This is a genomic window from Flavobacterium ardleyense (assembly GCF_033547075.1).
Classification (GTDB): Bacteria; Bacteroidota; Bacteroidia; order Flavobacteriales; family Flavobacteriaceae; genus Flavobacterium; species Flavobacterium ardleyense_A.
In genome coordinates, this window is record NZ_CP137891.1 from 1095757 (window position 1) to 2018502 (window position 922746).

777 protein-coding genes, 17 tRNA genes, 6 rRNA genes, 2 other RNA genes, 1 pseudogene and 3 riboswitches (2 of these 806 cut by a window edge) are annotated in these 922746 nt (G+C 36.1%); of the genes and pseudogenes, 459 read left to right on the top strand and 344 right to left on the bottom strand.

The features are described 5' to 3' along the window. Together SBO79_RS04710 and SBO79_RS04715 are read right to left on the bottom strand one after the other, a co-directional pair. Positions 1 to 299 carry the beginning of an Rne/Rng family ribonuclease gene (locus tag SBO79_RS04710; RefSeq protein ID WP_318642433.1) on the bottom strand. Its footprint begins 1246 nt before the window's first position, so 299 of the gene's 1545 nt are visible here — the first part of the coding sequence; it begins with the start codon at positions 297 to 299; the stop codon falls past the left edge of the window. Between the two features lie 387 nt (positions 300 to 686). Beyond that, on the bottom strand, positions 687 to 1007 hold the full coding sequence (locus tag SBO79_RS04715; protein ID WP_318643437.1) for an HU family DNA-binding protein: 321 nt from the start codon (positions 1005 to 1007) through the stop codon (positions 687 to 689). A 101-nt stretch (positions 1008 to 1108) separates the two neighbouring features. Here SBO79_RS04715 and mutY point away from each other — a divergent pair, with 101 nt between their 5' ends. From mutY to gldD, 3 genes are all read left to right on the top strand, one after another. Then, positions 1109 to 2146 (top strand): A/G-specific adenine glycosylase, encoded by a 1038-nt coding sequence (mutY, locus tag SBO79_RS04720; RefSeq protein ID WP_318642435.1) that lies wholly within the window; start codon positions 1109 to 1111, stop codon positions 2144 to 2146. Between the two features lie 167 nt (positions 2147 to 2313). Continuing rightward, positions 2314 to 2748, top strand: coding sequence for a single-stranded DNA-binding protein (locus tag SBO79_RS04725; protein WP_318642437.1), 435 nt, complete (start codon positions 2314 to 2316; stop codon positions 2746 to 2748). Between the two features lie 24 nt (positions 2749 to 2772). Beyond that, positions 2773 to 3324, top strand: a complete 552-nt coding sequence (gene gldD, locus SBO79_RS04730) for a gliding motility lipoprotein GldD (protein WP_318642439.1) — start codon at positions 2773 to 2775, stop codon at positions 3322 to 3324. Between the two features lie 79 nt (positions 3325 to 3403). Here gldD and SBO79_RS04735 read toward each other — a convergent pair whose 3' ends face one another. Next, complete coding sequence (locus tag SBO79_RS04735; RefSeq protein ID WP_318642440.1) at positions 3404 to 3904, bottom strand: heavy-metal-associated domain-containing protein; 501 nt, start codon at positions 3902 to 3904, stop codon at positions 3404 to 3406. A 124-nt stretch (positions 3905 to 4028) separates the two neighbouring features. Here SBO79_RS04735 and SBO79_RS04740 point away from each other — a divergent pair, with 124 nt between their 5' ends. After that, positions 4029 to 4895, top strand: coding sequence for a DMT family transporter (locus SBO79_RS04740; protein ID WP_318642442.1), 867 nt, complete (start codon positions 4029 to 4031; stop codon positions 4893 to 4895). 71 nt (positions 4896 to 4966) lie between these two features. Here SBO79_RS04740 and SBO79_RS04745 read toward each other — a convergent pair whose 3' ends face one another. After that, on the bottom strand, positions 4967 to 7006 hold the full coding sequence (locus SBO79_RS04745; protein WP_318642444.1) for a M16 family metallopeptidase: 2040 nt from the start codon (positions 7004 to 7006) through the stop codon (positions 4967 to 4969). Between the two features lie 12 nt (positions 7007 to 7018). After that, positions 7019 to 8347 (bottom strand): M16 family metallopeptidase, encoded by a 1329-nt coding sequence (locus SBO79_RS04750; RefSeq protein ID WP_318642446.1) that lies wholly within the window; start codon positions 8345 to 8347, stop codon positions 7019 to 7021. 221 nt (positions 8348 to 8568) lie between these two features. On the opposite strand from SBO79_RS04750, the gene rplU reads away from it, so the two are divergent. Both rplU and rpmA read left to right on the top strand, forming a co-directional pair. Further along, positions 8569 to 8964 (top strand): 50S ribosomal protein L21, encoded by a 396-nt coding sequence (gene rplU / locus SBO79_RS04755; protein ID WP_318642448.1) that lies wholly within the window; start codon positions 8569 to 8571, stop codon positions 8962 to 8964. A gap of 25 nt (positions 8965 to 8989) precedes the next feature. Further along, positions 8990 to 9250 (top strand): 50S ribosomal protein L27, encoded by a 261-nt coding sequence (gene rpmA, locus SBO79_RS04760; RefSeq protein WP_318642450.1) that lies wholly within the window; start codon positions 8990 to 8992, stop codon positions 9248 to 9250. Positions 9251 to 9796: 546 nt separating this feature from the next. Here rpmA and SBO79_RS04765 read toward each other — a convergent pair. Both SBO79_RS04765 and ahcY read right to left on the bottom strand, forming a co-directional pair. Beyond that, on the bottom strand, positions 9797 to 10192 hold the full coding sequence (locus SBO79_RS04765) for a hypothetical protein (protein ID WP_318642451.1): 396 nt from the start codon (positions 10190 to 10192) through the stop codon (positions 9797 to 9799). A 382-nt stretch (positions 10193 to 10574) separates the two neighbouring features. Then, positions 10575 to 11897, bottom strand: coding sequence for an adenosylhomocysteinase (gene ahcY / locus SBO79_RS04770; RefSeq protein WP_318642453.1), 1323 nt, complete (start codon positions 11895 to 11897; stop codon positions 10575 to 10577). A gap of 166 nt (positions 11898 to 12063) precedes the next feature. Here ahcY and SBO79_RS04775 point away from each other — a divergent pair, with 166 nt between their 5' ends. The 6 genes from SBO79_RS04775 (at position 12064) to SBO79_RS04800 (ending at position 18956) form a co-directional block, all read left to right on the top strand. Beyond that, positions 12064 to 12711, top strand: a complete 648-nt coding sequence (locus SBO79_RS04775; protein ID WP_318642455.1) for a 4'-phosphopantetheinyl transferase family protein — start codon at positions 12064 to 12066, stop codon at positions 12709 to 12711. Between the two features lie 12 nt (positions 12712 to 12723). Then, complete coding sequence (locus SBO79_RS04780) at positions 12724 to 13464, top strand: geranylgeranylglyceryl/heptaprenylglyceryl phosphate synthase (RefSeq protein ID WP_318642457.1); 741 nt, start codon at positions 12724 to 12726, stop codon at positions 13462 to 13464. Between the two features lie 3 nt (positions 13465 to 13467). Continuing rightward, entirely contained in the window at positions 13468 to 14100 is a 633-nt protein-coding gene (gene pnuC, locus SBO79_RS04785) for a nicotinamide riboside transporter PnuC (RefSeq protein ID WP_318642459.1), read from the top strand. After that, a complete protein-coding gene (locus SBO79_RS04790) occupies positions 14058 to 15674 on the top strand; it encodes a DUF4301 family protein (protein ID WP_318642461.1) in 1617 nt (538 codons plus the stop codon). Before pnuC ends, SBO79_RS04790 begins: the two co-directional genes overlap by 43 nt. Before the next feature lies 1 nt (position 15675). Next, the gene (gene arfB, locus SBO79_RS04795; protein ID WP_318642463.1) at positions 15676 to 16083 is read left to right on the top strand and encodes an alternative ribosome rescue aminoacyl-tRNA hydrolase ArfB; all 408 of its coding nucleotides are present in this window, start codon (positions 15676 to 15678) and stop codon (positions 16081 to 16083) included. Positions 16084 to 16772: 689 nt separating this feature from the next. Further along, positions 16773 to 18956, top strand: coding sequence for a TonB-dependent receptor (locus SBO79_RS04800; RefSeq protein WP_318642465.1), 2184 nt, complete (start codon positions 16773 to 16775; stop codon positions 18954 to 18956). A gap of 133 nt (positions 18957 to 19089) precedes the next feature. Here SBO79_RS04800 and SBO79_RS04805 read toward each other — a convergent pair whose 3' ends face one another. Then, a complete protein-coding gene (locus tag SBO79_RS04805; RefSeq protein ID WP_318642467.1) occupies positions 19090 to 19506 on the bottom strand; it encodes a Rieske (2Fe-2S) protein in 417 nt (138 codons plus the stop codon). Positions 19507 to 19660: 154 nt separating this feature from the next. On the opposite strand from SBO79_RS04805, the gene greA reads away from it, so the two are divergent. Together greA and SBO79_RS04815 are read left to right on the top strand one after the other, a co-directional pair. Then, entirely contained in the window at positions 19661 to 20137 is a 477-nt protein-coding gene (gene greA, locus SBO79_RS04810) for a transcription elongation factor GreA (protein WP_318642469.1), read from the top strand. A gap of 27 nt (positions 20138 to 20164) precedes the next feature. Next, positions 20165 to 20554, top strand: coding sequence for an HIT family protein (locus tag SBO79_RS04815; protein WP_318642471.1), 390 nt, complete (start codon positions 20165 to 20167; stop codon positions 20552 to 20554). A gap of 57 nt (positions 20555 to 20611) precedes the next feature. Here SBO79_RS04815 and SBO79_RS04820 read toward each other — a convergent pair whose 3' ends face one another. Next, a complete protein-coding gene (locus SBO79_RS04820; RefSeq protein ID WP_318642473.1) occupies positions 20612 to 21763 on the bottom strand; it encodes a sensor histidine kinase in 1152 nt (383 codons plus the stop codon). A 141-nt stretch (positions 21764 to 21904) separates the two neighbouring features. On the opposite strand from SBO79_RS04820, the gene SBO79_RS04825 reads away from it, so the two are divergent. The 3 genes from SBO79_RS04825 (at position 21905) to aat (ending at position 23883) form a co-directional block, all read left to right on the top strand. Further along, the gene (locus SBO79_RS04825) at positions 21905 to 22780 is read left to right on the top strand and encodes a flavin reductase family protein (RefSeq protein WP_318642475.1); all 876 of its coding nucleotides are present in this window, start codon (positions 21905 to 21907) and stop codon (positions 22778 to 22780) included. A 2-nt stretch (positions 22781 to 22782) separates the two neighbouring features. Continuing rightward, positions 22783 to 23160 carry a DUF3127 domain-containing protein gene (locus tag SBO79_RS04830; protein WP_318642477.1) on the top strand — a complete coding sequence of 126 codons (378 nt, stop codon included), beginning with the start codon at positions 22783 to 22785 and terminating at the stop codon, positions 23158 to 23160. Positions 23161 to 23235: 75 nt separating this feature from the next. Beyond that, on the top strand, positions 23236 to 23883 hold the full coding sequence (gene aat / locus SBO79_RS04835) for a leucyl/phenylalanyl-tRNA--protein transferase (RefSeq protein ID WP_318642479.1): 648 nt from the start codon (positions 23236 to 23238) through the stop codon (positions 23881 to 23883). A 2-nt stretch (positions 23884 to 23885) separates the two neighbouring features. Here the strand turns inward: aat and SBO79_RS04840 are convergent, their stop codons facing one another. From SBO79_RS04840 to polA, 8 genes are all read right to left on the bottom strand, one after another. Continuing rightward, positions 23886 to 24110 carry a VF530 family protein gene (locus SBO79_RS04840; protein WP_318642481.1) on the bottom strand — a complete coding sequence of 75 codons (225 nt, stop codon included), beginning with the start codon at positions 24108 to 24110 and terminating at the stop codon, positions 23886 to 23888. A gap of 13 nt (positions 24111 to 24123) precedes the next feature. Further along, positions 24124 to 24690 (bottom strand): DNA-3-methyladenine glycosylase I, encoded by a 567-nt coding sequence (locus SBO79_RS04845; RefSeq protein WP_318642483.1) that lies wholly within the window; start codon positions 24688 to 24690, stop codon positions 24124 to 24126. 154 nt (positions 24691 to 24844) lie between these two features. Continuing rightward, positions 24845 to 25312: a hypothetical protein gene (locus SBO79_RS04850; RefSeq protein WP_318642485.1), complete on the bottom strand. Its 468-nt coding sequence runs from the start codon at positions 25310 to 25312 to the stop codon at positions 24845 to 24847. Between the two features lie 744 nt (positions 25313 to 26056). Further along, the gene (gene tsf / locus SBO79_RS04855; RefSeq protein WP_318642487.1) at positions 26057 to 27019 is read right to left on the bottom strand and encodes a translation elongation factor Ts; all 963 of its coding nucleotides are present in this window, start codon (positions 27017 to 27019) and stop codon (positions 26057 to 26059) included. A gap of 110 nt (positions 27020 to 27129) precedes the next feature. Next, entirely contained in the window at positions 27130 to 27975 is an 846-nt protein-coding gene (gene rpsB / locus SBO79_RS04860) for a 30S ribosomal protein S2 (RefSeq protein ID WP_318642489.1), read from the bottom strand. Positions 27976 to 28218: 243 nt separating this feature from the next. Further along, positions 28219 to 28605, bottom strand: a complete 387-nt coding sequence (rpsI, locus tag SBO79_RS04865; protein WP_318642491.1) for a 30S ribosomal protein S9 — start codon at positions 28603 to 28605, stop codon at positions 28219 to 28221. Then, the gene (rplM, locus tag SBO79_RS04870; protein WP_318642493.1) at positions 28605 to 29060 is read right to left on the bottom strand and encodes a 50S ribosomal protein L13; all 456 of its coding nucleotides are present in this window, start codon (positions 29058 to 29060) and stop codon (positions 28605 to 28607) included. The genes rpsI and rplM overlap by 1 nt, the downstream gene beginning before the upstream one ends. Positions 29061 to 30085: 1025 nt before the next feature. Next, positions 30086 to 32893, bottom strand: coding sequence for a DNA polymerase I (gene polA, locus SBO79_RS04875; protein WP_318642495.1), 2808 nt, complete (start codon positions 32891 to 32893; stop codon positions 30086 to 30088). 172 nt (positions 32894 to 33065) lie between these two features. On the opposite strand from polA, the gene SBO79_RS04880 reads away from it, so the two are divergent. Together SBO79_RS04880 and SBO79_RS04885 are read left to right on the top strand one after the other, a co-directional pair. Further along, the gene (locus SBO79_RS04880) at positions 33066 to 34298 is read left to right on the top strand and encodes a metallophosphoesterase (RefSeq protein WP_318642497.1); all 1233 of its coding nucleotides are present in this window, start codon (positions 33066 to 33068) and stop codon (positions 34296 to 34298) included. Between the two features lie 77 nt (positions 34299 to 34375). Then, complete coding sequence (locus SBO79_RS04885; RefSeq protein ID WP_318642498.1) at positions 34376 to 34672, top strand: thioredoxin family protein; 297 nt, start codon at positions 34376 to 34378, stop codon at positions 34670 to 34672. On the opposite strand, the gene SBO79_RS04890 is transcribed toward SBO79_RS04885, so the two are convergent. Together SBO79_RS04890 and SBO79_RS04895 are read right to left on the bottom strand one after the other, a co-directional pair. Further along, positions 34669 to 35304, bottom strand: a complete 636-nt coding sequence (locus SBO79_RS04890) for a polysaccharide deacetylase family protein (RefSeq protein ID WP_318642500.1) — start codon at positions 35302 to 35304, stop codon at positions 34669 to 34671. The two genes, SBO79_RS04885 and SBO79_RS04890, sit on opposite strands and share 4 nt — an antisense overlap. Positions 35305 to 35370: 66 nt before the next feature. Beyond that, on the bottom strand, positions 35371 to 38649 hold the full coding sequence (locus SBO79_RS04895) for a protein O-mannosyl-transferase family (RefSeq protein ID WP_318642502.1): 3279 nt from the start codon (positions 38647 to 38649) through the stop codon (positions 35371 to 35373). Between the two features lie 142 nt (positions 38650 to 38791). Here SBO79_RS04895 and SBO79_RS04900 point away from each other — a divergent pair. The 5 genes from SBO79_RS04900 (at position 38792) to SBO79_RS04920 (ending at position 43232) form a co-directional block, all read left to right on the top strand. Continuing rightward, positions 38792 to 38862 (top strand) — tRNA-Gln (locus SBO79_RS04900). A gap of 625 nt (positions 38863 to 39487) precedes the next feature. Further along, positions 39488 to 41044, top strand: coding sequence for a T9SS type A sorting domain-containing protein (locus SBO79_RS04905; protein ID WP_318642504.1), 1557 nt, complete (start codon positions 39488 to 39490; stop codon positions 41042 to 41044). 402 nt (positions 41045 to 41446) lie between these two features. Further along, positions 41447 to 41881 carry an SET domain-containing protein-lysine N-methyltransferase gene (locus SBO79_RS04910; protein WP_318642506.1) on the top strand — a complete coding sequence of 145 codons (435 nt, stop codon included), beginning with the start codon at positions 41447 to 41449 and terminating at the stop codon, positions 41879 to 41881. 65 nt (positions 41882 to 41946) lie between these two features. Beyond that, the gene (locus SBO79_RS04915; protein ID WP_318642508.1) at positions 41947 to 42672 is read left to right on the top strand and encodes an NRDE family protein; all 726 of its coding nucleotides are present in this window, start codon (positions 41947 to 41949) and stop codon (positions 42670 to 42672) included. 489 nt (positions 42673 to 43161) lie between these two features. Beyond that, a tRNA-Gln gene (locus tag SBO79_RS04920) sits at positions 43162 to 43232 on the top strand. A gap of 58 nt (positions 43233 to 43290) precedes the next feature. On the opposite strand, the gene SBO79_RS04925 is transcribed toward SBO79_RS04920, so the two are convergent. Then, complete coding sequence (locus SBO79_RS04925; RefSeq protein ID WP_318642510.1) at positions 43291 to 44115, bottom strand: universal stress protein; 825 nt, start codon at positions 44113 to 44115, stop codon at positions 43291 to 43293. Between the two features lie 184 nt (positions 44116 to 44299). Between SBO79_RS04925 and rimP the strand changes: the two genes are divergently transcribed. From rimP to infB, 3 genes are read left to right on the top strand one after another with little or no spacing between them, the layout of a single operon-like run. Then, positions 44300 to 44764 carry a ribosome assembly cofactor RimP gene (gene rimP, locus SBO79_RS04930; RefSeq protein WP_318642512.1) on the top strand — a complete coding sequence of 155 codons (465 nt, stop codon included), beginning with the start codon at positions 44300 to 44302 and terminating at the stop codon, positions 44762 to 44764. 14 nt (positions 44765 to 44778) lie between these two features. Further along, positions 44779 to 46020, top strand: a complete 1242-nt coding sequence (nusA, locus tag SBO79_RS04935) for a transcription termination factor NusA (RefSeq protein ID WP_318642513.1) — start codon at positions 44779 to 44781, stop codon at positions 46018 to 46020. 52 nt (positions 46021 to 46072) lie between these two features. Then, entirely contained in the window at positions 46073 to 49108 is a 3036-nt protein-coding gene (gene infB / locus SBO79_RS04940; RefSeq protein ID WP_318642516.1) for a translation initiation factor IF-2, read from the top strand. A gap of 1046 nt (positions 49109 to 50154) precedes the next feature. Here infB and SBO79_RS04945 read toward each other — a convergent pair. Further along, positions 50155 to 50541, bottom strand: a complete 387-nt coding sequence (locus SBO79_RS04945; protein WP_318642518.1) for an SPOR domain-containing protein — start codon at positions 50539 to 50541, stop codon at positions 50155 to 50157. Between the two features lie 209 nt (positions 50542 to 50750). Here SBO79_RS04945 and SBO79_RS04950 point away from each other — a divergent pair, with 209 nt between their 5' ends. The 27 genes from SBO79_RS04950 (at position 50751) to SBO79_RS05080 (ending at position 84832) form a co-directional block, all read left to right on the top strand. Further along, a complete protein-coding gene (locus SBO79_RS04950; RefSeq protein WP_318642520.1) occupies positions 50751 to 52070 on the top strand; it encodes a c-type cytochrome in 1320 nt (439 codons plus the stop codon). A gap of 31 nt (positions 52071 to 52101) precedes the next feature. Then, the gene (locus tag SBO79_RS04955) at positions 52102 to 55161 is read left to right on the top strand and encodes a TAT-variant-translocated molybdopterin oxidoreductase (protein WP_318642522.1); all 3060 of its coding nucleotides are present in this window, start codon (positions 52102 to 52104) and stop codon (positions 55159 to 55161) included. 37 nt (positions 55162 to 55198) lie between these two features. Next, positions 55199 to 56602: an NrfD/PsrC family molybdoenzyme membrane anchor subunit gene (nrfD, locus tag SBO79_RS04960; RefSeq protein ID WP_318642524.1), complete on the top strand. Its 1404-nt coding sequence runs from the start codon at positions 55199 to 55201 to the stop codon at positions 56600 to 56602. Further along, a complete protein-coding gene (locus SBO79_RS04965) occupies positions 56595 to 57122 on the top strand; it encodes a DUF3341 domain-containing protein (RefSeq protein ID WP_318642525.1) in 528 nt (175 codons plus the stop codon). Before nrfD ends, SBO79_RS04965 begins: the two co-directional genes overlap by 8 nt. A gap of 3 nt (positions 57123 to 57125) precedes the next feature. Next, positions 57126 to 57674 (top strand): c-type cytochrome, encoded by a 549-nt coding sequence (locus tag SBO79_RS04970; protein WP_318642528.1) that lies wholly within the window; start codon positions 57126 to 57128, stop codon positions 57672 to 57674. 27 nt (positions 57675 to 57701) lie between these two features. Then, on the top strand, positions 57702 to 59207 hold the full coding sequence (locus SBO79_RS04975) for a quinol:cytochrome C oxidoreductase (protein ID WP_318642530.1): 1506 nt from the start codon (positions 57702 to 57704) through the stop codon (positions 59205 to 59207). 19 nt (positions 59208 to 59226) lie between these two features. Continuing rightward, positions 59227 to 60360 carry a cytochrome c oxidase subunit II gene (locus SBO79_RS04980; RefSeq protein WP_318642532.1) on the top strand — a complete coding sequence of 378 codons (1134 nt, stop codon included), beginning with the start codon at positions 59227 to 59229 and terminating at the stop codon, positions 60358 to 60360. A gap of 28 nt (positions 60361 to 60388) precedes the next feature. Then, entirely contained in the window at positions 60389 to 62185 is a 1797-nt protein-coding gene (locus SBO79_RS04985; RefSeq protein WP_318642534.1) for a cytochrome c oxidase subunit I, read from the top strand. Between the two features lie 83 nt (positions 62186 to 62268). Further along, complete coding sequence (locus tag SBO79_RS04990) at positions 62269 to 62544, top strand: GNAT family N-acetyltransferase (protein WP_318642536.1); 276 nt, start codon at positions 62269 to 62271, stop codon at positions 62542 to 62544. Positions 62545 to 62632: 88 nt separating this feature from the next. Next, positions 62633 to 63655 carry a Holliday junction branch migration DNA helicase RuvB gene (gene ruvB, locus SBO79_RS04995; RefSeq protein ID WP_318642538.1) on the top strand — a complete coding sequence of 341 codons (1023 nt, stop codon included), beginning with the start codon at positions 62633 to 62635 and terminating at the stop codon, positions 63653 to 63655. Positions 63656 to 63790: 135 nt separating this feature from the next. After that, positions 63791 to 64714, top strand: coding sequence for a tRNA epoxyqueuosine(34) reductase QueG (gene queG, locus SBO79_RS05000; protein WP_318642540.1), 924 nt, complete (start codon positions 63791 to 63793; stop codon positions 64712 to 64714). 146 nt (positions 64715 to 64860) lie between these two features. Beyond that, entirely contained in the window at positions 64861 to 67143 is a 2283-nt protein-coding gene (locus tag SBO79_RS05005; RefSeq protein WP_318642542.1) for an NADP-dependent malic enzyme, read from the top strand. A gap of 81 nt (positions 67144 to 67224) precedes the next feature. Beyond that, entirely contained in the window at positions 67225 to 67806 is a 582-nt protein-coding gene (gene ruvA, locus SBO79_RS05010; RefSeq protein WP_318642543.1) for a Holliday junction branch migration protein RuvA, read from the top strand. Positions 67807 to 67854: 48 nt separating this feature from the next. After that, the gene (sov, locus tag SBO79_RS05015; protein ID WP_318643439.1) at positions 67855 to 75030 is read left to right on the top strand and encodes a T9SS outer membrane translocon Sov/SprA; all 7176 of its coding nucleotides are present in this window, start codon (positions 67855 to 67857) and stop codon (positions 75028 to 75030) included. A 71-nt stretch (positions 75031 to 75101) separates the two neighbouring features. Further along, positions 75102 to 75482 carry a glycine cleavage system protein GcvH gene (gene gcvH / locus SBO79_RS05020; protein WP_318642545.1) on the top strand — a complete coding sequence of 127 codons (381 nt, stop codon included), beginning with the start codon at positions 75102 to 75104 and terminating at the stop codon, positions 75480 to 75482. A 13-nt stretch (positions 75483 to 75495) separates the two neighbouring features. Then, positions 75496 to 75861 (top strand): VanZ family protein, encoded by a 366-nt coding sequence (locus SBO79_RS05025; protein WP_318642547.1) that lies wholly within the window; start codon positions 75496 to 75498, stop codon positions 75859 to 75861. Between the two features lie 192 nt (positions 75862 to 76053). Continuing rightward, positions 76054 to 76800, top strand: coding sequence for a deoxyribose-phosphate aldolase (gene deoC / locus SBO79_RS05030; RefSeq protein WP_318642550.1), 747 nt, complete (start codon positions 76054 to 76056; stop codon positions 76798 to 76800). Positions 76801 to 76832: 32 nt separating this feature from the next. Continuing rightward, complete coding sequence (locus tag SBO79_RS05035) at positions 76833 to 78944, top strand: gliding motility outer membrane protein RemB (RefSeq protein ID WP_318642552.1); 2112 nt, start codon at positions 76833 to 76835, stop codon at positions 78942 to 78944. Positions 78945 to 79057: 113 nt separating this feature from the next. Next, positions 79058 to 79972 carry a heme o synthase gene (cyoE, locus tag SBO79_RS05040; RefSeq protein WP_406600251.1) on the top strand — a complete coding sequence of 305 codons (915 nt, stop codon included), beginning with the start codon at positions 79058 to 79060 and terminating at the stop codon, positions 79970 to 79972. Between the two features lie 7 nt (positions 79973 to 79979). Then, positions 79980 to 80567 (top strand): cytochrome c oxidase subunit 3, encoded by a 588-nt coding sequence (locus tag SBO79_RS05045; RefSeq protein WP_318642554.1) that lies wholly within the window; start codon positions 79980 to 79982, stop codon positions 80565 to 80567. A gap of 41 nt (positions 80568 to 80608) precedes the next feature. Further along, positions 80609 to 81634, top strand: a complete 1026-nt coding sequence (locus SBO79_RS05050; protein WP_318642556.1) for a cytochrome c oxidase subunit 3 — start codon at positions 80609 to 80611, stop codon at positions 81632 to 81634. Between the two features lie 19 nt (positions 81635 to 81653). Next, a complete protein-coding gene (locus SBO79_RS05055) occupies positions 81654 to 82004 on the top strand; it encodes a cytochrome C oxidase subunit IV family protein (protein ID WP_318642558.1) in 351 nt (116 codons plus the stop codon). 77 nt (positions 82005 to 82081) lie between these two features. Further along, positions 82082 to 82717, top strand: coding sequence for a hypothetical protein (locus SBO79_RS05060; RefSeq protein WP_318642560.1), 636 nt, complete (start codon positions 82082 to 82084; stop codon positions 82715 to 82717). A 10-nt stretch (positions 82718 to 82727) separates the two neighbouring features. Further along, positions 82728 to 83411, top strand: a complete 684-nt coding sequence (locus tag SBO79_RS05065) for an SCO family protein (RefSeq protein WP_318642562.1) — start codon at positions 82728 to 82730, stop codon at positions 83409 to 83411. Further along, the gene (locus tag SBO79_RS05070) at positions 83404 to 83955 is read left to right on the top strand and encodes a DUF420 domain-containing protein (protein ID WP_318642564.1); all 552 of its coding nucleotides are present in this window, start codon (positions 83404 to 83406) and stop codon (positions 83953 to 83955) included. Before SBO79_RS05065 ends, SBO79_RS05070 begins: the two co-directional genes overlap by 8 nt. 18 nt (positions 83956 to 83973) lie before the next feature. Beyond that, positions 83974 to 84207, top strand: a complete 234-nt coding sequence (locus SBO79_RS05075) for a CAMCR motif-containing small membrane protein (protein ID WP_318642566.1) — start codon at positions 83974 to 83976, stop codon at positions 84205 to 84207. Positions 84208 to 84334: 127 nt separating this feature from the next. After that, a complete protein-coding gene (locus tag SBO79_RS05080; protein ID WP_318642568.1) occupies positions 84335 to 84832 on the top strand; it encodes a hypothetical protein in 498 nt (165 codons plus the stop codon). A 165-nt stretch (positions 84833 to 84997) separates the two neighbouring features. Here the strand turns inward: SBO79_RS05080 and SBO79_RS05085 are convergent, their stop codons facing one another. Continuing rightward, positions 84998 to 86395, bottom strand: coding sequence for a DUF4403 family protein (locus tag SBO79_RS05085; protein WP_318642570.1), 1398 nt, complete (start codon positions 86393 to 86395; stop codon positions 84998 to 85000). Between the two features lie 227 nt (positions 86396 to 86622). Between SBO79_RS05085 and SBO79_RS05090 the strand changes: the two genes are divergently transcribed. The 3 genes from SBO79_RS05090 to tsaB are packed head-to-tail and all read left to right on the top strand — an operon-like array spanning position 86623 to position 89936. Beyond that, positions 86623 to 87966 (top strand): TolC family protein, encoded by a 1344-nt coding sequence (locus SBO79_RS05090; protein WP_318642572.1) that lies wholly within the window; start codon positions 86623 to 86625, stop codon positions 87964 to 87966. 4 nt (positions 87967 to 87970) lie between these two features. Further along, positions 87971 to 89260 (top strand): efflux RND transporter periplasmic adaptor subunit, encoded by a 1290-nt coding sequence (locus SBO79_RS05095; RefSeq protein ID WP_318642574.1) that lies wholly within the window; start codon positions 87971 to 87973, stop codon positions 89258 to 89260. 1 nt (position 89261) lies between these two features. Next, a complete protein-coding gene (tsaB, locus tag SBO79_RS05100) occupies positions 89262 to 89936 on the top strand; it encodes a tRNA (adenosine(37)-N6)-threonylcarbamoyltransferase complex dimerization subunit type 1 TsaB (protein ID WP_318642576.1) in 675 nt (224 codons plus the stop codon). A gap of 1 nt (position 89937) precedes the next feature. Here the strand turns inward: tsaB and SBO79_RS05105 are convergent, their stop codons facing one another. From SBO79_RS05105 to SBO79_RS05115, 3 genes are all read right to left on the bottom strand, one after another. Continuing rightward, positions 89938 to 90786: a mechanosensitive ion channel family protein gene (locus tag SBO79_RS05105; RefSeq protein ID WP_318642578.1), complete on the bottom strand. Its 849-nt coding sequence runs from the start codon at positions 90784 to 90786 to the stop codon at positions 89938 to 89940. A 37-nt stretch (positions 90787 to 90823) separates the two neighbouring features. After that, entirely contained in the window at positions 90824 to 92836 is a 2013-nt protein-coding gene (locus tag SBO79_RS05110; RefSeq protein WP_318642580.1) for a thioredoxin domain-containing protein, read from the bottom strand. Positions 92837 to 92899: 63 nt separating this feature from the next. Next, a complete protein-coding gene (locus tag SBO79_RS05115) occupies positions 92900 to 93799 on the bottom strand; it encodes a NifU family protein (protein WP_318642583.1) in 900 nt (299 codons plus the stop codon). A 124-nt stretch (positions 93800 to 93923) separates the two neighbouring features. Here SBO79_RS05115 and SBO79_RS05120 point away from each other — a divergent pair, with 124 nt between their 5' ends. From SBO79_RS05120 to SBO79_RS05130, 3 genes are all read left to right on the top strand, one after another. Then, complete coding sequence (locus SBO79_RS05120; RefSeq protein ID WP_318642585.1) at positions 93924 to 99692, top strand: FIDD domain-containing protein; 5769 nt, start codon at positions 93924 to 93926, stop codon at positions 99690 to 99692. Positions 99693 to 99697: 5 nt separating this feature from the next. Further along, complete coding sequence (locus SBO79_RS05125) at positions 99698 to 100696, top strand: PorP/SprF family type IX secretion system membrane protein (RefSeq protein ID WP_318642586.1); 999 nt, start codon at positions 99698 to 99700, stop codon at positions 100694 to 100696. Positions 100697 to 100759: 63 nt separating this feature from the next. Next, positions 100760 to 101269 carry a gamma carbonic anhydrase family protein gene (locus tag SBO79_RS05130; protein WP_318642588.1) on the top strand — a complete coding sequence of 170 codons (510 nt, stop codon included), beginning with the start codon at positions 100760 to 100762 and terminating at the stop codon, positions 101267 to 101269. Between the two features lie 4 nt (positions 101270 to 101273). Here the strand turns inward: SBO79_RS05130 and murI are convergent, their stop codons facing one another. The 8 genes from murI to SBO79_RS05170 form a co-directional block, all read right to left on the bottom strand. Further along, complete coding sequence (gene murI, locus SBO79_RS05135) at positions 101274 to 102050, bottom strand: glutamate racemase (protein ID WP_318642590.1); 777 nt, start codon at positions 102048 to 102050, stop codon at positions 101274 to 101276. A gap of 69 nt (positions 102051 to 102119) precedes the next feature. Further along, a complete protein-coding gene (locus SBO79_RS05140; RefSeq protein WP_406600252.1) occupies positions 102120 to 102623 on the bottom strand; it encodes an OmpH/Skp family outer membrane protein in 504 nt (167 codons plus the stop codon). A gap of 27 nt (positions 102624 to 102650) precedes the next feature. Beyond that, positions 102651 to 103670 (bottom strand): OmpH/Skp family outer membrane protein, encoded by a 1020-nt coding sequence (locus tag SBO79_RS05145; protein WP_318642592.1) that lies wholly within the window; start codon positions 103668 to 103670, stop codon positions 102651 to 102653. A 43-nt stretch (positions 103671 to 103713) separates the two neighbouring features. Beyond that, on the bottom strand, positions 103714 to 106467 hold the full coding sequence (locus tag SBO79_RS05150) for a BamA/OMP85 family outer membrane protein (RefSeq protein WP_318642594.1): 2754 nt from the start codon (positions 106465 to 106467) through the stop codon (positions 103714 to 103716). Beyond that, positions 106397 to 107083, bottom strand: coding sequence for an undecaprenyl pyrophosphate synthase (locus tag SBO79_RS05155; RefSeq protein ID WP_406600256.1), 687 nt, complete (start codon positions 107081 to 107083; stop codon positions 106397 to 106399). The genes SBO79_RS05150 and SBO79_RS05155 overlap by 71 nt, the downstream gene beginning before the upstream one ends. 61 nt (positions 107084 to 107144) lie before the next feature. Then, on the bottom strand, positions 107145 to 107828 hold the full coding sequence (gene porG, locus SBO79_RS05160) for a type IX secretion system protein PorG (protein WP_318642596.1): 684 nt from the start codon (positions 107826 to 107828) through the stop codon (positions 107145 to 107147). A gap of 134 nt (positions 107829 to 107962) precedes the next feature. Further along, positions 107963 to 108847 carry an NAD kinase gene (locus SBO79_RS05165; protein ID WP_318642597.1) on the bottom strand — a complete coding sequence of 295 codons (885 nt, stop codon included), beginning with the start codon at positions 108845 to 108847 and terminating at the stop codon, positions 107963 to 107965. Positions 108848 to 108890: 43 nt separating this feature from the next. After that, a complete protein-coding gene (locus SBO79_RS05170; RefSeq protein WP_318642599.1) occupies positions 108891 to 109550 on the bottom strand; it encodes a CBS domain-containing protein in 660 nt (219 codons plus the stop codon). 105 nt (positions 109551 to 109655) lie between these two features. On the opposite strand from SBO79_RS05170, the gene SBO79_RS05175 reads away from it, so the two are divergent. After that, positions 109656 to 110369 carry a pyridoxine 5'-phosphate synthase gene (locus tag SBO79_RS05175; protein WP_318642601.1) on the top strand — a complete coding sequence of 238 codons (714 nt, stop codon included), beginning with the start codon at positions 109656 to 109658 and terminating at the stop codon, positions 110367 to 110369. Between the two features lie 29 nt (positions 110370 to 110398). After that, a complete protein-coding gene (locus SBO79_RS05180; RefSeq protein WP_318642603.1) occupies positions 110399 to 111163 on the top strand; it encodes an alpha/beta fold hydrolase in 765 nt (254 codons plus the stop codon). A gap of 67 nt (positions 111164 to 111230) precedes the next feature. Here SBO79_RS05180 and SBO79_RS05185 read toward each other — a convergent pair whose 3' ends face one another. Then, entirely contained in the window at positions 111231 to 112565 is a 1335-nt protein-coding gene (locus SBO79_RS05185; RefSeq protein WP_318642605.1) for a T9SS type A sorting domain-containing protein, read from the bottom strand. A gap of 96 nt (positions 112566 to 112661) precedes the next feature. Beyond that, positions 112662 to 113591: a T9SS-dependent choice-of-anchor J family protein gene (locus tag SBO79_RS05190; RefSeq protein WP_318642607.1), complete on the bottom strand. Its 930-nt coding sequence runs from the start codon at positions 113589 to 113591 to the stop codon at positions 112662 to 112664. 300 nt (positions 113592 to 113891) lie between these two features. On the opposite strand from SBO79_RS05190, the gene SBO79_RS05195 reads away from it, so the two are divergent. From SBO79_RS05195 to clpX, 6 genes are all read left to right on the top strand, one after another. Next, positions 113892 to 114080 (top strand): hypothetical protein, encoded by a 189-nt coding sequence (locus SBO79_RS05195; RefSeq protein WP_318642609.1) that lies wholly within the window; start codon positions 113892 to 113894, stop codon positions 114078 to 114080. A 324-nt stretch (positions 114081 to 114404) separates the two neighbouring features. After that, positions 114405 to 114791: a hypothetical protein gene (locus tag SBO79_RS05200; RefSeq protein ID WP_318642611.1), complete on the top strand. Its 387-nt coding sequence runs from the start codon at positions 114405 to 114407 to the stop codon at positions 114789 to 114791. Between the two features lie 958 nt (positions 114792 to 115749). After that, positions 115750 to 116094, top strand: a complete 345-nt coding sequence (locus tag SBO79_RS05205; protein WP_318642613.1) for a phage holin family protein — start codon at positions 115750 to 115752, stop codon at positions 116092 to 116094. Positions 116095 to 116173: 79 nt separating this feature from the next. Next, entirely contained in the window at positions 116174 to 117496 is a 1323-nt protein-coding gene (gene tig / locus SBO79_RS05210) for a trigger factor (protein ID WP_318642615.1), read from the top strand. A 54-nt stretch (positions 117497 to 117550) separates the two neighbouring features. After that, positions 117551 to 118228, top strand: a complete 678-nt coding sequence (gene clpP / locus SBO79_RS05215) for an ATP-dependent Clp endopeptidase proteolytic subunit ClpP (RefSeq protein ID WP_318642617.1) — start codon at positions 117551 to 117553, stop codon at positions 118226 to 118228. A gap of 48 nt (positions 118229 to 118276) precedes the next feature. Beyond that, positions 118277 to 119509 (top strand): ATP-dependent Clp protease ATP-binding subunit ClpX, encoded by a 1233-nt coding sequence (gene clpX / locus SBO79_RS05220; RefSeq protein WP_318642619.1) that lies wholly within the window; start codon positions 118277 to 118279, stop codon positions 119507 to 119509. 59 nt (positions 119510 to 119568) lie between these two features. On the opposite strand, the gene SBO79_RS05225 is transcribed toward clpX, so the two are convergent. Both SBO79_RS05225 and SBO79_RS05230 read right to left on the bottom strand, forming a co-directional pair. Beyond that, complete coding sequence (locus SBO79_RS05225; RefSeq protein WP_318642621.1) at positions 119569 to 119760, bottom strand: hypothetical protein; 192 nt, start codon at positions 119758 to 119760, stop codon at positions 119569 to 119571. Positions 119761 to 119762: 2 nt separating this feature from the next. Beyond that, entirely contained in the window at positions 119763 to 119936 is a 174-nt protein-coding gene (locus tag SBO79_RS05230) for a hypothetical protein (RefSeq protein ID WP_318642623.1), read from the bottom strand. A 356-nt stretch (positions 119937 to 120292) separates the two neighbouring features. On the opposite strand from SBO79_RS05230, the gene SBO79_RS05235 reads away from it, so the two are divergent. Next, positions 120293 to 121612 carry an HTTM domain-containing protein gene (locus SBO79_RS05235; protein WP_318642624.1) on the top strand — a complete coding sequence of 440 codons (1320 nt, stop codon included), beginning with the start codon at positions 120293 to 120295 and terminating at the stop codon, positions 121610 to 121612. Between the two features lie 157 nt (positions 121613 to 121769). Here the strand turns inward: SBO79_RS05235 and SBO79_RS05240 are convergent, their stop codons facing one another. Further along, the gene (locus SBO79_RS05240) at positions 121770 to 123296 is read right to left on the bottom strand and encodes a GH3 auxin-responsive promoter family protein (RefSeq protein WP_318642626.1); all 1527 of its coding nucleotides are present in this window, start codon (positions 123294 to 123296) and stop codon (positions 121770 to 121772) included. A gap of 217 nt (positions 123297 to 123513) precedes the next feature. Between SBO79_RS05240 and SBO79_RS05245 the strand changes: the two genes are divergently transcribed. Further along, positions 123514 to 124311: a DUF2797 domain-containing protein gene (locus SBO79_RS05245; RefSeq protein WP_318642628.1), complete on the top strand. Its 798-nt coding sequence runs from the start codon at positions 123514 to 123516 to the stop codon at positions 124309 to 124311. 234 nt (positions 124312 to 124545) lie between these two features. Here the strand turns inward: SBO79_RS05245 and SBO79_RS05250 are convergent, their stop codons facing one another. Both SBO79_RS05250 and sppA read right to left on the bottom strand, forming a co-directional pair. Continuing rightward, a complete protein-coding gene (locus tag SBO79_RS05250; protein WP_318642630.1) occupies positions 124546 to 127185 on the bottom strand; it encodes an AsmA-like C-terminal region-containing protein in 2640 nt (879 codons plus the stop codon). Positions 127186 to 127203: 18 nt separating this feature from the next. After that, entirely contained in the window at positions 127204 to 128961 is a 1758-nt protein-coding gene (gene sppA, locus SBO79_RS05255) for a signal peptide peptidase SppA (protein ID WP_318642632.1), read from the bottom strand. Positions 128962 to 129151: 190 nt separating this feature from the next. Between sppA and folK the strand changes: the two genes are divergently transcribed. Then, positions 129152 to 130300, top strand: coding sequence for a 2-amino-4-hydroxy-6-hydroxymethyldihydropteridine diphosphokinase (gene folK / locus SBO79_RS05260; protein WP_318642634.1), 1149 nt, complete (start codon positions 129152 to 129154; stop codon positions 130298 to 130300). Here folK and SBO79_RS05265 read toward each other — a convergent pair. Together SBO79_RS05265 and SBO79_RS05270 are read right to left on the bottom strand one after the other, a co-directional pair. Then, the gene (locus SBO79_RS05265; protein ID WP_318642635.1) at positions 130287 to 130820 is read right to left on the bottom strand and encodes a TrmH family RNA methyltransferase; all 534 of its coding nucleotides are present in this window, start codon (positions 130818 to 130820) and stop codon (positions 130287 to 130289) included. The two genes, folK and SBO79_RS05265, sit on opposite strands and share 14 nt — an antisense overlap. Positions 130821 to 130889: 69 nt before the next feature. Beyond that, entirely contained in the window at positions 130890 to 131324 is a 435-nt protein-coding gene (locus SBO79_RS05270; protein WP_318642636.1) for a DUF1573 domain-containing protein, read from the bottom strand. Between the two features lie 157 nt (positions 131325 to 131481). Between SBO79_RS05270 and mutS the strand changes: the two genes are divergently transcribed. From mutS to SBO79_RS05290, 4 genes are all read left to right on the top strand, one after another. Then, positions 131482 to 134085: a DNA mismatch repair protein MutS gene (mutS, locus tag SBO79_RS05275; RefSeq protein WP_318642638.1), complete on the top strand. Its 2604-nt coding sequence runs from the start codon at positions 131482 to 131484 to the stop codon at positions 134083 to 134085. A gap of 143 nt (positions 134086 to 134228) precedes the next feature. After that, positions 134229 to 134304 (top strand) — tRNA-Gly (locus SBO79_RS05280). A 192-nt stretch (positions 134305 to 134496) separates the two neighbouring features. Next, positions 134497 to 134582, top strand: a tRNA-Leu gene (locus SBO79_RS05285). Positions 134583 to 135004: 422 nt separating this feature from the next. Then, entirely contained in the window at positions 135005 to 135364 is a 360-nt protein-coding gene (locus SBO79_RS05290) for a DUF1508 domain-containing protein (protein ID WP_318642640.1), read from the top strand. Between the two features lie 87 nt (positions 135365 to 135451). Here SBO79_RS05290 and SBO79_RS05295 read toward each other — a convergent pair whose 3' ends face one another. From SBO79_RS05295 to SBO79_RS05310, 4 genes are all read right to left on the bottom strand, one after another. Further along, a complete protein-coding gene (locus SBO79_RS05295) occupies positions 135452 to 135679 on the bottom strand; it encodes a hypothetical protein (protein ID WP_318642641.1) in 228 nt (75 codons plus the stop codon). Between the two features lie 173 nt (positions 135680 to 135852). Continuing rightward, positions 135853 to 137991 (bottom strand): S46 family peptidase, encoded by a 2139-nt coding sequence (locus SBO79_RS05300; protein ID WP_318642643.1) that lies wholly within the window; start codon positions 137989 to 137991, stop codon positions 135853 to 135855. 24 nt (positions 137992 to 138015) lie between these two features. Next, positions 138016 to 138462, bottom strand: a complete 447-nt coding sequence (locus SBO79_RS05305) for a GNAT family N-acetyltransferase (RefSeq protein WP_318642645.1) — start codon at positions 138460 to 138462, stop codon at positions 138016 to 138018. Further along, the gene (locus SBO79_RS05310) at positions 138449 to 139690 is read right to left on the bottom strand and encodes a 3-deoxy-D-manno-octulosonic acid transferase (protein WP_318642647.1); all 1242 of its coding nucleotides are present in this window, start codon (positions 139688 to 139690) and stop codon (positions 138449 to 138451) included. The genes SBO79_RS05305 and SBO79_RS05310 overlap by 14 nt, the downstream gene beginning before the upstream one ends. A gap of 129 nt (positions 139691 to 139819) precedes the next feature. On the opposite strand from SBO79_RS05310, the gene SBO79_RS05315 reads away from it, so the two are divergent. Then, complete coding sequence (locus tag SBO79_RS05315) at positions 139820 to 140950, top strand: DegT/DnrJ/EryC1/StrS family aminotransferase (protein WP_318642649.1); 1131 nt, start codon at positions 139820 to 139822, stop codon at positions 140948 to 140950. Between the two features lie 115 nt (positions 140951 to 141065). Further along, complete coding sequence (galE, locus tag SBO79_RS05320; protein WP_318642651.1) at positions 141066 to 142079, top strand: UDP-glucose 4-epimerase GalE; 1014 nt, start codon at positions 141066 to 141068, stop codon at positions 142077 to 142079. Between the two features lie 74 nt (positions 142080 to 142153). Here the strand turns inward: galE and fabD are convergent, their stop codons facing one another. After that, positions 142154 to 143035, bottom strand: a complete 882-nt coding sequence (fabD, locus tag SBO79_RS05325) for an ACP S-malonyltransferase (RefSeq protein WP_318642652.1) — start codon at positions 143033 to 143035, stop codon at positions 142154 to 142156. A 243-nt stretch (positions 143036 to 143278) separates the two neighbouring features. Between fabD and SBO79_RS05330 the strand changes: the two genes are divergently transcribed. After that, positions 143279 to 143509 (top strand): type II toxin-antitoxin system Phd/YefM family antitoxin, encoded by a 231-nt coding sequence (locus SBO79_RS05330; RefSeq protein ID WP_318642654.1) that lies wholly within the window; start codon positions 143279 to 143281, stop codon positions 143507 to 143509. 48 nt (positions 143510 to 143557) lie between these two features. Here SBO79_RS05330 and SBO79_RS05335 read toward each other — a convergent pair whose 3' ends face one another. Next, complete coding sequence (locus tag SBO79_RS05335; RefSeq protein ID WP_318643446.1) at positions 143558 to 143773, bottom strand: Txe/YoeB family addiction module toxin; 216 nt, start codon at positions 143771 to 143773, stop codon at positions 143558 to 143560. Positions 143774 to 143797: 24 nt separating this feature from the next. Then, positions 143798 to 144013, bottom strand: a complete 216-nt coding sequence (locus tag SBO79_RS05340) for a DUF2683 family protein (RefSeq protein ID WP_318642656.1) — start codon at positions 144011 to 144013, stop codon at positions 143798 to 143800. A gap of 384 nt (positions 144014 to 144397) precedes the next feature. On the opposite strand from SBO79_RS05340, the pseudogene SBO79_RS05345 reads away from it, so the two are divergent. Both SBO79_RS05345 and SBO79_RS05350 read left to right on the top strand, forming a co-directional pair. Further along, positions 144398 to 144951, top strand: a pseudogene (locus SBO79_RS05345) (REP-associated tyrosine transposase). A 263-nt stretch (positions 144952 to 145214) separates the two neighbouring features. Further along, positions 145215 to 145820 (top strand): hypothetical protein, encoded by a 606-nt coding sequence (locus SBO79_RS05350; protein WP_318642657.1) that lies wholly within the window; start codon positions 145215 to 145217, stop codon positions 145818 to 145820. A gap of 254 nt (positions 145821 to 146074) precedes the next feature. Here SBO79_RS05350 and SBO79_RS05355 read toward each other — a convergent pair whose 3' ends face one another. The 7 genes from SBO79_RS05355 to SBO79_RS05385 all read right to left on the bottom strand — a co-directional run bounded on the left by SBO79_RS05355 (position 146075) and on the right by SBO79_RS05385 (position 151858). Beyond that, entirely contained in the window at positions 146075 to 146788 is a 714-nt protein-coding gene (locus SBO79_RS05355; RefSeq protein WP_318642658.1) for a pirin family protein, read from the bottom strand. Positions 146789 to 146860: 72 nt separating this feature from the next. Beyond that, the gene (locus tag SBO79_RS05360) at positions 146861 to 147193 is read right to left on the bottom strand and encodes a DUF6370 family protein (protein WP_318642659.1); all 333 of its coding nucleotides are present in this window, start codon (positions 147191 to 147193) and stop codon (positions 146861 to 146863) included. Between the two features lie 314 nt (positions 147194 to 147507). Then, positions 147508 to 148701 carry a pyridoxal phosphate-dependent aminotransferase gene (locus SBO79_RS05365; RefSeq protein WP_318642661.1) on the bottom strand — a complete coding sequence of 398 codons (1194 nt, stop codon included), beginning with the start codon at positions 148699 to 148701 and terminating at the stop codon, positions 147508 to 147510. A gap of 56 nt (positions 148702 to 148757) precedes the next feature. Then, the gene (locus SBO79_RS05370; protein WP_318642663.1) at positions 148758 to 149855 is read right to left on the bottom strand and encodes a fatty acid desaturase family protein; all 1098 of its coding nucleotides are present in this window, start codon (positions 149853 to 149855) and stop codon (positions 148758 to 148760) included. 502 nt (positions 149856 to 150357) lie between these two features. Further along, a complete protein-coding gene (locus SBO79_RS05375) occupies positions 150358 to 151251 on the bottom strand; it encodes an IS3 family transposase (RefSeq protein WP_318643448.1) in 894 nt (297 codons plus the stop codon). Next, entirely contained in the window at positions 151218 to 151616 is a 399-nt protein-coding gene (locus tag SBO79_RS05380) for a transposase (protein WP_318642665.1), read from the bottom strand. Before SBO79_RS05380 ends, SBO79_RS05375 begins: the two co-directional genes overlap by 34 nt. An 89-nt stretch (positions 151617 to 151705) precedes the next feature. Beyond that, positions 151706 to 151858 carry a hypothetical protein gene (locus tag SBO79_RS05385; protein ID WP_318642667.1) on the bottom strand — a complete coding sequence of 51 codons (153 nt, stop codon included), beginning with the start codon at positions 151856 to 151858 and terminating at the stop codon, positions 151706 to 151708. A 474-nt stretch (positions 151859 to 152332) separates the two neighbouring features. Here SBO79_RS05385 and rsmG point away from each other — a divergent pair, with 474 nt between their 5' ends. From rsmG to SBO79_RS05405, 4 genes are all read left to right on the top strand, one after another. Continuing rightward, a complete protein-coding gene (gene rsmG / locus SBO79_RS05390; RefSeq protein WP_318642669.1) occupies positions 152333 to 152962 on the top strand; it encodes a 16S rRNA (guanine(527)-N(7))-methyltransferase RsmG in 630 nt (209 codons plus the stop codon). Positions 152963 to 153045: 83 nt separating this feature from the next. Beyond that, on the top strand, positions 153046 to 153345 hold the full coding sequence (locus SBO79_RS05395; RefSeq protein WP_318642671.1) for a type II toxin-antitoxin system RelE/ParE family toxin: 300 nt from the start codon (positions 153046 to 153048) through the stop codon (positions 153343 to 153345). A 6-nt stretch (positions 153346 to 153351) separates the two neighbouring features. Continuing rightward, a complete protein-coding gene (locus SBO79_RS05400) occupies positions 153352 to 153648 on the top strand; it encodes an addiction module antidote protein (protein ID WP_318642673.1) in 297 nt (98 codons plus the stop codon). Positions 153649 to 153738: 90 nt separating this feature from the next. Further along, positions 153739 to 154323, top strand: coding sequence for a hypothetical protein (locus SBO79_RS05405; protein WP_318642675.1), 585 nt, complete (start codon positions 153739 to 153741; stop codon positions 154321 to 154323). A 230-nt stretch (positions 154324 to 154553) separates the two neighbouring features. On the opposite strand, the gene pruA is transcribed toward SBO79_RS05405, so the two are convergent. Next, a complete protein-coding gene (gene pruA, locus SBO79_RS05410; RefSeq protein ID WP_318642677.1) occupies positions 154554 to 156179 on the bottom strand; it encodes an L-glutamate gamma-semialdehyde dehydrogenase in 1626 nt (541 codons plus the stop codon). 376 nt (positions 156180 to 156555) lie between these two features. Between pruA and SBO79_RS05415 the strand changes: the two genes are divergently transcribed. The 4 genes from SBO79_RS05415 (at position 156556) to SBO79_RS05430 (ending at position 172817) form a co-directional block, all read left to right on the top strand. Then, complete coding sequence (locus tag SBO79_RS05415) at positions 156556 to 158961, top strand: S9 family peptidase (RefSeq protein ID WP_318642679.1); 2406 nt, start codon at positions 156556 to 156558, stop codon at positions 158959 to 158961. An 872-nt stretch (positions 158962 to 159833) separates the two neighbouring features. After that, positions 159834 to 162881, top strand: coding sequence for a RemA C-terminal-like gliding motility protein (locus tag SBO79_RS05420; RefSeq protein ID WP_318642681.1), 3048 nt, complete (start codon positions 159834 to 159836; stop codon positions 162879 to 162881). Positions 162882 to 163351: 470 nt separating this feature from the next. Next, positions 163352 to 165340 (top strand): RemA C-terminal-like gliding motility protein, encoded by a 1989-nt coding sequence (locus tag SBO79_RS05425; RefSeq protein WP_318642683.1) that lies wholly within the window; start codon positions 163352 to 163354, stop codon positions 165338 to 165340. Between the two features lie 520 nt (positions 165341 to 165860). After that, positions 165861 to 172817, top strand: coding sequence for a RemA C-terminal-like gliding motility protein (locus tag SBO79_RS05430; protein ID WP_318642685.1), 6957 nt, complete (start codon positions 165861 to 165863; stop codon positions 172815 to 172817). 1162 nt (positions 172818 to 173979) lie between these two features. Here the strand turns inward: SBO79_RS05430 and apaG are convergent. From apaG to gpmI, 6 genes are all read right to left on the bottom strand, one after another. Beyond that, complete coding sequence (gene apaG, locus SBO79_RS05435) at positions 173980 to 174366, bottom strand: Co2+/Mg2+ efflux facilitator ApaG/CorD (RefSeq protein ID WP_318642687.1); 387 nt, start codon at positions 174364 to 174366, stop codon at positions 173980 to 173982. Positions 174367 to 174426: 60 nt separating this feature from the next. After that, complete coding sequence (locus SBO79_RS05440) at positions 174427 to 175677, bottom strand: type IX secretion system plug protein (protein WP_318642689.1); 1251 nt, start codon at positions 175675 to 175677, stop codon at positions 174427 to 174429. A gap of 84 nt (positions 175678 to 175761) precedes the next feature. Then, the gene (locus tag SBO79_RS05445; protein ID WP_318642690.1) at positions 175762 to 176526 is read right to left on the bottom strand and encodes a class I SAM-dependent methyltransferase; all 765 of its coding nucleotides are present in this window, start codon (positions 176524 to 176526) and stop codon (positions 175762 to 175764) included. Between the two features lie 41 nt (positions 176527 to 176567). After that, on the bottom strand, positions 176568 to 177386 hold the full coding sequence (gene map, locus SBO79_RS05450; protein WP_318642692.1) for a type I methionyl aminopeptidase: 819 nt from the start codon (positions 177384 to 177386) through the stop codon (positions 176568 to 176570). Positions 177387 to 177459: 73 nt separating this feature from the next. Then, positions 177460 to 177903 carry a thioredoxin family protein gene (locus SBO79_RS05455; RefSeq protein ID WP_318642694.1) on the bottom strand — a complete coding sequence of 148 codons (444 nt, stop codon included), beginning with the start codon at positions 177901 to 177903 and terminating at the stop codon, positions 177460 to 177462. Between the two features lie 43 nt (positions 177904 to 177946). Further along, on the bottom strand, positions 177947 to 179464 hold the full coding sequence (gene gpmI / locus SBO79_RS05460; RefSeq protein ID WP_318642696.1) for a 2,3-bisphosphoglycerate-independent phosphoglycerate mutase: 1518 nt from the start codon (positions 179462 to 179464) through the stop codon (positions 177947 to 177949). 584 nt (positions 179465 to 180048) lie between these two features. Between gpmI and SBO79_RS05465 the strand changes: the two genes are divergently transcribed. Continuing rightward, the gene (locus SBO79_RS05465) at positions 180049 to 180798 is read left to right on the top strand and encodes a murein L,D-transpeptidase catalytic domain family protein (protein ID WP_318642698.1); all 750 of its coding nucleotides are present in this window, start codon (positions 180049 to 180051) and stop codon (positions 180796 to 180798) included. Here SBO79_RS05465 and SBO79_RS05470 read toward each other — a convergent pair. Both SBO79_RS05470 and SBO79_RS05475 read right to left on the bottom strand, forming a co-directional pair. After that, positions 180787 to 182385, bottom strand: a complete 1599-nt coding sequence (locus SBO79_RS05470) for a L,D-transpeptidase family protein (RefSeq protein WP_318642699.1) — start codon at positions 182383 to 182385, stop codon at positions 180787 to 180789. The two genes, SBO79_RS05465 and SBO79_RS05470, sit on opposite strands and share 12 nt — an antisense overlap. Positions 182386 to 182463: 78 nt before the next feature. Then, positions 182464 to 182898 (bottom strand): GNAT family N-acetyltransferase, encoded by a 435-nt coding sequence (locus SBO79_RS05475; protein ID WP_318642701.1) that lies wholly within the window; start codon positions 182896 to 182898, stop codon positions 182464 to 182466. 158 nt (positions 182899 to 183056) lie between these two features. Here SBO79_RS05475 and SBO79_RS05480 point away from each other — a divergent pair. Next, a tRNA-Gly gene (locus tag SBO79_RS05480) sits at positions 183057 to 183132 on the top strand. 832 nt (positions 183133 to 183964) lie between these two features. Here SBO79_RS05480 and SBO79_RS05485 read toward each other — a convergent pair. The 3 genes from SBO79_RS05485 to SBO79_RS05495 form a co-directional block, all read right to left on the bottom strand. Continuing rightward, positions 183965 to 184510 (bottom strand): hypothetical protein, encoded by a 546-nt coding sequence (locus SBO79_RS05485; RefSeq protein ID WP_318642703.1) that lies wholly within the window; start codon positions 184508 to 184510, stop codon positions 183965 to 183967. Positions 184511 to 184737: 227 nt separating this feature from the next. Beyond that, complete coding sequence (locus SBO79_RS05490; RefSeq protein ID WP_318642704.1) at positions 184738 to 185244, bottom strand: hypothetical protein; 507 nt, start codon at positions 185242 to 185244, stop codon at positions 184738 to 184740. A 569-nt stretch (positions 185245 to 185813) separates the two neighbouring features. Next, on the bottom strand, positions 185814 to 187178 hold the full coding sequence (locus tag SBO79_RS05495) for an acyl-CoA dehydrogenase family protein (protein WP_318642706.1): 1365 nt from the start codon (positions 187176 to 187178) through the stop codon (positions 185814 to 185816). A gap of 221 nt (positions 187179 to 187399) precedes the next feature. Here SBO79_RS05495 and SBO79_RS05500 point away from each other — a divergent pair, with 221 nt between their 5' ends. Then, a complete protein-coding gene (locus tag SBO79_RS05500) occupies positions 187400 to 188623 on the top strand; it encodes a glycosyltransferase (protein WP_318642708.1) in 1224 nt (407 codons plus the stop codon). 13 nt (positions 188624 to 188636) lie between these two features. On the opposite strand, the gene SBO79_RS05505 is transcribed toward SBO79_RS05500, so the two are convergent. The 6 genes from SBO79_RS05505 to porU form a co-directional block, all read right to left on the bottom strand. Further along, entirely contained in the window at positions 188637 to 189458 is an 822-nt protein-coding gene (locus tag SBO79_RS05505; RefSeq protein ID WP_318642710.1) for an endonuclease/exonuclease/phosphatase family protein, read from the bottom strand. A gap of 72 nt (positions 189459 to 189530) precedes the next feature. Continuing rightward, on the bottom strand, positions 189531 to 191282 hold the full coding sequence (locus tag SBO79_RS05510) for a pyruvate dehydrogenase complex dihydrolipoamide acetyltransferase (RefSeq protein WP_318642711.1): 1752 nt from the start codon (positions 191280 to 191282) through the stop codon (positions 189531 to 189533). A 6-nt stretch (positions 191283 to 191288) separates the two neighbouring features. Continuing rightward, on the bottom strand, positions 191289 to 192287 hold the full coding sequence (gene pdhA / locus SBO79_RS05515; protein ID WP_318642713.1) for a pyruvate dehydrogenase (acetyl-transferring) E1 component subunit alpha: 999 nt from the start codon (positions 192285 to 192287) through the stop codon (positions 191289 to 191291). Between the two features lie 106 nt (positions 192288 to 192393). Further along, entirely contained in the window at positions 192394 to 192876 is a 483-nt protein-coding gene (gene cdd / locus SBO79_RS05520; RefSeq protein ID WP_318642715.1) for a cytidine deaminase, read from the bottom strand. 94 nt (positions 192877 to 192970) lie between these two features. After that, complete coding sequence (porV, locus tag SBO79_RS05525; RefSeq protein ID WP_318642717.1) at positions 192971 to 194140, bottom strand: type IX secretion system outer membrane channel protein PorV; 1170 nt, start codon at positions 194138 to 194140, stop codon at positions 192971 to 192973. Between the two features lie 41 nt (positions 194141 to 194181). After that, positions 194182 to 198015, bottom strand: coding sequence for a type IX secretion system sortase PorU (gene porU, locus SBO79_RS05530; RefSeq protein ID WP_318642719.1), 3834 nt, complete (start codon positions 198013 to 198015; stop codon positions 194182 to 194184). 208 nt (positions 198016 to 198223) lie between these two features. Here porU and gldJ point away from each other — a divergent pair, with 208 nt between their 5' ends. Beyond that, the gene (gldJ, locus tag SBO79_RS05535) at positions 198224 to 199888 is read left to right on the top strand and encodes a gliding motility lipoprotein GldJ (protein WP_318642721.1); all 1665 of its coding nucleotides are present in this window, start codon (positions 198224 to 198226) and stop codon (positions 199886 to 199888) included. Between the two features lie 67 nt (positions 199889 to 199955). Next, positions 199956 to 201236: a UDP-N-acetylmuramoyl-tripeptide--D-alanyl-D-alanine ligase gene (locus SBO79_RS05540; RefSeq protein WP_318642723.1), complete on the top strand. Its 1281-nt coding sequence runs from the start codon at positions 199956 to 199958 to the stop codon at positions 201234 to 201236. A 201-nt stretch (positions 201237 to 201437) separates the two neighbouring features. Here SBO79_RS05540 and SBO79_RS05545 read toward each other — a convergent pair whose 3' ends face one another. From SBO79_RS05545 to SBO79_RS05570, 6 genes are all read right to left on the bottom strand, one after another. Continuing rightward, entirely contained in the window at positions 201438 to 202556 is a 1119-nt protein-coding gene (locus SBO79_RS05545) for a transporter substrate-binding domain-containing protein (protein WP_318642725.1), read from the bottom strand. Between the two features lie 915 nt (positions 202557 to 203471). Then, positions 203472 to 203546: transfer RNA gene (locus SBO79_RS05550), tRNA-Val, on the bottom strand. A 50-nt stretch (positions 203547 to 203596) separates the two neighbouring features. Beyond that, on the bottom strand, positions 203597 to 204826 hold the full coding sequence (locus SBO79_RS05555; RefSeq protein WP_318642727.1) for a bifunctional folylpolyglutamate synthase/dihydrofolate synthase: 1230 nt from the start codon (positions 204824 to 204826) through the stop codon (positions 203597 to 203599). A gap of 16 nt (positions 204827 to 204842) precedes the next feature. Next, a complete protein-coding gene (locus tag SBO79_RS05560; RefSeq protein WP_318642729.1) occupies positions 204843 to 205721 on the bottom strand; it encodes an energy transducer TonB in 879 nt (292 codons plus the stop codon). A gap of 244 nt (positions 205722 to 205965) precedes the next feature. After that, the gene (locus SBO79_RS05565; protein ID WP_318642730.1) at positions 205966 to 206775 is read right to left on the bottom strand and encodes a tetratricopeptide repeat protein; all 810 of its coding nucleotides are present in this window, start codon (positions 206773 to 206775) and stop codon (positions 205966 to 205968) included. Positions 206776 to 206833: 58 nt separating this feature from the next. Further along, positions 206834 to 207901 carry an anhydro-N-acetylmuramic acid kinase gene (locus SBO79_RS05570; RefSeq protein ID WP_318642732.1) on the bottom strand — a complete coding sequence of 356 codons (1068 nt, stop codon included), beginning with the start codon at positions 207899 to 207901 and terminating at the stop codon, positions 206834 to 206836. Positions 207902 to 208003: 102 nt separating this feature from the next. Between SBO79_RS05570 and SBO79_RS05575 the strand changes: the two genes are divergently transcribed. From SBO79_RS05575 to SBO79_RS05590, 4 genes are all read left to right on the top strand, one after another. After that, positions 208004 to 209146: an acyl-CoA dehydrogenase gene (locus SBO79_RS05575; RefSeq protein WP_318642735.1), complete on the top strand. Its 1143-nt coding sequence runs from the start codon at positions 208004 to 208006 to the stop codon at positions 209144 to 209146. 246 nt (positions 209147 to 209392) lie between these two features. After that, positions 209393 to 210070 carry an SDR family NAD(P)-dependent oxidoreductase gene (locus tag SBO79_RS05580; RefSeq protein WP_318642737.1) on the top strand — a complete coding sequence of 226 codons (678 nt, stop codon included), beginning with the start codon at positions 209393 to 209395 and terminating at the stop codon, positions 210068 to 210070. Positions 210071 to 210127: 57 nt separating this feature from the next. Next, entirely contained in the window at positions 210128 to 210730 is a 603-nt protein-coding gene (locus tag SBO79_RS05585; protein WP_318642739.1) for a SprT-like domain-containing protein, read from the top strand. A 171-nt stretch (positions 210731 to 210901) separates the two neighbouring features. Then, the gene (locus SBO79_RS05590) at positions 210902 to 211957 is read left to right on the top strand and encodes a mannose-1-phosphate guanylyltransferase (protein WP_318642741.1); all 1056 of its coding nucleotides are present in this window, start codon (positions 210902 to 210904) and stop codon (positions 211955 to 211957) included. A 1-nt stretch (position 211958) separates the two neighbouring features. On the opposite strand, the gene SBO79_RS05595 is transcribed toward SBO79_RS05590, so the two are convergent. From SBO79_RS05595 to gcvP, 7 genes are all read right to left on the bottom strand, one after another. Continuing rightward, positions 211959 to 212729, bottom strand: coding sequence for an ABC transporter ATP-binding protein (locus tag SBO79_RS05595; RefSeq protein ID WP_318642743.1), 771 nt, complete (start codon positions 212727 to 212729; stop codon positions 211959 to 211961). Then, on the bottom strand, positions 212726 to 213472 hold the full coding sequence (locus SBO79_RS05600; protein ID WP_318642745.1) for an MlaE family ABC transporter permease: 747 nt from the start codon (positions 213470 to 213472) through the stop codon (positions 212726 to 212728). The genes SBO79_RS05595 and SBO79_RS05600 overlap by 4 nt, the downstream gene beginning before the upstream one ends. A gap of 70 nt (positions 213473 to 213542) precedes the next feature. After that, entirely contained in the window at positions 213543 to 214391 is an 849-nt protein-coding gene (locus SBO79_RS05605; protein WP_318642747.1) for a glycosyltransferase family 2 protein, read from the bottom strand. 48 nt (positions 214392 to 214439) lie between these two features. Further along, positions 214440 to 214964 carry a class I SAM-dependent methyltransferase gene (locus tag SBO79_RS05610; protein WP_318642748.1) on the bottom strand — a complete coding sequence of 175 codons (525 nt, stop codon included), beginning with the start codon at positions 214962 to 214964 and terminating at the stop codon, positions 214440 to 214442. A 26-nt stretch (positions 214965 to 214990) separates the two neighbouring features. Further along, the gene (locus SBO79_RS05615; RefSeq protein WP_318642750.1) at positions 214991 to 216049 is read right to left on the bottom strand and encodes a 3-oxoacyl-ACP synthase III family protein; all 1059 of its coding nucleotides are present in this window, start codon (positions 216047 to 216049) and stop codon (positions 214991 to 214993) included. A gap of 105 nt (positions 216050 to 216154) precedes the next feature. Beyond that, positions 216155 to 216535: a group III truncated hemoglobin gene (locus SBO79_RS05620; protein ID WP_318642752.1), complete on the bottom strand. Its 381-nt coding sequence runs from the start codon at positions 216533 to 216535 to the stop codon at positions 216155 to 216157. A gap of 86 nt (positions 216536 to 216621) precedes the next feature. Beyond that, on the bottom strand, positions 216622 to 219471 hold the full coding sequence (gene gcvP / locus SBO79_RS05625; protein ID WP_318642754.1) for an aminomethyl-transferring glycine dehydrogenase: 2850 nt from the start codon (positions 219469 to 219471) through the stop codon (positions 216622 to 216624). A 133-nt stretch (positions 219472 to 219604) separates the two neighbouring features. Between gcvP and SBO79_RS05630 the strand changes: the two genes are divergently transcribed. Further along, complete coding sequence (locus SBO79_RS05630; RefSeq protein WP_318642756.1) at positions 219605 to 220432, top strand: UbiA prenyltransferase family protein; 828 nt, start codon at positions 219605 to 219607, stop codon at positions 220430 to 220432. A gap of 98 nt (positions 220433 to 220530) precedes the next feature. Here SBO79_RS05630 and SBO79_RS05635 read toward each other — a convergent pair whose 3' ends face one another. The 6 genes from SBO79_RS05635 to SBO79_RS05660 form a co-directional block, all read right to left on the bottom strand. Further along, the gene (locus tag SBO79_RS05635; protein WP_318642758.1) at positions 220531 to 222561 is read right to left on the bottom strand and encodes a M3 family metallopeptidase; all 2031 of its coding nucleotides are present in this window, start codon (positions 222559 to 222561) and stop codon (positions 220531 to 220533) included. A gap of 16 nt (positions 222562 to 222577) precedes the next feature. Beyond that, positions 222578 to 223069 carry a 5-(carboxyamino)imidazole ribonucleotide mutase gene (gene purE / locus SBO79_RS05640; protein WP_318642760.1) on the bottom strand — a complete coding sequence of 164 codons (492 nt, stop codon included), beginning with the start codon at positions 223067 to 223069 and terminating at the stop codon, positions 222578 to 222580. Positions 223070 to 223117: 48 nt separating this feature from the next. Beyond that, positions 223118 to 223780 (bottom strand): hypothetical protein, encoded by a 663-nt coding sequence (locus SBO79_RS05645; RefSeq protein ID WP_318642761.1) that lies wholly within the window; start codon positions 223778 to 223780, stop codon positions 223118 to 223120. A 20-nt stretch (positions 223781 to 223800) separates the two neighbouring features. Then, positions 223801 to 224955: a 5-(carboxyamino)imidazole ribonucleotide synthase gene (locus SBO79_RS05650; protein ID WP_318642763.1), complete on the bottom strand. Its 1155-nt coding sequence runs from the start codon at positions 224953 to 224955 to the stop codon at positions 223801 to 223803. A 256-nt stretch (positions 224956 to 225211) separates the two neighbouring features. Further along, the gene (locus SBO79_RS05655; protein WP_318642764.1) at positions 225212 to 225376 is read right to left on the bottom strand and encodes a hypothetical protein; all 165 of its coding nucleotides are present in this window, start codon (positions 225374 to 225376) and stop codon (positions 225212 to 225214) included. A gap of 303 nt (positions 225377 to 225679) precedes the next feature. Further along, positions 225680 to 226123, bottom strand: coding sequence for a response regulator (locus SBO79_RS05660; protein WP_318642766.1), 444 nt, complete (start codon positions 226121 to 226123; stop codon positions 225680 to 225682). Positions 226124 to 226426: 303 nt separating this feature from the next. Here SBO79_RS05660 and hpt point away from each other — a divergent pair, with 303 nt between their 5' ends. The 4 genes from hpt to obgE all read left to right on the top strand — a co-directional run bounded on the left by hpt (position 226427) and on the right by obgE (position 229949). Continuing rightward, positions 226427 to 226957, top strand: a complete 531-nt coding sequence (gene hpt, locus SBO79_RS05665; RefSeq protein WP_318642768.1) for a hypoxanthine phosphoribosyltransferase — start codon at positions 226427 to 226429, stop codon at positions 226955 to 226957. Between the two features lie 66 nt (positions 226958 to 227023). Beyond that, the gene (locus SBO79_RS05670; protein WP_318642769.1) at positions 227024 to 227596 is read left to right on the top strand and encodes an adenylate kinase; all 573 of its coding nucleotides are present in this window, start codon (positions 227024 to 227026) and stop codon (positions 227594 to 227596) included. Between the two features lie 67 nt (positions 227597 to 227663). Beyond that, positions 227664 to 228896 carry a hemolysin family protein gene (locus tag SBO79_RS05675; RefSeq protein WP_406600257.1) on the top strand — a complete coding sequence of 411 codons (1233 nt, stop codon included), beginning with the start codon at positions 227664 to 227666 and terminating at the stop codon, positions 228894 to 228896. Positions 228897 to 228941: 45 nt separating this feature from the next. Further along, entirely contained in the window at positions 228942 to 229949 is a 1008-nt protein-coding gene (gene obgE / locus SBO79_RS05680; RefSeq protein ID WP_318642773.1) for a GTPase ObgE, read from the top strand. Positions 229950 to 230085: 136 nt separating this feature from the next. Here obgE and SBO79_RS05685 read toward each other — a convergent pair whose 3' ends face one another. Then, positions 230086 to 231387, bottom strand: coding sequence for an OmpA family protein (locus SBO79_RS05685; protein WP_318642775.1), 1302 nt, complete (start codon positions 231385 to 231387; stop codon positions 230086 to 230088). 500 nt (positions 231388 to 231887) lie between these two features. Here SBO79_RS05685 and SBO79_RS05690 point away from each other — a divergent pair, with 500 nt between their 5' ends. From SBO79_RS05690 to SBO79_RS05730, 9 genes are all read left to right on the top strand, one after another. Beyond that, a complete protein-coding gene (locus SBO79_RS05690; protein WP_318642777.1) occupies positions 231888 to 234032 on the top strand; it encodes a S46 family peptidase in 2145 nt (714 codons plus the stop codon). Between the two features lie 1084 nt (positions 234033 to 235116). Continuing rightward, positions 235117 to 235749: a class I SAM-dependent methyltransferase gene (locus SBO79_RS05695; protein WP_318642779.1), complete on the top strand. Its 633-nt coding sequence runs from the start codon at positions 235117 to 235119 to the stop codon at positions 235747 to 235749. 100 nt (positions 235750 to 235849) lie between these two features. After that, positions 235850 to 237616 (top strand): TrkH family potassium uptake protein, encoded by a 1767-nt coding sequence (locus SBO79_RS05700; RefSeq protein WP_318642781.1) that lies wholly within the window; start codon positions 235850 to 235852, stop codon positions 237614 to 237616. Positions 237617 to 237628: 12 nt separating this feature from the next. Beyond that, on the top strand, positions 237629 to 238315 hold the full coding sequence (locus tag SBO79_RS05705; protein ID WP_318642784.1) for a potassium channel family protein: 687 nt from the start codon (positions 237629 to 237631) through the stop codon (positions 238313 to 238315). A gap of 968 nt (positions 238316 to 239283) precedes the next feature. After that, positions 239284 to 240468 carry an HNH endonuclease gene (locus SBO79_RS05710; protein ID WP_318642786.1) on the top strand — a complete coding sequence of 395 codons (1185 nt, stop codon included), beginning with the start codon at positions 239284 to 239286 and terminating at the stop codon, positions 240466 to 240468. A gap of 338 nt (positions 240469 to 240806) precedes the next feature. Continuing rightward, a complete protein-coding gene (locus SBO79_RS05715; protein WP_318642787.1) occupies positions 240807 to 242168 on the top strand; it encodes a UDP-N-acetylmuramate--L-alanine ligase in 1362 nt (453 codons plus the stop codon). Positions 242169 to 242196: 28 nt separating this feature from the next. Then, complete coding sequence (gene radC, locus SBO79_RS05720) at positions 242197 to 242889, top strand: RadC family protein (RefSeq protein ID WP_318642789.1); 693 nt, start codon at positions 242197 to 242199, stop codon at positions 242887 to 242889. A 29-nt stretch (positions 242890 to 242918) separates the two neighbouring features. Then, positions 242919 to 243605, top strand: a complete 687-nt coding sequence (locus SBO79_RS05725) for a YjjG family noncanonical pyrimidine nucleotidase (RefSeq protein ID WP_318642791.1) — start codon at positions 242919 to 242921, stop codon at positions 243603 to 243605. Position 243606: 1 nt separating this feature from the next. After that, positions 243607 to 244329, top strand: a complete 723-nt coding sequence (locus SBO79_RS05730) for a hypothetical protein (RefSeq protein WP_318642793.1) — start codon at positions 243607 to 243609, stop codon at positions 244327 to 244329. Here SBO79_RS05730 and SBO79_RS05735 read toward each other — a convergent pair. Then, a complete protein-coding gene (locus SBO79_RS05735; RefSeq protein ID WP_318642795.1) occupies positions 244326 to 245603 on the bottom strand; it encodes a replication-associated recombination protein A in 1278 nt (425 codons plus the stop codon). The two genes, SBO79_RS05730 and SBO79_RS05735, sit on opposite strands and share 4 nt — an antisense overlap. Positions 245604 to 245745: 142 nt before the next feature. Between SBO79_RS05735 and SBO79_RS05740 the strand changes: the two genes are divergently transcribed. Further along, positions 245746 to 245946: a dodecin family protein gene (locus tag SBO79_RS05740; protein WP_318642797.1), complete on the top strand. Its 201-nt coding sequence runs from the start codon at positions 245746 to 245748 to the stop codon at positions 245944 to 245946. Between the two features lie 152 nt (positions 245947 to 246098). Next, positions 246099 to 246878: a rhomboid family intramembrane serine protease gene (locus tag SBO79_RS05745; protein ID WP_318642799.1), complete on the top strand. Its 780-nt coding sequence runs from the start codon at positions 246099 to 246101 to the stop codon at positions 246876 to 246878. Positions 246879 to 246911: 33 nt separating this feature from the next. Here SBO79_RS05745 and rlmB read toward each other — a convergent pair whose 3' ends face one another. From rlmB to SBO79_RS05765, 4 genes are all read right to left on the bottom strand, one after another. Next, the gene (gene rlmB / locus SBO79_RS05750) at positions 246912 to 247646 is read right to left on the bottom strand and encodes a 23S rRNA (guanosine(2251)-2'-O)-methyltransferase RlmB (RefSeq protein ID WP_318642800.1); all 735 of its coding nucleotides are present in this window, start codon (positions 247644 to 247646) and stop codon (positions 246912 to 246914) included. A gap of 67 nt (positions 247647 to 247713) precedes the next feature. Next, positions 247714 to 249186, bottom strand: a complete 1473-nt coding sequence (locus tag SBO79_RS05755) for a SusD/RagB family nutrient-binding outer membrane lipoprotein (RefSeq protein ID WP_318642802.1) — start codon at positions 249184 to 249186, stop codon at positions 247714 to 247716. Between the two features lies 1 nt (position 249187). Continuing rightward, positions 249188 to 252412 (bottom strand): SusC/RagA family TonB-linked outer membrane protein, encoded by a 3225-nt coding sequence (locus SBO79_RS05760; RefSeq protein WP_318642804.1) that lies wholly within the window; start codon positions 252410 to 252412, stop codon positions 249188 to 249190. Between the two features lie 74 nt (positions 252413 to 252486). Next, entirely contained in the window at positions 252487 to 254154 is a 1668-nt protein-coding gene (locus SBO79_RS05765; RefSeq protein ID WP_318642806.1) for a BamA/TamA family outer membrane protein, read from the bottom strand. A gap of 178 nt (positions 254155 to 254332) precedes the next feature. Between SBO79_RS05765 and rpsL the strand changes: the two genes are divergently transcribed. From rpsL to SBO79_RS05935, 34 genes are all read left to right on the top strand, one after another. Further along, positions 254333 to 254716 (top strand): 30S ribosomal protein S12, encoded by a 384-nt coding sequence (gene rpsL / locus SBO79_RS05770; RefSeq protein WP_022828353.1) that lies wholly within the window; start codon positions 254333 to 254335, stop codon positions 254714 to 254716. A gap of 28 nt (positions 254717 to 254744) precedes the next feature. After that, positions 254745 to 255221, top strand: coding sequence for a 30S ribosomal protein S7 (rpsG, locus tag SBO79_RS05775; RefSeq protein WP_318642814.1), 477 nt, complete (start codon positions 254745 to 254747; stop codon positions 255219 to 255221). A gap of 10 nt (positions 255222 to 255231) precedes the next feature. Beyond that, entirely contained in the window at positions 255232 to 257355 is a 2124-nt protein-coding gene (fusA, locus tag SBO79_RS05780; RefSeq protein WP_318642816.1) for an elongation factor G, read from the top strand. Between the two features lie 11 nt (positions 257356 to 257366). After that, on the top strand, positions 257367 to 257672 hold the full coding sequence (gene rpsJ, locus SBO79_RS05785) for a 30S ribosomal protein S10 (protein ID WP_318642818.1): 306 nt from the start codon (positions 257367 to 257369) through the stop codon (positions 257670 to 257672). 156 nt (positions 257673 to 257828) lie between these two features. After that, positions 257829 to 258446: a 50S ribosomal protein L3 gene (gene rplC, locus SBO79_RS05790; protein WP_318642820.1), complete on the top strand. Its 618-nt coding sequence runs from the start codon at positions 257829 to 257831 to the stop codon at positions 258444 to 258446. Beyond that, positions 258446 to 259075, top strand: coding sequence for a 50S ribosomal protein L4 (gene rplD, locus SBO79_RS05795; RefSeq protein ID WP_318642822.1), 630 nt, complete (start codon positions 258446 to 258448; stop codon positions 259073 to 259075). The genes rplC and rplD overlap by 1 nt, the downstream gene beginning before the upstream one ends. Before the next feature lie 6 nt (positions 259076 to 259081). After that, entirely contained in the window at positions 259082 to 259372 is a 291-nt protein-coding gene (rplW, locus tag SBO79_RS05800; protein ID WP_318642824.1) for a 50S ribosomal protein L23, read from the top strand. Positions 259373 to 259381: 9 nt separating this feature from the next. Further along, entirely contained in the window at positions 259382 to 260206 is an 825-nt protein-coding gene (rplB, locus tag SBO79_RS05805; protein ID WP_318642826.1) for a 50S ribosomal protein L2, read from the top strand. A gap of 6 nt (positions 260207 to 260212) precedes the next feature. Next, positions 260213 to 260491 carry a 30S ribosomal protein S19 gene (gene rpsS / locus SBO79_RS05810; protein ID WP_144265616.1) on the top strand — a complete coding sequence of 93 codons (279 nt, stop codon included), beginning with the start codon at positions 260213 to 260215 and terminating at the stop codon, positions 260489 to 260491. 6 nt (positions 260492 to 260497) lie between these two features. Beyond that, entirely contained in the window at positions 260498 to 260908 is a 411-nt protein-coding gene (gene rplV, locus SBO79_RS05815) for a 50S ribosomal protein L22 (RefSeq protein ID WP_318642829.1), read from the top strand. A gap of 8 nt (positions 260909 to 260916) precedes the next feature. Further along, on the top strand, positions 260917 to 261672 hold the full coding sequence (gene rpsC, locus SBO79_RS05820; protein ID WP_318642831.1) for a 30S ribosomal protein S3: 756 nt from the start codon (positions 260917 to 260919) through the stop codon (positions 261670 to 261672). Between the two features lie 19 nt (positions 261673 to 261691). Further along, complete coding sequence (gene rplP / locus SBO79_RS05825; protein WP_318642833.1) at positions 261692 to 262117, top strand: 50S ribosomal protein L16; 426 nt, start codon at positions 261692 to 261694, stop codon at positions 262115 to 262117. An 11-nt stretch (positions 262118 to 262128) separates the two neighbouring features. After that, positions 262129 to 262320 (top strand): 50S ribosomal protein L29, encoded by a 192-nt coding sequence (gene rpmC / locus SBO79_RS05830; protein ID WP_318642835.1) that lies wholly within the window; start codon positions 262129 to 262131, stop codon positions 262318 to 262320. A 17-nt stretch (positions 262321 to 262337) separates the two neighbouring features. Continuing rightward, positions 262338 to 262598, top strand: a complete 261-nt coding sequence (gene rpsQ / locus SBO79_RS05835; RefSeq protein WP_072945395.1) for a 30S ribosomal protein S17 — start codon at positions 262338 to 262340, stop codon at positions 262596 to 262598. Between the two features lie 2 nt (positions 262599 to 262600). Next, positions 262601 to 262969 carry a 50S ribosomal protein L14 gene (gene rplN / locus SBO79_RS05840; RefSeq protein WP_291101987.1) on the top strand — a complete coding sequence of 123 codons (369 nt, stop codon included), beginning with the start codon at positions 262601 to 262603 and terminating at the stop codon, positions 262967 to 262969. Between the two features lie 10 nt (positions 262970 to 262979). Then, positions 262980 to 263294 carry a 50S ribosomal protein L24 gene (gene rplX / locus SBO79_RS05845; RefSeq protein ID WP_318642841.1) on the top strand — a complete coding sequence of 105 codons (315 nt, stop codon included), beginning with the start codon at positions 262980 to 262982 and terminating at the stop codon, positions 263292 to 263294. Between the two features lie 2 nt (positions 263295 to 263296). Continuing rightward, complete coding sequence (rplE, locus tag SBO79_RS05850; RefSeq protein WP_318642843.1) at positions 263297 to 263848, top strand: 50S ribosomal protein L5; 552 nt, start codon at positions 263297 to 263299, stop codon at positions 263846 to 263848. A 3-nt stretch (positions 263849 to 263851) separates the two neighbouring features. Then, on the top strand, positions 263852 to 264121 hold the full coding sequence (gene rpsN / locus SBO79_RS05855) for a 30S ribosomal protein S14 (protein WP_318642845.1): 270 nt from the start codon (positions 263852 to 263854) through the stop codon (positions 264119 to 264121). A gap of 63 nt (positions 264122 to 264184) precedes the next feature. After that, positions 264185 to 264583: a 30S ribosomal protein S8 gene (gene rpsH / locus SBO79_RS05860; protein WP_318642847.1), complete on the top strand. Its 399-nt coding sequence runs from the start codon at positions 264185 to 264187 to the stop codon at positions 264581 to 264583. Positions 264584 to 264595: 12 nt separating this feature from the next. Then, positions 264596 to 265138 carry a 50S ribosomal protein L6 gene (gene rplF / locus SBO79_RS05865; RefSeq protein WP_318642849.1) on the top strand — a complete coding sequence of 181 codons (543 nt, stop codon included), beginning with the start codon at positions 264596 to 264598 and terminating at the stop codon, positions 265136 to 265138. A gap of 11 nt (positions 265139 to 265149) precedes the next feature. Continuing rightward, a complete protein-coding gene (rplR, locus tag SBO79_RS05870; protein ID WP_318642851.1) occupies positions 265150 to 265503 on the top strand; it encodes a 50S ribosomal protein L18 in 354 nt (117 codons plus the stop codon). Between the two features lie 7 nt (positions 265504 to 265510). Then, complete coding sequence (gene rpsE / locus SBO79_RS05875; protein ID WP_318642853.1) at positions 265511 to 266032, top strand: 30S ribosomal protein S5; 522 nt, start codon at positions 265511 to 265513, stop codon at positions 266030 to 266032. Between the two features lie 13 nt (positions 266033 to 266045). Then, positions 266046 to 266228, top strand: coding sequence for a 50S ribosomal protein L30 (rpmD, locus tag SBO79_RS05880; RefSeq protein WP_318642855.1), 183 nt, complete (start codon positions 266046 to 266048; stop codon positions 266226 to 266228). An 11-nt stretch (positions 266229 to 266239) separates the two neighbouring features. Beyond that, on the top strand, positions 266240 to 266692 hold the full coding sequence (rplO, locus tag SBO79_RS05885) for a 50S ribosomal protein L15 (RefSeq protein WP_318642857.1): 453 nt from the start codon (positions 266240 to 266242) through the stop codon (positions 266690 to 266692). An 11-nt stretch (positions 266693 to 266703) separates the two neighbouring features. After that, positions 266704 to 268041 (top strand): preprotein translocase subunit SecY, encoded by a 1338-nt coding sequence (gene secY, locus SBO79_RS05890; RefSeq protein WP_318642859.1) that lies wholly within the window; start codon positions 266704 to 266706, stop codon positions 268039 to 268041. Between the two features lie 6 nt (positions 268042 to 268047). Then, positions 268048 to 268263 carry a translation initiation factor IF-1 gene (infA, locus tag SBO79_RS05895; protein WP_007136545.1) on the top strand — a complete coding sequence of 72 codons (216 nt, stop codon included), beginning with the start codon at positions 268048 to 268050 and terminating at the stop codon, positions 268261 to 268263. Between the two features lie 11 nt (positions 268264 to 268274). Then, positions 268275 to 268391 carry a type B 50S ribosomal protein L36 gene (gene ykgO, locus SBO79_RS05900; protein WP_072945378.1) on the top strand — a complete coding sequence of 39 codons (117 nt, stop codon included), beginning with the start codon at positions 268275 to 268277 and terminating at the stop codon, positions 268389 to 268391. Between the two features lie 2 nt (positions 268392 to 268393). Next, positions 268394 to 268768 carry a 30S ribosomal protein S13 gene (gene rpsM, locus SBO79_RS05905; protein ID WP_318643006.1) on the top strand — a complete coding sequence of 125 codons (375 nt, stop codon included), beginning with the start codon at positions 268394 to 268396 and terminating at the stop codon, positions 268766 to 268768. An 8-nt stretch (positions 268769 to 268776) separates the two neighbouring features. After that, on the top strand, positions 268777 to 269160 hold the full coding sequence (gene rpsK, locus SBO79_RS05910) for a 30S ribosomal protein S11 (RefSeq protein ID WP_318643008.1): 384 nt from the start codon (positions 268777 to 268779) through the stop codon (positions 269158 to 269160). A gap of 92 nt (positions 269161 to 269252) precedes the next feature. Beyond that, positions 269253 to 269858 (top strand): 30S ribosomal protein S4, encoded by a 606-nt coding sequence (gene rpsD / locus SBO79_RS05915; protein WP_318643010.1) that lies wholly within the window; start codon positions 269253 to 269255, stop codon positions 269856 to 269858. A gap of 21 nt (positions 269859 to 269879) precedes the next feature. Next, the gene (locus tag SBO79_RS05920) at positions 269880 to 270872 is read left to right on the top strand and encodes a DNA-directed RNA polymerase subunit alpha (protein WP_318643012.1); all 993 of its coding nucleotides are present in this window, start codon (positions 269880 to 269882) and stop codon (positions 270870 to 270872) included. 62 nt (positions 270873 to 270934) lie between these two features. Then, the gene (gene rplQ, locus SBO79_RS05925) at positions 270935 to 271435 is read left to right on the top strand and encodes a 50S ribosomal protein L17 (protein WP_318643014.1); all 501 of its coding nucleotides are present in this window, start codon (positions 270935 to 270937) and stop codon (positions 271433 to 271435) included. Between the two features lie 258 nt (positions 271436 to 271693). Then, positions 271694 to 272797 (top strand): glutamine-hydrolyzing carbamoyl-phosphate synthase small subunit, encoded by a 1104-nt coding sequence (gene carA, locus SBO79_RS05930; RefSeq protein WP_318643016.1) that lies wholly within the window; start codon positions 271694 to 271696, stop codon positions 272795 to 272797. Positions 272798 to 272941: 144 nt separating this feature from the next. Continuing rightward, complete coding sequence (locus SBO79_RS05935; RefSeq protein WP_318643018.1) at positions 272942 to 273187, top strand: putative signal transducing protein; 246 nt, start codon at positions 272942 to 272944, stop codon at positions 273185 to 273187. Positions 273188 to 273812: 625 nt separating this feature from the next. On the opposite strand, the gene SBO79_RS05940 is transcribed toward SBO79_RS05935, so the two are convergent. Beyond that, positions 273813 to 275087, bottom strand: a complete 1275-nt coding sequence (locus SBO79_RS05940) for a DUF8693 domain-containing protein (protein WP_318643020.1) — start codon at positions 275085 to 275087, stop codon at positions 273813 to 273815. A 557-nt stretch (positions 275088 to 275644) separates the two neighbouring features. Here SBO79_RS05940 and eno point away from each other — a divergent pair. The 4 genes from eno to ctlX all read left to right on the top strand — a co-directional run bounded on the left by eno (position 275645) and on the right by ctlX (position 280963). Then, the gene (gene eno / locus SBO79_RS05945) at positions 275645 to 276937 is read left to right on the top strand and encodes a phosphopyruvate hydratase (protein ID WP_318643021.1); all 1293 of its coding nucleotides are present in this window, start codon (positions 275645 to 275647) and stop codon (positions 276935 to 276937) included. A 760-nt stretch (positions 276938 to 277697) separates the two neighbouring features. Next, positions 277698 to 278981, top strand: a complete 1284-nt coding sequence (locus SBO79_RS05950; protein WP_318643023.1) for a citrate synthase — start codon at positions 277698 to 277700, stop codon at positions 278979 to 278981. An 86-nt stretch (positions 278982 to 279067) separates the two neighbouring features. Next, complete coding sequence (locus SBO79_RS05955) at positions 279068 to 279982, top strand: dimethylarginine dimethylaminohydrolase family protein (protein ID WP_318643025.1); 915 nt, start codon at positions 279068 to 279070, stop codon at positions 279980 to 279982. A gap of 12 nt (positions 279983 to 279994) precedes the next feature. Beyond that, entirely contained in the window at positions 279995 to 280963 is a 969-nt protein-coding gene (gene ctlX / locus SBO79_RS05960; protein ID WP_318643027.1) for a citrulline utilization hydrolase CtlX, read from the top strand. A 1907-nt stretch (positions 280964 to 282870) separates the two neighbouring features. Here the strand turns inward: ctlX and SBO79_RS05965 are convergent. After that, complete coding sequence (locus SBO79_RS05965; protein ID WP_318643029.1) at positions 282871 to 283503, bottom strand: MarC family NAAT transporter; 633 nt, start codon at positions 283501 to 283503, stop codon at positions 282871 to 282873. 159 nt (positions 283504 to 283662) lie between these two features. Here SBO79_RS05965 and SBO79_RS05970 point away from each other — a divergent pair, with 159 nt between their 5' ends. Beyond that, on the top strand, positions 283663 to 284028 hold the full coding sequence (locus tag SBO79_RS05970) for a CoA-binding protein (RefSeq protein WP_318643031.1): 366 nt from the start codon (positions 283663 to 283665) through the stop codon (positions 284026 to 284028). 65 nt (positions 284029 to 284093) lie between these two features. Here SBO79_RS05970 and SBO79_RS05975 read toward each other — a convergent pair whose 3' ends face one another. Then, positions 284094 to 285608, bottom strand: a complete 1515-nt coding sequence (locus SBO79_RS05975; protein WP_318643033.1) for a sodium:solute symporter — start codon at positions 285606 to 285608, stop codon at positions 284094 to 284096. 110 nt (positions 285609 to 285718) lie between these two features. Between SBO79_RS05975 and recR the strand changes: the two genes are divergently transcribed. The 6 genes from recR to SBO79_RS06005 all read left to right on the top strand — a co-directional run bounded on the left by recR (position 285719) and on the right by SBO79_RS06005 (position 293591). Continuing rightward, positions 285719 to 286339: a recombination mediator RecR gene (recR, locus tag SBO79_RS05980; protein WP_318643035.1), complete on the top strand. Its 621-nt coding sequence runs from the start codon at positions 285719 to 285721 to the stop codon at positions 286337 to 286339. Positions 286340 to 286411: 72 nt separating this feature from the next. Continuing rightward, entirely contained in the window at positions 286412 to 287194 is a 783-nt protein-coding gene (locus SBO79_RS05985; RefSeq protein WP_318643037.1) for a polysaccharide biosynthesis/export family protein, read from the top strand. A gap of 4 nt (positions 287195 to 287198) precedes the next feature. Next, positions 287199 to 289664, top strand: coding sequence for an exopolysaccharide transport family protein (locus tag SBO79_RS05990; RefSeq protein WP_318643039.1), 2466 nt, complete (start codon positions 287199 to 287201; stop codon positions 289662 to 289664). Between the two features lie 13 nt (positions 289665 to 289677). Continuing rightward, on the top strand, positions 289678 to 290664 hold the full coding sequence (locus SBO79_RS05995) for an SDR family oxidoreductase (protein ID WP_318643041.1): 987 nt from the start codon (positions 289678 to 289680) through the stop codon (positions 290662 to 290664). A gap of 264 nt (positions 290665 to 290928) precedes the next feature. Further along, positions 290929 to 292320: a UDP-glucose 6-dehydrogenase gene (locus SBO79_RS06000; protein WP_318643043.1), complete on the top strand. Its 1392-nt coding sequence runs from the start codon at positions 290929 to 290931 to the stop codon at positions 292318 to 292320. 395 nt (positions 292321 to 292715) lie between these two features. After that, positions 292716 to 293591, top strand: coding sequence for an alpha/beta hydrolase (locus tag SBO79_RS06005; RefSeq protein ID WP_318643045.1), 876 nt, complete (start codon positions 292716 to 292718; stop codon positions 293589 to 293591). A 70-nt stretch (positions 293592 to 293661) separates the two neighbouring features. On the opposite strand, the gene SBO79_RS06010 is transcribed toward SBO79_RS06005, so the two are convergent. Then, the gene (locus SBO79_RS06010; protein ID WP_318643047.1) at positions 293662 to 294978 is read right to left on the bottom strand and encodes a phospholipase effector Tle1 domain-containing protein; all 1317 of its coding nucleotides are present in this window, start codon (positions 294976 to 294978) and stop codon (positions 293662 to 293664) included. A gap of 220 nt (positions 294979 to 295198) precedes the next feature. Here SBO79_RS06010 and SBO79_RS06015 point away from each other — a divergent pair, with 220 nt between their 5' ends. The 4 genes from SBO79_RS06015 to SBO79_RS06030 are packed head-to-tail and all read left to right on the top strand — an operon-like array spanning position 295199 to position 297844. Next, a complete protein-coding gene (locus tag SBO79_RS06015) occupies positions 295199 to 295822 on the top strand; it encodes a hypothetical protein (RefSeq protein WP_318643049.1) in 624 nt (207 codons plus the stop codon). A 9-nt stretch (positions 295823 to 295831) separates the two neighbouring features. Then, positions 295832 to 296461, top strand: coding sequence for a hypothetical protein (locus tag SBO79_RS06020; protein ID WP_318643051.1), 630 nt, complete (start codon positions 295832 to 295834; stop codon positions 296459 to 296461). Then, positions 296431 to 297207, top strand: coding sequence for a sensor histidine kinase (locus SBO79_RS06025; protein WP_318643052.1), 777 nt, complete (start codon positions 296431 to 296433; stop codon positions 297205 to 297207). The genes SBO79_RS06020 and SBO79_RS06025 overlap by 31 nt, the downstream gene beginning before the upstream one ends. Continuing rightward, positions 297191 to 297844, top strand: a complete 654-nt coding sequence (locus tag SBO79_RS06030; RefSeq protein ID WP_318643054.1) for a response regulator — start codon at positions 297191 to 297193, stop codon at positions 297842 to 297844. The genes SBO79_RS06025 and SBO79_RS06030 overlap by 17 nt, the downstream gene beginning before the upstream one ends. A gap of 439 nt (positions 297845 to 298283) precedes the next feature. Here SBO79_RS06030 and SBO79_RS06035 read toward each other — a convergent pair whose 3' ends face one another. Then, positions 298284 to 298649, bottom strand: a complete 366-nt coding sequence (locus SBO79_RS06035) for a four helix bundle protein (protein ID WP_318643056.1) — start codon at positions 298647 to 298649, stop codon at positions 298284 to 298286. 317 nt (positions 298650 to 298966) lie between these two features. Between SBO79_RS06035 and SBO79_RS06040 the strand changes: the two genes are divergently transcribed. The 35 genes from SBO79_RS06040 to SBO79_RS06210 all read left to right on the top strand — a co-directional run bounded on the left by SBO79_RS06040 (position 298967) and on the right by SBO79_RS06210 (position 337594). Beyond that, complete coding sequence (locus SBO79_RS06040) at positions 298967 to 299467, top strand: ArsR family transcriptional regulator (protein WP_318643058.1); 501 nt, start codon at positions 298967 to 298969, stop codon at positions 299465 to 299467. 47 nt (positions 299468 to 299514) lie between these two features. Next, a complete protein-coding gene (locus SBO79_RS06045) occupies positions 299515 to 300798 on the top strand; it encodes a nucleotide sugar dehydrogenase (protein ID WP_318643060.1) in 1284 nt (427 codons plus the stop codon). Between the two features lie 88 nt (positions 300799 to 300886). Then, positions 300887 to 301375, top strand: a complete 489-nt coding sequence (locus tag SBO79_RS06050) for a UpxY family transcription antiterminator (RefSeq protein ID WP_318643062.1) — start codon at positions 300887 to 300889, stop codon at positions 301373 to 301375. Between the two features lie 335 nt (positions 301376 to 301710). Then, complete coding sequence (rfbB, locus tag SBO79_RS06055; RefSeq protein ID WP_318643450.1) at positions 301711 to 302760, top strand: dTDP-glucose 4,6-dehydratase; 1050 nt, start codon at positions 301711 to 301713, stop codon at positions 302758 to 302760. Between the two features lie 4 nt (positions 302761 to 302764). Next, entirely contained in the window at positions 302765 to 303637 is an 873-nt protein-coding gene (gene rfbA, locus SBO79_RS06060; RefSeq protein ID WP_318643064.1) for a glucose-1-phosphate thymidylyltransferase RfbA, read from the top strand. Positions 303638 to 303645: 8 nt separating this feature from the next. Then, a complete protein-coding gene (locus tag SBO79_RS06065; RefSeq protein WP_318643066.1) occupies positions 303646 to 304521 on the top strand; it encodes a sugar 3,4-ketoisomerase in 876 nt (291 codons plus the stop codon). Next, a complete protein-coding gene (locus SBO79_RS06070; protein WP_318643068.1) occupies positions 304518 to 304964 on the top strand; it encodes an acyltransferase in 447 nt (148 codons plus the stop codon). The genes SBO79_RS06065 and SBO79_RS06070 overlap by 4 nt, the downstream gene beginning before the upstream one ends. 8 nt (positions 304965 to 304972) lie before the next feature. After that, complete coding sequence (locus SBO79_RS06075) at positions 304973 to 306094, top strand: DegT/DnrJ/EryC1/StrS family aminotransferase (RefSeq protein ID WP_318643070.1); 1122 nt, start codon at positions 304973 to 304975, stop codon at positions 306092 to 306094. A gap of 3 nt (positions 306095 to 306097) precedes the next feature. Continuing rightward, positions 306098 to 307585, top strand: a complete 1488-nt coding sequence (locus tag SBO79_RS06080; RefSeq protein WP_318643072.1) for an O-antigen translocase — start codon at positions 306098 to 306100, stop codon at positions 307583 to 307585. 208 nt (positions 307586 to 307793) lie between these two features. Then, positions 307794 to 308828 (top strand): glycosyltransferase family 2 protein, encoded by a 1035-nt coding sequence (locus SBO79_RS06085; protein ID WP_318643074.1) that lies wholly within the window; start codon positions 307794 to 307796, stop codon positions 308826 to 308828. Positions 308829 to 308874: 46 nt separating this feature from the next. Next, positions 308875 to 310569 (top strand): asparagine synthase-related protein, encoded by a 1695-nt coding sequence (locus SBO79_RS06090; protein WP_318643076.1) that lies wholly within the window; start codon positions 308875 to 308877, stop codon positions 310567 to 310569. After that, positions 310566 to 311660 carry a non-hydrolyzing UDP-N-acetylglucosamine 2-epimerase gene (gene wecB, locus SBO79_RS06095; RefSeq protein ID WP_318643078.1) on the top strand — a complete coding sequence of 365 codons (1095 nt, stop codon included), beginning with the start codon at positions 310566 to 310568 and terminating at the stop codon, positions 311658 to 311660. Before SBO79_RS06090 ends, wecB begins: the two co-directional genes overlap by 4 nt. 130 nt (positions 311661 to 311790) lie before the next feature. Continuing rightward, positions 311791 to 313023 (top strand): EpsG family protein, encoded by a 1233-nt coding sequence (locus SBO79_RS06100; protein ID WP_318643079.1) that lies wholly within the window; start codon positions 311791 to 311793, stop codon positions 313021 to 313023. Between the two features lie 269 nt (positions 313024 to 313292). Then, on the top strand, positions 313293 to 314294 hold the full coding sequence (locus SBO79_RS06105; protein ID WP_406600253.1) for a glycosyltransferase family protein: 1002 nt from the start codon (positions 313293 to 313295) through the stop codon (positions 314292 to 314294). Positions 314295 to 314432: 138 nt separating this feature from the next. Further along, positions 314433 to 315566, top strand: coding sequence for a polysaccharide (de)acetylase (locus SBO79_RS06110; RefSeq protein ID WP_318643083.1), 1134 nt, complete (start codon positions 314433 to 314435; stop codon positions 315564 to 315566). Positions 315567 to 315578: 12 nt separating this feature from the next. Next, positions 315579 to 316694 (top strand): hypothetical protein, encoded by a 1116-nt coding sequence (locus SBO79_RS06115; protein WP_318643084.1) that lies wholly within the window; start codon positions 315579 to 315581, stop codon positions 316692 to 316694. 1 nt (position 316695) lies between these two features. Next, positions 316696 to 317844, top strand: a complete 1149-nt coding sequence (locus tag SBO79_RS06120) for a CapA family protein (protein WP_318643086.1) — start codon at positions 316696 to 316698, stop codon at positions 317842 to 317844. 8 nt (positions 317845 to 317852) lie between these two features. After that, complete coding sequence (locus SBO79_RS06125; RefSeq protein WP_318643088.1) at positions 317853 to 318884, top strand: ATP-grasp domain-containing protein; 1032 nt, start codon at positions 317853 to 317855, stop codon at positions 318882 to 318884. Continuing rightward, positions 318881 to 319942, top strand: a complete 1062-nt coding sequence (locus tag SBO79_RS06130) for a glycosyltransferase (protein WP_318643090.1) — start codon at positions 318881 to 318883, stop codon at positions 319940 to 319942. Before SBO79_RS06125 ends, SBO79_RS06130 begins: the two co-directional genes overlap by 4 nt. Positions 319943 to 319945: 3 nt before the next feature. Further along, positions 319946 to 320878, top strand: coding sequence for a glycosyltransferase family protein (locus SBO79_RS06135; protein ID WP_318643092.1), 933 nt, complete (start codon positions 319946 to 319948; stop codon positions 320876 to 320878). A 12-nt stretch (positions 320879 to 320890) separates the two neighbouring features. Then, positions 320891 to 322024: a glycosyltransferase family 4 protein gene (locus tag SBO79_RS06140; RefSeq protein ID WP_318643094.1), complete on the top strand. Its 1134-nt coding sequence runs from the start codon at positions 320891 to 320893 to the stop codon at positions 322022 to 322024. Between the two features lie 2 nt (positions 322025 to 322026). Beyond that, on the top strand, positions 322027 to 322635 hold the full coding sequence (locus SBO79_RS06145) for a sugar transferase (protein WP_318643452.1): 609 nt from the start codon (positions 322027 to 322029) through the stop codon (positions 322633 to 322635). Between the two features lie 90 nt (positions 322636 to 322725). Beyond that, entirely contained in the window at positions 322726 to 323613 is an 888-nt protein-coding gene (locus SBO79_RS06150) for a formyl transferase (protein WP_318643096.1), read from the top strand. A 238-nt stretch (positions 323614 to 323851) separates the two neighbouring features. Next, positions 323852 to 324484: an acetyltransferase gene (locus SBO79_RS06155; RefSeq protein ID WP_318643098.1), complete on the top strand. Its 633-nt coding sequence runs from the start codon at positions 323852 to 323854 to the stop codon at positions 324482 to 324484. Between the two features lie 2 nt (positions 324485 to 324486). Then, positions 324487 to 325605, top strand: a complete 1119-nt coding sequence (locus tag SBO79_RS06160) for a 3-oxoacyl-ACP synthase III family protein (RefSeq protein WP_318643100.1) — start codon at positions 324487 to 324489, stop codon at positions 325603 to 325605. Continuing rightward, the gene (locus SBO79_RS06165; RefSeq protein ID WP_318643102.1) at positions 325602 to 327125 is read left to right on the top strand and encodes an amino acid adenylation domain-containing protein; all 1524 of its coding nucleotides are present in this window, start codon (positions 325602 to 325604) and stop codon (positions 327123 to 327125) included. The genes SBO79_RS06160 and SBO79_RS06165 overlap by 4 nt, the downstream gene beginning before the upstream one ends. 143 nt (positions 327126 to 327268) lie before the next feature. Beyond that, positions 327269 to 327499 (top strand): acyl carrier protein, encoded by a 231-nt coding sequence (locus SBO79_RS06170; protein ID WP_318643104.1) that lies wholly within the window; start codon positions 327269 to 327271, stop codon positions 327497 to 327499. Then, a complete protein-coding gene (locus SBO79_RS06175) occupies positions 327499 to 328224 on the top strand; it encodes an SDR family NAD(P)-dependent oxidoreductase (protein WP_318643106.1) in 726 nt (241 codons plus the stop codon). Before SBO79_RS06170 ends, SBO79_RS06175 begins: the two co-directional genes overlap by 1 nt. A 3-nt stretch (positions 328225 to 328227) precedes the next feature. Continuing rightward, a complete protein-coding gene (locus SBO79_RS06180) occupies positions 328228 to 328977 on the top strand; it encodes an SDR family NAD(P)-dependent oxidoreductase (protein WP_318643109.1) in 750 nt (249 codons plus the stop codon). Between the two features lie 152 nt (positions 328978 to 329129). Next, complete coding sequence (locus SBO79_RS06185) at positions 329130 to 329351, top strand: acyl carrier protein (protein WP_318643111.1); 222 nt, start codon at positions 329130 to 329132, stop codon at positions 329349 to 329351. A 2-nt stretch (positions 329352 to 329353) separates the two neighbouring features. Then, positions 329354 to 329980: an MBL fold metallo-hydrolase gene (locus SBO79_RS06190; protein ID WP_318643112.1), complete on the top strand. Its 627-nt coding sequence runs from the start codon at positions 329354 to 329356 to the stop codon at positions 329978 to 329980. Further along, the gene (locus tag SBO79_RS06195; protein WP_318643114.1) at positions 329973 to 330329 is read left to right on the top strand and encodes a holo-ACP synthase; all 357 of its coding nucleotides are present in this window, start codon (positions 329973 to 329975) and stop codon (positions 330327 to 330329) included. The genes SBO79_RS06190 and SBO79_RS06195 overlap by 8 nt, the downstream gene beginning before the upstream one ends. A gap of 33 nt (positions 330330 to 330362) precedes the next feature. Beyond that, positions 330363 to 331106 carry a YdcF family protein gene (locus SBO79_RS06200; RefSeq protein WP_318643117.1) on the top strand — a complete coding sequence of 248 codons (744 nt, stop codon included), beginning with the start codon at positions 330363 to 330365 and terminating at the stop codon, positions 331104 to 331106. Positions 331107 to 331399: 293 nt separating this feature from the next. Beyond that, positions 331400 to 331993, top strand: a complete 594-nt coding sequence (locus SBO79_RS06205; protein ID WP_318643119.1) for a sugar transferase — start codon at positions 331400 to 331402, stop codon at positions 331991 to 331993. A gap of 684 nt (positions 331994 to 332677) precedes the next feature. Continuing rightward, entirely contained in the window at positions 332678 to 337594 is a 4917-nt protein-coding gene (locus SBO79_RS06210) for a GEVED domain-containing protein (protein WP_318643121.1), read from the top strand. Positions 337595 to 337732: 138 nt separating this feature from the next. Here SBO79_RS06210 and SBO79_RS13960 read toward each other — a convergent pair whose 3' ends face one another. Next, positions 337733 to 338071, bottom strand: a complete 339-nt coding sequence (locus SBO79_RS13960) for a helix-turn-helix domain-containing protein (RefSeq protein WP_406600254.1) — start codon at positions 338069 to 338071, stop codon at positions 337733 to 337735. 172 nt (positions 338072 to 338243) lie between these two features. Beyond that, entirely contained in the window at positions 338244 to 338609 is a 366-nt protein-coding gene (locus tag SBO79_RS06215; RefSeq protein WP_318643123.1) for a hypothetical protein, read from the bottom strand. A 594-nt stretch (positions 338610 to 339203) separates the two neighbouring features. Here SBO79_RS06215 and SBO79_RS06220 point away from each other — a divergent pair. From SBO79_RS06220 to SBO79_RS06235, 4 genes are read left to right on the top strand one after another with little or no spacing between them, the layout of a single operon-like run. Next, positions 339204 to 340310 carry a DegT/DnrJ/EryC1/StrS family aminotransferase gene (locus tag SBO79_RS06220; RefSeq protein WP_318643127.1) on the top strand — a complete coding sequence of 369 codons (1107 nt, stop codon included), beginning with the start codon at positions 339204 to 339206 and terminating at the stop codon, positions 340308 to 340310. 45 nt (positions 340311 to 340355) lie between these two features. Then, on the top strand, positions 340356 to 342317 hold the full coding sequence (locus SBO79_RS06225; RefSeq protein WP_318643129.1) for a polysaccharide biosynthesis protein: 1962 nt from the start codon (positions 340356 to 340358) through the stop codon (positions 342315 to 342317). Positions 342318 to 342357: 40 nt separating this feature from the next. Continuing rightward, complete coding sequence (locus SBO79_RS06230) at positions 342358 to 343122, top strand: polysaccharide biosynthesis/export family protein (protein WP_318643131.1); 765 nt, start codon at positions 342358 to 342360, stop codon at positions 343120 to 343122. A gap of 2 nt (positions 343123 to 343124) precedes the next feature. Further along, the gene (locus tag SBO79_RS06235) at positions 343125 to 345473 is read left to right on the top strand and encodes a GumC family protein (protein ID WP_318643133.1); all 2349 of its coding nucleotides are present in this window, start codon (positions 343125 to 343127) and stop codon (positions 345471 to 345473) included. Positions 345474 to 345636: 163 nt separating this feature from the next. Here the strand turns inward: SBO79_RS06235 and SBO79_RS06240 are convergent, their stop codons facing one another. Then, on the bottom strand, positions 345637 to 346371 hold the full coding sequence (locus SBO79_RS06240) for a tyrosine-protein phosphatase (protein WP_318643135.1): 735 nt from the start codon (positions 346369 to 346371) through the stop codon (positions 345637 to 345639). Positions 346372 to 346521: 150 nt separating this feature from the next. Next, positions 346522 to 347232: a DsbA family oxidoreductase gene (locus SBO79_RS06245; RefSeq protein WP_318643137.1), complete on the bottom strand. Its 711-nt coding sequence runs from the start codon at positions 347230 to 347232 to the stop codon at positions 346522 to 346524. A 575-nt stretch (positions 347233 to 347807) separates the two neighbouring features. Here SBO79_RS06245 and SBO79_RS06250 point away from each other — a divergent pair. The 3 genes from SBO79_RS06250 to SBO79_RS06260 all read left to right on the top strand — a co-directional run bounded on the left by SBO79_RS06250 (position 347808) and on the right by SBO79_RS06260 (position 350368). After that, a complete protein-coding gene (locus tag SBO79_RS06250) occupies positions 347808 to 348491 on the top strand; it encodes a tetratricopeptide repeat protein (protein WP_318643139.1) in 684 nt (227 codons plus the stop codon). Positions 348492 to 348552: 61 nt separating this feature from the next. Beyond that, positions 348553 to 349233, top strand: coding sequence for a tetratricopeptide repeat protein (locus tag SBO79_RS06255; protein WP_318643141.1), 681 nt, complete (start codon positions 348553 to 348555; stop codon positions 349231 to 349233). A 268-nt stretch (positions 349234 to 349501) separates the two neighbouring features. Continuing rightward, on the top strand, positions 349502 to 350368 hold the full coding sequence (locus SBO79_RS06260; protein ID WP_318643143.1) for an ABC transporter permease: 867 nt from the start codon (positions 349502 to 349504) through the stop codon (positions 350366 to 350368). A 294-nt stretch (positions 350369 to 350662) separates the two neighbouring features. Here the strand turns inward: SBO79_RS06260 and SBO79_RS06265 are convergent, their stop codons facing one another. Next, positions 350663 to 351202 (bottom strand): GNAT family N-acetyltransferase, encoded by a 540-nt coding sequence (locus SBO79_RS06265; protein WP_318643145.1) that lies wholly within the window; start codon positions 351200 to 351202, stop codon positions 350663 to 350665. Between the two features lie 196 nt (positions 351203 to 351398). On the opposite strand from SBO79_RS06265, the gene SBO79_RS06270 reads away from it, so the two are divergent. The 11 genes from SBO79_RS06270 (at position 351399) to SBO79_RS06320 (ending at position 362727) form a co-directional block, all read left to right on the top strand. Further along, complete coding sequence (locus SBO79_RS06270; RefSeq protein WP_318643147.1) at positions 351399 to 352469, top strand: DegT/DnrJ/EryC1/StrS family aminotransferase; 1071 nt, start codon at positions 351399 to 351401, stop codon at positions 352467 to 352469. A 201-nt stretch (positions 352470 to 352670) separates the two neighbouring features. Beyond that, positions 352671 to 353312 carry an acetyltransferase gene (locus SBO79_RS06275; RefSeq protein ID WP_318643149.1) on the top strand — a complete coding sequence of 214 codons (642 nt, stop codon included), beginning with the start codon at positions 352671 to 352673 and terminating at the stop codon, positions 353310 to 353312. A 275-nt stretch (positions 353313 to 353587) separates the two neighbouring features. After that, entirely contained in the window at positions 353588 to 354859 is a 1272-nt protein-coding gene (locus tag SBO79_RS06280; RefSeq protein WP_318643151.1) for an ABC transporter ATP-binding protein, read from the top strand. Next, positions 354860 to 356083, top strand: a complete 1224-nt coding sequence (locus SBO79_RS06285) for a glycosyltransferase family 4 protein (RefSeq protein ID WP_318643153.1) — start codon at positions 354860 to 354862, stop codon at positions 356081 to 356083. 216 nt (positions 356084 to 356299) lie between these two features. Next, positions 356300 to 357226 carry a glycosyltransferase family 2 protein gene (locus SBO79_RS06290; RefSeq protein ID WP_318643155.1) on the top strand — a complete coding sequence of 309 codons (927 nt, stop codon included), beginning with the start codon at positions 356300 to 356302 and terminating at the stop codon, positions 357224 to 357226. After that, positions 357226 to 358026 carry a glycosyltransferase family 2 protein gene (locus tag SBO79_RS06295; RefSeq protein ID WP_318643158.1) on the top strand — a complete coding sequence of 267 codons (801 nt, stop codon included), beginning with the start codon at positions 357226 to 357228 and terminating at the stop codon, positions 358024 to 358026. Before SBO79_RS06290 ends, SBO79_RS06295 begins: the two co-directional genes overlap by 1 nt. 43 nt (positions 358027 to 358069) lie before the next feature. Then, positions 358070 to 358966, top strand: a complete 897-nt coding sequence (locus SBO79_RS06300) for a glycosyltransferase family 2 protein (protein ID WP_318643160.1) — start codon at positions 358070 to 358072, stop codon at positions 358964 to 358966. A gap of 1 nt (position 358967) precedes the next feature. Then, on the top strand, positions 358968 to 359978 hold the full coding sequence (locus tag SBO79_RS06305) for a glycosyltransferase family protein (protein WP_318643162.1): 1011 nt from the start codon (positions 358968 to 358970) through the stop codon (positions 359976 to 359978). A 3-nt stretch (positions 359979 to 359981) separates the two neighbouring features. Beyond that, positions 359982 to 360623: a CatB-related O-acetyltransferase gene (locus tag SBO79_RS06310; RefSeq protein ID WP_318643164.1), complete on the top strand. Its 642-nt coding sequence runs from the start codon at positions 359982 to 359984 to the stop codon at positions 360621 to 360623. Next, entirely contained in the window at positions 360616 to 361278 is a 663-nt protein-coding gene (locus SBO79_RS06315) for an acylneuraminate cytidylyltransferase family protein (protein ID WP_318643166.1), read from the top strand. Before SBO79_RS06310 ends, SBO79_RS06315 begins: the two co-directional genes overlap by 8 nt. Before the next feature lie 408 nt (positions 361279 to 361686). Further along, positions 361687 to 362727, top strand: a complete 1041-nt coding sequence (locus SBO79_RS06320; protein WP_318643167.1) for an N-acetylneuraminate synthase family protein — start codon at positions 361687 to 361689, stop codon at positions 362725 to 362727. A gap of 49 nt (positions 362728 to 362776) precedes the next feature. Here the strand turns inward: SBO79_RS06320 and SBO79_RS06325 are convergent, their stop codons facing one another. Beyond that, the gene (locus tag SBO79_RS06325; RefSeq protein WP_318643169.1) at positions 362777 to 363226 is read right to left on the bottom strand and encodes a hypothetical protein; all 450 of its coding nucleotides are present in this window, start codon (positions 363224 to 363226) and stop codon (positions 362777 to 362779) included. A 319-nt stretch (positions 363227 to 363545) separates the two neighbouring features. Between SBO79_RS06325 and SBO79_RS06330 the strand changes: the two genes are divergently transcribed. The 11 genes from SBO79_RS06330 to SBO79_RS06380 all read left to right on the top strand — a co-directional run bounded on the left by SBO79_RS06330 (position 363546) and on the right by SBO79_RS06380 (position 376495). Continuing rightward, the gene (locus tag SBO79_RS06330; protein ID WP_318643171.1) at positions 363546 to 364205 is read left to right on the top strand and encodes a TylF/MycF/NovP-related O-methyltransferase; all 660 of its coding nucleotides are present in this window, start codon (positions 363546 to 363548) and stop codon (positions 364203 to 364205) included. 327 nt (positions 364206 to 364532) lie between these two features. After that, positions 364533 to 365657: a UDP-N-acetylglucosamine 2-epimerase gene (gene neuC / locus SBO79_RS06335; protein WP_318643173.1), complete on the top strand. Its 1125-nt coding sequence runs from the start codon at positions 364533 to 364535 to the stop codon at positions 365655 to 365657. A gap of 10 nt (positions 365658 to 365667) precedes the next feature. After that, a complete protein-coding gene (locus SBO79_RS06340) occupies positions 365668 to 367041 on the top strand; it encodes a hypothetical protein (RefSeq protein WP_318643175.1) in 1374 nt (457 codons plus the stop codon). A gap of 2 nt (positions 367042 to 367043) precedes the next feature. After that, positions 367044 to 368213, top strand: coding sequence for a glycosyltransferase family 4 protein (locus SBO79_RS06345; protein ID WP_318643177.1), 1170 nt, complete (start codon positions 367044 to 367046; stop codon positions 368211 to 368213). 66 nt (positions 368214 to 368279) lie between these two features. Further along, entirely contained in the window at positions 368280 to 369200 is a 921-nt protein-coding gene (locus tag SBO79_RS06350; protein WP_318643179.1) for a glycosyltransferase family 2 protein, read from the top strand. Next, positions 369193 to 370485, top strand: coding sequence for a hypothetical protein (locus SBO79_RS06355; RefSeq protein ID WP_318643181.1), 1293 nt, complete (start codon positions 369193 to 369195; stop codon positions 370483 to 370485). The genes SBO79_RS06350 and SBO79_RS06355 overlap by 8 nt, the downstream gene beginning before the upstream one ends. Before the next feature lie 36 nt (positions 370486 to 370521). Further along, on the top strand, positions 370522 to 371634 hold the full coding sequence (locus SBO79_RS06360; protein ID WP_318643183.1) for a glycosyltransferase family 4 protein: 1113 nt from the start codon (positions 370522 to 370524) through the stop codon (positions 371632 to 371634). Next, positions 371631 to 372704 (top strand): glycosyltransferase family 4 protein, encoded by a 1074-nt coding sequence (locus SBO79_RS06365; protein ID WP_318643185.1) that lies wholly within the window; start codon positions 371631 to 371633, stop codon positions 372702 to 372704. The genes SBO79_RS06360 and SBO79_RS06365 overlap by 4 nt, the downstream gene beginning before the upstream one ends. Continuing rightward, entirely contained in the window at positions 372698 to 374071 is a 1374-nt protein-coding gene (locus SBO79_RS06370; protein WP_318643186.1) for an O-antigen ligase family protein, read from the top strand. Before SBO79_RS06365 ends, SBO79_RS06370 begins: the two co-directional genes overlap by 7 nt. Beyond that, positions 374025 to 375038: a glycosyltransferase family 4 protein gene (locus SBO79_RS06375; protein WP_318643188.1), complete on the top strand. Its 1014-nt coding sequence runs from the start codon at positions 374025 to 374027 to the stop codon at positions 375036 to 375038. The genes SBO79_RS06370 and SBO79_RS06375 overlap by 47 nt, the downstream gene beginning before the upstream one ends. A gap of 53 nt (positions 375039 to 375091) precedes the next feature. Further along, entirely contained in the window at positions 375092 to 376495 is a 1404-nt protein-coding gene (locus tag SBO79_RS06380) for an exopolysaccharide biosynthesis polyprenyl glycosylphosphotransferase (protein WP_318643190.1), read from the top strand. Here SBO79_RS06380 and SBO79_RS06385 read toward each other — a convergent pair. After that, positions 376464 to 377642, bottom strand: a complete 1179-nt coding sequence (locus SBO79_RS06385; RefSeq protein WP_318643192.1) for a lipoprotein N-acyltransferase Lnb domain-containing protein — start codon at positions 377640 to 377642, stop codon at positions 376464 to 376466. The genes SBO79_RS06380 and SBO79_RS06385 overlap by 32 nt on opposite strands. Before the next feature lie 21 nt (positions 377643 to 377663). Beyond that, on the bottom strand, positions 377664 to 378731 hold the full coding sequence (locus tag SBO79_RS06390) for a putative type IX sorting system protein PorV2 (RefSeq protein WP_454771243.1): 1068 nt from the start codon (positions 378729 to 378731) through the stop codon (positions 377664 to 377666). A 170-nt stretch (positions 378732 to 378901) separates the two neighbouring features. On the opposite strand from SBO79_RS06390, the gene SBO79_RS06395 reads away from it, so the two are divergent. Continuing rightward, on the top strand, positions 378902 to 379618 hold the full coding sequence (locus SBO79_RS06395) for a CDP-alcohol phosphatidyltransferase family protein (RefSeq protein ID WP_318643194.1): 717 nt from the start codon (positions 378902 to 378904) through the stop codon (positions 379616 to 379618). Here SBO79_RS06395 and lptB read toward each other — a convergent pair. From lptB to SBO79_RS06415, 4 genes are all read right to left on the bottom strand, one after another. Beyond that, positions 379615 to 380355, bottom strand: a complete 741-nt coding sequence (gene lptB, locus SBO79_RS06400; protein WP_318643195.1) for an LPS export ABC transporter ATP-binding protein — start codon at positions 380353 to 380355, stop codon at positions 379615 to 379617. The genes SBO79_RS06395 and lptB overlap by 4 nt on opposite strands. Before the next feature lie 91 nt (positions 380356 to 380446). Further along, positions 380447 to 380803: a carboxymuconolactone decarboxylase family protein gene (locus SBO79_RS06405; protein ID WP_318643197.1), complete on the bottom strand. Its 357-nt coding sequence runs from the start codon at positions 380801 to 380803 to the stop codon at positions 380447 to 380449. Further along, positions 380775 to 381608: a twin-arginine translocase subunit TatC gene (gene tatC, locus SBO79_RS06410; RefSeq protein ID WP_318643199.1), complete on the bottom strand. Its 834-nt coding sequence runs from the start codon at positions 381606 to 381608 to the stop codon at positions 380775 to 380777. The genes SBO79_RS06405 and tatC overlap by 29 nt, the downstream gene beginning before the upstream one ends. Next, positions 381608 to 382573 (bottom strand): KpsF/GutQ family sugar-phosphate isomerase, encoded by a 966-nt coding sequence (locus SBO79_RS06415; RefSeq protein ID WP_318643200.1) that lies wholly within the window; start codon positions 382571 to 382573, stop codon positions 381608 to 381610. The genes tatC and SBO79_RS06415 overlap by 1 nt, the downstream gene beginning before the upstream one ends. 88 nt (positions 382574 to 382661) lie before the next feature. Here SBO79_RS06415 and SBO79_RS06420 point away from each other — a divergent pair, with 88 nt between their 5' ends. Continuing rightward, positions 382662 to 384857, top strand: a complete 2196-nt coding sequence (locus SBO79_RS06420; RefSeq protein WP_318643202.1) for a RecQ family ATP-dependent DNA helicase — start codon at positions 382662 to 382664, stop codon at positions 384855 to 384857. 142 nt (positions 384858 to 384999) lie between these two features. Here SBO79_RS06420 and SBO79_RS06425 read toward each other — a convergent pair whose 3' ends face one another. Continuing rightward, positions 385000 to 385236 (bottom strand): hypothetical protein, encoded by a 237-nt coding sequence (locus SBO79_RS06425; RefSeq protein ID WP_318643204.1) that lies wholly within the window; start codon positions 385234 to 385236, stop codon positions 385000 to 385002. A gap of 53 nt (positions 385237 to 385289) precedes the next feature. Here SBO79_RS06425 and SBO79_RS06430 point away from each other — a divergent pair, with 53 nt between their 5' ends. The 7 genes from SBO79_RS06430 (at position 385290) to SBO79_RS06460 (ending at position 390455) form a co-directional block, all read left to right on the top strand. Then, a complete protein-coding gene (locus tag SBO79_RS06430; protein WP_318643206.1) occupies positions 385290 to 386348 on the top strand; it encodes a DUF2891 domain-containing protein in 1059 nt (352 codons plus the stop codon). A 25-nt stretch (positions 386349 to 386373) separates the two neighbouring features. After that, on the top strand, positions 386374 to 387936 hold the full coding sequence (locus tag SBO79_RS06435) for an NAD(P)/FAD-dependent oxidoreductase (protein ID WP_318643208.1): 1563 nt from the start codon (positions 386374 to 386376) through the stop codon (positions 387934 to 387936). Between the two features lie 81 nt (positions 387937 to 388017). Next, on the top strand, positions 388018 to 388548 hold the full coding sequence (gene idi / locus SBO79_RS06440) for an isopentenyl-diphosphate Delta-isomerase (protein WP_318643456.1): 531 nt from the start codon (positions 388018 to 388020) through the stop codon (positions 388546 to 388548). A gap of 43 nt (positions 388549 to 388591) precedes the next feature. Further along, positions 388592 to 389002, top strand: coding sequence for a 6-pyruvoyl trahydropterin synthase family protein (locus SBO79_RS06445; RefSeq protein WP_318643209.1), 411 nt, complete (start codon positions 388592 to 388594; stop codon positions 389000 to 389002). A 10-nt stretch (positions 389003 to 389012) separates the two neighbouring features. Then, positions 389013 to 389981 carry a type I phosphomannose isomerase catalytic subunit gene (locus tag SBO79_RS06450; RefSeq protein ID WP_318643211.1) on the top strand — a complete coding sequence of 323 codons (969 nt, stop codon included), beginning with the start codon at positions 389013 to 389015 and terminating at the stop codon, positions 389979 to 389981. A gap of 52 nt (positions 389982 to 390033) precedes the next feature. After that, positions 390034 to 390306 carry a hypothetical protein gene (locus SBO79_RS06455; RefSeq protein ID WP_318643213.1) on the top strand — a complete coding sequence of 91 codons (273 nt, stop codon included), beginning with the start codon at positions 390034 to 390036 and terminating at the stop codon, positions 390304 to 390306. 75 nt (positions 390307 to 390381) lie between these two features. After that, positions 390382 to 390455 (top strand) — tRNA-Thr (locus SBO79_RS06460). Between the two features lie 405 nt (positions 390456 to 390860). On the opposite strand, the gene SBO79_RS06465 is transcribed toward SBO79_RS06460, so the two are convergent. Continuing rightward, on the bottom strand, positions 390861 to 395447 hold the full coding sequence (locus tag SBO79_RS06465) for an FIDD domain-containing protein (protein ID WP_318643215.1): 4587 nt from the start codon (positions 395445 to 395447) through the stop codon (positions 390861 to 390863). Positions 395448 to 395851: 404 nt separating this feature from the next. Then, entirely contained in the window at positions 395852 to 400435 is a 4584-nt protein-coding gene (locus tag SBO79_RS06470; RefSeq protein ID WP_318643217.1) for an FIDD domain-containing protein, read from the bottom strand. 252 nt (positions 400436 to 400687) lie between these two features. Here SBO79_RS06470 and SBO79_RS06475 point away from each other — a divergent pair, with 252 nt between their 5' ends. From SBO79_RS06475 to SBO79_RS06525, 11 genes are all read left to right on the top strand, one after another. After that, positions 400688 to 400819, top strand: a complete 132-nt coding sequence (locus tag SBO79_RS06475; RefSeq protein WP_318643219.1) for a hypothetical protein — start codon at positions 400688 to 400690, stop codon at positions 400817 to 400819. A gap of 191 nt (positions 400820 to 401010) precedes the next feature. Continuing rightward, positions 401011 to 402792, top strand: a complete 1782-nt coding sequence (gene argS, locus SBO79_RS06480) for an arginine--tRNA ligase (RefSeq protein ID WP_318643221.1) — start codon at positions 401011 to 401013, stop codon at positions 402790 to 402792. A 133-nt stretch (positions 402793 to 402925) separates the two neighbouring features. Continuing rightward, positions 402926 to 404263, top strand: a complete 1338-nt coding sequence (gene ffh, locus SBO79_RS06485; RefSeq protein ID WP_318643223.1) for a signal recognition particle protein — start codon at positions 402926 to 402928, stop codon at positions 404261 to 404263. Between the two features lie 54 nt (positions 404264 to 404317). Next, on the top strand, positions 404318 to 405202 hold the full coding sequence (locus SBO79_RS06490; protein WP_318643226.1) for a bifunctional 5,10-methylenetetrahydrofolate dehydrogenase/5,10-methenyltetrahydrofolate cyclohydrolase: 885 nt from the start codon (positions 404318 to 404320) through the stop codon (positions 405200 to 405202). Between the two features lie 428 nt (positions 405203 to 405630). Then, positions 405631 to 407097, top strand: coding sequence for a copper-containing nitrite reductase (gene nirK, locus SBO79_RS06495; protein ID WP_318643228.1), 1467 nt, complete (start codon positions 405631 to 405633; stop codon positions 407095 to 407097). 121 nt (positions 407098 to 407218) lie between these two features. Beyond that, positions 407219 to 408001, top strand: a complete 783-nt coding sequence (locus SBO79_RS06500) for a formylglycine-generating enzyme family protein (protein ID WP_406600258.1) — start codon at positions 407219 to 407221, stop codon at positions 407999 to 408001. A gap of 25 nt (positions 408002 to 408026) precedes the next feature. Beyond that, entirely contained in the window at positions 408027 to 408638 is a 612-nt protein-coding gene (locus SBO79_RS06505; protein ID WP_318643232.1) for an SCO family protein, read from the top strand. A gap of 33 nt (positions 408639 to 408671) precedes the next feature. Continuing rightward, positions 408672 to 409958: an alginate export family protein gene (locus tag SBO79_RS06510; protein ID WP_318643235.1), complete on the top strand. Its 1287-nt coding sequence runs from the start codon at positions 408672 to 408674 to the stop codon at positions 409956 to 409958. 439 nt (positions 409959 to 410397) lie between these two features. After that, positions 410398 to 411228 (top strand): AraC family transcriptional regulator, encoded by an 831-nt coding sequence (locus SBO79_RS06515; protein ID WP_318643237.1) that lies wholly within the window; start codon positions 410398 to 410400, stop codon positions 411226 to 411228. Between the two features lie 74 nt (positions 411229 to 411302). Further along, the gene (locus SBO79_RS06520) at positions 411303 to 412799 is read left to right on the top strand and encodes a succinyl-CoA:acetate CoA-transferase ScpC (protein ID WP_318643239.1); all 1497 of its coding nucleotides are present in this window, start codon (positions 411303 to 411305) and stop codon (positions 412797 to 412799) included. A gap of 268 nt (positions 412800 to 413067) precedes the next feature. Continuing rightward, the gene (locus SBO79_RS06525) at positions 413068 to 413964 is read left to right on the top strand and encodes a T9SS type A sorting domain-containing protein (RefSeq protein WP_318643241.1); all 897 of its coding nucleotides are present in this window, start codon (positions 413068 to 413070) and stop codon (positions 413962 to 413964) included. Between the two features lie 1750 nt (positions 413965 to 415714). Here the strand turns inward: SBO79_RS06525 and SBO79_RS06530 are convergent. Next, positions 415715 to 416317, bottom strand: coding sequence for a porin family protein (locus tag SBO79_RS06530; RefSeq protein WP_318643243.1), 603 nt, complete (start codon positions 416315 to 416317; stop codon positions 415715 to 415717). 264 nt (positions 416318 to 416581) lie between these two features. On the opposite strand from SBO79_RS06530, the gene SBO79_RS06535 reads away from it, so the two are divergent. Further along, the gene (locus SBO79_RS06535; RefSeq protein ID WP_318643458.1) at positions 416582 to 417505 is read left to right on the top strand and encodes a site-specific tyrosine recombinase; all 924 of its coding nucleotides are present in this window, start codon (positions 416582 to 416584) and stop codon (positions 417503 to 417505) included. 37 nt (positions 417506 to 417542) lie between these two features. Here the strand turns inward: SBO79_RS06535 and rny are convergent, their stop codons facing one another. The 4 genes from rny to SBO79_RS06555 form a co-directional block, all read right to left on the bottom strand. Beyond that, positions 417543 to 419108, bottom strand: a complete 1566-nt coding sequence (rny, locus tag SBO79_RS06540; RefSeq protein WP_318643246.1) for a ribonuclease Y — start codon at positions 419106 to 419108, stop codon at positions 417543 to 417545. A 49-nt stretch (positions 419109 to 419157) separates the two neighbouring features. Then, positions 419158 to 419265: non-coding RNA, 6S RNA (ssrS, locus tag SBO79_RS06545), on the bottom strand. Between the two features lie 49 nt (positions 419266 to 419314). Further along, positions 419315 to 419605, bottom strand: coding sequence for a cell division protein ZapA (locus SBO79_RS06550; RefSeq protein ID WP_318643247.1), 291 nt, complete (start codon positions 419603 to 419605; stop codon positions 419315 to 419317). Positions 419606 to 419612: 7 nt separating this feature from the next. Then, the gene (locus tag SBO79_RS06555) at positions 419613 to 419903 is read right to left on the bottom strand and encodes a hypothetical protein (protein WP_318643249.1); all 291 of its coding nucleotides are present in this window, start codon (positions 419901 to 419903) and stop codon (positions 419613 to 419615) included. A gap of 190 nt (positions 419904 to 420093) precedes the next feature. Between SBO79_RS06555 and SBO79_RS06560 the strand changes: the two genes are divergently transcribed. The 3 genes from SBO79_RS06560 (at position 420094) to SBO79_RS06570 (ending at position 425052) form a co-directional block, all read left to right on the top strand. Further along, entirely contained in the window at positions 420094 to 421782 is a 1689-nt protein-coding gene (locus SBO79_RS06560; protein WP_318643251.1) for a M23 family metallopeptidase, read from the top strand. A 67-nt stretch (positions 421783 to 421849) separates the two neighbouring features. After that, the gene (locus SBO79_RS06565) at positions 421850 to 424267 is read left to right on the top strand and encodes a TonB-dependent receptor (protein WP_318643461.1); all 2418 of its coding nucleotides are present in this window, start codon (positions 421850 to 421852) and stop codon (positions 424265 to 424267) included. Between the two features lie 71 nt (positions 424268 to 424338). After that, positions 424339 to 425052, top strand: coding sequence for a CREC-EF hand family protein (locus SBO79_RS06570; protein WP_318643253.1), 714 nt, complete (start codon positions 424339 to 424341; stop codon positions 425050 to 425052). A 53-nt stretch (positions 425053 to 425105) separates the two neighbouring features. On the opposite strand, the gene SBO79_RS06575 is transcribed toward SBO79_RS06570, so the two are convergent. The 5 genes from SBO79_RS06575 to SBO79_RS06595 form a co-directional block, all read right to left on the bottom strand. After that, positions 425106 to 425807 (bottom strand): hypothetical protein, encoded by a 702-nt coding sequence (locus tag SBO79_RS06575; protein ID WP_318643255.1) that lies wholly within the window; start codon positions 425805 to 425807, stop codon positions 425106 to 425108. 41 nt (positions 425808 to 425848) lie between these two features. Further along, positions 425849 to 427675, bottom strand: a complete 1827-nt coding sequence (locus SBO79_RS06580) for an ABC transporter ATP-binding protein (protein ID WP_318643257.1) — start codon at positions 427673 to 427675, stop codon at positions 425849 to 425851. Beyond that, positions 427675 to 429402: a phospho-sugar mutase gene (locus tag SBO79_RS06585; RefSeq protein ID WP_318643259.1), complete on the bottom strand. Its 1728-nt coding sequence runs from the start codon at positions 429400 to 429402 to the stop codon at positions 427675 to 427677. The genes SBO79_RS06580 and SBO79_RS06585 overlap by 1 nt, the downstream gene beginning before the upstream one ends. A 159-nt stretch (positions 429403 to 429561) precedes the next feature. Then, positions 429562 to 430533 (bottom strand): glycosyltransferase family 2 protein, encoded by a 972-nt coding sequence (locus SBO79_RS06590; protein ID WP_318643262.1) that lies wholly within the window; start codon positions 430531 to 430533, stop codon positions 429562 to 429564. 8 nt (positions 430534 to 430541) lie between these two features. After that, positions 430542 to 431087, bottom strand: coding sequence for a DUF4199 domain-containing protein (locus tag SBO79_RS06595; protein ID WP_318643264.1), 546 nt, complete (start codon positions 431085 to 431087; stop codon positions 430542 to 430544). Positions 431088 to 431331: 244 nt separating this feature from the next. Between SBO79_RS06595 and SBO79_RS06600 the strand changes: the two genes are divergently transcribed. The 3 genes from SBO79_RS06600 to aspA all read left to right on the top strand — a co-directional run bounded on the left by SBO79_RS06600 (position 431332) and on the right by aspA (position 434659). Continuing rightward, a complete protein-coding gene (locus tag SBO79_RS06600; RefSeq protein ID WP_318643266.1) occupies positions 431332 to 431583 on the top strand; it encodes a type B 50S ribosomal protein L31 in 252 nt (83 codons plus the stop codon). A gap of 426 nt (positions 431584 to 432009) precedes the next feature. After that, positions 432010 to 433185, top strand: a complete 1176-nt coding sequence (locus SBO79_RS06605; RefSeq protein ID WP_318643267.1) for a GlmU family protein — start codon at positions 432010 to 432012, stop codon at positions 433183 to 433185. 52 nt (positions 433186 to 433237) lie between these two features. Then, complete coding sequence (gene aspA / locus SBO79_RS06610; RefSeq protein WP_318643269.1) at positions 433238 to 434659, top strand: aspartate ammonia-lyase; 1422 nt, start codon at positions 433238 to 433240, stop codon at positions 434657 to 434659. A 61-nt stretch (positions 434660 to 434720) separates the two neighbouring features. Here the strand turns inward: aspA and SBO79_RS06615 are convergent, their stop codons facing one another. The 3 genes from SBO79_RS06615 to SBO79_RS06625 form a co-directional block, all read right to left on the bottom strand. Next, positions 434721 to 436967 carry a M1 family metallopeptidase gene (locus SBO79_RS06615; RefSeq protein ID WP_318643271.1) on the bottom strand — a complete coding sequence of 749 codons (2247 nt, stop codon included), beginning with the start codon at positions 436965 to 436967 and terminating at the stop codon, positions 434721 to 434723. 152 nt (positions 436968 to 437119) lie between these two features. Then, a complete protein-coding gene (locus SBO79_RS06620; RefSeq protein WP_318643273.1) occupies positions 437120 to 437545 on the bottom strand; it encodes a PepSY-like domain-containing protein in 426 nt (141 codons plus the stop codon). 82 nt (positions 437546 to 437627) lie between these two features. Further along, positions 437628 to 439232 carry an ABC transporter substrate-binding protein gene (locus SBO79_RS06625; protein ID WP_318643275.1) on the bottom strand — a complete coding sequence of 535 codons (1605 nt, stop codon included), beginning with the start codon at positions 439230 to 439232 and terminating at the stop codon, positions 437628 to 437630. A 211-nt stretch (positions 439233 to 439443) separates the two neighbouring features. On the opposite strand from SBO79_RS06625, the gene mtaB reads away from it, so the two are divergent. After that, positions 439444 to 440778 (top strand): tRNA (N(6)-L-threonylcarbamoyladenosine(37)-C(2))-methylthiotransferase MtaB, encoded by a 1335-nt coding sequence (mtaB, locus tag SBO79_RS06630; RefSeq protein ID WP_318643277.1) that lies wholly within the window; start codon positions 439444 to 439446, stop codon positions 440776 to 440778. 69 nt (positions 440779 to 440847) lie between these two features. Here the strand turns inward: mtaB and SBO79_RS06635 are convergent, their stop codons facing one another. From SBO79_RS06635 to SBO79_RS06645, 3 genes are all read right to left on the bottom strand, one after another. Continuing rightward, on the bottom strand, positions 440848 to 441270 hold the full coding sequence (locus SBO79_RS06635; RefSeq protein ID WP_318643279.1) for a hypothetical protein: 423 nt from the start codon (positions 441268 to 441270) through the stop codon (positions 440848 to 440850). 478 nt (positions 441271 to 441748) lie between these two features. Further along, positions 441749 to 442099 carry a hypothetical protein gene (locus SBO79_RS06640; RefSeq protein WP_318643281.1) on the bottom strand — a complete coding sequence of 117 codons (351 nt, stop codon included), beginning with the start codon at positions 442097 to 442099 and terminating at the stop codon, positions 441749 to 441751. A gap of 17 nt (positions 442100 to 442116) precedes the next feature. Beyond that, complete coding sequence (locus SBO79_RS06645; RefSeq protein ID WP_318643282.1) at positions 442117 to 442425, bottom strand: GNAT family N-acetyltransferase; 309 nt, start codon at positions 442423 to 442425, stop codon at positions 442117 to 442119. 309 nt (positions 442426 to 442734) lie between these two features. Here SBO79_RS06645 and SBO79_RS06650 point away from each other — a divergent pair, with 309 nt between their 5' ends. Continuing rightward, the gene (locus SBO79_RS06650; protein WP_318643284.1) at positions 442735 to 443418 is read left to right on the top strand and encodes an alpha/beta hydrolase; all 684 of its coding nucleotides are present in this window, start codon (positions 442735 to 442737) and stop codon (positions 443416 to 443418) included. Between the two features lie 21 nt (positions 443419 to 443439). After that, positions 443440 to 444348 (top strand): lytic transglycosylase domain-containing protein, encoded by a 909-nt coding sequence (locus SBO79_RS06655; RefSeq protein ID WP_318643286.1) that lies wholly within the window; start codon positions 443440 to 443442, stop codon positions 444346 to 444348. 57 nt (positions 444349 to 444405) lie between these two features. On the opposite strand, the gene SBO79_RS06660 is transcribed toward SBO79_RS06655, so the two are convergent. After that, positions 444406 to 444921 (bottom strand): DUF2892 domain-containing protein, encoded by a 516-nt coding sequence (locus SBO79_RS06660; RefSeq protein WP_318643288.1) that lies wholly within the window; start codon positions 444919 to 444921, stop codon positions 444406 to 444408. Positions 444922 to 445064: 143 nt separating this feature from the next. On the opposite strand from SBO79_RS06660, the gene rpmH reads away from it, so the two are divergent. The 4 genes from rpmH (at position 445065) to carB (ending at position 448910) form a co-directional block, all read left to right on the top strand. Next, positions 445065 to 445226, top strand: coding sequence for a 50S ribosomal protein L34 (gene rpmH / locus SBO79_RS06665; protein WP_022828464.1), 162 nt, complete (start codon positions 445065 to 445067; stop codon positions 445224 to 445226). A 101-nt stretch (positions 445227 to 445327) separates the two neighbouring features. Then, positions 445328 to 445504 carry a hypothetical protein gene (locus SBO79_RS06670; protein ID WP_318643294.1) on the top strand — a complete coding sequence of 59 codons (177 nt, stop codon included), beginning with the start codon at positions 445328 to 445330 and terminating at the stop codon, positions 445502 to 445504. Continuing rightward, positions 445504 to 445995, top strand: a complete 492-nt coding sequence (locus SBO79_RS06675; RefSeq protein WP_318643296.1) for a DUF6169 family protein — start codon at positions 445504 to 445506, stop codon at positions 445993 to 445995. The genes SBO79_RS06670 and SBO79_RS06675 overlap by 1 nt, the downstream gene beginning before the upstream one ends. A gap of 59 nt (positions 445996 to 446054) precedes the next feature. Further along, entirely contained in the window at positions 446055 to 448910 is a 2856-nt protein-coding gene (carB, locus tag SBO79_RS06680; RefSeq protein WP_318643298.1) for a carbamoyl-phosphate synthase large subunit, read from the top strand. A 383-nt stretch (positions 448911 to 449293) separates the two neighbouring features. Here carB and SBO79_RS06685 read toward each other — a convergent pair whose 3' ends face one another. The 4 genes from SBO79_RS06685 to SBO79_RS06700 form a co-directional block, all read right to left on the bottom strand. Then, positions 449294 to 451339, bottom strand: coding sequence for an FG-GAP-like repeat-containing protein (locus tag SBO79_RS06685; protein ID WP_318643300.1), 2046 nt, complete (start codon positions 451337 to 451339; stop codon positions 449294 to 449296). Positions 451340 to 451370: 31 nt separating this feature from the next. Then, positions 451371 to 452474, bottom strand: a complete 1104-nt coding sequence (locus tag SBO79_RS06690; protein WP_318643302.1) for a hypothetical protein — start codon at positions 452472 to 452474, stop codon at positions 451371 to 451373. Positions 452475 to 453140: 666 nt separating this feature from the next. Continuing rightward, positions 453141 to 454511, bottom strand: coding sequence for a DNA recombination protein RmuC (rmuC, locus tag SBO79_RS06695; RefSeq protein ID WP_318643304.1), 1371 nt, complete (start codon positions 454509 to 454511; stop codon positions 453141 to 453143). Positions 454512 to 454598: 87 nt separating this feature from the next. Then, entirely contained in the window at positions 454599 to 454877 is a 279-nt protein-coding gene (locus tag SBO79_RS06700; RefSeq protein WP_318643306.1) for a hypothetical protein, read from the bottom strand. Positions 454878 to 455195: 318 nt separating this feature from the next. Between SBO79_RS06700 and SBO79_RS06705 the strand changes: the two genes are divergently transcribed. The 3 genes from SBO79_RS06705 to SBO79_RS06715 all read left to right on the top strand — a co-directional run bounded on the left by SBO79_RS06705 (position 455196) and on the right by SBO79_RS06715 (position 456600). Beyond that, positions 455196 to 455906: a Dph6-related ATP pyrophosphatase gene (locus SBO79_RS06705; protein WP_318643308.1), complete on the top strand. Its 711-nt coding sequence runs from the start codon at positions 455196 to 455198 to the stop codon at positions 455904 to 455906. Positions 455907 to 456068: 162 nt separating this feature from the next. Beyond that, positions 456069 to 456314, top strand: coding sequence for a type II toxin-antitoxin system RelE/ParE family toxin (locus tag SBO79_RS06710; RefSeq protein WP_318643309.1), 246 nt, complete (start codon positions 456069 to 456071; stop codon positions 456312 to 456314). 1 nt (position 456315) lies between these two features. Beyond that, positions 456316 to 456600 (top strand): helix-turn-helix domain-containing protein, encoded by a 285-nt coding sequence (locus SBO79_RS06715; RefSeq protein WP_318643310.1) that lies wholly within the window; start codon positions 456316 to 456318, stop codon positions 456598 to 456600. A gap of 82 nt (positions 456601 to 456682) precedes the next feature. Here the strand turns inward: SBO79_RS06715 and SBO79_RS06720 are convergent, their stop codons facing one another. Continuing rightward, on the bottom strand, positions 456683 to 456994 hold the full coding sequence (locus tag SBO79_RS06720; RefSeq protein ID WP_318643312.1) for a hypothetical protein: 312 nt from the start codon (positions 456992 to 456994) through the stop codon (positions 456683 to 456685). Between the two features lie 843 nt (positions 456995 to 457837). Between SBO79_RS06720 and SBO79_RS06725 the strand changes: the two genes are divergently transcribed. Together SBO79_RS06725 and SBO79_RS06730 are read left to right on the top strand one after the other, a co-directional pair. After that, complete coding sequence (locus SBO79_RS06725) at positions 457838 to 458410, top strand: pseudouridine synthase (RefSeq protein WP_318643463.1); 573 nt, start codon at positions 457838 to 457840, stop codon at positions 458408 to 458410. A gap of 14 nt (positions 458411 to 458424) precedes the next feature. Then, positions 458425 to 458880: a tRNA (cytidine(34)-2'-O)-methyltransferase gene (locus tag SBO79_RS06730; RefSeq protein ID WP_318643314.1), complete on the top strand. Its 456-nt coding sequence runs from the start codon at positions 458425 to 458427 to the stop codon at positions 458878 to 458880. A 166-nt stretch (positions 458881 to 459046) separates the two neighbouring features. On the opposite strand, the gene SBO79_RS06735 is transcribed toward SBO79_RS06730, so the two are convergent. Genes SBO79_RS06735 through SBO79_RS06745 form a run of 3 tightly spaced genes read right to left on the bottom strand, consistent with a single transcriptional unit; the run spans position 459047 to position 462002 of the window. After that, the gene (locus SBO79_RS06735) at positions 459047 to 459835 is read right to left on the bottom strand and encodes an ABC transporter ATP-binding protein (RefSeq protein WP_318643316.1); all 789 of its coding nucleotides are present in this window, start codon (positions 459833 to 459835) and stop codon (positions 459047 to 459049) included. Beyond that, on the bottom strand, positions 459835 to 460866 hold the full coding sequence (locus tag SBO79_RS06740) for an iron chelate uptake ABC transporter family permease subunit (protein WP_406600255.1): 1032 nt from the start codon (positions 460864 to 460866) through the stop codon (positions 459835 to 459837). The genes SBO79_RS06735 and SBO79_RS06740 overlap by 1 nt, the downstream gene beginning before the upstream one ends. Beyond that, positions 460866 to 462002, bottom strand: a complete 1137-nt coding sequence (locus tag SBO79_RS06745) for an ABC transporter substrate-binding protein (RefSeq protein WP_318643318.1) — start codon at positions 462000 to 462002, stop codon at positions 460866 to 460868. The genes SBO79_RS06740 and SBO79_RS06745 overlap by 1 nt, the downstream gene beginning before the upstream one ends. A gap of 169 nt (positions 462003 to 462171) precedes the next feature. Continuing rightward, a riboswitch (cobalamin riboswitch) is annotated at positions 462172 to 462362 on the top strand. A gap of 32 nt (positions 462363 to 462394) precedes the next feature. On the opposite strand from SBO79_RS06745, the gene SBO79_RS06750 reads away from it, so the two are divergent. The 4 genes from SBO79_RS06750 to SBO79_RS06765 all read left to right on the top strand — a co-directional run bounded on the left by SBO79_RS06750 (position 462395) and on the right by SBO79_RS06765 (position 466230). After that, positions 462395 to 464236: a TonB-dependent receptor plug domain-containing protein gene (locus SBO79_RS06750; RefSeq protein ID WP_318643320.1), complete on the top strand. Its 1842-nt coding sequence runs from the start codon at positions 462395 to 462397 to the stop codon at positions 464234 to 464236. A gap of 12 nt (positions 464237 to 464248) precedes the next feature. Next, entirely contained in the window at positions 464249 to 465274 is a 1026-nt protein-coding gene (locus tag SBO79_RS06755) for a YncE family protein (RefSeq protein WP_318643322.1), read from the top strand. A 155-nt stretch (positions 465275 to 465429) separates the two neighbouring features. Beyond that, a complete protein-coding gene (locus SBO79_RS06760) occupies positions 465430 to 465699 on the top strand; it encodes a hypothetical protein (protein ID WP_318643324.1) in 270 nt (89 codons plus the stop codon). Positions 465700 to 465717: 18 nt separating this feature from the next. Then, positions 465718 to 466230 (top strand): GFO_1090 family protein, encoded by a 513-nt coding sequence (locus SBO79_RS06765; protein WP_318643326.1) that lies wholly within the window; start codon positions 465718 to 465720, stop codon positions 466228 to 466230. A gap of 379 nt (positions 466231 to 466609) precedes the next feature. On the opposite strand, the gene SBO79_RS06770 is transcribed toward SBO79_RS06765, so the two are convergent. The 6 genes from SBO79_RS06770 to SBO79_RS06795 form a co-directional block, all read right to left on the bottom strand. Further along, positions 466610 to 467221: an alpha-ketoglutarate-dependent dioxygenase AlkB family protein gene (locus tag SBO79_RS06770; protein ID WP_318643327.1), complete on the bottom strand. Its 612-nt coding sequence runs from the start codon at positions 467219 to 467221 to the stop codon at positions 466610 to 466612. 606 nt (positions 467222 to 467827) lie between these two features. Beyond that, positions 467828 to 468823 (bottom strand): DnaJ domain-containing protein, encoded by a 996-nt coding sequence (locus tag SBO79_RS06775; protein ID WP_318643467.1) that lies wholly within the window; start codon positions 468821 to 468823, stop codon positions 467828 to 467830. 79 nt (positions 468824 to 468902) lie between these two features. Next, a complete protein-coding gene (locus SBO79_RS06780) occupies positions 468903 to 469295 on the bottom strand; it encodes a hypothetical protein (RefSeq protein WP_318643329.1) in 393 nt (130 codons plus the stop codon). 179 nt (positions 469296 to 469474) lie between these two features. Then, positions 469475 to 469557: transfer RNA gene (locus tag SBO79_RS06785), tRNA-Leu, on the bottom strand. 42 nt (positions 469558 to 469599) lie between these two features. Next, positions 469600 to 469672, bottom strand: a tRNA-Lys gene (locus SBO79_RS06790). Positions 469673 to 469789: 117 nt separating this feature from the next. After that, positions 469790 to 469862 (bottom strand) — tRNA-Lys (locus SBO79_RS06795). Positions 469863 to 469991: 129 nt separating this feature from the next. On the opposite strand from SBO79_RS06795, the gene SBO79_RS06800 reads away from it, so the two are divergent. Continuing rightward, a complete protein-coding gene (locus SBO79_RS06800) occupies positions 469992 to 470510 on the top strand; it encodes a shikimate kinase (protein WP_318643331.1) in 519 nt (172 codons plus the stop codon). Here SBO79_RS06800 and SBO79_RS06805 read toward each other — a convergent pair. Continuing rightward, positions 470499 to 470999 (bottom strand): phosphoribosyltransferase family protein, encoded by a 501-nt coding sequence (locus tag SBO79_RS06805; RefSeq protein WP_318643333.1) that lies wholly within the window; start codon positions 470997 to 470999, stop codon positions 470499 to 470501. The two genes, SBO79_RS06800 and SBO79_RS06805, sit on opposite strands and share 12 nt — an antisense overlap. A gap of 26 nt (positions 471000 to 471025) precedes the next feature. Continuing rightward, positions 471026 to 471415 (bottom strand): RNA-binding S4 domain-containing protein, encoded by a 390-nt coding sequence (locus SBO79_RS06810; RefSeq protein WP_318643334.1) that lies wholly within the window; start codon positions 471413 to 471415, stop codon positions 471026 to 471028. 79 nt (positions 471416 to 471494) lie between these two features. On the opposite strand from SBO79_RS06810, the gene SBO79_RS06815 reads away from it, so the two are divergent. Beyond that, positions 471495 to 472364, top strand: coding sequence for an FKBP-type peptidyl-prolyl cis-trans isomerase (locus tag SBO79_RS06815; RefSeq protein ID WP_318643335.1), 870 nt, complete (start codon positions 471495 to 471497; stop codon positions 472362 to 472364). Between the two features lie 488 nt (positions 472365 to 472852). Here the strand turns inward: SBO79_RS06815 and SBO79_RS06820 are convergent, their stop codons facing one another. After that, positions 472853 to 473806: a transketolase family protein gene (locus SBO79_RS06820; RefSeq protein WP_318643336.1), complete on the bottom strand. Its 954-nt coding sequence runs from the start codon at positions 473804 to 473806 to the stop codon at positions 472853 to 472855. 350 nt (positions 473807 to 474156) lie between these two features. Continuing rightward, positions 474157 to 475008 (bottom strand): transketolase, encoded by an 852-nt coding sequence (locus tag SBO79_RS06825; RefSeq protein ID WP_318643338.1) that lies wholly within the window; start codon positions 475006 to 475008, stop codon positions 474157 to 474159. Positions 475009 to 475235: 227 nt separating this feature from the next. Here SBO79_RS06825 and tgt point away from each other — a divergent pair, with 227 nt between their 5' ends. The 9 genes from tgt (at position 475236) to SBO79_RS06870 (ending at position 485356) form a co-directional block, all read left to right on the top strand. Then, a complete protein-coding gene (tgt, locus tag SBO79_RS06830) occupies positions 475236 to 476366 on the top strand; it encodes a tRNA guanosine(34) transglycosylase Tgt (RefSeq protein WP_318643340.1) in 1131 nt (376 codons plus the stop codon). Positions 476367 to 476400: 34 nt separating this feature from the next. Beyond that, positions 476401 to 477477: an LptF/LptG family permease gene (locus SBO79_RS06835; RefSeq protein WP_318643342.1), complete on the top strand. Its 1077-nt coding sequence runs from the start codon at positions 476401 to 476403 to the stop codon at positions 477475 to 477477. Further along, complete coding sequence (locus SBO79_RS06840) at positions 477464 to 478384, top strand: DMT family transporter (RefSeq protein WP_318643344.1); 921 nt, start codon at positions 477464 to 477466, stop codon at positions 478382 to 478384. Before SBO79_RS06835 ends, SBO79_RS06840 begins: the two co-directional genes overlap by 14 nt. A 95-nt stretch (positions 478385 to 478479) precedes the next feature. Beyond that, a complete protein-coding gene (locus SBO79_RS06845) occupies positions 478480 to 479433 on the top strand; it encodes an acetyl-CoA carboxylase carboxyltransferase subunit alpha (protein ID WP_318643346.1) in 954 nt (317 codons plus the stop codon). A 140-nt stretch (positions 479434 to 479573) separates the two neighbouring features. Further along, positions 479574 to 481154 carry a replicative DNA helicase gene (dnaB, locus tag SBO79_RS06850; RefSeq protein WP_318643347.1) on the top strand — a complete coding sequence of 527 codons (1581 nt, stop codon included), beginning with the start codon at positions 479574 to 479576 and terminating at the stop codon, positions 481152 to 481154. A gap of 565 nt (positions 481155 to 481719) precedes the next feature. Further along, on the top strand, positions 481720 to 482289 hold the full coding sequence (locus tag SBO79_RS06855) for a hypothetical protein (protein ID WP_318643349.1): 570 nt from the start codon (positions 481720 to 481722) through the stop codon (positions 482287 to 482289). A gap of 153 nt (positions 482290 to 482442) precedes the next feature. Beyond that, a complete protein-coding gene (locus tag SBO79_RS06860) occupies positions 482443 to 483003 on the top strand; it encodes a hypothetical protein (RefSeq protein WP_318643351.1) in 561 nt (186 codons plus the stop codon). Between the two features lie 655 nt (positions 483004 to 483658). After that, positions 483659 to 484234, top strand: a complete 576-nt coding sequence (locus SBO79_RS06865) for a hypothetical protein (RefSeq protein WP_318643353.1) — start codon at positions 483659 to 483661, stop codon at positions 484232 to 484234. Positions 484235 to 484903: 669 nt separating this feature from the next. Further along, positions 484904 to 485356 (top strand): hypothetical protein, encoded by a 453-nt coding sequence (locus SBO79_RS06870; RefSeq protein WP_318643355.1) that lies wholly within the window; start codon positions 484904 to 484906, stop codon positions 485354 to 485356. A gap of 458 nt (positions 485357 to 485814) precedes the next feature. Here SBO79_RS06870 and SBO79_RS06875 read toward each other — a convergent pair whose 3' ends face one another. Further along, on the bottom strand, positions 485815 to 486867 hold the full coding sequence (locus SBO79_RS06875) for a YihY/virulence factor BrkB family protein (protein ID WP_318643357.1): 1053 nt from the start codon (positions 486865 to 486867) through the stop codon (positions 485815 to 485817). A gap of 139 nt (positions 486868 to 487006) precedes the next feature. Here SBO79_RS06875 and SBO79_RS06880 point away from each other — a divergent pair, with 139 nt between their 5' ends. Then, complete coding sequence (locus tag SBO79_RS06880; protein ID WP_318643359.1) at positions 487007 to 488269, top strand: asparagine synthetase B; 1263 nt, start codon at positions 487007 to 487009, stop codon at positions 488267 to 488269. Between the two features lie 225 nt (positions 488270 to 488494). Here the strand turns inward: SBO79_RS06880 and SBO79_RS06885 are convergent, their stop codons facing one another. Together SBO79_RS06885 and cphA are read right to left on the bottom strand one after the other, a co-directional pair. Further along, positions 488495 to 490621, bottom strand: a complete 2127-nt coding sequence (locus SBO79_RS06885) for a S9 family peptidase (RefSeq protein ID WP_318643360.1) — start codon at positions 490619 to 490621, stop codon at positions 488495 to 488497. A 101-nt stretch (positions 490622 to 490722) separates the two neighbouring features. Continuing rightward, on the bottom strand, positions 490723 to 493347 hold the full coding sequence (cphA, locus tag SBO79_RS06890; RefSeq protein ID WP_318643361.1) for a cyanophycin synthetase: 2625 nt from the start codon (positions 493345 to 493347) through the stop codon (positions 490723 to 490725). 283 nt (positions 493348 to 493630) lie between these two features. Between cphA and SBO79_RS06895 the strand changes: the two genes are divergently transcribed. Continuing rightward, a complete protein-coding gene (locus SBO79_RS06895) occupies positions 493631 to 494539 on the top strand; it encodes a cyanophycinase (protein WP_318643363.1) in 909 nt (302 codons plus the stop codon). 14 nt (positions 494540 to 494553) lie between these two features. Continuing rightward, complete coding sequence (locus SBO79_RS06900; protein ID WP_318643365.1) at positions 494554 to 495396, top strand: isoaspartyl peptidase/L-asparaginase; 843 nt, start codon at positions 494554 to 494556, stop codon at positions 495394 to 495396. A 432-nt stretch (positions 495397 to 495828) separates the two neighbouring features. Here the strand turns inward: SBO79_RS06900 and rplT are convergent, their stop codons facing one another. The 4 genes from rplT to thrS form a co-directional block, all read right to left on the bottom strand. Then, a complete protein-coding gene (gene rplT / locus SBO79_RS06905; RefSeq protein WP_318643367.1) occupies positions 495829 to 496173 on the bottom strand; it encodes a 50S ribosomal protein L20 in 345 nt (114 codons plus the stop codon). Between the two features lie 183 nt (positions 496174 to 496356). Beyond that, a complete protein-coding gene (gene rpmI, locus SBO79_RS06910; protein WP_318643369.1) occupies positions 496357 to 496554 on the bottom strand; it encodes a 50S ribosomal protein L35 in 198 nt (65 codons plus the stop codon). 349 nt (positions 496555 to 496903) lie between these two features. After that, positions 496904 to 497458, bottom strand: coding sequence for a translation initiation factor IF-3 (infC, locus tag SBO79_RS06915; RefSeq protein ID WP_406600259.1), 555 nt, complete (start codon positions 497456 to 497458; stop codon positions 496904 to 496906). 16 nt (positions 497459 to 497474) lie between these two features. Next, the gene (gene thrS / locus SBO79_RS06920) at positions 497475 to 499427 is read right to left on the bottom strand and encodes a threonine--tRNA ligase (protein ID WP_318639698.1); all 1953 of its coding nucleotides are present in this window, start codon (positions 499425 to 499427) and stop codon (positions 497475 to 497477) included. A gap of 2959 nt (positions 499428 to 502386) precedes the next feature. Between thrS and SBO79_RS06925 the strand changes: the two genes are divergently transcribed. From SBO79_RS06925 to SBO79_RS06990, 14 genes are all read left to right on the top strand, one after another. After that, positions 502387 to 503904, top strand: a 16S ribosomal RNA gene (locus tag SBO79_RS06925). A gap of 104 nt (positions 503905 to 504008) precedes the next feature. Further along, positions 504009 to 504082: transfer RNA gene (locus SBO79_RS06930), tRNA-Ile, on the top strand. Positions 504083 to 504208: 126 nt separating this feature from the next. Then, a tRNA-Ala gene (locus tag SBO79_RS06935) sits at positions 504209 to 504282 on the top strand. A gap of 185 nt (positions 504283 to 504467) precedes the next feature. Beyond that, positions 504468 to 507355, top strand: a 23S ribosomal RNA gene (locus tag SBO79_RS06940). Between the two features lie 153 nt (positions 507356 to 507508). Continuing rightward, a 5S ribosomal RNA gene (gene rrf / locus SBO79_RS06945) occupies positions 507509 to 507618 on the top strand. The 16S, 23S and 5S rRNA genes sit together here with 2 tRNA genes alongside, the layout of an rRNA operon. Before the next feature lie 905 nt (positions 507619 to 508523). Then, a complete protein-coding gene (locus SBO79_RS06950; RefSeq protein WP_318639699.1) occupies positions 508524 to 509273 on the top strand; it encodes a LytR/AlgR family response regulator transcription factor in 750 nt (249 codons plus the stop codon). Then, a complete protein-coding gene (locus SBO79_RS06955) occupies positions 509257 to 512208 on the top strand; it encodes a sensor histidine kinase (protein WP_318639700.1) in 2952 nt (983 codons plus the stop codon). Before SBO79_RS06950 ends, SBO79_RS06955 begins: the two co-directional genes overlap by 17 nt. A 291-nt stretch (positions 512209 to 512499) precedes the next feature. After that, positions 512500 to 513144 carry a GTPase domain-containing protein gene (locus tag SBO79_RS06960; RefSeq protein WP_318639701.1) on the top strand — a complete coding sequence of 215 codons (645 nt, stop codon included), beginning with the start codon at positions 512500 to 512502 and terminating at the stop codon, positions 513142 to 513144. Positions 513145 to 513146: 2 nt separating this feature from the next. Beyond that, complete coding sequence (locus tag SBO79_RS06965; RefSeq protein ID WP_318639702.1) at positions 513147 to 513596, top strand: hypothetical protein; 450 nt, start codon at positions 513147 to 513149, stop codon at positions 513594 to 513596. Between the two features lie 6 nt (positions 513597 to 513602). Continuing rightward, positions 513603 to 514358, top strand: a complete 756-nt coding sequence (locus SBO79_RS06970; RefSeq protein WP_318639703.1) for a hypothetical protein — start codon at positions 513603 to 513605, stop codon at positions 514356 to 514358. 219 nt (positions 514359 to 514577) lie between these two features. Next, a complete protein-coding gene (locus SBO79_RS06975) occupies positions 514578 to 514985 on the top strand; it encodes a hypothetical protein (protein WP_318639704.1) in 408 nt (135 codons plus the stop codon). 440 nt (positions 514986 to 515425) lie between these two features. Next, positions 515426 to 516379 carry a signal recognition particle-docking protein FtsY gene (gene ftsY / locus SBO79_RS06980; RefSeq protein ID WP_318639705.1) on the top strand — a complete coding sequence of 318 codons (954 nt, stop codon included), beginning with the start codon at positions 515426 to 515428 and terminating at the stop codon, positions 516377 to 516379. A gap of 335 nt (positions 516380 to 516714) precedes the next feature. Continuing rightward, entirely contained in the window at positions 516715 to 517131 is a 417-nt protein-coding gene (locus SBO79_RS06985) for a lipocalin family protein (RefSeq protein WP_318639706.1), read from the top strand. A 1-nt stretch (position 517132) separates the two neighbouring features. Further along, positions 517133 to 517429, top strand: a complete 297-nt coding sequence (locus SBO79_RS06990) for a DciA family protein (protein WP_318639707.1) — start codon at positions 517133 to 517135, stop codon at positions 517427 to 517429. A 72-nt stretch (positions 517430 to 517501) separates the two neighbouring features. On the opposite strand, the gene SBO79_RS06995 is transcribed toward SBO79_RS06990, so the two are convergent. Continuing rightward, entirely contained in the window at positions 517502 to 517921 is a 420-nt protein-coding gene (locus tag SBO79_RS06995; protein WP_318639708.1) for a nucleoside-diphosphate kinase, read from the bottom strand. An 81-nt stretch (positions 517922 to 518002) separates the two neighbouring features. Further along, positions 518003 to 519592 (bottom strand): bacillithiol biosynthesis cysteine-adding enzyme BshC, encoded by a 1590-nt coding sequence (bshC, locus tag SBO79_RS07000; protein ID WP_318639709.1) that lies wholly within the window; start codon positions 519590 to 519592, stop codon positions 518003 to 518005. A 91-nt stretch (positions 519593 to 519683) separates the two neighbouring features. On the opposite strand from bshC, the gene SBO79_RS07005 reads away from it, so the two are divergent. The 5 genes from SBO79_RS07005 (at position 519684) to SBO79_RS07025 (ending at position 526765) form a co-directional block, all read left to right on the top strand. Beyond that, positions 519684 to 521924: a B12-binding domain-containing radical SAM protein gene (locus SBO79_RS07005; RefSeq protein WP_318639710.1), complete on the top strand. Its 2241-nt coding sequence runs from the start codon at positions 519684 to 519686 to the stop codon at positions 521922 to 521924. Positions 521925 to 522002: 78 nt separating this feature from the next. Further along, the gene (locus tag SBO79_RS07010; protein WP_318639711.1) at positions 522003 to 522488 is read left to right on the top strand and encodes a biotin/lipoyl-containing protein; all 486 of its coding nucleotides are present in this window, start codon (positions 522003 to 522005) and stop codon (positions 522486 to 522488) included. 3 nt (positions 522489 to 522491) lie between these two features. Then, a complete protein-coding gene (locus tag SBO79_RS07015; protein ID WP_318639712.1) occupies positions 522492 to 523934 on the top strand; it encodes an acetyl-CoA carboxylase biotin carboxylase subunit in 1443 nt (480 codons plus the stop codon). Positions 523935 to 523941: 7 nt separating this feature from the next. Further along, positions 523942 to 525483, top strand: a complete 1542-nt coding sequence (locus tag SBO79_RS07020; protein ID WP_318639713.1) for an acyl-CoA carboxylase subunit beta — start codon at positions 523942 to 523944, stop codon at positions 525481 to 525483. A gap of 277 nt (positions 525484 to 525760) precedes the next feature. Then, on the top strand, positions 525761 to 526765 hold the full coding sequence (locus tag SBO79_RS07025) for an LLM class flavin-dependent oxidoreductase (protein WP_318639714.1): 1005 nt from the start codon (positions 525761 to 525763) through the stop codon (positions 526763 to 526765). A 67-nt stretch (positions 526766 to 526832) separates the two neighbouring features. On the opposite strand, the gene rimO is transcribed toward SBO79_RS07025, so the two are convergent. The 3 genes from rimO to SBO79_RS07040 all read right to left on the bottom strand — a co-directional run bounded on the left by rimO (position 526833) and on the right by SBO79_RS07040 (position 531141). Continuing rightward, positions 526833 to 528152, bottom strand: a complete 1320-nt coding sequence (gene rimO / locus SBO79_RS07030; RefSeq protein WP_318639715.1) for a 30S ribosomal protein S12 methylthiotransferase RimO — start codon at positions 528150 to 528152, stop codon at positions 526833 to 526835. Between the two features lie 170 nt (positions 528153 to 528322). Further along, a complete protein-coding gene (locus SBO79_RS07035; RefSeq protein WP_318639716.1) occupies positions 528323 to 529816 on the bottom strand; it encodes an OmpP1/FadL family transporter in 1494 nt (497 codons plus the stop codon). Positions 529817 to 529893: 77 nt separating this feature from the next. Then, positions 529894 to 531141 carry a hypothetical protein gene (locus tag SBO79_RS07040; protein WP_318639717.1) on the bottom strand — a complete coding sequence of 416 codons (1248 nt, stop codon included), beginning with the start codon at positions 531139 to 531141 and terminating at the stop codon, positions 529894 to 529896. Between the two features lie 101 nt (positions 531142 to 531242). Here SBO79_RS07040 and proS point away from each other — a divergent pair, with 101 nt between their 5' ends. The 5 genes from proS (at position 531243) to rpsT (ending at position 533518) form a co-directional block, all read left to right on the top strand. Then, a complete protein-coding gene (proS, locus tag SBO79_RS07045) occupies positions 531243 to 532721 on the top strand; it encodes a proline--tRNA ligase (protein ID WP_318639718.1) in 1479 nt (492 codons plus the stop codon). A gap of 77 nt (positions 532722 to 532798) precedes the next feature. Next, positions 532799 to 532870, top strand: a tRNA-Glu gene (locus SBO79_RS07050). A 47-nt stretch (positions 532871 to 532917) separates the two neighbouring features. Further along, a tRNA-Glu gene (locus tag SBO79_RS07055) sits at positions 532918 to 532989 on the top strand. Positions 532990 to 533037: 48 nt separating this feature from the next. Further along, positions 533038 to 533109, top strand: a tRNA-Glu gene (locus SBO79_RS07060). Between the two features lie 157 nt (positions 533110 to 533266). Further along, complete coding sequence (gene rpsT, locus SBO79_RS07065) at positions 533267 to 533518, top strand: 30S ribosomal protein S20 (RefSeq protein ID WP_318639719.1); 252 nt, start codon at positions 533267 to 533269, stop codon at positions 533516 to 533518. Between the two features lie 63 nt (positions 533519 to 533581). Here the strand turns inward: rpsT and SBO79_RS07070 are convergent, their stop codons facing one another. Both SBO79_RS07070 and SBO79_RS07075 read right to left on the bottom strand, forming a co-directional pair. Further along, the gene (locus tag SBO79_RS07070) at positions 533582 to 533986 is read right to left on the bottom strand and encodes a response regulator (protein ID WP_318639720.1); all 405 of its coding nucleotides are present in this window, start codon (positions 533984 to 533986) and stop codon (positions 533582 to 533584) included. Positions 533987 to 533996: 10 nt separating this feature from the next. Next, the gene (locus tag SBO79_RS07075) at positions 533997 to 537116 is read right to left on the bottom strand and encodes a PAS domain-containing protein (protein ID WP_318639721.1); all 3120 of its coding nucleotides are present in this window, start codon (positions 537114 to 537116) and stop codon (positions 533997 to 533999) included. Positions 537117 to 537658: 542 nt separating this feature from the next. Between SBO79_RS07075 and typA the strand changes: the two genes are divergently transcribed. Then, the gene (gene typA, locus SBO79_RS07080) at positions 537659 to 539455 is read left to right on the top strand and encodes a translational GTPase TypA (protein WP_318639722.1); all 1797 of its coding nucleotides are present in this window, start codon (positions 537659 to 537661) and stop codon (positions 539453 to 539455) included. Between the two features lie 249 nt (positions 539456 to 539704). Here typA and SBO79_RS07085 read toward each other — a convergent pair whose 3' ends face one another. Then, entirely contained in the window at positions 539705 to 540688 is a 984-nt protein-coding gene (locus SBO79_RS07085; RefSeq protein WP_454771244.1) for an ISAon1 family transposase, read from the bottom strand. Then, complete coding sequence (locus tag SBO79_RS07090; protein WP_318639724.1) at positions 540678 to 541031, bottom strand: ISAon1 family transposase N-terminal region protein; 354 nt, start codon at positions 541029 to 541031, stop codon at positions 540678 to 540680. The genes SBO79_RS07085 and SBO79_RS07090 overlap by 11 nt, the downstream gene beginning before the upstream one ends. A gap of 270 nt (positions 541032 to 541301) precedes the next feature. Between SBO79_RS07090 and SBO79_RS07095 the strand changes: the two genes are divergently transcribed. Next, entirely contained in the window at positions 541302 to 542228 is a 927-nt protein-coding gene (locus tag SBO79_RS07095) for a proline and serine-rich protein 1 family protein (RefSeq protein WP_318639725.1), read from the top strand. A gap of 196 nt (positions 542229 to 542424) precedes the next feature. Here the strand turns inward: SBO79_RS07095 and SBO79_RS07100 are convergent, their stop codons facing one another. Genes SBO79_RS07100 through SBO79_RS07115 form a run of 4 tightly spaced genes read right to left on the bottom strand, consistent with a single transcriptional unit; the run spans position 542425 to position 549197 of the window. Continuing rightward, positions 542425 to 545148, bottom strand: a complete 2724-nt coding sequence (locus SBO79_RS07100; RefSeq protein WP_318639726.1) for a T9SS type B sorting domain-containing protein — start codon at positions 545146 to 545148, stop codon at positions 542425 to 542427. A 12-nt stretch (positions 545149 to 545160) separates the two neighbouring features. Then, positions 545161 to 547446: a choice-of-anchor L domain-containing protein gene (locus tag SBO79_RS07105; protein WP_318639727.1), complete on the bottom strand. Its 2286-nt coding sequence runs from the start codon at positions 547444 to 547446 to the stop codon at positions 545161 to 545163. 11 nt (positions 547447 to 547457) lie between these two features. Then, a complete protein-coding gene (locus SBO79_RS07110) occupies positions 547458 to 548291 on the bottom strand; it encodes an ABC transporter permease (RefSeq protein WP_318639728.1) in 834 nt (277 codons plus the stop codon). 15 nt (positions 548292 to 548306) lie between these two features. Next, positions 548307 to 549197 carry an ABC transporter ATP-binding protein gene (locus SBO79_RS07115; protein ID WP_318639729.1) on the bottom strand — a complete coding sequence of 297 codons (891 nt, stop codon included), beginning with the start codon at positions 549195 to 549197 and terminating at the stop codon, positions 548307 to 548309. 728 nt (positions 549198 to 549925) lie between these two features. Here SBO79_RS07115 and SBO79_RS07120 point away from each other — a divergent pair. Both SBO79_RS07120 and SBO79_RS07125 read left to right on the top strand, forming a co-directional pair. Beyond that, positions 549926 to 550048 carry a hypothetical protein gene (locus SBO79_RS07120; RefSeq protein WP_318639730.1) on the top strand — a complete coding sequence of 41 codons (123 nt, stop codon included), beginning with the start codon at positions 549926 to 549928 and terminating at the stop codon, positions 550046 to 550048. A gap of 651 nt (positions 550049 to 550699) precedes the next feature. After that, positions 550700 to 550918, top strand: coding sequence for a helix-turn-helix domain-containing protein (locus tag SBO79_RS07125; RefSeq protein WP_318639731.1), 219 nt, complete (start codon positions 550700 to 550702; stop codon positions 550916 to 550918). Between the two features lie 96 nt (positions 550919 to 551014). On the opposite strand, the gene SBO79_RS07130 is transcribed toward SBO79_RS07125, so the two are convergent. From SBO79_RS07130 to SBO79_RS07170, 9 genes are all read right to left on the bottom strand, one after another. Then, the gene (locus SBO79_RS07130; protein ID WP_318639732.1) at positions 551015 to 552073 is read right to left on the bottom strand and encodes a nucleoid-associated protein; all 1059 of its coding nucleotides are present in this window, start codon (positions 552071 to 552073) and stop codon (positions 551015 to 551017) included. Between the two features lie 94 nt (positions 552074 to 552167). Beyond that, on the bottom strand, positions 552168 to 552704 hold the full coding sequence (locus SBO79_RS07135) for an IS1096 element passenger TnpR family protein (protein WP_318639733.1): 537 nt from the start codon (positions 552702 to 552704) through the stop codon (positions 552168 to 552170). Between the two features lie 117 nt (positions 552705 to 552821). After that, positions 552822 to 554093 carry a chloride channel protein gene (locus SBO79_RS07140; protein WP_318639734.1) on the bottom strand — a complete coding sequence of 424 codons (1272 nt, stop codon included), beginning with the start codon at positions 554091 to 554093 and terminating at the stop codon, positions 552822 to 552824. A 461-nt stretch (positions 554094 to 554554) separates the two neighbouring features. Continuing rightward, positions 554555 to 554737: a CsbD family protein gene (locus SBO79_RS07145; RefSeq protein WP_318639735.1), complete on the bottom strand. Its 183-nt coding sequence runs from the start codon at positions 554735 to 554737 to the stop codon at positions 554555 to 554557. Positions 554738 to 554877: 140 nt separating this feature from the next. After that, positions 554878 to 555663, bottom strand: a complete 786-nt coding sequence (locus SBO79_RS07150) for a CDP-alcohol phosphatidyltransferase family protein (protein ID WP_318639736.1) — start codon at positions 555661 to 555663, stop codon at positions 554878 to 554880. Positions 555664 to 555672: 9 nt separating this feature from the next. After that, a complete protein-coding gene (locus SBO79_RS07155) occupies positions 555673 to 556698 on the bottom strand; it encodes a COX15/CtaA family protein (protein WP_318639737.1) in 1026 nt (341 codons plus the stop codon). Between the two features lie 45 nt (positions 556699 to 556743). Next, a complete protein-coding gene (locus SBO79_RS07160; RefSeq protein ID WP_318639738.1) occupies positions 556744 to 558153 on the bottom strand; it encodes a CCA tRNA nucleotidyltransferase in 1410 nt (469 codons plus the stop codon). A 77-nt stretch (positions 558154 to 558230) separates the two neighbouring features. Continuing rightward, a complete protein-coding gene (locus SBO79_RS07165; RefSeq protein ID WP_318639739.1) occupies positions 558231 to 558791 on the bottom strand; it encodes an L-threonylcarbamoyladenylate synthase in 561 nt (186 codons plus the stop codon). Between the two features lie 15 nt (positions 558792 to 558806). After that, entirely contained in the window at positions 558807 to 559637 is an 831-nt protein-coding gene (locus SBO79_RS07170) for a glycosyltransferase family 2 protein (RefSeq protein WP_318639740.1), read from the bottom strand. Positions 559638 to 559717: 80 nt separating this feature from the next. On the opposite strand from SBO79_RS07170, the gene SBO79_RS07175 reads away from it, so the two are divergent. Next, on the top strand, positions 559718 to 560584 hold the full coding sequence (locus tag SBO79_RS07175; protein ID WP_318639741.1) for a hypothetical protein: 867 nt from the start codon (positions 559718 to 559720) through the stop codon (positions 560582 to 560584). Between the two features lie 7 nt (positions 560585 to 560591). Here the strand turns inward: SBO79_RS07175 and SBO79_RS07180 are convergent, their stop codons facing one another. Then, on the bottom strand, positions 560592 to 561656 hold the full coding sequence (locus SBO79_RS07180) for a glycosyltransferase family 4 protein (RefSeq protein WP_318639742.1): 1065 nt from the start codon (positions 561654 to 561656) through the stop codon (positions 560592 to 560594). Between the two features lie 72 nt (positions 561657 to 561728). On the opposite strand from SBO79_RS07180, the gene SBO79_RS07185 reads away from it, so the two are divergent. Then, entirely contained in the window at positions 561729 to 562484 is a 756-nt protein-coding gene (locus tag SBO79_RS07185) for a Kdo domain containing protein (RefSeq protein ID WP_318639743.1), read from the top strand. Here the strand turns inward: SBO79_RS07185 and SBO79_RS07190 are convergent. Further along, positions 562476 to 563258, bottom strand: a complete 783-nt coding sequence (locus SBO79_RS07190; RefSeq protein ID WP_318639744.1) for a glycosyltransferase family 2 protein — start codon at positions 563256 to 563258, stop codon at positions 562476 to 562478. The two genes, SBO79_RS07185 and SBO79_RS07190, sit on opposite strands and share 9 nt — an antisense overlap. A gap of 170 nt (positions 563259 to 563428) precedes the next feature. Between SBO79_RS07190 and SBO79_RS07195 the strand changes: the two genes are divergently transcribed. Further along, positions 563429 to 564259: a glycosyltransferase family 2 protein gene (locus SBO79_RS07195; RefSeq protein WP_318639745.1), complete on the top strand. Its 831-nt coding sequence runs from the start codon at positions 563429 to 563431 to the stop codon at positions 564257 to 564259. On the opposite strand, the gene SBO79_RS07200 is transcribed toward SBO79_RS07195, so the two are convergent. Together SBO79_RS07200 and SBO79_RS07205 are read right to left on the bottom strand one after the other, a co-directional pair. Beyond that, positions 564251 to 565291 (bottom strand): glycosyltransferase family 9 protein, encoded by a 1041-nt coding sequence (locus SBO79_RS07200; protein ID WP_318639746.1) that lies wholly within the window; start codon positions 565289 to 565291, stop codon positions 564251 to 564253. The genes SBO79_RS07195 and SBO79_RS07200 overlap by 9 nt on opposite strands. Before the next feature lie 35 nt (positions 565292 to 565326). After that, positions 565327 to 566142, bottom strand: a complete 816-nt coding sequence (locus SBO79_RS07205) for a 2,3,4,5-tetrahydropyridine-2,6-dicarboxylate N-succinyltransferase (protein ID WP_318639747.1) — start codon at positions 566140 to 566142, stop codon at positions 565327 to 565329. A gap of 139 nt (positions 566143 to 566281) precedes the next feature. Between SBO79_RS07205 and SBO79_RS07210 the strand changes: the two genes are divergently transcribed. From SBO79_RS07210 to SBO79_RS07220, 3 genes are all read left to right on the top strand, one after another. Further along, a complete protein-coding gene (locus SBO79_RS07210; protein WP_318639748.1) occupies positions 566282 to 567094 on the top strand; it encodes an META domain-containing protein in 813 nt (270 codons plus the stop codon). Positions 567095 to 567096: 2 nt separating this feature from the next. Continuing rightward, positions 567097 to 567513: a Holliday junction resolvase RuvX gene (gene ruvX, locus SBO79_RS07215; protein WP_318639749.1), complete on the top strand. Its 417-nt coding sequence runs from the start codon at positions 567097 to 567099 to the stop codon at positions 567511 to 567513. A gap of 80 nt (positions 567514 to 567593) precedes the next feature. After that, on the top strand, positions 567594 to 569087 hold the full coding sequence (locus SBO79_RS07220; protein ID WP_318639750.1) for a malate:quinone oxidoreductase: 1494 nt from the start codon (positions 567594 to 567596) through the stop codon (positions 569085 to 569087). Positions 569088 to 569106: 19 nt separating this feature from the next. On the opposite strand, the gene SBO79_RS07225 is transcribed toward SBO79_RS07220, so the two are convergent. Next, positions 569107 to 571305 (bottom strand): FUSC family protein, encoded by a 2199-nt coding sequence (locus SBO79_RS07225; RefSeq protein ID WP_318639751.1) that lies wholly within the window; start codon positions 571303 to 571305, stop codon positions 569107 to 569109. Positions 571306 to 571486: 181 nt separating this feature from the next. Here SBO79_RS07225 and def point away from each other — a divergent pair, with 181 nt between their 5' ends. The 3 genes from def (at position 571487) to mazG (ending at position 573521) form a co-directional block, all read left to right on the top strand. Then, positions 571487 to 572077, top strand: coding sequence for a peptide deformylase (def, locus tag SBO79_RS07230; protein WP_318639752.1), 591 nt, complete (start codon positions 571487 to 571489; stop codon positions 572075 to 572077). A 50-nt stretch (positions 572078 to 572127) separates the two neighbouring features. Next, positions 572128 to 572667, top strand: coding sequence for a DUF5606 family protein (locus SBO79_RS07235; protein ID WP_318639753.1), 540 nt, complete (start codon positions 572128 to 572130; stop codon positions 572665 to 572667). Positions 572668 to 572747: 80 nt separating this feature from the next. Then, positions 572748 to 573521 carry a nucleoside triphosphate pyrophosphohydrolase gene (mazG, locus tag SBO79_RS07240; RefSeq protein WP_318643471.1) on the top strand — a complete coding sequence of 258 codons (774 nt, stop codon included), beginning with the start codon at positions 572748 to 572750 and terminating at the stop codon, positions 573519 to 573521. 3 nt (positions 573522 to 573524) lie between these two features. Here mazG and SBO79_RS07245 read toward each other — a convergent pair whose 3' ends face one another. Beyond that, positions 573525 to 574205, bottom strand: coding sequence for a Crp/Fnr family transcriptional regulator (locus SBO79_RS07245; protein ID WP_318639754.1), 681 nt, complete (start codon positions 574203 to 574205; stop codon positions 573525 to 573527). 103 nt (positions 574206 to 574308) lie between these two features. On the opposite strand from SBO79_RS07245, the gene SBO79_RS07250 reads away from it, so the two are divergent. From SBO79_RS07250 to SBO79_RS07285, 8 genes are all read left to right on the top strand, one after another. Continuing rightward, positions 574309 to 576690, top strand: coding sequence for a heavy metal translocating P-type ATPase (locus tag SBO79_RS07250; protein WP_318639755.1), 2382 nt, complete (start codon positions 574309 to 574311; stop codon positions 576688 to 576690). A gap of 96 nt (positions 576691 to 576786) precedes the next feature. Then, entirely contained in the window at positions 576787 to 576981 is a 195-nt protein-coding gene (gene ccoS, locus SBO79_RS07255) for a cbb3-type cytochrome oxidase assembly protein CcoS (RefSeq protein WP_318639756.1), read from the top strand. 1 nt (position 576982) lies between these two features. Continuing rightward, positions 576983 to 579166 (top strand): cytochrome-c oxidase, cbb3-type subunit I, encoded by a 2184-nt coding sequence (ccoN, locus tag SBO79_RS07260; RefSeq protein WP_318639757.1) that lies wholly within the window; start codon positions 576983 to 576985, stop codon positions 579164 to 579166. Between the two features lie 7 nt (positions 579167 to 579173). Continuing rightward, complete coding sequence (locus SBO79_RS07265; RefSeq protein ID WP_318639758.1) at positions 579174 to 579341, top strand: CcoQ/FixQ family Cbb3-type cytochrome c oxidase assembly chaperone; 168 nt, start codon at positions 579174 to 579176, stop codon at positions 579339 to 579341. Positions 579342 to 579367: 26 nt separating this feature from the next. Next, positions 579368 to 580243 (top strand): cbb3-type cytochrome c oxidase N-terminal domain-containing protein, encoded by an 876-nt coding sequence (locus SBO79_RS07270; protein WP_318639759.1) that lies wholly within the window; start codon positions 579368 to 579370, stop codon positions 580241 to 580243. A 43-nt stretch (positions 580244 to 580286) separates the two neighbouring features. Then, positions 580287 to 581723 (top strand): cytochrome c oxidase accessory protein CcoG, encoded by a 1437-nt coding sequence (gene ccoG, locus SBO79_RS07275; RefSeq protein WP_318639760.1) that lies wholly within the window; start codon positions 580287 to 580289, stop codon positions 581721 to 581723. Positions 581724 to 581759: 36 nt separating this feature from the next. Further along, on the top strand, positions 581760 to 582206 hold the full coding sequence (locus SBO79_RS07280) for a FixH family protein (protein WP_318639761.1): 447 nt from the start codon (positions 581760 to 581762) through the stop codon (positions 582204 to 582206). A 26-nt stretch (positions 582207 to 582232) separates the two neighbouring features. Further along, on the top strand, positions 582233 to 582928 hold the full coding sequence (locus tag SBO79_RS07285) for a sulfite exporter TauE/SafE family protein (protein WP_318643473.1): 696 nt from the start codon (positions 582233 to 582235) through the stop codon (positions 582926 to 582928). A gap of 50 nt (positions 582929 to 582978) precedes the next feature. Here SBO79_RS07285 and hemN read toward each other — a convergent pair whose 3' ends face one another. Next, positions 582979 to 584343: an oxygen-independent coproporphyrinogen III oxidase gene (gene hemN, locus SBO79_RS07290; RefSeq protein ID WP_318639762.1), complete on the bottom strand. Its 1365-nt coding sequence runs from the start codon at positions 584341 to 584343 to the stop codon at positions 582979 to 582981. Positions 584344 to 584460: 117 nt separating this feature from the next. After that, positions 584461 to 586437 carry a DUF349 domain-containing protein gene (locus SBO79_RS07295; protein WP_318639763.1) on the bottom strand — a complete coding sequence of 659 codons (1977 nt, stop codon included), beginning with the start codon at positions 586435 to 586437 and terminating at the stop codon, positions 584461 to 584463. A 372-nt stretch (positions 586438 to 586809) separates the two neighbouring features. Between SBO79_RS07295 and SBO79_RS07300 the strand changes: the two genes are divergently transcribed. Then, a complete protein-coding gene (locus SBO79_RS07300; RefSeq protein WP_318639764.1) occupies positions 586810 to 588120 on the top strand; it encodes an IS4 family transposase in 1311 nt (436 codons plus the stop codon). Positions 588121 to 588290: 170 nt separating this feature from the next. Here SBO79_RS07300 and SBO79_RS07305 read toward each other — a convergent pair whose 3' ends face one another. The 8 genes from SBO79_RS07305 to SBO79_RS07340 all read right to left on the bottom strand — a co-directional run bounded on the left by SBO79_RS07305 (position 588291) and on the right by SBO79_RS07340 (position 599142). Next, positions 588291 to 589043 (bottom strand): shikimate dehydrogenase family protein, encoded by a 753-nt coding sequence (locus SBO79_RS07305; protein WP_318639765.1) that lies wholly within the window; start codon positions 589041 to 589043, stop codon positions 588291 to 588293. 76 nt (positions 589044 to 589119) lie between these two features. Further along, on the bottom strand, positions 589120 to 590514 hold the full coding sequence (locus SBO79_RS07310) for a tetratricopeptide repeat protein (RefSeq protein ID WP_318643475.1): 1395 nt from the start codon (positions 590512 to 590514) through the stop codon (positions 589120 to 589122). 114 nt (positions 590515 to 590628) lie between these two features. Beyond that, entirely contained in the window at positions 590629 to 591813 is a 1185-nt protein-coding gene (locus tag SBO79_RS07315) for an aspartate aminotransferase family protein (protein ID WP_318639766.1), read from the bottom strand. A gap of 32 nt (positions 591814 to 591845) precedes the next feature. Then, positions 591846 to 593468 (bottom strand): OstA-like protein, encoded by a 1623-nt coding sequence (locus SBO79_RS07320; RefSeq protein ID WP_318639767.1) that lies wholly within the window; start codon positions 593466 to 593468, stop codon positions 591846 to 591848. Between the two features lie 155 nt (positions 593469 to 593623). Next, on the bottom strand, positions 593624 to 594895 hold the full coding sequence (locus tag SBO79_RS07325; RefSeq protein ID WP_318639768.1) for an adenylosuccinate synthase: 1272 nt from the start codon (positions 594893 to 594895) through the stop codon (positions 593624 to 593626). A 23-nt stretch (positions 594896 to 594918) separates the two neighbouring features. Then, positions 594919 to 595422, bottom strand: coding sequence for a Fur family transcriptional regulator (locus tag SBO79_RS07330; RefSeq protein ID WP_318639769.1), 504 nt, complete (start codon positions 595420 to 595422; stop codon positions 594919 to 594921). Between the two features lie 488 nt (positions 595423 to 595910). Then, positions 595911 to 598127, bottom strand: a complete 2217-nt coding sequence (locus SBO79_RS07335) for a RelA/SpoT family protein (RefSeq protein WP_318639770.1) — start codon at positions 598125 to 598127, stop codon at positions 595911 to 595913. Positions 598128 to 598356: 229 nt separating this feature from the next. Further along, complete coding sequence (locus SBO79_RS07340; protein ID WP_318639771.1) at positions 598357 to 599142, bottom strand: TrmH family RNA methyltransferase; 786 nt, start codon at positions 599140 to 599142, stop codon at positions 598357 to 598359. A gap of 104 nt (positions 599143 to 599246) precedes the next feature. On the opposite strand from SBO79_RS07340, the gene SBO79_RS07345 reads away from it, so the two are divergent. Beyond that, the gene (locus tag SBO79_RS07345) at positions 599247 to 599849 is read left to right on the top strand and encodes a trimeric intracellular cation channel family protein (RefSeq protein WP_318643477.1); all 603 of its coding nucleotides are present in this window, start codon (positions 599247 to 599249) and stop codon (positions 599847 to 599849) included. 45 nt (positions 599850 to 599894) lie between these two features. Here the strand turns inward: SBO79_RS07345 and SBO79_RS07350 are convergent, their stop codons facing one another. From SBO79_RS07350 to SBO79_RS07370, 5 genes are all read right to left on the bottom strand, one after another. After that, positions 599895 to 601664: a T9SS type B sorting domain-containing protein gene (locus SBO79_RS07350; protein WP_318639772.1), complete on the bottom strand. Its 1770-nt coding sequence runs from the start codon at positions 601662 to 601664 to the stop codon at positions 599895 to 599897. A gap of 214 nt (positions 601665 to 601878) precedes the next feature. Further along, the gene (locus SBO79_RS07355; RefSeq protein WP_318639773.1) at positions 601879 to 602199 is read right to left on the bottom strand and encodes a YbaB/EbfC family nucleoid-associated protein; all 321 of its coding nucleotides are present in this window, start codon (positions 602197 to 602199) and stop codon (positions 601879 to 601881) included. A 118-nt stretch (positions 602200 to 602317) separates the two neighbouring features. Next, positions 602318 to 602518: a hypothetical protein gene (locus SBO79_RS07360; protein ID WP_318639774.1), complete on the bottom strand. Its 201-nt coding sequence runs from the start codon at positions 602516 to 602518 to the stop codon at positions 602318 to 602320. 278 nt (positions 602519 to 602796) lie between these two features. Beyond that, positions 602797 to 604380: a DUF4139 domain-containing protein gene (locus SBO79_RS07365; protein WP_318639775.1), complete on the bottom strand. Its 1584-nt coding sequence runs from the start codon at positions 604378 to 604380 to the stop codon at positions 602797 to 602799. 109 nt (positions 604381 to 604489) lie between these two features. Then, positions 604490 to 605104: an FEKKY domain-containing protein gene (locus tag SBO79_RS07370; RefSeq protein WP_318639776.1), complete on the bottom strand. Its 615-nt coding sequence runs from the start codon at positions 605102 to 605104 to the stop codon at positions 604490 to 604492. A 434-nt stretch (positions 605105 to 605538) separates the two neighbouring features. Between SBO79_RS07370 and SBO79_RS07375 the strand changes: the two genes are divergently transcribed. From SBO79_RS07375 to SBO79_RS07395, 5 genes are read left to right on the top strand one after another with little or no spacing between them, the layout of a single operon-like run. Further along, positions 605539 to 606411 carry a GNAT family N-acetyltransferase gene (locus SBO79_RS07375; RefSeq protein ID WP_318639777.1) on the top strand — a complete coding sequence of 291 codons (873 nt, stop codon included), beginning with the start codon at positions 605539 to 605541 and terminating at the stop codon, positions 606409 to 606411. Beyond that, positions 606408 to 607511: a DegT/DnrJ/EryC1/StrS family aminotransferase gene (locus SBO79_RS07380; protein WP_318639778.1), complete on the top strand. Its 1104-nt coding sequence runs from the start codon at positions 606408 to 606410 to the stop codon at positions 607509 to 607511. The genes SBO79_RS07375 and SBO79_RS07380 overlap by 4 nt, the downstream gene beginning before the upstream one ends. Continuing rightward, complete coding sequence (locus SBO79_RS07385) at positions 607499 to 608515, top strand: hypothetical protein (RefSeq protein WP_318639779.1); 1017 nt, start codon at positions 607499 to 607501, stop codon at positions 608513 to 608515. Before SBO79_RS07380 ends, SBO79_RS07385 begins: the two co-directional genes overlap by 13 nt. 1 nt (position 608516) lies before the next feature. Further along, positions 608517 to 610013, top strand: a complete 1497-nt coding sequence (locus SBO79_RS07390; RefSeq protein WP_318639780.1) for an oligosaccharide flippase family protein — start codon at positions 608517 to 608519, stop codon at positions 610011 to 610013. Beyond that, entirely contained in the window at positions 610013 to 611071 is a 1059-nt protein-coding gene (locus tag SBO79_RS07395; protein WP_318639781.1) for an acyltransferase family protein, read from the top strand. The genes SBO79_RS07390 and SBO79_RS07395 overlap by 1 nt, the downstream gene beginning before the upstream one ends. 146 nt (positions 611072 to 611217) lie before the next feature. On the opposite strand, the gene SBO79_RS07400 is transcribed toward SBO79_RS07395, so the two are convergent. Then, the gene (locus tag SBO79_RS07400) at positions 611218 to 612099 is read right to left on the bottom strand and encodes a glycosyltransferase family 2 protein (RefSeq protein ID WP_318639782.1); all 882 of its coding nucleotides are present in this window, start codon (positions 612097 to 612099) and stop codon (positions 611218 to 611220) included. Positions 612100 to 612150: 51 nt separating this feature from the next. On the opposite strand from SBO79_RS07400, the gene SBO79_RS07405 reads away from it, so the two are divergent. Both SBO79_RS07405 and SBO79_RS07410 read left to right on the top strand, forming a co-directional pair. Next, entirely contained in the window at positions 612151 to 613263 is a 1113-nt protein-coding gene (locus tag SBO79_RS07405) for a glycosyltransferase (RefSeq protein WP_318639783.1), read from the top strand. Beyond that, positions 613253 to 613648 carry a sugar 3,4-ketoisomerase gene (locus SBO79_RS07410; RefSeq protein WP_318639784.1) on the top strand — a complete coding sequence of 132 codons (396 nt, stop codon included), beginning with the start codon at positions 613253 to 613255 and terminating at the stop codon, positions 613646 to 613648. The genes SBO79_RS07405 and SBO79_RS07410 overlap by 11 nt, the downstream gene beginning before the upstream one ends. On the opposite strand, the gene SBO79_RS07415 is transcribed toward SBO79_RS07410, so the two are convergent. Continuing rightward, entirely contained in the window at positions 613645 to 614580 is a 936-nt protein-coding gene (locus tag SBO79_RS07415; RefSeq protein WP_318639785.1) for a glycosyltransferase family 2 protein, read from the bottom strand. The two genes, SBO79_RS07410 and SBO79_RS07415, sit on opposite strands and share 4 nt — an antisense overlap. Before the next feature lie 170 nt (positions 614581 to 614750). Between SBO79_RS07415 and SBO79_RS07420 the strand changes: the two genes are divergently transcribed. Further along, the gene (locus SBO79_RS07420) at positions 614751 to 615869 is read left to right on the top strand and encodes a hypothetical protein (protein ID WP_318639786.1); all 1119 of its coding nucleotides are present in this window, start codon (positions 614751 to 614753) and stop codon (positions 615867 to 615869) included. A gap of 39 nt (positions 615870 to 615908) precedes the next feature. On the opposite strand, the gene SBO79_RS07425 is transcribed toward SBO79_RS07420, so the two are convergent. Together SBO79_RS07425 and SBO79_RS07430 are read right to left on the bottom strand one after the other, a co-directional pair. Next, on the bottom strand, positions 615909 to 616799 hold the full coding sequence (locus SBO79_RS07425) for a glycosyltransferase family 2 protein (protein WP_318639787.1): 891 nt from the start codon (positions 616797 to 616799) through the stop codon (positions 615909 to 615911). Then, positions 616799 to 617482 (bottom strand): cell division ATP-binding protein FtsE, encoded by a 684-nt coding sequence (locus tag SBO79_RS07430; protein ID WP_318639788.1) that lies wholly within the window; start codon positions 617480 to 617482, stop codon positions 616799 to 616801. The genes SBO79_RS07425 and SBO79_RS07430 overlap by 1 nt, the downstream gene beginning before the upstream one ends. 215 nt (positions 617483 to 617697) lie before the next feature. On the opposite strand from SBO79_RS07430, the gene SBO79_RS07435 reads away from it, so the two are divergent. From SBO79_RS07435 to secDF, 6 genes are all read left to right on the top strand, one after another. After that, positions 617698 to 620709, top strand: a complete 3012-nt coding sequence (locus tag SBO79_RS07435) for a tetratricopeptide repeat protein (protein ID WP_318639789.1) — start codon at positions 617698 to 617700, stop codon at positions 620707 to 620709. A 55-nt stretch (positions 620710 to 620764) separates the two neighbouring features. Next, positions 620765 to 622510, top strand: a complete 1746-nt coding sequence (locus tag SBO79_RS07440) for a TonB-dependent receptor (protein WP_318639790.1) — start codon at positions 620765 to 620767, stop codon at positions 622508 to 622510. 33 nt (positions 622511 to 622543) lie between these two features. Next, positions 622544 to 622993, top strand: coding sequence for a hypothetical protein (locus SBO79_RS07445; protein ID WP_318639791.1), 450 nt, complete (start codon positions 622544 to 622546; stop codon positions 622991 to 622993). A gap of 468 nt (positions 622994 to 623461) precedes the next feature. After that, on the top strand, positions 623462 to 625402 hold the full coding sequence (gene gyrB, locus SBO79_RS07450; RefSeq protein ID WP_318639792.1) for a DNA topoisomerase (ATP-hydrolyzing) subunit B: 1941 nt from the start codon (positions 623462 to 623464) through the stop codon (positions 625400 to 625402). Positions 625403 to 625468: 66 nt separating this feature from the next. Beyond that, positions 625469 to 626401, top strand: coding sequence for a malate dehydrogenase (locus SBO79_RS07455; protein WP_318639793.1), 933 nt, complete (start codon positions 625469 to 625471; stop codon positions 626399 to 626401). 350 nt (positions 626402 to 626751) lie between these two features. Beyond that, positions 626752 to 629739 (top strand): protein translocase subunit SecDF, encoded by a 2988-nt coding sequence (gene secDF / locus SBO79_RS07460; RefSeq protein WP_318639794.1) that lies wholly within the window; start codon positions 626752 to 626754, stop codon positions 629737 to 629739. A gap of 960 nt (positions 629740 to 630699) precedes the next feature. On the opposite strand, the gene SBO79_RS07465 is transcribed toward secDF, so the two are convergent. The 11 genes from SBO79_RS07465 to SBO79_RS07515 form a co-directional block, all read right to left on the bottom strand. Then, complete coding sequence (locus SBO79_RS07465; RefSeq protein WP_318639795.1) at positions 630700 to 631065, bottom strand: hypothetical protein; 366 nt, start codon at positions 631063 to 631065, stop codon at positions 630700 to 630702. 6 nt (positions 631066 to 631071) lie between these two features. Next, complete coding sequence (locus SBO79_RS07470; protein ID WP_318639796.1) at positions 631072 to 634212, bottom strand: type I restriction endonuclease subunit R; 3141 nt, start codon at positions 634210 to 634212, stop codon at positions 631072 to 631074. 1 nt (position 634213) lies between these two features. Next, positions 634214 to 634852, bottom strand: a complete 639-nt coding sequence (locus SBO79_RS07475) for a transposase (protein ID WP_318639797.1) — start codon at positions 634850 to 634852, stop codon at positions 634214 to 634216. Between the two features lie 35 nt (positions 634853 to 634887). Next, complete coding sequence (locus SBO79_RS07480; RefSeq protein ID WP_318639798.1) at positions 634888 to 636009, bottom strand: PD-(D/E)XK nuclease family protein; 1122 nt, start codon at positions 636007 to 636009, stop codon at positions 634888 to 634890. A gap of 10 nt (positions 636010 to 636019) precedes the next feature. Further along, positions 636020 to 637813, bottom strand: a complete 1794-nt coding sequence (locus SBO79_RS07485) for a GmrSD restriction endonuclease domain-containing protein (RefSeq protein WP_318639799.1) — start codon at positions 637811 to 637813, stop codon at positions 636020 to 636022. A gap of 22 nt (positions 637814 to 637835) precedes the next feature. After that, entirely contained in the window at positions 637836 to 638834 is a 999-nt protein-coding gene (locus SBO79_RS07490) for a hypothetical protein (protein WP_318639800.1), read from the bottom strand. Between the two features lie 5 nt (positions 638835 to 638839). After that, complete coding sequence (locus tag SBO79_RS07495) at positions 638840 to 641254, bottom strand: hypothetical protein (RefSeq protein WP_318639801.1); 2415 nt, start codon at positions 641252 to 641254, stop codon at positions 638840 to 638842. 51 nt (positions 641255 to 641305) lie between these two features. Next, positions 641306 to 642469: a restriction endonuclease subunit S gene (locus tag SBO79_RS07500; protein ID WP_318639802.1), complete on the bottom strand. Its 1164-nt coding sequence runs from the start codon at positions 642467 to 642469 to the stop codon at positions 641306 to 641308. Then, on the bottom strand, positions 642453 to 644036 hold the full coding sequence (locus tag SBO79_RS07505; protein WP_318639803.1) for a type I restriction-modification system subunit M: 1584 nt from the start codon (positions 644034 to 644036) through the stop codon (positions 642453 to 642455). Before SBO79_RS07505 ends, SBO79_RS07500 begins: the two co-directional genes overlap by 17 nt. A gap of 559 nt (positions 644037 to 644595) precedes the next feature. Further along, positions 644596 to 644993, bottom strand: a transfer-messenger RNA (tmRNA) gene (gene ssrA, locus SBO79_RS07510). 90 nt (positions 644994 to 645083) lie between these two features. Beyond that, a complete protein-coding gene (locus SBO79_RS07515) occupies positions 645084 to 646277 on the bottom strand; it encodes a serine hydrolase domain-containing protein (protein WP_318639804.1) in 1194 nt (397 codons plus the stop codon). A gap of 908 nt (positions 646278 to 647185) precedes the next feature. On the opposite strand from SBO79_RS07515, the gene SBO79_RS07520 reads away from it, so the two are divergent. From SBO79_RS07520 to SBO79_RS07540, 5 genes are all read left to right on the top strand, one after another. Beyond that, positions 647186 to 648382, top strand: coding sequence for an NAD(P)-dependent oxidoreductase (locus SBO79_RS07520; RefSeq protein ID WP_318639805.1), 1197 nt, complete (start codon positions 647186 to 647188; stop codon positions 648380 to 648382). A 90-nt stretch (positions 648383 to 648472) separates the two neighbouring features. Beyond that, positions 648473 to 649369, top strand: a complete 897-nt coding sequence (locus SBO79_RS07525) for a cation diffusion facilitator family transporter (RefSeq protein WP_318639806.1) — start codon at positions 648473 to 648475, stop codon at positions 649367 to 649369. Positions 649370 to 649454: 85 nt separating this feature from the next. Then, positions 649455 to 649715 (top strand): hypothetical protein, encoded by a 261-nt coding sequence (locus SBO79_RS07530; protein ID WP_318639807.1) that lies wholly within the window; start codon positions 649455 to 649457, stop codon positions 649713 to 649715. 56 nt (positions 649716 to 649771) lie between these two features. Further along, positions 649772 to 651382, top strand: a complete 1611-nt coding sequence (locus tag SBO79_RS07535) for a GMC oxidoreductase (protein ID WP_318639808.1) — start codon at positions 649772 to 649774, stop codon at positions 651380 to 651382. A gap of 200 nt (positions 651383 to 651582) precedes the next feature. Beyond that, positions 651583 to 653355: an MFS transporter gene (locus SBO79_RS07540; RefSeq protein WP_318639809.1), complete on the top strand. Its 1773-nt coding sequence runs from the start codon at positions 651583 to 651585 to the stop codon at positions 653353 to 653355. 72 nt (positions 653356 to 653427) lie between these two features. Here the strand turns inward: SBO79_RS07540 and acnA are convergent, their stop codons facing one another. The 5 genes from acnA to SBO79_RS07565 all read right to left on the bottom strand — a co-directional run bounded on the left by acnA (position 653428) and on the right by SBO79_RS07565 (position 659266). After that, the gene (gene acnA, locus SBO79_RS07545; protein WP_318639810.1) at positions 653428 to 656205 is read right to left on the bottom strand and encodes an aconitate hydratase AcnA; all 2778 of its coding nucleotides are present in this window, start codon (positions 656203 to 656205) and stop codon (positions 653428 to 653430) included. Positions 656206 to 656609: 404 nt separating this feature from the next. Next, complete coding sequence (locus SBO79_RS07550) at positions 656610 to 657440, bottom strand: hypothetical protein (RefSeq protein WP_406600229.1); 831 nt, start codon at positions 657438 to 657440, stop codon at positions 656610 to 656612. A 19-nt stretch (positions 657441 to 657459) separates the two neighbouring features. Then, a complete protein-coding gene (kdsA, locus tag SBO79_RS07555) occupies positions 657460 to 658278 on the bottom strand; it encodes a 3-deoxy-8-phosphooctulonate synthase (RefSeq protein ID WP_318639811.1) in 819 nt (272 codons plus the stop codon). Positions 658279 to 658327: 49 nt separating this feature from the next. After that, positions 658328 to 658777, bottom strand: coding sequence for a 2-dehydro-3-deoxyphosphooctonate aldolase (locus SBO79_RS07560; protein WP_318639812.1), 450 nt, complete (start codon positions 658775 to 658777; stop codon positions 658328 to 658330). A gap of 3 nt (positions 658778 to 658780) precedes the next feature. Further along, entirely contained in the window at positions 658781 to 659266 is a 486-nt protein-coding gene (locus SBO79_RS07565; protein WP_318639813.1) for a DUF4199 domain-containing protein, read from the bottom strand. 108 nt (positions 659267 to 659374) lie between these two features. Between SBO79_RS07565 and SBO79_RS07570 the strand changes: the two genes are divergently transcribed. From SBO79_RS07570 to SBO79_RS07580, 3 genes are all read left to right on the top strand, one after another. Beyond that, complete coding sequence (locus tag SBO79_RS07570) at positions 659375 to 659932, top strand: YeeE/YedE family protein (protein WP_318643481.1); 558 nt, start codon at positions 659375 to 659377, stop codon at positions 659930 to 659932. Positions 659933 to 659936: 4 nt separating this feature from the next. Continuing rightward, a complete protein-coding gene (locus tag SBO79_RS07575; protein ID WP_318639814.1) occupies positions 659937 to 660350 on the top strand; it encodes a DUF6691 family protein in 414 nt (137 codons plus the stop codon). Between the two features lie 84 nt (positions 660351 to 660434). Further along, positions 660435 to 660920, top strand: a complete 486-nt coding sequence (locus SBO79_RS07580) for a lipocalin family protein (protein WP_318639815.1) — start codon at positions 660435 to 660437, stop codon at positions 660918 to 660920. Positions 660921 to 660977: 57 nt separating this feature from the next. On the opposite strand, the gene SBO79_RS07585 is transcribed toward SBO79_RS07580, so the two are convergent. Both SBO79_RS07585 and prmA read right to left on the bottom strand, forming a co-directional pair. Next, positions 660978 to 661253: an ATP-dependent Clp protease adaptor ClpS gene (locus SBO79_RS07585; protein ID WP_318639816.1), complete on the bottom strand. Its 276-nt coding sequence runs from the start codon at positions 661251 to 661253 to the stop codon at positions 660978 to 660980. A 31-nt stretch (positions 661254 to 661284) separates the two neighbouring features. Continuing rightward, complete coding sequence (gene prmA, locus SBO79_RS07590; protein ID WP_318639817.1) at positions 661285 to 662121, bottom strand: 50S ribosomal protein L11 methyltransferase; 837 nt, start codon at positions 662119 to 662121, stop codon at positions 661285 to 661287. A gap of 96 nt (positions 662122 to 662217) precedes the next feature. Between prmA and SBO79_RS07595 the strand changes: the two genes are divergently transcribed. Then, positions 662218 to 663441 carry a porin gene (locus tag SBO79_RS07595; protein WP_318639818.1) on the top strand — a complete coding sequence of 408 codons (1224 nt, stop codon included), beginning with the start codon at positions 662218 to 662220 and terminating at the stop codon, positions 663439 to 663441. Positions 663442 to 663678: 237 nt separating this feature from the next. Here the strand turns inward: SBO79_RS07595 and tpiA are convergent, their stop codons facing one another. From tpiA to SBO79_RS07620, 5 genes are all read right to left on the bottom strand, one after another. Next, entirely contained in the window at positions 663679 to 664434 is a 756-nt protein-coding gene (gene tpiA / locus SBO79_RS07600) for a triose-phosphate isomerase (RefSeq protein WP_318639819.1), read from the bottom strand. Continuing rightward, a complete protein-coding gene (locus tag SBO79_RS07605) occupies positions 664434 to 664934 on the bottom strand; it encodes a TlpA family protein disulfide reductase (RefSeq protein ID WP_318639820.1) in 501 nt (166 codons plus the stop codon). The genes tpiA and SBO79_RS07605 overlap by 1 nt, the downstream gene beginning before the upstream one ends. Positions 664935 to 664964: 30 nt before the next feature. Further along, a complete protein-coding gene (locus tag SBO79_RS07610) occupies positions 664965 to 666041 on the bottom strand; it encodes an ABC transporter permease (protein WP_318639821.1) in 1077 nt (358 codons plus the stop codon). 323 nt (positions 666042 to 666364) lie between these two features. Then, complete coding sequence (locus tag SBO79_RS07615; RefSeq protein ID WP_318639822.1) at positions 666365 to 667465, bottom strand: BT_3928 family protein; 1101 nt, start codon at positions 667463 to 667465, stop codon at positions 666365 to 666367. Between the two features lie 2 nt (positions 667466 to 667467). Then, the gene (locus SBO79_RS07620; protein ID WP_318639823.1) at positions 667468 to 668016 is read right to left on the bottom strand and encodes a DUF1599 domain-containing protein; all 549 of its coding nucleotides are present in this window, start codon (positions 668014 to 668016) and stop codon (positions 667468 to 667470) included. A gap of 131 nt (positions 668017 to 668147) precedes the next feature. On the opposite strand from SBO79_RS07620, the gene folP reads away from it, so the two are divergent. Then, positions 668148 to 668975, top strand: a complete 828-nt coding sequence (folP, locus tag SBO79_RS07625) for a dihydropteroate synthase (protein ID WP_318639824.1) — start codon at positions 668148 to 668150, stop codon at positions 668973 to 668975. Between the two features lie 4 nt (positions 668976 to 668979). Here folP and rlmH read toward each other — a convergent pair whose 3' ends face one another. Next, positions 668980 to 669453 (bottom strand): 23S rRNA (pseudouridine(1915)-N(3))-methyltransferase RlmH, encoded by a 474-nt coding sequence (gene rlmH, locus SBO79_RS07630; RefSeq protein ID WP_318639825.1) that lies wholly within the window; start codon positions 669451 to 669453, stop codon positions 668980 to 668982. A gap of 353 nt (positions 669454 to 669806) precedes the next feature. On the opposite strand from rlmH, the gene nadC reads away from it, so the two are divergent. The 4 genes from nadC to priA all read left to right on the top strand — a co-directional run bounded on the left by nadC (position 669807) and on the right by priA (position 674620). Continuing rightward, positions 669807 to 670664 (top strand): carboxylating nicotinate-nucleotide diphosphorylase, encoded by an 858-nt coding sequence (nadC, locus tag SBO79_RS07635; protein WP_318639826.1) that lies wholly within the window; start codon positions 669807 to 669809, stop codon positions 670662 to 670664. 10 nt (positions 670665 to 670674) lie between these two features. Next, positions 670675 to 671601 carry a YihY/virulence factor BrkB family protein gene (locus tag SBO79_RS07640; RefSeq protein WP_318639827.1) on the top strand — a complete coding sequence of 309 codons (927 nt, stop codon included), beginning with the start codon at positions 670675 to 670677 and terminating at the stop codon, positions 671599 to 671601. 56 nt (positions 671602 to 671657) lie between these two features. After that, positions 671658 to 672101, top strand: a complete 444-nt coding sequence (locus SBO79_RS07645) for a DUF2147 domain-containing protein (protein ID WP_318639828.1) — start codon at positions 671658 to 671660, stop codon at positions 672099 to 672101. 71 nt (positions 672102 to 672172) lie between these two features. Beyond that, on the top strand, positions 672173 to 674620 hold the full coding sequence (priA, locus tag SBO79_RS07650; RefSeq protein WP_318639829.1) for a replication restart helicase PriA: 2448 nt from the start codon (positions 672173 to 672175) through the stop codon (positions 674618 to 674620). Between the two features lie 4 nt (positions 674621 to 674624). On the opposite strand, the gene SBO79_RS07655 is transcribed toward priA, so the two are convergent. Then, positions 674625 to 675320, bottom strand: coding sequence for a LytR/AlgR family response regulator transcription factor (locus SBO79_RS07655; RefSeq protein WP_318639830.1), 696 nt, complete (start codon positions 675318 to 675320; stop codon positions 674625 to 674627). Between the two features lie 168 nt (positions 675321 to 675488). On the opposite strand from SBO79_RS07655, the gene rpsF reads away from it, so the two are divergent. The 7 genes from rpsF (at position 675489) to SBO79_RS07690 (ending at position 680688) form a co-directional block, all read left to right on the top strand. Further along, positions 675489 to 675830 carry a 30S ribosomal protein S6 gene (rpsF, locus tag SBO79_RS07660; RefSeq protein ID WP_318639831.1) on the top strand — a complete coding sequence of 114 codons (342 nt, stop codon included), beginning with the start codon at positions 675489 to 675491 and terminating at the stop codon, positions 675828 to 675830. Positions 675831 to 675835: 5 nt separating this feature from the next. Next, complete coding sequence (rpsR, locus tag SBO79_RS07665) at positions 675836 to 676132, top strand: 30S ribosomal protein S18 (RefSeq protein ID WP_318639832.1); 297 nt, start codon at positions 675836 to 675838, stop codon at positions 676130 to 676132. Positions 676133 to 676198: 66 nt separating this feature from the next. Beyond that, positions 676199 to 676639 carry a 50S ribosomal protein L9 gene (gene rplI / locus SBO79_RS07670; RefSeq protein ID WP_318639833.1) on the top strand — a complete coding sequence of 147 codons (441 nt, stop codon included), beginning with the start codon at positions 676199 to 676201 and terminating at the stop codon, positions 676637 to 676639. 98 nt (positions 676640 to 676737) lie between these two features. Beyond that, the gene (locus SBO79_RS07675; RefSeq protein ID WP_318639834.1) at positions 676738 to 677211 is read left to right on the top strand and encodes a DUF6495 family protein; all 474 of its coding nucleotides are present in this window, start codon (positions 676738 to 676740) and stop codon (positions 677209 to 677211) included. Between the two features lie 68 nt (positions 677212 to 677279). Then, a complete protein-coding gene (gene ligA, locus SBO79_RS07680) occupies positions 677280 to 679286 on the top strand; it encodes an NAD-dependent DNA ligase LigA (RefSeq protein WP_318639835.1) in 2007 nt (668 codons plus the stop codon). Continuing rightward, entirely contained in the window at positions 679276 to 679986 is a 711-nt protein-coding gene (locus SBO79_RS07685; RefSeq protein ID WP_318639836.1) for a hypothetical protein, read from the top strand. Before ligA ends, SBO79_RS07685 begins: the two co-directional genes overlap by 11 nt. Positions 679987 to 680013: 27 nt before the next feature. Continuing rightward, positions 680014 to 680688 (top strand): hypothetical protein, encoded by a 675-nt coding sequence (locus SBO79_RS07690; RefSeq protein WP_318639837.1) that lies wholly within the window; start codon positions 680014 to 680016, stop codon positions 680686 to 680688. On the opposite strand, the gene SBO79_RS07695 is transcribed toward SBO79_RS07690, so the two are convergent. Together SBO79_RS07695 and SBO79_RS07700 are read right to left on the bottom strand one after the other, a co-directional pair. Then, the gene (locus tag SBO79_RS07695; RefSeq protein ID WP_318639838.1) at positions 680665 to 681576 is read right to left on the bottom strand and encodes a bifunctional metallophosphatase/5'-nucleotidase; all 912 of its coding nucleotides are present in this window, start codon (positions 681574 to 681576) and stop codon (positions 680665 to 680667) included. The genes SBO79_RS07690 and SBO79_RS07695 overlap by 24 nt on opposite strands. 18 nt (positions 681577 to 681594) lie before the next feature. Further along, complete coding sequence (locus tag SBO79_RS07700; protein ID WP_318639839.1) at positions 681595 to 682392, bottom strand: 5'-nucleotidase C-terminal domain-containing protein; 798 nt, start codon at positions 682390 to 682392, stop codon at positions 681595 to 681597. A gap of 27 nt (positions 682393 to 682419) precedes the next feature. Here SBO79_RS07700 and SBO79_RS07705 point away from each other — a divergent pair, with 27 nt between their 5' ends. The 12 genes from SBO79_RS07705 (at position 682420) to SBO79_RS07760 (ending at position 694279) form a co-directional block, all read left to right on the top strand. Next, entirely contained in the window at positions 682420 to 682935 is a 516-nt protein-coding gene (locus tag SBO79_RS07705; RefSeq protein WP_318639840.1) for a DUF6913 domain-containing protein, read from the top strand. Next, complete coding sequence (dapA, locus tag SBO79_RS07710; RefSeq protein WP_318639841.1) at positions 682936 to 683817, top strand: 4-hydroxy-tetrahydrodipicolinate synthase; 882 nt, start codon at positions 682936 to 682938, stop codon at positions 683815 to 683817. 127 nt (positions 683818 to 683944) lie between these two features. Further along, positions 683945 to 684739 (top strand): outer membrane protein assembly factor BamD, encoded by a 795-nt coding sequence (locus tag SBO79_RS07715; protein ID WP_318639842.1) that lies wholly within the window; start codon positions 683945 to 683947, stop codon positions 684737 to 684739. Positions 684740 to 684747: 8 nt separating this feature from the next. Then, a complete protein-coding gene (locus SBO79_RS07720) occupies positions 684748 to 685068 on the top strand; it encodes a DNA-directed RNA polymerase subunit omega (RefSeq protein WP_318639843.1) in 321 nt (106 codons plus the stop codon). A gap of 8 nt (positions 685069 to 685076) precedes the next feature. Continuing rightward, positions 685077 to 686285 (top strand): bifunctional phosphopantothenoylcysteine decarboxylase/phosphopantothenate--cysteine ligase CoaBC, encoded by a 1209-nt coding sequence (gene coaBC, locus SBO79_RS07725; RefSeq protein WP_318639844.1) that lies wholly within the window; start codon positions 685077 to 685079, stop codon positions 686283 to 686285. Beyond that, positions 686282 to 687169: a type IX secretion system protein PorD gene (gene porD / locus SBO79_RS07730; protein WP_318639845.1), complete on the top strand. Its 888-nt coding sequence runs from the start codon at positions 686282 to 686284 to the stop codon at positions 687167 to 687169. The genes coaBC and porD overlap by 4 nt, the downstream gene beginning before the upstream one ends. Before the next feature lie 32 nt (positions 687170 to 687201). Continuing rightward, positions 687202 to 688854, top strand: a complete 1653-nt coding sequence (recN, locus tag SBO79_RS07735) for a DNA repair protein RecN (protein WP_318639846.1) — start codon at positions 687202 to 687204, stop codon at positions 688852 to 688854. A 102-nt stretch (positions 688855 to 688956) separates the two neighbouring features. Further along, positions 688957 to 690147: an enoyl-ACP reductase FabV gene (fabV, locus tag SBO79_RS07740; protein ID WP_318639847.1), complete on the top strand. Its 1191-nt coding sequence runs from the start codon at positions 688957 to 688959 to the stop codon at positions 690145 to 690147. A 154-nt stretch (positions 690148 to 690301) separates the two neighbouring features. Beyond that, entirely contained in the window at positions 690302 to 691297 is a 996-nt protein-coding gene (locus SBO79_RS07745; protein WP_318643484.1) for a glycosyltransferase family 2 protein, read from the top strand. Positions 691298 to 691305: 8 nt separating this feature from the next. Continuing rightward, complete coding sequence (coaE, locus tag SBO79_RS07750; protein WP_318639848.1) at positions 691306 to 691893, top strand: dephospho-CoA kinase; 588 nt, start codon at positions 691306 to 691308, stop codon at positions 691891 to 691893. A gap of 68 nt (positions 691894 to 691961) precedes the next feature. Then, the gene (locus tag SBO79_RS07755) at positions 691962 to 693545 is read left to right on the top strand and encodes a sensor histidine kinase (RefSeq protein ID WP_318639849.1); all 1584 of its coding nucleotides are present in this window, start codon (positions 691962 to 691964) and stop codon (positions 693543 to 693545) included. A gap of 2 nt (positions 693546 to 693547) precedes the next feature. Next, on the top strand, positions 693548 to 694279 hold the full coding sequence (locus tag SBO79_RS07760; RefSeq protein ID WP_318639850.1) for a response regulator transcription factor: 732 nt from the start codon (positions 693548 to 693550) through the stop codon (positions 694277 to 694279). 7 nt (positions 694280 to 694286) lie between these two features. On the opposite strand, the gene miaA is transcribed toward SBO79_RS07760, so the two are convergent. The 7 genes from miaA to SBO79_RS07795 are packed head-to-tail and all read right to left on the bottom strand — an operon-like array spanning position 694287 to position 701243. Then, on the bottom strand, positions 694287 to 695210 hold the full coding sequence (miaA, locus tag SBO79_RS07765; RefSeq protein WP_318639851.1) for a tRNA (adenosine(37)-N6)-dimethylallyltransferase MiaA: 924 nt from the start codon (positions 695208 to 695210) through the stop codon (positions 694287 to 694289). Further along, positions 695207 to 696049: an ion transporter gene (locus SBO79_RS07770; protein WP_318639852.1), complete on the bottom strand. Its 843-nt coding sequence runs from the start codon at positions 696047 to 696049 to the stop codon at positions 695207 to 695209. The genes miaA and SBO79_RS07770 overlap by 4 nt, the downstream gene beginning before the upstream one ends. Positions 696050 to 696089: 40 nt before the next feature. After that, entirely contained in the window at positions 696090 to 697421 is a 1332-nt protein-coding gene (locus SBO79_RS07775; RefSeq protein WP_318639853.1) for an exonuclease domain-containing protein, read from the bottom strand. An 18-nt stretch (positions 697422 to 697439) separates the two neighbouring features. Beyond that, complete coding sequence (locus tag SBO79_RS07780) at positions 697440 to 698087, bottom strand: YggS family pyridoxal phosphate-dependent enzyme (protein WP_318639854.1); 648 nt, start codon at positions 698085 to 698087, stop codon at positions 697440 to 697442. Positions 698088 to 698099: 12 nt separating this feature from the next. Beyond that, positions 698100 to 699320 (bottom strand): DUF1015 domain-containing protein, encoded by a 1221-nt coding sequence (locus tag SBO79_RS07785; RefSeq protein WP_318639855.1) that lies wholly within the window; start codon positions 699318 to 699320, stop codon positions 698100 to 698102. A gap of 30 nt (positions 699321 to 699350) precedes the next feature. Then, entirely contained in the window at positions 699351 to 700244 is an 894-nt protein-coding gene (locus tag SBO79_RS07790) for a 3-hydroxyacyl-CoA dehydrogenase family protein (protein WP_318639856.1), read from the bottom strand. An 18-nt stretch (positions 700245 to 700262) separates the two neighbouring features. Next, a complete protein-coding gene (locus SBO79_RS07795; protein WP_318639857.1) occupies positions 700263 to 701243 on the bottom strand; it encodes a Gfo/Idh/MocA family protein in 981 nt (326 codons plus the stop codon). Positions 701244 to 701415: 172 nt separating this feature from the next. On the opposite strand from SBO79_RS07795, the gene SBO79_RS07800 reads away from it, so the two are divergent. After that, positions 701416 to 702057 carry a protein-L-isoaspartate(D-aspartate) O-methyltransferase gene (locus SBO79_RS07800; RefSeq protein WP_318639858.1) on the top strand — a complete coding sequence of 214 codons (642 nt, stop codon included), beginning with the start codon at positions 701416 to 701418 and terminating at the stop codon, positions 702055 to 702057. Positions 702058 to 702103: 46 nt separating this feature from the next. On the opposite strand, the gene smpB is transcribed toward SBO79_RS07800, so the two are convergent. The 12 genes from smpB to SBO79_RS07860 form a co-directional block, all read right to left on the bottom strand. Continuing rightward, positions 702104 to 702562 (bottom strand): SsrA-binding protein SmpB, encoded by a 459-nt coding sequence (smpB, locus tag SBO79_RS07805; RefSeq protein WP_318639859.1) that lies wholly within the window; start codon positions 702560 to 702562, stop codon positions 702104 to 702106. A 76-nt stretch (positions 702563 to 702638) separates the two neighbouring features. Further along, on the bottom strand, positions 702639 to 704423 hold the full coding sequence (locus tag SBO79_RS07810) for a BamA/TamA family outer membrane protein (RefSeq protein WP_318639860.1): 1785 nt from the start codon (positions 704421 to 704423) through the stop codon (positions 702639 to 702641). A 163-nt stretch (positions 704424 to 704586) separates the two neighbouring features. Beyond that, complete coding sequence (locus SBO79_RS07815; protein ID WP_318639861.1) at positions 704587 to 706848, bottom strand: glycosyltransferase; 2262 nt, start codon at positions 706846 to 706848, stop codon at positions 704587 to 704589. Positions 706849 to 707029: 181 nt separating this feature from the next. Then, positions 707030 to 707800: an MlaD family protein gene (locus SBO79_RS07820; RefSeq protein WP_318639862.1), complete on the bottom strand. Its 771-nt coding sequence runs from the start codon at positions 707798 to 707800 to the stop codon at positions 707030 to 707032. A 3-nt stretch (positions 707801 to 707803) separates the two neighbouring features. Next, entirely contained in the window at positions 707804 to 708595 is a 792-nt protein-coding gene (locus SBO79_RS07825) for an ABC transporter ATP-binding protein (RefSeq protein ID WP_318639863.1), read from the bottom strand. After that, a complete protein-coding gene (locus SBO79_RS07830; RefSeq protein WP_406600260.1) occupies positions 708595 to 709296 on the bottom strand; it encodes an MlaE family ABC transporter permease in 702 nt (233 codons plus the stop codon). The genes SBO79_RS07825 and SBO79_RS07830 overlap by 1 nt, the downstream gene beginning before the upstream one ends. A 140-nt stretch (positions 709297 to 709436) precedes the next feature. After that, positions 709437 to 710624, bottom strand: coding sequence for an AI-2E family transporter (locus tag SBO79_RS07835; RefSeq protein ID WP_318639865.1), 1188 nt, complete (start codon positions 710622 to 710624; stop codon positions 709437 to 709439). Positions 710625 to 710744: 120 nt separating this feature from the next. Further along, complete coding sequence (locus tag SBO79_RS07840) at positions 710745 to 711293, bottom strand: mechanosensitive ion channel domain-containing protein (RefSeq protein WP_318639866.1); 549 nt, start codon at positions 711291 to 711293, stop codon at positions 710745 to 710747. Positions 711294 to 711297: 4 nt separating this feature from the next. Further along, on the bottom strand, positions 711298 to 711882 hold the full coding sequence (locus tag SBO79_RS07845) for a Maf-like protein (RefSeq protein WP_318639867.1): 585 nt from the start codon (positions 711880 to 711882) through the stop codon (positions 711298 to 711300). Further along, positions 711869 to 712801: a geranylgeranylglycerol-phosphate geranylgeranyltransferase gene (locus SBO79_RS07850; protein ID WP_318639868.1), complete on the bottom strand. Its 933-nt coding sequence runs from the start codon at positions 712799 to 712801 to the stop codon at positions 711869 to 711871. The genes SBO79_RS07845 and SBO79_RS07850 overlap by 14 nt, the downstream gene beginning before the upstream one ends. Positions 712802 to 712831: 30 nt before the next feature. Then, positions 712832 to 713362 carry a KdsC family phosphatase gene (locus tag SBO79_RS07855; protein WP_318639869.1) on the bottom strand — a complete coding sequence of 177 codons (531 nt, stop codon included), beginning with the start codon at positions 713360 to 713362 and terminating at the stop codon, positions 712832 to 712834. Further along, complete coding sequence (locus SBO79_RS07860) at positions 713352 to 714104, bottom strand: Rossmann-like and DUF2520 domain-containing protein (protein WP_318639870.1); 753 nt, start codon at positions 714102 to 714104, stop codon at positions 713352 to 713354. Before SBO79_RS07860 ends, SBO79_RS07855 begins: the two co-directional genes overlap by 11 nt. A gap of 149 nt (positions 714105 to 714253) precedes the next feature. On the opposite strand from SBO79_RS07860, the gene ccsA reads away from it, so the two are divergent. Continuing rightward, complete coding sequence (gene ccsA / locus SBO79_RS07865; RefSeq protein ID WP_318639871.1) at positions 714254 to 717505, top strand: cytochrome c biogenesis protein; 3252 nt, start codon at positions 714254 to 714256, stop codon at positions 717503 to 717505. A gap of 364 nt (positions 717506 to 717869) precedes the next feature. On the opposite strand, the gene SBO79_RS07870 is transcribed toward ccsA, so the two are convergent. The 5 genes from SBO79_RS07870 to SBO79_RS07890 form a co-directional block, all read right to left on the bottom strand. Then, the gene (locus SBO79_RS07870) at positions 717870 to 718439 is read right to left on the bottom strand and encodes an NADPH-dependent FMN reductase (protein ID WP_318639872.1); all 570 of its coding nucleotides are present in this window, start codon (positions 718437 to 718439) and stop codon (positions 717870 to 717872) included. A 5-nt stretch (positions 718440 to 718444) separates the two neighbouring features. After that, positions 718445 to 719026 carry a YceI family protein gene (locus tag SBO79_RS07875; RefSeq protein WP_318639873.1) on the bottom strand — a complete coding sequence of 194 codons (582 nt, stop codon included), beginning with the start codon at positions 719024 to 719026 and terminating at the stop codon, positions 718445 to 718447. Between the two features lie 177 nt (positions 719027 to 719203). Next, positions 719204 to 719890 carry an alpha/beta fold hydrolase gene (locus SBO79_RS07880; protein WP_318639874.1) on the bottom strand — a complete coding sequence of 229 codons (687 nt, stop codon included), beginning with the start codon at positions 719888 to 719890 and terminating at the stop codon, positions 719204 to 719206. Further along, positions 719887 to 720675 carry an anti-sigma factor domain-containing protein gene (locus SBO79_RS07885; RefSeq protein WP_318639875.1) on the bottom strand — a complete coding sequence of 263 codons (789 nt, stop codon included), beginning with the start codon at positions 720673 to 720675 and terminating at the stop codon, positions 719887 to 719889. Before SBO79_RS07885 ends, SBO79_RS07880 begins: the two co-directional genes overlap by 4 nt. Before the next feature lie 3 nt (positions 720676 to 720678). After that, entirely contained in the window at positions 720679 to 721197 is a 519-nt protein-coding gene (locus SBO79_RS07890) for an RNA polymerase sigma factor (protein WP_318639876.1), read from the bottom strand. Positions 721198 to 721355: 158 nt separating this feature from the next. On the opposite strand from SBO79_RS07890, the gene SBO79_RS07895 reads away from it, so the two are divergent. After that, positions 721356 to 721955: a glutathione peroxidase gene (locus SBO79_RS07895; RefSeq protein ID WP_318639877.1), complete on the top strand. Its 600-nt coding sequence runs from the start codon at positions 721356 to 721358 to the stop codon at positions 721953 to 721955. An 11-nt stretch (positions 721956 to 721966) separates the two neighbouring features. Here SBO79_RS07895 and SBO79_RS07900 read toward each other — a convergent pair whose 3' ends face one another. Continuing rightward, a complete protein-coding gene (locus SBO79_RS07900; RefSeq protein ID WP_318639878.1) occupies positions 721967 to 722467 on the bottom strand; it encodes a GNAT family N-acetyltransferase in 501 nt (166 codons plus the stop codon). Positions 722468 to 722689: 222 nt separating this feature from the next. Here SBO79_RS07900 and SBO79_RS07905 point away from each other — a divergent pair, with 222 nt between their 5' ends. From SBO79_RS07905 to SBO79_RS07945, 9 genes are all read left to right on the top strand, one after another. Beyond that, positions 722690 to 724429 carry an aromatic amino acid hydroxylase gene (locus SBO79_RS07905; protein WP_318639879.1) on the top strand — a complete coding sequence of 580 codons (1740 nt, stop codon included), beginning with the start codon at positions 722690 to 722692 and terminating at the stop codon, positions 724427 to 724429. A gap of 221 nt (positions 724430 to 724650) precedes the next feature. Further along, positions 724651 to 726303 carry a 2-succinyl-5-enolpyruvyl-6-hydroxy-3-cyclohexene-1-carboxylic-acid synthase gene (menD, locus tag SBO79_RS07910; protein ID WP_318639880.1) on the top strand — a complete coding sequence of 551 codons (1653 nt, stop codon included), beginning with the start codon at positions 724651 to 724653 and terminating at the stop codon, positions 726301 to 726303. A gap of 98 nt (positions 726304 to 726401) precedes the next feature. Beyond that, a complete protein-coding gene (locus SBO79_RS07915; protein ID WP_318639881.1) occupies positions 726402 to 727247 on the top strand; it encodes a CvfB family protein in 846 nt (281 codons plus the stop codon). A gap of 51 nt (positions 727248 to 727298) precedes the next feature. Then, complete coding sequence (locus tag SBO79_RS07920) at positions 727299 to 728138, top strand: 1,4-dihydroxy-2-naphthoyl-CoA synthase (RefSeq protein ID WP_318639882.1); 840 nt, start codon at positions 727299 to 727301, stop codon at positions 728136 to 728138. A 46-nt stretch (positions 728139 to 728184) separates the two neighbouring features. Further along, complete coding sequence (locus SBO79_RS07925; RefSeq protein WP_318639883.1) at positions 728185 to 728700, top strand: PH domain-containing protein; 516 nt, start codon at positions 728185 to 728187, stop codon at positions 728698 to 728700. Then, positions 728700 to 730193, top strand: coding sequence for a PH domain-containing protein (locus SBO79_RS07930; RefSeq protein WP_318639884.1), 1494 nt, complete (start codon positions 728700 to 728702; stop codon positions 730191 to 730193). The genes SBO79_RS07925 and SBO79_RS07930 overlap by 1 nt, the downstream gene beginning before the upstream one ends. A 30-nt stretch (positions 730194 to 730223) precedes the next feature. Next, positions 730224 to 731183 (top strand): 1,4-dihydroxy-2-naphthoate octaprenyltransferase, encoded by a 960-nt coding sequence (gene menA / locus SBO79_RS07935; RefSeq protein WP_318639885.1) that lies wholly within the window; start codon positions 730224 to 730226, stop codon positions 731181 to 731183. Between the two features lie 12 nt (positions 731184 to 731195). Then, entirely contained in the window at positions 731196 to 731873 is a 678-nt protein-coding gene (locus tag SBO79_RS07940; RefSeq protein WP_318639886.1) for a metal-dependent hydrolase, read from the top strand. A 251-nt stretch (positions 731874 to 732124) separates the two neighbouring features. Then, a complete protein-coding gene (locus SBO79_RS07945) occupies positions 732125 to 733180 on the top strand; it encodes an o-succinylbenzoate synthase (protein ID WP_318639887.1) in 1056 nt (351 codons plus the stop codon). A gap of 799 nt (positions 733181 to 733979) precedes the next feature. On the opposite strand, the gene SBO79_RS07950 is transcribed toward SBO79_RS07945, so the two are convergent. The 6 genes from SBO79_RS07950 to SBO79_RS07975 all read right to left on the bottom strand — a co-directional run bounded on the left by SBO79_RS07950 (position 733980) and on the right by SBO79_RS07975 (position 741970). Next, positions 733980 to 734444: a hypothetical protein gene (locus SBO79_RS07950; RefSeq protein ID WP_318639888.1), complete on the bottom strand. Its 465-nt coding sequence runs from the start codon at positions 734442 to 734444 to the stop codon at positions 733980 to 733982. A gap of 201 nt (positions 734445 to 734645) precedes the next feature. After that, on the bottom strand, positions 734646 to 734939 hold the full coding sequence (locus SBO79_RS07955; protein ID WP_318639889.1) for a hypothetical protein: 294 nt from the start codon (positions 734937 to 734939) through the stop codon (positions 734646 to 734648). A gap of 105 nt (positions 734940 to 735044) precedes the next feature. After that, positions 735045 to 735662, bottom strand: coding sequence for a Crp/Fnr family transcriptional regulator (locus SBO79_RS07960; RefSeq protein ID WP_406600230.1), 618 nt, complete (start codon positions 735660 to 735662; stop codon positions 735045 to 735047). 89 nt (positions 735663 to 735751) lie between these two features. Beyond that, entirely contained in the window at positions 735752 to 738142 is a 2391-nt protein-coding gene (locus SBO79_RS07965) for an alpha-ketoacid dehydrogenase subunit alpha/beta (RefSeq protein WP_318639890.1), read from the bottom strand. A gap of 184 nt (positions 738143 to 738326) precedes the next feature. Then, positions 738327 to 741146, bottom strand: a complete 2820-nt coding sequence (locus SBO79_RS07970; RefSeq protein ID WP_318639891.1) for a gluzincin family metallopeptidase — start codon at positions 741144 to 741146, stop codon at positions 738327 to 738329. 95 nt (positions 741147 to 741241) lie between these two features. Further along, on the bottom strand, positions 741242 to 741970 hold the full coding sequence (locus tag SBO79_RS07975) for an LOG family protein (RefSeq protein ID WP_318639892.1): 729 nt from the start codon (positions 741968 to 741970) through the stop codon (positions 741242 to 741244). Positions 741971 to 742544: 574 nt separating this feature from the next. Between SBO79_RS07975 and SBO79_RS07980 the strand changes: the two genes are divergently transcribed. The 4 genes from SBO79_RS07980 to SBO79_RS07995 all read left to right on the top strand — a co-directional run bounded on the left by SBO79_RS07980 (position 742545) and on the right by SBO79_RS07995 (position 746872). Continuing rightward, entirely contained in the window at positions 742545 to 743117 is a 573-nt protein-coding gene (locus SBO79_RS07980; RefSeq protein ID WP_318639893.1) for a Crp/Fnr family transcriptional regulator, read from the top strand. 205 nt (positions 743118 to 743322) lie between these two features. Next, on the top strand, positions 743323 to 744696 hold the full coding sequence (locus tag SBO79_RS07985; protein ID WP_318639894.1) for a TolC family protein: 1374 nt from the start codon (positions 743323 to 743325) through the stop codon (positions 744694 to 744696). Between the two features lie 22 nt (positions 744697 to 744718). Next, the gene (locus SBO79_RS07990; protein ID WP_318639895.1) at positions 744719 to 745678 is read left to right on the top strand and encodes an HlyD family secretion protein; all 960 of its coding nucleotides are present in this window, start codon (positions 744719 to 744721) and stop codon (positions 745676 to 745678) included. A gap of 3 nt (positions 745679 to 745681) precedes the next feature. Continuing rightward, positions 745682 to 746872 carry an ABC transporter permease gene (locus tag SBO79_RS07995; RefSeq protein WP_318639896.1) on the top strand — a complete coding sequence of 397 codons (1191 nt, stop codon included), beginning with the start codon at positions 745682 to 745684 and terminating at the stop codon, positions 746870 to 746872. A gap of 215 nt (positions 746873 to 747087) precedes the next feature. Here SBO79_RS07995 and uvrA read toward each other — a convergent pair whose 3' ends face one another. Beyond that, a complete protein-coding gene (gene uvrA, locus SBO79_RS08000) occupies positions 747088 to 749919 on the bottom strand; it encodes an excinuclease ABC subunit UvrA (protein ID WP_318639897.1) in 2832 nt (943 codons plus the stop codon). A gap of 141 nt (positions 749920 to 750060) precedes the next feature. Beyond that, positions 750061 to 750654 (bottom strand): acyl carrier protein phosphodiesterase, encoded by a 594-nt coding sequence (locus SBO79_RS08005; RefSeq protein ID WP_318639898.1) that lies wholly within the window; start codon positions 750652 to 750654, stop codon positions 750061 to 750063. Between the two features lie 785 nt (positions 750655 to 751439). Between SBO79_RS08005 and glmM the strand changes: the two genes are divergently transcribed. Both glmM and SBO79_RS08015 read left to right on the top strand, forming a co-directional pair. Next, positions 751440 to 752828, top strand: a complete 1389-nt coding sequence (glmM, locus tag SBO79_RS08010; protein ID WP_318643489.1) for a phosphoglucosamine mutase — start codon at positions 751440 to 751442, stop codon at positions 752826 to 752828. Between the two features lie 51 nt (positions 752829 to 752879). After that, positions 752880 to 754376, top strand: coding sequence for an aminotransferase class V-fold PLP-dependent enzyme (locus tag SBO79_RS08015; RefSeq protein WP_318639899.1), 1497 nt, complete (start codon positions 752880 to 752882; stop codon positions 754374 to 754376). 131 nt (positions 754377 to 754507) lie between these two features. Here the strand turns inward: SBO79_RS08015 and SBO79_RS08020 are convergent, their stop codons facing one another. Further along, a complete protein-coding gene (locus tag SBO79_RS08020) occupies positions 754508 to 755377 on the bottom strand; it encodes a lysophospholipid acyltransferase family protein (protein WP_318639900.1) in 870 nt (289 codons plus the stop codon). A gap of 112 nt (positions 755378 to 755489) precedes the next feature. On the opposite strand from SBO79_RS08020, the gene SBO79_RS08025 reads away from it, so the two are divergent. From SBO79_RS08025 to SBO79_RS08035, 3 genes are all read left to right on the top strand, one after another. Next, a complete protein-coding gene (locus SBO79_RS08025; protein ID WP_318639901.1) occupies positions 755490 to 756131 on the top strand; it encodes a rhomboid family intramembrane serine protease in 642 nt (213 codons plus the stop codon). Between the two features lie 49 nt (positions 756132 to 756180). After that, positions 756181 to 756879 carry an SIMPL domain-containing protein gene (locus SBO79_RS08030; RefSeq protein WP_318639902.1) on the top strand — a complete coding sequence of 233 codons (699 nt, stop codon included), beginning with the start codon at positions 756181 to 756183 and terminating at the stop codon, positions 756877 to 756879. A gap of 150 nt (positions 756880 to 757029) precedes the next feature. After that, on the top strand, positions 757030 to 757686 hold the full coding sequence (locus SBO79_RS08035; protein WP_318639903.1) for an SOS response-associated peptidase: 657 nt from the start codon (positions 757030 to 757032) through the stop codon (positions 757684 to 757686). Between the two features lies 1 nt (position 757687). Here the strand turns inward: SBO79_RS08035 and SBO79_RS08040 are convergent, their stop codons facing one another. Together SBO79_RS08040 and SBO79_RS08045 are read right to left on the bottom strand one after the other, a co-directional pair. Then, positions 757688 to 757951, bottom strand: coding sequence for a hypothetical protein (locus SBO79_RS08040; RefSeq protein ID WP_318639904.1), 264 nt, complete (start codon positions 757949 to 757951; stop codon positions 757688 to 757690). Between the two features lie 99 nt (positions 757952 to 758050). Beyond that, positions 758051 to 758350, bottom strand: coding sequence for a DUF6804 family protein (locus tag SBO79_RS08045; protein ID WP_318639905.1), 300 nt, complete (start codon positions 758348 to 758350; stop codon positions 758051 to 758053). 497 nt (positions 758351 to 758847) lie between these two features. Between SBO79_RS08045 and SBO79_RS08050 the strand changes: the two genes are divergently transcribed. Then, positions 758848 to 759501: an outer membrane beta-barrel protein gene (locus SBO79_RS08050; RefSeq protein ID WP_318639906.1), complete on the top strand. Its 654-nt coding sequence runs from the start codon at positions 758848 to 758850 to the stop codon at positions 759499 to 759501. 220 nt (positions 759502 to 759721) lie between these two features. Here SBO79_RS08050 and SBO79_RS08055 read toward each other — a convergent pair whose 3' ends face one another. From SBO79_RS08055 to SBO79_RS08080, 6 genes are all read right to left on the bottom strand, one after another. Continuing rightward, the gene (locus SBO79_RS08055) at positions 759722 to 760996 is read right to left on the bottom strand and encodes an acetyl-CoA hydrolase/transferase family protein (RefSeq protein ID WP_318639907.1); all 1275 of its coding nucleotides are present in this window, start codon (positions 760994 to 760996) and stop codon (positions 759722 to 759724) included. A 317-nt stretch (positions 760997 to 761313) separates the two neighbouring features. Continuing rightward, the gene (locus SBO79_RS08060; protein WP_318639908.1) at positions 761314 to 761532 is read right to left on the bottom strand and encodes a hypothetical protein; all 219 of its coding nucleotides are present in this window, start codon (positions 761530 to 761532) and stop codon (positions 761314 to 761316) included. 209 nt (positions 761533 to 761741) lie between these two features. Beyond that, the gene (locus SBO79_RS08065; RefSeq protein WP_318639909.1) at positions 761742 to 762038 is read right to left on the bottom strand and encodes a chaperone modulator CbpM; all 297 of its coding nucleotides are present in this window, start codon (positions 762036 to 762038) and stop codon (positions 761742 to 761744) included. 3 nt (positions 762039 to 762041) lie between these two features. Then, positions 762042 to 762947 (bottom strand): DnaJ C-terminal domain-containing protein, encoded by a 906-nt coding sequence (locus tag SBO79_RS08070; RefSeq protein WP_318639910.1) that lies wholly within the window; start codon positions 762945 to 762947, stop codon positions 762042 to 762044. Between the two features lie 271 nt (positions 762948 to 763218). After that, positions 763219 to 763518 (bottom strand): type II toxin-antitoxin system RelE/ParE family toxin, encoded by a 300-nt coding sequence (locus tag SBO79_RS08075; RefSeq protein ID WP_318639911.1) that lies wholly within the window; start codon positions 763516 to 763518, stop codon positions 763219 to 763221. Then, positions 763511 to 763762 carry a type II toxin-antitoxin system ParD family antitoxin gene (locus tag SBO79_RS08080; RefSeq protein ID WP_318639912.1) on the bottom strand — a complete coding sequence of 84 codons (252 nt, stop codon included), beginning with the start codon at positions 763760 to 763762 and terminating at the stop codon, positions 763511 to 763513. Before SBO79_RS08080 ends, SBO79_RS08075 begins: the two co-directional genes overlap by 8 nt. A 415-nt stretch (positions 763763 to 764177) precedes the next feature. Between SBO79_RS08080 and SBO79_RS08085 the strand changes: the two genes are divergently transcribed. Genes SBO79_RS08085 through SBO79_RS08095 form a run of 3 tightly spaced genes read left to right on the top strand, consistent with a single transcriptional unit; the run spans position 764178 to position 768396 of the window. Then, positions 764178 to 767615 (top strand): methylmalonyl-CoA mutase family protein, encoded by a 3438-nt coding sequence (locus SBO79_RS08085; RefSeq protein ID WP_318639913.1) that lies wholly within the window; start codon positions 764178 to 764180, stop codon positions 767613 to 767615. Between the two features lie 53 nt (positions 767616 to 767668). Then, positions 767669 to 768241, top strand: a complete 573-nt coding sequence (locus SBO79_RS08090) for an ATPase (protein WP_318639914.1) — start codon at positions 767669 to 767671, stop codon at positions 768239 to 768241. Next, a complete protein-coding gene (locus tag SBO79_RS08095; RefSeq protein ID WP_318639915.1) occupies positions 768238 to 768396 on the top strand; it encodes a hypothetical protein in 159 nt (52 codons plus the stop codon). The genes SBO79_RS08090 and SBO79_RS08095 overlap by 4 nt, the downstream gene beginning before the upstream one ends. A 130-nt stretch (positions 768397 to 768526) precedes the next feature. Here SBO79_RS08095 and SBO79_RS08100 read toward each other — a convergent pair whose 3' ends face one another. Further along, positions 768527 to 768841 carry an HPF/RaiA family ribosome-associated protein gene (locus SBO79_RS08100; protein WP_318639916.1) on the bottom strand — a complete coding sequence of 105 codons (315 nt, stop codon included), beginning with the start codon at positions 768839 to 768841 and terminating at the stop codon, positions 768527 to 768529. A gap of 298 nt (positions 768842 to 769139) precedes the next feature. On the opposite strand from SBO79_RS08100, the gene SBO79_RS08105 reads away from it, so the two are divergent. Then, the gene (locus SBO79_RS08105) at positions 769140 to 769637 is read left to right on the top strand and encodes a hypothetical protein (RefSeq protein ID WP_318639917.1); all 498 of its coding nucleotides are present in this window, start codon (positions 769140 to 769142) and stop codon (positions 769635 to 769637) included. 378 nt (positions 769638 to 770015) lie between these two features. On the opposite strand, the gene SBO79_RS08110 is transcribed toward SBO79_RS08105, so the two are convergent. Then, positions 770016 to 770981, bottom strand: a complete 966-nt coding sequence (locus SBO79_RS08110) for a TerC family protein (RefSeq protein WP_318639918.1) — start codon at positions 770979 to 770981, stop codon at positions 770016 to 770018. Positions 770982 to 771262: 281 nt separating this feature from the next. Here SBO79_RS08110 and SBO79_RS08115 point away from each other — a divergent pair, with 281 nt between their 5' ends. The 5 genes from SBO79_RS08115 to SBO79_RS08135 all read left to right on the top strand — a co-directional run bounded on the left by SBO79_RS08115 (position 771263) and on the right by SBO79_RS08135 (position 776949). Beyond that, positions 771263 to 773446 carry a glutamine synthetase III family protein gene (locus SBO79_RS08115; RefSeq protein WP_318639919.1) on the top strand — a complete coding sequence of 728 codons (2184 nt, stop codon included), beginning with the start codon at positions 771263 to 771265 and terminating at the stop codon, positions 773444 to 773446. Positions 773447 to 773558: 112 nt separating this feature from the next. Then, positions 773559 to 774440: an OmpA family protein gene (locus SBO79_RS08120; RefSeq protein ID WP_318639920.1), complete on the top strand. Its 882-nt coding sequence runs from the start codon at positions 773559 to 773561 to the stop codon at positions 774438 to 774440. A 13-nt stretch (positions 774441 to 774453) separates the two neighbouring features. Beyond that, a complete protein-coding gene (locus SBO79_RS08125) occupies positions 774454 to 775227 on the top strand; it encodes an OmpA family protein (protein WP_318639921.1) in 774 nt (257 codons plus the stop codon). Positions 775228 to 775309: 82 nt separating this feature from the next. Then, positions 775310 to 776491: an AIR synthase related protein gene (locus SBO79_RS08130; protein WP_318639922.1), complete on the top strand. Its 1182-nt coding sequence runs from the start codon at positions 775310 to 775312 to the stop codon at positions 776489 to 776491. A gap of 14 nt (positions 776492 to 776505) precedes the next feature. Beyond that, complete coding sequence (locus tag SBO79_RS08135; RefSeq protein WP_318639923.1) at positions 776506 to 776949, top strand: hypothetical protein; 444 nt, start codon at positions 776506 to 776508, stop codon at positions 776947 to 776949. A 76-nt stretch (positions 776950 to 777025) separates the two neighbouring features. Here SBO79_RS08135 and SBO79_RS08140 read toward each other — a convergent pair whose 3' ends face one another. The 6 genes from SBO79_RS08140 to SBO79_RS08165 form a co-directional block, all read right to left on the bottom strand. Then, positions 777026 to 778174, bottom strand: a complete 1149-nt coding sequence (locus SBO79_RS08140; protein WP_318639924.1) for a peptidylprolyl isomerase — start codon at positions 778172 to 778174, stop codon at positions 777026 to 777028. A gap of 37 nt (positions 778175 to 778211) precedes the next feature. After that, on the bottom strand, positions 778212 to 779327 hold the full coding sequence (locus tag SBO79_RS08145; RefSeq protein ID WP_318639925.1) for a peptidylprolyl isomerase: 1116 nt from the start codon (positions 779325 to 779327) through the stop codon (positions 778212 to 778214). A gap of 11 nt (positions 779328 to 779338) precedes the next feature. Then, positions 779339 to 779893 carry a gliding motility-associated peptidyl-prolyl isomerase GldI gene (gene gldI / locus SBO79_RS08150; RefSeq protein WP_318639926.1) on the bottom strand — a complete coding sequence of 185 codons (555 nt, stop codon included), beginning with the start codon at positions 779891 to 779893 and terminating at the stop codon, positions 779339 to 779341. After that, positions 779890 to 780900 carry a DHH family phosphoesterase gene (locus SBO79_RS08155; protein ID WP_318639927.1) on the bottom strand — a complete coding sequence of 337 codons (1011 nt, stop codon included), beginning with the start codon at positions 780898 to 780900 and terminating at the stop codon, positions 779890 to 779892. Before SBO79_RS08155 ends, gldI begins: the two co-directional genes overlap by 4 nt. Before the next feature lie 353 nt (positions 780901 to 781253). Further along, positions 781254 to 781646: an ExbD/TolR family protein gene (locus SBO79_RS08160; protein ID WP_318639928.1), complete on the bottom strand. Its 393-nt coding sequence runs from the start codon at positions 781644 to 781646 to the stop codon at positions 781254 to 781256. Further along, positions 781636 to 782355, bottom strand: a complete 720-nt coding sequence (locus tag SBO79_RS08165) for a MotA/TolQ/ExbB proton channel family protein (RefSeq protein WP_318639929.1) — start codon at positions 782353 to 782355, stop codon at positions 781636 to 781638. The genes SBO79_RS08160 and SBO79_RS08165 overlap by 11 nt, the downstream gene beginning before the upstream one ends. Before the next feature lie 234 nt (positions 782356 to 782589). On the opposite strand from SBO79_RS08165, the gene SBO79_RS08170 reads away from it, so the two are divergent. From SBO79_RS08170 to SBO79_RS08230, 13 genes are all read left to right on the top strand, one after another. Beyond that, positions 782590 to 783255, top strand: a complete 666-nt coding sequence (locus SBO79_RS08170) for a hypothetical protein (protein WP_318639930.1) — start codon at positions 782590 to 782592, stop codon at positions 783253 to 783255. A 79-nt stretch (positions 783256 to 783334) separates the two neighbouring features. Beyond that, entirely contained in the window at positions 783335 to 784864 is a 1530-nt protein-coding gene (gene guaA / locus SBO79_RS08175; protein ID WP_318639931.1) for a glutamine-hydrolyzing GMP synthase, read from the top strand. A 280-nt stretch (positions 784865 to 785144) separates the two neighbouring features. Further along, positions 785145 to 787166 (top strand): LysM peptidoglycan-binding domain-containing protein, encoded by a 2022-nt coding sequence (locus SBO79_RS08180; protein ID WP_318639932.1) that lies wholly within the window; start codon positions 785145 to 785147, stop codon positions 787164 to 787166. Then, positions 787166 to 787567: an OsmC family protein gene (locus SBO79_RS08185; protein ID WP_318639933.1), complete on the top strand. Its 402-nt coding sequence runs from the start codon at positions 787166 to 787168 to the stop codon at positions 787565 to 787567. The genes SBO79_RS08180 and SBO79_RS08185 overlap by 1 nt, the downstream gene beginning before the upstream one ends. Before the next feature lie 10 nt (positions 787568 to 787577). After that, entirely contained in the window at positions 787578 to 787808 is a 231-nt protein-coding gene (locus SBO79_RS08190) for a DUF3820 family protein (RefSeq protein ID WP_318639934.1), read from the top strand. Between the two features lie 131 nt (positions 787809 to 787939). Next, complete coding sequence (locus tag SBO79_RS08195) at positions 787940 to 789553, top strand: CTP synthase (protein ID WP_318639935.1); 1614 nt, start codon at positions 787940 to 787942, stop codon at positions 789551 to 789553. A 43-nt stretch (positions 789554 to 789596) separates the two neighbouring features. Continuing rightward, entirely contained in the window at positions 789597 to 791474 is a 1878-nt protein-coding gene (gene yidC, locus SBO79_RS08200; protein ID WP_318639936.1) for a membrane protein insertase YidC, read from the top strand. 135 nt (positions 791475 to 791609) lie between these two features. Then, positions 791610 to 792320, top strand: a complete 711-nt coding sequence (locus tag SBO79_RS08205) for a toxin-antitoxin system YwqK family antitoxin (protein WP_318639937.1) — start codon at positions 791610 to 791612, stop codon at positions 792318 to 792320. A 39-nt stretch (positions 792321 to 792359) separates the two neighbouring features. Further along, positions 792360 to 793532 (top strand): tRNA 2-thiouridine(34) synthase MnmA, encoded by a 1173-nt coding sequence (gene mnmA / locus SBO79_RS08210; protein WP_318639938.1) that lies wholly within the window; start codon positions 792360 to 792362, stop codon positions 793530 to 793532. 22 nt (positions 793533 to 793554) lie between these two features. Beyond that, complete coding sequence (locus SBO79_RS08215; RefSeq protein WP_318639939.1) at positions 793555 to 795168, top strand: S8 family serine peptidase; 1614 nt, start codon at positions 793555 to 793557, stop codon at positions 795166 to 795168. 8 nt (positions 795169 to 795176) lie between these two features. Further along, positions 795177 to 796115 carry an NAD(P)H-dependent flavin oxidoreductase gene (locus SBO79_RS08220; protein ID WP_318639940.1) on the top strand — a complete coding sequence of 313 codons (939 nt, stop codon included), beginning with the start codon at positions 795177 to 795179 and terminating at the stop codon, positions 796113 to 796115. A gap of 12 nt (positions 796116 to 796127) precedes the next feature. Further along, positions 796128 to 796532 (top strand): hypothetical protein, encoded by a 405-nt coding sequence (locus SBO79_RS08225; RefSeq protein ID WP_318639941.1) that lies wholly within the window; start codon positions 796128 to 796130, stop codon positions 796530 to 796532. Positions 796533 to 796662: 130 nt separating this feature from the next. Then, positions 796663 to 797595 carry a peptidylprolyl isomerase gene (locus SBO79_RS08230; protein ID WP_318639942.1) on the top strand — a complete coding sequence of 311 codons (933 nt, stop codon included), beginning with the start codon at positions 796663 to 796665 and terminating at the stop codon, positions 797593 to 797595. Positions 797596 to 797660: 65 nt separating this feature from the next. Here SBO79_RS08230 and SBO79_RS08235 read toward each other — a convergent pair whose 3' ends face one another. After that, on the bottom strand, positions 797661 to 798215 hold the full coding sequence (locus tag SBO79_RS08235; protein ID WP_318639943.1) for a thioredoxin family protein: 555 nt from the start codon (positions 798213 to 798215) through the stop codon (positions 797661 to 797663). A 130-nt stretch (positions 798216 to 798345) separates the two neighbouring features. On the opposite strand from SBO79_RS08235, the gene SBO79_RS08240 reads away from it, so the two are divergent. Next, positions 798346 to 798684 carry a tRNA-binding protein gene (locus SBO79_RS08240; RefSeq protein ID WP_318639944.1) on the top strand — a complete coding sequence of 113 codons (339 nt, stop codon included), beginning with the start codon at positions 798346 to 798348 and terminating at the stop codon, positions 798682 to 798684. Positions 798685 to 799103: 419 nt separating this feature from the next. Beyond that, the gene (locus SBO79_RS08245) at positions 799104 to 803828 is read left to right on the top strand and encodes an Ig-like domain-containing protein (protein WP_318639945.1); all 4725 of its coding nucleotides are present in this window, start codon (positions 799104 to 799106) and stop codon (positions 803826 to 803828) included. Positions 803829 to 804191: 363 nt separating this feature from the next. Here the strand turns inward: SBO79_RS08245 and SBO79_RS08250 are convergent, their stop codons facing one another. From SBO79_RS08250 to SBO79_RS08260, 3 genes are all read right to left on the bottom strand, one after another. Then, the gene (locus SBO79_RS08250; protein ID WP_318639946.1) at positions 804192 to 804599 is read right to left on the bottom strand and encodes an acyl-CoA thioesterase; all 408 of its coding nucleotides are present in this window, start codon (positions 804597 to 804599) and stop codon (positions 804192 to 804194) included. A 168-nt stretch (positions 804600 to 804767) separates the two neighbouring features. Then, positions 804768 to 804858: riboswitch (adenosylcobalamin-variant (AdoCbl-variant) riboswitch) on the bottom strand. A gap of 126 nt (positions 804859 to 804984) precedes the next feature. Then, positions 804985 to 805362 (bottom strand): PUR family DNA/RNA-binding protein, encoded by a 378-nt coding sequence (locus SBO79_RS08255; RefSeq protein ID WP_318643491.1) that lies wholly within the window; start codon positions 805360 to 805362, stop codon positions 804985 to 804987. A 68-nt stretch (positions 805363 to 805430) separates the two neighbouring features. Further along, positions 805431 to 807188 (bottom strand): ABC transporter ATP-binding protein, encoded by a 1758-nt coding sequence (locus tag SBO79_RS08260; protein WP_318639947.1) that lies wholly within the window; start codon positions 807186 to 807188, stop codon positions 805431 to 805433. Between the two features lie 195 nt (positions 807189 to 807383). Between SBO79_RS08260 and SBO79_RS08265 the strand changes: the two genes are divergently transcribed. The 4 genes from SBO79_RS08265 (at position 807384) to yajC (ending at position 810326) form a co-directional block, all read left to right on the top strand. Continuing rightward, positions 807384 to 808487 carry a Glu/Leu/Phe/Val dehydrogenase dimerization domain-containing protein gene (locus SBO79_RS08265; RefSeq protein ID WP_318639948.1) on the top strand — a complete coding sequence of 368 codons (1104 nt, stop codon included), beginning with the start codon at positions 807384 to 807386 and terminating at the stop codon, positions 808485 to 808487. 114 nt (positions 808488 to 808601) lie between these two features. Then, complete coding sequence (gene nusB, locus SBO79_RS08270) at positions 808602 to 809513, top strand: transcription antitermination factor NusB (protein WP_318639949.1); 912 nt, start codon at positions 808602 to 808604, stop codon at positions 809511 to 809513. A gap of 18 nt (positions 809514 to 809531) precedes the next feature. Next, positions 809532 to 810014: a DUF1573 domain-containing protein gene (locus tag SBO79_RS08275; protein WP_318639950.1), complete on the top strand. Its 483-nt coding sequence runs from the start codon at positions 809532 to 809534 to the stop codon at positions 810012 to 810014. Between the two features lie 27 nt (positions 810015 to 810041). Beyond that, complete coding sequence (gene yajC / locus SBO79_RS08280; RefSeq protein ID WP_318639951.1) at positions 810042 to 810326, top strand: preprotein translocase subunit YajC; 285 nt, start codon at positions 810042 to 810044, stop codon at positions 810324 to 810326. 70 nt (positions 810327 to 810396) lie between these two features. Here the strand turns inward: yajC and pepT are convergent, their stop codons facing one another. After that, on the bottom strand, positions 810397 to 811686 hold the full coding sequence (gene pepT, locus SBO79_RS08285; protein ID WP_318639952.1) for a peptidase T: 1290 nt from the start codon (positions 811684 to 811686) through the stop codon (positions 810397 to 810399). Positions 811687 to 811868: 182 nt separating this feature from the next. Here pepT and SBO79_RS08290 point away from each other — a divergent pair, with 182 nt between their 5' ends. Then, positions 811869 to 812891, top strand: coding sequence for a quinone-dependent dihydroorotate dehydrogenase (locus SBO79_RS08290; protein WP_318639953.1), 1023 nt, complete (start codon positions 811869 to 811871; stop codon positions 812889 to 812891). Here the strand turns inward: SBO79_RS08290 and SBO79_RS08295 are convergent. Continuing rightward, entirely contained in the window at positions 812874 to 813584 is a 711-nt protein-coding gene (locus SBO79_RS08295) for a DUF3307 domain-containing protein (RefSeq protein WP_318639954.1), read from the bottom strand. The genes SBO79_RS08290 and SBO79_RS08295 overlap by 18 nt on opposite strands. Beyond that, entirely contained in the window at positions 813581 to 814192 is a 612-nt protein-coding gene (locus tag SBO79_RS08300) for a hypothetical protein (RefSeq protein ID WP_318639955.1), read from the bottom strand. The genes SBO79_RS08295 and SBO79_RS08300 overlap by 4 nt, the downstream gene beginning before the upstream one ends. 338 nt (positions 814193 to 814530) lie before the next feature. On the opposite strand from SBO79_RS08300, the gene SBO79_RS08305 reads away from it, so the two are divergent. Beyond that, entirely contained in the window at positions 814531 to 815394 is an 864-nt protein-coding gene (locus SBO79_RS08305; protein ID WP_318639956.1) for a hydroxymethylglutaryl-CoA lyase, read from the top strand. A gap of 97 nt (positions 815395 to 815491) precedes the next feature. Next, a complete protein-coding gene (guaB, locus tag SBO79_RS08310) occupies positions 815492 to 816964 on the top strand; it encodes an IMP dehydrogenase (RefSeq protein WP_318639957.1) in 1473 nt (490 codons plus the stop codon). Positions 816965 to 817820: 856 nt separating this feature from the next. Here the strand turns inward: guaB and SBO79_RS08315 are convergent. The 3 genes from SBO79_RS08315 to purB all read right to left on the bottom strand — a co-directional run bounded on the left by SBO79_RS08315 (position 817821) and on the right by purB (position 821974). Next, entirely contained in the window at positions 817821 to 818084 is a 264-nt protein-coding gene (locus SBO79_RS08315) for a hypothetical protein (protein ID WP_318639958.1), read from the bottom strand. A 241-nt stretch (positions 818085 to 818325) separates the two neighbouring features. Beyond that, positions 818326 to 820563, bottom strand: coding sequence for a cation:proton antiporter domain-containing protein (locus tag SBO79_RS08320; protein WP_318639959.1), 2238 nt, complete (start codon positions 820561 to 820563; stop codon positions 818326 to 818328). 64 nt (positions 820564 to 820627) lie between these two features. After that, complete coding sequence (purB, locus tag SBO79_RS08325) at positions 820628 to 821974, bottom strand: adenylosuccinate lyase (RefSeq protein ID WP_318639960.1); 1347 nt, start codon at positions 821972 to 821974, stop codon at positions 820628 to 820630. Between the two features lie 145 nt (positions 821975 to 822119). Here purB and SBO79_RS08330 point away from each other — a divergent pair, with 145 nt between their 5' ends. Then, positions 822120 to 822770 carry a TrmH family RNA methyltransferase gene (locus SBO79_RS08330; RefSeq protein WP_318639961.1) on the top strand — a complete coding sequence of 217 codons (651 nt, stop codon included), beginning with the start codon at positions 822120 to 822122 and terminating at the stop codon, positions 822768 to 822770. On the opposite strand, the gene SBO79_RS08335 is transcribed toward SBO79_RS08330, so the two are convergent. From SBO79_RS08335 to SBO79_RS08355, 5 genes are all read right to left on the bottom strand, one after another. Then, a complete protein-coding gene (locus SBO79_RS08335; protein ID WP_318639962.1) occupies positions 822771 to 823535 on the bottom strand; it encodes a carboxypeptidase-like regulatory domain-containing protein in 765 nt (254 codons plus the stop codon). 89 nt (positions 823536 to 823624) lie between these two features. Continuing rightward, the gene (locus SBO79_RS08340) at positions 823625 to 825556 is read right to left on the bottom strand and encodes a DEAD/DEAH box helicase (protein ID WP_318639963.1); all 1932 of its coding nucleotides are present in this window, start codon (positions 825554 to 825556) and stop codon (positions 823625 to 823627) included. Between the two features lie 100 nt (positions 825557 to 825656). Then, positions 825657 to 826229, bottom strand: a complete 573-nt coding sequence (locus SBO79_RS08345; RefSeq protein WP_318639964.1) for a non-canonical purine NTP diphosphatase — start codon at positions 826227 to 826229, stop codon at positions 825657 to 825659. Between the two features lie 34 nt (positions 826230 to 826263). Then, on the bottom strand, positions 826264 to 826995 hold the full coding sequence (locus tag SBO79_RS08350) for a cupin domain-containing protein (RefSeq protein ID WP_318639965.1): 732 nt from the start codon (positions 826993 to 826995) through the stop codon (positions 826264 to 826266). A 245-nt stretch (positions 826996 to 827240) separates the two neighbouring features. Then, complete coding sequence (locus SBO79_RS08355) at positions 827241 to 828035, bottom strand: NYN domain-containing protein (protein WP_318643493.1); 795 nt, start codon at positions 828033 to 828035, stop codon at positions 827241 to 827243. 414 nt (positions 828036 to 828449) lie between these two features. Here SBO79_RS08355 and SBO79_RS08360 point away from each other — a divergent pair, with 414 nt between their 5' ends. Both SBO79_RS08360 and SBO79_RS08365 read left to right on the top strand, forming a co-directional pair. After that, positions 828450 to 829718 (top strand): cysteate-C-fatty acyltransferase, encoded by a 1269-nt coding sequence (locus SBO79_RS08360; RefSeq protein WP_318639966.1) that lies wholly within the window; start codon positions 828450 to 828452, stop codon positions 829716 to 829718. 181 nt (positions 829719 to 829899) lie between these two features. Further along, entirely contained in the window at positions 829900 to 830889 is a 990-nt protein-coding gene (locus SBO79_RS08365; RefSeq protein WP_318639967.1) for a GNAT family N-acetyltransferase, read from the top strand. Positions 830890 to 831092: 203 nt separating this feature from the next. Here SBO79_RS08365 and SBO79_RS08370 read toward each other — a convergent pair whose 3' ends face one another. Further along, entirely contained in the window at positions 831093 to 834353 is a 3261-nt protein-coding gene (locus SBO79_RS08370; protein ID WP_318639968.1) for a T9SS type B sorting domain-containing protein, read from the bottom strand. A gap of 377 nt (positions 834354 to 834730) precedes the next feature. Then, complete coding sequence (locus SBO79_RS08375) at positions 834731 to 837991, bottom strand: T9SS type B sorting domain-containing protein (RefSeq protein ID WP_318639969.1); 3261 nt, start codon at positions 837989 to 837991, stop codon at positions 834731 to 834733. Positions 837992 to 838489: 498 nt separating this feature from the next. Between SBO79_RS08375 and rpsA the strand changes: the two genes are divergently transcribed. Next, positions 838490 to 840268: a 30S ribosomal protein S1 gene (gene rpsA / locus SBO79_RS08380; protein ID WP_318639970.1), complete on the top strand. Its 1779-nt coding sequence runs from the start codon at positions 838490 to 838492 to the stop codon at positions 840266 to 840268. 166 nt (positions 840269 to 840434) lie between these two features. Here the strand turns inward: rpsA and SBO79_RS08385 are convergent, their stop codons facing one another. The 3 genes from SBO79_RS08385 to SBO79_RS08395 all read right to left on the bottom strand — a co-directional run bounded on the left by SBO79_RS08385 (position 840435) and on the right by SBO79_RS08395 (position 842967). Further along, positions 840435 to 841514 (bottom strand): hypothetical protein, encoded by a 1080-nt coding sequence (locus tag SBO79_RS08385; protein WP_318639971.1) that lies wholly within the window; start codon positions 841512 to 841514, stop codon positions 840435 to 840437. Next, entirely contained in the window at positions 841511 to 841927 is a 417-nt protein-coding gene (locus SBO79_RS08390) for a hypothetical protein (RefSeq protein ID WP_318639972.1), read from the bottom strand. The genes SBO79_RS08385 and SBO79_RS08390 overlap by 4 nt, the downstream gene beginning before the upstream one ends. A gap of 98 nt (positions 841928 to 842025) precedes the next feature. Next, positions 842026 to 842967: a peptidoglycan-binding protein gene (locus SBO79_RS08395; protein WP_318639973.1), complete on the bottom strand. Its 942-nt coding sequence runs from the start codon at positions 842965 to 842967 to the stop codon at positions 842026 to 842028. Positions 842968 to 843572: 605 nt separating this feature from the next. Between SBO79_RS08395 and SBO79_RS08400 the strand changes: the two genes are divergently transcribed. Further along, positions 843573 to 845573, top strand: coding sequence for a BCCT family transporter (locus tag SBO79_RS08400; protein ID WP_318639974.1), 2001 nt, complete (start codon positions 843573 to 843575; stop codon positions 845571 to 845573). A gap of 66 nt (positions 845574 to 845639) precedes the next feature. Here SBO79_RS08400 and SBO79_RS08405 read toward each other — a convergent pair whose 3' ends face one another. The 5 genes from SBO79_RS08405 to mnmE all read right to left on the bottom strand — a co-directional run bounded on the left by SBO79_RS08405 (position 845640) and on the right by mnmE (position 852499). Continuing rightward, positions 845640 to 846299, bottom strand: coding sequence for a DUF3427 domain-containing protein (locus SBO79_RS08405; RefSeq protein WP_318639975.1), 660 nt, complete (start codon positions 846297 to 846299; stop codon positions 845640 to 845642). 110 nt (positions 846300 to 846409) lie between these two features. Continuing rightward, positions 846410 to 848785, bottom strand: a complete 2376-nt coding sequence (locus tag SBO79_RS08410) for a DEAD/DEAH box helicase family protein (RefSeq protein ID WP_318639976.1) — start codon at positions 848783 to 848785, stop codon at positions 846410 to 846412. Beyond that, positions 848782 to 849168, bottom strand: a complete 387-nt coding sequence (locus SBO79_RS08415) for a (deoxy)nucleoside triphosphate pyrophosphohydrolase (RefSeq protein WP_318639977.1) — start codon at positions 849166 to 849168, stop codon at positions 848782 to 848784. Before SBO79_RS08415 ends, SBO79_RS08410 begins: the two co-directional genes overlap by 4 nt. A 391-nt stretch (positions 849169 to 849559) precedes the next feature. Then, the gene (locus tag SBO79_RS08420; RefSeq protein ID WP_318639978.1) at positions 849560 to 850660 is read right to left on the bottom strand and encodes a Fic family protein; all 1101 of its coding nucleotides are present in this window, start codon (positions 850658 to 850660) and stop codon (positions 849560 to 849562) included. A 441-nt stretch (positions 850661 to 851101) separates the two neighbouring features. Then, a complete protein-coding gene (gene mnmE / locus SBO79_RS08425) occupies positions 851102 to 852499 on the bottom strand; it encodes a tRNA uridine-5-carboxymethylaminomethyl(34) synthesis GTPase MnmE (RefSeq protein ID WP_318639979.1) in 1398 nt (465 codons plus the stop codon). A gap of 145 nt (positions 852500 to 852644) precedes the next feature. Between mnmE and SBO79_RS08430 the strand changes: the two genes are divergently transcribed. Together SBO79_RS08430 and SBO79_RS08435 are read left to right on the top strand one after the other, a co-directional pair. Beyond that, positions 852645 to 853475 (top strand): universal stress protein, encoded by an 831-nt coding sequence (locus SBO79_RS08430; protein WP_318639980.1) that lies wholly within the window; start codon positions 852645 to 852647, stop codon positions 853473 to 853475. Positions 853476 to 853499: 24 nt separating this feature from the next. Further along, on the top strand, positions 853500 to 854867 hold the full coding sequence (locus tag SBO79_RS08435) for an NAD-dependent succinate-semialdehyde dehydrogenase (protein ID WP_318639981.1): 1368 nt from the start codon (positions 853500 to 853502) through the stop codon (positions 854865 to 854867). 127 nt (positions 854868 to 854994) lie between these two features. Here the strand turns inward: SBO79_RS08435 and dnaN are convergent, their stop codons facing one another. The 5 genes from dnaN to SBO79_RS08460 all read right to left on the bottom strand — a co-directional run bounded on the left by dnaN (position 854995) and on the right by SBO79_RS08460 (position 859898). Beyond that, positions 854995 to 856113 carry a DNA polymerase III subunit beta gene (dnaN, locus tag SBO79_RS08440; protein WP_318639982.1) on the bottom strand — a complete coding sequence of 373 codons (1119 nt, stop codon included), beginning with the start codon at positions 856111 to 856113 and terminating at the stop codon, positions 854995 to 854997. A 110-nt stretch (positions 856114 to 856223) separates the two neighbouring features. Beyond that, complete coding sequence (gldG, locus tag SBO79_RS08445) at positions 856224 to 857909, bottom strand: gliding motility-associated ABC transporter substrate-binding protein GldG (protein ID WP_318639983.1); 1686 nt, start codon at positions 857907 to 857909, stop codon at positions 856224 to 856226. Then, positions 857909 to 858634, bottom strand: coding sequence for a gliding motility-associated ABC transporter permease subunit GldF (gene gldF, locus SBO79_RS08450; protein ID WP_318639984.1), 726 nt, complete (start codon positions 858632 to 858634; stop codon positions 857909 to 857911). Before gldF ends, gldG begins: the two co-directional genes overlap by 1 nt. A 94-nt stretch (positions 858635 to 858728) precedes the next feature. Continuing rightward, complete coding sequence (locus SBO79_RS08455; protein ID WP_318639985.1) at positions 858729 to 859025, bottom strand: putative quinol monooxygenase; 297 nt, start codon at positions 859023 to 859025, stop codon at positions 858729 to 858731. Between the two features lie 6 nt (positions 859026 to 859031). Then, the gene (locus tag SBO79_RS08460) at positions 859032 to 859898 is read right to left on the bottom strand and encodes an SAM hydrolase/SAM-dependent halogenase family protein (RefSeq protein ID WP_318639986.1); all 867 of its coding nucleotides are present in this window, start codon (positions 859896 to 859898) and stop codon (positions 859032 to 859034) included. Positions 859899 to 859997: 99 nt separating this feature from the next. On the opposite strand from SBO79_RS08460, the gene SBO79_RS08465 reads away from it, so the two are divergent. Beyond that, complete coding sequence (locus SBO79_RS08465) at positions 859998 to 860945, top strand: PhoH family protein (RefSeq protein ID WP_318639987.1); 948 nt, start codon at positions 859998 to 860000, stop codon at positions 860943 to 860945. Between the two features lie 33 nt (positions 860946 to 860978). Here SBO79_RS08465 and SBO79_RS08470 read toward each other — a convergent pair whose 3' ends face one another. Both SBO79_RS08470 and hmpA read right to left on the bottom strand, forming a co-directional pair. Then, complete coding sequence (locus SBO79_RS08470; protein WP_318639988.1) at positions 860979 to 861398, bottom strand: Rrf2 family transcriptional regulator; 420 nt, start codon at positions 861396 to 861398, stop codon at positions 860979 to 860981. A gap of 10 nt (positions 861399 to 861408) precedes the next feature. Continuing rightward, a complete protein-coding gene (gene hmpA / locus SBO79_RS08475; RefSeq protein WP_318639989.1) occupies positions 861409 to 862608 on the bottom strand; it encodes an NO-inducible flavohemoprotein in 1200 nt (399 codons plus the stop codon). A 381-nt stretch (positions 862609 to 862989) separates the two neighbouring features. Here hmpA and SBO79_RS08480 point away from each other — a divergent pair, with 381 nt between their 5' ends. Further along, complete coding sequence (locus SBO79_RS08480) at positions 862990 to 863952, top strand: phosphoribosylaminoimidazolesuccinocarboxamide synthase (protein ID WP_318639990.1); 963 nt, start codon at positions 862990 to 862992, stop codon at positions 863950 to 863952. Between the two features lie 507 nt (positions 863953 to 864459). On the opposite strand, the gene SBO79_RS08485 is transcribed toward SBO79_RS08480, so the two are convergent. From SBO79_RS08485 to SBO79_RS08505, 5 genes are all read right to left on the bottom strand, one after another. Beyond that, entirely contained in the window at positions 864460 to 867567 is a 3108-nt protein-coding gene (locus tag SBO79_RS08485) for a RemA C-terminal-like gliding motility protein (protein WP_318639991.1), read from the bottom strand. 611 nt (positions 867568 to 868178) lie between these two features. After that, positions 868179 to 868400, bottom strand: a complete 222-nt coding sequence (locus SBO79_RS08490; protein WP_318639992.1) for a hypothetical protein — start codon at positions 868398 to 868400, stop codon at positions 868179 to 868181. Positions 868401 to 868594: 194 nt separating this feature from the next. Beyond that, positions 868595 to 869125, bottom strand: a complete 531-nt coding sequence (locus SBO79_RS08495) for an alpha/beta hydrolase family protein (protein WP_318639993.1) — start codon at positions 869123 to 869125, stop codon at positions 868595 to 868597. Between the two features lie 5 nt (positions 869126 to 869130). Next, entirely contained in the window at positions 869131 to 869748 is a 618-nt protein-coding gene (locus SBO79_RS08500) for a DUF2238 domain-containing protein (RefSeq protein WP_318639994.1), read from the bottom strand. A gap of 484 nt (positions 869749 to 870232) precedes the next feature. Beyond that, the gene (locus SBO79_RS08505) at positions 870233 to 871318 is read right to left on the bottom strand and encodes a M42 family metallopeptidase (RefSeq protein WP_318639995.1); all 1086 of its coding nucleotides are present in this window, start codon (positions 871316 to 871318) and stop codon (positions 870233 to 870235) included. 80 nt (positions 871319 to 871398) lie between these two features. Here SBO79_RS08505 and SBO79_RS08510 point away from each other — a divergent pair, with 80 nt between their 5' ends. The 11 genes from SBO79_RS08510 to SBO79_RS08560 all read left to right on the top strand — a co-directional run bounded on the left by SBO79_RS08510 (position 871399) and on the right by SBO79_RS08560 (position 884718). Next, positions 871399 to 872073, top strand: a complete 675-nt coding sequence (locus SBO79_RS08510) for a DUF4294 domain-containing protein (RefSeq protein ID WP_318639996.1) — start codon at positions 871399 to 871401, stop codon at positions 872071 to 872073. Between the two features lie 255 nt (positions 872074 to 872328). Beyond that, positions 872329 to 872808 (top strand): hypothetical protein, encoded by a 480-nt coding sequence (locus SBO79_RS08515; RefSeq protein WP_318639997.1) that lies wholly within the window; start codon positions 872329 to 872331, stop codon positions 872806 to 872808. Positions 872809 to 873915: 1107 nt separating this feature from the next. Beyond that, positions 873916 to 874383, top strand: a complete 468-nt coding sequence (locus SBO79_RS08520; protein WP_318639998.1) for a hypothetical protein — start codon at positions 873916 to 873918, stop codon at positions 874381 to 874383. Positions 874384 to 874399: 16 nt separating this feature from the next. Next, a complete protein-coding gene (locus tag SBO79_RS08525) occupies positions 874400 to 874867 on the top strand; it encodes a hypothetical protein (RefSeq protein ID WP_318639999.1) in 468 nt (155 codons plus the stop codon). A gap of 618 nt (positions 874868 to 875485) precedes the next feature. Further along, a complete protein-coding gene (locus SBO79_RS08530; protein ID WP_318640000.1) occupies positions 875486 to 875974 on the top strand; it encodes a hypothetical protein in 489 nt (162 codons plus the stop codon). A 2140-nt stretch (positions 875975 to 878114) separates the two neighbouring features. Further along, positions 878115 to 879632, top strand: a 16S ribosomal RNA gene (locus SBO79_RS08535). 104 nt (positions 879633 to 879736) lie between these two features. After that, positions 879737 to 879810 (top strand) — tRNA-Ile (locus SBO79_RS08540). A gap of 126 nt (positions 879811 to 879936) precedes the next feature. Beyond that, a tRNA-Ala gene (locus SBO79_RS08545) sits at positions 879937 to 880010 on the top strand. Positions 880011 to 880195: 185 nt separating this feature from the next. Next, a 23S ribosomal RNA gene (locus tag SBO79_RS08550) occupies positions 880196 to 883085 on the top strand. Between the two features lie 169 nt (positions 883086 to 883254). Then, a 5S ribosomal RNA gene (rrf, locus tag SBO79_RS08555) occupies positions 883255 to 883364 on the top strand. An 877-nt stretch (positions 883365 to 884241) separates the two neighbouring features. Continuing rightward, complete coding sequence (locus SBO79_RS08560) at positions 884242 to 884718, top strand: hypothetical protein (RefSeq protein WP_318640001.1); 477 nt, start codon at positions 884242 to 884244, stop codon at positions 884716 to 884718. Positions 884719 to 884778: 60 nt separating this feature from the next. Here SBO79_RS08560 and SBO79_RS08565 read toward each other — a convergent pair whose 3' ends face one another. The 7 genes from SBO79_RS08565 to SBO79_RS08595 all read right to left on the bottom strand — a co-directional run bounded on the left by SBO79_RS08565 (position 884779) and on the right by SBO79_RS08595 (position 892109). Then, on the bottom strand, positions 884779 to 885159 hold the full coding sequence (locus tag SBO79_RS08565) for a GreA/GreB family elongation factor (RefSeq protein ID WP_318640002.1): 381 nt from the start codon (positions 885157 to 885159) through the stop codon (positions 884779 to 884781). A 458-nt stretch (positions 885160 to 885617) separates the two neighbouring features. Beyond that, entirely contained in the window at positions 885618 to 886382 is a 765-nt protein-coding gene (locus SBO79_RS08570) for an META domain-containing protein (RefSeq protein WP_318640003.1), read from the bottom strand. Between the two features lie 294 nt (positions 886383 to 886676). Continuing rightward, positions 886677 to 888083 (bottom strand): trimethylamine monooxygenase, encoded by a 1407-nt coding sequence (locus tag SBO79_RS08575; protein ID WP_318640004.1) that lies wholly within the window; start codon positions 888081 to 888083, stop codon positions 886677 to 886679. A gap of 392 nt (positions 888084 to 888475) precedes the next feature. Beyond that, entirely contained in the window at positions 888476 to 889594 is a 1119-nt protein-coding gene (locus SBO79_RS08580) for a mechanosensitive ion channel family protein (RefSeq protein ID WP_318640005.1), read from the bottom strand. A gap of 295 nt (positions 889595 to 889889) precedes the next feature. Further along, positions 889890 to 890585 carry an SDR family NAD(P)-dependent oxidoreductase gene (locus SBO79_RS08585; protein WP_318640006.1) on the bottom strand — a complete coding sequence of 232 codons (696 nt, stop codon included), beginning with the start codon at positions 890583 to 890585 and terminating at the stop codon, positions 889890 to 889892. Between the two features lie 292 nt (positions 890586 to 890877). Then, entirely contained in the window at positions 890878 to 891378 is a 501-nt protein-coding gene (locus SBO79_RS08590) for a GreA/GreB family elongation factor (RefSeq protein ID WP_318640007.1), read from the bottom strand. A gap of 17 nt (positions 891379 to 891395) precedes the next feature. Continuing rightward, a complete protein-coding gene (locus SBO79_RS08595) occupies positions 891396 to 892109 on the bottom strand; it encodes a VIT1/CCC1 transporter family protein (RefSeq protein ID WP_318640008.1) in 714 nt (237 codons plus the stop codon). A 296-nt stretch (positions 892110 to 892405) separates the two neighbouring features. On the opposite strand from SBO79_RS08595, the gene SBO79_RS08600 reads away from it, so the two are divergent. Beyond that, positions 892406 to 893851 carry a leucyl aminopeptidase family protein gene (locus SBO79_RS08600; protein ID WP_318640009.1) on the top strand — a complete coding sequence of 482 codons (1446 nt, stop codon included), beginning with the start codon at positions 892406 to 892408 and terminating at the stop codon, positions 893849 to 893851. 265 nt (positions 893852 to 894116) lie between these two features. Next, positions 894117 to 894301, top strand: a riboswitch (cobalamin riboswitch). Positions 894302 to 894415: 114 nt separating this feature from the next. Continuing rightward, complete coding sequence (locus tag SBO79_RS08605; protein WP_318640010.1) at positions 894416 to 895528, top strand: T9SS type A sorting domain-containing protein; 1113 nt, start codon at positions 894416 to 894418, stop codon at positions 895526 to 895528. A gap of 82 nt (positions 895529 to 895610) precedes the next feature. Here the strand turns inward: SBO79_RS08605 and SBO79_RS08610 are convergent, their stop codons facing one another. The 5 genes from SBO79_RS08610 to SBO79_RS08630 form a co-directional block, all read right to left on the bottom strand. Continuing rightward, a complete protein-coding gene (locus tag SBO79_RS08610; protein WP_318640011.1) occupies positions 895611 to 896177 on the bottom strand; it encodes an anthranilate synthase component II in 567 nt (188 codons plus the stop codon). 82 nt (positions 896178 to 896259) lie between these two features. Then, positions 896260 to 897234 (bottom strand): ABC transporter ATP-binding protein, encoded by a 975-nt coding sequence (locus tag SBO79_RS08615; RefSeq protein WP_318640012.1) that lies wholly within the window; start codon positions 897232 to 897234, stop codon positions 896260 to 896262. A gap of 126 nt (positions 897235 to 897360) precedes the next feature. Further along, positions 897361 to 898671, bottom strand: coding sequence for an ABC1 kinase family protein (locus SBO79_RS08620; RefSeq protein WP_318640013.1), 1311 nt, complete (start codon positions 898669 to 898671; stop codon positions 897361 to 897363). Between the two features lie 27 nt (positions 898672 to 898698). Beyond that, a complete protein-coding gene (locus tag SBO79_RS08625) occupies positions 898699 to 899388 on the bottom strand; it encodes a TetR family transcriptional regulator C-terminal domain-containing protein (protein WP_318640014.1) in 690 nt (229 codons plus the stop codon). Positions 899389 to 899555: 167 nt separating this feature from the next. Further along, positions 899556 to 900710 carry a lycopene cyclase family protein gene (locus tag SBO79_RS08630; RefSeq protein ID WP_318640015.1) on the bottom strand — a complete coding sequence of 385 codons (1155 nt, stop codon included), beginning with the start codon at positions 900708 to 900710 and terminating at the stop codon, positions 899556 to 899558. 301 nt (positions 900711 to 901011) lie between these two features. On the opposite strand from SBO79_RS08630, the gene SBO79_RS08635 reads away from it, so the two are divergent. The 3 genes from SBO79_RS08635 to SBO79_RS08645 all read left to right on the top strand — a co-directional run bounded on the left by SBO79_RS08635 (position 901012) and on the right by SBO79_RS08645 (position 903096). Then, a complete protein-coding gene (locus SBO79_RS08635; protein ID WP_318640016.1) occupies positions 901012 to 902184 on the top strand; it encodes an MFS transporter in 1173 nt (390 codons plus the stop codon). A 52-nt stretch (positions 902185 to 902236) separates the two neighbouring features. Further along, positions 902237 to 902725, top strand: coding sequence for a nucleoside deaminase (locus SBO79_RS08640; protein ID WP_318640017.1), 489 nt, complete (start codon positions 902237 to 902239; stop codon positions 902723 to 902725). 128 nt (positions 902726 to 902853) lie between these two features. Next, on the top strand, positions 902854 to 903096 hold the full coding sequence (locus SBO79_RS08645) for a hypothetical protein (RefSeq protein ID WP_318640018.1): 243 nt from the start codon (positions 902854 to 902856) through the stop codon (positions 903094 to 903096). Between the two features lie 213 nt (positions 903097 to 903309). Here the strand turns inward: SBO79_RS08645 and lpdA are convergent, their stop codons facing one another. The 3 genes from lpdA to truA all read right to left on the bottom strand — a co-directional run bounded on the left by lpdA (position 903310) and on the right by truA (position 907591). Continuing rightward, positions 903310 to 904695, bottom strand: coding sequence for a dihydrolipoyl dehydrogenase (gene lpdA / locus SBO79_RS08650; protein WP_318640019.1), 1386 nt, complete (start codon positions 904693 to 904695; stop codon positions 903310 to 903312). Between the two features lie 251 nt (positions 904696 to 904946). Next, positions 904947 to 906737 (bottom strand): ABC transporter ATP-binding protein, encoded by a 1791-nt coding sequence (locus SBO79_RS08655; RefSeq protein WP_318640020.1) that lies wholly within the window; start codon positions 906735 to 906737, stop codon positions 904947 to 904949. A gap of 104 nt (positions 906738 to 906841) precedes the next feature. Beyond that, entirely contained in the window at positions 906842 to 907591 is a 750-nt protein-coding gene (gene truA / locus SBO79_RS08660; RefSeq protein WP_318640021.1) for a tRNA pseudouridine(38-40) synthase TruA, read from the bottom strand. Positions 907592 to 907729: 138 nt separating this feature from the next. Between truA and SBO79_RS08665 the strand changes: the two genes are divergently transcribed. Then, on the top strand, positions 907730 to 908227 hold the full coding sequence (locus tag SBO79_RS08665; protein WP_318640022.1) for a metallophosphoesterase family protein: 498 nt from the start codon (positions 907730 to 907732) through the stop codon (positions 908225 to 908227). 58 nt (positions 908228 to 908285) lie between these two features. On the opposite strand, the gene SBO79_RS08670 is transcribed toward SBO79_RS08665, so the two are convergent. Beyond that, a complete protein-coding gene (locus SBO79_RS08670) occupies positions 908286 to 908696 on the bottom strand; it encodes a DUF4293 domain-containing protein (RefSeq protein WP_318640023.1) in 411 nt (136 codons plus the stop codon). Positions 908697 to 908881: 185 nt separating this feature from the next. Between SBO79_RS08670 and rho the strand changes: the two genes are divergently transcribed. After that, positions 908882 to 910615, top strand: a complete 1734-nt coding sequence (gene rho / locus SBO79_RS08675; RefSeq protein WP_318640024.1) for a transcription termination factor Rho — start codon at positions 908882 to 908884, stop codon at positions 910613 to 910615. A gap of 990 nt (positions 910616 to 911605) precedes the next feature. Here the strand turns inward: rho and SBO79_RS08680 are convergent. From SBO79_RS08680 to SBO79_RS08700, 5 genes are all read right to left on the bottom strand, one after another. Beyond that, positions 911606 to 912697 carry an endonuclease gene (locus SBO79_RS08680; protein ID WP_318640025.1) on the bottom strand — a complete coding sequence of 364 codons (1092 nt, stop codon included), beginning with the start codon at positions 912695 to 912697 and terminating at the stop codon, positions 911606 to 911608. Positions 912698 to 912700: 3 nt separating this feature from the next. Then, positions 912701 to 913918 carry an RsmB/NOP family class I SAM-dependent RNA methyltransferase gene (locus tag SBO79_RS08685; RefSeq protein WP_318640026.1) on the bottom strand — a complete coding sequence of 406 codons (1218 nt, stop codon included), beginning with the start codon at positions 913916 to 913918 and terminating at the stop codon, positions 912701 to 912703. A gap of 85 nt (positions 913919 to 914003) precedes the next feature. Then, positions 914004 to 915962, bottom strand: a complete 1959-nt coding sequence (locus SBO79_RS08690) for a KUP/HAK/KT family potassium transporter (RefSeq protein ID WP_318640027.1) — start codon at positions 915960 to 915962, stop codon at positions 914004 to 914006. Positions 915963 to 916111: 149 nt separating this feature from the next. Continuing rightward, entirely contained in the window at positions 916112 to 917314 is a 1203-nt protein-coding gene (locus SBO79_RS08695) for a dermokine domain-containing protein (RefSeq protein ID WP_318640028.1), read from the bottom strand. Between the two features lie 92 nt (positions 917315 to 917406). Then, positions 917407 to 918642 (bottom strand): GyrI-like domain-containing protein, encoded by a 1236-nt coding sequence (locus SBO79_RS08700; RefSeq protein WP_318640029.1) that lies wholly within the window; start codon positions 918640 to 918642, stop codon positions 917407 to 917409. Positions 918643 to 918762: 120 nt separating this feature from the next. Here SBO79_RS08700 and SBO79_RS08705 point away from each other — a divergent pair, with 120 nt between their 5' ends. Beyond that, on the top strand, positions 918763 to 920796 hold the full coding sequence (locus SBO79_RS08705) for a dipeptidyl-peptidase 3 family protein (RefSeq protein WP_318640030.1): 2034 nt from the start codon (positions 918763 to 918765) through the stop codon (positions 920794 to 920796). Between the two features lie 356 nt (positions 920797 to 921152). On the opposite strand, the gene SBO79_RS08715 is transcribed toward SBO79_RS08705, so the two are convergent. Further along, positions 921153 to 922214, bottom strand: coding sequence for a branched-chain amino acid aminotransferase (locus SBO79_RS08715; RefSeq protein WP_318640032.1), 1062 nt, complete (start codon positions 922212 to 922214; stop codon positions 921153 to 921155). A 221-nt stretch (positions 922215 to 922435) separates the two neighbouring features. Between SBO79_RS08715 and SBO79_RS08720 the strand changes: the two genes are divergently transcribed. Then, a protein-coding gene (locus SBO79_RS08720; RefSeq protein ID WP_318640033.1) for a DUF4920 domain-containing protein crosses the window boundary here: on the top strand, positions 922436 to 922746 show its 5' end (the start). The gene runs 319 nt beyond the window's last position; the window shows 311 of its 630 coding nt (coding positions 1–311); it begins with the start codon at positions 922436 to 922438; the stop codon falls past the right edge of the window.

Here is a 922746-nt window from a genome sequence, read left to right on the forward strand (position 1 = left end):
AAATTTTTGAGATTGTAATCTTTAATTTTACCTGCGCTTACAAGTTTGATGAATTTTAACATCGAAGGAAGGTTTGGGCCCAAATCGTGGTAATGTAGAAAGGCATCTTTCTCGAAACCTACGTGTACAAATGCCGCATTGAGTCCAGCAACTGGTTTTCTGATTTTGGCGATAAATATATCACCCACCTGAAAGTTGCTTTTTTCTTCTTCTTTGTGTAATTCAATTAGTTTTCCATCTTTTAATAAGGCAAAATCTACGGCTTCAGAACTTGATCTGATGATTAATTCTTTATTCACACTGTAAATTTTTATCCAGACTTTAGGTTGCAACAATGTCTTCTCTTTCTATAGATAAAAAAGATTGTGTGTTGCTACCGAATCGTTCGGATGGATTAAACGTTTTTTTAAACAGGTATAATACCCGGGAAAGACCGTAAAAATATAAAAACAAAAATCAGAAAATAGCCTTTATGCACAGAGTGCTTGGGGATATTCTCTGAGATTTGATGTTGTTAATACGTCTTCAATTTCAATGAACTTGAAAAAATAAAAAGTAGTTAGACTATTTTTTCTTCTTGTGACGGTTAGCTCTCGCTCTTTTCTTTCTCTTGTGAGTAGCTACTTTATGTCTTTTTCTTTTCTTACCACTTGGCATAGTTGTTCTTTTAGTGATTAATATTTAGTTTATTTTGCTTCATTATTTATTTTAACTCCCTCAACAAATACTTTTGCTGGTTTGAAAGCTGGAATATTGTGTGCTGGAATTTTTATTGTAGTATTCTTTGAAATGTTACGACCTGTTTTTTCAGCTCTAGTCTTGATGATAAAACTTCCGAAACCTCGTAAATAAACATTATCGCCTGTTTCTAGTGAATTTTTCACTTCATCCATAAAAGTTTCCACAGTCGCCTGAACATCTCCTTTTTCTAGACCTAATTTTTCTGAAATTTTAGCTACGATATCTGCTTTCGTCATTTTCTTATTTTTTAAAGATTGCTTATGAATTTTTGAGGTTGCAAATATATGAATTTAAAAAACAAACTATCACGCTAAACAATTAAAATTTAACCACATAAACTTTTACATTTGTGTACTTTAATTTTACAATGATTTTTTCTAACAGACTTATTAAGTGGTATTTACAAAATAAGCGCAGTTTACCATGGCGCGAGACTATCGATCCTTATAGTATTTGGCTTTCAGAAATTATGCTTCAACAGACGCGAGTAGCGCAAGGTTTGTCATATTTTTTGTCGTTCAAAGAGCATTTTCCAACCGTAAATGATTTGGCTAGAGCCGATGAAGAAGTCGTTTTGAAGCTTTGGCAAGGACTTGGATACTACTCTCGTGCGAGAAATTTGCACACTACTGCACGATACATTTCGTCTGAATTGGATTGTGTTTTTCCAGATAATTTTAAAGATTTATTAAAACTGAAAGGCGTTGGCGAATATACAGCGGCTGCAATAGCTTCCTTTTGTTATAATGAACCTGTGCCGGTAGTGGATGGAAATGTGTTCCGGGTTCTTGCTAGGTATTTTGATATCGAAACAGACATTGCGCGACCTGCAGCTAAAAAGGAATTTGCAGCTTTGGCGGCACAATTGCTTCCAGAGAATGATGCTGCAACCTTCAATCAGGCTATTATGGAATTTGGCGCTTTGCAATGTGTGCCTCAAAACCCTGATTGTAGCGTTTGTGTTTTTAATGATTCTTGTCTTGCCTTAAAATTTAATAAGGTGACACAGTTGCCAGTAAAGTCTAAGAAAGCAAAAGCTAGAATTAGACACTTTAATTATCTTGTTGCCGAAGATAGCGATGGAAATACGCAAATAGAGAAGCGAGTAGAGAAGGGAATTTGGCAAAACTTATATGATTTTCCGCTTTTGGAAACGGAGACTATTGCGCCTTTAAATATGGTTTCGGAAAAATTGGAAACAGAATATTTTAACGACAACGAGGTTGTAGCAGTGGAGGATTTCGAATGTGATATTATTCATAAGTTGTCGCATCAGCATTTGCATATAAAGTTTTGGAAAGTATCTGTAGAAGGAAATTTGCAAGAAGGTATTTCGGTTGAAAAGCTAAAACTTCTTCCGGTGCCGATTGTGATTCATAATTTTATTGAGAAAGCACTAGTGTAGTATGTGACTACTTTATATTGTTGTAACCTGAATTCTTTCGGCGAAAGCCAAAAAATTTTTAAAAATCTCTACACTCGGAATTTGCAGCAAAGTTTAACTACCTGCTTTTATTAGGAGTAAACTCAAAAACTGTATCTTTGAAATTGAACCCAAATTGATTATTTAGAATGAATGGAACTCTTAATAAAGTGATGCTAATTGGACACTTAGGTGAGGATGTAAAGATGCACTATTTTGACGGTGGAAACTGTATAGGCCGATTTTCGTTGGCTACTAACGAGGTTTATATTAATAAATCAAATGGAGAGAAAATTAATACTACCGAATGGCACAATCTTGTTGTGCGGAATAAAGCTGCCGAAGTTTGCGAAAAATACCTGACCAAGGGAGATAAAATTTATGTTGAAGGCCGGTTGCGATCTAGACAATGGCAAACTGAAGATGGAACACAGAAAAATACGGTTGAAATAATTGTTACTGAGTTTACCTTTCTCTCTACTAAGAAAAATTTGGATGCTCAGAAGAGTGCAGCGCTACAGTCGGAAGAGATTCCTCAAAGTACTGAAACTCCCGCACGACCAATTAATGACTTGCCATTTTAATTTTAAATAAAAGAAGTACTTATAATGATTAAACGTTTTTTATATATTTTCCTTCCGCTTGCGCTAATAGGCTGCAAGGAGGATGTTACACCAAAACCTTCGGCTGAATTGCGACTTGATTATGTAGAGGCCGATTTTGTTCGATTTGAAAATGAATGTCCTTATAGTTTTGAAATTAATGATGATGCTATAATCAAGGGAAAAGGCAGTTGCAATTTCACCATTGATTATCCAAAGATGAAAGCCACCATTTTTTTGACCTATAAAGATGTGAACGGAAATATTAAATCGCATTTACAAGACGCGCAGAAACTTACGTATGAGCATGTAATTAAGGCAGATGATATCGTAGAGCAACCTTATATTAATAGAGATAGTAAAGTTTACGGAATGTTCTATCAAGTGCAAGGAAATGCCGCGACAAATGCCCAATTTTATGTAACAGACAGTGTAAAACATTTTGTAACGGGATCTGTATATTTTTATGCAAAGCCAAATTATGACTCTATAATGCCCGCCGCAGACTACATAAAAAATGATATGAGAATGATCATGGAAACCATGAAGTGGAAATAATCGAGGAGATCTATTCTAACAAAAAATGCCCCAAGTGCTGAAACTTGGGGCATTTTGTTTATAAAATCAGATATTAAAATTATGCTTTGTTTTCTTTTTTAGAAGAGCAGCATTCTTTTTTTCCATCGTCTGAACATCCTTTTTTAGATTTAGTTTTTTTAGCTTTTGCTTTTTCTTGAGGAAAAAATGCTGCTTTATCACCCGAAGACTTTACGTTTTCTACTTTGTAAGTTTTTCCATCTGCAGATTTCTCAACAACTTGAATCAATTTTTCTGGAGATTGTTTTCCGTTGTCATACTCTACTGTTGCTGTTTTTGTGTCAAAGTCAACGGTGGCTTTTTGCACTCCGTCTAGCTTGCTAAGGTTTTCTTCAATAGTTTTTGCACAACCCATTGCGCAAGTCATGCCCGAGATGTCAAAGTTTGCTGTTTCGATTTTTCCGCTTGCTACTAAAGGCGTTTCTGTTGTTGCTTCTGTATCTGTAATTATTCCAGCTTCATTAGATGTAGCTGCGTCTTTACAGCCTACAAAAAGGAGTCCTGCTACTGCTAATGAAAATAAAGTTTTTGTAATTGTCATTTTGATAAATTATTAATTATGGATAAAATTGTCTTAAGTTGAAATGTCAAACAAAAATACTAAATAAAGTATCGATGTCTCATAAAATTATTACAATTTTGCGCTCTCTAAAAAGCCGTTAAAAATGGAACAGAAACACGCCAAGTGGATTCAACTTGTAATTCTCTCATTAATATGGGGAAGTTCGTTTATCCTGATGAAAAAAGGATTGTTAGGATTGAATCCGTTGCAGTTAGGATCACTGCGAATTATATTTGCAGGCCTGTTTTTACTGGCCATTGGATATAAAAATTTACCAAAGATTCCACAAGGAAAATGGAAATTTCTTGCCTTAACAGCTTTCTGCGGAACATTTATGCCAGTTTATTTATTTGCATTAGCTCAAACCGAAATTGATAGCTCGGTAAGTGCGGTTCTTAACGCAACAACGCCCTTGGCAACCTTGATACTGGGTGCTGCGGCATTTGGACTTTCTTTTACTAGAGCGCAAATAATAGGAGTAGTAATTGGACTTGGTGGAACACTATTATTGATTTTGAATGGTGCAATGAATCATCCCGAGCAAAATTATTACTATGCATTGCTAGTAGTTGTAGCCTCTATCGGGTATGCTTTAAATGTCAATTTTATTAAAAAGTATTTGTCAGATATGCATCCGCTAACCATCTGCACCGGAAATTTTTTGACCTTGCTACTGCCTGCAACAATAGTATTATCTCTTTCAGGTTTCTTTCAAGTTGCCAATCAAGAAGTTGTACAGACATCTGTTATGTATATTGTGATTTTAGGAATAATAGGTACAGGAATGGCAAATTTGATATTTTTCAAATTAATTCAGACCACCTCTCCGGTATTTGCAACTTCAGTGACTTATCTTATTCCAGTGGTGGCATTTTTCTGGGGAATGCTTGATGGTGAACTCTTTACGCCAACTCAGTTTGTAGGAGCTTTTATTATTCTTATTGGAGTTTATCTAGCGGGAAAGAAATAATTATCAATAAAAAATAAAGCCCCGTCATTGCAATAATGACGGGGCTTTTTATTTAGGTAAGAACAGTTTTCTTATTTGAAATCCGCATCTGTAACACCTTCGTTAATTTTAACGTCAGTAACATTTAGTTCGATATCAATACCAACATTCATAGACATTTTGTAAGGAATTTTGATGTCTTTAACCTTTCTATAATCATCATAGGAAGTTGTCTGAGTCATCTTTTGAGTTCCTTGCTCGATAGTTTGAGATTCTGCAACTTTAAGTCCAGTTGTTACATCATAATAGCGAGTAGTTTTACCGTCAACAAGAACGTAAACATCTTTTCCGTCCATCATCTCGATGCCTGTTAATTTGGCCGAATTGATAGCAGGAGCAAGTTCTTGAAAGATAGTAGTGCCAGCTTTTTTCTCCGCAAATTCTTCGGCACTAAGATCTCTGCGCTGTCCTTGCTGTTCTGAGTAAGCACCCTTCTCGTTCACAACTTGTTTCATCATCGTCATTCCCATCGCTTTCATTTCTACCATTTGCTTGTTGGTAGCTGTAGTTTTGGTGATCAATTCAAGTGGCGTTCCTTGCACAGTTCCTGAAGCCACTATCGTTAGAGATTTTACAGCTTTCAGTGCTTTTTCTCCTCCAATTGCTTTGATATAATTGTCTACCACAGTCTTTGCAGTTACGCCAGTAGGAACTTCCTTTTTGCTAACTGGCTTGTCAATTGGATTACCGTATTTGTCAAAGTAGAACATTGGAATCTTTAATTTTTCTAAACCAGGTCCAATTTCAGAAGCTTTACCAACTACTACAATTCTTGTGTTATCAGTTAAGAAATATTTGTTTGCAACTCTCATTACATCTTCTGCGGTTACGGCATTGATGTTTTTAATGTAGTTTTCGTAAAAATCTGCAGGAAGATTTTCTGTTTCGATATTCAATGCATAGCGCGCAACAGTTTGTGGCTTTTCGATTTGCATTACAAAACGTCCGATATATCCAGCTTTCACACTTTTTAATGTTTCCGGATCTACCTTATCTGTACGAATTCTTTTTAATTCTTTTACAAATTCAACCACTGCACTATCTGTTACGGCGTTTCGAACTTGAGATGAAGATCTAAATTTGCCCACATAGCGGCTTCCGCCAATTGCAGAACGTGCACCATAAGTCCAACCGTGAGCTTCACGAAGATTCATGTTTAGGTAACTATTAAAATCGCCTCCTAAAACTTGATTTGCAACAAGAACTGGAAAGTAATCTTTGCTATTCATTTCAAGTTTTACAGTATTCACAAGACCAATTTCAGACTGAACTGCATTAGGCATGTCAACTAAGTTGATTTGAGTATATTGAACGTTTAATGGATCAGCGTAAGATTGGTTTGGTGCTTCAGCTTTTCTCCAAGATCCAAACAGTTTTTCGACCATCTTTTTGGTGTCTTTGAATTTTACATCTCCAACTACAATCAGGTACGCGTTTCCTGGTACAAAATATTCAGAATAAAATTTCTTAACATCGGCAAGAGATACATTTGATAATGTCTCTTCGCTTACATATTCACCATACGGATGATTTTTTCCAAAGGCCAATACATCTGTCACTCTAGAAGATACTGCCGGAACACTTTTTTCTTGAGATTTCAATCCTTCGATAAATTTGGCTTTAGATTTATCTAATTCTTCTTGAGTAAATTCGGTGTAAAGTGCTCCTTCGGCCATTAATTCCAGAATTCTTTTAGAATATCTAGAAAGCCCACTTGCACTTGCGCCGTTAATACTAAAATTGATATCAGCACCTAAAAAATCTACTTCTTCATTGAAAGCATCTTTTGTGATACTTTTTGAGCCGCTACCCATTATGCTTCCAGTAAGTTCAGAAACTCCTTTTTTTGATCCTTCGGCATACGGCGCAGTATCTATAGTAAGGTTGTAAACCACTCTTGGAAGTTTATGATTTTCTACGACCATTACCTTTAAACCATTTGGCAAACTAAAAGTTTGAGGCTTTTTGATATTGATAGTAGGAGATGGACCCGGAGTGGGCATCGGTCTGTCTTGTGCTTGCATAATTAAGGTTAAAAACAGGCTTGAGAATACTATTATTATTTTTTTCATGACTTTTAAATCTTAGTTTTGAGCTTTATCTTTCGCAGGAACATAATTTAATATCAATCTCTGATTAGGATTTAGATATTTTTTTGCTGCCTCACGAATCTCTTCTCTAGTTATTGAATGATACATATCAACTTCTGTATTAATAAGATTTACATCTCCATACAACATATAATAAGTCGCTAAATTATCTGCAACTCCTTCTACAGAAGCATTTGCTTGCACAAATTGATTGTCAAATTTGTTTTTAAGCATTTGCAAATCTCTTTCAGAAATTAAGTCTGTCTGTAGTTTTACGATTTCGGTGTCAATTTCTTTCTGAAGATCTTCGGCTGTAAATGGAGATTGAGGAAGTCCATATACGATATATGTCCCGTAATCTTCTTGTCCGTACATAAAGGCACCAATTTGAAGAGCCATTTTCTTTTCGTCAACGATTTTTTTGTAAAGTTTAGAACTTTTCCCATCGCTCAGATAAGAAGATACCATATCTAAAACTCTAGCATCACGCGTCTTCATCGAAGGCGTTCGGTACGAATTTACCAACATTGGAATTTGAATGTTGTTGTCCTCGTGCGTAGCATGAATAGTTTTGGTAATTGGTGCTTCTACAAAAGTTTCTCTTTTAATATCTGCACCTCTCTTGATAGGTCCAAAATATTTCTGAATCCATTCTTTAGTTTTCGGAATATTGTTGAGGTCGCCAGCAACCACTAGTACAGCATTATTAGGTACATAGAATTTTTTATTAAATGCTTGAAATTCTTCAAGAGTTGCGGCATCTAAGTGATCCATAGATCCGATTGTTGTCCAACGGTATGGGTGGTTTTTAAACATTTGTCTTTTTACAGCAGGAATCAATTCGCCGTAAGGACTGTTATCGTAACGAAGTCTTTTCTCTTCTTTTACAACTTCATTTTGGGTATTAACACCAATTTGATTGATAACAGGATGCATTAGTCTCTCAGACTCCATCCACAAGCCTAGTTCAAGATTGTTGGAAGGAAAAACTTCGTAGTAATAGGTTCTATCTTCGGTAGTGTTGGCGTTGTTAACGCCACCATTAGAAGTTACAATTTTAAACCATTCGCCACGACCGATATTTTTGGTACCTTCAAATAATAAGTGCTCAAAAAAGTGTGCAAACCCTGTGCGTTCTGGGTTTTCGTCTTTTGCACCTACATGGTACATTACAGATGTGATTACAACCGGAGCAGATGGATCATTATGCAAAATTACGTGCATGCCATTGTCTAAGTCATATTCCTCAAAAGCTACTTTCTGAGCAGATGCAGTAGCACTTAGTGCAAGCACAGCAGTTAAAGCCATTAATGAATTTTTCATAAAAGTTAATAATTAAGTGTTTGGTATAATAAGTCTACATTTAAGTAGTTTGTTACAACAAATGTACTTTTTTTAGTTTAATTAATAATTGAACTTTGACTTTTAGACTATTAAGATGTAAAAAAACAAGAAAAATAAATTTTATTTTTTGATCGCTATTGTATGCATAATATTAATTTGTATATTTGCAGCCATTTTATAATAACTTAAACATCATTGGTATGTATGCAATCGTAGAGATAGCAGGGCAACAATTTAAAGTAAGCAAAGACTTAAAGGTTTACGTTCACCGTCTAGCAGACAAAGAAGGAGATGCAATTTCATTTGCAAAAGTTCTTTTGTTAGACGATAACGGTACAATCACTTTAGGCGCCCCAGCTATAGAAGGTGCTTCAGTAGAAGCAAAAGTACTTCAGCACTTAAAAGGAGACAAGGTAATTGTTTTCAAGAAAAAGAGAAGAAAAGGATACAAAAAGAAAAATGGTCACCGTCAGTACTTGACTCAGATTCAAATTTCGGGTATTACATTTGCTGCTGCTAAGAAAACTGCTGCAAAAAGCGAGAAATCTGTAGAGGAAAAAGCTCCAAAGGCTAAAGCTGAAGCAAAAGCAGAATAATATTAACAAATAAAAATTATACGTCATGGCTCACAAGAAAGGTGTCGGTAGTTCGAAGAATGGTAGAGAATCAGAATCAAAACGTCTAGGCGTTAAGATTTACGGAGGACAAGCTGCTATTGCTGGGAACATCATCGTAAGACAAAGAGGTTCAAAACATAATCCAGGAGAAAACGTTTACATTAGTAAAGATCATACTTTACATGCAAGAGTTGATGGAGTTGTTATGTTCCAAAAGAAAAAAGACAATAAATCATTCGTATCTATCCTTCCTTTCGAAGCATAGTTCCTTTGAATTATAACATATAAAAGCCCGCAATTTGCGGGCTTTTTTTGTGGAATAAAATGAGATTTGCTTTTGGAACAACTTCCCAAATTAAATTCAAATTTTTATTTGGGCGAGACCTTCGCCAGAACGTTTTCGGTAAACTTCAAATAATCATGTGGCTCAGGTCGGGCTGTCTGTTCCCAATCTTTATTTTAGCATTTGCTCCGCAAAGCCACAATAAAGGATTTGCACGACCATCCCTCTCGCAAAACCGAATTCTAATAACTAATTGTTATCGAGTAAGTGTCAAGAAAAAATGAAATTTTGCAAAAACGGCATCATCCAAATCAGTTGATTGATTAAAGTTGCATTCACCAACTTCAATTTTATTCTGATAAAAGTTAATTGGAAATAGAAGCCCATACTTTGGATTCCTCCGGTTACCATATCGACTCATGTTTCTTGAATAGTTGAATTTCTAAAATTTCTAAAATCTTTCAATCTTTTAATCTTTGAATCTTTCAATTGTCAGCCAAAAAACCCCGCTCTCGCAGGGTTTCTAATTTATTTAATTTTAGCTTTCTCTAAAGCTTCATTATAATTTTCTTTGGATTTCTCACCTGCACGGTCAATAGCGTCACTGGTCTTTTGACCTGCTTCTTCAAAACTTGCTTTGGTGCGTTCCCATGCCATTTTAGCGTCATCTGCCACCTTTTGTGCAGCCACTTCGGCCTTAGCATCGCCTCGATCCTTTGCCTCTTGCAATTCGCGTTCAGCGTTTTTCAATTTTAATTCGGCACTTTCTAGTCGTGGATCGTAATTCTGCTCAGTTGTCGTAGTTGTAGTAACAGTCGTTCCCATTGGATCAGAATCAATTGTCGTTTCTTTTACTGTTTCTTTTTTACATGATGTTGTAAAAAGTAATCCCAAGATTGCAATTGAATAAATTAATTTTCTCATAATATTATAGATTTTTATTGGTTTATATCAAATGTATTAAAATTCTGTAAATAATTACTGTTAAAAAATAAAGACGCTATTTTGTATACAATAGCAACTTAATGCTTTTTCTCAGGATTCAGATACAGAGCAAATTTAGAGGGAGTGTGGTTTAAATTTCTTACATATTTATATAAATATGTTACTCATTGTTAAGTATGGAAATTCCATTTGAAAAGGGTGACCATTTATAATTGATTAAGTATTTTTCTTAGCAATAGCAGTTTATTTAATATCTCATTTTTTTTTAAATTTATGCTACTAGGGTAAATTTTTACAGAAGAGAGCGCAAAAAAAGCCTTTGCAATTGCAAAGGCTTTTCCAATAAAAATATATCGATAAACTAGTATCTGTAGTATTCTGGTTTATATGGCCCTTTTACGTCAACACCTATATAAGCCGCTTGATCATCTCTCAAAGTTTCAAGCTCAACTCCTAATTTTGCAAGGTGCAAAGCAGCAACTTTCTCATCAAGGTGCTTTGGCAACATGTATACGTCATTATTATAGTTAGCAGAATTTTTCCACAATTCAATTTGAGCTAAAGTCTGATTTGTAAAAGAGTTACTCATTACAAAACTAGGATGTCCTGTAGCACAACCTAGATTTACTAAACGGCCTTCGGCAAGAATGATAATATCTTTTCCGTCGATCGTATATTTGTCAACCTGTGGCTTGATTTCGTCTTTTGATGCACCGTGGTTTTTGTTTAACCAAGCCATATCAATTTCGTTGTCAAAGTGACCAATATTACAAACGATCACTTTGTCTTTCATTTGCTCAAAGTGAGATCCTTGAACAATATCTTTATTTCCTGTAGTTGTAATGATAATATCAGCATTTCCAACAACAGTATTTAGTTTCTTAACTTCAAATCCGTCCATTGCCGCTTGAAGCGCACAAATTGGATCAATTTCAGTTACTGTAACTATCGATCCAGCTCCTTTAAACGATGCTGCAGTTCCTTTTCCTACGTCTCCGTATCCACAAACTACAACTCTTTTTCCTGCAAGCATAATATCTGTTGCACGTCTTACCGCATCTACAGCACTTTCTTTACAACCGTATTTATTGTCAAATTTCGATTTTGTAACCGAGTCATTTACGTTAATTGCTGGCATTGGTAATGTTCCAGCTTTTACTCTTTCGTAAAGTCTGTGAACTCCAGTGGTAGTTTCTTCAGAAAGTCCTTTGATTCCTGCAACAAGTTCTGGATAACGGTCAAAAACCATATTGGTAAGATCTCCACCATCATCAAGAATCATATTTAGAGGTTGACGGTCTTCGCCAAAAAATAATGTTTGCTCGATACACCAGTCAAAATCTTCTTCGTTAAGACCTTTCCAAGCGTACACTTGAATTCCAGCTGCTGCAATTGCTGCTGCTGCTTGATCTTGAGTCGAAAATATATTACAAGACGACCAAGTAACTTCTGCGCCAAGGGCAATAAGGGTTTCGATAAGAACAGCAGTCTGAATCGTCATGTGCAGACATCCTGCAATACGAGCTCCTTTAAGTGGTTGTTCGTTTTTATATTCTGATCTAAGTGCCATTAAGCCTGGCATTTCTGCTTCGGCAAGTTCAATTTCTTTTCTTCCCCATGCTGCTAGAGAAATATCTTTTACTTTGAAAGCCACGAAAGGCATTGTAGTTGTCTTTGTACTCATGAATTTGTTATATTTGTGATATAAAATGAGTGCAAATTTACGGAATTCTTTTTAGTTATTGTGCTGAATAAGATTTATTTAAGATTGTTCTCCTTCCGTATCTTTTGCGTAATTTAAGGGTGCAATTTTTTCAAGAACTCTAATAATCAATAATCTAAAAACAATTATGCCTTTATATAAAATTATAAATCATTCAATTCACACCACTATTTATGTATGGCGAATTGAAGAAACTTCTCTTGACTTATTTGATAGTATTGTAATCGCCGATAAGTCGGTAGTCCGACTTTCTGACATGAAATCAGATTTACATAGACGTGGGTTTTTGAGTGTTCGAATGCTTTTGCAAGAAGCCGGATATAATGATAATGATCTTTCCTATGACGATTTAGGCAAGCCACACCTTTCAGATGGTAAGCACATATCAATTACGCACTCGCATCACTTTTCAGCAATCGTGGTGAGCGATGTTCAGGTGGGAATTGACATGGAGAAAATACGCGAGAAAATAGCGGTGATTGCGCCGCGATTTATGGAAGAGAATTTTGAGTTTCCAGACAAGAAAGATCCAGAATATATCAAGAAACTTACTGCCCTTTGGGGTGTGAAGGAATGTATTTTCAAAATAAGGAATGAAGCGGGTATTAGTTTTCGAAATCACATTAAGGTAGATCCTTTTGATATGCTTTCACAAAATGGCCTCGCACACCTTCACTTTCAAGGAATAAATCAGGCCTTTCAGATGCATTTCGTACAAGTGCAGAATTTTATGCTAGTGTACGCTTTCGAAAAAGAAATAATGCTGCTCAACTAAAATTTAAAGACTTTGTTTGATAAAAATAATAATATCTATTCTGAAATTCTTGTCGCAAAGAATGAAAACCGTAAGTTATTGGCGGTATTATTGGATCCAGATAAGATTGAATTAGAATCGTTCGAATCTCAAGTTCAAAAGATTAAATCTTCGGCCGTTACTCACATTTTTATCGGCGGAAGTAGTATGCACAAATCGCAGATAGATCAAATAATTGCGCTTACGCGAAAAAGCCTCTCGCAACCCATCATTCTGTTTCCAGGAGATCCTTGTCAGATATCAGATAAAGCCGATGCAATATTATTTCTGTCACTTATTTCCGGTCGAAATCCAGATTTTCTAATTGGACATCAAGTAACGGCAATTTCGAAACTTGAAAATTCAGGGTTGGAAATTATTTCTACAGGATATTTGCTGATTGATGGCAGCAAGCAAACTGCGGTTGAAACGGTAAGCAATACGCTACCGATGGAGATTTCGAATCCAAATTTAATCGTACACACAGCGCAAGCCGGCGTTCTATTAGGGAATAAATTAATTTATCTGGAAGCTGGAAGCGGCGCGAATTCTTATGTTCCAGCACCAATCGTTTCAAATGTTTCCAGTAAAATTCCAGTTCCGTTAATCGTGGGCGGCGGAATAAAATCTCACCAAGATATTTTTAAAATTTATCAAGCTGGAGCAGATCTGATCGTGATTGGAACTGCTTTTGAAAATAACCCAAACTTTTTTGATGGTTTAATACTACTATAAATAATGAATTTAATTGAATTTTTTACCGATGCTTACAAAGACACATCTTGGTTTGTAATTTCTTTGGAAATGCTTGCCTTTGTTTTTGGAATCGCAAGCGTTTATTATGCCAAAAAAGAAAATATTCTCGTATATCCAACTGGACTAGTAGCAACTTGTATCACCGTTTTCTTACTTTATCGAGCAGGTTACTTTGGCGATATGGTGGTCAACTTCTATTATTCTGTAATGAGCATTTACGGATGGTATATTTGGTCTCGACCAACAGTTGATAACGGCATTCTACCCATATCGCGAACTACCAAAAGAGAAAAATTAATCGGCTTAATGCTATTTATTGTGACTATTGTTGTTATTTTTGTCGTTTACCGCATTTTTGCGCAAGCGATTGAAGTTGAGAATTATATTGATGTTTTTACATCTGGAATCTTTTTCACGGCAATGTACTTTATGGCGCTGAAAAAGATTGAAAACTGGACACTTTGGATTGTAGCAGATATTATCAGTATTCCGCTTTATGCTTATAGAGGACTTGGAATTCTGTCGCTACAATTTTTGATTTTTACAATTATGGCCGTTCAGGCTTATATAGAATGGAAGAAAACACTAGATATGCCGAAAATGGCAACGAAATAATTATGGCTTTCGCCAAAAGAAAACAGCTTTTCTCTAAAGAGGATATTGCTTTTATTGAAAATCACGGACTTTCTGTCGAAGAAATAAACCGTCAGCTACATATTTTTCAGAATAACGATTCTACCATAAAGTTGTCAAGAGCAGCGCAGCTTTCTGATGGTATCTTGTCATTAAATGCGGAGAAATCTGAACAATATATCAATCTTTTCGAAGATAAAAAAGCAGATCTTCAATTGATGAAATTTGTCCCGGCTTCTGGAGCCGCGACGAGAATGTTTCAGTTTCTATCAGAATTTCTGAATGATTTTGATCCTTCCAATGATACAATTACTGCGTATTGCAATCGAACGAAAGATAAAAATCTTTCAATTTTCTTGGCTGGAATAGAGAAATTCCCGTTTTACCAAAATGTGATTCAGAAATTTCAAGAGCATAATTCCGAATATTTATTGCTTTCCGAAGACGAACAATTTTATCAACTAATTCGTTTTCTTTTTGAAAATGAACATTTTAATTTTTCGGCAAAGCCAAAAGCAGTATTACCTTTTCACATAAAAGATCATAAAATTCAGACTCCGGTCGAAGTTCATTTGCACGAAGCTGCTGCTTACAGCGTAGGAAACGGCGAAAGTGCGGAGGTGCATTTCACAATTTCAGAAGAACATACTTTGTTGTTTGAAGAAATTTTGCACCACAATAAATCGGCAATTGAGAAAGAACATTCTATCCAAATCAATACGAGTTTCAGTTATCAAAAAAGAAAAACTGATACGATTGCAGTAGATAAATATAACCAACCTATCCGCTGTGAGCAAGGAAAACTCGTCTTCAGACCAGGAGGACACGGAGCGTTAATCGAAAATCTAAACGATCTTTCGGCAGATCTTATTTTTATAAAAAATATTGATAATGTCCGAAATAATAAGCACAAGATTATTTCGAAATACAAGAAAGTTTTAGCGGGAATTTTACTCGAATGGCAAACTAGAATTTTTACTATTCTAAATGCAATCGAAAATAAAAACTTATCAAATTCTCAACTCGAAGCAGCTATTTTGATGCTAGAAACCGAATTAAAAATCGAACTTCCTGCAGATTTCAGATCATGGAAACCAGAAGTTCAAAATGATTTTTTGGTTGAAGTTTTAAATAGACCTTTGCGTGTTTGCGGAATGGTAAAAAACGAAGGTGAAGCTGGCGGCGGTCCGTTTTGGGTTCAAAATCCTGATGGAACAACTTCTCTTCAAATTGTGGAGATGGCGCAAGTGAATATGCATAACAGCCGTCAAGCGAAAATCTTGTCAAAATCCACTCACTTCAATCCAGTTGATATTGTCTGTGCGACAAAAGATTTTAAAGGAAATAAATTTGATTTGCTATCTTTCGTAGATCATAATACAGGCTTTATTGTCGAAAAGTCTAAGAAAGGGAAACCAATCAGATCGTACGAACATCCAGGATTGTGGAATGGTGCGATGGCAAAATGGATTAGCATTTTTGTTGAAGTTCCAATCGAAACATTTTCGCCGGTAAAAACGGTAAACGACTTACTAAAACCGGCACATCAGCAATAAAATGGATGCAGAAAAATTACTTTCCGAATTAAAATTCAAAGCCGTTCGCAGTAGTGGAGCGGGAGGACAGAACGTGAATAAAGTTTCGTCCAAAGTTGTCTTGTCTTTTGATCTGCAAGCTTCCGAAGGTTTAAATGAAGAAGAAAAGTTTAGAGTTTCCGAAAAAATCAGCAGTCGATTGACCACCGAAGGAATTTTAAACCTTAATTGTGATGAGGACAGAAGCCAATTTAGAAATAAAGAATTAGTTCAGAAGAGATTTTTAAAAATTCTTCAAGATGCTTTGGCTGTTGCCAAAATCAGAAAAGCCACCCGAATTCCCAAGTCGGCAGTACGCAAACGATTAAAGTTGAAATCCAGCCGCGCCGAAATCAAAAAAGGCAGAAAAAGACCGGGATTGGATGACTAAAATACGATTGAATATTTTGTAAATTTTTTGACCCCAGCGGGGTCACATATTTATAGAAAAAATTTACGCAGCAATATCACGACCCCAACGGGGTCGAATGTAAGTTCTCCCATATAATATTTCCAAATTATAAATATTTGGTGACGTAAAAGGTCCGACCCCTACAGGGTCGTGTGCTACATTGACTATGATTTTCTATAAACATTTAATCCCTACGGGATCACCTTGGCGATTTGATTTTTATGTTATGTGAACGAACGGATTTAGTTATCAATAATTTTTTCACCCCATCGGGGTCTCATTTTTATAGAAAAAATCTGCGCCACACCATGACGAACCCCAGCGGGGTCGAATGTAAAAATGTCGCATCAATTTTCAGTAAGCACATTCTTACATCACCTCAAAAAACAATTTCGAAATAATAAAATTTTCTATTTGCTTCATTACTTTTTTGCTGTACTTTTGCGGCGTCTCAAAGGGGTGCCTAAATTTTGCGTAAGCAGAGTAGAAGCTGAGATTATACCCAACGAACCTGGGCAGGTAATGCTGCCAAGGGAACCAAAAAGTTCTGAAAGGAATTTGCGATGTTACGAACAGCATCAAAAATTAAAAAAAGAACTTTTGAAAACAATCAATTATATTTTTTAAAAAAAGAATAATTGCCCCTTTTATTCGTAACTATTTTGCGGATGAAAACACTTTTCAAAATTAGCAGCGTCGTTCTTGTCGCTCTTCTTTCGGCGAAAGCCTACTCTCAAGAATCAGTCAAAGACACCATCAAGCAGAAACCAGAACTTCTAGACGAAGTAATTGTTTCGGCAGTTCGTGTTACCGACAAAACGCCCGTAACCTTTAGCAATATCACCAAGGAAGAGCTGGAATCTCGCAATCTTGGACAGGATATTCCTATACTTTTAAACTTTATGCCTTCGGTAGTAACGACTTCAGATGCTGGAGCGGGAATTGGCTATACGGGAATTCGGGTGCGCGGATCTGATGCAACGCGTGTGAATGTTACGATAAACGGAATTCCCTATAATGACTCGGAATCACACGGATCTTTTTGGGTGAATATGCCCGACTTTACTTCTTCGGTAGAAAGTTTGCAATTGCAGCGTGGCGTTGGAACATCGACCAATGGTAGTGGTGCTTTTGGCGCAAGCCTAAACCTTCTCACTGATGCTTATTCAGAAAAGTCAAGCGCAGAGATTTCGAATTCGTTTGGAAGTTTTAATACCAGAAAACATACGGTGAAATTCAGCACTGGCTTGATGAATGATCATTTTGAACTTGCGGGAAGAGTTTCGAATATTGCTTCGGACGGATTTATAGACCGGGCAACTTCTGAACTTAAATCATATTTCTTACAGGGAACTTTTGTGAAAAATACAACCTTGATTAAAGCACTAGTTTTTGGTGGTGCAGAACGTACTTATCAAGCGTGGAATGGTCTCGAAGATCCAGAAAAGTTAAAAAACGACCGTACGTACAATACTTCAGGCGAATATATTGATGATAATAATGTGCTACGTTTTTATGACAATGAAACCGATAATTACAATCAAGATCATTTTCAGTTGCATTGGAGTGAAGCTTTATCAGATTACTGGACTACAAATGTCGCTTTGCATTATACAATGGGAAAAGGATATTATGAGAATTATAAGCAGAATCAGAAACTTTCAAATTATAACTTAAGCCCAGCAATTGTTGACGGTGTCGAAATTAAAAAGACCGATTTAATAAGACGAAAGTGGCTTGATAATGACTTTTACGGGACTACTTTTTCTGCCAATTATGCCAAAGAAAATCTGGAAGTAATTATTGGAGGAGGTTACAATAGATATGAAGGAAAGCATTCTGGAAATGTACTTTGGACAAGAGATGTTGTACTGCCAACTTACAACTATCAGTTTTACGAGGATTTTGCCAACAAAGAAGATCTAAATGTTTTTGCAAAAGTGGATTATGCGCTGAATGCAAAATGGCGTTTGTACGGAGATTTGCAATATAGAAGAGCACATTATTCGGCTGACGGAGACGACACGGGAATTGTTGATGATACTTTTGATTTCTTTAATCCAAAAGCTGGAATTACCTATTTGCCAACTAACAAAAGCAGTATTTATTTATCCTACGCAAGAGCAAACCGTGAGCCTAATCGAAATGATTATGAAGATGGAAGTCCGCGTCCAGAAAAACTAAATGACTTTGAACTAGGATGGAGATACAAAGGTAGGGCGGCCAAAATTAATTTGAATGCTTATTATATGAAGTACAAAGATCAGCTTGTACTTACGGGTGCGCTGAATGATGTGGGTGCGCCAGTGCGTGAAAATAGTGGTGATAGTTATAGAATGGGAATAGAAGCAGAGGCGGTTTTAAAGATTAGTGATTATTTTTATGTACGTCCAAATGTAACTGTGAGTTTGAATAAAAACGAAGATTTTGTTTTTGTGAGAGATGGTGTTTTGCAGGAGTTAGGAAATACAAATATTGCCTTTTCTCCAAATGTGATTGCGGGAAATGCAATTACGTTTATGCCAACAAAGAATCTGAATTTAAGTCTGCTTTCCAAATTTGTTGGAAGTCAATATATGGGGAATATTGACAGCGAGCAGTCGAAATTAGATGCTTACGCGGTGAGTGATGTTTCCATCAGCTACACTTACAGCCCAAAATCAATTTTTAAATCGATCGTATTTAATGCGTTGGTTAATAATGTATTTGATTATCAATACGAATCCAACGGCTATTTCTTTACTTTTGATGATGATTATTCTCAACCAAATGTTGTTACTACCATTGAAGGTGCTGGATATTATCCACAAGCAGGAATCAACTTTCTGGTAGGAGTTACTTTAAAGTTTTAAAGAGGTTTTAATTTTTGAGTTTTTATTTTAGTTAGAAAAGCCCGATAGAGATATCGGGCTTTTTGTTGTTATAAAAATTTGTCAATGTAAAATTAATAAGTGCTTAATGAATAGCCGTTGTACTGATTAGGTTTTAATTAAAAATATTCAAAACGTTTCCATTCTGAGTCACTCTGTACTGTTTCATTGGATATTCTTTGCCAGGACTCTGACCAGTAAATAAACTGTACTCAGCACCGTCGCAAGAGCACACAGCCATGATACCATTAATCAGCATGGTCGAGCAATCGCTTATCGGTTGATTTGGACAAGCAGCATCAAATACTACATAGCCACTTCCAGTATTAAATATAATGACTCCTCTCGCTCCGGCGTTAGGATAGTAAATCCCATTACTCGGATACTGCAACTGACTATATGAAGGCAGATTCATATTTATAGATTCAGAAAAACCATAGTTTGGGATGTAAGGATTTCTGTTGTTGAAATTATCTTTTTCGCAGGCACTAATTAGGCAGATAGTGACAAATAAGAGAATAAATTTTTTCATAGTTTTATATAGTGTTTTGAAACTTAAATTATTTAACTTTGGGGTACTTACAAAGAAGTAATAAACGGCAAAGTTAAAAAGAAAGTATACCTTTGCAACTAAGAAATCCCCTCGAAAATGGGATTTTTTTCTATTTTATATAAATAATAAATTTATGAGTACGATATCTTATTATACCGCAGATGGTCTAAAAAAACTACGTGAAGAGTTAGATCATTTAAAAAGTGTGATGCGTCCAAAAGCGTCACAAGACATTGCAGATGCACGTGACAAAGGCGATCTTTCTGAGAATGCAGAATATGATGCAGCCAAAGAAGCGCAAGGATTATTAGAAATGAAAATTTCTAAACTTGAGGAGATAAATGCAAACGCACGTCTTATTGATGAGTCACAACTTGACACTACAAAAGTGTTAGTATTATCTAATGTAAAAATTAGAAATCAAGCCAACAAAATGGAGATGAAATATACGCTTGTGGCAGAAAGTGAAGCGGATCTTAAAACAGGGAAAATCTCGGTAACTTCTCCAATCGGGAAAGGCTTGCTTGGGAAATCTGTTGGAGATATTGCCGAAATTACTGTTCCAAACGGAATTTTGAAATTCGAAATTATCGAAATCACCAGAGACTAAATTTATAATCATTAAATTTTTCGTATTATGGCATCTGTCTTTACCAAAATAATCAACGGCGAAATTCCCGCTTACAAAGTTGCAGAAACGGCAAAATTCTTAGCTTTTCTGGATGTAAATCCAAATGCTAAAGGACATACATTATGTATTCCGAAGCAGGAGATTGATAAGATTTTTGACATGGACGAAGATCTTTATCTTGAATTGATGCAGTTTTCACGTAAAGTTGCAATCGCGTTGGGAAAATCAATTGATTGCAAAAGAGTAGGAATGGCGGTTGTGGGTCTTGAAGTGCCTCATACGCACGTGCATTTGATTCCGTTGAACAATATGGATGAAATGCGTTTTGAAAAGAAAGTAAAACTTGAAGCAGATGAATTTAAAGCAATCGCAGCGAAGATTGCTTCGAATATGTAATCTGAGATCTATAAAAATTAAAAACCTGCAATTGCACAAAGCGATCGCAGGTTTTTTTTATGATATTTTCTTAAAGCTTATCTGAATCGTGGTTCCTTTTCCAATTTCTGATTTTAATACTTTGATTCGGCCTTTGTGATATTCTTCGACAATTCGCTTGGTGAGCGAAAGTCCTAATCCCCAACCACGTTTTTTGGTGGTAAAACCAGGTTCGAAAATGTTTTTGAACTGATTCTTCGGAATTCCTTTTCCTGTATCGCTGACCAGAATTTTTACAAATTTAGCGTCTTCATCCATCAAAACGGAAATTTCGCCTCGACCTTTCATGGCATCGATAGCATTCTTCACCAGATTTTCTATTGTCCAGCTATGTAGTGCCGCGTTCAAATCGATCATCACCGGCGATGGCAAACTTTTGAAAGTAAAAACGACTTGTTTCGAAAACCTAGAAGTAAGATATTCAAAAGATTTCTGAGTTTCCTCAACTACATCAATTCTTTCAAGCACTGGCGCAGATCCAACTTTTGAAAAGCGATCGGCAATTGTTTGAAGTCTGTTAATGTCAATTTCGATTTCAGAAACGATGGTTTCGTCAATATCGTCGGCTTTCATAATTTCGATCCAGCCGAGAAGCGATGACAAAGGCGTACCTATTTGATGCGCCGTCTCCTTTGCCATTCCCGCCCAAAGTTTATTTTGCGCAGACATTCTATTGCTTGTGTAATAATTGTAAACCAAAGCTGCAAACAGCACAATTATCAATAACAATGCGATCGGATAATATTTAAGTTGATTCAGCAAAGAGGAATTTCCGTAGTATAGATACTGAAAACTTCCCGGAACATATTCGTAGGCTATTGGTTCATTTTCTTTTTTGAGTGACTCGAGCAAATTTTGCGAAAGCTTTTGATCTTTTAATATTTTTTCATCAATATTGACCCCGCTGATAATACTATCTTTTTCATTGGTCAAAATAATTGGAAGAGTGGTATTGTGGCTAATTATTTTTAGCGGAAGCTCCACATCTGTAAAAACATCTGCTTGCAATAATGTTCTCTGTGCTTCTGCCCAAAATTCCATTTTGGTGCGTTCTTCGTTTTTAAAGATTTGAAAAAAAATATAGGTATTCCAAAGTATGAGAACCGTGATAAAGAAAGAAAATGAGATTATAATCCAGCGGATCGTATTGTTTTTTTGAGCGAACTGCATTAGCTATTTTTTAGATTTATAAATGTACACAATCAGATGTGATTTTGATGTTTCAATTGTTGAGAAATACTTTCACTATCCGTCAATTGTGCAAGACTGAAACCAAATGATTTTAGTATTTTTGCTTAAAGCCAAAATCATATGATAAGTTTCGAGCCTAAAGAAGTTACGCCACAGGAATTACAAGGATATTTGCAAACTGCAGTAGCACCACGACCAATCGCATTTGCGAGTACTCTGGACTCCGAAGGAAATCCAAATCTTTCGCCTTTTAGTTTTTTTAATGTCTTTAGTTCAAATCCACCGATTGTAGTATTTTCGCCCGCAAGACGTGTGCGCAATAATACGGTCAAGCATACGTTGCTCAACGTTCAGGACAACGGCGAAGTGGTAATAAATATTGTGAATTTTGCCATGGTACAGCAGGTTTCTCTTGCAAGTACAGAATATGCTGATGGTGTAAACGAGTTTGAAAAAGCAGGTTTTACAATGATACCTTCGGATAATATAAAACCTTTTCGTGTTGCCGAAGCGCCAGTTCAGATGGAATGTAAGGTGCAACAAATTATCGCTTTGGGCGATGAAGGCGGGGCGGGAAATCTTGTAATTTGCGAAGTTGTAAAAATGCATGTTTCAAAAGAGGTTTTAGGATCTGATGGAAAAATTGATCAGCATAAAATCGATTTGGTTTCGAGACTAGGCGGTAATTGGTATTCACGAGCAAATGCAGGTTTATTTGAAGTAGAAAAACCATTAACTACTTTAGGAATAGGCGTGGATAATATTCCGATGGAAATTCGCAATAGCGAAATCCTTGATGGGAATGATTTAGGAAAATTAGGCAACATTGAAGTATTGCCAACCCAAGAAGAAATTAATATCTTTGTAACCCAAAGTTTTAAAGTAAAAGGTGTTTTAAGCGCGGATGACATTACGGCAAAACATCAAAAAGCAAAAGACTATTTAAATAATAACGATGTGCTTTCTGCGTGGAAAGTGCTACTAGCAACAAAATAATTATGGAAGTATCAGGAAGAGTAAAAGTGATAGGAGCAGATCAGCAGATAAGTGCAAGCTTCAAGAAAAGAGAAATTGTAGTTACTACAGATGAGCAGTATCCACAAGTGATTATGGTTGAGTTTACACAAGATAAAACTGACTTGCTTAACAATTATGCAGTTGGTGATGAGGTGAAAATCTCAATCAACCTTAGAGGTAGAGAATGGGTAAATCCACAAGGAGAAACTAAATATTTTAACTCAATCCAAGGATGGAGAATTGAAAAAATGACTCAAGCACAAGCACAGGGGCAAGCGCAAGCGCCACCAATGCCAGCAGCTCCATTTCCTCCAGCGGGCCAGTTTACAGAAAAAGAAGAAGATGATCTTCCTTTCTAGTATCAAATAAATTTTCAAAAAATCCCGTCGCTGTTGCAGCTTCGGGATTTTTGTTTTTAAAATTAATTAAGACCAATGTTTTACTTAGGAGAAGAACTTTATTTTCCGCCATTATCTCAAACGCATCCTACGGGAATAGTGGCGTTTGGTGGCGATTTATCTCTGCGCAGACTTGAGCTGGCCTATAGAAGCGGAATTTTTCCGTGGTTTGAAGATGGTGAGCCAATTACTTGGTATTCGCCCGCAGAACGGATGGTTTTGTTTTTCGAAGATCTTAAAGTTTCCAAAAGTCTAAAGAAAATTATTGATCGAAAAGTTTTTGAAATTACTTTTAACACAGCTTTTCGGGAAGTGATTACCAACTGTCAGGAAGTAAAAAGATCGGGGCAATTAGGCACTTGGATTACCGATGATATGATACACGCTTACTGCAAATTGCACGAAGCAGGAATGGCGCAATCAGTTGAGGTTTGGGAAAATGGACAACTTGTCGGTGGTTTGTACGGAATAGATTTGGGACATATTTTCTGTGGCGAAAGTATGTTTTCGCTGAGGTCCAATGCATCGAAAGTTGCTTTTGTGCATCTTGTCGAAAAACTGAAAGAGGAAAATTATTTGTTGTTGGATTGCCAAGTTTTTAATCCGCATCTCGAAAGTTTGGGAGCGGTAGAAATTGATCGAGACGATTTTTTGATGATTCTAAAATCAGCTAAGAAACTTTAGAATTAGTCTTTCTTGGCAAGTTTTGGAAGTGTTCTGATATAAAGTTGTTCTACTTTTTCGCGTGCCCACGGAGTTTTGCGCAAGAAAGTTAGGCTTGATTTGACCGATGGATTTTCGGTAAAACATTTGATGGCAATCAATTCGCCCAAAGTATCAAATCCGTAAAATTCTTCGAGTTGTTCTAGAATTAATTTTAGGGTAATGCCGTGAAGTGGATCTTTGTTCATTTCTTTTTATTTATTATTTTTCGCTTTTGCAAAAGCAGGAATTTATATGATCGTCAACCATTCCCGTAGCTTGCATAAATGCATATACTACAGTCGAACCGACGAATTTAAAACCACGTTTCTTTAAATCTTTGCTGATTTTATCACTTAAGTCGGTTGTTGCGGGAGCATCAGAATAGGATTCGATATTATTCCAAATTTGTTTTCCTCCACTGAATGCCCAAAAGTACTCAGAAAAACTTCGAAATTCCTCTTGAATTTCCATAAAAGCAATTGCATTTGATACGGCTGAATTCACTTTGAGTTTATTTCGAATAATTCCAGAATCTTCTAGAAGTTCAGCGATTTTATCCGATTTATAATTAGCAATTTTCTTATAATCGAAATTGTCAAAAGCTTTTCTGAAGTTTTCGCGCTTTCGCAAAATGGTGTGCCAACTCAATCCCGCTTGAAAAGTTTCTAGAATTATAAATTCGAAAAAGACAGCGTCGTCAAATACAGGTTTTCCCCACTCAATGTCGTGATAGGCGCGGTATAGGTCGTCTTTTTCTGACCATTGACATCTTGTATTGCTTTTCATATCTGTTGAATTTGGAGAGCATTTATTTAGCGAAAGCTATATTTTAAATTTTTTTGAAATGGGCTTTCGCCAAAATTATAGCTTTCAATTGAAATGAGGTGGTTTCAAACGAAAAATTCCTCAAGGTGTATTGGACGAATTAGTTCAACTTTTATTAAAATGAATATTTAAATCCAATCTGATTTTGACCTGCGGTGAGAGTGACTTTAATAGCAGTTGATGCAGCCTTGCTGTCTAACGAATCATTGTACAAATCAATAGCCTTGTTAACCTTTTTTGTATGCCCAATTTTGACTGGTATTGCTACCAACAGCATAATCGCTCCAACGATGGTTGGTGCATATTCGGCATTAACATCTTGCGTAGAATAATACAATAAACTGGTAGTTGTGAGACCTAGTCCTCCATAAAGAAACACATTACCCCAAGTTTTCTTTTCACGTCCTTCGGTATAAAGAGCAAGTGCTTTTGGATTGGTATATAAGATGTCTTCCACTTCTTTTACAGTCCATTTGTTTCCATCAGCATCAAAGACGTTTCCTGAGCCGTTAACAGTTAGGGTTTGAGAGAAGGAGAATAATGATGTTAAAAGAAACGCCAAAAGAATGTAATTATTTTTCATATAATATTTTTGGCGAATATATTGAATCTTATGCTATGTTCTTTGGGAGAATCCGGAAATTATTCTGAAATAGTGGTTGCATAGTCAAAGTCCTGAGAAAGCTATTAAGATATTGAAATAAATCTAAATACGCGAAGTAATCTATATGATCCAAATGAATTTGCAGCTGACAGCTAAAAGCTCACGATTTACTACGACACTTTTTTTTAGTAATTGATATTTGCAGAGTGTATCGCTACATCTACCCACAACAAACTCGGCATCCTCGCATAGGAAGATTTTATAATAGCGAAGCAATTGCAATCGAGACCAAGATTATGTGATTTGCTTCGCCTATTCGCTTTGCTCGGGTCTCCTTCGTCGAAATGACAAGCGTATGTGTTGTAATGATGTGTGAATATCCGCTAGCGTAAACTTGTCATCCTAACATAGGACCCGAGCCAAAGCGAATGGGTGAAGCAATTTCATTTGAGAATCAATCTCATTTCTGAAATGTCATAAATTTATTTCTGGTCATTATATTGTACGCAATTATTATCCGTAAACTTTACTCGGCTGACAGCTGACAGCTAACAGCTAAGAGCTACAAGCTTCGGAGGATAAGAGGATGGAAATAGTGGAGGGGAAGAAAGGAAGATTGGAGGGATTGTCTTTTGTCCAGTCAATGTAAAAATCTATAAAAGCAAAAAAAAATCCCAACTCTTACGAGTCGGGATTAATTTATATAAAATTCAAAACTGTAGATTACCCTAGAGCAACACGTTTGAAACCAGTGATTTCAACATTGTGTTCTTTAACATAAGTACCCACTTTCTTGCTTTCGTCTTTGATGAAATTTTGATCCAATAAACATTTTTCTTGGTCTAAAGTAGTGTTGTCAGAAATGAAACGCTCCATTTTTCCTGGGATAATTTTGTCCCAAATTTGTTCTGGTTTTCCGTCTGCTTTCAATTCTGCTCTTGCATCTTCTTCAGCTTGTTTTAGAACTTCGTCAGTCAATTGGTGACGTGAGATATATTTAGGAACATTTTTTAATGTTTTTCCTAAACGCAATGCTTCTTCATTTTCTTTTTCGATAATCGCAATACGAGCATCAGTTTCAGATGCAACATAGTCAGCATCGAAATCTTTGTATGATAAAGTAACCGCTCCCATTGAAGCAATTTGCATAGAAATATCTTTTGTGAATGTCTCAGCATTGTCAATCTTAGCAGAAATTGCTGTTAGAGCTGCAATTTTGTTCACGTGAACGTAAGAACCTACGAATACACCTTCTAAAATTTCAAACCCACCAATTTCGATTTTCTCACCAATAACTCCTGTTTGCTCGATTAATTTCTCAGCAACAGTCATTCCGTTGAAATCTGAAGCCAAAAATTCTTCTTTTGTAGAAAAATTAATTGCTTTTTCAACCATTTCTTTAGCTAAAGCTACGAAAGATTCGTTTTTACCAACGAAATCAGTTTCACAGTTTAATGTAATGATAGCTCCTTTAGTTTTCTCAGCATTGATAAAACAAACAGCTGCTCCCTCACTTGACTCACGGTCAGAACGGTTTTCAGCAACTTTTTGTCCTTTTTTTCTTAAGTTTTGGATTGCTTCGTCAAAATTGCCCTCAGCTTCAACCAAAGCTTTCTTACAATCCATCATTCCAGCACCAGTAGCTTGTCTTAATTTATTTACGTCTGCAGCAGTTATAGTTGCCATATAGTTTTTTGATTTAAAGATTAAAAGATTGAAAAATTCAAAGATTTAAATACTAATTATAAAACCAGTAAGTAGAATCTTCGAACTCTTCAATCTTTAAAAAATTTTATTTATTCTTCTGTCTTAGCTTCAGTTTCTACCGCTTCAGCAGCCGGAGCTTCTGTAGTTGTAGCCTCTGCTTTAGGAGTAGCCTCTGCAGTTGGAGCAGCTGTCTCAGTCTGAGATGCTGTATCTTCAGTTGCATTGTCATCACCTTCTTTATCAGAAGTTCTGTTTGATAATCCGTCAATGATAGCGCTAGTAACCAAAGTTAAAATCTTATCAATTGATTTTGAAGCATCATCATTTGCAGGGATAACATATTCAACCTCACGAGGATCAGAATTTGTATCGACCATTGCAAAAACTGGAATGTTTAATTTTTGAGCTTCTTTTATTGCGATATGTTCAGCTTTTATATCTACTACAAAAAGAGCAGCAGGAAGTCTAGACATATCAGAGATAGAACCTAGGTTTTTCTCTAATTTTGCACGTAGACGATCTACCTGAAGACGTTCTTTTTTAGACAAAGTCAAGAAAGTACCATCTTTCTTCATTTTGTCAATTGTTGACATCTTTTTTACAGCTTTTCTAATTGTTACAAAGTTTGTAAGCATTCCACCAGGCCATCTTTCAGTGATGTACGGCATGTTAGCTGCTTTTGCTTTCTCAGCAACGATATCTTTAGCTTGTTTTTTTGTAGCTACAAATAATACTTTTCTACCTGATGCTGCAATTTTTGCTAGAGCGTCTTGCGCTTCTTCAATTTTTGCTGCTGTTTTATATAGATTGATAATGTGAATACCATTACGTTCCATATATATGTAAGGAGCCATGTTCGGATCCCACTTTCTAGTCATGTGACCAAAGTGAACCCCAGCTTCTAGTAATTCTTTTACTTCTACTTTGTTTGCCATTTTAATTTTTAGTTTACGTTCTGTTACTTAGCAATGAACTTTTTATTTATTAATCTTAAACTCTCGAATCTTTCAATCTTTAAATTCTTCAATCTTTAAATCTCTAATCCATTTAGATGCTAAACTAATTTCCTATCTGCATAGGAAGCAACAATAACTTTTTTGAATTTGATACAACATTGTTGTAGTATCGATTTTTGTAACTCTGATATTCTGAAAAGAAAATTCGAAAAAAATTCGATATTAACGTTTAGAGAACTGGAATTTCTTACGAGCTTTCTTCTGACCGAATTTCTTACGTTCAACCATTCTTGGATCTCTTGTAAGAAGACCTTCTGGTTTCAAGATTGCTCTGTTTTCTGCGTCAACTTCACACATTACACGAGCAAGAGCCATTCTCACAGCTTCTGCTTGTCCAGTGCTACCACCTCCGTAAACGTTTACTTTTACATCAAAGTTTGAAGCATTTTCTGTCATAGCCAGAGGTTGCATAACTTTGTACTGCAAAGTAGCAGTTGGGAAATACGTTGCGAATTCTTTTTTGTTAACTGTAATTTGTCCCGTTCCTTCTGTAACGTATACACGAGCAACCGCAGTTTTTCTTCTTCCGATTTTGTGGATTGTAGCCATTACTTAAGGTCGTTTAGGTTAACAGTTTTAGGTTGTTGAGCTTCATGTTTATGAGCCGAACCTACATTTACATTTAAGTTTCTGAAAAGTTCAGCACCAAGTTTGTTCTTTGGTAACATTCCTTTTACAGCTTTTTCTACTAAGATTGCAGGGTTTTTCGCCTGTAATACTTTTGCAGTCAAAGATCTTTGACCTCCTGGGTAGCCAGTGTGGCGGATGTACGTTTTATCGTCCATCTTGTTTCCAGTTAGGTTAATTTTTTCTGCATTAATAACGATAACGTTATCTCCGCAGTCCACGTGTGGTGTATAACTTGGTTTGTATTTTCCTCTAAGGATCATAGCGATTTTAGAAGCAAAACGACCTAAGTTATGACCTTCAGCATCTACAACAATCCACTCTTTCGTGACAGTGGCTTTGTTAGCTGACATTGTCTTGTAGCTTAATGAGTTCACAATAATAATTTTTAATTAAACATTCCATCCCCAATAAAGGGGTTGCAAAAGTACAATTAATTATTTTAAAACCAAACCACTTAAAAGAATAATTTAAATAGTTTTCTCGCTGATTATCAACGCGGTATTTATGGGAGTAAAATTTCAAGTATGTTTTAACCCAATGCGTATCTCCAATTAAGTTAGAGTGGGAGATTGCATTCGCAAAAATAGTGATTTCAAGAGAAGTTTTCAAAAGGATATTTTGTTTTTTTTGGAGCTTTATCCCGCTATCCACTATATCTTTTTCTTTTTTCTAAGAAAAAAAGAAAAAGGATGCCGTTGCTATCGGGGCTAGAAAATCCTCGCCATAGTCCAAACCCCATCCTCCCCCCAGCCCCCTCCGAAGGAGGTGGAGCCTGAACGTGAATTAGTTATTGGTGATTTTGTTGTAGGTTAGATGGCTTTACTCGCCGGTTTACTCACGCAAACTTATCATCCGAACTATAGAATATTGCAATACCAAACTGGTACTCACTGAAAATTTTCAACCGAACTAAGCAGGACGCTAATCTCTAACTTGCACCCACGCAAATTTTTACTGATGACGAAGGAAATACGCTAACATCAAACCACCTCCCGCGCAAACTTGTCATCCTGACGAGGGAAGGATCCAATTTGAGACTCAATCTCATATAATCAAGGACGTTATAAATAGTCCTTTTTATGAACCGTAGTATGAGAAAGTTCGAAAGTAAGTTAGTTTTGCACAGTGATGTACAGATATGTGAATTGTACTTTTTGAAAAAAAATTATGATATTTTACACAATAATTACACCTTCAATCGAAGACAAAATCCCCTTCTTTCCCCCGTTCAATCAAAGACGAAAACCTCAAATTTCGCAATCAACTTGTTGTGAGCAGCGTTCTTTCGGCGAAAGCCAAAAAACTTTTTTCGTCGGGATTTTTAATACAAAAAAGAAGGGACTATTCAGAGTATAAAATTATACTTCAAATAGTCCCTAATAGCTTTAATCTCCAATTTCTAATGCGCTTCCAGCCAATCTTTACCCATTCCTAACTCAACAGTCAAAGGCACATCAAGCTTGAATGCATTTTCCATTTCGTGCTTGATAAGTGGCTGAATTTTCTCTAATTCGGAGTTATGAACATCAAACACAAGCTCATCGTGTACTTGCAACAACATTTTGGATTTCCAGTTTTCATCGGTCAATCTTTTGTGAATATTGATCATCGCAATTTTGATAATATCCGCGGCCGAACCTTGAATAGGCGCGTTCACAGCATTACGCTCGGCGGCAGATCTGACCATTGCGTTTTGCGAATTTATATCTTTCAAATAACGACGCCTGCCCGAAATTGTCTCGGCATACCCGCGCTCGCGAGCCAAGTCTATCTGCTCCTGAATATAATTTTTAAGCTGCGGATAACTTGCATAGTACGCATCAATCAAGTCCTTGCTTTCTGCACGTGACAATGAAGTCTGATTGCTCAATCCAAAGGCCGAAACTCCGTAAATAATTCCGAAATTGACCGTTTTGGCGTGGCTTCTCTGCTCGCGGGTGACATCTTCGACTGCGACATTAAATACTTTGGCAGCGGTAGATTTGTGAATATCTTCGTTGGCATTAAAAGCTTCGATCATGTTTTTCTCGCCACTTAAAGCTGCGATAATTCTTAATTCAATTTGAGAATAATCCGCAGAAACAATGGTGTAATTTTCATCTCTTGGCACAAAAGCTTTCCGGATTTGACGGCCGCGCTCGGTTCTAATCGGAATATTCTGCAAGTTTGGATTGTTGGAGCTCAGTCGACCTGTTGCTGCAACCGCTTGCATATATTCGGTGTGAATGCGACCTGTAGAAGCGCAAACCTGCAAAGGCAGCGCATCCACATAGGTATTCTTAAGTTTTATAAGTTGTCTGTATTCTAAAATTTCGGCAACAATAGGATTCTCATCTGCCAGAAGAGAAAGTACTTCTTCGCCAGTTGCATATTGCCCAGTTTTGGTTTTCTTCTGCTTTGCGCCACCAATCTGAAGTTTGTCAAACAAGATTTCACCCAATTGCTTTGGAGATCCAATATTGAAGGTCTCGCCTGCAGTCTCGTGAATTTTAGCTTCTAAATTCTGAATGTCCTTGTCCAATTCGAAGGACAAAGTTTTTAAGAAATCTACATCAAGTCGAATTCCTTCTGTCTCCATATCGGCAAGAACCACAAGAAGCGGAATTTCGATTGTTTCGAAAAGCTTGGTTGCTTCGTTTTCTTCAAGCGATTTTTCGAAAACAGTTTTCAGCTGCCCTGTAATATCGGCATCTTCGACCGCAAATTCTTTTAGATCTTCGAGAGGAACCAACCTCAGGCTAATCAGCGTTTTTCCTTTGCCGATAAGTTCACTCTGTGTCTTTGGAGTGTAATGTAAATATGTTTCAGATAATACATCCATACTATGGCGCATATCCGGATTGATCAAGTAGTGTGCGAGCATCGTATCAAACAATTTTCCCGAAACGGTGATTCCGTAGCGAGACAATACTTTAAGATCGTATTTTAAATTATGACCAATTTTTTCGATGGTTTCACTTTCAAAAAATGGTTTAAATTTTTCGAGAGTTGCTTTTGCTTCATCGGCATTTTCTGGAAGTGGCAAGAAAAACCCTTGGCCTTTTTCCCAAGAAAACGCAAGTCCGACTAACTTGGCTTCTAAGAAATCTGTCGAAGTAGTTTCGGTGTCAATGCTCACAGAGGTCTGCTTGAGTAAATTTTGCAACAGCAATTTTATTCCCATTTCACCCTGAATCAATTGATAAAAATGAGTGGTATTGCTCAAGATATTGAATTGCTGCATACTGATTTCTTCTCCGCTCTCACTAGTGAAAGTCGAAAACAGATCGGGTACGGCATTATTCGCGCTTGGTTTTGTGGCTTTCGCCGAAGGTTCGTCGCCACTATAAAACAGATTGTTAAACTGCTCTGCCATTCTTCTGAATTCCAGTTCCTGAAAAAGCGCTTCCACCTTTTCTGAATCAGGGCGAGTCAATTCGTAATCTGTCTCATTAAAAGTTACATCACAATCGCATATAATGGTCGCCAGCGTTTTTGACATTAACGCTTTCTCATGATTCTCTTCTATATTTTGTTTCATCTTCCCTTTCAGTTGATGCGAATTGGCAAGAAGATTTTCTATAGTTCCAAACTGCTTTAGGAATTTCTTGGCGGTCACTTCGCCAACTCCGGGAATTCCCGGGATATTATCAACCGCATCGCCCATCATTCCCAAAAAGTCAATAACTTGGTCCGGTCTTTCGATTCCAAATTTCTCCAAAACCTCAGGAACGCCCAATATCTCGATTCCATTTCCCATTCGGGCAGGTTTGTACATAAAGATATTTTCGGACACTAACTGTGCAAAATCCTTGTCAGGAGTAACCATATAAACTTGATAATTCTGCTTTTCGGCCTGCTTTGCAATTGTTCCTATCAAATCATCAGCTTCGCAACCTTCCAATTCAACTATCGGAATATGCATTGCTTTCAAAATATCTTGTATATAAGGAATAGCAATTCGGATCGCTTCGGGAGTTTCGCTACGATTGGCTTTATAATCGGTAAACATTTCTGTCCGAACGTGACTTCCACCTTTGTCAAAAGCTACGGCCAAATGATCCGGTCTCTCTCGTTTGATGACATCCATTAGCGAATTCATAAAACCTAAAATCGCCGATGTATCCATTCCTTTTGAGTTGATACGCGGGTTTTTTATAAATGCATAATAGCCTCTAAAGATTAAAGCATAAGCATCAAGCAAGAAAAGTTTTTTTTGTTGTGACATAGAAAAATTTATTGAAGCGTAAAATTAATCAAAGCAACTGAATATGGCTGTCTAAATAATATTTAAAATCTTTTGGATAATCAGGTGCGCAAAACTCAGTTCATCGTTAAAGTTTTCTTTAGCATTCTGCGAAAACATTGTATAAATTGTTTATTTGCATAAAAATTATTGTATGACCCGTTGGATTATCCTCGTAATTGTAGTTTTGGCGGTTGAATTTTACGCCTTCCAAGCAATAAAAAATGCCTTCCGAATTAAATGGATTGCTTATGGTTACGAAATTATAAGTGTAGTAGCACTGATTTTTGTTATTTGGACATTTACCCAATTTGATAGACACGAAGGTCAAACAAAACTTACACTCTATAGTGCGAGTATTTTACTTATACTATCCATTCCAAAAATCATTTTGACTTTAATACTTTTTGGAGAAGATTTGGTCCGACTATTTAATGCAGTCGTTCATTACTTCATGCATCAAGAATCTCTTGAGGGACATATGCCAGACAGACGCAGATTTGTTAGTCAAATAGCGTTGGGTTTGGCAGCAGTTCCGTTCTTTAGTTTGATTTACGGCGTGCTTAAAGGGAAGTACGATTATAGAGTAATTAAGCAGGCGGTGTTTTTTGAAGATCTTCCCGATTCTTTTGACGGTTTTACGATCACTCATATTTCAGATTTACACAGTGGAAGTCTCGATAATCCTGAGAAAATTCAATATGCTGTAGATTTAATCAACGAGCAGAATTCAGATTTGGTAGTCTTTACTGGTGATATTGTAAATAGTCTGGCCAGCGAAATGACTCCTTGGATTGATACTTTTAAGCAAATTCACGATGCGCCTTTTGGTAAATTTTCTATTTTGGGAAATCACGATTACGGCGAATATATTATTTTTGACTCTAGAGAAGAGAAAGAGGCGAATTTTGAAGCTATAAAAGCACTTCATGAAAAAATTGGATTTAAGCTATTGCTAAATGAAAACAAGATTTTGAAAAGAGGCGCGGATTCAATTGCACTAATTGGAGTTGAAAATTGGGGGCACCGCTTTAGAAAGGCGGGTGATTTGAATATTGCTTCTCGAGGTTTGGCAAATTCTGATTTCAAAATATTATTGAGTCACGATCCCTCGCATTGGGAAATGGAGGTCAAGAAAGATCCTCGAAAATACCATCTTACACTTGCTGGGCATACGCACGGTTTTCAATTTGGAATTGAAATTCCCGGCTTTATCAAGTGGAGTCCAGTATCTTTCGTTTACAAACAATGGGCAGGACTTTATGAACATTTAGGTAGGTTTATTTATGTGAATAGAGGGTTGGGTTTTCACGGCTACAGTGGTCGAGTGGGAATTTGGCCTGAGATTACTGTCTTGAAGCTAAAAAAGAAACAAAAAATATCGTAATTGTGTTAATAATAGTACATTTGTATAACTATTTTGCCCGATTTAATTAATAAATTGCCAACATAAAACAATAATAGATGTCAAAATTCGGAGAACTTATACAAGCAAAGACCCCAGTTTTAATTGGCTTTTATGCAGACTGGAATGAGCAGTCGGGAGATATACATCCTATCATTAGAGATGTGGCTGCTGCACTTGGCGATAAAGCAAGAGTGATAAAAATTGATGTCGATAAGAATCAAGAACTTTCTGATGCTTTACGAATCAAGACACTTCCCACTTTGATGATCTATAAAGATGGCCAAATGGTATGGAGACAATCAAATGCGGTTGACGCAAATTCACTTATTACCATAATTGGCGAGTACTTCTAGTCTAGTAATTTACATTCAAAATCATTTTCTTTAAGAAATTGCAGCACTTTTGGCAATGCGAACTGTAAATTTGGCCACGCTTTTTCGCTGTCATGAAAAATGATGATGCTCCCTGCTAGTACATTATTCAAAACATTCTGTAGGCATTCTTCGGGCGTGATTGTCTGATCAAAGTCGGCGCTGAGTACATCCCACATTACAATTTTATAGCCTTTTTGTAAAACTGCTGTTGCTTGGCGCGGAGTAATTTTGCCGTAAGGCGGTCTAAAATACTTCTGCTGCTGATTGGGCAAATTCCCTATCGCATTTTCACATTCTTCAATATTTTTCAAATAAACATCGGTCGAATTTCTCCAACCATTGATGTGGTTTTGGGTGTGATTGCCAACCGCATTTCCAGAATCCAACAACCGCTGAAAAATTTCATGTTGCTCTTCTACGTTTTTTCCAATACAAAAGAAGGTCGCCTTAGCATTGTACTGCTGCAACTGCTGCAAAACCCAATCGGTAATTTGTGGCGTTGGTCCATCATCAAAAGTTAGGTATACTACCTTATCATTCTGCTCCTTGCTCCACATATATCTCGAGAAGATTTTCTTAATAATCCAATGTGTCTTTACCCAGTAAAACATACAAACAATATAATAAAAAAAGGCAGAACATTACTGTCTGCCTTTTTAAAAATAACTCAAAATTTTCTATTCATTCTTGCGACCAAAACGTTTGAAACGCTCATTCATCTGATTAAAACGAACTTTTTCCGTTTTATAGAAACTAGGGTCTTGATCTTGAATGACCAATAACAAACTTCGGTAACGCTCAATATCCGTCATAATAGTAATTGCAATTGCATTCTGACTTGAAGAAGGTAACCCTGCATAGAAATTTAAAGATTCTTGATATTTTCCAGCCAATTTTATAATCAGCGCGCGCCCTTTTGACTCTTCGCCAACGGCATAATATCCTGCTGCAAACGGCTCAAGCATCGTGTAATATCCAAAATAATCCACCGGCATCTCTTTCATTGCAAGATTGATTATATTTTTTGCTTTGTCAATTTTCTCTTCATTGATAAGCTGCTCCATCAATCTAGCCATATTTGTGCGGTAGGTAATGCTGTTTTTTCGTGTTTCGGGATCGTGATAGATTACGGTGCTACCACTATTTCCCCAATGCCAATCCATCACAATCTTGTACATTTTCTCACTATCTATTTGTCCCATATCCAGTGGACTTGCTGCTTTGGCAACTGGATTTTTAAGTGGAACAAGTTTGTATATCAATCCGTCAAGTTGCAGATAATCTTTCATCCACATATAATCGTCATCTCCAAAAGAACCTCCGGTAAAATAAATAGGACGTTTCCAATCATTATTTAGCATAACGTCAAGCATCATAATTCTATTTTTGTATAGCGCCGAACCTTTGATATCTACATCAATATACGGAACGATCGAATCATAATACTGCTCACTTACTACTTTGTTTTTTATAATATGTTCCTTATTAACTGGAATTCTAAGTTTATTTGTTGGGAAGAAATGAAGTTTCTGACCGTTGCGCATTTCTACCATTGTACGTGGATCATCACTTTTGATGAAGTTCATAAACTCGTCAAGTCCAATTCTCGCTTCTGTACGAGGGCTGTAGATTGCTGCATCAAGTTTGTCACCAACATATTGAGAATGTTCAAAAGATATCGGAAGACCTTCGGCCTCATATGATTTGGCTTTCATCGAATCGATATACCAATCAGTCATAAACAAACTAGTATTTACCACTTTAACATCGGTTCTAAAACCTTCAATTTCTTGTGCATACCAAAGAGGGAAGGTGTCGTTGTCTCCAATCGTGTATAAAATGGCATTCGGCTCACATCCTTGCAAATAGTTTTTGGCTATTGCCAAAGCTGTATAGCGGTCAGAACGATCGTGATCATCCCAGTTTTGAGCTGCCATCAATACAGGAGCTGCCAATAAGCAAACTGCAATTACGATAGGACCCGCGATTTTCGGCTGAAGGTATTTTTTGATAAAATCATAGATGGCATAAACTCCAATTCCAATCCAAATCGCAAAGACATAAAACGATCCGACTAAAGCATAGTCACGCTCTCGAGGTTCAAATGGACGCTCGTTAAGGTAGATCTTCAAGGCAAAACCTGTAAACAGAAATAGCACTAACAAGACATAAAAACTTTTCTGATCTTTTTTGGCGTGGAACACCAAACCGATAATCCCCAGAATAAATGGCAAGAAGAAATACGTATTACGACCTTTATTATTCAGCACATCACTTGGTAAATTGTCCTGCGGTCCCAAGTGCATTTCGTCAATAAAAGTAATTCCGCTCAACCAGTTTCCATCAAGATTGTCGTATTTTCCTTGTACATCGTTCTGCCTTCCGGTAAAGTTCCACATCAAGTATCTCCAATACATATAGCCAAACTGATATTCAAACATAAATTTGAAATTGTCTACCGTAGTCGGTTTTTCGATAATCAGATAATCTCCGTAGCTTTTTAAGAATTCAAGATAACCAGAATTGTCAATTTTATCTTGGGCATAAGCGATCCTAAATTCTTTAACCGTTTTGTTAACTTCATTTTGCAATTGCGCGACTGCACCTTGTAACTCTTCGTCACTAATATTCTCGACATCAATTCCATACTTGCCCAGTTCACTTTCGTAGTCGTAGTTGGGATTGATTTTAAACTCTAGCGGATTTGTAAAGTTCATGTAATTTTCGGCATGATCAGTGCTCCACATTCGAGGCAGAATAGTCTTATGATAATCATCGCTATTTTGCTCAGCATCTTTCCAATTATTGGTAATTACATACTTTCCAGTCTTGTAATCACGCTCATAATTTGGTTTTTTGTCCAAATAAGGTTTGTCAGGGTCCAGTCCTGCAAACATCTCTGAGAACTGTTTTCCGTAGAACAATGCATTCGAACCATACTGCTCACGATTGTAGTAAGCCAAAACTTCGGCAGCATCCGAAGGTTTATTTTCGTTAATTACTACATTCGCATTTGCACGAATAGGTAGCATTAGCCAGGTAGAGAATCCGATGAATATAAATAGCACGCAAAGAATAAGCGTGTTATAAAACGGCAAGTTTTTTTTGTTAGTATAATTTAGAAAGTAGTAAAAAAGTCCAATTAAAATCAGCCCAGCAATTATAGTCCCGCTATTGAAAGGCATTCCGAAAGTATTGACCATAAAAACCTCACTTTTCCCGAAGAAGGCAAGCGTCCATGGCAGCAACAATTGGAATATAAACAGGAGGACACCAACCACGATGATATTAGCTATGATAAAATTCTTGGTGGTTATCGTTTGATAATTTTTGAAATAATACAAAAATCCGATCGCAGGTATGGTCAATAATGCCATAAAGTGTACGCCGAAAGTCAGTCCCACTACTAGCGAAATAAGCAGAAGCCATTTATTTCCCCGTGGTAAATGCATTTCTTGCTCCCAACGAAGTCCCAACCAAAACAGCAATGCAATTAAGAAAGACGCCATAGCATATACTTCCGCTTCCACCGCATTAAACCAGAAACTGTCAGAAAATGCGAAAGCAAGCGATCCAACAAAAGCACTTCCAAGCAAAGCAACTTCAGCATTTTGGTCAAGAGTAGCAAAGTTTGAAATGATCTTTTTTAGCAAAATTGTTGTCGACCAGAACATAAATAGGATGGTAAATGCGCTAGAAAATACCGACATCATATTGACCATTAACGCCACTTGCGTGTTTTCTAACGCAAACATTGCAAAGAAAGCACCAAGCATTTGAAATAGTGGCGCCCCTGGAGGGTGTCCTACTTGAAGCTTGGCAGAGGTTGCAATATATTCGCCCGTATCCCAAAAACTCAAGGTCGGCTCTACGGTTAGAGTGTAAGTGATGAGTGCAATTGCAAATGCAGTCCAACCCAAAATCGTATTCCACTTCTTAAAATTAAATGCCATCATATTAAGAGAAAGTATTATTTTTTATCACAACAAAGAAAATGCTTTTTTATGTAACGAAGTAGTAAAAAAAATATTTTCACTTTTTTTCATTTTTTGTTTGCACCATTGAGAAAATGTTATAAATTTGCACCCGAATCAGAATTGGTCTATGGTGTAATGGTAACACAACTGTTTTTGGTGCAGTCTTTCTAGGTTCGAGTCCTAGTAGACCAACAACAATTTGAAAAAACCCTGTAACTTAATTGTTATGGGGTTTCTCTTTTTAGGCAATTTCCGAAATATATTTCTTCAGGGAGATTTTCAACACGACGATAAGTTGCCATTTATTTTACTTTTTTCGAATTATTTGGGTGTTGCGTCGGCTAGAAAATTCGTTTTCAAGTTAGAAATTTTATGAATGCCGCCGCCGGGCTGTCCACTGTATCTTTGCTGCCAGCACGATTAGTTTTCAAAATTCCAAGTTTTGCTTAGGCAGCAAAGGATGCCGTTTCCATCCCTAACACGGAGGAACATTAAGTTGAGGTTTTTGTGCAAAAATCATATATTTGAGTTTCGCTATAGTTTTACTTGAACGATATGAAAATCCGAGCTTTGGTTCATAATTATGCAGTTTGGACACGCGAGCGTCTTGCCCTTGTCCACTATCAAAATTAATAAACTCACCACAATATTGTACTGCTACAAGTTTTATGAACTACTTATTGTAATTTCAAAAATCAGATTTACTACGATCTAACTCGTTGTTTTTACATAACTTAATTTATGTAAAAAATATAAATTGTATTAATTTAAAGTATAAATTGCAATCATAACTGACCGACAATTAAATATTAATATTATGAAATTGAAAATTATTTTATCCGCATTTTTATTTTTTCAATTTTTCAGCAATCAAGCACAAAATGAGTTTATCGATTCGAATTTTGGTACTAACAATGGCTACACGCTTTCGCCAGCATATCAAGGTGATTTAATTCTAAGGGATGTTTTGCAGGTAAATGACAAAATTTATGCTACTAGTATAGGTTTTGATCAAACTTGCTATCTAATAAGATATGATTTAAATGGTATCGTAGATTTAACTTTTGGCACAAATGGATTTGTATTGATGCCTCAAAGTCCAGATGGGTTATTCCTGGGTAACAGATTTAGTCAGCTCAAATTAACAAGCAACAATAAACTTTTATTGATTACAAGCGTACTTCCAGATAATTTTGAAGCCGCAGGCTTTTACATCGCCCAGGTAACCAAAATCAATTTAGACGGTACCTTAGATTTAAACTACGGAACAAATGGAAGCTATTTAAGCAGCTTCGAATTTGGACTACGAACCATAGGTGTCGAGAAATCTAGCGAGGACGGATTAACAATCGTAGGATATAACGGGTACATAGACGATGATAACACTCATACTGTCACCATCCAAAAGATAAACGGCCAAGGTCAGCTCGACACTAATTTTGGCACTAATGGATATATAGATTTATCGTACAATAGCGAGATTTATACACCAGTCTTGGCAAATATCAAAGGTGACTTCGTATATATATTATTTAGTAGTTATGAAGGCAACAATTATATTTCAAAATACAATACTTCTGCTCTGAGCTATGATATGTCTTTTGGGCAAAATGGTATTGTTACTGGAAATTCTAGCACTATGGTCATTGACTACTTTTATATTGATGACGATTCCAACGCGATGTATGTTTCTGGCGGGCGAGTGGTGCAAGTAGCAATGCATTTGGAAACTCTAGTTGTAGTAAAAAAATATGTGAATGGTATTTTAGATTCTAATTTCGGTAATAATGGTGAAGCTATTGTTGACGTGCTTCCAAATACCGCTACTGTCAAATTCGTTCAAAGTATTGAGAAGCACGCGAATAAAATCCTTATTCACGGAGATGTAAACAGCGTTGCAACAGCGCCTTATGATAAAACTTTTTTGGCACAAATCAATATGGATGGAAGTATGGATCAGAATTTCGGTCAAAATGGAGTTATTATAAATGAACTTTTCCCAAGTGATAACAAAACATTTGGATATGTATATAATGAGGATTCCATCATTACTTGTGGTTCTTGTCCAAGTATAGATGGCTTTTATCCTCAAAGGCCTTGCTTGATAAAATATTTAAAAAGCTCTAATTTAAATATCGAAAGTTTCCATAATCAGAATGCTAGATTTTATCCTAATCCAGTTCAGGATTTAATGTATTTTAGAACCGACAAAAATATCGTAAGCATAGATATCTATGATTACTCAGGTAGATTGGTGGGAAAATACAAGTCAGAAGACAACAGCGTAAATATTGTAGATTTGCAATCGGGATTGTATATAGGCGCGGTCAACACCGATGCGGACAGCTACAAAATTAAGTTGGTAAAAAAATAGCTTCTCTTTTTTTCGAATTATTTAAGTGTTGCGTCGGCTACAAATTTAGTTTTCAAGCTAGAAATTTTCTGCAAGCCGCCGCCGGGCTGTCCACTGTATCTTTGCTGCCAGCACGATTAGTTTTCAGAATTCCAAGTTTTGCTTAGGCAGCAAAGGATGTGCTTCGCCAGTTCGCTTCGCTCGGGTCGTTTCCATCCCTAACACGGAGGAACATTAAGTTGAGATTTTTGTTTAAATTCATATTTTTGAGATCAGATGTTACTAAAATTTATCAAAGCAGAAATAATCGATAGTCAATTTCAAATTATTTAATTTTCTAACGTGAGCAACTCTCTCGTGCCTGCAATTATAAAAAAGCACAATATTTACAAAAGTATGGCAGACCATTAAAAAAGATTAAAAATGAAAACCATCTCCTATAATAAAATCGATGCTTCAGAATCCGACTATCTCTATGTCGCGACTTCTCAAATAACAAATTCCGGTAACGGACTTTTTACCGCTATCGATATTTATAAGGACGAAATGATTGCTGTTTTTACGGGCGATATTCTCAACGATTCTCAAGCAGCAGAGCGTGCCGAAAAAGGAAATGACCGATATTTTATAATGATGCCCGACGGATCAACTTTGGATTCTATGAATTCAGATTGTTTTGCAAAATATGCAAATGATGCGAGCGTCAATTCTGAAACTAATTTCAAGAATAATTCGAAAATTGCTTTTGACGATGATGGACATGTTGGCTTAATTGCTTTGCGTAAGATAAAATCTGGCGAGGAGATATTTTGCAGCTACGGAAAAGTGTATTGGAAGAAGTGGTTGAAATTAGTATAGTGGAAATGATTCATTTATTTCGCATCTTGCTTACTAACAATTCTAACTTCATCTAAATTATAATAATGTGTACCGTAAGTTATATCCCCAAAACCGTTGACGGCAGTTTTGTGCTCACTTCAAATCGTGATGAAGACTCAAGGCGCCCAACTATAGCTCCGATGATTTATGATTTCGGAACGGTTCAGCTCGCCTTTCCCAAAGATGAAGTATCTGGTGGGTCTTGGATTGCAATGAGCAATCTGGGGAAGATCAACTGTTTACTTAATGGTGGCATTGGAACTCATACAAAACAAGAGTACCACACAATTAGCCGAGGTACAATTTTAATCGATTTAACCAAATCACAACTTTCAACTAAGAATTTCTTTCAAAATTATCACCTGCACAATGTCGAGCCATTTACAATTGTCTCGATTCAGCATCAAGAGGGCAAGGTGGTTTCTTTAACCGAAGTGATTTGGGACGGAAACAAAAAGCATTTGAGAAATCTCGAAGTCAATCATCCTCATATTTGGTCAGCTGCACAATTATATTCTGAAGAGCAGAAACAATTACGTCAAAAGTGGTTTGAAAATTTCATCAAAAAAAATATATCAAATCTGACTTCCGTTAAAATCGCTGAATTCCATTTTGGAAATCATTCGGAAGATGTTGGAGTGAATGTAATAATGGAACGTGGCGATCTTTTGAAAACGGTAAGTATTACGCAAATTATTTCTCAAAATGAGAACTTGAAAATGAGTTATTCAGATTTGCTTAGAGGTGGTAGGGTGCAAGTGGAGCTATAATTTTTTTATTTTATGTGCACGAATCGGTTTTTTTTTCGAATTGTAAGGATTCAAAATAATTATTTCGCCCTTCCAAAAGCTCATGAACCAAGACTCTAATTTTAATTAATTTTCAATAATACCTTTACGTCCAGGCTCCTCCTCCTTGGTTATTGAGCCCGTCGAAATATCGGAGGAGTTTGGGGAGAATTTGCGTTAGGGATTATCTCATAAGATAATATTTCCATAGGAATTCGATGAATTTCATTTGTAGCGGAAATCTTTATCAGGTCTTTTCGGTCCAGAAAGATTGGGAGTGTAAAGCCCGACTGAAGGGAACGCTCAAAAAAACCAATTGGTCGAAGATAAAAACTTTATTATTCTTTAATTTCTGATTGCTTTGGGTGTTATTATTGGAACTTTACAGCGCAAAATAAAACATATTGCCAATTTCCTTATTTTCATTTGGAACTTTCAAAATAATGCATAAGTTTGCAGCCGCGTAGCAATTGGTCTATGGTGTAATGGTAACACAACTGTTTTTGGTGCAGTCTTTCTAGGTTCGAGTCCTAGTAGACCAACAAAAAAACTCCTCAAATTATGAGGAGTTTTTTTTATGTTTATTTTTCAAAAAATTTCTTAGATTTTAAACGTCACCATAGGAATAGAGGTGCGATTCACTAAATCTTCACTGATACTACCGTTAAGCAATCTCGCCATTCCAGTACGACCATGTGTACAGATTGCGATAAGATCGGCATTTACGGTATGTGCAAAATTTAAAATTCCTTTTTCAATATTTGCATCGTTGTAAATGAATTTCTTTAAGTGAGACATCTCAAAACGATCGGCAAAATCAGTCATCATTTTCTCCGCAACTGCAGTAGTTTTAAAGCTATTAGGAGTATTAATCATTACTAGTTTTAATTCTGCGTCAAGCATATCTGCAAATTTTAATACCTTCTTGAATGGTTCATTTACTTCATCTGTAAAATCTGATGCAAAAATCATATTTTTAGTTTTAAAATGATCTGTCTCATTTTTAATAACTAAGACAGGCACCTCAGACGAACGCACAACCTTTTCAGTATTCGATCCAATAAACATTTCTTTGAATCCGCTTGCACCATGAGATCCCATTACTACTAAATCAATATCATTTTCTTTAGAAATTGCTAAGATTCCTTCAAATGCACGTTCAAATTGTACTATGTTGCTCGCTTTTACATCAGAAAGCAAATCGCTTTTTGTTAGATCATCAATTCGTTGGACAGCCATTTTCTTGTAAAGCATAATTTCTGGAATTTCACTTCCACGATCTAAAGCATCACTTGTCTGTTGCGGCAACTCAAGCATATGGAGTAAAACAATTTCGGCATCGTGCTCTTTTGCAATTTGAACAGCAACCTTTAAAGCATTTGTTGCGTGCTTAGAAAAATCGGTAGGGACTAATATTTTTTTCATAAAGGATGTTTTTTTAAGGGTTGATATAATTATTTATTAGTGTAATTTGATTGTTTATAAAGGTAGGAAAAATTTAACATTCAGCAATGCTTTTAATTTTACAAAAAAAATCACTACATTTGCACCGTTATTTATTAGAATACTAGATAATGAGGGGACAGTAGTCCCCTCTTTTTATAAAATTATGACATTTAGAGAAAAAGTTTTAAATTTACTAGACGAAGCTATAGCTAGCCATCCCTCACTTTTTTTGATTGATCTGGAAATTACAGATGCTTTCAAAATTATTGTGGCAATTGATGGAGACAATGGCGTTACATTACAAGATTGCATCGATATTAGTCGCGCAGTAGAGAATAATTTGGATCGTGAAGAACAGGATTTCTCTCTTGAAGTAGCTTCGGCAGGAGTTTCTAAGCCTCTAAAAAATGTTCGTCAGTACAAGAAGAATATTGGCCGTACTCTAAAAGTAAAAACAGCAAGTGAAACTATTGAAGGAATTTTAACCTCAGTAGATGATGAAAAAATCACCTTAGAGTGGGAAGCACGGGAGCCCAAAAAGTTAGGGAAAGGTAAAGAAACAGTACAGAAAAGGCAAGATGTGCTTTTTGCAGATATAAAAGAATCAATCGTTATTATAATATTTTAAAATAAAGACTTCGCATGGAAAATATAGCATTAATCGAATCATTTTCAGAATTTAAAGACGACAAGTTAATTGATCGCGTAACTCTGATGGCGATTCTAGAAGATGTATTCCGTAATGCATTAAAAAAGAAATACGGATCTGATGAAAATTTTGATATTATCATCAATCCAGATAAGGGAGATATGGAAATTTGGCAGCGAAGAGTAATTGTAGCTGACGATGATTTAGATTTAGACCATCTGGAAATTACATTAACTGATGCTAGAAAAATTGAGAAGGATTTCGAAATTGGCGAAGAGGTTTCAGAGGAAGTAAAATTAGTAGATTTAGGTAGAAGAGCTATTTTAGCTTTGCGCCAAAATTTAATTTCAAAAATACACGAACATGACAATACCAATCTTTATAAGCAATTTAAAGATTTAATTGGCGACATTTACACCGCCGAAGTACATCATGTGCGTCCTAGAGTAGTGATTCTTATCGATGATGAGAATAATGAAATAGTATTGCCAAAGGAAAAACAAATTCCTTCTGACTTTTTTAGAAAGGGAGATAGCGTACGCGGTATTATAGAAAGTGTAGAGCTTAAAGGCAATAAACCGCAGATTGTTATGTCTCGAACTTCAGATATTTTCCTTGAGAAATTGTTTGAACAAGAGATTCCTGAAGTAGCAGATGGACTAATTACGGTGAAGGCTGTAGTAAGAATTCCTGGCGAAAAAGCTAAGGTAGCGGTAGATTCCTATGATGATAGAATTGATCCTGTAGGAGCTTGTGTAGGTATGAAAGGCTCTCGTATCCATGGAATCGTTCGTGAACTAGGAAATGAAAATATTGATGTAATCAATTACACGACAAACACGCAATTGTTTATTACAAGAGCATTGAGTCCTGCTAAAGTATCATCAATAAAAATTAATGAAGAAACAAAACACGCAGAAGTGTTTTTGCAACTTGAAGAAGTTTCAAAAGCAATTGGTCGCGGTGGTCATAACATCAAACTGGCTGGTTTGCTAACAGGTTATGAGCTAGACGTAATACGTGAAGGTAGTGTCATTGAAGACGAAGATGTTGAATTATCTGAGTTTTCTGACGAAATAGAAGGGTGGATTATTCAAGAATTCGCCAAAGTAGGGTTGGATACAGCGCTAAGCATCCTTAAACATGATGTAGCAGATCTAGTGCAAAGAACTGACCTTGAAGAAGAGACTATTCTCGATGTAATGAGAATTTTGAAAGATGAGCTTGACAATTAAAAGCATGTAGACAGTACAGCAACACAACAAAAGGTAATAATAAAGGTTTTTTATGTCTGAAGATAGAGTAATAAGAATAAACAAGGTTTTAAGGGAATTCAATATTTCGTTAGAAAGAGCCGTGGATTATCTAAAAGATAGCGGAATCGCTATTGATGCAAATCCAAACGCGAAAATTTCTGATGCGGAGTATGGAATCTTGCAGAAACAATTTGCGGGCGATAAGGGCAATAAAGAAGCTTCGAAAGAAGTGGGAGAAGAAAAGCGTAAAGAAAAAGAAGCGCTAAGAATTGAACGTGAAAAGGAAATTGAGGACAAACGTCGTCAAGATGAAGAGCGTCAGAAAGCACAGGAAGTTGTAAAAGCGAGAGCTACACTTGCAGGTCCTAAGCAAGTAGGAACAATTGATCTTAACCCGAAGAAAGCTGCTCCTGCAGAAACTGCAAAAGCACCCGCCGCAAAAACGGCTCAGCCAACTCCGTCCAAAGATATAGAAGTTGCGAAAGAAGTAACGGCAGAAGCTGTTGCTAAACCCGCAGTAGAACAAGCAAAAGTTGAAAAACCAGTAGCAGAAATACCTCAAGTTGAAAAGCCAGCTGCCCAAAAACCAGAAATGGAAAAACCAGCAGTTGACAAGCTTACTACAGAAAAACCAAAAAAGGTTATGACTGATAAGCCCTCTACACCCGAAGTAAAAGCTGAAAAGCCTGTTGCTAAAGACGAGACTACCAAAACTGAAGCGAAGATTGAAACTCCTGCAGAGGTTCAGCCAACAGCTGCAAAAGAAGAGTCAACACAAAAAGAAACTCCGGTGCAGGGCACTAATGTCCCTACAGAGCCGACGGAAGAACTTGTTGCAACTCAATATAAAAAATTAACGGGTGCTACTCTAACAGGGCAAACTATCGACCTTTCTAAATTTGAGAAACCAAAGAAGAAAAAAGAAGAGCCTAAAATAACTCCTAATAAACCAGGAGCAGCAGGAGCAGCCGCAAATAATAAAAACAAACGCAAAAGAATTGCGCCAAAACCGGGAACAGTAAGTACAAGACCGCCACTAGCGCCAGGTCAAGTTAACCCAAATAAAATTACACCAAATGTTGGTGGCGCTGCGGCAAACAGAGGATCACGTCCTGGATTCGTTCGCGGAAACAGACCTGCAATCGTTGCAAAGGTAGAGCCGACAGAGGAAGAAGTTAAAAACCAAATTAGAGAAACTCTTGAAAAACTTCAAGGTAAAGGTGGTAAATCAAAAGCTGCCAAATATCGTAGAGACAAGAGAGACACGCACCGTCAGAAAACTGATGATGAGCAAAGAACTCTAGAGGAAGGTAGTACAACAATTAAGGTTACAGAATTTGTTACCGTAGGAGAAGTTGCTATAATGATGGATGTGCCAATTAATAAAGTAATTGGAACTTGTATGATGCTTGGAATCATGGTAACGCAAAATCAGCGTCTCGATGCTGAAACGCTTACCATTGTTGCAGATGAATTTGGATTCAACGTAGAGTTTATTACTACAGATCTGGAAGATTCTATTGCGCAAGTAGCAGACAATCCAGAAGATCTAGAAACTAGAGCTCCTATTGTTACGGTAATGGGTCACGTTGACCACGGTAAAACATCTCTTCTAGATTATATTAGAAAAGAAAATGTAATTGCAGGTGAGTCGGGTGGAATTACCCAGCACATTGGTGCATACGGAGTAACTCTAGACAACGGACAAAAAATAGCATTCCTAGATACTCCAGGACACGAGGCGTTTACAGCGATGAGAGCGCGTGGTGCACAGGTTACAGATATCGCTATTATTGTTGTAGCTGCCGATGATGATATCATGCCAACTACCAAAGAGGCAATTAGTCACGCACAAGCTGCAAATGTTCCTATTATTTTTGCTATCAATAAAATTGACAAGCCTAACTCAAACCCTGAGAAAATTAAGGAACGTCTAGCAGGTATGAACTTACTTGTAGAAGACTGGGGTGGAAAGATTCAGTCACATGATATTTCTGCGAAAGTTGGAACAGGCGTAAAAGAATTATTAGAGAAAGTATTGCTAGAGGCAGAATTGCTTGACCTTAAAGCAAATAAAGATAAAGCTGCTGTTGGTACGGTAGTGGAAGCTTTCCTTGACAAAGGAAAAGGATATGTTTCTACTATATTAGTGCAAGAAGGTACCCTTCGAGTAGGAGATTACATGCTTGCTGGTAAACATCACGGTAAGATTAAAGCAATGAATGACGAAAGAGGAAATGTCGTGATGAGCGCAGGTCCTTCGACTCCCGTTTCTGTTCTAGGTCTTGACGGAGCAGCAACTGCAGGAGATAAATTCAACATTCTTGCCGATGAAAAAGAAGCGAAAGCTATTGCTGCCAAACGTACTCAATTAATGCGTGAGCAATCTGTAAGAACACAACGTCACATTACTCTTGATGAAATTGGACGTCGTATTGCTCTTGGTCAGTTTAAAGAATTGAACATTATCCTTAAAGGTGACGTTGATGGTTCGGTTGAAGCATTATCTGATTCATTCTCTAAATTATCTACAGAAGAAATTCAAATCAATATTATTCACAAAGGTGTTGGTGCTATTACAGAAACCGACGTTATGTTGGCCTCTGCTTCAGATGCAATCATTATCGGATTTAACGTGAGACCTGCTGGAAATGCGCGTCAACTTGCTGACAAAGAAGAAATCGATATCCGTAATTACTCTATTATTTACGATGCAATTGATGACCTTCGTGATGCAATGGAAGGAATGCTTTCTCCAGAAATGAAGGAAGAAGTTACCGGTACTGCAGAGATTAGAGAGATATTCAAAATTTCTAAAGTGGGTAGTATTGCAGGTTGTATGGTTACTGATGGTAAGATCTTCAGAAACTCTAGAATCCGCGTAATCCGTGAAGGTGTTGTGGTATTTACAGGTGAACTTACGGCTCTTAAACGATTTAAAGACGACGTAAAAGAGGTGTCAAAAGGATACGATTGTGGTATTCAAGTTAAAGGTTTCAACGACATCGAGGAGCTTGATATTATCGAAGCTTACCAAGAAGTTGCGGTTAAGAAAAAACTTAAATAGTTTATTAAAATATTTTATTTTAAAAGACCTGAGCAATCAGGTCTTTTTTTGTGTCTAATTTCTAGGAACGAAAGAGAAGGAGAGGATGATATTATTGCTGGTTTTGTCTAAAGAATTGTATTTATAGTCTAATGTTTAATCTCACAATATAGCTGTTGCATTAAAACTAGCTTTTACGATTTCTTACTTTCATAGTAGTCCTAATTCGGTTTTGCACTTTTGAACACCTTTTTAATCTAAGGATTTTTTGGATATCCATTTCGAAAATCAAAAACCAATATGTGGCTTTCGCCGAAAGAACTCTTAGCAGAACTTTTTTGTGCTATTTCCAAGGATTCTAGGAAGACAGCTATAAAACGCATATGCATACTTTTCCGAAACTTAACTGCACTTTTGCACACTATTTTTATCTAAAGATTATTTTGGTATTCTTTAAAACTTTAAAAACTAATATGTGGCTTTCGCCGAAAAAACTCTTAGCAGAACTTTTTTGTGCTGTTTCCATCGATTCTAGCGAGACATTTGTAAAACGCATTTTCGTGTTTTACCGAATCTAAGTTGCGTTTTTGTACACTGTTTTATCTAAACATTATGTGGAAATTTCTTTTAAACTTCAAAAACCAATGTCTGGCTTTCGCCGAAAGAACTCTTAATAGAACTTTTTTGCGGTATAGGTAGCTCCTTATATCGGGACATCATTAACACTCCGATTCATTCATTTCCTTGAAACTCAGTTGCAATTTTGCACACGTTTGTATCAAAAATCTATTTGCGTATTTCTTTAAAATTCTACAAATTAGTATATGGCTTTCGCCGAAAGAAATCTTAGCAGATTTGTATGCTGTAGCAAGCCATTTCGTAAAATCTTTAGTATTCGACTTTAAAGTCTTGAGAATGTCAAACGCTGATAAGTATTTAAGTATATATCAATTTCTTTGATCATCTTGATAAAGCTATTAAGCATCGTTCGCATCAAGAGATAACTAATAAAAACAAAAAAGCGGGCTAGTAGCTCGCTTTTTATATGATATATGTAATTCTGTTGATTAATTAGGCTTAATCAAAAAGGCTTTGGGATACTTTTTCTTTAGAATTTCAAGATTTCTCTCCGCCTCTATTCTACTTTTAAAACTGCCCACCCATACTTTATAGATCGGAGTACTAAAGACAATTGTTGATTCATACTGCCTAAACTCTCTTTTAAAATCTAATAATTGCTTTTTTGAAGATGCATTGTCTCCGTTAAAAATTTGAATTTTATACCTATTGTTAGCTATTAAACTTGAATTAATTTTCCTTTTTTCATTTAAAAGCTGCTCAAAATTAGCATCTTGACTAAGAGTTACTGATCCTTGCTGCGCAGACGAATTTGTGTTAAAAAACGTCATTAACATTATCGAGTAAATGAATGATTGTATGGTATTTTGTTTCATAACAAAGTGATTTGTATGCAAATGTAATTATTAATAAGAAATTAGGTTTCAATAATTTATTTAGAATGTTTATAAATTGTTCCTTAAGATAGAATTAAGGTTTTTTACAAAGGTAGTAAATCGTATTTTTGTCCAAGTTTTGGAAAATCGGCAACAAGTGCTAGATTTTCAACAACCATACCAATTTTAGTCGATAATTAATTTGTGATATGAAAAAAGTGGGTAACCATAAGTCGATTTCAAGAATTTTAATTTTCAGTTTAGCTTTCATGCTCAACTTTTCATTAACTTCTTTTGCTCAAGACGCCGCAGAAGCTCCAATGGAGGCTGCTGCAGCTGTACCAAGTGGCGGAGACGCCGTAAACGGTAAAGCTTTATTTAATTCAAATTGTGCTGCATGTCATAAAATGGATGCTAAGTCAACAGGGCCTGCATTGCGCGGTGTGTCTGCAAAGCACTCTACAGAGTGGCTGCACAAGTGGATTAAAAATAGTACTGCCATGATTAAGGCTGGAGATCCAGCGGCTGTAAAGTTATATGAAGAATATAACAAAGCGCTAATGACTCCATTTCCTCAATTATCTGATGCTGATATCGATGATATTATAGCATATACTGACGAAAAACTAGCTGCGCCTTCAGCGTCTACTGCGCCTCCGGGAACTGCTGTAGCATCTGATAATGCTGGTATATCGCCAAATATAATTCTTGGTGCTCTGATAGTTGTAATGATTGTTCTACTTGTTATGCTTGTTTTAGTAAATAAAGTACTAACAAAGGTAGCCGCAGCCAACAACATTCACGTAGGGCCGAAAGAACCTACAATGCCAATTTGGAAAGCATTTGCTAAAAACCAATTTCTGGTTTTGGTGACTACTATTTTTCTTATGCTTACTGCAGCTTACCTAATATATGGGTTTCTTATGCAAGTAGGTGTAGATCAAAATTATCAGCCAATACAGCCAATTCATTATTCGCACAAAATTCACGCTGGTGATAATGAAATAGATTGTAAGTTTTGTCACTCCGCTGCCCGTGTAAGTAAAAATGCCGGTATTCCTTCTCTAAATGTTTGTATGAACTGTCATAAAAATATCTCTGAAGTTGCAGAAGGTACTGCGACAGCTGAGCATTCAAAAGCATTTTATGATGGAGAAATCCAAAAGTTGTACGAAGCTGTTGGGTGGGATAAAGAGAATCAACAATATACAGGAAAAACGCAGCCAGTAAAATGGGTTCGTATTCACAATCTTCCAGATTTTGCTTACTTTAATCACTCACAACACGTTACAGTTGGAGGTATTGAATGTCAAACATGTCACGGTCCGGTTGAGGAGTATGAATATATGAAACAATTTGCGCCACTTACAATGGGATGGTGTATCGATTGTCACCGTAAGACTGATGTGAAAATGGAGGGTAATGAGTATTACACAAAAATTCACGAAGAATTATCTAAGAAATACGGAGTAGACAAGCTAACTGCAGCTCAAATGGGCGGGTTGGAATGTGGTAAATGCCACTATTAATTAAATTATTAAAGAAGCAAATTTATATACGATGTCATCAAACAAAAAATACTGGAAAAGTGTTGAAGAGCTAAACGAAAATAGTTCTATTGTTGAGGCGCTTAGAAATAACGAATTTATTGAAGAGATTCCTGTTGGTGATTTTTTGGGAGACAAAGAAACACTAGAATCAACTTCAACTTCACGTCGTGATTTCTTAAAGTACGTCGGCTTTAGTACTGCAGCTGCATCTTTAGCTGCGTGCGAAGGTCCAGTTAACAAATCTATTCCTTATGTGGTACAACCAGAACAAATTATACCAGGGGTAGCGGATTATTATGCTACAACTGTATTTGATGGTTTTGATTTTGCAAATATTCTTGTAAAAACACGCGAAGGTCGACCAATTAAAATTGAAAATAATAAATTAGAGGGAGCTCAATTTGCTGCAAATGCAAGAGTTCACGCATCGGTATTGTCTTTATATGACAATATGAGAATGAAAAATCCTCGTATTGCTGGAAAGCAAGCTTCTTGGAAAGATGTCGATGCAAAAGTAAAAGCCAATATGGCGGATGTTGCATCTACTGGAGGGCAAGTTGTTTTACTTACAAATACTTTAGCGAGCCCTTCAACTGAAAAAGTTGTAGCGGAATTTTTAGCTAAAACTCCTAATTCTAAGCATGTAGTTTATGATGCTGTCTCGAGCTCATCGGCTTTAGATGCTTTTGAAGCTGCACATGGTAGAAGAGAATTAGTAAATTATGATTTTTCTAAAGCGTCACTTATAGTTTCAGTAGGAGCAGATTTCCTTGGAGACTGGCAAGGTGGTGGTTATGATAAGGGATATACTGCAGGTCGTATTCCGCAAAACGGAAAAATGTCACGCCATTTCCAAATGGAGTCGAACATGACGCTTTCAGGCGCAGCTGCTGATATTAGAATTCCTATGACTACGGCGCAACAAAAACAGGCGTTAGTAAAAATTTACAATATAGTTACTAATAATTCTGTAGGTACAACTAAAATTGTAGGAGAAGAATCTGTAATCAAAGCAGCCCAACAACTTAAGGCTGCCGGTAGTAACGGGCTTCTAGTTTCTGGGATCGATGATAAAAATGCTCAACTTCTTGTGCTTGCAATAAATCAAGCATTAGGTAGTCAAGCTTTTTTGAGCGGTGGAACTAGACTGGTTAAAAAGGGTTCAAATGCTCAGATGTTACAACTAGTAGCTGATATGAAAGCAGGAAAAATTCACACTCTTATTATGAGTGGTGTTAACCCTGTTTATACATTAGCCAATAGTAAAGATTTTGTCGAAGGATTAAAAAAGACTAAGATGTCGATTGCCTTTGCAACGAGTGAAGATGAAACTGCCGCTATATCTACGATAGGTGCTGCAACTCATCACTACTTAGAATCTTGGAATGACCATATGCTTACTCCAGGTACTTTATCTATTACACAGCCTACAATAAGACCATTATTTAATAGTAGGCAGTTTCAGGACGCATTACTAATGTGGACAGGATCTGATGTTAAATTTTACGATTACATAAAGGCAAATACATCATCTGCATTTCCAGGTTCAAAATGGAATCAAATGATTCATGATGGTGTGTATTCTGCAGCAGCAACTTCGTCAATAGGCGCAGGAAGTGCTGATTATTCTGCTGCGGCTTCTGCTTTAGCTCAGGCAAAATCAGCTGGAGAATTCGAATTAGTTTTATATACAAAAACTGGTTTAGGAGATGGGCAGCAAGCAAACAATCCATGGTTGCAAGAATTCCCAGATCCAATTACGAGAGTATCTTGGGATAATTACTTGACAGTTTCTAAAGCTGATGCTGATAAATTAGAAATGACAAACAGAATTGTTGCCGATGGTGGACTTAATGGAAGTTATGCAACTATTACCGTTAATGGAATTTCGTTGGATGTTCCTGTTATAGTTCAGCCAGGTCAAGCAGTAGGGACAATAGGTCTTGCGCTTGGCTACGGAAAAACTGCAGCCATGAAAACTGAAATGCAGGTTGGTATTAATGCGTATCAATTTTATAAAGATTTTAATAGTGTTCAGTCAGCTTCAATGAAAAAAGGAGCCGGTGAGCATGAGTTTGCTTCAGTACAATCTCAGAAAACCTTGATGGGTAGAGGAGATATTATAAAAGAAACAACTCTAGAAATATTTAATACAAAAGATGTAAGAGAGTGGAATATTTTACCGATGGTATCTTTAGACCACACGCCAGTAGAGGCTTCAAAAGTAGACCTTTGGGAAAGTTTTGATAGATCTGTTGGGCATCACTTTAATATGTCAATTGACCTTAACTCTTGTACTGGTTGTGGTGCTTGTGTTATTGCTTGTCATGCTGAGAATAATGTGCCAGTTGTGGGTAAAGAAGAAATAAGAAGAAGTCGTGATATGCACTGGTTGCGTATCGATAGATATTACTCTTCTGAAGATACTTTTGCTGAGGATCTGGAGAAAAAAGAAGGTTTTGACGGATTATTTGGAGATAATGGTTCTCTAGGTGGATTTGGGCATATGGAGATCGCTGCAGACAATCCTCAGGTTGCATTTCAACCAGTGATGTGTCAGCACTGTAATCACGCACCATGTGAGACAGTTTGTCCAGTTGCTGCTACTTCTCATGGTCGTCAAGGTCAGAATCAAATGGCTTATAATAGATGTGTAGGTACTCGTTACTGTGCCAATAACTGTCCATATAAAGTTCGTCGCTTTAACTGGTTCTTATATAATAAGAATAGTGAATTTGACTATAATATGAATAGTGACTTGGGAAGAATGGTATTAAATCCTGACGTGAATGTTCGCTCAAGAGGGGTAATGGAAAAGTGTTCAATGTGTATTCAAATGACGCAACTTACGATACTTACTGCCAAAAGAGAAGGACGTGCCGTAAACGTAGATGAGTTTCAAACTGCATGTTCTGCAGCTTGCTCACCAGGATCTATTAAATTTGGTGACGTAAACAATGAGGAAAATGAAATAGCTGCATTGGCTCAAAACGATAGGATGTACCATTTGTTAGAACATATTGGGACAAAACCAAACGTTTTCTACCACGTGAAGGTCAGAAATAACTAGGATCAAAAATAATTATTAAGAAACAAGATAAAGGATTATGTCGTCTCACTACGAAGCACCCATTAGAAAACCATTGATCATTGGTGATAAATCTTATCACGATGTCACAGTAGATATTGCTGCGCCTGTTGAAGGTCGTGCAAACAAACAATGGTGGACAGTTTTTACCATCGCATTAATAGCTTTTCTTTGGGGTATAGGCTGTATTATATACACTATATCAACAGGAATTGGAACCTGGGGTTTGAATAAAACTGTAGGTTGGGCTTGGGATATCACCAACTTTGTTTGGTGGGTTGGTATTGGTCACGCAGGAACATTGATTTCTGCAGTACTATTATTATTCCGACAAAAATGGAGAATGGCAATTAACCGTTCTGCAGAAGCAATGACAATTTTTTCTGTAGTACAAGCCGGTATATTTCCAATTATCCACATGGGACGTCCATGGTTAGCATATTGGGTATTGCCAATTCCAAATCAATTTGGATCTTTATGGGTGAATTTTAACTCACCTCTTTTATGGGATGTATTTGCAATTTCTACCTACCTTTCTGTTTCTATGGTTTTCTGGTGGACTGGATTGCTACCCGATTTTGCAATGTTGAGAGACCGTGCAATCACGCCATTCAATAAAAAAGTTTATTCCATTTTAAGTTTTGGATGGAGTGGTAGAGCTAAAGATTGGCAGCGCTTCGAAGAAGTATCTCTTATCCTTGCAGGACTTGCAACGCCGCTTGTATTATCTGTACACACTATTGTATCTTTTGACTTTGCTACTTCGGTAATTCCAGGATGGCATACTACCATTTTCCCTCCATACTTCGTTGCAGGGGCAGTATTCTCTGGATTTGCGATGGTAAACACACTTCTTATCATTATGAGAAAAGTGTCAAACCTTGAAGCATATATTACATTACAGCACATCGAACTTATGAATATTGTAATTATGATTACAGGATCTATAGTGGGTGTAGCTTATATTACAGAATTATTTATGGCTTGGTACTCTGGAGTGGAGTATGAGCAATACGCTTTCCTTAACAGAGCAACTGGTCCTTACTGGTGGGCATACTGGGCGATGATGACGTGTAATGTTTTTTCGCCACAATTTATGTGGTTCAAGAAATTGAGAACTAGTATTATGTTCTCATTTATAATCTCCATTGTAGTAAATATCGGAATGTGGTTTGAGCGATTTGTAATTATCGTAACTTCACTTCACCGTGATTACCTTCCATCATCATGGACGATGTTCTCACCAACTTTTGTTGATATTGGAACTTTTATTGGAACAATTGGTTTCTTCTTCGTTCTTTTCCTCCTTTATGCTCGAACATTCCCAGTGATTGCTCAAGCAGAGGTGAAAACAATTTTGAAATCATCTGGAGAATTTTACAAAAAACGTAGAGACGAAAATAAACAGACACACCATGAGTAATAAAGTAATATACGCAATGTATAATGATGACGATGTATTGATGGATGCAGTTGTAAAAACACGTGCTGCTCATCATCATATCGAGGAGATATTTTGTCCTTTTCCTGTGCATGGATTGGACAAAGCAATGGGACTTGCTCCTACTAGATTAGGTATTTGTGCTTTCATTTATGGATGTATAGGGCTTTCTTTTGCAACTTGGATGATGAACTTTATGATGATTCAAGATTGGCCTCAAGATATTGGTGGTAAACCAAGCTTTAGTTTTATCCAAAATATGCCAGCGTTTGTTCCTATTATGTTTGAGTTGACTGTCTTTTTTGCAGCTCACCTTATGGTAATTACTTTTTATATGAGAAGTAGAATATGGCCATTCAAAACCGCTGAGAATCCTGATGTTCGTACAACAGACGATCATTTCTTAATGGAAGTAGCAGTAGGTAATCACAACGAAGATGAACTTGTATCGTTTTTTCAAAATTCAGGTGCAGTTGAAGTTAAAGTAATTGAAAAGTATTAGTATATGAAAATCGTATATAGATTAGCAATTTTGGCAGGTATTGCAACTTTGGTAACTTCATGTTATGACACGAAGGCGCCAAACTATCAATACTTCCCTAATATGTATGAGGCAGTGAGCTATGAAACTTATTCTGAGCACGAAGTGTTCAATAGAGGTGGAGTCGCAGCTCAATTGCCACCAGAAGGAACTGTAAGTAGAGGATTTGAAGTTTATGAATCAGAAGATAACGTTCAAGGGTATCTACTTTCTAAAACTGTTCAAGGAGCTCAACTAGATGCTGCTGAATATGATTCGGCGAAAGCTGGAGCACTTTACGGTATTTATTGCGCAATCTGCCACGGTGGAGCGGGAGACGGTAAAGGACCTTTGGTTGTTAAAGAAAAGTTTTTAGGTGTTCCAAGCTATAAAGACAGAGAATTTACAGAAGAAAGTGTTTTTCACGTACAGACTTATGGATTGAACTCTATGGGATCGTATAAAAATCAATTAAACGCCAAAGAGCGTAGAATGGTTGCTAAGTATGTGCTAGAACTTAAGAGTAAATTATAATTGTAGAACAAACTGACTGTAATAGATATGTATACATTTTCAAGTAAATTAAAAACATTCTCTTTTATCCTTATGATCCTTGGATTATTAGGAGTAGGATATGCTTTTTTCACTGCACCAAGTACCGTTCAAGAGGTAGAGGCAATCCTAGCCGAGCAACATGACGGTCATGATTCTCACTCGACAGTTGTTCATAATGACGCTGCGGAGCACAAAGAGCATACAACTACAGAAACTGAAAAAACTGTAGTAGCTCCAGTTGCTGTAATTTCAACAGATTCTTCAGTAGCTAATACTTCTATTTTAAAAGATACAATTGCTGTGTCTTCTACTTTAGTAGCAAATAAAGTCGTAACTGCTAAGACGCCAATAGCTTCTTCTAGTTATGTAAATAAAAATAACAAAATCGATGAACATGCGGAGCATCAAGCTCACTTAGAGCACGTTTTGCATCAGCTGAGCAACAAACCATGGGCTGCAGTATATGTAGCTGCTATCTTCTTTTTGTTGTTAACAATGGGAGTTTTAGCATTTTATGCTATTCAAATTGTAGCGCAAGCAGGATGGTCGCCAGTATTGTTTAGAGTAATGCAAGGTATAACTGCATATTTGCCAGTTGGATCTATAATATTTTTTATTCTGTTAATTTTAAGTGGTTTACACTTTAATCATCTTTTCGTTTGGATGGATGCCGATGTAGTTGCTGCAGATAAATTAATTCAGAATAAATCTGGGTATTTAAACTTTCCATTTTGGATTGCTAGAGCAGCGATATTCTTAATTGGTTGGAATCTGTATAACTACTACACTAAGAAATTTTGTTTAGCACAAGATAGAGCTACAGACAATTTACAATACAAGAAAAATTTTAATGCTTCGGCAATATTTATGGTATTCTTTATTGTATCAGAATCAATCATGTCGTGGGATTGGATTATGTCGGTAGATCCGCACTGGTTTAGTACATTGTTCGGGTGGTATGTATTTGCTTCATTCTTTGTATCTGGAATTACTGTTATTATGCTAGTAACAATATTTATGAAGTCGTTAAATCTTCTACCTAACGTAAATACAAGTCACTTACATGATTTGGCTAAATTTATCTTCGGATTCAGTATTTTTTGGACATATTTATGGTTTTCACAATTCATGCTTATATGGTATGCAAACATTCCAGAAGAGGTAACATACTTCATTACTCGTATTGAAGATTATCAAATCCCATTCTTTGCAACTATTGGAATGAACTTCTTATTCCCAGTGCTAATTTTGATCAACACAGACTTTAAACGAATCTCATGGATTCTTGTGATGGCTGGTATTGTTATCTTATTAGGACATTACGTTGACTTCTTTGTTATGATTATGCCAGCTACTGTAGGTGACCAATGGTTTATCGGTATTGCTGAAATTGGATCAGTTCTTTTCTTTCTTGGATTGTTTATCTTTGTTGTCTTTACGGCAATGGCGAAATCTCCTTTGTTACCAGAAAGACATCCATTGATAGAAGAAAGTAAACATTTTCATTATTAATATTTAAATTCAGAGATAGATGACGAGTTTGTTGGTAATTATAGTTTTAGTTTTATTGGCTGTCGCGATTTGGCAGTTAACTAAAATATTTGATTTAACCCAGGTGGGTACTCATATCAATACAACGCAAGTTGCAGATGATAATGATAACAACCTGCAGGGATACATAATGTTTTTTTTCCTAGGATTTATTTATATCCTTACTATTTGGTGTCTTGTGTTTTATGGTGATTTGCCATTGATGAGTAACGCAGCATCGGTACACGGAGCAGAAGTAGATAATCTAATGTGGATTTCTATGGTTCTAATCTTTATCGTGCAGATAATTACACAAGGACTTTTGCATTACTTCTCTTTTGCTTATAGAGGAATCAATGACAGAAAAGCATTATACTTCGCTGATAATGATAGGCTAGAATTTGTGTGGAGCGTTATTCCTGCAATAGTTTTGGCTGGACTTATCTTATACGGATTGTACGCTTGGACAAATATTATGTTTGTTGACGAAGATGAAGAAGTAATTGTTGTCGAATTATATGCTAAACAATTTGCTTGGGAAGCCCGCTATTCTGGGAAAGATAATGTTCTCGGTAAAGCAAACGTTCGTTTTATCGAAGGTGTAAATACTGTAGGTATGGACCCTGCAGATCCTAATGGTCAGGATGATTTTATGGCAAATGAAATCCACCTCCCTCTTGGTAAAAAAGTGCTTTTCAAGATTCGCTCTCAAGACGTACTGCATTCAGCTTATATGCCTCATTTTAGAGCGCAAATGAATTGTGTACCGGGAATGGTGACTCAGTTTGCATTTGTTCCAAGTATTACTACTGCTGAAATGCGTGCTAAACCTGAGATGATCGAAAAAGTGGCTCGTATTAATAAGTTACGTGCAGATAAAAGTAAAGATTTGGCTGCCAATGGCCAAGCTGAATTAGATCCGTATACTTTTGATTACGTACTTCTTTGTAATAAAATCTGCGGGACATCGCACTACAATATGCAAATGAAAATTGTAATTGATACCCCAGAAGATTATAAAGAATGGTTGAAAGACAAAGCAACTCTTGCATCTAAGATTAAAGAAGAAGCGATGTCTAAAGAAGTTCCAGCAGAAACAGTGACTCCAGAAGTTGCAATGATGCCAGCAAAATAATTATTACTAAAATTTAAAGTAAACATATATGTCAGCAGTAGGTCACGATCTCACTCACGATCACGAACACGAACACCACCATAAAGATACTTTTATAACTAAATATATCTTTAGCATTGACCACAAGATGATTGCCAAGCAATACCTTATTACTGGTATTATAATGGGAGTTATTGGAGTTGGTATGTCAATGCTCTTTAGAATGCAGCTCGCTTGGCCAGAAGAATCTTTCCAAATCTTCAACATGCTGTTAGGTGATAAATTTGCGCCTAATGGAGTTATGACAAATGAGGTGTATCTAGCTTTGGTTACAATACACGGTACAATTATGGTCTTCTTCGTCTTGACCGCAGGACTTAGTGGAACCTTTTCAAATCTCTTAATTCCACTGCAAATTGGAGCAAGAGATATGGCGTCTGGATTTATGAATATGCTTTCATACTGGATGTTCTTTGTATCAGCAGTTATAATGTTGTGCTCTTTATTTGTCGAGTCAGGACCAGCTTCTGCAGGTTGGACAATCTATCCGCCATTATCGGCGCTTCCTCAAGCAATTGGAGGTTCTGGAACAGGTATGACTCTTTGGTTAATTTCTATGGCGATATTTATTGCATCATCTCTAATGGGATCTTTAAATTATATCGTTACAGTAATCAACCTTAGAACGAAAGGAATGTCTATGACTAGACTTCCACTTACAATTTGGACTTTCTTTGTAACAGCTATCATTGGATTAATCTCGTTCCCTGTTCTATTATCTGCAGCTTTATTGCTAATTATGGACAGAAGCTTTGGAACTTCATTTTTCCTGTCAGATATATACATCGCTGGAGAAGTACTTCACTATCAAGGTGGGTCGCCGGTTTTATTTGAACACCTTTTCTGGTTCCTTGGTCACCCTGAGGTTTATATTGTAATACTTCCTGCCATGGGTATTGTTTCAGAAGTTTTGGCAACAAACTCTCGTAAACCTATTTTCGGATACCGCGCGATGATTATGTCAGTAATTGCAATTGCTTTCCTTTCTACAATCGTTTGGGGTCACCATATGTTTGTATCTGGAATGAACCCGTTCCTAGGATCGGTATTTACATTTACAACTTTACTTATTGCGATTCCTTCTGCTGTAAAAGCATTTAACTGGATTACAACTCTTTGGAAAGGTAACTTGCAACTAAATCCTGCAATGTTATTCTCAATCGGAATGGTATCTACGTTTATTACAGGAGGACTTACAGGAATTATCTTAGGAGATAGTACTTTAGATATTAACGTTCACGATACTTATTTCGTTATTGCTCACTTTCACTTAGTAATGGGTATTTCTGCTCTTTACGGAATGTTTGCTGGAGTTTACCACTGGTACCCAAAAATGTTCGGTAGAATGTTGAATAAGAATCTTGGATATGTACACTTTTGGGTTACTGCTATCTGTTCTTATGGAGTATTTTTCCCAATGCACTTTATTGGAATGGCTGGATTACCACGTCGATATTATACAAACACAGCTTTCCCACTATTTGATGACTTACAGAATGTAAACGTTCTTATAACAGTATTTGCTCTTGTAGGAGGTGTTTTTCAAATTGTTTTCTTGTACAACTTCTTCGTAAGTATTTTCTACGGAAAAAGATCAGTACAGAATCCATGGAAATCTACTACTCTTGAGTGGACAGCACCAGTTGAGCATATTCACGGTAACTGGCCGGGAGCAATTCCAGAGGTACACCGTTGGCCTTATGACTACAGTAAGCCTGGTCACGATATTGATTTCATCCCGCAAAACATTCCATTTATGGAGGGTGAAGAGGAGTTACATCACTAATAACATTATATTTTTTTTAAAAAGTCCTTCGGTTACGAAGGACTTTTTTTGTAACTTAGAGTTTTAACTTTTAAATCATTTTTATGGAATCTAATTTTTCAAACAATGGTGAGAAGCAACGATTTGAATTGGAGCTTGACCACAAAATTGCCTTTATTGATTATCAGCTTACAGGAGAGACAATTACTATGTTACATACCGAAGTTCCGCAGGATTTAGAAGGGAAGGGAATTGGAAGTATGCTAGCCTCTAAAGCTCTAGACTACGCTACTATTCACAATCTAAAAGTTGTCCCTAGCTGCACATTTATCGCCGATTATATACGCAAAAATCCAAAATACGAAAGTTTACTTAAGTAATTCTGTGTCGATAGCTGTATTCTAGTAGCGTAACAACTGTTTAATTGCTACAGCGTATTCAACTGCGCTTTTTAATTATCTTTGCATCATGAATGAGAATTTAGACCCTACCAATAACAGTTTTACTTCGGAAGAATTTGACATTGAGAAAAAATTACGTCCTCTCACCTTTGACGATTTTGCGGGACAAGATCAAGTGTTAGATAATTTAAAGGTCTTTGTTGCTGCTGCAAATCAGCGGGATGAAGCTTTAGATCACGCACTTTTCCACGGGCCACCTGGATTAGGAAAAACTACATTAGCCAATATTCTCGCTAATGAACTTGGGGTTGGAATTAAAATCACATCTGGTCCCGTTTTAGATAAGCCTGGCGATCTGGCAGGATTGCTTACTAATCTAGAGGAGCGCGATGTGCTTTTTATTGACGAAATTCACCGTCTCAGTCCCATTGTCGAAGAATATCTCTACTCTGCAATGGAGGATTTTAAGATAGATATAATGATTGAGTCTGGTCCCAATGCACGGACTGTTCAATTAAATCTAAATCCCTTCACACTTGTTGGAGCAACAACTCGATCAGGCTTGCTGACAGCTCCTATGCGTGCCCGGTTTGGTATTCAAAGTAGGTTGCAGTATTATACTACAGAGCTTCTAACAAGTATTATCGAACGGTCGGCAAGCATTTTCAAAATGCCAATATCAATGGAAGCAGCTGTCGAAATTGCTGGACGTAGTCGAGGTACACCAAGAATTGCAAATGCTCTTTTACGTCGTGTACGCGACTTTGCACAAATCAAGGGTAATGGTAAAATTGACATCGAGATTGCAAAATTTGCATTAAAAGCTCTTAATGTAGACGCCTACGGTTTAGATGAAATGGATAATAAAATACTTACAACTATTATTGACAAATTTAAAGGTGGACCAGTTGGACTTTCTACCATTGCTACTGCGGTTTCGGAAAGTACAGAGACGGTGGAAGAAGTGTATGAACCATTCCTCATTCAGCAGGGTTTTTTGATGAGAACGCCTCGTGGTCGCGAGGTTACAGAGAAAGCCTACAAACATTTAGGTCGAGTGAAAGGTCTTATTCAGGGCAATCTTTTTTAGGGCATTTCCCTTCGGGCCGGGCTTTCCACTCCCAATCTTTGTGGGCAGAAAAAGCCCAAAAAGGATTTCTGGTCTAAATGAAATTCATCGAATTCCTATGGAAATATTATCCCATGAGATAATCCCTAAAGAAAAATGAAATCTACGAAAGAATATACCGCTTTTATAAAAGCCGAAGCCAAGCGCCTCGGCTTTTTGTCTTGCGGAATTTCTAAAGCTGGATTCTTAGAAGACGAAGCGCCGCGCCTCGAAAGTTGGCTTATGAATAATAGTCATGGTCAAATGTCCTATATGGCAAATAATTTTGATAAGAGACTCGATCCAACTTTACTTGTCGAAGGTAGCAAAAGCGTTGTGTCACTTCTATTAAATTATTATCCTGAAAATCACCAAAGGGATGACACGTTTAAAATTTCGAAATATGCCTACGGTGAGGATTATCATTTTGTCATAAAAGACAAACTTAAAGAATTGCTTTTTTCTATTCAGTCTAATATTGGCGAAGTTTCTGGTCGAGCTTTTACAGATTCTGCTCCAGTTCTAGACAAAGCATGGGCCGCAAAAAGTGGACTAGGTTGGATCGGAAAAAACAGCAACCTACTGACTCAAAAAGTAGGCTCTTTTTATTTTATTGCCGAATTAATTATAGATCTAGAGTTGGAATATGATTCAGCGGTTACAGATCATTGTGGCTCCTGCACCGCTTGCATCGACGCATGCCCAACCCAGGCAATTGAGTCTCCCTATATTGTTAATGGTAGTAAATGCATTTCTTACTTTACAATCGAGCTCAAAGAAGCAATTCCACAAGATGTGAAAGGAAAATTTGAAGATTGGATTTTTGGATGTGATATTTGCCAAGATGTCTGTCCTTGGAATCGATTTTCGAAGCCGCATAATGAGCCTCTGTTTAATACAAAGCCAGAACTGCTCAACTTTACCAAAAAAGATTGGAATGAAATAACTCAGGAAACTTTTAGGCAAGTTTTTAAAAATTCTGCTGTAAAGAGGACAAAACTTGAAGGGTTATTACGAAATATTTCTTTTGTTCAGGAATAATGCGCGAATGATTGTTATCTTTCAATCTCTAAAACAAATATAAAGCTTCGGGGAAAAATAATTCATAGTGGCTAAAGAAAATTTGCCAAATGTTTAGTTTTCTTTCATAGTCTTTTATCTTTGTGAGTCTCAAGAAAAATGATATTATGGAAAAATCAAATAAAAGAATAGAAGCTTTACTATACCACGCAAAACCCAGACCAGGAAAAATCCAAGTATTACCAACAAAAAGGTATGCCACGCAACGAGATTTGTCACTTGCATATTCTCCAGGTGTTGCAGAGCCATGTCTTGAAATAGCAAGAGATGTTGCAAATGTTTACAAATATACTGCCAAAGGAAATTTGGTTGCCGTTATTACAAACGGAACTGCAGTACTTGGTCTTGGAGACATTGGACCCGAGGCGTCGAAACCAGTGATGGAAGGAAAAGCACTTTTATTTAAAATCTTCTCAGACATAGATGTCTTTGATATTGAAATCGACACAAAAGATGTTGATAAATTTATAGAAACCGTAAAGAATATCGCCCCTACTTTTGGAGGTATTAATCTTGAAGATATAAAGGCGCCAGAATCATTTGAAATTGAACGACGATTGGTGGAGGAATTAAACATTCCTGTTATGCATGATGATCAGCATGGAACTGCAATCATTTCTTCTGCTGCCTTAATCAACGCCTTAGAATTGGCAGGAAAAAAGGCCGAAGAAGTTAAAGTTGTTGTTTCTGGAGCAGGTTCTGCAGCCTTGGCCTGCGCTAATTTGTACCTATTACTAGGTGTTAAAGCTGAAAATGTCTTGATGTTCGATTCGAAAGGATTAATTTCTAAAGATCGTGAAAATATCAAAGTAATGCAGCAGAAATATGCAAATGGTACTGCTGGCACTACGCTATTAGAAGCGCTTACGGGTGCAGACGTTTTTCTTGGACTATCAACAGGAGATATTATGTCTGCCGAAATGCTTCTTGCAATGGCCGACAACCCTATTGTTTTTGCCATGGCAAATCCACAACCCGAAATAGCTTATGACTTAGCAATTTCTACCCGTAAAGATGTTATTATGGCTACTGGCCGCTCTGACCACCCTAATCAAGTGAATAATGTTCTCGGTTTTCCTTATATCTTCCGAGGCGCCTTAGATGTGCGTGCTACTATAATCAATGAAGAAATGAAAATGGCCGCGGTAACTTCTTTAGCAGCTTTGGCCAAAGAATCAGTTCCCGAAACGGTGAATATTGCGTATGGTGAAACCAAATTAACTTTTGGTAGAGAGTATATTATTCCCAAACCATTTGACCCACGATTAATCACCACTGTTGCTCCTGCTGTTGCAAAAGCTGCCATGGATTCGGGAGTAGCACTACAACCAATTTTTGATTGGGACAAATACAATACTGAATTACTAGAAAGATTAGGATCTGATAATAAAATGGTTCGTCTAATTGCAAATAGAGCTAAGACAAATCCTAAAAGAGTAGTTTTTGCGGAAGCAGATCAACTTGATGTTCTAAAAGCAGCTCAGATTTCGTATGAAGAAAAAATTGCCATCCCAATTCTCTTAGGAAATAAAAAAATTATTTTAGAATTAATGAAGGAGATTGGCTTTAGTGCCAATGTTGAGATCATTGATCCTAAAGAAGATGAGGAAGAGGTCAGGAGAAATAACTACGCAAGTGTTTTCTATAAAGCACGACAACGTAAAGGAATTCAGCTATTAGATGCACAAAAATGGATGCGAGAGCGTAATTACTTTGCGGCAATGATGGTGGTGCAAGGAGAGGCAGATGCTATGGTTTCTGGATATTCACGCAGTTATTCATCTGTCGTTCGGCCAATTTTACAATTAATTGGTAAAGCGCCTGGGGTTTCTTTAGTGGCAACTACCAATATGATGATGACAAATCGAGGTCCGATATTTTTATCTGATACTGCAATTAATCCAAATCCGTCGGCAGAGGGAATCGCCAAAATCGCTCTAATGACCGCCAAGACCGTACGCATGTTCGGTATGGAGCCAGTAATTGCGATGGTTTCTTATTCAAATTTTGGGTCGTCTCAAGGAGAAAGTGGAAAAAAACTGAGAGAAGCAGTTGCCTATCTACATGAAAATTATCCAGATCTAGCGGTTGACGGCGAACTTCAATCAGACTTTGCTTTAAATCCTGAAATGCTCAAAAAGAATTTTCCTTTCTCTAAATTAGCCGGAAAAAAGGTAAATACGTTGATTTTCCCAAACCTTGATGCCGCAAATATTACTTATAAAATGCTCAAAGAATTATACGGTGCAGATTCAATTGGACCGATTATGTTAGGTATGAATAAACCTGTGCACATTTTTCAACTAGGAGCAAGTGTGGATGAGATGGTTAATATGACGGCGATTGCAGTGATCAATGCTCAATCTGTAGAACATCGTACCAAGAAATAATTATTATTTGTTTAAGCTCTCGCTACCGAAGTAGCAAGAGCTTAAACTTTTTTGCTATATTTGGCTTTTACTTAACGTTTTATGATTGCACATATTCAGGGCAAATTGGTAGAAAAGCTACCTACCGAAGTCTTAATAGACTGTGGTGGTGTAGGCTATCAAGTTAATATCTCTCTGCACACTTATTCGCTAATTCCGGATACCGAAAATATCAAACTTTTTACCTACTTACAAATTAAGGAAGATTCGCACACCTTGTTTGGATTCGTAGAAAAATCTGAGCGCGAAATTTTCAAAATGCTGCTATCCGTTTCTGGAATAGGCGCTAGCATTGCTAGAACGATGCTCTCTTCGTTAGAGCCTAAGCAAATAATACAAGCACTCGCTTCTGGAGATGTAGCAACAATACAATCTATCAAGGGAATAGGTAGTAAGACCGCACAAAGAGCTATTTTGGATTTAAAAGAAAAGGTATTAAAAATCTACAATCTTGACGAAGTTTCTATAGTGCAAAACAATACAAACAAAGATGAAGCGTTATCTGCTTTGGAGGTTCTAGGTTTTAACAAAAAATTGGCTGAAAAAGTAGTCGATAAATTTGTTAGAGAAAGTCCTGAGGCATCGGTTGAAACTATTATTAAACAAGCTTTAAAAAATTTATAATACTTGAAAACAGTGTACACAGCAGGAATTTCTGCATTGAGACCCGTAATGTTTTTGCTTTTACTTATCGCATCAGCACAAACTCAAGCCCAAGTTGATGAGGAGACACAAGATACTATTACAGGAAGTGTAGTAGGGCAGATTGCTATCGGAAATCCGTCTAGCATTTTGGAAGCCTATACCTATGATCCCGTAACTGATCGTTACATCTATACCAATACAGTGGACGGCTTTAATATAAATTATCCAATAATTTTAACGCCAAAAGAATATCAAGAGCTAGTTCAGAGGGAAAGTATGCGCGCATATTTTAAACAAAAATCTGATGCTATTGATGGAAAGAAGGATGGGAGTGATGCTGCTCAACGGGATTTACTACCGCGTTACTATGTAAATTCGGGTCTTTTCGAGTCTATCTTTGGAGGAAACACAATCGATGTAAAACCGACCGGATCTGTAGAAGTAGATCTTGGTGCTCGTTATACAAAACAGGATAATCCAGCTTTTTCACCTCGAAATAGAACTTCTACAACTTTTGACTTCGATCAGCGTATCAGCATGAGTTTGATGGGAAAAGTCGGTACAAGACTTAACGTTAATGTCAATTATGATACTGAATCAACTTTTGCCTTCCAGAATCTTATCAAATTAGAATACACTCCTACCGAAGACGATATTATCCAAAAAATTGAAGTTGGTAACGTAAGTCTCCCATTAAATAGTTCACTTATTAGAGGTGCACAGAGTCTCTTTGGGGTAAAAGCACAATTTCAGTTTGGTAAAACGACCATTACGGGGATTTTCTCTGAGCAGAAATCTCAAACAAAAAGTGTCACTGCCGAGGGCGGTGGTACGGTCGAACCTTTTGAACTTTTTGGCCTTGATTATGATGCCGATAGACACTTCTTCCTTTCTCAATATTTCCGTAGCAAATACGACAAATCACTCAATAACTATCCATTTATTGATAGTCGAGTACAAATTACGAGGATTGAAGTTTGGATAACCAATAAGCAAAATAGAGTAAATCAGAACAATAATAACCTTCGTAACATTATTGCTCTTCAAGATCTAGGGGAATCACAACTTACTAATTATTTAGATCCTGTCGTGGTTGGTACACCGCCCGCCGGTTTCTTTAATAATCCAGCCGACTCTCCAACAGATAATAAAAATAATGATTATGATCCAGGGCTAATCGGTGCTGGAGGTGCACTTAACGGAAATATTAGAGAAATCGTAACAGCAAATTCAGGGTTTGTTGGTATTACTCCTTCGGAAGGTCGTGATTATTCTAAACTAGAAAATGCAAGAAAGTTAACTTCGACAGAGTTTACTTATAATACACAACTTGGATATATTTCACTTCAACAAAGACTTGCTAATGACGAAGTATTGGCGGTAGCCTATCAATATACTATCGGAGATAAAGTATATCAAGTAGGTGAATTTGGAACTGACGGTATTGATGCAACTCAAACCGGAGCAATTGATCCTGATACAAATCAACCGACAACAGTTTCTACGCAAGCACTTCTGCTAAAAATGCTGAAAAGTAATTTAACCAATATTGCAGATCCTGTGTTTAATTTGATGATGAAGAATATTTATCAAATACCTGGTGCTTATCAATTAGAGCAAGAAGATTTCAGATTTAATATTCTATATACAGATCCATCACCGCTTAACTATATTACTCCAGTTGCAGGAACACAATTTCCAACTACATCAGATCCTGAACAACAGTTAGCTGAAACACCTCTTTTGCAAGTCTTTAATGTAGATAGACTGAATTATAATAATGATCCTCAAGTTGGTGGAGACGGATTTTTTGATTTCTTGCCAGGAATTACAGTTGATCGACAGAATGGTCGAATTATTTTTACCTCTGTGGAACCTTTCGGTAAATTATTGTTTGATAAGCTTAAACTCGGTACAGAAAACTACAATGATCCATTAACTTATAATGCCAATCAGAATAAATACGTTTTTAGAAAAATGTATAATAGCACTCAAGCAGGTGCATTGCAGGAATCAGACAAAAATAAATTTCAACTAAAAGGTAGATTTAAATCATCGGGAGGTGATGGAATTCCTATTGGAGCTTTCAATGTGCCTAGAGGTTCGGTGGTAGTAAGTGCTGGCGGTAGAATACTTCTTGAAGGTGTAGATTATAGTGTGAACTATCAACTAGGACGAGTTCAGATTTTAGATCCTTCTCTTCAAGCATCAAATACACCTATTGAAGTTTCGGTAGAGAATAATTCGGTATTTGGTCAGCAGACGCGTCGTTTTATGGGTGTAAATGTGGAGCATAAATTCTCGGACAAATTCCTTGTTGGTGCTACATTTCTCAAGATGAGTGAAAAACCATTTACTCAAAAATCAAACTACGGGCAAGAGTCTGTCAATAATTCAATCTTCGGCGCAAATGCAAATTTTGCGACTGAAGTTCCTTTTCTAACGAGATTGGTAAATAAATTACCAAACATTGATACAGATGTACCATCAAATATCTCTTTGCGTGGAGAGATTGCGTTTTTACAACCAGATTCGCCAAAAGCTGACAACTTCCAAGGTGAAGCTACTATTTATATAGATGATTTTGAAGGTTCGCAGACTGCTATTGATATGCGTTCTCCTTCAGCTTGGAGCCTTGCTAGTGTTCCAGTTCGAAATTCAAATAGTACCTACGGTGACTTTGGTGCCGAAGCAAACGACCTTTCTTATGGTTTTAAAAGAAGTAAACTTGCTTGGTACAGTATCGATCCAACATTCTATGCTGAGAAACCGAGCGGAATTTCGCCTCAGGACATTGCTTTAAATTCGACTAGAAGAATTTTTAGCGCAGAACTTTATCCTCAAACGGATATCGCGGTTGGGCAAACTCAAGTAGTTAACACTTTTGACTTATCGTATTATCCAACTGAGCGTGGTCCTTATAACTACAACCCTTTGGCAGCAGCCACAAATGGATTCTCCGCAGCACAAGCTACAGAAAATTTTGGAGGGGTGATGAGAGCAATCAATTCAACAAATTTTGAACAAGCAAATGTTGAGTACATTCAGTTTTGGGTACTTGATCCTTATTATGATCCGGGAAATCCACAAGCGCAAGCATCAGTAGGAAATAGCGGAAAATTGTATTTTAACCTTGGTTCTATTTCTGAAGATATTCTTAAAGATGGTCGTAAGCAATATGAGAATGGTTTAGGTGCCGATCAGATTCTGGTAAATCCAGCTCCAATTTGGGGTAATGTTCCAGCCTCACAATCTCTTATTTATGCTTTTGATACAGATCCCGCAAACAGAGCACGTCAGGATGTGGGACTTGATGGTCTTAATGACGACGAAGAAGCGACTCGTTTTCCAGCATTTGCAGGATTAGCAGATCCATCACAAGACAATTACGAATATTATCTAACTGCTGAAGGAAACGTTCTAGAACGCTACAAAAATTATAATGGAACTCAAGGAAACTCACCAGTAGAATTGAGTGGAAATAATAGAGGGTCTACCACACTACCAGATGTAGAAGATATCAATCGGGATAACACAATGAATACAATTAATGCTTATTATGAGTATGAAATAGAGATTCGTCCAAATATCCAAATTGGTGATCCTTTCGTTACAGATATTAAAGATACGCCAGCGGCAAATTTGCCAACCGGCGCAACTCCAACATCAGCAAGATGGATTCAATATAAAATTCCAGTTTCTCAGCCAAACAACGTGATTGGCGGAATCTCAGATTTCAGAACGATTGGTTATATGCGTATGTTTATGACAGGATTTAATGATGATATTACATTGCGTTTTGGTGCACTTGACCTAGTACGTGGTGAGTGGAGACGTTATGAAAATTCTCTTGATATTACCGATTCTAATCCTGATGATGATGGAACAAATTTTGACGTTCAAGCTGTAAATATCCAAGAAAACAGCGATAGACTTCCTATTAAATATGTATCTCCTCCAGGAGTTGTTCGCGAGGAATTATATAGCAACAATTCGGTAATCCAACAAAATGAGCAATCACTTTCTTTAAAAGTTGGTGGTACTGGGTTGGAGCCACTTGATGGTCGTGCTGTATTTAAAAATGTATCGGTTGATTTTAGACAATTTAAAAATCTTAAGATGTTTCTTCACGCCGAAGCGCTTGTTGGAGATGCAATGCCATTACAAGACAATGAACTAATCGGTTTCATTAGATTTGGAAATGACTTTACGCAAAACTTTTATGAAGTAGAAATTCCTTTAAAGGTTACTAATCCTGGAGCGTTAAATGCCGATGAAATTTGGCCGGATGCGAATGAGATTGATCTTTCTTTAGAATTATTAACGAGATTAAAAATCCTATCAATGGGTGCATCAGCTCCTATCGAAGATGCAAATGGAATTCGTTTTATTAACGAGGGAGATCTCGATCCTAGCAAAGCTGGAAGATCTAATGAATTACGACTAGGTATTCGTGGTAATCCAAACTTCGGGTTGGTTCGTACTTTAATGGTCGGAGTGAAAAATAATACGCAAAACACTAAAATTCCAGCTGGCTACGTACTTTCATCAAAAGATGTTAAAGGAGAAGTTTGGTTTAATGAATTGCGACTTTCAGATATGGACAATCAAGGTGGTATGGCCGCAGTTTTGAATCTTGATTCTAATATTGCCGATTTTGCAACGGTTGCGGCAACTGGTAGAATGAGTACAATTGGTTTCGGTTCGCTAGAACAAGGATCAAATGAAAGATCACGTGAAGATATAGTGCAGTACAATCTTGTGACCAACGTAAATCTTGGTAAATTACTTCCTAATAAATGGGGAATTAATGTTCCATTTAATTATGCGGTGGGCGAGGAAATTATCACTCCAGAATATGATCCTTACAACCAAGATATCAAACTTGATTTGCTTCTTGATAACACTGAAAATGCTGCAGAGCGTCAAAATATAAAAGATCGTGCGATTGATTATACAAAACGTAAAAGTATCAACTTCATCGGTGTTCGTAAAGATCGCGCTCCAGAGCAAAAGCAACATTTCTACGATCTTGAAAACTTAACACTTTCATACTCGTTTAATGAAGTAGAAAGACATGACTTTGAAATTGAAGATTACCTAGATCAGCAACTTAATACTGGTGTTGATTATGCGTATGCTTTTCAACCAAAATTGGTAGAACCTTTCAAAAAGACAAAATTCATGAAGAAAAGTTCTTATTGGAAAATGTTAAGCGACTTTAATTTCAATTACTTACCTTCAAATATTTCGTTTAACACAAAAATTTTGCGTCAGTATAACCGTCAGCAGTTCAGGCAAATCGATATCGAAGGTATTGGAATTGATCCCCTGTACAGACGTAATTTCTTGTTCAATTACAATTATGGCTTCAATTATAACCTAACCAAAGCTTTAAAAGTAAATTATACAGCTGCGACTAGTAATATAGTTAGAAATTATCTGGATGATAATAATGTACCAAATGACGATATCACGATTTGGGATGATTACTTCGAAATTGGAGAAGCAAACCAACACAATCAGCAGATTATCGTAAACTATGCTTTGCCTCTTAACAAATTGCCGTTTTTAAGCTTTTTAAAATCTGATTATTCTTATACAGGAGATTTTAATTGGCAACGTGCTTCATTGGCATTAGAATCTATTGAATCCAATGGTATCAATTATGACCTTGGAAACACTGTTCAAAATGCAGGATCACATCGATTGAACACTGCTCTTAATATGGACTTGTTTTATAAATATATTGGTCTAACCAAAAAACCTAAGAAAACAGCGACCAAGCCCGCGGCACTTCCTAAGCCCGGAGAAAAAATTGTAAATACCGCACAAGCGGCAACAGAGGAGCGCAACGTTTTTATGACAGGATTAATCGGGGTTCTAACTTCTGTAAAAAACGTTCAAGTTAATTATACAGAAAACAGAGGAACGGTGCTTCCAGGATATCTTCCAGGAATTGGATTTATGGGTACTTCTAGACCCACTTTAGGATTCGTTCTTGGGTCACAATCTGACGTTCGTTACGAAGCAGCAAAAAATGGCTGGTTGACAAACTATCCTGAGTTTAATCAAAACTTTACGCAGGTTACAACCAAAGTTATAAACGCAACTGCAAATGTTGATTTGTTTCCAGATTTCAAAATAGATCTTACCGCCGATCGTTCGTACTCAGAAAATTTCTCTGAGCAGTACAATATTTTCGATGGTGATTATAATCCGCAGTCTCCATATTCATTTGGTAATTTTAGCATCTCGACTATTTTGATTAAAACGGCATTTAGTACAAGCGATGTTAACGGTTCAGCAGCATTTGATGACTTTAGAGCAAATCGTTTTATCGTTGCCAACCGTCTAGCTGAGAATTTTTATGGTACTACAGAGTATCCACTTAATGCTGATGGATATCCTGCAGGTTTTGGTAAAAACTCTCAGGCGGTTTTGCTTCCTTCATTTTTGGCAGCCTATTCGGGTGCCGATGCTGGTGGAATTTCATTAGGTGCTTTCCGCAATATGCCAATTCCAAACTGGACTGTAAAATACAGCGGATTGATGCGCTACAAATTCTTCAAAGATACATTCAAGCGTTTCTCTTTGCAGCATACGTACCGAGCTTCGTACACCGTAAACTCATTTAGATCTAATTTCGAATTTGATCAAAATCCGGCAGGAGTAGATGCTGGTGGTAACTTTAATAACAAACTTATTATATCCAATATTAATCTTGTTGAACAGTTTAACCCGCTGATAAGAGTAGATTTTGAAATGAAAAATTCATTTAAGATCCTTGCCGAAATGAAAAAAGATCGCGCATTGTCAATGAGTTTTGACAATAATCTGCTTACAGAAGTAAAGGGATTAGAGTATGTTGTGGGAGTTGGATATAGATTTAAAGATGTGATTTTCTCAACAAAGCTGGCAGACAATCCAACGGGAGTTGTGAAAAGTGACATCAATGTAAAAGTTGATTTATCTTACAGAAACAACGAGACTATTGTTCGTTATTTAGATTACAACAACAATCAATTAGCCGGTGGACAGGATTTGTGGTCAGCAACATTGCGTGCCGATTATATGTTTAGCAAAAATCTCACAGCCATTTTCTATTATGATCATTCGTTTTCAAAAGCCGTAATTTCAACCTCATTTCCTATGACAAATATTCGTGCAGGATTTACATTGAGATATAATTTTGGAAATTAAAAATGATGAGTTTATAGTTTTAAATTTCAAGTAGAACCTTTACATTTGTCAAACAACATAAAATAATAAAAATGAACTTACCAGAACAATTAAAGTATACAAAAGACCACGAGTGGATTAGCTTAGATGGTGATGTTGCTACAGTAGGAATTACTGATTTTGCTCAAAAAGAATTGGGAGATATCGTGTATGTAGAGGTAGAAACTCTTGATCAGGACATGGAAGCTGACGAAGTTTTCGGAACTGTTGAAGCTGTAAAAACTGTTTCTGATTTATTCTTGCCATTGGCTGGTACAATCGTAGAATTTAACGAGGAACTAGAAACTACTCCAGAAGTGGTAAATGCTGACCCTTATGGAAAAGGGTGGATGATTAAAGTAAAAGTGACAGATGTTGCTGATTTTAACAAATTGATGTCAGCCGAAGATTACAAAAAATTGATTGGTGCTTAAAAATGTATTCTTATTGTTAGCGATATTTTGGACAACACTATCTGTTTATTTATTTTTAAGCAGTTCCAGTTCGCTATCCATAGATACTCAAGTAAAAAATGCCGATAAGTACTTTCATGCTGGTTTTCACGGTCTCTTTGTGGTCTTTTGGTATCTTGGTCTCCGGCCTAAAACCATATTTGATCCGATAAGAAAACTGCTTATTCCAGTGGTTGCGACCTCCATAATTTATGGCATAGCAATAGAATTTGCACAATATGCATTTACAGATTCAAGATCTGCTGATTTTTTTGATATTTTAGCAAATTGTTCGGGAGCACTTATAGCTTTTGTTCTGATGCTTGCCTACGAAAAGTGGGGTCATAAGTCAGTAATTTAATACTATAAAAATCTCGCTTCGGTGAGATTTTTTTTTAGGAGCTTTTTCCTGCTGTCCACTGTATCTTTTTCTTTTTTTCCGAAAAGGGAAAAAAAGAAAAAGGATGACGTTCCCATCAGGGCTAGGGCTCTCCGTTTAACAAGAATTTATATTGCTAATCAAGAAGTATCAATTTTTACAGACCTTATCATTATGGAAATTTCTAACAATTCCAATTTTAATATTAACGAATATCTGGAATCTACTTACCTAAAAACTGCCGATCAAGCAGGAATATCGGAAGAAGAAAATCTATTGATTACGCAACAATTGGTGCAACAAGCAATCGATCAAAATTATAAAGTGGCGATGATTTTGCCGCAGTATGTGGCAATGGCTCGCAATATGCTTTTTGCCCAAAAATCAGACGTGCTTTTGGGAACCGTAATCGATTTTCCAGAAGGGAAGAGCACGCTTGAAGACAAGTTAATGCAAGCAGCAACTGCTATTCTTGACGGTGCAGATGAATTGGATTTTGTGGTAAATTACACGTCTTTCCGCTTTGGTGATCTCGATTTAGTGCGTCAAGAAGTTTTAGAATGCAGCAGAATTTGTCTCGCCAATAATCGAGCAGTAAAGTGGATTATTGAAACTGCCGCACTCAACAATCAAGAAATCGAATCTCTTACTAAGTTGATTAGAGAAGAAATTGTGGGAAATTTTGAAGAGAAAGATTTTCAAAAAGTATTTGTAAAATCATCAACGGGGTTTTATAAAACCGAAAACAATCTTCCAAATGGCGCTACACTTGAGACTATTGCTGTAATGCTTGAAAGTGCCCGGCCGCTACAAGTTAAAGCTTCTGGAGGAATAAAAACAAAGCAACAAGCGTTAGAAATGATTAACTTGGGAGTTCAAAGGATCGGAACATCATCGGCGGCTGTAATTTCAGCAGATTAATTTGTCCAATACAATTCTACAACATATTTTTTATGAGATACAGCCTTATTCTCTTGCTATTATTGGTGTCTTTTTCCGGATATTCGCAACAGCGAATAAGAGAAACTATTCCTGTATATCCTGGTTGCGATGCACAGAGTCTTCAATTGGAAAGCTGCTTTTATAATAATGTTCAGAATTATGTCTTTGAAAATTTTGAAGTGCCCGAAGTCTTGAAGAATTCAGAATTCAAAGATATCGTAACTGTCCTTTTTGAAGTTGATACTACGGGAGTTTTTAAAGTTTTATACGTTAATGCTATCGATGCTTCACTTGTAGCTGAAAGTAAAAGAGTATTTAGTGCGTTGCCAAAAGTACAGCCTGCTTATTACAACGGCCGACCTACTTATGCAAAATTTACAATTAATATAAATATTCCGCTTCAACCGGCGAATTCGATTGTCACTCAGAATTCATATGTTGAGAATGTACCCAAATCTCGTGGGAAGTTTTTTAAAGAACACGTGCCAGAATTAACCGAATTTGATAGTATTATTTACAAGCGTTTTAATAATCCCCAACTTAGCTCGCATCTCAATATTCCGTTTTCACATTCTTATTACAACCGCTTTGACGCTGCAATGAATCAAATTGGCAGTAATAATCACACCGCTTCAAAACCCTATACTTATGCCGAGGTTGCAAAATACTATGACCTTCATAAATGGCAAGAATCCATCTCTAAAAAAGGAACTAGTTGGTATTCTAGAAAATTTTGGAACGAGAACTTTGTTGAAATTCAAGGTGACAACTACTGGTTTACTTTCAATCCGATTTTAGATCTTCAATTAGGAAAAAGTTTTGGTGACCAAGATGTCAGCACATTTGTCAATACAAGAGGTATACAATTTAGAGGTGGGCTAGGAGAGCAGATTAATTTTTCTACCACGATTTACGAAAGTCAAGGACGTTTTGCCGACTACTATAATATGTATGCTGAATCTATTAAACCTTCGGGTGGAAATCCTGCAATTATTCCCGGAATCGGAATTGCCAAAGGTTTTAAGGAAGATGCTTATGATTTTCCTACTGCCGAAGCTAGTCTAACCTTTACGCCAAGTAAATTTTTAAATCTTGAGCTTGGCTACGGCCGAAACTTCATTGGTGACGGATATCGTTCACTACTCGAAGGCGATGGAGCAAGTCCGTATCCATACTTTAAAGCAAATACGACTTTCTGGAAAATCAAATATACCAACACCTATATATGGATGAAAGACGTCCGACCAGAAGCTACATTGGAAAAAACTTATTCTACAAAATATATGGCAAACCACTATCTAAGTTGGAATGTTACCAAGCGTTTTAATCTTGGATTGTTTGAATCGGTAGTTTGGGCCAATACCAATAATCGTGGTTTCGATATCAACTTTGTAAATCCCTTAATTTTTTACCGAGCAGTCGAATTTTCTTCTTCTCCCAAAACTGGAAATGCCTTACTAGGAGCAACATTTAAGTACAAATGGAATAGTCAACTTAACTTTTATGGACAGTTTTTGTTAGACGAATTTTCTTTAGGCGATGTGAAAGAAAGAGAGAAAAGTTGGAAAAATAAATATGGATATCAAGTTGGGGCGAAATATTACAACGCGTTGAATATTGACAATTTGTACCTTCAATTAGAATATAATAGAGTTAGGCCTTACGTATATTCTCATAGTGATCCACTCACCAATTATGCTCACAACAATCAAAGTGTAGGACATCAATGGGGTGGAAATTTTAGTGAATTTATCGCAGTTGCTCGTTATAATAAAGGAAGGTATTTTGCGGATGCCAAAGTAACTTTTGGAAAAAGAGGTTTGGATTTTAATACCGCTACCGATTCTTTAAATTATGGAGGCAATATTTATAGAGGTTATAATGACAATCGTGCCCGCGACAAAAATGCTTATGTGGGTCAAGGTAACGAGACATCTATTTTTATTGCAGATTTGCAAGCTGGATATGTAATTAATCCTTCTACAAACTTAAAATTATTTGGGAATGTAATTTTTAGAAATTTTGATCCTCTAGAAAACACCGAAACTACCTTTAAACAAACGACGACTTGGATATCTATTGGTGTTAGAAGTGATATTTTTAACTGGTATTACGACTATTAATGGCAGCTATATCTTAAAGCCTTGACTTTAACGCTTTGCAAATCAAAATTTGATATAATCAAGCATTATAAGATAATGAAATTTGTATCTTTGCCGAAGTTTAAAAAACCTTAATGAATTCTGCATTGCAATCTTCTGTAAATACATTTTCCATAAAAGCTCTTTTTCTTGATTTTAAAGAAATCACCAAAGCAGGACTTGCTATAAGCGTTTTGTTTTCTTCGATTGCTGGTTATTTTTTGGGCTTTGATAGCGAAAATCCCTTTCAGTGGTCAGTTCTTATCATGTTAATTATCGGAGGCTACTGCATGGTTGGAGCATCAAATGCCTTTAATCAAGTCATCGAAAAAGATATTGACAAATTAATGGACAGAACAAAGGATCGTCCCGTTCCTTCTGGCCGTATGTCATCAACTGTTGCGCTAGTCTTGGCCAGTATTCTAACCATAATTGGTATTGTATTACTTTATTTGATAAATCCTAAAACAGCAATGTTTGGTGCGATTTCAATATTCTTATACACAAGTTTGTATACGCCACTTAAAACCATTACGCCTCTTTCTGTATTTGTTGGTGCCTTTCCAGGTGCTATTCCATTTATGTTAGGGTGGGTTGCGGCAACTGGCGAATTTGGAATCGAAGCAGGAACACTGTTTTTAATTCAGTTTTTTTGGCAGTTTCCACACTTTTGGGCGATTGGTTGGATGTTGTTTGCCGATTATGAGAAAGCAAAAATATTTATGTTGCCTACTGGTAAGCGAGATACTTCAACAGCGTTGCAAATTATATTATACACTGTATGGTTGATAGTGGCATCGTTATTACCTGCTTTAGGCTATACAGGTAAGTTTTACATTACGCCAGTTTCGGCAGTTTTAGTGCTTCTTTTAGGCTTATGGATGCTTTTTTATAGTGTCAAATTATATAAAATCCGAACACCCAAAGCAGCAAGAACATTAATGCTTGTAAGCGTTTTGTACATTACGCTATTGCAATTAATTTATATTGCTGACAAATTCTTAAGATAATAAATTTATGGATATGACAATGACTCTAGATGAACACAATGCGAGAAAAGCGCGTTCGTCCAAATTGATTCTGGCCTTTGCCATGATTAGTATGACTATGATGTTTGCAGGACTTACCAGCGCATTTGTGGTAAGTAAATCACGAGCAGACTGGTTGACAGATTTTCAACTTCCAACTGCGTTTTATGCTAGTACTGCGGTAATTTTATTTTGTAGTCTTACCTTTCATTTAGCAAAAAAAGCAATTCTAAAAAATAATTGGTCCCAAACTACTGTATATTTATTGGCTACTCTTTTACTAGGTGTGTCATTTGTAATTTTGCAGTTTGTAGGCTTTGGTGAGATCATCGATGCGGGTCATTATTTCACCGGAAGTGAAAGTTCAATAACAACTACATTTCTCTATGTTGTGACCGTAACGCACCTTGCTCACCTTGCTGGAGGCTTAATTTCACTACTTATTATTATTTATAATCATTTTAAACATAAATACAATTCAAAGCAAACTCTTGGTATAGAGCTAGGTGCAATGTACTGGCACTTTCTCGACTTCCTTTGGATCTATTTGTTTTTGTTTTTATATTTCTTTAAATAAGAAAAAAACGTAAATTTGGGAACTTTTAACGAATAACTTTTATGGAAGCGATTACTACTGTAAATAGCAAAAACAAAACTTGGGGCGGCGGAAATGAGCCGATGGGAGCCAGTTATGGTAAATTAATGATGTGGTTTTTTATCGTATCGGATGCCTTAACCTTTTCAGGATTCTTAGCAGCTTATGGCTTCTCTAGATTCAAATTTATCGACACTTGGCCTATTGCCGATGATGTCTTTACCCACTTTCCGTTCTTGCACGGAATTTCAGCGCCAATGTACTATGTGGCACTGATGACTTTTATCCTAATCTTCTCGTCAGTTACTATGGTATTGGCGGTAGATGCAGGTCATCAAATGAACAAAGCAAAAGTAACATTGTATATGTTTCTTACTATTTTGGGAGGTTTGATATTCGTAGGTTCACAAGCTTGGGAATGGAAAAACTTTATCAATGGCGGATTAGGTGCGGTTGAAACTCACGGAGGGTCTTTGTTGCAATTTGTTGATAAAACTGGTAAAAGGGTTGCGTTGGCAGACTTTGCAGTAACATTAGAGGGGCAAAAAGAACAGTTGTCAAGAAACGAAGGGACATGGTTTATGTCATCAGCTTCAATGTCGGACTATTCTATGGCAGAGATTCAGGCTGGTTTTAAAGCAAATCCTGATTTACTAATTCGAACAGAAACAACTTTTCATGGTACCGAAGCAAATTTAAAAGATGCTAGACTAGAGCAGTCGCTAAATAAAGTTAAGCACAAAGAAGTGCTAACTCGTGCTGAATCTGAAAAGATGCTTGCCAAAGGCTTGCACGTTGTAGAAGGTGCAAATCTTATACGCAACGAATACGGAAATAAATTGTTTGGAGATTTTTTCTTCTTTATTACTGGATTTCACGGATTCCACGTAATTACAGGAATCCTTATTAATATTATCATCTTTTTCAATGTACTAGTGGGTACATATGAAAAAAGAGGAAGCTATGAGATGGTAGAGAAAGTTGGTCTTTACTGGCACTTTGTCGACTTGGTTTGGGTATTTGTATTTACATTCTTCTACCTAGTTTAATTTTTCAAAAGTAATTATCATGACACACGAATACGTATCAAATACTAAAAGAATCTGGATTGTTTTTGCAATTCTATCTGTATTAACAATTGTAGAAGTAGCATTAGGAATCGAAAAACCTGCCGTGCTATTTATGAATACTGTTTTAGGTATGAACCTCCTGAATTGGATTTTCATTATCCTAACCATCGTAAAAGCTTATTACATTGTTTGGGCGTTTATGCACATGGAAGGTGAAAAGTCTAGTCTTCGATGGGCTGTTGTAAGCACGCTTTGCTTCTTGATTGTGTATTTATTCTTCATCTTACTTGTTGAAGCAGATTATATCTTTGGGGTTTATAGAGATTCCACTATTAAGTGGAACTTTTAACAACTTATTAATTCATAAAAGACGGTTTCTGACCGTCTTTTTTTATTTTTGTACTTTATATATTTGAATTTTCAAAAATGAAAAAAACAGCTGTTCTTACAATTCTATTTGTTCTGCCTATAGTTTGTTATTTATTCTTTTCCTCAGGCATTAATGGGTTTTCTACGCTCCCAACGCTTACTCCAAAAGTGCAGGATATGAAAGCTTGGCCAACTCTCAGAAATGACACAATTTCACTTACTAATAAGATTACGATTCTAGGATTTGGGGGTGAGCAACTTCTGGCAAATCGCGAAAATCTTTTTAATCTTAATTTAAAAATCTACGAACGGTATCACGCTTTTGAGGACCTTCAGTTTGTAATACTTTGTCCAATTGGCACCGAAAAAGAAGCCAAACATATTGTAGACAAATTTGCAACTATCGTTGATCCTACTCAGTGGAATTTTGTATTTGCACCTAAGGAAGAAATTATTCAGTTTCACCAAGGTTTAAAAATGAAAAAACCCTTAGATCAATTTGCAGGAACTCCCGAAGTATTTATTCTAGACAAAGAGAGAAATCTTCGAGGTCGTAAACATGAAGATCCAGATGAATACAAAGAAGGCTATAATACTTCTTCGGTTTCAGAGTTAAGTAATGAGATGCTCGACGATTTCAAAATTATATTATATGAATATCGCGCAGCATTAAAAAAGAACAGAAAAATTTAAATACAATACCATGAAAAATAAATCCTATATAGGAATTTCTTTTATCATTTTACTTTTCGGAATTTGGGCTGTGCCTAATATTGTCGAAAGAATCAAAACTGGAACCGTAGTTAAGGGAGATAGACTTAATAAAGTGGATGCGTCAGACAAATTGGACGAAAAACTTGTAGTTATAGGACCTGTGCCAAAATTCATTCTTACCGATCAAAATAACAAAACTATCAGTAATACTGATTATCTGAATAAAGTCTACGTTTTGGAGTTTTTCTTCACTAAGTGTCCTACGATTTGCATCAAAATGAATGAGAATATGCTTGACATCGAAAAGACGTTCTTTGGCAACCCTAATTTTGGTGTTGCTTCTATTACAATCGACCCAAAAAATGATACTCCAGAAGTACTCAAAGAACATGCTGATTTTTTGGGAATAACATCTAGCCATTGGCACATGCTAACGGGAGATAAAGACTATATCTACGATCTAGCAAATAAGGGTTTTAATCTATATGCAGGAGAAGATAAGGCTGATAAAACTAATTTTGAACATTCTGGAATGTTTGCCTTAATTGATAAAAAAGGAAACATTCGCTGTCGTAGAGACAATCAAGGAAATCCAATCTTATATTACGATGGTCTTGATGCCCAGGGTATAAATGATATTAAAAAAGATATTAAATTGTTGCTAAATGAATAATCAAGATTCCCCAATTAATGAGAAGTTGTACAATAGATGGATTATCGTTCTGTCAATTGTAATTCCGTTGGTTGTAGCTTTGCTGTTTTCTGTCAACCTACAAAAATTAGGTTATGATGTGGAGCCCTTATCATTTCTTCCTCCAATATATGCTACTATAAATGGGTTCACCGCTATATTGCTAATAGCAGCTTTCTGGGCGGTAAAAAATGGAAAGCTAAAGTTGCACGAAAATTTGATGAAAACGGCGATAGGGTGCTCGGTTTTGTTTCTACTGATGTATGTTGCTTACCACATGACTTCAATCGAAACTAAATACGGAGGAGAAGGGACTTTAAAGTATGTTTACTTCTTTATCCTGATCACCCACATCGTTCTCTCTATCGCGGTAATTCCGTTAGTGCTTATTTCATTTGTAAGAGCACTTTCAAAAAGATTTGATAAGCATAGAAAAATTGCGAGAATCACTTTTCCTATTTGGCTTTATGTTGCCGTAACAGGAGTTGTAGTGTACTTGATGATTTCTCCATATTACCAAAATTAATATTTTAAGATATTTGACATGTCAAAAGTAAAAATGCTCTTGGTTGTTTTCTTTATATTTGTGATGAACTCTTCTGTACAGGCTCAATGTGCGATGTGTCGTGCTGCTCTTGAGAGTGGCGGAAATGACGCTCAAGCTGAAGCGGTAAACGACGGAATCGTTTATCTGATGATCATCCCGTATGTACTTGTTGCCGCAATCGGAATTTTTGTATATAATAGCCGAAAAAATATTGGTAAAAAGACCGAGTAAGCTTCTTGTTAGATGTGAATAGTTCATCAGAAATTTTCAAGGAAAATTCTAATTGATATAGCGTGGATTTTTAATGTCGATCCATATACAGCACAATAAATTCATACGTTCATTCGCTAATAGAGAAATGAAAAAAAGACTTCTTCTTATTTTACCGATTTTTCTTTTGATTTCATCTTGCAATCGTTTATCAAATGACTTTTTTAAATTTCTATTTAATTCAGAAAAGATTAGTTTAAGTCGGGAGTGTTCAGATAACCCCTCTTTTTTTAGTGAAGGAAGAAGTCATGAAGTTTATTCAATTCAGGAAATTGATGCAAACCTTGCAGTTGAAAATATTAAAAATAGAAATAAATTCAGGCAAGATATATTATATTCCAGATACGCAAGTCCTATATGGGAAAGCACACCAGTTTTCGAAATTGAACACGACGTTTATTCTTTTATAGAGTCTGAAATGCAAGATAATAACACCCATTGTTATACGAAAAGTGAATTATTTAAGATTTTACAACAAGGAGGAAATTATTTTACTTTTCTGAAGGATGATCTTGACAGAGTTAAATTGTTTATTTGGGATTATAAGAGCAGTCGATTATTTCTATTGACCTCATACGAAGTATAAGTATATTAATTAATATTTGACTCCATTACCTTGGATTTACTTCGTCTGTTCGGCAGAGCCTCGTCTGCAATCCGTGACCGCAAACGACATAAGTCTTAATTAGATTATTGATCAATTTTCTTTAATTGTCTAAATATTCGTAATTCAAGAGAAGCTCACAACATCTTACTCCAGTCCATCAATACTAATATCAAGTCTTCCCTGAACTTTTAGGAATGCAATAATTGCTGAATTAGTAAGCTGTAATTTTTCAAATTCGAAACTTCTGAGATCTCCATTTACCACAACTCCGGGCATTGGTTTGTAGCCACTCATAAATCCCTTCATCGTGGTTTTTGCATCTTCAAGATTTGCCGCAATAGAGTAGCGACAGTTTTCTCGAATTTTCTCCAAAATATAGCCTGAAGCCAACCAATTTGCAGTTCGTGCCAACTGACTTTTGGTATCCAAAACATAATCTAGTTGGTCAAAAAATATCTCGTTGGTCTGAGCATTAAATTGTGGATAACCCGAAAGATAAATCTGTCCTTTTATGCTTCCGTCCATCGTAAGTGCAATGATCAGCTTTTTGTCTTTGTGCCAAATTTCAACGTTTTTTACGATCACTTTTTTTCCGCCGCTTCCAAATTCCTGACCCGCGAAATTCTTAGTCAAAACTCTTGAAGCATCTTTGTAAGTAGAAACTGCAGCTATATTTGCGGTTGTAGAATTTGGCATTTTCTTGACCGGTTTCAGAACAATGGCATTTTTGTCAAAAACAGTTGCTGGTTTTTTGCCGATATAAGTCTGAATGTTACATTTGAGTCCCATCTCAAGATTTACCAAATCTTTTTGCAAAACGGCTTCGGTGGTGTAAAGTTCGATAGGTACAATTCGAAGCCAACTTTCGTAAACAGCATCCATTTCAAATGGAGTTGCCACTTTTTCTAATGCATCCAAAACATTCGCTTTAAAATCCATTGACTTGGTAATACTTTCGTCCAAACTCTTTACGATATCATTTCGGAATAGACTTATTGCAGGTTTAATAATATACGTAATCGGAATATTTTTTCCAGCTATCAATACCGTCGGACTTTCATTAAAATCCAAAGACTGAAACTCGGTCTTCGTACGCATTTGCCAATTGGTCAGAGCAATTTCACTTAGTAATGTCACTGTTCCATTAAATGTATACTTTCGCACATCGTACATTTTTATTCCCAATGCTTCGGTGCCAATTCGATATTGAACTTCGGCTTTAAGCGGCAGAAGAATCTGAATTTTGCCATTAAGACTTTTGAGCTTTATTGGCATCTGTTTCCAAACTTTCATCGAGATATCGTCATCTTCAATATTAGAATCTTCGTAAATTAGCCCGTTTAAAGATTGATTAATCTGGTTTTCGATATCTTGAACTCTGATTTTAATAGGTAGATTAATAAAGGAAGTGGTGCTTTCATAAACAGAAGGCGCAGTTTCTTGGGTAGGGCGAAGTGCATTAATTGCAGTCCCCGTCGTTCCGCATGAATTTAGCGAAAGCGAAAAAACAAAAACACATAATATATAAAGTGTACTGCGCATCTATTTGATATTTAAGATACAAAAGTACTTAGTTCGCATTTATAAATCAGAAATAAGTTCGAATGAAGCATATATATTTAACCAAGGGTTCCCAATTTTAACTGAGGTTGCTATTTTGAAACAATTTTATCGCTTATTAAGCGTATAGTAACGAATTATCTTTAAATTTGGAAAATCAAAATCAATTGCAGCGAAATTCTATGAAAATAACTTGGTCCTTATATTTTTTGATACTCATATTTGCACAATCATCCTTGCAGGCGCAGGAAAAGAAATGGACCTTGGACGAATGTGTTCGGTATGCATTGCAAAACAATATTTCGATCAAGCAAACTGCCTTAGATACAGATCTTGCGATGATTAATAAACGTGGTGCCTTTGGAAGTTTTTTGCCACGAATCGGAGCAAATGCATCTCACTCTTGGAATGTTGGTCTTAACCAAAATATTACCACGGGACTGCTCGAAAATCAAACAACACAATTTACCGCTGCAGGAGTAAACATTGGTTTAAATCTTTATAAAGGACTACAAAACCAGAACGAACTTCGACGCAGCAATCTTTCAATTCTTGCAGCTCAATATCAATTGTCAAAAATCCAAGATGACGTATCACTCAATGTGGCAAACGCGTTTTTGCAAATTCTTTTCAATAAAGAAAATTTGAAAGTTCAAAAGGAACAGCTTTCGCTAAATGGATTGCAGCTTGAAAGAACAAATGCGCTTGTTGAAGCCGGATCTGTTGCTAGAGCCGATTTGCTTGATATGGAAGCTACAGTTGCGGGCACTGAACAAAATGTAGTTGCGGCTGAAAATGCATTGCTAATTTCGAGATTAAGCCTTGCACAGTTGCTACAATTAGATGATTTTAAAAATTTTGATATTGCTGATAGAGATTACGAAGCAACCGAAAGTGAAATTATGTTGCAAACTCCCGAGGCCATTATTACAAAAGCCAAAGAAGTTAGGATGGAAGTAAAAATTGCGAAGACAAATCAGGAAATTGCGCAAAAAGATGTTCAGATTGCCAAAGGTGGATTGCAACCGGCGTTGCAAGCTTTCTACGCATTAAATACTAGAGCAGCTTATGCTGACAGAATTGTTGGCATTGACAATAATGGTGCTCCAATCTACGAAAGCCCGTTGGGACTTTTAGATCAATTTGACCAAAATAAAGGTCATTCTTTTGGATTGCAATTAGATATTCCGATTTTGAATGGCTTTACGGCTAGAAATAATGTCGCCCGGGCGAAAGTAGGTTTAGAGCGGTCAAAAATTGCACTTTCTCAAGAAGAACTAAATCTTGAGCGCAATGTATACACCGCTTATACTGATGCCGATGGTGCTCGAAACGCGTTTGAAGCTGCGAAGATTGCTTTGGCTGCAAGGGCAGGAGCTTTTGAATTTGCCAAAGAAAAATACGAAGTAGGATTAATGAATGCATTAGATTACAATCAAGCACAAACGCTATATGTAAATTCGCAATCAGACTTACTTCGCACCAAATACGATTATATTTTTAAAATTAAACTTGTAGAACTTTACTTCGGAATTCCGATTACCAAAATTTAACTCTATGTCGAAAAAATCAATTTATTATATTATTGGTGTACTTGTAGTTCTGATTATCGTGGCATTAGTCTTAAAAAAGACGGGTGTTATCGGAAATAAAGATGAAGGAATTGAGGTAGAGGTTGCCAAGGTTGAGCCGATTACAATTATTGAAACCGTATCTGCAACAGGGAAAATTCAGCCAGAAATTGAGGTAAAAATCTCTTCAGAAGTGTCCGGCGAAATTATTGCATTACCTGTAAAAGAAGGTCAGACCGTGAAAAAAGGAGATCTTCTCGTAAAGATTAATCCAGATTTATATACTTCTAGTCTTAATAGAACAGTTGCAGGATTAAGTGGTACAAAAGCGGGTCTTACGCAGGCTGATGCACAGCTTAAAGAAGCAAAATCAAATTACGATCGCAACAAGAAACTTTTTGACAAAGGAATTATCTCGCGCTCGGAGTGGGAAAAAATTGCATCTGCTTATGATGTAGCGAAGGCTTCAAAGCAGTCTGCATATTACAATGTACAATCGGCTTCGGCAACAGTAAGCGAGGCGAAAGACAATCTTGGTCGAACCACAATCTACTCGCCGGCAGACGGAACAATCTCTATGTTGGCGGTTGAACTTGGTGAGCGTGTTTTAGGAACGCAGCAAATGACAGGAACTGAAATTTTGCGGGTTGCCAATCTCAATAATATGGAAGTTGAAGTAGATGTTAACGAAAACGATATTGTAAAAATCAGCATCGGCGATTCTACAAATGTGGAAGTTGACGCTTATCTAAAAAAGAAATTTAAAGGGGTTGTCACAAGTATTTCAAATTCGGCAAATGCAACTTTAACTGCAGATCAAGTAACAAATTTTAAAGTTAAAGTTAGAATTCTTAAAGAATCATATCAAGATTTAACCGTAGGCAAGCCAGATAGTTATTCGCCATTTAGACCTGGAATGACCGCGACTGTCGATATTATTACTACTAGAAAAGAGCAGATTTTAGGTGTTCCAATTGGTGCCATTGTAATAAAATCTGACACTTTAGCTACAGAAAAACCTAAAGATGATGAACTAGCAGTAAAGTCTAAATCTGACAAGAAATACGAATGCGTATTTGTGAAAGTTGGCGATAAGGCTGAATTAAGAGTTGTTAAATCTGGAATCCAAGATGATTCAAATATCGAAATTAGCAAAGGTCTAAAGGCCGGAGATCAAATAATAGTTGGGCCTTATACCACAGTGACCAAAGATTTAAATCCTGGAGATAAGGTAAAAGTTGCAGACAAGATTGAAGCTGTCAAAAGTAAAAAATAGTATGACTTACATATTAAATATTGAAACATCTACCAAAAATTGTTCTGTTTCGATTGCTCAAAATGGAAATACAATTGCTTTACGCGAAATTGCTAGCGAAGGGTATTCACACGCAGAAAAATTACACGTTTTTATAGAAGAGACTTTAGAGGAGGCGAAAATCACATATAAAGAATTAGCCGCAGTAGCCATTGGAAGTGGTCCGGGCTCATATACAGGATTGCGGATTGGAGTTTCGGCAGCCAAAGGTCTGTGTTACGCATTAGAAATTCCATTAATTTCTATAGAATCACTAAGGATTCTGGCTCAGAAAGTTACTGTAGCAGATGGTTTGATTATTCCGATGCTCGATGCAAGACGCATGGAGGTTTATTGCTGCATATTTGACCACGAGCTAAATATTATCGAAAAAACTTCAGCCAAAATTCTGGACGAAAATTCTTTTGAAGATATTAATGGCACCATAACTATTGTAGGTGATTGTCAGGAAAAATGCCTGTCAGTGCTAAAAGCAGACCGGTTTAAGTTTTTAGCTAAGTTTCAATATCCTTCCGCTGCAGAAATGGGTTTATTAAGTTTTGCAAAATATGAAACGCAACAATTTGAAGACGTCTCATATTTTGAACCCTTTTATTTAAAAGACTTTTTGGTAACCGTTGCTAAGCCAAAAGTGTAGTTTACTCGGTTATTTTCTTATCCACTCTTTTGCTAAGTTCCTTCACGTAAGGCTGCATTTCGATTCCTTTTTCATCAAATTGTGTTTTGCAGTCTTGCAACACATCAGATACCATTGTCCAAAAATGTTCGCGTTCTGCCCATGGTCTTATTGCCATAATAATGGCAGATTCAGTCATTTCGGATATTACAATTCCGGGTGCTGGATCCTCTAAAACGTGTGGATTACTTTGCAAAATCCCAGCAACTATGTCTTTAACTTCTTGTAAATTAGTGTCATAGGAAACCGATATTTTCAGGTCAGCTCTTCTCGTGTTTTCCAGAGAATAGTTGGTGATTGTTCCGTTTGAAAGCACGCCATTAGGTACAAAAATCGTCTGATTGTTGGTCGTACGAAGTTTGGTATACAAAATTTCAATCTCTTTCACTTCGCCAGAAACACCTTGCGCTTCGATGAAGTCTCCAATTCTAAAAGGTTTAAATAATATAATAAGTACACCACCCGCAAAGTTGGATAAACTCCCTTGAAGTGCTAATCCAATAGCAAGTCCCATCGCTCCTAATATTGCAACAAACGAGGTGCTTTCTACTCCAAGCTTTGATATAAAACTCACAAATAGTAAAATACGCATTGCCCAAAGCAAAATATCGGCGAGAAACTGAGATAGTGTAATGTCGTAATGACGTGCGACCATCAATTTGCGGACAAATCTATTCACAAATCGAATTACATAAAGTCCGACAAATAAAATTAAGAATGCCGAAATAAGTCGTGGACTATAATCGACAATTATAGTTATAAATCTTTCAAAATAGGTATCAACGTTTTGTACAATTACTGGTTCAATCATTTATTATAATTTTTTTTAAGCTTTCGCTAAATTTATTCTAGGCTAAATTTGATATTATTTTGCTAAAATCAGATTTGGGAGCACTACAGGTTTTATTTTGGCAAATGTAGAAAAGATTTTTATTTGGTTGAAATTTTCCTGCCAGAAGTGGAATATCCGAATCACTTTCGGCGAAAGCCATCAAAATATTTGGAATATAAGTCAAATTTAGTTTTTCAGCTTCTACTTTAGAATTGCATCCTATTAATACAACTTCTTTAAAATTGCTGTCATAATTCAAAAATACCTGAAGCCAATTGGAATATGCCGACGGAAAATCAATATTCGCTACTATAGAAAGAGTCATCTTTCTGCTTACTTCTAGGTAGTGGTCGTTGGCGAAATATTTGGCCAAGACCAGCAAATTCTCAGCCATTACCGAGTTACTTGCGGGAATAACATTGTCTTCAACTTCATAATGTGGCGCAATCAATTTCGAATCTCTATCTGATGTAAATCTAAAAAATCCGCTATCGTCATAAAAATGTTCGAAACAAAAATCAGCTAGTTGTTTTGATTTTCGCAACCACTTTTCATCAGAAGTCACTTGGTACAAATCGATAAAGCCTTGTATTACAAAACAATAATCTTCGAGGTATCCGTTGATACTACCTTTTCCATTCTGAAAGGTGTGCATCAAGCTATTGTCTTCGTTATATAGATTTTTAAGAATGAAATTCGCGTTATTTTCAGCAAGTTTAAGATAGTGGCTTTCGCCAAAAGAGCGATAGGCGTCCACATAAGCAGTTAGCATCAATCCATTCCAAGAAGTCAATATTTTGTTGTCCAATCGTGGCCTAGGCCGTTTATTTCGTGTCTGAAGTAAAGTCTTTTCCCACTTTTCTTTCTTAGATTGGAGTTCTTCAATGCTGATACCTTCGGCGAAAGCCAAACTTTCTAAATCATGGGTTTGAATTAAAACATAAGTATCGTGCTCCCAATGGCCAAAGGTATTAATGTTGAAAACCTTGCTAAATAATTTGAAATCATCTCCAATTAAATCAGTCAATTCTGCAATGGTCCAGCTATAAAATGCACCTTCTTCCAGTTTGCCATTTTTGTTGAGACTATCAGCATCAAGCGCGCAGTAAAAACCACCATTTTCTGACAAAAGATTATTTTCTAAAAATTTAAAAGTCTTTTCAATTACTTCTTTATAAAGAGAATTTTTGGTTTTTCGGTAGGCTTGAGCGTATAAAGAGATGAGTTGCGCATTGTCGTAGAGCATCTTTTCAAAATGTGGAATGTGCCATTTTAAATCGACCGAATAGCGAGAAAACCCACCTTCGATTGTGTCAAATAATCCGCCGTAAGCCATTTTGGTCAACGTAAGATTTACAAAATCTAGCAGTTCTTGGTCATTATTTTGATGCGCATATCTCAAAAGAAATTCATAGTTATTGGGCATCATAAATTTCGGGGCTCTGGCATAACCACCAAAATCGAGGTCAAAACTGCGTTTCCATTTTGCAAGTAATGGTGCTAAAACAGACTGAGGAATTTCAGTTTTATCTTCGGCAGTTTTTATAAGACTTATCGATTCAATTCCCTCATGTAATTTCGATGCATAATCGAAAATCTTTTCGGGATTGGTGTGGTATAGTTTGTTTAATTGCTCGAGCGATTCAGTCCATTCTGCTTTTGCAAAATAAGTTCCGCCCCAAATTGGCCTTCCGTCGGGGAGACAGACTACATTAAGTGGCCATCCACCTCGCGAAGTCATAATTTGAACCGCTTTCATATACACGGCATCAATATCTGGCCGTTCTTCGCGATCAATTTTTATATTAATGAAATTTTTGTTCATCGTTTCTGCAACTTCTGAATCTTCAAAACTTTCATGCTCCATCACATGGCACCAATGGCAAGCTGAATAACCTATGCTTACAACAATTAGTTTGTTTTCTTTTTTGGCTTGCGCCAAATGTAGGTCGTTCCAAGGTTTCCAATGAACGGGATTATTGGCGTGTTGGAGTAAATATGGACTACTTTCGTTTGATAATTCATTCATAGCAAAAACTATTTAGATTAATAAAAAAAGCGTCCATTAAGAACGCTTTTTTTGAAATTTCATTTATCCTGCAACAGCTTCGACTTTAATGTCGTTATCATTGAGCATGTCTTTTAGCATGTTTTCGATTCCGCTTTTAAGTGTGAAAGTAGAAGAAGGGCATCCATTACAAGCTCCTTGCATTACTACTTTTACTCTCTTTTCCACTGGATCGTATGATTGAAATAGAATATTTCCACCATCTGCGGCAACCGCTGGCTTTACATACTCTTCAAGGATATTGATAATCTTTTGTGAAGTAGTATCTAATGTATCGAAGTTTGTAATTTGCTGCTTTTGTTGCTCTGGAGTTGCAACGATCAACGCTTCGTCAATTGCTAAGCCGCCATTTTCAAGAAATTCTTTGATAAAAGTTCTAAGTTCCAGAGTGATATCGCTCCACTCATATATGTCATACTTCGTGATAGAAATATAGTTTTCGTGAATGTAAATTTCTTTTACATAAGGAAAATTGAAAAGCACCTTTGCCAAGGGAGACGGAGCAGTGTCATCTATGCTTTTAAAATCTGCCGATGTCTTAGTCAACATGATATTGACTACAAATTTTAACGCTGACGGATTTGGCGTCATTTCGCCGTAGACCGTGATTGCTTTTTTACCAATCGTTGGTGTTTGTACAGCAATAATTTCGCCGCCATTATTTACATAATCTTGAATTTGTTCGGCAACGGCTTCTTGTACATCAATCCATTCAACTATACTATATCTTTCAATCGCTATAAATTTTCCAGAAATGTAAATTGTTTTTACAAACGGAAGGTGAAAAAGTTGTTGTGCTAGGGGAGAGTTTTTCGCGTCGTCAATATTTTTGTATTCGTAATTCCCTTGAGTAACAATAAAATCTGGAAATTCAAATTTAATTATTGTAGGATTTTGGGTCTCTACTATTTTGAGGATTGTCATGATAATTAATTTTTTTTCAAATTTAACAAAGATATTTTACGTGAATAGGTATATTTGGACTTTCTACGAATAATTAACAAAGATTTGTAGTAATTTTAAGTAACAATTTTGACAAATCATTTAAATGAGAAAAGCATTACTTTTATTGTGTTTAATCTTGAGTTTTGGAGCTCACGCACAGCTGGTAGTAACTACAAATCAAACCCCTAATCAACTAGTTCAAGATGTTCTTCTTGGTGCTGGAGTTACGGTTAGCAATGTTAAGTTTAACGGTAGTGCGGCAAACGCAAATTTAATAAGAGATCAAGCTGCTCATTTTAATGACGGAATTGCTGCAAATCTTGGGATAGAAACGGGTGTCGTTTTGTCTACCGGGCAAGCTTCATTTGCAGCCGGTCCTAACGCTGCTTTTCCTGCCAGCTTAGAGTCAACAACAGCAATTGTTGGAGATCCTGATTTGCAAATTCTTGCAGGTAATAGCACTGTGGTTAAATCTGCAGTTTTAGAATTTGATTTTATTCCCACAGGTGAAAACCTGAGCTTCGATTTTGTATTTGGCTCAAAAGAGTATCCTACTTATGCTCCTCCACTTAGCAGCGGATTTAATGATGCTTTTGGATTTTTCTTAAGCGGTCCAGGAATTAATGGTACGTTTTCAAATCAAGCAATAAATATAGCTTTAGTTCCTGGCACAACAAGTTATGTGACTATCAATAATGTTAATCCAGTAACTAACCCTCAGTATTTTATTTCAAATCCGGTTGGTGCGCCAGGTATAAATTACGGTGGTTTTACTGTAATTATTCCTGCACAGGCGCAAGTACAGTGTGGCGCAGTTTATCATATTAAATTAGCAATTGGAAATGTGTCGGATAACGGTTTTGATTCAGCGGTATTTTTGAAGGCAAATAGTTTCTCAACAACACCAATAGATCTTGGTGGTGACTTGACAGTAGCTGCGGGAACTGCTCTTTGCAATGGAGACGAATATGATTTATGTACAGGATTGGATCCAGCTATTCCTCATCAATGGTATCTTAATGATGTTGCGATACCGGGTGCAACAAATCCTTGTTATACAGTACTTGAAAATGGTACTTATAAAGTTGTTGCCCTACCTTATGGTGTTAATTGTCCTGTTATGGCACAAGCAGTTATAGAGGTGCAAGATGCTATCTTGCCTCCTGAAAATGTACCACCCGACTTATTTGAAACTACAACTCTATTTGATTTAACAGAGGTAGAAGCAGATGTTTTTGCAGGTGAAAATGCAGCTAATTTTGATATTTATTATTTCAACTCACAATTTAATGCAGAAAATGGGATTGCAGATATTGCTGATCCTACAAATTATATCGGATTTGATGGGGAAGTGATTTTTCAAAAAGTAGAAAGCTTAGTGACTTCTGGTTGTAATACCATTATGTCCTTTACTCTTCGAATACTTCCTTGCGAGGAGGTTGATAATCCTGCTGACGTTGTAAATTGTGATTCGTATATATTGCCAGCCCTTACTCATGGAAATTATTTTACACAAACCAATGGAGGAGGTACGGCACTTTTTGCAGGTGATGTAATATCTAATACTTCAACATTGTTTGTTTATTTAAACGAGCCTGTTGGATGTGAAGCTGAAGAAAGCTTTACCGTAACGATAAATCCTGTGCCTACCATCACAGATCCAACGCCACTTGAAGTTTGCGATGACAATTACGATGGATTGGCTTCTTTCGATTTAACAATCAAGAATGATGAGATTACAGGTGGAGTTGCAGGACTAACTGTTCAATATTTTGAAACAGATACATCTACTACACCGATTGCCAATGTTACCAACTATGGCATCATCAACGCAAATACCTATACTTTAACGGTGCGAGTTTTTGATCCATTGTCGCCAGAATGTTTTAGTACAACTACATTGGTATTAGTTGTAAATCCAAAACCAGCTATTGCGCCAATTACAGCCTACCAATTATGTGAGACAAGTATTCCTGAAGATGGGATAGAGGCATTTGATTTAAATACAAAAACCGCTGAAATCATCAACGGTCAAGCAAATATTGAAGTTACTTACTACACATCTCAGGCATTAGCGCAAGGTGGAGTTGCCGGTACCGAAATAAGTACAGCGGCTCCTTACAACAGTGCGTCTGCGCAAATCTGGGTGCGACTAGAAAATACCGTAAGCGGATGTTTTGCCGTAACTTCTTTCAATCTAGTAGTCAATGCACGTCCTATTGCCAATGAGCCAGCAGCAATGAATGGTTGTAGCAATGGAATAGTGAACACTGCTTCCTTTAATTTAAATCTAAACAATCCGCAAGTGAATGGTGCAACAGGTATCGTTATAACGTATCACTTAACTCTTGCCGATGCCATCGCTGATGTTGATGCGCTGCCAACTCCTTATGTGAGCGGACCAGCAATTGTATTCATTAGAGTAGAAAATACTGCAACAGGATGTTTTAATACCACTCAAGTACAGCTTAATGTAACCCAAGGGCCAACGGCAAATACGCCAACACCTCTTGAAGTGTGTGATCCAAATAGCGATGGTTGGAGCACATTTAATTTAGCCGATGCAAATGAAGAAATTAGTGGAGGTCCAGTGCCTGCAGGTGTTACTATCACCTACCATGAAACTCTAACTGATGCAGAATTTGGCGAAAATGCGTTGCCTTCAATTTATGATAACAACGTTCCGTACCTTCAAACAATTTGGGTCAATGTCTCTTTTGCACTTACAGGTTGTTCGAATATTGTAGAGCTTCAATTGATTGTGAATAATACCCCGGTTGCCACCGAAATTCCAGCTTTGGAAGTTTGTGACGACAACGCCGATGGTAGTGCTGCTTTTGATCTGACTACTGCAATCGCCGGAATTTTAAATACTATAGACCCTACAACTCACACCGTTTCTTTCTATCCTACACAAGCAAATGCGACTGCAGGAACGGCCGAAATTGTGAATGTAACTTCATATAATTCTACTACTCAAACTATTTGGGTACGAGTAGAGAATAATGATACTGGATGTTTTGACGTTATTTCGTTGGATTTGGTTGTCAATGCACTGCCACTTGTAGCAGCTCCAATTCCTGCTTACACCCTTTGTGATGTAAACAATCCTGGAGATCAAACAGAAGAATTTGATTTGCAATCAACTATTCCGATGATCCTAAACGGTCAAGACGGAATGGAAGTAACTTTTTACTTTGACCAAGCAAATGCCGAGGCACAAACCAATGCGCTTCCGTTTTTATACACCAACATAAGCAACGCTCAAACTATTTGGGTTACTGTAAAGAATCTTGCTACTGGATGTTTTGTAACAAGCCGCATGGATCTTCGTGTAGTGCCACTACCAGTTTTATACCCACCAACAGGACCTGTTGTAGAGTGTGATCAAGATGGAAATGGTTTTGCGATATTTGATCTAGATGCGCTTGTTGCCGATTTATTACAAGGAGAACCAAACACCGATGTGACGTTCCACCTTACCGAGCAAGATGCAATAACAGGAACTACTGCTCAGACAAGTCCGTTTGAAAATACCACTGCCTTCATAGATTTTATTTGGGTACGTGCAGAAAACACGCTAACCGGATGTTTCAGCATTCTAGCAATCGAACTAAATGTAACAGCAGCGCCAAAAATTCCAGCACTTGATCCAATTGTAAAATGTGATGAGGATAGCAACAATCAAAATGGTTTTACCACTTTTGACTTGACTGTTCAAACCCCAATTATCGTGGATGCACAAACAGGAGCAGGACCTTATACTGTAACTTATTATACATCTGAGGCTGCAGCCAATGCTGGAGTAGCACCAATTATTCAAGACACATTTTATACAAATAATGCAAATCCACAAACAATTTGGGTTCGAATAGATGATGATAATAGTGATTGTTTTGCAGTGAAGAGTTTTGAAATTAGTGTCAACTTACCAATCTTGCTTACACGTCCAACGCCATTATCACTTTGTGATGACGGCCCAACGACCACTTTGCCACAGACGGTTTTTGACCTAACGATAAAAAATGAAGAAATCGTAGGAACAGCTGTAGGATACAGCATTGTATACTTCCCAAGTTGGGCAGATGCACAAGCTGGTACAAATGCTATTACAGATCCAACCGCATACACCAATATTGCCAATGCACAAACACTTGGCGTGATGGTAACCTCTGCAGACGGATGTGTGAGCTATACTACTATGGATATTCGCGTATTGCCATTGCCAACTCCACGTACAGATTTAGCTGGATTGGATATCGAAGGTTGTGAAGATACATTAGGTAGCGAAGAAGGAGTCTTTGATTTAACTCAAAATGAAGAGTATATCGCAGACGAAGATCCAAACCTGATATTCGAATATTATTTATCCGAGCAAGATGCTATTGATGGCGTAAATGCTATTGCCGATCCGACAAATTATGTAGGTCCAGCAACAACAATCTGGATCAAAGTAATGAACGCATCGGTTAATTATTTGGGAGACAACTGTTATGTAATTATTCAGCAGAATATTGTTGTGAATGGACTTCCAGTGTTAAACGATCCTACCGAATACAAATACTGTGATATCGGAGCAACCGGAACGGCAGAGTTTACATTAAACGCTCACAACGACGAAGTACTTGAAGAAGGTCAAGACCTTGCAGATTTCACATTTGCATACTACTTAAACCAAGCAGATGCCGAAGCAGGAATCAATGAGTTGCCAAACCTTTATACTAATATTACCAATCCTCAGGATATAGTGGTAGCCGTTACTCATGGAGCTACGAGTTGTAAATCTTATGCAGTAGTAACATTAGTAGTTGCCGAAGGTGCCGTATCAACTACACCAACAGCTTATGCAACTTGTGATACAGATGCAGATGGAATTTTGATTATCGATTTAGAAACATTGTTTAGCACCGAAATATTAGGAGCTCAAGTAGCGCCAGAATTCACAGTTTCGTACTACCCAACTCTAGAAGATGCTCAAGACGGAACCAATGCAATTGATCCAGCAACAGCTTATTCAGCAAGTACAGGAATCTTATTTGCAGCAGTAAATAATACAACTACAGGATGTAGATCACTTCCGGTAGAGGTAGCTATTACAATCGAAGCGCTTCCAAATCCAGTAATTACTTCAGACAATCCAGCATTATGTGTTGACTTTGTAACCGGAGTATTAAACAGCGGGATGACTTTGGATAGCAACCTTGATCCAGCACTTTATACATTTGAATGGTCACTTGATGGCGTTGTCATTGCAGGAGCAGTAGACGCTACTTATAGCATCACAACTGTTACACCAGGAGTTTACTCAGTAGTAGCAACAAGTGTAAGTGCATTAGGATGTCCATCAGCGGCAGCAAGTTTTACAGTAATTAAATCAGGTCCAGCTGTTGCAGTTGGAGAAGGCTTTACAGTAAGCAATGCGTTCACTGACAATCAGACCTTAACCGTTACGGTAGAAGGATTTGGAGACTATGTATATTCATTAGACAATGGTCCATTCTTAGACAATGACGGCATCTTCCTAAACATCACGCCGGGACTACACACAGTAGTGGTTCGTGATCTAAATTCATGTGAAGATGACTTAGTGTTGGAAGTATTTGCCATTAATTATCCACACTTCTTTACACCAAATGGAGATGGATTTAACGACACTTGGAATATTCCAACCTTAGCTAGTGATCTAAGCGCAAAAATTTATATATTTGATCGCTACGGAAAACTAATCAAACAAATCAGTCCAAGTGGCGAAGGATGGAACGGAACTTTCAACGGAAAAGAACTTCCATCATCAGATTACTGGTTTACAGTATTCTACTTAGAAAACGGAACAAACAAGGAATTTAAAGCCCATTTCTCATTAAAACGATAAGCCCCATGAATTTTAAAAAGAGGTATCTAGTATTACTATTATTATTGTCACAGTTGTCATTTTCTCAGGAAGGCATAGCTGTCTATTCAGATTATCTAACAGATAATTATTATTTAATCCATCCTTCGATGGCAGGCGCAGCAAATTGTGCAAAAATTAGAGGAACCGCAAGACAGCAATGGTTTGGTACAGATGATGCTCCAGCATTGCAGACACTAAGTTTTAATGGAAGATTAGGAGAGCGTTCGGGTGTAGGGGTTATCTTATTTAATGACAGAAACGGTTACCATTCACAGAAAGGTGCCAAGATTACTTACGCACATCATATTATGTTTTCGCGCGATATGGTCGATTTGAATCAACTGTCTTTTGGTATGAGCGCAGGTCTTGTACAAAGTCAACTAGATGAAACAGAATTTCTAGCGTCAGGTCAGTACGATCCTAATGTCGATGGAACTATAGTTCAAAAAGATTCTTATTTCAATGTAGATGTAGGTGCATCTTATAATTACCTTGACTTTTATGCACATGTAACTGTAAAGAATGTTCTTGCTAATAAGAGAGAACTATACAGCGATATCGAAAGTGATAATCTGAGAAAATTCCTAGTTAGTGCAGGGTATGTATTTGGTACTTCAGAAACATTAACTTTTGAGCCATCCGTGCTTTTTCAAGCAGTAAGTGAGACCGAAGAGAAATCTATTGATTTAAACATGAAAGTTTACAAAGAACTAAATTTTGGAAAACTGTGGGGTGGAGTATCTTACAGAAGAAGTTTAGATGGTGCTCAGTTTGTAGATGGTAATGGTATATCAGATCAGAAGCTTCAGTATATAACGCCAATTATTGGTGTTAACTACAAAAACTTCATGTTTGCTTACACCTATTCAGCACTTCTTGGAAATGTGAAGTTTGATAATGGTGGATTTCATCAAATTACTATTGGTATTGATTTATTCTGCCAGCAAGACAAATACGACTGTCATTGTCCAGCTATTAATTAAGTTTTTTATTTTTTATAACAAAGTCCCGAACTTAATTGCTCGGGATTTCTTATTTTATATCATATGGTAATCAAATCAATTAAAGGGAAAAGTCCAAATATACCGGAGGACTGTTTTATCGCGGAGAATGCGACAATTATTGGAGATGTCAGTTTTGGAAAGGAGTGCAGCGTGTGGTACAATGCAGTAGTTAGGGGCGACGTTAATTCAATAACTATAGGTAATAAGGTAAATATACAGGACGGAGCAGTTATTCACTGTACCTATCAAAAACACGCCACAGTGATAGGTAATAATGTTTCTATCGGTCACAATGCAATTGTTCATGGTTGCGTTGTTCACGACAACGTTTTGATAGGAATGGGCGCAATTGTAATGGATAATTGTGTGATTGAATCAAACTCAATAATTGCTGCTGGGGCGGTAGTTACCCAAAATACAATCGTTGAAGCAGGAAGTATATATGCAGGAGTACCAGCAGTGAAGGTAAAGGATATCGATAAGTCGGCATTTGCGGGCGAAATTGAGCGCATTGCTAATAACTATCTAATGTATTCTAGCTGGCAGAAATAGTAGCTTAAAAGTCTTTAAAATGAATATTGCTATTGTCTCCGAGAAGTTGTCTCATTACGGTACTATCTGAATTTGTAAAGAATGTAGCTTTACCGCCTAGTTCGCTTTTGAGGCCATCTAGTTGCGTTAATAATTTTTGAGTTTGTCTCGCAACAGCAGCACCAGAATCAATGATTGTGACTGTTGCGGGAACAATTTTCTTAATCTGATTGATAAGAAAAGGGTAGTGGGTACATCCTAAAACGAGATAATCAATATTGTGAGCAATCATCGGCTGAAGATATACCTCAAGTAATGTTGTCATTTCTGCGGATTCTAAATCACCTCTTTCTATGAGACTGACCAATCCGTGACCTACTTGTTCAATTATTTTTGTGTTTTTATATTCGGCAACCCTGTTGGCAAATAACTCACTACTCAAGGTTCCTTGCGTTGCAAGAATACCGATGACTTTCGTTGTCGAATTATTTACTGCGGGCTTTAATGCGGGTTCAATACCAATGAAAGGTATATCGTATCTGATGCGTAATTCTTTGATAGCGTTAGTTGTAGCGGTGTTACAAGCCACAACTATTATTTTGCAACCCATCTGTATAAGAAGTTCGGTATTTTTAAAGCTAAGCTCAATAATTTCGTGTTTTCTTTTCTGACCGTATGGAGCATTTTTGCTGTCGGCAAGGTAAATAGTATCTTCCATCGGAAGTAATCGAACGAGATCCTTCCAAATAGAAAGTCCGCCGACACCCGAATCGAAAAGGCCGATTGGTTGATTTTTAATCATAGAAACAAATGTAAAAAAAAACTGTCCAATATAATTGAACAGTTTAAGTATTATTGAATGGGCATTCTACTAGAATCCTAAATCTTTTTTTACGTCTGCAGTGATGTTTGGACCATCTGCAAGAAGTAGTTCAGAACCATTAAGAACATATTGATATCCTTTAGCTTTTCCAACTTTTTGAATAGAAGCTCTCACTTTATCGATAATTGGTTTTGTAATATCTTGTTCTTTTGTCTGAAGTTCTTTTTGAGCATTGTCACGGTAATCAACAATTCGCTTTTGCATATCTTGCACTTCTCTTGCGCGTTCCTCATTCACTTTATCAGTTTGAGTTGTTGCTTCTTGATCGTATTTTTTGATCTTAGCTTGATACTCCTCCAACATTACTTTGTACTCTGCGTCGTAAGTTTCACCTAATTTGTCTAGTTGTTTTTTTGCATCTAGCATTGCAGGCATCTTAGTCATAATTTCACTAACGTCAACGTGAGCAGTTTTTGCTTGTGCTGATACTGATTGACTTGCGCCTAGGATAAAAACGGCCGCTATTAGTAAAGATTTAATTTGTTTCATCATGTTTAAAAAGTATTAGTAAATTATTGTTTATTTATTTTTCAGTTTTTCGTCTCTCAATCTCTTGGCCTCTTCTCGGTCTTTCAATATTTTTGCTTTACGATCTTCTAAAGCTTGTTTTCTTTCCTCAAGAATTCGGGCTCTTTCTATAGCTGCAGCAGCTCTTGGATCTGCGACTTCTTCTTTGTTATCCACTTGCTCTTCTGCTGGAATGACAGAGTTGTCTTTTGGAGCCTTTGTTTTTCCCTCATCACTTGCAGTGTTAGAGGTTTCCGGTTTGTCTCCTTCAATATATGTGCCATTCTTTTTTGCTTCGCGCTCTTCCAACAGTCTAGCACGTTTTTCGTCGTACAATCTTTTCTTTTCTGCAGCAGCTTCTTTTCGATCTTGAATCAACTTTTCTCTAGCAGTTTTTCTTTCATCCAAGATTTTTTGTCTTTCGGCAAGGGCAGGATTGTCATCAACCATATCTTCCTTAGCTTCTTTTGCCTCTTCTTCTTTTAACTGCTTCTTAGTTAACTGACTTCTCTTTGATGCTCTGGTAATCGAGCGAACAATTTGATCGCTAATATCATGGCGCTTTGCAGCAAATAGTATCGTGAGATCTGACGATTTATCAAAGATAAAATCATACTTTTTAGCCTCTGATATATCTTGAACCGCGGTAAAAACTTGATCTTGAATTGGTTTAACCAAAACAGATTTCTGAATAATCATATCGCCATTTGGTCCAAACCTCTTATTTTGATAATCTAATAGCGTAGTTTCTTGAAATCGAATTTCCTCTTCTCTTTCTTCAACTAATTCCTTAGTAAGAAGAACTTTTTCTGAGTTAAGAGATGATTTCAATTTAGAAATTTCATTTTTCTTAACTTCAATTTCCTGCTTCCATCTAAGTGCTTTTTCTTCAAGCTGGTTTTTAGCATCGGTATACTCTGGAACATTTTCTAAAATGTATTCCATATCTATATAGCCAATTTTTACTCCACGAGTTTGTGCTTCTGCAGATCCGGCAACAATTAGAAGCAATAAAATTAAATGTTTCTTCATAACTTATCTGTATTTAAGAAAATATCGTGCCAATATTGTTTAATTAAAACTGTTGGCCAATTATAAAATGCGTTTCCCAACCATGGGCCTTATTCATTCCTTCTATTGGAAGTGAATCAAAACCATATCCAAAGTCGATTCCTAATAATCCAAAAGCGGGCATGTGAACTCGTAATCCTACACCAGCTGATCTTTGTAATTTAAACGGATTGTACTGTTTAAAATTGTCAAAGGCAGCTCCTCCTTCAAGAAATGTAAGTGCATAGATTGAAGCAGCTCCCGAAAGAGTAATTGGATATCTTAATTCTAACGAAAACTTATTATAGATCGTTGCACCATTTTGAGCTCCTTTGTCGTCAAGAGGTGTCAAAGATTGATTTGGATATCCACGCATTCCAATAACCTCACGTCCGTCAAGGGCATAATTTGCTAATCCATCTCCACCAACGAAAAATCTTTCGAAAGGTACCAATCCTCTATCTTTATTATAAGACCCTAAGAATCCAAATTCACCTAAAGAACGAAGTACTAATTTATCATAAATTCTCGTATACCAATCAGCTTTGAATTTTATTTTGTAATATTCTAACCAGTTAAATTTCTGTTGATCTACTTTTGACTGATCAGCACTTGCATCTGCTGGGTTATCTACTTTCTCGAAAACGCCAGATCCAGATGATGTTTCTCTAATGTAATCACCTTCCTGTACAATATAACCTGTGCTAGAAGTTGGAACATTTAGTCCTTTATTGGCTGAGTATTGTAACTTATTTTCAATTTTATCACCCAATTTCGCATAATCTACACCGTTTAATAACGAGTACGGTGGTGTGAGTTTTGCCGAAACACTAATATCTGAACCGTAGGTTGGAAATATTGGATTTGAACCTTTATTACTTCTACTCAATCCTACAGTGTAAGCAAAGTTTCTTGATGTACCATTACCAAAAGTAAATAATCCAGTGTTGTAATTATTCAAATCGTAGTATTGGAAACTAAGTGAGTTTGAAAAAACAAACGAGTCATCAGGAGATGTTAATCTTTTGGCAAGTCCAATTGACATACTTAAAATATTAAAACTTTTATCACGATCTACTGAGCGCGTTTGATAATTATTTAAATACTGTTTACTATAAGAAAAAGAGGTGCTGAAGCTTACCGGTTTTTCGCCACCAAACCATGGCTCAGAAAATGAAAGACTATATGTTTGAAAATAAGAACTTCCTTGTAATCTTAAAGCAACTTTTTGACCGTCACCCATTGGTAAAGGTCTATATGCTTCTGCGTTAAATAAATTTCGAACAGAAAAATTATTAAATGAAAGTCCTAAGGTACCGATGAAACCACCTCCACCGTAACCACCTTGTAACTCTACCTGACTTGCGCCTTTTTCAACCAATTGCCACTCAACATCAACTGTACCAGCATTTGCATCAACGTTATGTAATCGTGGATTGATTTTTTCTGGATCAAAGAAACCAAGAGCACCAATCTCACGGTACGTTCTAACAAGATCCTCTTTGCTGTAGCGCTGTCCAGGACGAGTACGCAGTTCGCGATAGATAACTCGGTCATTTGTTTTGTCATTTCCAACAACAGATATATTATTAAAATATGCTATAGGACCTTCTACAACCCTAATTTCAAAATTAATGGTGTCATTGGCAGTACCAACTTCAACAGCATTGATATTAGACCATAAATAACCATTGTTTTGATAAAGGTTAGTAATGTCATCACCATCAGGTTTAGAATTATCTGCAATACGCTTTTGCAATAGAACGCCGTTGTATACATCGCCTCTTTCTATTCCAAGCATTTTGCTTAAGCCTTGATCCGTATAAATTGTATTTCCAAGAAATTTAATATCTCCAAAGTAATACTTATTACCTTCTTCAAGTTTTATATTTACCGAAAGGTCATTGGTTTTTTGATTAAAAAATACTGTGTCCGAAATAATACGAGCATCTCTATATCCCTTCTCTTTATATTTGTCCATCACTTTGACAAGATCTTCTTTATACTTGTCTTTTATGTATTTTGATGATTTCCAAACTCTAAAGAAGTTTTTCTGCTTGGTGTTTTTCATTGCTTTACGCAATTTGGCATCCGTAAATTTTTCATTTCCTTCAAAATTGATGTTGCGAATTTTGAGTTTATCACCTTTATCAACTTTTACCAACATCTTTACAGTATTGGACGAGTCTGCAGTAGTGTTAATCGTTACTTTAGTATTAAAGTAGCCGTCTTTCTTGTATTTTTTCTCGATGAAATTTTTGCTAGTTGTAATTAAATTTTCGTTAACTACCTTACCTTTAGTCAGACTATTGTCCTTGATAAGTGCCTCAGTTTTATTTTTCTTAACACCTACAAATTTTACTTCGCTCAATTTGGGAAGTTCATTTATATTTAATTCTAAATAAATACTGTCGCCTTCTACTTTGGAAACGTAGAAGTCAATTTCGCTAAAAAGGCCTAGTTTTCCTAGCTTCTTTATTGCTGAACTTATTTCCTCACCTGGAACGGTAAGTGATTGGCCTTTCTGTAATCCTGCAAAAGTAACAATCGTTTGCTGATTATAAGTAACGTTACCTGTTACATCTATGTTGGCAAGAACGTATTTTGTACCATCTCCAAACGCTGGATTTTGCTGAGCTTTTGCTTGAAAAATACCCCCGAAAATTAATACTCCCAAGAATATTTTTTGAATTTTATTCAACACTAAATTATAATTTAATTTGTTCACTAATCTTTCCAAATCTTCTTTCTCGTTTTTGATAATCTGCAATAGCTTCATATAAATGATGTTCTCTAAAATCTGGCCATAAAACATCTGTAAAGTAAAGCTCTGCATAGGCAATCTGCCACAACAGAAAGTTGCTTATTCTGGTTTCGCCGCTAGTCCTAATAAGGAGATCAACGTCGGGTAAATTTTGCGTGTAAAGATGCTGATTTATAATTACCTCATCAATATCGTCTGTTGAAATTATATTATTTTTAACTTTGTCACTTATCGCTTTTACCGCCTGTACAATCTCCTCTCGTGATCCATAACTAAGGGCTAAAGTGAGAGTCATTCTGCTATTAGTTTTGGTTTTTTCGATGACCTCTAAAAGCTGTTTTTGTGCAGAAGATGGTAGTTTGTCGATATTGCCTATGCAATTTAATTTGATATTGTTTTCTTGAAGTGTTTTAATCTCTTTTTTTAATGAGCTTATTAAAAGTTTCATCAATGTCTGCACTTCAAGTTTTGGTCTATTCCAATTTTCTGTAGAAAACGCATAAAGTGTGAGCGCTTCAATTCCTAATTTAGCGCAAGCTTCAACCGTAATTCTTACAGATTTTGTACCATTTTCATGCCCTATAGTGCGCAAAAAGCCCTGCTGTTTTGCCCAACGACCATTGCCATCCATTATAATGGCGAGATGTTTAGGTAGGGCATCTCTGTTTAAGCTATCTTCTAGAATTATTTCATTAGTCTGCACAGTAACACGGTTTTTCTCCAAAGGTGTAAGTCAGGGTGAATCCTGAGAAAATATACCAATCGTTGTTATTAATATTTCCAAATCGAGATGCGTCCAAATTGTTATTTTTAGGATTACTACCATCGAGATTGTCTGTAAAACTGTAGCGAGCTCCAACTTCAAAACCTAAAACAAAATTGGTTAGAATATTAGTCTTCACACCGACAGTCATCGGAATTGCTAAGGTAGATTTATTAGAATCCTCCCTTGTTTCGCCATTTAAAAAATACAATTCGTCATAAAAGCTATATGAAAATCCAGAATAAATGTAAGGAGTTATTTTAGTCTCAAGCTCGTGTAGATTAAAATCAAAAAAGTTAAACTCTAAACCTGCTGAAATTTCTTTTACACTATTCTTAAATTGATAGCCTCGCTGTATGCGACTAGTTTCGTCAGAATCTGCATCATTTCCTTGAATACTTGATTGAGTATAGGAAATTCGGTAGGAGTGGCGAGGACTTCTGTTCCATTTGTATAAAATTCCAAGCGCCAATTTATTAGGATTTATATATTGTGTCTCCCCAACATCTCCTACATAATTACTGCCACCACCAAAAATGCCTATCTCATGAATTTGCGCTTGCGCGAAATTTAGACTCAATACCAACGTAATAATAGAAAATATTCGATTCATTCAATTTAAAATAGCGTGCAAATATAATAATTATGGCTACTAATTAGCACTTATCGCCTATTATATTTACACAATGGATATACCTAAAACAAAACGAATTAATACAAATGATAGTATGATTGGGCCAAAATTCTTTAATTGCGCTTGTCTTCACCCCATAATAGTTTCGTTCTAAGTCGTTTTAAAAAGGACTCTTCGGGTATTTCAACCATATTTATCTTGAAAGGAGTTTTTGTTATCGTAAGTACTGATTCATTTTTTACAGAAAATGTTCTAGAATCGAGGGATACTAAAAATTGATCTTCTCTGCCAGTAACTCGCAATCGTATTTCGGTATCATCGGGAATCACCAATGGTCTAGCGGTCAAATTATGAGGAGCAATTGGGGTAAGTACAAGACTGCTTACAGCTGGTGTAAGCACAGGCCCGCCACAACTAAGGGAATATCCGGTAGAGCCAGTTGGTGTTGACATAATAAGGCCATCAGCCCAATATGAGCTAAGATATTCACCGTTTAGAAATGTTTCGATTGTTATCATCGAAGTGGTATCCTTTCTGTTGACTGTAACATCATTCATCGCAAAATTTAGTTCTCCGATGGATTCCACATCAGGTTCACATTTTAAACTTAGTAGTGTTCGCGCAGAAGTAGTGTACTTTTCTTCGATAATAAACTGAAGAAATTCGTGAATATTATCTTTTTGTACTGTAGCAAGAAAACCAAGACGTCCCGCATTAATTCCCAATACTGGAATTCCAGAATCACGCACTAAGGTAGCAGCGCGCAATATAGTACCATCTCCACCAATACTGATAAATAAGTCGAAGCTACTATCTAGATCTTTATAGCTAGAAAACGTGGTATACGGTCTTGAGGCTAGCTCCTTTTCGTAAATCTTTGCTAAGAAAGATTCTTCAATGATCATCTCAATCTTTTTTTCATTAAAAAAACTGAGAATGTCCCTAATAATGGGTCTTGTGCTTTCCTGATAATATTGGCCATAAATTGCAACTTTCATAGATAGGGAGTGCGTATATTAAATTTTATTATATAATGCTTTTCTAGATGTTTAAATACCTCTTTAAGTAATCAGATCGATCTTTTAAATCGGCAAGGTAATAATCTTCATAATGCTCAGAAATAATTTGATAATTGTATCTTCGAAAAGTTTGAATTATTTCATTAATACTTCCCGAGGATATTTTAATAGAAATTTGGACGGTCGAATTAGTATCGCTAGATATAAAACTTCCTAAAACTTTGCCGTTATTGCTTTCAACTATCTGCACTACTTGACTCATGCTATAATCTAAAATATCTTTCTCAACAATTAGTGTAGTTCCTTTTTCGGAGAGGAAAGGAGTTTCGTTGAAAACTCGAATAATATCCTGAACTTCATAATAACCAATATACCTATTATTTACGTCAAGTATAGGAACAATGTCCGTTTGATGTCGGGCAAAAATTTCTAATAAATCTAATAATCCAATTTCTGCTCGAGCGAAAAAATTTTCGAAAGTGTATTTATACTGATTGATATTTTTGTCAAAAGTAAAAGTTTCGGCGTCATTCTGAGACAAATTCCCCATGAATTCTTCTTGATCTAATACTGGAAAATGAGACAAATGAGTTTCATTAAAAAAATCTTGAACAACATCTGCTCGTTCGGAGCTTTGTAGTGCCTTATAGTCATTGCGAATCATATCAATAACTGTAGTCATAAGAAGTTGGCTTTAAATTATTGCAAAATAATCAAAAATTAGTTGGTACCGACCTTAGTTTGTATTTTTGTAGGTATAACTTAAATTTATACAAATATATAGATCATGACGCAACTAAGTGTAAATATTAATAAAATTGCAACACTTCGCAACGCTAGAGGTGGAAATGTGCCTGATCTTTTGCAGGTGGCGAAAGATTTTGAACGATTTGGTGCTCAAGGTATAACCATTCACCCAAGACCTGACGAGCGGCATATAAGATATCAAGATGCACGGGATTTAAAAAACATTGTAACCACTGAGTTTAATATCGAGGGTAATCCCGAAAAATCGTTTATTGATCTTGTAAATTCAATCAAGCCAGAGCAGGTAACGCTCGTTCCTGACGCTCCAGATGCTATTACTAGTAATGCGGGTTGGAATACTATTAAGCACAAAGATTTTCTGATTGATATTATTAAGGAATTTAAAAGTCAGGGAATACGAACTAGTATTTTTGTGGACCCTGTGCATGATATGATTGAAGGTGCCGCCATCGTTGGTGCGGATAGAATTGAATTATATACTGAAGAATTCGCCCATCAATACAGTCTTGGCAATAAAGAGGGCGTCAAACCTTATATAAGTAGCGCTGTTTTGGCAGGCGAACTTAATTTAGGAATTAACGCAGGACATGATTTAAGTTTGGATAATATCGCCTTTTTTAAACATTCAATACCAAATCTTCTGGAAGTTTCAATCGGTCATGCGTTGATTGCCGAATCTTTATATTTTGGAATGGAAACTGTGACTAAGCGATATTTGGAGTTTTTAAAGTAAAAATTGTTGGAAATTAAAATAGTAATTTTATGTTGTATTCAAAAATTGAAGGTACTGGCAAAGCATTTCTGATATTACACGGTTTTCTCGGCATGTCAGATAATTGGAAAACTTTAGGCACAAAGTGGGCAGAGGCAGGTTATGAAGTACATCTTTTGGATTTGAGAAATCACGGGCGAAGTTTGCACTCGGATAAATTTAATTATGACGTAATGGCGCAGGATGTTTTTGAGTATTGCAAAGAGAAAGAGCTTAGTTCAATTTTCTTGATGGGCCATTCTATGGGTGGTAAAGTGGCCATGACATTTGCTGCTTTGCATCCGGAATTAGTAGAAAAGTTGATTGTAGCAGATATTGGTCCTAAGGAATATAAACCTCATCACGATCAGATATTAGAAGGACTTTCTGCTGTAGATTTCACAGAAAAGCCAGAGAGAAGTGATGTTGATGAAATTGTTTCCAAATATGTTGAAGATTTGGGCACACGCCAATTCCTATTAAAGAGTTTATATTGGGAAACCCCTGGGCAGCTAGCGTACAGATTTAATCTTCCAGTATTCTTAGAAAATAGAGATAGTATTGGAGAACCATTACAAACAGACGCTTCGTATTCTGGACCTACATTATTTTTGAGAGGAAGTAAATCTAATTATATTTTGGATGAAGACTTTAGAGAAATTAGGAATTACTTTCCAAAAGCTACTATTGTCACTATAGCCAATGCAGGACATTGGCTTCACGCCGAAAATCCTGATGAAGTTTACGATTCGGTTCTAAATTTCTTAATGCAATAATTTCAAATATGTTATATAAAAAAAGCCCCTTTTTTGAAAAAGGGGCTTTTGTATTTATAAAGAGTAACTAGTTTTTAACAACTCTCATTACTTCAACTTTTCCTGAAGCATCTTTAGCAGACACAATATATACACCAGCGTTAAGATTGCTCATATTAATAGAAGCAGAATTTACTGCATCAAAAGACGCAGATAATACTTGTTTTCCTAGCATATCAATAACGTAAACATCAGAGATCGTAGCATTTTCGCTAGAAAGTGTTAGTATTCCTGATGTTGGGTTTGGCGAAGCAGTAAACTTCTTAACCGTCGCAACATCATTTATGCCTAGAGAAAAACTTCCGTCAAATTTGAAGATACCTCCAGTATTTTCGTCCTGGTTAAAACCACCACTCCATCCTGTAGTTCCATTTAGGAAAGCTACTTCACCTCTTTGTTCTGCAGCTCCAAAAATAGTCCACGTAGCTCCATTATCTTCACTATAAGCAGATCCTGGACCAGCAGCGTCCGCACTACATTTAACAATTACTTGCGTACCTGGAATATATGCAAAAGATCCTGATCCTAAGGGTGCAGTAGATGGAGTACCGGCATCCCATGTGGCACCACCGTCAAATGTTCTGAACATTGTAAAGTTAGGACTTGAAACAGAACCTAATCTTCGAACTAACATTCCTACGTTATCATCGCTAAAGAAAAGATCACCACCAGCATTAGTACCAGAGAAATCTGTTACCGGTGCATTGAATTTCTGGAAAGTCATTCCCATATCGGTAGTTCTATAAATATTTCCTTTATTTGTTACATACCAGAAACTATTTCCGGCATATGGATTTCCTCCGTTGTAGCCATATTCTCCAGATTGCGGTGGCGGTGCAGTAACTGCAGTCCACGTAGCACCGGCATCAGTAGTTCTGAAAAGTTCGTAAGCTCCATTTACAGGATCTCCCTGTGTAACACCTACATTTTCGTTAAAAAAGTGCACTACGTTAAAGAATGAATCTGTTGAGATGTAATTTGCTTCATTTAATCCTTCCCAAGTTAATCCGCCATCGGTAGTTTTAAATAGACCACCAAATCCTTGAACGTCTCTAGATACACCACCAACATAGGCAGTCATACCATCAATTGCAGATACATTTGTAAGCATCATTCCATCTGCTTCTGGTATCGATCCAGGAATCCAAGTATTTCCGCCATCTGTAGTTCTAGTAAAATCTTGTATGTCATTAGTGGGATCGCTTCCGTCATATGTTATAGCCCAAACGGTAGATGCGTTTACTATATCTATATTTCTAATTCCTCTAGACGTTTCAGTAAAACCGGTACTTTGTACTGTCCATGCTTGCGCAAAGGTTGCTGTAGAGGCTAAAACCATTGCTGAGAGTAAAACTTTTTTCATATTAAATTTGGTTTATGATTAGGTTAATAAAAAAATAAAGACTAAAGATATAAAATAATATCTTTAGTCTTTATAATAAAATTTTATTTCTAAAATTTATTTCTTCATAAATTTCTTAGTCGCAACCCCTTGATTAGATTTGATTGAGATAACATACATTCCTGAAGCTAAGTTTGCTACATTGATTTCTGCAGTATCTGTGCTAGAGAAAGAATTATTAAATACGATTCTTCCATTTACATCTGTTATTTTCACAGAATCAATTTGCAATGCATCGCTAGAAGTAATGTTTAAAACATTTGTTGCTGGATTTGGATACATTGAGAATTTACTTGATAAAACGTCATTTACAGACATTGCATCTGTGGTAGTAATTGAGAAATCATCTACTTGCAACATGTAGATGTCTGTTCCAACATTGCGAATCGCAACACGAATTGTTTGTCCTGCGTATGCATCAAGATCGTAAGTATCATCTAGCCAAAATTCATAAGGTGCTTCGTATACGCCTTGGCTAATTTGTGTAAAATCAGATGCTTGAGATGGAGTTCCAGTACCGTTGTAAACGTATACTTGATATTTTTCTAATCCGTAATCGTCAGCTAAAGATTTGATATGGAACATTAGTTCATTTCCAGATGCACCCAAAGTAACTGGAGGACTGATTAACCAGTCATTATTTTGACTTACACCATCCGTTTGGCTGTTAGACCAAGAAGCAGCATATTTCTGTCCCGAATGCGGTGCGAAGGTTGGAGATTCAGAAGCATCGTGAGTATCACTTACTCCAGCTGCTGCAGGATTAAAAATAATAAATGCTTGAGGTATAAAAGCATTTTCCCATGCGTCAGCAACTTCAAGTCCTCCAACGTAAGAACTACCTCCATCAAGATCCAAGGTAATCCAATTTCCAAACTCTAAAGAAAAATCATCATAAGTTTCGAATCCATCTTCAAAAAGGACAGTTTGAGCATTAGCAGTGAAACATCCGGCTACGAAAAGTAGTGATAGTAAAGTTTTTTTCATAATAAGTGTATTAAATTTAATTTTTAATAGAGTTTCAAATATATAGTAATAATGACAATAATCCAACTTATACTATCGACTATCTATTATTTTAACAGTACTTTAGTTTTTATTTGTAATTTCTAAGATCGTATGTGAGAGCCTGAATTTTAATTTTTCAAGTTGGTTGTCCTAAAGGCATTGTTTACGAGACAGTAAATTACAAAGGCCAAAATTTTAAAACATATTGTTAAAATTGTATAAGATTTAAAGTAGTAAAATACTTATTTTTGACTCCAACAACTTCTAAATAACTAACTTATGAATCTTAAAAGAATTTTTGGAGCAATATTGACCCTTTTGGGAATTGCCGGACTGATCTATACTGCAACTTTATTTGCTGGAGCAGGTGAAGGTGGATATAAATCGCTCATTATATATGGTGTATTAGGTTTTGTTTTCTTCTTTGCTGGAATCAGCTTGGTAAGAACTACAAAGGACGAGGCATAAGCCATTACACTTACTAAGATTGAAGCGCTATTTACTTTTGTTGAAAAGTAGATAGCGCTTTTTTAGTAGATTGGATTTAGCGAAATATTAATATTTAAATGTTGATCCGTTTTTTAATCTCTGCATCTTTACTTTGTAGAAGTGCCCATTAGATTTCTAATCAGAGAATAGAATTTTATAAAAAGAAGTAAATGAAAAAGTTCAAAATCATTATTTGAAATGCATCAGGTGTTGATTATGTAATATTGAACTAGGAAGGTTGTGACTAGGGAGGTTGTATTGGCGATTGGGTAGAAACTTATTCCATAAATAATTTAAATAAATATGAATTGGTATGATTTAATCTTCTACAATGTCTTTAAAAGATATTATAAAGAAGGTAATTATAAAAATGATATTCCTTTGCTGACAGCCTCGATTATTGTGGGTGTTTCGTTTTCATTCTATATTTTAAGTGGGTTCTTATTAGTTTATTACTTTATTGTAGGCCAAGATGTTCCAATGTTAAGTAAATCTCCGATAATCATATTTGGGTTTACTTTCAATTTAGCAAACTATTTATGGTTTAAAAATAAAGATCGCTATCTAATTGTCTATAGCCATTTTAAATCATCCGAAAGAAATGATAGACAACAAGAAGTTTTGTCTTGGCTATTTATTATTCTTGGTTTTGCGTCTGGGCCGTTGGTTGCCCTTTTTATCAGATTATAAAATAAACTGTGATTTCTAGAATCTACTATACGATATGGTCAGATTGCATTAGGCAGATTAAAACTGTTCCGTCGAATAAGTCCGATTGGAAGTTCATTACGATGACAACTATGTCTTTTTTAATGGGTGTAAATCTTGCATTTTTACTTCTGCTAATTTCATCGTTAATAATAAAGTTCACATTTACTATTGACATAGATATTCTGCCTGGGACGAGCTAAGATGCGGCGTTAAGCTTCTTTCTAACATTTATATTGCCAATGATGATAATAAATTACTTTTTGATTTTCAAAAATGTTAGATATTTGACGTTCGTAGATAAATATAGATTCTACAATGGACAATATTTTAAAAAGTATATGTTAGGTTCACTTTTAATTCTATTAGGCCTTTTATTAATTAGTATGATTTACGTTAATGTTTTTCAATGAAGAAAATAATATTTAGACTATGCCAAAGTATTTATCTATTCTTTTTAAGAAGGTTAGGATCTGATAAATTCACTTCTAAAGCAGCCGCACTAAGCTGGACGTCATTTGCTATTTCGGTGAGTATAGTGGTTATTGTCAATATCTTATTACACCTACTATTTAATGAAAACTATTTTTTGACATTAAATAGATTCGTTGTATTTTGTTTCTTTTTTTCGATTTTCTTGCTTGTTGAATATCGAATCAAAAAATTACTTGATAAATATTAATCTAGGTTGCAACCGTTTTTCTATAATTTATTTCTAAATAAACCTCACTTCAATGTTACCTCTAAACCGCGTGAGGGATAGAAACGGAAATCCTTTTTGCCTTTTTTAAGGCAAAAAGATTGGAGAGTATAGCTCGGCCCAAAGGGACACGCCCAAAATATTTTCCTCAATCTTGCCGTATTAATTATTGATGAAAAATCTGTAACTTTGACAAAATGCCTCGCTAAATAGGCAGTTGATAATCCCTAAATAAATTTTATGAACTTAGTTATTAGAATTCTTGTTACTGCCTTTATTGTGTTGCTTCTTGCCAACTTTCTGGGTGGCGTTTCTGTAGATGGTTTTGGTACTTCGATCATTGTGGCGATTGTGTTAGGATTGCTGAATCTGATTGTAAAGCCTTTAATGGTTTTGTTTACATTGCCAGTTACACTGCTTACATTAGGCTTATTCTTGTTTGTAATTAATGCTGTTATCATTTTGTTATGCTCTGAACTTGTAGGCGGATTTCACGTTGCATCGTTCTGGACTGCACTACTTTTCAGTATTTTGCTCTCTGTTTTGCAATCTGTAATGAATGGACTATTAGGAGAATCTAAATAAAATGCTAAGAGGTGGGCAAAAAGTTGGGCATCAAACAAAAATGTTCTAATTTTGCCACCCAATTTTACAATCAAAAATTATGAATATTACAAGAAAAAATATAGACGATTTAAATGCGATAATCACCATCGAAATCGTTAAAAGCGACTACTCTGACCAACTTGAAAAAGAAATGTGGCAGTACCGCAAAACGGCTGCTCTTCCAGGTTTTAGAAAAGGATCTGCGCCGGTAAGTGTAATCGAAAAAAAATACAGAAAACCTGCCTTGCTTGAAGCAATCAACAAGCAAGTACAAGCGGCTTTGAACAAATACCTACAAGAAAACAAGATGAATATCTTGGGGAATCCAATTCCGAAAGCGGATGAAACTATCGATTGGGATGGTGACGATTTCACTTTTGAATTTGAAATTGGTCTTACTCCACAGTTTGACATTAATCTCGATGCTGCACAAAATGTAGTAAAATATAAAGTTATCGCAAACGATGAGTTGCTTGACGAACAAGTAGCAAGAATTCAAAAACAATACGGAAAACAAGTTTCACAAGGAGAAGTTGCTGCAGATACTGACGTGACTATCACCTTTAAAAACGAAGAAAAAGAAATTGAGCATACTGCAACAATTGCTTTGGATGAGTTTAAAGATCAAAAAACGATCGATGCACTTTTAGGCAAAAAAGTAGAAGATGTAGTAACTTTAAATACTAAAGATTTATTTAAAGATGACCACAAATTAATGGAATACCTAGGAGTTGGTCACGATGATGTTCACAATCTTGCTATTGATGTGACTGCGACTATTGACGAAATAAATATCAGCGAGCCTGCAGATCTTAACCAGGATCTATTTGATAAGCTTTTTGGAGAAGGAAAAATTGCTTCGGTTGACGAATTGAAAGAAAAAATCAAGGAAGATGCTGAGAGACAATTTGCACAGCAAGCAGATCAAAAATTCTTAAGTGATGTAAGCGAAGCTTTAATTTCGGACACTAAATTTGACTTACCGGAATCTTTCTTAAAGAGATGGATTATGACAGCTGGTGAGACGCCTCTTACAGCTGAGCAAGCTGAAGTTGAATATGCAAAATCTGAAAAAGGATTGCGTTACCAACTTATTGAAGGTCGCCTAATGCAACAAAATAATATTCAAGTTTCTTTTGAGGACCTTAAAGGATATGCTGCTGCTATAATTAGACAACAAATGGCTCAATTTGGACAAACAGATCCTACAGATGCAGAAGTTGAAGGGATTGTTGCTCGTGTACTTGGAAATCAAGAAGAAGTAAAAAGATTGTCTGCTCAGGTGATGAGCGAAAAAATGTTGGCACTTTTCAAAGGGAAAAATTCTGAAGAAAAAGAAATTACTTACGACTCTTTCGTGAAAGAGATGTACGGAGAATAAGCTTTCTTTAATAGTATAGAAAGTGTCGGGTTAATAATTCTTAATACAACAAATATGAATTACGGTAAAGAGTTTAAAAAATACGCTACGAAGCACCACGGTGTAAGCAGTATGTACTATGATAAAATTGTAGGAAGTGTAACGCCAACCGGTATGACACCTTATATTATTGAGGAAAGACAATTAAATGTATCTCAGCTAGATGTTTTTTCTAGACTAATGATGGATAGAATTATTTTTCTAGGTACGGGAATCGATGATCAAATTGCAAATATCGTTCAAGCGCAATTGCTTTTCTTAGAAAGTGCAGACGCGGCAAAGGATATCCAGATTTACATCAACTCTCCAGGTGGAAGTGTTTATGCAGGATTAGGAATTTATGATACAATGCAATACATTAAGCCAGACGTAGCAACAATCTGTACAGGAATGGCAGCTTCTATGGGAGCGGTAATTCTTTGTGCTGGTGCAGAAGGAAAACGTTCTGCCTTGCCACATTCAAGAGTAATGATTCACCAACCATCTGGAGGTGCACAAGGTGTAGCAACAGATATGGAAATCAATTTACGAGAGATGCTTAAGTTGAAAAATGAATTGTACGAAATCATTTCTCAGCATTCAGGACAGACTTTTGAAAAAGTTCATACTGATAGCGAAAGAGATTATTGGATGAAAGCTGATGAGGCTAAAGAATACGGAATGGTTGACGAAGTACTTCGTAGAACTGTATAATTTTTTATAATAAATAAGGATTTGATCCTTACAATATATAATTGAAGAATGGCAAAACAAGTCTTAGAATGTTCATTTTGTGGAAGGAAAAAGCCTGAAACCAGTTTACTGATTGCGGGAATTAATGCGCATATTTGCGACAGTTGTATTGAACAGGCACACGGAATTGTTTTAGAGGAAGTGAAAAGTAGCGGGGCAAAAATTGATACTACCGATTTAGTATTAAAGCGGCCCAAAGAAATTAGAGCTTTTCTAGATCAATATGTTATTGGACAAGATCAGACAAAAAAAGTAATGTCAGTTGCAGTTTACAATCACTATAAACGATTGATGCAGCAACAACAGAGCGATGATGTCGAAATCGAGAAAAGTAATATCATTATGGTAGGGCAGACGGGAACAGGGAAAACTCTTGTTGCCAAAACCATTGCTAGAATGCTTGAAGTTCCATTAGCGATAGTAGATGCTACTGTTCTTACCGAGGCTGGATATGTTGGTGAAGATGTAGAAACTATTTTAACAAGATTGCTACAAGCGGCGGATTATGATGTTGCTAAAGCAGAACGTGGAATCGTTTTTATTGATGAGATAGACAAAATTGCTCGCAAGAGTGACAATCCATCAATCACTCGTGACGTGTCAGGAGAAGGTGTGCAACAAGCATTATTAAAGCTTCTTGAAGGTACGGTTGTAAATGTTCCGCCAAAAGGTGGTCGTAAGCATCCGGATCAGAAATTTGTTGAGGTAAATACGCAGAATATTCTCTTTATTGCTGGTGGTGCTTTTGATGGTGTAGAACGCATTATATCAAAAAGATTAAATCGTCAAGCAATGGGATACAATACTTCCAAAAATCCTGATAATATTGACAAGGAAAACTTGCTGCAGTATGTGATTCCTAAAGATATCAAAGATTTTGGATTGATTCCAGAAATCATTGGTCGTCTTCCGGTACTTACTCACATGGATCCTTTGGACAAAGCAACGTTAAGAGCGATTTTGACGGAGCCTAAAAATGCGTTGATTAAACAGTACGAAAAGCTATTCTTGATGGATGACGTGAAGTTAACTATTGATGATGATGCCTTGGATTATATTGTTGACAAAGCTTTGGAGTATAAACTAGGAGCGAGAGGATTGCGTTCTCTTTGCGAAGCAGTTTTAACTGACGCGATGTACGAACTTCCAGGATCTGATATTAAAGAATTAAACATCGATAGAGATTATGTTGAAGATAGCCTGAACAAAAATCTGTTGAGAAGATTACAGGCGGCATCATAATTTTTGCCACTTAATAGAAAAGAAAAATCCCGGCTTGCCGGGATTTTTTATGCTTAAGATTATCGATTGCTATTCTTAACTTTTCTATAGACAACGGCAACCATAAAGGTAATCGTTAGAAATGCTACCCCTAGAATTGTTCTAAATTCTATCAAGGGATTATCCGGAACAAAGTCGGTCATGGATATGATTAACATCAGTAAGGTGACAATCCATATTATCACTCCCATTATAAAGGTATTTCTATTCATATTTATTTTTGTTCTTGTGCATACGCTACAGCATACTGCGTTTTTGTGGTTTCTTTTGTAATTTGACTTTTATTGTGTTTGTTTTCAATTTCACATCTCGGACCACATCCATATCGTTTGGGTCCGCAAGCCGAAGCTATTAGTGCAAGAGAAAAAATGATTGCTATCTTTTTCATAATATAATTAATAATTTAGAGAATAAATCATTTTCAGCTGTTGTTGTACTACTTTGTAGTATTATTGTGATTCCTAATTTAATCCGTTTTTACTCGTTTTTCTACTTTATATCTTAATAGCCACTAAAGTACAAAAAAACTATTTAGCGTTTGCCTTTGCTTTAGAAAAGGTGCTTTTGCGATGGTAGGTAATTTCTACATCATACCTTCAATAACTATAATCTTTGCATCATGCAGCTGTGTAGAGCAAATAATATCAAACAAATTAGTGTATTGATTCAACAGAATTCTACTATAATTTATTGCAGATGAATTAATGTTATACATTTGTCTACGCGTCTAATTATTTTTTTTTTGTGAAGTATTCATCTATCGTCGAGAGACTAAATGCTCCTATTGACAATATCCAATTAATTCTCTTTAGAATTCTTTTTGGAGCTTTATTAGCTTGGCATTGTATTGATGCTATGATGACTACGTGGTTGGATTTTGTTTTCATACAACCAAAATTTACATTTTCACACATCGGAATGGAATGGCTGCAACCACTAGCAGGAAACGGAATGTACTACTACTATGCAGTAATGGCAGTTTGTGGTGTGCTTGTCTCGATAGGATTGTTTTATAGGTACAGCCTGGGAGTCTTTACAATTTTGTTTGCAGGCGCCTATTATATGCAAAAGACAACTTATAACAATCATCATTATTTAATGCTTCTGTTGTGTGTAATAATGTTATTTCTTCCCGCCAACACTTCTTATGCTGTTGATGTAAAATTAAACCGTTCTAAGAGACAGGATCTGATGCCCGCTTGGTGTAGATTTGTACTAATCTTTCAGATTTCGATAGTATATTTTTTTGCCACGGTTGCCAAATTATATCCCGATTGGTTAGATGGTACCTTTATACGAATCTTACTATCTAGATTTAAGATGCCGATATTAAAGGAAATCTTTTCTTATGACTGGTTTATATATTCTGTAACCTACGGCGGACTATTTTTCGATTTTCTTATAATCCCGCTTTTGCTTTACCGAAAAACTAGAAAGTATGCTTTTTTCGCCGCGATTTTTTTTCATATGTTTAACAAAGCGCTCCTTGCTATTGGAGTTTTTCCGTTTTTAGCACTTGCATTTTCGGTTCTATTTTTCCCACCTGAATTTTTTAGAAAGTATTTTCATAAGAGTAATTCTGTGTTTCAATCGATGATTCCGGACTCACGTAATAGCAAAAAGATTTTGATACTGTTCTTTTTGCCATTTTTTATCCTTCAACTAGCACTTCCTTTAAGGCATTGGTTTATCAAAGGTGATGTACTTTGGACAGAAGAAGGGCACCGTTTAAGTTGGCGAATGATGCTGAGAAGTAGAGTGGGAGAAACAAAGTTTCTTATCGTTAATAATGCTACAAATAGCAAAGAATTTTATGATTTAGATACATTGTTGACTAAAAGTCAAATAAAGCAGATGCGGACAATGCCTGATATGATTTGGCAAACTGCTCAAATAATCAAAGAGCAATATAACAGAAAGGGTATTGAAATCAGTATTTATGTAGATTCAAAAGTATCAATAAACAATAAACCAAAACTGCCGTTAATAGATCCAAATGTTGATTTGGCCAAAGCAAAGTGGGATTATTTTGCACATAATGAGTGGATCTTACTCTATGATTAGCTAAAGTTTAGATAATTACTTCTCAAAAATTCTATCAAAATTAATAAAGGTCTGGAATAGATGTAGTTTAATATCTACGGCTGCGATAAGTTTGGAGAGCTTACAGTCTGGTATTTGTAATATTAACGCAAGCGGCGATTTACTTTAATTGAGTCACTTATAATATAATTTTTGACTGCAGCTCAAGCAGTTGCTCGACATAATCACGCTTGTTTGATAATCGAGGTATTTTATGCTGTCCACCTAATTTGTCTTGTTCCTTGAGCCAATCATAAAATAAATTAGGACGCGCCACATTTATAGTAAGCTCATTTAGAGTCATATTATTATGCCTCTTGGCTTCGTAATCTGAATTTAGTTCTTGTAATGATTTATCCAATAAGGTAGTAAATTGCTGCATATCATCAGGTGGATTTTTAAATTCAATAATCCATTCGTGACTACCTTTTTGTCGACCTTCCATAAACACGGGAGCTACGGTATAATCTTTTAAATCTACCGATGCAATTTTACAGGCTTTCGCCAAAGCTCTGTCAGTATTCTCTACCATCAATTCTTCACCAAAGACATTAATATGATGTTTTGTCCGTCCTGTAACTCGAATTCGGTACGGACTCAAAGAAGTAAAACGAACGGTATCGCCGATTAAATAGCGCCATAATCCCGAATTTGTGGTAATTACAATAGCGTAATTTTTATTGAGCTCGACATCGGCAAGTCGTACAATTTTGTTGTCATCTTGTCCAAAAGAACTCATCGGGATAAATTCATAGAAAATTCCGTAATCAAGCATTAATAGCAGGTCATTAGAATCGTTTAGATCTTGAATTGCAAAAAATCCCTCAGAAGCATTGTAGATTTCGTAATATTTAAAATCGCTGCTCGGAATAATTTTTTTATACTGCTCTCTATAAGGATCAAAATTTACACCGCCGTGAAAGTAAACTTCTAGATTTGGCCATACTTGTAAGAGATGCTCCGATGAAGTCGTTTCCAACACTTTATTGAGAAGCACCATCATCCATGAGGGAACTCCAGCAAAGCTTGTGACATTTTCATTAATTGTCTCGGCGATAATGGCTGGAATTTTTGTTTCCCAATCCGTCATCAGCGAAACTTTGTTTGAAGGTGTACTGCTAAATTCTGCCCAAATAGGCATGTTCTCTATAAGTATTGCCGATAAATCTCCGTAAAATGTGTTGTTTGCTTCATAGATCTGTTTGCTTCCGCCTAACCGCAAGCTTTTTCCTAAAAACAATTTTGAGTCTTCATTATTGTTGAGGTAGAGACATAATAAATCCTTACTCCCCTTATAATGACAATCTTCAAGTGCTTCAGTACTTACAGGAATAAATTTACTCTTTGCATTGGTGGTACCACTTGATTTTGCAAACCACTTGATTGGAGTATTCCACAAAATATTATGTTCTCCTTGCCTTGCCCGCTCAATCATGGGCTCCAAATCTTCATAGGTTGAAATAGGAACTCTACTTGCAAAAGTTGCGTACGATCTAATTGAATTAAATTCATACTGATTTCCTACGCTCGTATACTCGGCAGAACGTATTAGGTTAAGAAGTAATTCTTCTTGAACCTCGCCTGGATATTTTAAAAACAATTCAATTTGGTGAATTCTTTGTTTTAAAAACCAAGAGGCTATTGAATTTACAATTGTTAAAGCCATTAAACGTTCATATTAGATATCTTCACTTTTTATTTTCTGCAGAATTTTAATTCTAAATCATATTACTTTTTATCCACAACGGCATTTTCTATCTTTGAAGTTGTTCCTTTGTGGAGATTACAAGGTTTTCAAACTAGGCTCAAAAAAACCGACAGTTTCCAAAAATACAAAATTTATAAGTATAATTAAAGATTTGAATTTCTAAAAATTTCCCCAAATGCAATTTGAAGCTACGCTACGTAAAATGACTACCGAAATTGGAGATCCAATTCAATACTATATGATTTTTGACGATAATTTTATAAACGTAAATCAGTTATTGGGCAAGGAAATATCTATCGATTTACTGGGTTCGCAATGTTTAAACTGTCTAAAGTCCAAGAAAGTTTTCCGTCAAGGTTTCTGCTACGACTGCTTTTATAAAAGTCCGATGGTGGGCGATTGGATCATGCGTCCCGAACTGAGCACGGCACATCTTGGTATTGCCGACCGTGATCTTGACTATGAAACTCAAGTTCAAATCACACCGCATATCATTTACTTAGCATCTTCCTGCGAAGTAAAAGTGGGTGTTACACGTGGCACGCAAGTTCCAACTAGATGGATAGATCAAGGTGCCGAAGCTGCCATCCCCATTATGGAAGTTCCCAATAGGTATTTAGCGGGAGTTACCGAAGTTGCCCTCAAAAACCATTTTGTCGATAAGACCAATTGGCGAAAAATGCTACTTAATGATGTTGTAGATGTAGATCTTGAGGAGGCTAGAGCAAAGTTGCAAGATTTGCTTCCAGGCGAATCTCGCGAATTTTATGACCTCAAACCTCAGACTGTTATGAAACTTTCTTATCCAGTACTGCAATATCCTACCAAAATTAAAAGTTTAAGTCTCGAGAAAATGCCGAATTTCAAAGGTATTTTAACTGGAATTAAAGGACAGTATTTAATGTTTGAAGATGGCACCGTCTTTAATGTCCGCAGCGCCGAAGGTTCAGTAGTTCGTATTTCTGTCTATTAAAAATATTATTTCTGTTGTAATTAGATGTGTTTTTATTTAGGCGTTCCCCAGAAGGTTCGGGCTTTCCACTCCCAATCTTTTGTTTATTAAAAGAAAAAAAAAGGATTTGCTTCGCCAATTCGCTTCGCTCGGTTCCGATCCAATCCCTAACGCAAAACCGTCACTGAAATAACCGTAGATTTTATTATCACATATCAAAAAAGGCTACAATTACTTGTAGCCTTTCTAAATTTATTAGGGTGTGGTCGCCGGTGGTGTTGCGGGTTCTGGTTTTTTCTTTTTATTAAATAAACCATTCAAAATGTCATTCGCCTTGGTTTGTATTGCTTCCTTTACCGGTTGTGTGGTAGGTGGTGTACTAGTTTTTGTAGTGTCTTTTGGAGTATTGGAATTGTTTCCTAAGCCATTCAATAGACCACTAAGTGCATTTGTACCCTGAGTAACCAATTTGTCTTTTTGCATTTGAACCAATTGTGTAGCAAGTGCAGTCACTGCCTGCTTTGTATCAGTTTGAATTTTTGGATTTTTGAAGTTTCCAGTCAAATTGGCGTTAATCGGAATGTTTTTAATTTTCGCCGCATCAGCAGGTGTAAGACTTGCTAGTAATTTGTTGGCTTCTGTACCTAAATATTTCGCAGGAACATCAAAATTCAATTTATAATTTATAGATTGATCAAATCCGTGCTGTCCTCCAACGGTCAATTTAATATCTTGGTATTTGATGTCGAAAGGTTTCAGGTTAACCTTTCCATTTTCAAATGTTAGGTAAGTGCTCAAATTGTTTAGATTTACTTTTGACAAATCGATAAAGTTCAAATTGTTATCAAGTGCAGTAAGCAACGTGCTACTTTGGGCATTTACAGTGGTCGATAGCAGTTGTCCCATGAGATCTCCAGTGATTGACGCAAGATTTGGAGTCATCTCTTTTGCGTCAAGATTTCCTCCTACGTGAATCGTAGAGTTCAGTTGTCCATTGATAATTCCTGCTATTGGTGCAATACTTTTCAACATCTCAAGCTGTGTAAAAGTCTGAGCGATGTCTACGTTCTTTAATCCTAAAGTCATATTAAAGGTTGGTACTTTCTCTTTGGTCGAAACATTACCCGATACTGCAATCAATCCGCCAAAGATATTTGTTGTTACATCTTCAAGTGTAGCTTTCTCATCTTTTATAGAAATTTTTCCAGCCACATTTTTCAGAACGAGATTGTCATATAATACTGTGTTCGCTTTCGCGGAAAGAGTAACGTTTAAGAACGATGGAATTTTTAATGCCTCTGAAGTTTTAGTCGTAGTTTTGGCGGCAGGATCTTCGGCGGTCATAAAGTCTGCTAGTGATAATTGATTGGAAGTCATACTGAAGTTTCCTTTTAACTCTTGTTTTCTAAACAAAAAGCCATAAAAATTATCCAATCTTCCTTTCGCACTAATATCACTTTTCCCTGTTGTAGCATCAAATTGCTGAAGGTTTACGTGATCCGTATTAAAAGACATTGCAGCGGTAGCAATATTTAAAGCTGATCCCTTATCATCAACATATTTAAAATTTGAAATGCTCATTGTCCCCGCGTTGTCAATTTTCTCATACTTATTATCTTCTACTGCTTGCATATCAAACTTCGTGGTAAGATCTGCTTTTAAAATCCCTTGCAGTGGCTTGTCCAATTTTATTGGATACGCATTCGATAGATTTCCAAGATTGATCGTTCCTTTTAAGGCAGCATCAACCAAGGGATTTTCGACTACATTTCTAATTTTTGCTTTAGCGCTAAAAACATCTTGATCAATTGCAAAAGTCAATTTGTCTAGATCAACATAAGTATCATTCAAAATTCCACTATCATTGATGATTTTTGCATCAATTACGATATTCTGAACAGATTTTGGTAAGTCGGGATATTTAAAAGAAGCGTTATTGGAGGCGATTTTTAAGTTAAAAGCAGGAACAGTATTTTCTGAATACAAGCCCTTTGCAAAACCCGAAAAAGAGAAATCTCCCGTTGTTTTGATATTGGCGAGGCTGCCAGAATATTTAGCAGGAACCAACGCGAGGAAATTCGTAAATGATGAACTAGGAGTTTTAAAAGTAAGATCATACTGCTGACCAGCTTCAACCAGTTGGATAAAACCATTAAACTCTAAAGGAAGCTGATTGATAATAGCTTTGTTTTCTTTAAAGGTATATTTGCTGTTTTCCAAATCGATTCCTAAAACGGCATCAAGTTTCAACGGAATCTGACGCATATAATTTGTACCGTCCATATCCAAAGTTAGTGATGCTTGCGATGTTGTAACCAAATCCAATTTAGAAGCCGCAAAGTCGCCGCTTCCGGAGTGATTTAGACTATCGATGACCATTTTTAAATTTGATCCTTGATCAAAATAAACAAATTTAAGGTTGTTGATTTTGTATGATTTTAGCTTTAAAGCCAACGGAGCACTATTTCCTTCATCTGTTGAGGCATCATCTTTAAGAGCAATGTCAAAATTTCCGACACCATCTTTGTTGAAAATTATATTTACTTGACCATTATCAGAGGTAAATGAATCAATATTCATCGGCTCGTTGTCACCTTTAAAAAGTTCTTTAATGGACATTTTTAAATCTAAAGTTCCAAATGAAACCAAAGTGTCTCCAGCAAATGGCGCTTTATTGATAATCACTAAATGATCAACCGACACATTCGCGTCAGGGAAACTTTTGATAAAACTTAAATCTACATCCTTGAAAGAAACTGTAGCATCAACATTTTTGTTGATAGTCTGTGCAATTTTAGCTTTGATAGCGTCTTGAAATATAAATGGTGCGGCAAATAATGCTATAATTAGCAGTAAAAATACTACTCCGATTATGGTAAATATCCTCTTAGTCATACTTTTTTTTTATTCTATTTATTTTACTTTGAGTTGGTAAGGCATCAATAATTGTACCCCTCTTTGATTTGTAGCATTCTTGATGTCTTGAATTAATTGGTAATTCTCAGCTCCAATTTCTTTTTCAAGAATTGCTTTGGAGGAGATAAACGATGGCATTAATGAAGCAAAAAGATCTTTAAAGCTTTTCTCGTACTCCGGGTAACTTCTCGTGCTGTACTTGTCTATTTTTGCCATTTTTGCTGCTTGAGCCACAGCATCGTCTAGACTTCCTAACTTATCTACTAGTCCAATTCCAAGCGCATCTGCACCAGTCCAAACGCGGCCTTGACCAATTGCATCCACTTGTTCTGCAGTCATATTTCTTCCATCGGCAACTCTACTCACAAAAATACTATAAATACGTTCGACGTCGCTTTGAGTCGCCGCTCTCATCGTTGCATCCAGTGGTAAAAATGGAGAGTAGTCTGCCGAATTTTTATTGGTTTTAATTTGCTGCGTATGAATTCCGATTCTATTAGAAAGTTTGGTGAAATTTGGAAGAACTCCAAAAACTCCAATAGAGCCCGTAATTGTATTTGGTTCGGCAAAAATCATATCGGCATTACAGGAAATATAATAGCCTCCAGATGCGGCAACATTACCCATAGACACCACAATTGGTTTTATTCCTTTTGTCAACTCAACTTCTCTCCAAATTAAATCAGACGTCAAAGCACTTCCTCCTGGCGAATCAACTCGCAGTACAATTGCTTTTACATTGTCATCTTCTCGAGCTTCCTTAATTGCACGACGCATCGAGCCTTCTCCAATATAAGAAACATCTCCTTCGCCACCCATAATCTGACCTTGTGCATATATTACCGCAATTCTGTCTGAACCTAAGGTTTTGCTCGTAGTTGCAACATTTTTGGCGTAAGCTACAATATCTATGCTTTTATACTCCTTATCTTTTTCGATATTCAGCTTTTTTCGAATCTGATTGTGATAAATATCTTCATAAGCAACTACATCAATTAGATTTTCGGCTTTTGCCATTTCGGGCGTTCTTGCTTGCAAATCATCTGCAATTGCATTCAATCTATCTTTTGAAATTTTTCTGCTTCTTGATACTTGTTCCAAAATTACATTCCAACTCGTTTGAAGCATTGTAGTTACTTGCTCTCTGTTGGCATCACTCATTTCATTCTGCAAAAATGGCTCAACTGCACTTTTGTATTTTCCGTGTCTAATTACTTCCATCTTGATTCCAGATTTTTCTTGCAAATCTTTGAAGAACATCAATTCGGCTGATAAACCCTTAAAATCCAATCCTCCAACTGGGTTTAAGTAAATTGAATCCGCAACACTGTTTAAAAAATATTCACCTTGCGTCATTTCGTCTCCATATGCGTAAACAAACTTCTTTGACGTTTTAAAATCTTCAATTGCAGACCGCAGCCAATTAGTTTGCGCTGCTCCTAATTTTGAATCACTGTTGATAATCGAAATACCTTTAATGCTTTTGTCGGTTTTGGCGTATTCGATGGCTTTAATTACATCCGTCAAGCCGTCATTGTTTACTTCGTAATAATCAAAGTCTGTGTATCTTGCTTTTCCGGCATAGTCGCGATTTACTTCGGCAAGATCTAAAACGATTACCGAATTATTATTTACAACTACTTTTTCACTTCCACTGCCCGCAATTACTCCAATCATAACGATCCCGAAGAAAAATAGCATAAAGAATATAAATAAACCAACGAGTGTGGCGAGGACGTTTCCTAGAAATTTCATAATTATTATTTTATTATAAGTCGATTTATTTATCAGAAAGTTACACTTGTCTACAAATTAAATAAATAATAGTGAGCGCAACTAATATAGGTCTAGTATTAAATTGTTTTAGTTAATTTTGTCGCTGACAAAGATTGTTACAGCAAAGGAAACTCTTCTTTGTACAACGTTTTTTAAGTAGATTTTTTATATGGAATTTTTTCAAAATCGGGCAGTTTTATCATTAGGAAGTAATCTTGGCGATCGAGAGCAAGCCATAATATCTTGTATTGATGCAATCAACTTCCAGATAGCTACCGTTACCGATGTTTCTAAACTGTACGAATCAGAAGCGTGGGGTTTTAGTAGTGATGCTTTTCTCAACTGTGCTATTTTGGTTCATACTTCTCTTACAGCTTCAGAGCTTTTAGAATCGCTATTAAAACTCGAGCTAGACTTGGGTCGAAAACGATCTGCCGAAGAAGGTTATCAAGCCCGAAATATCGACATCGACATTATTACCTTCAACGAAGAGATAATTGCGGCTGACAATCTTCAAATTCCCCATAAGGAAATGCAAAATCGTAAATTTGTGCTTTTACCCTTGTGCGATTTGAAATTTGAATGGAATCATCCGATTTTTCATCAATCAAAAGAAAAGCTTTTAGCATCTACTTCTGATACTTCTGCCTGTATAATTTTCGGAAAATTAGAAAATCCAATTTCCAGATATCGCTTTAATAACTGCAATTATGTCGCAGTAGAAGGCAATATTGGCGCGGGCAAAACGACTTTGGCCAAAAGAATTGCCGACGACTTTAATGCTAAAACCGTCCTTGAACGATTTGCAGATAATCCTTTTCTTCCCAAATTTTACGAAGATCCAAGTCGATATGCTTTTCCGCTCGAAATGTCTTTTCTTGCCGATCGCTATCAACAAATTACCGATGACCTAGAGCAATTTGATCTTTTTAAAGATTTTATTGTTGCCGATTACCACGTCTTTAAATCATTGATATTTTCTAAAATAACTTTAGTCGAAGAAGAATTTAGACTTTACAGCAATCTTTTTGATATTATGTACAGACAGATTCCAAAGCCTGATTTGTATATCTATTTATATCAAAACACCGAACGTTTACTTTTAAATATAAAGAAACGTGGTCGTGATTATGAGCAGGACATCGAAGCTGAATATCTCGACAAGATCAACCGAGGCTATTTGGAATATATTAAAAATCAAAAAGAATTAAATGTATTAATCATCGATGCCTCAGAATTGGATTTTGTGAATCAACAAAGTGATTATCTCTTAATTCTAAATCAAATATCAGAAAAACTAAGTCTTAAAGAATTCTAATTTTAGCAAATAAATCCCAGATAACAATTCCCGCACTTACCGCAATATTCAGGGAGTGCTTGGTTCCAAGTTGCGGTATCTCTATACAAAAATCGCTATTCTCTACTGCTTCCTGTGAAACGCCAAAAACTTCGTTTCCGAAAATTAACGCGTATTTTTTTCCTATTTCTACTTCAAAATCTTCAAGGCTTTTTGAGCCCTCAACTTGCTCGATTGCCGCGATTATAGCGCCGTCATTTCTGGCAATTTCGATAGCTTCAAGAACTGTTTCACAATACTGCCATTCAACTGTTTCTGTAGCGCCGAGCGCCGTTTTGTGAATTTCTTTATTTGGAGGAACAGCGGTGATTCCGCACAGAAAAATCTTTTCGATCAAAAATGCATCGGCCGTGCGAAAAACCGAGCCGATATTATTCAAACTTCGGATATCGTCCAAAATTATTGTAATAGGAGTTTTTTGAGCCTCCTTAAAATCTTCAACACTTTTGCGATCGAGTTCGCTATTTTCTAATTTTCTCATTTTGAAAAAGTACAAAAAAAAACTTCCCAAAAAAATCAGGAAGCTTGTTAGTTTTATTAAAAGGGATGTCTAGCTCTTTGTTGCTGCAGCTTCTTCTGGCAATACATTTCCTTTAATTGTAAGAACTGTGCTAGGTTTTACTGCATTTGTTGTAAGTGTAACTGTTTTAGAGAATGCACCAACACGGTCAGTTGCATATTTTACGCTAATTTTTGCAGTTGCTCCTGGAGCAATCGGTTCTTTAGGATAAGTTGGAACTGTGCAACCACATGATCCTTGAGCAGATGTAATAATAAGTGGCGTGTTACCAGTATTTGTGAAAACGAAATCACGTTTACCATCAGAATTTTTAGCGATAGTACCGTAGTCAATTGTTTCCGCCTTAAAAGTCATCTCTGCTCCTTGCACTTGTTTTACTTCAGTTTTCGATTTTTTCGCAGTCTGTGCGTTTGCCGTAGTCATTCCTAAAACACCAACTAAAGCCAACATTACTATTTTTTTCATCTTAGAAGAATTTATTTTATTCTAGCAAATCTAATAAAAAATGATATCTCCTTTCAAAAAAAAATCCTAAATTATACTTTTAAATCTCACATAATGTATAGTCTAGTATAATGTAGTAAATTCGCTTCTCTATATTCTTTTATAAAACACTTACACATTGGCAGCAAAAAATACCACTCCCAAAGAGACTCCTTTAATGAAACAGTACAACGAGATCAAGCGAAAGTATCCTGATGCCTGCTTGCTTTTTCGCGTTGGCGATTTCTATGAAACCTTTGGTGAAGATGCTATCAGGGCTTCCAAAATTTTGGGAATTGTGTTAACCAAAAGAGGTGCTGGTTCTGAAACGGAAACCGCTCTTGCGGGATTCCCACACCATTCTATAAATACATATTTGCCAAAATTGGTGAAAGCAGGATTGAGAGTTGCCATTTGCGATCAACTGGAAGACCCAAAACTGACCAAAACAATTGTCAAACGTGGCGTTACTGAATTGGTGACTCCGGGAGTCTCAATGAATGACGAGGTTTTGCAATCAAAATCAAACAATTTCTTAGCGGCAATTCACTTTGGTGCTAAAAGTTTGGGTATCGCATTTTTAGATGTTTCTACCGGCGAATTTCTTACTGCGCAAGGAAATGAAGAATATATTGATAAACTGCTGCAGAATTTTAGCCCAAGTGAGATTCTGATTAGCAAATCAAATAAAAATGATTTTAAAGAAGCTTTTGGCTCAGATCATCACATATTTATTATTGACGAATGGGTTTTTAATAGTGAATATGCTTTCGAAACCCTGACCAATCACTTTGGAACAATCTCCTTGAAAGGTTTCGGAATTGACGATTTGCAGGAAGGAATTATTTGCTCAGGAGCGATTTTATTTTATCTGTCCGAAACACAGCATAACAAACGAAATCATATAACCAATATCCATCGCATTGCCGAAGACCAATACGTATGGATGGATCGTTTTACCATCAGAAACCTTGAACTTTATCATAGTTACAATCCCAATGCGGTGACGTTATTGGATATTATCGATAGAACGATTTCGCCAATGGGCGGGCGTTTGTTGAAACGGTGGTTGGCTCTTCCTTTAAAAGATGCAGTCAAAATTAGCAATAGACATGATGTTGTGGAGTATTTGATGCAAAATGAACCTATCATGTCTAAAGTGCAATCGCAGATAAAGCAAATTTCAGATTTAGAAAGATTAATTTCTAAAATCGCTGCTGCAAAAGTAAGTCCGAGAGAAGTTGTTTTCTTAAAAAATTCTCTTGATGCAATTATTCCAATTAAGAAGCTTGCGCTAAATTCTACCCAAGAAGCTGTGCGAATGATTGGTGATAGTTTGCATGATTGCGAATTGCTTCGCGAAAAGATTGGTACGGTACTCAATGCCGAAGCACCGGTGGCTTTGGCAAAAGGCAACGCTATAGCAAAAGGTGTCAGTGCCGAACTTGACGAACTTCGGGCAATTTCAACTTCTGGTAAAGAATTTCTTGATCGCATTGAAGCTAGAGAATCTGCTGCGACTGGAATTACATCCTTGAAAATCTCCTTTAATAATGTTTTTGGATATTATATCGAAGTGCGCAATGCACACAAAGATAAGGTTCCTGAAAACTGGATCAGAAAACAAACTTTGGTGAATGCAGAGCGCTATATCACCGAGGAATTAAAAGAGTACGAATCTAAAATTCTTGGCGCCGAAGAAAAAATTCAGAAAATAGAAGCCGAGCTCTTTGATCAGCTTGTAGGTTGGATAAGCGATTATATCAAGCCAGTACAAATGAATGCCGCTCTCATAGCGCAACTAGATTGTCTGACTGCCTTTGCACAACTTGCCAAAGAAAATAAATACACGCGTCCTGAACTTGATGATAGTTTTGAACTTAAAATAGAAGGCGGACGACATCCTGTAATAGAAAAGCAGTTGCCAATTGGAACGCCGTACATTGCCAATGATGTTTTTCTAGATCGTGAAACCCAGCAACTGATTATGATTACTGGTCCCAATATGTCCGGAAAGTCAGCAATATTACGACAGACAGCTTTGATTGTTTTGATGGCGCAAATGGGAAGTTTTGTTCCAGCCAAGAAAGTTAGTATGGGAGTTGTAGATAAGATTTTCACGAGAGTAGGAGCTTCTGACAATATCTCGATGGGTGAATCAACTTTTATGGTGGAAATGAATGAAACAGCGTCAATCTTGAATAACGTTTCGGAGCGGAGTTTAATTTTGCTTGATGAGATAGGGCGAGGAACTTCTACTTATGATGGGATATCTATTGCTTGGGCTATTGCCGAATATCTTCATGAGCATCCATCGCGCGCTAAAACTCTTTTTGCAACTCACTACCATGAGCTAAATGAAATGCAGGAAATTCTGCCGCGAATCAAGAACTTTAATGTTTCGGTAAAAGAGCTAAAAGACAATGTACTCTTTTTACGAAAGCTCGTAGAGGGTGGAAGTGCCCACAGTTTCGGAATCCACGTTGCAAAAATGGCGGGAATGCCGCAGACAGTAATCTTAAGAGCACAGAAATTATTGAAGCGATTAGAGAAAGACCATTCTGATGGAGCCCTTACTGGAGTTGTATCGGCAAAAGATGAGATGCAGTTGAGTATCTTTAATCTGGACGATCCATTATTGGAAAGTATTAAAGAAGAAATTCTGGGTTTGGATATAAATACATTGACGCCTGTAGAAGCATTGATGAAGTTGAATGAAATAAAAAGAATGCTGATCAAATGATTTAATATTGATTTGCTAATTTGTAGCAAATCAAACCTTTAAAAAAATCTTTCAATTTTTTTAGGTTTTGTGTTGTAATATCCAATAAATGTACATAAATTTGCCACCGCAAGTAGTAATACTGGCAGTTCTTATAAATAATTGCGAAAATAGCTCAGTTGGTAGAGCGCGACCTTGCCAAGGTCGAGGTCGCGGGTTCGAATCCCGTTTTTCGCTCCATCAAAAGTTGATGATCGGATGGTAGGTGTATTTAATTAATTTTTTTTAAAAATTATATCCTCCTCTAAAAGTCGTTACTTTGTTGCTAGATATTTTTTATTAAATTTTATCTAACACAAAAAATTAATGCTCGGATGGTAGATGTATTTAATTAAATTTTTTAAAAAATTATATCTAACATAGAAAGTTAATGCTCGGATGGTGAAATTGGTAGACACGCTGGACTTAAAATCCAGTGAACAGCAATGTTCGTGCGGGTTCAAGTCCCGCTCTGAGTACAAGAAAGCTTCAAACTTATGTTTGGAGCTTTTTTTATGTCCAAAAAGTTTTGATTTGGTTGTCTAATTGATTCGGTTTTAATGCCATCATCTAAATTATAGATATCTATAATCAGAATCAATTATAGCTTTTCAAGATATTTTATAGATTTGAATTGTTTATTCTAATAATGAATTGTAGTAGCGAAGTTATTGCGAGAAGGATGGGAGCGGAAATCCTTTGTTGTGGCTTTGCGGAGCAAAAGCTACAACAAAGATTGGGAGTGGACAGCCTGACCGCCGCCTAAAAAAAACTTCAACTCTTACGAAAATATTCTGGCGGGGGTCTCGCCCAAAAAATAATGAAAGTCGTGAATTTCGAATTTTAACTAGTACTCATATCTCTTTTTCAACAAAATAACCAAACAGCATAAACCTCAATAATGGGAACTTTTTCTATCAGCACACGTTTTAATGGACAATATAAATTTGTTTTCAACTCTAGAAAAGGGAAGATTATCTATACGAGTATTCCGTACGAGGATAAAGAGGAATGTGAGAAAGCGATTGCAATTATCAAATCGGCTTCTCAAGAAAGTGCATTCCATAAATTTAAAGCTGCGGGCGGAAAATTCTTTTTTAAGATTCTGATTGATGATGTAGTAGTGGCGACAAGCCGAAAATATTCGACCGAATTAATGCTTCAAAAAGGAATCAACGAAATTTTAAAATACGGAGGTGAGGCGGAAACAATCGACTTTACAGAGCAGGATTTTGTATTTCCTGAAATCGATTTTGAATAATGTGAAATTTAGTGTTTAATTTCACCAACCGACTTAAATTAAAAAAGCCCCGCAATGCGAGGCTTTCCATTTTCTAAGAAGCTTAGATTATTGTTTTGCAGCGTCTTTAGCTTGCTCAACTTTCATTTCTTCTACAGCTTTAGTGCTATCAACCATTGCATCAGCTTCTGCTTCAACAGTTTCGATAGTAGCGTCAGCGTTAGCTTCAGTCATTTCAACGTTTGCTTCTTCAGCTGGAGTTTCTGTGTTTGCATCTTTACAAGATACTACTGCCATCATTGCAACTACTGCGAAGCTTAAAAATACTTTTTTCATCTTAATTATTTATAAAAGGTTAATTATTAATTCGGGGCAAAGATATACAAAATTTGATATGTAAATTTATTTTTGCACTTATTTTTTTATTTTTTTTTAATCTTAAATAAATGCTAATTTTTCTACCCTGTCTACTGAGTGCCAATGTTTTAAAACAATAGCCTATTTTGCTACTATTTCTTTGCTTTCACGATTTTCATTTCGTTTATCAAGTGTTTGGCATTTGCGTATTTGTCAATGATAAATAATACGTATCTTATGTCCACCATAATGTTACGGCAGATAGCTGGATCGTAATAAATATCACTCATTGTACCTTCCCAAACTCGATCAAAATTTAACCCAATAAGATTCCCTCTTGCATCAATTGCAGGACTTCCAGAATTTCCTCCAGTAGTATGATTGGTTGCAATAAAGTTGATTGGTAGTTTCCCATTCTCTGCATAAGGACCGTAATCCTTCATGTTGTAAAGGTCAATCAATTTTGCTGGAACATCAAACTCATAATCTCCAGGTACGTATTTTTCCATCACACCTTCAAGATATGTTACTGGCTCATAATACACGGCGTCTGCTGGCTCGTATCCTTGGACCTTACCGTAAGTGACTCTCAAAGTACTATTAGCATCTGGGAAAATTCTCGCTTTTGGATTCATTTCCAACAATGCTTTCATATACGTTCTCTGTGTAGCGATATTTTTAAGATCTAATTCTTCGAATTTTGGAGCTACTTCTGCAAAATATTTGTCGGCTGCTGCTTTTACAAGTGCAACTGCGGGATCATTCTTCATTTTAGCCAATACCGTTTTCGAATCTCCTGTTAGTAGTTCTTTTAAACCTTCGTAAGATCCCAGTTTAGTATTTGCATAAACGCTTTTTGATAATTCACTTGCGTTGATGTTTTGCAATGAAGCTGGTACAAACTGCTTTGGAGATTGCGTTGAGTATATCGCGATCAGTTGCTCAAATACTTTCTCATCTACCGTTTTATTGAAGTTTTTGTAGAAAGCGCCCATTCCATCCATCAGGTTTTGCTTTCGATCGTTAAAAGACTGCTCGCCTTTATCTGCTAAAATTCTTTCTAATTGATAGACTTTAAAAGCTGTTTCAGTTAGTCCTATATTACGCAAGAAAACTTCGGTAAAATAGTCTCTACTCAAAGCGTAAGGAGCAATTTCTGCATAGGTTTTATCAAAGTCTGAAAGGATATTTCCGTACTCAGCCTGTTTCTTTGCCTTTTTTACTTTCTGTAAAAATTCTTTTTCTTCCGCTTTTTTAACTGCTACAGCATTGGACTTCTTAAGTCCTTTGCTTTCCCCAATCCATTTTTTGTAGTAATTGGCGATGCTTGCATATTTTGAGGCGTACTGAATTTTGATTGCTTGATCTTTTCGCATAAATCCGTCTACTACTTTGAGAGCTGCGTCACGAACTTCAATTTTTGCTGGGTTTAAGTCATTCAAAATCTGCTCAATTGCAACGGCAGGAAGATATTCTTGAGTACGTCCAGGATATCCTACTACCATTGTAAAGTCGTCTTTCTTGAACCCGTCAATTGCGATTGGTAAAAAGTGCTTAGGTGTGTAAGGAATATTGTCTTTAGAATATTTTGCTGGACGATTATTTTTGTCTGCATAAACTCTAAACAAAGAGAAATCTCCTGTATGACGTGGCCAAACCCAGTTGTCAGTATCAGATCCAAATTTACCAATCGAGGTTGGTGGCGCTCCTACAAGACGAACGTCATCAAAAGTTTCGGTTACAAATAATAGGTATTGATTTCCGTCAAAGAAGTTTTTGATTTTTGCACCTTGCCATTTTTCTTTTGGAAAATCACGAGAGAGAATAGATATATTGTTTTCAATTTTCTTTTGTTTCTCAGCTTCAGTTGTAAGATTTTCTGTTCCGGCAAGTACCTGAGTAGTTACATCTTCAATTTTGATAACAAAAGTAACGTCAACTCCAGGATTTGGAAGCTCCTCTTCCAAGCTCATTGCCCAAAATCCTTGTTCAAGATAATCGTTCTCTACAGAAGAGTGCGACTGAATTTGCGAATAACCACAGTGGTGATTTGTTAATAATAAGCCTTTCGGCGAAATCATTTCGGCAGTACATCCACCATTAAAGTGTGGAACGGCATCTTTGATTCCAGGTTTATTGGCATCGTAAATATCCGAAGCAGATATCTTCATACCCAAACTTTTCATTTCGGCTTCATTCATACCTTTAAGCAAAGATGGAACCCACATTCCTCCTTGTTGGGCTTGCGTCGATATGACAAATAATAAAAGGAATAACCTTAAAAACTTCATAGTGAGTGATTTAATAATTGATAATTAATTTATATTATATCGCATGATATTGCGGTTATGCAGTTCAAAACCAGCCGCAAGATACAATTTTTGTGCAGTTGAATTGTGATGTTCAATTTCCAGATAGAGTAATTTTAAGTTAAATTTTGCCGCTTGATCCTGAACAAATGCGACCGCTTTCTTGCCTAAACCTTTTCCGCGCGACTTTTCGTTTAGGTATAATTCATCCAAGAATGCAATCGTTCCGCCGTATTCAAAACTAAACATAAAGGCCAAAATTAAGTAGCCAACCACTTCTTGGTCCTCATAAATAATCCAAGCGCGACCCAGATCTGGCTTTTCGATGAAGTCGGCAAAAAGTTTTTCTGAAAGGTTGGGATCTATGGGGTAACCATCAATTTGATAAAAGTCGGTCATCAATGCCACAATCGTTGGAATCTCCTGATGTTCTAGTGATTTAAATGTTGTCATTCTGCAAATAATTTAAAATTGTTTCTGTTGCGCCTTTATGCTTCTGAACGAATTGAGAAGCCTTAGATCCGTATTCGCTTTGAAGCAACGGGCTAGATAAAAGTTTCCTTAAAGCCGAATGCAATTCGGTGGCATTTTTGACCGAAATCGCTGCATCAATTTTTATAATCTCCACCGCTTCCGCAAAATGGCTATAGTTTGGACCAACCACAATCGGAATTCCAAAAGTGGCTGGTTCTAATATATTATGAATGCCTGGATTTCCAAAACCACCCCCCACATAAGCAATATCAGCATAACTGTAAATTTTTGTCAGTAGTCCTACGGTATCAACAATTAATACTTTAAAAGTGGAAAGATCTTCAGTTCCCTTTTTCGAATATAAGATTGTTAAAACCTGTATTTTTTCGGCGAAAGCCAAAATCTGCTCTTCCTTTATGTTATGTGGTGCAATTATAAATTTGGCGAAAGCCGGAGCACTATTGATAAAATCTAAAAGATTTTCCTCATCCTTTGGCCACGAACTTCCTACAACAATCAGGTGAGAATCTCCTTTAAAATTCGATACAAAATCTAGTTGATTGTCTCTTTCCAAAATTTCCGCGACTCTGTCAAAGCGCGTATCGCCCGAAACCGTGACGTTGGAATAATTCAAAGTCTCTAGAAGTTTCTGTGATTTTTCATTCTGAACAAAGAAGCGTTCAAAAGTTTTTAGAGCTTCTCTATAAAATCCGCCATACCATTTGAAGAAAACTTGATTCTCCCGGAAAATACCTGAAATTAGAAAAGTTCTAATCTTCCTTTTCCGAAGCTCTTTTAAGTAATTTGGCCAATATTCATACTTAATAATAAAGGCGATTTCGGGATTAACAAGATTCATGAAACGCTCAGCATTTCGAGAAGTATCGAGTGGCAAATACACTGTTACATCAGCCATCGTATTGTTTTTGCGAACTTCATATCCAGAAGGTGAGAAGAATGTAAGGACTATCTTATGATTTGGATATTTCTGTTTTACCATTTCCATTACTGGCAAACCCTGCTCATATTCGCCCAAAGAAGCCGCGTGAAACCAAATTGTTTTGTCAGTTGTCAAAATTGATCGTTTCAAAACATCAAAAACATCCTTGCGGCCATCCACAAAAAGCGCCATTTTTGGATTAAAAAGAGACAGAAGCTTTACAACTTTCGCAGATAGGAAAATAAGTATATTGTATAGAAAAAACATAGGAAGGCGATTGTAGGGCTAAAATACGTCAGTTTTCAGAATTTCTATTGCTGTCAGTCAATTAAATTGTAATTTTGCACTGTTTCTTTTAAAAACATAATTACCTAGAGCGACGCAATTATCTTGACTATGGAAAAAATTCAAATGGTAGACCTTAAAGGTCAGTACAATAAAATTAAAGACGCAGTAAACACTTCAATCCAAGAAGTTTTAGATTCCAATACTTATATAAATGGTCCACAAGTGCAGAGTTTTCAGAAAAATCTTGAAAAATATCTGGACGTAAAACACGTAATTCCGTGTGCAAACGGAACCGATGCTTTGCAAATTGCAATGATGGGGCTTGATCTAAAACCGGGTGATGAGGTAATCACTGCCGACTTTACTTTTGCGGCTACCGTTGAGGTTATTGCGCTTTTGCAACTTACTCCGGTACTTGTGGATGTAGAAGAAGACACTTTTAATATCTCTATTGAGGCGATAAAAAAAGCAATTACTCCAAAGACGAAGGCCATTGTTCCCGTACACCTTTTTGGTCAATCGGCCAATATGGAAGCGATTATGCAACTTGCTAAGGAGCATAATTTGTACGTTATCGAAGACAATGCGCAGGCAATCGGTGCAAATTATACTTTTGAAAATGGTACTAAAATCAAAGCAGGCGCGATTGGTCACGTGGCTTCAACTTCGTTTTTCCCGTCCAAAAATCTTGGTTGCTACGGCGACGGAGGTGCAATTTTCACGAATGACGATGCTTTGGCACATAAACTTCGCGGAATTGTAAATCACGGAATGTATGAGCGTTACCACCACGATGTTGTAGGTGTAAACTCACGTTTGGACAGCGTGCAAGCAGCGGTTTTGAATGCCAAATTGCCACTCCTTGATCAATATTGCAATGCCCGTCAAGCAGCTGCTGCCAAGTATAGTCAAGCGCTTTCAAATCATAAAAATATCATTACTCCTATAATAACGGGCGATAAAGATAGCCACGTTTTTCACCAATATACACTTAGGATTATCGATGCAGATCGCAATGCTTTGATGCAGCATTTGTTGTCAAAAGACATTCCTTGCGCGATTTACTACCCAATTCCACTGCATTCTCAAAAAGCATATTGCAGTCCAAATTACAACGAATCAGACTTCCCGGTTACCAATCAATTGGTCAAAGAAGTGATTTCGCTGCCAATGCACACCGAGTTGTCAGATGAACAAATAGGTTATATTTGCGATAGTATTTTAGAATTTTTCAAATAATTTTTAGGAGCTTTTTCCTGCTGTCCACTGTATCTTTTTCTTTTTTTCTAAGAAAAAAAGAAAAAGGATGCCGTTACCATCAGGGCTAGGATTCTAGTTTTCAATTCAACCAAATATGAAAATAGTTGTTACAGGAGGTTTAGGATTCATCGGTTCTCACACCGTTGTCGAACTTCAAAATGAAGGTTTTGAAGTTGTAATCATAGATAATCTTTCCAATTCATCTCGAGAGGTTTTAGAAGGTATTGAAGCAATCACTTCGATCGTTCCAATTTTTGAAGAAATGGATTTAAGGGACAAACAAAGTGTACAGCAATTCTTCAAAAAACATTCAGATGTTTCGGCGGTAATTCATTTTGCTGCTTCAAAAGCAGTAGGTGAGAGCGTCGAAGATCCTTTGCTTTACTACGAAAACAATATCAATACATTGGTTTACGTTTTGCAGGAATTGCAGAAAAAACCAGCATCACAGTTCATTTTTAGTTCTTCTTGCACGGTTTACGGTCAAGCCGAAAAAATGCCAATTACCGAAAATGCTTCAATACAAATTGCAATGTCTCCTTACGGAAACACCAAGCAAATAGGTGAAGAAATCATTACAGATGTTGTGAGAGTTTCGAATATCAATGCTATTTTGCTTCGATATTTTAATCCAATTGGAGCCCATCCAACCGCGCATATTGGAGAATTGCCAATTGGAGTTCCACAAAATTTAGTTCCGTTTATTACCCAAACCGGAATCGGAATGCGTCAAGAACTTGCGGTTTACGGAGATGATTATCCTACATCTGACGGAACTTGTGTTCGTGATTATATTCACGTGGTTGATCTGGCCAAAGCGCACGTTGCTGCAATGAAGAGATTGCTTCAAAATAAAAATAAGGAAAAAGTCGAAACTTTTAATGTTGGTACCGGAACCGGAAGTACGGTTCTTGAAGTGATTAACACATTCGAAAAGGTCAGCGGTAAAAAATTGCCATACAAAATCGTTGGTAGAAGAGAAGGAGATATTACCTCTGCCTATGCCAATACCGACAAAGCAAACGAAGAACTTGGTTGGAAAGCACTATCAACCTTAGAAGATGGTTTGGCTAGTGCTTGGAAATGGGAGCAGAAGATTCGCTCTTAATTTCTAACTTTTTAAATATAAAAAACGCCTGTTATCAAAAATAACAGGCGTTTTTATTTTATAACAAAAAGAGTTTATGCAGTCGCAGAGGCAGTGCTAACTTCCTTATTAATTTTCTTTACAAGACCTTGAAGAACATTTCCAGGTCCAACTTCGATAAATAAATCTGCTCCATCCGCAATCATTTGCTGTACAGATTGAGTCCATCTTACAGGCGCTGTTAGTTGTATAATTAGATTTTTCTGAATTTCAGAAGCATCAGTCACTGCAGTTGCAGTTACGTTTTGGTAAACAGGGCAAGAACCTTGCGAAAAAGTAGTAGCTTCAATCGCTGCCGCAAGTTCCTCACGAGCAGGCTCCATCATAGGCGAGTGGAAAGCACCACCAACAGGAAGAAGAAGTGCACGTTTTGCACCGGCAGCTTTCATCGCTTCGCAAGCTTTTTCTACCGCAGTAGTTTCGCCCGAAATCACCAATTGTCCAGGACAGTTGTAATTCGCCGCAACCACAACACCATCAATAGAAGCGCAAACGTCCTCCACAATTTTGTCATCAAGGCCTAAAACCGCAGCCATTGTAGATGGTTTTGCTTCGCAAGCTTTTTGCATCGCAAGAGCACGTTTCGAAACAAGACGAAGTCCATCTTCAAAAGACAAACTTCCATTTGCAACTAATGCAGAGAATTCGCCCAAAGAGTGTCCCGCAACCATATCAGGAGCAAAGTCACTTCCTAAAGTTTTTGCTAGAATCACCGAGTGCAAGAAAATTGCAGGTTGTGTCACCTTTGTTTCTTTTAGCTGCTCAGCAGTTCCTTCAAACATAATATCGGTAATTCTAAAACCTAGAATTTCGTTTGCCTTTTCAAAAAGTTCTTTCGCCAAAGGAGAATTGTCATATAAGTCTTTTCCCATTCCTGTAAATTGTGCTCCCTGTCCGGGAAAAACGTATGCTTTCATGTATATTTTATTTTGTTGTTGAATCTTGGATTTGAATGTGTCATAAATGACAAGTTGCAAAAATAAGGATTTTTGTAAAGGAATGTGTTTTTGTGGGTTGGAAAACTGATGATATAGTGTTTTGCTACTTCTCGAATGTTCAAATGTTGAATTTTAAAGGATTATAAAAGTTTAAGGTTAAATGAATTACAATATATCACTATAATTTTGTACACTTGAACGTACGTAACATAAAATAGAATTATGAAGGTAACGATATCAACATTGCGAAAAAATATCAAAGCTTATTTTGATGAAGTTGCTGAATCATCAGAGACGATCATCGTTTCCAGAAATGAAGAGGATGATGCGGTTGTTATTATTTCAATCAAAGAATACAACGCAATGATTGAAACACAGCACTTATTATCAACAAAAGCAAACAGAAGAAGACTTGAAGATTCTATTGAACAAATGGAGAAATTCAGTAAATAATTATTCTGCTTCGAACCGTAATTGAATTACAATTGAAAAAAGGATAATTCAATAATGTCCTTTCAAACTGAAGATATAATGTGTGTTATTTTCTACGACGTAAATAAAACGGTTCACTTTATCAATTTTGCGAGACCATTTTCCAGAAAGTTGATGTTTTAACGGTTCAGGATTTCCAATTCCCTGATAAGGATTTGAAATTATTGCATCCTTTAATTTCTTCCTGAATTTTTGTATTATTAGTTTTCTTCCAATGTCTAATATCTTTTTGTGCTTTTTCTGAAAGTATTATTTCCATAACTCATCAAATTCTTTGGAAGTGACTTTTAATCCTTTTCCTTGTTGAATATTTTGCTCTGCTTCCAAAATATTTTTCACAAACTCAGGATCATACTGTTGCTCGTTCGAAATCTCAAATTTGATTTTCAGATCTTTTAACGCAGATTTAATTGCTTCTATTTGAGCATCGTTTTCAGGATGTGCTGTGATGTTAATTGTCTGCATAAGAGTGGTTTATTTGTAAATAAATTTAATTCAAAGATATGAAATGCTATTTATATTCAAATAATTTTCTCAACTTTGATTGTGAAAAAAACATCTAAGTTTAGTATCAAATCTAGTGCTCGCTTCGATAGCGCGGATTTTTAATCCGTGCCCGCAAACAAATTTGAGAGAATTGTGTTATTTATTTTAAGTAAAACTAAGTCGCATCGATGGCGCGGATTTACTTCGTCAGTTCGGCTAGCGCCTCGGGTGCAATCCGTGCCCGCCAAGAAGAGTAAAAGAATTTCTTTTGTTTTGTTTAAATTTAAGCAGAGTAGATAGCCCGGATTTAAGATCCGTGCCCGCGAACAACAAATTGGCATTCAAATAATATAAAATTAAAAAATGTCGACAAAATATAAAGCTACAACGACTGAAGACGCATACTTCATTACTCTTACCGTTGTCGATTGGATTGATGTTTTTACACGCTTAAGTCAGAAAAAAGTAATAATTGATGCTTTAAAATATTGTCAGCAAAATAAAGGATTGGAAATTTATGCTTACGTTATTATGAGTAGTCATATTCATCTTCTATGCAAAGGAACTGATGGATTTATCCTTTCAGATATTATCAGAGATTTAAAAAGTTTACCTCTAAGAAAATCATTCGAGCAATTATCGAAGAACCTGAAAGTAGAAGAGAATGGTTATTAGATTCATTTAAAGAAGCGTGTGCACAATTGAAGCGAAATCAAGAATACAAAATATGGCAAGATGGTTATCATGCCGAACATATTTATAGCAATTCATTTATAAAGCAGAAAATCAGTTACATTCACAATGATCCAGTAGAGGAGCTAGTAGTAAGCTCGCCGGAGCATTATTACTTTAGTTCAGCTAGAAATTATGCTGAAATGGAGAATGATTTGGATGTCGTTTTGTTGTATTTATTTTAAAACTTCGAAATTACTAGAATTCTTATTGTGGCGGGCACGGATTGCACCCGAGGCGCTAGCCGAACTGACGAAGTAAATCCGCGCTATCGGAGTCTAATTTGGCTAAAGTCTAAAAAATTGTCGCCAGCTGCAGAAGCATATTTGGAATTTCTAAGAAGTAATAAAGAGAAATATATGAATGAGAGGTTTGGTTGGATTGATGATTTTAAATAATTCAGTATCCTCTTGTGCAAATGTTAGAGATATGAATAAAAATATTTAGTATGATCTTATATTCAAAGACCGTATATTTCCAATGTACATTAGTTAACAGCAATATTATGAAGCACCCTACAAAAATTCTAACTTTTTTACTTATTACGCTAATTGCGTGCAAAAACACTGAACCGGAAAAAGCGATTTCAAATCTTGAATTTGAACAGAAAGTATTTGAACAAGTTTTTATAAATGTTGTTGATTCAACCTATACTGACAAAAGGATTTACACCAGAATTCCAACAAAAGCTCAAGAAAATGACCCTGATTTTCTTGCCGAAATAAACGCGATAGAAAAGGATACTTTAAATCTAATTATTGCAGTAGATAAGAGATTTACAGACGTGGAAAAACTCAATACCCAAAAATTTATTTTCAAAGATTTTAATGAATTACCAAAATTTGAAAATTATACAAATTGGACAGAAAAATATAAGAAGTTTATTGGTGTAATGTCATTTTCATATATAACATTTGATAAAACCAAAGAAAATGGAAGTTTAGAAGTTTCATATAGATGTGGTGCAAATTGTGGACTTGGTTACAAAGTTTATCTGAAAAAAATTAATGGAAAATGGAAAGTAGTAAAGATTGAAGATACATGGATATCGTAAGATACTGCTGGTAAAACACACTATAAGCAATTTGGGTATTGGACTTAATTTGAAATTGGTTTTGTATTCGGAAGATTTGGCAAATCCGAAGATAAGGCTTAGTTTAATCCCAAACTGCTTGTAGAGTGAGAACGTTAGTTGCTCTATGCGACAGTATTAATTATAAATCCTGATCTGTATATAGTATTTTGAATGCACAAAAAAACTCACTTTTTAAGAAAGCGACCTATTTCAGAATTCAATAATATTAGTATTTACAAACTCATCGGCACTTCGATAATCAAGAATTTCGCTTGGCTTTTCGCTTGAATAGAAATCTGGTCTGTATCGTAAATTCCGATTGCGTCTTTGGTATTAAGTAGAGTATCTCCCACCAGAACATCCCCAGAAATAGACATTAGAAAAACGCCATTGCCAGGTTTTCTGATTTTGTAATCTGTCTGGATTCCACTTTCAAAATCACCTATAAACATCCAAGCATCTTGGTGAATCCAAACTCCTTCATCGTCTGGATTAGGAGATAAAATCTGTTGAAGTTTGTTGATGCTTCCAGATGGATCTATATTGATCTGATCGTAACGAGGCATAACATTTTGCTTATTCGGAAAAATCCAAATCTGAAATAACTTTACTTGCTGATTACTGCTTTCATTTACTTCGCTATGCGTGACACCTGTTCCAGCGCTCATTACCTGAATATCGTTGGTCTCGATAACTTTTGAATTTCCCATATCATCTTGATGACTAAGTGCGCCTTCAAAAGGAATGGTGATGATCTCCATATTATTATGAGGATGCATTCCGAAACCTCTTCCTCCGTCAATAATGTCATCGTTAAGAACACGCAAAACTCCAAAATTCATTCGGCTTGAATCGTGATAACCTGCAAAACTAAAAGTATGATACGTTTCTAGCCATTCGTGTTTTGCATAACCTCGGCTATCGGCTTTGTAAAGTATTTGCTTCATTCTTTTTTGATTTTCGTAAATGCTCAAATAACCGCTATTTCTAAATCTAGACGGAAATGGACAAAAGTTTTGTTATTTCTTTGCTTTTTCATCAACTTTTTTCAAGTCGAAATCTGTCGTATAAAACTTTCCATCGCGGATTGTTCCTGTTACAACTGCTGTTCTGATAGCATTGCAAAAACCATCTTTTGCGTGTGCATCTCCAAAGCTTTCGATGGATTTTTCACCTTCTACAAAATAAGATTTTCCTTCGTAGCGAATTGCAAGATCACAACCGTGTCCTTCAAGTCCAAGTTGACATTGACCACAAGATGCTTCGACCGTTTGTTTATTAAGTTCAACTTTTCCTTGAGCGAAGCTAAAAGAAGCGGTTAGTAATAATAGGAAGATAGATAGATTTTTCATTTTTTGATGTTTTAAATTGTATAAGCAAATAATTCCAGTTAGATTTTTTGCTGTGCTAATTTAGGCAATTTTTACAGTAGAGTGTGATTTTCAACTGTTATAATAAGTCACAAAAAAAGAGGAAACTGAATTTCCTCTTTCTGATATTTATATTTCATGCTATGTTTAGTGGCAATTTATTTCAATGGTACCGTGGTCTGCGTGAAGGATGGGAACGGCATCCTTTGCTGCCCTTTTTTGGGCAGGAAAGATACAGTGGACAGCCTGACAGCGCTGTAGCCTGCGGAGGCGGTGGCACGCCCAAAAGAAAAATATTATTTCTCTGTTAATGCTAATTTGATTCGGCGGAAAGCTTCTGTCAATTGTTCTTCGCTTGTGGCATACGATAGTCGCAGGCAATCTGGATTTCCAAACGCTTCACCTGTTACTGTTGCAACATTTGCTTCGGCCAAAAGATACATGGCAAGATCGGTTGCATCCTTAATATGAGTGCCTTTCAGTGTTTTGCCAAAATAGTAGGAAACATCTGGGAATACGTAAAACGCGCCTTCGGGAACATTGATTTTGAGTCCTGGAATATCCTGAATTAACCCAACTACTAAATCGCGTCTTTTATGAAAAGCCTCAACCATATAATTCAACACTTTCGGATCTGCCTCCACCGCCGCAATCGTTGCACGTTGCGCGATAGAATTGGCGCCACTCGTCACTTGACCTTGCATTTTAGTGCACGCTTTTGCGATAAATTCGGGTGCTCCAATATATCCAATTCTCCATCCAGTCATCGCGAATGCTTTGGCAACGCCGTTGACAGTTATCGTTTTTTCTAGCATTCCTGGAATGGAAGCGATGCTGCAAAAAGTGCCCGAAAAATTAATATGCTCGTAGATTTCGTCTGAAACGACGAATATGTTAGGGTGTTTTTCTAATACTTTTGCCAACTCGGTCAACTCTTCACGACTATATACAGATCCACTAGGATTGCATGGCGAACTGTACCAAACCATCTTTGTTTTTGGGGTAATTGCTGCTTCTAATTGCGCTGCGGTAATTTTGAAATCGCTTTCAATAGAAGTTGGAACTTCCACTGGAATTCCACCCGCCATTTTGATAATTTCAAAGTATGAAACCCAGTAAGGGGCTGGAAGTATAACCTCATCACCATCATTTAACATTACTTGTGCAATATTGTAAAGTGACTGTTTTGCACCTGTAGAAACGACAATATTTGAAGGTTTGTAATCTAAATCGTTGTCTCTTTTGAATTTTTTGCAAATCGCTTCTTTCAAATCTGCGTATCCGTCAACTGGCGAATAAGTGCTGTAATTTTGATCAATTGCTTCTTTTGCCGCTTCTTTGATAAAGTCGGGTGTATTAAAATCAGGTTCGCCCAAACTCAGGCTAATTATATCTCGTCCTTGTGCTTTGAGATCGCGGGCAAGTGCCGCCATTGCTAGGGTTTGTGATGTTGAAAGTTTATTTATTCTGTCTGATAAAAGGTTGTTCATTGGGCAATTGTTAGTTGACGTTTCTAGTTAGTTGAATTTTTGTATGATTCTTAATTTTAAGCGGTAATTGCAGGCTTCATTCCCAAATGTTTCAGGTGTCGAAAGTGAGCTGCAATAGCCTCTCTCGTAGTTTTAAATTCGTGGTAAGGCAAATTGCATTCAGCTGCAGTTTGCTTAACGATTTCGGCAATTTTCCCGTAATGCACGTGGCTGATATTTGGAAAAATATGGTGCTCGATTTGGTGGTTAAGTCCGCCAGTGAACCAGTTGACGATCGCATTTTTTGGGGCAAAGTTGGCTGTAGTATATAATTGATGAATAGCCCAAGTGTTTTCAAGCTCGCCATCTTCATTCGGAACAGGATTGGCAGTCTCCTCAACCACGTGGGCTAATTGGAATACGATACTCAATATCAATCCTGCAGTATAGTGCATGATAAAAAATCCTAGAAGCACTTTCCACCACGTGATTCCGATTGCCATCGGAAGCACAATCCAAATACATACGTAAATGATTTTGGTAATGATCAGCGTGGTCCAAAGAATCTTCGGACTTTTTGCTTCTCCGTAAGATAATTTACGTTTAAGGTAATTCCGCATTTGTTTAAAATCTGTGGTAATTGCCCAATTGAAAGTTAGCAATCCGTAAAGAAATACAGAGTAATAATGTTGAAAACGGTGAATCTTTAACCACTCAGTTTCGTGAGTAAAACGGATGATTCTTCCGGCGTCAAGATCCTCATCGTGGCCTTTGATATTGGTATAAGTATGATGCAAAACATTGTGTTGCACCTGCCAGTTATGAACATTTCCGGCTAATACGTAAATGCTTCCACCCATAAATTTATTAACCCAAGACTTGGTCGAATACGCACCATGATTCCCATCGTGCATGACGTTCATTCCGATTCCTGCCATTCCAACCCCCATGACAACACTCAATAAAAGGTGTAGCCAAATTGAAAGATCAAGCAATAATATTAGGAAATAGGGTGTGAGAAATATTGTAAATAGAATAACTGTTTTCAGGTAAATCTTCCAATTTCCTGTTTTTTTGATGTTATTATCTTTAAAATAAGAATTTACACGTGAATTTAAAGTTCTGAAAAACTTAAGTTTATCTTGTCTAGCGAAGGTTGGTATGGTTGTATTCATATATTATAGGTGGTAAAAAAAAATCTTTTTCAAAGTTAGATTAATCTCAGTTTAGAAACGAAAAATTAGACTAGAAATTTCATTGCTTGATGAAAATAGTTTTGGAATTGAAATTTGGTTATTGCGTTCACAAGTTATTTGTAGTTAACGGTTTACGGTTTGGGAGCGGTCCGCCTTTAGCTATCAGCTGTTAGCTTACTAACTTCTTCGACAAAGTCGAATTATTCTTTTCGAAACATTTCGTCAAATTCCCAAACTAACAGTTGCTAGTTGAAAGTAATACATATATCGTTCCAAAGATTATTAGTGATTAGCTGACAGCTATTAGCGGTCAGCAGTCAGCAATCAGCTTTTAGCTAGTTGCAGTTGCGAACAAAGGATTTATTACAGTAAATGTTGGTTGTGAAGTAATTTTGGTGCAAATGTGTTTTAGCAAAAATATAAAACTTGGATTTTCCGACTAATTTTTTTCATTCTTTAAGTCGTTTTTGAACATCCCTAATTAGTGTTGACCGTTTTTAGTTAATGATTCATAGTTAAAAATAGTAAATTTCGGTCTGTCTTCTAACTTTAATGTTGCCCAATATTTTTCAAAATTATTTGGGCTCATTTTAGGAAGATTTTTGTGTACTCTTATTTGATTATAATTGTTTACTGCCTTCTTAACACAGCGTTTTAATTCATTGAAGTTCTTGGGCTTCCAATAACTTAGATACTCTTCTTTTATCGTTCTATTGATGCGTTCTGCGTAAGCATTGTCTAAGCCACTTAATGACATACTAATTTTTGTATTATTTATCTTCAGTAGATCTATATATTGATGATATGTATATTGACTACCTCGGTCTGAATGATGGATAGTGGGAGCTTTATTGTGTTGCAGAGCCATTTTAAGGGCTTTTACATTTGCTAGAGCCCTCATATTATCTGACACTTCATAACCAACTATTTTTTTGTTGTATACATCAATTATAAATACTGCGTAATAATGTTTATTGTTTACCGGCAAGTATGTTAAATCAGACTGCCACACTGTATTCGGAGCAGTTATTTCTAGCCCTTTTATCAGGTTAGGATATACTACCTTTCCCGCTACAGTAGTACGTTTGTAATTCTTAACTTTCCTAATCCTATAGCCAAGATCCATCATAGTGCCGATAAATCTATCACGTCCAATAAAACTTGGTTCTAAGATTTGATACATCTTTTCTACTCCACAGCCTGGATGATCCTCGCGAAGATCATCGGCCTCAGCTACAAGCTGTAGTAATTGTCGGTCAAAAATAGCCTGTCTGCGTTCGTACTGGTAAACAGCTTGCTTGCTTATTCCTACAGCGCGATACAGTTGGTTCAGACTAAACCTTAAACCTCTTTTGTTTGCTTTGAACCAGTTGATTGTGGAGTGTTGGACTTTTTTTTAATGTCAATATTGAGTTCGTCGCTAGCTACATCGATTATCTTTTCCAGATAATCAATTGTGATTTGTTTTCGCCCAACAATTGCTTCCAATTCTTGGATACGTGCCTGCATTTCTTTGAGTTTGTGAGTGCTACTGTCTTTCATTTCTACGATAATTGATCCTTTCTCATTAAAGGTAGAGAATTTATAAATCCAATTGTAAATTGTGACGTTGCATACTCCGTGTAATTTCTCTAGTTGGCGGACACTAAATCGACCAGATTCGAAATCTCCCACAATCTGACGCTTAAACTCTTCTGAGTAATTACGTTGCTTTTTTAAAGTTTTTAAATTTGCTTTCATAAGTGTTGACTTTTGTAAAAAGTGGTCAACCTATATCAGGGACATACATTTTGCTAAAGGCTAAAGGCTGTCAGCTGATTGCTCTAAATCTAATTCAGTTTTAGATTTTGTTCTTCTCTCGCTTTCTTTAACAGCAATCCTATTTTAAAGCCTTCAAAATCTCTGTCTAATTCATCTCGTCTGAGCGTTCCTTGTTCGCCGTAGACATTGTCTTTAATGTCTCTCCAACTTTTAGTTTCCATAGTTTTTCAGTTCTAAGTTAACGGTTGACAGTTAACAGTAAAGAATGAGTTTCAAATAAGTATTCAAATGCTTTATAAAGATATAAATTTTGGAAATAAATTAAAATTTGACGCTGTTTTTTTAATAATTTAAGATACTATCCTCCAAATATTTCAGTAGTTAAAAAGCTTTCAAATTTTCTACTCACAATATTTGCTGCGTCAAACGATTCTCGCTCCTAAAAAAGCTGATAGCTGACAGCTAAAAGCTTATAGCTAAAATTTCAACCAAACACAAAAAGTCCCGCTAGATACCTTCCAAAGACCAAACTTCTCGCTATCCCAGTTCGTCTTGATAACCTTCTTTCCGCGAAAGCGTAATTTTTCTACTCACAACATTTGTCGCACTGAATATTACTCACTCCCACAAAAGCTGACCGCTGACCGCTAAAAGCTAACAGCTAAATCCTATCTTTGCCACAAACATTCTATTTAATGGACGAAATACTAAAATACTTTCCAGATTTAAGCCCTTTGCAGATACAGCAATTTGAGCAACTTGAAGATTTGTACAACGATTGGAACGCAAAAATAAATGTGATTTCTCGAAAAGATATCGATCAGCTTTATCACAAACATATTTTACATTCGCTTGCAATTGCCAAGATTCAGAAGTTTGAACCTGGAACTTATGTGCTTGATGTGGGTACGGGCGGAGGATTTCCTGGAATTCCGTTGGCAATATTATTTCCAGAAACGAGATTTTATTTGATTGATATTATCTTGAAAAAAATCACTGTCGTAAAAGCAGTTGCCGAAGCATTGGATCTTAAAAACGTAAAAGCCGAACAGATTCGTGCCGAAAATATAAAAGGAGATTTCGATTTTATTGTGAGTCGCGCCGTTACCAATATGCCTGATTTTGTGAGTTGGGTAAAAGACAAAATCAAAAAACAGAACAAACACGATTTGAAAAACGGAATTCTCTATCTAAAAGGAGGAGACCTTACCGAGGAATTACAGGATTTCCCGAAAGCGACGGAATATAATATTTCGGATTTATTTGAAGGAGAGTTTTTCGAAACTAAGAAAGTTGTTCACGTGCCGTTGAAGTTTAAGGCTTAGATTGGTAAACACTTAACAATTTTTCTGCATTATAATTATTTAAAAAATTTACCTATATTTGTATCCAACTAGATACAATTTATATGTTTTTAATTGAGAAGACACCTGAATTTGACAAGTGGATGAAGAATCTAAAGGATCTTCAATCTAAAGTGAAGATTTTGATTCGGATTCAGAAATTAGAAAATGATGAACATTTTGGCGACTGTAAGGTCATTAGCGATGGAATTCGGGAATTGAAAATTAATTTCGGCAAAGGCTATAGAGTTTACTTTAAACGTAAAGACGGTAAAATCATTATTTTACTAGTTGGTGGAGACAAGTCTACTCAGCAAAAAGACATCGAAAAAGCAAAAGAAATCTGGGAAAAATTAAATAATTAATAGAAAATGGAAACTTCAAAATTTGAAATATCAGATTATTTAGATAGCAATGAAATGATTGCTGAATATTTGAATGCGGTATTAGAAGAAGGAGACGATTCTGATATAATTACCGCTATTGGTCACGTTGCAAAGGCAATGGGAATGACAAAAATTGCCGATGATACTGGAATGAGTAGGACTAGTTTGTATAAGGCACTATCTGAAGGTGCAAAGCCACAATTTGCAACTATTATGAAAGTTTTAAAAGCTGTCGGTGGTCAAATGCAGGTCAATCCTATTCCGTCGAAAAGCGCACTATAATATGGGAGCTGGCGGACAAAGTGATCATCCACTAAGTGATATTCTATGTCACGAAATGGTAGTTATCCTTTATTTTAGGAATACAAGAAAATGAATAAACATCACTATAAAGATTTGACAATTGAAGTACTCGACGAACCGACTTACAAATTTGGTTCAGCAGACAACAACTTTAATTATTCCAAACATTACTTCGGTAACGGGGCGACCGAATATCCGACTTCGAAACACGGTATTAAACTTTATCAAGACGGTCAAATCATTGATAATTGCATAGTTATTGGTTCTGGCGGTGCGACAGTTATCCATCAAAACTCATCACTTCTTGACAAAGACCAATTATTAATATGTTGTTGCGACACTGTGTTTTGTATAACTCTTCCTAACCTTAAAATAGAATGGAAAACTCAAGCCGACCATGCAACTTGTTATCAAATATTTAAACAACAAGACGAATACATTGTGCACGGAGAACTTCAAGTCGCCAAAATTGACAAGGATGGAAAAATAAAATGGGAATTTGGTGGCGCGGACATTTTTGTATCCCTAGATAATGAAGAAGAATTTAAAATTGTAAATGACGGAATTTTGCTTACTGATTTTGCTAAAACGAAATATAAAATTGACTTTAATGGAAATTTAATGTGGGACACCTACAATCTAGGAAAAGAGTAACAGGTAGAATCGTAGTGGCTACTGAAGGGTTTTTTTATATTCAAAAGAAAGTTTTTATTATTCTCAAAATTGGATTGGTTCTTCAATAAAAACATAACTTAAAAAGGGCGTTTAAAGATCAGCAATTAAAACAAAAGTTGGAAGAAGTAGAAAATAATTCAAACGCATAAAAAAAAGTCGAATTCCTTTTGGGGAATTCGACTTTTTCATTATCTAAAACTTGAACTAATTTAGTCCAAGAAAGAATATCTATAATCTGTAGCTGGTACAAAAGTTTCTTTGATTGTACGTGGAGAAACCCAACGCAAAAGATTCAAAATAGAACCCGCTTTATCATTTGTTCCAGAAGCTCTAGCACCACCAAAAGGTTGTTGTCCTACAACAGCTCCAGTTGGTTTGTCGTTAATGTAGAAGTTTCCAGCCGCTCCTTCAAGCGCTTTAGTAGCAACCTCAATTGCGTAACGGTCTTGAGAGAAAATTGCTCCCGTAAGTGCGTAGATAGAAGTTTCGTCAACTAGTTTTAGAGACTCTTCCCATTTTGCATCTTCGTAAACGTAGATAGTAAGAACCGGTCCAAAAAGTTCCGTTTTCATAGTATCATACTTCGGATTTGTAGTCACAATCACGGTAGGCTCAATAAACCAACCTTTAGATTTGTCGTAACCACCACCAACGATAATTTCAGCTTCGTTAGACGCTTTTGCCGCATCAATTGCTTTTGCAAGTTTGTCAAAAGAAGTTTCAGAAATTACAGAAGATACAAAGTTTTTTGTGTCATCTGGCGCTCCCATTTTAAAAGAAGAAACGTCAGTAACCAATTGTTTTTTCACATCTTCCCAAAGAGAAGCAGGAATATAAGCACGAGAAGCAGCCGAACATTTTTGTCCTTGGTACTCAAAAGCACCACGAGCTAGAGCTGTAGCAACCTCAAGTGAATTTGAAGATGGGTGAGCCCATACAAAATCCTTACCACCAGTTTCTCCTACAATACGAGGGTATGTCTTATATTTATTGATGTTTTGTCCAATTTTAGACCACATAGAATTAAAAACTCCAGTGGATCCAGTAAAGTGAATTCCAGCAAAATCAGGACTGTCAAGAACAGTATCCGTAATCATGGCGCTATCTCCGTAAATTACGTTGATTACACCTTTTGGTAAACCTGCTTTTTCAAATACTTCTACAATTACTTTAGCAGAATAAATTTGAGTTGCCGCTGGTTTCCATACCACAACATTCCCCATCAATGCTACTGCTGCAGGAAGATTTCCAGCAATCGAAGTAAAGTTAAAAGGAGTAATTGCGTACACAAATCCTTCTAGAGGTCTATGCTCAAGACGGTTCCAAATTCCTTCAGAACTTGTTGGTTGCTGAGCATAAATCTCAGTCATAAACTCAACATTGTAACGTAAGAAATCGATAAACTCACAAGCCGCATCAATTTCCGCTTGGTGCACAGTTTTTGCCTGAGCAATCATAGACGAAGCATTGATTTTTGCACGGTAAGGTCCCGCAAGCAATTCAGCCGCTTTCAAGAAGATAGAAGCACGGTGCTCCCAAGATAATGCCGACCATTTTGTACGCGCTTCTAGTGCAGATGCAATCGCTTTCTCTACAAGAGGCTTGTCAGCAACGTGGTACTGACCCAAATTATGTTTGTGATCGTATGGTGGGAAAAGTGGTTTTGTATTTCCGGTGCGAATCTCCTCTTGACCAATATACAACGGAATATCAACAGTGCTGTTGTACATCGCTTTGTACTCATTCAAAACTTCTTCTCTCTCCTTTGTCCCTGGCGCATAAGATTTTACAACCTCATTATACGCTTTAGGCACGCTATAAATTCCTTTTGGCATTGTTATTTGTTTAAAGATTTAATACATCAAATTTTTGCTTGGCAAAGATACAAAATAGCGCTTAAACAATTGCTCATTTAGATAATCAATAACATATTCTTAATTTTCATAGTTTTTTTTTTGAAGCTGTTTCCGGCATTTCTCTGCAATTCCTCGGCACAAAAACTTTTTTTGCAACGTCACATAAGGATCCCGATAGCTATCGGGACTAAGGTCGCTCTTCTGTGCCGGCAAAAAATAGTTTTGTCGCCTCCGGGATTTCCGCTCCATTCCGGGCTAGGGCAGTGGTGGTAACATTCAGCTAAATTCTTAAGAACAAATTAGTACCACATCGCCGAATTAATCTGTATTTTCACGGATTATAAAAATCTTCATTATGAAAATAACTTTTTGTACAATCCTTCTTGTATTTTCTTCGGCACTTTTTGCACAAGAGAATATCAGTTACCAGAAACCGCCAAAAGCAATTCTGGACCTTGTAGATTATGAGCGTGCGCCATCTGTATTGATGGACACCAAAAAACAGTATATGCTTTTGAGTTACAGAAGCACCTACAAATCCCTCGACGATTTAAGTCAAGATGATATTCGTCTCGGCGGCTTGCGTATCAATCCAAAAACAAATATTGGAAGCACCGTTACTTACAATAACAACCTTAAAATTCAAAAGATTGGCGAAGCCAACGCACGTCAAGTACAAGGACTTCCTATCAATCCACAGATTTCGAATGTTGCATGGTCTGCAGACGAAAAGAAAATTGCTTTTTCAAACACCACTGCTACTGGAGTTGAACTTTGGGTTCTAGACGTAGCATCTGCGCAAGCAAAAAAATTAACCGAATCAATCAGTAATGCCAATGCGGGAAATCCTTTTAGCTGGTTTTCAGACAATAAACACATCCTTGTCAGAAAGTTGAAAGACGACCGCGCGCCACTGCAAGACAATAAAACCGAATTGCCAACAGGGCCAATCGTTTCAAACAGCGTTGGACAGAAATCACAAAACCGTACCTACCAGGATTTGCTGAAAAACAAATTGGATGAAGCGAATTTCGAAAACCTGATAACTTCAGAAATTATGAAGGTCGCTCTCGACGGTTCTTCAAAAGTTTTCTTGCCGGCAGCAATGTACGTGAACGAAACTTTTTCGCCAGACGGAAACTACCTTTTAGTAACTACTATCGAAAAACCTTTTTCGTATGTAGTACCACTTAACAGATTTCCACAGAAAACGACTGTTTACACCGCAGATGGTAAAATGGTAAAAGTGGTAAACGAATTAGGTCTGAACGAAATAATTCCGAAAGGTTTTATGGCGACTAGACAAGGCAAGCGAATTATGAGTTGGAGATTGGACAAAGCTGCTTCGTTATATTATGTAGAAGCACTTGACGGCGGAGATCCAGCCAACGAAGTTCCTTTTAGAGACGAAATTTATTCTTGGGATGCGCCATTTACGGCAACTGCGACTTCTATTGCTAAAACCCCACAGCGTTACGGCGGAATAGTTTGGGGAGACCAAAATCACGCAATCTTAATGGATCAATGGTATGACACTAGAAATGAAAAAACCTATTTGATCAATCCAAATAACGCTGATCAAAAGGCAGAAGTTTTATACGATTTAAATTCGCAAGACATCTACGCAGATCCTGGACGTTTCCAAACTAAGAAAAATCAATTCGGAAAAAGAACGCTTGCCATTCGCAACGGAAATTTATTTCTAGTTGGAGATGGTCATACTGCCAAAGGACAATTTCCATTTGTGGACGAGCTGAATTTAAAAACTAAAAAGACAAAGCGACTTTACCAATCTTCTGATAAAGATAAGTTGGAAAGCGTCCAGACAATTTATGATTTTGATAAAGGCGAAATTCTAGTTTCTATCGAGTCTAAGAATGAGTTTCCAAATTACTTTCTAAGGTCATACAAAAACAAGAAAGGCAAACCTTTGCGAGTAACAAATTTTGCAAATCCATTTGCATCAATCAGCAAAGTACATAAAGAAGTAATTAAGTACAAACGTAAAGATGGAGTCGATTTATCAGGAACATTGTACTTGCCAACAGATTATGATGCAAAGAAAAAATACCCATTGCTTATTTGGGCTTACCCAGCAGAATATAAAGACAAAAACTCGGCAGGACAGAGTTCAAAAAATCCAAATGAATTCACATTCCCTTATTATGGATCATTTGTATATTGGGTTACTCAAGGTTATGTAGTCCTTGATGATGCCGCTTTTCCAATTATTGGAGAAGGCACTACCGAGCCAAATGATACTTTTATTCCACAGTTGGTTGCCAATGCCGAAGCAGCAATTGATGCTGTGGACAAATTAGGATATATTGACCGAACCAAAGTTGCCGTTGGAGGACACTCGTACGGAGCCTTTATGACTGCGAATCTTCTAACTCACTCGAAGCTTTTCGCTTGCGGAATTGCGAGAAGTGGCGCTTACAATAGAACATTAACTCCGTTTGGTTTCCAAAGTGAGCAACGTAACTATTGGGAAGCACCAGAAGTTTACAATACTATGTCACCATTTATGAATGCGGACAAAATGAAAACTCCAATGCTATTAACCCACGGAGAAGCTGACAACAATCCTGGAACTTTCACACTGCAAACAGAGCGTTATTTCCAAGCCTTAAAAGGTCTCGGAGCTCCAGTACGAATGGTGATTTTACCAAAAGAAAGCCACGGATATGCTGCCAAAGAAAACATTTTGCACCTATTATGGGAGCAACACGAATTCTTGGAAAAGTATCTTAAGAACTAGAATTTCAGAACTTTCATATGGAAAGCCTCAACATTGTTGAGGCTTTTTTTGTGCAACAACACTTTTTGAAAAGGTATCAAAAAATTTAGTAGACAATCTAATTTCCTGTTCAGACTGCCGATTTGCTTTGGCGAGCAGATCATTGATAGATGTAGGTATCCTCTGTGTCGCAGTTGCTTAAAAAATACTCTTTTGAAGTACTACTAGACCTTAATCATATATACTTTACGGGGGACTAATTATTATTTGCAAAAATCCTTTTAGGACTAATAACAAAGGAAAAGTAGCCTGATTGAAGTTTTGTTAAAAGAAAGTTTACCAGTACCAACGTGCAATATCCTCCAAATGACAATTTCGTAACAAACCCTAGAGTTTATTGAATAAAAATCTTTCAAAGGGAAATTAATTTAGTATTAATACTTTTTTTAAGAATTATCGATTTTCAATCAATTCTCAGAAGAAAATTTCATAAAAATTTCTTACAAAATATTTGGAAGTAAACGTAAAATTTCTATTAAGTTAAATTTTGTAAATTTTGTTAAAAATATTATAAGGCTTATAGCGCAAGTATAGTGCAATTGGTCGATAAAAATTTACCGTTCATCGGCAAAATGACTGATTTTTTTATTTTTTCTTAGGGCTTGAAATTCAGTAATCTAGCCGTAAAATATTTTGAAACTTTAAGATAATTTAACATTTAACATGTAAGAATTCGGAGCTTCTTAGATAATTTTGCCGTTGAAATATTTAGAGATAAAGAAGTTGTCGAATTTGTCTAGCAGCAGAAAATTTTTACCTATTTCAAATTGCTTTTTATAACCTACATAAATTTAGTGCCCCAAATTCAAAAATTCAATTAATTTTATTTTACTATGATTAAATCTTTATTTAGTAAACTTGTTTTACTTTTTCTGACAATTATTGTTATTAGTGCGAAACTTCATGCCCAAAAAACAGTATTCGAGCAAAAATTTGATGCTTCCGAGACAAATGTTTCTACCACTAGTGGTACTATTCCTGGTTCCAATTGGAACGTTAGCAGAGGTGGGACTAGTTATGGCGCTAGAATCCACAACGGAAGGCTTAATCTTACTAATGATATAAGTTCTGGTTCAATTGTAAATGGATGGGTACTCGCAAGTACTTCAACTCCCGTGGCTAGCTCTGGATATAGATCAATATTAAATCAAAATCTCGGAATTGTTTCATGGACATTTAATATGAGGCAAAGTTTTCCAGATCCTAGTGGCTTTTCCAATAACCAATATGGGGTGGCGTATATTTTGGCAGGAACTACGAATACCACAAGGACCCTAGGTCAGGGGTATGCAATCCAGCTAGGCCGTAGTACTACAGGAAACCCAAACGATCCTATAAGCTTAGTTCGGTATACAGGAGGAATGGCAGCCTTCAGTACAATTTTATCATCTGAAGCACCCGGTCCTAAAAAGGTAGGTACGAATTATGTAAGTGTACGTGTCGAATACAATCCAGCAGATCAGGTGTGGAAGTTATTTGTGCGTGACGATGGTCCAGATTCTTTTGCAGATCCATTAACGGGAAGCTTGAATATGGTTGAATCGGGAATCCATAGTTCTCCTTACACTGGTATTGATTTGCCAATGACAGGCGCTTATTGGAATGCAGGAAACACGAGCAATGATTCGTTTTTTGATAATATTACTATTAAAGTGGTTGTTCCTGAAATTACATCGATTACTCCGGCTATAAAAAATGTGAACTCTGATGCGTTTACTTTGACTATTGATGGAAAAGGTTTTAAACAAGGCAATACAGTTTATTGGAATGGATTAGCAAGAACTACTCAGTACGTTTCACCAACGCAGTTAACAGCGAGTATCCCTGCAACTGATCTTACAGCACCAGGACAAGTGCCTATAACAGTTCGTATGGGAACGACGTATGTATCAAATGCTGTAAATTTTGAGATTAGAACTCCAGTTATAACTGCTTCGACAACAACTTTACCCGCATTTGTATCATGTGCTCAGACGACTTCTGCTAGTCAAAGTTTTACAATTTCTGGCTCAAATTTAGGTGGCAATATTGTGGTTACGCCTCCAACAGGATTTGAGGTATCCAAAGATGCTATTACGTACAGTCCAACGCTAACTTTTGATCATGCATCAGGAACTGTAGGTTCCGCTTTAGTGTATGTTCGTATGAAACCTACATCAACTGCTGTTTCTGGGAATATTACAGTAACATCTTCACAAGCTGCAACTAAAAATATTTCGGTATCTGGTAACATTGGCGCAACAACTACCTGGAATGCAGCTACTTGGAGTGTAGGTTTGCCTACTAGCACAACGACGGCGGTAATTAACGGTGCATATAATGAAGCAGCATCTATTAATGCATGTAGTCTTACAATTAAGAGTGGTTCGGTTGTAGTAATTCCAGCAACTTTTGATGTAACGCTTAATGGCGCTTTAACCGTAGAAAGTGGCGCAAGTTTCACTTTGGCTAGTAACACAAACTTGATCCAAAATACAAATGTGCAAAACTCTGGGATTATTAATGTACAAAGAAAAAGTTCTCAACTTTTCAGATTAGACTATACAATGTGGGGATCGCCACTTTATGGAACTATAACAAGTACACTACAAACGTTAAAGAATTTCTCTCCTAATACTGTGGATAGCCGTTTCTATACTTACAACTCTTCAACAGATGTATTTAATTCGGTTTTACCTACAACACCATTCGAAGTTGGAAAAGGGTATTTAATCAGAATGCCAGATAATCACACAATTTTCTCTGCTGGAGTCCCTGCGACTTCATGGACTGGAACATTTGTAGGAACACCTAACAATGGCGATATCAATGTTAGCCTAGTTTATGGTCAAAAAGGCTTTAATTTGCTTGCAAACCCATATCCTTCTATGCTTGATGCAAAAAAGTTCTTGACTGATAATGCAACTCAGATTGGTGGAACCCTTTACTTTTGGAGAAGACGTAATAATATGCCAACTGCCTCAGAGACAACAAGTGCATACTATGCAACTTATACATATGCCGGTGGCGCTGCGGTTGCAGTTAGCAACTCCAGTAGTAGCACTAATGGAGGCCAAACTTTTGAAAGTGCAGCACCTAATGGATTTATACAAGTTGGCCAAGGGTTTATCGTTCAGAAATTACAATCAAGTCCTGCAGCGGGAATTGTAGTTTTCAAAAATTCAATGAGAACAGCAACAAATAATGACAATCAATTTTTCAAGAATGCAAGTATTGAAAATAGTGGGCGTGTGTGGCTAAATGTTACGAATGCTGCTGGTGAATTTGGACAAACTCTTGTCGCTTATTTAGCCGAAGCAGAAAATGGTCTTGATTTTACCGATGGAAAATATTTAAATGATGGCTCAACGGCACTAACATCTTGGCTGGACAATACTGAGTATATAATTCAGGGACGTGCACCTTTTGAAAGTTCAGATGTGGTAGATTTAAACTTCAAGACGGCAACCGCTGGAACTTACACAATTGCAATTGATCACGTGGACGGACTTTTTGAAGTTTCTCAAGATATTTTCTTGCGTGATAATGTGCTAAATGTCTTGCATGATCTTAAAGCTTCAAGCTATACTTTTGCTACCGAAGCAGGTAGTTTCAACAACCGTTTTGATTTGGTTTACCTAAATCCACTAGCTGTAGATAGTCCAACTTTCAGTTCAAATTCGGTAGTGTTATTTAAAAATCAAAACAATATTGTGATCAATTCTGGAAATAACCTTTTAGAAATGGTTGAGGTATTTGATATCCGCGGAAGAGTTTTGGCTGTAGCCAAAAATATACAAGCCAACGAAATTTCGATAAATGTAGGAACTACAAATCAAGTTTTGATTGTGAAAATAACCTCTGCTGATGGAATTACAGTGACAAAGAAAACCATCAACTAAGCTGAAATAATAAATAATATTGAAAAGAATCGCCTTAATTGGCGATTTTTTTTTGGAAAAAAATCAGCGAAGAAATTGTACTTTTTTCATGATTTTATTTCTTGATGCGACCTTTGCAACACATTCTTTTTCAAGCTGCAAAATTCAACTATCAGGAAATTAGGTTTCTACAAAGTCTCCAACTCTTCACCAAATTTTGATTATTCTTTTTGCTACCAATTTTTTAATCGTTGTACTACAACGGATTTTAATACTACTCACCGAAGTTATTTTGTGAGAAATTCATTTAGCTTTTACTTTACTATCGCTAAGCATTTGCTCTCGATATATTGGATCAGCAGACAGCTAGAAATAGCAGCAATTGTAGTTTATAGTCAGTTTTTTTAAAAACACTTAATCAATCTGAGTACGATCTTGAAACCAAGAAACGTCACAACCCAAGAGTTCGAGTTTTTTGAAAATTAATTCTAATGAAAAAGAATATTCTTTTTTTGATTATTTTATTTCCAATCATTGCTTTGGGTCGGATTGCTGATCTAAAGATTTGCAATGATGTTGAGTTTCTGGCTGCTTCGCCACAATTAACTGTGTCGGTAACAAGCTTAGCCGCATTTTCATCTTGCATACAGACAACTTCAAACAGTCAAAATTTCACTATTTCAGGTAGCTTCTTGACTGCAGAGATTAGTATTACTTCTGCCGCTGGATTTACAATATCCAAGGACGATATTAATTTTGGCAGCACTCTTATCTTTCCTCATGTTTCAGGAAACGTGCCTAATTCCGTCGTTTATGTGCGAATGGCTCCTACCTCAGCTTCAAATTCTGGGATCATTACTATTGCTTCGGTTAATGCAGTGAGCAAGACAGTAGCCGTATCTGGCACTGTGGGAATCACCACCACTTGGAATGGCACTTCCTGGAATCCAGTTGCTCCTACGAGTACAATGAACGCTTTTATTGAGGGGAACTATTCTCAAGCTGCAGATATCAATGCCTGTTATTTAACAATCAGCAATGGCGCGCATGCAAACATTTCATCGGGTTATAACGTAGTTTTGAGTGGTGCTCTAACCGTTGATTTTGGCAGCACATTTACCTTAGAAAATAATGCTGGTTTACTACAAAGCGGAACTACAAATCCCAATTCGGGCACTATTAAAGTCAAGCGCAACAGCTCTTTTCTAAACCGACTGGATTATACGATATGGAGTTCGCCAACCTTTGGAGAGCAATCCATTCAAGGTTTTGCAATCGGAACAGTGCCGACTCGAATCTACTTCTATAATAGTGCAACAAATCTATTCAATGTCCTGCCAAATCCATCCAGTACCAATTTTGCAACCGGAAATGGATATTTAATTCGTACGCCCAATGACCATTCCACTACTGGAGCAATTTGGACTGGAGAGTTTTTAGGCAAGCCCAATAGTGGTGATATTAATGTCAGTATGAATAATTTTGGCGTAGGATTTGGCTATAATTTTGTAGGAAATCCGTATCCATCACCAATTGATGCCACTGCATTTGTTGAACTCAATAGCGCCAATATTACAGGGACGTTGTACTTTTATAGAAAAACAAATAACGTCCTTGAGCCGACTTACGCCACTTGGAGCACAGCTGGTTTTGTCAGCAATGGAAATCCTGAAAGTGTAGATCCTAATGGAATTATTCAGACAGGTCAAGGCTTTCTCGTTGAAGCTATAGGTTCTGCAACCAATCTTGTTTTCACCAATTCGATGCGTAGCAATACCAATGTAGATCAATTTTTTAGAAATACAAATCCTCAAGAGTATAATAGAATTTGGCTCAATGCAACTAGCAGTGAAGGGCTGTTTTCGCAAATGCTGATTGCGTACTTTACAGATGGCTCTGACCAATTAGATTCTTCCGATGGCAAATCTATTACTGATGGTGCTATTTCTCTAACTTCGATCATACAAACGGTTCCGCATACCATTCAAGGAAGATCGCTCCCTTTTACTCCAGCCGATAGTGTACCACTACAATTTATGGCAAAACGAGCCGGCACTTATAGTATTGCAATTGATCACGTTGATGGACTTTTTGCCGAAGAGCAAGATGTTTTCTTGCGAGATACTCAAATAGGAGTTGATCATAATTTAAAATCTGACCCTTATACATTTGTTACAGCGGCAGGTACATTTGCAAATCGTTTTAGCATTGTCTATCAAAATCCTTTGTCGGTTGAAAATGCTACTTTCAATTCAAGTTCAGTTGTTGTTTACAATAATTATAATGCTGTCATCATTAATTCGCCGAATGCACTTCTTAACCAAGTTGAAATTTACGATGGCAGAGGAAGAGTTATGGCTTTCGCCAAAAATATTAATGCCAATGAAATTTCGCTAAATGTTGAAACTACAAATCAGCTTTTGATTGTGAAAATCATTTCTGCTGATGGAATTACAGTTACAAAGAAAACCATCAACTAAGCTGAAATGATTAATAATATTGAAAAGAATCGCCTTAATTGGCGATTTTTTTTTTGGAAAAGATCGAAATGTTAGATTGTAATTACTTGAATTTTGAATTTTCGGTAGAGGAGTTTTTCTTAATGACTTGCGTCGATTTGCTCAATTTGGAAGCATTTATAAAATATTTAAAAAGTGAGCATAACGAATTCACCTTCAAACGAGGACAAAAATGCCTTCTTGCTTTAGCTGAAAAATAGATGAAATTACCTTGCTAATCCTAAAGTTGTATTAAGCAGCGTTTTTTTGCCGAAAGCCTTCTAAAAATTTTATTGGTTGCAAAAATTTTCACGACAAGAAAAGGAAGCTGTTGGATTTTTGTAGTAAAATACAAACGGTCTGATTTTAAGCAGTTGGCTTACAGTATGCTGGAAACGATTTTTAAGAAATTTTTATAATTTAAAAGGACGAAACGCACACAAATCGGATTAAGTGCGTTAATATTGCGTTTTATTTGAAAATTACAATAATTATTATTTTTATGATTAAATCTTTACTCAGCAAATTTGCGCTATTGTTCTGCCTGTCATTTATAATGACATTGACAGAAAGTTATGCACAGCAAACGGTTTTTACGGAAACTTTTTCCACAGCTCAAAGTTCAGCTTATACCACAAATGGTGCTATTGGTACTTCCAACTGGACTGTCGCACGTAGCGGTCAAGATTTCGGCGCCAGAATTAGTGGTGGAATCCTTACATTAACCAATGATGCAACCTCCGCTGGCAATCCCACAGGTTGGATTTCTGCCACTACTAACGTTTCTAATTTCGACAATGCATATAATCCAATTCTAAGCCAAAATGCGGGAATTGTTTCGTGGACTTTTAATATGCGTCAAATAAGAACCAATCCGAGAGGCTTTGAATTCGGTCAATATGGTGTTGCTTTTATTTTGGCAGGAACGCTAGGTTCTAATGTAGCTACTGGAAAAGGGTGGGCGCTGGTTCTTGGAAACTATGGTACTACCGATGCAATTAGATTAGTAGCGTATTCAAATGGATTAAAGACTTTCTCAACTAAGTTATCATCAAAGGCTTCTGGCTATACAGATTTCGGAAGGGAATATACAAGCGCGCGAGTAGAGTATAATCCAGCGGATAATCGATGGTCTTTGTATCTTAGAAAAGATGGAAGTACATTTCAGAATCCAAAGTCAGGTACTCTTATTTTTCAAGAAACATGGATACATACCGATTATGTAAACGAGCCGTTAACGATTATGGGTGGGTATTGGAGTGCAGCTACAACTAAAAATCAAACTGCTTTTTTCGATAATATTTCGGTAAGTGTTCAAACCCCAGAAATTATATCAATCGATCCAGACTCAAAAATTGCAGGTAGTTCATCTTTTACTATGACTGTAGATGGAACTGGGTTTCTACCTTCGAGCAAAGTGCAGTGGAATGGTCAGGAAAGACCAACAACATATGTATCTTCAACAACTCTTACTGCTGTAATTCCGGCTTCAGATCTTGTACTATCTGGTAATGCCAATGTACAAGTAAAAAATAATACTGTATTATCAAATATTGTGGTTTTTGATATAGAGCCTTCGGGTGCTCCAACACTAACGTTGTCAAAAAATTCACTTCCTGCATTTTCAACTATTCAAGGCACTGCTTCATCAAGCGAAACGTATACTATTACTGGAAATAATTTAGAAAGTGGCGCAACGTTAACTGCTCCAGCTAGTTTTGAAATGTCGGTCGGATCGTCAATCACGTACTCCAACCCACTTGTATTACAAAATAATGGAGGTGGATTAATTGGACAGCCACTAACTATCAATGTACGAGTAAAAGCAGCAGCCACTGCAGGTGTTTACACAGGGAATATTACAAATGCTGCTACAGGGGCAGTTACAAAACTTGTTGCAGTTTCGGGCAAGGTTTTAGCGCTTGAGCCTACAACTGCAGCAACGGCGATAAACTTCACGAATGTGACTTCTACTACCTTGACGGTTAATTGGACTAATGGTAACGGATCAAATCGTATCGTTTTAATTAAAGAAGCTTCAGCAGTGAATGCATTGCCAGTTGATGGAACAAATTATACAGCAAATGGAATTATAGGAATTGGAAGTGAACTTGGCGTTGGTAATTTTGTTGTTTATAAAGGAGCGGCAAATTCTGTTAATGTCACTGGATTAAATCCAAACACTGTATACCATGTGTCAGTAATTGAGTTTAATGGTCCAGCGAATGCCGAAAATTACCGTTCGGTACACGCTCCAGGAAATGTAACCACTGCAAATAGTCCGGCTGGCTTACAAGTTAAAGTCGCCAATACTAGTTATAAAATAGACTTTGATACTACAGTTGATGGCGTTAATTTAGGAGAATTTCAGGGTGCAGGTATTGCAAAAATTGCTGAACCAGGTCAGTTAGATTCAGATTCGTGGGCATTTACTGGTTTTGAAGGTGGTGTGATTAACTTTGGCGGAAATAGTCCGGAGGATAGTAGCTATGAAATGGGAGCCTCAGATGGTGATGTGGACGAGTCGGGAATTTACGCATTTAATGTAAGTTCAACGGCAACTGATAATTATACCTTGGGAATTAAACCTGGAGGGAGTGATTTTAATCCAGGTACTGTTACACTGAGATTACATAATAGAACGGGGGCGACAATTACCTCGTTGAACATCGGCTATAAAATTTACATTAAAAACGTCGAAAATTCATCTACTAAAATTAGTTTTAGCCACAAGTTGGAAAGCGCATCAAATTTTATAAATGCTATTGCTGAAATTGATGTTATTTCTGATGCATCTATTGATTTAAATCCCACATGGAAAGCGTCCTACAGAGTTGTGACACTTACAGGATTAAACATACCATCAGATAAGTATTATAACTTGAGGTGGTCAGGATCTACTGCTACCGCAACTGCTGTTCAAGATGAATTTGGAATTGATGATATAGAGGTTATCGCAAATACATCTACAAACACAGTTGCCTTTGATGGAATTGCCGAAGATTTCGTTCTACAAGGAAACGCAAATTTATCCGCTGATTTATCGGTTCAAAACCGTCTTCAATTTAATGGTGGTAAATTATCTATAAAAGATAAAACGCTAACCATTGCTGGAAAGGTAGAAAATACAATTGCCAATGGATTAGTAGGTGGATTTGATAGTAAACTAGTTGTAAGAGGAACTCAAAATCCAAGTTTAAGTTTTGACACCGCAGCTAATACTTTGCAATCTTTCAGTTTAATTGGAGCAAATCCTAATACGGTTACTGCTTTAAACAACTTTTCTGTAAGCAACCTTTTAAGTGTTGACGAGCAACAAATATTAAATCTAGGAACAAATACAGTAAATGGAAATTTAACGTCTATTCAGAACAACGGAATAATCCGAACACAAAATGTAACTGCAACTCCATTTGCTTCAGGCAAAACTTGGGGAGGTACTGGTATTCTGAATATGAATGCAACTTCTACAGATCAAACCTTAGTTGCTGGAACTTACAACAATTTGACATTATCATCAACTGCGGGAACAACTGCAGTTGCTAATTTAACCGTAAACGGTAAACTAGATTTGCCGAAACCTAATGCAAGTGCAACTCAGGGAAGTTTATCAATGGCAGGTTTTACTTTAACAATGGGACCTGATGGAATTAATACCGGGATTGGTGATGTAACTGGAATTATAAAAAGAGATGTCTTTGCTCCTAATAAGACATACACTTTTGGTCATCCAAATTCTTCAATTACATTCCCTCCAGCAGGAACACTTCCAACTTCTATGAGTGCGAAATTAACAATTGGTACCGCACCAACTTGGAAAGCAGGAACAATTTTACGTCAGTTTGATATCATTCATACTGGTGCAATTAACACAAAAGCCATTATTCGTCAGCATTACTTAGATAGTGAACTGAATGGTAATGCTGAATCTAGATTGGCTTTCTGGGCTCATACGATTTCACCGTTGAATACATTTGATCAAGGTCGATCAAACAATAATACGACTGATAATTGGGTAGAAATCTCAAATGCCAACGTTGGATTGTATTTCAAAAACACTTTCGGTCAAGTATTTATTACCTTGGACGAAGGAGCGGATTCCGATTTAACTTGGAATGGATCAGAAAGTACTTCTTGGATTACGGCTGTAAATTGGACACCAAAAGGAGTTCCATCAGCAACTACCAAAGTATTAATTCCAAATGTGTCAACCGGATCTAATCGCTATCCTATTATCGATGCTACTTCAAGCGTAAAGACAATTACGATTGACGCGGGAGCTGTTGTAAATACACCTGATAATTCAGTACTAACTGTTTATGATGGAGCTGGAGCTTGGCAAAATAACGGAATTTTTAATCCTGGAAATGGAACAGTACTATTTAATAATATTGATGCAACTATTTCAGGATCAACATCTTTTAATAATCTAACGATTGCCACTGGCGCAGGTCTTCGAGCATTGGAGGGGAATTATATGAGTATTGCTGGAACTTTTACCAATAATGGGACAATGTTTACAACTTTAACTCCAAACACAATTGAGTTTAAAGGAACTAACCAGATAATTCCTGCACCAGGTGGACTTGAATTTGGTGGTTATCATCACCTAAAAGTAACTGGGACGGGAGCTATAATTGCTCCAACTACCTTAAATGTTAGAGGAAATTTAACCATAAATCAACCTATAAATTTTACTGCTAAGACGATTAATTTAGCTGGTATTTCTAATCAAACCATTGCTGGAACGGCTGCGATTAATTTCAGTAATTTAATTGTAAACAAAGAAACCGGAGCAGTTATTCTTGCAAAAGATATTAGCGTTGGCGGAACACTTACTCTTACAAAAGGTAATGTAGTTCTTGGTGCAAATAATCTTACTCTTGGCAGTACTGCTGTCGCTGGAACTTTTGGAACAAATACAATGATTGTTGCTGACGGTATTGGTTTGGTACGCAGACCTGTTACAGCAATTGGATCTTACTTTTTCCCAATCGGAGAATTAGCTGGAGCGCCAAGTTACGCGCCAATAACGGTAAATGTAACTGCTGGATCATTTAGTAGTGCATTTATAGCCGTAAATCTAAAAGATATTAAACATCCAAATAACAACAGTTCTCAGAATTATTTGAGAAAGTATTGGAGTGTAACTCAAAACGGAATTACTGGAGCTGTTGCAACAATCACTGGAAAATACGATGCTGTAGATGTTCTTGGAGTAGAAGCAGAAATTGCTGCTGCACAGTTTAATGGAGCTTTTAATGTTGTGTCAAATCCTTGGATTAAGTTTGGCACTTTGTCAAATAATACGATAGTAGCAACCAATGCAACCTTGACCGCTGGACAAGCTTCAGTTTTCACGGGTATTAAAGCCGGTGTTTTTAGTGTTGAGGTGTTTGGTTATGGGGAATTTTGCAAGGGTTCTGATGCGTTTCTTACCGCAGAAGTTGTGGGTGGAGATGCCCCATTTACTTATACTTGGTCTAATGGTTTAGCGAACTCGCAAATTGTACAAGTTCCAACCAACATTGATGGAGAGACAAACTATACATTAACCGTACGCGATGCAAACGGATTTGTGGCGGTAGATAATACCAACCCAGTGAAAATTTTGCCATTGACGGTACCTGGAACGGTTGTAAGTCAGCAAATTTGTGCAGCGACAAGTCCAGCTGATGTTTTGTTAAGTGGAAGCGTTGGTAAAGTTCTATATTGGCAACGTTCGCAGACTTCAGACTTTAATGTGTTTACAAATATTTCAAATTTCACTACAACATTAACTGGAGCAGAAGTAGGGCAGTTAAATCAAACAACATATTTTCGAGCAGTTGTTGAAAGTGGAAATTGTGGACAACAAGTTTCAAATACTGCTACCATTGAGATCAAAAGCACGACTTGGGACGGGAATAATTGGAGCGATGGAATACCAACGGCGAATACATCTGCTATATTCACTGGGGCTTTTACAGCAACAGCAAGTATTGAAGCATGTAGTATAGTAGTAAATAATAATGCTGCGGTGACTATTCGAGCAACTTTTGATGTAACACTTAACGGTGCACTTACGGTAGAATCTGGAAGCTTTAAGATGGAAAGCAATACAAACCTGATTCAACTTACAGATGTCCAAAATTCGGGAAATATTATAGTTGAAAGAGAAAGCTCCAAACTTTATAGATCAGATTATACGATGTGGGGATCGCCAGTAACTGGTGCTCAAACACTAAAACAGTTTTCACCTTTAACCGTTGTTACTCGCTTTTATACTTACAATACTTCTACCGATCAATTTAACACAATCGTACCTGAAACAAATACGTTCGCATCCGGAAAAGGATATCTTATAAGAATGCCGGACAATCATACGATCTTTGGCACTACTGTTCAAGCAACATCTTGGACTGGAATATTTACCGGAAAACCTACAAACGGAACAGTTCCAGTAGAGTTGGCTCAAACATTAAACGGTTTCAATATGTTATCTAATCCATATCCTTCTATGATCAGTGCAGATGCTTTCTTAACTGAAAATTCATCATCAATAGATGGAACATTATACTTCTGGAGAAGACGTAATGCAGTACAAGATGCTAGTGCATATTATGCAACTTACACTTTAGCTGGTGGTGCTGGAACTGCAGGGTCAGCCTCGGCTCCAAGTCAAGTGCCAAATGGATTTATTCAAGTTGGACAAGGCTTTATTGCTAAAGCAAAATCTAGTGGCGCTGTGTTCACAAATTCAATGCGTACAAAACTAAATAACGACAATCAATTTTTCAAGAATGCAAATTCTCAAGATAGAAGTCGTATTTGGTTAAATGTTAGCAATACAGCTGGTGAATTTGGTCAAACACTTGTAGCCTATATGCCTCAAGCGGAGAATGAACTAGATCGCACCGACGGAAAATACCTTGGTGACGGATCGACAGCACTTACATCTTGGTTGGACAATTCTGAATATATTATTCAAGGGCGTGCGCCGTTTGTATCTTCAGATGTAGTAGCATTAAACTTTAAAACGGCAACGGCAGGAAGCTACACAATTGCAATTGATCACGTGGATGGATTGTTTGAAGGTTCTCAAGATATCTTCTTGCGTGATAATAGTGTTGGTGTTTTGCACGATTTAAAAAATGCAGCCTACACATTTGCTACGGAAGCGGGAAGTTTTAATACTCGTTTTGACATCGTGTACTTGAATCCTTTATCGGTTTCAAATCCAAATTTCGATTCAAATTCAGTAGTTCTTTACAAGAAACAAAACAATGTTGTAATCAACTCAGGAATGACAACTCTTGAAAATGTTGAAGTTTACGATATTAGAGGTAGATTATTGGCTATTGCCAAAAGCATAAATTCGAACGAAGTTTCGATAAATGTTGGAGAGACTAACCAAGTTTTGATTGTGAAAATTACTTCGATTGATGGAGCGAAAGTCACTAAGAAAACCATCAATTAATTTTAAAAATTTTATTTTATAAAAAGAATCGCCCTTAGTGGCGATTTTTTTTTGAGATAAAATCAAAGTGTGATCAGTGAGAAAGAATGCATTATTGGAATCACTTTTTCCGATCTTCCGTCATCTATTTTAAAGTAAGTAGTTTTACCAGATTCTTTAAGTATTCCAGGTAGAGAAGAGTACTTCATTTTTCTTAATGCGTTAATGGTAGAAGAAATTTAACCATTACGAAGTTAAGTTTCATTAAGTTTTACCGGTAGAGACGAATACTTCATTTTCCTTAATGCCTTACTGGCGGAAAAAATTTAACAATTACAAAGTTAAGTTTCATTAAGTTTTACGGGTAGAAACGAGTACTTCATTTCTTAATGGTAGAAAAAATTTAACCATTAAGAAGCTAAGCTTCATTAAGTTTTATGGGTGGAGACGAATACTACATTTTTCTTAATGCCTTAATGGTAGAAAAAAAATAACCATTAAGAAGTTAAGTTTCATTAAGTTTTACGGGTAAAGACGAGTACTTTCTTAATGCCTTACTAGTAGAAAAAATTTAACCATTAAGAAGTTAAGTTTCATTAAGTTTTATGGGTAGAAACGATTACTTCATTTCTTAATGCCTTACTGGTAGAAAAAAGTAAATCATTAAGAAGTTAAGTTTCATTAAGTTTCATTAAGTTTTACGGGTAGAGAAGAGTACTTTATTTTTCCTAATGCCTTAATGGTAGAAAAAAAATAACCATTAAGAAGTTAAGTTTCCTTAAGTTTTACGGGTAGAGATGAGTACTTCATTTTACTTAATGCCTTAATGGTAGAAAAAAAATAACCATTAAGAAATTAAGTTTCATTAAGTTTTATGGGTGGAGAAGAATACTACATTTTTCTTAATGCCTTTTAGGTTGAGAAATTTAACCATTAAGAAGTTATGTTTCATTGAGTTTTAGAGGTAAATAAGAAAACTTCATTTTTGTTAAAATTGAAAAGACAAAAAATTCTTTCTGAATATGATAGATGATTCCAATGATTTTACCTTCAACCGAAGCCAAAATCGCCTTCTTGCTTGAGGTCGACAAATCCACAGTCTGCCTCGGTCCAGATGCTAGATGAAGTACACTGAAGTCTTTTGGCGAAAGCCTTTAAAAAATATAAGGAAAGTACTAACCAATTAATTCAATGCGTAAGGTACGCTCAATTTGAAGGACGGGACAACTACTTTGAACTTTCGAGTGCTAGTGAAATTAACCATATTAAAGTAGCCTTTCATCGAGCCAAAAGGTGATTCTAGAAAACACCCTGAACTGTAGGAATGAGATTCTCCCGGCTTCAAAACCGGTTTAAGACCAACAACACCTTCGCCTTCGACTACCTCAGGATCGTTGAGCGCATCAAAAATATCCCAATGTCTTGAAATAAGTTGTACTGAATCTTTACTATGATTCTCAATAGTTATCTGATAACTGAACGCAAAATGCAAGCGGTAGTTTTTAAGGAAAGTACCTTCAAAACCTGTAAGTACCGTGATTTTTATACCTCGTGTGATTTGTGTAACCATAACTGCTAAGATGACGAATGTTTCTCAAAATTACAAAAAATTCTCAACAATTGGCAATTGTTAATTGGTTATATCCAAGGAACTTGCAGCGCCGCGACCAATTACTCTATCATAGCGCTGATTGCTTTCGCGGTAATAAACCAAGACAATATAGCTATTCTCGGTTTCGTAAAAATTGCCATCGATGGCGTTTTTTTGATCGATTACACCATTTTTGTCCGCAATCTGATATTGATAGTTTGTAAAACCTTGTTTAATCATAATAGCTTTTTCGTACAATCCATTTTTTGCGTTATACTCCATCCGATTTTCTTCGCCCAAAGCATAATTATTGAACTTCCCGTTTACGTAAATATCTTTTTTGGTAAAATTTGCCGGCGCCGACAGTGTGAAAAATACCCAAGCATAATCTGATTCAACGCTGAAATCTTCGGCGCCCAAATTATTGACAAGGAAACTACCGTTGATGTCCGGGGCAAGTGTGTAAGGCTTGTTGGCTCTAGCGTCGTGCTGGTACAAATGCGCATTATAGATCTCTTTTGAATCTACCCGACCTACATAATTATTTGCCGAACGAATGTCTTTATTTTCGAAATATAGAAATTCATTACCGCCCCAAAATTGGGTTTCGGAATCATATTTATAAATCAAATCATTCCCAATGGTGTACATCGGTTTTATATTTGAAATAGCATTTTTAAACTCGCCATTCTTTACTAGTAGTACTTTTACGTTTTGAGTTGGATTTTGAAATTGCAAGTTAGGCGACAAAATAGAGAATTCTAAATTCTGTTTTTCCTTGATAACACTAATATTTCTAGCTCGTTTTACTTGAACAGGAACTTGTACAATGTCTTCAAAAAGTATCAGCTTACGCGAAAAAACCACTTCTTTTTCTTCGTTTAGAATTTTGATGAGGTAGTTTCCACTAATTAAAAACTGCGTTAATTTATTTGGAAACGATAATCTGTAATGTGAATATAATTGTAGCGTATTGAAAGAATTGGTATAATTCTGAATTCGTTGATTGTCGAAACCTTGAATATAATCTATTTTTGATAATCCTGATGGATTCCAATTGTAATCGCAGTGTTGAATTTCGTAGTAATAATCTGCTTCGTTGCCAAAAAGGTCGTCGAATTCTAATTGAAAAGAATCTCTCAAACCTATGATTGGATCTGAAACTTGTCCATTTTGATAAAAAGCTACGGTCTTTATATTAAAGGGAGGCGGTGTTTCTACAACTTTCTGAGCTAGTGAATTTGAGATAAATCCTAGAAAAAGCAGGGCAGAAACTATAAACTTATACATATTTTGAATATTTGAAGATTGTAAATATAACAATTTCTCAAGTACAATTGCAGTGCCACAAAATGAATAGAGTGGAGAAGAGGGTTACTTTGTGCAGACAGGAATTATTTCGCCCTTAGCAAGTGCGTATTTTTCTACATCTTCTGCCGGAAGGGTTTTAGTATAATCAACTTCTTCAACTTTAAAGCCCTCCGATCTTAGGGTGTCAAAGTAATCGCGACCGTAGATTCGAACGTGGTCATATTGTCCAAAGATTGCGGCACGTTCTTTTGCGTCTGTAATAGTGTCGTCGGTAAAAGTTGTGGCTCGCTGTAATTCTTGAGGTACCTGAAGAATGGCCATTCCACCGGGTTTTAAAACTCTATATAATTCCTGCATTGCCTTTCTATCGTCAGGAATATGTTCTAAAACGTGGTTGCAGAGAATTACATCGTACATATTATCTTCAAAGGGAAGATTGCAAATATCTGCTTTGACGTCTGCTAATGGCGATAGTAAATCGGTGGTGGTGTAATCTAGATTCTTTTGGTTTCTAAATCTTTTGTAAAATGCTTGCTCAGGAGCGAAGTGTAAAACTTTTTTGGGAGCGGTAAAAAAATCGGTTTCATTTTGGAGGTATAACCACAATAATCTGTGGCGCTCAAGAGAAAGCGTTCCTGGAGCCAAAACATTATCGCGTTGTTTGCCATAACCATACGGTAAGAATTTCTTAAAACTCTTACCGTCTATAGGATCTGTGTATTTATCGCCCTTGAGCAAGGTGGCCAAAATTGGTCGTACCACGTAGCTCAACCTTATTAATAAAGGTCTGGGAATTAAATTTAAAACGTAACTAAAAATTTTTTTCATACTACTCTTCCGAGTGAATAACCGTTATAGAGAAAACAGTATTACAGGACTAAAGGCGTTTTTCTGAACTCATCTTCCTCATTAGATTCGATTCCTAATGCTTTATAAATATATGCAAAGGTTGATAGTAGCTCAGGTTTCCCGTCGATAAGAGCAACATCGTGCTCAAAGTGTGCCGATGGTTTTCCGTCTGCTGTTAAGATTGTCCAGCCGTCCTTAAGCTGTTTAATGTTTTTTGTACCTAGATTGATCATTGGCTCGATTGCCACGACCATTCCTTCAACAAAAAGTTTTCCTTTACCTTTTTTACCGTAGTTAGGCATTTCGGGATCTTCGTGCATTTTGCGACCAAGCCCATGTCCTACAAGTTCGCGTACGACGCTGTAGCCGTGACTTTCGGTGTATTTTTGAATTGCGCTGCCCACATCTTCTACTCGATTTCCAGCTTTAAATTCGCGGATTCCAACGTAAAGTGATTCTTTGGTTACTTGAAGAAGTTTTTCGACTTCTGGAGATACTTCACCAATTTTAAATGAATACGCGTGGTCTCCGTAGAAACCATTTTTTAAAGCACCACAATCTACCGAGATAATATCTCCTTCTTGTAACGGTGTGGCATTTGGAATTCCGTGTACAACTTGAGCATTTGGTGACATACAAAGTGAATTTGGGAATCCGTACATTCCCAGAAATCCTGGCTCTGCGCCATGATCTCTAATAAATTCTTCGGCTAATTTGTCAATGTACAATGAAGTAACGCCAGGTTTCATTTCTGGAGCAATCATTCCGAGACATTTTGAAACAATCATAGCACTTTCGCGCATTAGTTCAATTTCTTCTCGTGTTTTTGGGATAATCATAATGTGTTATTTTCAGTTGGCAAAAGTACTAAAATATGCTATTTGTAAGGGAATTAACCGCCGTAAATTAAAGTTAAACCTCTCTTTCTAGGATTTGAAGCATATCATATTCAAGTGAAACTGTTGGCTTCTCTACAATACGACCTAGTTCTTCTCCATGTTTAAAAAAGATAAAGGTTGGAATTTTTGTAATGTTCATTCCTTCTTCATAATTTTCTGGAGTCTTTTTAGTAAGATCCATAGATGCATTTACAATACGCGATTCGTCAATACCAGCCTCATTTAAAATTTTATAGAATCTAGGAATTTCGCGGTGACAGTCCCCGCACCAAGTTGCCATGTAAATTGAAATACTTACTTCGGCAATTTCAGATTTCAAATCATTGAGTAAAACCGAATCGACATGGTACGAATCATACTCTTTTTTGTACCAATGATATTCTCTTTCTAATATAGCTTCAGAAATAACGCCGACAAATATATTTTCTAAATGATCTTTATGAGAATCGTTTTCCATGTTGTTTTTAATTTATAAATTGATAATTTACAATATAGCGCATTTATAATAATGAATGCTGAGTCATTACTTCAGGTTTTTCTACACCCATCAATTCCAATATAGTTGGGGCAATATCTGCCAATACACCGTTGCGAATAGCTTTCAACGTCTTATCGATCAATATAATTGGGACGGGATTGGTTGTATGTGCGGTATTTGGCGATCCGTCAGGATTAATCATCGTTTCGCAATTTCCGTGATCTGCGATTAAGATTGTAGTATAATCGCTATTGTTTGCTGCGGTTAGCACTCTCTCAACCGCTTTGTCAACCGCTTCGCAAGCTGCAATTGCCGCTTCCATAACGCCGGTATGTCCTACCATATCGCCATTGGCAAAATTTAAACATACAAAATCGACTTCGCTTTTTTCGAGAACGGGTACTAGTTGATCGCAGATATCAAATGCACTCATTTCAGGCTGCAAATCATAGGTCGGAACTTTTGGGGAAGGACACATTATTCGGCTCTCACCTTCAAATCGGTCTTCTCGTCCACCTGAAAAGAAGAAAGTAACGTGTGGGTATTTTTCTGTTTCGGCAATTCGCAATTGAGTTTTTCCGGCATCGGCGAGAACCTCTCCCAAGGTTTTTTGTAAATTATCCTTGTAGTAGATGACATGCATATTTTGGAAAGAATCATCATAGCTCGTCATTGTAACAAAGTAGAGCGGGAGTTTATGCATTTCGCAATCTGGATAATCTGTTTGCGTCATTGCTTCTACCAACTGTCTTCCTCTATCAGTGCGGAAATTAAAGAAAATTACAACATCATCTTTATCTATTGTAGCAATTGGTTTCTGATGATCATCAACCATGACAATTGGATTGATAAACTCATCAGTAATATCATTCGCATAACTTTCCTGAATACTTTTTATAGCATCTTGAGAGGGTGCGCCGCGACCATTGATGAGAAGTTCGTACGAAAGTTTAATACGTTCCCAACGTCTATCGCGGTCCATGGCATAATAGCGACCAATTATTGTAGCTAACTTTGCCGTAGTATCTTTAGTAAAATTTTGAAGTTCATTAATAAAGAACTCTCCGGATTTAGGATCAACGTCTCGACCATCGGTAAAGGCGTGGATAAACACATCTTTGAGTCCAAAATCTTGAGTTGCTTCAACGAGCGCTTTTAGGTGATTGATGTGCGAATGAACTCCACCATCTGACACCAAACCCATCAAGTGAACTTTCTTTTGATTTTTTTTAGCGTAAGCGAAAGCTTCCAAAAGAACTTTCTCGTTCATAATTTGTCTAGAACTACAAGCATTATTTATCCGCTGTAATTCCTGAAAAACTATGCGACCAGCACCAAGATTCATGTGTCCAACTTCGCTATTTCCCATTTGACCCTCGGGCAAACCAACATTAAGTCCGTCTGTACGAAGCTGCGCGTGAGGATATTTGAGGTATAAACTATCTATATAAGGAGTATGTGCATTGTCAATGGCTGAAACTTTGGGATCTGGAGATTTTCCCCAACCGTCAAGAATCATTAAAAGTACTTTTTTGTGCATCTTTCTGTTTTTAATTTAAAGAAAAAAAATGAGCAGCTGTAGCTACAAAGGTACTATTTCAAACTCAATTGTTGGCCTGATTGTTTTCTATAAAATTAACTTTTTATGGAAGCGTAAAGCCTAATAAAAAGAAGCTTCGCGGGTTGATCAAAACTTAAAATTATATATAAAACTGTGAAAATTAGATAATTAATTAAGACTTGTGGTACAATAGTTGCATAATCAATAATATACTACCGAATCCCTGCGATTATTTTTTAACGCCAACTTCATTATCGCTGAAATGCATTTTTGACCAATTTTACATTAACCAAACTTAATCTTACCATTAATATGCTTATAGGAGGTTAAGAAAAAATGCGCACTATATTACTATATAGAAATACTATTACTTATATATTTACGTTCAACTATTATATGTTTTACATTTTTGAGGCGATTTTTGTAAGAATAGTTCGAAATTTTTTGAGCTTCAACGTTAAAATGTGCGCTTTAACAGTAATTTTTTACCAAAATCAATTGCATAACAAAAAATAGTTTTTACATTTGGCAACCCGAGTTTAACATTAACCTAAAGATAATCAATGACATACAAGATCCTACCATTATTAGCCTTTGCATTTCTTACAGTATCAACTAGTACAAATGCAGTCAAAGAATCATCAGAGAATAAATTAGAAACCGTAACAGAAAAACCTACACTTTACGCTTCAAACATAAAATCGGCAGAAATTAGCTTCGAAAGTAAAGCCGAAAGCATCTACAAAGATTTAGGAGCTTTAAATACTACAATTCCTCAGGCCGAAAGTTTTAAAAACGCACTCAAAGGATTTTATCTTTTGAAAGAAAAAGGTCTAATTAAAAAAGATATTATTACCATTATTGATTTCAGCATCTCGTCAAATCAAAAACGTTTATGGGTGATTGATATGATAACAAAAAAAGTGCTTTATAATTCGCTTGTAGCACATGGCAGAAATTCGGGCAATGAATTTGCCACAAGTTTTTCTAATGTTAATGAGTCTTTTAAAAGCTCACTAGGATTTTTTGCAACTGGCGAAATCTACGTTGGTAAGCATGGAAAATCTTTAAGACTTGATGGTCTTGAGAAAAACGTTAATGACAATGCTAGAGAAAGAGCAGTGGTAATCCACGGTGCAGACTATGTTTCTGAAGATTTTATCAAAAACAATCACAGACTAGGAAGAAGCTTAGGTTGTCCAGCACTTCCTCAAGGATTGACCAATGAGATAATAAATTTAATTAAAGACAAATCGTGTCTTTATATTTATCATCCTTCAAAAGCAAAACCAATCGCGGCATTAGTTTCGTAGTTTTTTGCTAAGATCTTTGTCCAGATTGTAAATATCATCTCGAAAAATCAGCTGACCATTTTCACTCCAGGCAGTCCAATAATACTGATAAATATAAACAGGATCTTTCATTTTTACACTTGTAGTTTCAAGTCTTGAAATGGTCGATTTAATAGAATCCAGAGACCATCGGCTGTTATTCAAAAGCATTTCGGCCAGTGGTAGTGGATTTTCTACTCTTACACAACCCGAACTCAGGGAACGATTATTTCGACTAAAAATATTTTTGTGGTTTGTATCGTGTAAATAGACCATATGTGAATTCGGAAAATTGAATTTCACATTCCCCAAAGAATTATTATCTCCAGGTCCCTGCACATATCGATACTTGGTATAATTATCCGGATCCCAATTTTCTGGACTTATAGGATTATTTGACCAATCAAAAATCGAAATATTTGTTCTGGCAAAGTAGCTTCGATTATTACGAGCAGAGGGAACTAAATCTTCTTTCAAAATAGTAGGAGGGACGGTCCATGTTGGATTTATTACAATATCACTTAGCTTCGATGTCAAAATCGGCGTTTTTCTTTTTATTGTTCCTACGGCAACTCTTCTAGTATTAATAGTATCATTATTTTTCACGACCCGCATTTTATAGTCAGCAATATTTAATATAATGTAATAGTCACCAAAAGATCTTCGATACCATCTCCATCGTTCCATATTTGCAATTATTTGACTTTCCCTATCTTGCTTAGTTTCATTCAAAGCGGCAATCGTACCACGACCAATTACACCATCCGCACTAAGTCCGTGTCGGACCTGAAATCTTTTCAGAGCTTTGTATGTAAGAGTATCATAAACCGGCGAAAGTGGAGCAGATGCTTGCAAATCCTTCCAATAGATTAATTTTTTCTTGATTGTAATAAGATCTTTTACACTATCATTAAGCTGAATTTTTTGATCAGACTTAATTGTGCTGAATTTCTGATCAGGAAAGGTTTCCAAAATTTTTAAGGCTTGTTTCAGACTCTTATACACTTGATGTTGGGGTGTTGCACTTGCAACTGCTTCAAGGATAGAATCACCTTTGATGGCATTGTATAAATGAGCATTAATATCGTATTTATTACGTTTTATCTCCCAGTCTGAGTACAATTTCTTCGGATTGAGTTTTCCGTTTGATAGATGCGACAAGAATTTCTGTGCAGCTGCGCTAAGCTCAATATCGTATTCAATTCGCTCTTTTTCAGATGCAGAAGAAATAACTCCTTCCTTGTCCGAAAGTTTTTTTAAATGGTAATCTTCCGGATTGAGACCGTCAGATCCGCAAGATGCAATTGAATTTAGGACATTTTGGCGCTGGGATGTAAGATTCCAAATAGTAGTGAAGTTGTTTTTCTTATACAAATCGAAAAGAAGATTCGCACTCTCTCCTGCTAGAGAAGTGGAATCAATTGCAAGTGCAACAAATTTTTCAGCTGCTTTTTTAGAATATTCAATCGGTGCTTTTGCATCAAGATTTGCACTGTCCTTCTTCTTGCAGGAAGTAACCAAGAGAAACGAAGCGAGCAAGAAATATAAAAAATGAAAACGTGCAGACATATAGAAATTTATATGGTGTAAAATTACTCTTATTCCGCCCGCTTCTGATATGCCTTTAGCGCATATTCTTACATAATTCTAATCTGAAACCATTACATAATGCTCGCCAACCTCAGGAATGATAAAAGCTTCACTTCTAATTTTTGCGTGCATACTTTTATAAAATGGCACAGCAGCTGAGCGCGCGTTAAACCACATAGTAGCGTGTTGTTGCGATAAGCAATATTTTTTGCAGTAATTATATAGAGAGGCGCCGATTCCCATATTTTGATGAGAGTCTAATACCGCCATTCCCCGAAGTTGAAATTGACGAGAATTTTTAATCAAGTTCGAACTTTTTTTATATAAAGAAGCCACTCCAACCAATTTGTCATCTTGATAATACCCAAAATGCATCGTTACGGGCAAATTATCTCCATCAAATTTGCAAGTTTCTACAGGTTTTCCAGCTCTCAAAACTGAATGTCTCACTGCGAAAGTAGCTTCAGCGTCAATTTGTCTAATAGTATTCATGTTTAAAGGAAAAATATTTGAAATATATTTTAGTGCTAATTATTTCAAAGATAAATAGATAGGATGAAACGGCGATTTTTTTCGAAAATTATTTAAAATTTTTCCTCAAAAAGTTTGCATACAACATTAGTTCTGCCTTATATTTGCACCACCAATACGCGGAAGTAGCTCAGTTGGTAGAGCTCCAGCCTTCCAAGCTGGTTGTCGCGAGTTCGAGCCTCGTCTTCCGCTCCAAAGTCCCAAATGAAAGTTTGGGACTTTTTTTTTGCTTTAAATTCTCCAAGGATTTTCTTTCTCTTCAAAATTTTCTATAACAACTTTCTGATTTTTTTAAGGAGCCAATCGCGCTATTCACTTCAATTCCTCGTTGCAAGGCTTTTTTTCCAATGTCATAATAGTATCCCGATAGCTATCGGGACTAAGGTCGCTCTATTATACCAGGAAAAAATAGCCTTGCTGCCTGCGGGATTTTCGCTACTATCACGGCTAGGGAATTTAGTTGATATTGATATAAATCTTGCTGAAGAAAATTCGCAAATATATCTGAATATTTTTTCTTTTTATCGAAAGCTATCTGAGCCTTTGATAATTAGCAGAGCACATCACATAATAATAGAATTTACGTTATTCAGACAAGAAATAAGATCGAAACTTTAATGGGCTGAGCACACAAGAATAAGTAACAGAATAGTAGTAAAACTAGCAAAATTTCTGCAATATATTTTCAAGGAATTACTTAGAAACGCCTTTCGCAAACTTGTCATACTGACGAAGGATGACTCGAGAAATAGTGAAAAGGCGAAGCAATTTCGTTACATACTTAAATTACTTATAATATTGTTAGTTTTATTTGCGATGCATTCTAGCAGAGGTGGATTATTTTCAGATTCAAATTAAAACGGGTTTAATGGAAAACATTTTAATATCAATGATCTCAATGTTGTCAAGAAAAAGGAGCAAGATTAATATCCTTGATCCCGATCGGTACTTACAATTCTTCTTCGATATATCGATAGGGATAGAATCGCAACCGATACTCCCAAGGAAGATGTTGTTCTGCCAGTTATTATTCTGCTAGTTTTGGAATTTTAAATAGTAAAACTAAGGACCAAATTTGTAAAATTGTTTGAATAATGTTAATTAATCCAACAAGAGGTTGATTTATTAAGTTTGAAAGTAAAAACGGAAAAGTTAAAACCCCTAAAATTAAAATAACTAAACAAACATATTTCATCGATTTGTTGCCCTTACTAATTAAATATCCGATACCAAAAACAAAGGCAAGTGAACTTATAGCGGTGAAAATTTTCATTCCACTATCAAAATTTTGATAACTCAAAATTAAATTTATAATTCCTAAAGCTCCAGATAGATATACTAAGTCAGAAGACTTTTTATAATTTGGATGAATTACGACATCCATTTTTTTAATATTTTTCTTGTTGGAAAATGTTATCCGTTCCTTTTCTTCATCTGTAAATTCTCGTCCTCGAGTTTTTAAAATTTCATATGCGTGCAAATTTGCTTCTGGGACATACCTATTTCCAACTTCAATATATTTTTCTAGTTGCTGATTTGATTTTTGTTCTAAGAGTCTTTTATTAACGCTCATTTATATATAATTTCTAGTTGCTTTAATTGATTGACGAACGACCCCCTCGGATGACTTTTTCTCCACTAAATATTGAAGATTGTCTGAATAGTTAAGTATTTCTGTAGCTTCGGTAGAGAAATCGTCCTATTATAAAGATAAAACAGCTTTAAATATTAGTCAGAAACTGAAACTCCGCAGAACACCATTTTGGCGGTTGTTCTTCCTTCGTGAATGTTAGCTTTTTTTTATCTTGTTTTAAGATGATTATGATGTCCTTTTCTATAACTATGATAAGCTAATGTCACCAAGATTAAACCTAAAAATGGCAACAGATAATTTTTAATCTTCTCTCTATTTATATTTTGTTCCACTGACTGCAACACTAACCCATCTACCATTGTGCCTATAGTCGCGATTGGTCTTTGTCCGTTTATCGAATGCTCGTCTTTTTTATCAATGCGGAACGTGAGCTTTGATTTATTATTTATTAAATATTCCTTGCAAAGGCTTTCAGTCAAATAACTGTCTTCAAATTCATTAGTGTATTCATTAAGTTTTAAAATAATAAAATAGTCACTTTTTCCTCTTCCCCATTTATAAGTGTAATATGAGTTAAGGGTCCCCGAGATTTCTGTCGTTTGGTCTATGTTAATATGGTTGTCATTAAGAGAAAACAGCATAGCAACAAGTCCAAGCGCAGCAAGAAATAAGGGAATAACGTAAACAGTTAATATGTGATTTAATTTATCCAAAATTAGGGAAGATCTAGCCCGTCATTATATGTAGCCGTATTCATTAATATCTCTAATGTCTTCCAAAACACTTCCAATTTGCGGCAATTATCGGCGTACTAACAGTAGGTTTAATTACTCGAGCAATATATAACAAAACCGTGATAAATCGTTACTAGAAATATTCTTTAGCTGAATAATTTCAACTGTAAATTAGATTCAGTTTTTTACAATTAGAAGCAGTTACGGCCAAGCATGTTGAAAGAAATTTGGAATATCGATTGCAATCACTAGCTTAATAATTTCTAGAAAATTCTAGACTTTACTAATAATGGCACTTGAAACACGGTAAATCGTTAATTTGATTTGTTTTAAGTCTAGATCAACCGCTCAGCATTTCAGAGGTCCTAGCGAAGCGAATTGGCGAAGTACACCCTTTGCTGCCATTCAAAAATTTCTAACTTAAAAATTGCAATTTCTGACGCAGAAGACACAGCGCAAAGCTTGACCTGAACCAAAATGAGAGTTTCTGTATTAGAAAATTAGTTGTGGTTTAGATTGTTGCCAAATAATTCGGAGGACTAAATTTTTTAATTTACAAAAGCCCCAAAGCCTGTGATTGCTCTCCCTACAATCAGCGTATTAATTTCTTTCGTTCCTTCGTAGCTATAGATCGCTTCAGCATCGGCGACAAATCTCGCAACATCATATTCTAGCAAAATTCCGTTACCGCCCATTACTTCGCGGGCTCGGCTCACAACATCGCGGGTTTTCATACTGCAAAAGACTTTGGCAAGTGATGCATGTTCATCTTTTAATAAACCTTGATCTTGTAATTCGGAAAGGCGATATACCATAGTTTGCATTGCAGTTAGGTTGGAAAGCATTTCAACCAAGTGATTTTGAATAAGCTGGAAAGAAGCGATTGGTCTTCCAAATTGTTCTCTTTCTTTGGTATATTTCAGGGCGCTTTCATATGCTCCACGAGCACATCCAACAGCTTGCCAAGCAACTCCCGCGCGAGTCATTTTTAGAACTTTGGCAGTGTCTTTGAAAGAATTTGCGTTCTGTAATTTGTCTTTTTCTTCAATAATACAATCTGTGAGAGTGACAATTGCATTTTGAACGGTTCGCAAGGCCATCTTGTCCTCCATCTTTTCGGCTTTGAAACCTGGGTTTTCTTTCCGAACCAGAAATCCTTTTACTTCGTTGCTATCACTATCTCTAGCCCAAATGATTATCACATCGGCAAAGGTTGCGTTGCCAATCCATTTTTTCTGACCGTTTAGAATCCATTTTTCGCCATCAAATTTACAAGTGGTATCCATTCCGCCCGCCACGCCAGATCCAACTTCGGGCTCGGTAAGCCCGAAGGCACCAATTTTCTCCATTCGTTGCATTGCAGGTAACCATTCTTGCTTTTGCTCCTCGCTTCCGCAGAGGTAAATTGAACCCATTGCAAGTCCGCTGTGAACTCCAAAAAAGGTTGAGATTGACACATCGACTCTCGCTAATTCTTGCGCAATGATTCCTTCCATCAATGAGGATTTATTTCCACATCCATAACCGTCGTAGGTCAGGCCAGCAATATTAAGCTCGGCCATCTTGGGAATAATTTCGAAAGGGAATTCGGCACGATTCCAATAATGATTTGCAATCGGTCTGATTTCTTCTTCCATAAACTTCCGAACTTTTAATTGAAGTTCGCGCTCTTCTGGAGTTAGCTTTAAACTTAAATCATAAAAATCTCCATCAACCGGAGGCAATTCGCTCTGACTTTTCTTCTTTTTGGTTTTTAGCATTTTCATCAAACCTTTTAACTGATTATCATCTAGAGAACCTAAAGCAGTCATCGCTTCGGCTAAATCAATTTTTTCGTTGATCTTAGCTAATTGGTCAAGATCAACTTGTTTTAAGAGAGAGATTGTATTTTTTATTTTGGAGAAAAATGACATAGAATTTCGGTTTTGAGTTGTTTAAAATTAACGATTATATCTCGAAAGGCTGTTAAATCTAGCTAAAGAATTGAAGTGCTAGCGATACGATTTTTGAGCGGCCTGAATATATTCGGCGAAAGCCAAAAAATTTTTAAATTGAATCAAATTGATTTCCGTTCTTGACAGGGCAGAAAGCTATTGGCGATTTTGTACTTTCGCAGTCTTGAAAAATTGATGATATGTCGCAGAAAATTTTAATTATCGGAATTGTTTGGCCAGAACCAAAATCTTCGGCTGCAGGAACGAGAATGTTGCAACTTTTGCAGTTTTTGAAATCCTACGACTACGAAATTACTTTTTGTTCGGCGGCGATGCGAAGTGATTATTCTTTGAATTTTTACGAATTAAATATCGCGACGCAGCAGATTGAATTGAATTCTTCGAGCTTTGATGATTATATAAAATCCCAAAATCCAGACATCGTAATTTTTGATCGCTTTATGATCGAAGAGCAGTATGGCTGGAGAGTTGCGGAAAATTGTCCTGACGCTTTGCGAATTTTGGATACCGAAGATTTGCATTGTTTGAGATTGGCCAGGCAAGTTGCCTATAAGAAAGGAACAGAATTTGAGCTGGACAGTTTGCTTTTGCAGGATGTTGCAAAGCGTGAAATGGCTAGTATTTTAAGATGTGATTTATCGCTGATTATTTCTGAATTTGAAATGCAGGTTCTTCAAAATGTTTTTAATATTTCTGAAAAACTACTTCACTATATTCCGATTTTTGCTGAAAAATCGACTGGAGTTATTGCAAGTTTTGAGGAAAGAAATAACTTTCTGTTTATTGGAAATTACCTTCATGAACCAAATAAGCAAGCGGCTTTATTGCTGAAAAAGGAAATTTGGCCGTTGATTAGAAAACAACTTCCAGAAGCCAAAATTCAGATTTATGGCGCTTATGCAACTCAAGAAATTTTACAACTGAACAATATAAAAGAGGGATTTCTAGTAAAGTGTCGCGCGCAAGATGCAAATGAAGTTATGGTTAATTCCAGAGTGTTGCTTGCGCCAATGCCTTTTGGTGCGGGACTCAAAGGCAAACTTTTGGAATCGATGCAAAATGGAACGCCATCAATTACTACAAATATTGGCGCAGAAGGTATTTCAAATAATGCGAATTGGAATGGATTTGTGACTGATGATTATAATGAGTTTGCAAATGCTGCAGTTCGATTATATTCTGATAAAGAAGATTGGAATTCAGCTCAAGAAAAAGGATTTAAAATTTTGACCAATCGATTTGATAAAAGTCTTTTTGAAGATGAACTGCAAAATAGAATTGTAGAATTACAGAAAAACTTAAAAGCGCATCGAAAGCAAAATTTCTTTGGAGCGCTCTTGCAACATCACACTTTAACTAGCTCTAAATATCTTTCAAAATGGATTGAGGCAAAAAATAAATAGCTACAACTCTTTTTTAAAGTAAATCAAAAATCATCAAAATCGGAATATGATCTGATAGTTTTCGAGCTAATTTGACATCCTCATACTTTTTATAAAAATGAATTACTTCGGCTTTTAAAAACCTAATTTTATCACTTTTGTAAAAGAAATTATCAAATTCGGAAGCAAGACAATCATTATTAAAACACTTCTGCCTCAAGGTAGTTTTCTGATTTTGAAAAGCAGATTCATAACCCATTTTCTTTAAAGGATTAAAAACCGAATGTGTTTGTGGACAATTGAAATCTCCTAGAAATATTAGATTTTTTGTAGGATATAAATCCGGTAGGAATTTGAAATATTTAATCTCAGTTTCAGGTTGCATCTTCTTGGTAATAGCGTGAAAATTCACCAAAGTAAATATTTTTCCGTTATACTTAAAATCAGCAAAAAAGGGCTCACGATCTATTTCGAGAGCGTAAAATTTTTCCAGAAATGGTTTATTTATGAGCTGAACTTTGAATGGTTTCCAGAAATAGGCATACCGTTCTGTTTTGTACGCGCTACTTTGAGTTGGATCGCTAACGACGTACATCCACCTTGCGCCTTTTCTATTTAGGATATCTGACAAAGCAGCCACAGCTTGCGTTCCGCCATATCCGGCGACAACTTCCTGAATGGCTACGATGTCATAATCTCTCACAAAATCAGCAATCTGCTCTAAAGTTTCAGGCGATTTGGACTGTCCTAAATTCTGTAAATTCCAACTTACTATACTTATTTGCGCAAGCGTAAGTTGGCCAGCAAATAAGGTGAGGACAATTAGAATCAAACGGAAAATAAATGGTGTTTTCAAATAAATCAAATTATAAAAAAAACAGCTGTATGAAAACACACAGCTGCTATATAGTAAAAGGTAAAATTTTTATTATGCTAACATTGTCACTGGATTTTCTAAATACTGACGAAGCGTTTGTAAAAACTCTGCTCCCGTTGCGCCATCGACAGTACGGTGGTCGCAAGCAAGCGTTAATTTCATTGTATTTCCAACTACAATTTGACCATCCTTTACAACTGGCTTTTCTTCGATTGCACCAACAGATAAGATCGCAGAATTTGGCTGATTGATAATTGAGGTAAATTCAGAAATTCCAAACATTCCTAAGTTAGAAACTGTGAAGGTACTTCCTTCCATTTCTGATGGTTGTAATTTTTTATTCTTAGCTTTTGATGCAAGGTTTTTCACTTCAGCACCAATTTGAGTCAAAGTGCGTTGATCTGCAAAAGGTAAAACAGGAACAAGTAATCCATCTTCGACTGCTACTGCCACACCAATATGAACATGGTGGTTAATTACTGTAACATCCTCTTTCCAAGTAGAATTGACACGAGGGTGTTTTTTAAGAGCCATCGCACAGGCTTTGATTACTAAATCGTTGAACGAAACTTTAGTATCTGGCAATGAATTGATAGTTTTTCTTGAAGCCATCGCTTGATCCATCACTACCTCAATAGTCAAGTAATAGTGAGGAGCAGTGAATTTTGATTCAGCAAGTCTGCGAGCAATAGTCTTGCGCATTTGCGAATTTTTCACTTCTTGTACATCTGTTTCTTCAGCAGCAACAAATGGTCGTGCAGGTGCAGCGGCTTGCGCAGGCGCAGAAGTTTGTCCTGAAGCAGCAGCCGCCGGAGCAGCTTGAGCAGCAGGTTTTGCTTCTTGTGGCTTATAATTTTCTATATCCGATTTAATGATTCGGCCATTTTCGCCAGAACCTTTTAAATCATTTAGATTAATTCCTTTTTCTTCCGCAATTTTTCTCGCTAATGGCGAAATAAATACGCGTTTGTCATCATTTGATGAACTAGAAGAAGTAGATTTTTCTTCGGTTGAAGCAGTTTCTTTCGATTCTGATCTATCCTCTTTTTTATCCTCTTTTGAGTCTTCTGATTTTTCTTTCTTATCATTAGAAGTATCTTCTTCATGCGAAGAAAAGTTGTCTGCAATCCCGCTAACATCAGTTCCTTCAGGTCCTAATATCGCAAGAATGCTATCAATTGGAGCAGATTCACCTTCCTTGATTCCGATATATAATAAAGTTCCTTCGTTAAAAGATTCGAACTCCATGGTTGCTTTGTCAGTTTCGATTTCAGCAAGAATATCTCCTTCTTCTATTTTGTCGCCAACTTTTTTAATCCAAGTTGCAACAGTCCCTTCCGTCATAGTATCACTAAGGCGTGGCATTTTTACAACAACAACTCCTTTTGGAAGTTCTTTAGATTTTGATGAATCCTCTTTCGGCTTATCTTCTTTTGAATCCTCAGATTTATCTTCTGACTTTTGATCTTTTTTGTCTTCGGATTTAGATTCTTCTTTAGAGTCCTCTTTCGAATCCTCTTCTTTTGAATCATTACCTTCTTCAAGTAAAGATTTATAATCTTCGCCTTCTTTTCCAACTATTGCTAACAGTGAATCAACCGGAGCCGAATCGCCATCTTGAAGTCCAATATATAAAAGAGTTCCAGCTTCAAAAGCTTCAAACTCCATAGTTGCTTTGTCAGTTTCAATTTCGGCAAGGATATCTCCTTCTTCGATTTTATCGCCAACTTTTTTTAACCATTTCGCCACTGTTCCCTCAGTCATAGTATCGCTAAGGCGAGGCATTGTTATTTTATGTGCCATAGTATATTATAGTTTGTGAGGAATAAATGGATAATCTTTTTGGTCGTACACAACATCATAAAGCTGTTGAACTTCTGGGAATTCTGATTCTTCAGCAAAATCCACACATTCTTGAACCAAGTCTTTTACTCGTTGATCCATTGCTTCAATTTCCTCTTCGGTTGCGTAATTATTTTCTTTGATTACATCCAAAACTTGTGTGATTGGATCAATCTTTTTGTATTCTTCTATTTCGTCTTTTGAGCGATACAATTGCGCATCAGACATTGAGTGTCCTCTGTAACGATACGTTTTCATTTCAAGAAATGTTGGCCCATCGCCTCGTCTTGCTCTACTGATTGCCTCGTCCATAGCTTCAGCAACTTTTACAGGATTCATTCCGTCAACTGGACCGCAAGGCATTTCGTAGCCAAGGCCCAATTTCCAAATATCAGTATGATTTGCTGACCTTTCTACCGAAGTCCCCATTGCATATCCATTGTTTTCGACAATAAATACTACCGGAAGTTTCCATAGCATAGCCATATTAAAAGCTTCGTGAAGTGAACCTTGTCTTGCAGCTCCATCACCAAAGTAAGTTAAAGTAACGCCGTCTCGTTCAAAATATTTATCTGCAAATGCAATTCCTGCACCTACGGGAATTTGAGCACCTACAATTCCGTGCCCACCATAAAAACCTTTTTCTTTAGAAAAGATGTGCATAGAGCCCCCCATACCGTGAGAAGTACCCGTCTTTTTACCCATTAATTCTGCCATTACTCGGCGGGGATCAACTCCCATTCCTATTGGCTGAACATGGTTGCGGTATGCAGTAATCATTTTGTCAGTATCCAGATTCATTACGTGTAACGCTCCTGCTAAAACTGCTTCCTGACCATTGTACAAATGTAAAAATCCCCTAACTTTTTGTTGTATATATAGTGCAGCTAATTTATCTTCAAATTTTCGCCAAAGCAGCATATCTTCGTACCACTTCAAATAAACTTCTTTTGTTATTTCTTTCATAACATATTTATTGTAAAAAATTAATGCATAGGTGAATTCTATCTTTGGCAATTTAGCGAAAGCTAGAGAATCGCAAAATTACTACATTCGATTGTAGAACTAAAATTTATAACACGTTTTTATCAAAAGATAGCGGGAGTAAGTTTTCTAATGATTCTGAGCGATATACCTTTCCGGACTCACCCATAAAATATATTTCGATAGGGTGTGATTGTCGTGATTCATATTCGGCAATTGACTGTCGGCACGCGCCACAAGGTGGAATAGGAGCAAGGGTAGGATTTGCATCTGACGTTGCCGAAATCGCAAGTGTCTTGAACGCAACATTTGGATATTTTGCACCAGCATAAAAAATCGCAGTTCGCTCTGCACAAAGCCCCGAAGGATAGGCAGCATTTTCTTGATTGGAACCTATTACAACTTCATTATTTTCTAATAAAATTGCAGCACCAACTTTAAACTTACTATAAGGTGCATAGGCAACTTTTCGAGCTTCAATCGCTTGTAGCATCAATTTTTGAACTACTTCTGGCAATTCTGTCATCGAATCAAAAACATCGAAAGAGCTGGTAATTGAGATTTTCTTCATAATAGAAACTTTTTAAACTGAGATAGATACAGAAAAAAAAATCCAAATTTCACGAATGGAATTTGGATTTTATCTGAATTAATAAAGTGTTGGTCTAATATTCATCGTACTTTTCACCGAAGTTAAAGGTTAATGAGAAACGAAGTGTGTTCTCTAACGGATTTTTAACTTTTGAAGCTGAGAATAGGTATGAAACATCTACTTTAACTACATTGTATTTGAAACCTGCACCTAAAGCAAAAAACTTTCTAGCTCCTTTTTCTATACTTTCGTTAAAATATCCTAATCTAAATGCAAAAGAGTCTTGGTAAAGATATTCTGCACCTGCAGCGTATGTAAACTCTTTAAGCTCTTCGCTAAATCCGTCTGGAGCATCACCAAATGATTTGAACATCCCAGAAACCCATCCTATATTACTGTAGTCTTCGTTAGTCTGAATAATTTCTTCCTGAGTTACATCTCCATCTCCATTAATATCTGGATTTTGTGGAGTTGGAACTAATAACTTATTAAACTCTGCGGTAAGCGAAACTTTGTTGTACTCATCAAAGATGAAGTCAAATCCAGCACCAACTTTCATATTGGCAGGAATAAAATTTGCATTGTTATCTCCAGCTGATTTGTCGTATTTGATTTTTGGTCCCATATTTTGGAAGTTGAAGCCTCCTCTAAAGCGACCATTAAAATCATTAAAAGCAATTTCTTCTGATTGGTAGAAACCTGCTACATCGACTGCAAATGTACTAGCTGCAGAAGCATCACCTTGAGAATCTGGAATTTTTAAACTTGAGTTTATGAATCTCCCTGCAACTGCCATCGAGAAAGTCTCTGACAATTTAAGCGAGTAAGATGCATCGACTGCAAACTCACTTGGTTTTACAACATTAGGAATGTCATCAAAATTTTGTCTAAGCTCAATTTCACCTAGACCAAAATAACGTAAACTTACTGCAAATGCACTACGCTCATTAAACCTATTAAAATAGGTGATCTGACCAAGAGAAATATCATTTACAAGATCTGTAAGATAAGGCGTGTAACTAAGGGAAAATCCTTGAGCCTCCTGAGAGAATGCGAATTTTGCTGGATTGTACTGTTGAGAATAAGCGTCTGGCGAAGTTGCTACTCCTTGATCACCTAAACCGGCTGACCTAGCATCTGCTGCAACTAATAAAAACGGAACTCCTGTTGTGATCACTCTGTCCTGCGAAAAACCAAATTGCTGGACCAGTAAAAAGGCAAATAATATTGAGATTTTTTTCATAAAAATTTTTAAAAAAAGAATTAGACAAATATAGTATTTTATTAAAGTATTACAAGTTTTTCGTATTTTTCCGTCTGTGTATTGCTTACCAAAGATTTGACCGTGAGCTTGTATACGTAGACACCTTTTCCAATTTTATCACCAAAATCATCACGGCCGTTCCAGGAAATTTCTCGAGACGTAAATCCTTCTGTTGTAACAATTTGATTGGTTGTCCACACTACTTTTCCAGTTACAGTGATAACTTGAACTTGCACCTGAAGTGGCTCAAAAGGACGGTTATGTGTAAACCAAAATTGGGTATAATTGACAAATGGATTTGGATAATTTAACACATTGGTAAGCGTAATTGATTCATCACCGACCACCACAAACTGAAGTTCGGAGGTTACCGGGTTATTATAGACATCCCAACCTTTAAATGTTAATGTATGCAATCCGACGGAAAGATTTCGGAAAGGGAATTTTATTTTTCCTTTTTTGAAATTGTCAAGTTCAGTTTCAAAATAATCATTTAGCACGTAGGGATTACTTTCGTCTCCATCTAGAATAGCGATCAAATCATGACCAATTCCACTCGCGGTATTTATTCCATTTTCATCTTCTAAAAAAGCTAAAAATATTGGAGATGCATTGGTTATTCCTCCAGAAATAAAATTTTGATCATTCATATATAGTTTTACGGTTGGTCCCGTAACATCTACTGCGGCATTGGCATTGATGCCTCCTACTTTAATAATATTGTCGAAACCTGTTTTGTCTTGTGTAACTTGCGTGCTTTTCCCATAAAAACTAATTCGGCCATTTCCTACAGGTACTCTGATATCACGAGGTACAACGAAAGAAAATTCAAAAGCACCATTGTTTATAGTAGCATTTCCTCTAAAAATGGTCTCTCCTAAAACTTTAAAGGGCATTGGGGCAGCATTTCCATCATTATTTAGCGTAAGCCTATCAATCATTTTGTCAAATATATTCACAGAAAGCTCACCATTGTAGGTCGTCATCAAATTATCAAATTGATCTGTAACAATTCCGGTTAATTTTATTGGGGCAAGTGCCTTTAAATCTTCGATATTTCCTGTAACGGACACATCGTTAACCTTTGTAAGTTTGATTTTAGGTTGTGGCAAAGCCAACATCAAAGCTGGATCTCCAATATAGAATACAACATTTGACGATGCGCTAGGATTGCTATTCTTAGCCAATCGTAAGGCTTCTGCAATCGTAGTTTGAGTGGTCGGCCCGAGACCGTAGCCGAAAAGAAATTCAGACAAACGATCGTTAAAAGGCTCGGCGCCGCTTTGATTAATCGAACGAATCGTGGTTAGCATGCTAATTGCGCCCCCACTAGGATTCCAATAAGTGTACTCACCAGCGGTGGGTCTGTATGGATCATCAAATTTCGAAAAATCACAAGTGATAGTTATAAATAAAGGATATTTATATTTATTTTGGAGATTTTGTCCATCGGTTTTTTCCCAAATACGCTCACCGGAAAGCACTTCTGGTCCGCCGTGACCAAGATAGTTAAAGACCAACGCTCCTTTTTCAAAATTATTAAATAACTCCTCTCTTGCTTGTGGGTATCTTTTTCCGCCTGAACCTGTTTCTTGAACGTAAGAATCTAAGAGGATTTTATTTACATTTATAAAAGGCTTCTCATTAAAGATCCGATCGGATAGTTGATTTTGCCGCTGTTGCAAACTTGCATCTGATACTCTATCTGCATCGTCCGCAATTAGTACAATGTTATTTCGCCAACTTCCATAAGATTTAGGATCGTGGTAATCAATAACTTTTTGCACCATATCATCAGCTTGTCTAGGGTCGGCGACGAGCATTCTTCCGATGGCGATATCTAAACCGCCAAAAGAAGATCCGATATTCCCTTCATTTTCATCCATAAGTCCGAAAAAATCATCAGAAGCATACGAAGCCTCACTGGTAGAATAACTATAAAGGGCGTGATAAATCGGCACTATATTAGTATTATTTGGGATTCTGTTTTTGTAATCAAAAGATGCATCTCCAAAAAGATTTACATATTTTACGGCTCTTTGTGGCAGACTCGCGTTGACATATACGTATTTTATAAAGTTTCGGATTGCAGCAATATCTTGTTTGCCTGAGGAAAATTCTTGATAGATGTCTTCTAGCTTTACAACCTTTACATTCAGATTTGAATATTGTCTGTGGAAATTAGCAAGTTTTTCTGCTGACATTGAAAGAAATGCGGGCGTAATAATCAGATAATCGACATCAAGATATTGGCCTTGCGCAGTCTTTAAAATACTTCCCTTTAAATCCTGATTTGATACGTAAGCCTGTGATTCTTTTGATGGCGAATAATAATTAGATGGATCAACTGCAATATACTTACGAAGTTCGCCTAAAACCGCCTTAAAAGAATATGTTCCGGTGGTGCCAGAATTTTGAATATTTCCAACATTATATATATCCGTAATATCCCAAACTTCCGCGATTGAAGTTGCATTGCTTATAGTATATTGTCCAATTCCTGTCTCTAATGCTGATTCATTTACTTGAAAACGAAACTGCTTGCCGTAGCCCGATAAGTTATTGGTAGCTCGAAGGATAATATAATCTAAAAATCCCTTTGAGCCCGGCACACCATTATTATTGTAAGTGAGTTTAATCTTAATATTCTGTGCTGCTGCAAAAGCATTGTTTTTTATAAAAGTATTATCGTAAAGTTCACGGTCGCCGTCGGGGGATAATGCCGATATATTTACAGTGCCAACATTTTGTCCACTTGCTTCTACAGAAAAATTGGTTGGAGTAAAAGCTGCTGCCGCTGCTCTCACGGTAATTCCAACTTGAGATGCTAGATCAATCTGAGGAAATTCAAAAGAAAATTCTTGAACATTCTGAACATTAAATTGCTCTCCAACCCATAATCTCCCTAAACGTACAACATTAATGAGGTCACGCTCATGATATTGATAGCCGTCGTACTTTGTGTAATTTTTGGTTGGGATCGCATTTTCCAGCGGATCTAATAAGCTCATTCTTTTTCCAACGCCACCATTTATGGTAACATAATAATACGATCTATCAGCATAAAGATTGCTGTGAGTTTGACTTTCAGTATTCCAATTATCTACACCCTCCGCATAGAAAATAATATAATCATTGTCATTAAACACTCCGTCACTTTCGCCAATTACCTGAATGGCATTTTCTGCCAAATCCATCGGATAGGGAATTGAATTTGCCAATGGCAGCATTCGACCACCATTTCCATAAATTTTGAGATTTCTAGGATCAGCATTGACATTCATACCTAGTGACCTTAAAAAATCTTTTGATATTTTATAAACTCCCGATTTTTCAACGTAAAAGCGATACCAATCGCCGGATCGTAGCACAGAATTAGAAAGAGCAGCAGGTGCGGAGGTTGTGGACGAAATTTTATTATTTTCAGTAGAAAAATTATAGGTAAAAGATTTCACTCTCTTGTAAACACTTCCTTCTTTAATAATAGGACTAATCGAAATTGTAGTATAATACACATCTCGAGCGCGATTGTTTCGCAAATTTGAAATAAGTTTTGCAGGAATTTCAGCAGGATCTAAATCTCCAATCGAATTAATAGATTCAAAAACGACGTCAGAAATAACCAGAGAAGATGGGTTGGCAACTGAAATTTGTTGAATGGTAACCGAAGCTAAAATGCTTTTCTCTGCAACATTATATCGGAAATATTCAGCTGTAAAGTGCGGAATTTGAACAGTATATGTCTCAAAAGGGTATGTATTAGTAGCGGCCCAAGCAAGCTCAACAGACTTGCTGTTTTGGCCTAGAATCAGGTTTGTAAAAAGTGTAATAAGGAGTAAAAAGATATTTTTCATCAGGATATGAACGTCAGAAGTACAAAATTAGTGCGGCAAATTTCTACAATAAAATGCTAAAATACTTATAATATTTTTGTCATCTTTGCGTTAAGTTATTTTGGGCAAAAATCCGCCCATCAAAATTTAATATATTATTATAGAAAACGGGTTGCAGTTTACTAAGGAATTGTTATATTGCGGCTCGAAAATTTATTACCTACTAAATATGAAAGTAAATAAAATTATGGTTGTTAAGCTGATGCTGTCCCTAGCATTAGTATTTAGTTTTGCTAGCTGTAGCAAAAAATCAAGCTCCAAAAACTCGTCACGAGCAACTGGTTGGAAGATCAACGATAAAAATGGCGGATTCCAATATGCTACTAATTTTAAGAAGCAAGAGGCGGGACCAGGATTAGTTATGGTTGAAGGTGGTACTTTTACTATGGGTAAGGTACAAGATGATGTGATGCATGACTGGAATAACTCTGCAAACCAACAACACGTGCAATCATTTTATTTGGATGAAACCGAAGTTACCAATATGATGTACATGGAGTACCTTGATTGGTTGAAAAGAGTATTTCCTCCAACAGAAGAAAATTACAAAAACATCTACGAAGGAGCTTCACCTGATACATTAGTATGGAGAAACAGACTTGGATACAATGAAACTATGACTAACAACTACCTTAGGCATCCTGCTTATGCGGAATATCCTGTGGTAGGTGTAAATTGGATTCAGGCAGTTGAATTTTGTAAATGGAGAACAGATCGTGTTAATGAAAACATCCTGGAGCAAAACAAATATTTGAAGAAAGATGCTAAACTAGGTGCAACCGCAGAAAGTACTTTCAGTACTGAGACTTACATCAATGCACCATCTAAAACATTTGGTGGAGATGAAGAGTTAGTACTTAAAAAAGGTAGAAAAGGAAGTAAAGCAGATAGTACAAATGTTTATGCTAACCGCTCTTCTGGACTTATTAATCCTGAATATAGACTTCCAACTGAAGCAGAGTGGGAATATGCAGCTGCTGCAGATGTAGGCAACAGAGAGTATAATATGTACAAAGGGCAAAAGAAATACCCTTGGTCAGGAAAATATACTCGTAATAGTAAAAGAAAAGTAATGGGTGACCAACTTGCCAACTTCAAACAAGGTAAGGGAGATTATGGTGGAATCGCTGGATGGTCTGACGATGGTGCAGATATTACAGCTAAAGCTAAATCATATCCGCCAAACGATTTTGGACTGTATGATATGGCTGGTAACGTTGCCGAATGGGTTGCTGACGTTTACCGTCCTATAGTTGATGACGAATACAATGACTTCAACTACTATAGAGGTAACGTTTACATGAAAAACAAAATTGGTGAAGACGGTACTGTAGAAATTGTGACTGCGGATACTCAAGTTTATGATACTTTGGCAAACGGAAAAATCATCGCTAGAAACTATCCTGGGGAAATTGCTCAGATACCAGTTGATGAAAATGAGACATACCTAAGACAAAACTTTAGCAAATCTGATAATAAAGATTACAGAGATGGTGACAAACAATCTACTCGTTACTTTGACTTTGGTGGAGCAGAAGATGCAGATCTAGACAAAGAAGGAAAAAGAATGTATGATTCTCCAAAACATAATATCACGACGGATAGTCTAGGTAATATGGTAAGAAAGTATGATGTCTCAAGTAAGAGAACTACACTTATTGACAACAATGTACGTGTCTATAAAGGTGGATCTTGGAGAGATAGAGCTTACTGGCTAGATCCTGCACAAAGAAGATATTTTCCACAAGATATGGCTACAGACTATATCGGATTTAGATGTGCAATGTCTAGAGTTGGACCAAAATCTGACAAAAAGAAAAGAGCACGTAATTAATTTATAATTCTTTAGTAATAAAAAAAAGCCCTCTAGTAGGGCTTTTTTTCTTTTAATACATTTTCAAATGACAATAAGTGAAATTCATTCAATATTTCTTAGTTGTGACGGTGTTGCAACAGACACAAGGAAAATAACTTCAAATTGCTTTTATGTAGCACTTAAAGGAGAAAATTTTGACGCAAATTCTTTCGCAAAAGAGGCATTGCAAAATGGAGCTGCTTACGCTCTAATTGATAATGAAGATTATTATCTAGACGATCGAACGATACTTACCGAAGATTCGCTTGCTACTTTGCAAGAGCTTGCAAAATATCATAGAAAATTTTTAAATCTGCCAATTATTGCTATTACAGGTAGTAATGGAAAAACGACCACAAAAGAAACTGTTGCCGCTGTGCTGTCAAAAAAATATAAAATTAAAGCAACTGTTGGAAATCTAAATAATCATATTGGAGTTCCACTAACATTGCTTTCTTTTAATGAAGGGACAGAGCTCGGAATTGTAGAAATGGGTGCAAATCACCAAAAGGAAATCGAATTCCTATGCTCTCTAGCAACTCCAGATTTTGGCTACATTACGAATTTTGGTCTAGCTCATTTAGAAGGATTTGGCGGTTATGAAGGAGTAATTAAAGGGAAGAGTGAAATGTATACTTATCTTTCAACATCGAATAAAATGGCTTTTGTAAATTTTGACGATCCCATCCAAAAAGATAAAACATCCCAAATCCAAAGATATAGTTTTTCTGAAAATGACCACAAAGCAGATTTATTATTTTCCGACGTTCAAGCAAAACCATTCGTACAACTAATCGCCAATGGACTCGTAATCCAATCGCAGTTATTAGGTCTTTATAATGCAGAAAATATAAAAGCTGCAATTGCAATTGGAAGTTATTTTGAGGTAAATAGTCGCGACATTAAAGATGCTGTTGAGCACTACGTTCCTACAAATAATCGCTCCCAGATGATTGCTATAAAAGAACATTCTGTAATTCTTGACGCGTACAATGCCAATCCTAGCAGTATGGCGACCGCTCTACAGAATTTTAAGCAACTGGAGGGTGATTCTAAAATAGCAATTTTAGGAGATATGTTTGAACTCGGGAACGAAGGAGAAAAAGAACATAAAAATATTATAGAGTCATTGCTCTCATCTGACATCGAGGTTTATTTTGTAGGAAAACATTTTTTTAAGGAAAGAGTTAAAAATGACACATTCAGATTCTATGAAACATTCGATGAATTTTCTACTGCATTAAGACATCTTTCTATTCAAAAATCCACCATATTAATTAAAGGTTCGCGTGGTATGGCTTTAGAACGCACGCTTGAATTGCTGTAGTTGCTAAATTACAATAGTAAAGCCACTTTTATACATGATGAAAGTGGCTTTTGTAAGTTATATAGAGCTTTCACTTATTAGGATTAGATAATTCAATATAATAGAAATTATAATTTAATTATTTTAGTCTTTCCTGATATCTGATTATTCAAGTTATGTGGTGAAATTAAATATGTTGTAATTAAAGAGGATTTTTAAAATCTATAATTCACTAGGCGTTCCCAAGTAATTTTCTGAAATGGTTTTTAAACTATGATCTTCTTTTAATTTTAATAATTGAATATTTATGGGGAAGACAAGTGGAGAATTTAATGGAAATGCAAAGCCATAACCTTGTTTTAAATATTCTGCAACCGATATAATCATTTCTTTATCTGGATTCTGTTCCAAGTAATACCTCATCTGTGGCCTATCAAAAACAACCGCGTCTACCTTTTTACTTTTAAGCAGTTCATACCCTTCTTTGAGGTTTGTAATGGTATTAATTCGGCCATTATTTTCCAAGACGAAATCTGCTGAAGGCGAATCTTTTAATACGGCGATCTTTTTATTGACAAACTGCTCAGCACTTGAAACCTGCACTGTTCCGAGACCTGAAAGCGTCAAAGTGCTTGCGATACCTGCAATCATTGAGGTGGCAAAAATAAACGATATAATCATCCAGGTGCCTGCAATAATTCTACCCGCTAATGTCACCGGTGCAATATCTCCATAACCAGTTGTAGACATTGTGACAATTGCGCACCACATTCCATTGGCTATTCCGCGTGGAGCATCGTGTGGGAACTGCTCTGGAGAAACTTTTCGTTCCGATAACCACAGAAGTGTTCCTACAATTGCAAGTATGAATAGGAAGACAAATAGCGCGTACAATAAACTCATTGTAAAAAAAGGAGCTATCCTATCAATAATGCTGGGGTCATCCACTCTGGATAGTATAGATAAACTTGCTTGGTAATAAGGTTGGGTGAACTCCACTTTTTCTGCTCTGGTAGAGGTAATACTGGCAGGTCCAATAACAGCATCAATTTCTCCTATCGAAAGAGCTCTGATAGCTTCAGATACACTATTAAAGGGTTTGATTTCGTAATTAATTTTTTCGGCATTGGCCACATTTTCCCAAATTTCTACTGAAATTCCTTTCCATGTTTGTCCTTGACGAATTACAAATGGTTCCGTTCCCGCGTAGCCTACTTTTAATTTTGCGGAAGAGACACTATCTTTAGTAAGTTGTAAATTTGTACCTGAGTAGCTGTGATTGATAAAAACTAAAGCAAAAAACAGTGTGTAAAGAAAAAGTTGTTTATAATTTAAAAACATAGATTTAAAACTAAATTTAATGATTAGTAATAGAGCGAACGCGCACAGCGAGGAGAAAAATAAGTACAAACCTTCAAATTACAAATAAAGTTAAAAATATCCGTCCCTTTTTTAATGTTTTTAGGATACTTGGGGCAAATCTTTTCACTTTGTTAAACACTTCGCAATATAATCTAACAGAGAAATTTTAAGTTATGAGATATAGTAGGCTGCAAATTGTTAAGAAAATCATGTAATAATTAAACTCAGAACTTGGTTTGGCTCAGATTGCGAATTGTTTTATTACATTTTAAATTCTGACAAAAGCTATGTTTTTGTCTAAATAAAATTAGTAAGATTACCATCTGTGATCTAGTAAAAGAAAAGCTACTATAGGTAATATCGGGATCCATGTCCATTGGTTGTGGATCGTTTTTTTATTTTCCACAAGCTTACAAAAGCTACGCTTTTGACACTCCTGGAAAATTTTGGAGGGATTAGCTTCGGTGATCCTAGAAGATTTTAATGCTACAATAAAAAGCCAAAACTACTCCCTTCGGTCATAGTTCGCTTTTTTATTTCTCACAAGCTTACAAAAGCTACGCTTTAGACACTTCTGGAAAATTTTGAAGGGATTACCTTCGGTGATCTCAGAAGTTCTTAATGCTACAATGAAAAGCCAAAACTACTCCCTTCGGTCATAGTTTGCTTTTTTATTTTCCACAAGCTTACAAAAGCTACGCTTTTGACAATTGTGGAAAATTTGGGAGGGATTACCTGCGGTGATCCTAGAAGGTCTTAATGCTACAATGAAAAGCCAAAACTACTCCCTTCGGTCATAGTTCGCTTTTTTATTTTCCACAAGCTTACAAAAGCTACGCTTTTGACACTTCTGGAAAATAAAAAAGCAGAAACTTTCGTTTCTGCTTTTTTTTGTGGGCGATGAGGGATTCGAACCCCCGACCCTCTGGGTGTAAACCAGATGCTCTGAACCAACTGAGCTAATCGCCCTGATTGCGAGTGCAAATATAAGCCTCTTTTTGTATTGCACAATAGTTTTTCTAAAAAATATTTAAAATTTCTGCAACCACAAATGTGCTACCACCAGCATAGATTAAATCTGTCGGCAATGCTTGTGATGCTGCGGCTTTGTAAGCATCTGAAACTGAACTAAAAGAATTTCCAACAAGAGAGAATTCAGCAGCTTTTTGAGCTAAAATCAAAACATCAAGACCGCGAGAAATATTTGGAGAACAAAAATAATATTTAGCATTTGTAGGAAATAAGCTTAGTATTTCTTCTAAATCTTTATCGTTGACGAGTCCCAAAACGATATGAAGATTGTCAAAGGTTGATTCTTGTAATTGCTGTAACACAATTGTCAATCCGTGCTTGTTGTGAGCGGTATCGCAAATTACTGTTGGATTCTGTTGTAGCACTTGCCATCTTCCCAAAAGTCCAGTGTTTCGTACCACAGATAACATTCCAAGTTTGCAGGCTTCATCACTAATTTTAAGTTGTCCACCATGATTAATTACGGCGACTGTCTGCTTGACGGTTTTCATATTCGCTTTCTGATAAGCACCTTTTAAATCGGATTCCAATGCGGCGTTTTGTAAATCGGAAGCAAAGTATATAGGAGCATTTCTCTTCTTTGCAATTTCTTCAAAAACGGTTTTTGTCTCAGAAGTATATTCGCCAATTACCACAGGAATATCTTGTTTAATAATTCCTGCTTTCTCTCCAGCAATCTTTCCGAGAGTGTCTCCAAGAAACTGAACGTGATCTAATCCTATATTGGTTATAACCGAGACAATAGGAGTGATGATATTAGTAGAATCCAATCTGCCACCCATTCCTGTTTCCATAACTACAATGTCAACTTTCTCTGCTTTAAAATACTGCAAAGCCAAGCCTGTAGTCATTTCAAAGAAACTTAGATTATTGTGTTCGAAGAATTCTTTATTTGTAGCTATAAATTCAATTACGTACTCTTCGCTGATTTCTTTGCCATCGATTTTTATGCGTTCTCGGAAGTCTTTGAGGTGTGGCGAAGTAAAGAGTCCAACTTTATAATCTGCCTCCATTAAAATAGAAGTGAGGGTATGAGCTGTAGATCCTTTGCCATTTGTACCAGCAATATGGATGAATTTGAGATTTTTTTCTGGATTTCGCAAATGCTCCGCCAACAATAGTGTGTTGGTCAAATCTTTTCGGTAGGCAGTTTTGCCTTGCTGCTGATACATAGGAAGTTTTTCAAACATCCATTCGGCCGTTTCCTTGTAAGTCATTCGATGTATATGAAGTTTAATCTGTCAGTTTAAAGTTGTAAACAATTTTCCCAACTTGAGTCGCGGGCGCATTTGCGTCAGCTTGCCATCTTGTGTTCATAGCGGCAATTTTTGCCTGATCAAGTAAACACCTAGCAGCATTTGTAGTTCCACGAGCTCCAGCATTTGCGCTGACAACTTTTCCTGTTTTATCCACGGATATCTCTACAACCACTTTTCCTTGCTCATTACAAATGTAATTTGGTTGTGGCTTTGTTAAGGCTTTTCTGTTTCCTAAAAGATAATCGCCATTTCCATTTCCACGTCCGGCTCCAGAGCCTGATCCGTAACCGCTTCCAGTTCCGATTCCTTGTCCTGAACCGTTTCCGCCACCGCTACCTGTACCAGAACCGCCGCCGCCTTCGTAACCAGTTGCGCCTGTTGTACCAGATGCTTTTCCTTTATTTCCTGCTCTATTGTCATTTCCATCGCCCCCTTTGTCCGAACCATTTAATAAATCATTTAATGCATCAGTTGCTGATTTTGATGGTTTTGGTTTTGCCGGAACTGGAGTTGCAACCGCAGCTTTTGGGGCTTTTTCAACTTTCTTAACTGCCGCAATTGCTGGAGCTTCGATATTATCAGTAGTTAAAATTTCGTTTTCCGAACTTACCGGAGTTTGAGTAGGTTTTGGTGCAGCGCTCACTTTTTCGACATTGGTAAAATTATCGCCTTGCCCAAAATCACTATCGCCAAAATTTACCGCAATATCACCGCCACCACCGCCTCCTTCAAGATCGCTGATAGAAATTTCATTGGTAAACTTTAGGAGAAACAACAAAAGGATGATTACCACAAAGCTGATGGTGGTGTATAAAAACGATTTCTGTTCCTGTTCGGTTTGTAGTATTTTCATACAGATAATATTGAAAAATTTCTGATTTATAGTTCTAATAACAGATAACGTAGATTCTGCTATATAATTGCTGATTTAATATAAGCAAATAAAGTGAATATTTGCCGATTATCCGAGATCTGAGATGTTTTAATCAATTGTTAGACCATTTTCGCTTCAAAATTTCGGAAATTTCTGCGAGTATAGATTCTGCATTGCTTTTAAATCGAGAGAGTGCTAATCCATTTGAGAAGCGACAAATTTTTTAAAAAACCAACAAACTTGCAGTTGCCGCCGAAATGCTGCTTTTGTCTTCTATTTTATCATAGATTTTTTTGGCTTTCTGCATCATTTTTGGGTCTCTTCGAATTTCAGAAACTTTAAGCAAACAGAGCGCATAATGAATTTTAAATTGCTCATCTCTTTTATGCGTATCATAAGACCTCTCAAGATGCACTAATCCTTCTTCGTATTGTTTGTCTTGTGCGAGTAAAATCCCTCTTAAATACACTACTTCAGATCGTACCTCAAGATTTTTCTTTTTATATTTCTCCACTGATATATCAAGGTTTTCTAGACCTATTTTTGGTTCACCAAACATAGCCGAAGTAAGTGCAAGACCGTAGTAACCTTCTGGATCTTCAGGAAAATATTGTTTGATCTCGTTGTACTTTTTTCGCGCAAGCGTAATACTTTTCTCTGTACCAAACTTTATGAATTCAGAAGCTAAATTTATTTTGAACTCCACCGATCGGTTATTGGCCAAACTATCAGCCATTAGATAAAACGAAATTGCTTTCTGATCGCCTAGCAGACTCATTGTATAGCCAGTAAAAAATAGCGCGTCGCAAAAAGTAGTGTCTTTTTGATATGCTTCAAAAAAAACTTCGGCAGTAAGTTTTAGATACTTTTTGTCTAAAGTTTTATTTAGATACAAAATTTCGATTCCACCATCAAATGATTTCATCGCCTCAGGATTTTCAGATTTGCAATACAATCTTTTTCCTTCCATATAATTTTGCGAAAAAGTGAGGTTTGCAGCGAGGAAAAATAATAACGTTAGTATTTTGCTCATCGTTCAGATAGATTTATTCGAAAATATAAGTAGCTTAATTTTTAATGGTAACTTCAATCTATTCAAACACATTCCCCGAACTATGATCTCTGCTCGCGCCAGTGACACTTGACAAAACATTGATTTCTCCTCTCAGCTTCAAAAGACCCAAAAACGCAAAAATCAATGCCTCTTTATATTCGATAATCTTCGGTTCGGGAATAATGATGTGACTATTCGGCGAAAGCCATTTTAATCTTTCAATCAGAAAATCATTGTAAACACCGCCACCAGTTATCAAAATCGAATGCTTTTTTTCGGGCAAAACTGCAGCAATTTGAAAAGCAATATGTTCTACAAACGTGCGCATTTTATATTCGGTAGCAATAGAGTAGGAGTTTATCAAGGGTAATAGAGTATCTCGGACATCTTCCATTCCTAGCGATTTCGGAAAAGCTTTTTTGTAATATTCTAAATCGTTAAGTTCGGCTAGAAGTTCCGAGTCAATCTCTCCAGTTTTGGAAATATTTCCGCAATCGTCATAATCAAATCCTAATTGATTCGAATAGAAATTTAGAACTGTGTTCACCGCTGAGATATCAAAGGCAATTCTTTTAGCATCTTTATTAAAGGAAATATTCGAAAATCCACCAAGATTCAAGCAGTAGTCGTACTCACCAAATAACAATTCATCTCCAATTGGCACAAGTGGGGCGCCCTGACCGCCAAGCATCACATCTTGAATGCGAAAATCGCAAACCACTTTTTGGTGGCAAAGTTTGCTCAACTGCGGTAAATTTCCAATCTGCAAAGTCAAACCTTCGGCAGGCCGATGCAAAATCGTATGTCCGTGCGAAGAAACTGCGGTAATATTTTCAAGATTATTCTTGTTTATAAACTCACAAATCACATCCGCCAACAATTTGGTAAACTCAATATTTAACTTTTGCAATTCCGCTTGACCGAAATTCACTGCTGTCTTCAAAATCTCCTGCCAATCTTTAGAATAAGAGATTGTTTCGCATTCTTTTATCTCAAAATTCCACTTTTCGGCCTCTAGCCAAAACTCAATTAAGGCCAAGTCAATGCCGTCAAGCGAAGTTCCGGACATTACACCTATAATATTGTAGCGCTTTTTATTATACATAGAGCAAAAATACAACCGAATCAGATCTATATTAGTTTTTTAGAAGTATATTTGTGCGCAAAAATAGTTTTTTAATTAACACATAATTTATTTCCCTTAGATATGGATTTCAACTATACCGAAGAACAATTAATGATTCAGAAAGCCGCTAGAGATTTTGCTCAAAGTGAACTTTTGCCAGGAGTTATTGAAAGAGATGAGACAGAAACATTTCCTACAGAGCAAATAAAGCAAATGGGAGAATTAGGTTTCTTAGGAATGATGGTTGATCCAAAATACGGTGGGAGCGGTCTTGATACTGTTTCTTACGTATTGGCAATGGAAGAAATTTCTAAGGTCGATGCTTCGGCTTCTGTGGTTATGTCAGTAAACAATTCGCTTGTATGCTGGGGTATTCAGACTTATGGTAGCGAAGAGCAGAAAGAAAAATACCTTCCAAGGCTTGCTTCTGGGGAGATTATTGGTGCATTCTGTCTTTCTGAGCCAGAAGCGGGAAGTGATGCAACATCGCAAAAAACAACTGCAATAGACAAAGGCGATCATTACCTTGTAAATGGGACGAAAAACTGGATTACTAATGGTAAAACAGCGTCAGTTTATATCGTTATTGCACAGACCGATGTAGAAAAAAGACATAAAGGTATCAATGCTTTAATTATAGAAAGAGGTGCCGAAGGTTTCGAAATCGGCCCTAAAGAGCGCAAAATGGGTATTAGAGGTAGCGACACGCATTCTCTAATGTTCAATGACGTAAAAGTTCCTAAAGAAAACAGAATTGGTGAAGATGGATTTGGTTTCAAATTCGCAATGAAAGTCCTTTCAGGAGGTCGAATCGGTATCGCGGCTCAAGCGTTGGGTATCGCATCTGGTGCTTACGAATTGGCTCTAAAATATTCTAAAGAGAGAAAATCTTTCGGTACAGAAATTTCAAATCACCAAGCTATTGCTTTCAAATTGGCGGATATGGCAGTGAATATCGAGGCTGCACGTCACCTTTGTATGAAGGCTGCTTGGGACAAAGACAACGGAAATAACTACGATGTAAGTGGAGCGATGGCAAAATTATTTGCTTCCCAAACTGCGATGGATACAGCAATCGAAGCAGTTCAAATTCACGGTGGTAATGGTTATGTTCGAGAATACCACGTAGAGAGAATGATGCGCGATGCAAAAATCACTCAAATTTACGAAGGTACTTCAGAGATTCAGAAAATCGTAATTTCAAGAAGCGTTATTAACGGATAGTCAGAAAACGTTTTAAATATATTAAGTCCCGCAGCAGCAATGTTTCGGGATTTTTTTTTTGGAGCAATTTGCTTCGCCAGTTCGCGTCGCTCGTGTCCGGCATTCCACTTTTCTTGCCTGCGGGATTGCTGTTGCATTCCGGGCTAGGGGAGTTCGTAAACATTCACCATCTTCCAAAAAAACACAATCCCTCAAATTTCCGCATCTCCACCACTTTCTCTATATTTGTAATTCTAAAAAATACAGATGAAAAATATTATTATTACCGGTGCAGGAAGAGGAATTGGTCACGAAGTAGCAATGCAACTTGCGGCGGCTGGACATCAAGTACTGGCAATATCTAGAAATATACCCCAAGACCTTATCAGTGCAGAAAATATTACCTGTCTTTCTGTAGATATCACTCAGGAATCTGATTTAAAAAGAGTTTCTGACTTTATTTCAACAGCTTGGAAGCAAGTGGATGCGGTAATTCATAATGCGGGTGCATTGATTCTAAAACCTTTTGCTGAAACTAGCGTTCAGGAATTTACAGATATTTATAAAGTGAATGTATTTGGAGTAGTAGCATTGACCAAAGTAGTTTTGCCATTTCTGGTAAAAGGAAGTCACGTTGTAAGCATTAGCAGTATGGGCGGAATTCAAGGAAGCGTTAAGTTTGCTGGACTTTCGGCTTACAGCTCCAGTAAAGGAGCGCTGATTACACTATCCGAATTATTGGCCGAAGAATATCGCGAACAAGGAATTGCCTTTAATGTTTTGGCATTAGGTTCGGTTCAAACAGAAATGTTGGCAAAAGCTTTCCCAGGATTTGAAGCGCCCCTAAGTGCTTCGAAAATGGCGGAGTATATTTCGAATTTTACCTTGACTGGAAATGAATTCTACAACGGGAAAGTTTTGGAAGTATCTTCTACAACGCCGTAATTCGTCCAGCATATATTTCGCGAAAGTGTACCATCTCAGAATAAAAATATAATTTTAGTGCACGATATTCTTCTCAAATATATTCCCGAACACGCCGTAAAACCGGTGAGCGAGCTGATCGTTACGCACGGCGTTCATCTTAAAATTGTGAATGAACGTGCTACTCGTCATGGGGATTATCGGAATTTTAATGGTAAACACGAAATTACAGTCAACGGAAGCCTTAATAAATACCGCTTTCTGATTACGTTAATTCATGAGATTGCACATCTTGTTGCCGGGGTAAAATATGGTCGAGGAATAAAGCCGCACGGACAGGAGTGGAAATTTACCTTTCAGCAATTGATGCTACCATATATAAGGCCTGAAATTTTTCCGAATCAACTCTTAGGACTCCTCGCAAGGCATTTCAAAAATCCTACGGCAAGTAGCGATACCGATGCGACATTGTCGTTGGCATTAAAACAATTTGATGTTCAGAAAGAGGATCATCATTATATTTTTCAATTGCCTTATGGAACATTTTTTAGAGTAAAAGGACGTATTTTCGTGAAGGGAGCACAGCGTACCAAAAGGTTTGAATGCAAAGAGACCGCAACTGGCAAAATGTATCTTTTTAATCCAAATGCCGAGGTCGAAATTCTTGCTGGCAAAGTTTAAAATGCTATCTTAGAGTCCTCTCCCCCCGGCCCTCCGAAGGAGCGGGAGGAGAAACCAAAATTTTGGCATCATCTTAAAAACAGGTGAAATTTTCTGCTCTTTTTGTCTTGGAATAGTGAAGCTTGGTGAAGTGTCGGGAGGGTTGGTTTAAGAATAATTAAATAGAGTTTTATGAATCAGAATTATTATGCAATTTTAATGGCGGGTGGAGTAGGATCACGATTCTGGCCGGTAAGTACAGAGACTTTTCCTAAGCAATTTCACGATATGCTGGGATCTGGTGAAACACTTATTCAGAAAACTTTTTCGAGATTAAGTAAAATTATTCCTGCTGAAAATATCCTTATTTTAACTAATGAGCGCTATAAAGATCTTGTTTTAGAGCAACTGCCCCAAGCAACAGAAGAGCAAGTCTTGTTGGAGCCGGCAATGAGAAATACCGCTCCGTGTATTTTGTATGCGTCCCTAAAAATTCAGAAACAAAATCCTGATGCTCTTATTGTAGTAGCACCAAGTGATCATTGGATAGAAGACGAGAATGCATTTTTAAGCAATCTTAAGCAGTGTTTTGATTTCTGTAATGAAAATCCAGCTTTGTTAACCTTGGGGATTCAGCCAACCTTTCCGAATACGGGTTATGGCTATATTGAATATGATAAAACAGATGAAACGGCAATTAAGCAAGTGAAACAATTTCGAGAAAAGCCGGACTACGCTACTGCAAAAGTGTTTTTAGAAAAGGGAAATTTCCTTTGGAATGGTGGAATTTTTATTTGGCACGTAACTACAGTTTTGGACGCTTTCGCGAAATTTTCTCCAGTGATGAATCAACTTTTCCGACAAGGATATAACGATTATAACACTTCGGATGAAGCTAAATGGATTGAAGATAATTATGCCAAAGCCGAAAATATTTCTATTGACTATGCGGTAATGGAGCAGGCAGAAAATGTTTATGTACTGCCCGCAACTTTTGATTGGAATGACTTAGGAACTTGGGGGTCATTGCACGAGAAACTTCCAAAAGACGAGAACAATAATGCTGTTGTAAACGCAAAAGTATTTCTAGAAAACGCTACGAACAATATTATCCGCACCGATTCTGATAAACTTATTGTAGTGGATGGTTTGAATGATTATATAATTGTAGACAGAGAAGGAGTATTGTTAATCTATCCAAAATCTAAAGAGCAGGATATTAAAAAATTAATTCAACTTCTACCTTAAATTAGACTAAATCATCTTTAATATAGACTTCACGCACTTTTTTGAATAAATCAGATGAGTACACAAAATCTACAATTGCCTCATTATCCGTTTTAAAAACTTCTTTTTTAGTTCCTTCCCACGCGACCAATCCGTCTTTCAGAAATACAATTTTGTCTCCAATCTCCATCACCGAGTTCATGTCGTGGGTATTGATTACGGTTGTAATGTCGTATTCTTCGGTAATCTCTCTTAAAAGGTTGTCAATTAAAATTGCCGTTTTTGGATCTAGTCCAGAGTTGGGCTCATCGCAAAAAAGGTATTTCGGTTGATTCACAATCGCTCTGGCAATCGCTACACGTTTCTGCATCCCACCAGATATTTGAGAAGGAAGTCGGTCATGAGCGTCGTTCAGATTCACCCTATTTAAAACAAAGTCGACCCTCTCTTTGGTTTGTGCTTTGGTGTTTTTGGTAAACATTTTTAACGGAAAAGCTACATTTTCGCGCACGGTCATCGAATCAAACAGAGCGCTTCCTTGGAAAACCATTCCAATTTCGGTACGTATTTCTCGCTTTTCTGCTTCGGTTAAATTAGAATATATCCGACCATTGTACGAAATTGTACCTTTGGTAGGAGCGTGCAATCCTAATAATGTTTTAAGAAATACAGTCTTACCTGACCCGCTCTGTCCAATGATTAGATTGGTTTTTCCTGGCTCGAAAGACGTTGTAATTCCTTTTAAGACATGATTGTCGCCAAAGGTTTTTTCTAAATTTTTTACTTCTATCATGATAAGAGCAATTGAGTTAAAATATAATTGAATAAAATGATACTTACTGACGTCCACACAAATGCCACTGTACTTGCTTTACCCACCTCAAGTGCGCCACCTTTCATATAATATCCATGAAATGATGGAATTGTAGCAAGTAATAATGCGAAGATAAAAGTTTTGATAAATGCGTAAGCGATATGAAACGGAATAAAGTCCATCTGAAGTCCTGTAACAAAATCGGAACTTGCGGCAAAACCGCCATAAACTGCCGCTAGCCATCCGCCAAGAATTCCCAAAAACATGCTAATTCCAATTACAAAAGGATATAGAAGCAATGCTATTAATTTTGGAAAAACCAGGTAATTTAAAGAATTCACTCCCATTACTTCCAACGCATCAATTTGTTCAGTCACACGCATCGTACCGATACTAGAGGTAATAAATGAACCCATTTTTCCCGCCATAATTATAGAAATAAATGTTGGCGCAAATTCTAAAAGTATTGACTGTCTAGTTGCAAAACCGATAAGAGTTTTTGGAATTAAAGGATTTGTAAGATTTAGTCCTGTCTGAATAGAAACTACACCACCCACGAAAAAGGAAATAAACGCAACAATTCCAAGCGAATCAATAATAAGGTCGTCGATCTCTTTGAATATGAGGCCTCGCATTACCGACCATTTTGTAGGTTTTAGGAAGATTTCCTTCCACATCAGGAAGTACTTTCCTATTTGAGATAAATATCGAACGAGCATCATAGATTTTATAATATAGGCTAAAATACTAAGAAGTTATGAATTGGGGGAGAGCACAATTGTTTTTTAAATGTTAAAACAATTTATTCCTCATTTTCTTCCAGCGTAATTTTCGAATAAAGTCAGCTTCCAACTTATTCACTAACATTTCAGTTTCATTAGCTTTAGCCATTTGATAGCCTTTAACGTAATCAAGAAATAGTTTAGGTTGCTTTTTCTTCATTGCCAATTTTGCAGAAGCGACGAGAGTAATTGCAAAACCATAGCCCAAAGTATAAAAAGATTCACCTTGCTTGTAGCGAGCTTCCTGATTGTAATTCGCTCCAGTTGCCTTCAGATGTTTTACGATAAGACTTTCGTCAGTATGAATTTTCCAGCCGTGATATTGCGCTAAGAGTTCGTCGGCGGTATCCCAACCCATTGCTGTGCGCAATCCGCCAATGTCACGAAAACATTCTTTACGGTACGCTTTAAAGGCGCCGCGAATATGATCTTTGTCGGCGAGACTTTCTAACTCCCAATTTCCGTTCTTTTCAATATAAGCAAAACCGCCAGCCATCCCGATTTTAGGATCGCTTTTAAAAGCTTTTAAAATTTTTTCGAAATAGTTTGTCGGTAAAATTAAATCGGCATCGAGTTTTACAATCACATCATAATTTTCGTCCAATCCACTTAAGCCGAGATTAAATGCTTTGATGACTTTACTTCCAGGTAAATGAGCCGAATCTGATTCTTTGTGAACCATATTGATGTAATCGAATTTTTCGACGTAACTCAGTGCAATTTTTGCTGTACGATCGTTAGAATGATCGTCGACTACCACAACGCTACTTGGCAAAACAGTTTGCGAAGTTAGCGAATCTAGCGTTTTTGCAATATACTTTTCCTCATCATGCGCCGGGATTACAACGTAGTATTTCATATCAGGAATTTACTTTCTTGTTAGTCAAGAATACTTCTAAGCAAGATTTTATTTATTTCGCTCAGCAATTATAATATAATACCGTGGAGTAAATTTTCGAAGAATCGGACGAATTCCAACTTTCTTAACTGGATTTGTGAATTTTTCCCTAGCAGTAATTTTCCAACCAGTTTTTTCTAACAACCAATCTAATTGCCAATCTTCAAATTCATGATAATGCCTATCCCACATATCAGTCTTGCTTCTGTAAGCAGGAGAAAACCAAAGCCGCAAAGGAACTGAAATTATAATTTTATCTGCTTTAACCGCATTTAGTATTGTAAATGGATTTAGCAAATGCTCAAAAATTTCGAAAGCAGTAACTACTGAATAGTGCTCATTGGTGAGAGACGATTGATCAATATCCAAATCTTCTCCAGAAGTATTTTGAACATTAAAACCTTCTACTTTCATGATTTTCGAAAAAGGATTTTCAACTCCTAAATCTAAAATAGTTTCACTTTTTGAAATATGCTTTTGCAAAAAATCCAAAGTTATTTTAAAGCGTCTATTAGGAAAAGTCTTTTCGTACATAAAAGTTATACTGCTGGTCTAGGAATTTAATATTTGTACACAATTGCATTAATGTTCATTCCCGCACCTACCGAAGCAAAAATAATAATGTCGCCTTTTTGGATACTGTGGTTTTCTAATTTACCTTTTACCAACCTGTCATATAATGTAGGAACAGTTGCCACACTACTATTACCCAATTGACCGATGCTCATTGGCATAATAAGTTCGGGCGGGTTTTTTTTGAAAAGTTTATAAAAACGCGAAACAATGGCCTCGTCCATTTTTTCATTTGCTTGATGAATTAAAATTTTCTTGACGTCATCAATTCCATATCCGCTTTTGTCCAGACAATTTTTCATTGCTTGAGGAACTTGTTTTAGTGCAAATTCGTAAATTTTCCGACCGTACATTTTAATGTAGCGCGTGTTATTAATATCTTTTTTGTCATAAGACTTTCCGAAGTAAATAAAGTCGCACTCATCCATTGTGAAGGTGGCACTTTGAAATGATAACAATCCAGCATTGTCTGCAGTTTCTTCTAATATCGTAGCGCCAGCACCATCAGAATAAATCATAGAGTCGCGATCATGTGGATCTACAACTCTTGATAATGTCTCTGACCCAATAACAAGAATACGCTTGGCCATTCCTGCTCGTATAAAAGCATTTGCTTGCAAAACTCCTTGTATCCATCCAGGACAACCGCAAACAACATCAAAAGCAGCACAGTTTGGATTCTTAATTCGTAGTTTATTTTTAACTCTACTTGCAATACTAGGAACAGAATCAGATTGATTTGAACCAAAAACAACATCACCATAGTTTTGAGCTACTATAATATAATCTAAAGTTTCAGGATCAATTCTAGCATCTTCAATAGCCTTTTCGGCCGCAAAAAATGCAATATCAGAATTCACTAATTGCGGTTCAACATAGCGACGCTCAGAAATACCAGTAATATCCTTTAATTTTGAAATTATCACATCGCTAGAATGAGGCAGGGGAGCGCCCAGTTCATCTAAAAAAGTGTGATCAGAAAAATCAGTATTTTTGACAGTCCTTGTAGGTATGTAACTTCCGGAACCTATAATTTTTATATTCATCAATATTGAGTTGTTGTAGCTAATATATTAAAAATAACTTGTTCGGTATTCTTTGCAACGATCTTTTTTGGAGATATTGTGCAAGTTCTTGAATATTTTTTAAATCTACAATATATTATGCGTGCCTAGCTTTATTTTCATAACATTTGCAATAGATAATGCCCTAGTTTTCATTTTCTCGGCATTTTCGCCAGCATAATTCGAAGCAATCGTTTCCTCAAAGTGTTTTAGCCAAACTTCAAAATGCTCGAGACTCAACTGATGCTGTGCATTTAGATCCTTATGAACTTGTAGCACGTTATTTTTATAACTTCCAGTCCCCAAAATATTCTGTTCCCAGAAATCAGTAATAATCGGAATATGAGTCATTAAATCGATCTTCGCTACTTCTATAAATATAAAGTTAATTCTACTATCGGCTAAAAGCTTTTTGTAAAAAGTTGTCATCAAAAATAATAAATCTTCCCTAGTTTGAATGTCTCCCATAACTTTTTTATAAAAATAAGCAATCCTTCCAACAAGAGAACTTGTGCGAAAGGATTGATATTAAATAGTAATTTGAAAAAAGCTGACTAGCTTTCCATATATGCTTCAATTGGCGCACACGAACAGATTAGATTTCTGTCACCATAAGCATCGTCAACACGACGAACAGATGGCCAAAATTTATTTTCTGAAATGTATTCTAATGGGAAAGCAGCTTTCTCTCTAGAATATGGCAAATCCCAATTGTCTGTTGTAATCATTGGTAGAGTATGAGGGGCGTTTTTAAGGACATTGTTTTTATCCTCAATTGTACACTCTTCAATTTCTTTACGAATAGAAATCATTGCGTCGCAAAAACGATCTAGCTCTTCTAAATCTTCACTCTCTGTAGGCTCAATCATTAATGTTCCAGCAACAGGAAATGAAACAGTTGGAGCATGGAAGCCATAGTCCATCAAACGTTTTGCGATATCGGTCACTTCAATTCCTTTTTCTTTAAATGGGCGACATTCCAAAATCATTTCGTGAGCTGCACGACCCATTTCTCCAGAATAAAGAGTTGTATAATGCTCTTCTAATCTAGATTTAATATAGTTGGCATTTAAAATAGCCATTTTTGTAGATCTTGTCAGACCTTCACTACCTAGCATTGTAATATATCCGTAAGAAATTAAGCAAACCAATGCTGAACCCCATGGAGCTGAAGAAATCGCAGTAATTGCATTCTTTCCGCCTGTAGATATTAAAGGATTTGAAGGTAAAAATTGTACTAAGTGTTTTGCAACACAAATAGGTCCAACTCCTGGCCCACCACCACCGTGCGGAATAGCAAAAGTTTTATGCAAATTTAAGTGGCAAACGTCTGCACCAATAGTCGCAGGATTTGTAAGTCCAACTTGTGCGTTCATATTTGCACCATCCATATATACTTGTCCTCCATTTTCATGGATAATCTGTGTAATTTCTCTAATCGCAGATTCAAAAACTCCATGAGTTGATGGATAAGTTACCATTAAACATGCAAGATTATCTTTGTGCAATATTGCTTTTGCACGTAGATCCTCTACATCAATATTTCCCTCTTCGGTGGTTTTAGTAACAACCACTTTCATTCCCGCCATTGTTGCAGTTGCAGGATTTGTTCCGTGTGCAGATGCAGGAATTAATGCAATATTTCTGTGATGATCTCCATTTGACTGGTGAAAAGCACGAATTACCATAAGACCGCTGTATTCTCCTTGTGCACCAGAATTTGGTTGTAAAGTTGTTCCAGCAAACCCTGTAATAACGTTTAATTGATGCTCTAGTTTCGAAAGCATTTCGTGGTATCCTGTCGCTTGCTCTATAGGAGCAAATGGGTGGATGTTATTCCATCTTGGGAAACTTAAAGGCAACATTTCTGCTGCTGCATTTAATTTCATCGTACAAGATCCCAAAGCAATCATTGAGTGATTTAATGCCAAATCTTTGCGCTCTAATTTTTTGATGTAACGCATCAAAGAAGTTTCTGAACGGTATTTTTTGAAAACGTCGTGTTGCAAGAAACTACTTGTTCTTTTTACGCGCTCACTAAAATTTTGTTCTTTGTCGAATTCAGTAACCTTCACAGTTTCTTTTAAAGTCGCTTCAGAAAAAATTGCTAGAATTTCGTTTACATCGTTGATTGAAGTAGTTTCGTTAAAAGCGATAACTACAGTTTCTGCATCAGGATAGTAGAAGTTAATTTCTTTTGCTTCTGCTAATTTCTGAATGGCTGCCGCATCTGTCTTTAAAACGATGGTATCAAAGAATGAAGTGTTCGTCTGATATACGCCTAATTTATTTAGTCTATTTGCTGTTGTAACCGCTGCCGCGTGCACTTTATTAGCAATATTAGTTAATCCATCTGCACCGTGATATACTGCATACATTCCTGCCATCACGGCAAGAAGTACTTGTGCTGTACAAATGTTTGAAGTAGCTTTTTCACGTTTGATGTGTTGCTCACGTGTTTGTAGCGCCATACGCAAAGCACGGTTTCCATTAGCGTCAATTGTAACACCAATAATACGTCCTGGCATGCTTCTTTTATATTCCTCTTTGGTTGCAAAATAGGCAGCGTGAGGGCCTCCGTATCCTAAAGGAATACCAAAACGTTGTGTTGTTCCTACAACAACATCAGCGCCCATTTCGCCTGGAGAAACTAATTTTGTAAGACTTAAAATATCTGCAGCAACTGCTACTTTTATATTTTTTGACTTAGCTTCAGATATGAATGATGCATAATCATGAACTTGACCGTATTTTCCAGGATATTGAAGTATCGCTGCAAAGAAGTCTTCAGAGAAATCAAAATTTTCGTGATTTCCAACTACTAGCTCAACACCAATTGGCTCTGATCTAGTTTGTAATACAGATAGTGTTTGTGGTAAAATTTCTTCCGAAACAAAAAGCTTACAAACATTATTTTTCTTTTGATCACGCGTTCTTACGTCAAAAAGCAATGCCATGGCTTCGGCAGCCGCAGTACTCTCGTCAAGTAATGAAGCATTCGCGATTTCCATTCCTGTAAGTTCAATTACCGTAGTTTGAAAATTTAATAATGCTTCCAAACGACCTTGTGCAATTTCTGCTTGGTATGGCGTATAGGCGGTATACCATCCGGGATTTTCAAAAACATTTCGCTGAATAGCCGCCGGCACAATTGCTGCGTGATATCCCAATCCAATATAAGTTTTGAAAACCTTATTTTTATTTCCTAAGGTGTGAATGTGATTTAAATATTCGTACTCCGTCATTTCTGGTTCCAAGTCCAAAGGCGCTTTTAGCCTAATGTCATCTGGGAGCGTTTCATATACCAACTGTTCTAATGAATCAACTCCTACAGTTTTAAGCATATGCTGTAAATCTGATTCTCTAGGGCCAATGTGTCTTAAAGCAAAAGCATCTGTTTTCATATTATAAAGCGTGTTGTTTTTAAGCATGCAAAAATACCGCTTTTAAATGAATTGCTATTTAGTTTTTAACAATGATTTTTACGAATGTTTCAACTAATCAACTTCGCGTAAGCTGATTGCTTATTTTTACAAAATGAAAATACTGCAAAGCTTGTTTAATTTCTATCTCCAAAGTAGCATGCATGTTGCGCTTGCCGTCTTTTCTTTGCTACAAATGACACTGCATATGTTTGATATTCATAATGATACCTATTGTGGCTACTTTGCGTTTTTCGGAACAATTGTAGGATATAACTTTGTAAAATATGATGCGCTTACGCGAAATAAAGGGCTTAAGGTCACTCCAATGATTAAAGCGATTGTCATTTTGACTATCATATCTTTTGCAGCCACAACATATTTCTTCTTTAAACTAAAGATACAAACGCAACTTGTTTCCTTTGCAGTTTTAATACTTGTACTACTTTACACGCTTCCATTTTTTCCAAATAGAAGAAACGCGCGAAACTGGGCTGGAGTCAAAATTTATATTGTTGCATTGTGTTGGGTAGGAGTTACTTTATTATTGCCACTGCTAAATGCTGAAGTCGCTTTTAGAATGGATGTCTTTTATAAATCCTTACAGCGATTTATTCTAGTATTTGTATTAATTCTAGTATTCGAAATAATCGATTTGGCAAATGATGATCCACATCTTCAAACCGTTCCGCAGCAAATTGGCGTACGGGCTACCAAACTTCTAGGGACTTTTTTATTAATACCATTCTACTTTTTAGAGTATCTCAAAACTGTGTTGAATTATGAACAGCTAATAATTAATTTAGTTTTGATTGTAGTTTTAGGACTATTTCTACTAAATGCGTCACACAGTAAATCTAGGTATTACACTTCTTTTTGGGTCGAGAGTGTGCCGATTTTCTGGTGGCTGATGGTCCTGTTTACCCATTATTATGTTGGTTAGAATTCTTCTTTTAGCGAAAGCTTAATAAAAATAGTTAAAAAAAAATGAGGAGCTCGTTACTTCGAAACTCCTCATTCATATACTTTTAACCTATTAATTTATTCTAATAAGCCAGCTCTTTTTAGTAAAGCATCCGGTTTAGGTTCTTGACCTCTAAAGTTTTTATACAATGTCATCGGATGGTCTGTACCACCTTTTGCAAGTATGTTGTCTTTAAATTTTGTAGCAATTTCTTGATTGAAAATTCCGTGTGCTTGAAAATAAGCGAAGGCGTCAGCATCGAGAACTTCTGCCCATTTATAACTATAATAACCGGACGAATATCCACCTTGAAAAATATGCGAAAAAGCTGTACTCATAGCGTTCTCTGGAACATCTGGATAAAGTAAAGTATCTGCAAACTGCGTAGTTTCAAATTCTTTAAGGTTTTTAATCTCTGAAGGATCTGCTCCGTGCCATCCCATATCAAGCAAGCCGAAACTTATTTGTCGCATTGTGGCCATTCCTTCTTGAAAACTGGCACTATCCTTAATCTTTTGCACATATTCTGTAGGAATCACTTCTCCTGTTTGATAATGTTTGGCAAACAAGGCCAAAGCTTCTGGCTCGTAACACCAATTTTCGAGAATTTGACTTGGCAATTCGACAAAATCCCAATACACAGATGTTCCTGACAAATTTGGATAAACCGTATTGGCAAGCATCCCGTGAAGGGCGTGACCAAACTCGTGAAACAAAGTCGTAACCTCATTAAAAGTCAATAGAGAAGGCTTAGTCGCAGTTGGTTTTGTAAAATTGCAAACTATCGAAACGTGTGGTCGTTCGTTTACTTCGGCAAGAACGTATTGCGATTTGTACGAAGTCATCCAAGCGCCATTTCGTTTTCCCTTTCGGGGAAAGAAATCGGCGTAAAAAATTGCCAGCAGTTTTCCAGCGGTATCCTTTACTTCAAAAGTGCGAACATCTTCGTGGTATTTATCTATATCAAATTGCTCTGTAAAAGTTAATCCGAATAATTTTCCAGCGATTGCAAAAGCTCCGTCGAGAACATTTTTCAGTTTGAAATACGGTTTTAGCTTTTCGTCGTCAAGATCAAACAATTGTTGTTTTAGCTTTTCTGAATAGTATGCACCATCCCATTTTTGGAGCTGATCAATACCGTCAAGATCTTTGGCGAATTTTGTAAGAGTTTCAAATTCGCGTTGAGCCGCTGGCTTGGCTTTTTGTAAAAGTTCTCCCAAGAAAGATTTTACCTTTTCAGGATTTTCAGCCATTCTTTCTTCTAAAACAAAATCAGCGTGGGATTGATATCCTAACAATTTTGCTCTTTCAAAACGTAGCTTTACTATTTTAAGAACAATTTCTTGGTTGTCAAATTCATTTCCTTGAAAAGCTCTTCGGCCTGAAGCAATCGCAAGTTCTTTACGAAGTTCGCGATTATCAGCATAAGTCATAAACGGAATATAGCTTGGATAATCTAAAGTGATAATCCAACCATCTTTGTCTTCCAATTTTGCTAACTCCCGTGCCGCTTCAATTTCGCCGTCCGGCAATCCAGATAAATCTTTTTCATCCGAAATATGCATTTGGTAAGCATTGGTTTCTTTGAGAACATTCTCTCCAAATGCCAAGCTCAAACTAGAAAGTTCTTTGTCAATTGCTCGTAATTTTTCTTTATCAGCGTCATTAAGGTTGGCACCGTTTCTAGAAAAACTTTTGTATGATTTGTCCAACAAAGTTTTTTGCTCTGTTGTGAGGTCAAGAGATTCTTTTATATCGTAAACTGCTTTTACGCGCGAGAATAATTTAGCGTTAAGCATAATGTCATTGCTAAATTCTGACAGTAAAGGCGATACTTCGACAGCAATTGCCTGAATTTCGTCATTGGTTTCGGCAGAATGAAGATTGAAGAAAATGCTCGAAATTCGATCGAGAATACTTCCGCTATAGCTCATCGCTTCGATGGTATTTTCGAAGGTTGGCTTATCTGGAGAATTTACAATTGCATCTATTTCGGCGGCTGCGAGTTTTATTCCTTCTTTAAATGAAGGTAAAAAATCCTCAGTTTTTATTTGTGAAAACGGCGCAGTATTGTGCTTGGTTTTAAACCATTGAGTTAATACATTCATTGTTTATATTCTTTTTTTAAATTTGATTTTGCTTTACCTTATCTGAAGAAACGTGCACAGCATCTGCTAAAGCAATTTTGAAATCAACGATTCTATGTTGAACTTCTAAATTATGGGCACCGATAATTTGTGCGGCAAGGATTCCGGCGTTTTTTGCACCATTAAGAGCTACTGTTGCCACTGGAACGCCGCTCGGCATCTGCAGAATAGAGAGAACGCTGTCCCAACCATCGATGCTGTTGCTCGATTTTATTGGAACGCCAATCACCGGCAGAGGTGTAATTGATGCCACCATGCCCGGTAAGTGTGCAGCGCCACCCGCTCCAGCAATTATGACGCTGATCCCATTTGTATGCGCATCACGGCTAAAAGAGAATAATTTTTCTGGTGTTCTGTGCGCTGAAACAATATCTACCTCAATTTCAATTTGAAGTTCCTTCAGCACGTTTATTGCCTCTTGCATTACAGGCATATCTGAAATACTGCCCATTATTACTGCTACTTTCATAATTTTTATTTTATATTAGTGTGGGAATTTTTGCGGACTAACCATCTATTATTGTGATGATATTTTTGCAGTATTTTGATGTCTTTCGTAAATTATTTTGGTAACCAAATCTCGAAAAGTTTCAATATTCTCAATAAAAATCTCATCTGTTTTAAAGTTCGCGAAATTTATTATGTCATGAAATTTTCTCTTTTTTCTTATTGTGTGAAGTTTTTTTAAAGGCTTAGTACCTGTTAATGTGATTTCTTCTAATACTGGTGAAAAATATTTATTAATGTAGAATGCCAAATTTGAAGATGGGCTTAATTCAGAAACATCAACTCCTTTATTTTTTAAATTTCTTTTAATTGTCAAGAAAATGCTCGCTTTAAGACATTTTTGTCCAAAGATCATTTTTGGTTGAAAGTATTCTATTGTAGCGTGTTTAGAAATCAGTTCGCAAACTTCTATTAAAGTTCTTTTTTTAGCAGGTTCTAAAGTTTGTTGCCAAGTATTTTCATCTATTCTAAGTCTGAACTCTTTATTTAAAAACATAGAAAGCTCTTTCCAACCAAGTAAGTCATTTGCCGAACGCCAATCGCGAATGGACATTTCACCGGTGATTTCGGCATTACAGTCAGCTTCAATATCAAGCGGACTGCAAAGTCTATGTTGTTCTATGAAAATTTGGAGAATATTTTCTGGAGAATATCTGTCAATTACTTTTGTCATGATTAAACTTTGTATGCCGACTATTTACTTATCACTCGAATGGTTTTCTTTACATTTTCGGCAATCTTTCGAGCTTGGTTCATATCTTCGTGAACGATAGTAACGTGTCCCATTTTGCGAAAAGGTCGTGTCTTTCTCTTTCCGTAAATGTGAGGGGTAACGCCATCGATTGCAAGAATTTCTTCGATATTTTCGTAAACTACTTCACCATCAAAACCTTCTTCACCAACAAGATTCACCATGATTCCTGCCACTTTACTTTTTGTGCTTCCAAGAGGTAAATCTAGAATGGCGCGTAAGTGATTTTCAAATTGTGAGCAATAACTAGCTTCTATGGAATAATGGCCTGAGTTGTGTGGGCGAGGAGCTACTTCGTTCACGATAATTTGGTCGTCCTGTGTTTGAAACATTTCGACAGCCAAAAGTCCGACGTGGTTAAAATGTTCTGAAACTTTCATCGCGATATCCATTGCTTTTTTAGCAACATTTTCTTCAATGCGAGCTGGACAAAGCACATATTCAACCTGATTTGCTTCTGGGTGAAATTCCATCTCTACAACAGGATAAGTCGCTACTTGACCTGACGGATTTCTGACTACGATAACTGCTAGTTCGTTTTTGAAGTCAATCATTTCTTCGGCGATGCAGGCAGAGGCAGATAATCCTTGCAAATCGTCAATGGCTCTAACAACTTTTACACCGTTGCCATCGTAACCAAATTCGGCGGCTTTCCATATAAATGGTAGCGATTGCAAATTATTTTGAATTGCAACTTTTAGTTCTTCGATAGTTTCAAATCGCTTATACGCTGCGGTGGGAATAGTATTTTTGGTGTAGAAATCCTTTTGGATCCCTTTGTGTTGAATTTGCTCTAGAGTTGCTGGCGAAGGGTAAACCTTGATACCTTCTTTCTCAAGCTGTTTTAGAGCTTCGATATTTACAAGTTCTATTTCAAAGGTTAGAACATCTACTTGCTTTCCAAAATCGTAAACTGTTTTATAATCCATTAAATCTCCTTGAAAGAATTTATTACAAGCAAATTTGCCGGGAGCTTCATCACTAGGATCGATTACGTAAGTTTGAATGTCAAATTTTCGGGTTTCAGCTAGTAACATTTTACCCAACTGTCCACCTCCAAGGATGCCTAATTTAAAATTAGAAGAAAAATAGTTCATAAAATTGAATTTTTACAAAGATACTTCTAATAGGTATAAACGAAAATAGATAATGCTTTTCTTTCGTCAATTTTCAGAATAATTTAAGTTTACAAAATAAATTTAAATGTCTTACTTATGACTTTTGTGAGGGAAGTGAACAAATGTTGATACTAGCGTGTCAACAGTATCTTTGAGTCATCAGTAATAACTATTGAAATTTATTTTGTAGTTGATTTGTATGATTTCCACATTTATTGATCTGCAAATAAAAAGCCTATTTGTGTCTGCCACTTTTATTTTCTTCTGCATCCCAATCTTTAGTACTATCATTTTCGTCACGATTATCAATGCGATTTTCGTCGGTATCATCAAATTGCTTTTCTCTCGCTTCTTTAAGAGCCTTCCTTTTTAACTTTTCTTCTTTTTTATTAATTTCCATTTCCGAAGTTTTTTTTGAAATTGCTATCAAAGATACAAAATATTTAAGAAGACTAAAGAGTAGAGCACGTGAAGTACATGGCAGTTTGATGGTTAAGATTATTTTAGATGCTGAGACATTCGTCTTGTCTACTTTAGTGTTTGCTAGCGCTAAATATTGAATCTATGGAACGACGCTCATAGTTCGTGGCAGTTATTTTTGACAATCGGCTATTTCGCTTTTAGTATTGGCAATAAAAAAAGCCGAGGTAACATTGCAGAATGTTCGTCGGCTTTAGTGCATCATATATTTTTAAGAAAATTCTTACTTCTCGTTTTTGTAGATAAAATTTCTGCTCGAAGGCTCAAAAGTTTTCCAATTGATTCCTAATGTATACTCAATCGATTTCTTTAATGTAGCAAATGTTGTAGATTTTGTGACATAGAAACTTGCGCCCATATCCAAGCTTTTATTCACACTATGCTCATCACTTGACGTGGAGAAAATCACAACGGGAATGTCTTTTAATTGCAAATTATTTTTCAATTCTTGCAGTGCATCAAAACCATTTTTCCCGGGCATATTTAAATCTAAAAATATAACCTGAGGAATTGGAGGCGGTGACTGAAGAGAGCCCAAAAGACTGTCAACACTGTTGTGCGTGTGCAATTGAATATTGCCGGTAAGAGAATCGGTAACGTCTCTAAAAAAATCTAAATCATCTTTATCGTCGTCAGCATAAAAGATAACGTATTCATTATTTTCCATAGGGTGTCTTTTTCACATTCAAAAGTAATATAATTTTATTGCATTTTTAAAATTACTCAATAAAAGCAAGATTATTGAAAACTATAGCCACTAATTTAAAAAAAAAGTAAGAAAATCTACTATGATTTTTTTTATTCTTACAATTAGCCACCACCTTTTTGAGTTTCAGACCATCAGAAATACTTGAATTTGGAGGTTTTAAATTCTCAACTATTTTATTATCCTGTCAATTATATGCTTTTATCTTGCATCTTACTCGATACTAATTCAGTATATTTGCCAACTATTATAAAACAAACTTTAGTGATACAGATTCACGATAAGCATTTCGTACCTTTTATTTCAAGCAAAGAATTGGATTTTGCTATTGCATCTATGGCAAAGCAAGTTGAAAATGACTTTGTAGACGAAGTGCCTTTGTTTATTGGTGTCCTTAATGGAGCATTTATGGTAGTTTCAGATTTTATGAAGCACTATAATAAGCCGTGCGAAATTAGTTTTGTAAAGATGTCTTCGTATGAAGGTACCGCTACTACCAACGATGTTAAAGAATTAATTGGATTGGATCAAGACCTAACCGGTCGTTCTGTGATTATTATTGAGGACATTGTAGATACGGGGAACACCGTGGCAAAACTTAAAAAGATCTTTAAGGCAAAAGGTGTAAAAACGCTTAAGATAGCAACACTTTTTTTTAAGCCTGACGCTTACTTGCAAGATATTAAACTTGACTATGTAGGTATCAGGATTCCAAACAAATTTATTGTTGGTTATGGGTTGGATTATGACGGCTTAGGTAGAAATTTACCAGAAATTTATCAATTAAAAGAGTAACTGATTACCGTAATTAAAAGCAGTAATTTTATAAACATAAACAGCACTAACTATTTTAAATTAGCAATGATTAATATCGTTTTATTTGGCAAGCCTGGTGCCGGAAAAGGAACTCAGGCACAATTTTTAAAGGAGAAATATAACCTAACGCATATCTCAACAGGTGATGTATTTCGTTATAATTTGAGCAATAATACCGAGCTTGGCCAACTGGCGAAAACGTATATGGAAAGTGGCGAACTTGTTCCGGATTCTTTGACCATAAAAATGCTCGAAGATGAGGTTGACAATCATCCAAATACTTCAGGGTTTTTATTTGATGGATTCCCGAGAACAATTGCGCAAGCAGAAGCATTAGACAAGTTTTTAGTAAAAAAAGGCTGGGAAGTTACGGCTACAATCGGACTTGAAGCAAATGACGATGTACTAGTACAGCGTATATTAGAAAGAGGAAAAACTAGTGGAAGAGTAGATGATCAAGATGAGGCAAAAATACGTACACGTTATGCCGAATACAATCAGAAGACTTCACCGTTAATAAATTATTATAGTAACCAAAATAAATATTACCCGATAGACGGGATTGGGACGATTGCTTGCATTACCTCACGACTAAGTGAAGTGATAGACCAGCTTTAAATCGCCCTTATCAACCATGGAGATAGCATTAATATTTTTTCTTATAATACTCAATGGTGTTTTTTCGATGTCGGAAATAGCACTAATTTCAGCCCGTAAAAGCAGGCTTGAAACATCCGCCAAAAAGGGAAACCGAAGTGCCAAAATCGCTTTGGAATTGGCAAACTCGCCAAATAAGTTTCTGTCAACCGTTCAAATTGGAATAACTCTAATCGGAATTCTGACGGGACTTTTTTCTGGTGATAAAATTACTAGTGATGCAAAGGATTTCTTTGCACGTTTTGACGCATTAGCGTATTACTCCGATTCTTTCGGGGTAGTAACTGTGGTGGTAATTTTGACATTTTTCTCACTAGTACTTGGTGAGCTTGTTCCAAAACGAATTGGACTTAGCCATCCCGAAAAGATTGCAGTTGCTGTTGCCTTACCAATGAAATTCGTTTCGGTGGTTACGGCGCCTTTTATCTGGTTATTGACGGTTTCGACTGAATTTCTTTTGAAAATAATGATGATTCGTCCTAATTCGGAAGGTAAAATTACCGAAGAAGAAATTAAAGCAATCATCAAAGAGGGAACTGAAGGTGGAGAAGTTCAAGAGATTGAACAAGATATCGTAGAACGCGTATTTCATATTGGAGATAGAAAAGTAAACTCTCTTATGACGCACCGGAAATATGTAGCTTTCCTGCCACTAAGCGCTACCAAAGAGCAAGTAAGAGAACTTATCGGTCGCGAATTACATTCAGTTTATCCAGTGTATGGCGAAGATTTTGACGATATTGTAGGAGTTGTTAGTCTTAAAAGTATCTTCAGTCGTTATGACGATGATGATTTTGCGTTGACAAATCTTATAAAAGAAGCGCCATTTATAATGGAGCAGACTACCGCCTACAAAGCACTTGAAAACTTTAAAGTAAGCGGTGTGCATTATGCATGTGTAAGTGACGAATATGGGGATTTTCAAGGTATAATTACATTGAATGATATTCTTGAAGCTCTTGTAGGAGATGCTTCAGAATTCTATAAAGAAGATTTTAAACTTGTAGAACGTGAAGATGGCACCTGGCTAGTGGACGGTCATTATTCTCTGCACGACTTTTTGACTTATTTTGAACTGGATGATCTAATCAACGATTATGATGTGACAACTTTAAGCGGGTTGATAATGACAGAGCTTTCTTTTATTCCGAAAGAAGGTCAGAAGCTACTTTGGAATGATTACGAACTAGAGGTAATTGATATGGACGGCGTCAAAATAGACAAAGTCATCGTTCGGAAGGTAAAAGAGTCCGAAGAATAAATTAAAAAATTAAATATTCTGCATCTGATGTAGAATTAGAAAGATATGACAGAAGGAAATTTTGTAGATTACGTAAAAATATATGTCTCTTCAGGCAAAGGTGGAAAAGGTTCTACTCACTTACATCGTGAAAAATTTATCGAAAAAGGTGGTCCAGACGGTGGTGATGGAGGTCGTGGTGGCCATGTGTACCTTGTAGGAAATAAAAGTCTATGGACTTTATTTCACCTAAAGTTTGCAAGACACGTAAAAGCCGGCCACGGTGGAGACGGTGGAGGAGACAGAAGTACAGGCGCTGATGGAGATGATAAATATATTGACGTTCCATTAGGGACAGTAGTTCGCGACAAGGAAACAAACGAAATATTATTCGAAATTACCGAAGATGGTGAGAAGAGAATCGTTGCCAAAGGCGGGAAAGGTGGATTAGGAAACTGGCACTTTAGATCTTCGACAAATCAAACACCAAGATATGCACAGCCGGGACTTCCTTCAGAAGAAATGGACATGATCCTGGAGCTTAAAGTACTTGCAGATGTTGGTCTTGTAGGTTTCCCGAATGCTGGAAAATCAACACTTCTTTCGGTTTTAACTTCGGCAAAGCCAAAAATTGCTGACTATCCATTTACAACTTTAAAACCTAATTTAGGAATTGTTGCTTACCGAGATTTTCAATCTTTTGTAATTGCAGATATTCCTGGAATTATCGAAGGTGCAGCAGAAGGAAAAGGATTAGGACATTACTTCTTAAGACATATTGAGCGAAATTCAACTTTATTATTTCTTGTTCCAGCTGACGCTGATGATATTCGCGAGGAGTACAATATTCTTCTAAATGAATTGACCAAGTACAATCCCGAAATGCTTGACAAAGAACGTATTGTTGTAATTTCCAAATGTGATATGCTTGATGCTGAATTACAAGCCGAAATGAAAACGCAGCTTGACAAGGATTTTGATGGAATCCCGTATATGTTTATTTCTTCGGTAGCACAACAAGGGCTTACAGAATTGAAAGACAAATTATGGCAGATGTTAAACACAGAAGCATAGAAATTTTCACATATAAAAAAAAGGAGTTCAAAAATTAATTTTGAACTCCTTTTTTTTTGTGATTTTATGAAATCCAGGATAAAAATGAATGAGGTAGAACTTACTACACTATTAAAGATTTGTAATTTCAAAGACCTTACTTAGTCATCACTTTTACCGAAATTCTTCTATTCTGTGCTCTTCCTTCCTCTGTCGAATTATCGGCAATTGGGTCAGCGGAACCGTATCCTTTGGTAGTGATTCTATTTTTGTCCACACCTAAAGCAACTAATGCGGCTTGGCAAGACTCCGCTCTCTGAGTTGAAACTTTATTATTAATTGCCTTATCGCCTGTATTATCAGTATAGCCACCTAATTTGAGAGTGGTATTTGGATAGGCTTTCATAATTGCTGCAATATTTTCTAATTGTTTTTCGGAAGATGCTTTCAAAGTTGTTTTTCCCGTTTCAAAGTAAATTCTGTCAAAAGTAATCCAGTTACTTTCTTTTTCTTTTCCTTCATTAACTTCGGCAAAATCAACAATTTTATTTTCAACCGAATTTTCACCTACTTGTAGCCGTTCGCCATTCTTTAGTTTTCTAGTGCCTTCCGGGCCAATGTCAATAACAAAATTTCCTGATGCATCAAGTGCTCCTGCGGTTGCGACAAAGGCTTCTTTTAATTTCTCGCCAATTGTATCGATGTTGGCCGAAATACTATCTTGAGCTACACCTGCAACCATTTCTTCTCTAGCGCACCCCGGCTTACCTGCCAACCACCAAAACAAAATTAAAATAATTAATAATGGAATAAACCATCTTAAAAATCCGCCAGTTTCTTGCTCAGGTTTTCCAAAAACAGACTTTCTAGTCTCGATTACGGTGCCATCGGTAAACGGAATTGTCTTATCGTCTGCTTGAGAGGGATCCAATTCGTGAGTCGCTCCAAGATTTAGATTTGATTTTATATTTAGCGGAAGCGCAGCATTTATATCTGCTCTGCTTTCGGCAATGGCCATCATTAAATCCTGAGTAGTCCATTTCTTTTCAAACATCAATTTGCTAATATAGCTGCCAATAACTGGAACAATCATCGCAAATAGGCTAATTGATTTTTCTTTATCAATCCCCGTTGCTAAAGCTAGTTCGCCGCAAAGAGCATCCTCTTCATCAGAAAAAAAATCAGCCATCATCTGTTTGCCATCTTCAATTAAAGTTTTTTCATCTTGATTTAGACGAAAATCGGCATCAAATACTATTCTCTCATTATCAGGTTGTTGGGTAAGAAAATTTGTTGGGTCGTCTTTCTTAATTCCATTTTGTAAAATTCCAGCCAATACGGCAGGGATCGCAAAATTAAATGCGGTGCGAACTTCCTCGTCGCTACCACCTATTCGTTGGCTTACTCTGGTAATGGCATGGCCACTAACATCATTGCGTAAACTGTCAATTAAATTCATAGTTTTTCGTTTTTTTTGGTTTGTAAATAATTTTGATTAATTAAAGCTCATTCAATACTTCAAAACTTAAATTGTTCAAGAAGGATTTTTAGAAACTGTGTGTTGGTGAGGCACATATAACTTTAAAGTCTCAAATTTTGATAGCTCATAAATTTAGGATTTTTAATCTAAAACTGCCGGCATTTGCTCATAATTTTAACATAAAAAAATCCTTCAGACAGCGCTACAATTATGTTTTTACCCCTCAACAATTTAGTGATGATTACAATCACTATGCAACGAAAGGGATTATAAATGGAACAAATACATGCAACTGGATCTTGTATTTCTAAATTATAAGTTAAATAGCGTTGTTAAATCTTAGTTTTCACTGATCACTCAGTTACTAATTAATAATATGTTTTATATTCGCATCGCTGAAAAAACGGACTTGAAAAACAGTTTAAAAAAGCTAGTGCACGAATCTGCATTATAATATTATAATCAAATTTTAACAAAAGATGAAAAAAATTGTTTTATTTCTTGCCATGTGCCTTATGGCATTTCCAGTGAAGGCAGATGAAGGAATGTGGTTTTTAATGTTCATTGATCGTTTAAACCAACGAGATATGGAAAAAATGGGTCTGCAACTTACCGCAGAAGAAATTTACAGTATTAATAACCACAGTTTAAAAGATGCTATTGTTCAGTTCAACGGAGGTTGTACAGCCGAAATGGTTTCAAAAGATGGTCTTGTACTTACAAATCACCATTGTGGATACGATGCAATTGCTGAACTTTCTAGCGCAGAACAAAACTACCTTAAAAATGGTTTTTGGGCAAAAGACAAAGCATCAGAAATGAAACCTAAATCTCTTTATGTTCGTTTTTTCGTGCGTATGGACGATGTTTCGAAAAGAATTCTTTCTAAAGTTAATGCAAATATGACCGAAGAAGAAAGAATGAAAGCTATTCAACGCGAAAGTGCTTTAATAGAAAAAGAAAATAGCGAAAACGGAAAATATACTGTTTCTGTTCGTCCTTTCTTTCAAGGAAATGAATACTACTACTTTGTGTACCAAGATTTTCAAGACGTTCGTCTTGTAGGAACACCACCAGAAAGTGTTGGAAAATTTGGAGGAGACACAGACAACTGGGAGTGGCCACGTCACACAGGAGATTTTTCAATGTTCCGTGTTTACACAGACAAAGATGGTAATCCTGCCGATTATTCAAAAGACAATGTTCCTATGAAGCCTAAGCACCACTTGCCAGTGAGCTTAAAAGGTATTCAAGAAAACGATTTCGCAATGATTCTGGGTTACCCAGGTCGTACCAATCGTTGGATGCCAGCTGGTGGAATTGAGCAAAACGTGAAGTATGCTTATCCTGCGTGGGTTGAAGGTGCAAAAACTGGAATGGACCAGATGAAAAAGTACATGACTAAAGATGAAACGGTAAACCTTCAGTATGCATCAAAATATGCATCTACTGCAAACTACTGGAAAAACCGTCAAGGAATGATCGATGCGCTTACTCAGCACAAAACTGCTGCTACAAAAGCAACTGAAGAAGCAAAATTCAACAAATGGGCAAACAAAAAAGCAAACAAAGCCAAATACGGCGACGTAATTGCGACACTTAATAACTTTTACGATAAAACAAATCTTAAAGCAAGTCACGATAGTTATCTTAACCAATTATTGAGAACTACTGCTTACGGAGTTAGACCTTATTCATTAGGAAATGCTTTAATCCAATTTTATGGAGAGAACGAAGCAAAACAGGCCGAAATGTTACCACGTATTCAGGCAGCTATCGATGATACTTATGGCGAATTTTATGCACCATTAGAAAAAGATGTATTAGCAGCACAACTTAATTTATATGCTGATAAAGGTGCCGCTTATGGTCTTCCAGAAATGGTAGCAAATATGAAGAAAGCAAACTACGGTGATTTTAAACAAGATGTAGAAAATATTCTTGGTAATAGTATCTTTACTTCAAAAGAGACGTTGATGGCTTTTATGAAAGATCCAAAACCATCTTTGATTGAAAAAGATTATTTGTTTCAACTTTCAACAGCGTTGATCACTCAATTAAGAGCTGAAGATGTAATGCAAAAGCAATTGGCTGATAACTATTCTAAATCGTTCCGTCTATTAGTAGAAGGGCTTAGAGAATCAAAATTAAATACTATTCAGTACCCAGATGCCAACTCAACATTGAGATTGACTTACGGAAAAGTAGTAGCGCTTCCTGCAGACAAACGCAATGATGCCAAAGTAAACTACTATACTACAATGGATGGTATGATTAAAAAGTACAAGCCAAATGATCCAGAATTCGATATGCCAACAAAGATTATCGAAATGAACAAAGCAAAAGATTATGGTCGTTATGCAGACAAAGATGGATTTATGCCAATAAACTTCCTTACTGACAATGATATTACTGGAGGAAACTCAGGGTCGCCAGTATTAAATGGTAAAGGAGAATTAATCGGACTTGCATTTGATGGTAACATCGAAGCAATGGCTGGAGATGTTATTTTTGATCCAAAATTGCAACGTACTATCAATGTTGATATCCGTTATGTACTTTGGTTAATTGACAAATACGCAGGTGCAAAACACATCGTTGACGAAATGACGATTGTGCAATAACACATAAAGATTTTAAATTTTAAATCCGCCTTTCTTTTTTAAGATTGGCGGATTTTTTTTTGGGCGTGTCCCTTTGGGCCGGGCTGTCTGTTCCCAATCTTTATTGTAGCTTTTGCTCCGCAAAGCCACAACAAAGGATTTGCTTCGCCACTTCGCAAAAGCTCGGGTCCACGCCCATCCCTCACGCGAGACTTGTACTAAATAGATATGATATGGTCGAAAGAGATTTATTCACAGTCATAATTAATAAAATTTTTACCGCAAGGTTCGCAAATTGAGAACGGCAAGTTCGCGAGGATGCAATAATGGCCTACGCTAAAATTGTCATTTCGACGAAGGAGACTCGAGCAAAGCGAACTGGCGAAGCAAATCACATAATATACGTCCTCAGACTTGATCCAAACATCTCTTATGAAAACGCTAGCGCGGATTTATAATCCGTGCCCGACATCCAAGTTTACGATTAATTTAATTCAACTCTAATTATTTTACCGCAAAGTTCGCAACGTGAGATCGCAATTTTCGCAGTTCTGATTCAATCATTCCTTCTAAACACGCTAGCGTGAATTTATAATCCGTGCCCGACATCCAAGTTTACGAGTAATTGAAGCCGAAACTAAATATTTTACCGAAAAGTTCGTAAAGAGAGAACGAAAAGTTCGCAATGATAACTCTGCAGATCATTACTAACGATAGCGCGTATTTACTTCGTCAGTTCGGCTAGCGCCTCGGGTGTAATCCTTGCGCGACCAAAAAGTCCCGTAGGGACGACTTTATTGTAGCCCGCTGCTTTAGCTGCGGGTAAAAAAATTGCGATTGATCAAGAAGTCCCATAGGGGCGGCTTTATAGTTGCGCATTGTTATTCTGCAGATTTTGCAAGATAGTGTGTCGATTTATTTGTTGCAGATTTTTCACTTGATTAAACATTTTTAATACCTATATCTAAAACATAAAATCGAAAAAAAATACTTTACCTTAATTTCATTTTTGAGAGCGTAAATTTGATTCTATCCTGAGAAAGGAAATCAACCTACAATTTAAGCATCTGAATATTGATCTCACTTTTAAATCTCTAATCCGACAATGGCTAATCGCTACAAAGAAACCTTCGAAACCTGGAATAAAGTGGCTTCGCTTTATCAAAGCAAGTTTATGAATTTGGACTTGTACAACGATTCCTATGATCTTATTTGCAATTCTCTAACAACACCTAATTCAAAGATTTTAGAAGTTGGTTGTGGTCCAGGAAATATCACAAAATACCTTTTAGAAAAGCGACAAGACTTTGATGTTCTCGGAATTGACATCTCGCCAAATATGATTGAATTTGCAAAAGTAAATAATCCAACTGCGAATTTTGAGATAATGGATATTCGGCAGATCGACCAATTTGAATCAAAATTTGACGCAATAGTCTGTGGTTTTTGTCTGCCTTATTTATCCGAAAAAGATTGTCTGAAACTGATACGAGATAGTTCTAATTTGTTGAACAATGACGGAGTTATTTATTTGAGCTTTGTGGAAGGTGACCTGGCCAAATCTGGTTTTCAAACTTCTAGTAGCGGTGACCGAACATATTTTTATTACTATAATTTACAATACCTGAAGTTAATACTGTTCGAAAATAACTTCAAAGAAATTCAAACACAAAAAGTCGAATACAAACGATCAGAAAATGAAATCGAGATTCATACGATTGTAACCGCAAAGAAATAGTGAATTTAAAAACGTAGATTTTTACATCTCTCAAAACCGACCGCTTTATAAAAAAGACTAATTTCGTACTCGTCATTAACTATAGAATGATTGTATTTGAATGCCAAAAAAACTCAGAGATTTTAAAGCAGTATTATCCTATTTTTTCAATTTTGTCTTTGGCATAAGTATTCTAGGATTGATTCTATTTGTTGCTGATTTTGGATTTGACCAATCCAGACAGTTTCAACGTTTTCTGATAGGATATTACATTGTTGTCCTAACAACAGGTGTTGTTGCAACCATATTGCGATATGTTGTAAAATCGAAAGCAATGAAGCGGAGCGTTTTAATCTTTGACGGAACCACTGTTCTGCTAACACTTGTTATCTTACTACTACATTTTTTTGGCGACACTCGCAGTACTTCTCTTTCTCACGATGATATATGGGTAAAACTAGCAATTATTCTAACTTTTGTTAGAGAGTTTTCTGAGCAAAATATTTCATATAAGCGTACATTTCTTAATCCAGCACAGCTATTTGTCATTAGCTTTTTGAGCATTATAGTTTTAGGCTCATTTCTTCTAATGTTGCCAAGAGCAACCTACGACGGAATTTCATTCATCGATGCACTCTTCACTTCTACTAGCGCGGTTTGTGTTACAGGATTGATTGTAGTCGATACTGCAACCCACTTTACAACCTTTGGCCAGTCGGTCATTCTTACGTTAATACAGGCAGGAGGAATTGGTATTTTAACCTTTGCTAGTTACTTCAGTTATTTTTTTAAAGGTAAAACATCTTACGAAAATCAGTTGACCTTAAGTAATATGACGGGCTCTAATAAAATTGGAGAAGTATTTTCAACCTTCAAAAAAGTAATACTGATCACGCTGACTATCGAAACGTTTTCAGCGAGTATAATATTTTTCACACTCGACGAAAGACTAATTCCGTCGGTTTTAGAGCGAATTTATTTCTCTGCATTTCATTCCATCTCAGCTTTCTGTAATGCTGGATTTTCTACTCTTTCGGGTAATTTATTCGAAGAAGGCTATAAATATAATTATCCATTGCAACTGATGATTATATTCTCATTTGTTTTGGGAGGTCTAGGTTTTCCAATTGTAGTCAACCTAGTTCGATATGTCAGATATTTTATAAAAAAGAAAATTGCCTTTTTCACTGGCGAAACTCAAACCCACCAACCGTGGCTTCTCAATCTCAACAGTCGAATAACGCTTATTACAACCTCAATATTAATTATAGGAGGTACACTTCTCTTTTACATCAATGAATATTACAATACCCTTTCAGATCATAGCGGATTTGGTAAAGTAGTGACGGCACTTTTTGGAGCGACAAGTCCGCGAACTGCCGGTTTCAACACCGTAGATATGACCGCGCTAAATTTCTCTACCGTTATGCTGATTTTTCTGTTAATGTGGATTGGAGCATCTCCAGCTTCTACTGGAGGAGGTATCAAAACAAATACTTTTGCCATTGCAACCCTGAATTTTATAAGTTTAGCAAAGGGAAAGACCCGAATTGAGGTTTTTAGACGAGAAATAGCAGATATTTCAGTACGTCGGGCTTTTGCCACCATAACACTGTCTTTAGTAGTGATCGGTATAGGAATTATTTTGATTTCAATTTTTGACAGCGAGAAAAGTTTAATCAGTATTGCATTCGAATGTTTTTCGGCATACAGTACAAGTGGATTAAGCATTGGTATAACTGCGGCTTTGACTACCTACAGCAAAGTGGTAATCATCGTTATTATGTTTGTTGGGAGAGTAAGTATGCTCACCATTATGATTGCGATAATAAAAAAGGTAAAGCAGCATAATTATAGATATCCAACAGAGGAAGTTACAATTAATTAAAAACACACCACAATGAAATATATAATTGTAGGATTAGGAAGTTTTGGCGCATTTTTAGGGCAAAGACTTACTGCGCAAGGACATGAGGTTATTGGGATAGATACCAGTATGAGTAGGGTGGAGAATTATAAGGAAAAAATCTCGCACACCATTCAGATGGATGCTACTGACGAATACACTGTTGCAGGTTTACCTTTAAAAGATACCGATGTTGTGATCATTGCCATTGGTGAAGATCAAGGAGCTAATGTTATGGCTACCGCACTTTTCAAAAACTTTAATGTAAAGCGATTGATAAGCCGATCGATTAATCCGTTGCACGAAAAAGTTCTACAAGCCATTGGAGTTGACGAAATTGTACACCCAGAAGAAGAAACTGCTGAGCGATGGGCCAAAAAACTTTGTTTTACAGGAGTAGTCGATTCATTCGAATTAGGAGACGATTACAGTGTTGTAGAAGTCAACTTGCCCAAACACTACGAGGGCAAAATCACCCGCGCCATCGATTTACGGGAGCGGTATAATCTATTGGTGTTGGCTACGATATCCAAAACAGAAATTAAAAGTACGATTGGTAAAAGCCGAAACATCAATAAGATAAAAGGAGTTACAAATCCAGATGACCTTCTTGACCTAGATGCTATTTTGGTGGTTTATGGTCTAAATAAGGACATCAAAAAACTCCTGCTAGAAGAGTAATTTAAATCACAGGCAAGTTTAAAAAAGACTTTGAATAGCGACAATTTTAGAAAGCTTTTCCGAAATTCCAATAAGAAGTTTTTGGACGTGTCCCTTTGGGCCGGGCTGTCTGTTCCCAATCTTTCTTGTGGCTTTTGCTCCGCAAAGCCACAAGAAAGGATTTCCACGACCATCCCTCACGCGAGACTTGTGCTAAATTGAAATGGTGTAGTCGAAAGAGATTTATTGACAGTAATGTTTAATGAAATTTTTACCGCAAGGTTCGCAAAGTGAGAACGCAAAGTTCGCAAGCCTACAATACTTGCCTCCGCTAAAACTTGTCATGTCGACGAAGGAAAGCTCAGTAAGCAGAATTGGCGAACCAAATCACATAGTACTTGTTCACAAACCTAAATAAACACTTTCTATAAAAGCGATAGCGCGGATTTACTTAGTCTGTTCGGCAAAAGCCTCGGATGTAATCCGTGCGATTACGAAAAGTCCTGTAGGGACGACTTTATTGTAGCCCGCTGCTTTAGCTGCGGGTAAAAAATGTCGCGGTTGAGCAAAAAGTCCCATAGGGACGGCTTTATAAATGCGCACTATTGTTACAACCTTATTTCTAAGCATAAAAATATCTATGTTCGAAGAAGACTTTAGCAAACCGAACTGGCGGAGCAAACCACACAATATTTGTTGTAGTAAGAATTGACTGTTTAAATAAATATTCAACTTATACGCAAAAGTGCAAATTTACCATCTATCACAAATTCAAATTCAAGAAGAACTCATAGTACTTTACTATTAAGTTTAATGTAAGAAAAGTATTGTAAATGGTAAATCTTTAATACATTAGCTTTTACAGCTTATAAATATTGTCAGAATAGATCACGGTTAAGCAAACTAATGAGTTTTAATCATTTTCATATGAACACTATTTTTTAGAAATGAACACAAGGCAAGATATATATACATCTCTTAAAGTAAAGATGGAAAAGGTAGGGTTTGAATTTGAGAAATTGCAAAAGCCACATTTACAAAAAAGAAAGGAAAATGAATTAAAATTTATTCATCCAAAACTGGTCAAAAAATTGGAACAGGATGGTTTCAAGGTCAGAGGCAAAAAATTTTATTTAAAACCTTTATCAGATAGTCCTGAATGTGAAATCGGTTTTGTTACGGGTAAGACATCACCACTATATACAACAAAGAATTTTATTGTGCCTAACACGATTGATTCATTTGAAAGTACTCCTGCATGGACAAATAAAGAGGGTGATGCCGCTTTTGATAATTTGCTAGAGTCAATTGAACATTATTTAGATCAACCAGTAAGTTTTATTCAAAAAATCTCCAAATCATTTCTTTTTACTTGGAATCCAAATAAGTGGGATTGGAAGGATTTACAAGAAGATATTGAGCTGTTTGGAAAGGTGGGCTATATAGATAGGAGATGGAGTTGTGGTAATTCAAAAAGTATTCAAAAAGGCGATAGGGTTTTTCTGCTTAAATTTGGTGAAGCGCCTAGAGGAATTATGGCTAGTGGATATGCAAAATCTTCATTTTATACAGCACCACACTGGGATGGTAATGAAGGAAAAACAACGAATTATATCGATATTGAATTTGATGTAATAATTAATCCTCATCATAATAATATTTTTGATGAAAAATATTTGAAAAAGATTGATCCAGGAAAAGTCCAAGAGTGGTTTCCTCAGCAAAGTGGGATTTCAATTAAATCTGAAGTAGTAGAAACATTAGAATCGCAGTGGTTTGACTTTATTGTAAGTAACAATCACATCGGACAAACTTTTCTGTCTAACGATGTTACTAATAATAGTACAGATACATTTCTAGAAGGTAGGGCTAAAGATATTGTACAGACGCGCTACGAAAGAAACCCAGAAGCAAGAAAAAGATGTCTATCATATTATGGATATTCTTGTCAAATTTGCAAATTTAACTTTGAAACTTGTTTTGGTGATATTGGTAAAGGATTTATTCACGTACATCATATAAATCAAATTTCGAAGATGGGTGGAGAATATAGTATTAGTCCCATAAATGATTTAATTCCTGTTTGTCCTAATTGTCATGCGATGATTCACTCCAAGAGAGAACCTTTTACGATTGAAGATATAAAATTGAGACTTAATAACAACAAAACTTAATTTTTTACTTTGTACGCAATTATTTCCAGAACTTAAAACAGTCACGTTAACTGATTTACAGTATAGAAATCGTTATTAAAATTCGACGGTTTTTATCTGCAGATTTATAAAAAATCGAGGGTTCTAAATCTAAATTACTGGAATCTCAGTACTTCTAACTAACAATTTTCAATTTATATAGTACAACTTCAAAAACGGCAAAATCCAGAAAAGCTTGATAGCACATAATCATTTTGGATCTATTGAAAACAACAACGATTTGTCAGAGGATATTTCGCGACAGCGGTAACATTTAGAGAAAACATACCTAAATTAGCGCTACAAATAAAAATCATCAAATGCAGATACATTTCATAGCTATTGGCGGTAGCGCGATGCACAATCTCGCCTTGGCACTTCACGATAAAGGATATAAAGTTACGGGTAGCGACGATGCAATCTTTGAACCTTCGAAATCAAGACTGGACAAAAAAGGAATTTTACCAGAAGTTTTAGGCTGGTTTCCTGAGAAAATAAATCAAAATCTCGATGCGGTAATTGTTGGAATGCACGCAAAAGGAGATAATCCAGAACTGCTTCGCGCCAAGGAATTAGGCCTCAAAATATATTCGTATCCTGAATTTCTATTCGAACAATCCAAAAATAAAACCCGAGTAGTAATTGGTGGATCGCACGGGAAAACTACGATTACTTCAATGATTCTGCACGTGATGAACTATATGAACATCAATGTGGATTTTATGGTGGGAGCCCAACTTGAAGGTTTTGACAATATGGTGCATCTGACGGAAGAGAATGATTTTGTCGTTCTTGAAGGTGACGAATACCTTTCGTCGCCAATAGATTTACGACCAAAGTTTCATTTGTATCAACCAAATATCGCGCTAATCAGCGGAATTGCGTGGGATCATATCAATGTTTTTCCAACTTACGAAAATTACGTTGAGCAGTTTGAAATCTTTATCTCGAAAATTACCAACGGCGGAATCTTGATTTATAATGAAGAAGATCCTGAAGTAAAACGTGTTGCCGAAGCTGCGACAAATCCAATTAGAAAAATTCCGTACAGTACGCCATCGTATTCGGTAGAAAATGGAGAAACTTTGCTTGATACACCCGAAGGACCGATGCCAATTGAGGTTTTTGGTGCGCACAACTTGAATAATTTGGCTGGAGCCAAGTGGGTTTGCCAGAATATGGGCGTTGATGAAGAGGATTTCTACGAGGCAATTGCAACTTTTAAAGGGGCTTCGAAAAGGCTAGAGAAAATTGCTCAAAGCAAAAACAAAGTCGCTTACAAAGATTTTGCCCATTCGCCAAGCAAGGTTTCGGCAACGACCAAAGCGGTAAAAGCTCAGTTTCCAGATCGTGAACTGGTGGCTTGTCTCGAATTGCATACGTACAGTAGTTTGAATCCTGAATTCCTGAAAGAATATCAAGGCGCGCTTGATGCAGCAGATACGGCGGTCGTGTTCTTTTCGCCGGAAGCGGTAAAAATTAAACAGCTAGAAGCAATTTCTAAAGAAGATATTGAAGTAGCTTTTCAACGGAAAGGTTTGATCGTAATGACCGATCCTGAAGACTTTAAAAATTACCTTAAGTCGTTGACAGACAAAGCGAAATTTTCATTACTTTTAATGAGTTCAGGAAATTATGGCGGTCTAAACTTTGATGATGTAAAATCTCTTATCGCAGAATAGACCTATTGTTAATGCAACAACTAGTGCTATGGATAAAACTTCTTTTCCAATTACCTATTGGGCCGAGGACGATAGGCCGCGTGAGAAACTCCTATTAAAGGGGAAGACCGCGCTCAGCGATGCCGAACTGATTGCAATCTTGCTAGGTTCGGGTTCGCGAAATGAGTCGGCAGTGGCGTTGAGTCAGCGGATATTGCAGACTTTCGAAAATAATCTCAATAGCTTGGGCAAATGTTCGGTTAAGACGCTCTGTGAGTTTAAAGGAATTGGTCCAGCCAAAGCAATTGCAATTGTGGCCGCGATGGAATTAGGACGGCGGAGAAGGAGCGAGGAGGCTTTGGAGTTGGCTAAGATTATGAGTAGCAAATCGGTCTTTTCGATAATGCAACCGATAATTGGCGAACTCGATCACGAGGAGTTTTGGATTTTGTATCTCAATAATTCCAACAAGGTATTATTTAAGTCGCAACTCAGCAAAGGCGGTATTACGGGAACGGTAGTTGATGTGAGAGTCGTTTATAAAACTGCTTTGGAGAAGAACGCTGTTTCGATAATTTTGACGCACAATCATCCTTCGGGAACGCTTGTGCCAAGTGAAGCCGACAAGCAAATTACTCAAAAGCTCAAAATGGCAGGTGTTCATTTAGATATAAAAGTGCTAGATCATATAATAATTACCGAGCACGCATTCTTTAGTTTTGCAGACGAAGGATTGATGTAACTGTTTAAAATTGAAATGTAGAATCGACTATGAAATTAGATAATATAACAGATGTTTTTTTTGACTTGGATCACACACTTTGGGATTTCGAAACAAACTCTGCGCTGACTTTTAGAAATATTTTACCAAAAAACAATGTCCCTGTTGATGTTGAAGCTTTTATACAAGCTTATGTTCCGATAAACTTCGCCTATTGGGAAGATTTTAGAATGGAAAAAATCGATCAAAAACAACTTCGATACGGAAGATTAAAAGATTCTTTTAATGCTATTAATTACGATGTAAGTGATGAAATGATTGATATTTTGGCCGAAGATTATATTCAAGTTTTACCATCTCACAATCATTTATTTGAAGGTGCTTTTGAAGTTTTGGATTATCTAAAATCAAAGTACAGACTTCATATTATTACCAATGGTTTTAATACTATCCAAAACCATAAACTGACGAATTCGAAAATTAAACATTATTTCGAAACTATTACAGATTCGGAATCGGCAGGAGTTAAGAAGCCAAATCCGATTATTTTCAATCATGCTCTAAAAGTTGCAGCGGTAGATTGCCAAAACTCTGTAATGATTGGCGATTGTATTGAGGCAGATGTAAAAGGTGCATTGCAATGTGGTATGGATGCAATTTTGTTTCACGTAAATCCGTGTGAACTGGATTCAATCAAGCGAGTTGCAACTTTAAAAGAACTTAAAAATTATTTATAAAATGTTTAGATATTTATTCGTATTACTATTTTTTGTAGGAAACTGTTTTTCGCAAAATCTCAATCAATTTAAATATGTAGAAGTCCCTCAGAAATTTCCTTTCCAGAAGGAAAATAATATGTATAATCTTAATATGTACACTAAGTTACTTCTAGAAAAGTATGGGTTCGTGGCTTATATGGATGATGAAATCAAACCAAAAGAGGCGGCCGAAAATAATTGCTCACGTGTATTACGCGCAGTTTTAGAAGAAGATAGCAACTTGTTTGTTCGCAAGCTTACGGTAAAGCTTGTAGATTGTCAGAATAAAGTGGTGTATCAAACCAAAGAGGGAACAAGTTCTACCAAAGATTTGAAAGTTGCCTATGTGCATGCTTTACGGCTTGCGTTTGAATCTTTTGATACCTTGAATTATAAATTTGAAGAAGGCAATTTGGCCACAGCCCAAAAACCTCATGGCAGTATTGTTGTACAAAGTAATAGCATAAATAAAGTCGTTATCGATTTGCAATTTAATGCCAGAAGAATAGAAAATGGATTCAAGCTTCAATCAGCTGAAATGCCAGAGATCATTATGAAAAAATCTAGCATCGAACACTACTTTATTGCGCAGATAGGCGACCTGCCGGCTATGATTTACCGTGAAGGTTCAAATTGGAAAATGGATTTTTATCAGAATGGGGAGCTTCAGAAAAAGACGATTTCGATTCGGTTTTTAAATTAGTAGCCGTACTTTTCTTTCCATCTATTTTTCAAAAACTCTCTAGTCTGAGTCTCCCGTTGATTGTTGCCGGGCGTGTAAATTAAGGTATTTTGAATCTCGTCGGGTAGAAATTCCTGCAGCACAAAATTATTTTGATAATTGTGCGAATATTGATATTCGTCGCCGTAGCCTAATTCTTTCATCAATTTAGTTGGTGCATTTCGCAAATGTAAAGGTACAGGTAGATTTCCAGTCTGTTTTACTAACTGTTGCGCAGTATTTATTGCCATATAGCTCGAATTGCTTTTGGGCGAGGTCGCTAGGTAAACCACACACTGACTTAAGATAATTCTGCTTTCAGGATACCCGATCGTGGTAACCGCCTGAAAGGTATTGTTTGCCATAATTAGCGCGGTGGGGTTGGCGTTGCCAATATCTTCGCTAGATAAAATTAGGAGCCGTCTTGCAATGAATTTCACATCTTCTCCGCCTTCAATCATCCTTGCCAACCAATAGACTGCTGCGTTTGGATCGCTGCCTCGAATCGATTTTATAAATGCCGAAACGATATCGTAATGTTGTTCGCCGGTTTTGTCGTAGAGAACAGTATTTTGCTGTGCTATTTTGAGAACCATCTCGTTGGTAATAACAATTTTGCCGGAAGGCGAAGCATTAATAACTAACTCAAAAACATTGAGTAGTTTTCGGCCATCACCGCCAGAAAGTCTCAACAACGCCTCCACCTCTTGAAGTTCAATATCTTTCTTTTGCAAATAAGTATCGGTAACTATTGCGCGCTGTAACAGTTGCTCCAAGTCAGCTTTCGTGAAAGAATTTAAAACATACACTTGACAGCGTGACAGGAGTGCAGGGATGACTTCAAAACTAGGATTCTCGGTTGTAGCGCCAATTAGTGTAATCCATCCTTTCTCTACCGCAGCTAATAATGAATCTTGTTGTGATTTGCTAAAGCGGTGAATCTCGTCGATAAATAATAAAGGTTTTCTGGCCGTAAACATGCCGCCGCTGGCCTTGGCTTTATCAATTATCTCGCGAATATCTTTTACGCCAGAATTAATTGCAGAAAGGCTATAATATGGCCTATCAGATTGTTCTGCAATTATTTGTGCAAGGGTGGTTTTTCCAGTACCTGGAGGTCCCCAAAATATTAACGAAGGAATAATACCATTCGCAATCTGCCGCGTAAGTGAGCCTTGCGGGCCAACCAAATGTTGTTGACTTATATAATCCTCGATTTTCTGAGGTCTGATTCTTTCTGCCAAAGGTATTTCCATTTAGCAAAATTACTAAAATTCTATTAGAACAAAGGTCTTAGAGTCACTGTGAAATATTTTTTACGAAATATTTGTAATTATATTTTGCATATCTATATATTATTGTTAAATTTAGATGATTTATAAATTAAAATATACAAATATGGCAGTTTTAAAAGTTATTGAGGTTTTAGCAAGTTCTAAAATAAGTTGGGAAGATGCATCGAAAGAAGCCGTTAAGCACGCTGCGAAAACGGTGAAGAATTTGAGATCAGTTTATGTAAAAGAGCAAAGTATGACGATTGATAATGGTAATATTGTTGATTATAGAGTCACACTAAAGTTAAGTTTTGAGTTGGAGTAAGTTTTTGATATAGGTTTAGTTTAGAAAGACTGTTGCATTAATTTGTAGCAGTTTTTTTATATCGTAATGTGACAGGCAATTGTCGGCGCATTTATGACAAGATTGGTATATTTGAAAAACGGCATAACTTTCGAGTCTGCAAATAAAAACGTATGAACGATACAGATTTTAAATTTTCTTCCAAGGTAATCCTCATCCCTTTCTTATGTGTACTTCTACTGTGGATTGTATTTTGGGTGGAGGTGAGATTCAAAATTAATTTAACGCAATACGGAATTTATCCACGCGATTTAGTTGGACTTAGAGGTGTGACCTTCAGCCCATTTTTACACGGAAATATAGAACACCTTTATAATAATAGTATTCCGCTATTTATCTTAACAATGTCGCTGTATTATTTCTACGACAACGTGGCAACTAAAATTTTGTTCTACGGAGTTCTGGTTTCAGGAATTTTAACATGGACTATTGGACGAAGTAACATTCATATTGGCGCGAGTAGTCTTATCTATGTACTGGTGGCATTTATATTCTTTAAGGGGATACTGACAAAGTATTTTCGACTTGTCGCCTTGTCACTCTCGGTGATTATGATATATGGGGGCATGATTTGGTATGTTTTTCCGGATATGGATGCTGAGAAAAACATTTCTTGGGAAGGTCACTTGTCTGGACTGATCACAGGAATAGTATTCGCGCTATTTTTCAAAACTCCGCAATTTGAAAAAGTCATTAAGTACGAGTGGGAGCATCCAGATTTTGATGCTGAGAATGATCCATTCATGCAGCGGTTTGATGAGAATGGGAATTTTGTTCCGACACCGAAGCCAGAAGTTATTCCTGAAGATCTTCAGAATGTTGGAAATATTTCTACTACTCAGCAAGATATCAACTTTGTCTATATCTATCACAAGAGTGAAGTGGAAAAATAAAAAAAGCCAGATAGATTCTGGCTTTTTTGGTAACTATTGTCTTTGTCTGACAGCTTCGTATAGAAATGCTCCGGCCGCAACTGATACATTTAACGACCCTATACTACCAAACATTGGTAGCTTTGCTTTCTCGTCTATAACTTTTAGCACTGAAGGATTAACTCCTCTGTCTTCAGATCCCATTACTATAGCAAGAGGCTGAGTCAAGTCTAACTCGTACAAAGAGGTTTCGGTTTTCTCGGTAGCAGCAATCGTTTTGATTCCTGATCCTTGCAAGAAGAAGATGGCATCTTTAATGTGCGCAACCTTACAAATTGGCACATTAAATACAGCTCCTGCTGATGTTTTTACCGTATCTCCATTTACGGGAGCAGAACCTTGTTTTTGAACAATGATTCCAGAAACGCCCGTACATTCGGCAGTTCTAATAATTGCGCCAAAATTCCGTGCATCAGAAAGTTGATCTAAAATCAAAAATAATGGAGCTTTATTTGTTTCTAAAGTTTGAGCGACCAAGGTTTCTAAATCATAAAATCCTACTGGAGATATTGTCGCGACAGCACCTTGATGGTTGTTGTGGGTAAGTCTATTTAGTTTTTCAACTGGGACATAAGTAAAGTTGATATCATTGCGTTTCATAACTTTCATCAGGTCTTTCATCAATTCGCCCGATGCTTCCTTTTGAATAAACACTCTATCGACTTCCTTACCAGCTTGTATCGCTTCGATAATAGCTCTTATCCCAAATATTTGTTGTTCATTTTCCATGATGCAAATGTATAAAAAAAACCATCAGCGTAAACTGATGGTTTTAGGTTTATTATATATTCTGCGATTAATTAATATCCCAGAAAATTTTTGTTTGAAGTTTGTCTCCTCCGATTGCAATTTTAGCTGCATCAAGATTTGCTTTATTAACTGTAACTTCTGAAGAAGGATAAGTTAATCGTTTTGGCATTTTACCTTGAGCCGCAGCTACGGCATTAGATGGAGCGATAATTTCCGGTTGATCAAGTCTTCTAATAGAAGTCCAAGCTTCAAAAGGACGGTTAAATAACGCTAACCACGCTTGAGTACCAATTTTTTTCTTCCAATCTCCATCTGCTGTAGTGTAAGCAACTTCAGGTTTTGCTAGGTAAGCTGTAGCAGCTGACGTAGATAATCCCCAAAATTCAAAAGAACTAGTAATTGCATCATTGTAAAATGATTCTGCTGAACCACCTACTGCGTAACCTCTTTCTGCTGCCTCAGCTAAGTAGAAATTCATTTCTGTAGCTTCAAATAGTTGAGCTGCTAGATCTGGAGCTCTTAATGCATTTCCAATTCCTGAGAAAAACTGTGCTAAATTTGCAACACCGTTTACACCCCCGATATAAGTTGAACCTTCATTTCCAACAGGTCTAAAGTATACTGCTAGCCTTGGATCTTCAAGATCAATAAGTGCATTCACAATTGTTGCAGAAGCCACATAATCATTACGTCCACTAGCTTCAAGATCAGCATGTAAAGGATTGTAATTTGGTGGTCCACTAGAAAATACAAGTGCTGCATTTTGAGAGTTATCTGTAATAACTCCTGCAGTAACTGCACTTTCGATTGCGGTCTTAGCTAATGCGCTATTAACGTCTGCTAGGTTGATTCCGATTTTTACTTTTAGAGAGTTAGCAAATTCAATCCAACCTGCAACATCACCGTTGTAAATTCCATCACCTGACGCGAAAGAAGCTGCAGATGGATCAAGAATAGCAAGTGCATTATTTACACGAACTAGTAAATCTGGATAGATTACTGCATCATCGTCATACTTTGGTAACACGTTAGTAGGATCTAATGCTTCTGAATAAGGAATGTCTCCAAATGAATCCACTAATACTTGAAAAGTATACACTTTCATCAGTTCGATAATCGCTTTCTTATTTGCCTGTTGAGCAGTGAATTCTGCTTGAGTTTGCAAATCAGATTTAGATTCTTTATCAATAACAGTTTCTGCAGTTGTTAAGTTTCCAAGAACATCACGATATAAGTTGTTCCATAAATTCACAGGAATATTTCTCTGTGTAAGATTGTAACGTGATTCTTGAAAGTATTGTGTTTGAGCCCAGTATTGAGTAAAGTATCTAAATGGACTTAAGTTAACACTAGACGTTGTCATCTGGCTAGCAAGCTCAAATTGCGCATTTGCAACTAGAGTTTCAGCAGGCACATCATAAGCTCTGTCTTTGTCATCATTAAAATTGGCATCCTCACTTGTACATCCTATAGCAAGGAATAGCGAGAAGGCTGCTATGGTATATTTTATCTTTTTCATCTTAGAAACTTGCTTTAATATTAAATGAATAAACTTTTGTAGTTGGCATCACTCCTGATTGGTATCCTTGTACGTTTCCTGATGAAGCTCCAGCTTCTGGATCTGCGTCTGGAAGACTTTTGTCAATTATCCAAAGATTGTTACCCAATAAGCTTATCGATAGTGATTTCACCATTGTATTGTCTAGAAATCTAGTAGGTAGAGAGTAAGATAGTGCTACTTCTCTTAGTTTTACAAAACCAGCATCGTACATGAATGCTTTGTTTGGATTTACAGAATATCCGTAAGCCATTTCAACACCGTTTGTCTCAATACGAGTAGTGTTTACTGTTCCATCTTCGTTATAACCTGGCAAGATAATACCTCCACCATCTGCGATAGAATTACGAACTGGATTTCCTAAGTCATTTAGACCTGCAGTATTTTGTGTCAGTCCTGTGTACTGTCCAAATGCTTGATCTAGTGAATAAACATCTCCACCTTTTTTAACATCAATCAATACTCCTAGAGAAAGTGCTTTGTAAGTAAATTTGTTGTAAAGACCACCAATCCAATCTGCCTGAATATTTCCAATGATTTTATTGTTTTCGATGATATATAATCCATCTTCGTCTACAAGTTTGTTTCCATTGTCATCGTAAGAATAATCACTTCCTAAAAACGTTCCGTAAGGCTCGCCTACGTAAGCATTAAGAGACATACCACCTTGGAAAGATGCTAATTGTAAGTTGTCTCTTCCCGCATTAAGCGATTTTACAACGTTTTTGTTTTGTGACCAGTTTGCACGAATCATCCATTCAAAATCTGCTGTTTTAATTGGCGAACCAGAGATACTAACTTCAACACCTTTATTTTCCAACTCACCTGCGTTAATTTGAGAAAAACTAAAACCAGTTGATGTAGACTGTGGTACATTAAAGATTTGATCTTGTGTAGATGATTTGTAAATCGACGCATCAAATACAAGACGGTTTCTGAATAATGAAGCTTCTAAACCAAATTCTGTTGCAATCTGATTTTCTGGTTTTAAGTTTTCAAAATCTACGTAAACTGAACTGTTACCGAAAAGAAGATTGTCTCCAAGTAATCCATTATTGATTTTTGCACCTAATCGACGCGCATTAGGGTCATTTCCTACTTCTGCATAACTTGCACGAAGTTTCAAGTTAGATAACCAATCTTGCTTGATGTATTCTGAAAGAATAACACTTGCTCCAACAGAGTAGTAAGGGTAGCTATTGTTGTTAATTGACAAAGCAGTAGTTCCATCAACTCTGTAAGTTCCCTCTAGGTAGAAAGTCTTCAAATAATCAAGAGACAATTGTCCGTAGAAACCTTGTTTTTCATAGTTTACTTCAGATTCATCTGGAGCAACAAATACTTTTGAATTTGAAAGTGTGTATAATCCTGGAGCGATAAGACCACCAGTTGTATTTCCTTCAAATGAATCCAATTTAGATTTAATAAAAGTACCTCCAACTAAAGCTTTACCACCAAAATCTCCAACTGTAAAGTCGTAATTAGCGATCATGTCGTAAGTAGTTTGTAAGAAACTTCTCGTATACAATCTGTATCCTGAAGATTCATCAATTGCATTGATACCAAATTCTTCTGGATGACTTCCAATTGCTTTTCTGTATTCTTGTCTGTCATTTGAATTATCTACAGTTACACGACCTAAAATGTTTAAGTTATCTGTGATTTTGTAAGTTAAATTAGCACCCAAAAGCAAACGTGTGTGCTCATCAGATTGGTAATTTTCGTAACGGTCAAAGTAAGGGTTATTCCAATAAGCTGGAGAGAAATCACCTGACAAAGGATCTGACATATTCCAAGAAACGTTTTGCTTGTTTCTGAAGTATTCTTGTTTTAACTCTTCCATATCAACGTTGGTTTGCCACCACTGACGGAAGTTTCCAATAATATTATCACCGTATCCAACACTATTTCTACCTACCGTGCTCTGATCTGTAAAAGTTGTAAAGGCAGTAATATCCCATTTATCAGATAATTTTCTTGAAAAATTACCACTAATATTATTTTTGTTCAAAGTACTATTTGGAAGAATACCACTTGAGTTATTATTTGTGTATCCAAAGTTGAAAGTTCCTTTGTCATCACCACCACTAAAGTTGATATTGTTTACTACAGAGAAAGAATCTTGGAAGAAATGTCCTGGATCATTAGCGCCAGCAACCCAAGGAGTTGGCTTGCCAAAATTGGCATTTCCTGGAGCAAAAGCATTCCATTGGTATACCATTAAACTAGGATCAAAAGCATTACCAAATGATGAATCGGCAGTCATGTCAACAATTAAGTCATCGATACCATCACCATTTACATCAGCAGGGTAAAAAGAGTCATTTGCTCCACTATACCCGTTGGCACCATACTGTTTTTGATACTTGATAAAAGTGTCTTTATCATATTTACCAACAGATGTTGTAGAACTAAAACTGATTCCCAAACCTGAATTCAATTTTCCTTTTTTAGTAGTAATCATGATAGCACCATTTGATGCAGCACTACCGTAAAGAGCCGTTGCAGCAGCACCTTTAAGCACTGTAACAGATTCGATATTATTTGGATCAATGTCTGATGCAGAGTTACCAAAGTCATATCCACCTCTAGAGTTTGCAGCTCCTGCAGTATTCAAATTCGCATTTGAAACTGGCACACCATCAACCACCATTAATGCTTGGTTATTACCTGTAATAGACTTACTACCACGTAGAACGATGTTTGTTGAACCACCAAAATTCGAGTTCGCTCTAATTTCCAATCCCGCAACTTTCCCTGAAAGATTGTTTAGGAAGTTATCGGTAGGAACTGCGTTTACTTCTTCGGCAGAAACTTTTTGTGCTGAATAGCCTAGAGATTTTTTATCTCTTGTGATACCCAAGGCAGTAACAACCACTCCTTCTAGAGCGATAGCATCATCTACCATTTTAATAGTTGTACTTGCATTACGAGCTAAAACTTCTTTTGAAGCCATCCCAATGTAAGAAAATTGCAATGTCTGCGTAGGCATTGCGTCAATACGGAAATTACCGTCAATATCACTGTTAACTCCTGTAGTAGTTCCTTTAATCACGACTCCTACTCCTGGTAGGGGTAGATTATCGCCATCAACTACTTTTCCAGATACTGTGATAGATTGTGCAAACGAGAGCTGCACAAAGAGCATTGCAAAGAACGCTGCTAAAATCTTTAATCTTGGTTTCATATTAATTTTTTTGGTTAGTGGAGTAAAAGTCTTAATTAATCCTTAAGCACACAACATTTTTTATGCTTTTTTTTTTAAAAGGTAGTGTTAAAACTTATATGCACTATTGAATTCTTACTACTTAGAGACTGATTTGTTAAAAAACCGTTGGCATACGATAAGTTAAATAATCCAATTTTGCTTACTATCCCAAATCCTAATCCTACTCCAACTAACGAATTACTATTGTCTCTGCTAACGATTTGAGTGTCATCTGAATAAAATCCATAGTCAAGGATGGAGTGCGCATATAGGGTAGGGGAAAGTAAGTAGCGATATTCTGTCGCTAATAGTAAAGCTAAATTTGCTTGTAGTAAATTCTCTGCAAAACCTCGAACACTTCGGCTGCCACCAAAACGATATAATTCTCCCACGATATATTCTTTACTTTGTAGGAAATAATTTGTGTTTTTGATCCAAACAACATTTTTGTTATTGAGGTAAAAATTATTTTCGATGTTAGTTTCGATAAATAGTTGCGGAATTCTTTCTGTCAATGATGTACGGTTCCCGATTCCACTTTTTATGGTCACTACAGTTTTATTCTTAAACAAATCAAACTCCGGCCTATAATCGCTATATTCAAATGAAGCAGTGAAAAAGGTGCTTTTATAGTCTTTTAAAATACTACTATTCAAATTTTGAATATCACTTGACTCGGTAGATTGATAGCCAGCAAAAAATCGTTTGTTGTAAGAAAAGTAGTATCCTACCTCGGCTGATGTTTTGGTGTTTTGAAAAGTACTGTCTTGCTTGAAAATATTTAAACTAGCTTTTAAAGCAAATGGGGTTTTAAAAATGTAGGGTAATTCAATGCTGCTTTTAAAGGTAGTTTGTTTTTGACCATCGCTTTTCCAATACAAAATAAAAGTTTCTCCAGTTTTCAAAGCATTGTTCAGTTCTAAATCGACGTAACCATTAAAAAGTAATTTACCAGACTCTTCGTCGTTAGAAAACCCAACAATTCCATCAAACTTATTAGAATTTGCTTTTTCTAGATAAATATAAACCTTGGTGGTGTCGGTTGTAAATAAAATTTCGGGGTTTTTTGTTTGTTGCACAAATGGGAGTTTATCAAATTCCTTTTTAATTTTCTCAACGTTGTTTTGTGTAAAAGTGAGATTCTTAAAAAGTCGCTCTATATTATTTTGATGACCTTTCGGGAAGCTTTTATAATTTAGTACTATTTCATTTATTTTACGTGTGCGGCCCTTTTCTACAACTAGATTGGTAATCAATGTTTTTCCGCTTTCGCGAAATTGACTCAACTTAACTTTGGCCATCGAATAACCTTGGAGTTCCAGTGATTTTGTGTAACTCTGTAAATAAGAAGATACAGATGCAAAGGGAATCATAATGGAATCTCTATTGATATTTTTGTTTTTGGTCGAAATTGTGTCCTTATATATAAGGACATATTTAATTTGAGTATTTAACTCCGCTTTTGCATTCGCCAAGGTATCGTTGCTAATTGAATAATTTGACAATATCGCATTGATATAGCCTAATTCTTTTAAATTATTTACTAGTTTATCAGAAGTTTGTTGCAAGCTCTTTTTGGACGTATGTATTTTCTGATAGTTTAAAGAGTCGATTACTTTTTGTTCCGTTTTGCTATTGGCCTCAATAGTATATTGATACTTCTGCGAGTAGCATTGCAAGTAGGTTAGTAGAAACAGGAGAATGTAAAAGGTATTTTTCAAGTGGGAAAGGTTGTGAAATATAGAACGTAAAGTTGTCAAAAATTGTATAATCAGTTGGTATGAAATTATCTGTGCGAAAATAATCTAATTAATGTTTGAATAAAAAAAAATATTCTTACATTTGCAACCCCGTAAAAAGCGGGAATTTTATAATCATAATAATTATTAGTATTTAATTATGCCAACAATTCAACAATTAGTAAGAACCGGAAGAACTCAGATGACTAAGAAGAGTAAATCGGTTGCTCTAGATTCTTGTCCTCAAAGAAGAGGTGTTTGTACGCGTGTTTACACTACTACACCAAAGAAACCAAACTCTGCAATGCGTAAAGTAGCGCGTGTACGTTTGACAAATGGTAATGAAGTGAACGCTTACATCCCAGGAGAAGGACACAATCTACAAGAGCACTCGATAGTATTAGTTAGGGGTGGAAGAGTAAAAGATTTACCAGGAGTTAGATACCACATTGTGCGTGGTGCACTTGATACATCAGGTGTAGCAGGAAGAACACAAAGAAGATCTAAGTATGGTGCTAAGCGCCCAAAAGAAGCGAAAAAGTAATTAAAAAAAATCTTTTAAAGACAAAGACATGAGAAAAAGAGCAGCAAAGAAGAGGCCACTTCTTCCAGATCCAAGGTTTAACGACCAATTGGTAACACGTTTTGTGAATAACTTAATGTGGGATGGAAAAAAATCAACAGCTTTTAAAGTATTTTATGATGCAATTGACATTATCGAATCAAAAAAGCAAGATGACGAGAAATCATCATTAGAAATTTGGAAAGATGCTTTAACAAACGTTATGCCTCACGTAGAAGTACGTAGTCGTAGAGTTGGTGGAGCTACGTTCCAAATCCCTATGCAAATTAGACCAGACAGAAAAATCTCTATGGCAATGAAGTGGTTAATACTTTACGCTAGAAGAAGAAATGAGAAATCTATGGCTCAAAGACTTGCATCTGAATGTTTAGCTGCGGCTAAAGAAGAAGGTGCTGCAGTTAAAAAGAGAATGGATACTCATAAGATGGCTGAAGCAAACAAAGCATTCTCTCACTTTAGATTTTAATAACTAAGAAATGGCTAGAGACTTATTATATACAAGAAACATTGGAATCGCTGCACACATTGATGCTGGTAAAACAACAACAACTGAGCGTATCCTTTTCTATACAGGAGTTAACCATAAATTAGGTGAAACTCACGAAGGTTCTGCTACAATGGACTGGATGGCGCAAGAGCAAGAAAGAGGTATTACAATTACTTCTGCAGCTACTACTTGTGACTGGAATTTCCCAACTGAGCAAGGTAAAATTTTACCTGAATCAGTGCCTTACCACTTTAATATTATTGATACACCGGGACACGTTGACTTTACAGTTGAAGTAAACCGCTCGTTAAGAGTATTAGATGGTTTGGTATTTCTTTTTAGTGCTGTTGATGGTGTTGAGCCTCAGTCAGAAACTAACTGGAGATTAGCAGATAATTACAAAGTGCCTCGTATGGGCTTCGTAAACAAGATGGACAGACAAGGATCTAACTTCCTTGCTGTTTGTAAGCAAATTAAAGATATGCTAAAATCGAATGCTGTGCCTATCGTATTACCGATCGGTGAAGAGCAAGATTTTAAAGGAGTTGTTGACTTGGTGAAAAACCAAGCAATAGTTTGGCATAACGATAACTTTGGTGCAACGTTTGACATTGTGCCAATTCCAGAAGATATGGTAGATGAAGTACGTGAGTACAGAGCATACCTTATTGAGGCAGTTGCTGATTACGACGAAACTTTGATGGAGAAATTCTTCGAAGACGAAAACTCTATTACAGAGGAAGAAATCAACATCGCTTTAAGAAAAGCAGCTATTGATATGTCTATCATTCCAATGGTATGTGGATCTTCATTTAAAAATAAAGGAGTACAATTCTTACTTGATGCAGTTTGTAAATATTTACCATCTCCATTAGATAAAGAAGGAATTGAAGGAATTAACCCTGATACTGAATTGACAGAAATTCGTCGTCCATCAGTAAAAGAACCTTTTGCAGCTCTTGCATTTAAAATTGCTACTGACCCTTTCGTAGGTCGTTTGGCTTTCTTCCGTGCTTATTCAGGTCGTTTGGACGCAGGTTCATACATTCTTAATACACGTTCTGGAAACAAAGAACGTATCTCGCGTATCTATCAGATGCACGCCAATAAACAAAATCCTATCGATTTTATCGAAGCAGGAGATATTGGAGCAGCTGTTGGGTTTAAGGATATTAAAACTGGAGATACAATGTGTGATGAAAAACACCCTATTGTATTAGAAAGTATGGATTTCCCGGATCCAGTTATCGGTGTGGCTATTGAACCAAAAACAAAAGCTGACGTTGATAGAATGGGTATGGCTCTTGCAAAACTTGCAGAAGAGGATCCAACATTTGTGGTAAAAACTGACCAAGCTTCAGGACAAACAATTATTTCAGGTATGGGTGAGCTACACTTAGATGTACTTATCGATCGTATGAGAAGAGAGTTTAAAGTTGAAGTTAATCAAGGTGAGCCTCAAGTAGAATATAAAGAAGCCTTTACTCAAAAAGCACAACACAGAGAAGTTTACAAAAAACAATCAGGTGGTCGTGGTAAATTTGCAGATATCGTTTTCGTAATCGAACCAGCTGATGAAGGTGTTGTTGGATTGCAGTTCGTCAATGCTGTAAAAGGTGGTAACGTTCCTAAGGAATATGTTCCGTCTGTAGAAAAAGGTTTCAAAGCGGCTATGAAACAAGGTCCTCTTGCAGGATACGAGGTTGATAGCTTAAAAGTTACTTTGATGGATGGATCTTTCCACCCTGTGGATTCTGATGCACTTTCTTTTGAATTGGCAGCAAAAATGGGTTACAAAGAATCTGGCCGTGCGGCTGGAGCTGTAATTCTTGAGCCTATCATGAAGATTGAAGTGATTACACCAGAAGAAAACATGGGAGATATCGTTGGAGATTTGAATCGTCGTAGAGGTCAAGTTAACGACATGGGTGATAGAGCAGGTGCAAAAACTATTAAAGCGAATGTACCTTTATCAGAAATGTTTGGATATGTAACAACATTGAGAACATTATCTTCAGGTAGAGCAACATCAACTATGGAATTTTCTCACTACGCTGAAACTCCTTCCAATATTTCAGAAGAAGTAATTAAAAAAGCAAAAGGAACCGTTTAATTCAAAACAACATGAGTCAAAAAATCAGAATAAAATTAAAATCTTACGATCACATGTTGGTTGATAAATCTTCAGAGAAGATCGTAAAAACTGTTAAGAGCACTGGAGCAGTAGTAACAGGTCCAATCCCGTTGCCAACTCACAAAAAAATCTTCACAGTACTTCGTTCTCCACACGTTAACAAAAAAGCGAGAGAGCAATTTGAAGTAATGTCATACAAAAGATTAATAGACATTTATTCTTCATCTTCAAAAACAATTGATGCTCTAATGAAATTAGAGTTGCCAAGTGGTGTAGAAGTAGAGATCAAGGTTTAAGTATCTTTCTTTTATAATAAAAAGAACATTGTTTAAGCGAAAATTATTTTTTTTGGTGATTCGGTAAATTTATTATACTTTTGCCGCACGAAAAAAATAGGATTCGCTTAAATGTGTTTTTTATAGTTTGTATTTAATAATTAATAAGTAATAATTATGTCTGGGTTAATTGGTAGAAAAATTGGCATGACTAGCATTTTCGATGAAAAAGGAAAAAACATTCCTTGTACAGTAATCGAAGCTGGACCATGCGTTGTTACCCAAGTCAGAACCAAAGAGGCTGACGGGTATGAAGCGTTGCAGCTTGGTTTCGATGACAAAAACGAGAAACATTCCACTAAAGCGGCCGTAGGTCACTTTAAAAAAGCTGGAACTGTGGCTAAGAAAAAAGTCGTTGAATTCAAGTACTTCGAAGAACAGTATAAATTAGGTACAGTCTTGACTGTAGACCTATTTGAAGAAGGTGAATATGTAGATGTTCAAGGTGTTTCAAAAGGAAAAGGTTTTCAAGGGGTTGTTAAACGTCACGGTTTTGGTGGAGTTGGACAAGCTACCCACGGTCAACACAATCGTTTAAGAGCTCCTGGATCTGTAGGTGCTTCATCTTATCCTTCTAGAGTATTCAAAGGAATGCGTATGGCAGGAAGAATGGGAACTGATAACGTAACAGTACAAAACTTAGTTGTTTTGAAAGTTGTTGCAGAGAAGAACCTACTTTTAGTAAAAGGATGTGTTCCAGGACACACTAACTCTTATGTAATCATACAGAAGTAATGGAAGTAAAAGTTTTAAATTTCAACGGAAAAGAAACTGGCAGAACGATCACTCTTTCTGACGCAGTATTCGCAATAGAGCCTAATAATCACGCAGTATATCTTGACGTTAAGCAATATCTTGCTAACCAAAGACAAGGAACGCACAAAGCAAAAGAAAGAGCTGAAGTAGCGGGAAGTACTCGTAAGATTAAAAAACAAAAAGGAACAGGTACTGCCCGTGCAGGTAGTGCAAAGAATCCTTTATTCAAAGGTGGAGGTACAGTTTTTGGACCAAGACCAAGAAGTTATTCTTTCAAATTAAATAAAAATTTGAAACGTCTTGCTAGAAAATCAGCGTTTTCTATCAAAGCAAAAGAATCAAATATCATCGTTGTTGAAGACTTCAATTTTGAAACTCCAAACACTAAAAATTTCCTTAATGTATTGAAAGATTTAGGGTTAGAGAGTAAAAAATCTTTAATTGTATTGGGAGAGTCAAATAAAAATGTATATTTGTCCTCACGTAATTTAAAGACAGCTAAGGTCGTAAGTCATTTAGAATTAAGTACTTACGAGATACTTAACGCTTCAAGCTTGGTGCTTTTAGAAGGGTCTTTAGAAGGAATTGAAGAAAATTTAAGCAAATAAAAGATCATGAGCATCATAATTAAACCAATTATCACTGAAAAAGTGACCAAACAAAGTGAGCTTCTAAACCGTTTCGGTTTCGTTGTTGACAGAAAAGCTAACAAAGTACAAATTAAGAAAGCTGTTGAGGCTGCTTATGGTATTAATGTAGTTTCTGTAAACACGATGAACGTGAGACCAGATAGAACATCAAAATTCACTAAAAGTGGGTTAATCAGTGGTAAAACAAATGCAATTAAGAAAGCATTCGTTTTGGTACAAGAAGGAGAAACAATCGATTTTTACAACAATATCTAATAAAATAAGATGTCAGTAAGAAAATTAAAACCTATTACCCCAGGTCAGCGTTTTAGAGTTGTGAATAGTTTTGACGCTATTACAACTGATAAGCCGGAACGCTCTTTGATAGCGCCGATAAAAAACTCTGGAGGTAGAAATAGTCAAGGAAAGATGACCATGCGTTATACGGGTGGTGGTCACAAGCAAAGATATCGTATCATTGATTTCAAAAGAAGCAAAGAAGGAATTCCTGCTACAATTAAATCAATTGAATATGATCCAAATCGTACTGCTTTTATCGCTCTTTTAGCTTATGCTGATGGAGAGAAAACATACGTAATTGCGCAAAGCGGTATGAAAGTTGGACAGAAAATTGTTTCTGGACCAGAATCTCAGCCGGAAATTGGAAATGCAATGCCATTAAGCAGAGTGCCACTTGGAACAGTAATTTCATGTATTGAATTACGTCCAGGGCAAGGAGCAGTAATTGCTCGTTCTGCAGGTACCTTTGCTCAACTAGTAGCTAGAGATGGTAAATATGCGACAATCAAAATGCCGTCAGGTGAAGTTAGATTAATTCTACTTACTTGTTCAGCTACTATTGGAGCAGTTTCTAACCATGATCACCAACTTATTGTATCTGGAAAAGCAGGTAGAACAAGATGGTTGGGTAGAAGACCAAGAACTAGACCAGTAGCAATGAACCCTGTCGATCACCCAATGGGTGGTGGTGAAGGTCGTTCTTCAGGTGGACATCCACGTTCTAGAAACGGTATTCCAGCTAAAGGCTATAGAACACGTTCTAAAGTCAATCCGAGTAACAAGTATATCGTAGAACGTAGAAAGAAATAATAAGATATGGCACGTTCATTAAAAAAAGGACCTTTTGTTCATTATAAATTAGACAAAAAAGTTCAAGAAAATATAGAAAAGGGTAAAAATGGAGTTGTAAAGACTTGGTCTAGAGCTTCTATGATTACACCAGACTTCGTTGGACAAACTATCGCAGTTCACAACGGACGTCAATTTGTACCAGTTTATGTTACTGAAAATATGGTAGGTCATAAACTTGGAGAGTTTTCACCAACAAGATCTTTTAGAGGTCACGCTGGAGCAAAAAATAAAGGTAAAAAATAAGAAGCAATGGGAGTTCGTAAAAGAGAAACAGCAGATGCGAGAAAAGAGGCTAATAAGTCTATTGCTTTCGCCAAATTGAATAACTGCCCTACTTCACCTAGAAAAATGCGCTTAGTAGCGGACTTGGTAAGAGGTCAGAAGGTAGAAAATGCACTTAACATATTAAGATTTAGCTCAAAAGAAGCTTCTAGAAAACTAGAGAAACTTTTGTTGTCTGCAATCAATAACTGGGAGCAAAAAAATGCTGAAGGTGATGTAGCAGAGGCAGGTCTAATTGTAAAAGAGATCAGAGTAGATGGTGGAATGATGTTGAAGAGACTTCGTCCAGCACCTCAAGGTCGCGCGCATAGAATTAGAAAACGTTCTAATCACGTTACAATCGTGTTAGGATCTATCAATAACACACAAAGTAATTAATAAACAGTATGGGACAGAAAACAAATCCGATTGCTAACCGACTTGGTATCATCAGAGGTTGGGATTCGAACTGGTATGGTGGAAATGACTACGGTGATAAATTAGCCGAAGATTTTAAAATCAGAAAGTACATCCACGCTCGTTTATCAAAAGCTAGTGTTTCTAAAGTAATTATCGAGAGAACTTTAAAACTTGTAACCGTTACTATCACTACTGCTAGACCTGGTATCATTATCGGAAAAGGTGGACAAGAGGTAGACAAGTTGAAAGAAGAACTTAAGAAAATTACTGACAAAGAAGTTCAGATTAATATTTTTGAAATCAAGAGACCTGAACTAGATGCATACCTTGTAGGTACTAGTATCGCACGTCAGATCGAAAGCAGGATTTCATACAGAAGAGCAATAAAAATGGCAATTGCTGCTTCAATGCGTATGAATGCTGAAGGAATCAAAGTATTGATTTCAGGACGTTTGAATGGTGCTGAAATGGCACGTTCAGAAGGTTTCAAAGAAGGAAGAATTCCTTTGTCAACTTTCAGGGCAGATGTTGATTACGCACTTGCTGAAGCTCATACCCAATACGGGAGAATGGGAATCAAAGTGTGGATCATGAAAGGTGAAGTTTATGGAAAAAGAGATCTTTCTCCATTAGCCGGAATGGACAAAAAACAATCCGGTGCAGGTGGAAAAGGTGGAGATGCCCCAAGAGGTAAATCTAACTTTAACAGAGGCAGTAAACCAGATGCTCGTAAAAGAAAGTAAATTTTTAAATTAAAGAAAAATGTTACAGCCTAAAAGAACGAAATACCGTAAGGTACAAAAAGGTAGAATGAAAGGAAATACCGGTAGAGGGTATGAACTTTCAAATGGAATGTTTGGTATCAAATCTGTGCACGAAGATGGTATGTTTTTAACATCACGTCAAATCGAGGCAGCTCGTATTGCCGCTACTCGTTTTATGAAGAGAGAGGGTCAATTATGGATCAAAATATTTCCAGATAAACCAATTACTAAGAAGCCTCTAGAGGTACGTATGGGTAAAGGAAAAGGTGCCGTAGAATATTGGGCAGCTGTTGTTAAACCAGGAAGAATTATGTTTGAAGTAGGCGGAGTGCCTTTGTCAGTTGCAAAAGAGGCTTTACGTCTTGCAGCGCAAAAACTTCCTTGCAAAACAAAATTTGTCATCGCTAGAGATTTCGAAGCATAATCTATATTATTATGAAACAATCAGAAATAAAGGATCTTTCTGCAGCGCAGTTGCAAGAAAAACTTAGTGAGACTAAGAAAAAGTACAATGACCTAAAAATGGCTCACGCTGTTTCTCCAATTGAAAACCCACTTCAAATTAGAGGTGTAAGAAGATCAGTTGCAAGAATCGAGACAGAGCTTACAAAAAGAGAGTTACAATAATTGTAGTTTGCTGAAAGATGGAAGAAAAAAGAAATTTAAGAAAAGAAAGAATTGGTGTTGTAACTTCGGACAAAATGGACAAGTCTATTGTTGTTGCAGAAGTGCGTAAAGTAAAACACCCATTATACGGTAAGTTCGTGTTGAAGACTAAGAAATATGTTGCACACGACGAAACAAACGACTGTAACATTGGAGATACTGTAAGAATTAGCGAAACGCGTCCTTTAAGTAAATCGAAATGTTGGAGATTAGTTGAAATCCTAGAAAGAGCTAAATAATTATGGTACAACAAGAATCAAGATTAAAAGTAGCAGATAACACAGGGGCTAAGGAAGTTTTAACCATCCGTGTTTTAGGAGGTACCAAAAGAAGGTATGCTTCTGTGGGAGACAAAATTGTAGTTTCAATTAAAGATACGGCACCTAACGGAAGCGTTAAGAAAGGATCTGTTTCAACTGCAGTTGTAGTACGTACCAAAAAAGAAGTGAGAAGAGCCGATGGTTCATACATCAGATTTGACGATAACGCTTGCGTATTGTTAAACGCTGCTGGTGAAATGAGAGGAACTCGCGTTTTTGGTCCGGTAGCAAGAGAACTTCGTGAAAAACAATTCATGAAAATTGTATCATTGGCACCAGAAGTGCTTTAATTATTTTAAGATGATAAAGCTAAAGATAAAATCAGGAGATACTGTTATGGTAATCGCTGGAGACCACAAAGGATCTCAAGGAACTGTAATGAGTGTTGATCGTGAAAAAAACAAAGCGATTGTTGAAGGTGTAAACATGGTAAGTAAACATACTAAACCAAGTGCAAAAAGCCCTCAAGGAGGAATCGTTAAGAAAGAAGCTCCAATACATATTTCAAACCTATCTCTTATAGACCCTAAAACTAAGGGAGCTACAAGAGTTGGAATGAAAGTAGAAGGAGATAAGAAAGTAAGATTTGCAAAAAAATCTAATCAAGTACTATAGTAATGGCTTATACACCTAGACTAAAAGAGGAATACAAGAACAGAGTAATCTCTGCTCTTAAAGAGGAATTCGGATACACAAACGTAATGCAAGTTCCAAAACTTACAAAAATCGTTTTGAGTAAAGGAGTTGGTGCAGCAGTATCAGATAAGAAATTAATTGATTATGCTGTAGATGAATTGGCAAAAATCACTGGACAAAAAGCAGTTGCTACAATCTCTAAGAAAGACGTTGCGTCTTTCAAATTGAGAAAGGGTATGCCAATTGGAGCGATGGTAACATTGCGCGGTGAAAGAATGTACGAGTTTTTAGATAGACTTGTTACTTCAGCTTTACCACGAGTTAGAGACTTTAGCGGAATTAAAGCGAATGGTTTTGACGGTAGAGGAAATTATAACTTAGGTGTTCTAGAACAAATTATCTTCCCAGAAATTGACATTGATAAAGTGAATAAAATTACTGGAATGGATATTACGTTTGTAACGACTGCAGCTACTGATAAAGAAGCTAAATCATTGCTTACTGAACTAGGATTACCTTTTAAAAAGAACTAAGAAATGGCTAAAGAATCAATGAAAGCCCGTGAGCGCAAAAGAGAAAGAACGGTAGAAAAGTATGCTGAGAAAAGAAAAGCTTTGAAAGAAGCTGGAGATTTCGTAGGTTTGCAAAAATTACCGAAAAACGCTTCACCTGTTCGTCTGCACAATCGTTGCAATTTAACTGGTAGACCAAGAGGGTATATGCGTCAGTTTGGTCTATCACGTGTTACATTTCGTGAGATGGCAAGTAACGGTTTAATCCCTGGCGTTAAGAAAGCTAGTTGGTAGTTAATAATTATAAATGGATCTAAGGTTCAGTAAGATGAAAACCAAGATCATAAATTAATCTATATGTATACAGATCCTATTGCGGATTATCTAACACGTGTTAGAAATGCTGTGGCAGCAAACCATAAAGTGGTTGAAATTCCAGCATCAAACCTTAAAAAAGAAATCACTAAGATTTTATTTGAACAAGGTTACATCTTGAGTTACAAATTTGAAGAGAACAAAGTTCAAGGTTCTATCAAAATTGCTTTGAAGTACGATAAAGAGACTAAAGAGCCTGTAATAAGAGATCTTCAAAGAATAAGTAAACCAGGTCTACGTAAGTATTCAGGTTCTACAGAAATTCCTCGTATCCTTAACGGATTAGGAATTGCAATTGTTTCCACTTCAAAAGGTTTGATGACAGGTAAAAAAGCCAAACAACTTAACGTTGGTGGTGAAGTAATTTGTTACGTATACTAAAAACAGCGAAAGATGTCAAGAATAGGTAAAAGTCCAGTAACAATTCCTGCAGGTGTAACAGTAAATGTAGCCGACGGTATTATTACTGTAAAAGGAAAATTAGGAGAACTAACACAAGAGTTTTCAGAGGTGGCAATCACCGTTGAAGGCGATCAAGTACTAGTTGAAAGAGATGGAGATCATAAAGATCTTCGTGCTAAGCACGGTCTTTACAGATCACTTATCAATAACATGATTATTGGAGTGTCTGAAGGATTTACAAAATCATTAGAACTTGTAGGTGTAGGTTTTAGAGCATCTAATCAAGGTCAAAAACTTGATTTAGCACTTGGATTTTCTCACAATATCGTTTTACAAGTTGCTCCCGAAGTAACTGTTGAAACTATATCGGAGAAAGGTAAGAACCCAATCGTAAAACTAACATCATTTGATAAACAACTTGTTGGTCAAGTTGCTGCGAAAATTAGAAGTTTCCGTAAGCCAGAACCGTACAAAGGAAAAGGTATCAAGTTTGTTGGAGAAGTATTAAGAAGAAAAGCAGGTAAATCAGCTTAAAAAATAAGATTATGTCATTAACAAAATCTGATAGAAGACAGAGAATTAGATACAGAATTAGAAAAAGCATCAGTGGTACTGCTGTGAAACCTAGACTTTCTGTATTCAGAAGTAACAAAGAAATATACGCTCAACTTATTGATGACGTAACTGGAGTTACTTTGATGGCTGCCTCTTCAAGAGAAAAAGAAGTAAGTACGGAAGGTACCAATGTAGACGTTGCAAATGCAGTTGGAAAACTGATGGCAGAAAAAGCATTGAAAGCTGGGATAGAGAATGTAACCTTCGATAGAAGTGGATACCTATACCATGGTCGTATTAAATCATTAGCAGAAGGCGCCAGAGAAGCCGGACTAAAATTCTAAGAAAATTATGTCTTACAACAAAAATGTAGAAATTGTAAAACCAACCGGTCTTGATCTTAAAGACCGTTTGGTTAGTGTAAATCGTGTGACAAAAGTTACAAAAGGTGGTAGAGCTTTCGGGTTCTCTGCAATTGTAGTAGTTGGAGACGAGCACGGTGTAGTTGGTCACGGACTTGGAAAATCTAAAGATGTTTCTGAAGCTATTGCAAAAGCAGTAGAAGATGCAAAGAAAAATCTAATTAGAGTTCCTCTTAATAGCCACACTATTCCGCATGAACAAAAAGGAAAATTTAGCGGAGCTCGTGTGTTTTTAATTCCAGCATCTCACGGTACAGGAGTTATTGCAGGTGGTGCTGTGCGCGCAGTTGTAGAGTCTGCAGGAATACAAGACGTATTGTCTAAATCTCAAGGATCTTCAAACCCTCACAACGTAGTTAAAGCAACTTTTGATGCTTTAACTCAAATGAGAAGTGCACTTACTGTAGCAAAACAAAGAGGAGTTTCTTTAGAAACAGTTTTTAAAGGTTAATTCACAGGAAATTATGGCTAAATTATTAGTAAAACAAGTACGAAGCAAAATCAACTGTCCTCTTGATCAAAAAAGAGGTCTAGAAGCTTTGGGTCTTCGCAAAATGGGCCAAGTAGTAGAGCATGAGTCAAATCCTGCTATACTTGGGATGATAAACAAAGTAAAACACTTAGTTTCTGTAGAAGAAGCTAAATAACAAATACTGTTATGAATTTAAGTAATTTACAACCGGCTGAAGGGTCGACACACAATCAGAATAAAAGATTAGGTCGTGGAGAAGGTTCTGGAAAAGGTGGTACCTCTGCAAGAGGACACAAAGGAGCTAAATCTCGTTCTGGTTATTCAAAAAAGATTGGTTTTGAGGGAGGGCAAATGCCACTTCAAAGACGTGTACCTAAGTTTGGTTTTACAAACATTAATCGTAAAGATTACGAAGGAGTAAACCTTGATACGCTGCAAGCACTAGTAGATAATGGTCAGATTAAAGATACAGTCGATATGTCTGTATTTGTAAGCCACCGTTTGGCAACTAAAAATGAAATCGTAAAGATTTTAGGTAGAGGTGAACTAACAGCGAAATTAAAGGTAACTGCTCACAAATTTACTGCTACTGCAAAAGCTGCAATTGAAGCGGCCGGTGGAGAAGCTGTAACTATATAATTTTTCTATAAATGAAGAAATTTTTCGAATCATTAGCCAACGCTTGGAAAATAGAGGAACTAAAAAATAGAATTCTAATAACAATTGGTCTTCTTTTAGTATACCGTTTTGGTGCACAAGTTACACTTCCAGGTATTGATGCTGCTCAATTAGGTAATCTAGCTGGACAGACTAAAGACGGAATTGGATCTATCCTAGATATGTTTACTGGTGGTGCGTTCTCGCAAGCATCAGTATTTGCATTGGGAATTATGCCTTATATTTCTGCTTCTATTGTAGTACAGTTGATGGGAATTGCAATTCCTTATCTGCAAAAACTTCAGAAAGAAGGAGAAAGCGGTACCAAGAAAATTAATCAAATTACACGTTGGTTAACTATTGGAATCACACTTGTACAAGGTCCTGGTTACATTTACAATCTGTACCGAACGTTGCCAAGTAGTGCGTTTCTATTAGGTTTTGACTCGTTTTCGTTTCTTTTCTCTTCTGTAGTAATATTAGTTACAGGAACGATATTTGCAATGTGGTTGGGTGAGAAAATTACCGATAAAGGGATTGGTAACGGAATTTCGTTATTGATTATGGTTGGTATTATCGCACGTTTACCGCAAGCATTTATACAAGAATTTACAACTCGTGTAACAAATAATAACGGTGGTCCTATGCTTCTTGTATTAGAAGTGATCATTTGGTTACTTGTTATCGTTGCTTGTATCTATCTTGTTATGGCTATCAGAAGAATTCCAGTACAGTACGCTAGACGAACTGTGTCGGGGGAGTTTGAACAAGATGCAAACCGTCAGTGGATTCCATTAAAGTTGAACGCATCTGGAGTTATGCCAATCATTTTTGCGCAAGCAATTATGTTTATACCAGCAGCACTTGCAGGTTTATCAAACTCTGAGACATCACAATCTATAGCAGGCGCTTTTAGCGATATGTTTGGATTTTGGTACAACTTAGTTTTTGCACTCCTTATTATTATATTTACATATTTCTACACAGCGATCACTGTTCCAACAAACAAGATGGCAGACGATCTAAAACGTAGTGGTGGTTTTATTCCAGGGATCAAACCAGGACTTGAAACATCAGAGTTTTTGGACAAAGTGATGTCTTTAATTACTTTTCCAGGATCGGTTTTCTTAGCATTAATAGCAATTTTTCCTGCTATCGTGGTAAGTGTTATGAATGTGCAACAATCATGGGCAATGTTTTATGGCGGAACGTCTTTGATTATTATGGTAGGAGTGGCGATAGACACTATTCAACAAGTGAATTCATATTTGTTGAATAAGCATTATGATGGATTGATGAAGACAGGTAAAAATAGAAAAGCAATCGCTTAAGTTTAAATGGCAAAACAATCAGCAATAGAACAAGACGGATCAATCATCGAAGCATTATCAAATGCGATGTTCCGTGTGGAGTTAGAAAATGGACATATTGTAATTGCTCATATTTCAGGTAAGATGCGTATGCACTACATCAAGTTATTACCAGGTGATAAAGTGAAACTTGAAATGAGCCCTTATGATTTGTCGAAAGCAAGAATTACTTATAGATATTAAAGGCACTCAAAATGAAAGTAAGAGCATCAGTAAAAAAGAGAAGTCCCGAGTGCATCATTGTGCGTAGAAAAGGGAGATTGTACGTAATTAACAAAAAGAATCCTAGATTTAAACAAAGACAAGGATAGTTATGGCAAGAATAGCAGGGGTAGACATCCCAAAAAACAAAAGAGGAGTTATCGCTTTAACATACATCTTCGGAGTAGGTAGAAGTAGAGCAATTGAGGTATTAGAAAAAGCTCAAGTTAGCCAAGATACGAAAGTTCAAGATTGGAATGACGACGAAATCGGAGCAATTCGTGAAGCCGTAGGATTTTTTAAAATTGAAGGTGAACTACGTTCAGAGATTTCAGTAAACATCAAACGTTTAATGGATATCGGATGTTATAGAGGAATTCGTCACAGATCTGGTCTTCCATTAAGAGGACAAAGAACTAAGAATAACTCAAGAACCAGAAAAGGTAAAAGAAAAACTGTTGCGAACAAGAAAAAAGCAACTAAATAATAAGTAGTATGGCTAAGGCAAGTACAAAAAAACGTAAAGTAGTTGTTGAATCAACAGGTGAAGCTCACATTAGTGCTACTTTTAATAACATCATTATCTCTTTAACAAATAAGAAAGGTGAAGTTATCTCTTGGTCTTCTGCAGGTAAGATGGGTTTTAGAGGTTCTAAAAAGAATACTCCATACGCAGCTCAGATGGCAGCCGAAGATTGTAGTAAAGTAGCTCTTGAAGCAGGATTGAAAAAAGTGAAAGTTTATGTAAAAGGACCAGGAAACGGACGTGAGTCTGCAATCAGATCTTTGCATAATGGTGGAATCGAAGTAACAGAAATTATTGATGTTACGCCAATGCCACACAACGGATGTCGTCCTCCTAAAAGACGTAGAGTTTAATAATTTTTTTATAATAGTATAACCCAAGGTAGATATAGATTATCGGAGGATATGACCTGAATTCATAATCTCTACCTTATTAATTTTTAGAAATGGCAAGATATACTGGTCCAAGTACAAGAATTGCTCGTAAATTTGGCGAAGCAATCTTCGGAGATGACAAATCTTTCGAAAAAAGAAATTACCCACCGGGACAACATGGAATGACCAAAAAAAGGGGTAAAAAATCTGAATATGCAATCCAGTTAATGGAAAAGCAAAAAGCTAAATACTCTTACGGTATCTTAGAAAAACAATTCAGAAACCTTTTTGAAAAAGCATCAGCTGCACGTGGTGTAACTGGTGAGGTTCTACTTCAATTATGTGAATCTAGACTAGACAATGTAGTATACAGAATGGGTATTGCTCCTTCTCGTCGTGCTGCGCGTCAAATCGTTTCTCACAGACATATTACCGTTAATGGCGAACTTGTAAATATTGCTTCTTACTTACTTAAAGTAGGTGATGTAGTAGCTGTTCGTGAAAAGTCTAAATCTCTTGAAGCTATCGAAGCTTCTCTAGCTAATTCTAGTCACGTTTACGAATGGATCACTTGGAACAATGACCTGAAAGAAGGAACATTTGTTTCGATACCTGCGAGACTTCAGATCCCTGAAAATATCAAGGAACAGTTAATCGTCGAATTGTACAACAAATAAAAATGAACTTTAGTCGAAATTATGGCAATATTTAATTTTCAGAAACCCGATAAAGTTATCATGATCGATTCAACCGATTTTGAAGGCAAATTTGAATTTCGTCCTTTAGAACCTGGTTACGGATTGACCGTTGGTAATGCACTTAGAAGAGTTTTGCTTTCCGCATTGGAAGGATACGCAATCACATCTGTACGAATTGAAGGTGTGGATCATGAGTTTTCGACTATTTCAGGAGTTGTAGAAGATGTTACTGAAATGATCTTGAACCTTAAGCAAGTACGTTTCAAACGTCAGATTGAGGATGTAGATAACGAAACAGTTACTATATCTGTATCAGGTAAAGATCAGCTTACAGCTGGAGATTTCCAAAAGTTTATCTCTGGATTCCAGGTATTAAACCCGGAGCTTGTAATCTGTAACCTTGATAGCAAAATCAATTTGAACATGGAACTTACTATCGAAAAAGGTAGAGGTTATGTTCCTGCAGAAGAAAACAAAAAACAAAATGCCGCTATTGGGACTATTTTCACAGATTCTATTTTTACACCTGTAAAGAATGTAAAATATTCAATCGAAAACTTCCGTGTAGAGCAGAAAACAGATTATGAAAAATTAGTTTTCGAAATAAAAACTGACGGATCAATCAATCCAAAAGACGCTTTAACTGAAGCTGCTAAAACATTGATTCATCACTTCATGTTGTTCTCTGATGAAAGAATTACCTTAGAAGCTGACGAAATTGCGCAAACTGAGTCATATGACGAAGAGTCATTGCACATGAGACAATTACTTAAAACCAAATTGGTTGATATGGACCTGTCTGTACGTGCATTGAACTGTTTGAAAGCAGCGGAAGTTGATACTCTTGGTGATCTTGTATCATTCAACAAAAACGACCTAATGAAATTCCGTAATTTCGGTAAAAAATCTTTAACTGAACTAGATGAACTAGTAGCTGTAAAGAACCTTACCTTCGGAATGGACTTAGCAAAATATAAATTAGATAAAGAATAAATTACTTCATATTTTGATCTCCAAAGCGGATAGTATCAAGATGAAAGTATAAAAAACACGTCATGAGACACGGAAAAAAATTCAATCACCTTAGCAGACAGACTGCACATAGAAAAGCTATGCTTGCAAATATGGCTTGTTCTCTTATCGAGCACAAACGTATTAATACAACTGTCGCTAAAGCAAAAGCGCTTAAACAATTTGTTGAGCCTTTAATTACAAAGTCAAAAGAAGATACAACTCACAATCGTCGTATCGTATTTGCAAAACTTCGCAGCAAATATGCTGTTACTGATCTTTTTAGAGATGTAGCTGCAAAAGTTGGAGATAGACCAGGTGGATACACTCGTATCATTAAAGTTGGTAACCGTCTTGGAGATAATGCAGATATGGCAATGATTGAACTAGTTGACTTCAACGAACTTTACACAGGTGGTAAAAAAGAAGTTAAAAAAGCTAAAAGCCGTCGTGGTTCTAAAGCTAAGAAAGCTGACGAAACTGAAGTTGCAACGGAAGAAGTTCCTGCAGTTGAAGATGCTAAAAAAACTGACGCAGCTGAGTAATGAGCATTTGTCAATTTTAATAAAATTAAGGATAAACTTTTTTAAGTTTGTCCTTTTTTTTTGACCATCCAGCAAAAATAATAAAAGTATTCCCATCCAATTCATACACGTAGGCAGTGCTTTATCTCCTTTTGTAGAGGAGAATTTAATTTTGCAAACCAAGGTGGAATTTTCTTTTATTTGCCGTAAATTTGCACAATTAAAATTGCCAGAAGTACCCAAAAGCATATTTAAATAATACAACACAACAACTACTTAATGAAATATTCAAAACGTAACAAAGCTGTTCTACTTTTAAGTGACGGAACTATTTTTCATGGTAAATCAATCGGAATTGAGGGAAAAGTATCAGGAGAAGTTTGTTTCAACACTGGAATGACAGGCTATCAAGAAATTTTTACAGATCCTTCGTACTACGGCCAAATCATGGTTGCCACTACGCCACATATTGGAAATTATGGTGTGATGGAAGATGAAGTTGAATCTGATCAAATTATGATAAGAGGTCTTGTTTGCAAAAATTTTAGCTTTAATTTCTCAAGAGCCAACGCGTCTAGTCTTGAAGATTATTTTGCAAAGCAGAATTTGGTAGTTATTTCTGATGTAGATACGAGAGCGCTAGTAGGATATATTCGTGAGCATGGAGCGATGAATGCGATCATTTGCACAGATGGCACGTCAATCGAAGAATTAAAAGTATTACTTGCCGAGGTTCCAGACATGCAAGGCTTAGAATTAGCTTCAAAGGTTTCGACAAAGGAAGCATATTTCGTAGGAGAGCCAACGGCAACTTATAAGATATCGGCACTTGACCTTGGTATCAAAAAAAATATTCTCCGCAATTTAGTACAAAGAGATTGTTATATTAAAGTATTTCCTTTTGATAGTACGTACCAAGATATGAAAGAATTTAATCCAGATGGATATTTTCTTTCCAATGGACCTGGAGATCCTGAACCTCTCGCAGGTGCAATTGGGATCGCAAAACAAATTATCGAAAATAACGATACGATGTTTGGAATTTGTTTGGGACATCAAGTTTTGGCTTTGGCCAACGGTGTTTCGACATTTAAGATGTTTAACGGCCACAGAGGAATCAATCACCCTGTGTTGAACTTGCTTACCGGCAAAGGCGAAATAACCTCGCAGAATCACGGATTTGCAGTCAATAGAGAAGAGCTTGAAGCAAATCCTGAATTGGAAATTACCCACGTTCACGTTAATGACAATACCGTTTCTGGAATGCGAATGAAAAACAAAAACTGTTTTTCGGTGCAGTACCATCCCGAAGCAAGTCCTGGTCCACACGATGCAAGCTATCTTTTTGATGATTTTATTGAAAACATTAAAAAAGCAAAATAAATTTAAAAAGTCGAACCAGGTGTTCGACTTTTTTTTTGCGCCTAGTTTTTAAATTTAGAAAGAATTCGTACTATCTTACGGGCAATTATTAATATCGTCGGCCTTTGACACTCTCGAGCAATGGATTTTAAATAAAAACAAAATATGAAAAATACATTTAGAGGAAGTTTTATCGAAGCAATGAACATAAAAAGTTTACTCGAAGAATCTGGAATTGAAGTATTTTCTCAAAATGAAAATATGGCTACTATTCAGCCTTGGACAGTAGTTGCGGGCGGATTTCGAGCAGTAGTTCTAAAAGTGAATGAGAAAGAATTTGCAAAAGCTATATATATAATTAAAGACTACGAAAACGGAAATCTAAGTGTTGAAAGTGGGTCTAAAAATTAAATAAAAATGCAATCCCACAACTGCGGTATTGCGATAAAGGAGTTTTAATAGAATAAGCGATTTGAGAAGTAAGTGCCGAGATTTTTGCGCAAAATAAAAATCGATTAAGGCATTATTTTATATTGCTATTGTTGATGGCCAAAAATCCGACAGTGTTTAAAAATAAACTTCAAGTCTAATGCCTAAGAAGGGATATTTATAATTGTGCTGAATGTCCCTGAATAACTTTAATCTAGAAAAAATCCTATTCAGCTCTTATTTGGAGTAAAAACTAAGCGACTTCCATTCAATTCATCATCAATAAAGTTGTAGTTTTTGGGTGATTGATAAAAATAGATCGTTGCAATTTTTCTAAGTATCTTGGATGAAGAGCTGTTTATTCTGGATATTTGAGATGTTGTTTTGGCAGAATATGAACAGGAGTGCTTCGGCCGAGGACAGATCGCCTTCTTTCTAGAAGTGAAGTTAGGAATTAAAACTCTGCTTCAATAATACTTGTTATGAAACTGAAGTCTTTCGGCGAAAGCCAAATCCAAACAATTCTGAGATTTACTCTCAAATAATCATAAATAAAAAGCCCGAACTCTAGCAAAGTTCGGGCTTTCAGTTCATGTAACTCACTAACCTAAAATATGATTTTCTTTGTAATGTATTTACCTTCGGTAGTTTTAACGTTGATTAGCAGTAATTGATTTTGCTGCTGCACGCCCTCTATGATGGTGAAATCTGTATTTATATTTCTAACCGCTTTGACAACTTTTGCATTCATATCGTAAATTTCGATCTCGGTATATAGGCCATTATTGGCTTTTACTACGATGTTATCACCCTCCTTATAGGCCATTATAACTTTATCTTCCATCGTATCTTTGTCTCCAGCTAATCTATTGCTACCGTCTGTGTAGTGGATTTCAAAACGGTCGTCAAAAGTTCCGGCCGCAGAGTAAAAGTAATAAGGTGCATCTTTTATCATATAAAAACCGCCTAGATGAGAATCTTTTAGAAGTAAAGGCATGGTGCCATTAAAATCCAATTCGGTTTGAGGAATATACAAATTAAGCATACCCGCTGCTTTTGTATTGTATCCAAATACTACGTATTTGTCATTGGTAAGAGGCATTGCCTGGCCTTGAATACTCAATTTGACTCCGTTGCAAAAGCTATACAGCGTCACGTGAGCACCGTGATATACGCTTCCGTCAAATCCAGGATCAATATCATCGGTAGCATCTTTAAAGTAACCCATTAAAGTCTGACTATAATTTCCGGCCGCGTTAGTAAGGTTCATCCAATAGCGATTTCTTGCTTTTGGCTCTTTTCCGCCCCATAACACATCGTCTCTATGAGTTTGTGTCTCCATCGTATTAGAAATTACAAGGTCGTCTGCTTGTAGTGGTTGAACAAGAAATTTTTGCTGAGAATTGATAATTCCATAAGCGCTGTTTTTGTCAAAATTAACTGCAGGATTATTTATATCTACTGATCCAACGCTTGTTGTACCACCACTTAAATTAAACATCGTATATCCTTGGGCGTAATCAATTTCAGATTTTTGATTGTTTGTAAGCGAGGGAATGTAGATTGTAGGGCTTATTCTACTCTTATTTTTATCAATAACTTGTTCAGCACTAATTGCAAATGGATACGAGTTTGTTACTAGAGTCCAAGTGTTTTCTTCTAATTTTGTTTTGTATTCTGACTCAATTATAGCATTATTCATTGCTTGCATTTCTCCTGTTATAGAGTTCTGCGCCGATTGTTGCAAATTGCCTTTAGCACCTTGCGCAAAACTTGAAGCAGATGTGGTGATCATAAAAGCAAGAGCAACCGATCTTTTTGCAATTAATTGTAATTTTAAGTTCGCTGCTAATTTATTTGTAGTTGAATAATTTTCTAACATTTTTTTGTAAGAATTATAGTTATAGAAATGCCGAGGCATTACAATATTACAAAGTATAATTACATTATTTCCACTTTTTTTAAATTTAATGTCCTCATTATCTAGTAGATAGCAATTTTTGGATTTTGGTATTTTTATAAATATTTGAAGATATTTCAGCATTCTAAAAGATTTTCAGATAATTGCGCATTATGGTATCTAAAATTACCACTCAGTTTGTGAAAATGATAATGGTCAATTGGCACAATAAAAATCTGGCGAACTAATTTTTTAGTAAATATTAACATGTACTTTCTTATGTCTTTACTTTTCTAATGCATATTGGCGACCAATTATGTACTTCAACGTCCGTAATTCGGGGGTTTTTGTTAGAAAAATTAGGCAGAGGTTGATTTATACTATTAAGTTGTTTTGTGAATAATTCCTAGAAATTATTTGGTTTTTGGTTGATTTTTAGTCAAATGATAATCACCTTTTATACTTGCTCCCTAAATTCTGAGTAATTCTAAAAAATAGAATATATTTGTGGGTAAATTTATAAATCAAAAACAATCATAATGAGTATCATCATTTCAGTCCACGCTAGACAAATATTCGATTCGAGAGGAAATCCTACTGTAGAGGTAGATGTAATGACAGAAAATGGAACACTTGGTCGCGCTGCTGTACCTTCTGGAGCATCAACAGGTGAGCATGAAGCAGTAGAATTACGCGATGGCGGAAAAGCATTTATGGGCAAAGGAGTTCATAAAGCAGTGAAAAATGTTAATACTCTCATTGCCGAAGCACTTTTGGGTACTTCAGTTTTTGAACAGAATCTAATCGATCAGACAATGATCGAACTTGATCAAACTCATAATAAATCAAATTTAGGTGCCAACGCAATTCTAGGAGTTTCACTTGCCGTGGCCAAAGCCGCTGCAAACGAACTTGGAATGCCGCTATACAGATATATTGGAGGTGTTTCTGCAAACACACTTCCAGTGCCAATGATGAATATCATCAATGGTGGATCGCATTCAGATGCGCCGATTGCTTTTCAGGAATTTATGATCATTCCGGTTAAAGCCAAAACATACACCCAAGCATTGCAGATGGGTACGGAGATTTTCCACCATCTTAAAAAAGGACTTCACGACTTAAATCTTTCTACTGCAGTAGGAGATGAAGGCGGTTTTGCACCAAATCTCGTTGGTGGTACAGAAGAAGCAATTGAGCGTATCAAAAATGCAGTTGAATCGGCAGGATACACTTTTGGTGGTGACATCAAATTGGCTTTAGACTGTGCAGCTTCAGAATTTTATGTAAAAGGCCTTTACGATTATTCAAAATTTGAAGGTCCACAAGGAAAAATTAGAACATCAATTGAGCAAGTGCAGTACCTTGCTGAACTTTCGCAAAAATACCCAATTATATCTATCGAAGATGGAATGCATGAAGACGATTGGGACGGATGGAAAATGCTAACCGAAGCAATTGGAGACCGCGTGCAACTTGTAGGAGATGATCTTTTTGTGACCAATGTAACTAGACTTGCAAGAGGAATTGAGCAAGGAATTGGAAATTCGATTCTAGTAAAGGTGAACCAAATTGGAACACTTACAGAAACTATCGCAGCAGTAAATATGGCACACCGCGCTGGATTTACATCAGTAATGTCACACCGCTCGGGCGAAACCGAAGATTATACAATTGCCGATCTTGCCGTAGCATTAAACTGTGGTCAAATCAAAACCGGCTCAGCATCGCGCTCAGATCGTATGGCAAAATACAATCAACTTTTGCGTATTGAAGAAGAATTAGGCGACACCGCTTATTTTCCAGGAGCTCAAGCGTTCAAAGTACACTAATTTTTTTAGGAGCTTAATCCTGCTTTTTGCTCCAAGCTTTTTGGCCATAATCCATTTTTGTAAGCAGTAAGAAGGGCTTCCTTCGGTCGCTTTCTTACTGCCACAAAAAATAGGATTCTGCCTGCAAAAGGCTTTTCACTGCAATCAGGGCTAAGGCATCTCATAACTTTAGAAATTTTGATTTCAACTAGACGAAAAGGTTTCAAAAACCAGATATTAAAAATCCCTTTCAGAACAATAAGTTTTGAAGGGGATTTTTGTTTTAATACATTTTAGGAAAATTGTCTTGAATTTTGAGGAAATCAAATGGGACCGATTAACTTCAGAAGTATTTTAATTTAGATTTGTCTTTTTAGTTCGGCGAAAGTCAACAACCTAGTTTTAAAAGAAAAGCAGATATGCTAAATCTGGAAAATGCAGAAGTATCCTGCTCAACGAATAGCTTCGGAAATGTTCAAGTCGTAATTTTTTCTTTTATTACTTCGGCGAAAGCCAAAATCTTCTCTAACTGAAATATTTCGTGCACCATAAAGTTCTAGTGCATAAATTTAGAATCATTTGCAAGAGATTATCAGATAATAAAACGTGATAAATTCAGATTATTTGCTTAATGTTGATACAGACAATTTTAATGCTTGCAATTTGTCTTAAAAAACACTGTTTTTTTTGTTATTTCTCTGTAAACAGGCTTTCACATTAATACTATTTTCATTAGATTTGTTCGGATAATAAATTCACAAAACAAATTTCCCTATATATTATGTCAAAAATCGCAACATTAGAGATCGACGGAAAAAAGTATGAATTTCCAGTTATTATTGGAACTGAAAACGAAGTTGCCATCGATATAGAAAAACTTAGAAGTGAAACAGGATACATTACGATGGATCCAGGTTATAAGAATTCGGGTTCTTGCAAAAGTGACATTACATTTCTAGACGGTGAAGAAGGAATTCTAAGATACCGTGGTTATAGCATCGAAGATCTTGCTGGAAAAGCAAACTTCCTTGAAGTTGCCTATTTACTAGTTTTTGGAGAGCTTCCTACAAAGGATCAGCTATTTCAATTTGAAGAAGATATTCGCAAGCATACATTGGTCAATGAAGAGATGAAGAAAATCGTTGAAGGTTTTCCAAGAACTGCCCACCCAATGGGAATTTTGGCATCTTTGACATCAGCACTAACAGCTTTTAATCCAAAGCCGGTTAATGTTGAAAATGAGAAAGAAATGTATCAAGCGGTTTGTAAAACAATGGGAAAATTCCTAGTGATTGCAACTTACACATACCGCAAATCAATGGGTTATCCATTGAATTATTATGATAATACAAAAGGATATGTAGAGAATTTCATGCACTTAATGTTCGAACTTCCTACAGGACCTTACACGCCAGACCCAGCTGTGGTTGATGCTTTGAACAAATTATTTATTCTTCACGGAGATCACGAACAAAATTGTTCTACATCTACTGTACGTATGGTTGGATCGTCTCACGCTGGATTATTCGCTTCAATCTCTGCAGGAGTTTCAGCACTTTGGGGACCACTTCACGGTGGTGCAAATCAAGCTGTACTTGAAATGCTAGAAGAAATTCAAGCTAATGGTGGAGATGCAGACAAATATATGGCAAAGGCCAAAGATAGAAACGACCCATTCCGCCTAATGGGCTTTGGACACCGCGTTTATAAGAACTTTGACCCACGCGCAAAAATTATCAAAAAGGCAGCAGACGAAGTTCTTGCAACTTTAGGAGTGGATGATCCAATTTTGCAAATTGCAAAAAAATTGGAAGCCGCAGCACTTGTAGATGACTATTTCGTTTCTAGAAAATTATATCCAAATGTTGATTTCTATTCAGGTATCATTTACCGCGCAATGGGAATTCCAACTGAAATGTTTACCGTTCTTTTTGCAATCGGTCGTCTTCCAGGATGGATCGCTCAGTGGAAAGAGATGCGCATCAATAAAGAACCTATCGGAAGACCAAGACAAATCTATACAGGATATGAGCTTAGAGACTTTAAACCGATGGATCAACGTTAATGATTTTGGCAAAAGCCATCACTATAAAAAAAGCTTCTCCGTATAGAGGAGCTTTTTTATCTTAATAATTAGTCAAAACTTTTAGTATGCTAGAATTAAATATTCAAAACGAAACTTCAACTTTAAAAGCAGTAATTTTAGGCACTGCTGTCAGCAATGGACCAACTCCGTCTGCAGAAGATGCTTACGATCCAAAGTCACTAGAACATATTCTTGCGGGAACCTATCCAGTAGAAGAAGATATGGTAGCCGAAATGGAAGCATTGCACGAGGTTTTCTTGAAGTATGGGGTTACGGTTTACAGACCGACCATTGTAGAAGACGAAAATCAGATTTTCACTAGAGATATTGCGTTCGTTATTGATGATTATTTTATTCGAGCAAATATTCTTCCCGAACGTGAAAAAGAATTCCCTGCAATTCAATCTATTGTAGATATGATGAATCCTAATAAGGTGATTGTCCCACCAGAAAAGGTGCATATTGAAGGTGGCGATGTAATGCTTTGGAAAAATTACGTTTTTATTGGTACTTATAAAGGAGCCGATTATAGTAAAATAAAAACGGCACGCACCAATATGCACGGAGTTAATTTTATCAAAGAGCTTTTTCCAGAGAAGATTGTAAAGGAATTTGACTTAGTAAAATCATTTGATGATCCTAAAGGAAATGCACTTCATTTGGACTGCTGTTTCCAACCAGTTGGAGTTGATAAAGCAATTATTTTTAAAGAAGGCTTCCGAGACGAAAAAGATTATCAGTATCTTGTAGACTTATTTGGAATGGAAAATCTATTCCATATCACGGGAGATGAAATGTACAATATGTTTTCGAATGTATTTTCGATTACACCAACGGTAGTAGTTACAGAGCGCAATTTTACGAGATTAAACACTTGGTTAGAAGAAAATAATTTTACAGTAGAAACCGTTCCGTACGCAGAGATTGCGAAGCAGGAAGGACTGCTAAGATGTTCAACACTTCCGTTAATAAGGGAATAAATTTTAATGATTATGAAACAAACAACAAATTCAATTTTGATGATTCGTCCGGTTTCTTTTCGGATGAATGAGCAGACAGTGGTAAATAATTACTACCAAAAGGTGATCGAAAATCTATCGCCAGAAAATGTCAATGCTAAAGCGCAGGAGGAGTTTGATACGTTTGTAGAAAAGCTTCGCGCGGTAGGGGTAAATGTGGTGGTAGTAAATGACACTATGAATCCAGATACTCCCGACAGTATTTTTCCCAACAACTGGATTTCCTTCCATCAAAACAGTGATGTCGCGTTGTATCCGATGTTTGCCGAAAACAGAAGACGTGAACGTCGCGAGGAAATTTTGGACACTCTAGAAGATCAAGGTTTCTTGATAGAAAATATTGTAGATTATTCGTCTGCCGAGGATGATGGTTATTTTCTTGAAGGTACTGGAAGTATGTTGCTAGACCGTGCCAATGGTAAAGCATATTGCGCACTTTCGCCAAGAGCAGATGAAGAACTTTTTATCGAATTCTGCGAGGATTTTGATTATGCGCCAGTGATTTTTGAGGCATTTCATAATGTTGATGGAGAACGAAAATTGATTTATCATACCAACGTAATGATGTGTCTAGGTGAAACATTTGCAGTAATCTGCGCTGATTGTATAGATGACAAAGCCGAGCGTAAAAATGTTATTCAGAATTTAAAAGACAATAATAAAGAAGTAATTTTTATTACCGAAGAGCAAGTAAATAGCTTTGCGGGTAATATGCTTGAGGTAAAGGGCGAAGATGATAAACGTTTTATCGTAATGAGCACCGCCGCTTATAATAGTCTTACTGAAGATCAAATAGCTAAATTATCTGCTCATGCCGAAATTCTTCATTCAAGCTTAGACACTATCGAATCCTGCGGTGGCGGAAGCGCTCGTTGTATGATGGCCGAGATTTTCTTGCCATTAGAAGAGGAATTAGAAGAGTTGGAAGAAGACGAAGAATAGTCTTTACTTTTTTCAGAAATTATTAAAATAAAAAAAAACCACTTTTGGAATAATCTAGAAGTGGTTTTTGCCTTTTATAAAGTTGCAGTCATGTATTTTTTAGTAAAACGCTTATAATTCTCTTTTGGCTTTCGCCAAATACATTCAGACCGCTCAAGATGTAGTTGGCGCGGGGTTTTGATTTGTCTTCGGTTGAAGCAGGGCGGGTTGAGTTAAGGATTTCTGCAAATAGCCTTGGTTAGACAGTAATTAAGCGATTAACTTGGCCGTCGCTTTATTATAAGGTTCTCTATCAAGTGAAAAGTTTGCGAGAATAAAATTGATCACTTCATAGCTGTATCGAATCTTCTTTGAATTCACGTTTCAGTTTTCAAAATAATAAGAAGATCAAAATCTATAATGTCGTTCCTACGGAACTTTGAGCCAGCTGCGATATGTCTGCAACGGATTAAAATCCGTTGCTACAATAAAGTCATCCCTACGGGATTGAAAATAAACATTAAAAAATATTGATTTCACATTAAAAAAATTATAAAATATATATTGCCTGTTCGGTCGTAAATCTATTACTAAAAGATTTTAGGGCTCCGCTATTATTAAAACGAAGCTGACTTTATGTTATTAAAAAAGAACAAAAATAACTTAGAGCCATCGGCTCGGCTTTATTGTAGTACAGGACTTCAGTACTGTGAATAGGAATAGATAAGTTAATAAAAGAGTCGTTGGCTCGGCTTTATGATTCGCGAGTAATTTCACTTCAACCTCAAGAAATATATTATTATTCAATTATTAAAAATCATCATAAAAATTTATAAAGTCGTTCCTACGGAACTTTGAGCCAGCTGCAATCTGTCTGCAACGGATTAAAATCCGTTGCTACAATAAAGTCATCCCTACGGGATTGAAAATAACCATTAAAAAATGTTGATTTCACATTGAAAAAATTATAAAATATATATTGCCTGTACGGTCGTAAATCTATTAATAAAAGATTTTAGGGCTCCGGTATTATTAAAACGAAGCTGACTTTATGTTATTAAAAAAGAACAATAATAACTTAGAGCCATCGGCTCGACTTTATTGTAGCACAGGACTTCAGTCCTGTGAATGAGAATCGATAAGATTACAAGAGAGCCATCGGCTAGGCTTTATGATTCGCGATTAATTTCACTTCAACCTCAAGAAATATATTATTATTCAATTATTGAAAATCATCATAAAAATTTATAAAGTCGTTCCTACGGAACTTTGAGCCAGCTGCAATCTGTCTGCAACTGATTAAAATCCGTTGCTACAATAAAGTCATCCCTACGGGATTGAAAATAACCATTAAAAAATGTTGATTTCACATTGAAAAAATTATAAAATATATATTGCCTCTACGGTCGTAAATCTATCAATAAAAGATTTTAGGGCTCCGCTATTATTAAAACGACGCATCCGTTGTGCTATTAAGGAACAACAAAAATAACTTAGAGCCATCGGCTCGGCTTTATTGTAGCACAGGACTTCAGTCCTGTGAATAAGAATGGATATGATTATAAAAGAGCCGTTGGCTCGGCTTTATGATTTAACATTAACTACATTGCATTTCGAGAAATGTTTTAATTCAAATATTATAAACCATAAATGAGGAAAAATCTGCAAATTTATCAGGAAAAAAAGCATGAAATTATCTACTTACCTTATTAGATTTAAATTACTTTCTGCATTGTCATTTCAAACGAGTAGAATAAACTTAGCGAAAATGAAAAAATGAGATTCTAAACTATAATTGAAATTCCATACCATTATACCTTCGGAAGTGGCGGAGACCAAAATGTTCTATTCAAAGAATTTATGTCTTTCTCGGAAATCATTACTTCTATTGAGCAGCGTAATTTTAGCGAAAGCGAAAAGAAAAACCTTTATTTTAAGATATTACTCTGTATAATATTTACGATTGCACTCACGATATACTGAATTCCGATGGCAATAACGATGAAACCAACAATTTTACTAATCGCTACGATTCCAGAAGACCCCAATATTTTTACTAAATAATGCGCTGATCTAAGGATTATAAAAATGCTTAATGCGACACATAAAATCGCAGAAACTGCTACAATAATATCCATCGTTGCATTGTGCTCCTGATAGAAAGCAATTAGCAAAGAAATCGATCCAGGCCCCGCAAGCATGGGAATTGCCAATGGCGAAAGGGCGATATCATTACGTTTTTGAGCATCATTTTCGGTCTTTTTATTAATACCTCGCTGCTTAGTAATCTTTCCAGAAAGTAGTGCAAACCCCGAATTTACAATTATTAATCCTCCCGCAATACGCAACGCATCAATACTTATTCCGAAGAAACTCAGCACGTATTGTCCAACAAAATAGGATACGATTAAAATAATAAAAACGTTGATTGCAGTCCATAATGAAATACGACTGCGCTCTTTTTTTGTGTCATCTTGAGTAAGTGCCACAAAAATAGGAGCGGTACCAATAGGATTTAAAACTGAAAATAATGCGGCGAATAGATAAATAAAAAGTTCCATAGAAGAGATTAAGCATTTTTAAAGTTAAAGTCCGAAAAAAAAACTCGTGACAAAGGTAGAGTCAATAAGATTGGTATTATTAATTTTAAAGATAAAAATTTTATCTAATTCAGATGTAAAATTTCCGTTACTTTTGTATTACATGAAAAATCGCAAAATATGAAAAATAAAAAAACTTTAGTATTAGGTGCTTCGTCCAATACGGCTCGATATTCGAATATGGCTATTAAGAAACTTCTTCAATTTGGACATTCGGTTGTAGCGATTGGATTGAAGGAGGTAGAAGTGGAAGGAGTGAAAGTTCAGACCAAACAAGTTCCTTTTACAAATATCAATACTGTGACGCTTTATTTAAATCCAGCAAGACAGAAAGAATATTACAACTACATTATTGACCTAGCTCCAAAGCGCGTTATTTTTAATCCAGGGACAGAAAATCCAGCGTTTTATGAATTGCTTAAACTCAACAATATCCAGGTAGAAGTTGCCTGTACGCTTGTTATGTTGTCTACTAGCCAATTTTAAATTGTAGCTTAGAAAAAACAAAAAACGACCCAATACGGTCGTTTTTTTGTTTTTAAAATATTTTATTAATAAACTCTTTCAGCAATTTGAATACCTTTTTTTGAAATTGCTAGCAAACCTAAGAATGTGATTAGTCCATTGACAATGATTAATTCATTGTCAAATATGTAGCCTCCAAATAATGCAGCCGAGTTTTCATAAAGCAAATATGTAAGCGCTGGAGAAAGCAGGCAGATATAAGGCACAATTTTGTCTGCAACAATGCGCTTTTTTACAAACAGTCCAAAACTGTACAATCCTAGGAGCGGGCCATATGTATAGGATGCCACTCTAAAGATCATTCCCACCACAGACGAATCATTAATGCTATTGAAAATGATAATCACTAGAAACATAAGGAAAGAAAAGCCAATATGTACAATGTATCTTGTGCGTACACTATTAGGTTTATCGGCATTTTCCTTTTTATTCATCCCCAAGAAATCCACACAAAAGGAAGTTGTAAGTGCAGTTAAAGCCGAATCTGTAGTGGCAAAAGTCGCAGCGACCAGGCCTAATAAAAATACTAAGGACGGAATAAATGTAAGGTGACGAAAGGCAATTTCGGGAAAAAGTAAATCGGTGCGCGGTCTTCCCGTAATTAGATCCTTTGGAACGTCAATACCAAATTTGTTCGCGTAGATGTAAAGAAGTGCACCTACTCCAAGGAAAAATAAGTTGATAACTACAAATATCCCCGTAAAGGTGAACATGTTTTTCTGGGCTTCGCCAATATTTTTGCACGATAAGTTTTTCTGCATTAAATCTTGGTCAAGTCCTACCATGGCAATTGTAACAAAGATTCCGCCGAGAATCTGTTTTACAAAGTGATACCTGTTTCCGATAAAATCTTCGTAGAAGAAAATTTTCGAGTAATTCGAGTTTTTCACTGCTTCAAAGGCTTCAATAGCACCAAGATCTAAGCTGTCGCAAATAAAGTAAATGGTCAAGAATACAGATGAAACGATGAAGAAGGTTTGCAAAGTATCGGTTATAATAATAGTTTTCAATCCACCTTTGTAGGTATAAGCAAATATTAGGGCGAGTGAAATTAAGACGGTCATTGCAAAAGGAACGCCATAATAATCAAAAACGTAGCGTTGTAAAACAATCACTACTAGGTATAATCTAAAAGCGGATCCGATGGTTCTGCTTAACAAAAATATAGAAGCGGCAGTTTTATAGGAGTAGGTTCCGAGTCGGTCTTCGATGTAACTATATATAGAAGTCAGATTCATCCGATAATAGAGGGGAAGTAAGACTTTAGCGATAATTATAAATCCGATAGCGTTTCCTAAGACAAACTGAAAATATTTGAATTGCTCTCCACCAGCGGCGCCAACTTCTCCAGGAACCGAAATAAAAGTTACGCCTGATAGTGCAGTACCTATCATTCCAAAAGCAACTAAATACCACTTGGCATTTTTGTTAGCGCTAAAAAACGCATCGTTACCACTATCCTTTTTACTTACTAAATGCGATATGAGAAGAAGAATGCCAAAGTAAATTACTATTAGCATCAAAATTGTAAATGGAGTCATCAAAATATTTTTCTAGGCGCAAAATACAAAAAAAATTAGTCTGCTTTGAGTCAAAATATTTCAATACTAATTTTGACAAAAAAGCCGACTGAAATAAGTACTTTTGTGTTATGGAATTCTCTTCAAAATTATTAGAAAATGCGGTCAATGAGATGTCTCGTTTGCCAGGCATTGGTAAGCGTACAGCACTCAGACTAGTGCTACATTTGCTTAAGCAACCAAAAGATCAGACAGAGTTCTTGAGTCAGGCATTAAATACCATGCGCTCCGAAATTAATTTTTGCGATAACTGTCACAACATTTCAGATACTGCAATTTGTGAAATCTGTAGCAATCCCAAACGAAATAAGAGTATTATTTGTATTGTAGAAGATGTTCGTGATGTTATGGCGATAGAAAACACGGGGCAATTTAGAGGCGTGTACCACGTTCTCGGTGGGAAAATTTCGCCTATTGACGGTATCGGCCCCAGCCAAATAAAAATTGCATCTCTGATTGAAAAGTTAAAATCTTCGGAAGTTGACGAACTGATTTTCGCGTTAAGCCCAACAATGGAGGGTGATACAACTAATTTCTATATTTACCGTCAGGCAAAAGATTTGGTGAAGACAACTTCTGCCATCGCTCGCGGAATTGCTGCGGGAGATGAACTTGAATTTACTGATGAGGTAACATTGGGGCGAAGTATCTTGCAACGTATTCCATTTGAAAATTCGCTCAAAACGACTTAGTAAATATATAGACACGCTTTTTTTGATATTAAAAATGAAAAACTATCTTTGTTTACTAACATTTTTGTAGAAATGGCAAAATTACTCTTGTATCTCTTGGCAATTATTTGTCTATTCTCATCTTGTGTTCCCACAAAAGATCTTATATACCTACAAAATAAATATCCTGATGAGGCGGTTGCACCAATGACCGCAGTGCCTTTGAAGCCATATCGCTTGCAGGTAAATGATATAGTAAGTGTCGAAATAAAAGCAATAGACTCAAAATTGGTCGAAATGTTTAAAACTTCGGAAGCTACAAGTACACAATCTGCAGAAACATTGTATTTTAACGGATATACAATTGATGATCACGGAAATATTCGAATTCCGTTGCTGAATGAAATTAATATTTTAGGACTTACAGTAGCCGAAGCTAGACAGGCTATAGAAAAACAACTTCTAGCTGAATATTTTAAAGTTACCGCAAATATTTTTGTGAGTGTTAAACTTGCAGGTTTTAGATACACTATTAATGGTGAAATACAGTCGCCGGGAACCAAGACGCTGTTGCAAGACAAAGTAAATATTTTGGAAGCTGTTGCCAATGCAGGAGATATTACTGTGACGGGTGATCGTAAAAATGTTGCAGTCATTAGGCAATTTCCGCACGGAACGGAAATTCATAATATTGATTTAACCGATATTAATGCGATGAAATCTCCGTATTATTATTTGCAGCCTAATGATTATGTATATATCAAACCTTTACCACAAAAAACTTGGGGTACAGGAACCACCGGATTGCAGTCATTTACCACTATAATCTCGGCTCTTACATTAGTAACCACAACAATATTATTGCTAACCAGATAAGAATATGCTAGATAATAAAGATTTTAGCTTTCTTGAGCATCAAAACACTTTTGACTTTAAAGGTTTTTTGATCAAAACTGCTAGCTACTGGCGGTGGTTTTTGGCAAGTTTAGTCATTGCTTTTACAATTGCACATCAGGTAAATATTCGAAAAGAAAAAATTTACTCAATGGATACTACAATAGTAGTGAAGGAAGAAAACAATCCGTTTTTCACTTCCAATACTTCACTAGTATTTAATTGGGGAGGTACATCAGACCAAGTGCAGAATATATCTTCGACGATAAAATCTCGAACTCACAACGAATTGGTTGTCGAGAAATTAAATTACTATATAGATTACCTTATTCAGGATGATTACTATACTCGCGATGCCTATGGCGCTGTGCCGTTTTATGTGAATTTGGATAAAAAAAATGCTAATATTTTAAATCAAGCAGTTTATATTAAATTCCTAAGCCCTAATGAATTTAATGTTAGGTTAGAATTCATAAATCCAACTGCCGAAGTTGTATATTATGCAGAGAATAAACATTCTGAACTAAGAGTTGCAGAAGGCGAATTTTTAAAAAGCTTTAAGGTAGGTGAAAAAATTGCTTTGCCGTTTCTGAACTTCGTTGTAGAAATGACCGATCAGCCCGGAGACTATATCGGAAAGGAGTATATTGTAAAATTCCGAAATTTTGATGATGTTGTAGCCTCATACCGCGGAATTAGCGCGGACATCGATGCAAAAGCAGGCTCGCTGATCACGCTCTCGTTACAAGGAACGAACAAGGCTCGGATGGTAGACTATCTCAATGAAACAGTCAATACACTAATCAAGTCTCAACTTGACAGAAAAAACCAGTTTGCAACAAACACGATCGCCTTTATTGATAGTACTCTCGCCGCGATGGACAATCAACTTAAAGTTTCTGAAGGTGAAATGAAGTCGTTTACCAAAGACAAAAACGTTTTTGATATGGAAGCCGACGGAAGTATGATTTCGGGCAATCTGTTGCAATATGATGTTCAGAAAGATGGGATTTTACGCAAAATAGCCTACTTAAATTCCCTAAATAACTATCTTAAAAACAGTGTGGATTTTTCTAAACTCCCTGCTCCTTCGGTAGCTGGAATCGACGATCCGAATATTTCAAGCAATGTGTCTAAAATAATCGCACTATCGGCCGAGCGTTCAGAGTTAGCATATACTGTCAAAAGTGAGAGGCTTTTTAATGATTTTGATGTGCAAATTGAAGCTTTGAAAAGAGTGTTGTTAGAGAACATTAAATCCGCCAAAAGAGAAGTTGACTATGATTTATCATTAGTAAATTCGAAAATTGCCGAAATTGAAAGTGACATCCGAAAGCTTCCTGCAGACAAGCAAGAGTACGTGAAAATTAAGCGAAAGTATGATCTTAGCGAAAGCATAATTAATTCGTTTCTAGCCAAACGTAATGAAGCCGAAATTGTTAAAGCTGCCAATTTATCAGATATACATTTTATCGATTCGGCCAAAGATATAGGTCGTGGTCTTGTTGGTCCTAATACTAGCGTCAATTATATTCTTGCTGCTTTTTTGGGAGTGATAATTCCGCTGTTACTAATTTTTGCGTTGTTTTTTATTGAAGATTCTATTCTCAATACCGATGATATTACTCGAAATACAAATGTTCCTATCATTGGAGTTATCGGACTTAAAGCAGGTAATTCAAATTTAACAGTATTTGAAAAGCCAAAATCTGCCTTGTCAGAGTCTTTTCGAGCAATAAGATCTTCACTACAATTTATATACAAGAAGAATAATCTTGAAAAGAGTAAAACATTGCTACTAACTTCCTCAATATCTGGCGAAGGCAAGACATACTGTAGTATAAATCTGGGAACTGTATTCGCGTTAAGCGGAAAAAAAACAATTTTGGTAGGACTCGATCTGCGTAAACCTAAAATATTTGAAGACTTTGGACTTACAAATGAAGTGGGTGTTGTTAATTATTTAATTGGTCAATCAACTTTTGATGAGGTAATTTTTTCGACTGATATACCGAATTTGGATGTAGTCAGTTCTGGACCTATTCCGCCAAACCCCTCAGAGTTATTAATTGGGGAAAGTATGGTAGAATTTATTAATAAGCTAAAGGAAAATTACGATTATATACTTCTAGATACGCCGCCCGTTGGACTTGTTTCTGACGCAATTGAATTATCGAAATTTGCGGATGTCACCTTGTATGTAGTGCGACAAAATTACACGAAGAAAGAAATGATTCGTCTATTAAATAATAGAACTGAACGCAATGAGCTTACAAATGTTTCGATAGTTTTTAATGGATATCAAAACAAAGCGAAATACGGTTCAGGTTATGGAGATGGTTACGGCTATGGCTACGGTTACGGCTACGGGAATTACGCGCAAGGATACCATGATGATGAAGAAGACCACTCATTTATGGGAAAAATTAAAACGATTTTTAAGAAAAAATAATAATTGATTACTGATGATAGATAACGAGAATACAACGATTTTGATTACTGGTGGAGCAGGTTTTATAGGCTCTAACTTGTGTGAATATTTTATAGGAAAAAATTATAAAGTTGTTTGCCTAGATAATTTTGCAACTGGTCATCGTCATAATCTTTCGGCGTTTATTGATCACAAGAATTTCACTTTAATCGAAGGAGATATCCGCAATTTAGAAGATTGTAAAAAAGCTGTTGACGGTGCTTCGTATGTTTTGCATCAGTCAGCATTGGGTTCGGTACCGCGCTCTATCAATGACCCTATTACTTCTAATGACGTAAATGTTTCAGGTTTTTTAAACATGCTTGTAGCAGCACGTGATGCCAAAGTTAAACGCTTTGTATATGCTGCGAGTTCATCTACTTACGGAGATTCAAAAGGGTTGCCGAAGGTGGAGGATGTTATCGGAAAGCCACTTTCGCCTTATGCAATTACAAAATATGTAAATGAATTATACGCCAATATCTTTAGCAGTAGCTACGGACTTGAAACTATAGGTTTAAGATATTTTAATGTTTTTGGACGGAAGCAAGATCCAAATGGCGCTTATGCAGCGGTAATTCCTAAGTTTGTAATGCAACTTATGAATAATGAAAGTCCCGTAATTAATGGTGACGGTAACTTCTCAAGAGATTTTACCTATATTGATAATGTAATTCAGATGAATGAGCGAGCAATGACTACTCAAAATCCTGAGGCCGTAAATACTGTTTACAATACTGCTTACGGTGATAGAAATACGTTAAATGATCTTGTTGGGTATCTTAAAGAATATCTTTCTGATTACGATGCAAAAATCGCGAACATCGAAGTTGTTTACGGACCAAATAGAGCAGGGGACATTCCGCACTCTCTGGCAAGTATCGATAAAGCTAAAGAACTTTTGGGTTATGATCCACAGTTTTCTATCAAGGAAGGACTCAAAGAAGCAGTTGGTTGGTATTGGGAAAATTTGAAGAATTAGAACTAGAGGTGGGAAGATTGGAAAGTTGGAAGATTGGAAGGTTGGAGGATGAGAAGACGAGATTTCGTCAGCAAATGAATCAATTGAGCTGAGTGAAACAATCAATCAGACCTATATTTTTGAAGAGTAATACGGTTTTAAGATTTAATGTTTATTTGCGTTCTTTGCGGAGAATGTATTTAAAATGTAAGAAGAAAGTTAATAAAAAAATGCAATATGAAAGCTGGTAGCTGATGCCGCTAAATCTACTTAAGTAAAAATAATATGAATATAAAGAAAATTTGCTGTATTGGTGCAGGATATGTTGGTGGACCTACAATGGCAGTAATTGCTCAAAAATGCCCATCTATACAAGTAACAGTTGTCGATCTTAACGAAGCTAGAATTGCTGCTTGGAACGATACCGATTTAAATAAACTTCCAATTTACGAACCAGGGTTAGCAGAAATTGTAGGTGAAGTGAGAAATAGAAACCTCTTCTTTTCTACAGAAGTTGAGAAGGCAATCGAGGAGGCTGATATGATCTTTATCTCTGTAAATACACCTACAAAAACCTACGGTTTGGGTAAAGGCATGGCTGCAGATCTAAAATATATCGAACTTTGTGCTCGTACAATAGCACGAGTAGCAAAAACTGACAAGATTGTAATAGAAAAATCAACACTGCCAGTACGTACTGCCGCGGCAATTAAGAGTATTTTGGATCATACCGGAAATGGTGTGCAGTTTCAAATATTATCAAATCCTGAGTTTCTTGCCGAAGGTACTGCTGTAAAGGATTTACTCGCTCCAGATAGAGTTCTGATCGGAGGGGATGACTCAATCGAAGGTCAAATTGCAATTGCCGAATTGGCTTTTATTTATTCAAATTGGGTCCCTCAAGAACGCATTCTTACCACAAATGTATGGTCCTCGGAGTTGTCAAAACTTACCGCAAATGCTTTCTTAGCACAACGTGTTTCTTCGATCAATGCGATGTCTGAATTGTGTGAGAAAACCGGTGCCGATGTCAATGAAGTAGCTTCGGCAATCGGAATGGATAGCCGTATAGGTCACAAATTCCTAAAAGCTTCTGTAGGATTTGGAGGCTCATGTTTCCAAAAAGATATTATGAACTTGGTTTATATCGCGCAAAGCTATGGCTTGCAAGAGGTTGCTGACTATTGGGAGCAAGTAATCATTATGAACGATCACCAAAAAAGGCGATTTGGCCGCAACATTGTAAAGACTCTTTACAATACTGTAGCCGACAAAAAGATTGCTTTCTTAGGTTGGGCTTTTAAGAAAGACACTAACGATACTCGAGAATCAGCGGCGATTTATGTGGCTGCCGATTTACTTTGCGAGCAAGCAAATATTGCGGTATTTGACCCAAAAGTTACCGAAATGCAGATGAAATCCGATTTAGATTTGGTTTTGGCCGGATGTGATGAAACTTGTAGTCGAGATGTTTCTATGCAGGAGGACGCTTACAACACTTGTAAAGATGCACATGCAATTGCTGTTTTGACAGAATGGGATGAATTTAAAACCTACGATTGGCAGCGCATTTATGATAATATGATGAAGCCTGCTTTCATTTTTGACGGTCGAAATGTCTTAGATCGCAAAGAGTTAGAAACAATTGGATTTATTTACAAAGGAATTGGATCTTAGTAGTAAGACTAGAAGTTAGGGATTAGAGACTATAAATCAGGAAATTGATAGCCAAATTCTTATTTAAGATATTAATTTTTATTTGGAGCTTTTTCCTGCTGTCCACTGTATCTTTCCTGCCCCAAAAGAGGGGCAGGAAAGGATGCCGTTCCCATCAGGGCTAGGGCTATTGTAGTTATTTCGACTATTTGTCTTCTGATTGCAGATGATTTTTTTAAATGACTATAGCTTTACGGCAGCCATTATAGTTGAGGTTTTGTAGACGAGATCACATCAAGTTTATCTATAAAGGGTATGCACGTAGATTACTATGAGAACGTCTCAAAACCATATATTATATTAAATCGTAGATGGTAGTTAAGTTTTCAAAAATATTTTTGACGTAAACCAAAACTATGAGAGCACAAGCTGTAAACCGTAAACTGTTAACTTTTAACTATTTCTCAATAATTCTTATTCTCTTTAGCAGCGTATTTGCAAGCTGTAGTTCAAGCAAATTCAAAGATGTTAGCTATATCACAAATAGTGATCAGTCAAATGTAAAGCTCAATATCTTTGTACCTCGCAAAGAGTCAAAACATCCTATGCCGGTTTTGATTTTTGTTCACGGTGGGAATTGGAATACAGGCAGTAAAAATATGTACGGATTTATCGGACGAAATTTTGCCAAGAAAGGCATAATCACTGTAATTCCCGCCTACACATTAAGTCCAATAGCGAACTACGATCAAATGACCCGCGAAATTGCAGCTGCGATGCTTTGGACAAAAGAAAATATACATCTTTATAATGGAGATGGTCAAAAACTCTTTGTTACTGGGCATTCCGCTGGCGGTCACCTTGTTGCTTTGGCAACACTTAACAGCAAATACGGAATTCCAACCGAAACTATTTCAGGCATTATTCTCAATGATGCTGCTGGATTGGATATGAAGCACTATCTCCAAGAATATCCACCCACGGATGAGAGTAACTATCTAAGTACATGGACCAATGATAAAGACGAATGGAAAAATGCATCTCCAATTTACTTCCTCAACGAGAGGTCTCCTCCATTTCTAATTTATACGGGTAAGAAAACCTACCCTTCGATAAAAGTCGCTAACGACAGATTTTTAGCTGAGTTAAAAAAGTATCAACAAAATGTTCCAACAATTTTAGTTGATAAAAAGCACATTCCTATGGTGCTGCAATATTTCTGGCCTTGGAATAAGCGTTATAACGAAATTGCTGATTTTATAGAAGGTACTTCCGCTACCGCTAGGCAATAGTATGCTGTAAATATGTAATAGTTGGAGAATTAAACTGTAGGTCTCATATAACTTCAAATCCTCTGTCCAATTACATTGCCGCTGCACTATTTAAAAATGAAAAGCTTTTCCTAGAAGTCAAAGTTTTACCAAGTAACGAAATTTTAATTTTCCTCTTATCTACAGCAATCGATGCTTTGGCTGCAGCCGAAAGGTGCACGTATTTTTGAACAAGTGGTGCGTCTAATACATTAAGTGGAGAGCTGAAGTTTTTCACGTTTAACAATAAATCACGACAATCTAATAATGTGCTGAAAAAATATCCCAACTCGGCAGGGATGGGGTGAGCTACTTCAAATTTAGCGTGATCAAATGGCACTCCAAATTTTACCGCGGTATCGACCATCAATCGTGCATACAATAATTGTAAGTGTCCATAAATGTTTTTACGACAATTAACTGCAGTGTATCCGCCACGAAAGATGTTGTATTCAAACTTCATCTGAGCAAACAACGGAGCTAGAAGTAAATTTGAATCAATTAAATTTTGAATGCTTTCTGCTAAGCCTGTTGCAATATAAGTAGGCTTTGTGTTTATGATAATATTCTCATCTTCAAATAATTGACAGCCTCCGCCAATATCTTTGTGAGATCCAGGCACTGCAAATTCAAAGGTATTGGTAACACGGTTGGACGAACTTCCAAGAGTATCTAAGTTGCATGACGTTGCATAGTGTGTGTTATTTGTAACACTTAGCAACGGAAAGTTTTCCCTAAATTCATGTAGTGCAGTTAAATGAAAAGTTGCATCTGCTTTAATTTCATTTAAGTCGAGATTGATTTTGGCATTGGCTACCCCGCTAAAATCAGTTTTGGTTCCATCAAAAAGGCCAATAAATCCAAAGCTAATTCCTTTTAAAATATTATTATGTACGCAAAGCACGGAGGCAATATCATCATTTATAGTCCCGTTAGAGTGCAGCAAGTTTGCAAAATTCCGCGCTAATGCTGCTCCTACACTAAAGCCAAATAAATCTATTTTTAAATTTAGTGTAACTTCCTTATGTTGTGCACAGAATTCCTTTAGAATATCGATTAAATTTCTAAAAGCAATATTTGTTTTAGAATTTACTTCATACGGGTCAAAATCGGTGATAGAGTCAGAATCTTGTTTGCTTCCTGAAGTTGTAGAGTTACCGCCTCCAACATAGATAGATTTATTAAAAGCATTTCTTTTGCTATGAATATTAGAGTATAGCCGGTAGATATTAGATTGTAGAATATCATGTTCTGCTACAGGTGTAGAAGCGTTGGTATGTATTGATATTTTTTCATTTTTATCAAAAGCATCATTATTACCACCATCAAAAAACAAACTAATTCGGAGTGTCTCATTTTTACTTTTCATAACTCTACTATTTTCAATTAATAATGAAGACTTTATCCTTTAGATTTTTCTGAATTTAAAAAATCAATACTGCAGTAAGCGTGTAGTATTTAAGAATCAAAAGTCTAAAGCAAAGTAACGGTAGAAGAGTTAAACAATCGCAAGGGTTTTCCTAGGATTTATTTTAAAGGGATAATCCTATTTAAGTTTTAAATGGTTATTTTTGAATAAATTTTATAAAATGAACGAACAAATTGTAACAGTTATTTCAAGTATTTCTAGATGGAATGAGGTAAAAAAGGATAAGGAAAAAGTTTTTTCTCTATGGCAGCAATGTTCGTCTTTTAAAGTGATACTTCCTCCATTTTCTAATTGTAAGGATAATTTTCATATCTATTTTGGAGTTCAAGAGAATAAGCAGACGATGTCAGATACAATTGTTATGCATATTATCTCTGATTATAATGATAACCCCGAACTTATAAAAAATTTCGAAAACGCAGAGGATTATATTTTTTCAATCGTTTTAGATAATAAAATTGGTTCAGAGCCGGCAGAGATTGACGAAGCTGAAGCAAGACGGAGAATTATAGCTTGGCAAAATCCTGAAATCCTGAAAGAGTATTTAGAGAAAAATGAAGCTTATGACGTTTTTAGCATCGGTAAAGATGATTTTTTATTAGAAAATGGTTATTTGGCATATTTTGGTATGAAATTCAATAAAAATCAAATAACTACTTACAGTCCAGATTTGATCATACAGAATAATAGCCCTGAACATTCCGCAACCTATTATGATTTGGCTAGAATTTGCCCACCCTATGGTACCGAAAGTTTATTCGGACTACAAGATTTATCATCTTAGTCGGCGATTATGAGTGTTTTAGAATTACTAAAAAATATTTCACTATTCTCAAGTATAACCACCATTGTTTTAGGTTCTATTTGCTTATTACTCGCGGCGTCAAAATGGAAGGAAAGTTCATTGTTTTGCAAATACCTTGTTCTTTGTGCCCTTACCGAAATTGTAAATTTGTATGGAGCTTATGCAGTTAAACATACTTTAATGATTATTCCAATATTTAGCTTTTTTGAACTACTTATTTTTGTCAATTACTTCAAAACTCAGTATGCTGCAAAGAAATTAAATATAATTCTGTTTCTAGGAGGATTGCTAGCAATTGTCGATGCTTTACTGATTTATTATAATTCAGTAGGAAGTGTCTTTGTTGTCTCGAGGGTGTGCAACTCGGTTATTCTCATCGCCCTAGCATTTTACAGTATTTACAGTTTGTCACTTCCTAAGCGATTTGTAAAGCTTAATTTTGGTATTGTACTGTACTTCTCATTGACATTTGTGCATTTTCTACTACTGAATTTGCTAATTAATGTCAAGGAAAGCGAAATTTTTATTATTTGGATTACCTATTCATTGGCTTGCGTTGTTTTTAACTTTTTGTTATTATTTGATTCATGGAAATTTGGAAAAATCCACAGGTTGTAATATTTTGGGTCTTCGCCATTGTACTGTTTATCATTTTTCTGATTGCGGCATTTTATACCTTATATATGAAATCGCTGGCAAAAAGTCATCAGTTGGAAATTGATAAGAAAAATATTGAGCTGGAAACGCAGTTTGATTTGAGTCAATCTGTGATAAAATCCCAAGAAGCAGAACGGGAGCGCATTGCACGTGATATGCATGACGGTTTTATAGGTGAACTGGTTAGAATGCAGTATAAAATCGGAATGGAACAAAGTGTGACGGCTTTAGATATTAAGGAATTAGTTGTAAAATCTCGAAATATTATTCATGATCTAAGTCCTCCAATGATTAATGAAAGCTCTATAGATCTGCTTATTGAGGAAGAAATAAAGAGATATGCAGATTCATTCGGATACCAGTTTTATAGTAATACTCAAGATCAAATGGTTGCAATGAATTCTGATACTAAAATAAATATTCTGAGAATTTTTCAGGAACTACTTCAGAATACCTTCAAATATGCAAATGCGTCCGTGGTCAAGGTTAGTATTTACCAGCGTAAAGACGTACTTTTCCTTAATTACCAAGATTTTGGTGAAGTTGGGAAAACCGAAAATTCAGATAATGAACTTGGTGGCAATGGGCATAAAAATATTAAATTTAGAAATCAATATTTGAAATCTATTTATAAATTTAGGTGGATTAAAAGTGGAGGACTGAAATATTGCATGCTTTTAAAAATAGAAGATGAAAAAAACAATTGATATTATTGATGATGATGTTTTGACAGTTGCCTTGCTTTCTGAATTTTTGGAAAGCAAAGAAAAAATTCAGGTTAGAAATCAATTCCATAATTGTCAGATTGCTTTAGATTATTATGACAGTACCAATATACCAGATTTAATTATTTTAGATTACCAGTTAAAGGACGGTACTGGAAATGATGTTGTATCCTTTCTGAGAACAATATCTGAAGAGGTGCCCATTTTATTAATGTCGACACATTTTCAAGACAACCAAATTGGCAACGTATTAAAAAGTGGATTCAGCGCATATGTGCCAAAAGGACTTTTGCCTACTGAATTGTTGCAAATCCTGTATCAAGTTTTAGAAGATGGCTATTATTTTTCGAAAGAGCAACTGGTCTATCTTAGAGGGCAAATTAACGAAAACACTCCCAAAATTCATCTCACCGTCAAAGAACTTTATACCGCTAGAGAATTGGAGATTATAAACTTAATTGCTTTACAAAAGACCACTAACGAAATTGGAACTGCATTATTCTTATCACCCAAAACCATCGAAGGTCATAAAAATAATATATTTATCAAAGCCAATGTGAAGAATGCCGCTGGCTTGATGCTTTATGCAATGCAGAATGAGTTGCTTTCGATTGGATAGGAAGGGTTTGGATAGGAAGATAGGAAGGTGTTGGATAGGAGGATTGGAAGATAGGAGGATTGGAAGATAGGAGGATTTGAAGATTGGAAGATAGGAGGATAAGAGGATTGGAAGATAGGAGGATTGGAAGATAAGAGGATAGGAAGATAGGAGGATTGGAAGATAAGAGGATAGAAAGATAAGAGGATAGAAAGATTTGAAGATAGGAGAATAGGAAGGTGTTTGATAGGAGGGCTGGAAGCTAGGAGGATTGGAGCATGACAGTGCAGCAATTATATATTAAATCAGAGAATCGAATATCATTAGATATCAATGCGAAAACCCACATGGCGCGACGCTGCCGCTGGACGTCATTCTAAAAACAACATGATTTTCTCAAAGTACCATTATCCTTATACATAATATCATCCTATCTAGCACCTTCTTATCTAACCCCTTCCTATCCAATTACGCTTTTTCTAAATCGTATTAGACCTGCAAGCATTTTTCCAATTTCATCTAATTTTCGCTGCAAATGTTCGTAATCATTTTCGTTGGTAAATTGCAGATTGTAAGCAATAGTCAGTTGTGTTTCTAATTCCGCTTTACTACCCAAAGAAATATATAAAAAATGAATGAACTCTTTGTTGCCTTGTCTTGCAGCGCCTTCGGCAATATTCGAAGGAATCGAAACCGCAGCTCTCCGCATTTGACTCACTAAACCAAATTGCTCTTCTTTTGGGAATTTAGCCGTGCAGGCATACAGTACCGTTACAAAATCGATTGTCAATTTATAAACATCAAGATCTTTATATGATGAACTCATGGTCTAATATTAAGGTAATACCAAATTAGTATATTATTTTGATCAAAAAAAGGAATATTTCTTTAACACACAATTCACCTTAAAATAGCCCTCTTTTCTTCCTATCCAAAACTTTCCTATCCTCTTATCTAGCACCTTCTTCTATACAGCCTTCCTCTACAGCCTTCCTCTACAGCCTTCCTCTCCAAAACCTTCCTATCCTCTTATCTAACTAACACCTTCCTATCTTCTAAAACAACAAATGATTAATAATTAAAATATTATTTGTTGTTTTAGATTTATCGAGTACTTTTGTTGCGCAATAAATTTTTGTTAAAATGTTAGATTCCTTAATCACTTCAAAAACTCGTTTACGATTATTGGTTAAATTCTTTATGAATGTTGCCAATGAAGGGCATTTGCGTGGGTTGGCGACGGAATTTAATGAATCTACAAATTCCATTCGAAAAGAGTTGAATAATCTCTCGGAAGCAGGTTATCTTGAAAAAGAAAATGTGCAAAATCGAGTTTTGTACAAAGCAAATAGCAAGCATCCGCTTTTTGGGTCACTGCAGAAAATAGTGCGCACCTATATTGGACTTGATGCTATTACTGCGCAAGTTTTGGAGCGAATGGGCTCTGTAGATAAGATTATAGTTACAGGAGATTATGCTAATGGTATCGACTCCGGAATTATCAGTATTACACTTGTAGGTAAGTCGCTTAACAAAGAATACGTTGAGCATCTATCTGCGAAAATAGAAGGGATAATAAATAGAAAAGTAGTATTTTCGCTTTCTGAAAATGAGGTAGAGGGACTACAAGTTTTTCAAGCTTAAAAATTTTAAAAATTTCAAACAAGGTTTATTAAATAGAACAAGAGAATATGCAAACAAAAAAGATCGCAGTAATAGGATTAGGATATGTGGGTTTGCCATTGGCGCGCCTTTTTGCAACTAAATATCAGGTTGTAGGATTCGATATCAATAAAAAGAGAATTGCAGAGCTGCGTTCAGGAACAGATAATACTTTAGAGATTTCTGATGAAATTTTACAAGAGGTACTAGTTCCTAATTTTGACAATGCTAGTACAGGGCTGCTATGTTCAGACAATCTTGATGACATTCGTGATTGCACGATCTATATAGTGACCGTTCCTACTCCTGTGGATAAAAATAACCGTCCTGATCTGACACCACTTTATAAATCTAGCGAAACGGTAGCGAAAGTTTTGAAAAAAGGCGATATCGTTATTTACGAATCTACGGTATATCCAGGTGTTACTGAAGAAGAGTGCGTTCCAGTTTTAGAACGTCATAGTGGTCTTACATTTAACCAAGATTTCTTTGCAGGATATTCGCCAGAGCGCATTAATCCAGGAGATAAAGAGCATACGGTCGAAAAGATATTAAAAGTAACTGCTGGATCCACTCCAGAAATTGGAATTGTTATAGATAATTTATATAAAACTGTTATTACAGCAGGAACACATCTGGCACCAACAATAAAAGTTGCTGAAGCAGCAAAGGTGATTGAGAACTCGCAACGAGATATAAATATTGCATTTGTAAATGAGCTTGCGAAGATTTTTAATTTATTAGATATCAATACCCACGACGTTTTGGAGGCTGCTGGAACAAAATGGAATTTTCTTCCATTTAAACCAGGTCTTGTTGGTGGACACTGTATTGGGGTTGATCCTTATTACTTAGCTCAAAAAGCACAAGAAAAAGGCTATCATCCTGAGATTATTTTGGCAGGCCGAAGACTTAACGATAGTATGGGGGCTTACGTAGCTTCACAAGTTGTTAAGTGTATGATTAAAAAAGGAGTTTCGGTAAAAAACGCCACGCTATTAATGTTAGGAATTACTTTCAAGGAAAATTGTCCTGATGTTCGTAATACTAAGATAGTAGATGTAGTAGCAGCTCTAGAAGATTATGGAATCACTGTAACTATATATGACCCTTGGGCTAATACTGCAGAAGTAGAGCATGAGTATAAATTAAAAAGTCAGAGCACACTTCCAACTGATAAATTTGATGCAGTTGTTTTAGGTGTAGCGCATAACGAATTTTTAGATTTGAATATTTCACATTTTCAAAAAGAGAATTCGGTACTATACGATGTTAAAGGAATTTTGAAGTGTGAAGTTGACGGAAGGTTATAAATAAGAGCTAAATAATCAAAAAAAGCTAAATGAATAGATTGGACATTCTCAAACTTTCATTTTTTAAATCTTTCAATTTTTAAATTATATGTTGAATTGGTACGCCCTTTATACAAAGCCTCGCAAGGAGCAAAAAGTAGCGCAGCAATTAGAGCAGTTAGGTTTTACGATATATTTGCCACTTAAGACCGAAATCAGACAGTGGAGTGATCGTAAGAAGAAAGTTATTTCGCCTATGTTTTCTTCTTATGTTTTTATACAGATCGACGAATCTAAACGGCAGGAAGTTTTTATCATTGATGGAGTTTTGAATTACGTTTTTTGGCTAGGAAAGCCAGCAGTTATTCGAGATGAGGAGATGACAGTAATGCGCAGAGAAATTGATCAACCAAATAGTGATATTTTCGTCACTACAATTCAACCTGGAGAGAAGATTGAGTTGCAGGAAGGTTTATTCAAAGGACAACAAGCAACTGTTGAATATATTTCAAATCAAAAAACGCATTTGTTTCTGCCTAGTTTGGGAATAAAGTTGGTTATTTCCTCCCCCCAGCCCCCTCCGAAGGAGGGGGAGTAAAAACGTTTCTTTAAGAATTGTAGGTGGTGAAGAGGAAATATGCTATGATAAGCCGGGGCCTCCCGTCAGTACCTTCGAAGGAGGGGGAATCCAAATCGTCTACGTAAGGTAGTTATATGGAATAGGGATTAAATGGCATTTTAGATAAGAAATATTAGAAGTTTTAGTTCAATTGAGCACAAAAACTTATTTTCCTAAAATACTGAGACAGTAGATTATATGTCTTAATAAATCGAATTTGTGAAGCCTAAATGGGACTCACGACGCGAAGCTGTGCGAAGTTATGATTGATTTAAAAATAAAAATAGTTTAAAGTAGAAGAGAGTTTAAAGATGATGAAAAATATTCTTATTACTGGCGGTGCTGGATTTATCGGTTCGCATGTTGTTCGACGGTTTGTACAAAACTATCCTGATTATAATATTTATAATTTAGATGCTCTTACCTATGCAGGTAATTTAGAAAATATAAAGGATATTGAAGACCTACCCAATTATACTTTTATAAAAGGGGATATTTTAGATGCTGATTTTATAGATAATTTATTTGATCAACATAAATTTGATGGCGTGCTGCATTTGGCTGCCGAATCTCACGTTGATCGTTCTATAACAGATCCCTTAGCGTTCGTGAAAACAAATGTAATAGGAACAATGAATCTTTTGAATGCTGCCAAAAAATTGTGGAATGGAAATTTTGAAAATAAACTTTTCTACCATATTTCCACTGACGAAGTTTATGGCTCATTGGGCGAATCGGGACTATTTACAGAAACCACATCTTACGACCCAAATTCACCATACTCAGCTTCAAAAGCGGCCTCTGATCATTTTGTAAGAGCTTATGGTGAGACTTATGGTTTGCCTTACGTTATCACAAATTGCTCAAATAATTACGGACCAAACCACTTTCCAGAAAAATTAATTCCACTTTTTATAAATAATATCATCGAGAAAAAGCCTTTACCAGTTTACGGAGATGGAAATTATACGCGTGACTGGTTATTTGTAGAGGATCATGCTGTAGCAATCGATTTAGTCTTCCACAAAGGTCGTAATCATGAAACTTATAATATCGGTGGTTTTAATGAATGGAAGAACATCGATTTAGTAAAGCTACTCTGTACTCAAATGGACTCAAAATTAGGTAGATCAGCTGGAGAATCTGCTAAATTGATTACCTATGTAAAAGATAGGCCAGGACACGATTTGCGCTACGCTATTGATGCTAGTAAAATCAACACTGAACTTGGATGGTCACCTTCAGTAACTTTTGAGCAGGGACTTGAGAGAACGATAGATTGGTACTTATCAAATGAAGCTTGGTTGAAAAATGTTACATCTGGTAACTATCAAAAATATTACGAAGAACAATATAAAGCATAATAAGATGAAAGGAATTATTTTAGCTGGCGGCTCAGGAACAAGATTACACCCCCTTACTTTGGCGGTATCAAAGCAATTGTTACCAATATATGACAAGCCTATGATTTACTATCCTTTGTCTGTCTTGATGCTGGCGGGTATTAAGGAAATTTTAATTATTTCAACGCCACATGACCTGCCCAACTTTATCAAATTGTTAGGAGATGGAAGTCAGTTCGGGATTAAACTTGAATATGCTGAGCAACCGTCACCTGATGGATTAGCACAAGCGTTCATTATTGGTAAAGAATTTATAGGAAATGAGGATGTGTGCCTTGTATTAGGAGACAATATATTTTATGGCGCTGGGCTACAGAAATTACTTGTAGAATCTGTTAGAAAAGTCAAAGAAGAAAAGCAGGCCGTCGTATTTGGATATTATGTTGATGATCCAGAGCGCTATGGGGTTGCAGAATTTGACAAGAGCGGAAAAGTGTTGAGTATAGTAGAAAAACCAACTCATCCAAAATCAAATTATGCTGTAATTGGCTTATACTTTTACCCAAATTCAGTTATTCAGGTTGCCGAAAATGTAAAGCCGTCACATCGAGGCGAATTAGAAATTACAACAGTGAATGAGTATTACTTAGAACAAGAGGAATTGAGTTTACAAGTTATGTCTAGAGGATTTGCATGGCTAGATACAGGAACGCACGAAGCACTGACCGAAGCTACTGAATTTGTAAAGGCTGTAGAAAAAAGAACAGGACTTAAAATTGCGTGTTTGGAGGAAATTGGCCACTCTATGGGCTTTATTTCTACTGAAGAATTGCAAAAAAGTCCTTTAATGGATGGTAAATCGACATACGCCTCATACTTAAGAAAAATCGCAAAATAATTTAGAATATGGAACATTGTAAAATTATTGAGCTCCCAAAAATTCAAGATCCTCGTGGAAATCTAACTTTTTTGCAAAATCCTGACCACTTGCCATTTGAAGTTCAGAGGGTTTTTTGGATATACGATGTACCTGGTGGTGAAGTACGTGGTGGCCATGCTTTTAAAAAACAAGAAGAGTTTATAGTTGCAATTTCTGGAAGCTTTGATGTAGTAATTGATGATGGAGAGAAAAAAGAAGTATTTCATTTAAACCGTTCTTATAAAGGCTTGCATATTCCTGCCGGTATGTGGAGAAGCATGGAAAATTTCTCTACTAATTCTCTCGCGTTGATTTTGGTTTCGACAACATTTGATGAGAATGATTATATAAGATCGTATGATGAATATCTAGCATACAAACCTCAATTATCTGACCACAATTCTAGCAAAAAAGAGGGAGTGGTAGAAAAGCGATTTGATCTTTCCGTAAGCACGGTTGAAGATTGCAAGGTATTGGAACTTGACAAAAATCATAGAGACAGAGGAAATATTACTGTAGTCGAAAATCACAAGCAAGTTCCTTTTGATATTAAGAGAGTCTATTATTTATATGATGTCCCTGGAGGTGAAGATCGAGGCGGACATGCTCACAAGGATTTGTATCAATTAATTATGGCGGCTGGAGGTAGTTTTGATGTAACTCTTGACGATGGAGTAAATAAGAAGAAAATTACTTTAAACAGGCCATACCAAGGGTTATATGTTGTACCTGGAATTTGGAGAGATATAGATAATTTTTCTTCTGGATCCACTTGTCTAGTCTTGGCATCGCAAAAATATGATGAACAAGATTATATGAGAGATTACCAAAATTTTACAGCTATTAAAAATTTAAGAAAATGATTCATCCATTATCAGATGTACAGGCAGTAGTGCCAAAAACAACTCGCGTTTGGCAATTTGTTGTAATATTAAAACATGCATTAATAGGCGAAAATTGTAATATTTGCAGCCATTGCTTTATAGAAAATGATGTTCAGATTGGAAATAATGTTACGATAAAGTGTGGCGTTTCTTTGTGGGATGGAATTACAATTGAAGAAGATGTTCAGATTGGTCCAGACGTAACTTTTACAAATGATAAATATCCTAGGGCGAAACAGTCATTTGTTTTACAAAGAATCACAATAAAAAAAGGGGCTTCTGTTGGTGCAGCTTCAGTTATACTTGGTGGTGTCACTATTGGTGAAAACGCGATGATAGGAGCGGGAAGCTTGGTAACTAAAGACATTCCAAACAATGAATTATGGTACGGAAGTCCAGCAAAATTTATAAAAAACATATAATATCACAAATGATAAAATTTTTAGATTTACAAAAAATAAATGCACAATATGCCGCCGAATTAAAGCAGGTTGCATCTGATGTAATTGATGCAGGCTGGTTTTTAATGGGAGAGAAATTAAGTAATTTTGAAACAAAGCTGTCTAAATTCACAGGAGCAAAGTATACTATAGGAGTCGCAAATGGTTTAGATGCTTTAAGGTTAATTTTGAAAGCATATATAAATTTGGGCGTGATGAAAGAAGGAGATGAGGTAATCGTGCCTGCAAACACCTACATTGCATCTCTCCTAGCAATAACAGATAATCGTCTTGTACCAATCTTAGTAGAGCCCAATGAGAAAAGCTTTAATTTAGATCTTGATTTAATTGAAAAAAGTATTACATCTAACACCAAAGCAATAATGGTGGTTCATCTTTATGGACAAATTTGCTGGTCAAATAAATTAAATGAATTAGCTGAAAAATATAATCTAAAAATTATTGAAGACAACGCTCAAGCTATCGGTGCGATTTGGAACGGAATTAGTTCAGGTAATTTAGGAGACGCTGCAGGATTTAGTTTTTATCCAGGTAAAAATCTAGGTGCTTTAGGCGATGCTGGTGCAGTCACAACTAACGATTCTAAATTGGCAGAGCAAATCCGTGCTCTAGGAAATTACGGCAGCAAAAAAAAGTATGTCAACGAATTTCAAGGTCTTAATAGCAGGATGGATGAAATTCAAGCAGGCTTTCTTGCTGTAAAATTAAAATATATAGAAGCAGAAAACCAACATAGAAGAGCGATCGCAGAAAGATATTTGTCTGAGATTAAAAATCCATTAATCCATTTACCAGTACCAGTTAATGAGTCAATATTTGTTAAAAATAATAAAGAACATGTTTGGCACTTATTTGTATTACGTACTAAAAAGAGAGACGCATTCCAAAAGTACTTATTAGATAATGGCATACAAACTTTAATACATTACCCTACCCCACCAAATAAGCAATTGGCGTACTCTAATATGAATCATTTAGATTTTTCATTAACTAATATAATCCACGATGAAGTAGTAAGCCTACCAATAGGGCCAATTACTACATCAGAAGAGGTTGACAAAATTATTAGTGTCGTAAATTCTTTTTGTTAAGTTGTGAACGAACAAAAATCGTCTTATCGGCAAGTAATGAAAGCCACCTCCATTTTTGGAGGTGTTCAAGTATTTCAAATTATTATAGGCATTACTCGCTCTAAATTTATCGCAGTTTTATTAGGTCCAACTGGTATGGGTATAGCTGGTTTGTTAACATCAACTTTAGGTTTAATCGCTGGTTTAACAAACTTTGGACTGGGTACAAGTGCTGTTAAAGACATTGCAGCAGCCCATAGTTCTGGTAATGAAACTCGTTTGGGCATAGTTTCAAAAGTTTTTAAGCGTTGGGTTTGGATAACAGGCTCATTAGGAGCTTTGATAACTGCAGTATTATCACCATTGTTAAGTGAGTTAACTTTTGGAAATCGAGACTATACATTTGCTTTTATCTGGATTTCAATTACACTACTTTTAAATCAAATTAGCGCAGGACAAGGCGTTATGTTGCGTGGTACAAGGCAGATTGCTTATATGGCACAATCGGCAATGATTGGAAGTGTTATAGGGCTTTTTACAACAATCCCCCTATACTATTTGTACGGAGTAGAAGGTATCGTTCCAGCAATTATAATTTCGGCTATTACCTCATTATCATTAACGTGGTGGTACGCTAGAAAATTAAAAATTAAGGATGTTTTTGTATCCAAAGTGCGAACTATCGCTGAGGGTAAGGGAATGCTTAAGATGGGATTCTTTATTAGCTTGAGTGCTCTCATAACTCTTGCCGCATCCTACCTTGTTCGGATATTTATTAGTAATTATGGTGGGATTGACCAGGTTGGTCTATACAATGCCGGATTTGCAATAATTAATACGTACGTGGGGATGATTTTTGCCGCAATGGGTGCGGACTACTATCCTCGTCTTTCTGCCGTATCACATAGTAATACGCAATGTAAGGAAGTTGTTAATCAACAAGCAGAAATTGCATTGCTAATTTTAGCGCCAATTTTGATGGTGTTTTTAGTATTTATAAATTGGGTGGTTATTGTATTATATTCCTCGCAATTTATTGCGATTAATTCAATGATATATTGGGCGGCTTTAGGTATGTTTTTTAAAGCAGCTAGTTGGACAATCGGATTCCTTTTTTTGGCAAAAGGAACAACAAAATTATTTTTTTGGAATGAGTTAATTACAAATATTTACCTTTTACTTCTAAATATTATTGGTTATTATTTCTGGGGATTGGCTGGATTGGGAATTTCATTCTTAGTCGCCTATTTCCTGTATCTTATTCAAGTATATTGGATCGCAAAATCGAAATTTGATTTTTCATTTGACCGAGCATTCATCAAAATATTTTTTGTGCAATTTGGATTGGCAATACTAAGTTTTATAGCAGTCCAATTTTTCACATCTCTCTTTGCTTATGGTATGGGGATTATTTTGATAGCTGTATCATGTTGGTATTCTTGGAAAGAGCTCGACCAACGACTTGACCTTAAAACACTCATTGTTAATATGAAGAAGAAATTCAAAAAATAGTATTTAAAAATGGGTGCATAATATGTAATTATGCATAATTTATATCAAGATTTACTTAAAAGTTTTTAAAAAAAATTAAAGATTATACTCAGTAAAATACCTACGTTTTATTAGCGTTATATATCTTATAATTTACAAGTTGTTAACAATAAATAGACAAATTCATTAATAGAATTGTTGCTAAATTTTAAAATAAAAAAACAATACAATGCTAGATCCCAATTCTACACATTTCAATGAAAAGTTCCTTACAGTAGATTATCTCGAAGAATTTTTCGTTAAAGCAAAAGTTGATGTCATTAATTCCGATTTAGGGATTAAGCCTCTTGTGAGTGTTTTATTTATTACCTACAACCATATTGATTATATAAGGCAATCTCTTGATGGGATTCTTATGCAAGTTACTTCATTTGATTGGGAAATATTAATTGGCGATGATGAATCTACGGATGGAACTAGAGAAATTTGTCAAGAGTATGCGCGTAAGTATCCTAATAGAATAAAACTTTTCTTGCACAAAAGAGAAAATAATATATCGATTTTGAACAAACCTTCAGGTATTTTTCAAATGACCTATAATATCCTTAGATGTCAGGGGAAGTATATTGCAGTTTGTTCGGGTGATGATGTATGGACAGATCCTTATAAATTACAGAAGCAATTAGATTTACTTGAGAAAGAAGATAATATCATCCTATCCTATCATCCTTTTGTTCGATATGGCGATGTGTTAGCAAATATCAATCTGCCAGAACTTGAGAGATTTTCTAATATGCCAAAAGCATCCACAATGTTCTTTAGAAATATTAATAAGATCCTTCCAATTAATTTTATCGACGCAATTCAAGAGGACGTTTTTTTATGGCATTTACTAAGATTTAAGGGTCAATTCGCTTTGCAAGCAGATATTGAACCTTCAATCATTTGCACTCCATTAAGCAGCATTACGAGAAGTTTAGATGAGCAGCAGCATTTTTTGCATGTTCTAAATATAAACATCCAAATTTTTAAATCTATCGATTTAACTATGACAGATATCAAACAGAAGCGTTTTGTTTCTTATAATTTAGTATCAATGCTTTTCAATGCAAGCTATACTATTGAGCAAAAAAAGCATTTACTCAACACATTTAGAAAAATGCTATCGGTAAAAGATGTTTATTATGCGTTGCATTTTAAGGCAAATGATTCTAAGCATTTTAAAAATTATTTTACTGATAATACTATAACTTGTGTTAGTTAAAAAAGTTGCTTGAACTTAATTTATTTAATTTTTAAAAGAGTAATAAATGATAAAAAACTACAAATCAGATTTAAATAATATTAGCTCTGAGTGTCTTTCGACTCTTACTTTATTATCATTTAATAAAATAACGGTTGACCAAAATACAATTGTACATTTTAAGGGAGTCCCCTTCTACGAAGAAAAATTGGTTGATTTATCGGCAGAAAAATCTTCGTTCTTTTGGAATAAACTAAGTAATTTATCCGCAGAAAACATTGAAGAATTTTCATTAAAAATGCAAGGATCTTTTGCATTTGTGATCGAAACGAAAGATAGGATAATTCTATTATCTGATTACATACGAACATTTCCTATGTTTTATTCAGTTTCGGAAAAAAAAATCCTTTTATCTGATAAGTTGAATTTATTTTCAGAATACAAAATAAAATCAGATAACGTTTCAAATTTGGTCACATCAGGCTATGTATTTGGAAATGAGACAATTTATGATAATGTTAACAGTACTCAGGCAGCGGAATTAATTATAATTGATAAGGACTCTGCAACAATTGAAGCTTGTAGATATTTCAGATTTGTCCCAAAAGATAACCTATCCTCAATCTCGGTAGATTCATTCGTTAACGAATATAATAAAATATTGGAACGTATTATGAAGAGGATCATCCTCTCTGCTCCCAATTGTAATAAGTGGGTAATTCCACTGTCTGGAGGACACGATTCTAGACAACTGATTAACATATTAGTAAAGCTTGGTATAAAAAATGTTATATGCTATACTTATGGTAAATTAAATAATCATCAGGCGGTTTTGAGTAAGAAAGTGGCTGATGCCGTAGGATACGACTGGCATTTCGTAGAATATAGCGAGGAAAAGTGGTTTGAACTTCACCAAAACGGTCTTATAGATACCTATCTAGATGATTCTTATCAGGGCAACTCAATCCCCCACTTCCAAGATTTTTTGGCTGTTTATGAACTTAAAAATAAGGGAGTAATAACAGAGGATGATGTTATTATGCCCGGACACACGCTAGATATGATTTCTGGCGGACATTTGAATGAATTAGACTTGGTGTGTTCTGATAGACAAGGTGCGCTAAAAAGATCATCACTGAGACATGGAAAATGTAAAGAGCTCTCGGTAAATAAATTATATGCTAATTATCGAACGTTATCAACGATATATGATGAAATTAACAGTTCAGCAGTACAATTTCAAGAATATATTAATTGGCAGGAAAGACAGTCTAAGTTTATTGTAAATAGCTGTAGAATATATGAATTCTTTGAAATAGAATTTCGTCTTCCATTCTGGGAAAAGGAAATTATGGAATTGTTTTTATCACTACCGGTTGAACAAAGAATAGAAAGAAAATTCTATCTATCTACTGAAAGACAAGGAATATTAATTGATTGCTTAGCAAAGATACCATTCGAAGATGAAACAAATAAAAAGCCTTCGAAAATTAGTCTCAAACAAAGATTACTCACAAAAACTCCATCTATTGTAAAAGCTTTACTATCACGATTAGTACGATCTAAAAATTACGAGGCCGAATCTTTAAATCAAATTTTTGCCTTAAAAGGTAATACCGTTGAAGATGTTGTGGGGTCACTGAAATTATTTCCAAAAGACACACACGCTTTTTTGAAACCGTTACTGTTGCGATATACCCACCGAACAAGTAATGAATTATTGACAGGACTATATGCAGTGTCCAGAATTATAAAAAAATGAAAATAACTATTATAGCAGGAGCGCGGCCAAATTTTATGAAAATTGCTCCAATTATTCATGCCATACAGAATGCGAAAGATCTTGGCAACAATATGGATTACAGATTAGTGCATACTGGACAGCATTATGATGATAAAATGAGCGGAACATTTTTTGAGGAATTAAATATTCCACATCCTGACGCTAACTTAGAGTGTGGCGGCGGATCACAAGCTGAACAAACTGCTTCCATCTTAGTAGCTTTTGAGAAAGATTTGATTTCTTATCCGGCAGACTTGGTGTTGGTCGTTGGTGATGTGACTTCTACAATGGCGTGTGCGATAGTAGCCAAAAAATTAAACACAAAAGTCGCGCACGTAGAAGCGGGAATTCGTTCCTTTGATTTAACAATGCCCGAAGAAATTAATAGAATGGTTACCGACAGTATTACTGATTATTTTTTTACAACATCAGAAAATGCTAATCAAAATTTAGCAAAGGAAGGCGCTAAAACGGAAGATGTATTTTTTGTTGGTAATGTTATGATTGATACTCTATTGTCAAATATGTCTAAATTTAAAAAACCTGCCCTATTTGAAGAGTTTGGATTAAAAGCCAAGGAATATATCGTACTTACAATGCATAGACCTGCGAATGTTGATGAAGTTGGAAAACTGAAAGAAATGATGACCGAAATACTTTCCAATGTTGAGAATATGCCTGTCATTTTTCCTATTCATCCACGCACAGCAAAAATAATAGAAGAGTTGCAGCTTAAAGCTTCTAATCTAATAATTGTGGACCCGTTAGGGTATTTAGAATTTAACTATTTGGTACAACACAGCAAAGCAGTTGTAACGGATTCTGGCGGGATTACAGAGGAAACTACTATTATGGGAGTTCCTTGCTTAACTTTGCGGGATAATACCGAAAGACCAGAAACTATTACTATCGGGACTAACGAATTGGTGGGAACTGATCATCGCAATATAAAACCAGCTTTACAAAAGTTGTTTAAAGGAGATTGGAAAAAAGGAAGTATTCCTGATTTATGGGATGGACATGCGGCTGAACGTATTGTCGACGTTATAAAAAATTTTTATAAAGCGTAAAGATTTCTAAGAATATTATTTAAAGCTATATAATCTTACTTTATAATCCGATGTAATAAGTAGCTTTTGACAGAATTCTCATAAATTGAAGAATTTCTGAGTCGTAAATAAATTTTAATAATTGCCCATATTGAAACAGTTAGATAAGAAGACGTTTTTGGCGCTATGGTTGTTTAATCCATTTATAAGCGCAATCTATGTTTTTCGCAACTTTAAGGAGAATGTACATATTGCACCGTACTTATTATTATCATTCTTTTTTGGACTTTCATTTGTCGTTTCTACCACCGGCGGAGACTCTGAGAGGTACGCTGCAGAGTTAGTACGTTATCATCAAGATAGTGTGTCGTTAGTGCAAGTTTTAGACGAGGCCTACGGAGAAGGAGGTTCAAAATTAGATATATATCAGCCTTTCCTTACGTGGTTTGTTAGTATTTTTACAGAAAACACAAAAATTTTATTCTCAATTTTTGCAGTAGTTTTTGGTTATTTCTGGTTTAAGACTTTAATAATTATTAGATCGCATATAAACATTCCTTTAAAAGGGATTGCTTTGCTTACTTTCATCTTATTAGCTTTAACCAATCCGATTTGGCAAATTAATGGCGTGCGTATGTGGACTGCAGTTGCGGTCTTCTTTTATGGAATAGTTCTGATACATTTAAAAAAAGAAAAGAAAGGGTGGTTTTTTCTAGTACTACCGGTATTCATACATTTTAGTTTAATCGCGTCTTTGGGTCTGTATATAGCTTACACATTATTACCCAGCAAAAACACAACAATTCTTTTAATAATATTTATTGCAAGTTTTTTCTTAGGACAATTAGATCTAAATTTTGTTCGAGAAACTTTTGCTTTGTTGCCTGGTATGATTCAGTCCAAGGAAGCGTACTTGGGTGAAGAATATGTTGAAGTTCTAAGTGAAAAAAAGGCCGACCATGCTTTGCATTTCCTTCTTGCGGGTATACTGCAAAAATATATTTTTTTTAGTATGGTTATCATAATATATTATTATGGTGTTTTTAAAAGAAATCTATTAGATAAAAATTTAAAGATCTTTTTTCCGATGGCGTTGTTCTTCTTGTCTTTTAGTAATATAGCATCTTCTGTGCCGTCGGGTGGTCGCTTTGCGGTATTGTCAAACTTAATATTAATGACCATTTTTTTATTATTTTTAAATTATAATGTTAAGTTGACACGCTCTATAAATTTCTTGCTAAGAATTACGATGGTGTTTGTGATAGTATTTCTAATTCGTACGGGTATGGAGAGTGTAGGTCCATTTTTCTTTATTGGAAATCCAATACTTAATTGGCTAATTGTCGATAGTCCCATAATTGAATTTATAAAATCACCCTTCTAGTTGAATTGAAATAGAGTGCTTCAATTTAATATTAAAAATAGTAAGTCGAAATTGTAATAATATTAAAAGTTTCATTGCTAAGTGGGTGGAAAAGTTATAGTTGAAGTCTAGGGTTAATAAATTTTTACAATCTAAATAATAATAGGAAATTGAAAAATAGGAAGATTTTAATTATAGCTAATGGGTTTTATCCCGAGCAGACGCCGAGGGCTTTTAGGGCAACAGAGTTAGCAAAAGAATTTTGTCGGCAAGGCCATCAAGTGACCGTAATGGCGCCACATAAAGAAGGTATTCAGCCGCTATTAAATGAATTTCCAATAAATTACATCAATTTAGGAAGGTTAAAGTGGAAGATTCCCACAATCAATGGCCTTGGTAAAGTGGGCGCATTATTTAACAAAGCAGCAAACCGCCTTTTGCCTTTGTTGTTTGAATATCCCAGAATAGAACTTTTTTTTATGGTGAAAAATAAATTAAAATCAGAAACCGAAAAATATGATTTTCTAATATCGATTGCTGTACCACATTCTATTCACTGGGGAGTGGCCGCAAGTTGGTCAGCAAAGAAAGAGGAGAATATAGCACCTCTATGGATTGCAGATTGTGGAGATCCTTATTTTATTCAAGAGAATGATACCTTTCAGCCGCCATTTTATTTCAAATGGATTGAGAGTTGGTTTATGAGAAAGGTTGATATAATTACCGTTCCAACCAACACCTCATATACAGGTTATTTACCTGAATTTCATAATAAATTAGTAGTGATTCCTCAGGGGTTCCGTTTTGAGGATATAAATAAAGGAGCGTTATTAGACGATGGTATAATTCGTTTTGGCTATGGAGGTGCTTTTGCTCTGAATAGGAGAGATCCAAGTGAACTACTTAAATTTCTTTCTAAAATCGACAAATCATCTCATTTTGAATTTCATATTTTCACGAAGAATGATAAGTTTGTCGAAGCTTACGCTGCAAAAGACGATCGCATTATATTGCATAAACCAATAGCGAGAACAGTATTATTACAGACATTGTCAACATTCAATTTTGTAGTAAACTTTACAAACACTGGCGTATCGCAGACACCTAGTAAACTGATTGACTATGCGATCATAGACAAACCTATATTGCAGATAAATTCAGAAAAGCTGGATGGCGACATAGTCTTGCAATTTTTGGAAGGCAATTACCAAAATAAACTAGCAATTGACAATTTTGATAATTTTAGGATTGAGAATGTAGTTAAGCAATTCTTGGCATTAGAGCATCGGTAATGATCTTAAGTAGAAAAAAATCATTTCACTTAACTGATTATAACTATTTAATAGTAGTTTTCAAGAAAAATAATTACTGCCACTGGAAGAGCAGGCTAGCATTTTTGGCAATTAAAAACTGAGTAACTTAAAAGTAAGATGAATTTTACACAAATGGTGCGTAAGTCATACGTAAATTTTAGAGGTTGGAGCACAGATAAAAAGTATCTTGTTATCGAATCTGATGACTGGGGAAGTATTAGAATGCCATCAAAAGAGGTTTACGATATTTTACTAAAAAAGGGAGTTAATGTTGGTAAATCTAATTATACAAAATACGACTGCCTCGAAAGTAATCAAGATCTTGAGAATATTTTCGAAACCTTAAGTTCTGTTAAAGATGCAAATGGCAAATCTGCAGTTATAACTGCAAATGCCTTGGTGGCAAATCCTGATTTTGGAAAGATTGCAAAAGCTGATAAAAAGGATTACTTTTTTGAGAGTTTAGCTGATACTTATTTATCGTATCCAAATCACGATAGAGTTTTGAAAATGTGGAAGGATATAGGTATTAAAGAAAATCTACTATATCCTCAGTTTCATGGCAGAGAGCATTTTAATGTAAATAAGTGGATGAGAGCTATTAATGCTGATATTACGCAAGAAAACATTGCTTTTGAGAATAGAGTTTTGCTAGGAATTAGTGACAAAAATATTGAGAAAAATATTCGAAATAGATTCCAGTATATGGCAGCATTAGAATATGACACTGAAGCGGATAAAATTGAAGTAGAACGTATTACTGCAGAAGGACTTGCGATGTTCAAAGATACATTTGGTTTTGCATCAACAAGCTTTGTTGCCACTGCGGCAGTTAGAGGAGATCATATAGACAAAGTACTGTCCGAGAATGGAGTTAAATTTCATCAAGGTGGGCAGCAACTCGTTCCTCTAGGGAACGGTCAGATTAAAAAAGTTAATAAATATTGGGGCGATAAAAATAACTACGGTCAAACTTATTGGAGAAGGAATGCTACTTTCGAGCCTTCTCGAAATCAAGATGCTGACAGTGTCGATAGCTGTCTGGCTGAGATTGAGATTGCTTTTAGATTTGGAAAACCTGCGGTAATAAATACTCACAGAGTTAATTTTGCAGGAGGAATATCAGAAAAAAATAGAGACTTGACTTTAGTGAAATTGAAAGAGTTGTTGCAACGAGTTATGAAGAAGTGGCCTGAGGTACAATTTATCAACAGTGCCCAATTAGGAGAGATTTTAGCAAGAGAGAAATAGGTAGTAAAAATTATGATTGACAACATTAAAAACTTACTGATTAATGTAAGGGGATATAAAACTTCAAAAAAAGTAGTGGTGATTGAGAGCGACGACTGGGGGTCTGTAAGAATGCCATCGGTTAAATCTTTCCAAAACCTATTAGATGCTGGTGTCCGAGTAGATAAATGTGGCTATAATACTTATGACAATCTGGAATCTGCTGAAGATTTGCATGCTTTGTTTGATACATTTAGATCTATAAAAACCTTGCAAGGGAATCATCCTGTTTTGACCGCAAATACAATTGTAGCTAATCCAGACTACGATCGGATAAAAGAAAATAATTTTAATACTTACGAATTCGAAACTTTCGATAAATCATATTTGCGTTATCAGGGAAGTACTGCTACTCTTGATATACTAAAGGAAGGAATAAAAGAAAAATTGTACTATCCACAATTGCACGGTAGAGAACATATCTTTATTAGTAATTGGATGAATGCATTAAAAGCAAAGGATAAAGAAACAATGATTGCTTTTGAAAATAATGTTTATGGGCTAAGTACGACCATCATAAAAGAGAAAAGAAAAAGTTTTCTAACGGCATTGGATTTTACGAATGAGGCTGAGATCGTAGGCCATGAACAAGTCTTGACTGACGCGGCGGCTATTTTTAAGCAAACATTCGGCTTTTCTTCGGATTCTTTCATTGCTCCCAATTATACTTGGCATCCAAAGCACGAACTAATATTTAAAAACGTTGGAATAAAATATCTTCAAGGCGGGCGAGCTCAGAAATCTCCGCAGGGGGATAACTATGAAACCATTAGGCACTATATGGGAAAACGAAACAGTAATGGTTTGTTTTACTCCATTAGAAACGCCACTTTTGAACCTGCAACGAAAAAAAATATAGATTGGAAAAAAAATATCCTTCAAGAAGCCAAAGCAGCTTTTATATTAAGAGCACCTTTAATAATATCTACGCATAGAGTTAATTTTATGGGTGGTTTGGTGGAAAACAATAGAACAGAAAATTTGAAGCTCTTCAAGTCAATTTTACTTGACATTATTAAGCTGTATCCGGATGTCGAATTTATAAGTTCAGCTGAATTGGGCAGAAGAATGTCAAAAAATAAATTATAATATGGACTTTGATATATTTATAGCAGGAGATTTCTACGTTGGAAATCATGCAAATGGTAGATTGTTACCACTTGTTGAAGACAATAATCTAGAGACCTTATTTGGAGAATTACTTCCAATACTTAGAAACTCTAAATTATCAATAATTAATCTAGAAGCTCCCATTACAGATGGAAATTCTCCAGAAATTAAAACTGGTCCGACTTTAAAAATGCCGACAAAAATTGCGGACGTTTTAAATGGTGCTGGTGTTGATTTGGTTTGTCTAGCAAATAATCATATTCTTGATCACGGTTCTAAAGGTTTAGAAAACACACTTCGAATATTAGACGAACACAATATTTCTCACGTTGGTGCTGGTACGACTGATATTCAAAAAAGCGGTTATTTTATTAAAACCGTAGGCGAAAAAAAGATTGGGATCATTAATATTTGTGAAAACGAGTGGATATCAGATAAAAATGGCATCGTTGGAGCGAATGGTCTTAACGAAATTGATGCATTTTATCAAATAAATTCTTTAAAGACATTGGTAGATTTTACCATTGTAATATTCCACGGAGGTAATGAATATTACTCGTTGCCAAGTCCTAGAATACAAAAAATAATGCAGTACTTTGTAGATCTAGGTGCAGACGCAGTTATAGGACATCATACTCACACTTATAGTGGATATGAAATTTACAATGAAAAACCGATATATTATAGCATTGGAAATTTTATTTTTGACAGTCAAAAAAAGTCAAAAGGTACCTATTGGAATATAGGTATTGGTTTAGGAATTACTATTAAAGATAATAAATTAGTATTTGAAATGGTTCCTTTTAAACAACATGCTGAAGCATTAGGAGTAACTATTTTGAAAAATGAAGAATTAAACGCCTTTAATAATAATTTTGCGGAGTTAAATTTAATTATCAGTGATAGCGAGAAATTGAAACTTTCTTACGAAAAATTTGCTAAACAATTAACGGTGCAATTTCAAGCTTTTATAAATCCTTATGAGGGTAAATTTAGTTCATTATTTAAAAAAGGACTTTTGCCTGACCTATTCACAAAAAACAAATCGAAACTGTTATTAAATTTAGTAAGATGTGAGTCACATAGGGATGTTCTTGAAATAATATTAAACAATAAAATAAAAAAATAAAGGTTCATATGCGTATAGCTATACATAATAACGTAGGTTCATTTGCATCAAAATGGATAGAGTATTGTGAAGAAAACAATATTGATTATGGAATTGTAGATTGTTATGATACTGACATTATGGAGACTATGAAAGGTTTTGATATTTTGTTATGGCATCATCAGCAGTCAAATCCTATCGACTATTTTCTCGCAAAGAATTTAATAGAAGCTTTAGAGTTTTCCGGCAAAGTCGTTTTTCCTGATCATAATACTGGATGGCATTTTGACGATAAGGTGGCGCAAAAATATTTATTTGAAGGCTTAGATATTCCTACTCCAAAGAATTATGTATTTTATGATATGAAATCCCTTAAAAAATTCTCCAAAGAAACATCTTACCCAATAGTTTGGAAGTTGAAAGGTGGATCCGGAAGCAGAAACGTTAAGTTGCTCAGATCTGCCGGAGAACTGATCACTCTTGGAAAAAAAATGTATGGTAAGGGAATCAGAGAATATGATGCTTGGGATGGTGTAAAGGAATCTATTCGAAGATTTAAGATGGGTAAGAAGACCTTCAAAGACGTATTAAAAGCTTTTGCTCATATTGTTTACCCGGTTCGGTACGAGCGTATGAGTGGTAGAGCTTATGGATATATGTATCTTCAAGAATTTATACCTCTAAATGACTCTGATTATCGAGTAATAGTTATAAAAGACAAAGCCTTTGCCATTAAAAGATACACTCGCCCAAATGATTTTAGAGCTAGTGGTAGTGGTTATATAGAGTACAATAAGGAAGTATTCAAGGACAGTCTAATACAGACAGCTTTTGATATTGCCGACAAAGTAAAAATGCAATGTGTTGCTTTCGATTTTGTTTACCGAGATGAGGAAGCACTGCTTGTTGAAATGAGTTATGGTTACCGAAAAGAAGGGTATTACGATTGTGAAGGATATTGGGACAAAAATCTGACTTGGCACGCAGGAAAGTTTAACCCGTATGGATGGATTATAGAAGATTCTAAAAATGATTTTTTGAATAAAAGCAAGAAGATTTGAAAGAGATAATTTTAGTTTCACCAAAACTGGGAATTGGAGGAATACAGCGAGCACTTACCAATATTGCTAATTGGTTTGTTGAAAATGACTATAAAGTCACCTTTATTTCTTGCAAGAAAGAAGAGGTTTTTTATAATCTAGACCCAAGAGTTCAGCTAATTGTTCCACATAAAAATCATCCGGGCAAGGGGCTTTCTATTGTTTCCCATTATTTATTTGTAATAAATTTTTTAAGAAAAGAGTTTAAAATAAGCAGTTCTAAAAATATCATTTCGTTTGGTGATGCTTTTAATCCTTTAGTGCTTATTGCAGGACTTGGACTAAATAAAAGGATACATATTTCTGATAGAACAAGCCCTGATTACAATTTTAAAAGTTACATTAAAATCTTAAAGAAATCGACCTACCCACTTTCTACTACTTTTATTGCACAAACGCTCAGAGCAGCAGATTGGAATAAAAAGAAGTTTGGCAGTAAATTAAATATAAAGATAATTCCAAATCCTGCTAGAAAAGTACCAGTACAGGAAGTGCCAAAAAAAGATATTATTTTGTACGTGGGAAGATTTGCCTGGGAAAAGGCTCCAGATAAATTAATTAAATCCTTCGCGAAAATTACTGATAAAAAAGGATTCAAGCTCAGAATGTGTGGCGAAGGACCTATGTTATCTCAAATGCAACAATTGGCGAAAGACCTTAACGTTGAGGACGAAGTTGAATTTATGGGGAGAGTTAACAATGTCGATTTTCAGCTTTCTGAAGCATCTATCTTTGTTTTGCCTTCTGTCTTGGAAGGTTTTCCCAATGCATTATGTGAGGCAATGTCTGCAGGATTGCCGTCTATCTGTTTTAGCTCAATTCCATTTGAAGATTTAGGAATCGCAGGCGAAGATTTTTTGGTAGCTGAAGAACAGACGGATAATGACCTGACCGCAAACCTGACTATGCTAATAGATTCAAAACAATTAAGACAAAAAATAGGTCGCTCAGCAATGAATATAAATGAAAGATTGGATAATAATACTATTTGTAAAAAAATTCAAAATTTACTAGCATAAACTATGAATATTCTTTTAAGTTTCTACTATTTCCTGCCTAAATTTGAAAACAAATCTTTTCTCTATAAGATCTTTATTAGATTGTTAGCTAGAGGTATAAAATTCAGTCTCGATTTATACTATCCTATATTCTTGAGTAAAACTAGCACAAAACCAAGGTTAGAAAAGAATTTTTCAAATACAGAAGATGAAATATTTATTGCAAGTATGACCAGTTTTCCGGCTAGGATTGAATATACTTACATCAGTCTTGAGTGTTTGTTTCGTCAAAGCATTAAACCAGATAGAATAATTTTATGGTTGGCAGAAGCGCAATTTCCGAACAATTTTAGTGATTTGCCTCAAAACATCCTAGATCTTCAAACACGCGGTTTAGAAATAAAATTTTGCGAAGATATTAGATCTCATAAAAAGTATTATTATAGTATGCTTGAAAATGAGAAAAGTAAGGTGATTATGTTTGATGATGATCTTTATTACCATGAAGATATTGTTAAACATTTGATAGCGACTTACAGAAAAAATCCTCAATATATTATTGCGTCTAGAGTTCATAAGATGGGATTTAAAGAAGGGGCATTACAACCTTACCGCAGCTGGCAGCATAACTTTCAAGCAACGGAGCCATCGCTTTATTTACATCACACTAGTGGCAACGGTACCCTGATACCAGCAAAAAAAATGTTTGATGAAATCTTATTCGACAAAAAATTAATGATGGAGCTTTCTCCCAATTCCGATGATGTTTGGTGGAAAATTAATCTCATAAGAATGGGAATAAAGGTGTTTGTTTTTAGTAAATATAATAGAGATCCAATTACTGTAAAATCGACACACAATTCATCTTTAGTAAGTTCGAACACTTTTAAAGGAGCAAAGGATTTGCAGATTTATAATTGCTTAAATTATTTTGGGATTAGTTTTAATGCCGAGTAGAAAACGAAAAAAATGAAGAAATTAATTGTAGGGATTACGATACCGGGGAGTGTAGGCCTGCTTGAAGGTCAATTATCTTACTTTAAAGAAAAGGGTTTCGATACTTATTTAATGGCGCCCAAAGATGAAAAATCGTTAGCTTATTGTGCGAGAGAGAATTGCAAATTGTTGGAAATTACTATAGCAAGAGAAATTTCATTATTGTCCGATTTAAAAACAGTATTTCAGATTATAAAAATTTTAAAGGCTGTAAAACCAGATATAGTAAATTTTGGAACACCAAAAATTAGCTTGCTGGGTTTATTAGCGGCCAAATACTGTGGGATTAAGCATAGGATTTTTACCTGTAGAGGTTTTCGATTTGAACATGAACAAGGATTTTTGCAAGCACTTCTAAAACGGATGGATGCAATAACTTCTTATTGTGCCGATACGATAATTTGCATTAGTCCATCTGTGAAAGAATTAGGTATAAGAGAAAATATCTTTGATGAGAAGAAATGCGTAATTATTAATAAAGGAAGTAGTAATGGATTAGATCTAACAAAATTTAATCCAACATTAGTGTCTCAAGATGCAAAGACACAGCTAAGGAAGCAGTTAAATATTTCTGAAAGTAATTTCGTTTATGGTTTTTTAGGAAGAATCATAGATAGGAAAGGTATAAATGAGCTTTATAAAGCTTTTTGTGAATTATACAATAGTGATAACAACAAGAGATTGTTAATAGTTGGTCCTTTTGATCAGGGGCAGATAAAAGATAAAGACTTGTTTGAAAAATTGTCAAATCATGCGGGTATTGTGATGCCCGGTAGAACAGATGAGGTTGCATTATTTCTATCATTAATGGATGTTTTTGTTCTGCCAGCGTGGTGGGAAGGATTTGGTAATGTTTTAGTGCAAGCGGCTGCTATGGGTCTTCCTGTAATTAGTACCTTTGGCACTGGAACTAGAGACGCAGTTTCGGATGGTTATAATGGAATTTTGGTTTCTGTAAAAAATGTTCCTGAATTAATTACTGCTATGGACGAATTGTATAGCAACGAGACAAAAAGGAATACGTTAGGTTCAAATGGAGTTTTATGGTCTAAAAATTTTAAAAATGAAATTATCTGGAATGGGATGTTAGACATATATAATAAATAATGATTTATAGAAATTATATCAAAAGACTGTTGGATTTTACAATTTCACTTTCTGCACTGGTGCTTCTTCTGCCTGTTTTCATAGTTCTAATAATAGTACTTTATTATTCAAATGAAAAAGCGGGAATATTTTTTCAGCAACCTAGGCCAGGTAAAAATGGCAAAGTTTTTAAGGTGTTGAAATTTAAAACGATGAATGACAGGAAAGATGCTACTGGACAATTGCTTCCTTCATTTGAGCGAATTACAAAGTTTGGACGTATCATGAGGAATTCTTCTTTAGATGAAATCCCTCAATTAATAAACGTTTTGAAAGGAGATATGTCGCTGATTGGACCTAGGCCACTTTTGGTACACTATCTTCCTCTCTATAATGAAGCGCAGTTAAGAAGACATAATATGCGCCCAGGAATAACTGGTTGGGCACAAGTAAACGGTAGGAATGCTATCTCTTGGACTAAAAAATTCGAGCTTGATGTTTGGTACGTTGACAATGCTAGCTTTATTTTAGATCTAAAAATTTTGTACATGACTTTCCAAAAAGTAGTTCGAGGTGCAGATATTAATGCTAGTAGTGATGCTACAATGCCATCTTTTGACGGCACAAATTAAAAGTGCAAATCAACAAATTTTAATCACTTAAAATTAGATTGTAATATCTAATTGTGTTTTTAACTTATAAATGCGATCAACAGTATAAATATGAATATACAAGATGAACTCAAAGAAAGTTCTAAATTTGAAAAAATTATAGTGATTGGAGTAGGCACTGTTGCTACAAATTGTGCCAAATTACTTAAAGAGAAGAATCTTGATCTTCTATTCATAGAAAGTAGAAATGACAATTCAGCCTTCGCTAAAAATTTTTGTGAAAAGAATAATATAGAATATGTACAATTGGATAAAGAAGCTCTGACCAACTTCTTTCTTAATTTAGATCAAAATACATTAATAATTTCTGTGTCAAACAGGTATCTGTTTCCAGCCAGCATTTTAAGCAAATCTAATATTAAAGTAATCAACTACCACGGTGCATTGCTACCCAAGTATCCAGGTAGAAATGCAGAAGCATGGGCTATTTATAGTAACGATACTACAGCAGGTATTACTTGGCATTATGTCGTTGAGGTGGTGGATGCAGGCGCGATTATTACACAAAAAGCTATCGCTATTACTACTAAAACAACTTCCTTTTCTTTACTAAGAATTTTTAGCAAAATTGCGTTTGAAGCTTTTTCTGAAATTATTGACAATGTTTTATTGGATGAAGTAACTGCTATACAGCAACATAATACCGAACGACAGTCTATCAATTATTCTTGGCAGAAGCCGAACAATGGCCAATTAGATTTAGGTTGGAATAGTGAACAATTAAGTGCTTTTCTTCGTGCTATGGATTATGGTCCGTTAGAAGTATTAGGGCTTCCCTTTGTCCTCTATCAAAACGTTAAGTACGAATTTTCAAATTATAAGATAGCTGAGGAGTGCAGTAGTAGCAATGACACAAATGTTAAATTAGAGAATAATGAGCTAGTCGTAATAGTAAATGGATTCAAAATTACTTTAAGTAATTTGAAAGTAATAGAATAGAATACTGGAATAGCTTTATTTTTATAAAAAATAAAGTCCACTATTTTAGTTAAGTTATACTATTAGAGGAAACTTATCGTAGTGTAAAGTTTAGCTTAAGTAAATAATATAAGTTTTATTTTAGATGCTAAAGTTTTACCTTTGACAAACTAAAAAAGAATCAAATCTCTCTTATTCGACTATAGTTTATGACGTCGTATTTCGTTATTTGAGGTGTGAATTAAAAAAATATATAGACGTGAAAGATCTCATTATAGTAGGAGCAAGTGGTTTTGGAAGAGAAGTGCTGCAATGGATCAAAGACAGCAATAAGTCAAATAAATCTTGGGATATTAAAGGTTTTATCGATGACAACCTTTCTGCTTTGGAAGGCTATGACTGCGACTATAAAGTAATTGATAGTATAAAAAACTATTCTCCGCGAGAAAATGATTATTTTGCAATAGCAATTGCATTACCTAAAGTTAAAAAAATAGTTGTTGAAATTTTACAAACGAAAGGTGCAAAATTTGCAACTATTATCCACCCAACTGCAATTGTTGGAGAATTCTGCGAGCTTGGCGAAGGCATTGTTATGACTCCAAATGCAAAAATTTCTCCTAATGTAAAAATTGGAAATTTTGCTACAATTTTAGGGTCAAGTTTTGGACACGATGCTGTTGTTGGTGACTTTTGCACTATTACTGGCAACTGTTCAATCAACGGCTACGTTAGTCTAGGCGAAGGATCTTTTATTGGAAGTAATTCATGTATTGCGCCAGGAAAGAAAGTAGGTGCTTGGTCGCTGGTGGCAATGGGGTCGATGGTAATAATGAATGTGAAGGCAGGTACGAAAGTAATGGGTAATCCAGCAAGAAAAATTAATATATAGTTATGGCAGTATTTACTTTTGATAATATAAAAATTGGAGGAATAGCAGCTGCGGTTCCATCAAATGTTGAAAAAACCACCAAGTATAACGAAATGTTTGGTGAGGAAGAAGTGAAGAAATTCATGGACCAGACCGGTATCTTAGAAACTAGACGAGTAGCAAAACATCAAACTTGCGCAGATTTAGGGTACGTGGCTGCCAAAAAAATATTGGATGAACGTGGTATTGATGCGTCAGAAATAGGTGCTATAATATTTGCATCTCACAGTCCTGATTACAGGCGACCAGCAACGGCGTTTGTTTTACAGAAAAGACTTGGTATTCCCACAGATGCAGCCGTATTTGACATCAGCCTAGGTTGTTCTTCACTAATTTACGGAGTTCAAGTTTTGGGAAGTATGATGCAAAGTTCAAACATCAAAAAAGCATTATTAATTACTGGAGATACGGCAAGTAAGTCAGTTGCTCCAACAGACAGATCCTCACTAATGCTTTTTGGAGAAGCGGGAGCTGCAATATTATTAGAAAAAACTGACGATAAATTACATCCAATTACATCTATTTTAAAATCTGATGGAAACGGATATAGGTATATGATTGTTCCAGGTGGAGGATATAGAGATCTAAATCCTACCGAAGAAATTTTTGAATGTAAAGATGGTAATAAGCGAAGTTTGTACAATTCATTTATTCAAGGAACAGCAGTTTTTACGTTTACAATATTTGATGTACCACAAATTTTGAAAGAATTTATGGCGCATACTAACACTACTGTAGATGACTATGACAGTTTTGCATTTCATCAAGCAAATTTATATATCTTAAAACAAATAGCGAAAAAGGTAAAAATTTCTATGGAAAAGATGCCGATTAGTCTGCACAAGTATGGTAATACTTCTGGTGCATCACCATTAGTATCCCTAATTGAAGAATATGCTAATAATCCTGAGAAGAAAGTTATTAACACTTTGTTTTGTGGATTTGGAATTGGAGTTTCCCTTGGAGTATTTTCAGCTCAGGTTGATACCAACTATATTTATCCAATGATTGAGGATGACAGCATTTTTGAAGAGGGATTGATTAAATCGCCTAATGAACTATATAGTGGACTAACAAAATGATAAAAAACATTCTTCAGGTATTGGAAAATACCGCTCAAAGACTACCAGAAGCTATCGCTCTTAAAGACGATTCGATATCGGTAAATTTTGCGCAATATGTAGCAGAGGCTAAAAGTATAGGCTCATTTTTAAGTCAGAAAGTCAAGGATAATTATTCCAGACCTATCATAGTTATGGTAGATAGGAGAGTTGAGCCAATTATTGCCTTTATGGGTGTGTTGTATAGTGGGAACTTCTACGTGCCTGTTGATAACCGGACACCATTGGAACGTCTTAAAAACATTGTCCAAGTATTAAATCCTCTGTCTGTTATAGGATTTAGCAAAAGTGAGGAAGCGCTATTTTCTTCCATAGACACCAACTTGCCTTTTTATTTTTTTGATACCATTAACAACGGAGAAATTGATCAAGATTCGCTGAACCTAATTCGTCAAAAATCTATTGATGTCGATCCAGCTTATGCTATATTTACTTCAGGATCTACCGGTATTCCAAAGGCAGTAGCAATTAGTCATAAGTCGGTGCTAGATTTAAGCAGCTGGCTATCTGAAACATTTGAGTTTGATGAAACTGATGTGATTGGAAATCAAACTCCGTTTTACTTTGATGCATCTGTAAAAGATATCTATACTTCAATACGAACAGCTGCAACTTTGGTAGTGATTGCTCCAAAATGTTTTCTGTTTCCAAAATTGTTAATAGAAACACTTGCAGAAAATAACGTAACAACTATTTTGTGGGCGACCTCAGCAGTAGTTCTTATTGCCAAAAGCGGCATTCTAGAAGAAGCAGTTTTACCCGTATTAAAAAGAATATTTTTTGCAGGGGAAGCGATGTACGGTAAACATTTAAATATGTGGAAAGAGCATTTTCCAGCGTGCATGTATATCAATTTATACGGGCCAACCGAAGTAACCGTTGATAGTACATTTTATATTGTAGATAGAGATTTTAACGACAATGAAGTTGTGCCAATTGGCAATAACTGCGACAATAAGCAAACCTTTCTCTTAGGTGAGAACGATCAAGTTCTCTTTGGAACGGGTGAAGGTGAACTTGCGGTACGAGGAACAGGAGTGGCTTTAGGATATTACAACAATCAGGATCAAACAAATCAAGTTTTTATTCAAAATCCATTACACAATCATTATCGTGATATTTTATATAAAACTGGTGATTTTGTGAGGAGAAATCATCTTGGAGAAATAGAATTCATTGGTCGCAAAGATTTTCAGGTTAAGCATATGGGTAACCGTATTGAATTGGGAGAAATTGAAGCCGCCGTTTATGGAATGCAAGATGTAAAACATGCTGCTTGCGTTTATGATAGCACGAATGAAAAAATTGTTTTGTATTACACATCTGATATCGAAATTGAAGCGAAGAACTTTTTAAAAGAACTTGCCAAGAGTTTACCGAAATATATGTTTCCAAACAAATTTGTTCATTTAGATGAGATGCCTTTAAATGCCAATAGCAAAGTAGATCGTAAAGCAATTAAAGCAAAATTTGCCGAATAGATTTAGAGAAATTAAAAATTAAAACTTATCAATATTCTTGTTTTATTATACTTACTTTTTTAGTATTAATAAGTATAATTGCAAATTAATTTAATAATATTCAGATTTGTAAAATTTGATATTGTAATAATAAAAAATAAATTATGGAAGACTTTTATAAAATATTAGAAGAAATTAGACCCGATATAGATTTCAAAGAAGAAACGAAATTAGTAGATGATGGTTTATTAGACTCATTTGATATTGTTTCAATCGTTTCAGATTTGAATGATCATTTTGACATTGCAATTCGCGTAAACGAGTTAAGTCCTGAGAATTTTAATTCAGCCGAAGCTATTTACAAAATGTGTTTAAAATTGCAAGAAAAAAAATAATGCTTAAAGCAAAAAATATTTTAATCTTTGGAGGAGATGAGTTTCTAATAGATGAGATGTATCCAGTTTTTAAAGAAAGCGGTGCAACTATAACTTGGATCAATTCTTCTGAAATTATAGCAAAATCTAATTGTAAAGAAAGTGCGCTATTATTTGATTCTATCAAAACCGTTTCTACTTACGAGAAAGATTTATCTAGTTTAATTGGAGACTTGAACTCTTTTGATGGTGTTGTTTTTTCGTTATCAGAAGGAAATTTAAGACCATTGTCGATGACCAAACCTTCTAATACCGAAAGTTTATTTAATGTGAATTGCGCATCTTTTATTGAACTAGTTCGAATACTTCAAAAGAAGAAAAAACTAAATTTGGGCTCAAGTATAGTAGCTTATTCTTCAGTTAGTAGTTTGCTTGGACTAAAAACGAAATTAGCGTATGGTGTTTCAAAGGCTGCCTTAAACGCGGCTATCGTAAATTTAGCGGTAGAACTTGCTCCAAAGAAAATTCGAGTAAATGGTATTCTTAAAGGCGCTTTAACGATAGACATTAATCACGAACACGTTAAAAATATGTTTTCTGTTGGGACTGATACTGCGGGTAATTCAGATTTAGGAATGTCAACCCCAGAGGAATTGGCAAGATTAAGTATTTTCCTTTTATCAGATGCAGTAAAAACGATGACTGGATCGTTGATTAAATTGGATGGAGGGTATTCTTTAAATTAATAAATGATGCAAAATAAAGTTTACTTAATTACCGGAGCTAATGGAGCAATCGGAGGTGCAGTAGCCAAAGCCTTAGATCAGAAGGGTGCAAAGTTAATTCTTGTTGGTAGAAATATTGAAAATCTAAATTTGTTTGTACAATCAGATTTAACTCAGTCTGATCATATCGCAATTGCAATAGATCTTGAAGATGTTGATTCAATTGGCGATCAAATTAAATCCATTTCGACATTATTTGGCAAAATCGATGGTTTTGTACATGCCGCAGGTCTCGGAGATGTGCGACCTTTAAAAATGACTACTCCAGCATTCTTAAATAAGGTGTTTAATGTAAATTTCGTGTCTTTTATCGAAATTATCCGAGTTATTAATTCTCCAAAGATCAGAAATGAAGCTTTAAGAATTGTTGGTATTTCGGCGACTGGAGCATTTTTAGGCAATGCAACAAAAACAGCTTATTGCGCTTCCAAAGCTGCGATGAATGCTGCAGTGCGTTGCCTTGCCAAAGAACTAGCAAATAAGAATATTAGAATCAATACAGTTGCTCCGGGTGCAACTTATTCAAAAATGATGGATGATATTCTGGATCTTCCAGGTGGAGCAGAAGCATTAGAAAAAATAACAGAGCGTCAATTTTTGGGAGTTTGCAAGCCTGAGGATATAGCAGATGCCGTATTATTCCTGTTGTCAGAAGAGTCTAGAATGATTTCTGGTAGCTGCCTACCTGTTGATGGCGGAAAACTTGCAATATAAAATTTGTTAGTATTTATAAAATCACTTTACAAAATAGGATCGTATATTTGCAAAAAAAATACAGTAGAATGGAATCAACTGCATCTCATTAAGAAGTGACAGTATAATTGCATCTAACAGATAAGATCGAAAAATAATAAAAAAAGGAAATTATGTCAAACACAGAAGTATTAAGCCAAATTGAAGAAGTATTAGATGTTAACGAAGGGACATTGCAAATGGATATGAAACTAGAAGATGTCGAAGAATATGATTCTATGGCAAAATTATCTCTCATTGTTATGAGTGATGACGACTTTGACAAAAAACTTACAGCTGAGCAACTTAATGATTTTCAAACCGTAGGAGATATCGTTAAATTTCTTGTGGGATAAGTTTGCTAAAAGTTCAAAAAATACAGAGTGAAATTTTCAACTCTAATGTTTATACAATAACTTCCTCCGAACAAGAGGAAGTTTTTTTGATTGATTGCGGGGGATTTGAACCTGTAATTGATAGTTTACCAAAAACTGTTATAGTAAGTGGAATATTTTTGACTCATTACCACTACGATCATATTTACTTTATAAAAAATTGGATAGACCGATATCCAAATGTAAAATTCTACGGTTCACAAATAACCTTGGAAGGCTTGTCAAATCCAAAACGTAATTTGTCTTTTTATCATGAAGATCCTATCGAAGTTTTTGGAGTGGATTATCAAGTAATTACGGATGCAGTAAGTGTGAAGTTATATGATTATACATCCATAACTGCATTTCTTTCAGAAGGACATTGCGAAGGCAGTTTAAGCTTTTTATTAGATAACTATATTTTTACAGGCGATGCGCTTATTCCTAATATTCCGATCGTTACAAAGTTAAAGACAGGTGATAAAGAAAAGGCAAAAGATTCGGTTCGAAAGATTAAATCATTGGTAAACGATGATTTTACCATATGTCCTGGTCATTTAGAGACATTTAAATACAAGGAAGTAAAATGGAATCTTTATCTAAATGATTAGCGTCGGAAATGACATTGAGGAGGTTTCTAGATTTAGAAGACTTTTAGAAATTAAACCACAAATGTTGCAAAGGATATTTTCGCAATATGAGTGGGAGTATTCATTATCTAAGAATCAGGCTCAAACTTTGGCGGGAATTTGGTGCGCTAAAGAGGCGGTTGTAAAGGCAGTATTTAATATTAAAACTATAGATGTTCTTGATGTTCAGATACAGCATCATAAAAGCGGTGCTCCTTACGTTTTTGATATTCTACATTTCGAAATGTTTGCTAATTTCGAATTTTCAATAAGTATTTCGCACACAAAAAATTATGCTACCGCTATTTGTATTGTTCAAAAATTATTTTAGAAATACGAGTTGGCAAATTATTAATTGACACTTATGGATCTAATTAAGGATAGTATCACCCTAAATAATTTTTTCTTCTTCGCCGTATTGATCTTAATATTTGCTGCCTATCGCTACGAATACAAAAAAGTAAAATTACCATTTCTTATCCTTATCATTCTATTCTTAGCCACCTCCACAAGAATTCTTCCCTCAAAATTAATTGCTTTCTACGAAGCAAAAACTCCCGTATTCGATCCCAGCGAATTAGATAAAAACCAAATTTACTATATTCATATACTGGGTTCAGGTTACAGCTTAGATCCAAATTTACCCGCAACATCTCAGTTAAGTACTACTACTTTAGCCCGACTAGTTGAAGGTATTCGGATATCGAAATTACTACCTCATTTCATATTGGTCAGTTCAGGATATTCTAGTTTTGGTCTAGAGTCGCAAGCTTCCGTAGTAAGAAGAGCAGCAATAGAGCTCGGCATTCCAGCTCAAAATTGCGAAATATTACCCACTCCCAGCAACACCTCCGAAGAAGTTAGTGCGTTTGTTACCAAATTTGGAAAAACAAAAAATGTCATTGTAGTTAGTAATGCAATTCACTTGCCTAGAGCGTTGATGTTGTATAAAAAATGCGGTGTGAACCCGTTGGGCGCACCTACAAATTTTAAAGTCAAAAAAGGTGCTAATGACCATAATGGCTTGAGTTTTCCGTCTTTAAATTCTGTGGATCTTATGAGTGATTATTTGAGGGAACGATTGAAATATTGGAAGGATGGGTTTTAGAGACTGGAGATTGGGAACATATTTCGATTTAAAGTTGCTTTACACTTATTCATATAATATAAAGTAATATCGCCCGACACTAATCAGAATTTATCAAATTAATTGGCTTTCGTTTTACTATTAACATCATACAGAGGCGCAATTTCCACTTTACATATGCTAATAAGAGGAATTTAAACTACTACTATAATCCAAAAACATTGCTTGGAATCCTTTTTTCGGCGCGGTTTGCTGAGCGATAGTGGCAATTTTCTCCCTATATTGTACTCTAATTTGGAACAGTGCAGACAGCTATGACAAAGCGCCTTTTTGACTTTTTTTTCTCCCTTCTAATGCTACTCTTACTTGGCGGCATTTTGTTGATCTGCATTCTCATCGCAAGTATTGATACAAAATCATTCGGATTATTTATCCAAAGTCGCATAGGACAGCACGGCATTCCCTTCAATATTTTCAAAGTTAAGACCCTCTCAGATTCTTCAAAAGTTATAACTCCTTTTGGGCGTTTTTTACGTTCGTCAAAACTGGACGAATTGCCTCAATTGCTCAATGTCCTCGTAGGTACTATGTCTTTTGTTGGACCGCGACCTGATATTGCCGGCTATGCAGATAAATTAGTAGGCGACGATAAAATTGTATTGCTAGTAAAACCAGGAATTACTGGACTTGCTTCACTAAAATACCGCAACGAGGAAGAACTATTAAGTAGGCTTCCAGATCCTCTTTTATATAATGATACGATTATTTGGCCAGACAAAGTGAGAATTAATAAATGGTATGTGATGAATAGAAATTTACTGCTTGATCTTAAAATTTTATATTGTACACTTCTCCCAATCAAGATTGATGTGGATTGCTTTATTAAAAAGCGAAAATGCAAATCATGATTTGCATTATTGCCTGAAAGATCTGAACTATACAATCAATTGTTGGTTGGTTCGCTTACAGAATTAAATTGTTTAAATAATGTAAAACGCTTCAATTATTATTGAGGCGTTTTTTTTGTAGTAGAGTTAAGAAGTCAACGAAATTTTTGCAACTGATCATAGTACAGAATGGCATATTTATTTCAAGATTAGTGAGCAGTTTTATACTAATTTACTTCCCATTGCTACCGACGGAAGTATTAATCAACTATTAGGGTTATCTTCAGGAATTGTAGCTTTGTTAGAAATTGTGGGGATGGTTGAATTTTAGGATAATTGGCTATCTATTGTCTACATTTTTTATAATAATCAACCAAAAAGGCAAAATGAATTATAAAAATAGTCAAAAATTCAAAAATAATTAGATAATTTTTGTAGGAATATATTTAATAATATTTTTTTTTATGTATTTCGTCGATGTTTTATGTTTTTTAACGTCAATTCATAAAATTTTATAAATAATTACTAATTAAGTCTTAATTTTCCTGTCTAATTTAACTTAATTTTTTAATTATGAAAGTAAACTACAATTATTTGGGAGGCCGCCAGGAGGCAGATTCCCAAAAAAATCGTACGATTGAGGGCTCGAGACCCCAATCAACGGCCATGCGAACATCGTGGTGGCTAACGTGCTGCTTCTTGGCGATGTCCCTTTTATTAGGGCAATTTGCTTTAGCGCAAACAGTGACAATTGGTTCTGGAAATAATACAGGTAGTAAGCTTCCTGTGGTGCCGTTTTATGGCTATTCATATAGCCAACAAATAGTCCTAAAGAGCGAGATAGCAACCTCCGGAAATATTACCAAGCTAAGCTTTTATAGTTCTGGTGCAGCGATAGGGGCTAATTCAAATACTTGGACCATTTACATGGGGCATACGACTAAATCTACATTCGGTTCTAATACCGACTGGATTTTATCAAGTGCTATGACCCAAGTATTTTCAGGTACAGTGCCTGCGTATCCAGATGCTGGCTGGTTTACTATTACATTAACTACTCCTTTTGCATATAACAATGTCGATAATCTAGTAGTTTCTGTTGATGAGAATGCGGAAGGATATAACGGGTCAAGTAGTTACGCTAGGATATGGACTACTCCAGTGGCCAATAGAGCGATTTATCATCAACACGATACTGTAAATCCAGATCCTGCAACAATTAGTTCGGCAGGTGTAAGAACTAGCTATATTAGTCAAATGCAATTGGAGTTCGCTACAGCGACGACTGCACCTAGCTGTGCAACTGCGCACGCTCCTGCCAATTTGGCAACTAATGTTGTAAGAAACCCAATCCTTACATGGGCAAATGGCGGTGGTGCAATGACTTATGATGTTTATTTTGGAAACTCAAGTAATCCTGCACTTATAGGAAATCAGACCGGTTCATCTTATACACCAAGTTTATTAAACGCAAACACAACGTACTATTGGAAAATCATACCAAAAAATGTGATTGGGGCTGCGACAGGTTGTATTGAACGTTCGTTTACTACAGGTACATCTATGACGTACTGTACGCCGTCTTCGTCGAGTAATTCAACTTACATAAATAACTTTTCAACAAGTTTAGGAACAACTAATATATCAAATGCTACAGGCTACACCGCTGGAGGCTATCAGGATAATTTTAATACTCAAGCAGTCACTTCTTTCGCAGGTGGCTCTTTTAATTACAATTTCTCAGTTGTAGGAGGAACACTCGGCGCTGCAATTTGGGTAGATTGGAACAATAATGGGACATTTGATACTGAGGAGCGTGTTTTTAACACAATTAACTATGGCAATGGCCCGTTCTCTGGCTCAATTGTGATTCCAGAAGGAGCAGCAAACGGTGACTATAGATTACGAGTTATGGTCGATTGGAATGAAGAGAGTCCATCAAACCCATGCATGACATCTAATTCACGAACAGAGACAGAAGATTATAAAATCACGGTGGGTAACCCACCTAGTTGCGCAATGCCAACATCATTAGCTTCAAGCATGATAACAAGTAGTTCGGCTACTTTCAACTGGACAGCTTCAATTAGTAATCCTTCAAATGGATATGATGTATACTATAGTACAACTAATGTTGCTCCTACTGCAGGAACTACACCTTCAATTGATAACAATACGTCAACTACCGCAGTTGCTACTGGTCTAAGTTCTTCATCTACCTACTACTGGTGGGTACGTTCAGATTGTGGAGATACAAGTGCTTGGGCTTCAGGCGGAAGTTTCACAACAACTCAAGTGGTAGCAACAATACCTTTCATGCAAGATTTTAGCGGAACAAATAGCTTCACTTTTGTAAATGGTACGCAAGTGAATAAGTGGGTTATAGGATCAGCTACTGGAAATCCAGGTAATTCTATGTATATTTCTAATGATGGCGGTGTTACAAATACCTACACTACTGGAACATCAAGTGTTACACACGCATATAGAGATATTGCAGTACCTAGCGGAGCATCTGCTGCAACTTTTGCTTTCGACTGGAAAGCAAATGGAGAATCTAGTTATGATTACTTAAGAGTTTGGTTGGTTCCAATATCTTACACTCCAACAGCAGGTTCTCAAATTTTTGCTGATGCAGGAAGAATACAGGTTGGAGCTAATTATTTTAATCAACAAGCAACCTGGCAAACATATACTAATGGTGCCCTAGATTTAAGTAGTTTCGCTAACTCTACAATGCGTTTGGTTTTTGAGTGGAAAAACGATAGTTCTGGAGGTTCTCAAAATCCAGTTGCCATTGATAATATATCATTGTCAATTCCATCTTGTGTTGTTCCAACATCAGCTGCTAGTTCTGCTGTTACGGCAAATAGTGCAATGTTAAGTTGGACAGCCTCTAGTTCATCTCCAACAAATGGATATGATATATACTATAGTACAACTAATACAGCACCAGAAGCGTCAACTACGCCAACAGTTGATAATTATGCTGCTTCGCCATATGCTGCTACAGGATTATCTTCTTCCACTACTTATTATTGGTGGTTACGTTCAGACTGTGGTTCAGAAATGAGCATTTGGACTTCTGCAGGTAGTTTCACAACACAGTGTGCTGCTGAAGCAACACCAACTGCTGTTCAAACTTTCGATACTTTTACAGGTTCAGCACCTTCGCCAACATGTTGGTCAGAAGCATCAGGTGCTTTAACGGCTAGTTCAACTTTAACAGGAACTACAAGTTCATGGACGCAAAAAACTAACGGATTTGCAAATGTATCTATATCAAATAAAGGGGCGTCAATAAATCTATATGGAACAGGGAACAGTTGGTTAATTTCACAGCCAATTGATTTAGGCCCAATTGCAGGAGAAAACACCTTGAACTTCGATTATGCTGTTACTAGTTATAGCGGTACAACTGCTCAATCAACTTTAGGCTCACATTCTGTTCGTGTAGTTGTTTCTACAGATGGTGGTAATACTTGGAGTAGTGCTAACATTGTAAAAACATATACAGGAGCTGGTTCATACAGTAATACAGGGGCAACAGAGCAAATTTTGCTTAACTATAGCGGAATTGTAAAAATTGGATTTTTAGCTTCAACAACTTCTACTACGCCTGATATTGATTTTCATATTGATAATTTCAGTATAAGTTCAGCGTGCACACCAACCACTTGGTATGCTGATGCTGATGGGGATGGATTCGGTGATGCAGCTATGACTCTTGAAGCTTGCGACCAACCGGACGGTTATGTTGCAAATGCGACTGATTGTGACGATACGGAAGCTTTGGTTTGGAGAACTGGTATTTTCTTTGTTGACAATGACGGAGATGAGTACACAGCAGGTCTAGTAACAATTTGTTATGGAACTGGAGTTCCTGCAGGATACTCTGAAACTACTTTGGGAGAAGATTGCGATGACAATGATGCTGCTACATATAGATCAGGAACATTCTACGTTGATGCTGACGGTGATGGATACACTATCGGTGAATCTATGGCTATGTGTTATGGCGCAACTATTCCTGAAGGATATGCAGTGCAGTCTTTAGGTACGGATTGTGATGATAACAACGCTGAAATATATCAGTCTTCAATGCTATTTGTGGACAATGATGGTGATGGATATACTGTAGGTGAAGCTACTAGCGTATGCCATGGAACTGCAATACCTGAAGGATACGTAATCGCGTCGTTAGGTGTTGACTGTGATGACAATAATCCAGGATTGTACCATTCTATTTTAGTCTTTGCAGACAGTGATGGTGACGGTTATACTGTAGGAGATGCCACTGCAATTTGTTTTGGAACTGAAATTCCAGCAGGTTATACAGAAACATCTCTTGGTGAAGATTGTAATGACAACGATGCAAATGTTTGGCAGTCAATGCTACTCTTTGTAGACATGGATGGCGACGGATATACAGTAGGTGAAACTACTAGTGTGTGCTACGGAGTTACAATGCCAGAAGGATATGTTGCTACATCTCTTGGTGCAGATTGTGATGACAACAACGCAAATGCATGGCAATCTATGATGTTATTTGTAGATATGGATGGTGACGGATATACAATGGGAGAAGCTACTAACGTTTGCTACGGAGCAAACATTCCAGTAGGATATTCTATAAATTCACTGGGCGTAGATTGTAATGACAACGATGCATCAATCAATCCTGGAGCTACAGAGATTCCAGGAAATGGAATTGACGAGAATTGTGATGGTACCGATGGAATTGGTAATGATATCCCTGTTACTACCTTAAGATCACAGTATTGTGGTGCAATAGGTGTTACGCCATCAGAGCAGATAAGAACTTATTATGGTTTGAATCAATCTGGCTATAGATTTAATATTTATGACGAATCGGGATCTATTTTGCTTGCATCAATAGACAATACACCTGCTTATTTTAGATTCGCTCAATTTGATTTTACTTATGGTGCAACGTATCAAGTAAAAGTTCAAGTAAAACAAGGGAATTTATATGGATCAGAAGGAGCAGCTTGTAGTGTTACGGTTATGAATCTACCAACTGTTACTTTAAGATCAAGCTATTGTGGAGCAAGCAGCATATTGCCATATGAAAAAGTTTATGCAAATTATGCTATTAATGCTTCTGCTTACAAATTCAATATTTATGATGCTACAGGCTCTACTCTAATTGCAACAATTGTCAATTCAAATGCTGCTTTTAGGTTTACACAGATGGCTTATACAAATGGTGCAACTTACCAGGTAAAAGTTCAGGTACTACAAGGTGAAGAGTATGGAGCAGAAGGAGCGGCTTGTAGCGTTACTTTATCTTCTGGTGCTATGACGACTAGACAAGACGGTGGTTTAGCAAACAATTCAGATATGGGGGAAATGGACTTTAAAGCTGTAGCTTATCCAAATCCATTTGCTGAGAACTTCAAATTAGCTATAACTTCAGAAAGTGATGCGTCTATTCATGTGAGAGTTTACGATATGATCGGAAAATTACTTGAAGATAAGATGGTAAATACTTCTGATGTTCAATATCTTGAAGTTGGAAACCGTTACCCAGCTGGAGTTTACAATGTTATTGTAACTCAAGATTCTAATGTGCAAACTTTGCGTGTTGTTAAAAGATAAAATTTGAGAGCTTAAAAACTTTTACGATTCTTTATAAGGGGTTCTGCTGAAAAGTGGAACCCCTTTTTTTTGGGAAAATGGGGGAATTGAGATGGGGGTATAGATAATAAGATCTGAGACTATTGTTAAAGGCAAAAGTTAACGAGAGTAATTAGTATATTTCAAATAATTGAATCTTTTTACTTGAGAGGGGGGATACAAAAATTGCTTTTTGAAAGCTTTTGAGAAATTTGAATAGAGATTAAATCCACTCATGTCTGCAAAGTTTTTAAGAGGTAGTTTTGTTTGTTGAATTAACAGATGCACGCGATTTAATTTCTCGTCATTGTAAAATTTGTAGATACTGGTCTGAAAAAAATGCTTGAAGCCATCCTTTAATTTGTGCTCATTGGTAGCAAACTTCTTAGCCAAATTTTTCAGCGAGGGTAGCGGACTATTGAGGTTGAGCAATAAAAATTCGTAAATATCTGTTATCAATTGGCTATCATATATTTACTATGATTTTTGTTGTGGATATTTAACAAAGTAGGGTTGATTTGGGTATCATTTTCCTATACTATTCTAAGAGAACTAATAATAATTTTGTTGGAGTTTAATAACCTAGTAACTGTTGAAAACGTGGAAATTATCGATGCGACCGTATTTGATATTATAATTGAATTTTCTTACAAAAGAATCTATTTGAAATGATTTCCTCGGTGATCATTTCCCATAGATTTTTTGAACGTACAGACAAGATATTTTCAAATTTAAGATTTTGTAAAAAATCAGGTTCAAGATTTAAGCTTTTTTCCGAATGGCTATTGTAACTCTTAATTATAAAGTTACTATTTAAAACAAATGTATTTTGCACCAAATATTGAAGTGCAAATTGTGATGTAATATAACCCTTATAGTAAATATTTTCACGTAGCTGCGTTGCTATTAATTGAAGCAGTTTTTGCAATTGCATTAGTTCATCATCCATCTCAAACTTATGAGTCTTTATAGTAAAATGGCCTACTACCATTTCCATCAACATGTAATATATTGTAGATAATTACATAGATGATTGCAAGTGCATATTTGACGCTTGAGAAGAAAAATAAGGTGTTTGCAATTGGAGCAATCTAGCCTTGATGAACGTATGAATTCAAATCTTAAAAAGCACAAATAAAAAGAAAGTTTTATTTGAAAGGAAACACCTTTAGGCCTTGATTAAACGTGGGGTTTTGCGTATGTTTATCTCGTAGTAATAAATTTTGAAAATATATCAGGACAGGAACTTTTAATGCTTTAATCGGAAGCTCAAAAAACTATTGTCAGTGAGGATAAAACTTAAGTTGCGTGTAGTTATTTTTGAGTAGTGCTCCAGAAGATAATGAGGGTTGCTTACTAAATGTGTAATACAGTTGCACTGCTTATGAAAGATAAAAGTGTAGGGAGAAGCAACTATTTAGCGTAAGTTAAATTCTTATTTTCATCAAACTTATCAAAATTATAGAAATTCGTAAAACTTAATTTATCGACAAAATAAAGTTAAAAATCTATCTTTGAAATCCGTACATTTGTCCAAAATATATTTTTCACAATGAAGGCAGAAAGCAAAATATGGTTATCATCCCCGCATATGGGAGGAACTGAACAAAAATTTGTTCAAGAGGCATTTGATACTAACTGGGTTGCGCCTCTTGGTCCTAACGTTTCTGGATTTGAAGATGATTTGCAAAATTTTTTGGGTGAGGGCTCGCAAATTGCTGCACTCAGCTCGGGGACTGCTGCGCTGCATTTGGGTTTAATTATACTTGACGTACAACCGGGGGATGAGGTTATTTGCCAAACTTTTACTTTTTCGGCTTCGGCAAACCCTATTAAATATTTGGGAGCTACTCCTGTATTTATTGATAGTGAAATTGACAGTTGGAATATGTGTCCAATCGCGCTTGAAGAGGCGATCGTTGATAGAATTTCGAAAGGTAAAAAACCAAAAGCTATTATTCCGGTGCATTTGTACGGGATGCCTGCAAAAATGGATGAAATTATAGCTATTTCAAAAAAATACGATATTGCGATTTTAGAAGATAGCGCCGAATCATTGGGTAGTACTTATAAAGGTCAAAAATGTGGTACGTTTGGAGAAATGGCAGCTCTTTCTTTTAACGGCAATAAGATTATAACCACTTCTGGCGGAGGTGCCTTGGTGACTAGAGAATTAGCTGAAAAGAATCAAGCAGTATTTCTTGCAACACAAGCTCGAGATCAAGCGCCGCATTATCAACATTCACAAGTGGGATATAACTATAGAATGAGTAATATCTGTGCGGGAATCGGTCGTGGACAGATGGAAGTTTTAGAAGCTCATATTGCTTTGAGACGCGATATGAATGAGTTTTATAAAAATTATTTTAAAGATATTGATGGAGTGAGAGTTTTTTCTGAACCTTCGGAAGATTTTTACTCCAACCACTGGCTTAGTGCTATAGTTTTAGATCCAGTAAAGTGCAGTGGAAAAACAAGTACTGATTTACGATTATATTTAGATGGACACAATATAGAGAGCAGACCCTTGTGGAAGCCCATGCATCTACAACCAATTTTTGCTGGAGTGCCATATTACGGATCAAAAGTGGCAGAAAAATTATTCGAAAATGGTCTTTGCATGCCATCAGGATCAAATTTGACCGATGCCGACAGAGATCGAATTACTTTAGCTTTAAATGATTTTTTCCTTAATTAATAAACCTTGGTTTATGTCCTCTCAAGAGGGGTGAAATATGTATGTATGAGAAAAGATTTGTTTAATTTACTTCTAAACAATGTTCCTACGAATAGGTTTACTTCTATCGGGTATTTGCCTAGATGGATTGTATTTGTACTTGATTGTGGAATTGTTGTGGCTTCTTGTTTGATTACTTTTCTAGTTGTAGCTAGTTTGTCAGCTAATGTTCACAGCAGTTTAAATTATTTACCATCCTACATTTTGGTAGTATTTATCAATGCAGTATGTTTTCTATTTTTTAGAACATTCTCAGGAATTATTAGGCATTCAACATTTATCGACGGAATCAAACTTTTGGCTAGTTGTACTACTGCATTTGCGGTTTTATTACTTGTAAATTATGGTTACCTGCTTCTCACGGGACAAAAGATATTTATCTCCACGGCTTTGTTTATAAACTATTTACTTTGCTTTATACTATTGTTCTTATTTAGAATATTGGTCAAAAATGTTTTTGAATCATATACTCGCTCTAGCGAAAACAACACGCTGATAAATACGGTTATTTATGGAGCAGATGCGAATGCTATTTCTATAGCTAATGCATTAAAAACTGAAGTGCCCGCAAGATATCGAGTTCGTGGATTTATTGATAAATACCATCTTTCTAAAACTTCTAAAAGGATTTTAAATTTACCGATCGTTAGTGAGAACAGAAAAATTTCGGTCATATTAAGATTGCTTAAAGCTGATGCTCTGATTATTGCTGAAAAAAGTTTAACTCAGGCAGAAACAATTGCAATTGTTGATGAATGTTTAGAGTATAACTTTAAGGTTTTTACTGTTCCATTAATCACAGATTGGGAAGATAGTGCAAGTATTTCTCAGAAAGTAAAAAGTTTTGCGATTGAAGATTTATTGGGTAGAAAACCGATAAAGCTTAATATGGATGCTATCTCGTCACAGCTAGATAATAAGGTTGTATTAATTACTGGTGCAGCCGGATCAATAGGCAGTGAAATTGTTCGTCAAGTTTTAGAATTTAAACCGACAAGAGTTATTGTTTTGGATCAAGCAGAGACTCCGCTACACTCCTTAACTTTGGAAATAACCGCACTAAATAAAAATATCGAAGTGATTGCGGTGCTTGCCGATATCCGATATCTTTCGGGATTAGAAAATGTGTTTGAGCAATATAGACCAAATGTTGTATATCACGCAGCTGCGTATAAACATGTACCTTTAGTTGAAAACAATCCTTGTCAGGCTGTCTTAACAAATGTTATTGGTACTAGAAATGTGGCGGATCTTGCCACATTTTATGAAGTTGAGCGTTTTGTAATGGTTTCTACAGATAAGGCGGTTAATCCGAGTAACGTGATGGGAGCCAGTAAACGTATTGCCGAGAAATACGTCCAGTCTTTGCAAAAGCAAGTGCTTTCTGAAGGCAAAAGCACAAAGTTTATCACTACTCGATTTGGAAATGTATTAGGTTCAAACGGATCAATCGTTCCTCTTTTTGCAAAACAAATAGAGCAAGGCGGTCCATTAACTATCACTCATCCTGACATCATCAGATATTTTATGACCATTCCAGAAGCTTGTCAATTAGTTTTGGAAGCTGGTACAATGGGGCAAGGCGGCGAAATATTTATTTTTGATATGGGTAAACCAGTAAAAATTATAGATCTCGCTCGAAAAATGATTGGATTGGCGGGATTCACTCCGAATGAGGATATTGAGATAAAAGTTATTGGGCTAAGACCAGGAGAAAAACTTTATGAAGAATTATTAAATGATGATTCAAAAACGCTTCCCACCTATAATGATCAAATTATGATTGCCTTGGATAGCAGCTTAGAGTACAAGAAACTTTGTGCTGATATTGATGTTCTATTAGAGCATTCGAAGAGAACGTCAAATGACGAAATTGTAGGACAGATGAAAAGGATAGTTCCTGAATTCAAAAGTATGAATTCAGTATTTCAAACCCTCGATCTTGAAAAAGATTTTGTAGGTAATTAATTTGAATATGGTATATTTGCAAATTCTAGAAAAAAAATTTATGAATAAATTAAAAAAGCTTTTGCTTTTATTAGTGGTAATTTCTGTTGCTTCATGTGCTTCGAGAAAGGATTTGGCTTATATGCAAAACGCCGATTCAGTGAAGGAGTTGGAAAGTTTTTACTCGTTCGAGCCTACTCTAAAAGTAGATGATTTGCTTAGCATCATAGTTTCAGCTGAAACTCCAGAGGTGACTATACCTTTCAATTTACCACAAATACAAGGAAATTATCAAATTGGTAATAATCAAAACGGAATAAAAACTTATTTGATCGATGCAGAAGGCTTTATTGATTTTCCGGTAGTTGGCAGTATTCAATTAGCAGGATTAAGTCGAACAAAGGCTGTAGAGAAATTGGAAGAGGCGGTAGCAATCTATATTATAAATCCCTCGATTAATTTAAGAATTTTAAATTATAAAGTTTCCATAATCGGCGAAGTTGCAAAGCCAGGAAACTATCCTCTGCAAAGTGAGCGAATTACTTTAATAGAAGCTTTGAGCATGGCAGGTGATTTAACTATTTACGGAAGAAGAGATAATATTTTAGTAATTCGTGAGGTTGACGGCAAAAGATCTTTTAACAGAGTAGATATTACATCAGCTGACTTTATTAATTCCCCTTATTATTATTTAACCCAAAATGATCAAATTGTGGTTGAGCCAAATAAGGCGCGCATGAATGCTTCTGCTGTTGGACCTAACATTCCTATTTTTATTTCAGCATTATCAATATTAGTTTCTCTTTCAATAATTCTTTTTAGATAAGTATGCAAAATCAGAACTCAGTTAATAATCAAGAAGAAGAAGAGTCAATAAATATTGCTGAAATGGCTCAGCAGTACTTATATCATTGGAAATGGTTCGTAGTATCAGTTGTTTTATTTATAGTAGCTGCTTTTATGTATATCCGTTATACAACACCTATTTATAAGGCAACCGCTACAATTCTAGTAAAAGACGATAGAAAAGGGGGTTTACAATCAGAGCTTTCAGCTTTCTCGGATTTAGGACTGATGGGTGGCGTTAAAAGTAATGTTGATAATGAAATTGAGATTATTAAATCACGGACAATTGTTGAGAAAGCCGTTCGAGCGCTGGATTACAATATTAGTTACTTTACAGAGGGAACTGTACGCACAATGGAACTTTATGCGAAGAAACCAGTTAGCATAACTTTTATTGAGAGAAAGCCAGAGTTTTATACTGATTTGCATAGTTTTCAAATTAGATCAAAAACTGATTCTCAGTTTGAACTTTTAACTACCGAAGGTTCAACATTGGGGGTTTTTACCTACGGTAAAATTATTGATTTAAGTTACACAAAAATGATCGTTGTTAGCGCTACTACTGCTGATAAAGATTATAGCATGACCGTGGTAATAAATAAATTAAATTCAGTTGTTCAAGGATATAAGGGCGCGATTAGCATTGCGACAGTTGGTAAAAATACTTCGGTTGTAGAATTGTCAATAACAAATCCTGTACGAGAGAAAGCAGAAGCGATTATTGACGAAATTGTTAATCAGTACAATCAAGACGCAATTGAAGATAAAAACTTCATTTCGAGATCTACGGAAAAATTTATTAGCGGTCGCCTTGAAATTATTTCCAAGGAACTTGGTGATGTTGAGAAGACCGCAGAAGGTTTTAAGGAATCAAATCAGATCACTGATGTGGTTGCAAATGCTGGAGTGTATTTGCAAAATTCGGTAGTATTTGAAAAAGAGTTAATTGAAGCTGAAACCAAACTAAGGATAGTATCTTCTATGATGGAATTTTTGAAGTCCAACAAAAATCAGCTTATCCCAAGTAATATAATTCCTGATGAGGGCTCTGCATTAGAGTTAATAGCGGAGCACAATCAAGCAATGCTTGAGCGTGATCGTATATCAAAGAACAGTACAGACAGAAATTCAGTTGTTATAAATTTGAATAATCGAATTGAGGATCTTCGTCTGAATATTATTGAAAGTTTGTCAAGACTTACTGCAGCTATTCGAATTAAAAAGTCAGAATTAGAGCGCCAAGTTAATACGACTGCAGGAAAAATTTCGCAGATTCCCGGTCAAGAAAGACAGTTCAGAATCATAGATAGACAGCAGAAAATTAAGGAGACACTTTATTTGTATCTATTGCAAAAACGAGAAGAAACAGCACTAGCCCTTGCTGCTACTGAGCCTAATGCCAAAGTTATTGATTCGGCGGTTGCAGCCAACTCACCAATATCACCAAAGAAAAATATTATATTCTTGGGAGCCTTGTTTCTGGGAATGCTAATACCTTTCGCAATAATCTATTTAATAGACCTTCTAGACACCAAAGTGAAGTCACGTCTCGACGTTGAGAAACTGAATATTCCATTTTTGGGAGATATTCCAACCTCAGAGTCTCATGAGGAGATTATAAATGCCAACAGTAGATCTAGTTCAGCTGAGGCAATTCGGATTGTGCGAACGAATCTTGAGTTTATGCTAACAGAAGTTCCAGAAGGAAGAGCAAAAACTGTTTTTATAACTTCTACACTTCCTAAAGAAGGAAAAACTTTTGTTACCGCTAACTTAGCTTCTACAATTGCTTTATCAGACAAAAAAGTACTGCTGATTGGTTTGGATATTAGAAATCCAAAACTAACTAGTTACTACGATATGCCATCTAAGGGTATCACAAATTATTTGGCACAATCAGAGAGTCCGATTGGGGATTATATAGCCAAAATTGCAGGTTACGATAATTTGTACGTTTTACCTCCAGGTGCTATTCCTCCAAATCCAGTTGAATTGCTCTTGAACAAGCGTGTCGATTCAATGTTTGAAGAATTGAAACGGGAGTTTGATTATATTGTTGTAGATACTGCACCAGTTAGTGTGGTAACCGATACCTTACTGATTGCCAAAAATGCTGATGCTTTTGTTTATGTTGTTCGTGCAAATTACCTCGAAAAACGTTTGCTTAAAGTAATGGAAACATTCTATAAAGATGGCAAATTGCCTAATATGTCCGTAATTCTGAATGATAGCGATTGGACCAAATCATTTGGATACGGTTATGGATATGGATACGGATACGGCCAAGATATTGCAACCAAAAATTGGTGGCAGAAATTGTTGAAAAAATAAACTAATAAAAAAAGGAATATGCTGCGGCATATTCCTTTTTTTTTTAATTGCCAGTTTACAGTTGGCAGCTGACAGTTTGCATTTACTTCGTAGTTATAGATAGATAATCTTACAGTATTAGTTTATAATTCTAAATAATAGATCTCAGAATTTAGATCGGTCGCTAGCGAAAAATATTCGTATTTTCAATCGCTCGTTTTACAGCTTCGGTTTCTTTTATGATTACTTTCTTGTAAAATGACTCGGTATGTTTTAAGTGATGTACGTCTGATGAGCAAAAATCTATGTATCCTTTTTTCAGTAATTTGTCGGCGCATTCGGCTACAGATGTGCTATAGTAGCCAACTGTTGATAATAAGTTTAATTGAAATAAGCATCCCGCATTTTTCAATTTTTCGTACGCTTCCATATTTTTATGAAAGAAGTTGTAGCGCTCAGGATGCGCTAAAACAGGTTTATAGCCTGCGCATTGAAGTTCAAAAATAATTTCGTAAAGCTGGATTGGAGGATTTGTATATGACATTTCGACCAACACATAATTATCTTTTAAACATAATAATTCGTTTGCTTTTACCTTTTCAGAAAAGCTACTATCCATCATATATTCTGCGGCATACCTAATTTTGAATTGCTGTTTTTTTATCACATCAGAAGAGATGAGGAGATTATGGGCATTGCCAATCGTAACGGCATTATTATCCCAAATACTAGTCATTATATGAGGAGTACAAATAAATTCTGAAAATCCAATTTTTTTCATTTCAGAAAATAATTTTTCGCTCATTTCTACAGATGCTGAGCCATCATCAATGCCGGGTAGCAAATGTGAGTGTATATCAATATGATTTTCCGGAATAAGATCTACTAGAAAATTCTTAGGTTTAAAAATTGAAAACAAGATTTGGGTTTTTTAAGTTTAACAATATAGAGTAGGTTCTATGATATATGCAGCAAAGTACAAAAGAATTTTTCACCTTTTATACTTTGCTTAATGTTAACGTATATTTTTTTTATAATTTAATTTTGCATCAGCGATCATAAATTTCAATTAAATATCGCAATTGTCTGTAGTGCAGCTTTCGGTAGAATTTTCGTCTTTCTTGTCATTCAGATTTTTGGTATCATTTTCACTGTATGCCTGTCGAAGAATTTGTGCGATAGTACTTACCGGTTGCGCGCCCGAAATGGCATAGGTTTTATCTACAAAGAAAAAAGGCACCCCAGCAACTCTCATCCTCTGAGCTTCTGCTATATCTGCTCTTACAGCTTCCATACCTGCATCAGATGATAGATATTCTTGTACTTCATTTCTGTCAAGTCCTAGCGCGACAGCCAAATCAGCTAAAACGACGTGGTTTCCTATGTCCTTGCTTTCTGTAAAGTAAGCTTTGAATAACGCTTCCTCCATCTGACTGCCCAAATTCAGCTTTTGCGCAAAATGAATCATACGGTGTGCTTGTAAAGTATTGACAGGTAGAGAATTTTCTTGATTAAAGGTAATTCCAACTGCTTTTCCGCGCTGCGTTATCTGATCTAGCATTGAGTGAATTTGTTCCTTGCTCATCCCTTTGCGCTTGCTTAAGTAGTCCATGACCGATTCTCCACTAGCTTTAGTTGGTAGTGTTGGGTCAAGTTGAAAGCTCTTCCACACAACTTCAATTTCACCTGTAAAGGTCATTTGTGCCTTGGCAATTTCAAAATGCCTTTTTCCGATATAACAAAATGGACACATAATGTCCGACCATATTTCAATTTTCATACTAGAGTTTTTAGTAGTTGAAACAAAGATATGAATTATAGGGAATGGTGTTAGGATAATTTGATTTACGAGTTTTGATTTACGATTTACGAGGTAAGATTTACGAATTTAAATTTACGATTTACGAGGGAAGATTTACGAATTATAGAAGGGAATTACGCCTTAGTCAAAAATAATATTTTTTGGGCGTCCCCTTAGGCTAAAAAGTCAAAAAGGATTTTCAGTATAAACGAATTTCACTGAACTCCATCGAACAATAGAAGCACAGTGAAGTAATCCCTATCGCAGAAGAAACTTCGTCATTTATAATAATTAGCAATAAAATGATAGATTGCGATTAATCATACAATTTATGTTTAAGACTAAATTCAATTTACGATAATCTATTTTTATCAATTAGTCTTCAGCTAGATGATTAAATACTGCCGATGTTTATTTTAGTTTTACAACAGTCACGTTAAAAAAGCCATTTAAAATTGTAGTTTTGCCACGAATTCGAGTGCACATATCAACTTTTGCAAATGAAAAATAGCGTCCTAGATTCAGCATAAAATTCACAATTTTATAATGCAACAATGAAGCTAATAGTAGCATTTCTCTTATTTGTTCAGATAGTATTTTCGCAAAACACTCCTTTAGAAAGGTTGCTTACGGCAGGTCAAAGGGCATTTGAAGGGCAAGATTATATTTTGGCAAAAAAAATATATTCGCAAGCGTTAATTTTAAATCCAAAAAATCGGGATGTCTTGTATAATATCGCCGCTACCGAATTAAGTTTGGGCCAATCAGAAAAAGCTTGTGATTATTGGTATCAACTGTTTATGACCGGAGATTATTCTGGAGTGGAGTATATAAAGGAATATTGTTCTGATTACTTCAAGGGAAAAGTCGTGCCATTTGCAGAACTTGACGAAAAACCTAAATTTATATACCGCGGAAAAGAACATCCGCTGTTTGTGGGCAAAGATTTAAACCCAATTTATCGCACCGCCTTTATAAAGAGATTTAGTTATTCTAATTATTTAAGTAAGACAAAAGGCATTTCCCATATTGGTTTTAAGGTCAATAAGGAAAGTAAATTGGAGTGTTTCGTATATTCTGTCGGCGCAAAAGGAGTAGATGCTGACGAAGTGAGAGAAGTGATGGAGTCTTTTATGAGAACGCTAGTAGTTTATATCGCAGGTCGAAAAGATGGAGAAGCAGTTGATTATTTTGAAACACATAGTTTGCCGATAAATATGCAGCCGAATAGCTTTTAGCGTTCAGCATCAGTTTAAATTATTGACCAAACTTCCAATTTTGATTTATTAGCATTACCATATGAAACTATTAATTGTCCTACTACTATTTGTACAGATTTGTCTTTCTCAAACTTCTTCACTTAATAAAGTATTGATGGATGGTGAAAAGGCCTTCTCAGATAAAAATTATACAGAAGCAAAAAAGTACTATCTGCAAGCTGTTTTATTGGATCCGAAAAATAGAGATGCTCTATATAATCTCGCAGCTTCTGAATTAAGTTTAGGCGAAACAGAAAATGCTTGTGAGCATTGGTATAAATTATATTTGTTAGGGGATGCATCAGGAGTAGAGCATATACAAGAATTTTGTCCAAATTTTAAAGAAGGTTCGATCGTTTCGGTGAAACAATTGGATAAACAGCCAAGCTTTATTTGGGATGCAAAAGAGTATCCTTTGATAGAAGATGGAAAATTACATCCAATTTATTTGAAAGCATTGAAAAATAAGTTGTTGCGCTCCAAGTACTTGATGTCTAAAGTTTCAGGAAAAAATATTTTGCAATTTAAAGTAAATAGTAAAAGTAAATTAGAGTGTGATATGATTCGAATTGGCGCGGCAGAAAAAGATCGCCAATTTGTAAAAGCTCAATTTATTTCTATAATGAAATCCCTAGTTACCTATGTTGCTGCGATCAAGAATGGTAAAGCAGTCGATTATTGGGAAGCAATCAGTTTGCCGCTAAATTTGCAAAATGACTGAGGTTAGCTTTTAACTTGCAGCGCAGGGCTAAATAGTAAAAAGGTTAGCTTACAACTATTGCAGAGGTCTTCTCGGCTTGTCAATTTAAAATTGGCTAAAGCAATTAACTAATTTTCTATGCGTATGCCTAACGTGGAGCGAATTCTGATTCTATAGATAAAATGTTCAAGTTTTTTAAAGTAATGATATCAGAAATGTCATTCAAAAAGTTTAATTTTCGGCATGTAAAAAAGCTAACAGCAACAGCTAAGAGCTAATTTCACACTTTATGACAAATTCGCCACAAGAAGAAGAATGGTTATTTGAGATAACTCCTAAGAATAAATTTCTGACGCTAAATCTGAAAGAGATTTGGCAGTACAGAGATTTGTTGATGCTTTTTGTCAAACGAGATGTGGTCACTGTTTACAAACAAACTATTTTAGGGCCATTGTGGTACTTGATTCAGCCATTATTTACCTCAATAATTTTCACGATAATTTTTAACAATGTCGCTGGCATCGATACTGGATCAGTACCGCCATTTTTATTTAACCTCGCGGGAATTACAATTTGGAATTACTTTACATCCTGTCTCAACGATACTTCGGACACTTTCAAGAAAAATGCTGCTATTTTTGGTAAAGTATATTTTCCACGAGTTATCATGCCATTATCGGTGGTGGTATCTAATTTATTAAAATTCGGGATACAATTTGCCATTTTTATTGCTTTTTATATCTACTACTACTTTCAAGGAGCGGCGATTAGTATGAATGGATTAGCAGTATTTTTTCCTATTCTTGTGGCAATGATGGGTATATTAGGTCTTGGTTTGGGAATGATTATTTCGTCTCTAGTCACCAAATACCGTGATTTTACGTATCTGATAGGTTTCGGAGTACAATTGCTTATGTATCTCTCGGCAGTAATGTACCCAATGGCATTGCTCAAAGAAAAACTTCCAAAATACGGTTGGCTTGTCGATTTTAATCCACTTGCCTATATCGTGGAAACTACCAGATTTATGCTCCTCAGTAGCGGTGAAATTTCAATTTTGGGACTTGCGATGAGTTTTGTACTTACAATCTTAATCTTTGTCGGCGGACTTTTAATGTTTAACAAAACGGAAAAAAGTTTTATAGATACGGTTTAAGCTGTCAGCTTTTAGGTTTTAACAGTCGGCAATTAGCTCTCAGTTTACGGATTGCAGTGATCAGCTTACGACCTAAAGCTTACGTTTTACGGCTTTCAGCTTACAGTTAGCAGTTAATAGTTTGCACTTGCACTTATAGCATCAAATCATCGTCACTTCCAACCTCACTGCTTCATTTACTGAGGTTTTCAAAGTATCAAAGAAGACTGAAGGGAAATTTTTCTCAGCAGTGAGTGTCTATCTTTCAGCTTCTACAATAAGAAAAGGTAGCAGCTCACAATGATTTGTCTCACATCAAGCCTCTCTTTTCTGTGGAGAAGGTTGCGGGAAGATTCTAAAAATGGCATTTAGCTTAGGCTCCTCTCCAAAATAAGTTACTTCTTGCTCGCCAACTTTGATTGCACCAATTCGAGCAATTGAAATTAGAGAGCGGTGATTTTCTGCACCCACGTGAAAATCTACTTGAGATACGAATTGAAAAATGTAAGCTAGCATCAATTCTTTTACTTCGCGATTGAAACCTTTTCCCCAATGCGAAACTTTAAAAAAGGTATATCCAATTAAAATACTTTTATCATCTGCATTATAATCATAGAAACGTGTACTTCCGATAATTTCTGATGTGGCTTTGTCAATGATTTTGAAAGCACCGCCGCTTTTCATTGCTCCTTCAAAGAAATTTATGAAAACATCTCTCTTCCAACGATCTTTATTAGGATGTTGCTCCCAAATTTTAGGATCCGAAGCTGCGAGGTACAATTCGTCAAAATCTTCTTCAGTTAGAGGACTAAGAATTATGTTGTTGGTTTCTAGAAATGGTTGCAGGTTGATCATCAGATTTATGATTTATGAAGTTTGATTTACGAAACACGATATGTGATTCCATAGTTTGTGATTTACTAATTTAAAGTGAATTTATTTAATATACAATCCTCAAGAATTGCCAGCTAAAGACTAAAAGCCGACAGCTAAAAGCTAAAACATAAATTGTATATTTGAAACTGATTTTTATCCTTAAATTTAGTGCCAAATGATTAATGTTACCAAAACTTTTTTTCCGCCAATCGAAGAGTATAACGCCCAAGTGGCGCGGATATGGGAAAATCAGTGGTTGACAAACCGTGGCGAATTGATAGTGGAATTAGAACAAAATTTGAAGGAATATTTAAATATTTCCAATATTACAATTACCAATAACGGAACTATTCCCCTACAAATAGCATTAAAAATTTTAGGGAATCAAGGCGAAATAATTACCACTCCTTTTAGTTATGTTGCCACTTCGGCGGCAATTGTCTGGGAAAATTGTACTGCTGTATTTGTGGACATTGACCCGGCGCATCTCACCATTAATGAAACAAAAATTGAAGCGGCAATTACGTCAAAAACCACTGCCATTCTTGCGACGCATGTATTTGGTAATCCATGCAATATCGAAGCGATTGAGCAAATTGCCGCAAAGCATGGATTGAAGGTGATTTATGACGCCGCCCACGCTTTTGGGATCGTGTATCAAGGAAAATCAATTTTCGAATATGGCGATGTGAGTACTTGCAGTTTTCACGCCACCAAACTTTTCCATACCGGCGAGGGCGGAGCGATGTTTGCCAATGACGAGAAATTACGTCAACAACTGTATTACAGTCACAATTTTGGACATAATGGACCGCTGGATTTTCATGGTCTTGGCATTAACGGAAAAATTTCTGAACTGCAAGCAGCAATGGGATTAGCGGTTTTTCCATATATGGACGAAATTCTCAAAGCGCGCAAAGAAGTGGTCGATTACTATAATTCAAACCTTAATTTGGACAGACTTCAAACCATGCGAATCCGCGAAAATACCGAATGGAATTACAGCTATTACCCAGTTATCTTTGAAAGTGAAGCGCAGCTACTAGATGTTCAGAAAGCTTTAAATGAGCAGCAAATTTTTCCCCGACGCTATTTTTATCCCTCACTAAATACCATTGATTATGTGAAAGGACAAAAAATGCCGATTTCGGAAGATATAGCATCTAGGATTTTGTGCTTACCGCTTTATAAAGGAATTGAACAAGTTGATTTGGAAAGGATAGTTGGGTTGGTGAACGAAATTTGATTTACGATTTACGAAGTACGAAGTTTGATATACGATTTGCGAAGTACGAGGTTTGATATACGATATACGAAGTACGACGTTTGAATTAAGAAATACAAAAATGTGTATCTGCAATAAAATATAATCGCAAACGGCTAATAGCTGAAAGCTAAAGGCTAAAGACTAAAAGCTAATAGCTAAAAGCTAGATAAATAATAAATTATGCTAATACTAGGTGCAAAAGGATTTGCCAAGGAACTTCTACAATTGCTGATTGAAAATGGTGAGGCGGAGAATGCGGCCTTTTTTGATGATGTTACTGTAGATATGCCAGATAATTTATTTGGCAAATATCCCGTGCTCAAAAATGAACTGCAAGCCAGAGAATATATCAGAAACAATGACAATCGATTCTGCTTAGGTTTAGGAAATTCCATTTTGCGTAATAAGATGGCCACAAAATTCACAAGTTGGGGTGGGATTCTTACTAGCACAATTAGCAATCAAGCAATCATTTCCAACTTGGATGTTCAAATAGGTATTGGTACAAATATAATGGCAACTGCATTAATTTCCCCCTCTGTAGAAATTGGCGAAGGATCATTAATTTATTTCCATACCAGCATTACTCATGACTGCAAACTGGGAAAATATGTAGAAATTTCTCCCTCTGCCACCATACTCGGTCGCGTAAGCATTGGCGATTTTGCACAGATTGGCGCAGGTGCAGTAATTCTTCCCGATCTTAAAATCGGAAAAAATGTTATCGTTGGAGCAGGTGCTGTCGTAACCAAAAATGTTCCCGATCATGCTGTGGTCGCGGGAGTTCCTGCAAAGATTATTCGATTTCAAAGTGATTTATAGCTATCAGCTTACAGCCATCAGCTTACAGCTTACAGCCATCAGTTTACGGTTTACAGTTAACAGCCATCAGCTTACAGCCGTCAGTTTACGGTTTACAGTTAACAATCTACAGATATCGCTAATAGCTAATAGCTAAAGGCTAAAGGCTAAAGGCTAAAGGCTAAAGGCTAAAGGCTATCAGCCAACAGCTAAACCCAAATTTATTCCTATTTTTGTTTGCGTTTCGGTAGTTTCATTTACCTTTAAACGACTTATTAGATTTTTTAAGCTTTTCAATGACAGACGATATAATCTTAAAGGCCGAAGATATTTCAAAACAGTACCGCTTGGGTCAGGTGGGTACTGGGACTTTGAGTCATGATCTTAATCGATGGTGGCACAGCATCCGAGGCAAGGAAGATCCGTATTTAAAGATTGGCGATGTCAATAATCGCGCTATCAAAGGGCAGAGTGATTATGTTTGGGCACTAAAGGACATTAATTTTGAAGTTAGAAGAGGCGAGGTTTTAGGTATCATCGGTAAGAATGGTGCTGGAAAATCGACACTGCTCAAGATACTTTCAAAAGTGACTTCTCCCACCACCGGAGTGATCAAATCCAAAGGTCGGATTGCGTCTTTGCTTGAAGTAGGAACAGGTTTTAATCCCGAATTAACGGGTAGAGAAAATATTTTTCTGAACGGTGCGATTTTGGGAATGACCAAAAAAGAAATCAGTTCAAAAATAGCCGAGATCATCGACTTTAGTGGTTGCGAGCGTTATATCGATACACCTACAAAGCGCTACAGTTCGGGGATGACGGTCAGACTTGCTTTTGCGGTAGCGGCATTTCTCGAACCCGAAATTTTGGTCATTGACGAAGTTTTGGCGGTTGGCGATGCCGAATTCCAGAAGAAAGCTATTGGCAAGATGCAAGATATTTCTAGACAAGGAGGAAGGACTGTCTTGTTTGTAAGCCATAATATGGCGGCTGTAAAAAGTTTGTGCACAAGGGGAATCGTTTTAGAAAATGGGATGGTGTCCTTTCAGGGTAATATTGATGAGGCATTAGAAATCTACAACAGTAGTTCAGATTCCACTAGTTCAAAAATCTCATGGCTTCCCGAAGAGGCTCCTGGAAATTCAAACGCAAAAATAGCTGCAATACGATTTTACAAAGAAAGCGATTTATTTTATATAGAGGATGATATAGCATTGGAAGTAGATTTTTGGAATTTTTGCGACAATCAAACTCTAAATGTCTCAGTTTCTATACACTCTAGTAACGAGGTTTATATCATGTCTTCACCTAATCTAAACAGAATTCCATTAAAGGCAGGAAAGTATAAAAGCGTTTGTACGATTCCAAAAGATTTTCTGAACACAGGGAAATATTATTTTTCAATACTTTTGGTTGGAGATAATTTTGAAATTATCAGTCAGCTAGACAAAATAGTAAGTATAGAGCTTAATGAGAGAGGCGATCATAGAGCGGATTACTTCGGACACTGGAGCGGAGTTGTAAGACCTTATTTAACTTGGGAGAATTCGATAATTGAAACATTGTAGATGAAGTTAAGAAATAAAGTCAAAAAGTGGATCAAGAGATCGTTTAAGTTATTTCGAGTACTAACCTCTAAAGATCAATATTTTTTCTACAAGGGATTTAAAAAATTTGATCTGATTATTTACGATGATCTTTTTCCACATCCAATTTCTGGATTTCGTAATGAAGAATTTAAAGAATTGCTCTCTAAATTTATAAATTCCAAAATTCTTTTACAATCTTCTGCCTATCCCATTGTGAACTCTCCCAAAAGTCAGCATGAGGATGATATCGCAGATTTTAAATTACGTAATAAAACGCTAGAGAATAAATTAGAGATTAAGAGGGGCTTTATAAATATTAATACCAAACTGTTCTACTGCATATTTCTAAATAACATTTACGAAAATATTGACTTGTTGGAAGACTTTAAGATTCCATTCGTATTTACGTTATATCCGGGAGGAGGATTTAAATTAAATGAATCTTTAAGTGACCTTAAATTAAGACGAGTTCTTAGTTCACTGATGTTTAGAGGGGTAATTGTCACCCAAAACATCACTCATGATTATTTAACCCTAAATAAATTGTGTCCAACAAAAGATATTCATTTCATTTTTGGCTGTGTTGTTCCACAAATATCAGCGACTAATTATTTAGCAAATAAAGAGTACTATTCAGTTAATAAACCCACATTTGATATCTGTTTCTGTGCAGCAAAATATACGGAAAAGGGAATTGATAAAGGATATGATGTTTTTATTGCATTTGCTCATCTGATTTGCAAAGAATTCGATTTTGTAAGATATCACATTATTGGTGGCTTTGACGAAAATGATATCGATGTCTCTGAACTACAAGATAAAATAACTTTTTGGGGTTATCAGAACTTCAACTCTTTGGGTACAATTTATAAAAAGATGGATGTAATTGTGTCACCAAATGTACCATTTATGTTAAGTAAGGGCGCCTTTGATGGGTTTCCGTTGGGGACAGTAATAGAGGCAGCGTTAAATGGGGTTGTAGTACTAGTAACAGATGAGTTAAAGCAAAATAGCGTATTTTGTCCTGGTGAAGACCTCATAATTATTCAGAATGATGTTAATTCGATTGCAGTGGAAATTAGATTTTTAATAAATTCTCCTCAACGGTTAAAGGATTTTGCCGATGCTGGGAGGAAGAAATTTATGGAAGTTTATGCTAATGATAAGCAATTATCACCAAGAGTAGATATATTGAAAATATAGAATAAGCAAGTGACAATTTGAAATGTTTAAAGGGCGTAGGTATAGGAAGTTCAAAAAAAAATTAAACTTCTTCCTAACTGTGAAATACAAGTATATTCTGCAGTAATTGTTAGGTACTTTCATTAACATTTTAGACTTATTATAGGGCGGTTAAACAAGGTTTAATTTAAAATTGATACATTTGATTTCCAAATCTCAGAGATAACTACCGCATTTATGAATTCATTACCAAAGGTCAGCGTTTGTATGATTACCTATGGTCACGAAAAGTATATTCGTGAGGCGATAGAAGGCGTGTTGATGCAGGAATGTGACTTTGACGTTGAGCTTATTGTTGCCAATGACTGTTCTCCTGATTCTACAGATGCCGTGGTAAAAGATATCATTAAAAATCACCCCCGCGGCAATTGGATTCGATATTTCAATCAAGAAGAGAATTTGGGAATTGGAGATAATTTTAAATTCGCATTACAGGAATGTACAGGAGAATATATTTCGATATGTGAGGGGGATGATTATTGGATAAATCCTAAAAAACTTCAAATCCAGGTAGATTTTCTAGATCGAAATCAGGATTATATAATTCATAGTGGAAATGCTATCTTTAAATCTTCAAATCCAAAAACAAACGAAAAAACCGTCTTTAACTTAACTAAAAACAGTGTTTTTAAATTAGAAGATTTCTTGGTAAATAATAACCTTATTACTTGTACATCAACTTTCAGAAATTTAAAAATTAGCTTTCCTGAAAATTTTAAACAAGTAACTTTCAAGGATTGGTACTTATATGTCCTACTGCTTCAAGCATCAAGCAAGGAGGCTTATAGAACGAATGAAGTATATTCAACTTACAGAATTCATGAAGGTGGTGTGATGAAAACTTTATCTGACAAAAAGTACTTTGAAGAGCATATATTTCAAATTAAAACAATTAAAGCTCAAATTAAATATAGACAATTACCATTTGTTGCAAAAGCGGTCGCAGATAGCTACTTTTTAAGCCTATATAAAATTAAGCTGAAGGAAAAATTATATCGTGAAGCTTTAGAAATTGCTGTTGCAAATTTGAAATTTACTGGCAGGGATTTTTCATTTTTAAAGCACTTTAAGATTACTGCTAAAAATTTAATAATCAAAGATTAATGAGTAATAATCCCACAGTATCGGTTGTCGTTCCTTGCTATAATCAAGCTCAATATCTTGACGAAGCTTTACAATCTGTTTTGGATCAAACTTATACAGATTGGGAGTGTATTATTGTCAATGATGGAAGTCCCGATAATACTGCAGAAGTAGCGCAAAAATGGGTAGAGAAAGATTTTAGGTTTAAGTATATACATCAAGAAAATGCCGGTCTAAGTGCCGCAAGGAATGCAGGTATTGAGCTCGCGCAAGGTGAATTTATTTTGCCATTGGATTCGGATGATAAGATTGGAAAGGATTATTTACGATTTTCGGTAGAGGTTTTTCAAAAGGATGCAGAAATTAAAGTAGTGTACTGCAAAGCAAGAAAATTTGGTAGTGTTGATATGGACTGGGATTTACCACCTTTTGATATTGATGAGTTGTTCGTTGACAATATGATATTTTGTTCTGCATTTTTCAAAAAGGAAGATTGGTTGTCTGTAGGTGGTTACGACATAAATATGCGGGAAGGTCTCGAAGATTGGGAATTTTGGATTTCATTATTAAAAGATGGTGCAAAAGTTCATCAATTAGAAAGGGTGGAATTTTATTACCGGATTAAAAATAATTCTATGATTTTATCAATTTCAAAAGTAGATAAGATGAAATTAAAGCAATATATAATGGTAAAACATTCAGAATTTTATATTCAGTCGATTAATAAATTATATATAAAATACCGGTATTTGAAAAAAAGATCAAATAGGAATATAAGTTTATTTGAAAGATTATGGAATATTTCGTTTTTAAATAAATAAATTCAGCATTTTCGAACACGTACAATCTTAAAAATAAAAACAAATGCTTCTTGCGATTATCATTCCATATTACAAAATAGCATTTTTTGAAGCGACTTTACAATCGTTGGAAAATCAGACTAATAAGCGCTTTAAAGTTTATATTGGAGACGATGCAAGTCCTGAAAATCCCAGCGATATTCTCAAGAAATATTCTGATAGTTTTACATTTAAGTATAAAAGATTCGCTGAAAACTTAGGGGGAATCTCATTAGTACAGCAGTGGGAAAGATGTATAGATTTGATTGATGATGAGGAGTGGTTAATGATTTTGGGAGATGATGATGTTTTGAGTGAAAATATCGTTGAAGAAATTTATAATAATTTAGTTTATTTGGAATCAGAGAAAATAAACGTCGTACGATTTGCTTCGCTGAAAGTAAATGCTAGTGGCGATAAAATTTCGAAAGTATATTTAAATCCTAGGTTTGAAAAATCTACTGATTTTTTATTTAGAAAGACAAGAAGCTCACTAAGCGAATATGTTTTTAAAGCCGAAAAGGTAATTGCAATAAACTTTAAAGACTTTCCGCTTGGATGGTATTCGGATATTTTGGCAATGTTAGAGTTTTCGGAATTTGATACCGTTTTAAGTATAAACAATGCAGTAGTTTCAGTACGGATATCAGAGCAGAGTATTTCAGGAAGTAGCAATAATTTAGAATTTAAATCTCAAGCTGCTTTTCATTTTCATTATTACTTACTTAGAAAAAAGTCCCATTTTTTTTCAGGAGAACAGATTAGTCAATTATTTGATAGGATTTCTCAGTCGTATTTAAACGATAAGAAAAATGTTAAGTATTTTTTTATGATATCTAGTTTGTATATTTATAAATTCAGATGGAGGCAGTACATTGGTTTTCTGAAACAAATTTATTTTAAATTATTAAAGAGGCAGTAGAGTGAGAGTAGGTTTTAATCCAAATAAAGACAAAGAGATTGTAAAATCTGATTACTTTCATCAGATTATAATGCCTGTTTATATTCCTAACCAAGAAGGGTATTTTCAAGATTCTTTCAAGATTCTTACGATGAGTTTGGAGTCTCTGTTTAAAACTTGTCATTCAAAAACTTATCTTTCCATTGTTGATAATGGGAGCTGTAGTGAAGTATCTTCATATTTGAACACTCTTAAAATAGAAGGTAAAATTCATGAGTTAATTCAAACTTCTAATATTGGAAAACTTAATGCGATTTTCAAAGCTTTATCGGGGCATCAGTTTGCGTTGATAACCATTACCGATTCTGATGTTTTATTTAAGAACGGATGGCAAAGTGGTACTTATCAAGTCTTTGAAAATTTCCCGAAAGCGGGTGCGGTTTCACCTGTTCCCTCATCGAAAATGTATAAGTATTATACTGAGAATATTATTACCTCAAATTTTTTCTCGGATAAGCTAAAATTTACTGACGTTGTTAGTCCTGAGGGCATGAAAGCATTTGCTAGCAGCATTGGAAATCGAGAGTTTTATAACAATGTACACTTATCAAAATATCTTACTATTGAATCGTCAAAAATCAAGGCAGTTGTTGGTGCGGGTCATTTTGTATGCACCTATCGAGCTGAGGTTTTTGTAGATCGCAATATGAATTTTTCTATATACAGCTTGGGTGGTGATAGTGAAGGTAGATTTTTAGATAAATCTGTGTTGCAGAAAGATCTCTGGAGATTATCTACCACGGACAATTATGCATTTCATATGGGAAATGTCTTTGAAGATTGGATGACAAGAACATTTAAAGAAATTTCATTAGAATCGCTGCATTTTGATGCTTTGGGTCTACTAAAAATTAAAAATCGTAAATTCACACCACTAACGAAAATCTTTGCAAAGTTATTCGCAAATAAAATATTTCGAAACATTTTCTTGAAGTATAAGGGTTTGACCGCGGAGCAAGCTACTATCTATTAAGCTATGAAAAAGTTTTTATATCACTATTATCTAAAAATAAAACGGCAAAATTATATTAACAGACAAAAAAAATCTGGCACTTCTATAGCAACTAATACAAGTGGTTATATGAATGTAATTTTTGAAGGTGAAAATGCCGTTCCTGAAGGATGTACGTTTTCGGGAAAAATTTTTCTTGGTCATCGAACCACTTTGGGGAAAAATAATTTACTTTCTGGAAACATTCATATCGGAAAATATTGTCAGCTTGGAATGAATGTGGCATTACATGGCACAAATCATCCAATATCTTTTTTAAGTACTTATATTAATTCAAGACTTTTCGATGGACTATCAGAACTGAAAAGCGAAAAACATATAAGTATAGGGAATGACGTGTGGATTGGTCATGCAGCTATAATTCTTGGTGGAATTAACATTGGCAATGGTTCTATAATTGCCGCCGGCAGTGTTGTAACGAAAGATGTTGAGCCATATTCTATTGTCGCAGGTAATCCAGCTAAAATTATTAGAAAGCGCTTTTCTGAAAATATAATTAGCGAGATTGAACAGCTAAAATGGTGGGATAAAAGCGATGAAGAGTTAATAAAAATCAAACCTTTATTTTTTAAGGACTTCTCAAAAATAAAAAGCATTTATGAATAAAACAATCGCCATCATTCCAGCAAGAGGAAACTCAAAACGGCTACCGGGGAAAAATCTTCTCCCACTTGGCGGCATTCCCCTAATCGCACACAGTATTCTTTATGCGCAAGCAAATTCCGAAACAATCGATGCCGTTTATGTCTCTACAGATTGTGAACAGATAAAAAACGTAGCTCTGGAATACGGGGCAAAGGTTATTGACCGCCCAGTGGCGTTATCGGGACATTTAGAGCCTACCGTTTCTGCATTAAAGCATGTGCTTGAAAACATCGAGATTGTAGATTCAGTTATTTTGCTGCAGCCTACAAATCCATTGCGACCTGTCAACTTACTAAAAGAAGCGTTTGAAAATTATACACATAGTAATGTGGATAGTTTGTTTACGGTAACTCGAAATCATCAGAAGTTTGGCAAAATAATGGAGGGTCGCTATATGCCCTTTAATTACAAATTAGGTCAGAGAAGTCAGGATTTAGATCCTCTCTATTTTGAAAATGGTTTGCTTTATATTAGCAAAGCTGATTTAATTTTGAGAGATATAATTTTGAGTGAACTTGCAATACCATTTATTATTGACCATCCATTTGCTAAAGTCGATATTGACACGCAGGAGGATTTTGATTTTGCTGAGTACGTTATTAGTAGGAGTCTTTAGCTTTCAGCTCTCAGCTCTCAGCTTTTAACTTTTAGTCTTTAGTTTTCAATCTTTTGCCCAAGATTCTTATACCTTGATTAATATAGTATATAAAAAATTTTAATTTAAGTTGACATATATTATTTTCTAAGCAGAATATTATGGAATTTTATTAACTGTAAATTTTAATATAGAACTTCAGTTAGTTGAACATGATTCTGAAGTAATGAGAAAGAGCGAAAAAACAGGCCTTAATTAGTGCCGATTTTATGCCTATTTAAACCTTATCCTAATGTAGAAATGCAATGAACTCTATATATGGACTTGATTCAAAATAAATTAGCAGCTAAGAATTGGCACTTCGACTGCAGCCGCAGTGGCATCCCACTAAATTTTAAAAAGTAGTAACATTGTACTAAATACCATTTAATGAAACCATATATAGAGATTGCAGGTAGAAAAATTGGCGCAGATTACCCGCCATTGGTGATTGCCGAGTTAGGAATCAATCACGAAGGATCTTTAGAAGTTGCTAAGGAAATGGTAGATGCTGCTTCTCGGGCGGGCGTAGAAATGATTAAGCATCAGACTCATATTGTAGAAGACGAAATGAGCGGTGCAGCAAAGAAAGTTATTCCCGGAAATGCGGCCGTCTCTATTTATGAAATTATGCAGCGCTGCGCATTGAGTGAAGAAGAGGAGCTGGAACTGAAAAATTATGTGGAAAGCAAAGGGATGATTTTTATTTCGACTCCCTTTTCGAGAGCGGCTGCACAAAGACTGGAGAAATTTGATGTTGCAGCTTACAAAATAGGCTCGGGCGAATGCAGCAATTATCCCTTGCTAGAGCATATTGCTGCATTTGGAAAACCGGTAATTTTGAGTACCGGAATGAATGATCTTGAAAGTATTGCCAAAGCAGTAGCGATATTTGACGCAAAAAAAGTTCAAGTTGCACTTTTGCACACTACGAATTTATATCCAACACCAATCCATTTGGTGCGCCTAGGTGCAATGACCCAAATGAGTGAAGCATTTCCAGATAAAGTATTCGGGCTCAGCGATCATACCTTAAATAACAATGCCTGTCTGGCAGCAGTTGCGCTGGGTGCTGCTATTTTGGAAAGACATTTTACCGATGTTATGGAACGTTCTGGACCCGATATAGTATGCAGCATGGACGAGAAAACTTGCCAAGAACTAATTAAAAATTCAAATGAAATTTGGCAAATGCGAGGTGGCGTAAAAAAGGCGGCGGAAGAGGAGCAGGTTACTATAGATTTTGCCTTTGCTACGGTTTGCAGTATTGCTACCGTAAAAAAAGGGACAGCCTTAAGCAAAGAGAATATTTGGGTAAAGAGACCGGGCACAGGGGCGATTAAAGCTGAGCATTTTAATTCGATTTTAGGAAAGATCGCCACTAGAAATATAGAAAATGATCAGCAATTAGAATATAAAGATTTCGAATAAAACTATTGTTCACAAAAAAAGGCTCTCGAAATTGAGAGCCTTTTAGTTTCTACATAGAAGCATTTCTATTTTTGTCAAGGAAACTTAGAATGGCAGCAGTTGCAAAAGCGCCCGCCATATAGTATCCTACTGTGAGTGCTTTTGTTTTAAAGGATTTGGTAACGGGTTCGTCATTAAGTCCCATTTCTTTGGGCAAGGCGATGGCACCTAATCCCGCCAGTATTCCAGAAGATGCTGCACGCGTCCAAAGATCTTTGCGATTGCCTGCTATCAAACTAAAGTATGCCGCGTTGCTCATCAAATCGCCAGCAAGAGTTGCTTTATACAAAGTGTTTTTATTAGATATTTTTACTCCAAAAAATTCCGAAGTCTTCTGCAATGCTTCTTCACCAACTAGATCTATCCGAGGCATACCTTCGTCAACATTTTTTAGTGTTTCGTGCAGAGCGGTAAGAACTATGGCGCCACCTAAACCAGCAATTAAATTTAAAGTTTTCATAGAGTTTGTTTTATAAAATTAATCAAATTCTGATTTCTCAAAATTTGTTAGTAATAAAAGGACAGTAGAGTCAACAATTCAAAAAAAAACAGAGTCAATTTTTTCTTTGGTTTCGTTTTTACCGAGGTAGAAATTAATGACAAAAATTTGCTTGACTCTGAGTTATAAATATATGCATAGAGGTGGATATCTGACTTATATAATTTAGCGCAATATTTATAATATTATTTAAATGCGTTGTCTTCTAAGGAATTTAAAATTTATTTGGAAATTTTACGCTCAAAAATTATTATATAGTATCTTTCCTCAAAAAGATGATATGGAGAATCTCTACGATTTAAGCAAAAAGTTTGAATATGAAAACGGCTTTTATGCTACAGCGAATGCATCGCGGTTTAGTAAATTTATGACACACCTAGAGTTTTTTAAAAGAACTTCAGAAGTTCGAGGAGAAATTGTAGAATTTGGAATCTTTAAAGGAAATTCTTTTTTTAGATGGATAAAGTTTCGGGATTTATTGGAGCAGACATATAGTCGGAAAATTATTGGCTTCGATATTTTTGGAGATTTTCCTGAGGCACAATTGGAAGAAGATAAAGCTAAGAGAGATGCCTTTGTTAAAGAAACCAATGGTGGAGTAAGTATCAGTTTTGAAGAAATAAATACATTATTACAGCAGCAAGGCCTTGCGGAAAATGTTGACATTATAAAAGGAGATATTCTCATAACATTAGAAAATTATTTACTAGAAAACCCACATTTAAAGATATCTCTTCTTCATATAGACGTTGATTTATACGAGCCTTCAAAACATATTTTGGAGAAATTATTTGATAAGGTTACCAAAGGAGGAATTATAATTTTTGACGATTATGGTGCCTTTGCTGGAACAAATAAAGCAGTTGATGACTTTTTTAAAAATAAAGTTGAAGTAAAAAAATTACCTTATTCCCACGCTATTTCATACATTGTTAAATAGCTATTGAAGACAATATTGTTGTTTTATACTTCGGTAAATTGATTAAATGTTGGTTTACAATAGTGCCTTAACTTGAAATAGTATGTTGTTTGCCGATGACTTTGCGAGAAGGATGGGAGAGAAAATCCTTTGTTGTGGCGTTGCGGAGCAAAAGCCACAACAAAGATTGGGAACGGACAGCCTGACCAAGCCTCCGAAAATTTACTGCCTACTCAAAAACGTTGTGGCGCAGGGCTCGCCCTAATAAAAAAAATAGCTCTAGTTCATTCAAAGCTCCTTTATAAATAGCTCAGCATTTTTCTTATATTTGCTAAGCAACTAAAATTTATGACAAAAAAAATTCTCTTTATCAGCGGTACACGTGCCGACTTCGGGAAAATCAAATCATTGATTAAAATCGTTGAAGGCGATAGTCAGTTTGAAACTACGGTTTTTGTTACGGGAATGCACCTGCAGGAAAAGTATGGTTACACCTTACTAGAATTTGAGAAGTGTGGAATTACCAATATCCATACTTTTGAGAATCATACTGACGAAACTACGATGGATCTAACTTTGGCCAAAACCATTCAAGGACTTTCAGAATATGTTCAGAACAGTAAACCGGATTTGATCGTGATTCATGGCGATCGAGTAGAGGCGCTTGCTGGCGCTATTGTGGGTTCGCTAAATAATATTCTGGTGGCACATATAGAAGGTGGCGAAATTTCGGGCACAATTGACGAACTGATCCGCCATTCGACTTCCAAGATGAGTCATATTCATTTTACTTCCAACGACTTGGCCAAAAAACGCCTTATTCAGATGGGCGAAATTGAAGAATCAATCTTTACAATTGGTTCGCCAGATGTGGATATAATGTTTTCGGAGTCGCTGCCTAGTTTGGAGGTTGCAAAGGAATATTATGATATCCATTATGCAAAATACGCTATTGTAATGTTTCATCCAGTTACGACTGAGCATGACGAAATGCAGAAATATGCAGAAGATTTTGTCGAAGCTTTGCTATTGGACGATCAGAATTATGTAGTTATTTATCCAAATAATGATTTGGGAAGTTCGCTAATTTTTGAAGCATATGAGCAGCTTCGCGGAAGTTCACGCTTTAAAGTAATTCCATCTTTGAGGTTTGAATACTTTTTGACTTTACTAGAAAACGCCGATTTTATAGTAGGAAATAGTAGCGCCGGAATACGGGAAGCACCTTATTATGGAATTCCGATTATTAATGTTGGAAGCAGGCAGCAAAACAGGTCGCAGCATCCTAGTATTTTGAATGTAGGGTATAATAAGTTTGATATTTATGAAGCTTTGCAGGAGAAGAAAGTGAAAACTGCCATAACTACAACCGACAATTTCGGTGATGGAAATTCGGCAGAAGCATTTTTAGAAGCCTTGCAGAGTGATGGACTTTGGGAAGTAAATCGTCAGAAACAATTTAGGGATATTTAAAATTGTGATAGTGTCAAATAAAAGAGTGGTTTTAATTTTTCCAGACGGAGTAGGTATTAAGAATTATCTGTATTCAGATGTGTTTAAAAATACTGATACTGAACTGATAATTCTACATAATTTTGATGATGAAACCCAAAAATTACTATCTGAGATAACATCGGTTACAGAATTTTATAAAATTCCAAAATATATAGAATCATTCAAAGAAAAGTTTTTAAGAGAACTAATTTGTCTTAGTCGCTTAAAGTATAATTCGAAAATTGCAGATAATGCGACAATACTTAGCAATTGGAAAACAGATCATAAAGGTCTTTCAAAAAAGGTTTTCTATAAGCTGATAAGCAAATTGTCAACAAAGACCACTGATTATAAGAGCATATTAAAGCTAGAAAAAGCATATCAGAAGTCACTTAGAAATACAGATTTTTATAATCAAGTTAAGAATCTATTCTCCGAAATTAATCCTGACTTGGTTTTTTGCGCGCATCAAAGAGGTTTGCAATGTGCTACCATATTTGCAGTCGCAGAGGATCAAAATATTTCAAATGCAACTGTTATCTATTCATGGGATAATTTGCCAAAAGCAAGAATGGCTTTAAAAGCTGATAAGTATTTAGTTTGGTCAGTTAATATGAAGGATGAAATGCATCTTTATTATCCAGAGATATCATCGGAGCAAGTTGTAGTTTCTGGGACACCACAGTTTGAATTTTATGGCGACAGCTCGAATATTACTCCCAAAGATGAATTTTATAAAAGGTATGAATTAGATGTAGATAGGAAGATTATTTGTTTTTCGGGCGATGATACAAAAACCTCCCCAGATGATCCCAAGTATCTGTTTGACTTAGCATCTGAAATGAGTAGGAATAATTTGCAAAATGAGTATCAGATACTACTTCGCAGATGTCCGGTAGATTTCTCGGGTCGATTTAATGGCGTTATCAAGCAATTTCCAAATTTGATAAAAGAGGCTGCTCCAATTTGGAGTGTCAATTCGACAAACGTATGGTCAACGGTATTTGCTCTGCCAGATGATATTGCGCTGTTGGTTTCAACTGCCTTTTACTCTGATATTGTTGTGAACGTAGGTTCGACAATGGCTTTTGATTTTGCGATGTTTAAAAAGCCGTGTGTTTTTATTGCTTATGATCAAGAGATAAAAGTGGAGAGCAGCTGGTCGGTAGATACTATTTATAAGTTTCAACATTTCAGAACTATGCCTAATAATAAAGCTGTTATTTGGTGGACAAAAAAAGATCAAATTACCAATATTATTAAAGCGGCAAAATATGTTCCTGAAACAGATACTTGGATGGACACCGTTTTAGGAGACTACAAACACAGTTCGTCACTCATTGCTGATACCTTAAAATTATAAGTATGCACATTTGCTTTCTTTGTAATGAATACCCTAAAGAAGGATTTCCGCATGGTGGCTTTGGCACTTTTGTCAAAACTATTGCTTTGCAATTAGTAAAAACAGGAGTTGCCGTAAGTGTTGTGGGCGTTAATTATGAAAGTAAGTATGAGGAAGTAGTTGAGAATGGTGTTAATATATACAGAATTGAGAGACATCAAATAAAAGGACTGTCGTGGTTTTTGAATTTCAGAGATATCAATAAATGTCTAAAGAAGATTCATCATAACTCGGCTATCGATATTGTGGAAGCTTCAGAGTTAGGCTTGGCATTTATAAATAAAGCTCCAAATATCAAGTATATCATTAGACTCCATGGCGGGCATCATTTTTTTGCCGAAGCAGAAAAGCGCGGAATTGATAAATGGAAAGGTTTTCAGGAAAAGAAGTCATTTAAGAAGGCGGATACTTTTGTGGCGGTTTCAGAATATGTAAAAAAACATACGGAGCTATATTTAGATTTTAATAATAAAAGCGTTGCAGTAATAAATAATCCGATTAATTTTTCGCTGTTTAAACCTTCAGAAAATCCGAAACAAATTAAGCACCGTCTAGTTTTTGTAGGAACGGTTTGTGAGAAGAAAGGAGTACGACAACTTCTTGAGGCATTTCAAGAAGTGAGACTGAATTATATAGATGCAACTCTTGATATATATGGACGAGACTGGTTTTATCCAGATGGTAGGTCTTATATTGCGGAGCTGCGAAAGATGTTTACGCAGTTACAGATGGATAAAATTCGATTTATGGGAACGGTTGCTCATACAGATTTACCCGAGGTATATGAGTCGGCAAATGTATGCGTATTTCCTTCTCATATAGAGACTCAGGGACTTGTGGCTCCAGAAGCGATGGCAATGGAAAAAGCAGTTATTTTCTCTAAAACAGGTCCAGGGCCAGAGACGATAATTGATGGAGAAACTGGATTTTTAGTAGATCCTTATAATTCGAAAGAGATTGCAGAGAAGATAATGTGGTGTTTTAAAAACGGAGAAGCGGTACAGCAGATTGGAAAAAATGCAAGGATTGCTACTATTAATAAGTTTGCTGTTAATATGATTTTGGAAAAAAACATCGAATTTTATAAAAAATTGTTGAAAAAGAAGCCTTCTGTCAGAATTGCAGATTTGTAAAATTACTATAGTGAATTGTAAATTGTCTAGACATAAAATATTAATTGTTACCAATATTGTAACTATATGAAAATTTCATTTGTCATACCAGTTTTTCGTAATGAAGGTTCGATAGAACCAACATATGAAAAGATTAGAGACTTAATGCTAAAAATTTGTGTTGAATGTGAAATTATTTTTATCAACGATGGTTCTGATGATAATTCGATAGGTGAGTTAAAAGCACTTCATAAATCAGATAAGCAACTTAAAATAATTTCTTTCAGCCGAAACTTTGGACAAGTTGCGGCAATAGTTGCGGGATTAAAAATTGTTACAGGCGATGCCGTAATTATAATGTCTGCTGATTTACAAGAGCCTATTTCGTTGGTGGAAGATATGATCAAGAAACACCGAGAGGGGAGCGAAATAGTAATTTGCCATAGGATAGATAGGGATGATAGTTTCATAGCTAATATTGCTTCATCGATTTTTTACAAATTGATGAAATCGTTAAATTCTAAAATGCCACGAGGTGGATTTGACTTTATGCTATTAGGAAATGATTCTCTTCACGCTTTAAATTCTATTGAGGAGAGGAATAGATTTTTGCAAGGGGATATATTGTGGCTAGGTTTCAGTACAGTTTTTATTCCATATCGACGGCTAAAAAGAACTGTAGGAAGATCACAATGGACATTATCTAAAAAACTGAAATATTTTATTGATGGACTTATTAATTCCTCATACGTACCAATAAGAATGATGTCACTGATTGGAATAGTCACCTCTTTTATTGGGTTTATTTACGCATTGTACATTGCTTATAATAGATTTATGAATAATACGCCATTTGACGGGTGGGCTCCTATTATGATTTTAATCTTGATTATCGGAGGCTTAATTATGCTAATGCTTGGAATTATTGGAGAGTATGTGTGGCGTACCTACGACGAAACTAGAAAAAGGCCATTATACATTATTAAAGAAAACAGCAGGGATGAATAAAATTATTAAAAGAATTAGTAACTATCCAGTATTAATTACTGTAATTAGCTGCACTGTTTTCTTCTTTTTACCATTTAAGCCTAAGCCTTTTGGTGACGGCGAATATCACGAGGGCACAATAGACCTAATCGAATTTATTCTAAATAATTTTAATGGAAACGTACGCGTTGATAAGGGTTTATTTACATTGTTTTATTATCTTCTTCCTTACTCTTTAGTGTACTATTTCAAAAGTAGTGCGCTCTTTTATTTGGCAGGAGCTATTTTCAATTGTTTGGCTACATGTATTGCGGTAAAGTATATTTTCAAAACTTTTGATATCATAGGATTTGCTGCTAAGACAAAGTTCTTTATCATTGCATTGTTAAGTTTGTTTCCAATACATATATATTATTCTTATGGAATTTTAGCTGAGCCCGCTGCATTTCTTATAGTAGCACTGTTAGTTTATTTCTGGGTGAAGATTGTTTACTATAAAACTTTTAGTTCTAAAAATCTTTTTATTCTAGCACTTATAACTGTAGCTTTAATTGGTGTAAGACCAAATTTACTTCCATTTGCTATTCTTTTTATTTTTCTTATAGCATTTGTTGGAATAAATTTAAAAAGTAAAATTATGTACATTGCAACCCTATTGTGTTGTGCGTTTTTACTATTCAGTGCAGAAAAAGCAATCAGTAATACGGACGGAGAATTTAAGAAGAAAATTTTTAGACAACAGATTTTATGGTCTCGTTTTGAACTTCGTGATGAACCATTTAATTGGCTTCCACAACACGGTCAAGATGAATTTGCGTCTGATGATTACCTTAACAATCTAAAGAAAAGAGCAGAGTTGGACTCTATAATAGAAACATATAATTTTGATCCAACATCATATTATTTGAATTATGTCTTAACCGATATAGTTGAAAATCCTGCTTTAACACTTAGGCAATATTCTTTAAAGTTTTTTCAAGCGCAATCTTTTGTCATCACTCCTCTGATGAAATCCCAAAAAAGTCCTATTATTAAATTCGGAATACATATTTTTATAAATAGTATTAACCTCACTTTAGTATTAAGCTCAATATTAGGAATCTATTTATTATACAAATCAAATCAATTAGTACTTCTACTGCCACTATTGTTCCTGTGGGGCTGGTCCATATTGTACATCTTAATCTTTCATTCAGAGCAACGATATATGTTTCCTTCTAGACCAGTATTAATTTTTCTCTCTGCCTTCACCTTTGATGCGATTTTGAGAAGAGTTAAATCCCGACAAAAAATAAAGTTTGAATAATTTTATATACTGCAACATGGCAAATAAGACTTGGCTATGAAATTACTAATCATCACTCATGTTATCCACGGAAAAGAGAAAAGTTATTTTGGATATAGTCCATATATTCGAGAAATGAATATATGGACAAAATTTGCACAACAAGTTGTAGTTGTAGCTCCATTTCAAGCTTTAGTAAAATCTACCATTGATCTTAAATATAGTCATCAAAATTTAATTTGTAGAAGAGTAGAGTCAATCAATTTTCAAACATTTACCAATTCTTTTAGGTCGCTTCTAAAGTTGCCTAAGATATTTTATATGATTTGCAAAGAGATAGAATCTGCAGATCATATACATCTTCGATGCCCCGGAAATATTGGCCTGCTAGGCTGCATTGCACAAATTTTTTTTCCTTCCAAAAAAAAATCAGCCAAGTACGCTGGAAATTGGGATCCGAAGTCAAAACAACCTTTAAGTTATAAATTGCAGAAATGGATTTTGTCTAATACATTTTTAACTAAGAATATGACTGTACTGGTTTATGGAAAATGGCCTAATCAGACAAAAAATATAAAATCATTTTTCACTGCTTCCTATTTTGACTCTGATAAGCTGGAAATTAGAACAAAATCATTGCAGAATGAAGTACAATTTCTCTTCGTTGGAAGCTTATCTTCGGGGAAACGACCCTTATATGCAATAAAAATTGTAGAAGAATTACAAAGGAGAGGAAAAACTGTTAGTTTAGATATTTATGGAGAAGGTGAGCAGCGTATTATTTTAGAACAATATATTGAGACACGGAATATTCCACATATTAGATTACACGGAAATCAGGAGGAACATATCATTCGTGATGTTTACAAAAGTGCTCATTTTTTAATTTTACCATCCAAAAGTGAAGGTTGGCCAAAGGTCGTTGCGGAAGCAATGTTTTGGAAATGCCTTCCTATCGCAAGTCCAGTTTCATGCGTTCCTTTTATGCTAAATTTTGGTCGACGTGGAATTTTACTAGAAATGCAGTTCGAAAAAGATGTGGCAGAAATTCTTAAAATATTGGATCAACAGGATGAGTATGTTATGAGGGTCAATGATGGAATGATTTGGTCGCGAAAATTTACCTTAGATCTCTTTAAAAATGAGGTCCATGAAATAGTGAAAGGATGAGAATTTTGCAACTTATAGATTCATTAGAAGCTGGAGGAGCTGAGCGCATGGCCATTAATTATGCGAATGCTTTATCGGAGAAGATAGCTTTTTCAGCTTTGGTCGCAACTCGCAAAGAAGGTGTATTAAAAGCTACTGTAGGAAATCAAGTAGATTATTTATTTTTAAAAAAAGAAAGTACGCTCGATTTACGCGCACTAAGAAAATTACTTATTTATTGTAAGTCTAATAATATAGAAATTATACATGCGCACAGCACTTCTGTCTTCTTAGCAGTGTTGGTCAAAATTTTAAAACCTTCGTTAAAAATTGTATGGCATGATCATTACGGAAATAGTGAGTTTCTTGTAGATCGATCAACCCTTTCGTTGAAAATAATTTTAAAATTTTGCGATGGTGCAATTTCGGTGAACTCAATTTTGCTCGAATGGATTCAGAAAGAATTAAACTTTAAAAATTCGATATATCTACCAAATTTTGTTCTTGAACAAAACTACGAAAAGCCAATTACCACCTTAAAGGGACAATCCGGGAAGCGAATTGTTTGTTTGGCAAATTTGCGAGAGCAGAAGAATCATATTTTATTAATCGAAGTTGCAAAAAAACTCAAAGAGAATTTTCCAAACTGGTCTTTTCACTTTATAGGTAAAGATTTTCAGGACGAAATATCTGAATCGGTTAGAAATTTAATTACTGCAAAAGAATTAGAAGAATATGTATTTTTGTACGACAGCTGCTCCGATGTACAATCTGTCTTGAAGCAAGCGAACATTGGTGTTTTAAGTTCGAAATCTGAAGGTCTGCCTGTTGCATTATTAGAATATGGACTTGCAGGTCTGGGTGTTGTTGTTACAGATGTTGGCGAAATTTCCAAAGTTATCAGTACAAATCTGAATGGAATTTTAGTGAGGTCTAGCAATGTTGATGATTTTTGCCAAGCTTTAACAATATTAATTTCTGATCAAGAAAAAAGAGATAGGATGGGATTTGAACTTACGAAAACGGTAAAAGCCAAGTACACCAAAGATGCAGTTTTAAATAGCTATTTAAACTGGATTCGAAGATGCTAAAATTTAATTCTAATGCTCGAAATTACCTAAGCATTATTTTGTTCCATGCTTTTTTAGGGCTGTTATTTTTTATTTTTCCTTTTTTTGCAAAAGTGTATTGTGCTGCAATTCTGGTAGTAGGCGCCTATTTTATAATAAAAAATAAGAACCGGAATGAAGAGGCGTTGTATGCAGCTGCTTATATTGTAGGGGCAGAAGTGTTGCTTAGAATGACTGGTGGTAATTTGCTCTACGAAATTGGAAAATATGGAGTAATAATCTTTATAGTTCTCGGAATGTTTTTTAAAGGATTTTCCAAAAATGCAGTTGCCTACTGGTTCTATTTGGTTTTACTGATTCCTGGAGTTGTTATAGCTATTACAGATTTGGATTATAATGAGGATTTACGAAAATCGATCACCTTTAATATTTCTGGTCCACTTGCTCTTGGGATTGCTGCCCTTTATACCTATCAGCGTAAAATTTCGTCCAAGCAGATTGATGATTTATTGTTAGCAATAGGATTGCCGATCATAAGTTGTGCAACTTACCTTTTTTTTTATGTTCCCGATGTACAAGATGTAATTACAAGTACGCAATCAAATTTTGAAATGTCCGGAGGTTTTGGTCCTAATCAAGTGGCGACGATTCTAGGTTTAGGCGTATTTATTTATTTTTCAAGAATGTTGTTTTGCTCCACAAATAGTTTAATTCTGTTAATAAATCTATTAATTGCATTGATGCTGGCTTTTAGAGGGTTAGTAACTTTTTCTAGGGGAGGAATGATTACTGGATTGGTAATGCTATTAATATTATTACTATTTACTTCCCTCAGAATTAATAGGGGTGGAAAATTAAAAGTCAGTATATTTTTACTCTTTATAAGTATTTCTTTACTTGGGGTTTTTACTTATTCGTCAATAAAAACTAGTGGTCTTATTACCAATCGGTACGCAAATCAGGACGCGCTAGGTAGGGTTAAAGAATCACAGTTTTCTGGACGTGAAGAAATAATAAAATCTGAAATTGGATTTTTTATGCGATCTCCCATCTTTGGAGTTGGAGTTGCAATGGGAGCGAAACTTCGAAATGAGGCTAGCGGACTTACCATACTTTCTCACAACGAGATTACCCGAATGCTGGCCGAGCACGGATCATTGGGGATTTTGGCGTTGTTTATTTTGCTTTTTACACCTGTTGTTCTATATTTAGATAATTCAAACAATCTTTATTTATTTTGCTTTCTTGCCTTTTGGCTGCTCACGATTAATCACGCCGCAATGAGACTCGCGGCGCCTGGTTTTATTTATGCTCTCGCACTTCTTAAAGTTATTCGTCCCGATGAAAAAAATCCTTTACCTAGGAAACAAATTAGAGACAAAAGGTAGATCTGCTTCTACCATAGATACTCTTGGACCGTTGCTGGAGGTTGAAGGCTATAAAGTTCGGTATGCTTCTGAGAAGTTAAATATTGTCCTGCGTTTTTGCAGTATGATAAATGCCGTTTTAAGGTACGCGAAAAAATCAGATTTTATCCTTATCGATACCTATAGCACGCTCAATTTCTATTACGCTTTTTTCTGTTCGCAAATTTGTAGAATTTTAAAAGTAAAATATATTCCGCTCTTACACGGTGGCGATTTGCCGTTGCGGCTGAAGAAATCTCCCAAGCTCTCGAGCATGATTTTTAATCATTCCTATCGAAATATCGCACCTTCAGAATTTCTTAAATATAAATTTGAACAAAGTGGTTTTACCAATATTCAAATAATTCCAAATTCGATTGTATTAGAAAATTTTCCTTTTTTAGAACGGGAGCAAATGAGTCCAAAATTGCTATGGGTACGCGCATTAGCTGAAATTTATAATCCAATCATGGCGTTGGAAGTACTGCAAAAAATTCAGCAAGCACATCCCAACGCTTCTTTGACTATGGTGGGTCCGGACAAAGAAAATATGTTGGCAAACCTTCAAGATTTCGCGCTAAGCGCAAAACTAAACGTGAATTTTTACGGGAAATTATCTAGATCTGAGTGGGGTGAGATTTCAAAATCGCATTCTATTTTTCTAAATACTTCGTCTTTTGATAATTTGCCGGTAAGTTTATTAGAAGCAGCGTCTTTAGGACTAGTTATTGTAAGCACCAATGCGGGCGGAATTCCGCATATTTTTGAAGATCAAACCAATTCGTTACTCTCTCCTATAAATGATTCAGCAACAATGTCAGCCAATATCACAAATTTACTGCAGGATGAAGTTCTTCAGAATAAATTAGTTGCAAATGCCCACCTGCTATCTGCAAAATTTGATTGGTCATTAATAAAGGAGCAATGGAGGGATGTTTTGAATTCTTAATTATCTCATTAACAAAATTTTATTATATTTAATACATATTTCTTTAATAGTTTATGCCAAATACGAATCGAAATAGCAAAATTCACTTTGAAATTTCAGAACGTCGAGTTTTGCTCCGGCTGATTGATATCATTTCTGTAGCTGCAGCAATGATCTTACTAGGTCAAATTTTTCACATTGAATATTTCAACAAAATATACAATAGTTGGACTTACGGACTTGTTTTGGTTTTATACTTATCAGCAATAGGATCTATTTTTGAAATCTATAATTTGCAAATTGCGAGTAATCAATTTCAATCCATTAAAAATGTACTGTTAACGAGTTCGCTCACCGTGCTTTTTTATATACTTACACCTTTATACACACCAGATTTGCCCAATAAGCGAGTCGAAATTTTATTTTTTTACCTAGCAGTTGTAGTTCCAATATTTGTCTGGCGAATGATTTACGTACGTTATTTTGCAGCAAATCGTTTTAAGAAAAACGCCATCTTAGTTGCCGAAAGTAAGGATTGCCAGAAATTGGTGAAAGATTTAGGTCTCAATGATCCTCACTACACTGTTGTAGGATATGTAAATATTAATAAAGCAACGTATGAATCTGAGGATTCTCCTAATTTAAAAAAAGTAAATTCAGAAAATGTTGAAAAATTTGTGGTCGAAAATAATGTCTCCGATATCATTATCGCCACCAAAGAAACTTCTGAAATATCAATCAATATCTATAATCAGCTGATAAAGTTGTTGGAAAGTGGTTATAATATCAAAGAATATTCGCACTTGTACGAGCAGCTAAATCAGCGAATGCCTGTGCAATATTTAGAAAAAGATTTCTTTAAATATTTTCCATTTAGTAGAAGTAATCAAAACCGACTTTACCAGTTTTCGGCAAGAGCGATCGATATATTATTTTCGATTGCAGGACTTATCGTTATGATTGTCTTAATTCCAATTATCGTCATTATTAATTTGGTTGCCAATAACGGAAAACTCTTTTATACACAGCAACGAGTAGGTTTAAATGGCGAAAATTTTAAGATTTTCAAATTTCGAACCATGACCAAAAACTCTGAAAAAGATGGCGCTGTATTTTCTACAGTGAATGATATTAGGGTGACGCCTTTCGGCAAATTTATGCGAAAGACGAGAATTGACGAATTTCCACAGTTTATTAATATTTTAAAAGGCGAAATGAGTCTCATTGGTCCTCGACCGGAACGTCCGATTTTTGTAGATCAAATTGCTCAAAATATGCCGTTTTACACCACAAGGCACGTAATTAAACCTGGCTTGACGGGTTGGGCACAAGTTAATTATCCGTACGGTGAAACTCTTGAACACAGTTTGATAAAGCTTCAATATGACTTGTATTATATCAAACATCGAAATATTTTTATGGATATTGATATTATGGTAAAAACCCTTAGTACGGTACTTTTTTACCGAGGGCAATAAGAAGTTGGGTGTGGACTAATTCTAAAATCCAAGGCTTTTTAGTTAAGCCCATTCTCAAAACTATTATTACTATGGTCACAAATAGTGGCAGCACAATCCAAAAGTGAATTTTGTTGAGCATCAGAATAAAATAGAGTGCAAAGCATGCCGAAAGAAGGTAAGTCAATTTCTTGAGCAGTTCCGTTTTTTTATTTAGCGAAAGCGCTACAAAAAGCAGTAATAATGGATTCAGCAAAAGTGCATTGTAGTTGTAAGCAAGTTCGCCATGCAAAGACCAAAACCCTGCTACCACAAAGAATAACCCTATAAATCCGATCAAGGTTAAAAAGGTTAGGGAAATAATTTTTTTGTTCAAAATCAAAATTGCCAATAAAACTCCTAGATATACAACCCAATTATTCCACCACGAGAAGGGCGGTTTCTGGTTTGGTTGGGCTAAAATAACCTCGGCTTTTTCGGCCAAAGGTTTTCCGCTAATTTTAGTAGTGCCAAGACTTTGTAGCAATTCAATTGGAAGAAATAACAAAGTTGCTTGCTGATCTACTTTTGTTCCAAATATGATGGAAGTTCCTAATTTTTCAAAAAAATGACCCTCAAAAAAAGGAAAAAGTGTTTCGCGATATGTAAAGTTGAGGTTTTCTCTTTTACTAATTACATTACTGCCAAGGATATTATTGAGAAGATCTACTGCCATATTCGTGCAGTTTTTGTCGATAAATTTGTAAGTGTAGGTTCCTTCGTTAGAAACTAAGACTCGGCTGAGCTCATCAAATAAGGATTGTTTTTGAGCATCGGTCATATGAAGCTCTTGCTCCACAATTGCGCGTTGTTCATACTTGTATTGCAAAACAAAGTCGGAAAAAGCTTCTGATGTGGCGAAATATTGCAAATCACCTTTGGCAAATTTCCCTACAAAATTTGGTGTGGCAAAGTCAAAAGCGCCGTAATTATAAACGATGTCAAGATTTGTCGCTTGGTCCGTGATTCTGATCGCGGTATGGCCAAAGAGCGCATAAACTTCATTTCCAGTGCCACAAGTAAGAACGCTTACACGAGCATTCTTGGAGAGTTCTTCGGCCTGAAATTGTGGTAAACTAAATAGAGATAGTAGTATAAAAAGTAGAAACTGACTGCCGCAAATTTTCATAATGCTGTTGCTAAAAATAGATTATCTAAAAATTCCCAAGTCAACTTTGAGTGAAAAGACATTAGAATACAGGGCTGCACTTTGATCTCCCAAATCGGTCAGGGCATAATCAACTTCGATGCCTTTGTATTTGAAACCAAGTCCAATATTTGGTTGGAAACCAACTTTATCGCTGCCGTCAATTTGCGAAATATTTTGAAAATTTCCAACTCCTGCACGAAGGTAAACCAAATCAATATACCCAAATTCAACACCTACTGCGGGATCTATACTCACAACGTCGCTTGAAATAATATCGTTGGTTCTTGCAAACCGCATATTTAAATTGGCTGCAGCCAAAATGCTATAGTCATATCTAATTACGAATTTTTTTGCCACTCCCAATTGTGCTTTTGGTAAAGTAATTTCGGTCGATTCTGGCAATTCTTGATTCTGACCAGGTATTGCCGCCTGAATTTTCGCAAATTCTTCTTCATCGATATTCCAAATATTATAAGTGGTGGTAATATCTCGAAGCATCAAACCTACTTGCCAGTCATTTTTTTCGAATTGCAAACCAATATCAAAACCAACTCCCCAAGAATTGGCAAATTTTCCAATTACTCGGCGAATAACTTTGGCATTTACTCCATATTGAAATCCTGGAACTTGTAATTTTCGAGCGTACGAAAACGTAAAACCATAATCGGCGGCAGAGAATAGGCTGATTCGGTTGTAATCTATATTTCCGTTCTGATCAATAAGTTCGGTGGTATTAAGAATATCATCAACGCCAAAGCGAATTATCGAAATCCCAAAAGCCGAGCGATCGTCAATCGGTTTAGCGTAAGCGATATAATCATACTGAGCGATGTTGGCAAAATAACTAGCGTGCATCAAGGCAACTTGTCCATCCTCCAAGCCTATGAGTCCGGCTGGATTCCAGTAGCCAGAAGTTACATCATTTGTACTTGCAGTAACTGCATTTGACATTCCCAAAGCTGCTGCATCTACACCAATATTCATAAATTCATTCGAATATTTCCGTACTGCCTGTGCCGAAGAAATCGCAGTAGTTAACAGAAGCAGGAAGAGATAGTTATATTTCAAAGTTTTATTTTTTGTTGAAAATTTGAAGTGGCAAAAATAGTATTTTTAAACGGGGTTCAAATCAAAAGCAGCGGTCTTTTGGCGAAAGCCCTAAAATCATTATAAAAAACGCAGTTGTCTTAGAGTTATTGTACTAAATTTGCGAGGAAACATTTCAAAAATTATCGAATATGAATATTAAAGCTCAAGTTCCAAATACTATTACATTGCTCAACCTTTTGTCAGGCTGTATTGCTCTAGTATATGCAACAAATGCCAACTATGAAATGGCTTTTATTTGGGTTTGCATCGGAATATTCTTAGATTTTTTTGACGGATTTTTCGCCCGCCTTTTCAATGTATCTAGTCCACTCGGTTTGCAACTCGACTCATTAGCAGATATGGTGACAAGTGGCGTGGCTCCTGGCTATGTAATGTTTAGAATGATTAACGAAAATATGAGTTTGCCGTTTGAATATTTTGCATTTGCTGGATTTTTAATAACCCTTGGATCTTGTTATAGATTAGCGAATTTTAATATTGACGAAAGACAAACCGAGTCTTTTATTGGACTTCCAACCCCGGCAAATGCACTTTTTATTTTGAGTTTACCGCTGGTTTTAAAATATACAGATTCATTAATTTTACTCGAAATCCTGATCAACCCTTACATCCTTTTGGGAATTTGTTTGTTGAGCGCGTATATCTTAAATGCCGAAATTCCGTTGTTTAGTTTGAAGATCAAAAAGAATTTTAATTGGGCAGCAAATAAATTACAACTCTCATTTCTAGTTATTTCAGTAGTACTTTTAGCACTATTTCAATACGCTGGAATCCCATTAGTTATTATCTTCTACGTGATTCTTTCTATCATCAACAACAGATTTTTCGCAAAAGCGTCGCTCTAAAATTCTAACTTTTTCTTACGAAGTTCAAAATTCTGACCCAAATAAACGCGTCTTACCATTTCGTCCTCAACGAGTTCTTCTGGAACACCCGCTTTCAAGATTCCACCTTCAAACATTAGGTAGGTTTTGTCGGTGATGGCCAAAGTTTCTTGTACATTATGATCAGTAATTAAAATACCGATATTTTTATTTTTTAGCTGAGCCACAATTCGCTGAATATCTTCTACTGCCACAGGATCGACACCCGCAAATGGTTCGTCAAGCAAGATAAATTTAGGATCGGTGGCAAGGCAACGTGCAATTTCTGTACGTCTGCGTTCTCCACCAGAAAGCAAATCACCACGATTGGTTCGGATATGCTCAAGGCTAAATTCAGAAATTAAAGTCTCCATTTTAGCAATTTGCTCTTCTTTGCTAAGTTTGGTGAGTTGAAGTACGCTTAAAATATTGTCTTCGATACTAAGCTTTCTAAAAACCGACGCTTCTTGGGCTAGATAACCAATGCCATGTTGGGCACGTTTGTACATCGGGTCGTGGGTAATATCCTTGTCATCGAGAAAAATATTGCCGCTGTTGGGCTTTACAAGACCCACAATCATATAGAAAGATGTAGTTTTTCCAGCACCATTTGGCCCTAACAATCCTACGATTTCACCTTGATTTACCTCCACCGAAATGCCTTTTACAACACTTCGACCTTTATAGGTTTTTACTAAATTTTCTGCTCTTAGAATCATATTTTGGGCATTTAAATCGCTTTCGCTAAATGAGACTTGTGCTGCAAAGAAACTGATAAATTAAAAATTTCGCTGCAGCCTTAACAGTACTTTATTGCTGATCGTTTTCTTCTAAAGCATCCCAAAATTCATAGGCGCGTCGCAAATGAGGAATTACGATTGTGCCTCCAACAAGCGTTGCGATACCGAGAGCTTCCATTACTTCAACTTTGGTTAGTCCTTGTTTATGCGCGGTCTCGAGGTGATAGGCAATGCAATCGTCGCAACGTAAAACTGCCGAAGCTACGAGGCCTAGCAATTCTTTGGTTTTTACATCAAGCGCGCCAGCCATATAAGCGTTTGTATCTAAGTTGAAAATTCTTTTGATGATTTTGTTTCCATCATCATTTAGAATTTTCTCATTCATCTGAGTTCTATAATTATTGAATTCTTGTACTTTGTTTGGCATCTTTAAGTTGATTTCGTACGACAGCAGCAGCTATAAATATACTTGCTTCGTAAATTAATAATATTGGAATAGAAACTATAATCTGACTAATAACGTCTGGAGGAGTTACAATAGCAGCTACCAAAAGAATGATAATAATTGCATATTTCCTGTATTTGCGTAAAAATTCGTCTGTAACCAGTCCTAATTTTGCAAGGAAATAAATCACAATCGGCAATTCAAATAATAAACCAGTGGCCAAAACCGACGTTTTAATCATTCCCATATAGGAAGAAAGATTAAACTCGTTTTTAATCACATCACTTATTGTAAATGTTGCAAAGAAATTGACCGATAACGGAACGATAATAAAATAGCCAAATAACACTCCAACAAAGAATAAGATGGAGGAAATAAAGATAAACAATTTCGCATTTTTCTTCTCGTTGTCATAGAGCGCAGGACTAACAAAACTCCACACTAAATATAAGATGTAGGGAAAAGCAAGGATAAAACCAGCCGTAATACAGGTCCAGATTAACATAGAAATCTGTCCTTCCATATCAGTATTTTGAATCACAAAGGGGAATTCTTCCACACAAAGTCCGTCTACTCCAAAAAACTGTGATACCTGACAAAACAGTCTGTAGGTAATAAATTGTGGATCAACTGGCCCGAAGATAATTTGATCAAAGATAAAGTCACTGACAAAAAATGTTGCCGATGCCATAACCAAAATTCCTATCGAACTGCGAACAAGCAGCCACCTTAATTCTTCAAGATGATCCAAAAAACTCATCTTGTCCTTATTTACTTTTTTTGCCATTAGATGAGTCCTTCTTTAAGTATATCGTGCAAATGTAGCACTCCTTTGTATTGTTCATTATCCAAGACAAGCAGTTGCGTGATGGCGTTATCCTCCAAGATATTTAGAGCTGTAACTGCCATATCTGATGCTTGAAGAGTTTTTGGATTGCTAGTCATAATGTCTTTGGCGCTCAAATCTGCAAATGTATCCCGGTCATTCAGCATCCTTCTTATATCACCGTCGGTAATAATTCCCACTAGTTTTCCATTCTCTATAACTGCAGTTACGCCTAAACGCTTCTCAGAGATTTCGAAAATGACTTTTTTTATACTATCATTTGGAGAAACCATCGGTTTTTGTGCTCCTTCGAGCATATCAGATACTTTTAACAATAATTTTTTACCCAATGCACCTCCCGGATGATATTTGGCAAAATCGGTGGCTTTAAAATCTTTCATTTCCATAAGGCAGATCGCTAGCGCATCGCCCATCACGAGTTGAGCGGTTGTGCTATTAGTCGGGGCTAAATTATTTGGACAAGCCTCTGCATCAACTGTAGTATTAAGGATAAAATCGGATGTTTTTGCAAGAAAAGAATTTATATTTCCAGTCATTGCAATCAAGGTGTTTCCAAAGATTTTAATTATAGGTGCAAGTGCTTTGATTTCTGGACTGTTTCCGCTTTTGGAAATGCAAATAATAACATCTCCAGGTTGTACCATTCCAAGATCGCCATGAATTGCTTCGGAGGCATGAAGAAATATTGAAGGTGTTCCAGTCGAATTCATTGTTGCCACGATTTTCTGAGCAATTATCGCACTTTTGCCGATTCCAGTAACAATTAATCTTCCTTTGCAGTTGTAAATAGCCTGAACGCTATCAACGAAATCTTGATCTAGTAAATCTGCTAATTTCTTAATAGATTCGCCCTCAGAATATATGGCTTTTTTGGCAGCGCCGATTATGTTTTCTTTAGTTATCAATGCAGAATTATTTATAAATTTGTTGGAGTAAAAGAAAATAGCTATATTTATCTGTTGCAAATTTATACAAAATTACCATTAACACAGAATGAATTCAACCCAAATTGACATCTTCAGAGAATTAAAAAAACATTTTGGCTTCTCCCAATTCAAGGGATTACAAGAGGCTGTAATAAATAGTTTACTTGCTAGAAATAACACTTTTGTTATAATGCCTACGGGCGGTGGGAAATCGCTGTGTTATCAGCTTCCTGCTTTGATGCTTGGAGGTACAGCAATAGTTGTGTCGCCCTTAATTGCATTGATGAAAAATCAGGTAGACGCTATTCGTAGCTTATCGCCCGATGCTGGAATCGCCCACGTTTTAAACTCTTCATTGACCAAAACTGAAATTGCTCAGGTAAAAGCCGATATAACTTCAGGGCTGACCAAACTTCTCTATGTGGCACCAGAATCGCTCTCAAAAGAAGAATATGTTCAATTTCTTAAAACAGTGCCCATATCATTTGTTGCCATCGACGAAGCGCATTGCATATCTGAATGGGGACATGATTTTAGACCAGAATATCGCAATCTAAAACATATTATAAAACAATTAGGCGACGTGCCAATTATTGGATTAACCGCTACTGCAACTCCAAAAGTGCAGGAAGATATCTTGAAGAATCTTGATATGGTTGATGCAACTACCTTTAAAGCTTCCTTTAATAGACCTAATTTATTTTATGAAGTACGCCCAAAAACTAAAAATATCGAGTCGGATATTATTCGATTTATAAAACAACGCAAAGGCAAATCTGGGATTATTTACTGCTTAAGTCGTAAAAAAGTTGAAGAAATTGCCCATGTCTTGCAGGTAAATGGCATTAGCGCCGTTCCGTATCACGCAGGATTAGATGCAAAGACGCGTGCGCGCCACCAAGATATGTTTTTGATGGAAGATGTAGATGTGGTGGTGGCAACAATTGCCTTTGGGATGGGGATTGACAAGCCAGATGTACGTTTTGTAATTCATCATGATATTCCAAAATCGCTCGAAAGTTATTACCAAGAGACAGGTAGAGGTGGTCGTGATGGAGGAGAAGGGCATTGCATTGCTTATTATTCTTATAAGGATGTTGAAAAGTTAGAAAAGTTCCTTTCGGGAAAACCTATTGCCGAGCAGGAAATTGGATTTGCGCTGCTGCAAGAAGTGGTGGCTTACGCCGAAACATCTATGTCTAGACGTAAATTTTTACTTCATTACTTTGGTGAATCTTTTGACTCAGAAACGGGAGAAGGTGCAGATATGGACGACAATGTTCGCAATCCAAAAGCAAAAGTTGAAGCTAAAGACAACGTCAAAAAGCTTTTAGAAATAGTAAAAGCAACCAAACATTTATATAAATCCAAAGGAATTGTCTTTACACTAATAGGACGTGTCAATGCGACTATAAAAGCACACCGCACCGATGTTCAACCTTATTTTGGAATTGGGAAAGATCAAGACGAGCGCTACTGGATGGCGTTATTGAGACAGGTTTTGGTTGCAGGTTACCTATCTAAGGATATTGAAACTTACGGAATTGTAAAAATAACCAAAAAGGGTCTTGATTTTATCGAAAGCCCACATTCATTTATGATGTCTGAAGATCATGAATATAGTGATAGCGGAGATGAAGCCATTGTAACTGCTGCCAAAGGTGGCGGTGTGATTGATGAGCAATTAATGCTATTGCTAAAGGACTTACGAAAAAAAGTTGCAAAAAAGTTCGGTGTTCCTCCATTTGTAGTATTTCAAGATCCATCACTTGAGGATATGGCTTTAAAATACCCAATAAGTGTCGAAGAAATTGCAAATGTTCACGGAGTAGGTGAGGGTAAAGCCAAGAAATATGGGACAGATTTTGCCGCTCTGATCAGAAGTTATGTCGATGAAAATGACATCAGCAGGCCTGACGATCTTGTGGTTCGCTCTACAGGAGTAAATTCTATAAACAAACTGTATATTATTCAGAATATAGATAGGAAATTATCATTAGACGATATTGCTTCGGCCAAGAAGATGAATATGGATGCTCTTATCAAAGAAATGGAGCAGATCGTTTATTCAGGGACCAAACTCAATATCAAATATTGGATTGACGAGATGCTTGATGATGAGCAACAGCAAGAAATACACGATTATTTTATGGAGTCGCAATCGGATAATATCGAAGAAGCTCTAAAAGAATTTGACGGAGATTTTGATACTTTAGAACTGCGCTTAATGCGAATTAAATTTATAAGTGAAGTGGCAAACTAGTAATTAGTAGTTGCTTTGTGCTGATACATTAAATTTAAGATAATGCGAATTTTTACTTAGACAAATCTAATTAAAACGTTGCGTAGCAGAGGAATTACATTTACTATAAAACGCAAAATCTACGCAGATAGGTGAGTTTCTATTAGCCATAAACCTCGCCTCTGTGCGGCTTTAGAGCATCACGAACTGCTATCATATTTTCTTCGGTGACCACCATAAAAGCAATAGCATACATATCATTCAAGATTTCAAATCCTGTGATATTCAGCTCTAATTTTTCGGAAGCTATATATTCCTTTAAATGCACTTCGTGATGTTCGGCAATTTTCGCTGCAGTTGATCCTCTAAAATCCCAAATTAATTTTATTTTTCTAGACATTGTAGTAAAGTATAGTGCAAAAATAAGTTTATTAAATTTTTAAAAACAATTTTATGAAAATAGTTGCTGCTTTTCTACTATTTATGTCGGTATCGGCATCTGCACAAGTCTTGTCTCTCGATCAAGCCAACCATTTGGCATCACTTCCGCTAAAATGTCTGCAGCAGGAATATCCTAATAAATTGAGTCAGCTACTTATTGATAGTACCGAGATCCAGTCGCCTAAGAAATTACATCCCGCATTTTACGGCTGTTTTGATTGGCATTCGTCCGTTCATGGTCATTGGAGTCTAGTACATCTGCTTAGTAAATTTCCAAATTTGGAAAATAGGACCGAAATAATTCAAAAGCTGAAAGTCAATTTATCTAAGGAAAACCTTGATCAAGAAATTATGTACGTTTCTAAGAATCATGAAAAATCCTTTGAAAGAATGTACGGCTGGACGTGGATTTTAAAACTTCAATTAGAATTAGAATCTTCCAATGATGATTATGCAAAGGAGCTAGCTCAAAATTTAAAACCACTTACAAATTTATTTATCGAAAGATACACTGAATTTTTGCCAAAATTACTGTATCCGGTGCGCGTAGGTACGCACAGCAGCACAGCTTTTGGACTTACTATGGCGTGGGATTATGCCGAATTTTCTAAGAACGAAGCCTTCAAAAAAGTTTTAAGTGATAATGCCAAACGATTATTTCTTACAGACCAAGATTGTCCGATGAGCTGGGAGCCTAGCGGTACCGATTTCTTATCGCCTTGTATGGAAGAAATGGCAGTAATGCAACGAATTTTGCCGAAAGGCGAATTTCTAAAATGGCTAAAGAAATTTACACCTCAATTATTTTCTAAAAAATTTACATGGGAAGTTGCCAAAGTTTCGGACCGAACCGATGGGCATTTGGTGCATCTCGACGGTTTGAATTTTAGCCGCGCTTGGAACTTTTACCATCTGGTACAACAATATCCAAAAGAGTTCTCGCACCTTAAAAAAGTAGCCGATTACCACCTCGAATTTTCGTTGCCATCAGTGGTTGACGGCAATTATGAGGGAGAACATTGGTTGGCATCCTTCGCTTTGCGCGCTTTTGAAGAGAAAAGTAAAATCTAATAACTATTTTTGTCAAAATTTTGATATGCCACAAGAACTTCTTTTACAGGTAACCCCCGAGATTGCTGCTACTGACGAACTATTACGAAACACCGTAAGCAAGCAGCTGCGCATTAGCCTTTCGGATATTGCCAAAATTATAATTCTAAAAAAATCAGTGGATGCTAGACAGAAATCGATCAAAATTAATCTTAAGCTTCGAGTATATCTTGTTGGCGAAGATATAAATGAAGAAGAATTTCAGCTTCCCATTTACAAAGATGTAAGTGAGGCTCAAGAAGTTTTGGTAATAGGAGCAGGGCCCGCGGGATTATTTGCAGCTTTGCAATTGATAGAACTTGGATTAAAACCAATTGTTATTGAGCGCGGAAAAGATGTTCGTGCTAGACGACGTGACCTAAAAGCGTTGAACATCGAACATATCGTAGACGAAGATTCTAATTATTGCTTCGGTGAAGGTGGTGCAGGAACTTATTCTGACGGAAAACTTTATACAAGGTCCAAGAAAAGAGGTGATGTTGATAGAATTTTAAAGCTATTTGTTGCCTTTGGTGCACCCGACGATATTCTTGTCGACGCACATCCGCATATTGGAACCAATAAGCTTCCAAAAATCATTGCCGATATCCGCGAGAAAATCATTGAGTACGGTGGCGTTGTACTATTTGAAACCCGTGTTGTGGATATTCTCGTAAAAAACAATGAGATTCAGGGTGTTAAAATTCAGGATGGAAGTAGCATTAAAGCTTCAAAACTGATCCTTGCCACAGGACATTCGGCAAGAGATATTTATGAATTATTAGATAGAAAGCAAATTTTTATCGAGGCCAAACCGTTCGCGTTGGGCGTGCGAGCAGAACATCCACAGGAATTAATTGATAGCATACAGTACAATTGTGATTTTAGAGGTGACTATTTGCCACCCGCCCCGTATACGATTGTCAAGCAAATTAATGGTCGTGGAATGTACTCCTTTTGTATGTGCCCCGGAGGTGTCATTGCACCTTGCGCAACTAGTCCCGGCGAAGTCGTCACTAATGGATGGTCGCCCTCAAGACGTGATCAGCCAACGGCAAATTCTGGAATTGTGGTCGAACTAACTTTGGAAGATTACAAACCATTTCAAAAGTATGGAGCTTTGGCAGGAATGCATTTCCAAAAAAGTATAGAGCAAAGTGCTTGGGCGTTGGCTGGAAAAACTCAGAATGTACCAGCACAAAGAATGGTCGATTTTACAAATACTACTGTTTCCTCCTCAATTCCTAAAACTTCTTATGTTCCCGGGACAACTTCGGTAGAGCTTGGAGAAGTTTTTCCAGGATTTATTACTGAAGTAATGAGGCAGGGTTTTAGAGAATTTGGAAAATCAATGCGTGGATATCTTACAAATGAAGCAATTTTGCACGCTCCAGAATCTCGAACTTCCTCGCCAGTGCGCATACCTAGAGATCCTATAAGTTATGAGCATTTGCAAATTAAAGGACTTTATCCTTGTGCAGAAGGCGCGGGATATGCAGGTGGAATAATTTCGGCAGCTATTGATGGAGAGAAATGCGCTCTAAAAATTGCGGAGAGCCTAGCGGGGTAATTAAATTAAACTGTTGCCAATTTCTTAATGTTTGATGTATTGTGCTAGATTTTTGTAATTTTGAAATTGCTATATTTTACTATGAAAGAAGAAGAAGTTATTTTAGTTAATGAGAAGGATGAGCAAGTAGGAACAATGCCTAAACTTGAGGCGCATGAAAAGGCGGTACTGCACAGAGCATTTTCAATTTTTATATTAAACGATAAAAATGAAGTCATGCTGCAACAACGAGCAGCACACAAATACCACTCGCCACTGTTGTGGACCAATACATGTTGCAGTCATCAAAGAGTAGGTGAGACCAATATTGAAGCAGGAACTCGTAGATTGCAAGAAGAAATGGGTTTTGTAACCGAAATAAAGGAACTTTTTCACTTTATTTACAAGGCACCTTTTGATAATGGACTGACAGAACATGAATTAGATCATGTGATGGTTGGATATTTTAATCAGGAACCTCAAATTAATGAAGACGAAGTTGCGTCTTGGAAATGGATGACGACAGAAGACATTAAGAAAGACATCAACAATTCACCTGAACTATATACCGAATGGTTTAAAATTATTTTTCAAAAATTTGATCATTATTTAGAAGATAATAAACGGCAGTAAGCGTTTTGCGTTTCTATATTTTCAAAAAAAACAGATATCAGCTATGAAAGTTACCGTTAGTAGAAAAGCCCATTTTAACGCCGCTCATCGTCTTCATCGCGAAGATTGGTCAGATCAAAAGAACGAGCAGATTTTTGGCAAATGCAACAATCCTAACTTTCACGGTCATAACTATGATATTATGGTCAGCGTAATAGGCGAAATAGATCCAGAAACAGGATATGTTATGGATATTAAACACCTTGCAGACCTTATTGAAGAAGAAGTAGAGATTCCGTTTGATCATAAAAATCTTAATCTTGATGTGGCTGAATTTAAAAATTTAAATCCCACAGCCGAGAATATTGTCGTTGTTATATGGAATAAAATTAGAGCGAGATTAAATCCAAATCTAGAACTCGAAATTACACTGCACGAAACCGCCAGAAATTCTGTCTTTTATGCAGGGAAATAAATCTGACTCTATGAAAGCAAAAATATACCCGCTACAATTTGTGCCCATTTTAAAAGAAAAAATTTGGGGCGGTCAAAAGCTAAACACCTTATTAAATAAAGGCCAAGAGCAAGATGGTGTCGGGGAAAGTTGGGAATTATCGGCAGTAGAAGGTTCAGAAAGTATTATTTCAAATGGCGTTTACAAAGGACGAAGTATAGTAAACTTAATAAATGAATTTCCAAAGGAGATTTTAGGAAGTTCAGTTTATTATAGTTTCGGAACTAAGTTTCCGCTGCTCTTCAAGTTTATAGATGCCAAAGATGATCTTTCAATTCAGGTGCACCCCAATAACAAGCTTGCTCTCGAACGACATAATTGCCTAGGGAAAACAGAGATGTGGTATATCATGCAAGCGGATTCAAATGCAGAGTTGGTGGTTGGCTTTAACAAAGATACCGATAGGCAGACGTATATTAGCGCACTTGAAAACAAGGATTTATTGCCACTTCTCAATGAAGTTAAAGTTCAAAAAGGAGATGTTTTCTTTTTAGAAACCGGAACCGTACACGCCATTAGAGCCGGTGTTTTCTTAGCAGAGATTCAGCAGTCCTCGGATATAACCTATCGAGTGTATGACTGGAATAGAAAAGATAAAGATGGGCAATTTAGAGAATTGCATACAGATTTAGCGCTAGATGCCATCAATTACAACGCGAGCAATGCCAAGGTTAATTACGTTACAATTGACAATCAGAGAAATATCTTAGTAAAAAGTCCATTTTTCACCACCAATATTATTCCGCTTGACGGTGAAATGGTAGTATTTCATATGGGCGAATACTTTAAAGTGTATATGTGTGTCGAAGGAGATTTTCAGATCAGATATCAATCGGATACCTACAATTATACCAAGGGGGATACAGTCTTAATTCCCGCAAATATGGTTGATTTCAAATTAATTGGAAAAGCCTCATTGCTAGAAATTTATATTTCATAGTATTTTACAAAGAATTAGTGTACTTTTGCAGGCAAATAAAAATTAAAATAAAATGGCAAACGTTAAGAATTTAAAGAAAGACATCAATTATGTTTTAGGAGATATCATCGAAGCAGTTTATATGTGGGAGATGGCTACAACTGGTAAACCAACCGAATCATCAAACGCATTAATCGATGAAGCAATCGCTGCATTTGATAAATTGATTGTAAAAGTAAACGCAAAAAACGTTGAAAATAAAAAAGCGCATTTCAAACAAATCAACCAAGATTTAGAAGATGTTGCAAACCAATTGGTTACTAAAATCAACGCTTTACAAGCATAATTTTTTTCAAAAAAAGGTGAAAATAGTTTTGGAGAAGTCAAAAAGCTTCTTATATTTGCATCAGAATTTTGAGACGCCAGCGTAGCTCAGTTGGCTAGAGCAGCTGATTTGTAATCAGCAGGTCGTGGGTTCGAGTCCCTCCGCCGGCTCAAGATTATAAAACCGCTTAACGAAAGTTAAGCGGTTTTTTTATGCCCAATTTCCAATGCCTTCATTCCCCCAAAATACATCTGTTGCTATTTCGTTCGTTGTATGATCGCCACAAAATACGGTGGTTGTCTTAGCACTATTATCGCAACAATCATTTTATCTTGGAGCTAATCGCGCTATACACTGCAATTCCTCGTGGCAGATCTTTTTTTCCAATGCCAGATAAGGAGCTTCCGTTGGTCGCTCTTATCTGTCAGGAAAAAATAGACCTGCTCCCTGCGGGATTTCCGCTGCTATCACGGCTAGAAGTTACAGAAGAATTCAACGATGAGTTACAGATTAGCACAAAAAAAGCCCCAGATTACTGAGGCTTTAATTAACAAAAAAATCAAAATATTACTCTACTATCTCTTGAGCGAAAAGTGCGCTCTAAATTCTCTTAGTTCTTTACGTAATTCATACGATACTACAAACCAATAGTCAGAAGATGGTAGAGGATGACCGTTTAAATTTCCATCCCATCCCGGACCTGTAGGTGAAAGGTTGGCAACAACTTTCCCGTATCTGTCCATAATTCGGATATGGACATTTTGAGCTCCTTGTAGATCTGGAATATTCCAGGTATCATTTGCGCCATCTCCATTAGGTGTAAAGTAAGGGACAAAATTAATCACTAAAACAGAGCTAGTTTCATCACCACAGCCATTTTTATCTCTAACAGTAATGATGTGAACACCACCACTTACATTATAAAAAGTTGGGCTGTCTTGAAATGCGCCACCGTCAAGTTGGTATTCATAGTTTCCTCCAATACCAGTCGCAGTTACCGTAATATAAGTTTGACTTGAAAAGTCGGCGCTTGTTGTATAAGTAATCGTTGCAGGCTCAGAAGGATGTACAGTAACTGATCTAGTAGAAGTACAGCCAGTAACTGAACTAGTAGCAGTCAGGGTATAGGTACCAGGTAACGTCGCAGTATAATTTGCGGAAGTTCCAACGGTTTGCCCAGTTTCATTTTTCCAAATAAAACTATGAGTGCCTGAGTGAAGGCCCGATACAAGTGCAGTTGAGCTTAGCAAGTCTCCAGTTACACTATCTATGCATATATAAGCATCTTTAAAAGTTGGTTCAGGCAATTTCTTAACAAATATTGCAATTTTAACCGTATCAAAGCAATCTGGTGCTAATGCATTATTTACTCTTGCGTATACATACGGTTTGGTTGTGCTGCTTACGGGATTCTGATTTTGATTTGCTTCAAATAAGCTTTCGTGAAAAGTTACATTAAATTCAGCACCTAACTGATTTCCTAAAACAGTTGCTGCGAGTGCCGATACATTAAAATTAAATACTCCATCATTGATGCCGTCTTCATCACAAATAGTTGTCATTGCCGAAGGTACAGAAAACGCTTTAGGCTGAGGAACAATTGTAACAACAAAGTCTGTTTCGTCAGAACACCCAGAAGCAAAATGTGACACTGCGTAAATGTAATAAGTTCCACTAGTTGTAATTGAGGTACCGGCAGGAATTTGAGTACCATTCCCACCAGGTTGAGTATAATATTTTCCCACTGCCAATGTTGGTAATTTATAACTGACACAAGTAGTAACATCTGGCAAAGAATTAACCTTAAACAGTGCAACGGCAAAACTAACTTCGTCAAAGCAATTCGGAACAGTTCCGGTTTCTGCGTAAACATAAATCGTTTGATTAGTGGTAATTTCATCACCGGCAAATAGTGGCGTTCCACCGCCATTTGGTGCGCTAAAGTAATTACCAATAGTCAATGCAGGTAGAATAAGAGAAGTACATTGTTCTACATTTGCTATCGCTCCTATAACAGGAGTTTTATTAATTGTGATGTCAACTATATTTTCGTCATGACATCTTATTCTATCTCCAGCCTCGGTAAAAATATACAAAGTTGTCGATTCTGTAATTATTTGTCCCGCGTGCAGCATGCCACTGTTCGCGGTTGGTCCACCAGGATTTGCGTAGTAGTTACCTACAGTTAGTGCAGGAAGTACATATTGATCACATGCTGTAATAGGACCCAAACTGTCAGCTTCTACAGAGAATATAAATAGTTCAAAACTACTTTCTGCGGTGCACGACGGAGTAGTATTGGTTGCGCTATACATGTAGATTGTTTGAGATTCGTATACAATCGTTCCTCCAGGAAGTAACTGTCCTGTCCCGCCTGGACCAGTGTAGTAGTTTCCGTTTGAAAGTGGTGTTAAAACATAAAAATTACAGATGTCAATGTCTGCACGAGGATCTAATTGTGCAGGCGCATTTACTACAACGGTAAATGTAGATTGATTGTAACACCCATCTGCCAAAGCTGCATAAATATATATGATCCGAGTGCTTGTGATAACGTCTCCTTCAAATAATTGCTGACCAGCGCCTAAAGGAGCAGAATAATATGCACCATTTGCCAAAGCTGGCAATGTATAACCACCGCATACCGCTACATTAGGAAGTATATCTATTGTTGGTTGGTTGATCGTGATACTAAATTGTACATCTGCTGCACAAGCTTGTGTATTATTGTTTATGTATATATAAATTATCGCAGAAGCATTTATCACAGTATTTGCAGGTATTAGTTCACCAGTTCCATTTGGTCCTGTGTAATAAGTACCAATAGGTAAAGCAGGTAGTGTATAAGGTTCACACTGAATTATATCTTCAGGTTGCAAATCGCCAATAAATATTTTAAACGACCGTTGCTTCGCACATAGAATTGGGTTGGTGTTTTGTGCATAAATATAAATTCTTTGGGTCGTTGTTATCGTCGTTCCAGCTGTGAGTTGAACTCCAGTTCCATTTGGGCCAGTAAAATAAGAACCTACAGTAAGTGCTGGCAATGTATAACCTACACAATCAAAAACATCTTGAACCGGAGCCAACACTGGTGAATCTGCAATTGTCACATCAAAACTAAGGGAGATGATACAAAAAGGCTCTACAAGGGCTTCGTAATAGATATAGATTGTTTGTGAAGTAGTTACTGAACTTCCTTGGGCAATTAACTGACCTTGACCATCTGGCTGAGTATAGAAATTTCCATATTCAATTGAGGGTACTATATACTTATCACAATAAGTACCGTCGGGTTGTGCAATTTTTAAAGGGTCAATTACCGTAATTTTAAAACTACTTGAACCAGGGCATGCGTCAGGTCCAGTTCCAGGATTGTAAATATGAATAACCTGCGTTTCAGTGATTATATGTCCAGCAAATAAGGGAGTTCCTCCTCCATTTATTGCGGTGAAATAGTTTCCGTTTACTAATTCTGGAAGTATAAATTGATCGCAAACCAGCTCGTCAGGAAGTTCATCTACGGGCGCAAGTGCATTGATTATAAGGTTAAAGCTTGTAGTGCTGAAGCAGGTGGGATCACCGATATTTTGTACTCTAACATATATTGTCTGTCCTGCAGATAATAGAGAGCTAGCAAGTGCATTAATTCCGTTTTGTGCGTCAGATTCAGAGCTATAATAAGTTACTGAGTAAAATTCTGCACTCTGACCACCTAGTATAACTCCTTTGTTGGCATCAAGATTAAATACGGCATTGTGTTGCGTACTTGATCGTTCGCATTTTTTTAAATCTGGCGCAGCGTAGGCTACTGCTGGGGGCAAAAAGACAAGATTAAATGATTTGACAGCCACACATCCGTTTATAGAATTTTGAACTCTAATAAAGATTTCTTGGTTGGTCGCACCTAAATAATTTTGGGGTAGTGGATTTACATTATTTTGCGCATCTCCAATTGTAAGATGATAAGATATTGGTGAGTTTGTTGGTACACCTTGATTAATCAATGCAGTATTCTGGTATATATCAAAGTTTTGTAAAGCTGTTCCATTATCACATTTGTAAATATTTTTTGGAGAGGGAAAATCAAAAACCGGATAGAATTCAACAATAACTTCATCGGTTTCTGGAGAGCAGTCTCCTAGTAATTTTGTGTAGCTTACAGAGTAAGTTCCCGGTGTAGTAACGGTCAAGGTTGAAGCAGTTTGTCCTGCGATAACAACCCCATTTTTCAACCACTGAAATGAATATAGGTTGGGGTCTAGAGTAGTAACAAGTTCTTGGCTGCCATCACTACAGATTGCTGTATTGTTGCTTACTAGAAAATCTGCACCCAACACATTTTGGCCTATATTAAAACTATTTTCAGCGATGAAGATTGCAGAGTCAGATTTATAATCACCACGGTCTGCAATTACAAGTTTAATGTGATAAGGTGTATTTGGGGTAAGAATTGAACTAGCGGTCAAAACCTTGGTTTGTCCATTAAAATTTGTTGCTGAGTCTGCCATCCCTGTTCCACCATTAAAGCGTCCAAAAAAATCAGCATTTACAGATGGGCAAGAAGAGTTGTACAAGAAGTCTCTAATTGTAACTACCGAAATTGGTAAGTTGGTTCCTGGCACCACCGCTAGATTGGTGGTCACACCGGTGTTTAAATTTGTAAGTAAAAATGCAAATGCATCTGAGTACTCACACTGGAAATTTCCATATTCTTCCGATGCAAAAATAAAATCGAAACTAAATTGTGGTGAAATCGAGGTAAAGTCAAATTCTAATACGGTAGCATTTGTAGAATTCATGCTAATTCCCGCCGCTGCCAAAACTGATTCGAGATCTGCATCACCTAGCCACGCGCTGGATCCTTCATGCAGCATTGTTGCATTAGGTCCCGCAGCGCTAAGAACGTTTCCGGTGCTTAGGACAACTCCCGCAGTCATTGGAAAATTAGGATTTGTGTTGGTAAATTTACCAATACCATTGTGCGAGCCATAATTTGTGCCAGTCCGCCAAGTTACATTTTGCGCATTTACGCAAGGAGAATTAATTAATACGTCATTAACTAATTCAGGAACAGTCTGCGGCCCGGTACTTACACTGATAGATTGTGCAAACATTCCGAAAGAGCAAACAAGTAAAACTAAAAGTAGTGTTCTTTTCATTTGGGGTAATTTTATGGTGCAAATATTCATTCAATTATCGGTTAAATACAAATAAAACCGATGAACTACATCAAATATATAAAACGTGTAAGATTATCCTATTGAAGTGTAAAATTTTTTCAATCTTTTTTTAGTATAGAATGGTAGGATTATATCGTAGGGCTACAGGAACTATGCTGGTAATTTATAATTATTGTGCTCCTATAGATGGGCATTTTATTGATTTGTTAGTCTTACGCAATTAGTTAGGAAAATTTAACGATGCTAGGAGCAGTTTCTTAGTATTTATAAATGAAATATACCTCTTAAATAAAGTATAATTTATCTAAGAGGTATAAGTTAAATATTACAAATGATTGAATTTGTCTACGGAGGTATTCTAAAAAATAATATACTACATCAGACTATCGCTTTAAAGTAAAATGTGATTTAAACTCCCTTTGCACATTTTCAATTTCATAAGATACTACAAACCAATAATCAGTAGACGGTAGTGGATTTCCTAAGTACAGTCCATCCCATCCTGCGGTCTTGGAGTTTATGCGATAAACAATTTTTCCGTATCGATCCATAATAGTTATGTTCACATCATTTGCGTAATTTAAATCAGATATATTCCAAGAATCGTTAATGCCATCACCATTAGGTGTAAAATAGCGCGGATAATTTATAATTAACACTGAAGTAGTTGTTTCTCCGCACCCATTCTTATCTCGAACCGTAACTGTATGAATTCCCCCACTGAGATTATAAAAAGTTGGATCATCTTGAAATAAGCCATTATCAATCTGATACTCATAATCTCCTCCCACACCATTTGCAATAACTGTTACATAAGTCTGATCTGCAAAGTCTGTACTTGTTGTATAGGTAATTGATGCAGGTTCAGAGGGGCTGAGTGTTACTGTTCTGATTGATGAACATCCCGTAATGGAATTAGTAGAAGTAAGACTATAATTTCCAGGGAGAGTTGCAGTATAATTTGCTTCAGTACCTAAAATTTGCCCAGAAGCATCCTTCCACTCAAAGCTATGTGAGTTTGCATTTAATCCAGAAAAAATAGTCTTTGGACTCAATAATGTTTGGGTTTCACTATCAATACAGATAAATGTATCTTCAAAAGTTGGTTCAGGTAACTTCTTTACAAAAATCGTAATTTTTACAGTATCAAAACAATTAGGCGCCAGTGCATTATTAACTCGGGCATAAACTGTTGGCTTCGTAGAATTTATAACTGGGTTACTATTTAGATTTGCCTCAGAAAGGCTTTCATGAAATGTTACACTAAATTCAGCTCCTATTTGCGTCCCCAATACTGTAGATGCTAGAGTAGATAGATTAAAATTAAATACCCCATCGTTTACATCATCTTCATCGCATAAGGTTGTCATTGATGCTGGGACTGTAAAAGCTATTGGTTGTGGAACAATTGTCAGAACAAATTCGCTCTCATCTGAGCAAGCTGATGCAAAAGGAGATTGCCCATAAATATAGTAGGTGCCGCTTTCTGTAACTGTGGTTCCTGGCGCAATTTGGATTCCATTTCCTCCTGGCTCTGTATAATAGTTTCCAACTGACAAATTAGGTAATTTATAACCGCTGCAAGTTGTTAGATCAGGTAGTTCACTTACATTATAAATCTTTGCCATAAAACTTTCTTGATCAAAACAATTAGGTGTAGTTTCGGTTTCAGCGTATATATAAATAGTTTGCGATGATGTGATTAAATCTCCAGCACTAAGTTGAGTCCCTTCACCATTAGGCTCTGTATAATAATTTCCTACAGAAATAGATGGCAGGGTAAAGGATTCACATCTTTCCACGTTTGGCATTGCTGCGACGATAGGTGTGTAATTGATTGTAATGTTTACAACGTTTTCGTCACTGCACACGATTCTTTCTCCTGATTCTATATAGATATAAAGCGTTGTTGACTGTATGATATTAGTACCAGCCTCAATATTTGTGGCATTGGTGTAAGGACCTCCGGAATTTGCGTAGTATTTTCCAATTTCTAACTCGGGTAGCACATAATTATCACAGGATACAATATCGCCAAGGTCATCTGCTTCTACGGCAAAAATAAATACTTCAAAGCTAGATTCGGCAGTACAAGGCGGTGTAGCTGTTGTGGAATTGTAAACATAAACAATTTGAGATTCATATAAAATTGTGCCGCCCGGCAACAATTGACCAGTACCGCCTGGTCCTGTATAATAATTACCATTTGTTAGTGGCGTTAAAGTATAAGAATCGCAAATGTCAATATCTGCTCTAGAATCTATTAATGCAGGAGCATTTACCGTAACAGTAAAAGACGACTGATTTTTACATTCGTCACTAAAATACGCATAAATATAAATCGTTTGGGTTGTTTCGATAAGATCGCCTTCATTTAACTGAATTCCACCCCCATCTGGAGCTGTAAAATAATTCCCACTTAATAATGTAGGTAATTCGTAAGCTCCGCAAGCTACTAGATCTTCAAATACGTTAATTTGTGGCTGCGATATCGTCAGTGAAAACTGAACATTGTTGGCACAAGTTTGGGTGCTATTTCCGATATGGATATAAATTATTTGGGAAGTACTAATGAAGGTTCCCGCCTCAATTTGTTGACCAGTTCCATTAGGACCGGTATAATATTGACCGATCGGAAGCTGTGGCAGTTGATAAGGCTCGCACTGATTTACATCTGCGGGTTGTAAATTTCCAATATATACCGTGAATTTCTTCCCCGCTGAGCACCCTAAGGGACCTGCATTTACGGCATAAAAATAAACATCTTGAGTGGCGGTGATTACTGTCCCTGCCGCAATTTCTGAACCGCCTCCGTTTGCCTGAGTATAGTAGTTACCTTGCGGTAAAGGGGGTAGGGTATAAGATTCGCAGTCTAGAACGTCCTGGATGTTATCTAATGAAGGAGAAGGATAGATTGTTACATCAAAACTTGTATTAATTTCACATATAGGTGCAACAGTTGTCTGATAATAAACATAAATTGTTTGAGTAGTAGTTATTGAGCTCCCTTGCTCTAATACTTCTCCACCACCATTTGGTTCTGTATAAAATTCTCCATACTCCAGGGTTGGTAATTGGTAAGTATCACAATGACTACTACTTGGTGGCGTTAGAGCAATAGGGTCTATTACGGTTACTTTAAAACTTCTTTGCGCTGCACAGCCACCTGTTTGTGTACTTCCGTTGTAAATATAAATTGTCTGGGTTTGTGTAATTATGGTTCCTGCCGGAAGTAATTGTCCTCCGCCATCAATGGCACTATAATAATTCCCGTTTTCCAAAGGAGGGAGAATATATTCTGAACAAACAATTATACTCGGTAAATAATCTACTGCTGGAGTTTCTAATACGATTAGTTCAAATGTGCTAGTGGTAAAACAGGTTGGGTCGGAGATGTTTTGTACTCTAACGTAAATCGTTGCATTTCCCGAAGTAAAAATTGGGCTCAATGCATTTACACCATTATTAGCATCAATTTCCGCGGAGTGATAAGTTACCACATAGTCATCCTCACTCTGACCATTTAAAATAGCAGATTTATTGTCGTTTAAATTAAAACTTGCGTAATGTTGAGTTGAGGATTTTTCGCATTTACTTAAATTTGGAGCAGTGTAAGCAGTAGGAGGTGGAACGAATAGTAGAGTGAATGCTTTAATACCAGGACATCCGCCGGGGTTTTCAACTCTCACGTAAATTGTCTGGTTGCCACTACTACTATAAAATTGAGGTAGTGGATTTACATTATTTAAAGCATCGTCGGCACTTAAGTGATAAGTAACTGGCGTCGTATCCGGAAGATTTGCCGTTACTACAGCATTATTTTGATACAAATCAAATTCTTGATTGCCCGCAGCTGTATTACATCTACTTAAATTTTTTGGTGTTGGAAATTCAAAAGGAGCGTAATATTGTATAATTATCGAATCTGTTTCCGGTAAGCAGCCGTCTAACAATTTGGTATAAGTTAGAGTATAGGTTCCCGCAGAGGTTACTAAAAGTGTCGGTGATTGTTCGCCTGCCAGAACATTTCCATTTCGTTTCCAAACAAATGAGTATTCATCAGGATTTAAGGTACTGTCTAAAAGGTGACTTTCGCCATCGCAGAGAGCGCTATTATCACTAATTGTTAAATCTGATCCTAGAACGAATTGCCCCACATTAAAACTGTCAGAAGAAATAAATATTGCTGAATCTGATTCAAAGTCTCCTCTATCAGCAATAACTAATTTTATGTGATAAGGGGTATTTGGTATAAGTAATGCCTTAGCTGTTAATAATTTAGTATGTCCGTTATAGTTTGTGGCCGAAGTAGTGGCGCCTGCTCCTCCATTAAAAACTCCAAAGTATTGTTCGTTTTCTGAGGTGCACGAAGAATTATATAAGAAATCTCTAATAGTGACTACCGAAATGGGAATATTAGTATTAGGTACAACTGCAAGATTTGTGGTTACCCCAGTGTTAACGTTTGTAAGTAGAAAAGCAAAAGCGTCCGAGAACTGACATTGAAAATTCCCATATTCTTCTGAGGCAAAAACAAAGTCAAAATTAAACTGCTGTGAGATGGATGTAAAGTCAAACTCTAGAACAGTAGCATTGGTCGAGCTCATCGTAATTCCTGCCGCTGCAAGTGTAGCTTCAAGATCCGCATCTCCTACCCAAGCTTCGTTACCATCATTTAAATCTGTAGTATTAGGTCCAACTCCGTTTACTGCAGAGCCAGTACTCAAAATCACCCCAGCACTCATTGGAAAGTTTGGATTGCTATTCGTAAAATAACCGATTCCATTTACTGAGCCAAAATTTGTACCAGTTCGCCAACTAACATTCTGCGCGCTTACGCAAGGAGAGTTAATCAAAACATCGTTGACTAACTCCGGGATTGTCTGCTGATCTGTCGTTACAGTTATCGTTTGTGATTGTACTGAAAACGAAGCAATTATAAGTAGGTTTAAAAGTATGTTTTTCATTTGTGGGGCAAATTAATCTGCAAAGATTCAATCATTTACCCTTTTGTTGCAAAAAAAATTAGGTGAAAAAAACTCAATATAATAACTATGTAAGTATGGAATAGATATTATATAAAGTATAAATTCTAATATTCAAAATTAGAAATCGAGATATTATTACTTGAACCTTACTATTTTTAAACACTCTATAATATTTATGTTAAATTATAGTTACCTAATGGGTTTTGGCGAAAATAGAGGCTAAAATTATAGATGAAAAATTCATTAATTCACGAATTCTTCGAAAATAGGTATTTTCGCACAATTGAAATGGCTTTTCTGCAATGTTCTGAAATTGCTCATTTAGTAGATTTCGATAAAATTTGTGTTGGAGAAACTTTATGACTTCAATATAATAATATTTAGTCCAATTATTTAAATGAATAGTTTGTTTTCATATTATTTTTTTAAGCATTGTTAGCCACACCTTACATGTATCAGCGTCAATTATCAAATTACAAGCATAGAGTTTATTGCCAAATGCCTTTTTCTTCGCACATTTAATTTATCTTTGCAACCTTAAAAAACTCCTAATTATGACAATTTCTAAAATTTTGTTTCCGCTTGTAGAAGAAGCTATTGAAAAACTTTTTGGTCTCTCAGATGCCACAATCGAATTTCAAGAAACTCGGAAAGACTTTGCTGGAGATATTACTTTGGTGATTTTTCCATTATTAAAAAAACTGAAAGGAAATCCAGTAGAAATTGGAAATAAAATCGGAGCGTATCTTCAAGATAATACTGCTGAGGTTGTTTCTTTTAATGTGGTTTCAGGATTTTTGAATATTCTGATTTCAGATGAGTATTATTTAAATTTTCTAAAATCAATTGGAGAGAATCTTCCTTTTGGTTTTAAAGAAGTTAATAAAGAAGAAGATGCTATTTTGGTCGAATATTCTTCACCAAATACCAATAAACCACTTCACTTAGGTCACGTTCGAAATAATTTGTTGGGATATTCTGTTGCCGAAATTCTAAAAGCTTCGGGTAAAAAAGTTTATAAAACTCAAATTATCAACGACCGTGGAATTCATATTTGCAAATCGATGATTGCTTGGCAAAAATCAGCTAAAAATGAAACTCCAGAAAGTACAGGTCTAAAAGGTGATAAACTAGTCGGAAACTACTATGTTGCTTTTGATAAAATGTATAAAGAGCAGATTGCCGAATTAATGGCAAGTGGTTCAACCGAAGACGAAGCAAAGAAAGATGCACCTATTATTATAGAAGCACAGCAAATGCTTCTTGATTGGGAAGCTGGAAAGCCGGAAGTTATCCAACTTTGGAAAACTATGAATCAGTGGGTTTATGACGGTTTTGAAGCAACTTACAAGAAAATGGGCGTTGATTTCGACTCTTATTATTATGAAAGCAATACCTATCTTTTAGGAAAAGACGTTGTGGAGCAAGGTCTTGCTGATGGTGTTTTTGAAAAAGATCCTGATGGTTCCGTTTGGATCGATCTGACGAGCGATGGTCTTGACCGTAAAATTGTTTTGAGATCTGACGGTACTTCGGTATATATGACTCAAGATATTGGAACGGCAATTCAGCGTACAAAAGATTTTCCAGATGTTGGCGGAATGGTTTATACCGTAGGAAATGAGCAAGATTATCACTTTAAAGTTTTATTCTTAATCTTGAAAAAACTTGGTTTTGATTGGGCAACAAATCTTTTCCACCTTTCTTACGGAATGGTCGATCTGCCTTCCGGCAAAATGAAGAGCCGTGAGGGAACCGTGGTTGATGCCGATGATTTGATGAACGAAATGAGCACAACAGCTCAAAAAATTAGTGAAGAACTTGGAAAATTAGAAGAATACTCAGCTGCAGAAAAGCAAGATTTGTACAATACAATCGGAATGGGCGCGCTGAAATATTATATTTTAAAAGTAGATCCTAAAAAACGTATCCTATTTAATCCTGAAGAATCTGTAGATTTTGCTGGAAATACTGGTCCGTTTATTCAATATACCTATGCTCGAATTCAATCAATTTTGCGAAAAGCAAAAGATAGTGATTCGGCAGAAATTTCGGTTGCAATCGAATTAGATTCGAAAGAGAAAGAATTGCTAAAAACATTGGCGACATATCCAGAAGTTATTCAAACCGCGGCGGCAAATCATAGTCCGGCGTTGATTGCAAATTTCACTTACGATCTTGTAAAAGCCTACAATTCTTTCTATCAAACGGTGCCGATTTTGGGAGAAACTGATTCGGATAAAAGAAATATACGAATTCAATTATCACGCAAAGTCGCTGACACTATCGCTTCAGCCTTTGGATTACTTGGAATTTCGGTTCCGGAAAGAATGTAATTTCTTGCAATTAGGTGGTGGCCAATCAGAGTAAATTTAGCGGAAGCTGAACTTTGAAGCACTGCTACTTTATTGTATATTTGCAGATTATTTAGAATAAAATAGAACTTGATATAACACATACCATAAAACTATGTTTGACAATTTAAGCGACAAACTCGACAAAGCATTCCATATTTTAAAAGGACACGGTAAGATTACCGAGGTTAACGTTGCAGAAACTCTTAAGGAAGTGCGTCGTGCTTTACTTGATGCCGATGTCAACTTTAAAATTGCCAAAGATTTTACTACCAAAGTAAAAGAAAAAGCGATTGGATCTGACGTTCTTACTACTTTACAGCCAGGGCAACTGCTTGTGAAAATTGTAAAAGACGAACTTACAGAGTTGATGGGTGGCGATGTTGCTGGAATTAATCTTTCAGGAGCTCCGACAGTTATATTAATGTCAGGTTTGCAAGGATCGGGTAAAACGACCTTTTCTGGAAAACTTGCCAACTTTCTTCAAACAAAAAAGAACAAAAAACCACTTCTTGTAGCTTGTGATATTTACCGTCCTGCGGCAATTCAGCAGTTATATGTTGTTGGAGATTCAATAGGAGTTGAGGTTTACTCAGAGCCAGAAAATAAAAATCCAGTCGAGATTGCTCAAAATGCGATTAAGCATGCAAAAGCAAACGGTTTTAATGTAGTGATTATAGATACTGCCGGTCGTCTTGCTGTAGATGAGGAGATGATGACTGAGATTGCAAATGTTCACAAAGCAGTACAACCACACGAAACACTTTTCGTTGTAGATGCAATGACAGGACAAGATGCAGTAAATACTGCAAAAGCCTTTAATGACAGATTAAATTTTGATGGAGTTATTCTTACCAAATTAGATGGTGATACTCGTGGTGGAGCTGCAATTTCGATTAAAACTGTAGTAAATAAGCCAATTAAATTTGTAGGTACTGGAGAGAAGATGGATGCTATTGATGTATTCTATCCAATCCGTATGGCCGAGAGAATTCTTGGTATGGGTGACGTTGTCTCTCTTGTAGAACGTGCTCAAGAGCAATTTGATGAGGTTGAAGCTAGAAAACTTCAGAAGAAAATTGCCAAAAACGAATTTGGTTTTGACGATTTCCTGAGCCAAATTCAGCAGGTTAAGAAAATGGGTAATATGAAAGACCTTGTCGGGATGATTCCTGGAGCAAGCAAGGCGATGAAAGATATCGAAATTGAAGATGACGCTTTCAAACATATTGAAGCAATAATTCACTCAATGACGCCACTTGAACGTACTCGTCCATCAGTAATTGATGTGAAAAGAAAAGCGAGAATCGCAAAAGGATCAGGCGTAAAAATTGAGCAAGTTAATCAGCTGATGAAGCAATTTGATCAGATGAGTAAGATGATGAAAATGATGCAAGGTCCAGGCGGAAAAAATCTGATGAAAATGATGGGCGGAATGAAAGGGATGAAATAATCTTCAGTATTTCAACAAAAACACACAACATAGTTTTTCAAAAAATAGTAGATCATGCAGTTATTAGACGGAGTTAAGGTTTCCAATGATATAAAAAACGAAATTACCGCGCAGGTAGATTTAATGAAAGAAAGGGGCGAGAAAGTTCCGCATCTTGCTGCAGTACTTGTGGGCAACGACGGCGCGAGTCTTACTTATGTTGGCAGCAAAGTTAAAGCCTGTGAACGTGTAGGTTTTGAATCTTCTCTTATCAAATTTCCAGATACTACAACAGAGGAAGAGCTTTTGCAAAAAATTAAAGAATTGAACGAAAATGACGATATTGATGGTTATATAGTTCAACTACCTCTACCAAAGCAAATAGATAGTCAGAAAATTTTATTGGCAATCAGCCCTAGCAAAGACGTCGACGGATTTCATCCAGAAAACTTTGGTAAAATGGCTCAGGAGATGCAGACTTTTATTCCGGCTACTCCTTTTGGAATTATGGAATTGTTAGAGCGATATAAGGTTGAAACACAAGGAAAGCATGTTGTAGTTATTGGCCGAAGCCATATTGTAGGCCGACCAATGAGTATCTTAATGGGCAGAAAGGGATATCCAGGAAACGCTACGGTTACCCTGGCGCACAGTCACACACAAAATATTGAAGAACTTACCAAACAAGCAGATATTATTATCACTGCACTTGGTGTACCTAATTATCTCAAAGCCGATATGGTAAAGGATGGCGTTACGGTTATTGATGTTGGTATTACGAGAGTTCCTTCTGATAACGAAAAAGGATACAAAATTACCGGAGATGTAGATTTTGAAATGGTTAGCAAAAAAGCAGCGTTCATCACTCCAGTTCCCGGAGGTGTAGGACCTATGACCATTGCGATGCTTCTCAAAAATACGCTTCTCGCGAGACAGATGAGAAACGAAAAGAATAAATAATACCACTAAAACCTTGATGAAAATCGAGGTTTTTTTTTGCCCTGTCTAGTCCAAAATCCGCAATGCTCGAATCTTTTTACAAATATTTATAGGTCATAATTGTAATCTGGTTTTTTGATTGAAGCTTCACTTTGCAATCTGCTATTTTCTTTTAACTGCTGCCCCTAACCAATCTCAAAGAGGATGACGCTCCACTTGAGCGAAGAGCACAAATAGTGATAGTATTAGATCCTTACGTGATTTGGCAGCAGAATTAAATTAAAGAAAACTGTTTTATTTAGAATCAATTATAATAAACTTACAGTTATTTTACTACAATTTTACGAAAGGTGATTTTTATCATAATAAAAGACTTCTATATCCTTTAATTTTGTACTGTATTTATAGAGAGAAGTTCTCATAGTGCCAACCAAACAAAAACGAAAATTATGATTTCAATTAAACAAACCTTAGTTATATCGGTGCTCTGCCTCGCATTTGTAGGGTGTAAGCAAAATGACAAAGCTGCAACTGACTATTCGACTATCGAGGTGAAAGACCAAATGACGGCTGAACTTACTTCACCACCATTTGTACCTAAACCAGTGGGAAACCGCGCGCCAACCAAATTGATTGTCAATATGGAAATTATTGAAGAACAAGGTGAAATGGCCGATGGTGTAAAATACAATTACTGGACTTTTGGAGGAAGTGTTCCCGGAAGTTTTATCAGAACAAGAGTAGGTGATGAGGTTGAATTTACCTTAAAAAATCACCCAGACAATAAACTTCCCCACAATATCGATTTACACGCGGTAACAGGTCCAGGTGGTGGCGCGGCCTCTTCACTTGTAGCGCCAGGTCATGAAAAAACTTTTAGCTTTAAAACTTTAAATCCTGGATTGTATGTTTACCATTGTGCTACCGCCCCAGTCGGGATGCACATTGCCAACGGGATGTACGGACTTATTCTTGTGGAGCCAGAAGGTGGATTGCCTCCAGTGGATAAAGAATATTACGTAATGCAAGGTGACTTTTATACCAAAGGACGCTATGGAGACCAAGGGTTTCAGCCATTTGATATGGAAAAAGCAATTGACGAAAAAGCTGACTACGTTGTTTTTAACGGAAAAGTTGGAGCATTGACCGGAGATAAATCTCTTACTGCAAAAGTTGGAGAAACTGTGAGAATCTACATGGGTAATGGTGGGCCAAACTTGGTTTCATCTTTCCACGTCATCGGTGAGATATTTGATCGAGTACATGTTGAAGGTGGAAGTTTAATTAACGAAAATGTTCAAACAACTTTAATTCCAGCTGGCGGAGCTGCAATTGTAGAATTTAAAGTTGAAGTTCCTGGGACTTTAATCTTGGTAGACCACTCAATCTTTAGAGCTTTTAATAAAGGAGCTTTGGGAATGTTAAAAGTAGAAGGAAAAGAAAATCCTAAAGTTCATTCAGGTACAATTCAAGAAGGAATTTACCTTCCAGAAGGTGGAACTATTCAGAGAATGCCAAAAATAGCTAATGGAAAAGAGGTGGAGCAAAATAAAACGTTGGCAGAGCAAATGGAAGCAGGGAAGAACATTTATGCAAATACTTGTGTTGCTTGTCATCAAGGACAAGGACAGGGAATTCCAGATGCATTTCCTCCAGTTGCAAAATCAGATTATCTAAATGCTGATGTCAATAGAGCAATCAATGCAGTATTGAAAGGCTTAACTGGCGAAATTACTGTGAACGGTAAGAAATATAATTCAGTTATGACAAGTCAGAACCTTACTGATGGCGAAGTAGCAGATGTGTTGACCTATGTTTATAACAATTGGGGAAATAACAAAACAAAAGTTACTCCTGCTATGGTAAAGACTCAAAGAGCAATACCAGCAGTAAAAACAAAAGATATGCACGAATAGCAACCCTAATCTGTAAATCAAAATCAGCTTAAAGTGTAAATTCACTTTAAGCTGTATTTTTTAGAGTGGTGCTCTTTTCTACGAAGCTAATGACGGTATTAATATTCAAATGACAAAAGAAATGACATCTCATAATAACAGTCGAATTATCTCTTTATTGGTTTTTATTTTTTGGGTATTCTTTTCATTTGCACAAATACCTAAAGAAATGGTCAAAATTTCAGCGGGTTCCTATGTGCCACTTTATGGCACAGAAGATAAATTACCAGTTAAAGTTGATGAATTTCTCTTGGATATTTATCCAGTGACAAATCAGCAATATTTATACTTTGTGAATAAATTTCCAAAATATAGAAAATCGCAGATTAAAAGATTATTTGCCAATGCAAGCTATCTAAGTGAATGGAACAATGATTTAAATTTCGGAAAATTACCTGCAAATGCTCCTGTAACTAATGTTTCTTGGTTCGCAGCCAAGGAATACTGTGAATGTCAAGGAAAAAGACTGGCAACTCTAGACGAATGGGAATATGTTGGGATGGCTGACGAAAAAAGGAAAGATGCACGAACACGTGAGGAATTTAACAAATACATTTTAGGTTGGTACGAAAAGAATAATACCTACGTAAATCCTGTCGGGAAAACTTTTAAAAATTATTACGGCGTTTACGATATGCACGGATTGGTTTGGGAGTGGACTTTTGACTTTAATAGTATCTTTCTATCTGGTGAATCTCGCAAAGACAAAGCTACTGACAACGAACTCTTTTGTGGAAGCGGATCAGTTAATGCTACAGATTTAATGGATTATGCAGCTTTTATGCGCTATGCCTTTCGAGGAAGCATCAAAGCAAACTACACAACTAAAAATTTAGGATTCAGATGTGCGAAGGACATCAAATAACTGAATTTAAATCAAAAATAAAATTATGAAAAAGTATATTCTAATCACTTTTGCTTTCTTAATTCTAGTAAGCTGCAATAATAAAAAAGAGGTTACAGAAGTTTCTGCAGTGAATTCTGAAATAATTGATAAGCCAATATCAGATTTATCAATTTATAATCTACCTGAGAAATGGACTAACCAAGACGGAAAAGACATTGAGTTAAAAGAGCTCAGAGGAAAAGTCCTTGTTATGGTAATGATTTACACCTCTTGCAAGGCGGCATGTCCTAGGCTTGTTGCAGATATGCGAAATATCGAAGATCGCATTCCTAAAGAACTGAAGGAGAAAGTAACGTTTGTTTTGGTCAGCATCGATCCAGAAGTTGATACTCCCGAGCGTCTAAAAGCGTTTGCAATAGAAAACGAAATGGATGGAGGTCAGTGGGTTTTCCTAAGATCTGATGAGGAGAGAACCAGAGAATTCTCGGCAGTATTAGCGGTAAATTACAAGAAAATCTCTCCAATCGATTTTTCACACTCAAATATAATCTCGGTATTTAATGCCGAAGGTGAAATGACTTTCCAACAAGAAGGATTGGGAGTTAGCTACGACAAAACGGTTGCCAAAATTAAAGAAGAAGCATCTAAAATCTAACAAACAGTTCTAGACTTCTAAAGCGATACTATCATGAAACTTACTACAAAAATATTTGTTGTAGCTGCAATTGCAGTTACTACAGTGAGCTCTTTTGCTCAAGAATTAGATGTAAATCTACAATTACGACCACGATTTGAATACAGAAACAGCTACAAAGAATTGATGAAAGACGGATTATATCCAACTTCGATCGTATCCCAACGAAGTCGTCTAAACTTTCTCTATAAACAAGAAAAACTCAAAGCAAATATCACATTGCAAAACGTGAGAGTTTGGGGAGATGTGCCAACAAGTTCACCTTCAGACAAAAATGGAGTAGCATTATTTGAATCTTGGTTGAGCTATGATTTCTATCCAAACTGGTCTACAAAAATCGGTAGACAAGTTATTTCCTATGACAATCAACGAATTTTTGGGGGAATAGATTGGGCACAACAGGGGCAGAGTCACGATGCGGTTGTAGTATCATATAAAAAGAATTCCTACCAATTAGATCTGGCGGCAGCGATTAATAATGGTGGCGAAATATTGAGTGAAAGTGCGTACAACACAACCTACAAAAACATGCAATTCGCCTGGTTCAATCAGAAATTCTCAGAAGTAAGTTTGAGTCTTCTCGCTCTGAATACTGGCTACCAATATGAAAACTTGGTCGAAAATAAATTTGAAGTGGCTTACCTACAAACTTTCGGTGGATTTATGAAGTGGGAATCCCCAAAAGTGTATGGCGATTTGGGAATTTATGGTCAGATGGGCGAGGCAGCCTTAACAAATTCAAAGGTAGATGTGTCGGCATATTACGCACAAGTTTCGCTAGGATATAAATTTAATCAAGGATTCAAAGCAGATTTAGGTTTTGAATATCTTTCAGGAAAGGATCAAAATGATGGAGATCCGAAAGTTAAGTCGTTCGCGCCATTATTTGGAACAAATCACGCTTTCAACGGGTTTATGGATTATTTCTACGTCGGGAATCACAAGAATTCAGTGGGATTACAAGATCTGTACGCCAAATTTACTTTCGATAAAAATAAGTGGCAAGTGGCAATAATTCCTCACATCTTTAACAGTGCTGCCACAGTTTATAATCCTAATTCCAACGCGGAATTTGATGATTACTTGGGGACAGAGTTGGACATTATGGCAACTTACAAAGCAGATAAAAACTTTGTAATTTCTGGTGGCTTTTCAAAAATGTTCGGCACAGAAACGATGGAATATCTTAAAGGCGGCAATAGTTCAAATGACAATAATTGGGCTTGGGTGATGGTCTCGTTTAATCCTCAAATATTCTCATTCAAAAATAAGGTAGATTAAATTTTTATTGGTTGATTTTTTTTCCCGAAAGGCTGCTAGTTTTATATTAGTAGTCTTTTTTTTTGGAGCTTAATCCCGCCTTCCGCTATATCTTTCTTGCAATGCAGCTATCGCAGCATTGCAAGAAAGGATGCCGCTGCAGTCGGGGCTATGGGTTTTCGTGTAGGATTCGTACTAAGTTTTCATCATTATCCTTAACTGCAAACCACTTCTGCAAACTATATCCACAAACTTGTCATCCTGACGAAGCAAGACCCGAGCAAAGCGAACTAGCGTAGCAATTTCATTAGAGGCTCATCATTATACTATACTCATTAACGCAAGTAAGTAACTAAAAAGTAATTTTCTCAGCAGAAAATAAATTTTCTAATTCTTAAATCTATTTCTTTTTCTAATGTCTTCATTATCTTTGAAGAGCAATAATATATTCATTTCAGCCATGGCTAATTCAAACAAAGAATATTATTTAACGGAGGTGGATCGGCAGCCCTCATCAATCTATTGCATGCATGATTTGATGGGTGAAACAGATATTACTTTTCACAAACATAATAAGGGTCAATTTCTCTATACCGAGGGTGGAGTAGTACATGTTACCACTAATAGCCAGACTTTTTTCCTTCCGGCTCGTCATTATATGTGGATCCCTGCGGGCGTTATGCACAGTATTCACCCAACCACGGCCAATGTAATTATGCGTAATTTATATTTTCCGACAGAACATAATGAAGACGAATTTTATTCGAAAACTGCAGTGTATCCAGTAAGCGAACTTTTGTTACAGATGATTATTTACACCAACCGATGGAGTGGTGACAAAAAACCCATTGACAAAAGTGCTTGGCATTTTACACTTTCGTTAAAAAGTATTTTGCCAGAAATTAGCATATATAAATTACCGCTGTATTTGCCTTACGCAAAAGACAAACGATTAATATGGATTATAAAATATATGCAGGAAAATTTACATGAAAGTATTGTTTTATCTGATTTTGAAAAATTAAAAGGCGTTAGTCCCAGAACACTTTCCAGACTATTCCAAAGCGATGTGGGTATGTCGTTTGTGCAATACTTGACTATTCAGCGGCTGATGCGTGCCATCGATTTGCTGCTTGAAAATCAATTATCGGTAAAAGAAGTAGCTTCCTTAGTTGGCTATAATAGTACTCCAACCTTTAGTAATACATTTTTTAAAATTCTAGGCATTCGACCGTCAGAATATCAGAAACAAGCTTCAAGTTTTAGTCCAGAAAGCTTTTTGGCAGAATAGAATATACAATTGGCTCTATTGAATAAGCATCTCGTTTTTATTGGCGATAGCTTTGTTATCTAATACTTTTGCATATGTATAAAGATCGAATTTTAAATGCTGAATTGGCTCAAAAATTAATGAGTTCAGAAAAAGCGGCCGCTTTTATTTCAGATAAAATGGTGGTGGCTTCTAGTGGTTTTACCAAGGCAGGAGATAGTAAAGCTGTTTTGGCGGCATTAGCTCTAAAAGCAAAAGTAGATCCGCTAAAAATCACTTTAATTACTGGAGCTTCACTAGGTCACGACACCGATGCAGCTTTGGTCAATGCTGATGCATTGTCATTACGACTTCCATTTCAAGTAGATCGCGTATTGCGCAAAGCCATTAATGCAGGTGAGGTTCTTTTTATTGATCAGCATTTAGGCGAAACAGCGAATTTATTAAAAGCAAATAATTTTCCAAAAATTGATGTAGCTATTATAGAGGCCATACGGATTAACGAAGACGGAAGTATTGTCCCTACAACTTCGGTCGGAAATTCGGCCTCTTTTGCTGAACTAGCTGACAAGATAATAATCGAAATAAATACCAAAGTTCCATTTGCACTTTGCGGATTACACGATATATTCTCAACCGGAGAATATCCAAATCGAACTGAAATCCCAATTACATCAGCAAGCACCAGAATCGGAACTACTAGTATTCCATTAGATATTTCAAAAATAATTGGAATTGTAATTACTGAGATAGTTGATAGTCCGGCAGAAATTGCGCCGCCTGAAGCTTCAACCTCTGCAATCTCAAAACACTTGGTAAACTTTTTTAGTGAAGAGGTAAAGAAAGGAAATCTCAGCAAATCTTTAATGCCACTACAAGCTGGAATTGGAAAAGTTGCAAATGCGGTACTCACTGGTTTTATAGATAGTGAGTTTGAGAATTTAACTATGTACTCAGAAGTTTTGCAGGACAGCACATTTGATTTATTAGATTCGGGAAAAATGCTCTTTGCTTCGGGATCTTCAATAACAGTTTCGGAAGAATATTACGAAAGTATATTTAGTGATTTTGATAAATATAAAGACAAAATAGTATTACGTCCTCAAGATATCAGCAATGCTGCTGAGGTGATCAGGAGATTAGGAGTCATTAGTATAAATACTGCTTTGGAATGTGATATTTATGGCAATGTAAATTCGACGCATGTTGGTGGGACTGATATGATGAATGGCATTGGTGGTTCGGGAGATTTTGCTCGAAACTCGTATCTCAGTATTTTTGTAACGCAATCTGTTACTAAGAATAATACGATTTCCCGAATTGTTCCGATGGTTTCGCACACAGATCATACTGAACACGACGTAGATATTATAGTGACAGAGCAAGGTTTGGCAGATTTACGAGGACTTGCACCCCGACAGCGTGCTCTAACAATTATTAAAAACTGTGTGCATCCATTGTATAGGGAGCAAATGCAGGATTATTTTGATAGATCATGTGAAAGAGGTGGACATACACCACATTTATTAGAGGAAGCTTTTTCGTGGTACCAAATTCTAAAAGAAACTGGAACTATGCAAAAAGCACTGTAAACCATGAAAACAATTACAGAAAAATCGTAGGGTTGATGGGTTGCGTACGCTTAAGTAGGATGCCTTTTATTGAACTAAAATCGTGAAAAGCTAGATAATTTTCTAGGTTTTAAAACCGAAATTTAACACCTTTTATTACATTCTAGACTTTTCGAAAAAGTGCAAAACAGTTTCATAAACTAAAATCGAAGCTGTCAAAGTTGTTAAAGGCAATGAAATATTGGACTCCTGCTACATTTTGCTGTACTTTTGCAAAAATTTATATATTATGAAAACAGTTTTACTTTCGGTAGCGGCATTTTTGATGTTTGGCAACATCAATGCACAGAGCACCTCATTTGAAAATGGAGAAGGGTACAGCCTAGGAGAAATCAATGGTCAGAATGGATGGCAGATATTGGGATTATTTTCTTCGATGTTTACAATCGTTAATAGTCCTACATCAGACGGACAAAACTCTTTGAAATTAGATTTGGATACAACTGGCTTTTTGCCTTCTGGAAATGTGATTGGACCAGCTCGCGACATCAGTACTTTAGTTCCTTTAAATCCGGATACTTACGAAGTTTCTGCAGATTTATATTTTACTTCAACTACAGCTACTCAAACAGAAGTTGATTTTTTTGTATACGGTGCAGGAGGAATTGAAGGACTTCCTTCATCAATAATGGCATTGGGTAATGGTCTTGTACGTATTGTGGAAACTTCAGATTTCTCTACAACCGAAGTGGTAGTGCCAAACGATGTATTTACAAATTTAAGAGTAAAATTTGATTTTCAAAATCAAGAAACTTTGTATTATATCAACAATGTTCTGGCATATACTGGAGAATTAAATTTATCTAAGGTTACAGGATATGGATTTTACACAACAGGTAAAACTGTTTGTTATGTTGATAATGTAAAAGCAGGTACAAGCTTGCTAGGTATCTCTGATGTTGAACAAAACCGATTTTCGCAATATGTAAGTCAAAATGAACTGCACATTTCGAGTCCATCAATTATGAACGAGGTTGAAATTTACTCAATTACAGGACAAAAAGTTATGGCGCAATCTCTAAATTCTACTGATGGGACTGTACAGATATCTCAATTATCGGCTGGGGTTTATCTAGCTACATTGAAATTTGAAGGAGCTACAAAGACATTTAAATTTGTTAAATAGTCAGAGATATAGTAAGCAAATATAGTGACGATAATAAAAAGTGAAGCCTGATTCCTAGCGAATCAGGCTTTGTTGTTTTTGCTTTGAATTTTCTTTTGATCTGGAACGATCTAAATAGCGCGTTAATCTGCTTAGAGGTCAGAGACCATCGAAGAGCGGATCAGAGACCATTGAAGAGCGGGCTTTGTTGTTTTTGCTTTGAATTTTCTTTCAATCTGGAACGATCTACGTAGCGCGTTAATCTGCTTCGAGGTCAGAGACCATCGAAGAGCGGGCGGGCTTTGATGTTTCTGCTTTGAATTTTCTTTCGATCTGGAACGATCTAAATAGTGCGTTGATATGCTTCGAGGTCAGAGACCATCGAAGAGCGGGTATATTGAAGATCAGGCTTTGTTGATTTTGCTTTGAATTTTCTTTTGATCTGAAACGATCTAAATAGTGCGTTAATCTGCTTCGAGGTCAGAGACCATCGAAGAGCGGGATATATTAAGTAAATCTAGTGACGATATTAAAAAGTAAAGCCTGATTCCTAGCGAATCAGGCTTTGTTGTTTTTGCTTTGAATTTTCTTTCGGTCTGGACGATCTAAATAGTACGTTAATCAGCTTCGAGGTCAGAGACCATCGAAGAGCGGGTACATTGAAGAGCGGGCTTTGTTGTTTTTGCTTTGAATTTTCTTTTGATCTGGAACGATCTAAATAGCGCATTAATCTGCTTCGAGGTCAGAGACCATCGAAGAGCGGGTCTAGTGAAGAGCAGGCTTTGTTGTTTTTGCTTTGAATTTTCTTTCGATCTGGAACGATCTAAATAGTGCGTTAATCTGCTTCGAGGTCAGAGACCATCGAAGAGCGGGACTATTGAAGAGCAGGCTTTGTTGTTTCTGCTTTGAATTTTTTTTCGAAGGGGAACGATCTAAATAGTACGTTAATCTGCTTCGAGGTCAGAGACCATCGAAGAGCGGGTCCATCATACACAGTTGTTTTTGCTTTAAAGTTTGTTTCGATCTGGAGCGATCTAAATAGTGCGTTAATATGCTTCGAGGTCAGAGACCATCGAAGAGCGGGATTCCTAGCGAATCAGGCTTTGTTGTTTCTGCTTTGAATTTTGCTTCGATCTGGAGCGATCTAAATAGTACGTTAATCTGCTTCGAGGTCAGAGACCATCGAAGAGCGGGGAACGATCTAAATACTACGTTAATCTGCTTCGAGGTCAGAGACCATCGAAGAGCAGGCTTTGTTGTTTCTGCTTTGAATTTTCTTTAGATCAGGAAGAATCTAAGTAGTGCTTTAATCTGCTTCGAGGTCAGAGACCTTCGAAGAGCGGTTACTTTGCAACCTTGTAGGCACTCTCTTTCTAAATATAGGAGCAAAGAGGTTATAAAAGTGCAGAAATCTGTAGAGTCGGATAATTTTCTTCGAGCTTAGAGATCGGGATAGTTATGTATGCTTTAATAAAAATGGACTTGCGAGCCGTTTCCCCGCGGCAGGGACAGAAACGGCATCCTTTGCTGCCAAACAAAAACCTGACTTTTACCGATTATATTCTAGCAGCAAAGATACAGTGGATGGCCCGGTGCTGCCGGTAGGAACGCTCCGGCAGCAGCTGCCATAATAAAAAATACAAATTCTATTGAACTGTATTGCCTTCAATAGCAGTTCTTCTTAAATTCTCCCACCTTCTAACAATAGATCTTAACCAAAAAAACCTCCCTGAAGGGAGGCTTTTGTATTATTGTAGTATTTATTCTATGCTTAGAATTTATACCCAACACTAATTTGGAAAACTGAGTTTTTCGCGTCAGTATTTTCGATGATTTCTGTAAGACCGTAGTTGTAACGACCTGAAGCAAACAATCCCATTTCTGTTTGGAAAGTAAGACCTGCACCTACAGCAACTTCAAAATCTTTAGCTTCGTACGAAGTGTTTTCTAGGTTGATATCTCCATTGTCAGAATTTGGATTAAAATCAAATTCTTCGTTAATTTTGAAACTAAATTGTGGTCCAACTTCTAAACTTAGACCTCTTGTAACATAGATTTTTGCCAATACTGGAATGCTAATGTAGTCAAGTTGATATTCTACTTTATCTCCATCGGTACCGCTAAAGTTTCCTTTAAATCCTTGTCCAGAATATAAGGCTTCTGCTTGAAGTGAGAACATATCGTTCATTGGAAATTCAGTAACAAGACCTACGTGGAAGCTTGTTCTTGAATCTGGGCTATCAATATCGTCACCTGTAATAGTAGCGAAGTTTACCCCTCCTTTAACTCCAATTGCAATGTCTCTTTCTTGTGCACTCATGCTAACGGTTGCCAACATTACAGTTGCTGCGGTAATTACTTTTAAAAATTTCATAGGTTTTTTTGTTTAAAGTTTATGGTTCAAATGTAGTATGAAGTGCCGACACTAAAATCTAAAGTTTTCTTAATTCACGGCAAATTAACAAAATTGGCTGTTAAAGCGCAAATTACTACCGCAATACTATAATACATAGATACAATCGTATAAAACAAGTAGTATGCTTGCATAGTAAATCTTAAAAATTTTAGTAATTTTTATTTTTATGTAAATGCTGCGGATGCTGTTTTTAAGTAAATATCTTTGTAAAACACATTTATGATGAAAGATTGGGATTTGTACATACTTAATTTTACTAATTATCTTCGGATTGAACGCGGACTTTCGCGTCAAACAATTATTTCATACAAGTATGATTTGGAGAAGCTGACAAAATATTTAAAACTTCATAATATTGGTGATTCTCCAATTGTAATAGCGGCAATCGTATTAAAAGAATTTGTCTATTCTATATCTTCTGAAGTGAATCCTCGAACTCAATCTCGCATTCTCTCCGGCTTAAAAAGTTTTTTCTCATACCTTATTTTTGAAGATTTGAGAGCTGATAACCCAATGGATCTTATTGAGGCACCAAAATTACAGCAATCATTGCCAGACACACTTTCGGTTGAGGAAATAGATAGACTAATTGCCGCAATTGATCTAGGCAGTAACGAAGGCGAGCGCAATCGTGCAATGTTGGAAGTGCTTTATAGTTGTGGACTTCGGGTTACTGAATTGGTGACACTGCGGATCTCGGATCTATTTTTTGACGAGGGATTTATTCGCGTAAGCGGAAAAGGAAGTAAGCAACGATATGTACCGATTGCTCAAAGTGCACAGAAATTTATTAATCACTATAAAGATGAGGTGCGCGTTCATCAAAATGTTGTGAAAGGTTATGAAGATATTTTATTTTTAAATAGGAGAGGGAGGCAGTTGACAAGAGCGATGATTTTTACAATCATTAAAAGGTTGGCGGTGGAAGTTGACTTAAATAAAAATATCAGTCCGCATACCTTTCGACATTCTTTTGCCACGCATTTATTATCTAACGGAGCTGATCTAAGAGCGATACAATTGATGTTGGGCCACGAATCCATCACAACCACCGAAATATATGTGCATTTGGATAAGCGCTTCTTAAACGAAGTTTTGCAAAAGTTTCATCCTCGACAGGAAATAAAAAAAGGAACCGATTTCTAAAAACCGATTCCTTTATATAGTAGTATTATTTTAAATTCTATTTAGCGATATTCACCGCTCTAGTTTCGCGAATTACGGTAACTTTAACTTGTCCTGGGTAGGTCATTTCTGTCTGTATTTTTTGCGAAATATCAAATGATAATGATGCAGCATTGTCGTCTGTAACTTTGTCGCTTTCAACGATTACTCTCAGCTCTCTACCTGCCTGAATTGCATAGGCATTTTTAACTCCATTGAAACCAAACGCTATTTCTTCAAGATCTTTCAATCTCTGAATATACGAATCTAGCACTTGACGCCTTGCTCCTGGACGTGCTCCAGAAATGGCATCACATACTTGAACTATAGGAGACAGAAGGTACTTCATTTCGATTTCGTCGTGGTGTGCTCCAATCGCGTTGCACACTTCTTCTTTTTCGCCGTATTTCTCTGCCCATTGCATTCCTAGTAAAGCGTGTGGAAGATCACTTTCTGTATCTGGTACTTTTCCAATATCGTGAAGTAGACCAGCTCTTTTGGCAAGTTTTACGTTTAATCCAAGTTCAGCCGCCATCAAACCACAAAGTTTAGAAACTTCGCGTGAGTGCTGTAGCAAGTTTTGTCCGTATGATGATCTGTATTTCATTCGTCCCACGACTTTAATAAGTTCTGGGTGTAAGCCGTGAATACCAAGATCGATTACGGTACGTTTACCTACGTCGATAATTTCGTCATCAATTTGCTTAGCTGTCTTTGCAACAACTTCTTCAATACGTGCTGGGTGAATACGACCATCTGTTACTAATTTGTGAAGTGCTAGCCTTGCGATTTCACGACGCACAGGGTCAAAACAAGACAGGATAATTGCTTCCGGTGTATCATCAACGATTATTTCTACTCCCGTTGCAGCTTCAAGTGCGCGGATATTTCGACCTTCTCTACCAATGATTCGACCTTTTACATCATCAGATTCGATATTAAAAACAGATACACAGTTTTCCACTGCTTCTTCCGTTCCAATTCGTTGAATGGTATTGATAATGATTTTCTTTGCCTCTTGATGCGCTGTAAGTTTTGCTTCCTCGATTGTGTCTTGTATGTGAGACATTGCTAGAGTTTTCGCCTCATTGCGCAATCCTTGTACGAGTTGTTCTTTTGCTTCGTCGGCAGAAAGACCTGAAATTGCTTCAAGTTTTTCTAATTGACTTTGGTGCATTTTGTCTAATTCTGACTGTTTTCTGTCAAGATTTGAGATACGTGCAGATAGTTCGGAAGTTTTTGCTTCAAAGTCATCATTAACTTTTTTTGCTCTAGAAAGTTCACTTGATACCTGCGATTCTTTGTCACGTACTCTTTTTTCTACCTCTGCAATTTTTTTGTCACGTCCTAAAATTACTTGTTCATGCTCCGATTTAAGTTCGATAAACTTTTCTTTTGCTTGAAGGATTTTATCTTTTTTGATGTTTTCAGCATCGACGTTTGCGTCTTTTATAATTGTTGCTGCTTCTTGTTTCGCATTCTTTAGAAGGTTGAAGATATTACTTCTTTCTAGAAGTTTGGCGATAAGAAAACCGCCTGCAATGCCCACGATTCCGGCTATTACTATTAATAGTGTACTGTCCATTAGTGTTTAAATTTATATATAAAAAAAAGCCTACATCAGAAAATTGTATAAACTCTGGTTATTACAAGTTTTGGGCTAACTCACTGTTCAAGGATCTGCTCGAGGCAGCATGCTTTAGTAATGAAGATTCGCTCATTTTAATTTGTTAGTGTTGAGTTTATCAAATGCAACTAATGTAGGCAGTAACTTAGTCTTTGTAAAGAACGTTATTTATCGAGATATTGTACTAATAAATCTTTAATTTTTTTGAGTCGTAGCAAAGTTTCTTCGCTACTTGAGTCAGTATCAATTTGTTTCTGCTCTACTTGAGAAGCAAATTGTAAAGCACACATCGCTAGTACATCTTGCTTGTCTCGCACAGCATAATTTTCTTCAAACTGTTTGATCATTACTTCAATTTTCTTGGAAGCACTTCTAAGGCCTTCTTCTTGAGCCATATCAACGGTGAGAGGGTAAACCCTATCGGCTATTGACACTTTAATTTTCAGTTTTTCCATTTCAATATCAGTCTGCAAGTTGTGCTATGCAATAATCGAGTTCTCTTATTAAAGTATTTATTTTAAGCTTCGTTTCTCTTTTTTCATCATCACTGCCCAACAGTGCGCTCGCCATTTTGAGGATTTGATATCTTTCAGTTACGGCTGCAATTTCTGCGCTTTGTTCTGCGATTATCTTTGCTGAAGTCGCTTCTTGTTTCTTGAGGGTACTGATAGTAGTTTCTAATCCTTCGATTTTCAAAAACAACTGCTCAATGCTTTTTTCAAGAGTATCAATTATTCCAACAATCTCACTCATCAATTTATCAAATATATTATTTAATAGAGCAAAGTTACTATTCTAGAGTTTAGAATTGCAATTTTTATCTAAAATTATTTAACGTTTACCAAATATACAAATAATTTTTCTTGTCTTTGCGAGTTATTAGCATTGTAGTATCTTGCTTAAAATTACAAAGAGAATTATTTTTTTGAAATCCTTATATAGTATGAAGTTTTACGCCCTTTTATTGCTTGTCTTTAGTTCTGCAATTGCACAGGAATATCCTCGAGATTACTTCCGGCCACCTTTGGATATTCCGCTACAGTTAGCTGGAAATTTTGGTGAACTTCGCAACAATCACTTTCACGCAGGCTTGGATTTTCGAACTCAGCAGCGAGAAGGCCTCAATATTTATGCCTCTGCAGATGGATATGTGTCTCGCATCAAAATTTCGACTTATGGTTATGGAAAAGCAATTTACATAACACATCCAAATGGTTATACTACTGTATATGGACATCTGCAGCAGGCGACGGGTGCTATCAAAGAATATATATACAAAAAGCATTATGAAGCAGAAAGTTTCGAAATTGAGTATTTTCCAAAACCTAATGAACTTCCTGTGACCAAAGGTCAGGTGATTGCATTGTCAGGAAATACTGGAGGATCGGGAGGCCCGCATTTACACTATGAGATTCGAGATTCGAAAACTGAGAATGTCCTAAATCCGTTGATGTTTGGATTTGATATTCTTGTGCCTGATACTAAGAAACCAGTTGTTACCAAACTAATGGTTTACCCTATTGGAGATGGCTCTATTGCAAATAACTATCAAGTGCCAACAATGTTGAGTTTTACGCAGCAAAAAGATGGCACTTATCAAGCCGAAAAGATTGTTGCTACGGGCAAAGTAGGAATTGGATTTTCAGGCTATGACAGCAATAATGTTTCTCCAAACAAAAACGGAATTTATTCGGCAAAAGGTTTTATTAACGGCAAGCAGAAATTTGAAAACAGATTCGAAAGCTACCATTTTGATGACACAAGATATATCAATGCACTATTGGATTATTCGAGATTAAAGAAAACTGGAGAGCGCGTTCAGAAAATGTTCGCCGAAAAACCTTTTCCATTACCAACACTTTCCACTGACAAGGACCAAGGAATTATTGATGTAAAACCAAATTTTAATCAGATTTATAAATTAGAAATTGCCGATTATAATGGTAACAAAGCTATTTTTTCTATTCCGATTGAATATGGTATTCAGCCGCAGCCTTTGGGAAGTCTTCCTAAGACTACGCCTTATTTTATAGATTCGGATAAAGAATATATTTTTGAAAAAGATTCTATGGAAGTGAGTTTTCCGGTTGGAACATTTTACAATAATTTCTATCTAGATTTTGATGTTCGAAATAAAATAATGTATCTCGATAATACCGATGTTCCAGTTCAGAAGAATTTTAAAGTTGCAATTACCGACTCAAGTTATTCGGCAGAAGCCATTCCTAAAACATTTATCGCTTCGGTGGTTGGAAACAGAAAAAGCTACAATAGAACCACTTTCAAAAACAATGTTTTTACAACGTACGTTCGTAGTTTAGGAAATTTTAGTCTTGCTCAAGATACCAAAGCGCCAACAATCTCAATTGCAAATTCAATTGAAGGAAAAACAATAAATGGTTATAAAACATTGACGCTAACCATTGGTGATGATCTGTCGGGAATAAATGACTATAAAGGATACCTTAATGGAAAATGGATTTTGTTTGATTATGATTATAAAAGTCGAAAGATAATACACGATTTTTCAGACAATATCTATCAGGATGGACGCAATGATTTAAAAATTATTGTCACTGATAATGTGGGGAATTCCGCTACCTTTGAAACTCATTTTTTTAAAAATAGATAATTCTATAAAACTCAGCTTTTTGAAAACAACAACTCTTATTTACAGCCTATTTTTCTTTTGTTCCACAATGATTATTCAGGCGCAAACGGGAAGATTAAAAGGAATAGTTTTAGACGATTACAATCTGCCCGTTGCCAATGTTAACATAATGGTCCTCGATCAAGCGACCGTTACCGATGCCACTGGTTTTTATCAGATGACAATTCCATCAGGCAAAAAGTTGACCGTAACTTTTACTCATATTTCGTTAAAGAAAGTGACCGCTACAATCGTTTTAAGGCAAAATGAAGATTATGAATTTAATATTCAAATGAATAGCGTTGCAGAGCAAATGGATGAAGTGATTATTGTAAAGGGTCAACGTCGTAGAGCCGAAGGAATTACGATTATAGAGCCAGAAATCATACGCAGGATTCCAGGCGCAAACGCGGGAGTAGAAAATATTATCAAGACACTTCCAGGAGTTTATTCTAATAATGAATTAAGTACACAATATGCCGTTCGTGGTGGAAATTACGATGAAAATCTTGTCTACGTAAACGAAATTGAAGTTTACAGACCATTTCTAGTTCGATCAGGACAACAAGAAGGATTAAGTTTTACAAATACTGATCTTGTTCAGAATGTAGATTTTTCTGCTGGTGGTTTTCAAGCAAAATATGGGGATAAACTATCGTCGGTATTGGATATAACTTACAGAAGGCCAACGAAATTTGCTGCTTCGGCCGAAGTGAGTTTACTGGGCGGAAGTCTTTCGGCAGAAGCCGTTTCAAAAAACCAAAAATGGGCGGCAATCGCGGGGGTGAGATACCGTGACAATAGTCTTTTGGTAAATAGCCAAGAAACAGAAACCAACTTCAAACCTAAATTTGCCGACTTTCAAGCTAATATTACCTACGATGCATCAACAAGATGGCAGTGGAGTTTTCTTGGAAATATAGCGCAGAATAGATATGACTATACGCCTCTAAGCAGGCAGACAAACTTTGGTACTATTGATGAGCCAATTGCACTTCAAGTGTTTTATGAAGGTCAGGAGAAAGATCGTTACGACACTTATTTTGGAGCTATTAAAAGTACTTTTCAAGCAACAGATAATACTACTCTAAAATTTATAGCTTCGGCATATAGCACTTTAGAACAAGAATATTTCGACATTTTTGCTGGATATTTCTTGGGAGAAGTTGATTCAAGTATTGGATCAGATTCTTTTGGAGATATAAAATTCAGTCGTGCTATTGGTACACAATTAAATCACGCTCGTAATGATCTTGATGCAGTAATTGTAAATGCAGAAGTAAAAGGATTTCATAAATTGGATGAAAATGAAATTGAATGGGGATTTAAGTATACTCGTGAAGATATTCGGGATCGAGTGGTGGAGTGGGAAGTGATTGATTCGGCAGGTTTTAGTATCAATCCACCATTTAGCGGAAGCTATAATGATCAACCTTACACTCCGTATAAGGGACCGCTTGTGCCATATCAGAATGTGAGAGCTATGAATTCTACAATTATCGATAGGCTTTCAGGTTTTGTACAGTGGAACAGAAAATCGACAATTGGCGAGCATCAAGTTTGGTATAATGCTGGAGTGCGAGCACACAATTGGACAGTTGATGACCAAATAAACCCAACAAAAAATCAAACAGTATTCAGCCCAAGAGCGCAATTTGCTATCAAACCTGATTGGGACAAGGATATGGTGTTTAGAGTTTCGGGAGGTCTGTACCATCAACCGCCGTCTTACCGTGAGTTGCGAGATGCTGATGCGAAAGTAATTTCGGATGTAAAAGCACAGCAATCTATACATCTAGTATTGAGTAATGATTATAGTTTCAAATTATGGGATCGCCCTTTCAAATTGATTTCTGAAGCATATTATAAATCAATGAGCGATGTAAATACTTACACCTTAGACAATGTTCGAATTCGCTACCGTGCAGATAATAATGCCGAGGCCTACGCATATGGAGCGGATGTAAGATTAAATGGTGAATTTGTTCCAGGCACCGAATCATGGTTGAGTTTTGGATATCTGAAAACCGAAGAAAATATCGACGATCGTGGATTCATTGCAAGACCAACAGATCAGCGATTGAAATTTGGAGTTTTGTTTCAAGATTATATGCCAGCATTGCCAAATGTCAAATTATACTTAAACCTAGTTTACAATACAGGATTGCCAGGAGGTTCACCTTCATATGCCGATTCATACCTCTATCAAAGTCGTCTGAGAGATTATCGCAGAGCTGATGTTGGATTTAATTACGTGTTTACTGACAACAATAATAGTAGACCGGAGGGGCATTGGTTAAAGAAATTTAAAGATCTATCTGCCGGTCTAGAGATTTTTAATCTCTTTAATAATCAAAATTCAATTACCAACACTTGGGTACGAGATGTGTATACTAAGAACCAATATGGTATTCCAAATTATATGACCACCCGTGTATTCAACTTTAAAATTTCGGCCAGGCTATAGTTTAAGCTGTGTCTGCAGTCAAAAAATCAGTATATTTGAAAAAGATATATCTTTTCAATAATTTAAAAAGTATGACAAAAATAGTTTTACTCTTATCAGGATTGATGCTACTAGCGCTCACATCTTGTACAGAAAAGGCCGAAAAGCCAAAAGTAATTTACGATTCTAGCAAAAAAGCCGCAGTCGTTCCTCAGGTTGATACTACTCAAATAGAAATTGCCGATTTGCCAATCTTAATTAGCGGAACAAATTACCTAATTCATCCAATTGGAGATGTTCGAGTTTTTAAAGGCTCAAAAGGATATGTTAATAGTAGTAGCGCGGGTGTAAGTTATACTATATCAAACTATAGTGAATTTGAAATTACAGGATACTTAAGAAATTTCAAGTTTCAACAAATTGACTCAGATTCTATCTCAGCACTTACAGACAAACGTGTACTAATTCAAAGTGCCACCTGTGTTATTCCAAGTTTTGACCGAAATAAGCAAGTGATGATTTATTCTCTCGCCGACATGGATACTAATAAAGATGGTAAGTTGGATGACAATGACATTAAAACGCTTTATATTAGTACGGTTTCAGGTCAGCGATTTACAAAACTTTCTGTAGATTATGAAGAAGTAATTGATTGGAAATTTATCGAAAATAAAGGTAGGATTTACTTCCGAACCATCGAAGACACCAATAAAAATGGGGAATTTGATAAAGACGATGTTGTGCATTACAACTACGCAGATCTAAATAATGATGAGTGGAAAGTTACATCTTATAAACCAGTATAATAAAAAAAGAGGCTTTAATGAAGTCTCTTTTTTTTGTCTAAATTTTATAAATTCTAAATCAGAATATCACTTTCAAGATCGGATTTCTCGATCAGAAAATCAAAATCCAATCGCTTCAGCAATTCGATAACCAGTTTTTTATACCAATTTTCTGATTTTGGGTGAATGTAGATTTTCTCAATTAAATCGTTGATATTTATCGAAATATTTAAACCTTCATTTACGGGATTTACTCTCGCACTTGCATCGCAGATAATCCGAATTTCCCGCTCATAGATAAAGCTTTTCCTTTTAAATAGAAATGGAAAAAACGCATCGTCAAACGGAATATATTCTTTCTTGTAGTCGATATAATTTACCTCGCCTATTGATTGCTGATAGGTGGTATCAGCCTGCAAAGCTGCTTGCAATCGGCCAACAGTAGATTGAATTGCAAGTCCTTCATTGTTTTGAGTAAATATCTGCCACATGGCAAAAGATTCGTATTCATTAATATGCCAACTGCTAATAACAACTTTCTCACGACGCTGCTTGTAGAATTTTAAAAACTCCGGATTATGTTGCGATAGTTTCTTAATTTCTTCAAATGTAGGCTCACTAAAAGTACCTTCGTATTGATCTTCAAATTTGTCAGATCTCGACATGAAGAGTTTTTGCGAAAGCAGCAAATCTAGAAATTTGGACAGATCCAAATATTTCCAAACTATAGTATCTGGATCTTCAGGCAACTTAATTTTCTCGTTTGCAACATACATTGTGAATCGATTTTTATTTTTAAAGTTACTATTTTAAGTTGTTATTCAAAACTTTGCATCGTTACTAATTTTCGATATGTTCCGTCCATTGCGAGTAATTCTTCGTGATGTCCTTGCTCTACAATTCGGCCCTTTTGCATTACAACAATTAAATCTGCTTTCTGAATTGTAGAAAGTCGGTGCGCAATTACAATCGAAGTCCTATTTTGCATCATATTTTCCAACGCTTGCTGAACAAGTCTCTCGCTCTCGGTATCAAGTGCCGAAGTAGCCTCGTCAAGAATCATAATCGGAGGGTTTTTCAATACTGCCCTTGCAATAGATAATCGTTGTTTCTGTCCGCCCGAAAGCTTGTTTCCGCTGTCACCAATATTGGTGTGGATGCCGTTGGGCAAGTCTTTTACAAACTCGTAAGCATTCGCGATTTTCAAGGCGTCGATAATTTCTTCGTCAGTAGCATCTAGCTTTCCTAATGACACATTTACGCGAATACTGTCGTTGAACAAAATACTATCTTGAGTAACAAGTCCCATTAATTGTCTTAGCGATGACAATTCGACATCTTTGATATCTGTGCCGTCAATTGCAATGCTGCCGTCTTTTACATCATAAAAACGTGTTAACAAATTGGCAATAGTACTTTTTCCACTTCCTGATTGCCCTACAAGTGCTACAACTTTTCCTTTTGGAATAGTAAGTGAAAAGTCTTTTAAAACTGTTTCGTCTTCGTAAGCGAAGTTTACATTTTTTATCTCAATTGCATTTGCAAAAGTTGGTTTGATAATCGCATCGACTTTACTTTCAATCGTGTTTTCTTGTTCTAAAACTTCCAAAACTCTTTCGGCCGCAGCATTTCCTTTTTTTACTCCGTACGAAGCTTTCGAGATTGCTTTGGCAGGTGTCAATATATTATACGAAAGTCCCATATATACGATAAAAGCAGCGCCACTAAGGGTTCCTTCTACCAAAACCATATTTCCTCCGTACCATAATAAGATCGCGATTACTGCAATTCCTAAAAACTCACTCAAAGGAGAGGAAAGGTTTTGCCTATTGAGAATTCTGTTTGATAAATGATTAAAACGACCTGTAGATCCTTGAAATTTCGAATTAAAATACCCTTCAGATGTAAAGCCTTTTATAACTTTTAATCCGCCTAAAGTTTCATCAATTATAGATAGAAAAAAACCTTGTTCTTGCTGAGCTCTATCCGATTGTCTCTTTAAAGATTTTCCAACAAGGGAGATAATATAACCTGAAACCGGAATAAAAATAAATACAAATAATGTTAGCTCTACACTAATGGCAAGCATCGCTATTATTGTAAATAAAATCGTTAATGGTTCGCGAACGATCAATTCTAAAACTGATAAGAACGAATGCTGAATTTCGAAAACATCATTCGAAATTCTCGACATCACATCTCCTTTTCTTTTTTCGGAATAAAATTCCAATGGCAATTCGACCGTCTTTTTGTACATCGCATTTCTGATGTCCATCAAAACCCCATTTCTCAGAAATGTGATAAAGTACATTGCCAGGTAATTGAATAAATTCTTTAGTAAAAACATCGAAATAATCACCGCAATCATAATAGTCAAAGTGTGCATCGGGCCATTCATCTCTGTACTATTTGAGATATAATAGCTCATATAATTTTCGAAGTAATCACCTATCGAAAACAAACCGTCATAAACTGGCGGCTGTGTAACCTTAGCATTTTCCTTGAATAATACCGTCATCATTGGCATCAAAGCCACGAACGATAGCGCACTAAAGAGTGCGTAAAGGATGTTGAAAAAGATATTCAAGTAAGCGAATCTCTTGTAGGGAATCGCAAATTGAAGAATTTTTTTGAAGTAATTCATTAATTAATTTTAAAATCCAACAGGATATTTTTGATTTTTTGGTCAAGGAAAATTTCGGCATCAGCCAATTCTTCAAGAGATTCGATAGCCGTATTCACACTTACGTAAAATTTAATTTTTGGCTCCGTACCACTTGGTCGAGCAGCAATTTTACTACCATCGCCAGTGTAATAAATTAGCACATCAGATTTCGGAATATTTAAAGCTTCAGTTTCATCACTGATTAGATTCAATGCCGTGCTATTTAAGTAATCTTCGACCATTACCACTCGTTCACCATTAATTTCACGCAATGGATTCTCGCGTAAGTCAATCATCATTTGCTTGATTTCGGCAGCGCCTTCAATTCCTTTTTTAGTCATCGAAACCAAAAACTCTTTATAAAAACCGTAATCTACATAAAGCTGTTGCAAGTATTCGTAAATACTATTTCCGGCCGCTTTTGCTTGAGCAGCCATTTCGCAAGCTAATAACGTTGCAGCAATTGCATCTTTATCGCGAACGGCATCGCCCACCATATAGCCAAAACTTTCTTCTCCGCCACCAATAAATTGCTGCTCAGGAAAGTCTTTAATCATCTTCGCAATCCATTTAAAACCGGTCAAACCAACTTTAAAATCAACACCGTAAGCCGAAGCAAGTTCCATAATCATGGGAGTCGAAACAATTGTCGAAGCCACAAATTGTCTTCCGTCAAGTTTTCCGTTTTTCTTCCATTGCTCCAATAAAAACGCGGTCATCAAAACCATCGCTTGATTTCCGTTGAGCAAAATTAGATCGCCAGAAGCGTCTCGAACAGCAACACCAAGACGGTCAGAATCGGGATCTGTTCCAATTACAATATCTGCATTTATCTCTTTGGCAAGGTCCATTGCCATGGTCAAAGCCTCTGGTTCCTCAGGATTTGGCGATTTTACCGTCGGGAAATCCCCGTTAGGAACTGCCTGCTCCGCCACAATATGCACATCCTTATAACCCGCTCTTTCTAGAGTTTGCGGCATTAATTTTATTGACGTCCCGTGAAGCGAAGTAAAAACAATTTTCAAATTATCTTTTGCCGCTTGAGGTGTGTCAAAACTCGCATTTTTTATAGATGAAGCGATAAAGGCATCATCAACTTCAGTATCTATATAGTGTAATAAGTCTAGATTTTCGTCAAACTTAATATCCTCGTAAGCAAGCGCATCAATTGTACTAATAATCTCTGCATCCTGCGGTGGCACTAACTGTCCACCGTCTTGCCAATACACTTTGTATCCATTATATTCTGGTGGATTGTGCGAAGCTGTAAGTACAATCCCACATTGGCAATTCAGTTTTTTTACTGCAAAACTCAATTCTGGTGTAGGTCGCATTTCCGAAAATAGGTACACTTCTATACCATTTGCACAAAAAACATCAGCCACCGTTTTTGCCAAAGTATCACTATTATGCCTGCAATCATAGGCAATTGCTACTTTTAGTTTCTCAGTCGGAAAAACTTTATGCATATAATCTGCAATTCCTTGAGTATTTTTTCCAAGTGTATATTTATTGATTCGGTTGGTGCCTGCACCCATAATTCCGCGCATTCCGCCAGTACCAAATTCTAGGTTTTTATAAAAACTATCCTCAAGCTCTTTCGGTGCCGAAGTCATCATATCAATCACTTCTGCCTGTGTTTTGGCATCAAAAGTTGGAGTTAACCACTCATTTACACTCTTTAAAATTGTCTCTGGTATATGCATTTTATTTTTTTTTGGAGCTATTTCCCGCTTTCCTCTACAATCTTTTATGTTTTTCTAAAAAGAAAAAACATAAAAGGATTTCCGTTGCAATCGGGGCTAGGGCTCTACGTTAGTATTCATAATTTTTTTAAAACTTCAACCGAAGTTTTTATTTCAAGTCTATTCCTGCAGTTCGGCAATATTGCTACTTTCCACTATTTTATATCGATCTTGATGTCCTTTGCTTCGTAGAATAATTTCGCCAAGAAAACCCGCAAGAAAAAATTGTGTTCCAATAATCATCGTTACGAGTGAAATATAAAACCAAGGATTGCTGCTCACCAATATCGTTGGCAGGTCATTGTACAACCTGATTAGTTTATTAATTCCAATAAATCCTGCCGATACAAGTCCTATGATAAACATAATGGATCCCATAGCGCCAAAAAGGTGCATAGGACGTTTTCCGAATCTACTTAAAAACCAGATGGTAATTAAATCTAGAAAACCATTTACAAAACGGTTCATTCCAAATTTTGTCTCACCATATTTCCGAGCTTGATGTTTTACAACCTTCTCGCCAATTTTTCCGTAGCCGGCATTTTTTGCCAATACAGGTATATAGCGGTGCATTTCGCCAGAAACTTCAATGTTTTTTACAACTACATTTTTATAAGCTTTCAATCCGCAGTTAAAATCATTGAGTTTTACGCCAGATGTTTTTCGCGCTGCCCAATTAAATAATTTGGAAGGTAGATTCTTTGACATCACCGAGTCGTAGCGTTTCTTTTTCCAGCCCGAAATCAAATCGTAATTTTCTTCCTTAATAAGATGGTACATTTCTGGAATTTCCTCTGGATTGTCTTGCAGGTCAGCGTCCATAGTAATGACTACATCGCCTTTGGCCCGCGCAAAACCGGCATGCAGAGCTTGCGATTTTCCGTAATTACGTAAAAACCGAATTCCTTTTATATTAGGATTCAGTGAAATAAGATCTTCAATAACTTTCCAAGATCTGTCCGTACTTCCGTCGTCTATAAAGATTACTTCGTACGAAAAACCGTTGGCGTGCATTACTTTAACAATCCAATCGTGCAATTCCTGCAGCGATTCGTCTTCGTTAAGTAAAGGGATTACTATAGATAAATTCATATATTTTTTTAGAAACTTTGGTTGCGATCTCTCTTTACGATTGCACCTATAATTAGCGAGTAAAGTAAACCTATAAATGCATAAATTGCGATTGTAGAAGGTATTGCAATAAAGGGACTCATAAACTTACGAGTAACAGAAATTGCCATATCTACTTGCTCTTCGGTCATGTCGGAATTATCGCTTAGCATTACCGAACGAGTCTTTCTCATCAGTTCTTCAACATATTCTGGAAAAATTGCATTAAAAACCACTGTAAATACACCAGCAATTAGCCCAGCAATTACACAGATAGTTACTCCAACTTTTAGACATTCGCCAAAACTTGCATATCCACCGTTCATCTTTCTAAAGTTTATACAACCTAGATAAATTAAGATTAGTGGAAGTATTAAAAAGTTTAAAAAATTCAAAACAAGTCCGTAAGTGGGGTAAGAGACTGGATTTATATCCATTACGTACCCAATGACTGTTTCAAAGATCATAATCAGACCGAATATTAAACCTAGAAATAAGCCAGCTTTTGCAGGAGATTGAGTAGTAATGTCTTTCATAGAAGGGAGTTTTTAGAATTATAATACAAATATAGCAATTCAAGATATACAACATACAATAAAGGCATCAAGCTATCTAAAAATAAAATACTAGAAACGATTTGTATATTGAAAAAATAGTGTAAATTTGCAGACTTATAATTATAAACAAGCAAGCTAAAAACTGTTGTTGAGTTTATACCTTTTCTTGTCAAAGAGAGAAGCCTCGAAACAAAAGCAATAGCAACAAGAAACACTTAATAAAATGAAAAAAGGAATTCACCCAGAAAATTACAGATTAGTTGCATTTAAAGACATGTCAAACGAAGATGTTTTTATTACTAAATCTACAGCAGACACAAAAGAAACTATTATGCACGATGGTGTTGAATACCCAGTAGTGAAAATGGAGATCTCTAGAACTTCTCACCCATTTTATACAGGTAAATCTAAACTTATCGATACTGCAGGACGTATTGATAAATTTAAAACAAAATACGCAAAACACGCGAAATAATTTACTGCCAGAGTTTCTGACCGAGTTTTTCTCAGATGAAGCGAAGATAGTACCTCATAGAAAAGTAGTAAACATTGTTTACTACTTTTTTTTTGTGCTTATTTTTTGTGGTTTATATATAACGAAATGTCCTAGTTTGGGATGATTTTGCGAGAAGGATGGCAGTGCAAATCCTTTGTTGTGGCGTTGCGAAGCATAAGCTACAACAAAGATTGGGAACGGACAGCCTGACCGGCGCTTAATAAAGGCGTCAAATAGTAACTGAACATCTATAAGACTGTCGCATTTTTCTTGCAATGGTGGCGCCGGGCTCGCCCAAATAAAAAGAAAAATTTCAAATCTTTACGACTAAGCTTTTTTTAGAATCGACCGCGATTAGACTAAAAACTTTGTAACTTTGAGTTCATAAAATTCAAGACAAGAAAAATGAATTACATTCTATTTGACGGGCCGGCTAGAAATGCGCTATTGCCTTTTACATTTACCAGACCAGTTGCGGATATTCGCGTGGGGATTTTGACAATTCGCGAGAAATGGGAGAAATATTTGCAAACGACAACCACTTCGGTGACCGAGCAATATTTGTCCATGAAGTATCCGATGGTCGAAATGCCGGAGAATATTATGATTAATGCATCGTATTTGCCGAACGATATTTTGGTGGAAATGATTAAAAATCTTGAACAAAATCAAGCTATTTTTAAAGACGATCAGGTGATTGCATTTTTTACTACCGACGATCAAGAAGATGTAGATTTTGACACTTACGAAGCCATTGAATTTGACCAAGATTGCCTGACGATTGAGCATACTTGGGATATTTTTCAGAAAAACGATGCCGCTTTACGCGAAGATTTTATTTTGCTAACTCAAGGTGAACAATCAGAGCGAATTCCGAAAAGTGTGAATGCAATTAATCCAGAGAATATTTTTATTGAAGAAGGGGCATCTCTTGAATTTGTTACTTTAAATGCTTCGACTGGACCTATATATATAGGACGCAACAGCGAAATTATGGAGGGATCTGTAATTCGTGGGCCTTTTGCACTTTGCGAAGGTGCGCAAGTAAAGTTGGGGACAAAAGTGTACGGTGCCACTACGGTTGGTCCACATTCTCGCATTGGTGGTGAAGTAAATAATTCGGTACTTTTTGGATATTCTAACAAAGGACACGATGGATTTTTAGGAAATAGTGTGCTTGGCGAATGGTGCAATATTGGTGCGGATTCTAATAATTCCAACTTGAAGAATAATTACGAAGAAGTGAAATTATGGAGCTATGAAACTGAAGGTTTCGCCAAAACAGGACTTCAATTTTGCGGTTTGATGATGGGTGATCACAGTAAATGTGGTATTAATACCATGTTTAATACCGGAACTGTGGTTGGTGTGAGTACGAATATCTTCGGCTCTGGATTTCCACGAAACTTTGTTCCGAGTTTTTCTTGGGGTGGCGCATCAGGATTTTCGACTTATTTGACCAAGAAAGCTTTTGAAACTACACGTATCGTAATGGCCCGAAGGGGAATTGAATTTGATGACAAAGAGCAATACATTTTAGAACATGTTTTTGAGGAAACTAGAAAGTGGCGTAAGGATTAACTCTCAGCAATAGTAAGCCATTCAAGCAGAATAATAATAAATAGTACAAGCGATGAAATATAGATTAGAAAGTGATTTGATAGGGGAGCTTCAGGTTCCGGAAGAGGCATATTACGGAGTTCAAACGCAGCGTGCTGTCGAGAATTTTCAAATTTCGGGAGTATTGCTTTCTGATTTTCCGCAGTTTATAAAAGGGCTTGCTTATGTAAAATGGGCAGCGGCCGAAACAAATTTTACTTTAGGACTCCTTGACGAAAATATCAAAAATGTAATCGTTGAAGCCGCTAAAGAAGTAATTGATGGGAAATTTGATCAAGATTTTCCACTTGATATGATTCAAGGTGGTGCAGGTACGTCGACTAATATGAATATTAACGAGGTAATTGCCAATCGTGCCAACGAGATGATGGGTTACAGTAAAGGTAGTTATGAGGTTGTTACTCCTAATGACCACGTCAATCTTTCGCAATCTACAAATGATGCCTATCCAACGGCAATTAAGCTTGCGGCAATAAATGCAAACGAGCAATTAATTTCAGTTTTGCAGACCCTAATTAATTCTTTTAGAGCAAAAGGAGAAAGTTTTAAGCACGTGATTAAGATGGGTCGTACGCAACTTCAAGATGCGGTGCCAATGACTTTGGGTCAAGAATTTGAAGCATACGCGGTGAATCTTGAAGATGACATAGAGCGACTCAATCAGAGTACTTTGCTATTTTTGGATATAAATATGGGTGCAACGGCAATTGGTACAGGATTGAATGCTGCTCCAGGTTATGCAAAATTATGTGCTGAAAATTTATCCAAAATTACAGGGCATAAATTTACAACTGCTCGCAACCTTATTGAGGCAACTCCAGATACTGGAGCTTATGTGACTTATTCTTCGGCTTTGAAGAGAATGGCGGTTAAGATTTCGAAAATATGTAATGATTTGCGCTTGCTTTCGTCAGGACCTCGTTGTGGTTTTAATGAAATTAATCTTCCAGCAATGCAGCCAGGATCTTCGATTATGCCTGGGAAAGTAAATCCTGTAATTCCAGAAGTGATGAATCAGATTTGCTTTAGAGTTATTGGAAATGACTTGACCGTAACTATGGCAGCCGAAGCAGGACAACTGCAGCTAAATGTTATGGAGCCCGTAATGACATTTTCTATCTTAGAATCGATGAGACTGCTATCTAACGGAATGCAAACCCTCGCAACAAAATGTATCGACGGAATTACCGCAAACGAAGCACATTGCAAAGCGATGGTAATGAATAGCATTGGAATTGTGACTGCATTAAATCCTCATATTGGATATAAAAATAGTACAAAAATTGCCAAAGAAGCTTTGGAAACTGGCGCTTCGGTTTATGATCTTGTGATAAAATATAATATTTTGTCTATGGAAGAAATGGACAAAATTTTGGACCCAGCAAATATGCTTGCGCCGCAAATGGACAAGGTAAATCACAATCCAAATAAGTAGTTCGAAACTCTTTTATAAAAAAAAATGCGTCAACTTAGGTTGACGCATTTTTTTTTGCTTTCTAGCTTCTGCGGAACTCGATGCTCTGACCGTTTACCACAAGTGTCATTGTCTGCTTATCATCCGAAAAGGTAAATTCTAAACCACCTTCTTCAAGTGTGAATTTATTTTTTCCAGCAAATTCAAGTGGAAAAGAAGCTTGACCTTCTACATTTGCGGTTAAAATATTGTTTTCTGCTGTAAAGGTTAAGATCATTGGAGCAATAGCACTTGAGTATTTTCCAACAAATTCTGTAGCCACAAGATCTTTTTCTAAAGTGTTTTTCTTCGCGCTCCACTCATTATTTCGGCTATTGATATCCGGGAAAACTTTGTCAGGATCAATCGTTACAGTTTCAATTTCTTCGGTAGAATCTAGAACGAAAGACCACGTTTTATTGCGTTCCCAAATTTCGACAGGAAGTTTCTTTCTCATCGTTTTTCCGCTTTTCAGCTTCGCTTCGATGGTAACAGGCATTGGCATTTTTTCTAAATTTTCGATAGAAATAATCGCACCTAACTTTGCATTATTCTTTACATATTTCACCGAAGTTACTGCTTGGTCAAACTGCCAGTTGTTTAAGAACCAACTTCTCCAAAACCAGTTTAGATTTTCACCAGAAACATTTTCCATGGTACGGAAAAAGTCGAATGGAGTTGGGTGTTTGTACGCCCAACGCTCTACGTACGTGCGCAAGGCTTCGTCAAAAACTTCTTTTCCCAGAACTTGTTCTCGCAAAATTGTCAATGCTGCCGCAGGTTTCCAGTAAGCAAGAATTCCAAGATTTGCCTCTTTTAATCCATCAGGAGCCGTCATCAGTGGCTCCAAAGCAGGATTTGTAAAATAGGAAGAAGACTGATGCATATTAGGACCTGCCTGATCATATTCACCATTATTGAAATCTTTTGTGCTTAGCGAATTCAGAAAAGTATTAAGACCTTCGTCCATCCAAGCAAATTTACGCTCGTTTGATCCTACGATCATCGGAAACCAAATATGTCCCCATTCGTGATCGGTAACATCCCATAAATCCTTTCCTTTAGATTCTGAACTACAAAAAACAATCGAAGGATATTCCATTCCACCCGCGATACTTGCGGCGTTGATTGCTGTAGAGTACGGATATTCAAACCATCTTTTTGAGTAGTTTTCGATTGATGCTTTTGTATATTCAGTCGATCTTCCCCACGCAGCTTTACCGTCGCTTTCTACTGGATAGACCGAAATAGCTAGCGATTTTTTTCCGCTCGGTAGATTGATTTTTGCTGCGTCAACTATAAATGCTGCAGATGAAGTCCAAGCCACATCTCTGGAGTTTTCGATTTTAAATTTCCAAGTCAACATCGCTTTTCCAGTTGGGCGAGAATCCTTAGATTTCACTTCTTTTGCTGAGCGAATAATTACGGTTGCATCACTTTCTCTAGCTTTTTTCCAACGATCCAATTGGGTAGCAGTATAGACTTCTTCTGGGTTTTGAAGTTCACCCGAACAAGCAACAATATGATTTGAAGGAGCGGTGATTTCGATATCAAAATTACCATATTCTAAATAAAATTCTCCTGCACCCAAATATGGAAGTGTATTCCAACCTTGAATGTCATCGTACACGCACATACGCGGATACCACTGCGCAACGCTGTATATTTTTCCGTTTTTGGTGTTTAGGATTCCCATTCTATCTGATCCATAAGTAGGCGATGTGAATCCGAAATCGATTTGAAACTGAATTTCTCCTCCTTTTGAAGCTAGATTTTCAGGCAGATAAACTTTCATTCGAGTATCGCTGATGCTAAATTTTAAAGCTTGAGATTTTGCTTTCTTTCCGTTGATTGAAAGTAATTTGATAGATTTTATTTTGTGTCCACCGTGAAAAACTTCACCTTTCGCGCCATTTCTGCTGCCTTGCAAAGAAATGACTGCATTTCCGCGAGAATCTTTATCAAATAGATTTTGATCAACATTCATCCATAGAAATGAAAGATTGTCCGGGCTATTATTGGTGTAGGTAATTATTTCGCTTCCGCTAAATTCGTCCGTTTTGTCATTCAGCTCTACTTTGATATTGTAGTTAGCGTAATTCTGCCAATAGTTTGCAGTCGGCTGTCCGCTTGCTGAACGGGTTGTACTTCCATTAGAAGTATAGAATATTGGTGCAAAGGCATCAAGATAACTGTAATTATTGTTGGCTGATGGTGCCTGCGCCACTGAAGTTATTCCGCATAGCAAAAGTGCATAAAGCGAAAAAATATTAAAAGTTCGTTGAAACATTAGGAGGATTTTAATTAGGATGTTGCTTTGAGTATCAACGGGTAAAACTACTAAAAGTTTTAGATACTCAAAACTGTTTTATTATTTTGAATTTAAACAAAAAAAAGCTTCAGAAGGACTGAAGCTTTAGTGGTAATATGAATTTTAAAAACTTAATCAATTTTCACAAAGTCGCCATCTTTTGTGAATTCTAATTCAACCTTATTGGTTAATTTCACTTCAATTTTGCGATCGCTTTTATCGATTTTTGTAAAACTTTGTCCAGGGTAATTTGCTTTTACATATTGAGAAATTTTATTTGGAATAAAGTGAGCTCCAATTTGAGTTCCCTTTCCATCTATTTCTTTCCATTGCCCGTCTTTGTCAAATTCGATTTCTGCTCCATCTGCAAGTGTCACTTTATACTTTAAACTGCGAGATCCTAGATCTTTCTTCCCAATTGCCCACGCATTGTCAGCATATTCTTTGGTTAGAAATTCTTGAGCCGCTTTTGGCAAGTCATTTTTTTTAATTACAGTTTCTTGTGCATTGGCAAACCAAACGCTACAAAACATCATTATAGTTAGTACACTTTTCATAGTTGTTGTTGTTGTTTTATTCTGTTCTAAAAGAATTAATTAAAAGAAGTTTAAAAGTAGTAAATATTAAATTATTAAAGGGTTATTTTTTCTGAACTCTTTTTAAATCAAGCATATTCAGAGGATTTATTCCCAAGCCTACGACATTTTTTCTGGTAAATCTAGCTGCTTTATCATAGAAAAGCGGAATGATTGGAGCTTCCTCAATCATTATTTTGTCCATCTTTTCGTAAAGTGCAATTCGTTTTTTATCATCCGTTTCGGTAAAAGATGATTCGTAAAGTCGATCGTATTCTGCGTTTTTAAAATGAGTTGTATTAGGACCGTTAGGAGCAAAATTCTTGCTGTAAAATAAGGACAAATAATTTTCGGCATCAGGATAATCTGCAATCCAGCTTGCGCGAAAGAAGTTCAGTTTTCCCGTGGCAATTGATTGTCGTAGAGTAGAAGGTGGACTCACATCAATCTGAACGTCGATCCCAATTTTCTGCCATTCTCGCTGCAGAAATTCCGCAATATCTATATAGGAAGCATTGGTGCTTAGCAAAATCGTAGGTTTCTTATCCGAAGTTTCAGCGATATAATCCGCAACCAATTCTCTAGCTTTTTCGGGGTTGTAATTATAACCCGCAGTAGCCGAATATCCCGGTAATCCCGCAGGAATAATTCCGCCAGTTGCAGGAATTCCCATATTATTCCGAAGGTATAAAACCATCTTCTCACGATCGAAACCCAAATTCAATGCTTGTCGAATACGTTTGTCTTTGCTTGCCGCCGAACCATTTTCGGTATTAAACGCCAAATATTCGGTGTTCAAATAAGGACCAGAAACCATTTTGAAATCCTCGGAGTATTTAGGTTGTAAATCTCCAACTTGGGTCAGAATTTCATCTTTGTAAGATGGATCTAAACCGGAGATAAAATCTAATTTTCCTTGTATAAATTGCAGAAAGCCACTTTGCTTATCCGGTAAAAAAGTGATCGCAACCGCTTCGAGATAAGGCAAGGATTTTCCGTTTGCATCTTTTTCGTAATAATCAGGATTCTTCCGAAGCACCAATTTTATATTCTCTTCCCACAATTTAAAATGAAAAGGCCCAGTCCCAATTGGATGTGCTCTAAAATTATAACGTTTATTTGTTTTAATTTCTAAAGGAACAACCGAAGCGTATTTCATCGCTAATAATCCTAAAAATGCAGGAAATGGTTTCTGAAGATTTATTTCGAAAATACTATCGTTTTGAGCTTTAAAGTTTTCGACATTTTGCAAAATCCAACTACCTGGCGAAGCATTCGAAGGATCTTGAAGTCGATCGAAACTGTATTCAAAATCATACGCGTTTGCAGTTCGAGTGCTGTCTTTTCCGAACAATTCGCTTTTATGAAACTTTACATCATTTCGAATTATAAAAGAATATTTCTTTCCATCTTCAGAAATTTTCCAAGATTTGGCAACATCAGGAATGATATTAAGACTTTCGTCAAGCTGAACCAATCCGTTGAAAAGTAAGTTACAAGCCCAAATATTTGATTGCACTTTCGAAAATGCTGGATCCAAAGAAGTGATATTCGCACTTTCATTATAGCGAAAAACCAATTGATCGTTGGTATCGGTGCTTTTTGAATTGCAGGATACAAGCATCAGAAGTGGGAAAAATAAGAGAGGAAGATATTTGGAAAGGCGCATTCTGACTATAAAATTTAGGTGAGTTTTGAAATAAATTCAAACAAAAACAAATATAATACTATCAGATTTCATTTCTTGATTATTGTCCGTAAATTTGCAGGCGTTTAGAAATCTGTTCTTTATTAGAATAAGCCTTCAAAAGCTTAGAAATAAATGAACATTGAATGTCGAGGGAGGCAGAAGTAAAATTTCTGTGCAAATAATTACCACTATGGAAACAAAGAAAAAAGTCGCTTTTTATACTTTAGGTTGCAAACTAAATTTTTCAGAAACATCAACGATTGCTCGTAATTTTAAGGACGAAGGCTTTGATCGTGTTGATTTTGAAGACGTTGCCGATATTTATGTTATCAATACTTGTTCAGTTACGGACAATGCTGATAAGCAGTTTAAGCACGTTGTTCGCAAAGCATTAAAGTTGAACGAAAAAGCCTTTGTTGCCGCAGTTGGATGTTATGCGCAATTAAAACCTGAAGAACTTGCCGCTGTAGATGGTGTGGATTTGGTTTTGGGTGCGACTGAGAAATTCAATATCACTCAATATCTAAATGATTTGTCTAAAAATGATTTTGGTGAGGTTCATTCTTGCGAAATTTCGGAGGCAGATTTTTATGTAGGAAGTTATTCGATAGGAGATAGGACTCGTGCTTTCTTGAAAGTTCAGGATGGTTGCGATTATAAATGTACCTACTGCACAATTCCACTTGCGAGAGGAATTTCGAGAAGTGATACCATCGAAAATGTGTTGCAAAACGCAAAAGAAATTTCGCAGAGAAATATTAAAGAAATCGTGCTTACTGGTGTAAATATCGGTGATTACGGTAAAGGTGAATTTGGAAATAAAAAACACGAACATACTTTTCTAGAACTGGTTCAAGCACTTGACGAAGTAAAAGGAATTGAGCGTTTGAGAATATCTTCGATAGAACCAAATCTATTGAAAAATGAAACCATCGAATTTGTTTCGAAAAGCCGAACATTTGTTCCGCATTTTCATATTCCGTTGCAATCGGGAAGTAACGATATTCTAAAAGCGATGAAGCGCCGTTATATGCGCGAGTTGTACACAGAAAGAGTTGCGAAAATCCGCGAAGTAATGCCACACGCTTGTATTGGTGTGGACGTAATCGTTGGTTTTCCAGGCGAAACGGACGAGCATTTCCTTGAAACTTACAACTTCCTAAATGAAATGGATATTTCCTATTTACACGTTTTTACCTATAGTGAACGTGATAATACCGAAGCGGTGGATATTCCAAATCCAGTTGCTAAAAATGTGCGCTCAAAAAGAAGCAAGATGCTACGAGGATTGTCGGTGAAAAAGAGAAGAGCTTTTTACGAATCTCAATTGGGAACAACTAGAACGGTACTTTTCGAATCAGATAACAAAGAGGGCTATATCCACGGATTTACCGAAAACTACGTAAAAGTAAAAACCCCTTGGAATCCAGAATTAGTGAATACGCTACACGAAATTGAACTTACTACAATTGATGAAGATGGTAGTGTGAGAATGAATTTTGTGGAGAAGGTTGCGGTGGTGTAGGGGAAGAGAGAGTTGCTTTCAGTAATCAGAACCGATATTTCATTTTTTTGGCTTGCAGCCAAGAAATTTTTATTTGATTGCAGTGATGGACTTCTCAATTTCAACTTTTAAAGTAGCAATTTCTTTATTGGTATTTTCGCCCAGAATATTTGTTAAATTTTCTAACTCCATCTTTCCATTAATATAATAATTTATTAATTCATTTCTTATTTCTTGCATGTCATAAGAGTTGAATAATTGAAAGTTGCATATTTTCAATTTACCAGAATACAATTTTATTTTTATAAAATTCGCAACTCCGTTTGACCTAATACTATTAAAATTCCCTCTTCCAGGATTGATTATTTTACCGTAATAGTCACCGTTTGAGATCTCAATACTTTCAATTTTTTCAAGACAAAATACTTCGTTTTCTATTTCAATTGAATTTTTTTCAAAGGTTAGAAACCCATCAATTTCACCTCGCAAAGGTTCAGTTTTTGGAATTCCCATAAGGCTTAAAACTATTCCGCAAACAAAGGTGATTAGGATTGCTCCGAGCAGAATATTGTTAACCGCACTTTTTTCTAAAACTCCACTTCCGTTTTTTAATAATAAAATAAGTAAACAAGTAAATATTATTGGATAGATAACTCTATTGTTACTCCAATAAAATTTAGATGATTTATTATAAATTGAAAAACGGTTCATTTAATTAAGATATAGTAGTTCAGCTAAATTTTCTCGCAAAAAACGATTTATGGTTAATGAAGTGAGAATTTCCTTTAAGCATATATGCCCCAAGGACAAAAATCGCTCTATTTAGGCGAAAACCCGAGCAATTGTGATGATCTGTTTGCATTTATAAGTTTTTCATCCATTCACATCTTTGCTTTTTGTTGATATTATTGCTTCTAAAGTGTTTACTAGCTTATTTTTGCGTACAACTCAAATATATACAAATAACCTCCACTTTAACCAACAAAGAACTCTATTTCCCACCAGGTTTCAAATGAAACCTTATCTTAGTAATCCTAAAAACCGTACTGCTATACTGCTCAATAAATTCATATTTATCTCTACCGACTTGGTCAAATTTGACGATGATTCCAGCGGAGAGTTCATAATACATTTTGTCGCCTTCCATCATCAATCTATTGCCGTTTTTGCGATAAGCAGAGCGGATTAGCACAAATTCAGATAGATTCCAAGTGGTATTGTTGGCATCAAAATCTTCGGTGCGGGCATAAATTCCTTCCACTATTTCTGTTTTGCAGTTGTAGTATTTGGGAATATTTTCGAAAAATAAAAGGATTGCTTGATTGTCTTCTTCAGAAAGCATAAATAAACGGTGGGGTTTTAAATTCTAATTCCGGGTGGAAGTAAATCTCGGTAAGTTGTATTTTTCTTGAAGAACTTGGCGATTTTCGGAAGTACTGGAACAACTTTGAGTTTGCGTTCGTAGGCAAAGGCCATTATTTCGTCAAGAAGGGTATTTATAAATTCTTCGTTCTCAAAATTATCGGGAGTGTGAATTTTGGTTAGAAAAATCTTTCTATCTTGAAAGGAATATTCTACCGAAACTAATTCATCGTTGTGGTGGGTTTCAAATTGACGTAGAAAAGTATTGTCTTTAATTTCCATAAGAGTACTATCTTTAATTTCCATATTGATCAAATTTTGAGCTGTTAAAGGTGGGTTTGCAAATATTTTTTCCGCTTGAAGCAACTCAATTTAATGATGAAACTATACCGGAAAAATTGTTTTGAGATAAAAAGAAATCTGCATTCTGTTTAATTTAGCACTCGCTAAGTTACTGAAATAAAAGCAGTTTTCAAAAGAGGACAAAAATATGTATTCATAATTTCGCAAAAGAGCGGTTCGTTTCTGTTATAAATTTCGCAAAGGAATCAATCTTTAAGCTTGAATACATTATTTTCGCCTTTAAACGATTTCTAAAATTACGTTTTACTAAAAATGAAAAAAATCCCTGTATATCTGATGCCAGGTCTAGCGGCAAGTTCTTCTATTTTTGAATATATTGATTTGCCCGCAGATACTTTTGAAATTCATAAACTAGAGTGGCTTATGCCAAATGAATCTGAATCATTAGACCATTACGCGGCGAGAGTTGCAGATTTGGTAACACTTCCAAACCCTGTTTTGATTGGTGTGTCCTTTGGAGGAATTGTCGTGCAGGAAATGGCAAGACATTTGCACGTGAGGAAGACTATTATAATTTCGAGCATAAAAAGTAAGGAGGAATTGCCTTCTATTATGAAATTTGCAAAAGCTACTAGCAGCTATAAATTGCTACCTATTGCTACTTTCTTAAAAGTGGAAAATACTTTGCGTAAATATCCGTTAGGAAATCATATCAATGGACGATTGGAATTGTATGAAAAGTATCTTTCTGTTCGAGATCCCGAGTATTTAAAGTGGAGTATAGATAAAATTATCCATTGGAATAGGGCAGAGGCAGATCCAAACGTGGTACATATTAATGGAGATGCGGACGAAATTTTTGCTGCAAAGAATATAAAAGAGTATATTAAGGTGGAAGGTGGTACTCATATAATGATTATTAACCGTTATAAATGGTTTAATGAGAATTTGCCAAGAATTATTCTCGAGGATACAAATCAAAATATTTTAGAATAAATTTTTAAACGAACAAAAAGTATGATAAATAAGGTAAAGCAAGGTATTGCTGCATTGGGACTTATAATGGTAAGTGGATTGTTGATAAATGCTGCTTCGGCAGATAGTCAGGAAGTAAAGAATGTAGAACCTAAAGTTCGATATTACCCAGAAAAAGTTGATTTTGCAGGTGAAAGAGCGCCTTTAGAAATTGATGATGTACGTGAGCGGTTTGAACGCGAATTACTTGTAAATGCAAATCTTGACGCTTCTACTTTGATTATTATCAAAAGAGCGGGTAGAGCTTTTCCGGTAATCGAACCAATTCTTGCAAAATATGGTGTACCTGACGATTTTAAATATCTAGCAGTTATCGAAAGTGCGTTGGTAAATGCAGTTTCGTCAGCAGGAGCTAGAGGAGTTTGGCAGTTTATGCCTGCAACTGCAAAAGAAATCGGTCTGGAAGTAAATGATTTTGTTGACGAAAGATACCATTTGGTTAAATCAACCGAAGCTGCTTGTAGATATTTGCTAAAAAGTAAAGAGAAATTCGGAAATTGGACTTCGGCAGCTGCAGCCTACAACGGTGGAAACTTTGGTGTTACCAGACAATTGGAAAATCAGAAGGTCAATGATTATTATGATGTTTTATTAACCGAAGAAACTGCGCGATATGTTTTTAGAATTCTTGCTCTGAAAGAAATAATGGAACATCCGCACAAATACGGTTTTGATGTGAATATTTCTGAATTGTACACCAATCTTCCAGTTAGGAAAGTACAAGTTGATAGTTCAATCACAGATCTTGCTGACTTTGCAAATGCGCAAGGCATCAATTATAAAATATTAAAGATTCACAATCCTTGGCTTCGCGATAGGCAATTAATGAATCCTTCTAAGAAAAACTATACTATAGAAATTCCGACAAAAGGATACGAACGAAAAAAATAAGGCATAAAAAAAGCTGAATTCTTAATTGAATTCAGCTTTTTTTTATTTTAATGAAGATTACATCTTCTTCATTTGATCTTTCATCATCTTTATTTGATCTTTCAACATACCTTGTTTATCAAGTTTTTTCGCTTCCTGAAGTAGGTTTGTCGCTTCCAATTTTCTTCTGCGACTCATTGCTACACCGGCCAGATTTAATTTGGCAACAGCCAAATCCATATCCATACTTAAGCCAAGAGCAATTGCTTTTTTGAAGTATTTTTCGGCCTGCATCATATTATTTTGAGATGCCATAATTCCGTGAAGGTAGTTGTAGTATCCTTGTTGCTTCTGTACTAGCGCGGTTTCAGGTTGTTTTATATAGTTTAGCCATTTGGTAGCACCTTCAAAATCCTGCTTACGAAGTTTTAAAAAAGCCAATAAAATAAACTCATTTTTGAAGTAAAGGAATAGCGGAATTGCAGAAAGTAAAATTAAAAATATACCATTTCCAATATTACTATCGATAATTTGCCAGATTCCTAATGCGATAATAACAGCAGCTAGAACGAGTTTTAAATTTCTGTGAAACATAGTTGTAAATTTGTTTTTGCAAAGGTAACAAAAGGTTTTAAAATATTTTTACAAAAGCACTTGCCAGAAAAAAAAGACTTTGTATATTTGCACTCGGTTTTAAGCATTAATAATAATTCACACACGAACAAAGATACAAAGCAATGAGCAAAAGAACGTTTCAACCATCGAAAAGAAAAAGAAGAAATAAACACGGATTTATGGACAGAATGGAATCTGCAAATGGAAGAAAAGTCCTTGCCCGTCGTAGAGCCAAAGGCAGACACAAACTGACTGTATCTTGTGAGCCAAGACATAAAAAATAATGATTAGATTCTAATCACTATCGAGCCGTTACTTTTATTAGTAGCGGCTTTTTTTAAATAAAGAGGTAACTTTGTATATATTCTTTAAAAGATTACAAATTATGGAAAATTTAGAAAAACTTGAAGCGGCTATAAAACGGACAGATAGGACTAAAGACGATGTGATTAAATATCTTATAGAAAGTCAAAAGCAAATGAAAGCCGAAGGCGAGAAATTTGCGAGAAGCACTAAGTTCGAAGAAATTCGAAAAAAACTGCAAGATTTAAAAGTAAATTAATGGCATATCAATTCCTTTATGAAGGCGGTGTTCAAAATAGTTATTATTTTGAAACAGAATTTGGTCTTATTTACGAAATAAGATTCAAACCAACTCCTTACTTATTTGGGAATGAAATGCAAGATATCAGCGAAAGTGTTTTTGAATTCGGGATTTTATTACAATTTGATCCAAGTTTAAAAGTGCCCAGAGAAGATAAAGAAATTGGAGCCACAGTAGTGGCTATTTTTATAGATTTTTATAATAAAATAGGAAAAGCAATTTCAATTTATATTTGCGATTCTTCAGACGGAAGGGAATTCATTAGAAAAAGAAAATTTGATTCGTGGTTTTCCGAATTTAACAATGACATATTTCTGAAAATTGACGAAGTTATTTTGGATCATGACAATAGGAAATTTCCAATTTCATTAATTATAGGAAAAGATAATCCATTTCGACATCAAATTATCGATGCTTTTATTGCCATTGCGATTAATAATTCGAAATAATTATAATTTAAGTTAAGTCAAACCTAGTCTCTAAATACAACACAACAAAAAACAACACAATGCCAAAAGACAACTCAATAAAATCAGTTTTAATTATAGGATCTGGGCCTATAGTAATAGGACAGGCGTGCGAATTTGACTACGCTGGATCTCAAGCAGCGCGCTCAATTCGTGAAGAAGGGATCGAAGTTATATTGATTAACTCCAATCCTGCGACGATTATGACCGACCCTTCAATGGCCGATCATATCTATCTAAAACCGCTTACGACCAAATCTATTATTGAAATCTTAAAGGAGCATCCACAAATTGACGCGGTTTTGCCTACAATGGGAGGACAAACTGCCCTTAACTTATGTCTTGAAGCAGAAGAAAAAGGAATTTGGGAAGACTTTAATGTAAAATTGATAGGTGTTGATATCAATGCAATCAATGTAACCGAAGATAGAGAGCAGTTTAAACAACTACTTGAAAAAATTGGAATTCCAGCAGCTCCAGCAAAAACAGCTACTTCTTTCCTTAAAGGAAAAGAGATTGCGCAGGAATTTGGTTTCCCATTAGTAATCCGTCCTTCGTTTACACTTGGAGGTACTGGTGCCGCTTTTGTACATACTAAGGAAGACTTTGACGAACTGCTTACACGCGGTCTTGAAGCTTCGCCAATTCACGAAGTTCTTATCGACAAAGCCTTGCTTGGTTGGAAAGAATATGAGTTGGAACTTTTGAGAGATAAGAATGATAATGTTGTAATTATCTGTTCTATCGAAAATATGGATCCAATGGGAATTCATACTGGAGATTCAATCACGGTTGCTCCAGCAATGACATTATCTGATCGCACTTTCCAGAAAATGCGCGATATGTCAATCCTAATGATGCGTAGTATTGGAAACTTTGCGGGTGGATGTAACGTTCAGTTTGCAGTTTCTCCAGACGAAAATGAAGATATTGTAGCAATCGAAATCAACCCTCGTGTTTCTAGATCTTCAGCTTTAGCATCAAAAGCAACTGGATATCCAATTGCGAAAATTGCGGCTAAACTTGCACTTGGATACCACTTGGACGAACTTAAAAATCAAATTACTAAAACGACTTCGGCTCTTTTTGAACCAACTTTGGATTATGTAATTGTAAAAATTCCTCGTTGGAACTTTGACAAATTCGAAGGTTCAGACAGAACTTTAGGTCTTCAGATGAAATCTGTAGGTGAAGTGATGGGAATCGGACGTTCTTTTCAAGAAGCTTTGCACAAAGCAACGCAGTCACTTGAAATTAAACGTAACGGACTTGGTGCAGACGGAAAAAGCTATACCAACTACGAGCAAATTCTTGACAAACTTGCAAATGCGAGTTGGGATAGAGTATTTGTAATCTACGACGCAATTCAACTGGGAATTCCTTTGAGCAGAATTCATGAGATTACAAAAATCGATATGTGGTTCTTGAAACAATATGAGGAACTTTACCTTTTGGAAAAAGAAATCGCAACTTTCAAAGTTGATTCTCTTCCAAAAGAACTTCTACTTGAAGCAAAACAAAAAGGATTTGCCGATAGACAAATCGCTCATATGATGGGTTGTCTAGAAAGTGAAGTTTATAAATTAAGAGAAAAATTAAACGTAAATCGTGTCTTCAAACTTGTTGATACCTGCGCGGGAGAATTTGAAGCCAAAACACCTTACTACTATTCAACTTTCGAAGAAGAAATAGAAACGGCAGATGGCAAAAGATATGTTGAAAACGAAAGTATCGTTTCTGACAAAAAGAAAATTGTAGTTTTAGGTTCAGGACCAAACAGAATTGGTCAGGGAATTGAGTTCGATTATTCTTGTGTTCACGGAGTTTTGGCTGCGAAAGAATGCGGATACGAAACAATTATGATCAACTGTAATCCAGAAACTGTTTCTACAGATTTTGATACAGCAGACAAATTATACTTCGAGCCAGTATTCTGGGAGCATATTTACGACATTATTCGTCACGAAAAACCAGAAGGTGTAATCGTTCAATTAGGTGGTCAAACTGCGTTAAAGTTGGCTGAAAAACTAGATCGTTATGGAATTAAAATCATCGGAACTAGTTACGACGCTTTGGATTTAGCTGAAGACAGAGGTCGTTTTTCTGAACTGCTGACAACTTTAGATATTCCTTTCCCACAATTCGGAATCGCGGAAACTGCTGATCAAGCTTCACAACTTGCAGATGAATTGGATTTCCCACTTTTGGTGCGTCCTTCTTACGTTTTGGGTGGTCAGGGAATGAAAATTGTGATTAACAAACAAGAATTGGAAGAGCACGTAATCGATCTTCTAAAGAATATTCCTGGTAACAAATTATTGTTAGATCATTACCTTGACGGTGCAATCGAAGCTGAAGCAGATGCAATTTGCGACGCTGATGGTAATGTGTACATCATCGGAATTATGGAGCATATCGAGCCTTGTGGAGTTCACTCTGGAGATTCAAATGCGACTTTGCCTCCTTTTAATCTTGGCGAATTTGTATTGCAGCAGATAAAAGATCACACTAAGAAAATCGCGGTGGCATTGAGAACTGTTGGTCTGATCAACGTTCAGTTTGCCATCAAAGATGACGTGGTTTATATCATCGAAGCAAATCCTAGAGCCTCTCGTACCGTGCCGTTTATCGCAAAAGCGTATGGCGAACCGTATGTAAATTATGCTACAAAAGTGATGTTGGGCGAGAAGAAAGTCACAGATTTCACTTTCAATCCACAGCTTAAAGGATACGCGATTAAGCAGCCAGTTTTCTCTTTCAGCAAGTTCCACAATGTCAATAAAGCATTAGGACCAGAGATGAAATCGACAGGAGAGAGTATTCTTTTTATCGATGACTTGAAAGACGATCAGTTTTACGAATTGTATTCACGTCGTAAAATGTACTTGAGCAAATAAGATATTTTTAAAATATCATTTTAATATAAAAGTAGCTGCGAATTTAATTTTGCAGCTGCTTTTTTTATTTTCACTCTATTGTCATTCCGACGCAGGAGGAATCGAGCGATAGCGAACTTGCGAAGCAATCGCATAGCATTGCGGATAGATTAGAGACTGGTAATTTTTGAACTTGTTCTGGAATTTCGCCATCATTTTTACGCTTTCGCGAAATTAGGAAGAATTGAATATTTGCCATTTTTGAATGTGTCAATTCAGTAGAAGGTAAATTATTGGTCACCGTTTTATCCTAATCATTATCATTGTCTTGATCTCAATTTCCAAAAAAAAACTTCTGTCATAGTATTCTACGACAGAAGTTTTTATACTTTTCAAAAATTTGCTTACTCTTTCAAGAATTTTCTAGAGTATTTCTTGCCGTTTGAATCTTTCAGAACTATTATATAAGAACCAGTTGAGATGGTCTCAACGTTAATCGTATTATTTACAATTATGGTTGTTAGAATCAACTTTCCATTAATTTCATAAATGGTAGCAGTGGTTAAAGTATTCGAATCACTTGTCTTAATGTTCAGAACATTCTTTGCAGGATTCGGATAGATGCTCAGTTGCGAATTATCAAATGCTGAAATATGCAAAGTTGAACTTTCAACTAAATGAACTGTTGTATTTGTACTAGGATTTAAGACAGTATCAACAATTCCAGATGGCCATCTCACGATAATTTTTGAGATTTCAGTAGCTGCTCCAATTCCAAAGTGAGCATTTAGAGAACTCATATATTTAAATCCATCACCGCTGTGAATCTCTCGAATTTGTTTTCCCCATTCTCCGTATATTTCAACTCTTGCGCCAATTCCATAACTATTACTTTCAACTCCTTGAAGTGAAACTTTTACCCAATTATTACTGTTTGGAACTGCATAGCGAATTGTATTTCCGTTGAGCATATCAAGAAATCCATCATTGTTTAAATCTCCAATTCCTCCAACGGCAATACTTGGATAGAATGCTGGAGCAAAAGTTCCATCACCTAAATTGAACATAATTTTGTTGCCGCCACCTAGAACATCGACAAAGCCGTCATTGTCAAAATCGTGCGCAACATATTCGACATTTAAACTAGTATTGGTATCCCAGCCTGATCCTTCCGTCTTATTTGTAAATGTAGAATCGCCATTGTTTCGCATAAATTTATGTGACCCATCAGCAGTAGAACTTGCGCCAACCACAATGTCTAAATCTCCGTCGTTATCGTAATCTGCCCATGCTGAAGCCCATGTTTGTATCGGATCATATAAATTAGCAGCCACAGAAACATCGGTAAATGTTCCGTCACCATTATTTCTATGTAATTCATTAAACTTAGCCGTTCCCGAGCCACCTCGGCATTTAGCTATAAACAAATCTTGATCGCCATCGTTGTCATAGTCAACGAAAATGGAACCATAATTTCCACCTTCAGGATGAATTCCGATGTTCATTGCACCCGCTGTTGTTCCTGATTGGTAATAAGTTAAATTACCTGAGCCATCATTTATATAATATACATTAGGATCAATATCATGACTGACAAATGCATCTAAATGTCCATCATTATTGAAGTCAACAAAATTGGTTCTTTGGCTAAATACGTACTGCGAAAAAGTTTTATTTATATAGCTTGTACCAGCAGCGGTAGATTCCCAAAAGGTAACTCCATTAATACCACCCAAAACAATATCATTAAAGCCGTCTTTGTTATAATCTCCAGCAGCTAAACTCCAAGATGGCATATTGCTCGTACCTGAAATCGGAAAATTAACCGCTGTAAATATTCCGTCATTTCCCTGATAGTGAACTTTTAAATTATCGGCACTTACACCTACAATATCGTCTTTTCTATCACCATTCATATCTACAACACAGAGATTATAAGTGCTATTTGCGCTGGCAATTTGTTGTGTGGTATATGTAATTCTTGGTGGTACTGGAATTACTAAAGTTCCTTCAATTAATTCAAAAGTGAACCCATTTGAAGTCCACTTATTATCAAATGCAATAATGTAAGTTGTACCTGCTACTACATTGAAAGTTGCAACAGACGAATAGCCGGCACCTGAATCATCATCGCCACCGTGACAAATGAGATCTGAACAAGTTCCAGTATAAATATGTACACGAGTATCTACTCTGGGAGTGTTTTGTAAAAGATCAGTTGTAACGATCACCGTATAATCATCCGTTGGTGTATACGAAAACCATTTCCCTTTTCCGTTAGCTGCAACACTACCATTTACGGTGCAAATTGGGGTTGGAAATTCGCTGCCATCAATTGCAGCTATTGTGTGCAAACCCGGAATAATCTCCAGAGCATTGGAACATGTATCTTGTGAGAATGACCACGTAGATGCTAAGAGGAGGGCAAATAAAAAATAATTTTTTTTCATTTAGTTAAAATTTGAGAATTTGTACTAGTCACTATTGGCAATCATCAAGAGAATTAATCCACTGATCGATTAGAGCAACTCCTTCTGCATGAATTTCGCTCCGCCCGAGCAAGGGCATCCGATAACTTTCGTTTTCTGTATTTAAGCGATAGTACAACATAGATCGGTTGCTATTTTTAGGATTTACTATTTTTTTGAGAGCTGCTGGAAAGTCAGACATATCTTGGGTGTCAACGCATATTCCCATACTTGCAGCATTTGAAGTCTCGTTAAATGCAAATCGCATAGGTCTATAATCACAGTGACTGTTGGTCTGATGGCAATGCGCACAATTAATATCCAAATAGGATCGCACTCGCAAATCTAATGGCTGTGATACGTCAGTATAATTTATAGTAGAAGTTATTGAGTTTGGTAAAGAATTTTCTAAATAGCCAACTTCAATCCATTTGAGTAATTGGTTTTTGGAACCTTCATTAAAAGCAAAATCAAAATTTAAATTTTGCGGTTTTATTCCAATCGGAATAGGTTGTTCATTAGATTTATGGCATGTCATACATTGCTGCTCAGACGGAATTCGATAGTTTTCAACTGTCTGCAACTGACCATCATCATCCTTCCACGAAATTGCAGTATTACTTCCTGCCAAATCCAAATATGCTTCCGTTTGTTCGGCATTCCATACATATTCAGCGAAAATCCAGCCGGTTGATTTTCTAATCATAACTCTCGTTTCAATGATTCTTGCCGATCCAATTGGATTTACATTCTGAACATTGTTGTAATAGAAACTTTTTATAAGAGCAGCTCCAATAGGTAATTCTAAAATTTTCCCATCAGATACGTAGGTTGCTTTCGTTCCCTTTGGCATCCAAACAAAACGTTTTTTAAGGGAATAATCTGTAAATAGACTAGAAGCCGGTTCATAAATTAATACATCCAATGCTGGTTTTTGATTTTTTATCGCGCCTTCAAAAAATTTGTAATCGGAAAGCTTTTGGTAGGGAACTTTAGTAAGATCAACATTTACCGTAGGAATTTCTGTGTAATGCTCGTCGTTATTTGATGTTGAACAGGAAAATAAATCAGAAATTACGGCGCAGCATAAAAGTGAAAGAATATAATTTTTTCTCATTATCTGATTTTGTAATTTTAAATGTAAGGAAAAAACTATAATTTAGTATTTTTTATTATAAATAAATATATAATAATTAGATATTAACAATAATTAGTAAATTTTATTGATTTGTATTTGTTGAAGCTATCAATGGTAGTAGGGTGAGAGCTGTAATGATATAGCATCAATTATTTTCTAGACAATTGCGCAAAATATACAATTATGAACGTTTCGCTATTCTAAACCTCCAAACTAATTTGGAATTGTATTCATAATAAAGCTTTTACGCTTTCGCGAAATTAGGAAGGATTATAGAGTAGTTACAATTGAAATTATTCTGGAGTTTCGACATTAATTTCTACGCTTTCGCGAATATAGGAAGGATTGACAATTTGTAGCTTTTGGAATTGCTCTGGGATTTCGCCCATCAGTTTTCCGCTTACGCAAAATTAAGGAGGGTTGAATATTGGTTCCTTTTTATAATTGGTCTGAAATTTCGCTCCTCTCTTAAAACTTTGCAAAATTGGATTAAGAATATTTATCAAGATAAATGACCAAAGATTGATACTTCGGGGGTTATCATTGCGTCTAGGCCTGAGATCATCCTAAAGCAAGACAATTAAATATTGTTTTTAAGAAATCACCACGTCTTTTTATCGTCAAATCTTTCAATCTTCCACTATTTCACTCTTTCAATCTGTCACTTTCCAAAGCCTTTGCAACCATCGCCTCTGGAAGTTCTTTCTTAGCTTTTGCACCCATTTTCCGAAGCTTTTCGACACTTGTGATGAGGTTTCCTTTGCCATCATGAAGTTTATTCATTGCCGAATCATATTCGGATTTCGAATCATCAAGACGTTTTCCTAAGTTAGTGAGATTGGTTACGAATCCCACAAATTTATCGTAAAGCGCTCCAGCTTGCCTCGCAATTTCCATCGCGTTTTCTTGTTGCTTCTGATTGGTCCACATACTATCAATTGTTCTGAGTGTCGCCAATAAAGTAGTAGGAGTTACTATAATTATGTTTTTTTCAAAAGCCGAAGAATACAGATTCGAATCTTCTTTTAGTGCCAAGGCAAAAGCGATTTCGATTGGAATAAATAGCAATACAAAATCAGGACTTTCCATTTTGTATAAATCCTGGTAGTTTTTAGATGCCAACTGATCAATATGCCTGCGGATAGATTGAACGTGCATTTTCAGGAAATTTGCTTGCTCTTGCTCATCTTCCTCATTCGAAAAACGTTCGTAAGCAGTCAGTGAAACTTTCGAATCGACAATCATTTTCTTCCCATCCGGAAGATTAATCATGATGTCCGGCATTAGTTTCGAACCACTTTCAGTCGTAAAACTTTGCTGAACTTCATATTCACGACCTTTCTCAAGACCAGATTTAATCAGAACGCGTTCCAGAATAAGTTCGCCCCAGTTTCCCTGAACTTTGCTATCGCCTTTGAGAGCTTTGGTTAGATTGATTGTTTCCTTGCTCATTTGCGCATTGATATCGCTCAAACCACGAATCTGTTCACGTAAAGCTGCGTGGTAATCGATACTTTGTTTATGAGTGTCATCCACTTTTTTTTCAAAATGCAGTATCTTTTCTTGCAAGGGACTTAAAATCGATGCTATATTGACTTTATTCTGTTCAGTAAATTTCAAAGATTTTTCTTCCAAGATTTTGTTGGCAAGATTTTCGAATTCAGTGGTGAATTTCTCCTGCAACTCCGCAACTTCATTCTTTTGCTCTTTGTGTCGTTCCCACAAATGATCAAAGTCGGATTCTTTTCGCGAAAGCATAATAGAAAGTTCTACCTTATTCTCTCGCAGAATTTCGTTGTCAACCTGAAGATTCTCTAATTTCTTTTCGAAACTAACCTTTTCATCACGGCGTTCATTTTTTAGCTCTTCAATTTGCTGTACAGCCATCTGCAACTTTTGTTCTAAAACTTCAGAATTCGAAGTCGGATGGTTTCGATTTTGGAACAGAAACCTTCCGATTAGAAAACCGATAATTAGACAGACAAAGCTAGGAAGGAGTATTTCAGACAGAGGCATGATAGGAATTATTTTAGAAATGGGGACAAAAAAAAACGATTTATAAAGATATAAATCGTTTTTTAGAATATGATAAAAATATAGTTTTTAGTATCCTACTTCTAATTTTTGTTGGTTTAACTGAATAGGAGATTTTGGTAACTTGGCTTGAGAAATTCTATAAGCAAGATTCTTAACTCTCTTTCTTTCCTGAATAATTAGTGGAATATTTATTAAGAATCCAACAACGCAAACAAGCATTAATATAAATAATAGGCTCATGTAAATAACGTGATTTAATTCTCCCGATAAATTAAAGTCAGAAACAAAGAAATATCCTGATGCGAAAAATACAATGGTTGAAATTATTAATGATAGAGCTTTCATAGTCGGTATAATTTAAAAATTAGCAATTTTATTTTGCTAAAACTGAAATTTTCTAGTCTAAAATTGTGCCAGAATTTCATGTTTTAATCTTTTACTAAATTAAGATTTTCTTGTGAGCGGAGATTATATAGTTTTAGCAATCATTTACACAATTTAACATGACGTTAAGTAGGTCATAAAGTTTTGCTAACGATTGAAAACCAGTGATATGGTGGGATTCTTGAAATTTATTGATGCACTTCTAAGTAGTGATCTTACAGGAAGAGCATATATTTGCAAGGAATAGAAAATTATTAAAACGCAAATTTTAACTTTAGAGTGATAAAAAGAACTAAATGTGTTGTCAGTTGGAGTGGCGGAAAAGACAGTGCTTTGGCGTTGCATTCTCTGTTGTCAAATAATCAATTTGAAGTGGTCGCACTTCTCACAACTTTTGATCTCGATTCTGCTGAATCACAGATGCATTTTGTAAATACGAATTTTATCCAAAAACAAGCAGATAGTTTATCTCTTCCTTTATATATAATGAATGTTGCAACTGGAATGCCACGTTCTTACGAAGAGGAAATTCAGAAGGCCGTAGAGCATTTTAGGAGTCTGGGTGTAAGTCATTTTAGCTTTGGAGATATTCACCTCGAAAATGTCAAACAGTATCGAATAGAGCTATTTGCCAAATTGAATATGGAACTTTTATTCCCACTTTGGGGAATGTCATCTCAGCAATTAATGTCTTCATTTTACGAATCAGGTCTCAAAGCGAGAATTGTGGTCGCTCAAGCTGATAAACTAGGAGAAGAATATGTAGGCAAAGATTTGACAAAGGAATTGGTTAGCAGTTTTCCTGCAGATGTCGATGTCTGTGGGGAGAATGGCGAATATCACACCTTTGTATACGATAGTCCAAATTATGCAGTTCCGGTGAATTTTGAAATTGAGAAAGTTGAGGAGCGAAATTTTAGATTCAAGTTGTTAGATGGATCTACTGTTAATTCGAAATTTTATGTGGGTAGGTTTGGCACATTCGATTAAAAATCAATGTAATACAATATTTTTATTTTAAAACTTCATAGTAATTGTAACAAATTCGTTACATTTGTTGATGAGAGAGATTGAAATAACGGATGAATGCATTCGCTTTGTAAATAGTCAAAGCGAAAAATTCTCTGTAAGTTTTTTCAGCTTCTAGAAGTAATGATTGAAGTACAGGTTGTGAATTCTAAATTTATTAAAAAACTTCAATCAACAGAATTTTATGAATTACGGATAAAATCTAATAATGAATACCGTATCATTATTTTTGCAATAGATCATAAAAACTTCATAGAATGTAAAAATGCGGTCTGCCTAAGTGGGTTTCAGAAGAAATCAACAAAGGATTATAAGAAGGAATTGCAAAAGGCACAAAAAATACTTAAGGAATATTTAAATGAAAATTAGAATGGCAAAGATTCAAAATGCAAAAGAATTACTTTCAAAAAAGTTTGGAGAAGAAGGATCTGCGGAGCGTGAAGAATTCCGTAAAAGTGCTTACGCATATTACTTTGGCGAAATTTTAAAAGATCGTAGAAAAGAATTAAAAATGACTCAAGAGACTTTAGCCGCGAAAATTGGTAAAAAACGTCCTCATATATCGCGAATTGAAAACGGTGAAGACATGTATTTGTCTAATTTTGCTCTTGTTGCAAAAGCATTGGGAATGTCTATAGAGTTAAAAGTTGAGTAGCTAGAAACTCAGGGATAAAAAAGTCCCTACTTCAAAAATTTTTTTGAAGTAGGGACTTTTTTATTTAAGATTTGAGAAAGTTCTATTCGTCTAATTCTATATTTCCACGATTTTTCTTATTGTCCGGGTCTGAATTTGGATATCTATTAGGATCTGGATCGTAATTCTTATCGCGATTCTCAAGATTTTTACTGTCTTCAATTGGCGCATTGTGATTTTTCTCTCTCAGACTGTCACCGGAATCTCTAGCGCGTTCAACTATTTTGGTGTCACCTTCTTTATCAATTTCCTTTTCGGCTTTCAATCTATCTTCTAGCGGTTCATCAGAAGGATTGTAATCTTTATCAATATTTCTACCGCTGAATCCTTCGTTTTTATGGTCTTGGTTTGACATAGCATTTATTTTTGGTTGTGATGAAAGTACAATTTTTAATTTATATAGTTTGTGCTTGTTAACAATGATTTTAGAATAGCGGTTAGCTTTTAGCTGTCAGCCTTTTCTCTGATGGTTCTTTTGAAAGAATATCTTGTTTGTCATTTCGACTTAAGAAATCGGAGTGTAGGGAATCACATAAAGTTGCAATCACATTGAGCTACATATGAGATCCTTCCTTCGTCAGCATGACAAGTTTGCGGAGGATTGACCTTCACGCTTTAATTTGTCACAATTTCTAATACGGGCACGGATTATAAATCCGCGCTATCGGAACTATCGGAGTTTCAAATGAGATTGCTTCGCCCGTTCGGTATCACTCGGGTCTTCCTTCGTCAGGATAACAAGTTTGCGGGGCAATAATCTTCACGCTTTCATTTGTCACAATTTCTAATGCGGGCACGGATTATAAATCCGCGCAATCGGAACTATCGGAGATTCAAATGAGATTGCTTCGCCCGTCCAATGTCACTCGTATCTTCCTTCGTCAGGATGACAAGTTTGCAGGGCAATAATCTTCACGCTTTAATTTGTCACAATTTCTAATACGGGCACGGATTGCACCCGAGGCTTTAGCCGAACAGACGAAATAAATCCGCGCTATCGGGTTAGCTTTTGGCTGTCAGCTATCAGCCTTTAGCTTTAAACTTTTGGAAAACGTTTAAGTGAGAAAGATTGTTTTGTAAGATGTACTGTGCGGCCATGGATTAGAATTCCGCGCTATTGGCTATCTAGAATAGGCCGTAAACTGTTTACTGTAAACCGTAAACTTGATTATCTTTGCCGCTCAATTTCCCCTATAAAATGCCACAACACCGTCACTTTATTATTCACAAACCTTTCGGGTTTCTAAGCCAGTTTATATATGAGCAAAAGCGCAAAAAACGTCTCCTTGGAGAGCTCTTTGACTTTCCGCAAGGTACAATGGCAATTGGACGCCTTGACGAAGATTCTGAAGGATTGTTACTTTTGACTACCGACGGAAAAGTCAGCGAATATGTGCGAAGTAGAAAAGTAGAAAAGGAGTATTACGCGCTTGTAGACGGAATAATTACCGAAGAAGCTGCAGAAATTCTCAGTAAAGGTGTGGAAATAGGTTTTAATGGTCAGAAATATATTACTCTGCCCAGTAAAGTCTCGCTGCTAGATTTCCCTATTGATTATATGGCACGACGGCAGAAAATTCGCGATCCACGACATGGCCCGATGAGTTGGGTTTCGGTGACTGTCACCGAAGGCAAATTCCGACAGGTTCGCAAAATGTTGGCGGCAGTTGGATTTCCTGTTTTGCGATTGGTGCGTGTTCGAATTGGAAATCTAAAGTTGGATTTAGAAGCAGCAGCAGTGCAGGAAGTTGAAAATTTCGAAATTGATTAATCTAAGACAATAATATGCTTAACATCGTTCTCATCGAACCTGAAATCGCCAATAACACTGGAAATATCGGCCGACTCTGCGTTGGTACCGAAAATAGGCTTCACCTCGTGCATCCATTTGGTTTTGAAATCAACGACAAAAATCTGAAAAGAGCTGGAATGGATTACTGGGTTCATTTGGATTGGAAACAATACGCGAATGTAGAAGAGTGGATGGAAAAAGTTCAGGATAAATCGAGAGTATTTTTGTTTACAAAACACACTTCAAAAACCTACTACGAAGCAGAATTTCAAGATGGTGATTGGCTGGTTTTTGGCAAAGAAAGTGAAGGCTTGAGTCAGGAAGTTTTAAAAGCTTTTGAAAATCATATTCAAATTCCAATTTCGTCTTTGGCAAGAAGCTATAATCTCGGAAACGCAGTTGCTTTTGCAATAGGCGAAGCCAAAAGACAGATTTTATTTTCGAAGTAAATTTAGATTTTCTTAAAGATATAGTTCGCTTTTGTTTATCAAGAGAAACGTCTTTATCTTCAAAAACATAATTAAACTCATGTCCAGCAAGAAGCTATAACCTTGGAAACGCAGTAGCTTTTGCAATAGGCGAGGCCAAAAGACAGATTTTATCATCTAAGTAATTTTAGTTTTTCTTAAAAATAAACTTCGCTTTCTCTTCATCAAAAGAAATGTTTTTATCTTCGAAAATGCTGTCAAATGATTTATTGGAAATGAAATTACAAGGATTGTCAAACAGTACTTTTTCCTTGCTCATAATAATCATCTGATCGCAAACCTGAATTGCCATATCGATGTCATGAGTGGAATATAAAATGCACTTATCGGTTTCTCGAGCGAGTTTTTTTAGCAACTGAAGCAGCGAAGCTTTGTGTTGTAAATCTAGGTGTGTAGTAGGTTCGTCCAGAATTATAATCTCAGTATCCTGAGCTAGGGCGCGGGCAATCAGAACTTTTTGCAGTTGTCCGTCGCTAATTTCATAATGCTTTTTGTGAACCATTTCGCTGATTCCAGTTAGATTGATAGCATTGAAAATCTGCTCTTTATCTTTGCTGGAAAGTCGCCCGATCCAATTAGTATAAGGTTGTCTGCCTAAAGCTACAATTTCGTAAACGGTAAGATTACCCGGAGGAAGTCTTTCGGTAAGAACCAAACTTAAATTTTGCGCAAGCAAGGCTTCATTGTAATCTCGAATCTCAATATCGTTCAGAAATACCTGCCCTTTTAATGGTTTCTGAATTCCGCTAAGTGTTCGCAATAATGTTGATTTCCCCACGCCATTTATCCCCACAAGCGCCACAAGACTACCGTAGTTTAGTTCGAGATTTATATTTTTTCCAATAACATTCTCTTCGGACTTCTGTTTGTAGCCGATGCTTAAATCTCTTGTAATAACTGCTTTTTTATCTTTCATTACAATATCATTTTACGTTTTCGCAATAGTAGCCAAACTACTACTGGCGCGCCTACGATAGAAGTGACAGCATTTATAGGTAAAGTAAAATCCAAACCTGGGAGTTGCGCAATTGTATCGCAAACTAGCATCGTGAATGCTCCGAAAATCATCGTAGCCCAAAAAAGAATTCTGTGATTGCTAGTTTGAAAAATTAACTTTGCGATGTGCGGAACCGCCAATCCTAGAAAGGCAATTGGTCCCACAAAAGCGGTAATACTACTAGCCAGAATACTAGTTGCAAAGATAATTATGAGTTGCGTTCGTTTGTAATTTAGTCCTAAACTACGGGCATAATTTTCTCCCAGTAGCAAAGCATTTAAAGGCTTTATACTGAAAACTCCTAGAATCAAACCTGCAAAAATGCATCCTGCCAAAGTTGCTACCGACGACCACGGAAGATTCCCAAGGTTTCCCAATCCCCAAAAGGTGAATTTCTGCAATTGTTCGGCTGAGCCAAAATAGATTAAAACGCCGACAATAGCTCCGGTGAAATTGGCAAACATCAATCCCACAATCAGAATTGACATCGTATCTCGAAGTTTTTGAGCCACCAAAACTACGGCGGCAAGTACCAAAGTACTTCCTAAAAAGGCTGCGAAAATTATCGAAAAAGAAGAATTTAGAAATGGCTGAATTGAAACTGGCAGAAATGCAGCACCCAAAATAACGAATGCAACTCCCAAACTTGATCCTGAGCTTAGACCTAAAACATAAGGTCCTGCAAGTGGATTTCTGAATAATGTCTGCATCAATAGTCCGCTGATTGACAATCCCATGCCCACCAATACTGCAGTAATCGCTTTTGGCAATCTAAAACTTAGAATGATATAATTCCAAGTTTCCTTTTCAACTTTAAAACCAAAAATACTATTGATAACCTCTTTCACTGGAATACTCACTGAGCCCGATGCAATGTTTACCAGAAACATACAGAGCACAGCAATAATCAAAGCTGAAAAGTGAAAATAATATGATTTTTGGTTTGGCACTATTTTAGTTTTTCAAAAAAGTACAGTTCATAATCTGGCAGTAATTCAGGATGGAAAATTTTCACGAAATCTTTCAACACCAGATCAGGCCTATTTGGCGCAAGCTCATAAAAAATTACGCCGCCTGTACTTCCTTTTTTCGAGCTATAGGAATAGATATTTTTATTTTTGAAAGCATCAAATTTAGCATAATGTGGATTTGATTCGGTCATTTCTGAATAAGAAGTGAAGCTTGCTGGACCGATCCAAAACTCAGCATTGATACCTTTTTCCAACACTGTTTCAAATGATAGAGACAAACTTCCTGTACCCTTGGTTGTTGACCACAAATAATTGGAATTGGCATCGCGCATAAACTGTGCATTCCAACTTTCGCCACTAGGCAAATACCACTGAGATTCATACATCGAGCCCGATAAAACAGTCGGTTTCTTTTTTGCCTTGGCAGCTAACTTTTTGGTGGATAAATATTCCTTTTCTATATTTTTAAAAATAGAATCTGCCAAATCTTCCTTTTCGTATAAAGCCGCAATCAGCTTGATCCATTCAGCTTTACCCAACGGAGTTTTTTCATTCCAATCGCCATTTAAAAGTACCTTAAGACCGCTTTTCTGTAAATTGTCTAGAGAAGGATTGTTGTTGTCAATGCCAAAACCAACAATCAAATCTGGTTGAAGATCAATAATAATTTCGGTGTTTAAACTTTGATTATCTCCAACTTCCTTTACTTTTTTCTGATCGATTAATGCTCGAACTTTCGGCGACGAAATAAAATTTGTCTGCGGAAAACCAACCAAAGTATTTTCAACTCCAAGCATTTCCAACGATGGAATGTGTGTGGTAGAAGTAGCAATTATGCTTTTGATTGGAACATTAATCTGAGTGAACTTAGCAAGGCTATCGGGAACAATTCCATTTGCCGATTTTAAAATATATGTAAATTCTTTTCCCGCATTAGGCCATGGATTTGTAATTTTTACTACTGAATATCCGTCGTAAGGGTGAATTGAAAATCCTGTTGCATACTCAACGGTATTCTCGGATAGAGTAATAACCGACGATGTATTTTGCGGTTTTTTGCATCCAATGAGGGCAATAAGGAGAAGTGTTACTAGGTAATATAGGCTATTTTTCATAATTCTAAACGGGTTTTTAAAACTTCAATTTTTGTTGAAATTCTTAAAGTGGCAAAATTACTTTTAATTTTGAAAGAATTCTAAAACTTTTTTCTCGACATTTTTCACGCGCAAAGAACGCTGATAGATATTTAGTAAATCGATTATTACTACGCTTAATTATTTTGTACCTTTGCGCCCTGATTAAGGTTGCTATTCATAATTACTCTGAATCGCATTAAAAGGGAATTAGGTTTAAAACCTAAGCTGTTCCCGCAACTGTAAGCTATAAAACTGTTGTTGTCTAACACCACTGAGATTTTCTTGGGAAGGTATACAGCAGATGCAAGCCAGGAGACCTGCCTTAAATCATAACAAATATCGAATCTTCGGGAAAAAAGATTTATGAAATTATGGTTTTACACAAGTTTTTTATTTCAGCACTTTTTATTTTTGGGTTTACTGTTGCCAAAGCGCAAGAGTCGAGCATCGCTTTGGACGAAGTGATTATTACCGATTCACACCTTAAGGATTTTACCGAAACTCAAACTGTTTTGCATCTTTCGGATACTTTAATTCGACGCAATGGCCATTTGTTGACCTCGCTTTTGGAGTTCAATTCTGGTATTTATATGAAAGAGCACGGCATTGGAGGAGTTTCGTCGCCGTCTTTCCGGGGAACTTCTTCGCAGCAAACCGCAGTAGTCTGGAACGGAATTAATATTAATTCTCAATTACTAGGACAGACAGATTTCAATACTGTTAGCACAAGGTCCTTTCAAACAATTGATGTTAAAGCCGGTGGAGGAAGTATATTATACGGCAGTGGGGCAATTGGCGGAACAGTGCATTTGAACAACGATTTGCAATTTGGCGAAAGCTTCAAAAATGATCTTCAGATTTACTACGGCGCAAATAATACGCTGAGTACCGCCTATTCTGTAAAGGCAGCTTCCGCTAAATGGAGTGCTTCGGCTGGATTTTCGAGAAATAGTTCGGACAACGATTATAAATTTGTCGGAAAAGAACAGCGAAATACCAATGGGCAATATTTCAACACTAGTTTTGATGCGGCAGTTGCATATAGATTCAACCGAAGACATCAGATAGAATTTTTTAGTCAGATGGCTGACGGAGAACGAAATTTTGCCATTACGTCGCCAAATGCAATTCGAACAAAATACCAAGACTTCAATACTCGAAATCTTCTAAGTTGGACTTTTAAACCTTCGACGAAAGTCTCATCCAAATTAAAACTGGCCTACGTTTTAGAAGAATTCCACTATTTTGATAATATCAGAAAGGACGAATTTTTATCTTCTGGAGAAGTTAAAACTTTGATTGCGAAATATGATTTTAGCATTCAACTTTTAGCGAAAGCGAAACTAAATGCCATTATCGATTACAGCCAAAATTCAGGAACAGGATCGGGAATTATCAAAAATAGGAGAGAGGCATTAGGCGCGAGTGTTTTATGGAAACACGATCTGACCGAGAAATTTGGATACGAGCTGGGTTTACGTAAAGAATCGGCCTCCGATTTTAATAGCCCACTATTATTCTCGGCGGGGTCTTATTACGATGTTTTATCTTTTTATAGAGTTAAAATTAATGCTTCAAAAAACTACCGAATTCCAACATTCAACGATTTATATTGGCAAGAAGGTGGAAATGTTGATTTGAAACCAGAAAATGCACTTCAAGGAGAATTTATAAATATTCTTTCGGCTGGACCGATCACTTTTACCGCCACAGGATTTGTAACAAAAGTAAAAGATATGATTAGATGGTTGCCGACCAATAACTCATTCTGGTCGCCATTTAATACCGATAGAGTTACCATTATGGGTGCCGAAGCAGCTCTAGATTATGGAAAAAAGATGGGTAATCATTCTTTTAATTTGCGTGGAGGATATTCTTATACGTCATCCAAAGATGATAAAACAAACAAACAATTATTCTATGTTCCGTATCACAAACTGACTGGAAGCGCTGATTATGCTTACAAAAAGTTTTCAGTCTATTATCAATTTATGTTTACGGGCAGAGTTTTTACCACATCTGACGAAAATCCTTTTAATGCAATTGCCGATTATAATCTTTCCAATATAGGAATCGATTATAATTTTAGCCAGAAAAATACGTTCAAAATTGGTCTAAAGCTCAACAATGCTTGGAACGAAAAATACAATAGCTTGGATCAACGACCGATGCCGGGCAGAAATGCAACAATTTATTTAAACCTTAATTATTAAAAAAAAATGAACTTGAAAAAAATTTACTTAGGACTTGGACTTGCGGCCTTATTTTTTACATCTTGTACAACCGAAGAAGAAATTCAGCAAATACCGTCACTAGGAACTTATGATAAGGGAGTCCTTGTGGTGAATGAAGGAAACTTTGGTACTCCAAATGGATCAATTTCATTCCTGTCAAATGATTTTAGCGTATTTCAAAATGGAATTTATGGGATTGAAAATAATAATGAAGCGCTTGGTGATGTTGTTCAGTCTATAAGTTTTAGTGGAGATAAAGCATTTATTGTGGTAAATGCATCTAATATTGTTCAAGTTGTAAACAGGTATAGCTTCAAAAAAGTTGCAACAATTACCGAAGGTTTAAACAATCCTCGCTACAGCACAAGTAGCAACGGAAAATTATTTGTAACAAACAGCGGTACAAAATCGGTGTCTGTTTATGATTTATCAACTTATGCTTTTATTACCAATATTGCTATTGACAAAACTGTGGAAAAAATTGTTGCAGCAAACAATAAAATTTACGTTCAGAATGGAGCCTTTGGCGGTGGAAGTAATGTAACGGTAATTAACGCAGCGACTAATGTAGTTACTACTACTATTGAAGTTGGAGTAGGCGTAAATTCAATGGAAGAAAAAAACGGAATCCTATATGTAATGTGCGGAAATAACGATGGATCATCACTTTATCGTATCAATACCGAATCGGATACCAAAAGTGTAATTGAAACTACTTCTTTAAAAAAGGCCAAAAACATGGACGTTGACGGAAACAACATTTGGTACACAGTAGGTACAGGAGTTTATGCAATGCCAATCACGGCAACGAATTTCAACCAACTACCACTATTTAGTGTTGCAGACAATAATTTTTCTACGTTTTATGGCTTCGCTGTAATTGACGATTTTATTTTCTCTGCAGATGCAAATGGATTTACCCAAGATGGTATTATGAAAATTTATTCGCCAAACGGAACCACTTTAAAAACTTTTAACACGAAAGTTGGACCAAACGGATTTTACTTGAACTACTAGATTTTACATAAACTATTGAGTAAAAAGCTGGCAGATATTCTGTCAGCTTTTTTTTTGAATGATGCATACCTACCATTGAGAATCGAGATTTAAAAATTATTATTATAGATCTATTCCATAATTCTTTAGTATTTTAGCCTAGTAAAAAATGTGATATGGAGAAGTCAAAAATTATTGGAACCAGAAAAAGGCAGGCTTTGGCATGGTTATCGGTAGTTGCGATTGTCGTGGTGGCTACAATCGTTTATTTTACCAATGACGACGGGATGACAAAGGAGCAACGTCAGGTTTATTATGAGACAAAAGATGCCTTGGAGCTATTATCAGTAAGTCTCAATAAAGGTGTTTACAGTGTGCATTATATTAAGGAGTACGACAAGGCAAAAAACAAGGTCTTCGTAGAAAGCGATTCTATTAGCAATTAAAAATTAATATCTATAAAAATGAAAAAAATATTTACGACTTTACTTTTGATGTTAACACCATTATTTTTCTATGGACAAACGGTTTTTGATAAGTACGATGGCAAGGAAGGCGTAAATTCTGTTATTGTAAATAAGAAAATGTTTCAGATGATGGGGAATGTGAAGAGCAATGAACCACAGCAATATTTGGATTTGATAAAGAAGCTGGACAATCTTAAAGTTTTTCGTACAACCAATAATAGCGTAGTTTCGGACATGAAAAGCACTGCGGCGGCCTACGTAAAAACTGCAGGCCTTGATGAGTTGATGCGCGTAAGCGATCAGGGACAGAATGTTAAGATTATGGTCAAGGCAGGAGCGACTCCCACCCAAGTAAAGGAATTATTGATGCTCATTGACGGATCTGCAAACGGAAGCGAGACCGTTTTGATGTCCTTAATTGGAACTTTTGAATTAAATGAAATTGCATTATTAACCGACAAGATGAAACTTCCAGGCGGCGAACAACTAAAAAAAGCTAGTAAAAATTAAGATATATTACATTTAAATAATCGGGGACTTCTGTAGTAGAAGTCCTTTTTGCTTACAACCGTTCCTACTAATTAAGTGGTAGATAAGATGTTTCGCTTTTTTTTGGGCGAGCCCTTTTGCCAAGAGGTTAATCGCTGTCAGGCACAATTGTCTTAAATACGTTACATAAGAATGATTGATTAGGCAAAAGGTCAGGCTGTCCACTCCCAATCTTTGTTGTAGCTTTTGCTCCGCAAAGCCACAACAAAGGATTTACGCTACCATCCTTCTCGCAAAGTCTCCGTCGATGATTACCAAAATCTCATTATAAAAGAAGTTGTATTTATTGAAATTTATTCCAAAGTTGTTGCAGGGAACTTAAGGGAGGCGGACAAATATTTTATTTTCCAACGATTGTTCTAAAGGTCAGATTTACTCTGCTATTAGAGATTTTCTTGGTTGGAGGAAGACGATGTAGCCAGTTTTTTTGAGTTTCACCTTTCATAATAAGAAGACTTCCGTGAGGCAAAAGCAATTCAATCTTTTCAGAACTTTCTTTATGCTTAAAGCAAAATTTGCGCTCAGCGCCAAAACTAACCGAAGCGATTGCGCCTTCCTTAGCAAGATCTTTTTCTGCATCGCTGTGCCAGGCCATACCTTCTTCGCCAGAATGATATAAATTTAGCAAGCAAGAATTAAAGGTTTCTCCAGATTTTTCTTCAACTATCTGCTTGATAGTTACAAGTTCATCAGTCCACGGCAATGCAGTTTTTGTGTTGTTAGAGTAAGTGTAACTAAAGGCTTCGTCACCATACCAAGCAACTTTGCGCTTAGTGATTATTTTTTTGCCAAAAATCAAAGCTTCGTCATTTTGCCACCGAATTGTTTCCAACAAAGCGCCATAATAAAAGTCTGCAGACTGCTGATTGAAAATTTTACCGTAGAAGTTCACCGTTCCACCATGAGGCAAGTAATTTTTATTAGAATCATATGTTTCCTCAAATAGTAGCATGGTGAAAAGTTTTAACGAATAGAAATTATGTTTGTAAACCTAATTATAAAGGTAACAATGCAATTTCAAAGTTTTGTTAAAAATAAATTATGAAGAATGGATGTTTATTGATGGTCAATGGTACGAGACCAAATTGCGCATCTCACGGCTAAGAATCTATGAAATTTTTAGAATTCAATATAATGCTGATGAATGGGTAGTATTATTATACTAGATTTCTCATAAAAACTCTGTTTTCGCATCTATTAACTGCGAACGATGGTAGAAAATAAAACACCTAAGTACAGTATTTCGCGAGTAGACCAATTGGCATTTTCTTTAGTATAATCTTAAGGTCCATTAAAAACACACAATAGAGATTTATTCGCAATTAGTATGGTATCAATCTATTATTTAAGCAAGTAGAAAAAGCAATATTGCAATAAATAAAAAAGCGCTGTATATAATTCTGTTCATCTTAGTTTTTATTTGTAGTTAAAAATCCTTGACGATTAATGTAAAAGATTTAGACAAAATTAAACAAGAGGTACTTTCAATTTCTTACAGATTACTTGAAACATTTAATATAATTACGGTATAACCTAAAAGAGTTATTTAGGTTAAATTTTACAGCATCTCGTAGTCCTTCATCACCATTAAGCCCAACAAACCATATTCAAAAGTGTATTGAACTTCGTTGGCATATCTTACTTCATAATAATCAAAGAATAATCGCACGCCGGGATATTCAGCAAGTTGATGGTTTTCTAAAGCTATTATCGAAGTATTATCGGTATAGCCATTCGAAATTATTTTAAAATTTTCTGTAGTTGGATTAGATGAAAAAACGAAATTGACAAGAAAGAGGAAACTCACAAATGTCGTACCAACTCCAAAGCTTAAAAAATTCTTATCCTTTCTATTTCGAGCAATAATCTGAAACAGTAAAACAGCAATGGCATAAGCCGAAAAGACAAAAGATATAGTTACAAGCGTGTGTATCACCACTTGAAAAAACATCATAAAATTTAGAATAATCAAAACCACGATCTGAAACCTTCGAAATAAGAAAAGTTTCCCCATTGAATGTAGGAATTTATTCTGATCTAAAAGTGTTAGACTTCTGTAAGCTTGCAGATGCAAAGGAAACATAATCAAATTGACAAATACATATCCTATTATAGATTCTACTCCTACGAGCGAATATAAAACAATTGGGAAAACAGTTAAAAGTAGTAACGAAAATACAACACTTAGATGAATCACCACAGTGTCTACGACCATTTGATCTTTGTATTGATCGCTCTTCAAAAATTCCTCATAGCGCATTCGTGCATATTCCCGAGCGCGTTCTTTGGCATTCGCGCGCTGTTGCTGCTGCCAATCTTCTTCCGTCCACTGATAGTTTGTCGAGCCGCTCTGCGTAGAAGTACTCCCAGACGAATCTACATTGATGAGGTACTCATATGCTTCATTGAGCAATACGAATTGCTCGTGCGCATCGGCACTTTTATTCACATCAGGATGCATCATCTTGGCCTTGCTCCGATAGGCTTTTTTAATCTCAGCAACAGATGCCGAAGTCGATATTCCTAATATAGTGTAATACTTCTGGATGAGAATGGAGGATTATGGTTTTGGGAGTTAAAAGTAGGGAAAAAATTTAGTTTTTCTATAAAGCAAAAATATCCTTTTGAGGCAGTTAGATTTTTTCAACTCTTATTGAGAATTCTACCTTAGAAGTAACAAATTTTCCCAATAATAAAAGTGGTGTATAACAATCAAATGGCACACTAAAATAGTGAAAGCAAGCGTCACTCTTTCGTTTAAACATTTTTGCTTTTCGATAGTCTCGCTCTTCGATGATCACTGCCCTCGAAGCAAATAGCATTTCCCAACGAAGTTCCGCTTTAGATAAATCAAATGGCACAATAAAATAATGGAAGCGACCTTCACTAATTCGTTTCGACATTTTTGCTTTTCGATGTTCTCGCTCTTCGATGGTCTCTGACCTCGAAGCAAATAGTTCCGCTTTAGATAAATCAAATGGCACAATAAAATAGTGAAGGCAAGCTTCACTATTTCGTTTCAACATTTTTGCTTTTGGACATTTTTACTATTCGATGATCTCTGACCTCGAAGCAAGCAAATAATCTATGGTCACGCTGGGATTCGCTTCGCGCATCCCAACAAAGCTCCGCTTTGAAAATAGAATGCCGCAATAAAATAGTTGAAGCGAGCTTCACAATTTTATTGCGGCATTCTATTTATTCGTGACCACGGTGGGATTTGAACCCACACGCCCTTGCGAGCACCAGCCCCTCAAGCTGGCAAGTCTACCGTTTCTCCACGTGGCCTAAAAATAACAAAGACGTTGCAATGCAACGTCTCTATTTCTGTGACCCGACTGGGGCTCGAACCCAGGACCCCATCATTAAAAGTGATGTGCTCTACCAACTGAGCTATCGAGTCTCGCATTAAAAAAATAAAAAAAAATAAAAACTTTCATTGTGACCCTACTGGGGCTTCCCGATATTGCCTCGCGGCATCGGAATAAACTTCTCGCCCAGAAGTATTATCAACAAATTGTGACCCGACTGGGGCTCGAACCCAGGACCCCATCATTAAAAGTGATGTGCTCTACCAACTGAGCTATCGAGTCATTGTTTTTATTGTTTCAATGCGGGTGCAAATATAAGGCTCTTTTATTAATGTTTCAAAGCAAAATAGCTTTAAATTTGTCTTTTTTTCAAAACTATTTTTAACACCCTCACTGCTAAGTATTTATTTAATGAACAAAATTATTCTTCTAGGATATATGGGCTCCGGAAAGTCGACAATCGCACAAAAACTTGCCCTTTCGCTTAACTTGCCCGCCATCGATCTTGACCAATATATCGAGCAAACCGAAAATATCTCAATCAAAAAACTTTTTGAAAGCAATAAAGAAATCAAATTCCGAAAATTAGAACATCAATATCTCAAAGAACTAATCCAAAATGAAGAATCATTTGTGCTAAGTCTAGGTGGAGGTACTCCCTGCTATGCAAACAACCATTTACTGCTACAAGGAGACAACATTACATCTATTTACCTCAAAGCTTCCATTGAGACTCTTACAGATCGCCTTAAAGACCAAAAGGATTCTAGACCACTTCTTGCCAATCAGCCCGACGATGAGCTATCAGAATTTATCGCCAAACATCTTTTTGAGAGAAGCTACTTCTATACCCATGCAACACATACTATTAATGTAGATGAAAAGTCGGTCGATGCTATAGTAACTGAAATCGCCAATTTACACCGTTAGATACGCGTAATTTCCTTCCTTTTCAAAAACCACCTGCACATGTTCCATTAGAGAAGTACTCAGCGAAATACCTTTAAAATCAGCTTTCACCGGGAAATTTTTGTGGTTGCGATCTACTAGCACTGCGGTTTTAAACTTCTTTAATGGTACATCCAGAAAATGACGAACGCCATAAACCAATGTTGCTCCCGAATTCAGGACATCATCCACCAAAACAAGTCCCTTATTGGTGTAATCCTCGGGTTTTAATGAAGTGGTAATAGGAGCGGAGGGGTTTTGCTTGTCAATCTCGACTTCGCAGATTATTACATTGATATCCGATATACTTATCAATTTATCTGCTAGCATTTGTGCAAATACATAACCACTTTTTGAAATTCCAGCAATTACAATTTCCGTCTCCTCATCAAAGGTCTCGTAAATCTGATAAGCCATTCTTCTAGCTTTATGTTCGATTTCCTGATGAGTCAGGATGATATTTTTTGTCATTATATAAATGTTTGATCTTAAAAATTTTATTCTTCGCTTGTGTTTTCACTGTTTTCCTCACCATAATCCTCAAGATCACGGCGGTCTTTTTTGGTTGGTCGCCCTTCGCCATTCTTGCGATAATGCTGTTTGCTGAGCTTCAGTAATTCTAAGTGCTCAAAAGACTCTGCCGGCGTTTCGTCCTTGCGATACATATCCACAAGTTTCGCGCCCAGCCTGCTTTCGGGTATATCAAGTACCGTAATAATACGAGTTATTTGGTCTTTGCGAAACGTAATTTTATCGGTCGGGAATACTTCTTTAGATGGTTTCGCAACCTGACCATTCACCGTAATATGGTTTTTCTTGCACGCCTCGGTCACCATACTCCTAGTTTTGTAGTAGCGCACACACCATAAATATTTATCAATCCTCATTTGTTTTCTAAATTGAGCGTTAAAGTATTTACAAAAATAAACCAATATTGTATCTTGCGCACTTAAATTTACTTTAAGAATGAAGAATTTTTCTAAATTACTTTTCTTGCTATTGGCAGTTGCCATTGCCTCTTGTTCCAAAAACGATAAAATTGAAACGGTTCCTCTTAGAGATTATGCTCTTCAGTACACTGCAGATCTAGATTCTATCAACAAATTTATCGATACTCATTATATGACTGTAACGCCAGAATTGGATGTTACTTTCGCCAAAATTGATGCATCTGCTCAACCTTCTATTAGGCAGCAAAGCGATTTTCCTCTGCAGTTTAAAACGGTTACTCAGGGAACAATCGATTACAAAGTATACTACATAAATTTTCGCGAAGGCGCCAATAGACAACCAACAAAGCTTGACTCAGTTTATGTGACTTACAAAGGTGAATTATTGAGTGGTACTAGTTTTGACCAAGCGCAGACTCCTATTTGGTTCGAGCTTGATAAAGTTGTAAAAGGCTGGCCAGAAATAGTTCCAATGTTCAAAACTGGTTTCTATGATAATAGCGGAGATCAATCAAATCCTACAAGTTTTACAGATTTTGGCGCTGGAGTAATGTTTTTACCATCTGCCTTAGGATATTATGGTTCTACATCTCAGTCAGGTTCAATTCCTTTGTATTCGCCTCTAATTTTCTCTTTCAAATTGATGGAATTAAGATATACAGATCATGACGGCGACGGAATATTATCCAAAGATGAGGTTGCAAATCCCGGTGATGATCCTGAGCTCTATGATACAGACGGCGATGGGACACCAAATTATAGAGATGTAGATGATGATGGCGATGGTTACTTAACCAAGTTCGAAATTCGTGAGAATGGTGTAATTACTTTCCCAACATGTCCTGGTGGAACTATTTCTAAGCACCTAGATCCAACCTGTCACTAAGATTTTTAGAAAAATATGCAATCCCGTTATCTTCATAGGTAACGGGATTTTTTTTTAGGAGCTAATCCCGCTTTCTGCTACAATCTGCAAGCACAAATTCCTTGTGCACAATGAGCCGCAAGGAGCTTCCTTTGGTCGCTCTTGCAGCCCAGTGCCCAATGTCATTTGCCACTTGCAGGATTTCCACGACAATCGGGGCTAGGGCACATCGGTAAATTAGATATTGAAATTATCAAACTAGTTTCTAAGATAATTCAACTTCTGCGGATTCGGTGACTGAGCTTGTCGAAGCCGTCGACGCCACATTACCTAAATGAGTCGCCCGAGTTCTCGCTGGCTATTTTCTCTATGGCTTAATCTCGGTGGCTGAGCTTGTCGAAGCCGTCGAAGCCTCGCTACAATAATTTCTCGTAAATTCCATCAAACAAAAAAAGCCCAAAGAATTTAAAATCCTTTGGGCTTTTATATTTTCAACTGAAAACTAAAATCTACTTTCTTGCCACTACTTTTTTAGCTGCAGCTACAATCGCTTCGTTGTTCAATTTATATTTATCCATCAATTCTTCTGGAGTTCCACTTTCGCCAAAGCTATCATTTACCGCAACAAATTCCTGTGGTGCAGGATGATTTAATGACAATACTCTAGCAACGCTTTCGCCAAGGCCACCAAGGATATTATGCTCTTCGGCAGTAACGATGCATTTGGTTTTAGCCAAAGATTTCAAAATTGCTTCTTCGTCCAAAGGTTTAATTGTGTGGATATTAATTACTTCCGCCGAAATTCCTTCTGCTTCCAATTTCTCCGCAGCAATCAGTGCTTCCCATACCAAGTGTCCAGTTGCTACGATCGTAACATCTTTTCCCTCGCTTAGCATAATCGCTTTTCCGATAACGAACTCTTCGTCAGCAGGCATAAAGTTAGGCACTACCGGACGTCCAAAACGTAGGTAAACTGGTCCGTGATGATCAGCAATTGCGATTGTCGCCGCTTTCGTCTGATTGTAATCGCAAGTATTGATTACCGTCATTCCTGGCAACATTTTCATAAGTCCAATGTCTTCCAAAATTTGGTGAGTTGCTCCATCTTCACCAAGAGTAAGTCCCGCGTGAGACGCACAGATTTTTACATTCTTATCCGAATAAGCCACAGATTGACGAATCTGATCGTAAACTCTTCCTGTACTAAAGTTGGCAAAAGTTCCTGTAAATGGAATTTTACCTCCAATTGTAAGACCTGCCGCGATTCCAATCATATTTGCTTCAGCAATTCCAATTTGGAAAAATCGCTCCGGATGATTCTTTTTAAAGTCATCCATTTTCAAAGAACCAATAAGGTCCGCACAAAGCGCCACCACATTTTCGTTCTTCTGTCCAAGTTCTGTTAGTCCAGCACCAAATCCTGATCTAGTGTCTTTACTACCTGTATTTTTATATGTTTTCATTTTTTTCTAAATTGAGAGATGAAATAAAATTTAAAGATTTAAAGATTGAAAAATCGAAAGATTTGAAGTAATAACAACTTCACCTCTTATATATTTATCTCTACAATTAATATTAAATAGAATTCTATCTTGATATTTTATGTTCTAATTAAAGACTTTAGAATTAAGAATCTTTTTATTGTTCGTAAGTTTTTGCCTTTTCCCAATCTCCAATTACTAATCCCTAATCCTCGTATTCCTACTCATCCAGTTTCATCCAGTGCTGCTGCGCCTCCTTTGTAGCTGTTCCTCCCCTTTGGGGAGGCTAGGTGGGGAGGGAGGTTGGGTGGGGATTCGGGATTGGGTGGGGACTAATAATCGCTCAGTTCCTCTAATATATTCTGCTGTAAAGCAAGCTCCAACTGATCGTTACTCGGAGCTTTTCCGTGCCAAGCGTGAGTGTACATCATAAAGTCTACTCCGTTACCCATTTCTGTGTGTAGCAAGACGCAAACCGGTTTTCCTTTTCCAGTTCTTGACTTCGCATCCTTCATTCCAGATAAAACAGCATCGATGTCATTTCCTTTTTCAATATCCAAAACATCCCAACCAAAAGCTTCAAACTTCGCACGAATACTTCCCATTGGAAGTACTTCGTCTGTAGATCCATCAATCTGCTTTCCGTTAAGGTCAATTGTCGAAATTAGGTTGTCTACTTTTTTCGCGGATGCGTACATAATTGCTTCCCAATTTTGACCTTCTTGCAATTCGCCATCTCCGTGAAGTGTGTAAACAATATGATTGTCGCTGTTGAGTTTCTTTGCTTGCGCAGCGCCTATTCCAACTGACATTCCCTGACCCAAAGATCCAGAGGCAATACGCACTCCTGGTAAACCTTCGTGAGTAGTTGGGTGTCCTTGCAAACGAGAATTTAATTTTCTAAAAGTCTTTAATTCTTCTACTGGAAAATAGCCGCTACGTGCTAAAACGCTATAGAAAACTGGTGAAATATGACCGTTTGATAAGAAGAATAAGTCTTCGCCAATTCCGTCCATTTCAAAAGTATCTTTGCGCTCCATTAAATTTTGATACAAACAAACCAAAAATTCGGCACAACCTAGTGATCCTCCAGGATGCCCAGAGTTTACGGCGTGCACCATTCTTAAAATGTCTCTTCTGACTTGTACAGTCAAGTCTTGTAGTTGTTGTGTGTTGAGTTTCATCTTGTTTTGTAAAGTTAAACTGCCGCAAAGATAAAAAACAGTTTTTAGAATATCCTTTATTTCAACTTTATCATAGCGCAATAATTAGAACTCAGTAATAATTTTCAGCTTTTGCTTAAAATAACTCTGTTAACTACTACTATTTGACAATCCTTGGTTAAATATAAGTGCAATAGTCAATTCTTGAAATCTAAATCTTTTATCTTTGCCGCCAGAAAAATGTTACTATGAAGTTTGACCTGATTCAAAAAGATGCTGCCTCAAAGGCACGTGCTGGAAAAATTACCACCGATCACGGTGTTATCGAAACCCCTATTTTTATGCCTGTTGGAACTGTTGCCTCTGTAAAAGGAGTACATCAGCGTGAACTAAAGGAAGATATAAAACCAGATATTATTCTTGGAAATACCTACCATTTATACCTTCGTCCACAGACCGAAATTCTAGAAAAAGCTGGAGGTTTGCATAAATTTATGAATTGGGATAGCAATATCTTGACCGATAGCGGAGGATACCAAGTTTATTCTCTCTCGGCAAACAGGAAAATTAAAGAAGAAGGTGTAAAATTTAAATCGCATATCGATGGATCTTACCACTTTTTTACTCCCGAAAACGTAATGGAAATTCAGCGCACGATTGGTGCTGATATTATTATGGCTTTTGATGAGTGTACTCCTTATCCTTGCGACTTTAATTATGCTAAGCGCAGTATGCACATGACGCATAGATGGTTGGACAGATGTATTAAACATGTTGACAATCTTCCATTTAAATACGGTTACGAACAAACTTTTTTTCCAATTGTTCAAGGAAGTACTTATAAAGATTTACGAAGACAATCTGCTGAATATATTGCGAATTCAAATCAGCAAGGAAATGCTATCGGCGGACTTTCTGTAGGAGAGCCAGCAGAGGAAATGTATGCAATGACCGAAGTGGTTTGCGAAATTCTTCCAGAAGACAAACCTAGATATTTGATGGGCGTTGGTACGCCAATCAACATTCTGGAAAATATCGCCCTCGGAATCGATATGTTTGACTGCGTTATGCCAACACGAAATGCACGTAACGGAATGCTTTTTACCGCAAACGGAACCATTAATATCAAAAATAAAAAGTGGGAAGCTGATTTTTCGCCCCTTGACGAAATGGGGCACACGTTTGTAGATACCGAATATACTAAAGCGTATGTGCGTCACTTATTCGCTGCAAATGAATATCTTGGTAAACAAATTGCGACAATTCACAACCTTGGATTTTATATGTGGTTAGTGCGCGAAGCAAGAAGGCGAATTATTGCTGGTGATTTTACCGCTTGGAAAAATAAAATGGTTCAACAAATGGGACAACGTTTATAAGATAAATTTTCATCTTGCATAACTTTATTTTAGAATGAAAATAATAGATTGGTATATTCTTAAAAGGTATTTGGCGACTTTCTCTGTGATGTTGCTGATGTTTATTCCTATTGGGATCGTCATCGACGTATCTGAAAAGGTTAATAGAATGCTGGAAAATAAAGTGCCTTTTGTAGAAATTGCACAGTACTACTTAGATTTTACAATCTACTTTGCCAACATACTTTTTCCGATCTTCTTATTTCTATCTGTAATTTGGTTTACCTCAAAGCTTGCCAACAACACAGAGATTATTGCAATCTTGAGTTCGGGAATCTCTTTTACGAGGTTTTTAAGACCTTATATTATCGGGGCAACGATTGTTTCGGTATTTGCATTAATTATGGGATTTTTTATTGTGCCAAAGGCTAGTGCAGGTTTCAACTCTTTCCGCTATGCCTATTTAAATAAAAATTCCAATACTCGAGACGATAGCAATGTGTTTAAACAGGTCAGTGATTCAGAATTTTTATATGTAGGAAATTTCAATCAAGAAACAAAAGTCGCGATCAACTTTTCTTATGAACAGTTTGAAGGAGAGAAATTGAAAACAAAGATTTCTGCTGGGCGGCTTGTTTGGCATCCAAAAGACAGCACTTTTACAATGTTTAATTACAACAAAAGGATTGTAGGAGAATTAGGAGATAAGATTGAATCTGGCGTAAAAATGGACACGACTTTCACATTTGATCTTGAAGATCTTACCCCAGTTTACTATGTTGCCGAAACGTTGACTTTGGGCGATCTAAATAAATTTATTGCCAAAGAAAGGGAGCGAGGAAGCAAAAATATTAATGTGTATTTGGTGGTATTGTATAAAAAATATAGCATTCCCGTATCTGCCTTTATATTAACAATTATTGCCGTAGCAGTTTCATCTATGAAAAGGCGTGGCGGGATGGGAGCAAATCTGGCGGTTGGAATCTTGCTGGCTTTTGCATTCATATTTTTTGATAAAATCTTCGGTACTCTTGCCGAAAAATCTACTTTTCCTCCAATCATCGCAGTCTGGATTCCTAATTTTGTCTTCGGAATTCTAGCTATTATCTTACTACGCAATGCCAAAAAGTAATCTTAAAAGTTATTTACTTCTTCATCTTATTGTTTTTATTTGGGGATTTACCGCTGTATTAGGCGAATTAATTACAGTGCGCGAAGCGGCTCTTGTTTGGTACCGCATGGGACTGGCGGGCGTTTTTTTACTTATCTACGCAATTATAGTTAAGAAACCACTGAAATTACCAATGAAGGAAGCTGCAAAAATTATTTTCGTCGGTTTTCTGATTGCTATACATTGGATTTTCTTCTTTCGAGCAATCAATATTTCCAACGTTTCAATAACACTAGCAATGTTCTCGATGGGCGCTTTTTTTGCTTCGATTTTAGAGCCAATAGTATACAAACGTAGGATGTTGTGGTATGAAGTACTTTTTGGACTGGTAATTATCTGCGGACTTTTTGTAATAATGCAAGTAGAAATTCACTTCCTTGAAGGAATTCTCACCGCACTATTTTCAGTATTAGTAGGGGTTATTTTTACGCTCTTTAATGGTAAACTTATCAAAAAACACGACTCAGTGGTAATTGCTACTTATGAGTTTTTTGCAGGATTTGCCTTTGTAACAATCTACCTATTAGTTGCTGGAAAATTTGTGACAGGGTTTTTTGATGTTGGTGCCAAAGACTGGTTTTATATTATAATTCTTTCTTCTATCTGTACTGCCTACGCTTTCACAGCTGCCGTTGCGGTAATGAGAGAATTGTCGCCCTATACCGTAATGCTTACTACTAATCTCGAACCGGTTTATGGAATTTTTCTAGCCTTCTTTATAATTGGGGAAAGCGAACAAATGAGTATACCTTTTTATATAGGGTCGGTGGTGATTTTGATTACCGTAATCCTCAACGGAATTGTGAAAAATAGAGCTGAAAAGAAACTGCAATCCACCGCATCATTCCCGAATGGGCCTATCAATTAAATAAAATTTAAGTAAAGACGAAGATTTAGATTAATAGATGATTATAAATTTTATCTTTGCCTTCTGAACAAAATTTTTTAAACTGCACAGATACTATGGAATATTTAGATTTTGAGCTTCCTGTAAAAGAATTGCAAGACCAATTGAGCAAATGCGAAATCATTGGTAGCGAATCCGATGTAGATGTTACAAACACCTGCAAGCAGATTGAGAAAAAGCTGGAAGAAACGAAAAAGAATATATACAAAAACCTAACTGCTTGGCAGCGTGTGCAATTGTCGCGTCACCCAAGTAGACCGTACACCTTAGATTATATTAAAGCATTTTGCGGAGATACTTTTTTAGAACTTTTTGGAGACAGAAACTTTAAAGATGATAAGGCGATGGTGGGTGGACTTGGCAAAATTGGCGACCAATCTTTTATGATTATCGGTCAGCAGAAAGGTCATAATACAAAGACGCGTCAGCACCGTAATTTTGGTATGGCAAATCCAGAAGGATACCGTAAAGCACTTCGTTTGATGAAGATGGCTGAGAAATTTAATATCCCTGTATTAACTTTAATCGATACTCCTGGAGCTTATCCTGGTCTTGAAGCTGAAGAACGTGGACAAGGAGAAGCAATTGCTCGCAATATTTTTGAAATGATGGGTTTAAAAGTGCCTATCATTACCATTATTATTGGTGAAGGTGCATCTGGGGGAGCATTGGGTATTGGAGTAGGGGATAAAGTATTTATGCTCGAAAACACTTGGTATTCTGTAATATCACCCGAATCATGTTCGTCTATTCTTTGGAAGAGTTGGGATTATAAAGAACGTGCAGCAGATGCACTGAAGTTAACTTCAACCGATATGAAGAAGCAAAAGCTAGTCGACGAAATCATTCCAGAACCATTAGGTGGAGCTCACTATGATAGAGAAACGACATATGCAACTACAGAAAAATATATTTTGAAAGCATACGATCAGCTAAAAGACTTATCAACAAAAGATTTAGTCAACAAAAGGATGACAAAATACAGCAAAATGGGTGAGTATAGAGATTAGACCCACCACTTATGTTAAAATAATCCGACGCCTTTGGTTTCGGATTTTTTTTGCTTTATCAACAAAAAATCGTAAATTATCAACAGTTCAAAATGATAACTATCAGGCTCTAATTTTTATTTTATGCCTACTTTCGTACTATGGAAAACTTCAAAAATATCAATCCCGTAAAAGTTGATCGTTCAACTATTATAAGTCTTGAAAAAGGCAAACTCCCACCGCAAGCCCTTGATTTAGAAGAGGCTGTGCTAGGTGCGATGATGATTGAAAAAAAAGGTACCGATAACGTAATCGATATTCTTACCGCCGATGCCTTCTACAAAGAGGGTCATAAATATATCTTTGAGGCTATTACTCAACTCTTTACAGATACTCAGCCAGTCGACTTATTAACCGTTTCGGCTCAGTTAAGAAAAAATGGAAAATTAGAGCAAGCAGGAGGTGATTTCTACCTAATTCAGCTCACTCAAAAGATATCCTCTTCTGCCCACGTTGAATTTCACGCAAGGATAATCCTTCAAAAATTTATTCAGCGCAGTTTAATCCGAATCTCTTCAGAAATTATCGAAGAATCTTACGAAGATTCAACTGATGTTTTTGATTTGCTTGACAAAGCCGAATCAAAGCTATACGAAGTTACTCAAGGGAATCTTAAGAAGAGTTCAGAAACCGCACAAAGTCTGGTTAACCAAGCTAAACTCCGTATTCAGGAGATTGCTGGTAAGGAAGGAATGAGTGGAGTTGCGACCGGATTTACAAAACTTGACAAACTTACATCAGGATGGCAGCCGAGTGATTTAATCATCATCGCCGCACGTCCGGGTATGGGTAAGACCGCTTTTGTACTGTCAATGGCGCGCAATGTTGCAATTGACTTTGGTCATCCTGTAGCATTATTCTCACTTGAGATGGCATCAGTACAACTTATTACACGTCTTATTTCGTCAGAAACTGGATTGTCATCAGAAAAACTTCGTACCGGAAAATTGGAGAAACACGAATGGGAGCAATTAAGTATCAAGGTAAAAGATCTTGAAAAAGCACCTTTATTTATTGATGACACACCTTCACTTTCTATTTTTGACCTTCGGGCAAAAGCACGTCGTCTCTCATCTCAGCACGGCATAAAGTTAATTATAGTCGATTACCTCCAGTTAATGACCGCTGGTGGTAGTAATGGCAAAGGCGGAGGAAATAGAGAGCAGGAAATTTCTACAATCTCTCGAAACTTAAAAGCTCTTGCCAAGGAATTAAATATTCCCGTAATCGCTCTTTCACAACTCTCGCGTCAGGTAGAAAATAGAGCTTCGGGTAGTAAGCGACCTCTTCTTTCAGATTTGAGGGAGTCAGGAGCTATCGAGCAGGATGCGGATATTGTATCCTTTATCTATAGACCAGAGTATTACAAGATTGATGAGTGGGATGACGAAGATGCGTCGCCTACACAAGGTCAAGCCGAATTTATCATCGCCAAACACCGTAATGGTAGTTTAGAAAATATCCGATTGAAATTTATCGGAAATCTCGGTAAGTTCGATAATCTCGAAGATTACAGCGGAAGCTATGACGATTTACCCTCAAAAATGAACCACGATGACAACCCTTTTTCTGTAAAAGCGTTGCCCACGGCCAATGAGGCTTTCGGTAGTAGTGCAAATAGCGAGGCTTTTGGCAGTAGCATGTCTACTTTGGAAAATGACGATAGCGACGTTCCGTTCTAAATGTTCGCATACTATACATATATAAAAGCTATCTCGAAAGAGGTGGCTTTTTTTGATAATAATTATATTTTTTTGGGCGTGCCCCTTTGGGCCGGGCTTTCCGCTATATCTTTTGCTTAGAAATATTTCGCAAAACGAGAATGACCGTGGTAAGCAAAAGGATGCCGCTGCAATCCCTCACGCAGACCTATGGTAACATTGAGATGAGGTAGTTTATTGGTGAAAAGAATTATTCGATTAAATTCAATGCTTTATAAGCAAAGATTTTTTACAGCAAAGAGCGCAAAGTTAAGAACTCAAGGTTTGCCTGACGTTGTAAAAAATTACCTGACAAATAGTAATTTTAACTGAGGAAAAAATCATTCTAGCAGAAAAGTTTTGATTTCCTGCAAGGTTTGTTTATTGTAGAATTTTATATTTTAAAAATTTGCAACTTGATTTTTGCATATCTTGGTACTGTTATAATTATATGATAATCGTAAGGCATATACATCCAGATTTAAGTAATTATATCTGACTTTGTTAGGCATATGAAAAAGTTACCCAACATTTAAAAACCATCGAAATGAAAGTAAAATTTAAATATTTCGGATTTTTTTTTCTAGTTTTAATAAACCTACAATCGTGTAAACCAGATGATCTTTATTATGATTTAAGTGACGATGCTAAAGATTTTTTACTATTTGAAATTAATGATACATTCAAACTAAAAAATTTGGAAACTAACGAAATTATAACTTTGAAAATAACATCCAAAGAAATTAGACATTATGAAGATGGACCAAATGAATCATCGTTTGTTTATTTAGGACCACGTGCAGATGTTTACATTGAACGTGGTGAATATACTTTTACTGATGATACGAATTGTTATGATGGAATCGTAGCGGTCGAAGCGAATAGAGATGGAGGTTTTGAACTTAAAGCATTTCTCGGAAATTGTTTTGGAAACATCAATTATTCTTTTGATTATCATGATGAGTTCTTTACAACTATTGATGTTGAAGGTATTGAATATTCGAATGCCTACCTTTTGAGGTCTTTTCCTGATATTTTATTCTATTCTAAAGAAAAAGGAATTTTAAAAATTGTAGACGATTTTAATCAAGAAACGCGATTTACGATTGTTGAATAAAAAAACGTTGGGTAACACACGTCTTGCGCCATTTGCGAATTTAGTGGAATTATCGTTTTTTATCGTATTTTCGTTTAGCCGAAAATAATCGTCTTCGTAAGTCGCAAACGGTGCAAGGCGCGAGAACGTTAGCAGTTATACCACAGCCGAAAAATGACGAAATTTTTAAGAATATTTATAAAGTTATTAATGTGTAATATAAAACCAAAAAAATATTTTACAGAAGAGGAAATCAAAGATCGAAATGTATTATTCGAAAGGAAGCATACTCAATTATTTGATATTTTAAAATCTGCGTTTAAAATTTATGATTCCAAATTATGCCAATGTGCTTACCCTAGATTCAGACAATTAGTTCAAATTGATTGTAGCGAAAGTGGAAATTCATTTAAATGTTGGGAAACAGAAATTCTAATAGGATTAAGTAAAAAGAATTTCAATGTAACGCAAAGTAATCTAAAAGATGAAGTTACGAATGAAAAATGGGAATGTAAAAAATGTAATTCAACTTATGAATTTGGTTGGTCTGATTTTAGTATCTCAGTTGATAGAGAAAAATTAAAACTAATAGAATTGAAAACAGAAAGTATTGGAAAAGAAACAATTAAACCAATACCTCTTTATATTGGATTATACGGACATTCATATCCTCCAAAAACAGAAATGTATAATGCAGAATTTTCGGAGTTTGAAAAATATATATTAGAAAAATAAGTACAACTGCTAACAGCTAAGGCTTCGTTGGGCTTGAAAAGCCAACACCCGAGCTTTTGCGAACTGGCGAAGCAATGAAGCCTTTGTTGAACAACTTGTCCCAATTCTTATCGGGAGAACCGGTTGAGATTCCATCCCTATGGAGTTATCGTAAAAGAGTTATAAGTCCCGATAGCGATCGGGATCAAGAGGATTAGAAGTCCTCTTTTTTTATGGAGTAAAATGATCGAGAGTCTTTGAGTGTTTCCCTTCACTTTGTTGCATACCTGCCGGTACCCGTACCAAATTAACTTTGTTGGGTTGCCGTTTTTTGGCTACTGCCAAGATACCAAGCAGGCGGACCTCGGGTGTCAAAAATTAGAATGGTGTGGAATCAGCTCAATGCACGATTGCTGAAATGGGTAAAATGGGAAAAGGATTTGTATAAAAAGGCTTCAGTTCGCTATTTAAAAACAAGGTTTGAAGAAAAACCTTGGTTATTTGCACATTGGTTGTTGGTATATCCATAAATAGAATTAATTTTAATGTGATTTATTAATATGAAGAGCCGTATGAAGGGAGACTTTCACGTACGGTTCCGTGAGAACGTAGGGGTGAAATTCCCTTGCGTGACTCGATTAGCAGCCATTTAAGGACAACCCACAGACACCAAAATATGACAATTAACAGGATAATAAATTTTTCGCTAATTATATTTTTATCAACCTTCATTTTTGGGTGCGAAACGAACTTTATTGATTATCATAGTAAGTTAGAAGTTGACACAGGAAATTTTAATTATGCTTTATACCTTGATGGAGTTGGTATTGGAGACCCAGGGTATACAGTCGTTAGACTAGAAAAAAACATCAGGCCTGAAGATGTATACATAAAATGGACTCCAAGTGAAGGAATAAATTATGACGTGAATCAAGAAAAAATAGAGTGGTTTAGGGAACGAATAATATTGGAAAATTATGACGAAGCTGGACTTTTTACATCAGACCCAAAAATTGAAATAATTAATAACAGACATTTAGTTTTCTCAAGAGGTGGTTACTATTTTGGACTTTATGATTTAAAAATTTCAAAAGACACTTTTAATATTGGTTCGCCTTGGAACGAGTGGGTCGACAAAAGCGGTTATAAAAGTGAAAAGTTTGACAGGGATAAAGAAGAAAAAGCATATGGAGAATGGATAAAAGAAAACTTGGACACTAAAATCAGAGATTACATTGAGACAAACAGATAGAAAAACGGCTGCTAACAGCTAAGGCTTCGTTGAGCTTGAAAAGCCAACACCCGAGCTTTTGCGAACTGGCGAAGCAATGAAGCCTTTGTTGAACAGCTTGTCCCGATTCATATCGGGAGAACCGGTTGAGATTCCATTCCTATGGAGTTGTCGTTAAAGAGTTATGAGTCCCGATAGCGATCGGGATCGAGAGGATTAGAAGTCCTCTTTTTTTATGGAGTAAAAATAATCGAGGGTTTTTGAGTGTATCCCTTTCACTTTGTTGCATACCTGCCGGTACCCGTACCAAATTAACTTTGTTGGGTTGCCGTTTTTTTGGCTACTGCCAAGTTGCCAAGCAGGCGGACCTCCGGTGTTAATAAGTTGATTAGTGTGGAATCAGCTCAATAACGATTGCTGAAATGGGTAAAATGGGAGAAAGATCTGTATAATAAGGCTTCAGTTCGATATTTATAAAGAAGGTATCAAGAAAAACCTTTGTTATTTGCACATTGGTTGTTGGTATATTAATAAATAGAATTAAATTTCGTGTGATTTATTAATATGAAGAGCCGTATGAAGGGAGACTTTCACGTACGGTTCCGTGAGAACGTAGGGGTGAAATTCCTTGTGTGACTCGGTTATAGGCTATTTTAGAGAACTAAAGAATAAAATTATAAATTTCAAATTATGAAGAATAAATTACTGTTACTTCTTCCTTTAATATTTTTAAATTGTACCAATAATGAAAGTATTTTAAAGGAGGAAATTACTAAATTAAATATGAAAAATGATAGTTTAAAAATTGTTTTAGACACTTTAAAAACAAAATTTATCTTTGATCGTGCTTTTGTTAAGCATATTGTGAACGAAAATAAACCAATGAAAGTTGGTCAAAAATACGAAGGAGAGTTATATTTTGTAGCATATAATAACTACGACAAAATTTTATTTCGTCAAAATTCAAATTTGAAACCAGATACTTTATCAGAAGTTATCGGAGGTGGATATAAATATGAATTTACAGCAAAAAAAGGAGAAAATAACTTTTACTTTAAACCAATGATTCTTAATAAAACAGCCAAAGAATTTAGAAATCCTTTTTTTGATGTAAATATTGCTGACAAGAAAATTATCGAATAAAAACAGCCTACAACAGCCAAAGACTTCGTGGGCGTGAAGCGCCAACACCCGAGCTTTTGCGAACTGGCGAAGCAATGAAGCCTTTATTGAACAGCCAAACTGCTAGAAGTTGGATGTTGTGCAGGAATGGATGGAACCATTAGACCGCCGTAGCGCTCTAATATAACAGATCCTTGCTTAAATACTGAATTTCACAATTCGCCCGTGGTGCTTCAACCGAAGACAAATCAAAACCCCGCGCCATATAAATCTTGAGCGGCCTGAATATATTTGGCGAAAGCCCATAATAATGGAAGCAAATTTAAACTTGTCTAGAAAAAAGGAATTATCGGAAATTGTAAGGATGGTTCTATTATTTTTAGTAACGCTAACTTTTTTTGAATATTCTGATACTTAAACTCAAAAAGCGCGACACTCATTTCTGAATATCACGCTTGTATTGTATACTGCAAAAATCTTTAATCTTTTTTCGTTACCTCATTTCCTTCGCACTCAGCAGCAATATCATCATTTGGATCAACTGCTTTTGCTTCTGCTGCATCGTCACATTCAGCGGCAATTTTCTCTTTTGTTCCTAATTCTATACACTCTCCTTCTAGTTCTACTTCGGTTTGTTTTACAAACACTGCATATTCTGCAGGAATAATTTTAATTCCCGAATGGTCTGCATAAGCTCGGGTAAATTCGGCACCTAAATATAAAATTGCGGCAGTATAATATACCCAAAGAAGTATAATTATTATAGATCCGGCTGCACCATAAAGTGAAGCAGTTCCTGCTGTTTCTATATAAAAGCTAATTCCGTAGCGACCTAACATAAATAATATAGCGGTAAAAAATGCACCCACCCGCACATCTTTCCAGGCTATTTTAGCATCTGGAAGAACTTTAAAAATAGTTCCAAATAAAATAGCGATTACTCCAAAACCAATAACAACATTCAAAACATTAAAGACAACTAAGGTGATATATGGAATGTAGATTCGCAAATAATCTCCCAATCCACTTAAAATACCATTGACAAGAAGTGTCACTAGTAGCAGAAACCCTAAAACAACAATAAGAGAAGATGACATCAAGCGATCCTTAATCATTTTTACCCATCCTCTTTTTGGCTTGGCTTTTACTCTCCAAATCATATTAATGGAGTCTTGAATCTCTCCAAAAACTGTTGTTGCTCCGATTAGCAAAGTTACAGATCCGATAATTACTGCTTTGGTGCTTTTGCCATTCAGCCGAAGATTTGCTATAACCTCCTGCACCTGCGCCGCAGCCTCATCTCCTAGAAGTCCATTTATTTCAGAAAAAAGCTTTCCCTGTGCTGCATCGGCGCCAAGGAATATTCCTGCAACCGAAATGATAAGTAGTAACAATGGTGCAATCGAAAATAGTGTATAATAAGAAAGTGACGCACTTAATTTAAGTCCTTTATCCTCTAGAAATCCAGTAAAAGTGTCCTTAAAAATTTCTTTCCATCTCATAAAATTGTCTTTAGTAAAAATCTTCTTCATAAAATACAAAAATTTGTCAACACCTTAAAAGTATGTATAAATTGATAATTTATAGGTATTCTTTTGATTATATTTAACGGATATTGAGGAAGTCTTAATACAACTTTTCAAGTATCTTTGAAGTAAAATATTTTGTAATATGTTTAGAACTAGATTACTGATTTTTGTTTTTTTGCTATCCGGATTTGTCGCAAAGGCTTCTTTTATTTTAGTGCCCATGGACGATACAACCCAACAAAATCACCTAAAAGCCTACGGAATCACCTACTGGGCGATTGATAAGCAGTATAAAGTAAATTGGCTCCTTAATTATCGGGGTGGATCATTCCTGATAAGTGATGCGGCAGAAATTCGTCGAGAATGCCAAATACGTGGCGTAAGTTTTGAAATTTTGTCTGACGGTCAGACTCAAACCATCTTGAACGAGATAGCGAGTCCATCTCAAAACATGGAAAGTGTCGCATTGGAGAAAGCGCCCAAAGTTGCAGTATATACTCCTAGTGGGAAAATGCCTTGGGATGATGCGGTTACACTAGTGTTAACATACGCTGAAATACCCTTTACCAAAATTTACGATACCGAAGTTTTGTCCGATCAGCTTTTACTTTATGATTGGTTGCATTTGCATCACGAGGATTTTACCGGCCAATATGGAAAGTTTTTTGGCGCTTACAGACATGCTCCTTGGTATATAGAACAAAAACGAGCTGCCGAAGAAGCGGCAACTACAATGGGTTACAATAAAGTTTCTAATCAGAAATTAGCTGTGGCCAAAAAAATTCGTGATTTTGTGGTGGGCGGCGGTTTTCTCTTTGCAATGTGCTCGGCAACAGATAGTTTTGACATTGCGCTTTCAGCAGAAGGTGTTGATATCTGCGAACCAATGTTCGATGGAGATCCAAGCGAGGCAAATTATCAGTCGAAAATAGATTACAAACAAACCTTTGCTTTCAAAGATTATATTCTGGAAAGAAGGCCAGAGAAATACGAATTTTCGGATATTGATATGACCGAAAAAAGAAAGATTCCGATGGACAAAGACTATTTCAGTTTGATGGAGTTTTCGGCCAAATGGGATCCAGTGCCATCAATGCTATGTCAGAATCATACCCAATTGGTAAAAGGATTTATGGGGCAAACCACGTCATTTGACAGAAATTTAATTAAATCAAATATTTTGGTTTTGGGAGATAATCAGATAAATGGTGAAGCAAGATATATTCACGGACAAAAGGGAAAAGGAATGTTTACTTTTTATGGCGGTCACGATCCGGAAGATTATCAGCATAGAGTGGGAGACGAACCGACATTACTGGATTTGCATCCAAATTCACCCGGCTATAGGCTTATTTTGAATAATATCTTATTTCCCGCCGCGAAAAAGAAGAAGCAGAAAACCTAAAATAATATCTCTATTACCTACGAAATCTCTTTTGACGATACTTAAGGCAACAGACATCTTAAAAGTAAAAAACTACGGCAACACGAATGTTACCGTAGTTTTTTTTTACGCCTGATGGGAACGGCATCCTTTCCTGCCCCTCTTTTTGGGCAGGAAAGATACAGTGGACAGCAGGACCCGAGCGAAGCGAACTGGCGAAGCAAATACGTCCTTAAAAAAAAGATCCTATTTATTATTGTCTATTACATAATCCAAAACTTTTCGCATTAAATGCACTCGGTCTTTGCCCGAAACATTGTGCTTGTGCATTGGATATACAAAAAAATCAACTTGCTTTTCAGCTTCAATAAATTTTTTGATTAGCGACAAATTATGTTGCATAACTACCACATCGTCAATGCTACCGTGGATTAGAAGCAATTTTCCTTCAAGATTTTTTACGTAATTCATTGTGCTCGCCTTATCAAAACCTTCTGGATTTTCCTCCGGCGTATCCATATAACGCTCACCGTACATGATTTCGTAGTACTTCCAATCAGTCACAGGACCGCCGGCAACACCTACTTTAAAGACTCCAGGATGTTGCAGCATCATTGAATTTGTCATAAAACCACCATAACTCCAGCCGTGTACAGCCAAACGATTGCCATCAATATATGGTAAAGATTTTAAGTATTCAACACCAGTCAATTGATCGGCCATTTCAATCTGTCCCAAATTGCGGTGAATAACTTCTTCAAATTGCTTCCCACGATTTGCAGATCCGCGATTGTCTAAAGTGAAAACGATGTAGCCTTGCTCAGCCATCCAATACATCCAAAGACTTGCGCCATCGAGGTACGAATTTGTGTTCATCTGCGCGTGAGGTCCTCCGTAAACGTAAACTAAAACCGGATATTTTTTGGAAGCATCAAAATTGCTAGGCTTGATCATACGTGTGTATAGGTCAGTCTTACCGTCGTTGGCCTTTAAGATTTTAATGTCAGATGTTCCAATGACATAGTCCTTGTATTTATTTTCACTGGTCATTATAACGGTTTCATTTCCTTTACTGTCCATCATAATTGATTTGGATGGAGTAGTGCTATTTGAATATTCGTCAAAGAAATGTTTACCGTCTTCGCTAATGGCAAAACTATGAACGCCTTCGTTTTTGGTAACCAAAGATTGCTTCCCTTTTAAATTTACTTTATATACGAGATTATTCATCGCATTACTGCCCGTTGCATTAAAGTAAATTTCATTGTTAGCAACACCAATAATTGCAGTTGCAGGAAATTTATTTGAAGTTAATTTTTTGATCAATTTCCCTTCAATTGTGTAGTAATAAAGATTGTCAAATCCATCTTTCTCGCTTATCCAAACAAAACTGTTTGATGACTTGCTAGGAAAAAATGCATCGTGCTCCGGCTCAACCCAGGTGGTTGCCTGCTCGCGAATTAGTGTTCGTACAAATGCACCTGTAGTTGCATCATAGAGATTTAGATGCATATCGTTCTGACCGCGATTTACTTCTGCAATCAGTACATATTTGTCGTCAGGAGTCCAAGTAAGGTTGGTTAGATAATCATCGGATTTGCCTTGCGGCGAAATAAAAACTGTCTTTCCGCTGGCGATATTGTAAATTCCAACTTTAGGCTTTTCGCTCTTCTGACCCGTCATTGGATATTTGAGATTGATCAGTTTACCAGGAGTTTCTGTAATATCTAAAAGTGGGTAATCGGCAACTTCTGACTCATCTTTCTGATAAAAAGCAATCGCGGAAGATTTTGGAGACCAAAAAATCCCTTTCGAAATTCCAAACTCACTACGGGCAAATACATCGCCAGAAACAATGTCTTTGTTTTCATTGTTGGTAATTGCAATGGTTTTTCCAGAATTTGTAAGGATAAAAAGATTGTTTTTAAGAGTATATGCAACATGAGCTTTGCTATCATCAAAAGTACTGTTTGCAGCTTCTGCAGGCAGTGTTGCTATTTTTGTTCCTTTTTTATTTGAGATAGAATATTCATAAATCGCATCTCCATTATTTATTATGATAGTGTCCTCGTTTTTGTATTCTATTCCAAAAAATGAATATAATTCAGTACCGAGCGCTTTATTGAAATTTGCAAGCGTTACAACTTCTACTGTATTTGAACTATTTGCGGAAGCTGAGACTAGTTTACGCCCCGAATCTTCAAAATAAAAGTATTTGTTTGTTTTAGGAATCCATTGGAATCCTAGCATTTTGTCAGCTCTAAACTTTCGGCCCTGCTGCATTACAGCATCTTCTAGCGAAATAGTTTTTGTCTGACCCGCAACAGAGCAAGTGATAAAAAAACTTAGTGCTAGTAATAAGTGTTTGTTCATGATTAAATATGTTGATTTGTGACAAATATAAAAAAAGGATGCCAATAAGAAGAGTATTAATCTATATTGGCATCCTATTAAGGAATATGTAATTAATTTTTTTAGATAGTTCCTACTTCATTTTCTTTTTCTAGATATTTCTGGACTAGTTCAATTGCATTGCTAACAACATCACTTAGAGCAGTAATATAAGTTCCTTCGTCGGCAATATTAATTGCGTGTCTGATAGCTTCGACCTCTTTAGCGATAATTTCGTAAGTAACATTTTCGCCAGAATCTTTTATTCCTTCAAAAAGTAGGTTATTGATTTCGACATCAGTTCGTCCTCGTAAATGTTTTTCTTGACGGATGATAATATGGTCAAACATGGTTGCTGCAATGCGAGCGCATTCACGAATATCTTCGTCACGTCTGTCGCCGACACCTGCAATAATTCCTATTTTTCGAGGTGAATCGACCGTTTCTAAATATTCAGCAATTCCTTTATATCCCGCTGGGTTATGAGCAAAATCGATTAAAACCTTGAACTTTTTGAATTCGAAAATATTCATACGACCCGGAGTTTGAGCGGCACTAGGTACAAAAGTTTGTAATGCTAACCCAATGTCTTCAATCTTGAAGCCATAGATATAAGTCGCAAGCGTTCCAGCCAGCACATTGGCAATCATAAATTTTGCTTTTCCGCCTAAGGTTAATGGTACATTTGTCACCTTGCAAATACGAATTTTCCATTCGCCTTTCTTGATAGTGATAAAACCATTTTCGTAAACTGCTGTAATGGCACCTGTTTTTGCCATTTTTTTGATCAGAGGATTTTCTTCATCCATGCTAAAATAGGCAATTTTGGACGTAAGGCGACTTGCAATTTTGCGACATTGCTCGTCATCGGCATTCAATACAGTCCATCCACTTTTCTTGACACTTTCGGCAACCGTTATCTTTACATTGGCAAGATCTTCGATTGTATGGATATCATTCAGTCCCAAATGATCTTCCTGAATATTGGTTATTACAGCAATGTCACATTTATTAAATCCAAGGCCCGAGCGTAAAATTCCTCCGCGCGCAGTTTCCAAAACCGCAAATTCAACCGTTGGATCTTTTAATATATATTCAGCACTTAATGGTCCAGTGGTATCACCTTTTTCCATCATGTGATTTTGAATATAAATTCCATCTGACGTTGTAAAGCCTACTTGAAAACCGTTATTTTTTACAATATGCGCAATAAGTCTAGTTGTTGTAGTTTTTCCGTTGGTACCTGTTACGGCAATAATTGGAATTCTACTTGGATTTCCTCTCGGATACATCATATCTACAACTGGAGCAGCTACGTTGCGGGGTAGACCTTCGGTTGGGGCCAAGTGCATTCTGAAACCTGGAGCCGCATTTACTTCTAATATTACACCGCCATTTTCTTTAAGTGGCTGGGTAAGATTTTCTGCCATAATATCAACTCCGCAAATATCTAGTCCGATAACTTTCGAAATTCTTTCGCAAAGAAAAATGTTTTCTGGGTGCATCATATCGGTAACATCTACAGAAGTCCCGCCAGTACTTAGATTGGCTGTGGATTTGAGAGTCACTGTTTCGCCATTATTGGGAATGGTATCAAGAGTATATTCTAATCTTTCTAATAAATCTTCGGTATCTCTGTCAACGGTGATCTGAGTCAGAACATTCTCGTGTCCGTAACCGCGCAATGGATCTTGGTTGATAACTTCAATAAGTTCTGCAATAGTATTTACGCCATTCCCGACTACGTGAGCTGGGACTCTTTTGGCTGCAGCCACCAATTTATTATTAATAATTAAAACTCGGAAGTCAAACCCAGTTATAAATTTTTCAACAATTACTCTAGTGCTATATTCCTTGGCAAAATGCAAACCCGCTACTGCATCCTGGTAATTTGTGACATTTATTGAAGCGCCCTTACCATGATTTCCATCCAGTGGTTTTATAACGATAGGATAGGAAATACGATTGATTGTTTCTTTAAGCTCTTCTTCATCTTGGCAAATACTACCAAGCGCTACCGGAATAGAGGAATTCTCAAGCATTCGCTTTGTAAGTTCTTTATTACAGGCCATATCTACGGCAATGCTACTTGTGTTGCAGGTAATTGTAGCTTGAAAACGCATTTGATTGACTCCGTAACCTAACTGGACCAAAGAATTACTTCCTAGACGAATCCAAGGAATTCCTCTTGCTACTGCCTCTTCAACAATACTACCTGTACTTGGTCCTAAGCGAACCTTTTCTCTAATTTCTCGCATTTGTTGAATGTCAGCTTCGATGTCATATTCTGAACCATCAATTAATGCCTGTGCAATTCGCACCGCAGATTCGGCGGCGAATATTCCGACATTTTCTTCGGTATAACTAAAGACTACATTATAAATGCCAGGAGTTTTAGTTTCGCGCGTACGACCAAAACCAGTATCCATCCCGGCAAGGGTTTGGATTTCCAAAGCAATATGCTCAATTACATGGCCCATCCATGTACCTAATTCAACACGTATAAAAAAACCACCATCGCAACCTTCAGAGCAACGATGTTCAATAAGGGTTGGAATAAGTTCCTCAAGTCGTTCTCTAAATCCTTCAATCTTATTAGTTGGCAACTGTTCAATTTCTTCCAAGTCAAGCCGCATCTGAATTAGAGATCTTCTCTTTATACTCCAGATATTTGGACCTTTCAGAACTTGTATTTTTAATATTTTCATAGATGGTAGGTAATTTTTTTGGTTAGAATGTATTGTAAAATTTCTTAATGATCGATTAGATAAAGCAGTCTCACTCTCGGTGCTGAAAGTACGAATGTCCAAGCAATTTACTTAAATATTTTCTTATATTTTCTTATTTTTTTTTTAGCTTTAAAACTTTTTTTTAAAATTATGAAGTCATAATTTTGTACACTGCTTAGCGGTTTTAAATGTAAGTAAATTTTATTTTGAATAAAATCTTCTTTTTTGCCTAGATTGCAAGTGTTTATTAATAAATTAGAGGATGGATATAAAAGGAAAATTAATAATAATAGGAGGCGCATTAGATAAAGGAAGTTTTGCCGAAACCGATTTAGATGAAAATCTTGTCAATAATCTTAACTTTTTTGAGACAGGAATTTTAAGGCGAATCATTTTAGAATCTAAGCATCAGGAGAAGTCAAGAATAGAAGTTATCACTACTGCTTCCAAAATTCCAAAAGAAATTGGTCCAGAATATATCAAAGCGCTGGAATATCTTGGCGCTAAAAATACAGCTATAATGTTTCTCGACAAAAGAGAAATGGCCTCCACGCCGGAAATTATAGAACGTCTTGAAGTGGCAGATGTAGTGATTTTTACCGGTGGGGATCAACTCAGGCTTACCTCAATTTTGGGCGGAACAAAGTTTCATGATCTATTATTAGAGAAATATAGGACGCAAGAGTTTGTATATGCTGGCACATCAGCTGGAGCTGCCGCAGCTTCGAATAATATGATTTACCAAGGTAGCAGCTCTGAAGCTTTACTTAAAGGCGAAGTTAAGATAACTAGTGGACTAGGTCTTATTAATGATGTTGTAATTGATACGCACTTTGTACAAAGAGGTCGAATCGGGAGATTGTTTCAATCTGTTGTCGGTAATCCTCGTACTTTAGGAATAGGTTTAGGAGAAGATACAGGATTGCTCATTACCAATAATCGGGAAATGACTGCAATTGGTTCAGGACTTGTAATTCTAGTAGATGGGCATGAAATAAAGGACACTAATCTTACCCAAATTGAGCTGGGACAACCTATATCAATTAACCATCTTGTAGTACATGTTTTAAGTATTAATGATACATTTGATCTTAAAACAAATAAGATGACTATAAAATCATCACAATATGCTGAAAATTTGGAATTAACTGCAGAGGATTTAGAAAATTAGTAGAATAAATAATTATGAAGATTATCATTCACGGCGGATTTTTCTCGGAATCTAACACAAATCAGGAAACAAAAGTTGCAAAACAAGAAGCTCTCAAGAGAATTGCTAAAAGTTCATTTAAATATTTAGAAAAGCATTCAGCATTAGAAACAGTTGTTTATGCAGTTTCGCAGTTAGAAGATGATCCCTTATTCAATGCTGGTTTGGGTTCGCAAATTCAGAGTGACGGCGTAATTAGAATGAGCGCAGCTCTTATGGACGGCGAAACTCAAAAAATGAGTGGTGTTATCAATATCGAGAAAGTTAAAAATCCAATCCAAGTAGCAGAGAGATTGATGCCCACCGAAGACCGCATTCTTGGTGAAGCTGGTGCAATTCAATTTGCTCGGAAAAATGGATTTGAAGAATATTCAACCGAAACGCCCGAAAGACGTGGCGAGTATGAGGCTAAAATGAGAAGTTCTAAAAGCTCTACTGTAGGCTGTGTCGCCTTTGATAGTAATGGAAAACTAGCTGTAGCAACATCCACTGGCGGAAAAGGTTTTGAAGTTCCTGGTCGAATTTCTGATTCTGCTACTGTAGCAGGAAATTATGCCAATTCTTTTTGTGGTGTAAGTTTAACTGGGGTAGGTGAAGATATAGTGAGCAACGCGACAGCGGCGAAAATCGTTACGAGAGTAACCGATGGGATGTCGTTAAAGCAAGCTTTTGATAAAACATTTGCTGAACTTAAACCTTATGATGGTTTTGCAGGTGCTATTGCAATTGATAAAGAGGGAAACATATATCATCAAGATTCTCATCCATCGATGGTTTTTGCGAGTTATGATGGAGAAAGTTTTGACGTCTTTGAGTAGAAAGAAATATAAAGTTTGCAGAGATCCCAATAGCTTCGGTTGTTGGGATTTTTTGTTTCCAACAATATCATGATTCATTTTTATGTTTAGTGACCGTTCTAATTATATTACGGTGAGAAGAAAATATTTTCAATTAACATCGCATAAATACTCGGCATTCCATTCCCCTCCACCGGAGGGGTGCCCGAAGGGCGGGGTGGGTGAATACCAACAATGAAGGCTACAACCAAACTCCAACAATGAAAGCTCCAACCAAACTCCAACAATGAAAGCTCCAACCAAACTCCAACAATGAAAGCTCCAACTAAATACCAACAATGAAGGCTCCAACCAAAATGCCACATATTAAATGTGAATTAGATAAAAAAAAACCACCTCTTTCGAGATGGTTTTTTATGAAGTAAGTAAGTCCAAATGTTGTTTGACAAACGTTTATTTTACTTTATTAAGTACAGCTTTAAAAGCTTCTGGGTGATTCATTGCTAAATCTGCAAGAACTTTACGATTCAATTCGATACCGTTAGTTTTTACTTTCCCCATGAATTGTGAGTAGCTCATTCCCTCAAGTCTAGCTCCAGCGTTAATACGCTGAATCCAAAGTGAACGGAAGTTTCTTTTGTTTTGCTTTCTATCGCGGTAAGCATAGCACATTGCTTTCTCAACTGCGTTTTTTGCAACTGTCCAAACGTTTTTACGTCTACCAAAGTAACCTTTGGCTTGTTTCATTATTTTTTTTCTTCGTGCTCTTTTAGCAACCGAGTTTACCGATCTTGGCATAATTTTAATTTTTTTTTGTAGCAGGCGGTCAGTTTAATGTGACACTTGAAAAGCCATACTCCAAGGTTATTTGTATGATTTTTTAACCGAAAGAATTCTTTCAAAATTGAATAAAGTCTATTGTAAAATAGTAATTCAGTCCTAAAACTTTTTTACATTATACAATTTACAATTTTACAATTATTAGATAATTCTTAATTGTTGTTTGATGCTTTTCTCATCAGATTTGTGAACTAATGCAGTGTGTGTCAACGCTAGTTTACGTTTCTTAGATTTTTTAGTTAAGATGTGACTCTTAAAAGCATGCTTTCTTTTAATCTTTCCAGTACCAGTAACTTTAAAACGTTTCTTAGCGCTAGATTTGGTTTTCATTTTAGGCATTGTTTCCTATTTTATTTATTTTATTCCTACTTACTTCACTTTTCATTTACTCAACTCTGCTCGAAAAACACAGTCAGTACTATTTTATTCTGCTCTCAAATCTTCGGTTTCTAAAACGCCAGTTTCCGTTATCTACTTCAACAAGCCTTCTCAACACTTCAATCGGAGGGCTTAGGGGAAAATCTTTAGACGTATCCGTAATCCACTTCCACTCGCATTCTCAAAATTTCCCCTCCTCAAAGGGAGGATCTTCACAAGTTTCTTCTATCCACTTCCACAAGCTTTCTCAATACTTCCCCTCCTTTGGAGGGGTTAGGGGAGGAAGGGTTTAGGGGAGGATGCAGCTTTACTATTTCTTCTTCTTCGGAGCGATAAACATAATCATACGTTTACCTTCAAGCACCGGCATAGCCTCAACTTTACCGTATTCTTCTAAATCTTGAGCTAATCTCAAAAGCAAAATTTGCCCTTGATCTTTATATATGATAGAACGTCCCTTAAAGAATACAAAAGCTTTTAGCTTTGCACCTTCTTTTAGGAATTTCTCGGCATTTTTTCTCTTAAATTCATAATCATGCTCGTCAGTCTGCGGACCAAAACGAATTTCCTTCACAATTACTTGAGTAGATTTAGCTTTCAATACTTTATCGCGCTTCTTTTGCTCGTACACAAACTTTTTATAGTCCATGATCTTACAAACTGGCGGCTCAGCATTTGGTGAAATTTCAACCAAATCCAATTCAAATTGATCTGCCATTCTTAGAGCCTCAGATGTTTTAAAAACTCCAGGTTCTACATTTTCACCAACAAGTCTTACTTCCGGTACGCGGATAAGAGCGTTGATTCTATGTGCATCTTTTTTCTCTACTCGAGGTTGGTAACCTCTGTTACTTCTTATTGCTATGGCTTTATAATTTAAGTTAAACGTTAAATACTTTTAATGTCTTTGCGACTTCTTCATTGACAAGTTGGATAAACTCCTCTATTTTTAGAGTCTGATTACCCTTCCCTTCCTGACCATGACGACGAACAGAAACTGTTCCGTTCGACTGCTCATCCTCACCAACAATCAGCATAAATGGATACTTCTGCACTTCGGCATCGCGTATCTTTTTGCCTATTGTCTCATTTCTGTTGTCTAAGATTGCGCGAATTTCGTGATTTTCTAGCGATTCTGAAACTATTTTAGCATATTTTTCATATTTCTCACTCAAAGACAATATAATAGCCTGTTCTGGCATCAACCAAAGCGGGAAATTTCCTGCGGTATGCTCCAATAAGATAGCTATAAAACGCTCCATAGATCCAAAAGGCGCTCGGTGAATCATTACCGGACGGTGCAGTTGATCATCTGAACCTTTGTAGGTTAAATCAAAACGCTCAGGTAAATTGTAGTCAACCTGAATTGTTCCCAATTGCCATTGACGACCTAAGGCATCCTTAACCATAAAGTCTAGCTTAGGGCCATAAAATGCCGCTTCACCATACTCAATCATAGTTGTTAAATTCTTGTCTTTGGCAGCAGAAATAATCGCATTTTCAGCTTTCTCCCAGTTTTCGTCGCTACCAATATATTTTTCGCGGTTCTCTTTGTCTCTCAATGATATTTGAGCAGTAAAATTCTCAAATCCTAAAGATCCAAATACATAGAGAACTAGATCAATCACTTTTTTAAATTCATCATCAAGTTGTTCTGGAGTACAAAAGATATGTGCATCATCCTGAGTAAATCCACGTACACGAGTCAAGCCGTGAAGCTCACCTGATTGTTCGTATCTATAAACAGTACCAAATTCAGCATAACGCTTCGGCAGATCTTTATAAGACCACGGGCGTACGTTATAAATTTCACAGTGATGAGGGCAGTTCATTGGCTTCAACAAAAACACTTCCCCTTCAGTAGGAGTAGTAATCGGCTGAAAACTATCTGCACCATATTTTTCGTAATGACCCGATGTCACGTATAATTCTTTATTTCCAATATGAGGCGTAACCACCTGCTCATATCCACCTTTTTTCTGAGCTTTCTTCAAAAATTGCTCAAGACGATCTCTAAGTGCAGCGCCTTTTGGCAACCACAATGGAAGTCCTTGACCAACTTTTTGCGAAAAAGCAAAAAGTTCCAATTCCTTACCTAATTTTCTATGGTCACGTTTTTTAGCCTCTTCAAGCAAATGCAAATATTCCGTCAAGTCTTTTTGCTTCGGAAACGAAACACCATAAACCCGCGTTAATTGCTTATTTTTTTCATCTCCGCGCCAGTATGCTCCAGCCACGCTCATAACTTTCATCGCTTTGATGATTCCAGTGTTTGGAATATGCCCACCGCGACATAAATCTGTGAATTTCGAGTGATCACAAAAAGTGATTGTTCCGTCTTCAAGATTCGAAATAAGCTCTACTTTATACGGATTTTCCTCCTTCTCATACATCTCCAAAGCCTCTGCCTTTGTAGCAGAACGCATTGTAAATTCATGCTTTTCGCGAGCAATGGCTAGAAAACGATCTTCAATTGCTTTAAAATCCTTGTCGCTTATCGAATTTTCGCCAAAATCAACATCATAATAAAACCCGTTTTCAATCGCAGGTCCTATCGAAAGTTTAATTCCAGGAAACAAGTCTTGAAGCGCTTCGGCAAGAACGTGAGACGAAGAGTGCCAAAAAGCCTTCTTCCCCGCTGCGTCATTCCAGGTGTATAGAACAAGACTTCCGTCCGTCGTTAGTGGGGTCTCGGTTTCTACAGTGGTGTCATTAAAGGATGCCGAAATCACATTTCTAGCAAAACCTTCACTAATACTTTTCGCAACCTCCATAGGAGTTACATTCTGTTCAAAATCTTTAACCGTTCCGTCGGGCAGCGTAATCTTTATCATACATATAAAATTTGAGGTGCAAAGATACGCGTTTAATTAGTAATGAGCAATTGCACGTTTCTGGATATTTTCTATTTTTTACGTTGTTTTAAAAAAAAATTGCTCTTTATATATAGGATAAACTTTCTATAGCTATATTGGAGAAACTTGTTCTAGGGAAGATATTTTTTTTGGCAGCTATTCCCGCTATACTCTCCAATCCGGCCTGGGCATTTGCCGTAGCAGTCGTCGGGCAAGGAGCTTCCGTTGGTCGCTCTTTCCCGCCGCTGCTACCAAAGGCAAATTCCCAAGCCGGGATTTCCGTTCCTATCGGGGCTGAAACGATCGTATTCCAACAACATTAAGTTTTCGAATTTAACCACACGATTATAATAGCCGTAGAGCAATTGCATATTTTTTCGCTTGCACCGGTACCAAGACAGTTTTTAGTGCAAAATTATCTCCTATATATAAGGATTAGAATTACCATATTAAAATTTCACAGCCATATTCACTCCTCAGTCCCAGAGGGACTGCCGATATCATAGCCCAGGGTTTCAACCCTGGGAATCGGGACGGCATGACAAAACGCACAGTTTACCACGCCGCTAAATTCAAGATGATTTTTGTTTCCTATATATAAGGACCAGAACTACTACATTAAAATGTCACAGCCAACTTCATTCCTCAGTCCCAGAGGGACGGCTTTATTGTAGCCCAGGGTTTCAACCCTGGGTTTTAAAATAATGAAAAGCCATCCAAGTCCCATCGGGACGATTTTATGATCCACAAATTTTGTTAAATCGCGACAATTAACATGAATTTTGTTTCCTATATATAGGGACCATAATTATTATTAAAATCCTTCAGCTACATTTATTCCTCAGTTCCAAAGGGCCGACCGATATCATAGCCCAGGGTTTCAACCCTGGGTTGATAATAAATGAAAAGTTCAAGCAAGTCCCATCGGGACGATTTTATAAACCACAAGTTTTGTAGGATCGCGACAATTAATATGATTTTTCTAACGATGCTTATATATAAGGGACGGAATTATTATTAAAATCCCATAGCCATTTTCATTCCTCAGTCCCAGAGGGACGACATAGTATAGCCCAGGGTATTACCGTTGGTATCATGGCGATTTTATATAACGCATTATTTACCACGCCGCTAAATTCAAGATGATTTTTGTTCCCTATATATTAGGACCAAATAACCATTAAAATTTTACATCCACATTCATTCCTCAGTCCCAGAGGGACGGCATTATTGTAGCCCAGGGTTTCAACCCTGGGTTACAAAAATTAAAAAGTTCATTCCAGCCCCATCGGGACGATGTTATAAACCGCAAGTTTTGAGGGATTTCTGCAATTAATATGATTTTTCCAACAGTGCTTATATATAAGGACTAGAATTATTATTAAAATCGCTCAGCTACATTCATCCCTCAGTCCCATTGGGACGACCGGTATCATAGCTCAGGATTTAAACCCTGGGAATCGGGACGGCATTATAAAACGCATTATTTACCACGCCGCTAAATTCAAGATGATTTTTGTTTCCTATATATAAGGACTAGAATTATCGCCTCTAAAATCCCACAACCACATTCACTCCTCAGTCCCAGAGGGACGGCTTTATTGTAGCCCAGGGTTTCAACCCTGGGTTTAATAATAGATGAAATACATCCAAATCCCATCGGGACGATTTTATAAACCACAATGTTTCACACGGCCAGATTTAAAATAATATTCGTAAGATTTTTATTTCCTATATATAGAGACTATAATTACCCAAGAATTACAATCCCACATCTACCTTCATTCTTCAGTCCCAGAGAGACGGCTTTATTGTAGCCCATGATTTAAAGCCCGGGAATCGCGATGGCAATATTGTACAATAGGGTTTCAACCGTGGGCCTAGTGAAGATTTTATAAAACGCACAGTTTACCACGTCGCTAAATTCAAGATGATTTTTGTTTCCTATATATAAGACCATAATTACTAATAAAATTCCATATCCATATCCATATTAATTCCTCAGTCCCAGAGGGACGGCTTTATTGTAGCCCAGGGTTTCAACCCTGGGTTTAATAATAGATGAAATACATCCAAGTCCCATCGGGACGATTTTATAAACCACAAGTTTTGTAGGATCGCGACAATTAATGTGATTTTTCCAACAATGCTTATATATAAGGGACGGAATTAGTATTAAAATCCCACAGCCCACATTCAATCCTCATTCCCAGAGGGACGGCATAAATGTAGCCTAGGGTTTAAACCCTGGGTTTCAACGGGAAGGCAAACACACAATTTGCCGAATCCCAACGATTCAAACGATTTTCAAACCAATTCCCGTAGGTTTGTAAATTTCACCAGCCGTACTTTGTATGAATCCAAGTCTGAAAGTCCGCAAATTCGCTTCATTTAGCTCTTTTTGACTTTTCAATCTTTCAATTTTTCAATCTTTGAATCTTTAAATCAAGGTCTTACAAAATAATTGCATTTTATTACATTTTTACCCTTGTTTATCTAGAAAGAAGTGGTAGTTTTGCACCCGCAATCAGCAGTAAGTTATTTGAAATATTAGAAGATTATCCTTTATATGACTAGAGAAATTTAGTAAAAATAAAGTTGTGAGATTCTAATTTTCGATTTACATTTGCAGGCCCGAAAGGGAGCAAGTTCTTTGAGACATTTTGAGTGAGTTATGAGGTTTAAAAATCGTTGAAAATTTATTTTCAAATTATTTTCACCAAACACTTGCGAGAGACGAAAAGAGGTTGTACTTTTGCACCCCGCTAGCGCAGCAGCGTTAGAGGGAAAAACAAGAAGACACGTTCATAGACATATTGAATTGACAGCAACATTTTGAGAAGAGATTCTCAAGATGATTTAAGAGAGAGTAAGAAGAGAATACGTTAGAATATAAGAACGAGCTTTGAGTCTTTATTGTACAAGTTATTAAAATTATACGATGAAGAGTTTGATCCTGGCTCAGGATGAACGCTAGCGGCAGGCTTAACACATGCAAGTCGAGGGGTAGAAGAAGCTTGCTTTTTTGAGACCGGCGCACGGGTGCGTAACGCGTATGCAATCTACCTTTTACAAAGGGATAGCCCAGAGAAATTTGGATTAATACCTTATAGTATTAAGTTTTGGCATCAAGATTTAATTAAAGATTTATCGGTAAAAGATGAGCATGCGTCCCATTAGTTAGTTGGTAAGGTAACGGCTTACCAAGACTTCGATGGGTAGGGGTCCTGAGAGGGAGATCCCCCACACTGGTACTGAGACACGGACCAGACTCCTACGGGAGGCAGCAGTGAGGAATATTGGTCAATGGACGCAAGTCTGAACCAGCCATGCCGCGTGCAGGATGACGGTCCTATGGATTGTAAACTGCTTTTATACGGGAAGAAACCCTGGCTCGTGAGCCAGACTGACGGTACCGTAAGAATAAGGATCGGCTAACTCCGTGCCAGCAGCCGCGGTAATACGGAGGATCCAAGCGTTATCCGGAATCATTGGGTTTAAAGGGTCCGTAGGCGGCCCTGTAAGTCAGCGGTGAAATCTCCCGGCTCAACCGGGAAATGGCCGTTGATACTGCAGGGCTTGAATTAGTAGGAAGTAACTAGAATATGTAGTGTAGCGGTGAAATGCTTAGAGATTACATGGAATACCAATTGCGAAGGCAGGTTACTACTACTATATTGACGCTGAGGGACGAAAGCGTGGGTAGCGAACAGGATTAGATACCCTGGTAGTCCACGCCGTAAACGATGGATACTAGCTGTTGGGTTGCAAGACTCAGTGGCTAAGCGAAAGTGATAAGTATCCCACCTGGGGAGTACGAACGCAAGTTTGAAACTCAAAGGAATTGACGGGGGCCCGCACAAGCGGTGGAGCATGTGGTTTAATTCGATGATACGCGAGGAACCTTACCAAGGCTTAAATGTAGATTGACCGGTTTGGAAACAGACTTTTCGCAAGACAATTTACAAGGTGCTGCATGGTTGTCGTCAGCTCGTGCCGTGAGGTGTCAGGTTAAGTCCTATAACGAGCGCAACCCCTGTTGTTAGTTGCCAGCGAGTCATGTCGGGAACTCTAACAAGACTGCCAGTGCAAACTGTGAGGAAGGTGGGGATGACGTCAAATCATCACGGCCCTTACGCCTTGGGCTACACACGTGCTACAATGGCCGGTACAGAGAGCAGCCACTGGGCGACCAGGAGCGAATCTACAAAACCGGTCACAGTTCGGATCGGAGTCTGCAACTCGACTCCGTGAAGCTGGAATCGCTAGTAATCGGATATCAGCCATGATCCGGTGAATACGTTCCCGGGCCTTGTACACACCGCCCGTCAAGCCATGGAAGCTGGGGGTGCCTGAAGTCGGTGACCGCAAGGAGCTGCCTAGGGTAAAACTGGTAACTAGGGCTAAGTCGTAACAAGGTAGCCGTACCGGAAGGTGCGGCTGGAACACCTCCTTTCTAGAGAATACAAAAAGACGCAAAGTCTTATAATTTAGAGTGTTTAATCACTTACTCTCGCTGTTGGTTCATATTATTACATTTTTTAAGCAAAAATAAAACAGAGTCTCGTAGCTCAGCTGGTTAGAGTACAACACTGATAATGTTGGGGTCGGCGGTTCGAGTCTGCCCGGGACTACTTTTTCAAAAGCAAGCGCGATTGAAGATACTGTTACGCTTAAAGAAAAAAAAGGAAATTTTAGAGGTTAAGCTAACCGTTTTTAGAGACTGTTAACTGTAAACTGTTAACTAAAATACTAAAAAAGGGGAATTAGCTCAGCTGGCTAGAGCGCCTGCCTTGCACGCAGGAGGTCAACGGTTCGACTCCGTTATTCTCCACAAGATAGTATCAAGATGGTAGTATCAAGTATTAAGACGTAAGTCTTGCTACTTAATACAGACATCTTCATACGGATCAAAGTTCATTGACATATTGGGATAAGAAATACAAAATAAGTAGAAAGAAAAATATACTACAAGTTAATTGTAGTTATTTGTACACAAGATTTATCTTGATGTACATTATACAAGCAAAATAAGGGCGTATGGGGGATGCCTTGGCTCTCAGAGGCGATGAAAGGCGTGATAAGCTGCGAAAAGTTACGGGGACGAGCACACATCGATTGATCCGTAAATACCTGAATGGGGCAACCCGGCATGTTGAAGACATGTCACTCCGAATGGAGAGCAAACCCGCTGAACTGAAACATCTAAGTAGGCGGAGGAGAAGAAAACAAAAGTGATTCCGTAAGTAGTGGCGAGCGAACGCGGATTAGCCCAAACCAATGTTGTTACGGCAATATTGGGGTTGTAGGACCACGACATTTTATGCATGCAGAACCGGAAGTTACTGGAAAGTGACACCATAGAGGGTGATAGTCCCGTATGGGTAATAAATGTAATGAATAGTGGTATCCTGAGTAGGGCGGGGCACGTGAAACCCTGTCTGAATTTGGCGGGACCATCCGCTAAGGCTAAATACTCCTGAGAGACCGATAGTGAACCAGTACCGTGAGGGAAAGGTGAAAAGAACCGTGAATAACGGAGTGAAATAGATCCTGAAACCATACGCCTACAAGCGGTCGGAGCCCCTTCGTGGGGTGACGGCGTGCCTTTTGCATAATGAGCCTACGAGTTAACGTTGCTGGCAAGGATAAGTGGTTAAGCCACGGATCCGTAGCGAAAGCGAGTCTGAATAGGGCGCTTTAGTCAGTAGTGTTAGACGCGAAACCGTGTGATCTACCCATGGACAGGTTGAAGTTTAGGTAACACTAAATGGAGGACCGAACCCGTTGACGTTGAAAAGTCTTGGGATGATCTGTGGGTAGGGGTGAAAGGCCAATCAAACTCGGAAATAGCTCGTACTCCCCGAAATGCATTTAGGTGCAGCGTTAGTTATAAAGTTATATAGAGGTAGAGCTACTGATTGGATGCGGGGGCTTCACCGCCTACCAATTCCTGACAAACTCCGAATGCTATATAATGTTCACTAACAGTGAGGGCTTGGGTGCTAAGGTCCAAGTCCGAGAGGGAAAGAACCCAGACCATCAGCTAAGGTCCCCAAATATATACTAAGTTGAAAGAACGCGGTTTGTCTGCCCAGACAGCTAGGATGTTGGCTTGGAAGCAGCCATTCATTTAAAGAGTGCGTAACAGCTCACTAGTCGAGCGGACGAGCATGGATAATAATCGGGCATAAGTATATTACCGAAGCTATGGATTTAGAGTTTACTCTAAGTGGTAGGGGAGCATTCTAACAGGGTTGAAGGTGTGTCTTGAGACATGCTGGACCGGTTAGAAAAGAAAATGTAGGCATAAGTAACGATAAAGGGGGCGAGAAACCCCCTCACCGAAAGACTAAGGTTTCCACAGCTATGCTAATCAGCTGTGGGTTAGTCGGGACCTAAGGCGAACCCGAAAGGGACAGTCGATGGCCAACGGGTTAATATTCCCGTACTACTGATAACTGTGATGGGGTGACGGAGTGATGAAAGCGCCGCGAACTGACGGAATAGTTCGTTGAAGTACCTACCTATAAGCTGCGCAGGCAAATCCACGCGGCTTGGGGAAATACGATAGTACTCAGAGTCTTCGGACAACGAGATAGTGCGCCTAAGGGCTTCCAAGAAAAACCTCTAAACTTCAGGTTATTAGTACCCGTACCGTAAACCGACACAGGTAGTCGAGGAGAGAATCCTAAGGTGCTCGAGAGATTCATGGCTAAGGAATTAGGCAAAATAGACCTGTAACTTCGGGAGAAAGGTCGCCAGCAGCAATGCTGGCCGCAGTGAAGAGGTCCAGGCGACTGTTTATCAAAAACACAGGGCTCTGCAAAATCGTAAGATGAAGTATAGGGCCTGACACCTGCCCGGTGCTGGAAGGTTAAGAGGAGATGTCATGGGGTAACTCAGAAGCATTGAATTGAAGCCCCAGTAAACGGCGGCCGTAACTATAACGGTCCTAAGGTAGCGAAATTCCTTGTCGGGTAAGTTCCGACCTGCACGAATGGTGTAACGATCTGGACACTGTCTCAGCCATGAGCTCGGTGAAATTGTAGTAACGGTGAAGATGCCGTTTACCCGCAGTGGGACGAAAAGACCCTGTGCACCTTTACTATAGCTTAGTATTGGTCTTGGATAAGTGATGTGTAGGATAGGTGGGAGACTTCGATCCAGCGTCGCTAGGCGTTGGTTAGTCATTGTTGAAATACCACCCTTTGCTTATCTAGGATCTAACCCCGGAATCCGGGGGACATTGCTTGGTGGGTAGTTTGACTGGGGTGGTCGCCTCCAAAAGAGTAACGGAGGCTTCTAAAGGTTCCCTCAGTACGCTTGGTAACCGTGCGTAGAGTGCAATGGCATAAGGGAGCTTGACTGAGAGACATACAGGTCGATCAGGTACGAAAGTAGAGCATAGTGATCCGGTGGTTCCGCATGGAAGGGCCATCGCTCAAAGGATAAAAGGTACGCCGGGGATAACAGGCTGATCTCCCCCAAGAGCTCATATCGACGGGGGGGTTTGGCACCTCGATGTCGGCTCGTCACATCCTGGGGCTGGAGAAGGTCCCAAGGGTTGGGCTGTTCGCCCATTAAAGTGGCACGCGAGCTGGGTTCAGAACGTCGTGAGACAGTTCGGTCTCTATCTACTGCGGGCGCAAGAAATTTGAGTGGATCTGACTCTAGTACGAGAGGACCGAGTTGGACAAACCGCTGGTGTATCTGTTGTCCCGCCAGGGGCACCGCAGAGTAGCTACGTTTGGCAGGGATAAGCGCTGAAAGCATATAAGCGCGAAACCCACCACAAGATGAGATTTCTTTTAAGGGTCGTGGGAGATGACCACGTTGATAGGCTATAGATGTAAAGGCAGTAATGTCATAGTCGAGTAGTACTAATAACCCGTAAGCTTGTATACTCCTCCTTGCCGGTCTTCGGATAGGCAAGGGGCGACTTTCTTCTACAAAATAGTATATTTCTTTATCCCAGTGTGTTAATAATATTAGTTTACAGCTATCAGTCCATAGTTGACTGTTATATGTAAGCAAGTTGTCCAAAGCAACTAACGACTTAAGGTGGTTATTGCGGCGGGGCTCACCTCTTCCCATCCCGAACAGAGTAGTTAAGCCCGCCTGCGCAGATGGTACTGCAGTTATGTGGGAGAGTATGTCGTCGCCTTTCTTTTGAAAAACCCCGTTCTAACGAACGGGGTTTTTTGTTTTTAATCTGTTTTGATAATAAATAGTGGTGTTTGGTTGAGACAAGGCATGCCTTGTCTGTACCATTGGGTCTTTTCAAAATTCTTTCCGTACAATTGCACCTCCTTTTAGAAATCCTCAATTTGGGAATTGGTATATCCGTCCATTTAGCTATGAAATAATTGTTTAGTTTTATCCTAGACGATTTGATTGTGGCCCGTAGTTTAAACTGCGGAGTACAGAGATATGAGAAATAGAAGTTTCATCGGGACGACCATATAAAACGAAACAGTTGGAACACGACGTTAATTAAAAAATGTATGGCACACAACCGACTTCGCAAGTAATTTTTGGAATAGAGTATTATTGTGACATTGATTATAAACCATTCATCTTTGTGGCAATAGATTCACCTATATAACTAAGCTCTCTGCTTATGCGAAATCTTAATTACCCATCATTGATGCAGCAAACTGTAATAATACCATCTAAATGACAATCTGTTGTTATGAAAAAAATATTTTTTTCTGCTGCAGTGGAAGTAAGCATAGTACCATCAACTATAATAATTTGATTAAATGAAGTTATTTGCGAGAGGGGTGATCTACTTCAACGAAGTCCTTTGCGAGAGGGATAGCAGTGGAAATCCTTTCTTGTAGCGTTGCGGAGCAAAAGCTACAAGAAAGATTGGGAACGAATAGCCCGACCTGAGCCAAACGAAAACTTCAATGTTACCTTCAACATTCTGGCGAAAGGGCTCGCCCAAATAATCATTGATAAGAGAATAGTACTTGGAAATATAAATCAAATCTTTGGACTAATTTGCATTTTCATTATTGTTCCGACGGAAATTATCCTACATTAGCTTTCTAATTTATAGGTTCTGAAATGCAAATAAAAGTTGTAATAGTTGATGACGAATTTCCTGCGAGAAAATATTTGTCGAGCCTTTTGACGTTGCTTTATCCCAATAAAATTACGGTTGTAGAAGAGTGTGATTCTGTAAAAAATGCAGTTATCGCCATACAAAAGCATCAACCTGACCTTGTATTTCTAGACATTCAGATGCCAGAAGAAAGTGGGCTGGAGCTGCTGAATTACTTTACTATTATTGATTTTAAGGTGATATTTACAACTGCCTATAAAGATTTTGCATTGGACGCTTTTAAAGTGAATGCTCTGGATTATTTACTCAAACCTCTTACCGTGTCGGATGTGAGGGAAGCTGTAGCCCGTTATGAAAAAAGTTCAAAGGCAATAGTTAATGCTCAAAATGTTAAGGCTTTGTCAGAATTAAAAACGGTTGAGATGCCCGAAAAGAAACTGATAATTTCGACCAAGAAAGGCTTTGAAGTACTAAATTTGGAAGATATTGTATATTGCAAAGCGGAAGAATCGTATACACACTTTTTTACGAATGATGGAGCTATTCTTGCTTCAAAAACCTTTAGAGATTCTTGCGCAAGTTTGAGGGAGCCGACTTTTATTAGAGTTCATAAAAGTTATGTTGTGAATGTGAATTTTATTAAGTCGTTTAACACTTCGGAGTTCTCATTAGAGCTTTTAAACGGCGAAAGTATTCCGGTATCAGACAAATCATTCACTAAAAAGAGATTGATGGATGCGATTTCTCGTTAGTTTCTTTTACTTTCTTGTTGCAATTGTTCCTCTGAAATTATTGGGACAAAATTTTCCTTCGCATAATTTTACTACCGCGGATGGATTAGCCAATAACGCTGTGCGTAGCTTGTTTATAGATTCGAAAAACACTCTTTGGATTGGAACTGAAAATGGCATCTCCATTTTTGAAGGCGGTCATTTTACCAATTTATCTAGGCAAGATGGAGTCGCTCAAAATAGCTGCTGGGGAATTTGTGAAGATGCCAACAATAATATGTGGTTTGCTAGTTATGGCGGTGGCGTGACTAAATTTGATGGAAAAAACTACTCAGTATTTACCACCAAAAAGGGTTTGGCACATAATAAAACTCGAAAGGTTTTTAGCTATAAAGACAAGGTGATCGTTGGGACAGAATATGGTATTTCGATAATTGATATTAATTCGAATACGGTTATAACTCCAAAGGAAGTGTTTCCACATTTTGGAGTATTTATTGTGACTGATATTTTTGAATATAAAGACGAAATATACTTTTCGGCATTAAACGAAGGCTTTTTTAAAATTATAAATTTTACGGTCGAACCTAAAGTTATTCCTGTCTTAGAATTTCAGACCAGCTATAGTGTAGGGAATTTTGACGATAAATTTTACAATAGCAATAAGGGTTTTGTCGATGTCATAGATTTTACTAGTAGATCAGTTACTCGTACGAGCCAATTTGGTCAGTCGGTGGCCTGGCAATATTGTATTGATAAAAGAAATCAAATTTATGCCGCTTGCTGGGGAATATTTGACAATAATGGAGGGCTATTTGAGATCTTCAATAATAAGATGGTTTCCCTAAACGAAAAATTTGGCATTGATTCGAAGAAGTTGTTGAATGTCGTTTATGATAAGACGAATGATTTTCTATACGTAGGTTCAAAGGACAATGGCTTTTATCAGATTCAGTTAGACCAGGCAATCTTATATGAGCGTTTTGAGAATAGAAAGGTAATAGGTTTTGCCGATAATCTTATTTTATATCAAAATGGACTTGATTTCACGGCGAATAATAGTACGACAAAGAGGGTTACAAAACGTGATTTTAAACTTTTTCAGCAGCATTATAGTTCGAAAGAAGACTTTCAACGATCTGGAGAAAATAATGAGAGTTTTGAACTAAACTATAATTTACAGGCGGACGAAATTGAATTTTATAATTTAGTGAAGTATAATAATGACTTATACATTAGTAGTAATATTGGAATTTTCACCATAAATAGAAATGCTGAAATTATTAGTTATATTCCGATTCATACCTACAATTTTGGTTTCACTTCCGAAGGTTTGTTTTATGAAACTCATCCCTATGGTCCCACAAAGATTTACGAAACTATTGAACCTTTAAAAGTAAAGCAAGTTTCTAACGATGTTTCAGATATTGTTTCAAGTATTAATGTGAATGCAACAACCTATTATTTGTCGGTATTTAATGGCTTATCTTCATATAAAAATGGAAAATTCAGATCATATTTAAAAGAGGGACTTTTTTTAGAAGAGAAGTTAAAACATTGCGCTCATGGTAAAAACGGTGAATTGATCGTTAGTTCAGAATTTGGAGACGTGTATATCATTGGAGATTTACAGACTTTTAGAAATATTAAGAAGATTGGTAATGAAGAGATAATTGGAAATTCAATTAGCTTTTTAGAGCGTTACAAAGACTACCTTATAATTGGTACTGAAAAAGGAATAAATTTATACAAAAATGGTGCAATTAGGTTGATAGATAAGGAGCAAGGACTTTCAGATTGTACTTTTATAAGTTCGAAAATTATCGACGATGTGCTTTACCTCGGGACCAAGAAGGGGTATTATAGATTGAATTTACATAGCATTACAGCTGCAAAGCGAAAAGTTACCGCACTTAAAATCAGCAAGATTTTAATTAACAATAAAGAGACTTCGACGAAGGATTTTGAATGGTTTACGTACACGAAGGACAAGCTGGAAACGTCTTATGAACAAAATACATTGTCGATAGATTTTATTGCAACGGGAAGCCCATTTCCTAATAAACTAAAATTCCGCTACCGTCTTGAGAATGACAATCAGTGGAGTCCATATTCTGACAAAGCAAATGTGTTTCTGCCTTATCTGCCGTTTGGCGACTATAATTTGGAGATTGAAGTTTTTGACTTGAATAGTGGCAGTTCAAAAATATTTTCATTATTAAAAATAGATGTTTTAACGCCTTTCTATTTTCGCTGGTGGTTTGTATTAACTGTTTTCCTGTTTGCGTCAGGTCTTGTGTATTTGTTGGTGAAGCGATCTAAAACAAAAGCAAAAGATAAAGCAGTAATTCAAAAGCGAATTGCCGAAACAAAATTAGAAGCTCTTTTAAGTCAAATGAATCCGCACTTTATGTTTAATGCGATGAATGCGATTCAGAATTACGTAATTTCTAATGACACCTTAAATTCCCTGCACTATATAGGAGAGTTTGCAAAATTAATGCGGAAAACTCTCGAAAATTCCTCGAAGCCGACAATCACTTTAAGAGAGGAAATAGACTATTTGAAAACATATATTTCGATTGAAAATATGCGCTTTAATCATTGCGTAGAAGTTGACTTTCAAATTAATGACCACATAAATCTAAGCTGTAAAATTCCAACAATGCTACTACAGCCTTTTGTCGAAAATGTATTTGTACACGCTTTTAGCACAGCCACCTTGAGTCCAAAGTTAACTCTGACATTTGAGATGAAAAACAGCACGACATTGCAAATATTAATTATCGACAATGGAAAAGGAATCGATATGAAATCTACCAATCTTCATCAGTCAAAAGGAATTTTGCTAGTTAGAGAGCGACTTTCGTTACTTCAAAATCACCTACAAGAATCGATAGAATTTCAAAATAATAATCCCTCGGGGATTATAGTTTGCATACAACTTCTAGTGTAATCTTATCGAGTTGGAGATTATGTTTTTGTTATTAAATTCTAAAACCACCCCTTCAGAGGATAGAAGGGTGGTTTTATAGGTTAATGAAAAAGTTCTTGTATGGAATACTATTTTTGAGCCACAATGATGCAAAATATATCTACTTATACACTGTTATTTAATTTGTTAATGTACTTATACAAATAACTTATTTGTGCCGTAGTGAATTGTCCTTACCCTTTTTAAATCAATAATTTCTGTAGTATTAAAAAAAAATAAAAGATTAAAATAACAATATTAATTATAGTAAGTATGACAAATTTGATGATAATACCCTTTTTTCTTCCACTTCTTGCCTGGGCAGCTGTCGCAATAGCAGGTAGCTTATTAGGTGTGGGTGTAATTAGTATGTTCAAAGGAGATACCAATAAGCTTGGGCTTTTAGGAATGCATGCCTCAGGTAAAACTAGATTTTTAAATTTTTTACAAAAAGTACCTTACATTGAAAAAAACTCTGGAAGAGATGATTATGAAGAATTTACATTTACTACTGAGAACCGTAAGAAAATTATAATAAAAGCAGGAGTCGATATTGGTGGAGGTAATATATATAGAAGTAGCTACAATTCAATTATTAAAGACTCAGATGTAGTTTTTTATTTTTTCGATATTGATAAATATTTTAAAAATGAGAAAACAAAAGATAATGAGTTATATCAAAGAGACTGTAATAGTCGCTTCGAGCATGTTTATTCTGAAAGTTTAAAACGTAGTAATATTTTGAAAGTTATTGCAACTCATCGAGATAATTGCAATTTATCAGATGATGAAATGAAATCTAAATTATTTGAAATAATCAGGTATAAAAGTTATAAGAGTATGCTAGAAAACGTGGATTTTATTAATCTGACAAATACTGGAGAAGTTAAGAAATTAGTAAATAAATATTTCAAATAATTATGGAAAGAGTATTAATATCTCAAAATGAGAATAATAATGGTACAGATTATTTAGTGCTTAATGGAACATTAGTAAAGGATTTAGATACTATTGTAGAGTATGGTCGTCTTATAGCTGAAACCGACGCATGGCAGGAGATTTATAAGAATAATTTTATAGATGTCCGAAAATTAAAAAATCAAATTTTAATTAAATCACAGTATATAGATCAAGATATTGCGGGTCGATCAATATATTATATTTATTTAGTTAAAGAATATGATAGTTTTGAGAAAATACTAGAATATTTGAGAAGAGATTCAGAACTACTAGGCAGAAAATTTGATAAAGAAAAAACAGATCAAGTAATTCTTAATTTAAATAATAGTGTTGTTAAAAAAAAAATAGTAAAATATTTAATTTTACTCGCCGCCACCTCGATATTAATATATTATTTTAACAAAAATTAATTTTGTATGAGTCAAAATATACTTCCGCAGACAATATTATTTCAAGACGATGAAAAGTCAATGAATTACAGGTATAAATTAGATTATACTTTAAATAAGGACATCTCAGTAAAATCAATAGAATATGATTTGGAGGAACTGAAAAATAGTGGATTTGAATTATACGGTCCAAGACCGGATAATGATTCCATCTATTATTTGCATCCTTACAAAGATAACGTCTACGTTCACGAAAGTCTCGCTGAAAATTTTCTCATAAATGAAAAGGTGGATCTTTTTAAAAAGGTGGCGGCAGACCTCGGTGCGACATCAATTTCGACTAAAGTTAGCTTCTTAGAAACTAAGAAAATTGTGGTTGACATAAATGGAAAAGTACAAGTTAAAGTTTTTAAGGGCGGAATTGATTCACATAGTGATAAAGTGCAATCTCTAAAAAGTTCCATTGAACGAACTTACAAAATAGAAAAGAGCGACAATTTTGACTTGAATGCTAATATTGACAAGTGGTCAAAGTACATTTGTCATCATAATCTTAAACATGAAACTGATTTAGTGGCGTTGATTGAAGATAGAGATCCGAGAATTTCTGGAAGATATATCACCGAATCAACCGTAAAATCTGAAATGACCGCGGAATACAGCAATTTGTTAAAAGTTTCAGCACAGTTAAGTTCTCCTATTTTCAACGTAAGTTCTGATTTTCAAAGAAGTCTTGAAACTGTCAACAGTGTAAACGTAGAAATTATATTTAAATTTAATTAAATGGTTTACAGGCAGACCCAATTAATATGTTAATTGAATGTGTCAAGATTTAAAGGCCGCAGAGTGAAATTTTAGAAGGATGTCAAAAAGGATTAATCATTACATATGATGCCCTAGATTCAAACATTGATGCAGCTTTAATGTTATAAATTGTCTTAATAAATGCCCCAATCCCACCTCGACAACACCGTAAGAGCTTTATTTTATCAAATTTTATTGATGTCGTCAAAAGACTCTATTCCAGCAGATGTCACGGATAATATTGCCAAATTTTATGAAAGTCATAATTTGTCAAAGGCAGCACGTCTTGAGATTGATACAATACTACAATCTGCGGGTATTTATAAAATCGGAAAAGAAGGAACGGCGATATATATTTTCAAGGTACTCAAATACTATAAATTATCAAATGACGATTCATCTAGATTGTTTAATGCTGCTCGCGATTTAATCACGAGAATACTATTTCGCGAAGAGCTTCAACAACAGTTAGATTTGCTGAAAATAGACATTCATTCACGAGATGTGGAGCTAAAAAACGAAATACGTTTTCTAGAAGACGACATCGCTTGTAGAATTGAATCTCATAATCTCTTCATTGAAAATTGTTTTGCAAGGTCCGTATAGTAGCTTTTATGCACGTATCCTCTTCGGAAAGCAAAAATGTTATTCTACTTAATACAAAAATTTTTCAAGAATTCTCGGGCATATAGTTTCCTAGAAAATCATATCTTCTTTCTGAATTTTTATACGCTGAGTTCTACGAAATGTCCTTCACTTGCTATTGGACAGCCGGTGTAGTATGATTGAGCCCTGAAAGAGCGGCATCAGGAAGCGACGCACTCCATTCCGGGAATCAGGTTTGTATGCAATCTATTCCCATAAACATAATATGTAGCAAAAAGTCGTTCTGGCGAAAGTGCTCGCCCAAAAAAAATCCATGGTGAAAAGGTCAATCATTTATTAAATTGCAATCTGCTGACATTTGTCAGTAAATAAGTGTTCAAAAATGATTAGATTTGACTTTATTTTCAAACGATCGCAATTATTAATTCAGCAGTGTAGCAATGAATTTCTTTAAAAAAATATTTTCTTCCGAAAAGAAAGAGACTTTAGACAAAGGATTAGAGAAATCTAAAACTTCTTTTTTTTCAAAATTAACCAAAGCAGTAGCTGGTAAATCTAAAGTTGATGACGAGGTTCTCGACAATCTTGAAGAAGTTTTGGTGTCGTCGGATGTGGGTGTCAATACGACTCTAAAGATTATTAAGCGTATTGAAGAGCGTGTGGCCGAGGACAAATACGTGGGAACAGAGGAACTGAACAAGATTCTGCGTGAAGAAATAGCAGGCCTATTGTCTGAAAACAATACCGAAGATCAGACCGAATTTGTGATTCCCAAAGGGCCAAAACCCTACGTAATTATGGTGGTTGGAGTCAATGGTGTTGGAAAAACAACTACTATCGGAAAGCTTGCCATGCAGTTTAAAAAAGCTGGATATAAAGTGGTTCTTGGTGCTGCCGATACATTTCGTGCTGCGGCAATTGACCAACTTCAAATTTGGGCAGATCGTTGCGATGTGCCAATTGTAAAGCAAAGTATGGGATCAGATCCTGCATCTGTGGCTTTTGATACACTGCAATCTGCAGTAACTCAAAATGCGGATGTAGTGATTATCGATACTGCGGGAAGGCTTCATAATAAGGTAAACTTGATGAATGAGCTGACAAAGGTGAAGCGTGTAATGCAGAAAGTAATCGTAGATGCACCTCACGAGGTTCTACTAGTTTTGGACGGATCTACTGGTCAAAACGCTTTTGAACAAGCCAAACATTTTACCGTAGCTACAGAAGTAACTGCCCTAGCCGTTACAAAACTTGATGGTACCGCAAAAGGTGGAGTTGTAATCGGAATTTCAGATCAATTTCAGATTCCTGTACGATATATTGGAGTAGGTGAAGGAATTGATGATCTGCAGGTATTTAATAAAGTGGAGTTCGTCGACTCATTCTTTAAGTAGGCTTCGAATGACGGTTTTAGGTTAGGAGAATTTTGCTTTGAAGAATTAAGGTTATTTAAAGATTTAAAAATTTTAAGATTTAAAGATTGGGTTTGAAATAAGTAAAGACTTTTTGATTTTGATCACTTTTGCTTTTTTTAACTCAGGTAATTTTAATATTTAAGCATTTTGAGAATTTAGGAAGCTGAACATTAATTTTTTAGTTTAATTTCTTATCGTTGTACTTTTTCAATTCCGCTTTCTACAATATACATTCATACATTATACAATAGACATTTTTTGAAATCCTACGAATTTTTCAATCTTTCAATCTTTAAATCTTTCAATCCTTCCTTATGAAAAAATTGTTTCTCTTACTATCAGTGGTCTTAATAACCGCCAGCTGCACTCAGAAAATTACTCCTGAAGATATGGAGTTTCTAAATGGCTATTGGGAGATTGAGCAGGTTGTTTTTGCGGATGGCAATCATAAGGATTATAAAGTAAATGAGACAATCGACTTTTTCAAAATTAATGGTGAGAAGGGAATTCGGCAGAAAGTGAAGCCGCAATTTGATGGCAGTTTTATTGATGGACCTTCAGAAGACATACGAATTGAGCATTTGAATGATCAGGTATTCATCCATTACAAAACCGATTTTTCTGAATGGAAAGAACATATAATCGAACTCAATGACAATGATTTCATTGTAGAAAACGAGAAAAAAATTCAATATAAATATAAGAGACACGTTCCGTTTAGCGTTAAGTAGTATGGCAAAGAGAGAGAATAATGAAAATACGGTAGGGGAGATTTTAAAAGGAATTCTGCAAGATAATAGATTGCAACCGGGCCTAGATGAAGTAATAGTGCAAGATGCTTGGCGTAGCTTGATGGGCAATGGTGTAAATACTTATACGCGAAATATCGTACTTAAGAATGGTATTTTGTACGTCGAATTAACATCGGCAGTGCTGAGGGCAGAATTGAGTTTCGGAAAAGATAAGATTGTAAAAATGATTAACGAAGAGCTTCGTCGTGACGTAGTGCAGGAGGTTGTTTTAAGGTAATCAGCTAAATTATAAAATAGAAAAAGCCCGTTTTTAATTCAAAAAACGGGCTTTATTTATTAGGATATAGTCCTAGAATTGCTCTCTTCCAGCAAAGTGGAATGAACCTTCTAATTCTGCATTTTCGTTGCTATCAGATCCGTGCACCGCATTTTCTCCGATTGAAGTTGCGTATCTTTTACGAATAGTTCCTTCGGCTGCATCTGCTGGATTTGTTGCTCCAATAAGATCTCTAAAGTCTTCTACTGCATTGTTTTTTTCAAGAATAGCAGCCACGATTGGACCTCTAGACATAAATTCAACTAGTTCTCCGTAGAAAGGTCTTTCTGCGTGTACTTCGTAAAATTTCTTAGCATCAGTGATTGTAAGTTGAGTCAATTTCATAGAAATGATTTTGAAACCAGCTTCAGTAATCATATTAATAATTCCTCCGATGTGTCCGTTTTGAACAGCATCTGGTTTGATCATTGTAAAAGTTCTGTTAGTTGTCATTTTGTTTAATTTTTTGCAAAAATAGTGTTTTAAACTAAATATTGTTGGTTAAATTTAATTATTTGTTAGCAGTTCGAAAATTTAAAGTACAATGACCTGAAATTCTTGTTCTAGAGGTTTTAATGTTTCCAATAGTTTGACAATCATCTCATCGCCGTAATCAATATAGTATTCCGAAAAGTTTCCTTTGCGCTCTTGCAGACTTTGGTTTGGAAATAGTTCATTTTGTAAGGTTGCAGCTCGATCAAGTTGATCAGCGAATTTGCGTTTCTGAGCCTGTAGAAGTCGCTTTTCTAAATTCTCCAAACCTTTGATTTGCTTTTTTTCTTGTGCAGCCACCGCGCCAAGAAATGCAGGGTCAGTTTGATTTGCAAGTTTGTGTAAGTCGGCAAATTGCGTTCGTAATGTTTCTTTTTGTGAAGTGAAATCGATTGGAAACTCAGAAAGTTTTTTTGCTAAATCCTTTTTCAAATCTTCCTGCTTCATAAACAACTGTTTCCAAGTCAAATCTAGTATATCTGCTTTGTCAGCTTGTTTCTGAGTGGCAAGAAGCACTGAGTTCCGAAGCAGTAACATCGGGAAAGTAATATTGACCGCTTTAAAATATGATTTCAATTCAAGCCAATAAGCCAATTCTCCACCACCACCGATGTAAGTAAGATTAGGAAGAATTATTTCCTGATACAGGGGACGCATTACAACATTTGGCGAAAATCGTTCAGGGTATTGCTCAAGCTCCTCTAAGATTTCCGCTTCAGTGAAAGCTATTTCGGTATTGTTAACGATGAATTTATCTTCTTCTCTAATAACTCTCTCGCGAAGATTATCGTGAAGGTAAAATAGATTTATCTCTCTAGGATTTACTTGTAGATTGTAATTTTTAAAGTACTCAGCGGTTGCCGAAACTTCTTTGAAGCTAGTATTATGTAATAAATCTTGTTCTACAAAAGGAATAAGATATTTCTTTAGTCGGCGATCATCTGAATCTAAAATAACCAAACCGTAGTCTTTGAAAAGTTCATTCGTAAGATAACGAGTGGCATCGGCAAGATTGTCGTGTTCTAAATAAGACTTTTTGAAAAGCTCTTTTAGTTTTTCGGAATTGTCTTGCGGTCCAAGTTTTTCGGCAAATTCTTCAAAAACCTTATCCAATCCTTCGGTAGATAAATGTCCAACTGCGCCGGCGCTTTCTCTATTCCAAGACACTTTTGAAGTTCCGAAATTGAAGTAATTTATTTCCTCAAAATCGTGGTCTTCGGTTGCCATCCAGTAAATAGGAACGAAATCGTAATCCGAATATTTAGCTTTTAAAGTTTTTGCTAGGTTGATGGTCGAAACTATCTTATAAAGGAAGTATAATGGGCCAGTAAATAAATTTAGCTGATGTCCTGTTGTAACCGTAAAAGTCGTTTCGCTTTTCAGCAATTCCATATTTTGCGAAAGCAACTCAGTCTTATCAAGATTTTGATATTGTTCGTTTAAAACTTCAACCAGAGTTGATCGGATTTCGTTATTATAATTCTGCTGTTTTTCTGAAATCTGATCTGCGAAATTTTCCAAAGTTGGAAATCTATTATACAACGATTTAAGTTCAGGATTTTGGTTCAGGTAGTCTATCATTATTGGCGTAAAATAACCTGAATTCTGATAGCTTATACAGTCGTTTGGCATATTTGAAAGTTTCAAGAAAGGTAAAAAAAATGGAAATTCAAAGTTACAATAAAAAATAGTGGAAATACTTTTGAAACTAAATTTTGAGAATATGTTAGTAGTTTCTAATGTCGTATTTTTGCAGCTAATCTTTTCAGTTTTGCATAAAAAAGTCTTTTTAATTACTCCTCCTTTCACGCAGTTAAATACTCCTTATCCCGCCACGGCTTATATTAAGGGGTTTTTGAACACCAAAAATATCAGTTCAAAACAAGCAGATTTGGGAATTGAAGTAATTATTGCTTTGTTTTCTAAAACTGGATTGCAGGATTTGTTTGCTTATATTGATGGAAGAGAATTAGAATTATCTGATAATGCGGCAAGAATAATCGCTTTGCAAGATGATTATATTCGAAGCATCGATTCGGTTATTGCGTTTCTTCAAGGGAAGAATCCGACTTTAGCTCTACAAATTTGTCAAGATAATTATTTACCGGAAGCAAAGCGATTTCAACAATTATCAGATTTAGAATGGGCTTTTGGCGAAATGGGAACTCAGGATAAAGCAAAGCATTTGGCAACATTATTCCTCGAAGATATTTCGGATTTAATTGTTGAATGTGTGGATTCTAACTTTGGCTTTAGCCGATACGCCGAGCGTTTAGGACAAAGTGCGAACAGCTTTGACGAATTATACGATGAACTTCAAAAGCCGCTGACTTATGTTGATCAGATTACTATCAAAGTTCTAAAAAAGCATATAGAATTAGTAAATCCTGAATTATTTCTAATTTCGGTTCCCTTCCCAGGAAATTTATATTCTGCATTCAGATGTGCGCAATGGGTTAAACAAAATTACCCTGCGATCAAAGTTTCGATGGGCGGCGGATTTCCAAATACTGAATTGCGCTCTCTAAAAGATGTTAGAGTTTTTGAGTTTCTAGATTTCATTACTCTTGACGATGGGGAAGTGCCAATTGAGGAATTATTAGAAAATATAGATAATGAAGGTCGAGAAATTTATAAAAGAACTTTTCTTTTAGAGAATAATCAAGTTGTCTACAAAAATAATTCCGCGAAAGCAGATTACAAACAAAGTCAATTAGGAACGCCGGATTATGATGATTTGGCTTTGGATAAATATATTTCTGTTATCGAAATTGTCAATCCAATGCACAGAATGTGGAGCGATGGTCGATGGAATAAGTTGACAATGGCGCACGGTTGCTATTGGGGAAAATGTACTTTCTGTGATATTTCACTTGATTATATAAAAATATACGAACCACTTACTGCCGCAATTATTTGCGATAGAATAGAGGAGTTGATCGAGAAAACCGGGCAAAACGGTTTTCACTTTGTTGACGAAGCCGCGCCGCCAGCTCTTATGCGTGCGATGGCAATCGAAATCCTAAAACGCGGAATCAGTGTTACTTGGTGGGCAAATATCCGTTTCGAAAAAAGTTTTACTGCCGATTTGTGCAAGCTGCTCAAAGCTTCTGGCTGTATTGCAGTTTCGGGCGGACTTGAAGTTGCTTCGGATAGACTTTTGGAATTAATCAAAAAAGGAGTTACGGTTTCGCAAGTGGCTCAGGTAACCGCGAATTTTACCGATGCGGGAATTATGGTACACGCTTATTTGATGTACGGATTTCCAACTCAAACAATTCAGGAAACGGTGGATAGTTTGGAAATGGTGCGGCAGCTTTTCGAAATTGGAGTTATACAGTCCGGATTTTGGCATCAGTTTGCAATGACTGCGCATAGTCCGGTGGGAATGTTTCCAGACGAATACAACGTAATTGCTGATACTAACGAAATCACTTTCGCCAATAACGATGTTCAGTTTACCGATAAATCAGGAATCGATCACGAGCAATTTAGTTTTGGTCTTCGCAAATCACTCTTTAATTTTATGCACGGAATCTGTTTTGAGTATCCATTACAAGATTGGTTTGAGTTTAAAATTCCAAGAAGTACGATTCCGCACGATTTTATTGCCAATGCCATCGAAGAAGGAAATTCACGAGAAGTTAAGGGAAGTGCAAAATTGGTATATATAGGAGGGAAGCCTACGATTTCTAATTTTACAAAATCTAAAAAAGGAAAATCTTGGGAAATGAGCTCGCTGACTTTCCATGCAAAAAAAGAAAGTTATTCTATTCAGACTGCGCAAGACGAAGGAAAATGGATTTTAGAAATTTTGCCTCAACTTTCGGTTAAGAATTCGAAATTATTGACTTTTCAGGATTTGCAAAAGAATTACGAAGAATCAGGATTAGAGAATTTCGAATTATTCTGGCAGAGTAGGGCGGTTCAGAAAATACGAGAAAACGGACTCCTTATATTATAGGAAGATCTGCTTTCAAAGCAAATAACATTATAAAACAATATCTTTTCAATACTTTTACATTTTAAAAAATACTATTAAATGAGTGAAAAATATCAAATAAAAGTTAATAATACGTTCGACTTTGAGTTTACGAAAGCCGATTTGGATCAGCTAGATGCAATCGATACCGGTCGTAATTCATTGCACGTATTATCAGAAAATACTCCTTACGAAGCTGAAATTATAGCCGCTGATTTTAATCACAAAAAGTATACTGTTGCTGTTTCAGGCAACAATTACGAAGTGGAAATTAGCAACGAACTTGATGTACTTATCAAAGATATGGGCTTCGAAATCGGCGCAACCAAAGAAATCAATATGATTATGGCGCCAATGCCAGGACTTATTCTTGAAATCTCGGTAACTGAAGGTCAAGAAGTGAAGCAAAATGATCATCTTTTGATTCTTGAAGCAATGAAAATGGAAAATAGTTTCCTATCTCCAAGAGATGGAATTATCAAATCTATTGCCGTTGTCAAAGGAGATGCAGTGGACAAAGGGCAGTTATTAATCGAATTCGAATAGAAGATGAAAAAAATATTAGTAGCCAATCGAGGCGAAATTGCAATACGAGTAATGAAGTCTGCCCAGAAAATGGGAATAAAAACGGTAGCAGTTTATTCGACTGCCGATAGAAATGCTCCTCACGTTAAGTTTGCAGATGAGGCAGTTTGGATTGGAGAATCACCTTCAAATCAATCCTACCTCTTAGGAGATAAAATTATTGAAGTTGCCAAATCTCTCAACGTCGATGCTATTCACCCAGGATACGGTTTTCTTAGTGAAAATGCAGATTTTGCTGAGTCAGTTGAGAAAAACGGAATGATTTGGATTGGACCAAAATCTGCGGCAATTAGAGTAATGGGAAGTAAATTGGCTGCCAAAGACGCAGTTAAAGATTACAATATTCCGATGGTACCAGGACTTGACGAAGCGATTACCGATGTTGAAGCAGCAAAGAAAACTGCGGTTGAAGTTGGTTTTCCAATTCTAATTAAAGCTTCTGCCGGTGGTGGAGGTAAAGGAATGAGAATTGTAGAAAACGAAGCTGAATTTGAAAGTCAGATGAACAGAGCAATCAGCGAGGCGACAAATGCCTTTGGTGATGGATCTGTTTTTATTGAAAAATATATTGGATCTCCGCGACACATTGAGATTCAGATTATGGCAGACAGTCACGGAAATATTCTCTATTTATTCGAAAGAGAATGTAGTATTCAGCGACGTCACCAGAAGGTGGTTGAAGAAGCTCCTTCTGCGGTTTTAACTCCAGAATTGAGAAAGAAAATGGGAGAAGCGGCAGTTCTGGTTGCGAAATCTTGCGATTATTTAAATGCTGGAACAGTTGAATTTCTATTAGACGAAAATAATAATTTCTACTTTTTAGAAATGAACACACGTCTTCAAGTTGAGCATCCTGTAACAGAAATTATTACTCAATTAGACCTTGTCGAAATGCAAATTAAAATTGCAAGAGGCGAGGCGATGACCATAAAACAAGAGGATTTAAAAATTTACGGACACGCAATCGAACTTCGAGTGTATGCCGAAGATCCGTTAAATGACTTCTTGCCAAGTGTTGGACATCTTGACGTTTACAAACTTCCAGTTGGCGAAGGAATTCGCGTTGATAACGGATTTGAGCAAGGAATGGATATTCCAATTTATTACGATCCAATGCTAGCGAAGTTGATCACCTATGCGGATACTCGCGAAGAAGCAATTCAGTTAATGATCAAAGCAATTTCTGATTATAAGGTTGAAGGTGTAAGTACAACTTTACCTTTTGGGAAATTTGTTTGCGAGCACGAAGCTTTTAGATCTGGAAATTTCGATACAAATTTCGTGAAGAAATACTACGATGTCGAAACTTTGAAAAATGTTCATAATCAAGAAGCAAAACTTGCGGCTATGATTGCATTGCAAAGGTATTTCCAAGATCAGAAAATATTGACAATTCCAAATTCTTAAAAACACTATGAAGTCTAAAATAGATACATTAAACGAGCAGATTGCCAAAGCTCATTTGGGCGGTGGAACTAAGCGTATAGAAAAACAGCACGAAAAGAAAAAATTGACTGCCAGAGAGCGTGTCAATTATTTGATGGACGAAGGTTCATTTGAAGAAATCGGAATGCTCGTTACACACCGTACGCACGATTTTGGAATGCAGAAAGAAATTTATCCTGGAGACGGAGTGATTACTGGTTACGGAACCATAAACGGCAGAATGGTTTATGTTTTCGCTCAGGATTTTACCGTTTTTGGAGGTGCATTATCAGAAACACACGCAGAGAAAATTTGCAAAGTAATGGATATGGCGGTCAAAAATGGCGCGCCAATGATTGGTCTTAACGATTCTGGAGGAGCGAGAATTCAAGAAGGAGTGCGCTCGCTTGGAGGTTACGCCGATATATTTTTCAGAAATGTTCAGTCAAGTGGTGTGATTCCACAGATATCTGCAATTATGGGCCCATGCGCCGGTGGTGCCGTTTATTCGCCTGCGATGACAGATTTTACGATGATGGTCGAAGGCACAAGTTATATGTTTGTGACTGGTCCATCGGTGGTAAAAACGGTTACTAACGAAACTGTAACTGCCGAAGAATTGGGTGGTGCAAGCACGCATTCTACTAAATCTGGGGTTGCGCACATCACATCAGACAACGATATCGAGTGTCTTGAAGACATCAAAAAGTTGCTTTCGTATATGCCACAGAGCAATAAAGAGACGACTGCAAAAATCCCATATACGCTTCAAAATGAAGTTAGAACGAAGCTTGACAACATAATTCCTGACAATCCGAACAAACCTTACGATATGCACGAGGTGATTAACGGAATTATCGATGAGGATAGTTTTTACGAAATTCATAAGAATTACGCAGAGAATATCATCGTCGGTTTCTGCCGAATTGGTGGCCGTAGCGTTGGCGTTGTTGCCAATCAGCCGTTATATCTTGCTGGAGTTTTGGACGTAAATAGTTCCAAAAAAGCTGCACGTTTCACACGTTTCTGCGACAGCTTCAATATTCCATTGCTCGTTTTGGTTGATGTTCCAGGATTTTTGCCGGGTACAGATCAGGAATGGAACGGAATCATCGTTCACGGTGCTAAGTTGTTGTACGCTTTGAGCGAGGCCACCGTGCCTAGAATTACTGTGATTACCCGTAAAGCTTACGGTGGCGCGTACGATGTGATGAATTCAAAACACATTGGTGCCGATATGAACTTTGCTTGGCCAAGTGCCGAAATTGCGGTTATGGGTGCCAAAGGTGCGAGTGAAATTATCTTTAAAAAGGAAATTGGTGAAGCTGAAGATCCTGCTCAAAAGCTTCTTGAAAAAGAGGCAGAGTACGCAAATCTTTTCGCAAATCCATACATTGCTGCCCAGCGTGGTTTTGTGGATGAAATCATAATTCCTAGTGATACTCGACGTAAATTGATCAAAGCATTCAGTATGTTGGAAAATAAAGTAGTGGTTTTGCCAAATAGAAAGCACGGAAATATTCCGTTGTAGAATTTTTTTTTGGAGCTATTTCCCGCTTTCCGTTCCAATCTTTTTGGGCAGAAAAAGCCCAAAAAGGATTTCCACTGCAATCGGGGCTAGGGCTCTCCGTATTTCAAGATATTGAATCCTAAACCCGAAAATAATTACAAGAATCAAAACCTGTTTATGAAAGTAAGCAGGTTTTTTTGTGGCGAAAACCCTTTGTAACTCTCATTTGTATTTCAATTAACAGCCGAAGTTTTTTGCAACAGTAAAGAAGGCTTAAATTTGTGAAAAGAAAAAAAAGATGTCAAAAAAAATTCTGCTTTCCATTTTGGATCTTGCTGTAGTCAACGATTCTGACACCGCATCAAACGCATTACAAAGAACAAAACTACTAGCTCAACACGCCGATAAATTAGGATACGAACGTTTTTGGGTTGCCGAACATCATAATATGGCACATATTGCCAGCTCTGCAACCGCAATTTTAATTGGATATTTAGCTTCAAATACAGAAAGAATTCGAGTAGGGTCTGGTGGGATTATGTTGCCAAACCACGCACCGTTAATTATTGCCGAACAATTTGGAACTTTGCAATTATTACACAAAGGCCGAATCGACTTAGGTTTAGGTCGCGCTCCCGGAACAGATCAACTAACTGCTCAAGCAATCAGATCTGACTTTTTCGAACAAGCACAACACTTCCCCCGCAACGTTAGTGAACTTCAAAGATATTTCTCCGCCTCAAATTCAACTGCAAAAGTTCGAGCTTTCCCAGGAGAAGGAGTAGACGTGCCGATTTGGATTCTTGGTTCAAGCACCGAAAGTGCTGCTCTTGCCGCCGCTTCTGGATTGCCTTATGCTTTTGCGGGACATTTTGCGCCAAGACAAATGTATCAAGCTTTTGAAGTTTATAAATCGAATTTTATTCCTTCAGTTCATCTTAGTAGTCCAAAAGTGATGGCTTGTGTGAATGCAGTTGCCGCAGACACCAATGAAGAAGCTGAATTGCTTTCTTCAAGTTTACTGCAGATGTTTAGAAACTTAGTAACGAATAACAGAAAAGGCCTGCAAAAGCCAGTGGCAAATTTTGTAGATCAAATGTCAGAAGAAGAGCGTTTCCACGTTGGACAAATGACTGCCTGCTCTTTTGTAGGTGATCAGGCAAGTATCACTAAACAACTCAAAGAGTTTATTAATTATACTGGGGCGGACGAAATTATGATTACAAGTCCTATCTATGATATGGACGCCAAACTTCACAGTATGGATATTATGAAAACGGTAATCGACAGTATAAATGAATAACAAAATCAATTTCAAAAAAAAATCCTCTTGAAAAAGAGGATTTTTTTTTTGAAATATTTTAAAGCAATTATTTAACGACTGCTTCTCCGTAAAGGTCAAATTCTGTAGCTTCGGTAATTAGAATATCTACAAATTCTCCTGTTTTCAAATATGTTTTAGATGCATCGATCAAAACTTCGTTATCAACATCTGGACTATCAAATTCAGTACGACCTACAAAGTGAGATCCTTCTTTTCTATCGATAATACATTTGAAAACTTTACCAACTTTTTCTTGATTTAGATCCCACGAAATTTGCGATTGCAATTCCATAATCTCATTTGCTCTAGCTTGTTTTACATCAGCAGGAACATCATCTTCAAGTAAATAAGCGTGGGTATTTTCTTCGTGAGAATAAGCAAAACAGCCCATTCTATCAAATTTCATTTCTTGTACCCAGTCTTTCAACGTATTAAAGTCTTCCTGAGTTTCGCCAGGATATCCAACAATTAGAGTTGTTCTAATTGCGATTCCAGGAACTCTCTCTCTAAAGTCTTTCAGAAGTTTAGTAGTTTTTTCTTGAGTTGTACCACGACGCATTGATTTCAAAACTGAATCAGAAATATGCTGAAGCGGAATGTCGATATAGTTACAAATCTTCGGTTCGCGTTTCATTAGATCTAAAACGTCCATCGGGAAACCTGTAGGGAAAGCGTAGTGAAGACGAATCCACTCAATACCTTCAACAGCTGCAAGAGCTTCAAGAAGTTCGGCAAGATTTCGTTTTTTATAAAGATCTAAACCATAATAAGTAAGATCCTGAGCGATAAGAATTAATTCCTTCACGCCATTTTTTGCAAGACCTTTTGCTTCGTTAACCAATTTTTCAATGGGTTGAGAAACGTGTGCTCCACGCATCAAAGGAATTGCGCAAAAACTACACGGACGATCACATCCTTCGGCAATTTTTAAATAGGCATAGTTTTTAGGAGTTGTTGTAAGACGTTCTCCCAAAAGTTCGTGTTTATAATCTGCACCAAGTGCTTTTAAAAGTAAAGGCAATTCGGTAGTTCCAAAATACTGATCCACGTTCGGTATCTCTTTTTCAAGATCTGGACGATATCTTTCAGACAAGCATCCTGTAACGAATACTTTATCTACAAGTCCTTTTGCTTTTTTGTCGGCATATTCAAGGATCATATTTACAGACTCTGCTTTTGCATTGTCTATAAATCCGCAAGTATTGATGACAATAATATTGCCTTCATTTTCCGGAGCTGCCTCATGTTCAACATCTTTTCCACTTGCTTTAAGCTGTCCCATCAATACCTCACTATCGTAGACATTTTTTGAGCATCCTAAAGTGATGACATTTATTTTATTCTTTTTTAAAGACTTGGTTCTCATGTATTTGTAAATTGGAGTGCAAAATTACAACTTTAAAAGTGATTAGTTATAATTGTTTGAAGAAAATTGGCATTAAGCTCATTGTCCTAAGACTTTTAGATTCAGAATGATGCAAAATAAAAGGCCGCTGAAAATGTTCAGCGGCCCTCTTAAACTATTACTTAATATTTTTATAATTCAAATATTAGCGAAAGCGAAACATTATTATTTACCGAACTAATATTTGCTCCATCCGTAAAACCTTGATTTAAAAATGCTTGCTGATTATCTCTTTCAAAATAATTGTAAGCAAGATCTACTTTTGTTCCACCAAAATCATATCCTAAACCAGCAGAATATCCGGTAAGATCACCCATTAAGTTTTTGTCTTTATAGGGACTTTGTTCCATTCTATATCCAGCACGAAGACTCAATTGTTTAATTCTATGCTCAGCACCAATTCTGATTTCTGATGAATTATCTAGAATTTGAGACATTGCATTGTTTACTCCTGTAAATTCATTTTTGGGTTTAAAAGTAGTTGTACTATAATCTTTAATTGAATAATCAACACTAATTAAGCTAGTTGTTCCAATTACATATGCCGCACTTCCAGTCCATTTCCCTGGCGTTTGAAGTTTATATACGTCATAAGCTACTGTAATGCGTGGATTGACAGTTGTGTTTGTCTCAACATCGTCTATGTAATGTTTACTAGATACTGCTTGCGAAATTTCGTCATTAAGAGAATACCAAGTTGGAGAATCGTAGGCCAGACCTAAACGAAGACCGTCAGTGACTTTTGCAATACCTCCCAATTGGAATGAGAATCCAGAACCATAAGTGTAAAGTTCATTGTTGAATCTTAATTTACTTACTCCATTACTTCCACCATTATTATTGCTTTCATACACAGAAGTTGATTGTCTAAAATCTGTAAAATGTGAATTTAAATTCAAACCAAAATAATATTTATCATCATAAGATGTAGCTATATTAAAATTCAACTTGCCATTAAATCCCGTAGTAGCGACGGCATTTTCTTGGTAAAAGTTGCCACCTGCAAGAACGTTGCTAGTATATTGAGAATTATTCAAATCACTTGTTACAGGATTGATTAGATAAGCTTGGTAACCTAAAAATGCTTGCGCGGCACCATAATTTAAATTCTCATAATATGAAGATTCCAAGGTGTTTAAAGATATTCCACTTTGGTCTGCATAGCTTAAGAAATAATCAACAATCGAGTTGTTGGGATTTGTTCCAGCTGAAAATAGTGAATTACGAAAATTATTTATGCTTTCGTAGTTGACAGAAAGTGCTACTTTTTTCCACTTACTATTTGCATTATCATTTTTAAAAACGAAAACAGCGCCACCCTGACTCAAATCTATAGAGTTTTCTTTTGAATCTGTTTTTGAACCAAAGTAAGTAGATTCATTCTTTTTGTTTAAACTTCCTAATGTGATTCCAACTTGGCTCGTTGCAAAAACTGCCGATCCCGCGGGATTTATATTTATTGCCGAAAAATCGCCTCCGAGAGCTCCAAAGGCACCGCTCATAGCTCTAAAACGTGAGGTTCCACTTAAGTTTTCTTGGCTGTATCTAATTGCGTCAGTGATATCTTGTGCCTGCAACGCAGAAAACCCGAACAAAGCCACTGCAAAAGTTACATATTTTTTCATTGTGTATCGTGTTTGTTGTTTAAATAAAATACCTACTCGAAGTAAATTCCAGTAGGTATTTAATAAATATTTGCTGTTTATCTTCTACCGCTGCTACTTCTAGATGAGCCACTATTGCCACCGCTACTTCTCATAGTACCGCTAGAATTACTTCTCATTGTTCCAGTATTATTAGAACCACTGTTATAATTAGAATTGCTTCTTTGTGGAGCCGTCTGCTGCTGAGGAGTCGGTTGATATTGTTGTGCAGGTTGACTTCTCTGTGGAGTGTAGGGTCTTTGAGTATTATTATATTGTCTTGGAGTAGGAGGCGTAATTGGCCTCTGCGGACTATAATTAGGACGTACTGTACCTTGTGTTCTTTGTGGAGTAACAGGTCTCTGAGTATTGTCTACTCCAGAAGGGACAGGTCTAGTAGTCGAATTGCCTCTCGTAGGAGTTACTGGTCTCACTGAATTGTCTCTTACAGTTGGCACCGGTCTCACAGAAGAATTATCTCTGATAGTATTTGGTCTAACAGTATTATCTCTTTCAGATGGCACTGGTCTTGCGGTTGAATTACCACGAACCGTATTTGTAGCATCATTTCTACTCTGACCTTCATATATAGACGAACTTCTAATTGGAGACGTCACTGAGCTACCAGTAGGGGAAATTGAAGATCGGCGGCTGGTATTAAAACGATCGCCATTCTGATAAGAAGATCCTCTTCTTCCGCTTTGGTGAACATAATTATTTCCGTAATAGTAGTTATTTCCGTAGTAATTGTTTCCATAGTAATTACCATAATACCCACCATAGTAATTATTAAAACCATAATAAGGATTATAGAATGGGCTATAAAAGCCTATTCCCCAAGATGGTCCATAATATCCACCCCATCCTCCGTATCCAGGACCATACCATGGATAATAACTGCCAGTATACCAATAGTTACTCCAATAATATGGAGAGTTCCAACTATTGCCATATACATTAACGGTTATATTATCAGAGTTACTTCCCCAAGCAGGGTATCCTTGATTATAACCCTCTTGTGCTACACTTTGAGTATTATCTACTACACTATTATAGGAATCAACATCTGTAAATATTTCACTATTTTCCTCATTTAGAGCACTAAAGTATTCTTTATATTCAATAGCTTGGAGGTTTTGACCGTCATCGTAATTGTTATTTTCACGATTTGCGGTACCTCCATAAATGCCATCTCGGTCGTAATAAGAACTATTTGAGTAAGTTCCACAAGAAGCGACAGAAATGGCTAACAATCCAAGAATAAGATATCTTGATAGTTTTAAATTAGAAATGGTATAAGTTTTCATATCTGTTAGCTTTTTTATTGTTGCACATTACAAAAATAGTTAGTTTTGTCGAACTATTTAATGTGATAAAAATAAACAATTTTTGTGCCAAAGTATTCAATATGAGCAAGAACTTAACAACGAGAGAAGAAGATTATTCCAAGTGGTATAATGAGTTAGTGGTAAAAGCAGATTTGGCCGAAAATTCAGCAGTACGTGGGTGTATGGTAATTAAGCCTTATGGCTATGCTATTTGGGAAAAGATGCAGGCTGAATTAGATAAAAAATTTAAAGAAACGGGTCATGAAAATGCATACTTCCCTCTATTTGTACCCAAAAGTATGTTTGAGGCAGAAGAAAAAAATGCTGAAGGTTTTGCAAAGGAATGCGCAGTGGTTACACATTATAGATTAAAAAACGATCCTGATAATCCGGGGAAACTAATGGTGGATCCTAATGCCAAATTAGAGGAAGAGCTAATTGTTCGGCCTACGAGTGAAGCAATAATCTGGTCTACTTATAAAGGATGGGTGCAGTCTTACCGAGATTTACCACTTTTAATAAATCAGTGGGCAAACGTTGTACGCTGGGAAATGAGAACTAGATTGTTTTTACGAACTGCCGAATTCTTATGGCAAGAAGGACACACTGCACACGCAACTAAAAAAGAAGCAGTAGCCGAATCTGTTCAGATGATGCATGTCTATGCTGACTTTGCCGAAAATTTTATGGCAATGCCGGTTGTAAAAGGTGTAAAATCTGAAAGTGAACGTTTTGCCGGAGCAGAGGAGACCTATTGTATAGAAGCTTTGATGCAGGATGGAAAGGCTTTGCAAGCAGGTACTTCACACTTTCTAGGACAAAATTTTGCAAAGGCCTTCGATGTGAAGTTTGCTAATGCCGAAGGGTCACAAGAATATGTTTGGGGGACATCTTGGGGGGTTTCTACAAGACTAATGGGAGCACTTATAATGACTCATTCAGATGATAAGGGTTTGGTCTTGCCTCCAACACTAGCACCAATACAAATTGTAATTGTGCCAATTTATAAAAATGACGAAGAGTTTGAAGCGGTATCTGCAGTTGCAAATACATTGGTAAGTCAATTTAAGAAATTAAGCCTTTCGGTAAAATTCGATAATCGCACCACTCAAAAACCAGGTTTCAAGTTTGCAGAATGGGAATTAAAAGGAGTTCCTGTCCGAATAGCAATCGGACCAAAAGATTTGCAAAATGGTACTTTCGAAGTAGCTAGACGCGATAATTTAAGCAAAGAAATAGTTTTAAAGGATGAGATAGTTAATCATGTTAGTGATCTATTAGATACAATTCAAGCTGCATTATTCAACAAAGCACTTGATTACAGAAATACTCATATTACTGAGGTTGAAACTTTTGACGAGTTCAAAGAAGTTTTAGACAACAAAGGAGGCTTCATTTCTGCTCATTGGGATGGTACTGCAGAGAGTGAAGAAAAGATCAAAGAATTGACCAAAGCTACGATTCGTTGCATTGCTTTAGATCGTAAAGAAGAGGCGGGAAGCTGTGTGTTTACGGGTAATCCATCGCAAGGAAGAGTGCTTTTTGCGAAAGCTTATTAAAAATTTTAATTTTTTTTACTTGTACTATTGTACGAGTCAAAAATAGGTGTATCTTTGCAACCGCAATAGAGAAGTAAGGCCCGTTCGTCTATCGGTTAGGACGCATGGTTTTCATCCATGTAAGAGCGGTTCGATTCCGCTACGGGCTACTATTTTTTTCGTTTGCAAAGATGTCCTTAACTTTAAAAGGAATAATGGCCCGTTCGTCTATCGGTTAGGACGCATGGTTTTCATCCATGTAAGAGCGGTTCGATTCCGCTACGGGCTACAACAGTAATCAGATACGATTAATTGTTTTTAAAACCTAGGTGATACTGGTCCGTTCGTCTAGGGGTTAGGACGCCAAGATTTCGTCTTGGTAACAGGGGTTCGATTCCCTTACGGACTACTGAATTAGTTGTAAATAAGTTTTATAAAATAAAAAGCTGGTGTCTCGGAGTTTTATTTTATTAGTTAAAACCAAAGTGATTGTCAAACAATTGTGGGAGGTTTTTCTTTTTTAACTAGTATATAAATTATTATTACATCTAAAAAATTAAAACGAAATGGCAAATCATAAGTCAGCATTAAAAAGAATTAGAAGCAACGACAAGAAAAGAGTATTAAACAGATACCAGCATAAAACAACTCGTAATGCAATTAAAGCATTAAGACTTGCAACTGAAAAGGAAGATGCTACTGCAAAATTATCTGGAGTTGTTTCAATGATTGATAAATTAGCTAAAAAGAATATCATACATAATAACAAAGCTTCAAACCTTAAATCAAAATTAACTAAGCACGTTGCAAAATTGTAATATCTGTTAATTTAAAATATTAAAAACCTCAGTTTTACTGGGGTTTTTTTATATCTAGTACTTTTATTTAGTTGATAATAATCTAGTTATTTCGTCTAAAGAGGTTTTGGTAATAGGTTTTGAAATGAAAGTTAATACTGAAGAGAATTCCTTAGTTCTATTGACATCTTCAGGATCAATCGTCGATGATAATACAACAATTTTAGTGTCAATAAAGACTGAAGCAAAATTTCTCTCGTAGATTTCTAAGAATTCCCACCCATTCATAATAGGCATATTTAAGTCTAAAAGAATTATTTCGGGGTAGGTAATAGTTTCAGCTTTAATGATACCTTCTAAAAAGCTCAATGCGCTTTTGCCATTATTTGCCGAATCTGTCTGGGCCGCAAAATCAGAGCGCTCTATAACTTTGCTACAGAGCATTACACTTATAGGATCATCATCTATACAAAGTACTTTTTCTAGCATGACCTTTTATTTATTTTTTAAAGGCTACAATAAAACAACTTCCCTTACCCAATTCACTTTCTACTGTAATTCCTCCACCCATACTAGTGACCTGAGATTTTACTAAATATAATCCTAAGCCTTTACTATCTGGATAATCGTGAAAACGCTGATATAAGCCAAACAATTTATCTCTATTTCTCTCCAAATCAATTCCAACGCCATTGTCTTCAAATCGCAATATAATTTCGTCTCCAATATCTTCCGACGATATATTTATTTCTAATTGCCGACTAGAATCACTATAACGAATAGCATTTGTAATCAAATTTAAGAAAATACTTTCTATATATGTCTTGTTTGCTGTTAAAAATGGCGCCTTTGTTGTGTCAATTGTGATTTTAGGCGCATAAAGGCTAATTGTATAGCTTAATTGGTCTAAAATATTTTGAAGAGCATCTTTAATGATAATCTGCTCTCTCTTAATCGATAAATTATCTTTAATAATTACTATATTAATAAGATCGTTGATTGTTTGATTTAATAAATGAGTTGATTTTGAAAAGCCATCAATAATTTCTTTTAAATCTTCATCTTCAATTACAATATCGTCAATTAAATTGAGCAAACCAATCAAATTTGAAAGCGGTGCTCGAAGATTGTGCGATGTAATGTAAGAAAACTGTTTTAAATCATTGTTATGTCTAGTCAATTCCTGTATCAAATGTTCCTTTTCTTTTTCTTGTTCTTTTTGATTTGTAATATCAGATTGTAAGGAAATCCAGTGAGAATGCTCTCCTTGATTATTAGATACGGGAATCATAGAAAAACGTGCCCAATATTCCTCTCCATTTTTTCGACGATTTAGCGCTTCAAAGACAAATTCTTTATTAAATTCCTCAGCTCTTAAGAGAATAGTTTGTTGTTCTACCATGGCATTTTTGCCTAGGAACATTTGTGGTGATTGCCCTACTACTTCATCAAATTGATAGCCCGTCATTTTTGAAAAAGCAGGATTTGCGTAGACAATTTTTGGCAAGGCGTAAATGCTTCGGGGCGTTTCGGTGATGATAACTGCGTCGTTTGCTTGAGTAATGGCCGCGCTCAATAGTTTTAGTCGCTCTTCCTCAATTTTCGAATGGGTAATGTCTTGCATTGAGCCTATCATTCGTACTGCTTTTCCTTCGCTATTCTTTTCCAAAAATCCACGATCTAATACATATTTATATGTGCCGTCTGCGCACTTTAGTCGATACTCATCGTGCCATTTTTCTGTTTTCTGTTCTAGAAAATTATATAATTTGACCGATACACGGATACTATCTTCTGGATGTACATTACTAAACCACCAAGTTGAGGTTTCTTCGATATCTTCCTTTTTATAACCATATGTTTCAAAAATTCCCTTATTCCAACTCACAACATCGGTCACAACATTCCAATCCCAAATGGTGTCGTTAGTTGCTTTGGCAACCATTTCATAACGTTCTCTCGATGTTCTGGTTTCGGTGATTGCTCTATTTTTTGCAACTAGCACCCCCACCAGATTCGTTATTCTCTCTACTAATACTTCCTCAATCTCGTCGGTTTCAATAAATTCTGTAAAAAGTAGAACAACATTTGCAATTGTCTCATTTTCTTTATTTACTGCAGGCGAAGTCCAAAAGTACTTTACATTAAAAAGATTTGTAACTTCAATCGTTTCAGCCCAACGCTCGCTTTCAGAAATCTTTCCACGGTGTCCCACCTTGTCACAGAGAGGATTTATAGTTTTACTATGTTCTGCAATTTCACGTACAAAATAGTTATTATGATCTCTCTGACTAATGCTTTCTATATGTCCATGATCACTCATCGTTAAAACCATACATTTGGTGTTTGGAATTAATTCCTCCATTTTACACTCTAAGTATGCAATCACTTCACAGAAATCGATAGTCTGTGCAGCGTTCATTTCGTAAACCTGCTTTTCGAGAGCGATTAATGCGTTTTGTGCCGTAACTTCAGTGATATCTGTAAGTGCACCAATTCGCTTGTAGGGTTTACCATTTTGCACGAATATGCGATATCGCTCCAGAATAGTTTGATATCTGTTATTTGATTTAAGTATTCTATATTCATCAACAAATGGCTTTTGATGGGTAGTAGTAAGGCTTGTCTTAAACTTCTTAATCAAGCGTTGCTTATCATCAATATGTATCTTTTCGAGATATTGGGCAAAATATTCTTCAAGATATTCACCTTCTATAAAGCCATAGATTCCATCTTTATTCGAAGTAAATAATAATTTTGATTCGGGAAAATATTCGTAGATAGTCGAATTTGTGGCTTGGGCAATTGCGCTAAAACGTTCATTATTCTCAAGCCTAAAGGCATCTTTAATTTCCTGACTAGGATGCACCTTAATGTCGACAATAAATTGACCTTCTACTTCACAATCTTTAAAAAAATTTGCTTGAAAGATTTCAAAACTTCCACTAGCGCTGAGAAATCGTATCGGGTGCAGTGTTATGATTTCTTCTTGATCCAGCAAAGCAGCTAAATTCTCTAATTGCCAGTGATCGTCCTTGTGTACATAATCTCGAAGATTTTTCTTAGAAAGACATTCGTTATTTAATTCTAATTTCTCAATTAGTCCCCTACTAGTTTGTTTAAAATCAAGTTTGGAGGTTAATGCGCTAACGAGACTTCCGTAGTAATTACTAAGAACATCAAAAAACTTGTTTTTATAAGCAGAACTCACATCGTCCCGACCATTATTCTTTCGACTTAAAACATTGTAAATGCTTTGCTGTAATTGTTGGGTTGAGTAAAAAGTATTGGTCAGAATTTCGCTAACTCCCAACTCAATTAATTGCTGGGTAAAAAAATAATCCGCGCTTGTACAAAATACAATTGCGGCATTATCTGAAGTTATATTCGAAATATTGTTGCGTTGAGCCACTACTGAAAGATCGAAGCAATTATCGAAAAGCATAAAAACAGTGCTTTCATCGGTAAATTCTTCCGAAACTGCATAATCACTTAAACAGTCAAATGATAGGAATCTAGATGATGAAAAAACTTTGTCGAGATGCTGTATTAAATCGAGTTTTTCTTGCTCGTGGCTATTTATTATAATAAACGAGGGATTTGGGGTCTTTGACGTCATTTAGTAATTAATAGGTATAGAGAATGAAATAAAGCGCAAATTGGCGCAGTGATAAAATAAAATTTGGCATTTTATCAAATATACGTTTTAAAGTAAAGTCACAACACCAAGAATTGAAGTTTCGAAGATAAATCAGATTATTTGTACAAGATTTGCAAAGTTTATAGTGAAGCACTCTTTCTGTCGCGAAAATATATCTCTAAATCTACAAAGCTTGATGTCTGGCTAAGCTAATATTATTTTTTCAAACGTAAATTTAAAGAATTATCCTGTATATCGTGGGCAAAAAAGATGAATTCATTTTTAAAACCTTCGCAATAAGCTTATTTTGTCAAGTACAGCTTATTTTTCAAGCTCGATTTACCTAGTCATTTCTTTATTTTTTTAACAATTTAATGTAAAGAAATCAATATTATAAGCTGCCAAAAATCATTTTTCAAATCTTAAGTCGTGAGACTCAACATTTTTGATAAAAAACAACCTTAAATATAATAAAAAAGTAAAAAAGAAATGACTACATTTGCACCCACAAAAAATATTAGATGGAATCTATCAGAAACATTGCAATTATTGCCCACGTCGATCACGGTAAAACTACCGTTGTAGACAAAATTATGTACCATTGTCAACTATTTCGTGAAAACGAAAATACAGGAGATTTAATTCTTGACAACAATGACTTAGAGCGTGAAAGAGGTATTACCATTACTTCGAAGAACGTTTCGGTAATGTATAAAGGAACAAAAATCAACATTATTGACACTCCTGGTCACGCCGATTTTGGTGGTGAGGTAGAACGTGTATTAAATATGGCCGATGGTGTGTGTCTTCTTGTAGATGCATTTGAAGGACCAATGCCACAAACACGTTTTGTACTTCAAAAAGCACTTGATCTAGGACTTAAACCTTGTGTTGTTATCAATAAAGTTGATAAAGAAAACTGTACGCCAGAAGAAGTTCATGAAAAGGTTTTTGACCTTATGTTTGAACTAGGTGCTACAGAAGAGCAACTTGACTTCCCAGCAGTATACGGTTCTGCAAAAAATAACTGGATGTCTACCGATTGGAGAGTTCAGACTGAAAATATTGAGCCGCTTTTGGATATGGTTATTGCAAATGTACCTCCTCCAAAAGTTTCAGAAGGTACTCCACAAATGCTTATTACATCTTTAGATTTCTCAGCATTTACAGGACGTATCGCAATTGGTCGTCTAGAAAGAGGTGTACTTAAAGAAGGAATGCCAATCTCTCTTGTAAAAAGAGATGGATCTGTAATGAAAACTCGTATCAAAGAACTTCATACTTTTGAAGGTCTTGGTCGTAAAAAAGTTCAAGAAGTAATTGCAGGAGATATTTGTGCAATTATTGGTGTTGATGGGTTTGAAATTGGTGATACAATCGCTGATTATGAAAATCCTGAAGCTCTAAAAACAATTGATATTGACGAGCCTACAATGAGCATGTTGTTTACAATTAACGATTCTCCTTTCTTCGGAAAAGAGGGTAAATTTGTAACTTCTCGCCACATTAGAGAGCGTCTTACTAAAGAATTGGAAAAAAACTTAGCGATGAAATTGGGTGAGACTGATTCAGCAGATAAGTTTATGGTCTTTGGACGAGGTGTACTTCACTTATCTGTTCTTATCGAAACGATGAGAAGAGAAGGATATGAACTTCAAATTGGACAACCACAAGTTATTATCAAAGAAATTGATGGTGTAAAGTGTGAACCAATTGAAGAATTAACAATCGATTTACCTGAAAATCTTTCTGGTAGAGCAGTAGAATTTGTATCACTTCGTAAAGGTGAAATGCTTTCTATGGAAGGAAAAGGAGAACGTATGATTATCAAATTCAACATTCCATCTCGTGGAATCATTGGACTTCGTAACCAACTTCTTACAGCAACTGCAGGTGAGGCGATTATGTCACACCGTTACATCGGATATGAGCCTTTCAAAGGTGCTATTCCAGGTCGTAACAACGGTTCGCTAATCTCTATGGAAAACGGAAAAGCAATTCCTTATTCTATCGACAAATTGCAAGATCGTGGTAAATTCTTCGTTCACCCGAATGATGAAATTTACGAAGGTCAAGTAATTGGAGAAAACTCTCGTAGCGATGATATGAGTGTCAATGTTACTAAAATGAAGAAACAATCAAACGTTCGTTCTTCTGGAAATGATGAAAAAGCGAGAATTATCCCGCCAATTATTTTCTCTCTTGAAGAAGCGTTGGAGTATATTCAGAAAGATGAGTACGTTGAGGTTACACCAAAATCAATCCGTATCCGTAAGATTTATTTGACAGAAACTGATAGAAAGAGATTTAAAATCTAAAACTATTTTTTATATAAATTAAAGCCATTCCTAGTGAGTGGCTTTTTTTTTGGAGCTATTTCCCGCTTTCTGCTACAATCTGCAAGCGCAAATTCCTTGTGCACATTCGCGGCAAGGATCCCGATAGCTATCGGGACTATGGTCGCTCTTGCCGCGCAGTGCCCAATGTCATTTGCCACTTGCAGGATTTCCACGTCAATCGGGGCTAGAAATTCTGGCTTAATACGGATCAAGAACAAAACTTGGGGATTAGGCAAATAGTTTGGTCAATCTGAAAAGGAAAAAATCTACCTTTCTGACGCCTCTAAATTGATTTCTAAATGCTTTTATTTTGGCATTAAAAGATTCGGCTCCGGCGTTTGTACTTCTTCTTTCAAAATAATTTAAGATCGAGTCATAATTGATTTTGATGGTATTCATAATGGTATTGAAACTCTTAATATCTAACTTCTCTACTTCATTATACCAATGTGCTAGTTTTGTTATGGCTATTGACTTTAGAGTATTGTGATTGTAAATAGTTCTAAGTTTTTGACTTAGATCATATACTGTTTTAATTTCCGGATGTTCTTCGAAGAGGATGTCAGCTCTTGCTTTCTGAGTCTGCGTCCACTTATTTTGAGATTTATACAATAGAAATCGGCCTCTACTAAGTAATTGCTTTGGTGAATCACCATTTGAATATTCATTAATAATTAGTTGTGTTTTAGAGGACTTTGCTTCGGCTATAGCGGTATTTTCTTTGTCTAGAGCCAACCATTTTAATTTGATTCGAACTTCTTGAACAGCTTCCAGAGCTAACTTCTGGACATGAAAACGATCGGTAACTTGTATGGCTTTTGGAAAAGCCTTTTTTGCTATCAACTTCATGCTGTTTGCCATATCCAAGGTAATTTCGGTCACTTGATTGCGCAGTTTCAAATCTATTTTTTGCAAGTGATCAATGACGACATCAGATTTTGTTCCTGCAAGAATCGCTACTATGGCTCCTTTCTTCCCTTTTGCAGCCTTGTTGGTTACTACCGTATAAAGTTCACCCATAGATAGATTCACTTCATCAATAGAAAGATGCTTGCCAATGTTTTCGGGAAAAAGCAACCACTCACTGGCATGATTTCCTTGATTCCAGGTTGAGAAGTTACTGAGATGCTTTTTGTACTGTCTTTGAAGCTTTTTACCGTTGACTCCAAAATAGAAGCCGATAGTATGACAATCATTTGCTCTAGTATCGATTAATCTCTTTTAAAAAAGCCGCAAACTCAAGAGTCATGCGGGTTCCTTGCGCTATTAAATTCCAGTCACGCTGTATGATTTCGTTGGTGTTTTTATCAGTCCAACGCCGTCTTTTAATATGTAAATACACCAATTTGCCTCTTAAGGGAAAATCTTGTATGGTAACTTCATTTAGAAAACCTTTTGAGATTAAAATACGCTCTTTATCTTTGGTTGGTACGCTGTTTCTTTCGTCAAAAAACAGATGCATTTTTTCCTCTTCAATTATAGAATTCTTTAAATCAAAGTGTTCGACAAGAAATTCAGGAAGGATTAATTTTAACAATTCTAAGTAGTTGTCCAAGGGTAAACTTTTTACTGTAAATGTCGTAAAATTTATTCCCCCCCCCCAACATTTGAGATTGATCCCTTAATACGGTGTTCGCAATCTAAGACCAAACTGAAAAGTATTAGAAAAGTAAAAACTCGTTAGTTTCAACTACTTAAAAATCAAAGCACACTATTATAATGTAAATGGTAAAGCATACTCTATCACAATTTGAATTTGCTAGTCAAAATTTATTGGCACAGTATTAGAATGTGCCAATAATAACAACCATTAAAACCTAGCATTATGAAAGCGAACTTTACTATTTTACTTGCATTCTTTAGCCTTGGCATTTTTGCCCAAGAGGCAGGAAAGGTTGGCGAACTCATAAAGAATGAGGCCAAAACTAGCGAGATGCAAACCGAACAAGCAAATAGGCGACCTAATAGTCAAGGAGCGCAAACTGCGAATGGAAAACGACCTAAATCAAATCGTCCAGTTCCGCAAAATAACAATGACTATCGTTGGAATTTCAACTACGGAAACTCTGAAGTATTCTTGAGAATTCCTGAATACGGAAGATTCACCGTAGAAATTGGAGATCAGATTATGAGCAATGAGTCTGGAAAATTCAGATTTTTCGACCTTAAAGGTGGAAGTGTTCCAATTGCAATCTACGACGAAAACTTTCTGATTTATAGGACTCGAATCGTATTGAGAAACAATACTAGAACAGTTTTGGATTTCTTTTCAGATAAAGGTTTGTATCTATTAGGAAACTTTCCACAACCCAAGCAAGCCTACGGTTTCAATGAGTGGGATGATATTTGGAACAACCCATATTCTGGTCAAGGAAGCCAATGGAATAATAATTTTGGGAATGACGGGAACTATAATCATCAAGGATACTACAACAATCAAGGAGGCGAACATTATTATGCAGCTGTAATGAACGATCAAGAATTCACACAGTTTTTAAAAGCCTTACAGCGTGATGCGAGTTTTGATGATAGCAAGATTGCAATGATTCAAAATGTGGCACAGCATACTTCTTTCAAAGCAGTTCAGGTTTACGAATTAGTAAAAACGCTTAGTTTCGATAAAGGGAAAGTGCAATTAGCGAAGGAACTTTACAGCAAGTGTGTTGACAAGAAAAATTATTACCAAGTCTTTGAAGCCTTGAGTTTTGATAGTTCAAAACGCGAACTGAATGATTATATAGCCGGCAGATAAAAAGAATAAGGGGAAACGATATTTTCCCCTTATTTATTATTTAGCACATAGCGAAAATATACGTTCATAGATTAGGCAATACTACAACACAACAATCTTAAATTATACAACCATACATTATACAATCAAACAACCATACAATATACATTTATACATTATACATTTATACAACAATACATTATACAACCATACAATTCTATCTCACCAAACTAAAATGTCCTTTGTATTTTGTTCCATCTGGCAGAGTGGTGGTAAACCAATAGTCAGTAGCGGGTAGTGCTTTGCCATTAAATTGCCCGTCCCAGCCGTAATTTTTCGGATCAATTTTCGTCAATAATTTGCCGTATCGGTCAAAAATATAAATATCAGAACTTGTATTGTATTTTTTATTAATTCCCAAAACACTCCACGTATCATTTATGCCATCACCATTAGGAGTAAAGAATTTAGGAAACTCAAGTACAGTAAATACTTTACTTACTGTACCGCAAGAATGTGGACTTTTTATGTAAACGATATGTGCTCCGCCAGCAAGATTTGTAAAAATATTCGATTCTTGATAAGGACCATTTTCCGAATCTACGCTATAGAGATAACCCCCATTTGCATCAAGAGTAGCAATTACAGTCACAACATTGTCACCTCCCAAACCGCTAACAATTATAGTTTCTATCTGTGCTTTTGTCGCAACTCTCACTTCATACTGCTTAGTTGCAACACATCCGTCAGCGTTTGTAACCGTCACCGAATAAGTTGCCGCAACATTTACAATTATCGTAGAAGTGGTTTGTCCCCAATTCCATAGATAGGTTAAACCTGCTTGGCTATTCAACACTTCTGCCTTAAGTGAAACCGTTGCAGATGGATTATCGGTACATATATATTTTATAGGCGAATCTTTTATGATAGGTGTTTTGTATACAGTAAGTCTTATAGGATAGATAGCATTACAACCTAGACCTGGAGTATTTACAACTGCGTAGATCAGCTGAGTATTAGCAACTGTATTTGTAAAATTTTGCGATAGCGGATTTTCAGCGAGATAGAGATTTGCAGAGGATGCATAATATGTTATTGTATTTTGCGCAGCTCCGCCAAGATCTAAACTTGCCAAATTAAAACTTGCAAAACCTGCACTCGTTGTGCTACAAGCAGATAAGGCAACTTCTGCTTCTTCCGAATTTGTAATGCCCAAGGTTAGTGTGCTAATGCTGCTACAATTTTGAGAGTTTTTCACCACTGCAAATACTTGTGTCATATCAATCGTAGTCGAAAAGATTGCTTGAAGTACATTTGTTTCATTTTCGGCATCTTCAAGAGTTGGATAAAACTTTACTTCCATTCCTGTCTGTGTTCCTACAATTTGTGAAATCGCGTTGTTTAGGTCGAAAAGAACTTCTGATCCATCTCCCAATGCACACTGCTGCAAAGTAGCATCGGTGGCATTTGGATTTTCGATAATGGTAATATTGATCGTGTTTATATTTACTTCACCATTGTATACAATTGTTGCTGTAGCTGTGTACGGTCCTGCTGCACTGTAAGTATGTGTTGCATCCTCAACTGTCGAAACAGCAGATCCATCGCCAAAATCCCAACTTATACTATCAAATTCTTGGAGAGAGTTGACGAAGAAATTTGTAGTATCTCCCAAACAAAAGTTTTCTGCAGTTAGGCTACTTGAGAAAAACGAAGTGATAAAAGGAGGGAGTCCAAAATAGCAAATTCCTTGGTCTAAGTAGACTGCTGCTTGTTCGTAATTGCAGGCTGCGCCCAAATCATCAGGATTATTTATAACATCAAGTACATTAGTTTGCAATCGGGCAAGATAGATTTTTTGATTTGGTCCTAATTGCAAAGATCCCGCAGAAACAGTAGAAACCGTAAAGCCCGAAGTATTGATGGGATTGCTTTCAAGGTCGTATTGCACAGTCGAATTATCGTAGGCAACATAAAGCCTTTTGGCAGAAGCCGAAAACTCTATTCCATAAGGTGATACGTTATTTCGAATAAGAATCGCATTGCTTACAGTTCCGTTTTGATTGTTAAAATCATACAAGTAGACAACTCCATTGCTAGTTGTCCCACCTTTTGAAGTGCCTAATTGCTGATGGGCGATGGCAATTTTCTTTCCGTCGGGAGACGCCTTTAACTGGCCAATCGAATTTCGTCTATAACCACTTACAGGAACAATTGGCGCAATTTGCGTGACAATTGGCGTTTGATTTACACCGTTGGCATCAATTTTAAAAGCGTAAAATTTATCAACAAATTGAGTTATAACCCAATATCCCGAATTGTCTGCAGCTTTTACCGCAGTAATTTTCTCAGAACATTTATATTTTATTTCCTCGCCTTCAGGATCAGGATTATACGTCACAAGATGCGTGTTGCGAACAGAAATATCTCCAATACTTCCATTTTCGCCAATGATGGACATATCTACAATCGAATAATTAAAGCCGTTGTTAAAACCGTCATCTTCTTCAAAAGATACATTTGTGTTCTGATCGGGATAAGTATCTCTATTATCGTGATGCGGCTCGTCAACCGTAAAAATGTAATAAATATTTGGATCGCCTGGTTTCGGAACTATAATTGCCGACTGTGTACTTGAGGGATCTCCCAACAATCCGGTCAAGTTATTATAATCGCCATTGGGCATTTCTACGTGATTTCTGTCCCATACAGTTCGTCCATCGGTGTAAAGCATTAGATTTCCATTCACGTCAGAATAAGCGCTACAGCCTTCGGTAGTCTGAATCATAATCGGATTCGGATTTGTAGAAAGAGTGGTGATAGTTCCATCATTTTCGAATTTTATACCCGCTTTTCCACCAAAAAACCAGTTAGAGGCTTCGCCTTGCGAAAATGCAAAAGTGCTACTTAGCACTAATAAGAGAAGTAATTTTAATTTCATTTATAAAAATTATTATCGTTTTAATGTAAAATGGCCTCTGTGCAAAGTGCCATCTTGGAACTGCAACGTAAACCAGTAATCAGTCGAGGGCAGTTGCCTCCCGCGATAGAGACCATTCCAGGAATCCTGCTTGTTGGAAGCTATAAAAATTGTCTTTCCGTAACGATCAAAGATACTAAGTCTTGCTCCAGAAATTGCGGAGAAATTGTTGATTGTCCACAAATCATTCTCCCCATCCCCATTTGGAGTAAAATATCGTGGATAGTCCAAAACATAAAATCGGAAAGGCGTGCTAGATCCGCAGTTATTTTCTTTGATATAAGCCAGATAAGTGCCCGCTGCAATATTACTAAATAATGGACTGTCCTGATAATTTATTCCATCTATAGAAAATTGATACGTACCAAGTCCATCATATTGTATTTCTGCGGAATTATTTGCTCCAGCAAAATCTACTACCAAAACATTTGTAATAACTGCGACGTTCGATAAAACAACCGTAAACGCTTTTGTAGCCGTACAACCATCAGAATTTGTGACCGTAACAGAGTATGATCCTGCCGAATTCACTTGAATACTATTTGTTTGCTGACCAGAATTCCATAAGTAGGACTCGAAGCCAGAAGAGACTAACAAAGTAGTAGAGCTTTTTTCGCATAAAATTTGCGTTGTGGCAACAAAATTAGGAAATGATTTTACTTCCAGTTTAATTTTGATAATTCCATAGCAATCAGAACCGTTTATGATTCTTCCATAGATAGTTTGCGAATTTGCTATAGTATTTGCGAAGTTATTTGGCAGTTGATTTTGCTGTAGCAATGCATCTTCTTCATTTGCATAATAAAAAATCTGAAGTCCGTTTGCCAAAGTTGGAAAGATTAAGTCACTTACCTGTGTTGATAAATTAAAAATCGAAAATCCATCTTGCACCGTATCTGTATCGCAAATTTTAATGATCGGAATTATTGGAAGTGCTTCATTCGAAATAAGTAATTCTATTGAAGTAATCGTAATACAGCCATATAGATTTTTGACCGTCGCAAAAACTGTAGTTGCTGAAGATGCGTACGCTGTAGAATTTAGAATTGGATTTTGTTGCAAATCAGCATCGGCGAGAGTTGCATAATATGTGATACTATTAGTGGGAGTAGTGGTGATTTGAAAGTTTGCCAGCGTTAAATTAAAAAGTGTTATTTCATTTCCATCAGGATCACACTGAACAATTGTTGCGGTATTTACAGTTGGAGAGGTGGCATACTCTATTTTTATCTCCCCCTTTGCTACACAACTAGTTCCAGATAAATTGACATTTACACTATATATTCCTGCAGCAGCCGCAAGATAATTTGGATTAGTTGCTCCAAAAATTTCAACAGAATTCAAAGACCATTGATAGGTATTTCCAGTGCCAGCAATTGTTGCATCCAATAACAAGGTTTCGTCTTCGCATAGCGGATTGTTCGTGGCAGTAAGTTTATCAATGCCCAAATTGACCGTTGCATCAAATGATCCACCTTTTAAGAAAATTGCAGAGTCATATCTGATATTCAGATCATCAGCGATTATTAATTTGATATGATAATTTTGACCAGCAACAACATCTCCTTTGGCGGTCATCACAACTGTCTGTCCATTAAAATTTATGGGATGGTTTGAATTATTATAACCGCCAAAATATTCTTCATTCTGTGCGTCGCAGCCATTATTTGATTGTATTAATGGATGAACCGTAGTTACCGAAACAGGGATTGATGTATTTGGAATAACCGCAAGATTCTGATATGGAACGTTGCTGCCTGCGGGTTTTAGTAGAAAAGCAAAACCATCAGAATATTTGCAAGGTGCCGTTCCTTGATATTCTTCCGATGCAAAAATATAATCAAAGCTTATCTGCGATGTAAGTGGTACAAAGTCAAATTCTAAAATGGTTGCGTTTACGGTAAAGTCAAGATTTAATGATTCTTCAAGATCGGCATCGCCCAGCCATTCAGTACTTCCTTCGTCTATAAGATTATCGTTTGGGCCAGGAGTCCGTGATGCTCTACTTGTCGCTAAGACAATTCCGTTTTCGAATGGAAAATTAGAACCATTAGATGTAAAATAAGCATAACTTATTTCGCTTCCGCTAAAGGTGTCGCCACTAGCAGAAATGTTAAAAGCAGTCGCACAATCGCTATTTATCAATACATTTTGTACAAGTTGCTGTGCCGTATAAGTATCGTCAATGCTGATATACTGCGAAAAACTTATCATTGGCAATAGTAGAAGTAGCCAAAACTGTAGCACGAATGCTTTCATATTTTTCTAATTTATAAATCTCTTTTTTTGAGCAGAAACAGAGAAGCAGCTATAAAGATTACGGTCCAAACCGAAACAATAGCAATGTCCGAAAACAGCACGTGATAGTCTTTCAGATCTCCCATTGGGTTTAAAGATTCCTGCATATCTTTTACAATCGTAAGACGTGAAAAAGGTTCTTTGATCAGATTACTCATAGCATCTAATGGAAAGAAAGACATTATGGAATCGGCAGTTTTTTCTGAAACAGAAAAAGTTAGCACTAATCCAATAACACCTTCGATTATATTCCACACGAATAAAAGTCCTAAGGCAAATGCAGATTTTTTGACCAATACTGCCAGAAATAAGCACATTGAAAAGAATCCAACAAGCTTAAAAAAGTAGCCAAGCAGATATTGCAAATCTGTAAAAATGATTGCTGCTGAAGTATCTGTCGAATATATAAAACCCAGTATCAAAGTAAAAATGAATACAAAGATCGTCGATACAATTGCTAGCAAAACTAGACTGAAGAATTTAGATAAAATAAATTCTTCCTTGCTCAAACCATCAATGAGATTCTGCTTCAAGGTGCCATAACTATATTCATTTGTCATCATCGTTATCACTACAATGGCAATAAACAATTTGAAAATTGCCGCGCTATATGTTGTAAAATGCCAGATATAAGGAAATTCGAAAATTCCTTCTCTAGCCAATTGAAACTCATTGATTCCTATATTTATTTTTACTGCTGCGGCAAGTGCGAACAAACTTAAGAGTACAAAATAAGTAATGAGAATAATTTTGCTCGATCTATTCTTAAAAATTTTGTGCAAATCAATTGTTAGAAGTCTTTTCATTTTTTTGCTTGTAAATTATTGGGTAATTTCTAAAAATTGTTCTTCAAGAGTGTTTTTTCGAAAGATAAGATGGTTGAGATAAATAGATTGTGTTGCCAAATATTTATTTAAATCTTCTGCCGCCAAGGGTGTATTCAGGTAAACTAATACTCTGCTGTCTGAAATTTCGGCTTTATCCACTGCGAAATGTTTTTTTAGTACTTCCATTAGCAACAAATTATCAGCAGACGAGAGTTCGAAAAATCCCTCGTTCGTAGAAATTTGATTCACACTTCCAGAAAAAATCATCTCTCCTTTGCGCATAATCATTACGTGCGAACATACTTTTTCTACTTCATCCAACAAATGCGATGCTAGCAAAATTGTAGTTCCTTGCGCTGCAATACTTTTTATAATATCACGAATTTGGTGAATCCCCTGCGGATCGAGTCCGTTTGTAGGTTCGTCGAGAATCAATATTTCTGGATTGTTGAGTAGTGCCGATGCAATTGCAAGACGTTGTTTCATTCCCAAAGAAAACTGCGCAAATTTGTCGTTTCGTCGGTCTTCAAGACCAACGAGAGTCAACGTTCTTGTTATATTATCTGTATTGCAATTTTTGATTTTGCAAACTAATTCAAGGTTTTCTGCGGCGGTCATATACGGATAGAAATTCGGCCTTTCGATAATGGCACCAATTTTTTTAAGCGCATCAGTCGTGCTCATCGTATTGCCAAACCACTCAAAACTGCCAGAAGATTTATTAATTACATTCAGCAGAACGCCAAGAGTAGTCGATTTTCCGCTGCCGTTAGGCCCCAGAATGCCGTAAACATTTCCTTTTTGAATCTCGACCGAAACTGACTTTACAGCCTGCAAACGTCCAAAATTCTTGCTGAGTTCCCGTACAGATAGTATTGTTTCCAAATTATAAGTTGGTTAAAAGTTGAAAAATAATTAGCACTGCAAAGTATGCAATAGTTGAGGCATTTCAATTTCAAAAGTTATACTTTTTGCAGTTTTAATCCTTCTTTTTTTTAGATATTTTTCGGTAATAGAAAGTAGGCTTTCGCCGAAAGACTTCATCTCCTATCATGAGTTCGTAAATGTTAGGCTGAATGTTTATCAGTTCAAGTGGGGAGAGAAGCGATTTTCCCTTTGGCCGAAGCTATATTGCTGGAGAGAAAATTTTAATATGAACGCGGGTCATTTAGAATTAAGAGCGGACAAATTTTATTTTTTATCCAAGATCTTAATTTGCTTCGAGGTTATAGATCATCAAAGAGCCGAGACCATCTAAGAGCCGCGTGCTTAACGCAGCTTATGGGCACGGATTATAAATTCGCGCTATCGGGGGTGTTTTAATTTAGCAAATTGCATTTTTTTCATAGAACTTAGCGGGCTTCGAGGTCAGAGACCATCGAAGAGCCACCTGATTTACGCAGTTTGTGGGCACGGATTATAAGTCCGCGCTATTTGAGTCGAAGTCAGGGCCTATCGAAGAGCTGTATGCTTTACGCAGTTTCCGGGCACGGATTATAAATCCGCGCTATCTGAGACGAAGTCAGGGCCTATCGAAGAGCTGTATGCTTTACGAAGTTTATGGGCACGGATTATAAATCCGCGCTATCTGGTTTTGGAAAATGGCTGTTCAAATGAGATCCTTCCTTCGTCAGGATGACAAGTTTGATGGCGAGCTGCGTGATCATGATAATGGGACAGTTGCTAATCTACGATATCCTGCAAGGTTTTTTTGGAACCTTGTAGGTATTACATAGCAGTCTGTGGAAGATTTAAAAAATTTGGACTTCCTGCTAATTTTCCAACTAAACTCATAAGGATTTTGAAACCTTGCAGGAGAGTCAGGTAAGTTGAAGGGTAACTTACGGGTTCAAATGAGATCCTTCTTTCGTCAGGATGACAAGTTTGAGGGCGAGTTGCGTGATAGTGAAAATCGAAAAGTAGTTACTCCACGATATCCTACAAGGTAATTCTAATCTTGCAGGAAATCGTTAGCTGGTTGTGGAGGATTTAAGAAGTTTGGACTTATTGCTGATATTCGAACTAATCCTACAAGAATTTTGAAACCTTGCAAGAGAGATTCTTTATGCAGTTAAAATTTCTATGAATGACGAAATCCCATAGCCGTGATCGCAGCGGAAATCCCGCAGGCAGCAATGCTATTTTTTTCTAGACTACAAGAGCGACCAACGGAAGCTCCTTGTGGTCTATTGAAAAAAAAGCATTGCAACGAGGAATTGAAGTGGAGAGCGCGAATAGCTTCGAAAAAAGAAAAACAACATGTCTAATTTTTAAAAGTTATAGTCATTATATGTTATTGCATATAAAACATCTTATTTTAGACAGATTATATGTATTTGCATATAATGTTGTATATATGAAGTAAATCAATGCAAAAGCATATAGTTATGATGACATTAGCCGACTTTGTGAAAGTTAACCGAAAAGAAGTTAAACTTACTCAGGAAGAGTTCGCAGAGCGGGCAGGAGTGGCGCTTACTGTGATCCGAAAGATAGAACAAGGCAAAGAAAACCTCAATCTTGAAAAGGTAAATCAGGTGCTCAAAATGTTTGGACATACCTTGGCACCAACAAATGCGAGAGAATTATCTCAAAGTAATAAATAGAATATATGCGAAAAGTAGTGATGGCATAAAACGCAAAAAAGCCTAGTTTCAATCAAATCGAAACTAGGCTTTTATAAAAAATATAAACTCTAAAATTTAGCTTTTTTGTTCTTTATTAAAATAAACTAGGTAGTAATACATTTGCTTTTCTTCGTCCCAACCTTTTTCTACATACTTTTCTGCACTTTCTGGATTGATGAAATCCATCTTGATTTGGATATTTGTATCAAGGTTAATTACGTTTTTGATCGATTTTCGAGCGTCAGAAACGGCAGCATTCGCAATTGGGAAAGTAGTGATATCCTCAATACTATATTTCTCGCCTTTGTCAACTTTGTAATTTTTGAATTCAGGAATTAAGTCTGGATTGTCAATTACTTCGTTAAGAAAATTCTGCTCATCAAACTGGTCATTCTTTGCGAAATAGTTCACAGAACGGTTCATAAACATCACTTCTTCTTTCTTGTCTTCGGCTGGTAAAACGACATCTTTTGCGAACCCTTGGCAAAATTTTAGGTATTTCTTGGTAATGAAGTTTTCGTCTTCAAAAACATCTACCGAAAGGAAATGCTCCAGCCAATAACGCGCGTCGTAACGGTTGCTATCTACAGAAAGGACTTTGTAGCCTTCCTCTTTTTTATAATTAAAGATGATACATCCTTTGTCCAATTTGCTTAGACTAACTCCTTGCTGCAAGATCATTTCGAGCTGAGATCCAGCTTCATTAAACTGAAGGAAATCTGCTTGCAACTCACTTTTGAAAATTCCGATGGCATCAACCACGTTATTATCAATACTCAAATTGGTAAGGTAGGTTACGTAAACTTCACCATTTTTGATGTGCGGATGGTTTGATTGCTCAAAAAGGTGGTTGGTAATCTTTTTAGAAACTTGGTGTAGCGAACTCGGATTGTCAAAAATCTCATTCGCATATTTAAACATATCGTTGTAATCAAGATCCACTTCGTGAGCAAATTGATAGTAATTTTCTTCTTTTTCGCGGAAAGCCTTAAAGAAAAATTCCTTCATCAAAGGTGTAATTTCGTCATTTAGAGCAAATGGACTTTCTGACAAAAAGATGGCCTCGTTACGACTTTTATTTCCTACACGGTGAATAGAAAGCGTGTCAATCTGGGTATTAAATAAATTGATCATTGTGGTATGTTAAGAATTAGAAACCAAGAGAAAAGGCAATTTTGCTAGCCTCTTTTCTTGGTTTTTATGTATTGTTGTAAGTTTTTGGGAATAATTAATTCCAGTTTTCGTCAAAGCTTTGATCTTCAAAAGAGTCGTCTCCATCAAACATATCAAAATCTTCCTCATCGTAATCGTCTTCGTCAAAATCGAGCGCATTTTCGTCAGTCTCAGAAAATTCTACGTCAGCAGTACCTAGTGGCATGATTCCGTGAGAAAATAGGGTACTTGGATACGTTTCGCCAGCTTCAACTTCTTCGATAGCGGCAAGTTCAACAAGGAAAGTCCACATATTCAAGAAATCGTAAACATAGATAATCTTTGTATTGTCTTTGTCCAATAGTGATGATAGCGCATAATCGCTCATAACTTTCTGTTGACCCAAAACGTCTCCTGTATCAAAAAGTGAAATTTCATCTTCTTGATTCCACTCATTATCACATGTATAAAAAGACGCGATTTCAAGACCATCGAAATCGAAAGCATTGACAATTGCATTGTGAAAATCTTCTAAAGTATCGTCCTCAAGGATTGCGATATCTCTAAAAATATCTTCTTCTGTATCTAGAATTACTCTGAATTTATAAACCATAACCATTTTTTTAAAGAGACTGCAAAGGTAAAACTTAAATCGACTGTTGCACTAAAAAGTAATTAACAATCGCAGAAATTATGATGTTTGTCAATTTCGAAATTGGCTTTCGCCAAATTAAACTTTTTGCGGCGTAAATGTGTAGACGGTATTTGGATAAATCGCTCTCGCCGTATATTTAGCTGTGAGACAAACTATCGCTAAAGGAATAAGAAGACTGTAATCATTGATTAAGCCGCATAGTAAAAAGATTGATGTATACGGCGCGTGAATACTAGCACTCAGTACTGCTGCCATTCCCAAAACCATAAAATTAAGTGGAATAACATGTACACCAGAAATTGTATTTAAAAGTACAGCGGTGAGTAATCCTAGAAATGCTCCAACAAATAGACTAGGAGCAAAAACCCCACCATCGCCACCGGCAGCTAGAGTTACTGAGGTGATGATTGGTTTTAAAATTAGTAAAAGAACAGTTCCTAAAATAAAAGTCAAGCTTAATCTAGGATTTGAATCAATGAGAGCGGAGTTAATTGTATGATAACCGTCGCCGTATAGCTCTGGAACAAATAGTAATGCGATTGACAGTATTACAGCTCCAACAATAAGTCGGTGGTGATCGTGCTTGAGTAGCGCAAATTTTTCTTTGCAAAACATGACCGTTTTTGTAAAGTATACAGAAATGCCGCCAGCTAAAAGTCCTAATAATATAAAGAAAGGGATAGCTGTATAGTTCCAAGTAGTAATTTTAAGAGGAAACATAGACGGCTCATCAAGTATTATTAGTAAAAGTGATGCTACTGCTACAGAAATGCTGCAGGCAATAACAAAAGATTTATTAAGCTTTTTCGAAATCACTTCGTAAGCAAATAGGACTCCAGCAATTGGACTGCAGAATAAAGCGGTAATTCCTGCCGCTACGCCCGCACAAATAAGCTGAGTTTTATAGCGAGCAAACAAATTTTCCTTTTGCTGGGCTACGGATCCAATTGTTGCAGCAGCAACGACAGTCGATACTTCAATTCCTGTCGATCCTCCAAAGATGACCGTGAGAAAACCGTTAATTATGTGTGAGGGAATTTTATAGGCTGGAAGATTTTTTCTCTTAGAATGTATGGTGATGAATATTTCTTTGATTCCTTTGTTTTCTTTTTTCTTAAAAAGATAGGTGCGGAGCAAGGAGATTATAGATAGACTAAAGATTGGAAAAAATAGTAGAAGTATCCAATTCTCTTGACTTTGACCAAACAAAAGGTGTTTATAATGTTCGGTGATATGCTTTAATACAAGTCCTAAAAATGCAGCGAGAAATCCAATAATAATCGACACTACGACAAGCTTTCTAAGTCTAATTAACTTTATATGTTTGCGAACAGCAGCGATTGACATTTTTGTATACTAAATTAATGGATTGCAAAGTTACGATGTGAAGTTCATTTTCACTCTATAAATGTATTGAATTATCCTAAAAGTATGGAAATCGTTGTATATAATTTATTTTAAACGTCTTGTTTCATACGTAGATTTGGAATTACATAATAATAGAGTTAAAGCTGAAAGCATTAAATTATTATGGGTGCTACGCTAAATGTCTAACGACACGCAAATGTGAACGACATGAATCATTCTCAATACTGTTCTTTTGGTGAAAGCGAAAAAAGTAATGAATTAGGTATTGGCAGAAGAAGCTGATAAACTGGTTCGGTGATATAGTAAAAAAAAAACTGTTTCAAGCATTATAAGTGCTTGAAACAGTCATAAAAGGGCAAATAGTTTATGATTGATATTCCAATTAGTAGAATATTTACCCCTAAAAAATGGCATTAAAGTTTGCCTTGCTGAACTTTAAATTAATCAAATAACGAATTGATTTCTTTTTTAGTTTTACCTAGTTTCTGTTGTAGTTTTCCCCACATTTCGTCTTCTTTACCTTCTTCATAGGTTAAGTCGTCATCTGTAAGTTCACCGTATTCTTGTTTTAATTTTCCTTTCATCTCGTTCCATTTTCCTTTAATTTCATCTGAATTTGGCATAATTGTTTTATTTTTTGTGGTTATTAATACTTCAAAGATCAACATCTCAAACAATATATTTGTTACAAAAATCCTGAGAAAGTTTACAGAATAATCTTTGAAATAAATTGTGAATAATAAAATGCGGAAAATTTCAACTACTATTTTCTACCAGCAGGAGCGTAGAGAAATATTCTGATTACAATAATTATTGGGATAAAAATTGTCGCAATTATCACCGACGGAATCACCAAATTTGCGAAACCAAGAGCCAACAGTGCAGCAATGCAGAGGAGCTGAAATCCTAAGCCATATATAGAAACCAAGGTCATAAAATAAGAATCAAATGTATTTGAAACTGCAGCATTTCGATCGAGTTTGTAAATAATTTTATCAAAAATTCCATAAGTCAGAAGGTAAATTTTAAAAAATATAGTTACAATCTTTTGACTTTCGCCGCCAAGTGCTATTGGTGTTTCGACTTCAAAAATTTTAGATGTTTGGTCTCCGCCAGCGGTTTTGTGCCGCAAAATCACATAGTAAAAATTATATAATGTACCCTGAAGTTGTAAGCAAAAAAAGGCAAGTAACATCCACCAAATAGAACTTTCTGTAATTGAACAAATGGCAAGAAGAAATCCAAAATTCAGAATAAAATCAAAAATACTGTCGCAATACCTTCCTATATAGGAAGGAGTATTTTTAACTCTTGCCAGTTCGCCGTCGGCAGCATCTATGATACATTTGATAACAATAAAAATCGCAGCCAATATAAATTGCTGTTGTAAAATAAAATAAATCGCAAGTAAACCACAAACCCCAAATAGGTAGGTAATGTGTAAAGGCGTAATGGCAGTATTCTTTAATTTGGCTGAAATGAACGTTGCAAAAGGCCTTCCGTAGTCAGATAAGTCTAGAAAGGAAGCTTCCGCCGAAAGTTTAGCCATTATTGTTTTTTATTTTGACAATCTATGTAAAGTGAAAGTCATCGCAGTCAATAGAAAAAAGGCACCAATTTGATGCGCTAATCCAAGCCATAGAGGTACCGCTAGAAGTAATGTAAAAACTCCGAGGGCAAATTGTACAAAAACTAAAATTACTAGCGCCATGATTCCATTTTTCGCAGCTTGTCCAAGCGCAACTTTGCGGCTTTTATACCATAAAAATAGTATTGAAGCTACAACTAAATATGCTACGGAGCGATGTACAAATTGAATTCCGCTTTTTCCTTCGGTAAAACGAAGAAGATTTGTAGGTTCTTCAAGGAAAATACTGTCATGCATTAATTGTCCGTCACTCATTAATGGCCAATGATTGTGTATTAGTCCGGCATTAAGTCCGGCTACAAAACCTCCATAAATAATTTGAATAAGCAAAATAACCAGAGCAATTCTAGTTATTGTACGCAGTTGCTTAGAAATTGGTGCTTTGTAATCTGGATAAATTAAATCTAAAGCAACCCAAAAAGTATAAGCAAAAGTAATAAAGGCAAATGTAAGATGCAGTGCTAGCCTAAAATGGCTCACGTCTGGATTGTCAATCAGTCCGCTCTTTACCATAAACCAACCCAAAAACCCTTGAAAACCGCCCATTAATAACAGGACTATGCATTTTTTTATAGTTGATTTTGATAGTCGTTTTTTAATTAAAAAATAAACAAACGGAATTACGAAAACCAGTCCGATGATCCGTCCGATAAATCTATGAAACCATTCCCAAAAGTAAATAAACTGATAATCGTCTAAAGTAAAATCGTTGTGAATATTGATTTTTTGATATTCAGGAAACTTTTTGTACTCTTCAAATGTCTCGACCCACTTTTCGTGTGTAAGAGGAGGAAAGGTATCTGTCACCAAATGCCAATCGGTCATTGATAGACCTGAATCTGTAAGTCTAGTAATTCCACCTACTACAACCATTATAAATAATAAAACACAGCCCGATAGCAGCCAAATTATTACTGCTCTGTCTCTTTTAACCATTTTTACAATCTTTTAAAAAAAATGAAAACAAATTACTAACTACCTTTAAATCTGCTTTTCCAGACCCATCTTTTCAGCTTTTTTGACCACAAAATCATAAGCAGCTTGATATTCGTTAGGGATTTCGCCTTCTAAAATTGCTTCTTTAACCGCTTCCTTTAAAATTCCAATTTCCCGAGAGGGCTTGAGATTGAATAGCTTCATAATCTCCTCACCAGTTATTGGCGGTTGAAAATTTCGAACCTGATCACGCTCTTCAACTTCGATAAGCTTCTTGCGAACATCCTCGAAATTCTGGTGGTATTTTTTAAATTTATTCGGATTCTTAGTTGTAATATCTGCAGAACACAACGTCATCAAAGACTCAACATCTTCACCCGCATCGAAAATCAATCTTCTTACGGCCGAATCAGTCACCGTATCTTCGGATAAAACAATTGGACGTGAACTCATAATAACCATTTTCTGAACAAATTTCATCTTATGGTTTAACGGCATGTGCAGGCGCTCAAAAATTTTCTTAACCATTTTACCGCCTACGAATTCGTGGGTGTGAAAAGTCCAGCCAATCTTCTTGTCAAATCTTTTGGTTGGCGCTTTTCCTATATCGTGCAGAAGTGCGGCCCAACGTAGCCACACATCTTGGGTATTTTTCGAAATATTATCTACAACTTCCAGCGTGTGATAAAAATTATTTTTATGAGTTTGTCCTCCAATTTCTTCAACATTATTGAGTGCAGTCAATTCTGGAAGAATAATATCAAGTAGACCTGATTTATATAATAATAGCATTCCGTGAGAAGGTTGAGGGCAGGAAAGAATCTTATTTAATTCTTCGACAATGCGCTCGCCAGAAATAATCTCGATGCGGTCTTTATTTCGAATTATTGATTCAAATGCTTCGTTATCAATGGTAAATTCTAATTGTGCCGCAAATCTAATTGCTCTTAGCATTCGCAGCGGATCATCAGAAAAAGTAATATCGGGATCTAGTGGAGTACGGATAATTTTATTTGAGAGATCTGTTATTCCATCAAACGGATCTAGAAGTTCGCCATAATTATTTTCGTTAAGTGAAAATGCCAGAGCATTGATGGTAAAGTCTCGTCGCTCCTGGTCTTCTCTTAATGTTCCGCTCTCCACAATAGGATTTCGGCTATCTCGGTTGTAGCTTTCTTTTCGAGCTCCCACAAATTCAATATCTAAATCTTTATAGCGCAGCATAGCTGTACCATAATTCTTGAAAATCTGAACTTTAGGTCGGTTAGGTAAAAGGCTTGACACTTTTAGCGCAAGCTCAATTCCACTGCCAACGGCAACAATATCGATATCTTTTTTTGAATCTCTACCTAGTATGAAATCACGCACAAAACCTCCAATAACGTAGCTATCAATTCCTAGGTGTTGGCTGGCTTGTGCGGTAATTTTGAAGATGGGATTTTGTAATGCTTTCATAAATGACTGAGGGCGAAATAATATTAATTGCAAAGTCCTACTTGCAAAAAACGCTGTTGCCGAAAAAGGGAGCTATCCTATTTTCTAATAATTTTTACCTGTAGATTATTGCCGATTTTAATAATAGACGATGGTTTTCCTGCTGGACTTTCGCGCTGCAAATTTACAACATAGTCAACACCTTTAATAATTTCAGAACTGATTTCTTTGTAAGTCAAAGGAGTTGGTTTTCCAGAAATGTTTGCTGAGGTTGAAACCAGGGGTTTTTTGAGTCTTTCTAATAATTTAAAACAAAAAGGATCTTTTACCAATCGCATTCCTAACGACTTGTCCTCAGCAATTAGGTTTGCCGCCACATTTCTAGGATTGTCCAGAATTAGGGTTGTTGGCTTGTCGCTGATGTCCAAAATTTCCCAAGCAACTTCTGGAATTTCTTTAAAGACATTATAGATCATTTTTTCGCCGTTCATCAAGACAATCATGGATTTGCTTTCTTGTCGTTGTTTGAGTTTGTAAATTTTGGCAACAGCCTCAGCATTTGTCGCGTCGCAACCAATTCCCCAAACCGTATCGGTTGGATAAAGGATAATTCCACCCTCTTTAAGTACTTCGTATGCTTTTAATATTTCTTCTTGCATTGTGATTTTATATTTCTAAGGATTTAGAAAAGTTTTGATTTTCCCCAAAAGTGTGTGATTCATTTTATAATTTTTTTCTTCTATACGCTTTATTTGAGCGTTAAAAATAGCGTTGATCTCTGGAGTGAAATCCTGTTGAATATTTTTCAGAAAATTGATGTGCGTTTCTCGTTGCGTTCGCTTTTTCATCGAGGACCAACTGGATTTATTGTGAATACGATAAACGCTCATCACTTCATTTAGATATTTTAATTTACCTTTTCGTGCTGCGAGAAGTAGTAAAAAATAGTCGCCATTTTCTGCACGAGCAAAATATTCAGGAAATTCTCGAACGGTATTCCGAACCATTATTGAGGAAGAGTGAACAAAATTCCCTTGGGCAAGACGTTCTAGATCGTCGGTTTTGTCCTCGGTCAGTTTATGATTTCGTTTTCTGTACTTAAGGCCTCGACGTTCCAAGACATTGTGATGACAAATTTGATAATCGGGATTGGCTTCAAGAAAATCGAATTGCTTTTGCAATTTATCTGGATCTGTCCAATAGTCATCGCCGTCGCATTGCGCAATATAAGCTGACTTTGCTTGTTGTAGTACAAACAGGAAGTTGGGCATCATTCCAATATTTTTGGTCTGATTAAAGTATGTAACTGTTATGTTTTCAGGCAGTGCTGCTATTGCTTTTTCAATCGCTTGATGAGTGGCATCTCTCGAGGCATCATTTGAGATGATAAGCTCAATTTTAAAATTGGTTTTTTGCATCAAAACGCCTTCTATTGCCTTGCTTATATAATCGGCGTGATTATAGGTAATCATTATCACACTAATGGCGGTAGCAGTATCTTTCATCAAGTTTTATTATGGTATTGAGATGCACAAAGATACTTGATTTATTTATATCTTGCGGCTCCTTTACAACCTTCAATTCTATGAGTAAAATTCAAGTAGGCTTTTTAGTTTCTTATGATTACGAGCTATTAAAAAATGCGATTCCTCCAATTTATGAGGATTCTGACACCATTTTTCTTGCTATTGATAAAAATAGAAAGACGTGGAAAGGAACTGATATTGCCATTGATCCAAGTTTTTTTGATTGGATTAAGAACTTCGATACTTCTAATAAGATAGAATTGTATGAAGATGATTTCTATGTAAAAGGGATGAGTACAATGCAGTGCGAAGTACGCGAGAGAAAGATGCTTGCCGCTAAAATGGGTATTGGAAATTGGCTCATTCAACTGGATTCAGACGAATACTTTTTAGATTTCAAAAAATTTGTCAATTTCTTGAAAAGCAACAATCATTATTTGGTAAATCCTGAAAAACACATTGTTCAGATATGCCCATTCAAAATTAATTTATACAAAAATTCAGACGAAGGTGTCTTTTACGTGGATCAATTAGACAAATTTATGGCTGCTACCAACTATCCTAATTATAAAATAGGTCGTCACGGAAAATGCAGATCGATTTATACTGATTCTGTTGCGCTTCACGAATGTTTGTCTCGTACACGGGAAGAGCTTATTTTGAAACTGGATAATTGGGGACATAATACAGATATCAATCAGGAGGCATTTTTGGCCAAATGGGACTCTGTAAATACCGAAAATTACAAATCTATGAAAGGGTTTTTCTATCTTAATCCTATGGAGTGGGAAAACTTAGAATATATGCCAGGTAAAAATATTGGCGAATTGCTCGAAAATTTCAAGAAAAGTTCAAAAATAAAAGTTGGATCATTCTTTTTATGGAAAAAGAACTTAGGTCAGAGAATCAAGTTTATGTTCAAATAAAACAGCTTTACGAGCGGTATAATTCTAAAAATGATTTTGCCGCTTTGGTCCAATCAAAAAATTCGGCTTGCGCCAAAAGTTTAGCTTTATAGAAATTTGGATTGCTCTCAAACTCCGAAATTTTGTCGAACATGAATTCACGCATATAATCAGGATCAAAATCTTGCCAAAAAAAGGCAGCATCGCCTCCGATCTCTGGTAACGAAGTTTTTGTGGATAAAAAAACAGGTTTTTCAAACTTCATGGCTTCAATTGGTGGAAGTCCAAATCCTTCTCTAATGGATGGAAATAAAAATGCCACGCAATTTTTCATGTAGTATTGCTTAGCCACATCAGAAACTTTGCCGGTAAGAAATACGCGGTTTTGCAATTTGTTTTCGTTGATAAATTCTTTTACTTCCACGCCATAGCTTTTATCATGATTGCCCGAAATAATGAGATTGAAGTCTTTTATATTTCGAAACATTCTAATTATCGCTATGAAATTTTTCCTTTCGATAAAATCACCAATGGTGTAAAAATAAGGCACATTTGTAGGAACAGAAGGTGCGAAAGCCGAAGTGTCAAGAAATTCTGTAATAGGATTTCCGTTGTAGATTACCTGTTCTGCCACTTTAGGCACTTCGAAATATTGATGTGTCTGCATTTTTGCAAATTCCGAAATATAAGTTATTGCATCAGCACGTTTTAGCTTATCTATAAATTGCTTATTCTTTTTACTACCTAAATCGGAGGAGTTTTCTTCTATAAAATTGACGTCATGTACGGTCAAAATATATTTAGCGGGAGTAGTAACCGGTTCAACTTTGGTGTTTTGATTCATACTATGCCAAACATCAAATCGTTTTCTAACTCCAAAAAGCGGGTATCTATGCAGACCTTTGTATTTATGATACTTGAAAACCGAACCAAACTCATCTTCGAGAATTTTAGGATCGGCACTATTTAGAATCAATTCCAAGTCCGGAAATTTTTCTTTGGAGATAGCTTTAATTAGTTCATAATTAAAAGTTCCCAAGCCACCAGCGCGATTTTTGATGTTATGTGATTCTAGGAAAACAGATTTTGACATTCGCTTTTTTGTGTAAAACTATCTAAATAATTGCAGATATTAAAGACAATACCTACTTTTGATTAAAAAATAATGCCGGCTATCTTTAATCCAAAATTCAAATTTTTAGAAAGTTCTGTAAATAATTTTATTCAGAGTTTTCACAGTTCAGGAACACTTTTGGTAAAGGGAAATCGCAATACTATTCGATTATTTCCAGTTGATACACTCACGCTTAATATCAAAGCATTTAAAGTTCCGCATTTACTCAATCAGATTATCTATAAATACATAAGACCGTCAAAAGCAAAGCGCTCCTTTGAATATGCAACGCTACTTCTCCAAAAAGGGATTGGAACGCCTGAACCTATTGCATATGTCGAAAAATTTTCTGGTTTCGGATTAATTGACAGCTACTACATTAGTGAACATCTTAATGCTGATCTAACATTTAGGGAATTAGTAGAAATTCCTGAATTTGCCAATCATGAGGAAATACTACGTTGCTTTACTAGATTTTGTTTTAAGATGCACGAGAAAGGAATAGAGTTTTTAGATCATTCCCCTGGTAATACCTTGATTAAGAGAACCGATGAAGGGTATGATTTTTATTTGGTTGATTTAAATAGGATGAAATTTCACCAAGAAATGCCCTTTGATCAGCGAATGAAAAATTTGTCGAGGCTTACGCCAAAAAGGGATATGGTAACGATAATGGCCAATGAATATTCAAAATTGTACGATCGTGCCGAAACAGAAATATTTGAAAAGATGTGGGGTTATACTGAGGAGTTTCAATCAAAATTTAGACGAAAAGCTGCTTTTAAGAAAACGATGAAATTATCTTAATATATTATTCGAATTATTCAGCTTTTTTAATTCTTTATAACGTTCATGAATACTCAGTGCATTAAGGTAACAAATAGTAATTCCCTTTTTGCCATCTAGAAATCCAAGTCTAATAGTGTAACTGTAAAGAAAACTATATACAGGATGCAAAACTTCTTTAAATACAGAAGGTTTTATGTTTTTTGCAAATTTTTCTTGAGCTTTTAGTTTGCCGTAACTTAGCATTTTTGCTTTGTAACTTTCGTAATCTGCATAAGAAAAATGAATTAACGGATTTTTGAAAACTCCAATTCTTCCTTTCACATCAAGCTTTTCATGAACTAGTCTCTCAGTTGTATATTGTGCATATTCTTTATGAAAAAGTCGAAATATTTTGTCGGTTTGCCAGCCGCTAAAACGAAGTTTTTGGCTTTTAAACATAAAAGTTCTAAAAAATAAAAATGCTACGTAAGTGTTATTGCTTTGGATCGTTTCGATAATTTCTTCTTTCAGAGCAGGAGTTAATCGCTCATCTGCGTCTAAAAATAAAATCCAATTATTTTTGGCTTTGCTTATTGCAAAATTTCGTTGATGTGTATAATTTTCAAACTTATTTTGGATGAATCTTACATTAGCAAACTCCTTTACAATTTCTTGAGTATCATCGCTGCTATACGAATCGACAATAACCACTTCGTCAGCAAATTGTAAATCTGCCAAAAGTGCTTTCATTTGCTTTGCCTCGTTAAGAGTTATGATAAGGACGGAGAGTAGCGTATTGTCGTTGTAGGCCATTAAAATTTACTAGTGACAGCAAATATAAATAATCATAATAGAATAAAGAATATAAAAATGCCTTTTATAGTAAACACAGCCTTTAATATAATACTTGTGTGGTAATAGGTTGTACTAATTTTGATATTTTCTATATTTGCGTAAATACAATTGTCTTAGAAGATTTTTAAATGGCACCATCAAATTTAGTTTCTGTAATTATGAGTACTTATAATGCTGAAGAATGGCTTGAAAAAGTTATTTACGGCTTTGCTCAACAAACCGTTTCTAATTTTGAAATAGTAGTGGCAGATGATGGTTCTCGCGAAACTACCAAGAGATTGATTGATAACCTTCGAATAGAAACAGGACTTATTATTCAACATGTTTGGCAGCAAGATAATGGGTTTCAAAAGTGTAAGATTTTAAATAAAGCAATCGTCGCGGCAAAAGGCGACTACCTCATTTTTACTGATGGTGATTGTATTCCACGAGCCGATTTTATCGAGAATCATCTAAAATTTAGAGAGCCTGGTTTTTTTCTTTCTGGAGGGTATTATAAGCTTCCGCTAAAAGTATCACAGAAAATTACAAAGGAAGATATCAAATCTCAAAACTGCTTTAAGATTTCGTGGTTAGCGGCCAATGGCCTCAGGCGATCAGCGAAGAATTTAAAATTAGTAACGAGAGGTTATTTATCCTCTTTTCTAAATTCAGTTACCCCAACAAATGCTAGTTGGAATGGACACAACTCCTCCGCTTGGAAATCAGATTTACTTGCTGTAAATGGCTTTGACGAAGAGATGCAGTATGGCGGTGAAGATAGAGAATTGGGTGAGCGCCTTTTTAATTTAGGACTTAAATCCAAACAAATTCGATATAACGCAATCTGCATTCATTTAGATCACGAGCGAGGTTACGTTAATGATGCCGCTTGGGAAAAAAATGCACGAATAAGAAAATTTACCAAAGAAAATAAAGTTGTTCGCACTCCCAACGGTATTAAATTAGAGCTACTCTAGAAAGTTTTTTAATTTTTCAGAGTATCGTTGCAATTCTAGTTTTTGATATAAAAATGTTGATTGTCCCTTATATTTTTTTGGATTTATATCTGAATAAAGTTCGGGATAATAATCAGATATGTGCACTGCTTCATGATTATGCTGCTCAGTAAGCATACTCCAAGAATCCTTATTAATCCACGGAGAAAATATTGTAAATGTGGGAATAGATAGCGCTTTTGCCATATTTACTGCTCCACCTTCATTTCCAATTAATGCTTGGCACTGAGAAAGAATTGCTAGGAACTCTCGCAACGATTTTGTGTAAAAATCCAATTCAATTACGGCCTGTGTTTCAGGTTTACACAAATTATAAATTTTTGTAGCCTCCTCAAGTTGGTTTGGCAGAAAGTTAAAAAGAAGTGTAGCATTGGTTTGAGCAGCTACAAAGTCTAGTGTTTCTGCCATTTGCGAAGCAGGAAGGCTTTTTTTCTTATTACTTCCCAAAACGCTTATCATGAGTAGTTTTTTGTCATTGCCAATGCTTTCTTTAATTTTTTCGGCCGCCACTTCTTTTTCGCGTTCGGAAAGATAAATTTGCGGAAAAATCGGTTTTATTGTGTTACCAGTCACTTCTGTAGCTAGTAGAAGTCTATGGACTAGTGCGTTGTTTAAATTGCCTTCTTCTCGCTGAATACTTTTGGTGTAAAAAATCCAACTGTACCATTTTTTGAAACCAATTCGCTTTGCAGCGGCAGATAATAATGTAGGTATTAAGCTTTCTAATTTCGCGTAAGCGTCAATAACCACATTATACTTCTCTACCTTTAATGATTGACCAAGCTTCACTAGACCTAGAAAACCGCCAGAAAGTTGTGAATCAAAAACTACGATTCGGTCTATAAATGGATTATTATCTACAACGGCAAGAGTATTTGGGTGTATCATGTAGTGCACTTCACATTGCGGGTAAGCTGTTTTAATAGCTTCGCAAATAACAGTACTTAAGAGTACGTCACCAATCATCTTTTGTTGTATAACGAGTACTTTCATATCAGATACAGTTGATTTTTTAAAACAATATTTATCTAAACAGCTACATCATATTCTCTCAAAGCATCATTGAGTGATGTTTTAAGATCTGTAGATTCTTTTCTTTTTCCGATAATTAAAGCGCAAGGCACCTGAAAATCTCCCGCTGGAAAAGATTTTGTATAACTTCCTGGAATTACCACAGAACGTGCTGGGACAATTCCCTTCATTTCTACTGGCTCTGGACCCGTAACATCAATAATTTTTGTAGATGCTGTAAGGCAAACATTCGCGCCCAAAACTGCTTCTTTTTCAACTCGTACTCCTTCTACTACAATACATCTTGACCCTATAAATGCACCATCCTCGATAATTACGGGAGCTGCTTGAAGTGGTTCTAAAACCCCGCCGATACCAACACCACCAGATAAATGTACGTTTTTACCAATTTGAGCACAGCTTCCTACGGTTGCCCAAGTGTCTACCATCGTTCCTTCGTCTACGTAAGCACCAATGTTCACGTAGCTTGGCATCAAAATTACACCTTTAGAAATATAAGCTCCGTGTCGAGCAACTGCATTTGGCACCACTCGAATTCCTTTCTCGGCATAGCCTCTTTTCAACGGTATTTTATCGTGAAATTCAAAAATTCCAACTTCTAAAGTTTCCATTTTTTGAATAGGAAAGTAGAGTACTACCGCTTTTTTTACCCATTCATTAACTTGCCATCCATTGCTAGTTGGTTCGGCAACTCGCAATTCGCCCGCATCTAACAAATTTATTACATCTTTGATAGAGCTGATAGTGGTAGGCTCAGAAAGTTTTGAACGATCTGACCACGCTGCTTCTATTATATTTTTTAATATATTCATCTTTCAAATTTTAATCGGCAAATATAAGGAATTTGAAAGTATAGGCACTTGAAAACAAAATGCATTTAAATTTGGGACACTGAGTTGTAAAGCTGCAATATTTTGTATTTTTGGTTCATACTAATTTAGGACTCTGTTTATGAAAAAGCCACTATTGTTTTTTTTAGCATTTATTATGATGCAATGCACGCAAAAGCCTGAAACTAAGAATCCTGAGGTACTCAGCAACGAAATCAATTTATCTAAAGATGACACTATTTTAGAAAAAGATGGAAATGCGATGTCATATTTAGGAATGTACAAAGGTTTTATGCTCGGGAAAGGTGCGGACAAAACTCCAGTAGTTATTGAACTATCAGAAACATTTTCATTCTCAATCTCCACCGACACAATTCCAAAAGAGAAAAAAATAATTCAGAAAGGTACTTTTAAATGGAAGCCTGACGGAAAATCGATAATGCTTACCGCAAATAGTGGGATTGAAAAAGAATATTTTGTGACAGAAAACAAGCTGTCGCTAAAAGAAGATGGCAAAACAAGCGTTTTTGAAAAAATGAGGTCGGCTGAAGTTGTCGAACTAGAATCTGAAACTCCGAAAGCACAAATTACAACTTTTATTGACCAGAAATGGACAATAACTTCTATTAACGATAAACCTATAAGTGCAAAAGGAGTTAAAAAAGACTATTATGTATTCTTCGAAAAAAACAGGAAATTTAATGCGTACGTCGGTTGCAATAGCATCGGAGGAGATTATACTGTAAAAGGAGATCAAATTAAAATGCACAATATTGCAGCTACCGAGATGGCTTGCGCCGAAATGGAAATGGAGCAATTACTACTAAAAGCTTTGGCGGAAGCCGATAATATAATTCAAAACAATCAGTATATGTACCTTAGAAAAAAAGGTGAAGTACTGATTAAGTTTGAAGCAGGGAAATTTAAAAAATAGAGATGGCAAGAATTTTAGCGATTGACTACGGAATGAAGCGAACTGGTATCGCAATTACTGATGAGATGCAGATGATAGCTTCAGGTCTCACCACGGTTGAAACTCCTAAACTTATTGATTTTCTTAAAAAATATTTTAATGATGAGAAAGTGGAGCTTGTAATAGTTGGAGAGCCAAAGCAGATGAACTATGAGCCGTCACAAAGCGCTGCGATGATTGATGCATTTGTGGTAAAATTTACAAAAATATTTCCCGAAATGAAAGTCGAGCGAGTTGATGAGCGATTTACTTCAAAGATGGCGCTAAGTTCTATGATCCAAAGTGGTATGACTAAGAAGAAACGCCAAAATAAAGCAATTTTAGATGAAATCTCTGCCACTATTATTTTGCAAGATTATCTAAATTATAGAAAAATTTAAAATATTGATAAAGTGCCACTTTTAATTTTATCATTAACGACTTAGCACATATCTTTGCAAAATCAAAAAAAGGATAAGTGATGTCAGATACTCTTTCATATAATACAGATGTAATTTTAATTGGTGCGGGAATTATGAGTGCAACTTTGGGTGTTATGCTCAAAGAACTTCAACCAGATATTCGAATAGAAATTTTTGAAAGATTGGATCATGCCGCTGCCGAAAGTTCGGATGCATGGAATAATGCGGGTACAGGGCATTCGGCGTTTTGTGAATTAAATTATACGCCAGAGCTTGAAGATGGAACTGTGCAGTCTGACAAAGCAGTAAAAATTGCGGAATCATTTGAGGTTTCGAGGCAGTTTTGGTCATATTTAGTGGAGAAAAACCTGTTGTCAGATCCAGAGTCATTTATCAGAAGTATTCCTCACATGAGTTTTGTACATGGTGCTGACAATGTTGAATTTTTGAAAAAAAGATACGATGCGCTACAGCAAGAACATCTTTTTAAACGGATGGAATACAGTACAGATTTTGATCAGCTACTAGAATGGATGCCACTAGTAATGAAAGGCCGAGACAAATCTGAAGATGTTGCTGCTACCTTTATGCCTATTGGTACCGACGTTAATTTTGGCTCTCTTACTCGTGCTATGTTTAATTATCTTAAAAACTTGGATGGCGTAACACTTCATTTTAATAGCGAAGTGAAAAGGATGCGTCAGAAGCCCAATGGAGATTGGCGTGTAATTGTTCGAAATTTGCAAACTCGTCAAAAATCAAAAGTACGTGCGCCATTTGTTTTTATTGGTGCTGGCGGTGGATCATTGACACTTCTTGAAAAAGCAAATATTGACGAAGGCGAAGGATACGGCGGTTTTCCAGTAAGTGGGCAGTGGCTAAAATGTGTGAACAAGGATATTATTGAACAACATAGTGTTAAAGTTTATGGAAAGGCTGGAGTGGGTGCGCCTCCAATGTCAGTACCTCACATAGATTCTAGATTAATAAATGGAGAAAAAGCCTTGTTATTTGGACCTTATGCAGGGTTTTCTACTAAATTTTTGAAAAATGGATCTTATTTCGACTTGACATCATCAATACAACTAGACAATATTATACCAATGCTATCGGCCGGATTTAAAAATATTCCGCTTACAAAGTATTTAATTGATCAAGTAAGACAATCACCTGAAGATCGACTTGAAGCTTTAAAAGAATATATGCCAACTGCCAAAATGGAAGATTGGGTGCTTGAAACCGCAGGACAGCGCGTTCAAGTTATCAAGAAAGGGAAAGATGGCGGAGGAGTTCTAGAATTTGGAACCGAGGTAGTGACGAAAGCTGACGGAAGTATTGCTGCTTTGTTAGGAGCATCGCCTGGAGCATCTACATCAGCGTCGATTATGTTAGAATTAATTAATATATGCTTTAAAGAAAAAGTTCAAACTCCAGAATGGCAGGAAAAAATTAAGAAAATGATTCCGTCTTATGGAATTAAACTCAATGATAATCCCACCTTATCAGATCAGATCAGACAAGAAACTGCAGAGACGCTAGATCTTTTTAATTAATTAAAATTTTATAAAACCTTTAAGGCAATGCCTTAACGGTTTTTTTTATTTTTTCAGATGCATTGGTCATCCACATTAATTGCTCTATAATAAGTTGAGCTTCTAGCATTTTTTCACGGATTTCTTCGTCGTTAATATCATTAGATTCGCTAAGTTCTTTTGCTCGGATGTTTTTTAATTCGGTAAAGCGCGGCGATAAGTCTTCGGTTTCAAAAGTTTCGACACTTTCTTTATCAAATTCATCTATCGCAATTTCGAGGTTTCTAATTGTGGCATTTACTACGACGTTAAATGCTTCCGAAGCCTTTGTAGTTTTATTAGCTTGAATATAGGTGCCTAACGAAGCAGCGGATGAAAGTAAAGAGTGGTTTAGGGTGGTTAATTTATAAATTTTCGGCAATTGCTTTTGCTTGGACTTAGGCTCTTGAACCATTCTCTGAAAAGATTCCATCAAGTTGGCCAATGCCACAAAAGCGTGTTTTCTTGCTAGTCGATATTGCAAAGTTGCTGGCTGCTTTGTATTATAAATTAGAAAAATTTCTTTTAGATAATTTTTATTTGCTTCGATAGACTTTTTTAAATAAACCGGAGTGTTTAAAAATTCCCACGAAGGCCACAGAAAATAGTTTGCTCCAAATGCCAATGCTGCACCAACAAAGGTATCGATAATTCTAAATTCGACCACATCTCTAATATCGGGCGTAAAAAGGCTATAAATAAAAACTACATACATAGTTGTAAAAGTAGCTGCAACCTTATAATTTGTCTGAACAAATGAGAAAGCGAGAATCATTGTTACGATAGCCATCGTTGCAATTATCTGGTTGTTTTGAACGATAAATAGCAGTCCAAAGGCCATTAGGCCGCCTAAAACAGTTCCGATAATTCTATGGTAGGAGCGGGTTTTAGTCAAGCCATAACCAGGTCTAAGAATTACAATAATGGTGATTAAAATCCAATAAACATTTTGAAATGGTAGAAATGTGCCAATCAAGAATCCGACCATAATAGCAATAGTCAGACGTAGTGCATGCCTAAAATAGGTTGAGGAGAAGGTGAGATTTTCAATCAATGTGCTCGGTGAATAATATTGGGGCGCAATAAATTTGTGCAAATTCTTTGCTCCATCTTTAAATTCATATTTGAAAGATTTTTGAGTATAAGCGCGCTCGATAAGTGTAAGCTTTTCAATCTGTTTTTCTGCATAGCGCAACATACTAGTCAGCATCAAAATCGCACTAAAATCCTTTTCAGTCTCTGGAAGACTTTCATATTTTCTTTGTGCTTCTTCTAGAGCGGTGAGATCCTTATATAAATCAAATTTCTTTACATAGGTCTTGTTTGTACTTAAACTGATAGATAATTCATTAAGCATCGCCGCCAAATTATAAGCCACGGTCTGGTAATTATTAAGGATTTCAGGATGTTTTGAAAACTTCTTGTTTAATCTCTCGTGGTCAAATGAGGTGGCAAGAGCTAATTCTAAAATATCTACCAAAGTGATAAACATTATTAGCATCGTGCGGTTTTGTCCTGATGACCCAGAATTGGCACGACGGTGCATTAAAGCTTCACGTAAATCTTCGTGAGAAGCATTTAGTTTTACTTGCAATTCTAATTGTCGCTTTACAATATCTACTTTATTATCTTTTTTCTTCCATAAATCACCTCGAAGCTCCATGTATTTAGCGGTAAGCTCTAAGCTATCTGCTAACAATAATTCGGCATACTTATGTGGTCTCAAATAGTAGAAAATAATTGAAATCAGAAGATAAAACAGCCCTCCTGCTAGCATCAATGCGCAGTGTTCTAATAGTTCTATTCCAGAATAAACTTCTTTAAATATTAGAGAAATTGATAACAATCCACAAAAGGACACGAGATTTGCTCGGTGCCCGTAGACAGAAATCATCGATAAGAAAAATATTAATAAAGTGAGCATTGAGTAAAACAACCACGGATAGGGATGGGCAAGACTAATAATCAGAGCAGTTCCTGATACTATTGATGTTCCCACTAAAATCCCATTGATTTTATGTTGCAAATTGCTAGAGATATCACTCGGATACGTTAGCAAGGCTCCAATAGCTATAGTGATGCCAATATCAAATTGATCAAAATGTGACGCTATAAGAATAGGGATCACCGTAGCGATTGTTACTTTGATAGCATTGGCAAAATTGATGCTTTCGGCAAATTGCCTTAAATTAAATACCATAGAATAAAGGAGTTTGTAGGCAAATATATGAATTCAAAAAAATTAGCATCGTCGTATTGATTATAGTTTATGAAGAATCGAAAAAATATTGCTAATTGTGTTTCAATATAAGGGCATTCTTCATTTTTTGACTATTTTTGCATTCGTTTAATATTCGCCGCAAGGCAATTATATATAGAAAATGATTTTACCTATTATAGGATACGGAGATCCAGTACTACGAAAAGTGGGAGAACCTATCACCAAAGATTATCCAAATCTTACAGAGACTATTGCCGATATGTACGAGACAATGTACAACGCTTATGGAGTGGGACTGGCCGCGCCACAAGTTGCACTTCCTATTAGGCTATTTGTAATTGATACTTCGCCGTTTGCATCTGATGAGGATCTTAGTGAAGAAGAGCAAGAACAACTCGCGAGTTTTAAGCAGACGTTTATCAATGCAAAAATGCTGAAAGAAGATGGTGAGGAGTGGGGTTTTAATGAAGGATGCCTAAGTATTCCCGAAGTTCGAGAAGATGTTTATAGAAATGAGCGTATTACGATCGAATTTTATGATGAAAATTTCGAAAAGAAAACTGAGATTTACGACGGACTTATCGCCAGAGTTATTCAGCATGAGTACGATCATATTGAGGGAATTCTTTTTACAGATAAAATATCATCACTCAAAAAACGTTTGATAAAAAAGAAACTTAGTAATATAATGGAAGGGAAAACCCGACCTGACTACAAAATGAAGTTCTGTGCTAAGAAAACTAGCAGATAATAAATTTAGAATTAAATAATTAAAACATATATTTTTAAAATTAAATAGAAATGACTTTAGACAAAATATTAGCCATCTCTGGAAAGCCAGGATTGTACGTTCTTAGAGTGCAAACACGTTCGGGATTTGTAGCAGAATCATTACAAGACGGAAAAAAAATTACAGTAGGTTTACGTAGCAACGTTAGCTTGCTTTCAGAAATATCTATTTATACAAATGATGACGAAAAGCTATTAGCAGATGTTATGCGCAATATTGCCATAAAAGAAAATGAAGGTCCTGCAATTTCTCATAAAGAAGACAATGCTACTATGGCTGCGTACTTTAAAGAAATTCTACCAAACTATGACCAAGATAGAGTATACCCATCTGACATCAAAAAGGTTTTAAATTGGTATAATATGCTTCAAGCAAAAGGCATGGTTTCTAAAGAAGTTCCAGCTGCTGCTAAAGAAGTTGCAACTGAAGAAAGCAAAGAAATTGTAAAAGAAGAATCTAAAGACGAAGTTGCAGAAACAGTTGAAGCAACTAAGGAAGCTCCTGCAAAACCTAAGAAAGCTGCGGCCAAAAAAGCACCAAAAGCAGAATAATTCTTTTTAACAATCAATACTAAAAAATCCTATTACCTTTGATGGTAGTGGGATTTTTTACTTTTAGAAATAATTATATGATGAATTCAAGAGAGCAACAATTAGAAGCGTTTGATAGATTATTGACCATTATGGACGAACTGCGTGAGCAATGTCCGTGGGATAAGAAACAGACTTTTGAAAGTTTAAGGCATCTTACAATTGAAGAAACGTACGAACTAGGCGATGCAATTTTAGATAAAGATCTAAATGAAATCAAGAAAGAATTGGGCGATGTTTTGCTCCATATAGTATTTTATGCAAGGATAGGAAGTGAAACTAATAATTTTGATATTGCGGATGTAGCGAATGGAATTTGCGATAAATTAATTCATAGACATCCACATATTTATGGCGATACAGTAGTAAAAGATGAAGAGGAGGTAAAGCAAAACTGGGAAAAATTAAAATTAAAAGAGGGAAGGAAATCAGTTTTGGAAGGGGTGCCCAAGAGTTTGCCAGCATTGGTCAAGGCCAGCCGTATCCAAGAGAAAGTAAAGGCTGTGGGATTTGATTGGGAAGAATCTGAGCAAGTTTGGAAAAAAGTTGAAGAGGAGATTGCCGAGTTTCATGCTGAGGTGGAGGCAAAGGATAAAGATAAAATGCAGGGTGAATTTGGCGATGTATTATTCTCTCTGATTAACTACGCTAGATTTCTAGACATCAACCCGGAAGAAGCACTAGAAAGAACAAACAAAAAATTTATAAAAAGATTCCAATATCTAGAATCAAAAGCTTCTGAGCTTGGAAAACCTTTGATGGATATGAGCCTTGCGGAAATGGATGTATTTTGGAATGAAGCAAAGAAATTATAGAACTTATTCCGCCATCTTTTTTAGGAGCTGCGGTTCTAATATTAAGATTTTCTTTCCTTGCAAATCAATAAATCGAGCCTTCTTTAATTCGGATAAGAGTCTGATAGCACTTTCGGTTGCAGTACCAATTAACGTAGCTAACTCATCACGAGAAAGATTTATCTTCAAAGATTTATCTGTATCAATACCAAATTGATCTTGCAAATGTAGCAGTGTAAATGCTAGACGGGATTTAACACTTTTTTGAGCCATATTCATAATCATTTCATTAGCCTCCTTTAGGTCAGAACAGATTGAACGCATCAACAGCAACGAGAATTGGTTGTTGTTATTAAAGGCATTCAAGATAGGCTCGCGTGGAATATAGCAAACTTCCATATCTTCCAAGGCAATAGCACTAGTATTTGAAAGTTCCTCACTGATGATTAACCGCTTATCTATAAGATCTCCAACTTGTGCTAACTTTACAATTTGATCCTTCCCATTTGCGCTGAGCTTGGTCATCTTACAAATGCCCGCCTTTATACAATACACTCCATTGGTAGTATCGCCTTCTTCAAAAAGTGCATCTCCTTTTTTAAAAATAAGAGTGGTTTTTGTGTTTTGGATAGATTCTAATTCTTCTTTATTAAGAGCTTTCAGAGAAGTTAATCCTTTCTGAATACATAAGTCGCAGCTATTCATAGGATGAATTTATAAATGAATTACAAATTTACGATTTAATATGATAAATATCATTGTAATATGTTGATAATGTGAGCAACTTTGCGCCTTAAAATTATTAGGTATGAATGCCTCAAAATGCTATCATTGCGGGCTAGATAGTATCGAATCCGATGTCATTATATTTGATGAAAAGAAGTTTTGCTGCAACGGATGTAAAACTGTTTTCGAAATTTTCAATCAAAACGATCTCACTTGCTATTATGACTTTGAACAGTTTCCAGGTGCTACTCCGCAGGATATCCAAGGTAAATATGACTTTCTTGACAATAATGCAATACTAGAGAAGCTCTTGGAATTTAATGAAGACACCATTCATATAGTATCACTAAATCTTCCGCATATTCACTGCAGTTCTTGCATATGGATTCTCGAAAACCTGAAAAAATTGCAACCTGGAATAAGTGCTTCTCAGGTAAACTTTCAAGAAAAGAATGTAAGAATTACCTATAATAATGATAAAACCAACCTTAAAGAAATTGTTTATCTTCTCTCGTCGATAGGTTATGAGCCGTATATTTCTTTAGAAAATTATGAAGCGGGGCAGAAAGATACTGATCGAACTTTGGTTTATAAATTGGGTGTTGCCTTCTTTTGTTTTGGAAATATTATGCTTTTGTCTTTTCCAGAATATTTTGAAGTATCAGAATATTGGCTGGACCACTACAGGAATTTTTTCCGTTGGTTGATATTTGCATTAGCGATGCCAAGCTTTTTTTACAGTGCGAGCGGTTATTATGTAGCTGCCTACAAAGGAATTCGTGCGGGTATTCTTAATATCGAAATTCCAATTGCGCTGGGAATTATTGTAATGTTTATCCGCAGTGCATTCGACATCATTATGGGTTATGGACCGGGATTCTTTGATAGTCTCACTGGATTGGTGTTTTTTATGTTACTTGGCAAGATGTTTCAGATTAAAACCTATGGATTTTTAAATTTCGAAAGAGATTATAAATCCTATTTTCCGGTTGCCGTGACTAAAATTTCTAAGGAAGGCGATGAAGAAAGCATTCCAATTTATGAAATTTTAAAAGGAGATCGAATTCTTATTCGAAATCAAGAATTAATTCCTGCCGATGGTATTTTGATTAGCGAATCAGCGGAGGTTGATTATAGTTTTGTTACTGGAGAAGCAGTGGCAATTTCGAAAAAATCAGGAGATAAAGTTTTTGCCGGAGGAAAACAAATCGGAAAAATTGCGGAAATTGAAGTGCTAAATTCAGTTTCGCAAAGTTATCTAACCCAACTTTGGAGCAACGATATTTTTCAGAAAGATGTCAAACAGAAATTCAAAAATATTACTGATACTGTTTCGCACTACTTCACACCAATATTATTATTAATTGCATTTGTAGCCTTTGGATATTGGATTTTTATTGATGGTAATACTGCCTTTAATGTCTTTACTGCTGTGCTTATTGTAGCGTGTCCTTGTGCTTTGGCACTTACAGCTCCTTTTACTTTAGGAAATGTGCTTAGAATTTTAGGCAAGAGTAAATTTTTCCTAAAAAATGCGCTAGTGATCGAGCAACTCGAAAAAGTTGACACGATAGTATTTGATAAAACTGGAACGATAACATCGACAAGATCAGCGCAAATTTATTATGAAGGCGAAATTTTGGAGGATAATAAACTACGTATTATCAAAGAAATGCTGCGAACTTCTAATCATCCTTTGAGCCGAATGCTCTATGACTTCCTGCCACTTACAGCATCTGTAAAGCTCGATTCATTTACGGAAGTTCCTGGAAGTGGGATGGAAGGGCAGTATAATTCTATAAGCGTGAAAGTTGGAAGTGATGCATTTGTAGGAAATTTTTTTAAAAGCGAACTTCTTCAGACTACTGTAGGTATTCAAATCGACGGGATTTTTATGGGTCGTTACATTTTTAAAAATGAATATAGAAAAGATATTTCGCAACTCTTTACAGAGTTGAGCAGAAATTATAAAATCAAACTTTTGTCTGGCGACAATGATGGTGAAAGGGCTACTCTAGAAAAAATCTTGCCAGCAAATACCGAAATGGTTTTTAATCAAAAACCAGAACAGAAATTAGCTTTTATCAAAATTTTACAAGATCAAGGTCATAATGTGATGATGGTTGGAGATGGTCTTAATGATGCTGGAGCCTTGGCGCAAAGCAACGTCGGGATTGCTGTTTCAGAAAATGTCAATGTTTTCTCACCAGCATGCGATGCTATCTTGGACGCGGAAAAGTTTGGCAAGCTATCAGATTATTTAAAACTTTCAAAAAAGGCAATCAAAGTTATAAAGATGAGCTTTATATTATCAATATTATATAATATCGTAGGACTCAGCTTTGCGGTAACCGGACATCTTGCTCCACTAGTAGCTGCTATTATTATGCCACTAAGTACAGTAACAATTGTGTCTTTTGTAACGATAATGTCTAATTACTACGCAAGGAAGTTTAAAATATAATTACTAATAGAAAAAATCGAATTAATAGGAAGTTATGATAAAAATCATATTTTCTTTTTCAATCCGGCAGTAGTTTTGTGCCATTAAATAATAAGTATGAGCGTTATCTATATTTTAATATCTATCAGCATATTAGTTGCTCTGATATTTTTCATCGCTTTTATCAAAGCAGTCAAAAGTGGGCAGTATGATGATGATTACACGCCTTCGGTCAGAATGCTCTTTGACGACGAATTGCTTAAAACGCCTGAAAAACAAGAAATAATTAAAACAAATATTAAACAAGAATAGTATGGAGATGCAACAATTTTATTATGATAACAAAATTGTAAAGAAATTTATTTACGCTACCATTGTATTTGGTGTAGTAGGGATGTTAGTAGGACTTCTACTTGCTACCCTTTTTCTATTTCCAAATTTAACCGATGGAATATCATGGCTAAGCTTTGGTAGATTGCGTCCTTTACACACCAATGCCGTCATCTTTGCTTTCGTTGGTAATGCGATGTTTGCGGGTATTTATTATTCTTTACAGCGCCTTCTCAAGACTAGAATGTACTCGGATGTATTGAGTAATATCAATTTTTGGGGATGGCAACTTATTATTGTTGCTGCGGCAATCTCATTGCCTTTGGGATATACATCGTCTAAGGAATATGCAGAATTAGAGTGGCCAATAGATATTTTCTTGACACTTATTTGGGTAGTTTTTGGCTGGAATATGATTGCCACAATCTTACGCCGAAGAGAGCGTCACTTATATGTAGCCATCTGGTTTTATCTAGCAACGTTTATAACCATAGCTGTTCTGCATATTTTTAATAGCTTGGCTTTACCGGTAACATTTATGAAAAGTTACTCAGTATATGCCGGTGTCCAAGATGCACTTGTTCAATGGTGGTATGGTCACAATGCGGTAGCGTTTTTCTTGACTACTCCATTTTTAGGACTTATGTATTACTTCGTTCCTAAGGCAGCAAATCGTCCAGTATATTCTTATAGACTTTCTATTATCCACTTTTGGTCGTTAATTTTTATTTATATCTGGGCTGGTCCTCACCACCTTTTATATTCTGCTTTGCCTGATTGGGCTCAGAATTTAGGAGTTGTTTTCTCAATTATGCTTCTTGCTCCATCTTGGGGAGGAATGATTAATGGACTATTGACCTTAAGAGGAGTTTGGGATAAAGTGCGTCAAGATGCAGTATTGAAATTCTTCGTAGTAGCGATTACTGGTTACGGTATGGCAACTTTTGAAGGTCCATTACTTTCTTTCAAAAACGTAAATGGTATTGCTCACTTTACAGACTGGATCGTTGCACACGTGCACGTTGGTGCTTTGGCTTGGAATGGTTTCCTTGCCTTTGGTATGATCTACTGGTTGATTCCTAGAATGACCAAAGGAAAATTATATTCAGATAAATTAGCAAATGCACACTTCTGGATTGGTACCTTGGGTATCATTATGTATACACTACCTTTGTACGTTGCTGGATTTACGCAAGCAGCAATGTGGAAACAATTTAACCCTGACGGAACTTTAACTTACGGTAACTTCTTAGAAACTGTAACTCAAATTATTCCAATGTATTGGATGCGTGCTATTGGTGGAACATTATACTTAATCGGAATGTTTATTTTGGTTTATAATATCATCAAAACAGTTAGTGCAAATGCAGCAATCGAAGATGAATTAGCAGAAGCTCCGGCTCTTACAGTGGTAAGTAGTTCGAGAGTTAAAGGGGAAAGATTTCACGCTTGGTTAGAAAGAAAACCGATCCAGATGGCAATTTTAGCGACAATCGCAATCCTTATTGGAGGTATCGTTCAGATTGTACCTACTATTATGGTTAAATCTAACATCCCTACAATTGATGCGGTAAAACCTTATACACCTTTAGAGCTTGAAGGTAGAGATATTTACATTAGAGAAGGATGTGTTGGATGTCACTCTCAGCAAGTACGACCATTTAGAAGTGAAGTAGAGCGTTATGGTCCTCAATCTAAAGCTGGAGAATATGTGTACGATCACCCGTTCTTATGGGGTTCAAAAAGAACTGGTCCAGATTTAATGCGTGTGGGTCAGAAATATAATGACAATTGGCATTTTAATCACATGTGGGATCCACAGAGTACGTCACCTGGTTCAATTATGCCTGGATATAAGTGGTTATTTGCTAATGAGCAAATGAACTATGGAGATATGGAAGCTAAGTTACGCGTTATGCAAAAATTAGGTGTTCCTTATACCGACCAAGAGGTTGCAAATGCTACAAAAAACATGGAAGAACAAGGACTTCGAATTCTTGAAAACCTTAAATCCGATCCTGATTTTGTTAAGAGTTACGAAGCTAGCAAGAAGAAAGCCGCTGCCGATGGAGAAGAGTTCGTTCCGATGGACAAACGCGAAATTACTGCTGTAATAGCATATATTCAGAGATTAGGAACTGATATCAAAGTAAAAACAACTAATTAGAAAGAGCATGTTTGAAGCAATAAAACATAATTTAGAAACGATAGTTGGGGTAGAGATCTACCCCATCATATCACTAACGATATTCTTTACATTCTTTATAGGTCTAGGCATTTGGGTCTTCTCCTACAGAAAAGAAACCATTGATGAGGTATCGCAACTCCCACTAGACAACTAATTAGAAACAATTAAAATACACTGACGATGAAAAAATTTTTTCCTGGATATGTTTGGGTGCCAATTGCCTTCTTTTCGGTTGCCTTCATCTTTGAGTTAGCAATTGATACAGGTCATCTTCCTGCTCTTTTAACATTCCCAATATTGTTATTAACTTTACTTATAATATTGGTCGTATTAATAGCAATTCACCTTACTATAAAAGCGATCAACAACGTCTCTTATTTTCTAATGAGCGATGAAGACAAACGTATGAAAGAGGTAGAGGATGCTATGAGCTTCACAGAAAAACCATGGTACCAAAATCTAATGCGGAAGTTAACAAAGAGTGAACCTCTTGAAAATGAAGAAAGCTTGCTTTTGCACCATGATTATGATGGGATTAAAGAACTAGACAATGATTTACCACCATGGTGGACGTGGTTGTTTATAATTTCTGTAATTTATTCTGTTTTTTATTTTACAAAGTACCAAATTATGGATGGCAATTCTCAGGAAGATGAATTTCAAACTGAGATGGCTGCGGCCAAATTGCAAGTGGACGAATACAAAAGGACTGCGCCAGATATGATGGATGAAAACACGGTTGAAGTTCTAACCGATGCTGCGGCATTAGCTGCTGGTAAAACAATTTTCGAAAGTAATTGTGTGGCATGTCACCGCCCCGATCTTGGTGGCTCAATTGGTCCAAACTTGACGGATACACATTGGATTCTAGGTGGTACTATCAAAGAAATTTTCCATACAATTGCCAAAGGTGGTCGTGACGGAAAAGGAATGGTTGCTTGGAATACTACTTTAAAACCTAAGGAAATTCAACAGGTATCTAGTTATATCCTTTCTATGAAAGGTACTAATCCCGCCGAAGCAAAAGCTGCCGAAGGTGATATTATTATCGAATAAATAAATTTACTATCCGTTGGGATGGTGAGCAAAAAAAATCAAGATGAACGAGGATGATTTGGATGAAGACAAATACAATGAAGCATTTAGAGATACCATCGGTACTCTAGATGAAGAAGGTAATAGAAAATACATATTTCCTAAAAAACCACACGGACGTTTTTATAAATATAGAAAATATGTAAGTTACATCCTGCTTGCAATTTTGGTGGCCAATCCTTTTATAAAGGTAAATGGCAATCAGTTTATGCTTTTTAATGTCATGGAAAGGAGATTCAATATTTTTGGATTTCCTTTTTGGCCACAAGATTTTTACATCTTTGTAGTATGTATGCTCGTTGGAGTAGCGTTTGTTTTACTATTCACCGTTGTATACGGACGTATTTTCTGTGGATGGATTTGTCCGCAAACAATTTTTCTTGAACTAGTATTTAGACGAATTGAATATTGGATAGATGGCGACAGAGGGTCGCAAATGCGTCTTTCAAGACAAAAATGGGACGCTGAAAAGATCAGGAAGAGAGTCTCTAAATGGTTTATCTTCTTTATAATTTCATTTTTAATTGCAAATGTATTTTTGGCTTATGTAGTAGGGAGTGATACCCTTTATTTAATGATGAAGGAAGGACCTATCAAACAGTCAGGAAATTTCTTAGGACTGCTAACATTTACAGGGGTATTTTACTTCATTTTCGTTTGGTTTAGAGAACAAGTTTGTATTATCGCCTGTCCTTACGGCCGACTGCAAGGGGTGCTTTTGGATGATAAATCAATCAATGTTGCATACGATTTTGTACGTGGTGAAAAAGAAGTAGGACGAGCAAAATTTAACAAAAAAGAAGATCGGGCCCAAAGTGGTAAAGGTGATTGCATCGATTGTAATCAGTGCGTTCACGTTTGTCCAATGGGTATAGATATTAGAAATGGAACGCAACTAGAATGTACAAACTGTACTGCTTGTATAGATGAGTGCGACACCATTATGGAAAGTGTAGGTTTGCCTAAAGGACTAATTAGATATGCATCAGAAACAGAAATAGCCAAAAAAGAACCATTCAAGTTTACGGCTCGAATGAAAGGATATACGGCTGTTCTATTTATATTATTAGGTGTTTTAGTAGGCTTGCTTTTCTTGCGAAATGACGTTGAAGCGTCAGTACTTCGTCTTCCAGGCCAGCTATTTGAACATAAGGGAGATAAAATTTCAAATGTATACACCTATAAAATTGTAAATAAAACTAACAAAGACTTTACCGATGTTCGATTTGAATTAATATCACCAAAGGGTGAAATTAAAACGGTAGGTTCCAATCGTATTTTAGTCAAAAAGGGAGAGTTTGCACAAGGTACTATTTTTATAGAAATTGAATCGTTCCTGCTAGAAAGTGATAAGAGCAAATTACATATTGCTGTATATAATGGCGATATTTTGCTCGAGTCTACAACAACTAACTTCTTATCGCCTCGCAGTTTTAATTAGCCTAAATTTGCTGAAAGATTTAAAAAAATTACTAGTATGAAAATTAATTGGGGAAAGGGAATTGTAATTGCATTCATTCTTTTTATGTCATTTATCTTATATTTTGTTGTTACAATGATCACTAATCCTGCCTATGATAATGAAATGGTTGTGGAGGAATATTATAAAGTAGATGCCGAATATGGTACTGTAATGGATCAATTAAATGCTGGAAACGCGCTCACTGAGAAAGTGAAAATTTCACATAATGCTCAAGCAATTTCTGTTCTATTTCCTTCAAATATTCCAGCCGACAAGATTGATGGAATTATAACTTTATACAGGCCTTCTAGCAAGATTCTTGATTTTGAAGTTCCGATCAAAATCTCTGAATCAGAGCTTAAAATTCCGGCTGACAAACTAGCCGGTGGAGTTTGGAAAATTACCGTCGCTTGGAATTACAGCGGAAAAAAATATATGACAACAGAACAGCTTTACTTATAGTAAAGCTGTTTTAATTTCTAATGAGTATGTTATTTACAGCTTTAGTATTTGGACTTCTAAGCAGTTTTCACTGCGTAGGAATGTGCGGACCAATTGCGATGATGCTACCCGTAACTCACAACAATCCTCCCAAAAAAGCGCTACAAGTTGCGCTGTATCATCTAGGGCGTCTCACATCTTATAGTGTATTAGGCCTACTTTTTGGAATTTTTGGTCGTGGACTGTATTTGGCGGGTTTTCAACAAAATCTTTCCATATTTATTGGAATTGCTATTTTACTAGTGGTGATTATTCCCGAACGTACAATTGCTAAGTGGACATTTGCCCAACCAATTTATAAATTCGTTGGCAGAGCAAAATCTAAACTAGGGCAACAATTCAAAAAAAGTAGTTTCACATCTCTATATACTATTGGAGTACTCAACGGACTAATTCCTTGCGGAATGGTTTACGTAGCCATCTTTGGAGCAATTGGAATGCAGAATGAATTTTACGGAATGTTTTATATGTTTCTATTCGGACTAGGCACAATCCCGTTGATGACTGCGGTTGTTTATCTAAAAGCTTTTATAAGTGTTTCAATGCGTAATAAAATCAACAAGATTATTCCTTATGTAGCTGCAGTTGTGGGTATATTATTTATTCTGAGAGGTTTAGGTTTGGGAATTCCATATGTTTCCCCATCAAATATGAGCCTTTTTGTTAGCAGCGCAGATTGCTAATTATAGAAAAAGCGATTAGAAAATTGTAAATTCTAATCGCATTTGTTAATTTAAATTGTCATCGAGAACAATTTTGTGGACGGTGCTTTCCGCTTTAGCAAAAGATCAAATGCCATACAAATATTCCGAACGTAAGCTTTTCCTTCTTCTGTTACTTCAATCGATCGCTCACCTAAAATCAGCAATCCGTCTTCTTCCATTTCTTGTAATTGATCTAAAATTTCTGGCAACTCACCAAATTGCTCCGAAGGTTCGTGCCAAGTAGTTTTGAAGTTGCACATCAAATTTAAAATATGTCGACGAATCATCAAGTCTTCCTCGGTCAAAATATGTCCTTTTACGATTGGCAATTTATCTTGGTTCAATAATTCATAATAGGTTTCGATTTTCTTCTCGTTTTGTCCAAAACTATACCAAGAATCTCCAATCGAAGATGCTCCTAACCCAATCATCAATTGAGTTTTTGAAGCACTATAACCCATAAAGTTTCGGTGCATTCCGCCAGTTTTAAAAGCTTTGTACAAAGAATCAGATTCTACTGCAAAGTGATCCATTCCAATTTCTTGGTATCCTTTTTCAAAAAGCATTTGCTTTCCTACTTCGTATAATTCTCTTTTGGTCTCATCTTTTGGCACATCTTCATCATTAAAACCTCGCTGTCCCGTGCCTTTAATCCATGGCACGTGTGCATAGCTATAAAATGCCAACCGATCAGGTCGGAGTGATTTTGTCTTTTCGATAGAATCAATCACATCCTCCTTTGTTTGAAACGGTAGTCCGAAAATAAGATCATGACTAACAGATTCATACCCGATCTCTCTCGCCCATAATGTTACTTTTGCAACTTGCTGGAAAGTTTGAAATCTGTGAATTGCTTTCTGAATTTTTTCTGAATAATCTTGAACTCCATAACTCACCCTCCTAAATCCTAAATCATATAAGGTTTGCAAATGCTCTTTGGTTGTATTATTAGGATGACCTTCAAAACTCATTTCGCAATTAGCGGTTTTATCTGCTAAAGCAAATATTCCGTCGATCAATAATTTAAGGTTTTCATGAGAAAAAAAAGTTGGTGTTCCGCCACCCAAGTGAACTTCTTTTATAATTGGTTTCTTGTCAAAAAGTTCGCAATACAAAAGCCACTCTTTCAACACAGCTTTTATATACGGATCTTCATTGTCATGATTTTTTGTAATTCGCTTATGACATCCGCAAAAGGTGCAGAGATTTTCGCAAAAAGGCAAGTGTATGTACAAACTTATTCCTTCGGTTTTATTGCTTTCAGAAAATGACTTCTTTAGAGTTTTCTTCCAGATTTCAAAATCAAAGGTGTTTTGGTCCCAATAAGGTACAGTTGGATAACTGGTATATCGTGGCCCTGGAACATTATATTTTCGTACTAAAGAGTTTTTCATATCTATTAATTATCAATACAAAAGTATTGATAATCAAAGCCCCCTAAAATGATATATGTCATACGCTTACCAAAATTTCACCAAAAAAAAACACTGACTAGCAGTGTTTTTCGATATTTATTCTGTTTTAATACTTCGAACTTGTTGAAGTTTTTCTTTCAAAGTCTCCAACTCTTCTCGAAGACGAGAAATATTTTTATGAACCTCTGCTAAAATCGGATTATCCTTTTTAGCATTTGCAAAAAACAACATATTATTTTCTAATTGCAAAATTTCAGATTGTACTTCATCGATTTTTTTAGATAAGAAAATCTTTTCTCCTTCAATTTTACGACTGTCATTCGCATCAGATAACTGCTCCATTCTGTTTGCAAAACGCAACATGTCCGAATCTTTCTTGCTTAAACTTAATTTGTCAAAAAGAACATCAAGAACTTTATTGAATTTTCCTTCTATATGACGGCGTGCTTGAGGCACTCTACCAAAGGTTTTCCACTTTTCGATGTGAGCTTTTATCGCGTCCAAATCAGTTTTATGATCGCCACTAAGTTCAAAATCTTTTAGAGTATCAAGATAGTTCTTCTTGTTTTCAAAAGCTTCTATTTCTTCGTTATTCAACTCGCTGCGCTGTTCCTTTAACTTATCGAAATAATGATTACATGCGGTTTTAAATTCTTTCCAAAGTTTATCAGAATATTTTTTAGGGACGTGCCCAATCTGTTTCCACTCATCCTGAATCTGCTTCATTATTGGTGTAGTAGCAGCAAAATCTTCACTATTCTGAAGTTCTTTCGCTTTTTCTACTAGCGCTGTTTTCTTGCTTAGATTTGTGCTTTGATCTTTCTTAATGTCTTTGTAAAATGAATTTTTTAAAGCATTAAAGTTACGAACCGCACTTTTAAAAGTAGACCATGTTGCTTCATTATGCTCCTGTGGAACTTTTCCAGCCGTAAAAAAGGAATTGCGTAAAGCTTCAACTTTTTCTATCTGTGCCAACCAAGCACTGTGACTTCCAACTTTTGTAGTGGATAGTTCTTCAAGCTGTCGCACAATTTCTTGTTTTTTCTCAAGATTTTCTGTTTCACGTCCGCGCTGTTTTTCAAAAAGAACTTCTCTTTTATCATGCATTTGCTTAGTCAAATCACTAAATTTATTCCAGATCTCATCGCGCTTGTCTTGCGCAACAGGTCCAATATCTTCCTTCCAAATTTTATGCAAATCTTGCAATTCACGGAAAGCTTTGTTTATATCATCCTCATTTACTAACTCCTCAACTCGAGCAACAATTTTTTCTTTTTGCTCAAGATTGTGTTTAAAATCTAAGTCACGTGCCTCACGGTCAAGGTGTAGATAATCATAAAAATTCTCGACATGAAAATGGTAATTGTTCCAAACGTGGTTGTATTTGTCCTTTGGAATCGATCCCGCATTTTTCCATCGGTCACGCAGTTCATTAAAGTGCTTTAAGCTATCCTTGATATTTTCTTGAGGATTTATTAAATCTTTTAACTCTTCGACTATTGCCAAACGAGTTTCCAGATTTGTTGCTAAATTATTCTGAAGACTTTTAAAATGCGTATTTTTTTTATCTCTATAACTAGAATAAAGTTTGTCAAAAGAATGTTTTAGTGGAAAATCATACCTAAAATCTTCCGTCGTCTCAGGATTTTCCTCAGTAAATTGTTCTTTTTTCTCTTCAATAAAATGATTGTACTTGCTCAAGAACGCTTTTCTTACCTCCTCAACGTGCTCTTTTACAGACATTGTTTTTTCAACTGCAACAAGATTCTCCAACGCGTCAACCAATTCTTCCATTGACATCGCCTCATAATCTTCCATCGGAATATTGTGGCGATCTTTTAACGTTTCATCTTCACTTTCTTCAGCGTTCGAATTCTCGATATCTATAATAGCCTGTTGTTGTTTATCAACCTCAAGTCGACTTTCGTCCCCTAATTCTGCCTCAGCAATTGTTACTGTTTCATCTTGTTCTTGAGGGATTGCAGTTTCTGTTTCGGTAGTAGCTACGTCTTGTACTTGTCCATCTGCCAGCTGTTCGTTGTCTGCCAGGTTATCATTCTTTTGGTCTAACATTGCAAAAAATGTTTAAGTTCATATTTATTGAATGCGAAAGATAGTAAAGGCGCGCTTTATTTCAAAGGAAATCGACAGTAAAACAATCGTATTAAACAACAGATTTGTAAATTTAAAATGAGTCTGTGTAATTATTATTTAAAAGAATAAATGCAACAATGATGAATTTTAACAAATTTCCGCATTTTTATTAGGGCGTGCCCTTCGCCACAACGTTACAAATAAAGTAGAAATTGTGAGGCGGCTCAGGTCAGGCTCAATGTCATTAATTTAAGGTTTTAATGTGGTGATTTATAGCTTATTAAAGTATTTAAAACTTGTTTAATTGTAAGTTAATTCTTATTTTTATATGAATATTATACATATAAGTAGATGAAAAGTAATTCTGATTTGATAGTTCAAAAATTAAAAGAGGTGATTTTTAGTGAGACAATTATACAAGAATTTAAAATGAATGATTCTGATTTTACAAGAAATAGAAAACAGCCTTTTGGTTTTATGGTAAATTTTCTGAAAAAGAGTTTAATCATAGAAATAGATAATTATCTAAATCACGTCAAATTTAAGCTGCAGGACTGCAGTTTTAAAAGCTTTACATCTAGTGCTTTTGTGCAGAAGAGAAAAAAAATAAATCATACTGTTTTTAAATTTTTATCTTCTGTAATCATTGATAATTATTATATTAAAAGCAATAAAAATATTAAATTTTTTGAAGGCTTCAGGCTTTTAGCAGTTGATGGTTCCAGAACAGCTCTCCCTAACTCAAAAGAACTTCAAGAAACCTTTGGGCAAGCCAAGAACCAAACCGAGGCCATTGTAGTTCAAGGTCGAGTTTCTATTTTATATGACGTTTTAAATCATATAGTTATTGATTCGGTTCTATCCAATTTAAAAATTGCCGAGCGTGAATTAGCATTGGGTCACGCTGAACATTGGAAACCTAAAGATTTAATAATTTATGATAGAGGATATCCATCTTTTAACTTTAAATATCAACATACTAGAAAAGAAATTGACTACTTAATGCGAGTACCAGTAGGGTATAGCAAAGTTGTTATGGCATTTGTTGATAGTAAAAAAACCAGCTCAAAAGTGACAATATCTCCTCCGGCTAAACACAATTATAAAGACAAAGATTACACAAAAACTGCAACGCTGAAGGTTCGTTTAGTAAGAGTTGATTTGCCTTGTGGCGAAATTGAAATATTATTCACATCATTGCTTGACAGTCAACAATATCCTTCATCAATGTTTAAAGAACTGTATTTTTTACGTTGGGGAGTGGAGACTTTTTATGATCAATTAAAAAATAAATTAAAACTCGAACACTTTACTGGATACTCAGCCTCGAGTGTGCTGCAAGACTTTTATTGCAGCATTTTTATCAGCAATTTACAGTCAGTTATAGTTAATGATTTACAAGCTGAATTAGATGAAAAGAGTGAGGGAAAAATGTATAGACAAAAAGTAAATACAAATCTATCTTATGGTTTTTTGAAAAATAGAGTTTTAGAATTGCTGTGGAAAGATATCCCAGCTACTGAAATCCGTCGAGAATTAAAAACACTATTTCTTAAAAACACTATACCTATTAGAAATGGACGAAACGAAACTCGAAATCGAAAAAAATATCAAAATAGAAACAAACCAAAAGTTACTAAAAATCAGAGAGATGCGATATGATAATCTCTTAACTTAATGACATTGAGGTCAGGCTATCCGCTCCCAATCTTTGTTGTAGTTTTTTCTTCGCAAAGCCACAACAAAGGATTTGCTTCGCCTGTTCGCAAAAGCTTGGGTCCACTGCCGTCCTTCTCGTAAGACACCGTCGAAAAACAACAACTTTTGCAAAATCATTTCTTCTTCTTTGTTTTGTTCCAAATGTCCCAAGCTGCTTCTGCCTGATACACCAACATCGAATAGCCGTTCTTTATAACTGCTCCCTGTTCTTTAGCTTTTTTAAGAAAAGTAGATTCCTCTGGATTATAAATTAAATCGTAAGCAATATGCTGATCGGTGAAAAGTTCATACGGCAATTTCGGACAGTCGTTCACATTGGGAAATGTCCCCACTGGTGAGCAATTAATCACGATTGTAAATTTGGCGAAAGCCTTCTCATCCAAATCCTCATAACTAAGGGTGTTGCACTTCTTTTCACGACTTACCAAAGTACTTTTTATTTTCAGTTGCTTCAATGCAAACACAATTGCCTTCGATGCACCACCAGTGCCAAGTATCAAAGCTTTGGTGTGGTGGGGACATAGTAGGGGAGTAATAGATTTTGTAAATCCAATCCAATCGGTATTATAGCCTTTTAATTTTCCCTTTTTCGAAATCCGAATGGTATTCACAGCTCCAATCTTCACTGCTTTTTTTGACATTTTGTCCAACGTCGGAATAACCGAAACTTTGTATGGAATTGTAATATTTAAGCCTTTAATTTTTGGATTTTTATTCAGAATTTGTTTCAAATCGGAAATCGAGTCTATATCATAATTATCATAAGAATAATTTGGTAAGCCATCAACTTTAAATTTTTCAGTAAAAAACATTTTCGAAAAAGAATAATGAATATTTCTTCCCACAAGGCCAAATTTGACTTTCATAATTTAAAGTTTTTTTAAATAAAAAAAGACTGATGCTTTTTAAAGTATCAGTCTAATAAAAGTAATTATAATAAATCTATTTTTTAAATTGAATAATCAAATTCTTTATCATTTGACTTTCCCAAACGGTTGGAAACAAATCTTTGATTACAGTTCTTTTTTCATAATTCAATCGCAATCCATTGCAAAAGTGAAACGCCATCTTTTCATGTTCCATAATTAGATAGTACAATCCGGCTAATCTATATTCAATTTCATATTCTTCTGGAAAATACTCTGCGGCCTGCAGTAAAGTCTGTATTCCCGACTCAAACTCGCCCAAAAACTGAAGAATATCAACCCAAAACAGCCAAGTATCTAACGAATAATCCCCGTATTCTACTGCTTTTCTATACCCATATTCAGCTTCTTCAAAAAGATGCAGTGATTTATTAATAGATGCAAATCGCTTCCAGTACAGGCAATTTTCATTGTCTATTGACAACGCTTTGTTAACGTAGTAAAGTGCTTTTTGATAATTTTTCTGCCGTACGTAGTAATCTGTAATCGCAATCCATCCTTTATCTAATAATGGATCTTCATGAACGGTTCTGTTATAAAATTTGATAGCCAAAGCTTTCTTACCTAACTTCTCATAACACTTTCCAATTCGCAATAATGCGTACGAAGTAGGATCGTCAAGCTCGATTGTTCTGTTATAACTTTCAATTGCCTCGCTGTACATCTTAAGACGTTCCTGAGCCTTTCCCATTTCCATAAAAGCACCTACAAACTCATCATCTGTATAGGTTGCAAACTCAAATGCTCGTACCGCTTCTGAATATTCTTTAAGCCCATAATGCAATCTACCAATCTGATGCCAAGCTATTTCGCTATATGGATTTGTGTCTACGTAAGAGTTTAAATAAGCTATAGCTTCTATATTTTGATCTAAAAATTCAAAGCAATAAACTACATTATAGAGAGCGGTCTGATCTTCAGGATCCTCTTCCAGACATTTCATAAAATTCTCTTTGGCCAATTCTAGATTGTCCATAAAGAGATATTCCATCCCAATCAAGTTGTAAACATCGGCATAATCATCCGTGTAATCCAACGCTGTTTTAAGTAGTTCAACCGCTTTCTCGTGATTATCTCTTTTAGAATAAATGCTGGCTTTCTGAATATAAATTTCTTCATTATTCGGCTCGATAGCATAAAGTTCGTTTAGCAATTTTTCGGCAGGGTCAAGCTTATTGTCATAAACCATCATCTCTACTTGTACCAATCGTAGACCAGTACTTTTTGGGTGCTGCTCAAGGGCTAGTTTCAATGCTTTTTTGGCTAGAGCAACTTTGCCCATATCCAAATAATGCAGTACAATCTCTTCAAATTCTTCGGAGTCAAAAAACAAAACTTTGTTTGTTTTTAGCATTGATTCAAATTTTGAAAGAGATAAATTATAATCTTCTTCTTCGTTGCTTAGTTGCATACTGTTTTCCTTTAGATTATCTGTACTAAAATTACAGATCATATTGTTATTGATTCTTTGAAACCCAAATTGTTTTAAACAATTTCATTAACAAAAAAAATAGTAGTAACTAATTCATAGTTCGGCTTGTACTTCATCCAGTACGTCTATTAAAATTTTGCAACCTTTGGTGATCTCATCTTCTGTAATGGTCAAAGGCGGTGTTATACGTATTGCGCGTGCTTCAAACAGCAGCCAAAATAAAATTAGGCCTTTTTCTTGGCATTTTAGTATAATATTGTCACAAATTTCAGGCTTCTCAGTCATTGCGGCTAGCATTAAGCCACGACCTCGAACCTCTGTAATCAAAGGATGTACCAAAAGAGAACGGAAAAGTTTTTCTTTCTCTATTGCTTGCGGTATCAAAGAGGTTTCGGAAATTTCTTTTAAAGTTGCCAAGCAGGCTGCCGCTATGACAGGATGTCCGCCAAAGGTTGTAATATGACCCATCTTGGGATTGTTGCTCAATAAATCCATATATTCTGGCGATGAAACAAAACCTCCAACCGGCATTCCGCCACCCATTCCTTTTCCAATAATAATAATATCTGGAACAACGTTATAATTTTCAAAACCAAATAATTTTCCAGTGCGTCCAAAACCCGGCTGAATTTCGTCAATAATCATCAACGCACCCATGTCTTCGCAACGCTGCTTTACCTTTTTTAAAAAATCATTTTCGGGTTCAATGAATCCGGCGCCACCTTGAATGCTTTCTAAAATAATCGCTGCGGTTTTTTCGGTAATTTTTAATAAATCCTCTTCATTATTAAAATCGATAAACGCAACATCTGGAATTAATGGAAGAAAAGGTTTTTTGCGCTCTTCGTGTTCCATTACACTCATAGATCCCATCGTATTGCCATGATAAGCGTTTCTGCAAGAAATAAATTGCGTTCTTCCCGTAACACGACGGGCAAGCTTTAATGCACCTTCTGTAGCTTCGGTGCCAGAGTTTACCAAGTAAGTTTTACTAAGTTGCGATGGAAGCATAGAAGCCAACAACTTGCAATACTCCACTGCAGGACTTTGCGAATATTCGCCGTAAACCATCACGTGCGAGTATAGATCCAACTGCTTCTTGATTGCTTCGTTCACTTTCTGATTTTTATGTCCTAAAGACGCTCCAGAAACTCCGGCTACAAAATCAATATATTTTTTTCCTGATTTGTCATAAATATAAATGCCCTCAGCATGCGAAACTTCAATTCCTAATGGGTAAGGTGAAGTTTGTGCTTGGTATTTTATAAAGTCATTCATTGTTTTCTGATTTTGATCTAGCAAAAAAGCTGCTATTTTTTCTTGTCGTAATTCAGAGTCTCTTTTCTAACTTCCATCGGAACTTGCTCTTTAAGATCTTCTTTCTTCTGCTGCTGCTGTATCTTCTCGTGCATCACATTTTCTTCGTCGGTAAAAATATCGTCCTTATTTTTTATGCGCTCGTCGCCGCGCCACACAAAGCCTCGAAGTTTTCGTGCATTAGCAGGAAGCTCTGCTTCTGGATAAATGTCGCCATCCACAGTTTTAAAGAAAGTAATTGTTTCAATTTGATTGTCGGCAAGTTGCATATTAATACTACTACTCACATTTTTATTGATCCCAATCAGCTCCTGATCGTCATTACGCATATAGAAAATGACTTCGGTATTCTTGACAACATCAACTTCATATAATTTATTTTCTCGAAATTTCCCATAGAGATTCAATCCCTTTACTTGATTAAAGCCATCTCCAATAGTATCTTTCGAAATTATAAAAGCATTATTCAACACCTTAAGTGAATCTAATTTTTCGGTGACATTGTTCGAAATTAAATGCATCACGTCACCAGTCATTTGATTTTCAAAATTCCACAATATTGGTTTTCCAATCATTTTAGTAAGTCCTTGTTTCTGATCAGAATGAATAGAATCGCACTTACCGCTCATGTCAGTTTTAAAAAACCGTACATTGTTAAAAGCTCTAATAATTCGATTATCAGCTTTTCCGGTAACCATTAACACTTTTCCGTGAATGTAAACCGAATCATTTTCAACAAGGTTAATTGCCACCGCTCTCTTTGTCACAAACATCGAATCTTTGGCGCGATACACTTCGGCATAATGGCCTTTTATCAATCCTTTATTAATGGAGTCGGTGATTTTTACATTATTCGTGGCTGAGGCAAATTCTCTATTTCGATCATAATAGATGCTGTCACCTTCAATCCGGCGATCTTTATATTTGATATAGGATTTTCGCTTGAGCAAAGCCAAATTCTTTTTGGTATCGTAAAATCCTTTCTCGGTATATATAAAATTGTCTTTTCCAGTAATTGTCGAAGGTCCAAATAAATAGGTATGCCCACTGTTTGTATAATAATCTAAATGATTTGATTTGATCAAATATTCAGGATTTGTAATGGTTACAGCAGTTAAAAATTGATACTTTTTCTCATTAGCATAATAACGACCCGACTTGCTTCTTAGCGTGTTGTCTTGATTTACAATCGTGCCGTAAGTTGAATAATAAGCTTGCTGTATATTTCGGTCAAAGTTAATGGTATCGGTTGTAAGATTCATATCGGGCGAACGCATCACTACATTGCCTGTAGCCAACGCCTTTTTGACATTTCCATTATATTCCGCGTAAGTGCTATTCATAAATAGAGTGTCACCTTGATTCATCTGAACATCTCCAAAAGCTTTTATATAATTCTCATTCTGAAATAAGTAAGCTTTATTGCAGGTCATAATTACACCATCGTGATTGACACGCACATTGCCCGTAAGCAAGAGTGCGCCCGGTGCGGCAGTCTCATTCCGATCAACAAAATCAGAATTTTCGATGATAATTTTCTTAGCTTCTTGCGCAAATACTCCCAGTTGGAAGAAGAAAAGGAAGAGTAGAAATAGTGAGAAAAAATATTTTTTCAAGTCAATTAAATTTTGTCAAATTTATAAAAAAGCCTTTTGCAAAACGGCTTATTGGCAATAAATTAATAGTAACCAAAATTTTTGAAACGCTATTTTTGGTGCTACTTTTAAATCAAATAAAAAACGCTTTGAAAAAATCAAAGCGTTTATAATAATTATCTCATAATTGTCTGCTTTCGGTCTGGACCAACAGAAACAATTTTGATTGGAACTTCAACTTCTTTTTCAATAAATTCAATATATGCTTTTAGCTCAGCAGGCAAAACCTCATATGTTGTCATTCCAGTTAAATCTGCTTGCCAACCTTTAAACTCTTGATAAACCGGCGTTACATTTTCTGGTTCGATATTGTACGGCAAATGCTCAATAGTACTTCCTTTGTAATTGTATGAAGTACAGATTTTTAAAGTGTCAAATCCAGACAAAACATCGCCCTTCATCATCATCAATTGCGTAACTCCATTTACTTGAACAGCATATTTAAGAGCAACTAAATCCAACCAGCCACAACGGCGTTGTCTTCCTGTAACAGATCCAAATTCGTTTCCGATTGTAGCCATTTTAGTTCCAACTTCATCAAAAAGTTCAGTAGGGAATGGGCCACTACCAACTCTTGTCACGTAGGCTTTAAAGATTCCATACACTTCTTTAATCTTATTTGGCGCAATTCCCAATCCTGTACAAGCACCTGCTGCAGTAGTATTGCTTGAAGTTACAAAGGGATACGTTCCAAAATCGATGTCTAGCAATGAACCTTGAGCACCTTCGCAAAGAATCGCTTTTCCATCTTTTTGAGCTTGATGCAAATATTCTTCGCTATCAATAAAGGTTAATTCTTTTAAAGACTCAATCGCAGCAAAAAACTCTTCTTCAAGTTCTTCAAGATTGTATTGCAATGCAACATTGTAAAAACTAATCATTGACTCATGCTTATCGGCAAGAGCGCGGTATCTTTCTTTAAAATCTTCCAATTCAATATCTCCCACACGAATACCGTTTCGTCCAGTTTTGTCCATGTAAGTTGGGCCAATTCCTTTTAGAGTACTTCCAATTTTCGCTTTTCCTTTAGAAGTTTCAGAAGCTGCATCAAGAAGTCTGTGCGTTGGCAAAATTAAGTGCGCTTTGCGCGAAATAATCAACCGAGACTTGATGTCGATTTTAAATTTAGCCAGATCATTAATTTCCTTTTGTAAAACTACAGGGTCAATTACAACACCATTTCCAATTACATTTGTAGAACTTTCGTGAAAAATCCCTGAAGGAATCGTTCTTAATACGTGTTTTATTCCGTCAAATTCTAGAGTATGTCCCGCATTTGGGCCACCTTGAAAACGCGCGATAATATCGTATTTTGAGGTAAGAACGTCGACAATTTTTCCTTTGCCTTCATCGCCCCATTGTAATCCTAGTAGTAAGTCTACAGCCATTTTTGTGTATTTGTTGTGTTGTTTTAAATATTTGTAAGTGATTTTACCTCTTCATCTTCCAACGAAGTGATAATTTCCTTCTTTTTAGTTCCATAAAAATAGAGCGAGTGATTGTGAATATCAACTCCAAAAATATCCTCTATTGTTTGCTTTATTATCTGAATACGTGGATCGCAAAATTCTACAACCTCGCCCGTATCGGTCATAATAAGGTGGTCATGTTGCTTATCAAAGTAAGATTTCTCATAATGACTTTGATTCTGACCAAACTGATGTCTTCGCACTAACCCACAGTCTAGCAACAACTCTATAGTATTATATAAAGTAGCGCGACTGACCCGATAGTTCTTGTTTTTCATTTTGATATACAGATTTTCTATATCAAAATGCTCTTCGGTAGCGTAAATTTCTTGCAAAATTGCATAGCGTTCTGGCGTTTTGCGATGCCCTTTTAATTCTAGGTATTTTGTAAAAACATTTTTTACAGTTTCCTGATTGCTACTGTTATCTGCGTTTATAGATGTCATAACCGCAAAGATACCTCTATTTTTTTTGTGGCAAAAATTTTGAAGAAAATTGTTTGTGGAGTTTACGGTTTTCAGTGAACAGTTTATGGTTTGGCTCTATTAACTGTAAACTGTAAACTGTACACTGTAAGCTATTACGCTTTCGCGGAATGTATATAGTGGAATTGCAGTCAGCAAAGCAGGAGCTAGGTTAACACTACGTTGGCCGGACGGTTTTTAAGTTAGCAGTTGACAGTTTTCAGTTTACAGCATGTACGCGTAAATTATCAATTATAACTTCAAAAAAGGCCAAAACCAATTAATCATTTCTAATTAATCGACAACGCCCGATACAACGAAATTTTCTTAATACAACAAGTCCTGTCTTGAGCGGCCTGAATATATTTGGCGAAAGCCAGAAAGAGTTAGCAGTTGTAAGTTAACAGTTTACTGTAGAAAAAAATCGACCGTTTTGCGTTCTCCAAATACTGTCAACTGTAAGCTGTCAACTAGTTTTTATACACCCTCGTTACTTTATCAACTCCGTCAATCTTTTTAATATTCTCAATTAATTTAGTCAAAATGGCATTGTTTCGGACAATAACAGCCACTTTTCCGTTAAAAATTCCAGCTTCACCACTCAAAGAAATACTCTGAATGTTTACGTGCATATTATTAGAAATCACTTTTGTAAGCTGATTTGTAAGACCCAAAGTGTCCATTCCGGTGACGTTCAAAATTGCTTTAAATTCTTGTTGAGACGAGTCAATCCAACGTGCTTGCATAATTCGATATGCATAATTGGACTGCAAACTGATTGCATTCGGACAATCTTTTTTGTGCACTTTAATTCCTTCATTGATGGTCACAAACCCAAAAACATCGTCGCCGGGAATTGGATTACAGCAGATAGAAAGTGTGTAATCGAGCTTGTCTTGGTCGGGACCAAAGACCAACATGTCATAATTGCTGCTTATAATTTGGGCATTAATGTCGGGAATCTCGCTGGGAGCACGTTTAATTTTATTTTTGAAAAAGTTGATAAATGAATTGCTTTTCTTGGCGGCATATTCTTTAAGTTGGGCATTTTCGATTGCGCCAATTCCAACTCGGTAAAATAAATCCAAACTCGTTTTAAGGTTAAAGAAATTCACCAGTTCATTGATCACCGTTTCACTCATGGTGATTTTTAGATGACGTAATTTTCGAGTAAGAAGTTCTTTTCCTTCTTCGCCAAGTTTTTTCACATTCTCATTTAGAACATTTTTAATTTTGGTTTTCGCTCTCGATGTGGTCACGTATTCTAACCAATGCGAAGTAGGTTTCTGATTTGGCGAGGTAATTATATCCACTTGATCGCCACTTTTCAAAACGTAATTCAGCGGAACTAATTTTCCATTTACTCTAGTGCCCCGCGTGTGAACACCAATTTCTGAATGCACTGCAAAGGCAAAATCCAGTGAAGTCGCGCCTTTAGGCAACGATTTGATGTCACCTTTTGGAGTAAATACAAAGATTTCTTTGGCGTACAGATTCATTTTGAAATCCTGAACAAAATCGACCGCATTTAATTCGGTGCTTTCAAGAGCTTCCTTGAGTAAATTTAACCAAACGTCCAAGCCATTTTCTTCGGTAGCGCCATTTTTGTATTTGTAGTGAGCAGCGTAGCCTTTTTCGGCAATCTCATCCATACGATCACTACGGATCTGAATTTCGACCCAGCGACCTTTTGGTCCCATCACCGTAATGTGCAAAGCTTCATAACCCGTGGTTTTTGGGGAGGAAATCCAGTCTCTCAGTCGACTAGGACTCGGGCGGTAATGATCTGTAACAATCGAGTAAATTTTCCACGCAACAAATTTCTCTTCATTTGGCTGCGCCTTATAAACTATTCGCAGTGCAAATTTGTCGTAAACTTCGTCAAAAGTGACACTTTGAGCTTTCATTTTACGACGAATTGAATAAATAGATTTCGGCCGTCCTTTTATGGTAAATTCTATGTTTTCGTCCTCCAAAGAATCTTTTATAACTTCGGTGATGTCTTGAATATATAAATCTTGTTCTTCCTTGGTTTCTTTAATCTTACTAACAATATCGGCAAAAATTTCAGGCTCGGTGTATTTTAGTCCCAAATCTTCTAATTGCGACTTAATATTGTAAAGTCCCAAACGGTGGGCGAGGGGAGCATAAATATAGAGTGTTTCGGATGCGATTTTCTCTTGTTTATATGCAGGCATTGAATCCATTGTCTGCATATTGTGAAGGCGGTCTGCGATTTTTATCAAAATTACCCGAACATCATCATTTAGCGTTAGCAACATTTTACGGAAGTTTTCCGCTTGCATTGAGATATTTAAGTCCTTTTTTACTTGGGCAATTTTGGTCAAACCTTCAACAATTTGAGCCACTTTTGGATTAAACATTTTTTCGATATCTTCTACTGTAACATCAGTATCTTCTACAACATCGTGCATAAGGGCAGCGGCTATCGAGGTTGCGCCTAATCCAATTTGCGAAGCCACAATTTTTGCCACCGCAATTGGGTGAAAGATATAGGCTTCACCAGATTTCCGGCGTTGATCTTTGTGAGATTCAACCGCAAAATCAAATGCCTTGCGAATCAATTTCTTGTCGTCATCGGAAAGCGTCTGATAGCTTATACGCAGCAATTCTTTGTATTCTTGCGCGATTGCCTTGTTTTCCTTTTCTATATCGATTTCAGTCATAATTGAAGTGCATTTGTGTTCTAAAAATACTTAGAAGTATTGGTATTCCAAAATATTAGTAAGAGAATAATCCTCGTGTTTATGGAAATTTATAAAAATATAAATCCAAGTGACAGATTGATAGTTATTTAGTAGGATTTACTGCAAACCAAACTGCTCCTACAGATGGTAGTAAGCCTGCTAAATAGCAAAAAATTGTAGGATATTTTTTATTTTTATACAGAGCGAACTATCTCCTTTGTCGTTTTGCTTCAAATAATAAGACCGCGGCTGCTACAGATACATTCATAGAGTCTATCTGTCCTTCCATTGGAATTATGATATTCTGTTTTGCCGCATCACGCCACTCTTGTGTAAGCCCGGTGGCTTCGGTGCCAACCACAATTGCAGAAGCTTTGGTAAAATCTTGAAGAAAGTATTCGGTTGATTCTTGAAGTGCCGCCGCATAAATATCGATTTTCTTACTTTTAAGAAACTCGATAATTTCTGCGGTTGAAGCAGTGGCAATTTGCACACTAAAAACACAACCTACACTCGATCGAACAATATTAGGATTGTATAAGTCGCTTTTTGGATTGGCAATAATTACCGCGTCAAGATTTGCCGCATCGGCAGTGCGCAAAAGTGCACCAATATTTCCCGGTTTTTCGGGTGCCTCGGCCACAAGAATTAATGGGTTTTCTGTTAATTTCAGGGAAATTAAATCGTGCTTTTTGCTTTCGGCTACAGCCAAAATACCTTCGGTCGAATCTCGATAAGCCAACTTTTGGTAAACTTCGTCACTGATCCTTATAAATTCGGTCGAAGTGTTTCCAAGTGATCTAACCTTGTCCTCATCAAAAATGGCTGCATTAAATAGAATGGTTTTTATTTGATAATTGGCATTCGCGGCAAGTTCAATTTCACGTTGACCTTCAATTAAAAACTGAGCAGTTTTCTTTCGAATTCTCGATTTTTCCTGCAGTTGAAGCAGTGATTTGATATAAGGATTTTGCGAACTGCTTATTTCTTTCAAAGTAGTGAGAATTTTTACAAAGATACAAAGGAAATAATTTGTTGATATACTGCTTTTAAATTATGTTTTCACTTTGGCGATACTTACTTTTGCGAGCTATGACAATGTTTTTTATACTCGAAATTATCGGAACGGTTGCCTTCGCTATTTCTGGCGCGCTTACCGCAATGCAAAAAAAGATGGATCCGTTTGGGGTTTTCATTATTGCTTTTGCCACGGCTGCGGGCGGCGGAACTTTGCGCGACGTGATGATTGGAAGCACACCGGTGGGATGGATGTTAGATTTGAGTTATATCTATATGATTATTGTTGGTTTTATCTTGGCAATTATTTTTAAAATTCAATTAGATAAACTGAGAATTTCGATGATGCTTTTTGATACTATTGGATTGAGCGTTTTTGCCTTAATTGGACTGCAAAAGGGAATCGATTACGGACTTCATCCTGCTATAAGCATTGGATTAGGGACAATTACTGCCTGTTTTGGTGGAGTATTAAGAGATATTCTATGTGCCGAAATTCCTATAATTTTTCGCAGAGAAATCTACGCTACTCTTTGTATTCTTGGAGGAGTAGTGTTTTTTGTGCTAAAGAAAAATCACGTTCCTATGGATTTGGTTTATTTAATATCGGCTATAACCATTGCTGTGCTTAGAGTTTTGGTGGTCAAATTTAAGTGGTCTTTGCCAACTCTCGGTCGTTACTAGTTTTATTTTATTATATGTAATTTTAATGGAATAGGAGATATTTTACTATTGTGTAAAGTACAAAAATCCGGTTAAAGGTTCTGTATAGTCTTTATCATTTAAATTTAAAACATAATAATAAGTTCCGTCGGGCAAAGTTTTATTTCCGGTCAAAATTCCTCTGTTTGCAAATCCGTCAAAATTTATAGCATTATTGTTGCCGACCCAAACTAAAGTTCCCCAACGATTGTAAATTTGCAATTCAAAATTCAAAAACACATCTCTCAGTCCATCAATCACCAAAGTGTCGTTTAATCCATCACCATTGGCCGAAACATAATTGTAAACCGTAGGCGGACAGTTTTTACTTTGCAGTAAAAAACTAAAGATAGACTCGCAGATTTCATCATCAAATCGAACATAAATTTGCTGTGGACTTATTTCCGAAGTAAAATTTGTTAAATTTCCAATCATGTTTATTTGATTCTGTGCATCTTCGAGCGAAGTATAAAAACTTAGATTTCCAGTATAATATTCTGCAACAATTTCTCTGATTTGTTCCAAATTGAAAATTGCTTTTCCAAAACCAATATTGCAACTAATTAAGTTGGATAATTCTCCAATAACAGGAGGAAGTGTCAGCGAAAATTCTTGGAAAAATTCATTGTTTTCCTCATCAGTTTCGGTTACTGCTCCAACGCCTTGACCATTATCGTCTACAACAATTTTTACGGCGAATGGGCTGGATATTCCCGTTGGTATATCCACAATCGCCGAACCAATTTGGCTTTCACCGATGGCAATTGCGGCAGTAGTTTGCGTTACTGATACCAGCTGATCATTAATGTAAATAGCAATCTTAGTATCTGCGGCCAGAAAATCTGTGCTGTTAATATTAGAAACGATATAGTCGATTTTTAATTTTTCGCTTCCGCAAAAATTATTCAGATTATCAATAGCGACCGTCGCATCTGGAAGTTGACTATTGAGTTTTGTCACTACACAATTAATCATTACGAAATCCTGTCCAGACGTTAGCGTAATCAATGCCGAATCGTCTCCAACTTGAATATTATTTTGAATTTCGTAAATATCTAAATCCATATTATACAAGTTGCTTTGCCCTGTAATGCTGTTTGATCCGTTAAAAGCATTATTCACCGGATTCAAAGGAGGATTTGATATAGGATTTCCATTTATTGACAGCGTTTCATTTACTGCAATATTTCGGTCACCTTCCCAAGCAACAAAACCGATTTTGGCACCCAGATTGTCGATCACATTCAAATTCGTCAAATTGATGCTCAAAATCTCAGGAACACTTTGCAACCCATCGTAAATGTTGATTTGATTTAGCGGAAGCGAAGTGTTTTTATACACAATTACCAGTGCCCAGCCGCCAAAATTCGTCCCGTTGAAGCAGTACTGTGTTGGCGAAATAAATGGTGATAAATCTAGATCTGACAAGGTATAAAGACCGTTTCCGGTATTCTGAACCAAAGTTGTCACATCTGCAAAAGCGCTAAAAAAATGATTAGTTGCTGCGGGTGGACTCACGCCAAATGTTCGTTCGGAGACAATAGTTTGACCGTTTAATTTGACTTCGAAAACTCCGGTTCCCGAACCAGCCCAATAAAGATAAGCACTTTGCACCGTATCTTGAGCGTTTAGATTTAAATTTGCCGATGAAGAAGTTAGGATTTCGCAAGGATCATTGGCACCATTTTCACGGACATTAAGGGTGTTTCCAATAAAAGTAAAGTCGTAATGACCATTGTACTGCGACAAAAGATTAACGTCCTGAGCCGAGGATGAAATAGATTTAGATGCTAGCAAAAATAGGATTATATAAAAAACGCTTTTTCTCAAATGCCATGGAATTAGTGTTTTAAATATACAATAATTTTAAATAGTTGCAGTCTAAATTCTGCTATTGGCTCATTGTGTAGAACGAGACGATTAAATTTGACGACTATTATTTCGTACTTCGCAAAAAATGCTGTTTGAAGGCTCAAACAGCATTTTGTAAATTATAATAACTAGATCAGGATTATTTAAATAAATCTTCCATTCCTGGAATCATCGGCATATCCATCTTAGTCACTGCTTCCATTTCTGTTTCGTTGGTTTTTGTTGCTTTTGCAATCGCTTTGTTCAAAACTACCACAAGATAATCTTCCAGTTGATCTTTGTCTTCTAGTAAAGAATCATCAACAGATATCGATTTTATTGTTCTGTTTGCAGTCAATGTCACTTTCAAAAGTCCGTCAGTGCTTTGTTCATCTACCAAAACATTATCCAAACGCTTTTTAGTATCTTCTATATTTTGCTGGGTTTCCTTAAGTTTGCCCATCATTCCCATTAAATCCATAGTATTTTATTTTTTAAGGCAATTTACGGGATTTTTTGATATTTAAAGATTGATTGGTGGAATAATTTAAAGATTAAAGGAAAATACCGTACCTCGTATCCTAAACACTTTAAGTGCTTTATACTGGACCACTTTTCTTTCTAGTTAGTGAATAAAGTTTATTGATAGAAAATGAAATTATAAAAATTAATCCGGTCATGGCGAAAAACTCTACAAATCGCATGATCATACTAGGTTCTTTTGCATCACTGTCTAATAATAAACCAAAAATTGTTATTCCCAAAGAAATAAGAAAAATGTTGAAATTCTTTTTTGTCATAATCTTTAATAGCGTGATTAAAAGCTTGATTGAAAATATAGTACGCTAATTTAGGCTAAATATTGTTTTGGACGGAAAACAATATATTCTATCACTATTAAGAATCCTTTTTTGCTAAGTCTCTACATTGCTTTTTGATAGATTATGGAATCGTTAACAATTCTTATTTCGCTATGCTTTTCGTCATTGATTTTATTAATATTTTCATTCTACCATATTTCTACATAAGATGCTGAGTTTATATTGCCATATTTCGGTATATTGATTTTAAGTTTTAGTTACTTAATTCCTGTAACCTCCGTATTTTTAGGGTATTTGACGTTATATATAAAACGTTCTTTTTTACTTTGTCCGCCCGCCACATTCCAAGTCCAGAGCAACTCGCCTTTTTCTTCTGAATAAACTGCAGTGCCTTTTTCTTCCAACTCAACTTGAATTACTTTATTCTGCGAAATAGGAAGTTGATCTAGAATTTCAATTTTGATTGGCACCGACTTTTTATTTTTAATAATCAAATCATAACCAAAAGTCTGCTTGGTATTTGACCCAATCAATTTGGATGAAGTGAATTCTTTAATTGGAGTTCGCTCAACAACAATACTATTATCCAATCCCATCGAGATAGAAAGGGAATCGGAAATAACTTTCGGATTGATTTGAGTTGTACCCACGAAGGCACCTTCAAAAAAGATATTTGCTTTGCCTGGAATCAAATTGTAACTGGTCCAGTCGCTGATTCTTGCGATCAAGAATACACCTTTGTCCAATTTGGGAACCGTATGATAAATGTATTCTGTGGTCATATCGTACGTTTTTAAAGCAACCATATTTTCTTTGCCATCACTCAGAATTGTCTGCCTGCTGAGAATATTATAATCCACACTGAGTTGATTTTCGGATACCGTTGCTGTTTCTTGATTTTGTTTTGATTTTCCACTATAACCCATAGTGGCAACTACAACCACCTCCTCGAGGCGCATTTCATTCTCTAAAACATTAGGATTATATACTTTGGCATACAAAGGATTCAAAATAGGACGATTATTATTTAAACTAGGATTTCCTGTCGAAACTATAATTGATGCGTCATTCCAATCAACTCCTGTATTTTGAAAAATATTGGCATTGTAACTTAATTGCACATTTTGGGTTATTCCTTTAGAACGCAAGTCGTAATGCGGATTCCAACCCGCATTATTAACTACATATTTGCAGTCTATCGCAATCGAATTTGCGCTAGTAGATGCAACTTGCAGAATAATATTTCCACTAGGTTTGTTGAATTTCGCATTTACCTCGTTGAGTTGCTTTCGTAAATTATCAACCTGCACTTTCAGAGGTTGTTCTTGCTTTTCAAGAGTGCGAAGGTTTTTCTTGATATCTAAATATTTTATCTCATAGACGTTGCTTAGTTCCACTACTTGCTGAGGAGAAAAGCCAGCATTAGCACCGCCTAGATCTTGATTTTTAGCTAAGATTTCCAGCATTCCATTTAGACTATTTCTTTTATCAATCAACATTGCCTGCTCATCGAGCAGCTCACCTAACTGTTTTTGAAGAGCCTGTGCAGTTTTATTTTGAATATTTGATTCTAAATAATTATTCTCATATTTTGCCGAAAGCAAGATAGTATTCTGATTGTCAAAGTCAATCTGAAGACTCGAAGGTACAATTTGAGTTGAAATTCCTGTAAGCACAATTTCCTGATTTCCTACCGAACTAGTAAAGCTACCCACCCGCTGAATCTGCGCTTGTCGTTGATAAACTTTCACCGCTTTTATCTTGGAAGCAACTTCCTTTTGAGCAAATGTAGAAATGTTTGAAAACGCAATTAGTAACAATAATAATAGACTGTTTTTCATTTGGCTGAGATTAGTGGAAATGTAGTTGTATCAAAAATAGTGAATCTCATTCAGAATTTCTGGAAAGGAAGGGCGTTTGTTGGTTGAATTAGATTTAATATTTTAGATATTAGTTAATATCTCTAATTGAATCAATCTTGTGATTCATCTCTTCCTTCCAATTTTTGCCATTTCTTATTTCTAGATAGGCATCAGTAATTTGATTATATTTTTCTTTTCCTTCGGTAATTTCTGGAGAAATTAAACATCCCAAATCTTTTCGAATTAATCCATAGCTAATGATTGTTTTCTGTACCGCGATTTCTCTAGCTTGCGAAAATTCGTTTTTTGGAGGTAAAATAAGACCTTGCGAAAAATATTTCACACTGTCATTTTTAATGTCACTTTCTGCCTGTTCTATAAATTTATTTACTGTTATAGCGTGATGCTCATATATTTTATTTATAGAATAAATCCAATTAATAGCCAAAACGACAGTTACTACCGAGCACAGCACCGAAAAATAGTTTAAAAATTTTGTAACAAAACTCCCTTGCCTCAACATATTTTGTGAAGCTACAATAGCTACAATCACAATCGCACAGAAAACAATAAAGACTTCAGCCCAATTATTATCTTTTATAAAATCTAAATTATAATACTTTGAATTAATTATGTTCGCGATAACTAGAACTGACCAAAATGCTAGAAAAGATGCAAGTGCTGCTATTTGATGGTTTTTCATAAATATTTTGGTCAAGCTGTTTAATTAGTTGTGTGTCGTCGGAAGAACATTCATTAAAAATGTATTCGAATATTTGCACGATTAAACATCTATAAGTTCATCCTTAAGAAATTGTAATCAAGTGAGGGTTTTACAAATAAGTCGTTTCAGGAATCCTTATTTTCACTCAATTTCCTGCTAATTCTAAGCTTAACATTCCACACAAATCTAATCAAATCCACCAAATAAATTAAATTATTATCTTCCTTAAGATTCATTTTTTCTTTCGCCACCCACTTTCCGCTTTTTTGAGAATAATTCAGTAATTTTCCAGATTATAAATTATTATGGTTTTTCAGTATCAGATACGGAGGTTTGGCCACGGAGACGCCGCTAATTGGAATACTTTCGTAAGTAATGCCCCCAATGCTACCTTTCTTTTAAATCGCAGTTTTATGGAGTATCACTCCACAAGATTTGACGATTTTTCGCTCATGATTTTTAAAGGGCAGAAACTGGTGGCACTCCTGCCTGCCAATAGGGTAGAAGATCGCATATTCTCTCATCAAGGACTGACTTATGGTGGTCTTGTAGTGGCGATGAATACTAAAGTGGACGACGTACTAAATATTCTAAAAGAGACGTTACACTATCTTGAGAATCAATCTATAAATTTTCTGCAACTAAAAGTACTGCCTTCTTTTTATTGCAAATCACCTAGTGAAGCAATCGAGTACGGATTATTTTTAGCGAAAGCGACACTGCTAAAACGAGAATCAGCTTCGACTATCGATTTAAAATCAAAATATAAGTATTCGGCACAAAAAAAATATGGAATTTCAATCGCCGCAAAAAAAGGACTTTCGATCCACAAAGATTCGCGATTAGAAACCTTTTATAATTCGATATTAATTCCAAATCTAGAAAATACCTTCGAAGCAACGCCCGTTCACTCTTTGCAAGAAATGAAATCATTGATGGAGTTATTTCCAAAAAACATACATCTCTATACAGTTTTTCACGAAAGTGAAATGATAGCAGGAGCGATCCTATTTGAAACTGAAACACTGGTGCATACTCAATATATTTCGGCAGATAAAGCAAAAATGGAATTAAACGCACTGAATTTTCTATTTGATCATTTAATTAGAAATGTTTTCTCAGAAAAGAAATATTTTGACTTTGGAACTTCAAATATGCATAATGGACAGAAACTAAATGCCGGTCTTGCCTATTGGAAAGAGAGCTTTGGCGCGCGAACTTTTGTTCACAATACGTACGAATTGCCAACTGCAAATCACGAATTTTTAAAAGATGTCTTTATATGATACATTTTCTGGACTTAAAAAAGATGAATCAAACTCATGAGCAGCAATTTGAACAGAAATTAAAACAGTTTCTAGCTTCAGGTTGGTACGTTTTGGGAAAAGAAACTGAAAAATTTGAACAAGATTTCGCAAATTATTGCGGAGCCGAATATGCGATAGGTGTCGCAAACGGTCTTGACGCGCTAATTTTAATTCTTAAAGGATATATTCTGCTAGGAAAATTAAAAAAAGGTGATGAAGTTTTAGTCCCTGCAAATACCTATATCGCCAGTATTTTGGCAATTCTCCAAGCGGAATTAATTCCCGTTTTGGTCGAGCCAGATATTAATACATATAATATCGATCCAAAAAAGATAGCGGAAAAGCTGACCTCCAAAAGCAAAGCAATCTTGGCAGTTCACTTATACGGACAACTTTCGGATATGCCTGCTTTGGCAAAAATTGCGACCGAGAATAAATTACTATTAATCGAAGATTCTGCTCAATCGCACGGTGCTATTTTAGTAAATAAACGTTCTGGAAATCTGGGTAATGCATCTGGTTTTAGCTTTTATCCATCAAAAAACCTTGGAGCTTTGGGCGATGCGGGAGCCGTAACCACCAATGATCAGGAATTGGCAGAGGTTATTACATCTTTGCGAAATTACGGTTCAGAAAAAAAATATCATAATCAATATATTGGAATTAATTCTAGATTGGACGAGTTGCAAGCGGCATTTCTAAATATCAAATTACCAACCTTAGATGCTGATAATTTAGCCAGACGCACAATTGCGAAACGATATTTAACCGAAATTAATAACCCGAAAATTATACTGCCATTTTGGGATGAATCGGAAAATCACGTTTTTCATCTTTTTGTAATTCGCACGCAAAATCGAGATGATCTGCAATCTTTTTTATTAGAAAACCAAATTCAGACAATGATTCATTATCCGATTGCGCCACATCAGCAAAAAGCGTTATCAGAATGGAATAACTTAAATTTTCCAATTACAGAGCAGATTCACCGCGAAATCTTAAGTTTGCCAATGAGTCCTGTACTCACTAATGATGAGGTAAGTCAGGTAATTGAAGCTATAAATAAATGGACATATTAATCAAATCTTTTAATAGGTCGTACTATTTGGATCGCTGTATTCAGAGCGTTTATATGCACTGTATTGGCGAAGATTTACAGATAAAAGTCTTGGATGACGGTACTCCGCAAAAATACCTTGATAAAATTCAGCAGAAATTTCCAAGCATAAAAATCTATAAATCAGAATTTTACAATCAGAAAGTAACTTTTACAGAAAGAGGCGAACGACCTAAAACTCATAATATTCCAATTGATTTATGGATAAAAATCGCTTCGGAATCGTCTCAGAATTTTATTTTATTAGAAGATGATATTTGGTTTACAGAAAGCATTAATATCACAGAATTACAAAGGACAATTGACCAAGAGAATTTATCTTTTGTAAAACTTTTTTGGCTTGGAAATCCCATTTTAGTGCAGGAAAAATCATCAATAATTAAAAATAAAATTAGAATTTTCAAAGCCGATTTATTTGTAGAAAATCCTATCTTATACAATTTTATATTTTATAAATTCAACCGCTTTAAAATTCGAAAAACACTTCAAAATTTAAAAATTCACACTCGAAAGAGACATCTGTCTTACTACTCGATATATTCGGTAGCAGGAGTTGTTTTTAATAAAGACTATTTTGCTGCACTTTGGAATTCACATAAAAATGAAGTGGACGAATTTCTTCAGCTTTATAATGCGGTTAATTATAAATTTATAAACAAAACTGCAGCATTTGCTAGAACCGAAAATGAAATTGTACGAACGGGGTTTTCATCATCGGCGACCAATCAATTTAAAAACTACGACGACGTCAATGTCGATATGTTTCGATTTAATAAAATTATAAATGACGCTTGGTTGGAAGGTGACTTTGATGCTATGGCAAATTTTCCTGCTGATTTCCCTCAAGAGAATATCATTGAGATTTTGAAAGCATCGAAAGATTCTGAAATACCGATTGAAGAATGGCAGAAGTGGGTAGCGAAATTTAAAAATCAGTTTACGGCTTTTGGCTGCCAAATCGACTAAAATGAAAAACAATAAACAAAATAGTTCTCACGGAACCATTTTAAAAGGCACTGGTGTTTTTGGCATGATGCAGTTTACAAGAATGGCAATTGGCGTGGTGGGGGCTAAATTTGTTGCAATTTTTCTTGGTCCTGTAGGAATCGGAATCGTAGGTTTACTGATGAATACTCTAAATATTATTGGCTCACTTACCAATTTTGGCTTTGCGGTAACTAGCGTGCGGCAAATCGCGGTAGCCGAAGCCGACGAAAATCCCGATGCCTTACCCAAAATGATTTTTGTGTTGCAAAGGATTGCACTATTTACAGGACTTCTTGGTGCAATTTTGACCATCGCATTTAGTAAACTTCTAAGTCAATGGACTTTTGGAAATTCAGATTATACGATGTGGTTTATTGCTTTATCAATTAACTTTTTTCTGACTAGCTACACTACTAGTCGAGGAGCGATCTTGCAAGGAAGACGAATGATCAAATCGATCGCTTTTTCTACGGTGATTGCGTCGGCAGCAATTACTGCAGTGACAATTTCACTTTACTATTTCTTAGGTTTCGACGGAATTGTCCCGGTGATTTTACTGTCTAGTTTGATTAATTTAATTGTAAATGTATATTATACTAGAAAATTTGAAAGTCAGAAATTTGCAGAAGGTTTCTCGAAATTATATCAAGAGTCACTTCCTGTTTTAAAGTTGGGATTGCTGCTTTCCATCAACGTTATTTTTGGATATATCTGCACGTTCTTAATCAAATTATATCTGAATAATAATGGTGAATCTTCGCAAATTCTAGGGTTTTACGAAATTAGTACTGTTTTTTTACTTTCGTATGTAGGGCTGATTTTTACATCTATGTCGATGGATTTCTATCCTAGATTAACTGCTGTAAATTCCGATCGAAAAACGGTTAATAAATTGGTCAATGATCAAATAGAAATTGCTTTATTGCTAATTACACCCGCCATAATATTTCTGTACCTCACGGCTCCTTTTGTAATTCAAATTCTCTATACCAAGGAGTTTTTGCCAGTTCTTCTAATTTTTCAAGCCGCGCTATTGGCTATAATCGTCAAAGCATCAGCATGGCCATTGGCGTTTATTATTTTGGCAAAAGGAGATAGGAAGCAGTATTTTAAACAAGAATTGGTCAGTGATTTTCTGAATGTCAGTCTTACAATTCTTTTTTATAATTATTTTGGATTGGTGGGGATTGGTATTGCTATGCTACTAAATTATGTGCTGTATGGAATCTATGTTTACTTTATTGTTAACAAGAAATATAACTTTTATTTTAGAAGTGATGCATTCAAAATTTTCATTGTTTCAGTTATTTTAGGAAGTTTATGTAGCGCTGCGGTATTCTTTCTGCCAAATCCTTATAAGAGTATTGTAATCGGAATTGTTTTTCTGCTGTCACTACTATTTTCATACAATTCATTGGACAAGCGCATCGGAATGAAAAGCATTTATTTTAAAATTCGATCTAAACTAAGAAGGTAATGACAAAGCAAATTTATCCTGCATTGACTGGAGTGCGAGCTTTGGCCGCTTATATGGTTTTTATAGTTCATTATAATTCAATTGATGAAACTAATTTTGAAATTCTTAAAAAGTTTGTTGGACAATTTCACATTGGTGTAAGTATCTTTTTTGTTCTAAGTGGTTTTTTGATTGCTTATCGATACATGGATTCAAAGAATTTTCACTTTGGACGTTATATGATTAATAGAATAGCGAGAGTGTATCCCATTTATTTTATTCTCACCACCATCACGTTTTTAGCGACCTGGTATTATAGGCAAGAGGAGTCTTTTGACTGGGTTTTGTACGGGATGAATATTACGTTTCTCAGAGGTTTCTTTGATGATTTAATATTTACAGGAATTGCTCAAGGTTGGTCACTCACCGTCGAAGAAACATTTTACTTCACCGCACCATTGTTATTTCTACTACTGCGAAAGTCAAAATGTTTTCTGGTCATTCTTCCCATTTTAATTTTATTAATAGGCTTTGGGATTGTTCATTTTTTCGGAAACTCGCTTCCATTTGGGTTTTTTGGTAGTAACAATTTTCTACTGGAATTTACTTTCCTAGGTCGAGTCTTTGAATTTTTTATCGGGATCGGAATTGTGTTTGTAATGAAGAAAAGTCACTTATTTTCTACGTCAGGATGGTTCACTTACGGGGGAATTAGCGCAATGATAATTTGTATATATTTGATGTCAATTTTAGATAATGATGGGGCAGCAGCTGATAAAATCCCTTTTTATGTTGTCTATCTTTTATTTCTCCCATTGTTGGGAATAGCACCTCTTTTGTTCGGCCTAATTCAAGAAAAAACTATTGTGCAAAGTTTATTTTCAAATAAGGTTGCAGTGCTTCTAGGCAAAAGTTCTTATGCTTTTTATTTGGTGCATATGGGGATTTTTAAATTTAAACTTGATACCATCACAGATAATTTATGGGTGATATTTTTAGTATTAAATCTTTTAGCGGTAGTTATTTATCTGTTTTTAGAAAAACCTTTAAACAGAATTATTAGAGCGCGATTTACGTAGCGTTTTATTTTAAAACATATTAAAATGTAGGTGCAATCTCCATGAGAAAGTGAAGATGGATAGTATGTTGTTCTATACAATTTACCTCCATTTTAGATCAGAGAAAAACAACTGTCAGAGTCAAAAAAATATAGGGAATTCCTAATTTAAAAAAATCGCAGTTTCAATTCAAGCGGAATATACTTTAAAAACAAACTGTAGTGGCGTGTGTGCAAAGCCTTGGTCATTTCGTAATGCATCCGTCTTAATAGCGCCTTATTTTCTTTTCTGCTCTTATTTAATCGCATCGCTTTTCGCATTATTTTATAAGATGAATTGTTCATTCTGATCACCCTTGCATCATTTTTTAAGAAAATAATGCTTCCCATTGATGACTTTAATTCTCTTCTAGTTACGAGAATTTTGTCAATAAAATAAAAAGGATATTTTCTTGAGCCTCTAATCCAAATATCCAAATCTTCAAATGCCAAAGTCTCATCATAACCCCCAAGTTCGTCCAGCATCGATCGCTTCATCATTGCAGTTACGGAGCAAATTTTGTGTCTTTGATTGATAATATCTATATAAACATCGCCGCTATTTGGTGGATTAATAGCCGATAATTGATCATCTACAGGATAATAATATCCCAATTCTTTACCGTTTTCATCAATTAATTTCATATTTCCATAGACTAAACCAGCATCTTTATGTTCTCGAAATGCTTGAAGTTGGTTTGCAATGCAATCAGGTTGCAAAATATCATCTGCTGCAAGATCAATCACAAAGTCACCTTTGGCTTTACTGAAAATCGAATTGAAGGTTTTTGTGTATCCTCTATTTATTCTGTTTCTAGTGAAGTGAATTTCTGGATGATTTCGCAACCATTTTTCTATTACATCTGCTGAATTATCAGGACTGCAATCATCTCCTATTAAAAGTTCTATATTTTTGTAGGTCTGATTTAATACGGAATCCAAGGCGAGTGTCACAAATTTTTCGTGATTATAGCTTAGACAAATAATGCTAACCAATGGCATACTCTGCATAAAGATTGTAATATTGTAGTTTAAATGTAAATTTAGTTATTCAAAAATAATATGCAACATAAGAAGTTAAAAATTGCTTTATTGGCCTACCGTCTTAGTGGTGGTGGATTAGAAAAAGTAATGTCTTCCTTATCCCTTTATTTTGACAAAGTTGGTTTAGAAGTTCACAATATCGTTCTGGAAGATTATATTGATTATCCGTACGGGGGATTATTGAAAAACTTCGGAATTGGGAAATCTGAAAATGAAAGTGTTACTGAAAAAGCCAAGTCTTTCTTTACTTTAAAAAAGTATATTAATTCAAATAACTTTGACCACATTATAGATTTCAGATATAGATTGCAACCGCTTAAGGAATTGCTTTACGCTAAATTTATTTTTAAATCTAATACAATTCTTACCGTTCACAGCTCCAAAATCAACACCTATTTGCCCGATAACTCCTTTATCACCGGTATCATTTGCGATGGTAAAAAGCTAGTTTGTGTTTCAAAAAAGATTCAAGAATTGGTAGAGAAGAAGCACCACCTTACAGGTTGCACGACTATTTATAATCCAATTGATTTAGAAATGGTGATTATACAATCAAATGAACCTATCGATATTGATTCCGAATTTATAATTGCAATCGGCAAATATGATGACAACAATGTCAAGCAACTGGATTTGTTGATTGGCGCTTACGCAAAATCAATTCTGCCACAATCAAACATTAAATTAGTGCTTTTGGGAGCAGGTCAGAATCCCGATTTAATGAAAGTAATAGAGAATTTTAAACTTGAAAATTTTGTGGTTTTGATAGATTTTGATGTAAATCCACATAAATATATTAGCAAAGCCAAATTTCTAGTTTTAAGTAGCAAACACGAAGGTTTCGGGATGGTACTTGTTGAAGCTTTGGCCAACAATATTCCTGCTATTTCATTTGATTGCATTGCGGGTCCAAACGAAATTATCACTCATGAACAAAATGGTTTACTAGTAGAGAATCAAAATTTTAGCGCGATGACAACATCTTTAAATCGGTTTTTTCACGATCCGAAGCTTTACGAATACTGCAAATCCAACGCTTATCAGAGTGTGCAACGGTTTTCGACTGAACAAATTGGCAAACAATGGCTTGATTTATTAAAAATAGAATTAAATTCGTCGTATGAATATTGATATTATAAAAATCCCTAAAATTGAGGATCCACGCGGAAATCTGTCGGTAATTCAAGAGGATATTCTTCCATATACTTTCAAGCGAATTTACTATCTATACGATGTTCCGAGCGGTGCCTATCGCGGTGGCCACTCACATATTGCGCAAAAAGAATTCTTGATTGCTCTTAGCGGAAGCTTTACGGTTGTTTTAAACGATGGTCATGAAACCCAAACTGTGACCCTTAATAAGCCCAATGAAGGATTGTTAATTCATGAGGGAATTTGGCGCGAATTGATGGATTTTTCGAGCGGGTCTGTGTGTTTGGTAGTGGCTTCAGACGTTTTTGACGAGGACGATTATATCAGAGAATTTGATGAATTTCTAGCGGATCATAAATCCTAATTATAAATAGAAAAGTCAATACCATTGCGTCTTAGCAGCTGTTTTATTTTTAATAGTAACAATAGTATGCCTTTCGGCAAAATATACAAAGCCTTCGATTTGACTGAGAGGTTTTCCTTTGAAATTTGGTTATACAACGATTTCGACTCATTTGAAGCACCCGCCATTTTGTATTGCATAGCATATTCCATCCGGTAAAGGTCCAAATATTTTTTTAGACTAAGATTCGACTTTTCATGATCTTGATATTCGTCAAATCTTTTGATGTTCTTTTGTAAAATGTCTGTTTTAGATAGACTTCCTTCTATATAATGAAGGTAAGAGGAAGTCAATTTATTGCCAATTATAATTTTGGAATGCAATGCAATTCTAATCCACATATCAGTATCCTGACCACTTGAAATATATTTTTTAAAATTTCCGATTTCACTAAAAATTGATTTCGGGACAGCAACAGAAATGGAACTTGCAACGGCATAATGCAAACTAGCGGCAAAATAATCTTCTACTACACCTTCATAAGTATCATCAATACCGTAAAAGGATGGTTGGTAAGTGCTACCATTTTCAAAAATCAATTGATATCGGTTGCAATACATTCCCGCTTGTGGAAATCGATCAATCAACTTTTTAAGTTCTTCCAGATGATTTTGCATCCAAAGATCGTCTGCATCCAAAAAAGCGATATAAGGCGCAGTTGATTTTTCGATTCCGAAGTTTCGAGCTGCCGCAGCTCCGTGGTTTGCGGTAGAAAAATAACTGATTCGAGCATCTGAAAAACTTTTTACAATCTTTCCGCTAGCATCGGTGGAGCCATCATTTACAACGATAATTTCAAAGTCAGTAAAGCGCTGCTTCAAAACATTTTCTAGGGTTTGAGCAATATACTTTTCTTTGTTGTAAAGTGGAATAACGACCGAGAAAACTGGCATTAAAATTAAGTTTTCTCAAAGATAGCATTTACTGACAGTTATTTGATCTTGGTACAATATGTTTTTAATCGGTACTTTTTACCACCGGTCGATTTTATTAAGCTACTTTTCTTCTTCGACGGGAATGCCGCACTGTCCTCGATTATAATTTTGTATTTTTGTTAAGATTTATGCAACAGAAGAAATTACATATTATTTGTTTTGACAATCCTTATCCGCCAGTTTATGGGGGTGTTATCGATGTTTTCTATAAGCTTAAGGCACTTCATAAAATAGGTGTGGAAATTAACTTGCATTGTTTTGTAGATGAAATTCCTGCAGATACTGCTGCTTTGCAAAGTATTACTGAAAGCTGCCATTTCTACAAACGGAATAATAGCATTTTTAACTTATTTTCAAAAAAACCATATTCGGTCGCATCTAGAAGTCATAAAATGCTTGCGCAAAATCTCAAAAATGATAATTTTGATATTTTGTTTGAAGGCTTACAATCCACCTCAGTTATTCGAGCGCGATGTTTTAAGGATAGAAGTCTTTATTTGCGACTTCATAATCTTGAAAACAACTACTACAAAGGTTTGGTAAAGACTGAAACTAGTATTTTTAAAAAGATTCTTTATTTCATCGAATCATATAAGTATGAAAGGTATCTCAAGAATTTAGCCGAATTCTGTTGCGTCTTCACCTTATCATCTTTTGAAACTGATGCTGTAAATGATCTATATAACAATGCCGAATATATTCCAGTTTTCCATGGGAATGATAGGATAGCGGATACTTCAGATTTTGGTCAATACGCTTTCTATAATGGTGATTTGCGAATTTCTGACAATAAAAAAGCCGCCGATTTTTTAATAGATGTGTTTCAATCGGTGGACAATTATCCACTAATTATAGCTTCTAGTTTAGAAAATGAAACATTGATGAAAAGATGTGAACAGCTCAAAAACGTGCAATATATTGTTATCAAAAACCACGAACATCTAATTAGTTTGTCTCAGAATGCTCATATTAATGTGATGTTATCATTTCAGCAATCTGGCACAAAATTGAAAGCTGTAAATGCACTTTTTCAAAGTAGGCATTGCATCATAAACAGCAATATGCTTGACGATAAGAAGTTGCGAAGTCTTTGTGAAGTTGCCGAAACCAAAGAAGAATTTATCACCGCAATTGAAACTTTAAAATCCAAACCTTTTAGAGAGCATGAACAGCGCAAGCTAATTTTGAATGAGGTTTTAGAAGATGCTGAAAATGCCGAAAAACTGTACGGATTTATTGCAAAATAGCACTGAGCGAAAAACTTTGTGGCTCAGAAATATTATTTTTTATTGCAGCTTGAGTTGCGAAAAATAGCCAAGTCGATACAAATCAAAAACCGTCATCGATGGATTGGCCGATAAAAGATTTATTTCCATATCCTTTTTGAAGTAAGAATAAAACTGACTCATCGTTTTGGTAAGACCATATTTCTCGATCGTTGCAAATTGCTTTAAAAGTCGGTTTTCGCCTTTGACCATTTCAAAATTTGTCAAATAATCTAGATTTTCTATTGCGATTCGAGTCTTTTTTAAGAAAACTTTCGAGCTATCAAGATTGATGTGAGTAGCTGGATTGTCTATATGGAAAATTTTAATATTTTTTAATTTTAAATCGTAGAAGAAAACAAGATCTTCATACCCATAATTTGTGATAACTGCCGAAAATCTATTCTCCTTAAAAACGTCTCGACTGATTAGTAGGTTTGAAGTTAGGGAAGATTGATAAGGTTTCTTCTTTCGATGTTCTACCGATAGACTTTCTCTTTTGTAACCATAAACCCAGCGAAGAATATGGGATTCACTTGGACGATTCTTTTTATAATTAATTCCGCCGTAGCAGACTTCAACTTCGGGAATTTTTAAAGTGTTCAGATAATTTTCGATAAATCGGTCTGATACAGGCATTACATCACAATCTAAAATAAGAAGCCATTCGTATTTTGATTTTTTATAAAGTGAGTTGATATTCTTGCCTCTACCAATATTTTGCTCATTAATAAAGAAATTGCAATTTTCAAGAGTTAGAATTTCACTATTCTCAATATTATGAACCGATTGAGACCCATCATCTTGGCATAAAATTTCAAATTCAATTTGCTGTTCCCGACATTGCTCCCAAAGTTTTTGAACTAGTGGAAACACATTGTAATTGTATGTGGGTATTAAAATTGATAGCATTATACGGTTCTTTGTACCACTTCAAAAATTGATGCATTTTCGCACTTAAGGGTTTTCGCAGGGAATTTTAATATTAGCGCATAGTCGTGAGTGGTCATAATAACGGTTTGACCTTTTTCATTAATCTTACGTAAAACTTCCATAATTTCTACGCTAGTTTGCGGATCTAGATTTCCTGTAGGCTCATCTGCAAGTATAAGTTCAGGATCGTTGAGCAGCGCACGAGCAATGGCAACACGTTGTTGTTCTCCGCCCGAAAGCTGATGCGGCATTTTATGCGCAAACGTAAGTAAATCTACACGATTAAGAACTTCATTGATTCTTTCGTCCATTGCAGGCTTGTCCTTCCATCCGGTGGCACGAAGCACAAATTGCATATTATCATAAATATTACGATCCGGAAGTAGTTTAAAATCTTGAAATACGATTCCAATCTTACGGCGTAGAAAAGGAATATTACTTTCTTTAAGTGTAGCCAAATCATATCCTACAATGGTGCCTTCTCCTTCTAGAAGCGGCATATCTGCATAGAGAGTTTTCATTAAACTACTCTTGCCCGAACCTGTTTTTCCGATGATGTAAATAAATTCTCCACGCTGTACCGCAAGACTAAGGTTTGATATAATCACACGTTTATCCTGTGAGATGGTAACATTTTGTAAAAAAACAATAGGTTCTGCCATTTTGGTATGTTTAAGTGGTAAAAGTAATAAGTAAAGCGGCGGTTTCAAAACTAAATTTAAAATAATGCACTCACTCACAAATTAGCTCCTACAATGCCTTCTATTTTTGATAGCATATTTAAATAGTTAAAAAAATGTGTATAATAATTGTTAAGTTGTTGCCGTTATCAGCTACAGATTCTTACTTTTGAATTTTTGATAAAAACCCATAGATAATGCATAAATACGCTCGATTACTATTTACCATTTCGCTATTTACTGTAGGTACAGTTTCGGCTCAAAATTCGGAAATTTACACCCACGAGTTAAAGGATTACGACAAAGCACTTTACCTCTATAATAATAAGCAATATCTCTCCGCTCAGATACTTTTTGATAAAGTAAAAGCAACGACAAATAACTCAGATGTACAGGGTGACTGCGCTTATTATAGTGCAAATGCTGCTATTCGTCTAGAGCAACAAGATGCCGACTCGAAAATGGAGAATTTTGTTCGCGATTATCCAAGTAGCACGAAGCAAAATCAAGCTTATATAGAGGTAGCTCATTTTTATTTTGAGCAAGGAAAATATCCACAGGCATTGGAATGGTTTGATAAAGTGGATGAGAATTCGCTTAGCGCAAAAGATCAGGAGCGTTTTGATTTCCAGAAAGGCTATTCTTTTTTCTCTGCTAAGAAAAAGAAAGAAGCGACTACTTATTTCACGAAAGTGCAAAATTCTAAAGAATACGGATCTCAAGCTAAGTATTATTTAGGTTTTATGGCTTATGAAGGTGATGATTATAAAGAAGCAACAAAATACTTTGACGAAGTTTCTGGCGAAGAAAAGTACAAAGAGAAGCTTTCGTATTTTCAAGCGGATATGAATTTCAAATTAGGAAAATTTGATAAGGCGATTGAATTAGGAAAGGCGGCTATGGCCAAAAGTAATGCGATTGAGAAATCTGAATTGAATAAGATTATTGGAGAAAGCTATTTCAACCTTGAGAAGTATGCTGAAGCCATTCCGTACTTAAACCAATATAAAGGTAAAAAAGGAAAGTGGAATAATACTGATTATTACCAATTAGGATATGCTTACTACAAGCAAAACGATTTTGAAAATGCTATTGCTCAATTTAATAAAATTGTCGGTGGAAATGACTCAGTGGCACAAAACGCTTACTACCATTTAGGTGAAAGTTATTTGAAGACTGGAAAAAAACTACAGGCTTTAAATGCTTTCAAAAATGCTTCGGAAATGTCATTTAACGAGCAAATTCAAGAAGATGCGGCTTTAAACTACGCAAAGGTTAGTTATGAAATAGGTAACTCCTATCAAGCGGTACCCGATGTGTTGAATGCATTTATCCAGAAATATCCAAAATCGCCAGCAAAGCTTGAGATCGAAAATCTATTAATAGATTCTTATATCACTTCAAAAAACTACCAAGGTGCTCTAGATTTATTAGAAAAAAATAAATCTAGCAACAAAGCAGCTTATCAGAAAGTTGCTTTTTACCGAGGTTTAGAGTTGTATACAGATGGAAATTATAGTGAAGCTTTAAAATTATTTACAAAATCGATCAACGAGCCTCGTGATGCTAAATTTCTAGCGAGAGCCACTTTTTGGAAAGCGGAAACAGAATATGTATTGGATAATTTCAGTACCGCTCTTATTACTTTTAAGCAATTTATGAATTCGGCGGAAGCCAAAAACACTCCCGAATTTAAAAACAGTAACTATAATATTGCTTACACTTATTTCAAATTAAAAGAGTACGATCAAGCAGGAGATTATTTCCAGAAGCAAATTGATGCTTCTCCAAAAGATAATGTGCGTCTAAACGATTCATACTTAAGATTGGGAGACAGCCGATTTGTTTCGGCAAAATATTGGCCAGCGATGGATGCGTACAATAAAGCAATTGAACTAAAAAGTATCGATGCAGATTATGCGGCTTATCAAAAAGCAATCAGCTACGGGTTTGTTGCTAGAAATGATCGAAAAATTGAAGATTTAAATAAATTTCTTGAGCAATTTCCAAAATCTAATTACAGAGATGATGTGATGTTTGAACTTGGAAATACATATATAGCCGAAAACAAAACCGATTTAGGATTAAAAACCTACGACAAATTGGTAGCAGAATTCAAAAACGGAAATTATAGTTCAAAAGCAATTTTACGACAAGGATTGGTTTATTACAATGCAGAAAAAGATAATGACGCTTTGGCGAAATTTAAAAAAGTGGCTGCAGACTATCCTCAATCGCCAGAAGCACTGGAAGCAGTTGCAACCGCAAGATTGATCTATATGGATTCTGGTCGAGTTAACGAATATGCTGCTTGGGTAAAAACACTGGCGTTTGTTGAAGTTACCGATGTAGATCTTGATAATGATACGTACAAAAGTGCCGAAAAGAAATATTTGCAAAACGAGACCAAAGCGGCAATTGCAGCGCTATCATCTTATATTTCATCATTTCCAAATGGTATTCACGCTTTAAAAGCGAATTTCTATCTGGCACAGTCTTACTTTAATGATGGATTGCCAAATAATGCAATTGCAAATTATGAGTATGTAGTTGGAAAGCAACGAAGCGAATTTACCGAGCAGTCGTTAGCAAGATTGGCTGAAATTTATATCAAGAAAGCTGATGTGAATAACACTATATCAACTTTAAAAAGATTAGAAACCGAAGCTGATTTTCCGCAGAACGTGACTTTTGCGCAAGCGAATTTAATGAAAACATATTACGAGCAAAAGGATTACAGCAATGCCGAAATTTATGCTACCAAAGTTTTGAGCAATCCAAAAACTGATGCAAAAGTAAAAGCAGATGCTCAAATTATTGTTGCTCGTTCAGCGATTAAAACCAATGATGAGGCAAAAGCGCGTACTGCTTACGCAAATTTACTAAGCATTGCAACAGGAGAACTTGCAGCAGAGGCATTATACTACGATGCTTACTTTAAAAATAAAGACGGAAAGTTTGAAGTATCAAACGCGGCAGTTCAGAAATTGACAAAAAATTATTCTAGCTATAAATATTTCGGAGCAAAAGGACTGATTGTAATGGCTAAAAACTTTTACGGTTTGAAGGACAGTTTCCAAGCAACTTATATCTTAGAAAGTGTGATTAAGAATTTCACGGCTTATGCAGATGTAATCGAAGAAGCGAAAGCTGAACTTGCAAAAATTAAAGGAGAAGAATCTAAAACCAATTCATCAGTTCAAAATTAAAGAACAACTACCGTTCGTTAGATTCCAATTTGATTGATATTTTATAAAGAAAATTATGATTTTAAACACAAAATATAGTACTGCATTATTAATTTTATTAGCTGCGCAAACCATGTTTTCGCAGAAGAAAGACGAGAATATCGGTACCGAGGTTGTCAACGTTGTTAAGCCTTATACACCCACTATATCGGATGCTTTCAAACTGAAAGAAACTCCAAAAATGGACGATGAAGACAATGAAAAGAAAGAGGAAATAAAATACAATATTTTTTCATTTCCGGTAGCGTCAACTTTTACACCAAGTAAAGGCCGTGCTGCAGGAGTTGACAAAAAGAAATCGGAGCAGTTATATCCAAATTTTGCAACATTTGGAGTAGGCAATTATGGCACAATCTTGGGCGAGCTATACGTTACCCGAGAAGTTGGTGATAATAGCTACATCAGTGGAATGCTTAGACATTTATCGTCAGAAGGGGGGGTAAAAAATATTTTTCTAGATGATGATTACCGTGATTCTTCACTTGATCTTACGTATGGATATAATGTGCAAAATTTGTCTTGGAAAGTAGATGCAGGATACCAAAATCAATCTTACAACTGGTATGGACTTCCTAAAGAATTTGCGGCAAGTCTTAGCCCAGAAGCAGTGGGAGTTATTGTACATAGTATAAATCCACAGCATACCTACCATAATTTTAATGTAGGCTCGGTTGTAGAGTTAAACGAAAGCATCTTTAATAGAGTAGAAGTGAAGTACAATCGTTTTTGGGATTCTTACAAATCTGAAGAAAACAGATTGATCGTGAAACCTAAAATCAGTTTTGATATTAACGATTTGCAAATACAGTCCAATTTTGTAGTTGATTATGTTGGTGGAAGTTTCAACAAACCGCACTACGATTTTACGCCAGCTAATTACGGATTTGCAAATATCGGAATTCAGCCAAGTTTTTCATTGGTTAGAAATGACTGGTCTTTTAATATTGGTGCTTCAGCTTTTTATAGCATGGATTTAGAAAATGACAAAAGTAGTTTTTATATTTATCCAAATGTAACAGCTTCGATTGATGTTGTGGGAGATTTGATGGTATTTTACGCAGGTGCTGAAGGCGGATTGCAACAAAATTCATATAGAGATTTTACAAATGTCAATCCTTATATGTCACCAGAATTTGGCGTTGCTCCAACTGATAGACAATACGATTTCTTTGCAGGACTTAAGGGAAAACTAGCTAGCAGTGTTGGTTATAATATCCGCGCGTCTTATACAAATGAGCGTAACAAAGCTTTCTTTAAGAGCAATGATTATAACGAACAATCAGAATTGCCAAACTATGCTTTTGGAAATTCATTTGGAATCGCGTACGGAAATCTAAGAACAATCTCTTTTTACGGAGAATTAAAAGCTGATTTTACAGATAAAGTATCGGCAGGTATCAACGGAAGTTTTAGTGATTACGGCGTTGATGGTGTTGCCGAAGCTTGGAATATGCCAGCAATTAAGATAGGTGCAAATCTTGAGGTTGCTATTACCGATAAAATTTCGGCTGGTACCGATTTATTCTTTACCGGAGAACGCAAGGATATTCAGCAATTTTCTAGTTTAGTTGGAGAGACAGGTGTTCGAACGTTAGAAAGTTATTTTGATGCCAATATTCACGTAAACTATAAATTTAGCGATCGTTTGAACTTCTTTTTAAGAGGAAATAATTTGGCAAATAAAAATTACGAAAAATGGCTTGACTATCCTGTGCAAGGATTGCAAGGTGTAATTGGAGCAAGCTATAAGTTTGATTTCTAAATTTGAAAACACAGAAAATTTAAATCTTATTTTATGACTTTCAAAGAAAAAGTTTGTGGGTATTATGCAGTAAATATTCAGGATAAGATTGATGTTTTCAAAGATATGATTTCGGCCCTTACCGAAGATGCAAAGAATGACAGTAAGGGTTCGGCGGGGGATAAGCATGAGACCGCTTTGTCCATGATGCACTTAGAGCAAGAGAAGTTGAATTACAAAATATTGGAAAATGTAGCGGCTAAAAAAGCTTTTGATCAAATTGACTTCGGCAGAAAGTCGGACAAAGTTATTTTGGGAAGTTTGGTGCAGGCAAATTCGACATTTTTTCTGATCTCGGTCGCGCTACCGAAGACCATATTTGATGGGCACACCATTTATGGTTTATCAACCGAATCCCCTTTGGCGAAAGCCTTACTAGGACAAACAGTAGGGTACAGCTTCAAGATAAATAGTAGCGAGTATCTGATTAATGATATTTTATAGGGAAGAGTTAAATTGTTGATGTGTTTATGCGTTTAATTGTTGATGTATAATGGCGTTTAATTGTTGAAATGATTATGCGTTTAATTGTTAAATGGTAATTTTTGGGTATAGTAAAATATTTATATTCTATAGAGTCTCCAATTAAATTCTTCAGCCACTCAACGATTATAAAATACATCCATGCAAAAATAGATGATTCAACCCTTCAACAATCCAACCCTTCAAAAATCCAACCCTTCAAAAATCCAACAATCCAACAATCCAAGAATTTAACAATTTAACGATTCTACAAATAAACAACCACTGCAGCGATGCGGTTTTTTTTAGCTCTAAGCCGTTGGAAATGACAGTAAATAAGTGTTAAATGTTGATAACTTAGCTAGGTTTAAGTGCATTAAATCCTATAAATTCAGTACGATTTTGTATATTTGCGTGTTAGACAAAAATCACATCAGAGAACAAAATAATATGAGCGAAGAAGTTAATAAGAATAGTTATTCGGCAGACAGTATTCAGGCATTAGAAGGAATGGAGCACGTAAGAATGCGACCTTCCATGTATATTGGAGACATTGGTGTTCGTGGTCTTCATCATTTGGTTTACGAAGTCGTAGATAACTCTATTGATGAGGCTATGGCAGGTCATTGCGATAAAATTTCGGTTACTATCAACGAAGATAATTCGGTGACAGTACTAGATAACGGGCGTGGTATTCCAATCGATATGCACAAAAAAGAAGGTGTCTCGGCACTGGAAGTTGTAATGACAAAAATTGGTGCAGGTGGAAAATTCGACAAGGACTCTTACAAAGTTTCTGGTGGACTTCACGGTGTAGGGGTTTCAGTGGTAAATGCATTATCAAAACATTTGCGAGCGACTGTCTACAGAGAAGGGAAAATTTACGAGCAAGAGTATGAGCGCGGAAAGCCATTGGCACCTGTGCATGAAATAGGAACTACAGACAAGAGAGGTACCGAAGTTACTTTCTATCCAGACGAAACTATTTTTACTCAAACAGTAGAATTTAGCTACGATACCCTATCAGCTCGTATGCGTGAGCTTTCTTTCTTGAATAAAGGAATTACAGTAATCTATACTGACAAAAGAGAATTAGATAAAGACGGGAATTTTATCCAAGAAATTTTTCATTCTGACGAAGGTCTAAAAGAATATATCAGATACCTTGACGGAAATAGAGAGCCAATTATTGCACATGTAATTAGCATGGATAATGAGAAAGGCGAAATTCCAGTCGAAGTGGCTTTGATTTATAATACAAGTTATACTGAGAATATTTTCTCTTATGTAAATAATATTAATACCCATGAAGGTGGTACGCACTTGCAAGGTTTTAGAACAGGTCTTACAAGATCTTTAAAAAAATATGCAGATGCGTCGGGAATGTTGGACAAACTGAAATTTGATATTTCTGGTGATGACTTCCGTGAAGGGCTTACGGCAATTATTTCGGTAAAAGTTCAAGAGCCACAATTTGAGGGACAGACAAAAACAAAACTTGGAAATAGAGAAGTAGTTTCTCCGGTTTCGCAAGCGGTAGGAGATATGATCGAAGCTTATTTGGAAGAAAATCCAAATGATGCTCGCATCATTGTTCAAAAGGTAATTCTTGCAGCGCAAGCACGTCACGCGGCGAAAAAAGCTCGTGAAATGGTTCAGCGTAAAACCGTAATGGGCGGCGGTGGACTTCCAGGAAAACTTTCTGATTGTTCTGAACAAGATCCTGCAAAATGTGAAGTATATCTAGTCGAGGGAGACTCGGCAGGTGGTACGGCAAAGCAAGGTCGTGATCGATCTTTTCAAGCAATTTTGCCGCTTCGAGGTAAGATTTTGAACGTTGAAAAAGCAATGCAACACAAGGTTTTTGAAAATGAAGAGATCAAAAATATCTTTACTGCTCTGGGAGTTACAGTTGGTACTGCCGAAGATTCAAAAGCTTTAAATATTGAAAAACTACGGTACCATAAAGTAATTATTATGTGTGATGCCGATGTCGATGGTAGTCACATTGCAACTCTTATTCTTACTTTCTTCTTTAGATTTATGAGAGAATTAATCGAGAATGGACACATTTATATTGCAGCTCCGCCATTATACCTGGTTAAAAAAGGGAATAAAAAAGAGTATGCGTGGAGTGACGATGATCGTGATGCTGCCAATGCTCGTATGGGCGGAAGTGCAAATATCCAACGTTATAAAGGTCTTGGAGAGATGAATGCTGAGCAGTTGTGGGAAACTACGATGGACCCAGAATACAGAACATTGCGTCAGGTAACGATTGATAGTCTTGTAGAAGCTGACCGCGTATTTTCGATGCTAATGGGCGATGAGGTACCACCTCGTAGAGAATTTATCGAGAAAAATGCAGCTTACGCTAAAATTGACGCTTAATTCAATAAAATTAGTATAAATTGCATTTGCAAAAGAATTGCAATTATAACAAAAAGCTCAAAATATATGAAAGTAACGATAGTAGGCGCTGGAAATGTTGGTGCCAGTTGTGCAGATGTAATCTCTTATAGAGGAATTGCTAGTGAAGTTGTTTTATTGGATATTAAAGAAGGTTTTGCCGAAGGTAAAGCAATGGATATTATGCAATGCAGCAGTAATACAGGTTTCAACACAGTAGTTACTGGTGTTACTAATGATTATTCTAAAACTGCCAACAGTGATGTGGTAGTAATCACCTCGGGAATTCCAAGAAAACCAGGAATGACCAGAGAAGAATTAATCGGAATCAATGCTGGAATCGTCAAGTCGGTGGCAGAAAATGTTTTAAAACATTCACCAGATACAATTTTGGTGGTAGTTTCTAATCCAATGGACACAATGACTTATTTGGCATTGAAATCTTTAGGAATGGACAAAAAGAAAATCATCGGAATGGGTGGTGCTCTTGACAGTTCACGATTCAAATACTTTTTAGCGAAAGCTTTAGACAAACCAATCAACGATATTTCGGCAATGGTAATTGGAGGTCACGGTGATACCACCATGATTCCACTTACTAGATTAGCTTCCTACAATGGAATTCCTGTTTCTGAATTTTTATCAGAATCAGAACTTTCAGAAGTGGCAAGTAGTACAATGGTAGGAGGAGCAACACTTACTAAATTGCTAGGAACATCTGCTTGGTACGCTCCGGGAGCTTCGGTAGCATATTTAGTAGATAGTATTCTCAACAATCAAAGAAAAATGATTGCTTGTTCGGTAATGCTAGACGACGAATACGGTCAGAACGATATTTGCATCGGCGTACCTTGTATTATAGGAAGAAATGGAATCGAAGAAATCGTAAAAATCGAACTGAACGAGCAAGAAAAGCAAAAATTTGCCGAAAGTGCAGAAGCAGTTAGAAATATGAATGCAGATTTAAAATCTCATTTATAGTGATACAAAATTTATAAAATTTCAATTAAGTGCTATGTCGAAAGATGTAGCACTTTTTTTGTGAAATAAGTGAAAAAGTAAATTGTCAAATTAATAATTCAAACCCACGAAAGTGCTTGTAAGATCTATTTATCGCTACAATTTTTAACATATAATTAATAATGTTCGATAATTGAATGATAGTACAAAATAAAATTGTTTAATCTTTTCGTAAATTATATATTTGCACGTTTCAAAAAAACTCCACATTAGTTGCACTGTCTTTTGGGCAACCAACATTTGAGCATTAATCTGGTATTTTTCACCAAACAATATTGACTGAACCAAAAAATAATTAATTTTTAGTAGTAATGCAGAATAGAGGACTCGTTAAATTTTTCGCAATAATATTTGCGCTGGTAAGTATTTACCAACTTTCTTTCACCTTTGTCGCTCAAAAAATTCAGGATGACGCAAAGGAATTTGCTGCAGGCGACTCGCAAAGGCAAATTAGATATTTAGATTCTATTGGAAAAGAAAAAGTCTATAATCTAGGTTTTACTGATTTTACTTATGATGAAGTAAAAGGAAAACAGATCAATAAAGGACTTGACCTTGAAGGAGGAATCAACGTAATTCTTGAAATTTCTGTAAAAGATATTTTGAAAGGATTGGCCAATAACTCAAAAGATCCAATCTTTAATAAGGCGCTTGTTGATGCATCAGCAAATAGAGAAGGAAATCAAGATTATATTGATGCATTCTTTATTGCTTTTGAAAAAGAAGCGGAAGGAAAAACCAAATTAGCATCTCCAGAAATTTTTGCAAATAAAATAATGGGTGACGATATGACTTTCAAAATGACTAATGACGAAGCTAAGAAAGTGCTTCGTAGAAAAGTTGATGAGTCTATTGGAAGTGCATTTCAGGTATTAAACAAACGTATTGACAAATTTGGTGTAGTACAACCTAATATTCAAAGACTTGGTCAATCAGGTCGTATCTTGGTTGAATTGCCAGGAGCACAAGAAATTGATCGTGTTAAGAAATTACTACAAAGTACAGCACAATTAGAATTTTGGGAAACTTACAAAATTGACGAATTAGGTGAATTCCTAATGGCGGCAAACGAAACTCTAAAAGCTACAGAAGGTAAAGACATTCAAGTAACCGAAGCAAAACCGGCTACCGGAATTGACTCACTACTTACCGATACAAAAAGTGATTCAACTGCATTAGCAAAAGGAAACAATCCACTTATCGATACATTTGTTGCTCAAGGAGGCGGACCAGTTTTGGCTGTGGTTTCTACAAGAGATACAGCAAAAATCAATGGATACCTAAAGAGAGCAGACATTCAGAGATTACTACCAGCAGACAAGCGTTTTGCCAAATTTGTTTGGGGTATTCCAACTGCAATCAAAACTGATAAAGGCGCTACTATCGAATCGGTCGAATTGTATGCACTTAAAGGAAATAGAGACAATCAAGCTGCGATGAGCGGTGGAGTTGTTACAGATGCAAAAGATTCTTTTGACCAATTAGGAAAACCATCGGTTACAATGCAGATGAGTGGTGTAGGAGCTAGAGAGTGGGAAGAACTTACTGGAAATGCTTTTACTACAAAAGGAAATATAGCAATCGTTCTTGATGATGTAGTTTATTCTGCACCAGGAGTTTCTAGCGGACCAATTGCCGGTGGAAGATCAGAAATTTCAGGAATGTTTGACGTTGCACAAACAAAAGATTTAGCAAACGTTCTACGTGCGGGTAAATTACCGGCAGCTGCAGAAATCGTTCAATCAGAAATTGTAGGACCATCATTAGGTCAAGAAGCTATTGATAACGGAACAAACTCTGCAATCGTAGGTTTATTATTAGTATCTCTTTGGATGATGCTTTATTATGGTAAAGCAGGTTGGTATGCAAATATCGCTTTGGCAGTTAACTTATTATTCCTTTTCGGAATTCTTGCAAGCTTAGGTGCTGTACTTACATTGCCTGGTATTGCTGGTATCGTACTTACAATGGGAACTGCGGTAGATGCAAATATCATTATCTACGAGCGATCTAAAGAAGAATTAAGACTAGGAACACCACTAGATTTAGCAGTAAAAAAATCTTTTAGCTGGGAAGGCGCAATGTCATCAATTACCGATGCCAACGTAACCCACATCTTAACAGGAGCGGTACTTTTAATTTTTGGTACAGGACCAATCAAAGGATTTGCAACTACTTTATTAATTGGTATTGCTACCTCTTTATTTACGTCAATTTTCATCACAAGAATTTTATTGGAGTGGAGTATTTCACGTAGAAACAACCTAACATTCGTAACTGGATTTTCTAAAAATTTCTTTACCAAATTCAATTTTGATTTCTTAGGAAAAAAGAAAATTGCCTACGGTATGTCAATCGCAATCTTAATTATTTGTATTGCATCACTTGCTACAAACGGACTTAACTATGGTACTGATTTCGTAGGTGGAAGAACATTCCAAATTCGTTTTGAAAAACCAGTTTCTGCCGAAGATGTTAAAGGCGACCTTGCACAAGTATTTGACGGTAGTGCCGAAGCAAAAGTATATGGATCGGACAATCAACTGAAAATTACTACCAAGTATAAAGTTGACGAAACAGGTTCAGAAGCAGATTTAGAAGTAAACAAATTGCTTTTTGATAATTTGAAAAAGCACTATGGTCCAGATATGACCTATGATAAATTTATCAATGCCTACGACGGTAAAAACCTAGGATTGCTTTCTGCATCTAAAGTAGGACCTTCTGTAGCAGATGATATCAAGACAAACTCAATTTGGGCAGTATTAGGAGCAATGGCGCTAGTATTTATCTACCTGATGATAAGTTATAGAAGATGGCAGTATTCTCTTGGAGCAGTAGCTGCAGTAGCGCATGACGTTATCTTCGTTCTAGGTATCTACTCACTATTATGGAAATACCTTCCTTTTGGGATGGAGATAGATCAGCACTTTATTGCTGCGATTTTGACTGTAATTGGATACTCGCTAAATGATACTGTAATTGTATTTGACAGGGTTCGTGAGTACCTTGCCGGAAAAGAGAAAGGTAACTTTAATCAAATTGTAAACAAATCGATTAACTCAACCATGTCCAGAACGGTAAATACATCTCTTACCATGATTATGGTTTTACTAATCATGTTCATCTTCGGAGGAGAGTCAATTAGAGGATTTATCTTTGCAATGCTTATCGGTATTGTAGTAGGAACCTACTCATCACTTTTCATTGCAACGCCAATTTTGGTGGATACGATTCCACAAGCAGAGCACGATGCAATCGAAGCTAGACATAATAAACCAGAAGAAGTAGTTGCATAAATTTGTAACCCTTATATACCAAAAAACCCGGCTTAGGTCGGGTTTTTTGCGTTTAAAAATATTCAAAATAATCTAGGCAATCCTTTTTTGGCTTTCGCCGAATTTATGCTGCACGAGTAATTTTTGGATTTGGTGCCAAATTGAAGTACCGCGGTTTAGCAGATGCAGCCGCTGGGCTGAAGTCGTAAATGGTAATTTGTATGTTGTATATTGTATATTGTATATTGTATATTGTATATTGTATAATGTAGATTGTATACTGTATATTGTATAATGTATATTGTATAACGTATATTGTAAAATGTATGTTGTTTAATGTAGATTGTATATCGTATATCCAACTTCGTAAATCGTAACTCTAAATTCGTAAATCCAACTTCGTAAATCCAACTTCGTAAATCCAACTTCGTAATTCGTAATTCGTAAATCCAACTTCGTAAATCGTCTATCGCAAATCGTATATCCTTCTGGCTTTCGCCGAAAGACTTCAAGGCACTTCAACAGTTGTTTAACGCGAAGCAGATTGTATTTCAGTTCACTTCTAGCAAGAAGGGGATTTGTCCTTGGTTGAAGGTGGAGTGGTGGGGGAGAAGGCGAGGTTTTTACGCTGAGCCCAACTACAAAGCTTGTAAAGAGATCGTTGTTTAATAAGTGTAGGAATATTGTTCTTGAAAGAATCAAACCTAGCTATTACTTGCTTGCTTGCTTGCTTGCTTGCTTGCTTGCTTGCCGCTGAAATTCGGAAATTGCCTAATTTGTGTGTAAGCAATCTCCAGAGTGGTTGGTCGGAAATCCCGGCATACCACTTTATGATCTAATTCAGCTCCTTTAAAAACATTCTTAATGTGCTAATACTAGTAGATTTAGATTTTTGAAATAGTTCGCAAATTTGAGCTTGGGTTAGCCAAACGGTTTCTTCCTGCAATTGTGCATAAATAACTTTCTTAAACCTTACTTCTCTCAATCACAATTGCAAGTATAATCTATAATATAGGCATGAAATCGTGAACCATAGGAATCCGTTTCTCCGTAACCGCCATTTTTAAAGCTGCTCCAGTTTCTGGAAGGAATACCACAAAATATGTATGTATTTGTAGAATAACTGTACTTGTTTTTTTTAATTTTTGCTATGACATAGTATTTACCATCATACGTGTAGGCGGTAACTTCATTCAACCATTCTGAATCCAAGGTGAAGCTGCTAACCTTCGAAACATACGAACCTTCCGTTTTTATAAATTCAAGCAAATCATCACAAGATACGGATTGAGAGTAGCTGTTAACACTAAAAGTAAATAGCAGCATTAATAGTAATTTTGCTTTCATAATAAGTTAATTATTGTTTTTCTTAAAGTTTTCTGCCTGCTCAAAGATCTCCACATAAACCTCATCTTTATCAACCGGAGGATATCCGAACTCATCCAACATTAAAATCAAACCGACTTTCAAGGCAGCTTTAATATCTTCTCTTTTATTCCAATCTGGGAATTTAGCTTTAGATTCAACAAGATCTTTGACTGCTTTCGCTAATTCAATCAATTTATCTTCTGGATAATTAAAATCATATTTTACACAAAGCATTTTCAAAATATCGTAAAACGCTTTCTCTTCAAAGTCAATACCTAACGAATCTCCAGCCGAAAATTCTTTATGAACCTCCCAAATCATTTCCGTTAATTGGTCAGCCATTTCTTCATAGACTTCACTACGTAAAATATCGTTTTCACTTCTTTCATTATAACGTTCCACTAACGATTGCATCTTTTTACTAAAGTCAACACCTTTTACTTTGTTTACTTTTTTAATTTCCTGAATCGCTTTTGCCAACAACTGTTGCAGTAACTTTATCTTGGTATTCGGTAATTTAATTTTATTAATCTTAGCCAAGTAATCTTCGTCAAACAAATCTTGCTCACTTTCGGTGTCGTGACCTAACTTAAATATTTCTTCAACACCATCACTCTGCAAGGCATTTTTAATCATTTCGCGTACTTTGGCATTCATTTGTGCGGTGTCGGGTGCATTGCCTTTGGTCAGTTTGAAAACTATTGACCGAACTGCTAAATAAAAGTGCGTATAATCACGTTCTGTTTGATTGAGTTCTTCGCTTCCTACACAGATATCATAGGCGGCTTTCAAACGTTTTACCAATCCCATAAAACGAGTTTCAAACTCTTTGGTTTGTTGAACAAATTCTGCCGCTTCATTAAGATTTTGTAGTTGCTCTAAAGTAGAGCCATGAAAGTAGTTTCTACTATCGTATTTGTGCAACAACTTAGCAAGTAAGTCTAAATGATTGCGGACAATACGAACCGACTCAGCCACATCTTCAAAATTATCTTTATCACCTGTGCCGTATTTTGCCAGAGCCAAATTCATTTGTTTCTTAATCCCAATATAATCTACGACCAAACCTTTGTTTTTGTTGGCATAGTTTCGGTTGACACGAGAAATAGTCTGAATCAAATTATGTTGCTGCAAAGGCTTGTCAATATAAATGCTGTCTAAGAAAGGCACATCAAAACCAGTCAACCACATATCGACAACAATAGCAATCTTAAAGTTCGATTTTTCTTGTTTAAATTGTTCGTCTAATTTCTTACGATCGTCTTTCGTTCCCAACAAATCATACATTTCCTTTGGATCATCTTTGCCACGCGTCATAATCATTTTGATGCGCTCTATTTTCTTAAGCTCTTTCTTTTCTTTTTCATTGAGAATAGCTCCTTTTTCGGCTCTTCTTTTTTCATTCCATTCAGGACGTAAAGCAATAATGTTTTGAAATAGGGCATAGGCAATCTCTCTACTGCTGCAAACAAAAAGGGCTTTTCCTTTCACGGTAGCTCCTTCATCAATGCGTGTTTCGTAATGCATTACAAAATCTTCCGCTATGGCTTTTAGACGTTGCGGGTCGCCCAAAATAACGTTCATACTTGTCGTTTCTTCCTTGCTTTTTTCTATCTGATAATCGTTGGCTCCTTCTTCGGCAACCATATCATAGTATTGCTCTATTTTTTGTAACTCAGTATTTTGCAAAACTACTTTAGCAGCTCTTCCTTCATAGGCAATACGAACCGTAATTTCATCTTTAACCGATTCCGTCATTGTATACGCATCTACCACTTTTCCAAAAACATCTAAAGTAGCATCTATCGGAGTTCCTGTAAACCCAACGTAAGTTGCATTGGGTAATGAATCATGCAAATACTTAGCAAATCCATACGATTTACTAACACCTTCTGCGGTGACTTTTACCTTTTGGTCTAAATTGGTCTGACTTCTATGAGCTTCATCCGAAATACAAATAATATTCGTTCGATCAGAAAGAAGTAAAGTATCTTCAGTAAACTTATGAATGGTCGTTAAAAACACACCACCACTTTGTCTGCCTTGTAAAAGTTCCCGTAATTGACTACGGCTTTCAACGGTCATAATATTATTATCACCAATATACTTTTTAGCATTGGTAAATTGTTTAGATAATTGGTCGTCTAAATCGGTGCGGTCGGTGATTAATATGATGGTTGGACTTTCAAAATACTCGCTTTTCATTAACAATCTTGTTAAGTAAAGCATCGTGAAACTCTTGCCGCAGCCAGTAGCTCCAAAGTAAGTACCACCTTTTCCGTCGCCTAATGGTTTTTGAGCGATTTTAATGTTGTCAAACAAAGCTCTTGCCGCATAATATTGTGGATAACGACAAACTATCTTTTCGTTCTTTTTCGAACTATCAGGAATATAAATAAAGTTACACAAGATGTCTTTCAATCGCTCTTTATGAAACATCCCTTGTACCAAAGTGTACATACTATTAATGCCATCAACATCTTTGGCTAATCCTGCTACTCGTCGCCAAGCATAGAAAAACTCATACGGTGCAAACAGCGAACCTGCTTTATTATTGATACCATCGCTAATCACTGTAATAGCGTTATACTTTAGCAATTCTGGAATATCTCTAGTATAACGCGTAGTAATTTGTACAAAAGCATCATGCAAAGTAGCATCTTCTCTAATAGCGCTTTTAAATTCAAAAACTACCAAAGGCAAGCCGTTTATGTAAATAATACCATCAGGAATTCTTTTCTCAGTGCCAATGATTTCCATTTGGGTAACAAACCGATAGGTATTGTTGTCTTTGGCACCATAATCCAACAAATACACCCAAATATCTTTCCTAGTTCTATCTTCTCTTTTTAAAGCAAAACCATCCGAAACCCATTTTAAAAATGTTTTATTGCTTTCATACAAATCTGTAGCTGACAACGTTTGCAGTTGCATTATAATAGACTGCACTTCGTTTGCTGTGATGCCTTCGTGGTCATATCGTGCAAACAAAGACGCTTTTAAATCTTCCACCAACAACACTTCTTCTGGTGTACGTATTAACGCAGCACCAAAAGCATGAGGATAGCCTTCATTAGCTAATAGCTCTGTAAACGCGGTTTCTAGTTTGGCTTCGGTGAATTTCATTTTATTTTAATTTATCTTGATTCCATTTTGCAGGGTTATCAATTATATAATTCGAAATCATTTCAAACGATTTTTCATTACGGATAATGTGTTCATAATAATTACGTTGCCATAATTTTTCGTCAAATCGTTTCCAATCCAATGTTTTAACACCCCGAATATATTCATTTGTTGTCATTGTTTTAAACCATCCCACCACCCGATGTAGGGGCGAACCTACGTGTTCGCCCAAAATATTCGAAACGGATTTATCCGTTTCGAATTTATCCATTTCGGATTTATCCGCATCGCAAACGAATGTTTTTGGACCATTTGTTTCGCAAACATCCGGACAGACACACAGGTCTGCCCCTACCGCCCCTACGGAACCAACGTTTTCTATAATACAATGAAAATGATTGGGCATCACCACCATTTCGTGGCATTTGATGTCACCAAATTTTTGTTCTAATTCATAATACCATTTCACAATCATGGTTCCGGCCTCATTCAAATGCATTTTATGGTTTGCAATTTCCCCAAACAAACTCGCCCGATCCTGACAACATATCGTTATAAAATACAATCCTGCCTGCGAATAATCATATCCTTTTAATCGGATAGATCTGCGATGGTGACTATTTGGATTGTAGTTGTTCATAATTTATAATATTATTTGGCTTCGGTGAATTTCATTTATAAATTATCCTTTAAAATAAAAACATTCAATTTTTTAAAAATAGACAGCAAATGATCATCGTCTAATTTATCAATAATAAATTGCGATAAATTTGAAATCTCAAGATCTGTGGGTTGATAATGCATTATAGCAAAATGAGACCAAGTTAAATCGGTTGCTTTAAAATGTTCTGCAAAAACATGAGCTTGCTCTTCATCTGTAAATTCAATACTATTATAAATAGCTCTATCTTTTAATAAATCACCATGCATTTCAACGGCTATGTACATCTTTTTTTCTAATGTCAAAAGCTTTTCATAAACAACAGTAATCATTAAATTTTTATTACTAGGGGAAACATAATATACTAATCGCTCGTCGTTAAAACTATTTGCTCTTGGCGCATATTTATTAACACCGTTAATACGGTTACCTGCATCAACAACTTGGCTTATAATATGTTCCTTTAATTTCTTTTTAAAGGTATTTAATTGATTGATTTTTTCTTGATTTTTATAATAGAATATAATGTTTTCTTTTTCCATTATGGGATGACTTAGATTAATTATGTTTTGGCAAAAATCTTTTAAAAAGGCTAGGTATTTATCGTTGGCATTTAACATATAACTACCCAAGTTTTGCATTACCGTTGACACTAATTGCAAATGTGTAATATTGATAAAACGTTCGTGTTTTATGTCCGATATAGGGTGAAGAGACAATACAATACCAATCTTAGTGGTAACCTTTATTTCATTATAATATTCGTCTAGGTCGTTATTAAGTTCGTGAAGGACTTTGTTTTCTATAATAATTGCTTGTTCATTATTTTGAAGAAGCAAATCAATACGTTTCTGATTTTTAGTCCCATATTCAGTTCTTATTGTAAAGTCTAGGAACGTTTCAAAATCATCTGTATTTTTTGCTATTAAGGACGTGTTGATAATTTCCAAAAGACTTTTTATAAAAAGATCTTTCAATCTATGTGCTTCATTACCATTAAAATAGAACGCATAAATATTTGACACCACATTTTCGTAATGAGGTTGCTTTGCAATACCTAAAAATGTTTTAGGTTTTCCTCTAATTACAGGAATATCATTTTCGTTTAAGAAAGATTGTAATTCTTGTATATTCATTTTACTATAATTATAATGAATAGTAATAATTTTTAATCTTTTTTGCCATTAACTTTCTTCGTTCTAATAAGAAAGTCTCATAATTATCATGAGTGTTTTCTAATATCGAAAGAGGTATTTCATTCGCTTTTAAATTCTCTAACAACGCACTTTCACTATCGATGGTAGTAATATCAAAAACACCATCTTTAATTTGAATTTTTACTTTATTGAAGTAGTCACTAGGTGAAAGCATTCCAATTTTTATATTGGTAGATTGCTCGGTATAAGTATAGTTTGCTACTTGATTGTATAACTTTTGGTCATAGCCATTGTTAACTAAATACCTCTTTGGAAAAATATGATGAATGTCACCACGTTGCTCAATCAAGGAACTTACACGCATACTTTTAGACAAAAATGCTTTAGTGCCATCATTGCATTGTGCTGCTAAATAAATATTATAAGCATTGTTATTTACACTTGAAGTCTCTAAAGCACTCACCAAACCAAATTCCCAAAAACCAGCTGATAAATGGGTTTGTTCCATGTGATTGATGTATTCGCGAACTCCTTTTTCATTAATTTGTTTGATGTCTTCATCAATCATGGAATCGGCGGAACCGGAATAACGTCCAATTAATAACGACATCACCAACCAGCGTTTTACATAGTGTTGCACTTCGGCATCAGGCATTTTATTGTCATTTCGTAGTTTTAAATACAACGCATAAGAAAAGTTAACGCTGTTTTTTGACGAGATGAGTTTATCACTAATCAATCCTGTCGATTTAACCAACATTAGAAATCGTTGGTAATTGGTTTGATTGGCAAAGTCTTTCAAACTATCCGATAGCTTTTGATAACTTGCTTCAGCAATTTCATTCTCATACGTTCTGGCTTCAAAATTCCTACCCGATAACAAGGCCACCAAATCGCTAAATTTACCACGACTAAATTTATACGTAAACGCTACTCTTAAAAAATCAATATAGGTTGGCACATATAAAGCATCGTCACCTTTTGACATCCATTTAATGGTGTTATAATACTCATGATTTTGAAAATCTTTATCGTTATCAATAATGTGTTTATTGAAATCTTTATCCACTACCAAGCGGCAGAAATAATCAATCATTTTACGCATTTTATTACCGTCATGCTTTTCATCAGAGGCAATTTTTGACATTACAAAATCGGCATTACTCAGCACCACACCTTTTTGATTAATCCGAATAAATATTTCTGTAACCGTATCAATATCTAATGAATGGTCTAATTCAATAATACCAACTTGTTTGTTCTTAATTCTTTTGAGGTTTTCTATGCGTTCCTCTATCAAATCTTCATCAGCATCAGGATTTGCTGCCATATATTCTCTTATGGCTTTTGTAATAGAAATCTCGTCATTAATAATCGGATTAATATTGTTAATCCATTCGGGACTATTTTGAATGGCTTTATTTAATACTTCAAACTTTTCATTTAAAGGATTAAAAGAAATACGAATCGTTATCTCTTTATAGTTTTTATTCAATACACGTTGGCCAACAATGGCAGCTGTCAAAGCGGTAATGCGTTGTTGTCCATCTATCAACACTTTTTTACCTGCTGATAATTCTCCATTTTTTAATTTAACGTCAGGATTACGCCAAGTAATAATATACCCAACTGGAAAACCTTGATACAGCGAATCTATTAAATCCCTAACCCGTGCCGATTTCCAAACAAAAGGTCTTTGTATTTCAGGAATTGCAATATCACCAGATTTTATCCAACTTAATAAAGTTTCTACTGGTTGCTGGTGTACACTATATTTTGCCATTTTGTTGTGTGTTTTTGATAGTTTAAGAGTTCAAATTAGTTATTTGTTCAATAAATTTTTCAAAAGATTTAATAACTAAGGTGAATTTCCCACTTTGATTGCTTTCGTCACTTTCTGATAAGTCTTTTAAACTTTTTACAAGTGTTTTTTCGTTTATACTACGGCTAGTAGTTATATAGCTAGTGAACTTAAAACTTTCATTATCTATCAAATCTGCGAAGTCGATAAGTGTCTGCTTCATAATTTTACTGTTGGCTATAATTAAATTCTCATCACTTTGGCAATACTCTAAATGAGATTTAATATTTTCAAATAATTCTTTAAACAGCTCTTTAGATTGAGCTCTAGTTTTTGATAAAGACAAGGAACTAACATTAAACAATCTATGAATAGCAATTTGCAATGAAATCACTGACAACTTAGGTAATATATCATCTGTTTTATTCTTTAAATTAGTTATTTCTTCAGTCTTGCTTAAGGCTTGGTTTGCATTAGAAATAGCTAATTGTAATTCTTCTTTATTTAAATCTTTTACTTTTGTTTCTATAGAAGATATGCTAGTTTGGACTTCAATTAATTTGGCATCTAGCACTTCTTGTTTTTTATTTAAATCATCATTGGAAAGAACATTTACTAAAATAGGTACAAAAACCCCTAACAGAGCTATAAAACCAATTCCCAAAGCCATATACAAGTTTAATCTATCAATATCTTTGTCAATAATTGCTTCAGCTTTATTTCTTTCTTGATAAATTTCAGAAGCTAGAGCATTTAAATTAGTATTGATTTTCTCAATATCTTTTGCTTTAAAAATATAATTTAAACTATCTTTTTCAACTTCTACCAATTGAATAAGGTTTGTTTTAGAATTTTCAAGTCTTGTTATTTGTTTTTTATTTTCTTCATTTAGAGAATTTATATTTTTATTTAGTAAATACCATTGAAGACTAAATAATCCAATTAGAGTAATCAAAAAAATCCATAAGAAATTCTTAATAACCCAGTGAGTTTCCTTTTTCATATAGGTTAATTATTTATAAGGTTCCAATATTTAAAACCTGTTTTAGTTATATCTTCCACTTTATCATTAGGCGGAAACATTCTAGTTTTTATAGTTTTTTCTAAATTAATTTCTTTATGCTCGTTAGGTAAGTATTCTATACCTTCTATGGCATTTTTGTAAATAAAATTATCGTGAGTAAATAAAATTATTTGTAAAGGCATATCTGGGGTATGTGTGTAATATAAAACGACTAAATCTTGAATGAATTTTGAGAATGTATTTTTACTCACAAAATCACTACCAGAAAACAAGTCGTCAATTACTAAAGGTATATTTACTTTATATTTTTTCCTGGAAGCAAGGGCGATACTTAAACCCACCATTAAACTAAATAACTTGTAACGAAATGTATTGAAGTATTGGTCAGGTGTAGTTACCTTATCTGGATTAGACTTATCTATAATTTCAGCAACTATAATTTTAGAAAAGAATGTTTCTTCATCAATTTTATAAGGTATTTCTTTTAAATCGATTTTTAATTTGAAATTAGGGTCGTCTTTGAAATAATCATTTAGAATATTTTCTATTGGCTCTTTGAACGCTTTAAAATTAGTTTCTACAATTGTATTTACTTCAACTCTTAGTTTCGTATTAAAAATTTCAATTTCATCTTTAATTTGAGTAACAAAATCAACTATTTTAATAGCTTCAATTTCATCTTTCTCTAATGCTTTATTACTCCCTGTTGCAGTTGTTATTTGTGCTTCTAGTTCCTCTATTTCTTTTTCTAGATTAGCAATTGTTTGCTCTATTGAAATTGAACTATCATTGCTAGACAAGGCTTCTATTTCCTTTTGCAATACCTCTTCTCTTGTTTTAAATAAATCAGATATTTCCTTATTCATATTATCTAATAAATCTTGAAATAATGATAAATTATTTTTTAATAAGCTAGCTAAATTGTTGAAATCATTATTGGTAGGTAATGTTTTTTCTGATAGTTCTTTTATGGATATAATCAATTCTTCATTAGAAACTATCGGAGCTAAAACATCATACAATTGACCTTCTTTCTGCAATACTTGTTTTAAACTTAAAATTGAATTTATTTCTGATCTATCAGTTTCAATAAAATTATATGTCTTTTTAAAGTTTTGAAAAACATCTGATAATTCATCTAAAATTTTCTTATAGCTTTCAGCAACTTCTTTATTGACCCTACTTAACTTATTGAGTTCTTTTAACCTGTTTTCAACATTTAATTTCAGTTCTTCTAGTGTCAAATTAGAACTTCTGCAATAAGGACAATCTTCAAAATCGTGCAATAATTCATTACCTGCTTCTAAAAACTGACGTTCTATGGCTGCTTTTTTATTTGTTTCAATACTTGAGTATTCTTTAAAAATGGCGTTATATTGTTTTATACTTTCATTTACGTTTATATTGTATACCTGTGATGCGGGGCTTTTCAGTATAAGCTGATTTAATATCTTGTTTTGAGCGCTTTTATTTAGTGTGTTTTGAGGTTTATTTACATCTTTTAACTCTATCAATTGCTCTTTCTTACTATCAATAAGAACTTTGTTACTCGTTATAATCTTTTTATTACTATTTATATTAGCGGTAATTTTATTTCTCGCAGCTGTTTCTTTACTTCTTCTATAGTTTGGAATTTGTTCTGCAATTTCTAAGCAATTTAAGTATTCACTTAAGCCTAAAGATTCAGCAACAATATTATGAATAGTATTTTCTTCATTACCAAAGTAGGTAATTTGTCCATTCCTTATAACATCATATTCTGAAATAAAATGAGATTGTGGATTTAGTAAGTTTAAGACATTTTCGTTTTCTAAAATTACATTTTCTAAACTATAATCTCCATCTACAGTTTTTACCTTACATATAGGTTTAGCATTATTTTTTATATTACTAAGATACTTATTGTAATTTTCTTCTTTTAAACTGTCTGGATTAAAAGTTCTTAATTTTTTCTCTCCTATTTCTTGAGCATAAATCATCTCTAGTCCTGCAAATACAGATGATTTACCTACACCATTATTTGCTAAGATTATCGCATTATTGATTTCTCCATCATCATCTAATAAACTAATTCCATATGGTAGTGGATTATCTTCATCAACTTGAGGGATTCCTCTTAAATTAGAAATTTCAATTTCTTTTATTCTAAAGTCCTTACCTTTATATTCTTCTAAGTTTATTATTTGTGTATCAGCTTTTAAGTCTGTTTTCAATTTTTCAAAATCAAAAGAATAATCTTCACCTAAAAATTGGAGTCTATTTAATAGACTCTCAAATAGTTTTTCTCTCGTAGAAAAATCTAAACTTGGATAATAATAAGCAATTAACTTCGTGACTAGATTACTTCCCCCAGTTTCTGCAATTTCAATTAATGTATTTCTAAAATCAGATGTATTCATAGTATAGATTTTAAACTTGTTCTTCTAATTGTGCTTCTGTAAATTTTTGCCTCATACGGCTTGGGCTTTAGCTTCTACCTTCGTCATTCTTGCCAATAATAACTCCTTCAAATCCTCAAGTTTCTGAATTTCTTTATTTTGAATTTCTTTATGATTAAGTAAATCATTGATGATTTTATCAAAATTCCCAAGAACACTTATTGCAGGCTTTAAAAGGGACATACTATTTAAATATTCAGTAGTCATGCTTGGAACAGCCGAGCCGACATTCAATGAATAAAAATCAATTGCGATTAAAAAATGGTAGACATAATATCTGTTAAAATTATTTTTTAGAATTGAATAGAACATGGTGTCAACAGACCAAAATGGTTTATTTAAATATATTATATTATTTAATGAGCCTTTCCTTGGTATTAAAATCGTTGGTTTATCATATAAAACTTTATTTACATAACTCATTATGCCTCCAGAACCATAAAGAGGAATATCCCCAACTTCTAAATGCTTGTAATCTTTACCATACTTAACTTCAATTAGTTCGCTTAATCTTCCATATTCCCACCCCACAGGAATCTCCTTATCCAACTCCTCACAAAAAACCATCTCCCCACCATTACTCTTATACGGCTTGCCATTTTCATCAGGAAACTCAAAATCTACAAACCATTGTTTATAAATCGCTTGAGCGGTTTCTTCAAGTTTAGCAATCAATTGATTATTCAAGGCAATACGGTTATGTATCACGTTGTATTCATTTACTATTTCTCGTTGTTTTTCAATGGATGGAATAGGTAATTCCATTTCGCAAAATGCTTTCCAAGCCAAACCACCTCGAACATCAGCATCCGTATAAAACCATGTATTTCTGTCAAACTTCTTTCTTGTGAACCACATCATTAAATACTCTGGTAAAAGCAAAGTAGTATCAATTATTTCAAAGACATCATAAGCAGGTGAAACAATAAAATCTTCATCAGATTTTGACATTGAAATAGGTAATCGTTTATCTCTACCAACGTGCATTCTGTTACATGCAAATTGATTTTTTTTAACGATTTTATAATTAGACATATCTGTGCCAATAACATTAGCAACAGATGGCATAAAGTATTTGTCAATATTTATCCCTAGTAAATTTGTGGTTTTTAAATCCACATTTTTTACTTTGACTTCTCTTATATAATCACTTAAAGGTTTATAACTCGATTTCATACCCCAATTCACTAAAAACAGTTAATAAATCATTTTTAGATTGAGTTTCGGCTTTTAGCAAAGCGGTCATTTCTTCCTGCAAGGTTTTCATCTTGGTAGCATAGTCAATATTTTCATCACGGTTTACGAACTCAATATATTTACTTGGCACTAAAGAATAATCTTTTTTAACAATGTCCATTAAACTTGCCGAAAAGCAAAATTCGGGTACATTTTGATAAATAGCTGTGGAGTCTGAGCTTGTCGAAGACTGCCATAAATGATAAGTAGAAGTAATGGTTGCGATATCTTCTTCCGAAAACTGTGTATATTTCTTTTCAAACGGTATGCCTGTTTCTCTCAAATCCATAAACAATACTTCTTGTTTACGGTTTCGGTAGTTTCTAGTATAATCAGGCATTTGTACCGTTCGAGCTGTTTTGTTTTTATTCAAAATCCAAAGCGTTACACTAATACCAGTAGTATAAAACATATTTTGAGGTAAAATCACAATGGCTTCTACCAAATCGTTTTCAATCAGTTGTTTTCTAATTTTATATTCTTCACCACCACCAGATAAAGCACCATTAGCCAAGATAAAACCAGCCACACCATTTTCCGAGAGTTTGCTTACCATGTTTAAAATCCAACCGTAGTTGGCATTGCTTTTGGGTGGGGTCTCATACCCTCTCCATCTTGGGTCGTCAGTCAATTCATTTTCGGCTCTCCAGTCTTTTTGGTTAAAAGGTGGGTTGGCCATAATGTAATCGGCTTTCAGGTCTTTGTGTTGGTCGTCGCCAAAAGTATCGGCAGCTTTTTCGCCCAAGTTTCCTGCAATACCTCTAATCGCCAAGTTCATTTTGGCTAGTTTATAAGTCGTGTTGGTATACTCTTGTCCGTAGATAGAAATTTCTTGTTTGTTTCCGTGGTGGGCTTCAATAAACTTAATACTCTGCACAAACATTCCACCAGAACCACAAGCAGGATCATAAATAACACCTCTATAGGGTTCAATCATTTCGGCAATCAGGTTTACAATACTTTTTGGCGTATAAAATTCTCCTTTCCCTTTTCCTTCAGCTAGGGCAAACTTGCTTAAAAAGTATTCATATACTTTCCCAACAATATCTTGTTTAGGGTCTTTATTGGTATCAATATCGTTAATAGTATCCAGCAACGAAGCCAATTTGGTTCCGTCTAGTCCCAAACGAGAAAAGTAGTTATCAGGCAAAGCACCACGTAAGGCTTTGTTATTCTTTTCAATAGTATGCAAAGCGGTATCAATCACTAAAGCAATATCATTCTGCTTCGACTTCTTCATCAAAAAACTCCAACGCGAAGTTTCTTCTAAATAAAAAACATTGTCCATCGCATAAAAATCAGCCATGTCGATGTACTTTTCTTTGCCTTCGTCTATTAGTTTTTGGCGTTTTACTTCAAACTTATCACTAGCAAATTTCAAAAACACCAAACTCAGCACTACGTGTTTGTATTCAGAAGGTTCTACACTACCACGTAGTTTGTTCGCTGCATCCCATAAGGCTACTTCTATTGGTTTTTCAACTGCTTCTTTTTTCTGCTTTGCCATTTATGTTTTCATAATTTTAGTATTACCAAACCTACTACTAATTAAAGATTTTAACAATAAATTTTGATAGTAGTTTTTAGAAAATTATACTTAAATGAAATAGCCGTAAAATGAGTTTTTATACAATTTTTCAGAACCTGCTTTTATAATTATACAAAATTCCCCAATCCCCAATCTCTATTTACCCTTCACCCCCTAGCCGTGATAGGAGCGAAAATCCCGCAGGCAGCAAGGCTATTTTTTCCTGCCATAACGGAGCGACCAACGGTCCCGATAGCTATCGGGATCCTTTTATGAAATTGGAAAAAAAGCCTTGCCACGAGGAATTGCAGTGCATAGCGCGATCAGCTCCAAAAAATAAAAACCAGAAAAGTTGTTGGGAAATATAGCAAAATTGTCAACTAAATTGTCATTTAAAAAAGGCACCTAAAAAGGCACCTTCAAAATAAAAAACATAATATGGAATCGAGAAACTCAAGCTATTATGAGATCTATAGCCTCGATCTTCAAGTGGAAGTAAAAGAAAAAACCCTTGCAAATCTACGATCTGCAAGGGTTTTTGTGGAGTCGGGGAGAATCGAACTCCCGTCCAAACAAGCAATTAAAGAGCTTTCTACACGTTTATTTCCTGATTGGTTTTTCGTAACATCGCTAGGCCAGAAACAGCCACGAAGTTCTTATCTTCTTTAATTTTGAAATCCGCCCAAAGATTACGGAAATCTAGGTTTATTTTTACGGTTCCCCTTTACAGAACGCCACAAACCAAGGCTTTCAAGGAGAATCCAGCTTCTCTATCTGATAGAGACTTGGCGTAATCGTACTATAATTCGGATTATGCAGCTAAAGCGTAGTTATCTTCGCCGTGTAAAATTGTTGAAACGTTTTATTTACGAGAATCGCTCCCTTCTCGACGTGCTTACTAATCAATTCGACTCGCTGTCAAAACCAGTCGACCCCAGTAATAATTGCCAAAATTACTTCTAACAATACTTTTTAATCTCCCGCAAAGATAATGCCGATTTTTTGAATAGCAATGCGTTTGCCAAACTAATCTTTGTGATCCTTCGGAAAAGGATAAGATCCAAATAAAGAGGATAATTTCCGAATCTCATATGGCTTCGTGCTGTATTTATTAGACAAGGCAATCATCGTCACACCTTCCTTTTTTAGACTTACATAAGAAGACGTATTCCCGTGCCACCACCCGTTATGGTAGTAAAAACGCTCGCCGCTATCCCATTCAATTATCCGAAGTCCCAAGCCGTAATTCCGAATTCCCTTGCTCTCATAGCTATAACCCTTGGTCATTTTCTCGGTCAATTCCTTGCTCAAGAAATCCGGTGCTTGCGTTGCCAAATCAAATTTGAGCAAGTCCCGAGGCGTCGAATAAATGTTTTTGTCGCCATAAATTCCGTCAAGATAGTCGTAAGGCACAATTTGGTAATTGTTTTTGTACGAAACTGACACTCTGTCTTTGTCCTGAGTCACATCAAAAACAAAGGTGTTTTTCATGTCCAAAGGTTTAAAAATCATTCGCTCCATCGCCTGCGGATAAGGCAATCCAGTAATCTTCTCGATTATCAGTGCCAAAACGGCATAATTGGTATTGCAATACGCAAATCTAGTGTTGGGTTTGCTGGCAAGCTTGGTATTGTTTTTATTAAAAACGTCCAAAATATCCTGATTGGTCATCGTAACTCGGTGATTCCAAATCTTTCGATCATCAACCACATAAGCGTAATTTTGCATGCCACTGCGGTGGTTTAGAAGCATTTCGACCGAAATATCGGCGTACGGAAAGTCTTTCAATATAGTTCGAACTTCCTGATCAAGAGTGATTTTCTCTGCCTCAACAAGTTTCAAAATTGCCGCTGCCGTAATCACTTTTGTAACCGATGCTAAGTGCAAAGCGGTATTTTTTGTAATCTTCTCGTCTTCTTTTTTGTTTGCAAATCCTTGATAATCTTCAAAAATAATTTTCCCTTTTTCGGCAATCAAAAACGAAATTGTACTGTTGGATTTTGGGCTCCAAATCTTATCATAAAAATGTTGAATCTCATTTTTTTTATGGTTCAGCGATTTGGGCGTCACCTTTTTGGGTTTAAAAGCGGTGAATTTCACAAATGTATCAACCGGTTCATCAGCAGTAAAGAAAGAGTCTTTTTTCTCCTTCTTGCCGCAGGCAGTAAATAGTAGTATGGTCGAAAATAGTAGGAGTGTAGGCTTGTATAAAAAGGTCATCAAATAAATCTTAGGTTCGCAAATATAAAAAAATCTTCCTATGACCAACTTTCAATGGCTGTTAAGGACTGTTAAATGTGAGTAAATCTGCTCATTCTTCTACGTCTTAACAAATTGTATCCCACGTTTCCGAATTTGTTAAAGTAGAACTAAGGTCTTTGATTAATGTTTTTTTATTTGGGCGAGTCTCAGCCAGAAGGTTTTTGGTGAAATTGAAAATTTTCGGTTGGCTGCGACCGGGCTATCCACTATATCTTTGCTGCTAGCACATTAGCGGTCAAAGTCGTGAGTAGGGTAGCAGCAAAGGATGCCGTTATTATCCCTCTCGCGAAGGAATCCTCCCCCCAGCCCCCTCCGACACTTCGACTCGCTCAGTGAACGAGGGGGGGAGCCAAAAAATGACGTGTAATTTAAAGGCGCTTAAGTACTTAGGTTTTTGATGTTTTATTTTCCGCGATAAAATCTTTAAAATTTTCCGCGCACCTTGCGCTTTATTTGACCGACGTTCACGAGCGAGATGCTCGCGCCAGCGGCGCATCCAAATTTCACGTTTAATTAGTAAAAAAAATCAACTCTTCCTGTTTTCCATTTAACATCCTACCTTCGCATCTTCCTATCTTCTCATCTTCCTACCTTTCAATCTTTCAATCTTTCAATCTTTCAATTTTTTCAATTTTTCCAATTTTTTAATCGCTCGTTCATTTAGATTTTTTTGATTTTTCCATTATTTAGATATTTGTACTCGTCCCATCTTCCCATCTTCCCATCTTCCCATCTTCCAATTTTTCAATTTTTCAATCTTTCAATCTTTCAATCTTTCAATCTTTCAATTTTTTCGTTTTTTCCATTATTTAGATCCCTCGTTTTTCCCTACTTTTGGAATCAGTAAAAAAAAACTTAGAGCGACAATGAAATTTGGTATTATTAAAGAAAGAAAAACTCCGCCGGATAGGAGAGTGGTTTTTACTCCGGACGAATTAGTCAGATTGAAAGCAGAACACCCAGAAGCCGAAATTAAAGTTGAATCATCAGATATCCGTATTTTTCCTGATTCGGAATATGCCAATGCTGGAATTGAAGTTGCCACAGATATGACCGACTGTGATGTGCTTTTTGGAGTGAAGGAAGTTCCGGTTGATGCTTTAATTCCCAACAAAAAATACTTCTTTTTTTCGCACACCATAAAAAAACAACCTTATAACAAAAAATTACTTCAAGCAATTCTTGCTAAGAAAATCGACTTGTACGATCACGAAACCATTGTTGATGCAAACTTCAAAAGACTTATTGGATTTGGACGCTATGCTGGAATCGTGGGAATGTACAATGGTATTAGAGCTTTCGGAACAAAATTCGACCTTTTCAAATTGCCAAAAGCCGAGACCTTAGAACATAGAGAAGATCTAATCAATCGATTAAAGAGAATTACACTACCGCCAGTGAAAATAGTAGTGACTGGAAAAGGAAAAGTTGGAAATGGTATCAAGGAAATGCTTGATGCTATGAAAATAAAAGAAGTCTCTATCGAAAACTATTTGACTAAGAATTATTCAGATCCGGTTTATACCCAGATTACCGTTCTCGATTACAACAAACGCAAAGATGGTAAGCCATCCGAAAAATACGATTTCTATAACAATCCTACTGAGTACACTTCAGATTTTGCGCGTTTTGCAAATGTAAGTGACATCTTTATGGCAGGACATTTTGCCGGAAATGATGCGCCTGTGATTCTATCTCGCGAAATGCTACTGAGCAAAGACAACAAGATTAGAGTTATTGCCGACGTTTCCTGCGATGTTGATGGACCAATTGAAAGTACGATCAAAGCTTCGACCATTGCCGAGCCTATTTACGGCTATCTTCCTTCTGAACATAAAGAAGTAGATATTTTTCACCCAAGTGCAATTGTGGTTATGGCAGTGGATAATCTTCCTTGCGAATTACCAAAAGATGCTAGTGAAGGCTTTGGAGAAATGTTTATGGAACACGTCATTCCTGCTTTCTTTAACGGTGATAAAGACGGAATTCTGCAGAGAGCAAAAATGACCGAAAACGGACAGCTTACCGAGCGTTTTAAATACTTGCAAAGCTACGTCGAATAATATTTCTCAAAAACAGCCTCCCTTTTCGGAGGCTGTTTTTGTAATATAAAATACCTTTGTCGTTCACCCTTGCCCAAAATCAAAATTACAATGCCTGTCAAAGCAAAACTTGCCTCAAATAAGGACAAAGCTATTAAAGCAACCTACTTCAGCATTGCTGGAAATATCTGCTTGGCAATCATTAAAGGCTTTGCAGGAGTTTTTGGAAACTCCTACGCTCTTGTAGCAGATGCAATCGAATCAACAACAGATATTTTTGCGTCTATTCTGGTGTTGTTTGGAATAAAATATTCTAGTCGCCCCGCAGATGAAAACCATCCCTACGGACACGGAAGAGCCGAGCCGCTGATTACTTTTCTAGTTGTGGGATTTTTAATTTTTTCTGCTATTTTAATCGCCTACCACAGTATTCAAAATATAAACACACCGCACCAATTACCAAAGTCGTGGACGCTTTATGTTTTGGCAGCAATTATTATTTGGAAAGAACTTTCGTATCGAATTGTGCTTAAAAAAAGTAAAGAAACCAATAGCTCTGCACTCAAAGCAGATGCGTGGCACCATCGCAGCGACGCAATCACGTCGGTAGCAGCATTTATCGGAATTTCGATAGCGCTGTTTATGGGCCCAGGTTACGAAACGGCTGATGATTGGGCAGCATTGTTTGCATCAGGTTTTATTTTGTATAATTGCTATTTAATTTTCCGACCGGCGCTTGCCGAAATAATGGACGAAGACCTGCACAATGATCTTATTGAGGATATTCGGAAAGTTGCGAAAACTGTACCAGGCATATTATATACAGAGAAATGCTTCGTTCGAAAAGCCGGGATGACTTACCAGGTCGACTTGCATGCAGTGGTAGATGCGACAATTACGGTGCGGGAAGGTCATGAATTATCTCATAAACTTCAAGATGCCTTACAGCTAGAAATCCCCGAATTGAGTCATGTTTTGATTCATATTGAGCCAAATGATTATGATTAATGTGCGATTTAATTATTAAATTTAAATCAAAAAATTCATATTGACCTCAACTAAAAACAGCGACTTTCAGTAGCACTAATTATATATGAAAAATAGAATATTTTCAGGAAGTATTGGAATTTTAATAGGATATGTTCTACTTATTTTAGCCATTGATATCTTGTCCAAGCCCGACAATATCGCAGTATCTCTAAAACCCTTTGAAAGTTTCGCAACCTATTTTTTTGGATTTGTTTTTGTCCTTGGCAATTTAGGTTGGATTGTTGGAGGAATTTTTTTAGTGGTTTATTTCATTATTTGCTTTCGAATAGCGGCTTGGATCGGTTCAAAACTCATCAATGGATAATTTTTATCCCGTAGAATATAACTTTTAGCGTATACCTAAAATAACAAAAATATAAATTGGAAAGAAGAACTTTTATCAAGGTTGCAGCTGCCTCAGGTGCTGGCATTATAGCTTCAAATGCAATGGGACTAAGTATGGATATAAAACAAACAGAACAAATTGTCGATAATCTAATAATTGGATCGGGTTATGGTGGAGCTGTTGCAGCATTGCGATTGACTCAGTCAGGCAAGAATGTCGGTATGCTCGAAATGGGTTTGGATTGGGAAAAAGATGGTGGAAAATACAAACCTTTTTCTGATTTGATTACGCCAAAAAACAATTCGACCTGGCTTAAAAAGACTTCTCAAGCACCGATGATGAATATTGCACATTTCAACAAACGATTTACGGGTGTGTTGGCTCGAATGGATTTCGAAAATGTCAAAGTATACGGTGGACGAGGTGTTGGTGGAGGATCTTTGGTCAATGGGGGTATGGCTGTACAACCTAAGAAAGATTATTTTATTGAAAAATTTCCGGAGCTTGATGCAGAGAAATTTTGGAATACTTATTTCCCATTAGCCAAAGAGGAATTGGAAGTCAATGAAATCCCTGATGACTACTATCAAGAATCATCTTATTATAAATTTGCACGCGTTGGCGAAAGTGAAGCCCACAATGCTGGATTTAAAACCATTAGAGTTCCCAATGTTTATTCTTTTGATTATATGAAAAAAGAAGAAGCGGGAGAAGTTCCAAAATCTGCTTTGGGGCGAGAAGTGATTTATGGAAATAATTACGGAAAGCAAAGTCTCGAAAAAACCTACTTAAAGAAAGCGCTGCAAACGGGACTTTTGACTATACAAGATTTGCATCGAGTTGATTATTTCGAACAATCCGAAACAGGTTATACCGTTTATGTCGATGTGCTTGATACCGCAGGATTGGTGGTAGAAAAGAAAACAATTCAATGTAAAAAATTATTTTTGAATGCTGGAAGTTTAGGAACTACCAAACTTTTATTAGCATCCAAATTAAAAGGAAATTTAAAAAATTTAGATGCAACCGTCGGATTTGGCTGGGGAAATAACGGAAATGTGATGACCGGTCGAAATATGGTTAACACCCTTTTTAATAGAGTTGAAAATAAATCTATCGAAAAAAATTACAGTGTCGGAACGGGTCTAAATCAAAGTACTATTCCTGTTGCCGGTATTGATAATTGGGAAGATAAAGCACATTCTTTCTTTGCCGAAATTTCGCCTCTACCAATGGGTTTAGAAGTTTATACCGCACTTTATTTAATTATCAATAGAGTTCCAATTCCTGGGCACATCACCTTTGATGCAGCCCTAAATGATATCAAAATACATTGGGAAGCAGATAATTTTGAACATACCGTAGAGAACGCAAAGTATTTTATTAAAAAAATGAATAAATCAAACGGCGGAACCGCTGCAGGTTTACTTTGGAAAGGCGGATACGGAGCAGATATTTGTTACCATCCACTAGGTGGTGCGGTCATTGGCCAAAGTACAGATCTCTTTGGTCGTGTAAAAGGTTATCAAAATTTATATATCAATGATGGCGCCTTGGTTCCCGCAAGTATTGGAGTAAATCCGTTTTTAACCATTACAGCCTTGGCCGAATATTGTATGGAAGAAATTATTAAAATGGATTTTTAAAGTGATGAGGTAGGGAGTAGAACGGGATTATTTTAGATAATTACAATCAGCCTAGTAAAGTACAAAACTAGTTGCACGTAGGAATCGCCTAAAAAAATCTTACTGACTAAGCATTTTTAATTGTATTTTCGTTTTGCGAAAAAATAGGTTTAAAATCTAAATCTACAATAAATTCAAAAAACGATTTTTTAAAATATTCTATGGAAAATACTCCCATCAAAACCAACTATCCTGCATTATATACATTAATTACGGTATTTTTCTTCTGGGGATTTATTGCGGCTGGAAACAGCATCTTTATTCCGTTTTGTAAATCATACTTCTCTCTAGATCAATTTCAATCTCAATTAATTGACTTTGCTTTCTATACTGCTTACTATTTAGGTGCTTTAATTCTTTTTGCCTTTGGGGCACTTAACGGAAAAGACCTTGTAGGAAAATGGGGTTATAAAAAGAGTATCGTCTACGGCTTATTATTTTCGGCCTTGGGAGCGGGAGCAATGATCGTTGCGGTAGAAGCAAACCTATATACAGGAATGCTTGTCGGACTTTTTATAGTAGCTCTTGGATTTTCACTTCAACAGACTGCGGCAAATCCTTTTGCCATTCTGCTAGGAGATCCTAAAACCGGTGCTAGTCGGGTGAATCTTGGTGGAGGAATCAACTCCTTTGGTACGACGATTGGCCCTCTCGTAGTAGCATTTGCATTATTTGGAACTACCGCGACGGTGAGTGACGATCAGATTGCCGCACTCCCGCTAGACAAAGTGGTGATTTTATACATTGGAGTTGGGTTGCTATTTGTAGCCGCCGCCGCAATGTTTTGGTTCTCAAAAAAAGTACCTGCTACAATTTATGATGAACCGATTGAAAAAGCTAATAAAGCTTTGAAAACTCTAATCGTAATGACCGTTTTGTTGGTATTGGCCTTCGCTCCAGTTTTCCTGAGTTACAAAAGTGATTCGGCAATTGCGATCGAAAAACTTCAGACAGAAAATAATGTACTTACCACCTCAACAGAAGTCGTAGGCTCAGATATTACAATCATTTCGACCGAAAACATTGAAGAAACAATTCAAAAAAATAATGCTGAAATTGCCGCGATTTCGCATCCACTTGAGCAACAACGAATGTTATGGCTTGTTGGAGCTCTTGTAGTTGTAGTTGGAGGTCTTTTGTTTGCTAATGCGCGTGCAATAAAAAAACCAGAAGGTTGGGGTGCCATGCAATATCCACAACTCGTCTTGGGAATGCTAGCTATCTTTACCTACGTTGGGGTAGAAGTGGCTATTGGAAGTAATCTGGGCGAATTGCTGAAACTTCCAGAATTTGGATCTCATCCCTCTTCGGATATCGCACCTTATGTATCGATGTATTGGGGGAGTTTGATGATTGGAAGATGGGCGGGCGCGATTACAGTTTTTAATTTAACTGGCATTAAGAAAACTATTGCTCTAATTATAGTTCCTCTAATCGCTTTTGCGATTATTATTGGAGTCAATACGCTTGCTAATAAAGATATGACGCCGTTATATTACTATGTATTCTGTGTTTTTATCCAGATAATTGCAATGTTTTTATGCAAAGACAAACCCGCGCGAACCTTGTTAATTTTCTCGATATTGGGTGTAATTGCCATTGTGATCGGACTGATGACCGAAGGTACAATAGCAATTTACGCAATTCTTGCGGGCGGTTTGGCTTGTAGTATTATGTGGCCGGCAATTTTTAGTTTGGCGCTCTTAGGCTTAGGAAAATACACTGCACAAGGATCTGCTTTCTTGGTAATGATGATTTTGGGAGGAGGAATTATTCCGCCAATTCAAGGAAAATTATCTGATATTGCTGGGGTAGGAATTCAAATGTCTTATGTAATTCCGCTTTTGTGTTTTGGCTATTTAGTCTATTATGCAGTGGCTGTAAAGGGAATTTTAAAACGTCAGAATATTGATGTGGATGAGGTTGTAGTTTAAATCTCGAATATAGTATAAATAAAATAGCCTCCGTTTTAATGTGGAGGCTATTTTTTTTGGTGGTTCTGACGATTATTTCTTCAGAAATTCTCTCAACACATATTGCAAGATTCCTCCATTTCGGTAGTACTCAATTTCTATGGCCGAGTCTAGTCGTGCAATAGCTTTGAAGTTAATTTGCGTTCCGTCTTCTCTTTCTGCCCGAACATCAACTTCCTTCAAAGGTTTTAAATTTGCTTCCAAACCAGTGATCGAGAAAACTTCTTTTCCTGTCAATCCTAGACTTGCTGCTGTCTGTCCAGGAAGGTATTGCATTGGCAAAACGCCCATACCCACAAGATTGCTGCGGTGAATACGTTCGTAACTTTCGGCAATTACCGCTTTTACACCTAACAAAATTGTTCCTTTGGCAGCCCAATCTCGAGAAGAGCCACTTCCATATTCTTTCCCCGTCAAGATTACTAAGGGCGTATTAGTCTCTTTGTATCGCTGTGCAGCATCGTAGACAAACATTTCTTCGCCTGTGGGTAAGAACGTTGTAAAGCCACCTTCTTTGGTTGCAATTTGATTTTTTATTCGAACATTAGCAAAAGTTCCACGCACCATTACTTCATCATTTCCACGTCTCGAACCGTAAGAATTAAAATCTTTTTTATCAATACCTCTACTCATCAAGTATTGACCAGCAGCTGAGTCTTCAGAAAATTGACCAGCAGGCGAAATATGGTCAGTGGTGATGCTATCTCCCAAAACCATTAAGGCTCGAGCATTTGTAATATTATTAATTGCTTCAGGCATTGCTGAAATATCTTTGAAAAACGGAACTTCTTTCACGTAAGTGGATTCATCATCCCACTGATACAATTTGTCTTCAGGAACTTCAAGATTTTGCCAAATTTCATTTCCTTCGAAAATTTCGCTATAGCTACTCTCAAAATCTGCTGGAGTTAAAACTTCGCGCATTATATCATTGATTTCTTGATTAGTAGGCCAAATATCCTTTAAAAATACCGGTTGCTGATTGGGATCGTAATTTATTGGCTCATTTATCAAATCGATGTCAATTCTTCCCGCCAAGGCATAAGCCACCACTAGCATCGGTGACATCAGGAAATTCATTTTGACCTGTGGATGAATACGTGCTTCAAAGTTTCGATTGCCCGAAAGAACCGAAGCTACAACAAGGTCATAATCATCAACAGCTTTCGAAATATAGGGAGGTAGCGGGCCAGAATTTCCAATACATGAAGTACAGCCATAGCCTACAAGGTGAAATTGTAGCGCTTCGAAATCATCCATCAAATCTGCTTTTTCGAGGTAATCAGTTACTACTTTTGATCCTGGAGCCAAGGATGGTTTGACCCACGGTCTAATATCGAGTCCGTGTTCACGCGCTTTTCTTGCCACTAGTCCAGCGCCAATCATCACGTACGGATTGGAAGTATTGGTACAAGATGTAATCGCAGCGATAGCAACGGCTCCATCTGATAATTCAAATTTTTCTTGACCGAGTGTAATCCACACCTTTTTTAGGTAATCGGCATCTGTTTCTTCTTCAATTTTAGACTCAGGTCTTTGAGTTTCGTGCTTTTCAACCGGTTGGCCACCACCTTCTGCAAACCAGTTTGAAAGTTGTTTTACCGATTTTTCCTGATAAGTTCGACCGTAATTTTCGTCCATCAATTCAATAAAACGATTTTTAAAATCTTTGAGAAGGATTTTATCCTGCGGACGTTTGGGCCCAGCTACCGTTGGTTCTATGGTTGAAATGTCCAAAGTTACCGTATCTGTATAATTAATTAGATCTTCATTTTCGCGCCATAGCATATTGGCTTTACAGTAATCTTCAACTAGCGAAATCTGCTTCTTAGAGCGGTTGCTTTGCTCCATATATTCGAGCGTTTTGTGATCGATAGGGAAGTAGGTGATGGTGCTTCCAAATTCTGGCGACATATTTCCGATTGTTGCACGATCTGGCACCGAAAGATTGTCTAATCCAGGTCCAAAAACTTCAACAAATTTGCCCACAACCCCATATTTACGTAGTACTTCGGCAATAGTCAAAACAAGGTCGGTTGCGGTACATCCTAATGGAAGGTCACCTACTAGTTTTAGTCCGATTACTTCTGGCATAATAAAATACAGCGGTTGACCGAGAATGGCAGCTTCCGCTTCAATTCCACCAACTCCCCAGGCTACTACTCCAATCCCATTAACCATCGGAGTATGGCTATCAGTCCCTACAACTGTGTCTGGAAATACTTCGCCATTGCGTTCAATAACTCCCTTTGATAAATATTCGAGGTTTACTTGGTGGCAGATTCCCATTCCTGGAGGAACTACACTAAAGTTATTAAAGGATTTCTGTGCCCATTTTAAAAAAGAATAGCGCTCTTGATTTCGCTTGTATTCTTCCTCCATATTTTTCTCTAAGGCATATTTAGTTCCAAAATAATCTACTTGTACTGAATGGTCAATTACCAAATCTACAGGAATCAGAGGATTTATTTCTTCTGCATTTTTTCCTTGTCGCGCAGCTTCTGCTCTTAATGACGCAATGTCTACAACGGCGGGAACTCCAGTAAAATCTTGCATCAACACGCGAGCTGGTTTAAACGGAATGTCTTTGTCAGAGCCGACTGGAGTCCAATGTAGTAAAGTTTCGATGCTTTCTTTGGTAATCGCAAAATCATCGTAATTTCTTAAAACGTTTTCTAATAATATTCGGATGGAAAACGGCAGTTTGTTGATATTATAGCCTTGATTTTGAAGTTCGGTTAAGCTGTAATAAGTAAAAGTGTCACTTTTGGTGGTGAGTAACTTTTTGACTTTGTAAGGATCTTTGTCCATAGTTTATATTTTTTTATAGTTCGAAATCTTTGGTTAATAGCGAATTAATTAAGTTTATTCAATATCGAAATAAGAGATGCTTTGGATATTAAATTTATCTAAGATTGATCTCTGACCTTGTAAGGAAAAAAACTTGTTACTGTTAAAGATACTTAATTTTTAAAAAAATTACTATTAAAGCTACGTTAACATATTTTTTGTAATCTGATAAATAGCTGTGTTTAAAGTCAGAATTGGCCTGAAGCTATTTTGTTAGAATTTCATTGCTAAAGCTCCAATGTAGAATTCTCGCTCCCCTTATTTGGAGCGGGCTGGGGGAGAGATCTTGCTGCGATTTTATCCAAGTAAAAAAGCCTCTTATCCGAAGACAAAAGGCTTTTTAAAAAAAACTTTTTATAAAGATTCTAAATGCGAAAAATTCCTCCGAGAACTATATTTTGCTGAAAAAAGTTAAAGTGCTGCGAAGCACTGTCCGTTTTATCTGCCGTAGTACGGATGTCTTGCATATTAATATAACCTCCTTTTAACTCTGCTTGAATAAAAAAGTGTTTCAAAAAGGTTAGATTTAGACCAGCTTTCAAGCTTGCACCATATCCAGAAACGTGGAATTCGTCGTAACGCTCTCTTCCCATAAGCGTGGTGTTTGTCTTTGGATAAAGCAATCCGATTCCTGCGCCTACTACAGTATTAACTTGTAAATGGTCTGTATTTAAATTGAAAATCCTACTGATATCGTCCAATCTTGAGAGCTCTGTATTAACGTAATTCAGACCATCTGTATGCTCGAACATCAGAAAATCTTCGGTCATAACCTTTGGTTCGTTATCATAAAAAACGCCATCAATGGTCCCGGTGATATTCACCGTTTGATTTTGCACCATCACATATTTCATGTGATCAACACCAAATGAAATACTATATCGATCTGTAAAATAATAGCCCATCCTAAAATTTGTTTGCGGAATGGTCATCCGTGTTGGATTGATATAATCAATATGAAACCCTTTTGGCTTATCTTCGGCAAGCACATTGTCTAAGGTAAAATTATAATTATCACCTTTAAAATTAATATCGGACCTCGAATAATTTGCAATATTTCCACCCCAGTTTACAAAGAATTTTCCTTTGTTATATGCGGTGTATTTTTCAATTGGATTTTGCTCCTCTTGTGCGGCTGTTTGAGTTGTATTAGCTAGGAATAAAATGCTAAAGACAATAAGAATGCTATTTTTCAAAGCGTGGAAATATTGAGTATTAAAATGACTGAACAGTTTTGCGGATTGCGACAAGTTTTGTCATTAACTGCTCAAAATATTGAATATCTAACATATTGGCACCGTCCGATTTTGCATTTGCAGGGTCAAAATGAGTTTCGATAAATAGTCCGTCAACGCCTACTGCGATTCCTGCTTTGGCGATCGTTTCGATCATATCAGGACGACCGCCCGTAACGCCAGAAGTTTGATTAGGTTGCTGAAGTGAGTGTGTAATATCCAAAACAGTAGTAGCAAATTCTTTCATTACAGGAATTCCACGAAAATCTACAATCATATCTTGGTAACCAAACATGGTCCCGCGATCTGTAACCATCACGTTCTGATTGTTGGAATCTAACATTTTCTGAACGGCGTGCTTCATACTTTCTGGACTCATAAACTGTCCTTTCTTTAGGTTGACAGTCTTTCCTGTATTGGCCGCAGCCACCACAAGATCAGTCTGTCTAACCAGGAAAGCTGGAATCTGCAGAATATCTACGTATTCGGCCGCCATTGCCGCATCTTCATTAGTATGAATATCAGTAACCGTAGGAATTTCAAAACGTTTGGACACTTGCGAAAGAATTTTCAACGCTTTTTCATCTCCAATACCTGTGAAACTATCAATTCTTGAACGATTTGCTTTTTTAAAGGATCCTTTAAACACAAAAGGAATCTTTAATTTGTCGGTAATTTCGACAAGTTTTTCGGCGATTCTGAAAGCCATATCTTCTCCTTCGATGGCACAAGGTCCAGCAAGTAAGAAAAAGTTGTCACTATCAAGATGCTTTATATTTGGAATATTGTTCAGATTCATCTGTTATAAATTTGTTTGCAAAGATACCACTATCAAATGCAAATTTTTGTTAAGGATTTTTAATTGTAAAGCCCAATGGGACTTCGAGAATTCCACGCTCGTAAATATTGAAGTATAGAATTTTAGGTTTGTTGAGTCCAGGATAAGTTAACTGGTAAACATCAAGAAATCCAGCACCTAATTCGCTATGGGTAGATGGAAAAGGACAGCAACTTTCTAATTTCTTAAATTTAATTTCCTCCCCATTTGGTCCAGCCAAAGCATTCAGAAACCGTTCGGCATTTAGATTTTCGTCTTTACTATTTTTGTAAAATACATTTATAGGAAAGTCTTTGTTATACCCATACTTTGCATCTTTACTATAAGTTTTTAATACAAAAGAGTTTTGCTTTGTAAGCGTTGGAATTGGCGCTTGATTGTCGATATTCTGAATTGTATTTTTGGTGCTAACACATGCACTAAACGACAGCAATATCATTAGAACTATTATTTTGCGCATTTTCTATTTGTTTTTTTTGGTCTGAATAATATAAGCAATTACTGCCGACGTAACAACTCCCATACTCAGCGACCCTCCTATTACTTGCAAAAGATAGCTTTGAGTGTTAAAGTAGCTTTGTGCCTGTTCTACTGTGTATACTTTACTAGCAACAGCATAATCTATCATATTTGAAAAGAATGAAGGACTCACTATATTTACCGTAAGGTAAAAAACAGGAATAGCTAGAAGTGCTACAAAAACGGTCATTATGGCCCCCGCTATAAAAGCTTCTTTCCAATGAATAATACTATGGTAGGCCACTATTTTTTTTTCGCGTAGTGCAAAATAGTAGATGATTATTCCAATGAAACTAAAAAGTGTGCTGTAAAGTGGATGTTTACTAACATGAACATCGTGCCATCCCATTTCTTTTTCAAACACCATCCACGCCAAGGATGCAATTGAATAAATAAAAGCCCACTTAATTTCTATTTTATATTTTAACATTATAACTATTACTTAAAGAAAGCAAATTTAAGCTTATTTTTAGAAATCGGCTGTAACGATGCAGAAAGGATTCCCTATTTTTGCAGTGAATTTAAAAAAATTTAAATGATGGAGATTATTTCTCAAACCTGGCCGTGGTATATCTCAGGTCTTTTACTAGGCTTAATGATGCTTCTCCTTGTTTATTTTGGTAAAACCTTTGGGGTGTCGAGCAACTTACGCTCACTATGTGCCATAGCTGGAGCAGGAAAATCTGTTCCTTTCTTTAATTTTGATTGGAAGGCACAACGTTGGAATCTGTTTGTGATACTGGGAGGAATGATTGGTGGTTTTATTGCCGTTCATTTTATGAGTGATCCAACTAACGTAGATATAAATCCGCAGACAATTTCTCAGTTGCAAGCTATGGGTATCGATGCTCCCAATGGGAAATTAATGCCCGATGCATTATTTGCAAATGAGGTGTTTACAAACCCAGGCACCATGTTGATCTTACTGGTAGGTGGGTTGTTAATTGGTTTTGGAAGTCGTTATGCTGGAGGATGTACTTCGGGACATGCTATTTCTGGACTGAGTAATTTGCAAATTCCATCGCTAAAAGCTGTGATTGGATTCTTTGTTGGTGGTTTGATAATGGTGCATTTACTGTACCCCCTAATTTTTTAATTTTATGAAATACTTTAAATATCTTTTAGTAGGAATATTTTTTGGAATTGTCTTGACAAAATCTGAGGCGGTTTCTTGGTATAGAATATACGAAATGTTTCAATTTCAGTCTTTCCATATGTATGGTATAATTTGTACTGCAATTGTAACCGGTATAATTGGTCTTCAAATCTTTAAAAGAGCGGACGTCAAAGATCTTGACGGCGAAAAGATAGTAATCGCTGACAAGGATCCCGGAAATTACCGATATTGGATTGGTGGAATTTTGTTTGGTTTAGGTTGGGGTCTTGTGGGTGCCTGCCCTGGGCCAATCTTTATTATGCTTGGCGCTGGATTTTTGCCGCTAATTATTGTTCTTTTTGGAGCACTTGTAGGAACTTACTGCTATGGTTTGTTAAAAAATAAGCTTCCTCATTAAGATGATTTTAATATAATTTTTCAAAATATCAAATATATTTTCTCGTAATTTGAACGATAACTAATTAACTAAAAAAATCTTATTATGAAATCATTTAAAATTTTAATCGCTACGGTGGTTTTATCAGCATTTACATTAACATCTTGTAGTAGTGATGATGACAATGTTCAAGTTCCAACTTCTATCGTAGGAAAATGGAATTACTCTATGGATGTAACACAAACGAATGTTGGTACAAGCGTTGGTCCAGAAATTATTGTAGAATACACTGGCGATGAACCAGGTTGCAACCGTGATTTCTTAGAATTTAACGCAAACATGAGTGTACGCAAAGGTGTGTATAATAAAAATGTGCAGAATGTTTGTACAGAAGATGCAATTTCTGGTACATATACTAAAACAGGAGATCAAATTACTATTAATCTGCCAGTAACTGGAGAAGATATGGAAGAGTACAATGGTACATTTAAAATTACAAAATTAAATAGCAGCCAACTTTCGTTAGAGAAAAAGTTTGTTGATGGGGAAGTAACGGTTATTAGAACAAGACTTCTTACAAAATCAATCTAAGTTGTTATTATTATAGTATAAACAAAAAGTCCTGATGCAGATCAGGACTTTTTTGTTTTAAACTATTTCGGCGCTTAGACCAGCTTCTAATAAACTACTGCATTGGGGAATAAGATCTTTCATAATTCCCGTCTTTACGGCGCATTTTCCGACGTAGTGAATTATCAATGAACATTGCTCCGCTTGTTCGGGAACATGATTACACACTCGCATTAGAGTCTCAATCACGTGATCAAATGTATTTACGTCATCGTTATAGACAATTATTTCATTGTTTAAAATTGCTTTTGTTTCGCGCGTACTCTGTTCTCTCACTTTTTCTTTAACACTCATAATTAATAAGATTAAATTAAACCAGTATTTTTTACTTCTTTAAAAATTTAAGTGCAACCCAATTGTTGCGATCCAATCCTTTCACAAATTCTAGTCCATTTTGGTTGCAGGATTCGGTAATAGCTTCAATATCTTCTTTATAAAACCCACTTAGTAATAAAGTGCCTCCCTTATTCAAACTTTTGGAGTAAGCAGCCATATCATTTAGCAAAATATTTCTATTAATATTCGCAATTATAAGATCATAGGATTTTCCTTCTAATAAAGCTGCCTCACCTTCGTAAACAGTGATTTCTTTACAATTATTGCGCTCTACATTTTCGATACTGTTCAGATAGCACCAATTGTCAATATCAATGGCATCAATAGGAGCGGCTCCCTTCATTTCGGCAAGAATTGCGAGTATGGCCGTTCCACAGCCCATATCCAAAGTTTTTTTTCCTTTTACATCAAGGTCCAAAAGATGCTGAATCATCATATGAGTTGTTTCGTGATGTCCTGTCCCAAAACTCATCTTCGGTTCTATCACGATATCATATTCTGCGTCTGTCTTAGGGTGAAAAGGTGCTCGTACATGGCATTTTCCATCAACATCAATCGGATCAAAATTCTTCTCCCATTCTTCATTCCAGTTTACCGCTGGAATTTCTTCCATAGTATACGAAATTTTAAATTCTGGGGATTTCAAAATCATGATGTCTTCCAGCATTCCATCTTTCCACAAAGATTTTTGGATATAAGCCGAAAAGCCATTATCGGTTTCAGAGAAACTCTCAAAAGGCTTCTCACCTAATTCGGCAATTAAAATTTCAGATCCCAATTCCTTTGGCTCTACCTCAAACTGAAATCCTAAATATATATGTGACATAAGAACTTAATTTTTTATTGTTACAAAGATAACAATAGCTTTCAAAAGATTGGATGTATAATAAATAATTATAGTTTTGCAGAAACTTGATTTTTAATGAAACATTTATTTTTAATTGCACTACTTGCAATGACTTTTAGTGTGAACTCTCAGACTTCTGAAACAACTAACGCCGAAACTATACTAGAAAAAGCCGAAACAAGTCCTTACTTCTCCCACAAGAAGGGTCTCGGTTTTACCGCTCCGGACAGTATATATCAAATTAATCTACGTTTTAGAATGCAAAATCGTGCCACCTACTATCAGGTGGAAGATGGGGAAGATTATTTTGATGCAACTATAAAGAGATTGAGACTGCGTCTAGATGGTTACGTTTTCAGTCCTAAAATCGAATATTCTTTGCAATTATCCTTCGCCTCTGGCGATGTGGGAACGGTGAAGGACGGTGATAATGTAAATATAATACGTGATGCAATAGTCGCTTACAGTCCTACCGAAAATTGGAAATTTATATTTGGGCAAACCAAACTTCCCGGAAATAGGCAACGCACTAATTCATCTGGATCCTTGCAACTTACCGATAGGAGTATTAATAATGCTAAATTTACGATAGATCGCGACTTTGGAATTCAGGCGTATTACCTAAATGAAGATTTAGAAAAATTCTCCTACAACCTAAAAGCAGCAGTGAGTTCTGGTGAAGGACGTAACAGCAACAAATCTGCAAATGATGGTGTAGCGGTTACCGCTAAAGCAGAGCTTTTTCCCTTTGGAGCTTTTGAAAAGGATGGAACCTATTTTGAAGGTGATTTAGTTCGCGAAAAGTCACCAAAATTACTTTTGTCAGGAGGATTTCAGCAAAATAATCACGCGCTGCGTACTCAGGGTCAATTAGGTGACGACTTATTTGATGCTCGCACTATCAAGTCGGTTTTTATCGACGCCATGGTCAAATATCAAGGTTGGGCTGCCATGTCTGCCTATATGTCTCGCAATACTTCCGAAAGTGCTTTTACTACAAATCCACTTGATACTTCCGATTTTAATTATGTGTACACTGGAAGTGGTTTTGACTATCAGTTGAGTTATATTTTTAAGAATAATTACGAAGTCGCGGGACGGTATTCATTGCAAAAAGTACATAGAGAAATTGAACAATTAGCTCCCGATAACAAGCAATTAAGTTTTGGAGTAACCAAATATATCTGGGATCACAAGTTTAAACTTCAAACTGAGCTTACTTATGATATGCTGGATTATTACGATGGAAGCTCCAAAAATAATTACTATGTTCGTTTTCAGGTCGAAATTGGAATTTAGAAAATATTGGAATATATAGAAAAAGGTCTTCGTAATTGAAGACCTTTTTTTTATTTTTATTTGGAGCTTTTTGCTTCGCCAGTTCGTTTTGCTCGAGTCCCGCTTTTAACTCCCAATGTTTTCTGAAAGAGCCATAAATGGATTTGCTTCGCCAGTTCGCTGTCCTCGGGTTCGGTACAATCGAGGCTAGGGCACTTGAGCGATAATTAGTAAGTCGTATTAATAAGAAATGAGAAATTACTTCGCCGCCGCCACAATTGCCGCAAATGACTTCGCATCCAATGCCGCGCCACCAATCAGACCGCCATCAACATCTTCTTTGCCAAAAAGCTCTTCGGCATTGTCGGGTTTCACACTTCCACCGTAGAGGATAGCAAGGTTTTCGGCAACATCGCGACCGTACTTCTGACGAATCACTTCTCTGATAAAAGCGTGCATTTCCTGAACTTGCTCTGGAGATGCCGTTTCGCCCGTGCCAATTGCCCAAACAGGCTCGTAGGCTAGAATGATGCGCGCAAAATCACTAGCTTCCAAATGAAAAAGTCCATCGCGCAGTTGATGCTCTACGATATTTTTGTAATTATGATCTTGCCTATCTTTCAATTCTTCGCCAAAACAGAATATCACTTCCATTTCGTGTTTCATCGCTGTAGAAACTTTGTCGGCGATAATTGAGTCGGTCTCGTGAAACATAGCGCGTCTTTCTGAGTGTCCTAGAATAACGGTATTCACTCCGATACTTTGAAGCATACTAGCTGAAATTTCTCCAGTATAAGCGCCACCTTCTGCCTGATGCATATTTTGTGCAGCGACATCAATATTAATAAATTCAAGATGATCTACAGCCGAAGCCAAATTTGTAAAGGTTGGTGCAACAATTATTCTCGTGGTACTTTCACTAGGAACAAGCTCAATTAATTGATTAATTAAATCTTCGGTTTCTTCGGCATTTTTGTGCATTTTCCAATTTCCAGCGACAATTTTCGTTCTCATTATTTTATGTTTTTTAAAGTCTCTTTTATTTTATCAAAGTCAGTCTCGATTGCATTATAAAGTGCAATTTTACCGTCTCTGTCTACTATTATATATCTAGGAATCCAATTTACGTCAAGCGATTTGGCAAATGCGCCTTTCATACCTTCTTCGGCCCAATAGTGAGCTCCTTGGATGTTATGCTGCTTAATTCCTTTTTTCCAAGCTTCAGAATTTTTGTCCATAGACAAGAAGACGTATTTTACTTCAGGATCATCTGCTTGCAATTCTTTGATTAGTGGCATTGCTTTTACGCAATCAGAACACCAAGATGCCCAAACTTCAATTACCGTCAAATTTCCCTTGTTTTTATCGAGAATTTCAGCAAAGGTAATTTTGTTGCCATTTAAATCCACGACTTGACCAGATAGTGCTTCGCTTGAAAACGACTCTCTTTCAACTTTCTTTTGGCTGCAGCCAAAAATAAAAAATGCTATAATTACAGTCACTAAATATTTCATATTCTTTCTTTTTAATACATTTAAAACAAATTAACTCAACACAATTTTTGGATCTAACCAAGCATAAATAAAATCGACCACTATATTTATAACTACAAAAGTAGTGGCAATTACAATTACTGCCCCCATAATAACCGGTAAATCTAGATTATTTAAAGCTTCGACAATTTCTTTTCCTAAACCATTCCAGCCAAAAATATATTCTACAAACACCGCACCGGCAAGCATAGAAGCAAACCAACCTGAGATTGCGGTGATCACAGGATTCATTGCGTTCTTTAGAGCATGACGCCAAATAATCTGAAATTCGCTTAAACCTTTTGCTCGGGCAGTCCTGATATAATCCTGACTCAACGTTTCTAATAGGGAATTTCGCATCAGCTGAATCACTACTCCCAATGGTCTAATGCCCAAGACGATTGCTGGAAGAATTAAATTTTTCCATTGAATATAGCTCCCATTTCCAAAATTATCTACTTCGTACAAACTTCCAGTCATATTAAGATGTGTGTAATCATGCAGTAGAAATCCAAAAATCCACGCAAATAAAATAGCCGAAAAGAAAGAAGGCACACTCATTCCGATGGAACTAAACAGTGCGATAAGTCGATCTAGCAAAGTGTTTTGATGCAATGCCGAAATTATTCCAAGAAAAATTCCGATAGCAATTGCAATCGCAATTGCTACAAAAGCAAGTATAAAAGTATTGGGTAAGGTGTTGGCAATTATTGACGAAACATTTTTACCGCTTTTGCGAAAGCTTTCTCTCAAATAAGGAGTTTTGAGAACCAAGGTGTAATTTTGTAGTGGTAGCAATTCTGCTGCATTGTATTTTCCGTCTTTTAAAAATGTATAGTCATTAGGATTTATGCTATGCAGGGAAATTGGAGACAGATCATTAATATAATACAAATATTGTATCGGCAACGATTTATCAAATCCATACTTCTTCTTTACCATTGCAAGTTGCTCTGAATTTTCATTCTGATCGAGCATCATTCTTGCGGGATCACCCGGTAGCACGTTGAAAAGAAAAAATATGATAGTGATAACCCCAAAGAGAGTTAGAATAGCGTAGCCGATTTTAAAGATTAAATATTTGAGCACTTTTGTTTAATTCTTTAATTTTTTTTTAAAAATATAGGTTTATGTGAACGCTTTTTCTTTTTCTGAAGAAATCGTACTTTTATTGCTACCGCTGAAATAATTAGCGGAATAAAAATCAGTAAACAGCCAAAAACTATATGAAAGGTATTGCCTAAAAAGGGATCTTCCCAAGTAGCGATTTTAAAAAGCATGATGTAACCTGTCGATAATAAAAAGAGCATTATCAAAATGACTTTGAAAAAATGCTCTTTTAAATACTTTCGAAAATCTGAACTAAGTGTACTCATAATAGGATGATGACCTATAAAAGTACTTAATTATTTTTACATTTTTAATTTACTAATATCATTATAGTGAACTTTTTGTCCAATAACTCCATTGTTCAAAATCACCACACTAGGATTTGCCCTTTCAATGGTTTTTAAAGTCGTTGCATCACAGAAATAATAGTCGAAAGTTACTTTAAACTCATTTTTCATAGCGGTTATCTCTTCGTCTGACGAGGCAGTCATTCCAATCACTTTATAGCCTTTTGCTTTCGCTTCTTGATTGAGTTTTTCTAGCAACGCCAATCCTTTTTTATCTGCCAATGCAAGATCATAAGAAATGAACATCATTAACTTTGGCTCTGCAAGCATCTCTTCTGTATAGTCAAAACCATCTTTTTCTATAGAAAAATCGTGAATTGGCGGTACGTACCCTTGTGTAATAACTTTATCTTCTCTACTTACAAAAGTGGCACCTTCCGGAATTTCCATCAACTGCTTGTCTGTAAATTCAGTTTTTGCACCATTTACATCATATACGAATATCATTTCGACCACGCTTTTTGGCGCATCTTCTGGGATTTCCATACCTTTTATAATATTCGTTCCCGAACTATAAGCTCTAAAATCTTTGAAAGGCAAGTGGTTTAAAACCCAATATCCCATGAAAACACATAATAATAAAGTAATTCCAACGATTACAGCATTGATTTTGTCGCTAAACAAAGGCTTGATCACTTTAATGTTAATCAGGAGAATGAGGATGAGTACAAGTAAAACGATGTCTTTATAAAAACTTTGCCAAGGGGTAAGTGGAATTGCATCTCCAAAGCAGCCGCAGTCAGTTACTTTATTAAAATAGGCCGAGTAAAAGGTAAGGAATGTGAAGAATAGTATCATGAGAAGCAACGCCCAAACCGTAAATTTTCGTTTGAAGCCGATCAGGAGCATAACGCCCAAAATAACTTCTATAATTACGGTAATCACCGCAATTGATAAGGCAAAGGGCATTAAAAACGGTAGATTTAAAACCGTTTCGCCAAAATATTCTTCAAGTTTAAAAGCAAATCCTACGGGGTCATTTAACTTTACGAGTCCAGAAATAATGAATAATATTCCAACAAAAATTCGGCAAAATTGAGTAAGTAAGACCTTCATAATTATATATCTTGATTAAATTTCATTAATATTAGAGAAAACACCGCGTAATTAATCATATCTTGATAATTTGCATCGATTCCTTCAGATACCAAAGTTTTTCCTTTGTTATCTTCTATTTGCTTGACGCGAAGTAATTTTTGGAGAATCAAATCTGTGAGCGAACTAACACGCATATCACGCCATGCCTCACCATAATCGTGATTTTTTGCAAGCATTAAATCTTTTGTGAGTGCTATTTTTTCGTCGTACAATGCTATTGCTTTGTCTGCGGATAAATCAGGTTGTGAAGCAATCCCTAAATCAAGCTGAATTAACGCCATAACCGAGTAATTGATAATACCAATAAATTCACTAGTAGCATCTTCCGCTACTTTCTGGACTTCATTTTCTTGCAAACCCCGAATGCGTTGTGCTTTTATATAAATTTGATCTGTAAGTGATGGCAATCTTAATATGCGCCAAGCACATCCATAATCATGCATTTTTGAAAGGAATAAGCTGCGGCAAAAAGCAATGATGGCATCATATTCGGCAGAAGTACTCGTCATTATATTGTATATTTGTTCTGAATTTTTTCAAAAATAAGAATAATTTTGCCAATACTCGTAGCTAGACAATCTTTATAACAGTTATGATAACAATTCTAATTTTCTAATATTTATATAGTAATACATAATTAATGACAATAAATTGCAAAGGGCAGCTAATAGACCTCTCAAACCCAGCGGTAATGGGAATATTGAACATCACTCAAAACTCTTTTTACGATGGTGGAAAATGGAATTCGATAGATAAAATTCTCAGCCATGTTCAAAAAATGCTTGCTGATGGTGCTACATTTATTGACGTAGGTGCCTACTCGAGTAAACCAAATGCCAAATTTGTCAGCGAAGAGGAGGAGCTATCACAGATTTTGCCTATTATAAAACTTTTGATCGAGAAATTTCCAAATATTCTGATTTCGGTTGATACTTTTAGAGCTAAAGTTGCCAAAGCCTGCATTCTAGAAGGTGCGGCGATGATTAACGATATCTCAGCTGGAAATCTTGATCCCGAAATGTTGCCAACAATTGCAAACTTACAAGTTCCCTATATAATGATGCACATGCGTGGTACGCCACAAACGATGCAGACATTCACGAATTATGAAAATTTGCTGCATGAAATTCTATATTATTTTTCAGAAAAAATCGCAGCTGCCAGATCTTTTGGAATCAACGACATTATTATAGATCCAGGATACGGATTTAGTAAAACGCTCTTGCAAAATTATCAATTATTACGCGAGTCGGAACAACTTCAATTATTAGAATTGCCAATTCTAGTGGGTCTATCAAGAAAATCTATGATTTACAAAGCATTAGATACTACTGCTGAAAATGCCTTAAACGGAACCACTTTTCTGCATGCAATTGCACTTACAAATGGTGCCTCCATTTTGAGAGTTCATGATGTAAAAGATGCGATAGAAGCTGTAAAACTGCACAGTTTGGTGCGCTATTCATAAATTTTTATTGGTGGTGATAAGGTTCGTTATTCAATATAGTAAAGCTCCTGTATAATTGCTCGATCATAAAAAGTCGAACCATTTGATGCGAGAAGGTCATTTGCGAAAGCGAAATTTTTCCACTTGCTTTCTCGTACACTTTGTCAGAAAAACCGTATGGTCCGCCAATTACAAATACCAAAGTTTTTAGCCCGGCATTCATTTTTTTTTGCAATTCGGCCGAAAATCCCACGCTGCTAAAACTTTTGCCATTTTCGTCGAGTAAAATCAATTGATCGGTGGGCGACAATTTCGAAAGTAACAGTTCACCCTCTTTTTCTTTCTGCTGCGCTTCACTTAGATTCTTGACATTTTTGATATCTGGAATAATTTCTAAGTCAAATTTTACATAAAACGACAATCTTTTGGTATAATCGTTAATTAATATTTGTAGCGATTTATTGTCAGTTTTGCCAATTGCAATCAGCTTTATATTCATAAAAAAAGATTTTGAAGTTTGTGCAAAAGTATATAAATCAAAATTGATTAACTGGACAATTTTTTGATCAGCAGTAGTTTTTTTTTGAAGCTATTCCTGCTTTTCATTGCAAGCTTTTTGGTCATAAACTATTTTTGTAAGCAACAAAAGGAGCTTCCTTTGGTCGCTCTTTTATTGCGACAAAAATTAGTTTCTGCCTGCAAAAGGCTTTTCATTTCAATCAGGGCTACTATAACTCTGGTAGATAAAATCGATAAAAAGATGTTAATACTATCATTATATATAGGAAGCATACGATTCTTAAATATAAGGTTCAATATTTTTGTGGTATTTTAGCATTTCAAACCAAAACTATGATTTCACAGCAACAATTTGATCACGAATTAGACCTAATAATAGCAAACGGAATTAGAGAAGATGTAGGCGATGGCGATCATAGCTCATTAGCTTGTATTCCTGCCGATGCTCGCGGAAAAGCAAAACTCCTTGTCAAAGATGAGGGAATTATTGCTGGAGTCAATTTTGCCGAAAGGCTTATAAAATATGTCGATGGCGATCTAAAAATGGAGAAATTTATCGAAGATGGTTCGCCGGTAAAATATGGTGATGTGGTATTTCATCTAGAAGGAAAATCACAATCTATCTTAAAAGCCGAACGTTTATTGCTCAATGCTATGCAAAGAATGTCGGCGATTGCAACAAAAACTAATTTTTTTGTACAACTTTTAGAAGGTACTAATACCAAAATATTAGATACTAGAAAAACCACTCCAGGAATTCGCGCTCTCGAAAAATGGGCGGTAAAAATTGGAGGTGGCGAAAATCATCGTTTTGCACTTTATGACATGGTCATGTTAAAGGACAATCATATTGATTTTGCCGGTGGCATTGGAAAAGCAATCGAAAAAACAAAACAATATCTTTTGAGCAACAATCTGGATCTCAAGATAATTGTTGAAGCTCGAGATCTAGATGAAGTTAAGCAAATTTTGGCCGCTGGCGGAGTTTATAGAATTCTACTTGACAATTTTGACTATGCGATGACTAGAGAAGCCGTTGCCATAATAGGAGATCAGAGTCTTACAGAATCTTCAGGAAACATCAATGAAAAAACGGTTCGTCAATACGCTGAATGTGGTGTAAATGCTATTTCGTCGGGCGCATTAACGCACTCAGTCTATAATATGGATTTGAGTTTAAAAGCAATTTAAAGAAAATAACTTGTCACAAGAAATAGAAGAGCAATTAGAAAAAATTCCAGTAGTTAGAAATATTGCGAAGTATTTCAAAACAGTCGAACTTCCAGGTTTGGAAGGATTGACGTTGTACGAACTTCTCGAAATTTATATTATAGGTATCATAGAAAATACGGTAACTTATAAGGCTGGCTCCATCGCTTTCAGTTTCTTTATGGCGCTCTTTCCATTCGCATTATTTATACTTAACCTGATACCGTTTATTCCAATTGAAGGATTTCAACAAGATTTTCTAAAGTTTGTCGAAGAGAGCGTTCCGCCCAATACTTATGGTGCAATCGAGTCAATTGTCAACGATATTTTAAATAATAGTTACCAAGGACTTTTGTCTACAGGTTTTATTCTTTCAATATTTTTGATGGCCAATGGCTTAAATTCCATCTTAGGAGGATTTGAAACATCGCAACACGTAATAATTAAAAGGGGGTTTTTTAGACAGTATTTTATTGCTGTAGGAATGTCGCTTCTTATTTCGTTAATCCTAATAATAACAGTTGCAGCAATTGTTGTCTTTGAGGTATTTATCAGAAGCATTCATTTGCAAGAAGCGATTAGAGTTAATCTTGATCTAATTGTAATTGTGCGCTATGTGTTTGTAATTTTAATGCTGTTAATTACGACATCTATATTGTTTAAATTTGGAACAACCCGCACGGGTAAAAGGTCCTTTATATCAGTTGGATCGGTTTTTACAACTGTATTAGTAATTGCAACGTCTTATATTTTTGCGATTTGGGTGGTAGGATTCTCTCAGTATAATCAGCTTTATGGTTCTATAGGAACACTTCTAATTGTGATGTTCTATATTTGGATAAATTGTATGATTCTTCTACTAGGTTTTGAACTTAATGCGGCAATAAATACTGCAAAACGGAAAAAACTTTTTACTTAACGTAATTCTATTGAGTTTTTTGCTATTTTTATAAAATGCATCTAAAATTCACAAATATGTTTCGTTTTTTCACATTAACTGCATTTTTATTTTTCATCTCTTTAGCTTTTTCACAAAAGAGTACTGTTGTTGGCCATTGGAAAACGGTAGATGATAAGACGGGCAAAGCTTTATCAATCATAAAAATTTATGAAAAGGATAATGTTTTCTACGGAAAAGTTGTCGATATTTTAGATCCTAAGGCTAAAAAGAAACTATGTGAAAAATGTCCTGGAGAAGATCAAGGTAAACCGTTTCTGGGTCTTGTGGTGATGAGTGGGCTTAAAAAGAATGGCAAAGAGTACTCGGGCGGAAAAATACTTGATCCTCTAAATGGAGACTTTTATAAATGTTACATCACCTTAGAAAATGATGATAAATTAAAAGTTAGAGGATATATTGGATTTGCAATTTTTGGCAGAACACAATATTGGTATAGAGCCGAAAATTCTAAGCTTTAAAATCCCTGATCATGCATCTATGAAAATTATAAACGATAAGGTATCTTTGTAATACAATCAAAAAATCATCAATGCTTTATTTTGTTGAAGTAATTATTCCACTGCCTTTAGCGACCACATTTACCTATCAAGTTTCTGAAACTGAATTTAATTTTATTCAACCAGGATTACGAATTGCTGTGCCTTTTGGAAAAACCAAAACCTACACCGCACTCGCTATTTCAAAGCATAATTTGCAGCCACAAGATTATGATGCAAAGGAAATCATCGAAATTCTTGATCAGACGCCCAAGGTCACTGCAATACAATTAAAACATTGGCAATGGATTTCCAAGTATTATATGTGCGCTATTGGAGATGTTTATCGAACTGCGATGCCATCGTCTTTTATTTTAGAAGGCGAAACAATCATTACGCTTTCAAATGAAATTTCGGTAGATGAGGATTCCTTGTCCGATAATGAATACTTGGTCTACGAAGCGCTACAGCAACAGCCAAGTCTCCGAATCGATGAAATTATTTCGATATTGAATAAAAAAAATATTTTTCCAGTTATTCAGACGTTAGTTAGCAGAGGAATTGTGCTTGTAGGAGAGAGATTGATTGAAAAATATAAGCCGAAGAAAATAAAATATATCCGAATTAATTCAGAATATTCAGATTCTGAAGGATTATCGGCACTGATGACTGAATTGAGTAAAGCCGCAAAACAGAGAGATGCGGTGATGACCTATTTTAAACTCGCTGCTGGAAATTCAAAACCCATAAAAGCCAAATTACTTACGGAGTCGGGGAATATAAGTACATCTATTATAAAAGCATTGGTAGACAAAGAAGTTTTTGAAATCTATCACTTTGACGAAGATCGCGTGATTTTTGCTGATTCTACTTTAGAGGCTCCATCGCTTAGTGCGGTACAACAAACAGCATTTTCAGAAATTCAACAGTCATTGATTGATAAAAATGTTTGTCTTTTGCATGGAGTTACTGGAAGCGGGAAGACTGAAATTTACATTAGACTCATTCAGGAATATTTAGATAAGAATCAGTCTGTTTTATATTTATTGCCTGAAATAGCCTTAACTACGCAACTCGTTGGAAGATTGGTCAAACATTTCGGAAATAAGGTTGCAGTTTTCCATTCAAAATATAGCAATAATGAGCGAGTTGAGGTTTGGAATCAAGTTTTAGAATCCTCATCTACTGCACAAGTGGTAATAGGCGCTCGATCGGCGCTATTTTTACCTTTTAATGACTTAGGGTTTATAATAATTGATGAGGAACACGAGCAAATGTTTAAGCAACAAGATCCTGCGCCTCGCTACAATGCGAGAGATGCGGCGATAGTGTTGGCAAATTTTCACCAGTCAAAAGTATTACTAGGATCAGCTACTCCAAGTGTAGAAAGTTTTTACAATACTCAGATAGAAAAATACGGTTTGGTGCAGCTGAGCGAGCGCTTCGGAAAAGTTCAGATGCCAAAAATAGAAATTGTCGATTTGAAAGATAAGTATTTCAGAAAAGTGATGAATGGTCATTTTAGTGATACTCTATTAGAATCTATTCAAAATAGTCTTGATGCAGGCGAGCAGGTAATTCTTTTTCAGAATCGCCGTGGCTTCTCGCCGGTGATGGAATGTATGACTTGCGGTCACGTGCCACAATGCAGGCAGTGCGATGTGAGTTTAACCTATCACAAGGTGCACAATCATCTTCGATGTCATTATTGTGGATTTACAATTGCCAAACCAATAAGTTGTCATAATTGTACAAGTCCACACCTCACTACCAAAGGTTTCGGGACAGAGCAAGTGCAGCTAGAGCTAAAAGAATTATTTCCAGAGGCAAAAGTGGCTCGTATGGATCAAGATACAACAAAAGGCAAACTTGGATTTGATAAATTGATTGATAGTTTTCAGAATAGAGAATACGATATTCTAGTAGGAACTCAGATGGTTGCCAAAGGATTAGATTTTGATAATGTAAGTTTAGTTGGAATAATGAACGCAGATAATATGCTGTATCATCCAGATTTCCGCGCTTTTGAAAGAAGCTATCAGATGCTAGTGCAAGTAGCGGGTCGTTCCGGTAGATCTAGTAAACAAGGGAATGTAATTATTCAGACCTATAATCCTATGCATGCAATAATTGGCCAAGTAGTAAAAGGGGATTATGGCGCAATGTACAATGATCAATTGTACGACAGGAAGATTTATAATTATCCTCCGTATTTCAAGTTAATTCGCCTAACCTTAAAACACAGAGATTTTGAAAAATTGAAAGAAGGGGCGATGTGGTTGTATCAAGTAGTTTCGCAAAATTTTCCTATTCCAGTATTAGGACCTGAAGAACCTGCCATCAATAGAATTCGGAATGAGTATCTGAGAACGATCTTAATTAAAATACCGGTAAATTATTCATTAGAACTAACTAAAAAGACTTTAGGAAAAATACTGAAAAGTTTTGAGGCGGTCCCTCAATACCGTGCAATTAAGGTTGTTGTAAATGTTGATCCTTAAAAAATTATTCTGTAGACAAAGCTGCAACTAAATTTTCTTTCTTATTTCTGCTTAAAGGAATCTTCGCTGTACCAATTTCGGCAAATTTGCTATTGAAGCGTTCTACCTTGTCAATGTTGATGATATAAGATTTATGTACACGAATAAAGCGGGTTTCGGGTAAATCTTCCTGAAAAGCCTTCATAGTTGACAACACAAGATGTTTTCCATCTTCGGTAACTACATTAACGTAATCGCCAAATGCCTCAATCCATTTTATTTTGGAAGTGTAAATTTTTAATTTTTTCAAATTACTTTTAATAAAGATATGCTCACCTTCCACATCGCTAACGTCTCGCTTTAAAGAGTGGAATTCGACCGCTCTCTTTACGGCGGCATCAAATCGGCCAACAGTAATAGGCTTTTGCAAGTAATCTGTAGCATCATAATCAAATGCTTTGACTGCATACTCTGCTTTGGAAGTAATAAAAATAATTTGGGGTTTTTCTTTCAGTCCATCAATAAATGCAAACCCGTTAATGACGGGCATTTCTATATCCAAAAAAATAAGATCTACTTTTTGAGTGGTTATGCAGCTTCTAGCTTCTATAGCATTAGAGAATTCTCCAACCAATTGGAGATTAGCGTGACTATTGGCCAGTTTTGCCACGACAATTCGTTGTATCGAACTATCGTCCACAATGACACAATTTAATTTCATAGCTTAATTGTTCAAGTTAGTAATAACGAATATAAGATTTATTTCTTTTCTTTTTACACTTAAATAGTATATTTTTGCAGTTCAACAATAAAAAGAATTATTTTATTGTAAAGCAAAAAAAAATGATTACTTTTGCAGTCATTTTTAAATAATCTAAAAATATTTTTTATGAATCATTATGAAACTGTTTTCATTTTAAATCCCGTTTTATCTGAAGTTCAGGTGAAGGAAACAGTAAGCAAATTTGAAGATTTTCTTACGTCACGCGGAGCAGAAATGGTATCTAAAGAGGATTGGGGCCTGAAAAAAATGGCTTACGAAATCCAAAACAAAAAGAGTGGTTTTTACCACCTATTCGAATTTAACGTTCCAGGAGAAGTTTTGATTGCTTTCGAAACTGAATTCAGACGTGATGAAAGAGTTATGCGTTTTCTAACAGTAAGTTTAGACAAACATGCAATTTCATGGGCGGAAAGAAGAAGAACTAAACTAAAAGCAGCAAAAGCGTAATTATCATGGCAACATTACAACAATCGGCTTCAGGGAAAAAAGACGGGGATATCAGATATCTTACGCCTTTAAATATTGAAACAAATAAAGCAAAAAAATACTGTCGTTTCAAAAAATCAGGTATCAAGTATATCGATTATAAAGACGCAGATTTCCTTTTGAAATTTGTAAACGAACAAGGAAAAATTCTTCCTCGTCGTTTGACTGGAACTTCATTGAAGTTTCAAAGAAAAGTGTCTGTAGCTGTAAAAAGAGCAAGACATTTAGCTTTAATGCCATACGTGGCGGATTTACTTAAATAATAAATTAATTAGGATTGTTGTCTCGATAGTAATCGAGACTAACTTTCTATTGAAAAGGACAACAATATGGAACTTATATTAAAACAAGACGTACAAAACTTAGGTTTTAAAGATGACGTGGTTACTGTGAAAGCAGGTTACGGACGTAACTTTTTGATTCCTCAAGGTTTTGCTGCAATGGCAACACCTTCAGCTAAAAAAGTATTGGCTGAAAACCTAAGACAAAAAGCGCACAAAGAAGCTAAAGTAATCGCTGACGCTAACGAAGTAGCAGAGAAACTTAAAGCTATCGAAATTAAAATCACAGCGAAAGCAGGTGGTGAGAAACTATTTGGATCTATCACAAATATTGATATCGCTGAAGCTTTGGCTAAAGGTGGTGAATCTATCGATAGAAAATTCATTACTTCAGGTATTATCAAACGTACAGGTAAATATACTGCTAACGTAAGATTACACCGTGATGTAATTATTGAATTACCTTACGAAGTTGTTGCAGAACAATAGTAGTTACTGCACTTTTATATAAGAAGTCCCGATGAAAGTCGGGATTTTTTTTGTTTAAATTTGTACATTATAATATCAAACTTTTTAACTTTTCTAGAATGAAATATGCACGATTAACCAAAGAACAATTTGATGAACTTCATCCAGAATTTGCTAATTTTTTGGCCACTCAATCTATTGATAAAAAAGAATGGGACGAAATAAAAGTCAATAAGCCAGAGGTTGCTGAACAAGAATTAGATGTATTCTCAGATCTGATCTGGGAAGGTGTGCTTGCGCGAGCTGAATATATGGAGCACTTTGCTAAAGCCTATATTTTCCTATTCGAATGTACAGAAACTCAAGTACACTCAATTGTTTTGAAAGCGCAAGACGATACGGTTGACTTCTTGACCAAAGAAGGATTGCAATGGCTGAGCGATAATATGTTTACTGACAACGTTGAAATAAAAATGGGCAAAAAGGAATTTGGTGATCAGCGTTCAGAGTCCATCTTTAGTTTAATACAGCAAGGAGCCTTCTTAAGTGACGGACATCTTTACAAGCAAATTAAAACAATAATCGAATCGTAATTTAAAAAAACATTCTCTAAATTTATACTTCATTTTCCGCCGTTTTATCTAATCTAAATTTTTCTTTTATGGATGTCAAAGTACAAATTGAGGAGTTGCGCAAATCTCTCAACGAACACAATTACAACTATTATGCTCTTGATGCTGCGACAATCTCCGATAAGGAATTTGACCTTAAATTAAAAGAGCTTCAAATTCTAGAGGAAAAACATCCTGAATATTTTGACCAAAACTCGCCTACCCAACGCGTTGGCGGTGTAGTCACAAAAAACTTTGCAACTACTGCTCACGAAAAAAGAATTTACTCCCTGGATAATTCTTACTCTAAAGAAGATGTTTTGGAATGGCAAAAACGCGTACAAAAATCCTTAGGAATTGACGATTTAGAATTTGTTTGTGAGCTTAAATATGACGGCGCTTCAATTAGTATTATATATGAAGACGGAAAACTTAAACGTGCGGTAACACGTGGAGATGGTTATAAAGGAGATGAGGTTACAAATAATGTACGAACTATAAAAACGGTACCGTTACAGATTCCAGAAAATACTGCAGCAAAAAATTTTGAAGTTCGTGGAGAAATAATTCTTCCTTTCGCTGGATTTGAAAAGATGAATAATGATCTGATTGAAATTGGTGAAACCCGTTATGCCAATCCCCGAAATACTGCTTCAGGAAGTTTAAAATTACAGGACAGCGCGGTGGTTGCCCAAAGGCCTTTGGAGTGCTTAATCTACTCACTGGTTACGGACAGTTCAGAAATAAAAACACATTTTGAGTCTTTGAACTTAGCTCGAAAATTGGGTTTCAAAGTTCCAGCTGAATCTCGTTTAGTAAATAACATAGAGGCGGTATTTGAGTTTATTGAGTATTGGAATATTCATCGACATGACCTTCCGTATGAGACCGATGGAGTTGTCATCAAAGTTAACAGCACCTACTATCAAGAGGAGTTAGGATTTACTGCCAAAAGTCCACGCTGGGCAATCGCTTATAAATTTGAGACAGAACGTGCCTCCACCTTACTTAAAGAAATTACTTATCAAGTGGGTAGGACCGGTGCAATCACACCGGTTGCCAATCTCGAAGCGGTACAGCTTGCAGGCACTGTGGTAAGACGGGCGTCATTACATAATGCCGATCAGATTGAACGCCTAGATATTCGTGAAAACGACACAGTTTTTGTTGAAAAAGGAGGAGAGATTATTCCAAAGATTATTGGAGTGGATTTAGCACTGAGACCCGAAAATTCTGAACCTACAATTTATATTACAAACTGTCCGGAATGCCAGACGTTATTAGTTAGAAAAGAGGGAGAAGCTCAACATTACTGTCCAAATTTTTATGGCTGTCCCCCGCAAGTGGCGGGAAGAATACAGCACTTTATTTCGCGTAAAGCAATGGATATTGACGGGATAGGAAGTGAGACTAGTACATTATTATATCAAAATCATTTAATAGAATCGTATGCAGACTTGTACGAACTTACGGTTGAGCAACTACTGCCTTTAGAGCGAATGGCGCAAAAATCTGCGGACAACATTATAAACGGCATCGAGAACTCTAAAAAAGTTCCTTTTGAACGCGTTCTTTTTGGATTAGGAATTCGATATGTTGGAGAAACCGTGGCTAAGAAATTGGCGAATCATTACAAAAATAGTGATGCGCTGGCAGCTGCTTCCTTTGAAGATTTAGTATTAGTCGATGAAATTGGAGAGCGAATTGCCTCAAGCATTATTCAATTTTTTGCAAATGCCGAAAATATAAAGATACTTGAAAGATTAAAAGTATACGGTCTTCAGTTGCAAATAGAAGAAAGTGGAAGTAAAATAATTTCGGATAAATTTCTAGGCAAGAGTTTTGTTGTTTCGGGTGTGTTTACCAATTTTTCTCGTGATGAACTGAAGCTTTTGATTGAAAGAAATAGCGGAAAAAATGTTGGAAGTATATCGTCAAAGACAGATTTTATTGTTGCTGGTGAAAATATGGGACCTGCAAAATTAGAAAAAGCAGTTAAGCTAGGAATTACCATACTAAGTGAAGAAGACTTTATGAAATTTCTAAATGAGGGATAGCAGGCCGTCTTTTAATGTTTACATGATTACAAGTTTGAGTGTAATCATTTTCTATTTACTAGAATGTGATACCTTATTAAGTTTGGTAAAACCTGTAATTGTACCAGCAATTTTTTACTACTACATACAAACAACTCGGTATAAGATCAGTAAATCTTTTAGTATTGCATTATGGCTTTTTTTTGTGTCCGATATGATAGAAATTACAGATTCTAATCAAGGTTTGATTCTTATAATGAGCTGCAGCTTTGTAAGTTACATCATCATCAGTGCAATGGTCTTGAGTGAAAAAACTGAAATTCGGTTTAGTAATACTTCGGTTTTATTTTCAATTTTATTTGCGATTACGGCGGTATACATGTCTATTCAAGTGCTTATAAGCGTTTCGCTCGAAAATGTGCCTAAGTTCATATTTTTTGCAATGTATGCAGCATTGATAATTGTGATGGTTATCTATGCAATATTTAGATTTTTTACAGAGAAAGATTATGTCTCACAAATTTTGCTAGCAATGACTATGGCAATGTTTGTGTCAGACATTTTTTATGGTTATGCACGATTTCTCATAATAGATAATGCAATAATCAAGGTTGTAAGTATTATTGCTCAATTTGTTTCGTATTTTTGGATGGTTCAATATTACAATAACAGACGCCCCAGTCTAGCAAAAAGAACTATATGTAAAAACTTAAAGCTGTAGTAGTTGGATAAGTCTATGCGCATAAGAATGCAAACAATTTTATTTCTTACAATTGCAATTGTACTATCGGTAGAGTTGTATGCAGAATTTATGCAATTACCCAAAATTATTTTAGTTGCAAAACCGCTATTAAATGTTCTTATTTTAATATATTATTGGTTGAGATCTGAAAAGAGGAGCGCAGCACTTACTTTTTCATTAGTAGCAGCTTTCGCAACCAGTATATTATTTATTACAGACAATTCCACTTACGTGTTATTTGGCGTCATATTATTTGCTTTTCATCGCATTGCACTCATTTACTTTTTGTCAAAGTTATTAGAACCAATCTATTATTTTGCAGTAGCAATTGCTAGTATTCCGGTGGTAATTATATTTTTATATCTTCTCTCGATCAGTGCAAATCTTGATACGGCAACAATTGTGGCTTTGATTGTGATTTCGGTTTTACTTGCGCTGTTTGTAGGAATTATTTTAGCGAATTATATGCTGAAAGATGAAAATAACAATTCGTGGCTATTAATATCAGCCCTAATGTTTATCGCTTTGCAGTTAATTGTATATATTGAGAAGTATTATTTAGTTGAATTTTCTCCAAAAATATTAAGACCAACAGCAGTACTTTTTCTGTCGTTGGCCTTATTGTCATTGATAAAGGGAGTATTAACGCAAGAGAAACTAAACCGTAATACTTCTACCTGAACCAGCCAACTCCGAATCATTATCTAAGTAGAAGTCAATTCTTCCTAAATTTAGCCCAAAACAACCCGTTTGGTTTACCAAAACTTCCTTGCCCGCAGCGTTTTCTAAAACAGTAGGTTTTTTTAAGAAAGTATGGGTGTGTCCGCCAATTATCAAATCGATATCCTTTGTAAGAGCGGCAAGCTTTACATCAGATATTTTCTGCTGATCATTAGTATATTTGTAGCCTAGGTGAGATAAAGCAATTACAATATCACATTTCTCATTTTCTTTAAGCAGTCTTGCGGTATCCTGAGCAACTTCAACAGGATCCAAATAGAGGGTTTCTTTGTACATCATCGGGTCTACCAATCCTGCCAACTCAATTCCCAAACCAAACACTCCAACCTTGATTCCACCTTTATTAAAAACTTTGTAAGGTTTTACTAATCCAGCCAAAGTGGTTTTGCTAAAATCATAATTTGCTGAAACAAAGTCGAAATTTGCGTGTGGAAGTTGTGCATAAAAGCCTTCGATGCCATTATCAAAATCATGATTGCCCAAAGTTGCGGCATCATATTTCATCATTGACATTAATTTAAACTCAATTTCACCACCATAGTAGTTAAAATAAGGAGTGCCTTGAAAAATATCTCCAGCATCTAATAATAAGACGTTTGGGTTCTCAAGACGAATATTCTCTATAAGAGCTGCTCTGCGGGCTACTCCTCCCATATTAGCATTTCGTGGATCTGTTGCAGGAAAAGGGTCGATGTGGCTGTGGACATCATTCGTGTGTAATACAGTTAAATGTCTTTTAGCCGTTGTTCCAAAACTGCTTAGTGTTACACCACCAGCAATTAATGCCCCTCCAGCGAGTGTATTTTGAATAAAGTCTCTTCTTTTCATTTTAATTTCTATACTTTATTATTCTTGATTTATTCTAATGTCTGTTAAAGTCGGTATAATGCTATGATCCTTAAAATAATCAATCATTATTGCTCGTAATTTGTAATCGATGTCACTATTTTTTATTGATTTCCCGAAAAAGTACATTCGATCTCCACCGTTTATCAAATAATCAGAAGTTGCAACATTGTAAGTTTTACCCTTGTCAAAAGGCTGGCCACCAATACGGATATCTTGAGGTCTATTATCCTTAGTTATTGTAAACGTCATTCCTGATAAAGGGTGCGCTTTTTTTTCTGAAATTAAATAATCAATCATTTCGATAATTGCCTCACCAGGTAATTCTGCGACTATCACTTTATTTTCGAAGGGCATTAATTCAAAAGCGGTTCTAGTAGTTACATCTCCTTTTGGAAGAATTGATCTAATGCCTCCCAAATTTAATAGCACTATATCAATTTCTTTCGAAGTCCTTGCTTTAAAAATACGGTTACCATATAGCATTGTTGCATCCGCCATTAAATTGCCAACGGTTGTCTGCCATTTCCCCGACTTGTCTAATGTAGTAGGAGCATGAGCTAGAACTTTATTTAGATCTTGATCAATATGATCTTTAAATGGTTTTATATATTTTTCAATTTTTAGATCTGATTTTATGGTGTCAGAAATAGGAATTTGAGCTCCAGAAATTGCTGTAATAAAATGTTTTTGCTGACTACAAGATGTTGTAAGAACAAAAGTTAAGATTAAACCAATTTGTAACCAATTATTGGCATACTTTTTTAGTTTTGACACTGAATGTGATGCGAATTTCATTAAATTTGTTTTTTAAGTAAAAGTACTATGTTTCTAGATTATCTCAAGAATTTTGTGATAAAAAAAATAGTCAACAAAGCGCTCTCGAGTGATGTTGTATATGACAATGTAGGCAAAATTCGCAACATCGGCATTATTGCTGACGAGGCTTTTTTGCCGCAGACAGAAAGTTTGAAGAAGAGCTTAATAAATAGAGGAATTTTAGAAAATGATATCTCTATAATTATCCGTTCAACAAGTAGTCAGATCGGCAATTGTAATTATTTAACTTTTAGTTTGGCGACTGTTTCCAAAGTAGGGAAATTTTTGAACCCCAAAATCCAGGAGTTTATAGATAAGGATTTCGACTTGCTCATAAATTATTACGAGCAAGAAAAACTTGTTTCGCTCATGGCTTCGGCACTATCAAAAGCCACCTTTAAAGTGGGGTTTGCTAGTGTGGATAAAAGAATAAATAATCTTATAATAAATACTTCTCCTCATGATTTCCAGGTTTTTGAAGAAGAGTTATTTAAATATTTAAAAATATTAAATCGAATTTAAATGCATAAATTAATTGGGACAGGTGTGGCATTGATAACACCTTTTAAAAATGACTTTTCTATAGATACTGATGCACTTTCTAGAATAGTACGCTATCAGATTGATAATGGTGTTGATTATCTTGTGGTTTTAGGTACAACTGCAGAAACTGCAACCCTTAATTCTGAGGAGCGTAATCTGGTTATAAATACTATTGTTACTGCAAATGCAGGAAAGTTACCTCTAGTTTTAGGAGTAGGTGGCAATAACACAGCGGCGGTCGTGGAAGAGCTTAAAACTAGGGATCTGTCGTCATTTGCTGCTATTCTTTCTGTTTCACCGTATTACAGCAAACCAACCCAAGAAGGTATTTACCAACATTTTAAAGCTATTGCTCTTGAATCGCCTTTACCTATAATTCTGTACAATGTTCCAGGTCGAACAGCAAGTAATATGCTTCCCTCAACCGTAGTAAGATTAGCACAAGACTTTAAAAATATTGTTGCTATAAAAGAAGCATCGGGAGATATTGTACAAGCGATGAAAATAATCGAATCAAAACCAGACGATTTTTTGGTAATTTCTGGGGATGATATGATAACTTTACCAATGGTATTAGCGGGAGGTGCCGGCGTTATTTCTGTAATAGGCGAAGGCTTTCCAAAATTGTTTTCGAAAATGGTTCGCTTAGGTTTGGAAAAAAAGGTTGAAGAAGCTTATAAATTACATTACAAAATCTCACCGTGCATTGACTTTATTTTCGAGCAAGGAAATCCTGCGGGTATCAAAGAAGTGTTTATGACATTGGGTTTGTGTGAGAATGTAGTAAGACTTCCATTAGTATCTGTGGATGCGGGCCTGTCAAATAAAATTCAAAAATTTGTTCAAGAAATTGAAAAATAGCGCAGTAGGAAGTAGGACTTTTCGGCTTTAAAAAAAATGTTTTTCGGTAAGTAATTAATAACTAAATTTGCAGTCGCTTAATATTAATATTTTCAATTCATATTTGCAGCAAAATTCAAAATAAAAAATGACAAAACTTCTAACTTTCATAATTGTAATAGTACTTTTCAGCTCTTGTGGGCAGTATCAAAAAGTTCTAAAGGCAAACGAAATCAGGCCAAAGTATGATATGGCCAAAAAAATGTATGAAGAGAAAAAATATTCAAAAGCAATTAGGCTTTTTGAACAGTTAGCTCCTGCATATAGAGGAAAGCCAGAAGCAGCCGAAATGTATATGATGTATGCTCAGTCATTTTATAAAACAAAGCAATATTTTGCTGCGGGCTATCAATTTGATAATTTTGCTTCTTCATATCCAAGGAATGAAATGGCCGCAGAAGCATCTTTTATGGCTGCCAAATCATATTCTAAGTTATCGCCAGTTTACTCATTAGATCAAATTGACACTGAAAAAGCAATTGATAAATTTCAAAATTTTATTGATAGATATCCTACTTCAGAATTCATAGAGGAAGCTAATGTGAATGTAAAGTCGTTGCGTGAGAAGGTCGAAAAAAAGGTTTTTGAAGTCGCAAAAGGCTACCACAAGATTATGGATTACAAAGCTGCTATTGTAGCTCTTGATAATTTCGTTGCAGATTATCCGGGAACGCCATACAAAGAAGAAGCTTTATTTTACAAATTTGATTCGGCCTATTTATTGGCGATGAATAGTGTGGATTCTAAGAAAGAAGAACGACTTAATTCTGCTAAAGTGGCCTACAAGTCATTAGTAAAATATAAGGAAGATACAATATATAAGGAAGACGTGGCAAAGATGCTGACAAAAATAGATTCGGAGTTAAAACAATTTTCAAAATAAAAAAAGTCATGGATTTAAAGAAGACGAATGCACCTGTAAATACAATTACATACAATAAAACTGTAATTGAGGAGCCAACAGGTAATGTATATGAGGCGATAACAATTATTGCAAAAAGAGCAAATCAAATTAACTCTGAAATAAAAAAAGAATTAACTGAGAAATTGGAGGAGTTTGCGACTTATAATGATAGTCTTGAAGAAATTTTTGAAAATAAAGAACAAATTGAAGTTTCAAAGTTTTACGAAAAGTTGCCTAAACCACACGCTTTAGCAGTACAAGAATGGCTTGAAGGTAGAATCTACCACCGCGATTCTACTAATGAATAAATAATACCATGTCAATTTTAAGGGATAAAAATATACTTCTTGGAGTGTCAGCGGGCATTGCTGCCTATAAGACAGCCAGTTTAGTTAGACTCTTTATTAAAGCAGGTGCTCAGGTACAAGTTGTAATGACACCTGCTAGTAAAGATTTTGTAACACCCTTAACACTTTCTACTCTATCCAAAAACCCAGTCTTTTCTAGTTTCTATGATGAACAGGACGAAAATGCGGTTTGGAATAATCACGTAGAATTGGCTTTGTGGGCTGATATTATGATTATCGCTCCAGCAACTGCCAATACACTGGCAAAGATGGTATCAGGCGACTGCGATAATTTGCTAATTGCTACATACCTTTCGGCAAAATGTCCTGTTTATATCGCACCAGCAATGGACCTCGATATGTATAAACATCCTTCCACCATTCACAGCTTACAATCATTAACTTCCTTTGGCAATCTTATCATTCCTGCTGAATCAGGTGAACTAGCAAGTGGGCTATCGGGCGAAGGCCGAATGGCTGAGCCTGAGAATATTGTTGACTTTATTACTAAGGATTTGGAAGGACAATCACCGCTTCTGAATAAAAAGTTTTTAATTACAGCTGGTCCAACATACGAAGCTATTGATCCTGTGCGTTTCATAGGAAATCATTCGTCTGGCAAAATGGGTTTTGAAATCGCCGAAGCTGCCGCTAGATTGGGAGCTCAAGTAGTATTGGTTTCAGGTCCTACCAATTGCAAAGCATCCGATACTTTAATTAAAGTTATTCCAGTTGTATCGGCAGAGGAAATGTATATGGTCTGTCATCAATACTTTTATGAAGCAGATGTAATGATTGCTTCGGCAGCTGTTGCAGATTATCGACCTAAAAATATTGCTGACCAGAAGATAAAAAAGCAAGAAGAAACTTTAAATATCGAACTAATTAAAAATAAAGATATTTTGCAATCACTTGGCGCAATTAAGGAAAAGCAATTCTTGGTTGGATTTGCTCTAGAAACCGAAAATGAAATTGCCAATGCAAAAGCAAAAATCAAGAAAAAAAACCTAGATTTGATTGTTTTAAATTCTCTTCAAGATGCAGGTGCTGGTTTTGGAGTGGATACCAATAAAGTTACCTTTATAGATAAGGACGGTCAGATTGAGACTTTGCCACTAAAGTCAAAAGAGGCGGTTGCAAATGATTTGATAGCCAAAATAATAGATACTATATTATGAATAAATATTTCTTTATAATTTTCTCGTTATTGTTCACTGCCGCACAAGCGCAGCAACTTAATTGTGTAGTTACTGTCAACTCCGATAAACTTGGAAATGCGGACAATCAAACGTTTAAAACTTTGGAAACTGCGTTGACTGAATTTATGAATAATACAGATTGGACAGGTCAAAATATTCTGCAACAAGAGCGAATTAACTGTTCAGTATTTATTAATCTGAGTTCATATTCTTCTGATGCTTTTTCTGGAACTATCCAAATACAATCGGCAAGACCTATATTTAATTCTACTTATTCTAGTCCAATTTTTAATTACAATGATAAGGATGTGGATTTTAGGTATGTCGCTTTTGAGAACTTGACTTTTAATCCTAATTCTTACGATTCTAATTTAGTATCACTATTAGCTTTCTACAGTTACGTAATGATTGGTCTTGATGGCGATAGTTTTAAATTGGAAGGTGGAAAAGCAAGTCTTGACAAAGCACTTGACGTTGCAATTATCGCTCAACAAGGCGGAAGTAAAGGATGGAGTCAGGCAGATGGAAATCAAAACAGATATTTTTTAATTAATGATTTAGTTTCTCCAAGTTATAAGCCATTTAGAGCGGCACTTTATAAATATCATTATGAAGGTTTAGATTTGATGAATCAAGATTTGAAAGCTGCCAAAACCGCCGTAAAAGAATCAATTTTCACTCTCGGTCAGCTACATCAGGTTAGACCAAATGCATTTTTAACAAGAGTATTTTTTGATGCCAAAAGTGATGAAATAATTTCGATATTTTCTGGTGGACCTTCAATTCCAGTGGCCGATTTGATTGAGCAACTAAATAAGGTGTCTCCCTTAAACGCTAGTAAATGGGGACAGATAAAATTATAATTGAAACTATTTCCAATCAAAAAGTCTAATAGATGATAAGTTCGTTATCGATTGAAAACTTTGCATTGATCGACAAAATGTCGGTCAATTTTTTTGATGGTTTTTCAACAATGACCGGAGAAACGGGTGCGGGTAAATCTATTTTACTAGGAGCCTTAGGACTTGTCTTGGGCAGAAGAGCAGATCTTTCTGTTTTAAAAAATAAAGAAAAAAAATGCATTATCGAAGCAGGCTTTAATTTAAAAGGCTATAATCTACAAGATTTCTTTACTTATAATGATTTGGATTACGAGGAAAGCACAACAATACGTCGAGAAATTTTACCTTCAGGAAAGTCTCGTGCATTTGTAAATGATTGTCTTATTAATTTAAATGAACTGCAGCAGCTTGGATCGTTTCTCGTTGATATTCATTCGCAGAACGAAACTAGGGAACTTTCAGAAGAGGATTTTCAATTTAGAATTATTGATGCGATTGCAGATAATAATTTAAAATTGCAATCATTTTCAAAAAATCTAAAAGTCTACAAAACAGCTAAAAAGAAGCATCTCGAATTAAGAGACTCTTTGGCTGCAGCCTTAAAGGAACAAGATTATAACACCTTTTTATTTGACGAACTTTATTCTGCTCAATTAAAATCAGGACAGCAAGAAACTTTGGAAATTGACCTTGAAAAATTAAGCAATGTCGAATTTATCAGCGAAGTTCTTAAAAAAGCGGAAAATTTATTTGGAGATGAGCACGTTGGAATTTTAAATAATTTAAAAGATATCCGAGGTTCTTTTCAGAAAATTTCAGGTTTTGGCTCTGATTACAAACAAATCTTCGACAGAATCGACAGCAGTTTGATTGAATTAGATGATGTTTTTACTGAAATAGAGCAGCTTCAAGAGGGTTTATCTTCTGATCCGGAAGAACTTGAAAGTACAAATCAAAAATTACAAGTAATTTATAATTTACAGAAGAAACATCAAGTTTCTACCGTAGATGAATTGTTGGTAATTCAGGAAGAATTGGACCAAAAAGTAGTTTCTGTTTCAGATCTAGAAACTACGATCGCTAAGTTAGATATTGAAATTAGTGCTAGCGAGAAAGAGTTGGACGAATTAGCTCAACAAATTCACATCGCAAGAATTGACGCTCTTCCAAAGCTAACCGATAAGCTTAAATCAATATTAGAATTATTAGGAATGCCTCATGTGCGTTTCAATATTGAGCTATTTCCACTTGACAAGTATGTAAGTAATGGAAAAGAAGAATTAAAATTTTTATTTTCTGCCAATAAAGGAACTGATTTTGGCTTGCTGCGTAAGGTGGCGTCTGGGGGAGAATTATCTAGGATTATGTTGGCTGTTAAAGCCATTTTGGCACAATATTCCAATTTGCCAACTATTATTTTTGATGAGATTGATACGGGTGTCTCTGGTGAAATTGCCAATAAGATGGGATTAATTATGCAAGAAATGAGCTTGCATATGCAAGTTCTCTCTATTACCCACTTGCCGCAAATAGCGGCCAAAGGAAAGCATCATTACAAAGTATATAAGGAAACTGAAAATGATAGTACAAGTTCAAATTTGATTTTGCTGTCAAAAGAGCAGCGAATTGCCGAGATTGCGACTATGCTTTCTGGAGCAGATATCACAGCGTCGGCTTTAAAGCATGCAAAAGAATTGTTGAATTAGATTATTATTTTATATTTTTAAACTTTGCTAAAAAGTCACCTAATAGTACTGGTGTTTAGCGAATTTTTATTTTTTGAATTGAACGAATTAATATAGTATATTATGATTATTGAACCAAGAATGAGAGGTTTTATTTGCACTACATCGCATCCAGAAGGTTGCGCGCAAAATGTAATAAACCAGATAGAGTATGTAAAATCTAAAGGTACTATTGAAGGAGCTAAAAAAGTATTGGTAATTGGTGCCTCTACAGGTTTTGGATTATCTTCAAGAATTACTAGTGCTTTTGGTTCAAATGCTGCAACTATTGGGGTTTTCTTCGAGAAGCCACCAGTAGAAGGAAAGCCTGCTTCTCCAGGTTGGTATAATTCTGCAGCTTTTGAAAATGAGGCGCACAAAGCAGGTTTATATGCCAAGAGTATTAATGGAGATGCATTTTCTGACGATATTAAAAAACAAACTATGAATCTGATTAAAGCTGATTTAGGTCAGGTTGATCTTATTATATATAGTTTGGCATCGCCAGTTCGCTTGCATCCAAAAACGGGAATTTTGCATCGTTCAGTTTTAAAGCCAATCGGGGAAAAATTTTCTAATAAAACCGTAGATTTTCATACCGGAAAAGTTAGCGAAGTAAGCATTGAACCTTGTAGTGAAGAAGATATTGAGAACACTATTGCAGTAATGGGGGGAGAAGATTGGGCAATGTGGATTGATGCTCTAAAAGAGGCAGGTTTACTTGCTCCTGAAGTTAAAACTGTGGCTTATTCGTATATCGGACCTTCTGTAACAGAAGCGGTGTATAGAAAAGGGACAATTGGTAGAGCGAAAGATCACCTTGAAGCTACCGCTTTTACCATTTCGGATTCTCTAAAGTCAATTAATGGTCAAGCCTTTGTCTCTGTAAATAAAGCATTGGTAACTCAAGCAAGTTCTGCAATTCCGGTTATTCCACTATACATTTCGTTGTTGTACAAAACAATGAAGGAAAATGGCACGCACGAAGGTACAATTGAGCAAATGGTTCGCCTATTTTCAGAAAAGCTATACAATGGCTCTAAAGTTCCGGTGGATGAGAAAGGTCTAATTCGCATTGATGATTTAGAAATGAGCGAAGATGTTCAGGCCAAAGTTGCCGAACTGTGGAAGATGGCAGAAACTGATAATCTTGAAAAAATAGGAGATCTTAAAGGATACAGAAAAGATTTTTACAACCTTTTTGGTTTTGATTTTGAAGGTGTTGACTATTCAAAAGATAGCAATGAAATGCTTCAAATCCCTAGCATTAAATAAATTTGAAATCACCGTATTTCTAGATTGGAATATTTCGATACAAAATGGTTTATGTGAAAACATAGGCCATTTTTTTTGCAATATTGTTAAGAATTTCTTGTTAAATAAAAAGTAGCTTTGCAATATGTTTTTAGATTCTAATACAATGAACAACCTGAAATATTCTATAATTATTCCTGTTTTTAATAGGCCAGACGAAGTAGATGAATTACTTCAAAGTCTTGTACAAAGTACGTTTGAAACTGCATTTGAAGTTATAATTGTAGAAGATGGCTCTACTTTAACTTGCGAATCAGTTGTGGACAAATTTAAAATTTGGCTGGATATTTCGTATTATTTTAAGGCAAATTCAGGTCCAGGTGCTTCTAGAAATTACGGAATGGAAAGGGCAAAGGGTAATTATTTTATCATTTTTGATTCAGATTGTATTATTCCGAAACAGTACTTAGCAGAAGTTGATGCCGAACTTAGAGGAAATTTTTGTCATTGTTTTGGTGGGCCCGACAGAGCTTTGGAATCTTTTTCTGATGTTCAGAAAGCAATAAATTTTGCAATGACTTCATTCCTTACAACAGGAGGAATTCGTGGCGGCTCTGAGAAACTTAATAAATTCCAACCTAGAAGTTTCAATATGGGATTGTCAAAAGAAGCTTTCGAAATAAGTAAAGGATTCGGAAGAATTCACCCTGGCGAAGATCCAGATCTAACGATGCGGTTGTGGAATTTAGGGATGGACACAAGATTGTTTCCAAATGCTTATGTGTATCATAAACGTAGAATTGATTGGTCAAAATTTTCAATGCAGGTTTCAAAATTTGGGATGGTCAGGCCGATCTTAAACTCGTGGTTTCCAAAATATAATAAACTTACTTATTTCTTCCCGACAGTTTTTATTTTAGGTTTGTACTTATCATTGTTGCTAGTATTGTTTGGAATAAATTGGGTAATATATCTATATCTTTTTTATTTCCTGCTGATTTTACTTTTCGCGACAGCGCAGACCAAGAGTATAAAAATTGGAATGTATTCGGTATTAGCAGTATTTAAGCAAATGCACGGATACGGTTTAGGATTTTTGAGATCCTATTGGAATATTATAATATTAAAGAAAAATCCCGAGACGACTTTTCCGAAACTGTTTTTTAACTAAATAATAATATGACAAAGATAATTGGACTTACAGGCGGGATTGGTAGTGGTAAAAGTACAGTGGCTCGCTATCTGGAATCGAAAGGAATATCAATCTATATTGCTGATGATGAAGCTCGAAAACTAACAGATACCACCGATGTTGTAAGCGCAATTGAAAAAGTATTTGGTGCCGATGTAATTGAGAATGGATTGGTTAATCGCAAATTGTTATCACAAATAGTATTCAATAATGCAAAAAATTTAGAAAAATTAAATTCCATAATTCATCCAGTTGTACGAAATCATTTTGTTGAGTGGCTCAAAAACCATTCCGACGAAGAATTTATTATTAAGGAGGTTGCCATTCTTTTTGAAAGTGGATCTTACAAAGATTGCGATAAAATTATTACCGTAGAAGTGCCTGAAGAGATTAGAATACAACGAGTTATCAAAAGGGATGCATCATCGGAAGATGACGTAAGAGCGAGGATGCGCAATCAGTGGACAGATAAGATGAGGGCAGAAAAAAGTGATTTTGTAGTTGTTAATATTGATAGAGACGCAATGAAACTACAAGTAGATCAAATTCTTAAAAATCTAAAGAAATTGCAATAATGTACTTTTTAGTTAATCTTTGGTTAATGTAAATGCAGACCAATTGTTAAAAAGCTAATTTTGTGGAGATGAATAGGTTATTTTTTCGCTTGCTGGTACTTTTGATGAGTTTATCTTTGATAGGAATCATACTTGTACAAGTTTATTGGTTTAATTCTTCCTTTAAGAATAATGAGGAACAATTTGGATTTCACGTACGACAAGTGATTGGAAATGTTGCAGAAAAAATCCAAAAACAAGAAGCTTACAGTTTTTTAAATAAGTACGAAAAGTTAAAAGATAGCATCGGCAAAGATCCTCAGAAAAGTGATTTGTTGGAATTTTATTATGTGCAAAAAAATAATGTTACCAATGAAACAATTATTTATTCGAATAGTATAATTTCAGAGGATTACAACATTTCATCTTCGTTCTTTGATAAAAAGCTTGATAGTGTAAAAAGTAGAAATTTTTCTTCAAAGCGCATTACAGAAGTTTATAATAACAATCAGATTGACAATAGTGACATTAGTGCAAATTTAAAGCCGGACACTAAAATTGAAAAAATTGGAAGTGTTGATATTTTACAGAACGCGCAGTTCGAGATATCTTTTAGAGATGTTGCCTCTGCGATGCCTATTCAAGATCGTATAAGCAAAGAGAGATTGCAGCGATTACTCGAAAATGAGCTGGATGAATATGGAGTTCACACTTCTTTTGAATATGGAATTTACTACAATGGTCTTGCTACAAAAATAAGATCTGATAAATTTCGCAATTCTGGAAACTCTACTTATTCAACTCCAATTTTTACTGACAATGAAGGAAAAAGTGGGTATAGTCTGTATTTAAGTTTTCCTCAGAAAAAGAGATTTCTATTTTCTGATTTAATTGGAATAACAATTTTATCGATAATATTTACTTTGATAATAATTATCGCCTACAGCAGTGCTTTAAATCAGTTAATTAAGCAACGTCAGATTTCTGAAATCAAAACAGACTTTATAAATAATATGACGCATGAGTTTAAAACTCCAATTGCGACAATAAATTTAGCCCTTGATGCAATCAAGAATCCAAAGGTAAAAGATGATCCCGAAAAGAGGGAGCGCTATCTGCAAATGATTCGCGACGAAAATAAGAGAATGCATGCACAAGTTGAAAATGTATTGCGTATCTCAAAATTAGAGCGCAAAGAATTGGAAATTGCGAAAGAGTCAAGCGATATTCATGATATGATTGAAGATGCAATTGAACATGTTAATCTAATAATTGAGGATAGAGGAGGTGAAATCATAACGCATCTCGATGCAAGCAGACGTACGGTATTGCTTAATGACATGCATTTTACCAACGTATTGGTAAATGTGTTAGATAATGCAATAAAATATACGCCCGATACACCACTAATAGAAGTTTATACCGAAAATGTCAAAGACTTTGTAATTATAAAAGTCAAGGATAATGGTCAAGGAATGTCAAAAATTGCACAGAAGAGAATTTTTGAAAAGTTTTATAGAGAGCATACAGGCGATTTGCATAATGTCAAGGGACACGGTCTTGGCCTAGCATACGTCAAAAAAATAGTTGAAGATCATAATGGTCAAATATTCGTTGAAAGCGAAAAAGGAAAAGGCAGCACATTTATAATAAAATTACCCCTAATAAATTAATTATGGAAACTGAAAACAAGAAAATATTACTAGTAGAAGATGATCAAAATTTTGGTGCAATACTAAAAGATTATCTTATGTTAAATGATTTTGATGTCACTCTCGCCAAGAATGGTATGGAGGGATTTGAAAAATTTAAAAAAGATACGTATGACTTATGTATTCTTGATGTTATGATGCCATACAAAGATGGGTATACATTAGCAAAGGAAATACGTGAAAAAAATAAAGAAGTGCCAATCATTTTCTTGACTGCAAAGTCTATGAAGGAGGATGTACTTAAAGGATATAAAGTAGGGGCAGACGATTATCTTAATAAACCTTTTGATTCGGAAGTGTTATTGATGAAAATTAAAGCAATCATACAGAGAAAAGCAAGTGATACAAAGAGTGATCATGTAAGATTTGAATTTCAAATTGGAAATTTCCATTTGAATTCTAAACTTAGATTCTTGACTTTCAAAGACGAAGAACCGATAAAGTTGTCTCCAAAGGAAAATGAACTTTTGAAGTTATTAACTTTATACGAAAATGATTTAATGCCTAGAGAGCTAGCATTAACAAAAATATGGAGAGATGATAACTATTTCACATCAAGAAGTATGGATGTTTATATAGCGAAATTGCGTAAATATCTTAAACCTGATGAAGATGTTGAAATTTTAAATATTCACGGAGAAGGATTTAGACTTGTTGTTCGCAATAAAGAAAATAAGCCAAAACTCGCAGAATAAAAAAGCTTTAAATTTCAGTTTCAGTTTTTTTACTGTCAATGTAGTCAAAAATTGTTTTACTGCTCTCATTGTAATTAAACCATTTGGTATACTCATTTTTTTTAAACCAAGTGAGTTGTCTTTTAGCATATCGACGAGTATTTCTTTTGATGGTTTCTACCGCAAAATCCCATGAATACTCGTCGGTAAGAAAGGCAAAAAGCTCTTTATAACCAACGGTTTGCAATGCATTAATCTCTTTAAAATTTTGTAGAGATTTTACTTCTGCAAGTAATCCGTCCTCTATCATTATATCAACGCGACGATTTATTCGTTCATAAATTAGTGAGCGATCTGCTTCTAATCCTATTATTATTGGAATAAAATTTCTCTTTTTTGTATTCTTTGTCAGAAAGCTTGAATAGGGTTTTCCTGTTTGCAAACAGACTTCCAGTGCACGCATTAACCGCTGAGGATTTCCTTTTTCTATTACTTCAAATTGATCTGCATCTAACTTTTGCAGATTTTCTTGCAAATAGGTAATTCCTAAGTTTTGATAATTATTCTGAATTTCTACTCTTATACTTGGATCAATCTCCGGAAATTCATCCATTCCAAATAATACAGCTTCCACATACAGGCCAGAGCCACCCACCATCACTGCAAAATCTGAAGTTGCATATAAGAGATCAAGTTTCTGTATTGCATCTCTCTCAAAGTCTCCAACAGTGTATTTATCTCCAATCGATTTGTTATGTATAAAGTGATGTTTTACGGCGCTGAGTTCTTCTTTGGAGGGAACGGCTGTGCCTATGCTCATTTCTTTATAAAATTGTCGAGAATCACATGACAAAATTTCGCAATTATAATTTTGTGCCACCTCTATAGCTTTGGAAGTTTTGCCAATTGCGGTTGGGCCTACAATAACGATCAAATATTTTTTGGAAATCATTCTCCTCTTTCTTTAGCGTGTAGTTTTTCTCCACAATTGTAACAAAAATTCGCGTAATCTTTGTGGTTAGTTTCGTTGCAGTTTGGACAAGAAGTTGTGTTTGTAGGTTGATTGCCAGGTTTTTTATTTACAATTTCAGACGTCACTATACCAGTTGGTACCGCAATAATTCCGTAACCCATAATCATAATGACCATTGATAAAAATTGTCCAAGGCCAGTTTGCGGAGTAATATCGCCAAAACCTACAGTTGTTAATGTCACTATTGTCCAATAAATGCTCACTGGTATATCTGAAAAGCCATTTAGTGGTCCTTCTATCATATACATCAAAGTTCCAAAAATGACACAAAGAATTATTACGGTGAAAAGGAACACAAATATTTTGTCCCTACTTCTTCTCAATGCAATCATTAGCATATGCGATGCACCCACAAAATGTCCAAGTTTCAAGATTCTAAAAACTCGCAATAAACGAACAGCCCTCAAAGAAGCTAATAGATGCGCCCCTGGCAATAGCAAACTTATATAAGATGGTAGAATAGCCAATAAATCTATAATTCCGTAGGCACTTAAAACATATTTTATTGGTTTACGAACTGTAAGAATTCTTGCAATATATTCGATAGTAAATAATATAGTTATGGTCCACTCAATAATGTGCAGCATGTGACCATACTTAAATCTAATAGCTGCTACGCTTTCAAACATAATGGCAGCAATAGAAATAAGAATAAGTATCAACAGAATAATATCAAACAGCTTACCCGTCGGAGTATCAGCCTCGTAAATTATCCTATGGAGTTTCCTCCTTAATCTTTCATTAATGTGAATTTCCAAGAAAGTAAATTTTGAAGTACAGTCAAAAATAGTCAATCGCTTACAAGTAGACTATTTTTAAATTTTTATTTTTTAAAATATATGCTTGTAATATATTTTTAATATCCGAAGTATGCTTTATTGGTATTAATATATTTTTAAGAACATTGACATTAAGTACTTGGTAGTTTAGGTCGAAAAAAGCATAACCTTTACAAATTCCGTCCTCTACAAGAATAGCACTTCGTTCATGAATGGTGCGTCCCCTTTCTCTAATAAAAAATGTTTTACCGTCAATCTGTACATGTTTAATCAAATCCTCTACGCGCTGATTGTAGATCTCTACTAATGGAATCGTATTATTTGATTTAACTTCTAACTCAAATCCAATCTTTAGTAAAGATGGGATAATATAAAAATCCTCGACTGCCATTTCAATCATACTTTTTGCTTCGGGAAGAGTAGCAAATAGTGAAATCTCTTTTCGAAATCTGTCCGCTTTTTTGATATTTAAAACACGAAATCCTTCGTCGTTAAGCTCTTCGTATAAGCCCCAACGGTATATACTTTTATTGGTAACTTTATTTAATTCGGGCTTATTCTCGACAACTTCTGTGCGTTCTTTTATAATTCCAATAAGTTCAGTCGCAGTCTCCTCAAAAGTTACAGTAAAAACTTCTGCTTGAATCTTTTTCGAAATTCTAGAATCCCCAATAAAGTGCTTGTTTACCGCTCTCTTTATATTTTTGCTTTTTGCGATAAAAATAATGGTTCCATCTTCTTTATGGACATAATACACCCCCGTTTTGGAAGGCAAAGATTCTACAATATCAAGAAGTTTAGGAGAGATTCCTTTTTCGACTTCAGTTTTTATCAACTCCTTGACAATTGTTTTGGAAGTATCTTTAGAAAGTAACAGCTTGAAAAGTTTGACCGTTGCTAATGCATCTCCACTTGCACGATGCCTGTCAGCCATGGGAATACCGAGCGCACGAACGAGTTTTCCTAAGCTAAAAGATGGCTGTTCTGGTAGTAATTTTTGCGCAAGCTCAACTGTACAAAGTGTATTTGTCTGGAAATCGTATCCTAAGCGCCTAAACTCAGTACGCAAAATTCTATAATCAAAGCTAGAATTATGTGCCACAAGGATACAACCGTTGCAAATTTCCAAAATTCGCTTTGCCACCTCGTAAAACTTTGGAGCATTTACTAGCATTTCGTTATTAATGCCTGTCAGTTTTATCACGAAAGGTTGAATTGGTATTTCAGGATTAACTAGGCTTATAAATTGATCTACTATTTCGTTTCCATCAAATTTATAGATAGCAATTTCTGTAATCCCTTCTTCGTTAAATTGTCCTCCTGTGGTTTCTATGTCAAGTATTGCGTACAATTTTTTCTTTTTTTATAATTATCTTGATCCAAATATGCTACTGCCTATTCGCACCATAGTACTCCCACAATCTATCGCAATTTTATAATCTCCAGACATTCCCATAGAAAGTACAGTAAGATCATTAGCTGTAGCAAATTGATCGTAGAGGTTTTTTAGAGTTGTAAATTCCTCTTTTATCTGTTCTTGCTTATCTGTAAATGTTGCCATTCCCATCAAACCTTCAATTTTGACATTCTTATAATCATTTTTGAAATCTGAATTGAAAATTTCAGATATCTCATTTTTGTCAAATCCAAACTTCGTTTCTTCGTCTGCAATAAAAACTTGCAATAGTACAGAAATTATGCGGTTGTTTTTTTCTGCTTGTTTATTGATTTCCTGAAGAAGTTTGAGACTATCAACGCCATGAACGAGCGCTACAAATGGCGCCATATATTTCACTTTATTTCTCTGTACATGTCCAATCATATGCCATTGAATATCTTTTGGCATTTCTTCAAATTTGTCAGTCATCTCTTGGATTTTATTTTCACCAAAAATTCTCTGACCCGCATTATATGCCGCCATCAAATCTTGTACAGGTTTGGTCTTTGAAACCGCAACAAGTACAACATTATCCGGTAGTATTTTTTTTATTTCTGTAAGCCGGGTAGCAATATTCATTTTTTGTATCTATTAAAGTTCATAAACGACAAGGCCACTTCTGAATTTTGGTTCTATATACGTACTTTTCGGTGGCATAATTAAATTAGAATCGGCTATGTTTTTAATTTCTGTAATGTCTGAGGGAAAAAGTACAAATCCTAACTCAAATTCTTCGGAATCAATAATTTTTTTAATATCAATCACCGACTTTTTTCCTGGTATATAATCTATTCTTTCATCATTACGAAGATCGGCAATTCCTAAAATAGGCAATAAAACGGTGTCGTATAAAATTTGTGCATCTAATCCTTGTAACGCATCATCAAACGAAAACTTTTCTAACTTTAGCGTAAGCGAATAAAATTCATTCTCAAGATACATCCCAAATTCATGTTTCTTACTAGGGTGAAAAAGTTGTTGAGACTTGATTTCGACTTCAAAATTTTCGGATAGTTTGTCGATAAAGTCCTCTTTAGAAAGGCCGTTTAGATCTCTTATCAATCTATTATACTCATAAATTTTCACATTGCTATCGGCAATTAAGAAACTCATAAACCTAGATTTAGACTCGGTTTTGTTTGCTGCTTGCTCATCAAATAACATATTTGCCGACGCAGATCTATGGTGACCATCGGCAATGTATAAGTCGCCAATTTTATCAAAAGTTTCTTGCAAAAACTCGATTTCTTCAACGTCATCCACTTTCCATAAATAATGAACGTCCTTTATAGTTGTGGCAAATTCAAAGTCGGGCACTCTTGACGTTTTGTTTTCGATCCAATTGTCAATTAGGTCATTGTCAGGATAGCTCATTAACACAGGCTCGGTATTAAATCCTGCATACCTCATATAATCTTTAAACAACTCAACTCGATATTGCAATGTATCCTCATGTTTCTTGATGAGACCATTTTTGTAATCGTCAATAGTTGTGGCAAGAATTATTCCGGTAAAAGTATTATTATCCGTTTTTATTCTATGCACATAAACCGCTGGCTTTTCGTCCTGAACAAGGATATTATCATATTTAAAATCTTGATATTTTTGATGAACGAGTTTAAAACGTTTTTCAAAAGTTATTTTCTGCTGATTTGTGTAAGCAGGATTTAAGATATGTAAAAAAGATAGTGGATTAAAGTCCAATTGCGAGGCCAACTCGGCAGGCGAATATTCTTCGTACGATCTAGAAGTTACCAAACTCACCTTGTCCCGAGTTGGTCTAAAAGCTTTAAATGGGTGTATTTTTGCCAAAATTATTTTTTGAACACTGTTTTTACAGTATTAATTTTTGTGAAATTGTTTCGCAACGTTTTCTGCTTTTTTTGAAGTTGAATAATCATAAAATCCTTCGCCAGATTTAACTCCTAATTTTCCAGCTCTCACCATATTTACTAATAAGGGGCAAGGTGCATATTTTGGATTCTTGAAACCATTGTACATAACTTCCAAAATTGCCAAGCAAACGTCAAGTCCAATAAAGTCAGCTAGTTGCAACGGACCCATCGGATGCGCCATACCAAGTTTCATCACTGTGTCTATTTCGTACACTCCTGCGACTCCATTGTATAATGTTTCAATTGATTCATTTATCATTGGCATCAAAATTCGGTTTGCTACAAAACCTGGATAGTCATTAACTTCGACTGGAGTTTTTCCTAGTTTTTCTGACATTTGCATTATCGATTTTGTAACCTCATCAGAAGTATTGTAGCCACGAATGATTTCGACCAATTTCATAATTGGCACAGGATTCATAAAGTGCATTCCAATAACTCGCTCGGGATGGCTTACTACTGCTCCAATTTGGGTGATAGAAATAGAAGAAGTATTAGTTGCCAAAATTGTATCAGCTTCGCAATATTCATTAAGTTTTTTAAAGATATCAAGTTTAAGAGTGACGTTTTCTGTGGCGGCTTCCACAACTAGATCAGCACCAGCCACACCATCTTTGATATCTGTATAAGTGATTATATTTCCTATAGTTGTAAGTTTGTCGGCCTCGGTAATAGTTCCTTTCGCAACCATTCTGTCAAGATTACCTGCAATCGTGGCCATTCCTTTGTCTAGAGATTTTTCTGAAATATCAATAAGTTTTACTGTAAAACCTTTTTGTGCAAATGTATGAGCAATTCCGTTACCCATTGTTCCTGCTCCAATTACCGCAATATTCTTCATTAAAATATATTTTTATTATTATTGTAAAGTATTATTTTTTTCGAAACAATCAATCACCTGATACGCAACACGTAATGCTTCTGTTCCCTGTTCTAAAGTTACTACCGTTTGCTGGTCGGTTGTTATAGCATCTGCAAAGCTTTCGAGTTCAGCAAATATGGCGTTGTTTTGCTCCACATCGGGATTTGCAAAATAGATTTGTTTTTTTACACCTTCTGCATTCTGGAGGATCATATCAAAATCTCCAGGTACATCTGGTGCTTCTTTCATTTTTACGACCTCGCATTTTTTTTCTAGAAAATCGACAGAGATATAGGCGTCTTTCTGAAAGAATCTTGATTTCCGCATGTTTTTTAAAGAAATTCTAGAAGCTGTCAGATTTGCAACGCATCCATTTTCAAATTTGATTCGGGCATTGGCAATATCTGGAGTTTCAGAAATAACTGCAATTCCACTAGCATGAATCTCTTTTACTTTTGAATTTACAACACTTAAAATAATATCAATATCATGAATCATCAAATCTAAAACTACAGGTACGTCAGTGCCTCGTGGATTAAACTCTGCAAGTCGGTGTGACTCTATAAACATTGGATTAGCAATTGTCTCTTTTATTGCTATAAACGCAGGATTAAACCGCTCCACATGACCCACTTGTCCCTTTACATTATATTCCTTTGCAAGCGCAATAATTTCCTCTGCTTCCTCAACTGAATTAGAAATTGGTTTCTCTATAAAAATATGTTTTCCAGATTTAATAGCAACTTTTGCACATTTATAATGAGAAAGAGTAGGAGTAACAATATCTATAACGTCAACAGCAGTAAGTAGAGATGCAATGGTTCTAAATTGTGTATAACCAAATTCCTTGGCAACCCTTTCACCATTTTCTTGGTTTTCATCGTAAAAGCCAACAAGTTCAAATTTATCAGATTCTTGAAGTAATCGCAAGTGTATCTTACCTAGGTGGCCCGCACCCAAAACTCCTATTTTAAGCATATAAATGTATTTTGTACAAAAATACTAATAAAAAGAGAACCTGTAAGTGCATACTGAAATTAATTAGACTACTGAGTTTATGAAAGTTGAAAGTGGAAGGGTAAATTGCCCATATCTATTCTGAAAATCCCAATATCTTTGTTATTTTTGTATAAAATCACTTACTTATATTTTGAAAGATACTGGAAAACATCAAGGGCTTAGAAATCAACTTGTTCAAACATTACAGCAAAAAGGGATTAAGGATAGCAATGTTCTAAAAGCCATTGCAAGTATTCCGCGACACCTTTTTTTAAATTCAAGTTTCGCAGATTATGCCTATCAGGATAAGGCGTTTCCAATTGCCGCTGGACAGACAATCTCTCAACCTTACACTGTAGCTTTTCAGACCGAACTTCTACAAGTTAAGACCGGAGACAAAGTTCTTGAAATTGGTACTGGATCTGGCTATCAGACGGCAGTTTTGTGCGGAGTAGGTGCAAAAGTTTATAGCGTTGAGCGACAAAATGAGCTCTTTAAGCAAACGTCTTTATTGCTTCCAAAGCTTGGTATCAATCCAAAACACCTATCTTTTGGTGATGGCTACAAAGGTCTGCCTTTGCACGCACCGTTTGACAGTATAATTGTTACAGCGGGCGCACCCTTTATTCCACAGCCACTGATGGCACAATTAAAGATAGGAGGTAGACTTGTAATTCCGTTAGGCGAAGACCATCAAATAATGACCTTGTTAATAAGGAAGACGGAAAGCCAATTTGAAAAACATGAATTTGGAGAATTTAGATTCGTGCCATTATTAGAAAACAAGAATTAAATATAGACATTAAAAGCTTTAAGAGGACCTATATAATTAACGTGTTTTAGTTATTGAAATTTTTCTTGATTCGTTGCAAATCTCTCTTTGTATCTTGTTCTTTGAGAGATTCGCGCTTGTCATAGGTTTTCTTACCTCGACAAAGTCCAATTTCTAATTTTGCCAAACCTTTTTCGTTTGTAAACAATCGAAGTGGAACAATAGTCAGTCCTTTGGCTTGAACGCTACGAGCTAGTCCTTTTAGTTCCTTTTTCTTTAATAACAATTTACGTTCTGAACGTGCTTTGTGGTTAAACTGATTCCCAAAAGTATATTCTTCAATATAAGTATTGATTGCAAATAATTCGTTATTACTAAATTCGCAAAAGCTCTCAGTAATATTAGCCTTTCCCATTCGGATAGATTTAATTTCTGTTCCAGCCAGAACTATTCCCGCGTTGAATGTTTCAATTACTTCATAATCAAATCGAGCTCTCTTATTGTAAATATTTATGGTTTTCAGCATAGTTGCAAATGTATGAACAAATCCTTTAAAGTACAATCTTATACTCAGGTTCAGATGTATTTATTGTATATTGTTATTACCGATAATCAACCGGCTCCGGTTTTCCGATTTCAAAATCCTGAAAACCAAAATCGCTAGTCTTAAAGCTATTGGTTTTAATTAAATTTCGACCATCGCCAGGTAAAGAAGGGTAGTAGGCAAGTGAGAGTTGAAATGAACTAAATACTAAATAATCATTACTAATTATAACACCAATCACTGCCTGAGAATACAATCTGCTAGAAAACAAATCGGCTGTTGTATCGCCCAACATTGCAAACGTATAACTCATATAAGGATTAACTCTAAATCCTCCCAAATTCCAAGGAGAATAACCTTGAGTTTGTAAGGTCAGCATCATTTTCTTGTCGCCGTATAATTCTGAAGAGTTAAAACCATTAATACCATTCTCTTCATTAATATTAATCATATCACCCTTTGAATGTTCTCTGTTATTTCCAATTACCGACCTAAATTTTACAAATTGTCTAATATTCCAGTTATGAAACGGCAATAAATTAGTAAAATAATTAGCCTGCACAGTAAATGCAGTTCTAACGGTCGAATTGTTCGCAAAGAAAGTTCCGTACTCACTATTGCCACTAATATAGCCCCAGTCGTAATAGCGACCAATCGAAAATTTAGCTCCAGCGTAAGGATAATTATAGCCATTCTTTCTCAATGTTCCTGCAGAAATGCCAATAATTCGACCAACCGGAACATCCTCGATTACCCCATAATTAAAAATATATTTATCTTGAACATACTTTCTAGAGGTCAACGCTAATCCGGTGAGAAAGAATTTTTCGCTGCTGTAAAAACTTATAGTATCAAAGGCTACTTCGGGACGTTCTACATAGTCTTTATTAAGAAAACGAGCGGTAAAAATGAGATTGGTCGTTCGATCATTTTGAACACCACCTTTAAAGATGTTAAATGATACTCCCGCCCAGTAATCCTGAGAATTATATTTGAAATTTTGTGATTTGTAAATGTTTTCTTGGTTGGCAATGGTGTCGGATTGAAACTGCTGATCAAAGTAAACTCCTGCTCCCCAGCGAGTAAATGCTGAAACAAATGGCCGTTCAAAATCTAGTGATTTTCGATAATTATCATCTAAATCAATATCATACTCAACCGCAGTACTGATGAAGGTATTCATCATATTCGGAATTGTATACTTAGTACTATAAGCATTTTTTTTAGTATCCAATTCTCGTTGGTATCTATTTTCCCACTGATGTCCCATTCCTAAGAAATTACGTTCCTTAAGATAAAAATTGGTCCTGCTGGTGGATCCTGAAATATTGGGAATCAGACTCCATGAATCCAAAACACGTATGTCAACGTCTACGGAATCTTTGCTGCTAGCAATAATAATAGGCTGAACGACAACTCCACGAACAAATTGTTGCGTACGAATGAGTCGCTCAGATTCTTTCATTAATAGTGAGTCTAAGGGTTGGTTTTTCTTAATAAGAAGGATATTCCTTATTGCAAACTGTTTTGTTTTAATGTGGGCTTTATTTCCTAATTCCGAAAGTTTTTTGGTAGGCCTGCGAGTTGTATCAGTTTCTGAATATCCAAAGGGATCCAAAGTTGTAATTGTTATATTTCGAATAATTTTACCTTCATATTTTCTATATGAGATTGGTTTTACTCTTTTCACCCTATTCGTCTTACCACTATTACGTGACTTAACTGGCTGGAAAATCAGCTTATGAACAAATTTTGTAAATTTTCTTTTCTCTGAAAACTTTTCAATTTTCTCGTATACTACCGTTGAGTCCTTTACTACTATCGAATCTTTTACTTGAGACATCGCTGAGAATGTGGTAAGCAAATAAAGCAATAAACAGCATAGTAAACGACATCCGGATACCGCCGGTTTGTTTGATGATAAATTTGCAGTTAGTAATTGCAACATAGTGATAATAACATAGTTCTTTGGCTCAAAAGCGGTGGTTTTTTTATTCAAGTGTAATTTATGTAATTGTTATTTCAGTAGCTAGCAGGGAAGAGTTTACTGATGAGGGAAACATTCTTTCGATGCTTAGTCTCGCCAAGAGATAGCTAATGGTAGACTCAGCGCCTTGATTTAAATTCACATTCTTTTCTTCGAGGCCATCAAAACAACCTCCAGTGCAAGGATTGTATATGGTTCTATTAAGATGGTTTTTTCCTAGAAACCAGTCGAATGAATTTTTCATCTTAACTAGATATTTTTGGTCCTGATATACTTCATAAAATGCTTCCAAAGCTAAGACGGTATACGCAACGTCAATTGGCTGTTCACCAAAATTCTGTACTTCAGCCCCCTTATGGTGCCAACCATTGTTAGAAATCACTTTAATTTCTCCAACTTCATTAAATGTTTTTGAAAGTAGAAATTTAAAAGATTCTCGGGCAATTTCTTTATACTTAAAGTCGCTACTATCCAAAAATGCATACAAAAGTGCTTCAGGTAATACACTATTAGCATAGGTTAAATAGCTTTCAAACCAATTCCATTCTTGTTCTGCTTCATGGCGGTACATCTGTACTAATCTATCTGCAAGGATTATAATAAGTTTTGAAACCTCTTGGTTTTTCTGACTTTTATTGTAGAGGTACATGCCCTTAATTGCAAATGACATCGCACGCGATGAATGAATTGTAGAAATATAATTAAATGTTTTCTCTAAAATTTTTTTTGCAACAATTTTTAAACGTGAATCTATTTTCTCATTACCATCAACAATGGATCCTAAAGCCCACAAGGCGCGACCATTAGAATCCTCTAGGTTACATTCGAAATTTTGTTTTGTAAAAATCCTTTTATCATCTACGTAGTTCAAGAAGCTACCATTACTTTGCTGACAAAAAGCAATAAAGTCTAAATATTTTCTTAATTGTAGAAGGTCGTATTCAGTAGCATCTAATGATATTTTTGCAACAACGGCAATTATCGCTCTCGCATTATCATCGACAGTGTAGCCACTTGTTCTATCCGGTTCATTTAATCTAGAAAATTGATAGATTCCAAAATCCGTGGTCATTTTATATAAATGCTTAAAGGATATTTGTGGATTGTTATATTGAAGCTTTATGACATTACCACTTACATCTTCAAAATGCTTTGCATGAGATAACGCAGAATTTTCCCAAACAGTTGTCATTATTTTGTGCAAACCATTCATGCGCATATTGGTGCGTAAGGTAACATCAAAAAGTAATTTGTTAACTGCCTCCGCTAAAGCTTCAGAATCTTCTCGGGGAATTATTAGTCCCGAATCATTTTTTAAAAATTCAATCGCATGCGGCATTGGTGTGCTAATTATCGCACAACCACAACTAGCCGCATAGACGAAAGTTCCACTCACCGCCTGATTTGGATCTTTAGATGTAAATAGATAAATATCTGTGAGCTGCAAGTATTCCATCAACTCCTCTAGGCTGACATACTTATTGATAAATTTTACGTTGTTTTGAAGATTTAAATCTGAAACTTTTTTTTCTAAAAATTCGCGGTATTTTTCTCCTTCATTTTTTACTACGCCCGGATGAGTCTTTCCAATAATCAAAAAGAGCACGTCTGGCTTTGTTTTGATAACTTTAGGAAGCGCATCTAAGGTAGTTTCTATCGACTTTCCCGAACTAAGCAATCCAAATGTCGAAAGTACTTTGCGCTCGCCAAATCCATACTTATTCTTTAGCAATTGTTTATTTTCATGATCAACAAAGTGAGTACCATGGGGAATAACACTTATTTTTTTTGGTACAATATTATATTCATTAACAAGAATTTCTTTTGAATTCTCGGTCATAACCAGCACCGCATCGCTGCAATCGCATATGTTGCAAACATTTTTCAAAAATGCTTCATTAGGGTTTGGTAAAATGGTATGAAAAGCCAAAATAGATTTTTTATTTATCTCTTTCAGCATGGTGCTAAATTTCTTTTCATGTTGCGCATAGAAACCAAACTCGTGTTGAAATACAACTAATGCAAGTGAATTGTCAGAATTTATCTTTTCTGTAATATTTTCAAAACTATTCGTAGCATCTACATTTAAAACACATTCAACATCTTCGGAATCGTAGCTAAATTGTTCAGTGGAATTTTCTAAGGCACAAATTTTTATATTTAAGCAGGCATCAAATTTGTCCTTCAATGCGCTGACTAAATCGTAAGAATAGGTCGCTATTCCACATTCTCTCGGTGGATAAGAAGTTACTAGCAATATCTTTGCACAAGGATTTTGCATATTAGAGATCTTTTTGAAACTTATTAATTGATTACTAAATTACTATTTTAAAACCCAAGATAGATACTAAAGAATTTAGTTTATCACCACTGAATTATAAATAGTAAATTTCTCTTAACAGGCAACTCTTTTCCTTATAATACTATTTAGAAAATTTATATTATTTTAATTTGGACATGCACTATTTATTAGCTTCCTTTTCTTTTTCCTCCAAAGCTCTTTGCTTTTCTTTTTCGGCTTTCTCTTTTGCTTTTTCTATCTCTTTGAGTCTCTTCTTTTCGGCCTTTTCCTTTTTCTTAAAGAAACCTCTTAGTAGGAAGTTATCTTTGGCAGCCTCCATATTTTCACTTAAACCTTTGGTTCCTTGTTTAAGATTGCCAATTGTTTTGTCTAAATTATTAGCAATAGCTTCATCGTTAATTAGGCGTCCTAACGTTCCTTCACCTTTGTTTATTTTGTAAAGAATTTGCGTTATTTCCTCTGAAGCAATCGCTGCATTTCCAGCCGTAATTTCCAAGCTCTGTACTATTTCGTCCATTTCAACAGGCTCATTCGAAGCTATAAGTTGATTATCTGTAATAGATTTTGAATCTGACGCGCCGTTCGAAATGGTAACGATCTTATCGCCAATAATCCCCTCAGAACCAATTCCAGCCTCCGAATCAACTTTGATAAATTTTCTAACGTCTTCTTTTATAAGCATTTTAACCTGAATAGTGGTATCGTTAACAATCGTAATTCGATCTACTGTTCCTATATTAATACCCGCAAATCTGACAGAATTTCCAACTTGTAGTCCGCTCACATTGCTGAAACGTGTAGACAAGGTAAATACTGGATCAAAGAGATTTTTTTGCTTACCTATTATAAATATGGCAAGCATAAATAGACCAATTCCTACGATGACGAATAGACCTAGACGAACTTTAAATTTTGGTGTTTGATTTGCCATTTGTTATGATTTAATATTTTGTTTAGTTTTAAAAAATGATGATATTTCCTCATCATCGCTTGTTTCGAATTCTTCGAGTGTACCTTCTTTATAGACCACTCCTTCTTTTAACATTATAACACGATCTGCAACTGTCCTTACACATTCAATATCGTGAGTTATTATTATCGAGCTTGTTTTATATTTTTTCTGAACATCGTTTATTAGCAAACTAATTTCGTCAGATGTTACAGGATCAAGTCCCGTTGTTGGCTCATCATACAACATAATTTCGGGGTCTGTAATAATAGTCCGAGCTAGGCTTATACGCTTTCTCATTCCTCCAGAAAGCTCAGAAGGCATCTTGTCTATAGAATCAGGAAGTCCCACATTCTCTAAAGCTTCTAATACTTTAGCGTCAATTTCTTTTTTGGAAAGATCTTTTCGAGTTCGCTTAAGCGGAAACTCCAAATTCTCTCTTACGGTCATAGAATCATATAATGCGCCGCTTTGAAAAAGAAATCCAATCTTTTTTCGGACTTCATTCAACTCTTCATTATTAAGAATAGTTACATCTTGGTCTCCAATTTTTATACTTCCCGAATCCGTCTTGAGCAATCGTACGATACATTTTATCAATACCGACTTCCCTGTACCTGACTTTCCTAGGATTACTAAATTCTCGTTATCGTAAAGATTTAGCGAAATTCCATTAACCACATGGTTACTACCGAAACTTAAGTGAAGATCTTTAATCTCAACTGCGATTTTCGAACTCGCGTCAATAATTTCATTATTTGTCTTTGTATCGTCCATTATTTCAATAAATCAGTTATCTGTACAGCGATTAAATCCACAATAATTACAAGTAGTGATGCCATAACTACAGCAGAATTTGCTGCTTTTCCCACACTCTCCGTTCCACGGCCTGCATTATATCCTTTATAACATCCCACCAGACCTATTACAAGTCCAAAGAAAAAGGTCTTAATAATTGCTGGAAATAAATCAGCAAACTGTACCGAAGAAAAAGCTTGCGAGATAAATAAAACAAAACTCACATCTCCTTTTATATTTGCTCCGGCCCAACTTCCAATTATTCCCAAGCCATCCGCATACAAGGTTAAAACAGGAATCATTAAGGTAGCCGCTAATACTCTCGGCACAATTAAATACTTGAAAGGGTTAGTCGAGCTTACTTCCATTGCTTCAATTTGTTCAGTAACTCGCATCGATCCCAATTCAGCACCCATACTTGAACCAATTTTACCAGCGCAGATAAGTGCAGTAATTACTGGTCCCATTTCGCGTATAATAGAAATCGCAACCATGCCTGGCAACATACTTTCTGCACCAAAATTCACCAGTACTGGACGTGATTGAATGGTTAAGACCAATCCAATTATAATCCCAGTAATTCCAATTAATGCGAGCGATTTATTTCCGATTTGGAAACATTGTTTAAGAAATTCTTGAAATTCAAATCCGCGTGAAAATGTATTTCGAACGACTTTCATCAAGAATATAAAGACATCCGCGACGTTTACAAGAAACTCATTTACTTTAGACTTATTTTCAATGGCCTTGTCCCCAACCGCCATCGACTTTTTCTTTGCGTATTCTTTAAAATTCTTACGCGGTATTGCTTTATCCATTATTAGTCTTCGTTTTGTTTTTTAGAATCTGAATCCCCATTTGTTTCTGTATAAACTACTTTAGGTGCCATAGGATCTGTTGTTTCAGATTCGGCATTATATCCATCGAATGACGAAAAATGCATTTTTTTCCATTTAAATTTTTTCGGTAAGTCGTCGCCAAGTAAATACCCCCAAGGTTCTAGCGATTCTACTCTGTCAAATATTACTTTGCAAATAGCCAAAATAGGTATTGCTAAAAACATCCCAGAAAATCCAGCTAATGATCCACCAATTATAATCCCTATAATACTTGCCAAGGCGTTCATCTCCACCTTTGAACTTACTATTAGAGGAACTAATATATTGTTATCAATAAATTGAACTACAATATTTACAGCAATTACTCCAAAAATAATTGTAACATCAGGAGTTCCACTCAAGGTTGCAGCCATACTTAAAAGCGCCGCCATCAATATACCAATGTACGGGATTAAATTTAACAATCCTGTTATTACTCCCAGCAAGATGGCATATTTAACTCCTATTATGCTGTAACCTATAGATGTAAGGGTAGACACAGTCACCATTTGTATCATCAATCCAACGATATAACTCTGAATTGAAACTTTAATTTGGCTCAAGATCTCTCTTAACTTCTCTTTATGCTCATCAGAAAATAGTTTGCATAAAAATTTAATAAAGTGATTTTTGTATAATATTATTAAAAATGTAAGGATAGGAACCAAAATAGCGTTAAAAATGGTATCGGTAACCGATAGGAGCGTAGTTCCAACCATTTTCGTCGAACCTTCAGTTGCATCATCTAACATTTTTTTCTGCTCTTGTTTGTTAAGATTGAAATGTTGATAAACTAGATTTTGTAAGTTATCTATATGGAGGTAGAGGTTTTTCTTAATCATTGCAAAATCTTCTACAACATCGCTTACTTGCCAAGAAAGGAAAAGAATAATAGCAGCAAAAAACGCTATAAATAGGAAAACGGTTAGCAAGGCAGCGATTACATGCGGCAGTTTTACTTTTCTATTTAAAAATTTTGCAATAGGTTCCAATAAAATTGCAAATAACAATGCAAGCAATAATGGAACAAGCACGTCTTGCCCAAGATAAATTGCAGCAAAAATAATTACTAAACTTATTAGCAACAATGAAAACTTTACATAAAATGGAAGCGTAATTGTTTCTTTCATACTTTATTTATCTTTGTAATGGTTAAGAAATTTTCCCTAACATTATAAAGCAAAAGTCGCTGAAAGAACAAAGTGAGTTCTTATATCTTATGAATATAATCTTACATTATTTAACATAACTTAGTCAGTAATTTCCTTTATATCAACCGACTTTGTGGATATGAATCCGTTTGGTAAGATAGATACTGCTCGTTGTAGTAAAAGTGTATTTGGGTAAGTGGTAATAATTTTCTCTTGATTGCGCAAAATGGTATGAAATGCACGTATGTCCAAAATCTCGCCTTCTACAGAATGGTCTGCATCGTCTATCTTGATGTAATCGCCAATCCTAAATGGGAAGGAGAAAAATACAATCATGCCAGCAGTAATATTACTAAGGATAGACCACTGAGCAAAAAATGCGATTCCAATTACAGTAATTACCGCCGACAAAGCAGCAATAACATTGTGGGTCTTTACGCCCCAAACCACAAACAGTGAAATAACACTTAAAATTGTTATTAAAATACTCATATACTTAATAACGAGATTTGCTCGCCTATCAAGAATTTGCGTAATTACAGCCGTTTTTTTGATAACTTTTATTAAGCTCCATCGAATTATAATCGCCACAATCAGTATAGCCGCCGATGCAATTATTTGCTCTTGATATAATTCTAATAAACGCATAATTCTAAAAGTTTTTTAAATATTCATAGACTTTATCTACTGGCATTCCCATCACATTAGCGTATGAACCTTCAATCTTTTTGACGGCAATTAAACCAATCCAATCCTGAATTCCGTATGCGCCGGCTTTGTCGTAGGGTTCAAAAGTATTAATATAATATTCAATTTCTTGGTCATTAAGAGTATTGAAGTAAACCTTTGTGATTTCGGTAATAATTTCAGTCTCTTTGCTTGTCATAAAACAAACCGAGGTAATAACATCGTGAACTTTTCCAGACATTTCGCGTAACATCGCAAACGCATCATTATAATTATTTGGCTTACCAAGCGCCTTATCGTTTAGCCAAACTATAGTGTCACTCGTAATTAGCAAATCATTATCCTTTAAATCATCTTTAAATGCATTTGCTTTTAGCTCAGCTAAAAACTGCGGAATTTCGGCTGCAGCCAAATGAGGGGGATATACTTCTTCAATTTCTTTAAGTCGAACTTCAAACTTTATATTTAAATCTAGAAAAAACTGCTGTCGGCGAGGAGAGCCTGAAGCTAGTATTATATTCGTATTGTTTAAATTTTTATAAAATACCATACTTGATATTTAAAGAGATAACCACAATCGAAAGAATACCAAAAAGAATAACAAACTTCAAAACATTTGAAAGATGCTGAAAATCTTTACTAGTCTTGGCAGACCACATTTTAATGGTAAAATAAAGTAGGGGTCCAACTACCAATACCAATCCGTAAACGGTTGCATACCATAAGTCGCTAGAAACAAAATAAGTATTTATATAAACTAATAATGAAAGCAGTGGAATGAAACTAAGGTAAAAAACGATCTTTGCGGTTCTGGAAACGCCCAAAACAATTGGTAGTGTGTGGATGTCATCATTATAATCTCCTTTTACATCGGCCAGGTCTTTTACGATTTCTCGAATGAAATTTAAAACGAAGCAAAAAATAGCGTAGTCCATCAAGATTTTAAATAACACTGCAAGAATCGCTTGGTTGTCCAATGTAATGATTGGATAAAGATCATAAACCCCAATGATTATCACACTTACAGATAGTAGTAATGCAACAATGATGTTTCCAACCAAAACTGTCTGCTTAAAATTACTCGCATACATATATAAGGTAGCGGCAATTAGAATAAAAATTGCAGAGAATCCCGGCTTACCAATCGCATTTGATAAGTAAAATCCACATCCAACGCCAATGATATTTAGCACCACATAATAATTGTAGGCAGTAGCCTCTGAAATGCTATCGCCAATGACTACTTGCTTTGGTTTATTTATGAGGTCTGTATTGACATCAAAAATATTATTAATTAGGTAGCCGCCAGCTGCTATTGTAACAGTTGCCAAAACTAACAAGGCATATTGCCAATCTGTTAAGGCAAGCGGTAACCCCTGAATTTTTAGAAATCCATATCTAAATATTAGTTGCATCAAAGCAAGCATTATTAGATTCTGATATCTGATCACTTTAAAAAAATCGAGCATAATGAGATGTTAGGTGTTAGCAAATGTAGTTTAATCGTATTGTGCATCAAAGTACTTGAGCCACTTTCCTTGAGTTTTCATAACCTGCTCTATTACATCTCGTACCGCGCCTTTTCCGCCATTTTTGTGAGAGACATACTTTGAGAGGTTTTTAATTTCTGATACCGAATCCTGAGGACAGGTGGGTAGCCCCACCAATTGCATTACGTGATAATCTGGAATATCGTCGCCCATATATAGCACTTGAGAAGGGTCAATATTATTAAGATTAATATACTCTTTAAATATTTTTACCTTATCAGAAGCTCCCAAATGAATGTCCTTAATTCCTAGATTATGTAGTCGCACTCGAACTCCTTCATTGCTTCCTCCCGAAATAATGCACACATTATAGCCGCTTTCTATAGCCGCCTTCATGGCGTAGCCGTCTCGAATGTTCATAATTCTCAGCATTTCGCCAGTTGAGGTAATATGTACAGCGCTATCGGTAAGTACGCCATCCACATCAAATATAAATGTACTGATGCCGTTCATTACTATTTTGTAATTTTTATCTGTCATGTTGAATAGATTCTGTTAGTAATTTATATATTTTATTATATTCTGAATTTTTCAGAAAATTTAAATGCGCATCAATGGTGTTCTGATCGCCACGAATTGCAGGTCCTGTCTGAGCATGTTTTGGATCTAAATAAAAAATTTTCTCAGCGGTTTCTTTTATTAGTGGCTTCAAGATTTCGAAAGATATATTGTTTTCCTTGCAAATTTCTTCTCCAATCGTGTATAAGTGGTTGGCAAAATTACTTACGAAAACCGCCGCAACGTGGAGCGATTTACGCTGTTGCGAATTTATTAAATTTACATTGTTTGAAATGAAACTTCCCAAAGCTTTTAATTCTTCTAGATCGTTCAAATTTTCTGCCTCCAGACAAAGTGGAACTTTTTTGAAGTCGACACTTTTTGTTTTCGAAAATGTTTGTAGAGGATAAAAAACCGCTCTTCTGTTTTTTTCGCTCATGGAATCCAGCGGCATTGTGCCGGAAGTGTGTGCAACAAGCCGATTTGAAAATGGCAAATTCAAACTTACTTCTCTAATTGCCGAGTCACTTACTGCAATAATATATAAATCCGACTCCAGCAAATCACCGTAATTAATAATTATTTTGGTTGGATCTATCAGATTCTCAACACTTTCGATTTTCCGAACAAGTATTTGTTGAAGATGTAATTCTGAACTGTGCAAAATAGCCTTCAGCAAATGCTGAGCAACATTCCCCGAACCGATAATAGTAACTTTCTTCATTCGGCTAAATTATCAAAAAATTCTCAGACATACATTAGATCAAAGATGGACTAACAGTAATAAATTTAGTATAAATCCAAGCTTTTCAATTCTTTATAACGGACATTTTTCCTTACTTTTGCAGAACTTTACATTAAATTTTCAACCTCATGGTTAATAAAATTGGTTCTTTTTTATTTTCTACTCGTTTAATGGCCGTTTTGTTTCTCTCCTTTGCCGTTGCTATGGCCGTCGGCACCTTCATAGAAAACGAATATAATACCGATACCGCCCGAATAATTATTTACAATGCGTGGTGGTTTGAAGGAATTATGCTTCTCTTCGCAGTTAATTTTATTGGAAATATTAAAAAATACCAGCTGTGGCATTGGAAAAAATGGGCAACTCTTACATTGCACTTATCATTCCTGCTGATACTTCTAGGAGCATTTATTACTCGCTATATTAGTTACGAAGGAATGATGCCTATTAGAGAAGGCGAAACTGAACAACAATTCTTTTCTGATAAAACATACCTTACAGTCTTAGTTGATGGGGACTATCAAGGCGAAATGAAACGTCTCACTTTCGAAAAGCCTATCTTGTTTTCGCCTGTTACCAACAACGATTTCACAATTAGCGAAAACTTTGCTGGAAAGCCATTTAAAATCAAATATAAAGATTTTATTATGGGAGCTACAGAAACTATCACCGCTGATAAAGACGGAGTGTTGTATCTTAAAATGGTAGAATCGGGAGAAGGTACCCGCCACGAGCATTTTCTTAAAGAAGGGGAAGTTCAAAATATCCACAACGTACTTTTTGCCCTTAACAAACCCACAAAAGGTGCTATAAATATTACGATGAATGACCAAGGTAAAACAATTCAATCTCCATTTGAAGGTGAGTTTATGACCATGGCAACACAAGCTCAAACTCCTGTAGTAAAAGATATCGAACAGCCACTTGCTATGAGATCTCTTTATAATCTAGCAGGACAGCGATTTGTATTTCCGGACGAACCTGTTAAAGGCCGGAAAACGTACATTTCTAACAATGACTATAAAAATAAAGAACATACCGATGCTCTTATTGTTACGCTAGAGGCAAATGGTAAATCTGAAGAACTTACTCTTGTAGGATCAAAAGGAAATATCGGAGAGCCACACGCTGTTACAATTGATGGCTTAGATTATACTGTGTTTTTTGGAAGTAAAGCGTATACTCTTCCTTTCGAAATTAAATTGAATGATTTTATTGCAGCCAAATATCCAGGAACCGAGAAAAGTTACTCTTCCTTTGAAAGCCAAGTTACAGTTATAGATAAAGATAAAACTTTTGATGCACGGATCTTTATGAATAACGTCTTGGATCACGGTGGCTATAGATTTTTTCAAGCCTCGTTTCATCCGGACGAAAAAGGAACTGTGTTGTCAGTGAATCACGATGCTTGGGGAAGCGGAATTACATATTTTGGATATACCTTATTATATATAGGAATGATGGCAATTATGTTTTCAAAAAATACTCGATTTGATGATCTTAAAAGAAAATTGGAAAACGTGAAAGCGAAAAAAGCTAAATTAATGACAATGCTTTTGCTGTTCTTAAGCATGGGAATGTTTGCGCAAAACCCGCCTGCGCATGATGAGCACGACGGACACGATCACGCCGCACACGCTGAGCAAACTCAAAAAACCCCTGCTCATGACCATTCTCAAGAGAGCAGTTCGGCAACAAAAGCAGCTCCCACTAGGATGCCAACTGTGGATGAGGTTAAAAAGTTCATCAATGATAATGCAGTAAGTGAAGAACACGCGGCAAAGTTTGGACGTGTTGTAATTCAAGATCAAGGTGGTCGAATGAAGCCTGTCAATACCTTCTCGTCTGAGCTTCTCCGCAAAGTAAGTAAAAGTGATAAATTTGATAAACTCAACGCCGATCAAGTTTTTCTGTCAATGGTACAATTTCCAAATGCTTGGTTCGAAGTGCCATTGGTTTACATCAAACCAGGAAACGATAGTATCCGTCATATTATTGGAATTGAGAAAGATGCAAAGTATGCTCCTTTTATCAAGTTTTTTGATGAAACAGGAAATTACAAACTTTCAAAATATCTCGATGCCGCCTACAAAGCAGCTGTTCCAGATCAATTTCAAAAGGATTTTATAGAAACAGATCGCAAAGTAATTTTATTAAATCAAGCTTTAAGTGGCGCGATTCTAAGAATATTTCCAATTCCAAATGATCCAAATAATAAATGGGTTTCTTATATGGAACTTGGTGAAATAGGTCTTAAAGGTCAAGATTCGCTATTTACCCAAAAGATTTTGCCGCTCTATATCCTATCGGCCAAGAATGCTGCAGAATCAAAAAATTATAAAGAAGCAGATTTTTTCCTTGACGGAATTCAAAAGTTTCAACATAAATACGGTAGTGAAGTACTTCCAACCGATGATAAAGTAACTTCAGAAATACTGTACAACAAATACGACATTTTCAAAAACTTATACTTCTTGTATATGTTTGCAGGAGTGTTGATGTTAATGTTAGTAGTTGTAAATATCTTTTTTGAGAAGAAAGCTATTAGAATTGTAATCAATGCTTTCCACATATTTATCGGATTTTTGTTCTTTTTGCATACCGTAGGTTTGGCAGCAAGATGGTATATTTCTGGGCACGCGCCTTGGAGTGATGCTTATGAATCTATGATCTATGTGGCATGGGCAACAATGTTTTTCTCATTGGCATTCGACAGAAAGTCAAAATTAACTGTTGCGTCAGGAACATTCGTCGCCTCGATGATCTTAATGATTGCGCATTGGAGTTGGATGGACCCAGCAATAGCAAACCTTCAACCAGTTCTAGATTCGTATTGGTTAATGATTCACGTTGCGGTAATTGTTGGAAGTTACGGACCTTTTACCCTTGCAATGATACTCGGATTAGTTTCGCTATTCTTAATGGTATTTACTACCAAAAAGAACAAGGCAAAAATGGATCTCAACATTAAAGAAATTACCTATATTAATGAAATGGCGCTTACAATTGGACTCGTAATGCTTACCATCGGTAACTTCCTTGGAGGGCAATGGGCCAATGAAAGCTGGGGTCGTTACTGGGGATGGGACCCAAAAGAGACCTGGGCATTGATAAGTATTATGATTTATGCATTTGTAATTCACGCGCGTTTCGTGCCTGCATTGCGCGGAAAATGGATTTATAACCTTATGAGTGTTCTGGCATTCTACTCAATTATGATGACTTATTTTGGAGTAAATTTCTACCTTTCCGGACTGCATTCATACGCAAGTGGAGACAAGGTTGTTACGCCGTCCTTCATATATTACTCCGTTGCTGCAATCGCAATACTCGCAATTGTATCCTATTGGCGAGTAAATTTATTTAAGAAAAAGCAGTAAAATAATAATAGTATAATCTAAAAACTCTCAATCGAAACACCATTTTCTTTCGATTGAGAGTTTTTTTTGGGGCGAGACCATCGCCAGTACGACTGTGCAAAGTAGAAAGAGTAAGGTGACTCTGGTCGGGCTGTCCGCTCCCAATCTTTGCTATGGCTTTTGCTCCACAAAGCCATAGTAAAGGATTTGCTTCGCCTGTTCGCTTTGCTCGCGTCCACTACCATCCCTCTCGCAAACTATCCACCGTAAAAAATGCTGATATTTACAACAAGAACTACAATAATAACTAGCATAAAAAAACTCTCAAATAAAACTAATCTATTAGTTTCACTTGAGAGTTTGTTGCTTGATAGTAGGTTAAAATTTATACGTCTTTCTCGATTTCCTTAAGGCCTTTTGTCCATCTAGTAATTTGTTTGAACATAGTACCAGCTGCTTTCACCGAAATTTCATTGCCTTGGAAAACGCCATTCTCATCGATGTTTTGCTCAAAACGTGGAAAATTTACAGCTTCGCCAAGCGGAATCATCTTCATTGTGGCTAATGCGGTCTTCAAAGCATTTGCAGCTCTAGTTCCAGCAGAAATACCACCGTAACTCACAATTCCTGCCGCTTTAAATCTCCATTCATGCACTAAATATTCCAATGCATTATGCAATGGAGCAGGGAAATTATGATTATACTCAGCAGTGACAAAAATAAATGCATCTGCTTCTTCAATCTTTGAACTCCACAATTTGGTGTGTTCGAGCGTATAGTCTTTTTTTGAAGGATGATTTGGCTCATTCATCATTGGCAAATTTAATTCACCAAGATCAATAACTTCAATCTCAAAATTCGAATGCTTTTTTGCTTGCTCTGCAACCCACTGCGCAACCAAAGGACCTTTTCTACCTGGACGTACGGTCGAGGAGATTATTTTAAGTTTTTTCATATAATTTATTTCTTTTCTGAAAATTCGAGATCAGCTTTTAGCATTACCTTATCACTTAACATCGCTTCAGGAAACTTTTCGCCTACCTTGTAGTCGCTTCTTAATAAGGTACCCGTAACTTGGAATCCAGCTACCTTTTCCTTATTTGAAGGGTTTTCTATAATACCTCTAAACCAAATTTTAAGTTCCAAAGGCTTTACAATTCCATGCATAGTTAGGTAGCCATTTGCCACATAACGTCCTTTTTCTTTTCCATCTTTTCTAATCGAAGTACTTTTATAATACATCTTTGGATAGTTTTCTACATCAAAGAAATCTTCGCTGCGTAAGTGCTTATCGCGGGCAGCCACTTGCGTGTTTATAGATTCCATATTGGCGCTCATCTCAATTGATGCGTCGCTAAAGTCGCCTTTGTCACTTACAATTTGTGCGTCAAAATCTGTAAATGAACCCTCCACGCTCGAAATTGTCAAGTGCGTAATATCAAAGGATAATTGAGAGTGGTTGGGGTCTGCAAGCCAAGTTTTTTGTGCAAATGAGTTTAAACTGAATGCTGTAAAAAGTAGAAGAGCATAAATTTTTTTCATAACAATATTATATTAATTAATAATTTCCCTCGTCAAAATAGTAAAAGGGCTCAAAAGTAAATTTACACAAATCAGAAGTAAATCTCAATTGTTTTAAGAATAACTTAATGGTTATGAAAAGTAAATTAAAAATAAATACTGCAAAAAATCAGTAATTTAAATCTGTTTACTTATATTTTATTTAAAAAAATGCCTGAGCGTTAGTTCTAAAGTTGCGGTGTTGCAAGTTTCAAATCCATGTTTGGTATTAGGTAAAACCGCAAGACTTGAACTTTTAATAGAACTTCGAGCCGCTAACGTTTCATCAAGGCTCACCATTTTGTCCGAATCACCTAGCATAAATTGAACAGGAATTTCAATTAGAGAAAGATTGGTATTTGTCAAATAATTTTGACTGCCAATATCTAACATTAAGTCTGTGGTCTTTGACATAAGTATTTTCCAATTGTCCTCACCATGAATATTTTTTAACTGATTGGCATATTTTGGTACTTTTTCTTCAATAACAGCCCAATTTAAAAATGATATTTCTGCGGATGCAATTTCAGGACTCCATTTGAATTTAGTTGCCAAGACTGCAATTTTTCCAATCTTACTTTTAAATTTGATCGAATGACATAAAGCAACATAACCACCCATACTATAACCAAAGACATTCGGATTCTCAATAGCATTTGTATTTATAAATTCATCCAACTCCTCGACCAATCTCGGAATTGTCAGGTCGCTGTTGGAATTATTATTTATTCCGTGATCTTGAAAAAGTAGTGAATAGACTTTAAAATCTACCGACAGTAAATTAGCCAAAGCGTCAAAATCCGAACTGTGGCCAAGTGCGCCGTGAATCAAAATTATATTCTTCATAAGTAATTCTCTTTTTGTATAAATCGGATAGGAGAGGGCTCGACAGTGTTGCTATCTGTTTCAATACTCAACACAAACCTATCCGCCGTAACTCCATCAAGAAGATATAGATTGTTGCTTTCTTTTTTTGAAAAATCTTTAATGAAAACGCCTTTATACAACAATTCTTGTTCAGTTTCTGTAACGCTCCACAATTGATATACTTCACCTTGACCTAAAACAGGAAGATTTGCCAAATCCAAAATTGCTGTCAATTCGTTATGATTATAAAATAATGTTGCCGTAACATCGGTCGAATTATCTTCAGATTCAAGAATCTGCTTTTGAGTTGCTGGAAGTTTAAGTAAATTTAAAATAGTTTCAGTCCTAACCGACTGCTGTTTTATCGAATCAGTTTCAGCTAACAGTGCAGTTTTTTCCTTTTGACTTTTAACTTGGTATTCTATCAAACCAGAATTTTCGTAACCAAAATAAGTTGCCGTCAATAACAGAAGCAAACAAAAACTCCAGCCTAAAATTGCAGACCAATTGGTTTTTTTCTTTTTCTCTAATTTTGAAGATTTTGCGGTTTGATTACTAATCATGGCATCCATCATTTCTGAAGTTACCGTAGGTGATAGAGCAGCGGTTAACTGAATAATCGCTGCTTCAATCTTATCTATTTCTAAATTAATCTCAGAATCAGCACGACGTAATTTTGCAACTGCGATATTCTCTTGCTCAGAAAGATGTCCCAAAACGTACATTTCTAATTTTCCTGAAGCTATATATTCTTTAGTAGTCATAGTCTAATTTGCAATAATGGCACGTAAATCGTCAACGCTTTGTTTAATATTAAGAAATAATTGATTCTCAGAAATCTCCAATATTTCAGAAGTAGATGCGATACCTTTTCCTTTAAACAGTAACAAATCCAACTGCTGAACAGATTTCGGGCGTAAATTTTTCACAAATTCCTGTACGCCGTATTCTTTAATAATAGAAAATTTCGAATATTCGCTAGTAATCGTACTAACAAAGTTTCGATTCGGGCTAAAATTCGAATTTAATGATGTCTGCTTCTCGCAAATAGTTTCGCGACACAAACTTAACAACCATCCGAAAAAGGTTCCTTTACTGTCGCTAAATTGAGAAATATTTGCAAAAACCTTTTCAAACACTTCAAATAGTGCTTCTTCGGCAATTTCCTGCTTATCAATCGAATGGCAAATTATAGCATACAAACTTTCTGCATACTTGTCATATATATAATAGGAAGCCCGTTTGTCGCGGCTTACTATTAAACTAAGTAGTTGGTCTAGCGGCATTTTTTTATTTTTTGCAAATTTATCATTTCTTTTATTAGAAGCTGAAAATAGCGATACATATTAAGGAGAAAGAATAAATGAAATTTTAATGGTACTTTAACGAAAAGCAATGTGCATCTTAGTCAACTTTGACTACTTTAGCTCTAAATAAAATTACCATGTCTAAGTATATTTCTGTTTTTTCTTTAATGTTATTGTTTGCTACAATTGGAACAACTACATCTTGTGCACAAAAATCAAATAAAGCAGCTACAACTACAGTAACAAAAAAAGTTATGAATACATCAATATACAACTACAAAGCAACAGACATCGATGGTAAAACTTTTGATCTTGCTTCTCTTAAAGGGAAAAAAGTAATTATTGTAAATACAGCTTCAAAATGTGGTTACACTGGACAGTACGAAGGTCTAGAGAAGTTGTATAAAGAATATTCAAATGACGGATTGGTAATTCTTGGTTTTCCAACTAACGACTTTAACGGTCAAGAGCCTGGATCAAACAAAGAAATTGCAGCATTTTGCACTCAAAACTACGGAGTTACTTTTCCTATGATGGAAAAAATTACTGTAAAAGGAGACGATATGAACCCAATATATCGATATCTCACTCAGAAATCTGAAAATGGACTTGAGGATTCAAAAGTCATGTGGAATTTTCAAAAATATCTGATCAACGAAAACGGACAACTTGAAAAAGTTCTTATGTCTAAAGTTGAGCCTAACGATCCAGAAATCATAAACTGGATTAAAGCATAATGAAAACGTTCTTAACTTTCCAGTATTAATTCCATCAGTAATAGATCGAGCCATTGGTTAAATTTAAAACCAGCTTCGTGGCAAACTCCTATTTCTCTAAATCCAAATTTGCGATGAAATGCAATACTTGCTTCGTTTGAAGCATCAATTGCAGCAATCATAGTGCGCATATTTTGGCTTTTGGCCTGATTGATTAATTCAGATAAAAGCATAGATCCAACTCCTTTACCATTATTATCAGCATTGACGTATACAGAATGTTCGACCGTAAATCTGCTTCCATACTTTTGCCGAAAGGCACCATAAGTACCATAGCCGATTACAATTTCATTTTGCACCGCAACAACCACAGGGAAATTTTTCTCCTGTTTTTCTAAAAACCAATTTGTGAGTTCGACCATTGTTCTGGCGTCATCATCATAAATAGCGGTCGTTTTTAGAATTGCGTAGTTGGTTATTTCCAATACGGCGTCAAGGTCAGATAATTTGCAGGCTCTAATTATTACACTCATAAGACATACTATTGATTTTGCTTAGGCTCAACGCCATACAAAAGTTCTTTGTAAAATTAAATCTTTTCAAAGTTCTAAGACTCAAAATCATTACTCATTTTTTCTGTTTTTTTTCTAAAATTAAATTCACTCAACAATAAATATTAGTAACCATTAAGACTGAACTGTTCATGAGACATTCAAAGAAATCTTTATTATTCAATACAATTAATCCCTAAAATCATGGATGCACGAATTAAGACAAACGCTCTACTAGAGAAACTTCCGGCACATTTGCAACAATTTATCAAACCTCAAGATTATGATCTTTATACTAATATCGATCAAGCAATCTGGAGATTTGTCATGCGCCAAAATGTAAGTTATCTACCTTCTGTAGCGCATAGTTCTTATCTCGAAGGTCTGAAAAAGACAGGAATTGAAATTGATAGAATCCCAAATATGTACGGGATGAATAGGATTTTGTCCGAAATAGGATGGGCTGCAGTTGCGGTTGATGGATTTATTCCGCCAAATGCTTTTATGGAATTTCAGTCACACCAAGTTTTAGTGATCGCTTCGGATATGCGTCAATTGGAACATATTGAATATACTCCCGCGCCAGATATTTTGCACGAAGGAGCGGGTCACGCACCTATAATTGCCAATAGAGAATATGCCGAATACTTAAAAAGATTTGGCGAAATTGGTGCAAAAGCAATCAGTTCAGCGAAAGATCAAGAATTATACGAAGTAATTAGAACATTGTCTATTCTCAAAGAATCTGAAACCGCGACCGAAGCAGAGATTTCGGCAGCAGAAAAGGCGGTTTTGGATGTACAAAATAGCTTTGGAGAACTGTCAGAAATGGGTCAGATTAGGAATCTACATTGGTGGACGGTTGAGTACGGACTAATCGGCTCTGTGGATGATTTTAAATTATACGGTGCGGGATTATTGTCTTCGATTGGCGAAAGTAAATCGTGTATGAGCGCTTCTGTGAAAAAACTGCCTTACACAATTGAAGCAGCAGAAGTTGGATTTGATATTACAAAACCACAGCCCCAACTGTTTGTAACGCCAGACTTTGCGCATCTTTCGATGGTTTTGGAGAATTTTGCCAACACAATGGCGGTGCGTCACGGCGGACTTCGAGGGATAGAAAAACTGATTGATTCTGCCGCAATTGGAACAATCGAGTTGAGTAGTGGAATTCAGATTTCGGGTGTATTTACAAATGTAATTGCTGAAAAAGATATGCCAATTTATGTTCAGACAACTGGAAAAACCGCTTTATCATACAGTAATAAGGAACTTGTAGGACATAGCAGCAAGCAACATCCGCATGGTTTCGGTTCGACTTTGGGAAAATTAATTGGTATTGATTTGCCAATTGAAGAAATGTCGCCTGAAGTTTTGCAACAACACGGAATTCTTGAGAGGAAGGTTGTAGCGTTAAAATTTGAAGGTGGAGTAGTGGTAAAAGGCGAAATTATCACAGGATCTCGCTCTATCAGAGGTAAAATTATGATTATTACTTTTAAAGATTGTACGGTTACGCATAACGGAAAAATCCTTTTTGATCCGTCTTGGGGAGTTTACGATATGGCCGTTGGTCAAAAAGTAGTTTCTGCTTTTGCAGGTGCTGCCGATCCTTCGAGCTTTGAAATTATCAAGCAAGTTTCAGAAAATACAACTCAGAAACTCGAAATGTCAGTAGAAAAAGCTGAGCTGAATGAACTTTATGGAAGTATTAGAAAAAATCCTTCAGTAGAAAACTGCAAGGTGGTTTTTGGAGTTTTACAGAAAAATCATCCTTTTGATTGGCTTTTATCTGTCGAAATTTTAGAAATTGCGAGCAAAGAAAATAGTTCCTTAACAGAAACAGTAATGTCGCATCTGAATCAATTAAAGCTAAAAAGGCCAGAAGTTATGAAGAATATTGACCAAGGAATTGCGGTAATCAAAACTTTAGAAAGTTAGTAGATTTAAAAAATATACTTTAAAAGAGAGGCAGATTGTCTCTCTTTTTTTTGACTTTCGCCGAAAGATTAAAAATTCTCAGAAGACTTGATTTAATTAGAAATCGTTGAGAATTATCAAAAAATTTTAGAAGGAATTTGGCTATTTCTTTCGATGCTAAATGTTAAATTTGTGAGTTGATTTTCAAGCAGACTAATTTTATAAATTATAAAATACTTAAAATGATTTATCCTCAAATTCCTTTGGCGCAAACGGTCATCGAAAGTTGTCGCGTTCACGGAATTACCAATATTGTAATTTCTCCCGGCTCCCGAAATGCTCCGCTGACCATAGGATTTGTAAATAACCCAAATTTTAAGTGTTTTAGCATCGTTGACGAACGTTGTGCGGCCTTTTTTGCAATGGGAATCGCGCAACAAACCAAAGAACCTGTCGCAATTATCTGCACTTCGGGCTCTGCTTTATTGAACTATTATCCTGCAATTGCCGAAGCTTTCTATAGCAAAATTCCTCTTATAGTAATTTCTGCCGATCGACCAACCGAGAAAATCGATATTGGTGATGGCCAAACCATCAGACAGCGAAATGTTTTCGAAAATCATTCGCTTTACAACGCCAATTTATCTGAAGAGGCAAGCGATGAGAACGATTTAGAAATCGCAAAAGCAATCAGTATTTCCAAAGAGCAAAAAGGTCCTGTTCATATAAATGTTCCTTTTGAAGAACCTTTATATCAGACAACCGAGGTTTTAGCAGTTTCTGTGCCAAATCTTACTTTTGAATCTTCCATTCAACTTCAATTTAATTTTGAAGAAGAAATAGCACTTTGGCCAGAATTCAAAAAGAAACTCATTCTCGTTGGAGTAAATGATCCTAATACAATTTCAGAAGAAATCTTAGCCAAATTAGCCAACGATCCATCAATTGTGGTGATGACTGAAAGTACTTCAAACCTTCATAATCCGAATTTTGTTGGAAATATCGATAGAATTATCACACCATTTTCAGAAGCAGATTTTGTGAATTTTAAACCTGATTTACTAGTGACTTTCGGTGGAATGGTAGTTTCAAAAAGGATAAAGCAATTTTTACGAAAGTATAAACCTCAAAATCATTGGCATATTGATAAAATTCGTGCTTATGACTCTTTTGGTGCTCTTTCAAAACACATAATTCAAGAACCTTCGGTGTTTTTTAAAGCAGTTTTGCCAGAAAAAGCTTCGACAGAAAGCGATTACCGAGATCAAATGCTGTCAATTAAAAAATATAGGGAGGAAAAACATTTGGATTATTTGGGAAAAATTCCATTTTCAGATTTTACTGCTTTTGATGTTATTTTAAAAAGATTACCGAAAGATTCTCAACTGCAAATTAGCAATAGCTCAGCAATTAGATACGCACAGCTTTTTGATATTGATTCTTCAATTGCCGTCTTCTGTAATAGAGGAACAAGTGGAATCGATGGTAGTACTTCAACCGCAATTGGAGCGGCATTTGCACAAGAGAAACAGACCGTTTTAATCACAGGAGACATCGGTTTTCTCTATGATAGCAATGCTTTATGGAATAAATACATCCCATCAAATTTCAAAATTATCATTGTAAATAATGGAGGAGGAGGAATCTTCAGAATTTTGCCAGGACATCAGGAAACTCAGGTTTTCAATGAATTTTTCGAAACTTCACATAACCTAAATGCCGAACATTTGGCTGATATGTATGACTTTTCATATTTTAGCGCAAGCGATAAAAAAAATCTAAAAGCAGAAATTCCGAAATTCTATCGAAATAATGATAAACCAACAATACTTGAAATTTTCACACCAACTTTAATCAACGATCAGATATTATTAGACTATTTCAAAGCAGTTTAAACGGAGATAAATTCGCCTAATCTTATTACAAACATAATATTATTAGAGAGTTTCAATCTTTGTATCTTTACACACAAATAAATTTAGAATACATTACAATGAATATAGGAGTAGATAATACCTTAACAATATTAAGACACACGCCACCGGGACTATATCTAGGAACAGACGATAGCGAAGATGTTGTGTTATTGCCAAATAAATACGTTCCAGAACACTACGAAATTGGAGATAAAATTACCGTTTTCCTTTACTTGGATCACGAAGAAAGACCTGTTGCAACAACATTAGAACCATATATTTACCTGCACGAATTTGCACTTTTACGGGTGAATTACATCAATGAGTTTGGTGCTTTTATGGATTGGGGACTTGAAAAAGACCTTTTTGTTCCGTTTAAAGAGCAAGCACGTCCGATGGAAAAAGGAAAACGTTACTTAATTTACATGACTATGGACGAGAAAACAAATCGTCTTGTGGGTTCAAGTAAAACAAATCAGTTCCTTAAAAATGAGGATTTAAAAGTTGAAGAAGGCGAAGAAGTTGACTTAATTGTATCTCATATCACAGATTCTGGCGTAAATGTGATTATCAACGAAGCATACAAAGGCTTGGTTTACAAAGATCAAATTTTTGACGAAACGATTCGCACCGGAGATCGTATGATTGGATGGATTAAGACAATTCGTCCTGATAATAAGATTGATGTGATGTTGCAAAAGCCTGGTTATGAAAATGTGGAGCCGAATTCTCAATTAATTATGGATGAGCTTAAAGCAAGTCGTGGTTTCCTGAGATTGAATGATAATTCACATCCTGAAGACATCAAAACAGTTCTGAAAATGAGCAAGAAAACCTTTAAAAAGGCAATCGGATTACTTTATAAAGAAAAACTAATCGAAATTAAGGAAGACGGAATTTATCTTGTGAAAGATCAAGAATAATTTTAATTCTCATTTTATAATATAAACTATCTAAAACATTTTCTGTTTATTATGGCTGAAATTCAATGGACTACCGCAAAAGAATTTGAAGATATCACTTTTAAAAAGTGCAATGGTGTGGCGCGAATCGCATTTAACCGACCTGACGTACGCAACGCTTTTCGACCGAAAACTACGGCTGAATTGTACCAAGCATTTTATGATGCTCAGGAAGATACTTCTATTGGAGTAGTACTACTTTCTGCCGAAGGGCCGTCAAGTAAAGACGGAGTTTATTCTTTTTGCAGCGGTGGAGATCAAAAAGCGAGAGGTCATCAAGGATATGTAGGCGAGGACGGAATGCACAGATTGAATATTCTAGAAGTTCAGAGGCTTATACGCTTTATGCCGAAAGTGGTTATTGCGGTTGTTCCAGGTTGGGCAGTTGGCGGTGGTCACAGTTTGCACGTGGTCTGCGATATGACTCTTGCGAGTAAAGAACACGCTATTTTTAAACAAACCGATGCTGATGTAACTAGTTTTGACGGTGGATATGGATCCGCGTATCTTGCCAAAATGGTTGGACAGAAGAGAGCAAGAGAAATCTTCTTTTTAGGTCGAAATTATTCAGCACAAGAAGCTTTTGAAATGGGAATGGTTAACGCTGTTATTCCTCACGAAGAGCTAGAAGGTACTGCTTATGAATGGGCTCAGGAAGTGCTAGGAAAATCGCCAATGTCTATCAAAATGTTGAAATTTGCAATGAACTTGACCGATGATGGGATGGTTGGACAGCAAGTTTTTGCTGGCGAAGCAACTAGACTTGCCTATATGACCGACGAAGCAAAAGAAGGCCGAGATGCTTTCTTAGAAAAAAGGAAACCAAATTTTGAAAAGAAATGGCTGCCATAAACAGCCTTTTTTTTGCTCTATTTTAAACTATAATATCTAAAAATAATTGGAGAACTTTACAAATCAAAAAATACAGACTGACGATTTTCCCGCATATCAAGAAGTGGAGTTAACGCCGCTTGAGCCCAATTACTGGAAAGTTGTATTGATTAATAGTTTGCTGTTTTTAGTCTTTTTTGGAATTGGAATCGCATTGTATTTTTACTATCAGCCAGAAATCTCTAGTCCATATTTGATAGTTTCCGGAATGTACATCATATTTTGTATAGTTTATTTAGTCATAAAATTCTTTGGATTTAAAAGTAAGAAGTATGCTTTCAGAGAACATGATGTAATTTACCAAAGTGGATTTATAACTACTAGCACAAGTGTAATACCTTATAATAGAGTGCAACATGTGACTTTATTTGAAGGATTTGTTTCAAAGCAATTTGATCTAGCTAAAGTGGGAATTTTTACTGCGGGCGGAAAGGGAAGCGATATTGAAATTCCCGGAATTCAAAAAGAGGAAGCTGAACGCATCAAAACCCTACTTACTGCCAAAATATTAAGACAGTTGTAATGGATACACAATTCAATCAGCCGCAGCGACAATCTAAAATCGGAATTGTAGTAATGTTTGCAGACACAATTCAGAAGACCGCGCGCGCCTTCTGGCCCTTGATTGTAATTTACCTCTTCAAATTAGAAAACCTTGATAAAGTTTTAGTAGCGATTGCTTCATTTGTAATCTTCTTTTTGATGGGACTAGTCGCTTATCTCAAATATCTAAATTTTAGATTTCATGTCGATACAGATCATGAAGAATTTGTTGTGACTCAGGGTATTTTTTCCAAATCCAAAACCGTAATTCAGTTACAGAAAATTCAACAAGTTAATATTACTCAAAATTTACTGCAGCGAATTATCAATGTTTTTACGTTGGAGGTTGATACTGCGGGCGCTTCGGAGACAGAAGTAAAGATAAAAGCGCTGTCGCATTCAGCCGCTACAATGCTCAAAACCCAACTTTTAAACTTTCAACTTCCCGATCTCCAAAGTGAAGAAGAATTTTTTTCGGAAGTAGAACAACCTCAGGTTTTTATGAAAATTGGCTTTATGTCCCTGCTAAAAGTGGGAATTACTTCCAATTATCTAAAAACCATCTCACTATTACTAGCCTTCGGAATTACCATTTACGAAAATTTCATCAAATTCACCGAGACTAAAGTATTGGAGGAAGGCGAAATCGAAAATTATATGAGCCAAAGTTTAGGCTTTACACTCACCGTGATTTTAGTAGCATTAGGCATTTTATTAGTCCTTATTATTAACGTAATCAGTATTTTACTCAAATATTACAACTTTAGTATTCGACAGGAAAGCAATTCTCTATTGCTGTCATTTGGATTATTAAAAACAAAAAGCACCATTTTAAGACCCGAAAGAGTGCAGATTGCAAGTATTTCTCAAAATTACTTACAAAAGAAGATGAATTTATTTCAAATAAAGATCCGACAAGCACTAGGAAGCAGTAGCGAAAACAATAAATCTATATTAGAAATTCCCGGCTGTAATAAAAATGAAAGTCAAGCTATCATGCACATGATCTTTAAGTCAGAAGAAGTTAATGCAAATCCTATATTTGCAAATTGGCGAAAATTGTTTGTAACTAATATGATTTTCATCGGGATACCTTTGATAGTTGTTCTAAATATCAATTATTTTGCTACCGAAAAAATCGAAAATGCAGTCATAATAATTCCCCTCTACATTTTTACTGTGGCACTTATTTCTTATTTTAGCTTCAAAAATTATCAGTTACAAATTGGGACAGAAACAATTATAAAACAGAGCGGCGCTTGGGATGTTGAGAAGCAGAGAATAAGTATAGAAAAGATTCAAGCTATTACGACTTCTCAAAGATTTTGGCATCGAAGCATTGATATTGGAAGTGTCACCATTTATACAGCGGCAGGAAGCGTATCTTTCACACTCGCAAATTTTACAATCTTACAGCAAAACGTAAACAATTGGCTGTATCAAATCGAAAACTCCAATAGCAATTGGATGTAATTATAATAGAACATAAAACTAAATAGCTCAATGAGACATTGGATCGAAGCTGCACGCATACGCACATTACCATTATCAATATCGGGAATTCTTGTAGGAAGTATCTACGCCCTCGCGAATCCTACAAAAGAGGTTCTGACTCCTACTGATGTCTTTAGTTGGAAAGTATTTTCATTTGCAATTTTAACAACCTTAGGATTGCAGATTTTGTCCAATTTTGCCAATGATTATGGCGATGGCATCAAAGGCACCGATAATGATGACCGAGTGGGGCCCAAGCGCGCCATTCAGAGTGGAGTGATTTCGCCAGCGGCGATGAAGAAAGGAATAATAGTAACTGCAATTCTAACTTTGGCGTCAGCAATAGCATTAATATATTTTGCTTTTGGAGAAGAAAACATCGGCTATTCGCTGTTCTTTTTAGGTCTTGGAATTTTGGCTATCTCATCAGCAATCAGATATACGGTAGGAAATACTGCTTATGGTTACAAGGGACAGGGAGATATTTTCGTTTTCGTGTTTTTCGGATTAGTAAGCACACTCGGAGTGAATTTCTTACACTCAAAACAAGTTGATTTACAGCTGATTCTGCCTGCTATCTCAATAGGTTTGTTAAGTACAGCAGTACTGAATTTAAATAATATGCGAGACGAATTATCCGATAAAAAAGTTGGAAAAAATACACTAGTAGTAAAGATGGGTGGAGCAAATGCCAAAAAATATCATTACTTTTTGGTGGTTGCTGCAATGGTTTGTATGGTTATTTTCGCTTTAATATACAACGGCGTCGGATTCAAATTTGACCAATATTTATTCTTGATAGCATTTATTCCATTAACGCTTCATTTACGTCGAGTTACTCGCAACAAAGATCCGCGAGCGCTAGATCCAGAGCTTAAAAAACTTGCTTTGAGTACATTTTTCCTATCGGTTTTACTGTGTTTAGGATTAATTTACCTAATTTCAGACATCTTAGTAAATAATGCTTAAAAACATACTATTATGATTATTACTTTTTACGGACATGCTTCTTTAGGACTTCAAATTAAAGGGATTAATATACTTGTTGATCCGTTTATTTCGGCAAATGAGCAGGCTTCGCATATAGATATTGATGAGCTAAAAGCTGATTTTATTCTGATTACCCACGCGCATCAGGATCACACGCTTGATGTGGAAGCGATTGCAAAGCGTACAAATGCAACGATTGTCTCCAACGCCGAAGTTGCTGGCTATTATGAGAAAAAAGGTTTTACAACCCACGCTATGAACCACGGCGGAAGCTGGGATTTTGACTTTGGCCGTCTTAAAATGGTCAATGCAATTCACTCTAGTTCCTTTGCTGACGGCACTTACGGCGGTAATCCTGCCGGTTTTGTGATCGAAGGCGAGCATAAGAATATTTATATTGCTGGCGATACAGCGCTTACGATGGATATGAAATTGATTCCGATGCGTACCAAATTGGATCTTGCAATTCTTCCGATAGGCAATAACTTTACAATGGATATTGAGGATGCGATTATCGCTTCAGATTTTATTCAATGTGATAAAATCTTAGGATACCACTATGATACTTTTGGATTTATCGAAATTGATCATGCCGAAGCTAAGCGTAAATTCTTTGATAAAGACAAGGATTTGATGCTGCTAGAAATTGGCGAATCATTGGAATTATAATATTTTTCAGTAACTTTTTGCTTCGCCAGTTCGCTATGCTCGGGTCCTGCTATACTCTTCAATTCCTCGGTCTAATGCTGTTTTTTGCAACGCCATAAAAAGGATCCCGATAGCTATCGGGACTATCGGTCGCTCTTTTCTGTCGGCAAAAAATCAACATTAGTGCTCCGGGATTTGCTTCGCCAGTTCGCTTCGCTCGGGTGCGCTTCTATCAGGGTTAGGGTTCTCTCATTCATTACAACCATGTTATTATGACTGCAAATTATCACAAGCATGTGCTCGAATTAAAAAAACCGAGTGGCACATCACGCGGTGTGCTCTTAACTAAGGAGACCTGGTTTATAGTGCTCAAAAAAGACGGTAAAACTGGAATAGGCGAGTGCGGAATACTCCGTGGTTTGAGTATCGACGATCGCGATGATTATGAAGAAAAACTAAAATGGACTTGCGAAAATATTCATTTAGGGGTTGCTGAGTTGTGGAATCAGCTAATCGAATTCCCATCAATACAATTCGGAATCGAAACTGCTTTCAAGTCTCTTGAAGGGAAAACGCCTTTCGAATTGTTCCCTTCAGCGTTCAAAAAAGGGGAGAAGAGCATTCCGATAAATGGACTCGTTTGGATGGGAACTTCGGAAGAAATGAAGGTGCAAATTGAGGAGAAAATCGAAGCCGGTTTCAACTGTATAAAACTCAAAATTGGAGCGATAGATTTTGACAAAGAAGTCGAATTATTAGCCTATATTCGCTCTCATTTCACTCCTGAAATGATGGAAATTAGGGTCGATGCAAACGGTGGATTTACTGCAAATGAAGCTTTAAGTAAATTAGAAATACTATCTGGTTATCAAATACATAGCATAGAGCAGCCAATTCAAATAAAGCAGTATGACACAATGGCAGAGCTCGCAAAACATAGTAAAATTCCCATTGCGCTTGATGAGGAGTTAATTGGAGTGTTCTCTGCAGAGGAAAAGGAAGATTTATTGAGCAAAATTCAGCCTCAATTTATCATTGTAAAACCTAGTTTGGTTGGAGGTTTTAGAGGCTCGATGCAGTGGATTGAAATCGCCGAAAAACTAAATATCGGCTGGTGGATCACTTCCGCTTTGGAATCCAATATTGGGTTGAATGCGATTGCGCAGTGGACTTATTGTTTGAAGAGTGAAATGCCTCAAGGACTAGGAACTGGAAGTTTGTACACAAACAACTTTGAATCCCCGCTAGTGGTGCGAGAGGGAGCTTTGTGGTACGATCCAGAAATAGCTTGGGAAGTGCCTGATTGGGCAAAAATTAAATCAAGGTAGAATGCAATTACTGTTTTAGTAGATAGAATAATCTAATATTTCAAAAGAGTCGATTTAAGAGCAGGTGATTTAAGTCAATCAAACTTGTATGTGAGCAGCGAGTTTCTTTCTAAAAAGCTATTCTAAACTACTTCACGCGCCATGTTTAAAGTTAATTTGGAATTCGAAGTACTGTAATCAAAAACAATCCGCTTTGCTAACAGCGGATTATTTTTTTGTTAATTATTTTTCCGTGTCGCATAATCTAAGAAAGTGTCGGATTTTATTTAATGGATTTTGCTCCCATTATAAGTTTAATTACAGCAAATTTGTCGCTGTCGTTTAACAGTATTTCAATTTAAAATATTTTATAATATGCTTTTAGTTAAATAATTACGCTTACTAACCTAAAGTTACTTTTTATATAATTTTATTATTTTTCAATTAAACATTTAATGTGTGGATTTAAATTCAAATTACTCTCCCGCCTCAAAATACCAAATTTCAGACTTTTTGATTCTAATATTCTCTGGACTTCGAAGCTCCAAAATTTAACTCGTAAATCAAAAAATCCTAAATCTCACTTACTGCTTCAACCGAAGACAAAATCCCCCGCTAGATGTCTTGCGAAGACTAAGTTTCTCATCAACCCAAGTCGTGTTGCTAATGTTCTTTCGGCGAAAGCCTAAAATTACTCGCAATAACAAAGTGTGCAAAACAGGAAGCTAGAAGCTAATCGCTACAAATGAAAAAACTGTCAACGATTATATTTTATAACCCTTGACAGTTTTCCGTAATTTATGTTGCTAAAAGCTAAAAGTTAAAGCCCAGCTTTCCAGTCCAATGATTTAATTGCTGCAACTTGATTATTATTGTTCATAAAAACACGTAGTTCCTTATTAGCAATTGGTTTAGTATAATCAGCTTTGAATCTGTAAACAGTCTGGCCGGTTGAATTATCCATCCAAACTTCGGCAAGCTTTAAATCTTTGAATTCGCCATATTTTAGGCGAAATTTGTGACAAGTTTGAGTAAGTCTAGCTTCTGTGGTGTTTTTTCTAACGTCGGCAGTTGCTTCGGTGGCAGAAAAAGGTGTGAATTTGGAAGTATTGCAAGTCATCAATACGCGTTTTCCTAAGCTATATGCTTTCGCCTTTTGAGTACTGTTGATCTCATTTACGGTCAGCATAAATACTTTTGGAGCTTCGACTTTTTCAACAACAGTCTTTTTAGTTTTACAACCTACAAAGGCTAAAACGCAGAAGAACATTACAATCTTTTTCATAATAATTTTAAATTTTAGTTTGGTTCATTTTTTTTTGGATTTGTAAATTACAAAAAAATCTAAAATGCACTTTTAATGTTAAAGGTTTTTAAAGATGTTTTAACATTCGGAGATCTCTACATAACAAAAAAACTGCAGTTCAGTTTGATTGTAATAAATCAAATCTGAATTGCAGCGTATCAAAATAGAGTTTTAAAATTTCTAGTAGACAAATGTTAACAAGTTTATAATAGCCAAAATTGAGTTTACTACGGTACTTATTATTAATAATGGTAGGAGAATATTGGCTTTCTGATTGGAAAGTACGGCACCATTAAAAGTCATCGTTACTGCCACTGCAAGAAAGAGTTGAAACATTTGAGGTAAACTAATACCATTTTGCAAGATTAACATGGCTGCAATAGAGCCTAGGCAACTTTGTGCTAAAACACCGCCCGCTACAAATCCGAAAATTCCCTGTTCTATTCTACGTATTGAATGTTGATATGTGTTCATAATATGTGTGATAAAGGTTGTTTTTATTATAATAGTATAAAGGTACTACAGCAACACGGTCCACATTTATGCGTTCAATCATAATTCGTAAATTAGAAGACAATTTTATCTGAATATCTTTCTATCTTCGATCTGCAGCTCTTTTTTGCGTTCTAAAGATTTCACGGCACGTATTACAGTTTCTACTCGCAATCCTGTTAAATCAGCAATTTGCTGACGTGTTAGCTCCACTCGATACTTAGTGTCTAAAGAGATTTTATCTTGTGATTTTAAATAATCAATTAACTTCAAAATTCTATGTTCAGGTTCGTGAGTCGAAATTTCGGTAGCCATTATTGATTTATAATAAAGTCTTTCGGCTAAGTATTGCGAAATACTTAGATTTACATCCGGATTCGCCAGAAGTAGTTCGAAAAAAGCTTTCTTTTCGACAGTGTAAAGTTCAGCATCAGTCAACGCTTCGGCATTGGCAGGATAGGTGAGGTCGCATAGGAGCGGAGGTTCGCCAAAACTTTTACCTGCGGTGAAGATTCCTTGGATGAATTCTTTTCCTTCATCGTTAAAATTATTCATTTTGATTTCGCCTGAAATCACCTGGTAATAAAAATTGGACTTTTGTCCCTCGCGGAATAAAATATCACCCTTTTTTAGCAGAATCTTTTTAGCATCTACACTTTCTAGCAGCGATACAGAAATCAAATTAGTTCTCTCTTTTCCAATCAATTTTTCTCTCCTTTAAATATTAAAACTGTGACAATTTAAAACAAAAAAGCCAAAGACGAATCTTTGGCTTTTGAAATATGGAAATTATCTTAGAATAAACTTGGATATTTTGCAGGATCTGTTTCGTGCATCATTGCGTACACTTTTTCAAAAACATCTTCTACCGATGGTTTTGAGAAGTAGTCTCCGTCCGTACCGTAAGATGGTCTGTGCGCTTTTGATGCTAATGCTTCTGGCTTACTGTCCAAATGTTTGTACGCATTTTGCTCATCAACAACTTTTTGAAGTATATATGCCGAAGCTCCTCCAGGAACATCTTCGTCAATAACTAGAAGTCTATTGGTTTTAGCAACACTTGTTGCGATGTCGTGGTTAATATCGAATGGTAGTAACGATTGAACGTCAATTAGCTCACAAGAAATTCCAACTTCTTCCAATTCTTTTACTGCTTGCTCCACGATTCTAACAGTAGATCCGTAAGTAACAAGTGTAATATCTGTTCCTTTGGTCAAAGTTTCGACAACTCCAATTGGTGTTTTGAATTCCCCAATATTTGTTGGCATTTTCTCCTTAAGTCTATATCCATTAAGACATTCGATAACTAAAGCTGGCTCGTCTGTTTGTAATAATGTATTGTAAAAACCTGCTGCCTTGGTCATGTTACGTGGCACTAAAACGTGGATTCCACGAATAGCATTGATAATCATTCCCATTGGCGAACCTGAATGCCAAATTCCCTCAAGTCTGTGACCACGAGTACGAATTATAAGCGGAGCTTTTTGCTTTCCACAAGTTCTGTACTGCAATGTTGCAAGGTCATCACTCATAATTTGGATTGCATAAAGCAAATAATCAAGATACTGAATTTCGGCAATAGGGCGCAAACCTCTCATCGCCATTCCAATTCCTTGACCTAAGATAGTAGCTTCACGAATTCCGGCATCTGCAACGCGCAGTTCGCCATATTTCTCTTGAAGACCTTCCAATCCCTGATTTACATCTCCGATATTTCCAGCGTCTTCTCCAAAAATTAAAGACTCTGGATATTTTGCGAAAATAGAGTCAAAATTGTCGCGGATAATTACACGTCCATCAACATCTTGCGAATCTTCATTATAAACAGGAAGTACTTCTTCTACTGAAAATACGTTTTTTTCTGAATTTGAAAATAAGTGAGCGCTGAATTTTGGTTGAATTTTCTCTGTATAATTCTGAATCCAAGAAGACAATTCCGCGTGAGCACCATCTTTGATTACAAGACGTAAAACTTTACGTGCTGTGCTTAAGATGTCTTTTCGAATTGGATCTTTGATTGATTTTAAATCTGAAATATAGTTTGCAACTTTTTCGTTAGCTCCCAATTTTTCAAGAAGTGAAACTAGTTCAGCTCTTTCGTCTTGCATTGGTTTTGTAAATGCAATCCAAGCTGCTTTTTTGCCTTCTAGAACTTCTTTTTTAGCGTCAGCATCAATTGTATCAAGTTCATCTTGAGTGGCGATTCCAGAAGAAACCATCCATTCTTTCATCATCTTGTTACAATCAAAATCGCCTTCCCAAGTAAGTCGATCGGCATTTTTATAGCGTTCGTGCGATCCTGAAGTAGAGTGTCCTTGTGGTTGAGTTACTTCGGTTACGTGAATCAAAACTGGTACGTGCTCTTCTCTAGCAATTTTTGCAGCTTTCTCGTAAACTGAAATTAATTCAGGATAATCCCAACCTTTTACTTTAAATATTTCGTAGCCTTTATTGTCTTCGTCTCTTTGAAAACCCTTTAAAATTTCCGAAATGCTTTCTTTGGTAGTCTGATATTTTGCGTGAACCGAAATTCCGTATTCATCATCCCAAACGCTCATTACCATAGGTACTTGCAAAACACCAGCTCCGTTGATTGTTTCAAAAAACAAACCTTCGGAGGTACTTGCGTTTCCAATTGTACCCCAAGCAATTTCATTTCCGCTTTCGCTAAAATTAGTTGCGTCGATATTTGGTAAATTTCTATATATTTTTGACGCTTGAGCTAGTCCAAGTAATCGTGGCATTTGTCCAGCTGTAGGAGAAATATCGGCACTAGAATTTTTTTGCTGTGTTAAATTTTTCCAAGTTCCATCCTCATTTAAACTATGAGTAGCAAAGTGGCCACCCATCTGACGTCCGCCAGACATTGGATCGTGATTGATATCTGAATGTCCAAACAAACCAGCAAAGAACTGCTCGATAGTAAGTTGTCCAATAGCCATCATAAAAGTTTGATCGCGGTAGTATCCAGAACGGAAATCTCCATTCTTAAAAGCCTTTGCCATTGCTAGCTGTGGTACTTCTTTACCATCGCCAAAAATCCCAAACTTTGCCTTTCCTGTAAGAACTTCACGTCTTCCAAGAAGACTACATTCTCTACTTATTGAAGCTATTTTGTAGTCTCCAATAACTTCTTTTTTAAAGTCTTCAAAAGAAAGCGCTGCGTTAGTCTGTGCTTGTGTCATATAATGTGGTATCAAATTCGGACACAAATTTAAAGAAAAACTCATTGATTTCATAATAAGATTCTAAATTAAAATGTGCTCAATTTTGATGAATCAATAAAAATGACTGTATTTTGTCTAAAGATTATTTATAAACAATCCGATATATAGAAAATTCTGCAAAGTTTCAATTATATCAATTACATTAAAGCCATTTTCTATTAAAGAGATTTAATAAGATTTTCGGGTTTAATGTCACTATAAACCTAATTTTCTGATCGTATCGATCTTGCGCAATCTCCCAACCATTTGATGATACAACGGGAAAGTAAAGTTCAAAATAATCTTGAACAAGATTGAGTCGAATGCCGCTATCAAAAACAAAGCGTTCATTATAACCTTTGTTTTTCAGCAATCCAACATCGCCATAAACTTCAATCCAATTCCAAACATTAACACCAAGATTTAATGTAGTCATCCATTGGTTGGCAAATTGATTTTCGAATTTAGATTTAAAACCGCCTTCTGCCATAATTAACTGTTGACTAAAAAGTCCTGTTGTCTCAGATCTTCCGTAATAATTATAGTCAAAAAGATAGTCCGTTGGTCGGTCCAAAGCAAAGTTAAAAAAGTCAGATTTTGTATTATTAAAAGCGAAAACGCCGGCATAAAAGCGCAAGTCTATTTGAGTATTATTTTCGAAAAGTTTTCGATAATTCGCCTGAACAATCGCTTTTCCAAATTTGTCTGCGTATTGCAATTCTGATACAAAGCCAAATGATTTGGTAGCTTCTGAATCGGAGAAATAGTATTTGGCGTTGGATACAGAGTAATTCTTTGCTTGAGGATCATCTGCTACAAAAGCTGATTGTTCTCTGCTCACAATTACCTGCCGTACCATTACAGCTTGTTGCTCATTATCTCGAAAATCGGAGGTTCGAATTCGCATCATTACAAGCGGATTCAATCGTAAATAACTCGCATCAGGCGCGTAATGAAAGTAATTCCCGCTAAGAGAATAGCGCATATTATAGAGTTTTGATTCTCTGTAATTTTGATTTACAGCTAGGAGAAAGCTTCCGCTAATTGTTCCCTGCTTGGTAGATAGCGCAGGATTAATATCGTAGATAAACGGTTTGTCAAGAATAGTTTTATTATGAAATCTCAAACCTGGAATTAGTCCGTCATAAAGGTTATAAGTAATCGTTGGAACATATAGAATCTGATTGTAATATGGGTCCTCTAAATCCTTCATCAAAGTAAATTTGATTGGACGATTGGTAATGTTATAATCCTTTAACGATTTCCAGTTGTTGCGCAAATTCATTTCTGGCACCACATTTTCGTAGTTTATCACGAGTTTATCAGCATCCATTCTTGGCAATTTGTAAGCGCTCATTGTTGAAGTCTCATCAAGCCATTTTTTAAAAACTACTTGATTGTCTTTTAATCCGTAAATTGGAATCGGCACATTTGTTCCAGTCTTGTTTTTTAAATCAAAATAGACAAAATCTTTATCTTTGGTTAGATTTCCAAATTTATAATCGATTACCCTTCTAGAGTGTATAATGTCGTCAAAAAACCATTCGATATTTGTATCAGTGTTTTTTCGCAAGAGGTCTTCAAATGGCGCTTTGACTGTAGTTTGAACTTTATTTTCTTCGAAGAAATTTTTTACACTAGTATTCAAAATATTGTTGCCCAGATAGTCGTCGAGATATTCAAAACTCAAACCTGCACGATACTTTCCAGCAATCTGCTCATTGAATTTTATCAAGGTGTTTTTTGGATCACCAATCGGCTGATCAAGATTTTTACGAGCCATCAACATATAGAAGTATGAAAACTGCTCGTTAAACTTAATGTGCGCCAAGTGAAAACTATTTAATAATCGGAAATTCGCAACTTTACCCAACATTTTTGCATCTGGATAGTAATATTGCAAGTATTCCATCATATAGTACGTAGTAATTCCGTCGTAAATCCAATTATCCTTGCGTTTATTTAGCGGAAGCGAATTTTTCAAATACGCATTGAGGTAGGTTTTTAGAATATTAATCTCATAATCAAAATCTTCGCTAAAAGGCTTTAAGAAAGAGGGTAATTGATTAAAACCGTAAAACGGATTTCGCTCATAATCTACCTGCGAAATTGTTATCACGGGATAAGGGTAAGCACCAATTTTCTCTTTTGCAAATTCAACAATTCTATCAACAATAATCGCCTTTCTGATATCGTCGACATTTTTTGACTTAATGTTGTTAAGGACTTCAATATCCTTATTTTTAAAACTCAAAAAATCACTCTTGTTTTCAATATATAAACTAAAATCGTAGCGATTGCTTCCAACGAACTTGTGAACTGCAAAATCTTTGTTGTTTTCAATATTTAAATCGCTGGTAATAGATTTGTTAACTTCGGTATAAACCGTCAATTCCACATCTGCCAAAGCATTTGCTGCATCGTCAATATTAAGATTACTATAAAGTAAAAAATCACCATTTTCACGCAAAGCGGGCCATAAAAAAGCATTTCGAATGGCATAACTTTCTTGCTCATCGTATCCATATTTTGTAAATCGTGCATTTGGCAACCTTATGGAATAGGAAATTTGAATTAATACTTCATCATCAGGTTTCAAAGGTTTTTCTAGAGAAATAGAAATCAGATCAATCTGATTGTCCACTCGATTCCATACAAGAGTTTCGTCCTGACTTTCGATAGAGGTAATCTTTGTAAAACCTCGATCTTCCTTTTTCGCAGTATGAAAAGTTTTGACAAATTCGTCCGAAAATCGTCCGGCAAGGGGCGTGTTTTTGGATGAATAAGCATTATTCCAATCATTTAGGATGATATTTTGCAAAGTATCTTGACTTTGATTTTTGTACAAAATAGTCTGACTAATTTCAAATGTTTTTGTCTGGTCATTCAAATTTGCCTCAATTCTAATATGATGTTGCGCAGTTGCATCTACCGCAAATAAAAGCAGCAATCCAACATAACATGGGCGAAAATTAAAATTCAAAGAGTATTTGTTGTTACGTGAATAAGATTAAAAATTGCGATGAAGTCCTGTTTTTAGAAAAATAACTGCAGCTGTCTGCAGTTATTTTGCAATGTTTAAAAGTTTGGACTAAGAGTGTATTTTTTATAAAACTTATCCAAGACATCAACGACTTCTTCTGCACTATCTACGATTTTTATTAATTTTAGATCTTCTGGACTCACATTCATGTATTTGGTATTCAAAACTTGATCAATCCAATCCATTAATCCACTCCAATAATCAGATCCTACCAAAATTATTGGAAATTTCGCCACTTTTTTAGTCTGAATTAAAGTAATCGCTTCAAACATTTCGTCTAATGTTCCAAAACCTCCTGGCATAATAACAAATCCTTGCGAATACTTGACAAACATTACTTTGCGGACAAAGAAATAATCGAAATTCAAATTTTTATCCTTGTCAATATAAGGGTTAAAATGCTGCTCAAAAGGCAACTCAATATTTAGTCCTACAGAGGTTCCACCTCCACGATTTGCACCTTTGTTTCCTGCTTCCATAATTCCAGGTCCGCCACCAGTAATCACGCCATAACCTGCTGTACTAATGTCAAAAGCAATCTGTTCGGCCAAAATATAATATGGATCTTCGGGCTTTGTTCGGGCCGATCCAAAGATACTTACGCACGGTCCAATTCGACCCATCGCTTCATAACCGTTGACAAATTCGGCCATAATTTTAAAAATGGCCCATGAGTCATTGGTACGAATTTCGTTCCAAGTTTTTTGCTTCAATCGGTCAATAATTACCTTTTCTTCATCATTATCAAAATCTTCTAATCTCATCGTCTTTTAATATTATTTTGTTTTATTTAGGAACTAAATCCTGCTTTTTTATGTAAATCTTTGGCACAATGCTTTTTTCTAAGCTACAAAAGCATCCCCGTACCGAATAGGAGTTTGGTCACTCTTTTATGTCAAGAAAAAATAGTTTACTTGCCTGCGCGATTTGCTGCTTTTGTTCACTTCGATCGGGATCACTCCAATCAGGGCTAGCAGTTTAGGATTAATAAGTAATTCTCTATCCAAAATTTTATTTAATTATATTCTGTTGATTGCTAGAAGAACTATTTTTTCCAAATGAAATGCTCGGCATTTTCAAAACAAAAATAAGATGCTAAATTCTTATTCTAAAGCAATATTCTCACTATTAACAATACTTTCTATCGTTATCAAATATAAGTAAAGTTTAGTTGCTGTGGCAATTCATTTCGTTTTTACATATTAGATTTTAAAATTTTGTTCCAGCAGTAAAAATTTATCTTATATCAGCTTTCATTTGGCAAATTATTCAAAAATCTCAATCAAAATTTATTATATTGTAACCAACTTCACGCACACTTACAATTAGAATAATTCTATGAGCATCTCCGACTTTCTAAACACTTTAGTAGTATTCACAGAAGAAGAATTGAATGATATTCTTACTCACTTCGCAATAGAATACGCTTGTAAAAATCAAATTCTTGTACGCAACGGAGAAATCTGCAAGTCATTATATTATGTGGAGCAAGGAATGGGCAGAAGTTATTACCTTAATGAAAACGGCAAAGAAATTACACAATGGTTTTTTGGAGTTGGGAAATTTATGTCTAGTGTTGACAGTTTTTTTCAGCAAAGCCCAAGTTTATATTATCTAGAAGTTCTCGAAGATTCAACCTTATATAGTATTTCAAAACAAGATATTGACTTGCTTTTTGCCAAATATCCAAAAATGGAAAAGTTAGGTCGAATCGTTTCTATCGAAATGCTCACAAAAATTATCAATAAACTAAATGCTATTCAGTTTCAAACCGCACGTGAACGGTACGACTATATGCTCACAGAATTTCCAGATATTGTCTATCAGGTTCCGCTTGGACATATTGCATCGTATTTAGGAATGACTCAAGAAACCTTGAGCCGAATACGTAGGGGAGATACTTCTAAATAATTTGCACAAGCTACACTCACGGTAAAATCTGATTTTATTGCAGGTCTTTTGCTATCAGGCTCGTACAAAAGAATTTATCGGAACAGCTCCGATAGCTAGCCCAATTTTTATAAATTTGAGAACACCAATTAAATTCGTAATTTGACATAGGTCAAATGATTGAAGCGATTGGGCTTATATCTTTGTATCTATAAAACTACTTACAATGAACATCAATAAACTTGCATTAAAAATTCTGCTTATGCTCGTCGCCATATCAGCGCCGTCAGACAGTAATGCGCAGCAGTTGGATCCTGTATTGCAGGATTTAATTCAAAAAGGACTGAACAAAAATCTAAATATAACTAGCAACCGAATTGATGCTGAGCAGGCAAAAGTTGATCAGCAGTTGGCAAAATCAGTTTTCTTACCAAAGATTAGCCTTAACGGAAGTTATACAAGACTTAATGATGACATTACTTTTGATCAGAATACACAAACTTTGCTGGCTGCAACTCAAAAGTTAGTCATCAAAGAGGCAATTGGACTGCCGTTTAACTCGCCATTTCCAGGAAATATTCCGTTACAAGATATTCCAAACCTCCAAAATAAGAACATTCTGAAGTCATCGGTAGATTTGGATTGGGTTTTGTTTAGTGGACTTGAGGCAAGCAACGCTCTCAAAGCAAGTAAGCATAAAGAAAGTTCATTAAATTATCTTGGTCTAGCCGAAAAAGATAAAGTGGCGTTACAGATTATAGAAACTTATGATAAATTGGCTTTGGTAAAAGCGTCGCAGAAAGTTCTAACCACCTCAGAAAACTACCTAGACGAACAAGTATTCTACGTTAAAAAAGCGATTGAAAATGGACTTACAACTCCATTAAATCGTAAAAAGATTGAACTGGCTCAGCAACAGTTGGCCGCAAAGCAGTTGGATTTTGAACATAATAGCATTTTACTAGTCGAATTGCTTCATCAACTTACGGGTGAATCAAAAGAAACCTTAAAATTACTTAATCCTCAGCTAAGATCAATTTCGATTATAGAAACTGCAAATTCTGAAAAGCGTAACGAAATTAAAGCTTTGGAAGAAGCTGAGCGAGCTACAGAATATCAAATCAAAATGGAGAAAAGTAGTTTTATTCCAAAAGTGGCCGTAAAAGGGCATTACGAATTTATAGAAGATGATTTATCCTTGCTAGACCCAAAATGGTTTATAGGTGCCGGAATCAAATGGAACCTGTACGATGGAGGTCAGTCTCGATTGAAAAGTAAAAAGGCGCAGTTAGAAAACGAAAAATATAGAGAGAAAATCCAAGATGCCGAAGAGATGATTGCACTGAGCATTATCAAAGCCGAGTTGTCTCTGGAATCTAGTAAGCAAAATACTAAAATTGTCGAGAAAGAAATTGAGTTGGCAAGTGACACTTATGAAATGGTGAATAAGCAGTACAAGAATAACTTAGCATCAATTAATGACGTTTTAGAAGCTCTAACCGATGTAGAGAAAGCTAATTTTAAACTTCAAGAATCATATTTTAATGAACGTCGTGCCGCAACTGATTTGCTTCACGCTAAAGGCATACTCGCTTACTAAATCACGATAAAACATACAGAAGATGAATACTTATAAAACTATATTGCTAGGCACCTTTTCGATCCTTACATTAAATTCTTGCAGCAATGACAAGATTACTGAAAATCGCGGGCAAGTAAAATTTGAAACTGTATCGGTAAGCAGTAAAATTGGTGGCCGAATCCAAAAAATTTTTGTTCAAGAAGGACAAACGGTCAAAAAAGGAGATACGCTTGCGCAGATGAATATCCCGGAAGTCAATGCCAAAATGATGCAAGCCGAAGGTGCCATTACTGCAGCAAAAGGGCAGTTGAATATGGCCGATAATGGCGCGACCGCCGAGCAGATCAGTCAGATTGATGGACAGCTAAATTCGGCACAAGCACAACTTGATTTTGCACAAGAATCCTTTAATAGATTGCAAAATATGTATAGAGATTCGTTAGTGAGTCAGCAGCAATTTGATGAGGTTCGAATGAAACTCAATATGGCAAAAGCGCAAGTAAAAGGCTTGTCGGCAAAGAGAAAGGAGATAACCAAAGGAACGCGATCTGAGCAACGAGAACAAGCTCAAGGGCAGCTAGACCGAGCTTTGGGAGCAAAAGAAGAAGTACTTTCGGCCGCTGATGAACAGTACTTAATTGCTCCTGCTGATATGTCTATTGAAACAATTAGTTTGGTAGAAGGCGAATTGCTAACTCCAGGTTATACTCTGTTCAACGGCTATAAAACAAACAGCATCTATTTTAGATTCACAATTCCAGAGTCAAAAATTTACGATTTTGAGGTTGGAAAGGAACTTGTGGTGCTGAATCCTTATACTAAGGAAGAAACACGATCAAAAATTGTGGCAATCAAGCAGCTTGCACAGTATGCTGATATTACAAGCACTTCGCCTCTGTATGAACTTTCGGAATCAATTTATGAATTAAAAGTGGTACCGGTAGCAGATATTTCAAAACAGAAATTTTATACAAATGCTACGGTTCTTTTAAAAAAATAATAAATGAAAAATTTTATAAGCTTACTCAAAGTCGAGTTTAGTCGTATTTTTTCGAATGGAGTTTTGTTGGCAATATTTTTCGGAGCACCCATTGGTTATGGCGTTTTGTTTGGATATGTCTACCAACAAGCAAAGGTCAAAGATTTGCCGATTGTAATTATCGACCAAGATCGAAGTCCTGCAACAGATAAGATTATTGATGCATTTCAAGATAATGAAGGCTTACATGTTGTAGATGTGCGACTGACTGCAGGCACTATCAAAACAGAAATGCCAACCGAGCAATACACAGCTGTTGTGACTTTGCCTAAGGGATTTGAAAAGGATGTTTTACAAAAAAAGCATCCTGAAATTCGTGTGGATTTAAATATGGCAAATATTGTCAATGCAAATACCGCGAGTAACAATATCAATACCGTCTTGATGACGATGAATGCAGGTTTTGAAATTGAAGGACTTAAAAAGCAAGGAATGAATCCCGTTCAAGCCAAAGCCTCTTACGAAAGTTTTAAAGTGAATTTTAATAAACTCTATAATTCGACGGGAAATTATGTGACTTTTATGCTTCCTGGAATTCTCGCTGCCATTATGCAACAGGTAATTTTTCTAGCAATGGCATTAGTGTTCGCTAGAGATTTTGAAGATGGATATTTTAAGGTTTTGACTCGAAATAGTAAATCATCGTTTTATCACATTCTTTTAAAAGCCGTACCATTTTTGCTGATGTTGCCGTTTATGTGGTTATTTATAAGCTTACTTTTTCCGCATTTTAAGATTGGCGCAGATATTTTTAATTTTCCAATGCTCGTTTTGACAGTCCTTTTAACCTTGGCGTCAATGTTTATCGGAATGCTATTTTCTATCGCGATTCCGAGTCAGTTAAAAGCGACCGAATTGCTAATGGTTATTTCGACACCTGCATTTATATTAAGTGGATTCACTTGGCCAACCGAAGCAATTCCTAGTTTTATTGCCAATATCGCACAATTTATTCCGGTAACTCAGTTTCTAAGTGGCTTTAGAAAAATTGCATTTTATGGAGGAGATTTATCTTCGATATCTCACGAAATAGGAATTTTGTTAGTGATTATGGCTGTCGCTTTTACGGCGATGCTTGTGTTGCTGCAATTTAAAATTAATAAGTCAGTAAAGAATGAGGTCGTGGTTTTGGAGGATGATTTTCAAGAATTATAAAATAATCTACTATCAGCGACGTCTTTCGTGTGAGGCATAGGAGCGGCATCCTTTTTTGATAGCTTTGCGAATGCAAAAGCTATCAAAAAAGATATAGTGGATAGGCCGACCGATTTCCTGCTCCTTAAAAGCAGGAAATCGGGCACACCCAAAAAAAAAACGAAAATTTCTACCAAAAAAAAACGGGATTTAAAGTCCCGTTTCTAATATAATTTCTACGCTAATTCCTTCTTTAAAAACTCTGCCGTATAACTCTTTTTGACCTTGGCAACTTGCTCAGGAGTTCCTTTGGCGATAATCTGACCACCCTTTTGTCCACCTTCATAACCGACATCAATAATATAGTCGGCAAGTTTGATCACGTCCATATTATGCTCGATAATTAAGATGGTATTGCCTCGATTGACCAGTCTTTCGATGACCTGCATCAAAATGCGAATATCCTCAAAATGCAGACCTGTGGTAGGTTCATCAAGTATATAAATAGTGTTTCCAGTGTCTTTCTTAGAAAGTTCGGATGCCAACTTGATACGTTGCGCTTCGCCACCCGAAAGTGTCGTGCTCTGCTGTCCTAAAGTGATATACCCGAGGCCAACATCCTGAATCGTTTTGACTTTTCTATAAATCTTCGGAATATTTTCGAAAAATTCTACTGCTTCATCAACGGTCATATTCAGAATATCCGAAACATTTTTTCCACGGTAGCGGATTTCCAACGTTTCTCTATTAAAACGTTTTCCGTAGCAGGTTTCACATTCGACATAAACGTCTGGAAGGAAGTTCATTTCGATAGTGCGAACTCCAGAGCCACCGCAAGTTTCGCAGCGTCCACCTTTCACGTTAAAACTAAAACGTCCTGCTTTGTACCCACGAATCATACTTTCGGAAGTCATTGCAAATAAATTGCGGACTTCGGTAAATACGTCGGTGTAGGTTGCTGGATTAGAGCGTGGTGTCCTTCCAATTGGTGTTTGATCAATCTCAATTACTTTGTCAAGAAATTCCAAACCTTCAATCTTTTTGTAAGGTTGAGGTTTCTTTACGCCATTAAAGTAATGAGCATTTAAAATTGGATATAACGTTCCATTAATAAGAGTTGACTTTCCACTTCCAGATACTCCAGTTACGCAAATCAACGTTCCTAATGGCAAGCTGATGCTCACATTTTTGAGGTTGTTTCCAGTAGCTCCGGTTAATTTTAAGAAATTTCCATTTCCCTTACGGCGCTCTTTTGGGACTTCAATTTCCAATTCGCCATTTAGATATTTCGCAGTGGTTGTATGTTCTTCAAGAAGTTGCGCTGGCGTTCCCTGACTTACAATTTGACCACCAAATTTTCCCGCCGCAGGACCTATATCAATCACATAATCGGCACGCAGAATCATATCTTTATCGTGTTCGACCACTAATACAGAATTTCCAATATCTCGAAGATTCTCTAGCGAGTGAATCAATTTCTCATTATCTCTTTGATGCAAACCAATACTCGGCTCATCTAAAATATATAAAACTCCAACCAATTGTGATCCAATTTGAGTTGCAAGTCTGATACGTTGTGCTTCGCCACCCGAAAGTGTTTTGCTTCCGCGGGAAAGGGCGAGGTAATCAAGACCAACATTCATCAGGAAGGTGAGTCGGTCTCTAATTTCTTTTATAACTTCAGTAGCAATACTTTTCTGTTTGTCAGTCAAATGATTTGTCAAATCTGCAAACCAAGCGGTAAGATCAGAAATATCCATATCGGATAATTCTGCGATGTTTAAGCCATTAAGTTTAAAGTAAAGCGACTCTTTTTGCAATCTCGTTCCGTGGCATTCAGGACAAGGAACGACGTCCATAAAGTCTTTTGCCCATCTTCTGATGCTAGTAGAATCAGCAGTTTCGTATTGATTTTTTATAAAATTCGAAATTCCCTCAAATTCGATTTTATATTCCTTGGTAATTCCCAAAGTTTTGGATTCGACAGAGAACTTTTCTTTTCCTCCAAACAAAATCATATCAAGTGCATCCGATGGGATTTTTGAAATAGGGTCGGTCAATTTGAATTCGAATTTCTCTCCAATTGTTTCTAATTGCTTGAAAATCCAAGAACTTTTATATTCGCCCAAGGGAGCAAATCCACCTTTGCTAATGCTAAGAGCCGGATTTGGCATTATCTTCTGAAGATTTATTTCGTTAACCGTTCCCAAACCATTACAATTCGGACAAGCACCTTTCGGACTGTTGAAAGAGAAGTTGTTTGGTTCTGGATTTTGATAGGAAATTCCCGAAGTCGGGCACATCAAATTTCTACTGAAGTAACGAACTTCATTTGTATCTTGATCGAGAATCATTAGCACATTTTCGCCTCGATGCATCGCAGTATTAATGCTTTCTTCCAGTCGCTTTGCGTTTTCTGGACTGTCATCGATAACCATTCGGTCAATGACGATTTCGATATCGTGAGTTTTATAACGATCGAGTTTCATTCCCGGGGTAATTTCGCGGATAGCGCCATTCACTCTCACTTTCAGATATCCTTGCTTGGCAATCTGAGCGAACAATTCGCCATAGTGTCCTTTACGAGCTCTAATAATTGGCGCAAGAATATTAATTCGCTTGCCGTTGAAATTCTCAAAAATTAACGATCGGATTTGCTCATCGTTATAACTAACCATTTTTTCGCCAGTGACATAACTGTGAGCGTCACTAGCTCTTGCGTATAACAAACGTAGGAAATCGTAAATTTCGGTAATTGTTCCCACCGTAGATCGTGGACTCTTACTGGTGGTTTTCTGCTCAATTGCGATTACAGGCGAAAGCCCGTCAATTTTGTCAACGTCAGGACGTTCAAGTCCGCCCAAAAACTGACGCGCATAAGCAGAGAAAGTCTCAACATAACGGCGTTGTCCTTCGGCATAAATTGTATCAAAAGCGAGGGATGATTTTCCTGATCCTGACAGTCCTGTAATAACTACGAGCTGCTCACGAGGAATAGAAACATCAATATTTTTGAGATTGTGGACGCGAGCGCCTTGTACATCTATAGTATTTGTGGTGTCTTGCATAGAAAATTTTGAAAGTACAAAGATACTTCTTTAATGACCTATTAGAGAGGAACAAATTTCTAAGAATATGTTAAAGAATTAGCGCAACTTGTTGAACTTCGGATGTAAAGTAAAGTCAATTCTAACAAAAATGGTAGTAATTTATTCGGCATTTAATTCAATCCATTTTTGATCCACTGAGTTCCGTAATTCTTCGAAAAATTCGAAAAACTCCCCTTCGTATTCGTCATAAAATTCCTCCAATTCCTCAGGAGCGAACTGCATTTTTGATACTAATTTTGTGCGTCTATCCATTTGAAACAATATTTCAGAAATTCCACCGATTGTCGCATAAGTTGTCAGCCAATCTTGTTTGCGCATTATTGGCAGAATTTTCTCAATTCGTTCTGGCATCCATTCTAAGTTTTTTTCGAGTAAATCATAAAACTGATGATTGTGTTCTTGAAGTGGAACTGAACTATATTTTGACCAATTTCGAGCTAGAAAATGATCATAAAAAACATCGAGAATTACGCCCGCATAGTGATGGTAGCGAGAATGTAGTCGCTTGGTGCCAATCCTGAAAATTGGGTGAGCGTCAGTAAATGTGTCGATATGTCGGTGTAGTAGAATTCCTTTTTGTACTTCAGGGTCAAAATCGGTGTAATTGTTTCCTCGAACGCTATCGGCGATAAAATTTCCGATTTTAACTTTGTCGTTGTTTTGCGATAAGAAGATATGGGCGAGGAAGTTCATACGAGGAAATTTAAAGATTTAAAGATTTAAAGATTTAAAGATTGAAAAAATCTAAATAAAGAAAAGATCTAAATAATTGAATAATCTAAAAAATCAAAATTAAAATTTTGCGAAGTGGAAATTTACAACATCTTTTTTTGAAAGTTGGATTTTCAAATAAAAAAGGTTGGATTCTTCATTAGGATGTAGTTTGATTAACTTTATGCAGTATTTCAAAATCTAATTCACATTTAAGATAAAAAAGGAAATTAAAACGTCTTCATTAGTGGAGATGTAAGATAAATATATTGGATTAATTGGGACAAAAGAACGTGATAAATATGAATGAAAACTTCAACGGTTTATTTCGAAAAATGCCCACAGATCAACGCCTTGATTGAAACTGATAACTTCAGAAGTGGACAAATCCCATCTTAATACATCCAGCATAAATTCGGCGAAAGCCAAAAGATTTTGAAATGGAAAGATCTAAATAATCAAAAAAAGCAAAATTAAATGTTTGACAAAGATTGATTGAGAATAGCTTTCCTAACCTTGAATTAGTGGTTTTGTAAATAGAAATTCTAAATCTCTAAAGAATGCTTGTTTTACTTTCGCTCAGAATTATAGCTAATAGAGGTAATTACAATTGCTGCTCATCCGTAAATTATGCTAATTATCCATTGATTGCTAGTATTTTATCAAATAGTGCGTTAAATAATATGCTATTGATACCGCAAGGATTATATTTGCAACTCGGAGAATATCGCTACTATTGGCGCATCAAAATTAACGGTTTTAAATTTATGACTTTAATCAAATCTATTTCGGGAATTCGTGGTACAATTGGAGGAAAAACGGGTGATAATCTAACGCCTTTGGATGCAGTAAAATTCGCTGCTGCTTACGGAACCTGGTTAAAAGGATATTCAGGAAAAGAAAATTTGAAAGTCGTAATTGGTCGTGACGCTAGAATTTCTGGCCCAATGATTCACAATCTAGTGATGCAAACGCTGGTAGGATTGGGAATTGATGTGATTGACTTAGGTCTTTCGACAACTCCAACGGTAGAAATTGCCGTTCTGCTTGAGAATGCTGATGGTGGAATTATTCTAACTGCTTCGCACAATCCAAAACAATGGAATGCACTGAAATTGTTGAACGAAAAAGGTGAATTTTTAAATGGAGTAGAAGGTTCAAAAATTCTTGATATCGCAGAAGCAGAAGGTTTTGACTTTGCTGATGTTGATAATCTGGGTGAAATCACCGAAAATGATGCCTATATGGATATTCATATCGATGAGGTATTGGCAATGGATCTAGTAGATGTAGATGCTGTAAAAGCGGCTGGTTTTAAAGTAGTTGTTGATGGTGTAAACTCTTCGGGCGGTGTAATTGTTCCGAAACTTCTTGAACTTATGGGAGTGGAAGTAGTGAAATTATACTGTGAACCAACAGGACATTTTCCTCACAATCCAGAACCTCTGAAGGAACATCTTACAGACATCAGCAAACTTGTTGTAGAAGAAAAAGCAGATTTAGGAATTGTGGTAGATCCAGATGTGGACAGACTTGCTTTTATTTGTGAAGACGGCGAAATGTTTGGTGAAGAATATACACTTGTGGCGGTTGCCGACTATGTATTGAGCAAAACACCTGGAAATACGGTTAGTAATATGTCATCTTCGAGAGCTTTGCGTGATGTGACCAACAAACATAACGGAACTTACGAAGCTTCGGCAGTAGGAGAAGTGAATGTGGTTGAGTTGATGAAGAAGAATAATGCGGTAATTGGTGGAGAAGGCAATGGTGGAATTATTTACCCAACTTCTCACTACGGACGCGACAGTATGGTGGGAATTGCATTATTCCTAACCCATTTGGCAAACAAGAAAATGAAAGTTTCAGAATTGCGTGCTTCGTATCCTGAATACTATATGAGTAAAAATAAAATCGAATTGACTCCGCAAATCGATGTTGATGCTATTTTGGAAGCGATGACCGATCATTATAAATCTGAAGAAATTCAGACAATTGACGGCGTAAAAATCGACTTCGCAGAAAATTGGGTACATTTGCGAAAATCAAATACTGAACCAATCATCAGAATTTATACAGAAGCTGCTACACAGCAGATTGCTGATGATCTAGCTCAGAAAATTATAAACGAAATTAAAGAGATTGCAGGAATCTAATTGGATTTCTATAAACTTATATAAGCTGTTTTTTAAATAAAATATACTAAAATGATAGACACAATTCCACATACAATTTCTACTGAATTGGAAAAATACTTTGCTCCTTTTAGAGAAAATATAATTGGTATTGATCAAGATTTTGAATCGCCTTATGGGACGAAGAAAATTACCTATACAGACTGGACTGCAAGCGGAAGACTTTATCGTCCGATTGAAGAAAAGCTGATGAATGAATTTGGACCTTTTGTGGCTAATACTCATACCGAAACTACAATTTCTGGTACTGCAATGACGATGGCATATAATCAGGCAAAGCACATTATTAAGAAGCACGTGAATGCTAATCAAGATGATGTATTGATTAATACCGGAACTGGAATGACCGGAGCCATAAATAAGTTTCAGAGAATTCTGGGATTAAAAGTTCCCGAAAATATTAAAGCGTTTGTAACTATTCCCGAAGAAGACAGGCCAGTCGTGTTTATTTCGCACATGGAACACCATTCAAATCAAACAACGTGGTTGGAGACGATTGCGATTGTAGAAATTATTCCGCAGACCGAGTGTGGATTGATTTGCCTTGACGGATTTAAAGATTTATTGGAGCAATACAAAGATCGAACAGTAAAAATTGCATCGGTTACTTCATGCAGCAATGTTACAGGAATTAGAAGTCCATATCATACAATTGCCAAAATGATTCACGAATACAATGGAGTTTGCTTTGTAGATTTTGCGTGTTCTGCGCCTTACGTTTCTATAAATATGCATCCTGAAGATGAATCTGAAAGTCTTGACGCAGTGTTCTTTTCACCACACAAATTTTTGGGTGGACCGGGAACATCAGGAGTTTTGATTTTTAATAAAAAACTATACCGTAATATGATTCCAGATTGTCCTGGAGGTGGCACTGTAAGTTGGACAAATCCATGGGGAGAGCACAAATACATTACAAATATCGAAGATCGGGAAGATGGTGGGACTCCAGGTTTCTTGCAGGTTATCAAAACTGCGCTTGCTGTTCAACTAAAAGAAAAAATGGGAGTCGATAATATTCTTAAAAGAGAGCACGAACTTTTAGAATATCTTTTTGCTGAATTTGATGATGTAGAGAATTTACATATTTTGGCCAATCAGCATCAAGATCGTTTGGGTGTTGTTTCTTTTTATATAGACAAATTGCACTTTAACTTGGGCGTAAAAATGCTTAATGATCGTTTCGGAATTCAGACACGTGGAGGTTGCAGTTGCGCTGGCACGTACGGACACTTTTTATTACACGTAGATCAAGCAACTTCAAATGCACTGACCGAAAGAATCACTTTAGGGGATTTGCTGGATAAACCGGGATGGATTAGAATGTCTATTCACCCAACCACCACAAATGACGAAATTGCTTTTGTTTGCGATAGCATAAAAAAACTTGCAGAAAACCATAAGGAATGGGCATTAGATTATAATTATAACAAAGACACGAACGAATTTATTCATAAAGATGCAATTAATAATGAGCGTCAGATGGTTGCAGATTGGTTTGCCAACTAATTAATTCCTAAAAGAGCAAATTCTTAATATTTGGTCGCGCCATTATAATTAATAAAAAATCCCTTTTGAGCAGATAGTTCAAAAGGGATTTTTTATTTTACTTCAAGAGTATTAATAAATACATAAGCTGATTAACGCGTAGTCTTCCATCGTTTATGGGTCCATAAATAAAATTCAGGTGCTTCGATAATTTGCTTTTCAACTCGGTGCATAAATTCATCAGATATCTCAAAATCAGCAACTAGTCGAGGATTCTCCGCTAATTCTTCAAAGGTAGCTTCGTAATATCCTCTTTTAATTTTCTTTACTTTTAGAAAAATCACATTCATATCAAATTTCTTAGCAATAGTTTCTGCGCCCGTGTGTGTGGGCGTATCAACTCCGAGGAAGGTGGTCCAATGCGCTATTTTACTAGCTTTTGGCGATTGATCGCTTGCAAAACCATATACTGCTCTAATGCCTTCTTTTTCGTTTGCGGCAATGGTAGGATAGGTTTCTTTTGTCGTGATTAAAAACGCTTCGAATTTTGATCTAATTGCGCGAACTTGCTTATCAAAATAGGGATTTGCAATTTTTTTATAAATAGCAAAACCTTTGAAATTTGTGTAGTAATTCATCGAAATCAACCATTCGTAACTAGCGTAATGCGAACAAAACATTGCAATGCTTTTCCCGCGCTTTTCCATATCCAAATAGAAATCGATATTTGTAAATTTAAATCTCTTTTTAATTTCCTTTTCAGAAATGCTCATCGTTTTGATCATTTCCATAAAAATATCGCACAGATGATGGTAAGATTTCTTTTCGATAAGCAAACGTTCAGCTTCCGATTTTTCTGGAAAAGCCATTCTTAGATTCTGACGAACCACCGATTTTCTATACCCTATTAATTTATAAACGATGATATAAAAAAAATCCGAAACGAAGTATAGCAGTTTAAAAGGTAAAATGGAAATTAGCCAAATAAGTGGATAGAAAAGTATAAAAAACAGTAATTGCATCTAGTCAAGTTTTGAAAGTACAAATATACGCTTAAAACCAAATTTAGATAGCAGTCGATGCCAAAAGCTGTACGAAGATGTTTAATTTTACTTTTCACTTTTTAAAAACAGTATGGATTTAGTTTTAATAGTTATTATTGCCGCCAATGCATTATTCAGTTTTAAGGGATTTGGAGATATGGCATTTTTCCGAAAATATGAATTTCATATCGCTTCCATCAGAAATGGGGAGCAGTATAGAATGTTTTCCTCGGCATTCTTGCACGCAGATATTGGTCACTTGGCTTTTAATATGCTGACTTTGTATTTCTTTGCACCAGTAGTCTTGATGTACACAAATGCATTTTCGTTTATATTGGTCTATTTTGGAAGTCTTATTTGCGGAAGCTTGTTGACATTATATTTACACAAAGACGATCTAAACTACCGAGCAATTGGAGCTTCGGGAGCAGTAATTGGAGTTTTATATTCGGCGATCTTGCTTCAACCGGAGATGAATTTGTATTTATTCTTTATTCCGATCCCGATTCCTGCCTATATTTTCGGAATCGGATATTTGCTTTATTCTCTTTACGGAATGCGTGCCAAGCGGGATAATATTGGGCATACCGCTCACTTTGGAGGAGCAATTGGAGGTTATGCAATTACCTTGGCAAAATTTCCAGAGATGTTTACAGAGAATATTTTTATGGTGGTAATTCTTGCCATTCCTATTATCATTTTGGGTGTGATGGCCAAGATGAAAAAGATTTAGTGGCACAACTTTTGAAAAGTACGCTAACTCAAAACTAAAAATTTAAATTATGAAAAAGTCATTCCTTATACTAGCTGTGGTTGCAATGTGCACTATCACGCCATCACAAGCGCAAGAATTAATTCCGCCAGCTCAGATTACTGTTTCAGGAGAAGGCAAAGTTAAAGTAGAGCCAGATCAGGCTTTCATTTCTATTTCTGTAGAAAATAAAGGTAGCGATGCAACTTCTGTAAAGAAAGAGAATGATAAAACGGTTGCTGAAGTTATCAAGGCAATCAAAGATTTAAAACTTCCAAAAGAGGATGTGCAGACAAAACGTGTTTCTTTGAGTTCGCCTTACGATTATGACAAAAAGAAATACAATTACGTGGCTACTCAAACCATCGAAATTTTGCTGAGAGACTTATCAAAGTATGATATGGTTATGGAGAAGCTAGTAAATGCAGGTGTAAATACGATTGGAACTGTTGATTTTAGATCATCAAAATTGGCTGAATACCAATCGCAGGCTAGAAAGTTGGCGATGAAAGAAGCGCAATTGAAAGCTAATGACTACGTTTCAGTTTTAGGACAGAAAGTTGGAGCAGCGATTATGATTAGTGATAATTCACAACCTAATTACCCTCGACCAATGATGTATAGCTCAATGGCAAAAGGTGCTGCAAGTAGCGATATGCCAAGAGAAACCATCGCGATTGGAGAAATTGATGTGACTGCGAATGTTACGGTAAGTTTTAAATTAAACTAGAAAATTTATTTTAAAAAAATATTAATTTCTCTTTCGGCAAAAGCTGAAAGGGATTTTTTTTTGTTCAATTTCTGAAAATATATTTTTCAAAAAGCATTTTGCAGATTCTGAAATCATTTTTTATCTTTAGAAATATAAGCAGTTAACAACATGTGCTACCACGTTACCCAAACAAAAATGAAGATTGAAGCTGAGAAGCGCTTTGACGCTGAGGTTGATCCTAAAGTTAACTTCGCTCCTCAAAATCACTACAACGGATTTGACTTTCCTGCGATGCCAATTATTACCGATCAAAATCCCTTGATTATAACTCATTTCAATTGGGGACTGATTCCACATTGGGCTACGGATAATGAGATTCGAAAAAGTACGCTTAACGCGAAAATAGAGACTGTTACCGAAAAACCGTCGTTTAGAGACATAGTAAATCAGCGTTGTCTGATCATTGCGGATGGTTATTTAGAATGGAAGTGGCTTGACGCCAAAGGCAAAAACAAGCAGAAATACTCGATTTTCGAGCCCGACCACGGATTATTCGCTTTCGCGGGACTTTATTCGATTACTCAAAATGCCGAAACTGGAAAGGAGCAGAAAACTTTTACGATGCTCACTACCGAAGCCAACGAACTGATGTCGGAAATTCACAATAGTAAAAAGCGAATGCCGATTATTTTGAAAAGAGAAGATGAGCAAAAATGGCTTAAGAGAGATTCACTTCAAAATTATGCTTTTCCCTATTCTGTAGAATTGTCTGCCGAAGCAGAAAAAGCTGCAAATGAAGGTTGGACACTTTTTGATTCACTATAAGTTAGAGTTCACCGTTTTCTTGATTGTTGAATTTCTCATTTTCTTCATTGTCGAAGTCTTCATTCTCTTGTCGAACTTCATCAATTTCCTCATCCGTAAGCGAGTGCAGATTGATGAGTGATTCTCTAAGATTCGCCATCTGCACTAATAAATCCGCTACCTTCTGTACGGCTTCGCTCTTACTACTTTGCAGTAAGCTAAGGTCGAAAGTATAAACATCTCCCACATCAAAAGTCTCTGAAACTTCCAGCATATCGCCACTCATTTCGACGTTCAATCTTGCACCGAATAGTAATTCTTCAGAGTCAGTTAGAGTATTTACGGTATCGATAATGTGTTTTCGTTGAGTTGTTATAGCTGAGTTTTAGATTCGTTTGCGTTGAGATTTTTGAAATATCGAAACAATTAGTGCAATTCCGACCACTACATCAAGAATATTCCAAATTTGCCTTCCAAGTGCAATTTTTACGAATGGTTGAAAAAGCAATGCAAGTACAATATACACAATCATTTCCGTCTGTTTGTTGTTTTGGTTTGCCATAAAAGCCAAGATTGCAAAACCAACTAAAGCTGCGAATCGTACAAATTGATAAAACCCATAAGGCATTTTTAATAGGTAAAGAAAGAGTAGAACTGCGAGAATTATTTTGATGAGTTTGTCCATTTTAGGAATTTAATAGTTTTGCAGTGCAATATAAAAATGATTCATTACAACGATCAATAATACAAAATTTTTGAAACAGTTTTAAAGATTCTTTGGGCGCAACCTTTCGCCAGAACGTCTTTCTTACCATTCAAATGACATTTGGCTCAGGTCAGGCTGTCCATTATATCTTTGCTGCTAAAACTTGTAGTTTTCAAATTTCAAATTTTTTCTGGGCAGCAAAGGATGCCATTCCCATCCTTTGCGCGGGATGAAATTTTCAAGTCAGACAGATTGTGATTATTGGTATAATCATATTCGCAGGTCATCGTCGCAGCGAAAGGTGATCACCAATACTATCGTAAAGCAAAATATTTCGAATCATAAAAATCTAAAACATTATCGTTGATAAATTTCTAATAAATTAGCTAACTTGAACGAAAATCGAGTTGTCCAAAGCAATTGAACGACATTTAAAAATACTTGATAAGCTTAAATACAATCAACTCATTAAAGAAATGAAACTCCTCAAAATAATTCTATTTATTCTAATCACGCATTTCGCTTCTGCACAAAAAGTCGTTGGTCTTGGTGGTGTTGGACTTTACTTAAATACTAGCTTTGACAATAGTAGCTATTTTTCTGCAAATCTCGGTTTAGAATATAGTATCACCAATTACCTAAAGCCAGAAGTAAGAGTCGAATACTTTTTAGGTTCTTTGCCTGAAATAGAAACTTTTAATGAGGAATTTGTCAAGACAGAGATTTTCAGCAGAAACATTTCTGCTGTGACCATAGGTGTTTCTCCCAAAATTAATCTCAGCAGAAAAGAAGATACGATTCAATTTCACATAATTCCAATGTATAATTTTACTACCATCTTTGCCGATGGCACTATTTTAACCTTGGATTCTCAACCAGATACTTTCAGAAAAAGCAAGGTCGAAAGTGTTCGAGAAACAGAGCACTCGTTTGGGATTGGAGTAGGAGTACTTCTTAAAATTGATAGTGCAACCTATCAAGCGATTGCTTTCGAATTAAACTACAATAATATCGACCTAGGAAAAGCATTTACCAAAATTGATTTTAATAGAGACTCGTTCCATACAAATCAATCGTTTGGTATTCGAGTAAAATATTATTTTGGGTTTGCGAGCGCAGAGAGACAGTAGTGAAATGAGATAGTTCGACTATATATTTACGTTAAGTAAAATAATCCTCAATACAAATTTAGCGCGGTAGTTGCATTTGTAGAATGCACAAGGTCAGCAAGCTAGAAGTGAATAATAAGATTAGAGTACTCTAGCGACAATAGAAAATACCAGCAAAGGAAAGCGCCACTTCCAAAACCCAAAAAGTTTCAAAAGTGGCGCATTATAAAACATTATAAATCTACATCTTCTTAAATAAAGCGTGATATTCTCGATCAATACTTTCCTGATGATCTGGATGCGCGATTTCAATTAGCGCCTTGGCACGTTTTAACAATGACTGTCCGTAAAGATTTGCAATTCCATATTCGGTAATTACATATTGTACGTGAGATCTGGTTGTTACAACTCCAGCTCCAGTTTTTAGATAAGGAACAATTCGGCTATCACCATATTTTGTGGTCGATGGAAGTGCAATAATCGCTTTTCCGCCATCACTTAATGCGGCACCACGAATAAAGTCCATTTGACCTCCAACTCCCGAATACATTTTGTGTCCAATAGAATCTGCACTTACTTGACCGGTAATATCCACTTCGATTGCTGAATTTATAGCAACCATTTTAGGATTTCTTCGAATACGTGCGGTATCGTTTACATAATTTGAAACACGCATATCGATAAATGGATTGTTATCCACAAAATCATATAATCTTTGAGATCCAACTAAGAAAGTCGCAAGTGCTTGTCCGCGGTTGATTCCTTTGTATTTGCAGTTGATAACACCACTTTCGATCAGGTCAATTACACCATCCGAAAACATTTCGGTATGAAGTCCTAAATCTTTATGATTGGTAAGATTTGCTAAAGCGGCATTTGGAATAGATCCAATTCCCATTTGAAGCGTACTTCTATCATCAATAAGTGAAGCCACATATTGACCAATTTTATTTTCTACCGGCGAAATTATTCCCATTTCGTGGCCGTGAATTGGCATATCGATTTCAACGCCATAATCTATTTCAGAAATGTGTAAAACACTATCTCCAAAAGTCCTTGGCATTCTTGGATTAATCTGTGCCACTACAATTTTTGCATTGTCAATTGCAGCCACTGTTGCTTCTACAGATGTTCCTAATGAGCAATATCCATGCGCATCTGGAGCAGAAACGTGAATAAAAACTACATCAAGATTAATTACTCTTTTTTTGAAAAGCATTGGAAGTTCGCTCAAGAAAACTGGAGTGTAAGATCCGTTTCCTGCACTAATCGTGTGGCGAACATTTTTTCCAATGAAAAAAGAATTTACGTGAAAACTCTCGCTTAATTCTGGATTGGCGTAACGAGCTTCTCCTTCGGTATGCAAATGACAGATTTCGACATTCTTTAATTCTCCAGCTCTTTCGGTAAGAGCATTTGCCAGTAATGTTGGTGCTGCTGCTGCAGCTTGTAAGTAAACTATATTATTAGATTCAACTACTTTTACAGCTTCTTCAGCTGAGCAATACTTAATCATAGCAAGGGTTTTAGAATTTGTGCAAAATTACAACTAATAACTGACTCTTTTGTCTTTTATTATTGTTTGCAAATGGTTTTTTAGTAAAGTTTAGATAGTTCTTTTAATTTTAATTGGATTTTTACGAGTGTCAAATACGTCTGCAATTTTTATTAGTTTTAGTTCTTTATCGATGGGCTAGATAACGTTTGCCGAATGCTTATCTACGGCTAGTTATAATAGGCATTACGCAGTAGAAAATATACAGGATTTTCCAGTAGAACAGTTAGCTTCAAGAGTTTTGATTTGGCAAGTTCAGAAAAGAAAACTTTCAATTTCTACGAAATTTTCTTTAAAAAAGACTCATAAGAAATTCTCTTTCCTTCATCCAACTCTTCAATTCCTCTTTTAATTTCTTTTTGTTCAGTCAAGGTCAACTCACTCCAAAAGTCATTCTTTTCCTTTTGTACGAAATCAGCAACTCGTTGTAAAAATTCGGAATTTTCATCTTCCAAAATAGTTTTACTAAATTTCAGTTTTGTCGTTTGAATATCCATTTTAGAAGTTTTAAATATATTTGAATTTACGGAAAATTTCGTACTTCTTGTTTTTTTTCTATCAAGCCATTTTCAAAATTACCCCAAAAAGTTATCCATAATGGATCTTTCTCTTAAGTAATAATTCTTCATCTTAAACTAATTCAGAGTTTTCAAAAACGCTATCATCCTGAATTAAAATATTCCGTGATTATTTTAAAAATAAATTATTATTCGGCATCATAGATCCTCAGTCGATTTTGCACCGATTGAAGTTCAAATTGTAGATTTTCTATTTTGTTCAGCAAATGCGAAATGGCGTCAATTCCTTCGATATTAATCTGAAGATCATAATGCATTCTGATCATTTTTTCGATCATAGTCATTTCTTGTAATTTGAGATATTTGTTCTGCTCGAGTTCAATAATTTCGATTAATCCGTAGCTATTTAAAGAGACAATGAAGTCAGGTTCTATTTCGTAATGTCTGCAAATTTGTTCTATGAGGATGAGATTGCTATCTGTCATAATTTATAATTTTGAGATTTCTCTAAAAAGTTCTTTTTGCTTGTCGCTTAGGTTAGTTGGAAGTTTCACGTTGAAAGTAACATAAAGATCACCAAACTGATCTGCTTTTTTGTAAACTGGAAACCCTTTCCCTTTGAGTTTTATTTTAGTTCCAGTTTGAGTTTCGGGAGCAACTTTCACTTTTACTTGTCCATCAAATGTGTCAACTACAACCTCTCCACCTAGAAGAGCTGTGTATAAATCTAAATCGTGAGTACTGTAAAGATTGCTTTTGTCACGTTTGAATTTCGGATCATTGGCAATATTAAATGTAATGTATAAATCTCCGTTTGGTCCACCATTGGCGCCGGGCGATCCGTGATTGGGAATTTTTATAATTTGACCATTTTCAACTCCTGCAGGAATCGTAATTCGGATGTTTTTGCCATTTACGGTCAAGGTTTGTTTGTGAGTTGTAAAAGCTGATTTTAAATCCAATTGAAATTCGGCATTTAAATCCTGACCTCGGTATTTGGCGCTTTGACGACGTCCGCCGCCTTGTCCGCCATACATCGAATTGAAGAAATCTGAAAAATCTCCTGCATCAGAGAAATCTCCTCCAAAACCACCGCCGGCAAATCCGCCAGATTGCTGTTGTTGTCCGCCGCTGCGTGGACGTCCACCAGCTTTTTCAAATTCATCAGCGTGCTGCCAATCTTTTCCGTATTTGTCGTATTTCTTGCGATTCTCGACATTGCTCAAAACTTCGTTCGCCTCGTTGATCGATTTGAATTTCGCTTCGGCAGTTTTATCATTCGGATTTAAATCTGGATGGTATTTTCTCGCAAGTTTTCGGTAGGCCTTTTTGATTTCTGCTTCGGTAGCAGATTTTTGTATTTCGAGTATTTTGTAATAGTCTATGAAGTGCATAAATAGTTTTTGTTAGGATTGCTGGTTATTTCTGTTGCAAACTTGAAGAAGTGTAATACTTTGTACTAGTATTTCGTCAATAAAATATTTTTTACGAAAGTGAAATATGAATTTTAGATATATTCAGTAAAAGTTCAAAACGATTTTAATTGAAATCTTTAATACAATATGAAATTACGAATTTTGCACTAAACACTACAATATAGGGCTACAAATAAATCGAATTTGTAAGTTAAACTATGGTGAACATAATATTGAACTGTTGAAAATTTTATTCCGCTATTCTCTTCTTTAAATCCATTCTCTCGTGTAATATTCTGGTTATTTCAACAAAACTTTCGTTTTGAACTCTATAAAATATAACATGCTGATTTACCTTCATTCCAAGCAATTGATTCGATATTCCATCATAGTTTTTTCCTATTTCTGGGTTTTTGGCAATTTTTTGACAATGAGAAATAAGTTCTTGGTAATACTTGTCAGCTTGACTTTCCGACCATACTTCAAAACTATAATCCCAAATAGTTGATAAATCCTCGATAGCTTTGTTTGTTAATATATAATTAGCCATTTGAGTGCTTTTTCGCTTTGAGAGATGCAAGATGTTCATCTGGGTCAAAGTCTAGTGCTACTCCGCTATCAATTCCTTCTTGAATGGCACTTTTTAAGACGGTTATTTTATTTTCCTCTTCTTCTAAAAGTCTTAAACCAGCACGTATCACTTCGCTTACGTTTTTAAATCTTCCTTGCTTTACAGTACTTTGAACGAATTGATCAAAATAATTTCCTAACGATATTGAGGTGTTTTTGTCCATTTTATTAATATTATACTCAAATATACCAAAAATTGGTAGAATTGAAAAAAATTTCCTTGTACTAAAATTGATCTAAGTGAAAGATTTAGCCACATAAATTTCCGAAAATTCGATTGGAAATCAAAATTTATTCCAAGATGATTTGGTGATACTTGAAAATCTCACGTTTTACTTATGAAGGCGAGATACACGGAGAACTTCGGAAGTGGCGAAATCGAAGTAGTTTAGGTTCGTCTTAAGTGGATGAATTGTAATGTTTTACCTAAAATATTCTAAAGTGACGGCTGCTGTTTTTCATTTAGCGAAAGCGAAAAAAAAATCCTTCTTTATTATATTGTCAACATTCAAATGGTATAAGCGGGTAAATTTTTAATAAATGCGTAAATTGCGGACTTTAAATCGATATTTAGTAAAAATGGAAGTACAAAAGCCCTATATACCAATAAATAAGGTTCGAATAGTTACCGCAGCTTCGTTATTTGACGGACACGACGCGGCAATCAATATTATGCGTCGAATTATTCAGTCAACTGGAGTGGAAGTTATTCACTTAGGACACGACAGAAGCGTTGAAGAGGTAGTTAACACTGCTATTCAGGAGGATGTGAATGCGATTGCGTTGACGTCTTATCAAGGTGGTCATAATGAGTATTTTAAATATATGTATGACCTGCTCAAGGAAAAAGGAGCGGGACATATCAAGATTTTTGGTGGTGGTGGTGGAGTAATTCTTCCTACTGAAATTGCCGAACTGGAAGCTTACGGAATTTGCCGTATTTATGCTCCCGATGATGGTAGAAAATTAGGACTTCAAGGAATGATTAATGATTTGGTTCAGAAATCTGACTTTCCGCTGGGTGATAAATTGACCGATGAGGTTGATCATCTTGAAGATAAAAATCCAAGATCTATAGGTAGAGTGATTTCGGCGGCAGAGAATTTCCCAGAAATTGCAGCAGCTGCTTTTGATAAAATTCACCAGATGAATGCTGATTCTAAAACTCCAGTACTTGGAATTACTGGTACAGGTGGATCTGGAAAATCGTCTCTTGTAGATGAACTTGTGAGACGTTTCTTAATTGATTTTCCCGAGAAAACAATAGGAATTATCTCTGTAGATCCTTCAAAAAGAAAAACTGGTGGCGCACTTCTAGGGGATAGAATTCGAATGAATGCTATTAATAATTCTAGAGTTTATATGCGTTCGTTGGCAACAAGACAATCAAATCTTGCTTTGTCTAAATATGTTGCTGAAGCGATTCAGGTTTTGAAAGCCGCAAAATATGACTTAATAATCCTTGAAACTTCTGGAATTGGGCAATCTGATACAGAAATTATGGATCACTCCGATGTTTCTCTTTATGTGATGACGCCAGAATTTGGTGCTGCAACACAATTGGAGAAAATCGATATGCTTGATTTTGCTGACCTTGTAGCAATCAACAAATTTGACAAACGCGGTGCGCTTGATGCTTTGAGAGATGTAAAAAAACAATTTCAGCGCAATCACTTACTTTGGGATGCAAACTTGGACGATCTTCCAGTTTTTGGGACAATCGCTTCGCAGTTTAATGATCCTGGAATGAATACTTTGTACAAAGCAATTATGGACAAAGTGCACGAAAAAACGAATTCTGACCTTAAATCTACTTTTGAAATTACGAGAGAGATGAGCGAGAAGATTTTCGTAATTCCACCAAGCCGTACTCGTTATTTATCTGAAATTGCCGAAAGCAATAGATTATATGACAGCAATGCTCGTTCTCAGCAAGAAGTTGCTCAGAAGTTATTCGGAATTTTCAAGACCATCGAATCTGTTGGTGGAAAAGTTCCAACATTATCAAAAGCGGGAATCGAAGAAACATCTGTAGTTTCTGCTTTGGATACAAATGATGACTCAAAATTCTTTTTGAATTTACTTCTTACACAATTCGAAAAAGTGAAAATGGATCTTGATCCGTACAACTGGGAAGTGATTTTGACTTGGAAAGAAAAGGTAACTAAATATAAAGATCCAGTTTATTCTTTTAAAGTTAGAGACAAAGAAATTAAAATCGCAACTCATACCGAATCACTTTCGCATTTACAGATTCCTAAAGTTGCTTTGCCTAAGTATGAAGCTTGGGGAGATATATTGAAGTGGGTTCTTCAGGAGAATGTTCCTGGTGAATTTCCGTTTACCGCGGGATTATATCCTTTTAAAAGAGAAGGAGAAGATCCATCAAGAATGTTTGCTGGAGAAGGTGGGCCAGAAAGAACAAATAAACGTTTCCATTATGTGAGCGCGGGACTACCTGCAAAACGTTTGTCTACCGCTTTTGACTCGGTTACACTTTACGGAAACGATCCAGATTTAAGACCAGATATTTACGGTAAAATTGGTAATGCAGGAGTTTCTATTGCCTGTCTTGATGACGCCAAAAAATTATATTCAGGATTTGACCTAGTGCACGCGATGACATCTGTAAGTATGACCATCAACGGGCCAGCGCCAATGTTACTTGGATTTTTTATGAATGCTGCAATTGATCAGCAGTGTGAATATTACATCAAAGAAAACGGTCTTGAAAAAGAAGTAGAGAAAAAAATTGCGGATATCTACAAGAAAAAAGGTGTTACAAGACCAGCTTATCAAGGTGCGCTTCCAGCAGGAAATGACGGTTTGGGATTAATGCTGCTTGGAGTTACAGGAGATTTAGTTTTGCCATTAGATGTATATAATGACATTAAAGTTCGCACACTTTCGCAGGTAAGAGGAACGGTTCAAGCAGATATTTTAAAAGAAGATCAAGCGCAGAATACTTGTATTTTCTCAACAGAATTTGCATTGAGATTGATGGGTGATGTTCAGCAGTATTTCATAACAAATAATGTTCGAAATTTTTATTCGGTTTCAATTTCAGGTTATCATATTGCCGAAGCGGGTGCAAATCCATTGACGCAATTGGCATTTACACTTTCTAACGGATTTACTTATGTAGAATATTACCTAAGCCGTGGAATGAGTATTAATGATTTTGGACCAAACTTATCATTCTTCTTTAGTAACGGAATCGATCCTGAATATTCAGTAATCGGTCGTGTGGCAAGAAAGATTTGGGCGAAAGCTCTGAAAATTAAATACGGTGCAAATAGCAGAGCTCAAATGCTTAAATACCATATTCAGACATCTGGAAGATCGTTGCACGCACAGGAAATCGACTTTAATGATATTCGTACAACGCTTCAGGCTTTGTATGCAATTTACGATAACTGTAACTCATTGCACACAAACGCGTATGATGAGGCAATTACAACTCCTACAGAGGAAAGCGTAAGACGCGCAATGGCGATTCAGCTTATTATCAATAAAGAGTTGGGACTTGCGAAAAACGAAAACCCTATTCAGGGAGCGTTTATCATCGAAGAACTTACAGATCTTGTAGAAGAAGCGGTATTGCAGGAATTTGACCGAATTACAGAACGTGGAGGAGTTTTGGGTGCAATGGAAACAATGTACCAACGTTCTAAAATTCAGGAAGAAAGTTTGTATTACGAAACATTGAAACACAATGGTGAGTTTCCGATTATCGGTGTAAATACTTTCTTAAGTTCAAAAGGATCACCAACGGTGGTTCCGGCTGAAGTTATTAGAGCTACCGAAGAAGAGAAACAGTATCAGATAGAAATGTTGCACAACCTTCATAAAGGAAATGCAGACAAAGTAGCACAACAATTGGAAACTATTCAGATTGCAGCTATCGAAAATGAAAACCTTTTTGACCATCTTATGGAAGCAACCAAAGTTTGTTCGTTAGGACAGATTACTGCGGCATTGTTTGAAGTAGGAGGACAGTATAGAAGGAATATGTAAATCGTTAAAGATTGATAAAATTGGAATCTGTTCAGGATTCTAACTAAATATTTATGGCAAACAAAAGGCTGTATATAATAGCAGGTTGTAATGGTGCGGGGAAAACAACCGCATCATTTACTGTTTTACCTGAGATGTTAGAATGCAAAGAATTTGTAAATGCAGACGAAATAGCAAAAGGTTTATCTCCTTTTCAACCAGAGACAGTTTCATTTGAATCTGGGCGAATTATGATTAAGAGAATAAATGATTTGCTTGTCGAAGGTGAAAGTTTTGCATTTGAAACCACCTTGGCGACAAAAAGTTATAAAAGCAAGATAAAAGAAGCAAAGGTGAAAGGATATAGAGTAACTTTGTTATTCTTTTGGCTGGAAAGTATTAGTTTAGCCAAAGATCGTGTTCGATCAAGAGTAGCTGAAGGTGGACACAATATTCCACTAGAAGTTATCGAAAGAAGGTATATTAGAGGAATTCAAAACTTGTTTAATATATATTTGTCTATTGTTGATAGAGCTCTTATTTTTGATAATTCAGAAGGAATTCACGAATTGATAGCGGACAAAAGTGCTGATGGTTTTTATATAAAAGATGAAGAAAAGTTTAACCTTTTAAAAGAATTACTATGACTATCAAAGAAATTGAAATAGAAGAGAAAGAAAAAATTTTGAAAGGTCTTGAGTTAACCTACAAGAAACTCATCGAGTTTAAAAAGCAAAAAAACAGTCCACTAGTAGTGATGCGTGGAAATAAGATCGTCCATATAAAAGCAGAAAACTTATAGATCTAAGCTAAAAAATAAAAAAACCCGATTGTTTCTCAGCAATCGGGTTTTTTATTTCGAAATTCCCACAAAAAAAGCGGCGTGAACTAATTCACGCCGCTCCCAAGTAGGTCTAATAATTGTAGATTTATTAGTATGTTCTTTTCTTTTCAAAAGTTGTTGTCAACACTTTTTTAATCTTGTCAAGTGCACCACTAAAAGCTTTTTCGATAGTATCTGCATGCTCTGTAACTGCAACCGGCGGCATGTTTTCTGGGCGCGCCTCGATTACACATCTCTTGTCGTCTAGTCCAAATTTATCGCCGTTCTCATCAGTAAAATGAACTTCAATTCTTGTCACTCTATCATCAAATCTCGCTAGAGACTTTTCAAGCTCTTCTGTAAAATACTGTTTTAATCTTGCGCTGTTTTCAACGTTGTTGTCTGTATTGATTTGTATAGTCATAGTTTTATGGTTATTTAATGTTGTTACTCGTAAAGTTAGCAAACTTCGAGTCAAAGTAGGTCATATTATTAAAAAATTAAGAAATTTGATGCCTCCATAATTTACGAAATTGAGAATCAATCAACTAGACAATCCAAAGTATTATTTGAAGCGTTAATTAACTAAATTAAGTTTTGATATACTAAGAACAGCCTAGAAATTTTAGAATCCTTTAATTATATAAATAAGTTATGATTTGCTGCTTTTGGATTAATTTTTGAATGGCTATTTTTACAATAAACAATTAAATATTTAAACTATGAAAAAGATAATACTTTTTGTCCTAACAATCGCTGCTACATCTTTCAGCAGTTGTACGGGTCCTGAAGGTCCTCGTGGCCAAGATGGAACTTCTGTCCTTGCTGAAGTTTTCGAAATCAAGAATGTGAACTTCGTAAATCAAAATGGAAACTACAGCGTTCTATATAACTTAAATCCTGCCATCTATCTAGATGATATGATTCTGGTTTATAGAAGATCTGGTGTTGCAAATGGCAATAATATTTGGCAATCACTCCCTAAAACCTACTATTTTGACAATGGAGGAGAGTTAGATTTTAACTTTGATTTCACTGTAAATGACATTGTCATTAACTTGGGATACACAGATACATCGGTGCTACAGCCGGAATATATTAGCAATCAGCTTTTTCGAGTAGTCATTATTCCAGGAAATTTAACCAACAAGAAAAAAGTAGATCTTACAGATTATTACGCGGTTATTAAGGCCTATGGGATTGATGAGTCGCAGCTATAAGCTTTTAGCAGTTAGCCATTAGCCTTTACTCTAGCTGATTGCTAATAGCTAAAGGCTACCTGGCTTTCGCCAAATATATTCAGGCCGCTTAAAAGAAAACTTGTTCTAGTGTGACGTCCTCGTTATATCGACCTACTGTGCATTAAAGAAATAACTAATTGGATTTAGCCATTTCTGAAGTAGCGATCAGCATTCAGCAATCTGCTTTTAGCAAGAATGTAGTTGCGGATTTCAGTTGCCAAAATAGATATTAGTCAATTAGCTTGTGCTAAACCATATAACTTGACTTTCTATAAATAGGGAATTTTGGCAAAGCAAAAGGCTGACCGCTAATAGCCAAAAAAAAATCCCGCTCAACGAGAATTGAGCGGGATTTTTTTAAGATATATGCTTTTTCTTATGATTTTGCTTGTCTCTGTACAGTGAATAGAAAATTCCCGCAGCAAGAGAGACGGCAATCACCGATAGTGATACCCATTCTGGAAATTTGTAGAAGTGAACGATAAACATTTTTACTCCCACAAAAGTTAGAATAACAATTAAACTGTATTCAAGATAGCTGAATTTCTCAAGCATATTAGCTAAGAAGAAGTACATCGATCGTAAACCTAAAATCGCAAAAATATTGGAACTGAACACCAAGAATGGATCAGATGTAATAGCAAGAATTGCAGGAACACTGTCCAAGGCAAATAACATATCCATTACTTCAATAACTAGAAGTGCAACAAATAAAGGGGTTGCCGCAGTAATATGTTTCCTCTTTACAAAGAAATGCTCGCCGTCCATCTGAGTGGTAATCGGAATAACTTTTCCAATTAATTTATATATGAAAGATTTTTTAGGATTAAAAGCTTCTTCATCATCGCCTTTAAATAACATTTTGGCTGCCGTAAATAAAAGGAACAATCCAAAGATGTAGGTCATCCACGAAAATTTATTTATTAAGATTACTCCAAAATAAATCATCAATCCTCTAAAAAATACCGCACCCAATATTCCCCAAAACAAGACTCTGTGCTGATATTGCGGCGGAATTTTGAAAGAAGCAAAAATTACCGCAATCACAAATATATTGTCGACACTTAAAGAAAGCTCAATCAAGTAACCTGTAATATACTTTACTGCGGCTAGGCTTTGAGTTAGGCCGTCAGGATTTGCAATGTAGTCTGTGCCGTAAAGCCAATATATTACACCAGAAAACATGGCTGATAAAGTAACCCAAATTGCAGTCCAAATGCCTGCCTCTTTCGAGCTTATGATATGCGGATTTTTATTAAAAACACCCAAATCAAGCGCTAGAAAAATAAAAATTGCAATAAAAAACAGAATCCAAACTATCATAATGTACCTTTTTTAATTTTGACAAAGATATATGGACGCTGTCAATATTCTTTTATATAATTATTTCTTTTCAATAATTAAATCATAGTTTTCGATAGTTTTAAGAAGAATTTATGATTAGAGTGCGCTTTCAACAATTCTTTGAAAGACTCCACAATTTCAAATTTTGAATTAATTTTTCTATTTGAGTGAAAATAGTGGGGGTGTGAATTATATTTTATCAAAAATAACTATATTTGCACTCTTAATACGGGGGTAATAAATTAAATTATACATTCAAGATGGGAATATTACGATTTGAAGCACTAAAAGAAGCAGCAAACAGAGAACCTGTTCACTTTGAGGAAAAGAATAAAAAATCGAATCTATTTGGAGCAAATGTTTTCAATGAACATTCGATGAAACAGTATCTTACATCTGATGCCTTCAAAGGTGTTCGTGATGCCATCAGATATGGAACAAAGATTGACCGTAAACTTGCAGATTATATTGCATTGGGTATGAAGGAATGGGCAATGAGCAAAGGTGTTACTCACTACACCCACTGGTTTCAGCCACTGACAGGAGTAACGGCCGAAAAACACGATGCCTTTTTTGAAACCGATATGGAAGGTGGATCGGTAGAAAAATTTAGCGGAGGAATGCTTGTTCAACAAGAGCCGGATGCTTCGAGTTTCCCAAATGGAGGAATCAGAAATACATTTGAAGCTAGAGGGTATACGGCTTGGGATCCTACATCGCCAGCTTTTATTTACGGAACAACTTTATGTATTCCAACTGTTTTTGTTTCTTATACAGGAGAAGCTTTAGATTTCAAAACGCCATTGCTTAGAGCCTTAACATCTATAGATCAAGCTGCCTCAGAAGTATGTCGTTATTTCGATAAAAACGTTAAGAAAGTTACAGCTACTTTGGGTTGGGAACAAGAATATTTTTTGATAGATAGCGCCCTTGCAAATTCAAGACCTGATATTGCAATTACAGGACGGACGTTATTAGGACACACATCGGCAAAAGGCCAACAACTTGATGACCATTATTTCGGTTCAATACCTTCACGTGCTCTAATGTATATGAGAGATTTGGAAGAAGAATGTATGTTATTGGGAATTCCAGTAAAAACACGTCACAATGAGGTTGCGCCTAATCAGTTTGAATTGGCGCCAATTTTTGAAGAGACAAATCTTGCCGTAGATCACAATTCATTATTAATGGATGTGATGCACAAAGTAGGAGAGCGTCATAACTTTAAAGTGCTGTTTCACGAAAAACCTTTTAAAGGAGTTAACGGATCAGGAAAACACAACAACTGGTCGCTTGCTACAGATACTGGAGTAAATTTACTAGCTCCAGGAAAGACTCCAAAAAGCAATTTACAGTTTCTTACGTTTTTCATAAATGCTATTAAAGCAGTTTCTACTTACGAAGCACTTCTTAGAAGTTCGATCGCTGGAGCTGGAAACGATCACAGACTTGGGGCAAATGAAGCGCCACCAGCAGTAATCTCAATCTTTATTGGTGAGCAACTGACAAAAGTGTTGGATGAACTAGAGACAGTATCATCAGGAAAACTTTCGCCAGAGGAAAAAACAGACTTAAAACTAAATGTTGTTGGTAAAATTCCAGATGTTTTGTTGGATAATACTGATAGAAATAGAACATCGTCCTTTGCCTTTACAGGAAATAAATTCGAATTCCGTGCGGTTGGATCAAGTGCAAACTGCGCTAATTCAATGACAATTTTGAACACTATGGTTGCAAAGCAACTAAGAGATTTCAAGGTGGAAGTGGACGCGCTAATTTCAAAAGACATGAAGAAAGACGATGCAATCTTTAATGTTTTACGTGAATATATTAAGCAGTCAAGAAATATCCTTTTTGAAGGTGATGGATATAGTGATGAGTGGGAAGCAGAAGCTGCCACAAGAGGTTTGAGTAATTTCAAAACTACTCCAAGAGCATTAAAAGCTAGAATTGATCAAAAATCATTAGATTTATTTGAAGAAATGAATGTGATGAACAATGTTGAAGTTATTGCTCGTTATGAAATAGAGTTGGAAGAATACACAAAACGTATTCAGATAGAAGGACGTGTTTTGGGTGACATTGCAAGAAATCACGTAATCCCGACTGCTATTAGATATCAAAATACTTTGATTGAAAATGTTAAAGGACTAAAAGAAATCTTTGGTGAAGAATTCGCCGAAATCGGAAAAGAGCAGATTGTTCTTATTCGAGAAATCTCTGCTCATATCGAAGGGATTAATTCAAAAGTTGAAGAGATGACCCAAGCTCGTAAGCAAGTTAATAAACTGGAAGATCAGCAAGAAATGGCTGAACTTTATTGCGATTTAGTGAAACCTTACTTTGATATCATCAGAAAGCATTGTGATAAATTAGAATTATTAGTAGATGACGAAATTTGGACAATGACCAAATACCGTGAATTACTATTTACAAAGTAATTATTTTAAAATTCTAAACTAAAAGCGCTCAAATACAAGTTGGGCGCTTTTTTTTTATAAATTGTTTTCTGGTTTTTTAATTGTAAATTGTTTTACATTAACTTGCATTTATATGAACAGGATTATTCTATATATTTTACTTTTTATCTTTTCTGTGCATTTGCATGCTCAGGAACAGTTTTCTGTATTCTTTGCAAGTGATCAATTTGAACTTAATAAGACCGAAATTCTACGATTAAAGCAATTTATCGAAAATCATAAAAACTCAAAGATTGTTGGTGTCTACGGATTTTGTGACGAAGATGGAAGCATTGGTTATAATGATACATTGGCTAAAAAACGCATTCAATTTGTGGAAGATAAAATTGGAAATAAAATTAAATTTAGAAACGATTTTAAAACTAGAAGCTTTGGAAAATTACATCAGTTTTCTAAAATTAAAGCTGAGAATAGAAAAGTTTCTCTATTTTATTTAGATGAAGAAGATTTGGATAAGGAAGATGAAATTTTAGGTATAGCTCCTGCAAAAGTAGAAGTGCCTAAGAAAATCTCCTATCCGAAGGATGTAGTAATCAGAAATCCTGACAATACAACTTCGAGATTTGTACTTGATACTTTATTTATGGAAAGAGTGAATGAGGCAAAAGTAGGAGAGAAGTTGACTTTGGAAAATTTAGAATTCCAAATAAACACCTTTGCTATAACCAAAGATTCTAGATCAAAATTATTTGAACTTTTGATTGTAATGGAAAGCAATCCAAAGCTTAAAATTGATATTCAAGGTCATTTATGCTGTATGCCAGTTGATAGATTTGATCTTTCGACTCAGCGTGCAAAAGCAATTTATAATTTTTTAGTTCAATATAAAATTGCTAAAAGCCGATTAAACTATCAAGGTTTTGGCTCCTCTCAGCCTATTTTTCCGCTTCCAGAAAAGAATGAGTTAGAAAGAGCGGCTAATCGTAGAGTTGAGATTTTGATTACAGAAAATTAAAATCTAATAAGATATGAGATTAGTTGTTTTGATATTATTTTTCTCAATTACTGCCGCGGCTCAGCGACAAGTTACTGTTTTCTTTGATTTTGACAAATCAGATCTCACACCGATCGCGCAGGAACAACTGAAATCGGTCTTCTCTAATCCCACATTACAAATTACAAAGATTTATGGGTATTGTGATTGGAAAGGTGGCTCCACCTACAATGACAGTCTTTCTTACGCAAGAGTCGATGCAGTTTATAAATTTCTAAAAGAAAGAAAAGTAAAAACTGACTCCACCTTTGAAGGCATAGGATTTGGAAAAAATTTCCCTCAGAGTAAAACGCAAGCCGAAAATAGGAAGGTTACAGTTAGTTTTATTGAAAGTAAAGCAGATAGTAGAGCAGAAGAGCATAAAGAGTCGTTTTCATCTGAAATTTTAAAGCTAAAGGTTGGAGAGAATATTAAACTTGAAAATATTTATTTTTACAACAATTCCGCCAGAATTCGGTCAGGATCAGAAAGTACCTTATATGAACTTCAATGTGTTTTAGAAGAAAATCCCAATATTAAAATTGAAATTCAAGGACATATTTGCTGTCAGCAAAATACAGATGTTAATGACATTTCATCAGCCAGAGCAAAAGCCATCTACAACTTTCTTATTCGAAATAAAATACATCGAAATCGCCTTCAATATAAGGGATACGGAAGTTCAAAACCACTATACGCAGTTCCCGAGAAAACCGAGGCAGAGGCAGACGCCAATAGGAGAGTAGAAATTAAGATTCTCGAAAAGTAAATTTGTACGGTTTTCCTCTGCTTAGAACTCTGATAATTGCCGCAATAATTCTATCTTTGCAGCAACAACAACACGCAAATTAATGAGCTCAGATTTAAGTAAAAGATACGCCCAAAGAGGTGTTTCGGCATCTAAAGAGGATGTACATCAGGCGATAAAAAATATTGATAAAGGTTTATTCCCATCTGCATTTTGCAAAATTATTCCGGATTACCTTACCAACGATCCAGAATATTGCCTCATAATGCACGCAGATGGTGCAGGGACAAAGTCTTCACTAGCTTATATGTATTGGAAGGAGACTTCCGATATCTCAGTTTGGAAGGGAATTGCACAAGATGCTTTAATCATGAACATTGACGATTTGTTATGCGTAGGTGCTACAGATAATATTCTACTATCCTCAACAATTGGACGTAATAAAAACCTTATTCCTGGCGAAGTTATCTCCGCAATCATCAATGGTACCGAAGAACTGATAGAAGATCTTAAAGGTTTTGGCGTAACTATTCACTCCACTGGTGGCGAGACTGCCGATGTTGGAGATGTTGTGCGTACCATTATTGTAGATTCGACCGTAACAGCTCGTATGAAACGCAGCGATGTTATTGACAATGCAAATATTAAGGCAGGAGACGTGATAGTTGGTTTGGCTTCTTTTGGTCAGGCAAATTATGAGAAATCATACAACGGCGGGATGGGAAGTAATGGACTTACTTCGGCACGACACGATGTGTTTTCTAAGTATCTTGCTACAAAATATCCTGAAAGCTACGATGCTGCAGTTCCTGAAGAATTAGTATATTCTGGTGGTTTAAAACTAACAGATTCTGTAGAGAATTCTCCTATTGACGCAGGAAAATTAGTGCTTTCGCCAACTCGAACCTATGCGCCTGTAATCAAGAAAATCCTATCTAAATACGACTCGAAAGACATACACGGGATGGTTCACTGTAGCGGTGGAGCACAAACAAAAATTTTGCATTTCATTGGAGATGATCTTCATATTATAAAAGATAATATGTTTGAAGTACCACCATTATTTAAAACGATTCAGGAACAATCTCAAACAGATTGGAAGGAAATGTATCAAGTTTTTAACTGTGGACATAGAATGGAAATTTATGTTCCTGAAAATGTTGCATCAGGTATTATTGCGATCTCAGAATCATTTGGCATCGATGCACAAATAGTGGGTAGAGTGGAAGCATCAGAAACAAAAAAACTTACAATTAGTAGCCAATATGGTACTTTTGAATATTAAAAAATAAAATAAAAATGAAAATAACTCCAAAATTTGGTATCGATAAACTTGTTTTCGGAATGAAGCAAGCAGATGTTGAAGCATTATTAGGTACGCCAGACAAGAAATTTCAAGACGAAGAAGAGAATACAATTTATGCGTACAACAAAGAAAAATGCCGTTTGTCATTTTATGCTGACGAAGATTTTAGACTTGGTTTTATCATAACTTCAAACGAAGATGCAACTTTAAATGATTTAAAAGTAATTGGGCTTTCGCCAAAAGACGTTAAGCAACAACAGGAGGCTAAAGGAATCAAAGGTTGGGAAGTTGATAACTTTGATGTTACTGACACACATTTTAATGAAGACAACTGGATTGTTTTACATTCAGAATATAATATTGTAACCAAACTGGAGCTTGGAGCTACCTTCAATGACAAAGACGAATTTGATTTTAAATTTCCTAGTAAGAAGTAATTCAAAAATTAAAAGGTATAAAAAAAGGATTGACATTTGTCAATCCTTTTTTGTTTGTTTCCACAATTAGGTATTACTATTTTTTAGCAACCATTTCAATTTCGAAAATAATATCAGAGTTTGGTGGAATTACATTTCCCGCTCCTTTTGGACCATAACCTAGTGCAGCTGGGATAAATGCAATCATTTTGTCTCCTACGTTCATCAAGTTTGCTGCTTCAAGAAAACCAGGGATTAATCCTGCACCTTGCCCTTTCTTGAATGGGAAAGGAACATACCCATTACCTTGCATGCGCGCCTCGTCGTATTTTCCGTAGGTTTTGTTTACTTCTGGATAGCTACTATCAAATAAACTTCCATCTGCAAGATACCCTGCATAGTTTATTAAGACATCAGTATCTTTTGCAGTTGCAACACCTTTTGCTTTGTGTGTAAATTTATATTGCAAACCGGATTCAGTCTTGCTGGCAGTTTTTTGCTCTTTTTGAAAGTATGCTACTTTCGCCGTTTTCACCGCACCGTATTTTTGGTCATATTCCTTTTGCATAGCTTCTTGGGCAGCTATTTGCTCTTTTCTAGCTTTTTCAGCAGCTTCTGCAGCAATTTTGTCATCATTTGCTTTACCAGCGAAGTAAGTTGAAAATAATGTTGCAGCATCAAATTTCTTTGCTTCAGCTCCGTTTCTAGAAATAGTAACTTTTGTGATAACGTCGTCCTGCGCAATTGAATTTACTACATCCATTCCCTCAACTACGTGACCAAAAACAGTGTGTTTACCGTCCAACCATGGTGTTGCCTTGTGCGTGATAAAGAACTGACTTCCGTTGGTCGCAGGGCCAGAATTCGCCATCGATAAAACTCCACCTTTGTCGTGCTTTAATTCGGTGATTTCATCTTTAAATTTGTAACCAGGATCCCCACCTCCATTACCAAGAGGATCTCCTCCTTGTATCATAAAATCAGCGATTACACGGTGAAATTTTAATCCGTCAAAGAAGCGCAAACCTTTGTATTTAGCATCTACCGCAGTATTTGTTCCTTCGGCAAGTGCAATAAAGTTGGCAACTGTAACTGGAGTTTTTTTATACTCTAGGTCAAGAACTATCGTTCCTTTGGTAGTTTCCATTGTTGCAAATATACCATCTGCTTTCTTTATATCTTTTCCTTTTTGCGCTTGTGCACTTACAACAGTCGCGAGACAAAGTGCCATTAGTTTTAATCTCATTGTTACTATTTATTAATTTGTATTTGTGGTTTATGATTTAATTATTTTTTTCTAAAAGCTTCACACTAAAGATAATATTAGCATTAGGTGGAATTGCATCTCCAGCACCTTGTGGGCCATATCCTAAATGCGATGGTATGAATAAAATTGCTTCATCTCCAATATTTAGCTTTTCCAGCCCTTCAATAAATCCAGGGATCATTCCGTCTTTTTTACCCACTTTGTAAGGAATTGGTTGATACATACCTGCACTTTCACGTCGCTGATCAAATTTTCCATAGACTTTTGCAATAGAATCGGAGCTACTGTCAAAAAGTTGTCCGTTTTCTAGAAACCCTGCATATTCAACAAATGCGGTACTACCATTTTTAGGTTTTTTATTAGTTCCTTTCTTGGTAATCTGATATTTAAGTCCGGTTGAAGTTTTTGCGGCTTTAGCTTTTATTGCGGTAAAATCTTCGGCAGTTTTTGCAAATAACTCTTGGCTTTTCTGCAAATTTGCTGCACGCTCTAATTCTGCGTCTGCAGCATTTTTTAGTTGATTTTCTTTGTCTGTTGCAACGTAGTCGCTAAAAATTTTTACTGCGTTAAATTTCTTAGCTTCTTCACCTTTTCGGATAATATGAACATTCTTAATTTGGTCACCCATCTGAATTTGATTTACAACTTTCATACCATCTCCGATAACATAACCAAAGACTGTATGTTTTCCGTCTAGAAAAGGAGTAGGGACATGTGTTATAAAAAATTGTGAACCGTTGGTTGCAGGCCCAGCATTTGCCATAGATAAAGTTCCTGATTTGCTATGGGTCAATTCTGAAATTTCATCTTTAAATTTATAGCCTGGACTTCCTGACCCATCGCCCATTGGATCACCACCTTGAATCATAAAGCTAGGAATTACGCGATGGAATTGCAAATTCTGATAAAATGGTTTGCCTAAATATTCAGGACTTACAAATTCATTTTTACCTTCGGCAAGGGTTACAAAGTTGGCAACTGTAACTGGTGCCTTTGTAAATTCGAGTGTGGTCAGGATTGTCCCTTTGGTAGTTTCAATCTCAGCATATAATCCGTCGGGAAGATCTCCGTATTCTTTTTTGCAAGATGCTAATGAAATTATACACAAAAGCATTAAAATTTTCTTTGTCATATCAGATTAAACTAGTTGGTAGATTTTTCGATTTTATTTAAAGTTACTGTATAGAGTAATGGTTCGTTGCGACCAATTCTTTTATTGTCGCCAAGGTATCCGTAAGCCATGTGCGATGGGAATAGGAAAGTCACTTTTTCTGAAGCTTTCATCAATTTTATTCCGTGTCGCAATCCCATAATAATATTTTCTTTATCTATATGGTAAACCTGAGGTTGTAGTTGCACTTCAGAGTAAATAACATTTCCGTCCAAGTCTTGAATTTCGTATGTGTAGTTTACTACATCTCCACGTACAGGAGTTATTTTGCTAATGCTGTCCTGATTTTGGTAATAATACCAATAACCCTTGTCACTCGCTATATACTTTATCTCTGGGTGACTCTTTATAATAGAATCTATTTTTGCTTCTTCGCCAGCGACCAGTTTTTTATTACGCTCTACAGATTCAGTCAAAAAACTTCCTTCAGAGTGTGATATAGGTCTGCGGGGTCCTTGATGATCTGCACAGGAAAACAAACTGCATCCAATAAATAAACCTGCGGTGATTTTTAGTATGTTTCTCATGCTATAATGTTATTTTCTTCCAGAATTTTTTCAAATCTTGCGACTGTTTCTGAAACTGATAATTCTGATTTTCCGCCAGCAGCATTTATGTGTCCACCTCCGTGAAAATAGTTTCGTGCAAATTCATTTACATTGAAATCTCCTAGTGATCTAAAAGAAATTTTGGTAATTTTCTCGTCGGCATTTTCAATAAATATAGCTGCAAGATGCACTCCCTTTATTTTTAAACAATAATTTACAATTCCTTCCGTATCGCCTTTGCTGTATTGGTAAAAATCCAAATCTGCTTGAGTCAAAAATGTATAAGCGGCATTATGTTCTTTTAAAACTTTGATGTTTGTCAACGCTTTTCCAAGTAATTGCAGACTTTCAAAACTATTGTTGTCAAATAGGTTGCTTTGTATTGTTCCGCTGTCGATCCCAAGGTCTAGCAATTTTCCTGCCACTTGATGGGTTGTGGAGGTAGTAGAACTATATTTGAATGATCCGCTATCTGTTACGATTCCGGTATAGAGACAACTTGCAATTTGAGTGTCAATTAAATTTGTAATATTTAGGAAGCCAAAAAAATTAAAGACCATTTCGCAAGTTGATCCCATTTTTGGATCTGAATAAGTGAACTGAGCATAATTATCGGGCATTTGATGATGATCAATCATTACAAAAGGCACTTCTAGGGTGCTAAGGACTTCTTGCATTTCGCCAGTGCGGTGAAGCGCGTTGAAGTCTAAAGTAAATATTATTTCAGCGTCATTCAGAATCTTTTTCCCTGCTGTTTTATCTTTTTCGTAGATGGAAACTTTTTCTGATTCAGGCAGCCAAGCTAGGAAATTAGGGAAATCATTAGGGGCAAGGACCGTTGTAGAGTGTCCTAATTTTTGCAGCATTATAGATAGGCCGAGTGTAGATCCCATTGCGTCTCCATCGGGGCTACGGTGGGGAATTATACAAATTTTCTTAGGTTCGGCGAGTAGGTTTTTTAAATCCTGAATGTCATTTTTGTTCATACTTGCGAAGATAGTTTTTTTTGTCAAATTTATTTGTGATCAGTTTGGATTTTAAGATTTTCGGCACAACATATTCCAAGCTGTGTTCTAGTAATCTTCTAAATTTCTTTTAACGAATTTATGTAACTAGCCCTGATAGTAGCGGAAATCCCGGAGGCCAAAAGCTTATTTTTTTGCTGGCATAAAAGAGCGACCAACGGAAGCTCCTTTTATGACATTGCAAAAAATAGCTTTGGGGCGAGGAATTGCAGAGAATAGCAGGAATAGCTTCTTAAAATATTATAAAAGAAAATGCTGATAAAACTACTCTTACAAATTTGCAATTGAAGTTTTATCAGCACCATTTATTATATTTATTTGGACGTCGCAATCACAAAATTGAGTTTGAGTTTAACGCCGATTTGCATTAAATCTACTAAATCTTGCACTTTTAGATCTGCGGGAATTCTTATCACTACTATTCTGTCATTGCTGGCATTTGTGCGGCCAATAAGCTCTAATTCTAACTGATCAAATTCGACTTGTGTTTTATTAAGAAAGTACAGTTTGTCGTCGGTAACAGATAATGTGAGGTGATCCTTGTTTGTCGATTCATTATTATCTGCTTTGGGCAAAGTTAATTTTATAACATTTGGATTGGCCAAAGTGGAGATAATAAGGAAAAAAAGGAACAGGAAAAACATAATATCTGCTAGTGCCGATGTTGGAATTTCTGCTGCAAATCTTTTATTTCTCTTAATTGCCATCTGGTTCTTGTATAATATTAATAATTTCTAAAGTTTGCTCCTGAACTTTTGCGAGGTATCTATCGATCATCATATTGAAAACGTGGTAGGCAGAATATCCGATTACTCCTACAATAAGTCCAGCTCCAGAACTAATCATCTTTTCGTAAAGTCCACCAGAAATAGTTTGGATGTTCAAATTTCCAGTAACAGAAATTGTGTGGAAAATTTTGATAACCCCAAGGATGGTTCCCACGAAACCAAGAATTGGCGCAATTCCAGAGATCAATCCTAAGTAGCCCAGATTCTTTTCCATCTTAACGATTTCGATAGTTGCAGTTTTGTCCATAACCGCTTCAATCTCACCTATAGGTCGTCCGATGCGTGACAATCCACTTGCTAAAATTACTCCCGTCGAGGTATGCTCACGGGTACATAAAATCATTGCGTTTTCAACTTTTCCGTTTTGTAACTGTTGTCTAATGTCGCGTAAAAGATAAGGATCTTGTTTTGTAAGTTTTTTGATAGACATATATCGTTCAAAAATTACGTAGATACATAGAAATAAAAGCAGAATGATTGGTATTATCATCGCTCCACCCTTCATTAAAAACTCGATATATGAGATGTTTTCGGTAATACCTACCTCTGTTGTGTCTGCAGTGGATGCTGCGGTAGCTAATGTGTCAGTAACAGTTGCTGTTTGAAGCAGAAAATTTAAAATCGGCATACAGATTATTGTTTTGGTTTAGTTTAGTTATTATTTTTTAAAGCGTCAAAAATAGGTCAATTTTTGCGAAAGCTATTGAATCTTTCCTGAATAACGAATTTATTTTATGTTAAGTATATTTGTGCCCTTAATTAGAGGCACGATTTGTGCTAATATTGACTATTTTTGAGCTTGATTTTGCAATAAATCAGCTTAATACGTGTTTTAACTTTAAACCTTGGAAATTCCGCTACCTTGAAAAATATTTTTAGTTTACTTCTTCTTTTGCTGATGACGTCTGCAGTGCATGCGCAATTAGATAATACGAATCATGCCGTTAATATTCCGGCAGCTCCACCTAGCAAGCCCAAAGCGCCCGATGTGCCGGCAGCAGCGACAACTCCAGCACCTAACACGATGAGTCCTAGTATATATGATGACACTTTTAAACAAAATCGAACACTAAAAATGCCAGACAATCTAAATGCTGGTTTTGGTAAGGACGAGAAGTTTGCAAATCCAAGTAGAGTGATAGAAAACAGGATGAATAGACCAGCACCATCAAAAGAAAATAGTTTTGTAGAGCGCAAAAATTTCTACTTAGGCGAAGTGCGTACAGATGCTGGGACCGTGAATGTTGTTTACCGCGATCATGAATATCCTGACGGCGATGTCATTCGTGTTTATGTAAATGGGAAAGTTGTAAAGGAGGCTGTTTTGCTTGAAAGTGAGTATAAGGGGTTTTACTTGCCATTGGAGCCAGGCTTTAATCAAATTGATTTTGAAGCGGTCAATCAAGGTACTTCAGGACCTAACACCGCCGAATTTGTCATTTATGACGATTACAAAAAAGTAATATCAAGTAATAGGTGGAATCTTGCAACTGGATTTAAGGCGACGGTGATTGTTGTAAAAGAATGATTGTGAGGGTTGCTAATTCAAAAAATTAAAAATTAGGTTTAGTTGTTTTCCAATTAGAAAAATAGAAGTATTTTTGCGCATGCAACACAACGTACTCATCCTAGATTTCGGTTCGCAATACACACAGCTGATTGCGCGCAGAGTTCGCGAATTAAATATATTCTGCGAAATTTTTCCATTTAATAAAATTCCATCTGACCTATCTTCTTTTAAGGCGGTAATTCTTTCGGGTAGTCCTTTTTCTGTGCGAGCAGAAGATGCGCCTCATCCAGATTTATCTGAAATTAGAGGCAAGCTTCCTTTGCTTGCGGTATGTTACGGTGCTCAATATCTTGCCCATTTTTGTGGTGGAGAAGTAGCTCCCTCCAATATACGTGAATACGGAAGAGCCAATTTGAACTTTATAAAGGATGGTGAAGACTTTTTTGCTGGAATAACGCACAATTCTCAGGTGTGGATGTCCCATAGTGATACCATAAAAACGTTGCCAACTGATGCTGTTAAGCTTGCAAGTACGCACGATGTAGAAAATGCAGCATATAGAATTGAAGGGGAAAGCACTTATGCTATTCAGTTTCATCCAGAAGTTTATCATAGTACAGATGGTAAACAATTGTTGGAAAATTTTCTTGTAAAAATTGCCGAGGTTCCTCAAAACTTTACTCCAAATGCATTTGCAGAAGAGATGGTCGAAGAATTAAAAGAGAAACTTGGAAATGACAAAGTAGTATTAGGACTTTCTGGAGGTGTAGATTCTACAGTTGCAGCGGTTTTATTAAATAAAGCTATCGGGCCAAATTTATACTGCATTTTTGTAAATAATGGATTGCTTCGTAAAAATGAATTTCAAAGTGTTTTAGATCAATATAAAGATATGGGTCTAAATGTAAAAGGAGTAGATGCTGCAGATAGATTTCTAGATGCACTTGCAGGGATATCTGATCCTGAATTAAAACGTAAAGCAATTGGCCGAGTATTTATTGAAGTCTTTGATGACGAAGCGAATGCTCTAGAAGATGTAAAATGGCTTGCACAAGGGACAATTTATCCAGATGTCATTGAATCGATATCGGTAAATGGACCTTCGGCAACAATCAAATCTCATCATAATGTTGGAGGATTACCTGACTTTATGAAACTCAAAATAGTGGAACCACTTCGTATGCTTTTTAAAGATGAAGTCCGTAGAGTAGGAGCAACTTTAGGTATTGATGCAGAGCTTTTAGGAAGACATCCTTTTCCAGGTCCAGGATTGTCTATTAGAATTTTGGGAGATATTACTAAAGAAAAAGTACGAATCCTGCAAGAAGTTGATGCGGTCTTTATTGATGGACTCAAATCCTGGGGACTGTACGACTCAGTATGGCAGGCCGGTGCAATATTACTACCTGTAAATAGTGTAGGAGTTATGGGTGACGAAAGAACTTACGAAAAGGTTGTGGCACTTCGTGCGGTAGAATCGACAGACGGAATGACTGCTGACTGGGTTCATTTGCCTTATGATTTTTTAATGAAAGTTTCAAATGACATCATAAATAAAGTAAAAGGAGTGAACCGTGTCGTTTACGATATTAGCTCAAAACCACCTGCAACTATTGAGTGGGAATAATACATAATTAAAAAAGGGTTAATTTTATATTTTTCAAATAATTTACTTTTAAATTTATCTGAATTGTAGAATTAGCCCTCTTTTATTTTAAACCCTTTTTTCAAAGGGCGCAATTTTTGTGTAGTGTGTGCGGGACATTTCCTAAGTGCTTCGATAATTTTGAAAGAAGATTAGCATTACACTTTTTGTTATTGTTATCAAAAAACAATTAACAGTTTCAATAAAAGAATGATCTTTGTTCAGATAATTACATTTTTTTAATCTATTAAATATATACATTTTGAAAACTACTAGTGTCAAATCAGCAGAATTTAAAGTATCAACTAGATTTTTGAAGTTGCTACCTATAGTACTTTTCTTTATGGGTACGTTTTTTAGTTTTTCGCAGGACGATTTAGTAAGGCATACTGTTAGACAGGGCGAAACCGTTACGAATATTGCTAAGCTGTACCGTGTAACTCCGTATGATATTTACCGTTTAAACCCCGACTCAAAGGGCGGACTAAAATTGGACGATGTATTACTGATTCCGGTAAATGGTACAACAAAAGTTACTAAAAAAGACAAAAGTCATAAAACAGTAGATGCTCCCGCAAAAAATGGTGATGCTGCTGCTACAACTCATGAAGTCCTTCCAAAGGAGACACTTTTTAGTATCTCACGATTGTATAAAGTAAGTGTAGAAGACCTTATTGCAGCCAATCCAATTGTCGCCGATGGTCTAAAAATCGGGCAGATTCTTGACATTCCAAGCGGAACTAAAGTTGTAATTAGTAAATTAAATGGCGGCTCAAAAAAGAAAATCACGCACGAAGTTGTGGCCAAAGAAACTGCATATGGGATTTCACAACAATATGGTATCACGATTGCAGATCTTGAAAAGCAAAATCCAAGTATAATTGAAGGGCTACAAATAGGGCAAATATTAGAAATTGTCGTTGCAAATGCGACCAATAAAGCTGATATTCCAGTATCTATTCCACCGGTTTCGACCGTGATTGCGTCGTCAATCCCGTCAAAAAAACCTACCACCTATGCAAATTATGAGGTTAAGCCTAAAGAAACAATTTATAGCCTAACCCAATATTTTGATCTAACAGAAGCTGAGTTAATTCAATTAAATCCTGAGTTAATTGATGGGCTGAAAATCGGAATGGTTTTAAAGGTTCCTGCAAAAGGGGCATTAACCTATACTACATCATCTACTTTTAAAGATTTGACAAAATCTATCGATAAATCCAAGAAGCGACAGTTAGTAATGCTACTTCCATTTAACGCATCTAAGATTAAGGGGGATAGTATTACATCCATCGATGCGAGACTTAAGTCGGATGCTTTTCTTAATATGACGCTTGATTTTTACGCTGGAGCTTTGATGGCAATTGATTCGGCCAAAACTTTAGGGCTTAATATTGATGTTAAAATTTATGATAGTCAGGAGAGTAAAGCATCTTCTGCTGTTGATGCCTTATATAAAGGTAACAAGTTAAGCGGCGCCGATGTGATTATAGGACCTTTTTATCAACAATATGCTGAGAAGACAGCTGCACTATTGTCAAAAGATAGTATCCCTGTAATTTCTCCTTTATCAAAAGAAACCGTTAGTCCGGTTGCGAATCTTTATCAAGCTACTCCGCCAGCGGCGTTTACAAAAAAGAAATTGATGGACTTCATGTCGGCAAAATCATCTAATATCATTATGGTTAGTTCTCCAAAAAAAGCCGCTAATCGTGACTTTGTTAGAAAAAATTATCCTAATGTTCGGTTTGTAGATCTTTCAGAAAATGGGTCTCTTTCTGCCGAAAATTTAAGAGCAATGCTGATTAAAGGTAAAATGAATTACGTAATTTTAGATTCAGAAAAAACCAGAATGATTCTTAGTACTACTAATGTTCTTCAAAGCGAAATGAGTTCATACGACCTTCAATTAGTGTTGTTAGAACTTAATGAAACATTAGACTTTGAGGAGATTTCAATGAGGAGATTAACAAATTTAAAAATGATGTATCCATCACTGATACGCGAAAATCTCTCTGATCCGGCAACTATTTTTGAAAATAGTTTTAAAAGACAAAATGGTATTTTACCAAGTCAATATGCCGTTAGAGGATTTGATGTAACCTTTGATACTATGTTACGTATGTCACAAGAAAAAGGTTTTATACAATCTGCTAAAGATGATAAAACGGAGCAAGTAGAGAGCAAATTTGAATATACTGCCAAAAAATCTGAAGGTTATATAAATCAAGGAGTATATGTTCTTCAATACAATGAGGACTTAACTATTAAAGAAGCAAATTAATGACAACAAGTGTTACATATTTAGGAAATTTACGTACATCATCGGTTCACCTACAGTCCGGAGATACAATGCTAACTGATGCGCCTACAGATAACAATGGAAAAGGCGAAGCTTTTTCGCCCACTGATACTGTTGCCAATGCTTTAGCTACCTGTATGTTTACAATTATGGCAATCAAATGCAACGCTATGGATGTAGATCTTGTTGGATCCACTGCGGCAGTTACGAAAATTATGGCAGAGGGTCCTAGAAGAATTTCTAAAATTAAAATCGTATTTGAAATGGCTTGTCAAGCAGATGAAAAAACAAGAACTATTTTAGAAAAAATTGCTTTTACATGTCCCGTACATTTAAGCTTGCATCCAGATATCGAAAGGGATGTAACTTTTAATTGGCAATAATAGTATTATTTTGATTGACAATAGAAAAGAGTTAGTAAAACTAGCACACACAAAGATGCCTTTCGGAAAATATGAAGGCAAATACCTGATAGAGATCCCAGAATATTATATCGTCTGGTATTCTAATAAAGGTTGGCCTCCTGGAACTTTAGGAAAACAACTTCAGTTGGTTTACGAGTTGAAGTTAAATGGTTTAGAAGATTTAATTCGAAATATAAGAAGACAATATCCCAAGCCCTAAAGGAGTTTGGGATATTTTTATTTTCAACAGTTTTAGAATTTCTGAAATTCTATTCTTTAAAAGAATTCTTCTCCAATATAATTCGTACTTTTGCCACGTTTTTTTACACAGCTACATTACAATTACAACACATGAATCAGACAAAATATATCTTTGTTACAGGAGGAGTAACATCTTCTTTGGGAAAGGGAATTATAGCAGCTTCTTTGGCCAAATTACTTCAGGCAAGGGGATACCGTACAACAATTCAGAAGTTTGATCCTTACTTAAACGTTGATCCAGGAACTTTAAATCCTTACGAGCATGGCGAGTGTTATGTTACCGACGATGGTGCAGAAACTGACCTTGATCTTGGACATTACGAACGATTTTTAAATGTTCCAACTTCTCAAGCTAATAATGTTACTACGGGTAGAGTTTATTTGTCTGTAATTGAGAAAGAGCGTAGAGGTGAATTTCTAGGAAAAACTGTTCAGGTTGTTCCTCATATAACTAATGAGATTAAAGAGCGTATGCAGCTTTTGGGCCGCAATGGCGAATTTGATATAGTAATCACTGAAATTGGGGGTACTGTAGGTGATATTGAATCACTTCCGTATATTGAATCAGTTAGACAATTAGTATGGGAGTTAGGAGAAAACAATAGTCTTGTTGTACATCTTACTTTAATTCCATATTTGGCTGCTGCTGGGGAATTAAAAACAAAACCTACGCAACACTCGGTAAAAACATTGATGGAAAGCGGAATCAAAGCTGATATTCTTGTTTGTAGAACTGAACATGAATTGTCTGATGAACTGAGACAAAAACTCGCTTTATTTTGCAATGTAAAACGTGAGGCAGTTATTCAATCAATTGATGCTTCCACAATTTACGAAGTTCCAAATATGATGTTGCAGGAAGGCCTTGATAGAGTAGCGTTAAAAAAACTTGATCTTCCAGAGAAAAACACGCCAGATTTAAAAAACTGGAATATATTTTTACAAAAATTAAAGAATCCAAAGCACTCCGTAAATGTTGGGCTAATAGGCAAATATGTAGAGTTGCAAGACTCATATAAATCTATTATTGAAGCGTTTATCCACGCAGGTGCGACCAACGAAACGAAAGTCAATATAGTTTCTATTCAATCTGAATTTCTTGATGCCAACAATGCGCAAGCAAAATTAAAGGATCTTGACGGTATTCTTGTTGCTCCAGGTTTTGGAGAAAGAGGTATCGAGGGAAAAATTGAAACAGTGCGTTACGCGAGAGAAAATAACATTCCGTTTTTAGGAATTTGTCTTGGAATGCAAATGGCGGTAATTGAGTTTTCTCGAAATGTTCTTGGACTAAAAGATGCGAATTCAACAGAAATGAATGAAGGTACCGCGAATCCTGTCATTGATTTGATGGAAGAGCAAAAAACAATCACTGACAAAGGAGGAACGATGCGTCTAGGAGCTTGGAAATGTGATCTTAAAGACGGAAGTCTTGCAAATAAGATTTACAATGCAAGTTCGATTATGGAACGTCATCGTCATAGATATGAATATAATAATGATTATCAAGAAAGTTTGCAAAATGCTGGCTTGATATCATCGGGTATCAATCCAGACACAGGATTGGTAGAAATTATCGAAATTGATTCTCATCCATTTTTTGTTGGCGTTCAATACCATCCAGAGTACAAAAGTACAGTTGCAAATCCACATCCATTATTTGTGAGCTTTGTTTCTGCTATGGTTACACACAAAAACAAATAGAAGATTGCTGTTTTATAAAAAATAAATATTATTAAAATAAAGAATGGAAAATAAGAAATTAGACCTCAATTCCATAATAGGTTTTGCATTGATCTTCGGAATTTTGATTTGGATAATGTATGCCAATCAACCTACGAATGAAGAAATTGCAGCAGAAAAAGCAAAAAATGAGCAGGTAATTACTAATAATAAAGCGGATGTAATTACAGATCATAAAGCAACTACTTTGCAATCGGCAGGCTCAAAGCTAACTACTATGTCCAACGATTCTACAGATGTAATTGTTGATGCAACTCCTGCTGTTGATGCTGCTGGAACAACTGTATTGGAAAATGATCTTTTAAAACTGACAATTGCCAACAGAGGTGGATACATTGTGGAGGCAGTAGTAAAAAACTTCGAACGTTTTGAAAAAGGCTCAGGTCAGGTTGTGAAAATTATTACTGATAATAATGCCAATCTAAATATCAAACTTCAAAGTCAAGACAAACGTCTTCTTGAAACTAAAGACATGCTTTTCGTTCCTACAGTAAATGAAGTAGGTGGGAATAAAGTACTAACAATGCGCTTAAAAGCAGGTTCTAGCGAGTATATCGATTTTATCTATGTTTTGAAACCAAACGATTATATGTTGGATTTCGACATTAAATCGCAAGGATTAAGCAAAGTTATTGACGTTTCAAAGCCACTCGATATGGAGTGGTCAATGAAAACATATAGAAATGAAAAAAGTGTTTCCAACGAAAATAGATATTCAGAGCTTGTATATGAGTACGAAGGTGGAAAAGATGATTATTTAGGACAAGGTCAGGATAAAACTGTGGTAGAAAATGATGTTACTTACATCGCCTTCAAACAACATTTTTTCACTTCAATCTTGTTGACAAATACGCCTTTTGCAAAAGCAGAAATGTATTCGAACAACTTAGTAGATGATGTTGAAAGGGATACCATATTTACTAAAAGCTTTAAGGCAAATATTCCATTAGCTTTTAAAAATGGAGATTTGTCTCACGAGATGAATTGGTACTACGGACCGGCAGACTATAAGATTTTAAATAGCTACAAGCGCAACCTTGACGAAATTGTTCCGTTAGGTTGGGGAATTTTTGGATGGATTAATAAATTCTTATTTATTCCAGCTTACGGATTCTTAAGCATGTATATGTCAGAAGGTTTGGCAATTATTCTTTTTACTATTTTAATAAAATTAATTCTTTCGCCAATTACCTATAAGTCATTCTTGTCTCAGGCAAAGATGAAGGTACTACGTCCAGAAATTGCTGAACTTAATGAAAAGTACAGCAAAGAGCCAATGAAAAAACAGCAGGAAACGATGAAGTTGTATGGCAAAGCCGGTGTAAATCCAATGGCGGGCTGTATTCCTGCCTTGCTTCAGATGCCTGTTTTCTATGCACTATTTCAATTTTTCCCTTCAGAAATTAACCTGCGTCAACAAGGGTTCTTGTGGGCAGATGATTTATCGTCTTTTGATTCGGTTGCAAAATTGCCATTTTATATTCCGCTATACGGAGATCACATTTCGGTATTCCCGATCCTTGCATCGATCGCAATTTTCTTTTATATGAAAATGACAACGGGAGACCAAGCAATGGCTGCACCACCGCAGGAAGGAATGCCAGATATGCAGAAAATCATGAAAGTGATGATTTACATTTCACCTCTAATGATGCTTTTATTCTTTAATAGTTATGCATCTGGTTTAAGTTTGTATTACTTTATATCTAATGCCATTACCATTGGAATTATGCTAGTTATCAAAAACTATATTATTGATAGTGATAAAATTCACGCACGCATTCAAGAGAATAAGCTTAAGGAAAAACCTCAAAGTAAATTCCAAAAGAAGATGCAGGAAATGATGCAGCAAGCAGAAGAGCAGAAAAAGTTAAAAAAATAGATTTAGATTATAAAAAGAGGCACTTTATTTGAAGTGTCTTTTTTTATAGCAGCAATCAAGCGAATCAATATTTTTAAAATACTAAATAAACATTAGCTCAGTTATAGCTTTTACAATCCTTTAATAAACACTACTATGAAACGTTACCTAGTTTTATTTTTTTCGATTTTTGCGATGACAACTTTGCTTGGACAAAATTCTCCAGCACCTAATAAATTAGACTCTAACGGAAAAAAGCACGGACAGTGGTCTGGTTTTTTTGATAATTCTAATGTTATCAAATATGAAGGAACTTTTAATCACGGAGTAGAAACTGGAGTTTTTACCTTTTACAATGACAATCCTGCTCATACTGTGATGGCAACTCGTGATTTTAGTAAGCAACCCAACGCAGCCTATACAATTTTTTATGATGATTTAAAAAATAAAGTTAGTGAAGGCAATGTTGTCAATAGAGTTTATGAAGGATTATGGAAATACTACCACCGAAATTCTAAAGAAATAATGACTACCGAAAATTATAAAAAAGGAGTCCTCAACGGGAAGAGAACTGTATTTTATAAGGATGGGAAAGTTGCAGAAGAGGTAAACTATGTTGACGGAAAGAAAAATGGCTTATACAAGAAAATCAGTGGTAACGGAATAGTTTTGGAAGAAGCAAACTACCTAGCTGGCGAACTTCAGGGCGCAGCAGTCTATAAAGATCCTGATGGAAATGTGGTTGCCAAAGGAAATTACAAAAAAGATCAGAAATGGGGAACTTGGCAGTTTTTTGAAAATGGAAAACTTGTATCTAAAGAAAAATATCCACTCAATGGACAGAAAGGAAAACCTAAAGATAAATAAATTTATATATCGTACTTTTGCACTTCAAATAAATGAGCAATGAAAAGGGTAGTAGTAGGACTTTCTGGTGGAGTAGATTCGAGTGTTGCAGCATATATTTTGCAAAAGCAGGGATATGAAGTAATTGGATTATTTATGAAAAATTGGCACGATGATACGGTTACAATTTCTAATGAATGTCCGTGGTTAGAAGATAGCAACGACGCTCTTCTAGTTGCCGAAAAATTAGGTATTCCATTCCAAACAGTAGATTTGAGTGAGCAGTATCAAGAAAAAATTGTTGATTATATGTTTCGCGAATATGAAAAGGGAAGAACACCAAATCCCGATGTGCTTTGCAATCGCGAAATAAAGTTTGATGTTTTTATGAAAATCGCTCTTAGCCTCGGAGCAGATTATGTTGCGACTGGACATTATTGTCGTAAGGGCGAGATAGAGGTTGACGGTGTAAAAACATTTCAACTACTTGCTGGAGCCGATACAAATAAAGATCAATCATACTTCTTATGCCAGTTGTCTCAAGATCAATTGGCAAAATCACTCTTCCCAATTGGTGAACTTACAAAACCTCAAGTGCGAGAAATTGCAGCCGAAATGGAATTGGTTACGGCCGAAAAAAGAGATTCGCAAGGACTTTGTTTTATCGGAAAAGTACGTCTTCCTGAATTTTTACAGCAACAACTTCAGCCAAAGGAAGGTCTTATAATCGAAATTGATAAAGACCACGAAATCTATTCAACAAAAAACACTGGCAATGAACTAGAGGTAATTTCGCGTAAGCGTAATTATTCTCCCGAAATGGGAAAAGTTGTCGGTAAGCATCAGGGAGCGCATTACTTTACTATCGGACAACGCAAGGGTTTAAATGTTGGTGGAACGACTGAGCCTCTTTTTATAATTGCGACTGACGTTGAATCAAATATAATTTATACAGGAAAAGGGAGTCACCATCCAGGACTTTTCAGAAAAGCGCTATTTGTTTCTAACGAAGAATTGCATTGGATTCGACCAGATTTAGCGCTAGCAGTAGGTGAAACTATGAAAGTTCAAGCACGAATTAGATACAGACAGCCCTTGCAAGAAGCAATTTTACATCAGCAAGAAAACGGAATGTACATCGTTTTTTCTGAACTGCAATCAGCTATTACAGAAGGACAATTTGTTGCGTGGAATTTTGGTGATGAATTAGTTGGTTCGGGCGTTATTTCATAAATTAGGCGCAAATATTTTCAAAATGAAAAAATTACTAGTTCTGTTCTTTATTTCTTTTTCTTTTACAATGTTTGCTCAGGAAGATGCTTGGGTGTATTTTAATGGAAAGCCGCAAGCGCAAAATTTTATTGATAATCCTCTGACCATGCTTACACAAAGAGCGCTAGATCGACGCATCACACAGTCTATCGCTATCGATATTCTGGACGTTCCTATTGACGAAAATTATATTTTGCAAGTACAAAATGCCATCGGAATAACGGTTGAGGCAAAATCAAAATGGCTAAATGCACTGCACATTCGCGGTTCAGTTTCAAATATTAACGCTTTAACTGCGCTACCATTTGTATCCTCGGTGGCATTTGCAGATAGGTCATTAAACACTGGCGGTAAACTACATACTCCCAAACAAGTTTCACAACAAAAAGTGATGGAAACGGCAACTATTTTTCCCTATGGAAATTCTGCCAATCAAATTGAAATGCTTAGTGGTAATGTCTTACACGAGCAAAACTTTACTGGAGCAGGAAAAATAATTGCGGTTATAGATGCAGGTTTTCCAGGAGTAAACACATCTCAACCATTTGCTCGATTGCGCAACAATAACCTAATTCTTGGTGGCTATGATTATGTGAATCGAAACGCCAATTTTTATTCTGGTCATGCTCACGGAACGATGGTTTTGTCAACGATGGGTGGGTATGTGCCAAATCAACTTGTAGGTACTGCTCCGGACGCTTCCTACTATTTATTTATTACTGAAGATAGTAATAACGAAACGCCTCTCGAAGAATCTCTTTGGGTAGAGGCAGTGGAGGAAGCAGATAGGCTTGGAGTAGATATTGTAAATACTTCTCTGGGTTATTTTGACTATGATAATCCATCTTATAACTATACGTATGAGGAGTTGGATGGAGTTACTTCTTTTGCTAGTCGTGGTGCAGATTTCGCTTACGCCAAAGGGATGATTGTCGTAGTATCAGCTGGAAACTCCGCTTTGACAAATAATCCTTACATTAGCGTTCCTGCCGATGCTGAGCACGTATTAACAATTGGATCGGTAACTTCCGATGGAAATTACTCTTCTTTTAGTTCTATCGGTTATACTTCTGATGGTCGAGTTAAGCCAGATGTTGCGGCGCAAGGTACTGCTGCTGTGTTGGCTATGCCTGACGGATCTATTGCTACGGCGAGCGGAACATCATTTTCGTCGCCAATAATAGCAGGATTAGTGGCGTCATTATGGCAAGCTTATCCAGATTATACTAACGGTCAAATTATGCAGCTTATTAAAGAGTCTGCCAGTCAATACACTAATCCGGATGAAGAATTAGGATATGGAATACCAGATTTTGATCTAGCGTTAACCAATGGCCCACTTTCGGTCACGTCGTCAATTTTAGGTAGTTCTAGAGTATTTCCAAATCCGTTGTCCGAAACTTTAACTGTTGCTTCAACCCACGATGCTGAATTAAAATACATCGAAGTGTATACTATTTTTGGGCAATCAGTTTATAAATCATCATTGTCGGGTACTACGAGAACAATTAATCTAAGTACGTTATCAGCAGGCATTTATATTTATAAAATCGAAAGTTCGAAAGGATTTTCTACAGGTAAAATTCAAAAAAAATAAAATATTTAATGAACATAATTACAGAGCTTTTTGGTATCAAATACCCCATTATTCAGGGCGGTATGATTTGGAATAGCGGCTATAAATTGGCAAGTGCTGTAAGCAACGCTGGTGGTTTAGGACTTATTGGAGCGGGTTCTATGTATCCTGAAGTTTTAAGGGAGCATATTCAAAAATGTAAGAAGGCGACCGACAAGCCATTTGGCGTGAATGTGCCGATGCTTTACCCCAACATCGAAGAAATTATTGAAATTATAATTGAAGAAGGTGTGAAAATTGTTTTCACATCTGCGGGAAATCCAAAAACTTGGACCGAGAAATTGCAAAGTCACGGTATAAAAGTCGCACATGTTGTGAGTAGTTCAAAATTTGCATTAAAGGCTCAAGACGCAGGAGTAGATGCAGTCGTTGCCGAAGGTTTTGAAGCTGGCGGACATAACGGTCGTGAAGAAAGTACCACTTTTACTTTAATTCCGATGGTGAGAGCGGCAATCTCCATTCCTCTCATTGCCGCGGGCGGAATAGGAAGCGGAGCGGGGATTTTGGCAGCAATGGCTTTGGGCGCTGATGGCGTACAGTTGGGAAGTTTATTTGCAACATCGGTAGAATCCTCTGCGCATATTAACTTCAAAAATACTGTAGTTGATCTTCCTGAGGGCGGAACGCAAGTAACTTTAAAAGAACTCGCACCCGTTAGATTAATTAAAAATAAGTTCTTTCATGACGTGCAGGAAGTGTATGCAAATTGTGGTACAAAAGAAGATTTGCAAAATATTTTGGGTCGCGCGCGTGCAAAAAAGGGAATGTTTGAAGGTGACTTAGTCGAAGGCGAATTGGAAATAGGTCAAGTTAGTGGATTAATTAAGGAAATTAAACCAGTATCAGAAATAATGGACCAACTTTTGAAAGAGTTTAATCAGGCAAAACAACTCTGCGCATCACTTTAAAAAATTTATAAAATGAAAAAAATATTTTTGATAACTGCTTTTTTATTTATTGCTACCGCATCTCAGGCCCAAGTCTATAAATTTATAACCAGCAGTTTTAGCGTTTCAGAACGCACAGGTAAAAACACTTGGACAAAGTGGTCCAAACCTCAAGATGCATCAATCGTGGTATCTGTAGATCCTAAAAAGAACCGAATTGTAATTTACTCTCAAGAAATTCAGCTTTATCAAATAATGAATTATCAGCCAACGGTTGAAAATGAAAAATCTATAACCAATGGTTTTGTGTGCTCTGATGAGGATGGTCAGCAATTCACCATTTCGATTATTACTCGTAAAGATCAAGGCAATAGGAAGCAGTTATATCTCAATCAAAAAGATGTTATGATTGTGTACAATATGCGGAATTACAAATAGTTTTAGATGCTTTTTAGGAAGTAGTATTTGGAAATATACAATTCAAGAAAGATATTAAAACGTTGTGAAAGACTATTTATAAACTAATTTTAAAGTTGTAAATTTGGCTCTTCATATAAATTAAAATAAGATGGAAAACGGAATATACGCAAAATTCAATACAGTAAAAGGATCGGTACTAGTAAAATTGGAACACGAAAAAACGCCAGGTACGGTTGGTAATTTTGTCGCTCTTGCAGAGGGAAATCTTGAAAATAAAGTAAAATCACAAGGGCAACCATTCTATAATGGATTAAAATTTCACCGTGTGATACCAGACTTTATGATTCAAGGTGGTTGTCCACAGGGAACTGGCACTGGAGGTCCTGGTTATAAATTTGATGATGAATTTCACCCAGATTTAAAACACGACAAGCCAGGGATTCTTGCAATGGCAAATTCAGGACCTGGAACAAATGGTTCGCAATTTTACATTACTCATGTTCCAACTACTTGGCTTGATGGCAAACATACTGTGTTTGGAAATGTTGTAGAAGGTCAAGATATCGTTGATGATATTGCGCAAGGTGATTTATTGGAGAATATCGAAATAATCAGAGTAGGAGAAGAAGCAAAAAACTGGAATGCTATCGAAGCATTTAGAACATTTGAAGGATCTCGTGCAAAACGTGAGCAAAAAGAAATGGAAGCTTCAGAAAACAAAATGAATGAGTTGGCTGCAGGTTTTGAAAAAACTGAAAGTGGATTAAGATACCAATACATTGTTCGCGGAAGCGGGAAACAAGCAGAAGCTGGTAAGACCGTTGCTGTACATTATAAAGGAACATTGGATAACGGTAAAGAATTTGATAATTCATATAGCCGCAAAAAACCGATCGAATTTCAACTTGGGAGAGGAAATGTTATTGAAGGCTGGGACGAAGGAATCGCTTTATTGAAAGAAGGTGACAAAGCTCGTTTTGTTATTCCATCTCATTTGGCATATGGATCTTCGGGAGCAGGTGGTGTAATTCCTCCAAATGCTGTTCTAATATTTGACGTTGAATTAATGGCTGTGAAATAATCTGGAGAATAGTATATATAAAAGGCACCTCAATCGAGGTGCCTTTTTTGTTTGGATTTATAATTTTATTTCAACTGAATAGCACAACCCATACTAGGTTTCTGGGTTTCTGCAAGTGATCTATTATAAATAAGTGCGTCAATTGCGTTTCGCAAATCAGAGCCACTTAGAGAAATGCCATTTCCAGGCCTAGAGTCGTCTAATTGTCCATGATAAAAGAGTTTGTCTAGCGAATCAAAGAGAAAAAAGTCAGGAGTATAAGTAGCATTAAATTTGTTTGCTACTTCTTGGTCTGCGTCAAATAGGTATGGAAAATCAATTCTATTTTCCATCGCAAAGTCAGCCATTTTCTCTGGACGATCTTGTGGAAACAGGGATATATCACTACTAGAAATAGCAAAAACCCCCAAACCTTGTACTCGATAATCATTTGCAATCATCACAATTTCGTCAATTGCGTGATGCACATAAGGGCAATGATTGCAGATAAAAATTACAAGAGTGCCCTTAGAACCTTTTAATTCATCAAAAGTATAGAAGCTATTGGAATTGGCATCTTTTAGTAAAAAATTTGGTGCTTCTGTTTCAAGCGGCAACATTATAGAGGAAGGTTTAGCCATTGCTTTATTTTGAATTACTTAATCGTCACTAAGGTACGATAAATTCTAGCAGCAATTTATGCTAAAAACTTTGTTATGCTTATAAAATTCCTATTATTGCTAAAAGAAATTAATCTTTAAAATGAAAAAGATGGATCAATCTACTTACGAAAATTTTGCTCAACTAGATATCAGAGTGGGAACCATTATAACTGCCGAAGATTTTCCTAAAGCAGTGCGTCCTGCATTTAAACTGCAAATTGACTTTGGTTCGGAAATAGGAATTTTAAATACTTCGGCTCAGATTACGGATTTATATTCGAAAGAGTCGCTGATAGGAAAACAAGTGGTCGCGGTAGTAAATTTTCCACCCAAGCAAATAGCAAATTTTATTAGTCAATGTTTAGTCTTGGGTGCAGTTGGTGACAATAATAAGGTTTTTCTATTAGCGGCTGACCAAATTGTTGAGAATGGACTTCGTATTTTGTAAGCTGTTTCTGACTGCGGCTTATAGTTCGAAAATTGAAATTAATTTTTAAAAATTAGGAGAATTTGGCTACTGAAAAACGATCAGATTTAGGAATCGCGATTAAATTGACAATCATATTTTAATCCTGAATTCCATCTTCTTTTACGAATTGGTAGGTATTTTAATCTTCGCAGAAAGTAGAAGTTTATTAAGTAGCGTTTAAAAAATATCTCCGCGAGACCAACCCAGCGTCATTAATTTAACAAAAGACAAACCAATTTTTTTAGATTATAACTTTACTACTTCCCTTATATTACCTACAAAAATATTGCGAAAAGTTTAGTCCATTATGTTATTCACAATAATTGAGTTAATAGTTGGAATGATTGAAATTATAAATACATTTACCGCTTTACCAATATTAACTAATTTTAACTATTATGATGAAAAACTACAATTTGCTCGTCCGTTATTTTAAAACGACGATCAAAACCCAAAATTCTGATGCAATTGATCTAGATCAATTTGCAAAATCAACCAACACGCGAGGCTACCTAAATATAGGTTTATTGCTTAGCTTCTTTATTGTCTCTGTTTTCACTACAATGGCTTTTGCTCAAGCATCCGTTTATACTTTTGCCCAGAGCAATGGTACTTATAATGCTATTACTGGCGGAACAGTGGTTACAACCTCTACAAATGGAACGCCTAGTCTTGACTCTTACGTATCAGGCGCCTTAACTATACCAGCATTTAAATTTGCTGGTGCGACATACACTCAAATGTACGTTACTTCTAACGGACAGATATCCTTAGGTACGACGGCTCCATCTTCTTATACCTATACGGTTTTATCTTCAGCAACAGGTAATAATGTTTTTTTAGCCCCACTTAGTGGCGACTTAAATGGCAATCCTTCAACCATTGCTGAAATTAGATATGAAACTATTGGTAATGAAATTGTAGTACAGTGGAAAAATTTTCAGAGGTATGGTGTAACTGAAAATATAAACTTTCAGGTACGAATGAATACTGTGACAGATGTTATCAAATTTGTTTATGATGGTACTCCACCTTATGGAGCTGCAACATCATACCAACCACAAGTTGGAATAAAAAGTGGCGCTGATGTTTACCACGCTTTAACAGTTGCGGCTGCGGGAGGTAGTTGGAACAATCCTGTTAACATCACTTCGGGAATTGTATCTGGCAGTGTTGCAACTTTTTCTGGTAACGTAGGGCCTACCTCAGGTTTGACGTACACTTGGACTCCGGGAATCGCAGTTGCTCCTAACTGCGCAATTAATTTTGCTCCTATTAACGCAGCAGTTAATGTGGCTAGAAATCCAACTTTAACGTGGGCAAGTGGTGGTGGAAACGCGACTTCTTACGATGTGTATTTCGGAACCTCCGCAACTCCAGCATTTATAGCAAATCAGGTAGGGTCTTCTTATACTCCAACTGCTCCTTTAATTTCAAATACAACTTATTACTGGAAAATTGTTCCTAAAAATACCACAGGAGAAGGGACAGCTTGTACTGTAAATTCTTTTACAACAGGTTCATCTCTTCCGTATTGCATACCTTCTTCGACAAGTAGTGCAACTTTTATAAATAACTTTTCTACAACATTAGGTACGACAAATATTTCAAATACTTCTGGCTATACTACTGGTGGTTATCAAGATAATTTTTCAAGTACAGGTGTTACCGCTGTTGCTACAGGATCATTCAACTTTAATTTTTCCGTAACAGGTGGTACTCTTGGTGCTGCTATTTGGGTTGATTGGAGTAATAATGGAACTTTTGAAGCGACTGAGAGAGTATTTGTTACTACAGGTTATGGTAGCGGTCCTTATTCAAACTCTATAACTATTCCTGCTGGAACGGTACCTGGGGATTATAGAATGAGAGTTATGGTAGATTACAACAGTTCGGCTCCATCAAATCCTTGTATGACTGCCAATGCCAGAACTGAAACTGAGGATTATAAAATTACTGTAGGAGCTCAAAACTCATGTAATGGTACTCCAACCGCTGCAACAATTTCAACTTCTCAAACTAATATTTGTGTATCTGGAACAGCCACTTTAACTGCTATAGTTCCACCTTCAACAGAAGCCGGATTTACTTATCAGTGGTATAATTCTGCTGGAATTGTTACAGGTGCTACTGGTCTAACTTTCACAACGCCAATTTTGTCATCACCTGAGAGTTATTATATCAAAACTACATGTAGTACTAGTGGTTTGACTGCAAACTCTAATACCGTTGCAATTTTTATCACAAATCCTTCAGTAGTAACAAACACTGCAGGTAACAGATGTGGTACTGGTACTGTAAATTTAAGTGCTACAGCAAGTGCTGGCGCAAACATTAATTGGTACGCTAACGCGACTGGCGGGGCACCGCTTTTTACGGGGAATAATTTTACTACTCCATCAATTGCTACCACAACTACCTATTATGTGGCGGCTAGTGAAGGTGCTACTGCAGAAAGTGCTGCAAAACCATCATCTACAGGAACAGATGGAAGTTTTGTTTTCACAAACTACGGTATTCTTTTCAATTCAACTATCGCTGCTACTTTAAGTTCAACTGTTATTTACCCAACAGGAACGGGAACTGTAACAATTGCTCTATACGATTCTGCTGGTGTTGAATTAGCATCTACGCCTGCGGTTGCAGTTACTGGTTCGGGAATTTCAACTCCAGTTACCGTGCCGCTAAATTTCACTATAAATCCAGGTACAGGCTACCGTTTATTATTAAAAAATTACACTGGAATTACCGGTTTGATTAGAGATTTTACAAATGTATTCCCTTACAACTCTACAAATACTTCTGTAACAGGAGGCTGGGCTGGAAGTTCAAGTACGGCTTATTATTTCTTTTATAATCTTCAAGTAACTACAGGATGTTCATCTGCAAGAACTGCAGTAATAGCAACTGTTAGTAATCCTCCCGTTTTAGCGCTAAGCGCAACCAATGCAGCAATCTGTTCAGGTTCATCTACAGCTTTGCTTACGGTAACTACTGGTGGTACTGATTATGATTCTTACGTGTGGTCTCCAAGTGCTGGAGTAACAGGCAATAGTACTACAGGATGGACTTTTAATCCTACAGCAACTACTACCTACACTCTTAATGCTACACAATCAACAGGAAACTTATGTGGTGCAACTGCAACTTACCAAGTAACAGTAAACCCATTACCTTCTGCATTGACAATTAGTCCAGTGACATCTACAATTTGTGCAAATCAAATTCAAACATTAGCTGCCTTTGGTGGACAGCTTACAGTTATGGCAAAAATAGGTAGTGGTGCTGCTGCAAATACAGTTTCAACACCATTTAAAAATAACTGGGGTGGAGCGAAAACGCAAGCAATCTATACTGCTGCTGAATTATCAGCAATTGGTTTACAAGCTGGGCAAAGCATTACCTCTGTTGGTTATGTTGCTTTAAGTAGTGCTGCCGCTATATTAAATGGATTTACGGTCAAAGCAGGTTTAGTGCCAAGTGCATCTTTAGGAACATCATTCTCTACAGCTGCCACTACGACTATTTTAGCACCAACAGCCTACACGCCAGCAGGAACAGGAAACATAGATTTCCCACTCTCAACTCCATTAGTTTGGGATGGTGTATCTCATTTATTAATTGAAACTTGTTTCAATAATAATGACTATGGTTCAGGGTTGAGTACTTCTGTAGAATCTAGTGTAGTAGCAAGTGGACTAAATATTTATTTCTCTGACGACGCTCAAAGTGATATTTGTTCAAATCCAGGGTTTCCAAGTGCTACTACTACAAGGCCAAATCTAAGAATATCTGCATCTCTGAATTCAGCGATTTCGTGGTCTCCAATCTCAAATTTATACTCTGATGCAGCGGCAACAATTCCTTATGCCGGTGGAAACAGCACTATGGTATATGTAAAAAATAATACTGCAGGATCTCAAGTATATACTGCAACTGCAACTACTGCAATAACAGGATGTACTGCAACCGCTACAACCACAATTACAACAACTGCAACTGACGCACCAACGGCGTTGGCACAAACTTTTTGCGGTGGATCGACCGTTGCTGATTTAGTAGCTACTGGAACAGCCGTTCAGTGGTATGCTGCTGAAAATGGTGGGACAGCTTTAGCAAATACAGTCGTATTAGCTACAGGAACTTATTATGTTTCACAAACTATCAACGCGTGCGAAAGTGCAAGAACTTCTGTTTCAGTTACAGTAAATACAACGCCTGCACCAATTTCTATAGGAAAGGTTACATTCTGTGCAGAGAATCCAACTGTTGGTATGCTTACCTTATTTGATGCTGAACTTAATTCTCAATTCTATCTAAGCGCGACTGGAGGAACTGCATTGGCTTCTGATGTTGTGTTATCAAATGGGACTTATTATGTTTCTCATACAGTTAATAACTGCGAAAGTACAAGAACATCATTTTTAGTAGAAATTGATTTACTTACACCACCTACAGCCTCTGCCCAAACATTCTGTGCAGGAGCAACAGTTGCTGATTTGGTTGCTAGTGAAGCTGCTATCAGATGGTATTCAGAATTAGTTGGCGGAACGCCACTGCTAGATACTACATTACTAGTATCAGGTACTTATTATGTATCAGTATTTTCTTTTGAATGTGAAAGTACAAGAACAGCTGTAGAAGTTACAGTTAACGGACGTCCTACAGCTACAATTACTAGAGTTGATGATACACTTTCTGTATATGAGGCAAATGCAACCTATCAGTGGGTTTCTTGTGGAGATACTCAAACTCCAATTGCTGGAGCAACTTCACAAACATATACTGCAACTGCTGTAGGTAGTTATGCAGTAATAGTAACTTCTCAAAACGGTTGTAGCGCTACAAGTGAATGTTTTGATATCACTACTTTGTCGAACAAAACATTTGATGCTGCGAAACTTGGATATTATCCAAATCCTGTAACAGATGTATTGACCGTAAGTCATACAGATATTATTTCAAGTATTCAAGTTTTTGATATTGCTGGAAGAATTCTTAGAAATATGAAAGTTAATTCAACCGAAGCTACAGTTGATATGGTAAATATGCCAGCTGCTGTTTACATCGTGAAAGTATTTACAGACAATACTTCTGGTGAATTTAAAGTGGTTAAGAAATAACAGAATCATTTATTTAATTAATAGAAAAGGGTCAATCATTACGGTTGACCCTTTTTTTATGTATAAAAGCATAATCATATTTTTTTTTTGGGCGAGCCCTTTCGCCAGAACTATTCTGCAAAGCTAGAATATTTAATTAGGCTCAAGGTCAGGCTGTCCACTCCCAATCTTTATAGTAGCTTTTGCTCCGCAAAGCCACTATAAAGGATTTCCGCTACCATCCTTCTCGCACATTCCGGAGAGGTGGAGATGATTCTACTTTAAAAATAAACATCCATAAAATTGAAGCAACCGGAATTTCTATTTTTCGACAAATAATTTTATCGCACTATTTTTAGATAATAAATCCAAATTAGGAAGTACTTAATTTCCAAATATTTCCGAATCTCCTAGAATTTTGACAGGATTTTTATTTTCGTCAATGGCTACAAATGAAAATTGACCACTAACTGCTTTTTCTCTTGAATCAGAATACATCTGCTCGATAAAAATTTCTACGCTTACTTTTAAACTAGTGTTACCAATATGAACCACTTTGCCCACTAGTTCGATAATAGTTCCTGCTGGAATAGGTTTCTTAAAATCAATTCGGTCACTGCTCACCGTTACCATCACTTGGCGGCTAAATCGCGTTGCAGTGATAAAGGCAACTTCATCCATCAAATGCATGGCAGTACCACCAAAAAGAGTATCGTAATGGTTGGTTGTGTTAGGAAAAACTGCCTTAAAAATTCGTGTTTCGGATTCTGCAATTCTTTGGTCAATGTTCATAATTGTAAATTGATTAGTGTATAAATTAAATTGTTGTAATAAGAGACAATTTCGCCGAAAGGCACCACAAAAAAATATACAATATATAGCCAAAGTTGCCATTTCATTTAGCAACATTAAATATAAAAAATACTGTACAAAGTTTCGAGGCGCGGAAACGTTATAATGATTCTACTGGTTTTCTGACTTATGCTTCAAGAGCATTTACAGTTGCGCGACAGTTCGTGATTTTAACACGATTTCCCATCATTTTTAAAACTTGTAGCAAGCTTTATAAATTGTAGTATCAAATGTAAAGGTATTAAAATTTCACCCTTGAAAAATTAAAAAAACCTCAAGAATATTGCTACGCTTGAGGTTTAGTTCATTATATAAATTATAATTGTTATATATCTTCAAAACTGATATTAGTAAAGGCACTTGCAGGTTGAAATTCTTCTGAAGTATCTTCTAAAACATATTCTTTTTTGAAATCTTTCTGATGTCTTTCAGAAATTACTTCTTCACCTTTATGATTTAAAACATACGATGTCATCTGTTCCAAAATATCCGAAAATGCATTAAAATCTTCTTTGTAGAGATATATTTTATGTTTCTTGAAATGAAAAGAACCGTCTTCTTCGGTAAATTTTTTGCTTTCGGTTATCGTGATATAATAATCATCTGCTTTTGTAGATCGCACATCAAAAAAGTACGTTCTTCTCCCTGCTCTTAATACTTTAGAAAAAATTTCTTCTTTTTCTAACATCTCACTTTCTCTCATAAACATTATCAATTGCGTGTTAATTACACTTCAAAAATGATAAAATTTGAAGTCAAAAACAAACTATTCTACTTTTCTTTTTCCGAAAGTTGTTTCAGGTAAAGCTCTTTATAATATCCATCTGTATTGATAAGCTGATTATGAGATCCTTGTTGTAAAATTTTACCATCGTCTAAGATCAAAATATTATCAGCATTCTTTGCTGACGAGACCCTGTGGCTTATCAAAATCGTGGTTTTGTCTTTGCAATACTCCTTTAAGTTATTTAAGATTGTTTCTTCGGTGTCAGTATCAACTGCCGAAAGACAGTCATCGAGCAAAAGAATTGCAGGGTTTTTTATCACCGCTCGTGCTATTGAAACTCGCTGCTTCTGTCCCCCCGAAAGAGTTATACCTCTTTCGCCAAGTATGGTATCATATTTTAAATCAAAGTCTTGAATATTGTGATCTACGTGGGCTATTTGGGCGGCGGCAATTACTTCTTCATCAGTTGCATCTTCCTTACCAAATTTGATATTATTTTTGATGCTATCAGAGAATAAAAAAGCGTCTTGAGGTACCATTCCGATACTATCCCTCAAGTTGTCAAGATTTAAATTACGAACGTCCTTCTGATCAATTGAAACGATTCCCTTATCTACATCGTACAATCTACTAATAAGCTGCAAAATTGTCGATTTGCCAGAGCCAGTTTTTCCTAAAATGGCAAGTGTTTCTCCTTTTTTGACTTTAAAATTAATATTGGTTAAAGTTTGAATATTGGTGTCATCGTAGGTAAAGGTTACGTCTTTAAACTCAATACTTCCCTGAATATCGCAGGGTTGACTATTATTGTTCACAATTGTCGGTTCAATTTTTAGAAATTCATTAATACGCTTTTGCGAAGCTTCGGCTTCCTGCACCATTGACGAGATCCATCCTAGAGATGCAACAGGCCAAGTAAGCATATTGACGTACAAAATAAATTCGGCTATTACTCCTATGCTTGTGATAGTGCCATTGATGTACATCATTCCTCCAAAATAAATAACGACAAGATTACTTATACCAATTAGTGCAATCATCAAAGGTCCAAACAACGATTGAACTTTTGCCAAGTCCATACTTTTGGTTTTACTCTGACCGGCCAAGTCAATCATATTTGTTTCATGCTGACGCTCCAACGAATAGGCTTTTATGACCCTAATGCCCGAAAATATTTCCTGAGAAAAAGTGGAGACTTCCGAGAGATTTTGCTGAAAAATAGTACTTCTCTTATTTATCTCGACACTTAATTTATAAATAGCGTACGAAAGTAGAGGTAGAGGTAGCAAGGTGTAAAGTGTAAGCAATGGCGAAACATTATACATATAAACGATTACGATGCTAAACCTTATAAATGTATTAATGGTATACATGACGGCTGGACCCACATACATTCTTACTTTTCCAACATCTTCGCTTATGCGGTTCATCAAATCGCCAGTACGATTTTGTTTATAAAAGCTTTGCGACAAAGCTTCATACTGTCTAAAAACTTCGTTCTTTAAATCAAATTCTACATATCTGGACATTACAATAAGTGACTGTCGCATTAAGAAAGTCAAAATTCCCGCCACAATTGTGGTCGCAATAATTAGAAGAATATTGGTTAAAAGTTCGGACTGTATTTCAGAATTTTCAGCGGCACCCACTTTGAAGGATTCTTCAATTGCTGTAAATGACTGACTTATAAGCTTTGGAGTAAAAAGCGAGAAAATTTGGGCCGCTATTGTAGCAATTATCCCAAAAATCAACCTATATTTATATTTGACAAAATACTTATTTAGATACTGTAGTTCCTTCATAGAGCTTTTTTAATTTTTTTTGCTAAGTCCTAAATTTCATTTGCAAGGACTTGCTGTAATACTTAAAATGAAATGAATAAAGTTCAAACCCGTGAGCGGCTGTATTATTTAAAATATATAGTGCTAAATTTTCTAATTAATTTTAATTTAGCATATTAATTCTGTCAAATTAACAACTTCAATAAATAAAAATTTATGATTACGGAAATTACTACTGCAAAAGACTTACACAAGATTGATCCGGTATTTGGTCAGGTATCTTTTGACAACCATGAACAAATTGTTTTTTGCCACGACAAAGATACTGGTTTAAAAGCAATAATAGGAATTCATAACACGGTTTTAGGACCAGCTTTAGGTGGAACTAGAATGTGGAATTATACTAGTGAGTGGGAAGCTCTAAACGATGTTTTAAGGCTTTCAAGAGGAATGACTTACAAATCAGCAATTACTGGACTTAATCTTGGTGGTGGGAAGGCAGTAATTATGGGAGACTCAAAAATTGACAAAACTCCAGAAATGATTACCAAATTTGGTGAGTACGTTAATTCACTAAGCGGTAGATATATTACGGCCGAAGATGTTGGAACAACAACTGCTGATATGGACCGCATTAGAGAAGTAACTCCGCACGTAACAGGAATCTCTGTTGAGAAGGGTGGGTCTGGAAATCCTTCGCCAGTTACGGCTTATGGTGTATTTATGGGATTAAAAGCCGCGGCTAAGTACCAGTTTGGTACAGACAATCTTCAAGGAAAAAAAGTGTTAGTTCAAGGAATTGGGCACGTTGGAGAAACATTAGTAGAGCACCTAACAAAAGCTGGTGCTATCGTAACGATTACCGATATTAATGAAGCACGACTTCAGGAAGTTGGAGCAAAGTTTGGTGCAAAAATTTATACTGGCAGCGATCTTTACAGCGCCGATGTAGATATTTATTCGCCTTGTGCGCTTGGAGCAACGATTAATGACGATACAATTAATAAAATCAAGGCGAAAGTAATTGCTGGAGCGGCCAACAATCAGTTGGCAAATGAGCAAGTGCACGGCAAAATTTTAATGGAAAAAGGAATTCTTTATGCTCCTGATTTTTTAATTAATGCTGGTGGAATTATTAATGTGTACGCTGAAATAGTTGGATACGACACTGCTGAAGCTTTGAGAAGAACGGAAAATATTTACAATACTACTCTGGAAATTTTTGATTTTGCCAAAAAGAATAACATGACAACTTATCAAGCTGCATTAAATATGGCTCAGAACAGAATTGACGAAAGAAAAAAAGAAAACTCTAAATAAGCACGAGTTCAACTTTTATTATTATTTTTGCGGAGCGAAAGATTTTCTTTCGCTCCTTTAATTTAAAAAAGTTCTTATAAAGTGTTAAACAGAAGACATATCCGAGTAAAAGTAATGCAATCTATTTATGCGATGCATCAAAACGGCTCCGATAATTTAGAGAAAGAAGAGAAGTTTCTTAAATTCAGTATTGATAATGTACAGGATTTATACCTTATAATGCTCTCTTCAATGATCGAAATCAAGATAAGAGAAGTAGATTTTATCGAAAAATCTGCAAAAAAGCACCTTGCTACTGCCGCAGACAGAAATCCCAACACAAAATTTATCGACAATCCTATTTTCAAGCTTCTTGAAGAAAATAATTCTTTAAGTATTGCGCTTGAAACTAGAAAAATCAATAATTGGCAGCAAAATGACGATTACATACTGCTTTTGCTAGAGGATATCAAGAAAAGTGATCTCTACCAAGCGTATATGGATACTACCGAAACTAGTTTTGAACTTGATAAACAGTTTGTAGTTGATATGTTTTGTGAACTTATTGCCCCAAACGAAAAATTGTACGACTATCTTGAAGATAATAAACTAACTTGGATTGATGATATTCCGTTAGTTAACACTCAAATTGTAAAACAATTAAAGCAATTTAAGTCGGCTAGTGATGAATCTTTCAAAGTTCCAAAATTATTCAAGGATGAAGAAGATAAGGAGTTCGCCCAGCATCTTTTTCGACGAACAATTCTTAATGAGGACGATCTTGCCAAGGAATTTGTAGACAAAACACCAAATTGGGATACTGAGCGTATTGCCGAAATAGATACAATAATTCTGAAAATGGCAATTTGCGAATTTCTAAAATTCCCATCAATTCCAGCGAAAGTGACCATTAACGAATATTTAGAATTGGCAAAAGAATATTCTACTCCAAAGAGTAGCATCTTTATTAATGGAATTCTAGATAATCTTATCAAAGATTACGCAGGAACAGACAAAATGAAGAAAATAGGAAGAGGTTTATTATAATTATATAAAATGAAAATTATGAAAATTAAATTATTTGTAGTTGCAACTCTACTGATCGCAACAGCTTGCAAAAATGAAAATAAAACAGAAGTTCAAGATGAAATTCTTGCACCAACAGAGTCAATCACCGAGCAGAATATGAGTGAAATGACTGATGCCACAACTTCTACAGAAAATTCGGTTGCTACGGAAGCACCCGTAATGACTTTCGAAAAAACCGAGCACGATTTTGGATCAATCACTCAGGGTGAAAACGTAACTCATATTTTTAAATTTAAAAATACAGGAAAATCTGATTTGTTGATTTCTGATGCCAAAGGATCTTGCGGATGTACTGTTCCAGAATATCCAAAAACGCCAATTAAACCAGGAGAATCTGGTGAAATGAAGGTTACTTTTAGTTCTGCTGGCCGAAATGGTCTACAAAGCAAAACGGTAGATATCACAGCTAATACAGCCACAGGTCGTGAACAATTGATGATTAAAGCATCAATTAAATAATAAAAAAAACATATTCAAAATTCTATTATGGAACAAATTCAAAATTTTTTACCGTTTATCTTAATGTTTGTGGTTCTCTATTTCTTTATGATTAGACCACAGCAAAAACGTGCAAAAACCGAAAAAGAGTTCGAAAATGCTCTAAAGGTTGGAGATAAAATTATTACAAAGAGTGGTCTTCATGGCAAGATTGCCGAAGTAGCAGACCAAACCGTGGTTCTCGAAACAATGGCAGGAAAACTAAAAATGGAAAGAAGCGCAATTTCTATGGAAATGAGTGCTAAACTTAACCCAACTCTTGCAGTGAAATAAATCTTTAAGATTTTCAAATAAAAAAGCCTCTCATAACTCTATGAGAGGCTTTTTGCTTTACAAGAATTTGCTATTCAACTTCTTCTTCAATTTTTTTGCTTAAATCTGGCGCGCCTTTCGACCATTTGGCTGCTGTAATCTCGGCAATCTTTACAATTACTTCGGTTGCCTTCTGCATACTTTCTACCGGTACATATTCATATTTTCCATGAAAGTTATGTCCGCCTGCAAAAATATTTGGACAAAGCAAACCCATATACGATAATTGACAACCGTCAGTACCACCGCGAATTGCTTTGATTAGAGGCTTAATTCCCAAGTCAATCATTGCTTCTTCAGCAATATCCACAATGTACATCACTGGTTTTACTTTGTCTTTCATATTATAGTACTGATCTTTAATTTCAGTAGTTATAATATCTCCACCAAATTGCTTTGCGTATTTTTTGTTCAGCTTTTTAGTAATTTCTTCAATTAGCTCTTTTCTTTTTTTAAATTTCGAAGAACTATGATCTCTAATAATTAATTCCAAAACCGTTTCTTCAATGCTTCCTTTCAAATGATGAACGTGGAAGAAACCTTCGTAGCCTTTAGTTTTTTCTGGAACTTCTTTCTTAGGCAATTTTGTGATAAACTTATTTGCAATAAGCATTGAATTAATCATCTTATCTTTTGCATATCCTGGATGAACGCTTTTTCCTTTGATGGTAATTTTAGCTCCTGCCGCATTAAAATTTTCATATTCTAATTCGCCAATCTGACTTCCATCCATTGTGTAGGCCCAATCTGCGCCAAATTTTTCTACGTCAAATTTATGTGCCCCACGACCAATTTCTTCGTCAGGAGTAAATCCAACTTTAAGAGTACCGTGTTTGATAGTTGGATTTTTTACTAGATATTCCATGGCAGTAACAATCTCTGTAATTCCAGCTTTGTCATCTGCTCCAAGCAAGGTCGTTCCGTCAGTGGTAATTAAGGTTTGTCCTTTGTATTGCAGCAAATCCTTAAAGTAATTTGGTGACAGAATGATGTTTTCATTTTCATTTAAAATGATATCTTTTCCATCATAATTTTTGATAATCTGAGGTTTTACATTTGCGCCTGTAAAATCTGGAGTTGTATCATAATGGGCAATAAATCCAATTACGGGAACTGTATAATCTACATTCGAAGGAAGTGTAGCCATGATATACCCATTTTTGTCAATAATGACATCGCTTAGTCCGATGGTTTTTAGTTCATCGACAAGCTGATTGGCAAGAACCCATTGCTTTTCAGAACTTGGAGTGGTATCAGAATTTGGGTCAGATTCGGTATCTACAGTTACATAACTGATAAATCGGTCAATAATATGTTGCATTTTTTTGATTTTTCTATTTGAAAAACAAAGATACAATACATTTTTTTCTTCTAAAGTATTTAAAAGATTGACTTTCCAAAGAATCGCGATTAGCTTATTCAAATAGTATTTAGATTTCGGTCTTTGTTATTTTTACATAGGACAGCAAATCGTATCTTTGACGCTCATCAAAATCAGCAAAAATGTATAAATCAGTAATCAGAAAAGTTTTATTTAAATATGATCCAGAAAAAGTACACCACTTTACTTTTTCGACAATCAAAAAAATGGCTAAACTTCCTGGTTTTTCTGCTATTGCAGGTTCATTATATCAAGTAAATGATCCAAGATTGGAACGTGAAGTTTTTGGTCTAAAGTTCAAAAATCCAGTTGGTCTTGCCGCTGGTTTTGATAAGGATGCCAAATTATATAAGGAATTATCTGATTTTGGTTTTGGCTTTATAGAAATAGGTACGCTTACGCCAAAAGCACAAGATGGAAATCCTCCACAAAGACTTTTTAGATTGATTGAGGATAGTGCCATTATAAATAGAATGGGCTTCAATAATGGTGGAGTAGATGCTGCGGTTCTTCGCTTAAAGCAAAATAAAGGAGTCTTGATTGGTGGAAATATTGGTAAAAATAAATTGACGCCAAATGAAGATGCGACAAAAGATTACCAAATTTGTTTTGAAGCTTTGTTTGATTATGTCGATTATTTTGTGGTGAATGTAAGTTCACCAAACACTCCAAATCTTCGCGCTTTGCAAGATAAGGAACCACTGACCGCTTTGTTACAACAACTTCAAGATGATAATAATAGAAAGTCAAATCCAAAGCCAATTCTCTTGAAGATTGCTCCAGATTTGACCGATTCTCAGTTGATGGATATTATTGATATTGTAAATTCGACCAAAATTGCAGGAGTTATTGCTACCAATACAACCATTTCACGTGAAGGTCTGAAGTCTGAGAATCAAAAAGAAATGGGTGGTCTTAGTGGGCTTCCTTTAAAGAACAAATCTACAGAAGTTATCAGATTTTTATCAGAAAAAAGCAATAAATCATTTCCAATTATTGGAGTAGGAGGTATACATTCTGCCGATGATGCACTTGAAAAATTAGAAGCTGGCGCATCTTTAATTCAACTTTATACAGGATTTATTTACGAAGGTCCTGCATTAATCAAAGAAATTAATTTGAAATTGTTAGCTCAAAAATCCTAATATATACTTGGTTGCTAGTCCAGTTACAATAGCAATTCCAAAACTTAATAGAGTTCCAATCAAAACATATTCGGTTAACTTTCTGTCTTTTGATTTGGTCAAGTCGCCAAATCTGAAAATAGATTTTGCGGCAAGCAGAAATCCAATTGCCGAAAACTGTCCTATTAGTATAAATAAAAATATAAACAACCTTTCTAAAATTCCAATATAAGTTCCTGCGTTTTCAAGATCTTGTTTAGTATCATTGGTGTTTGGAGTCCAAATGGAAATTAAATTTTTAATTGTGATAGAGGCAGGAACAGTCAAAAAAAGTAGTGCGGTCAGAATTGGCCAAAACTGTGGAACCAAACTGTAGTTATTGATTATTATATTGTCATACAGGATTATAAGAAAAAGGATACTAAATATGTGGAGAATTTGATCTATTAAAAACCAAATACGTTTTGTTACTTCGCTTTGCAAATACAGCTTTAACAGGTCGATTAGAATATGAATTACTCCAAGTAAAATTGCGTACGGAATAAATTCTATCCTGAAAACCAATACCATTAATAGCAAGGTGTGGACTAAGAAATGAAAATATAGAAACTTACTTTTTATTTTTCTTTTTTCCTTATTTTTTACCCACGAAGTTGGTTGCAGTAAAAAGTCGCCCATCAAATGCGCCAGTAATATTTTAAATAGTAAAATCATACCAATCGTTTTTCTATTGTTTCACGAAAGTACTTCTCGAATTTCATAATTAAATCAAAGTGCGATCTGTGACTTCGTCTGCTCACCGATGCTTGTTTTATATTTAATTTTAAACCCAATTCCTTTTGCGTAAGCGTTGGATTTTCAATTGCCGCAACCACGAATTCTGCAGATTGCTGTGGCCAACTGTCCATCACGGTCAATGCTAAATGAAGCATCAAATTTAGAGTTTCATCAATGGTAGGATTGGAAGTTTTTATGCCCATGGTGATTTTATCCTTTTTTAGGGAATCAAAAACCTGACCTGCATTTATGAACACTTTTCCAGAATTTTCAGAAATTTTTAAATTAGATTTTGACTTGTCGCCAATTCCTATTCCCATACGTGCATCCATTTTCATAGATTTTAAAAAAGCCTTAATTCGGATTGCCGCAATAAGTGCGTCCTTAGGGTCTTTAATTTCAATTTGAAATGAATCGCCCCGATATATTTGCCAGTCTTTTTGCTCGGTTGTTAATTGCCCTAGTAATCCTTTCAAATCTTCGATCCAAACGGTAGTTTGTATTTTCTGAGACCCTATAATATCACCTGTTATAATGCTTGTCATTCTCAAAGATAATTATTTAGTTGTGCTATACTGCAAAATGTTCAAAATTTACTAATTCAAATATATTACATATTTGTGTAATAACTTCAATTATTACGTTTTTATGTAATAATTAATAATATTACGCCTTTCTGTAATAATTCTATATAGTGCGCATTTATGTAATAATGTGTACTAATATACTATTGTGTAATAATTCTGAATACTAATGGCGACTTGTTTAAACTTTTGAATGTTTATAATAAATTTTTAATCATGAAATGCAAATTATCAATTCCTTCAAAAAGAATTGTAGACAAATTTCATGATTTCTATTTCTTTAGTATCTTTGAACCCCTATGAAAGATGTAAAAATAATTGAGTGCCCTCGTGATGCGATGCAAGGAATAAAAACATTTATTCCTACAGCCCAAAAGCTAGATTATATTCAGTCACTACTTCGCGTTGGTTTTGATACCATTGATGTTGGTAGTTTTGTCTCGCCAAAGGCCATTCCGCAAATGCAGGACACTGCAGAGTTACTTTCACAAATTGATCTTTCAAATACTAGAAGCAAACTTCTGGCAATTATCGCCAATGTAAAAGGTGCCGAAATGGCGGCTGAATGGGATACAATTGATTATTTAGGTTTTCCATTCTCCATATCTGAAAATTTTCAAATGCGCAATACCCATAAAACTATTGCCGAATCGTTAGTTGCTTTGGAACAAATTCTAGAAATCACCTATAAAAGCAATAAAGAATGCGTCGCATATCTTTCTATGGGCTTCGGAAATCCTTATGGCGATCCGTGGGATGTAGAAATAGTAGGTGAATGGACCGAAAAACTTTCCAATATGGGTGTAAAAATTCTTTCGCTTTCCGATACCGTTGGAAGTTCGACTCCAGAAGTAATCGACTATTTATTTTCGAATTTAATTACAAAATACCCAAATATCGAATTTGGAGCCCATTTGCACACTACCGCCGATAAGTGGTACGAAAAAGTTGATGCTGCATACAAGGCAGGATGTGTTCGCTTTGATGGTGCAATTCAAGGTTTTGGCGGATGTCCAATGGCCAAAGATGATTTGACCGGAAATATGCCCACTGAAAAATTACTCTCATACTTTACCGCCGAAAAAGTAAATATCAATCTTAATCCTATGAATTTTGAAAGCGCTTACAACGAAGCGACCAAACTATTTTCGGTTTATCATTAATTATTAGAAGTTTTGGAAATGTAAGCAATCAAAGATAATTTACTAAATATTTTTTTGTATATTTGCACGCAATTAATCCACAACTTCTAATTGCAGCATGAACGCACACACTACCAAAATCATCGGCGAAGGTCTAACTTACGATGACGTACTACTTGTTCCACACTATTCTGAAGTTTTGCCACGTGAAGTGAGCATTAAAACTAGATTCTCAAAAAATATAACGCTAAATGTTCCTGTGGTTTCTGCAGCGATGGATACTGTTACCGAAAGTGCAATGGCAATCGCTATGGCTCGTGAAGGTGGTATCGGCGTTTTGCATAAAAACATGACTATCGAGCAGCAATCAACTATGGTAAGACGCGTAAAACGTGCCGAATCAGGTATGATTATCGATCCTGTTACTTTAACTTTGACCGCAACGGTAGGAGATGCAAAAAATGCAATGAAAGAATTTAGCATTGGTGGAATTCCAATTGTCGATGATAATAGAGTGCTTAAAGGAATTGTTACCAATCGTGATTTGCGTTTTGAAAAGAACAATTCGCGTCCAATTGTCGAAGTAATGACTACCCAAAACCTTGTTACTGTTGCCGAAGGTACTTCTCTAGAAGAAGCCGAAGTTGTACTTCAAGGACATAAAATAGAAAAACTTCCAGTTGTAAATACAGATTACAAATTAGTAGGTCTAATTACTTTTAGAGACCTTACCAAAATTGCTCAAAAGCCAATTTCCAACAAAGATGCTTTTGGCCGACTACGTGTTGCTGCTGCAATTGGCGTAACTGCCGATGCTATCAAAAGAGCCGAAGGGCTTGTAAATGCAGGTGTTGATGCAATTATAATCGATACCGCTCACGGACATACTCGTGGCGTTGTAGAGGTTTTGAAATTAGTAAAAAGCACTTTTCCACAAATAGATGTCATCGTTGGAAACATCGCAACTCCCGAAGCTGCCTTGTATCTTGCAGAAAATGGCGCCGACGGTGTAAAAGTTGGAATTGGTCCTGGATCAATTTGTACAACGAGAGTTGTTGCCGGAGTTGGTTTTCCTCAGTTTTCTGCAGTTTTGGAAGTTGCCGCTGCCTTAAAAGGTACTGGAATTCCTGTAATTGCCGATGGTGGTATTCGCTACACTGGTGATATTCCCAAAGCACTTGCTGCCGGAGCAGATTGCGTAATGTTGGGTTCATTGTTGGCCGGAACCAAAGAATCTCCGGGCGAAATGATCATCTACGAAAGCCGTCAGTACAAATCATACCGCGGAATGGGTTCTGTGGAGGCGATGAAAGAAGGGTCAAAAGATCGTTATTTCCAAGATGTTGAAGATGACGTGAAAAAATTGGTTCCAGAAGGAATCGTTGGCCGCGTTCCGTACAAAGGTGAGCTTGCAGATAGTATGCAACAATTTATCGGAGGTTTGCGTGCTGGAATGGGTTATTGCGGATCCAAAGATGTGGCAACACTTCAAGAAACTGGTCGCTTTGTTCGAATTACTGCTAGCGGAATCAACGAAAGTCACCCGCACGACGTTACAATTACCAACGAAGCTCCGAATTATTCTAGATAATTTTAAGAAATTCAATTTATATAAAAAAACTCCTGTTTTCTAAATAGGAGTTTTTTGTTTAAAATAGTAATGAGATTTTCAATTTTTATTTGGGCGAGCCCTGCGCCACGACGTCTTCGGTAAAATTGATGTTTTTCGTAGGCTTGGTCAGGCTATTCGTTCCCAATCTTTATTGTAGCTTCTGCTCCGCAAAGCCACAACAAAGGATTTGCTTCGCCAGTTCGCTTCGCTCGGGTTCACTGCTATCCTTCTCGCAAAAGCGTGGTTGATCAAGAGCCTTTACGTTGTTTGGAAAAGAAACCAAGTTTAAACTATATCGAAATATTTTTTAGTATTCGTTTTTTTAATTCAATAAAAAAATAGCTTTCATTGCTTTCATCGACTGCTTCAAAATTGATTTCAAAATCAGTATTAGATTTACTTAACGGAGATATAAATGATATGTAATATTCAGTACGCCAATTTTTGAACTTTGAAAATTCAGAGTTTGATTCTATTAGTTTATCGATATCCCGAGAAGACAAGCCGTCGAAATTTTCGATAAATTTCTGTATTTCTGCCTTTTGCGTTGAGTTTATGTTATTGAAATCTCCTTCTAGAATAAAAAAAGTCTCTTTACTAAATGGCTTAATTTTCTTGTGAAAATTCTAATTTACAGATTTGGCTAAATCTTTTTCTCGTGTTTTATCACTTTCGATCCTTCCAAAAAAAACATCATTCTTGATAATTTTTTCACCGAAAAGCAAATCTAATACTCCCATACTTTTTCTATGTTTTAATTGTGAATGCGAGAAAATTTAAAATTGAATTTTAAATTAAACTAACTCTTTTGAATATTTTCGTAGCAATTTAGCTTTCATTGATTAGTTTTTATCAAATATAGAAGTTTTGGAAATTCGGTTTCGATTTTCTTATAATCCATTTTGCCATGAATATCGTTGTCGCCATATTCGAGACCTACACTAATTAAACTTTCAAGGGTAATAAATGATTTAGCGTCAAGTTTATTTGTGATTTTTATGAAATTATTTTCACCAAGTTTATAAATAATCTGTGTCAGTATAGAACCAAGTTCATAACAACCTGCTCCGCCGCCACATTCAAAATGAAGTAAAGTCACGAGAGAATCTGCGTCACCTTTTAATGTTTTCCGTATTAGTTTTTGGAGTTTCTGATTATCTTAGAGACTTTGATTTTCGGAAAGTGCATGCCCGATAATTATGCCTTCAACTTGGCTTTGGTTACACGAGTTAAAGATAAATACAATAAGCAATGATCCCAGTATTTTTATAATCGAGATTCTCATTATATGTTAATGTTTAAAAGTACGCCCAATTATAGGATAAATCTGTAGTGGTATTCTAAGTGGAAATCAAACTCGCCAATAGCTTCTTATTCCCAACAACCCACAAAATGTCATCTTTTTCCAAAACCATATTAGATTCTGGATTCAAGATTCTATTGCCATGACGTTCAATTCCTACCACAAGACCTTCTGTCTTCTCTCTTAATTGAGATTGACTGATACTTTTGCCAATAAACTCCTCGTTGGTCAGTTCTAGTTGCTGAAGTACAATCTGACTTTCCTTTTTACTTTCTGCAGGCATGATTTCTTTACGCTTCAAGTAGCTTGAGAATTCTTTAATCTGATCGTCTGTTCCAATCACACACAGCTCATCTCCTGGAAAGATACGTTCAGTTCTATTTGGAATATTGATGGTAATTTCTCCCCGTTTTATAAAGGCTATATTTATTCCAAATTCCTCTCTTAACCTTAATTCGAATAGACTTTTACCAACTATATTCGATTCTATGGCGATTGTAAAGAATGTCATGTGTCCATCCCAAGGTGTCAAATCACTTAATCTTCGGTCTTTTTTAATCTCTCTAGCATTAAAGTTTCTAAGGAAGTGACTTTCTATAACAGGATACATATTTTTCAGTTTCTTCGGAAGAATTAAGTAGGCTGCCAAAGCAATAATTAATGCAATTAATGCGACAGTAGGCGAGAAGAAAGCATTAAGTAGAAGTCCCAAATAGAATATTGCAATTGCTATCCTCATAAGGATCAATACCCAAATCGGTCCGCGATATTTTCTGATAAGCATTAATTCAGTAACCTCTTTCACCGCAATTCTTCGTAGAGAAAGTGCCCATAAAAAGGGCGAAATGACTATTAGGGTAATAACAGCACCTATTGCATTTCCAAAATTAGATCCTATAGTTAATGGTAGAATAAATTTTGACGAAAGTAAAATAAGAGCAACTATAATTACCGAATTTATTACTACTTGAACGATATAAGCTCTCAAAATTATGCGCCACTTACTCACCGACTTTATTGCCTGCGTGTTGGCACTGTATCTATCAATACGTTTAATCCATTTTTTTGGTAATTTTCGGTGTAGAAATTTCGAAAAAGGGGTAGAAAGTTTCACCATAAAAGGCGTGGTAAATGTTGTCACCGCCGATACTGCCACGACAATTGGATACAAAAAATTACTAGTTACAGCCAATGTAGTTCCTAAAGTAGCAATGATAAAGGAGAACTCTCCAATTTGTGCCAAACTCATTCCAGTTTGCACCGACTCTTTTAGGGGCTGCCCCGAAATAAGCGCTCCTAACGTAGAACTTACTGATTGCCCAAAAATGGTTACAAATGTCAAAATCGCCACAGGTAAAGCGTACTCATATAAAGTGGCTGGATCAATTAACATTCCCACAGATACAAAGAAAATTGCACCAAAAAGGTCTTTTACTGGCTTTACAAGATGCTCAATATGTTCTGCTTGGGTCGTTTCTGCGATAATAGAGCCCATAATAAACGCTCCCAAAGCTGGAGAAAATCCAACTCCCGCAGCAAAAATTACCATCATCAAACAAAGTGCAATTGATACGATCAGAAGCATTTCATCTGTTAGTAAATTCTTCGCTTTCTTGAGAAGTGTGGGTATAAAAAATATTCCCCCCACAAACCAAGCAATCAAAAAGAAGATGAGTTTTAGTACCGACTGAAATAATTCTTCTCCAGAAAATTGCTGACTTACGGCAATGGTGGATAGCAAAACCATCATCAAAATCGCTAGAATGTCTTGTACTACAAGAGATCCAATTACGATTCCAACAAATTTCTGACCTTTTACTCCCAGCTCATCAAAGGTTTTTAGAATAATCGTGGTACTGGAAATGGATAAAATTACACCGAGAAATATGCTGTCCATTGAATTCCAACCCATCGCAGTACCTACAAGATACCCAATGGCAACCATTGCTATAATTTGCGTGACGGCAGTGATACTAGCGGTACCGCCGACTTTCATCAATTTTTTAAAACTGAATTCTAGTCCTAAACTAAATAGCAGAAAGATAACTCCAATTTCTGCCCAGACTTCTACGCTGTGCATATCACTAATGGAAGGAAAAAAATCAAAGTGATTTCCTGCCAGAAATCCTGCAATCAAATACCCGAGTACTAGCGGCTGTTTAATTTTTTTAAATAAAATAACAGAAACAGCAGCGGTCATCAAAATGAGCCCCAAATCAGTGATAAGAGGCTCTAGATTACTTGTAGTTTCTGCAACAGTTTGAACTAAACTCATTGGTGTATTTGGTGCTTGTTTTTAATATTTAAAAATATTCGACTTCACAAAATTTAGAAATAAATTATATTCCTAGGTAATTTGAAGGTGTAATTTCTAACAATTCTGCCTTGATGTCATCAGATACACTTAAGTTATTGATAAACTCGTGCATTGACGCTTTATTGACTGTCGTATTTTTGCGGGTCAAATCTTTTAGTGCTTCGTAAGGATTTGGATAGCTTTCGCGTCTCAAAATCGTCTGAATTGCTTCGGCTACCACCGCCCAGTTATTTTCTAAGTCTTCAGCAAATTTAGCTTCGTTGATTAGAAGTTTGTTTAAACCCTTCAAAGTTGCTTCAAATGCAATTAGTGTATGTCCAATAGGCACACCGATATTTCTTAAAACTGTACTATCGGTTAAATCTCTTTGAAGTCTAGACAAAGGTAATTTTGCCGAAAGGTGCTCAAAGATCGCATTCGCAATTCCTAAGTTTCCTTCTGAATTTTCAAAATCAATAGGATTTACTTTATGTGGCATCGCAGAAGATCCAATTTCTCCAGCTTTTATTTTTTGTTTAAAATACTCCATCGACACATAAGTCCAGACATCTCGGTCGAGATCCATAACAATTGTATTGATACGCTTTAAGGCATCAAAATAGGCAGCAAAATGGTCGTAGTGCTCAATTTGAGTGGTTGGAAATGAATGGTGAAGTCCTAAAGTGTCTTCAACAAAGTGATTTCCGAATTTTTTCCAATCGATATTTTTATAAGCGACTTTGTGCGCATTGTAATTTCCTGTCGCTCCACCAAATTTGGCAGCAAACGGAATTTGGAACAAAAGATTCATCTGCTCCTCAAGTCTCACCACAAAAACGTCAAGCTCTTTACCCAAACGAGTAGGAGATGCTGGTTGCCCGTGAGTTCTTGCCAACATTGGAACATCTTTCCATTCTTCTGCAAGCTCATTTAATTTAGCGATAAGCGACATTAAAGATTTTAAATAAACATCTTCAAATGCTTCTTTTGCCGAAAGCGGAATGGCAGTATTGTTAATATCTTGAGAAGTCAATCCAAAGTGAATAAACTCTTTATAATCTTGTAAATCTAAAGCATCAAAAGCATCTTTTATAAAATACTCAACCGCTTTTACATCGTGGTTAGTGGTTTTTTCAATCTCCTTTATGGCAGCAGCATCTTCGGAAGAAAAATTTCTGTAGATATCACGAAGGCTTTCAAATTTTGATTCATCAACATTCTTAAGTTGCGGCAATGGAATTTCGCACAGAGCGATAAAATATTCAATTTCAATGCGCACACGGTACTTGATAAGTGCCTCTTCTGAAAAATAAGGTGAGAGTGAAACCGTTCTGCTTCTGTATCTTCCATCAATTGGAGAAACAGCATTTAAGTCTGTCAAAGTGATCATTTTCTGCTTGTTTTGGATTGCAAGCAAATATAACTTCTACGATTCATAAATGAAAGTTGTAACCGGTCAAATTTCATAATAATATCATAAAAAAGTTTCTCTGACCCTGATTGATTGGCTACTTTTGCGATCAAATTTTTATAGTATGGTGGATATCGAATATCTGAATTTTCTGGAAAATATTTTAACTAACGAAAGAAAAGCTAGATTCACATCGGTTCTTGCCGAGCGCACAAATCATTTTACAATTGCAGTTGAAGATATATTTCAAATGCACAATGCGAGCGCTGTAATGCGCAGTTGTGAAGTATTTGGAATTCAGAATCTAAATGTTGTGGAAGAAAAATACGGAAAGACAATTGATAAAGAAATTGCGATGGGTGCTCAAAAATGGGTAGACATCAACCGCTATGATTCTATTGGCGACTGCATTAAAAGTTTGAAAGCTAAGAATTACCAAATAGTTGCTACCACACCACATAAAGACGACTGCTTACTGCAGGATTTTGATATATCAAAACCATCTGCTCTATTTTTCGGTACCGAAAGAAATGGATTGTCTCAAGAAGTTCTTGATGCCGCAGATGCTTTTGTAAAAATTCCGATGGTTGGATTTACTGAAAGTCTAAATATCTCAGTTTCGGCAGCAATCATTATTCAGAATATTATGGAAAGGCTGAAAAGGTCTGATATTGATTGGAAATTATCCAATGAGGAAATTCTAAATTTACGCCTGCAGTGGGCCAAGAGTTCGATAAAAGATATTAAAAGAATCGAAGAGCGCTATTATCAATAATTACTTCTTCAGAATTCTATATTCCTCGTAGCAGTCGCTAATAGCGTCAAGAATTTGAAGGTCATTGGCCGTTCTTATAAAAGACTCACTATAATTGCAACGCGCCATAATTTCGGGAATTTCATTCTTATCAATTCCCAATAAAACTGCAACAGTTTCTCGGTCAAATTTGGACGCAAGCAGATTTCGAACAGTATCATCTTTTTTCATTGACTTTAACTTCCGAAGTTCTTTATTTTTATTTCCAAAGAAATTGTAAAGAGCATCAGCAGGATTAAAGATGGAACCCAAAACCTTACCAAAAGCTCCAGGCGAATATTGTCCGGCTTCATATCCTTGCGGAAGGCCAGAAATACTATATCTGTAATTCTCGTTGATCGGGATTAATTTTGAATCTACTTCTAGGTATCCTGTGAGTTTATAAGGAATAATTATAACTTCTTCAAGTGCAATAGCTTTCTCTGTAAGTTGAATGGTAGTAGTTTTATTCTTAATCCAGTCATTAGTAACTCGGACGGTCAGAGAATTAAATCCTAATAGAGAAATGTGCAGCGTATCATTGAGAGAAGCTCTCAGCTCAAAGTAACCAAGGTTGCTAGTTTGGGTACCAACAACTTTATTTAGATTTATAATATTAGCGCCAGCAACTGCCATCTTTGTATCAAAACTAATAATGTTTCCTGATATTGTTTGAGGAGAAATTTCTTGTGCAGCTAAATGTAAGAAACTTGCTATAAAAAAAAAGAAGACTACAAAATATCTCATACCTATTTTTAAAAGGCTAAATGTACTTAAACACTCTTAGATATCTTGTAGTCTGCTTATAATTGTTGAAAAATTAACACATTACTGTATTAGCTTTTTCTAGGTCTTCTTGCGCGATCTGATGATCCGTCATCTGATCTCCTTGGAGCTCTATCTGATGAACCTTCTGAAGCTCTTCCAAAAGATTCTGATCTGCGAGGGGCACGATCACGATCTGACGAAAATCCGCTTTCACGACGTGGTGCTCTACTGAAACCACCATCTCTTGATGGTGAAGACGATCCTCTATCAGATCTAAATCCTCCACCGCCACCGCTTCTGCTTCCGCTATCTCTTCTCGGGCCAAAACTTCCACCGCCACCACCAGAACTACGTCCGTTGTGATCACGTCTTCCGCTTCCACCACCACCTTCGTTCTTAGAGATCTCTACGTTGATTCTTCTGCCTTCTAGTTCAACGTTATTAAGGATTTCCATCACTTTATCGCTGTGCTCATTGTCAGTATTAAAGAAAGAGAATCCCTCTTTAACGTCAACTTTATAAACATCATCGCGTCCTAGATCCAAAGTTTCTTTAAGGAAATCTTTTAGCGTCATCCAATCAAAGTTGTCTCTACTTCCAATGTTAAGGAAATAACGAGTCGCTCCGTTGTTGCTAGAAGATGAAGATCCACTATCTGGTCTACGTTCTCCTGCTGATTGAGACGATAAATCTCTGTTTTTCTTGTAGTAAGTAATGAAACGGTTAAATTCAACAGAAACCATTTTCTGAATTAGCTCTTCTTTTGTAAGATCAGCCAAAACTGCATTGATCGCTGGTAAGTATCCTTCGATTCCTGCATCTACTTCTACATCTTTTATCTTGTTTGCAAGGTGCAACATTTGAGTTTCACAGATTTCTTCTCCAGATGGAACTTGTTTTTCTGTAAATTTTTGCTGTATAATTCTTTCAATAGAAGAAATTTTACGCAATTCACTTTTTGTTACAATTACAATTGATGTACCTAATTTTCCTGCACGACCTGTACGGCCAGAGCGGTGATTGTAAGTTTCAATTTCGTCAGGAAGTTGGTAATTTACTACGTGAGTAATATTATCAACGTCAATTCCACGAGCTGCAACGTCAGTAGCAACAAGCATTTGGATTTGTTTTCCTCTAAAAGATTTCATTACACCATCACGCTGTGCTTGAGATAAATCTCCGTGCAAAGCTGCTGCGCTGTAACCATCTTCTACTAGTTTTTCTGCTACTGCTTGAGTATCTCTTTTTGTTCTACAGAAAATAACCGCAAAAATGTTAGGGTTACTATCTGCCAATCTTTTTAGAGCTTCGTAACGATCTCTTGCATTTACTAAGTAAAATTCGTGAGATACTGTTGAAGATCCTGAATTTTTAGTTCCTACAGTAATTTCGATAGGATCGTGCATAAATTGTTTTGCAATACGAGCAACCTCTTGTGGCATCGTAGCAGAAAACAACCAAGTACTTTTTGAGTCAGGAGAAGTTGAAAGAATGTTTACGATATCTTCGTAGAATCCCATGTTCAACATTTCGTCTGCCTCATCAAGAATGCAATAGTTGATTTTTGAGATATCAACCAACCCACGGTTGATCATATCTTGCATTCTTCCTGGAGTTGCTACAATAATTTGAGCTCCTCTTTTGATGTCTCTTGCTTGTTCTGAGATGCTTGCACCACCATAAACCGCTACTACATTAATACCTTTTTCGTATTTTGAGTAGTCTTTAATTCCGTTGGTAATTTGCAAACATAGTTCGCGTGTTGGAGATAAAATTAACGCTTGTGTATTTCTGTTGCTCGCGTCGATCTTTTGTATTAGCGGAAAACCAAAAGCTGCCGTTTTCCCTGTCCCTGTCTGAGCCAACGCAACCATATCAGTATCTTTTTCCAATAATAGGGGAATCGCTTTCTCCTGTACTTCAGTCGGACTTTCAAATCCTAGATCTAAAATCGCCTTCAGTAACGATTCACTTAATCCTAATTGTTCAAATTTATTCATATATGTATTTAAAATAGGGTGCAAAGGTACACCATAAAACTTTTAAATACTAACGCATTTTGTCTTATTAATTTTTTATTATCTATTGACAGTCAATAAGTTAATTTTTTAAGAACTCGATCAACTCCTTGATTGCAATTCCGCGATGACTTACTGCCGCCTTTTCCTCCATCGAAAATTGCGCAAAACTGCGCTCAGAACCTTCTGGAATAAAAACGGAATCATAACCAAAACCTTGACTCCCAATTCGATTGGTAGATATGCGTCCTCTTACAATCCCTTCAAATAAATAGGTTTCTTCTCCGAGATTTAATGCAACGATTGTTTTAAATTGTGCTGAGCGATCTTCAATACCTTCTAATTCTCTTAACAGTTTGTCAATGTTATCCTCGCTATTGCAATGTTCTCCGGCATATCGGGCTGAATAAACGCCGGGCGCGCCATTCAATGCCGCAACCTCAAGACCGGTATCATCCGCAAAACAATCAAGCTGATAATTGTTCTTTACAAAATTTGCTTTAAGAATAGCATTCCCTTCAATTGTATCTGACGTTTCGGGAATCTCGGTCGTACAACCTATTTCTTTTAGTCCCTTAATCGTGATGCTTTGCGGCATCAACTGTGCAATTTCTTGAATTTTATTTTTATTGGAAGAGGCAAAAACTAAGATCATATATATAAGGTAAAGCAATTTCGCGTAAGCGTGATTATTTTTGAAGTGCTAAGGTAAGTAGAAAAAAACTTTCTTTTAGCGCGTAAACTTGATGGGGAATTCCTGCTGGAAGGACAATCATCTTACCCACTGTGAGTTCGCTTTTTTGATTTTCAGTTTCAAAAATAAGCGACCCTTGCAAAACCTGAACGGTAAGCGCGGCTGTGGCACTGTGCTTTTTCATTGCGGCGTCGGGCTGAAGTCCGATAATAACCATACATAAAAAGTCGTTTTTAAAAATCGTTAGACTATTACGATCGCTTTTTGTCCAAGCTTCTTCCGATTTTATTTGACTGATAAGTGCGTCTATATCAAAGGTCAACATTTCCTGATTGAGTACTCTTTCACCTTCGGGTCTTTGTCTAGTAGCCTTAACAGTAGATTGTGACGGACTAATTAAATTTTTTTCGCTTGCTTTGGAGAGGGAGTTTAAATTGAAGATTGCCGTCATCTCTTGCGAAAATGCAGAGTTGTTACTAAGGTCAGACGAGATTAAAATACCTCTAATATGATTTTGATCAGACGAAATGGCATAGATCGTAATTTCCTCCAACGGATCAAATAGACTCGCAGCAGTATACTGTCCGTCAATTGTAAATTCGTCAGGTGTGATTATCGAAGTTCCCGCACTGTGCAGCAAGCCATTGTCACCAAAGCTGAAACTGACCGTATATCCTTGTGATCGAAGGTTTTGAAGAACTTCGGAAAATGGTAGAATCGAACTCATAAAAAATATTTTTTTTGGAAATTACCAGATTTACAATTAATTTCAAATGAAAAGAATTTCAAGGCTAAAAGCAGTTCAATTTACGTCAATTTATTTCAAATTTAAGCAGAATCGTCATCAATTAAAGTTGTGCTCAAAAGATTTTTCATAAAAAAAAGCCCTTCAATCTATATCGATGAAGAGCTTTTCTAATTTTTATTTTTAAGGCTTTTGCCAAAATTATTCAAATTATAAACTGCTGCTAACTACACCGTAAGTCGAACAAAAACGTGCTTAATTCCTTTTTTGTCTGATTCTCTCTCGTCAATTTCTAAAATATCTTTCATTGATTTCAACATCGGTGTCAGTTTGGCAAACCCGTAATTTCGAGCATCAAATTCTGGTCTAATTCTCACAATCATATTTCCAACATCGCCCAGAAACGCCCAACCATCATCGTCGGCAATGTCTTCGATGGTCGTTCCGATCAATTCGATAATATCGTCATCAATTTTACTCAGCGCCTTGACTGGAATTTTTTCGACAGTTTTCGCAGACTTTTTCTTAGAGTCTGGATCTAAAGAATTTGACGGTGCTTTCTTAGTTTTCTTCTTGGTAGCGCCATCAAGAACTTCGATATAAATAAACCGATCACAAGCTGCAATTAGCGAATTTGGAGTTTTCTTTTCACCAATTCCAATCACTTTCATCCCAGATTCTCTTAGTCTTATGGCCAATCTCGTAAAATCGCTATCGCTAGAAACGATGCAGAAACCATCTAATTTTCCGGTATATAATAAATCCATCGCATCAATAATTAGTGCCGAATCAGATGAATTTTTCCCAATTGTGTAACTATATTGCTGCACCGGCGTAATGGCGTGCTCTAGCAAAACGTTTTTCCAACCGTTCGCATTTGGCTTGGTCCAATCAGCATAAATTCGTTTTGTAGTTGGCGAACCAAATTTCGCAATTTCCTCCATCATCCCTTTCACATTGCTGTACGGCACGTTATCGGCATCGATTAATACGGCAAGCTTTAATTCTGTATTATTATTCATTCTGAAATATTCGATTTGTAATTCTTCAAATATACAAATGATTTTGTTGCAAGACGATTTAGATTTTGGCATTTAGAATATTTTTTTGAAGCTTTCTCCCGCTTTACTCTACAATCTTGGGGAGGAATTTGCCGCATCAATCGGCATTCAAGGAGCTTCCGCTGGTCGCTCTTGCTTGCCGCTGTTGCAAAAAGGCAAATTCCTCCCCAAGGATTTCCGTTTCAATCGGGGCTAAAAAACTCCGAAATTCGTATACCACAAGTATTTAAAATAGAGATAATAAGGAGCTTATTTGAACTTAAAAGAGGTCATTGTTAAAATATTATGGTTTTAGATATTTTTATACATTTTAATATATTATTTTTGCACTCGAAAATGTGAGACTAAATTTCACATAAAGAATTTAACTGCATTATGGCTAAAGATTTATTCGAAAGAATTCAAAACAGTAGAGGACCGCTAGGTAAGTGGGCTTCTCAAGCGGAAGGTTATTATGTTTTCCCAAAATTAGAAGGAGAACTTTCTAATAGAATGATGTTTCACGGAAAAGAGGTAATCAATTGGAGTATCAATGATTATCTAGGTTTGGCAAATCATCCAGAAGTTCGAAAGGTAGATGCAGAGGCTGCTCAATTATATGGAGCGGCTTACCCAATGGGTGCGCGAATGATGAGTGGTCACACTAGCAAACACGAAGAGTTGGAGCAAAATCTTGCTTCATTTGTAAATAAAGAATCAGCATATTTATTAAATTTTGGCTATCAAGGAATGGTTTCGACTATTGATGCATTGGTAACCAAGAATGATGTTATTGTATACGACGTCGATTCGCACGCTTGTATTATTGATGGTGTTCGTTTGCATATGGGCAAGCGTTTTACTTACAGACACAACGACATCGAAAGTATCGAAAAAAATCTTGAGAGAGCTACAAAAATGGCCGAGGTAACTGGGGGAGGAATCCTTCTTATTACCGAAGGTGTTTTTGGGATGCGCGGACAGCAAGGAAAGCTTAAAGAAATTGTTGCTCTAAAAGAAAAATACAATTTCAGATTGCTTGTAGATGATGCTCACGGTTTCGGAACTCTGGGTAAAACTGGAGCTGGAGCAGGTGAGGAGCAAGGCGTACAAGATCAGATTGATGTATACTTCGGAACTTTTGCCAAATCAATGGCAAGTATCGGAGCATTTATAGCTGCAGACAAAGTGATCATCGATCACCTAAAATACAACCTAAGATCGCAAATGTTTGCAAAATCATTACCAATGATTTTGGTTCTAGGTGCACTTAGACGTCTTGAAATGTTGAAAACTATGCCAGAACTTAAAGCAAAACTTTGGGAAAACGTGAATGCGTTGCAAAGCGGGCTTAAAGCAAATGGTTTTGATATTGGTGATACTAATACTTGTGTAACTCCTGTGTATCTTAACGGTAGTATTCCAGAGGCAATGATGCTGGTAAATGACCTTAGAGAAAATTACAATATCTTTTTGTCAATTGTGATTTATCCAGTAATTCCAAAAGGAATTATCTTGCTAAGAATGATTCCAACTGCTTCTCATACGATGGAAGACATTAGAGAAACACTTGACGCTTTTGTTGCGGTGAGAGGAAAGTTACTCGCTGGAACGTATGCCGAGCTTGCAGCCGAAAAAACTGTAGACGTTAGCGAAGAGAGATAGACTACTCATATTCTAAATATTAATAAAGTCGCTTTTAAATCTTAAAAGCGGCTTTTTTTTTTGGACGCTGTAGGCAAATTAAAATTCTCTTTATAAATTTTAACTAGCGCACTGCTAATTGAAGAGTTAAAAATCGCACTGGAATCTCTTCCACTCAAATCTAATTAAATAAAATTTTCTAATGGAAATTCACAATACCAAAACCCTCACAATTTCGCAATTGGAGCAAATAAATAATTTGTGGAATTCTGAATTTCCCGTAAACTTAGAAGGCCGATTTGAAAACTTGTTAGATAAGGTAGAAAATTACAATCATTATTTGATTGAAGAAAGTAACCAAGTTCTAGCTTGGGCCGCAGTTTTTGAAAAAGATCAAGAAATACGATTTTCACTTATTGTAAAAAGCTCACAGCAACGTAAAGGATTGGGGACACTTTTGCTCAACAGACTTAAGCGTGATTTGGGAGAATTCTACGGTTGGGTAATTGATCACCATGACTATGTCAAGCAAAATGGGGAGCTTTACAATTCGCCGCTATCTTTTTATAGAAAAAATGGTTTCGAAGTTCTGGATGATATTCGGTGTGATTCAGAACTTATTATCGGAGTAAAAATTAAAAATCCAGTAAAAGTATTTGCGGAGACAAAGCGATTTATCCTCAGAGAAATACTTCCTTCGGATATCGACGGAATGTTTGAACTAGATTCTGACCCAGCGGTACATCAATTCTTGGGCAATAATTCTGTAAGTTCAGTTGAGCAAAGTATTGAGTCAATAAGATATATCAGGCAACAATATATTGATCATGGCATTGGTCGCTGGGCAATTATTGACAAGAATACGAAAGAATTTGTCGGTTGGACTGGCCTCAAATTTATAACTGATAATTATAACAATCATCAAAACTGCTACGATCTAGGTTACCGTCTTATCAAAAGGTATTGGGGCCAAGGAATTGCTACCGAAACCGCAATTGCCTCAGTAAAATATGCTTTTGAAAAACTTGATGTAGATGAAATCTTTGCCATGACCGACTCTGAAAATCACTCCTCACAGCGGATTCTACAAAAAGTAGGACTTCGTTATGTCGAAACTTTTAACCACGATGGCATTCAGCACAATTGGTTCGAGATTAGTAGAAGAGACTATCAGAATAAGAAATCGTCGTAAACTTAAAAAATGAAGTTTAAAGCATTCGAGTCGGCAAAAATTTCAATTGACTTGCAATGCTTTGTACCTTTATGACTTCAATTGAGACGGAATGCCTTTGCTAGAGCTGTAAAAAAGCTTAGTTTTCAAATTCTACTTCATTTTTCTAAGAATGTTCTTTCGGCGAAAGCCAAAAAAATCTACGCAATATATAGGATAAAGATCTATCTCTTCATGGAGAAATGTCCTCTAAATTCTTGACCATTTTCGCGTTGCACCATAAACCAATAATCTGTAGACGGTAGACGCTTTCCGTTGAGAGTACCATCCCAACCGTAATCTTTGGATAAAAGTTCCTTGATTAATTTGCCATAACGGTCAAAAATGTACACCTTAATATTAGGTTCTGCTTTGGCAAAATTGATGTGCCAAGTATCATTTATTCCATCGCCGTTGGGAGTAAAGAAATGTGGGTAATTGAGTAAGTGAACAGTTTTCCTTACAATGCCACAACCATAAATGTTTTTGACAAATACTTCGTACGAGCCTTCTTTTAAATTACTGAAGGTATTACTAACTTGATATGTGATATTGTCTAAGGAATAGTGATAATCTGCTGGATTTCCACTCAGTAAAACCACGGTAATGGTGTTTTCAGAAAATGTCCAATCGGAAGTATTTATGCTAGCAATTTCAGATGCAGACGAGCTTTTTATCACAATAGTGTAGGTGGCGGGACAGGTAATAAGTGTGCCATATTTTTTTGTGACTTCCAATGTATAGATGCCTGCGGATGTTACTGAGATTGTCGAAGTGGTTTCGCCTGTTGACCATAAATAACTATTCATTCCTGCATCTGCCGAAATTGTCACGGGATTGCCGTCACATAACGCATATTCCATTTTCATAGTGAGTTTAGGATATGGTTTTACTATGATTTCGAAGCTAGTTGTTTTATAACAATCACCAGCCAATCCTTTAAGACGCACGTAAATTGTTTTTGTGGAGGATAAATATTGGAAAGGTAGAGCGTTTGTTCCTGCTTGTGCGTTGGCTAAGCTAGAATGATAGGTTATTTGCAAATCATTCGGATTTTGCGATCCGAGTACCGCAGCATTTTGTAATGATAGATCAAATAAATATTGATTGTCATTATCGGCATCGTCGCAAACCACGATATCGTCTGGTTTTGTGATATCGAATGGCTCTGGCAAATTGACCACATCTACAATTTGCGTTACAATATTTCCGCAGGATTGCTGCACTTGAAATTTGTAAATAGCAGGCTCCAGTCCCAAAAATATATTGCTTTCGCCATTGTCTACTATAAATGGCACTCCATTTTTTTCGATTATTTTATATGTAAAAGGAGGGATGCCATCAGTAATTATCTGAATAGCAAAGGTGCTTCCATCGCAAGAAACTTTTATTACATCTAGAATAGAGAAGTTTTCCGTTACTGTAAATTCCTTTACAACATTAAAACATAGAAGTAGAGGGGGACCATCTGGAGGTCCGATAGCGTTATAAACTTTTAATAATCTAAAATCTCCAAAAGTGGTAATGAAATTTGTTAGAACGCCACTAATTACAGCCATGGAATTTAGACTGTTGGGAGGAGTACCTTCTACATTTACTACAGATGTTAGGGGATGACCCCAAGTATTTGTGATGGGATTGAGCCGTTGCAAATAGAATATATTTACCGCATCTGAGTTTAAAAGTTCGGTGTATCTTAATTTAAAAGCACCACAAAACCTGGTGATATCAAGCGTTTCTTCCAAAACTATTTGTTGTTGAACTTTGAATTTTACGGTGTGTTCTTTTCCGCAAGAATCTACAACTAGCAAAGTGTAATCTCCTTGAGGCAGTGTATTATATATAAAGGCACCTGCAGCATTAATTTCGGCAGCTGCATTATAGGGTAGTGCGTGCTCAAAAAGTTCAGGCGCCGCGGTAATATTTACCGATACAACAGTATTTCCACCATTGGCGGTTATTTTGAAAGATGCTGTAGTATCATCACAGTCGGGCCTACTTTCAGAAGTTAGGGAAGATGTGATTGGTAAAGCGAAAGTAAACGGTACTGTGTGTTCTTCTCCGCAGTCATCAATAAATTGTACAACATAATCCCCACTGACAAGGTTATTTAGAACTAATGTTTTTGCGCTTAGAACATAAAATGGCATCAAGTCAGCGGGAAGCGGGAGCGGAAAGCTGGGCGGAGCATCAATCATCTGCGCACTTACGATTGATCGTGGCGGTATGCTAACATTTACATTGGCAAATAATGGAGTACAACCGTTCTCGGGAATTATACTAATAGAAGGTTTTACTAGCGGAGCCATCAATTCTATTTCGTGGGTTGCAATATTACCGCAGGCGTCGGTAATTTTTACACTATAAATTCCCGATGGAACAGGAACGGTAGCAGAACCAAATTTCACTGTTCCGTCCGAAAAAGTAGGATAATTGGCATTTAGTGCCGCTGGATCAAAACCTTGTGGAGCGGTCAAAAATTCCATAGTGTAGGGTCCGAGGAATTTGGATGTAAAGACCTTTAAATAAAATTGGCCACAAAGTGCTATTTCTGGAGATTGTAGCACCGCCAAGCCATCCTCAATTACACCAGTCTGAGTTACAATTTCGCCGCAAGGATCGGTTGTAGATACCGTATAGGTATAAGCTTGGCCAATATAAAAAGGTATAGTTGCAGTAACGAAATTGCCACTGTTTATAGTTTGTGTCACAATAATTGGAGTGCTGTTATCTGGAGGATAGATAGTATATAAAAATGTAAGCGGATAAGCTAGTGGGACAGTACCCGAAAGGATGATAGTGTTTTTTATACTAATAGAATTACAGCTTGGAAGCGGTACATCATCATATACGGCCGCAAGAATTTGCAAACTTGCTCCTGTGCTTATTACTGTACAGGGTTGCACCAACGCTTCGCCGCAATTATCAAAAACTCTTATTTGATATGCGCCTGCAGGTACATTGGTAAAAATATTACTCGATTGAAGTGGTCTTGTTATTGGACCAGAAAGAATTTCGAAAAAGGCAGCATTTCCTTCACTAACTGCTACTGTTATCGTTCCTCCAATAATACATTGACTTCCTGTTGCAGAAACTGTAAAGACGAGAGGTGTAATTAATTTGTCAATTGTAATTTCTTGTTGTTCTGTATTCGAATTACCGTTGAGTGTTTGGGTGGCTATTACAAGATAATTTCCACTAACTAATCCTGTCAACAATCCTGTAGATTGCGAGGCAATTGGTGTAGTGTTGTTTGGAAGTTTGTAAGTTTTGTAAATAATAGTTGCGTCTGTTGAAACGCCCGAAGTGTCAAAAGTCAGCGTGCCATTTCCAGTACAAGTTTCATCCGTTTTTGTAACAGTTAAAGTAAAACTTGATAGTTGAGCAGAAGCAATTTGCACAATGAAAAAAAATAAAAATAGAAACGCGATGAATTTTTTGAACATACGTTTTCAAAAATTTATTAATTTATGGATTATTCGTTGTTAAATAACTCTTGTATCTGTGGATTATTTACTTGTTATTCCGAATTAAATCCAGAAAAAATCTATAAAATATTATTTATTAATTTAACAAAGGCCAAAGTACGATATTTAACTATAGTTTTGGTAATTGGTGAGAAATAAACAACTTATTTCCTGAATTATTGGGTTTAATGCAATTCTATTTGCCTTGGAAGTTTGGTAATTTTATAACTTCAACCGAGTCGAAATAGCGCCGCTACAGCTGTAGCAGCGCTAAGACACCAAGTTTCTATCTATTTTTCTAAGAATGTTCTTTCGGCGAAAGCCAAAAAAATATATGTAATATTCAAATTAAAGATTTATCTCTTCATGGAGAAATGTCCTCTAAATTCTTGACCATTTTCGCGTTGCACCATAAACCAATAATCGGTGGAAGGAAGTCGCTTGCCGTTGAGAGTACCGTCCCAGCCGTAATCTTTGGCTAAAAGTTCTTTGATTAATTTGCCATAACGGTCAAAAATGTACACCTTAATATTAGGTTCTGCTTTGGCAAAATTGACATGCCAAGTATCATTTATTCGATCGCCATTGGGAGTAAAGAAATGTGGGTAATTGAGTAGGTGAACAATTTTCTTAGCATCACCGCAACCATAAATATTTTTTACAAATACTTGGTAAGTTCCAGCAGCTAAACCATAAAAGGTATTCTCAGTTTGAAAGGTGATATTGTCTAGTGAGTACAGATAATGCTCAGGATTTCCGCTTTGTAAAACAACAGAAAAACTGTTGTCATTGTAGGTCCAATCTGAAGATATAATTTCTGAAATTTGCGGAACGGTGGTATTTGTAACCACGACGTTGTAAAGCGCCGAACATGTAATTTCTGTGCCGTATGCACGCTGCACTTCTAGAGTGTAGGTTCCAACTTCACTTACAACAATAGACTGTGTAGTTTCTCCCGTTGACCATAAATACGATGTCATTCCTGCATCGGCGGTGATGGTAATCGGGCTACCTTCGCAGAGTGCGTAATTTAACTTCATATTCAATTTAGGATAGGGTTTAACTTTTATCTTAAAACTGGTAGTCTTAATGCATTCCCCGATGAGTGCACGCAATCTCACATAGAGAGTTTTACTTCCCGAGAGGTATTGGTAAGGAAGAGGATTTGTTCCTGACAGCGCATCTGCTATACTAGTATGATAGCTAATGCTAAAGTCTACCTGATCCTGAGCGCCAACAACAGCGGCGTTTTGCAGAGATAAGTCAAATAGTACTTGGTTGTCCATATCGGCTTCATCACACGCAATCATATCTTCGGGTTGCTCGATAAAGAATGGCTCTGGTAAATTTGAAATATCTACAATTTGAGTCACGATATTTCCGCACGACTGCTGCACTTGAAATTTGTAAATAGCCGGTTCTAATCCTGTAAAAATATTATTGTCGCCATTGTCAACTAAAAATGGTAAGCCATTCTTTTCTATAATTCTAAAAATTAGAGGTGCAACACCATCACTTATAATTTTTATGTCTGAGGATGTTCCGTCGCAGGAAATTTTCACAATCTCTTTGATAGAAAAATCTTCGTTGACATTAAATACATTTGTAACCACAAAACATTTCTCAGGGTCGGTATTTGCAGCAGTTGACATACTTTCAAACACTTGAATAATTCTAAAATCTCCAAAAGTGGTGACGTTGTAAACAGTTGTTCCGTTGATGATTGGAATTGAATTTATCAAGTCAGGTTCGCTGCCTTCTGGATACTCTACAAAAGTTTGTGGATGTCCCCAAGTATTAGTTACAGGATCTAAACGCTGCAGCCAGAATTTTTGATTAAAATTTGTATTGGATGTATGGGTGTATTGAAATTTGAAAGCGCCGCAAAACCTAGTGATATCTAAAGTGTCTTCGGTAACTATAGTTCCCTCCACATTAATTGTCGCAATATGAGTTTTACCGCATATATCTATCGCACTAATCGAGTAGGAGCCAGGTACTAAGTTATTAATAACCAAAACGCCTTCAGGGTTTAAATTTGAGGTAACATTAAACGGAAGTGGTGATGCAAATGATGCTGGAGCAGCTGTAATTTGTGCCGAAGCGATTGCTACTCCCAGTTGACCTTTTATTACGACACTTCCTGTCTCTCCACCGCAGTCTGGTCGGGTAGTTGTGATTATGTTGGAAGTATCAATGTACGGGACTTTAAAAGGAATTGTATACTGCTTACCGCAATCATCTACAATAATAATAACATAATCCCCACTAATCAAATGAGTCATAACTAGAGTCTTGGTGGCACTGTTGTAAAATGCCATCATATTGGCAGGAAGTGCAAGGTTTGCTCCACTAGGCGCAGTAGTCATGCTGGCACTTACAATTCCTCGACTTGGCACTTGAATAGACACTGTAGCGAAATTTGACACACATCCAGGCTCCGATTCAATCTTCACAGATGGAATAACTTCAGGCACTTGAAGATTTATTTCATGTGTTGCTGTATTTCCACAAGCGTCAACAACTTTTATTTTATAGATTCCTCCCGGCATAGAATTTCCTATGCTACCAAAGGTTATGTTTGGAGCATTATAAGTTGGAAACTGTGCACTAAAGTTTCCCGGGATAAAACCAGCAGGGGCGGTTATGAAGGATAGTGTATAGGGACCTATGAAATTACTGACATTCACATTTAAAAAAAACTCATCACAGGGCGCTGGTACTGGACTTTGAGAAACCGTAAGTTTTTTATCTATTTCTCCCGACAACGTTATTTCAGTTCCGCATACCCCAGTGGTAGAAACAGTATAGTTGTAAGGCACTCCATTGTAATACGGTATTACCGCCGAAACATTCGTTCCGCTAGTGACAGTTTTAACAATGACCACTGCTGGTCCGCCACTTGGAGGATAAATTGTATAAGTAAATGTAAGAGGGTATGGAATTACTCCGCCGCTGTCAATAGAAAAGGAATTATTTATTGTAATTGAATTACATTGTGTTAGAGCGGCAAAAGAAGTGGTACTAGGATTAACAGTAATTTCCTGAAATTCAGAAAAAAGGATATACGTTTTTACTAATGCTTGACCGCAATCATCAAAAACTCTAATTTGATAAGTCCCTGCAGGTAAACCAGTAAAAACATTTGAAGTTTGCAGTGGACGAAGTACAGGACCTGCGATAATTTCAAACATTGCCGGATTTCCCGCCACAACATTTGCGGTAATTGTTCCTCCTGTTACACATTGACTTTCTATTCCGGAAAGTGTGTATGCCAATGGAGTTATTATATCTAATATTGTAATATCAACGGTCTGCGAATTTATCTCATTCCCCAATTTTTGAGTTGCGATAACTCGATAATCACCGTGTACAAGTCCGGTGAGGGTAGAAGTGGTTTGAGAAGCAATTGGATTTGCAAGATTTGGAAGCTGATAGGTATTAAAGGTTACGACAGCTGCTGGATTCGTGCCGGTTGCCTGCATGTCGAGACTACCGTTTCCAGTACAGGATTCATCTGTAGATGTGACTGTAAGTACAAAAGGTGGTAATTGTGCCGCTGCAAAGTGTACTGCGAAAAGGCATAATGTGAGCATGTAGAAGATCTTTTTAAACATTTGTTTAGTCAGATTATTTATGTTTTAAAATTCTAGTGAAGACGTTGGCAAATACTGCGCAATGTAAAAAAACAGCTTATAATTATGACAGAATAACCTTCCAAATAAGTCAGTGATTTTTTGTCAATTATGCCTGTGTACTGTCGGGTACAAAGGTACAATTTTATTGTATTTACAAATATTTTTGCTTTAAATACTTGAAACGCACTGTAGTAGCGGTCTGATGCCAACTATTTGCTTATTTTTGGATATATTTCTTTCCTTTTGCTCGTCCAACGACCTCAAAAGAACGTTCAATTACATCCTTTCGTGCGCGTAGAAATGTTAAAAATATTATTTCACTAAAACGCTTAGTATGTAATAAAAATTGTTTAATTTTGCACACCTTTTGGTGGATAGGGGTTTCCTTGAGGGTCAATATTTTACGTAAAACAACTTCTGTCTTTTTCTACTAATTAAAGAAGCCCGAGAAAAAACAGAATACAAATTTTTATCAGAATGTCTGAATTAATTAAATCACAGGAAGAATTCTTAAACAATTTTAACTGGCACAATTTTGAAGAAGGTATTGATGCAGTAGATGCTCAAAACCTACAAGAGTTTGAAGACTTAGTTTCAAAAACTTTTATTGACACAGATCAAGAAGAAGTAGTAGAAGGTACAGTTGTAAGAATTACTGATCGTGACGCAATCGTTGACATCAACGCTAAGTCTGAAGGTGTAATTTCTCTTAATGAGTTCCGTTACAACCCAGGTCTAAAAGTAGGTGACAAAGTAGAAGTACTTATTGACATCCGTGAAGACAAAACTGGACAACTAGTTTTATCTCACAGAAAAGCACGTACTATCAAATCTTGGGATAGAGTTATCTCTGCAAACGAAACAGGAGAAATCGTTAATGGTTTTGTAAAATGCAGAACTAAAGGTGGTATGATCGTTGACGTTTTCGGAATTGAAGCATTCTTACCAGGATCTCAAATTGACGTTAAGCCAATTAGAGATTACGATGTGTACGTAAACAAAACAATGGAATTTAAAGTTGTGAAAATTAACCACGAATTTAAAAACGTTGTAGTTTCTCACAAAGCGCTGATCGAGGCGGATATCGAAGTTCAGAAGAAAGAGATCATCGGTCAATTACAAAAAGGACAAGTATTAGAAGGTGTTGTTAAAAACATTACTTCTTATGGTGTGTTTATAGACTTAGGTGGTGTAGATGGATTAATCCACATTACAGACCTTTCTTGGAGTAGAATTAATCACCCAAGTGAAGTTCTTGAACTAGATCAAAAATTAAATGTTGTAATCCTTGATTTCGATGATGAGAAAACAAGAATTCAATTAGGTCTTAAACAACTTAATGCTCACCCATGGGATGCACTAGATGCAGAACTTAAAGTAGGTGACAAAGTGAAAGGTAAAGTAGTTGTAATCGCAGATTACGGTGCATTTATCGAAGTAGCTGAAGGTGTAGAAGGACTAATCCACGTTTCTGAAATGTCTTGGTCTACGCACTTACGTAGCGCACAAGATTTCGTGAAAGTTGGAGATGTTGTAGAAGCTCAAATCTTGACTCTTGACCGTGATGACCGCAAAATGTCTCTAGGTATCAAACAATTGTCTCAAGATCCTTGGACTGATATCACTTCTAAATATCCTGTAGGTTCTAAACATTCAGGTATCGTTCGCAACTTTACAAACTTTGGTATCTTCGTAGAACTAGAAGAAGGAATTGATGGACTTATCTACATCTCTGACCTTTCTTGGACTAAGAAAATCAAACACCCATCTGAATTTGTAAATGTTGGTGAAAAACTTGACGTTGTTGTTCTTGAACTTGATGTTGATGGACGTAAATTGTCACTTGGTCACAAACAAACAACAGAAAATCCTTGGGATAAATACGAAACTTCTTTCGCTGTTGGAACTATCCACAACGGAGAAATTTCTGAAATTGTTGACAAAGGAGCTACTGTAGAATTTGGAGATGATATCGTTGCATTTATTCCTACTCGTCACCTTGAAAAAGAAGACGGAAAGAAATTGAAAAAAGGCGAATCTGCAGATTTCAAAGTAATCGAATTCAACAAAGAATTTAAAAGAGTTGTTGCATCACACACTGCTATTTTCCGTGAGGAAGAAGAGAAAAATGTGAAAGCAGCTTCAGATAATACTTCAAGCTCATCAAACAGCAATAATGCTCCAGCTTCTACTTTAGGAGACAGCAATGACATTCTTGCAGCTTTGAAAGCTAAAATGGAAAAAGGAGGAAACTAATCTTCTTTATTCAATATTAGAAAGCCTCGTAAGTAATTACGAGGCTTTTTTTTGCCATTAATTGCAGCAGAGTGATGATCCAAATATCCAGATAACTTCAGACTCAGATTAGGCTCTGCGCTTTATTTTTACCTACTTGGCTTATATATGTATAAATAATTGAAAATTATTTCGCCAACCAGTTTTTATTTTCTTCTAAATTCATTCCCCATTTAATTCCCAATATTGAAATTAAATTTTTTTCAGAAGTCGAAGTGAAATTTCTTCCAAAACCTCCAGTTAAGTAAACATTGTTGTTAATTTTATATTGGATAGTGCCCACAGATCTATAATCCCGACCGTCCCCATTTCTGCTAATGTATTCATAGCCTACAGAGAAATCGTCTACATCTATTTGCAATTTACCGCCTAAGTCCAGATATTCAAATTGATTTGTATAATCTAAATCAACTGCACTATAGACCGCTTTGTCTTCTAGAAAGCGAATAAATCCGAATAGGTTTAAATACTTATTCTTCCTAGACAATTTTGGTGAGTATGTGATGGTACTCCATACACCCGTCCGGTCAGGCTGATTATGACTGAAGGTTTGATCTGGATATAACAAGCTATATGCTGCCGCAAAATCTAAAGTTAGCAGAGGTCTTTTTAGAATTTCTGCGAAATCGTCGGCCTCATCAGTTGGAAGTGAGTCGAGCACTTTTATTCTTTGCAAATTATACGCTTCGGTAGTTGTAAATCGGTTGAGAGTGGGATAATTGCGAGCCATTATTTTGTCGGCGACTTCAACTAAGCCTGCATTTTGGTTCCTCATTTTTGCGTAAGCACCTGCAATCGCAGATTTATTAGCTCTAAATATAGTGACAATAGTAACGCTCATTCCCATGGCAACGTACGTCGCCGTATCGCTTTTTGCAACTAGTACTGAAATTGAGGGCTGCAGTAATTTGTCTATTGTTACTTGTTTAAAATCTTCAACCTTATTTCCTAAGCCAAAATATTCTAAACCAGTTAATTTCTGGCGATTTAATCCGAAATCAAAGGAAATATTCGAAAGGTTCTCGGTGTTAACATTAAAGTCTTTGGAGTTAGGATTCGAAATTACTACCGCCGCAGTGTTGTCGAGTAGCGATGCTGTTGTCGAATAAACAATTTCTGAATCTTTTAAGTCAGCTACAGCAGCCGAATTCTGGCTGATAACGATGTTCGTACATAATACACTTACTATAAAGAAGGCTATTTTCATACTAAATCTATTAATGTTACAAAATATAAGAGCTTTTTGCTTTCGATCCTATACGGCCCAAAATCATACTTTTTAAACTCCACCACTGCAGTTTCGCAATCATAAACTTTATAACTAAAGTTTAAATCTTTAATCCTATTGGCAATTTCGCCTTCAGGCAGTGCATCGATTGCATAGTAACTCAGATAGGTTTCAAAGTAGAGCAGTCCTTTATTATGCGTGAAGGGTTTAGTGATCGGAATTGACGCATCTGTGAGATGCATTGGCGTTGTAAAAATCGGACTATGAGGATTTGTTCCGTCTTGTAAATCTAGAAAGAGCCGAGTATATAGCGGGATGAAGCCGTTATTGTTTGATAATTCAAAACTCGCCCGAATCTTCTCACAGTTTTTAGTATTGAAAACTTGGCTCATAGCAATGATTTTAGGTGGTTATTTGTATTTTTAAAAACTGAAAAAATTTTTGCCGTCTTTTAGATTTTATACAAAAATCAGCTTCTGTAGAATCTGATTTAGCTGATTCCTAATTTTCCAAAAGTCATCGGTCCAACAATACCATCCGAAACCAACTTGCTTTTAGTCTGAAAAGCTTTTACCGCTTGCAGGGTAACCAAATCAAAGTTACCGGTGATTGCCAAATTTAATCTACTATCTTTTGCATTTAAAGCTCTTTGCAATTCGGTTACCATAAATCCTACCGCTCCTCGACGCAGATAACTGCCTGATACAAATTTAGACCTGGCCACACTCATTTGGTTTGCCTCTCCCTGCAAAGCACCGATGGTCACCGCATCGGCAATTCCGCTGGCATTCATAGTATTTTTAATTTGAAATTCCTTCAGAAAAGCTTCGGTTTGCGAACCAAACCAACCGTCTATTTCAATCTCGTAGCCAATATCATAGAGGTATTTTTGAATCTGCGCAACTTTTGAACCTCTATCTCCTTTTTTTATCGAAGTAGCAACTGGCGTAACTCTATTATCGCTATAAACCCCCGGATTGATAAAAGATTTGACAAGATTTCGCGATCGAATTCTTTTCATCACCCCGCCACCATCGCTATTATTAGAAGTGGATGTATTGCCTTCCCATGCTTCAAGTACTGTTTTTTCTGAATTATTCCACTTGATAAAAATTCCAATGTGATCCGCATAACCGTCACCTGTCCAATCGTAGATTACCAAATCTCCCGGCTCCGGATTCGAAGTGAGCTTCCCTTTTTCTCGGTAATAATTATGCGCCGCTTGGCAGTGATGAATTCCGTTTTTTGTCTGAATATGTCCCAACGGATGCCCCGCGTGGTGAAACACCCAACTTACAAACATCGCACACCATTTATGCCCGTTCAAAGATGGCTGATACCATAATCCATATTCAGTTTTATTGCTGCCTGGCGGCCGTTCTACAACACCATTTTGCGACTGCGCTTTGTTAAGTACATCTTGTCTTGCCATGATTTCTAGGTTTAGAATTAATATAATCTCATTTATACAATCGGACTTTAATTCTTTAAGTAGGAGTGGAGAATCGAATTTTCCCGTAATATAATCAGTATTTAATACTTCTTTTCTAAGGCTGCTAGTTTGTAAAAAACTAATAAGCAATAACTTACGATTTGGTTTACTAAAGCTACAAAATTATATGATACCTATCTTTTATTTTTTTGGAGCTTTTTGCCTCGCCCGTTAGCGTTGCGCGGGTCCCACTATTCGCTCCATTCTTTTTGGGCAGAAAAAGTCCCAAAAGGATTTGCTTCGCCAGTTCGCAAAAGCTCGGGTCCACTGCTATCGGGGCTAGGGCATTTCGTCAGAGAACAAACGCAAACGTAGGTAAACCACCTTTTAATTTTGTTCGCTTCTAATAGTTCAAAATTAACTTTAGTACAGTATTTAGAATTTTTTGGACTTCAAATTTGTAGCTTGCGGCAAAATATCTTTATTTTTAATTGTACCTAAATTAAAAATGTACACATCTTGCACTGCCAAGAACTCTAGTTACAACAAGGCATTTAGACGATTCAGGTTCTTAAAAGAACCCAATTATCACAAACATTAACTTTATGACAAAAACTACTCTGAACAAAGGAATATTTGTACCTAGTATGGTATTTATATTAATTGTGTCCGTTATATCGGTGATCTACCCAGCGTTGGCAGATCAAATTCTGAATAGCATTAAAAACTTCATCTTTGTAAATCTCAACTGGGTTTACGTCTGGTCAGTAACTTTATTTGTAATATTTCTGGTCTATCTACTCTTCAGCAAATACGGAAATATTCGCCTAGGTGACAATGAGAGCAGGCCCGAGCATAGTTTCTTCTCATGGGTAGCCATGTTATTTTCAGCAGGAATGGGAATTGGACTCATGTATTTTGGCGTTGCCGAACCAATGCAGCACTATTCATCCGAAGTTTTTGGCGTGACCGAATATGTCAACAAAGCCAAAAATGCGCAGCTTTATACATTTTTCCATTGGGGCATTCACGCTTGGGCAATTTACGGGCTTGTAGGATTGTCACTATCTTATTTTGCCTATCGTTTTAAATTGCCGCTTTCACTAAGAAGTTGTTTCTATCCGTTGTTAAAAGAGAAAACCAACGGAAGATGGGGAAATGTAATTGATGTCTTTGCTTTGTGTAGCACATTTTTCGGAATCACCACCACTCTGGGTTTTGGAGTCGTTCAGATAAATTCGGGACTGCAAATTTTGGGCATAGTTCCCAATACCAGTTTTATGTATCAGATAATGATTGTGGTAATTTTGGTGTCGCTTGCCATCGCATCAGCGCTTACGGGAGTAGATAAGGGAATAAAGATCTTAAGTAATATTAATGTGATTATGGTAGTTTGCCTGCTACTATTCGTTCTAGCTCTTGGGCCAACCGTCTACCTTATCGGAAGTTTTACCGAAGGATTGGGGAATTATATCAACAACTTTTTCAACCTGACATTCAGTACCCACGTCTACAATCCCGAAGTATTGCCTTGGTTTTACGATTGGACGATTCTCTACTGGGCGTGGTGGATTTCTTGGTCTCCTTATGTGGGACTTTTTATTGCCAAAATATCTAAAGGTAGAACCATAAAGGAATTTATTGTGGCGGTACTGCTAATTCCTTCATTATTTAACTTCATTTGGATGACCGTTTTTGGAAATTCAGCTATCTGGTTTGATCTAAACGTTGGACAAGGCGCGCTAAGCGCAGTATCAGGAAATCCTGACGCCTTAATGTTTCGATTTCTAGAATACCTACCTTTCTCAAGCATAGCGAGTTTTATTACCATCCTGATTGTAATGATTTTCTTTGTAACCTCTGCCGATTCTGGAATTTTTGTAATGAATAATATTGCCACCAAAAACGCGGAGAAATCTCCAAAATGGCAAATTATTCTTTGGGGCGCACTGCTCGCAATTCTGTCATTGCTATTGCTAAATGCTGGTGGACTGAAAGCGTTGCAAAGCATGACTTTGATTACCGCCCTACCATTTGCAATTATTATGATTCTGTTTATTGTGAGCTTGCTCAAAGGTCTTGCCATCGATCAATCCTACTATGAGCGTAGCTTTTCCAAAACTACAATTCCCTGGTCTGGACGACTATGGAAAGACCGCCTTAAGCAGATTGTAGCATCAAAAGATCGCGCTTCGGTAGATCTTTATATCAATACTGTTGTCAAAGAAGCTTTTGGCGAATTGCAAACCGAATTTGCAAAGAACGGAATTGAAGCCAGCATCAATACCTCCGAAAATCCTTCCAAAGTCGAAATTGAAATCAAATATGATGTAATAAATAACTTCATCTATGGCGTTGAAACCACTTCCAAAAAAGTTTCCAATTACCTAGTTGAAGAAGACAACCTTCCCGACATTCAGGCCAAAGGCACCTTCTATCCAAAAACCTATTTTGGTGACACCCGCGAGAGTTACGACATTCAATATTTTACGAAAAACGAATTAATCTCCGATGTATTAAAGCATTACGATAGATTTTTGGATATCGTATCTGATGATAGTAATGAGATGTTTATTAGTAGTGATAGTAACGAGAGGATTGAGTGATTTTAAAATAAAAAACCCTCCAGATTTGAAGACTTTGGAGGGTGTTTTATTTATAAGACTGGATATTTATCCTACTGACATTTTTGCTGACTCTTTCCAGAGGTAATTTGGCATCGGCTCGTGTAGTTCCCATTTGATACTCATAGGTTTTGATCCTTCATGATTGATGAAATTAGCTTCTCCGATAAAAACATAACCCATCGTGTTATTGAATTGATTTTTTGCCTGCTCTCGGACAAATAGCAAAATTCTTTTGCCGAGTTTTTGATGATTTATATAAGTCAAACCTTTTCCTAAATCAGCTCTAGTTTGATTTTGTGATTGCCAATGAAATAATATTTCACTAATAGCATAATCATCATACATCGTTGTTGGCGAATAATCTTCCTCCGATTTTACTAGGTCAATGAAAAGAAGTTCTGTATTAATATCTTTGTTTTCCGCAACTCCAACTCCTATTTTATTTGATGAAACTTTATCAAACGTTGACATCTGAAAAGCTACTAAAATTTGATCTCTTGTATATCGGGCATGTACTTTTAAGGGTTGCGCATAAGGTAAGACAATATCTATTTCTTTAAAATCGACCCTGTCTATAAGAATTTTCAAAACTTCAATTATTTCGTTGTTCAATATTTTATTCTTGCCAATTGACCTTATACTTTCCTCTAATGATGGAAAGCCACCTGGATTTTGCCAAACATCGTAGTGAAGCATCAGCAACATAGTCAACTCATTTTTAGAATAATCCTTCAGATCTATATTGAAATTTTTCTTTGCTAACTGTAAAATGAAATAAAAATAGATAGTTGATTTTGTTGAGAACCATTTTTTATTTATAGCTGAATAAATTTGTTTCTCATGGAGCTTATCAAAATCTTCAATAACACCTGCAGCTTGGCACAGTCTGGACCAAGCCCTTTTTTATAAATTGCCTCTAAAGGTATATGGGTTAAATCTATAAAATTCTTTAGCGTTAAGGGAAGAGTTGTTTGGTGTTGAAAGTTTCGAATTTTCGTAATTAGCTGATTAATATTGAAAGTGGTTGCCTTTCTTATGTTCTCTAAAATTGTCTCTTTTGTTCTTTTCTCCAAAACAATAGAGCATCCTAGAGGTAAATGAGGAAAATCTGCCTCAATTTCTTTCTGAACTGAAGTAGTGGTTTTTCCAATTAAAGCTCTGAATTTACTTTCAAAATCATATTCAGGCCTTGAGTTTCCAACAAAATCTAGCACGGTTAAACAATCCTTACCTTCAGACAAACGTAAGCCACGTCCTAGCTGTTGAAGAAAAACCGTCAAACTTTCTGTTGGACGTAGAAATAAAACAGTATCAATTTCAGGTATATCTACTCCTTCATTAAAAATGTCAACGACGAATAAGTAATTAAATTCTTTGTTTCTAAATTGATTACGAATTATTTCTCTCTCTTTTGAGTTGTCACTTGTAAGAAATGCTGCTTTTATGCCGGCAAGATTAAACTTTTCGGCCATGAATTTTGCATGTTCAATAGTTACACAAAAACCAATCGCTCTCACGTCATGTATATTGTTCGTATACTTTTGAAGTTGCGTAATTATTTCGCCAACACGAATGTCATTCTTAGTATAGATACTTGTCAATTCGCTTGCAACATATCTTCCTTTTTCCCATTTTACATTGCTTAAATCAATACTATCTGTAATTCCAAAATACTGAAATGGAGAGAGTAATTTTTTATTTAAGGCTTCAGGCAGCCTTATTTCTGCAGCAATTCGATTGCAAAAATCTTCAAGGATATTTTCACCATCCATTCTTTCAGGAGTAGCGGTTAAGCCTAATAATACTTTTGGTTTAAAATAGTTGAGAATAGGTCTGTAGGATGAAGCGGATATATGATGAACCTCGTCGATGATTACAAAATCATAATATTCCGGAGATAAATTTAAATCCTTTATTCGATTATTTAAACTTTGAACCGAAGCAAAAACGTACTCGTTGCTTGACGGTATTAAGCCGTCAACCATCAATTCTCCAAAATTGTTATCTTTCAGTACGCCTTGGAAAGTAGCTTTAGCCTGCTGTAAAATTTCTTTTCGATGTGCTACGAATAATATTTTAGAAGATTTATTATTGTCTCTAAAATTCTTATAATCAAAAGCTGAAATAACCGTCTTACCAGTTCCTGTTGCTGCGACTAATAAATTTCTGTATCTGTTATGAATAGTCCTTTCAACTTCTAACTTCTCTAATATTTCTTTCTGATATGGATATGGTTTTATGTCAAAGAAAGTAATTGGTGCAGCGTATTCTTTCGAAAATCTACCTTCTTTAAGGGCAGTAATTAATTTTTGAGAATGACTCTCTGTATTAAATAATTCAAAATCGGAATCTTGCCAATAGGCTTCAAAAGTTTTCCGAAATTTGTCAATAATATGTCCTACTTCTTTGGTCGTGATTTTTAAATTCCATTCCAAACCATCCGTTAATGCCGAACGAGAAAAATTTGAAGAACCAATATATCCCGTATGAAATCCGGTTTTTCTTTCAAACAAATAAGCTTTGGCATGTAGTCTTTCATTTCTAGTATTATAAGAAACTTTCACTTCCGTATTATCTAGAGAAGCTAAGAATTCAACCGCTTTTGAATCTGTTGCTCCAACATAAGTGGTTGTAATTACTCTTAATTTGCCGCCACGACTTGTGAACTCTCTTAACTCTTTTTCTAAGATTCTTATACCTTGCCACTTTATAAATGAAACTAAAAGATCCACTCTATCCGAAGATAAAATTTCTTTTCTCAATTCACTTTCAAGAGTAGTCCCTGAATTACCGCCAGTAAAAAGCTCACTATGAATTAATCTGGTGAAAGGAGTTATCTCTTTGAGCCGCAAATCTAAATCAGTGAAATGATTATCAACTTTTGTAAAGACAGCTTTTAATATTTTCCCTTCTGTTTCAATTAAATCATCTTCAAAATCTTCTTTTTTAAGCTCCTCTTTTAAAAACAAGATAATTTTATTAGCGATAGCAATTTGTTTATCAAGTGCATCATCGCCTTTTACCAAACTTAACGCATGTTTTAAAGTGCCCGAAATATGATGAGCTAACAATTGAGATGCTTCGGCTTTATCAATAACGGTTGTCTTAACTTGAAAATTATCTTTCTCTAGTTCACCAAGTTTAAAACTCACTAATTTTGTTACGAGTTCCTCGTAGATTCCTTGATTCATAATTTTATTTTAAGTAATTCTTCAACAATAGGTAAATCAGCTTCAGCCCAATCTAAATGTAATAATTCGGCAGGATCCAATAATTTATAGGTATGATGCTCTGTCAGCATAATATCGCCAGAAATGTGCCTCGCTATAAATGGAATTAGATTAACTTGGAATTCTCCGTAATCATGAATAGTATTTGTGAGTTTACTTAATATTTCAATTTTTATATTAATTTCTTCTTTGATTTCTCTTTTAATACACGACTCCTCACTCTCTCCAATTTCAAGTTTTCCACCGGGAAACTCCCACTTTAAAGGTAGTTTCATTTCCTTGCTCCTTTGTGTAACGATTATTTTGGATCCAAAATAAATTATGGCGCAAGTAACATTTATCATGAATATTAAGTTTAATTAGGTTGGTTGAAATTTTATGCAATCTTTTAATCGCCTGACCGATGAATCAGTCTGTTCCCAAATCTATAGAATAAAATTTAACAAAGACCTGAAAAAATGATAAGTGAGTAAAATTTTTAAATGATGCTTAAATTCACTTATGTAATGTTTAAAATATACAATTACAGAAGTTGCACCGCAAAGTGTGTGTTAGTATAAATAGATGGTTGGTAATTAGTAAACAGAAGTCCCAATCAGTGTCAAAATCCCATAGGTTGATGGGCGTGTAATCCTTTCTTTTACTACTACGAACAGCTAGGAAGACATATAAAGTGAACAGCAGGATGCGAGCAATACGAACAAGAGAAGTAAGGAGCTCCAAAATAAAAAAATTTCAAAAAGTGTAATTCAAAACGTAATTCGTACTTCTTCCTCCTGCTTCACCTTTTAGCAATATACCTTTGTTTACTAAATCAGTTATATCTCTGAGGGCTGTGTCTGGGGAAGTTTTAGTCATTTTAGCCCATTTGCTACTGGTCAGATTACCTTCAAAATTTTCCATCAGTTTGTTTAGCATCAGTTTCTGGCGTTCATTATTAATTAGACCTGCTGATTTAACCCAAAAATTATGTTTATTGACTACTTTATCAATTATTATACTTGAGTGAAGTATACTATTTTTAAGACATCCCAAAAACCAAATAATCCATTCTGTGATTTCTAAATCGTCTTTTTGGGTTCGCTCTAAAATAGCATAATAGCCATTCTTTTGTTTATTTATTTCAGTGGACATACTGTAAAATCGCTGATTAATACCATCAGCTTTAGAAAGTTGCATATCTGTAATTGCTCTGGCAATTCTTCCATTGCCATCGTCAAAAGGATGTATGGTTATAAACCATAAATGAGCTACAGCTGCTTTGAGTACCGATTCTAAATTTTGTTCGCTATTAAACCAGTCCAAAAACTGTTTCATTTCGAACGCTAAATTTTCGGACCTTGGAGCTTCATAATGCACTATTTCTCTACCTATACCGCCAGAAACTACTTGCATAGCTCCTGAACGCCAGTTGGCTACTTCAATTTTATACAAACCACTACGTCCAGTTGGAAACAATGCAGCATGCCATCCAAACAAACGATCATCGGTGAGTATTTTATTATCATTTTGTGTAGCATCAAGCATTAGTTCTACAATTCCATCCACATGTCGATCGGATGTTTCTATACCCGAATATTCTAGCCCCAATCTTGTGGCAATGGAGGAACGAACGAGCTCTGGATTTAATATTTCACCTTCTATAGCAGAAGTTTGCAGTACATCTTGAATTAAGGTTTGTAAATTGGCTTCGTCTTTTAGTTCGAATCCTAATCCTTCTACTTTACCCATAAGTTTGCCCTGCAAGTGACGAACTTCACTTAATAGTGAAATAAATTCCTGCTCATTCCATGTAAATGAAGGCCAATATTTTAATTGATGGATGTAAATTGCCATTTATTTTCCTTTGATGCGGTAAATATAGTAATTATTCTCCGCAAAAAATGCGGTGATTAGACCTACTATTCACCGCACAAGTTTATTGAAGTGATTTTACGAAAATGTGAAAAAGAAATAGATAGGGGATTTTTCCGATAATATTATTATTGGAGCATGCTGTAGATACGGTGTAATGCAAACTCTGTGCGGCATTGTCTTTATAAATGTAGATGAGGTTTCTATAGAAATTATTCCAATCAGGGTCCAAATCCCCTAGCCCTGATTGAAGCGGACCCGAGCGAAGCGAACTGGCGAAGCAAATACAGCCTCAAGATTGTAGTGTAAAGCAGGACCCGAGCAGCGCGAACGGGCGAAGCAAATAGCTCCAAAAAAAAGATATTATCAATCCTTAAATTTAATCTTCACAAAATCTTTAAATTTTTCAATCTTTCAATTCTTCTATTTGCCAATACAAAAATTCGCAAATATATTCCCAAGTAGCTCATCGCTAGACACTTGACCTGTAATTTCTCCGAAATGGAAAAGCGCTTGCCTGATATCAATCGCCATCAAATCGCTCGGAACCTGCTGAGCCACGGCGTAACTAACTTTCTGAATTTCCTGCAAAGCCTTGAGCAAGGCATCGTAATGACGGGTATTGGTGATAATAGTCTCGTTGTTGCGAAGTGCGCCGGTGTTGACAAACGACAATAAAAGATTCTTGAGTGTCTCAATGCCGTCCTGTTGCTTGGCCGAAAGCAGCAAAATATTGGGAATCGCCTCGGTTAAAACAACTTTGTCGGCTTCGGAAAGCTTGTCTGCTTTATTGCCCAAAATCACTAGTGGCTTGAGTGGATGCTGATTCTTGATTTTCTCGAGCTCGATCTGAATTTCCTGTAGGGTGCGGCCTTGACTGCTACCTTCGGAAGCATCAAAAAGGTATAAAATGACTTGTGCTTGCTCGATTTTTTCGAAGGTTTTCTTGATTCCGATGCTTTCGACAAGATCCTGGGTTTCGCGGATTCCTGCGGTATCGATAAATCTAAAACTCATTCCGCCAATCACCAATTCGTCTTCGATCGCATCGCGGGTAGTACCAGCAATATCCGAAACAATCGCGCGCTCTTCGTTGAGCAGTGCGTTAAGCAAAGTCGATTTCCCGACGTTTGGCTCTCCGACGATAGCTACGGGAATTCCGTTTTTAATCACGTTCCCGATGGCGAAGGAATCGATTAGTCGTTTAAGGACAAATTCGATTCTGGTTAGAAGTTTTTTAAATTCGGTACGATCGGCAAATTCCACATCTTCTTCGGCGAAATCTAATTCGAGTTCGATTAGGGAAGCGAAATTCAGCAATTCTTCACGTAGTTTGGCAATTTCATTACTGAAACCTCCACGCATCTGCTGCATGGCAATTTGGTGCGATGCTTCGTTGTCTGACGCGATTAGATCGGCAACAGCTTCGGCTTGGGATAAATCCAATTTACCGTTTAGAAAAGCCCGCAGAGTGAATTCGCCCGCATCAGCCATTCGGCAACCGCTGCGAAGTAGAAGCTGAATAATTTGTTGTTGAATATAAGTAGATCCGTGGCAGGAAATTTCGATAGTATTCTCGCCAGTGTAGGAGTTTGGGCCTTTGAAAACTGAGATTAAGACTTGATCGAGCGTTTTGACTCCATCGACAATATGACCGAGGTGTAAAGTGTGAGAGGCAACTTTTAGCAAATCCTTGTCGTGGATTGACTTAAAAACGGTCGCTCCAATATTGATGGCGTCTGCACCTGAAACTCTTACAACTGCGATGGCGCCCGCTCCCGAAGGTGTGGCTAAGGCTACTATGGAATCCTGTTGAATCATTATGGTAAATTTTAATGCAAAGATATTCTAAACATCTCGGTTGGCAAGGGGCTTTGGCGCAGTGTTAAAAAAACGTAAAACTTTTTTTAACAATATCGTATCGTCAATAGAAACCTTAACTTTATAAACAAACCCAAAATTTATTATGACCAAGATTCTCTTTCCAACTGATTTTTCTAAAACTGCCAAAAATGCGTATTTGTATGCACTTACAATGGCAAGAGCGATTGATGCTGAAATTGTAGTACTCCATTCTTTTTTGCTTCCGCTAATTGATGAGTCTGGCATTCCTGCAAATTTTAAAGAGGTTTTTGATACAATTGCGTTTCAGAATCAAGAGAAATTAGATGAGCATATGCTTTTTTTAAATAAAGTCGCAAGCAAGAGAGGCTTTGAAGATATTAAAGCTACAGCACTATTAAAATCGGGTGATTTGCACCTGGCGATGGAGCAGGTCGTAGAATTAGAGGGAATAAATCTAGTGGTGATGGGAACTAGCGGAACTACAGGATGGTTTCAGTCAATTTTGGGGTCTCAAACGGGAGATGCAATTGCCTCGCTAAGTGTACCAGTAATGAGTATTCCTTTAGGATTAAAATTTACTAAAATTAATACGATTGGATTCGCTAATCTCTATAGAGAAAAAGATTTTGTTGCGTTGCAAAAGCTTAGTGCTATGACAGCTCCCTTTAACTCTACCATCAAAAGTATTTTTGTAAAAAAACCAAATTCAGAAGTCACGCAACAGCAAATTGATACGTGGGAAAAACGATGTTCTCAACTAAATGTTCAGTTTTTTGTAATTCCAGATGATGATGTGCGCGCTACAATTGACGATTTCATCACCAATCAAAATATTGATGTGTTGGCAATGTTAACTGAAAAACGCGGATTTTTTCAAGAGTTGTTTAACAGCAGTCTGACCCAAAAATTATCCAATAAACTAGATATTCCGATACTAGCATTTCACGAATAAATTTTAAATTAAAGAAAAAATATTATGGCTATTGAAACGATTAACCCTTTTACCAACAAATCAGTTAAAAGCTTTGAAGAAATATCTGAGCAAGAATTAGAAACTAAAATTGACACTGCACATAAACAATATGCAAAATGGAAGGACACCAAAATTGAGAAGCGTGCGGAGCTGTTGCATAAAGTTGCAGCGATCATGCGCAAGCGCAAAAAAGAATTGGCTCAGCTAATCACACTTGAAATGGGGAAACTTATTAAGCAGAGTGAAAGCGAAATTGAAATGTGTGCCTCGGTTTACGAGTACTACGCAAACAATGGTGCCGATTTTATGAAAGACAAAGAGCTAGAAGTCGAAAGCGGAAAGGCGATTATGAAATTGTCGCCTATCGGAATTATATTAGGGGTGGAGCCTTGGAATTACCCTTTTAATCAAGTTGGACGTCTAGCTGCTCCCAATATAATGCTTGGAAACGTGGTAATGATCAAGCACGCGTCTAATGTGCCGCAATGTGCGCAAGCGATTGAAGATATTTTTAAAGAGGCTGGTGCCGAAGAAGGAATTTACACCAATCTCTTCTTGAATAGTAAGCATATTGCAAAAATTGCAGAAGATGATCGTGTTGTAGGATTGTCATTAACCGGAAGTGAAAAAGCGGGCGCTAGCGTCGCAGAAGCAGCTGGGAAAAATTTAAAGAAATCAGTTTTAGAACTTGGAGGATCTGATCCATTTATCGTGCTGGAAGATGCTGATATGGATGTGGTAATTAAAAATGCTATCGCTGGAAGATTAGGAAATATGGGACAGGCTTGCACATCATCAAAAAGAATGATTGTATTGGAATCTGTTGCAGAAGAATTTACCAATAGATTGCTAGATAAGATTAAAGGAATGAAAGTTGGCGATCCTGCTGATGCTTCTACCGAAGTTGGACCGCTAAGTAGTGAAGATGCGGCCGAAAAAATAAAGGAGCAGGTTGACGCTACGGTAAAAGCTGGAGCCAAAGTTTTATTGGGTGGTAAACGCATCGATAGAGAAGGAGCATTCTATGAGCCAACAATTTTAACTGGAATCAAGAAAGGAATGTTAGCATATCATGAAGAGCTTTTTGGCCCAATTGTAATGATCTATAAGGTGAAAGATGAAGAGGAAGCGATTGCGCTTGCCAACGATTCTAGCTTTGGTCTTGGCGGATCTGTTTTTAGCAAAAATATCGATAGAGCTGTTTTACTTGCAAGTAAGATTGAAACGGGAATGGTTTTTATCAATCAATATACTGGATCTAGACCAGACTTGCCGTTTGGAGGAACAAAAAGATCTGGTTACGGCCGTGAACTTGCCGCTTATGGTATGAATGAGTTTGTAAATAAAAAACTTATTTATGTAGGAGGGTAATTTTAGAGCGTTTTATTCGTCAGCAGATAATCTGACACATTAGACAAAAAAAACCGCAACATTCAGCATCTGAATTTGCGGTTTTTCTTTTGGGTTTGGTTGTAATTGGTTGGTTGTAATGTAATTTTTATGCGTTTAACATTACTGGCATAACCAGCATTGTCACTGTTTCTCCGTCGTCAAGACCATCAGCAGGAGTTAGAATTCCAGCTCTATTTGGCATTGACATTTCCAGCATAATATGATCAGATGTAAGGTTTGTCAACATCTCTGTAAGGAAACGTGAGTTGAAACCAATCTGCATATCATCTCCTTGATAGTCACAAGTAAGACGTTCGTCTGCTTTATTGGAGTAGTCTAAATCTTCGGCAGAAATATTAAGTTCGGTACCAGCAATTTTTAGACGAATTTGGTGCGTTGTTTTATTTGAGAAAATCGCCACACGACGTACAGAATTCAAAAACTGCATACGATCGATTACTAATTTGTTCGGATTCTCCTTAGGAATTACCGCTTCGTAGTTTGGATATTTTCCGTCAATTAATCTACAGATCAAAATATAATTTTCGAAAGAGAAAACTGCATTTGAATCATTGTATTCTATTTTAATTTCAGAATCCGAAGCACCCAAAATACCTTTAAGGATATTCAATGGTTTCTTTGGCATAATGAAATCATTTACTTGTGCCGCCACCACATCAGTGCGAGCGTATTTTACCAGTTTGTGAGCGTCTGTTGCAACAAATGTCAATCCTTGTGGCGAAAATTGGAAGAAAACTCCTGACATTACAGGACGTAAATCATCATTTCCAGCCGCGAAAATTGTTTTGCTTACCGCTGTCGATAGTACTTCGGCAGGGACAAGGGTCACTGAAGCATCTTCTAAAGTAACCGATTTTGGAAACTCTTCTGCCGCAGCGTAAGCCAGAACATATTTTCCAGAATTACTGCTAATTTCCACAAGATTATTGTCTTGAACTGTAAAAGTCAATGGCTGCTCTGGAAAGGTTTTAAGGGTGTCCAAAAGAAGTTTGGCAGATATAGCAACGCTTCCTTGAGACTCCGAATCAATTTCGAGAGTTGCAGACATTGTCGTTTCAAGGTCTGAAGCAGAAACTGTAAGGAGCTGATTGTCTAATTCAAACAGGAAATTATCCAAAATAGGCAAGGTATTATTGCTATTGATAACATTTCCTAAAACCTGTAATTGTTTTAATAAATATGAACTTGATACTATGAACTTCATCTGAATCTATTTAATTTTTTAGCATTTGCCGCTTTTAAGTCAGCACAATATTCTAATTAGGATACAAATATATCCTAAACAACTGTATAATCTCAATTATTTTATCAACATTATCGACTGTATTTACGCTTGCGCAAAAATGTGAAAAGCAGGCCAAATATTATAAGTACAACTATTGGCAATGCGACAGTTAGCAGTTGCGTCTTGCTGTAGTTTTCGTACACCTTTTCTTTATCTAGCAGTGGTAGATTTACCTGCTTGCTTCTAATGTTGATAAGTCCGTTATCGTCAAGGAGGAAATTTACACAATTCAACAAAAATTCTTTGTTTGCATAAAGATTTCCTGTCCATTTATCATAACCAAGTTCCATCGGTTGGAAGTTTCTGTCCAACTGATTTTTGATCACATCTCCATCAGCAACCACAATCATTTTTGTATCTTTTCCGCTTCCGCTAAATGTAGAATCGTCGAATGGAAGAACTCTATTTTCAAAAACAGATTTGAAAGATCCTTCGAGCAAAACGGCAACAGGAATTTGTCCCTTACCTTCAAATTCAGCTTTCTCAGGACGATCTTGCACCATCGATAGATCTACTTCTACGGGAGTTCCTACCAATTTAGAATATGGACTACTCCGAAGCAATACGGTCTTATTGATGTCATTTTTCAGAACTTCTATTCCCGAAGTAAATTCGAATTTTATTCCATCAAGGTTAGAGATGATCGGATGTTTTCCTTCTGGATAGATCATTGGCGAATAAAACCAAGGATACTGCGTGTACTGCGATGCTGATCCTTCATCTCCGGTAGCAAGAGCAATAGGAGTTGCCATAATATCCTTTACCAAGTCCGGATTAATACGAATGCCGTATTTAAAGAACATATCGTTGAGGTTGAGGTCTCTTGGCATTGCCAGAGTCATTCCGCGATCGTTGTACAAACTGTCCATCTCGATATTCACTTGATCTACAAGCCACAAAGTCTTGCCACCGCTCACAACGTATTGATCCAAAACTTGCTTTTCCTGATCAGAAAAACGTTCGGTTGGTTTTACAATAATCGCAAGATCATATTTTTTAAGCTCAGCTAGCGTTTCTTTGGCTTTATTCTGTACTGAATCTAGTGTAAAAGGTCCGATATAATAATTTTCCCGAATCTGACGCACAAAATCGGCAATGAGAATATCGTGCATTTCGCCGTTTCCTTTGATAATCGCAATCTTCTTTTGCTTTGTAGTGCTGATTGTATTTATAGCATTCGCGAAAGCATATTCTAAATGCTGAACAGAGCTTACCACTTTTTCTTCGGTCGAGGCACCCATCATATTCTTTAGCAACGGTATTTTGATGCTCTTGTCGCCATACGTTCCAATTGCCCAAGGAAAAACTACTTCTTGGGTTTGCTTTCCTTTGTCGTCCAGAGTAATGTTTATTGGCGTCAATCCACGTTCCATAAACGATTGCATAACTGCTTCACTTTCGTCAGGATTCTCTAAAGGATTTACAAATTGGAATATAATATTCGGGTTCTGAGCTTTTAATTCCTCCAGAAGTTGTGAAGTTTCGGTTTGAAGTCTTTTGAATTCCCCAGGGAAATTTCCTTTCAAAAACACATCAATATACAACGGCTGATTCACCGCATCTACAACATCTTTCGACGTTTTACTAAGCGTATATCTTTTATCCTGAGTTAAATCGGCGCGGACAAATACTTTCGAACTTGCGAAATTTAAAACCACGAGGGCCAAAATCACGATGAAAAGTCCTTTCAAATCATTTTGTTTTTGCTTTCTCATTATGATTTCAGGGATTTAAGTTTGAAAACTGTGAAAGCCAGAAACAAGGTAGCAATACTCAAGAAGTAGATTACATCACGACTGTCAAGAACCCCACGGCTCATACTCAGGAAGTGTTGCTCCATCCCGATATTGGCCACAGCCGACTCAAAACCTTTTACAAAAGTTGAAATTCCTTCAAATGCGAAGTAGAAGACAAAACATAAAAAAACAGCAATTATAAAAGCGATAATCTGATTGTCTGAGAGCGACGAACAAAAAATTCCGATTGCAGTATAAGATGCAATCAAGAATAAAAGTCCAATATAGGATCCAGCCGTGCTGCCAAAGTCGATATTACCTTCGGGCATTCCTAAATAGTAAATTGCCATTACATAAATAATTGTTGGAATAAGTGCAATTACGATTAAGAGAAAAGCACCAAGAAATTTACCGCCCACAATTTCCCAAATACTAATAGGTTTTGTTAACAGAAGCTCTAAAGTTCCCTGCTTTTTTTCGTCAGAGAAACTGCGCATTGTTACTGCGGGAATAAGGAAAATTAGAATCCAAGGAGCTAGTGTAAAAAACGGACTCAAATCAGCAAATCCACTTTTCAGGATGTTAAATTCTCCCTCAAAAACCCAAAGGAATAAACTATTTATGAGCAGGAAAATGGCGATGACCAAATATCCAATGGGCGAACCAAAAAAGGATTTGATTTCTCTAAGTAATATTGACTTCATTCCAAATTATATTTTAGGTACTGATTCTATCGCAATTGCGGTCTTCGTCAAGCAGTGCAAATAAACTATTTTTTTGCAAGTATATTGTTGTCCATTATGCCAAACTTACCAATTTGTCTACCGACCAAGCTTGAGGTTTGTCGTTAAAAAGTTTTTTTGTAAAAGCCCAAATGCCAGCGAACAGTTCTGATTGTCGGTAATTTTCTAAATCTTCGGCAGATTCCCAATAACTATAGGTAAAGAAAATATCTTTATTATTCTGATCTTGGTACAATTCTAAAAAGTTATTTCCAGGAAAAGCTCGAATTTTATCTTTGTTTTCTTCGAAATTCTCTAAAAAAGCTGGAATGTTTTCTTGATGAAAACTCAATTTGACAATGCGTACAAGCATATTATATTATTTTTCGTCTATAAAATTTATCTGAACAATATCACGATAGGTCAAACCCAATAGGGTAGAAGCGGAGCCTACGGTTTTTGGATTACTTCTAAAAATTGCGATTTCAAGCAAACCAGCTTCATTAAATACCGCTAATTTTTTTCCAGAAAAATCAGTAATCGGAAAAGAGCTGGAGGCCGCAATATCGGAGTATCTATTGAAAATTTCGATAATTGGCTTTGAATGATCTTTATTTCTACTTGTGCCGCGAGCGTTGTGTTTTATTTCAAACCTTCGACCTTTTCTATGATGTTCAAAAAGTTCTTTGCTAATATTCGTAACCAAATTTCCAAAGTGATCTACGTACAAAATACATCCACTAATGGTATTTTGATTTTCATTCATCGTTGCCGATAATTCAATCGATTGTTTTACACCTTCAACTTCTGTTCCCACAACATTAAGCAATCCACCTTTGGCAATATGGCAAGCAACAGTAATAAAAATATCAATATCACTCTGATCTGGATTCAATGCCGTAAAAAAATTAATATTTACAACTTTCTGTGGCAGAATCTTTTGGGTTAGAATTCCAGGAATCCCATTGTCAGCACAGATGAAGTAGTGGTCATTCCACTGCATTACAATGTGCTTATTTTCTTTATTACGTTCAATATCAACTCCAATAATATGCACTGTTCCAGCCGGAAAACTTTTGTACGCGGCACCTACCATATAGCTAGCTTCGGCAATATTAAATAGGTCTACATGGTGTGAAATATCTACGATTTGTGCTTCAGGAAATTGCGTAAGAATACGTCCTTTTAACGCTCCTACAAAGTGATCCTTAAGACCGTAATCTGTGGTTAGTGTTATTATTGACATAATTTTTCTTTCGCGGTGCAACCCATTAGAATTTTCATTAAATTTGAAATGCAAATCTAATAATTATTAAGCGATTTTTTTAATTTAAAAACCACACGTTTGAACGAAAGAACCATTGAACTCATAGACATTGCACCCAAAGATTTTTGGGGAGCCCAGGACACTCACTTAGAAACGATCAAGAAATACTATCCAAAACTAAAAATAGTTGCCAGAGGTACTACAATTAAAGCCTTTGGAGAAACGGAAGTACTTGATGAGTTCGAAAATCGGTTCAACCGCCTGATGCAGCACTTTGCTCGATATAATAAAATCGATGATAATGTAATCGAAAGAGTCATAGAAGGCAACGGACAAGCCGAACGCATGGATGACAGAGATAAAATTTTGGTCCATGGGATTCACGGCAAAATTATCAAGGCGATGACTCCAAATCAGCAATTGCTGGTTGATATGATTAACAAAAACGATATGGTTTTTGCTGTCGGCCCTGCCGGAACTGGAAAAACCTATACAGGGGTGGCACTTGCCGTAAAAGCGCTCAAAGAAAAGCAGGTAAAACGAATTATTTTGACACGTCCTGCGGTAGAAGCTGGTGAAAATCTCGGTTTCCTGCCTGGCGATATGAAGGAAAAATTAGATCCCTATATGCAACCTTTGTACGATGCATTGCGAGATATGTTGCCCAACGAGAAATTGGAAGACTATCTACTTAAGGGAATTATTCAAATTGCACCCTTGGCATTTATGCGTGGACGAACACTAGACCACGCCTTTGTAATTCTCGATGAGGCCCAGAATACTACGCATGCTCAAATGAAAATGTTTCTTACAAGAATGGGAAAGAGCGCCAAATTTATGATCACTGGCGATCCAGGACAGATAGATTTGCCTCGCCGTCAAGTTTCGGGACTCAAGGAGGCAATGTTGGTGTTGAAAGACATCGAAGGAATTTCGATCATATACTTGGACGACAAAGATATCGTGCGCCATAAATTAGTCAAGAAAGTTATTGACGCTTACAAAATGATTGAAAATAATGATTAAATTAAAAAAGACTTCGAAAGAAGTCTTTTTTGCTTAAAATATAGAGCTCCAATTTGTAAATTTTAAATCTGACAGTTTGTATTGGTTTAAACTTTCAATAAATGCGAGGTAAGCAGAACTAAAAACAGCTTTTAATTTGCAATTATGAGACTGGAAGATACAAGGTTTTAAATCGCAATTTACTACCGGTGTATCATCTTGTTCTAAAAGATGAATTAAATCTCCAAGTAAAATCGCTCTGGCCTTTTCTGAAATTAAAATGCCACCATTTTTCCCTCTCTTGGTTTGAACAAGATTGTTGGAAGATAAAAACTGAACCACTTTAATAAGATGATTGCGTGAGATCTTAAAATTGGCTGATAGCTCATCTAAAGAACTTTGATGGTTTTCTTTCTTTTGATCTAAATACATCAACACGCGCATACTAAAATCGGTAAAGTGATTCAATTTCATAAAAAGTTTATTAGTTGAGGCTTAATAATTGTGGACCAAATTCTTCATAAAGAATATTTTCTCTACTTACACCAAGACCTACTAAGGATTGATATTGCACTTTAATAAAGACAGGAGGTCCGCAAATATAATATTTTGCATCTTTTATCAGTATTTCTTTTTTTATCTGATCTAAGTCAATTCTCCCTTCAATGGCATTAGTATTGGTCTCAGGTAGAGTTTCGTAAAAAACGTAGGATGTTAACCAAGATTTTTCATTGTTTAGTTCTTCTATAGTATCTCTAAAAGCGTGCACGTTTTCATTACGGCAGCTGTGGATCCACACTGTTTGGTTTCTTTGTAATGCATTTTTATTAGTCTCAACCATACTCATTAAAGGTGTCAAACCAACACCGCCACTAACCAACACCAAAGGATTTTTAGATTCTGGATCAGCATAGAATAATCCCGCAGGAGCACTAACATCTAGTAAGTCACCAACGCTTTTTCCATGCAAAGCATTAGAAACTATGCCGTCTGGAGTTTTTTGTCCCATCTCTTTTTTAACCGAGATTCTGTAATAATCGTTATTAGAACTAGATGATAAGCTGTATTGCCTTGGCTGTTTATGACCTAATTCTGGAATAAAGGTGCTAACGGATATAAATTGACCGGGAAAAAAATCAGCGATTTCTTTCTTATCTACAGGTGTCAGGTAAAATGAATTTATTTCAGCACTTTCTGCAACAATCTTCGAAATTGCAAAAGATCTCCAACCTTTCCAACCTCCTTTTTTCTCTGTATTTTTTTGATACATATCTGCTTCAATATCTATCATTATTTGCGCTAATTCAGTGTAAGCACAAGTCCAAGCTTCGATCAATTCAGCAGTAGCTGCAGTGCCTAAAACTTCAATAATTGAATTAATTAGATGGTTGCCTACAATATCATATTGTTCAGCTGCAATATTTAAACTTACATGTTTATTCCCAATTGCTTTTAAAGTATTAATCAAAACTGTGGGGTCATCAATATTTTCGGCATACGCTAAGACTGCTCCAGTTAAGGCGTTCTGTTGCTTTCCACTAGCTTGATTCGCCATATTAAAAATATCTTTTAATTCAGGATTGTTAGTTAGCATTCTTTGATAAAAGTACGTAATCAAATCATTGCCATTCGCTTTTAATACGGGAACTGTTCCTTTAACTAATTCTTTTTGACTTGTATTCATGGGGCTTTATTTAAAATTCTACACAAAGGTAGCACCTAAAGTTGATTGTTGTATATGATATGCAACAATCAACATACTTTTGTATTTGTACTATCTATTTAGTAACAAAGAAGAATAAAATGAAGTATAGGGTGATTTTTTCAATTGAAATTGGTTTAAAAAAGTTAAAGAATTGCCGTACCCCTTAATCATCAAAACTTCGTGCTCTTACTATTTGTATGCACAAAGGATTTTTGGCTAGCAAACTTCTGCAATTGGTGTCGTTTTTTCTGCTTTTGATGCAAGGAATATCGTCTGAAGTATTTGCCTTTAATAATGTCTAAACAACTTTGTGTATCTCTTTGAAACAACCTATTTTTGCAAAAAAAACAACAGCATAAGATGAGCAATACAATCACAACAACTGATTTCAATTTTCCCGGTCAGAAGTCGCTTTACCACGGTAAAGTTCGCGAGGTTTACAATATCAACGACGATATTTTGGTCATGATTGCTACCGATAGGCTTTCTGCTTTTGATGTTGTTTTGCCAAAGGGAATCACCTACAAAGGTCAGATTTTGAATCAGATTGCAACAAAATTTATGGAGCTTACAAGCGATATCGTGCCTAATTGGCTGATTGCAACTCCAGATCCAAACGTTGCGGTAGGACATTTATGTGAGCCTTTCAAAGTTGAAATGGTGATTCGTGGATATCTTGCAGGTCACGCAGCTCGTGAGTATGCCGCTGGAAAAAGAGAAATTTGTAGTGTAAAACTTCCAGAAGGTCTTAAAGAAAATGACAAACTTCCTGAGCCAATTATCACCCCAACTACCAAAGCAGATTTGGGTGACCACGATGCAGATATCAGCCGTGAAGCTATACTTTCGCAAGGGATTGTTACCGAAGAAGATTATTTAGTTCTCGAAAAATACACACGCGCTCTTTACCAAAGAGGTACTGAAATCGCAGATAGTCGCGGTCTAATTTTAGTAGATACAAAATACGAATTTGGAAAAACCAAAGACGGCGTGATAGTCCTTATTGACGAAATTCACACACCTGACTCTTCCCGATATTTCTACGCCGATGGTTTTCAAGCGCGTCAGGATGCTGGCCAAGAGCAGAAGCAATTGTCGAAAGAATTTGTAAGAAGATGGCTGATGGAAAATGGCTTTCAAGGTAAAGATGGTCAAAGTATCCCAGAAATGTCTGCAGAATATATCCAAACGGTTTCTGATCGTTATATCGAATTATACGAGAATATCTTGGGCGAAAAATTCGTTAAAGCCGATATTTCAGATATCAATGCTAGGATAGAGAAGAATGTGCTTCAGTTTTTAACTTCGTATGAAAAAATCTAAAATATCTAAATAATCTAAAATAGGATTTCGCTGTTAAGTTAGACGAATAAATATTTTAGGAATTATAATAATAATTATTTGGCAGCTTTTTCCCGCTGTACTTTCCAAGAATCCCACAAAGAAGGTGTTTTTGCACAAAAAAATAAGGAGCTTCCGTTGGTCGCTCTTTTTTTTTGGTAAAAAACTAGTGAGAATTGAAAGATTCAAAGATTCAAAGATTGAAAGATTGAAAAATTCCAGATTTCTAAATAGGTTATAACAAAATATCAAGGTGACTAAAGTATAAATCCAAAAAACTTAAATTTCTGGATTTAATAATCATAGTTAATCACTCTCGTTAAAAGACTAATTTTTCTAAACTAAACCCTTAATCTATTTTAATTTTTCAAGATTATTCTAATCTTTCCACTGCTGGAATCTTTAAATTTTATATTTTTTCAATCATTAAATTAAAAAAAAGAAAAAATATGCGAACTGATTAGCTTCGCATTTTTTTGTTTTTTATCTCTAGTCGATGAGTTTTTTTATAGTAATCTGATTATTCTCATCCGTTATCTGAAGTAATAGCAATTGCTTGCCATTACGCGCCGGAATCTTTACCTCGTTCAAATTGATATTGCTATATTCTTGAACTAATCTTCCTAATGTATCAAATATCTCTATTGATTTTAAAGAGGATTTTGTTGAACTGATTACGACTTCGTTATTCTTTTGGTAAACGATTATCGAATTATTTTCTTCAGTAAACTCATTTGTACTTAAAGGATTTTGATAGACAATCGTAAAACGACTTTCAAAAGTTCCAGCTTCAGAAGTGAAAGTATAAGATTGTGTTTTCAAATTGTGAAGCAAGCCTGTAAATTGATCTTTCAAATAAATTACTTGATTACTTTCAAAAAGGCCATCAACGTGGTCTATTGCAATTGTATACTGTCCAGCTTCAGTTGCCATAAATTGCAGCGATACAATGTCACTTGCTTCAAATGGTAAAGGTCTTCCTTGAATTGTGTAAGGGGCGCCATCAATAGTGGATGTCAGAGCAATAACACCATCATTTTTATATTTCCCATCAATTCCATGGTCAACTGCTAGGGTCGCATTTGTAATGTATCCTAATAACATTTGAGAGTACGCTCCATTCAAGCTAGTTGCGTTAAGCCAGATTCTATTTTTCTCTACAATATTTTGAGTTTTAAAAAACTGCTCAATTGTATTATCAGATCGTTGAGAGTTTTTAAAAATAATTTCTTTTGAATTAGGCAAAACTTCAACAAAAAATCCTTGTGATGATGAGATAAAATTGTCTAAATCTTCAGCTTCGTCTTCTCCGTTAGTTGTAAATCCAGCCGTAGTCCAAGTACAGTAGCTAGGTTTATTTGCATCGTTTGTTTTACGCCAGAAATACAAAGATCCTGTAATAAAATCGCTATTATCATCGACGAATTTTTTCGCATCAAGCTTGGAAGGATAAGGATTTCCAACCAAATAGAATGGTTTTCCAATCTCAAGGTTTTCTATATTATAATTAATATCTCCATTATTGGGAATTCCATGAAAACTCCCATTCCAAACAGTTGCGACTGTAGGGTGATCATTTGGCATACGGATAAGGTAGCCAGTTGCTATATTAAAATTGGTAGAATTTGGCGCAGCTACTGCGTTATATTGGTCGGTGTTTGAATTATAATTGTAAAAACGAGTTAAGTTTGTAAATGGCGAGTAGCTAAGTAACTTTTGATCTTTTACAGGACTACTCCAAAGAGTGTAATCAAGTCTCTTTAACTTTGAGCTATTTTTTAGCACATTAATCTTTCCAATATTGATGGCGTTTGTAAGTTGAATCAAATTAGAGTTATTACTGAGAGTAAAGCTAGCGCCATCCTTTATTGTTATAGAACCGTTCAAAATGACATTGTTGCCTGACGAAATAATTACAGAAGTATTACTTTCTACAACAACAGATCGCGCGATAAAGTTTTCTGTAGAAGTGAAAATGCTTTGAAAAACTGCTGTTTTAGTATTGTCTGGAAATCCATTATCCCATTGACCATTTATTAAAGTAGTTTTATCCCCAACCGTCATTTTTGTTGAGGCCGAGTAAGTGTTGTCTTGAAATCTGGCTCTAAACCAAGTGTCATCAACTATCACTCCCATTTCGGAACCGCCTAATGAAGGTGTTGCGTTTGATATATTTGTAGGGTTGCTAAATGAACTGTCAGTAGATTTTTGCCAATTAATGATAATTTTAGTAGATCCCGCTAGAAATAAATTTGCAGGGAAACTGCCATAATCGATTGCCTGATTAATGGGAAATATTCGAGCTTCAGGAATTTTTAAAGTCATTCCGTCAAGGGTCGTAATTGCACCAGCTAAAATTAAGATTCGACCGTTAAGAGAACAATTTGCGCCAAGTGCTAAAGCAGCATTCGATATAAAAGTACCCTCGACTTTCGTGGATGCTCCTATACTAACTGCACCTTCTACAATCCAAAACACATTTGAAGCATGCGCTCCATTGGATAAAATTATTTCAGTATTTGCTCCGATCGCCAACGCGGCACCAAATTGGAATATGAAGATGCTATTAGGATCTCCCTGACCATCTAAAGTTAGAATGCCGGCAGTTGTAATAGCAGCAATATTTTTATAAATTCCAGGAGTTAGAGTTTCACTACCATAGGCTACAGCATGTGCAGTATTTGTCGGTGTTCTTCCCTGCAAATCTGCATAGGCTGAAAATAAGTCGACCTTGCAGGCTGCAGTTATATCATTTTGATTGATAAGATTCTCTGTTCCCACAGGAAAAGATGAGATAGCGCCCGCATCCGTTCCTATAAGTCCAGTATAAGTAGAAATTCCAGAATTTGAAATTGTACCCGCAGCCGTGTACATAACAAATTTTGAAGCTGAACCCAGATTTGCAGTCTCATTCGCCGCTGGGAATTGAATGTTAATGTATGAATTTAGGGTGGTTATGGCGCCAAATTTCGTAAGAGCTTTTCCATCTAATTTAGCATAAGCGCCAAAAACAATTGCAGCATTTGATACGACGATCCCTTTAATATCTGCGAAAGTTGCAAAGCCAGCGGCTCCAGCAGCTAGCCAATACACATTGTCAGCTCTTGCGCCGTTAATTAAAACTATTTTAGCGTAAGCAGCTGCATTTAGAGCGCCATTAGTTTTGATAATAAATAAAGCATTGCTATTGCCTTGACCGTCCAGAGTAAGAGTACCCGCAATTGATATGGCTCCATTCACATCATAAATTCCTGGTGATAAGGCTTCTCCTGTTCCAAAAGTAAGTGGATGATTTAGTACGGTAGGAGTTGTTACTAGCAATTCCTCGTAAAGCGCTGATAAATCTATAACAGCCTGTGCAGTGGCAACATTTTGAATGTTGATTGAACTTGGAGATGCTGAAAAGCCACTTATTGCTCCAAGATTGGTTCCGATGTTTCCAGAGACTTGGGTAAGCCCAGTATTAGTTATAGCTCCATCGCTTGTGAAGAGATCAAAATTCGCAAGTGAATTTAAGTTAAGGGTTTGAGAAAAAATAGTGTTGGAAGAGAAAAGGCAAAAGCTGATTGTAATCAGTAATAATAGGTTATTTTTCAACGGAAGTTGTTGGGATTATGTGCAATAGGATAATTGCGACGCCGCAAAGGTGATTGTAAATATTAACAACTCTACTATAATTAGAAGTTAATAAATTTGTGGCGAGTTTGAATTTGTATTTCCAAAGGTGAATTTACAGATCAAATGTCCGCCATTTTCTATGAGAGTAGACTCTTACAATAAATTGCACTGTAAATACTGAATAAGATTTAATGATAGACCTTAAAAAATAAACTTAAAAAAGGAAGAATAGACTTACATATATTGAAATTAATTGTGACATAAGAAAATTTGTTATGTCGTTTTTAATTAGAAAATCTGTTGAAAGACGCAATCTGATTGATTAGAAAAAATTTATATTCCCAATGAGAGATTTATTCTGGGTAATAATTAATTTTTTGAGGGTACAATATACAAAATATACTATTTCAAAAATCATCAAATCGCGCACGATTTAATAAAATTACTTTCAACATAAACTGTTATAAAATCTAAGCTAACAAATAATACTATTAGAGACCATTCCACTTTTCAGTTTTATCATATCATCAAAATGGTGTAAATTGTCTATAAAAAAATCCGAACCAAGAGGTTCGGATTTTGGACTAAAATTATTTCTTACTGTTAAGTGTATAAACACCTCCCGCAAAAAGTACGGCGGCCAATCCTAGATAAATATATCCTTGACTTTTGCCCGATTCATTTGAGGCATCGATTTCTAGTCCTAAAACATTTATTTCGGCAGTATTAGCCGAAACTTTGTTAAACCCCATATAAGCAAATCCGAGACTCACTACGATAAGCACAATTCCAATAAGTTTTGATGTATTCATAATTTGGTTGTTTTTTAATTAGTTAGTTCTAAAGTAGCAAAATCAATTCGAAATTTCAACTTATATAAGTTTATTGTTAAAATTTTAAGAACCATAAATAAGTGGACTGTTTACCGAACACTACATTTTATTATTTTAAAAATCTGATAATCACTATTTTATTGTGCTATTCCTAGTCTTTTACGTATTATAAATTAAAAATTGCCAGCACTTTTTTGCCTAATAATTTGGGCGCAGAGAAGCGAACAAAAATCGGAATTCTTATAAACTTCGTGATTAGCATTTTCAAAAATTGTCGACCTAACCCTAAGTTCATGGCTCCATGTGGGATTTGGCCGATGCATATCTAGTTCGCCGAAGCTTAAATTAACTTTTACTGCTGGCTTTAAAGTTTCAAATCGCAATCGTGTGGCTGATACAGCGTACAAGCTGCTAATGCGTTGGTTATACAAAGCTGCTTTCCAAGCAATGGTTCCGCCGACGCTAAAACCTAAAATAGTGTATTCTTCAGTATAAATTTTTAATAAATTGTCAACAGCTTTTTGAATTCCAAAGTCTACAAATGCTTGATGAATTTGAATTTCTGATTGCCCTTTGCAAGCTATTTCCCCGAGCTTCTGAGTGTCGTAAACTATACAATTAAAATCTTTCTGCAATAAGTGCTGGTAATTTTCTAACCACATTTCATCTTTCAACCCGTTGAAATCTGTCAAAATAATAAGCATATTTTTCATAGCGTATCGGGGGTTTCAGGCAATTTAGAAATAGATTTATTTTGTGTTTTTGAAAGTAAAAAAAGTCCAAGCAAGGCACCAATTCCTGCAAACATCATATCAGATTGCGTATCCCATACGTCTCCTTGAGTTCCTAAGAAAGCGTCGCCACCATCTCCAGTCAAAATAGATACAAACCATTCAATGAGTTCGTAGGCTGCACTGATGCCCAAGCACATAAGAACTATTATCAAATTTAGATAAGACTTTCTAGCAACAACTTCCTTACGAAGAAAGATTTCTCTGACGATCATCGCTGGAACAAGTCCTTGGGCAAAATGGCCAAGCTTATCGTAATTATTTCTTTCAGAACCCATTACATCCTTGAGATAGTCAAATAGTGGCACTTCGGCATAGGTATAATGACCGCCCACAAAAAGAATGATGCAGTGAAGCATTATCAAAAAGTAAGTAAAATCGCTAAAGCGAAATTTTTTGAAAGTCGCCATCAGTATAATAATTCCCAAAACTCCAGGTAATACTTCTAGGAAAGCTGTGAAATATTCGAAAGGATTTATCAATGACCAGACAAGTACGGCAAACGCCAAACTCAACATCAGAAAAGGATTCTTCATAAAAAGGCAATTTGTTTGATAGCGAATATACTTTTTAATTTGAAATGTTAAAACCTCTATTTCCAAATAGTCAAAAAAAAAATCCGATTCGGCTTATGAATGCCAAATCGGATTTTCTAAAATACTTATCGACTATTATGATTTAATTTTGGAGCAAGAGTTTCCCGCAGCAACTGATCCCATCGGGATCAAATGTTTATAGAAAACGTGTCTAATTTACATCTCGACATTGCAGGGGTCGCACCATTTTCAATATTTTTAATCGAAATTTATTCCGTGATTTTTCATCGATTATTTCAACTGAGCCGTAAACCCCTAGCCCCGATTGTAGCGAAAATCCTTGAGTGGGAATTTGCCTTTTGGCAGCAGCGGCAGGCAAGAGCGCCTTTAGTCCCGATAGCTATCGGGATCCTTGAATGCTGACTGCTGCGGCAAATTGCCGCTCAAGATTGTAGAGGAAAGCGGGATTAAGCTCCTTATAAAATTAACTGAAATATTTAAAATCGTGATCGTTTTCAAGCTTCAATAAAGTCTGATAAATCAGCTTAATTACGTTCTCAACATCGTCTCTATGCACCATTTCCACAGTCGTGTGCATATAGCGAAGTGGGAGCGAAATAAGCGCCGAAGCCACGCCACCATTGCTATAAGCGAAGGCATCCGTATCTGTTCCCGTCACTCTCGACGAGGCAAGGCGCTGAAATGGAATGTCATTGGCCTTGGCAGTTTCGAGGATTAATTCGCGCAAATTATTTTGAACAGCAGGCGCGTAAGTGATCACCGGACCATCGCCAATTTTGGTGCTTCCCTGAACTTTCTGATCGATCATCGGAGTTGTACTATCGTGGCAAACATCGGTCACAATCGCGATATTTGGCTTGATAGTTTGAGTAATCATTTCGGCACCGCGAAGGCCAACTTCTTCCTGCACAGAATTGGTAATATAAAGACCAAAAGGCAAAGTAATATTGTTTTCTTTAAGCATACGAGCGACTTCGGCAATCATAAAACCGCCCATTCTATTGTCAATCGCGCGACATATAAATTTATTTTCGTTCAGGATTTCAAAGGTATCAGGATAAGTGATCACGCAACCCACGTGCACACCCAATTTTTCGACTTCCTCCTTATTAGTACAACCGCAGTCGATGAAAATATTGTCCAATTTTGGTGTCTCTTCTTTATCACCTTTACGAGTATGAATCGCCGGCCATCCGAAAACACCACGAACAATTCCGTTTTTTGTATGAATATTGACGCGTTTTGATGGTGCAATCTGATGATCAGATCCACCATTTCGAATCACGTAAATCATCCCTTCGGCGCTGATGTAATTCACGTACCAAGAAATCTCGTCTGCGTGGCCTTCGATAACTACTTTAAACTTCGCATCGGGATTAATCACACCCACCGCAGTGCCGTAGGTATCGGTGATAAACGTGTCTACATAAGGCTTTAGGTAGTCCATCCATAACTTCTGACCTTCAGATTCGAAACCTGTTGGCGAGGCATTATTTAGGTATTTTTCTAGAAATTCAATTGAATTTGAGCTAAGAATGCTATCTTTCATCGTGTTTTTTTTGCTAATTTAAAGATTTGGCATCAGACTTGCCAACAGATTGCATAATTTTGGCTTAAAATTCCTATTCTATGAAAGGCATCTACCTATTCTTTTTTTTAATTTTTGCTACTCAATTTCAGGCTCAAGTGCAGTCAAAAGATAGTCTTTTGGTCGATTACGATGCGGTAGAAAATGATAGTTTGTTGGCGCAAATTCTTGAACTTGAGGAGGTGATAATATACAGAAATAAACTTGATGCCGCGGCAGCGAAAGATTTTTTGCTCTTGCAAAATCGCGTTTACGTGGTGTATCCCTATGCGAAGATTGCTGCAGATAGACTCACAATTCTCAATGCGACGATGGACAAAATGAAAACTGCAAAGGAGAAGCGCAAATACTTCAAAATCGTCGAAACTTATATCGAAAATGAATTTACGGCAAAGCTTAAAAAACTGTCACGCAAGCAAGGTCAGATTTTGGTCAAACTTGTTTACAGACAGACTGGAATTACGCTTTTCGATCTCGTAAAAGATCATAAAAGTGGTTGGAAAGCATTTTGGGCGAGCAATACTGCGAAGTTGTTTGATATAGATATAAAGCGACAGTATGATCCATTTACCGTGAACGAGGACTATTTGATAGAGACGATTTTGCAACGTGCATTTGATAACGGCCGCCTTCCAAGCCAAGCTCCTGCGACGCCGATTGACTTTAATAATCTAGACAAGCATTGGCACGAAATGAAAAAAGCAGAAATGAAATAGTTAGTTTAATTTAGAAGTAATCGCGCTGTTCGCTACAATTTGAACACAAAATTTCAAAATTTTTTAGGGTTGCAGCTAGATGCCCTTAGTCTTTTTTACAAAGCTAAAGTACCCATAGCTTTTTTTTAGTTAGATTTGCTTCCGCATTTCGTTTTGCTCCTGTCAACTGCCATCTTGGCTAGGGGGTTGTATCTTTCAGCGGTTTGAGAAACTCACAACTTTCAAAAACTCTTTTGAAAAAAATTTATTGATTTTATGCACACAATTTCATCTAAGTTTAGAGATCTCTTTATCGGCAAAATTGTCTTTCTGGCATTTGTATTTACTGTAATTTTAACTTTTTCGCTAAAGTACATATTGAAGTTGAAGGAAGTGGATAGTCAGATTACCGTCAATTTAATCGTGGGACTTGCAATTGTGTTGTCGTGGCTACTAATTTATAGAATTGTTGCAGTAATGAAAGTAAACATTGTTGAAGATCGGATAGAAATTTTCTCCCTTTTTGGAAAGAAAACAGAAATCTTCTGTATCGATATTGTAAAAATCGAGTCGGAAAAGGTTGTTCTGACATCAAAAGCTGGAAATATAACCGATGGCTTTCACATAAGTATTTTGCTCCTCAAAAACGGTAAACATATTATAATTTCACCGGATGAATTCGAAAACTATAATGAGATAATGGCTGCGGTAATTAGTAGAAGAAATTCGAAGAGTGTAAGTAAACGGAATGCATAAAATTCAATAAGTAATTTTCAACTCAAGTAAGATTTAATAGTGAGACATAATAGCGTAATCCAATTCAACCCGATAAGTACAAGCAAAATCATCTTATTGTCGGTAGGGTTCTTGATGGTTGCAGTCACTTTTTATGTTTTATATAAATATTCTGCAGAAAGCAACTTTTTCTCAATTAGTATCCTAACATTATTCGCAGGAGTGCTTACAGAGAGTTTTCGAGTTGGTAGAAATTGGCTAAATGTCGTTGGTCTTTTCTTCTTGTCATATTTCACAAGTTTCCTAAGTTTTATTCCTGGAAAGCGGGAAACTGACTACGATTTGCAATCGCACATTGAATTATGGCCGTACTATTTTCTATTTTTTATGTTTTGATTTTTTCTATTGCCAATAGAAAGAAATTGACCGCGAATATTACCGAAGGGATTACTTTATTGTTATCGATCTCTTTAATTTATTGGACTATTGACGCTGGCTTTACGAATTTCTACAATCTTTTTATTGTTTTACTGTGGATTTTTGTGGCAATATTTAGTTTCAGATCTTTCCGGAATGCTTTTACTAGCATAGAACTTACATCAAACAAAAGAATTGGACTGAGTGTGTGGAGTTCTGTGATAATACTTTGTTTTTCTGTGGATAACATTATTCGCGTTTTTTCAAATGATGCACTAGAGCTTATATCTACTGCTGATCAAATATTATATGTTGGATTAGAATATTTTCTGTTGGGAATTTCAGCATTATATATAGTAAATAATTTTCTCTTACTAATAAATTTTTTTCCGAATAAAAGCGAGAAATATTCTGAGACCTTAAAGACAGCGAGAGAAAATCACCTTGGTCGCTTTTCAAATCAACAGGTTGCACCTATTTATTCTATAATTTGCGTTGTATACTCAGTGAGTCTTTTTGCAATAAATTTCTATTATCTCGAAATACCAAGATTGACAATGATATGGCTGGTAATTTTTACATTTCCTATTCTGCTACATTTTCTTATGAAATTGCAGATTATTAAAAATGTAGTTAATTAATAACTATCTAAAATACTATAATTAGAGTATATTTATAAATGTTTGAAGCGATTATATACTATTTAAAAATATGAGAACATTTAAAAAAATACTCCTTGCAGCCATTATCTGTAGTTTTTATAATTGCGAGAAAGTAGACAGCACAAAAGAGTTATCGTCGACTGAAATTGACAGTTTATCCAATAAAATCGATAAACTAAAAAACGAGAATAGTTCTTTACGAAAAGATCTCATGGACAAAAGTGCCGAAACAAATTATTGGTATGCCAATGATTTTGAAGGTCGAAAATTGATGGATCAGGGAATTATAAATCCATCAGAATATATTGCAAGTGAACTAAAAGCACAGCCAGAAATCATTCCGATGAAAGCAGTTTTAGGCGGGAAGATGCATTTTCTAAATGTTCAAATTTTGGGTCGGGAATGGATCATCGCAGATTATGAAGATGGGCACGTACTTGGAAAAGCCATTTTCAAATATAAAGTCGGCAAAGATGGTAAAGTTGATTTCGAACTAATTTCACAAGAAGCGCAATAGCTGAAATTTAATTTCTATGAAGTATTTATTTCTATTATTATTTTTGGGTAGCTGTGCTACAAAAGTGGAAACATCCGCGGAGAGAGTAGATCTGCAAACTTATGTAGATGAGGCAATTTCAAAATCACTTGTTGAAGAATTTCCCATTCTTGTTTTAAGTGATATATCAGTAAAAAATCTCTCGCCTGAGTGGATGAAGTACAAACATTATAAAGGAATGAAGCGAAATAATTTATTTCTTATTCCCAAAAACTGTGCTTCTGCGAAATTAATTTGGGGTGAGGGGTCTGAAAAAGGAGTTATTGTTAATAAATCTTCAGCATTTTCAATACCTCAGACAATGAATACAAAATATATATACAACGGAAGAGAAATTACCAGAATGCAAAGAGATAGCATTAATATTGACAACGTGAAAGATGTGATTTACATAAAAGTCGATCATATATCCTACGATTTTTGCTTTATGAGCTCACTTAATTGACGAGAGGTACGCATAGTAGTTTCGGACTTATGCTAAAAGTTCTATCTGGATTCCAACCGGAAAATACGATTATCTAATTTGAAGGTACGCCAGGCAAAATTTTTAGTTAGATAAATTATCTATAGCAATAGCAATTATAATATAATGAGCTACTAAAATCTATTGTTGTATAGGTGATTATAATTTTAAGCTTAATCGTGCTCAAAAAAATTTCTTTTAGGTTAAATTTTCGGAAGCTATTCGAATTCACTGCATTTTACCGTAATTTTATATAAATCAGTAAATTTCAATTGTCGTGAGTGCAAAAAATCCCGTCGTTTGGTTCGAAATTATGCTGAACACACACAATTATTCATCGCTATTTACGATGCTATGGTAGTAATGCTCTTACCAACTTTATCGTTTTTTTTACTAAATATAAAAGAAGAAAATTACTCCGATTGGCAATTGTCAAGTTCTTGGTAAAATGAGAATGCAATATTAAAAGTTGAATTTAAATACAATGCTCTGAATAAATTTAGTAGTAATTGGTATTCATCAAAATGAATTCCGCACTCCCAACTTTTTAAAATAGAATAACTTTCCCTATCTTGAGAGATAAAAAAAACTTAATGAATTATGAAAATCGAATTCCATGAAAAGCAAAAATTCACACAATGGTGGCTGTGGTTATTGCTAATTGCCATCTCAGTCTTGCCATTTATAGGTATTTTTTTTAGTCATTTGATATTTCCCGAATCCGACGCCGAGAATATTAGCGATAGTTCCTCAACTATAATTTTTGCCGTGACAATGGTTTTGGTAATTATATTGTTTTTGCTAATGACACTCAAAACTGAAATCGATCAGAAAGCGATAAAAATGAGCTTCTTTCCTTTTGTCAAAAAGCGCATCGAGTGGAAGGATGTAAAGAAGGCAGAGGTCATTAACTACGGATTTGTTGGAGGCTGGGGAATTAGATTATTCACAAATTATGGAACGGTCTATAATACATCAGGCAACAAGGGTTTAGCCTTAGAATTGCAAAATGGCAAGCGACTAGTTATTGGGACTCAGAAGGAGCAGGAGCTAAGCCGCATTGTCAAGAATATTTACAATCAGAGCTAATCACACTAGACTCACAATCTTTTTCGTTAGAAGGCTAATCTTTTCATTTTTTTGGCAGCTATTCCCGCTATACTCTCCAATCCGGCCTGGGCATTTGCCGTAGCAGTCGTCGGGCAAGGAGCTTCCGTTGGTCGCTCTTTCCCGCCGCTGCTACCAAAAGGCAAATCCCCACGCCGGGATTTGCGTTTCTATCGGGGCTGAAACAATCGTATTCCAACAACATTTAGTTTTCAAATTCAGTCACACGACTAAAATAGCCGCACAGCAATTGCATATATTTTTCGCCTGCACCTGAGGTCAACCAATATAGTTTTCAATACATATTTCTCTCCTATATATAAGGAGTAGAATTACCACCTTAAAATCCCATAGCCACTTTCCCTCCTAAGTCCCAGAGGGACGGCATTATTGTAGCCCAGGATTTCAACCCTGGGAATCGGGACGGCATTATAAAACGCACAGTTTACCACGCCGCTAAATTCAAGATGATTTTTGTTTCCTATATATAAGGACCAAAATCACTATTAAAATTCCATATCCATATTCATTCCTCAGTCCCAGAGGGACGGCGTTATTGTAGCCCAGGGTTTTAACCCTGGGTTTAAAAAAAATGAAAAGCCATCCAAGTCCCATCGGGACAATTTTATAAACCACAAGTTTTGTAATATCTCGGCAATTAATATGATTTTTCCAACAATGCTTATATGTAAGGACCATAATAATTATTAAAATCCCACATCCACATTCACTCCTCAGTCCCAGAGGGACGACATTATTGTAACCCAGGGTTTCAACCCTGGGTTTAATAATGGATGAAATACATCCAAGTCCCATCGGGACGATTTTATGATCCACAAGTTTTGTTAAATCGCGACAATTAGCATGAATTTTGTTTCCTATATATAGGGACCATAATTATTATTTAAATCCCTCAGCTACATTTATTCCTCAGTCCCATCGGGACGACCGATATCATAGCCCAGGGTTTCAACCCTGGGTCAATAACAATTAAAGGTTCATCCAAGTTCCATCGTGACGATGTTATAAACCATAACGTTACACACGGCCAGATTTAAAATAATATTCGTAAGATTTTTGTCTCCTACATAAAGACTACAATCACCCAAAAAATCATCATTCAACAGCCACCATGCACTCCTCAGTCCCAGAGGGACGGCATTATTGTAGCGTAGGGTTCAACCCTGGGTCAATAACAATTAAAAGTTCATCCAAGTTCCATCGGGACGATGTTATAAACCACAACGTTACACACGGCCAGATTTAAAATAGTATTCGTAAGATTTTTGTTTCCTATATATAGAGACTATAATCACCCAAGCATTACAATCCCACATCGACCTTCATTCCTCAATCCTAGAGGGACGGCCACTATCATATCCCAGGGTTTCAACCCTGGGTTTAATAATAAATGAAATATATCCAAGTCCCATCGGGACGATGTTATAAACCGCAAGTTTTGCCACATTCCAAAAATTCAAATGAATCTCAACCCAATTTCTTTCACATATGAATTCCACCCGCTCGCTTTGTAAAGATTCCAAGACTATCCAGGACTTAACTTGCACATTTTCGCTTCATTTCGATCCTTTTGAATTTTCCATTATTTAGATTCTCTTATCTTGAAATCAGCCTCTTACAAAATAATTACATTTTATTACAAAATTCCGCTTGTTTATCTAGAAAGAAGTGGTAGTTTTGCACCCGCAATCAGCGGCAAGTTATTTGAAATATTAGAAGATTATCCTTTATGTGACTAGAGAAATTTAGTAAAAATAAAGTTGTGAGATTCTAATTTTCGATTTAGATTTGCAGGCCCGAAAGGGAGCAAGTTCTTTGAGACATTTTGAGTGAGTTATGAGGTTTAAAAAGCGTTGAAAATTTATTTTCAAATTATTTTCACCAAACACTTGCGAGAGACGAAAAGAGGTTGTACTTTTGCACCCCGCTAAGCGCGCAAGCGACAAGCGGAAAAACAAGAAGACACGTTCATAGACATATTGAATTGACAGCAACATTTTGAGAAGCAATTTTCAGAGTGATTTAAGAGAGAGTAAGAAGAGAATACGTTAGAATATAAGAACGAGCTTTGAGTTTTTATTGTACAAGTTATTAAAATTATACGATGAAGAGTTTGATCCTGGCTCAGGATGAACGCTAGCGGCAGGCTTAACACATGCAAGTCGAGGGGTAGAAGAAGCTTGCTTTTTTGAGACCGGCGCACGGGTGCGTAACGCGTATGCAATCTACCTTTTACAAAGGGATAGCCCAGAGAAATTTGGATTAATACCTTATAGTATTAAGTTTTGGCATCAAGATTTAATTAAAGATTTATCGGTAAAAGATGAGCATGCGTCCCATTAGTTAGTTGGTAAGGTAACGGCTTACCAAGACTTCGATGGGTAGGGGTCCTGAGAGGGAGATCCCCCACACTGGTACTGAGACACGGACCAGACTCCTACGGGAGGCAGCAGTGAGGAATATTGGTCAATGGACGCAAGTCTGAACCAGCCATGCCGCGTGCAGGATGACGGTCCTATGGATTGTAAACTGCTTTTATACGGGAAGAAACCCTGGCTCGTGAGCCAGACTGACGGTACCGTAAGAATAAGGATCGGCTAACTCCGTGCCAGCAGCCGCGGTAATACGGAGGATCCAAGCGTTATCCGGAATCATTGGGTTTAAAGGGTCCGTAGGCGGCCCTGTAAGTCAGCGGTGAAATCTCCCGGCTCAACCGGGAAATGGCCGTTGATACTGCAGGGCTTGAATTAGTAGGAAGTAACTAGAATATGTAGTGTAGCGGTGAAATGCTTAGAGATTACATGGAATACCAATTGCGAAGGCAGGTTACTACTACTATATTGACGCTGAGGGACGAAAGCGTGGGTAGCGAACAGGATTAGATACCCTGGTAGTCCACGCCGTAAACGATGGATACTAGCTGTTGGGTTGCAAGACTCAGTGGCTAAGCGAAAGTGATAAGTATCCCACCTGGGGAGTACGAACGCAAGTTTGAAACTCAAAGGAATTGACGGGGGCCCGCACAAGCGGTGGAGCATGTGGTTTAATTCGATGATACGCGAGGAACCTTACCAAGGCTTAAATGTAGATTGACCGGTTTGGAAACAGACTTTTCGCAAGACAATTTACAAGGTGCTGCATGGTTGTCGTCAGCTCGTGCCGTGAGGTGTCAGGTTAAGTCCTATAACGAGCGCAACCCCTGTTGTTAGTTGCCAGCGAGTCATGTCGGGAACTCTAACAAGACTGCCAGTGCAAACTGTGAGGAAGGTGGGGATGACGTCAAATCATCACGGCCCTTACGCCTTGGGCTACACACGTGCTACAATGGCCGGTACAGAGAGCAGCCACTGGGCGACCAGGAGCGAATCTACAAAACCGGTCACAGTTCGGATCGGAGTCTGCAACTCGACTCCGTGAAGCTGGAATCGCTAGTAATCGGATATCAGCCATGATCCGGTGAATACGTTCCCGGGCCTTGTACACACCGCCCGTCAAGCCATGGAAGCTGGGGGTGCCTGAAGTCGGTGACCGCAAGGAGCTGCCTAGGGTAAAACTGGTAACTAGGGCTAAGTCGTAACAAGGTAGCCGTACCGGAAGGTGCGGCTGGAACACCTCCTTTCTAGAGAATACAAAAAGACACAAAGTCTTATATATCGAAGTGTTTAATCACTTACTCTCGCTGTTGGTTCATATTATTACATTTTTTAAGCAAAAATAAAACAGAGTCTCGTAGCTCAGCTGGTTAGAGTACAACACTGATAATGTTGGGGTCGGCAGTTCGAGTCTGCCCGGGACTACTTTTTCAAAAGCAAGCGCGATTGAAGATACTGTTATGCTTAAAGAAAAAAAAGGAAATTTTAGAGGTTAAGCTAACCGTTTTTAGAGACTGTTAACTGTAAACTGTTAACTAAAATACTAAAAAAGGGGAATTAGCTCAGCTGGCTAGAGCGCCTGCCTTGCACGCAGGAGGTCAACGGTTCGACTCCGTTATTCTCCACAAGATAGTATCAAGATGGTAGTATCAAGTATTAAGACGTAAGTCTTGCTACTTAATACAGACATCTTCATACGGATCAAAGTTCATTGACATATTGGGATAAGAAATACAAAATAAGTAGAAAGAAAAATATACTACAAGTTAATTGTAGTTATTTGTACACAAGATTTATCTTGATGTACATTATACAAGCAAAATAAGGGCGTATGGGGGATGCCTTGGCTCTCAGAGGCGATGAAAGGCGTGATAAGCTGCGAAAAGTTACGGGGACGAGCACACATCGATTGATCCGTAAATACCTGAATGGGGCAACCCGGCATGTTGAAGACATGTCACTCCGAATGGAGAGCAAACCCGCTGAACTGAAACATCTAAGTAGGCGGAGGAGAAGAAAACAAAAGTGATTCCGTAAGTAGTGGCGAGCGAACGCGGATTAGCCCAAACCAATGTTGTTACGGCAATATTGGGGTTGTAGGACCACGACATTTTATGCATGCAGAACCGGAAGTTACTGGAAAGTGACACCATAGAGGGTGATAGTCCCGTATGGGTAATAAATGTAATGAATAGTGGTATCCTGAGTAGGGCGGGGCACGTGAAACCCTGTCTGAATTTGGCGGGACCATCCGCTAAGGCTAAATACTCCTGAGAGACCGATAGTGAACCAGTACCGTGAGGGAAAGGTGAAAAGAACCGTGAATAACGGAGTGAAATAGATCCTGAAACCATACGCCTACAAGCGGTCGGAGCCCCTTCGTGGGGTGACGGCGTGCCTTTTGCATAATGAGCCTACGAGTTAACGTTGCTGGCAAGGATAAGTGGTTAAGCCACGGATCCGTAGCGAAAGCGAGTCTGAATAGGGCGCTTTAGTCAGTAGTGTTAGACGCGAAACCGTGTGATCTACCCATGGACAGGTTGAAGTTTAGGTAACACTAAATGGAGGACCGAACCCGTTGACGTTGAAAAGTCTTGGGATGATCTGTGGGTAGGGGTGAAAGGCCAATCAAACTCGGAAATAGCTCGTACTCCCCGAAATGCATTTAGGTGCAGCGTTAGTTATAAAGTTATATAGAGGTAGAGCTACTGATTGGATGCGGGGGCTTCACCGCCTACCAATTCCTGACAAACTCCGAATGCTATATAATGTTCACTAACAGTGAGGGCTTGGGTGCTAAGGTCCAAGTCCGAGAGGGAAAGAACCCAGACCATCAGCTAAGGTCCCCAAATATATACTAAGTTGAAAGAACGCGGTTTGTCTGCCCAGACAGCTAGGATGTTGGCTTGGAAGCAGCCATTCATTTAAAGAGTGCGTAACAGCTCACTAGTCGAGCGGACGAGCATGGATAATAATCGGGCATAAGTATATTACCGAAGCTATGGATTTACGATTTATTTCGTAAGTGGTAGGGGAGCATTCTAACAGGGTTGAAGGTGTGTCTTGAGACATGCTGGACCGGTTAGAAAAGAAAATGTAGGCATAAGTAACGATAAAGGGGGCGAGAAACCCCCTCACCGAAAGACTAAGGTTTCCACAGCTATGCTAATCAGCTGTGGGTTAGTCGGGACCTAAGGCGAACCCGAAAGGGACAGTCGATGGCCAACGGGTTAATATTCCCGTACTACTGATAACTGTGATGGGGTGACGGAGTGATGAAAGCGCCGCGAACTGACGGAATAGTTCGTTGAAGTACCTACCTATAAGCTGCGCAGGCAAATCCACGCGGCTTGGGGAAATACGATAGTACTCAGAGTCTTCGGACAACGAGATAGTGCGCCTAAGGGCTTCCAAGAAAAACCTCTAAACTTCAGGTTATTAGTACCCGTACCGTAAACCGACACAGGTAGTCGAGGAGAGAATCCTAAGGTGCTCGAGAGATTCATGGCTAAGGAATTAGGCAAAATAGACCTGTAACTTCGGGAGAAAGGTCGCCAGCAGCAATGCTGGCCGCAGTGAAGAGGTCCAGGCGACTGTTTATCAAAAACACAGGGCTCTGCAAAATCGTAAGATGAAGTATAGGGCCTGACACCTGCCCGGTGCTGGAAGGTTAAGAGGAGATGTCATGGGGTAACCCAGAAGCATTGAATTGAAGCCCCAGTAAACGGCGGCCGTAACTATAACGGTCCTAAGGTAGCGAAATTCCTTGTCGGGTAAGTTCCGACCTGCACGAATGGTGTAACGATCTGGACACTGTCTCAGCCATGAGCTCGGTGAAATTGTAGTAACGGTGAAGATGCCGTTTACCCGCAGTGGGACGAAAAGACCCTGTGCACCTTTACTATAGCTTAGTATTGGTCTTGGATAAGTGATGTGTAGGATAGGTGGGAGACTTCGATCCAGCGTCGCTAGGCGTTGGTTAGTCATTGTTGAAATACCACCCTTTGCTTATCTAGGATCTAACCCCGGAATCCGGGGGACATTGCTTGGTGGGTAGTTTGACTGGGGTGGTCGCCTCCAAAAGAGTAACGGAGGCTTCTAAAGGTTCCCTCAGTACGCTTGGTAACCGTGCGTAGAGTGCAATGGCATAAGGGAGCTTGACTGAGAGACATACAGGTCGATCAGGTACGAAAGTAGAGCATAGTGATCCGGTGGTTCCGCATGGAAGGGCCATCGCTCAAAGGATAAAAGGTACGCCGGGGATAACAGGCTGATCTCCCCCAAGAGCTCATATCGACGGGGGGGTTTGGCACCTCGATGTCGGCTCGTCACATCCTGGGGCTGGAGAAGGTCCCAAGGGTTGGGCTGTTCGCCCATTAAAGTGGCACGCGAGCTGGGTTCAGAACGTCGTGAGACAGTTCGGTCTCTATCTACTGCGGGCGCAAGAAATTTGAGTGGATCTGACTCTAGTACGAGAGGACCGAGTTGGACAAACCGCTGGTGTATCTGTTGTCCCGCCAGGGGCACCGCAGAGTAGCTACGTTTGGCAGGGATAAGCGCTGAAAGCATATAAGCGCGAAACCCACCACAAGATGAGATTTCTTTTAAGGGTCGTGGGAGATGACCACGTTGATAGGCTATAGATGTAAAGGCAGTAATGTCATAGTCGAGTAGTACTAATAACCCGTAAGCTTGTATACTCCTCCCCCCAACCCCCTCCAAAGGAAGGGGAGATAAAAGGGGGGAAGACTCTTTCTTCTACAAAATAGTATATTTCTTTATCCCAGTGTGTTAATAATATTAGTTTACAGCTATCAGTCCACAGTTGACTGTTATATGTAAGCAAGTTGTCCAAAGCAACTAACGACTTAAGGTGGTTATTGCGGCGGGGCTCACCTCTTCCCATCCCGAACAGAGTAGTTAAGCCCGCCTGCGCAGATGGTACTGCAGTTATGTGGGAGAGTATGTCGTCGCCTTTCTTTTGAAAAACCCCGTTCTAACGAACGGGGTTTTTTGTTTTTAATCTATTTTTTATAAAAAATAGTGGTGTTTGGTTGAGACAAGGCATGCCTTGTCTGTACCATTGGGTCTTTTCAAAATTCTTTCCGTACAATTGCACCTCCTTTTAGAAATCATTAGTTTGGGAATTTCTATGTCCGTCCATTTAGCTATGAAATAATTGTTTAGTCCTATCAGGCCGATTTTATTGTAGCTCGTAGTTTAAACTGCGGAGTACAGGATAGAAGTTTCATGGGGACGAGCATATAAAACGAAACAGTTGAAACATGACGTTAATTAAAGATCATATGGCATACAATCGACCTCGCAAGAAATTTTTGGAATAGAGTATTATTGTGACATTGATTATAAACCAATCATCTTTGTGGCAAGAGATTCACCTATATAACATCGTCCATACTAAGCTCTCTGCTTATGAAAAATTTATTTACCGATCATTAATGTAGCGAACTGTATTAATACCCTCTAAATGACAATCTGTTGTTACGAAAAAAATATTTTATTCTTCTGCAGTGGAAGTAAGTATAGTACCATCAACTATATTAATCTGCTTCCACGAAGTCATTTGCGTGAGGGATAGTAGTGCAAATCCTTTCTTGTGGCGTTGCGGAGCAAAAGCTACAAGAAAGATTGGGAACGGATAGCCCGACCTGAGCCAAATAAAAATTTCAATGTTACCGAGGATGTTCTGGCGAAAGGACTCGCCCAAATAATTATTAAATTTGAAGTTGTAATTACTAGGGATACTATTGTTAAATTAGAACGTAAGTTTCTTTTTATTTGTAATAAGTTTGAATTTATGGGTAATTATTGTAATTTTAGTAAAAGATAATTATCATGAAAAGCCAGTCTATTAAGTTTTTACTTGTGTTTCTATTTGCAAGTTCATTTTTAAATGCGCAAATTATAAAAGGACAAAAGCCTCTAGAGAATGTACCACCAATTGTAAATGCCGCTTTTATAAATCAATTCGCAGGTAAAGATGTTACTTGGTTTACCCGATTTCAAGGTCGTTATAATGGTGAGCAAGTTTATGAGGGACGTTTCTTATTTGACAATCGCTATTCAAGTGCTGTTTATACAAAAAATGGTTCATTGGTCGCCTTTGTTACTGCAATAGAATATACTGAAATTCCGAAATATGCAAGAGATTATCTAGATGTTAATTTCCCTGGACGCGCAATTATAGATTCGGTATTGGTGACAAGAGGTGGCGATGATGTTACGTACGAAATAGGAATTTATCTTGACAATCAATTCGTGGTAAAAGTATTTAGTAAAAATGGCGAATTTATTAAAGGCGTTAGAGGTTAGATAATTCTAAAAAAAAAATCCCAAGTTACCCCGGGATTTTTTTTATTATACGAAATGGTACTAGTTTAAACTCTCCACTTTAAGAATTTCCATTTTCTTGAATTCATCACCTTCTAAAGGCCATTCAATTTTGGCTCCTACGGTATAACCAACTAATGCTAGGCCCATATCGTCGACAATTGAGAGAGTTTGATTTCTTTTCTTCGCTTTGGCAGGAGCAACGAAATTATAAACTTCTTCCTCATTCGTCGTCAAGTCCTTAATCGTAACTTTGGTATCAACTGATACTACATCACTTGGTAAATCTTTACGAGCTACCTGAGTAGCATTTTTTAACTGCTCCTTTAAAACTTCTTCTTCTGCTGCTGTCGATTTTTTTCTTCTTAAGTGATCCTTTATTAAATCGTAAATTCCTGTTGTTAAAACTATATTTTGTGACATATTAATGATTTTTTTGGTCATTTTTTTGCGCTTAATTAAACTCAAAATTAAAATCTCCTAAAGAGACTCTAATGAAAGCGATGTAAAAATTGAAATTATTTAAAATAGTATTTTCCGAAACAAGTAGTCCCCGCCTTGAGTTTTGGCAGGGTTCAGATAATGAATTCTTTGGAGGATTGCAGAAATGCATCATCATGTAATTGAATTAACACAAAAGATGTTGAGATGCATTTCAACTTATTAATAATTGTATGAGAAATCATAGATTTTATTATTTTCTTAAAGATACGACTTAAACTTCTGTAAACAAATTCTCTGCTGAGATTAACAATTAGTTATAGATTGAAAGCCATTTCCGGCACCATTAGCCTTCCCTGATACTTAGGACTTCTCCAAATTATCCAAAATAAAAAATGGGCCAATTAGCCCATTTTAGTTTTTTCACGAGATTTTAAATCTTAGTCGCCTTTAATTAACGATAGAACTTCTTTACCATCTGAATCCATAAGAAATAAATTTAATCCATCGAGTTTATAGGTAGCCACTTTTGTCAAAGCTGCATTAAATTTATTGGTGATTTCCATATTTTCGCACATTTTTCGGGTTGAAGAAATCTGTCCGAATTTGATTGACCTTGATGCTGCGTTCACAATGGTACCATTGAACTCATTACAGCCATCGTTACCGAAAATTTTCATTTCAGTTAGATCAATTTCCAATCTTGGAGCCATAACCATTCGATTGATTGGATTTGTATCAATTGTTGCGGTCAGCCATATATCATGCAATCGATGATTAGCAACATTGGTATTTTTTATATACGATAAGATATTTTTGCCTGATTTGTTGTACAGTTTTAGCGTACTATCTTTAACTTCATATTTTTCGGCTGTTGCTAAATTTTGCAAGTAGTCAGTTTCAATATTTTCCTTATTGCAAGCCATCATAGTTGTAGCTATTTTGTCACTAACTAAAAACTTTTCTGAATTTAAAGATTCAATAGGACCATTATAACTATTGCAGCCGGCATTCCCAAAAATTCGCATCCCCTCCGCATCAATTTCTAAAGTGGGCACGGCAACCATTCTATTAATTGGATTTTCGTTCATTGTTGCCAATGTCCAACTACCACTGATTTTCTCTTTCATCACTCCTGAGGTTGTGGAACAATATTGGAATATAATTGTCGCGATTAGAATTGGAGCTAACTTAAGTAGTTTCATAAATATTGTTTTTAGATTTGATGATTTATTAATTTCTTTTTCAATCGCAATTTACAAAATCGTTAATTTAGATGTGTTATACTTAACATTTCCTATTGCCTCTCACGAAGTTTGAATTAGAATTAACGACTAATTAAATGCCGTTTTGTTATAAATATTTATGAGGAGCGATTTCAAAATGTAATAAACTTTGTTTTCAAACTGATACTAATTTTATAGAGTCAAATTTTTTTGTGAAAAAGTAAAAAGACACCAACAGTTTCCCATTGATGCCTTTAAATTATTTACACAATTCTATACTACTTGTTCAACTTTTTTCTTTGATTCTTTTAACTCGGCACTTTGTCTTGGAAGATCAGGATTTTCTGAAAGATATCTTTCAAAGCTGTCATCCATTTCATCAATCCAAGAGGTATGATGTGTTTCGGCTTTTGTTCCAGTTATTACAGATGTATAGGTTTTATCACGGTATTCTAGAATATTTTCGTCCTTATCTTTTAGCCATTGTTTGAATAGAATAGCTACTTTATCAAGATCGAACTCTGGATAATCAGTAGCTGCGATAAGCTGTTTAACATAATCTGTTTGAAAATCTACCTCGTCGTCGTGATCTTTATTTAATTTTGAGCGTTTCAGCCATAAATCAATATCTGCTTGTCTATTTTCAATTGAGGGAAGCTCAATTTTTCCTTGAATAATATCTCTCGCATACCATGCTTGTGCATCAAACATATTAAATGTATAATATTGATCTTGCATTCCTAAATATAGAAGGTTGGGGATATTATTAAATACAACTCCCTTGTAAAGACTGTTTGGATACAAACAATTTGGTGTCTTTAATCTAAGATTATCCGGTAGGAATGGAAATTTGTGCTGATATCCTGTACACATCACCACGGCATCAAATTGCTCTCGACTTCCATCGCTAAAGTGCGCTACATCTCCTTCAAAATTTTTAATTAGTGGTACTTCCTTTATTCCATCAGGCCAGTCCATACCAATTGGATTACTTCTATAACTCAAAGTAACAGATTTGGCTCCATGCTTATAACTTTGAACTCCAATATCCTCCGCTGAGTAACTGCTTCCGATTAGTAACACATTTTTATCTTTAAATTGGTCTGCACCTCTAAAGTCGTGGGCGTGCATTACAATTCCTGGAAAATCTTCAATACCTTCAAAGTAAGGCATATTTGGAGTAGAAAAGTGTCCTGATGCAACAACTAAATAGTCAAAAATTTCTTCATAAGTTCGGTTATTAACGAGGTCGTCAAGGATTACTTTAAACTGCTTTGTTTTTTCGTTATATTCAACCCATCTTGTAGTGGTATTGAATCTTATATATTTTCGCACATCGCTTTTGCGCACTCGTCCTTGTATATAATCAAATAAAACAGGTCTCGGTGGATAGGAAGAAATAGGACGTCCAAAATGCTCGTCAAAGGAATAATCAGAGAATTCTAAACACTCTTTTGGGCCATTAGACCATAAATATTTGTACATACTTCCATGGGTTGGCTCGCCATATTTCCCCACTCCTGTGCGCCAAGTATAATTCCATAGTCCACCCCAATCCTCTTGTTTTTCAAAACAAACGATTTCTGGAATTTCCTCTCCATTTTTTTCTGCAGATTTAAAAGCACGTAGTTGAGCCAATCCACTTGGACCAGCGCCAATGATTCCTATTCTTAATTTCATATTTTTTTGAATTTTAGATTCTTCTGAAATCCAAAATATATAGACGGCATACTTCTTATAAAAAAGTAGAATTTTTCATTAAAACCCAGTGAAAAATTGTGGTATTGTTTAGAAAATCTAAACTTGAGGTTTCAAGGTTATTCAATTGAAATTTTAATTGAATGGTTGTGAAGACAGCTATTAATAAGCTATATGATATAATCTCGTCTATTATATAATGGATCGTGATAGTGCAAATATAAGAAAAATAAGTCAGAAATCAAAGAATAACCGCGCTGCGGCAATGCTAATTAGCCATAAAGCCCGCATTTCAGTACAATACCTAAAAAAGATTTCAGGTAAATAATTTAAATTTTGAGTAGTCTAATTTTCGAAAACGATATATAAAGCATTTATGTCTTTGGAACTGCTGCGAAATCTGATTCGTTGTTTTCCACCTTATTAATATAAACTGTGTGAGTAGGGAATGGCAATTTTATCCCCTCATTTTCAAACCGTAGTTTAACACTTTCAAGGATATCACACTTCATGTCAAAAGCATGATCATAGTTTCGAGCCCAAGCCCACGCCCTAATTGTTACAGATGAATCATTAAGTGAAATCAGTGCGACCTTTACAATAGGAAGGTTTTTCTTGCGCATCGCACCAGAACGAACATCAAACAATAAAGGATGATTTAAACATTCCTCTTGAAGAATTTTCTTTGCCAATTGTACATTACTATCATAAGAAATTCCGATTTCGATTCTTTCACAAATTTTTTGCTCATTTAAATCATAATTCAATAATTTCTCTTTGTTAATTATTGCATTTGGAATTACGATCATTTTATTTGCAAAATTTTTAATCACAGTATGACGTAAGGTAATATCGGTAACAACTCCCACCAAAGAGCCACTTATTTCGATGGTATCTCCAATCTTAAAAGGCTTGAAGGCAACAATAAAAACACCTCCTACAAGATTTGAAAGTGCTTCCTGAGATGCAACACCAGCAATTAATGCTAATACTCCAGCACCGCCGAGTGCAGTTTGAGAAACTCCCTTTAGAGAGGGAAAAGCAATGAGACAAAATAACAGACCTACAAAATAGACAAGAAAAACTGCTATATAGCGCAAAAACTTGAAAGATGTAGGGTCTTCTTTCTCGCGAACTTTTTTCTCGATACTACGTATAAACCAAACATTTATGGTGGAGGCCAGTACAATAGTCGCAATTGATACCACACCAATGTAAATAATTAATTTAAAATGAGATTTACTTTCAGCAATATTTTTAGTTCCAAAAATAATTAAATATAGGATCATAATTCCCAGTACTAGCCACAGCGCATTCAAGATTCTGCGAACCAAATCAAAGGTTTCTATTGGCGCATTAGGATGTTTATCTGTAGTATTAGCTATAATTTTTTTCATGGTCCAGCTCGTAGCGTACATGAGTAGGAGGGTGAGAAAAATTACGAAAGCACTGTTTGCCAATTCGTCAGCATATTGACTTATAATTTCTTGCATAATATGTATCGTTCAAGTTATAATAAATGCAAAAGTATGAACTATGGGTGTTAATAATAGATGGTTAAAAAAATATTATGGACATAAAAAAGCCTATCTCGCACTTCTGAGCGTATAGGCTACTTTTTTGCATAAAGCCAAACATAAATCTTCGCACCTTTAGGTAGTGCTGAGCAGGGGGTACTTCATAATTTGATTTTATGCTAGTAATGACACCTTTATTCATGGCAATTTCTGCCACTAACCACTCATCATAGATTAGAGCCAACAATTTCAATCAAGAATCTATATATAATTACGACTTCACCGTTGACATTCCACCATCAACGTGCATAATCTGTCCCGTAATCCAAGCAGCTTTATCCGAAATTAAAAATTCAGCCATATTCGCAATATCTTCTGTTCTTCCAATTCTTTTCAGTGGATGTCTTTCGGCGTTGGCGTCTTTTTTCTGATCATTGTTCAAAAGCATTGCTGCCAGTGGCGTATCTGTCAAAGAAGGTGCAATACAGTTTACACGAATCTTTGGAGCAAATTCTGCCGCCAACGATTTTGTAAGTCCTTCGATAGCGCCTTTGCTAGCGGCAACCTGTGTGTGAAATGGGAGTCCTGTCTGAACTGCGACTGTAGAAAATAATACTATCGACGAATGTTCTGCTGCTTTTAATCTAGGCAATACCGCCTGAATGACCTTTACTGCACCACCAACTTGCAAATCAAAATCCGAAAGGAAGTCTGCCACCTTAATTCTTGTAAAAGGTTTAAGGTTTATAGATCCTGGACAATAAATTAGGGCATCAATTGTTTCAGGTAGAAAGTCAACATTTACTTCCGCCAATACATCCATCGAATGATATTCAACATTTGAAATATTTTCGGAAACCGCTGTTTTATTAAAAGTTCCAAAAACTTTGTGTCCAGCTTCTGAAAGTTGAGTTGCTAACTGCTTGCCAATACCAGAAGAAGCTCCGACGATAAAATAATTTGCCATAGTAATTTTTGATTTCGAATGAAATAATTTTGAGTACTCTAAATTTAGGGCTTCATAACCCATTTTGAGAAGGATTAGTAAAAGATTAGCAATCAGCAATCAGCAATCAGCAATCAGCCTTTAGCTTTATGACATTAGCTTTGACGATTCTTGTTTTTTTGGAAAGCTTTTTTTTTCCAAATAGTAAAGAAATTCGTAACCTTTCATTGAGGAATTAAAATCAAATTTTTAAATAAGCTAACAGCTAACAGCTAACAGCTAACAGCTAACAGCTAACAGCTAACAGCTAACTTCAATACTCAATCCCAACTATTTCAAAAGCCCTGTCTTCCTTTTCCAATTTCAAAATTGCCTTATCCCCAACTTTCTTTTCGATTAAAATTTTGGCTAATGGAGAAGTGAATGCGATTTTCATTTTTTTAATATCGGCTTCGTCAACTCCTACAATCTGGAACTTTTGTTTTTGCTTTCCACCATTGATAATTAGTGTTATCGTAGCTCCAAAGCGAACTTGGTCTAAAGGCTGATCGTCGAGCTTAATTATTTGTGCGGTAGCTATTCTTGTATTCAGCAAGGTGATTACTGCATTGATATGATTTACAGCTATCCGATGATCTGTTTCACTAGTTTTGTCCAAATCCTCACGTTTTTGAGTCAACATTTTTCGTTCGGCTAGTAGTTGATCGTACCCAACTTGCGTCACATAATTAATTTGTCCGTCGGGTAAATCTGCTCTCGGTGGCACAATCGGTAATTCTTCCTGATCATCTTCTCTTACAAACCCTCTACTCATAATTTAATTATTAATTATTAAACTGATACACCGAAAATGTATCCTACAAGCGCTGATAATCCCATTGCTGCCGTGCCCCAAAACGTAACTCTAATGATGGCTTTCATTGGATCGGCGCCGCCAGTTTTTGCAGAAATTGCTCCAAGAGTAATTAAAAATAGCAGAGCAAACCCGTAAATATAATATTCCAAACTTTCTATAGCCATAAACAAAACGACAAGCAACGGAATAGCACCTCCAACTATGAAAGCTGCTCCCGAAGCCAATGCAGCTTGCAAAGGATTTGCTTTGGACGTATCTGTAATTCCAAGTTCGTCACGCACGTGAGCTCCCAAAACATCGTGTTCAGTAAGTTCAAGCGCTACAATCATCGCAGTTTCCTTTTTCAAACCACGAGATTCGTAAATATCAGCAAGTCGCTGCAACTCTAATTCAGGCATAGTTTCAAGTTCAATTTTTTCTCTAGCAATATCTGCATCTTCTATATCGGTTTGCGAACTTACTGAAACATATTCTCCAGCCGCCATTGATAATGCACCGGCCACTACTCCTGCAACTGTTGCGAGAACAATGGCTTCTCGAGAACTTGTGGCCGCAGCAACTCCAATTGCCAAACTTGCAGTCGAAAGTATTCCGTCATTCGCACCCAGAACTGCCGCACGAAGCCAATTACTTCGATGTATATAGTGGTTGTGCATATAATCTTCTAGGTGCTCGGTTTCTAATGCCATATCTTGTTTGTGATTGTTGAAATTTATTAAAAGCTAAAGCTACAAAAACACTTTAATTTTTACTAATTACTGTGAAATAGAATAGGTCAAATTTTTATCTCCGTGCTGAATAATTTAATACGTGATATCAGCTTAACAACGCATTTTAAGTAAATATTCAGATACGAATCTCGGTATGGTCTTTAAAATAGCAGTAAGTTTGTGCTGGACGAAATTTTTAATTCTCTACCATTTTTGCAGTTTTAAAAACTACAAAATCGCCGCATTCTAAAATTAATCTCATTAATATATTAAAAATGATTCAGAATTATCTTAATCTAGAAGTACAGATCGGTACAGCCGATCAGATCAGCGAAAAAAGATCTACGCTAATCAAAATTATAAACAAACAAGAGAACCTCAATGCACTCGGACTTTCAGATTCTCTCAAAAGTCAAGTATTTTCTGCTTTCGAAAAGGAAACTGATCAAGTTTTTCTAAACTACGCACAGCAAACAGAAATTATAGTAATTTCTACTCAGAATGGTCTTGAAGACTGGCGTTGTCTTGGTGGAAATGTGACCAACCTTTTGCAAACTAATAAGATCGAAACTGCTATAATTGTAGAATTTGATGGATCAGAAGAACAAAAAAATGCTTTTTTAGAAGGAATGATTCTTTCAAGCTATATTTTCGAAAAATACTTGAAAAAGCAAAAGGCTTTTAAAATAATGGTCACAATTTCTGATTCTGCAATAACCGCAAAATCTTTAAAAGATCTGCAATCACTAACAACTTCGGTTGGAATGGTGCGCACAATGGTCAACGAACCTCTTAACAAACTTAATGCTCTCAGCTTTTCATCTTTAGCGGAAGCTATGGCAGAAAAATTTGGTTTCGAAACTAAAGTTCTGCATCAAGAAGAAATTAAAAAATTGAAGATGGGTGGACTTCTTGGTGTAAATCAAGGTTCTGAAACTCCTGCAACTTTTAATATTTTTACTCATAAACCTGCAAATGCAGTAAACGAAAAACCTTTGGTTCTAGTAGGAAAAGGTGTAATGTTTGATACTGGAGGTTATTCCGTGAAAGTGGGTGGTAATATGGTAGGTATGAAAGCAGATATGGCTGGTGGTGCTGCGGTCTTAGGGACTGTTGCTGCACTTGCAATGAATGAAATTCCATATTATGTAATTGGACTTGTGCCAGCTACCGACAATATGATTTCTGGAAAAGCGCTTGTCGTAGATGATATTATTACGATGATGGATGGCACGACTGTCGAAGTTCTAAACACCGATGCTGAGGGTCGTCTTGTCCTAGCCGATGCCTTAACTTATGCTAAGAAATTCAATCCTCAACTTGTGATCGATATGGCAACTTTAACTGGAGCTTCGGCTGCAATTACTGGTACTTTCGGAGTTGCAATGGCTGGAAATTCACAAGAAAATATGGATAAATTAATGGTTGCTGGAGACACGGTTTATGAGCGTTTGGTACAACTTCCTTTCTGGAAGGAGTATGAGAAATTACTTAAATCGAACGTTGCAGATCTTAAAAATATCGGTGGACCAATTGGTGGTGCAACCACTGCTGGAAAATTCTTAGAACATTTTACAGATTATCCATGGATTCACTTGGATATAGCCGGTGCTTCGTACCTGGAAAACAAAGATTCAGATTACAAACAACAAGGTGCTTCGGCTGTTGGCGTGCGTCTTATCTATCAGTTTATTCAAAATGAACTTGCTAAAAACGTCTAGATTTTCTAGGATTTAAATAAAAACTCCCTTCTTTTTAGGGGAAGTTGGGAGTTGCAGGCAGGTTGACTTTTAAGTTTAATTTGCCTGCTTTTTTTTTGGGCGTTGCCTTGCAGGCCGGGTTTTCCACTCCCAATCTTTTTGGTCAGAAAAAGACCAAAAAGGATTTGCTTCGGCAGTTCGCTTTGCTCGGGTTCGCTACAATCCCTAACGCAATCTCCGTATTACAATAATTAAAATCTTCGACTTTGAAATCTATTTAATAAAGCTATCTTTGCCCCGCGAAGGTTGAACTTTTGTTCATTAATAGGGAATCAAGTTAGTTCTTGAGCTGTACCCGCAACTGTAAGCTACCAAACTTTTTGTTATTACTTAAACCACTGAAATTCAGTTTTTCGGGAAGGTCAACAAAAAGATGCAAGCCAGGAGACCTGCCTTCACAATTATTTAATTGAACTTTCGGGAAGAAAAGTACATTAGCTAAGCAAATCTTTAAAAGGATTCTCTTCCTATTGTAACTATCAAACCACAAAGTTTCCAGCGCAAAACTTTAAATTTTATATAGTTATGAAAAGAATTACTCTAGTATTCTTACTTCTCGTTTCGCAAATGATTTTTGCACAGTTTACATCTCAAGACGTTAAATTCTTCGTAGGTACAGGCGATCAAACTGCGTATCTCGTGGTAGACTTTAAAGATGGGACAGAAGATCGTTCGTATGCGTGGGGCTATCGATACAATGCAGCAGATGAGCCAATAATGCTTGACATTCTAACTGCGGTACAAGCTGCAGAACCTGCTTTTACTATTGATCAAACGGGTGGCTTCTTAAATGATGTCTACTACAACGACCATAATGCCGAAGGTAGCGATCCAGATTGGTGGAGCACATGGCAAGGTGATTCTTTAAACACTTTGGGTATGAATGGCGGAATTGGCTCGGATGTAGAAAATGGATTTTGGTATGGACTTTCTTATGGATTCTCAAATCCAACAGCAGAGGCGCCAATAACTCCAATTGCAGCTTATAGTTCTCTGTGGTTAGATACTGCAAACATTACTGCAACAACAGGATCTGGCACAAAAAGTATTATGGTAATTGTAGATTTCGGAACTGAAACGGACGGCGTTGCAGATTCTTACGCTACAAATTTATTATATGAAGGAGAGATGACCGCAGATTACGCAATGCAGATACTTGAAGACTTTACCTCAAGTTTTCAATTTGAATATACTGAAACTGCTGTAATTGAGGCTAGCTACTTTGACAATTCTGCTGTAAATACAACTGACGCCCAGTGGATGTTGTTTGGAGGTACCAACCTTTCTAATTGGAAATCGGTTGCTAATACAACTACTGTAATTCCAGAAAATACTTTGCTTGGATTTAGATATGGAAATATCAGACCAATCACGCCTCAAAATGCGAATGTTGCATTGCTTGGTACAGAAACTTTTACTGCTAGTAATTTCTCAATTTATCCAAATCCAGCATCATCAACAATTTCAATTTCATCAAATGAAATTTTTGAAACTGTTAGCGTGTACAATATGATGGGAGCAGAGGTAATCTCTACAACAGGAAATTCTGTGAATGTTGAAAATTTGGCTTCGGGAGTTTACATCCTAAAATTGTCAAACAATTCTCAATCAATTACAAAGAGATTTATCAAAAAATAAATTCCTCTAATATTTAAAAAGCGGTCAAGAAAATTTTTGAAATTTTCTTGACCGCTTTTCTGCTTTATAAAAATATCTTCAATTAGCTTTTCAACCAATTTCCGATAATCGTTTTTCCGTTTGGCGTAAGCACACTTTCTGGATGAAATTGTACTGCTCTCACGTCGTATATTTTATGCCTCAAGGCCATAATTTGATTTTGATCATCAATCGCAGTGACTTCTAGAGACTCAGGTAAATTATTTTCGATTACCCACGAATGGTATCTGCCAACCAAAAATTCCTTTTCGAGTCCTTCAAATAGAATTTCATTAGCGACAACAACTTTCGCTATGGTAGAAACGCCGTGGTATACTTTTTCGAGATTAATTAATTTACCTCCAAAAACTTCTCCAATTGCTTGCAGTCCCAAGCAAATTCCTAGAATACTTTTTTCTGCGGCATAAGTTCTGATTACATCTTTCAGCAATCCTGCTTCATCAGGAATTCCTGGACCTGGCGACAAGACAATTTTATCAAAATACTGCACATCTTCTATATCAAATCGATCGTTTCTATAAACCGTCACTTCATAATCAAAGGACTGAATATAATGAACAAGATTAAATGTGAAGCTGTCGTAGCTGTCGATTACAAGGACTTTTTTCATTTGATATACTGGCAATAGGATAACGTTTAATTCTCAATTTTTGTAAGCGGTCTGCATATATTTGGCGAAAGCCTTTTAAAAATTATTCACTCAGTCGTAGCTTAATTGTCTCAACGTCTATGGAGAGAGCTATTTCCGCGTTTATCGGCAACTGAGTTGGATAATCAAAGAATAACGCTTTTCTGTTGCGTGCCGCTTTAATCAAATAGCCATTTCCTTTGAAATAGCAGTCTTTGACCACCACCACTAATGGCGACTCTTCTGCTGGAAATAATTCATGAGGATAAACCAAAATCTCTTCTTCGCCTTCATATTCGCTCATTAATTCGGTAAGGGCAATTGTATTGACTTCGCCGTATAATGACGCAACATATTTATTTTTAGGTTGCAGAAACACATCGGCGGAAGCGCCAAAATCTTGAAGTTCTCCTTTTTTTAAAACCACTGTCTTGTCAGAGAAAGACAGCGCATCTGTACTGTCGTGGGTTGCGACAATACAGCTGATGTTCTTCGACTTGAGATAGGCAAAAAGATTTCGCCTTAGCGAGCCTTTGCGAAAACTATCAATATTACTAAAAGGTTCGTCGAGAAGTAATAGCTGTGGTTCAACGGCAAGGACGCGCGCAAGTGCAACACGTTGTTGCTCACCACCGCTTAAATTCTTTGCTTTTTTATCTGCATATTCTGTCATTTCGACCATAGAAAGTAGTTCAGCAACGCGTTGATTTTTGTACTCCTTATCGACATTCGAAATAAATTTACCAACGTTTTCAGCTACGGTTGTATAGGGCATCAAATCAAAATCTTGTGCAAGATATTTGATGTTGTCATGTCCGGGAACCAGATTGAATTTAGGACCCAAAAGTTTTTTATCATCGAAAATTATTTCTCCAGAATTTACATCATATAAACCATAAATCAATTTCAACAAGGTGCTTTTTCCGCAACCGCTTTCGCCAATGAGCGAAATATTTTCGCCTTGTTTCATGCTTAAATTTATACCTGACAAAACTTTTTCTGTCTCGTACGAAAATGAGAGATCGCTAATAGTTAACATTTATAGAAGGAGTTTTTTTAAAACTGATTGAATATTGAAAGATTTCAAAGATACGATTATAATAAAAAAGAGCGAAATGCATTTGCAATTTCGCTCTTAGTAGAATGTATTTATTGTTTTGAAACCTTACTTGATGTAATTTTTAAAATCATTAGTCGATATTCTTGCTTTGAGATCGTGTAGCAAATTATAAAGTCCAAAAAATGTTCTGTTTATGTACAAAAAATGTCTTGATCCACGGTTACCATTCATCTTACGCAACTGTGTATCTTTGGCAAATTCTTCTCCCATTTCAGCAATGCTAGCAAAAAACACTTCGTCTGAAAAGTCAAAATTTTCTGTGTGGAAAGGTTTTGTAAAAAGGGAAAGCATTTGGTGAAACAATCTTTTAAAGTAAGCAACTTCCTCCGCACTATCATCCAATCGTAAAATCTCTAACTCATATAATTTTTCTGTAAATCGTTCAGGGTTGTTAATAACGTTAGGATTTGCAAGTTCAAAATATGGAACATAAAAATCTTCTGGAACAATTTTAATACAACCAAAATCAATAGCAATCAATTGACCTTCTTTGTCAATCAAGAAATTCCCTGGATGCGGATCTGCGTGAACTTGTTTAAGAACGTGAATTTGATACATATAGAAATCCCACAATGCTTGACCAATTCTGTCACCAAGTGCAGCATCAGTATTCGCGGCAGCAAATTCAGATAAATGCAAACCATCAATCCAATCCATAGTTAAAGTCTTTGCAGAAGACAATTCAGGATAGTATTTTGGAAATCTAAGATTTGGAATGTGTCCACAGGCAGTGGCAATCTCAATACTCTGACGAAGTTCCAACTCATAATCTGTTTCTTCTAGCAATTTGCTTTCTACTTCTTGAAAATATTTTTCCGAATCTTTTCCTTGAAGATTAAACATCTTGATGGCTATTGGTTTCACCAAAGCAAGATCTGAACTAATACTTTCGGCAACGCCAGGATATTGAATTTTTACCGCAAGTTTCTTCCCATCTTTCATCGCTTGGTGCACTTGGCCAATACTTGCCGCGTTGATTGAATCTGGACTAAACTCATCGTAAATTTCTTCTGGAAATTTTCCAAGATATTTTTTAAATGTTCTACGTACAAGTGGTGCAGACAAAGGGGGTACAGAAAACTGCGACAGAGAAAATTTTTCAACATACTGTCGTGGCATAATGCTTTTGTCCATACTCAACATCTGTGCAACCTTTAGAGCACTTCCTTTCAGATTTTTCAATCCGTCGTAAATATCTTCAGCGTTATTTTCATTCAGTTTATCGCGGTTTAAGGATGGATTAACCATCTTTTCGCCATAGTATGAAATATAATTTCCGCCAATTTTGAGTCCAGTTTTAACTAGTTGCCCAGCCCGCTCAATCTTTGTAGTAGGAATTTTATCTAATGTTTTCATTAAGTGTTTTTTGTAAAATAATCTAGTTTACATTTTGCGTTCTTTCCAAAGAAATTTTCCAAGGTCAATAATATTGTCCAAAGGCTTAGTATCCAATAAATCAACTACTGTGTTCACAGATTTTTCAATGATAATATCTGTTTTTTCAAATCCTTTTGAATTATCCTCCAACCAGAATTTCAAGATAAACATAAACTGAACCCAAGATCCTTCGCTATAGATTGGCTCTGTAGCATTTTTAAATTTCGAATTGTTCGGATTATCTGACTGAATAATATTATTCACGAAGTCTTTAAAGAAATGACGCATCTTTTTAAGCTGATTCAAATTCTTCAAACCTTCTTCGTTTTCTTTAAGCGTTGCCAAAACATATGATCTATTTAAAGTCAAAATTTCAAATAGCGTATAATATAATGTAAGGAGTTTGTTTTTTGGTGTGTAAGTTGCATACACTTGTTCTTGTGAAATTGTAAGGATTGCATTCTCAAAAAACTTAACCCAAATATCTTGTTTAAGATTTTGTAGCGAGCCAAAATGCATATAAAAATCTGTATCGCTTAAACCAATTTTTTTACAGAAACTGTAAACGTTTTTTGGTTCTTCGCCATTTTCCATAAAGTCCTCCATATAGAGGGCAATTATCTGATTTTCATCTAATTTGATTGGAGATTCAGCTACTGGTAAGTTTTCGAATGTGTTTTTCTTTGCGGCGGCCATAGTGGTTGGTTTTTATTTGACTACGTAAAGTTACCACCTATATATTTTATTAATTAGAAACAATTGTTAAAGTAAAGCGTGAAATGAGTTATAATATGAGAAATATCTAATATAATCTTTTGTTATCTAAAAATAATGTGAAATGCTGAACGTCAGCGCTCTAATTTTTACTTTTTAAAATACAACTGCTTTATTCCCGCTTTTAGAAAAGGCACTATTGGAAGCGTTTTCATTATTTGAATGTCGGTAAGCAGAGAACTTTCGTTGCCCAAAAATGGAATTATCTTAGTTGGATTCAGTTTTCCAAACATTGTGCTGAAAATCTCTTTTCCAGTCGCTTTTTTGCTAATTAAAACTTCTAATAATGTTCGGTCGTACCAATTGAAAATCTTGTCGCTAATAGAAAGCGCTTTCGTGGGAGATTTGTTTTCAAGAAGTCTATTTACAATTTCTTCTGAATTCTTCTGGATAAATTGAAAAGTATAACCACTACTTGCTTTAGTAAAACCTCCAGCCGTTCCGATGTTTATTATTCTAGATTCAATTGATTTAAATCTCTCAAATTTCGCCATCGTCATCGGGATTACTCCAAATTCGGTATGTTGAATTTCGTAGTTTTCAATCGCTAAATCTTCTTTCAAATACTTTTTGATTGCCGTTTTGTAATCTTCTTTTTTTAATAGCTCAGGGCTAAATAAAGTGTACTCAATCAATGCCTCCGTTTCAGAAGTTGGAAGTACATACATAAAAGTAGCGCCGTTTTCTTGACCAACAGAAAAGTCCATAAGTGTTCCCACAGTATTATCAAATTTTGGAGAATCAGTTTTGATCACCCAACCTTCAAAGTGCTGAAGTAATGTATTTGATTTATCTATGGTTGGATGAAACAAAGAAGTTGAATTGAAGATGTAATCCGCGGTAAATACTTTGCCATCGACAGTTACCGAAGCGCTTTCTTCAGATTCATCAAGATTTTCAATTCCACCGTAAAAAAATTCTACATTTGGAAATTTTTTGGCGAAAGCCAGCACGTTTTCGTAGAAATCAATTCCGCGAATCATCTTATAACTGTAATCTTCAAGGTGAAACTGCTTGGTAAATTTTTCGGTTTTAAAAATAAGATTATCCCATTTATGATATACGATTGGTTCAAAAAGGCCAGGCTTTTTTTCCCAGAAACACCAAGTCCTATCGTTTTCAGTTTTATGATCTCGGTCCAAAACTAAAATTTTTTTGTCCGATAGTTTTGGCTGATTCAGAATCGTATAAAGTAAACTCAAACCAGCACATCCAGAGCCAGCGATGATATAATCGTATTTCATTAATTTCAGATTGATCATGAAGTATTTGTAAACTTCTGTTTACTGTTTAGTTCAAAATTCAGAAAAGGAAAGGTAGTAATTTTTGAATCAATATCTGTAGGAAAGCTGTGGATAGAACGCTTAATCTTACGTTAAGAATGGAATTTTTATAGAACTTTATTGTTTTCGAACCGAAAGTGCTTACTTTAAAAAAGTAATTTTACGATCAAGCGTTAAGTTTTTTGTTAAGCTCTGAATATATTCGGCGAAAGCCAAAACTTTTAATTTAAATAGTGTTTGTAAATAGCACTTCAAATTCTTTATGAAACAAACTTTAAGCAATCCGATTTTATATTTAATGAGCATTTCTGCGGGATTGGTAGTGGCAAATTTATATTATAATCAGCCTTTATTGCATCAGATAGCAACCACATTTGGAGTTTCGGATTCTGCAGTAAGCAACGTCGCTTTGTCCACGCAAATTGGATATGCATTGGGACTTTTGTTTATAATTCCGCTGGGAGATAAGGTTTCGAATACCAAAATATTGCAAATCGATTTTATTCTGATGATTGCGTCTCTGATTGCTGCGGCACTTTCTGATAGTTTGATGCTGCTTATTATTAGCAGTTTTTTTATTGGATTCACATCTTCTTTACCACAATTATTTGTGCCAATGGCAGCAGCGCTGAGCGATGAAAAGGGCAGAGGTAGAGCGGTGGGAATTGTAATGAGCGGACTTCTAATTGGAATTCTAGGAAGCCGAGTTTTGAGTGGCTGGGTTGGAGATCAGTTTGGCTGGCGCACGATGTATTATGCTGCGGTTGTGATTATGGTGGCACTTTTCATTTTATTAAAATTTAAACTGCCAACAATTACTCCTAGTTATAAAGGTACCTACGGAAGTTTGATGAAAAGCCTTTGGCATTATTTTAAAACCGAACCAACCTTGAGAATTGCAACACTGCGCGCTGCATTGGCGTTTGCGGGATTGAGTGCGTTTTGGACAACTTTGGTTTTCTTGATGGAAGATAATTTTGGTTACGGAAGTGGTATTACGGGAGCTTTTGGATTATTCGGAGTGGTTGGAGCACTTGCCGCAACAGTGGTAGGGAAAATGAATAATCGAGTGAGTTCCAACAAAATACTTATTTACTCGGCCTTGCTGTTGATTATTTCTTGGGTGATTTTTTACTTCTCTGCACATTCGATTATTGGTTTGATTGCTGGAGTAATTTTGGTAGATTTAGGAATGCAAGCTTTGCATATAACCAATCAGAATATTATTTTCTCTAAAAATCCTGAGGCGAGAAATCGAGTCAACACCATTTATATGGTAGGATTTTTCATTGGTGGAGCAGTAGGGACGGTCTTGGGTGCCGAGGCTTGGAAAAATTACGGATGGACCGGAGTAGGAGCTCTGGGACTTATATTATCAGTTTTGATTTTGGTGGTGCATCTCGTATTTCAGAAGAGAGAAAGAAAGATAATTTAAAAATAAATCTGTTTGAGATTATGAAATATATTAATTTATTGAAAGAAAAATTATGGCTAAGAAGATAGAAGCGAAAGACGAAAAATATCTAAAAAGATGTATTGAACTAGCAACCGAATCGCTAGAAGCTGGTGATGCGCCCTTTGGATCTGTTCTAGTTGACAAAGATGGAAAAATAATTGCAGAGGGCAGAAATCGCGCGAACGAATTAAATGTCTTAGCGCATCCAGAAGTTGAAATGGCGCGTTGGGCAGCAGATAATCTGAATGCTGAAGAAATTGCCTCAACTACAATGTACACCAGTGGTGAGCATTGTACCATGTGTTCTGGTGCTCACGGATTGGTAGGAATAGGAACATTGGTATATTTAAGTTCAGGCGAACAGCTTTTTGAATGGCAAAAGGAATTTGGCGCATCACATTCAAAACTGATATATATAAAAGTAGAAGATGTAATTAAGAATGTAGAAGTTCGAGGACCTGCAGAAGGAGATTTATTAGAAGAAATAAAAAGTATTCAGAAACGTTTTTATCAGAAGTAGAAATTTAGTGCTAAAAATAAGATTTTTTAATGTGTCATGATCTTGAAAATGATTAACTTAGTGTTGTATTAAGTTTTTAAAATTAAGCTCAAAAGTTCTTTTTACCCCAACTGTTAAAATCAACCGATATGAAAAATCTTGTAATTTATTATATCTTTATTTTCCTTCCTTTCCCTATAATTTATATGATTTCGGAATCAGGAAATAATGCTTTAGCTGGTGGTTTATTAATTGGTTATGTGATTTACAGAATATTTGTAGATTACTACCGATTAATAGCTAAAGGTTTAATGAAGAAGAAAGATTTCTATAAAATTCTACTTCCTTTTTGGCGTGCCCAATTTTTTAAGGAAATGTACTTTGAAAAGTAATTCGGGAGCTAGATTAATTAAAAAGAAAACTTCCCTAAAACATTTTGTTTTAGGGAAGTTTTTTATTTGATCTAGAGTTTGCTCTTTATCAAAATTAATGAAAGAATTCTGAAGTGAATTATCGAAATATTCAGGCTATATCAAAATCAAAAAAAAAGGTTCGTGTCACTCAAAAAATGACACAAACCTTTTTATAAAATATATTTTTAAAACCTATAAGTGAATTACTTCTCCGTAAGCTGCAGCAACTGCTTCCATTACCGCCTCACTCATTGTTGGGTGTGGGTGAATTGCTTTAAGGATTTCGTGTCCTGTTGTTTCAAGTTTTCTACCTACAACTGCTTCAGCAATCATATCCGTAACACCTGCACCAATCATATGACAACCTAACCATTCGCCGTATTTTGCGTCAAAGATTACTTTTACAAAACCGTCCGGAGTTCCAGCTGCTTTGGCTTTTCCTGAAGCTGTAAATGGGAATTTACCAATCTTTAATTCGAAACCAGCTTCTTTAGCTTGCTTTTCAGTCATACCAACAGATGCGATTTCTGGAGTAGCATAGGTACATCCAGGGACATTTCCATAGTCAATAGCATCAACGGCAAGACCTGCAATTTTTTCAACACAAGCAATTCCTTCAGCAGAAGCAACGTGAGCAAGTGCTTGTCCTGCAACAACATCTCCAATTGCGTAATATCCTGGGATATTTGTTTGGTAGAATTCGTTTACCAATATTTTGTCTCTATCTGTAGCAATACCAACTTCTTCAAGTCCGATATTTTCGATATTTGTTTTAATTCCAACTGCTGAAAGCAAAATGTCCGCTTCGATAACCACTTCACCTTTGGCAGTTTTTACCGTAGCTTTTACGCCTTCGCCAGTAGTATCGATTGATTCTACTGAAGCATTTGTCATAATTTTGACACCAGCTTTTTTCATAGATTTTTCCATTTGTTTAGAAATATCTTCATCTTCGACAGGAACGATAAGTGGCATATATTCAACAATAGTAACTTCTGTTCTCATTGAATTATAGAAATGTGCAAATTCAACTCCAATAGCTCCAGATCCAACTACGATCATAGATTTAGGTTGAGTAGGCAAGGTCATTGCTTGACGGTATCCGATTACTTTTTTTCCATCTTGTGGAATATTTGGCAATTCGCGAGAGCGAGCTCCAGTAGCAATGATAATATGGTCTGCAGAATATTCTGTAGTTCCTTCTTCAGTTTTTACAGAAACTTTCTTTCCAGCTTTTAAAGTTCCAAAACCATTAATGACATCAATTTTGTTCTTTTTCATTAAGAATTGAACTCCTTTGCTCATTCCGTCTGCAACATCTCTAGAACGACCTACAACAGCCGAAAAATCTTTGTCAAATTCAGAAATAGTCAATCCGTAATCTGAAGCATGTTTTAGGTAATCAAAAACCTGCGCCGATTTAAGTAGTGCTTTGGTTGGAATACAACCCCAATTTAAGCAGATTCCACCAAGACTTTCCTTCTCGATAATGGCAACTTTTTTACCTAATTGAGAAGCTCTAATTGCTGCTACATATCCACCAGGACCACTTCCTAAAATAATGATGTCGTATTTCATCGTATGATTTATTATTGTTGAAAAATATCTAATTTGTAAAGAAATCGCTTAGCGCGAAAATTCTGTCTGCGAAATTAAGGAATATATATTAAAATAGGAATTTCGGCGGCGATTATCTACTCTTTTGAATTGGAATCTACTGCTGAAATTTTACTGAAAGTCTGCGCGAAGGACAGTAGCGGCATCCCCCGATGGTTATCGGGGATATAGTGGATGGCCTGACCCAAAGGGTCGCGCCCAAAAATAATGTATTATATAAAATCGTCTTCTGTTGCTTCGACGCTAATTTCTTGTTCTGTGAGAAATTGTGAATTGTACAAATGCTGGTAAAAACCTTTGTCTTTTAGTAGAAGTTCCTCGTGAGTACCTTGCTCGACAATCTTCCCTTTTTCCATCACCACAATTTTGTCAGCATTCATAATTGTAGCTAGCCTATGGGCAATAACGATTGAAGTTCGATCTTTTGTCACAGTTTCAGTAGCTTTCTGAATCAACTCTTCAGAATAAGAATCGATAGAAGAAGTCGCTTCGTCAAGAATCAAAATCCCTGGATTGCTCACGTAAGCGCGTAAAAATGCAATTAGTTGACGCTGTCCCGAAGACAACATCGCGCCGCGCTCTTTTACGTTATAATCATAACCATTTGGCAGGTCCATAATAAATTCGTGTACTCCAATAACCTTTGCCGCAGTGATCACATCCTCGCGACTCACATTAGGATTTTTGAGCATAATATTATTCATAATCGTATCTGCAAACAAGAAAACATCTTGCAAAACAACGGCAATTTCACTTCTTAAAGAGTCTAATGTATAGTGGTTTATATCTACTCCATCGATGCAAATTGAGCCGCTTTTGATTTCGTAAAAGCGGTTTAAAAGATTGATAATTGTCGATTTTCCGGCGCCGGTCGAACCAACTATTGCAACAGTCTGACCCGGTTCAATATCCAGATTTATACCTTTAATAACTTCCTCATTTGGAATATAAGCAAAGTGAACATCTTTAAATTCAATCTTTCCAGTAAAGTTTTTAGCTTCGATTGTACCGTCAACTTGAGTTTGATCTTCAGTGTCCAAAATGGCAAAAACCCTGTTGGCAGCAATCATTCCCATCTGCATCTCATTGAATTTATCCGCAATTTGACGAAGCGGATTGAATAGCATTCCGATAAACATGGTGTAGGAAAATAAATCTCCAAAAGTAGTTGTATTGTCTCCGCCCATAATTTTGATCCCGCCGTACCAAACCACAAAACCAAGGGTTAGCGAGGTAATAATATCGGCGATCGGAAAGAAAACGGAGTTATACCAAATTGTTTTTACCCAAGCGTCTTTATGTTTGGCATTTATCTTTGCAAACTTTTCAGCTTCAATGTTTTCACGGTTAAAGAGTTGAACGATTTTCATTCCCGTAACTCTTTCCTGAACAAATGTATTAAGGTTGGAAACTTGATTTCGAACTTCCTCAAATGCGACTTGCATTTTTCGCTGAAAAACTCTGGTAATGATCAGTAGTACTGGCATTGCTATTACAACGATCCAAGTTAATTTCCAGTTCATGTAAAACATAAAAAGTAAAATCACCGCCATCTTCATCAAGTCACTCAGAATCATAAAAAGTCCTTGACTGAAAATCCTTGCAATTGCTTCAATATCACTCACCGCGCGAGTTACAAGCTGACCGACTGGTGCATTGTCAAAATATTTCATTCGGAAGTGCAAAATGTGACCAAACATCTTTATTCGGATATCTTTTACGATATCTTGGCCGAGCCAGTTTGCCCAATAGACGAAGAAAAATTGGGATAAAACCTCTAGAATTAGGACAATCCCCATTAAAACAACGTACATCAAAAGTCCGCCTTTATCGTCGGTTTGCAGATATCCATCAACCGTTTGCTTAAGCAAATAAGGACGTAAAGCCGCAAAAACCGATAGTGAAATAGCAAATGCAATCACACCATTAAACCGTCCTTGATAGGGTTTTGTGAATTTTAAGATCCTTTTGAAGAGGCCAGTATCGAATGCTTTTGCTTTCATTTAAAATTTTTAAGGAGCTATTTGTTTTGCTCGCTATGGGTGTATTTTCAAAATCTATAATTCTTTTTCAAAGTAAAAAATTCGTTCTACGAATAGAAATCTAATCAATTGGAATTAGAAATGTAATCGTACTCAACTTCTGTAAGATACAAACCGTGAGCGGGGACCGAGAACCCGGCTTCGGATCGCTTTTTACTATCAATTATAAATTCAAATTCTTCCAATGTTATTTTGTTTGTTCCAACATTTATTAATGTCCCAACAATTGCTCGCACCATATTTCGCAAAAAACGATCGGCGCTTATGGTAAAAATAAGGGAATTCTCATTTCTTTCCCAAACCGCTTTTGTGATTTTACAACGAAAGTTATTAACCTCAGTATGGACTTTCGAAAAACTCTCGAAATCAGTTTTTTGTAATAAAATTTCTGCCGCCTTATTCATTAACTCCAAATCTAAAGTATGTCGGAAATACCAACTTCCCTCGATATAAAAAGGATTTTTATGCTGATTTATCAGATATTCGTACGTTCTTTTCTTTGCGTCAAAGCGGGCGTGCGCATCTTGTGCTACTGGCAAAATATCTATAACGGCAATATCTTTTGGTAACAGGGAATTGAGTTTAAAAATACATATATCAACTTCATACGGCAGCATTTCTATTTCAAAATGTGCATACATAACTTGTGCATGAACGCCAGTATCTGTGCGCCCTGCAGCAACTACAGATATTTCTTTACGCAAAATCGTGTGCATAGCCTTTTGCAAAGTTTCTTGAACACTTAGGGCATTAGGCTGTATTTGCCAACCGTGATAAGCAGTTCCCTTGTACGAAAATTTTAAAAAATACCTCAATCGCAACTTTTTTTTTTGACTGATGCAAAGATACTTATAATTTGAGGAGGTTTGAAATGACGAATTGCAACAAAATGTTAATTTAAAGACGGTTGAATTTTAGTAATTTTACCGAAAGTATTCTTTAAAAACCTCTCCATGACTCGTATTTTACTTCTTTCCGACACACATTCATATATAGATGATAATATTATCGCTTATGCAAAAACGGTAGACGAAGTATGGCATGCTGGAGATATTGGGAATCTTGCTGTTACCGATGCATTGGCGAAGATAAAACCACTTCGCGCTGTTTATGGCAATATTGATGATCACCTGGCAAGGTTAACTTTCCCGCTGAACAATCGTTTTATGTGCGAAGGAGTTGATGTTTGGATTACTCATATTGGCGGATATCCAGGAAAATATAGTCCAGCTATAAAAGAAGAAATGGCAAACAATCCTCCAAAACTATTTATTTGCGGACATTCGCATATTCTGAAAGTGATTTTTGATAAAAAGAATAATCTCTTGCATCTAAATCCCGGTGCTGCAGGTATTAGTGGTTTTCATCAAGTGCGGACTATGCTACGTTTTAATATTGATGGTGAGAATATTAAAGATTTAGAAATAATTGAGTATCCTAAAAAAGCATAAAAAAAGCCCGAACATTTGTTCGGGCTTCTCTTCGCACTAATAAACTAAGATTATAGGACTACCTCAATCTGTCTACTGATTTTACGAGATCTTCATCCTTTTTGATGGCTTTGTTGGCCAAAACCAACATCACGATAGAAACAATAGGTAGAAACATCCCAATACCTTTCTCAGAAACTTCCGCCTCTCCAGATACATTTAGAAAACGATATACAAACAATCCCAATAAAATTAAATTCAAAATTATCACAACTCGGTTTACTACAAACTGTTGTTGTCTTTTTTTATAGGTCAATATACTCCATACAATTAATGCTGATCCCAAACCGAATAACACGGTATAAATCTGATCTTGCATAAAGTAGAAATCACCTGAATCTTTTAATACCCATAACGGCGTCAAAAACGGAACTATTGCCATAAAAATAAAGGCTATAAATAGGTACACTGTCTGAATACGTTGAAGCATGTTTTGTAATTTAAAGACACAAAAATATATTTTCTTTTTTACATAAACTATTGTATCGTAAATGTTTTTTCGTATTATTGCATAATAAAGTCGTAAGTACTTCATTCTTCGACAGTAGCTAAATACAACAAAATTACTCTATCCAATTTTAGTAAATTACTTCACAACTAACTCAAGAACATTACATGTTTGACATTTCTGTATTAAAAGAAATGAAGCTTCCTGAGCTTCAAGAAATTGCAAAAGCAAAAAAAATTAAATATGCCGGCGTCAAGAAAGAAACTCTGGTTTATCAGATTCTTGACTTCCAAGCCGCCAATCCAGAAACAGGAGTTTCGGAGCCAAAATCTATAGCGACAGAAGAGGCACCAAAGCAGAAACGAGCTAGAGTTCAAAATGAAAAATCTCCAGCCATTACTGCAGATCGATCTGAACGTGGTAATGAAACGGTTGAAGACAGTGCCAAAGTAACTACTGAAACTGCTGAAATGCTTCCCGTGATAAAGGAAAAAATTGGAAAACTTATTAAATTTAAGAAAGCAATCCAAGCAGATCCCATTAGAGAGAATCAAACTGAGCGAACCCAGATTACTTCTGAAGTGCAAGGTAAAAAGAGTGATAGCAACGCTCCAGACTCAGTTTCTCAAGAAGCTCCGCAGCAAGAACAAAGAGAAAAACCTCAGCATCAGCATCCGCAGCACAAAGCAAGTCAAAAAGATGCTATTCGTCCGAATGATAAGGCAAATCAAAACAATCCGAATTTCAAAGGCAAAAAGAACAATTATAAAGATGCTGATTTTGAATTTGACGGAATAATAGAAAGCGAAGGAGTTTTAGAAATGATGGCTGATGGCTATGGTTTCTTGAGATCTTCAGATTACAATTATCTTGCCTCGCCAGATGATATTTACCTTTCAACCTCACAAATTAGACTTTTTGGACTTAAAACCGGAGACACTGTAAAAGGTGTGGTAAGACCTCCAAAAGAAGGAGAGAAATTCTTTCCTCTTGTAAAAGTTCTAAAAATCAACGGACACGATCCACAAGTTGTTCGCGATCGTGTTTCTTTTGAGCACCTAACACCAATTTTTCCATCTGAGAAATTCAACCTTGCCGAAAGACAAAGTACCATTTCAACAAGAATTATCGATTTGTTCTCGCCAATTGGGAAGGGACAAAGAGGAATGATTGTGGCGCAGCCAAAAACGGGTAAAACGATGTTGCTAAAGGATATTGCCAATGCAATTGCGGCAAATCACCCTGAAGTTTACTTGATTGTTTTGCTTATTGACGAGCGTCCGGAAGAGGTTACCGATATGCAGCGAAATGTTCGTGGAGAAGTAATTGCTTCAACATTTGACCGAGAGCCGCAAGAGCACGTAAAAATTGCCAATATTGTTCTTGAAAAAGCCAAGAGATTGGTAGAATGCGGTCACGATGTAGTGATTTTACTAGATTCTATTACGCGTCTTGCTCGTGCATACAACACAGTCCAGCCCGCTTCTGGAAAGGTTTTGAGTGGTGGTGTGGATGCAAATGCGCTACAAAAACCTAAGAGATTCTTTGGAGCTGCTCGTAATGTTGAAAACGGCGGATCGCTTAGTATTATCGCGACGGCGCTTACCGAAACTGGTTCAAAAATGGACGAAGTTATCTTCGAAGAGTTTAAAGGTACGGGTAATATGGAGCTTCAATTGGATCGAAAAATTGCCAATCGTCGTATTTTCCCAGCAATCGATCTTACATCTTCAAGCACGCGTCGTGACGATCTTTTGCTTGATGCGCAGACAATTCAGCGTATGTGGATTATGAGAAAATACCTTTCAGATATGAATCCTGTAGAGGCGATGGACTTTATTAATGACCGTTTTAAAAAGACAAAAAACAATGCAGAGTTTCTGATTTCGATGAATGATTAAACTTTTAAATATATTTATAAAAAGCCACTAATTTCTAGTGGCTTTTTTGTTGGTGCATTTTTTGGCTTTCGCCGAAAGAATTTATGTAGACGAATTATTTTTAAATTTTGCATTTATCGTATTCTGTCAAGTGAAGCGTTCGAATTTGATTTCTGTCGAAGTAGTATCGCAGATTGAAATTATAGTGATTTTTAGAACTTCCAAGACTGCGGGCACGGATTGCAAATCCGCACTATCGGGTTTTTTGCTTTCAGTTGAATTACTGCTGCTAAATATCATTTATAATTAAGTTTAATGTGGATAGTTTGCGGGCACGGATTATAAATCCGCGCTATCGGGTATCGGGTTTTATGTTGGTGTATTTTTTTGGCTTTCGCGGAAAGAATTTATGTAGATGAATTATTTTTAAATTTTGCATTTATCCTATTCTGTCAAGTGAAGCGTTGGAATTTGGTTTCTGTCGAAGTAGTAACGCAGATTGAAATTATAGTGATTTTTAGAATTTCTAAGACTGCGGACACGGATTGCAAATCCGCGCTATCGAGGTATTGCTGCTAAATATCATTTATAATTAAGTTCAATTTACATAGTTTGCGGGCACGGATTATAAATCCGCGCTATCGCGAGCATTGCTGTTAAATTTCATTCATAACTAAGTTTTATGTGGTTAGTTTGCGGGGGACGGATTATAAATCCGCTCTATTTCAAGGAAGATTCAACTATTGTTTTATAGGGAATGCTGCGACCTCTGGAAAGTCGAAATTTTCTTCGTTAAATGAACGTTTGCGAGAAGGATGGTAGGGGAAATCCTTTTCTGGGAAGTCCCGCGGAGCGAGGACTTGCCAGAAAAGATTGGGACCGGACAGCCTGACCACCGCCATACGAAATTTTGAATTTTACCGAAAATCTCCTGGCGGTGGGCTCGCCCTAAAAAAAACCCGAAGTACTTATTAAAAGTATTCGGGTTTTGGAAATATTATAAGGTCAGAATTAGTTGATTAAAACTTTTTTGGTAATCGTTTTGTTGTCAGAAGTCAACTTCAAAAAATAGAAACCACTTGGCAAATCCTGAATTGAGTAGGTATTATTTACTGATGAAGGTTTAGAAATTTTCTGCATTAACTGACCGTTGATGGTAACCAATTCGATAGTTTCTAATGGAGCTTCGGTCGTAATATTGATATTGTGATCGTAACTTGGATTTGGATATACAGACACAGATGCTAGCAAATCAAATTGGGAAACAGCCAATGCAGGCCAACGATTTTGAGCCATTGGGCCACCCCAAATCATTGTTGCCAAATATGGATTATCGATAAAAGGATTTCTATTTCCTTGCCCGTATTGATTGCTGGTATTGGACAGATAAGTATTCCTATTGTCTTCATATTGCGACACTGGATCTTCGGCATTCCACTGAAGAAGTAGGTTGATCATGCTGGCATCCAACGTATTTGAAGTTCCAACTGCCACTCCACTAGGCAGGCATTGGCTTCCATAGCGTAGATACATATACATCATCATTCGCGCGACATCGCCTTTCCACTCGTCTCCGGGATACCATAGTGATGAGACAATTTTTGAATTCCCAGATCCTGGACCGAATTTTAAATTGTCTCTTTGACCATTTCGCTGCACGTCACATGCACGCAGGTGATGCACATCAGAGTTGGCCGCGGTTGAAGAAAGATTTGGAGTTCCTAGTGATCTCGCGTAAGTATGCTCTCTATTCCACTCGCAAACTGCGCCACCACCGTCGCTATTTTTATTTCTTCTTCTATGATCGTTGTCGTCTCCTGGGGATGCCGGACACATATTAGCGCTAAAGCCATATAGGAGCAAAAGGTTTTGATTTGAAGTGTCTTCTGGATCCAAATCGGTAACCTGAATAGCTTTCTCTGCTTCGGCGTATGTTAATATATTGGTGTGAGTGGCGGTAAGTTTTGTTGCTAATGCAGCTTTTAGGCTAGTTCCAGTTTGAACAAAATTAAAACCATTATAATATGGGGCGGCAGGAGCACCATCTTGAGCAAATACTGCAGCAACCATAAAGGAAGCCCAAAGGGTAAAAGTTTTTTTCATAAATTAATTTTCTTTACGTTCCATCAATGCCATATAAAACCCATCAAAACCTGACTCAGAGGCCAAAATCTTTCTGTCTTCCACGAATTTAAATTCTTGTCCACTTTCTGTCTTTAAGAACTTTTCTATCTGTTCCTGATTTTCTGAAGGCAATATAGAGCAAGTAGCATATACCAATTTGCCACCGGGCTTGACAATTTTTGAGTAACGCTCTAAAATATCTGCCTGTACTGCACGTATATTATCTATAAATTCGGGTTGCAACTTCCACTTGGCATCAGGATTTCTTTTAAGAACTCCCAAACCACTACAAGGAGCATCAATTAAAACTCTATCAGCTCTTTCATGCAATTTTTTGATGATTTTTGTGCTGTCAATAATACGATATTCTATGTTAAAAGCACCATCTCTTTTTGCACGAAGTTTAAGTTGCTTTAATTTACTTTCGTATAAATCCATTGCGATAAGTTGGCCTTTGTTTTCCATCAATGCTGCGATATGGAGTGATTTTCCACCAGCACCTGCGCAGGTATCAACAACTCTCATCCCTGGTTTTACATCTAGAAAGGCAGCGACTAGCTGTGAATTTGCATCTTGAACTTCGAAAAATCCTTCTCTAAAAGCGTCGGTCATAAAGACATTGGCACGTTCTCTTAGCACTAAAGCATCTGGTTGATCTGGTAGCGTATCTGTATGAATGTCCAAATCCATCAGGATAGCACGAAGCTTTTCTCTTGTGCATTTGAGTGTATTTACTCTCAAAATAACTTTTGCTGGTTGATTTTGAGCTGCAATCTCTTTGGTCCACACTTCTTCACCCAATTCAGCAACGCCAACTTCGTCCATCCAATCTGGAATAGATTCGCGCATTGTTCGGATTTTTGACAGTTCGTCAAAACGTCCTTTAATTTTCCTTTCTGGAGTTCCCTCTAATTGTTTCCAATCTGGAATAGGGTAGCCTCGAAGAACTGCCCAAACGGCAAACATTCTCCAAATATTCTCTCGGTTGTATGGGGCACGTACCTCGGCAATTTCGGCGTAAAGTCGTTTCCAACGTACAACTTCGTATATAGTCTCTGCAACAAATTTTCTGTCGGAGCTTCCCCAACGTTTGTCTTTTTTAAGTGCTCGGGCAACAACCTTGTCGGCATATTCGCCTTCATTGAAAATTGCATTAAGTGAATCGATTGTTGTATAAACTAAGTTTCTGTGTAATCTCATTTTTTATTAATTGAGGGGCAAAGGTATCACATTTTTTTCAGCGAGTGGAGATTCCATTCTGCTATATGATTTACCATTTATTTTTCTAATATATTCTAGTAAGATCAATTTTCTCTGGGGCATGAAGCACCATTGGATATTTTTCAACTTTTACGGAGCTACTATCTAGACCAAATGCTTTTTCTTCTGATAAAGAGAATTTTTTTATTAAGAAATAGGTATGCATAATAACCTTTTCGTGGAAGCGTAAAAAACTATCATTAGACAAGAACTTTTCAAATAGGACAAACCTAAAATCTCCAATTACTTTATTGCGATTTAGTGATTCATATCGACTAGTAATATCGACTTCACCATTTTTCACCATATCAGTAAGAACTTCTTTAAATAATAAATTAATTTTAGTTGCTTCTCTAAATCCTAAGTTAAAGTCAACTCGGTACATATCTTCGTTAACAATATTAGTTACTTTATATTCGGATTTGTAAGGTTCATTTAGGATATTTACATGGATAAACCAATAAATATCGGCTCTTTTTGGACGTTTATGTAGAATTGAAAGCATTACCTTTTCTTCAACTTCATCTGTGCGACTTGCACTTGTCATATATACAAGGTGGGTTGCATATTTAGGAATAGCTAAATCCATTGTTAAGGCTGCAAGTACTTGTTTGTAATCTTCTACTTTGACAAAATTGGTGTAGTTTTTACTAATTTTTTTAGCTTCAAACCAGATAAACATTATTCCAATTAAAATTGCAGCAATAAATATTGTTACGTAACCTCCGTGAGAGAATTTGGTAAGGTTGGCCCAAAGGAAACTAAATTCGATAGTAAGATATACAAATATTAAGGGAACGATAAAAAACATCGACACCCTTTTTACAATTAAGTAATAATTTAGCAAAATCGTCGTCATTACCATGCATAGTACGATGGCTAGACCGTAGGCAGCTTCCATATTACTAGATTCTTCAAAATGTAAAACAACCATAATACAGCCAGCAAAAAGAAGCCAGTTAATAGAAGGAATGTACAACTGACCCTTTAGCTCGGTGGGATATTTAATTTTTACTTTAGGCCAGAAATTTAATTTCATTGCTTCATTTATCAATGTAAATGAGCCAGATATTAATGCTTGTGAAGCTATTACTGCGGCTAATGTTGCAATTGCAATTCCGAAAGGCTTAAACCAGTCTGCCATTATCAGGTAGAACGGATTACCAAAAGAACCTCCCAGTTGACTCAATGTTTGACCTTGATGCTGCATTAAATATGCTGCTTGTCCAAAGTAATTTAGCACAAGAGCAATTTTTACAAAAATCCAGCTAATTCTGATATTTTTTCGGCCACAATGTCCCATGTCTGAGTAGAGAGCTTCTGCTCCAGTGGTACAAAGAAAAACGAATCCGAGAACGTAAAATCCCTCTGGGTGAATACTTAAAAGATGAAAAGCATAGTAAGGATTTAGTGCTTTAAGGACATAGAGATTTCCGGTTATTTGCATTACGCCAAGTACAGCAAGCATACTAAACCAGATTAGCATCATTGGCGCAAAGAATTTACCCACAAGTTTACTTCCAAATTGCTGAATTGTAAAGAGAAAAATCAAAATCGCAATTACGATAGGTACAATGGCAATATCTGGATAAAAAGTTCGAATTCCTTCGACAGCAGAGGTAATAGAAATAGGGGGTGTTATGATACCATCAGCTATAAGTGCACTACCACCAATGATGGCGGGAATCATCAACCATTTAACTTTTGTGCGTTTGACTAATGCGTATAAAGCAAAAATCCCTCCCTCGCCATGGTTATCGGCGTTGAGTGTTATGATTACATACTTAACGGTGGTTTGCAATGTTAGAGTCCAAAAAACGGCGGAAACTCCTCCAAGAACGACCATCGCATCTATAGCATGATCTCCAATAATTGCCTTCATAACGTAGAGCGGAGAAGTACCGATGTCTCCGAATATAATTCCCAAGGTTATTAGTAATCCTCCCGTGGATAACTTGCTATGAAGATTTTTGCTGTTCGACATTTAACTATTTTTACTGATATAAAAAAGAGTACAAAGCTATGCTATTTTTATATCTTATAATCAATTTGCAAATCATTATTTTAAATGCTAATACCATATAAAAAGCCTCACATATTATGAGGCTTTAATTATTTTCTCGTGATGTAAATCTATCTGTTAGAGCGAGTTGTCGTAGTTCTTTTTACGTCTGAATTTGGTTGTGAAGATCTTGCAGAATTATTTACTCCTCGTTGCTGTGAAATTTGAGTTGCCGCAGCTGATCTTGTCGAACTTGCTGAACCTCTTTGTGTAGCAGAATTAGTTGGCCTGCTGCTTGTTGCATTTTGTGATCTGTATGACGCGCTCGCAGTTGTTGCTTGCCTTCCGTTTGTAGTAGTGGTAGGTCTCGCTGTATTGTTAGAAACCGGTCTAGTACTGCTACTAGTGGCAGGTCTTGTAGTAGCATTAACTGTGTTTTTTGGTCTAATAGCATTAGAATTTAGTGGTCTAACAGAAGAATTCGATCTAGTGCCATTAGAAATTGTAGGTCTCACTACAGTGGCAGTTTTAACTTCGTCATGGTTCTTGGAAGAGGGACGTAATCCAGCTGTCGCCTGTGGACTTCTTCCACTTTCTTTCTGAATTCTGTCATACTCATATCTATTAGTTTGACTTGTTCTATGTGCAAAATTGCGATTAGGGTATTTTTGCTCATAAGCATTGTTTCGATACTTACGATAATAATTATTTGCGTTAGGATTATAAATATTGGATGTATAATTGTAATAATTGTTGTGATTTATATGAACATATATATTTTGATAATAATGACCATATGCATAAGGATTCCACGAGGTATAAAATTTCGGATAATGATTCCATCCATAATAAGAACGGTATGGACGATAATTTGAAATCCAGAAATTAGTATAAAGCGGTGGTGTAACAAAATATACAGGTTCGTAAATATAATTTGAGCCATACATGTAAGGATCACCAATTACCTGAACATGAACTTTTCTATTTTTCTTTTTGCTAATAGCTATCGTTGCAACATCTTGGTACACGTCCTGCTGTAAAACAGCTTGTAAAACAACTAAATGTGTATTGTTTTGGACCATCTCAATAACCCTGAGATAATCAACCATATTATCATTGTTTAAGTCAAGATTAGAGATTTGTAGATTAGGGTCGTTCAGTCGGTACTCAAAATCTGCAAGATCCTTTGAGTCTCCAAAAATGGAAGCAACCGCTTTTAAATCCAAGTTGTCACTGATATCAGAAGTTGCAGCATAAACAGCATTCTTACCCTGTGCAAATGCACCTACAGTGATCAGTAGTGAGAGTATGGCGATGGTAATTTTGGTTTTCATAATCTTTATTTATTAGATTCGAAAACTGAAATTCAATTACTGTGCCAAGAAATATAATTAAATTATAAGACGTTATAAATCAATAAATTACATTATAGGTCGAACTCATTCATAGGATTTTCAGGTTCTTTCTTAGGTTGTTTAACCGGAGGAGGGGAGGAAATTGTTTTGTTTTCGCTCGGTTTAACGGCAGGAGAAACAGCTTTTGTTTTAGGTAGAGCAGACACCGGCGCCGGCGCCGGAGTGGGGGTAACAGGTGTCGTGGATTGGTAGGTAGAAGATGTTGTGGCTGGCACTGTAGTTTCTGAAATAATCGAAGCTTCTTCAATAGGTAAATATAATTCGGTGACCCATTGTGTAGGACTTGAGAATTTTTCTTTTCCAATCTTGTATAGTTCCAATCGCGGTAAAGTCGCTTTCTGTGTAAGTTTATTTGTATTTAAATACTCAACAGTTTTCAGCCAAGCTTCTTCAAGATGAGTATAGTTTCCCGTTAAAGTAGTTTTTACTGCTCGAAAAGACTCGTAGTGTCCTGATGACATATCGCTTCCCTCAGAAATGAATATTTCGTTCTTTACTGGATAGCAGACGCTAAATTTTGTCGTTTTCTTTGATGCATCACTATAATGATATAAAACAAATGGTTGTCCATCTGCTACAATGCTGTTTTCTTTTGCAAATGCTTCCAATCTTGCACGCATGATGCGACTATTATTGATAATCTTAGAATCTTTACTTACAATTGTCTGCTGTATGAAGAATTTCGCAGACTTCACTACGACGCCTTCCACTTTTACTTTAAACGTTTTGAGCTCGTGCTTTAATGTTTTATCTAAACTGGCTAAACTATTTTCATAAAAGGAGCCAACAAATTTATCAGCGCTTCCGTTTCTTAGCGCTCTAAATTTACTCATGAAATTCATCTTTCCTTTTGATGTAACAGTGATTTTTGTTCCGCCAACAGTATCTTTAAAGGTCCATACAACATTTGACGCAATTCCATCGTAAAGCATCTTTTGTGTTATTGAATCTGTTCCTGATTTTGAAATGGTTTGAACTTCCCCACTACTATCTGACCCATTCCACCTAAAGATGTTATTATTTTCACCAGAATAAGTTGGAAATGTATAATCAACTTTTCCGTCTTCAAAAATCATCCACTGCGGCCAATTGCTATAATCGCTGACGTAATTATAAGCGATGGCTTCTGAAACGTTTACTAATCTAGATCGAGTCACTTCATACTCACCTTTTTGAGTGGCAATAAATACAGTTGAAGCAATAGCCACCAATAAAATCAGTAAAAAAATATATTTTAAAATCCTCATATAGGAGACGGTTTATTTTTGGGCAAAGTTAAAAATATAATCTTATTTTTTCTCAGAATTATTGCTTTTGCTGAAATGAGTATATTTGTCTTGAATTATTTTAACTTACAATCACACTTTATGAAATTACGTACAATGGCGGGGTTTATTTTAGCGATTTCAACTCTTGTATCTTGCAAGAATGAAATCATAGATAAAACAACTACCACAATCGAAAATGCAGATTTTAATACTGAAGCTGAGCAGTTTGCAGATATTAAAGTTTTACGTTACCAAATTCCAGGTTTTGAGAAGTTGACTTTAAAAGAAAAGGAACTTGTTTATTACCTTACTCAAGCGGGTACGGCTGGACGGGATATTATTTGGGATCAAAATTACAAGCACAATCTTAAAATTCGCGCTGCATTAGAAAATATACTTCAGAAATACACAGGAGATAAAGAAAGCGCAAACTATAAAGAGTTTATTATTTACCTAAAACGCGTTTGGTTTTCAAATGGAATTCACCATCACTATTCAAATGATAAAATTAAACCTGGATTTGATTTGGCGTTTTTCAATCAGTTGTTGGCTGATACTAAAACCAATTTAGATTCAGAAGTAGTGAATATACTTTTTAATGACGTTGATTCGAAAAAAGTAAATCTTGATGAAAAAAAAGGATTGGTAGAAGGATCTGCGGTCAATTTTTACGGCGATGGAATTTCAGCAGCTGATGTAGATGCATTTTACGCGGCAAAAAAACCGGCAGACAGTCATCGTCCAGTTTCGTACGGGCTTAATTCAAAACTGGTTCGCAATTCTGCCGGTGTACTGGAAGAGAAAGTCTATAAAAGCGGCGGAATGTACGGTGCTGCAATTGATAAAATGATCTATTGGTTGGAGAAAGCTCAAGGAGTTGCCGAAAATCAGAAACAAGGAGATGCAATTGCTTTACTTATTAAATATTACAAATCTGGCGACTTAAAAACATGGGACGATTACAATATTGCATGGGTAGCCGCTACCGATAGTAATATAGATTACAATCACGGCTTTATCGAAGTTTACAATGATCCGTTAGGATACAGAGGTTCATTTGAAGGTGTCGTTCAAATTAAAGATTTTGACATGAGTGCCAAGATGCAAAAGATTTCAGAAAATGCGCAATGGTTTGAAGACAATTCTCCATTGATGCCAGAACACAAAAAGAAAAATGTAGTAGGAGTTACCTATAATACTGTAATTGTTGCGGGGGAAGCTGGAGACTCCTCTCCAAGCACACCAATTGGTGTAAATCTTCCTAATGCTGACTGGATTCGAGCGGAGCACGGATCAAAGTCAATTTCTCTTGGAAATATCATCGACGCCTATAATCACGTAGGTGGAGGAGATAAATTAAGAGAGTTTGCTCATGACGCGCAAGAGGTAGAACTTCAAGAAAAATATGGTGAGCAAGCTGATAAGTTGCACACGACGCTGCACGAAGTTGTAGGTCATGCGTCTGGTCAAATAAACAAAGGTATTGGTACAACTAAGGAAACTTTAAAAAGTTATGCTTCAACGCTTGAGGAAGGTCGCGCAGATCTTGTGGGACTTTATTATTTGTACAATCCAAAAATACAGGAACTTGGTCTTGTCGATGATTGGAAAAAAACCGGTATGGCGGCGTATGATGGTTACATTAGAAATGGAATGATGACACAACTAGTACGTCTTGAAAAAGGAGCTGATATTGAAGAATCTCATATGAGAAACAGACAGTGGGTGAGCGCGTGGGTTTTTGAACAAGGTCAGAAAGAAAACATTATTGAGAAAGTTGTTCGCGATGGTAAAACTTATTTTAATATTACCAATTACGAAAAACTACATGATCTATTTGGAAAATTGCTTCGTGAGACGCAACGTATTAAATCAGAAGGAGACTACAAAGCTGCCAAGGCATTAGTAGAAAATTATGGAGTAAAAGTAGATCAGAAATTACACGCTGAGGTTCTAGAGCGAAATAAGAAATTTAATTCGGCAGCTTACAGTGGGTTTATAAATCCTCTGCTTGTTCCTGAAATGGATGCTGATGGAAAAATTATAGATATTAAAGTAACTCAGCCTAAATCATTTACAGAGCAAATGCTTTATTATTCGAAAAATTTTGGTTTCCTTCCAAAGGATAATTAAAATAGTTTATACAAAAAAACCTTCGAGCGATCGAAGGTTTTTTTTTGACTAAAAATTAAAGTATCCTTTTCCATAAAATTTAATGACAAACAAAAATGCCACAAATAGCAGAAATCCAATGAGAACCTTATAGCTACCTTTATAATATGTTTTATGAGTTGCAATATCTTTTCTGTACATGAAAATCGTAATAATAACGAAAGCTATAAAAAAAAGAACTCCAAATATGATCTGACCTTGACTAAACATTATATTTATTTTGCTGCAAAAATAGTCAATTTCAAGATGGAATAAAACAAAAAAAGAGCTTCAAACGAAGTAAACGATGAAGCTCTAAATTAAATATTTTGAGTAATTTATATTTTAACGGTCCAACCGAAAGTGTCTTCCTCTAATTTATTTTGCAAATTAGTAAGTCTAGCTTTCAATTTTTGAGCAATTGACTCTTCGGGCTTTATCAATTCATTGTAAACTTCTTGGTAAGCAAATCCTGCAATTGGACTTATTACCGCTGCAGTTCCTGTACCGAAGATCTCCGTTAAACTACCATTTTTAAAACTTTCAAGAAGTTCAGTTACGGTGATTGGACGTTCCTCTACAGTAATGCCTTCTCTTTTTGCAATGTCAATAATACTTTTTCTAGTTACTCCGTCAAGAATTCGTTCACTTACAGGAGCAGTTACAAGAATACCATTTAGTATAAAAAATACATTCATAGTACCTGATTCTTCGAGTTTTGTATGGGTTGCATCATCAGTCCAAATAATCTGATCATATCCTTTTTCTTTTGCAAGACGTGTTGGATAAAATTGAGCTGCATAATTTCCTGCTGCTTTTGCCGCACCAATTCCGCCATTTGCTGCACGTGAAAAATGCTCGGCGATCATTACTTTTACTTCTCCAGAATAATACGCACGAACAGGAGATAATATAATCATAAATCTAAAATCAGAGGATGGAGAAGCTACAATTGCCGAAGAATTTGCAATCATAAATGGTCTAATGTATAGCGAACTACCGTTACCACGTTTAACCCAAGCTTTGTCGAGATTAGTTAGTTTTTTTAAACCCTCAAGAAAAACTTCTTCTGGCACCTCTGGCATCTGCATTCTTACAGCTGACTTATTAAATCGTTTAAAATTCTCTTCTGGACGAAACAACCAAACATCATCTGCCTCATCTTTAAAGGCTTTCATACCTTCAAAAATTGCTTGACCATAATGGAATACCATTGATGATGGCTCAATTTGAAAAGGAGCATACGGTTTAATTTCAGCTTTTTGCCACTCACCATCTATATAATCACAAATCAACATATGATCAGTAAATGTTTTACCGAATTTTAGGTTTTCGAAGTCACATTGATCAATTTTTGATGTTGCGGCTTGTGTTACTGTAAAGCTTTCTGTAGAAGTCATCTTTTAAATTAAAGTTAGTAAAATAAACTAAACTAGTTTCAGAGTGCAAATTTAGTTAAAGTACTGACGATATTTTTTAAAAAATGTTTTATTAACACGCGATTCATTAGTTTCTCATAAATCAATTACTTAAGATTATTTTTAGCTTGTAAAACATTAAATAAAATGTTGAATATTCACATAACTTAGTATTTTTGTGCTCAAGCTTTAAAAACAAAAAAATGAAAAAAATTTTGCTACTTAGTATTTCTGCAATTTTATTAACATCATGTAAAAATGAGACGAAAGAATTGAAGCTGGAAGAGCCATTATATAATGAAAAAGCAGCTGATGAAGATGAAAATGAGGAAGAATTTAAATTGAAAGACACAATCTCTGAAGAAGCATTAGTAGAAGAAGTTGCAGTTGCAAGTGCAGATGAGAAAACTGCTAAGAAATTTGATAAAAAAGATTATGCCTCATTTGGTGCTACCTTTACCCCAAATACTGTTTTAAATAAAGAGCAGATGCTCGAAAAATATAAAAATTTAAA

What these genes read in the sequence shown, in the direction of transcription:
- mutY (WP_318642435.1), top strand. Translation starts at nt 1,109, where the DNA reads ATGATTTTTTCTAACAGACTTATTAAGTGGTATTTACAAAATAAGCGC.
- SBO79_RS04725 (WP_318642437.1), top strand. Translation starts at nt 2,314, where the DNA reads ATGAATGGAACTCTTAATAAAGTGATGCTAATTGGACACTTAGGTGAG.
- gldD (WP_318642439.1), top strand. Translation starts at nt 2,773, where the DNA reads ATGATTAAACGTTTTTTATATATTTTCCTTCCGCTTGCGCTAATAGGC.
- SBO79_RS04735 (WP_318642440.1), bottom strand. Translation starts at nt 3,904, where the DNA reads ATGACAATTACAAAAACTTTATTTTCATTAGCAGTAGCAGGACTCCTT.
- SBO79_RS04740 (WP_318642442.1), top strand. Translation starts at nt 4,029, where the DNA reads ATGGAACAGAAACACGCCAAGTGGATTCAACTTGTAATTCTCTCATTA.
- SBO79_RS04745 (WP_318642444.1), bottom strand. Translation starts at nt 7,006, where the DNA reads ATGAAAAAAATAATAATAGTATTCTCAAGCCTGTTTTTAACCTTAATT.
- SBO79_RS04750 (WP_318642446.1), bottom strand. Translation starts at nt 8,347, where the DNA reads ATGAAAAATTCATTAATGGCTTTAACTGCTGTGCTTGCACTAAGTGCT.
- rplU (WP_318642448.1), top strand. Translation starts at nt 8,569, where the DNA reads ATGTATGCAATCGTAGAGATAGCAGGGCAACAATTTAAAGTAAGCAAA.
- rpmA (WP_318642450.1), top strand. Translation starts at nt 8,990, where the DNA reads ATGGCTCACAAGAAAGGTGTCGGTAGTTCGAAGAATGGTAGAGAATCA.
- SBO79_RS04765 (WP_318642451.1), bottom strand. Translation starts at nt 10,192, where the DNA reads ATGAGAAAATTAATTTATTCAATTGCAATCTTGGGATTACTTTTTACA.
- ahcY (WP_318642453.1), bottom strand. Translation starts at nt 11,897, where the DNA reads ATGAGTACAAAGACAACTACAATGCCTTTCGTGGCTTTCAAAGTAAAA.
- SBO79_RS04775 (WP_318642455.1), top strand. Translation starts at nt 12,064, where the DNA reads ATGCCTTTATATAAAATTATAAATCATTCAATTCACACCACTATTTAT.
- pnuC (WP_318642459.1), top strand. Translation starts at nt 13,468, where the DNA reads ATGAATTTAATTGAATTTTTTACCGATGCTTACAAAGACACATCTTGG.
- SBO79_RS04790 (WP_318642461.1), top strand. Translation starts at nt 14,058, where the DNA reads ATGGAAGAAAACACTAGATATGCCGAAAATGGCAACGAAATAATTATG.
- arfB (WP_318642463.1), top strand. Translation starts at nt 15,676, where the DNA reads ATGGATGCAGAAAAATTACTTTCCGAATTAAAATTCAAAGCCGTTCGC.
- SBO79_RS04800 (WP_318642465.1), top strand. Translation starts at nt 16,773, where the DNA reads ATGAAAACACTTTTCAAAATTAGCAGCGTCGTTCTTGTCGCTCTTCTT.
- SBO79_RS04805 (WP_318642467.1), bottom strand. Translation starts at nt 19,506, where the DNA reads ATGAAAAAATTTATTCTCTTATTTGTCACTATCTGCCTAATTAGTGCC.
- greA (WP_318642469.1), top strand. Translation starts at nt 19,661, where the DNA reads ATGAGTACGATATCTTATTATACCGCAGATGGTCTAAAAAAACTACGT.
- SBO79_RS04815 (WP_318642471.1), top strand. Translation starts at nt 20,165, where the DNA reads ATGGCATCTGTCTTTACCAAAATAATCAACGGCGAAATTCCCGCTTAC.
- SBO79_RS04820 (WP_318642473.1), bottom strand. Translation starts at nt 21,763, where the DNA reads ATGCAGTTCGCTCAAAAAAACAATACGATCCGCTGGATTATAATCTCA.
- SBO79_RS04825 (WP_318642475.1), top strand. Translation starts at nt 21,905, where the DNA reads ATGATAAGTTTCGAGCCTAAAGAAGTTACGCCACAGGAATTACAAGGA.
- SBO79_RS04830 (WP_318642477.1), top strand. Translation starts at nt 22,783, where the DNA reads ATGGAAGTATCAGGAAGAGTAAAAGTGATAGGAGCAGATCAGCAGATA.
- aat (WP_318642479.1), top strand. Translation starts at nt 23,236, where the DNA reads ATGTTTTACTTAGGAGAAGAACTTTATTTTCCGCCATTATCTCAAACG.
- SBO79_RS04840 (WP_318642481.1), bottom strand. Translation starts at nt 24,110, where the DNA reads ATGAACAAAGATCCACTTCACGGCATTACCCTAAAATTAATTCTAGAA.
- SBO79_RS04845 (WP_318642483.1), bottom strand. Translation starts at nt 24,690, where the DNA reads ATGAAAAGCAATACAAGATGTCAATGGTCAGAAAAAGACGACCTATAC.
- SBO79_RS04850 (WP_318642485.1), bottom strand. Translation starts at nt 25,312, where the DNA reads ATGAAAAATAATTACATTCTTTTGGCGTTTCTTTTAACATCATTATTC.
- tsf (WP_318642487.1), bottom strand. Translation starts at nt 27,019, where the DNA reads ATGGCAACTATAACTGCTGCAGACGTAAATAAATTAAGACAAGCTACT.
- rpsB (WP_318642489.1), bottom strand. Translation starts at nt 27,975, where the DNA reads ATGGCAAACAAAGTAGAAGTAAAAGAATTACTAGAAGCTGGGGTTCAC.
- rpsI (WP_318642491.1), bottom strand. Translation starts at nt 28,605, where the DNA reads ATGGCTACAATCCACAAAATCGGAAGAAGAAAAACTGCGGTTGCTCGT.
- polA (WP_318642495.1), bottom strand. Translation starts at nt 32,893, where the DNA reads ATGTCACAACAAAAAAAACTTTTCTTGCTTGATGCTTATGCTTTAATC.
- SBO79_RS04880 (WP_318642497.1), top strand. Translation starts at nt 33,066, where the DNA reads ATGACCCGTTGGATTATCCTCGTAATTGTAGTTTTGGCGGTTGAATTT.
- SBO79_RS04885 (WP_318642498.1), top strand. Translation starts at nt 34,376, where the DNA reads ATGTCAAAATTCGGAGAACTTATACAAGCAAAGACCCCAGTTTTAATT.
- SBO79_RS04890 (WP_318642500.1), bottom strand. Translation starts at nt 35,304, where the DNA reads ATGTTTTACTGGGTAAAGACACATTGGATTATTAAGAAAATCTTCTCG.
- SBO79_RS04895 (WP_318642502.1), bottom strand. Translation starts at nt 38,649, where the DNA reads ATGATGGCATTTAATTTTAAGAAGTGGAATACGATTTTGGGTTGGACT.
- SBO79_RS04905 (WP_318642504.1), top strand. Translation starts at nt 39,488, where the DNA reads ATGAAATTGAAAATTATTTTATCCGCATTTTTATTTTTTCAATTTTTC.
- SBO79_RS04910 (WP_318642506.1), top strand. Translation starts at nt 41,447, where the DNA reads ATGAAAACCATCTCCTATAATAAAATCGATGCTTCAGAATCCGACTAT.
- SBO79_RS04915 (WP_318642508.1), top strand. Translation starts at nt 41,947, where the DNA reads ATGTGTACCGTAAGTTATATCCCCAAAACCGTTGACGGCAGTTTTGTG.
- SBO79_RS04925 (WP_318642510.1), bottom strand. Translation starts at nt 44,115, where the DNA reads ATGAAAAAAATATTAGTCCCTACCGATTTTTCTAAGCACGCAACAAAT.
- rimP (WP_318642512.1), top strand. Translation starts at nt 44,300, where the DNA reads ATGACATTTAGAGAAAAAGTTTTAAATTTACTAGACGAAGCTATAGCT.
- nusA (WP_318642513.1), top strand. Translation starts at nt 44,779, where the DNA reads ATGGAAAATATAGCATTAATCGAATCATTTTCAGAATTTAAAGACGAC.
- infB (WP_318642516.1), top strand. Translation starts at nt 46,073, where the DNA reads ATGTCTGAAGATAGAGTAATAAGAATAAACAAGGTTTTAAGGGAATTC.
- SBO79_RS04945 (WP_318642518.1), bottom strand. Translation starts at nt 50,541, where the DNA reads ATGAAACAAAATACCATACAATCATTCATTTACTCGATAATGTTAATG.
- SBO79_RS04950 (WP_318642520.1), top strand. Translation starts at nt 50,751, where the DNA reads ATGAAAAAAGTGGGTAACCATAAGTCGATTTCAAGAATTTTAATTTTC.
- SBO79_RS04955 (WP_318642522.1), top strand. Translation starts at nt 52,102, where the DNA reads ATGTCATCAAACAAAAAATACTGGAAAAGTGTTGAAGAGCTAAACGAA.
- nrfD (WP_318642524.1), top strand. Translation starts at nt 55,199, where the DNA reads ATGTCGTCTCACTACGAAGCACCCATTAGAAAACCATTGATCATTGGT.
- SBO79_RS04965 (WP_318642525.1), top strand. Translation starts at nt 56,595, where the DNA reads ATGAGTAATAAAGTAATATACGCAATGTATAATGATGACGATGTATTG.
- SBO79_RS04970 (WP_318642528.1), top strand. Translation starts at nt 57,126, where the DNA reads ATGAAAATCGTATATAGATTAGCAATTTTGGCAGGTATTGCAACTTTG.
- SBO79_RS04975 (WP_318642530.1), top strand. Translation starts at nt 57,702, where the DNA reads ATGTATACATTTTCAAGTAAATTAAAAACATTCTCTTTTATCCTTATG.
- SBO79_RS04980 (WP_318642532.1), top strand. Translation starts at nt 59,227, where the DNA reads ATGACGAGTTTGTTGGTAATTATAGTTTTAGTTTTATTGGCTGTCGCG.
- SBO79_RS04985 (WP_318642534.1), top strand. Translation starts at nt 60,389, where the DNA reads ATGTCAGCAGTAGGTCACGATCTCACTCACGATCACGAACACGAACAC.
- SBO79_RS04990 (WP_318642536.1), top strand. Translation starts at nt 62,269, where the DNA reads ATGGAATCTAATTTTTCAAACAATGGTGAGAAGCAACGATTTGAATTG.
- ruvB (WP_318642538.1), top strand. Translation starts at nt 62,633, where the DNA reads ATGAATGAGAATTTAGACCCTACCAATAACAGTTTTACTTCGGAAGAA.
- queG (WP_318642540.1), top strand. Translation starts at nt 63,791, where the DNA reads ATGAAATCTACGAAAGAATATACCGCTTTTATAAAAGCCGAAGCCAAG.
- SBO79_RS05005 (WP_318642542.1), top strand. Translation starts at nt 64,861, where the DNA reads ATGGAAAAATCAAATAAAAGAATAGAAGCTTTACTATACCACGCAAAA.
- ruvA (WP_318642543.1), top strand. Translation starts at nt 67,225, where the DNA reads ATGATTGCACATATTCAGGGCAAATTGGTAGAAAAGCTACCTACCGAA.
- sov (WP_318643439.1), top strand. Translation starts at nt 67,855, where the DNA reads ATGTTTTTGCTTTTACTTATCGCATCAGCACAAACTCAAGCCCAAGTT.
- gcvH (WP_318642545.1), top strand. Translation starts at nt 75,102, where the DNA reads ATGAACTTACCAGAACAATTAAAGTATACAAAAGACCACGAGTGGATT.
- deoC (WP_318642550.1), top strand. Translation starts at nt 76,054, where the DNA reads ATGGAAATTTCTAACAATTCCAATTTTAATATTAACGAATATCTGGAA.
- SBO79_RS05035 (WP_318642552.1), top strand. Translation starts at nt 76,833, where the DNA reads ATGAGATACAGCCTTATTCTCTTGCTATTATTGGTGTCTTTTTCCGGA.
- cyoE (WP_406600251.1), top strand. Translation starts at nt 79,058, where the DNA reads ATGAATTCTGCATTGCAATCTTCTGTAAATACATTTTCCATAAAAGCT.
- SBO79_RS05045 (WP_318642554.1), top strand. Translation starts at nt 79,980, where the DNA reads ATGGATATGACAATGACTCTAGATGAACACAATGCGAGAAAAGCGCGT.
- SBO79_RS05050 (WP_318642556.1), top strand. Translation starts at nt 80,609, where the DNA reads ATGGAAGCGATTACTACTGTAAATAGCAAAAACAAAACTTGGGGCGGC.
- SBO79_RS05055 (WP_318642558.1), top strand. Translation starts at nt 81,654, where the DNA reads ATGACACACGAATACGTATCAAATACTAAAAGAATCTGGATTGTTTTT.
- SBO79_RS05060 (WP_318642560.1), top strand. Translation starts at nt 82,082, where the DNA reads ATGAAAAAAACAGCTGTTCTTACAATTCTATTTGTTCTGCCTATAGTT.
- SBO79_RS05065 (WP_318642562.1), top strand. Translation starts at nt 82,728, where the DNA reads ATGAAAAATAAATCCTATATAGGAATTTCTTTTATCATTTTACTTTTC.
- SBO79_RS05070 (WP_318642564.1), top strand. Translation starts at nt 83,404, where the DNA reads ATGAATAATCAAGATTCCCCAATTAATGAGAAGTTGTACAATAGATGG.
- SBO79_RS05075 (WP_318642566.1), top strand. Translation starts at nt 83,974, where the DNA reads ATGTCAAAAGTAAAAATGCTCTTGGTTGTTTTCTTTATATTTGTGATG.
- SBO79_RS05080 (WP_318642568.1), top strand. Translation starts at nt 84,335, where the DNA reads ATGAAAAAAAGACTTCTTCTTATTTTACCGATTTTTCTTTTGATTTCA.
- SBO79_RS05085 (WP_318642570.1), bottom strand. Translation starts at nt 86,395, where the DNA reads ATGCGCAGTACACTTTATATATTATGTGTTTTTGTTTTTTCGCTTTCG.
- SBO79_RS05095 (WP_318642574.1), top strand. Translation starts at nt 87,971, where the DNA reads ATGTCGAAAAAATCAATTTATTATATTATTGGTGTACTTGTAGTTCTG.
- tsaB (WP_318642576.1), top strand. Translation starts at nt 89,262, where the DNA reads ATGACTTACATATTAAATATTGAAACATCTACCAAAAATTGTTCTGTT.
- SBO79_RS05105 (WP_318642578.1), bottom strand. Translation starts at nt 90,786, where the DNA reads ATGATTGAACCAGTAATTGTACAAAACGTTGATACCTATTTTGAAAGA.
- SBO79_RS05110 (WP_318642580.1), bottom strand. Translation starts at nt 92,836, where the DNA reads ATGAATGAATTATCAAACGAAAGTAGTCCATATTTACTCCAACACGCC.
- SBO79_RS05115 (WP_318642583.1), bottom strand. Translation starts at nt 93,799, where the DNA reads ATGACAATCCTCAAAATAGTAGAGACCCAAAATCCTACAATAATTAAA.
- SBO79_RS05120 (WP_318642585.1), top strand. Translation starts at nt 93,924, where the DNA reads ATGAGAAAAGCATTACTTTTATTGTGTTTAATCTTGAGTTTTGGAGCT.
- SBO79_RS05125 (WP_318642586.1), top strand. Translation starts at nt 99,698, where the DNA reads ATGAATTTTAAAAAGAGGTATCTAGTATTACTATTATTATTGTCACAG.
- SBO79_RS05130 (WP_318642588.1), top strand. Translation starts at nt 100,760, where the DNA reads ATGGTAATCAAATCAATTAAAGGGAAAAGTCCAAATATACCGGAGGAC.
- murI (WP_318642590.1), bottom strand. Translation starts at nt 102,050, where the DNA reads ATGATTAAAAATCAACCAATCGGCCTTTTCGATTCGGGTGTCGGCGGA.
- SBO79_RS05140 (WP_406600252.1), bottom strand. Translation starts at nt 102,623, where the DNA reads ATGATGAAACAAATTAAATCTTTACTAATAGCGGCCGTTTTTATCCTA.
- SBO79_RS05145 (WP_318642592.1), bottom strand. Translation starts at nt 103,670, where the DNA reads ATGAAGAAACATTTAATTTTATTGCTTCTAATTGTTGCCGGATCTGCA.
- SBO79_RS05150 (WP_318642594.1), bottom strand. Translation starts at nt 106,467, where the DNA reads ATGAAGCTATTGCAGATTATCAAAAACGAGAAAGAAGATTTGGAAAGA.
- SBO79_RS05155 (WP_406600256.1), bottom strand. Translation starts at nt 107,083, where the DNA reads ATGGATGGCAATGGTCGTTGGGCAAAACAGCAGGGCTTTTTGCGCACT.
- porG (WP_318642596.1), bottom strand. Translation starts at nt 107,828, where the DNA reads ATGAATCGAATATTTTCTATTATTACGTTGGTATTGAGTCTAAATTTC.
- SBO79_RS05165 (WP_318642597.1), bottom strand. Translation starts at nt 108,847, where the DNA reads ATGAAAGTTGCAATTTATGGCCAATATTATCAGGAAAGCACAAGACCC.
- SBO79_RS05170 (WP_318642599.1), bottom strand. Translation starts at nt 109,550, where the DNA reads ATGACTACAGTTATTGATATGATTCGCAATGACTATAAGGCACTACAA.
- SBO79_RS05175 (WP_318642601.1), top strand. Translation starts at nt 109,656, where the DNA reads ATGACGCAACTAAGTGTAAATATTAATAAAATTGCAACACTTCGCAAC.
- SBO79_RS05180 (WP_318642603.1), top strand. Translation starts at nt 110,399, where the DNA reads ATGTTGTATTCAAAAATTGAAGGTACTGGCAAAGCATTTCTGATATTA.
- SBO79_RS05185 (WP_318642605.1), bottom strand. Translation starts at nt 112,565, where the DNA reads ATGAAAAAAGTTTTACTCTCAGCAATGGTTTTAGCCTCTACAGCAACC.
- SBO79_RS05190 (WP_318642607.1), bottom strand. Translation starts at nt 113,591, where the DNA reads ATGAAAAAAACTTTACTATCACTACTTTTCGTAGCCGGATGTTTCACT.
- SBO79_RS05195 (WP_318642609.1), top strand. Translation starts at nt 113,892, where the DNA reads ATGAATCTTAAAAGAATTTTTGGAGCAATATTGACCCTTTTGGGAATT.
- SBO79_RS05200 (WP_318642611.1), top strand. Translation starts at nt 114,405, where the DNA reads ATGAATTGGTATGATTTAATCTTCTACAATGTCTTTAAAAGATATTAT.
- SBO79_RS05205 (WP_318642613.1), top strand. Translation starts at nt 115,750, where the DNA reads ATGAACTTAGTTATTAGAATTCTTGTTACTGCCTTTATTGTGTTGCTT.
- tig (WP_318642615.1), top strand. Translation starts at nt 116,174, where the DNA reads ATGAATATTACAAGAAAAAATATAGACGATTTAAATGCGATAATCACC.
- clpP (WP_318642617.1), top strand. Translation starts at nt 117,551, where the DNA reads ATGAATTACGGTAAAGAGTTTAAAAAATACGCTACGAAGCACCACGGT.
- clpX (WP_318642619.1), top strand. Translation starts at nt 118,277, where the DNA reads ATGGCAAAACAAGTCTTAGAATGTTCATTTTGTGGAAGGAAAAAGCCT.
- SBO79_RS05225 (WP_318642621.1), bottom strand. Translation starts at nt 119,760, where the DNA reads ATGAATAGAAATACCTTTATAATGGGAGTGATAATATGGATTGTCACC.
- SBO79_RS05230 (WP_318642623.1), bottom strand. Translation starts at nt 119,936, where the DNA reads ATGAAAAAGATAGCAATCATTTTTTCTCTTGCACTAATAGCTTCGGCT.
- SBO79_RS05240 (WP_318642626.1), bottom strand. Translation starts at nt 123,296, where the DNA reads ATGGCTTTAACAATTGTAAATTCAATAGCCTCTTGGTTTTTAAAACAA.
- SBO79_RS05245 (WP_318642628.1), top strand. Translation starts at nt 123,514, where the DNA reads ATGCAATTTGAAGCTACGCTACGTAAAATGACTACCGAAATTGGAGAT.
- SBO79_RS05250 (WP_318642630.1), bottom strand. Translation starts at nt 127,185, where the DNA reads ATGACTAAGAGGATATTTACCATAATCGGAGTAGTATTTTTACTGCTA.
- sppA (WP_318642632.1), bottom strand. Translation starts at nt 128,961, where the DNA reads ATGAAATTTCTAGGAAACGTCCTCGCCACACTCGTTGGTTTATTTATA.
- folK (WP_318642634.1), top strand. Translation starts at nt 129,152, where the DNA reads ATGGAATTTTTTCAAAATCGGGCAGTTTTATCATTAGGAAGTAATCTT.
- SBO79_RS05265 (WP_318642635.1), bottom strand. Translation starts at nt 130,820, where the DNA reads ATGAGAAAATTAGAAAATAGCGAACTCGATCGCAAAAGTGTTGAAGAT.
- SBO79_RS05270 (WP_318642636.1), bottom strand. Translation starts at nt 131,324, where the DNA reads ATGAAAAAAATAGTAATGTTGGCTTTAGTTGGTGTTTTAGGAATGACT.
- SBO79_RS05290 (WP_318642640.1), top strand. Translation starts at nt 135,005, where the DNA reads ATGGGAACTTTTTCTATCAGCACACGTTTTAATGGACAATATAAATTT.
- SBO79_RS05295 (WP_318642641.1), bottom strand. Translation starts at nt 135,679, where the DNA reads ATGAAAAAAGTATTTTTAAGCTTCGCAGTAGTTGCAATGATGGCAGTA.
- SBO79_RS05300 (WP_318642643.1), bottom strand. Translation starts at nt 137,991, where the DNA reads ATGAAGTTTTTAAGGTTATTCCTTTTATTATTTGTCATATCGACGCAA.
- SBO79_RS05305 (WP_318642645.1), bottom strand. Translation starts at nt 138,462, where the DNA reads ATGACAACATTTAAATCACTAGAACATCAGGAGATTCCAACGATTGTG.
- SBO79_RS05310 (WP_318642647.1), bottom strand. Translation starts at nt 139,690, where the DNA reads ATGTTTTTTCTATACAATATACTTATTTTCCTATCTGCGAAAGTTGTA.
- SBO79_RS05315 (WP_318642649.1), top strand. Translation starts at nt 139,820, where the DNA reads ATGGAAAAAATTCAAATGGTAGACCTTAAAGGTCAGTACAATAAAATT.
- galE (WP_318642651.1), top strand. Translation starts at nt 141,066, where the DNA reads ATGAAAATAGTTGTTACAGGAGGTTTAGGATTCATCGGTTCTCACACC.
- fabD (WP_318642652.1), bottom strand. Translation starts at nt 143,035, where the DNA reads ATGAAAGCATACGTTTTTCCCGGACAGGGAGCACAATTTACAGGAATG.
- SBO79_RS05330 (WP_318642654.1), top strand. Translation starts at nt 143,279, where the DNA reads ATGAAGGTAACGATATCAACATTGCGAAAAAATATCAAAGCTTATTTT.
- SBO79_RS05340 (WP_318642656.1), bottom strand. Translation starts at nt 144,013, where the DNA reads ATGCAGACAATTAACATCACAGCACATCCTGAAAACGATGCTCAAATA.
- SBO79_RS05350 (WP_318642657.1), top strand. Translation starts at nt 145,215, where the DNA reads ATGATCTTATATTCAAAGACCGTATATTTCCAATGTACATTAGTTAAC.
- SBO79_RS05355 (WP_318642658.1), bottom strand. Translation starts at nt 146,788, where the DNA reads ATGAAGCAAATACTTTACAAAGCCGATAGCCGAGGTTATGCAAAACAC.
- SBO79_RS05360 (WP_318642659.1), bottom strand. Translation starts at nt 147,193, where the DNA reads ATGAAAAATCTATCTATCTTCCTATTATTACTAACCGCTTCTTTTAGC.
- SBO79_RS05365 (WP_318642661.1), bottom strand. Translation starts at nt 148,701, where the DNA reads ATGAACAACCTTTTATCAGACAGAATAAATAAACTTTCAACATCACAA.
- SBO79_RS05370 (WP_318642663.1), bottom strand. Translation starts at nt 149,855, where the DNA reads ATGAATACAACCATACCAACCTTCGCTAGACAAGATAAACTTAAGTTT.
- SBO79_RS05380 (WP_318642665.1), bottom strand. Translation starts at nt 151,616, where the DNA reads ATGAAAGCAAATTTAAAAACTTTAAAAAAGCAACGTAATTACTCAGAA.
- SBO79_RS05385 (WP_318642667.1), bottom strand. Translation starts at nt 151,858, where the DNA reads ATGGAAACTAAAAGTTGGAGAGACATTAAAGACAATGTCTACGGCGAA.
- rsmG (WP_318642669.1), top strand. Translation starts at nt 152,333, where the DNA reads ATGGACGAAATACTAAAATACTTTCCAGATTTAAGCCCTTTGCAGATA.
- SBO79_RS05395 (WP_318642671.1), top strand. Translation starts at nt 153,046, where the DNA reads ATGTTTTTAATTGAGAAGACACCTGAATTTGACAAGTGGATGAAGAAT.
- SBO79_RS05400 (WP_318642673.1), top strand. Translation starts at nt 153,352, where the DNA reads ATGGAAACTTCAAAATTTGAAATATCAGATTATTTAGATAGCAATGAA.
- SBO79_RS05405 (WP_318642675.1), top strand. Translation starts at nt 153,739, where the DNA reads ATGAATAAACATCACTATAAAGATTTGACAATTGAAGTACTCGACGAA.
- pruA (WP_318642677.1), bottom strand. Translation starts at nt 156,179, where the DNA reads ATGCCAAAAGGAATTTATAGCGTGCCTAAAGCGTATAATGAGGTTGTA.
- SBO79_RS05415 (WP_318642679.1), top strand. Translation starts at nt 156,556, where the DNA reads ATGAAAATAACTTTTTGTACAATCCTTCTTGTATTTTCTTCGGCACTT.
- SBO79_RS05420 (WP_318642681.1), top strand. Translation starts at nt 159,834, where the DNA reads ATGATTAAATCTTTATTTAGTAAACTTGTTTTACTTTTTCTGACAATT.
- SBO79_RS05425 (WP_318642683.1), top strand. Translation starts at nt 163,352, where the DNA reads ATGAAAAAGAATATTCTTTTTTTGATTATTTTATTTCCAATCATTGCT.
- SBO79_RS05430 (WP_318642685.1), top strand. Translation starts at nt 165,861, where the DNA reads ATGATTAAATCTTTACTCAGCAAATTTGCGCTATTGTTCTGCCTGTCA.
- apaG (WP_318642687.1), bottom strand. Translation starts at nt 174,366, where the DNA reads ATGGTTACACAAATCACACGAGGTATAAAAATCACGGTACTTACAGGT.
- SBO79_RS05440 (WP_318642689.1), bottom strand. Translation starts at nt 175,677, where the DNA reads ATGTATAAGTTTATAGTTTCTGCCCTGCTTTTTCTAGGATTTATCTCA.
- SBO79_RS05445 (WP_318642690.1), bottom strand. Translation starts at nt 176,526, where the DNA reads ATGAAAAAAATTTTTAGTTACGTTTTAAATTTAATTCCCAGACCTTTA.
- map (WP_318642692.1), bottom strand. Translation starts at nt 177,386, where the DNA reads ATGATTATCCCAAAAACACGAGAAGAAATTGAACTAATGCGCGAAAGT.
- SBO79_RS05455 (WP_318642694.1), bottom strand. Translation starts at nt 177,903, where the DNA reads ATGGAAAACGATTCTCATAAAGATCATTTAGAAAATATATTTGTCGGC.
- gpmI (WP_318642696.1), bottom strand. Translation starts at nt 179,464, where the DNA reads ATGCACAAAAAAGTACTTTTAATGATTCTTGACGGTTGGGGAAAATCT.
- SBO79_RS05465 (WP_318642698.1), top strand. Translation starts at nt 180,049, where the DNA reads ATGACATACAAGATCCTACCATTATTAGCCTTTGCATTTCTTACAGTA.
- SBO79_RS05470 (WP_318642699.1), bottom strand. Translation starts at nt 182,385, where the DNA reads ATGTCTGCACGTTTTCATTTTTTATATTTCTTGCTCGCTTCGTTTCTC.
- SBO79_RS05475 (WP_318642701.1), bottom strand. Translation starts at nt 182,898, where the DNA reads ATGAATACTATTAGACAAATTGACGCTGAAGCTACTTTCGCAGTGAGA.
- SBO79_RS05485 (WP_318642703.1), bottom strand. Translation starts at nt 184,510, where the DNA reads ATGAGCGTTAATAAAAGACTCTTAGAACAAAAATCAAATCAGCAACTA.
- SBO79_RS05495 (WP_318642706.1), bottom strand. Translation starts at nt 187,178, where the DNA reads ATGTCATTTTTCTCCAAAATAAAAAATACAATCTCTCTCTTAAAACAA.
- SBO79_RS05500 (WP_318642708.1), top strand. Translation starts at nt 187,400, where the DNA reads ATGTCGCAGAAAATTTTAATTATCGGAATTGTTTGGCCAGAACCAAAA.
- SBO79_RS05510 (WP_318642711.1), bottom strand. Translation starts at nt 191,282, where the DNA reads ATGGCACATAAAATAACAATGCCTCGCCTTAGCGATACTATGACTGAG.
- pdhA (WP_318642713.1), bottom strand. Translation starts at nt 192,287, where the DNA reads ATGAAAGAAATAACAAAAGAAGTTTATTTGAAGTGGTACGAAGATATG.
- cdd (WP_318642715.1), bottom strand. Translation starts at nt 192,876, where the DNA reads ATGAAGAAAATCTCAATTACCAGCTCTTTCGATGTTTTTGATTCGATG.
- porV (WP_318642717.1), bottom strand. Translation starts at nt 194,140, where the DNA reads ATGAAAAAAATCTCAATATTATTTGCCTTTTTACTGGTCCAGCAATTT.
- porU (WP_318642719.1), bottom strand. Translation starts at nt 198,015, where the DNA reads ATGAAAAATATCTTTTTACTCCTTATTACACTTTTTACAAACCTGATT.
- gldJ (WP_318642721.1), top strand. Translation starts at nt 198,224, where the DNA reads ATGAAAGTAAATAAAATTATGGTTGTTAAGCTGATGCTGTCCCTAGCA.
- SBO79_RS05540 (WP_318642723.1), top strand. Translation starts at nt 199,956, where the DNA reads ATGACAATAAGTGAAATTCATTCAATATTTCTTAGTTGTGACGGTGTT.
- SBO79_RS05545 (WP_318642725.1), bottom strand. Translation starts at nt 202,556, where the DNA reads ATGTTTTTAAATTATAAACAACTTTTTCTTTACACACTGTTTTTTGCT.
- SBO79_RS05555 (WP_318642727.1), bottom strand. Translation starts at nt 204,826, where the DNA reads ATGACTTACAAGGAAACGGCCGAATGGATGTTTGAAAAACTTCCTATG.
- SBO79_RS05560 (WP_318642729.1), bottom strand. Translation starts at nt 205,721, where the DNA reads ATGAAAATACTACAAACCGAACAGGAACAGAAATCGTTTTTATACACC.
- SBO79_RS05565 (WP_318642730.1), bottom strand. Translation starts at nt 206,775, where the DNA reads ATGAGCAAAATACTAACGTTATTATTTTTCCTCGCTGCAAACCTCACT.
- SBO79_RS05570 (WP_318642732.1), bottom strand. Translation starts at nt 207,901, where the DNA reads ATGTATAATAAAAAGCGCTACAATATTATAGGTGTAATGTCCGGAACT.
- SBO79_RS05575 (WP_318642735.1), top strand. Translation starts at nt 208,004, where the DNA reads ATGGATTTCAACTATACCGAAGAACAATTAATGATTCAGAAAGCCGCT.
- SBO79_RS05580 (WP_318642737.1), top strand. Translation starts at nt 209,393, where the DNA reads ATGAAAAATATTATTATTACCGGTGCAGGAAGAGGAATTGGTCACGAA.
- SBO79_RS05590 (WP_318642741.1), top strand. Translation starts at nt 210,902, where the DNA reads ATGAATCAGAATTATTATGCAATTTTAATGGCGGGTGGAGTAGGATCA.
- SBO79_RS05595 (WP_318642743.1), bottom strand. Translation starts at nt 212,729, where the DNA reads ATGATAGAAGTAAAAAATTTAGAAAAAACCTTTGGCGACAATCATGTC.
- SBO79_RS05600 (WP_318642745.1), bottom strand. Translation starts at nt 213,472, where the DNA reads ATGATGCTCGTTCGATATTTATCTCAAATAGGAAAGTACTTCCTGATG.
- SBO79_RS05605 (WP_318642747.1), bottom strand. Translation starts at nt 214,391, where the DNA reads ATGAAATACTACGTTGTAATCCCGGCGCATGATGAGGAAAAGTATATT.
- SBO79_RS05610 (WP_318642748.1), bottom strand. Translation starts at nt 214,964, where the DNA reads ATGTACGAAAAGACTTTTCCTAATAGACGCTTTAAAATAACTTTGGAT.
- SBO79_RS05615 (WP_318642750.1), bottom strand. Translation starts at nt 216,049, where the DNA reads ATGAATATAAAAATTATAGGTTCCGGAAGTTACATACCTACAAGGACT.
- SBO79_RS05620 (WP_318642752.1), bottom strand. Translation starts at nt 216,535, where the DNA reads ATGGGAGACATTCAAACTAGGGAAGATTTATTATTTTTGATGACAACT.
- gcvP (WP_318642754.1), bottom strand. Translation starts at nt 219,471, where the DNA reads ATGAAAACAGATGCTTTTGCTTTAAGACACATTGGCCCTAGAGAATCA.
- SBO79_RS05630 (WP_318642756.1), top strand. Translation starts at nt 219,605, where the DNA reads ATGAAAATACTGCAAAGCTTGTTTAATTTCTATCTCCAAAGTAGCATG.
- SBO79_RS05635 (WP_318642758.1), bottom strand. Translation starts at nt 222,561, where the DNA reads ATGAATGTATTAACTCAATGGTTTAAAACCAAGCACAATACTGCGCCG.
- purE (WP_318642760.1), bottom strand. Translation starts at nt 223,069, where the DNA reads ATGAAAGTAGCAGTAATAATGGGCAGTATTTCAGATATGCCTGTAATG.
- SBO79_RS05645 (WP_318642761.1), bottom strand. Translation starts at nt 223,780, where the DNA reads ATGACAAAAGTAATTGACAGATATTCTCCAGAAAATATTCTCCAAATT.
- SBO79_RS05650 (WP_318642763.1), bottom strand. Translation starts at nt 224,955, where the DNA reads ATGAACTATTTTTCTTCTAATTTTAAATTAGGCATCCTTGGAGGTGGA.
- SBO79_RS05655 (WP_318642764.1), bottom strand. Translation starts at nt 225,376, where the DNA reads ATGGAAATTAATAAAAAAGAAGAAAAGTTAAAAAGGAAGGCTCTTAAA.
- SBO79_RS05660 (WP_318642766.1), bottom strand. Translation starts at nt 226,123, where the DNA reads ATGGAAAATAATGAATACGTTATCTTTTATGCTGACGACGATAAAGAT.
- SBO79_RS05670 (WP_318642769.1), top strand. Translation starts at nt 227,024, where the DNA reads ATGATTAATATCGTTTTATTTGGCAAGCCTGGTGCCGGAAAAGGAACT.
- SBO79_RS05675 (WP_406600257.1), top strand. Translation starts at nt 227,664, where the DNA reads ATGTCGGAAATAGCACTAATTTCAGCCCGTAAAAGCAGGCTTGAAACA.
- obgE (WP_318642773.1), top strand. Translation starts at nt 228,942, where the DNA reads ATGACAGAAGGAAATTTTGTAGATTACGTAAAAATATATGTCTCTTCA.
- SBO79_RS05685 (WP_318642775.1), bottom strand. Translation starts at nt 231,387, where the DNA reads ATGAATTTAATTGACAGTTTACGCAATGATGTTAGTGGCCATGCCATT.
- SBO79_RS05690 (WP_318642777.1), top strand. Translation starts at nt 231,888, where the DNA reads ATGAAAAAAATTGTTTTATTTCTTGCCATGTGCCTTATGGCATTTCCA.
- SBO79_RS05695 (WP_318642779.1), top strand. Translation starts at nt 235,117, where the DNA reads ATGGCTAATCGCTACAAAGAAACCTTCGAAACCTGGAATAAAGTGGCT.
- SBO79_RS05700 (WP_318642781.1), top strand. Translation starts at nt 235,850, where the DNA reads ATGCCAAAAAAACTCAGAGATTTTAAAGCAGTATTATCCTATTTTTTC.
- SBO79_RS05705 (WP_318642784.1), top strand. Translation starts at nt 237,629, where the DNA reads ATGAAATATATAATTGTAGGATTAGGAAGTTTTGGCGCATTTTTAGGG.
- SBO79_RS05710 (WP_318642786.1), top strand. Translation starts at nt 239,284, where the DNA reads ATGGAAAAGGTAGGGTTTGAATTTGAGAAATTGCAAAAGCCACATTTA.
- SBO79_RS05715 (WP_318642787.1), top strand. Translation starts at nt 240,807, where the DNA reads ATGCAGATACATTTCATAGCTATTGGCGGTAGCGCGATGCACAATCTC.
- radC (WP_318642789.1), top strand. Translation starts at nt 242,197, where the DNA reads ATGGATAAAACTTCTTTTCCAATTACCTATTGGGCCGAGGACGATAGG.
- SBO79_RS05725 (WP_318642791.1), top strand. Translation starts at nt 242,919, where the DNA reads ATGAAATTAGATAATATAACAGATGTTTTTTTTGACTTGGATCACACA.
- SBO79_RS05730 (WP_318642793.1), top strand. Translation starts at nt 243,607, where the DNA reads ATGTTTAGATATTTATTCGTATTACTATTTTTTGTAGGAAACTGTTTT.
- SBO79_RS05735 (WP_318642795.1), bottom strand. Translation starts at nt 245,603, where the DNA reads ATGGAAATACCTTTGGCAGAAAGAATCAGACCTCAGAAAATCGAGGAT.
- SBO79_RS05740 (WP_318642797.1), top strand. Translation starts at nt 245,746, where the DNA reads ATGGCAGTTTTAAAAGTTATTGAGGTTTTAGCAAGTTCTAAAATAAGT.
- SBO79_RS05745 (WP_318642799.1), top strand. Translation starts at nt 246,099, where the DNA reads ATGAACGATACAGATTTTAAATTTTCTTCCAAGGTAATCCTCATCCCT.
- rlmB (WP_318642800.1), bottom strand. Translation starts at nt 247,646, where the DNA reads ATGGAAAATGAACAACAAATATTTGGGATAAGAGCTATTATCGAAGCG.
- SBO79_RS05755 (WP_318642802.1), bottom strand. Translation starts at nt 249,186, where the DNA reads ATGAAAAAGATAAAATATACCATAGCAGCCTTCTCGCTATTCCTTGCT.
- SBO79_RS05760 (WP_318642804.1), bottom strand. Translation starts at nt 252,412, where the DNA reads ATGAAACCAAGATTAAAGATTTTAGCAGCGTTCTTTGCAATGCTCTTT.
- rpsL (WP_022828353.1), top strand. Translation starts at nt 254,333, where the DNA reads ATGCCAACAATTCAACAATTAGTAAGAACCGGAAGAACTCAGATGACT.
- rpsG (WP_318642814.1), top strand. Translation starts at nt 254,745, where the DNA reads ATGAGAAAAAGAGCAGCAAAGAAGAGGCCACTTCTTCCAGATCCAAGG.
- fusA (WP_318642816.1), top strand. Translation starts at nt 255,232, where the DNA reads ATGGCTAGAGACTTATTATATACAAGAAACATTGGAATCGCTGCACAC.
- rpsJ (WP_318642818.1), top strand. Translation starts at nt 257,367, where the DNA reads ATGAGTCAAAAAATCAGAATAAAATTAAAATCTTACGATCACATGTTG.
- rplC (WP_318642820.1), top strand. Translation starts at nt 257,829, where the DNA reads ATGTCTGGGTTAATTGGTAGAAAAATTGGCATGACTAGCATTTTCGAT.
- rplD (WP_318642822.1), top strand. Translation starts at nt 258,446, where the DNA reads ATGGAAGTAAAAGTTTTAAATTTCAACGGAAAAGAAACTGGCAGAACG.
- rplW (WP_318642824.1), top strand. Translation starts at nt 259,082, where the DNA reads ATGAGCATCATAATTAAACCAATTATCACTGAAAAAGTGACCAAACAA.
- rplB (WP_318642826.1), top strand. Translation starts at nt 259,382, where the DNA reads ATGTCAGTAAGAAAATTAAAACCTATTACCCCAGGTCAGCGTTTTAGA.
- rpsS (WP_144265616.1), top strand. Translation starts at nt 260,213, where the DNA reads ATGGCACGTTCATTAAAAAAAGGACCTTTTGTTCATTATAAATTAGAC.
- rplV (WP_318642829.1), top strand. Translation starts at nt 260,498, where the DNA reads ATGGGAGTTCGTAAAAGAGAAACAGCAGATGCGAGAAAAGAGGCTAAT.
- rpsC (WP_318642831.1), top strand. Translation starts at nt 260,917, where the DNA reads ATGGGACAGAAAACAAATCCGATTGCTAACCGACTTGGTATCATCAGA.
- rplP (WP_318642833.1), top strand. Translation starts at nt 261,692, where the DNA reads ATGTTACAGCCTAAAAGAACGAAATACCGTAAGGTACAAAAAGGTAGA.
- rpmC (WP_318642835.1), top strand. Translation starts at nt 262,129, where the DNA reads ATGAAACAATCAGAAATAAAGGATCTTTCTGCAGCGCAGTTGCAAGAA.
- rpsQ (WP_072945395.1), top strand. Translation starts at nt 262,338, where the DNA reads ATGGAAGAAAAAAGAAATTTAAGAAAAGAAAGAATTGGTGTTGTAACT.
- rplN (WP_291101987.1), top strand. Translation starts at nt 262,601, where the DNA reads ATGGTACAACAAGAATCAAGATTAAAAGTAGCAGATAACACAGGGGCT.
- rplX (WP_318642841.1), top strand. Translation starts at nt 262,980, where the DNA reads ATGATAAAGCTAAAGATAAAATCAGGAGATACTGTTATGGTAATCGCT.
- rplE (WP_318642843.1), top strand. Translation starts at nt 263,297, where the DNA reads ATGGCTTATACACCTAGACTAAAAGAGGAATACAAGAACAGAGTAATC.
- rpsN (WP_318642845.1), top strand. Translation starts at nt 263,852, where the DNA reads ATGGCTAAAGAATCAATGAAAGCCCGTGAGCGCAAAAGAGAAAGAACG.
- rpsH (WP_318642847.1), top strand. Translation starts at nt 264,185, where the DNA reads ATGTATACAGATCCTATTGCGGATTATCTAACACGTGTTAGAAATGCT.
- rplF (WP_318642849.1), top strand. Translation starts at nt 264,596, where the DNA reads ATGTCAAGAATAGGTAAAAGTCCAGTAACAATTCCTGCAGGTGTAACA.
- rplR (WP_318642851.1), top strand. Translation starts at nt 265,150, where the DNA reads ATGTCATTAACAAAATCTGATAGAAGACAGAGAATTAGATACAGAATT.
- rpsE (WP_318642853.1), top strand. Translation starts at nt 265,511, where the DNA reads ATGTCTTACAACAAAAATGTAGAAATTGTAAAACCAACCGGTCTTGAT.
- rpmD (WP_318642855.1), top strand. Translation starts at nt 266,046, where the DNA reads ATGGCTAAATTATTAGTAAAACAAGTACGAAGCAAAATCAACTGTCCT.
- rplO (WP_318642857.1), top strand. Translation starts at nt 266,240, where the DNA reads ATGAATTTAAGTAATTTACAACCGGCTGAAGGGTCGACACACAATCAG.
- secY (WP_318642859.1), top strand. Translation starts at nt 266,704, where the DNA reads ATGAAGAAATTTTTCGAATCATTAGCCAACGCTTGGAAAATAGAGGAA.
- infA (WP_007136545.1), top strand. Translation starts at nt 268,048, where the DNA reads ATGGCAAAACAATCAGCAATAGAACAAGACGGATCAATCATCGAAGCA.
- ykgO (WP_072945378.1), top strand. Translation starts at nt 268,275, where the DNA reads ATGAAAGTAAGAGCATCAGTAAAAAAGAGAAGTCCCGAGTGCATCATT.
- rpsM (WP_318643006.1), top strand. Translation starts at nt 268,394, where the DNA reads ATGGCAAGAATAGCAGGGGTAGACATCCCAAAAAACAAAAGAGGAGTT.
- rpsK (WP_318643008.1), top strand. Translation starts at nt 268,777, where the DNA reads ATGGCTAAGGCAAGTACAAAAAAACGTAAAGTAGTTGTTGAATCAACA.
- rpsD (WP_318643010.1), top strand. Translation starts at nt 269,253, where the DNA reads ATGGCAAGATATACTGGTCCAAGTACAAGAATTGCTCGTAAATTTGGC.
- SBO79_RS05920 (WP_318643012.1), top strand. Translation starts at nt 269,880, where the DNA reads ATGGCAATATTTAATTTTCAGAAACCCGATAAAGTTATCATGATCGAT.
- rplQ (WP_318643014.1), top strand. Translation starts at nt 270,935, where the DNA reads ATGAGACACGGAAAAAAATTCAATCACCTTAGCAGACAGACTGCACAT.
- carA (WP_318643016.1), top strand. Translation starts at nt 271,694, where the DNA reads ATGAAATATTCAAAACGTAACAAAGCTGTTCTACTTTTAAGTGACGGA.
- SBO79_RS05935 (WP_318643018.1), top strand. Translation starts at nt 272,942, where the DNA reads ATGAAAAATACATTTAGAGGAAGTTTTATCGAAGCAATGAACATAAAA.
- SBO79_RS05940 (WP_318643020.1), bottom strand. Translation starts at nt 275,087, where the DNA reads ATGTTAGAAAATTATTCAACTACAAATAAATTAGCAGCGAACTTAAAA.
- eno (WP_318643021.1), top strand. Translation starts at nt 275,645, where the DNA reads ATGAGTATCATCATTTCAGTCCACGCTAGACAAATATTCGATTCGAGA.
- SBO79_RS05950 (WP_318643023.1), top strand. Translation starts at nt 277,698, where the DNA reads ATGTCAAAAATCGCAACATTAGAGATCGACGGAAAAAAGTATGAATTT.
- SBO79_RS05955 (WP_318643025.1), top strand. Translation starts at nt 279,068, where the DNA reads ATGCTAGAATTAAATATTCAAAACGAAACTTCAACTTTAAAAGCAGTA.
- ctlX (WP_318643027.1), top strand. Translation starts at nt 279,995, where the DNA reads ATGAAACAAACAACAAATTCAATTTTGATGATTCGTCCGGTTTCTTTT.
- SBO79_RS05965 (WP_318643029.1), bottom strand. Translation starts at nt 283,503, where the DNA reads ATGGAACTTTTTATTTATCTATTCGCCGCATTATTTTCAGTTTTAAAT.
- SBO79_RS05970 (WP_318643031.1), top strand. Translation starts at nt 283,663, where the DNA reads ATGAAAAATAAAAAAACTTTAGTATTAGGTGCTTCGTCCAATACGGCT.
- SBO79_RS05975 (WP_318643033.1), bottom strand. Translation starts at nt 285,608, where the DNA reads ATGACTCCATTTACAATTTTGATGCTAATAGTAATTTACTTTGGCATT.
- recR (WP_318643035.1), top strand. Translation starts at nt 285,719, where the DNA reads ATGGAATTCTCTTCAAAATTATTAGAAAATGCGGTCAATGAGATGTCT.
- SBO79_RS05985 (WP_318643037.1), top strand. Translation starts at nt 286,412, where the DNA reads ATGGCAAAATTACTCTTGTATCTCTTGGCAATTATTTGTCTATTCTCA.
- SBO79_RS05990 (WP_318643039.1), top strand. Translation starts at nt 287,199, where the DNA reads ATGCTAGATAATAAAGATTTTAGCTTTCTTGAGCATCAAAACACTTTT.
- SBO79_RS05995 (WP_318643041.1), top strand. Translation starts at nt 289,678, where the DNA reads ATGATAGATAACGAGAATACAACGATTTTGATTACTGGTGGAGCAGGT.
- SBO79_RS06000 (WP_318643043.1), top strand. Translation starts at nt 290,929, where the DNA reads ATGAATATAAAGAAAATTTGCTGTATTGGTGCAGGATATGTTGGTGGA.
- SBO79_RS06005 (WP_318643045.1), top strand. Translation starts at nt 292,716, where the DNA reads ATGAGAGCACAAGCTGTAAACCGTAAACTGTTAACTTTTAACTATTTC.
- SBO79_RS06010 (WP_318643047.1), bottom strand. Translation starts at nt 294,978, where the DNA reads ATGAAAAGTAAAAATGAGACACTCCGAATTAGTTTGTTTTTTGATGGT.
- SBO79_RS06015 (WP_318643049.1), top strand. Translation starts at nt 295,199, where the DNA reads ATGAACGAACAAATTGTAACAGTTATTTCAAGTATTTCTAGATGGAAT.
- SBO79_RS06020 (WP_318643051.1), top strand. Translation starts at nt 295,832, where the DNA reads ATGAGTGTTTTAGAATTACTAAAAAATATTTCACTATTCTCAAGTATA.
- SBO79_RS06025 (WP_318643052.1), top strand. Translation starts at nt 296,431, where the DNA reads ATGGAAATTTGGAAAAATCCACAGGTTGTAATATTTTGGGTCTTCGCC.
- SBO79_RS06030 (WP_318643054.1), top strand. Translation starts at nt 297,191, where the DNA reads ATGAAAAAAACAATTGATATTATTGATGATGATGTTTTGACAGTTGCC.
- SBO79_RS06035 (WP_318643056.1), bottom strand. Translation starts at nt 298,649, where the DNA reads ATGAGTTCATCATATAAAGATCTTGATGTTTATAAATTGACAATCGAT.
- SBO79_RS06040 (WP_318643058.1), top strand. Translation starts at nt 298,967, where the DNA reads ATGTTAGATTCCTTAATCACTTCAAAAACTCGTTTACGATTATTGGTT.
- SBO79_RS06045 (WP_318643060.1), top strand. Translation starts at nt 299,515, where the DNA reads ATGCAAACAAAAAAGATCGCAGTAATAGGATTAGGATATGTGGGTTTG.
- SBO79_RS06050 (WP_318643062.1), top strand. Translation starts at nt 300,887, where the DNA reads ATGTTGAATTGGTACGCCCTTTATACAAAGCCTCGCAAGGAGCAAAAA.
- rfbB (WP_318643450.1), top strand. Translation starts at nt 301,711, where the DNA reads ATGAAAAATATTCTTATTACTGGCGGTGCTGGATTTATCGGTTCGCAT.
- rfbA (WP_318643064.1), top strand. Translation starts at nt 302,765, where the DNA reads ATGAAAGGAATTATTTTAGCTGGCGGCTCAGGAACAAGATTACACCCC.
- SBO79_RS06065 (WP_318643066.1), top strand. Translation starts at nt 303,646, where the DNA reads ATGGAACATTGTAAAATTATTGAGCTCCCAAAAATTCAAGATCCTCGT.
- SBO79_RS06070 (WP_318643068.1), top strand. Translation starts at nt 304,518, where the DNA reads ATGATTCATCCATTATCAGATGTACAGGCAGTAGTGCCAAAAACAACT.
- SBO79_RS06075 (WP_318643070.1), top strand. Translation starts at nt 304,973, where the DNA reads ATGATAAAATTTTTAGATTTACAAAAAATAAATGCACAATATGCCGCC.
- SBO79_RS06085 (WP_318643074.1), top strand. Translation starts at nt 307,794, where the DNA reads ATGCTAGATCCCAATTCTACACATTTCAATGAAAAGTTCCTTACAGTA.
- SBO79_RS06090 (WP_318643076.1), top strand. Translation starts at nt 308,875, where the DNA reads ATGATAAAAAACTACAAATCAGATTTAAATAATATTAGCTCTGAGTGT.
- wecB (WP_318643078.1), top strand. Translation starts at nt 310,566, where the DNA reads ATGAAAATAACTATTATAGCAGGAGCGCGGCCAAATTTTATGAAAATT.
- SBO79_RS06105 (WP_406600253.1), top strand. Translation starts at nt 313,293, where the DNA reads ATGGCGCCACATAAAGAAGGTATTCAGCCGCTATTAAATGAATTTCCA.
- SBO79_RS06110 (WP_318643083.1), top strand. Translation starts at nt 314,433, where the DNA reads ATGAATTTTACACAAATGGTGCGTAAGTCATACGTAAATTTTAGAGGT.
- SBO79_RS06115 (WP_318643084.1), top strand. Translation starts at nt 315,579, where the DNA reads ATGATTGACAACATTAAAAACTTACTGATTAATGTAAGGGGATATAAA.
- SBO79_RS06120 (WP_318643086.1), top strand. Translation starts at nt 316,696, where the DNA reads ATGGACTTTGATATATTTATAGCAGGAGATTTCTACGTTGGAAATCAT.
- SBO79_RS06125 (WP_318643088.1), top strand. Translation starts at nt 317,853, where the DNA reads ATGCGTATAGCTATACATAATAACGTAGGTTCATTTGCATCAAAATGG.
- SBO79_RS06135 (WP_318643092.1), top strand. Translation starts at nt 319,946, where the DNA reads ATGAATATTCTTTTAAGTTTCTACTATTTCCTGCCTAAATTTGAAAAC.
- SBO79_RS06140 (WP_318643094.1), top strand. Translation starts at nt 320,891, where the DNA reads ATGAAGAAATTAATTGTAGGGATTACGATACCGGGGAGTGTAGGCCTG.
- SBO79_RS06150 (WP_318643096.1), top strand. Translation starts at nt 322,726, where the DNA reads ATGAATATACAAGATGAACTCAAAGAAAGTTCTAAATTTGAAAAAATT.
- SBO79_RS06160 (WP_318643100.1), top strand. Translation starts at nt 324,487, where the DNA reads ATGGCAGTATTTACTTTTGATAATATAAAAATTGGAGGAATAGCAGCT.
- SBO79_RS06165 (WP_318643102.1), top strand. Translation starts at nt 325,602, where the DNA reads ATGATAAAAAACATTCTTCAGGTATTGGAAAATACCGCTCAAAGACTA.
- SBO79_RS06170 (WP_318643104.1), top strand. Translation starts at nt 327,269, where the DNA reads ATGGAAGACTTTTATAAAATATTAGAAGAAATTAGACCCGATATAGAT.
- SBO79_RS06175 (WP_318643106.1), top strand. Translation starts at nt 327,499, where the DNA reads ATGCTTAAAGCAAAAAATATTTTAATCTTTGGAGGAGATGAGTTTCTA.
- SBO79_RS06180 (WP_318643109.1), top strand. Translation starts at nt 328,228, where the DNA reads ATGATGCAAAATAAAGTTTACTTAATTACCGGAGCTAATGGAGCAATC.
- SBO79_RS06185 (WP_318643111.1), top strand. Translation starts at nt 329,130, where the DNA reads ATGTCAAACACAGAAGTATTAAGCCAAATTGAAGAAGTATTAGATGTT.
- SBO79_RS06195 (WP_318643114.1), top strand. Translation starts at nt 329,973, where the DNA reads ATGATTAGCGTCGGAAATGACATTGAGGAGGTTTCTAGATTTAGAAGA.
- SBO79_RS06200 (WP_318643117.1), top strand. Translation starts at nt 330,363, where the DNA reads ATGGATCTAATTAAGGATAGTATCACCCTAAATAATTTTTTCTTCTTC.
- SBO79_RS06205 (WP_318643119.1), top strand. Translation starts at nt 331,400, where the DNA reads ATGACAAAGCGCCTTTTTGACTTTTTTTTCTCCCTTCTAATGCTACTC.
- SBO79_RS06210 (WP_318643121.1), top strand. Translation starts at nt 332,678, where the DNA reads ATGTCCCTTTTATTAGGGCAATTTGCTTTAGCGCAAACAGTGACAATT.
- SBO79_RS06215 (WP_318643123.1), bottom strand. Translation starts at nt 338,609, where the DNA reads ATGGAAATGGTAGTAGGCCATTTTACTATAAAGACTCATAAGTTTGAG.
- SBO79_RS06220 (WP_318643127.1), top strand. Translation starts at nt 339,204, where the DNA reads ATGGGAGGAACTGAACAAAAATTTGTTCAAGAGGCATTTGATACTAAC.
- SBO79_RS06225 (WP_318643129.1), top strand. Translation starts at nt 340,356, where the DNA reads ATGAGAAAAGATTTGTTTAATTTACTTCTAAACAATGTTCCTACGAAT.
- SBO79_RS06230 (WP_318643131.1), top strand. Translation starts at nt 342,358, where the DNA reads ATGAATAAATTAAAAAAGCTTTTGCTTTTATTAGTGGTAATTTCTGTT.
- SBO79_RS06235 (WP_318643133.1), top strand. Translation starts at nt 343,125, where the DNA reads ATGCAAAATCAGAACTCAGTTAATAATCAAGAAGAAGAAGAGTCAATA.
- SBO79_RS06245 (WP_318643137.1), bottom strand. Translation starts at nt 347,232, where the DNA reads ATGAAAATTGAAATATGGTCGGACATTATGTGTCCATTTTGTTATATC.
- SBO79_RS06250 (WP_318643139.1), top strand. Translation starts at nt 347,808, where the DNA reads ATGAAGCTAATAGTAGCATTTCTCTTATTTGTTCAGATAGTATTTTCG.
- SBO79_RS06255 (WP_318643141.1), top strand. Translation starts at nt 348,553, where the DNA reads ATGAAACTATTAATTGTCCTACTACTATTTGTACAGATTTGTCTTTCT.
- SBO79_RS06260 (WP_318643143.1), top strand. Translation starts at nt 349,502, where the DNA reads ATGACAAATTCGCCACAAGAAGAAGAATGGTTATTTGAGATAACTCCT.
- SBO79_RS06265 (WP_318643145.1), bottom strand. Translation starts at nt 351,202, where the DNA reads ATGATCAACCTGCAACCATTTCTAGAAACCAACAACATAATTCTTAGT.
- SBO79_RS06270 (WP_318643147.1), top strand. Translation starts at nt 351,399, where the DNA reads ATGATTAATGTTACCAAAACTTTTTTTCCGCCAATCGAAGAGTATAAC.
- SBO79_RS06275 (WP_318643149.1), top strand. Translation starts at nt 352,671, where the DNA reads ATGCTAATACTAGGTGCAAAAGGATTTGCCAAGGAACTTCTACAATTG.
- SBO79_RS06280 (WP_318643151.1), top strand. Translation starts at nt 353,588, where the DNA reads ATGACAGACGATATAATCTTAAAGGCCGAAGATATTTCAAAACAGTAC.
- SBO79_RS06285 (WP_318643153.1), top strand. Translation starts at nt 354,860, where the DNA reads ATGAAGTTAAGAAATAAAGTCAAAAAGTGGATCAAGAGATCGTTTAAG.
- SBO79_RS06290 (WP_318643155.1), top strand. Translation starts at nt 356,300, where the DNA reads ATGAATTCATTACCAAAGGTCAGCGTTTGTATGATTACCTATGGTCAC.
- SBO79_RS06295 (WP_318643158.1), top strand. Translation starts at nt 357,226, where the DNA reads ATGAGTAATAATCCCACAGTATCGGTTGTCGTTCCTTGCTATAATCAA.
- SBO79_RS06300 (WP_318643160.1), top strand. Translation starts at nt 358,070, where the DNA reads ATGCTTCTTGCGATTATCATTCCATATTACAAAATAGCATTTTTTGAA.
- SBO79_RS06310 (WP_318643164.1), top strand. Translation starts at nt 359,982, where the DNA reads ATGAAAAAGTTTTTATATCACTATTATCTAAAAATAAAACGGCAAAAT.
- SBO79_RS06315 (WP_318643166.1), top strand. Translation starts at nt 360,616, where the DNA reads ATGAATAAAACAATCGCCATCATTCCAGCAAGAGGAAACTCAAAACGG.
- SBO79_RS06320 (WP_318643167.1), top strand. Translation starts at nt 361,687, where the DNA reads ATGAAACCATATATAGAGATTGCAGGTAGAAAAATTGGCGCAGATTAC.
- SBO79_RS06325 (WP_318643169.1), bottom strand. Translation starts at nt 363,226, where the DNA reads ATGAAAACTTTAAATTTAATTGCTGGTTTAGGTGGCGCCATAGTTCTT.
- SBO79_RS06330 (WP_318643171.1), top strand. Translation starts at nt 363,546, where the DNA reads ATGGAGAATCTCTACGATTTAAGCAAAAAGTTTGAATATGAAAACGGC.
- neuC (WP_318643173.1), top strand. Translation starts at nt 364,533, where the DNA reads ATGACAAAAAAAATTCTCTTTATCAGCGGTACACGTGCCGACTTCGGG.
- SBO79_RS06345 (WP_318643177.1), top strand. Translation starts at nt 367,044, where the DNA reads ATGCACATTTGCTTTCTTTGTAATGAATACCCTAAAGAAGGATTTCCG.
- SBO79_RS06350 (WP_318643179.1), top strand. Translation starts at nt 368,280, where the DNA reads ATGAAAATTTCATTTGTCATACCAGTTTTTCGTAATGAAGGTTCGATA.
- SBO79_RS06355 (WP_318643181.1), top strand. Translation starts at nt 369,193, where the DNA reads ATGAATAAAATTATTAAAAGAATTAGTAACTATCCAGTATTAATTACT.
- SBO79_RS06360 (WP_318643183.1), top strand. Translation starts at nt 370,522, where the DNA reads ATGAAATTACTAATCATCACTCATGTTATCCACGGAAAAGAGAAAAGT.
- SBO79_RS06365 (WP_318643185.1), top strand. Translation starts at nt 371,631, where the DNA reads ATGAGAATTTTGCAACTTATAGATTCATTAGAAGCTGGAGGAGCTGAG.
- SBO79_RS06370 (WP_318643186.1), top strand. Translation starts at nt 372,698, where the DNA reads ATGCTAAAATTTAATTCTAATGCTCGAAATTACCTAAGCATTATTTTG.
- SBO79_RS06375 (WP_318643188.1), top strand. Translation starts at nt 374,025, where the DNA reads ATGAAAAAAATCCTTTACCTAGGAAACAAATTAGAGACAAAAGGTAGA.
- SBO79_RS06380 (WP_318643190.1), top strand. Translation starts at nt 375,092, where the DNA reads ATGCCAAATACGAATCGAAATAGCAAAATTCACTTTGAAATTTCAGAA.
- SBO79_RS06385 (WP_318643192.1), bottom strand. Translation starts at nt 377,642, where the DNA reads ATGAAAATTTGCGGCAGTCAGTTTCTACTTTTTATACTACTATCTCTA.
- SBO79_RS06395 (WP_318643194.1), top strand. Translation starts at nt 378,902, where the DNA reads ATGAATATTAAAGCTCAAGTTCCAAATACTATTACATTGCTCAACCTT.
- lptB (WP_318643195.1), bottom strand. Translation starts at nt 380,355, where the DNA reads ATGATTCTAAGAGCAGAAAATTTAGTAAAAACCTATAAAGGTCGAAGT.
- SBO79_RS06405 (WP_318643197.1), bottom strand. Translation starts at nt 380,803, where the DNA reads ATGCCAAACAAAGTACAAGAATTCAATAATTATAGAACTCAGATGAAT.
- tatC (WP_318643199.1), bottom strand. Translation starts at nt 381,608, where the DNA reads ATGGCAAAAAAAGTAAATAAGGACAAGATGAGTTTTTTGGATCATCTT.
- SBO79_RS06420 (WP_318643202.1), top strand. Translation starts at nt 382,662, where the DNA reads ATGAATTCAACCCAAATTGACATCTTCAGAGAATTAAAAAAACATTTT.
- SBO79_RS06425 (WP_318643204.1), bottom strand. Translation starts at nt 385,236, where the DNA reads ATGTCTAGAAAAATAAAATTAATTTGGGATTTTAGAGGATCAACTGCA.
- SBO79_RS06430 (WP_318643206.1), top strand. Translation starts at nt 385,290, where the DNA reads ATGAAAATAGTTGCTGCTTTTCTACTATTTATGTCGGTATCGGCATCT.
- SBO79_RS06435 (WP_318643208.1), top strand. Translation starts at nt 386,374, where the DNA reads ATGCCACAAGAACTTCTTTTACAGGTAACCCCCGAGATTGCTGCTACT.
- idi (WP_318643456.1), top strand. Translation starts at nt 388,018, where the DNA reads ATGAAAGAAGAAGAAGTTATTTTAGTTAATGAGAAGGATGAGCAAGTA.
- SBO79_RS06445 (WP_318643209.1), top strand. Translation starts at nt 388,592, where the DNA reads ATGAAAGTTACCGTTAGTAGAAAAGCCCATTTTAACGCCGCTCATCGT.
- SBO79_RS06450 (WP_318643211.1), top strand. Translation starts at nt 389,013, where the DNA reads ATGAAAGCAAAAATATACCCGCTACAATTTGTGCCCATTTTAAAAGAA.
- SBO79_RS06455 (WP_318643213.1), top strand. Translation starts at nt 390,034, where the DNA reads ATGGCAAACGTTAAGAATTTAAAGAAAGACATCAATTATGTTTTAGGA.
- SBO79_RS06465 (WP_318643215.1), bottom strand. Translation starts at nt 395,447, where the DNA reads ATGAAAAGAACACTACTTTTAGTTTTACTTGTTTGCTCTTTCGGAATG.
- SBO79_RS06470 (WP_318643217.1), bottom strand. Translation starts at nt 400,435, where the DNA reads ATGAAAAACATACTTTTAAACCTACTTATAATTGCTTCGTTTTCAGTA.
- SBO79_RS06475 (WP_318643219.1), top strand. Translation starts at nt 400,688, where the DNA reads ATGAAAAATTCATTAATTCACGAATTCTTCGAAAATAGGTATTTTCGC.
- argS (WP_318643221.1), top strand. Translation starts at nt 401,011, where the DNA reads ATGACAATTTCTAAAATTTTGTTTCCGCTTGTAGAAGAAGCTATTGAA.
- ffh (WP_318643223.1), top strand. Translation starts at nt 402,926, where the DNA reads ATGTTTGACAATTTAAGCGACAAACTCGACAAAGCATTCCATATTTTA.
- SBO79_RS06490 (WP_318643226.1), top strand. Translation starts at nt 404,318, where the DNA reads ATGCAGTTATTAGACGGAGTTAAGGTTTCCAATGATATAAAAAACGAA.
- nirK (WP_318643228.1), top strand. Translation starts at nt 405,631, where the DNA reads ATGATTTCAATTAAACAAACCTTAGTTATATCGGTGCTCTGCCTCGCA.
- SBO79_RS06500 (WP_406600258.1), top strand. Translation starts at nt 407,219, where the DNA reads ATGACATCTCATAATAACAGTCGAATTATCTCTTTATTGGTTTTTATT.
- SBO79_RS06505 (WP_318643232.1), top strand. Translation starts at nt 408,027, where the DNA reads ATGAAAAAGTATATTCTAATCACTTTTGCTTTCTTAATTCTAGTAAGC.
- SBO79_RS06510 (WP_318643235.1), top strand. Translation starts at nt 408,672, where the DNA reads ATGAAACTTACTACAAAAATATTTGTTGTAGCTGCAATTGCAGTTACT.
- SBO79_RS06515 (WP_318643237.1), top strand. Translation starts at nt 410,398, where the DNA reads ATGGCTAATTCAAACAAAGAATATTATTTAACGGAGGTGGATCGGCAG.
- SBO79_RS06520 (WP_318643239.1), top strand. Translation starts at nt 411,303, where the DNA reads ATGTATAAAGATCGAATTTTAAATGCTGAATTGGCTCAAAAATTAATG.
- SBO79_RS06525 (WP_318643241.1), top strand. Translation starts at nt 413,068, where the DNA reads ATGAAAACAGTTTTACTTTCGGTAGCGGCATTTTTGATGTTTGGCAAC.
- SBO79_RS06530 (WP_318643243.1), bottom strand. Translation starts at nt 416,317, where the DNA reads ATGAAATTTTTAAAAGTAATTACCGCAGCAACTGTAATGTTGGCAACC.
- SBO79_RS06535 (WP_318643458.1), top strand. Translation starts at nt 416,582, where the DNA reads ATGAAAGATTGGGATTTGTACATACTTAATTTTACTAATTATCTTCGG.
- rny (WP_318643246.1), bottom strand. Translation starts at nt 419,108, where the DNA reads ATGGACAGTACACTATTAATAGTAATAGCCGGAATCGTGGGCATTGCA.
- SBO79_RS06550 (WP_318643247.1), bottom strand. Translation starts at nt 419,605, where the DNA reads ATGGAAAAACTGAAAATTAAAGTGTCAATAGCCGATAGGGTTTACCCT.
- SBO79_RS06555 (WP_318643249.1), bottom strand. Translation starts at nt 419,903, where the DNA reads ATGAGTGAGATTGTTGGAATAATTGATACTCTTGAAAAAAGCATTGAG.
- SBO79_RS06560 (WP_318643251.1), top strand. Translation starts at nt 420,094, where the DNA reads ATGAAGTTTTACGCCCTTTTATTGCTTGTCTTTAGTTCTGCAATTGCA.
- SBO79_RS06565 (WP_318643461.1), top strand. Translation starts at nt 421,850, where the DNA reads ATGATTATTCAGGCGCAAACGGGAAGATTAAAAGGAATAGTTTTAGAC.
- SBO79_RS06570 (WP_318643253.1), top strand. Translation starts at nt 424,339, where the DNA reads ATGACAAAAATAGTTTTACTCTTATCAGGATTGATGCTACTAGCGCTC.
- SBO79_RS06575 (WP_318643255.1), bottom strand. Translation starts at nt 425,807, where the DNA reads ATGTATGTTGCAAACGAGAAAATTAAGTTGCCTGAAGATCCAGATACT.
- SBO79_RS06580 (WP_318643257.1), bottom strand. Translation starts at nt 427,675, where the DNA reads ATGAATTACTTCAAAAAAATTCTTCAATTTGCGATTCCCTACAAGAGA.
- SBO79_RS06585 (WP_318643259.1), bottom strand. Translation starts at nt 429,402, where the DNA reads ATGCATATACCAGAGACAATTTTAAAGAGTGTAAATGAGTGGTTAACT.
- SBO79_RS06590 (WP_318643262.1), bottom strand. Translation starts at nt 430,533, where the DNA reads ATGAATTTATCTATAGTAATCCCTTTACTTAACGAAGACGAATCGCTG.
- SBO79_RS06595 (WP_318643264.1), bottom strand. Translation starts at nt 431,087, where the DNA reads ATGAAAGACATTACTACTCAATCTCCTGCAAAAGCTGGCTTATTTCTA.
- SBO79_RS06600 (WP_318643266.1), top strand. Translation starts at nt 431,332, where the DNA reads ATGAAAAAAGGAATTCACCCAGAAAATTACAGATTAGTTGCATTTAAA.
- SBO79_RS06605 (WP_318643267.1), top strand. Translation starts at nt 432,010, where the DNA reads ATGAATTACATTCTATTTGACGGGCCGGCTAGAAATGCGCTATTGCCT.
- aspA (WP_318643269.1), top strand. Translation starts at nt 433,238, where the DNA reads ATGAAATATAGATTAGAAAGTGATTTGATAGGGGAGCTTCAGGTTCCG.
- SBO79_RS06615 (WP_318643271.1), bottom strand. Translation starts at nt 436,967, where the DNA reads ATGTTTCAACGAACTTTTAATATTTTTTCGCTTTATGCACTTTTGCTA.
- SBO79_RS06620 (WP_318643273.1), bottom strand. Translation starts at nt 437,545, where the DNA reads ATGAAAAGTGTACTAACTATAATGATGTTTTGTAGCGTTTGGTTTGCC.
- SBO79_RS06625 (WP_318643275.1), bottom strand. Translation starts at nt 439,232, where the DNA reads ATGCGCCTTTCCAAATATCTTCCTCTCTTATTTTTCCCACTTCTGATG.
- mtaB (WP_318643277.1), top strand. Translation starts at nt 439,444, where the DNA reads ATGGAAACAAAGAAAAAAGTCGCTTTTTATACTTTAGGTTGCAAACTA.
- SBO79_RS06635 (WP_318643279.1), bottom strand. Translation starts at nt 441,270, where the DNA reads ATGGGAATTCCAAAAACTGAACCTTTGCGAGGTGAAATTGATGGGTTT.
- SBO79_RS06640 (WP_318643281.1), bottom strand. Translation starts at nt 442,099, where the DNA reads ATGCTTTCTGAAGAAGACAATCAAGCAATCCTTTTATTTTTCGAAAAT.
- SBO79_RS06645 (WP_318643282.1), bottom strand. Translation starts at nt 442,425, where the DNA reads ATGGAAATTAAAGATAGTACTCTTATGGAAATTAAAGACAATACTTTT.
- SBO79_RS06650 (WP_318643284.1), top strand. Translation starts at nt 442,735, where the DNA reads ATGAAAAAAATCCCTGTATATCTGATGCCAGGTCTAGCGGCAAGTTCT.
- SBO79_RS06655 (WP_318643286.1), top strand. Translation starts at nt 443,440, where the DNA reads ATGATAAATAAGGTAAAGCAAGGTATTGCTGCATTGGGACTTATAATG.
- SBO79_RS06660 (WP_318643288.1), bottom strand. Translation starts at nt 444,921, where the DNA reads ATGTTTCACAGAAATTTAAAACTCGTTCTAGCTGCTGTTATTATCGCA.
- rpmH (WP_022828464.1), top strand. Translation starts at nt 445,065, where the DNA reads ATGAGCAAAAGAACGTTTCAACCATCGAAAAGAAAAAGAAGAAATAAA.
- SBO79_RS06670 (WP_318643294.1), top strand. Translation starts at nt 445,328, where the DNA reads ATGGAAAATTTAGAAAAACTTGAAGCGGCTATAAAACGGACAGATAGG.
- SBO79_RS06675 (WP_318643296.1), top strand. Translation starts at nt 445,504, where the DNA reads ATGGCATATCAATTCCTTTATGAAGGCGGTGTTCAAAATAGTTATTAT.
- carB (WP_318643298.1), top strand. Translation starts at nt 446,055, where the DNA reads ATGCCAAAAGACAACTCAATAAAATCAGTTTTAATTATAGGATCTGGG.
- SBO79_RS06685 (WP_318643300.1), bottom strand. Translation starts at nt 451,339, where the DNA reads ATGAAAAAAAATTATTTTTTATTTGCCCTCCTCTTAGCATCTACGTGG.
- SBO79_RS06690 (WP_318643302.1), bottom strand. Translation starts at nt 452,474, where the DNA reads ATGAGAAAAAATTATATTCTTTCACTTTTATGCTGCGCCGTAATTTCT.
- rmuC (WP_318643304.1), bottom strand. Translation starts at nt 454,511, where the DNA reads ATGCCTCTGTCTGAAATACTCCTTCCTAGCTTTGTCTGTCTAATTATC.
- SBO79_RS06700 (WP_318643306.1), bottom strand. Translation starts at nt 454,877, where the DNA reads ATGAAAGCTCTATCATTAATAATTTCAACCATTGTATTTTTCGCATCA.
- SBO79_RS06710 (WP_318643309.1), top strand. Translation starts at nt 456,069, where the DNA reads ATGATTGAAGTACAGGTTGTGAATTCTAAATTTATTAAAAAACTTCAA.
- SBO79_RS06715 (WP_318643310.1), top strand. Translation starts at nt 456,316, where the DNA reads ATGGCAAAGATTCAAAATGCAAAAGAATTACTTTCAAAAAAGTTTGGA.
- SBO79_RS06720 (WP_318643312.1), bottom strand. Translation starts at nt 456,994, where the DNA reads ATGTCAAACCAAGACCATAAAAACGAAGGATTCAGCGGTAGAAATATT.
- SBO79_RS06725 (WP_318643463.1), top strand. Translation starts at nt 457,838, where the DNA reads ATGCCACAACACCGTCACTTTATTATTCACAAACCTTTCGGGTTTCTA.
- SBO79_RS06730 (WP_318643314.1), top strand. Translation starts at nt 458,425, where the DNA reads ATGCTTAACATCGTTCTCATCGAACCTGAAATCGCCAATAACACTGGA.
- SBO79_RS06735 (WP_318643316.1), bottom strand. Translation starts at nt 459,835, where the DNA reads ATGAAAGATAAAAAAGCAGTTATTACAAGAGATTTAAGCATCGGCTAC.
- SBO79_RS06745 (WP_318643318.1), bottom strand. Translation starts at nt 462,002, where the DNA reads ATGAAAAATAGCCTATATTACCTAGTAACACTTCTCCTTATTGCCCTC.
- SBO79_RS06750 (WP_318643320.1), top strand. Translation starts at nt 462,395, where the DNA reads ATGGTTTTACACAAGTTTTTTATTTCAGCACTTTTTATTTTTGGGTTT.
- SBO79_RS06760 (WP_318643324.1), top strand. Translation starts at nt 465,430, where the DNA reads ATGGAGAAGTCAAAAATTATTGGAACCAGAAAAAGGCAGGCTTTGGCA.
- SBO79_RS06765 (WP_318643326.1), top strand. Translation starts at nt 465,718, where the DNA reads ATGAAAAAAATATTTACGACTTTACTTTTGATGTTAACACCATTATTT.
- SBO79_RS06770 (WP_318643327.1), bottom strand. Translation starts at nt 467,221, where the DNA reads ATGCTACTATTTGAGGAAACATATGATTCTAATAAAAATTACTTGCCT.
- SBO79_RS06780 (WP_318643329.1), bottom strand. Translation starts at nt 469,295, where the DNA reads ATGTTGAAACGAAATAGTGAAGCTTGCCTTCACTATTTTATTGTGCCA.
- SBO79_RS06800 (WP_318643331.1), top strand. Translation starts at nt 469,992, where the DNA reads ATGAACAAAATTATTCTTCTAGGATATATGGGCTCCGGAAAGTCGACA.
- SBO79_RS06805 (WP_318643333.1), bottom strand. Translation starts at nt 470,999, where the DNA reads ATGACAAAAAATATCATCCTGACTCATCAGGAAATCGAACATAAAGCT.
- SBO79_RS06810 (WP_318643334.1), bottom strand. Translation starts at nt 471,415, where the DNA reads ATGAGGATTGATAAATATTTATGGTGTGTGCGCTACTACAAAACTAGG.
- SBO79_RS06815 (WP_318643335.1), top strand. Translation starts at nt 471,495, where the DNA reads ATGAAGAATTTTTCTAAATTACTTTTCTTGCTATTGGCAGTTGCCATT.
- SBO79_RS06820 (WP_318643336.1), bottom strand. Translation starts at nt 473,806, where the DNA reads ATGAAAACATATAAAAATACAGGTAGTAAAGACACTAGATCAGGATTT.
- SBO79_RS06825 (WP_318643338.1), bottom strand. Translation starts at nt 475,008, where the DNA reads ATGAAACTCAACACACAACAACTACAAGACTTGACTGTACAAGTCAGA.
- tgt (WP_318643340.1), top strand. Translation starts at nt 475,236, where the DNA reads ATGAAGTTTGACCTGATTCAAAAAGATGCTGCCTCAAAGGCACGTGCT.
- SBO79_RS06835 (WP_318643342.1), top strand. Translation starts at nt 476,401, where the DNA reads ATGAAAATAATAGATTGGTATATTCTTAAAAGGTATTTGGCGACTTTC.
- SBO79_RS06840 (WP_318643344.1), top strand. Translation starts at nt 477,464, where the DNA reads ATGCCAAAAAGTAATCTTAAAAGTTATTTACTTCTTCATCTTATTGTT.
- SBO79_RS06845 (WP_318643346.1), top strand. Translation starts at nt 478,480, where the DNA reads ATGGAATATTTAGATTTTGAGCTTCCTGTAAAAGAATTGCAAGACCAA.
- dnaB (WP_318643347.1), top strand. Translation starts at nt 479,574, where the DNA reads ATGGAAAACTTCAAAAATATCAATCCCGTAAAAGTTGATCGTTCAACT.
- SBO79_RS06855 (WP_318643349.1), top strand. Translation starts at nt 481,720, where the DNA reads ATGAAAGTAAAATTTAAATATTTCGGATTTTTTTTTCTAGTTTTAATA.
- SBO79_RS06860 (WP_318643351.1), top strand. Translation starts at nt 482,443, where the DNA reads ATGACGAAATTTTTAAGAATATTTATAAAGTTATTAATGTGTAATATA.
- SBO79_RS06865 (WP_318643353.1), top strand. Translation starts at nt 483,659, where the DNA reads ATGACAATTAACAGGATAATAAATTTTTCGCTAATTATATTTTTATCA.
- SBO79_RS06870 (WP_318643355.1), top strand. Translation starts at nt 484,904, where the DNA reads ATGAAGAATAAATTACTGTTACTTCTTCCTTTAATATTTTTAAATTGT.
- SBO79_RS06875 (WP_318643357.1), bottom strand. Translation starts at nt 486,867, where the DNA reads ATGAAGAAGATTTTTACTAAAGACAATTTTATGAGATGGAAAGAAATT.
- SBO79_RS06880 (WP_318643359.1), top strand. Translation starts at nt 487,007, where the DNA reads ATGTTTAGAACTAGATTACTGATTTTTGTTTTTTTGCTATCCGGATTT.
- SBO79_RS06885 (WP_318643360.1), bottom strand. Translation starts at nt 490,621, where the DNA reads ATGAACAAACACTTATTACTAGCACTAAGTTTTTTTATCACTTGCTCT.
- cphA (WP_318643361.1), bottom strand. Translation starts at nt 493,347, where the DNA reads ATGAAAATATTAAAAATACAAGTTCTGAAAGGTCCAAATATCTGGAGT.
- SBO79_RS06895 (WP_318643363.1), top strand. Translation starts at nt 493,631, where the DNA reads ATGGATATAAAAGGAAAATTAATAATAATAGGAGGCGCATTAGATAAA.
- SBO79_RS06900 (WP_318643365.1), top strand. Translation starts at nt 494,554, where the DNA reads ATGAAGATTATCATTCACGGCGGATTTTTCTCGGAATCTAACACAAAT.
- rplT (WP_318643367.1), bottom strand. Translation starts at nt 496,173, where the DNA reads ATGCCAAGATCGGTAAACTCGGTTGCTAAAAGAGCACGAAGAAAAAAA.
- rpmI (WP_318643369.1), bottom strand. Translation starts at nt 496,554, where the DNA reads ATGCCTAAAATGAAAACCAAATCTAGCGCTAAGAAACGTTTTAAAGTT.
- thrS (WP_318639698.1), bottom strand. Translation starts at nt 499,427, where the DNA reads ATGATAAAGATTACGCTGCCCGACGGAACGGTTAAAGATTTTGAACAG.
- SBO79_RS06950 (WP_318639699.1), top strand. Translation starts at nt 508,524, where the DNA reads ATGCAAATAAAAGTTGTAATAGTTGATGACGAATTTCCTGCGAGAAAA.
- SBO79_RS06955 (WP_318639700.1), top strand. Translation starts at nt 509,257, where the DNA reads ATGCGATTTCTCGTTAGTTTCTTTTACTTTCTTGTTGCAATTGTTCCT.
- SBO79_RS06960 (WP_318639701.1), top strand. Translation starts at nt 512,500, where the DNA reads ATGACAAATTTGATGATAATACCCTTTTTTCTTCCACTTCTTGCCTGG.
- SBO79_RS06965 (WP_318639702.1), top strand. Translation starts at nt 513,147, where the DNA reads ATGGAAAGAGTATTAATATCTCAAAATGAGAATAATAATGGTACAGAT.
- SBO79_RS06970 (WP_318639703.1), top strand. Translation starts at nt 513,603, where the DNA reads ATGAGTCAAAATATACTTCCGCAGACAATATTATTTCAAGACGATGAA.
- SBO79_RS06975 (WP_318639704.1), top strand. Translation starts at nt 514,578, where the DNA reads ATGTCGTCAAAAGACTCTATTCCAGCAGATGTCACGGATAATATTGCC.
- ftsY (WP_318639705.1), top strand. Translation starts at nt 515,426, where the DNA reads ATGAATTTCTTTAAAAAAATATTTTCTTCCGAAAAGAAAGAGACTTTA.
- SBO79_RS06985 (WP_318639706.1), top strand. Translation starts at nt 516,715, where the DNA reads ATGAAAAAATTGTTTCTCTTACTATCAGTGGTCTTAATAACCGCCAGC.
- SBO79_RS06990 (WP_318639707.1), top strand. Translation starts at nt 517,133, where the DNA reads ATGGCAAAGAGAGAGAATAATGAAAATACGGTAGGGGAGATTTTAAAA.
- SBO79_RS06995 (WP_318639708.1), bottom strand. Translation starts at nt 517,921, where the DNA reads ATGACAACTAACAGAACTTTTACAATGATCAAACCAGATGCTGTTCAA.
- bshC (WP_318639709.1), bottom strand. Translation starts at nt 519,592, where the DNA reads ATGCCAAACGACTGTATAAGCTATCAGAATTCAGGTTATTTTACGCCA.
- SBO79_RS07005 (WP_318639710.1), top strand. Translation starts at nt 519,684, where the DNA reads ATGTTAGTAGTTTCTAATGTCGTATTTTTGCAGCTAATCTTTTCAGTT.
- SBO79_RS07010 (WP_318639711.1), top strand. Translation starts at nt 522,003, where the DNA reads ATGAGTGAAAAATATCAAATAAAAGTTAATAATACGTTCGACTTTGAG.
- SBO79_RS07015 (WP_318639712.1), top strand. Translation starts at nt 522,492, where the DNA reads ATGAAAAAAATATTAGTAGCCAATCGAGGCGAAATTGCAATACGAGTA.
- SBO79_RS07020 (WP_318639713.1), top strand. Translation starts at nt 523,942, where the DNA reads ATGAAGTCTAAAATAGATACATTAAACGAGCAGATTGCCAAAGCTCAT.
- SBO79_RS07025 (WP_318639714.1), top strand. Translation starts at nt 525,761, where the DNA reads ATGTCAAAAAAAATTCTGCTTTCCATTTTGGATCTTGCTGTAGTCAAC.
- rimO (WP_318639715.1), bottom strand. Translation starts at nt 528,152, where the DNA reads ATGAGAACCAAGTCTTTAAAAAAGAATAAAATAAATGTCATCACTTTA.
- SBO79_RS07035 (WP_318639716.1), bottom strand. Translation starts at nt 529,816, where the DNA reads ATGAAAAAATATGTAACTTTTGCAGTGGCTTTGTTCGGGTTTTCTGCG.
- SBO79_RS07040 (WP_318639717.1), bottom strand. Translation starts at nt 531,141, where the DNA reads ATGAAAACTTATACCATTTCTAATTTAAAACTATCAAGATATCTTATT.
- proS (WP_318639718.1), top strand. Translation starts at nt 531,243, where the DNA reads ATGAGCAAGAACTTAACAACGAGAGAAGAAGATTATTCCAAGTGGTAT.
- rpsT (WP_318639719.1), top strand. Translation starts at nt 533,267, where the DNA reads ATGGCAAATCATAAGTCAGCATTAAAAAGAATTAGAAGCAACGACAAG.
- SBO79_RS07070 (WP_318639720.1), bottom strand. Translation starts at nt 533,986, where the DNA reads ATGCTAGAAAAAGTACTTTGTATAGATGATGATCCTATAAGTGTAATG.
- SBO79_RS07075 (WP_318639721.1), bottom strand. Translation starts at nt 537,116, where the DNA reads ATGACGTCAAAGACCCCAAATCCCTCGTTTATTATAATAAATAGCCAC.
- typA (WP_318639722.1), top strand. Translation starts at nt 537,659, where the DNA reads ATGGAATCTATCAGAAACATTGCAATTATTGCCCACGTCGATCACGGT.
- SBO79_RS07095 (WP_318639725.1), top strand. Translation starts at nt 541,302, where the DNA reads ATGAAAGCGAACTTTACTATTTTACTTGCATTCTTTAGCCTTGGCATT.
- SBO79_RS07100 (WP_318639726.1), bottom strand. Translation starts at nt 545,148, where the DNA reads ATGAAATTAAAATTACTTCTCTTATTAGTGCTAAGTAGCACTTTTGCA.
- SBO79_RS07105 (WP_318639727.1), bottom strand. Translation starts at nt 547,446, where the DNA reads ATGAAAGCATTCGTGCTACAGTTTTGGCTACTTCTACTATTGCCAATG.
- SBO79_RS07110 (WP_318639728.1), bottom strand. Translation starts at nt 548,291, where the DNA reads ATGAAAAGACTTCTAACAATTGATTTGCACAAAATTTTTAAGAATAGA.
- SBO79_RS07120 (WP_318639730.1), top strand. Translation starts at nt 549,926, where the DNA reads ATGAGATCCTTCCTTCGTCAGGATGACAAGTTTGATGGCGAGCTGCGT.
- SBO79_RS07125 (WP_318639731.1), top strand. Translation starts at nt 550,700, where the DNA reads ATGATGACATTAGCCGACTTTGTGAAAGTTAACCGAAAAGAAGTTAAA.
- SBO79_RS07130 (WP_318639732.1), bottom strand. Translation starts at nt 552,073, where the DNA reads ATGATCAATTTATTTAATACCCAGATTGACACGCTTTCTATTCACCGT.
- SBO79_RS07135 (WP_318639733.1), bottom strand. Translation starts at nt 552,704, where the DNA reads ATGGTTTATAAATTCAGAGTAATTCTAGATACAGAAGAAGATATTTTT.
- SBO79_RS07140 (WP_318639734.1), bottom strand. Translation starts at nt 554,093, where the DNA reads ATGTCAATCGCTGCTGTTCGCAAACATATAAAGTTAATTAGACTTAGA.
- SBO79_RS07145 (WP_318639735.1), bottom strand. Translation starts at nt 554,737, where the DNA reads ATGCCAAATTCAGATGAAATTAAAGGAAAATGGAACGAGATGAAAGGA.
- SBO79_RS07150 (WP_318639736.1), bottom strand. Translation starts at nt 555,663, where the DNA reads ATGGCTAAACTTTCGGCGGAAGCTTCCTTTCTAGACTTATCTGACTAC.
- SBO79_RS07155 (WP_318639737.1), bottom strand. Translation starts at nt 556,698, where the DNA reads ATGGTTAAAAGAGACAGAGCAGTAATAATTTGGCTGCTATCGGGCTGT.
- SBO79_RS07160 (WP_318639738.1), bottom strand. Translation starts at nt 558,153, where the DNA reads ATGAAAGCATTACAAAATCCCATCTTCAAAATTACCGCACAAGCCAGC.
- SBO79_RS07165 (WP_318639739.1), bottom strand. Translation starts at nt 558,791, where the DNA reads ATGCAAGAAGAAATATTAAAAGCATACGAAGTACTTAAAGAGGGTGGA.
- SBO79_RS07170 (WP_318639740.1), bottom strand. Translation starts at nt 559,637, where the DNA reads ATGAAAGATACTGCTACCGCCATTAGTGTGATAATGATTACCTATAAT.
- SBO79_RS07175 (WP_318639741.1), top strand. Translation starts at nt 559,718, where the DNA reads ATGAGTAAAATTCAAGTAGGCTTTTTAGTTTCTTATGATTACGAGCTA.
- SBO79_RS07180 (WP_318639742.1), bottom strand. Translation starts at nt 561,656, where the DNA reads ATGTCAAAATCTGTTTTCCTAGAATCACATAACATCAAAAATCGCGCT.
- SBO79_RS07185 (WP_318639743.1), top strand. Translation starts at nt 561,729, where the DNA reads ATGCCGGCTATCTTTAATCCAAAATTCAAATTTTTAGAAAGTTCTGTA.
- SBO79_RS07190 (WP_318639744.1), bottom strand. Translation starts at nt 563,258, where the DNA reads ATGGCCTACAACGACAATACGCTACTCTCCGTCCTTATCATAACTCTT.
- SBO79_RS07195 (WP_318639745.1), top strand. Translation starts at nt 563,429, where the DNA reads ATGGCACCATCAAATTTAGTTTCTGTAATTATGAGTACTTATAATGCT.
- SBO79_RS07200 (WP_318639746.1), bottom strand. Translation starts at nt 565,291, where the DNA reads ATGAAAGTACTCGTTATACAACAAAAGATGATTGGTGACGTACTCTTA.
- SBO79_RS07205 (WP_318639747.1), bottom strand. Translation starts at nt 566,142, where the DNA reads ATGAATATATTAAAAAATATAATAGAAGCAGCGTGGTCAGATCGTTCA.
- SBO79_RS07210 (WP_318639748.1), top strand. Translation starts at nt 566,282, where the DNA reads ATGAAAAAGCCACTATTGTTTTTTTTAGCATTTATTATGATGCAATGC.
- ruvX (WP_318639749.1), top strand. Translation starts at nt 567,097, where the DNA reads ATGGCAAGAATTTTAGCGATTGACTACGGAATGAAGCGAACTGGTATC.
- SBO79_RS07220 (WP_318639750.1), top strand. Translation starts at nt 567,594, where the DNA reads ATGTCAGATACTCTTTCATATAATACAGATGTAATTTTAATTGGTGCG.
- SBO79_RS07225 (WP_318639751.1), bottom strand. Translation starts at nt 571,305, where the DNA reads ATGGTATTTAATTTAAGGCAATTTGCCGAAAGCATCAATTTTGCCAAT.
- def (WP_318639752.1), top strand. Translation starts at nt 571,487, where the DNA reads ATGATTTTACCTATTATAGGATACGGAGATCCAGTACTACGAAAAGTG.
- SBO79_RS07235 (WP_318639753.1), top strand. Translation starts at nt 572,128, where the DNA reads ATGACTTTAGACAAAATATTAGCCATCTCTGGAAAGCCAGGATTGTAC.
- mazG (WP_318643471.1), top strand. Translation starts at nt 572,748, where the DNA reads ATGAATTCAAGAGAGCAACAATTAGAAGCGTTTGATAGATTATTGACC.
- SBO79_RS07245 (WP_318639754.1), bottom strand. Translation starts at nt 574,205, where the DNA reads ATGAATAGCTGCGACTTATGTATTCAGAAAGGATTAACTTCTCTGAAA.
- SBO79_RS07250 (WP_318639755.1), top strand. Translation starts at nt 574,309, where the DNA reads ATGAATGCCTCAAAATGCTATCATTGCGGGCTAGATAGTATCGAATCC.
- ccoS (WP_318639756.1), top strand. Translation starts at nt 576,787, where the DNA reads ATGAGCGTTATCTATATTTTAATATCTATCAGCATATTAGTTGCTCTG.
- ccoN (WP_318639757.1), top strand. Translation starts at nt 576,983, where the DNA reads ATGGAGATGCAACAATTTTATTATGATAACAAAATTGTAAAGAAATTT.
- SBO79_RS07265 (WP_318639758.1), top strand. Translation starts at nt 579,174, where the DNA reads ATGTTTGAAGCAATAAAACATAATTTAGAAACGATAGTTGGGGTAGAG.
- SBO79_RS07270 (WP_318639759.1), top strand. Translation starts at nt 579,368, where the DNA reads ATGAAAAAATTTTTTCCTGGATATGTTTGGGTGCCAATTGCCTTCTTT.
- ccoG (WP_318639760.1), top strand. Translation starts at nt 580,287, where the DNA reads ATGAACGAGGATGATTTGGATGAAGACAAATACAATGAAGCATTTAGA.
- SBO79_RS07280 (WP_318639761.1), top strand. Translation starts at nt 581,760, where the DNA reads ATGAAAATTAATTGGGGAAAGGGAATTGTAATTGCATTCATTCTTTTT.
- SBO79_RS07285 (WP_318643473.1), top strand. Translation starts at nt 582,233, where the DNA reads ATGTTATTTACAGCTTTAGTATTTGGACTTCTAAGCAGTTTTCACTGC.
- hemN (WP_318639762.1), bottom strand. Translation starts at nt 584,343, where the DNA reads ATGAAAAACTCTTTAGTACGAAAATATAATGTTCCAGGGCCACGATAT.
- SBO79_RS07295 (WP_318639763.1), bottom strand. Translation starts at nt 586,437, where the DNA reads ATGTTAGACCAAAAGAATGATAACCTGGCAGACAACGAACAGCTGGCA.
- SBO79_RS07300 (WP_318639764.1), top strand. Translation starts at nt 586,810, where the DNA reads ATGAAAAGTAATTCTGATTTGATAGTTCAAAAATTAAAAGAGGTGATT.
- SBO79_RS07305 (WP_318639765.1), bottom strand. Translation starts at nt 589,043, where the DNA reads ATGAAAGTCAAATTTGGCCTTGTGGGAAGAAATATTCATTATTCTTTT.
- SBO79_RS07310 (WP_318643475.1), bottom strand. Translation starts at nt 590,514, where the DNA reads ATGCAACTAAGCAACGAAGAAGAAGATTATAATTTATCTCTTTCAAAA.
- SBO79_RS07315 (WP_318639766.1), bottom strand. Translation starts at nt 591,813, where the DNA reads ATGAATGACTTTATAAAATACCAAGCACAAACTTCACCTTACCCATTA.
- SBO79_RS07325 (WP_318639768.1), bottom strand. Translation starts at nt 594,895, where the DNA reads ATGGCTGTAGACTTACTACTAGGATTACAATGGGGCGATGAAGGCAAA.
- SBO79_RS07330 (WP_318639769.1), bottom strand. Translation starts at nt 595,422, where the DNA reads ATGACATCTATAAACGCAGATAACAGTAGCAATCAGGAAACTGTAAAA.
- SBO79_RS07335 (WP_318639770.1), bottom strand. Translation starts at nt 598,127, where the DNA reads ATGACTGAAATCGATATAGAAAAGGAAAACAAGGCAATCGCGCAAGAA.
- SBO79_RS07345 (WP_318643477.1), top strand. Translation starts at nt 599,247, where the DNA reads ATGTTTTTTATACTCGAAATTATCGGAACGGTTGCCTTCGCTATTTCT.
- SBO79_RS07355 (WP_318639773.1), bottom strand. Translation starts at nt 602,199, where the DNA reads ATGGATTTAATGGGAATGATGGGCAAACTTAAGGAAACCCAGCAAAAT.
- SBO79_RS07360 (WP_318639774.1), bottom strand. Translation starts at nt 602,518, where the DNA reads ATGACAAAAAAGAATTTCAACATTTTTCTTATTTCTTTGGGAATAACA.
- SBO79_RS07365 (WP_318639775.1), bottom strand. Translation starts at nt 604,380, where the DNA reads ATGAAAAACAGTCTATTATTATTGTTACTAATTGCGTTTTCAAACATT.
- SBO79_RS07370 (WP_318639776.1), bottom strand. Translation starts at nt 605,104, where the DNA reads ATGAAAAACCATCAAATAGCAGCACTTGCATCTTTTCTAGCATTTTGG.
- SBO79_RS07375 (WP_318639777.1), top strand. Translation starts at nt 605,539, where the DNA reads ATGGAGTATCACTCCACAAGATTTGACGATTTTTCGCTCATGATTTTT.
- SBO79_RS07380 (WP_318639778.1), top strand. Translation starts at nt 606,408, where the DNA reads ATGATACATTTTCTGGACTTAAAAAAGATGAATCAAACTCATGAGCAG.
- SBO79_RS07385 (WP_318639779.1), top strand. Translation starts at nt 607,499, where the DNA reads ATGGACATATTAATCAAATCTTTTAATAGGTCGTACTATTTGGATCGC.
- SBO79_RS07390 (WP_318639780.1), top strand. Translation starts at nt 608,517, where the DNA reads ATGAAAAACAATAAACAAAATAGTTCTCACGGAACCATTTTAAAAGGC.
- SBO79_RS07395 (WP_318639781.1), top strand. Translation starts at nt 610,013, where the DNA reads ATGACAAAGCAAATTTATCCTGCATTGACTGGAGTGCGAGCTTTGGCC.
- SBO79_RS07400 (WP_318639782.1), bottom strand. Translation starts at nt 612,099, where the DNA reads ATGCAGAGTATGCCATTGGTTAGCATTATTTGTCTAAGCTATAATCAC.
- SBO79_RS07405 (WP_318639783.1), top strand. Translation starts at nt 612,151, where the DNA reads ATGCAACATAAGAAGTTAAAAATTGCTTTATTGGCCTACCGTCTTAGT.
- SBO79_RS07410 (WP_318639784.1), top strand. Translation starts at nt 613,253, where the DNA reads ATGAATATTGATATTATAAAAATCCCTAAAATTGAGGATCCACGCGGA.
- SBO79_RS07415 (WP_318639785.1), bottom strand. Translation starts at nt 614,580, where the DNA reads ATGCCAGTTTTCTCGGTCGTTATTCCACTTTACAACAAAGAAAAGTAT.
- SBO79_RS07420 (WP_318639786.1), top strand. Translation starts at nt 614,751, where the DNA reads ATGCAACAGAAGAAATTACATATTATTTGTTTTGACAATCCTTATCCG.
- SBO79_RS07425 (WP_318639787.1), bottom strand. Translation starts at nt 616,799, where the DNA reads ATGCTATCAATTTTAATACCCACATACAATTACAATGTGTTTCCACTA.
- SBO79_RS07430 (WP_318639788.1), bottom strand. Translation starts at nt 617,482, where the DNA reads ATGGCAGAACCTATTGTTTTTTTACAAAATGTTACCATCTCACAGGAT.
- SBO79_RS07435 (WP_318639789.1), top strand. Translation starts at nt 617,698, where the DNA reads ATGCATAAATACGCTCGATTACTATTTACCATTTCGCTATTTACTGTA.
- SBO79_RS07440 (WP_318639790.1), top strand. Translation starts at nt 620,765, where the DNA reads ATGATTTTAAACACAAAATATAGTACTGCATTATTAATTTTATTAGCT.
- SBO79_RS07445 (WP_318639791.1), top strand. Translation starts at nt 622,544, where the DNA reads ATGACTTTCAAAGAAAAAGTTTGTGGGTATTATGCAGTAAATATTCAG.
- gyrB (WP_318639792.1), top strand. Translation starts at nt 623,462, where the DNA reads ATGAGCGAAGAAGTTAATAAGAATAGTTATTCGGCAGACAGTATTCAG.
- SBO79_RS07455 (WP_318639793.1), top strand. Translation starts at nt 625,469, where the DNA reads ATGAAAGTAACGATAGTAGGCGCTGGAAATGTTGGTGCCAGTTGTGCA.
- secDF (WP_318639794.1), top strand. Translation starts at nt 626,752, where the DNA reads ATGCAGAATAGAGGACTCGTTAAATTTTTCGCAATAATATTTGCGCTG.
- SBO79_RS07465 (WP_318639795.1), bottom strand. Translation starts at nt 631,065, where the DNA reads ATGAAAGCAAAATTACTATTAATGCTGCTATTTACTTTTAGTGTTAAC.
- SBO79_RS07470 (WP_318639796.1), bottom strand. Translation starts at nt 634,212, where the DNA reads ATGAAATTCACCGAAGCCAAACTAGAAACCGCGTTTACAGAGCTATTA.
- SBO79_RS07475 (WP_318639797.1), bottom strand. Translation starts at nt 634,852, where the DNA reads ATGAACAACTACAATCCAAATAGTCACCATCGCAGATCTATCCGATTA.
- SBO79_RS07480 (WP_318639798.1), bottom strand. Translation starts at nt 636,009, where the DNA reads ATGAATATACAAGAATTACAATCTTTCTTAAACGAAAATGATATTCCT.
- SBO79_RS07485 (WP_318639799.1), bottom strand. Translation starts at nt 637,813, where the DNA reads ATGGCAAAATATAGTGTACACCAGCAACCAGTAGAAACTTTATTAAGT.
- SBO79_RS07490 (WP_318639800.1), bottom strand. Translation starts at nt 638,834, where the DNA reads ATGAAAAAGGAAACTCACTGGGTTATTAAGAATTTCTTATGGATTTTT.
- SBO79_RS07495 (WP_318639801.1), bottom strand. Translation starts at nt 641,254, where the DNA reads ATGAATACATCTGATTTTAGAAATACATTAATTGAAATTGCAGAAACT.
- SBO79_RS07500 (WP_318639802.1), bottom strand. Translation starts at nt 642,469, where the DNA reads ATGAAATCGAGTTATAAACCTTTAAGTGATTATATAAGAGAAGTCAAA.
- SBO79_RS07505 (WP_318639803.1), bottom strand. Translation starts at nt 644,036, where the DNA reads ATGGCAAAGCAGAAAAAAGAAGCAGTTGAAAAACCAATAGAAGTAGCC.
- SBO79_RS07515 (WP_318639804.1), bottom strand. Translation starts at nt 646,277, where the DNA reads ATGACCTTTTTATACAAGCCTACACTCCTACTATTTTCGACCATACTA.
- SBO79_RS07520 (WP_318639805.1), top strand. Translation starts at nt 647,186, where the DNA reads ATGAAATTTGGTATTATTAAAGAAAGAAAAACTCCGCCGGATAGGAGA.
- SBO79_RS07525 (WP_318639806.1), top strand. Translation starts at nt 648,473, where the DNA reads ATGCCTGTCAAAGCAAAACTTGCCTCAAATAAGGACAAAGCTATTAAA.
- SBO79_RS07530 (WP_318639807.1), top strand. Translation starts at nt 649,455, where the DNA reads ATGAAAAATAGAATATTTTCAGGAAGTATTGGAATTTTAATAGGATAT.
- SBO79_RS07540 (WP_318639809.1), top strand. Translation starts at nt 651,583, where the DNA reads ATGGAAAATACTCCCATCAAAACCAACTATCCTGCATTATATACATTA.
- acnA (WP_318639810.1), bottom strand. Translation starts at nt 656,205, where the DNA reads ATGGACAAAGATCCTTACAAAGTCAAAAAGTTACTCACCACCAAAAGT.
- kdsA (WP_318639811.1), bottom strand. Translation starts at nt 658,278, where the DNA reads ATGAATCTGAACAATATTCCAAATATAAAGCATCTTGATAGTGACAAC.
- SBO79_RS07560 (WP_318639812.1), bottom strand. Translation starts at nt 658,777, where the DNA reads ATGCGCAAAATAATAGTTCTAATGATATTGCTGTCGTTTAGTGCATGT.
- SBO79_RS07565 (WP_318639813.1), bottom strand. Translation starts at nt 659,266, where the DNA reads ATGTTAAAATATAAAATAGAAATTAAGTGGGCTTTTATTTATTCAATT.
- SBO79_RS07570 (WP_318643481.1), top strand. Translation starts at nt 659,375, where the DNA reads ATGGAGATTATTTCTCAAACCTGGCCGTGGTATATCTCAGGTCTTTTA.
- SBO79_RS07575 (WP_318639814.1), top strand. Translation starts at nt 659,937, where the DNA reads ATGAAATACTTTAAATATCTTTTAGTAGGAATATTTTTTGGAATTGTC.
- SBO79_RS07580 (WP_318639815.1), top strand. Translation starts at nt 660,435, where the DNA reads ATGAAATCATTTAAAATTTTAATCGCTACGGTGGTTTTATCAGCATTT.
- SBO79_RS07585 (WP_318639816.1), bottom strand. Translation starts at nt 661,253, where the DNA reads ATGAGTGTTAAAGAAAAAGTGAGAGAACAGAGTACGCGCGAAACAAAA.
- prmA (WP_318639817.1), bottom strand. Translation starts at nt 662,121, where the DNA reads ATGTCACATATATATTTAGGATTTCAGTTTGAGGTAGAGCCAAAGGAA.
- SBO79_RS07595 (WP_318639818.1), top strand. Translation starts at nt 662,218, where the DNA reads ATGAAACATTTATTTTTAATTGCACTACTTGCAATGACTTTTAGTGTG.
- tpiA (WP_318639819.1), bottom strand. Translation starts at nt 664,434, where the DNA reads ATGAGAACGAAAATTGTCGCTGGAAATTGGAAAATGCACAAAAATGCC.
- SBO79_RS07605 (WP_318639820.1), bottom strand. Translation starts at nt 664,934, where the DNA reads ATGAAATATTTAGTGACTGTAATTATAGCATTTTTTATTTTTGGCTGC.
- SBO79_RS07615 (WP_318639822.1), bottom strand. Translation starts at nt 667,465, where the DNA reads ATGAAGGTCTTACTTACTCAATTTTGCCGAATTTTTGTTGGAATATTA.
- SBO79_RS07620 (WP_318639823.1), bottom strand. Translation starts at nt 668,016, where the DNA reads ATGACGAGTACTTCTGCCGAATATGATGCCATCATTGCTTTTTGCCGC.
- folP (WP_318639824.1), top strand. Translation starts at nt 668,148, where the DNA reads ATGACAATAAATTGCAAAGGGCAGCTAATAGACCTCTCAAACCCAGCG.
- rlmH (WP_318639825.1), bottom strand. Translation starts at nt 669,453, where the DNA reads ATGAATATAAAGCTGATTGCAATTGGCAAAACTGACAATAAATCGCTA.
- nadC (WP_318639826.1), top strand. Translation starts at nt 669,807, where the DNA reads ATGATTTCACAGCAACAATTTGATCACGAATTAGACCTAATAATAGCA.
- SBO79_RS07645 (WP_318639828.1), top strand. Translation starts at nt 671,658, where the DNA reads ATGTTTCGTTTTTTCACATTAACTGCATTTTTATTTTTCATCTCTTTA.
- priA (WP_318639829.1), top strand. Translation starts at nt 672,173, where the DNA reads ATGCTTTATTTTGTTGAAGTAATTATTCCACTGCCTTTAGCGACCACA.
- SBO79_RS07655 (WP_318639830.1), bottom strand. Translation starts at nt 675,320, where the DNA reads ATGAAATTAAATTGTGTCATTGTGGACGATAGTTCGATACAACGAATT.
- rpsF (WP_318639831.1), top strand. Translation starts at nt 675,489, where the DNA reads ATGAATCATTATGAAACTGTTTTCATTTTAAATCCCGTTTTATCTGAA.
- rpsR (WP_318639832.1), top strand. Translation starts at nt 675,836, where the DNA reads ATGGCAACATTACAACAATCGGCTTCAGGGAAAAAAGACGGGGATATC.
- rplI (WP_318639833.1), top strand. Translation starts at nt 676,199, where the DNA reads ATGGAACTTATATTAAAACAAGACGTACAAAACTTAGGTTTTAAAGAT.
- SBO79_RS07675 (WP_318639834.1), top strand. Translation starts at nt 676,738, where the DNA reads ATGAAATATGCACGATTAACCAAAGAACAATTTGATGAACTTCATCCA.
- ligA (WP_318639835.1), top strand. Translation starts at nt 677,280, where the DNA reads ATGGATGTCAAAGTACAAATTGAGGAGTTGCGCAAATCTCTCAACGAA.
- SBO79_RS07685 (WP_318639836.1), top strand. Translation starts at nt 679,276, where the DNA reads ATGAGGGATAGCAGGCCGTCTTTTAATGTTTACATGATTACAAGTTTG.
- SBO79_RS07690 (WP_318639837.1), top strand. Translation starts at nt 680,014, where the DNA reads ATGCAAACAATTTTATTTCTTACAATTGCAATTGTACTATCGGTAGAG.
- SBO79_RS07695 (WP_318639838.1), bottom strand. Translation starts at nt 681,576, where the DNA reads ATGAAAAGAAGAGACTTTATTCAAAATACACTCGCTGGAGGGGCATTA.
- SBO79_RS07700 (WP_318639839.1), bottom strand. Translation starts at nt 682,392, where the DNA reads ATGAAATTCGCATCACATTCAGTGTCAAAACTAAAAAAGTATGCCAAT.
- SBO79_RS07705 (WP_318639840.1), top strand. Translation starts at nt 682,420, where the DNA reads ATGTTTCTAGATTATCTCAAGAATTTTGTGATAAAAAAAATAGTCAAC.
- dapA (WP_318639841.1), top strand. Translation starts at nt 682,936, where the DNA reads ATGCATAAATTAATTGGGACAGGTGTGGCATTGATAACACCTTTTAAA.
- SBO79_RS07715 (WP_318639842.1), top strand. Translation starts at nt 683,945, where the DNA reads ATGACAAAACTTCTAACTTTCATAATTGTAATAGTACTTTTCAGCTCT.
- SBO79_RS07720 (WP_318639843.1), top strand. Translation starts at nt 684,748, where the DNA reads ATGGATTTAAAGAAGACGAATGCACCTGTAAATACAATTACATACAAT.
- coaBC (WP_318639844.1), top strand. Translation starts at nt 685,077, where the DNA reads ATGTCAATTTTAAGGGATAAAAATATACTTCTTGGAGTGTCAGCGGGC.
- porD (WP_318639845.1), top strand. Translation starts at nt 686,282, where the DNA reads ATGAATAAATATTTCTTTATAATTTTCTCGTTATTGTTCACTGCCGCA.
- recN (WP_318639846.1), top strand. Translation starts at nt 687,202, where the DNA reads ATGATAAGTTCGTTATCGATTGAAAACTTTGCATTGATCGACAAAATG.
- fabV (WP_318639847.1), top strand. Translation starts at nt 688,957, where the DNA reads ATGATTATTGAACCAAGAATGAGAGGTTTTATTTGCACTACATCGCAT.
- coaE (WP_318639848.1), top strand. Translation starts at nt 691,306, where the DNA reads ATGACAAAGATAATTGGACTTACAGGCGGGATTGGTAGTGGTAAAAGT.
- SBO79_RS07755 (WP_318639849.1), top strand. Translation starts at nt 691,962, where the DNA reads ATGAATAGGTTATTTTTTCGCTTGCTGGTACTTTTGATGAGTTTATCT.
- SBO79_RS07760 (WP_318639850.1), top strand. Translation starts at nt 693,548, where the DNA reads ATGGAAACTGAAAACAAGAAAATATTACTAGTAGAAGATGATCAAAAT.
- miaA (WP_318639851.1), bottom strand. Translation starts at nt 695,210, where the DNA reads ATGATTTCCAAAAAATATTTGATCGTTATTGTAGGCCCAACCGCAATT.
- SBO79_RS07780 (WP_318639854.1), bottom strand. Translation starts at nt 698,087, where the DNA reads ATGAATATTGCTACCCGGCTTACAGAAATAAAAAAAATACTACCGGAT.
- SBO79_RS07790 (WP_318639856.1), bottom strand. Translation starts at nt 700,244, where the DNA reads ATGAAGAATATTGCGGTAATTGGAGCAGGAACAATGGGTAACGGAATT.
- SBO79_RS07795 (WP_318639857.1), bottom strand. Translation starts at nt 701,243, where the DNA reads ATGCTTAAAATAGGAGTTTTGGGTGCGGGCCACCTAGGTAAGATACAC.
- smpB (WP_318639859.1), bottom strand. Translation starts at nt 702,562, where the DNA reads ATGCTGAAAACCATAAATATTTACAATAAGAGAGCTCGATTTGATTAT.
- SBO79_RS07810 (WP_318639860.1), bottom strand. Translation starts at nt 704,423, where the DNA reads ATGTCTCAAGTAAAAGATTCGATAGTAGTAAAGGACTCAACGGTAGTA.
- SBO79_RS07815 (WP_318639861.1), bottom strand. Translation starts at nt 706,848, where the DNA reads ATGCAAAATCCTTGTGCAAAGATATTGCTAGTAACTTCTTATCCACCG.
- SBO79_RS07820 (WP_318639862.1), bottom strand. Translation starts at nt 707,800, where the DNA reads ATGGCAAATCAAACACCAAAATTTAAAGTTCGTCTAGGTCTATTCGTC.
- SBO79_RS07825 (WP_318639863.1), bottom strand. Translation starts at nt 708,595, where the DNA reads ATGGACGATACAAAGACAAATAATGAAATTATTGACGCGAGTTCGAAA.
- SBO79_RS07830 (WP_406600260.1), bottom strand. Translation starts at nt 709,296, where the DNA reads ATGAAAGTCGTTCGAAATACATTTTCACGCGGATTTGAATTTCAAGAA.
- SBO79_RS07835 (WP_318639865.1), bottom strand. Translation starts at nt 710,624, where the DNA reads ATGAAAGAAACAATTACGCTTCCATTTTATGTAAAGTTTTCATTGTTG.
- SBO79_RS07840 (WP_318639866.1), bottom strand. Translation starts at nt 711,293, where the DNA reads ATGCGTTTATTAGAATTATATCAAGAGCAAATAATTGCATCGGCGGCT.
- SBO79_RS07845 (WP_318639867.1), bottom strand. Translation starts at nt 711,882, where the DNA reads ATGGTATTTTATAAAAATTTAAACAATACGAATATAATACTAGCTTCA.
- SBO79_RS07850 (WP_318639868.1), bottom strand. Translation starts at nt 712,801, where the DNA reads ATGCTCGATTTTTTTAAAGTGATCAGATATCAGAATCTAATAATGCTT.
- SBO79_RS07855 (WP_318639869.1), bottom strand. Translation starts at nt 713,362, where the DNA reads ATGACAGATAAAAATTACAAAATAGTAATGAACGGCATCAGTACATTT.
- SBO79_RS07860 (WP_318639870.1), bottom strand. Translation starts at nt 714,104, where the DNA reads ATGAAGAAAGTTACTATTATCGGTTCGGGGAATGTTGCTCAGCATTTG.
- ccsA (WP_318639871.1), top strand. Translation starts at nt 714,254, where the DNA reads ATGGTTAATAAAATTGGTTCTTTTTTATTTTCTACTCGTTTAATGGCC.
- SBO79_RS07870 (WP_318639872.1), bottom strand. Translation starts at nt 718,439, where the DNA reads ATGAAAAAACTTAAAATAATCTCCTCGACCGTACGTCCAGGTAGAAAA.
- SBO79_RS07875 (WP_318639873.1), bottom strand. Translation starts at nt 719,026, where the DNA reads ATGAAAAAAATTTATGCTCTTCTACTTTTTACAGCATTCAGTTTAAAC.
- SBO79_RS07880 (WP_318639874.1), bottom strand. Translation starts at nt 719,890, where the DNA reads ATGAAGAATATAATTTTGATTCACGGCGCACTTGGCCACAGTTCGGAT.
- SBO79_RS07885 (WP_318639875.1), bottom strand. Translation starts at nt 720,675, where the DNA reads ATGACTACTAAAGAATATATAGCTTCAGGAAAATTAGAAATGTACGTT.
- SBO79_RS07890 (WP_318639876.1), bottom strand. Translation starts at nt 721,197, where the DNA reads ATGCCGCTAGACCAACTACTTAGTTTAATAGTAAGCCGCGACAAACGG.
- SBO79_RS07895 (WP_318639877.1), top strand. Translation starts at nt 721,356, where the DNA reads ATGTCTAAGTATATTTCTGTTTTTTCTTTAATGTTATTGTTTGCTACA.
- SBO79_RS07900 (WP_318639878.1), bottom strand. Translation starts at nt 722,467, where the DNA reads ATGAGTGTAATAATTAGAGCCTGCAAATTATCTGACCTTGACGCCGTA.
- SBO79_RS07905 (WP_318639879.1), top strand. Translation starts at nt 722,690, where the DNA reads ATGGATGCACGAATTAAGACAAACGCTCTACTAGAGAAACTTCCGGCA.
- menD (WP_318639880.1), top strand. Translation starts at nt 724,651, where the DNA reads ATGATTTATCCTCAAATTCCTTTGGCGCAAACGGTCATCGAAAGTTGT.
- SBO79_RS07915 (WP_318639881.1), top strand. Translation starts at nt 726,402, where the DNA reads ATGAATATAGGAGTAGATAATACCTTAACAATATTAAGACACACGCCA.
- SBO79_RS07920 (WP_318639882.1), top strand. Translation starts at nt 727,299, where the DNA reads ATGGCTGAAATTCAATGGACTACCGCAAAAGAATTTGAAGATATCACT.
- SBO79_RS07930 (WP_318639884.1), top strand. Translation starts at nt 728,700, where the DNA reads ATGGATACACAATTCAATCAGCCGCAGCGACAATCTAAAATCGGAATT.
- menA (WP_318639885.1), top strand. Translation starts at nt 730,224, where the DNA reads ATGAGACATTGGATCGAAGCTGCACGCATACGCACATTACCATTATCA.
- SBO79_RS07940 (WP_318639886.1), top strand. Translation starts at nt 731,196, where the DNA reads ATGATTATTACTTTTTACGGACATGCTTCTTTAGGACTTCAAATTAAA.
- SBO79_RS07945 (WP_318639887.1), top strand. Translation starts at nt 732,125, where the DNA reads ATGACTGCAAATTATCACAAGCATGTGCTCGAATTAAAAAAACCGAGT.
- SBO79_RS07950 (WP_318639888.1), bottom strand. Translation starts at nt 734,444, where the DNA reads ATGAAAAAGATTGTAATGTTCTTCTGCGTTTTAGCCTTTGTAGGTTGT.
- SBO79_RS07955 (WP_318639889.1), bottom strand. Translation starts at nt 734,939, where the DNA reads ATGAACACATATCAACATTCAATACGTAGAATAGAACAGGGAATTTTC.
- SBO79_RS07965 (WP_318639890.1), bottom strand. Translation starts at nt 738,142, where the DNA reads ATGACACAAGCACAGACTAACGCAGCGCTTTCTTTTGAAGACTTTAAA.
- SBO79_RS07975 (WP_318639892.1), bottom strand. Translation starts at nt 741,970, where the DNA reads ATGAGATTAGAAGATTTTGATAATGATGAAGAAAAGGTAATTATTGAC.
- SBO79_RS07980 (WP_318639893.1), top strand. Translation starts at nt 742,545, where the DNA reads ATGAGCATCTCCGACTTTCTAAACACTTTAGTAGTATTCACAGAAGAA.
- SBO79_RS07985 (WP_318639894.1), top strand. Translation starts at nt 743,323, where the DNA reads ATGAACATCAATAAACTTGCATTAAAAATTCTGCTTATGCTCGTCGCC.
- SBO79_RS07990 (WP_318639895.1), top strand. Translation starts at nt 744,719, where the DNA reads ATGAATACTTATAAAACTATATTGCTAGGCACCTTTTCGATCCTTACA.
- SBO79_RS07995 (WP_318639896.1), top strand. Translation starts at nt 745,682, where the DNA reads ATGAAAAATTTTATAAGCTTACTCAAAGTCGAGTTTAGTCGTATTTTT.
- uvrA (WP_318639897.1), bottom strand. Translation starts at nt 749,919, where the DNA reads ATGCAAGACACCACAAATACTATAGATGTACAAGGCGCTCGCGTCCAC.
- SBO79_RS08005 (WP_318639898.1), bottom strand. Translation starts at nt 750,654, where the DNA reads ATGAACTTCCTCGCCCATATCTTCTTATCGCAAAACAACGACAAAGTT.
- glmM (WP_318643489.1), top strand. Translation starts at nt 751,440, where the DNA reads ATGACTTTAATCAAATCTATTTCGGGAATTCGTGGTACAATTGGAGGA.
- SBO79_RS08015 (WP_318639899.1), top strand. Translation starts at nt 752,880, where the DNA reads ATGATAGACACAATTCCACATACAATTTCTACTGAATTGGAAAAATAC.
- SBO79_RS08020 (WP_318639900.1), bottom strand. Translation starts at nt 755,377, where the DNA reads ATGCAATTACTGTTTTTTATACTTTTCTATCCACTTATTTGGCTAATT.
- SBO79_RS08025 (WP_318639901.1), top strand. Translation starts at nt 755,490, where the DNA reads ATGGATTTAGTTTTAATAGTTATTATTGCCGCCAATGCATTATTCAGT.
- SBO79_RS08030 (WP_318639902.1), top strand. Translation starts at nt 756,181, where the DNA reads ATGAAAAAGTCATTCCTTATACTAGCTGTGGTTGCAATGTGCACTATC.
- SBO79_RS08035 (WP_318639903.1), top strand. Translation starts at nt 757,030, where the DNA reads ATGTGCTACCACGTTACCCAAACAAAAATGAAGATTGAAGCTGAGAAG.
- SBO79_RS08040 (WP_318639904.1), bottom strand. Translation starts at nt 757,951, where the DNA reads ATGAGTGGCGATATGCTGGAAGTTTCAGAGACTTTTGATGTGGGAGAT.
- SBO79_RS08045 (WP_318639905.1), bottom strand. Translation starts at nt 758,350, where the DNA reads ATGGACAAACTCATCAAAATAATTCTCGCAGTTCTACTCTTTCTTTAC.
- SBO79_RS08050 (WP_318639906.1), top strand. Translation starts at nt 758,848, where the DNA reads ATGAAACTCCTCAAAATAATTCTATTTATTCTAATCACGCATTTCGCT.
- SBO79_RS08055 (WP_318639907.1), bottom strand. Translation starts at nt 760,996, where the DNA reads ATGATTAAGTATTGCTCAGCTGAAGAAGCTGTAAAAGTAGTTGAATCT.
- SBO79_RS08060 (WP_318639908.1), bottom strand. Translation starts at nt 761,532, where the DNA reads ATGGATATTCAAACGACAAAACTGAAATTTAGTAAAACTATTTTGGAA.
- SBO79_RS08065 (WP_318639909.1), bottom strand. Translation starts at nt 762,038, where the DNA reads ATGACAGATAGCAATCTCATCCTCATAGAACAAATTTGCAGACATTAC.
- SBO79_RS08070 (WP_318639910.1), bottom strand. Translation starts at nt 762,947, where the DNA reads ATGCACTTCATAGACTATTACAAAATACTCGAAATACAAAAATCTGCT.
- SBO79_RS08075 (WP_318639911.1), bottom strand. Translation starts at nt 763,518, where the DNA reads ATGGCTAATTATATATTAACAAACAAAGCTATCGAGGATTTATCAACT.
- SBO79_RS08080 (WP_318639912.1), bottom strand. Translation starts at nt 763,762, where the DNA reads ATGGACAAAAACACCTCAATATCGTTAGGAAATTATTTTGATCAATTC.
- SBO79_RS08085 (WP_318639913.1), top strand. Translation starts at nt 764,178, where the DNA reads ATGGAAGTACAAAAGCCCTATATACCAATAAATAAGGTTCGAATAGTT.
- SBO79_RS08090 (WP_318639914.1), top strand. Translation starts at nt 767,669, where the DNA reads ATGGCAAACAAAAGGCTGTATATAATAGCAGGTTGTAATGGTGCGGGG.
- SBO79_RS08095 (WP_318639915.1), top strand. Translation starts at nt 768,238, where the DNA reads ATGACTATCAAAGAAATTGAAATAGAAGAGAAAGAAAAAATTTTGAAA.
- SBO79_RS08100 (WP_318639916.1), bottom strand. Translation starts at nt 768,841, where the DNA reads ATGACTATACAAATCAATACAGACAACAACGTTGAAAACAGCGCAAGA.
- SBO79_RS08105 (WP_318639917.1), top strand. Translation starts at nt 769,140, where the DNA reads ATGAAAAAGATAATACTTTTTGTCCTAACAATCGCTGCTACATCTTTC.
- SBO79_RS08110 (WP_318639918.1), bottom strand. Translation starts at nt 770,981, where the DNA reads ATGATAGTTTGGATTCTGTTTTTTATTGCAATTTTTATTTTTCTAGCG.
- SBO79_RS08115 (WP_318639919.1), top strand. Translation starts at nt 771,263, where the DNA reads ATGGGAATATTACGATTTGAAGCACTAAAAGAAGCAGCAAACAGAGAA.
- SBO79_RS08120 (WP_318639920.1), top strand. Translation starts at nt 773,559, where the DNA reads ATGAACAGGATTATTCTATATATTTTACTTTTTATCTTTTCTGTGCAT.
- SBO79_RS08125 (WP_318639921.1), top strand. Translation starts at nt 774,454, where the DNA reads ATGAGATTAGTTGTTTTGATATTATTTTTCTCAATTACTGCCGCGGCT.
- SBO79_RS08130 (WP_318639922.1), top strand. Translation starts at nt 775,310, where the DNA reads ATGAGCTCAGATTTAAGTAAAAGATACGCCCAAAGAGGTGTTTCGGCA.
- SBO79_RS08135 (WP_318639923.1), top strand. Translation starts at nt 776,506, where the DNA reads ATGAAAATAACTCCAAAATTTGGTATCGATAAACTTGTTTTCGGAATG.
- SBO79_RS08140 (WP_318639924.1), bottom strand. Translation starts at nt 778,174, where the DNA reads ATGAGATTAAAACTAATGGCACTTTGTCTCGCGACTGTTGTAAGTGCA.
- SBO79_RS08145 (WP_318639925.1), bottom strand. Translation starts at nt 779,327, where the DNA reads ATGACAAAGAAAATTTTAATGCTTTTGTGTATAATTTCATTAGCATCT.
- gldI (WP_318639926.1), bottom strand. Translation starts at nt 779,893, where the DNA reads ATGAGAAACATACTAAAAATCACCGCAGGTTTATTTATTGGATGCAGT.
- SBO79_RS08155 (WP_318639927.1), bottom strand. Translation starts at nt 780,900, where the DNA reads ATGAACAAAAATGACATTCAGGATTTAAAAAACCTACTCGCCGAACCT.
- SBO79_RS08160 (WP_318639928.1), bottom strand. Translation starts at nt 781,646, where the DNA reads ATGGCAATTAAGAGAAATAAAAGATTTGCAGCAGAAATTCCAACATCG.
- SBO79_RS08165 (WP_318639929.1), bottom strand. Translation starts at nt 782,355, where the DNA reads ATGCCGATTTTAAATTTTCTGCTTCAAACAGCAACTGTTACTGACACA.
- guaA (WP_318639931.1), top strand. Translation starts at nt 783,335, where the DNA reads ATGCAACACAACGTACTCATCCTAGATTTCGGTTCGCAATACACACAG.
- SBO79_RS08185 (WP_318639933.1), top strand. Translation starts at nt 787,166, where the DNA reads ATGACAACAAGTGTTACATATTTAGGAAATTTACGTACATCATCGGTT.
- SBO79_RS08195 (WP_318639935.1), top strand. Translation starts at nt 787,940, where the DNA reads ATGAATCAGACAAAATATATCTTTGTTACAGGAGGAGTAACATCTTCT.
- yidC (WP_318639936.1), top strand. Translation starts at nt 789,597, where the DNA reads ATGGAAAATAAGAAATTAGACCTCAATTCCATAATAGGTTTTGCATTG.
- SBO79_RS08205 (WP_318639937.1), top strand. Translation starts at nt 791,610, where the DNA reads ATGAAACGTTACCTAGTTTTATTTTTTTCGATTTTTGCGATGACAACT.
- mnmA (WP_318639938.1), top strand. Translation starts at nt 792,360, where the DNA reads ATGAAAAGGGTAGTAGTAGGACTTTCTGGTGGAGTAGATTCGAGTGTT.
- SBO79_RS08215 (WP_318639939.1), top strand. Translation starts at nt 793,555, where the DNA reads ATGAAAAAATTACTAGTTCTGTTCTTTATTTCTTTTTCTTTTACAATG.
- SBO79_RS08220 (WP_318639940.1), top strand. Translation starts at nt 795,177, where the DNA reads ATGAACATAATTACAGAGCTTTTTGGTATCAAATACCCCATTATTCAG.
- SBO79_RS08225 (WP_318639941.1), top strand. Translation starts at nt 796,128, where the DNA reads ATGAAAAAAATATTTTTGATAACTGCTTTTTTATTTATTGCTACCGCA.
- SBO79_RS08230 (WP_318639942.1), top strand. Translation starts at nt 796,663, where the DNA reads ATGGAAAACGGAATATACGCAAAATTCAATACAGTAAAAGGATCGGTA.
- SBO79_RS08235 (WP_318639943.1), bottom strand. Translation starts at nt 798,215, where the DNA reads ATGGCTAAACCTTCCTCTATAATGTTGCCGCTTGAAACAGAAGCACCA.
- SBO79_RS08240 (WP_318639944.1), top strand. Translation starts at nt 798,346, where the DNA reads ATGGATCAATCTACTTACGAAAATTTTGCTCAACTAGATATCAGAGTG.
- SBO79_RS08245 (WP_318639945.1), top strand. Translation starts at nt 799,104, where the DNA reads ATGATGAAAAACTACAATTTGCTCGTCCGTTATTTTAAAACGACGATC.
- SBO79_RS08250 (WP_318639946.1), bottom strand. Translation starts at nt 804,599, where the DNA reads ATGAACATTGACCAAAGAATTGCAGAATCCGAAACACGAATTTTTAAG.
- SBO79_RS08255 (WP_318643491.1), bottom strand. Translation starts at nt 805,362, where the DNA reads ATGAGAGAAAGTGAGATGTTAGAAAAAGAAGAAATTTTTTCTAAAGTA.
- SBO79_RS08260 (WP_318639947.1), bottom strand. Translation starts at nt 807,188, where the DNA reads ATGAAGGAACTACAGTATCTAAATAAGTATTTTGTCAAATATAAATAT.
- SBO79_RS08265 (WP_318639948.1), top strand. Translation starts at nt 807,384, where the DNA reads ATGATTACGGAAATTACTACTGCAAAAGACTTACACAAGATTGATCCG.
- nusB (WP_318639949.1), top strand. Translation starts at nt 808,602, where the DNA reads ATGCAATCTATTTATGCGATGCATCAAAACGGCTCCGATAATTTAGAG.
- SBO79_RS08275 (WP_318639950.1), top strand. Translation starts at nt 809,532, where the DNA reads ATGAAAATTAAATTATTTGTAGTTGCAACTCTACTGATCGCAACAGCT.
- yajC (WP_318639951.1), top strand. Translation starts at nt 810,042, where the DNA reads ATGGAACAAATTCAAAATTTTTTACCGTTTATCTTAATGTTTGTGGTT.
- pepT (WP_318639952.1), bottom strand. Translation starts at nt 811,686, where the DNA reads ATGCAACATATTATTGACCGATTTATCAGTTATGTAACTGTAGATACC.
- SBO79_RS08290 (WP_318639953.1), top strand. Translation starts at nt 811,869, where the DNA reads ATGTATAAATCAGTAATCAGAAAAGTTTTATTTAAATATGATCCAGAA.
- SBO79_RS08295 (WP_318639954.1), bottom strand. Translation starts at nt 813,584, where the DNA reads ATGATTTTACTATTTAAAATATTACTGGCGCATTTGATGGGCGACTTT.
- SBO79_RS08300 (WP_318639955.1), bottom strand. Translation starts at nt 814,192, where the DNA reads ATGACAAGCATTATAACAGGTGATATTATAGGGTCTCAGAAAATACAA.
- SBO79_RS08305 (WP_318639956.1), top strand. Translation starts at nt 814,531, where the DNA reads ATGAAAGATGTAAAAATAATTGAGTGCCCTCGTGATGCGATGCAAGGA.
- guaB (WP_318639957.1), top strand. Translation starts at nt 815,492, where the DNA reads ATGAACGCACACACTACCAAAATCATCGGCGAAGGTCTAACTTACGAT.
- SBO79_RS08320 (WP_318639959.1), bottom strand. Translation starts at nt 820,563, where the DNA reads ATGAGTTTAGTTCAAACTGTTGCAGAAACTACAAGTAATCTAGAGCCT.
- purB (WP_318639960.1), bottom strand. Translation starts at nt 821,974, where the DNA reads ATGATCACTTTGACAGACTTAAATGCTGTTTCTCCAATTGATGGAAGA.
- SBO79_RS08330 (WP_318639961.1), top strand. Translation starts at nt 822,120, where the DNA reads ATGGTGGATATCGAATATCTGAATTTTCTGGAAAATATTTTAACTAAC.
- SBO79_RS08335 (WP_318639962.1), bottom strand. Translation starts at nt 823,535, where the DNA reads ATGAGATATTTTGTAGTCTTCTTTTTTTTTATAGCAAGTTTCTTACAT.
- SBO79_RS08340 (WP_318639963.1), bottom strand. Translation starts at nt 825,556, where the DNA reads ATGAATAAATTTGAACAATTAGGATTAAGTGAATCGTTACTGAAGGCG.
- SBO79_RS08345 (WP_318639964.1), bottom strand. Translation starts at nt 826,229, where the DNA reads ATGATCTTAGTTTTTGCCTCTTCCAATAAAAATAAAATTCAAGAAATT.
- SBO79_RS08350 (WP_318639965.1), bottom strand. Translation starts at nt 826,995, where the DNA reads ATGAGTTCGATTCTACCATTTTCCGAAGTTCTTCAAAACCTTCGATCA.
- SBO79_RS08355 (WP_318643493.1), bottom strand. Translation starts at nt 828,035, where the DNA reads ATGAATAATAATACAGAATTAAAGCTTGCCGTATTAATCGATGCCGAT.
- SBO79_RS08360 (WP_318639966.1), top strand. Translation starts at nt 828,450, where the DNA reads ATGGCTAAAGATTTATTCGAAAGAATTCAAAACAGTAGAGGACCGCTA.
- SBO79_RS08365 (WP_318639967.1), top strand. Translation starts at nt 829,900, where the DNA reads ATGGAAATTCACAATACCAAAACCCTCACAATTTCGCAATTGGAGCAA.
- SBO79_RS08370 (WP_318639968.1), bottom strand. Translation starts at nt 834,353, where the DNA reads ATGTTCAAAAAATTCATCGCGTTTCTATTTTTATTTTTTTTCATTGTG.
- SBO79_RS08375 (WP_318639969.1), bottom strand. Translation starts at nt 837,991, where the DNA reads ATGTTTAAAAAGATCTTCTACATGCTCACATTATGCCTTTTCGCAGTA.
- rpsA (WP_318639970.1), top strand. Translation starts at nt 838,490, where the DNA reads ATGTCTGAATTAATTAAATCACAGGAAGAATTCTTAAACAATTTTAAC.
- SBO79_RS08385 (WP_318639971.1), bottom strand. Translation starts at nt 841,514, where the DNA reads ATGAAAATAGCCTTCTTTATAGTAAGTGTATTATGTACGAACATCGTT.
- SBO79_RS08390 (WP_318639972.1), bottom strand. Translation starts at nt 841,927, where the DNA reads ATGAGCCAAGTTTTCAATACTAAAAACTGTGAGAAGATTCGGGCGAGT.
- SBO79_RS08395 (WP_318639973.1), bottom strand. Translation starts at nt 842,967, where the DNA reads ATGGCAAGACAAGATGTACTTAACAAAGCGCAGTCGCAAAATGGTGTT.
- SBO79_RS08400 (WP_318639974.1), top strand. Translation starts at nt 843,573, where the DNA reads ATGACAAAAACTACTCTGAACAAAGGAATATTTGTACCTAGTATGGTA.
- SBO79_RS08405 (WP_318639975.1), bottom strand. Translation starts at nt 846,299, where the DNA reads ATGTTGCTGATGCTTCACTACGATGTTTGGCAAAATCCAGGTGGCTTT.
- SBO79_RS08410 (WP_318639976.1), bottom strand. Translation starts at nt 848,785, where the DNA reads ATGAATCAAGGAATCTACGAGGAACTCGTAACAAAATTAGTGAGTTTT.
- SBO79_RS08415 (WP_318639977.1), bottom strand. Translation starts at nt 849,168, where the DNA reads ATGATAAATGTTACTTGCGCCATAATTTATTTTGGATCCAAAATAATC.
- SBO79_RS08420 (WP_318639978.1), bottom strand. Translation starts at nt 850,660, where the DNA reads ATGGCAATTTACATCCATCAATTAAAATATTGGCCTTCATTTACATGG.
- mnmE (WP_318639979.1), bottom strand. Translation starts at nt 852,499, where the DNA reads ATGATTCAACAGGATTCCATAGTAGCCTTAGCCACACCTTCGGGAGCG.
- SBO79_RS08430 (WP_318639980.1), top strand. Translation starts at nt 852,645, where the DNA reads ATGACCAAGATTCTCTTTCCAACTGATTTTTCTAAAACTGCCAAAAAT.
- SBO79_RS08435 (WP_318639981.1), top strand. Translation starts at nt 853,500, where the DNA reads ATGGCTATTGAAACGATTAACCCTTTTACCAACAAATCAGTTAAAAGC.
- dnaN (WP_318639982.1), bottom strand. Translation starts at nt 856,113, where the DNA reads ATGAAGTTCATAGTATCAAGTTCATATTTATTAAAACAATTACAGGTT.
- gldG (WP_318639983.1), bottom strand. Translation starts at nt 857,909, where the DNA reads ATGAGAAAGCAAAAACAAAATGATTTGAAAGGACTTTTCATCGTGATT.
- gldF (WP_318639984.1), bottom strand. Translation starts at nt 858,634, where the DNA reads ATGAAGTCAATATTACTTAGAGAAATCAAATCCTTTTTTGGTTCGCCC.
- SBO79_RS08455 (WP_318639985.1), bottom strand. Translation starts at nt 859,025, where the DNA reads ATGCTTGTACGCATTGTCAAATTGAGTTTTCATCAAGAAAACATTCCA.
- SBO79_RS08460 (WP_318639986.1), bottom strand. Translation starts at nt 859,898, where the DNA reads ATGTCAATAATAACACTAACCACAGATTACGGTCTTAAGGATCACTTT.
- SBO79_RS08470 (WP_318639988.1), bottom strand. Translation starts at nt 861,398, where the DNA reads ATGAAATTGAATCACTTTACCGATTTTAGTATGCGCGTGTTGATGTAT.
- hmpA (WP_318639989.1), bottom strand. Translation starts at nt 862,608, where the DNA reads ATGAATACAAGTCAAAAAGAATTAGTTAAAGGAACAGTTCCCGTATTA.
- SBO79_RS08480 (WP_318639990.1), top strand. Translation starts at nt 862,990, where the DNA reads ATGAGCAATACAATCACAACAACTGATTTCAATTTTCCCGGTCAGAAG.
- SBO79_RS08490 (WP_318639992.1), bottom strand. Translation starts at nt 868,400, where the DNA reads ATGAATACATCAAAACTTATTGGAATTGTGCTTATCGTAGTGAGTCTC.
- SBO79_RS08495 (WP_318639993.1), bottom strand. Translation starts at nt 869,125, where the DNA reads ATGCTTATTATTTTGACAGATTTCAACGGGTTGAAAGATGAAATGTGG.
- SBO79_RS08500 (WP_318639994.1), bottom strand. Translation starts at nt 869,748, where the DNA reads ATGAAGAATCCTTTTCTGATGTTGAGTTTGGCGTTTGCCGTACTTGTC.
- SBO79_RS08505 (WP_318639995.1), bottom strand. Translation starts at nt 871,318, where the DNA reads ATGAAAGATAGCATTCTTAGCTCAAATTCAATTGAATTTCTAGAAAAA.
- SBO79_RS08510 (WP_318639996.1), top strand. Translation starts at nt 871,399, where the DNA reads ATGAAAGGCATCTACCTATTCTTTTTTTTAATTTTTGCTACTCAATTT.
- SBO79_RS08515 (WP_318639997.1), top strand. Translation starts at nt 872,329, where the DNA reads ATGCACACAATTTCATCTAAGTTTAGAGATCTCTTTATCGGCAAAATT.
- SBO79_RS08520 (WP_318639998.1), top strand. Translation starts at nt 873,916, where the DNA reads ATGAGAACATTTAAAAAAATACTCCTTGCAGCCATTATCTGTAGTTTT.
- SBO79_RS08525 (WP_318639999.1), top strand. Translation starts at nt 874,400, where the DNA reads ATGAAGTATTTATTTCTATTATTATTTTTGGGTAGCTGTGCTACAAAA.
- SBO79_RS08530 (WP_318640000.1), top strand. Translation starts at nt 875,486, where the DNA reads ATGAAAATCGAATTCCATGAAAAGCAAAAATTCACACAATGGTGGCTG.
- SBO79_RS08560 (WP_318640001.1), top strand. Translation starts at nt 884,242, where the DNA reads ATGAAAAGCCAGTCTATTAAGTTTTTACTTGTGTTTCTATTTGCAAGT.
- SBO79_RS08565 (WP_318640002.1), bottom strand. Translation starts at nt 885,159, where the DNA reads ATGTCACAAAATATAGTTTTAACAACAGGAATTTACGATTTAATAAAG.
- SBO79_RS08570 (WP_318640003.1), bottom strand. Translation starts at nt 886,382, where the DNA reads ATGAAACTACTTAAGTTAGCTCCAATTCTAATCGCGACAATTATATTC.
- SBO79_RS08575 (WP_318640004.1), bottom strand. Translation starts at nt 888,083, where the DNA reads ATGAAATTAAGAATAGGAATCATTGGCGCTGGTCCAAGTGGATTGGCT.
- SBO79_RS08580 (WP_318640005.1), bottom strand. Translation starts at nt 889,594, where the DNA reads ATGCAAGAAATTATAAGTCAATATGCTGACGAATTGGCAAACAGTGCT.
- SBO79_RS08585 (WP_318640006.1), bottom strand. Translation starts at nt 890,585, where the DNA reads ATGGCAAATTATTTTATCGTCGGAGCTTCTTCTGGTATTGGCAAGCAG.
- SBO79_RS08590 (WP_318640007.1), bottom strand. Translation starts at nt 891,378, where the DNA reads ATGAGTAGAGGGTTTGTAAGAGAAGATGATCAGGAAGAATTACCGATT.
- SBO79_RS08595 (WP_318640008.1), bottom strand. Translation starts at nt 892,109, where the DNA reads ATGGCATTAGAAACCGAGCACCTAGAAGATTATATGCACAACCACTAT.
- SBO79_RS08600 (WP_318640009.1), top strand. Translation starts at nt 892,406, where the DNA reads ATGATTCAGAATTATCTTAATCTAGAAGTACAGATCGGTACAGCCGAT.
- SBO79_RS08605 (WP_318640010.1), top strand. Translation starts at nt 894,416, where the DNA reads ATGAAAAGAATTACTCTAGTATTCTTACTTCTCGTTTCGCAAATGATT.
- SBO79_RS08610 (WP_318640011.1), bottom strand. Translation starts at nt 896,177, where the DNA reads ATGAAAAAAGTCCTTGTAATCGACAGCTACGACAGCTTCACATTTAAT.
- SBO79_RS08615 (WP_318640012.1), bottom strand. Translation starts at nt 897,234, where the DNA reads ATGTTAACTATTAGCGATCTCTCATTTTCGTACGAGACAGAAAAAGTT.
- SBO79_RS08620 (WP_318640013.1), bottom strand. Translation starts at nt 898,671, where the DNA reads ATGAAAACATTAGATAAAATTCCTACTACAAAGATTGAGCGGGCTGGG.
- SBO79_RS08625 (WP_318640014.1), bottom strand. Translation starts at nt 899,388, where the DNA reads ATGGCCGCCGCAAAGAAAAACACATTCGAAAACTTACCAGTAGCTGAA.
- SBO79_RS08630 (WP_318640015.1), bottom strand. Translation starts at nt 900,710, where the DNA reads ATGAAATACGATTATATCATCGCTGGCTCTGGATGTGCTGGTTTGAGT.
- SBO79_RS08635 (WP_318640016.1), top strand. Translation starts at nt 901,012, where the DNA reads ATGAAACAAACTTTAAGCAATCCGATTTTATATTTAATGAGCATTTCT.
- SBO79_RS08640 (WP_318640017.1), top strand. Translation starts at nt 902,237, where the DNA reads ATGGCTAAGAAGATAGAAGCGAAAGACGAAAAATATCTAAAAAGATGT.
- SBO79_RS08645 (WP_318640018.1), top strand. Translation starts at nt 902,854, where the DNA reads ATGAAAAATCTTGTAATTTATTATATCTTTATTTTCCTTCCTTTCCCT.
- lpdA (WP_318640019.1), bottom strand. Translation starts at nt 904,695, where the DNA reads ATGAAATACGACATCATTATTTTAGGAAGTGGTCCTGGTGGATATGTA.
- SBO79_RS08655 (WP_318640020.1), bottom strand. Translation starts at nt 906,737, where the DNA reads ATGAAAGCAAAAGCATTCGATACTGGCCTCTTCAAAAGGATCTTAAAA.
- SBO79_RS08665 (WP_318640022.1), top strand. Translation starts at nt 907,730, where the DNA reads ATGACTCGTATTTTACTTCTTTCCGACACACATTCATATATAGATGAT.
- SBO79_RS08670 (WP_318640023.1), bottom strand. Translation starts at nt 908,696, where the DNA reads ATGCTTCAACGTATTCAGACAGTGTACCTATTTATAGCCTTTATTTTT.
- rho (WP_318640024.1), top strand. Translation starts at nt 908,882, where the DNA reads ATGTTTGACATTTCTGTATTAAAAGAAATGAAGCTTCCTGAGCTTCAA.
- SBO79_RS08680 (WP_318640025.1), bottom strand. Translation starts at nt 912,697, where the DNA reads ATGAAAAAAACTTTTACCCTTTGGGCTTCCTTTATGGTTGCTGCAGTA.
- SBO79_RS08685 (WP_318640026.1), bottom strand. Translation starts at nt 913,918, where the DNA reads ATGAGATTACACAGAAACTTAGTTTATACAACAATCGATTCACTTAAT.
- SBO79_RS08690 (WP_318640027.1), bottom strand. Translation starts at nt 915,962, where the DNA reads ATGTCGAACAGCAAAAATCTTCATAGCAAGTTATCCACGGGAGGATTA.
- SBO79_RS08695 (WP_318640028.1), bottom strand. Translation starts at nt 917,314, where the DNA reads ATGAAAACCAAAATTACCATCGCCATACTCTCACTACTGATCACTGTA.
- SBO79_RS08700 (WP_318640029.1), bottom strand. Translation starts at nt 918,642, where the DNA reads ATGAGGATTTTAAAATATATTTTTTTACTGATTTTATTGGTGGCTATT.
- SBO79_RS08705 (WP_318640030.1), top strand. Translation starts at nt 918,763, where the DNA reads ATGAAATTACGTACAATGGCGGGGTTTATTTTAGCGATTTCAACTCTT.
- SBO79_RS08715 (WP_318640032.1), bottom strand. Translation starts at nt 922,214, where the DNA reads ATGACTTCTACAGAAAGCTTTACAGTAACACAAGCCGCAACATCAAAA.